We start from the raw sequence: 901502 nt of genomic DNA on the forward strand, positions 1-901502 counted from the left end.
ATATTCCTTGAAATGATTTTGTAGTTTCGAAAGAAACGTCAAAGTTATAGGGTCAAGTGAATAAGAGCACGTGGTGGATGCCTTGGCAATGATAGGCGACGAAGGACGTGATAGCCTGCGATAAGCTTCGGGGAGCTGGCAAATTAGCTTTGATCCGGAGATTTCCGAATGGGGAAACCCACCGAAAGGTATCGCATGATGAATACATAGTCATGCGAGGCGAACCGGGTGAACTGAAACATCTCAGTAGCTCGAGGAAAAGACATCAACCGAGATTCCGAAAGTAGTGGCGAGCGAAATCGGAAGAGCCTGTTAGTGATAGCACAAGACATAACGGAACAGTTTGGAAAGACTGGCCATAGCGGGTGATAGCCCCGTACGTGAAATGACCTGTGTGGTACTGAGCTAACGACAAGTAGGGCGGGACACGAGAAATCCTGTCTGAATATGGGGGGACCATCCTCCAAGGCTAAATACTCATCATTGACCGATAGTGAACTAGTACCGTGAGGGAAAGGCGAAAAGAACCCCGGGAGGGGAGTGAAATAGATCCTGAAACCGCGTGCTTACAAAAAGTAGGAGCCTCGTAAGGGGTGACTGCGTACCTTTTGTATAATGGGTCAGCGACTTACATTCAGTGGCAAGGTTAACCGAATAGGGAAGCCGTAGAGAAATCGAGTCCGAATAGGGCGATCAGTCGCTGGGTGTAGACCCGAAACCAAGTGATCTATCCATGGCCAGGATGAAGGTGCCGTAACAGGTACTGGAGGTCCGAACCGACTAGTGTTGCAAAACTAGCGGATGAGCTGTGGATAGGGGTGAAAGGCTAAACAAACTTGGAAATAGCTGGTTCTCTCCGAAAACTATTTAGGTAGTGCCTCAAGTATTACCATCGGGGGTAGAGCACTGTTTTGGCTAGGGGGTCATGGCGACTTACCAAACCAAGGCAAACTCCGAATACCGATGAGTACAGCTTGGGAGACAGAGCACCGGGTGCTAACGTCCGGACTCAAGAGGGAAACAACCCAGACCGCCAGCTAAGGTCCCTAAAATTGGCTAAGTGGGAAACGAAGTGGGAAGGCTAAAACAGTCAGGATGTTGGCTTAGAAGCAGCCATCATTTAAAGAAAGCGTAATAGCTCACTGATCGAGTCGTCCTGCGCGGAAGATGTAACGGGGCTAAGCCAGTTACCGAAGCTGCGGATTTGCAATTTATTGCAAGTGGTAGGAGAGCGTTCTGTAAGCCTGTGAAGGTGCGTTGTAAAGCGTGCTGGAGGTATCAGAAGTGCGAATGCTGACATGAGTAGCGTTAAAGGGGGTGAAAAGCCCCCTCGCCGTAAGCGCAAGGTTTTCTACGCAACGTTCATCGGCGTAGAGTGAGTCGGCCCCTAAGGCGAGGCAGAGATGCGTAGCTGATGGGAAACAGGTCAATATTCCTGTACCGTTATATAGTGCGATGTGGGGACGGATCTTAATAGGTCATCCAGTTATTGGATTATTCTGGTTTAGTTGGATGTAGGCGTGCATTAGGCAAATCCGGTGCACATATACCGAGGCCAACGATCGAGCGGACTTGTCCGTGAAGTGACTGAACGAGGTTCCAGGAAAAGCCACTAAGCTTCAGCTATATACGACCGTACCGCAAACCGACACTGGTGCGCGAGATGAGTATTCTAAGGCGCTTGAGAGAACTCAGGAGAAGGAACTCGGCAAATTGACACCGTAACTTCGGAAGAAGGTGTGCCCTATTAGTGTGTAGTGAACAACGAAGCATGAATGGGTTGCAAAAAATCGGTGGCTGCGACTGTTTATTAAAAACACAGCACTCTGCAAACACGAAAGTGGACGTATAGGGTGTGACGCCTGCCCGGTGCTGGAAGATTAAATGATGGGGTGCAAGCTCTTGATTGAAGTCCCAGTAAACGGCGGCCGTAACTATAACGGTCCTAAGGTAGCGAAATTCCTTGTCGGGTAAGTTCCGACCTGCACGAATGGCGTAACGATGGCCACACTGTCTCCTCCTGAGACTCAGCGAAGTTGAAATGTTTGTGATGATGCAATCTCCCCGCGGAAAGACGGAAAGACCCCATGAACCTTTACTGTAGCTTTGTATTGGACTTTGAACAGATCTGTGTAGGATAGGTGGGAGGCTTTGAAGCAGGGTCGCTAGATCTTGTGGAGCCAACGTTGAAATACCACCCTGGTGTGTTTGAGGTTCTAACCTAGGTCCATTATCTGGATCGGGGACAGTGCATGGTAGGCAGTTTGACTGGGGCGGTCTCCTCCCAAAGCGTAACGGAGGAGTTCGAAGGTACGCTAGTTACGGTCGGACATCGTGACGATAGTGCAATGGCATAAGCGTGCTTAACTGCGAGACTGACAAGTCGAGCAGATGCGAAAGCAGGACATAGTGATCCGGTGGTTCTGTATGGAAGGGCCATCGCTCAACGGATAAAAGGTACTCTGGGGATAACAGGCTGATACCGCCCAAGAGTTCATATCGACGGCGGTGTTTGGCACCTCGATGTCGGCTCATCTCATCCTGGGGCTGTAGCCGGTCCCAAGGGTATGGCTGTTCGCCATTTAAAGAGGTACGTGAGCTGGGTTTAAAACGTCGTGAGACAGTTTGGTCCCTATCTTCCGTGGGCGCTGCAGATTTGAGGAAGCCTGCTCCTAGTACGAGAGGACCGGAGTGGACACACCTCTGGTGTATCGGTTGTCACGCCAGTGGCATTGCCGAGTAGCTAAGTGTGGAAGAGATAACCGCTGAAAGCATCTAAGCGGGAAACTCGTTTCAAGATGAGATCTGCCGGGGCCTTGAGCCCCCTAAAGAGTCGTTCAAGACCAGGACGTTGATAGGTCAGGTGTGGAAGCGCAGTAATGCGTTAAGCTAACTGATACTAATTGCTCGTGCGGCTTGACCCTATAACTTTGATCAATCAGATCAAGGTGTTATGCCAAGTTGACGCATTCAAAATACATTCAAGCAAGCGCAAGACAATTGCGCGCTGATTCCAAACTCTATGAATTCGTTTACTTGATCATGTGATCAGGTAAACAACCCTTTATGCCTGATGACCATAGCGAGTTGGTACCACTCCTTCCCATCCCGAACAGGACAGTGAAACGACTCAGCGCCGATGATAGTGCGGGTTCCCGTGTGAAAGTAGGTCATCGTCAGGCTCTTACAGCCCAGAAAACCCCAGTCAGCAATGACTGGGGTTTTTTGCTTTTCAGATTTGGAATTCGAGGAATAAAAACGCCCCCCAATCCTGGATGGCGCGCTTTTCCACTCCGAAGCGACCGGATTCAGGTATTACGAATACCCAAAGCATCCTTCTCGGCCGCACCTGCGGCAATCAATTCGGCCAAGATATCCTCGGTTAATTGATCCAATTCTTCATCTGCAAAGAAGCGAAGACGAATAGTCTCCAAGTACGGCGTGCCTCGCAGCCACGCCGACCAGTCCTCGAGAGCGATGTGCTGCATTTCCAGCAGCTTGAACTTCATCAGCACCTTGATCGCATGTCGAGCGTGCTTCGCCGGGTCGCGCTTCAGCCCGCCGAGACGCCGGCGCGCGGTGGCCAACGCACTGTCGATGCCATTGAACACGCGGCCGTGTCCAGGAATCACCTGCCGCGGCGCCAATTTCTCGATGCAATCCAGCGTCGCTGCGATCTCGCCGAAAGACGGCTCCCCCGCCAGCTCAGGAAATGCGATGCCAAAACCGTTCTCCCACAGCGCATCCGCGGAGATCAGCGTGCGCGAAGCCGGATCGAACAGGATGATCGAATGGGGATCATGGCCAGGTGCGCTGTGGACTTCCCACGTGCTGTCACCAAGCAGGCATTCCGTTCCGGGCTGCAGTAACCCGGTGAACCGAAAACGAGGGCAAGTCTGCCCAGTCGCAAGAAAACTCAAGCCGCGCTCGTCCCACCGCTTCACCAACGCCGCTTCCCCTGGGGGAATATCCGTTCGAAGTGCCGGATAACGCAACTGCAACGCGGCGTTCCCGCCGCAATGGTCGCTGTGCAGATGCGTATTCAGCACGCGGTCCAGCGGCCGGGAGCCCAGCGCCGACTCAACCAACGCCAACGTCTGCTCGGCATGCGTGGCATAGCCGGTGTCCACCAGCGCGGTTTCCTTTGCCCCGACAAACAGGACGTTGTTCGATGACAGCCATCCGCGCTCGAACACGACGACATTCGCCGGCAAGCCGGCGCTCGCCGCGGCATTGCTCATTCAGGCGCTCGCGCTGGTGCGAAGCTCACGCCGCAGGATCTTCCCCACATTGGTTTTCGGCAGCGAGTCGCGAAACTCGATGTGCTTCGGCCGTTTGTACCCAGTGAGTTGCCCGTTGCAGTACTGAAGCACCGCGTCCTCGGTCAAATTCGGATCCCGGCGCACCACGAAAACCTTGATCGCCTCGCCCTGCTTCTCGTCAGGCACTCCCACCGCCGCACATTCAACGACACCCGGGCACAGCGAAATCACGTTCTCCAACTCGTTCGGGAACACGTTGAAGCCGCTCACCAGGATCATGTCCTTCTTGCGGTCGACGATGCGGCTGTAGCCATCTTCCTGCATCACGGCGATATCGCCCGTCCGCATGAAGCCATCTGCGGTAAACGCGGCCGCGGTCTCGGCGGGCTGGTTGTAGTAGCCCGTCATCACATTGGGGCCCTTGATGCAGAGTTCGCCCGACTGCCCGATCGGCACCGAGTTGCCCTCGTCGTCCTTGATCGCGATCTCGATGCTCGGCAACGGCAGCCCGATGGTGCCGGTGAACTTTGTGTTCGACACCGGGTTGTTGGTGCCGATCGCGCAGGTCTCGCTCATGCCCCAGCCTTCGATCATCGCGCAGCCGGTCGCCTCGAACCACTTGCGCGCCGTGCCTTCCGACGCGGCCATGCCGCCGGCCTGAGAGACGAAGAGCGTCGAGAAATCGATCGTCTTGAACTGCGGATGCATCAGGAGCGCGTTGAACAGCGTGTTCACCGCGGGCAGCATGTGGAACGGCCGCTTCTTCAACACCGCGATGAACTTGTCGAAGTCGCGCGGGTTCGGAATCAGCGTCATGTGCGAGCCTTGGCGGATCACCAGCAGGCACAGCGTCAGCGCGAAGATGTGATACAGCGGCAGCGCAGCGATGCTGTTGACCTTCGCGAGATCGCCGGCGCGGGCCAATGCCGGCGTGAACCAGGCTTCGGCCTGCAGCGTTGCCGCCGCGATGTTGCGATGCGTAAGCACCGCGCCCTTCGACAGGCCGGTCGTGCCGCCGGTGTACTGAAGGAACGCGATCGAATCGAGCGTGCTCTCGTCGGCCGCCAGCGTGCGACCGCGTCCTTCGGAGATCGCCTGCGTGAACGGCGTCACCGTGCGTCCGTCGCTCAGCGGCAGCTTGTACGGCGGCACCATCTTGGCCAGGTGACGCACGGCGATCGTGATCCACGCGCCGTACAGACCACCGAGCAGGTCGCCCATCGAGGTCATGACGACATGCTTGACCGGCGTGCGCTCGATCACCTGTTCGAGCGTCGAAGCGAAGTTCTCGAGAATCACGATCGCCGTCGCGCCCGAGTCCTTGAGCTGATGCTCCAGCTCGCGCGCCGTGTAGAGCGGATTCACGTTCACGCAGGTGTAGCCCGCGCGCAGCACGCCGCACATCGTGACGGCGAACTGCGGAATGTTGGGCAGCATGATCGCCACACGCGCACCCGGCTCGAGCCCCTTCGACTGCAGCCAGGCGCCCAGCGCCTTCGACAGCACATCGAGCTCGCCGTAGGTCATCCAGCGCTCCATGCAGACCGAGAACGGCCGGTCCTTGTAGCGACCGAACGCCTCTTCGAACATGTGGGGCAGTGACCGGTATTGCTCGGGATTGATTTCCTCGGGCACGCCGGCTGGATAGTTTTGTCGCGCGGATGTCTGCATGCAAGCTCCTTTGGCGCGGATTGTGGGAGCGAGGTGCTCCCAGCCACCAGCGGGCTTGTCCTAGGGTGCCTGCGCGGGGTGTCGCGCAGGCGATAGCGCGGAGGACGCTGTCAGGCCTTGCCGGTCTCGCCCGGCAGCAGCACGCCGGGCTCGATGTCGGCCTCGACCGCGAGCGCTTCGTAGATCGGCGTGAAATCTGGCGCCGTGAGATCGAAGAGCTGCGCGAAGTCTTCGATCACGAAGTAGTTGCTCTGGTAGGTGTCGATCTTGTAGCGCGTGCGCATGGCGCGCAGCAGATCGAGCGGCAGCCGGCGCGGCTCGTCGCTGAGCACGGCGTGCTTGAGCTCGCCCACCGAGCTCAGGATGCCGGCGCCATAGGCGCGCAGGCCGTCGGGCTGGCGAATCAGGCCGAACTCCACCGTGTACCAGTACAGCCGCGAAAGCTTCTCGCCCGCACCCAGTTCGTGCGCCTTGATGCCGCCCGCGCCGTAACGCTGAACGTAGTCGGCGAAGGTCGGGTCGAACAGCATCGGCACGTGGCCGAAGAGATCGTGGAACACATCGGGCTCGACGATGTAATTGAACTCCTCGGGCTTGCGGATCCAGTCGGTCACCGGGAACTTGCGGTTCGCGAGCAGCGTGAAGAAGGGCAGCTCCGGAATGAGCCCCGGCACCGCGACGATTTCCCAGCCCGTGGCCTTGTGCAGCCGCTCGTTGATTTCATCGAAGTGCGGGATGCGGTCTTTCACGCCCAGCGACGGCAGCGCGTTGATGAACGCATCGCAGGCCAGGCCCGGCAGTTGCGCAGCCTGCCGCTCGTAGAGCCGCCGGTAGGTGTCGTGGTCGGCCGCCGTGTAGCTGGCCCAGTCCTGTGGGCAGGTGTAGTCGGCTTGCACCGATCCGCCGCGCGAGTAGTCGCCGCGCGGCGGACGATCGGATGCGCCATAGACGGCGGGAATGACGGCGGCGGCAGGGGAATCCATGGGGAATCTTGTTTCTCTCTCGGGTTATTTGAGCCAGCGGTCCATCACGCGCTGGAAGTCGCCGCCGGCCTGCTGCAGGTGCAGCCACTGGTCGACGTACAACTTGAAGGCCACGTCGTCGCGCGGCAGCATCCAGGCCATTTCGCCGTACTGCAGCGGCTTGTCGGGGTTCACTGCGCACAGGCCCGGCTTGAGCTTCTGCTGCGTGATGGCCTCGGCCGCTTCGGTCACGAACACGTCGGCGCGGTTGGCGAGGATCTCGTCGAAGATCGTCACGTTCTCGCCGTGCAACGTGAGCTTGGCCTGCTTGAAGTTGGCGCGGGCGAAGCGTTCGTTGCTGCCGCCCGGATTGAAGATGACTCGCGTCGAAGGCTGGTCGATCGCCGCGACGCTCTGGTACTTGGCCACGTCGGCGCAGCGCGCGATCGGCGTCTTGCCGTTGACCATGTAGGGCGCGCTGAAGAAGGCGCGCTTTTGCCGGTCGGTGGTGACCGACACGCCGCCTACCGCGATGTCGCACTTGCCCGCAGCCAGGTCGGGCAGCAGGTTGGCCCAGGTGGTCTTGACCCACTCGGGCCTGGCGCCGAGGCTCGCGCTGAAGCCGGTCATCAGGTCGATGTCGATGCCTTCGAACGAGGCATCGGTCTTCTGGAAGCTGAAGGGCTTGTAGTCGCCCGGGGTGCAGATGCGCAGCACCGCGGCTTTCTGCACCGCGTCCAGGTGCGAGGTGGCCACCGGCGTCGTTGCCGCCGGCGCCATCGCGCAACCCGAAAGAACGGCGGCAGCCGCCGCGATGAAGGTCAAAGCTATCGACGAAGACGTGCTGCTGCGCATGCGGACTCCTGGGCAATAAGGCCGGTTGAAAGGGCCCTTATTTTGCGGCGCTCAGCACGCCGCGGCGCATCTGGTCGAGCTCGATGCTCTCGAACAGCGCCTTGAAGTTGCCGTTGCCGAAGCCGTCGTCGCCCTTGCGCTGGATGAACTCGAAGAAGATCGGGCCCAGCTGGTTCTCGCTGAAGATCTGCAGCAGCAGGGCGTCCTTCTTGCCGTCGATCAGGATCTTTCGCTTCTTCAGCTCGGCCACGCTCTCGCCGTGCTCGGGAATGCGCTTGTCGACCAGTTCGTAGTACGTGTCGATGGTGTCGAGCAGCACGACGCCCTTGGCGCGCATCGCATCGACGGTGGCGTACAGGTCGTCCGAGCCCATCGCGATGTGCTGGATGCCCTCGCCCTTGTACATGTCCAGGTACTCCTGGATCTGACCGGCCTGTTCCTTGCCCTCTTCGTTGATCGGGATGCGGATCTTGCCGCAGGGGCTGGTCATGGCCTTGCTCTTTACGCCCGTCACCTGGCCTTCGATGTCGAAGTACTTCACTTCGCGGAAGTTGAAGAGCTTCTCGTAGAAGTTGGCCCACACGTCCATGCGGCCGCGGTACACGTTGTGCGTCAGGTGGTCGACGTAGGTGAGGCCATTGCCCTTGGTGGCCAGGCCGTCCTGCGAGGACACGCCCGGCAGCGGTTCGAAGTCGACGTCATAGAAGCCGATGTTGCCGATGTCGCCCGGCTTCGCGCCGTTCTTGCCGGGCCAGCGGTCCACCAGGTAGATCAGGCTGTCGCCCACGCCCTTGATGGCGGGGATGTTCAATTCGCCCGGGCCGGCCTTGTCGGCGAAGCCCCAGGCGCCCAGCGAGGTGGCGCGCTCGTAGGCCTGCTTGGCGTCCTGCACGCGGAAGGCGATGGCGCAGACGCTCGGGCCGTGCTCGCGGGCGAAGCGTTGCGCGAACGAATCGGGTTCGGCATTCAGGATGAAGTTGATATCGCCCTGGCGGTACAGCAGCACGTTCTTGTGGCGGTGCTTGGCAATGGCCGTGAAGCCCATGCGCTCGAACACCTTGCCCATGGCAACCGGGTCCGGCGCCGCGTATTCGATGAATTCGAAGCCGTCGGTGCCCATGGGGTTCTCCCAGGGCGTGAAGGCGGGTGCGTCGGCTTGGCTCATGTGCGGTCTCCAGAAAGTGGGGGATCGATAGGTAAGAGATAGGCGAAAAACGCCAGTGCTGCAATGTAGGTTGGATGCCGCTCAAGTTTTCAGCGTTGTTGGGCGCGCTGGGTGGCGGATGCGCAGTAAAACTGCAAAAATAAGCTGATGGAAGCACTCGACAAGATTGATCGCCTCATTCTGCGCACGCTGCAAGCAGACGGGCGCGCCACCTACGACCAGCTCGCCGAGCAGGTCAGCCTGTCGCCCAGCGCCGTGCTGCGGCGGGTCAAGCGCCTGGAAGAAAGCAAGGTGATCGACCGCTACGTCGCCCTCGTGCGCCCCGAGGTGATCGGCCTCGGCCTCACGGCTTACCTCAACGTGCGGCTCGAAAAGCACACCGAGACCCACAAGCGCAACCCGATGGACCTCTTCCGCGCCAGCGTCCAGACCTGGCCCGAGGTGGTTGAATGCGCGGCCCTCACGGGCGACATGGACTACCTGCTGCGCGTCGTGGTGGCCGACATGGCGCACTACAGCCGCTTCATCATGGACACCCTGCTCAAGCACCCGAGCGTCGAGGACTGCAAGACCAGCTTCGTGCTGGACCGTGTCAAAGCCACAACAGCCGTCCCCGTTTGACCCCGAAGTGGTTGCTCGGGCGCCACGCGTTCTGGTAATGGGTCACGAATGTGTCTTGGAAGTGCCCCTTGCGGCTTGTTGATTAAGGGAAAACCCTTACATTCGAGCCATGCTTACCGCCAAGACCCTCCTCAAAGCGTCTCTAGGCCTCGGCTCTTTCTTGAAAGCGCCGATGGTTGAGACCCAGCCACGCGCCGTCTCCTCGCCCCAGCCCGTCATGGTGCCGATCCGCTCGATCGGCCCCCGCGAGCGGGAGCGCATCGCCCAGCACCTGCTGGCGCTCACCCCCCACGACCGGTACCTGCGCTTCGGCTACGCCGCGGCCGACGAGCAGGTCCAGCGCTACGTCGACAGCCTCGATTTCGAGCGCGACGAGCTGTTCGGCATCTACAACCGCCGCCTCGAACTGATCGCGATGTCGCACCTGGCGTTCGCGCCCGGCGACCAGCACAGCGACTGCGCCGAATTCGGCGTTTCGGTCTCCGCGCACGCCCGCGGCCGCGGCTACGGTGCCCGCCTCTTTGAGCGGGCGGTGGTCGTGGCCCGCAACGAAGGCGTGGGCATGCTCTTCATCCATGCGCTGAGCGAGAACGCCGCCATGCTCAAGATCGCCCGCAACGCCGGCGCCACCGTGGTGCGCAGCGGCTCCGAAGCCGAAGCGCATCTGCAACTGCCGGAGGCCACCTTCGACAGCCGCATGAGCCAGATCTCGCTGGAGCACTACGCCGCGGTCGACTTCGCCCTCAAGAGCCGCGCCAAGCAGTTCTGGGCTTTTCTCGCGAGCCTGCAGGAAGTGCGCAGCGGCATGCGCGACGCGCGCAGCAAATCTGCCCCTTGACTGTTGGCCCCCCGGCTTTTCACTTCGCTTCGCTGCGTGTAATTCGCCACCCCCCCAAGGGGGAGGCGCGGCTCGCCTTGGGGCGAGCCCGGCGGCGCCCGCCCGTGTTCTCCTCTGAGGATAGAACTCAAGGTAGAGCGTGTCACACGCAATCCGTTATCCTTGCCCCTCCCCAACTACGCCCTCCCGCAGTGGCCGAACCTCACCCTGAACGCGCACCCGTAGAACGGGAAGACAAGCGCGGCTTCCTCCAGAAGCTTGCCGAATTCATCCACCCCGGTCCCGACTCGCGCGACGAGCTGATCGAAACCCTGGCCGATGCCGAGGACAACGAGGTGATCGGCGCCGAGTCGCGCGTGATGCTCGAAGGCGTGCTGCGCATGGCCGACATGACCGCCGGCGACGTCATGGTTGCCGCGCCGCGCATGGATCTGGTGAACATCGATGCGCCCTTCGATGCGCTGCTGCACCTCATCATCGACACCGCGCACTCGCGCTTCCCGGTGTACGAGGGCGAAAAAGAAAACATCATCGGCATCCTGCTCGCGAAGGACCTGCTCAAGCTGCAGCGCGCGCCGGGCCTGAACATTCGCGCCTTGCTGCGCCCGGCCACCTTCGTGCCCGAGAGCAAGGGCCTGAACGACCTCTTGCGCGAATTCCGCGGCAACCGCAACCACCTGGCCATCGTCATCGACGAATTCGGCCGCGTGGCCGGCCTCATCACCATCGAGGACGTGCTCGAGCAGATCGTGGGCGAGATCGAAGATGAGTTCGACATCGCCGAGGACGAGGGCGACATCTTCGGCCTGGCCGACCACACCTACCGCGTCTCGGGCGACACGCCCATCGAGCGCGTGGCCGAGGCCTTCGGCATCACCTTCGACGAAGAGCAACTGAGCGAAGACTTCGACACCATCGGCGGCCTCATCGCGCACGAGATGGGCCATGTGCCCAAGCGCGGCGAGCACCATGCGATGGGCGGCTTCGACTTCGTGGTGCTGCACACCAAGGGCGGCGCGGTGCGCTGGTTCAAGGTGTCGCCAGCGCGCGGCGGCGACGCGGCCGACTGATGCCGTTGCCCGCGGCGGCGACGGCGCGCATCTCGCCTGCTTCTCCCGTGATGGCCTGGCTTCGGCTGCTCGGGTTCGGGTTGGCTGGCCTCGCGCAGGCGCTGTCGATCGCCTGGCCGCTCGGCGGAAAGCCGCTGTGGTGGCTGCAGCTTCTTTCGATGGGCGCGCTGGTCTGGCTGCTCGGCAGCCTGCGCGCCGAGGGCGCCGGCTGGCGCCGCGCCGGGCTTCACGCCTGGCTCTTCTCGACGACCTGGCTCACCGGCAGCTTCTGGTGGCTCTTCATCTCGATGTACACCTACGGCGGACTGCCGGCGCCGCTGGCCGCCATCGCCGTGCTGGCGCTCGCGGCGGCGCTGGGGCTCTACTACGCCGTGGCCGCCGCATGGTTCGTGGTGCGCGGCCCGAAGGGGCGCGTGACCGGCGCGCTGGTCTTCGCCGCGTTGTGGACGCTCGCTGAACTCGTGCGCGGCAGCTGGTTCACCGGCTTCCCGTGGGGTGCGGGCGGCTATGCGCATGTGGAAGGCCCGCTCGCCGCGTGGGCGCCGTGGATCGGCGTCTACGGCATCAGCGCCGTCGCGGCGCTCGCGATGGCGCTCCTCGTACTGGGCCCCCTCGCTCGCAAGGCCGACGTCGTCGCGGGACTAGTGCTCGTCGCACTCGTGTTCGGCTTCCCGCACATCGCGCCCTCACTGCGCGGCGCCAGCACCGGCAGCCTCCAGGTCGCGCTCCTGCAAGGCAACATCCCCCAGGACGAGAAATTCATCCCCGGCGGCGGCATCGAAACCGCCCTGCGCTGGTACGGCGAACAACTGCGCGATGCCAAGGCGTCGCTCGTCGTCACACCCGAAACTGCCGTGCCCCTGCTGCCCCAGCAGTTGCCCCCTGGCTATCTCGAAGCGATCCAGGCGCGCTACAGCAACGGCACGCAGGCGGCGATCGTCGGCCTGCCGCTGGGCGGCCGCGCCGGCTACAGCAACGCGGTGCTCGGCTTCCAGCCCGGTGCAACGCAGCCGTACCAGTACAGCAAGCACCACCTCGTGCCCTTCGGCGAATTCATTCCGCCGGGTTTCCGCTGGTTCATCGAGATGATGAACATCCCGCTCGGCGACTTCCAGCGCGGCGGCCTCGCGCAGGCGCCATTCGTCTGGCAGGGCCAGCGCATCGCGCCGAACATCTGCTACGAAGACTTGTTCGGCGACGAAATTGGCGCGAACTTCCGCGACGAGGCGACCGCACCGACCATCCTGCTCAACGTGAGCAACATCGCGTGGTTCGGCGACTCGGTGGCCATCGACGAGCACCTCTCCATCTCACGCATGCGCGCGCTCGAATTCGCGCGGCCGATGGTGCGTGCCACCAACACTGGCGCCACCGTCGTCATCGATGCCGAAGGCCGCGTGACGCACCAACTGCCGCGCCTCACGCGAGGCGTGCTCGAAGCCACGGTCGAAGGCCGCACCGGGCTCACGCCCTATGCGCGCTGGGTGGCGCCATTCGGCTTGTGGCCGCTGTGGATCGCAATGCTCGCCATCGTCGGCATCGCGTTCGCACTGGGCCGCCGCCAGCGCTGAATCCGCTTCAGGCCGCCGGCTGAACCGGCCAGTCGCGCAGCTTGCCCGGGTTCAGCAAACCCATCGGATCGAAGCGCTTCTTCACCGCGATCACCTCGGCCGGCAGCGGCCCGCCCGCCTTGCCGTCTTCCACGATGTTCACATGCGGGTTGTTGATGTGCACGTTGTGCGCGCGATGGATGTCAATGATCTCGGCCAGCCGCTCCTCGGTGCTGAAGCGCACCAGCTGAAGCCCACTGCAGGTCATGAGCCCCGCGACGTTGCGGATGAATTCGATGTGCATCATCACCTCGCCGCCCAGCAGCTTTTCCATCTCGATGATCTGTTCGACATGCCTGCCGGGGATGAACCCGCTCTGCAGGTAGGTCAGCGTCGGGTCGACCTTGAGCGCATGCAGCGTCGTGTGGTTCCAGGTGAACTCCATCAGCGTGCGATTGCTCTTCTGCACCTCGGCTGCGGTCTTGCGGTAGCTCACGGTGCCGCCGTGCGCCTCGACCAGTTGCAGCAGCGCCGGCTCGCACGATTCGGCGACGAGCGACAGCACCGTGTGGCAGCCCTTGGGCAAGTACGCCGCGAGCTGCGCCAGATGATCGGAGATGGGCGCTGCGAAGAACGAGATCTCCCGCTTCACGATGCCCGGCCCGTTCGCGAGCTTGTCGGCGAAGTGCAGCGCGTTCTCGAAGCTGTGGAAAGTCACCAGCGTCTCCAGCCACGGATGCGCGGGCGCCAGCGCAATCTCCAGTTCCAGCACAAGACCGTTGGTGCCCCACAGATGGTGCATGCGCATCGCCTCGGCACCGCGCAGTTCGACCACCTGCGGCTCCGCCTCGATCGTCATCGCTCGGATGCCGAGCACGTTGCCGGGCGCGCCCAGCGGCCCGTAGTTGATCGAGCCCACACCGCCGAAGCCTCCGCCGAAAAGTCCGCCGAGCGTCGCGCTGCGGTAGGTCGACGGCACGCAGCGCATCTCCTGCCCCGACGACTTCGTCTGCTTCTCCAGTTCGCCAAGCCGGATGCCGGCCTGCGCGCGCGCCACGCCGGGCTGCACCCAGAGGCAGGCGTTGTAGCCCGTCATGTCGAGCACCACGCCACCCGCGAGCGGCGTCGTCTGTCCGTAGTTGCCGGTGCCGCTGCCACGGATGACGATCGGCACACCGCGTCGCGCGCAGGCGCCCACCACAGCGCGGATCTCGTCTTCGCTGCGCGGCCGCACGACCACGTCGGCGCGCTTGTCTTTGAGTTGGCGATTCAGCACCGGGCTGAACCACGAGAAGTCCTGCGAGAGCCGCGTGACGCGGCCTTCGTCGGTGATCCAGTCGAGGTCGGGCAGTTCGAGCAGCAACTGCTCGATGGAGGAAGCGGGAGCGTTCATGGTCGTCGTCGATGTCAGCAATTTCAATCTTGGGAAAGTTCGCTCGCATGCCACGAACCCAGCGCCACCTTGGTGAGCCAGGCCATCAGCACGAAGAGCGCCACGCCGGTCAGCGAGATCAGCAACAGGGCCGCGAACATGCGCGGAATGTTCAGCTGGAAACCCGCCTGCAGGATCTGGTACGCCAGCCCCGCGCCCGAGCCGCCGGTGCCTGCGACGAATTCCGCCACCACTGCGCCGATCAGCGCAAGGCCGCTCGAGATGCGAAGCCCGCCGAAGAAATACGGCAGCGCGCTCGGAATGCGCAGCCGCACCAGCTGCTGCCAGCGCGTCGCGCGGTTCAGCTTGAAGTAGCTCTGCAGGTCGGGATCGATGCTGCGCAGCCCGAGCGTCGTGTTGCTGATGATCGGGAACAGTGCCACCAGCGCCGCGCACACTGTCATCGCCGCAACCGGGTTCTTCACCCAGATGATGATCAGCGGCGCCACCGCGACGATGGGCGTCACCTGCAAGAGCACCGCATACGGAAAGAGGGCCGTCTCGATGCGCTTGCTCTGCACGAAGAGGAACGAGATCAGCACGCCTGCCACCGTCGCTAGCGCGAACGACAGCACGGTGATCTTGAGCGTGACCAACAGCGCATTGCCCAGCGGCGCCCAGTCGGTCACCAGCGTCTGCATCATGAGATACGGCGAGGGCACGAGGTAGGGCGGCAGTTCCATCGCCACCACCATCCACTGCCACAGCGCGACCAGCACGACGCCGATCAGCACCGGGTACAGCACGCGCTGTACGCGCGGTTGGTTCAAGAGGGGAGTGCGCTGTTTCATCGCGCGTGCTCCTCGTCGGCATTGCTTGCGCGCAGCAGGCTGTCCTGCAGCCGCTTCGCGTACTTCGCGAATTCGGGCGTCACCATGAAATCGGCGCTGCGCGGATAGGGCTCGTCGATCTGGAACTGCTCCACCACGCGCCCCGGCCGCGCCGCCATCATCACCACGCGGCTCGACAGGAACACCGCTTCATGGATCGAGTGCGTCACGAAGATCACCGTGAGCTTCTTCTTGCGCCAGAGCTCGAGCAGGTCGGCATCGAGCTTGTGGCGCGTGATCTCGTCGAGCGCGCCGAAGGGCTCGTCCATCAGGAGCAGGTCGGGCTGCGTGACCAGCCCGCGCGCGATCGACACGCGCATTTGCATGCCGCCCGACAGCGCGCGCGGCAGCGCGCCGGCGAATTTCTCGAGACCCACAAGCGCGAGCGATTCCATCACCCGCGCATCGGCCTCCTTGCGAGGCACACCGGCCAGGTCGAGTGGCAACCGCACATTGGTCTGCACGCTGGCCCAAGGCATCAACGTGGGCGACTGGAACACGAACGACATGCGGCGCGCGCTGTCGTGCAACTGGCTCACGGGCTTGCGCCACACCAGGAGGCGCCCGTCGCTTGGCTCCAGCATGCCCGCCACCATCTTGAGCAGCGTGCTCTTGCCGCAGCCCGAAGGCCCGAGCAGCGTGACGAACTCGCCTTCGGCGATCGACAGGTCCACCGGCAGCAGCGCCTGCGTGCCGTTGGGGTAGGTCTTCTCGGCCGAGAGCACTTCCACCGCGGGCACGGCAGGTGCCGTCGGTGGCGCGAGGGTGTGGGGTTCGATGCGATTCATGGCGCGCGGAAGTTCAGGGCAAGACCTTGGCGTCTTTCACGAACTCGGTCGTGTAGGTTTTTGCGAGTTCGACCTTCGCCGGGTCCAGCAGCTTTGCGCTCACGAGAAAGTCGTAGCTCGCCTTCGAGCGCGCATCCGTCATCACGCCGATGCCCAGCTTGGCCGCATCGCCACCGGTGACCATGCCCATCTCCTTGAGCTTGGCGACGCTGTAGGCCAGTTGGTCGTCGGTCATGTTGGGGTTGTCTTTCTTGATGAGCGCATTGGCGGGCGCTGGGTCGGCGAGGTAGCTCTTCCAGCCCTCGGCCGAGGCCTTCACGAACGCGGCGACCTGCTTGCTGCGGTCCTTCACCGTCTTCTCCATGCACGACACCGTGGTCGCGTACGCGGGGAAACCGTGGTCGCTGAACATCAGCACGGTGCTCTTCACGCCGGCCTTCTGGATGGCGTAGGGCTCCGACGTCAGGTAGCCCTGCTGCGCGGTGTTCTTGTCCGCCACGAAGGGCTGGATGTTGAAGGTGTAGGGGCGCGTCTGTTCGTCCACGAGGCCGAACTTGGCCTTAAGCCACGGCCAGTAGCCGCGGTTGGCCTGCGCGCCGATCAGCAGCGTCTTGCCCTTCAGGTCCTCGAACTTCTTCACGTCGTCGTGCGCGATCAGCACCTGCGGGTCCTTCTGGAAGAAGGCCGCGACGTTGACAACCGGAACGCCGCCTTCGCGCACCTGCATCATCTGGATGTCGCTCGATCCCATGATGCAGTCGGCCTGGCCGGCCGCCATCATCTGCGTGATGTTGACCTGCGGGCCGCCCATCTTGATGGTCACGTCCAGGCCGTACTTCTTGTAGATGCCCTGCGCCAGCGCCTGATAGAAGCCGCCGTGCTCGGCCTGCGCGTACCAGTTGGTCATGTAGGTGAACTTGTCCTGGGCCTGTGCGGGTGCGACGGCCGTGAGGAGCGACAGCGCGGCGGCGCCGGCCAGGGAAAGAGCGAAGGAACGCATGGTGGGGACCTCTCGAAGGCTGGATGAAAAAGAATGAAGCCGATGCAAGGAGCGCGCCTCAGGCCGGCACGAACGATTGCTGGATGAAACCCTGCTGGTGGCCGCGCTCCCAGGTGGGCTCCTCGCGCACCACCCAGCGCAGCGCATGCAGTTCGGTCAGCGCCTGCACCCAGCTGTCGGAGAGCGTCTCCAGGATCTCGATGCCCTGTTCGCGCGTGGCGCTGGTCGGATCGCCGATCACGCCGCTCGGGCCGAAATCGCGCGCGGTCCATGCGCAGGCGGGGCGGCCGTCGGCCGACAGCAGCTTGATCGGGAAGGGCGGCGGAAAGTTGGCCGCCGCACGCTCCATGTGCACCGTGTCGGGTGCGAGCGCGAGCATCAGCGCGGTCTCGGAATGGCCGGCGTGCATCGACAAGCGCTTTTCCTGTTCGCTGATCTGCTTGCTCGATGCGTTCGGCAGGCGCGACACGCCATGCGGCACCACCACGAAGTCGCCGTGCCGCAGACGCAGTTCGCGCGCCGCCATCTCCAGCACCTGCGGTTGTCCGCCGTGGCCGTTGGCGAACAGGAGCTTGCGAAAGCCCGCGCGGTACACCGACTCGCCGATCTCGGTCACGGTAGAGAGCAGCGTGGTGCCGGTGAGCGTCATCGTGCCGGGGAAGTGCAGGTGCTCTTCCGACTTGCCGTAGGTGATGGTGGGCAGCGCGAAGGCGCGCACCTCGGCGGGCAGCTTCTCGAGCGCCCGGCCCATCACGCCCGAGGCGATCACGCTGTCGACCGAGCACGGCAGGTGCGGGCCGTGCTGTTCGATGGCGCCGCAGGGCAGCACGATGACCGTGTTCTCGCGGTCGGGCAACGCGGCGATTTCGGTCCAGCTCAGGTAGGGCAGGAAGCGGTGGGGCGGGATGTAGCCGTGGAGCATGGGAGTCCTTGCGTGTTCTTTGCTTACTTGGGGAAGAAGGGTGTCGCGTCGCCGTGCGTCACGCAGCCATCGCGCAGCACCACGCGGGCGGCGGTGCGTGAGGGCCAGCCGTGGCGATCGGCCTGCGTGAAGAGCACCAGGTCGGCCTTCGCGCCGACCAGCGTGGGCGCCGTCGTGGCGGGCGCGCGTTGCAGCCAGTCGCCGCGGCACAGCGCCTGCGACCAGTTGTCGAAGGGTTCATCGAGTTGCGCGACCAGCGCGGCCGTGCCCAGCGCCTCGACGGGGTCGAAGCTGCCGAGCCGGCAGAACGGGTCCTGCACGTTGTCGCTCGCGAGCAGCAGTGGAATGCCGCGCTCGCGTATTTCCTTCACGAGCGTGATGCCGCGCAGCCGCGGTGTGCGGCCTGTGACTGCGTCCTGCAGCAGCAGATTGGTCGCGGGCAGCGAGACCACGGTGATCGGCGCACGCGCCACCGCATCGAGCGTCGCGAAGGCCTGCGATTCAGGCTGCACCGCCAGCGCACAGATGTGGCCGCAGACCACGCGGCCTTCGAAGCCGATCTCGCGGAGGATGCGTGCGGTGGTTTGCAGGCCGACTGCCGCTGCATTGAGTTCTTCATCGACATGCAGGTCGATGTCCAGGTCGCAGGCCTGCGCCGCAGTCAGCAGGTTGCGCAGCGCGTTCTCGCTCCAGTTGGTCGAATGCACGAAGCCGCCGAGCAGCGCATGCGGCCCCCTGGCCTTCACCTGTTTCGCAAGGCGCAGCGCCCGCGCCGCGTCTTCGAAGAGCGGCAGCTTGATGAGGCTCACCTGCTCCAGCCGCACCCGGCCCGCCCATTCCTCGGCGAGTTCGGCCAGCACCGGCCAGGCCAGCGGCACCGCATCGGGCTCCCACCAGTCGACGTGCGTGCGCACATGCGTGGTGCCGCATTCCCAGGCCCACTGCAGGCCGCGCGCGGCGCGTTCGCGCACGTCGGCGGGGCTCCAGTGCACGCGGTCGGCGAGCATCGCGTCGATGGCGCCGAGCAAGCCCGGCTGCACATCTTTCATGCGCGGGAGCGTGAAGGCCTTGTCCAGGTGCGTGTGGGCGTCGACGAAGCCGGGCAGCACGAGGGTGCCGGCCAGGTCCCAGCCTTCGGGCGAGGGGGCGGCGCTATCGGCGGGACGCACCGACTGCACGCGCCCCGCGTCGAGCGCGATGCGCGCCAGCACCGGAACGCCGTCGCGCTGCGGCCAGTCCGTCGGAAGCAGCCAGCGCGGCAGCCGCGCGTTGTCGAGCAGCACGGGCGCGTTCATGCGAAGCGCGCCATGGCTTGGCCCACGCGCGCCATGAAGCGCTTGAGCTGGGGCTCGGTCGCCACGTTCATGTGGTAGTGGGCGTGGTAGTCCACCTTGGCCCTTTGGCCGGTGAGCCGCTTCATGTAGCGCGTGACGATCTTGCGCGGCGGATCGCCCATGTACCAGGCCATCCAGCGCGGCCGGCCGTAGGTGACCACGGCGCTGATCCGCTGGATGTGCGTGAGCATCGGCTTCACGTTCGCCGGGTCGGTGATGTCGAAGGCCACGCCCGGCATGAAGAGCCGGTCGAAGTAGCCCTTGAGCATCGCCGGCAGCCCGAAGCACCAGGTCGGAAAGCAGAACACGATGCCCTCGGCCCACTGCAGCCGCTCGACATACGGCTGGAGCGGCAGCTGGTTGGCGGGCACGTCGTGGTAGCCGAGCCGCTCCTCGCGCGAGAGCACCGGGTCGAAGCCCTCGGCGTACAGGTCGCAGTCGTCTACCTCGTGCCCGGCGGCGCGCAGGTTCTTCAGCACTTCCTGGTGCAGGGCCGCATGGAAGCTGGTTTCGACCGGGTGGCAATAGACGACGAGCACGCGCATGGTGTGTTTGACCGCTTAATCAGAGCAAGTGGTCAGGTTATGCAAGCGACGTGCCAGTCCGGATGCACCGGAGTGGTGATTTCTCCTGGATTGCGCTGTCGGGCCCGGCAGGCCCGGCCGGATCAGCCCTCGAGCGCCGGCGCGTCGCCCGCCATGCCCAGGCTCCAGAGCCTCAGCGCCACATGGATCTCCAGCGCCCGGCTTGCATTGCCCCAGTGCCCCAGCAGTTCTTCCACGCTGGCAAGCCGCTGCCGCACCGTGTTGACGTGGATGCCCATGCGGGCCGCGGTCGTCTTCGCGTTCTGGTTGTTGTCGAAGTACGCCAGCAGCGTGGCCGTGAGTTCCGAGCCGCGCTTCCTGTCATGGCCCATCACGGCGCCGATGGCTGCGTTCAGGAAGGTGTTCAGGCTCGCCTGGTCGTGCGTCTCGAAGAGCACCGAATACAGCGCCATCTCGTTCTGCCCGACGATGTGGCCGCGCATGCCCAGGCGGCCCAGCACCGCGAGCGCGCGCCGCAGCGTCGCATACAGGGCCGGCATTTCCGCGGGCGTTCTCACCGGTCTCGACAGCACACCGCGGTAGGCATCGCCGAGCTCGCGGCTGGCGAATGCGGTGAATTGAGCGAGGACATCCTGCGCCTTCGTCGCGCCGCACACGATGGCCAGCGCACCATCGACTTCATCCATCACGAGGTCCGAGAGCGGTGCGCCGGTCCTGAGGCGGCGCGCCCAGAAGCCCGGCCGCGGCTGCTCCATCTCGACCACCATCAGCGAGATCGGCTGCGACAGGTCGAGCCCGAAGCGTTCGGCGCGGTCCTGCGTCAACGCGGGTTCGTCCTGCCGCGGCGAGATGAGCGTGTGCAGCAGCGCCGAGACATCGCGGCTCTTGCTCGCCTCCACGCGCTCCTGCGACAGCAGCACGACGCCGATGACGCTCGAGCTTCGCTCGAAGGTGCGCACCGAGATGTCCCGCAGGTCCTTGTGCCGGAAGAGCAGCACCGCGCCGAGCACGTCGTTGCCGCCGATCACCGCGATCGCGCGGCACAGCTCGCCGCCGCGTGTGTAGGCGACCGCCGAGCGGCCGGCCTGGCGGCTCTCGCGCAGCGCCTGCGCCAGCGCGGCGCTGTGCTCGTCGTGCGGCGCATAGGCATCGGCCGCCGTGCCGGCGTAGCCCGGCGCGGTGGCGCGGCCGATCACTTCGCTGGCTTCGTCGAGCACCAGCACGCTGCCATTCAGAAGCTGCGCGACCGACTCGCACAGCGCGCCGAGCGACGCGCCTTTCGCGAGCAGCGAGGTGAGTTGCTCGTGCGCCTCGGCCGCCTCCTGCACATCGCGCGCATGCCGCTCGAGCTCGGCGCGCGCCAGGTCCGCGTTGTCCAGCGCCGTCTTCGCTTCCGCAAAAGCCTTGGCGTTGTTGATGGCGACGGCCGCGTGCGTGGCGAGCGTGCAGAGGATCGACACGTTCAGCGCCGTGTGCGTGCGGTGGTAGCGGTCGGCCACGAAGAGCAGGCCGATCACGTTGTCGTCGCACATGAGCGGCGCGCCGACCAGTGCCGCGACGCCTTCGTCCCTGAAGGTGTCGTCCAGCGCGGGGTCGTGCGCGAAGCGGTTGTCGTGCAGGTAGTCGGGCGTGAAGAAGGGCAGGCGCGTGGACATCACGATGCCCGCGACGCCCAGGTTCCGGCCGGCGGTCATCTTGCCGGTGCGATCGGAGATGGCGCCGTCGGCCACGACCACCTGGAACTCGCCGCTCGCCGTGTCGTAGATCGTGAGCCAGCACAGGTGCGCGCCCATCAGCTTGCGCGCGCGGCTCACGATGGCTTTGAGTAGGCCCGTGAGATCGAGGCGGCTCGAGAGGTCCTGCGCCGATTCGATCACCGCGAGCATGCCGCGTTCGCGCTGCTCGTGCAGCTCGAGCCGGTTGCGCAGCGCCATGGCCATGCGCACCAGTTCCACCAGGCCGGGCTTGCGCTGCAGCGCATCGGGCAGCGACTCGACATGCGCGAGGCATGCAGCGAACTCTTCGGCGGATGCGTTCCGGTGCAGGAGGCCGATGAGCTCGGGTGCGATCTCCTCGCCTGTCTGGCCCAGCGACGGGCCGTTCGTTCGCTTGCGTTCGTGGGGCGGTGCCGGCATAGGGCGCGAAGGCTAGCAGAACGATGCGCGCATGGGCATGGGCCCAAGCCCTAGTTCGCGCGGCTGCGCGCCGCATGCGCCATGGATCACATCGCACGGGCGTCGGATGTGTGTTTGCCGCACATAGGTTTCGGCAAGGGGCTTCCGGACACTTGCCGGGCCGAACCGTTCACACGAGACATCACGACACATCCCATGAGCATCATCGATTCACTGCGGCCCGCGCCCGGCCTGCGCGTGCTGGTCACCGCGGGCGGCTCCGGCATCGGCGCGGCCGTTGCCCGCGCCTTCCGCGAAACCGGCGCGCGCGTGCATGTGTGCGACATCGACCGCGGCGCCCTCGACCGCCTGGCCGTCGAGGCGCCCGAGATCACCTCGAGCATGGCGGATGCCTCGGTGCCCGACGACGTCGACCTCGTCTTCGACGACGTGCAGGGCGCGCTCGGCGGGCTGGACGTGCTGGTCAGCAATGTCGGCATTGCCGGGCCGACCGGCGCGATCCAGGACCTGAGCCGCGGCGACTGGGAGCGCACGGTGGCCGTGAACCTCAACAGCCAGTTCTATTTCGCGCAGCGCGCCGTGCCCTTGCTCCGGCAGTCCACGCAGAACCCGTGCCTCATTGCGATGAGCTCGGTTGCGGGCCGGCTCGGCTATGCGTTTCGCACGCCGTATGCCGCCACCAAGTGGGCCATCGTGGGCCTCATGAAATCGCTGGCGATCGAGCTCGGCCCGCACGGCGTGCGCGTCAACGCGATCCTTCCGGGCACGGTGGAAGGCGAGCGCATGAACAGCGTGATCGGCGCGCGCGCGGCGACCGCGGGCGTGTCGGTGGAAGCGATGCGCGCGCAGTACCTGCAGAAGATCTCGCTGCGCCGCATGGTCACGCTGGACGACGTGGCGGCCATGGCGCTTTTTCTCTCTTCGCCCGCGGCGCGCAACCTGACCGGACAGGCGATCAGCGTCGACGGGAACATGGAATACCTCTGAGCGCTCCGGGCGCGGCCGCTGCATCCCTTTCGATTTCCTTTTCATAAAAAGCATGGAGACATCAATGCACAAGTTCAACGCACTCGCCTTCGCCCTCGTTCCCGCGGTGGGCCTTCTTTGCGGCGCCGCATCGACGGCATCGGCCGCGCCGGTCAAGATCGGCGTGCTCGAAACGCTCTCGGGTCCGCAGGCCTCGTCGGGCCAGGCCTACCGCGCGGCCGTTCGCTATGCGATCGACCAGATCAACGCCGCGGGCGGCTGGAACGGCGAGCCGGTGCAGCTTCTGGAGTACGACAACCAAGGCGGCCCCGCGGGTGCGGCCGACAAGCTCAAGGCGGCCGCCGCCGACGGCGTGCAGCTCATCGTGCAGGGCGCCTCGTCGGCCATCGGCGGGCAGATCACCGAAGACATCCGCAAGTACAACCTGCGCAATCCCGGCAAGGAGATGGTCTACCTGAACGTCGGCGCCGAGGCGCTGGAGCTCACCGGCGAGAAGTGCAACTTCCACCACTTCCGCTTCGGCGGCGATCCGCAGGTGCGCACCAAGGCGCTCGTGAGCGCGATGAAGCAGGCCAATGCGCTGGGCACCAAGGTCTATTCGATCAACCAGAACTACTCCTGGGGCCAGGACATGGAGAAGGCCATCGCCGACAACGCGGCGGCGGGCGGCTACCAGGTGGTCGAGAAGACGCTGCACGACGTCAACAAGGTGCAGGACTTCGCGCCCTACGTCGCGAAGATCGCTGCGTCGAAGGCCGACTCGGTGCTCACGGGCAACTGGTCGAACGACCTGCTGCTTCTGATGAAGGCCTCGAAGTCGGCGGGCCTGAAGGCGCGCTTCGGCACGGTCTACCTCGACCAGCCGGGCAACCTCGCCAATGCCGGCGACCTGGCCGTCGGGCACTTCGTCGTGCAGACCTTCAACCCCGAGGCGGGCGGCGCCGAAGGCGAGCGCTTCGTCAACGACTACAAGGCCAAGACCGGCCATGTGCCTGTGTTCATCGAGCCGCAGACCGTCTTCGGCATGGCCATGGTGGCCGATGCATTGAAGCGCACCAAGCCCGATGGCGGCGCGCTCAATGTGAACGCGTTCGCGAAGGCGCTGGAGGCCACCACCATCAAGACCCCGATGGGCGACATGAGCATGCGCGCAGCGGACCACCAGGCGCAGCTGCCGATGGTCGTGTCCACGGTCACCAAGGATGCGAAGTTCAAGGTCGACGACACCGACATGGGCTTCAAGCCGGTCAAGCGCTTCACCGCGCAGGAAGCCTCGACGCCCGCGCAGGCCAGCTGCGCGATGAAGCGGCCCGGCTGAGCCCGCGCATTTCCTGAACCTTCACCAGGCCGGCGAGGCGAAGGCGCTCCGGCCGGCGCAGCTTCGGCTGCTCCCGAGAAAACCTATGGACCAGATCATCGTTTCCCTCATGAACGGCGTCATCTACGGCTTGCTGCTGTTCATGGTGTCGGCCGGGCTCACGCTCATCTTCGGAATGATGGGCGTGCTCAATTTCGCGCACGCCTCGTTCTACATGCTCGGGGCGTACTTCGCGTACACGCTGCAGGGCGCCATCGGCTTCTGGCTCGCGCTGGTCGTCTCGCCGGTGCTCGTGGGGCTGGTCGGCGTGGTGGTCGAGCGCTTCTTCCTGCGGCGGGTGCACCACCACGGGCATGCGCATGAGCTGCTCCTGACGTTCGGCCTCTCGTTCATCGTGGCCGAATCGATCAAGCTCTTCTTCGGCAACTTCCCGGTCGACTACCGGATTCCCGCAGCGCTCGATGTGTCGGCCTTCACCGTCGGCGGCGCGCAGTACCCGGTGTACCGCCTCCTGATGGGCGGCATCGCCATCGCGATGTTCGTGGTCATCTACCTGCTGCTGACGCGCACGCGCGTGGGCATCGTGGTGCGCTCGGCCATCTACAAGCCGCGCATGGCGGAGGCGCTGGGCCACAACGTGCCGCTGGTCTTCATGGGCGTCTTCGGCGTGGGCGCGGCGCTCGCGGGTCTCGCGGGCGCTGTGGCCGGCGCGTTCTACACGACGAACCCGAACATGGCGCTCGAACTCGGCGTGATGGTGTTCGTGGTGGTCGTGGTCGGTGGGCTGGGCTCGCTCGGCGGAGCGATGCTTGCTTCGCTGCTGATCGGCGTCGTCACCTCGCTGGCCGTCGGCGTGGACCGGAGTCTGGCCGACCTGTTTGCGCTCTTCGGCGCAGGCGAATGGGCCACGAGCGTGGGCGGCCTGATGACGCTGAAGATCTCCAGCCTGTCCGCGACCATTCCCTTCGCGCTGATGCTGCTGATCCTGCTCGTGCGGCCCAGCGGGCTCATGGGCGAGAAGGCGTGACGCGATGAAGACGGCTCTTCTCCTCGTCCTCGCGGGCGTCGCGGCGCTCGCCGCGCTGCCTTTCCTGCTGTCGCAGGGGCTGCTGAACGCGGCCATCCAGATGCTCATCGCCGCGCTGTTCGCGAGCGCCTACAACCTGCTGTGCGGCCAGGCCGGCATGCTGTCGTTCGGGCATGCGGCCTACTTCGGTGTCGGCGCGTTCGGCACCGTGCATGCGATGAATGCCATCGGCGGCGCGGGCCTCCTGCCCACGCCCCTGATGCCGCTCGCGGGCGCCGCCTGCGGCCTCCTCTTCGGCGGCATCGCCGGTTGGTTCGCAACCAAGCGCACCGGCACCTACTTCGCAATGATCACGCTCGCCATCGCCGAGCTGGTGCACTCGCTCGCGCCGCACCTCAAGGGCCTCTTCGGCGGCGAGGCCGGCGTGTCCACCATGCGCATGCCGGCATGGGGCCTCGATTTCGGATCGACCACGCAGGTGTACTACCTCACGCTCGCGTGGGTGCTGCTGTCGGTGTTGCTGCTGTATCTCTTCACGCGCACGCCGATGGGCCGGCTCGCCTACGGGCTGCGCGAAAACAGCCACCGGCTGCGCTTCCTCGGCTACAACGTGCACGGCCTGGGCATGCTGGTGTTCGCGATCTCGGCGATGTTCTCGGGCATCGCGGGCGGCCTGCAGGTGGTGTCGAACGAATCGGCGAACTACGTGGTGTTCGATCCAGCGCTCTCGGCCGCGGTCGTTCTCAACACCTACATCGGCGGCGTGAAGGTGTTCCTCGGCCCCGCGTTCGGCGCGGCGCTCATGACCTTCTTCGGCTACGCCGTCTCCGACCTCACGCAGTCGTGGCTGCTCTACCAGGGCATCCTGTTCGTGCTCGTGATGATGTTCATGCCCTCGGGGCTCGCCGGTCTCATCGGCACCACCGGGCGACTGCGCCAAAGCATCGGCATGGCGCGCCTGGTGCCGCTGGTGCTGCTGTCCATCGCCGCTGCCGTGCTGCTGAGCATGGGCGGCGCGTTCGCAGTCGAGATGCTGCAGCGCATCTTCTCGCAGGACTACCGCGCGATGGCCAAGCTCGCCGCGGGCGGTGCCTGGCCGCCGGTCACGCTGCTCGCGCGCGCCTGGTCGCCGACGGCAGTGGCGACGTGGGCGGTGCCGGTGGTGCTCATCGGTGCGGGCGCTTTGCTCGCGTGGATCGGGCAGCGGCACCTCAAGCAGGCCACCGAGCGCGCGGGAGGTGCCGCATGAGCGATCCGATCCTCAGCATTCGCGGGCTGCGCAAGTCCTTCGGCCCGACGGAAATCATGCGCGGCGTGGACCTCGACCTGCTCGGCACCGAAAGGCATGCGCTCATCGGCCCGAACGGCGCGGGCAAGTCCACGCTCTTTCATCTCATCTCGGGGCACCTCGCGCCGAGTGCCGGCACGGTCCATTTCGACGGGCATTCCATCGGCGGCCGCACGCCGCAGGCGATCAACCGGCTGGGCCTCGCGCGCTCGTTCCAGATCACCAACATCTTTCCGAAACTCACCGTCTTCGAGAACATCCGCCTCGCGGTGATGCGCCCGCACGGGCTCGCGTACGCGTTCTGGAAATTCGTCGACAGTGACCGGCGCGTCCGCGAAGAAACGTACCGGCTGCTGGAGTTGGTGCGGCTGACAAGCCGGGCGGGCACGATCGCCGGCGAGATGGCGTACTCCGAGCAGCGCTCGCTCGAGATCGCGATGACGCTCGCCTCCGACCCGAAGGTGATCCTCCTGGACGAGCCGATGGCTGGAATGTCGAACGAGGAAACGCACTACACCGCCGAGCTGATCCTCGAAGTGACCAAAGGGCGCGCGCTGATGCTCGTGGAGCACGACATGGACGTGGTGTTCTCGCTCAGCGACCGCATCAGCGTGCTGGTCTACGGCCAGGTGATCGCGACCGGCACGCCCGACGAGATCCGCGCCAACGCGAGCGTGAAGGAAGCCTACCTGGGCGAGGAGGTGGCCGCATGAGCGCCGCCGCCGAAACCCTGCTGCACGTCGAAGACCTGCACGCCCACTACGGCAAGAGCCACATCCTGCATGGCGTGAACCTGCAGGTCGCGCGCAACGAGGTCGTGAGCCTGCTCGGCCGCAACGGCTCAGGGCGCTCGACCACGATGAAGGCCGTGATGGGGCTGGTCACGCCGACCTCCGGCCACATCCGGCTTCAGGGCCGCGAACTCGCGGGCGCAAGGCCCTACGCCATCTGCCGCGCGGGCATCGGCTACGTGCCCGAAGAGCGCGAGGTGTTCGCCAATCTCACGGTCGACGAGAACCTGCGCATGGGCGAGCAGACGCCCGTGCCCGGCGCGCATCGCTGGCGCATCGAGGAGATGTTCGACTACTTCCCGCGACTCAAGGAGCGCCGCAACACCAAGGCCGGCAGCATGTCCGGCGGCGAGCAGCAGATGCTCACCATGTGCCGCTCGCTGCTGGGCAATCCGCTGGTGCTGCTGATCGACGAGCCCACCGAGGGCCTCGCGCCCAAGATCGTCGCGCAGGTGGCCGAATGCATCCGCGACATGCACCGCAAGGGCGTCTCTGTCGTGCTGGTCGAGCAGAAGCTGGCCATTGCGCTGAAGGTCTCCACGCGCGTGTGCGTGATGGGGCACGGGCGCATCGTCTTCGAGGGAACGCCGCAGGAACTGACGGCCGACGAGAAGCTCGTGGCCGAGTGGCTCGCGGTCTGACTCTTTTCTCCTTTTCATTCACCGCTGCGAACCTCCACATGGCAACGACAACAACCCAAGACAAGGTCATCATTTCATGCGCGGTCACCGGTTCGGTCCACACGCCGACGATGTCCGAGCACCTGGCACTCACGCCCGACCAGATCGCCGAGCAGGCCATCGAGGCCGCGGAGGCCGGCGCCGCCATCCTGCATCTGCATGCGCGCGACCCGAAGGACGGCCGGCCCTCGGCAGATCCGAAGATCTTCGATGCCTTCGTGCCCCGCATCCGCGATGCCACCGACGCGGTCATCAACATCACGACCGGCGGCAGCACGCGCATGACGCTGGAGGAGCGCCTGGCCTATCCGCTGCAGGCCAAGCCGGAGATGTGCTCCCTGAACATGGGCTCGATGAACTTCTCGATCCACCCGGCCGCGCGGCGCATCGCCGAGTGGAAGCACGACTGGGAGAAGCCGTACGTCGAGGGCATGGAGGACCTGATCTTTCGCAACACCTTCCGCGATATCAAGCACATCCTGAAAGTGCTGGGCGATGACTGCGGCACGCGCTTCGAGTTCGAGTGCTACGACGTGGGCCATCTCTACAACCTCGCGCATTTCGTGGACGAAGGCTTGATCAAGGGGCCGCTCTTCATCCAGAGCATCTACGGCATCCTGGGCGGCCTCGGGCCGGACCCGGAAAACCTCGTGGTGATGCGCACCACCGCCGACCGCCTCTTCGGGCGCGACGGCTACCGCTTCTCGATCCTCGGCGCGGGCCGCCACCAGATGCCGCTTCTGACCATGGGCGCGGTGATGGGCGGCAACGTGCGCGTGGGCCTCGAAGACAGTCTCTACCTCGCCAAGGGGCAGCTTGCGAAGTCGTGCGCCGAGCAGGTGAGAAAGATCCGCCGGATTCTGGAAGAGCTCTCGCTCGAGATCGCCACGCCCGACGAGGCGCGCGCGATGCTGGGCCTGAAGGGCCGCGACGCGGTCGCGTTCTGAACGCCCGGCACCGGCAAGCCATTCATATCAATCAGGAGTAGCAATGAAGAAGTTCTTGGACGGCCGCGTGGCCATCGTCACGGGGGCCGGCAGCGGCCTGGGCAAGGCGCATGCGATGGCGCTCGCCCGGCATGGCGCGCGCGTCGTGGTCAACGACGTGGCGGGCCGGCACGAAGGCTCGCCGGGGCGCGCGGTGGCCGACGAGATCGTGCGGGCCGGAGGCCTGGCCATCGCGGACGGCGGCGACGTCACCGATTTCGCGCAGATGGAGCAGATGGCCGCGCGCGCCATCGGCGAATGGGGCCGCATCGACATCCTCGTGAACAACGCGGGCGTGCTGCGCGACAAGACCTTCTCCAAGATGTCGCTCGACGATTTCCGGCGCGTGATGGACGTGCACCTGATGGGCACCGTCCATTGCGTGAAGGCGGTGTGGGAGCACATGCGCGAGCGCCGCTACGGGCGCATCGTGATGACGACCTCTTCGTCGGGCCTGTACGGCAACTTCGGCCAGTCGAACTACAGCGCCGCGAAGATGGCACTCGTGGGCCTCATGCAGACGCTGGCGCTCGAAGGCGCGAAGCAGAACATTCGCGTGAACTGCCTCGCGCCCACGGCGGCGACGGCCATGACCGAAGGCGTGCTGCCGCCCGAAGCGCTGGCCCGGCTCGCGCCGGACAACGTGAGCCCGGGGCTCGTCGCACTCGTCGGCGAGGACGCGCCGACACGCACCATCCTGCTCGCGGGCGCCGGCAGCTTCGAGAGCGCGAACATCACGATGACGCAGGGCATCTTCATCGGCGACGCGGAAGACCCGGTGGCGCACATCCGTTCGCGCATGGACGAGATCCTCGACCGCCAGGACGAGCGCGTGCCCGGCACGGGGTTCGAGCAATACCAGCTGGAGCTTTCCAAGGCCGGCATCGAGATGGCGCTGCCCGGCGCGTAACCCGAACAAAGCGCGCGGCGAGGGTTTTCACTGCATGGGGGCACCACATCGGATGTGCCCCGCCGATGTCGGGTTCGCACATTGGATTCGAGAGGGGCGCGCGCGAGACTTTGTCGGGCCTCGAAAGAAGGCCGTGTACGCAACTCACAAAGGCATCGGAGACAGACCCATGAAATCCAGCAACAGAGACCTGGCCCTGATGGCCGCAGCCTGCCTCGCAGCGACGGCCATGCTCGCCGGCTGCGGTGGGGGCGGCAGTGGCGGCGGCTTCCCGTTCGTGACCCTGCCCCCGGCCGCGCCACCGCCCGCGTCGCCGCCACCGGCTTCTCCGCCGCCGCCTTCGCAGCCTGCGGCGCTCACCTGCGACCAGCTGCAGGGCATGGCCGTTGCCGCGTCGGCCATCGGCCTGCCCACCTCCGGCGCCACCGTCACGTCCGTCAAGACCGTGGCCGCGAGCGGAAGCGGCGCGGCCGCCGTGCCCGAGTACTGCGAGGTCGCGGGCAAGATCGCGCCGGTCGATCCGGCTGCGCCCAACATCCTCTTCCAGTTGGCGCTGCCCACGCGCTGGAACCAGAAGGTCGTCATGTTCGGCGGCGGCGGGTTCAACGGCACGATCCCGAACGTGAAGGGCAATGTGCCCAACGGCCCCGTCGACCAGCCCACGCCGCTCGGCCGCGGCTACGCCACCTTCGCGAGCGACTCCGGCCACCAGGCCAACGCACTCGGTTCGCAGGACGGCTCCTTCGGCCTGAACGACGAGGCCGTGCGCAACTTCGGCGGCGACGTGCTCAAGAAGGTGCACGACGTGGCGCTGTCGCTGGTGAAGGCACGCTACGCCGCGAGCCCGGTGAAGGCGTATTTCGCCGGCGGCTCGACGGGTGGGCGCGAGGCGGTGACCGCGATCCAGCGCTGGCCCGCGGACTGGGACGGCGCGATCGCGTGGTACCCGGCGTGGAACGATGCGTCGGCGTTGCTGGCCGGGCACCGCATGAGCCGCGCGCTCGCGCAGCCGGGCGCCTACCCCAATGTGCCGAAGCGCGAGGTGCTCTACAAGGCCGCAATGGAGGCGTGCGATGCGCTCGATGGCGCCACCGACGGCCTCATCAGCAACCAGAACCTCTGCAACGCGCGCTTCGATCCGTCGACGGCCACGCTGGCCGGCGTTCCGGTGCGCTGCGCGGGCGGCGCCGACACCGGCAACACCTGCCTCTCGGATGCGCAGATCGCAGCACTGAAGACCATCGACACGCCGACCAACTTCAATTACCTGCTCGCGAGCGGCGAGACGCAGTACCCGGGCTACAACGTGTGGGGCGCGGACCTGGGTATCACCACCTGGCCCTCGCCGCTGGAGCCGGTGGTGACCTTCCTTGCATTCGGCACCTCGCAGCCGGGGCGGCCGATGCCCGCGACCGCGCCCTACGTCAGCGTGCTGACCGACCAGTGGATCAAGTACTCGGTGACGCGAGATCCGCTCTACGACTCGCTCTCGCTCGATCCGGAGAACGCCGGCCCATGGGCCAACCGCATCAGCGCGCTGAGCACGCAGCTGGACGTCAGCACCGACATCTCGGCGTTCAAGGCGCGCGGCGGCAAGCTGCTGCTGGCCCACGGCCTGGCCGACGTGCTGGTGAGCACGCGTGCCACCGAGCAGTACTACCAGCGGCTGCAATCGCGGCTGGGGCTTGCGGAGGTCGACTCGTTCGTTCGGTACTACGAGGTCGCGGGCCTCGGCCATGCGGTGAGCAGCGTCTTCAATGCGACCTGGGACTCGCTCACCGCCCTCGAGCAATGGGCCGAGAAGGGCGCCGCCCCCACGGCGCAGGTGACGACCGACACGGCGGGCGTCCCCGGCCGCACCCGGCCGCTGTGCGACTACCCGAAGTGGCCGCAGTACAAGGGTGCGGGCGACGTGAACCTCGCGGCCTCTTTCCGCTGCGCCGACTGAGGCGTCGGCGCGGGCTGGCTCAGGGCTTGCGGGGCGCGGGCAGCAGCCGCACGGCCAGCGCCGCGGCCGCCGTGCCCGTCGCCAGCCAGGTCACGCCGGCCCAGCCCCATTGCGCCAGGGAGAGGGCGCCGAGCGCCGAGCCCGCCGCCATGCCGATGAACATGCTGGTGAACAGCACCGCATTCAGCCGGCTGCGCGCGCCGGGCTCGATGCCGTAGACGATGGTCTGGTGCGCGATCAACGTGGCCTGCATGCCGAGGTCGAAGCCGACGGCCGCCAGCGCCAGCAGCCAGAGCTGCGCATGCGGCGTCATCAGCGGCGCGAGGCCCATCGCGGCGAACGACACCACGGCGAGCCCGGCGCCCAGGCGCGTCACCAACTGAGGCCCGCGCCGGTCGGCGAGGCGCCCGGCCAGCGGCGCCGCGAGCGCACCCGCCGCGCCGGCCAGGCCGAAGGCGCCGGCCGCGGCGCTGCCGAGGTGGAAGGGCGCGCCATGCAGCATCACCGCCAGCGTCGACCAGAACGCGCTGAAGCCCACCGCCAGCAGCGCCTGCGCCAATGCGGCGCGGCGCAGCGCGCCATGGCGCGACCACAGCGTGCCCAGCGAACCGAGCAGCGCGCCGTAGGCCAAGTGCGTGGTCGCCCGGAAGCGCGGCAGCCCGCGCCAGGCGGCCGCGCCGATGAGCGCGATGCTGGCCGCCGCCGCGATGAACATCGCGCGCCAGCCGAAATGCTCGGCCACAAAGCCGCTCACCACCCGCGACAGCAGGATGCCCAGCAGCAGCCCGGTCATCACCGTGCCGACGGTCTTGCCGCGCGAGGCTTCGGGTGCCAGCGCGGCTGCGGCGGGCACGATGTCCTGCGCCATCGTGGCCGCCAGGCCGATGGCGAGGCTGGCCGCGAGCAGCACGCCGATCGACGGCGCGGCGCCGGCCACCAGCAGCGCGGTGCACAGGGCGGCTGCCTTGATCAGCACGATGCGGCGCCGGTCGAAGCGGTCGCCCAGCGGCGCCAGCAGCAGGATGCCGAGCGCGTAGCCCAGCTGCGTCAGCGTGGGGATGAAGCCGACCGCGCGGGGGGAGGCGCCGATGTCGGCGCCCAGCACGCCGAGCATCGGCTGCGCGTAGTAGAGCGACGCCACCGACAGGCCGGCGCCGGTGGCCAGCAGCAGGACCAGCGAGGTCGGCAGCGCATGGCCGTCTGTTGCGGTGCCTGCGGGGGCATGCATTGATTGAATGGAAGACATGGTGATAACCCTTGGTTTTCTGGCTAGGGCTGAAATGTGCTCCTCTCAGGAGTGACTTGGTAGCCCCGCGAGTCGCACAATGTCTATACGAGACGCGCATAAAGAGCCAGGAAATGCCCCATTCACCCCCCGCCGCCGACCGCATCGAGCTGATGCAGACCTTCGTCCACATCGTCGAAGCCGGCAGCCTCTCGGCCGCCGCACTGCGGATGGACGCGACCCAGCCCACCGTGAGCCGCCGGCTGCAGGCACTGGAGCGCTCGCTGGGCGTGCGGCTGCTGCGCCGCTCCACGCACGCCATGAAGCTCACCGAGGACGGCGAGCGCTGCTACGAGCGCGCCAAGGAGCTGATCGCCAACTGGCGCGCCTTCGAGGCGGACCTGCGCGGCGTGGGCGACGAGCCCGAAGGCACGCTGCGCGTGGTGGCGCCGCATGCGCTGGGGCAGCGGCTGCTGGTCGGCCCGCTGGCCGATTACCTGCGCGCCTATCCGCGGGTGTCCGTCGAATGGCTGCTGCACGACCGCCGGCCCGACTTCATCGCCGAGGGCGTCGATTGCGCGATCCAGGTCGGCGAGGTGACCGACACCATGGCCGTGGCCATCAAGCTCTCGGAGGTGCCGCGCGTGGTGGTCGCCGCGCCGTCGGTGCTGGAAGGGCGCAAGCCGCCCACGCACGCGTCGGAGCTGGCCGAGCTGCCGTGGCTCGCGCTGCGCACCTTCTATCGCAACGAGGTGCAGCTCACGCACCGGCCGAGCGGCGAGATCGCGCGGGTGCCGATTCGCCCCTGCCTGAGCACCGACAGCCTCTATGCGCTGCACAGCGCGGCGGCCATGGGGCTGGGCGCCTGCATCGGCTCGGCCTGGCTCATGAACGACGACATCGCGGCGGGCCGGCTGGTGCAGCTCGCGCCGCAATGGCATGCGGTGCCGCTGCCGGTGTACCTGACCTATTCACCCGCGCGCTTCCAGCCCGCGCGCCTGCGCCGCTTCATCGAAATGGTGCGGCTCGCGATGGCGGACCCGACAGGCCGCGCCTGGGAGGTCAAGGCGTCGTCTTGATGCCGCAGCCGCCCAGCACGAAGGCCACCAGTTCGCGCGCGATGGGTTCGCGGTCGATCGGCGCATCGGGCGGCAGGCCGAGCATCACGCGCGTCTGGATCGCGTAGTCGGCGTAGCTCTGGGTCATGGCCCAGATGTGCATGAGGAGGATGCGCGCATCGAGCGGGCGCATCTGCCCGCGCGCGATCCAGCCGTTGATGATGTCCACCTTCTTCTGCGTCCAGGCCCGGGCATTGGGCCAGTAGCGGTCGAGGTTGCGGCCGCCGTCGAGGATCTCGCGGGTGAAGATGCGCGACATCTCGGGGCTGTCGATGGCGTGGTCCAGCTTCTTTCTGATGTAGTCGCCCAGCACGGTGGCCGGGTCGCTCGCATCCTCGAACGAGAACACCACCTTCCAGGCGTGCAGCACCTGCATCAGCAGCTCTTCGTAGAGCTCTTCCTTGCCGGCGATGTAGTAGTGCAGCTGGGGCTTGGTGAGGCCGGCGCGCGCGGCGATGGCCTGGGTCGAGGTGCCCTTCAAGCCATGCAGGCTGAACTCGGCGACCGCCGCGGTGCGGATGGCGGCCATGATGCGCTCGCGCCCCGGGCGTGCGCGCGACAGCGGGCCCTCGGGGGCGGGCATTTCCTGGGCGGTGGAGGAGGGCAGGGCGGCGGTGTCGGAGGTCATGCTGAAAGCGTTGGCGGGGCGCCCGGCCGATGGTAATCCCATGGCGCATGGCCGCATGCCGTGCCGGCATGGCAGCGGGGCGCAGGCGGGCATGGTTCATGTATCTTCCTCGCCGCTTCCAGAAATTCACCTCAGACCAAGGAGTCTTCCATGTACCTCTCTCCCCGTTTCAGGGCCTTCGCCGCAGGCGCCGCCCTGCTGGCCGCCAGCGCACTCGCGCAAGCACAGCAACTGCCCAACGTGGTGATCCTCGCCACCGGCGGCACCATCGCCGGTGCCGGCGCCTCGGCCGTCAACAGCGCCACCTACGCAGCCGCCAAGGTCGGCGTCGACAAGCTCATCGCCGGCCTGCCCGAGCTCGCGAAGGTCGCCAACGTGCGCGGCGAGCAGGTGTTCCAGGTCGCATCGGAAAGCCTCACCAACGACAACCTGCTGACGCTCGCCAAGCGCGTCTCGGCGCTCTCGAAGCAATCGGACGTGGACGGCATCGTCATCACCCACGGCACCGACACGCTGGAAGAAACCGCCTATTTCCTGACCCTGACGGTGCACACCAACAAGCCAATCGTCGTGGTCGGTTCGATGCGTCCCGGCACGGCCCTTTCGGCCGACGGCGCGCTCAACCTGTACGACGCGGTCAACGTGGCGGGCAGCAAGGACGCCGTGGGCAAGGGCGTGCTGGTGACGATGGGCGACAACATCGACAGCGGCCGCGACGTGAGCAAGAACGTCAACATCAAGACCAGCGCGTTCTCCAGCCAGTGGGGTCCGCTGGGCATGATCGTCGAGGGCAAGAACTACTGGTTCCGTGCGCCGGTCAAGCGCCACACCATGAACTCCGAGTTCGACATCGACAGCATCAACGCGCTGCCGCCGGTCGAGATCGCGATGGGTTACGAAGGCGTGTCGTCGGTGGCCATCGACGCGATCGCCAGGAGCGGCGCCAAGGCGCTCGTCCACGGCGGCACGGGCAACGGCTCGGTGGCCGACCGGATCGTTCCGAACCTGCAGAAGGCGCGCACCGACGGCGTGATCGTGATCCGCAGCTCGCGCGTGCCCGACGGCTTCGTGATCCGCAACGCCGAGCAGCCCGACGACAAGTACGACTGGGTGGTGGCGCACGACCTGCGTCCGCAGAAGGCGCGCATCCTGGCGATGGTGGCCTTGACCAAGACCAGCAACACCAAGGAACTGCAGCGGATCTTCTGGGAGTATTGATCTCCCCCAGGCTTGCTCGCTTCGCGTAGCCTCCTACCCCCTTCCGGGGGCAACACCTGCGGCCCGGCAAAGCCGGTTCCGCGGTGTTTCTGGCGAAGACGCCGAAGCGATGCTCAGGCCGGCGCGCGCTGCTGTTTGCGATGCCGCGCGTATTCCAGGCTGCTCACGCACACGAGCAGCCAGGCGAAGCCGGTCAGCAGGCCGGCCGCCACATCGCTCGCAAAGTGCACCTGCAGAAAAATGCGGCTGCATGCGATGGTCAGGATGGCGCCCACGGCTGCCATGGCCGCCGGCACATGCCAGCGCGCAGGCAGCGTGCGCAGCGCCAAGTACAGCAGCATTCCGTAACTCACGATCGCGCCCGCGCTGTGTCCGCTCGGGAAGCTGTAGCTCGTCTCGAACGCCAGCCCGTGGTCATGCACCGGCCGCGCCCGCTCGAAGATGTGCTTGAGCGCGGGGTTCAGCAGCACGATGCCGCCGAGCGCCATCACCCAGCCGAGCGCCAAGCCGCGATGCGCATGGCGCCACAGCACCGCGGCGACCACCAGGCACACCGGTGCGAGAAAGGCGAAGTCACCGAGGTGGGTGAGCCAGCTGAAGGCGACCAGCGCCGCCCACGGCACGTGGGCGCCGATGGCATCGGCCAGCGCCTGGTCGGCCAGGCCCATCGAATGCCCGTCGGAAAGGTTCGAGGCGATCCAGGCGAACACGCTCGCCGCCGCCAGGATCAGCAGGAAACCCGCCGCGAGCCCGAGCGCAATGCGCGGTTCGCTGGGCTCCTCTGCATCGCGGGCCTTGAAGTGGCGGCGCTGCAGCGTCCAGCAGATGGCGCCGGCGCCGAGCACCGACGCGGTCCAGATCGACAGGAACCAGCCGAGCGCATGGGCGCCGAGTTGCTGGGCGAGGAGAACGAGAGGGGGGGTAAGTGAGGAGGATTCCAAGGGCATGCGGCAGGACCCTAAGGGGGCGTCGCGCCACTGGCAAGCGAAAGCGGGAATACTTTGGCGCACTCGAAGGCTTTGCCGGCGGCCGCGTAGTCCCAGCGTTCGACGCGGCAGGCGCGCGCGTCGCCGGCCATGTCCAGGCGCACCACGTTCACCGAATTCGGAAAGCCGGCGCGCACGCGATGCGACACCGCCGTGCCCGCCTGCACGGCGAATGCGGTGCGCTTGCAGCCCGAGAAGGCGTCGTGCAGCGAGCGCACATAGGGCAGATGGATGTGGCCGCCCAGGATCAGGTCGACGCCGGCTTCGGACCAGCGCGCCACCGCCCGCTCGCGTCCGTGCAGGCGGTTCGTCATGTCCTCCTGCCGCGTGACCATCACCGGCTGGTGCGTCACCACCACGCGCAGCTGCGAGGGCGTGGCCGCCGCGAGGCGCGCCGCCACCCGCTCGACCTGCGCGGGCGATACCACGCCATCGGAGTGCCGGTACCAGCGCGTCGTGTTCACGGTGACGACCAGCCATTCGTCGGACTCGAACACCGGCTCCAGGTCGTCGCCGAAGGCTTCCCTGTACCGGCCGTAGGGCGAGAAGCAGCGTGCGGCGAGCTGGAACAGCGGGATGTCGTGGTTGCCCGGCACGACGAGCTTCGCGGGCGCCGCGAGCTGGTCGACGAAGGCGCGCGCCGCCGCGAACTGCACGCGCGTGGCGCGCTGCGTGATGTCGCCCGACATCACCACCACCTGCGGCGCCAGTGCCTCGGCGAAACGCTCAAGCGCGCGCAGCACCTCCGGCTGCTCGGTGCCGAAATGCGGATCGGAGATCTGCAGCAGGCAGGGGGTCATTGCTTGGCCGCCTCCAGCTCCGGCGCGACGTCGGGTCTCACCAGCCACAGCGGCTCGGGCGACACGCGGAACAGCAGCGGCATGTCGGCCCATGCGATCTCGCCGTCGGTCGCCACCTTCACGCGGCGCGGCGCGCGCAGGCGGCCGGCTTTCACCGTCATCGACTCGAAGGGAAAGCTCAGCACCTGGTCGGCGCGTCCGAGCCGGCCCATCGCGCCGCGCACCAGCAGCTCCGGCATGGCCAGCACCCCGACCGGCTTGAGCGCGATGGCCGCGAGCTGCCCCTGCTCGGGCGCATCGGCGTGCTCGATGCCCACCTGCAGCAACTGCAGCGGGTTGTTGCCCACGAAGAGGGTCGGCGTGCGGATGTCCTTTTCCTGCCCGCGCCAGGCCATGCGCAGGTTCCAGTGCCGGTGGCGGCCGCGCATCACCGTCAGCAGGCCCGCGAAGAACGCGATCCAGCGGCTGCGGCCATAGCGCGCCTTGTAGGTCTCGCGCTCTTCCAGCAGTTCGGCGTACAGGCCCATGCTGGCGTTCACGAGAAACACCCGGTCGTTGACCAGCCCCACCTGCACGGCGCGCGGCTGCTCGGCCAGCAGGATCTTCAGCGCCTCTGCCGTGTCGCGTGGAATGCCGTGGGTGCGGCTGAAGTAGTTGAAGGTGCCCTGCGGCAGCACGCCGAAGGCGCAGCCGCTGCCGAGCGTGGCCTGCGCCACCGCGTTGATGGTGCCGTCGCCGCCCGCGGCCACCACCACGCCGCCCACGGCGCGGGCGCGCTCTACGGCTTCGCGCGCCAGTGCCTGCAACCGGCCGGGGCCGTCGACCAGGAAGATGCGGTGCTTGCGGTCGGCCGCGGCAAGGCCTTCCTCGATGACCTGGCGGGCCTCGGCGGTGCTCTCGCTGCCGGAACTGGCGTTGAGCACGATGAAGAACGGGGCATTCGGGCCGATGTGGGGCGGTTGCATGTCTGTGGGAATGGGGAAAGGCGGGCCTGGAAGGGCCGTGTGAAGGGCTGCGGTGTGAGGGCTGCCGCGTGCGGCCGGCCGGTGGTTGTCTCATGCCCGGCCGGGCGGCGGGAGCGGCCGGCATCCCGCCCGTCTGTGGGAGAGTTGCCCTCCGCCCGTAAAATCGTCCGCTTTCGCGGCGCATCGCCGCGCTACCGTCCAAATGTCCGGCTCGTGCCGGCCAGCTTCATGTTGAACTTCCAGCAAATCATTCTCAAACTGCAGTCGTACTGGGCCGACCAGGGCTGCGCGCTGCTGCAGCCGTACGACATGGAGGTCGGCGCGGGCACCTCGCACACCGCCACCTTCCTCCGGGCCCTCGGCCCCGAACCCTGGAAGGCGGCCTACGTGCAGCCCAGCCGCCGCCCCAAGGACGGCCGCTACGGCGAGAACCCCAACCGCCTGCAGCACTACTACCAGTACCAGGTCGTGCTGAAGCCGGCGCCCAGCAACATCCTGGAGCTGTACCTCGGTTCGCTGGAAGCCCTGGGCTTCGACCTGAAGAAGAACGACATCCGCTTCGTCGAGGACGACTGGGAGAACCCCACGCTCGGCGCCTGGGGCCTGGGCTGGGAGGTCTGGCTCAACGGCATGGAGGTGACGCAGTTCACCTACTTCCAGCAGGTCGGCGGCATCGACTGCAAGCCGATCACCGGCGAGATCACCTACGGCCTCGAGCGCCTGGCGATGTACCTGCAGGGCGTGGACAACGTCTACAACCTGACCTGGACCGAGGGCCTGAGCTACGGCGACGTCTACAAGCAGAACGAGGTCGAGCAGTCGACCTACAACTTCGAGCACAGCGACGCCGAGTTCCTCTTCACCGCCTTCAACGCGCACGAGAAGCAGGCCAAGCACCTCATGACCGAACAGCTCGCGCTGCCGGCCTACGAGCAGGTGCTCAAGGCTGCGCACAGCTTCAACCTGCTCGACGCGCGCGGTGCGATCAGCGTGACCGAGCGCGCGGCCTACATCGGCCGCATCCGCAACCTCGCGCGCAGCGTGGCGCAGAGCTACTACGACAGCCGCGAGCGCCTGGGCTTCCCGATGGCGCCGCGCGAATGGGTTGCGCAGATGCCCCCGAAGAAAGCCGCCTGAGCGATGACGACGACTCCCATGAACAACAAGAACTCCCTGCTGGTCGAACTGTTTGTCGAAGAGCTGCCGCCCAAGGCCCTCAAGAAGCTCGGCGACGCCTTCGCGGGCGTGCTGCGCGACCAACTCGTGGCGCAAGGCCTGGCCGAAGCCGGCTCGGTGCTCATCGCGTATGCCTCGCCGCGCCGCCTGGCCGCGCACCTCACGCACGTGGCCGAGCGCGCCGCCGACAAGGCCGTCTCGCAAAAGCTCATGCCCGTGGCCGTGGGGCTCGATGCCTCGGGTCAGCCGACGCCCGCGCTGCTCAAGCGCCTGGGCGCGCTCGGCGCCGACGCCTCGGTCGTGCCCGGCTTGAAGCGCGCGATGGACGGCAAGGCCGAAGCCCTCTTCTACGAAAGCACCGCCAAGGGCGCGACGCTGGCCGAGGGCCTGCAGAAGGCGCTGGCCGAAGCGATTGCCAAGCTGCCGATTCCCAAGGTGATGAGCTACCAGCTCGAAAGCGGCTGCGAACTCCCGGGCTGGAGCAGCGTCAGCTTCGTGCGCCCCGCGCACGGCCTCGTCGCGCTGCATGGCGATGCCGTGGTGCCCATCGAGGCGCTGGGCCTCAAAGCCGGCCGTGAGACGCACGGCCACCGCTTCGAGGCGGCGGTCGATCCGGTCGTGCTGCGCGATGCCAACAGCTACGCGTTGCAGCTGCAGGACGACGGCGCCGTCATCGCGAGCTTCGAGGCGCGCCGCGCCGAAATCGCGCGCCAGCTCGCTGCGGCCGCGGTCAAGGTCGGCGGCGGCTCGGTGCCGATCCACGACGACGCGCTGCTCGACGAAGTGACCGCGCTGGTCGAACGCCCCAACGTGCTGGTCTGCAGCTTCGAGCGCGAGTTCCTCGAAGTGCCGCAGGAATGCCTCATCCTCACGATGAAGGCCAACCAGAAGTACTTTCCGCTGCTCGACGCGTCGAGCAAGCTGACCAACAAGTTCCTGGTCGTCAGCAACATCAGCCCCGACGACGCGAGCGCGGTCATCGAAGGCAATGAGCGCGTCGTGCGCCCGCGCTTGGCCGACGCCAAGTTCTTCTTCGACCAGGACCGCAAGAAATCGCTGGCCTCGCGCGTCGAGTCGCTGGGCAAGGTGGTCTATCACAACAAGCTCGGCACGCAGGGCGAACGCGTGCAGCGCGTGATGCACATCGCACGCGGCATTGCAGAAAAGCTCGGCGATGCGAAGGTCGCCGCACAGGCCACGCAGGCCGCCCAACTGGCCAAGGCCGATCTGGTGACCGACATGGTCGGCGAGTTCCCCGAGCTGCAAGGCACGATGGGCCGCTACTACGCGCTGCACGACGGCCTCGACGCCGCGGTGGCCGATGCGATCGAAGACCACTACAAGCCGCGCTTCGCCGGCGACGAGCTGCCGCGCAACAGCGTGGGCCTCGTGGTCGCGCTGGCCGACAAGCTCGAAACGCTGGTCGGCATGTTCGGCATCGGCAACCTGCCCACCGGCGACCGCGACCCGTTCGCGCTGCGCCGCCATGCGCTGGGCGTGATCCGGATGCTGATCGAGAAAGACCTCGCGCTGGGGCTCGACGCCCTGCTGCAGGATGCCGCCGCGCAGTTCAAGGACATCGCCGGCTTCGACAGCAGCAAGGCCACGGTCGAGCTGCGCGATTTCATCCTCGACCGCCTCGCCGGCGGCCTGCGCGAGCAGGGCGCGAGCGCGCAGGAAGTCGACGCCGTGCTGGCCCCGCTGCCGCAGCGCCTGGGCGAAGTGCCCAAGCTGCTGGCCGCCGTGCGCGCTTTCGCCGCACTGCCCGCCGCCGCCGCGCTGGCCGCTGCCAACAAGCGCATCGGCAACATCCTGAAGAAGGCGCCCGAGGCCGACGCGCACGTCAGCGAACTGCTGCTGCAGGAGCCCGCCGAAAAGGCGCTGCACGCCGCGATGGCCGAGGTCGTGCCCGCCGCCAACGCGCAGTTCGAAGCCGGCGACTACACCGGTTCACTGCAGACGCTGGCCGCGCTGCGCGAGCCGGTCGATGCCTTCTTCGACGGCGTGATGGTGAATGCCGAGCAGGCCGACCTGCGCCTGAACCGGTTGGGCTTGCTGATGTCGCTGCACACCGCGATGAACCGCGTGGCACAGCTCGAGCGGCTGGCCGTCTGACCCCTTCGACGACTCCTCCACCGGTGGCCTCGCCATGAAACTCGTCATCCTCGACCGCAACGGCACGATCAACGTGCACCGCGAAGATTTCGTGAAGAGCGACATCGAGTGGACGCCGCTGCCCGGTGCGTTGGAAGCCGTGGCGCGGCTCAACCACGCGGGGTGGCATGTGGTGGTCGCGTCGAACCAGTCGGGCCTCGGTCGCGGCCTGTTCGACATGGCTTCGCTCAATGCCATGCACGCCAAGATGCACAAGATGCTCGCGGCGGTGGGCGGCAAGGTCGATGCGGTGTTCTATTGCCCGCACAGCCCCGACGAAGACTGCGATTGCCGCAAGCCGAAGTCGGGCCTGTTCCTGCAGATCGGCGACCGCTACGGCATCGACCTCAAGGGCGTGCCGACCGCGGGCGACAGCCTGCGCGACCTGCAGGCGGGCGCGGCGGCCGGCTGCGAGCCGCACCTTTTGCTCACGGGCATGGGCGCGGCCTGCATCGGTGTGGATCCGCTGCCTCCCGAATATCCGGCGAACACGATGGTTCACGAGAACCTCGCCGCCTTTGTCGATTTCCTGCTTGCGCGCGAAGCGCGGGCTGCACTCCAGGTAGCTGTCTGATGGCGTTTATCCGTTCCGTTCTCCACGCACTCTGGATGCTTGTCACCGTGGTGCCGTGGGGCATCATCATGTGCGTCAGTTCGATCTGGAAGCGCGGCATTCCGCTCTATTGGATGGCCGAGCAATGGCTCAGCTGGGCCATCGGCGGCGCGCGCGTGCTGCTGGGCATCAAGACGCGCGTGACCGGCATGGAGAACCTGCCGACCGACCAGCTCGCCGGCGCGATCCTGCTGGTCAAGCACCAGTCCACGCTCGAGACCTTCCTCATGCCCACGCTGATGCCGCATCCGCTGGCCTACGTGTTCAAGAAGGAACTGATCTACGTGCCCTTCTTCGGCTGGGCGATGGCGCGGCTGGACATGATCCACATCGACCGCAGCCAGCGCGCGCAGGCCTTCAACAAGGTGGTGAACCAGGGCCGCAAGCTCCTCGCGCAGGGCATCTGGATCATCATGTTCCCCGAAGGCACGCGCATTCCGCGCGGCCAGAAGGGCACCTACAAGAGCGGCGGCACGCGCCTGGCCTGCGAGACCGGCGTCCCGGTGATTCCGATTGCCGTCACCTCGGCCAAGGTCTGGCCGCGCAAGGCATTCATCAAGCGGCCGGGCGTGGTCGATGTGTCGATCGGACCGGCGATTTCCAGCGTGGGCCGCAAGCCCGACGAGCTGATGCGCGAAGTCGAAGCCTGGATCGAAGCGGAGATGCACCGGCTCGATCCCGAGGCGTACCGCTAGAAAGAACAGAGGACGCCGGATGCAGGGTCTGCTGCAGTTCACGATGGACCTGTTCGAGGGGCTGGGCAGCGAGTTCGCACAGCCCGAGCCGCCCGCGCCGCGCCCGAAGAAGGTCCGCAAGGCTGCACCGCCCGTCGCGACGCCGTTGCCCTTCGCGCCGCCAGCGCCCGAAGAGATCAGGAACACCGGCCCTGTGCTGCCCGCGATCCCATTGCGCGACACGCTGACGCTCGCGAGCTTCATTCATCCGCAGGCCACGCGCGAGCTCGTCTTGGGCTCGGCACGCGTGGCCTACGAATTCAAGCGCGGCAAACGCAAGACCATCGGTTTTCTCGTGGGCGCCGACGGGCTCTCGGTGCGTGCGCCGCGCTGGGTCGCGCTGCGCGATGTCGATGCCGCGGTGCGCGAGAAGGCCGACTGGATTCTGCGCAAGCTGCAGGAAACGCAGCAGCGCCACGCGCGCGTCGAAGCCACGCGCATCGAGTGGAAGGACGGCGCTGCGTTCCCGTTCATGGGCGAGCCGGTCGTGATCCGGCTCGATCCGAAGCATGGCTTTGCCAGCGTCGGCGGCACGCTCGACGAGGCCGAAGTTGCGGGCGGTCCGCGCATCCTGCGGCTGGCCGTCGCGCAGAACGCCGAGCCTTCTCAGATCCGCGATGCCGCGCAGGCCTGGCTCATGCGGCAGGCGCGCAAGCTCTTCATCGAGCGGCTCGACCACTTCGCGCCACTGCTGGGCGTGCGCTGGCAGAAGCTGTCGCTGTCGAATGCGGCCACGCGCTGGGGCAGCGCGAGTGCGGACGGATCGCTTCGCCTCAACTGGCGGCTCATTCACTTCCGCCTGCCCGTGATCGATTACGTGGTGGCGCACGAGCTGGCCCATCTGCGCGTGATGGACCATTCGCACCGCTTCTGGGAAACCGTCGAAAGCGTGGTGCCCGACTACGACGTGCTGCGCCAGCAACTCAAGGACGAAGCCGTTCCGCGCTGGAACTGACGCTGCGCGCCGTGCGCGCTGTTTATTCCTTGACCGACCCGGTCATCCCCGAGACGTAGTACTCGACGAAGAACGAGTAGATGAATGCCACCGGCAGCGAGCCGAGCAGCGCGCCGGCCATGAGCGGCCCCCACTGGTACACGTCGCCCTGCACCAGTTCGGTCACCACGCCGACCGGCAGCGTCTTCACCTCCGACGACGAGATGAAGGTGAGCGCATAGATGAACTCGTTCCACGACAGCGTGAACGCGAAGATGCCCGCCGAGATGAGCCCGGGCACCGCGAGTGGCAGCACGATCTTCACGAGGATCTGCCAGCGGCTCGCGCCGTCGATGAGCGCGCACTCTTCCAGCTCGGCCGGGATCGAACGGAAGTAGCCCATCAAGAGCCACGTGCAGAAGGGAATGAGGAAGGTCGGGTAGGTGAGGATCAACGCCCAGCGCGTGTCGAAGAGGCCGAGGTTGAACACCACGTTCGCGAGCGGAATGAACAGGATCGACGGCGGCACCATGTACGCGAGGAAGATCGAGAGGCCCACATGCTTCGATCCCTTGAAGCGCAGCCGCTCGATGGCATACGCTGCGAATACCGAGGCCGCGAGCGACACGAAGGTCGACACCACCGACACCAGCACCGTGTTCCACAGCCACTGCGGGTACGACGTTTCGAACAGCAGCTTGTAGAAATGCGAGAGCGTCGGGTTGATCACCCAGAACGGATTGCCCTCGCGCGAGAGCAGTTCGGCATCGGGCTTGACCGAGGTGATGGCCATCCAGTAGAACGGGAACAGCAGCACGATCAAGAAGACCACGAGCGGCAGGTACACGGTCACCGCCTTGCGCGGGATCGTGTCGAGGTAGCTCATGCCGACGGTGTCGACCTGGCCGGCATTGCTCATTGGAAGTCCTTCATTTGTCCGAACCGCCCTGCTGCCACGCGCGGCGCTGCAGGCCGAAGAAGCTGAACATCACGCACGCCAGCAGGAACGGCACCATCGCGATGGCAATGGCCGCGCCTTCGCCGAGCGCACCGCCGGAAATCGCGCGCTGGAACGACAGCGTCGCCATCAGGTGCGTGGCATTGAGCGGGCCGCCTCGGGTGATGACGTAGATCAGCTGGAAGTCGGTGAAGGTGAACAGCACCGAGAAGGTCATGACCACCGCGATGATCGGCGTGAGCAGGGGCATCGTCACGTGGCGGAACTGCTGCCACGGCGTCGCGCCGTCGATGGCGGAGGCTTCGTAATAAGAGGGCGAGATCGTCTGCAGGCCCGCGAGCAGCGTGATCGCCACGAAGGGCACGCCGCGCCACACGTTGGCGATGATCACCGCGATGCGCGCGTTCCACTCGGAACCGAGGAAGTCGATGTACTGGTCGATGAGCCCCATCTTCACCAGCGCCCAGCTGATGATGGAGAACTGGGAGTCGTAGATCCACCAGAACGCGATCGCCGAGAGGGCCGTCGGCACGATGTACGGCAGCAGGATCACCGCGCGGAAGAAGGTCTTGAAGCGGATGTTGCGGTTCAGCAAGATCGCGAGCCACAGGCCCAGGAAGAACTTGAACACGCTCGCCACCGTTGTGTAGAAGAGCGTGTTGAAGAGTGCGAGCCGCGTCACGGCATCGCCCCACAGGTACTCGTAGTTCTCCAGGCCGATCCACTGGCCCGCGCGGCCCACCTTGGCGTCGGTGAAGCCGAGGTAGGTGCCCAGCCCCAACGGGTAGGTCAGGAACAGCAACAGCAGCACCGCCGCGGGGAGCATGAACGCGATGCCAAGCGCGTTGCGGCTGTTCTGGAACCTGGCCAAAAGTGTCATGGGATGGACGGCTTGGAGGTGGATCGATCAGACCTTGTCAGACCTTGTAGTAGCGCTCGGCACGCTTCTGCGCGCGCTCGGCTGCTTCCTTCGGCGTCTTCGATCCGCTCGCGGCCTCGGCCACCATGTTCGGGATGATGAAGTCCGCCGCGGCGCCCGCCGACGCGTAGCCCAGCTTGCCGTCGTAGCCGCCCGGACGCAGGTTCTTCACCGAGTCGCGGTAGGGCATGTTCTTCGGGTCCGAGGTCCAGATCGCGCTGTTCTCGTAGAAGCGCAGGGGCTGCGCCACGTAGCCGCCGCCGCCTTGCAGCCATGGGTCGAATTGTTCCTTCTCCATCATGAAGCGCAGGAACTCCTTGGCCGCCTGCGGGAATTTCGTGTACTTCATGACCATCTGGTTGAAGAACAGGTGCGACTCCGTCGGCACGCCGACCGGGCCGATGGGGAACACCGCGTGGTTGATGTCCGCGGCCATTTCCTTGATCTTGGGGTCGGCCGAATTCTTGGCTGCGTAGTAGACCGAGATGCCGTTGTTGGTGACGCTGATCTGCCCGTCGAGAAAAGCCTTGTTGTTGTTCGGGTCGAGCCAAGAGAGCGTGCCGGGAATGAAGTTGGCGTAGAGCTCCTTGCCGTACTCCAGCGCCTTGAGCGTCTCGGGGCTGTCGATGACCACCTTGTTGTTCTTGTCGACCAACTTGCCGCCGTGCGACCAGATGAGCCAGTTGCACCAGGTGCTGTCGCCGGTCGCGTTGCCCAGCGCCATGCCGCCGGGCGTGCCCTTTTCCTTCAGCGCCTTGTAGAGCTTGAGGAAGTCGTCGGTGGTCTTGGGGAAGGTCGCGAAGCCCGCGGCCTTGACCATGCTCTCGCGGTACACGATGAGCGAGCCCGAGGCGCCCAGCGGCAGGCCCAGCCACTTCTTGCCGTCGGGGCGCATGAAGGCTTCGCCGGCCGGATACCAGCCGCCGTATTTCTTGCCGAGGTATTCGGCGAGGTCGGTCACGTCGAGCAGCTTGTCGGGGTAGAGGTTGGCGTCGTCGTTGGTCGACAGGATGATGTCGGGGCCCGCGCCGGTGTTGGCGGCCACAGCGGCCTTCGGGCGCACGTCTTCCCAGCCTTCGTTGTCCACGCGCACTTCGACGCCGGTGGCCTCGGTGAACTTCTTGACGTTGGCCATGTAGGCATCGATGTCGCCCTGCACGAAGCGGCTCCATCGCAGCACGCGCAGCTTGGCGCCCTTCTCGGGCTTGAACGTCAGGTTCTGCGCCTGCGCGAACGGTGCGAACAGGGCGCTGCCCGTGCCGACAGTGGCGGCAGCGGCAACGCCGGCCGAACCCTCGAGAAACCTGCGGCGATTGAAATCACTCATGAGCTGTCTCCTTCGTTGTAAACGGACCGGTGTGAACCAAAGACAAGGCGAACAAGGCGAGAAATCAGGCGACCAGGCGCAGGCCGCTTTCGGCATCGAACAGGTGGGCGCGCGCAAGGTCGGGCAAGAGATGGATCGTGCTGCCCGGCGCGAAGTCGTAGCGCTCGCGGAACACGGCCGAGAGCTCGGCGCCTTCATGCCGGCAGGCGACGAAGGTGTCCATGCCGGTCGGCTCCATCACCACCACGCGCGACGGAATGCCGCCGCTGTCGCCGAGCGTCAGGTGCTCGGGGCGCGTGCCGTACACGACCGGCTGGCCATCGGTGCCGCCTGCGTGAAGGGGCGCATCGAGCCGCGTGCCGTCGGGCAGTTCGACATGCGCGGCACCGCCCGCGCGCCGCAGCGTGCCGGGCAGGAAGTTCATGGCCGGCGAGCCGATGAAGCCCGCGACGAACTGGTTCGCCGGATGGTCGTACAGGTCCAGCGGGCTGCCGGTCTGCTCGATGCGGCCGTCGCGCATCACCACGATCTTGTCGCCCATGGTCATGGCCTCGATCTGGTCGTGCGTGACGTAGATCGACGTGGTCTTCAGGCGCTGGTGCAGTTCCTTGATCTCGCTGCGCATCGCCACGCGCAGCTTGGCGTCGAGGTTCGACAGCGGTTCGTCGAAGAGAAAAACCTGCGGATCGCGCACGATCGCGCGCCCCATCGCCACGCGCTGGCGCTGCCCGCCCGAGAGCTGGCGTGGATAGCGTTCGAGCAGCGGCGCGAGCGCAAGGATCTCGGCCGCGCGCTGCACCTTGCTGTCGATGGTGGCCTTGTCCATCTTGGCGAGCGAGAGGGCGAAGGCCATGTTGTCGCGCACTGTCATGTGCGGATAGAGCGCGTAGTTCTGGAACACCATCGCGATGTCGCGTTCCTTGGGCGGCAGGTCGTTCACGCGGCGATCGCCGATGCGGATCTCGCCGCCGTGAATCTCCTCCAGCCCCGCGATCATGCGCAGCAAGGTCGACTTGCCGCAGCCCGAGGGGCCCACCAGCACCGTGAACGAACCGTCGGCAATGTCGATGTCCACCCCGTGAAGGATGGCGACTTCGCCGAATCGCTTCTTGACCGCCTGAATCGTGACACTGGCCATGCAAGGAGTCCTGACAAATCGCGGGAAGGGAGCCGAGCGACACGGAGACCTCCGCATCGCAGCCCGCGCAGTATCGGCACTCGTTTTTGAAACCGGTATCAGGGCAAACCGGTACGAGAAAATCCCGGTTGACTTGTATGATGACCCGATAACAGCGCTCCACTTTTCCGCAGTCGTGCAGGCCTCCGCCCTCTCAGAACCCTTTCCCCTGGTCACGGATCGCCTGTCCGACCGCCTCGCATCCCGGCTGGCGGCGCAGATCGAATCGGGCGCGCTGCGGCCCGGCGATCGTCTTCCCACCGAACAACAGCTCGCGGCCTCGCACGGCGTTTCGCGCACCGTGGTGCGCGAGGCGGTGCACCAGCTCAAGTCGCAGGCGCTGGTCACTTCGCGGCAGGGCCTCGGATGCTTCGTGGCGCAGGCGCCGCTCAACCGTCCCCTCGCTTTCGATCCGGCCGTGCTCGAGTCGGTGCAATCCGTCGTCGATGTGGTCGAGGTGCGCCGCGTGCTCGAAGGAGAGATCGCCGCGCTCGCCGCCAAGCGCGCGACGCGCAGCCAGATCGCGGCGCTGCGGCGCGCGCTGAAGGCCATCGACACCGCCGCCGCGGCAGGGCAGGACGGCGTCGCTGAAGACCTCGCCTTCCACCGCGTGATCGGCGAAGCCACCGGCAATCCGCAATTCCGTTTGCTGCTCGGCTTTCTCGAGCAGTACCTGCGCGAAGGCATGCGCATCACGCGCGGCAACGAGGCGCGGCGGCTCGACTTCATGGAGGCGGTGCAGAACGAGCACCGCGCCATCGTCGAAGCCATCGCGGCGCGCGACCCCGTGGCCGCGCGCCATCACGCCACGCAGCATCTGATCCGCGGCGAGCAGCGGCTCGTCGAAGGCGGAGTCATTACCGGCCAGCGCCGTCGCGCGGCGGCGCGCGCATTGCGTACCGCCGCACCGGTTGCCACACCAAAACGCGCGACCGGCACAACCAACACCACCAGCACCACCAAGAGGACCAAAAGGGACACCCCATGAAACTGTTGATCACCGGAGGCGGCGGCTTCGTCGGCTCCCGACTTGCGCGTGCGCTGTTCGCGCGCGGCACGCTGGCTGGCCAGCGCATCGAGCGGCTGGTGCTGACCGACATCGCGCCGCCGCCCGCCGACCTGCTGGCCGATGCGCGCGTCGAGGCCCGCACCGGCCCGCTGCTCGCGCAGACAGACGCGCTGAAGACCGAAGCCTTCGACGGCGTGTTCCATCTCGCCTCGGCCGTGTCCGGCGAATGCGAGGCCGACTTCGAACTGGGCCTGCGCTCCAACCTCGACAGCACGCGCGCACTGCTCGATGCGCTGCGCGCGAATGTCGGCGCGGGTGGCAAGGTGGCGCGGCTGGTGTTCTCCAGCTCGGTCGCGGTGTTCGGGCCCGACCCCTCGGTGCCGCTGCCCAAGCTGGTGGCCGACGACACATTGCCGCTGCCGCAGACCTCCTACGGTACGCAGAAGCTGGTCTGCGAGCACCTCATTTCCGACTACACGCGCAAGGGCTACATCGACGGCCGCGCAGCGCGGCTGATGACCGTCACCGTGCGGCCGGGCCGCCCGAACGGCGCCGCCTCGTCGTTCTTCAGCGGCATCATCCGCGAGCCGCTGGCGGGCGTGGAATCGGTCTGCCCGGTGTCGTCCGACGTGTCGCATCCGATGACCTCGCCGGCGCACACGGTCGATGGCCTCATCGCCGTCTACGAAGCCAGCCGCGAAGCCTTCGGCGGGCGCGCCGCACTCAACCTGCCGGCGCTCAACGTGCGCGTGAGCGACATGCTCGATGCACTCGAAGAAGTGGCCGGCCCCAAGGTGCGCGCGCTGGTGCGCTTCGAGCGCGACGAGCGCATCGCCGGCATCGTGGCCAACTGGCCCGCCGGCGCCACGGCCGAACGCGCGGCGCGGCTCGGCCTGCATCCGCACGAGAATTTCGCAGACATCATTCGCCAATACATCGCCGATTGCGCCGCGCTTCCGAATGCGGCAGAAACACTGAAGGGAATGTCCTGATGAGCAAGAAGAAAAGCCCCGCGCCCACGTCCACGTCCAAGCCGAAGAGCAGCGCCTCGAAGAAATCTTCGGGTGCGCTCAAGCTGCGCTCGCAGGAATGGTTCGACAACCCGGCCAACACCGACATGACGGCGCTCTACATCGAGCGCACCATGAACTTCGGGCTCGGCCTCGACGAACTGCAATCGGGCCGCCCGATCATCGGCATCGCGCAGACGGGCTCCGACATCGCACCCTGCAACCGGCATCACCTCGTGCTGGCCGAGCGCGTGCGCGAGGGCATCCGCGATGCGGGCGGCATCGCGTTCGAGTTTCCGATCCATCCGATCCAGGAGACCTGCAAGCGCCCGACCGCCTCGCTCGACCGCAACCTGCAGTACCTCTCGCTGGTCGAAATTCTGTACGGGTACCCGCTCGACGGCGTGGTGCTGACCACCGGCTGCGACAAGACCACGCCGGCGCAATTGATGGCCGCGGCTACGGTAGACATCCCGGCCATTGCGCTGAACTCCGGGCCGATGCTCAACGGCTGGTACAAGGGCGAGCGCACGGGCTCGGGCACCATCGTCTGGAAGGCGCGCGAGCTGCTGGCCGCGGGCGAGATCGACGAGACCGGTTTCCTGAAGCTGGTGGCGTCGTCGGCGCCATCGACCGGCCACTGCAACACCATGGGCACGGCCTCCACGATGAACTCGCTGGCCGAGGCGCTCGGCATGACGCTGCCCGGCAGCGCAGCCATTCCCGCGCCGTACCGCGACCGCCAGGAAATGGCCTACATGACCGGCAAGCGCATCGTCGAGATGGTGCGCGAGAACCTCAAGCCCTCGGACATCCTGACACGCGCCGCGTTCGAGAACGCGATCGTCGTGAACTCGGCCATCGGGGGCTCGACCAATGCGCCGATTCACCTGAACGCCATCGCGCGCCACATCGGCGTGCCGCTGACCACCGGCGACTGGGAAAAGCACGGCTACAAGATTCCGCTGCTGGTCAACCTGCAACCCGCGGGCGAGTACCTCGGCGAGGACTACTACCGCGCGGGCGGCGTGCCAGCGGTGGTGGCCGAGCTGATCGCCAAGGGCAAGATCCAGCCCGCGCTCACCGTCAACGGCAAGACGATCATCGAGAACTGCGAAGGCCGCTTCACCGAAGACCGGAAGGTGATCTTCCCGTACGCCAAGCCGATGATGAAGAACGCCGGTTTCCTCGATTTCAGCGGCAACCTCTTCGACTCCGCGATCATGAAGACCAGCGTGATCACGCCCGAGTTCCACAACCGCTACCTGGAGGACCCGGCCGACCCGATGGCCTTCGAAGGCACGGCCGTGGTGTTCGACGGACCCGAGGACTACCACCGCCGCATCGACGATCCGAAGATGAAGATCGATGCGCACAGCATCCTGTTCATGCGCGGCGTCGGGCCGGTCGGCTACCCCGGCGCGGCCGAGGTCGTGAACATGCGCGCACCGGCCTACCTGCTGAAGAAGGGCGTCACCGCGCTGCCTTGCATCGGCGATGGACGGCAGTCGGGAACGTCGGGCTCGCCATCGATCCTGAACGCGTCGCCCGAGGCTGCGACCGGTGGGGGACTGGCATTGCTGAAGACAGGCGACCGTGTGCGCATCGACCTGAAGAAGCGCACCGCCAACATGCTGGTGTCCGACGAAGAGTTGGCCCTGCGCCGCCAGAAGCTCGAGGCCGCCGGCGGCTACCAGTACCCGCCGAGCCAGACGCCGTGGCAGGAGATTCAGCGCGCGGTGGTGGATGAGCTTTCCGAAGGCATGGTGCTCAAGCCCGCGGTGAAATATCAAAAGATCCACGCCACCTTCGGCGTGCCGCGCGACAACCACTGACCGGCGCCCGCGCGGCGCACGCGCTCAGCGCGCGTGTGTCACGCCGCCGTCGACGACGAGCGTGGAGCCCATCACGTAGTCGCCCGCGCGCGAAGCAAGGTAGATCGCGGCGCCGGCCATGTCTTCCGGCGTGCCGATGCGGCCCGCCGGAATGCGGCCCTTGACCTCGTCGCCGTGGTCGCGCGCATCCTTGTTCATGTCCGATGCGAACGCGCCCGGCGCGATCGCGCTCACCACGATGCGGTCTTGCGCGAGGCGCAGCGCCATCCGGCGTGTGAGCTGGATCAGGCCGGCCTTGCTGGCCGCGTACGAATAGGTTTCCTGCGGGTTCACCGAGATGCCGTCGATCGAGGCGATGTTGATCACCTTCGACAGGTGATCGGTCGCGGCCTTCTTGAGCATCGGCGTGAGCGCCTGGGTCAGGAAGAAGGGCGTCTTCAGGTTCAGGTCGACCACCTTGTCCCAGCCGCTCTCGGGGAACTCCGCGTACGGCGCGCCCCAGGCGGCACCGGCGTTGTTGACGAGGATGTCGAGCGAGCCTTCATGCTTCGCATACGCGTCGACCAGCGCCTGTGCACCTTCGACCGTGGACACGTCCGCCGGCAGCGAGACGCAGTGGCCGAAGGCCGAGAGCTCCTTGGCGGTCTGGTCGCAGGCCGCGGCCTTGCGTGCCGAGATGTACACGCGCGCGCCTTGGGCGAGGAAGCCCTCGGCGATCATGCGGCCGATGCCTCGCGAGCCGCCGGTGATCAAGGCGGTGCGGCCCTTCAGCGAGAAGAGTTGGGTGGTGTCCATGGTGCGGGTGTCTCCTGAATTGAAAGAACTTCAGGAAACGAGCTTAGTGCCGGGAACGCCCGCGCCGCGTCACCTTGGTGCCAGCGACAGGCTCCGGGGGCTGGTGAAGCTGCGCTGGTCGCCCGTGACCGGGTCCTGGAAGGTGACCGACTTGGCCAGGAGCTGCAGCGGCTTGTCGAAGTCATCGGTGTTCTCGGGCAACAGCACGGGGTAGATCGGGTCGTTCTCGATCGGCATGCCGAGCGCGAGGCAATGCACCCGCAGCTGGTGCTTGCGGCCGGTGACGGGCGAGAGCCGCAGCAGCGCGCGGCCGCCTCGTACTTCTTGCACCTCGATGCGCGTCTCGGAGTTGGGCTCGCCCGGCTCTTCGCGCATGCGCATGAAATGCTCGTCGTCCACGAGGCGGCTGCGGTAGATGTCGGGCACCGTCGAGACGCCTTCCTGCCACGGCACCACCGCCTCGTAATGCTTGGCGATGCGGCGCTCCGGAAACATCTGCTGGTAGGCGCCGCGCGTCTCGCGGCGCACCGAGAACAGCACGAGGCCGGAGGTGCTGCGGTCGATGCGGTGCAGCGGCACGAGGTCGTCGATGTTCAGCTTGCGCTTGAGCCGCACCAGCAGGCTTTCCTGCAGGTACTTGCCGGTCGGTGTGACGGGGAGGAACGGGGGCTTGTCGGCCACGACGAGCTCGTCGTCCTGGAACAGCACCTGCTCCTCGAAGGGGATGTGAACCTCGCCGTCGAGTGTGCGGTAGTAATAAACACGCAGCGGCGACTCGTAGCGGCGCTCGATGGTGACGGGGATGCGGTGCTCGTCGATCACGTCGCCGGCCACGATGCGTTCCAGCCATGCGTCGCGCGTGATCGCGGGGAAGCGCTCGATGAGGAACTCGGCGATGGTGGGCCAGGATCCGTACGGCAGGCCGACGCAACTTGGGCCGACGCCGTCGCGCGTGGGCAGCGGCGGCGTCTGGCGGGGGCGGCTCACGATGCGGCTTCCTGTTGCAGCACGCGCAGCGCCTCGTCGAACGACGGGCGCGCGGCGACGTTGGGATGCATGCAGCGATCCTTCAATGCGGACATGGCGGCGGGCGGCGCATCGGTGCAGCGTTCGAGCAGTTCTTCGAGCAGGCAGCCGAAGGCGCGCATCTCCAGGCGCTGCAGGGCCGCGGTTTGGCTGGCATCGAGCGAGCCCGTCATCCAGCCCGCGCCGAAGTCGCCGAGCCGGCCGCCGCCTTGCGCATTCCACAGGATGTTGTGCGCGTAGAGGTCGCCATGGAGGATGCCGCGTGCGTGCAGGTGCTGCATGGCGGAGGCGATGTCGCTTGCGACACGCAGCGCGATATCGGCGGTCCATTTCGCGTCGTCCGCATAGATGTCGCGTGTGCACGATGCGAGACTCGGTGGTCCCGCCAGCGTGCGGAAGGAGGGGGGCACGAGTGGCATCACGAGGCCGTCCGTGCCATCGGGGTGGCCGTTGATCCGGCTCTGCGCGGCGATCAGCGTCGGGTGCGCGCCGGCCGCGATGCAGGCGGCCATTTCGCTGTGCGGCCAGCCATCGCTGGTGACAGCGCCCTTGAAGAGCTTGACGGCTACGTCCTGCTGCGAAGGCCTCAGCGTCGCCTGATGGATCACGCCCGATGCGCCTTCGCCGAGCTTCCTGCCGAGCGTGAGATCGCGCCAATCGACATGCGGCACCGACTGCGCGGTCATCGCGGCGTCCTCGGCTTGCGTATCGAACGGATTGCCGGCTGCGGCGAGCCACGAAAGACGCGGCAAGGAGAGCAGCCATTCAGGCAGGGCCTCGAAGCGGTTCGCGGAGACGCGCAGCAGTTCGAGCCGCTGCAGCGCAGCCATCGAATCCGGCAGCCGGCTCAACCGGTTGCCCGCCAGCATCAGCTTCTGCATTCGCGTGCAATGGCCGAGCGTGTCGGGCATTTCCTCGATCTGGTTGTCCGTGAGGATCAGCCAGCGCAGCGAAGGCGGCAGCGCAGCGGCGGGCACTTTCGCGATGCGGTTGGCCTTGAAGCCGACGATGTCGATGCCACGGCACTGGCCGATGGATTCGGGCAGCGTCGTGAAGCGGTTGTCGGAGCAGAACAGCACCCGCAGCTTGTGCAGGCGGCCCAGGTCGTCGGGCAGCGCATCGAGCGCATTCCCGGAGAGATTCAGTGTTTCGAGCGAATCGGCAAGGTCGAAGATCTCGCGCGGGAACTCGGTGAGTCCGCACGAGAGATCGAGCCTGGTGGCGCCTGCCAGCCGACCCGCGCGCAGCTCGGCCAGTGTGTCCATCCGCCGAGTCTAAATCCCTAGATCCCTAGCCCCGGGGACCGAAGCGGTAGACGCCGTCCTTGCCCAGTTCGCGCTTCACCTGGCCCGAGAACCACAGGAGGTGCAGGTGCGCCACCGTCTCGCCCATCGCGAAGGTGATCTGGTGCAGGTCGAGTTCGCGCTTGAAGAGGATCGGCAGGCCCTCGGCCGCCGTCAGTGCGCGCGCAGTGCAGGCTTCGAGCAGCTCGGCCAGCCGGTCGCGGTGATGCTCCTGCAACTGATCGACGCGGCGATGAATGCCGGTGAACGGCTTGCCATGCGATGGGAGGCCCACCGTGTCGGCGGGCAGCGCCTTGAACTTGTCGATGCTGTCCAGGAAGAGCCGCAGCGAATTCGCCTCGGGCTCGCCCGCGTGCACGCTCACGTTGGTCGAGATGCGCGGCAGCATCATGTCGCCGCCCAGGAGCAGCTTCTGCTCGTCGCAGTACAGCGCGATGTGTTCGGGCGCGTGGCCGTAACCGCTGATGCAGCGCCACGCGTGGCCGCCGATGGTCACGATGTCGCCGTCCATCATGCGCACGTACCGGTCGGGCACCGAAGGCACCATGTTCGCGTAGTAGTTGGTGCGCGCGCGGATCTTGGCGATGCCCACCGGGTCGGTCATGCCGTGCGAGGCGAAGAAGTCCGCCGCCGCATCGCCGCCCGCGAGCGTGTCGCCGGCGGTGCTGAGCACGCGAGCCACGTGGTAGTCGGTGGCGCTGATCCAGAGCGGCGCGTTCCATCGCTTGCAGAGCCAATCTGCCAGGCCGATGTGGTCGGGGTGCATGTGGGTGACGATCACGCGCAGGATCGGCAGGCCTTCGAGCTGCGTCTCGAAGATCTGCTCCCATTGTTTGCGCGCCTCGTCGTGCGAGATGCAGCAGTCGACCACCGTCCAGCCTTCGACGCCGTCGATCGTGTCGCGCAGCAGCCAGAGGTTGATGTGGTCCAGCGCAAAGGGCAGCCGCATGCGGATCCAGCGCACGCCCGGCGCGACTTCCAGGGCTTCGCCGGGCCCGGGCAGGGTGTCGCCCAGGGTGTAGTGGAGTTCGCGTTCGAGGAGGTTCATGTAAGATTGACGTTTACGTAAACGTCATGTGTAGGTGGCACCATTGTAGGGAGCGCGGCGAAAACCTGCTGTCGCCCCCATAACACCCCTGGCTCACCCCTCCTGGCGCTTTCCGGAACGTCCTTTCATCCCGCATGTCCACGCCAACCTTCACCATCAGCGAGCTCGCCAAGGAGTTCGACCTCACGACGCGGGCGATCCGCTTCTACGAGGACATGGGCCTGCTCACGCCCGAGCGGGCCGGCCTGCAGCGCGTGTATAGCGCGCGCGACCGGGCGCGGCTCACGCTCACGCTGCGTGCCAAGCGCCTGGGCCTGAGCCTCACCGAGGCCAAGGACATCCTGGACATGTACGACAGCCCGCGGGACACCGTGCCGCAGCTGCAGAAGTTTCTCGGCGTGCTGGGCGCGCACCGTGCCCAGCTCGAGGCGCAGTTGGCCGAACTGCAGGCCAACATCGCGGAAGTGCGCGCACATGAGAAAAAGGGCCGAGCCACGCTGGCAAAGGCCGAGAAGGCCAAGAAGGCGGCCAAGTCCACCCGGGCGACCTGACCGGCCACGACTCATCGACAATCACGATCTATGTCCGACAACAACCTCGAAGACCTGTTCGCCCACAACCGTGCCTGGTCCGCACAAATGGAACGCGACCGTCCCGGCTTCTTCACCAGCCTGGTGAAGCAGCAGACGCCGCGCTACATGTGGATCGGCTGCTCCGACAGCCGCGTGCCTGCCAACCAGATCACCGGCCTGGAACCGGGTGAAGTGTTCGTGCACCGCAACGTCGCCAACATCGTGGTGCACTCCGACCTCAATGCGCTCTCGGCGATCCAGTTCGCGGTCGAGCACCTGAAGGTCGAGCACATCATGGTGGTGGGCCACTACGGCTGCGCGGGCGTGAAGGCCGCACTCAGCGGCAAGCGCATCGGCCTTGCCGACAACTGGATCCGCCACATCCAGGACGTGCGCGACCGCCACAGTGTGATGATCGAAAGCCTGCCCGAAGAAGTGCGCGTCGATGCCCTGTGCGAACTCAACGTGGCCGAGCAGGTGGTCAACGTGGCGGTGAGCACCGTCATGGTCGATGCCTGGGCGCGCGGCCAGAAAGTGCAAATTCACGGCTGGACCTTCGGCGTGCACGACGGCCTGCTGCAGGACCTGGGCCTGAGCGTCGACGGCGCCAAGCCGCTCGATTCGGCCTACAAGGCCGCGGTGCAGCGCATCCGCTACAAGTGGAGCAAGCCGGCGGCGGGTGCGGCGCTTGCATCGCCCTCGGCGCAGGCGGGCGCCGACGGCACCGAACGCAGCGAAGACGCGGCGCAGTAATCCGGCCGGGCCCATGTTCCCGCAGCGCCTCGATTCACCGCTGGCCTACGACATCGCCAAGGCGATGATCGATGGGTTCAACCGGCACTACCGGTTGTTCCGCGCCGAATCGGCGCGGGCCAAGCACCGTTTCGAAACCGCCGACTGGCATGGCCAGCAGCGGGCGCAGCGCGAGCGCATCGAGTTCTACGACTTGCGCGTGAACGAGGCCGTGGCCCGGCTCGAGAAAGAGTTCAAGGCGGGCGACCAGCCGATGGAGGTGTGGCACCAGGTCAAGCTGCACTTCATCGGCCTTCTGGTGGACCACCACCAACCCGAGCTGGCCGAGAGCTTCTTCAACTCGGTGACCACCAAGATCCTGCATCGCGCGTATTTCCAGAACGACTTCATCTTCGTGCGCCCGGCGATCAGCACCGAGTACATCGAGCCGCGCGGCGCGCCGACCTACCGCCCGTACTACCCCGCGCACGACACGCTGGCCGACACGCTCGAGCAGATGCTCGACGACTTCGCGCTGCAAGGGAGCTACGCCGACAAGCGGCGCGATGCCGAGCGCGTGGCGCACGTCATCCTGAACCGCTTCCATCAGGTCAAGCTGCGCGCCAACTTCCAGCTGCAGGTGCTCTCGGGCCTCTTCTTCCGGAACAAGGGCGCGTACGTGGTCGGGAAGATCATGAACGGCTTCACCGAGATTCCGTTCTCGCTGCCGATCCTGCACGACAGCAACGGCAAGTTCTACATCGATGCGGCGCTCTTCGGCGAAGACGACCTGCAGATGCTCTTCAGCTTTGCGCGCGCCTACTTCATGGTCGACATGGAAGTGCCCTCGGCCTGGGTGCAGTTCCTGCGCTCACTCATGCCGCGCAAGCCGCGCGCCGAGATCTACAACGCGCTCGGCCTCGCCAAGCAGGGCAAGACGCTTTTCTACCGCGACTTTCTCTCGCACCTGAACTACTCGAGCGACCGCTTTCGCATTGCGCCCGGCATCAAGGGCATGGTCATGCTGGTGTTCGATCTGCCGTCGTTTCCGTTCGTGTTCAAGGTCATCAAGGACTTCTATCCGCCGCAGAAGGACACCACGCGCGAGCAGATCAAGGGCAAGTACATGCTCGTGAAGCAGCACGACCGCGTGGGCCGCATGGCCGACACGCTGGAGTACAGCGACGTGGGTTTCCCGCTCGACCGCTTCGAGCCCGAGCTGATCGAGGAGATCCAGAAGTTCGCGCCCAGCCAGCTGGAGATCGGCGACCGCGACGGCAACGGGGAGATGGAGGTCGTGGTCAAGCACGTCTACATCGAGCGCCGCATGATCCCGCTGAACATCTACCTGCAGGAGGCCTTCGACGCGCTGGCCGACCCCGAGAGCCCGGCGCATGCCAAGCGCGCGAAGGACCAGCTGGAGCATGCGGTGATCGAGTACGGCAACGCCATCAAGGACATGGTTGCGGCCAACATCTTTCCCGGCGACATGCTGTGGAAGAACTTCGGCGTCACGCGCGGCGGCAAGGTGGTGTTCTACGACTACGACGAGATCGAATACATCACCGACTGCAAGTTTCGCAAGGTGCCCGCGCCGCGCAACGAGGAAGACGAGATGAGCGGCGAGGTCTGGTACTCGGTGGGCCCGAAGGACGTGTTCCCCGAGACCTTCGAGCCCTTCCTGCTCGGCAACAGCGACGTGCGCGCCGCCTTCATGGCGCACCACGCCGACCTGCTCGACGCCGCCTTCTGGCAGCACCACAAGGAACGCATCCAGGCCGGCCAGATGCTCGATGTGTTCCCGTACGAAGAATCGCAACGCTTCCAGCACGAGGGGCACGCGACCCATTTCTGACCGGCTGCGGCCACGGCCACAGCCGACCGTTTCACTTTCGCATTCACATTCAAGAAGGAGACCCTCATGTCCGAATCCATCGTCATCGTCGGCGCCGCCCGCACCCCCATGGGTGGCTTTCAAGGCGACTTTGCTTCCCTCTCCGCACACGACCTCGGCGGCGCGGCCATCAAGGCCGCCGTCGAACGCGCCGGCATCGCCCCCGAGAGCGTGGGTGAAGTGCTGTTCGGCAACTGCCTCATGGCCGGCCAGGGCCAGGCCCCGGCGCGCCAGGCCGCGTACAAGGGCGGCCTGCCCGACAGCGCGGGCGCGGTCACGCTCAGCAAGATGTGCGGCTCGGCCATGAAGGCCGCGATGCTCGCGCACGACCTGCTCTTGGCCGGCACGCACGACGTGATCGTCGCGGGCGGCATGGAGAGCATGACCAACGCGCCTTACCTCATGCTCAAGGGCCGCGGCGGCTACCGCATGGGCCACGACAAGATCTATGACCACATGATGCTCGACGGCCTGGAAGACGCCTATCAGCCGGGCCGCTCGATGGGCACCTTCGGCGAGGACTGCGCGGCCAAGTACAAGTTCACTCGCGAGCAGCAGGACGCCTTCGCGATCGCGAGCGTGCAGCGCGCCAAGGCCGCGACCGAATCGGGTGCGTTCAAGGAAGAAATCACCCCCGTCACCGTGAAGGGCCGCGGCGGCGACACCGTGATCTCCATCGACGAAGGCCCGGGCAAGGTCAAGCTCGACAAGATCCCGACGCTCAAGCCCGCGTTCAAGAAAGAGAACGGCACCATCACCGCCGCATCGAGCTCGTCGATCAACGACGGCGCCGCCGCGCTGGTCATGATGACCGGGTCGCACGCGAAGAAGATCGGCGCCAAGCCCATCGCCCGCATCGTCGGCCACGCCACCCATGCGCAGGAGCCCGAGTGGTTCTCCACCGCGCCGGTCGGCGCGGTCGCCAAGCTCTTCAAGAAGACTGGCTGGACCGTGAAGGACGTCGACCTCTGGGAAGTGAACGAGGCCTTCGCCGTGGTGCCGATGGCGCTGATGCACGAGCTCGACGTGTCGCATGACATCGTCAACGTGAACGGCGGCGCCTGCGCGCTGGGCCACCCGATCGGCGCGAGCGGCGCGCGCATCATGGTCACCTTGATCCATGCGCTGAAGGCGCGCGGCAAGAAGCGCGGCGTGGCCACGCTGTGCATCGGCGGCGGCGAAGGCACCGCCGTGGCACTCGAATTGCTCTAAGCAGCACGGCCGGCAGCGTCCCAGAGGGCGCGCCGGGCCTCGCCATCCGGCATTTCAACAATCAGATATTGCGTCAGAGCAGGAGATTTCATGCGCCCATCCATCCACCGTACCGCCCTGGCCGCCCTGCTGGCCACCGCCTTCCTGGCACCCGCCGCCAGTTGGGCGCAGAAGCGCGACAACGTGCTGTTCCAGGCCGCCACCGACGAGCAGCCCGCCGTCATCAAGACGCTGGAGAAACTTGTCAACATCGAGACCGGCACGGGTGACGCCGAAGGCATTGCCGCCGCCGGCAACTACCTCGAAGGCGAACTCAAGAACCTGGGCTTCACCGTCACGCGCAGCAAGTCGGCCGGCATCGTGGTCGGCGACAACATCATCGGCAAGATCAAGGGCCGCGGCGGCAAGAACCTGCTGCTGATGTCGCACATGGACACCGTGTACCTGAAGGGCACGCTCGCCAAGGCGCCGTTCAAGGTCGAGGGCGACAAGGCCTACGGCCCCGGCATCGCCGACGACAAGGGCGGCAACGCGGTCATCCTGCACACGTTGAAGCTGCTCAAGGACTACGGCGTGCGCGACTACGGCACGATCACCGTGCTCTTCAACACCGACGAGGAAAAAGGCTCCTTCGGCTCGCGGGACCTGATCCAGGAAGAAGCCAAGCTCGCCGATTACGTGCTCTCGTTCGAGCCCACCAGCGCAGGCGACGAGAAGCTCTCGCTCGGCACCTCGGGCATCGCCTATGTGCAGGTCAACATCACCGGCAAGGCTTCGCATGCGGGCGCCGCGCCCGAGCTGGGTGTCAACGCATTGGTCGAGGCATCGGACCTCGTGCTGCGCACGATGAGCATCGACGACAAGGCCAAGCACCTGCGCTTCAACTGGACCATCGCCAAGGCCGGCAACGTGTCGAACATCATCCCGGCCAGCGCCACGCTGAATGCCGACGTGCGCTATGCGCGGAACGAAGACTTCGAAGCCGCGATGAAGACGCTCGAAGAAAAGGCGCAGCAGAAGAAGCTGCCCGAAGCCGACGTCAAGGTGCTGGTCACACGCGGCCGTCCGGCTTTCAATGCGGGCGAAGGCGGCAAGAAGCTGGTCGACAAGGCCGTGGCCTTCTACAAGGAAGCCGGCGGCACCCTCGGCGTGGAAGAGCGCACCGGCGGCGGCACCGACGCGGCCTATGCGGCGCTCTCGGGCAAGCCCGTGATCGAAAGCCTGGGCCTGCCCGGCTTCGGCTATCACAGCGACAAGGCCGAGTACGTGGACATCAGCAGCATCCCGCGCCGCCTGTACATGGCCGCGCGCCTGATCATGGACCTGGGCGCGGGCAAGTAAACACAAAGAAAAAGACAGGAGACAAAGTCATGCTGCTCAGTGCCGACCAGGAAGCCATCCGCGACGCGGTGCGCGATTTCTCGCAAGCCGAACTCTGGCCCAACGCCCCCACGTGGGACCGCGAACACAGCTTTCCGAAGGAGGCGCACCAGGGCCTCGCGGCGCTGGGTGCCTACGGCATCTGCGTGCCCGAGGAGCACGGCGGCGCGGGCCTCGACTACCTCACGCTTGCGCTGGTGCTCGAGGAAATCGCGGCCGGCGACGGCGGCACCAGCACCGCCATCAGCGTGACCAACTGCCCGGTCAACGCGATCCTCATGCGCTACGGCAACGCCCAGCAAAAGAAGAAGTGGCTCGAGCCGCTCGCGCAAGGCCAGATGCTCGGCGCCTTCTGCCTCACCGAGCCGCAGGCGGGCAGCGACGCATCGAGCCTGCGCACCACTGCGCGCAAGGACGCCGACGGCTACGTGATCGATGGCGTGAAGCAGTTCATCACCAGCGGCAAGAACGGCCAGGTCGCCATCGTCATCGCGGTGACCGACAAGGGCGCGGGCAAGCGCGGCATGAGCGCGTTCATCGTGCCCACCGATGCACCCGGCTACGCCGTCGCGCGCCTGGAAGACAAGCTCGGCCAGCACAGCAGCGACACCGCGCAGATCAACTTCGATGGCTGCCGCATCCCGGCGGAGAACCTCATCGGCGCCGAAGGCGAGGGCTACAAGATCGCGCTCGGTGCGCTCGAAGGCGGCCGTATCGGCATCGCCGCGCAGAGCGTGGGCATGGCGCGCAGCGCGTTCGACGTGGCGCTGGCCTACGCCAAGGAGCGCCAGGCTTTCGGCGGCTCGATCTTCGACCAGCAGGCCGTGGGCTTTCGCCTCGCCGAATGCGCGACGCAGATCGAAGCGGCACGCCAACTCATCTGGCACGCAGCGAGCCTGCGCGATGCGGGCTTGCCGTGCCTGAAGGAAGCGGCAATGGCCAAGCTCTTCGCCAGCGAGATGGCCGAGCGCGTGTGCAGCGCCGCGATCCAGACGCTGGGCGGTTATGGCTACGTGAACGACTTTCCGCTGGAGCGCATCTATCGCGACGTGCGCGTATGCCAGATCTACGAAGGCACGTCGGACATCCAGAAGCTTTTGATCCAGCGCGCCCTGGCGTGAGAGCCGGCGCGCGCCGCCGTGGGCCGCGGGTCCGCATCGCCGCGGCGGTGCTGCTGCTGGCGCTGGCCGTGTGGACGGTCGTCATCGAGCCGCGCTGGGTCGCGGCACGCGTCGAGCCGTTGGGCTCGGCCCAGTGGAAGCCGCCGGCCGGGCTCAAGGTGGCGATGGCGGGCGACTGGCACCTCACCACGCGCTCGGCGTGGCGTGTCACCAGCGCGGAGCGCGCCGCGCGCATCGTCGAGGACATCAACGCAGCACAGCCCGACGTGATCCTGCTGCCCGGCGACTTCCTTGCCGGTTCGGGCGATGACGAGGCCTTCTCCATCGAAGACATGGCCGCCGTGCTCGGCCGCCTCAAGGCGCCGCAGGGCGTGTACGCGGTGCTGGGCAACCACGACTGGTGGCACGACGGCGAACGCACGGCCAAGGCTCTGGCCGCTCAGGGCATCCACGTGCTGGAGAACGCCTCGATGCGCCTGCCGGGCCACGACCTCTGGGTGGTCGGCATCGGCGACGACTCGACCGGCCATTCGGAATCCGACAAGGCGCTGGCCGGCGTGCCGAAGGGCGCGGCCACGCTGGTCATGATGCACGACCCCTTCAGCTTCGCGACGATGCCGCGCACGCAGGGGCTGGTGGTCGCTTCGCACACGCATGGTGGGCAGATCAGCGTGCCGGGCCATGGCGCGCTGGTGGTGCCGGGCCGCGCGCCGCGCGAGTGGGCCTACGGCTGGGTCGCGCACAAGGGCAATCGCATGTACGTGACGAGCGGGCTGGGCGTGAGCATCCTGCCGGTGCGTTTCAACATGCGGCCCGAGTGGGTGATGTTCCGGTAGCGCCTTCACCCCGTGTCATCGGTTTCGATGACAGACAGGAACACGCCGGCGGCGCAGCATGGCGACCTCTTTGTCGGAGGTCTTCGCCATGTCCGTTTCCAAACCTGTTTCCAAACCCGTTTCCTTTGCCGCGGCCGTGTTGTGCTGCCTCGGCGCATCCGCACAAGCGCAGCAACCCGCGGCCCCAGACATCGCCACGCTGACCGCGAGCGATGCCGTGCAGCAGCTCTGCGCCGGCACGGTGACCAGCGAGCAACTGGTCTCTGCCTACCTCGCGCAAGCCAAGGCCAGAGCGAACCTCAATGCCTTCGTCACACTCGACGAGGCCGGCGCGCTGAAGGCCGCCAGCGCGGCCGATGCAGAGAGAAAGCGCGGTGGCGCCTGCAAGCCGCTGGCCGGCTTGCCGGTGGTCATCAAGGACAACATCCAGGTGAAGGGCCTGCCCGCCACGGCCGGCTCGCCCGCGCTCAAGGGCTTCGTGCCCGCCGCCGATGCGCCCGTGGTCGCCAAGCTGCGCGCGGCCGGAGCGGTCATCCTCGGCAAGACCAACATGCACGAGCTGGCCTTCGGCGTCACCGGCTACAACCCCGCCTTCCAGACCGGCCCCGAGGTCGGCGTGCGCAACGCCTACGACGCGAGCCGCATCGCGGGCGGATCGTCGTCGGGCAACGGCGCGGCGCTCGGCGCACGCATGGCGCCGGCGGCGCTGGGCACCGACACGGGCGGCTCGGTGCGCATTCCGTGCGCGTTCAACGGCTGCGCGTCGTTGCGTCCGAGCATGGGCCGCTATTCGCAGCAGGGCATCGCGCCGATCTCGCACACCCGCGACACCGCGGGGCCGATGGCGCAGTCGATGGCCGATGTCGCGCTGCTCGACTGCGTGATCGCGGGCGGCGCACCGCTCAAGCCCGTCGACCTGAAACGCGTGCGGCTCGGCGTGGTGCCGGCCTTCTACGCGAACCTCGATGCCGACACGCGCGCCGCCACCGATGCCGCGCTCGCCAAGCTGCGCGCGGCGGGCGTCACGCTGGTGGATGTGGAGATGCCGAAACTCATGGAACTCAACGGCGCCATCGGCTTCCCGCTCGCGCTGTACGAAGCGCACGACGACATGGTGGCCTACCTCGCGAAGTACCGCACCGGGATCGACATCGCGCAGCTGACAGCGGGCATCGCGAGCCCCGACGTCAAGGGCACCTTCGAAGCCTTCGTGATCCCGCGCAAGCTGCCGGCGCCGAACGGCACGGTCGACGCGAAGCCTGCTTACGACAACGCGATGCGCATCGCGCGGCCCGCATTGCAGAAGCTCTACCGCGACACCTTCGCGAAGAACAAGCTCGATGCGCTCGTGTTCCCGACGGTGCCGCGCGTGGCACTGGCCGCCGCGCCCGAAGCCAGCAGCCCGGAGAACTTCGGCGCGCTGATCCAGAACACCGACCCCGGCAGCAACGCCGGCATTCCGGGTGTGCAGTTGCCCTCGGGCCTCGGTGCGACCAGCGGGCTGCCCATCGGGTTGGAACTCGACGGACCGGCCGGCAGCGACCGCAAGCTGCTCGCCGTCGGCCTCGCGGTGGAGGGCGTGCTGGGCCGCCTGCCCGCACCCAGGGCGAAGTAGGGCGGGCCGGCCGTATCAGCGCTGGGCGAGGCCCGCCAGCGCCGACCGCCGCTCGATGCCGAGCTTGTCGAAGATGCGCCGCAGATAGGTGCGCACAGTGGGCACGCTCACCGCCATGCGCCGCGCGATCTCCTTGTCGGTGAGGCCCTCGCACACGGCGCGTGCGACCTCCTGCTCGCGCGCGCTCAGGTCATCCCATGAAGCAGTCCCGGCGGGCATCGGCACCGCGGCTGCCGTGCGCTGTGCACGCTGCAGCGCGCCGATGAACGCAGGCTCGATCAGGTCGAGCAGCGCCTTCTCGTGCTCGCCGAAATCGCCGCGCCCCTTGCGCCGCCAGATGCGCAGGTCACCCAACGCGCGGCTGCCTTCGAAGGCATGCAGGTTCATGCCCCAGTGCAGTCCGTCGCGCGAGAGAAAGTCGGTGAAGAATTCCGTCTGCATCAGTTCGCGCTGCGGCATCACGTCGGTCACGCGCGTGGCGCGGCGGTGCGACTGCAGCACGAAGGTGATCGGGTCGTGGTGCTGATGCCATTCGCCGTAGCGATCGAGGTTGGCGGGGTCCATGTTGAGCGCCACGCGGCCGTCGAAACGGCCGCTCTCGGCGTTCCACACGAACGAGGCGAACTGGTCCGCATGCAGCAGATCGAGCAGCGCCCAGCCCAGGCGCTCGCGGACGTCGCTTTCGCCGCGCTCTTGCGCCAGCAGCGTGAAAACGCCGCGCAGTGCCTGCTGTTCGGAACCTGTCAGGTACATCGCCGCCTCGCTCTGGTTGTCCGCATGTAAGGCTAACGTTTAGCAAGCGCCGCGCCAAGGGTGGATGCCCCGGTGCCGTCATGCGGAGCGCGCAGAATCGCGGGCTGCACGCCCATGTCTTCGAGTCCGACTCCTTTGCCTTCGCCCGAAACGCCGCCCTCCGCATCCCCCTGGCAGCGGCTGCGCGGCTACTGGGTCGAGGCGCCCAACCCCAACCCGCTGGTCGACCAGAGCCTCGCGCGCGCCTACATCGTCGACACGCGCGACACGCCGCTCTCGGCGGCTGTGACGGCGGCGGTGTTCTGGGTGCTGTTTCTCGTGCTGACCGGCGACCGCGGCGCGCTGGTGTGGGCCGTGCTGGTGCACGCGATGCAATGGAACATGCACCGCCACTTGCACCGTGTGGACCCGGACGCCATCGACGCCGCGTCGGCCGCCCGCACGCGCCGGCAGCTGGAGCTGCGCATGCTGTTCCCGGGGCTGGTGTGGGCGCTGGCGCCGTGGCTCTTCTTTCCGCACGGCGACCTTGCATACATCCTCCTGATGTATTTCTTCGTCAGCGGCACCACCGGCGTGATCATCGCCGCGCTCGCGCAATGGTGGCTGGCCGCGGTGTGCTTCGGCGTGCCGGTGTTCCTGAGCCTGGCGCTGCGGCTGGTGCTGGAGCCGGGCAGCGTGCCGGTGATCATGGGTTGCCTGGCGGTGTCGCAGTTGCTTGCGTCGTTGCACTACGCGCGCAAGCAGAACCGGCTGATCGTGCGCTCCATCGAGAACGGCTTCGAGAACGCGCGTCTGGCCGATGCCTTGTCGCGCCAGCTCGATCATGTGGCGCGGATGGCCGCGCAGCGCGCGCGCATCTTCGCGGCCGCCAACCACGACCTGCGCCAGCCGATGCATGCGCTGGCGATCTTTGTGGATGCGCTCGACACGCGCCGCGCGCCCAGTGCGGACAACCTGCGCTTCATGCGCGACAGCGTCGATGCGCTGCGCGGCTCCATCGACGCGCTGCTGGACATCGCGCAGCTCGATGGCGGCGCGGCGCCGGTGCGGCTGGAGCCCCTGCGTCTGGATGCATTGTTCCGGTCGCTCGACGGACGTTTTGCGGCGCTGGCCGAAGCCAAGGGCCTGGCGCTGCGCATCCGCCCGACGGAGGCGGTGGTGCGGGCCGATGCGCGCATGCTCGCGCGCGTGCTGGGCAACCTGGTCGACAACGCCATCAAGTACACGCCCGTGGGCACGGTGTTCGTGCTCGCGCGGCGGGTGCAGCGCCCGGCGAACGGCGTGCCCGCCTGGCGCATCGAGGTGCGCGACTCGGGCGTGGGCATCGAAGCGCAGCACCGGGAGCAGGTGTTCGAGGAGTTCTTCCAGGTCGACAACCCCGGCCGCGACCGCAGCCGCGGCCTTGGGCTGGGCCTGTCGCTGGTGGCGGGCATGGCGCAGGTGATGGGCTCGCGCATCGAAGTTCGCTCCGCGCCCGGCCGCGGCAGCACCTTCTCTCTGGTGCTGGAGGAAGCGGTCGCCCCGCCCGCCGTGCCGGAGACGGAGGCATTGGCGGAGCCGGCGGCCGGCCGAACGACCGCCGCGATCCGCATCCTGGTGCTGGACGACGAGCAGCCCGTGCGCGAGGCGATGCGTTCGCTGCTCGGCGGCTGGGGCCACGAGGTGGCGCTGGCCGCCAACCCTCGCGAGGCGCTGCAGCACGGCGGCGTGTTCGACCTGATGCTGAGCGACCTGCGGCTGGGCAGCGGCCTCTCGGGGCTGGCGGCCGCGCAGGCGCTGCAGGCGGTCGGCAAGGCGCGAAACGTGGTCATCCTGACGGGTGAAACGGCCCATGCCAATCGGGTGGAGGTCGAGCGCGCGGGCTATGCGCTCATCTACAAGCCGGCCGATGCGCGGGCCTTGCAGGACGCGATCGCCGCGAGCCGCTCCGGCTAGCTTCCCCGGCTCCGGGGTTGCCCCATCGGAGGGATGGCCGCGAGGTGTTCCAATAGCGGTCTTCATGAGCGCCATCGATCCCACCACCGGACCTTGCCCCTGCGGCCGCACCGACCGCCGCGACAAGCCCATCGGCTACGCCCTGTGCTGTGGCCGCTATCTCGACGATTTCGAGAACACGCCCGCCCCCGACGCCGAATCGCTGATGCGCTCGCGCTATTCGGCCTTCGTGCTGGAACGCGCCGAGTACCTGCTGGCCACCTGGCATGTGTCGAAGCGGCCGGCATCGATCGAGTTCGAGCCGGGCGTCAAGTGGCTCGGCCTCGACATCCGCTCGCGCTCGGTGCTCGATGCGGACCACGCAGAGGTCGAATTCGTCGCGCGCCAGCGCAGCGCTGCCACCGGTACCGCCACCCGCCTGCACGAGCGCAGCCGCTTCGTTCGGGAAAGCGAACGCTGGTACTACCTCGAAGGCGATCTGCAACACCCCGTGGCCTGACACGGGTTGACGCGCCGGGCCGGGGCTCGCACAATCGGCCCCGCTCCGGGGTGCACACATGTGGTGTGCTGAGATGGCAAAGCTGCCGACCCGCGAACTTGATCCGGGTCATACCGGCGTAAGAAGAGCTGCACTCCCTGACCGAGGTCCCGTCACCCACCTTCCGTGACGGCCCCAAGTCCACCGAGCGATTGCGGAGCACCCTTTCCCTCAACAAGGAGTGCCCCGATGAATGCCCCCGACAAGTTCACCTCTTTGCTCTCGCTCACGCGCGAGCCCTTTCCCGCATCCCACAAGTGCCTGATCCCGGGCAGCCGGCCCGACCTGAACGTGCCGGTGCGCGACGTGTTGCTGACCAACGGCGAGACCGTCTCGCTCTACGACACCTCGGGCCCGTACACCGATGCCAAGGTCGACATCGACGTGCGCCGCGGCCTGCCGAGCGTGCGCGACGCGTGGATCGCCGAGCGCAACGACACCGAAAGTTATGAGGGCCGCTCGCACCAGGCGCTCGACGAAGGCCTGAAGCACGCACACGACCACGATGCCCAGCGCCTGGCCGAGCTGCGCGCCGGTGCCTCGGCGCTGCAGCGCACGCCGCGCCGCGCGAAATCGGGCGCCAATGTCACGCAGATGCACTACGCACGCCGCGGCATCGTCACGCCCGAGATGGAGTACGTGGCCCTGCGCGAGAACGGCAAGCGCGAATGGATGGCCGAATACCTCGCCAACGAAGAGCGCGCCAAACGCGTGGCGGGCAACCCGATGGGCGCCAGCATTCCCCGCATCATCACGCCCGAATTCGTGCGCGACGAGGTGGCCCGCGGCCGCGCGATCATCCCCGCCAACATCAACCATCCTGAAGTCGAGCCGATGGCCATCGGCCGCAACTTCAAGGTGAAGATCAACGCCAACATCGGCAACTCGGCCGTCACGTCGAGCATCGAGGAAGAGGTCGAAAAACTCGTGTGGGCGATCCGCTGGGGCGCCGACAACGTGATGGACCTGTCGACCGGCAAGAACATCCACACCACGCGCGACTGGATCGTGCGCAACTCGCCGGTGCCCATCGGCACGGTGCCGATTTATCAGGCGTTGGAGAAGGTGGGCGGCGTGGCCGAGGACCTCACCTGGGAGATCTTCCGCGACACGCTGATCGAGCAGGCCGAGCAGGGCATCGACTACTTCACCATCCACGCGGGCGTGCGGCTGCCGTTCATTCACCTCACGGCCGACCGCATGACGGGCATCGTCTCGCGCGGCGGCTCGATCATGGCCAAGTGGTGCATCGCGCACCACAAGGAGAGCTTTCTGTACGAGCGCTTCGAGGACATCTGCGACATCATGAAGGCGTACGACGTGAGCTTTTCGCTGGGCGATGGCCTGCGTCCGGGCTCGGGCGCCGATGCCAACGATGAGGCGCAGTTCGCCGAACTGCGCACGCTGGGCGAGCTCACGCAGATCGCTTGGAAGCACGACGTGCAGACCATGATCGAAGGGCCGGGGCATGTGCCGATGCACATGATCCAGGCGAACATGGACGAGCAGTTGAAACACTGCCATGAGGCGCCGTTCTACACGCTCGGGCCGCTGACGATCGACATCGCGCCGGGCTATGACCACATCTCCAGCGCCATCGGTGCCGCGATGATCGGGTGGGCCGGCACGGCGATGCTGTGCTACGTGACGCCGAAGGAGCACTTGGGGCTGCCGGATCGCGATGACGTGAAGCAGGGGATCATTGCTTACAAGATCGCTGCGCATGCTGCTGATGTTGCGAAGGGGCATCCGGGTGCGCGGTCGCGCGACGATGCGTTGAGCAAGGCGCGCTTCGAGTTCCGCTGGCAGGACCAGTTCAACCTCGGCCTGGATCCCGACACGGCGCGCGAATTCCATGACGAGACGCTGCCGAAGGACTCGAGCAAGGTGGCGCACTTCTGCTCCATGTGCGGGCCGAAGTTCTGCTCGATGAAGATCACGCAGGAAGTGCGGGAGTATGCGGCGAAGAAGGGCGTAGCCGAAGCCGAGGCGATGGCTGAAGGCATGGAGGAGAAGTCGAAGGAGTTCATGGCTGGGGGTGGGGAGATCTACATTCCTATTCGGGCTGTGTCTTAAGGTTTTTTCCCGAGGCCGGGGCGAGACCCGGCCTCGGAAAAGAAAAAAACCTAATTGCTACCATCGTCCCAAGCCACCAGACGAAACCCCCAATGACCCCATTCCCCTTCGCCGCAGTCCTCTTCGACTGCGACGGCGTCCTAGTCGACTCCGAACCCATCACCAACCGCGTGCTCGCCGAAATGCTCGGCGAGCTCGGTTGGCACCTCACCACCGAAGAGTCGATGAACACCTTCACCGGCAAGGCCGTGAAGGACGAGGCCCCGCTGATCGAAGCCAGGACCGGCGTGAAGATCACCGACGAGTGGCTCAAGCTCTTCAGGGCCCGCCGCAACGAGGCCCTCGAACGCGACCTCACCGCGATCCCCAACGCCCCCGCGGCCATCCGCCAGATCCACGCAATGCTGAAGGGCCGCATCGCCTGCGCCTCGGGCGCGGACCGCCACAAGGTCGAGCTGCAGCTGGCCAAGGTCGGCCTGCTCGACTGCTTCGAAGGGCGCATCTTCAGCGGGCACGAAATGCCGCGCTCCAAGCCGCATCCGGACGTGTACCTCGCCGCCGCCGAAGCGCTGGGCGTCGATCCGAAGCGCTGCGCCGTCGTCGAGGACACGGTCACAGGCGCGATGGCCGGCGTGGCCGCGGGCGCGGCGGTGTTCGGCTACAGCACGGGCGAATCGGGCCACAGTGGCCCGGGTCCGCTGCTGAGCGTGGGCGCGGTGCGGGTGTTCAGCGACATGGCCGAATTGCCGGCGCTGCTATCGGGCTTTGGCCTGCAGGCGGCCTGACTTTCTGGTGGAATGGTCGGCACCGTTTCCTCTCCCGTTTTCCCTCCATTCGCAAGAACGAAGGAACCCAGCCCATGACCTCCGAATACAAGACAGAACAGCCTGAGCGCGCCGAGATCGACGCACGCACCGGCCCCGCCGTGGTCGAGTTCGGCACCAACTGGTGCGGCATCTGCAAGGCCGCGCAACCGAACATCGCCGAAGCTTTCGCCAAGTACCCCGACATCCCGCGCATCAAGGTCGAAGACGGCAGCGGCCGCCCGCTCGGTCGCTCGTTCAACGTGAGGCTCTGGCCGACGCTGGTGTTCATGCGCGATGGCAAGGAAGTCGCGAAGCTCGTTCGGCCTGAGGACAGTCAGTCGATCGCGGACGCGCTGGCGAAGATCGCGCAGCCGGGCTGACCGGCCTTCCAGTTAAAGCCCTTGCGCCCGAAAGTCCCGCGGCGCATGCCCCGTCCACTGCAGGAACGCGCGAGAAAAACTCTTCTCGTTGCGAAAGCCCACCGCCAGCGCCACCTGCTTGATCGGGCGATTGGTGCGGCGCAACTGCTCCACGGCCAGCTCGTGGCGCACCTCATTCTTCAGCGTCTGCAGCGAAGTGCCTTCCTCGTGCAGCTGCCGGTGCAGCGTCCGTCCCGACACGTTCAGCAGCCCCGCCAGCGCCTCGGCAGTGCTGGCCTCCGCCGCGCGCGAGCGCAGCAGTTCGCGCACGCGCTGGCCCAGCAGGCGGTCGCGGCGGTACTGCAGGATGGTGAGCGGCAGCGCGCGCTTGAGCATGGTGCGCAGCGCGCGCTCGTCGCGCTGCAGCGGCAGAGCGAGGTAGCGCTCGTCAAAGCTGATGGTGGCCTGCGGTGCGTCGAAGCGCACTTCGGGCGTGAACATCGGCGCGTAGGCGTCGCGGTGCGCGGGCGCTGCGAACGGAAAGGTGGCGTTGCGCAGCGAGATGCGCGAATCGATAGCCCAGCACATGTAGCCGTGCATGAAGCGCAGGCTGGTCACCAGGCAGAACTCGCGGAAGGCCTCGTCCAGCGGGCGGTTCTCGGTGATGCGCAGCGTGGCCACGCCGCCGGCCACTTCGAGCGCGAGGCCGATGTCCTCGGTCAGCAAGCGGTGGTGGCGGCACCAGCGCTTGATGGCCACGCCCAGGTCGGGCGAGGTCAGCGAGGCGCGGCACAGCATGCCGTAGCTGCCCCAGGGCAGGCGCCGCGAGAACCAGCCGAGGGCTTCGTCGTCCAGTTCCTGCATGGCGTGTTCCGAGAGCGCCTCGAACTGCGCCGCCGTCACCCGCGCGCCCGGCCGGGCCAGTTCGCGCGGCGTGATCTGTGCCGACTTCAGGGCCTCGGCGGGGTCCATGCCGTAGCGCTCATAGCCCTTCGCGATGGCTCTCACGAAGGCCATGGGGGTGACGGCGCGGGCAGGCTTCAGGAAGGCGGGCGAGGTCATGGTCGGGCGGTGAAGTCGTGGCGCAATTTGCAACCATTGTGGCGCCAATTGCGGCGCGGCGAGGCGTAAGCTGCGTTTCTTCCAAGCGCCAATCCGCGTGGGCAGCCCTGCGCGCCGACCCCTCAGAGGAGACAAGACACATGCACGATCCCGGCCTGAACTTCGACCTGGGCGAGGACATCGACTCGCTGCGCGGCGCCATCCAGGACTTCGCCGCCAACGAAATTGCCCCCCGCGCCGCCGACATCGACCGCGACAACCTGTTCCCGCACGACCTCTGGCAAAAGCTCGGCGAGCTCGGCCTGCACGGCATGACGGTGAAGGAAGAGTTCGGCGGCACCGAGCTGGGCTACCTGGCGCACATCGTGGCCATGGAAGAAGTCTCGCGCGCCTCGGCCTCGGTGGGCCTGTCGTATGGCGCGCACTCCAACCTGTGCGTGAACCAGATCCACCGCAACGGCAGCGATGCGCAGAAGAAGAAGTACCTGCCCAAGCTGGTGAGCGGCGAGCATGTCGGCGCGCTGGCCATGAGCGAGCCCAACGCCGGCTCCGACGTGGTGAGCATGAAGCTCAAGGCCGAGAAGAAGAACGGCTACTACGTGCTCAACGGCGGCAAGATGTGGATCACCAACGGCGGCGACGCCGACACGCTGGTCATCTACGCCAAGACCGAACCCGAGATGGGCGCGCGCGGCATGACGGCCTTCATCGTCGAGAAGAACTTCAAGGGCTTCTCGGCCGGCACCAAGCTCGACAAGCTCGGCATGCGCGGCTCCAACACCTACCCGCTGTTCTTCGACAACTGCGAAGTGCCCGAAGAAAACGTGCTCGGCGGCGAAGGCCTCGGCGCGAAGGTGCTGATGAGCGGCCTCGACTACGAACGCGCCGTGCTCTCGGGCGGCCCGCTGGGCATCATGGCCGCGTGCATGGACGCGGTGCTGCCCTTCATCCACGAGCGGAAGCAATTCGGCCAGAGCATCGGCGAGTTCCAGCTGATGCAGGGCAAGCTAGCGGACATGTATTCGACATGGCAGGCCACGCGCGCCTACGTGTATGCCGTGGGCAAGGCCTGCGACCGCAACGACCATGCGCGCACCTTCCGCAAGGACGCGGCCGGCGCGATCCTCTATTCGGCCGAGAAGGCGACGTGGATGGCCGGTGAGGCGATCCAGGCGCTGGGCGGCGTGGGCTACACGAAGGACTTTCCGGTCGAGCGGCTGTGGCGCGATGCCAAGCTGTATGAGATCGGCGCGGGCACGAGCGAAATTCGCCGGATGCTGATCGGTCGCGAGTTGTTCGCTGAAACGGCCTAAGCTGTTTTTCTCCCTCCCTTTCCGGGGGGAGGGCAGGGGTGGGGGCTAGCGGCAATCGATGAAGCACAGCGCCGAACAAACGCCGCTTGCCCCCATCCCAACCTTCCCCCGGAAGGGGAAGGCGCAAGACAAGGAGACAAGGAACATGAGCATGACTGCTGCGTTGACCGAGAGCTACGGGAAGGGCGCCACCGATGTCCCGCTGATCGAGCAAACCATCGGCGACTTCTTCGACGACATGGTCGAGAAGCAACCCGATCGCGAAGCCCTCATCAGCCGCCACGAAGGCAAGCGCTTCACCTATCGCGAACTGCAGACCGAATCGAACAAGCTCGCGAGTGCGTTGCTGAACCTGGGCCTCGTGCCGGGCGACCGTGTCGGCATCTGGTCGCACAACAACGCGCCCTGGGTGCTGATGCAGATCGCCACCGCCAAGGTCGGCCTCGTTCTCGTTAACATCAACCCGGCGTATCGCACCTCCGAGCTCGAGTACGCGCTCAACAAGGTCGGCTGCAAGGTGCTGGTGACGATGGCGCAGTTCAAGACCAGCGACTACCTCGGCATGCTGCGCGAGCTGGGCACCAAGCGCCTGCCGCAGCTGCAGCACACCTTCTGGATCGACGGCAAGGCCGCTGCCGATGTGGAAGAGCCCGGCATGCAGCGCTTCAGCCAACTGCTCGCGAGCGGCGACGCATCCGACCCGCGCGTGGCGCAAATCCAGAAGACGCTGAAGGCCACCGATCCGATCAACATCCAGTTCACCAGCGGCACCACGGGCTTTCCCAAGGGCGCGACGCTCACGCACCGCAACATCCTGAACAACGGCTTCTTCATCGGCGAGTGCATGAAGCTCTCGCCGGTCGACAAGCTCTGCATCCCGGTGCCGCTCTACCACTGCTTCGGCATGGTCCTGGGCAACCTCGCGTGCCTCACGCACGGCTCGGCCATCGTGTATCCGAACGACGGTTTCGATCCGCTCACCGTGCTGGAGACCGTGCAGGCCGAGAAATGCACCGGCCTGCATGGCGTGCCCACGATGTTCATCGCCGAGCTCGACCACCCGCGCTTCAAGGAGTTCGATCTCTCCACGCTGCGCACCGGCATCATGGCCGGCTCGCCATGCCCGATCGAGGTGATGAAGCGCGTGGTGAACGAGATGCACCTGGGCGAAATCACCATCGCCTACGGCATGACCGAGACCAGCCCGGTGAGCTGCCAGAGCAGCACCGACACGCCGCTGGACAAGCGTGTGTCCACCGTCGGCACGGTGCAGCCGCACCTCGAAGTGAAGATCATCGACCCTGAGACCGGCGCCGTCATGCCCGTGGGCAAATCGGGCGAGCTCTGCACCCGCGGCTACTCGGTGATGCATGGCTACTGGGAAGACGAGCCGAAGACGCGCGAGGCCATCGACGCCGAGCACTGGATGCACACCGGCGACCTCGCCACGATGGACGCCGAGGGCTACGTCAACATCGTCGGCCGCATCAAGGACCTGGTGATCCGCGGCGGCGAGAACATCTACCCGCGCGAGATCGAGGAATTCCTTTATCGCCACCCGAAGGTGCAGGACGTGCAGGTGGTGGGCCTGCCCGACAAGAAGTACGGCGAAGAGCTGTGCGCCTGGATCATCGTCAAGCCCGGCCAGACCGCGACCGACACCGAGATCCGCGACTTCTGCAAGGGCCAGATCGCGCACTACAAGGTGCCCAAGTACATCCAGTTCGTCACCGAGTTTCCGATGACGGTGACCGGCAAGATCCAGAAATTCAAGATCCGCGATGCCATGACCGAGCAGCTCGGTCTCACGCAAGAAAAGACAGCATGAGCAAACTCGAAACCAAACTCAACGCACGTTCGGCTGACTTCCAGGCCAATGCCGCGGCGATGCGTGCGCTGGTCGATGACCTGCACGCGCAGTTCGCCAAAGTGGAGCAGGGCGGCGGCGAAGCCGCGCGTGCCAAGCACACGGGCCGGGGCAAGCTGCTGCCGCGCGCCCGCGTGGCCGAGCTGCTCGACCCGGGCACGCCGTTTCTCGAAATCGCGCCGCTCGCTGCGCATGCGATGTACCTCGATGCTAAGGGGGCCGAATCGGCACCCGGCGCCGGCATCATCGCGGGCATCGGCCGCGTGAACGGCGTCGATTGCATGATCGTCTGCAACGACGCGACGGTGAAGGGCGGCACCTACTACCCGATGACGGTGAAGAAGCACCTGCGCGCGCAGGAAATCGCCGAGCAGAACCGCCTGCCCTGCATCTACCTCGTGGACTCGGGCGGCGCCAACCTGCCGAACCAGGACGAGGTGTTCCCCGACCGCGATCACTTCGGCCGCATCTTCTACAACCAAGCCAACATGAGCGCCCAGGGCATTCCGCAGATCGCGGTGGTCATGGGCTCGTGCACGGCGGGCGGCGCGTACGTGCCGGCGATGAGCGATGAATCGATCATCGTGAAGAACCAGGGCACGATTTTCCTGGGCGGCCCGCCGCTCGTGAAGGCTGCGACAGGTGAGGTCGTCACGGCCGAAGATCTCGGTGGCGGCGACGTGCACACGCGACTGTCGGGCGTGGTCGATCACCTCGCGCAGAACGACCTGCATGCGCTGGCACTCGCGCGTTCGGCGGTGGCGAATCTCAATGCGAAGGCTGCAGCGCCGCAGCCGGACGCACATCCGGCAGTGAACGCGCCCGCGTTCCCGCGCGAAGAGCTCTACGGCGTGATCCCCACCGACACGCGCAAGCCCTTCGACGTGCGCGAGATCATTGCGCGCATCGTCGACGGCAGCGAGTTCCACGAGTTCAAGGCGCGCTTCGGTGCCACGCTGGTCTGCGGCTTCGCGGAGATCGAAGGCATGCCCGTCGGCATCATCGCCAACAACGGCATCCTGTTCAGCGAGTCGGCGCAGAAGGGCGCGCACTTCATCGAGCTGTGCTGCCACCGCAAGATCCCGCTGGTGTTTTTGCAGAACATCACCGGCTTCATGGTCGGGCGCAAGTACGAGAACGAAGGCATCGCGCGCCACGGCGCCAAGATGGTGACGGCCGTGGCCACCGCCAACGTACCGAAGTTCACGATCATCATCGGCGGCAGCTTCGGCGCCGGCAACTACGGCATGTGCGGCCGCGCGTACAGCCCGCGCTTTCTCTGGATGTGGCCCAACGCACGCATCAGCGTGATGGGCGGCGAGCAGGCCGCGAGCGTGCTGGCGACGGTGAAGCGCGACGGCATCGAATTGAAGGGCGGCAGCTGGAGCAAGGACGAGGAAGAAGCCTTCAAGGCGCCGATCCGCCAGCAGTACGAAGACCAGGGCCATCCGTACTACGCGACGGCGCGCTTGTGGGACGACGGAATCATCGATCCTGCCGACACGCGCCGAGTGCTGGCATTGGGCCTGGCCGCCTCGCGCAATGCGCCCATTCCAGAGCCGAAGTTCGGTATCTTCCGCATGTAAGTTGGCCTTCGCCGGCTTCGAACAGGAAGTAATCCCATGGTCTCGAAATCCTTCGGTGCGAGTCAGTCGAGCGTCAGCTTTCTTGTGCTTTCTGCCTGCCTGTCGGCATTGGCCGTGCCCGCATTCGCACGCGACACGCGGCTGGTGCTGCCCATCTATCCGGTGATGCAGCAGCCCGCCACGCGCGAGGCCATCGGCAACGACGTACAGCTTCGTTTCGCGACCACGCCGCAGCCCCAGGTGTCGCAGGCGCAAACGCTCAAGGCCGAAAGCTATGCGCGGCCATACTCCAGCACGCAGCGCTATGGCGATGGTCGACCGGTGATCCGCAGCGACGAAGAGACCTGCCGCGAGGCGATGCGCAATACGCTGGTGGCGCTGGCCCAGGCGGCGCGGGCGCGCGGCGTGCACACGGTGACGCAGGTCGAGAGTTTTTACGAGGGTGCCGTGCTGTCGACACCCAATGCCTATGAATGCCATGCGGGCACCGGCAGCGCCGAAGTGCATCTGCGAGGCGTGGCAGGGGGCGATGCCGGCGCAGCGGCGATATCAAGTGTCGGGGTCGACGATATCGATGCCGTTCCAGGCTTGAACGCGGAAGGCCGTGCGGCGTATCAGAAATTCCTGCAGATGAAGGCGCCACGGGCTCTCGTCATTCGGCGGGTCGGCGACAGTTCCTGGGTCCACTGGGCCGACGGCCTGGTGCCGCGCGACATCAACCGACCTTCGGACCCGACGCAGCGGGCGATGGAATATTGCACCGAGCGCCACCAGGGCGAGTGCACCGTTTACGCGGTCGACTACGCCGTGGTCTATCAGAAGCCGCAGGCCGCGGCGGTCGAACGGAAGGCAGCGGCCGCAGGCCCCGTCACCAGCCTCTACAAGTTGCCGACCGACAGCCACTTCGCCGACGTCAACGATCCCTCCCTCGTGCCGGTGAGCGAGAGGAGCAGGAGCCGATACCTCGGGTTCCTCGCCTTGCCCCTGCCGCGCGCCTTTGCGATTTCGGCCGATGGCAGCGCGGCATTCGCCTCCGGCAGCGCGGCGATGGCCGATGTCCTCAACACCTGCGAACGCGAAGGAAAGACCTGCTGGCTCTACGCCGTGGACGATCGCGTCGTGTGGCAATCCGATCCGCACCAGCGCATCGGTCGTGTCAACCAACTCTCCAGAGTCCAGCAGGACGCACGCACCCCATGAGCAATTTTGAAAAACTCGATCTCCGGATCGACGGCGCCATCGCCCGCATCTGGCTCGACCAGCCCGACGCCCGCAACGCCTTCGACGATGTCGTCATCGCCGAGTTGACGCAGGCCTTCACCGAAGCCGGCGCCGCGCCGCAGGTGAAAGCCATCGTGCTCGGCGCGAACGGTCCGGCCTTCTGCGCGGGCGCGGACCTCAACTGGATGCGCCGCATGGCCGACTTCACGCGCGACGAGAACATCGCCGACGCGGGCAAGCTGGCCGACATGCTGCGCACCATCGCCGAGTGCCCCAAGCCCACCATCGCGCGCGTGCAGGGCGATGTGTATGCGGGCGGCATGGGCCTCGTCGCGGCCTGCGACATGGCCGTGAGCGTGGACACCGCGTGGTATTGCCTCAGCGAAGTCAAGATCGGCCTCGTGCCTGCCACCATCAGCCCGTATGTGCTGCGTGCGATGGGCACGCGCGCATCGCAGCGCTACTTCCTCACGGCCGAGCGTTTCACCGCCGCCGAGGCGCACCGCATCGGCTTCGTGCATGAAGTGGTGGCTGCCGATGCACTGGATGCCAAGGTCGATGAACTCCTGAAGGCGCTGACCGGCGCGAGCCCGGCCGCCGTACGCGCGTGCAAGCAACTGATCGCCGACGTGGCCGGTCGCGAGATCGACGACGCGCTCATCGCCAAGACCGTCGAAGGCATTGCCGACATCCGCGCGAGCGACGAAGGCCGCGAGGGCGTGCAGGCCTTCCTGCAGAAGCGCAAGCCGTCGTGGCTCGACGTGAAAGCCTGAAGCGCATGCCGCACCACGACGCCCTCATCGAACGCATGGACGCCTGGCTGACCGCGAACCGCGCGGACTACCACGCGGTGCTCCAGCCCGGCGTGAGCGATGCGGCCCTCGATGCCTTCGACGCGAAGTTCTCGCTGAAGCTGCCCGACGCCTTTCGTGCGCTCTACCGCTGGCGCAACGGCCAGCCGAACAGCAGCTTTGACAGCCTGCAGGACAACCGCATGTTCAGCGCGCTCGAAGACATCGCCGACACCAAGGAGATGCTGGACGACATGATCGGCACCGACTTCGAAGATCCCGGCACCTGGCGGCGTGGCTGGGTACCGTTCTTGTCGAACGGCGGCGGCAGCCATCTGTGCGTTGACATCGATGCCGAGGGCGGCGGAGGGGCCGGGCAGCTCATCGCCTTCTGGAAGGCCGACGAAGACCGTCCGGTAGAGCACGCCAGCATCGAGGCGTGGCTCGCCGACCTCGTGGCTTCCATGGAAGCCGGCACGATCGAATTCGACTGAAGAGAGACGCGCCATGAACACCAGCCTCGACATGCCCCAGTTGCTCGCGCTGGCCGCAGCCATCGGCTGGGCCAGCGGCGTGCGCCTGTACCTCGTGGTGCTGCTGACGGGCATCGTCGGCTACTTCGGCTGGGTGCCGCTGCCGAGCGGGCTTCAGTTGCTGGCGCATCCAGTGGTGATGGCGGCCAGCGGCTTCATGGTGTTCATCGAATTCTTCGCCGACAAGATCCCCGGCCTCGATTCGCTCTGGGACGTGGTGCACACCGCGATCCGCATTCCCGCGGGCGCCGCGCTCGCGGCCAGCGTGTTCGGCGCGGACCATGGCGTGATGGCCATCGTCGCCGCGCTGGTCGGCGGCGGCTTCGCGGCCACGGCGCATGCGGCCAAGGCCACCACGCGCGCGGCCATCAACACTTCGCCCGAGCCGTTTTCCAACGTGGGCGCTTCGCTGGTCGAAGACACGATGGTGCCGGCCGGGCTGTGGCTCGCTGTCGCGCATCCGCTCGTCTTTCTCGTGCTGTTCGTCCTCGTGCTGGTGCTCAGCGTGTGGCTCATCCGCAAGAGCTGGCGTTTTCTGCGCGCGCTGTTCGGCCGCGTGGCCCGCATCTTCAGCGGCCGACCCGATCCGGGCGTCGTGCCTGCGTTTCAACTGAAAAAGAATCCTCCGGGAGACACTCCGAATGTTTAAGAAGATCCTCATTGCCAACCGTGGCGAGATTGCCTGCCGCGTCGCGGCAACCGCACGCCGCATGGCCATCCGCACCGTCGCCGTGTATTCCGATGCCGACGCGCATGCCAACCACGTGCGCGCCTGCGACGAGTCGGTGCACATCGGGGGCAGCGCCCCCAAGGAAAGCTACCTGCGCTGGGAGCGAATCCTCGAGGCCGCCAAGGCCACGGGCGCCGAAGCAGTGCATCCCGGCTACGGCTTCCTGAGCGAGAACGAAGAGTTCGCACAAGCCTGCGCCGACGCGGGGCTGGTCTTCATCGGCCCGCCGCCCTCGGCGATCAAGGCGATGGGCCTGAAGGCCGAGTCGAAGCAGCTGATGGAAAAGGCCGGCGTGCCGCTGGTGCCCGGTTACCACGGCCACGACCAGGACCCGGCGCTGCTGCAGCGCGAAGCCGACCGCATCGGCTACCCGGTGCTCATCAAGGCGAGCGCGGGCGGCGGCGGCAAGGGCATGCGCGCGGTGGACAAGGCCGCGGATTTCGAAGCGGCGCTCGCCTCGTGCAAGCGCGAAGCCATCAACAGCTTCGGCGACGACGCGGTGCTGATCGAGAAGTACGTGCAGCGCCCGCGCCATATCGAGATCCAAGTGTTCGGCGACACGCACGGCAACTACGTCTACCTGTTCGAGCGCGACTGCTCGGTGCAGCGTCGCCACCAGAAGGTGCTGGAAGAAGCGCCCGCGCCCGGCATGACGGAAGCGATGCGCAAGGAGATGGGCGATGCGGCCGTGGCTGCCGCGCGTGCAGTGAACTACGTCGGCGCGGGCACTGTCGAGTTCATCGTCGAGCAGCGTGAAGGCGGCGAGATGAACTTCTTCTTCATGGAGATGAACACGCGGCTGCAGGTGGAGCATCCCGTGACCGAAGCGATCACCGGCCTCGACCTCGTGGAGTGGCAACTGCGCGTGGCCTCCGGCGAGGCGCTGCCCGCCAAGCAGGCGGACCTGCAGATCCACGGTCACGCGATCGAAGCGCGCATCTGCGCCGAGAACCCCGACAACAACTTCCTGCCCGCCACCGGCACGCTGCGCGTGTACCGAAAGCCCCAGGCGACTGCCTTCCAGCGCAGCCGCGTGCGCATCGACGACGGCGTGCGCGAGGGCGGTGAGATTTCGCCCTTCTACGACTCGATGATCGCCAAGCTGATCGTGCACGGCAGCACGCGCGCCGAGGCGCTGGCCCGGCTCGACGCAGCGCTCGCACAGGTGCAGATCGTGGGCGTGGCGACGAACGTGCAGTTCCTGCGCGGCATCCTCGCGACCGAATCGTTCTCGAAAGCCAACCTCGACACCGCGCTGATCGAGCGCGAGCGCGCCGTTCTGTTCGACCGCGAGGCACTGGGCCTGCCGATGGCCGCCGCCGCCGCGATCACGCGCACGCTGATCACCGAGTGGCCCGCGAAGATGCCCGATCCCTTCGCCCGCCGCGACGGCTGGCGCGCATTGGGCGAGTACCGCCGCCACTTCGACTTCGAGTTCCGCGGTGCGGAGCAGACAGCCGTGCTGACCTACAAGCGCGACGGCGGCCTCTGGCTCGAAGCCGGCGGCACGGCCGGGCCGCTGGTCATCGGCCAGTTCCCGACGGGCGAGTTCGAGGTCGAGTTCGGCGGCTCGCGCCAGACGCTCGACGTGCACCTCGATGGCGCAACGGCCCACGTGTTCGCTGCGAAGGGTGCGACGAAGATCACCGCCATCGACCGCCTCGCCCACGCCGGCGACACGCAGGCCGAAGGCGGCCGGCTCACCGCGCCGATGCCCGGCAAGGTCGTGTCCTTCGCCGTGAAGGCGGGCGACAAGGTCAGCCGCGGCCAGCCGCTGGCCGTGATGGAAGCTATGAAGATGGAGCACACCATCGCGGCGCCGGCCGACGGTACGGTGGAAGAACTGATGTTCTCGCCCGGCGAGCAGGTGGCCGAGGGCGAAGAGCTGCTGCGAATGGCCGCCGCGGCCTGACCAGCTTCGCGGGCGTTGCGCGAAGTTCTTTAACCCCGTTGCGGAGGCTCGTCCGTATCAGCTGCGGTAGTCATCACTTCAAGGGATTTTCATGACGCATCGCAAGCTCTCCGCTTCGACCCATCTCGCTCGCCGCAACGCGGGCTTTGCCGCCCTCGCGCTGGCCGCCGCGCTTGCACTCGCCGGTTGCCAGCGCAACGAGGTCGCCTCGCTCGACGCGGCGCCGCCGCCAGCGCCCATGTCGGCCCCCACTGGCTTTGCCGGCGGCATGGCGATGAAGGAGCGGTCGCGTGCCGCTCCCCAGGTCGAGCAAGCCTCTGCCGCCGCCGATGCAAGCCAAGGGCAAGAGGTGCCGCTGCAGCGCTTTCTCGCGGTGCGCCAGGACCTGAACGTCGAAGTGCCGCCCGAGCAACTCGCCGACGCCTGGGGCAAGGTGCGCGACCTCTGCGGCACGCTGCAGTGCGAGCTGCTGTCGTCCTCCCTGTTGCGCGAAACGCCGCAGCAGCCCGGCAACGCCATGCTCGAGATGCGCGTGGCCCCGGCCGACGTCGACAAGCTGCTCAGCGGCCTCGCGGGCGTCGCCAAGGTGGTGTCGCAGAACACCACGAGCGAGGACAAGACGGCCGAGGTGATCGACGTCGAGGCGCGCATCAAGAACCGCATCGAGTTCCGCGACAGCCTGCGGTTGATGCTGCGCGACACGGTCACCAAGCGCACCATGGCCGACCTGCTGGCGATCCAGCGCACGCTGTCGGATACGCAGGCCGAGCTCGACGCCATCGCCACCCAGCGCAAGGTGCTGGAGCAGCAGACGAGCAAGCAGCACATCCAGATCCAGTTCACGCCGAGCCGCACGCTGGTGCAGGGCGGGCGCAGCTACAACCCGATGGTGCGGGCGCTGCGCGAAGCCGGCTCCGTGCTGGCGGAAAGCGTGGGCGTGCTCATCACCTTCCTGGCGGCTGTGCTGCCGTGGCTGTTGCTGGTGGGGCTGCCGCTCGCGTGGCTGGTGCGGGTGTTGTGGCGCCGCAGGCGCGCGAAGACTGCGTGAGAGACTGAGCTCCCATACAGTCGTTTCAATCTCGAGGAGCTCTTTCCGATGCCGGACCCACTTCGTCTCTATGTGGACGCTCAGTTCGCCAGCCCCTATGCCATGTCGGTGTTCGTGGCGCTGCACGAGAAGCGACTCGCGTTCGAGATGCAACGCCTTGACCTCGCGGCGCAGGAAAATCGGGATGCCGGTTTCTCGCAGCTGTCGCTCACGCAGCGCGTGCCGATGTTGGTGCACGGCGACTTCGCGCTGTCGGAGTCATCCGCCATCACCGAGTACATCGACGAGGTTTTCCCGGGGACGCCGTTGTATCCGAGTGATGTGCGCAGCAAGGCTCGCGCGAGGCAGCTGCAGGCTTGGCTGCGCAGCGACCTGATGCCGATCCGGCAGGAACGGTCGACCGAAGTGGTTTTCTACGGCGCTGTTGGCGCACCGCTGTCCGCGGCGGCGCAGGCGTCGGCCCGGTCGCTCTTCGATGCAGTCGAGGCGCTGCTGCCGGCCAGTGCTGAGCACCTGTTCGGCGAATGGTCGATCGCCGATACCGACGTTGCGCTGATGCTGAACCGGCTCGTGCTCAACGGGGATGCGGTGCCGGCGCGATTGGCCGCCTATGCGGCCCGGCAGTGGCAGCGGCCCTCGGTACAGCGCTGGGTGGCATTGGCGCGCTGACGCATGTCGTTCGTTTGTTCTTCAGGCCGACGATCCGTGTTGGCGATGATGGCCGGTGTACTCGCATCGATGTCGGCACTCGGCAGCGAGCCGATGCGAGTGGTTGAAGGCGAAGTCATTGCTGCTTATCTGAACACGGTCGAGCCTGACGAGGCGCCGAAAAAGGCACTGATCATCGAGCAAACTACGGCAGATGTGGACGAGGCGCTCACGTCTGGTGCTGGCGAGCAAGCACGCGAAATGCTCAGGAAACAGCTGCCGCAAGCGACAGAGAAAGTGATCGACGATTTTCTTCGTGTGCTGGCCAGGCCGGCCGCGCTGTCGATACCTTCCCGGCTCGTGCGTCCGAACATCCGAATGCAGATGGTCCGCGTGGCAGATATCGATCGCCTGTTCGACACAAAGAGCCTCGGTGCGGCCTGGGAAAATTTCTATAAGGCGTACCCGAATGCGGCATGTCTTATTCGTAATTTCGCGCGTGGGCCTCGACGAGGAGGCGACCCAGGCGCTTGTTTACCTGTCGGTGAGGAGCGGCGGCTTGCGGGGTTCAGGCCATTTCGTGTTGTTGCACCGGCGTTTCGGCATATGGCGCATTCTCGCCAGCGAGCAAGCCTGGGTCAGCTGACGCCTGTCAGCCCACCACCACTTCACTGATCTGCATCACCGGCGCGATGTCGGTGTAGTTCTTGATATCGCCGTTGATCTCCTTCGCATGCGGCCCGAACGCCTTCTGGAAGGCTTCGACCGATTCGCAGAACACATGGCACATGCCGATGTAGGCCGGCGGTGATCCAGGTGCGCCGCCGCCCAGTCCCTTGTCGATGGTGTAGGTGAGGCAGGCGTCGCCCATGCGGGCCTTCAGCAGCGGCATGTGCTTGTCGCGGTAGTAGGCGTGGTCGAAGCGGGCGTCGGCCGTGTAGGGGTACATCACGCTGACTTTGATCATGGGTGTCTCCGGGTGAGCTGAGGTGTGGGTGGCGTTCGAGCACAGCCATCCATGGGCATCGCGTCAGCGCCCTCACTAAGATTCGTCCCCATGCGAATCACCGTCTACCTCACCGACAACCGCCCAGCCCCCTGGATCGAAGGCCTCAAGGCCGAACTCCCCGATGCCGTCATCGAAGCATGGAAGCCCGGCGCGCCTCAAGCCGACCACGCTGTGGTGTGGGCGCCGCCGCAGGAGTTCATCGACCAGCAGCCGCAGCTGCGCGGCATCTTCAACATCGGCGCGGGCGTCGATGCGCTGCTCAAGCTCAAGGTGCCGGCGCACACGCGCATCGTGCGGCTCGACGATGCGGGCATGTCGGTGCAGATGGCCGAATACGTGTGCCACACGCTCATTCGCCACTTCCGCGAGTTCGACATCTACGAAGCGGATGCGCGCCAGGGCAAGTGGAGCTATCGCAAGCCGAAGCTGCGGCGCGATTTTCCGGTCGGGATCATGGGGCTCGGCGTGCTGGGCGAGCGCGTGGCCAAGGCCGTCGCGCAGTTCGAGTTCCCGGTGCTGGGCTGGAGCCGCTCGCCGAAGGCCATCGATGGCGTGCAGGTGTTCAGCGGCGAAGCGCAGTTCGACGAGTTTCTCGCGTCCACGCGCGTGCTGATCAACCTGCTGCCGCTGACCGATGCGACGCGCGGCATCCTCAACCGCAAGACGCTGGGCAAGCTGAAGCCCGAGGGCTATCTCATCAGCATCGCGCGCGGCGGGCATCTGGTCGAAGACGACCTGATCCCGATGCTCGATGCCGGCGAGCTCGCAGGCGCGACGCTCGACGTGTTCCAGGTCGAGCCGCTGCCGGCCGACCATGCCTTCTGGCGCCACCCCAAGATCACCGTGACCCCGCACGGCTCGGCGCGCACGCTGCGCGAGGAGTCCATCACGCAGATCGCCGGGAAGATCCGCGCGATGGAAGAGGGGCGGCCGATCAACGGCATCGTCGATCCCGTCCGAGGCTACTGACGCGATGCGCCACCGACGATCTGGCTGAAAGGAGGCGAACAAAGGGGAAACCCTGACACGTTTGTTTTTCGCATACGAGAAAATTTCTTCATGGTTGTGAAAACAGCGTTTCGCGTGATCGAGATCGTCGAACTCTTTGCCCGGGAGAAGCAGCCGCTGGCGCTGTCCGAGATGGCGCGGCTGCTCGACATGCCCGTGTCCAGTTGCCTCGGCCTCATCCGCACGCTCGAAGAGCAGGGCTACATGTACGAGACCGGCCGCCGCCAGGGCTACTACCCGACGGGCCGGCTGCTCGCGATGGCGCAGGTCATCGCCGCGCACGATCCGGTGCTCGACCGCGTGAAGGCCACGCTCGAAGAACTGCGCGACGCCGCGCGCGAGACCGTGGTGTTCGGCAAGTTCCGGGATGCGGGGCACGTCGTCTACCTCGACGTGCTGAGCGCGCCGCAGCGCATCCGCTACACGGCCGAATCGGGCGAAACGCGCCCGGCGTATGCCAATTCGCTGGGCCGCGCGCTGCTCTCCACGCTCGCGCCCGAAGCGCGCCGCAAGCTGCTCGAGAGCACGGCGCTGCTGCCGCTCACCGACGCCACGCTCACCACCGCCGACGCCATCGAGGACGAACTGCAGCGCTCCGCCGCGCGCGGCTGGTACGGCAACCTCGGCGAAAGCATTCCCGACCTGATCGGCTTGGCCTGGCCGCTGCGCATCGGCGGCGAGGCTTATGCGATCTCGGTCGCGGGCCCGCGCTACCGCATGGAGCCGCGCATCGAGGAGATCGCCGCGATGCTGCGCTCGGCCTGCCTCGCGATCGAACCCAAGACAGAAAGCCCCCGATGACTGCTACCGCCACCGCTACCGCTCCCGCTGCACGCTACTTCGTCCGCGAGGACGAGATCACCGGCTACCACCCCGCCAACCACACCGGCACGCTGAACAAGCGGCTGATCGGCCCCGAGACCGTGGGCGCGAAGCAGCTCGAGGTCCTGGTCGGCCACATCCAGAAGGGCAAGGGCGCGCTGCCGCATGCGCACCCGGGCATCGAGCAGGTCTGCTACATGCTCGAAGGCCGCGCGGTCGCCGAGGTGGGCGGCCAGCGGCAGGAGCTGCACCCCGGCGACAGCTGCTTTTTTCCGGCCGACGCGATGCACACCTTCACGGTGGTGAGCGACGAGCCGGTGCGCGTGCTGGTGATCTACAGCCCGCCGTACGAGGAACTGCCGGAGCGCGTGATCCGGCCCTGAACGACAACCACCCGGAGACAAAAACCATGCAGACGAAGAACGCGACAGAAACAGTCGCGGTGGAAAGCCGCCGTCGTTTCATTTCCATCGGTGCCGCGGCGGGCCTCGCAGGGGCCGCGCCCTGGGCCTTCGCGCAGGACGGCGGCTACCCGAAGCAGCCCATACGGCTGGTCGTGCCCTTCGCGGCCGGCAGCGGCACCGACGCGGTGGCGCGCATCACCGCGCAGATGCTCGGCGAGGCGCTCAAGGGATCGGTGATCGTGGACAACCGCGCCGGCGCCAACGGCGTGATCGCGGCCGAGCTCGTGGCCAAGGCGCCGCCCGACGGCTACACGCTCTTCATGACCACCAACACCACGCACTCGGCCAACCCGAGCCTGATGAAGCACCTGCCCTACGACCCGGTGAAGGACTTCGCACCGGTCAGCCGCATGGGCAACCTGCCGTTCATGCTGGTGGTCAACAACGACCTGCCGGTCAAGAGCGTGGCCGAGCTGCTGGCCTGGGGCCGCGCGCATCCGGGCAAGCTGACCTATGCGAGCGGCAACAGCACCGGCATCGTGAGCGGCGCCACGCTCTCGCGCATGAGCGGCGTGCCGATGCTGCACGTGCCCTACAAGAGCACGCCGCCGGCGATCGCCGACCTGATCGGCGGACAGGTGTCGATGATGGTGGTCGACCTCGCCGCGGGGCTCACCACGGTGAAGGCCGGCAAGATGCGCGCGATCGCGGTCACCACGCAGGAGCGCACCAAGCTCTTTCCAGAACTGCCGCCGTTGGCCGACACGCCAGAGCTCAAGGGCTTCGACATCACCTCGTGGAACGGCGTGTTCGCGCCGGCCGGCACGCCGCGCGACATCGTGCTGAAGCTCAACAAGGCGCTGTCGGAGATGGCGAACGGCGCGGTGTTTCGCGAGCGCGTGAGCAAGCTGGGCTTCGATGCGTTCGGCAGCACGCCGGAGGAGCTGGGTGCGTTCACCGTGTCCGAACTGGCCAAGTGGAAGAAGCTGATCCAGGCTGCCGGCATTCAACCCGAATGAGCGCTGAGCTGACTTTCTCCCTCCCCTTTCGGGGGAGGGCCGGGGTGGGGGCACGCGGCGTATCCATCGGGCGCTCTGCCTGCCCCCATCCCAACCTTCCCCCGGAAGGGGAAGGAGCAAAGACATGAACACCACGGGACCACTTCACGGCATCCGCATCCTCGACCTCACTGCCGTGGTGATGGGCCCCTACGCCACGCAGACGCTCGGCGATCTCGGCGCCGACATCATCAAGGTCGAGCCGCCTTCGGGCGACAACCTGCGCGCGGTCGGTCCGATGCGCCATGCCGGCATGGGCGCGATGGCAATGCACCTGAACCGCAACAAGCGCTCGATCGTGCTGGACCTGAAGCAGCCCGAAGGCCGCGAGGCGTGCCTGCGGCTTGCGGCGGGTTGCGATGCGCTCATCTACAACACGCGCCCGCAGGCGATGGCGAGGCTCGGGCTCGGCTACGAGGCCGTGGCGGCGGTCAATCCGAAGATCGTCTACCTCGGTGCCTTCGGCTACGGCGAAGAAGGACCGTACGCCGGCAAGCCCGCGTACGACGACCTGATCCAGGGCGCGGCCGGCGTCGCCTCGCTCTTCGCGCAGCAAAGCGGCGATGCGCCGCGCTACGCGCCCGTCACGCTCGCCGACCGTGCCGTGGGCCTGCAGGCCGCCATCGCGCTGCTCGCCGCGGTGCTGAGCGCGCAGCGCACCGGCAAGGGCCAGGCGGTCGAGGTGCCGATGTTCGAGGCGCTCTCGCAGTTCGTGATGGGCGACCACCTCGGCGGCCACAGCTTCGAGCCGCCGCTCGGACCCACCGGCTATGCGCGCCTGCTCGCGCCGCATCGCAAGCCCTACGCCACGGCCGACGGCCACCTCAGCGTGCTCATCTACAACGACAAGCACTGGCAGGCCTTCTTCGACGTGATCGGCCGGCCCGAACTGCGCGCCTCGCCGATGTTCGGCACGCACACGGCGCGCGCGGCGAACATCGGCGCGGTCTATGCGTTCGTCGCCGAAGTGATGGCCACGCGCGGCAGCGACGAATGGATGGCGGTGCTGGAAGCGGCCGACATCCCGGTCGCGCGCCTGCACAGCACCGAGAGCCTGCTCGACGACCCGCACCTGCGCGCGGTCGATTTCTTTCCCGAGTTCGACCACCCGAGCGAGGGCCGCATCCGCACGCTCGCGCCGGTCGGGCGCTACAGCGCCACGCCCGCGTCGATCCGCCGCCCCGCGCCGCGCATCGGCGAGCAGAGCGTGGAGTTGCTGCGCGAAGCGGGCTACGCCAACGAAGACATCGAACGGATGCTCGCGCGCGGCGTCACGCTGCAGCCGGAACCCACGAAAGACAACAGCGAATGAATTTCTCCTTGAACGAAGACCAGCGCTCGCTCGTCGCCGCCATCGAGCGCCTCTGCGAAGACTTCCCCATCGACTACTGGCGCGACCATGACGAGCGCGCCGCGTTCCCGCACGCGTTCCACCGCGCCGTGGCTCAAAGCGGCTGGCTCGGCATCGCGATGCCCGAGGCGCAGGGCGGCGCGGGGCTCGGCATCACCGAGGCGGCGCTGATGATGCGCGCCATCAGCGCGTCGGGCGCGGGCATGTCGGGCGCGTCGTCGGTGCACATGAACATCTTTGGCCTCAACCCGGTGGTGGTGTTCGGCACCGAGGCGCAGCGCCAGCGCTTCCTGCCGCCGCTGATCGCGGGCACCGAGAAAGCCTGCTTCGCGGTGACCGAGCCCGACGCGGGGCTCGACACCACCAGCCTCAAGACGCAGGCGGTGCGCCAGCCGAACGGCAGCTACCTGCTGCACGGACGCAAGATCTGGATATCGACCGCGCAGGTGGCCGACCGCATGCTGATCCTCACGCGCACCACGCCCATCGACCAGGTGAAGAAGCCCACGCAGGGCCTCACGCTGTTCTACACGGCGCTGGACCGCAGCAAGGTCGAGGTGCGCGAGATCCACAAGCTGGGCCGCGCGGCGGTGGACTCGAACATGCTCTTCATCGACGGCCTCGAAGTGCCGGAAGAAGACCGCATCGGCGAGGAAGGCCGTGGCTTCGAATACATCCTGCACGGCCTCAACCCGGAACGCATATTGATCGCGGCCGAAGCCATCGGCATCGGCCGCGCCGCGCTGCGCATCGCCTCGCAGTACGCGCAGGAGCGCGTCGTGTTCGGCCGGCCCATCGGGCAGAACCAGGGCGTGGCGCATCCGCTCGCGCGCGCCTGGGCCAACCTGGAAGCGGCCGACCTGATGATGCTCAAGGCCGCCGCGCTGTACGACGCGGACGAGCCCTGCGGCATCGAAGCCAACGCCGCGAAGTACCTCGCGGCCGAGGCGGCGCACGACGCCTGCCAGAACGCCGTCCTCACGCTGGGTGGCATGGGCTATGCCAAGGAATACCATGTCGAGCGTCTGCTGCGCGAGAGCTACATTCCGCGCATCGCGCCGGTGAGCCCGCAGATGATCCTGAACTTCATCGCCGAGAAGGCCCTCGGCTTGCCCAAGTCGTACTGATCACTGTTCATGAACGCCAACGCCATCGTCACCCGCCATCTCGTCGTCCGCGGCCTCGTGCAGGGCGTGGGCTATCGCTGGTCGATGGTGCAGGCCGCCGAGCGGCTCGGCGTGCGCGGTTGGGTACGCAACCGGCGCGACGGCAGCGTGGAGGCGCTCGCGGCCGGAGAAGTCGATGCCGTCGAGGCGCTGGTCCGCTGGGCGCGCCAGGGGCCGGCCGGTGCGCGCGTGGATGCGGTCGATGTGAACGAGCCAAATGACGTGACGGCCGCGGACGATCTGCCCGACAGCTTCACGCAGCGCGAGACGGCGTAGGCTCTCGTCGTCGTGCCGGTTCAGGCCAATCCGTCCTCCATCTCCATCCATCCGTTCGCGTGAGCTTGTCGAAGCGTTGCGCAAGGCTTCGACAAGCTCAGCCCGAACGGCTCTGTCCGTCCATGAAGCAGGCTTATGCCGAACGGCTCTGTCTGTCCATGGCAAGGGCGCGTCAATCCACCCGGATGTTCTTCGCCTTCACGATGCGGCTGTAAATGTCCGCATCGCGCCGCACCGCCGCGGCCATCTCGGCCTGCGTGAGTCCGAGCGGCTCGCTGTTCAGGTCGCGGATGCGCTTGGCCAGGTCAGGGTCCTTGCTGGCCTCGATCATCACGGCGTTGAAGCGCTGCTGTATCGCGACCGGCGTCGCGGCCGGCGCCCAGAGGCCGTGCCACGAGGTCATCACGAGGCCGGGCACCACTTCGGAGAGCGTGGGCACGTCGGGCATCGCGGGGTGGCGGCTCGGGCCGGAATAGGCAAGGGCCTGCACGCGGCCGCTGCTGATGAGCTGGTAGCCGGTGGCGATCGGCTCCATCACCGTGTCGACCTGCCCGCCCACCACGTCGGCCACGGGGCTCGCGCGGTAGGGCACGTGCAGCATGTCGGTGCCGGTCTCGTCCTTGAACCATTCCACGATCAGGTGCGACGGGCTCCCCGCGCCGTAGGAGGCATGCGAGATCGTGCCCGGCTTCGCCTTCGCGGCGGCGATCAGTTCCTTGACCGACTTGGCCGGGAATTTCGGACTCGCGATCAGCACCAGCCCCTGCCGCATCGTGGTCGCGACCGGCACCAGGTCCTTCTGCGGATCGAAGGGCAGCTTGGCGTAGATGTAGGGGTTGATCGTGAACGCCGTCGACAGGTTGTAGAGGAAGGTGTAGCCATCGGGCGGTGCCTTCGCCACCGCGTCGGAGGCCAGGTTGCCGGCGGTGCCGGGCTTGTTGTCGATCACCACCGGCACGCCGAGCTGGCGCGCCATGTACTCGCCGTACAGCCGCGCGAAGATGTCCGGCGGCGTGCCGGGCGCGAAGCCCACCACGATGCGGATCGGCTTGCTGGGCCAGGCCGCGCCCTGCGCGGACGCGAAGCTGCACGCGAGGCCGAGAAGGAGGCCGATGAAGGGGCCGGCCAGCCATTTGAATGTCGAACGCATGAATGTCTCCTGTCGCGGGTCGTGCCCGCTTTTGTTTGCTTGAATCGGCTCTGCGGCCGGTGCTCTTCTTCTTCGCCCTGTTGATCCGTCGAGGGCCTGGACTCCTTTGCGCTTGCAGGCTCGCGCCGTGCGTGCCCGTCAGTCGATCTGCGCGCCCGAGCGACGCACGGCCTCGCCCCACTTGGCGATCTCCGTGCGCGCGAAGGCGTCGAGTTGCTCGGTGTTCAACTCGGCGTGTTCGATGCCTTGCTGCGCGAGCTTTTCGCGCACCTCGGGCTGGGCCAGCACCTGGCGCGTGGCCTCGCGCAGCCGGTCGCGCTGCGCGGCGGGCATGCTGCTCGGCGCGTACAACATGAACCACGCGACGAGGTCGAAGTCCTTCACGCCCTGTTCCATCAGCGTTGGCACATCGGGCGCAGCGGCGCTGCGCTTCGCGCCCGACGCGCCGAGCGCACGCAGCTTGCCCGCGCGCACCTGTGGCATCACCGCGGCCGGGTGATAGAACATGAACTGCACGTTGCCGGCCATGAGTTCGGTCATGGCCTGCGCGCCGTCGCGGTAGGGCACATGCATGAAGTTCTTCGCCAGGCGCACATTGAGCAGCTCGCCCGCGAGGTGGCCCGAAGTGCCGTTGCCGGCCGAGGCGAAGTTCACGTTGCCGGTCGCGGCGCCCAGGTCGGCCACGCTTTTCCACGGAGAGTTCGCGGGCACCACCAGCAGCGTGGGCGTCGCGCCCGCGAAGCCCAGCGGCACGAAGTCGCGCAGCGGCTGGTACGGCAGGCGCTTGTAGAGCGAGGGGTTGATCGCATGCGTGCCGACCGTGCCCATCAAGAGCGTCTGGCCGTCGTTGGAGCGCGCCACCTGCTCGCTGCCGATCGAGCCGCCCGCGCCCGGCTTGTTCTCCACGATCGCGGCCACGCCGAGCTGCCGGCCCAGCGCATCGGCAAGGATGCGGCCGACGATGTCGGTGGAGGTGCCGGCGCCGAAGGGCACCACGATCTTCAGCGGGCGCAGCGAACCTTGCGCGAGCGCTGCGCCCGCGGCCAGCAGTGCGCTGGCGAGCAGCAGGCGGCGCTTCATGCCGCGCTCCCGAAGCCCGCTGGCACCTGGCCGTCGTACTGCAGCTCGCGCGTGGCCTGGTAGGAGAGGGCGAAGCCGCTCGGCGTCTCGGCCTCTTCGGCCAGGTGCGCGATCAGCCCCGCGGTGCGCGCAAGGATCGGCACGCCGCGCAGCGACGCCACCGGAAAGCCCACGCCCAGCAGCACGGCCGGAATGGCGGCCGAGACGTTCATGCGCAACTCGCGGCCCACGATGCCGGGGATCACGCGCTCCAGCGCCTGCGCGATGCGCACGTAGCGCATGTCGGCGCCGGCTTCGGCGGCCACTTCGATGAGCCGGTCCACGCGCGGATCGTTCGCCTTGTGCAGCGGATGGCCGTAGCCGGGGATGGCCTGGCGGCTTTCCTTCAGCGCGCGGATCGTGGCGGCGGCCACGTCGTCGAGCGCTTCGCCCGCATCGACGCGCGCCGCCACGTCGGCGAAGAGGCGCCCCGCGGTTTCCGACGCGCCCAGGATCACCGAGCCGCAGCCCAGGATGCCCGCGGCGACTGCGCCCTGCAGCGCGTCGGGCGCGGCGGCGAAGGTCATGCGGCTGGCCTGCACGCTGGGCACGAGGCCGTGCTCGGCAATGGCCACCAGCGTGGCGTTGAGCACCGTGCTGCAGGCCGCATCGGGTTGCTTGCCGGTGAGCAACAGGAAGAAGTAATCCGCGAACGAGAGCTTGCCGATGAGGTCGCGGCACAGGTCCTGCCCGCGAACGACGATGGTGTGTTCGTCCGAGGTGCAGATGGCGGTGCGCGGGACGGTGGATTTGCCGATTTTCATGAGAGCGTACGCAGTGGATCGAGGTAGATCGGGGCTCAGGCGGCCTCGGGTTGGAGATGGAAGTCGTAGTGCGCGGACCAGTACGGCCGCTCGATCGCGCGGCCGTCGGGCGCCTTGCCGGGCGGGTGGGATTCGAAATCGACGACGAGGCTGGGCCGCACGCCGAACACCGCATCCGAATCGATGTAGGGGCTGCCTGCCACGAAGAGGTGCGTGGTCACCGGCACGTGCCCCTCGGCCACCACCTTCATGTGGATGTGGCCGGGCCGGTTGGGGTGGCGGCCCATGCCGGCGAGCATGCGGCCCACGGGGCCGTCGACCGGCACCGGGTAGTACGAGGGCTTGATCGACCAGAACCAGTAGCGGCCCTCGGCGTCGGTGCGGATGCGTGCGCGCGCCGCCATGCCCGCGCCTTCGACCTGCATGTCGTACACACCCTCGCCGTCGCCCGACCAGATGTCGAGCAGCGCGTTGGCGAGCGGCTGGCCGCGGGTGTCGGTGACGCGGCCGCTGTAGAAGGCGGGCTCGCCGCGCACGCCGGGCGCGATGTCGGCGCCGAGAGGCAGGGCGGGCGCGCCGTCCCAGTAGTAGGGGCCCTGCACAGTGGCCTCGGTGGTCTCGGTCGCGTGCAGCGTCTTGCCGGCCTGGCTTGATTGGCCTGTGCGGGCGGCGGCGCGCAGCTGGTCGAGCATCACCACCATCATCGAAGCGCCGAGCGTGTCCGACAGCAGGATGAACTCCTGGCGCTTGTCGTCGCAGGCCTGGCCCACGGCGGTGAGGAACTCGATGCCGGCCATCCATTCGTGGGGCTGCAGGTCAACCTCGCGGATGAAGGCGTGCAGGTGGGTGACCAGCGAGCGCATCACTTCCGCGAAGCGCGGATCGGCGGCGCCCTCCAGGCGCTGCAGCGCGGCCTGGGTGAGCTCGTTCTCGTTCGAAGGGGTCATGGGGTTCGTCTCCTTTTTCTTGTGGCGATGGGATGCGTCAGGCGGTGGCTTGCAGGCGCCGCCGTATCGGCCCGACGATGGCGTCGTTGTCCGCGCCCAAGAGCGGCGGCGCGGTGACTTCGAGCGGCCTTTCGCCGTCGAAGCTCACGGGCGAGCGGATGGTCCGCCACTCGCCGCCTTCGGGGTGCGGCGCGCTCACCTCGAGTTGCAGGTGGCGGGCCTGAGGGTCTTCCATCGCTTCGCGGGTGTCGTACATCGGGGCGTGGGGCACGTCTTCGGACTCCAGCCGCGCGCACCAATCGGCGCGAGTGCGTGCGCGGAACAGGCCGTCGAGCAGGGCGATCATGTCGTTCTGGTGGGCGATGCGGCCCTCGCGCGTCGCGAAGCGCACATCCTGAAAGAGGTCGGGCCGCTCGATCGCGTTGGCCAGGCCCTGCCAGAACTTCTCGGGCGACGACATGTGCAGCGCGATCCACAGGCCGTCGGCGCACTCGAGCACGTACGACTGCGAGACGCTCGGCCGGCTGAACGGACCCATGATCTCGTTCTCGGAAAAGTAGTGCGTGAAAGCATCGAGGTTGAAGTGGCACATGGCCTCGAGCATCGACACCTCGACCTTGCGGCCCTGGCCGGTGCGCCCGCGTTCCACCAGCGCGCCCATCACGCCATAGGCCGCGTAGAAGCCGGTCATCGCATCGGCCACGGCGGGGCCCACCACGCGCGGATTGGCCGGGTTCACCAGCAGCTTGAGGAAAGCGCTGGCCGCCTGGGCCACCGTGTCGTAGGCGGGGCGGTTGGCGGCCGGGCCGGTCTGGCCGAAGCCGCTGATGGCGCAGTACACCAGCCGCGGGTTGAGCGCGCGCAGCCTCGCCTCGCCCGCACCCAGCCGCTCGGCCGCGCCGGGTCGGAAGTTCTGGATGTAGACGTCCGATTCCTTCACCAGCTCGTCGAACACCGCCGCGTCTTCCGGCAGCTTGGGGTTGAGCGTGATGCTGCGCTTGTTGCGGTTGTAGGTCTGGAAGTGCGGGCTGTAGAGGCCCCCGCGGAAGGAGCGGAACGGATCGCCGCTGCCCGGCTGCTCGAGCTTCACCACCTCGGCGCCCAGGTCGGCGAGGAACATGCCCGCCGCCGGCCCGGTGATGAATGTGCCTTGCTCCAGCACCTTGATGCCGCTGAGGACTTTGTGCACCGCGTTGTCTCCTGTGTGTTCGTGGCTGGGGCGAACTCTATGCAGGCGCGACGATTTTTAACAATGATGGATTTGCATGGATACCATCGATGCCATCGATCGTTCGAGGCACCGAGGATCTCCATGGAATTGCGTCACCTGCGCTACTTCAGCGCGCTGGCCGGCTCGCTCAACTTCACCCGCGCGGCCGAGCGGCTGCATGTGACGCAGTCGACGCTGTCGCACCAGATCAAGCAACTGGAAGAGGAACTGGGCACGCTGCTCTTCGACCGCATCGGCAAGCGCGTGGCGTTGACCGAGGCCGGCGAGGCCTTTCTGCATCACGCGACCCGCGCGCTTCAGGAAATCGATCGCGGCCTCGGCGCGCTGCGCGAAGACCCGGAGGCCGCGGCCGGCGAGCTGCGCATCGGCTCGACCCACACCTTCAACCTCGGCTTCATTCCGGACTGCATCGCGGGCTTCCAGCAGCGCTATCCGCGGGTGCGCGTGATGGTGGACGAGCTCGCGGCCGACCTGATCGCCGAGCGGCTGCAGGCAGGCACGCTCGACCTGGGCATCGCCTACCGGCCGGGCGTGCCCGGCACGCTGCAGTTCGAGCCGCTCTACAACGAGGAGATGGTGCTGGTGGTGGCCGAAAACCATCCGCTCGCGCGCCGCAAGCGCGTGCGCATGGTGGAGCTGCACAGAATGCCGATGGTGCTGCTGCCCGCGAGCTTCGCGACGCGGCAGATGCTCGACGAGTGCTTCCGCTCCTGCGGGGCCGAGCCGCAGGTCGTGGCCGAGATCAACACGCTGGCGCCGATCATGGGGCTCGTCGCGAAGACGCAGCTCGCGGCCATCGTCTCGGCCAATGCGGTGCAGCCGAACTCGGGCCTTGCCACGGTGCGGCTGGAGAGCCCGACGCCGGTGCGCACGCCCGGCATGCTGTGGTCGCAGAAGGCGCGCGAGTCGGCGCCCACGCGCGCCTTCGCCGCGATCGTGCGCAAGGTGGCGTTTCGCACGAGCATGCTGGAGCGATCGGACCTCAAACCCGAGCGATGAACGCGGGGCTGGCACCATTTGCAACCGCTCTGGCGCGCATTGCTACCTTCCGCGCGGTCTGTACCAGGCAGGGCCTTCCCAGGTGTCCGACAATCGAAGACGGCTTTTTCATCCTCCCGCGACACAAGAGACATCCCATGAAACTCCCCACCCGCGTCCAGCTCGTCGACGTCGGCCCGCGCGACGGCCTGCAGAACGAAAAGCAGCCCGTCTCGGCCGAGATCAAGATCGGCCTCGTGCATCGCCTGCAGGATGCGGGGCTCCAGGAAATCGAGGTCACCAGTTTTGTCTCGCCCAAGTGGGTGCCGCAGATGGCCGACAACGCCGAGGTGATGCACGGCATCGTGCGCAAGCCGGGCGTTCTCTACTCGGTGCTCACGCCCAACATGAAGGGCTTCGAGGCCGCCATCGCCGCGCCGCGCGAGGAGTGGCCCGACGAGATCGTGGTGTTCGGCGCCGCGAGCGAAGCCTTCAGCCAGAAGAACATCAACTGCTCGATCGCCGAGAGCATCGAGCGCTTCGCACCTGTCGTGGCAGCGGCGCTCGAGAAGGGCATTCGTGTGCGCGGCGCGATGTCGTGCACGGTCGGGTGCCCCTATGAAGGCGAGATCGCCCCGGCCAAGGTCGGCTACCTCGCGCAGTTGATGAAGGGCATCGGCGTGCAGCGCGTGGATGTGGCCGACACCATCGGCGTGGGCACACCGCGCAAGGTGCAGGCGGCGATGGAGGCCACGCTGGCGCACTTCGATGTGGATGCCATTTCCGGGCACTTCCACGACACCTATGGGCAGGCGCTGGTCAACACGCTGGCGGCGCTCGAGCTGGGCGTGTGGAACTTCCAGTCGTCCTCGGCGGGCCTGGGCGGCTGCCCGTATGCCAAGGGCGCGACGGGCAATGTCGCGACCGAGGACGTGGTCTACATGCTGCACGGCATGGGCATCGAGACCGGCATCGATCTCGACAAGCTGATCGACGCGGGCGTCTACATCAGCGAGGCGCTGGGGCGCGAGCCGAACTCGCGCGCATCGAAGGCCATCCGCACCAAGCGGGCCGGCTGAGAACACAACAACAAGCACAGGAGTTTTCGTGGATCTGCATGTCTGGCTTGCATTTCTGGTGGCCAGTTGCGTCATCGCGGTGTCGCCCGGTTCGGGCGCGGTGCTCAGCATGAGCCATGGCCTGAGCTATGGCGTGCGTCGCACCACGGCGACCATCGTCGGCTTGCAGCTCGGGCTGGCCGTGATCCTGCTGGTGGCGGGGCTCGGCGTGGGCGCGGTGCTCACCGCCTCGGCCACCGCGTTCACGGTGATCAAGGTGGTCGGCGCGTGCTACCTGCTGTGGCTGGGTTGGCGCCAGTGGCGCGCGCCGGTCGCGGCCGTGAACGGCGATGCGTCGGACTCCGCCGGCGAGCCTGACCTCACGACCCGGCAACGCGTGCTGCGCGGCTTTCTCACCAACGTGACGAATCCCAAGGGCATCGTCTTCATGGCGGCCGTGCTGCCGCAGTTCATCGAGCCGACGCGGCCGCTGTGGCTGCAGTTGCTGGTGCTGCTGGCCACGACGGTGATGGTCGATGTGACCGTGATGCACGGCTACGCCTGGCTGGCGGCGCGGCTGCAGGGCGTGCTGCGTTCGGTGCGTGCGCGCCGCGCGCAGAACCGCGTCTTCGGCGGCGTGCTGATGGCGATGGGCGCATTCCTCTTCATGTTCAAGCGCAGCGCTTGAAAACCGATCCTGTAGATTCGAATCCATGTGCGGCTCTGAACTCCACTCCCTCCCCGAAGGCGTCCAGCGCGTGTCCCGCGTGCTGCAGGACGCCGGCCATCCCCATTCCCCCCGCATGCTCGACGACGCCTGCCGCACCGCGCAGCAGGCGGCCGATGCGCTCGGCATCTCGGTCGGGCAGATCGCCAAGAGCATCATCTTTCGCCGCAAGAGCGACGACGTGCCGGTGCTGGTCATCACCTCGGGCGACAAGCGCGTGGACGAGAAGAAGGTCGATGCGCTCATCGGCAAGACCGGCCGCGCCGATGCCGAGTTCGTGAAGGCGCGCACCGGCTTCACCATCGGCGGCGTGTCGCCGGTGGGGCATGCGACCAAGCCGGTGGTGCTGATCGATCGCGAGCTCTTCCGCTTCGAAGAAATCTGGGCCGCGGCGGGCCATCCGCACGCGGTGTTCCAGCTCCGGCCGCAGGACCTCGAAACCCTCACCGGCGCGCCGGTGGCGGACGTGGTTTGAACTTCGCGGAAGCCGAAACCCTGGCCGCACGCGCTGTCGCCGTGCGCGACCTGCCCGAAGACGTTCCCTCGCCCTGCACCTCGGTCTGCCGCATGGACCGCCTGAGCGGCTTCTGCGAGGGGTGCCTGCGCACCATTCCCGAGATCGCGGGCTGGAGCAAGATGGAAGACGACGCGCGCCGCGGCGTGTGGCGCGCGATAGAGTTGCGGGCCCGGGCCGGCATCTGGCGCGTTCCAGAAATCCCGGAAATCTCTGGAGACACCGACGCATGAAGCACATCGACTTCTATCTCGACTTCATCTCGCCCTACGCGCACCTCGCGTTCGAGCACCTGCCGGAGGCGCTCGAAGGGCTGAGCTACAGCGTGGCCTACAAGCCGGTGCTGCTCGGCGCGCTGCTCAAGCAGCACGGTCAGCTCGGGCCGGCCGAGATTCCATCGAAACGCAGCTGGACCTACCGCCATGTGCTGTGGCTTGGCCATGCGAACGGCATCCAGATCGAGATGCCGGCCTCGCACCCCTACAACCCGCTCGCGCACCTTCGGCTCGCGGTCTCGACGAGCGATGACGGCAGCATCAGCCGCCTGGTGGCCGAGACGATCTTTCGCAACGTCTGGCGCGGCGGTGAGGAAGCCGGCGATGCCGCGCGGCTCGCGGCGCTCACCGCGCAACTGCAACCCCAGCGCGAAGCGGGCAGCGACGAGAGCAAGGCGCTCCTGAAGCGCAACACCGACGAAGCGCTCGCGCTCGGCGTGTTCGGCACGCCCGCCTACGTGGTCGACGGGCGCCTCTTCTGGGGCTTCGACGGCATCGCGATGCTGCGTTCGTACCTCGCCGGCGATGCGTGGTTCGAGGGACCCGCGTGGACCTCGGCCGACCAGCGCCCCTCTTTGCTGCGCGGCAGCAAGGCCTGAAAAGGCGTCTGAGGACAAACCCGAGCAGGGTTGCGATTTCTTACAGGCTGAAACGCGCCCCGCGGGTTTCACCTTAATCCGTAAGCATCGGTTCAGTTTCGCGCAAGTCTCGGGTCAGTCACGCCTCCAAGAATGCCTCACGGCCCCGGATACCGGGTGCCGCATGAACGCAAACACACAGGAGACGACGCAATGGCCGCCACACTAGATTCACGGGGAGTGCCGCATCCGGCCCCCCGGCCCATGTCCTCGGAGGAGAAGAAAGTCATCTTCGCCTCCTCGCTCGGCACCGTGTTCGAGTGGTACGACTTCTATCTCTACGGTTCGCTCGCGGCGATCATCGCCAAGCAGTTCTTCAGCGGGCTGGATGCGGGCGCCGCCTTCATCTTCGCGCTGCTGGCGTTTGCTGCCGGTTTCCTGGTGCGTCCGTTCGGCGCCATCGTGTTCGGCCGCCTGGGCGACATGATCGGGCGCAAGTACACCTTCCTGGTGACGATTTTGATCATGGGCCTGTCGACGTTCATCGTCGGCCTGTTGCCCAGCTACGCGACCATCGGCGTCGCGGCGCCGGTGATCCTGATCGCGCTGCGCATGCTGCAGGGCCTCGCGCTCGGCGGCGAGTACGGCGGTGCCGCCACCTACGTGGCCGAGCACTCGCCGCACGGCAAGCGCGGTGCGTACACCTCGTGGATCCAGACCACGGCAACGCTCGGCCTGTTCCTGAGCTTGCTGGTGATCCTGGGCGTGCGCGAGTTCATGGGCGAAGCCGCATTCAACGACTGGGGCTGGCGCATTCCGTTCCTGGTGTCGATCCTGCTGCTGGGCATCTCGGTGTGGATTCGCCTGACGCTGTCGGAGTCGCCCGCCTTCCAGAAGATGAAGGCCGAGGGCAAGACCTCGAAGGCGCCGCTGGCTGAATCCTTCGGCCAATGGAAGAACCTCAAGATCGTGATCCTGGCGCTGGTCGGCCTCACGGCTGGGCAGGCGGTGGTCTGGTATTCGGGCCAGTTCTATGCGCTCTTCTTCCTCACGGCACAGCTGAAGGTCGATGCGACCACGGCCAACCTGATGATTGCCGCCGCACTGCTGCTGGGCACGCCCTTCTTCGTGATCTTCGGCACGCTGTCGGACAAGATCGGCCGCAAGCCCATCATCATGGCCGGCTGCCTGCTGGCCGTGGTCACGTACTTCCCGGTCTTCAAGATGCTGACCGAAGCCGCCAACCCCGACCTTGCCCGCGCACAGGCCACGGCCGGCGTCACGGTGACGGCCGACCCGGCGACCTGCTCGTTCCAGGGCAACCCGGTGGCCCGCGAGATCGACTTCAAGAGCTCGTGCGACATCGCCAAGCGCTACCTCGTGCAGAACTCGGTGAGCTACGAGAACGTGGCCGGCGCGCCGGGCTCCGCGGCGATCGTGAAGATCGGCGACAAGACCGTCGAGGCACCCACCGGCGTGGTCGTGAACTCCAAGTTCGACGAGAACACCGTCAAGTCCATCGCCGCCTTCAAGAAGGGCGTGGCCGAAGACCTGAAGATCGCGGGCTACCCGGCCAAGGCCGACCCCGCCAAGATCAACAAGGTGCTGACGATCGTGCTCTTGTTCTGGCTGGTGCTGCTGGTGACGATGGTCTACGGCCCGATCGCCGCGATGCTGGTCGAGATGTTCCCCACGCGCATCCGCTACACCTCGATGAGCCTGCCGTACCACATCGGCAACGGCTGGTTCGGCGGCCTGCTGCCGACCACCGCCTTCGCCATCGTGGCGTCGACCGGCAACATGTACAACGGCCTCTGGTACCCGATCATCATCGCGGGCATCACGCTGGTGATCGGCACGCTGTTCATCCGCGAGACGAAGGACGTGGACATCTACGCGAACGACTGATCGCGCACATCGCAAATGCGAAAAGGAGGGCTGCGGAAGCGGCCCTCCGTTCAACAAAAGGGCTTCATGCCATCCAACGGCATGAGGCCCTTTTCTTGAGCCCCTTGAGCCCCTTGAGCTCCTTGAGCTCCTTGAGCCCTTGAATCCTTCTCACCATCCCCATCCTTTTCAGGAGACAGCACCCATGTGGAAAATCGTCGTCGGCTTCGTCATCTTTGCCGCCATTGCCCTGTACGTGATTTCGAAGGCCGGCGACAAGGTCGACATGTCGGGCGAAAAGCATGGTGGCGACACCACCACGCATGAGCCCGCACCTGCCGCCGCGCCCAAGTAAGAAGCAAGCCGCGCGGCGGGGCGGCGATCAGCGCTTGAAGCGGCCTTCGCTCACGATCGACAGGTCGACATAGTCGATGCCCGAGTGGTCCGTCGGCGAGTACGTCACCTCGACGCCGCCGCCCGCGTCGTACTGGAAGCTGTTGAGCGTGGCGATGAGCTTCGCGCGCGTGGGCTTGGGTCCGGTGCGGCGCAGCGCCTCCACCAGCACCTTGGTGGCGACGAAGCCTTCGAGCAGCGCTGGCGACAACTCGTTCTGCCCCTTGGCTTTCGCGAGCGCCATCGCCTCCTTGATCATCGGATGGCCGAACGAGCGCTCGTAGGGCAGCACCTGCGTGATGATCACGCCCGCGCTCGCCGAGCCCAGTTCCTTGATGAAGCCCGAGGCCGCGTTGTTCGACAGCGTGATGATCTGCGCCGCCGAGCCCGCGGCCCGCAGCGCCTTCACGCCTTCGGTCACCGCGGTGCCCGAGCCGATCCACAGCACGGCCTGCGCATTGGCCTTGGTGATCTGCGGCACGATCGCCGCGTAGTCGGGCTTGCTGCGGTCGGCCAGCGCCACCACCGCCGGCTTCAGGTTCGCCTTTTCGAAACCTTTGTTCGCACCTTCCATCGCGTCCTTGCCGAAGGAGTCGTCGGCCTGGACCACGGCAATGCGCTGGATGCCGGTGGTCTGCAGGTGCTGCACCGCCTTCTCGGCCTCGCGCTGGTAGGTCGAGCGCACATTGAAGATGTTCTTCTGCAGCGGCTTGTGCAGCACCATCGCGCCCGTCGAGGGGCCGACCAGCGCCACGCCGTATTTGTCGAGCAGCGGGATCACGGCGATCGTGTTGGGCGTCCCGCGATTCAGGAGCAGGGCGACGACCTTCTTGTCCTCGATCAGGATGCGGGTGTTTTCCAGCGAGCGCTTGGCATCGAGGCCGTCGTCCAGCCGGATCACCTCGACCTGCTCGCCGTTGATGCCGCCCTGGGCGTTGACCTGGTCGATCACCAGTTGCGAACCGAGGATCGTCTCCTTCACGCTGGCCGACACCGGGCCCGAAAGGTCGGCCGACTGGCCGATCAGGATCTGGGCCGACGCCCCGGGAACCACCGCTGCCAGGAGGAGCGCAGCGGCGCAGGAGGCGAACATCGTCTTCATCGAACAAAGCCTTTCCACGAGGCACCGGCCCCTGTCAGAAGATGTGTAATGTGTTGCTGTAGGTGACATTTGCTTGCTCGTGGAAACCCTGTCAAACCATTGTTTGCAGAGCCCCAAAAGCAACGGCCCGCCGGGGAGCCGGCGGGCCGTAATAGGTAGAAAACAGGGGGAGCTAGAGCGTCAGCGCTTGAACCGCCCGTCGCTGATGATCGCCAGGTCCGCGAAGTCGATGCCGCTGTGGTCCTGCGGCGTGTAGCTCACCTCCAGTCCGCCGCCGAGGTCGTAGCTGCGGATGCTTTCCAGCGCGGCCAGCACCTTGGCGCGCGTGGGCTTCGGACCCGCACGGCGCAGCGCCTCGACCAGCACCTTGGCCGAGGCAAAGCCTTCGAGCGCGGCGGGCGAAAGCTCCGCCTGCCCCTTGGCCTTGGCCAGCGTGAGCGCCTCCTTCACCATCGGCTGGCCGAGCGAGCGCTCGTTCGGAAACACCTGGGTCACGATCACGCCCCGGCTCGCATCGCCCAGCTGCTTGATGAAGCCCGACGAGGCGTTGTTCGACAGCGTGACCACCTGCGCCGCCGAGCCCGAGGCACGCAGCGCCTTGATGCCGTCGACCACCGCGACGCCAGAGCCGATCCACAGCACGGCCTGCGCGTTGGCGTCCTTGATGGTCGGCACGATGGCGGCGTAGTCGGGCTTGTCACGGTCGGCGGGAATGGTCACCGTCGGTGTGGCCTTGCCCTTGGTGAAGCCGGTCATCGCACCTTCGAGCGCGTCCTTGCCGAACGAATCGGTCACGTACACCACGGCGATGCGCGTGAGGCCGATGGTCAGCAGGTGCTGCACCGCCTTCTCGGCCTCGCGCTGGTAGGTGGCGCGCACGTTGAACACATGCTTTTGCAGCGGCTTGTGCAGCACCATCGCGCCGGTGGAGGGGCCGATGAGCGCGACCTCGTTCTTGTCGAGCCACGGAATGATCGCCTGCGAATGCGGCGTGCCGCGGCTCATGAAGAGCGCCACCACCTTCTTGTCCTCAATGAGCGCGCGGGCGTTGTCGCTGGCGCGCTTCACGTCGAAACCGTCGTCCATGCGGACCACCTCGATCTTCTCGCCGTGGATGCCGCCCTGGGCGTTGGCCGCGTCGATCACCAGCTGCGCGCCGCCGATGGTCTCGTTCACGCTCGCGGCGACCGAGCCGGTCATGCCGGCGGTCTGGCCGATGAGGATCTGGGCCGAGGCGCCCATCGCGGTCAGCGCCAGCGCGGCGGCGACGCAAAGCGTGCGCATCTTCGTCATAAAGGAAGCCTTTCGGGGTGTCTCTCGTTTAAATGCAAACAAACGTGCTATTTGTTTCCGAAAGTGTCTCCCAGATGAATACGGACAAACCCTGCGCGAGCGCAGACCTTGTGACGCAGTGCACGGATGCGTCACGGACCACTCCCTAGAATGTTTGCCCCACCCCCCAAGGCACTCATGACACAGGGCTCCATCCGGATTCGCGGCGCGCGCCAGCACAACCTCCAGAACCTCGACCTCGACATCCGCACAGGCGAGATGACCGTGGTCACCGGGCCCAGCGGCTCGGGCAAATCGAGCCTCGTGTTCGACACCCTCTACGCCGAAGGCCAGCGGCGTTATGTGGAAACCTTCTCCGCCTACGCACGCCAGTTCCTGGACCGCATGGACAAGCCGGCCGTCGACAAGGTGGAGGGCGTGCCGCCCGCCATCGCCATCGACCAGACCAACCCGGTGCGCTCCTCGCGCTCCACGGTCGGCACGATGACCGAACTCAACGACCACCTGAAGCTGCTCTACGCGCGCGCGGCGCAACTGTTCGACCGCGAAACCGCGCTGCCGGTGCGCCACGACTCGCCCGACAGCATCTATGCGCAGATCGCCGAGCGGGCCGCTGCGGCGGGCGATCCGCGACTGGTCATCACCTTTCCGGTCGAGCTGCCCGCGGGCACTTCGCCGGAAGAAGTGACGCAATGGCTCTCGGCCAGCGGATTCACGCGTGTTCAGTCCGAACGCGAGGTGGCGACACCCACCGGTCCGCGCAAGGTGCTCGACGTGGTGGCCGACCGCTTCCGCATCTCCAGCGCCGAGCGTTCGCGCGTGGTGGAGGCGATCGAAGTGGCGCTCAAGCGCGGCAGCGGTCGTGTGACTGTGCATGCGACGGGTGCTGAGGAAAACGCCTCGACCGACGTCTGGAAGTTCTCCACCGGCCTGCACTGCCCCGAGAGCGACATCCGCTACACCGACCCGATCCCGTCGATGTTCTCGTTCAACTCGGCGGTCGGCGCCTGCGAGACCTGCCGCGGCTTCGGCCGGGTGATCGGCGTGGATCTCGGCCTCGTGATTCCGAACGACAAGCTCACGCTGCGCGCCGGCGCGATCAAGACCATCCAGACGCCCGCTTGGAAAGAGGCGCAGGACGACCTCATGCGCCACGCCGAGGCGGCGGGCATTCCGCGCGACACGCCCTGGAACAAGCTCACCGACGAGCAGAAGCACTGGGTGATCGAGGGCACGCCCAACTACAAGGAAGGCAACTGGAACAAGCAGTGGTATGGCGTGCGCCGCTTCTTCGGCTACCTGGAGAGCAAGGCCTACAAGATGCACATTCGCGTGCTCTTGTCCAAGTACCGCAGCTACACGCAATGCCCCGTCTGCAGCGGCGCGCGCCTGAAGCTCGACAGCCTGCTCTGGCGCATCGGCAGCAAGGAAGACGCCGACGCGGTGCTGCCGCCCGAGAAGCGCTTCATGCCGACCGGCGTGAAGTGGTCGCGCGCGCAGCTCGAAGCATTGCCCGGCCTTTGCCTGCACGACCTGATGCTGTTGCCCATCGAGCGGCTGCGCAGGTTCTTCGACCGCATGAGCGGTATGGCTCCCTCCCCCTCTGGGGGAGGGCAGGGGTGGGGGCACGCGGCCTCCGCGAAGGCTGTGGCGGTGGTGGAGGCCGAGAGCCCCCATCCCAACCTTCCCCCAGAGGGGGAAGGGGCAAGGCAGGGCGAGGCACAGGCGCTGAAGCTGCTGTTCGAGGAAATCACCACGCGCCTGCGCTACCTGCACGACGTGGGCATCGGCTATCTCACGCTCGACCGCCAGAGCCGCACGCTCTCGGGCGGCGAGGTGCAGCGCATCAACCTCACGACCGCGCTGGGCACCTCGCTGGTCAACACGCTCTTCGTGCTCGACGAGCCCAGCATCGGCCTGCATCCGCGCGACATGAACCGCATCACCGAGGCCATGCTGCGCCTGCGCGATGCGGGCAACACGCTGGTGGTGGTCGAGCACGACCCGGCCGTGATGCTCGCGGCCGACCGCGTGATCGACATGGGCCCCGGCCCCGGCATCCGCGGCGGGCAGATCGTGTTCGACGGCACCACCGACCAACTGCGCGACGCCGACACGCTCACCGGCCAGTACCTGGGCGGCCGCAAGAAGATCGGCATGGGCTTCAAGCGGCTCGTGAGCGAGAACACGCACCGGCTCATCCTGGAAGGCGTGCGCGAGCACAACCTGCAGAACGTGACGGTCGAATTTCCGCTCGCGCGGCTGGTGTGCGTCACCGGCGTCAGCGGCTCGGGCAAGTCGACGCTGATCCAGGACGTGCTGGCGCCCGCGCTCATGCGCCACTTCGGCAAGGCGACCGAAACGCCGGGCGCGCACGACCGGCTGCTGGGCGCCGACCACCTGGGAGACGTTGTCTTCGTCGACCAGTCGCCCATCGGCAAGACCGCGCGCTCCAACCCGGCGAGCTACGTGGGCGCGTGGGACGCGATCCGCGAGATCTTCGCCACCGCGGCGCTCTCGCGCCAGCGCGGCTACACCGCGAGCAAGTTCAGCTTCAACTCCGGCGACGGGCGCTGCCCGACCTGCGGCGGCTCGGGCTTCGAGCACGTCGAGATGCAGTTCCTGTCGGACGTGTACCTGCGCTGCCCCGACTGCGACGGCAAGCGCTACCGGCCTGATATCCTCGAAGTGAAGATCGAGCGCAAGGGCAAGAGCTACAACGTGGCCGACGTGCTCGACCTCACCGTGGCCGAGGCTGCGGCGGTGTTCGAAGCCGACCGCGACGTGCTGCGCGTGCTGCAGCCGATCTCCGACGTGGGCCTGGACTACGTCAAGCTCGGCCAGCCGGTGCCCACGCTGTCGGGCGGTGAGGCGCAGCGCCTGAAGCTCGCGGGCTTCCTCGCTGAAGCCGCGAAGAGCGCGACCGCGAGCAAGCAATCGGTCGCACGCAGGGGCACGCTGTTCCTGTTCGACGAGCCGACCACGGGCCTGCATTTCGACGATATCGCGCGCCTGATGCGCGCGCTGCGCAAGCTGCTCGATGCGGGCCATTCGCTGATCGTGATCGAGCACAACCTCGACGTGATCCGCGCGAGCGACTGGTGCATCGATCTCGGCCCCGAAGGCGGCGAGGGCGGCGGCCAGGTGGTGGCCGAAGGCACGCCCGAGCAGCTGCGCGAGAACCGCGCTTCGCTCACCGGCGCGGCGCTGGCCGATTACGAACTGGCGATCGGCCCCGAGGCCTACAAGGTGGCCGAGCGCGCCGCGCGCCGCTACATCGCGAACGCGAAGACGGCGCCCGGCAGCAACGCCATCGAAATCGTGAATGCGCGCGAGCACAACCTGAAGAACCTCAGCGTCGACATTCCGCGCGGCAAGTTCAGCGTGGTGACGGGCGTGAGCGGCTCGGGCAAGTCGACGCTGGCCTTCGACATTCTTTTCAACGAAGGGCAGCGCCGCTACCTCGAATCGCTCAACGCGTATGCGCGCAGCATCGTGCAGCCGGCAGGGCGCCCCGAGGTGGATGCGGTCTACGGCATCCCGCCGACTGTGGCCATCGAGCAGCGCCTTTCGCGTGGTGGCCGCAAGAGCACGGTGGGCACGACCACCGAGGTGTGGCACTTCCTGCGCCTCTTGTATGTGAAGCTGGGCATCCAGCACTGCACGCACGAAGGTGCGGCTGTGCAGCCGCAGACGCCCGACAGCATCGCCGCGCAGCTCATGCGCAACTTCAAGGGCCAGCACATCGGCCTGCTCGCGCCGCTGGTGAGCAACCGAAAGGGCGTCTACACCGAGCTGGCCGACTGGGCGCGGCCGCGCGGCTTCACGCACCTGCGTGTCGACGGCGACTTCTTGCCGACCACCGGCTTCCCGCGCATCGACCGCTTCAAGGAACACAGCATCGAACTGCCCGTGGCGAGCCTCGACGTGTTGCCTTCGAAGGAAACCGAATTGCGCGAGGCGCTCACCAAGGCGCTCGAACATGGCAAAGGCGTGGTGCATGTGCTGAGCGAGCTCGACGGCCTGAAGGCCGCGATGATGGCCGGCGTGTCGGCGGCCGGCATCGGCCGCGTCAACGTGTTCTCCACACTGCGCGCCTGCCCGGTCTGCAGCACCAGCTACGCTGAACTCGACCCGCGCCTCTTCAGCTACAACAGCAAGCATGGCTGGTGCCCCGACTGCGTGGGCACCGGCGTCAAGCTCAGCAAGGACCAGCGCAAGGTCTTCGACGATTCGATCCGCGACGACGACAACAAGGGCCGCGAACAGACCTTCGCGGAGCCCGAGATCGAGGACCTCGCCGACACCGCCTGCCCGACCTGCGAGGGCACGCGGCTCAATGCCACGGCGCGCGCGGTGAGCTTCGGCGCCGCTCAGGCCGACGGCACGGGCGGCATCGGCATCACCGAGCTCGCGCGCATGAGCGTGACCGAGGTGCGGCAGTGGTTCGAGGGGCTCGCGCTCACCGGCCGAGAAGCCGAGATCGCACGCGACCTCGTGCCCGAGATCAAGAGCCGGCTCGAATTCCTCGAGGAAGTGGGCCTCGGCTACCTCACGCTCGACCGCGGCGCGCCCACGCTCTCGGGCGGCGAGGCGCAGCGCATCCGCCTCGCGGCGCAGCTCGGCAGCAACCTGCAGGGCGTGTGCTACGTGCTCGACGAGCCGACCATCGGCCTGCATGCGCGCGACAACCAGATCCTGCTGAACGCGCTGCACAAGCTCGGCGAAAAGGGCAACACGCTGGTGGTGGTGGAGCACGACGAAGACACCATCCGCCGCGCCGACCACATCATCGACATCGGTCCGAGCGCCGGCAAGCGCGGCGGCCGTCTCGTGGCCGAAGGCTCGGTGGCCGACATCGAGAAGGCGAGCGACTCCCAGACAGGCCGCTACCTCCGCGATGCCATCAAGCATCCGCTGCAGGCCCGGCGCCTGATTCCCTCGCCCGATCCGAAGGCCGAGGACAGCGGCAACTGGCTCACCGTGCACGGCGCCGACCTGCACAACCTGCAGGACGTGACCGCCACGCTGCCGCTGCACCGCCTCGTGGTGGTGACCGGCGTCAGCGGCTCGGGCAAGTCGACGCTCGCGCGCGACGTGCTGCTGGCCAGCGTGCAGGGCATCGTCATCCAGCGCATGACCAAGGCCGGCCGCGACGCCGATGCCGCGGGCAAGCGCGCGGCCTGGTCCGGCTGCAGCAAGGTCGAGGGCTACGAGACCATCGACCGCGTGCTCGAAGTCGACCAGACCCCCATCGGCAAGACGCCGCGCAGTTGCCCGGCCACCTACATCGGCTTCTGGGACACCATCCGCAAGCTCTTCGCCGACACGCTCGAAGCCAAGGCGCGCGGCTACGGCCCGGCGCGCTTCAGCTTCAACACCGGCGAAGGCCGCTGCCCGGGCTGCGAAGGCGCAGGCGTGCGCACCATCGAGATGAGCTTCCTGCCCGATGTGAAGGTGCCTTGCGAGGTGTGCCACGGCGCGCGCTTCAACCCCGAGACGTTGGCCGTGAGCTGGCGCGGCAAGAGCATCGGCGACGTGCTGAAGATGGAAGTGGACGAGGCGGTCGAGTTCTTCTCGGCCATGCCCAACATCAGCCATCCGCTGCAGTTGCTGAAGGACGTGGGACTCGGCTACCTCACGCTGGGGCAGCCCTCGCCCACGCTCTCGGGCGGCGAGGCGCAGCGCATCAAGCTGGTGACCGAACTGAGCAAGGTGCGCGACGACATCACCCGCCGCGGCCAGAAGGCGCCGCACACGCTGTACGTGCTCGACGAACCGACGGTGGGCCTGCACATGGCCGACGTCGAGAAGCTGATCCACGTGCTGCACCGGCTGGTGAACGGCGGCCACAGCGTGGTGGTGATCGAGCACGACCTCGACCTGATCGCCGAAGCCGACTGGATCATCGACCTCGGCCCCGAAGGCGGGAATGCCGGCGGACGCATCGTTGCGGCGGCGCCGCCGGAGGAAGTCGTGCGGCTCGGCACGCACACCGGCGTGGCATTGAAGCCGGTGCTGGCGAGATAGCGGAAGACGGGGCGGGGCTGGTCCCCGCCCTGCTTCGTCCTTCGCTTCTTACTTCTGGATGTCGCCCAGGCAGAGGTACTTGATCTCCACGTAGTCGTCCATGCCGTGGTGCGAGCCTTCGCGTCCCAGGCCCGACTGCTTCACGCCGCCGAAGGGCACGTGCTCGGTGGCGATCACGCCCGCGTTGATGCCGACCATGCCGTATTCCAGCGCTTCCGCCACGCGGAAGATCCGGCCCACGTCGCGCGTGTAGAAGTAGCTCGCGAGGCCGAACTCGGTGTTGTTCGCCGCGTCGATGCCGTCCTGCTCGGTCTTGAAGCGGAACACGGGGGCGAAGGGCCCGAAGGTTTCTTCGCGCGCGCACAGCATGTCGGCGGTGGCTTCCGCCACCACGGTCGGCTCGAAGAACTGGCCCTGCATCTTGTGGCCGCCGGCCAGCACCTTGCCGCCCTTGGCGATGGCATCGGCGACATGGCGCTGCACCTTGTCGATGGCCGCTTCCTCGATCAGCGGGCCCTGCACCACGCCCTCGTCGAAGCCGTTGCCGACCTTGAGCGCCTTGACCCTGGCCGCGAATTTCTCGACGAAGGCGTCGTAGATGCCGTCCTGCACATACAGCCGGTTCGCGCACACGCAGGTCTGGCCGGCGTTGCGGTACTTGCTCGCCATAGCACCTTCGACGGCCGAGTCCACGTCGGCATCGTCGAACACCAGGAAGGGCGCGTTGCCGCCCAGTTCCAGCGACAGCTTCTTGACCGTCGGCGCGCACTGGCTCATCAGGATGCGGCCCACTTCGGTGGAGCCGGTGAAGCTCAGATGGCGCACGACGTCGCTCTCGCACAGCTCCTTGCCGATCGCGATGCTGTTCTGGCTGTCGGCCGTGAGCACGTTGAGCACGCCCGCCGGAATGCCGGCGCGCACCGCCAGTTCGGCCGCGGCCAGCGCGGTCAGCGGTGTGAGTTCGGCCGGCTTGATGATCACCGTGCAGCCTGCGGCCAGCGCCGGCGCCACCTTGCGGGTGATCATCGCGAGCGGAAAATTCCAGGGCGTGATCGCCGCGCACACGCCGATGGCCTGCTTCATCACCAGCAGGCGGCGGTTGTTGTCGAACTGCGGCAGCACCTCGCCGTTCACGCGCTTGGCTTCTTCGGCAAACCACTCGACGAAGCTCGCGCCGTAGACGACCTCGCCCTTGGCTTCCGCGAAGGGCTTGCCCTGTTCGGCGGTCATCAGGCGGCCGAGGTCTTCGGTGTTGGCGATGAGCAGGTCGAACCACTTGCGCAGCACGATGCTGCGCTCCTTGCCGGTCTTGCCGCGCCAGGCGGCCAGCGCCTTGTTGGCGGCGGCAATGGCCTCGGCGGCATCGGCGCGCGTGAGGTTGGCCACGTCGGCCAGCTTCTTGCCGGTGGCCGGGTCGTTCACGTCGAAGCGGCTCGCGCCTCGCGTCCATTCGCCGGCGATCAGCGCATCGGTCTTGAGCAGGCTGGGGTCGTTCAGGAGGGCGAGGGGAGAGGTCTTGGTGTCCATGGTGTCGTGTTGTCTCGAAAGGATGGATGGCGATGGGGATCAGCGAAAAGGTACACCGGGAAGCACGCACAGCATTTCGTAGAGCAGATTGGCCCCGAGCAGCGCAGTGTTTCCGCTCGTGTCGTATGGCGGGCTGACCTCCACCAGGTCGGCGCCCACCACGTTCAGGCCGCGGCAGCCGCGCACGATTTCCAGCGCCTGCGGCACGGTGAGCCCGCCGATCTCGGGCGTGCCGGTGCCTCCGGCGAACGAGGGATCGATGCCGTCGATGTCGAAGCTGATGTAGACCGGATGCGTCGGCCCGATGCGCTCGCGCACTTGCGCCATGAGCGGTGCGAGCGACTGGTACCAGACCTCGTGCGCCTGCACCACGGTGAAGCCCTGTTCGCGCGGCCAGTCGAAATCGTCCGCCGCATAGCCCGTGCCGCGGAGGCCGATCTGCCAGACCTTGTCGCAGGCCAGGAGGCCCTCTTCGACCGCGCGCCGGAATGGCGTGCCGTGCGCGATGCGCTCGCCGAACATGTCGTCGTTCACATCCGCATGCGCATCCACGTGCACCAGCGCGACCGGGCCGTGCCGCTTCGCCACCGCCCTCAGGATCGGCAGCGCGATCGTGTGGTCGCCGCCGAGCGTCAGCGGCGCGCATCCTGCGGCCAGCACTGTGTCGTAGAAGGCCGAGACGATGTCGACCGACTTCTCGAGCGAGTAGGTGTTGATCGGCACGTCGCCCAGGTCGGCCACGTGCAGCTTGTCGAAGGGCGCGGCGCCCGTGGCCATGTTGTAGGGGCGCAGCAGCGCCGATTCGGCGCGGATCTGGCGCGGCCCGAAGCGCGCGCCCGGCCGGTTCGAGGTGCCGATGTCCAGCGGCACGCCGATGAACGCGGCGTCCAGCCCCTCGGGGGAAGTGGCCGCGGGCAGCCGCATCATCGTGCCGGGGCCGGCGAAGCGCGGCATCGTGTTGCCGCCGAGCGGCTGGTTCGGTGTCGGGTAGGTCGGCATCGCAGGAAGGTTCGGTTCAGCGCCGCCGGCCGCGCAGCCATTCGAGCGCGAGCAGCAGCGTGGTGGTGAAGACGATCAGCAGCGTCGCCACGGCGGCGATGGTGGGCGAGATGTTCTCGCGGATGCCGGTGAACATCTGGCGCGGCAGCGTGACCTGGTCGGGCCCCGCGAGAAACAGCGTGACCACCACTTCGTCGAACGAGGTGGCGAACGCGAACAGCGCCCCCGAGATCACGCCCGGCGCGATCACCGGCAGCGTGATGCGCATGAAGGTCCTGAACGGCGTTTCGCCCAGGCTGAGCGAGGCGCGCACCAGGTTCTGGTTGAAGCCCGCCAGCGTGGCGAGCACCGTGGTCAGCACGAACGGCGCACCGAGCGCCGCATGCACCACGATCAGCCCGAAGTAGGTGTCGGCCAGGCCGATGGGCGCGAAGTAGAGGTACGTGGCAACGCCCACCACCACGATCGGCACCACCATCGGCGAAATCAGCACGCTCATGAGCAGGCCCTTGAAGGCGAAGCTCGTGCGCGACAGGCCCACCGCCGCCAGCGTACCCAGCACGGTCGCCAGCACCGTGGCGGCCGGCGCGACGATGAAGCTGTTGCGCGCCGCGCGCGCCCACTCGGGCGACTCGAAGAGGTTGCGATACCAGCGCAGCGACCAGCCCGGGATCGGGTAGGCGAGGAACGAGCTGTCGGAGAACGACAGCGGAATCACCACGAGGATGGGCGCCAGCAGAAAGGCCAGCACCGCGACGCAGCCCGCGCGCACCGCCCACCAGCCGAGCTTGTCGGCGAAGGTGGCGTAGGCCGGGAAGTGAGGGAGCTTGAACATGCGTGTGTGTCTTTCGTACGGCTCAGCCCAGGCTCAACTCGGCCTTGCCGATGCGGCGGTACACGGCATACAGCAGCAGCGTGGCGACCAGCAGCACCGTGCCCAGCGCGCAGGCCATGCCCCAGTTGATTTCCACGTTGGTGTAGCGCGCGATGTAGTAGCTGAGCATCTGGTCGTCCGCACCACCGAGCAGCGCCGGCGTCACGTAGTAGCCGATGGCCAGGATGAAGACCAGCAGCGCGCCCGCGCCGATGCCCGGATAGGTCTGCGGCACGTACACCCGAAAGAACGCCGCCAGCGGCGAGCTGCCCAGCGAGACGGCCGCGCGCAGGTAGGTGGGCGGCACGCTCTTCATCACGCTGTAGAGCGGCAGGATCATGAAGGGCAGCAGGATGTGCACCATCGCGATGATCACGCCGGTGCGGTTGAACAGCAGCGCCAGCGGATGGTCGATGAGGCCGATGCCCATGAGGCCGCGGTTGACCAGCCCCTCGGATTGCAGCAGCACGATCCACGCCGCCACGCGCACCAGGATGGAGGTCCAGAACGGCACCAGCACCAGGATCATCAGCACGTTGGCCTTGCGCGCCGGCAGCGTCGACAGCCACCAGGCCAGCGGATAGGCCAGCAGCAGGCAGAAGAAGGTGACGACGGCGCTGATGTTGAAGGTGCGCAGCAGGATGCCGGCGAATGCGCGCTGGTCTGCGGGCATGCGTTCGACCTCGCCGGCCACGTCGCGCCGCAGGTCGACCGAGGCGAGCAGGTAGTCGGGCGTCCAGCGCGAGCCGTTCTTGGCGATGGCCTGCCAGAACGGCGGCTCGCCCCAGCGCGGATCGATCTCCAGCATGCGCGCCTTGACCTCTTCCGGTGTGCCGGCGATCGGCAACGCGCGGAAGGTGCCCATCACGAGCGAACGGGCGCCGGCGATCTCGGTGTTGAGGCGGCGCGCCAGGGCGCCCGCGTCGGAGCTGTCGGGCAGTTGGCCGAGGTCGGCCGCGATCGCCGCATAGGCGGCGGGCGCGGGCGCCTCCTTGCGGTTCCAGCCGTCGAGCGCGCGCACGGTGCGCGGCAGCGCGTTGGCCACCTCGGGGTTCTCGACCGCGCGCTGCAAGAGCGCCACGATGGGCACCAGCAGCGTGAGCAGCAGAAACACCAGCAGCGGCACGGTGAGCGCGAAGGCGCGCCACTTGCGGCGGGCTTCGGCGCGCGCCAGCGCACGACGCAGTTCGCCGGGCGGAGCCTCCGCCGAACCGAGGGGGACAGTCGTTGCCGCGTGCATGGCCTCTTGCCTGCCTGCTTACTGCGTGGCCCAGGATGCGAAGCGCTTCTCGAGCGCCTCGCCCTGGTCGGCCCAGAAGCCGACGTTGAACTGCAGCGAATCCTTGGCGTTGGCCGCCGAGGTCGGCAGGTCGGCCAGCACCTTGGGACTGAGCGCAGCCAGCGCCTTGGTGTTGGTGGGGCCGTAGGCGATGTTCTGCGCGTACACCGACTGGTTGGCCGGCTGCATCGCGAACTGGATGTACTTGAGCGAGGCTTCCTTGTTCGGCGCGCCCTTCGGGATCACGAGGTAGTCGAGGTCGTAGATGCCGCCCGGCCAGTAGATCTTGAGGTCGCGGCCTTCGCGGTTGGCCGCGTCGATGCGGCCGTTGTAGACGGTGGTCAGCACCACGTCGCCGGCCACCAGGAACTGCGGCGGCTGCGCGCCGGCCTCCCACCACTGGATGTTGGGCTTGAGTTCGGTGAGCTTCTTGAACGCGCGGTCGGCGCCGTCCTTGGTGCCGAGCACCTTGTAGACATCGCCCGGCTTCACGCCGTCGGCCATGAGCGCGAACTCGAGGTTGTAGCGCGCGCCCTTGCGCATGCCGCGCTTGCCGGGGATCTTCTTCACGTCCCAGAAGTCGGCCCAGCTGGTGGGCGCGCTCTTGAGCTTTTCGCCGTTGTAGGCCATGACGGTGGACCACACGAACAGGCCGACGCCGCAGTCGGTGACGGCGGCGGGGAGGAAGTCGGCCTTGTTGCCGATCTTGGAGTAGTCGAGCTTCTCGAACAGGCCCTCGTCGCAGCCGCGCGCCGCATCGGGCGACTCGACCTCGACCACGTCCCAGGTGACCTTCTTGGTCTCGACCATGGCCTTGATCTTGGCCTGCTCGCCGTTGTATTCGACCGGGATGATCTTGGTGCCGGCCTTCTCGTAGGGCTCGTAGTACGCCTTCTTCTGGGCATTGGCGTTGGCACCGCCGAAGTTGACCACGGTGAGCTGCTGCTGGGCGAAGGCCGGCAGCGCGAAGCTGACGGCGACGGTGCAGGCGAGGAGGGTCTTTTTCATGGGGAGTCTCTCGGGGTGATGAAAGGAAACAAGGAAACGGGAGGGAACAACGGGACCGGGTTCAGGGCGCGTAGATGCGCACATGCGCCATCGGAAATTCGAGCACCACTGCGTCGCCGGCCCGCGCTGCGGCGGCACCGTCCAGGCCGTCCAGCGGCAGCTTCACCGTGGCTTCGGCCTGGCCGTCGCCGACGCCGCACAGCAGCCGCAGGTGGTCGCCGAAATAGATGACGCGCGACACCTGAGCCGCGAGCATGTTGGCGCCCTGTGTGGCCGGGCTGCGGTGCATCACCACGCGCTCGGGACGGATGCAGGCCTCGACCGCCGCACCCGCCGCCGCGCCGCCGACGTTGAGCCCGTGCAGCACGCGGCCGTCGGGCAGCGTCATCTGGGCCTGCTCGCCGCCGCGGGCCAGTTGGCCCTTGAGCACCGTGTTGTCGCCGACGAAGCCGGCCACGAAGCGGTTGGACGGTTTCTCGTACAGGCCGTCGACCGTGTCCAGTTGCTGGATCACGCCTTCGTTGAACACCGCCACGCGGTCGCTCATGGTGAGCGCCTCGCCCTGGTCGTGCGTCACGTAGACGAAGGTCACGCCCAGTTGGCGGTGCAGGTCCTTGAGCTCGATCTGCATGTGCTCGCGCAGCTGCTTGTCGAGCGCGCCGAGCGGCTCGTCCATCAGCACGAGCTGGGGCTCGAACACCAGCGCGCGCGCCAGCGCCACGCGCTGCTGCTGGCCGCCCGAGAGCTGGCCGGGCAGGCGATCGGTCATGCCGCGCAGCTGGACCATGTCGAGCGCGCGCTGCACGCGGGTTTGCTGCTCGGCCTTGGGCACCTTGCGCACCGTGAGCGGATAGGCCACGTTCTGCCCGACGCTCAGGTGCGGAAACAGCGCGTAGTTCTGGAAGACCATGCCGAAGTTGCGCTTGTGCGGCGGCACGCCGGTGATCTGCTTGCCATCGAGCAATATGTCGCCCGAGGTCGGCGACTCGAAGCCCGCCAGCATCATCAGCGTGGTGGTCTTGCCCGAGCCCGAGGGCCCGAGCAGGCTCAGGAACTCGCCGCGATGGATGTCCAGGTCGAGCTGGCGCACCACCAGGTGTTCGCCGTCGTAGGTTTTCTGGACGCGCTGGAAGCGCACCAAGGGTTCTGCTGTCATGGAGGATTTCAGAAGGGGCCGGTCGATCAGCGCAGCGCGGCGAAGCTGTCCGCGAGAAGCGCCAGGCCTTCGTCCACAAGCAAGTCGGATGCCGTCAGCGGCACCAGCACGCGAATGACATTGCCATAGGTTCCGCAAGACAGCAGGATCAACCCGCGCCGCGCCGCCTCCGCCACCACCCGGCGGGTCAGCGCGGCATCGGGGCGGGCGGTGTCGCCTTCCTCGAACAGCTCGATGGCCACCATGGCGCCGAGCCCCCGCACATCGCCGATGGCCGGCACTTCGGCGGCGATGCGGCGCAAGCCGGCCATGAGCTGTTCGCCCATGGCGCGGCTGCGGGCCAGCAGTTGCTCGTCGTCGAACACCTTGAGCACCGCCAGCGCCGCGGCGCAGCCGATGGGGCTGCCGGCGTAGGTGCCGCCCAGGCCGCCGGGGGCGGGCGCGTCCATGACCTCGGCGCGGCCCACCACGCCGGAGATCGGAAATCCGCCCGCCATCGACTTGGCAGTGGTGATCAGGTCCGGCGCCACCGGCCATTGCTCGCTGGCGAACCAGGTGCCGGTGCGGCCCGCGCCGGTCTGCACCTCGTCGGCAATGATCAGGATGCCGTGGCGGTCGGCCAGCGCGCGCAGGCCTTCGATGAAGTCGTTGGGCGCCACGTAGAAGCCGCCTTCGCCCTGCACCGGTTCCAGGATGAACGCGGCCACGCGCTCGGGCTCGATGTCGTTCTTGAACAGCAGCTCGACCGAATGCAGGGCATCGTCCACGCTCACGCCGTGCAGCGCATTCGGGTACAGCGCATGGAACACCTCACCCGGGAACGGGCCGAAGCCGATCTTGTAGGGAGCGACCTTGCCGGTGAGGCCGAGCGTCATCATCGTGCGGCCGTGGTAGCCGCCGTTGAAGGCGATGATGCCCGGCCGCCGGGTGTGGGCGCGGGCGATCTTGACCGCGTTCTCGACCGCTTCGGCGCCGGTGCTCAGGAAGATCGATTTCTTCGCGAATTTGCCGGGCGCCAGCGCATTCAGGCGCTCGGCCAGCTCCACGTAGGGCTCGTAGGCCACCACCTGGAAGCAGGTGTGCGAATAGAGATCGACCTGCGCCTTCACGGCCGCGCTGATCTCCGGGTGGCAATGGCCGGTGTTGAGCACCGCGATGCCGCCGGCGAAATCGATGTAGCGGCGGCCCTCCACGTCCCACAGCTCGGCGTTGGCGGCCCGGCTGACGAAGATGTCGTGGGCCTGCCCGACCCCGCGGGCGACGGCCGCGGTGCGGCGTGCCATGAGGGCGGCATTGCTGAGGTGGGATTCGCGTTTCATGGGGGGCCTGTGCATCGCAGAAGAAGGGATGCCGGCACTCTAGGTCGCGCGAATCGATCCAGCCATGTACACCGGAAGTGATCGCCGGGAAGACTGTACTGGTCTTGTATCCTGTACATACTTTCCTCAATATGGTGCGGGCCGCACGGCCGCAGACACCCCCCGATGCTCATTCTTCGCCCCGAACAGCCGACGCCGCTGGTGAGCCAGATCGTGGAAGGGCTGCGCGGCCTGATCGGCGCGCAGAAGCTCAAGGCCGACACCAAGCTGCCGTCGATCCGCGCCTTTGCCGCGGCCCATGGCGTGAGTGTCTTCACGGTGGTCGAGGCCTACGACCGGCTGGTGGCGCAGGGCCTTCTGGTGTCGCGCGCCAATGCGGGTTTCTTCGTCAAGCGGCGCAGCGAAGAGAGCACCGCCGGCGCGGCCAGCGCGCCGCGGCCGGACCCCCGCTTCGACGCCCGCTGGTACCTGCAGCAGATCTTCGAGAACCGCAACCTCCCGCTCAAGCCCGGCTGCGGCTGGCTGCCGCACGACTGGCTGTTCGAAGACGGCATGCGCCGGAGCCTGCGCCACCTGGCCTCCGAAGGCGCCGACATCGGCGGCTACGGCCTGCCCTTCGGCCACATGGCGCTGCGCATGGCGACGGCCGAAGCGCTGTCGGAGCAGCAGATCGTGGTCGAGGCCGGCCAGGTCCTGCTGACCCAGGGATCGAGCCAGGCGCTGGACCTGGTCGCGCGGCGTCTCCTCAAGCCGGGCGATTCGGTGCTGGTGGACGATCCGGGCTATCCGAACCTGATGTTCATGCTGCGCTTCCTGGGCGTGGAAATCATCGGCGTGCCGCGCATTCCTTCGGGCTACGACATGCCCGCGCTCGAGGCGCTGCTCGCGGTGCACCGGCCCAAGGCCTTCTTCACCCAGCCGCGGCTGCAGAGCCCGACCTGCTCGATGGCGTCGCTGCCGCAACTGGTGCAGTTGCTCCAGCTCGCGCAGGCGCACGATTTCACGCTGGTCGAGAACGACATCTATGCCGAGATGGATGCTTCGATGCGGCCCTCGCTCGCAAGCCTCGGCCAGCTGCGCCGCGTGGTCTACGTCAGCAGCTACTCCAAGACCATCTCGCCGAACATCCGCGTCGGTTTCGTGGTGGCGCAACCCGAGCTGCTGGAAGACCTCGCGCAGCTCAAGATGGTCTCGGGGCTCACTTCATCCGACATCACCGAGCGCCTGGCCTTCAGCACCGTCACCGACGGACGCTGGCGCAAGCATCTGAAGGCCTTGCGCGACCGCCTCGCGCAGGCGCAGGGCAGCGTCGCGAGGCGGCTGAACGGGCTGGGCTTCGAACTCTTCCATGAAGCCGCGGCCGGCATGTACCTGTGGGCGCGGCACCCGGACATTGCGGACAGCGCAGAGCTTTCCAAGCGCGCCGCGACGGAGGGCATCATGCTCGGGCCGGGCCAGTTGTTCCTGGTCAATCCGCGCACCACGGGCTGGCTGCGTTTCAACGTGGCCTTCAGCGAAGACGAGCGGCTCTGGCGCTTTCTGGAGCGCAGCATCGAAGAGCGCAGGTACGACTGACGGACGGGGCTCGCAAGAAGCCGCGGGCAGGCGCAGAATGACTCGAACCCTTGGCGCAGGCGCATCCTGAATCAGCCATGGTGGAGTCGACATGCGAAGGGATGAAGCGCCGTGCCGGGCTACGCAAGGAGCCATGCCATGACCCGCTTCATCGATGTCCACAGCCTGGTTCGCCTGGTGGATGAAACCGGCGTTCCGCAATTCCTCGAGGCGCTGGCCGACGCGCTGCGCGACGACTTCCTGCGCTGGCGAGAGTTCGACAAGAAGGCGCGCGTCGCGAGCCACTCGCACCTCGGCGTGATCGAGCTGATGCCGGTGGCCGACGACGGCGCCTATGCCTTCAAGTACGTCAACGGGCATCCGCACAACACCTCGGTCGGGCTGCCGACCGTCATGGCCTTCGGTGTATTGGCAGAGGTCGACACCGGCTATCCGGTGCTGCTGTCCGAGCTCACCCTCACCACCGCGCTGCGCACGGCGGCCACCTCGGCGATGGCGGCAAAAGCCCTGGCGCGGCCCGATTCGCGCAGCCTCGCGCTGATCGGCAACGGCTCGCAGAGCGAGTTCCAGGCGCTGGCCTTCCACGCGCTGCTGGGCATCGAGGAAGTGCGCGTGTTCGACACCGACCCCCACGCCACCGACAAGCTGGTGCGGCATCTCTCGGCCTGCACGCCGCTGGAGATCGTGCGCGCCCGCTCGGTGGCCGACGCGGTGCGCGGCGCCGACATCGTCACCACCATCACCGCCTGCCAGGGCCACGCGACGGTGCTCACGCCCGGGATGATCGAGCCCGGCATGCACATCAACGCCGTCGGCGGCGATTCGCCAGGCAAGACCGAGCTGCACCCGAACGTGCTGCGCCGCGCGCGCGTGTTCGTGGAATACGAGGCGCAGACCCGCGTCGAGGGCGAGATCCAGCAACTGGCGGCCGATTTTCCGGTGCACGAATTGTGGAAGGTGCTGCTTGGCGAAGTACCCGGGCGCGAGACCGCCGGGCAGGTCACGGTGTTCGATTCAGTCGGCTTCGCGCTGGAGGACTACACCGCGCTGCGCTACATCCATCAGTTGGCCATCGAGCGCGGCATCGGCCAGAAGATCGCGCTGGTGCCCGAGCTCGACGACCCGAAGGACCTGTTCGGGCTTACCGCGTCCGGCAGGCGCCGGGCGGTGCTGCGGCGTGCGGCATGATCGGCCGCATCCGCAACGCCGACCCTGTTTTCTTCATGCTCACCATCTACAACGACCAGCACGCACTGCACCAGGGCAAAGTCGAAATGTTCCGTGGCGAGTTGGTGCCTTGCTTCGAGGTGCCTGCCCGTGTCGACCATGTGAAGCATGAACTGGAGCGGCGAGGGCTTGGGCCGTTGCAGTCGCCCGATGCGCTCGACGACGCGCTGCTCGCGAAGGTGCATGCGCCGCGCTACCTGGACTTCATCGCCGGCGCATGGGACGAGTGGGTGGCGCTCGATCCGGCCAATGCATCGCGCGACGCGCTCCCGTCGTACTGGCCCACCCGCGGCATGCGCACCGATGTGCTGCCGCAGAGCTTTCCGGCGCGCCTGGGGCTGTTCTCCTTCGATGCGGGCACGCCGCTCACGGCCGGCAGCTGGGCCGCCGCGCGACAGGGCGCGGCGTGCGCGTGGACCGCGACGCAGCGCGTCCTCGGCGGCCAGCGCTCGGCCTTCGCGCTGACGCGGCCTCCGGGCCATCACGCAGGCGTCGATTTCTTCGGCGGCTACTGCTTCGTCAACAACGCCGCCGTGGCCGCGCAGGCGTTGCGCGATGCGGGCGTCGAGCGCGTCGCGGTGCTCGATGTCGACTACCACCACGGCAACGGGACGCAGGCCATCTTCTATGACCGCAGCGACGTGCACTTCGCCAGCCTGCACGGCGATCCGTTCACCGACTACCCGTACTACCTCGGCCACGCCGACGAGCGCGGCGCAGGAAAAGGCGAGGGCTTCAACCACAACCTGCCGCTGCCGCGCGGCACCGACTTCACCGCGTGGCGCGCCGCGCTCAAGACGGCGCTCGACGGCATCGCGAAGGTGAAGGCCGGCGCGCTCGTGGTCTCGCTCGGCGTCGACACCTTCGAGGGCGACCCGATCTCCGGCTTCAAGCTCAAGAGCGACGACTACCTGCGCATGGGAGAAGACCTCGCGCGCGCAGGGTTACCCACGGTGTTCGTGTTCGAAGGCGGTTATGCGGTGGCCGAAGTGGGCGTCAACACGGTGAACGTGCTCGAAGGTTTCGGCCAGACGGCCGGCTGAGGAACGTCGGCGACAGCCATCGGGTGAGCCCCGATTGCCGCATCGGGCAGGGCAAGGCCCAATCCGCGGTTCTTCAAGTTTTCAGGAGCCTCCGCCATGTCCCGCCGTTCCCTTCTCTGTGCCGCCACGCTCGCCGCGTGCGGCCTCGCTTCCCCGCTGGCGGCGCTTGCCCAGGCTTTCCCCGCCAAGCCGATCAAGCTGGTCATCGCCTTCCCCGCGGGCGGCCCGACCGACATCACCATGCGCCAGCTTGCCGACAACGCAAGCAAGATCCTCGGCCAGCCCGTCATCGTCGACAACAAGCCCGGCGCCGGCGGCACGCTGCCCGCGCAGGCGCTGCAGACCGCGCAGCCCGACGGCTACACGGTCGCGCAGATTCCGCTGGGCGTGTTCCGCCTCGGCTACACCACCAAGATCAACTGGGACCCGCTCAAGGACATCACGTATGTGCTGAACGTCACCGGCTACGCCTTCGGCATCGTGGTGCCGGCCAACAGCCCGTTCAAGACCTGGGCCGACTTCGTCGCCTATGCCAAGGCCAATCCCGGCAAGCTCACCTACGGTTCTACCGGCAACCTCACGAGCCCGCATCTGACGACCGAAATCATTGCGCAGAAGGCCGGCATCGAGCTGCAGCACGTGCCCTACAAGGGCAGCGCCGACCTGATGCTCGCGGTGGTCAGCGGGCAGCTTATGGCTGCGGCCGACAGCACCGGCTTCGCACCGCAAGTCGAGGCCGGCAAGCTGCGCGTGCTGAACACCTGGGGCGACAAACGCCTGGCCAAGTTCCCCGATGCGCCGACGTTGAAGGAGCTGGGCTACGACGTGGTGCAGAACTCGCCCTTCGGCATCGGCGCGCCCAAGGGCACGTCGCCCGAGGTGGTGAAGAAGCTGCACGACGCGTTCAAGCAGGCGATGGAAGAGCCGAGCTACGTGGCGTCGCTCGGCCGCTACGACATGCTGCCGAACTACATGAGCTCGGCGCAGTACACCAAGTTCGCGCAGGACACGGTGGTGAAGGAGAAGGTGGTTATTGAGAAGCTGGGGTTGGCGAAGGGCTCTTGATCCGTCAATAGCGCACGGTTCATGTTTAAAAAATGCAGTTTTTTAAACATGTTCAGTGAGACATGTATAAAAATCGGCCTTTTCTATACATGTCCGCCCTCGGCGGCGCCAAATGACGTTCGACCGAAACCAGCCGTTCAATGACCTTCCTCTGCTGCCGCCCGCCTTCGAACTCGAAAGCAAGGTGGTGCTCAAGCAGGCGATCGGTGCCAACCGCGTACTGGCCAATTTGCGGGGGCTGGCCGCGCAGATTCCGAATCAGGCGGTGCTGATCAGCAGCGTCGTGCTGCAAGAGGCGCGGTTGTCTTCGGAAATCGAGAACATCGTCACGACCAACGACGAGCTCTACCGGGCCGATGCCGATGCCGACGGCAACACCGACGCGCAGACCAAGGAGGTCTTGCGCTACCGCGAGGCGCTCTATCACGGCTTCGATGCGCTGAAGACGCGCCCGCTGGCGACCAACCTGTTCATTGAAATCGCCCAGCGCATCAAGCAGATCGAATTCGATGTGCGGGCCGTCCCCGGCACCGCCTTGAAGAACGGACGCGGCGAGGTGATCTACACGCCACCGGTCGGCGAGGCCGTCATTCGCAACAAGCTGGCGAATCTCGAGAAATTCATCCACGCTGAAGACGATCTGGATCCGCTACTGAAGATGGCGGTGATGCACTACCAGTTCGAGGCGATCCACCCTTTTCCTGATGGAAATGGGCGCACGGGCCGCATCCTGAATCTGCTCTTCCTGGTCGACAAGGGGTTGCTGGACATTCCCGTGCTGTTCTTGTCGCGCTACATCATCGCGAACAAGGCGGACTACTACGACGGGCTGCGTCGCGTGACGGAATCGCAGGACTGGGAAAACTGGCTGTTGTTCATGCTGCGTGCTGTCGAAAGCACTGCTCAGCAGACCTTCGATCAAGTCAACCGGATCCGCGACCTGATGGAGCAGGTTCGTGAACGCGTGCAGCGCGAGGCGCCTGGCGTCTACAGCAAGGACTTGATCGAGGTGATCTTCAGGCACCCGTACACCAAGATCCAGTTCCTGGTGGACGCCGGCATTGCCAAGCGGCAAACGGCCTCAGGCTACCTTCAGGCGCTGGCCAAGCTCGGCGTCTTGCGTGAAAGCAAGCGCGGGCGCGAAAAGTACTACATCAACGATGCACTTTTTGCCGAGCTGGTGGAGTGACTGCCATGTCGATGACATCGACATGGGCGCACAACGTGTCGATTTAATCTGTTTTTTTAAACATGTCCGAATGATGTGTCGAGTCGATCGACATGTTCGACGGGCTTTGGCGAGCTATTAAGCGCGTTAATTAGCCCTGTCGGTGATGGCAAACAGCTCCCCCACGAGCCGCTCCGCCAGTTCCGGCTTCACCGGCTCCGCCCCGAACACCAGCCGGAACACGATCGGCGCGATCACGTGATCGATCACTTGCTCTGCCTCGGGCGCCGGCTCGCCGCGGGCTTGCGCCTGCGCGACCAGCGTCAGCGCTTCCTTGCGGCGGTTGCGGAGGCAATCCGTGTCCGCATCGCCCGTGGCGAGCGCGGCTGCGGCTTTCAGCAAGGATTTGCTGCAGGGTTGCGCCAAATGCGTGATGAGTTCCTGCGCCCACGCCGTCAGGTCCTTGCGGAGGTTGCCGGTGTCGGGCAGCGGCCGGTTCGGGTCGAGCCGGTGCGTGGCCGTCTCGGCCAGCAACCCTGACAGATCCCCCCATCGCCGGTAGATGCTGGAGGCGCTGACCCCTGCGCGCTCGGCCACGGCCGGCACCGTAACGCGCTCGCGCCCCTCTTCGGCCACCAGTTGTTCGAGGGCGGTGCGCACCAGCGCCTGCACCTGGGCGCTGCGGCCGCCGGGACGTTTGTTGGGAAGGACAGCATCGTTCATTGGATGGACTTTAACGCAAAGGTTTTTGCTTTAGTGAATCTACAGGTCTAGAATCACAAAAGCTAAAAAAGTTGCGTTAAGGATTTACAATGCCTTCCTCCTGCCCTGAACTCGCCGTTGCCACCGCTGACGTCGCTGCCCGTTCCAAGCCCTGGCGCTTGCCGGCGGCGGTCGGTTTTCCGCTGCTGGCCGCGGTGCTCTTTGCCTTTTTCTTCGCAGCCGCCGCGCCCACGCCGTTGTTCGTCGTGTTCCAGCACGCCTGGGGTTTCTCGGCGTCGATGCTCACGGTGGCGTTCGCGATCTATGCGATTGCGTTGCTGATCTCGCTGCTGGTGGCGGGTTCGCTGTCGGACCACATCGGCCGGCGGCCGGTGGTGCTCGGAGCCTTGGTGCTGCAGGCGGTGGCGATGGGGCTCTTCGTGCTGGCAGAGGACATCGCCGGGCTGATCGGCGCGCGCGTCGTGCAGGGCGTGGCCACGGGCATCGCAAGCGGCGCGCTGAGCGCGGCGGTGGTCGAAGCGGCGCCAGCATCGCGCAAGCGCCTGGGTGCGCTGATCACCAGCGTGTCGCCCCTCGCGGGGCTCGCGGTGGGCGCGTTGCTGACAGGCATCGCAGTCAAGTTCACTGCCCAGCCCGTGATGCTGGTGTTCGGGGTGCTGGCCGTGGTGTTCGCGGTCGGCGCGGCCGTGGTGCTGTGGATGCCCGAGACGGTCACGCCGCGCCCCGGTGCGCTGGCTTCGCTGGTGCCGCGCGTGTCGATTCCCGTGCGGGCGCGGGCCGACTTCGTGCGCGGCCTGCCGGTGTTCATTGCGGTGTGGGCGCTGGGCGGCCTGTACCTGTCGCTCGCACCATCGCTGATGCTGCATGTGTTCCACATCGACAACGGCGTGGTCAACGGCCTCACGGTGGCGGTGCTCTCGGGCTTCGGTGCGCTCGCGCCCACCTTGCTCGGCCGCTTCCCCGCGCCGCGCACCGTCGTCTTCGGCGCGGCCAGCATCGCGATCGGCCTGGTGCTGCTGCTGGCGTCGCTGGCGACGAAGTCGCTCGCGCTGTTCTTCGTCGGCACCGCGATTGCGGGCCTGGGCTTCGGCGGTGCGTTCTCGGCGCTGGTGCAGACGCTGGCGCCGCTCGCCGATTCGCACGAGCGCGGCGAGCTCTTCGCCGCCATCTTCGTGGTCTGCTACCTCGCGTTCAGCCTGCCGGCGATGCTCGCGGGCTTCCTGGTGAAGCCGCTCGGCCTGCTGAACACGGTGGAAGGCTATGCAGCAGTTCTGCTGCTGATCGCCGCCTTCGGCATCTGGCGGCAACGGGCGGCGCTGCGCGGCAACGCGCGCGGCCTGCCGGTCAGCGAATAGCGCGGGCGGAAAGAATCGCGCGCGCCGCCTCGGCGAAACCCACGCCGCGTTCGCCCGCCGTCACGTAGCGCGGCAGGTACTCCAGCTGCGCCACGAAGCGCGCGACGTTCGCCACGCCGATGCTGCCCGCGAAGGTGCGGAACATCAGCTGGTCGTTGGTGGAATCGCCCACGTAGGCCCAGCGGTCGAGCTCGTCGTCGAGCGTGCGGCCCCAGAGCTCGCGCACGATCCAGCGGGCGCCTTCGAGCTTGTCGTTGTCGCCGTACCAGCCGTTGATGTGGATGCTGCTCACCGTCGCGTGCATGCCTTCGCTGCGCATCAGCGCGACGACGTGGGCGATGGTCTCTTCGCTCAGCTGCACGAACTCGCTGTGGTCGATGGCGATGTCGGTCTCGCGGCCCGCCGAGTCGGTGGCGCGCTGCGCACCCGGAATCTCGCGCTCGATGCGCGCGAGCACCGCCTGCATGCGCGCGAAGTTGGCGGCCCGCGTGGGCACGTCCTGCTGGTAGCGCTTTTCGATCTGCCCATCGGCCGTGGGCAGCAGCGCCACCGCGCCGTTCTCCGCCACGATCGCATCGACCGGCCAGGTGTTGACGAAGGGCAGGCTCCAGCCCACCGGCCGGCCGGTGATCGCCACGATGGCGAAGCCGGCTGCCTTCAGGTCGCCGAGCGCATGCAGCGCATCGGCCGTGATCGCGCCATCGGTGGTGAGCGTGTCGTCGATGTCCGTGAACACGCCGACGAGCGCACTGCGCGCCGGTGCTGCCCAACGGTCGAGCGGCAGCAGATGAGTGGGCGAGGCGGGCAAAGGAGACGACGAAGACGACATGGGCGATGAATCTCTGGAGAGCCCGAGATCGTACCGGCGCTTTCGTGTAGCATCCCGCCCCCGCCGCGCCTTCCAGGCCGGCGCGGCGCCTCCCATGCCCCACATCCTCGTCGACCACCTCCTCAAGACCTACCGTATTTCCGAGCGCGACCCGGGCGTGATGGGCGCGCTGCGCGGCCTCGTGCAGCGGCGGCATCGCACGGTGGAGGCGCTGTCGGGTGTGTCCTTCGAATTGCAGCGCGGCGAGCTGCTCGGCTTCATCGGGCCGAACGGCGCGGGCAAGTCGACCACCATCAAGATCCTCGCGGGCATCCTGCGGCCCGACGGCGGGCGCGTGGAGGTCGATGGCCGCGATCCCTTCGCCGACCGCGAGCGCCACGTGGGGCGCATCGGCGTGGTCTTCGGCCAGCGCACGCAGCTGTGGTGGGACCTGCCCGTGGGCGACGGCTTCGATCTGCTGCGCGACATCTACCGCGTCGATCCGCAGCGTTATCGCAAGACACGCGACGAGCTGGTCGCGCTGCTGCACCTGGAGCGCGTGCTCGACCAGCCGGTGCGCCAGCTCTCGCTGGGCCAACGCATGCGCGCGGAGATCGCGGCGGCGCTGCTGCACGAGCCCGACATCCTGTTCCTGGACGAACCGACCATCGGCCTCGATGCGCCGTCGAAGCTCGCGGTGCGCGACTTCGTGCGCCGCGCCAATCGCGAGCGCGGCACGACGGTGCTGCTCACCACGCACGACATGCACGACATCGAGGCGCTGGCCCAGCGCGTGATCGTCATCGGCCACGGCCGCGTGCTGACCGACAGCCCGGTCGAGGCGTTGCGCGCACAGGTGATGGCCGAGCGCCGGTTGATCGTCGACTTCGCGCAAGACGCCGCACTGCCCGCAGAGGTGCCCGGCGCCACGGTGCGCGCCCGCGATGGGCAGACGCTGGTGCTCGATTTCGATCCTTCGGTGACCACCGCGCCGGCCTTGATCGCGCGCATCGCGGCCGAGCACGCGGTGGAGGACATCCGTCTCGAAGGCATGGCGATCGAGGCGGTGATCGCGCGCTTCTATGCGATGCACGGAGCGGCCGAAACGTGATGATGCAGCTGCGGACTCTCGCGCGTCCCTACGCTGCGGCCTTCGCCTCGCGCTTCCTGCAGATGCTGCAGTACCGCACGGCCGCGCTCGCCGGCTTCGCGACGCAGTGCTGGTGGGGCGGCATCAAGGTGATGGTGTTCGCTGCCTTCTATGGCGGCACGGCCATCGCGGGCGCGAGTTCGCCGATGTCGCTCGCGAATGCCATCACCTATACGTGGCTGGCGCAGGGGCTGCTCGTGCTGCTGCCCTGGCTCAGCGACCCGGAAGTGGCGCAAGCCGTGCGCACCGGCGCGGTCGCCTACGACCGGCTGCGCCCGGTGGACGCCTATGCGCTGTGGTTCGCGCGCAGCGCCGGATGGATCGCCGCGCGCGTGCTGCCGCGGGTGGCTCTGATGGCTGCGTTCGCCGCGGTTGCGTTGCCGCTGGCGGGGTTGGGCGAGTGGGCCTGGCAGCTGCCTGCGAGCGCGGCGGCGGGGCTCGCGTTCCTCGTGTCCACGGTGCTGGCGCTGCTTCTTTCCACATCGATGGTGATGCTGCTCAACGTGGCGGCCACCGCTGCGCTCAACGAGCGCGGCATCAGCGCGGTGGCGACGCCAGTGGTCATCGTGTTCTCGGGCAACCTGCTGCCGCTCGCGCTGCTGCCGGATGCGTGGCAGACCGCGCTGCTGGTCCAGCCATTGGCCGGGCTGATGGACATTCCCGCGCGGCTGTACTTCGGTCAGTTGAGTGGCTGGCATGCGATGGCCGCGCTGGCGCTGCAGTGCTTCTGGATCGCCGTGCTCGTCGCGGCGGGACGCTTCGCGATGGGCCGCACGATGCGCAGCCTTCAGATCCAGGGCGGCTGACCGAATGGGCTCGCTTCCTCTTTTCTTTCGCCTCGTGCGCGCGTCCATCGGCGGCCAGGCGCGCTATCCCGCCTCGGCGCTGATGCTCACCGTCGGCCAGTTCCTCGGGACCGGCATCGAGGTGGTCGCCGTCTGGGCGCTGTTCCATCGCTTCGGCGAAGTTCAGGGCTGGCGCATCGGCGAGGTGGCACTGTTCTACGGGCTGGTCAACTGCATGTTCGCGCTGGCCGATGCAATGGGCCGCGGCTTCGACGTGCTCGGCACCGAGTTCCTGCGCACCGGCGCCTTCGACCGCTTGCTGCTGCGCCCGCGCCCGCTGACGCTGCAGTTGATGGGCAACGACTTCCGCATCAGCCGCGCGGGCCGCCTGTTGCAGGGCCTGGCCGTCGTGGCGTTTGCGACGCAGCAGGCAGGCATCGAATGGACGCCGGCTGCGGTGGCGATCGCGCTGTTCGCGCTGGCCGGCGGCGTCGCACTCTTTCTCGGCATCCTGGTGCTGCAGGGCACGCTGTCGTTCTGGACCGTCGAGAGCCTGGAGATCGCCAACGTGCTCACCTACGGCGGCGTGCAGGCGGCGCAGTACCCGCTGGCGCTGTATGCGCGGTGGTTCCGCCGGGTGCTGACTTTCGTCGTGCCGCTGGCCTGCGTGGCCTATTACCCGGCGCTGGCGATCCTGGGGAAGGCCGACCCGCTCGGTGCGCCGGAGTGGATCGGCATCGTCTCGCCGGTCACGGGCTTCGTGTTCCTGGCGGCTGCCTTCGGCGTGTGGCGGTTGGGGTTGCGCCGCTACGCGTCGACGGGCAGCTAGGTCAGGCAGTCGCGATCAACCGGCGCTCTGCAGCGCCAGCCCCGCGTGCTCCCGCAGCGGATGGAAATGGATCTTCGGAAACCGCTCCTGCGCCAGCCGCACGTCGTACGGCGAGGTGCACAGGAAAGCCAGCGTGTCCGCCGCGTCCTTGGCCATGCGCACCGGGTAGGCGTTGACGAACTCGCGCAATTCGGCCGGCGTGTCGGCCGTGATCCAGCGGGCGCCCGTGTACTGGCAGCCTTCGAGCCGCACGTCGGCGTCGTACTCCGCCTTCAGGCGGTGCTGGACCACTTCGAACTGCAGCTGGCCGACCGCGCCCAGCAGCATCGGGCCGCCGACCTCGGGGCGGAAGACCTGAATCGCGCCTTCTTCGCCGAGCTGGGCCAGGCCCTGCTGCAGTTGTTTGGTGCGCAGCGGGTTCTTCAGGATCACGGTCATGAACAGTTCGGGCGCGAAGAAGGGCAGCCCGGTGAACTGCAGGCTCGCGCCATCTGTGATGGTGTCGCCCAACTGCACGCCGCCGTGGGTGGTGAAGCCTACGATGTCGCCCGCATAGGCCTCTTCGACGGCTTCGCGGCGCTGGCTCATGAAGGTCACGACGCTGGTGGGGCGCAGTTCCTTGGACGTGCGCTGCACCTTGAGCTTCATGCCCGGCGTGTACTTGCCCGAGGCCATGCGCACGAAGGCGATGCGGTCGCGGTGGTTGGCGTCCATGTTGGCCTGCACCTTGAAGACCACGCCTGCGAAGTCCTTGTCCTCGGGCTGGATCTCCTTCACCACCGGCTGGCGGTTGACCATCGTGGTGCTGGTGCGCGACTGCGGCGAGGGCGCGAGGTCGACCAGCGCATCGAGCACTTCCATCACCCCGAAGTTGTTCACGCCCGAGCCGAAGAACACCGGCGTCTGCTTGCCGGCCAGGAAGGCCTCGCGGTCCCAGGTGGGCGAGGCACCGGTGGCCAGCTCCATGCTGTCCATGGCGGATTCGAAATCGGCGCCGAAGCGCTTGGTCAGCGCTTCGCGGTCCGTCAGCGGAATCGTCTCGAAGTCGTGCGGCAGCCGTTCGCTGCCCGACTCGAACACCGTCATCGTCTGCGTGCGCAGGTTCATGATCCCGCGGAAGCTCTTGCCCTGGCCGACCGGCCAGGTCATCGGCACGCAGGGCATGCCGAGCTCGCGCTCCACTTCGTCCAGGATGTCCAGCGGCTCGCGCACTTCCCGGTCCATCTTGTTGACGAAGGTGATGATGGGCGTGTCGCGCTGACGGCAAACCTCGATCAGCCGCCGCGTCTGCGCTTCCACGCCGTTGGCCGCGTCGATCACCATCAGCGCCGAGTCGACGGCGGTGAGCACGCGATAGGTGTCTTCCGAGAAGTCCTTGTGGCCGGGCGTGTCGAGCAGGTTGATCACGTGGTCGCGGTACAGCATCTGCATGACCGACGAGGCCACCGAGATGCCGCGCTGCTTTTCGATTTCCATCCAGTCGGAGGTCGCATGGCGCGAAGCCTTGCGCGCCTTCACCGAGCCTGCGATCTGGATCGCGCCGGAGAAAAGCAGCAGCTTCTCGGTCAGCGTGGTCTTGCCGGCATCAGGGTGGGAAATGATCGCGAAGGTGCGGCGGCGGCGGGTTTCGGCAACAAAAGACAAGATGGGCAATCTGCGGGGGAAGGCCGCGATTTTAGAAGGGCGTCCGGAACCGGCCCGCTCCGAGGGCCTAAAAAGCCTCCGTCATCCCATACGCCCGCATCTGCGCCTCGAACTGCGCCACGTCGTGGCTCAGCACCACGAGGTCGTGCGTCACGCCCTGCTTATCTTTCACGTGCTTGCTCAGCAGCGCCTCGGGACGAAAGCCCAGCGCCTGGAAGACCGCGATGGCGCTGCGCTGGTCGACGGTCATGCGCGCGACGAGTTTTTCGGCGCCGCGCTCGATGGCCAGCGCACAGGCCTCCCGTGCAAGCCGATGGCCGAGGCCGCTGCCGCGCAGCTCGGGCGCCGCCAGCAGGCGCAGTTCGGCCACGTGACTCGACCACGAGTGCGGATCGCGGATCACCGCCGCACAGCCCAGCACCGTGGTGCCGCGCACCGCGAGCACGCTGTCGATGTCGCCGCGCTCGATGGCGCGGACCCAGGCGTTCATCACCTTGGGCTCGGTGATGTCGCGCGGCAGAAAGAGCAGGTCGTGCGCCGGCAGCCCCTGCGCGAAAGCCAGCACGGCGGCTGCGTCATCGGCATTCATCAATCGCAGGACGATGTCGCCTTCGCTGCTCGTCACGGTGCGCGGATAGGTTCGCGAAAAAGAGTCGGAGACAGCAGTGATGGTCATGTCGAGCGCACTCCAAGCCAGTCGTCGAGTTTGGGCCACAGCCGGCGTACCGCGTTGGCGCCCGCGGCCAGGCTGACGTGGCCGCCCTTGAGCACCACCTCTTCCTTGTCGGCCGAGCCGATGTTGGCGATCAGCGGCTGGCCTGCCTCGTAGGGAACGATGTGGTCGTGCTGCGCGAGCGCGTGCAGCACCGGCACCTTGATGTTTGCGAGCAGCACCTTGCGGCCGCCGAGCACCAGTTCGCCCTTGAAGAGCTTGTTGTCCCACATCAGCTCTTTGACCGTCTGGCGGAAGTACTCGCCGGCCAGCGGCAGCATCTCGGCGCCCCAGCGGTCGAACATGCGGTACGACTTGACGAATTCGTCGTTGGCCATGTTGTCCCACAGCTGCACCACGCCGGCGCTGCGGCCCGCGGGACGCAGCATGTCGAAGGAGGCGAACAGCATCTCGGGCGGCACGTTGCCGATCGTGTCGATGAGCCGGTCGACGTCGAAATAACGCCGGTCCGACCACGCATGGAAGAGCTTCATGCGGCTGAAGTCGACGGGCGTGGTGAAGAGCGCGAGGTTCTTGATCGGTCCCTCGGGATGCAGCGCCGCGTAGAGCGTGGAGAGCACGCCGCCCATGCAGTAGCCGACGAGCGTGACGTCTTCCTCGCCGGAGCGCGCCTGCACGCGCCGCAGCGAATCGGGGATGAAGTCGAGCACGTAGTCCTCGATGCGCAACTGCTTTTCCTGGGGGGCGCGGCGCGTTCCAATCCATCATGTAGACGTCGTAGCCCTGGAGCAGCAGGTGCTCGACCATGCTCTGGCCCGGCGCGAGGTCCAGGATGTAGCCGCGGTTCGTGGTCGCCATGACGATCAAGAGCGGCACGCGGTAGATCTCGTCGACCAGAGGGCGGTAGTGGTACAGGCTCAGCGTGCCGCGGCGGTGGATCTCGTCCCTGGCGGTCTGCCCCATGGCCGGCGCGGCCGAGGTGAGGAAGTCGAGGCCCTTGAGGTTGCGCTGGATCGCACGCTCGATCTCTGCGCCGATGTCGGGCAGGGCGAACGCGTCCGCCGCGGCGCTCATCGTGTGCGCTTTCCGGCGGGGCGCTTCGGGGTGGCCGGAGTCGGGGCGGCTGCCTCAGCCTGCGGGGGCTTTTTAGTGCGGCGTGGTTGGGGCGCCGCATGGGCGGCCGCAGATGCAGCCGGGCCGCGTCCGCTTTCCATCGCGCGGCTGATGTTCGCCAGATGGTCGTCGATGCTTTGCAACTGCTCGCCCAGCGCCTGGATGTCTGCGCGCGTGGGCAGGTTCAGCATCGTGAGGTAGCGCGCCATCAGGTCGCCCAGCGCTTTCTGCCCGGTGAGCGAGGCGTTCATCCCGCCGTGCATGCCCTGGCGGAACGGATCGGAGGCCATGGTCTCGTTGGCGAATTCGTTGGTGCTCTTTTCCCACTGGGCCGTGAGCTCGCGCCACATGGCCATCGGGTCGAGGGGGGGGAACTTGTTCATGGACAGAGGCCCCGTCGTCTATCGGTCGTTCAATGATCGCGAAGCTGCCCGGTGTGCGCGGCGATGGCCTCGATGATCTGCGGCCACATCGAAATCGGCAGCGCGTGGCCCATGCGCGGAATGCGCAGCAGCTTCGCGCCGGCGATCGCGTCGGCCACGTCCACGCCGCAGGCCACCGGCACCAGTGGGTCGGCATCGCCGTGGATCACCAGCGTCGGCACGCGCACATCGCGCAGCGCCGGTTTGCGGTTGCCCGATGCGAAGACCGCCGCGAGTTGGCGCGCCACGCCGCCCGGGTTGAGCCCGCGCAGGAAGATGAGCTGCGCGCGCTCGGCATCGCGGGCCTCGTCGAGCGGAAAGCCGGGGCCGCGCAGCACGCGCCAGATCTTCTTGTAGTGCGCCAGGTAGGCGTCGAAGGTCAGCGGTGTCGGCGAGAACAGCACCGCCAGCGCCTCGGGCGTGGGCGGCGGCAGCGCGGGGTCGCCGGTGGTCGACATGATGCTGGTGAAGGAGCGCATGCGCTGCGGGTGATGGATGGCCATCTCCTGCCCGATGGCGCCGCCCATCGAGGCGCCGACGATGTGCGCGCGCTCGATGCCGAGCGCATCGAGCAGGCCGATGCAGTCGTCGGCCATGTCGCGCAGCGTGTAGGGCACGGAGAGCGGCTTGCCCGCCATGGCCTGCAGCATCAGCGCCTGGATGTCGGGCACGCCCAGGTGCGACAGGTGCGTCGAATGGCCGATGTCCCGGTTGTCGAAGCGGATCACGCGGTGCCCGCCGGCTTCCGCGAGGCGGGCGCAGAACGCGTCGTCCCAAGCCACCATCTGGGCGCCGAGGCCCATGATCAGGACGAGCGGCGATGCCGCGGGATCGCCGAAGCTGGCCCACGCGATTTCGACACCATTGACCGGCCTGCGCCGCTCGATAGGGGGTGGGGCAGCGGTCATTGCGCGAGGCCTTTTTTATTTACTTATTTGCGCTGCAGCATCTTGGTCACTTCGTCCACGTTGGACTGGATGCGCTGGCGCACGACGTCGAAGGCATCGGCCTGCGACTTGGCCGCGAGGTTGGCCAGTTCCTTGATGTCGTCGATGGCGCGCTGGAACGACTGGCGGCCGAGCTCGTCGAGCTTGGCGAGGTTGGCCTTGGCGTCCTTGCCGGGCATTTCCTTGGCGGCGGTCTGCCATTCGGTGATGGCGCTCTTGATCATCTCGGTCTGCCGCTGCACCACGGTCTGCAGGCCCTGGTAGGACTTTTCGTTGGCCTGCATCAGCGCCTGCAAGTCCTTGCGGCCGCTCTCGAGCAGCTTGCCCGCGCCGCCGGTCAGGTTGAGTTCCTGCAGGCGGTCGGTCATGCCCTTGAGGTTCTTCAGCGGGTTGAGCATGTCGGCGGCGCTGGGAGCGGCCGCCTTGGTGCTGCTGGTGCTGCTGCTGGCAGTGGTCTTCTTGGCGGCGGCTTTCTTGGCAGTGGCCATGGTGCGGTATCTCCTGTGTCGGGTGAACGGGTGAATGGCGAGCAAACAAGGACCGGCCGGACGGCAAAAGTCCCTCGCCACGATACGCCGCACCGACGCGCCCGCGGTCCCCGCAGCGACAAATTTGCCTGCGGGATTTCCCTTGGGTGACTTGCCTTACATCGGCGCTTACATCGGCGGCGCGAAGCCGTCGCGCCCGGCCGTCACACGCAGCGCCGTGGGCGTGCCGTTCTTTTCCTGCGCATTGACCAGCACCTTGGCGCCGGGCACCAGCAGCGCCTCGGTGCCGGCGCGGAAGGTCACGACCGGCACATCGGGCGGCACAACGACCGTCTTCTCGCCGCCCTTGTAGGTCAGGCGCAGCTGCTGCCCGCCGCGCACCGATTTCGGCGCCGCGGCCAGGTCGGCGACGGTGGCGTTGGTCATCGTGCTCTCCGGCAGCAGGTCCCACGGCCGGTGGCCTTCGCCCGTGCCGCGCGCGGCCTCGGGGAACACCACGACTTCGAGCGCCTTCTGCGTGCCGTCGGCCTGCGGCATGGCGGCGGTGCCGATGAAGCTGCCCTTCTTGATGTCGGCGAGCTTGATGCGGTAGACCTCGGACAGCTGCATGTCGGCCGGCCGCGCGAGGCTGACCACTTCGCCGCCGCGGTCCTGCACGACGAGGGTCTTCGCGTCGACGCGGACGATGGTGCCGCGGATGCGGACTTGTTCGGAAGGGGCTTGTGCGGAGGCGGAGATCGGTGCGGCAGCAGCGGCAAGAAGAGCGGCCGAGGCCAGCAGGGTCGAGGAAATTCTGGAGAGCATGGGAAGGATCTTGGTGTTGGAGTGCGGATCAATGTACGCCTCGACAACGAAACGCGCTTCCCGCCATGCGGGATACCCCAGCGGTTGGCTCGGCCTGGCACCACGTCTACAATCCGCCGTTCCGAGGAGCGTTGCAGCGCCATCAAGGCGTGAGGCTCGGACCACATCGCAACCACGCTCACCCGCTGTTCTCGCGGTGAGTCCTTTTTCCGTCAGACCCCCGTACGCAGTGGCATCTTTCAAACCAGTTTTGGAGTTCTCATGAGCGCTGTTCTCAAGCCCACCCCCGTTTTGACCGCCGACCAGGCGATTGCCGACCTGTCCCTCGCCGCCTGGGGCCGCAAGGAAATCCGCATTGCGGAAACCGAGATGCCCGGCCTGATGGCCATCCGCGAAGAGTTCTCGAAGGCGCAGCCGCTCAAGGGCGCGCGCATCACGGGCTCGCTGCACATGACCATTCAAACGGCCGTGCTGATCGAGACGCTGCAGGCCCTGGGCGCTACCGTGCGCTGGGCCTCGTGCAACATCTTCTCGACGCAGGACCACGCCGCCGCAGCGATTGCCGCTTCGGGCACGCCGGTGTTCGCGATCAAGGGCGAGTCGCTGGAAGACTACTGGGGCTACACCCACAGCATCTTCGACTTCGGCCCCAAGGGTTCGGCGGGCGAAGGCCCCAACATGATCCTGGACGACGGCGGCGATGCCACGCTCCTGATGCACCTGGGCCAACGCGCCGAGAAGGACCTGGGCGTGCTGGCCAACCCGACCAGCGAAGAAGAACGCATCCTGTACGCAGCGATCAAGGCCAAGCTGGCGGTCGATTCGACCTGGTACACCCGCAAGTCCGCCGAGATCATCGGCGTGACCGAAGAGACGACCACCGGCGTGCACCGCCTGAACGAAATGAGCGCCAAGGGCACGCTGCTGTTCCGCGCCATCAACGTGAACGACTCAGTCACCAAGAGCAAGTTCGACAACCTGTACGGCTGCCGCGAATCGCTGGTGGACGGCATCAAGCGCGCGACCGACGTGATGATCGCCGGCAAGGTGGCCTGCGTGGCCGGCTACGGCGACGTGGGCAAGGGCTCGGCCCAGGCGCTGCGCGCACTGTCGGCGCAAGTGTGGGTCACCGAGATCGACCCGATCAACGCCCTGCAGGCTGCGATGGAAGGCTACAAGGTCGTGACGATGGAATACGCCGCCGACAAGGCCGACATCTTCGTGACGACTACCGGCAACAAGGACGTCATCACGCACGACACGATGGCCAAGATGAAGGACCAGGCGATCGTCTGCAACATCGGCCACTTCGACAACGAGATCGACGTCGCGTCGATCGAGAAGTACGAGTGGGAAGAAATCAAGCCGCAGGTCGACCACATCACCTTCCCGGACGGCAAGAAGATCATCCTGCTGGCCAAGGGCCGCCTGGTGAACCTGGGCTGCGGCACGGGCCACCCGAGCTTCGTGATGTCCTCGTCGTTCGCGAACCAGACCATCGCGCAGATCGAGCTCTTCACCAAGCCCGACGCCTACCAGGCCGGCAAGGTCTACGTGCTGCCCAAGCACCTGGACGAGAAGGTCGCGCGCCTGCACCTGAAGAAGGTCGGTGCCATGCTGACGGAACTGACCGACGCGCAAGCCGCCTACATCGGCGTGAGCAAGAACGGCCCGTACAAGCCCGACACGTACCGCTACTGATCCGCTGCATGCGCGCTGATCAATTGCTGGTGGAACGCGGCCTCGCCGCGTCGCGTTCGCAGGCCGTGCGGCTCATTGCCGGCGGCATGCGCTGGCGCGACGCGGGCACGAGCGACGCATGGCGCTCGGTCGTCAAGAACAAGGACGAAGTGCCTGCATCCGCCGAGCTCGAGCTCGACGATGCGGCCGAGGCGCGCTACGTCTCGCGCGGCGGGCTCAAGCTCGAAGGCGCGCTGAATGTGAGCGGTGTCGATCCCGCCGGCAAGCTGTGCCTCGATGTGGGCCAGTCGACCGGCGGCTTCACCGATTGCCTGCTGCAACGCGGTGCGACGAAGGTCGTGGGCGTCGATGTCGGCCATGGGCAACTGCATGCGAAGTTGCGCGAGGACGAGCGCGTGGTTGCCATCGAAGGCGTCAATGCGCGAGCGTTGTCGCCGGCCGATCTGCAAGTGGACGATGACGAGGACACCGAGGCGCAGGCTGCCGCAGAGGTCGACGAAGCAGCCGAGGCCCCGGCCGAGCCACGCTTCGACCTCATCGTCGGCGACCTGTCGTTCATCTCGCTCACGCTGGTGCTGCCGGCGGTGGTGCAGTTCCTGGCCGACGACGGCCAGCTCCTGATGCTGGTCAAGCCGCAGTTCGAACTGCAGCCCGGCCAGGTCGGCAAGGGCGGCATCGTGCGCGACGACGCGATGTACCCCGTCGTCGAGAAGCGTCTGCACGATGCTTGCGCGGCGCTCGACCTGAAGGTGCTGCGCTGGTTCGACAGCCCGATCGCCGGCGGCGATGGCAACCGCGAGTTTTTCATTCACGCCGAGCGCGCGTCCGGCGCGAACGGTTCCTAAGGAGACGCAGGTGCGCCTTCCGCTGAGTTTCGAATTCTTCCCGACCAAGACGCCCGAAGGCGCGGTCAAGCTGCGCGCGGTGCGCCAGCAGCTGTATGCGCGCAAGCCGCAGTTCTGCTCGGTCACTTATGGCGCGGGCGGCTCCACGCACCAGGGCACCTTCGGTGCGGTGCAGGAGATCCTGAACGAGGGCGTCGATGCCGCGAGCCATTTCTCGTGCATCGGCGCCACGCGCGCAACGGTGCGCGAGCAATTGACCGAACTGAAGGCCATGGGCGTCAAGCGCCTCGTGGCATTGCGCGGCGACCTGCCGAGCGGCTACGGCATCGGCGGCGAGTTCCACTATGCGAGCGATCTCGTGGCCTTCATCCGCGAGGAAACGGGCAGCGACTTTCACATCGAGGTGGCCTGCTACCCCGAAGTGCACCCGCAGGCACGCTCGCCCGAGGCCGACCTGCAGGCCTTTGCCGCCAAGGTGAAGGCGGGCGCCGACTCGGCCATCACGCAGTATTTCTTCAGCCCCGAGGCCTACTTCCGTTTCGTCGACGACGTGCGCAAGCTCGGCATCGACACGCCGATCGTGCCGGGCATCATGCCCATCACGAGCTCGACGCAGCTCATGCGTTTCTCGGACGCCTGCGGCGCTGAAATTCCTCGCTGGATCCGCCTGCGCCTGCAGGGCTTTGGCGACGACACGGCCTCGATCAAGGCCTTCGGCCTGGACGTGGTGACCGACCTCTGCGCGCGACTGCGTGACGGCGGCGCACCCGCGATCCACTTCTACACAATGAACCAGTCGACGGCGACGCTGGCCCTGCTGGAGCGCCTCGATTGAGAGGGCGCACCGCAGGTTCGCCGCTGCGCACGGGGTTTCGCCTCGTGCTTGTCGCGGTCACCTGCGTGCTGGCGGGCTGCGCCATGCCGCCGGCCACCGAAGGGGCCGCCGATCCGGGCGCGGCGGCGGGCTCGCGCCTGCGGCCGCTGTCCTCCGGGCTGGCGATTCCGCCAGGGGTCTCGGCGCGATCGAACGTGCCTTCGGTGCGCTATGACCTCGCGGTCTCAGGCACCGGCGAGCTGACGCCCGACGACGGCGTGCCCGGCGACAGCGGCCCGCGCGAGATCTTCGAACGTGGCGGGGCGTCCTGGTACGGCATCCAGTTCCACCAGCGCAAGACGGCGAGCGGCGAACGCTTCGACATGTCGGCCCTGACGGCCGCCCACAAGACCCTGCCGTTCAACACGCGCGTCTGCGTGCGCAGCCTCGTCAACGGCAGCGAGGTGCTGGTGCGCATCAACGATCGCGGCCCCTATGCGCAGGGCCGCGTGATCGACCTGAGCCGGGCCGCGGCCGAGCGCATTGGCCTCATCGGACTCGGAATCAAGCAGGTGGCGCTGTCGGTCGTCGGCTCCGCGGGCATGCGCTGCGGCGGTGTCGATGTGGAGCCGGGCGATGCCGCCGCTCCGGTGGCGCCCGGGGCCGATCGCGCCAAGGCCACGGTGCCGGCGCGCCGCAAGGCGGTTGTGCCGCAGCGCCGTCGCCGCTGAAAGGGCGGGTCAGCCGCCGCTGTCGAGCGAAAAGGTCGCGTTCCGGTCCTGCGCCAGCTTCTCGGCCAGTTGCGGCAACGCCGCCGCGAGCAGCGGCTTCAGGGTGTAGGGCGGGTTGATCAGGAACATGCCGCTGGCCGGCAGCCCGGGCCGCTTGGTCTCGCCGGTCGGCGTGGCCGTCAACTTGCTCGACTTGACCGTCAACGTGGCATGCAGCCACGGCTTGCCGGCCTTGGTCGCCATGGTCTTGAGCCGGCGCGGCAGGTCGTGCGCCTCGGGCCGCGGAATGATCGGATACCAGACGGCGTAGGTGCCCGTGGCAAAGCGCTTGAGCGCCTCGGCTGCGAAGTCGAGCACGCGGGCGTAATCGCTCTTGATTTCGTAGCTCGGGTCCATGAGCACCAGCGCGCGGCGGGACGGCGGCGGCAGGAACTTGGTGGCGCTGCTGAAGCCGTCTTCGGTCAACACGGCGATCTGCCGGCCGGCTTCGAGCTGCGCGATGTTGGCGCCGAGCGTGCGCGAATCGGTCGGGTGCAGCTCGAACAGCTTGAGCTTGTCGTGATCGCGCAGCAGGTGCTGCACGATGAACGGCGAGCCGGGGTAGACGCGGGCGCCGCCCTTGGGGTTGAAGTCGTGGATGACGCTGAGGTAGCGAGCGATCGCGTCGGCCAGAGGCGCCTCGGCTTCCGGCGCCACTTTCTTGGCCGCGGACTTCGCGGCGGGTGCGGCTGCGGCAGGCTCTTTGGGCGGGGCGAGCAGGCGCAGGATGCCGTCGGCCGCTTCGCCGCTGGTGTCGGCGTAGTCGCCATCGAGCCGGTACAGGCCCGCGCCGGCGTGGGTGTCGACGACCGTGAGGGCGGCTTCTTTTTCAAGCAGGTGGTCGAGCGTGGCAATCAGCACCGTGTGCTTGAGCACGTCGGCGTGGTTGCCGGCATGGAAGGCGTGGCGGTAACTGAACATGAGGGATTCCGGGATAGGTGGCAGATGCGCAACAGCCTCTTCAATGAAGCCGCGGTAACATCAAATTACAAAACTAGAGGGAAACAGGATGAGTCCGTCGAACTGGAGATTTTGGGGCCTCGCGGCCACGATGGGAATTTTGTCGGTCCTGGGCGGCTGCGCCGCGGTCAGCCAGGGGCTCGATCAGCCGATGCGCGTCGACGTCCTGTCGCAGACCGGAGAGGTCATTCCCGATGCGAGATGCAGGGCCGTCAACGACAAGGCCAAGGTGAGGATGAGGTCCGGCCGGGTCATCGGTGTGCGCCGCTCGCGGGCCGACCTGATGATCCAGTGCACCGTCGACGGGCAGGGCGTGGCTACCGGCCAAGCCATCTCGCGTCCCAACATCGGTTTCCTGGGCAATTTCGTCGTGGCCGGTGGCGTGATCGGCGCGGCGGTGGACGACAGCGCCGGTACGGCCTATACCTACCCGACCTGGATCCAGATGGTCATCGGCGAAGAGCGCCTCTACGACCGCAGCGGGCACCGGGATGAAAGTCTGGACACCGGCACGCTGGTGCGCAAGCTCGATGTCCCGGCGACAAAGGCCGCGGTGTTGACGGGGCCGGTGACGGCGCCGGTGCGCTGAACGGCTCGGCCGGCCCTCTGCCGAGGCTCGGAATTGGCCAGATCGGCCAATTCTTCATATAATCGCGGGCTTCGCAGCGTTTTTGTGGCCCCGCGGCGAAGGCACGCAACCCGTCCGTCATTGGGCGGGAAGCGCGTGAAACCCACCTAAGAGATTCCCATCAGAGGAACGCCGACCGTGGAAAAGGGCTCGCCAAACCCTCTTTCAAGAGAAAAACTCATGACCAAAACGTTCAGCGCCAAGCCCGCTGACGTGACGCACGAGTGGTTTGTGATTGACGCGACCGACAAGGTCCTCGGACGAGTAGCCAGCGAAGTTGCTCTCCGTTTGCGCGGCAAACACAAGGCCATTTACACGCCTCACGTCGATACCGGTGACTTCATCGTCATCATCAACGCCGCGCAACTGCGCGTCACCGGCGCCAAGTCGATCGACAAGGTGTACTACCGTCACTCGGGCTACCCGGGCGGCATCAGTGCCACCAACTTCCGCGACATGCAATCCAAGTTCCCGGGCCGCGCCCTGGAAAAGGCCGTCAAGGGCATGCTGCCCAAGGGTCCGCTTGGCTACGCGATGATCAAGAAACTCAAGGTGTACGGTGGTGCAGAGCACCCGCATACCGCCCAACAGCCCAAAGTGCTGGAACTGTAAGGAGCCTTGAGAATGATTGGTGAATGGAACAATGGCACCGGCCGTCGCAAATCCAGCGTCGCCCGCGTGTTTCTGAAAAAAGGCACCGGCAAGATCACGGTCAACGGCAAGGACATCCAAGAGTTCTTCGGCCGCGAAACCTCGATCATGATTGCCAAGCAGCCCCTGGCGCTGACCAACAACCTCGAAGCTTTCGACGTGATGGTCAACGTGAATGGCGGCGGCGAATCGGGTCAAGCCGGCGCCACGCGCCACGGCATCACCCGTGCCCTGATCGATTACGACGCAACGCTCAAGCCCGTCCTGAGCCAAGCCGGCTTCGTGACGCGCGATGCGCGTGAAGTCGAACGTAAGAAGGTCGGTCTGCACTCCGCCCGTCGTCGCAAGCAGTTCAGCAAGCGCTGATCCTGTTCGTTGCGAACCAAAGCCGCCTTCGGGCGGCTTTTTCGTTGCCGGTACTTGGCGAACGCGGCATCCGACCCCACTTGCGTTGGGGTGCACGCCACAGTCCGTCTGCCGGAAATGCGGCATTGCAGTAGCATTCGTTCCCTTGGCCGCATGTCCGGCCACCTCCCAAGGAGTTACCTCTCATGAGCGCCGTAGCCGAAAACATCCAGACCCAGATGCCCGAGCCGATCGTCTTTACCGACAGCGCGGCAGCCAAGGTGGCCGACCTGATCGCCGAAGAGGGCAATCCCGAGCTGAAGCTGCGCGTGTTCGTGCAGGGCGGCGGTTGCTCCGGCTTCCAGTACGGTTTCACCTTCGATGAAATCACCAACGAAGACGACACCACCATGACCAAGAATGGCGTGTCGCTGCTGATCGATGCCATGAGCTACCAGTACCTGGTCGGCGCCGAGATCGACTACAAGGAAGACCTCCAGGGCGCCCAGTTCGTGATCAAGAACCCGAACGCCACCAGCACCTGCGGCTGCGGATCGAGCTTCTCGGCCTGATGCCGGGATGCCGCTGACAAGGCTCCCCCAAGAAAGCCGCCTCCGGGCGGCTTTTTGCTGCCCGTCGTTTTCCGCTTTCCTTTTCCTCCGTCCATGACGTCCGAAGCCGCCACCGCCGTCGATCCTGCTCGCAAGAGCCTGCTGTGGCTCGTGGCCGTCGGCTTCTTCATGCAGACGCTGGACGCCACCATCATCAACACCGCGTTGCCGGCCATGGCTGCGAGCCTCAACGTGAGCCCGCTGCGCATGCAATCGGTGGTGGTGGCCTATGCGCTCACGATGGCGATGCTGATCCCCGCCTCGGGCTGGATCGCCGACCGCTTCGGCACAAAGCGCATCTTCTTCGCTGCCATCGTGCTGTTCGCCGCCGGCTCCGTGCTCTGCGCGCTGTCTCAGGGGCTAGGGCAGCTCGTGGCCGCGCGCGTGGTGCAGGGCCTGGGTGGCGCGTTGCTGCTGCCCGTGGGGCGCTTGGCGCTGCTGCGCACGGTGCCGCGCGGTGAATTCCTGCAGGCGATGAGTTTCGTCGCGATCCCGGGGCTCATAGGCCCCTTGCTGGGCCCCACGCTGGGCGGTTGGCTGGTGCAGTACGCCTCCTGGCACTGGATCTTCCTGATCAACGTGCCGGTGGGGCTGGCGGGCTGCATCGCCACGCTCAAATACATGCCCGACCTGCGCGGTGCCATCCAGAAGCGGTTCGACAGCGTGGGCTACGCGATGCTGGCCTTTGGCATGGTGGCGATCTCGCTCGCGCTCGACGGCGTGTCCGAACTCGGCCTGCGCCAGGGCGGCGTGATGGTCGTGCTGATCTTCGGCTTTGCAAGCGTGGTGGCCTACTGGCTGCATGCCGCGCGCACGCCCGAACCCCTGTTCGCGCCCTCGTTGTTCGGCGTGCCGACGCTCAGCATCGGGTTGATCGGCAACCTGTTCTCGCGCCTGGGCAGCAGCTGCATGCCCTTTCTCGTGCCGCTGCTGCTGCAGGTGTCGATGGGTTATTCGCCTGTACGGGCCGGCTTGATGATGTTGCCGATCGCACTCGCAGGCATGGCCATGAAGCGCTTCGCCACGCCCTTGATCACCCGGCACGGCTACCGCAAGGTGCTGGTCGTCAACACGGTGCTGGTGGGCTGCACGATGGCCAGCTTCGGGCTGACGGCGCCCGGCCAGCCCATCGCGTTGCATGTGCTGCAGCTGCTGGCCTTCGGCGCGGTCAACTCTCTGCAGTTCACCGCAATGAACACCATCACCCTCAAGGACCTGGACGGCAGCATGGCCAGCAGTGGCAACAGCCTGCTGTCGATGGTGCAGATGCTGGCGATGAGCCTGGGCGTGGCGGCGGCTGGTGCCGTGCTGGCGGGCTACAACGGGATCTTCGGCGCCGAGACGGCCGCCCACACGCTCGATGCCTTCCAGGCCACTTTTGCGAGCATGGGGTTGATCACGGTGGCATCTGCGTTGATCTTCTGGCATTTGCCCGCAGAAGTGCGTGCGGCCCAGCCTGCGCAGCCGGAGGTTTCCGGCCAGGGTTGAGGCTCAGGCCGGGTAGATCGCGCCCAGCACCCGCGCGCCGCGCGCCCCGGTCACGCTGGCCAGATTGCCTGCTTCGCGCCGCACCGTGCAGCGCGCGAGCCAGGCAAAAGCCGCGGCTTCAACCTGCTGCGGCGGCAAGCCCTGATCGGTCGATGCCACCACCTTCACACGGGGAAGCAGCGCGCGCAGGCGCTCCAGGAGATGGTCGTTCAGCGCGCCGCCGCCACACACGATCAGCAGCTTGCTGTCTTTTCCGTAGCTGAGAAGGTCGGCAGCGCAGGTGCTCGCCGTCAGTTCGGTCAGCGTGGCCTGCACGTCGGCCGGCGCCATGGCCGTGGTGCCGAGTTGCGAGGCCAGCCAGGTCGGATTGAACAGGTCGCGCCCCGTGCTCTTCGGCGGCGCCTTGGTGAAATACGGATCGGCCCGCAATTGCGCGAGCAACTGGGGCAGCACCTGCCCGCTCGCCGCCCATTGGCCGCCTCGATCGAAGGGCTGGCCTTGGTAGGTCTGGCACCAGTGGTCCATCAGCGCATTGCCGGGGCCGCAGTCGAAGCCCAGCACGATGGCACCGTCGGGCGCATTGGTGGCCGGGAGCAGGCTCAGGTTGGAAATGCCGCCGATATTCAGCACCGCGACGGTCTCGTCGGCGCGCGCGAACAGGGCGCGGTGAAACGCCGGCACCAGCGGCGCGCCCTGGCCGCCCGCCGCAAGGTCGCGGCTGCGAAAGTCGCCGACCACGTCGATCCCCGTCAGTTCGGCCAGCAGCGACGGGTTGTTGATCTGCAGGGTGTAGCCGACGTCGTCGAATTCGAGTGGCCGGTGGCGCACCGTCTGTCCGTGTGCCCCGATGGCGGCGATGGCGCCGGCGTTGATGCCGCTGTCCGCCAGCAACTGCTGCACCACGCCGGCATAGGCCCGGGCAAGTCCGTTGCCGGCCAGCGCTGCACGGTGCAGTTCGTTGTCGCCGGGTGTGTTGAGCGCCAGGAGCTCCGCGCGCAGGGCCACGGGAAACTCCGCGGTCGCGTAGGCCTTCACCGCGATTCGGCCGTCGGAAAGGTCGGCAAGCACGCCATCGACGCCGTCGAGCGAGGTGCCCGACATCAGGCCGATGAAAAGTTCGGCGGCCATCTCAGGATCGGTGTCTGGAGAAGACCGCCGCGATCGTGATCAGTCGGCGCTGGCCTGGATGACGGAGAAGGCGGCTGCCAGTTCGGTGCGGGCGCCGACGGCGATCCGTTCGAACGCCGGGCGCAGGGCCGCGGTGATCGGGGCGCCGCCTTCTTGCGCGATGGTGGCGGGGTCTTGATAGACGCCGCCCACGCGGAATTCGAAGTGCAGGTGCGGACCGGTCGCCCAGCCCGTCGAGCCCACGGCGCCGATCGCCTGGCCCTGGCTCACGCTCTGGCCGGCCTTGACGTCGATGCGGCTCAGGTGCGCATACGCCGTCTGCTGGTTGTTGCGGTGGGTGATGATGACGATGTTGCCGTAGCCGCTCTGCGTGCCGGCGAAATCGACCGTGCCGTCGCCGACCGTGCGCACCGCGGTGCCGGTGGGCGCTGCGTAGTCGATGCCGTTGTGCTGGCGCCAGCTGTTCAGGATCGGGTGCATGCGCATCGCGAAGCCGCTGGACACGCGCGAGAACTCGACCGGTGTCGCCAGGTAGGCCTTGCGCAGGCTGTCGCCGTTCGGGCGGTAGTAGCTGCCCTTCTGGTTTGCGCCCGGGGGCTGGAACCAGACGGCTTGGTGGATCCTGCCGTTGTTCTCGAACTCGGCCGAGAGCACGCGGCCGCTGCGCAGCGCCTGGCCGTCGGCTTCGAAGGTTTCGTAGACCACGGCGAAACGATCGCCCTTGCGCAGAGCGCGCACGTCGACGTCGCCTGCAAAGATGTCGGCCAGCTGGCTCGCCACCGCGTCGGGAATGCGCGCGTCGTCGGTGGCGGCGAACAGCGAGGTGCGGATGGTGCCGCTCGCCAGGCGTGTGCCCGGCGTCAGCGTGTCGCGCTCGGTGAGGGCGACGAAGCCGACCGGCGTGCGCTCGATCACGAAGCGCTTGAAGCCGCCGTCGCCATCGGGAATCCAGCGGGCGCTGAGCTTCTTGAGCTGGTTTTCCTGGGTGGCTTCGGCCGTGACCGTGCGACCGACGCGCGCGAACAGCGCCCCGCGGGCTTCGCCGCTGCTGCGCACGAAGGCGGTGGCGGCGGGGTCCGAAATGCCCAGGCGCCGGAGCAGGGCCTCGGCCGTATCGCTGGCGCGGGTGGTGTCGGTGCGGAACAGCGTGAAGCTGAAGCCCTCGAGCGATGCGCTCTGGTCCACGAACGACTGCGGCGCGGCAGTGGCTTCGAGGATCTGGTGGACCGGAAGGTCGGAAGCGTCCGGACCCAGCGAGGCCACCGCGAGGGTGCCGGCGCTCAACATCGCCGCGGCGATGATCGCGGTGATCTGCTTGGGGTAGGTACGGAACGTATAGGCCACGCGAGAAGCGAGAAGCTCCTCGGCGGCAAGAATGCCGTTGATCAAACTATGAATTCCAGCTCAGGTTCTGCAAATCCGTGCTGCAAGGCCCAGTGCGTTCAGGGCGGCAGGAGACGGTGCGGAAAAAGCGCCGCTTAGAATTCGGCGCTTGAAAAGTCGGGCTGAGTATAGCTTCGGCATCCCAAAAGTCAGCCAAAAAAGCCCGTAAAGGCCGAATCTGTTACATCCATGAGCCTCTCAAATAGTGTAGGACGCGCGCTCGAAATATCCCTCCGTGGGGCTGACGAGCTGCTGCCGCAGGACGAGTGGGTGCGCAAGCTGCAGCGCTCCGAAGCCACCGGAACCCCCCTGCGCATCAAGCTCGGGCTCGATCCGACCGCCCCCGACATCCACATCGGCCACACCGTGGTGCTCAACAAGATGCGCCAGCTCCAGGACCTGGGGCACCGGGTGATCTTCCTGATCGGCGACTTCACCAGCACGATCGGCGACCCCTCCGGCCGCAACAACACCCGCCCGCCGCTCACCCGGGAGCAGATCGAGGCCAACGCCCAGACTTACTACAAGCAGGCCAGCCTGGTGCTGGACCCCGAGAAGACCGAGATTCGCTACAACTCCGAATGGAGCGACCCGCTGGGCGCCCGCGGGATGATCCAGCTGGCGGCCAAGTACACGGTCGCCCGGATGATGGAGCGGGACGACTTCAACAAGCGCTTCAAGGCCGGCCAGTCGATCTCGGTGCACGAATTCCTCTACCCGCTGATGCAGGGCTACGACTCGGTGGCGCTCAAGAGCGACCTCGAGCTGGGCGGCACGGACCAGAAGTTCAACCTGCTCGTCGGCCGCCATCTCCAGCAGGAATACGGGCAAGAGCCGCAGTGCATCCTCACTATGCCGCTGCTCGAAGGGCTCGATGGCGTCGAGAAGATGTCCAAGAGCAAGAACAACTACATCGGCATCAGCGAAGACGCCAACACCATGTTCGCCAAGGTGCTGTCGATTTCCGATGACCTGATGTGGCGCTGGTACACGCTCCTGAGCTTCCAGTCGCTGGAGCAGATCGAGGCGCTGAAGGCCGAGATCGCAGGCGGCCGCAATCCGAAGGACGCGAAGGTCGCGCTGGCCAAGGAAATCACCGCGCGCTTCCACAGCGCGGCGGCGGCCGAAACGGCGGAGCAGGATTTCATCAACCGCAGCAAGGGTGGCGTGCCGGATGAGATTCCCGAGGTGTCGCTAAGTGGCGCGCCACTGGGCATCGGCCAACTGCTCAAGCAAGCCAACCTGGCGTCTTCAGCCGGGGATGGCAACCGGCTGATCGATGGCGGCGGCGTGCGCGTCGACTCGGTCGTGATCAGCGACAAGGGGCTGAAGCTGCCTGCGGGCAGTTATGTGGTGCAGGTCGGCAAACGCAAGTTCGCCCGCGTGACCCTGAGCTGACCCCAAAGAAAAAGGCCCCGCGGGGCCATTTCTCTTGATTACCGGACTTCGATCGTGACCCGCCGGTTGCGCGGCTCGTCCACCTCGTCGGCGGTCGGCACGGCCAGATCGCGCTCGCCCCGGCCCACGGCCTCGACGCGGTTGGCCGGGAACTGCCGCTCGACGAAGAGCTGAACCACTTCCTGCGCCCGGCGGCGCGACAACTGGTCGTTCGATTCGCCGGTGCCTTTGGTGTCGGTGTGGCCCGTCACCACGATGTCGCCGCCGCTGCGTGCCAGGGCCGCGGCCAGCGCCTCGGTCATGATCTGCTGCGAAGCCGGCGTCAGCGTGGTGCCGCCGACTTCGAAGAACACGGTGTAGCGCTGCGGCGGGGGCGGACGCATGTCGAAAAGCGGCTTGTTTTCCGCCTGGACCTTGGCCGCATCGGCTTGGTCGACCACCGGCGCGCCGCTGGCGCCCACCGCGGCCGTTGCACGCTGGTAGGGCCTGGAAAGGACTTCTTCCCCGTCCTTGGCGCGCACCACGACGGCGGAGGGCTTGCCGTCGGCCTGCGGCAGCAGCACCACGCGCGTGCCCGGCGTCGAGCAGGCGGCGAGCAATGCGGTGACCAGTGCGGTGGAGAGAAGAAGGAGCGGGCGGGGCGACATGCTCGTCGGCATCATGGCTTTCCGTCGGTTTGAACGATGAAATCGGTGCCGCGAATGCCGATGGTCGCGGTCTGCGTCTCGACCCGAACCGCGTCGGGATTGGTCTTGCCGATGAGGCCCGTGATCATGCGCATCGAGCCGCGCAGCAGCGACACCAGCAGCCCGCCGTCGCGGGTGGTGGCGTCGAAGTGGAATTCCTTCAGGTCCAGCCGCGAGGAGGGACCGACCACCAGCGTCGTGTCGTCCCGCAGGACCACGGCGGCCGAAGAGTCGGGGCCGGTCACGATGCGATCGACGGACCCCAGCGCGTCGCCGGCGGCGGCGGTGCGGGTGGTGCCGGCGGCACTGAGCAACTGCACATTGCCGCGCACCGACTTCACGAAACCCGCCTGGAGGTCGGCAACCGCGGCGGCCGGCGTGGCCGGCGGCGGTGTTGTTTGGGCCTGGGCCATCACGGTGGCGCCCAGCAGGGCGAGGCCGCCCAGAATGTTCAAAAAGTTTTTCATCGTCCCGACTCTCTGCGAAGAATGTTTCGCAATAGTCAAAATATTAAGCCGAAGGCGTTACATATAGACACTACGTCGATAATTCAGCGACATCTTGCGGCCTTTTGCCGTTTTTTGCGTCGTCTTTTGTCGATTCAGCTCCCGCTTGCCCATGACGCTCACTCCCAAAACACTGCTCCGCGTTTCTGTGGCCGTTGCCCTGGCCACCATCGTGCTCAAGGGGCTGGCGGGCTACATGACGAATTCGATGGGCCTGATCTCCGATGCGATGGAGTCGTTCGTCAATCTTGCCAGCGCCATGTTCGCCTTGGCAATGGTGACCATCGCCGAGCGGCCGGCCGACGACGACCATCCCTACGGCCACCACAAAGCCGAATACTTTTCCTCCGGCTTCGAAGGCATCCTGATCGTCGGCGCCGCGGTGGCGATTCTCTGGGTGTCGGTGCAGCGGCTGCTGTCGCCCCAGCCGCTCGAGCAACTGGGTTGGGGCCTGGCGCTGTCGGTGGTCAGCTCGGGCCTCAATGCGGCGCTGGCCGTGATGCTGTTCCGCGCAGCGCGCACGCACCGCTCCATTGCGCTGGAGGCCGACGGCCGCCACCTGATGACCGACGTGTGGACCTCCGCCGCCGTGGTCATAGGCATCGTCGCCGTGCACTTCACCGGCTGGCTATGGCTCGATCCGCTGCTGGCCATCGGCGTGGCGCTGAACATCGTGCGCGAGGGCGTCAAGCTGGTGTGGCGCTCCTCGCAGGGCCTGATGGACGAAGCGCTCGACGCCGAAACCCTCGCCACCGTGCGCGCCACGCTCGACGCCTTCGCCGCGCGCCAGCCCGACGGGGGCCGGCTGCGCTTCGACGACATGGTGACCCGCGGCGCCGGCCAGCGCCGCTTTGCCGACCTGCACATGCACGTGCCCGGCGACTGGACCCTGCAGCGCGCGGCCAGCCTCCGCGACGAACTCGAGCAGGCCCTGATGGACGCCGTGCCCGGCCTGCGCGTCACCATCCAATTGCTGCCGCTCACGATGGAAGCGCGCGCCACCCAGATCGTGGAAGGACACGGACACCCATGAAAGCCATCCTTCAGCGCGTCGCTAACGCCCGCGTCGACATTGCCGGCCAGACCGTCGGCGCCATCGATGCCGGCCTCTTGATCCTCTTGTGCGCGGAACGCGGCGACGTCGATGCGCTCGCCGACCGCATGCTCGCCAAGATCCTCAAGCTGCGCATCTTCTCGGACGACGCCGGCAAGATGAACCGCAGCGTGCAGGACATCGGCGGCGGGCTGCTGGTGGTGAGCCAGTTCACGCTGGCGGCCGACGTGAGCGGCGGCAACCGACCCAGCTTCACGCTCGCGGCGCCGCCCGACGAGGGCCGGCGGCTCTACGAGTACTTCGTGGCGCAGGCGCGCGCGGCGCATCCGGTGGTGGCGACCGGCGAGTTCGGCGCCGACATGCAGGTGCACCTCGTCAACGACGGGCCGGTCACGATCCCGCTGCAGATGTCGGCGTAGCAGCAGCTACTTGCCGTACGGATCGCGGATGCCCAGCTCCGCGAGGATCTGGATTTCGTACGCCTCCATCTCGTCGGCGTCGGCTTCGCTGGTCTCGTGGTCCCAGCCCTGCGCGTGCAGCGTGCCGTGCACCAGCAGGTGCGCGTAGTGCGCGGCCAGCGTCTTGCGCTGCTCCTTCGCTTCGCGCGCGACCACCGGCGCGCACAGCACCAGGTCGGCCATGGCGACCGGGCTCTGCGCATAGTCGAAGGTCAGCACGTTGGTCGCGTAGTCCTTGCCGCGGAATTCGCGGTTCAGGCGCTGGCCTTCGTCGGCATCGACGATGCGCACCGTGATTTCGCCGTCGATGTCCAGCGCATGGCGGATGCAGCGCGCAACGCGGTGGCGCGGCAGCGCGATGCGGTGCCGCTCGACGCCCTTGAAACGACCGAACTGCAGCGAAAGAGAAAGTGCCGGCAGCGCCATCTCAATTCGCGCCGCTGCGCTTGCGCTGCCCGTCATAGGCATCGACGATCTTCGCCACCAGCGGGTGCCGCACCACGTCGGCACTCGTGAAGTGCGTGATCGCGATGCCGCTCACGCGCCGGAGCACGCGCTCGGCGTCGATCAGGCCGCTCAGTTGCTGCTTGGGCAGGTCGATCTGGCTCACGTCGCCGGTCACCACCGCCTTCGCGCCGAAGCCGATGCGCGTGAGGAACATCTTCATCTGCTCGACCGTGGTGTTCTGCGCTTCGTCCAGGATCACGAACGCGTTGTTCAGCGTGCGCCCGCGCATGAAGGCCAGCGGCGCGATTTCGAGCGCATTGCGTTCGAAGGCCTTCTGCACCTTCTCGTAACCCATGAGGTCGTAGAGCGCGTCATACAGCGGACGCAGATACGGGTCGACCTTCTGCGTCAGGTCGCCCGGCAGAAAGCCGAGCCGCTCACCGGCTTCCACGGCCGGCCGCGTGAGCACGATGCGCTGCACCGCCGCGCGCTCCAGCGCATCGACCGCGCAGGCCACCGCGAGGTAGGTCTTGCCGGTGCCGGCCGGACCGATGCCGAAGGTGATGTCGTGCTTGGCGATGTTGTCCAGGTACAGCGCCTGCGTCGGCGTGCGCGCGCGCAGGTCGGCGCGGCGGGTGACGAGCATGGCCGCGTCCTCGTCGCTCATCGAGCCGTCGCCCGCCAGCGTGAGCTGCACCACGGCCGGATCGATCGGGCGCTGGGCGATTTCGTACAGCGCCTGCAGCACGTCCATCGCGCGCTGCGCCGAGGCCTTGGGGCCGTCGACCTTGAACTGCTCGTGGCGGTGCGCGATCTTCACGCCCAGTGCTTCCTCGATGCGGCGCAGGTGCGCGTCGAGGGGGCCGCACAGGTGTCCGAGGCGCGAGTTGTTCGGTGGGGTAAAGGTGTGTCGCAGAATCACGCCGGACATTTCAAGGAAAAAGGGCACCCATGATAGGCAAACTCACCGGCATCCTGGCCGAGCGCAACCCACCGCAAGTGGTGGTGGACTGCAACGGCGTCGGCTACGAGGTCGATGTGCCGATGAGCACGTTCTACAACCTGCCCGGCACCGGAGAGCGCGTTTCGCTGCTCACGCACTTCGTGGTGCGCGAGGACGCGCAGATTCTCTACGGTTTCGGTACCGCCGAGGAGCGCGCGGCTTTCCGCCAGCTCATCAAGATCACCGGCGTGGGGCCGCGCACCGCGCTCGGGCTGCTCTCGGGCATGAGCGTGGGCGAGCTGTCGCAGGCGATCACCACGCAGGAGCTCGGCCGGCTCGTGAAGATTCCCGGCATCGGCAAGAAGACCGCCGAGCGGCTGCTGCTGGAGCTCAAGGGCAAGCTGGGCGCCGACATCGGCCTGCCCACGCATGCGGCCTCCGACGCGCAGGCCGACATCCTGCAGGCGCTGATCGCGCTGGGCTACAGCGACAAGGAAGCCGCGCTCGCGCTCAAGGCACTGCCCAAGGAGGCGACGGTGAGCGAAGGCATCAAGCTGGCGCTGAAGGCCCTGGCCAAGTGAGCCTGCGCGGCGCGTGGTCGCGCGTCGAGGCGCTGCGCCACGAGTCGGTCGAGAGCGACTCGCTGCTCATGCGCGCGGCCCTGATCGGCTGCGTGCCGATTCTTCTGGCCTACGGATGCGCGGGCATCGTCTACGGCAACCTGCCGATGATGACGCCGGCCGGCTTCATCGACATGCCGGGCGCCTGTGCGTGGCTCGCCGCCGCGATGGCGTTCGCGCTGGCGATCTTTGCGATCGACTGGCTGGTCCGCGGCGAACTGACGCCGCCGCAGACGCAACCGCAGGTCATCGTGGTCACCAAGCGCTGGAGCCGTGGCAGCTACACGCGGACCGTCATGCCGCCGCATGTGTTTCCCGAGCCTCGTTCGTCTCTGCTGCGCATCGGCTGCCTGGGCGTTGCGGCCGTGGCCTGTGCGTCTGCGCTGGTGGGCCGCGCCACGCTGGCGCTGGGGTGGCAGGCCTTCGCGCGGCCGGGTGGCCTCGCGCCGCAGGCGGAGTGGCCGCTCTATCCGCTGCAATGGATCTGGCCCTGGCTGCTGCCGCTGGCCCGGCGGCCCGTCGTGCTCGGATTGATCGGGGCGGGCGCCGTGCTGCTGGCAGCCGCCTACTTCATGAACTGGCGCAAGGTACGCGGTGCGTGGTTTCCGTTCCTGACCGTGCTGCCGATGCTGCTGACGCTGAACTACCTGGGCGATGCGGGCTTCGATTTCGCGGCCGCGCGAGGTCTGGGCGGCTTGGTCGAGCCGGAGCTGGTGAGTGCGCTGGCAGCGGATGCGGGCCGCTACAACGCCTTCAATTTCCTGAGCCTTTGGGGCGGCTTGGGCTTCGGCACCGTGGGCCTGATCATCGGCTTCTGGTTCGGCCGCTCACGGGTGATGGACGAAGACTAGGGGTGGATCTTCTCGCCCTTCGCGAGCATCGCCACGAACTGCGCGATGCGCCGCGCGCGCGTCTCGGCCTTCTTTGCACCCTGCGTGCGGAACAGCACCGCATAGCGGTTGCGCGAATCCAGCGTAGCGAAGAACTTCGCGGCCTTCTTGTTCGCATCGAGCGCGGCCTGCAGGTCGGGCGGCACGGTCGCCACGCTCGCGGCGTCGTAGGCGGCCTCCCAGCGGCCATCGGCCTTCGCGCGTTCGACCTCGGCCAGCCCGGCCGGCTGCATGCGCTCTTCATCGATCAGCTTCAGCGCCTTGTCGCGGTTGATCTTCGACCAGGTGCTGCGTGCGGTGCGCGGCGTGAAGCGCTGCAAAAAATACTGTTCGCCGTCGCTCTTGTCGCTCTTGCGCTGCCCGTCGATCCAGCCGAAGCACAGTGCGATCTCGAGCGCCTCGGGGTGGTCGACAGAGGCGATGCCGCTGGCTTTCTTCGCGATGCGCAGCCACACGCCGGCATGCGTGCCGTGGTGGCGCTTGTACCAGCGCGTGAGCGCCGCAGCGTTCGCGAATTCGACAGGCGCGTCATCGACGATGCGCTCCGCTTTCGCTGCCGGTTTTGCAGCCTTTTTGGCAGCCGCCGTGCTCACGGCACCCACCAATAGCGCAGCGCGTGAAAGTAGATCGGTGCAGCGAAGATCACCGAGTCCAGCCGGTCGAGCATGCCGCCGTGGCCTTCGATCATCGAGCCCCAGTCCTTCACGCCGCGGTCGCGCTTGATGGCCGACATGACCAGCCCGCCGAAGAAGCCCATCAGGCAGATCGTGAGCGCCATCAGCGCGGCTTGCCACGGGTTGAACGGCGTGGCCCAGTAGAGCGCGGCGCCCAGCGCGGTGGCGCTCGCCACGCCGCCGATCAGGCCTTCCCAGGTCTTGGAAGGCGACAGTTCCGGCGCCACCTTGCGCTTGCCGAGCAGCTTGCCCCACACGTACTGCAGCACGTCGCTGCCCTGCACCACGATCACCAGGAACGCGATCAGCAGCAGGTTGCGGCCCTCGAAGCCCGGAATCTGCAGCGTGAGCAGTGCGGGCACGTGGCTGATGCAGAACACGCACACCATCAGGCCCCACTGGATTTTCGAGGTGCGCTCCAGAAAGCGCTGCGTGTCGCCCCCCATCGTCGCCAGAATGGGCAGGAGCAGGAAGGCGTAGACCGGGATGTAGATCGAATAGAGCCCGTACCAGTCGATCCAGATCAGGAAGTACTGCCCCGGCAATGCGACGAAGAAGGCCAGCGCGATGGCCCCGTGGTCGCCGCGCCGCGTATAGGCCAGGCTGATGAACTCGCGCAGCGCATAGAACGAGATCAGGTAGAACAGCACGATCACGCCGCCCTTGCCGAGCGCGAAGGCCACGCCGATCACCGCCACCATCACCCACCACGCATTGACGCGCGAGTTGAGGTTGTCGATCACCGAATGCGGTTGGCCGTGCGCCACGCGCCACTTGAGCAGCGCGCCGATGGCCGAGGCCAGCACCAACACACCGAAGACGCCGCCGAAGAGCTTGAGCGTGGTCCATGCGAAGGGAGACAGTTCGATCATGATGCGGCGCCCTCGGCCTTGTCGTTGCGGTCGTATTCGGGGCGCAGGTCCAGCATGGCGGTGCGTGCGCGGGCGATGAAGGTGTTCTTGTCTTCGCCTTCTTCCAGCTTGATCGGCGTGCCGAAGCGCACCGTGCAGGCCAGCGGAATCGGCACCAGCGTGCCCTTGGGCAGCACGCGCTTGAGGTTCTCGATCCACACCGGCACCAGCCGCACGTTGGGGCAGGCACGGGCCAGGTGGAAGAGACCGCTTTTCAGCGGCAGCAGGATCTCGTCGCCGGTGTTGCGCGTGCCTTCGGGGAACATGATGAGCGAGTCGCCGCCTTCCAGCGCGTCCTTCATCTGGTCGACCGGGTTGCCGCCCTGGCCCGAGCCGTCGCGCCGGATCATGAGCGCGTTGAACACGTCCTTGCCGATGAAGTTGCGCAGCTTCGAGGCTTCCCAGTAGTCCTGCCCCGCAACCGGCCGCGTGAGCGCGCGCAGGTCGGGCGGAAGGGTCGCCCACAGCAGCACGAAGTCGCCGTGGCTCGTGTGGTTGGCGAAGTACAGCGTCTGCTCGGCCTTGGGGCTGGTGCCCGACCAGATCGCGCGCACCCCGGTCAGCAGCCCGGCCGCGCCGATGATCAGCTTGCCCGCGACGATGGCCAGCCCGCGCCGCAGCGCCGTGCTTTCGGGCGCCTGGGCGGGCGCGCTGTCGTTCTTGTTGTTGTCTTCTTCGTTCAAGAGATGTCCTGTGTCATCAAGGCAAGGAGAAACATGGCGCTCTGGCAGGCGACCACGATGGCATGGCGCTGCATGAGCTGGCGGGTGCCCTGTACGCGGTCGTCGAGCGGCCGTGTGGAAGGCGACGACGGCGCATTGCGAAGGCCCAGGCGGTCCAGCGCGCGGTCCAGGGCGTCGAGCGAGGCGATGGTGCCGCGCGCCAGGTCGCCGAACAGCGTCTGGTCCAGCCGCAGCCGGAACGCGAAGTAGCGCTCGAGCACGCCGAGGATCACGACTGCGCCGAAGCCCATGGCGGGCGTGGTCGGGAGCGAGCGCAGCGTGAGCGCGAGCACCAGCGCCGCGATGCATGTCAGCGCGAAGCCCCAGATCGCCAGCACCATGAAGGCGCGCAGCAGTCCGGCGAGTGCGGCGCAGGTGGCGCGGTCGTTGTCAGTCATGGGGCGGCGCCTTCGGTATGACTTCCAGGGTTTTCAGCGGCGCGAGCGACACACGCCATGCGGGCCGCAGCACGATCTGCGGCCGCGCGCGGCGCACCGCGTCTTCGGCCTGCGCTATTCCGCCGGTCGAGCCGTAGCGGCCGAGCCAAGCGATCACCGCCGCGGCGCTGCGCGAAAAGCCGAGCGCGCAGCAGACCCAGACCGGCGCGCCCTCCGCATTGCGGCGCTGGCCTTCGATGACCGCGGCCGCGCGCTGCAGGCGAACCGTCGGCGGCACCGTCAGGTCGAGCAGTGGCACGCAGCGCGCGTGCGGCACATCGGCGGGCATCTGCAGCTCGGCGCAGAGACTCACGAGCCGTGGCTTGCCGGCGGCGAGCCATTCGGCGTGCGTCGGTCGCCGGCCGAGCCGCAGGCCGGGCACGACCTCGACCGATGCCGGCAGCTTCCGCGTCCACAGCCACGCGTTGATCGCGGCGCAGAGCCGGTAGGGCGCGAAGATCCAGCGCGCCGCCCAGCCCATGCGTCCGTGCCCATTCATCTGGAAGCCGCGCGCGCCGAAGCCGATGTAGTTGAGCGCCACGAAGGCCAGCGATGCGGCTGGCCATGCGAGCCACAGCCACACACCGCCGCCGCCGTACAAGGCCGTGGCGAGGAACAGCACCGCGCCCACCGCATAGAACCCGGCGAGCTTCCACCGCTGTGCATCGCGCGCGACCTGCCAAGCGCGCCGCATCGACACCACGCGCTCCAAAGGCCACAACCACACGCACACCAGCCCGAGCAGCGCGCCGGTCGGAATGTCGATGAAGTGGTGCTGCCAGGTCGTGAGCACCGAGGCGCAGATCGCGAACGCCCACACATGCAGCACCAGCCGTGCCCACAGCGGGCGGATGAATTGCCGGTACCAGTCCCAGAGGATCACGGCGAGTGCGATGTGCAGCGACGGCGCCTGGTTGAACGGCTGGTCGAAGCCGCGCAGCGCGTTGAACAAGAAGGCCGGCGCGCCATCGACCGGCGGCTGCCCGAAGCTGAAGTGCAGCGGCCAGACGATGAAGCAGGTGCAGGCGATCAAGGTCGCGGTAACGAGCCGCAGCGCATGCCGGTCGAGCGTGTGTTTGCTGCGCGCGAGGAACAGCGACAGCGCATAGAACACGTTGATCGTCCAGTACGGAAAGATCGTCCACGGCCAGAACGGCACTTGCCGTTCCCAGTCGAACGCCATCGACGGGACGTTCGCGCGCGTGGTGGCCCACCAGTTGGCGAAGCCGTAGGTCGCGTAGAACAGCGGCCCGAGGAACACCAGCCATGCGGCCGCGCGCTTCCAGGGGCGCTGTTCGAACCAGGCTTTCATCGCCCGGTGCGCACCGCCAGCGATACCGTGAAGATCCCCCACTCATCGACCCGCTGGTCGATCTTGCGGAAGCCCGCTTCCTCCACCAGTTGGTCCATCTCGACCTGCGTGCGGCGGCGCATCACCCAGGCTTCGCCCTGGCGATGGCTGGTGAGCGCGCGCGCGATCATCTCGAGCTGCGGGTGCCACGGCTGCCCGGTGTAGACGAGGTAGCCGCGGTCTTCCACCGCATCGCCCACGCCCGCGAGCGAGCGCTGCACCATCTCGTTGTCGGGAAAGAGTTCATACAGGCCCGACACCACTGCCAGCGTGGGCCGCGGCGTCACCGTGGCGAGGCTGATGCGGTCGAAGGCATCGGCCTGCACGAACTGCGCGGTGTCCTGCAGCCCCTTCTCGGCGATGAGGGCGCGGCCATCGCGCACGTTGATGTCACTGTAGTCGCGCAGCAGGATCGAGGCGGCCTTCACGGGGCTCGCGAGCACCGCGTCGAGTACGTAACGGCCGTGGCCGGCGGCGATGTCCATCACCCGCACCTCGCGGTGCATTTCGGCCAGGCGTTCCATCGCGATGCGGATCAGTTCCTCGACGTGGATCTTGCGCTGCCGGATGCCGCGCCAGCCGATCGAGTTGAGGTAGGTGTTGTCGATGTTCCGGCCGAGCGGGCCCTTGCCTTCGGGGTGGTTGCGGTAGACGTAGTCGAGCGTGCTGCCCGAGTCGAAGCCGGTCTTGTGGCCGAGCGCGATGCCGCTGGAGAGCTTGCCGCCGATGCGCAGGCCCGCGCGCGTCATGGCCCAGTAGGCGCCGCGCGGCGATAGCGGCGAGAGCGGCTCGGCCAGTGCGCGAGATTCGTCGGCCGTATCGCCGCTCAGATGCGCCGCGGTGCGGTCGACCGGCACGGCCGGCGCGTCGAAGCGCTGCAGGATGAATTCGCGGATCTGCGCGACGGCCGGTGCCCGGTCTTTTTCGCCCAGCGTGTCGTGGAAGAAGCCCGGCAGTTCGGTCTTGGTCTTCACGGCGCTGCCCAGCCGCTCAAAGAACTGGTGCTGCGGCTTGTGGTGCACCACCCAGTCGGCGCCGGAGATCAGCAACTGAACGGGCAGCGTGATCGCATTCGCATCGGCCACCACGCGGTCGGCCGCTTCATAAAGGCCCAGCAGGATGTTGACCGCGATCGGCCGCGAGATCAGCGGATCGCTTTCGTAGCTTGCGATGCGCTCCGGGTCATGCGTGAGGAACTTGGCCTTCACGTAGCTGTTGACGAAGAAGAGACCACGCAGCTTGTGCATCAGCCCGAGCCCGGCGCGCGCGAAGGGCACGTAGAGCTTCACCTTGAAGGCGGGCGAGGCCAGCGTGAGGCCGCGCACCTTGGGCGCGTAGTCGTGCGCCCAGGTGGCGATCAGCACCGCGCCGACGCTCTGCGCGACGACGTGGATGTCTTGTTCGGGCACGCCGTGCGCCGTGCCGATGTGATGCACGAAGGTCTGCACGTCGCGCACCGAGGTGCCGAAGCTCGGGCTGTAGCCGCGCTGGCCCGGCGAGCGGCCGTGGCCGCGCGCGTCCCAGGCGTAGAAGTCGAATTCGGGCAGATCGAGTTCGTCGACCAGGTGCGCCATGCGCGCGCCGTGCTCATGGCCGCGGTGGAACAGCACGATGGCGCCGCGGCGCACGGCGCCCGTGGCCGGCCAGCGGCGGTAGAAAAGCGATTCGCCGTCGTGCGTCTGGAAATGAAGCTCTTGGGCTGTGCGTGAAGTGATGTCGGTCATTGAATCCCTGTCGATATCTGTCTGTTTGTAGGTATGTGTTCAGCGGCCGGCGGCATCGGCTTCGGCCAATGCGCGGCGAATGCGGTTGACGATGGTCCAGGCCACGAGCGCCGCCAGCAGCGGCATCAGCCAGGCCGTCCAGCCCGCGAGCGGCCAGCCCAGTGCCACGTAGAGGCCGAGCGCGCCGAAGACGAAGGCCCGGTCGCTCTTGCCCAGCGGGCCGTCGTAGCGGCGCGAGGCGCCCACCGTGGGGCCGAGCGCGCCGGCGAATTCGCTGAGCCCAGCCAGCACGATCACCGTGCCGATCCAGAACGGGCTGAAGGGCGCGACCAGCGCAAAGGGCAGGTAGAGCGCGGCGTCGGAGACCACGTCGGTCAGTTCGTTGAGGAAGGCGCCCAGCTTGCTTTGCTGGTTGTGCTCGCGCGCCAGCATGCCGTCGATGGCGTTGAAGGCCATTCGCAGGAACATCCATGCGGGAATGAGCGCGAAGGCGGCAAGCGAAGGCGCCGCGAAGAAAAGCCAGAGCCCGAGCGCGACCGAGACGACGCACGCCGCCAGCGTGACCTGATTGGCCGTGACGCCCATCGCATGCAGCCGGACCACCAGCGGCCGGAGCAGGGCCTGGAAACGCGGCTTCAATTCGTAGATCGACACGTGCTGCCTTCCCCTCGTTCGTTATATGGCCGAAGCATTCTGCCAGTGAGAATGGCCCCCATGCTCGGCACTTCGTGTCCTCGCTGCCCCCCGAGGGGGCGCTCGCTTGCTTGGGGCGGCCCGGCGCGGCGCTCGGTACTAAACTCTTCAGCGCACACCCCCCTCCCATGACCATCCAGACCGACGATTTCGCACCCGCCCCCCAGCGCGTGGTGTCAGCCGCCCCCGCCTCGCCCAACGAGGAGGCCATCGAACGGGCCCTTCGCCCCAAGCTGCTAGACGAATACGTCGGCCAGGCCAAGGTGCGCGAGCAGCTCGAAATCTTCATCGGCGCCGCGCGCAAGCGCAAGGAAGCGCTCGACCACGTGCTGCTGTTCGGCCCGCCCGGCCTGGGCAAGACCACGCTGTCTCACATCATCGCGGCCGAGCTGGGCGTCAACCTGCGCCAGACCTCCGGGCCGGTGCTCGAAAAGCCCAAGGACCTGGCGGCGCTGCTGACCAACCTCGAGCCCAACGACGTGCTCTTCATCGACGAGATCCACCGCCTGAGCCCGGTCGTCGAGGAAATCCTCTACCCCGCGCTGGAGGACTACCAGATCGACATCATGATCGGCGAAGGCCCCGCGGCGCGCAGCATCAAGCTCGACCTGCAGCCCTTCACGCTGGTGGGCGCCACCACCCGCGCCGGCATGCTGACCAACCCGCTGCGCGACCGTTTCGGCATCGTCGCGCGGCTGGAGTTCTATACGCCCGACGAACTGGCGCTCATCGTGACCCGCAGCGCCCGCCTGCTCAAGGTGGAAACCGACGACACCGGCGGCTTCGAGATCGCCCGCCGCTCGCGCGGCACGCCCCGCATCGCCAACCGCCTGCTGCGCCGCGTGCGCGACTACGCCGAGGTCAAGGGCAACGGCCGCATCACCGAGGAGATCGCCCACAAGGCGCTCGCGATGCTCGACGTCGATCCGCAGGGCTTCGACCTCATGGACAGGAAGCTGCTCGAAGCCGTGATCCACCGCTTCGACGGCGGCCCGGTCGGCCTGGACAACGTCGCGGCCAGCATCGGCGAGGAGCGCGACACCATCGAGGACGTGATCGAGCCCTACCTCATCCAGCAGGGCTACCTGCAGCGCACGCCGCGCGGGCGCATCGCCACGCTGGCGGCCTACCGGCACCTGGGCGTGACGCCGCCCTCGAGCCGTTCGGACGGACAAGACCTTTTCGGAGTCTGACAACCCATGCACACCCATGACCTGAGCGCCTGGCAGCACGACCACCAGTTCGGCGCCGGCAATGCCTCCGCCGAGCGCAGCACGCGCCTCGTGATGTGGATCACCGCCGCGATGATGGTGATCGAGATCGGCGCGGGCTGGTGGTTCAACTCGATGGCGCTGCTGGCCGACGGCTGGCACATGAGTTCGCACGCGCTGGCCATCGGCCTGAGCGCTTTTGCCTATGCGGCCGCGCGCCGCTATGCGCGCGATCCGCGATTTGCCTTCGGCACCTGGAAGATCGAGGTGCTCGGCGGCTTCGCGAGCGCGCTGCTGCTGCTCGGCGTGGCGGCGCTGATGGTGGTGGGCTCGCTGGAGCGGTTGTGGTCGCCTTCGGCGATCCACTACCCCGAGGCGATTTCGGTGGCGGTGCTGGGGCTCGTGGTCAACCTGGTCTGCGCGCGGCTGCTGGGTGGCACGCACCACGATCACGGGCATGACCATGGGCATCACCACGGCCACGATCACGGTCATTCGCACGAACACGGCCACGACCTGAACCTGCGCTCCGCCTACTTGCACGTGGTGGCCGACGCCGCCACCTCGGTGCTCGCCATCGCGGCGCTGCTGGGCGGCTGGTTCTACGGCTGGGCCTGGCTCGACCCGGCCATGGGCATCGTCGGCGCGGTGCTGGTCGCAAGCTGGGCCCGGGGCCTGCTGAAGGAAACCGGCAAGGTGCTGCTCGACCGCGAGATGGACCACCCGGTCACCGAAGAGATCCGCGAAGGCGTGGAGACCACGCTGGCCGATTCGGAAACCCGCGTGGCCGACCTGCACGTCTGGCGCGTGGGGCGCGATGCCTATGCCTGCGCGCTCACGGTGGTGACGCACTCACTCACGCTCACGGCCGACGAGGTGCGTGCCTGCTTTTCGATGCATGAGGAGATTCGCCACTCGACGGTGGAAATCCAGCGTTGCGCGGACTGAAGCGTCAGTTCCTCGGCCGGCGAACGTGCCGCACGATCAACACCTGCGCCGCGTAATAAGTCGCCAGCACCCACAACTGCGCCAGCGGCAGCGGCGAGACAAAACGGTTGGTCGCCAGCAGTGCATCGCTCAGCATGAAGAAGCACGCACCCACCGCCACCCACACCGCTGACGGATCGGCTGCTCGCAGCACCACCGCGCGCGCGATGGCCTGGGCCGCCATGCAGGCGATCACCACCACGTAGACCCCGACCGGAATGCGCAGCGCAGGCGGCAGCCCGCCCTGCCAGAGAAACGCATACATCCCCGCGCCGATCAGGAGCGTCGCCACCAGCACCCCGCGGCGCGGGAACATGCCCACGCCGATGCGGAACAGCGCGATGTATGCCAGGTGCGCGAGCAGGAAGCAGATGAGCCCGGGCACGAACAATGCTGCCGATCCCATCAGCAGCACGTCACCGGCCAGCGAGGCGACCAGGCCCGCGAGCAGCAGCCCTTCGAAGCGCGTGACTGCACCAGACGCCATCGCACGCCGTGCCGCGAAGACGATCGCAATCGATAGCGCCAGCGGCTTGCAGATGTGGTGCAGCCAGTCGATGCCCAGCGCCGCGCTCGCGGTGGCCAGCGCGGCCGCCTCGACCAGCAGCACCTCGGTGACCGAAATGCGCCCCTGCAGCACCGCGCCGATGGCCCACAGGCTCGCCGTCAATGCGGCCAGCCAGACGGCGGAGCGCTGCAGCGGCATGCCGTCGGAGAACCAGAGAAAGAAGGCCACGCCACCCAGCATCAGCAGGAACTGCACGCCCGCGAACCACTGCACCCCGCGGCTCACGACGGGCTCGTAGCGCGTGACCTTCGCGATGTCGAAAGCCGGTTTTGGAAAGCGCGCCGCCACATCGGCCGGCCGCCAGCCGGGCGGCTTGAACCACACGCGCAGCTTGTCGGCCCAGCTGCGCGCATGCCACGAGTCCTTGGCCAGCGTCCAGTACACCTCGGCATTGGCCCACAGCGGGTCCCAGCTTTTCAACTCGCCGCGCGTGCCGTAGACGCAGCGTTCGTCCTCTTCGCGGAAGGTGCCGAACATGCGGTCCCACACGATCAGGATGCCGCCGTAGTTGCGGTCCAGATACGTGTCGTTCACCGCGTGATGCACCCGGTGGTTCGATGGCGAGCAGAACCAGCGGTCGAACCAGCCCAGCTTGCCGACTTGCTCGGTGTGCACCCAGAACTGGTAGAGCAGGTCGATGAGCGCCACCACGACGAACACCAGCGGCGGCACGCCGGCCAGCGCCATCGGCAGATAGAAGATCCATCCGAGCAGCGCACCGCTCGATGTCTGTCGCAGTGCGGTCGACAGGTTGTAGTGTTGGCTCTGGTGATGCACCACGTGCGCCGCCCACAGCACCGCCGATTCGTGGCCCATGCGGTGCAGCCAGTAGTAGCAGAGGTCGTAGAACACCAGCGCAAGCAGCCAGCCGTACCAGGTCGTCCAGAACTCGCTCGCAGCCTCCTTGGGGAACAGCGCCACGGCCGAATACACCGCGGTGTAGATGCCGATGCGCAAGAGGCCGGTGAGCACCGCGCTGATCTGGCTCAGCATGCCCAGGCCAATGCTGTTGACCGCATCGGCCAGCCGGTAGGTGTCGTGTCCCGTGCCGCGGCGCGCCCGCATGCGGCCCACCGCGAATTCGATCGCGATCAGCAAAAAGAACACGGGGGTCGCAAGAACGATGATCTGGCCAGGTCGCATCGCGCGATTGTGGCGTTGCGAATGGGCCACGCGTCACCGGGATGTCACGGGTGTGCCATCGCGGCGTCATGCGCGGGTGGGAGCCTACCCGTCCATGCAACGCGACGACGCTTTCCTTCGCGCATGGCGCGACACCGCGACCGGGACTCCTGAGCCGGAGGACGACGATCGCCAGCGTCCACCGCTTCAGTTCCGCACCCTCTGGATCTCCGACCTGCACCTGGGCACGCCCGGCTGCCAGGCCCGTGCGCTGCTCGATTTTCTGAAGCACACCGAGTGCGAGACCCTGTTTCTGGTCGGCGACATCATCGACGGATGGCAGCTCAAGCGCCACTGGTACTGGCCGCAGGCGCACAACGACGTGATCCAGAAGCTGCTGCGCAAGGCGCGCAAGGGCACGCGCGTGATCTTCATTCCGGGCAACCACGACGAGTTCGCCCGCAAGTACCTGAACCACAACTTCGGCGGCATCGACGTGGCCGACGAATGGATCCACGAAACCGCCGACGGCCGCAAGTTGTGGATCATCCACGGCGACCTGTTCGACGGCGTGATCCAGTGCGCCAAGTGGCTCGCCTACGTGGGCGACTCGCTCTACGAATTCACGCTCAAGCTCAACCGCCACCTCAACTCGCTGCGCGCGCGCATGGGGCTGCCGTACTGGTCGCTCTCCAAATACCTCAAGGGCAAGGTCAAGCGCGCGGTGAGCTACGTGGGTGATTTCGAGAACGCCGTGGCCCGCGAGGCCCGCAAGCGCGGCGCACAAGGCGTGGTGTGCGGCCACATCCACCATGCCGAGATGCGCGACATCGACGGCATCCTCTATTGCAACGACGGCGACTGGGTGGAAAGCCTCACGGCGCTGGCCGAGCATGCGGACGGCACGCTGGAAATCATCGACTGGGCCGAGCACATGCCGGTGCTGTCGAAGGCGACGCCGGCGCGGGAAACCATCTCGGCCTGACGGCGGCAGGTCCGGCGCGGTGACGCTGCGCGTCGTGCTGAGCGCATGGAGCGCGACCCGGCCCATGGGGAAGAGTTCAGCGTCTTGAGGGCGTGAATTTTTCGCACTCTTGAGTGCGCATCGCCGCGATGCAGGTCGTTTGACTATTGTTTGTGAATGTGTGGGTTCTGCGTGGCCCAGACTTTTTGGATCGCCATCCATCAGGTCTGCCGCCAGTGCCCCAAACCCTCTCCGTCATCAGCACCGTCATCCCCTTGAGTCTGGGGCTGCCCGCATTGGTGCCCGTGCGGCTCGCCGGCAGCGAAGGCGTGAACGGCCTCTTCGCGTACGAACTCATCCTCAAGACCCCCGATGCGCTGAATCTCGGTGCAAGCGGCGCGGCCGATTTCAACCTCGACGGCTTCATCGGGCAAGCCATTACCTGCGTGATCGAGCTTGATGGCTCAGGCGAGCTGCTGGCCGGAACCGTTGGCGCCAGTGCCTACGGTACCGGCGCAGGGACACGACAAATCAGCGGCATCGTGACCGATGCCGTCATGGAAGGCGATGCAGGCCGCCATGTGGTCTACCGCTTCATCATTCGGCCCTGGCTGCACCTGGCGACGCTGAATTGCGACTGCAAGATCTACCAGGATCAGACGGTCGTCAAGACGCTCGACCAAGTGTTGGGAAGTTATTCGTTCCCAGTGGAAAAGAGGCTGTACGACACCTATCCGATCCGCGACTACTGCGTGCAATGGAACGAGAGCGACTTCGAGTTCTTCGAGCGCCTGTGCCAGGAGTACGGCATCAACTACCACTTCGAGCACAGCGACGGCGCTCATCGCCTGGTTCTGTCGGATGCGATGGCGGCCTATCGGGAATGCCCCAGCGCCGCCTACGCGAATGTCGAATTCCATACCCCGGGCTACAAGACCGACGCCGAATACATCCATCGCTTCGCGGCGCACAACCAACTCACCAGTGGTGCCTACGTCACCAGAGACTACGACTACACACGCAGCAAGGCCCGGCCGATCGGTCAGAACAGTGCACCGCGTCCGACGAGCCACGCCAACGGCGAGGTGTACCAGTACCACGCCAGTGTCGGCGGCAGTCATTTCGTGCAACCGGAGGCCGGGGGCACAGGCCCCAACGATCCGTCCATCGAAGGTCGTGCCTTCGCCCGGTTGCGCATGGAGCACCTGCGCACCCATGGCGCCCGCGCAGATGCCGCAGGCAACTTGCGCGGCATGGTGCCGGGCTGCACGTTTCGTATGCAAAAGCACCCGCGCGAAAGTGCGAACGCCGAATACCTGATCCTGCATACGGACTTCGTGATCGAAGACACAGGGCAGGAGAGCCAGATCAAGGACGCCGCTCCCAGCCGATCGCAGAACTGGACGGTGAGCGTCGACTTCATGGCGCACCCGGTCAAAGAGGAGTTGCGCCCCGCGCTCACGCGTCGCAAGCCCAAGACGGGCGGCCCACAGAATGCGGTTGTCGTTGGCCCCGCCGATCAGAACATCTGGACCGACGAATACGGTCGCATCAAAGTCCAATTTCCGTGGGACCGAGACGGCCAGTTCAATCAAAACAGTTCCTGCAAGGTGCGCGTAAGCGCGGCATGGGCTGGCAACCAGCTCGGCGCAATGCACCTCCCGCGCATTGGCCAGGAGGTCGTCATCGACTTCTTCGGCGGCGACCCCGACCTGCCCATCTGCACAGGTCGTGTCTACAACCAGATGAACATGCCGCCGTTCAAGCTGCCCGAACAGGCAGCGCTTTCCGGGTTTCGTTCGCGCGAACTCGTCGGCGTTGGCGGCAACAGTTCTGCGGGGCGCAGCAATCAGGTGGTTCTGGACGACACGGCCGGGGAAATTCAAGTCCAGCTCAAGAGCGATCACCAGTCCAGTTCGTTGAGCCTGGGCTCCATCACTCGCGTCGAAGACAACGCCGGGCGTAAGGACCGGCGCGGCCAAGGCTACGAGCTGCGCACCGACGGCCATGGTGTCATGCGCGCAGCCGACGGCATGCTCATCACCACCGAGGCCCGCGTGGACGCCGCGGGCCATGCCAAAGACCTGGGCGACGCCGTCCCGCGCCTCGCGCTGGCCCGCGATCTGATCGAGGGCCAATCCGATGCGGCCCGTACCAGTAAAGCCCAGATCAAAGGCGACCAGGATGCGGTCGCCAAGGCCCTCAAGAAACAGAACGACACCATCAAGGGCAGTGGCGGCAACCCGCAGGAAGGGCGGTTTCCGGAACTGGCCGACCCTCATCTGGTGCTTGCCAGCCCGAGTGGCATCGCTGTTACCTCGGGAGGCTCCACGCACATCGCCAGCGTCGAACACACACAAATCACCAGTTCCGCGCACACCAGCATCAACAGCGGCGGCAGCCTGATCGCGGTTGCGCTGGAGGCGTTCAAGGTCTACGCCATGCAAAACGGCATGGAAGTGATTGCAGCCCAGGCCGACATCGAGATCAAGGCGCTTGAGAACTCCATCAAGATGCACGCCAAAGACAAGATCGAACTGACCGCCGACATCATCAACATCACGGCCAAGACCAGGCTGACCATCAACGGCGGGAGCAGCTACGGCGAATACAGCGCTGGCAGCATCACCAAGGGGACCACCGGCAAGTACACCAACCACGCCGGCGTTCACAGCTACGTTGCGGGCGACTCCAAGCCCACCCGGCCCGTGAACGACAAGGCGTGTGCCACCAAGGAAAACGCTGCCGACAACGGCGGTAACTCGGTGTCGCGCTGATGATTGGCCACACCGATGCAGAAGGGCAAAAGGCCCACGGCGAAAAACTGATCGACGCGCTGATGCAGGGCTGGGGTGCTCTGACAGCGCTTGCGCCCAAGGAGTCCGAAGGCACATCCAGGAGCAAAAAAGAGCCGCGTCCCCAGCGGGCCTACCTGTTGTTCAACCGCTGGGACGGAAACCCACTGGCGCAAGAACTGCGCGAGCAGTTTCCCCAATGGGCGCGCGACCGCGTCAGCGTGCCCGACAGCTGCTTCGAATATCGCGAAGAGCGCGCACCCTGCCTGCTGGAGTTGCCCGAGGAGTTGGTTGTCCCCGTCCCGGGATTCAAGACCCGAGACCTGCTCGCATGGTTGGCGCATTGCCTGAAGTTCGCTTCGCAGCAGGTGAACGAGCGCATCACCAAACAGGACTTCTGCGGTGTGGTCATCAGCCATGAATCGGCGCAGGCCATCACTCGCTATTGGGTTGGCCTGGGCGACCAGCGGCCTCCCTACAAAGAAGAGAGCGTGCTGTTTCGCTATCAGGACCCGCGCGTCATGCAGCGTGTCTGGCCCGCGCTGAGTCCCCTGCAGCAAAGCCGGTGGCTCGGCCCGGTCACGCAATGGTGGTCGCTGATGCAACCCTGGGGGCCGTTCAGCGGCAGTCCTGAGCCTGCCCAATGGTTTTGTGCCAAGGCGCCGGTGCTTCCCTACGGAACGCGGGTGGGCGGATCGCCGCGCGATCTGTTCGACGAAGCGCAGTGGTTTCTCTCGGGTGTCTCGCCGGATGCCAACTCGATCTGGCGCAGCTATGCCAAGCACGACATACCGCCCGAGGCCCTGCCCGATCCAGACAGCCTGCAGCAAATGCTGGTCGATGCCGCGCGCATGGATCTGAAAGGCCTCGATCTTGAAGACTATGTCTGGATCACCTGGATGCATGCCCCCAAAGAAGGCCCTGCGCGCGCCATCGACTGGCGCCTGCCGCATCTGGCATCGACCTTGAGCCGGATCGAAGACCAGCTGCGCGATCGGCCCGATGCCAGTTTTTCGATGGTTCTGAACCAGATCATCCAGCCTCAAAAAAGATAAGCCATGGCCTGCAAGAACCCGTGCGATCAATGCGCCCAAACCGGACTGCCGATTCTGTTCACGCGCTACGGCGCAGCCTACAGCGCCACTGACAAAGGCGCGGCGGCGCTGGACAAGCTCAAGCCCGGTGGAAATCTAAAAAACCAGCCAGGCGGCGTTGCGCTCCAGACCGCGAAATACAACGTGCGCATGCTGCGCACGGGCTATTTGTACATCCGGATCGAAACCAACTGCCGGCGCCCTGCATGGTTCGGCTACGCCGTGCATTCGCATGGCTACCTGACCCGATTCGACGTCGATCACCCCAAGGAAGCCGAAGGCCTTGCCGCTTGCAGTCCGCAGGAATGGGGCGCCAACAGAAGCCTCGTGTGGATCAAGGGCGCCAGGGACGTCACGAAACTGAACTACCTGTTCCACCCCGACCCGATAGACCCCGATCACTTGAGCAAGGTCATCGACAGCGACCTGGACAAGTACACACAGAGCTTCGACGTGGCCAGCTGGGCCAACGGCAGCAAGGGCGCGCCCGACACCGCAGTGCCCAGCCCGGACCCCAATGGCTGGAGCGTGGCCGAATTCAAGGCGCTCAAGGACGAAGCCGTGCGCGATGCGCTGGAGCCCCAGTTGTACGGTCTGATGGGCAGCAATGCGATGGAGCGTGCGTGGGGCGACTATGAGAACAAGCGCTTCGTGGAGACGGACCACTACATGCTCACGGGCGAACACGCCGGAAAAATCACGGTCGAAGAAACCTCGTTTATCAAGCAGCTTGATTACGCCGGCGCACACGGCAAACGCCTGCAAAACATCGCCAAATTCCTGGCCGACAACGGCGGGGCGGTCGTCGCATGCGACGACGCCATCGGCATTGCGCAAGAGCTGGGACACCTGCAGGCCGAAGCGCAAATCGTCTATAGCCATTGGCAGGCATCCAGTGCCACGGGGCATCACAAGGACGTGAGCAACGAATGGGTGTTCCAGACGGCCGTCGGGGCGCAGGGTTTGATCGCACTCGCGCAACAAGGCGCCGTCGCGCGCGTGGACCGGGGCTTCGCGGAGTCGGCACGCATCCATGCGCCGCTGCCGCGCGACCCCCTGGAGGCCGCCAAGGAAAGTGCACACCGGACCGCAGCGCGCACGGCCAACTACCAGCGCGAACTGAGCAGCGCCCAGTCAGCCGTTCAGAGCGCCTGCAGCCAATGGTTCGACCAGGCCGCGGCACGCGACATCCTGCAGGAGCAGAAGATGCGGCAGCAGCAAGCGCAAGACAGAGTGGCGGCGCTGGGCCGCGATCAGAGCAAATGGGTGTTCGGCAGCCTGTTGCTCGCGGCCCTGGGCCGTTTCAGCAATCAGGACGGCAAGATCGGCAAACCCGGCGGCGGCGCCGCATTGAGCCTGCAACTCGCTCAGTGCCTGGCGGGCCTGGAAACGCATGAGGCCGGCCGCCAGGCGCTGCTGGCAATGAATCCGTGGGGAGGCAGCCTGCTGTCGCGCCTGCTGTGCTTCAACAGCGTCACCCTTCAGGCGGCCTACAAGAGCCTGGAAAACGCCAAGCCCCCGGTCGTGCCGACTCCGGCGGCCGAGCCCGAAGCCACCATGGCCGACACATTGGCGACAACCCTCAAACTGATGGCGGGGCGCCTGGCCTTGGGCGACAAGGCACTGGGCTTCATTGACGAAGCGCAAAACCCCGACGCACCTGCGATGCTGCGCAAGGCGGCCTGGGTCGGCCACGTGTTCTCCCTGCTCTCGGCGCGCGCCGCGACCGGCATCAGCGGCTGGAAAGCATCGCAACTGGAAGCACGGATGGTGCAGCACCTGGCCTTGGCCGGCATGAGCACCTTGGGCAGCACCGTGCACAAAGCGGTGGCGCAACTGCAAAGCGACGTTGCGGAGAACGCCAAGCGCGTTGCGCTGCGCGCCAAGAAGCTGGAGTCCATTGCCGATCCGGCCACCCGCGCCGGCAAGGTCGTGGCGCTGGAGCGCGCACGCAGCGCGGCCCCTGGCACACGTGCCGCGATGCTGGGTGCGCTGATGGACCTGGGCGCCGCCATCATCAAGGGCAATCAGCTGGGCACCAAGCTCGATGCGCGCAGCGCCTTTGATCTTTCGGGCCAGTTGCTGCAAGGCATCGGCAGCCTGTATGACTGGCGCGCCAAGGCGTATGACGAAACGATCTACAAGGGGGTGAGGGGGTACGACGCCTACAAGTACCCGTCACTTATCGAAGGGTTGGACAGCATCAAGGCGCTGCATCTCAAGAGCCTGCGGATGACGGCGTTCAAGTTCCTGGGGCCGGCGGCGATGTTCTCGGTGGTGTTGGATGGGATGGATGCGTGGAAGTCGAGAGAAAGGGGGCAAATATGGCTATCACGAGCCCAAGCGGCGTCCGTCATTGGCACTATTTTCACGATCGGAAGTGCCGGCGCTGGAATTTTCGCAGCAGGCATAGGAGCCGGTGCGGCTGCGTGGGGCATCACTGCAGCGATCTTGGGCTTGGCGGGAGCCGTGCTGAGTGTCGTCGGCACGATCTTCGTGCTGCTCTTGAGCGAGGACAAGTGGATTACTTGGCTGCGTGATATGCCCTTGAACAAGCAGCGCAAAGGCAAGAAGCCAATACACGAAAACCTGCGGGGTTCGCTGCAAGACTTGGCTAATGCCCAGAAGGAATTGCAACCTGCTTGAGGACACACCCATCATGTTTATTCGAGAAGAGGGCTATGCCCGCCTGCACAGATCGGCTGCGGCCAAGAGTCGTGCGCATATCAATCTGGACGGCCAAAAGCAATGGCCGCCCAACCGCTCAGGTGCAAGGGGTATCTCGATTCCCGATGGCACTGCGTTCGCGCAAAACGAAGCCTATCTGGAGTTATGCAACTCCGGGTGGAATTTGCAGTGGCGCGCGGGCATCGGGAATCTCTATGTGATCTTGCCCGCGCTGTTTGTCATTTGGTTTTGGTACGGAATGACCATCCATCCCGTTCTTTTTGGCCAGTTGATTTTTTTGTGGTACCCCACCTCCGAATTCGATAACGGGGATTTGATTTTCGGGTGGGTGCTGGGCTTCCCCCTAGCCTTGGCCTCTGCCTTCCTGATCTACATGTGGTTTTTCAAGATGGGCATGCGCACCTGCTTCTTCACTTTCGCGCGGGGCCGTATCCGCTTCAATCGACTCACGCGCAAGGTGTATGTGCTGCGTCCCAAGTACTGCGGGGGAAACGCGGTGTTCGAGTGGGAGCGACTGGTCGCATTGTTCGACCCTCAAAGCACCAACCGCTGGGACAAGCAGGACGTTGCGATGCTGGCCTTGTACCACCCTCCCTTCGATGCCGCCGACCCCACAGGCCAAGGCGAAGACTGCCTGTTCGCAGGCCCCGCCGTCACTGGCCCTGAAGGCGCAGCCCACCTGTGGGAATACATCCGCCAGTACATGGAAACAGGCCCGACCATCGACCGCATTCCGCCCGACGCACCGGCCAGCTTCAAAGGCATCGCGCGCTACCTGCATCCGGACTACACCACCTACTGCGGTCTGCCCAGCAGCTACCAGTACAGGCAGGAGTGCAGGCCCGGCTTCATGGAAACCTTCTTTCACATGAGCAGCCAGATCACGTGCAGTTGGCCGCGTTTCCCCAAGGAATGGCAAAGCGACAGCGGCATGGGTGAACCTGAAGACAGGCCGGTGCAAACGGGGGCCGTGATGACGGCGCTGGTCTACCGCGCCAGGGGGCAGTTGAGCAAGGACGAAGAAGTGGAATTGATGGAGCGCTATGGCACCGCCGAGGCATTGGCTGCTGCGAAGGCGCGGAGGGATTGATGCCGCTTCGCAAAGAGTTCGCGCTCGCTGCTTACAACCACTTCGAGCAGGCCGCCCAGCGCCTTGCCGCAGCGGCCGCTCCCAAGCCCCAGCCCAAACCTCTCCTGATGCGTGAACAGATCCTCTCCCGCCAGTCCCCTCAACCCGACCGTTTGGTGGCCGTTCAGGCTGCCCGCATCCCTCTGATCGAGGCGGCCCGGCCGCTGCTGCTGGCCCTGGTTCACATACCCGGGCACGACGCAGCGCACGCCGGTACCTTGTACGGCGATCTGGTGCGCGAGGTCGCCAGTTTCCAGTCCGTGTGCATGGATGCCTCTATTCGCAAGGAGTACATCACCGGTGCGAGTTACACGCTGTGTACCGCGCTCGATGAAGCGGCGGGCCTGTCCGTCTGGGCGACAGACGCCACCACTGGCGTCAACACCTGGACCGGACGACTGCTGGCGGTTCAGTTTCATGGCGACGGCAGGGGCGGCGAGAACGTTTTCAAGTTCATGGCGAACCTGCTCCAAAGACCTGTCGAACACGTCGACGTGCTGGAGCTGCTGCTGATCGTCATCGCACTGGGATTCGAAGGCGTGTATCGCAGAGCCATCAATGGCAAGCGCGTGCTCGACGACATCCGCCATGCCCTCTTTTCAACAGTGCGTTCTTGCCGGGGCGACGGCATGCACCGGGCGCATTGGAGCGTGATCGAGAGCTTGCTGTGGGGCCAAGTGCTGCCCGGCGAGCTGGCGGACACTGCGCAGGCGCTGTTTCAATGAGCACGAACCAGAGCATCAAGAACCACGACAAGTGGCGCAGAGGCACGAGCGAGCACATGCCGGGGCCCTCGAAGGCGATGCCGGCGCGCGAAACAGTCGCCGCCTGAGCCGGCGAGACGAATTCAGCCGCGGCGCGTCGGGCCTTTGGTCGATGGGGTGAAGTGCTCCCGCCAGGCGTCGTAGTGGTGCCACATGCTCTTGTTCATTTCATCCATCCACAGCCACCAGTTCAGCGCAAGCTTCCCGGGGTCGTTGGCGACGGGTGAAGGAGGGGATGCGGCCAGCGCAGTGCGGGCCGGCGGATCGGGCAGTTCGTAGTCGCACAGCCGCTCGACGCTGGCGTGCGAGAAACCGGGTGTGGTGGTCGCGTGCATGGTGCTCTCCATTGAGCGCAGCGCATTCTCTGGCGCGCAGGGTCTCCCGGCTGGTAATTCTGCGTGGTTGCCAGGCGGCCTCGGAGAGGGCTATCCCGGGTGCACGCGCGAACTACGGAATCCGGTGAATCTTCGTCCGATCCGGTCGGCCTCATGCGCCGTCCGCCGGAGCGAGACAGAGAAGGACCCAGCACCCGCATTCGTCGCTTTGGACGATGCACCCCCACCGCCCCCGCGCCAAGATGCCTCCCAACACAGGAGATAGACCATGGCAGGTCCATTGCAAGGCCTTCGGGTGATCGAGATGGCGGGCATCGGCCCGGGGCCGTTCTGCGCGATGCTCTTCGCCGACATGGGCGCGGAGGTCGTCCGCATCGAGCGCCCCGGCACGCGCACCGCGCCGCACGACATCCTCGCGCGCGGCCGCAGCACGCTGCAGATCGACCTGCGCGCCGAAGGTGCGGCAGGAAACGTGCTCGACGCCATCGCGAAGGCCGACGTGCTCATCGAAGGTTTTCGCCCCGGCGTGATGGAGCGCCTGGGCCTCGGACCGGCCGAATGCCATGCGCGCAACCCGCGCCTGGTCTACGGCCGCATGACCGGCTGGGGCCAGCACGGCCCGCTTTCGCATGCGGCGGGCCACGACATCAACTACATCGCCATCAGCGGCGCGCTGCACGCCGTCGGCCGCGCGGGCGAGCCGCCGGTGCCGCCGCTCAACTACGTGGGCGACTTCGGCGGCGGCGCGATGCTGCTGGCCTTCGGCATCCTGGCCGCGCTGCACGAGGCCAAGGGATCGGGCCAGGGGCAGGTGGTCGATGCGGCGATGACCGACGGCGCGGCGCTCCTGTCTTCGATGATGTACGGCTTCAAGTCGGCCGGCATGTGGAGCAACCAGCGCGGCGAGAACATGCTCGACGGCGGCGCGCACTTCTACGACACCTACGCCTGCGCCGACGGCAAGTACGTGGCCGTGGGCGCCATCGAGCCGCAGTTCTACGCGCTGCTGCGCGAGCGCTGCGGCATCGCCGACGACACCGCCTTCGATGCGCAGATGGACGCCGACCGCTGGCCCCTGCTCAAGCTGCGCATGGCCGACCTGTTCCGCACCCGCACGCGCGACGAATGGTGCGTGCTGCTCGAAGGCAGCGACGCCTGCTTCGCCCCCGTGCTCGACTGGGACGAGGCCCCCGCGCACCCGCACAACGTGGCGCGCGGCACCTTCGCCAACGTGGGCGGCGTGGTGCAGCCCGCGCCCGCGCCGCGCTTCAGCCGCACCGCGCCGGTGATGCCGCCCGCCACCGCGCACGACGACGGCGAGGCGATGCTCCGCCGCTGGGGCGCGACAGTCGCACCCGTCGCGGCCGGCTGAGCGCGCCTGCACAAAACAACCAAAAAAAGGAAAACACCCATGCCCATCGACTTCCGCCGCTCCTGGAGCGATGAAGACCTGGACCTCTACCGCGACAACGTGGTGCGCTTCGTCGAAACCGAAGTGCTCCCGCACGACGAGGAAGCCCGCAAGCGTGGCCACGTGGGCCACGAGGTCTGGCGCAAGGCCGGCGCGCTCGGCCTCCTGTGCGCCGACATCCCCGACGACTACGGCGGCGCCGGCGGCGACTTCCGCCACGAGGCCGTGGTGTACGAGGAGATGTCGCGCCGCGGGCTCACCGGCATGGCGACCTCGGTGCACGCCATCGTGGCGCACTACATCCTCAACCACGGCACCGAAGAACAGAAGCAGCGCTACCTGCCCCGCATGGCGAGCGGCGAGCTGGTCGGCGCCATCGCCATGACCGAACCCGGCGCCGGCTCCGACCTGCAGGGCGTGCGCACCCGCGCCGAGAAAAAAGACGGCGGCTACCTCATCAACGGATCGAAGACCTTCATCACCAACGGCTATCTCGCCGGCCTGGTGCTAGTGGTGTGCAAGACCGACCCCGCGCAGGGCGCCAAGGGCACCTCGATCCTCATCGTCGAGACCGAGGGCTGCAAAGGCTTTCGCGTGGGACGCGTGCTCGACAAGATCGGCATGAAGGCGCAGGACACCTCCGAGCTCTTCTTCGACGACGTGCGCGTGCCCGCCGATGCGCTGCTCGGCGGCCAGGAGGGGCAGGGCTTCTTCCAGTTGATGAGCGACCTGCCCTACGAACGCACCATCATCGGCGTGACCGCGCTCGCCGCCATGGAGGGCGCCTACGAGGCCACGCTCGACTACGTGCGCGATCGCAAGGCCTTCGGCAAGCCGATTGCCGAGTTCCAGAACACCAAGTTCAAGCTCGCCGAGATCGCCACGCAGATCAAGGTGGGCCGCGCTTTCATCGACCGCTGCGTCGAAGACCTCGTCGCCGGCCGTCTCGACACCGCCACCGCCTCCATGGCCAAGCTCTGGGGAACCGAGGCGCAGGGGCGCGTGATGGACGAATGCCTGCAGCTCTTCGGCGGCTACGGCTACATGAACGAATACATGGTCGCGCGCATGTATGCCGATGCGCGGGTGCAGCGCATCTACGGCGGCACCAACGAGATCATGAAAGAGGTGATTTCGCGGGCGCTGTGAACACCCGGCGGCTGATCGACTAACTACTCAAGTCAGCCGGCGGATTTCAGCCCGCGCGATTTCGCGGTGGTGATACGAAGGCGAGATACCGATGAACCGTGTGTAGCGCTCGACCGCGGCCACCGTGTTGCCCGTGTCTTCCAGCTCCAGCGCTTCGAGCATGAACTGGGTGAAGAGCTTGTTGGCGTCGGCCTCGCGGTCGGACGCCGCCAGCGTCTTGGGCCGCAGCTCGGGCCGCACCGCGAAGATCCTGCGCTGCACCTCCATCACCTCGAGGAGCGCGCGGCCGATGCCCTCGATGTTCTCTGCGATCGGCTCCAGCTGCGCATCGCGCACTTCCGTGGCGGCCTGGTCAAGCAGATGGGAAGCCACCCGCAGCAGCTGATGAAGGGGTTTGAGGTTCGTCATGGCCGGGCCGTCTGGCCGCCGGCCCTGTGCTGGAAGGAGAGTTCGGGCAGTAGTGCCTGCGACGGTGCTTGCGGCTGCGGTTGCTGCCGCTCCTGCGCATCCTTGAACTTCTGTTCGAGCTGGCGCGCGCGTTCGGCAATGGCGAGGCTCTTGGCCATGTCGTGGCCGTGCTCCTTCACCGAGAAAGCCTTGCACACGCTGCCCTTGCCCGCGGTGAATGTGGTCGCCAGCCAGTAGCCCGGATGGCCGGCGTTGGGCATCTTGAACTGCACCCCGCTCACGCCGCTGGAGTTGGTGATGCGCGTGATTTCGGACTTGGAGCGCTTGGTGACGCGCGGCCCCTGCGGCTGCACCGTCAGCCCCTGGCGGATCGCTTCTTCGGCCGGATGCAGCCGCGCCAGGCCCGACATGCGGGCCAGTTGCTTTTCGCGCTCCTCGATGGCGAGCGCCAGCGCCCCGCTGCCCATCGCATCGACCGGAAAGTCGGTGCGCAGGATCTCGTCCTGTCCGATGTAGGTTTTAGCGACCCATGCGCGCACCCTGCCGCCGGACGCGACCTGACAGAAGACGCCGGAGACGCCCGTCGTGTTGTTGGCCCGCAGTTTCTCGGCCCGCGCCCGCCGCGCCACCGGCGGCACGCTGCGCACGACTTCGTCGCGCCAGTCCTGCGCCTGCAGCAGCGCCTGCTCCAGACCGCCATAGCTGGCCTTCCCGAACTGCCGGTAGTAGCGGGTGCCGTTGCGCACGAGCGAGACTTCGAAGCCCCAGGGGCGAGGGGCGATGCCGTACATGGCGGCGGGGTTGGGGATACCTCTGGGCATTGCTCGACGTACGCCTGTGCTGTTCTGACAGGGATGCTAGGAAATGCGGGGTGGGGGCGGTATCACCGATTTCCGTAGTCCTGAGATTCCGAGATCGCCAAGGCGCGTCGGGGGAGCAAGAGTGCGCATCCAACGTGCGCAGCGTGACCAACCGATGCGCATTGTCTTGAAGGTTGGGCAGGTTCGACAGCAGCGGGGCGTGCCTCACGCTTGAACACCGCTTCACCCCAATTGCTGTTCATCGAAAAGAAGGTCAGATTATTTCTTGGCTAAATTCGCTGTCTTCTTTTCACCATTGCCGGTGACATATCACGAATTTCCCAAATCATTTATGCCGCTTTTTGCGCCTGTCGCGTACGCTAAAAATTGCTCGGCGAGCATTGGGGATTAGCGAAAAAGATTTAACTTCCTCATTTGCTGACATTTGCAAATCCGAGCAAACCTTTTAGGTTTATTTTTAGCCGACACTGCGGGGAGCAATATGAGCGATATTGGACGGGTCACAAATGAAAAAGGCGGAACACTTCGTGGCACGATCTACCAAGGAGATATGACTTCTCATGGTGGTGTCGTGGTAGGCGCCTCGGGGCACATGACGAAGGCCGATGGAAAAGCGAACGCCCGCGTGGGCGATATGGTGACTTGTCCTCGGTGTCGACCGCATGTTTTTCCAATCATCACTGGTGACGGCACAACCATTGATTGGGGCATAGCTATTCCGCGAGATGGAGACCTTATCGGTTGCGGCGCCATACTGATCGCCAAGTCTGCGCCAGTGAACACCATGGCCGCCGCGATGTCCATGAGAGATATTGCAGAGTTTCGATACGATGAAAGGGTAAGGCTGAATCACGAGTTGATTGCCGGGTTGCCCTATCACATCGAAATTTCTGATGGAAGAATTTACAGCGGTCGCGTCGACGAGGACGGTTATCTCCCAAGAGTGTTCACGGAATCTTCGGGCATCTACAAAGTTTACTGGGGTGACGAAGCGCTTGCAAGCGGAAGAGATATGAATTCCGCATTAAAGCAAGAGTTCGATGTCCAGACCAATCTGGTCGATGGATCAATATGCAACGTTCAGGTATCGGCAATAAAATTTGCCGATTTATGGGTGAGCTATCCAGATAACGCGCCCTATGTCGATCCGAAAACCGGTGAGCCACCGAAGGGCTACGAAGACCAATGTGCGATAAAAGTCAGCGCGGCCATAATCGGTGCGGGCGGGAAAATGAAATCGTTCAAGGGTGCGACCGTCAATGTCGGAGGCGAGAAATTGGCAATCCGCGCCCAGGAGCTTTCGGGATGGCTCGCGCTGCAACCTTTTTGCGGATTGCCGAAGAAACCCGAAAACGTGACGGGTAAGAACTGGCAAGACAAAATAAGAGGGCGGACCGGAATAATCGTTTTCAAGGACTACTGGTTGCGAAAAGGCGAAAAAACAGCAACAGGCGATCACGTCGACCTGTGGAATCAATCGAAATTGACCCCCGGCTGGGCTAGTACATATCGATTTACCCTTGGATTCAGCAGCTCTTGGCTTTTCGATCTTTCGGACTTTGCAAATTCCAGGGAAATTTTATTTTGGGAAATCAAATGAAAAGGTTTGTATATGCTGTGCTATTTGGGACTTGCGGATTGATATCTGTCGGTATTGCCATTTTGATCGCGGGTAGAATAAACATCGAGGGAATTTTTCCGAACAGGTATCTCAATGGTTGCTGGGAGGCAGATCGTTGTCGAATTTCTTCATGGTACTGGATTGGCGTTGCCTTCTTTATAATCTCTCCAGTTGTGGTGTTTGCATATCGTGGATATTGCGTGAGCAAAAATCGAATTTCGATTGTTGGCGTGACGAAGCAAATCAGTATATTGTTTCTAATGACCCTGGGATTTGGGGTTTTTGGTCGGGTAATTGCTTTTATTGCGAAGACCGAATAGCTGATTACCGAATCACTCCCACCTTCCGCGCGATCGCCACGGCCTGCGTCCTGCTCTTCGCATCCAGCTTCATATTGATATTCCGCAGGTGCGTCCGCACCGTGCTGTCCGACACGAACAATTTCTCCGCCATCGCATTGTTCGAATACCCCTCCGCCAGCAGCTGCAGCACCCGGATCTCCTTGCGCGTCAGCGGCTCCTTGATCGCATCGCCGGCAGCAGCCGGCGCCGCTTCCGCATCGACCGCCGCCATCGGCCCCATCGCCTGCAGCAGCCGCTGCAGGTAGTCCGCAAGGATCGGATCGCCCCGCGTCGAAGCAGAAGACGACGCAGCCGCCTCCTGCGCCGCCGCATTCGCATACCGCTGCACCAGCATCCCCACCGCCGGCCCTTCATCGAGGATCAGCCGCATGAAGCCTTCCTGGCTCGCCGTCTGCAGCACGGCGCTGATCTCGTCGATCGCGGCAGCGACATCGCCTGCGCGCTGCAGCGCCATCGCGCGCAGAACGCGCAGCTTGAGCACACGGCGATAGCGGTTCGATGCGATGGCCGCGTGCAACTCGGCATCGAGCGCCGTCAGCGCCGCGCGCGCATCGCCGAACGCGATGTCCCAGCGCGCCTTTGCCAGCGCGAGGTAGTCGAGGTCGTGCGCGGGCAGGCGCTGGCGTCGCTCGCGTTCCCAAAGTTCCGGATCGTCCGCACGCAGCAACTCATCGCGTGACGCGGGCCCGTTGCCCTGCAGCAGCAGCATGCGCGAGCGCTCCAGCTTCGCGCCGGCCACCACGCGCGGCAGTTGGCGGTGATGACCGAGGTACTCAAGTTCGGTCAGCGCCTGCACGGCCGCGTCGATGTCGCCCGCATGGAACGCGATGCGCGAGCGCATCACGTGGCTCAGGATCATGTGGTCCGGCAGGCCCACGTCGCGTGCGAGCGGCAGGTACACGTTCAGCAGGTGATCGGCCTGCGGCAACTGGTTCGACTCGTACACCACGCCGGCGTACAGCACGCCCGCCCACGCGTTGCCGTGGCTGTGGTTGTAGGACACGGCATGCGTCGTATCGACGGCCATGCGCAGCCGCGCGGTCGCCTGGCGCAGCCGGCCTTCATGCAGGTCGAACAGGCCCGCGAGCGACTCGGTGTACATGCGGTTGAAGGTGCTGTTGCCCTGCTCGCGCCGCGCGGCGTCGAGAAGGCGCTGCGCCTCGCGCTGGTCGCCGCGCACGGCGAGGATGTGCGCCATCGCGTTGAGCAGCACGCTGTCGGCAAACGGCAAGCCGGTCGGCAGCCGTGCGAGGCAGGGGCCGCCGACTTCATATGCCTCGTCGTGCCGGTCCTGCATCGCGAGCAGCAGCGGCACGAGGGTGTGCGCACTCGCCCGCACTGCGGGGATCTCGCTGTCGAGGCAGCCCGATTGCTCGAGCATCTGCATCGCCTCCCACGGACCGTGCGTGAAGCAGGTGGCCCACAGCGCGATCGGTTGCAGGAACGGGTGGGCGCGCAGCTGGTGTTCCGGAATGGCGGAGAACCAGCGCGCGAGCATGCGCATGCGGCCCTGTTCGAGGAACTGCCCCGCGTAGCTGTCGAGCAGCGTCAGCGCATGCGGATGGTCGCCGCCTTCGATGGCGTGGTCGATGGCGGGCACGGGCCGGTCGTGCGATTCGTACCAGCCGGAGGCCGCGAGGTGCAGCCGTTCGATCTCACCGGGATGGTCCCGCGCCAGTTGCGCGCGCAGGAAGTCGGCGAACAGGCTGTGATAGCGCCACGCGCGGCCGTCGCCGCTCACGGGCGTTAAGAAAAGATTGGCCGCGGCCAGTTGTTCCAGGATGGCTGCGCAGTCGATGCGCGGGTTGAGCGCCTGGCACACCGAGGCATCGAGCTGCCGAAGGATGCTGGTGCGCAGCAAGAAGTCGCGAATCTCCTTGGGCTGGTGCGCGAGCACGTCTTCGGCGAGGTACTCGGCCACGGCGCGGTCGGAGCCGGAGAAGCGCTCGACAAAGCCGGTCTCGGTGCCGTGCCGCTCCAGCGCCATCGACGCGAGCCAGATGGCGGCGACCCAGCCTTCGGTCTTGCGGTGCAGTTGCGAGAGCAGGTCGGCCGGCAGCGTCTGCAAGCCTTGCGACGCTTGCTGTGATGCATGGGCCTGCCGCAGGCCGAAGAAGGCGCTGGTTTCTTCCAGCGTGAAGCGCAGGCGGTCGGTGTCGATCTCCATCAGCTGGCCGCGTGCGCGCAGCCGCCCCAGGCTCAGGTCGGGCAGGCTGCGCGAGCCGATCACGATCTGCCCGCGGCGCGGCAGCTGCTCGATGATTTCGCGCACGAGCCCGAGCACCGCGGGCTCCTGCACCACCTCGAAGTCGTCCAGGAACAGGGTGAAGGGCGCGTCGTGCGCGGCCAGTGCGGCGACGGCGTCGAAGGGGCCGTTGGTGCGGGGCTCTTCCACGCCCAGGCGCTGCGCGGCCTCGGCCAGGCAATTGAGAAAGCGCGAGACGTCGTTGTCGGCGCGGTCCAGGGTGAGCCAGGCGGTGGCGGTGCCCTGCGCGTCCATGCGCTCGCGGATCTGCGCCATGGCGGTGGTCTTGCCGAAGCCGGCCGGTGCGCGCACCAGCACCAGCTTCGCGCCGGCCGCGGCAATCGCCTCGCCGATGGTGGTGCGCGGCACCTGCGTGGCCACGAAGGCCGGCGGGTTGAGCTTGGTCTCGAGAATCCTGGGGGAGGACGGGGGAGGAAGAGAAGAAGCAGGAGAAGGCATCGCAAACGGGGAGTGAGCGCCTTGAAATTCCGTCGCTTCCGACGATTCCGGCGGGTGATTCTGCTGCCTAAACTGGTTTTCGAACAACCTTCCGGAGACACCCCAAGATGCAACTCGATGCCAGTATTTCCGCCGTCGTGACCGGCGGCGCCTCGGGCCTGGGCGCCGCCACCGCGCGCCGCCTGGCCAGCCATGGCGTGAAGGTCGCGCTGTTCGACCTCAACGCGGAGCAGGGCGAGGCGCTCGCCAAGGAACTGGGCGGCGTGTTCTGCAAGGTCGACGTGACCTCCGAGGAGCAGGTCGACGCCGCCTTCGCCAAGGCCCGCGCGGCGCACGGGCAGGAGCGGGTGCTGGTCAACTGCGCGGGCACCGGCAACGCGGTGAAGACCGCGAGCCGCGACAAGGCGACGGGCGAGATCAAGCACTTTCCGCTCGCCAACTTCGACCGCATCATCCAGATCAACCTCGTGGGCACCTTCCGCTGCATCGCCAAGTCGGCGGCCGGCATGCTCACGCTCGACATGCTGCAGGACGGCGAGCGCGGCGCCATCGTCAACACCGCCTCGGTGGCCGCGCAGGACGGGCAGATGGGACAGGCGGCCTACACCGCGTCGAAGGCCGGCATCGTCGGCATGACGCTGCCGATTGCGCGCGACTTGATGAGCGAAGGCATCCGCGTGAACACGATCCTGCCGGGCATCTTCGACACGCCGCTTTTGCAGGGCGCGCCCGACAACGTGAAGGCGGCGCTGGCGGCCTCGGTGCCGTTTCCGAAGCGCCTCGGCAATCCGGCGGAGTACGCGACGCTGGCGGAGCTGATGATCACGAACGGCTATTTCAATGGCGAGAGCGTGCGGCTGGATGGGGCCATCCGCATGGCGCCGCGCTGAGAACGATGCCTCTTGCTCCTTCCCCCTTTGGGGGAAGGTTGGGATGGGGGCAGGCGCCCGAAGCGAGCGCCGCTTGCCCCCACCCCAGCCCTCCCCCAGAGGGGGAGGGAGCCCCAATCCCATTCCCACTTCTGAACAGGAGACTCCCATGCCCGAAGCCTTTATCGTCGCCGCCGCCCGCACCGCAGGCGGCCGCCGCAACGGCCGCCTGTCCGGCTGGCACCCCGCCGACCTCGCCGCGCAGGTGCTCAACGCGCTGGTCGAGCGCACCGACGTCGACCCGGCGCAGGTCGAGGACGTCATCATGGGCTGCGTCGGCCAGGTCGGCGAGCAGGCCTCGAACATCGCGCGCAACGCGGTGCTGGCCTCGCGGCTGCCCGAGTCGGTGCCGGCCACCTCGGTCGACCGGCAGTGCGGCTCATCGCAGCAGGCGCTGCATTTCGCGGCGCAGGCTGTGATGTCGGGCAGCATGGACATCGTGATCGCCGCCGGCGTCGAGAGCATGACGCGCGTGCCCATGGGCACGCCGAACATCCTGCCGATGAAGAACGGCCTGGGCTTCTACGTGAGCCCGCTGATGCAGAAGCGCTACCCCGACATCCAGTTCAGCCAGTTCACCGGCGCCGAGATGATCGCGAAGAACTACGGCATCGAGAAATCCGAGCTCGACGCCTACGCGATGCGCAGCCACCGCAACGCCATCGCCGCGACGAAGGCGGGCCTGTTCGACACCGAGATCGTGCCCGTGGCCGCGCGCCTGAACGACGGCACCGAGCCGGGCGACATGCACACCACCGACGAAGGCATCCGCTACGACGCCACGCTGGAGAGCATCGCCGGGGTGAAGCTCATCGCCGAAGGCGGCCGCTGCACCGCGGCCACCGCGAGCCAGATCTGCGACGGCGCGAGCGGCGTGATGGTGGTGAATGAGCGCGGGCTCAAGGCGCTGGGCGTGAAGCCGCTCGCGCGCATCCACCACATGAGCGTGATGGGGCACGACCCGGTGATCATGCTGGAGGCGCCGCTGCCCGCAACGCAACGCGCCTTGAAGAAGGCCGGCATGAAGATCGAGGACATCGACCTGTACGAGGTCAACGAAGCCTTCGCGCCGGTGCCGCTGGCCTGGCTGCAGGCATTGGGTGCCGACCCGGAACGCCTGAACGTGAATGGCGGCGCGATCGCGCTGGGTCATCCGCTGGGCGCCTCGGGCACCAAGCTGATGACCACGCTGGTCCACGCGCTCGCGCAGCGCGGCAAGCGCTATGGGCTGCAGACGATGTGCGAAGGCGGCGGCATGGCGAACGTGACGATCATCGAGCGGCTCTGAGGGCGCGCGCCCAGCAAGAACTCAGGCGTGCCAAGCCTTCAGCGCGGCCCGCAGGCATTCCTCGAAGCCCCGCTCGACACGCGACGGATTCACCGACTCGATGCCCAGCGCCTCGTGCGTGACACCGTGTTCGCCCGAGCGTTGGTCGTAAGAAGACACGTGGTGCACCTGCCGTGTCGCCGCGAAGGCACGCAGCGTGAAGACCGACTCCCGCGAAGCCAGGTCTTCAAGCCTCACGCCGGCGACCGGCGAGAAGCGCACCGAGATGTAGGGCTTGTAGGGGTTGGCGAGATCGTCATCGACGATCGCATCGTGCCGCGAGGCGACGAGGTCGGAGGCGAAGGCGTCGAGCAGCGGCCTCACGCCCGCTTCGACCCGCGTCTTGAACTCCGAGAGAAACGCTTCGCGCGCGACCTGCGTGTTGATGGCGGCGGCCGCCTTGCTGGCGGCACGCGCAGCGATCGCGGCCTTGTGTTCTTCGATAGCTTTCTTGACCAGCGACATGGGGAGCTTCAGGTGTCTGCGTTCGCGTTCGCCCGAAGCGCCGGAGGGGCGGCGCGGGATCGGGGTCGGGATTAGCCCAAGTGATTCCTGACGGAAAAATCGGGCGCGGCGACTGTAACGGCGCGGCTTGACCGTCCCGCGGGCAAAGGCAAAAAGTATCGGTTGGCGATACTGAAGGTAGCAGTCAGGGGCTCACGCGACCCGGGAAAACAACCGGAATGGCGAACTCAGCAAACAGCCGAGCCACAGCGATGCGAGCCCGTCCGATGCCTTGTCGTGCCAGCCGTGCTTGTCGTCCCACAGCAGCGCGTCGTCTTCGATCTGCACGCTCCACTTGGCATCGGCGAGCACTTCGCGGCGAATGCGGTTGAGGCAATCGACCCAGTGGCGCGCGCCCTTGTGCATGGCGAAGGGTTTGTTGTCGGGAAGGGCTGTGGCACCTGACAGCACATCGTCGCCGGTGAGCCGCGACGCCTCGTAGAGAGTGAAGCTTTCCCAGTTGAGGCCCTTGTTGGTATGGGCATAGCGCTCGATCTCTGCGGTGACGTCGAACGCCTGCACGATCGCGTCGATGCGCTGCGTTTCGATGGGGGTCAGCGGTGTGTCCCGCTTGGCGGTGTAGTAGATGCTGAAGCCCATGGTGCGATGCCCTGAATGTTGATGGTCCGACGCAGATGATCGCAGCCAGCCCATTGAGCAGCCACAGGTGTCGTTGTCGAAGTGCAGATGCAGCATCGCGCGGCGGATCGGAACGACGATGCGTTTGCGACGCCGAGCGCCAACGTCACGCAAACGGATACGGCCCGTCCATCTTTCCGATATGGCTCACGTGGCTCACCATGCCCTCTGCCTCGTCCCACAGGTGCAGCATGCAACCCGGCCGCCCCAGGTACGAGGCGGGCGCCGCATCGGGCGCGAGCTGCAGCGCGATCTCGGTCGTGCTGCTCGGGCACGAACAGACGACCGTGCCCGCCCAGCGCTTAAGCATCGTGCGATGCACGTGCCCGCAGAGCACGAGCTCGATGTTGCCGACGCTCCGCACGATGGCCTCGAGCGGCGCCGTGTCGATGTACCGGTAGCTGTCCATGTACGGAATGCCGCTGGTGAACGGCGGGTGATGCAGCATCAGCAGCGTGGGCTTCTCGCGGTCGGCTTCGAGCGTGCGCTGCAGCCATGCGAGGCCCTCGGCATCGACGTGGCCATGATGGAGACCGGGAATACAGGAGTCGAGCGCGACGATGCGCACCGGGTGCGTGTCGATGCAATAGTGCAATGCGCCCGTCGCGGGCAGGTAGGCGTAGTCCGCAAAGGCCGTGCGGAAGTTCTCGCGGTGGTCGTGGTTGCCGGGGATGACGAGGTAAGGGATCGAGAGTTGCGCGAGCAGGCGGCGGGCCTGCGCATATTCCTCGGGCCGGCCTTCATCGACGAGGTCGCCGGTCAACAGCACCAGGTCGGGCCGCCGGTCGAGCGCGTGCAGGTGCGCGATGGCCTCTTCGAACATCCGGTTCGAATCGACCACGCCCTGGTACCGCTGGCCGGGGGGGCGAACGTGCGGATCGGAGATCTGGGCGATGAGCATGAAAGGGAGTTCCGAGGTTTCCTCCGGCCAAGCAGGATTCGTTCCCTCCGCCGATGTCCGTCGATCAGATGCCGATGAATTCGGCCACTTCGGCGAGCGGCGCGCGCTCCGTCACCAGCGCATCGAGCGGCTTGCTCCGGTCCGCGTAGCCGATAGCCATGCCGGTGAACAGCATGCGCTCGGGCGGCAGCGCGATGAACTTGCCGATGGTCTGCGGGTACATCGCCCAGCATTCCTGCGGGCAGCTGTCGAGCCCTTCGGCGCGCAGCAGCAGCATGACGTTCTGCAACATCATCCCGAGGTCGGACCACTGCGGCGGGCCCATGCGGCGGTCGACCGTGCAGAACAGCGCGAGCGGCGCGCCGAAGAACTGGTAGTTGCGCGCGAACCATTCGCGCCGCGCCGCCTTGTCCTCGCGCGGAATACCAAGGCGCGCATACATCGCCTCGCCGACCGCGAAGCGGCGGTCGCGGTACGGCGCGACGAGTTCGCGCGGGTAGATGTCGTATTCGGTGCCTTCGCCGGTGGGCGCCTCCTGCACACGCGTGCGCATGATCGACTTGAGTTCGTCGAGCCGCTCGCCGCCCACCACATGCAGGTGCCACGGCTGCAGGTTGCCGCCCGACGGTGCGCGCAAGGCTTCCTGCAGCACGCGGCGAATGGCGTCGGGCGCCACGGGCGTGCTCAAAAATTCGCGCACCGATCGACGGCTCGCAACGGCTTCGTACACGTTCATGCTTTGGCTTTCGTTCGGGAGGAAGGCGGGAATGGGTTCATCTTGAACGAGGCCGATGCTAGGGACAACCCCGGGGTGCTCAATCGTCCGTTCCGACGATGTGGCGTCTGCAAGCCCCTGCCTACGATGCAGCCGGCCGCTGCATGAGATTCCCGCTGGCGCACAGGAGACAAGAACATGTTCGGATTGATGCAAGACCGCCCGCTGTTGATCTCTTCGCTGATCGACCATGCGGCCACCTTCCACCCGCATGCCGAGGTCGTGGGGCGCACGGTGGAAGGGCCGGTCCATCGCACCAATTACGGGGAGGTGCAGCGCCGCTCGAAGCAGGTGGCCAATGCGATGAAGGTGCTGGGCGTCGAGCCCGGCGACCGCGTGGGCACGCTCGCGTGGAACACGTACCGCCACCTCGCGCTGTACTACGGCGTCTCGGGTTCGGGCGCGGTGCTGCACACGGTGAACCCGCGGCTCTTTCCGGAGCAGATCGACTACATCGTCAATCACGCGGAAGACAAGGTGCTGTTCTTCGACACCAGCTTCGCGCCGCTGGTCGAGCAGCTCGCGCCGAAGTTGAAGACCGTGCGCGCCTTCATCGCGATGACCGACCGCGCGCACATGCCTGCCATCGATGTGCCGAACCTGCTGTGCTACGACGAGCTCGTCGGCGCGCAGAGCGAGCGCTACACCTGGCCCGAGTTCGACGAGCGCACCGCGTCGTCGCTCTGCTACACCTCGGGCACCACGGGCAACCCCAAGGGCGTCTTGTATTCGCACCGCTCCACCGTGCTGCATTCTCTGATGGAGTGCGCACCCGACACCTTCGGCGTCAACTCGCAGATGACGCTGCTGCTCGCGGTGCCGATGTTCCATGCCAACGCGTGGGGCATGCCGTATGCGGCGGCCATGACCGGCATGAAGCTCGTGATGCCCGGCCCGCACATGGACCCGCAGAGCCTCTACGAGCTGATGCGCGACGAGAAAGTCGGCTTCTCGCAGGCCGTGCCGACCATCTGGCTCATGCTGTTCCAGTACTTCGACGCGCACCCGGAGATCGACACACACGCCATTGGCTTGAAGCGCATCGGCGTGGGCGGTGCGGCCACGCCGCGCGCCATGATCGAACGCTTCGAGCGCGACTTCGGCGCCGACTTCGTGCAGGGCTGGGGCATGACAGAGACCAGCCCTATCGGCGTGATCGGCAACCTGCTGCCCAAGCACCGCGCGCTATCGAAGGAGGAGCAGACCACGGTGAAGATGAAGCAGGGCCGCGGCGTGTGGGGCGTGGAGATCAAGATCGTCGGCGAGGACGGCCAGCGCCTGCCGCACGACGGCAAGGCCTTCGGCCACCTGCATGTGCGCGGGCCGTGGATCGCGAGCGGCTACTTCAAGGGCGAGGGCGGATCGGTGCTCGATGCCGAAGGATTTTTTCCGACGGGCGACGTGGCCAACATCGATGAAGACGGCTACGTGCAGCTGGTCGATCGCGCAAAGGACGTCATCAAGTCGGGCGGCGAGTGGATCTCGTCCATCGACCTGGAGAACGCAGCGAGTGCGCACCCGGCCGTGGCGGAGGCAGCGGTGATCGGCATCGCGCATCCGAAGTGGCAGGAGCGGCCGCTGCTCATCGTGGTGAAGCGCTCAGGCGCGGAGGTCACGGGCGAGGAACTGCTCACTTTTCTTTCGACGCGCGTGGCGAAGTGGTGGCTGCCGGACGACGTGGCCTTCGTCGACAGCCTGCCGCATACAGCCACCGGCAAGCTGCTGAAAACCAAGCTGCGGGAAATGTTCAAGAGATATGTCGCGGCGAAGTCAGTTTGATGACTTGTTCGTTTTTTCTGTGGACAACTCTGTGGGTTGCCGGAGGAGGGCGCCCTTCAAAGCGAGCATTGGCGGGCCTTCCCACCACGTTGCCTGTTGAATGAGCAGCCCGTCGCCTGGCGGGAAATCCGGGCTACGCAAATCGGTGGGCTCGAAGGCGGCATAGGGGGAAATCCTCAGCAGATTTCCTGTGCGATGCGCGGTGGTCTTGGGTAACATCGCCGGCCGTTCGTGCGCGGCGACCGGCGATTCATCTCTTGCAACGTCGCTCAGTGCTTGTGCTCGCCATGCGCGGCTGCAGGCTTCGCCGCGCTGTTGAGCGCGCGCACCGGCGCCTTCACCTCCAGCGTTTCGCGCTTGCCGTCCTGGCCTTCGAACACCAGCGTGAGCGGCACCGTGTCGCCTTCCTTCACCTGCTGCTTGAGGTCGAGCAGCATCACGTGATAGCCGCCGGGCTTGAGCTCGACGGTCTTGCCCGCGGGCAGCACGACCGAGGGCACCTGCCGCATGCGCATCACGCCGTCCTGCATGGCCATCTCGTGAACCTCGACGATGGGCGTCACGGGCGAGCTCGCCGAGATGAGTTTCGTGTCCTTCGCGGCGCTGAGCTGCATGAACGCGCCGGTGGCCTGCTGCTGCGGCACGGTCGCGCGGACCCATGCCTCCTTGACCGTGACTTGCGCGTGTGCGGTAGCCACGAGGAACGAGGCGGCAGAGAGGGCGAGGATGCGGGCGATGGGGGTCATGTTCGTCATGAGAGAAATCTCCTTGGATGTGAATGGATCGGGTTGAACTGAAGTTCAGGCGGTCGTCTTGAGAATCTTGCGCAGGTCTTCGGCGCATTCCGGCGCACCCTGTTCGTGGCGCAGCACCAGCCGGATTTGTCCCTGCGGGTCGTACACGTAGCTGAAGGCCGAATGGTCCATCGTGTACGAAGCGCCGGTGGGCACTTTCTTGTAATAGGCCTTGAAGGCCTTGGCCGTTTCGCTGGTTCTCTGCAGGTCGCCGTAGAGGCCGATGAAGCTCGGATCGAACGCGTTGGTATAGGCCTTGAGCACGACGGGCGTGTCGCGCTCCGGATCGACGGTGACGAAGATCACCTGCAGTCGCTCGCCGTCCGCGCCGAGCATGTGGCGGATCTCGGCGGCACGCAGCAGCGCGGTGGGGCAGACGTCGGGGCATTGCGTGAAGCCGAAGAACAGCATCACGGCCTTGCCCTTGAAGTCGGCCACGGTGCGCTCGCGACCGTCGGGGTCGGTCAGGCGAAAGTCCTGCGCGTAGTTGGCGCCGGTGATGTCGATGCCGTTGAAGCTCACGGGCAGTACCTTGTCGCAAGCGGCGAGGGACAGCGCGGCGAGGCCGCCGCCGGCAATGAGCAGATGGCGGCGTGAAAGTTGTCTAGGTCGTGTCGTGTGCATGAAAGCTCTCTCTGGCGGTCGCGCGAACGCGAGCGCATGAATGGCGGGAACGCGCGATGTGCGGCAACCACCATCGAGGCGGCATCTCACATGCGCAGGAACCGGAAGCGAATCAGCAGAGAGCGGGAGGCCCGCGCGCCGGCGGCGGCGCTGCGGTGATGGCGGCGATGTGCGTGTGCGCAACCGACGCGGCCGCGTGGACCGCGGGCACGACGGCAGGCAGCGAGATGCCGGGTGCTGCGGGCGGTGCGCCGCCGAGCACGCACAGCGGGCAGTCGAGGTGACCGGTGCCCAGCTCGTGCGCACCGTCGTCGGTGTGCACGATGGCCTTGACCGAACCGCTGGCCGAGCAGACCAGCTCCATCGACACCGGATACACCATCGGCGAGGCAATGGCCGCACCGAGGGAGAGCGCGAACCACAGCAATGCCCAGCGGATCAGCGGCACGCCCGGACGCCGCAAGACCGCATGGGCTGCGTGCCTGTTCGAGGCGGCGTGGAAGGGCGTGGGCATTGGCGCGGATTATCGGCGACGGGTACGGCCGGGGCATGTGCCTGCACTTCGCGGATGAAAGGGCTTTGCTTATGCTCGCGGACATGGACCATCAACTCCGAATCTCCACCGCGATCGAGGACCTGGACGTGCCGCTCATCCATCGCTTCCTGTCGGAAGAGTCGGCATGGGCGCGGCAGATTCCGATCGAGACCGTGCGCACGTCCATCCGCAACTCGCTGAACTTCGGCGGCTTTCTGGGCGAGTCGCAAGTCGCGTTCGCGCGGGTCGTGTCCGACTTCGCGACCTTCGCTTACCTCGTCGACGTGTTCGTGCTGAAGGAGCATCGCGGCAAGGGTTACAGCGCGGCGCTGATTGCGGCGGTGACGGCTCATCCGCAGCTGCAGGGGCTGCGGCGCTTCATGCTGGCAACCGGCGATGCGCACGGGCTCTACGCGAAGTTCGGCTTCACGCCGCCGTCGCGGCCGCAGACGCTCATGGAAAAGTACGTGCCGGATGCCTATGTGCGCGTGCCTTGAACGGATCGTGCGAACGCGTGTCCAGGCCCCGGCCTAGGTAGCTTGCGGTTGCGCTTACAAGGCCTGATAACCGAGGCCGTTTACGATTTGGTCACAATGCGGGCATGCCAAACATTGCATCCATCCTCAAAGCCGAAATCTCACGCGTTGCCAGGAAAGAAGTGCGCGCGGAGATCGACATTCTCAAAAAGGCATCCGCCAACCATCGCGCCTCGATTGCTGCATTGCGTCGACAGGTGAGTGCGTTGGAAAAAGAGCTGCGGCGTGCCGCCAAGGGCTCCGCGCGCCGCGCACCGGCCGATGATTCCGGTGACGCGAACGAGGCGGGGCCGAAGCGCCGTTTCAGCGCGACGCGGCTGGCTGCGCACCGCAGCAAGCTCGATCTCTCCGCAGCGTCCTACGGAAAGCTCGTGGGCGTGTCGGGCCAGACGATCTATCACTGGGAGCAGGGGAAGGCCAGGCCCCGTGCGGTGCAGCTCGAAAAGCTCGCCGCAGTCAGAGAGCTGGGCAAGCACGAAGTGGCCGAGCGGCTGGAAACTGCGTAGAAGGAAGCATCGCCCGTCCAGGGCGATTGATTGGCAGGATCTACGGTTTCTCGGTCCTTGTGATGCACCTTGGATGTCCGTAGGCTCATGGTTTCGAAAGGAAGAACCATGAGCACCAATACAGTCAGATTGCATCGCGTCCTTGCCGCAAAACCCGAAAAGGTCTATCGGGCATTTCTCGACGCAGACGCCAAGGCGCGGTGGCTGCCGCCCAATGGCTTCACGGGCAAGGTCCACGAGATGGAAGCCAAGGTGGGCGGCAAGTACAGGATGTCGTTCACGAACTTCACCACGGGCAAGAGCCATTCGTTCGGCGGCGAATACCAGGAGCTCGTGCCGAACGAGCGGTTGCGCTACACCGACGTTTTCGACGATCCGAACCTGCCGGGGAAGGTTCAGGTGACGGTCACGCTGAAACAGGTGTCGGTCGGCACGGAACTGAGCATCGTCCAGGAAGGACTGCCCGAGGTGATTCCGGTGGAAGCCTGCTATCTCGGCTGGCAGGAGTCGCTGCGGAATCTCGCGAGGCTGGTGGAGCCGGAGATCAACGAGTAGCGGGCGCCGCGCAGTCGTCTGTCGGCCAGACGAAAAAAAAGCCCTAAGTAGTTGATCTGCTTAGGGCTTTTGGCTTTGGCGGAGAACCGCTTCGGCAGTGTTGGTGGCTCTTCACTGGATCGAAAGATCCTTTGAGAGCCGCGCCGATCCTAGATATTTGTTCGGGTGCGACCTTGAGTTCCTGCAACACTTACTGCACCTGAAAATCCACTATGCCACGCAATCTAATCGGTTCCGACACGTCCCTTCGATCCATCAAACCCGGCGATCCTCGTAGGCGCATTTCCGACGGCGACGGCCTCTACATCCTGCTTTTCGTGAACGGCGGCGCCCACGGATGGCGCTTTGACTACAGCATCGCCGGCAAGCGCAAAACGCTCTCGCTCGGCACCTACCCCACCATCGGTATCGGCTTGGCCCGCGAGCGCGCCGAGGACGCTCGCAGGAAGGTTGCCCAAGGCATCGATCCCAGCGAGGCCAGAAAGGCCGTCCGTGCGGCGCATGTCCAGGCCCGTGAAGCTGCGACACGCGCCGAGGCCGGCATGCCTGTGCTCGACAGCTTCGAGCACGTCGCACGCGAATGGTACGAGGTGCGCCGCGCCGACTGGGCCGAGAGCTACGGCGTCAAGATCATCGGCCGGCTGGAGAACGATGTGTTCCCCTACATCGGCACGCGACCCATTTCGCAGATTGACCCGCCCGAGCTGCTGACGGTCATCCGTCGCATCGAGTCTCGCGGCGTGGTCGAGACTGCACACCGTGCGCTGGAGAACTGCGGCCAGGTCTTCCGCTTCGCCGTCGCCACGGGGCGCGCGACGAGCAATCCAGCTCGCGACCTGAAGGACGCGTTGCGCAAACCACTCGTGCAGCACTTCCCGGCCATCACCGACCCCAAGCGCTTGGGCGAACTGCTGCGCGCCTGCGATGGCTACAAGGGCACACACGTTGTGCGGACTGCACTGAAGCTGGCCCCCATGATCCTGCTGCGTCCTGGCGAGCTGCGGCATGCGAAGTGGGAAGAGATCGACCTCGACGCCGGGCTGTGGACCGTGCCCGCTGCGCGCATGAAGCGGAAGAAGGTCGGCAAGTTGCATGGGGCGCCTCACTTGGTGCCCCTGGCAACGCAGGCCGTTGAGGCCTTGCGCGACCTGTACCCATTGACGGGGCGCAGCCCATACGTGTTCACGGGCGAGCGCAGCCACGAACGCCCCATGAGCGATGCAGCCATCAACGCCGCATTGCGCGCAATGGGCTTCGGCAAAGACGAAGTGACAGCCCACGGATTCCGTGCGACCGCGCGCACCATCCTCGCGGAGCGTCTGGGCGTTGACGAGTCGGTGATCGAGGCACAGCTCGCGCACGCCGTCAAAGACAGCCTCGGCCGGGCGTACAACCGAACAGAGTTTCGCGTGGAACGTTTTTCGATGATGCAGAGATGGGCCGACTACCTCGACGAATTGCGTCGCGGTGCAGACGTGGTGAAGCTCCGCGCGGCTTGACGACATCGGTCCAGACCGCGTACATTGTTGTTGCCTCGTGATGAGCGGGGTCGGGTTGGGAAGCCCGCTGCAATCCTGCGACGAAAGCCGCAGTCACCGCACATGGTCTGCGGCTTTTTCGTTCGCGCCCCATTTTTGGCGGCTCGAATGGGAGGGCGCGAGCCCTGCCGGTTTCCGCAAGGATTGCCCGGTCTTCCTACCCGTTCGAGCTGCCGCCCTCTTTGGGAAGAGAGGACGGCGGTTGTAGCAAACCGCAATCCTTGGAGGCCCTATGGCCGATTCTTCTTACGCTGGCGCCGACGCCGGCTGCTCCGCTGCGAGCTATCGCCCCACCGCTCAATTCAAGCCCTTTGAATGGGTACGAGGGGAAGGGCTGAGCCTTCCCCAGCAACGGCTCGCCCAATTCCTGAACGACACGCGCGACGTAGTGCAAGGCACACACACGCTCGCTCAACTGCTTTCGTGGGACGAAGACCGGCGCGAATCCGCCTGTTCTGACGAGAGCCCTGCGCCCATCTTCAACGCCTGCCATCGCGGGGCAATTGAACGGCTCATGGCGGCGTCGCTGGGCCTTCTCAGCGCACAAATCGAGCGCCAGTGCGACGCCCTAGACGGAGCCCGCCGCCATGGATAAGAACGCAGTACTGACATTTTCTGCCTTAGCAATGTCACATCGCTCCGAGGAACCTCGCTCCATGCTCACTTCCGAAACCGTCCGCATGGAATCTCCACCACCCCTCAAAACCGCGTCAGGCGACCGCGTTCCGAGCGATGGCACTACGGCTCAACACAAGACCTTCGAAGGGGGTGCAGAACATCATCAATCTGGTGTTGCTTGTGACATGCAGGAGGTGACATCCCGGGCCTTGTCGATGTCACCTATTCCGCACGATCCTCTCTGCATGCTGAATTCCGACACCGTCCACATGAACTCTCAAGTTGCCCTCAAGCTCGCGCCGGGAGACCGCTTCCTAAAAATCCATGATGTGGAGCGTCGCGTGTGCTTGAAGAAGAGCGCGATCTATGCGCGCATGTCAGCCGGAAGCTTTCCTCGCAGCATTTCACTGGGCAGGCGCTGCACCGTGTGGCTGAAATCCTCTATCGATGGCTGGATGGCCGAGCAAATCGAAGCTGCGAACCACCTGGCCGCGTGCGGGACCCGTTCCACCGCGAAGCAAGCACCGAAAGCCTGAAGCCATGGCGGACATGCATTGGTTCCGTTGGCATCACGGAACAGTCACCGATCCGAAGTTTGGCTTGATCGCGAAGAAGGCAGGCACTTCGGTGACCAACGTCATCGCGATCTGGGCATCCTTGCTCGAAGCAGCCAGCGCGTCCGAGGATCGCGGCGACCCGGGCACGCCTGACTTCGAGGCCATTGACTTTGCTTTTGGGCTGGATGAAGGCACCACCAAGGGCGTTTATGGGCTCATGCAGGCCCGTTCGTTGATCGACCAAGACACAGGGCGCCTGACCGCTTGGGAGAAGCGACAACCGAAGCGCGAACGCGATGACGACACCGGCGCTGAACGGAAGCGCCGACAGCGTGAGCGCGAAGCGGAAGGCGTGACGGCCGCCGTCCCACCGAGTCACACCGAATCAATCAGTGTCACGCCAAGTCACGCCACGTCACGCCAAGTCACACCCAGAGGAGAGGAGAGGAGAAGAGATAAGAAAACACCCCCCTACCCCCCGCAAGCGGGGGAAGTGGGGGGCGAGGAATCTCAAACCTCCACGAAAGCGGGAACCGTCTGCAAAGCCATCAAGGCCAAGGGCGTAACCGATGTCAATCCATCGAATCCGAAGCTGCGCGCGTTGGTGGAGAAGGGCGTCGGCGTAGAGATCTTCGAGCAGGCCGCAGACCTGTGCGTCAGGGCAACGCCGCCGAAGGGTTTGGCATACCTGCTTGGCATTGTGGAGCGCCAGTTGCGGGAGGCCGCGGACATTGGCGCGAGTCCGGGTATGCCTGCGGCTGCATGGGACGAAAGTCGCAGCAGCGTTGAGGCGAAGGCCGCAGAGCTTGGCATTGCAAAGTGGAACGACGCCGATCTGAGCGCCGGCCATGAGCATTGGCCGGCGTACCTCGCGCGGGTGCGGGCTGCGGTCGAACGAGAGGCGAGTCCCGCATGAGCGCTGCTGCATCGCAGGTCGCGCGGCGGCTGGCGTATGCCATCAACGCAGCGTGCTCGGCTCGTGGCGACGATGACGCAAACCGGATAGCTCTGCTCGCAGAGGCGAGTCAACTGCCCGTGGACACACAGCGCGGATTGGCCGAGCACTTCGAGCTGGTCTATGTCGAGCTGCGGCCTCGGGGTCAGACGGTCACGGGTCCTTCCGCAGAGATGTGCGTTACGGGTAATTCGAACCCCAACCTTGGACTGTTCGGCGATGTCCCTAAGGGGTTAAGTGAAGCTGAATAGGAACAATCATGAGCAACCGTATTGAAGATTTGATGCTGTCCGACGAGGACACGGCCGCAGTCAATGCCCTGCTCGCGACGGCCGCCAGCGAGCGCAGGTTCGGCGCGCTGACCTTCTTCGCGGAGAGCCGTTGCATCGCTTGGTGTGGCCTGCTCTATGACGGCGTGCTGACCGCTCAGATGCTCATGCCAGCGGCCAGCGCGGCCACGGGCGAGGCCGTGGCTCGATGCCTGGCCGATGCGCTCCTCACGAGCATCCGGGCGAAGAGCGCGCAGACCGAGACCGACGCGGCACTTCGCAAAATCATGAGCTGAAGGAAACTTGCTTTCGCGTGGATTGTGTGATAACGTGGCACTGCTTCACGCAATCTGAAGTAAGCGGCTCTCACGACGTAGTGAGCGGTGCGCCGACACAGACGATACGTCGCGATGTAAAGCGGCATTCACGCGAAAGCAAACGAGGACGGCATCTGCCGTCGCCCATCCCCGCGAGGGGTGTTAACCGTTTGCGCCTGCTGAATCGCCGTCTTCGGACGCTATGCATGCGCTGGAGTCTCTTCATGCCAGAAACAAGGCACCGAGCGTTCACTGCGACACGCAAAGGTGATGCGGCCAAAAACACGTTTGACGCGAGCTTGAGCTCGGAATATCAGTACCTGCGCGGGTACGGATACGAAGTGCTTTCGCACGAGTCAAGCGCGGTTGATCTGTCGCGCAGCAAAGACGGTCTTCCCCTGCTGCTGCAGCACGATCCCGGCCGCCCCATCGGGATGGTCGAAAACATCCGCATCGAATCGAAAAAGCTGCGCGCTCGGCTTCGCTTCTTCACGACAGAGGCCGGCGTCGAGGCCGCGACCATGGTTGCCGAGGGACTGCGCACGCTATCCATCGGCTACGTGGTCGATGACGTTCAGCAGACGGGGGCGCGCGACAACATGCCCGTTTTCACAGTCAGCCGGTGGACACCTTTCGAGTGCTCGCTGGTTTCCATTCCCGCCGATCCGTCCGTAGGTGTCGGCCGCTCTTCTTCATCTTTCACTTCACAACACATCATGACCACTGCAACTGAAGCAACTGAAATTTCCGCACTGCAAACGCGCGCCCGCGAGGCCGAGCGCGCGAACGAGATCAACGCGATAGCCGCAATCATCCCTGGCGGCCCTGAGCTGGCACAGCGAGCCATCGGTGCCGGCGAATCGGTCGAGGCCTTTCAGCGTTCGCTCATCCGGCACCTTTCGACCAAGCCCGTGGCAACGGCTGACATCCGGGGCAACATCGCGCCTGCTGGTGATCGCTACAGCCTGCGCAACCTCATCCTGGCATCTGTCGATCCGGCCAAGTACGGCCACCTGTGCGGCTACGAGCGCGAGCAATCGTCGGAGATTGAGCGCCGCTTCAGCATGCGCGCTGAAGGCTCGTTCATCCCGGCGAGCGTCCTTCGGCGTGACCTGGCGACGGGGCTCAATGGCGGCAGCAGCGTTATCGAGGACACGATGCGCGGCGACATGCTGCTGCGCGTCCTGCGGCCGCAGGCTCGCGTGATTCAGGCCGGGGCGCGCGTTCTCGGTGGGCTCTCGGGAAATCTACGCATCCCGCGACAAACGGCCGGCGCTGAGGCCTCATGGCAAACCGAGCAGGGCGAAGCCCCTGAAACGAACGTCGAACTCGATGACTTGGAACTGAGCCCCCGGCGGCTGACGGCCTACATCGACGTCTCGAAGCAGCAGCTCATTCAGTCCTCGGTTGAGATTGAAGCCATGCTGCGAGATGACCTTACGAAGGCGGCCGACCAATTGATCGACTTTGCCGCCATCAACGGCAGCGGTATTGGCCATCAACCGCTCGGCATCCGAAACACGCCTGGCGTCGGCCGCGTCGCTGGAGGCGCAAACGGTGCGACGTTCAACTGGGGGCATGTAGTGGATCTGGAGAGCCGCGTCGCTGAAACCGATGTCGCGATGAATCGGCCAGGCTACCTGGCTAACGCTGCGACACGCGCCTGGCTACGGAAGACGCAGCGCGGGCCGGATATGGACTTCATCCTAGAGGGCAAGGTGCAGGACGAGCCTCTGAACTCATGGCCGCTGCTCGTGAGCAACAACGTTCCGAAGAACCTCAGCAAGGGCACTTCGAACGGCATCTGTTCAAGCCTGATCTTCTCGGGCGACTGGAGTGAATTGCTCATCGCGCAGTTTGGTGAGCTGGATGTGATCGTGGACCCCTACACCTTGGCCTCCACTGCCACGGTGCGCATCACGATCAATCAGTTCGTGGATATCGCTGTGCGGCAACCGAAGGCGTTTTCCATCATGGAAGATGGCCTGACGGCCTAAGAAGAATTCACCTACCTTGCTGCGCCAAGGTAGGTGAGTCAAAGACTGTGCCCGGCTTGACTGGCTCCGTGATGGCGTCGTCAATGCCAGCCAAACCACCATGCGATGCCGGCGGCGGCGACTCCTGCCACAACCCCCCAGACGTTTGTGAAGAGCCACTTGGCAAGCTTCATGGGCGTGCCTTCCGCACCGTTTCCGGGGGGAGCATTTACGTAGGTCGCAGTGACATCGGTCCCGACCTCGCGAATGTCCGCATCCGCATAGCCTGAACCGAGGCTGAGAAAAAAAACGCCGGATGGCTCTCTGTTCAAACGGTCGATTTGTTCGCGAGAGGTCTTTTGTAGATCCAGCAGCTCCGTCTTGCTTTCGCGCTCGGTACGAACGATAAAAATCTTGCGCATCTTCGTCACCGGCATGACCCGATTGCCGCTAACTAGGCTCGCCCCCTTCTTGTACGGCTTCAAGAAACGTGTTTTCAGGTCCGCTTCCATCAAGTCCATGAAGATGGTTTCTATCCTGGCGTCCTTGTCCTCAAACTCGGCAAGTACATGGTAGTAAGGCATGAGCAGTAGGCCTGTAGAGCGCGGGTGACCGCGGGCGCGGTCCTCTACGCAGCATGCCACACGTCGCTAGTCTTGCCGAGGCGCGAAGGCTCCAGATTGGGTCCGTCGCTGTCCATTCGTTGAGACGGGGCGTCGGCCGGCGCTCGGCGCTCCAGCTTTCGCTGTCAGCGAAGATTCTTCTTGACTTGGCGAAAGGTAGTCCTGCATAATCCATCCAGCGGCAAGAGATCAATCTCGCGATTGGTGGGGCGTAAGCCCTGTGGGGACGAAAGTCCCTGATCTCTCCCCAGCTGCAGTTCGGCAGGACCTCACGGTCGATGTCTTCTTCTGTGTCAGGGGATAGGCGCGTTGGCGAGAGCCAACGCGTTGATATAGGCCGGGGACATGACGCAATTCTTTCTCTCTTTTGACATTTCCTTAGGTTCGTTGCGAGAGATCTTGGCAATTCCGCCAAGATCGAACCTTAAAAAGGAAACCAAAAATGGCAAAAGTAAAATCCGCGGAATTGCGTCCGTTGAAGAGTAATGAGAAGTTGGAGTCGACGAGCACCGAAGGAAGTTGGAAACAACGTCCGAGCAAGTTGGCTCTTCTGAGTGCTGCAATGAATTTTGTAGGTGGTTTCGGCCGTGGGCTGGAGGCTATCGAAAAGTTGTGGGCATGGTGGAACGACATCTCGTAATCTAAACTTACCCTGCTCTTATTAATTTTTTAATGGAGGCTATATGCTCGGCGAAGCTCTCCGACTTATCCGTGTTTATCATGATCTGACTCAGACTCAATTGTCATATGAGCTGGGGATATCGAACTCTTTCCTTTCTGAATTGGAATCGGGAAAAAAGACTCCTACTTTGGAGCTTCTTTCAAAATACGGTGATCGGTTTCAAATTCCGTTATCTTCGTTGCTATTTTTCTCAGAAAATTTGGAAAAGTCGAAAATTACTTCTGGCATTCGAACAGGGGTTGCGCGCAAAGTGCTCTCTTTGCTGAATTGGGTGGCCAAGACCAATCCCAAAAATAACCCCGTGAAAGCTTAGGGTGGCTGGCGACGCGTACCGCCTCGATCAGTGTGCGCTTTACAAGGTGCGCTCCAAAACGAGGCTGGCGGAGATTCTTCACGTAAGTGTCCCGGTGCTGCTCGCCTTCGAAAAGTCATCCAGCTACAAAGTTTTTCAGCTCCCAGAGCAAATCTGCGAATTTACGGGCAAGGTGACAAAGGCTCGGCAGGTCGAAGAGCCGAAGCGCGTGCTTAAAGGCTTGCATGAGCGTATTCGTGATTTGCTTGCTCGCGTATGCCATCCTGACTATGCGCATGCGGCAATCAAAGGGCGCTCGTATCGCTCAAATGCCGAGTTCCATAAGAACTCCGATGTTGTGGCGACATTTCATGTCAAGAAGTTTTATCCTTCCACATCGGAAGACGCTGTCTTTCTTTTTTTTCTGCATCAACTTAAATGCGCCCCGGATATCGCGGGACTGCTCTCGCGATTGGTTTGTTTTCGCAAAGTGCCGGATAAACTAGGTTGCCTTCCTACGGGTAGTCCATTAAGCCCGCTGCTCTCTATCTATGCCAATAAGCCAATGTTTGATGCATTGGCTAAGCTTGCGCAGGAAAACGGAATGAAATTCACATGCTATGTGGATGATTTAACTTTTTCTGGCGCGCGAATTCCGATCGGTCTTGAGCGGCGGGTTACCTCGATAGTAAAGAGCCACGGCCACAAAATGGCCGACGAAAAAACAAAGATTTTTGGCAAAAATGTCCCGAAGCATATAACCGGTGTTGTTGTGCATGCTGGGAAGGTGGCCGTTCCGTTTGGGCGATTCAGGAAGGCCAGGAACATCGAAAGAGCGATCTCGGCTGCACCCGATAAGGCGGAGAAGATTCGCCTCATGCAGAAGCTCTCTGGGCTCTTGGGGGAGGCTGCGTATCTGGATACAAACTACAAAGCGTGGGCGACGAAGAGCTACAGACGCCTGGCGTTTATGAGAGCGACGCCGGTCGTGACTTTCACTGGCGTGCCGATGGAACGGCAGTTCCTTGCTACCGGGACAGACGGGAGTACAGATACTCTCGTTCCATTGCCGGGTCCGACTCCCGAGGGCGAAGGTGTCGCGCCTTGGGAGTAATGCAGGGTAACGCGCCGACCGAGATGCATCCGATTGCTCTCGGTCCGGGCGAACTGGCGTTGCATAGGTGCCGCTTAGCGCGCAATGCAGTAACTTTGATGTTGGTCACCACGTACTGGCACAGTTACTGACGTAGTTACTGCAGAATGTGTTGGAAGTACCCGGAGAAACGCGGAGAGAGGCGGAAAGAAAAAAGCCCTAAGTAGTTGATTTACTTAGGGCTTTTGAACTTAAGCGGAGAACCGCGAAAGTAGTGTTGGTGGCTCTTCACGGATTCGAACCGCGGACCTGTGGATTATGATTCCATCGCTCTAACCGACTGAGCTAAAGAGCCGTTTCAGCGTTTTGCGCTGAGCCCAAAATTATAGCCCAGTCCGCGGGACCAGTTCAACCACCCGCCGGCAGCTTGCCCAATTCTTCCGTCACCAGCCGCACAATTGGCCAGACCCAGCGTCTGGACCGGGTAGTTGGAAACATCGGCTGCGTCTCCCGAATCGGTCTGCTCGCAAGGGTTCGGGGTTAAACCGCACGACTTTTTCCCGGTGGCGAACCCCGATGCCCTCCGCCGCCCGTACAAGCTCAGGTGAAAATCCGCCGATGTCTGCGCTCCCACGCGCCCCTTCCGCCAAAGCCGCCACCGAGCGCGACGCCATGCCCGACGATCAGTTGATGCTGGCCTACGCCCACGGTGACGCCGCCGCGTTCGACGTGCTCTATGCGCGCCACGAGGGCGGGCTGTTCCGCTTCGTCAAGCGCCTCTTGGGCGCGCGGCTCGCGGCGCAGGCCGACGAGGTGTTCCAGGACACCTGGGTGCGGATCATCTCGGCGCGCGCGAGCTTCTCGCCGCAGGGCGCCGCCTGGCGCACCTGGGCTTTCACGATCGCGCACAACCTCGCGATGGACCGCCTGCGCGTGAGCGGGCGCGAGGTGGCGCTCGACGCGCATCCGGACGACGACGGCGACGCCATACCCACGCTCGACCGCGGCGTACGCGGCGCGGTCGATGCCGCCGCGCATCCGTCTGCGGAGGAGCTCGCCTTCTGGCGCGCGGCCGGGCGGCGGCTGCTGGCCTGCCTCGATGAATTGCCGGTCGACCAGCGCGCCGCATTCCTGCTGCACCACGAAGACGGCCTGACCGTCGAGGCGCTGGCGGCGAGCCTGGAGATCGGTTTCGAGACGGTGCGCAGCCGCCTGCGTTACGGCTTGCAGAAACTGCGTGGGTGCATGGAACGCTACCTGTCGGTGCTGGAGCAACGCGCATGAGCGCCGTGCCGGGCCGCCCCAAGCAAGCTCGCTCCCGCCTGGCGAGAAGGCGCGCAGCGCCGAGGGTGCACCAATGAGCAACGACACCGACCTCCACGATAACGGTGACGGTGACCTGCGCGACCCGGCGCTGCGCCGCGCGCTCGACCAGGCGCCCGATCGCGATGCGACGCCCGATCCGCGCACGCGCGATGCGATCCGGAAGATGGCGCACAACCTCGCCGCTGCGCCCACATCGGCGTCGGCATCCGCCGCCAATAACGCGAGCGCCGCGCCCTGGTGGCGCCGGCTGTTCGGCGGCGGCGACACCCGCGCACGCATGCCCTGGAATGCGGCCTTCGCCACCGTGCTCGTGGCCGGCTTCGTGACCGTGCTGTGGCACCGCGAGCCGATTCCCGATGCGAGGCTCGACGGCGAGGCGAAGGTCGCCAGCGCACCGGCGCCGGCAACCGCCGCAGCGCCGACGCCGCCCGCGGCGGAGACTGCATCCAGCCCCGCGATCGTTGCGCAGCAGGCACCCTCCGTGGCGGAAGCACCCGCAGCTCCCGCGCGCGATGCGGTCAGGGAAGCGCCAGACCGCGCGATAGCGGATGTCGCCCGCAAGCCCGCGCCGGCGGCTGCTCGCAAGCAGACAGAAGCAGCACCTGCGCCTGCCCCAGAGGTGAAGTCGGCGCCTCCGGAGCCGGCGCCTGCTCCGGCCGAAGTGCAGTCGGCGGCAGTACCTCTCCCTGCGCCGCCAGCCCCCGCTGCTCCAGTTTCTCCACCCGCACCTGCGATAGCGCCTGCGCCACCGGCACTCGCGGCGGCCGCGCCGGGCGCCGCCGAGTCGGCTGCACGCGCGCGTCAAAAGAGCGAAAGCGCGCAGGATGAAAAAGAGCAGGAGCGGCGCAGTGCCTATGCCGCTGCGTCACCCGCGCCTTCGGTCGCACCCGCTCCCATCGCCGTGCCCGAAAGAGCGCCGCCTGCCGTGGTGGCCGCTGCGCCACCCGCACCTGTGGCACCGGCGCCCTTGCGACGGGAGCTGCCGGCCAACGCATCCGGGTCCGCCGCGCGGGGAGGCAGTCCGAATGCCGACGTCTCGGGCGCGCTGCGCGACACGGCCCCGCCGCGCGCTGCTGCCGCCGCCAAGGCCGCCAGATCGCCGGCGGGTGCTTCGGCGTTCTCTGCGCTTGACCGCTGGACGTCCTTCGATCTCATGCGTGCAGGCCTGGGCGTGCAGCACGCACGCGGCGACATCGAAGGCCTGGCGGCGCTGGTGAACACGGTGGCCCGCTCGGCCACGACGGCCGATGTGCAACTGGCCGCGCCGGTCGAGGCGCGCCTGTCGCTCTATCAGGGCGGCACGGTGATCGCGGTGCTCGAGATCGCGGGCGACCAGGTGCGCTGGACGCCGCAGCCCGGCGGCACCGCAACGGTCGGCACGCCACCGGCACCGGCGCTCGCCGCACTGCGGGCGCTGCTGACGCGCTAGCTAATTAATAGCTGCGCACCGCAGCGCCTGCATCGTCTTCAGGCGTTCTTGAAATCAGGCGCGCGCTTGTTCAGGAAGGCGTCCATGCCTTCCTTCTGGTCGACCGTGGCGAACAGCGCGTGGAACAGCCGGCGCTCGAACATCACGCCGTCGCTCAGGCCGCTTTCGAAGGCGCGATTGACCGATTCCTTCGCCGCCATCACCGAGATCTGCGAGAAGCCGCAGATGATGAGCGCCGCACCCAGCGCCTCGTCGGCCAGCTTCTCGTAAGGCACCACGCGGCTCACGAGGCCGGCACGCTCGGCTTCGGCGGCGTCCATCATGCGGGCGGTGAGCACCATGTCCATCGCCTTGCTCTTGCCGACTGCGCGCGGCAGGCGCTGCGTGCCGCCGGCGCCGGGGATCACGCCGATCTTGATTTCGGGCTGGCCGAACTTGGCGGTGTCGGCCGCAATGATGAAGTCGCACATCATCGCGAGCTCGCAGCCGCCGCCCAGCGCGAAGCCTGCCACCGCGCCGATCACGGGCTTGCGGATCGAGCGGATGGTTTCCCAGTTGCGGGTGATGTAGTCGCCCTTGTAGGTGTCGATGAAGCTGTACTTGGCCATCGCCGCGATGTCGGCGCCGGCCGCGAAGGCGCGCTCGCTGCCGGTGAGGATGATGCAGCCGATGGCCTCGTCCGCATCGAAGGCCTTGAGCGCTTGGCCCAGTTCGGTCATGAGCGCGTCGTTGAGCGCGTTCAGTGCCTTGGGGCGGTTGAGAGTGATGATGCCGACCTTGCCTGCTTCGGTCCGCACTTCGATGTTTTCGTAGCTCATGGTGTCTCCGGGAGAGGTGGGAAAAATTCTTCCGGGCCACTATACCGAGCAAGGCCTCCGGCCTGCTGACACCCATGCCCTTCCAATTGAGAATTGCTCTCATCTAGAATGGCCGCATGGAGTTCCCGATGCAAGAACATGCCGTGTTGCTGCGGGCGTATGCCCGGGTGCAGGAGCGCTGCTCGCGCCTGCTGGCCGAACAGGCCGCGCTGGTCGAACGGCTCGAGGCGCAGATCGTGCGCCTGCGCGGCGCGCTGGTGGCGCGCGATTCGGCCATTGCGATGGTGCGCGAAGAGCTCGCGGCGCGCGCGGCCGTCGGCGGCGCGCTGCCCAAGCGCCTGAATGCCCTGCTGTCGCCGGCCAGCCGGCGCCACGAGATGCCGCCTGCGCCCGAAGCGCCGGCTGACTTGCGCGAAAAGGCCGTGCTGTGCGTCGGCCGCGAGGAAGAAGCGCCGTCGCTCGCACGCCAACTGGTCGAAATCGCCGGTGGCCGCTACCTGCACCACGACGGCGGCGACGATGCCGACGATCCGGCACTCGAAGCCGGCCTGCGCGCCGCCGACCTCGTGATCTGCCAAACGGGTTGCATGAGCCACGGCGCCTACTGGCGCGTGCAGGACCATTGCCGGCGTACCGGCAAGCCCTGCGTGCTGGTGGGCGAGCCGCAGCCGATGCTGTTTGTGCGGAACCCGGCGGCGACGGAAATCGCCGGTTAACCGGCCAACCAGCCCGTCACTTTCGCGGCGTCGTGCGTGAAGAGGCGCCAGGTGGTCACGCCTGTCGGCAGCGTGAGCGGCAGCCGGAGCAGCTTGCGATCGCGCGCAACGATGGCGGTGAACTTCGTCGTGTCGCCCAGATACAGCGCGAGATCGTCCAGCTTGGCGATGCGCCAGGCCTGCGCAGATTTCTTCTTGCCAACAGCGGGCAGCTCGATACCGATCCACTCGTCATTGGCCGAGAAGCCGGCCTTTTCGGCCGCACCGCCGCGCAGCACCACCTTGACCTGCACGCTGCCGTTGGCTTCGGCCACGCGCAGGCCGAGCACCTGCGCCTGCTGCGACGGATCTTCGAGCGTCGCCACGCCGTGCGTGCGCAGGAGCTGCGAGAGCGGCAGCTCCTCGGTCGAATGCACCCAGCGCGCAAGCTCCTGCGCATACGAGCGGCCGCTCACGGCTTCGAGTGCGGCCGCGATGTCCGCTTCGCTGATCGGCCCTCCGCCGCTGTGCGTCCACAGGTGGCGCATCACGTCGTCGAGTGAACCCTTGCCTTCGTGGCGCAGCGTGAGATCGAAGCACAGCGCCACCAGGGCGCCCTTGGTGTAGTAGCTCACCGTGCTGTTGGGCGTCTGCTCGTCCTGGCGGTAGTACTTGACCCAGGCGTCGAAGCTCGCATCGGCGACAGGCTGCACCAGCCGCCCCGGCGTCTGCTGCACCTGGTTGATGGTCTTGTTGAGGAGGCGCAGGTACGCCCCGTCGTCGATGCGTCCCGCGCGGCGCAGCAGCAGATCGTCGTAGTAGCTGGTGAAGCCCTCGAAGAACCACAGGAGCTGCGTGTAGTTCTCGCGGCTGTAGTCGTAGTGCGCAAACTCCGCCGGCCGCATCCGCTTGACGTTCCAGGTGTGGAAGTACTCGTGGCTGATGAGCCCCATCAGCGTGGTGTAGCCCTCGGCCTGCTTCTTCTTTTCGCCGCGCTGCGGCAGGTCGCGGCGGTTGCAGATGAGCGCCGTGGAATGCCGGTGCTCGAGCCCGCCGTAGCCGTCGTCGACGGCGTTGAGCATGAAGACGTAGCGGTCGATCGGCAGCTTCGGTCCGCCGCGCTTGCCGGCCTTGTCGCCGTGCCAGAAGCGCATCTCGGCTTCGCAGATGGCCTTGGTGTCGGCGATCAGCCGTTCGCCGTCGAACGAGGCGGCGGCACCTGCGATCACGAAGCGGTGCGGCACGCCGCAGGCATCGAATTCGGCGCTCCAGAAGGCGCCCATTTCGACCGGGCTGTCGGCCAGCTCGTCGTAGCCGCTGGCCTGGTAGCTGCCGAAGCCTTGCTTGTCGACCTTCGTGGGCACGAGCGCGGTGGCGCACGACCACGCGGCGCCGTCGGCCGCCAATGATGGCGCGACGATGTCGAGCGCGTGCGGCGCATCGGTCTGCCCCTCGACGCGCAGGCACAGGCTCGTGCCGTTGAAGAAGCCGCGTTCGGCGTCGAGCCAGGCGGTGCGCACCGAGTTGTCGTACGCGCAGACCTGGTAGTGCAGCACCAGCGGCTGGCCCGGTGCGCAGTCGACCAGCCAGCTGCACTTGTCGATCTGCGTCAGCGTGGGCTTGCGGCGCCCCTGCGTGGCGCGCAGGCCCTGCAGGTTCTTGGCGAATTCGCGCACCAGATAACTGCCTGGAATCCACACCGGCAGCGTCACCCGCTGCAGCGCGGCGGGTGCGTCGATGGTCAGGGTGACGGCGAAGAGGTGCGCATGCAGGTCCGCGCACTCGACGCGATAGCGCACGCCTGCAGCGGGCGCGGCAGTTGCGCGCCGGGAAACGGCTTTCGTCGCCATCAGCTGGCGGAAGCGGCGAGTTGCTTCTCGACCTGCTCTGCGGGAATGGCGCCCGGCGTGCGTGTGCCGTTGCTGAAGATCAGCGTGGGCGTGCCGGTGATGTTGTACTTGCGGCCGAACTCGACGTTGCGCTGCAGCGCGGTCACGTCGCAGCTGCTCGCCGCGGTGGTGGGCTTGGTGCCGCCTTCCATCCAGTCGCCCCAGGCCTTGCCCTTGTCCTTGCTGCACCAGATGTCGCGCGACTTGATCGTCGAATCCGCGCCGAGCACCGGGTAGAGGAACAGGTAGACGGTGACGTTGTCGATCGTCTTCATGTCTTTTTCGAAGCGCTTGCAGTAGCCGCAGTTCGGGTCTTCGAACACCGCCAGCTTGCGCTTGCCGTTGCCGCGCACGATCTTGATCGAGTCCTTCAGCGGCAGCTTGTCGAACGCGACTTCGCTCAACTTCTCGACACGCTCCTCGGTGAGGTTGCGGCGCGTCTTCACGTCGATCAGGTTGCCCTGGATCAGGTAGCTGCCCTGCTCGTCGGTGTAGAAGATCTGCGAGCCGTTCCACCCGCACTTCGTAGAGGCCGTTGACCGGCGACTTCGAGACTTCGTCGATCGGCGGGAACTGCGGAATGCTGGCCGGCAGGTTCTTGCGGATCTCGGCTTCGCCGGCGGTGGCGGCCATGGCCGCGCCCAGCGTGCAGGCGACGAGAAGGAGGGTTCGTGCGAGGGTCATGGGAAAGAAGTCCGTTCGGTTCGAATGTTGGGCGTCATGCCTTCAAGCCCATGGCTTGCGCGGTGATCCAGTGCTTGACGAGGCGGGTGCGGTCGAAGCCGCGCATGCCCCAATTGCGCAACGCAGGCAGCGGGCCCAGGTTGTGCGAGAAAAGTTGCTGCAGGCCGTCGGTGGCAAGGCTCATCTGCAGCACGTCGGCCCGGCGGGCGCGTTCGTAGCGGCGCAGGAGCCGCGCATCGCCCACGCTGCGCCAGTAGTCGCGGGTCTTGATCACCTCGGCCAGCGCGGCCGCATCGGCCAGGCCCAGGTTCAGGCCCTGGCCCGCGAGCGGGTGCACCGTGTGGGCGGCATCGCCCGCGAGTGCCCACGATCGGCCCGACTGCCCGGACACCGCGCCGGTCCAGCGGTCGGCGATGGCGCGAGCGAGCGGCCAGGCCGCTCGCTCGCTCGCGAGCTTGAGCGCACCGAGCGCGCCATGGCTGGCCTCGGTCACTGCGGCGTTGAATTCTTCGTCGCGCTGCGCGAGCAGGGCGGGGGCCCGGAGCTGGTCGACGGACCACACCAGCGCGACCGTCTTGCCGTGCGTGCCGCCCAACGGCAGCAGCGCGAGCACTTCGCCCTTGTCGTTGAACCACTGGCGCGCGATGCCGTCGTGCGACTGCTCGGCTTCGAGGCGGGCGGCCACCGCATGCTGCGGATAGCGCGTGACCTCGTAGCTCACGCCGAGCGCCTCGCGCGTGGCGCTGGCCTTGCCTTCGCACACCACGGTGAGCGGTGCGGGCACGGCCTCGGTCACGACTTCGATCTGGGGCTGGAATCGCACTGCGTCGGCCAGTTGCTGTTCGAGCGCCGGCACATCGACGATCCATGCCAGTGCATCGACCTTCTGGCGCGCCGCGCTGAACTGCACGCGGCCGCCTTCGTCGCCGTGCACCAGCATCTCGCGCACCGGCGTGGCATGGGCCGCATTGGGCCAGGCGCGCAGCGATTCGAGGAGGGTGCGGGAGGCCGTGTTGAGCGCGTAGGCGCGGATGTCCTGCTTGCCTTCTGCGGCGGGCGGCACCACCAGCGCCACGCGCACGCGCTCGCGTGCGAGCAGCAGGGCCAGCGTACGGCCGACGATGCCGGCGCCGCGAATGCAAACTTCTGGGGGGAGGGCCATCGGACGATTGTAAGAACATGACCGCCCGCAGGCTTCGCGCACTGCGTGCCGCTTCGCCAACCCCCTCACGGGGGCGATACCGGCGGCCCGGCAAAGCCGGTTCCGCGGTATCCGCCCGATGGGCTGGCCACGGGGTTTCGGCGCCGATGCGGGACAATCGCGGTCGCTTTCCAAGATCCAAGGAACCCCCACCGTGTCGCAGCCCGTTTTCGACCTCGAAGCCACCATCGCGCGCCTGTTCGTCTACCCCGTCAAGTCGTGTGCCGGTGTCGAACTCAATGAAATGCTGCTGACCGAAACCGGTCTCGAGTTCGACCGGGCCTGGATGGTGGTCGATGCCAACGGCGAGTTCGTCACCCAGCGCCAGATTCCGCGCATGGCGCTCATCAAGCCGCAGATGAAGCACATGGAGGTGGTGCTGCGCGCCCCCGGCATGCTGGCCCTGCACCTGGCCTTCGACCGCGTCGAGAAGCCGGTGCGCGTGCGGGTGTGGAAAGACGAAGTCGCCGCCTACGACATGGGCGACATCGCCGCCCAGTGGTTCAGCGATTTCCTCTCCGAGCCCGGCAAGCCGCAGACCCTGCGGCTGGTGCGCTTCGATCCCGAACACAAGCGCCTGTCGAGCCTGAAATGGACCGACGGCGTCGAGGCGCTGAACCAGTTCGCCGACGGCTATCCGCTGCTGGTGGCGAGCGAGGGTTCGCTGGCAGAACTCAATGAGCGGCTTGCGGCGGCGGGGCACGAGGCGGTCGGCATCGAACGTTTCCGGCCCAACATCGTGCTGGCCGGTATCGAGTCGCACGACGAAGATCGCGTCGACGCGCTGCACGTCACCACTGGTGAAGGCGAAGCCGAACTCAGGCCGGTCAAGCCCTGCACGCGCTGCCCGATCCCGGACATCGACCCGGCCACTGCTGTGAGCAGCCCTGAGGTCGGCGATGTGCTGCGCACCTACCGCGCGGATGCGCGCGTCGATGGCGGCATCACCTTCGGCATGAACTGCATCGTGGTGCAGGGCGTGGAACACATGCTCAAGGTCGGGCAGACCGTGGGCGCGAACTACCGGTTCGAGTGATTTAGAACGTCACGCCCGCGCACAGGACGATGTTGGCGTAGGGCGTGCATTCGCCGGTGCGGATCACCGCCTTGGCGCGCGCGCTCAGGCGCTTGAGCTCCTCGTGCGAGACCGTCTCCGGCACCACGGCCAGCTGGCTTTCGCACCAGGCGGGCAGCGTGCCGCCGGGCAGTTGCTCCACCGCCTCACGCGCCAACAGCGCACGCTCCACCTGCATCTCCGACAGCACGGCCTTGAGCACGTCCGTGATGCGCGGAATGCCGGGCGTGAGTGCGAGGTCGATGCGTTTCGGCCCGTCGGGAATCGGCAGGCCCGCATCGCCGATGACGACCATGTCGCCGTGCCCCAACGCGGCAATCACTTGCGAGAGTTCGGCATGCAGCAGGGGAGAGCGTTTCACAGCGTGATCCAGTCGGGAGGCAGGGGGCTTTGCAGCACGGCGTCGCGCTGCGGAATGGAGGGTTGGGCGCCGGGCTGCTGGATGCACAGCGCCGCGGCGCGGATGCCCAGGCGCACGGCTTCGTCGAAGGATTGGCCTTCACCCAGTGCCACGGCCAGTGCGCCCAGAAAAGTGTCGCCCGCGGCGGTGGTGTCGACCGCCTGCACCTTCGGCGCGGGATGGTGACGCGCCCCGTCGGCATCGACGGCCACCGCGCCGCGCGAACCGAGCGTGACGACCACGCGCGCGATGCCCTTGGCACGCAGCGCACGGCCCGCGAGCGCGGCCTCCTGCGGGCTGTCGGCCGACTGGCCGCACAGCGTTTCGGCCTCGATCTCGTTGACTACCAGCGTGTCGATGCGCGACCAGAGCGGTTCGGCAATCGCCTGCACCGGCGACGGGTTGAGCAGCACCTTGCAGCCCGCCTCGTGCGCCACCGAAATGGCGCGCGCGATCTGGTCCATCGGCGTCTCGAACTGCGTCACCAGAAAGGCCGCGCCCTGCAGTTGCCCACGCATCGCCGCTTCATCGATTTCGACCCGCGCGTTGGCGCCGGGAATGATCACGATGCGGTTCTGGCCGCTGTCTTCCACCAGGATCAGCGCCGTGCCCGTGGGCTCGCCCTCGACCGTGCGCAGCGCAGCGGTGTCGATGCCGTCGCGCTCCAGCGATTCGCGCAGCGCTCGGCCGTGGGCATCGTCGCCCACGCAGCCGATCATGCGCACCTGAGCGCCTTCGCGCGCGCAGCTCACGGCCTGGTTGGCGCCCTTGCCGCCGGGGATGTTGGCGATCGAATGGCCGGTCAGGGTTTCACCCGCGGCCGGTGCGTGGGGGACGCGCAGCACCAGGTCCATGTTGAGGCTGCCGAGCACCACGATTTGCGGTGCCTCGGGACTGCGGGAAGAAGGCTTCGGACTCACGGGGTGCGGGACTTTCGGTTTTCCGTTGAAGGCGATTCGGTGGCCGGCGCGGCCGGCTCCTTGAAGCTCGCATGGCGCGCGGTCGAGGCGCGCACGCGCAGCTCGGGTTGCAGCACCACCTTGCGCGCATCGCGCCGCTTGCCGCTCACGCGCTCCAGCAGCATGTCGACCGCCAGTGCGCCGATGCGCTCCTTGGGTTGCGCGACGGTGGTGAGCGGCGGGCTGGTGTAGGCCGAGAGTTCGATGTCGTCGAAGCCGACGATCGAGAGCTCGTCGGGCACATGCACGCCGCTCTCATGCGCGGCACGCAGGGCCCCGATGGCCATCAGGTCGTTGCAGACGAACACGGCCGACGGCGGATGCTCGGTGCGAAGGATGGCGTGCATCGCCTCGTAGCCGCTCTGGCTGGTGAAGGCGCCGCGCCACAGCAGCGCATCGGCGTTCGGTGTGGTTCCGGCCTCGGCCAGCGCCATGCGCCAGCCTTCGATGCGCTGCTCGCTGGGCGTGAGGCCTTCGGGGCCGCCGAGGCAGGCGATGCGCTTGTGGCCGAGCGACAGCAGGTGCCGCACCGCGAGCAGGCCGCCCTGCATGTGCGCGGTTTCCACCAGGTCGCAGCTCGGGTCGGCGATCTCGCGGTCGACCAGCACCGTGGGGATGCGCAGGCCCTGTAGCTGGGTCACGAGCGAATCGTCATCGCCCGTCGAGACCACGATCAGTCCGTCGATGCGGCGCTCGGCCAGCACCTGCAGGTACACGCTCTGGCGGCGGGGCTCGTCGTCGGTGTTGCACAGCACCAGCGTGTAGCCGGCGCCGAAGCACCGGTCTTCCACGATGCGCACGATCTCTGCGAAGTAGGGGTTGGAGCTGTTCGGAATCAGCATCCCGAGCGTCGAGGTGGTGTTGCTCTTCAAGCTGCGCGCCATCGCGTTCGGCACATAGCCCAGTTCGCGAATCGCCAGTTCGACGCGCTCGCGGCCCTTGGCGCTCACATGGCGCGTGTCGTTGACCACGTGCGAGACGGTGGTGACGGAGACTCCGGCGCGCAACGCGACATCTTTGATGGTGGCCATGGTTTGTGTTCCTCGTTCCTGATGGAAAGTCAGGCCAGGCGGCGGTCCGCTCGGCGCTGGCGCAAGGTGTCGATGATCACCGCAACCACGATCACCGCCCCGGTGATGATCCGCTTGCTCGGCTCGCTCGCGCCCACCTGCGCCAGGCCGGCTTCGAGCACCGCGATGATCAGCACGCCGAAGAAGGTGTTGACCACCGAACCGCGCCCGCCCATGAGGCTGGTGCCGCCGATGACCACGGCCGCGATCACCTGCAGCTCGATGCCGACGCCCGCATTCGGGTCGGCCGCTTCGAGGCGCGCCGACTGCATCAGGCCTGCGAGGCCTGCAAGAAGACCGGTGACGGCGAACACGATGATGCGGATCGGCCGCGGATCGACACCCGCCAGGCGCATCGCCTCTTCGTTCGTGCCGATGCCCACCACATGCCGGCCGAAGACCGTGCGCGTGAGCACCATCTGCCCGACGACGACCAGCACCACCGCGAGCACGAAGGCGGCCGAAATGCCGCCGATCCACGGCGCGGCGAGGCCAGAGATCGCATCGCCCACGTACTGCGTGCGTGAGTCGGTCACGAGGTAAGCGCCGCCGCGCACCGCTTCGAGCATGCCCAGCGAAACGATGAAGCTCGGCAGCCGCCATGCGACCGACACCGCACCTGTCACCGTGCCGCAGATCAGGCCGGTGGCGAGGCCGAGTGCGGCCGCGAGAGGAACCGAAAGCTTCCATTCGAGGATGGCCGCGGCCGTCACGGCCGCGCTGAGCGCGAGCACCGAGCCGACCGACAGATCGATGCCCGCGATGATCAGCACGAAGGTCATGCCCACCGCCATCACCGCGAGCGCGGGGATTTCGTTGGCAATCGAGATGAAGGTGTCGCGCGTGAGGAAGTATTCGCTCATCGAGCCGAAGAGCGCGACCATGCCCACCAGCACGACCGTGAGGCCGAGGTAGGTGCCCAGTTGGCCCTTCAGTGCGGAGGTGCGCGGATTGGAAGTCGAGGCTGCGGCTGCGTTCATGGTGTCTCGGCAGTGGCCGGTTGGGCCAGGTTCGAATCGGAAGAGAAAGAGGGGGCGGAGGCGGAGGGGCGTCCGGTCGCGTCGCTGAAGGCGGCGGCGAGCAGCGATTGTTCGCTCCATTCACCGCGCTCGAACACCGCGACCAATTTGCCGGCGCTCATCACGCCGATGCGGTCGCACATGGCCATCAGTTCGCGCAGGTCGCTCGACACCATCAGGAGCGCCTTGCCGGCGTCGGTCATGCGATCGAGTTCGGCGTACAGGTCGGCGCGCGCACCGACGTCGACGCCGCGCGTGGGTTCGTCCAGCAGCAGCACTTTGCATTCGCGATGCAGCCAGCGCGCGAACACCACCTTCTGCTGGTTGCCGCCGCTGAGCGTGGCCACCGGCTGTTCGATGCTGCGCGAGCGGATGCGCAGCAAGTCCACCAGTTGCCGCGCGATGCTGCGTTCCTTGGCGCGCTGCAGCCAGCCGGCGTGCGAGATCGCGCCCAGGTCGCTCAGCGTCGCGTTGACGCGGATCGATTGCGTGAGCAAGAGGCCCTGCGATTTGCGGTCTTCGGTCACGAGGCCGATGCCGGCACGGATCGCCTGCATCGGCGAGCGCCAGCCCTTGCGCACGTGCTGCACCGGCTCTGCACCGGTCTTCGCGTCGTAGAGTGAAATTTCGCCGCGGTCCGCGCGATCGGCGCCGAACAGGAGGCGCACCAGTTCGGTCCGGCCCGAGCCGACCAGGCCGGCGAGGCCCATGATTTCACCGGCGTGCAGGTCGAGGTCGACATCGCGCACCATCTGCGCCCGGCCGAGGCCGCGCGCGCTCAGAAGCACCGGCCCGGCGACGCGGCGGTCGCGCCCTTCGTGCTCGTGCACCGCGCGGCCGACCATGCGCTGCACCAACTCGGATTCGCGCACGCCGGCCATGGCGCGCACGTCCACCAGCTTGCCGTCGCGCAGCACCGCCACCCGGTCGGCGATGCGCTGAAGTTCCTCCAGGCGGTGCGACACGTAGACGATCGCCACGCCGCGCGCCTTCAGCAGTTCGATCTGCTCGAAGAGGTGCGAGGTCTCGCGCGGCGTGAGCATCGCGGTGGGCTCGTCGAGCACCAGCACGCGCGTGTCGTCCTGCAGGTTGCGCGCGATTTCCACCATCTGCTGCTGGCCGATGCCCAGCCGCGCGACAGGCGTGGCCGGGTCGATGTTCTCCATGCCGATCTTGGCGAGCTGGCGCGCGGCCAGCTCGTAGAGCTTCGCCTTGCGGATCCAGCCGGTCTTGTTCGGCAGGCGGTCGAGCAGCAGGTTCTCGGCCACCGACAGCGTGGTGACCAGCCCCAGCTCCTGCATCACCATGCGAACGCCCAGGCGCTCGGCATCGCGGCGCGAACCAGGCTGGAACGGCTTGCCGTCCAGCAGCATCTGGCCGCGCGTGGGCTGCACCAGGCCGCAGACGATCTTGGAGAGCGTGCTCTTGCCGGCGCCGTTCTCACCCGTGAGGGCGAGCACTTCGCCTGCGTTCAGGACGATCGAGACGTCGTCCAGCACCGGCGCCGCGTAGTCCTTGCCGAGCGCACTCAGCGAGAGCACCGGGGCGCTGCGATCGTTATCAGCCATCGATGGGCAACCTCATTCATTCCAGAAACACCGAGGAACCGGCTTTTCGCCGGGCCTCAGGTGTTGCCCCCGGTCGGGGTTGGCGAAGCGACACGAAGCGCGCAAAGCCAGGGGGCAAGCAACATTTACTTCGACGACTTGGTGACCAGCACCACGTCGGTCTTCACTTCGGCGGGCATCTCCGACTGCTTCTTCTTGTCGGCGATGGCCTTCAATGCGGTCTCGATGCCGAACACAGCCTGCTTGGCGGCGAACTGGTCGGCGGTGGCGAGCACGCGGCCGTCGGCCAGCATCGGCTTGATGGCGCCGATGTTGTCGTAGCCCACGACCAGCACCTTGCCGGTCTTGCCCGCGGCCTTGACGGCAGCCACTGCGCCGAGCGCCATGCTGTCGTTGCCGGCGAGCAGCGCCTTGAGATCAGGGTGCTCGCGCATCATGCCGGCGGCCACGGTGTTGCCCTTGTCGATTTCCCACTGGCCCGACTGCACGCCCACCACCGTCACGTTGGCGGCCTTCATGGCGTCCTGGTAGCCGAGGGTGCGCTGCTGCGCATTGAAGGTGGTCGAGACGCCTTCGATGATGCCGACCTTGTCGCCCGCCTTCAGCTCCTTGGCGAGCGCATCGCCCACCAGCTTGGCGCCCGCGCGGTTGTCGGGGCCGACGAAGGGCACCTGGATGCCCTTTTCCTTCAGCGCGGCGGCGTCGAGCTGGTTGTCGATGTTGACGACCAGGATGCCCTTGTCGATGGCCGCCTTGATGACGGGCACCAGCGCCTTCGAATCGGCTGGCGCGATGACCAGCGCATTGATCTTCTGCGCCACCATCTGCTCGACCATCTTGATCTGGGCAGAGGTGTCGGTCTCGTCCTTGATGCCGTTGGCCACCAGCGTGTACTTCGCGGCGTTGGCCTTGTTGTGGGCCTTGGCGCCGTCTTCCATGGTGCGGAAGAACTCGTTGGCCAGCGACTTCATGACCAGCGCCACCTTGGGCTTGTCCTGTGCGAAGGCGGGCGTGGCGGCGATGGCGCCCAGCAGCGTGAGCGCGGCGGCGCTTTGCAGGGTGCGGCGGGTGAACTTCATGGTGTGTCTCCTGGGTGGTTGAGCAGTACGCCGGTCTTTGCCGGGGGGTGTCGATATTAACCAACGAAAACGTTTGCGCAAACGTTTGCTAATCGGGTTTAACCCTGACTTCGAGGTGATCGAAGAAGGGGCCGAAGACCTGTCGGGCGGGCATGAAACCATGGTCGCCTAAAATCGCGGGTTACCCAAGAGGACCTCCCATGAGTTTGCAATGCGGCATCGTCGGCCTGCCCAACGTCGGTAAATCCACCCTTTTCAATGCGTTGACCAAGGCCGGCATCGCAGCGGAAAACTATCCGTTCTGCACCATCGAGCCCAATGTGGGCGTGGTGGAAGTGCCCGATCCGCGGCTCGCCCAGTTGAGCGCGATCGTCAATCCCGAGCGAGTGGTGCCCGCCATCGTCGAGTTCGTCGACATCGCCGGCCTGGTGGCCGGCGCCAGCACCGGCGAGGGCCTGGGCAACAAGTTCCTGGCGCACATCCGCGAGACCGACGCTACCGTCAACGTGGTGCGCTGCTTCGACGACGAGAACGTGATCCACGTGGCCGGCAAGGTCGACCCGATCTCCGACATCGAAGTGATCCAGACCGAGCTCTGCCTGGCCGACCTCGCCACGGTCGAGAAGGCGCTGCATCGCCACACCAAGGTGGCGCGCTCGGGCGACAAGGACGCTCAAAAGCTCGTCGCTTTGCTCGAACGCTGCCAAGCCGCGCTGAACGAGAACACGCCGGTGCGCGCGCTCGAGTTCACCAAGGAAGAGCAGCCACTGGTCAAGAGCTTCACGCTCATCACCGCCAAGCCCGCGATGTTCGTGGGCAACGTGGCCGAAGACGGCTTCGAGAACAACCCCTACCTGGACCGCCTGCGCGAATACGCCGCGAAGCAAGGCGCGCCCGTGGTCGCCATCTGCGCCAAGATCGAAGCCGACCTGGCCGAGATGGACGACGAGGACAAGAAGATGTTCCTCGCCGAAATCGGCCAGGACGAGCCGGGCCTGAACCGCCTGATCCGCGCGGCCTTCAAGCTCTTGGGCCTGCAGACGTATTTCACCGCCGGCGTGAAGGAAGTGCGCGCCTGGACCATCCACATCGGCGACACCGGTCCGCAGGCGGCCGGGGTGATTCACGGCGATTTCGAGAAGGGCTACATCCGCGCCCAGACCATCGCGTTCGACGACTACATCGCCTTCAAGGGCGAGCAGGGCGCGAAGGACGCGGGGAAGATGCGGTCGGAAGGCAAGGAATACGTTGTGAAGGACGGCGACGTGATGAACTTCCTGTTCAGTTCTTGAGCCCGCACGCCCCGTTTTGATGAGCCATCCCAAGATCGTCATCATTGCGGGGCCGAACGGCGCGGGCAAAACCACCTTCGCACGCGCTTTTCTGCCGGAAGAGGCGCAATGCCCGCGATTCATCAATGCCGATCTGATCGCGGCCGGCCTTTCCCCTTTTGCGCCGGAAGCCGAAGCAATCAAGGCGGGGCGCCTGATGCTGGAGGAGATTGCCGGTTGCGTAGGCCGCAAAGAGAGCTTCGCATTCGAGACAACGCTGTCGGGGCTTGGTTATCTTCGCCACATCCGCGCATGGCGTGCGTCGGGTTATCACGTCAGCCTTTTCTTTCTGGCGCTACCGACTGCAGAATTGGCTATTGCCCGCGTGGCCGAGCGCGTCAGGCAAGGCGGCCATCACATTCCTGAGGACGTGATTCGCCGCCGTTTCCGGGCAGGGCGGCAGAATTTCGATGGACGTTATCGCAATGCGGTCGATGTCTGGGCTCTGTATGACAGCGCTGGCGATGCGCCGGCTCTCATTGAATGGAAAGAGGCGTCATGACCCGCGACCAACTCAGTCAAGCGAAAGACAAAGACCTGCCTGCATCACTGATTGCGATACAGCGCGCGGCCCGTGCGGCACGCGAGACGGCTGTGCGCACGAACACCGCCATCGTCGTGCAGCGCGACCAGAAGCTGGTTCGCATCACGGCAGAGGAACTCCGCAAGGCAGGGGTGAAGTAAGCCTCGCTTACTTCGCGGGCTGCTGCTTGCCCCACACCACCGTGTTGTCCACCGCATAAGCGGCACACACCACCTTGCGTTCCGAGCACCCCCTGAGATGCTCGGTCAGCGCAGCCGAATTGGTGGCCGTGCCGAACTTGTTGTCGCTCGTGATCAGAAATGCTCGCGGCCGTGCCTGCAGCAGGAACTGGCGGTACGCGACGCGGATCTGCGCGGGGTCGGCGCCGACGACCGGCAGGCCGGCTTCATCGGCCAGGTCGGCGTGGCCTGAAGGCGTGGGTTCTCCGTCGGGGCCGAGCGTCACGCCGACGTTCTTCAGCAGCTCGCGCCACTTCGTCATCTCCGCGATCACGCGCTGCGGCAGTTCCATCACCCACTGCGCCGGATAGGCAAAGCCAAGGTTCGCGCCGCCGGGCGCCACGCTGTCGGTGACGCCGACGAGCCGGCCTTCTTCATCGAACAACCCGCCGCCGCTCGAGCCCGAAGACACCGGCGCGGAGGTCTGGATGATCGGCAACTGGCCTTGCGAGCGGGGCCGCAAGGCGGAGATCAGACCTTCGCTCAATGTGAGTTCGAGTCCGTGCGGGCTGCCGATGGCGAACACGCGCTGGCCGACGCGCAGGCCTTCGACCGGTGCGATCTGCACGGCGGGCAATTGCAGCGGCGTTTCCGTCATCAGCACGCAAAGGTCGCGAGACGGATCGGGGTCGCGCAGGATGCTCTTGATCTTGATGGTGGTCTGGCCCTGCGTCACGGTGGCCGACATGGCGCCGTTCACCACATGGCAGGCCGTGGCCAGCGCCGCGGGCGTGACCGCCACCGCGCTGCCGACGCTGGTCTTGTTGTTGCCCTGGTCACCCTTGACGGTCCAGACCGCGGGCGACGCCTTGCGAAAGATCTCCTCGGGTTGCAGCGCCCACGTGTGCGAAGCCAGGGCGCCGAGCCAGAGGCCGGCTGCGAGGGGCTTCCAAGACCAGGACTGCAGGGAGTTTTTCATCTGTATGAGTCTAGGAAGCGGCCCTCCGGTTCACCGTAGGCGGGCGCGCTGTGTCGGTGGGTGTCAAAGCCCCGTGGTCGCTGCTGTTGGTTAGACTGCGCGCGCCCCGATTCCTCCACAAGGCCCGCGCCATGCTCACCGTTCACCACCTCAACAATTCGCGCTCGCAGCGCGTGCTCTGGCTGCTCGAAGAGCTCGAACTGCCGTACGAGATCGTTCACTACCAGCGCGATGCGCAAACCATGTTGGCGCCCGCTTCGCTCAAAGCCATTCACCCGCTTGGCAAGTCGCCTGTGGTGACGACCGACGACGGCCTCACGCTCGCGGAGTCGGGCGCGATCATCGAGACGGTGATCGAGCGCTACGGCCACGGCCGCCTCGCGCCCGCGGCCGGCACGCCGGAGGCTTTGCGCTACCGCTACTGGATGCATTTCGCCGAAGGCACGGCGATGTCGCCGCTTCTGCTCAAGCTGATCTTCGACCGCATCGAGACGACGAAGATGCCCTTCTTCGCAAAGCCCATCGCCAAGGCCATCGCGGCCAAGACCAAAGGCGCTTTCATCAACCCGAACATCGCGAGCCATCTGAGCTACATGGAGTCCGAACTCGGCAAGAGCGAATGGTTCGCCGGCAACGAGTTCAGCGGCGCCGACATCCAGATGAGCTTCGTGATCGAAGCCGCAAAGGCGCGCGGCGGACTCGATGCGAAGCGGCCGAAGCTGATGGCGTACCTGGAGCGCATCCACGCGCGTCCGGCCTACAAGCGTGCGCTGGAGCGCGGCGGTCCCTACGGCCTGTTGAGCTGAGAGGTTGCCGAGGTTTCGTCAGGACGGGAAGACGTACAGCAGCGCGACCGTCATCGTGACGTAGCGCAGGAACTTCCCGATGGCCATGTAGCCGAGGCATGGCCAGAACGGCAGCTTGAGCCAGCCCGCGACCGCGCACAGCGGATCGCCCACCAGCGGCAGCCAGCTCAAGAGGCACGCCTTCGGCCCCAGCTTCTCTAGCCAGCCGAGCACGCGCACATGGTGTTTCGAGTGCGAATATTTGTCAGCGACCTTGTGCGCCCCGTAGCCCATCCACCAGTCGACCGCGCCGCCCAGCGTGTTGCCGATGGTCGCCACCGCGATCGCCGGCCAGAACATGTCCGGGTTGAGCTTCAGCAGGCCGAAGAGGAAAGGCTCGGAGCCCACGGGCAAGAGCGTGGCCGATACGAAGGCGGCGACGAACAGCGTCGAGAGGCCGTACTGCGGCAGCGCCAGAAGCGCCATGAGGGAGTCGAGCCAAGCTTGCATGAGGTGGGGCGAAAAGGTGGCGGAGTATAGGCAGCGCTTACGTCGCATCCACGTGGGAGAAAGCCCCGCGAAGCATTGGTGTTTACGCCTGTCCCGCGAGCGCAAATCGTTTCAGTCGCTGAAATCGCAGGTGGCTACAATCGTGCCTCATTTTTCAGCAGCCGAACCGCACAGCCTCCTTCCCAATGACCTTGCAGATCGGCACCCACACGCTGGAAAACCGCCTGTTCGCCGCGCCCATGGCCGGCGTGACGGACCGGCCCTTCCGCATGCTGTGCCGCGAACTCGGCGCGGGCTATGCGATCAGCGAGATGGTCACCTCGCGCAAGGAACTCTGGGGCACGCTCAAGACATCGCGCCGCGCGAATCACGACGGCGAGCCGGGCCCCATCGCGGTGCAGATTGCCGGCACCGATGCGGCCATGATGGCCGAGGCCACGGTCTACAACATCGAGCGCGGCGCGCAGATCATCGACATCAACATGGGTTGCCCGGCCAAGAAGGTCTGCAACAAGTGGGCGGGTTCGGCGCTGATGCGCGACGAGCCGCTGGCGCTGGAAATCGTGCAGGCCGTGGTCGATGCGGCGCAACCGTTCAACGTGCCGGTCACGCTCAAGATGCGTACCGGCTGGAGCGAAGACAACCGCAATGCGGTGAAGCTCGCGCGCGATTTCGAATCGGCCGGCGTGCAGATGCTCACCGTGCACGGCCGCACGCGCGAGCAAGGCTACAAGGGCCACGCCGAGTACGACACCATCGCGGCCGTGAAGGCCGCGGTGCGCGTGCCGGTGGTGGCCAATGGCGACATCAATTCGCCCGAGAAGGCGCGCGACGTGCTCGCGGCCACCGGTGCCGATGCGGTGATGATCGGCCGCGCGGCACAGGGCCGGCCCTGGATCTTTCGCGAGATCGCGCACTTCCTGGAGACCGGCACGCACCGGGCGCCGCCGCTGGTCGCCGAGGTGCGCCGCCTGTTGCTCGATCACCTGGTGGAGCACTACGCGCTCTACGGCGATTTCAGCGGCGTGCGCACCGCGCGCAAGCACATCGGCTGGTACGTGCGCACGCTCCCCGACGGCGAAGCGTTCCGCGGCCGCATGAACACCATCGAGGACTGCGCCGAGCAGCTGCGCGCGGTCGGCGACTATTTCGACGGGCTTGCGGACCGCATGGACCGCATGCCCGCCCACCAGGCGGCCGAAGAGCTGTCCGGTGAAGAGGAGGCGGCCTGCGCCGTCGATTGAGAGAAGAAGAGAAGAAGCAATGAGCAAGAAACACATCGAAGACTGCGTGCGCACCAGTCTGGACAGCTACTTTCGCGACCTGCGCGGCACCGAACCCGACGGCATGTACGAGATGCTCGTGCGCGTGGTCGAGAAGCCGCTGCTCGACGTCGTGATGACGCGCGCCGAAGGCAATCAGTCGAAGGCCGCGCAATGGTTGGGCCTCAACCGAAACACGCTCCGCAAGAAATTGGTCGAGCACAAACTTTTGAAATAACTTCACGGCATACCCATGGCTCAGACCGCACTCATCTCCGTTTCCGACAAGACCGGCATCCTCGAATTCGCCCAGGCGCTGCATGCGCTGGGCATCAAGCTGCTGTCCACCGGCGGCACCGCCAAGCTGCTGGCCGATGCCGGCCTGCCGGTGACCGAGGTCGCCGACCACACGGGCTTTCCCGAAATGCTCGACGGCCGCGTGAAGACGCTGCACCCCAAGATCCACGGCGGCCTGCTCGCGCGGCGCGACCTGCCCGCGCACGTTGCGGCGATCAAGGAACACGGCATCGACACCATCGACCTCCTGATCGTCAACCTCTATCCGTTCGAGTCGACCGTGGCCAAGCCCGGCTGCACGCTGGAGGACGCGATCGAGAACATCGATATCGGCGGCCCGGCCATGGTGCGCAGCGCGGCCAAGAACTGGAAGGACGTGGGCGTGCTCACCGATGCGGCCCAGTACCCCGTGGCGCTCGCCGAACTCAAGGCCGGTGGCAGGCTCAGCGACAAGACCAAGTTCGCGTTCTCGGTGGCCGCGTTCAACCGCATTGCCGACTACGACGGCGCGATCAGCGACTACCTCTCGGCCATCGACTTCGACGCCAGCATCGGCCAGCCCGCGCCGACGCGTTCGCTCTTCCCTGCGCAAAGCAACGGCCGCTTCGTGAAGGTGCAGGACCTGCGCTACGGCGAGAACCCGCACCAGCAGGCCGCGTTCTACCGCGACCTCTTTCCCGCGCCCGGCTCGCTCGTCTCGGCCAAGCAATTGCAAGGCAAGGAGCTCAGCTACAACAACATCGCCGATGCCGACGCGGCGTGGGAATGCGTCAAGAGCTTCGACGTGCCGGCCTGCGTGATCGTCAAGCACGCCAACCCCTGCGGCGTGGCCGTGGGCAAGGATGCGAACGAGGCCTACGCCAAGGCCTTCAAGACCGATCCGACCTCGGCCTTCGGCGGCATCATCGCCTTCAACCGGCCCGTTGACCTGGCCACCGCGCAAGCCGTCAACAAGCAGTTCGTCGAAGTGCTGATGGCGCCGGGCTACACGCCCGAGGCGCTCGAAGTGTTCCAGGCCACCAAGGCCAAGCTCAACGTGCGCGTGCTCGAGATCGCGCTGCCGCCGGGCGGCGCCACCGACTGGGACAACGGCCGCAACCTGATGGACGTGAAGCGCGTCGGCTCGGGCCTGCTCATGCAAACCGCCGACAACCACGAGCTCGCCGCGAGCGACCTCAAGGTGGTCAGCAAGAAGCAGCCCACGCCGCAGCAACTGCAGGACTTGCTGTTCGCCTGGAAGGTCGCGAAGTACGTGAAGAGCAACGCGATCGTGTTCTGTGCCGACGGCATGACGATGGGTGTCGGCGCGGGCCAGATGAGCCGCCTCGACTCGGCCCGCATCGCGAGTATCAAGGCCGAGCACGCGGGCCTGTCGCTGAAGGACACGGCCGTGGCGAGCGACGCCTTCTTCCCGTTCCGCGACGGCCTCGATGTGGTGGTGGATGCGGGCGCGAGCTGCGTGATCCAGCCGGGCGGCTCGATGCGCGACCAGGAAGTGATCGATGCCGCCGATGAGCGCGGCGTCGTGATGGTGCTGTCAGGCGTTCGCCACTTCCGTCATTGAACGGACGTGCGGTTCGGTGCCCGCTTATTCGTGGGTGCCGAACCGGTATTTGAGCTGGAAGGTGATCGCGCCGTACAGGCGGTTCCTGATCGTCGGCACGTAGGCGATGTTCAGGCCCCAGTTCTTGCCTTCGATGGCGGCTGTCGGAAGGATCGCCGGGAACCAGTTGCCGTCGCGGTAGTTGGGGTAGCCGTCGAAGCCGCCCACCACCGCGCCGAACTTCACGCCGTAGAACTCGAAGGGCAGCACGTACAGCCCGATGTAGTGCGACTGCCTGCGGTCGCTGTTGTGGAACGCACCCGCCGTGATGCGGTAGGTGTCGTTCAGCGGGTATTCGAAGCCCAGGCCGAAATTGGAATTTTCCAGGCCCTTGCCGCTGTCGAAATGCGCCGAATAGAAGCCCGGGTTGACCCAGATGTTCTTCGGCTCGAAGGCGGACTGCGCAAGCGCCAGGCCGGGTAGAAGAAGAGCAAGAGAGACACTCACTACCGGCAGCAGGCGCAGGGCGTTCATGGACTAGGGCGTTCTGAAAATCTCTCGTGCCGCTTCTATGGTGGCTGCGATGTCGTCCTCCCCGTGCGCTGCGCTCACGAAGCCTGCTTCGTAGAGCGCGGGGGCAATATACACGCCGCGATCGAGCAAACCATGAAACAACGCATTGAATTTCGCGTTGTCGGTTGTCATCACGGTTGCATAGTTTTGCGGCAGGTCCTTCATGAGGAAGAAGCCGAACATGCCGCCTTCGCTGTCGGCGTTGAAGGGCCGGCCTTCGGCGGCTGCCGCAGCCTTCAGGCCATCGACCAGCGAGCGCGTCTTCTTGCCGAGTGCCTCGTAGAAGCCGGGCTTGGCAATTTCCTTCAGCGTGGCGAGCCCGCAGGCCGTGGCCACCGGATTGCCCGACAGTGTGCCGGCCTGGTAGACCGGACCCTGCGGCGCAAGCTGTTCCATGATGGCGCGCGGACCGCCGAAGGCCGCAAGCGGCATGCCGCCGCCGATGACTTTGCCGAGCACCGTGAGGTCGGGCTTGATGCCGAGCACGCCTTGCGCGCCGTGCAGGCCGACGCGAAAACCAGTCATCACCTCGTCGAAGATCAGCAGCGCGCCGTACTGCGTGCAGAGCTCGCGGCAGCGCTTGGCGAATTCGGGCGTGGCGCGCACGAAGTTCATATTGCCGGCAATGGCCTCGATCATCAGGCAGGCGATGTCGTTGCCATGCAGCGAGAAGGCCTCTTCGAGCTGCTGCAGGTTGTTGTACTCGAGCACGATGGTGTGCTGCACCACCTCGGGCGGCACGCCGGCCGAGGTCGGGTTGCCGAAGGTGGCGAGGCCGGAGCCGGCCTTCACGAGCAGCGCGTCGGCATGGCCGTGGTAGCAGCCTTCGAACTTGATGATGCTCTTGCGGCCGGTGGCGCCGCGCGCCAGGCGCAGGGCGCTCATCGCGGCCTCGGTGCCTGAGCTCACGAGCCGCACCATTTCCATGGAGGGCACGAGCGCGAGGATGGCCTCGGCCAGTTCGATCTCGCGCTCGGTCGGCGCGCCGTACGAAAAGCCTTCGAGCACGGCCTTCTGCACCGCCTCGACCACGGCGGGGTGGCCATGGCCCAGGATCATCGGACCCCAGGAGCCGATGTAGTCGATGTAGCGCTTGCCGTTGGCGTCCCAGAAATAGGCGCCTTCGGCGCGCTGGATGAAGCGCGGCGTGCCGCCGACGGCCTTGAAGGCGCGTACGGGCGAGTTCACGCCGCCGGGGATCACGGCGCGGGCGCGCTCGAAAAGAATGTCGTTTTTGTCAGTGGTAGGCATCGCAGCGAAGGGGAGAGTTTTCAGGGGAGGGCCGCCGCGCACGGCCGCCCGAAGCGGCCGGCCCGCCCCCGGTAGGGGGTTGGCGAACCGACACGAAGTGCGGGCAGCCTGGGGGCGAGCAACATTTCAGTGTCGGGTGTCGTGAGGGGGGAGGGCGAAGTCTTGGGGCGCGTCGGGGTCGTCGTCTTCTTCGTCGTCCTCGGGCTCGGCCCAGAACAGGCGGTCAGGCAGCACGTGGCCCATGCCGGGGCGGAAACCCGCGTCAAGGCACCGGTCCATGTAGGCGAGGGCTTCGCTCGTCGCGGCCACGAGGTCGGTGCCGCTCGCGAGCAGGGCGGCCAGCGCGGCCGAGAGCGTGTCGCCCGCGCCGGCGAAAACCGCTTCGAGCCGCTCGTACTTCTCGTTGACGAGCACCGATTGCGGCGAGGCCAGCACGTTGTCGATGAACTGGTCGGGCAGCACCATGCCGGTGACCAGCGTGTAGGGCACGCCGAACTCGCCGGCGGCCTTGGCGATGTCGCGCGCACCGGGCGCCCGCTCGCCGCTCCAGTCCGGAAGCAGCCAGCGCCAGAGCGTGCTGTGGTTTCCAACCAACACTGTCGTCTGCGGCAAAACGAGCTCGCGAAACGCGTCCAGATAGGCCTCGATCTGGTTCTCGTCCCACCAGGAAAGGTTGGGCATGTAGGCCACCACGGGCACTTCCGGGTAGTCGGAGGCGGTCTCGGCGATGGTGCTCAGGGCGTCGGGCGTGCCGACGAAACCGACCTTGATCAGCTGGACTTCCACGTCCTCCAGGATGGCCCGTGCCTGCTCGGCGATGGCCTCCTCGTCGAACGCGAAATGGTCGAATATCTCGGCCGTGTCCCGGGCGTAGGCGCCTGTGACGACGGGCAGAATGTGTGCGCCCACCGACGCCATGGCAAGGGTGTCGGCGCCCAGGCCGCCGGCACCGCTCGGGTCGCTGGCATTGAAGACCAGCACGCAGGGCGGATTCAGGTCGCGTTCGGCGAGCGCTTCGGCGTCCTGCGAGGGGTCGTTAAGATCGCCCGGTTTGCGGGCGTTGTCTGCTGGAAGTAAGTAGATGGTCATACGCCGGGCGGAATCCCCTGGATGGTGGCATAGGCGCGACGTTTATCGCTCGCCAGTGAGATACGCATAGATACACTCGTTGCATTTAATGAACAAGGACTTTAAGCTCCGATGAATACGAAAACTTGGATGTGCCTGATTTGTGGGTGGATCTATGACGAAGCGGTTGGTGTACCGGAAGACGGGATCGCGGCAGGCACGGCCTGGGCCGATGTTCCGATGAACTGGACCTGTCCTGAGTGCGGTGCACGCAAGGAAGACTTCGAAATGGTTGAAATCTGAAGATTGGCATAGGGCTACGCGATCTGCGTCGATGTACGGCGCGGCGGGCATCCAAGTCTCATGAGCAGGAGCGTTTGCAATGGGCCCGAATGGATCAGGTTACAAGGTGCTGGTCATCGATGACAGCAACACCATCCGGCGCAGTGCCGAGATTTTTCTGAAGCAGGGTGGGCACGAGGTTCTTCTGGCGGAAGACGGTTTCGATGCGCTCTCCAAGGTTAACGACCACAAGCCCCATCTGATTTTCTGCGACATCCTCATGCCGCGTCTCGATGGCTACCAGACGTGCGCCATCATCAAGCGCAACGCCCATTTCTCCAAGGTTCCGGTCGTCATGCTGTCTTCGAAAGACGGTGTATTCGACAAGGCCCGCGGCCGCATGGTCGGGTCGCAAGACTACCTGACCAAGCCTTTCACCAAAGACCAGCTGCTGCAGGCCGTGCAGCAGTTTGGCATCGTTCAACAGGAAGTGCAGTAATGCCTATTCGAAAAATCCTCGTCGTCGACGACTCCAAGACTGAACTGGTGTTTCTGACCGACCTCCTCCAGAAGAACGGCTTCGCCGTGAAGACGGCCGAAAACGCCGACGACGCGATGCGCCGCCTGGAAGAAGACCAGCCCGACCTGATCCTCATGGACGTGGTCATGCCCGGCCAGAACGGCTTCCAGCTCACGCGCGCCATCGCCCGCGACCCGAAGTACGCGGCCATCCCGATCATCCTGTGCACCAGCAAGAACCAGGAAACCGATCGTGTCTGGGGCATGCGCCAGGGCGCACGCGACTACATCGTGAAGCCGGTCAACGCGGCCGATCTGATGTCCAAGATCAGCGCGCTGGCCTGAGCAGGAGTCGGCTGAGTCCATGGCGAATCGCGACGCACTGAGAGCCTTCCAGTCCCGGCTTGCAAGCCGTCTGCAGGCTGCGCGCACGACAGGCGTGGCCGCGACGTGGCTTGCAGTCGAGGCGGGCGAGGGCAAGTACCTCTTCCCGCTGGGGCACGCTGGCGAAATCTTTCCCTGGACGCCGCCGCAGCCCGTGCCCTACACGGCGCCGTGGTTCCTCGGCGTCGCCAACCTGCGCGGCGGCCTCTATGGCGTCGTCCAGCTTTCGGGCTTTGCCACCGGCGGGTCCGGCGCACTGACCGCCACCGAGGCGGCGCGCATCCAATCGCGGCTCGTTGCATTCAACGAGCTGCTCGAAGTCAACTGCGCATTGCTGGTCGACCGACTGGCGGGGTTGCGGGGCGCGGAGGCCTTCACGGCCTCCGAAGCTCCGGGCGCAGAAGCACCTGCGTGGCATGGGCATCTGTACACCGACGCAGCAGGAGAGCGCTGGCAGGAAGTCAACCTGCAAGCGCTTTCGCAGCAACCCCAGTTTTTGAGTATTGGTGCGTAGTGCCTTGGCACGCAGCACTGGCAACCACCTGAAGGACCGACCGTGAGCTCGATCGCCGACAAGTTCAAGAAATTACTGCCCGTGAGCAACGGGAACGACAAGGCCCGCGTCGACGGCTCCGGTTCGATATCGCTCGACGATGTCGATACGGTTCAGGTTCCGGACGAGAAAACCGTGCGCATCGCGAGGAAGGGCGAAAGCTCGTCTCCCGTTGCGCCCGCGCCCACCGGCTTCGCCGACGGCGACGGCCTGACCGGCGGCGAGAACCCCGACGCGCTCGACGCGGCGGCGCTCGATGCCGTCCCGGCCGCGGGCCGGGCGGGCTCCAGCCAGGCAAAGCAGCAGCGGATCCTGGCGATCCTGCTGGCCGTCACGGTGTTGCTGCTGCTCCTGGTGGCCGGCTCCGCCATTCTTCGCTCGGAACGCCTCGCGCAGCAGGTGGCGGCCACCGGCCAGTCGCTGATGCAGTCGCAGCGTCTGGCCAAGTCGATCTCCCAGGCCCTTGTCGGCAGCGCCTCGGCGTTCGTCGAAGTGAAGGACAGCGCCGACGACCTCTCGCGTCGCGTCGCAGGCTTGACCAACGGCGACGATTCCCTGCGCCTCGAACGTGTGGGCAACCAGTACGACGAGGAGATGAACAAGATCAATCCTCTCGTTGCACGTGCCGACACCAGCGCCAAGGCCGTGCTGGCCCAGCGCCAGATCCTGACCCAGGTGGGTGCCGCCTTGCGCGACATCAACCAGCAGTCGTCCACGCTGCTCGAAATGACGGAAACCGTCGCGTCGCTGAAGATGCAGCAGAACGCCACGCTGCCCGAAATCTCGGCCGCCGGCCAGCTCGTGATGCTGACGCAGCGCATCGGCAAGTCGACCAACGAATTCTTCACGGTCGAGGGTGTGAACCCCGACGCCGTGTTCCTGCTGGGCAAGGACCTGAACACCTTCCAGGAAACCACCCGCGGCCTGCTCGACGGCAATGCGCAGCAGCGCTTCCCCGGTTCGAAGGACCCGCAGACGCGCCAGCAGCTCGAAGCCATCCTGAAGACCTACGAGCAGATGCGCACGCAGGCGTCCGCCATTCTGGGCAACCTGCAGGGTCTGGTGGCGGCGCGCGAAGCGCAGGCTTCCATCCTGACCGACAGCGAGCCGCTGCGTAAGTCGCTGGGCGACCTGCAGGACAAGCTGTCCGCCCGCACGGGTCTGGGCGCCGGAACGATCGTCTTGCTGTTCGTGCTGTCGCTGGCCGCCCTGGCATTCGCCGGCGCCATCGGTTTCGTGCAGGTGCGCGAAGGCCGCGAACGTGCCGCCAACGCCGAACGCGAGCGTCTGGCCGCCGAGCAGACTTCGGAAGAAGCCGGCCGCATCAACAACGCCAACCAGGCCGCCATTCTTCGGCTGATGAACGAACTGCAGACAGTGGCCGAAGGCGACCTGACGCAGGAAGCGACCGTGACGGAAGACATCACCGGCGCCATCGCCGACTCGGTGAACTACACGGTGGAAGAACTGCGTTTGCTGGTGGGCAACGTGCAGAACACGGCAACCCGCGTGGCGCAGACGACGTCGCAGGTGGAAAACACCTCGACCGAACTGCTGGCCGCCTCGACCGAACAGCTGCGCGAGATTCGCGAAACCGGCCAGTCGGTGCTGACCATGGCCGAGCGAATCAACGGCGTGTCCACGCAGGCGCAAGAGTCCGCCACGGTGGCGCGCCAGTCGCTGCAAGCCGCATCGTCGGGCCTGCAGGCCGTGCAGAACGCCATCGGCGGTATGAACTCCATCCGCGACCAGATCCAGGAAACCTCCAAGCGGATCAAGCGTCTGGGCGAGTCGTCGCAGGAGATTGGCGAAATCACCGAGCTGATCTCGGACATTACCGAACAGACGAACGTGCTGGCCCTGAACGCCGCCATTCAAGCCGCATCCGCCGGTGAAGCCGGTCGAGGCTTCTCGGTGGTGGCGGAAGAAGTTCAGCGACTGGCCGAACGCTCCGCAGACGCCACGCGCCAGATTTCGGCGCTGGTGAAGGCGATTCAGACCGACACGCAGGATGCGGTGGGCGCCATGGAGCGCTCCACGCAGGGTGTGGTCGAAGGGGCCAAGCTGTCCGACAACGCGGGTACCGCGCTGACCGAGATTGACCGGGTGTCGCGCCGCCTCGCCGAGCTGATCGAGCAGATTTCGCAATCCGCCTCCCGCGAAGCCGATTCGGCCAACGTGGTGGCTGCCAACATCCAGCACATTTTTGCGGTGACCGAGCAGACCGGTGAAGGTACGCGGACCACGGCCCAGCAGGTGCGCGAGCTCTCGCAGATGGCGGAAGAACTGCGCCGCTCGGTAGCCCGTTTCAAGATTGCCTGACGACAACAGATAGATAAGAACGGCGAGCAACCACGTGTCGATTCAAACCCCTGCCACGGCCCCCATCGCCGGCAACCTGCCGGCCACCGAAGACCTCGGGCCGCTGGCCTGGGTGCTGGGAGAAATCCAGAAATCCCTCGACGGTGTGGGCAAGTCGTTGCGGCGCTTCGTGCGCGACGTGGGCAGTGCAACGGAGCCCGAAAGCGGCCCGCTGCAGATGGCCCGCCAGCAACTGCACCAGGCCGTCGGTGCGCTGCAGATGGTGGGGCATTCCTCGCCTGCGCTGGTGCTCGGCGCCATCGAATTCGCGGTGCAGGGCTTCATTGCCGAACCGCAGCGCTGCACCGACAGCGCCGTGCTGAAGATCGAGCGTGCCGGCTTCGCCGTCACCGATTTCCTCAGTGCGCTGCTGGCCGGCAAGTCCGTGTCATCGGTTGCCCTCTTTCCCCAATACCGCGATGTGCTTGAACTGGGCGGCAACGAGCGCGTCCATCCGGCCGATCTCTGGAGCACCGCCTGGCGCTGGGTCGAGGTCAAGCCCGCGCTCACGCAAGCCGCCGTCGCCTACGACCCGGCCGTGCGCTCGCGCCTCGACCGCGAAGTACTGCAACTGGTCAAGACCGGTGACGTCGAGGCCGCCAAGCGCCTGCAGGGCCTGTGCCTGGGACTCGGACGCGGTGCGCTGCTGCCCCGCGTCGCCAGCTTCTGGACGCTCGCCGCGGGCTTCTTCGAAGCCCTGTCGCTCGGCCTGATTCCCGCCGACGCCTACGTCAAGCGCGCCGCCACGCGCGTGCTGCTGCAGTACGCCACGCTGGCGCGCGGCGACAGCCTCGTGTCCGACCGTCTCGGCCAGGACCTTTTGTTCTTCTGCGCGCAGGCCGTGCCCACCGCCCGCGACGAGGCCGCCACGCTGCGCACCGTGCGCAGCGCCTGGGGCGTCGCCCACGAGCAGCACATCGACTACACCGTCGAGCAGTTCGGCCGCTTCGATCCGCTGGTGCTCACGCAGGCCCGCAAGCGCATCGAGACCGCCAAGGAAATGTGGTCGGCGCTCTCGGGCGGCGACATCACCCGCACGCGCCAGGTGGCCGACACCTTCGCGCAGCTGGGCGAATCGCTGCAGAAGCTGCATCCGCCGAGCCTGCCGATGGTCGAGGCGCTGTCGCATGCCGTCGAGGCCTCGGTCAAGTCGGGCCAGCCGCCCGACACCGAACTGGCGATGGAAGTCGCCACCTCGGTGCTGTACCTGGAAGCCGCGCTCGAAGACCTCGATCCGAGCGATCCGCAGCTCACCTCCCGTACGCTGCAGCTCGCGGGCCGCATCGAACGCGTGCGCGCGGGCGGCCATTCCGAGCCGCTCGAGCCGTGGATGGAAGACCTGTACCGCCGCGTGAGCGACCGCCAGACCATGGGCACCGTGGTCGACGAGCTGCGCAGCCACCTGAGCGAACTCGAGAAGTCGCTCGACCAGTACTTCCGCCGCCCCGCCGAAAAGGGGCTTCTCCGCACCGTGCCGACGCAATTGATGCAGATGCGCGGCGTGTTCTCCGTGCTCGGCCTCGACCAGGCCGCGCTCACCGTGCAGCGCATGCGCGACGACGTCGAGGCCATGCTGGTCAGCACCTCGCCCGCCGAGGAAATGGCCGGCTTCGACGCGCTGGGCAACAACCTGGGCGCGCTGGGCTTCCTGATCGACATGCTGGGCTACCAGCCCGCGCTGGCCAAGCGCCTGTTCGTGTTCGACACCGAGGCCGGCGAACTCAAGCCGCTGATGGGCCGCCAGGCCGCCGACAGCCACGAAGGCGACGTTGCGGCCCCCGCGGCCGAACCCGTGCTCAGCATCGAGGAAGTCGACGCACAGATCGCCTCGAAGCTCGCTGCGCTCGCCACGCCTGCCAAGAAGACCAAGCCGACGCCGCTCGAGGAATTCAGCCGCAAGGCCGAGAGCTGGACCTCCAAGATCACCGGACCGGGCGCACTGCCCGACACCGAGGTCACCGAGCTGGAAGAAGACGACCTCCAGAACATCTTCCTGGACGAGGCTCGCGAGGTGGTGCACAACGGCCTGGCCGCCATCACCGAACTGGGCAGCCATCCGGACGACATCGAAGAGCTCACCATCCTGCGCCGTGCGTTCCACACGCTCAAGGGCAGCTCGCGCATGGTCGGCCTCACCGACTTCGGCGATGCCGCCTGGTCGCTCGAGCAGGTGCTCAACACCTGGCTGGCCGACCAGCGTCCCGCCACGCCGGAGATGCTGTCGGCCACCGAACGCACCCTGCGCGACTTCGGCCAGTGGGTCGAAGCCATCGCCTCGGGCGAATCGCATTCCTGGCAGGCCGGCCCGTTCAGCCGCGTGGCCGATGCGCTGATGGCCGGCGAGCCCGTGCCGCCGCCGGTGCGCGTGGCCGACGCCGAGCAACTGGCCGTGGCCGCCCGCCACATCGCCGCCGAACCCGAGCTGCCGCCGCTGCCCGATCTGTCGTTCCTGCCGGACCTCCCGGTGCAGGCCGCGCCCGAGCCGTTCCCCGAACTGCCCGCGCTCGAAGAAGAGCCGCAGAAGCCCGTGTCCGCTGATGCGGACGACGACTTCACCTCCACCGACTTCATCGATTTCGAGACGAAGCAGCCCACCTCGCCCGCACCGCTGGAGGCGCTGCCCACCGGTGACGATTTCGATTTCCTGGCGCCCGCGAAGGCGCCTGCCGAGCCGGCCGCTGCTCAGCCCAAGCCCGTCGAGCCCGAAGCGGGCATCGAGGCGACCGTGCCGACCGCCACCAGCCTGCCGGACTTCGCCTGGGACCTGAATCCGCTGCCCGTGCCGGCGAACGAGCCCAAGGCCGACGACATGGCCCTGCCTCCGCTGGAGGCGCTGCCCGAGTTGGAACTGACTCTTGAGCCGGAGCCCGAACCCGTGGCCGTGGCTGCGGTCGAAGCTCCCGTCGAGCCGCAGGCCATCGTGGCCGAAGAAGAAACGCCGGAGCCTGTTGCTGCACACGAGTCCGTCGAGACGGTCGAAGCCATCGAAGTGACGGAAGCCGCGGAAGTTGCGGAAGTCGCGGAAGAAGAACTCTCCGCCTCCGCCAGCGCTGAAGACCAGGTCAAGGTGATCGGCCCGCTGCGCATCGGCATCGCGCTCTACAACGTCTACCTCAACGAAGCCGACGAATGGTCCAGGCAACTGGCCACCGACGTCGGCGAATGGGCGCTCGAATCGCACGAGCGCCTGCCCGACTCGACCATCGCGCTGGCGCATTCGCTGGCAGGCAGTTCGGCCACCGTCGGCTTCCACAGCCTCTCGGGCATGGCGCGCCTGCTCGAATCGGCGCTGCAGCATCTGCAGATGCAGGGCAGCGGCACGCGTGAACAGGGCGTGGTGCTGGTCGCCGCGGCCGACGAGCTGCGCCGCCTGCTGCATCAGTTCGCCGTGGGGTTCCTGCGCGATCCGGCCGAAGGCACGCTGCAGGCGCTGCGCGACATCGCGGCAGCCCCCATGCCGCTCGAAGCCGCCGTGCGCAGCGAAGTCCGGCCGTTCCAGCAGATCGTGTCCACCAGCGACGGCATCGCCGACGTGGCGCTGGACGACTCCGAAGACGCCATCGACCTGGCCGATGCCGTCGATGCCGACCTGTTCCCGATCTTCGAGGAAGAAGCCGCCGACCTGCTGCCCCAGCTGGGCGAAGCGCTCCGCCAGTGGTCGCACCATCCCGACGACAGCGCGCCGCGCGCTTCGGTGCTGCGCACGCTGCACACGCTCAAGGGCAGTGCGCGACTGGCCGGCGCCATGCGCCTGGGCGAACGCGCGCACCGCATGGAGTCCGAGATCGAAGTCCTGGGCTCCCAGGGCGCCGAGCGGGCCGACATCGAAAAGCTCCTGGCCCGCCTCGATGCCCTGCAGGCCACCTTCGACGCGCTGCGCGCGGCCGACGATGCCACGCAGGTCGAGATGGCCCAGCTCGTTGCCGCGGCCACCGCGCCTTCGCCGGCCATCCAGCTGGTTCAGGTGGCGCCCGAAGGCGGCGTGCCGGCGAACGACGAAGAAGCCGCTCCGGTCGCCGATGCGTCGGAAGATGCCGCCGGCCCGGCCGTCACGATGCTGCAGCCGCGCCCGGCGCCCGCCTTGCTCGCGCCCCTGCGCGCCGCATCGGGCCAGGCCGTGCGCATTCGCACCCAGCTGCTCGACCGCCTGGTCGCGCAGACCGGCGAGGTCATCATCACGCGCTCGCGCCTCGAAGCCGAACTCGGCCAGCTGCGCGGATCGCTCTCCGACCTCACGGGCAACCTGGACCGCCTGCGCCAGCAACTGCGCGACATCGAAGTGCAGGCCGAAAGCCAGATGCAGTCGCGTCTCGCGCAAGCCAAGGATTCGCAGCAGAGCTTCGACCCGCTCGAGTTCGACCGCTTCACCCGCGTGCAGGAACTCACGCGGATGATGGCCGAGTCGGTGAACGACGTGGCCACCGTGCAGCGCACGCTGCAAAAGACGGTGCAAGCCACGGAAGACGACCTGAGCGTCCAGGCGCGCCAGACCCGCGAACTGCAGCGCGGCCTGCTGCGCACGCGCATGGTGGAATTCGAAGGCATTTCCGACCGTCTCTACCGCGTGGTGCGCCAGGCGTCGAAGGACACCGGCAAGCAGGTTCGCCTGGACATCGTCGGCGGCTCCATCGAAATGGACCGTGGCGTGCTGGACCGGATGACGCCCGCCTTCGAGCATCTGCTGCGCAACTGCGTGGCGCACGGCATCGAGGACTCGGCGGCGCGCGAAAAGGCCGGCAAGGAAGCCAGCGGCCTCATCGTCATCGACCTGCACCACGAAGGCAACGACGTCTCGGTGAGCTTCCGCGACGACGGCGCCGGCCTCGACCAGAAACGCATTGCCGAGCGCGCACGCGCACTCGGCCTGCTGGCGAGCGACCAGGAACTCACGCCCGAAGAAGCCACCGAGCTGATCTTCAAGCCGGGCTTCTCGACGGCCGGGCAGGTCTCCGAGCTGTCCGGACGCGGCATCGGCATGGACGTGGTTCGCGCGCAGATCTCGGCGCTCGGCGGCCGCATCGAAACGCACAGCACGGCCGGGCAGGGCACCACCTTCAAGCTGGTGCTGCCGCTGACCACCGCCGTGACGCACGTGGTGATGCTGCGTGCCGGCGACGTGTCGATCGGCGTGCCGTCGAACCTCGTGGAACTGGTGCAGCGCGTGAGCGGCACCGATCTGGAGGCCGCCTATCTGCACAACAGCCATCCGTTCGGCAGCGAACAGGTGCCGTTCTACTGGGCCGGCGCGCTGTTGCAGGCCTCGGCCCGCAGCGGGCATGCCGGTGCCAAGAACAACACCCTCGTGATCGTGCGAAGCGCGGCACAGCGCGTCGCGCTGCACGTGGACGAAGTGCTGGGCAACCAGGAAGTCGTGGTGAAGAACCTCGGCCCGCAGCTCGCGCGGCTGCCCGGTCTCGCCGGCATCTCGGTGCTGGCCTCGGGCGCGGTGGCGCTGATCTACAACCCGGTGGCGCTCGCGGCAGTGCACGGCGAACAGGCGCGCCAGCGCCAGGCCGCCGCGCTGGTGGCGCCGGCGCACGCCGCGTCGGCCACGGCCGACCAGGACGCACCGCAGGTTCCGATGCCGGTGCTGGCCCCGGTGGCGCCGCAAGTGCCGCTGGTGCTGGTGGTGGACGACTCCATCACCGTGCGCCGCGTAACGCAGCGCCTGCTGCAGCGCGAAGGCTATCGCGTGTCGCTCGCGGCCGATGGCCTGCAGGCGCTCGAACGGCTGCAGCAAGAGCGTCCGTCGGTGGTGCTGTCGGACATCGAAATGCCGCGCATGGACGGCTTCGACCTGGCCCGCAACATCCGCGCCGATGCCGCGCTGGCCGAGCTGCCGATCATCATGATCACCTCGCGCATCGCCGAGAAGCACCGCGATTACGCGCGCACGCTGGGCGTGAACCACTACCTGGGCAAACCGTACTCGGAAGAGGAACTGCTGCGCCTGGTGCGTGCGTACACGACCGAGCCGACGCTGGCCGCTGCCGCCTGACGCGCTCCGGCGCTCATCCAGAGAAAGGCCCTTCGGGGCCTTTTTCTATTTCTGCAGCGCCTTGGCCCGCGCCACGCCGTAGCGCTGCAGCGTCTTCTCGCGCGCCTCGGCATGGTCCACCACGGGCAGGGGATAGGTCTCGCCCAGCTTGATGCCCGCGGCCTCCAGCTCGACCGGCGAGGCCGTCCACGGCGCGTGGATCGTCGCGTTCGACAGCCCCGCGAGCTGCGGCAGGTAGCGGCGGATGAACTTGCCCTCGGGGTCAAAGCGCTCGCTCTGCGTCACCGGATTGAAGATGCGGAAGTAGGGCTGCGCATCGCAGCCGCTGGAGCTCGCCCATTGCCAGCCGCCGTTGTTGGAAGCCAGCTCGAAGTCGTTCAGGTGCAGCGCGAAGTAGCGCTCGCCCCGGCGCCAGTCCAGCCCCAGGTCCTTGCAGAGAAAGCTTGCCACCACCATGCGCAGGCGGTTGTGCATGTAGCCGCTCTGGTTGATCTGCAGCATGGCCGCATCGACCAGCGGGTAGCCGGTGCGGCCCTCGCACCAGGCGTCGAAGAGCTGGTCGGCATGCTTGCCGTGGTGCCACTGGATCTTGTCGTACTCGGGGCGAAAGCTCTTCGATTCGCCGTCTTTGTGGACGTGCGGGAAGTGCGTGAGGATCTGAAAGTAGAAGTCGCGCCAGATCAGTTCACTCAGCCACGTCGCCGCGCCCGCATTGCCCTGCAGCGAGAGCTGGTGCGCCACGCCCGCCACCTGGCGGATCGACACCGTGCCGAAGCGCAGGTGCACGCCCATGTAGCTGGGGCCGCGCACCGCGGGGAAATTGCGCGCTTCGTCGTAGCGGTCGATGCGCTCGAAGAAGTCCTCGAACAGCACGCCGGCGCCGAGCGAGCCGGTCGGAATTTCCAGCGTCGAGAGGTTGGTCTTCTCGAAGCCGAGTTCGCCCAGCGAGGGCATCGGCTCGCGGTAGGCCTGCGGCGGCGGAACCAGCGCATCGGCGTGGCCGCGCACCGGGTAGGGCTTGAGAAAGAACGAATCCACCTTCGCGAGCCAGGCCCGCTTGTAGGGCGTGAACACGGTGTAGGGCTGGCCGGTCTTGGTCAGCACCTCGTCGCGGTCGAAGACGGTCGAGTCCTTGTAGGTGTGAAAGGCGATGCCCGCGTTGGCCAGCGCGCCGAGCACCTTGGCATCGCGCTCCAGCGCATCGGGCTCGTCGTCGCGGTTGGCGAACACGGCCTGCACATCGAGGTCGCTCGCGAGCGAGGGGATTTCCTGCACCGCGTGGGAGTGCCGCACGATCAGCCCGCCGCTCAGGGCGCCCAGTTCAGCCTGGAGCTCCAGCAGCGATTCGCGGATGAATTCGACCCGCCGGTCGGCGCTGGGCAAGGGGTCCAGGATCGCCTTGTCGAACACGAAAACGCAGACCACCTGGCGGCAGGCGCGAAGGGCGCGGTAGAGCGCTGCGTTGTCGTCCACGCGAAGGTCGCGGCGGAACCACATGAGCCCCTTGGGATAGGTCTTGTCGACGGCCAGTAAAATGGGTGGCATATGGCCGCCGATTCTGCCCCGATGAACCTCACGCATCACTTTTTGATAGCGATGCCCGGGATGGAAGACAAAACTTTCAACCGCAGCGTCGTGTACCTCTGCGAACACAGCGAGCGCGGTGCGCTCGGCCTGGTGATCAACAAACCCAGCGACATCAACCTGAAGGTGCTGTTCGAGAAGATCGAGCTGCACCTGTCCCGCCCCGAGCTGGGCGACTCCCCCGTCTTCCAGGGCGGCCCGGTGCAGACCGAGCGCGGCTTCGTGCTGCACGAGCCGGTCTTCGCTCATGCCGAGAAGCCCGAGGAATCGGTCTACGCCTCGACCATGACCATTCCCGGCGGCCTGGAGATGACCACCTCCAAGGACGTGCTGGAGGCCCTGGCCACCGGCGCCGGCCCCCGCAAGGTGCTGGTTTCGCTGGGCTATTCGGCCTGGGGCGAGGGCCAGCTCGAATCGGAACTGGCCGAGAACAGCTGGCTCACCGTGAGCGCCGATCCGGCCGTGATCTTCGACACCCCGATCGAGCAGCGCTACGACAAGGCGCTGATGCTGCTGGGCCTCGAAGCCTGGAAGCTGTCGCCCGACGCCGGACACGCATGATGACCTCGGCTCGCCCCCAGTCTTCGCGCACTTCGTGTCGCTTCGCCAACCCCCTGCCGGGGGCGGGCCGGCCGCTTCGGGCGGCCGTGCGCGGCGGCCCCCTGTGAGTGGACCGGCGATGTCCGACAGTGCTGCGTCCTCATCTGTTCCCGTCCCGCCCCATTTCCAGACCTTCCTGGCCTTCGATTTCGGCCTGAAGCGCACGGGCGTGGCCAGCGGCAACCGGCTGCTTCAATCGGCCACGCCGCAGGCCACCATCAAGGCCGAGGGCGATGCCCGCTTCGCGCAGGTCGAGGCTCGCATCAAGGAATGGCAGCCCGACGCGCTGGTGATCGGCGTGCCCTACCACCCCGACGGCGCCCCGCACGAGAATACCCGCCGCGCGCAGAAGTTCGCGCGCCAGTTGCGCGGCCGTTTCAACCTGCAGGTGTTCGAAGTCGACGAGCGCTACAGCACGACCGAAGCGCTGTCTTCCGGCGCCAGAGACGCCGACGCCGCTTCGGCCTGCATCATCCTGGAGCAATTTTTGAGGAGTCTCCCGTGAGTTCCATTTCCGCCATTCCCGACGCCGAAGGGCTCTACACGGGCCTCCTGGCCGGCGTGAAGGCGCTGCTGCGCCCCGAAACCAAGCTGGTCGGCATCACCTCCGGCGGCGCCTGGCTCGTCGAGCGGCTGCAGAAAGACCTGGGCCTGCCCGGCGCGCCCGGCGTCATCTCCTCGGCGATGCACCGCGACGACTTCGCGCGTCGCGGCCTCTCGGCCAGCGCGCAGACCTCGCTCCCCTTCGACGTGAACGGCACCGACGTGCTGCTGCTCGACGACGTGCTCTACACCGGCCGCACCATCCGCGCGGTGCTCAACGAGCTGTTCGACTTCGGCCGCCCCGCCTGCGTGCGGCTCGCCGTGCTGGTCGACCGCGGTGGCCGCGAGCTGCCCGTTGCGGCCGATTTCTCGGCCGCGAAACTCACGCTCCCCGACACGCAGCTCCTCGCGCTCGCCCGCGCCGACGATGGCGCCTTCAGCCTCAAGGTGGAGGAAAGCAAGTAATGCTCTACAAGCGAAATCCGCAGCTCAACAAGAACGGCGAGCTCATCCACCTGCTGTCGATCGAAGGGCTGCCCAAGGACATCGTCACGCACATCCTCGATACCGCCGCCAACTTCACGAGCGTGAGCGACCGCGAGGTGAAGAAGGTGCCGCTGCTGCGCGGCAAGAGCGTGTTCAACCTGTTCTTCGAGAACAGCACCCGCACCCGCACCACCTTCGAGATCGCGGCCAAGCGCCTGAGTGCCGACGTCATCAACCTGGACATCGCGCGCTCCTCGGCCACCAAGGGCGAGTCGCTGCTGGACACCATCGCCAACCTGAGCGCCATGGCCGCCGACCTGTTCGTGGTGCGCCACAGCGAGTCGGGCGCGCCCTACCTGATTGCGCAGCACGTCGCGCCGCATGTGCACGTCGTGAATGCCGGCGACGGCCGCCACGCGCACCCCACGCAGGGGCTGCTCGACATGTACACGATCCGCCACTACAAGAAAGACTTCACGAACCTCACGGTCGCGATCGTCGGCGACGTGCTGCACTCGCGCGTGGCGCGCTCCGACATCCACGCATTGACGACGCTCGGCTGCGCCGAAGTGCGCGTGGTCGGCCCGAAGACCCTCGTGCCCGGCGACATGGCCGGCATGGGCGTGCGCGTGTGCCACACGCTCGAAGAAGGCATCAAGGACTGCGACGTCATCATCATGCTGCGGCTGCAGAACGAGCGCATGAGCGGCGCGCTGCTGCCTTCGTCGCAGGAGTTCTTCAAGACCTACGGGCTCACGCCCGAGAAGCTGCAGCTGGCGAAACCGGATGCGATCGTGATGCACCCGGGGCCCATCAATCGCGGCGTGGAGATCGACTCCGCCGTGGTCGATGGCAAGCAGAGCGTGATCCTTCCGCAGGTCACTTTCGGCATCGCGGTCCGCATGGCCGTGATGAGCATCGTGGCGGGTAACGAAGCATGAACACTCTCATCACCAACGGCCGCGTCATCGACCCCGCCTCGGGCACCGACAAGAAGGCCGACATCGCCATCGCCGACGGCAAGATCGCCGGCATTGGCAACACGCCGGCCGGCTTCAAGGCCGACCGCACCATCGACGCCGCGGGCTGCGTCGTCGTGCCCGGCCTCGTGGACCTCGCCGCGCGCCTGCGCGAGCCGGGCTACGAGCACGAAGGCATGCTGGAGAGCGAAATGGCCGCGGCCATCGCCGGCGGCGTGACCAGCCTGGTGTGCCCGCCCGACACCGACCCCGTGCTCGATGAGCCCGGCCTTGTCGAAATGCTCAAGTTCCGCGCCGAGAAGCTGCAGCGCGCGCGCCTCTTTCCACTCGGCGCGCTCACGCGCAACCTCGCCGGCGGCGTGCTCACCGAAATGGCCGAGCTCACCGAGGCCGGCTGCATCGGCTTCAGCCAGGCCGACGTGCCGCTGGCCGACACGCAAGTGCTGCAGCGCGCACTGCTCTACGCGAGCACCTTCGGCTACACCGTGTGGCTGCGCCCGCAGGACCGCGACCTCGGCAAGGGCGTGGCCGCCAGCGGCCCGCTCGCCACGCGCCTGGGCCTCTCGGGCGTGCCCGTGTCGGCCGAGACGATTGCCATCTTCACCATCGTCGAGCTCATGAAGAGCACCGGCGCGCGCGTGCACCTGTGCCGCATCTCCAGCGCCGCGGGCGTGGCGCTGGTGCGCGCGGCCAAGGCGCAGGGGCTGCCGCTGACCTGCGACGTCAGCATCAACTCGCTGCATCTCGCGGACACCGACATCGGCTACTTCGACAGCCGCGCGCGCCTGAACCCGCCGCTGCGCCAGCAGGGCGACCGCGACGCGCTCTCGGCCGCGCTGGCCGACGGCACCATCGACGCGCTGGTGTCCGATCACACGCCCGTCGAGGCCGACGCCAAGACGCTGCCTTTTGCCGAAGCCGAACCCGGCGCCACCGGCCTCGAACTGCTGCTGCCGCTCGCGCTGCAATGGGGCGAGCGCAGCGGCGCGGGCATCGCACGGGCCATCGAGGTCATCACCTCCGCGCCTGCGCGTCTGCTGGCCACCGTCGATGCGGGCACCGGCATCGGCCGGCTGGTCGAAGGCGGTGTCGCCGACCTGTGCGTGGTCGATACCGCGCTCGAATGGCAGGTGCAACCCGACCAGCTCAAGAGCCAGGGCAAGCACACGCCCTTCGCCGGCTATCCGGTGCAGGGCCGTGCGCGCCACACGCTGGTCGCGGGCCGCGTCGTCCACGGCTGAGAACGAAATCCACGCGCCATGCTTCATTCGCTGAAGGCCTGCTGGCGGTTGCTGCATGCAGTCGGACATGCGCTGGGCGGCTGGTGGACGATCCGTTTTGCGTTTCCGAAGATGTCGCAGGCCGAGCGCAACGCGCGCGTGCAGGAATGGTCGCGCCGCATGCTCGAGATCATGGGCATCACGCTCAAGGTGCAGGGCACAGCGCCGACCCAAGGGCCGGTGCTGATCATCAGCAACCACCTGTCGTGGCTCGACATCACGGCCATCCATGCGGCGCGGCATGTGCGCTTCGTGTCGAAATCGGGCGTCAAGCACTGGCCGGTGATCGGCACGCTGTCGACCGGCGCGGGCTCGCTCTACATCGAGCGCGAACGCCGCCGCGATGCGCTGCGCGTGGTGCACCACATGACCGAGGCGCTGCGCGAGGGCGACATGATCGGCGTGTTCCCCGAAGGAACGACGAGCGACGGCCGCGGGCTGCTGCCCTTCCATGCCAACCTGCTGCAGGCCGCGATTTCTTCCGGCGCACCGGTGCTGCCCGCCGCGCTGCGCTTCGCCGATGCCGCCACCGGCGAAACCAGCCAGGCGCCGCGCTACATCGACGACGACAACCTGCTCACCTCGCTCTGGAACACGCTGCGCGCGCCGCCTTTGCTGGCCATCGTGCGCTTCGGCGAGCCGCAGGATTCGCACGGCCGCGAGCGCCGCACCTGGGCGCAGTCGCTGCATGAAGACGTGCAGCAGCTGCGCCGCGAAACACATTGAGCCGCTGAGCGGCAGCCGCAAAAAAAGCGCCCTCGAAAGGGCGCTTGAACGACGCACGGATGCGCCGTGAGGAGGAAGCGAAAACGCGGGGCGGGCGTCAGAGGATGCCGAAGATCTTCAATCCGATGATCACGATGATCGGCACGCCGCAGAGCCAAAGGATGATGCTTTTCATGATCGAAGTCTCCGTGAGCTAAGTAGGGCTCTACATTGGCCGCGCGTTCGGCCGGTGCTTGCGGGAGAAGGCAAACCTTGCGCGTGGGCGCGTGCCTACAAGACCTGGACGGCGAAGACGCCGATCGCCACCAGCCAGGAGAGCGCCAGCGCGACCCAGAGCCATGCGCTCCATGCCGATAACTTTGCCAGCCGTTGCGACGGAGCGCTGCGAAGATCGCGCGTCATCAATGCCAGGAGTGCCTGTCCACCGTTTGTCGCGGAGAGCGGCAGCAGATTCAAGGCTGCCAGCTTGGCCGCGACAAGGCCCAAGAGCGAAACGAAGCCGTACTGCACGACCGAGGCACGGGTGCCCTCGAGCAATGCTTGGGCGGTGCTCAGCGGCCCCAACGCGCCGGCCACGATCTGCACGAAGCCGCTGCCTACGCTGACCAGCCCCGAGCCTGGGTGAAGAACCACCGCAACCAGCACCAGCGCAGCGGCGCCCAGGAGCGGCAACAGCACCTGGACGGCCCTGGGCCGGTGGTTGAAGGCGTCATCGAAGTAGCTGGCCTGAACATCGTCCGGCACCCATTCCACACGGGTGTCTTTCAGCGTGACCGAGCCTCCGAGAGGCAGCAGTCGCAGCTCGAAGAGGCCGCGGGACAGTAGCACCGGCCCAATGCCGAACGCGATCCGACGGACCTTGATGCCCAGCCAGTTGCCGAGGACAGCCATGACAGCGATATGGAGGGCTGCCAGCAGCGCGATGGCAGCGATGAACTTCAGCGCAATGAGCATGTGGATCGAAGCGGGGTTCGAAGGCGCGCCGGTAGGGCTCCTTGGGGAACACGAGCAGACGTGTTGCTGCCGGCGGATGGTAGCGTCGAAGCCCGTTCACCCGGAGCGCCAGGAGTTCCATCTGCCGGCAGCCGCGCACGGCACGCAAAAGCAATGACATACCCGCTTGCCCGCCTGCTGCGTGCGATGCCCCTGCTGTTCATGCTCGGTGGGCTGCTCGCGGCATTCGACGCCGAAGCCAACTACCCGTGTTCGGGCGGCAAGGGCGGCGTGTCCCACTGCTCGGGCGCGCTGTTTGTCTGCAACGACGGATCGATCAGCGGTTCGAAGAAAGTCTGCACCGGCCCCCAAGGCGGCGGCGGTGCAGCGCGCGGACTGTTCGCGCCGCAGCAGGCAACCGGAAGCGGTGCGGGCGCCGGCGATTGCGCCTGCCGCTCCGGCCGCATCTGCACGGGTCCGCGTGGCGGCCAGTACTGCCTAAGCGACAGCGGCGCGAAGAGCTACGTGCGCCGGTGATCCGATCAATCAGTCGCGGTCTTCGTAATACCGGCGATGCTGCTCCCGCTCCCACTGCCGGCGGCGCCATTCACGGCGCTCGGCACGGCGTTCTTCCCAACGCTCCGCGCGACGCTCTTCCCAGCGGGAACCAGGCTCGTAGTACACCGGCGCGGGCGTGGAATACACAGGCGCCGGGGGCTGGTAGTACGTCGGCGCCGGCCGCGAGTAAACGGGTGCCGGCTCGTAGTAGACCGGTGCCGGTTGGCCGACGACCAGGCCCGGCAGGTTGACGCCAACGGACCAATGGGTCTCCGCATTGGCCGATGCGCCGGCGAACAATGCACCTGCGGCGATGACGCCTGCAGCGGCCAGCTTGAGAACGGTTCGGGGAATCGACATTTCATCTCCTGAAGCGGGGCATGGAACAGCCCTGATGTCGTATCCAACGCCCCTGCGCACGAGGCCGCTCACATCGCTTAGGTGAAGTACCGTTCCCAAATGTCACTCAGGTTGCGAAACGATGGCGCCGCGGGACCGCGCACTAACCCCAGAACGCGTCTTCCGCCGCCTGGTCTTCGGAGAACAGCCACACCTCGCAGATGCGCCCATCTTCGATGCGCAGCACGTCCACGCCCGACATCGCCATCGACGCCCCCGGTTTTTCCGCGCTGAAGTGCAGCGGCGTCGCGACCCGATCGCCCTGCGCCATCAGCGGCCCGACGCCGTCGATGCGAAAGCTGCCACCGCTGCGCTCCATGAAGCGCCCCAGCAGCGCGTAGACGGCCTCCTTGCCCCGGTGCGTGCCCGAGAGGCTGCCGCTGCCCGGCTGGTGCCAGACGATGTCGTCCGCGAAGATCTTGCCGACTGTCTCGAAGTCGCCCTTGGCGACGGCGTCGAAGTAGCTGCGGACGAGTTCGATGTTGTGCTGCGGGGTGGTGGTGTCGATGGTGGTGTTCGTATTCATGGCGCGGACAATAGCCACCCGCATCTCCTCCCGCAAGAACGCACCCCAACGTGCCCAAGGCACCTCGAAGTGACCATGGAAGAACAACAACAAGCCCCGCAACCTGCCGCTCACCCGGCATGGAACCCGTACCTCGCCACCTGCCCGACGCGGCAGGTGCTCGACTGCATCGCCGACAAATGGGCCGCGCTGGTGGTGGGCTTGCTGATCGGCGGCACGCGGCGTTTCGGCGAACTGCGCCGCGAGATCCAGGGCGTGTCGCAGAAGATGCTCACGCAAACGCTGCGCTCGCTGGAGCGCGACGGCATCGTGCGCCGCGAGGTCTACGCCACCGTGCCGCCGAAGGTCGAGTACTCGTTGACGCCGCTGGGCGAATCGCTCGCGGCCACGCTGGAAGAACTGCGCCTCTGGGCGGAACGGAACATCGAGGACGTGCTCCGGAATCGGGAGGCGTTCGATGCGGCGGCAGCGGTGGTGAGTGAAAGCGCCCCGGCATCGGCAGCAAAGAACCGCTGAGCAGCAGGGGCAACTGAGGGCTGGACGCATTCTTTCGTTCATGCCCCGCGCCCGTTGCTGCACCCCGTTTCCCTCGCAAGCACCTCTCGCCGAGCCGCGCCATCCGGCGTACGCAGGCCGGCCGTTTTGCGTTGCCGCACGAAGGCGTTAATCTGCCGCAGCTTCATTTCCAGGGACGGAACTGCTTCCAATGACTCCTGTCGTCATCTATCCAAGCCGCCTGCGCGTCAGCCTGCTCCTCGTGGGCTCGGTCCTTTTCGTAGCCGGGGGCGTCTGGCTGCTGAGAAATCCCATTCGGGGCGACGAGTTCATGGGCTGGCTCAGTGGATGGGCCAGCATCGTCTTCTTCGGCGCGGTCGGGCTCTTTGCACTGGGCCGGCTCGTGTCGAGAAAGCCGGCGATCACGATCGATCTCACCGGCATCACGGACAACGCATCGGGACTGTCCGCCGGCTTCATCCCGTGGTCCGACATCACCGATGCGCAGATCGTGAAGTTCCAGCAGCAGAAGTTTCTCGGCGTGTCGCTGCGCAATCCGAAGGGCTACCTTGCCAAGGCCTCGCCCTTCAAGCGCATGCTGATGAAGGCCAATTCATCGCTCGTGGGCTTCGTCATCAACATCCCCCGGATCGCGCTGCCTGTGACCCTCGAAGAAGTGCTGGCGCACATCGAGCGCTTCAGGCAGGCCGCCGCGGTTGCGCCCCGCATGTGACGCAGGCGGCGCACGGCGATGAGGCAGGCACAGCGGGCAGGCAGCGCTCGGCTTGAGCGCCCTTGGCGGCGCGGGCACGCTGCGCATCTGCCGCGCGGTGCGCGTTGCTGAATGACGGCCGCCATGAAAGAGATTCGCCTGGGTTGGTCGTTGGAGGTCAGCCACCTCAAGCATCAGATCCAGGCCGCCGCGAGCTGGAAGCCCGAGACGCCCGCGCTGCGCCGCGACCTGGAAATCATGGCCGAGGTGGGCAACGAGGTCTTCGGCGAAGGCACGCACTGGATCGAAGAGCGGACGGTGCCCACCAAGCCTGAGTGAGTGAGTGAGTGAGTGAGTGAGTGAATGAAGGGCGATGCTGTCGCCCTTTCGCTCGCGTTTCCTGCGCATCCAGCCGCAGTTGAACGGCGTGCAATATGGAACTGCAAAACCATCAGTTCCGTTCTTCGCCAGCCGCGCCCATGATCGCCTCCCGCAGTCATTCAGCAGGAGACGACACCATGATGGCCGACACCCTCATCGATGAGCCCGAAGTGGCGCAGCCCGCCGCAGAGGGACCGCAGGAGGCGATCGCAAGATGCGTGGCCACCGTCATGCGCTCGCGCCGCGCGACGCGTGCCTTCAAGGCGCAGCCGCTGCGCCGCGAAGTCGTCGAAGCAATCCTGCAAGACGCCGCCTTTGCGCCGAGCGGCGCCAACATCCAGCCGTGGCGCGTGCACGTGCTCAGCGGCGCGGTCAAGAACGCGCTGACCGATGTGCTCGTCGCCGCCTCCCGCGCCGGCACTGCACCGGCGCCCCAGCACTTTCCCGAGCCGCTGCCCGACACCTACCGCGCGAGGCTCATGGACTTCGGCGCCCGCTACTACGCCTCGCTCGGCATCGATCGCAACGACACGCCCGCCCGCACGCGCCAGACCGAGCGCAACTACGCTTTTTTCGGCGCACCGGTCGGCCTCATCTTCAGCATCGACCGCCGGTTGAAGCCGCACAGCTGGATCGACCTCGGCCTCTTCGCGCAGAACGTGATGCTCGCGGCGAAAGCGCGCGGCATCGACACCTGCCCGCAGGTGGCGTTCGCGCAGTTCCATGAACCGATCGCGGCGCACCTGCACATGTCGCCGGACGAGGTGACCGCCTTCGGCATGTCCATGGGATACGGCGACCCCGAGGCCGAAGTGAACCGCGCCGCGATGCCGAGGGAGCGCGTGCACGACTTCGCGCGGTTCTCCGGCTTTCCGGCCTGACCTTTCTTTTCTTTCGATTCTTGATTCAGGAAAAAACGCGCATGAACATCTCATCGCTTGCCGCCGCTGTTGCTGCTGTCGTTGTTGTCGCAGCCGGCACCCTCGGCGCGTTTGCGCCCCTTCCCGCCGCCGCACACGAGCCGGCCGAAAGCGTCACGCCCGCACTCAAGCAGGCGATTCCGAACATCCCCGGCAAGTCGCTGGTCGCGGTGGTCGTCGACTATCCGCCGGGCGGCGCCTCGCCGGCGCATGTGCATGCGAAGTCGGCCTTCATCTACGGCTACGTGGTGGCGGGCGCCATCGAGTCGCAGGTGAACGATGGCCCGAAGCAGATTCTTCGTGCCGGCGAGAGCTTCTACGAGCCGCCCGGCGCGAAGCATCCGGTCAGCCGGAACGCCAGCAAGACTCGGCCCGCGAAGCTGCTCGCCGTGTTCGTGGTGGACACCGACGACACCGCGCTCACGACGCCCATCACCCACTGATTCGATCTCCAGGAGCGCGACCACCATGACCCAACGCCTCGACTACAACCAGATCGCCCCGGCCGGCATCAAGGCCATCGGCACCGTGTACGGCTACGTCTCGCAGAGCGGCCTGTCGCCGGTGCTGGTCGACCTGGTGTACCTGCGGGTTTCGCAGATCAACAACTGCGCGTACTGCCTGGACATGCATACGCGCGATCTGTTGAAGAAAGGGCAGGCCGTTGAAAAGCTCGCGCTGCTGCAGGCGTGGCGCGAAGCGGGTGCGCTCTTCGACGCACGCGAGCGTGCCGCGCTGGCGTGGGCGGAGTTGGTGACGCGGGTGGCGGAGACGGGCGTGCCCGACGGCGACTACGACGCGGCGCGGGCTGTCTTCGAGGAGCGTGAGCTGGTGGACCTGACCATCGCGATCGGGTTGATGAATGTCTACAACCGGATGGCGATCAGTTTTCGGAATACGCCGCAGGCGGTGGGTGCTGCGTAGCGCCGCATCGATCGGCGTGGCGTCACGCACGCGGCCCGTTTTCTGGTGACGAGCCGCGTTGAGTCGGTAAAAAAGCCGCTGCGTAGCAGCGGCTTGATTCACCGATTCACGTCGCGCCGGCTTGGCTCAAGCTCTGACGCAGAGCGGCGGTCTTGTGGCTCGGGTCGTCGATGGCGGAGAGGACGACGCTGCTCAATTCAGCGAGGTGCTTGAGGATGCCGGGGAGTCTGTTGGCCAGCGTTTCCGAGTCGAAGGTGGCGGACCCGGAGAGCGCTTGAAGGATGGCGAGCCAGTCGAGTGATTCGCAGGCTGCGATGCGGATGACTTCGCGACGAGGGGTGTCGAGAAAATCTTTTGCTTGCGGGAGTTGCGGTGCCGACGTGTTGGGCTCGGCGGTGGTGGTGGAGGCGCTTGTGGCGCCGTTGATAGACTTCTTCTTAGCCATGATGTGCGGGTTCTCCCAAGAGGTTGCACGTTGTGGTTAGGCTGGTTCGGTGTCTCACCACCGTTCCAGCCGCCTGAATTTGCCTCAGAAAATCGCGGTCTGAATTCGACTGCGATACGCCCTGAGACGCGGCGTTTATCTTTTATTTCGGTCCTTCCAATCAATCAATTGTTCGATTGATCGCTGGCGCTCGCAATATTAAATCGCGCGAAGCTCGCCCTTGGAATTGGTTTGCAGCATCCCTACGAGTAGCATTTTAATTTCGCGTGCCTATTTTCACCGAACGGGCAGGGGTCGGTGCACGGGCCTTAAATCTATTCGTGAAATTGTCCCGATTTCCTCACTTCGTCTTGCAGCAAAATTAAACTGCGGCAACAAGCGCGTGGGCCTTGTTGGTAATTTGGTTGACGATTTCTTCTAGGACCGGGAATTTGAATCCTTCCTCAATGGATTTTTTGAAAAACAGCTCCATAACTTCCGAGTTTTTTAGGGCCTTTGATGGTTTTTCATAAGAAAGCGCGGCGGCGCATTCTCCGCGGAGAGGGGCAAATCTTTCTCCAACACAGCTTTGGAGGTAAGTTTCGATATCATTTTCGAAGACTGCAAAGTCCGGCGTAGCAAGCGTCGAAGGGTAATCTATTGAATCTAGGCCGCCCATTCTTGTGTATGCGCGATTCGTGTGAGCGGTCTTATTTTCAACCTTGTCCCCATCAAAAATGAAGTAGGTAGAAATTCCAAATCCCCTGAATGCGACCACTGCTCGGTCAAGATTATTTTTTCCTCCGACTGGAATTAATACAATGCCAAGCTGATCCCAGCCTGCACTCATTAATTCTTGCATCGCCCAAAGAGCGGCGACATCGGATTCTCCCTCCACAACAACGACAACGTCCGCAAAAAAACCTTCGTTAACGATAGTGTTCAACACGGGTGCCGCACGGGATACGAAAGCCTGCTCGGTAAATTCTTCTGCAGGACGTTCCCAGATTCTTGCTAGTTCTTCTGCCGCCTGCTTTTTGCTGAATTGCGTAAATGCCGTGTGTCGAGGGGCGGTTGCTGGGTCTGCAAGTGTTTTTCTGCAAATGCGAATTTCGTTGAAGTGCTGCACTTCTAAAAAATAGGGGGAGTGAGTTACATAAAGAACTTGAGTGGATGGAGCTAGAGCATCTTCTGCTCTTATAGCAAGCCCTCTCAGTATTTTCGCAAGATAGCGACTGCGAGCTGGATGAAGATACAACTCCGGCTCTTCGATAGCCAATATCAGATCGGGAATTCGATCAGTGAAATTGGCATTTTCTGTATTTGTATCTGTATTCGCAGGATTGACCTGAGGTACAGGAGTTAACGATAGCTGCTCGAGAAGCGAGAGCACTACTGCACGTTGTAGGCCATGCCCGGTATAGCGCACTGGAACGCTGAAATTATCCTCTGACACCGAAACTGTTGCGTCAGGAAGCGGAATTGATGGAGGTTTAAGTTCCTCAAAATCAATAGAAAGATCCGCGCCGGGAGAATAGCGACGCAGGCGTTCGGAAACTGACTCGCCCAATTTTGTCAGTTCTGGCAAATTGTCTTTTCCGTATAGCTCTTTGGCCTTTGCCTCAAAATCCGTTTTAAATTTCTGAAAATCTTCTCTGTTGGCAATACTTCGAGTGACGATCAAATCAAGTAGCTGCATGATTGCACCACGTTTTTCCATCTCATTTGAAGCATCGCGCACAGCTGGAACCAAGACGAATTTGGTGAAATTATCCGGTTTGCCTCCCCCAACATTTTTAGAGCCAAAGAATTGCGTTTCTCTTTCTATGGGAACTTGCATATCTGGATGGGCGCTTTCGTACTCGGCCATCAATACATCCAAAGCAGCTGCGTTGTTTGGAATTGCAGCCAATCCAGGGAGTTCGCCATTTTCGAGCGTCTCTTTCAAAAGGGTGCGTCGTGCTTGAAACGGGACTTTTCTCGCGTCGGCGAATATGGGGATTTGTGCAGAGGCTCCGTAGTATCTGGCGCCGCCGCTATTTATTTTCTTGCTGACAACCAACTTGTTATCCTTGATGTACTCTGAAAATTCCTTCAATTCATCTTCGCGAAGACTTCCGTAGGTCACGCGAATTTTTATTTCGAGTTCTGAATTGTGGCCGTAGTAATCAAGTTTCGAGTATTGAGTAGATGGTGTGTAGAAGCTGTCTAAAGCGTAGAGAATTGTGGATTTTCCAACTCCATTTCTGCCAACGAATGATGTTGCATCATCAAAAAGAATCTCCGCTTCTTTGATGCAGCGGAAATTCTCCACGTATACCTTTTCAATGCGCATATTTCTTCCCTCTAGATGTTCAAGCCAGCATATGCCTTGGAGCGAAACAAGTCGATACGGTGAACTAGGGTGTTTTGCTGATGCATTGAATTCAAGCGATCCGAACTTTCAACGCCTCCTTGACCAGTTGATTCGGCCAGCTTCGCAAAGCTGATCCGCATCGGAACTGAAATCGACGCGTTGCGAGTTGTCCCCTTGCAAAGCAGGAATCTGAGAGTGCTGCGGAGGTAGCCGGCAGACGCTGGTCGAGGCCCTTCGAGCGTTCGGGTGGCGACGGTCGGCTAGAGCCGCGATTGCGCTCGAAAACTTGCGGTAGGTTTGCCGAGCTCGCTATCGATTCGGAAGGTTGGCGAGTCGGGCTTTGATCTTTCCGCTCGGACGAGCGATCTGCCGCGTGGCCTCGGGGCTCATGCGTCCGAACATAACTGGAGAGCTGACTTCTCTGGAGCTGGTGCCTTCGACAGGAATCGAACCTGTATCTGAGTCTTAGGAGGACCCCGTTCTATCCATTGAACTACGAAGACATTCGGCGCGATGGGCTGGGGGCCCGGCCGGCGGGTGGTTGCCGGTGCGCCGCGCGATTTTATAGGCCTTCCTGCTCGCTCCGCGTGGCCTTCGCGCACAGGCCGCGCGCCAGTGCAAAAGCACAGCCAGCGCGGGCTAACCCCGATACGAAATCTCCAAGAAGTTGACCACGGTCAAGTCGACGCGGAACGCGTGCGCGCAACATCCGCCCTGTTCGTATCTCCGCTCAGATCCAAGAATAAAAAAGGGCGAACCCTACACAGATTGGAGACAGACATGACGATGAAAAACATCGCTTCGCAGGCCGTCCGCAGCTGGCCTGCAAAAGCGCTTGGCGCGGCCGTACTCGCGTTGGCCGCCGCCACCCCCGCCTTCGCGTGGGAGCCGTCCAAACCCGTGGAGTTCGTGATCCCCGCCGGCACCGGCGGCGGCGCCGACCAGATGGGGCGGCTGCTGCAGGGCATCGTCATCAAGTACAAGCTCATGAAAGAGCCGCTCATCGTCGTCAACAAGTCGGGCGGCGCGGGCGCCGAAGGCTTTCTCGCGGTGAAGGAAGCCAAGGGCGATCCGCACAAGATCATCATCTCGCTGTCGAACCTGTTCACCACGCCCATGGCCACCGGCGTGCCCTTCAACTGGAAGGACATGACGCCCGTCGCGATGCTGGCGCTCGACCAGTTCGTGCTGTGGACCAACGTCGACGCGCCCTACAAGACGGCCGGCGAATACATTGCGGCCACCAAGGCCGCGGGTCCCAACAAATTCAAGATGGCCGGCACCGGCTCCAAGCAGGAAGACCAGATCATCACCGTCGCGCTCGAGAAGGCCACGGGCACCAAGTTCATCTACGTGCCCTTCAAGGGCGGCGGCGAAGTCGCGGTGCAACTGGTGGGTGGCCACGTGCATTCGACGGTCAACAACCCGATCGAGGCGGTGGCGCAATGGCGTGCCGGCAAGCTGCGCGCGCTGTGCGTGTTCGACGACGAGCGCATGCCCTTCAAGGCGAAGGTGACCGACACGCAATCGTGGAACGACGTGCCCACCTGCAAGGAAGCGGGCGTGCCCACCAAGTACACGATGCTGCGCGGCATCTTCATGCCCGCGGGCGTCACGCCCGAGCAGCTCAAGTTCTACACGGACCTCTTGACCAAGGTGGCCGCCACGCCGGAGTGGAAGGAATACATGGAGAAGGGTGCCTTCAACCCGACCTTCATGACCGGCAAGCCCTTTGCCGACTGGCTCACCACGGCCGAAACGACGCACCGCACGCTGATGTCGGACGCGGGCTTCCTGGCCAGCAACAAGTAAGCCGCGGGCACAGAGCCAGCCCCGGCCGCGAGACCGCGGCGGGGTCGCGCGCCGGAAGGCAGGCGTGCGCACGCAACGAGCGCGCGCACCGCCTCATTTCACTCACACATTTGATCGATGGGGGCTCCATGGAGCACGAAGAAATTTCCGATGGGGCGCCGCGTTCGGGCGTCGCCACCTACGTGGTCGAGGCGGTGGTCGCGGCGCTGCTGCTCATCATCGGGCTGGTGGTGGTGTTCGAGGCCCGCAAGCTCGGCGCGGGCTGGACGAGCGATGGGCCGGGGTCGGGTTACTTCCCGTTCTTCATCGGCGTGATCATCACGATCTCGGGCGCGGGCATCCTGTACCAGGCACTGCTCGGCAAGAACCGCAACACCGAGGTGTTCGTGGATTCGGTGCAGCTCAAGCGCGTGCTCTCGGTGCTGGTGCCGGCCAGCGTGTACGTGCTGTGCATCACCTTCGTGGGGCTGTATGTCGCATCGGCGGTCTACATCGCGCTCTTCATGATCGTGCTGGGCAAGTACTCGTGGGTGAAGAGCGTGATCGCGGCCCTCGCGGTCAACACGGTCTTCTTCTGCATGTTCGAGGTGTGGTTCAAGGTGCCCCTGTTCAAGGGCGCACTCGACCCCCTCCGGTTCCTCGGCTACTGAACTCACGGAGCACAGCGAAATGGACGAAATCAGCGCCCTGATGCAGGGCTTTGCAGTGATCCTGACCCCGATGAACATCGCACTGATGTTCGTGGGGATCATTCTTGGCGTGCTCATCGGCGTGCTGCCGGGGCTGGGCGGCGCCAACGGGGTGGCAATTTTGCTGCCCCTCACGTTCACGATGTCGCCGACCTCGGCCATCATCATGTTGTCGTGCATCTACTGGGGTGCGTTGTTCGGCGGGGCCATCACCTCGATTTTGTTCAACATCCCCGGCGAACCATGGTCGGTGGCCACCACCTTCGACGGCTACCCGATGGCCCAGCAGGGCAACGCGGGTGCCGCGCTCACCACGGCTTTCACGTCGTCGTTCGTGGGTGCCTTCATCGCGGTGGTGATGATCACTTTTCTCGCGCCGCTGGTCGCGAAGTTCGCGCTCAAGTTCGGGTCACCCGAATTCTTCGCGGTGTACTTGCTGACCTTCTGCAGCTTCGTGGGCATGGGCAAGGGATCGCCCTTCAAGATCCTCGCGTCGATGGCGCTCGGCTTCGCGCTCGCCTCGGTCGGCATGGACACGGTCACCGGCCAGCTGCGCCTGACCTTCGGCCAGCCCGAGCTGATGCGCGGCTTCGACTTCCTGATCGCGGTGATCGGTCTCTTCGGCATCGGCGAAATTTTGCTGTCGATGGAAGAGGGCCTGAAGTTCTCCGGCAAGAGCGCGAAGATCGACCCCAAGGTCGTGCTGCAAACGTGGAAGCAGCTGCCGCAGTATTGGGTCACGTCGCTGCGCAGCTCGCTCATCGGCATCTGGATGGGCATCACGCCCGGCGGCGCCACACCGGCTTCGTTCATGGCCTACGGCCTCGCCAAGAAGATGTCGAAGAAGGGCTCCAAGTTCGGCACCGGCCAGATGGAAGGCGTCGTCGCTCCCGAGACCGCGGCGCACGCCGCAGGCACCAGCGCGCTGCTGCCGATGCTGGCGCTGGGCATCCCCGGTTCGCCGACCGCTGCCGTGCTGCTGGGCGGCCTGCTGATCTGGGGCCTGCAGCCCGGACCGCTGCTCTTCGTCGAGCAGAAGGACTTCGTCTGGGGCCTTATCGCCAGCATGTACCTGGGCAACATCGTGGGCCTGATCGTGGTGCTGAGCACGGTGCCGCTGTTCGCCTCGATCTTGCGCATTCCGTTCTCGATCATCGCGCCGGTGATCATCGTGATCTGCGCGATCGGTGCCTACACCGTGCACAACGCGATGCTCGACATCTGGTTCATGCTCGGCTTCGGCGTCATCGGCTACCTGTTCAAGAAACTCGACTTCCCGCTCGCGCCGCTGGTGCTTGCGCTGGTGCTCGGGGACAAGGCCGAAGACTCGTTCCGACAGGCCATGCTGGTCTCGCAAGGCGACGTGATGATCATGTTCTCCAACCCGCTGGTGGGCGGCATCACGACGCTGGCCCTGGTGCTGCTGTTCTGGCCGCTGATCTCCAAGGGCATCGCCCTCATCAAGCCGCCGAAGAAGCCCGACGAGTTCGCCGTCGAGCGTCCGGTGGATTGAGCGAGAAAGCACAAGGAGCAAACACATGCCAGTCATCGCGCTGACCCAGGAGATGGGTTCCCTCGCCAAGGACGTTTCGGTCAAGCTCGCGGAAACGCTCTCGCTCGCCGTGATGCGCCATGAGGTCATCGACCACGTGGCCGAGAAGATGCAGGTTTCCAAGAGCCTCATCGGCCGGCTGCGCGGCGGCAAGGCCGGCCTCCTGGAGCGCCTGAAGACCGATCACCGCAGCGTCGCGCTCTACACGGCCGACGAGCTCTTCGCGCTGGCCGACCGCGGCAACGTGGTGCTGCGCGGATGGGGCGCCACCTGCCTCTTGCGGCCGGTGCCGCACGTGGTGTGCGTGCGCATCACGCGTTCGATGGACAAGCGCGTCGAATGGCTCATGGGCGACCTCGAAACCGACGACGCCGCATTCGCCGAAGCCGAGATCCGCCGCAGCGACCAGGCGCACGCGGCGCGCATGCATGCGCAGTTCGGCGTGACCTGGGGCGACCCGGTGCTCTACGACTTGGTGCTCAACACAGACCGCGTGACCGTCGACAGCTGCGTCGAGCAGATCCGCCAACTGGTGGCGCGGCCCGAGTTCGCGGAGACGCCCGAGTCGCGCGCGTTGCTGAAAAACATGGCGCTGCAGGCGCGCGTGAAAGCAGCGTTGAAGGAGCAGACGGAGACGAGTGACATCCGCGTCACGGTCGATGCGAACCAGGGGGAGGTGATCCTGCGCGGCATCGTCTTGAACTCGGAAGAGCGCGCGCAAACCGAAGCGGTGGTGGCCGCCGTGCCCGGCGTGACCGGGGTGCACAACCAATTGCGATTGATGGCAACGTCACGCCGTTTCGCATCCGCCAAACAGACCTGACTTCAGGCCGCCGCAACACCCCATCGGCGTGCCCGAGTGCGCAGGGCATCGGGTGCTCCCCGCAGCGAAATCAAGGAGGAGGGCGAAGCCCGGGGGACATTCGCGGAGGGGAGTACCCGGTGGCCTGTGCACCCGCCCCGAATGCCCCCTGCGAAAACTAGATCTTCCCGCGCTTGCGAAGCCGACTAAGGGTTTCCGCGGAGAGATTCAGATAAGAAGCCAGCTCCTTGCTAGGAATCCGGTCTTCCAGCTCCGGGTGCTTGCGCATGAACCGGTGCACGCGCCCCGGCGCATCTAGCAAGTGCAGCGTGATCGTGTGCGCCATGATCTCGCTCATCCCCTTCATCACCAGGTACTCGAACAGCTCCTTCGTCTCGGGGTGCCGGTTGAGAAAGGTGATCCATTCCTTGAGCGGCAGGCTCGCCACGCGGGCCTTGGTGACGCACACGATGCCGTAGGGCGTCGGCGTGCCCAGCCGCAGTGCCGCATAGCTCGTTTCCATGTCGTGTTCGTCGGCGAAGCGGAGGATCATTTCCTTGCCTTCCGGGTTGCTCACGACCCGCTTCAGGATGCCGTCGAGGATGAAGTACTGCTCCATCTCGCGCACCCCCTGGTGCAACAGGAAATCGCCCTTGTTGCCGTCCACGATCACGAGGTGGGCTTCGAGTTCTGCGCGGTCGCTCTCGCTCAGGTCCTTGAGCAGGACGTTCTGCCGGAGCTGCGCGCGAATGATGTTTTTTTCCGGGTGGTTTTCCAACAACGTCATGGGTCCCGTCTTGCTCGAATTCGCAACAACAACTTCTGGTTCCGGCTTCTGTTTCAGGCCGGTGCCGTTTTCCGGAAAGTTGACCGAGGTCAACGTTCGAAAGCATGCCCCCGAATCATAGTCCCGGCTCGGGCCTCGGCCATTCACCAAAGCAGAAGGAGAGACATGTCTTCAGTAAGAACGGACAAAGAGGCATCCACGACCCTGGACGACGCCCTCAAGCCCACGAGCCGGGCCGTTGACGGCGATGCGGTCGTGCGAGCCCTCAAACCGGTGGCGGACGACACACCGGAGGCCGAAACGACCGACGGCTTCCACCTGGTCATCGATGCGCTGAAGCTGAACGACATCGACACCATCTTCGGCCTCCCCGGCATCCCGATCACCGACCTCACGCGCATGGCGCAGGCCGAGGGCATGCGGGTCATTTCGTTCCGCCACGAACAGCACGCCGGCAACGCCGCAGCAGCAGCAGGCTTCTTGACGCAAAAGCCCGGCATCTGCCTCACGGTGTCCGCCCCCGGCTTCCTGAACGGCCTCACGGCGCTGGCCAACGCGACCACCAACTGCTTCCCGATGATCCTCATCAGCGGATCGAGCGAGCGCGAAATCGTCGACCTGCAGCAGGGCGACTACGAAGAGATGGACCAGCTGGCCATCGCCAAGCCGCTGTGCAAGGCCGCCTTCCGCGTGCTGCACGCCGAAGACATCGGCGTGGGCATCGCCCGCGCGATTCGCTCGGCGCTGTCGGGCCGCCCCGGTGGCGTGTACCTCGACCTGCCGGCCAAGCTCTTCGCGCAGACCATGGATGCGGCCAAGGGCAAGGCATCGCTCATCAAGGTGGTCGATCCGGCACCGCGCCAGATTCCCGCACCCGATGCGGTGAAGCGCGCACTCGACCTGCTCAAGGGCGCGAAGAAGCCGCTCATCCTGCTTGGCAAGGGCGCCGCCTACGCACAGGCCGATGCCGACATCCGCGCACTGGTCGAGAAGACGGGTATTCCCTACCTCCCGATGTCGATGGCCAAGGGACTGCTGCCCGACACGCATGCGCAATCGGCTGCCGCCGCACGCTCCTATGTGCTGCAGGAAGCCGACGTGGTGCTGCTCATCGGCGCACGCCTGAACTGGCTGCTCTCGCATGGCAAGGGCAAGACCTGGGCCGAGGACAAGGGCGCCAAGCAGTTCATCCAGATCGACATCGCACCGACCGAGATCGACAGCAACGTGGCCATCGCCGCGCCGGTGATCGGCGACATCGGCTCCTGCGTTGCGGCGCTGCTGGGCGGCATCGATGCCAAGTGGGCCAAGCCGCCGACCGAATGGACCGGCGCCATCGCCGAGCGCAAGGACAAGAACCTCTCGAAGATGGCCGTGACGCTCGCCGCGCGCCCGTCGCCGATGAACTTTCACAGCGCGCTCAGCGTGATCCGCGACCAGGTGAAGGCGCGGCCCGACGCCATCGTGGTGAACGAAGGCGCCAACACGCTGGACTTCGCGCGCAGCATCGTGGACATGTACGAGCCGCGCAAGCGCCTCGACGTGGGCACCTGGGGAATCATGGGCATCGGCATGGGCTTTGCCGTTGCCGCCGCCGTGGTCACCGACAAGCCGGTGATCGCCATCGAGGGCGACAGCGCCTTCGGCTTCAGCGGCATGGAGGTGGAGACCATCTGCCGCTACAACCTGCCGATCTGCATCATCGTCTTCAACAACAACGGCGTGTACCGCGGCACCGACGTGAACGCGAGCGGCACCGCCGACGTGGCGCCCACCGTGTTCGTGAAGAACGCGCGCTACGACAAGCTGATGGAAGCCTTCGGCGGCGTGGGCGTCAACGCGACCACCGCCGACGAACTGCAGAAGGCCCTGACCGAGGCTGTTGCTTCGCGCCGCCCGACGCTGATCAACGCCGTCATCGACGAGACCGCAGGCACGGAGAGCGGGCGCATCACGAGCCTGAATCCCGCCACGGCGAAGAAGAAGTAATCCCATCCCGTATTCAGCATCCAGGAGATTTCACATGAGCGACAACAAACCCCTCAACGGCATCAAGATCATCGACTTCACGCACGTGCAAGCCGGTCCCGCCTGCACGCAGATGCTGGCCTGGTTCGGCGCCGACGTCATCAAGGTCGAGCGCCCCGGCGCCGGCGACGTCACGCGCTCGCAGCTGCGCGACATTCCCGATGTGGACGCGCTCTACTTCACCATGCTCAACAGCAACAAGCGCTCGCTCACGCTGGACACCAAGCAGCCCGAGGGCAAGCTGGTGCTCGAGAAGCTCATCAAGGAATCGGATGTGCTGGTCGAGAACTTCGGCCCCGGCGCGCTCGACCGCATGGGCTTCACCTGGGAGCGCATCCAGGAACTGAACCCGAAGATGATCGTCGCCTCGGTCAAGGGCTTCAGCGACGGCCACCACTACGAAGACCTGAAGGTGTATGAGAACGTCGCGCAGTGCGCCGGCGGCGCCGCATCGACCACCGGCTTCTGGGACGGCCCGCCGACCGTGAGCGCCGCGGCGCTCGGCGACAGCAACACCGGCATGCATCTGGCCATCGGCATCTTGACGGCCATCATCGGCCGCGAACAGACCGGCAAGGGCCAGCGCGTGGCCTGCTCGATGCAGGACGCGGTGCTCAACCTCTGCCGCGTGAAGATGCGCGACCAGCAGCGCCTGGACCGCCTCGGCTACCTCGAGGAATATCCGCAGTACCCGCACGGCACCTTCAGCGACGTGGTGCCTCGCGGCGGCAATGCCGGCGGCGGCGGCCAGCCGGGCTGGGTGCTCAAGTGCAAGGGTTGGGAGACCGACCCGAACGCCTACATCTACTTCACCGTGCAGGGCCACGCCTGGGCGCCGATCTGCGATGCCATCGGCAAGCCCGAGTGGAAGACCGACCCCGACTACATGACCGCCAAGGCGCGCCAGCCGCACATCACCGACATCTTCGCGACCATCGAAGCCTGGCTGGCCGAGAAGACCAAGTTCGAGGCGGTCGACATCCTGCGCAAGTTCGACATTCCGTGCGCACCGGTGCTGACGATGAAGGAACTCTTGAACGACGAATCGCTGCGCGCCAGCGGCTCGATCGTGGAAGTGCCGCACAAGGAGCGCGGCAGCTACTTCACCGTGGGCAGCCCGATCAAGTTCTCGGACCTCAAGCCCGAGATCACCGGTTCGCCGCTCCTGGGCGAACACACGGAAGAAGTGCTGGCCGAGCTGGGCTATTCGAAGGCCCAGATCGACAACCTTCGCGAAGCCAAGGCCGTCTGAGGCCGTAGCGAAAAGAGAAAGAAGCGGGAGCGCACCTTGACCTCATCGACCATCGATTTCGAGCAACTTGTCGCCGGGGCCGGCGACGCGATCATGGTCTGCGATGCCAAGGGTGCGATCACGCTGTGGAACAAGGCTGCCGAGCGCATCTTCGGCTTTACCGAAGCCGAAGCGCTCGGGCAGTCGCTGGACATCATCATCCCCATGCGACAACGCCAGAGGCATTGGGATGGCTACAACAAGACGATGGAAACGGCGGTCACCAAATACGGTGCCGACGTGCTGCGCGTGCCCGCCCTTCACAAGGACGGGCACACCCTTTCCATCGCCTTCACGGTCTCCATGCTGTTCGCCCCCGATCAAAAGGTTTCGGGCATCGTCGCCATCGTGCGCGACGAAACCGCCCGCTTCGCGGAGGAGCGCAAATTGCGCGCCCGTCTGGTAGAAGTCGAAGCCGCGACGAACAAATAAGACAGGAGACAACACGATGAGCAAGGCACTCGAAGGCGTTCGCATCCTCGACTTCACGCATGTGCAGTCGGGCCCCACCTGCACCCAGCTTCTGGCCTGGTTCGGCGCCGACGTGATCAAGGTCGAACGCGCCGGCGAAGGCGACGCGACGCGCGCCCAGCTGCGCGACATTCCCGGTGTGGACAGCCTCTACTTCACGATGCTGAACCACAACAAGCGCTCGATCACGCTGGACACCAAGAACCCCAAGGGCAAGCAGGTTCTGGACACGCTGATCAAGACCTGCGACGTGCTGGTGGAGAACTTCGCGCCCGGCGCGCTCGACCGCATGGGCATCACCTGGGCGCACATCCAGAAGCTCAACCCGCGGATGATCGTCGCGTCGGTCAAGGGCTTCGGCCCGGGCAAGTACGAGCACTGCAAGGTCTACGAGAACGTCGCGCAGTGCGCGGGCGGCGCCGCATCGACCACCGGCTTCGAAGACGGCCCGCCCGTCGTCACCGGCGCGCAGATCGGCGACAGCGGCACCGGGCTGCACCTGGCGCTGGGCATCGTCGCCGCGCTCTACCAGCGCAACAACACCGGACGCGGCCAGCAGGTGCTCGCGCCGATGCAGGACGCGGTGCTCAACCTCTGCCGCGTGAAGATGCGCGACCAGCAGCGCCTGGAGCGCACCGGCACCATGCACGAATACCCGCAGTACCCTGACGGCAAGTTCGGCGACGCGGTGCCGCGCGCGGGCAATGCGTCGGGCGGCGGGCAGCCGGGCTCCATCCTGAAGTGCAAGGGCTGGGAGACCGACCCGAATGCGTATATCTACTTCATCACGCAGGGCGCGGTGTGGCCTGCGGTGTGCAAGGTGATCGGCGAGGAGAGCTGGATCACCGACGAGGCCTACGCCACGCCGGCCGCGCGCCTCTTGCACCTGAAGCCCATCTTCGCGCGCATCGAGCAATGGACCATGACCAAGACCAAGTTCGAGGCCATGGACATCCTCAACGAGTTCGACATTCCCTGCGGCCCGATTCTTTCGATGAAGGAAATCGCCGCCGACGAATCGCTGCGCGAGACCGGCACCATCGTCGAGGTGGACCACCCGACGCGTGGCAAGTACCTGACCGTGGGCAACCCCATCAAGATGTCCGACAGCCGGACCGAGGTGACACGGGCGCCCTTGCTGGGCGAGCACACCGAAGAAGTGCTCCGGCAATTGGGCTATGGCGTGGACGAAATTGCCATGCTGCGCACCGAGCGCGTGATTTGAATTAAAAGCGCGCCGGCCGATCGATAAATAAAGCGTTTTTTGCAAATGGCGAAAGCCATTTGCAATGGACAGCCACGCTCTTTTTTGCCAATTCACATATAACGCATGGCAAATGCATTCAATAAAATAGTTTAACTATTATTTATCGATCATCGAATCTACATTTTGACCATGCCAGCCCACAAGCCATTTGTCGCCCGGCATTCAATTTCTAGGAGAAATTTCATGATGATCGACGATTTGCCAATTCAATACTGGAGCTCCGAGACGGAGCGCAACGCCTACAACGCAGCGTTCTACGAATTGGGCCTGCGCTGGCACTGGGACCGCGAAACCTATTGCCAATTGCTGCGCCAGAGCCAGGACGGCACCGAGCGGATTTGCCATTACCTCGCCACGCACCAGCCGCATCTGCTGCGCGCCTACGACGCCAAGTCATTGGCCGAGGTGATCGAGCAAAAGAAGGAAGTGCACCAGCAGCGCGAATTGAGCGAAGGCCTCGGACGCCGCCGCTATTTCAATTGGGCCGAAAGCCGCGGCGCGGAATTGGGCGCCTGAAGCCATCAATTGCCATGAATATCCACGAATACCAGGGCAAGGACGTATTGCGCAAATACGGCGTCACCACGCCCCGCGGATTCGCATGCGCCTCGGCCGACGAAGCCGCCGACGCCGCCACCCGCCTGGGTGGCCGCGCCTGGGTGGTGAAGGCGCAGATTCACGCCGGCGGCCGCGGCAAGGGCGGCGGCGTGAAGCTCGCGTGGTCGGTCGACGAAGTGCGCCGGCACGCGAGCCAGTTGCTCGGCATGACGCTCAAGACCCACCAGACCGGCCCCGAAGGCCGCGTGGTGAAGCGCCTCCTGGTGGAAGAGGGCATCGAGATCGACAAGGAGATGTATCTGGCCCTGGTGGTCGATCGCGAATCGGGCCGCGTGGCGCTGATGGCGTCGAGCGAAGGCGGCATGGACATTGAGGAAGTGGCAGCGCGCACGCCCGGCAAGATCCACAAGGTGCTCATCGACCCGGCGACGGGCCTGAAGGGCAGCGAGGCCGACATCGTGGCGCGCAGCATCGGCCTCTCGGGCAAGTCGGTGATGCAGGCGCGCACGCTGATGCAGAACCTCTACCAGGCGTTCGATGCGAGCGATGCGTCGCTCGCCGAGATCAACCCGCTGGTCGTGACGCGCGATGGCCGCGTGATCGCGCTCGATGCCAAGTTCAACTTCGATTCGAACGCGCTCTTTCGCCAACCCGAGATCGTGGCGATGCGCGACTTCGATGAAGAAGACCCGGCCGAGCTCGAGGCCTCGCGCTTCGATCTCTCGTACATCGCGCTGGATGGCGACATCGGCTGCCTCGTCAACGGCGCGGGCCTCGCGATGGCGACGATGGACGTGATCAAGCTCTACGGCGGCTCGCCCGCCAACTTCCTCGACGTGGGCGGCGGCGCGACGGCAGAGAAAGTGACGCAGGCCTTCAAGCTGATGCTGCGCAACCCGAACCTGCGCGCGATCCTGGTCAACATCTTCGGGGGGATCATGAAGTGCGACGTGATTGCGCGCGGCGTCATCGCGGCGGCGCGCGAGGTCGAACTTTCCGTGCCGCTCGTGGTGCGCATGAAGGGCACGAACGAGAGCCTGGGCCGCACGATCCTCGCCCAATCGGGCCTGCCGATCATCACGGCCGACGACATGGCGGATGCCGCCCAACAGGCCGTGGCCGCGGCGCGGCGGAGGAGCCACTGAGATGTCGATCCTCATCAACAAGCACACCCGCGTCATCACGCAGGGCATCACCGGCAAGACCGGCCAGTTCCACACGGCGATGTGCCGCGACTACGGCAACGGCCAGAAGTGCTTTGTCGCGGGCGTGAACCCGAACAAGGCGGGCAAGTCCTTCGACGGCATTCCGGTCTTCGGCACGGTGAAGGACGCGAAGGCCGAGACCGGCGCCACCGTCTCGGTGATCTACGTGCCGCCACCGTTCGCTGCCGCCGCGATCGACGAGGCGGTCGATGCAGAACTGGACCTCGTCATCTGCATCACCGAAGGCATTCCGGTGCGCGACATGATCCGCACGCGCCACCGCATGGAGGGCAGCAAGACGCTCTTGCTCGGGCCGAACTGCCCGGGGCTCATCACGCCCGACGAAATCAAGATCGGGATCATGCCGGGGCACATCCACCAGCGCGGGCGCATCGGCGTGGTGTCGCGCTCGGGGACGCTGACGTATGAAGCGGCGAGCCAGTTGGCGCGCTTCGGCATCGGGCAATCGACGGTGGTGGGCATCGGCGGCGATCCGGTCGGCGGACTCAAGCACATCGATGTGCTGAAGATGTTCAACGACGACCCGCGCACCGATGCCGTGATCATGGTCGGCGAGATCGGCGGCAACGAAGAAGAGATCTGCGCGCGCTGGATCAAGGACCACATGCGCAAGCCCGTGGTCGGCTTCATCGCCGGCGCCACCGCGCCGCCCGGCAAACGCATGGGCCACGCGGGCGCCATCGTCTCGGGCGGGCGCGGCACCGCGCAGGAAAAGCTCGCGGTGATGAAGGAATGTGGCATCCATGTGACGAGCAATCCGGCGGAGATGGGGAAGCTGCTGGCATCGCTCGTCATCCCTGACTACCTCCCGTTCGACTGATCGATCGATCCATCGACCGGCCTCGCAGATTTCAAGAAAGCACACAACAAATGAAACAGCAATGGGTCCGTTTTGAAGACGCCGGCAAGCCCGCCTTCGGCACCGTGCAGGGCGATGCGGTGCACGAGCACCAGGGCGACATGTACGGCCGCTCCGAGCCCACGGGCCGCGTGTTCGTGCTCGCCGGCCTGAAGCTGCTTACGCCCAGCGAGCCGACCAAGGTGATCGCGCTGTGGAACAACTTCCATGCGCTGGGCGCGAAGCTGAGCCTGCCGGTGCCCGCGGAGCCGCTGTACCTGCTGAAGGCGCCCAACTCCTTCGCGGCGCATGGCGATGCGATCAAGAAGCCCCTGTGCGAAGGCAAGGTGGTGTTCGAGGGCGAGCTGGGCATCGTCATCGGCAAGACCGCCACCGCCGTCAGCGAGGCCGATGCGCTCGACCACGTGTTCGGCTACACCTGCGCCAACGATGTGACCGTTGCCGACATCCTGAACCGCGATGCCTCGTTCGCCCAGTGGGTGCGCGCCAAGGGCTTCGACACCTTCTGCCCGATGGGCCCCGTGGTGGCCACCGGCCTCGACCCCGCAACGCTCGTCGTGACGACCGTGCTCAACGGCGAGGAGCGCCAGAACTATCCGATCAGCGACATGCGCTTTTCAGTGCAGCAGCTGGTCAGCCTGATCTCGCAGGACATGACGCTGAACCCCGGCGACGTGATCCTGTGCGGCACCTCGGTGGGCGTCGGCTCGATGAAGCCGGGCAGCCAGGTCGAGATCGGCATCGAAGGCATCGGCAAGCTCTCCAACCGCTTCGGTTGAGACGACAAAAAGCAGCCTTGCCGGCCTCGCACAACGCATTCAAAACTACTGGGGATCGACATGAAGATTGCAGTCATCGGCGCAGGCGCCATCGGCGGCCTGGTCGGCGCGAAACTCGCGCTGGCCGGCGAGGACGTGACGTTCATCGTGCGCGGCGCGAACCTTGCGGCCATCAAGGCGAACGGCTTCAAGCTGGTCTCGGCCGAAGGCGAGGAGCAGGTCGCGCGCAACGTGAAGGCCACCGACAGCTACGACGAGGCCGGCCCGCAGGACATCGTCATCCTCGCGATGAAGGCGCACCAGGTCGAAGCCGTGGCCAACGACGTGCCCAAGCTCTTCGGCCCCGAGACCATGGTCGTGACGATGCAGAACGGCATTCCGTACTGGTACTTCCACAACCACGGCGGCGCGCTCGCGGGCACGCCGGTGCGCAGCGTCGACCCCACGGGGCTGGTGAGCGCGAAGGTGCCGGCCGAGCGGGTGATCGGGTGCGTGGTGTATCCCGCATCGGAGCTCATCGCGCCGGGTGTGGTGAAGCACATCGAAGGCGACCGCTTCCCGGTCGGCGAGCTCGATGGCTCGTCGAGCGAGCGCGTGAACCGCGTATCGGCCTGCTTCACCGGCGCGGGCTTCAAGGCGCCGGTGCTGGACAACATCCGCGCGGAGATCTGGCTCAAGCTCTGGGGCAACCTCACCTTCAACCCGATCAGCAGCCTCTCGCATTCGACGCTGGTGGACATCTGCCAGTACCCGCCGTCACGCGACCTCGCGGCCGCGATGATGCGCGAGGCCCAGGCCGTTGCGCACAAGCTGGGCATCGAGTTCCGCGTGACGCTGGAAAAGCGCATCGCCGGCGCCGAGAAGGTCGGCAAGCACAAGACCTCGATGCTGCAGGACGTCGAGGCCGGCCGTGCGCCGGAGATCGATGCACTCGTGGGCGCGGTGGTCGAGCTGGCGCGGCTCACCGACACCTCGACGCCGCACATCGACACCGTGTACACGCTGGTCAAGCTGCTTGCGCGCACGATGGAAGACCAACGGGGCCAAGTCCGTCTTCGCGAGATGGCATGACAAGAAAGAACGACACACCATGAGACGCACACGCAGCGCAAAGATCGTCGCCACGCTCGGCCCGGCCACACCCGACGAGCAAGCCATTCGCGCGCTGTTCGAGCGTGGCGTGGATGTCTTCCGTCTGAACTTCAGCCACGGCTCGCAGCACGACCACGCGCGCCGGCTGGAGGCGATCCGCCGGCTCGAGAAAGAGTTCGGCCGGCCCATCGGCGTGCTGCTCGACCTGCAAGGGCCGAAGCTGCGGCTGGGCACCTTCGAGGGCGGACGCGCGCAACTGGAAGCAGGCCGGCGCTTTCGCCTCGACATGGACACGAAGACCAACGGCGACTACCGCCGCGCACCGCTGCCGCACCCCGAGATCTTCGCGGCGCTGCAGGCCGGCACCGACCTCTTGCTGGACGACGGCAAGCTGCGCCTGCGCGTAGAGAGCCATGGCGCTGATTTCGCGGAGACCACCGTGGTGGTTGGCGGGCCGATCTCGGACCGCAAGGGCGTGAACGTGCCAAGCGTGCTGCTGCCGATCTCGCCGCTCACCCCGAAGGACCGCGACGACCTGGACTTCGGCCTCTCGATGGGCGTGGACTGGGTCGCGCTCTCGTTCGTGCAAAGACCCGAAGACATCACCGAGGCGCGCGAGATCATCGGCAAGCGCGCCTGGATCATGGCCAAGCTGGAGAAGCCCGCGGCCATCGAGCACCTGGACGGCATCGTCGCGCTGGCCGACGGCGTCATGGTCGCGCGCGGCGACCTCGGCGTGGAGCTGCCGCCCGAGCAGGTGCCCGAACTGCAGCGCCGCATCGTGCGTGCCTGCCGCCAGCACGGCAAGCCGGTGGTGGTGGCCACGCAGATGCTCGAATCGATGATCGCGGCGCCCGTGCCCACGCGCGCCGAAGTGTCCGACGTGGCGACCGCGATCTACGACGGCGTCGATGCCGTGATGCTCTCGGCCGAATCGGCCTCGGGCAAGTACCCGCTCGAAGCGGTCGGCATGATGGACCGCATCGTCGCGCGCGTGGAGGCCGACCCGTCGTACCGCACCGGCATCGACGCGACGCACGATGCGGCGCTGTCGACCACGGCCGATGCCGTGTGCGCCTCGATGCGGCAGGTGGCCGCGCTGCTCGCGCCGGCCGCTACCGTCACCTACACCTCCTCGGGTTTCACGAGCCTGCGCGCCGCGCGCGAGCGGCCGGCGGTGCCGATCCTGAGCCTCACTCCTGACGTGGCGGCGGCGCGCCGCATGGCGATGGTGTGGGGCGTGCACGCGGCGCTCGTGGACGACGTGCACGACGTGGCCGAGATGATCGACTGCGCCTGCCGCACCGCGCAGGCCGAAGGCTTTGCGAAAGCGGGCGACGACGTGGTGGTGGTGGCTGGGTTGCCCTTCGGTTTGTCGGGGACGACGAACCTGTTGCACGTCGCACGAATCCCGGGCGTCCCGGGTTGACGCCCGGTGGCTGACAAGGGCTCGCACGCTACGATGGCCCTTCGATTGCAGCCCCACTTTTCCTCCCGATGAAGCATGCGACCCTGCGCCAGTTGAAGGTCTTCGAGGCGGTCGCACGGCTCTTGAGTTTTTCGCGCGCGGCGGAGGAGCTTCACCTCACGCAGCCGGCCGTTTCCACGCAGGTCGCCAAGCTCGAGGAGCATGCGGGCAACGTGCTGTTCGAGCAGTTCGGCAAGAAGATCTTCCTGACGCCCGCGGGCGCCGAGCTGCTGCAGATCAGCCGCGCGATCATCCAGCAGTTCGAGGCGGCCGAGAACGCGATGATGCAGTTCAAGGGCGTCTCGGGCGGCAAGCTCAATGTGGGCGTCATCAGCGCGGGGGACTACTTCTTTCCGCGCCTGTTGGTGGAGTTCGCAAGCCGCCATCGCGGCGTGACGCTGAACTTCACCGTGCACAACCGCGAGGGGCTCTTGACCCACATCGCGGAGAACCTCACCGACCTCGCGATCATGGTGCGGCCGCCCACCGACCTGGATACGTCGAACCAGGCCTTTGCACCGCACCCTTACGTGATCGTTGCGCCGCCGACGCATCCGCTGGTGGGCGTGGCGGGCATTCCACTGAAGCGCCTGATGCGCGAGCCGTTCGTGGTGCGCGAGAAGGCATCGGACACTTGGCACTCGATGGAAGACGGCTTCGGGCGCGAGCTGGAGCACATCAACATCGCGATGGAAATCCGCAGCACCGAGACGATAAAGCAGGCGGTGATCGCGGGCATGGGCGTGAGCTTTGTCTCGGCACACACCATCAGCCAGGAGCTGAAGGCCGGCAGCTTGTGCGTGCTCGACGTGGAAGGCTTTCCGCTGATGCTCAACTGGTACGTGGTGCACCGCCGCACCAAGCGCCTGCCGCCGGTGGCGCAAGCCTTCAAGGACTTTCTGCTGAGCGATGGCGCATCGCTGATCTCGCAGATCGTGCCGTTCAAACCGCTGCAATCACTGCAGCAGCAGCCCTGAAAAAACAAAAGAGCGCTTGAAGCGCTCTTTGTCTTTGGGGCGGGGCACGATCGATCAGTTGGTCAGTGCGCTGCGGATGCTCTTGCGGTGTTGCACGAGGGCGGCGCGAGCGGCCTTGTACATGATCACGATGGGCATTGCGGCGACCAGATCGCGGAGGGCTTCGTCGTTGGTGGCCGATTGCGGGGCAGTGCGGATCGCGCGGGAATCGAGGGTGGTGTTGCTCATGGAAATGCTCCTAAGAAGTTGAATCAAAAAGACTGAAGGGATTACCCGCAATTTTAGGGTTTACCCTAGACGATCGCAAACGCTGATTTCGCGTTTCTTGACCTAGGTCAATTTTTCTCCCGATGGATGCGGGGTGCAAGCTTGCATTGAGGCCTTTGTTCGGGCCTTTGTTCGGGCCTTTGTTCGGGCCTTTGTCCGGGGCGGGTGCACAGGCCACCGGGTACTCCCCTCCGCGAATGTCCCCCGCTTCGCTCCTCCTTTATTTCGCTGCGGGGAGCACCCGATGCCCTGCGCACTTGGGCACGCTGCTGGTGTTTCGCTGATCAACGACTGCTCTGAAAACGAGCACGCCGATGGGGTGCCTTGCGCAGCGAAATAAAGGAGGAGCCGAAGGCGGGGGACATTCGCGGAGCAAGGTACCCCGTCGGCGTGATCGCACCCCGAACAACAGCGCCAAGAACAACAGCACCGCATCACCAAGCCCTTCCAAAAACGAAGCCAAGTGCTAGGGATATCTCGGGGGTCTCAACAACTCGCGATTCGTGTGAACTTGACTGCGGTCAAGAGTTTTTGAGTCGTGCAGTCCGACAGTCATCCACGCGCAAAAACAAGTGATTCATTTCCGTTTTTCACTCGACTGATTGCGTCGTCTTTCCCGAGACCGTCGGACTCATCAAAACATTAAGGACAACTCCATGACTCGGCCAACCACCACGATTGCGGGTTCCAACCCCGCGATGTATCCACCTTCGGATTCCACCTACGCCGTCACCGCCAAGCGGTCCGAAGCGTATCGATGGGGACAGTTGCTGATCGGCATCGTCTGCATGGCGATGATTGCGAACCTGCAATACGGCTGGACCCTCTTCGTCAACCCCATCGCTGAAAAGCACGGCTGGAGCCGCGCCGCCATCCAAGTGGCCTTCACCATCTTCGTGCTCACCGAGACCTGGCTCGTGCCCATCGAGGGCTACCTCGTCGACCGCTTCGGCCCGCGTCCCGTGGTGCTCGTGGGCGGCGTGCTCTGCGGCCTTGGATGGGTGATGAATTCGTTCGCCGCTTCGCTGCCGATGCTCTACGTTGCGGCGGCCGTCGGCGGTATCGGCGCGGGCGCGGTGTACGGCACCTGCGTGGGCAATGCGCTCAAGTGGTTTCCCGATCGCCGCGGGCTTGCAGCGGGCATGACCGCCGCGGGCTTCGGCGCCGGCTCGGCCCTCACGATCATCCCGATCTCCGTGATGATCAAGACCAGCGGCTACGAGTCTGCGTTTCTCTATTTTGGGATCGGTCAGGGCGTGATCGTCTTCGCCCTGGCCTGGTTGCTCACCCGTGCACCCGATCACGTGAAGGCGGCGTCGAGCCGCGGCAACGTGCAGCAGTCGCAGCGCGACTACGCACCGTCGGAGGTATTGCGTTCGCCCATCTTCTGGGTGATGTACGCGATGTTCGTGATGGTGGCGGCCGGCGGCCTCATGGCCACCGCGCAGCTCGCGCCCATTGCGCAGGACTTCAAGATCATGGACGTGCCGGTCAACATCATGGGCCTGGTGCTGCCCGCGCTGACCTTCGCGCTCGCCATCGACCGCGTGCTCAACGGCCTGACGCGGCCCTTCTTCGGCTGGGTCTCCGACAAGATCGGCCGCGAGCAGACGATGTTCGTTGCCTTCGCGCTCGAAGCGGTCGGCATCCTGGCGCTGTACCACTACGGACAGAACCCGATCCTCTTCGTGCTGCTGACCGGCATGGTGTTCTTCGCCTGGGGCGAGATCTACAGCCTGTTCCCATCGACCTGCGCCGACACCTTCGGCTCCAAGTACGCCGCATCGAACGCCGGCATGCTCTACACCGCGAAGGGCACGGCCTCGCTGCTGGTGCCGCTCTCCAGCGTGCTCGCCGCATCCACCGGCAGCTGGCATGCGGTGTTCATCGTCGCGAGCGCAGTGAATGCCGCGGCCGCGCTGATGGCCTGGTTCGTGTTGCGTCCGATGCGCCGCAAGCACATCGAGGCCAGCCGCCAGGCGTCCTGATTCCATTGTTCTTTCAGTCAGCGAAGGCCGATGCGCGAGGCGCGCGAGCGCAGCACATCGGCCCGCCACGGGTCGGTGGCTTCGAGGGTGTCGGCCGCGACCTGCAAGGCGCGCATCTGCTCCACGTCCTCGATGAGCTTGCGGGGGCTGAGCAAGGCCTCCATGAGCATGAAGGCCTCGTCGGCGAGGCCCCGGAGCGCATCGGCAAGGCGCTCGGCGCCCTTCGCTTGTACGGAGTGACCAAGGGTCGGCATGAATGGCTCCCGGTTGCATTGAAGGTTGAACGCCTTCATCTTCTGCCCGGCCACCGCCCAAGTAAAACGAGATTAATTGCCAGTTGAATGCAAAAATAATGCATTCAACGAGGGCGCCTCGATGGACATCAACCTGGCCCGCACCTTTCTTGCGATCGTCGAGACGCGCAGCTTCCAGCGCGCCGCGGAACGCCTGCATGTGACGCAGACATCGGTGAGCGCACGCGTGCGAACGCTCGAAGAACTGCTGCGCCGCAAGCTCTTCGTGCGCAACAAAGCGGGGGCCGCCCTCACGCGCGCAGGCGAACAATTTCTTCCGCATGCGACCACGCTCGTGCAGGTGTGGGAGCGGGCGCGCCACCAGGTGGCGGTGCCCGACGGCAGCCAGGCGGTGCTCGCGGCCGGTTGCGAGATCAGCCTGTGGGACCCGCTGCTGCTGCGCTGGCTGCTGTGGCTGCGCCAGACCGCGCCGCAGCTCGCAATTCGCACCGAGGTCGGCTTTCCGCACGACCTGCTCGACAAGGTGGCGGCGGGCGTGCTCGATGTCGCCATCGTCTATGCCCCGCAGCAGCGGCCGGGGCTGCGCGTGGAATTGCTCATCGAAGAAAAGCTCGTGATGGTCACGACCGCCAAGCGCCCGCGCGTGCCGCGGCCGGCGGATTACGTGTACGTCGACTGGGGTCCGGAGTTCGCGGCGCAGCACGGCCTCGCGTTTCCCGAACTCTCCAACGCGGCGGTGAAAGCCGGGCTCGGGCCGCTCGGCCGCGAGTACCTGCTGGCCGCGGGTGGCACCGGCTACTTTCGGCTCGACGTGGTGCGCGCGCATCTCGAATCGGGGCACCTGCGGCGCGTGCCCAACACGCCGGAGTTTCTCTACCCCGCGTACGCGGTCTACGCGGTGGGCGCCGATCCGGCCATCGTCGGGCCGGCGCTCGCGGGTCTGCGCGAGGTCTCTGCCGGCGGCGCCCGGCCCCTTGTTTCCGGGAAATTGACCTGAGTCAAGGCCATTGCCTTCTTATTCCCTGACAGTGCCCCCACAGCGGGAAACCACGGTTTTCCTGGGACGCGGCCTCCGAGCCGGGATGCAAGGTCACGATGAATAAGAAACCGCCAAGGAGCGCCGCATGAACGAAGTGGGCCGACACGCCACGATGAGCGAATCCGATGAACTGGCCGCGGTGCGCCAGGTGCTGCAGGAGCGCGCCGAAGAGCCGGGGGCGTTGCTCCCGATCCTTCACGACGTGCAGGACGCGCTGGGCTATATCCCGCCGCACACCGTGACGACGATCGCCGAGGGCGTGAACCTCTCGCGCGCCGAAGTGCATGGCGTCATCACCTACTACCACCACTTCCGCTCCGCGCCGGCGGCGCGCCATGTGATCCAGATCTGCCGGGCCGAGGCCTGCCAGTCGATGGGTGCCGATGCGCTCTTGGCCCACGCGGAACTGCGGCTGGGCTGCAGCGCGCACGGCCATTCGAAGGACGGCAACTTCACGCTGGAGCCGGCCTTCTGCCTGGGCCTGTGCGCCTCGTCGCCCGCGATGACGATCAACGAAGAACCGCACGCGCGCATGACGACGCGTTCGTTCGATGCGCTGGTGGCGCAATACGGAAGCTGCGCATGAGCCTCACCATCTATGTCCCGCGCGACTCGGCCGCACTGGCGGTCGGCGCTGAACGCGTGGCCGAGCGCATCGCGCAGGAAGCCGCGATTCGCGGCGTGTCTTTCGGCATGGTGCGCAACGGTTCGCGCGGCCTGTTCTGGCTGGAGCCGATGGTCGAGGTGAGCACGCCCGCCGGTCGCGTGGCCTACGGGCCGGTGACCATCGACGACGTGGCCGACCTGTTCGATGCGGGCTTCGCCGAAGGCGCGCAGACGCACCCGCTCTCGCTCGGCCTGACCGACGAGATCCCCTACCTGAAGAAGCAGGAGCGCCTGACCTTCGCGCGCATGGGCATCACCGATCCTGTGTCCGTCGCCGACTACGAAGCACATGAAGGCTATGCGGGCCTGCGCCGCGCGCTGGGCCTCAAGCCCGACGAAGTGGTGCAGCAGGTGCTCGACTCGGGCCTGCGCGGCCGCGGCGGCGCGGCGTTCCCGGCGGGCATCAAGTGGAAGACGGTGATGGCCACGCCGGCCGCGCAGAAGTACATCGTCTGCAACGCCGACGAAGGCGACTCGGGCACCTTCTCCGACCGCATGACGATGGAGGGCGACCCGCTCATGCTCATCGAGGGCATGACCATCGCGGGCATCGCCACCGGCGCGACCAAGGGCTACGTCTACATCCGCTCCGAATACCCGCATGCCATCGCGACGATGAACGAGGCGATCCGCGCGGCGGAGGCCGCCGGCTTCCTCGGCGACAACATCCTCGGCTCGGGCCAGACCTTCTGGCTCGAAGTGCGCAAGGGCGCGGGCTCGTATGTGTGCGGCGAAGAAACCGCGTTGCTCGAAAGCCTGGAAGGCAAGCGCGGCATCGTGCGCGCCAAGCCGCCGCTGCCGGCCATCACCGGCCTCTTCGGGCAGCCAACGCTCATCAACAACGTGATCACGCTCGCGAGCGTGCCGCTGATCCTTGCGCGCGGTGCCGAGCACTACCGCGACTTCGGCGTGGGCCGTTCGCGCGGCACGCTGCCGATGCAGCTGGCCGGCAACATCAAGCACGGCGGGCTGGTGGAGAAGGCCTTCGGCGTCACGCTGCGGGAGCTGCTGTACGACTATGGCGGCGGCTCCGCCTCGGGCCGGCCGATCAAGGCGGTGCAGGTGGGCGGGCCGCTCGGTGCGTACCTTCCCGAATCGCAATGGGACCTGCCACTCGACTACGAGGCCTACGCGGCCGTGGGCGGCACGGTGGGCCACGGCGGCATCGTGGTGCACGACGACACGGCCGACCTCTCCAAGCTCGCACGCTATGCGATGGAGTTCTGCGCCATCGAGTCGTGCGGCAAGTGCACGCCGTGCCGCATCGGATCGACCCGCGGCGTTGAGGTGATCGACAAGATCCGCGCGGACAACAAGCGCGTGGAGCACGTCATCCTGCTGCGTGACCTGTGCAATACCATGGTCCACGGCTCGCTGTGTGCCATGGGCGGCATGACGCCGTTCCCGGTGCTGTCCGCACTCGACCATTTCCCACAGGACTTCGGTCTCGTGGTCCCCGATCGCAAGGCTGCTTGACCGCATCGAACGCATCGCACCGCACAAGCAGCAGGAGACAAGAACACATGCTCGACCATCTGAAAGAAATCGACTACGGCACCCCCAAGCGCGAATCGACGCGCGAAGTGACGCTGGAGATCGACGGCAACGAAGTCACCGTGCCCGCGGGCACCTCGCTGATGCGCGCGGCGGTGGATGCTGGCATCAACGTGCCCAAGCTCTGCGCCACCGACAGCCTGGAGCCCTTCGGCTCGTGCCGCCTGTGCCTGGTCGAGATCGAGGGCCGCAAGGGCTTCCCGGCCTCGTGCACCACGCCGGCCGAAGCCGGCATGAAGGTGCGCACGCAGACGCCCAAGCTGCAGGACCTGCGCAAGGGCGTGATGGAGCTGTACATCTCCGACCATCCGCTCGACTGCCTCACCTGCTCGGCCAACGGCAACTGCGAGCTGCAGGACATGGCGGGCGTCACGGGCCTGCGCAACGTGCGCTACGGCTTCGACGGCGCCAACCACCTGAAGGACCAGAAGGACGAGTCGAACCCGTACTTCACATACGACCCTTCGAAGTGCATCGTGTGCAACCGGTGCGTGCGCGCCTGCGAGGAAACGCAGGGCACCTTCGCGCTGACCATCAGCGGCCGCGGCTTCGAGTCGCGCGTGTCGCCGGGCCAGGACGAAGCCTTCATGGAATCGGAATGCGTGAGCTGCGGCGCCTGCGTCGAAGCCTGCCCGACCGCCACCTTGCAGGAGAAGTCGGTCATCTGGCTCGGCCAGCCCGAGCACAGCATCATCACCACCTGCGCCTACTGCGGCGTGGGCTGCGCCTTCAAGGCCGAGATGAAGGGCAACGAGGTCGTGCGCATGACGCCGTGGAAAGACGGCAAGGCCAACGAAGGCCACTCCTGCGTGAAGGGCCGCTTCGCCTGGGGCTACGCCACGCACCAGGACCGCATGCTCAAGCCGATGATCCGCAAGAACATCAGCGACCCGTGGCAAGAGGTGAGCTGGGACACCGCGCTCAACTACGCGGCGGGCGAGTTCAAGCGCCTGCAGGCCAAGTACGGCAAGGATTCGATCGGCGGCATCACGTCGTCGCGTTGCACGAATGAAGAAACCTACCTCGTGCAGAAGCTGGTGCGTGCGGCCTTCGGCAACAACAACGTCGACACCTGCGCCCGCGTGTGCCACTCGCCCACGGGCTATGGCCTGAAGCAGACACTCGGTGAATCGGCCGGCACGCAGACCTTCAAGTCCGTGGAGAAGGCCGACGTGATCATGGTGATCGGCGCCAACCCGACCGACGGCCATCCGGTGTTCGCCTCGCGCATGAAGAAGCGTTTGCGCGAAGGCGCGAAGCTGATCGTGGTCGATCCACGCCGCATCGACATCGTGAAGTCGCCGCACGTGAAGGCCTCGCATCACCTGCAGTTGAAGCCCGGCACCAACGTAGCCGTGGTCACTGCGCTCGCGCACGTCATCGTGACCGAAGGGCTCACGGCCGACGCCTTCATCGCCGAGCGCTGCGACACCGCTTCGTTCGCTGCGTGGAGAGATTTCGTCGCGCAGCCCGAGCAATCGCCCGAGGCCACCGAGAAGGCCACCGGCGTGCCGGCTGCCGAGATGCGCGCCGCGGCCCGACTGTTCGCGAGCGCCGCCAACGGCGCAATCTTCTACGGCCTCGGCGTGACCGAGCACAGCCAGGGCTCGACCACCGTGATGGGCATCGCCAACCTCGCCATGGCCACCGGCAACGTCGGCCGCGAAGGCGTGGGCGTGAACCCGCTGCGCGGCCAGAACAACGTGCAGGGCGCGTGCGACATGGGCTCGTTCCCGCACGAGCTGCCGGGCTACCGCCATGTGTCGGACAGCACCACGCGTGCATCGTTCGAAGCGGCCTGGGGCGTGACCATCGACCCCGAGCCGGGCCTGCGCATTCCCAACATGTTCGACTCCGCCATCGGCGGCGGCTTCAAGGGCCTCTACTGCGAGGGCGAGGACATCGTGCAGTCGGACCCCAATACGCAGCACGTGGCAGCGGCCATGATGGCGATGGAATGCGTGGTGGTGCAGGACATGTTCCTGAACGAAACCGCCAAGTACGCGCATGTGTTCCTGCCGGGTTCGTCGTTCCTCGAGAAGGACGGCACCTTCACCAATGCCGAGCGCCGCATCTCTCGCGTTCGCAAGGTGATGCCGCCGAAGGCTGGCCTCGCCGACTGGGAGATCACGGTGAAGCTCGCGCAGGCGCTGGGCTACCAGATGGACTACAAGAGCCCCGAGGACATCATGGCCGAGATCGCCGCGCTGACGCCGACCTTCCACGGCGTGAGCTACAAGCGCCTAGACGAACTCGGCAGCATCCAGTGGCCCTGCAACGACGACGCGCCCGATGGCACGCCGACGATGCACATCGATGCCTTCGTGCGCGGCAAGGGCCGCTTCATCGTCACGCAGTACGTGGCGACGGACGAGAAGGTCACGCGCAAGTTCCCGCTGCTCCTGACCACCGGGCGCATCCTCTCGCAGTACAACGTGGGCGCGCAGACGCGCCGCACCGACAACAACCTGTGGCACGGCGAAGACCGGCTGGAGATCCATCCGCACGATGCGGAAGAACGCGGCGTGAAGGACGACGACTGGGTCGGCATCCAGAGCCGCGCGGGCGAGACGGTGCTGCGCGCCACGGTGTCCGAGCGCATGCAGCCGGGCGTGGTCTACACGACCTTCCATTTCCCCGAGTCGGGCGCCAACGTGATCACCACCGACAACTCCGACTGGGCCACCAACTGCCCCGAGTACAAGGTGACGGCGGTGCAGGTGATGCCGGTGATGCAGCCCTCGACCTGGCAGCAGGAGTACAGCCGCTTCAACAAGACGCAGATCGACCTGGCGACGGCTGCTTCGGCGACGGACCGCAGCAACGAGACGATCCCCGCGAAGTAGGGAAGCAGAAGCGCCATGAACAACATCGCCACCCTGCCGGCCGCCGAAGGCGCCGACACCTTCTGCGAAGGCGCGCTGCTCTTGCCCGTGCACGGCGTGCGCGGCGGCGAGGCCTACGCGGTGCAGGACTGGGTGGCCGAGGAAGTGCCGGTGGCGCTGGAGTTCAACGGCATCTCGCACGCCGTGATGCTCGCAACGCCGCTGGACCTGGAAGACTTCGCACTCGGCTTCTCGCTGAGTGAAGGCATCCTCGATGCGGCGCACGAACTCTATTCGGTGGACATCGCGCCCTCGGACCTCGGCATCACGGTGCGGCTGCAGGTGTCGAGTGCCGCGTTCAACCGCTTGAAGCAGCGGCGCCGCACGATCGCGGGCCGCACCGGCTGCGGCCTGTGCGGCACCGAGAGCCTGGCGCATGTGTCGCGCGAACTGCCGGTGCTCGGCGATGCTTCTGTGGCGCTGGAGCGGCAGGCCATCGCGCGCGCGATGTCGCAATTCCAGTCGCTGCAGACGTTGCAGCAGGCCACCGGCGCGGTGCATGCGGCGGCGTGGTGTTCGGCCGAAGGCGAAGTGATGTGGCTGCGCGAAGACGTGGGCCGCCACAACGCGCTCGACAAACTGATCGGCGCCCTCGCGAGCAATGACATCGACGCGTCTACCGGCTTCATCGCCGTCACCAGTCGCGCGAGTTTCGAGATGGTGCAGAAGACTGCGATGGCGGGCGTGCCGCTGCTGGCTGCCGTGTCGGCGCCGACTTCGTTCGCCGTGGCCACGGCGGAACGCGCGCGGCTCACGCTGGTCGGCTTCGCGCGCAAGGACGACCTGGCCGTCTACAGCCATCCGGAGCGCGTGACGACGGCTGGGCGGGAACTCTCATCCACATCGACCGGGCGCCGCGCGCACTGACGCGAGCTGCCGGCAAGCTACTTCATCTCTTCAAAGGCAGTGCATGCACGACCACGATCCGACGGCGCAACTGGTCAAGATGGCCAACCAGATCGGCAGCTTCTTCCAGGCCCAGTCGCCCGACAACGCGACGATGGCCACGGACGCGATCGCGGCGCACCTGAAATCGTTCTGGGCGCCGAGCATGCGCATGCAGTTGATCCGCGCGCTCGAAGCGGGCGGCGCGACGCACCTGATGCCGATCGTTGCGTCGGCCGTGCGCAGCCATCGCGCGAACCTGCTGCCGGGCGGGGCGGTCGAGCTGGCTGAAAGGAAAGAGCAGTTTCCGCCGGGGGGCGGCGACGCGGGGTAGGTAGGTCCCGGATCAGGTGAGGCTGGTGCGCCTCATCTGCTGCTGCTCCGTGTATGACTTCAGCAGCGCCTCATAGCAAAGGCACAGCGGCATCGCGATGAACACCATTCCCGCGACGTAGATCACCAGGCTCAGCACGGGGAAGTTCTCGCCGCCCCAGTGCGGGATCGACGTGGCGATCGCCAGAAGCGCGACGACCGCGATCACCACATGCAGCGCGCTGCGCACGAGCGCGATCCGCGAGGACGTCGGCGCGTCGTACATCCGACGGTCGTGCACCGGGCCGTGGTCGCCCTTGTCTCCATCTTTTTTCATCGTCGCTCCTCGGTGAAGGCGTCGATGAATTGTTAACTCCGGGTTCGGCCCGGTCAAGATCGAAGTCCCTAGTACATCGCCCCAGAGATTTCGAAACACGAAAGCGCGTCTTCGCTCCGATGGCGGCGTTGCAAATCCTCGCGGTACCTGCGGGTATCGCTGCGGTTTGCGCCTTGCCCTCGGCGCGAATCCATCGCTTTCGTCATGTTTCGAAATCTCCGGGGCGACGTACCAGGATTTCGATCAGTCGTACTTCAGGGTGTAGATCAGGTCGAGGCCGCTGGTCTGGCCTGCCTGTCCGCGCAGCGTGAGGCGTGTCGTCAGGTCGTAGAAGATGAAGAGCGTGCCGAAGGTGCCGCCGACGCTGCGTTCGTAGGTCACGTAGAAATCCTTCGACAGCCGCTTGCCCAGCGTGACCGCCGACTCGCGCAGGTCGCCGCCGCTGCCCGGACCCTTGAATCCGAGTTCGTCCAGGCCGAAGCGGCTGGCGAGGCTGCCGCCGCTGCCGCTCTTGCCGATCTTGCCCAGCACCGCGAGCGCGGCCTGCTGCAGCAGCGCCGACTCGCCGCCGCTGGTGGCCGAAGCGCGCCCGAGGATCACCCACGAGAGCGTTTCCGCATCGGAGAGCGCGGGCTCCGAATAGAGCTTCACGCGCGGCGACTGCGCGCTGCCCGAGATCTGCACGCCCGCGCGCTGAGAGATGTTCGGGCGGATCGCGAGGATGTCCAGTTGCGGATTGTCGAAAGGCCCGTTGAAGCGCGCGACGCCGGTTTCCACATCGAGCTGCTGGCCGTAGGCGCGGTACTGGCCCTTCACGGTCTTCACCTCGCCGGTGATGCGCGGCGGCGCATTGAGCTTGGTGCTGCGGATTTCCAGGTCGCCTTCGAGCCGCGTCGTGATGCCGCGGCCCTGCACCGCGAAGTCGTCGCCGAGGTCGAAGTTCACGACGATGTCGGGCGGCTTCGCGGTCTGCGGCTTGGCGGCCTGCGCATCGGCGCGGGCCGATTCGCGCTGCGCGGCCTCGGCCGCTTCGCGGTCCTTGGCGGCCGAGCGCACGACCACGTCGGTGCCGAGGCTGGGCGCGGTTTCGTCGGGCAGGATGATGACGGCGCGGTCGGTCTTGAGCTTGCCGCGCACGGTGAACTGGCCGGCATCGAGCCGCGCCTGCAGGTCGCCCGAGAGCGTGACCTGGCGGTCGGTGCGCACCAGCACGCGCAGCGCGCGCAGTTCGCCTTGCAGCGCCATGCGGATGCTCGGCGTGGCGGTGCCCGGTGCGGCGCCCCAGCTCATGTCGCCGCGCGCCGAAAGCGATCCGCCATCGGTGCCCGCCTCGCTTGCCGCGGTGCTGCGGTTGCCGCTCTGGCCGCCGATGCGGGCCGAGCTGCCGGCGCCGCCCTTGAGCGTGAACTCGGTGATCTCGATGCGGTCGCCGGCGAGGCTGGCGCGCAGGCGCCCGTCGCGCAGGTCCAGCCCTTCGACCGGTGCGCGCAGCGCGAGCTTGTCGGCGCCGAGCGTGCCGTTCCAGCGCGGCGCGGCGCGGTTGCCCGAGAGCGTGGCGTTGGCGTCGAGCGTGCCGGCGATGCGCCAGCCCGGCGGCGCGAGCATCGACCACACGCCCAGGTTCGGCAGCGTGGCCTTGATGCTGCCGCCCAGCGGCGCATCGGGCGCCCACTGCCAGCCGCCGGCACGCTGCGTGACGCGCGTGTTCATGTCGGCGTTGATCTTGCCGGCGCGTTCGCTGTCCCAGGCCAGCGTGGCGCGCACCGCATCGCCTTCGGCGTCGAGGCGCAGCTCGGCCTGGCGCAGGCCCGCGGGGGTGCTCGGCGAATCGGCGCCGCCCGCCGAGGCGGAATTCATCGTGCGCTCGCTCGCGGTGCCGGTTCCGGTGCTCGTGATGCGGGTGACCAGCGCGGCCTCGCCGGCCTGCACGCGGATGTCGCCGCTCTGGCGCGCGATGCGAGCCTTGGCGCGCAGCGTGTCGCCGGCGTCGATGTCCCAGTCGCCGTCGAACATCAGGTCGCCGCTGATGCCCAGGTCGCTGAGCGTCGAGCTCGCACCGAAGGCGCCGGCCCAGGCCATCGGCAAGCCCTGCATCTGGCCTTTGGACTGCACACGGAACACCTTGTTCGGCGCCGCGCCGCTCTGGCTGAAGCGCAGCGGCTGCCAGTCGATGCGCACGGTGCCGGGCACGGGGCCGCGCAGCGTGGCCGAGGCGGCGGAGGCTTCGACGTCGAGGCGGGCCGGGTTGCCACCGGCGCGGATGGTGGCGGTGACTTCGCGGCTCAGCTCCACGATCCACGGGTTGCCTGGGCGGGCGCTGTCCTGCGCCTGCAGGCGCAGGCTGGCGAGTGCAGCGCGCCACTGATTGGCGCCAGCGATGCCGCCGCTGGCACGGGTGTCGAGCGTGATCTTCTGGGTGCCTGTGGTGGCTTCGCCTTTGAGCGTGAGCGCGGCCTGCGCGAGGCTGCCCGAAAGGTCGGCCTGCAGTTCGCGCAGTTGCACCGCGGTGGCAGTGCCGCCCGGCTGCGCGGCGGGCAAGTTGAGGTCGAGGCGGGGCACGGCGAGCGCGGCCTTGAGCGTGGGCTCGGCGATGCCGCGCTGCGCGGGTGCGTTCGCGTTCTCGATGCGGCGCTGGATGGTCCGCCAGCCGCCTTGCCAGCTCGCATCGAGCCGCGCCGAGCCCTTGGCCGTCGTGCCTGCGAACACGCCCGAGAGACCGGGCAGGCCTTCGACCCAGCGCTGCAGGGTGTCGGTATCGTCGATGCGCGCCTTGATGTCGCCTGCGCCCGCGTCCGGCGCGATGCGGCCTTCGACCTGCGCGCCGCCGCCGGGCAGCACGAGGTTCAGCTTGCCGCTCGCGGCCTGCTCGGCCACGCGCACCTGCAGCTTGCCGTCAACGCTCGCGCGCTGGGCTTCGATGCGCAGCGTGCGCAGGTCGAGCACCTGGTCTTTCCACTGGCCTTGCGCCAGTGCGCGGTCGAGCGCGAAGCCCGGCAGCGACTTGCTGCCCGCGCCGCCTTCGGCCTTGAGCGATGCGTCGAAGGTGATGGTGTCTTCGCGCTGCTGCGCCGTGACCTGGCCGCTGACGGGCGCGCCTGCGAGTTCGCTGTGCAGCGCGCCGGGCCGCACGCTGCGCACCGTCGCGCGAATCTGCCAGGGCGCGGGTGCGGGGCTCCAGCGGCCCTCGGCATCGATGCGGCCGCCGCCGGCGCGCACGGTGGCTTCGGGGATGGTCCAGTTGGTGCCGTCGAAGCCGACGCGGCCTTGCACCTGTTCGACCGGGAGCTTCGATCGGTCCCACGGGCCGGGCAGGGCGTTGCGGATGTCGGCCGAGGCCTTCCATGCAGAGGCGCCCGCGTCCGCATCGGGTTCGACCGAGACGGTGCCGGTGAGCTGCGTTTCAGGCGCGCCGGGCCAGAGGCTCGACGCATCGACGTTGCTGAGATCGGCCTTGGCATCGATCACCGGTTGCGGCAGCCAGGGCGCGATCTGCGCCTGCAGCTTGGCTTCCATCGGCGCGTCGGCGTTCTCTTCGGCGGGCTTGAGTTCGGCGGCGACCTGCAAGCGCGCAGCCGTGCCGGCGAGCGTGCCCTTCACGGTGGCTTGCGCGATCACGTCGATGTTGTGGTCTTCGGCCAGCGGCGCCTTCACGCGGCCGTCGAGCGACGCATCGATCGCCATCGGCGCGGGACCCTGCAGCTTGACGCGCGCGCTGTAGTGGCCGTCGGCGATATCGACGCCCTTCACTTCGAGCGCGTGCTCGGCGTTCCTGTAGACGTAGCTGCCGGTGAGGTTCTTCGCCTCCAGCACGGGCGGGCCGGCCCAGCGCACCTCGTCGATGCGAAAGGGCACGTCCACGTCGACCGGCAGCACGAGCTGTTCGAGCGGTTGGATGGGCTCGTTGCTCGGCGCACCGCGCTTCTCGATCAGCACCTGCTTCGCATGCACCTCGCCGAGCTGCACCTTGCGCTGGAAGAGTGGCGCGAACTGCCAGCCGATGGTGGCGTCGTTCACCTCGACCGCGATGCTCTCGCTCTGGTACTTGAGCCAGCCGATGTGTCCGCCGGTGCGCAGCGACCCGGTCACGTCGCGGCTTTCGAGCGTCTGGCCCGCGGGCAGGCGCTGCGCCGCTTGCGCCAGCGCGAAGGCGAGCGAGGTGTTTGAGCCCAGCCACCACCACGCGCCGGCAACGAGCAGCAGCACGGCGAGGAAGAGGCCCGCGAAGGTCCATGCCAGCGCGCGCATGACGCGGCGCGCGCGCGAGCGCCTGACGGCCGGCGGCACGGGCGGCGTGGGGTTGGAGACGGCTTCTTCGTTCGACATCGAATGCTGCGGGGTCAGAAGGTGAAGCCGAGACGGAAGTGCAGGCGGAATTTCTTCGTGTCCACGCCGTAGGCCAGATCAGCCTGCACCGGCCCGACCGGGCTGCGCCATCGCGCACCCACGCCCACGCCTACCTTGGGCTTGAGTTCGCCGGGCTTGTCGGCCACGGCGCCGGCATCGACGAACACCACGCTCTCCCATTCGGTGAGCTTGTTGTTGTAGACGAAGGGGCGCTGCCATTCGACGCTCGCCACGCCGAGGTAGCGGCCGGCCACCGTCTGGCCATCGGCGCGCACGGTGCCGATCTGCTTGTAGCTGTAGCCGCGCACGGTGGTGTCGCCGCCCGTGAGGAACATCAGCGTGGACGGAATCTGTGCCGAATCTTTCGCCGACACCGCGCCGGCCTCGACGCGCAACTGCAGGCGGCTGCGGCGGGCGCGCGCCTCGGTGTCCTCGGCCGAGCCGAGCGGCAGGATGCCCAGCCCGCGCACATAGGTGCGAGTGAAGGGCGTTTGCTCGCCTGTGAGCGTGTAGCCGGCCGCGAGTTCGAGCGCCAGCGCGTAGCCGCGCGTCGGGGCCGAGTTGTTGTCGAAGTAGCGGCCGGTCCAGCCCCAGTTGGCGGTGACCGCCGAGGCCGAGGGCGGCGCGTCGATGCCGCGGTTCTGCGCGTAGTCGTACTGCAGGAAGTAGCTGCGGTCGATGTGGTCGCTGGACTTGTTGCGTCCGCCGCGCAGCCGCCCGCTGTCCACGATGTAGCTGCCCGCTTCCTCGCGCTTGAGTTCGGCGCCGGAGAACCAGCGCCAGCCCTTGTCGTCGGGAATCGCGTTCCACTCGGTGCCCAGCGACTTGATGTCGTTGTCCACCGAGAGCCGCGAGACCGCGCGCCAGCCGAGCAGCGGAATCTGGTTGTGGATGTGGTCGATCGACAGGCGCGGGCCGTTGTCGGTGGTGAAGCCGGCGCCGAGCACCACCTTCTGCAGCGGCGCTTCGCGCAGCTGCGCGATGACGGGCGCGGCCAACGGGTTGCCGCTCTCGGTGTCGAGCGTGAGGAACACCGAGTCGTAGTAGCCGCTGCTGGCCAGGCGCTGCTGGGCATCGAGCAGCTTCTGCTGGTCGTAGTCGGTGCCGCTGGGCAGGCGGGCGATGCGGCGCGCGCCGTCGGGGTCGTAACGCTGCAGGCCCCGCAGCATGAGCGGGCCGAACTTGTAGGCGGGGCCCGATTGGTAGGTGACGCTCAGGCGCGCCTCGCTGCGGTCGGCATCGACCTCGGCGCGGCTCACCTCGATGTTGCCGGTGGGGAAGCGCTTGGCCGTGAGGCTGCGCAGCGCGGTGGTCTTGGCGTCGTCCCAGGCCTGCTGGGTGAAGGGCAGGCCTGCGCGCAGCGCCCAGCCGGTGCGGATCGAGTCGCGCTGCGCTTCCGCCGCGGCGTCGTCGGCGATGGCGCCGGCATAGCTGATCTGCACATTGCTCACCTTGGTGGGCTCGCCGGGCGCGACGGTGATGACGATCTCGCGCGGGGCCTTGGTGCTCTCGGGCGTCTCGTTGAGTTCGAGCGTCAGCGTGGGGGTGAAGTAGCCCAGGGTGCCGAGCAGTTCGCGCGCATTGGCTTCGGCGGCGACCATGAGGCGGGAGATTTCCGTCGCGCCGAGGTCGTCAAGTTCGCGGTAGCGCTGGATTTCCAGATGGAGCGTGAGGTAGTCGCGAACCGCTTCAGGCCCTCGCACGTCGACGGTGAAGGCGTCGCGCTTGTCGGTTTTCTTCTCGTCCTTGCTGCTGTCCTTGGCGGCGGTGCTGTCGGCATCGCCGCTGCGCACGAGGCCCGCGACGGGCTTGCCTTCGGTGCTTTCTTTTTTCGGCAGCAAGCTGCAGCCTTGCAAAAGAAGGACGCCACAAAAAAGCAAAGCCGGCCACCACGCCGGCGAAGAAACGGAAACCACCCTGACCATGGGCGGATTCTGACAGCAAGATTTGTCCGTTCCTGAAGCTTCCGGATACAGAACGGCGCTGTCCTACTGGTGTCCTACATGCGCATTACTTGGAGAGCATGCGCATCGCGTCTTCCAGCCCGCGCAGCGTGAGCGGGTACATGCGGTTGGACATGAGCTGCTGCATCACCGCGATGCTCTGCCTGTATTGCCACACGCCCTGGGGCTCGGGGTTGATCCACGCGAACTTCGGGAAGGTGTGCGTCAGGCGCTGGATCCACTCGGCGCCGGCCTCTTCGTTGTTGTATTCGACGCTGCCGCCGGGCTGCAGGATTTCGTAGGGGCTCATGGTCGCGTCGCCTACGAAGATGAGCTTGTAGTCCTTGTTGTACTTGCGAAGGATGTCCCAGGTCGCGAACTTCTCGGAGAAGCGGCGCTTGTTGTTCTTCCACATGAAGTCGTAGACGCAGTTGTGGAAGTAATAGAACTCCAGGTGCTTGAACTCGGTCTTCACGGCCGAGAACAATTCCTCGACGCGCTGGATGTGCTCGTCCATCGTGCCGCCCACGTCCATCAGGAGCAGCACCTTGACGTTGTTGTGGCGCTCGGGCCGCATCTTGATGTCGAGGTAGCCGGCATTGGCCGCGGTCGAATGGATCGTGTTGTCCAGGTCCAGCTCTTCCTCGTGGCCTTCGCGCGCGAACTTGCGAAGGCGCCGCAGCGCCACCTTGATGTTGCGCGTGCCCAGCTCCTGGGTGTCGTCGTAGTCCTTGTAGGCGCGCTGGTCCCACACCTTCACGGCGCTCTTGTTCTTGCCCGCGCCGCCGATGCGGATGCCCTGCGGGTTGTAGCCGCCGTTGCCGAAGGGCGAGGTGCCGCCGGTGCCGATCCACTTGCTGCCGCCCTCGTGGCGCTCTTTCTGCTCCTCGAAGCGCTTCTTGAGCGTTTCCATGAGCTCGTCCCAGCCCATCTTCTCGATCTTGGCTTTCTCTTCGGCGGTGAACTCGCGTTCCAGCGTCTTCTTGAGCCAGTCGAGCGGCACTTCCTTCGTGAAGTCGGTGAGCATCTCCACGCCCTTGAAGTAGGCGGCGAAGGCGCGGTCGAACTTGTCGTAGTGCTTCTCGTCCTTCACGAGCGCGGTGCGCGAGAGGTAGTAGAAGTCGTCGATGCCATAGGCGCCGTCGGAATTGGGGCCCACCACGTCGGCCTGCAGGGCTTCGAGCAGCGTGAGGTATTCCTTGACGGACACCGGCAGCTTGGCCGAGCGCAGGGTGTAGAAGAAATCGATGAGCATGGTCAGATTCCCGGCCAGTGCGCGGGGCTCTGGCGAAAGTGCAGGCAGGCGACGATCATGACTTCGTCACCCCGGATCCGGTAGTGCAGGCCGTAGGGGAACTTGCGCAGCTTGAGCCACCGAAATGGCGCGCGTGTCATGGAGAACTGGAGAGGGTCGCGCATCAGGATTTCCTGTGCTGCCGCGATGACGGAAAGGAACTCGGCGCCCAAGCCTGTGCGACGGGATTCATACCATTCGAAAGCCAGTTCGATTTCGCGTGCGGCTGCTGGTTCGAACTTGAGGCCGAAGCTCACAAGCGCACGCCCAGCTTGTCGGCAATCTGCTGCAGCGTGAGTTCATGGCCTGGATGGGCATCGTTCCAGGCGGCGCGGTGCTCCAACTCGGCATGGACTTCGTCGCTCATGGCGGGGACAAGCGCCTGATCGATGCTGTCCCACAAGTCCTCGACGAGTTGCAGCTTCTCGTGCGTGCCAAGGTGACTCAGATCGTTCAGTACGGCGTTCACGGTTTCTCTCCGAAGCGATGAATGTGATTCTGCTCAAGCGTGCGAGGAGGCGCCAGCACGCCGCTCGAGCAGGTAGAGCAACTGCGCCTTCACCTCGGGCCACTCGCCCGCGCGAAGGCTGTACATGACGGTGTCGCGGATCGTGCCGTCGCGCCGCATCGCGTGGCCGCGGATCACGCCGTCTTTCTTCGCGCCCAGGCGCTCGATGGCGCGCTGCGAGGCGAAGTTGAAGTTGTCGGTGCGCCAGCCCACCACGTTGCAGCCGAGCGTGTCGAACGCGTGCGTGAGCATCAGGAGCTTGCAGGTGGTGTTGACGTGGGTGCGCTGGCAGCGCGCGGCGTACCAGGTGTAGCCAATCTCGACGCGCTTCACGCCCGGCAGGATGTCGTGGAAGCTGGTGCTGCCGAGCACGGTGCCGGTGGCTGCTTCGGTGACGGCGAAGGCGAAGCGGTCGGCCGTCTTCAGCGCGGTCTCGATGTAAGCGCGGGTGTTCTCGGGCTCGGGCACCGAGGTGACGCGCAGCTTCCAGAGTTCACCGTCGGCGGCCGCGGCGCGCAGGCCCTCTTCGTGGTCGAGCGACAGCGGCACCAGCGCGATGCCGCGGGCCTTCAGCGTGACAGGTTCGACGAACGCCATCTCAAACACCTCTGAATTTCAGCTTCTCGGATTGCCGTACTTGCGCACATACCAGGCGCGTGCGATCTGCACCCCACCACCGCCGCCCAGGCCGATCAACAAGATGCCGAAGATCTCCTTGTTGCCGTAGCCGCCGGCGCCGAAGGCATCCAGGCCCAGCAGCAGTCCGACCCAGCGGCCGAGCAGCGCTCCCAGCACGAACAGCACCGCCTGGGCCACGCCCAGCTTGAGCAGTTGGCTGGTGGAATGCGGCCGCGGAGATTCGCTCATCGGTTGTTGCGCTGCATGAAGACGAGCTTCTCGAAGAGCGTCACGTCCTGCTCGTTCTTGAGCAGCGCGCCCACCAGCGGCGGCACGGCGACCTTGTCGTCCTTGCTCTGCAGCGCTTCGAGGGGAATGTCTTCGGCCACCAACAGCTTGAGCCAGTCGAGCAGTTCGGAAGTCGAGGGCTTCTTCTTCAGGCCCGGCAGGTTGCGCACGTCGTAGAAGGTCTTCATCGCGGCCGTGAGCAGCTCCTGCTTCAGCCCCGGGAAGTGCACGGCGACGATGTGCTTCATCGTCTCGGCATCGGGGAACTTGATGTAGTGGAAGAAGCAGCGGCGAAGGAATGCGTCGGGCAGTTCCTTCTCGTTGTTGGAGGTGATGAACACCACCGGCCGGTGCTTGGCGCGGATGAGTTCGCGCGTCTCGTAGCAGTAGAACTCCATGCGGTCGATTTCGCGCAGCAGGTCGTTCGGGAATTCGATGTCGGCCTTGTCGATCTCGTCGATGAGGAGCGCCACCGGCTCGTCGGCCGTGAAGGCTTGCCACAGCACGCCCTTGACGATGTAGTTCTGGATGTCCTTCACGCGCTCGCCGCCGTCCACATCGGACAGTTGCGAATCGCGCAGGCGGCTCACCGCGTCGTATTCGTACAGGCCCTGCTGTGCCTTGGTGGTCGACTTGATGTGCCACTGCAGGAGCGGCAGTCCCAGCGATTGCGCCACTTCCTCGGCCAGCATGGTCTTGCCCGTGCCGGGTTCGCCCTTGACGAGCAGCGGGCGCTTGAGCGTGATGGCGGCGTTGACCGCCAGCATCAGGTCCTGAGTGGCGACGTAGTTGTCTGAGCCCTGGAATTTCATGAGTGAACGAGAAGCGAGGTGGAAAGGCGGGGTGGAGAAAAGAACACACTCGACGCGCATCGCACAGCCTCTTGGGCAGCTCTGCGGGGTTCCCGGAGGACCCTTGCATATAATCGAATGTTGATTCGAAAAACTGTATCTCCACGAGATTGTGCGCGCAAAATGAACAAGCTGTTGACCACGATGTTTGCCCTTGCTGTCGCTTGCGTGACGCTCTCGGCACAAGCCCAACAAGTCACTGGCAAGGCCCAGGACGGGGCAAAGAAGGTTCAGATGTGCGTGGGCTGCCACGGCATCATTGGCTACCAGGCCAGCTTCCCTGAAATCCACAAGGTGCCGATGATCGCGGGCCAGAGCGCCACCTACATCGCCGCCGCGCTCACCCAGTACAAGGGCGGCGACCGCAAGCACCCCACCATGCGCGCCATTGCCGATTCGCTTTCCGAGCAGGACATCGCCGACGTGGCCGCCTACTACAGCCAGTTGGGCGTGAAGGAAGGCGATGCACCGCCCGCCGCGCTCGCCAAGGCCATGCCCGAGAACATCACCGCGCTGGTCGGCCGCAACGGCCCCGACAACAGCTGCACCAAGTGCCACGGCGCCAACTTCAACACCCCGAACGACGGCACCGTGCCCAAGCTGGCCGGCCAGCACGCCGACTACCTCTTCGTGGCGCTCAAGTCGTACCGAGTCAAGAACAACGCCCACCTCGGCCGCTCGAACGCGGTGATGGCCGGCCAGGTCGAACCCAAGAAGTTCACCAATGCCGAACTCAAGACGCTGGCCAGCTACATCAGCTCGGTGCCCGGCGAACTGAAGACGGTGCCCGAGTCGCGCATCCATCACGCAGCGCAGTAAGCCCGCTTCAGCGCTTCGTGTTTCTCCCAACAAAAAGCCCGCGCGATGCGGGCTTTTTGTTGGGGATTTCCCTGAGGTCAGACGTCGAAGAATGCCGTCTCGTCCGCGCCCTGCATGCGGATGTCGATGCGGTAGCTCACCGCGCCGCCTTGCTCCACGCGCTCAGCGATCAGCGTGTGGCGGCGCTCAGCCGGCACGCTCTGCAACACCGCGTCCTTCGCATTCGCCTCGGCCTCGTCGCTGAAATACACGCGCGTGAACGCATGCAGCAGCAGGCCGCGCATCAGCACGATCAGGTTGATGTGCGGTGCTTCACCGGGCGCCTCTGCGCCGGGCTTGACGGTGTGGAACACGAAGCGGTTCTGCGCATCGGTGCCGGTGCCCACGCGGCCGAAGGCGCGAAAGCCCAGCGCGCGCGCTTCTTCCGGCGTCTGCGGGTAGCGGCCTTCGCCGTCGGGCTGGCTGATCTCGACCAGCGCATCGCCGATCGCATTGCCGTCGCCGTCGATCACCCGGCCTTCGAGGCGGATGCGTTGGCCGGCGGCATCGGCCAGCGCCACGACGGCGTCGAAAGGCTGGTCGAAGTCGTAGCCGTATTGCGTGGCGGTGAGGCCGTAGGCGAAGTAGGGGCCCACGGTCTGGGAAGGCGTCTGGCCGAAGTCGGCTTCCTGTGCGGTCATCAATGGCATGGGGAATTCCTCTTTCAGCGGTTCTCGAACGGCGTTTCGTCGGCGCCGCGCAGCACGATGTCGAACTGGTAGCCCAGCGCGTAGCCCTCTTCGGTGATGTCGAGGCTGAAGTCGGCAATCAGGCGATTGCGGTAGCGCTCGGGCGTGCCGGTGATCATCGGGTCGTACTGCATCAGCGGGTCGCCGGGGAAGTACATCTGCGTGACCAGGCGGCTTGCAAAACTCTGGCCGAACAGCGACAGGTGGATGTGCTGCGGGCGCCAGGCGTTCGGATGGTTGCCCCACGGATAGGCGCCGGGCTTGATGGTGAGGAAGCGGTAGCGGCCTTCGCTGTCGGTCAGGCACCGGCCCGCGCCGAGGAAGTTGGGGTCCAGCGGCGCGTCGTGCTGGTCGACCTTGTGCACGTAGCGGCCGGAGGCGTTGGCCTGCCAGAGCTCGACCAGCGTGTTGGCGACCGGGCGGCGGCGCTCGTCGAGCACCTGGCCGGTGAGGATCATGCGTTCGCCCAGCGGCTCGCCGTTCTTGCGTGCGTTGCGCGTCAGGTCATGGTCGAACTCGCCGATGCTGTCGTGGCCATACACCGGCTGCTGCAGCTCGCCGAGCGAAGCCTTCAGCGGGATCAGCGGCTTCTGCGGGCCGCGCTTCACCGTGGACTTGTAGCCGGGGTAGACGTAGGCGGGGTGGGAGTCCCAGTCGCGCGGGGTGAGCGCGGGAAGGGTGCCCTTGGTGGGGGTCGTCATGTGCGTTGTCTCCTGTCGTGGGACGAATTCTCGAGGCGCCACTTTAGAAGCGCAGTTCAATGATGTAAATTGAAGATTGCTCCAGTTTTCATAACCAACAGTCATTGAACAAGCCAGCCGATCTTCGCCAGGATTTCATCCGCAACGTGCAGTTGCGGCACCTGCGCGCCTTCGTCGCCGTGGCGCAGGAGCGCCATCTGGCGCGCGCGGCGGCGCGGCTCGCGCTGAGCCAGCCGGCGGTGTCGAAGACGCTCTCTGAACTCGAAACCATCGTGGGCACGCGCCTGGTCGATCGCAGCCAGGCCGGCCGCCGCGGCGTGCAGGGGCTCACGCCGGCCGGCGAGCAACTGCTGGCGCATGCGCTGCGCGTGCTCGAGGCGCTCGACGCCAGCGCCGAGGCGGTCGCGCCGACCGCCGGCGGCCGCATCGAGCGCCTGCGCATCGGCGCGTTGCCGAGCGTGGCGCCGGCGCTGTTGCCGCCGGCGCTCGCGCGCCTGCGGGACCACTGGCCCGCCGCGCAGATCGCCGTGAAGAGCGCCGCCAACGCGGTACTGCTCGACGAGCTGCGCGCCGGCGAGCTCGACCTGGTGGTCGGCCGCATGAGCGATCCGCGCCTGATGGCCGGCCTGAGCTTCGAGCTGCTCTACACCGAGCCACTGGTGTTCGCGGTGCGCGCGGGGCATCCGCTCGCGCTCAAGCCGGCGCCGGTGCAGGCAGTGCTCGACTATCCACTGGTGGTCTACGGCGAGGGCACGATCCCGCGCCACAACACCGAGAGCTTTTTGTCGGCGCGCGGCCTCGTGCTGCCGACCCATGCGCTGCAGACGCTCGACGTCGGCGTGGCGAGCGCGCTGGTGGCGGTGTCGGATGCGGTCTGGATCACGCCGCTCGGTGCCGCGCGCAGTGAGTTGGCAGAAGGCCGGCTCGTGCGCTTGCGCATCGACACCGCGGGCACCGAAGAGCCGGTCGGCCTGTTGTTGCGCAGCGATGCCGAGGCGTCGTCGCTGCGCGTGGCGATGGCCGCGTTGCTGCGCGAAGGCGCGAAGCAGCAGGGCACCTTGCCGTCGCGCAGTAGGCAGAAACCCTGATCAGTCTTTCGTGGCGCGGCGCTGAACACAGGCCACGTAACCCTCGCCATCGGGCGGGCGCCCCGCGCGCTGGCTCTCCCACATCATCTGGCCGAGGCAATCCATCGCCTCGTGATGCGCATGCAGCAGCGAGCCGCGGCGCGCGGCCAGCAGCTCGACGGCCTGGCGGATGCCGCGCGGCTGGTCGATGGAGCACTGCTCGCTGATCGACAGATGCATCGACAGATGAAGGAACGGGTTCTCGCGTCCGTTCGATCCGTCGTACACGCGCGCCACCGCGGCGTCGGCATCGGCCAGGTCCTCGTGGTACTCGGGGTGCTCGTCGATCCAGCCGGCGGCGATGGTCTCGAGCGCTTCCATCGGAAGGCCCTGCCGGTGCTTGGCGTACACATCGCAGAAGAAGCGGCGCACGTCTTCCTGGGAGGGGTTGAACATATATAGATGGATAAGAAGAAGAGAGTGAAGAAAGCGCGTGGAGGAAATCGCTCCAAGGGCCATCGCGGATCGGCTTGCGCAGCACCCGGAACACGCTCGGCGTTCCGGGTACGGGGCGTTACATCGTTACGTAACGAATCGCGAAATGACCTCCTTACGCGCTGTTTCGATGTGCGGCCGCGCCGACGTTTTTCAAAAAAATTCTCATGTAAATCAACGACTTGAATCGCTCCCGGCGCCTAGTTGGCAAGGCTTGCAAAAAGCGGCACGCAAGTTGCCCCTGTACATGCATCTTTTGTCACAGAGGCTGCCATGAACGCTCCACAAGCATCGACCGTATCGACCGAAGGACTTGCCGCATCCAGCGCAGCTCCTGTGGTTCTCGCCCAAGCCACCGTCACCCCGCTAGGCAGTCCTGCCGCGATGGGTTCGACGGCTTCCGCCGCCCCTTCCGGGCCTGCCAGCATCGGGACATTGTCCAATGCTACGCCCGGCACTGCCGTGATGCGCGACGGTGTCCGCATCCCGGTGGATGGCAACCAGACCCTGATCGCGGGTGACCGCGTGATCGTTCCGCAGGACGGCCACGCCAACGTGCTGTTCCCCGGCTCGGCTTCCAACAAGGCGCCGCTGGCCGGCGTCTTCACCGGCGGCACCGATGCGACCATCGGCTCGACCAAGCTGCCCGGCGGCCTCGAACAAGTGAACGTGGATGTGGCCTCGGGTGACCTGCAGGTCACCCCGCCCGACAGCGATGCAGACGCGGCCGCCCTGGCCGTGACCAAGAAACTTGCAGCCGGCAGCGGCATCGGCCTCGGCGAATTCGCGCTGGGTGCGTTGGGTGCCGCGGTCCTGGGCGCCGCGCTGAGCGGCGGTGGCGATGGCGGCAGCAGCGGCGTGCCGTTCCTGGTTCCTGGCATCGGCGATGGCGGCGATGCGGATGCCGACGCGGACGCGGATGCCGATGCGGATGCAGACGGTGATGCAGACGCCGATGCGGATGCCGATGCGGACGCTGATGCCGATGCCGATGCCGATGCCGATGCAGACGCCGACGCCGACGCCGACGCTGATGCAGACGCCGATGCTGACGCTGATGCCGACGCAGACGCAGACGCCGACGCCGACGCCGATGCCGACGCCGATGCCGATGCCGATGCCGATGCCGATGCCGACGCAGACGCCGATGCAGACGCAGACGCAGACGCCGATGCCGATGCCGATGCCGATGCCGATGCAGACGCCGATGCAGACGCCGATGCTGACGCTGATGCCGACGCAGACGCAGACGCCGATGCGGACGCCGACGCCGACGCTGATGCTGATGCAGACGCAGATGCCGATGCCGATGCCGACGCAGACGCAGACGCCGACGCCGATGCCGATGCCGATGCCGACGCAGACCACCTGCTCGATCCAGCCGACAACCTCGTCAGCGGTGCCATCGACGCGATCGACGACACCCTCGGCCTGGGCGATGCCCTGGCACCCGTGTCCGGTGTGGTGGACGGTGTGACCGATGTGGTCGACAGCGTGCTCGCTCCGCTACTCGGTTCCGAATTCATGCCGAACGACCCCAACGAGTTCGATCCGGTGGACACCGCCGTGGGCAACATCCTCGATCCGCTGGGCGAGACGATCAGCCCCGTCGTGGACAACATCCTGGGCGCCGGCGTGACCGATGCGCTGCTCGGCTCGCTGCTGGGCCAGGTCGACTACGTGACCGACGGCCTGAGCAACCTGCTCGGCGGTGAAGGCCCGCTGGGCGGCCTGACCGCCGGCCTCGGCCTGGGCGAGCTGCTGGGCGAAGACGGCCTCGTCGGCGGACTGCTCGACGGCGTGCTGGGTGAAGACGGCCTCGTTGGCGGCCTCCTGGGCGACGACGGCCTGATCGGCGGCCTCCTGGGCGACAACAGCCTCGTCGGCGGCCTGCTCGGCGACGACGGCGCGCTGGGCGGCCTCCTGGGCAACCTGCTGGGCGACGACGGCGCACTGGGCGGCCTGCTCGGCGAAGACGGCCTGCTCGGCGGCGTCGTGGGCGGTGTGCTCGGTGCAGACGGCCTCCTGGGCAGCCTGCTCGGCGACGACAGCGCCCTCGGCGGCCTTCTGGGCGACGACGGCCTGGTCGGCGGTCTGCTCGGCGAAGACGGCGTGCTCAGCAACCTGCTGGGTGAAGACGGTCTGGTCGGCGGCCTGCTCGGCTCCGATGGCCTCCTGGGCGGCCTGCTCGGTGAAGACGGTCTCCTGGGCGGCGTGCTGGGCGAAGGCGGCCCGCTGGGCGGCGTGCTCGGCGGCGACGGTGGCCTGCTCGGCGGTCTCCTCGGTGATGACGGTCTCTTGGGCGGCCTGCTCGGCGACGATGGATTGGTAGGCGGCCTGCTCGGTGAAGACGGCCTGCTCGGCAGCGACGGCCTCCTGGGCGGTCTGCTCGGCAACGACGGCCTCGTGGGTGGCTTGCTCGGCGACGACGGCCTCCTCGGCGGCGTGCTGGGTGACGACGGCATCGTCGGCGGCCTGCTCGGCAACGACGGCCTCTTGGGCGGCGTGCTCGGCGACGACGGCCTGGTCGGCGGTCTGCTCGGCGGTGACGGCCTCGTGGGCGGCCTTCTCGGCGACGACGGCCTCCTCGGTGGTGTGCTGGGCGACGACGGCATCGTCGGTGGCCTGCTCGGCGACGACGGTCTGGTCGGTGGCCTGCTCGGACCGGACGGCCTGGCCGGCGGTCTGCTCGGCGACGACGGCATCGTCGGTGGCCTGCTCGGCGACGACGGCCTCCTGGGTGGTCTGCTCGGCGGCGTGCTGGGCGGCATCGGCAACCCCGGCACCCCTGGCGGTCCGGCGCTGCTCGATCCGACCGACGGCATCGTGGGCGGCATCGTCGGCGGCCTGAACAACGGCGTGCTCGGCGACCTGGGCCTGGGCGACCTGCTGACCCCGGTGGTCGGCCTCACCGACAACGTCACCGACGTGGTCGACGGCCTGCTGGCTCCGATCTTCGGCGACGTGTTCACCCCGAACAACCCCAACGTCCTCGACCCGGTCGACGGCGTGGTGGACCAGGTGACGGACGGTGTGAGCGGCCTCGTGAGCCCGCTGGCCGACCAGCTGCTCGGCGCGGGAACGACCGCGGCGCTGCTGAATGCGGTGGACACGCAAGTGGACTTCCTCACCGACGGCGTGGCGAACCTGCTGGACGGCGACCTCCTCGGCGGTGTTCTGGGTGACGACGGTCTGCTGGGCGGTCTGCTCGGCGGCGACGGCGGCCTCCTCGGCGGCGTGCTGGGTGACGACGGTCTGCTGGGCGGTCTGCTCGGCGGCGACGGCGGCCTCCTCGGCGGCGTGCTGGGTGATGACGGCCTGCTGGGCGGTCTGCTCGGCGGTGACGGCGGCCTCCTCGGCGGCGTGCTGGGTGACGACGGCCTCCTGGGCGGCGTCCTCGGTGGCGACGGTGGCCTGCTCGGCGGCATCCTCGGCGACGACGGCCTCGTAGGCGGTCTGCTCGGTGGTGACGGCGGTTTGCTCGGCGGCGTGCTGGGTGACGACGGCCTCCTGGGCGGTGTCCTCGGTGGCGACGGCGGCCTGCTCGGCGGCATCCTCGGCGACGACGGCCTCGTAGGCGGTCTGCTCGGTGGCGACGGTGGCTTGCTCGGCGGCGTGCTGGGCGACGACGGCCTCGTAGGCGGTCTGCTCGGTGGCGACGGTGGCTTGCTCGGCGGCGTGCTGGGTGACGACGGCTTGCTGGGCGGTCTGCTCGGCGGTGACGGTGGTCTCCTCGGCGGTGTCCTTGGTGATGACGGCCTCCTGGGCGGTCTGCTCGGCGGCGACGGCGGCCTCCTCGGCGGTGTTCTGGGTGACGACGGCCTGCTGGGCGGCGTCCTCGGTGGCGACGGCGGCCTGCTCGGCGGCATCCTGGGCGACGACGGCCTCGTGGGCGGTCTGCTCGGCGGTGACGGCGGTTTGCTCGGCGGCGTGCTGGGTGACGACGGCCTTCTGGGCGGCGTCCTCGGTGGCGACGGTGGCCTGCTCGGCGGCATCCTCGGCGACGATGGCCTCGTGGGCGGTCTGCTCGGCGGTGACGGCGGCTTGCTCGGCGGCGTGCTGAGCGACGACGGCCTCCTGGGTGGTGTCCTCGGCGGCGACGGCGGTCTCGGTGGCTTGCTGTTTGGGAACGGCGGCCTCCTGGGCGGCGACGGTGGTCTGCTCGGCGGCGTGCTGGGTGACGACGGCCTCCTGGGCGGCGTCCTCGGCGGCGACGGTGGCCTGCTCGGCGGCGTGCTGGGTGACGACGGCCTCCTGGGCGGCGTCCTCGGCGGCGACGGTGGCCTGCTTGGCGGCGTGCTGGGTGACGACGGCCTTCTGGGCGGCGTTCTCGGCGGCGACGGCGGCCTGCTCGGCGGCGTGCTCGGCAACGACGGCCTGGTCGGCGGCCTCCTGGGCGACGACGGCCTCGTGGGCAACCTGCTGGGCAACGACGGTCTCGTCGGCAGCCTGCTGGGTCAGGACGGTCTGGTCGGTGGCTTGCTCGGCGGCGTGCTGGGCAGCGACGGCCCGCTCGCCAACATCCTGGAGCCGATCTCCGGCGTGGCAAGCGGCCTGACGGACACCGTCGCGCCGATCGTCTCGACGGTGACGGGTACGGTTTCCGGCGCAGTGGCACCGGTGACCGACATCCTGGCCGGCGCAACGGGCACGGTGACTCCGGTGGTCGAGACGGTGGTGAACACCGTCGACCACGCGGTCACCCCGCTGGTGACCGAGGTCGTGACCCCGATCACCAGCCTGGTCGAACACACGCTGTCGCCAGTGACCAACGTCCTGCACGGCCTGTTGGGTTAAGCAAAAGAGCAAGCGAAGGAGAGAGGGAACCGCAGCACAGGGACAGGCCGGCCACCGGCCTGTCCCGCGAAAGGATTGATATGAAAAAGAATTTCCGGATATTGGCCATCGTCGCGCTCGGGGCCAGCCTCGCCGCCTGCAGTACGCCCAAGGGCGGTCGCGACGACGCGACCTACTACTACTCCAACAAGGGCGCCGCCGCGGTGGCCAAGGTGGAACCGCCACCCCCGGCACCGATGACGAACGGACCGGTTGGCGTGCCGAAGATCGTGTATTTCGACTTCGACAAATACAACATCCGTCCGCAAGACCAGCGGATCGTGGAAGCGCATGCGAGCTTCCTGAAGAACCGCTCGACGAGCCGCGTGGTCATCGAAGGCCACACCGACTCGCGCGGCGGCCGCGAATACAACCTCGCGCTGGGGCAGCGCCGTTCGGAATCGGTGCAACGGGCGCTCACGCAGCTCGGCGTGCCGGCCGAGCGTGTCGAGGCCATCAGCTGGGGCATCGAAAAGCCCGCGTCCATGGAAACCACCGAGGAGGGCTACCAGCTCAATCGCCGCGCCGAATTCAGCTACCGCTGAAACCGGAGCCCAAGCGATGACGTCGAAGGCAACAGTCTCCGGTCAGCGATTCCGTCGTTCTAGCAGCGAGAGCAGATAGATGACGGACGCGGCCGGTCTCCCGCACTCGATCGGGGCCGAATGATGTCCTTTTCAGACCAGCTCCACGCCTGCCACGAACGCCTTGCGTCGGTGTGCGCGGCGTTGCCTGCCCCTTACCCCGCGTTCACGCTGTTCTTCTCGGTGAGCGACGGTTCGCAGCGTGCGCATGTCGTGCATGCGCGGGCCGCCGAATTCGAGACCGCATGGAGCGAAGGCGCCGACATCGTCGAGCGCTGGGTGCGCGACCACGGTGTCGTGTCGCCCTGGCTTCGCATCGACTGGGTCGAAGGCGCGAGCCCGATGGACTGGGCGCAGTTCAAGACCCAGCTCACCGCCGTCAAGCGCAACTACTTCCGTCTCGGCCTGGCGTTCGATAAAGACTTCGAGATCGCCTTCACCGAGCAGGAGCTCAACGCCAACGCGATGCTGGCGGGCGACTCGACCATTGCGCATGCGGTGATGAATCCGCGCAACTTCGAGGCCTACGGCCAGGCGCGTTTCCAGCGCACGCTCGCGCTCGACATGCCGACCGACCACCCGGTCTACCTGCTCGCGACCGTGGGCGTGTTCTGCCAGCCCGACGGCGTGGTGCACAAGCTCATCGGCACGGGGCTCGATGCGGGGCGCCGCCAGATGCCGGCGCTCAATCCGCAGTCGGCGATGGACCTCGTGCGCAGCGGCTCGGCCTACCTCGCGCGCCAGGTGCAGAGCGACGGGCTCTTCGTGTACGGCTACTTCCCGTGCTTCGACCGCCGCATCCCGACCTACGACGCGATGCGCCATGCGAGCGCGATCCACGCGATGCTCGAGGCGTGGGAAGTCACGCGCGACGAAACCCTGCGCTCGGCCATCGACCGCGCGCTCGACCATCTCACCAACTGGCTGATCCGCGACTACCAGCTCGCCGACGGCCGCGAGGTGGCTTTTCTTGTCGACACCGGCGGGGAGATCAAGCTGGGCGGCAACGCGGCCTGCGTGCTCGCGCTGGTGAAGTATTGCGAGCTCATGGACACGCGCCGCTGGCTGCCGTTGCTGGAAAAGCTGGCGCTGGGCATCGTGTCGCTGCAAGACCCGGCCACCGGCCGCTTCAACCACGTGCTGCACGCCACCGACCTGGCGGTGAAGCAGGCGTCGCGCGTCATCTATTACGACGGCGAGGCTGCGTACGGCCTCATGCGCCTCTATGGCCTCACGCGCGATGCGCGCTGGCTGGCGGCGGTCGAGAAGGCCTTCGATCATTTCATCGCGAGCCAGCACTGGCAGGCGCACGACCACTGGTTGAGCTGCTGCGTCAACGAGCTCACGCACTGGAGCCCGCAGGAAAAGTACTTCCGCTTCGGGCTGCAGAACGTCGCGGGCTATCTCGACTTCGTGCTCGACCGCAAGACCACTTTCCCGACGCTGCTCGGACTCATGCTCGCCGCGCAGCAGATGCTCCAGCGCCTGGAAAGCATGCCCGCGATGCGGCACCTGCTCGACGAGCTGGACACCGAGAAGTTCTACCGCGCGCTCGACTACCGCGCGCACTATCTCCTCAACGGTTTCTTCTGGCCGGAGATGGCGATGTACTTCCGGCGGCCCTCGACCGTCGTCGGCTCGTTCTTCATTCGCCACCACGCGTTTCGGGTGCGCATCGACGACGTCGAGCAGTACGTCTCGGGCTTCGCCTCGTACCACCGCTACCTCATCGAGCGCCGCGTGCCGCTGGGCGCGATGAGCGGCGCCGCCAGCAGCCCGCGCGACGACGGCGCGAGCTGGACCGCGAGCGAAATGGCGCGCGTGACCGGCGGCGAATGGGTGGTGCGCCCCGAAGACGGCTGGCGCGCCAGCGGCGTGACGCAGCGCTCCTTCATGCGCAAGGGCCGCGTGGTGTTCGAGAACCAGACGCGCCCGTCGAAGACGCCGCTCGCGGCCGTCACGCTCAAGGGCGTGCTGCAGCCGGCCGCGGCCGTGCTGTGCACCGACCCCAAGCCGCACCTGGACAAGCGCGTGCCGGTGCTCAAGGTGCCGAACGTGCTGCAGGCCGTGCTGCAACTGGGCGAGCATGCGCGCACCGAATTCACCGGCCGCGTCTGCGGCGTGCTGGGCCACGGCACGGGCAGCAGCACCGTGGCCGCGATGATGGCCGGCGCGCTCACCGTGTGGGGCGAAGTCGCCCAGCCCGAAGGCAACATCAGCCTGCCCTCGGGCATTGCGTGGAACCTCACCTGCATGCCGCGGCATGCGGCTTACTGGGTGCTGGAGATGGGCACCTCGCACATGCCCGCGTCGTCGCAACTGGTGCGGCCTTCGCTGGTGGTGGTGACCGGGCTCTCGGCCGCATCGCAGAAGCACCGCGGCCCCTCGGACGCCGCCGCGCGCATGGACGCCCGGATCTTCCAGGGCATGGCCGCCGGCGACAACGTGGTGCTCAACCGCGACATGCCCGAGTTCCCGATCTTTGCGGAAGCCGCGATGGCGCACCAACTGCAGATCGTGACCTACGGCGAACACGAAAACGCCGATGTGCGCCTGCTGGCCTTCGACCACGGCGAGGTGCAGGCGCAGGTGGCGGGCGAGCCCTTTCAACTGCGGCTCAATGCGCCGGGCCGCCACATGGGCGCCGCCGCCGTCGCCGCGCTCGGCGCGCTGCAGTCGCTGCGCCTGCCGCTGGCCGCGGCGGTCGAGCCCTTCGCGCACTTCGAGCCGCCGGGCGGACGCGGTGCGCTGCACACCATTCACATCGGCGGCGGAAGCTTCAAGCTGATCGATGAAACCTATGACGCCAACCCCAGCTCGATGCGGGCGGCGCTCGAATTGCTGTCACAAGCCCCCTGCGAACCTGCGCGACGTGTCGCCATCCTCGGCGACATGCAGGAGCTGGGTCCTGCGGCGCAACGCCATCACCTCGACCTGGAAGCCGAGTTGCTGGCGTCGCAGCCTGACCGGGTGCTGCTGTGCGGTCCGCTCATGCGGGCGCTGCACGCGAGCATTCGTACCAAGGTCCGTTCACATTGGTTCGTGGACGTGTCGGACCTGTCGACCGCATTGGGCGGTCTGCTGCAACCGGGCGACTGGGTGCTGGCCAAGAGTTCCGCGGGCGTCGGCCTGTCCCGGCTTGCCCGGGTTTTGAAAGCACTGCCATGAGATGGAACGCATTGATTCACATGCCCTACGAACGCGACGTGGAGGCGCCGCGGCGTTGGTGGCTTGGCTGGCTGCAACTGCTGTTCGCATGGGTGTTGTGCATGCTGTTGTGCGCCAACATCGCGCTGGTGCTGGCCGAGGGTTTGCCCGCAGTGCGAGGGGAGGCGACGGTGGACCGGCAGGCCGGCTGCACGGCCACGCAAACGTCGTCGCTGCGCAAGGCCGAACAAGAGACGAGACATGAGCAACGGGTCGACTCGACAAAGGCAAGCGTGCCTCGATGCTGAGGTGCACAAAGCGCGAATTTTTGCCTTGTAACAGTTGGGTAACAGTCGATAATGACGCACGCGTCATTGCACGACGGATCGGCCCTTTCTCATGATCAAGTTTCTCTTGCCCAGCCAACTGGTTGCCGAAACGCCGGACGAGCCGGGTGCCAGTCCTTACGCAAAGGCCCTGAACACGGCGTTCCGCGCGGCTTACCCGCTCGTGAAGAGCGCGGCATGGCGCTCGCTGCCCATCAGCCTGTTCGGGCTCTTGCCCTCCATCTTTCTCTTGCAGGTGTATGACCGCGTGCTCTCGCGCAGCGGCACCTCCACGCTCGCCGCGCTGGTGAGCGGCATCCTCTTCTTTTTGTGCATCGAGTTCTGGTTGCGCACGCGGCGCTCGCGCATGCTGCGCAACGCGGGCGCGATCATCGACCACGGTGTCTCCGGTGCCTTGCTGCAGTCGATGCTCGCGCGCCCGCTGCGCGCGCTCGAAGCGCGGCCGGCCTCGGTGTGGCAGCAGTACTTTCGCGACGTGGGCTCGGTGCGCGGCACCGTCACCGGCGGTCTTGCGCAATCGATCTTCGACCTGCCGATGGCGATCTTCGCGCTCGTGGTGATCGGCATCGTCGCGCTGCCGGTGCTGCCGGTGGTGGCCGCGTTTCTCGCGATCATGTCTTTCCTGGCCTGGTGGTGGGCCGACGAAGTGCGCGCCGGCCGCGTCGAGGAAGTGCAGCGCGGACGCGGCCTCGACCGCATGACCTCCGAGATCTGCAACGCGCGCGAAACGCTCAAGACGCAGGCCAACGACGGCCCCATCAGCGACATGTGGCGCCAGACCTACAACGCCTGGCTCACCGAGAGCTTCAGCAAGAACGGCCAGATCGAAACCGCGCGCGACGGCACCACGGTGCTGCTGACGGTTTTCTCGGTCGTCGTGGTGACCGTGGGCGCGATCTCGGTGATGGAGCAGTGGATGACGGTGGGCGGCCTCGTGGCCTCCAACATGCTCGCGCTCAAGGCGCTGCAGCCGGTGGCCGGGCTGGTGTCGAACTGGCGCTCGCTGGCCACCGCGAAGGAAGCCGCCAAGCGCCTGGAAACCGTGCTGGGCGAGCCTGTCGAGAAGCCGCCCACGGGCATGACCCTGCCGCAGCCGCTCGGCCGCATCACGCTCAAGGACGTGAGCTTCAGCTTCACCGAGACCGCGCAGCAGCCGGTGCTCGAAAGCGTCGACCTGGACATCGGCCCCGGCGGCCTGCATGTGATCGTCGGGCGCAACGGCGCGGGCAAGTCGACGCTGGTGAAGCTGCTCTCGGGCCTCTACACACCCACGCGCGGGATCATCAGCATCGGCGAATACGACCTCTCGCAGTTCGGCCGCGAAGAGCTCTCGCGCTGGATCAGCTATCTCTCGCAAGAGGTCTACTGGTTCGGCGGCACGCTGATCGACACCATGCGCCGCGCCGCGCCCGGCCAGAGCGATGAACAGATCGTGTCGGCCTGCAAGCTCTCGGGCGCGCACGAATTCATCTCGCGGCTGCCCGACGGCTACCGCACCATGGTCGGCGAAGGCGGCACCGGCGTCTCGGTGGGCGAACGCCGCAAGCTCGCGCTGGCCATGAGCTTCCTGCGCAAGCCCTCGGTGCTGGTGCTCGACGAGCCCAGCAACGACCTGGATTTTCAGAGCGAGCGCAACCTGCTCGCCACGCTGCTCGCGGTGGCCAAGGTGCGCACCGTGGTGGTGGTCACGCACTCGCTGCGCATCGTCTCGGCCGCCTCGGCGGTCTACCACGTGACGGGCCAGGGCGACATCGAAGTGGGCACCGCCGCGGTCATGGTGCCCAAGCTCTTCGGCGTGAAGAAGCCGCTGGTGGCGGTGGGCGACGAAGACAACGCGGGGGCTCCGGCTTCCCGCTCCATGGCGTGATGCTGCCTGCTTGACTCATGAAAACGAGTGATTGGGGACCGTGAACTTGAAATCAGACCTGCCGCAGATTCTTCAGGATGAAGAAACCAAGCGCGCGGCGCAGACCTCGCCGAAAGGGCGGCGGCGCCAATGGATCATCGGCGGCGCGGTCGCCGTGCTGGCCCTGATCGGCCTCGGCTTTCCGATGGAAACCGTGGTCGTCGCGCCGGGCCGCGTGATCCCCTCGGACCGCGTCAAGTCCATCCAGCATCTGGAAGGCGGCATCGTCAGCGCCGTGCTGGTGAAGGAGGGCGAATCGGTCAAGCAGGGGCAGTCGCTGGTCGAGATCGACCTGGGCGGCAGCGGCCTGAACTTCGAGGAACTCACCGCGCGCTACGCGGCCACGCAGGCCACGCGCATTCGCCTCATGGCCGAGAGCCGCGGCCAGCCGCTCAGCCGCCAGTCCTTTGCCACCGACATCGACGAGAGCGTGTTCGAAGGCGAGCTGGGTGCCTACCAGGCGCGCGCCCTCGAGCAGCGCGGCGTGATGGCCGGCGCGGTGTCGGGCCTGGAGCAGGCGCGCAGCAAGCAACTGGAGCAACAGGCCAAGGTGAAGGGCCTGAGCGACCGGCTCGAGCTGATGCAGAAGGAGCTCGAGATCTCCGAGCAACTGTTCAGCGAGAAACTGGTCGGCCAGGTCGAGGTGCTGGAGAAGCGCCGCCAGGCCGAAGGCGTGCGCAGCGAACTCGCGGTCGCGCGCCAGGGTGTGATTTCGGCCAACGCCGCCATCACCGAATCGCAAGCCAAGATGGCCGAGGCCGAAGGGCGCTTTCGTCGCCGCGCCTCGGACGAACTGGCCACCGTCGAGCGCCAGTTCGCGAGCTTGAGCGAAGACCTCGCACGCGCCCGCACACAGCGTTCGCGCACCGTGGTGAAGGCGCCCTCGGACGGCATCGTCAAGGGCCTGCGCAACTCCAGCCCGGGCTGGGTGGTGAAGCCCGGCGAATCGATTCTCGAAGTGGTGCCCGACAAGGACGAGATCATGGTCGAGGCCCGGCTCAATCCGAACGACCGCGGCTTCGTCGAGATCGGCCAGTCGGCGCGCGTGAAGATCACCGCCTACGACTACCTGCGCTACGGCGCCGTCGAAGGCAAAGTGATGCTGGTCGCGGCCGATGCCGACCGCGACGCGGCCATCGCGCAAGGTGCGCCGTACTACCGCCTGCTGATCAGCATGTCGCAGTCGCACGTGGGCCGCGAAGAGAACCGCATCACCGCCGGCATGGAGTCCGAGGTCGACCTGCGCGTCGGCACCGATCCGTTCATCTGGTACATCCTTCGTCCAGTGCTCAAGTTGCGGCGCGAAGCCTTCCGCGAACCATGAAGGAGCGCAACGCCACAAGCCGGCGCCGCACGGGCACCGGGGTGCTGTGCGCAGCACTCTGCGCGAGCTTCGCGCTGCCGCCGCAGGCCGCATTCGCGCAGGACGCAGCAGGACAAGACGGCCCGCCGCCATCGCTCTCGCTCTCGCGCCGGCTCTCGACGCCCTCCATCGGCGCAGCGAGCTACGCCCAGCGCGTGAAGCAGGCGCTGATCACGCTCTCGCAGGAATACCCCGAGGTTCAGACGGCCCAGGCCGCCGCCACCACCAGCAGCTACAGCGTCGATGCCGCCAAGCAGGCGCGCTATCCGCGCTTCAAGATCGGCACCTCGTCGGGCAACTACAACAGCGGCGCCGACAACGCCAAGACCCAGGGCTACACCGTGCTCACCGCCGAAGCGCGCGTGAGCCTGATCGACGGCGGTGCGATGAGCGCAGCGCAGCGCGCCGCTGAGGCCGGCAACAAGGCCGATGACGAAGCCGTCATCACCACCTCGCAGAAGGTGGTGCTGGACGCGCTCACCGCCTACCTGCAGGTGCAGCGCTTCGACCTCAAAAAGCAGATCGCGCACCGCGCCACCGAGGTGGTGGCGGAGCTCTCGAAGGCGGAAGCCCGCCGCGTCGCGCTCGGCGTGTCGGGCGACAACGACCTCAACATGGCCGCCTCGCGCCGCGCGCTCGTGGCTGCACGCGAATCCGATTTCGAAGCGCAGCGCGACGAGGCGCTCGCGAAGTTCCGCAACTACTTCAAGTTCTCGCCCAACGCCGAGTCGCTGCCCGTGCTCGCGGCGCCGCTGCAGTGGCGCATCGGCTCGCAGGACGAGGCGCTGCGCCGCGCCGAGAGCCGCAGCACCGAGATCGCCGAAGCGCAAGGCCGCATCGATCGCGCGAGGGCGCTGGTCGAGCAGCAGGAGTCCAGCCTCTACCCGACGCTCGATGCCGTGGTCGTGAAGAGCAAGGACCCGCGCGGCGTGTCGCCGCAGGACCCGACGCGCGCGGCCTTCGAACTCAACTGGAACTTCGGCAACGGCTTCGACCGGCAACTGCGCCTGAAGGGCGCGCTCGCCGAAGTCGCCAACCAGGAGGCCAAGCTCGAAGGCGTGCGGAACAACCTGTTCGAACTCACCTCGGCGTCATGGGCCCGCACCGTGTCGGGACGCGAGCGCGAGAAGCAGTTGATGGAGGCCGTCAGCACCTCGGGCCTGGCCTTCCGCGGCCGCCGCCGCCTGATGGAATTCGGCCGCGAGACCTTGCCCAAGGTGCTCGATGCGCAACTGGACTACTACACGCTCCTGTTCGACTACGTCGACGGCGTCTTCGACCTGCGCATTTCCGAACTGCGCCTCGCGCGCACCACCGGCGAATTGCGCATCGACCCCGACGGCACCAACAACTGGATCGACCGCATCTTCGGCCCGCCGAACCGCGCGGTCATCACCGAAGACGGCCTGCTGTCGCAGATGTGCATCTCGAGCAATTCGGCCTGCCCGAACGAGCCGATCGTCGAGCGCTCGCCGAGCGCCGCGTTGTCGAATCCGCCGCTGCGCCGCACGCCGCGGCTGGCTGAACGCTGAGACTCCCGTTCGTCCCGAGCTTGTCGCACCACCCCGTTCGTCCTGAGTCATCCCTCCCGTTCGCCCTGAGCTTGTCGAAGGGCTGCGCACCGCCCTCGGCAAGCCTCAAGTGTCTTCAGGAATGCCGGGTTCGCCGTCCAGGATCTGGTACTTGCGCATCTTTTCCCACAGCACCTTGCGGCTGATGCCCAGATGCTGCGCGGTGTCCTGGCGCTTCCAGTCGTTGACCTCCAGCGCCGCGATGATGCGGTTGCGCTCGCCGCTGTTCCAGCCCTTGCGATCGCCATTGCTGTCGAGCGCGACACCGCCACCGCTGCCGCCCCCGCCGTTCCTGTCGGCGGCGATCGCGGGCGCCGGCGTGCCGCGCGTGAGTGCGATGGCGCGCTGGATCAGGTTCTGGTCCCAGCCGCGCAGTTGCCGCGCGATCACACCCACGCGCTCCGCGAGGTTGCGCAACTGCCGCACATTGCCGGGGAAGTAGGTTTCAGCGACCGCATCACTGAGCCAGTGCGGTGTCTCGCCCAGCGTCTCGAGTTCGTCGCCGAGCACGTTGCCCAGCAACGCCTTGAAGATCGCGATCTTGTCGACCTCGCCGCGCTCTTCGAGGCTCGGCACATGCAGCTCGATCACTGCGAGCCGATAGAAAAGGTCGGCGCGAAACTCGCCGCTCGCCACCATCTCGCGCAGGTTGCGGTTGGTCGCCGCCACAAGCCGGAAGTCCACGCGCACCGGCGATGTGGCCCCAAGCCGCGTGACTGCGTTGTCTTCCAGCACGCGCAAGAGCTTCACCTGCTGGTAGCGCGGCAGGTCGCCGATTTCATCGAGGAACAGCGTGCCGCCCGTGGCCTGCTCGAAGTAGCCGCGATGCGCATGCACGGCGCCGGTGAACGAGCCCTTCGTGTGGCCGAAGAACAGCGACTCGAAAAGCCCATCGGGAATCGCGCCGCAGTTCACCGCCACGAACGCGCCCTTGCTGTACGACTGGTGCCCGAGGTGCAGTTGCTGCGCAATGCGCTCCTTGCCCACGCCGGTTTCGCCGCGCACCAGCACCGGATGGTTGCAGTCGGCAAAGGCGCCCACTTCGGAGAGCAGCGCCTTCATCGCTTCGGAGTGCGCCACCAGCACATCGGGCGCCTGCGGCGCGATCTCGCGCGCGCGCAGTTGCCGCACCAGCTTCGCGACCAGCGTGCGCAATTCGGCGCAGGTGAAGTCGTAGGGCAGCACGTGCAGGTACTCGGGCGGATAGGTCCGCGAATCGCGCTCGCGCGACCCCGCGGCCACCCAGATAACCGGCATGCCCTGGAGGAACTCGGTGGCGTGCGCGAGACCGCCGCTGTCGATGACCGTGACGCTGATGATCGCGACCGCAGGCCGCATCGCCACGCCGCGCTCCTGCTGCGGAGGCGGCAGGCCATCGGCCCGTGTGACTTCCACGTCGAAGCTCGCCATGCACCGCGCGATGCGGTCAAGGATGTCGGCTTTGCCTTCCCAGACAAAGAGGTCGAGTTCGTCGAAATGGGTGGGGGAACTCATGCGATTCGGGGACACATAGGAGTGCTGTGCAAATACACAACCTCGTTATAGAAAAGAGAAAAAGATTGAATATTGCAAGTTGGAGCAGCCGCAAATTAATAGACCAACTCTGCGCCTTGCTTGCAACTTAAGCGGGCGCCTACCTCTGTTACGGCTACATTGACTCCTAATGTTTGCAATAGAAAATTCACAAGCGGGTCGAGAAGCGGCGATAAAAGCTTGGACACGATTGTTGTCAACTGGCTGACAACCGAATTCAGCAAGGAAGTCGTGTCAAACAATAAATTTCCCAATATTCCGCTGGACGTGCTTTTATAAGAAAGAATTTCAATATTTGACAAGCTTGCTGCTAGATTGCTTAAGACATTTGTGGCCGAAATTGATTGATAGTGGGGTTGCTGTGAAATTTCCGGAAGATTTTCTGGGATCGGAGATTGAAAAGTCAAATTCTCAGATGTGCCCGCTACTTCGAGGGAATTAATTCTCAGGCCCAAAGAGGCTTCCACTGCGAAATCCGCCTTTGTTCTATCGGCAATCCAAGTTGAACCTTTTTTCCAGTTCAATCCGCTGCATAGGGTCAGAAGGCAGCCATCTGGCTTGACGGTTTGCTTTCCTATTTCAATTAATGAAACAGGATCGGCTTTTGGTATTTTCGGCGGAGAGAAAAATGCCGCCTCCGCGCTTGCAGCATCTACTCCCCATTGGCCCGCATAAATGGTGACCGCTGCTGTTTTTGCCGGAACGATCAGGCTTTTATTGAGCTCTGAAGCACAGCTGTAATTAAGTACGTACGCTTGGCCGCTTGCTGCTTCGATGCCAACGTCAATGTGGGTGGCCGGCGCAATTTTGGCATAGATTGCATTTGCACTGGTGCAAGCAAAGGGAAATGGGCACAGCACACCACCCAAAAAGTTTCCGATAGCCTGAACAAGATTCAAATGAAGAACATTGTTGATGAAAGTCGTAATTGGCGCGAGTTGTGCAAATATCACATTCAGCAGATCGCTCACCGCTGATGTAATTCCACCAATTTCGACCGAAATCAAAGTGCGAATTTGCGCGGTTCGAACGAAAATTTGATCGGAACCGAGAGGATTCAATTGGGCAAGAGCAGGGTTCCCTATTGCAGAGACTTGAGGGGGTTCAATTACTTTCGTTTTAACGAGTACATTTCCAAGTCCAAGAATAGGAAGTTTGACCGTTGCCGCTACCGCACTGTGACTATTGGCAAGCTGCACGACGCCTTCTACGAGTTTAAATACTTGAAGTGTGGCTTCCAGACCGGCTGCAGGTGTTCCACTTTGAAGATTAAGCAGTTCGCCCAGCTTGAGTGGGGTGGGCGAGATCTTGATCTGAGCAATTATTGCTCCAATTGCGTTTATCGCCGCATCCAGCGTGGCGCCAGGTGTTGCCGCATTTTGCCTTTGAAGTACTGTGATTGCTGCTTCAAGCAGTTGTCCGGTCGTGACTTCTGTTTGAAGAACGCTGTCGTAGTTTCCTGCGGAGATGTTCAATTTAACTGCAAGGGCATCCAGGTATTCAAGGAGGCTAATATTGGTATTTAGCAAGCCATTCCAGCCCGCAACTCCCAAATTCAGATTCCCTCCCAAAAGGCCACCGATGACTGCATTCAATAGCGTTGATTGCGAAGCATCTACTACTGCAAGCGTGCTCCTGATATTGAGGGCGGCTTGGGGCTGCTGCTGTGCGGCAACCGCCTGCACGCAGATGGTTCGATCCCCAGAAAGAAATCCTAATAATGCCGGGGGAGATTGAGCGATTCGAACTCGAACTGCATTGAGAGGGGTTCCTCCTGGCAGGAAATGATCGTCTGTGCCGGCAAAGCATCCGGTCGAGCCGGCCGACGCTTGCCCCGCCTGCCAATTGCCGCATTCAGGCGCATTGATAGCGATGCCTGCTGGTAGGTTCTGACCGGCATTGGTGCTGGCCGCACTCGCAGCCAATCCGCAATTGTTTGTAGCAGCGAGCTTTTGGGTACCCGCAAGGGCGGCGAGATCGGCCGCTTTTTGAAACTCTCGCTTCATGAAGAAGTGATATCCGAGTTCCGTGCCGATCAATGCAATCACGATCAGACTCATCGCAATCGCCGCGATGACGATCACGGATCCCTTTTGCTGATGGCGGGGCGTGCGATTCGGTTGCATTGATGAGGCCCCCTAGGAAGCAGGTCTGGCGACAGTCGCCTTCCCGGTGAGCTGAGCATTCGTCACGTCTAGCCAAGAGGCGATGGAAGGAAGAATCGAGTTGGCACCGTATGGATAGGTCACGGTGACCACAACGGTCCCCGCTGATGGGAGGGCGACTACAGGTGGCGCCATCTTTCTGCGCAGCCAGTCCTTCTTCTGCTCGGTGCCGGTGCCTGCTTCAATGGGCGTGATGAGTGCGAAAGCCAGTGCTTCGTAAACAGCATCCTGCACACGGGAGTCACCTGCTTGGACGCTTTGCCCCAGACGCAAGGCTGCTCGCGCGCCATCCTCCGCGGATCGGGACACCACCTGCTGCGTATAGAGCATGACTGCAAAACTCACGATGCCATACAAGGCAAAGAACAACAGACCGAATACCAATGCGAACTCGACCGCTGCAATGCCGCGTTGCTGCCTGGCGTTCGGTCGCAAGCCTCCGGAAAGTCGCTTGGTCATGAGTTGCCCCCGTCAAGAAGCATGCTGGCTTGGCCGGCGATCTGGCTGGGCAGCACCATGCTGAACATCGGTGGCAGCACCAACTCCATTCCTTGTGCTTTCACTGTCACGATGATCCGGCAGCGCTGGTCCCACGATGCATTGGAGGCGCAGGTGTCCGTGCTGCACGGACCCGCGACGCCGCCGGCCACGCTGCACTGCGCCGTCACATCCAAGGGTTTCACGGCAGCTGGCATCCACAGGCTGCGCTGTGTTGCGACTTGCACTGCAACGGACGCACGCTCGGGCGAAGTCGGCTTGTAGCGAAGGGCCGCCCGCGCACCGTCCTCCGCCGCGTTCTGCAGGCCCATGCGAAACGTCAGGAGCACCCCGTAGCTGATGATCCCGTACAGCACGGCAAAGAAGATCAAGAAGACGAACGCAAACTCGATCGCATACACCCCGCGTTGAAACCGGTTCGGCGAACGATGCAGAGATGCGCGGTTCATGCGTGGCTTTCAGAAGAATGAATGCGGTGTCGGCAATGCCGGATCACTTGCTGCCGGTTCCGCTGGTTCCGCCGGTCGACTTGACCGAGGAACTGAATCGTTCGGGAATCGGATATTCGAAGCTCTTGAGGTAACGCTCGTAGCTCCGGTTGGCAACGTTGCCTTCAATCGGACGAGGCCTGGTCGAAGAAACCTCGCCACTGCGCTGCCAGGCGAGCAGATTCGAAGTTGCATCGCCAACCTGGAGCGGAGCGACGTCGAACTCTTCTTCCTCTTGCGAAGCCATCTGGGCGTCTTGTGCTGGAGGCATGGCGGATTCAGCCCCAGGCTTCGAGGGGCCAGTGGTCGACGGGGCATTGCTGGTGACACCAGTACCCTGAGAGCCGCTTGCGGGGGTGGTCTGTGCAAAGGCCGTTGCCGAAAAAAGAAAAAGCGCCGTGGCCAGCGCGCTGGTGGACATGTGGGCAATCCGGCTGACGGACTCGTTATTCTTCATGGTGTGCCTCGTGAAGTCGGGTTCGGGGAGAAAGGCGTCTCCGCGGGCAAGGCCGGCGGGTTCATTTGGTTGGCCGTGCGCACGCCACCCATTCCGGCCCAACGGGAGGCCTTGAGTGCAAGCGGTAAAGCCGTGTCATCGCGGCTGCCCGAAGGCGCGCCGTTCCCCGCAATGGCGGGCACCGCTGCCGCGGCTGGGTTCCCCGGCACCTTGATCTGAGCCGCTGCTTCACGAACGGCGGCGCGCGTCGCCTCGGGCATGCGATTTACGTCCATCAGAGCGGTGGCTTGCTCGCGCTGGTTCGTGGCCTCGAGATAAAGCGCGACATTGGCCTGCGCCTGTTTGCTGTCGGGCTGCAGCTGCAAGGCTTGCATCAGCGGCAGACGCGCCTCTTCGAAGCGACCGGCACGAAGGTTTGCGTAGCCCAGGTCGCTCAGCAGCAGCGGATCGGTTGGCGTGCGACGCTGGGCTTGCTTGAGCAACTGCGCTGCCTCCGCATAGTTGCCACGTGCACCCGCCAGCAGCCCGAGACCTCTGTAGCCAGCACTCTCCAGCGGCGTGGACAGCAAGCTTTTGTAGGCAGCCTCGGCAAGTTCGGCCTGTCCGGTTTGGCGCAGCGCATCGGCGCGCACGCGAGTCGATTCCGGCGTGGTGCCCCAGCGCTGCTCCAGGGCGTCGATGTGCGCGAGCGACGCGAACCACAGTCCTTGTTGCTGCATCTGCTCAACGACCTTGATGTAGGTGGCCTGCGTGTCGATATTGGCGCCGGTCTTCGTGTCGTTGGCATTCTCGAACGCTTGCCGCTGCTGGGCATCTTCGATGGCAGGGTAGCGGTCCTTGGTCGCGGCACAGCCGGCCATCGCGAGAGCAAGGCATGCAGTCGCGACGCACTCGGAGACACGCAGGCCCGATGCAGGCATGAGCGAGGCAATGGCTTTCATTTGGCGGTACTCCCCAGTGCACGGAAGATGGCGATGAAGCCGGGGCCGGCAGTCACGATCACCAGTGCGGGTAACAGCGTCGTGACCATGACGGCGGTCATCTTGACCGTGATCTTGCCAATGCGCTCCTTCATTTCCGAGCGGCGATGCTCGCGAAGGCGATCGCTGAAAGTCCGCAAGGGCTCTTGTACGGCCCCGCCGTGGCGATCGACTTGCACCAGCAACGTCACCAAGCCGCGCAGGTTCTCATCCTTGTGCAGTGTGGCCAGGCGATGCAAGGAATGTTCACGGGTGCGGCCTTGTGAATATTGCCGATTGGCGAGCGTCAATTCATGTCCCAGAACACGCAGCACGTGCGAGAAGTCGGCAGCCATGATCTGAAGGCTTTGATCCAGGCTCATGCCCACGCCTTGCAACAGCTTCAGCAAGTCCACGAAGAGAGGAAGCTCCTTGGCCACTCGTTCTCGGCGGTTGGCCGCGATGCGTCCGAGAATCCACTTGGGACTCATGAAGCCGACCACAAAAAGGGCCGCGAGAACCGGGAACAGGAGGTTCTGTTTGTACCCGGGGCTCCACAACACGAAGGCCACGGCAGGCAGCAGCAACGCCAGCACGATGCGTGTCACCAGAAATATCAGCTGCGTGCGTTGCGAGGACATCCCGCAACGGTCGATGAGGTTGCGATCTTCGTCGGCAACCAGCGCGCGTCCCAGCGGCGATTTCAGCCAATGGAAGGGGAGCTCGACATCCGACTTGTACGGTTGACCAAGGTCGACCTCGGGGTCGGCCGGCACTCCAGCGAATGCCGTCGTCCCACGCTCGATGGCTTTGCCGATGGCTTGTCCACTGCGCGCGCGGCGAAGTTCCGCCGCGATCATTGCACCGCCCGCGACAAGGAGCCCGAGTGCCAGCAGCGCAAGGCTGATCGCTGTCAATGTGCCGGGAGTCAAGGTCATGTGAGCCTCGCGAGCCTGTACAGCAGCAGTGCGCCCGTGGCTTGGAGCCCGAGACCGGAGAAGATAAGGATGCGGCCGGTGCCGTCGTGCCACATACCGAGGAAGTAGGCCGGATTGCTCGCAATGATGGCGGCCCCCACGAGCAGTGGCAGCAACCCGAGGATCCAGGCCGACAGCCGCGTTTCCGATGACAGGGCGATGAGCTCGTGCTCGGCCTGCTCGCGGTCGCGCATGAAATTGCTCACCCGCTCCAGAAGCAGGTCGGCCCGTCCGCCATAGCGCACGCCAAGCCCCAGGATCGAAGACAGCAGGAACATTTCCTCGATACGCACGTGAGTGGCCGTTTGATACAGCGCCTTGTCCAGGTCCACGCCCGCGCGAACCAGGGCGGCGGAGCGCTCCAGGTGCCCGCGCAGCGGCTCCTGAGTGCTGCTGATCGCGAGTTGGAAAGCAGCCTGCGTCGAGTTGCCGATGGTGATGAGGCGCACCATCGTGTCGATGTAGCCGGGCAGCTGGCTGACCAGCTTGCGCCGTACTTTCTGCAGCCGGAGCCAGACCGCGAACGTGCCAAGCAGTGCGAGCAGCAGCAGAACACCCAGCCAGGCGGGCCAGCCGCCGAAGGAGCCGGCGACCAGCGACAGGACGAAGATGATGACGATGCCGAGGACCAGCGTACGGGCCTGGATCACGCCCACCAACCAGTCGGGCATCGCTCGTTCCAGCCAGCGCTTGGGGCGCGCTGCGGCCGCGGTCGCAGCGTCTGTATCGAGCCAGGGGTCAGTGGTCAGTCCGGAGGAGAGAGCATCGGCCGGCGCGGTCGCCCGCATGGGCGGCACCGCCGAAAAGGGCGCAGGTGCATGTGTGCCCGTCCCGGCCTCGATCTGCTGATCGAGGTGGCGGCCGACAGCCTGTTGTGTCTGGCGCTTTTTTGCCAGCTGCCAAAGGAAGAGTCCGCACGCTGCCAGCAACAGCGCCACCACGGCAACGCTGAGCAGTGCGGTTTCACGCACGATGGTCCCCTTGCTGCTGCGCGCGCGCGAACGACTGCCGAAACCGTGTGATCTTCGGGGAGTGCGGCGCGATGCCCAAAGACACCCAGCGATCCTTCTCCTCGCCGTCAGGTCCGGTCACCGGCTCGTAGCGATACAGCTCCTGCATTGCGACCACGTTGTCATTCACACCCGTGACCTCGCTCAGCGAGATGATTCGCCGCTGCCCGTTCGACAAGCGTCCGATCTGCACGATGAAGTCGATCGCGCTCGCGATCTGTCGGCGCAGGCTCACTTCGCTGCCCTGGTAGCCCGCGAAGCCCGAAAGCATTTCGAGGCGATAGAGGCACTCGCGCGGTGAGCTCGCGTGAATGGTGCCCATCGAGCCTTCATGGCCAGTGTTCATCGCCTGCAGCATCTCGATCACTTCGGCACCGCGCACTTCGCCCACGATGATGCGGTCGGGCCGCATGCGCAGACTGTTGCGCAGCAGGTCGCGGATCGAGATCACGCCTTGGCCGTCGAAGCCGCCCGGCCGGCTTTCGAGCCGCACCACGTGGCTGGTGCTGAGCGAGAGTTCCGCCGTGTCCTCGATCGTGATCACGCGCTCGCGTCCCGGAATGAAGCTGGCCAGCGCATTGAGCAGTGAGGTTTTTCCCGAACTGGTGCCACCGCTCACGAGCACGTTGCAGCGCGCACGCACTGCAATCTCGAGCAGTTGCGCCATGCCGGCGTCGAAGGTGCCGAGCTTCACGAGGTCGGCCGGCGTGAGCGGCTCCTTGCGGAATTTTCGGATCGATACCGACAGGCCATCGATCGCCAGCGGCTCGATGATCACGTTGATGCGGCCCCCGTCGGGCAGGCGCGCATCGACCATCGGATTGGCTTCGTCCAGCCGGCGGCCCAACGGCGCGAGGATGCGGCGCACGATGCGCATCACGTGCTCGGAATCGGCGAAGCGCAGGGTCTCGCGCTCCAGCATGCCGTGGCGCGAGACATAGACGTTCTGATAGCCGTTGATCAGGATGTCTTCTACCGCGGGGTCGTTGAGCAGATCCTCCAGCGGACCGAAACCCGCGAGTTCCTTGGTGAGCGCATTGGAGATGAGCTGCATCTCGCGGTCGTTGATCGGCACGCGGCGCAAGCGCACGAAGCTGTCGACCTCGAGTTCGACGAACTGCTGGATCGACGCGCGCGACCAGCGGCCGAACTCGGCCCCCAGTTCCTCGATGCGGCTCAACAGATGGTCATGCGTCCAGCTCTTGATGTCCTGGAACTGCTGGGAGTTGATGAACGCCTGGTCGTCATCGGCGAATTCGATATCGGTGGACATGGGCTGTTCAACCTTGAGTGGAGCTCTTGCGGAAGCCGGTGACCTTCGACATCAGCGCCGTCCAGCGCGGATCCTTGGCTGGGGGCTGGGCGGAGCCAGACGTGTATTCGTTGTGAAGACTGCGCGCGAGGCTGGCCACGGCCTGCGAGTACGCGTCGTTGCGTGCGGTGCGCACCAGCATTTCGCCGCGGCTCGCAGCCGAAAGCAGCTGTGCGCTGCGCGCCGGCAGCACATGGCGCAGCGGCAGTTCGAGCCGGTCGGCGATGTCCTTTGCCGAAAGGCCGACATGGCTGTCGAACTTGTTCACCACCAGCGACATCTGGCTGGTCTCGATTCCACGGGTGCGCAGTTCCTTGAGCATGGCGGCAGTGGAAACGATGGCGCCGATGCTCTGGTCGCAGACGACCCAGGAGTGGCGCGCCTCCTTCGAGGTCTGCGCCACGAAATCGATTGTCGAAAAACCACCGAGGTCGGCGATCTGGAAATCGAAGAAATCACCCAGCCGCTTGATCAGCGCAACCGAGTCGGCGTGGGAAATCTCGCGTACCTGCGCGAGGTTCGCGGGCAATGGCAGCACCGCGATGCCGCTGCTGTGATGAGCGAAAGCGGTGTGCAGCAGCGTCTGGTCAAGGCGGCGAAGGTTGCGCACGCCATCGACGAAGCTGAAGCCGCTCTGCGTATCGAGGTACAGCAGGCCGTCACGCGCAGGCAGTCCGAGGTCGAGCAGCGCCACGCCTTGCCGCGTATTGCGGGCTTGCGAAGGGTCGGGCGCCGTTGCCTGCGCCTTCGCTTGGGCCAGTTGGTCGTTGAGTACCAGAGAGAGGCTGGTCGCAAGTGTGGTCACGCCTATGCCAGCGCGTGCGCCAAGCAGCGCAAGCGTGCATCCACGCGTGCCGGGTTGCATGCTGCTGCGCCGATCGAGCAGCTTATGCAGCGCTTGGATCGCATCGATAGGCGGCGCCAACATGTCGACGAAATCGTCCACGCCGGCGCGCAGCGCGGCAAGCATCGAAGCGGGCTCGGCCGAGATGCCCGTCGCCAGCACGGCCAGTGCCGGCCAATCGCGCTTGAGGCGGTGATTGAGTTCCGTCGCCGCCTGCGCGTTATCGCCGGAAAAATCGAGAAACACTGCCGAGGGGCTGAGCAGGGTAATGCGTTCGTCGATCGATTTGAGGTCAGGTGGCACCACCACCACCGTGCCCAGCTTGCCGAGCGCGTCGGTCAGCCACGTGATGTGACCGCCATCGGGCGAGGCGAAGAGATAAGTCTCTGCACCGATCTCGGGAAGGCTGTCTCGGGGCGCGTTCATGGTGGGGGTTACAGGTCCTGCGCGGCTGGTTTCCATCAACGAGAGAAGCCTGGCACCGTCGTGCCGGATGCCGGACCCAGGAGGTGCGCGCGCCACACGGGGCCGTCGCGCTGCTCGGCACCGCCGGGCAGGTACGGCGTGAGGTCGGTGTCGCGAGCAATCGGCTTCACGAGATGCGGCGTGACGAGGATCACGAGTTCCTTCTCGTTCATCTGGTACTTGTTCTGCTTGAAGAAGGTTCCGAGTACCGGGATGTCGCCGAGCAGCGGCACCTTGTCAGCGTTCGAGGTCGTGGTGCGGCTCACGAGGCCGCCGATGATGAAGCTCTCGCCATCGCCGAGTTCGACTGTGGTGTCGGCGCGGCGGGTGCTGATCGCTGGCACGGCCACGCCGTTGATGCTCACAGCGTTGGTGTAGTCGAGGTCGCTGGCTTCGGGCGCCACCTTGAGGACGATGCGCTCATTCGACAGCACCGTGGGCGTCAGCGTGAGGCCAATCCCGAAGGGCTTGTATTCGATGCTGGTGGTGCCCAGGCCTTGCGGCACAGGCACGGGCAGCTCGCCACCTGCCAGGAAGCTTGCGCTCTGGCCCGACAGCGCCACCAGCGTGGGCTCGGCAAGCACGCGCGCCATGCCGTTGCCTTCGAGGAAGCCAACGTTCAGGCCGATGCCGGCCTTGCCGAAGTTGAACAGCAGGCTGAAGGCTTGTGCGAGGGGATTGTTGTTTTCACCGCTGATGCTGCCGTCCGAGTTGAAGGTGGCGGACTTCAGCGACGAGGGCGTGAAGCTTCCAAAGCTGAAACCATTGGAGTTGGCGCGTGTGCTGAAGATGTTGAGGCCGGCTTGCTTGAGCACGCTTCGGTTGAACTCGACGACCTTGACCTCGACCTGCACCGTGTTGCTGCGCACGCTGACGACCGAGCGGTCGAGCAGCACAGACTTCTCGCCGCTGGCGGCCAGAGCGGTGTCGCGCGCTTCCTGGTGTGCGGTCATGCTGCCGAGGGTGCCTGTGAGCGTGGCGCTGCGGCGGCCTACTTCGAGTGCATAGACCGTGGCAGTCGACTGGCCTTTTTCCCAGACCATCAGCGTGGTCCGCCCTGCAGCTTTGCCGGTGATGATCAGCCGTGCAGCTACTGAATTCGGGGACTGACGGGTGAGCGCTACCCCGGCGACTGCCTCGTCGGCGATCGCCATGCGTTCGATGCCCTTGGGGATCAACAACTCCTTCTGCGTGCCAGCGTCCACAAGCAGGCGAATCGGTTGGCGCTGCGCTGTCGCTTGAGAGTCTGCCGCGAATGCCAGGGGCCATGCGCCCGGTGCCATCAGGCACAACGCGACGACTGTCAGGCGCAAAGGGTGGGCATGGCCTGCGGATGTCGCGCGGAGGGGAAGCGTCATGGTGTTTTTTTCCTGCATTGAATGCATGGCTTGGCGCTGGGTGCCGATTAGTAGTTGATGGTTTCGCTGCGGTCGCCGCGAATCACTTCGACCTTGTTGAGTCCGCCGCTGCGGCTGCCGCCAGTTGCGGTTGTTGCTGTGCGCCGTACTGCGACAGCAGGCACGGCGCCAGGCTTGCCGCCGTTCACGAAATCGGCGGCGGTCATTCCGGCCTGTGCGCGGTCCAGGCCTTCGAGCGGTGCCCGGCGCGGTTCGCCTGGTTTTGTTGGGGCCGGCTGCAGGGCAGTGGGCAATTCGGCGAACAGCTTCGGATCGGGCTCCAGCATGTCGGTGGGATTGCGAAGCGCCAACAGCAGGCGACCGCTGTTCTCCGCGAGCGTCAGGCGATTGATGTCGTCCACCGGCACCGCGAGCACGACCGTCCGTGCGGCTTCGGTGCGCTGTTGCTGTGCCTGGGGATTGCTGTTTTTGTCGGTCTTCGAAGGCAGGCCGTCGACCGAGGCATTGCCGAAGGCCAGCACACGCTTGCGTGACAGCAGCAGGCGCGCTTGGCTGCGGTCGATGTCCTTGTTGTCGGATTTCAGCATGAGGAAGACGTCGACGAAATCACCGGGCTGGACTTTGTTTCCCACCCCCATGACTTCGTCGGCCTTGACTGCCACGGCACGTTCGCCTTCGGAAACGCGCAATGCGAGGCCGGAGACCAATTGGCCTTCAAGAAGCGGGGAGCCTATGCCCAAGTCGATCACGGGGACGCGGCCGGCGAGAGGCGCCGTTTCCTTGAAGGCCCCCGTCGGGTTGATCGTCAACTGCTCCACGCGAAGGGCATCGACCGGGATCGCTTGCCCGGCGGGCAAGGGCTTGGCCGCGACGACGACGGGGAATGTTTGTGTCTGCGCACTCTTTGTCGTAGCTGCGCCAGATGCCGCGGCTACTGGCGGCGGGGGCGGTGCTTTGCGGCTGAGGACCCATGCATAGCCTCCGAGCGCGAGAGCCAAAAGCACCAGGATGGCGGCGATGATTTTTGTGAGATTGATCATGGGCAGCGATCAGGAAGGTGGGCGGGCATTCGGGAACCGTCGATGAATGGGTAGCAGGCAGAGCGCTACGAGCTCTGCCTGCTCCAGACCATCCACGCAACCGTGGCAAATGCGAGATAAGCGGCGTAAGGAATGAACCGCTTTCGCCCCGCTGATCGGGCTTCGCCGGAAGGAAGGGGCTGGCTAAAAAGCAAACCTGAAAACTTGGGAAACAGCGGCCAACGCTGAAAAAAGATCCAAAGCAGCGCATGGACTGCTGCAAGGAGGCTGCTGATGATCCAGATGGGCAACAGGGCGCTGAGCCCCACCCAAAGTCCGAGGGCGCCCGCGAACTTCACGTCGCCAGCTCCCATGAGCCCAGTGGCGTAAACCAAGAGCAAGCAACCGAAGCCGACAGCCGCGCCGAGCAGGCTTGATTGCCAATCGCTCTTGAAAGGGCTGTCCCCCAGGGCCAGTGCTGCCAGAGCCAAAGCGGCTCCAACGAGCACCAGCCAGTTGGGAACACGACGTTCACGGAAGTCATAGACGGCGACAAAAAGTAGCCAAAGGAGGCAAATCGGCGCCGATGCCATGATTGAACCGGAAAACGGTCAAGTGAGCGCATCCAGAATGGTTTGAAATTTCTGTTCAATCGTTGTGCCGAGAGATGTCAAAACGGTCACAAGAACCGCTGCAATCAATCCGGCAATAAGGCCGTATTCAATTGCGGTAGCACCTTCTTCATCACGAATAAAACGAGTAATAGAACTGAACATGATTGACCCCTTGAGGAGAGTTGAACAACGACTGGCAGAGCGAATGTTATACAGAGTAACTCCCTGTATCAACACTGAAAACCCCCAGGGGTGAGGTCCTCCGTGTGCTAATGGGGAAGTACATAGCAGGATGGCGGCCAGCCTCCTGCCACCCAGTCCAGGACGATCCTGGTCAGGGTTGTTAACAATCTAGAGACGTATTTTTCCCTCTGTAAACCGCGTCCGACCTCCCATGAAGATGGGAGGGAACGTTACGGTGGCGGGAACGCGCGGGAGGGGGGTGTTACGGGAACAAACGCGTTACGTGTTACGTAGCACGGGGCTCGGAAGGCGAGTTGTAACACCCAAAATAGGCACTTTCGGTGCGCAAAAAATCACAGATTGGGGGGGGGCCCCCATCGCCGTCAGGGCTTCGACAGGGTGTTCAGCCCAAGATTTCTTCGTGAAAGAGCTTCCACTCGCTGCCTTGGCGCAGCCAGTACTGGCGCCGGGTGCGCCCGCTCTTTTCGCCTTCGAACACTTCCCCGAAGGTGGCGACCATGGTGTCGTCGCCGTCGCGCCAGTGCAGGTAGGACATGTCCTTGAACTGGACGCGCTTGCCCTGGGCATATTCGACTTCGTCGTGTGGAGCCGAATTACCGTCGATGGGTTTTTTGCTGCTGCGCTGGAAATCCGGTAAATAGAATTTCTTTAATTGCGCTTCATTTCCGCTGGCCCGTGTATCTTTCCAGGCGGTAATTGCATTGGTAAATGTCTGGGCTTCTTTTTCGGCCTGCGGCGGCGAAATCCATTGCAGGCTGCGGGCGGTGACCACCGGCGTGGCGCCGATCTGCACCTTGCGCAGCAACTGCTTGAGGTCCGGGTTGGCCATGACCACGCAGCCGTCGCTCGCGAGCGGCGCCCGGGCGAACTGCTGGGGCGGGGTGCCGTGCAGCCAGATGCCTCCGCCGGTGCGGCCGCGCCGCACGTCGTAGGGGTTCGGGTAGTTGATGGGCAGGGCGCCCGCGCCGTAGAAGTCTTTCAGCGACTTCGGGTCGAGCCTGCTGGTGATGTAGTACACGCCCAGCGGGGTGCGCGCATCGCCCTCGGCGAGCTTGTCGGTGCCCGACTTGCCGACCGAGATGTAGTAGTCGGCCACCAGCTTCAACCCCTTGTCGGAGTTCTCCAGCAGGTACAGGCGCGAGCGCGAGGCATCGACCGCAATGGCGTAGCGGCTCTTGGTCGAGAGCGACAGGAACTGCGAGGGCACGGTGCCCACCGGCGGCCGCTCGCGCAGTGCCTGCAGGCGGCGGCGCGATTCCTCGTGCAGCTCGGACATGGCCGGGTTGCCGCGCATCTTGGCGATGCCGGCCGTGTCGGGAAGCGAATTCGTGGGCGGCAGTTGTGCCGCGAGCAGGTCGCCGTAGACAAGCTGCGCGAGCTGGAAGTTTGGATAGTCCCGCACCAGATCGCGCGCCTTGGCGAGCGCAGGGCGGGCCTGGCCGCGGCCGAACATTTCGTAGACAGAGATCAGGCGGGCTTCGGCGCTGCTGGCTTCCTGGATCGACCCGGCAGGTGCGGCCTTGCGGGCCGGTTTGGCTGCGGATGCCGTCCGGGTCTCTGCCAGCGCGGCCTTCTTGCCCTTGGCCTGCACCGACGACTTGCCGGGGCCGCCCCGCGCTTCCCTGGCGGAAGCACGGCTGCCGGACGAGGCGTGCGCCGCGCCGCGGCTGCCGGTGCTGCTCTTGCCGGCCTTAGCGCTGCTGCTGCTGGTCTTTGCGCTGCCCGTCTTGTTCGATGAAGCGAAGGCGGCGCCGGGTGCTGCCAGCATCAGCGCCGATGCGGTCATCAGCGCTGCGAGCAGGTTTCCGCGGCGCGGGAACGGAGGATTCTTGAGCCGGCCGAGCCGGACGATGTCTGCCACTAGCCGCCGACGCTTTCCTTGCGAATGTGCCATTGATTGCCCGAGCGCTGCATGTCCAGCGTCTTCCGGCTTGAGATGTTGAGGTTGTCCGCGCGGTAGATCTGGCGGAACTTCGCCGTGGCGTTCTGCCCGTCGACCTTGATCACGAGGTTCTCGATGTTCACGCTGATGCTCGACTTGCCGACGATGCGGGCGCGCCGTTCTTCTTCCCAGCCCTTGCGGCTCTGGCCGCCGCCGGGTGCGAAGTCGGGGCCGTAGGCGGCGAAGTAGCGGTCCATGTCCTGGCCGGCCCAGGCGGAAGCCCAGCCGCGCACCGCGGTTTCGACTTCGGCGCTGGAGGCCGGTGCGGCAGCAGGTGCCGGCGCCGGAGCGGCTTCAGGGGCCTTGGCGGCCGGCGCAGCCGCGACCTTGGCGGGGGCCGGAGCGGGCGCAGGTGCAGGTGCAGGTGTTGCGACGGGCGCGGGCGCTGCTGCCACCTTGGCGGGAGCAGGAGCAGGAGCCGGCGCGGGTGCAGCGGCAGGTGCTGGCGCCTTCGCGGCGGGCGCGGGCCGTGCGGCCTCGGGCGCTGCCGCCACCAGCGTCGCGGTCTTGGCACCCGGTGTCGGCGTGAAGAGCGTGCGGATCACGGCCAGCTTGGGCTGCACCGCGGTGTTGTTCTGGTCGAGCTGCAGCGCCTTGCTGTAGGCCTGGCTCGCGAGCCGCGCATACACGTCGCCGAGGTTCTCCTGGGCGGTGGCGTAGCTGGGGTTGGTGCGAATGGCGCTTTCCAGCGCGCTGCGGGCCTTGTCGAACTGGTTCTGGCTCGCGTAGATCACCGCGAGGTTGTTGAACGGCTCGGGCAGTTCGGGTGCGTCCTGCGTGAGCTGGGTGAAGGCGGCGATCGCCTCGGCGCGCTTGCCGGTGTCCAGCTGGATCACGCCCTTCAGAAAGCGCATCTGCGGATCGCGGGGCTTGTCCTTCAGGAACGCATCGGCTTTTGCCATCGCCTCGTCGAGCTTGCCGGCCTGCATGAGGCGGTCGACGTCTTCGTGCTCGATCGCGGCCAGTGCCGGCAGTGCCACGCCGCAGGTGGCAACGGCCAGCAGCAGTGCGCGCACGGTGGGAGAAAAGGAGAAGCGGGCGCGAGGCCGGGGGCTCTTGGGCATTGCGGACAAGACCTCGTAGGGGTGGATAACGCAGCAGGTTGGGCGGCAGGCATTGTAAGTGGGCGGGTAACCCTCCGAAACAGGGATAACGGGTCTTTCGTCTTGCCCGCAACGCGCGGCCCCGGGGCTTTCCCGCATGAGGCGCCAGGCACCCCGTCCCCGGACGCAAAAAGCAGGCCTGCGCAGTACAGTGCCGCCGTGGACCGCCTCCAAAGCATTGAAACCTTCGTTCGCGTCGCGCAGACCCAGAGCTTTGCGGAAGCCGCGCGCCAGCTGCGGGTCGCCAATTCGGTGGTCACCACGCGCGTGAAGCAGCTCGAAGAGTTCCTCGGCGCGCCGCTGTTCCACCGCAGCACGCGGGTGGTCCGGCTCAGCGACATGGGCCAGGCGTTCCTGCGCGACTGCACCGAACTGGTCGGCCGCGCGAACGACATCGTCGACCAGATGCGCGATGCGCGCGGCACGCCCTCGGGCACGCTGCGCGTCCATGCGCTGACGGGCATGGTGCTCGGCCGATTCGCCACCTTGCTGCGCGAGTTCCAGACGAACTACCCCGACATCCACCTCGAACTGATCGTGAGCGATGCGGTGGCCGACCCGGTGAAAGCGGGCGTCGACTGCGCGCTGCAGATCTTTCCCGCAGCCTCGCAGGAGCTGGTGTCGCGCCCGCTCTTCCCGGTGCGTCGATTGCTCTGCGCCACGCCCGCCTACCTCGAAGCGCACGGCACGCCGGCCACGCCGCGCGAGCTGCACCGCCACAAGCTGGGCCTGTACTCGGGCTACCCCACGCGCGACCGCTGGACCTTCCATCACAACGGCGAACAGACCACCATCTATCTCGCCGCCGCGCTGCTGACCAACAGCGTGCACCTGCTGCGCGAATACGCGCTGGAGCACGCGGGCATCGTCTGCCTGCCGACACTGGTGGCGGGCGATGCGATTGCGCGCGGCGACCTGCGCGTGGTGCTGGCCGAGCACCAGCTCTCATCGTTCTCGCTCAGTGCTGTGTATGCGGGCACCTCGCGCAATGCGCTCAAGCTGCGGCTTTTCATCGAGCACATCGCCACGCGGTTCACGCGCGTGCCGCCTTGGGACGCCACGCTCATCGAGCGCGGAATGATCCCGGCGGAACTCATCGAATTCAGCCGATCGAGCGGATAAAGGCGAATGGAGAGGGCGGGTAAACCCGGCCGATTGTTCGGAGACTCCGAATAATCCTCTTCCAAACTGGTCCCTACCGGCGGGACGGCATGGCTCCTAGAGTTCGTCCATCCAAGGAGACGACACCATGACCGCCCCCGCTTCCACCGCCTACAAGACCCGCTTCGGATCGCTCAAGCATTTCGAGAAAGGCCACGTCGAGCCGATCGACGACGACGTGCGCCACTACGCGTTCTCCAACTGCTTCGAGATCGCGAGCAATAGCCAACCGTACGAGAAGGTCGTGTTCGGCCAGAACCAGATCTACGTGCTGGAAACGCTGCGCGCCGAAGGCACCTCGCCCTGGTTCACCTGCGCGCACGACGAGTTCGCGCTTGTGATGGACGGCGACGTCGAAGTGCACCTCGTGCAGCTCGACGCCAGCCAGACCGTCGCCGACACCGAGAAGAACGGCGCCGTGCTCGTGAAGGGCGAACCCCATGGCAAGAAGATGGGCTGGATGAAGCTCTCGCGCGGCCACCAGGGCCTGCTGCCGAAGAACACTGCCTACCAGTTCCGCACCGCCGGCGAGCCGGGCGTGATCGTCTTGCAGAGCTGCAAGGGCGATCTCTCGGTCGAGAAGTGGGCCGACATCTGCCAATCGCATTGAGAGGAAGGAACCGCACCATGAACGCACCCGCAGAACTCGCCCGCGTGATCGCATCGCAGCCCGATGCCACGCTCGGCTACAAGGACTTTTCGCTCGGCAGCTTCAGCTTTCGCCGCGACGAATATTTCGTGCACATCGGCTGGAAGACCCGCGACGGCCGCCCCATGAGCCACACGCTGGACGCCGGCAACTACCTGCGTGCATTGATGCGCGATGTGGCCTGGGGCTTCTTCTACGGCTGGGTCAATTTCGACGACGTGTTCGGCACCGTCAACCACTACGACTCGGTCGATCTCTACGCCGGCAGCTTCAACGGCACGATGAAGGACGCGGGCATCGACCTGCTCGAGAACTTTCCGACCGCGCAGATCCGCGCCACCTTCGAAGCCATGCTCGACGACTGGACCAATGAGGCCTTCGACCCCTTCAGCGCGCCGCAGGAAACCGGCTCGCCCTACGGACGCAAGAGCGGCAACAACACCGCCAAGATCACCCGGGCGCGCGAGCTCGCCAAGCGCTGCGTGGGCCTGAAGGGCGACCTCGACCTGCGCAGCGACGAACGCGGTGCGCCGATCAACCGCGCCTTCGCCGACGTGCCGCAAGGCGAGCCCGAACTGCACCCCGAACCCGGCTTCGAGAACGAGGTGCATGCCTTCAATCTCTTCGGCTTCTTGAGCCGCTCGCAGGTCACGTGGAACCCGAGCTTCACCTCGGTGGTCAAGCACAGCTACATGTGCCCGACGACCGAGGAGCACATCCTGCCGATCATCCACGGCAACGACCGCGTCGAGTGGTTCTTCCAGATGACCGACGAGATCCACTGGGACTGCGGGGACAAGAACACCGGCAAGCCCATGGCCCGCGTGATCATGAAGGCCGGCGACATGGCCGCCATGCCCGCGTACTGCCGGCACCAGGGCTTCAGCCCCAAGCGCTCGATGCTGCTGGTTTGGGAGAACGGCTCGCCCAGCCTGGTGTACGAGATCCAGAAGGGCGAAAGCCCGGAGATTCCGGTCCAGTTCTGACCGGTCTTTCTCTTCCTCCCGAACGCTCCCCATCCAACTCTCCCCTCGCGGGGAGGGAGAGGAAACTCATGCCTGCTTCTTTGTCCATTCGCCACCAGCTATTCATCGACGGCCGCTTCGTCGACGCCGAATCCGGCGAGACCCTCGCCACGCTCAACCCGCACGACAACACGCCCATCGTCGATGTCGCATTGGCCGGCAAGGCTGACGTCGACAAGGCCGTTGCCGCCGCCAAGCGCGCGTTTCCGAAATGGAGCCGCATGGCGGCCGCCGACCGCGGCCGCATCCTGCTGAAACTCGCCGACCTGATCGAAGCCAACGGCGAAGAACTCGCCCGCCTCGAATCGCTGGACACCGGCCACCCGATCCGCGACTCGCGCCGCCTCGACGTGCCGCGCACCGCCGCGTGCTTCCGCTACTTCGGCGGCATGGCCGACAAGTTCCAGGGCGAGACCATCCCGGTCGAAGAGGGCTTCCTCAACTACACGCTGCGCGAGCCCGTCGGCATCGTCGGCCAGGTGGTGCCATGGAACTTCCCGCTGATGTTCACCAGCTGGAAGATGGCGCCCGCGCTCGCGGCCGGCAACTGCATCGTGATGAAGCCGGCGGAGATCACGCCGCTCAGTTCGCTGCGCATCGCCGAGCTGATGGCCGAGGCGGGCCTGCCGGCCGGCGTGGTCAACATGCTGCCGGGCCTGGGGAGCGTCGCGGGCCAGTACATTGCCGAGCACCCGGAGATCGCGAAGATTGCCTTCACCGGCAGCACCGCGACCGGCCGGCGCATCGTGCAGGCCAGCGCGGGCAACCTCAAGAAGGTGCAGCTCGAACTCGGCGGCAAGGGCCCCAACATCGTGTTCGAAGACGCGAACCTGCAGGCCGCCGTCAACGGCAGCGCGTGGGCCATCTTCCACAACCAGGGGCAGGCCTGCATCGCGGGCTCTCGGCTGATGCTGCACGAGAAGATCGCCGATGCGTTCCTTGAGCAGTTCATTCGGCTCGCCAAATCCATCCGCCTCGGCAACCCGCTCGACGAGAACACCGAGATGGGCCCGCTCACGAGCGCGCAGCATCGCGAGCGCGTGCTGAGCTACGTCGAGGTTGCGCAAGGCGAGGGCGGCGAACTGCTCGCGGGCGGCAAGTCGCCCGGCGGCGATCTCGCGAAGGGCTGCTACGTCGAGCCCACCGTGATGCGCGCCAAGTCGTACAAGGACCGTGTCGCGCAGGAAGAAGTCTTCGGCCCCTTCGTCACCGTGCTCACCTTCAAGAGCGACGAAGAGGCGATGCAGATCGCCAACGGCACCGACTACGGCCTGGGCAGCGGCCTGTGGACCAACAACCTGCAGCGCGCCCACAAGGTGGCGCGCGACCTGCATGCCGGCATGGTGTGGATCAACAGCTACAAGCGCGTGAACCCCGGCTCGCCCTTCGGCGGCGTCGGCCAGAGCGGCTACGGCCGCGAGATGGGGTTCGATGCGATGCGCGAATACACGCAGGTGAAAAGCGTGTGGGTGAACGTCGACGCGCAGATACCGCCGCACTTCGCGCGCTGACCCCGGCCCCGCGGCAACCGCACATACAAAAGACGGAGACAACCATGACATTCAATCGCAGGCAATTCACGCAGGCCACCGCCGCACTCGTCGCCTCGGGCGCGGCACCGCTGGTGTTCGCGGCCGACACGCTCAAGATCGGCTACGTCTCGCCGCAGACCGGCCCGCTCGCGCCCTTCGGCGAGGCCGACAAATGGGTCATCGAGCAGATGAAGACTGCGTTCAAGGACGGCATCAGCGTCGGCGGCAAGAAGTACGCAGTGCAGATCGTGCTGAAGGACAGCCAGTCGAACCCCAACCGCGCGGGCGAAGTGGCGAACGACCTGATCCTCAAGGACAAGGTCGCGCTGGTGCTCACCGCAGGCACGCCCGAAACCGCCAACCCGGTGAGCGATGCCTGCGAGCTCAACGAGGTGCCCTGCATCTCCAGCGTGGTGCCGTGGCAGCCGTGGTTCTTCGGCCGCAAGGGCGATCCGGCCAAGGGCTTCGACTGGACGTACCACCTGTTCTGGGGCTTGGAAGACGTCATCGCCAACTACACCAACGGCTGGAAGACGCTCGCCACCAACAAGAAGGTCGGCGGCCTGTTCCCGAACGATGGCGACGGCAATGCGTGGGGCGACAAGGAGCTGGGCTTTCCCAAGCCGCTCGCGCAGATGGGCTTCACGCTCACCGACCCCGGCCGTTTCCAGAATGGCACGCAGGACTTCAGCGCGCAGATCGCGGCCTTCAAGAAAGAGGGCGTGGAGATCGTCACCGGCGTGGTGATTCCGCCCGATGCCAAGACCTTTCTCACGCAGGCGCGGCAGCAGGGCTTCAAGCCGAAGGTCATCACGCTGGGCAAGGCGCTCCTGTTCCCCGGTGCGATCGAAGCGCTCGGCGACCTGGGCGACGGCCTCTCGACCGAGGTGTGGTGGAGCCCGTCGCACCCGTTCACGTCGAGCCTCACGCAGCAGAGCGCGAAGGCATTGGCCGAGGCCTACGAAGCCGGCGCGAAGAAGCAGTGGACGCAGCCCATCGGGTTCGCGCATGCGCTGTTCGAAGTGGCGGCGAATGCACTGTCGCGTGCGAAGTCGCTCAAGGCCGGCGACGTGCGCGATGCGGTCGCATCGACCTCGATCGACTCCGTCGTCGGCCCGGTGAAGTGGGGCGGGCAGGGCCCATTCAAGAACGTGAGCAAGACACCGCTTGTGCTCGGCCAGTGGGGCAAGGGCAAGAAGTACAAGGTCGAGCTCACCATCGTGAACAACGAGTCGGCCAAGCGCATTCCGGCCGGCGGCACGCTGCGGCTGCTCTGACGCCATGGCGCTGCTGGCACTGCATGCCGTGAGTAAGGCGTATGGCGCGCTCAAGGTCACCGACGGCATTTCGCTCGCGGTGACCGAGGGCGAGACGCTGGGCATCCTCGGGCCGAACGGCGCGGGCAAGACCACGCTGTTCAACCTGATCTCGGGCGACGTGCGCGTCGATGCGGGGCGCGTGGAATACGCAGGCCGCGACGTGACGCGGCTCAAGCCGCACCAGCGCTGTCATGCGGGCATCGGCCGCAGCTACCAGGTGCCGCAGCCGTTCGGCAACATGAGCGTGTTCGAGAACCTCGTGACCGCTGCTTGCTTCGGCGGGCAGCAGACCGAGCGCGAGGCTTGGCGCACGGCCCATGAAGTGCTGGAGCAGACGGGCCTGATGGCGCATGCGAACAAGCCGGCAGGCGGCCTCACGCTGCTGGACCGCAAGCGCCTCGAACTCGCGCGCGCGTTGGCGACGAAGCCGCAGTTGCTGCTGCTCGACGAAATCGCGGGCGGGCTCACCGAGCCCGAGGCCGCGGTGCTGGTCGATGAGCTCAAGCGCATCAAGGCGCGCGGCGTGACGATGATCTGGATCGAGCACGTGGTGCATGCACTGCTGTCGCTCGCTGATCGGCTGTTCGTCATCAACTTCGGGCAGAAGCTGGCGGAGGGCGAGCCGCGCGCGGTGATGAACGATCCCGAGGTGCGGCGGGTGTACATGGGGATGGAAGCATGAGCGCGCCGCTGCTCACGACGCATGGCCTCAAGGCCTTCTACGGCGACGCCCAAGCCTTGTTCGGCATCGACTTCGCGCTCACTGCCGGCGAACTCGTCGCCATCATCGGCGCCAATGGCGCGGGCAAATCGACCTTCCTCAAGAGCCTCACCGGTCTCGTGCGAGCACCCCGCGAAGCGATCCACTTCAAGGGCGAACCCATCGGCGGATTGCCACCCGGCGAAATCGTCCGCCGCGGCCTCGCCATGGTCCCCGAAGGCCGCCGCCTCTTCCCCAGCCTCAGCGTCGAAGAGAACCTGCTCATGGGCGCCACCGCGAACCGCAAGGGTCCGTGGCACCTGAAGCGCCTCTACACGCTGTTCCCCATCCTTGCCGAGAAGCGCCACCAGCCCGGCACCTCGCTCTCGGGCGGCCAGCAGCAGATGGTTGCGCTCGGCCGCGCGCTCATGAGCAACCCCGAGGTGCTGCTGTGCGACGAGCTCTCGCTCGGCCTCGCGCCCATCGTCAATCGCGAGATCTACGCGGCTATGCCCGCCATCACCGGCGAGGGCATGACGGTGGTGATCGTCGAGCAAGACGTGACGATGGCGCGCCAGGTCTCGCAGCGCATCTACTGCTTCCAGGAGGGCCGCGTGTCGCTCGAAGGAAAGTCCGCCGACCTCACGCGCGAACAGATCTCGCAGGCTTACTTCGGCATGGAGGCGACCCATGCTTGAAACCCTCGTTCAGGGCGTGCTGCTCGGCGGCCTCTACACGCTGTTCGCGCTCGGCCAGTCGCTGATGTTCGGCGTCATGCGGCTCACGAACACGGCGCAGGGCGACTTCATCATCCTCGGCGCGTTCGCCGTCATCGCGGGCGTGTCGCTCGCGGGCGATGCGATGCCGTGGCTCGTCGCGCTCGCGGTGCTGCCCATCGCCTTCGCGTTCGGCTATGCGCTGCAGCGCTACGTGCTCAACGGCACGCTGGGCAAGGACCCGCTGCCTTCGCTCGTCGTCACCTTCGGCCTGTCGATCGTCATCCAGAACCTGCTGCTTGAGTTGTTCTCGGCCGATCCGCGCGCCATCGAGACGAACGGGCTCAACACGCAGGGCGTCGCGCTCGGCGATTCGCTCTCGCTCGGCGTGCTGCCATTGATCGTGCTGACCATCGCGGTCGTCGCGACCGGCGCTCTGCAATGGCTCTTCGCGCACACCGCGCTCGGCCGGTCGTTCCGCGCCGTGTCCGACGACCGCGAGATCGCCGAGCTCATGGGCCTCGATGCGAAAAAGGTCTACGCCTTCGCGACCGCCATCGCCTTCGTGCTGATCGCCATCGCGGGCGCCCTGCAGGGCATGCGCACGACGGTGTCGCCATCGGACGGCCCGCTGCTGCTGCTCTTCGCCTTCGAGGCCGTGATCATCGGCGGCATGGGCTCGTTCTGGGGCACGCTGGCGGGCGCGATGATCCTGGGCATCACGCAGCAGATCGGCTTCCGGCTCGACCCGGGCTGGGGCATCTGGTTCGGGCACATCGTGTTCCTGGTCGTGCTGGTGCTGCGGCCGCAGGGGCTGTTTCCAAAGACACGTGGATGACGAACATGCCTCCTACCCTCATTGCCGTCGAGCGCGCCACCGCTGCGAGCCGCACGGCGCTCTTCGTCGGCATCGCACTCGTGCTCATCGCCGCGAGCCTTCCGTTCTGGGGCGAGTCGAGCTGGATGCGCGAGTTTGTCGAGATTGCCTGCTACTTCATCTTCGCAATGATGTGGAACCTGCTCGCGGGCTACGGCGGCATGGTGAGCATCGGGCAGCAGGCCTTCTTCGGCTTCGGCGGCTACGTGATGCTGATGCTCGGCAACTTCGCGGGCGTCAATCCGTTCGTGGCGATTCCGCTGGGCGCGCTGGCCGCGGGGCTTGTCGCGATCCCGGTGTCGTTCGTCGCGTTCCGCTTGTCGGGCGGCTACTTCGCGATCGGCACCTGGGTGATCGCCGAGGTGTTCCGGCTGAGCTTCGCCAACGTGTCGGCGGTCGGCGGCGGCTCGGGCACCACGCTCACCGCGCTGCGCGGCATCGAGAAGGCGACGCGCGAGCGCACCACCTACTGGATGGCGCTGGCCTGCGTGGTCGCGGCCATCGCGCTGGTCTATCTGTTCCTGCGCAGCAAGCGCGGGCTTGCGCTGCTGGCGATTCGCGACAACGAAGTGGCGGCCGAGTCGCAGGGCATTCCGGTGGCACGCATGAAGCTCGCGGTGTACGTGGTCGCGGCCTTCGGTGCGGGGCTCGCGGGCGCGCTCTACTTCGTGGGCAACCTGCGCATCAGCCCCGATGCGGCCTTCAGCGTCAACTGGACCGCCTTCGCGATCTTCATGGTGGTCATCGGCGGCATCGGGCGCATCGAAGGACCGCTGATGGGCGCGCTCATCTTCTGGGCGCTCAACAAGTTCCTGAGCGACTACGGCACCTGGTACTTGCTCGGGCTCGGACTGCTCGCGATCCTCGTCACGCTGTTCTTCAAGCAGGGGCTGTGGGGCTACGCGCAACAGCGCTGGGGCTGGTCGCTTTTTCCGACGCAACGCAGGCTGCTGCGTGCGCCGGCCGCGGCTATTTCTTCGCGGGGTTGATGGTGTATTCGATCTTCGTGCGGTCCTTGTAGGGATCGTTGTCGAAGAACTTCTTCTCGTGCGAGATGCGGATTTCGTAGCCGTCGCGCACGCCCTCGAGCGACGCCGCGCTGTCGGTGGTCACCGGGGCGAGCGTGGGCTTGTAGAAGGCCGCGACCGTCTTGAAGTCGTCGGTGCTGAAGGCCTTGACCGCCGCGCTCGTCACGCGGCCCGCGCCGTCGGTGTCGACGCTCACGTCGGTCATCGCGGTGTTCGGCGGCACCGCGACCAGCGCCGCCAGCGCGTGCGGCAGTTCCTTGGCGCCGCTTTTTTCCTGGATGCGGTAGTGCAGCCCGCCCTTGTCGTTGGGCTCGCCCTTGGCGGCGGCCGAGGATTCCATGCTGCTCACGACCCAGGCCGAGATGAGCAGGATCGGCGTCGCAATGGCGCCCACGTACAACAGAAAACGAAGGCGTTCCTTGGTATGGAAAAACTCGATCATCGGTGCTGAATCTCCCTCTGGCTGCCTCGCGGCGGCGCCCTGTGCGACGCGCGGGCGGGCCATCCTAATGGCCCCGCGCGGACGGACTTTGGACTTGCGCGGTACAGCATGATCCGGTAACGTTTGAAACAATGTGGTGACATTTCATCACTTCTTTCATCGCTCTGGAGTCTCCCTTGACGATCACCAAACGCCGCCTGCTGGAAGGCGGCGCCGCGGCTTTTGCCACCTCGCTCTTCGCGCCCGGCGCGTGGTCCCAGCCGAAGCCGGCGGCCGCCGAAGCCGCATGGCCCACCAAGCCCGTGCGCATCCTCGTGGGCTTTCCCGCCGGCGCCTCGCCGGACCTCGCGGCCCGCGCCATTGCCGAGCCGCTCGCGAAGATCCTTCGCCAGCCGGTCACGGTCGAGAACAAGCCCGGGTCCAGCGGCAACCTCGTGGCCGACCAGGTGGCCAAGGCGACCGACGACCACACCATCGGCGCGCTGATCAACGGCAACCTCACCATCGCGAAACTGCTGAACCCCGCGATCCCGTTCGATCCTGAAAAAGACTTCGCGCCCGTCGGCATGGTCGGCACCGCGCCGCTGGTGCTCGCGGTGTCGGGCAACGCCCCCGGCAAGACGCCCGCCGACCTGCTGCTGTGGGCGCGCAACCTGGGCACCGGCGGCAAGTACGGCACGCCCGGCGTGGGCACGGTGGGGCACCTGGGCATGGAGCTTCTGAAGAGCCGCGCCGCCATCACCGCGCAGCACAAGCCCTACACCGGCAACCCGCAGGTGATCGCCGGCCTGCTCGGCGGCGAGATCCAGCTGGCCCTGTTGCCGCCCGGCCTGGCGCTGCCGCATCTGAAGTCGGGCAAGCTGAAGGCGATCGGCGTCACCTCGCCCGAACGCAGCCCGCTCGCGAGCGAACTTCCCACCATCCGCGATGCCGACGTGCGCGGCGCCGACCTCGAAATCTGGACCGCGCTGGCCGCGCCCGCGGGCATGAACAAGAACGCGGTGGCCCGGCTGAGTGCGGCGCTGTCCGAAGTGACCAGCATGCCCGACGTGGCGCAGGCGCTGCTCAAGACCGGCTGGCAGGCGCAGCCCGGCACGCCCGAGGCGCTGGCCCGCCGCATGCGCGCGGACACGGCGCGGCTGGGCGGCGTGATCATCATGAAGGGCATCCACTCCGAGGCTTGATGCCTTGTTCCCTCTCCCTCTGGGAGAGGGCTAGGGTGAGGGCACGACGGCCTCAACCTGAGGCCGGCCTCATAGCACCTAGAGCAGCCGCGACACCTGCTTCGCCGCATCGATCAGCGCCGGCAGCATCGTCTCCTGCATCACCTTCGCGCTGGTGCGGTTCGCCTGCCCGCTGATGTTGAGCGCGGCCACCATCTGGCCCTGCTTGTTGACGATGGGGGCGGCCACCGAGATGAGGCCTTCTTCGAGCTCCTGGTTCACCAGGCACCACTGCTGTTTGCGCGCCTGCGCCACCTTGGCCATGAGCGCATCGATGTCGGTCACCGTGTGCTTGGTGAGCGCTTCGATGTTCGAGGCTTCGAGCCGCGCGCGCACCTCGTCGTCTTCAAGGTCGGCCAGCAGCAGCCGGCCGAGCGACGTGCAGTAGGCCGGCAGCCGCGAGCCCACGCCCAGGCTGATGTGCATGATCTTCTTGGTCGGCACGCGCAGCACGTAAACGATGTCGGTCGCATCGAGCACCGCGGCCGAGCACGACTCCTGCACCTCTTGCACCAGCGCCTCCATCACCGGCTCGGCGCGGTTCCAGATCGGCATCGACGAGAGATACGCGAACCCGAGGTCGAGGATGCGCGGCGTGAGCGTGAAGAGCTTGCCGTCGGTCACCACATAGCCCAGCGCCTGCAGCGTGAGCAGGATGCGCCGCGCCCCCGCCCGCGTGAGGCCGCTGACCGCGGCGACCTCGCTCAGCGTCTGGCGCGGCGCGCTCTCGCTGAACGAGCGGATCACCTGCAGGCCGCGCGCGAACGACTGCACATAGCTGTCGCCGGGGGCGGGTGTTTCGGTGTTATTGGTCTTGGGGGGCTGGGTTGCCATGGTGAGCGATCCTCTCTAGAATTCATTATACGAACAAATGTTCTGTATACGAACATTTCGAGTCGTCCGTTTCTCGATCTACTTTCGATCCCATTTCGATTCACCCGGAGACAAGCTTCATGATCAACAAGATCGCGCGCTCGGTCGCCGATGCCCTCGCGGGCATCCAAGACGGCGCCACGGTTCTCATCGGCGGCTTCGGCACCGCCGGCATTCCCGGCGAGCTCATCGACGGCCTCGTCGAGCAGGGCGCCAAGGACCTCACCGTCGTCAACAACAACGCCGGCAACGGCGACACCGGCCTCGCGGCGCTGCTCAAGGCCGGCCGCGTGCGCAAGATCATCTGCAGCTTTCCGCGCCAGGCCGACAGCCAGGTGTTCGACGGGCTCTACCGCAGCGGCAAGCTCGAACTCGAACTCGTGCCGCAGGGCAATCTGGCCGAGCGCATCCGCGCCGCGGGCGCTGGCATCGGCGCCTTCTTCTGCCCGACCGGCTACGGCACGCAGCTCGCGGGCAACCGCGAAACCCGCGAGATCAATGGCAAGCAGTACGTGCTGGAGTACCCCATCCACGGCGACGTGGCGCTCATCAAGGCCGAGCGCGGCGACCGCTGGGGCAACCTGGTCTATCGCAAGGCCGCACGCAACTTCGGCCCGGTGATGGCCATGGCTTCTAAGAAGACCATTGCCACCGTGCACGACGTCGCCGAGCTCGGCACCCTCGACCCCGAGACCGTCGTGACCCCGGGCATCTTCGTGCACCAGGTGGTGCGCATCGAACGCGTCGCCACCCAGGCCGGCGGCTTCAAGAAGGCAGCATGAACATGGCATACACACGTCGCACCAAAGACCAGTTGGCAGCCCGCGTCGCGCAAGACATTTTCGACGGCGCCGTCGTCAACCTCGGCATCGGCCAGCCCACGCTCGTGGCCAACCACTTGCCTGCTGGCCGCGAGGTCATCCTGCAAAGCGAGAACGGCATCCTCGGCATGGGCCCCGCGCCCGAGGCCGGCGAGGAAGACTACGACCTCATCAACGCCGGCAAGCAACCCGTCACGCTGCTGCCGGGCGGCTCGTTCTTTCACCATGCCGACAGCTTCGCGATGATGCGCGGCGGCCACCTCGACATCTGCGTGCTCGGCGCGTTCCAGGTGTCGGCCACCGGCGATCTCGCCAACTGGCACACCGGCGAGAAAGACGCCATTCCCGCCGTCGGCGGCGCGATGGATCTGGCCATCGGCGCCAAGCAGACCTGGGTGATGATGGATCTGCTCACCAAGCAGGGCACGAGCAAGCTGGTGCAGGAATGCACTTATCCGCTGACCGGCATCGGCTGCGTCAAGCGCGTGTACTCCGACCTCGCCACGCTCGAATGCACGCCGCAAGGTTTGAAGCTCGTCGACCTCGTCGAAGGGCTCACCCGCGAAGAACTCGAGAAGCTCGTCGGCCTGCCGATCGCAGCCTGATCCATTCCATTCATTCAGAGACAACAGACATGACCAACCACGCCTTCATCTGCGACGCCGTTCGCACCCCCTTCGGCCGCTACGGCGGCTCGCTCAGCAGCGTGCGCACCGACGACTTGGGCGCAGTGCCCCTGCGCGCGCTGATGGAACGCAACAAGAACGTCGACTGGCAAGCCGTGAGCGACGTGCTCTACGGCTGCGCCAACCAGGCCGGCGAAGACAACCGCAACGTCGCGCGCATGTCGGCGCTGCTCGCGGGCCTGCCGCTGGAAATCGGCGGCGGCACCATCAACCGCCTGTGCGGTTCGGGCCTCGATGCCGTGGGCACCGCAGCCCGCGCCATCCGCGCCGGTGAAGCCGGCCTCATGATCGCCGGTGGCGTCGAGAGCATGAGCCGCGCCCCCTTCGTCATGCCCAAGGCCGAGAGCGCCTTCAGCCGCAACAACGCGGTGTACGACACCACCATCGGCTGGCGCTTCGTCAACAAGCTCATGAAGGCGCAGTACGGCGTCGACTCCATGCCCGAGACGGCCGAGAACGTCGCCACCGACTACAAGATCGAGCGCGAAGCGCAAGACCTGATGGCGCTCAACTCGCAGCTGCGCGCCGTGGCCTCGCAGAAGTCCGGCTTCTTCGACGCCGAGATCGTGCCCGTGAGCGTGCCCCAGAAAAAGGGCGACGCGCTCATCGTCAACAAGGACGAGCATCCGCGTGACACCACGCTGGAGGCGCTGGCCAAGCTCAAGCCCATCGTGCGCCCCGACGGCACCGTGACCGCTGGCAACGCCAGCGGCGTGAACGACGGCGCCTGCGCGCTGCTGCTGGCAGACGAAGCCAGCGCCGCGAAGCATGGCTTGACGCCCCGCGCCCGCGTGGTCGGCATGGCCACCGCCGGCGTTGCGCCGCGCGTGATGGGCATCGGCCCCGCGCCCGCCACGCAGAAGGTGCTGGCACTCACCGGCCTCACCATCGACCAGATCGACGTCATCGAACTCAACGAAGCCTTCGCCGCGCAAGGCCTCGCCGTGCTGCGCCTCCTGGGCCTGAAGGACGACGACGCGCGCGTGAACATCAACGGCGGCGCCATCGCGCTCGGCCATCCGCTCGGCGCGAGCGGCGCACGCCTGGCCACCACCGCGGTGAACCAGCTGCACAAGGGCGGCGGCCGCTACGCGCTGTGCACCATGTGCATCGGCGTGGGGCAGGGCATTGCCGTGATCCTGGAACGCGTCTGAGATGAGCCTCGCGCGACGCGAGCTGCTGCTGGGCCTGCTCGCCGCGGCGGGCTTGCCCGCGCATGCGCAGCAGCAGCAGCATCAGAGCGATGCGGCCAGGCCCATCCGCATCGTCGTGCCCTTTGCGGCCGGCGGCGGCAACGACGTGTTCGCGCGCCAGATGGCCAAGGGCCTCGGCGAGCTGCGCAAGTCCGGCGTCATCGTCGACAACAAGCCCGGCGCGGGCGGCAACCTCGGCACCGAGCAGGTCGTGCGCAGCGCGCCCGACGGCAGCACGCTCCTGCTCGGCCACACGGGCACCGTGTCGATCAACCCCGCGCTCTACAAGGGCCTGAAGTTCGATGCGCGCAAAGACCTCGTGCCTGTCGCGATGTTCGCGTCATCGGCGCTCGTGCTCGTGGTGCCCGCCGCATCGAAGGTGCGCAGCGTGGCCGACCTCGTGGCCGAAGCCAAGGCGCGGCCGGGCCTGCTCGACTACGCATCGAGCGGCAGCGGCACCGGCGGCCACCTGACCGGCGAACTCTTCGCGCAGCGCACCGGCACCCGGCTCAATCACATTCCCTACAAGGGCACCAACCCCGCGCTCACCGACCTGGCGGGCGGGCAGGTGCAGATGATGTTCAGCGTCATCCCGCCCGCGCTCGCGCTGGTGAAGAGCGGACGGCTGCGCGCCATTGCCGTCACCGGCGACAAGCGGCTGCCCACGCTGCCCGACGTGCCCACCGTCGCCGAATCGGGCCTGCGCGAACTCGCGGGTTTTGAAAGCACGCTTACCTACGGCCTCCTCGCGCCGCGCGGCACGCCCGATGCGGTCGTGAAGGAGCTGGCGGCGCAGATGCTCAAGGTGGCGGGGGACAAGGAATTCCAGTCGCGCCTCGACGTGGAAGGCGCCGTGCCCTTGCTCGGCGGCCCCGCCGAGTACGCGGCGCTCATCTCGCGGGAGAGCGAGAAGTGGGCGGCGATCGTCAAGAGCTCGGGCGCGACGGCGCAGTAGCAGCAAGCAGCAGCAGTCACGCAGTCACCGCGCAGCCCGCATCGCACGGGCAGAGAACAAGTTTCAAACCAAGAGAACCGAAAGAAGAGGATCAGAGAGATGAAGAACACGAACACAACGCGTCGCGCCATCGGCGTGGCCGCAGCACTCGCGCTCGCCACGGCAGCGCTGGCACCCGCCACCGCATCGGCTCAGGCCGCCTTCCCCACCAAGCCCGTGCGCATCATCACGCCGTTCCCGGTCGGCGGCGGCCCCGACGGCGTGGCCCGCCTCGTGGCCGACAAGCTCTCGCGCGCGTGGGGCCAGCCGGTGGTGGTCGAGAACCGCCCGGGTGGCAACGGCTTCATCGCCATCGACGCCTTCAAGCGCGGCGCCAAAGACGGCCACGACATCATCGTTCTGGACAACGTGCACCTGGCCGCGTACCCGGCGCTCTTCAAGAAGCTGCCCTACGACAGCGCCAAGGACTTCGACACGCTGCTGCCGCTCTTCAAGACGTATTTCTTCTTCACCGTTGCCACCAACAGCAAGTACAAGACCGTGGGCGACCTCATCGCCGACGCCAAGGCCAACCCCGGCAAGCTCGACTACGGCTCATGGTCGGTCGGCAACCCGGTGCACCTGGGCTCGGAGCTCTTCGAGTCGGCCACCGGCACGCAGATGGAGCACATCATCTACAAGGAAACCACGCAGCTCTACACCTCGGTGGCCACGGGCGAACTGGCCTTTGCCCTCGGCAGCAGCGCCACCGCCGGCCCGCTGCAGCGCGCGAACAAGCTGCGCTTTCTGGCTGTGGCCGCGCCCCAGCGCAACGCCGCTTTCCCCGACGTGCCGACCGTCGCCGAATCGGGCGGCCCCAAGGGCTTCGAGGTGATCGGCTGGAACGCGATTGCCGTGCCCAAGGGCCTGCCCGCTTCGGTGACCGAGAAGATCAAGCGCGACATCGAGAAGGGGCTGGCGGAACCCGATGTGCTGGAGAAGTTCAAGAGCTTCGGCTATGAGCCGTTTCCGACGACGCGGCCGCAGTTTGATCAGTTTGTGGCGAGTGAGACGCAGCGGTTTGGGGATGTGATTAAGAAGGCGAATGTTTCGTTGGATTGATTGGAGACGAGTAGCTTTGAAGGGCACGCCGTCCGCTTAAACGCGACGGCGTGCGCGGATTAACTGGTCGCCACTCGGGCGGGCGTTATCGAGCAACAACGGTGCGCGCTGACCATTTAAACCGGTGAAGTCAAAACGAAAATCCGTACTTCCTTTTTCAGCTAGTAAATCGCCGAATTCGATGTAGATGTTCGAGAAATTATTTTAGAACGTGATAGGTGCGCGTTAACTCAGACAGCATTAGCAATGGAAGCCTTTCCATTGCATGGGCACATAGCTCCTCAATTGCAAGTGCAAGCGCCGAATTCATTTCAACATGCCGAAGCCAAATGTCTGGGTAGTATCGGGAAAAATTGCCGCATATATGAAGGGCAATGTAGAGATTGCCAAACTCATTAACCGGTGTTTTTGTGCAGGAAAAATTTACTCTTTCTTGATTAAGGGTGATTGCCGATGGGAAATGAAAATCCCCGACTTTTTCGACATCATTGATGATGATCGAGTAGCCATTGGGATATTCGATTACCGTCAAATCGTTGATGGCGCTTGATCGAAATTTGACGAGCGCTCCAAAAGAGTCAATTAAATCCTGGGAATGAGGGTGCACGGTTAGCGTAGTTTGATATCGGTCATCAAGTGATCGATTAGAGTTCATTGTCGCCCGAACCATTTCGACGCGCATACCGTTGGCTTCAAGCACATCTGCCATATATGGCAAGTCAACTAGACAGTCTTTTAGAGTTATTCCTTTTTTTGGAATTACTGCAAACGGTTGATCTATGGCGCCCATTAGGATTCCGAAGCCATTAACCGAACCATTTATCGTTGCTCTCGTTTGCCTGCCTGCGATCGGGTATTCCCGGGCCGAGCGTCTCCAAACCTCAAAGGTTCCACGAGGGTTGGCATTTCCGTCAGTTTGAATTTTGGCAACCATGCTGACCAGTGCGTCGGCCAAATTGTCATTTGGCTTTGGAGCGTTCGCAACATTCAAGGTTAGTCCATGGGCAGGATGTTCCTGCCGCAGTCGCTCCAATCGGCTGTCAGCAGTTTGCTTTAACAAAATTTCTGCTAGCGCCATAGACATAACGCCGTAATACAAAAGCACAGGACGCGTAGCCAGCGTCACATTTTGAGCCGCCCTGAAGTACTCGCGAGCTTGCATCAAGCAATGCTTAATCTCCTCAGCTTGCCGCTTTACATTGAGTGCTTGCTTTGCAGGAGGTTGATGCAAATTCTGAATGATGCTGGCGGTAAATTCAGAGTTTAAAAACTTTGCCAACCTGTTCCAACAGTACGCTTCGACGTCCAAATGCTCAATTATTTTCGCTGAATTCAATATCATTTTTTTCTTTGATGATGGCGCGCTGTTAGCTTTTTGGAGGAGTAGTTGAAACGAGGCGTTTGAAACAAAAATACAAATCAATACCTAAAACATCGATTTTTCTATGAATCTTGAAAGATTCAAAACCGCCCGTCTTCTCGAAAACTCCCATATGCCCCATCCCCAATGATGATGAAGTCCTGCAGCGGCACCCCCAGCAATTTCCCCACTTCAACAAGCCGAGCCGCAATTGCAATATCCGCTTGAGACGGCTTGCAGGTCCCCGACGGATGGTTGTGCACCACGATCAATGAACTGGCCCTCGCAAGGATCGCGTTCCGGTATATCTCCGCGGGGTCCATCAGCGTCTGCGTCCCCGTCCCAATCGCAGCAAGCTCCCAAGAAAGAATCTCCAACTGCGGATTCAAATGCAGCACGACGACCTTCTCCTTGGTCTCGTCCTGCATGTCCTTGAACAGCGCGAACACCTGTCCGGGGCTCTCGACCGGTTTGTTCAGCAGGTCGTCGTCCACGCGCTTCCGCGTGAACGTGACCTTGAGTTCTTTCAGGTAAGCCATCTTGAGTTCCTCCGGGGAGCGGTGTCCGCATATTGATAGTGCGGAAGATTGTGATGCACGCACCTCGAAACCAAGCGCGCTGAGCCTCCCGGTCTCTACCGCCTTTGGTGTGTTCGAGGATGCGTTGAACGAGGACCAGAAGACTTCTCTCAACAACGTTGAGAAAGGCAGGTCGCCCGCCCGGCACCTTCCATTGAAGTCGGCCTTGTCCGCAACAGGCAGTCGTACAGCGAGCCGCCCGGCTCGCCCCCTCCGCGAACACCTTCTCCTCGCGCATCACGCGCGAAGCATCTGTTACTTCCCGACGCTCTGAATAGGTACCCCAACTACCGCACGTCCAAGCCGACGCAAGGAGGCCTCGCGTCTCACAAATCCGGCCCATCCGGGGTACTTCCGCCGGGGTATATGCGTAACCGCAACGCGTACTTACATTTTTGATTCGCAAATGCGAAATCCACGGCGCGCGGAGGGGGAGCAAGGCGATTGCTGCTGCATCTGGGTGCCAACCCGATCGATCAAACCAAGAACGCGTCGAAGCCATGAACAAAATCTTCCGAACCCTTTGGAATCCCACGCTCGGCACCTGGGTCGCCGCGCCAGAAATCTCGCGCGGCCTTGCGCGGTCCTCCAGCACGGGCGGCGTGCGCGCCATCGCAGCGGCGGCCCTGGTCGCCTGCGTGGTTCCGGTGCTCGCGGCGGGCGGTGCGGGTGGTCAGCCGGTCGGTGACACGCGGCTGAACGGCGGTGCCGGTGGCAGCGACGGCAGCGGTGGCAGCGGCGGATTCAACGACACGATCTTCAATGCGTTCGGCGGTGCGGGCGGCGCGTCGACGCCGGGCGGTGCCACGGCCGGCGCCGGTGCCAGCATCGGGAGCTTCGGCACCGCCACGCCGGGCGCGGGCGGCGCAGCGGGGGCTGCCAGCACGTCGTCGGGACCCGGCGTGTTCCAGGGCGATGCCGGCGGCGCGGGCCAGGCGCAGACGGGCGGCCCGGGTGCGGGCGATGGCTACGGCGGCGGGGGCGGCGGCGGCTTCCAGGGCGCGTCGATCGCGAACAACATTCCGAGTTCGTCCGACAGCTACACCGGCGGTGCCGGTGGCGCGGGCGGCGACGGGTATTGGGCGGCGGGCGGCGGCGGTGCCGGCGGGTACGGCGCGATCCTCAACGGGCCGCTCGGCAACTACACGGCCACCGGGTCGTCCGCGGGCGGCGCGGGCGGCCAGGGCGGCAACGCTTTCTCGCAGGGCGGGGGCGGCGGCAGCGGGGGCGGCGGGTTCTACCTGAACGCGACGACGCCGGGCCTGGGCGTCACCAACACCGGCACCCTCGCAGGCGGGGCGGGCGGCGCTGGCGGCGCCGAACTGGCGGGCTCCCGCGCCAACGCGTCGGGCGGCGGCGGTGGGGCCGGCGGCATCGGCGCAACGCTGGCCGGTGCGGCTGTCGTCTTCAGCAACATGGGCGCGATCGCCGGCGGTGCGGGCGGTGCAGGGGGTGCATCCGGCGGCGGCGCGGGCGGCACTGGTTCGCCGGGCGGCGGTGGCGACGGCGGCGCGGGCCTCGCATCGATCGGCGCGGGCGCGACGCTCACCAACACCGGCGTCATCGCCGGCGGGGCGGGCGGCGCGGGCGGTGCCAACAGCAACGGCGGACCGGCCGGCGCGAATGGCGCGGGCGGCGTGGGCGTGACGGGCGCGGGCCTCGCGCTCATCAACGGCGGCGTCATCTCCGGCGGGCTGGGCGCAGACAGCGTCACGCGCGCCGCCGCTGTCGCGTTCACCGGCAGTGCGAACAGCCTCACGCTGCGCACCGGGACATCGATGACGGGCGCGATTTCGATCGGCACCGGCGCCACCGCCAGCGTGATCGCGGATGTCGACGGGCTCGCCGTCGACAACGCCCTGCTGCTGGGCGGCACGGGCACCATCGACACCCGCGGGCACGACCTCGCGTGGTCGGGCGCGATCTCCGGCGCCAGCGATCTCGTGAAGTCCGGTGCGGGCGTGCTCACGCTGAGCGGCGCCGACACCCATACGGGCGGTACCCTGGTTGCGGCGGGTACCTTGCGCGCTGGCGCGGCCAACGTGCTGAGCAGCGGCAGCGCCTACACCGTGGCGTTGGGTGCGGCGCTGGACCTGGCGGGCAACAGCCAGGCCATCGCCTCGATGGCCAACAGCGGCACGGTGTCGCTGGTGGGTGCGGTACCCGGCACGACGCTGACCGTCAACGGCCCTTGGGCGGGCAACGGCGGCACGCTGCGACTGGGTACCTCGCTGGGCGGCAGCGCGAGCGCAAGCGACCGGCTCATCCTGAGCGGCGCGACCGCCATCGCCAGCGGCACGACCCGCGTGCAGATCACCAACCTGGGCGGCCTGGGTGCGCTCACCACGGGCAACGGCATCGAGGTGATCAGCGCGATCAACGGCGCGACCACGACCGCGCAGACCACCCGCAGCGCATTCAACCTGGCCGGCGGCCACGTCGACGCGGGGGCCTACGAGTACCGGCTGTATGCCGCCGACGCCAGCGGCGCGGGCGAGAACTGGTACCTGCGCTCCACCGCCGCGGCCGTCGCTCCGCCCGGCGGCGGCACGGGCATCGGAACGGGAGCCGGCGGCTTGGGCGGCGTGCCCACCTACCGCGCCGAAGTGCCGCTGTACGCGGCGCTGCCCGAGCAACTGCGCCAATCCAGCCTGGCGATGCTCGGCAACATGCACCAGCGCACGGGCGACGACCTCGGCGCTGCCACGGCCCCGGCCACGGCCACGCCGGCGCAGGGCTATCGCCAGGCGTGGGGCCGCATCATCAGCACCGACCGCACCCTCTCGCAGGGCGGCACCGTGAGCCCCACGAGCAAGGGGCGCCTCACGGGTTTCCAGGCCGGCACCGACCTGTGGGCCGACCCGAACTGGCGCGTGGGCGTGTACGTCGGGCAGCTCGACGGCGACATGCGCGTGAACGGTTTCTCCAGCGGCCTGGCGAACCTCGCGGTCGGCGCCAACGACCAGAAGAGCCAGTACCTGGGCGCCTACGCCACCTGGAGGAACGACAGCGGCCTGTACGTCGACGGCGTGCTGCAGGGCGGCCGCCACCGCTACACCGCATCGCCCGCCTTGAACCTGGCGAGCGGCGGCAAGGGCAACAGCGTGCTGGCGTCGGTCGAGGTGGGACAGTCGTTCGCCATCGCGCAGAACTGGACCATCGAGCCGCAGTTGCAACTTGTGCACCAGCGCGTGAACCTGGGCGATACGGCCATCCCCGGCGCGCTCGTGCGGCAGGACAGCCGCAACGGCACGCTCGTACGCGCCGGCGTGCGCGTGAAGGGCCAGATCGCCACCGGTGCCGGGGTGCTGCAACCCTATGTGCGGGCCAACCTGTACCGCGGCGGCCGCGGCACGGACGTCACGCGCTTCGTCGGCCCGGCCGGCTTCGCGGACATCGCCACGCGCACCGGCGGCACCAGCACCGAACTGGCGGCAGGCGCCACGCTGCAGGTGACCGACAAGGTCGGCGTGTACGCGGAGCTGGGCAAGCTGTGGAGTTCGAGCGGCGACGCGCGGGTCAAGAGCGGCGTGAATGCGAGCGTGGGGGTCAAGCTGCGTTGGTGATCGCGTGAAGGGGCGGGCGGTCCTCGATTCCACCTTCCTTTAAAGTGCGCCTGCCTGCGACGGGCAGACGCACGGCGTGCCACGCGGCACGCAAGGGAAGGACACCGATTGAGCACAACGAATGCAGCCGAAGCCGCAGCACTGGCCAGCATTGCCGAAGCCGAGCAGGTCATCGACCGCCTGCACGCCGCCAACGACCCGCTGCTCGAAGAGCACCTCTACGAAGCCTGGCTGCGCAAGGGCGAGGCACTCGCCCAGCTCGGGCGGCATGCCGAGCGCGTCGAACTCTGCGACGCGCTGATCGCGCATGCCGATGCCGCCCCCGCCGGCCGCGCGCTCTGGATCGCGCAGGCCTTCAACGCCAAGGGCCTGGCATGGCGCGCCCTCGGCAGGGCCAATTCCGAGATCGAGGCGTACGAAGAGGTCGAGCGCCGCTTCGGCGACGCGACCACGCCCGAAGTGCGCACCTGGGTGGCCCACGCGGCCTTCCAGCGCGCGGTGGTGGCCGGCTCGCTGGGCGGCGCGTTCGCCAAGGTCGACATGGTGCGCAACTGCGAGGACATCGCTCGCCGCTACGTCAACGATGCGCCCGAGGCCACGCGCGAGATCGTCGCGCGCGCCCGCATCTGGCGCGGCGAGCTGCTTTCTGACTTGAACTACCCGGCCGAATCGCGCGAGGCCTTCGATGCCGTCTGGCGCGACCTGGCCTACGCGCCCGAGCCTTCCGTGGCCGCGCGCGTCGGGCACTCACGCATCAACCAGGCGATGGTTCTGGCCGAAGCCGGCCGGCGGGTCGAGGAAGCCATCCCGATGCTCGGCGAAGTGCTCGCCGCCTATGCCGGCGATCCACGCGAGGCGCTGCGCGAAGTGCATGCGCGCGCCGGGTTCCTGCGCGCCGACATGCTCGACGACGCGGGCGAATACGCGCTGGCGCTGGCGGCCTGCGACGACGTGCTGGCCGCGCACCTGGCCGACGGGTTGCCCGGTGTCGCGCTGCGCGCCTGCCGCGCGATGGCGCTGAAGACGCATGTGCTGTTTCGCCTCGAGCGGGACGACGAAGTCCCTGCGCTGCGCAGCGCGCTCATCGCGCGTTTCGGCCATCACACCGGCGCCGACATCGAGGAGCTGATGGCCGAGGTGATGTGCCGCACCGCCTACGACGCGGAGGAGCCCGAAGACGTGCTGCCCGTTTGCGATGCATTCGATGCGCGCTTCGGCAGTTCGACGCTCACGCCGGTGCGGCGGTGGGTGGCGCGCGCCGGCATGGCGCGCGGCCAGGCGCTGCGCGACATCGACCGTTCGGAAGATGCCGCCGCCACGTTCGCTGCGGTGCATGCGCGCTTCGGCAGGCACACCGGCGAGACCGACGCCGCATTGCTGCTGACCGCGGCGCGCGGGGCCATGGCCGGCGCCAGCGTGCTGCGCGGTGCCGGCCGCAACGACGAAGCGATCGCGCTGTACGAGGCGGCTGCATCGGGCGTCGATGCAAGCGCGAGCCAAGCGCTGCGCGAAGAGGCCGTTCACGCGCGCCTGCAGATCATGGCTCTGCGCAATGAGCCGGCCGCTGTGCAGGCGCCGATGCTGAACGCACTGGCGGCGGATTTCGGACGCGATGCGGTGCCGGACCTGCGCAGGCAAGTGGTCGATGCGCTGTATTCCCACGCCCACGAACTGCGCGAGGCCGAGGCTTTCGAGGAAGCGATTGCGGCCTACGACCGCCTGCTCGCGCTCACGGCAGACGAGAGCGACGCGCAGGTGCTGCAGATCGTCGCCAGCGCGCTGCTCAACAAGGGCTACCTGCTGCTCAAGCTCGTGGACCGTCCGGCCGAGGCGCTGGTGGTGTACGACGAGATCGTCGCGCGCTTTCGGAACATCACCTCGGAATCGATGCGCGACACCTTGTCGAAGGCGGCCGCGAGCCGCCAGACCTGCCTCGTCACGCTCGACAGACTCTCGGGCGCGGATTTCGGCGGCGACTTTCCCGATCTGCCGGTGGACAAGCTCGACGAGATACGCGAGACGATCTCGCGCGGCTATGAACTCGGCGAAGCCGGCAAGCAGCGCGAGGGCATCGAGCTGACCGACCAGGTGCTGGCCGAACACATCGAAGCCAGCCACCCCGAGCTGCGCAACCAGTGCTCGCGCGCGCTGACCAACAAGACCTACATGCTGCAGCAGTTGGGCCAGCTCGAACGCGTGATCGCATGCGCCGACGAAATGGACACGCGCTACGGCGAAGAGCTGTCGATGTCGATCCAGGAGCGCGTGGCGCTGTGCCTGGGCTACAAGAGCGCGGCGCTCGACAAGCTCGGCCGGCACGAGGAAGAGCAGGCGGTCTACAGCGACATCATTGCGCGCTGGGCCAGCTCCGACGTGATCGACCTTCGCCGCCGCGTGGCACGCGCGTTCTACTGCCAGGGCCTGACCCACAAGCAGGCCGGCGATACCGAAGCCGCGCTGGAAAGCTACGCGCGGCTCCTGGGGCGCGACGGCCACGCGAAAGACGTCACGCTGCAACTGTGGGTGGCCAAGGCGATGATCGACCAGGCAAGCGTGCTCGGCCAGCAAGGCGACCAGGCCGGGCGCGCCGAGGTCTACAAGACGCTCATCGCCCGCTTTGGCAGCAGCACCGATGCGCAGCTGCGCGAGCGCGTCATCAACGCGAGCGAATGGCTCGCGGATGCGCAGGGCAAGCTGGGCCAGCACGAGCAGGAGTACACGACGATCAGGGACACGCTGCGGCGCTTCGGCACCCAGATGCCCGAAGCGCAGAAGGCGCGGCTCAGCCACCGGCTGGGGCCGATGACGCTGGGGCGGTTTGCGCGCAAGCTGATCGAGCGGGTCAAGGGCATCAGGAACTGAACCGAAGGAGGTATCGACATGTGGCCATTCAAGAAGAAGAAAGAGCCGTGGGAAGAAAAGTTCGCCGCGCTCGGTCCGATGGTCCTGGCGTCGGACCAGGTCATGGGGCCGAACCGGTTGCCCGTGGGCTTCGCCTACCGGGTGAAGCCGAACAACCCGTACGACACGGGCTGGATCTTTCAGAGCGGCAAAGAGAGCCAGAGCGTGCTCGATGACAATCCGCCGAAAATCTGCCCTCTGAATTCCTTCCTCAAGATGGACCCCACGTTGAGCGAAATCACGGACAAGCCTGTGGGCTCGGCGTGGGAACGCGACAGCGGGGATGCGCCTTGGAAGGAGGTGTTCGGTTTCAAGCAGCGCCGCTGACCTGTTCCAACGTCCATCTCTTCGATTGCCCCATTTGCCTCCAGACATCAGCGCATGCGTATCCACGAACTGAAACGAAGACTCCGCGAAGCCGGCGCAGGCCCGAGCCACGAGCAGCGCATCCTGCGGCTGTGGTCTCACGCGCTGCCGCGCGACAGCGGCCGGCGCCTGCCGCACAGCTTCTTTCCGTCGTCGCTGATGGATGCCTTGCCGGCCATCGAAGCCGAACTGGCGGGGCTCGCGCGCATCCACACGGTGCACCCTGGTGCCGATGGTTCCGAGCGGCTGCTGGTCGCGCTCGCGGACGGCCAGACGGTGGAGAGCGTGCTGCTGCCGCGCGATGGTTTGTGCGTGTCGTCGCAGGTCGGGTGCGCCGTGGGTTGCCAGTTCTGCATGACGGGCCGCGATGGGTTGCTGCGCCAGGTGGGCAGCGCGGAAATCATTGCCCAGGTCGCACTCGCACGCACGCGCCGCAAGGTGCGCAAGGTCGTGTTCATGGGCATGGGCGAGCCGGCGCACAACCTCGACAACGTAATGGAGGCCATCGAGCTGCTTGGCACGGTGGGCAACATCGGCCACAAGAACCTGGTGTTCTCCACCGTGGGCGATCCGCGTGCGTTCGAGCGGCTGCAGCAGGAACGCGTGAAGCCTGCGCTGGCGCTGTCGCTGCACACGACGAAGGCCGATTTGCGCAAGACGCTGCTGCCGCGTGCGCCGAACATGACGCCCGAAGAACTGGTCGATGCGGGCGAGCGCTATGCGCGGGCAACCGGCTATCCGATCCAGTACCAGTGGGCGCTGCTCGAAGGCGTGAACGACGGGCAAGACGAGATCGAGGGCATCGTCAAGCTGCTCTCGGGCAAGTACGGCGTGCTGAACATGATTCCGTTCAACGCGGTCGATGGCGTGGCGTTCAACCGGCCGTCGTGGGAGCGCTGCGAAGAGATGGCGCGCACGCTGCACCAGCGGGGCATCCTGACGAAGCTGCGCGATTCGGCGGGGCAGGATGTCGATGGTGGCTGCGGCCAGTTGAGGGCACGCGTGGCTGGTGAAGCGCCTGTGGTGCTTCGACGCGGTGCTGCTGCTGCTGCGGTTATTGCGACTGCCGACTCACGGCAATAAGCGTCCACACGATCGCCACGAGCTGAACGAGGTTGATCAGGATCGCGGTGATGTGCGTCTTGCGGAACCCCGGAATCGCGTCCATGTAGTTGGACTTGATCTGCTCCCCGAGCGCGTCCATCTTGGGGATGACTTTCTTGCGCAGCACGATGGCCATCGCCGCCAGCGCCGCCGCACCCGCTGCGATACCGAATCGTCCTGCGAGCGCGAAGCTGATTGCCGTCGCAGTGGCCGTGATGAATGCGCCGACGTAATAAAGATTGAAGAAGCCGCGCACGAAACGCGCATCGAGCGGCGTGTCATGCTTCAACACCAAGAGCGGTATCGAGCCCATGATGAAGTAGGCGGTGGTGACGAGCAGCGCCACGGTGAAGAACAGGGCGGCGAACATGGCTGCGGGCATTTGGGTTTCTCCATGTCTTGCGATGGAATGTTCGGCGCGAAAGCAAAGCGGCCCGCTCGGGGCCTGCGACGCGCTCGATACGGATTGGGCGTCGACTTGGTGGGGCAAGGCAAGGGGGCTTCCATGGAGTTGCCGACGGCCTCGAACCCGGTCGCCGGCTGCCAAGACCCGCGCTGGCTAGAAAAGACCTTGCTGTGCCGTCGTCAAAGCCATGAAGCTCTCGCCCATCGGCTGGAGCAGGGCGTCGGCAATCGGCTGGAGTTGTTTGCTCAGGTAGTGCTCGTAGTCGATGCGCGACTGGCGGTTCTCCATCGGCTCGGGCCCGCTCTGCGTCATGACGTACCGGATCCAGCCGCCGTTCTGGTATTGCTTCGGGCGCCCGAGCTGGGCGTTGTAGTCGTCGGCAACTCTTGCCGCGCGCACCTGCGGCGGCACGTTGACCTGGTAGGCATCGAGGCGGTGGCGAAGGCGCTTGCGATAGACGAGCAGGTCGTCCATCTCGCCCGCGAGCAACGCTTCTGCATAGTCGGTCACGAATTCCTTGTAAGGCTCGTCGTGGAAGATCCGCGAGAGCAGCCCCTCCTGGAACTGGCGCGCCAGCGGGGTCCAGTCGCTGCGAGCCATCTCCAGGCCGCGGTAGACCATTTCTTCTTTTCCCCTGGCGTCGACGCCGAGGCCCGCATACCGCTTCTTGCTGCCCACGTCCGAACCGCGGATGGTCGGCATGAAGAACTTCTTGTAGTGGGTGTCGAACTCGATCTCGAGAAAGTTCGCGAGGCCATGTTGTTCCCGAAGGGTCTGTGTCCACCACGCATTGATGTCTCTCGCCAGCGTCGCCGCGATGGCGTGCGCTTCTTCGTTGGTGTGGGTGCGCTTGAGCCAGATGAAGATGGAGTCGGTGTCGCCGTAGATCGCGACGTAGCCGCACTTCTCCACGAACTCCCGCGTGAGCTTCATCATCTCGTGGCCGCGAAGCGTGATGGCGGACACCAGCTTGGGATTGAAGAAGCGGCAGTCGGTCGCACCCAGCACGCCGGCGAAGGAATTCATGAGCAGCTTCAGCGCCTGCGACAGCGGCTCGTTCTTCACCCGCTTGGCTTCGTCTCGCGCGTGCCAGAGCGTGGTCACGATTTCCGGCAGGCAGTGTTTCTCGCGCGAGAAGACGGTGCCTTGCGGCCCCTTGACGGTCGTCGCCGGGTCGGCGGCGTGGGTGCCTTCCACGAAGCCCACGGGGTCGACAAGAAAGGTGCGAATGATCGAGGGGTAGAGGCTCTTGTAATCCAGCACCACGACTGAGTCGTAGAACCCCGGTTTCGAGTCCATCACGTAGCCGCCGGGATAGGCCTTGCTCGCAATCTCGCCGACGCTCGGCGCCACGTAGCCCAGGCGATGCATGCGCGGCAGGTAGTGGTGGCTGAACGCGGCAATGGAGCCGCCGAAGTGGTCGGCCGGAAGGCCCGTGGTCTGGGCCCGCTCCATCACGAACTGCAGCAGCTTCGCCTTGTCGAAGATGCGCAGGACGAGTTCGCAGTCGCGGATGTTGTAGAGCGCGAGCGCGGGCTTGTCTTCCTGGTAGCGCCGCTCGATCTCGGCCATCTTGTCGTAGTCGTCGCCGATGGCCTTGCCTTCGCCGAGCAGCGTCTGCGAGACGGTCTCGAGGCTGAACGAAGGAAAGCTCCATACCGCAGCCTTCAGCGCGTCGATGCCATCGATGATCACGCGGCCCGGCGTGGGTGCGAAGAGGTAGCCCTGCTTGCCAGGGTGCGTGCGCCATTCGATGGGCCGGCGCTCCCGCCCCAGAAGGAGCGGTACGCCGCATTCGTTGGCCGTTTTCTGCAGCACCCGCAGGTCGAACTGAATGACGTTCCAGCCGATGAGGACGTCCGGGTCGTTCCGCTCGAACCAGTCGTTGAGCTTCTCGATGATGGCCTTGCGGGTCGGGCAATAGATGAGCGCGAAGTCCATGGGCTCACCCGGCTCATCTGGTTCGCTGGATTCACGCGGCGGCTCGCCCAGCATGAAGACGACGCGGTCCGGCAAACCATCCAGCGCAATGGAATAGAGCGCCTCGTGCTGGCTCGTCTCGATGTCCAGCGACACCACCTTCAGCGCCGGCCGGTACTCGGGCGCGGGCTTGAGCCTGCAGTCGACGATGGTGGCGCCGTTCGCCCGCCCGCTTTCCACCAGCACGCCGGCGGTGATGAAGCGCTCCATCAGGTAGCGGTCGTGCGGGCGCACATCGGCTTCGAGCAGGGGAATGCTCTGCGCCTGAAGGGCACGCGCCAGCCGGCCGAGCTGGCGGAAGTGCTTCGCATAGATGCCGACGACGGGTTCCTGGTGGAAGGTCTTCAGCGCGAGCTCACGTATCTCCATGCCCGGCATGGTTGCGAGGTGCGCTTGCACCTCTGCCCTGTGCCGGGTCGCGACGAATGCGACGGAGGTCTGGGAGGGCAGGACCACTTTGATCGGCCCCCCATCCGTGGCGAGCCAGTACTCGATCTCCGTGCCTGCAGGCGCATCCCGCCAATGGCGAGTGAGGATGAAGCCGTTGAGGTCGGTGGATGTCACGAGCGCTTTGAGAATCGGGGGCAGCGGGAGTCGGCTTGAACGCGACGGATTTTCGCGCGCTCACCGCTGCGTCACACCGTGGCGTCCCGATAGGCCCTGCTCGAGATGCCGATCGAGTTCTTGTCGAGATCCTTGGCATTGGCGAATGCGTAGCCGTTGGCTTCATGTACCGCGCCGAATGCCAGGCCTTGAAGGGCTGCCTCCGCGGCGAATGCCCTCACGTCCTTCACGTGGAAGCTCAGCTTCACGCCCACCTGCCCGAGCTTGACCGACTTGGCCGCCTGGTGGATCAGGATGCCCGCGCCGCCGCCCGGATGCGTCAATTCGATCAGCCCTTCGACGACTTCGCCGCTGGTGACGAACCCGAAATGCCGGGCGTAGAAGGCCGCGGATTTCTGCATGTCCCTGGCGTAGAGGATGACGGTTCCGAGTGGCGATTCCATGGGGTGCTTCGTGGTGAAGGGAGTGAAGGGGGCGGTGGGATTTTTGCTTCTCCCCGCCGGTTGCGCGCGGATTGTCGGGCCCTCTGCGGACCCGGTGCGAGAACTTCCGTAGCAGAAGCGCGCGCAACGCGTCGCCGCCCCGATTGGCAACCCAGCTTCGCCTGGGGCCGTCATGGAACTGCCTTTTGCCCCCGCGAGACTTGGTCAGGGTTTTCCCGCATCCACGGGCCGACTCCCTCCAACAACTCGCATGAAGAACCAACCATGAAGACCTCGCAACTCGCCCTCGCCGCTGCATTCGCAGTGCTCGCCGTCACCACCTCCGCCCAGGCCCAGCAATCGGGCGGCCGCAGCCGCGCGGAAGTCGAAGCCGAAGCCATCGCCGCCGCCCACGCACCGAACCAGAACGTGACCCGCGGTTCGCGCGGCGCCGACCCCTTCGTTTCGTCGGCCGATCCTGAAGCCATGAGAAAGCAAGCCGTGGACACCGCCCATGCACCGAACCAGAACGTGACCCGCGGCTCGCGCGGCGCGGACCCGTTCACTTCGCAACGCGATCCGGCCCAGGTCTACCAGGAAGCCATGGCCACCGCCGCCGCTCCCGACCAGAACGTGACCAGCGGCTCGCGCGTGAACAGCAAGGTCATCTCGACGATGCAGAACCCGGTGGTGCAGTCGGCGCAAGGCAAGTAAATAAGCAGGCCCCGCGGCGCGCCGTGCGTACGGGCGCCGCATGAACCTGCGTGTGAAGCGAGGGAGTCACAAGCTCAGGGACTCCCGCAGAGAGCGCCAGCCGGCGGGCTGTGCGCTTGCATCGCTCGTGGAGCGGTGCGGAAGAAAAGGCTCAGCGCCTCAGGCGTAAGCCTTCGAAGAAAGCTTCTGCAGCATCGCCGTCTGCCGCACTTCCTCGGAATCGCGCAGGCTCTTGGCGGCGCGGGCCGCGACGTAGGCCACGTACAGGGTTTCGATGGCCTTGGCCCAGTCGTGCGCCTTCTGGGAAATGCCCTCGGGTTTCACGGTCGACCCGGTCACGGCGTTGGTCGAAAGATCGTCGTCCGGGCGCGCCGGAACATCGAACCCCACCTTGCGGAGGATGTTGGCTTTCTGAAGGATGGTGAGCATGCGGTTGCCTCTCTGATTTCTTCGCATTAGCAGATTAGTGCTACTCGGTGTCGGGCGCTATCAGCCGTATGACGTATGCGCCTGTCGTCCAACGCCGGGTTCCTTTTGCTGCTTTCAAGTTTCGTGCCATGAACGCGCCGGCCGGCCTCCCGGCGGCGAGCGTTCGTTCCATGGAGTGTCCATTGCGCACGACCCGTAGATGGGTTGCCGGCCCCGCCGAACGATCAGGACTTACCCTGAATGAATGGCGGATTCAGGCGGCCGTGTCCTGCCACACCAGCGTGGCGGCGGTCAGGTCTTCGAGCGCGCTGCCCACGGCCTTGAACACTGTGCGTTCCGCATCCCCAGTTCGGCCGCCGCGGCCCGCGCGCTCGCCGCGGCACAGGTCGGCGAGCGTGCCCTGCACCTCGTGCGCGCGCAGGGTGCCGGCCGCGATCGCATCGAGCAGGTCACCCGATTTCTGCAGGGCCTCGCTCGTGTCGATGAAGGTGCGCGCGCCTGCGAAGCACTGCACATCGGCCTCGCGCATCGCGGGCGTGAAGCTGCCGATGAGGTCGAGGTGCGATCCCGGCGCGAGCCATTCGCCGCGCACCAGCGGCGCGGTGGCCAGCGTGGCGCAGCTGACGATGTCGGCATTGCGCACGGCCGCTTCCAGATCGACCGCGGCCTCTGCGTTCCAGCCCTCGGCGCGCAGTTGTGCGGCCAGGGCTTCGGCGCCTTCGGGCCGGTGGTTCCACACCGTCACTTCGTCGATGCGCCGCACGCTCGCATGCGCGGCCGGCAGCATGCGGGCGATGCGGCCGGTGCCCAGCACCAGCAGCCGGCGCGCATCGCTCCGCGCGAGGAACGAGGCGCCGAGCGCCGAAGCCGCGGCGGTGCGCCGCGCGGTGATCTCGTTGCCGTCCATCATCGCGAGCGGCACGCCGGTGCGCGCGTCGTACAGCACGTAGGTCGCATGCAGGCCGGGCAGCCCGCGCGCGCTGTTGCCGGGGAAGATGTTGATGGTCTTGATGCCGAGAAACCCCGCGTCGCTCCACGCCGGCATGATGAGCACGGTGCCCTTGTCCGCACCTGCCGCAGTCTCGATGCTGTGCACATGGCGCGGCGGCACCTGCGCCTCGGCAGCGAAGGCCGCGCGCAATGCGGGCACGAGCCGCCCGAAACCCAATGGCGCGCGGGTGGCGGCTTCATCAAAGTGCTTCATGGGGTTGGCGAACGCAGCGATGCGTCGAAGAAGTCCGCCAGCGCCTGCTGGTAGGCGGTGCCGAAGCGCGGCGAAGACATCGGCTCGAGGTGGCCGGCGCCCGGCACTTCGATCAGCCGCTTGGGCTCGCGCGCATCGGCCAGGAGCCGCTGCGAATGCGCGTGGGGAATCACGTTGTCGGCCGTGCCGTGGATCAGCAGCAGCGGAATCGGTGAGATGGCCGCGACGTACTTCGACGCCGCATAGCTGTCGCTCACCAGCAAGCCCGCACCCGAGAGCTTGTCGTTCGCGATCGACGAGTACGAATAGAAAGTCGATTCGATGGCCGCCGCCTTTACTCCCGCCCGGTTGCCGGAACCGACGACCGCGATCGCGTTGGTGCCGCCCAGGCTCTGCCCGAAGACGAAGAGGCGCTGCGCATCGACATCGCCGCGCGAGCGCACGTAGTTGAGCGCGGCATTCGAATCTTCGAACACGCCCTTGGGCTCCGGCTCGCCTTCGGATTCGCCGTAGCCGCGGTAGTCGAACACGAACACGTTGTAGTCCTGCTTGGGCAGCCACGCCACGAATCGCCAGTGCGTCGACATGTTCTGCGCATTACCGTGGAACTGAACCACGGTGCCCTTGGCTGCCTTCGGGTTCTTCTGCCGGCCCACGGCGGGAATGAACCAGCCGGTGAGGCGCGTGCCGTCGGCGCTCTGAAATTGCACGCTCTCGTAGCGCAGGCCGAGCGCATCGGGCGTTTCGTAGCGCACGCGGTCAGGGTAATAGAACATCGACTGCACGCAGCCGCCGAGGAACAGCGGCACCGCGCACAGCGCGAGCTTCCACCAGCGGCGGATCGGCGCGGTGGTCATGGAGGGCTTCCGGCCCGGCGGTTTTCCGCGAGCATGTTGCAGAAGAGCGCGCCTTGCTCGATGGCATCGTCGAGTGCGATGTGCGTGTGCGGCAGCTTGTCGAACCAGCGCTTGGGCATCGCGCGCTTGGTGCTGTCGCGGTAGTCGAGTTTGAGCATCGCCATCGCGAACGACTTGACGTCGAGCGCCGAATGGCTGAACGGGCTCTCGCCCGCGAAGCGCATCAAGTACCAGTAGACGAAGAGGAAGTCGAAGCCCGCGGGATACGCCACGAACACCGGCCGCGCCGGCAGGCCCTTGAGCCAGGTCACGTAGTTCTTCATGGCGCGCGGCGGGTCCTGCAGGTCGGTGCGGCACGCGGCCCAGGCCTCGGGCTGGGTTTGCCACCACGCGGCGGTCTTGGGGTCGGCCTCAGCGCCGGGCAGGGTTTCGAGGTTGGCGCTGAAGGTGGAGACGAGTTGCTTGTCGGCCGTGTAGGCGGCCGAGCCAAAGCTGAGCATCGAGTTCGGCCCGGGGATGGGGCCGTCGGATTCGACGTCGGTGCTGATGTAGAGCTCGGTCATGGGTTCAATCGATGTCGAGGATGGAGCCGACCGAGCGCTGGAGTTCTTCGATGAGCTCGGGGTCCATGTATTTGTATTCGTCGGGAATGTCGAGCACATGGATCGGCTTGCCTTCCAGCATCCGCGTGAACTCGGCCACGAGCCGCGACTTGTGTTTCTCTTCCATCACGAGGATCACGTCGGCCCATTCGATGTCGTCGAAGGAGACCCTGTGTCGCGCATTCGGGCTGGTGCCGGCCGAGCGTGCGGCGATCTGCGGATGGCGGCGCCAGAGTTGTTCGGCGGTGGGGCTGCGCCATTGGTTGCGGCTGCAGATGAAGAGGACGTTGCGCGCAGGGATGGTCATCGGCGCGGAGGATAGCTCAGCCTTCCGCGATGCGGCTCCATTCGATGCCGTGCTTCCCCAGGTACTTGCGGAGGCGGTCCGCATCGTTCACCACGCTGCGTTGTTCGCGTGATGCCTGGAACAACTGGCGCCCCGCATCGGACAAGCTGCGCGCTTGTCGGCACACCCGCAGCACGGCTTCGAGCTGCAGCCGGTCGAACAGATCGAGCGCAGCCACTCGCTCTTCGCCCAGCAACGCATTCAGATCCACATCGCCACTGACCGCCGCTGCCGGCCCGCCGCGCTTCCACAACCACCGCAATCGCGCAATCTCCGCCTCCACCAGCGCCACCGGAATCCGCCCGCCATCCGCCAGCGTCGCGAGCCGCGTCACGCTCGCCGACAGATCGCGGAAGTTGCCGCTCCAGATCGCCTCGCCGCTCTGCGCAAAGCGCAGGTACGCCGCGCGCGCTTCGGCGTTGAAGCGCACCACGCGATGGTTTTCTGCCGCGTGAATGGCCAGCAGGTGATCGACATTCGGCTCGATGTCTTCGGGCCGTTGCGCGAGGCCGGGGAGGTCATACGTCCAGAGGTTGATCCGCGCGAACAGGTCTTCGCGAAAACGGCCTTCGGCCACGTCGCTGCGCAGGTCGCGGTTGGTGCCGGCGATCAGTTGGAAGTCGCTCTCCACTTCCTTGTCGGCACCCACGGGAAAGAAGCGCTTTTCTTCGATGGCCTTCAGCAGCATCGCCTGCTCGTCGGGGCCGAGCTCGCCGATCTCGTCGAGGAACAGCGCGCCGTGGTTTGCCGTGCGCAGCAGGCCGGGCCGATCGCTCGCGGCGCCGGTGAACGATCCCTTCTTGTGGCCGAACAAGGTGGAGGCCGCGCCGTCGCCGCGCAGCGTGGCGCAGTTCACCTCCACGAACGGCCCGGTCATCTGGTGCCGCGCCTGCTTCAGCTCGAACATGCGCCGCGCCAGGAACGACTTGCCCGCGCCAGTCGGCCCGACCAGCAAGATCGGCGCGCGCGAACGCACGGCGACGCGCTCGATTTCTTCGATGAGCGCATTGAAGCGCGCGTTGCGCGTGGCGATGCCGCTCTTGAGGAACGCGACCGCGTCGCGCTGCTCCGCATCGAAGCGCCGCGCGATCACGTCGTAGCGCGAGAGGTCGAGGTCGATCAGCGTGCATTTGCCGGCTTCGCCCTCGCGCTGCTTCTTCGGCGGCGAAGTCTGCGCGAGCACGCCAGGCACCACGCGCGATTCCGACAGCAGGAACATGCAGATCTGCGCGACGTGCGTGCCGGTGGTGATGTGGGTCCAGTACTGCTCGCGCTCGGTGTCGAAGGGATAGGCACGCGCCCAGTCGTAAAGGCGCGTGTAGACCTCGCCGAAATCCCATGGGTCTTCGAGGTCGAGCGACACGAGGTTGACGGTGGTCTCGGGCGACACGGTGGCGATGTCGGCCTTCACCACCTCGGCCAGCGCCTTGTGGCGCAGCGTGTAAAGCAGCTCCATGCGCGAGACGACCATGTCCTCGTGCTGCGCGAGCGAGACGGTGGGGCGCCACTTGTTCCAGCGGCCCGCGCCTTGGCCGGCATCGAGTTGAGTGCCGAGGAAGCCGATGACGACGATGGGTTTCTTCATTATTTGGATAAAAGGCTATCCAAAATTATAAGAAAACCATATTCAAATCCAAAGAGGTTTTACCGATCGAGGGCAAAGATTCGAAAAAAACTTAATCAAATCAATAGCTTGAGAGATTTCTCTAGCAAGCTGGTCCGACCTGGCACACCCGTTGCAATAAGGATCACACATTCAAGAAACGAACGAACAAAAAGAACCCACAAGGAGAAGTCACATGGCCAACCTTCAACTCTTCCAGACCCAGCGCGGCGCACTGCCGCCTTCGGCCAACGTGCGCAACGAGGCGGGTGGCGCGGCTTACGCGCTGTCGCCCAAGCACCTTCTGGCGCAACTCGCCGCGACTGGTTGCCTGAACAACACCTTCTACGCACAAGCGCAGGACCAACTCGACGCCGTGCTGGCCCTGGCCCGCGAAGTCGACCCGGTGTTCGTCGCCAAGACGGCCGTGTACGCACGCCGCGCCGGCCACATGAAGGACATGCCCGCGCTGCTGGCCGCAACGCTGGCGGTGCGCGACGTGTCGCTGCTCGCCAAGGTGTTCGACCGCGTGGTGGACAACGGCAAGATGCTGCGCAACTTCGTGCAGATGCTGCGTTCGGGTGCCGTGGGCCGCAAGTCGCTCGGTACGCGTCCGAAGAAGCTCGTGCAGCAATGGCTGCTCGAAGCGTCCGAGGCGCAACTGCTGAACGCCTCCGTGGGCAACACGCCTTCGCTGGCCGACGTGGTGAAGATGGTTCACCCCAAGCCTGCTGAAGCATGGCGCGCCGCGTGGTTTGCGTGGCTGATCGATCGTCCGTATGCGCTGGAGGCGCTGCCTCCGGTGACGCAGGCTTTCGAACGCTTCAAGCGCGACCGTTCGCTCGAGGTTCCAGACGTGCCGTTCCAGATGCTGACCGCGCTGGAGCTGGACGCGCAGGCCTGGGCGCAGATCGCGCAACGTGGATCGTGGCAGATGGTGCGTCAGAACCTGAACACCTTTGCGCGTCACGGTGTGTTCGAGCTGCCTGGCCTTGCCGACGCAGTGGCCGCCAAGCTGCGTGACGCGCAAGCCGTGGCCAAGGCGCGTGTGCTGCCGTACCAACTGATGGCGGCCTTCACCGCCACCGGCGCCGAGGTGCCGCACGTGGTGAAGGAAGCGCTGCAGGACGCGATGGAGCTCGCGCTGGCCAATGTGCCGGTGTTCGAGGGCCGCGTGGTGGTATGCCCCGACGTGTCGGGCTCGATGAGCTCGCCGGTGACGGGTCACCGCGGTACGGCAACCACGTCGGTGCGTTGCATCGACGTGGCCGCGCTGGTCGCTGCCGCCGTGCTTCGCCGCAATGCGGATGCGCGTGTGCTGCCCTTCGAGACGAAGGTGGTGTCGCTCCAACTGAATCCGCGTGATTCGGTGATGACCAACGCGGCCAAGCTGGCGGCGGTGGGCGGTGGCGGTACCTCGTGCAGCGCGCCGCTGGCATTGCTGAACAAGGAGAAGGCGAAGGCCGATCTGGTAGTGCTGGTGTCGGACAACGAATCGTGGGCCGACCGTGCACGTGGCCGCGGTACCGCAACGATGCAGGAGTGGGCGGCGTTCAAGGAGCGCAACCCGACGGCGCGGCTGGTGTGCATCGACATCCAGCCCTATGCGACCACCCAGGCGCAGGAGCGTGACGATGTGCTGAACATCGGCGGCTTCAGCGACGAAGTGTTCAAGCTGCTGGCGGTGTATGCCGCGGGTGGCCTGGGCGCCGACCACTGGGTGGGTGTGATCGAAGAGACTTCGATCTGAGTAGAAAGAGAGAGGGTGCCGTGGACTTTGGCCTGCGGCACCCGATCCGAAAAAGAAATTGAACGTCGTCGTTCGGCGAATGCAGATGCGAGTACATCCAACCATGTTTCTCCTCGCATCGATTGTTGGTCGCCGAACGGGGATGAAAGTTGTTGTGCGAATGCAGGCAGGACTACATCAGGTTTGACCAGGGTTCGAATCCCGGCGCCGGTTCTCCGGCGTGGTCTACGTCTTGCCATCCTCGTCGCACTGTTTTTTTGCAGCGAATGCTGACGGAACTACAGCCTCCAACGCTCGTGGTCGCGGGTTCGAATCCCGTCGGTCGAAAGACCGTAGCTCAGTGGTAGAGCACGAACGTTTCGTCGAATTTTTGTCGCTGCTTTTTTGTTTTGAGGTGAATGCAGGCGGGTTTACAGGTAAGAGCGTCATGGTCTTGGCCATGAAGGTCCCGGGTTCAATCCTCGGTCTGCTTCGGCAGGTAGCTCAGTACACAACCCGTCGCTCCTCGTCACCTCTTTTTGTTTTGGGCCGCCGTGTCCGCCAGTCAGTCAGTCAGTCAGTCAGATAAAGAATAGAGAGAGAAAAAAAATGGAACAGAACTACAAACTGCATGAAGTAGCCAACGGCGTCCCCGTGAAGATGTGGACGAACGGCGTGCCCGTGGAAGACGAAGCGAAAAAGCAGCTCGAGAACGCAGCGCGCCTGCCCATCGTGTTCAAGCACATCGCCGCCATGCCCGACGTGCACTACGGCATCGGCGCGACCGTGGGTTCGGTGATCCCGACCTTCAAGGCCATCATCCCCGCCGCCGTCGGCGTGGACATCGGCTGCGGAATGATGGCCTGCAAGACCACGCTCAACGCACGCGACCTGCCCGACAACCTGGGCCCGCTGCGTTCGGCGATCGAGAAGGCCGTGCCGCACGGATCGAACCCCAAGCGCATGGGCCGCGACAAGGGCTCGTGGGAAACGCCGCCCGACGAAACCGATGCCGCCTGGGCCAAGCTGGTGGAAGAGTTCGACCTGATCTGCGAGGACTACCCGCGCATCAAGAACACGAACAACCACAAGCACCTGGGAACGCTGGGTACCGGCAACCACTTCATCGAGGTGTGCCTGGATGAAGCGGGCGCCGTGTGGTTCATGCTGCACTCGGGTTCGCGTGGCGTGGGTAACGCCATCGGCACGCACTTCATCGAACTCGCGAAGAAGGACGCCGAGCTGCACCAGCGCAACCTGCCCGATCAGGACCTGGCGTACTTCGAGGAAGGCGCCCAGTATTTCGGTGACTACGTGCGTGCGGTGGGCTGGGCCCAGAAGTTCGCGCGTGCGAATCGCGAAGTGATGATGCAGCGCGTGGTCGCGGCCGCGCGCAAGGTCATCACCAAGCCTTTCGAGGCGCACGTGGAAGCGGTGAACTGCCACCACAACTACGTGAGCCGCGAGACGCACTTCGGCGAAGACGTGCTCGTGACCCGCAAGGGCGCGGTGAGCGCAAAGGCCGGCGAACTCGGGATCATCCCCGGCAGCATGGGTGCCAAGAGCTACATCGTGCGCGGAAAGGGCAACCCCGAGAGCTTCATGAGCTGCAGTCACGGCGCCGGTCGAAAGATGAGCCGTACGAAGGCGAAGAAGCTCTTCACCATCGCCGACCAGATCGCCGCGACCGAAGGGGTGGAATGCCGCAAGGACGCCGATGTGATCGACGAGATCCCGATGGCCTACAAGGACATCGACGCGGTGATGGAGGCGCAGAAAGACCTGGTGGAGGTGGTTTACACGCTCAAGCAGGTGGTTTGCGTGAAAGGTTAGACAAAGGCCGTTGGCGTGTGCCTCGGCCGGTAGTTGGAGAAACAAGGCCATGAAAAGCAACAAGCAACGCCGCGCCGAGATCAAGGCGCATCGCCTCGGACGCGCTGCGCGCAGCGAGGCGCAGATGCGTGCGCCCGACCAGCGGCGCGAACTGATCCTGCGTGCGACCGGCATGGAGCCGGCCGACCTCGGCGTGCTGGGTCTCTACAACAACACGTACGGGCCGTTGCCCGGTCACTACCTCGACCGCGCCTTCTCCTGCCGCGATTGCGGTGCAGAGGAAGTCTGGACTGCCAGGCAACAGAAGTGGTGGTACGAGATCGTGCATGGAAGCATCGAGAGCCGCGCGGTGCGCTGCCTCGCGTGCCGGCGTGCACGCCGTGCGGGGTTGGCCCCATCCCGCAAAGGCGAGGGAGCGAATCGGCTCGGCGAAATGTCCGAGCGGCTGCGCGGCCTTGCCGGTTCCGCACCGACAGAGGCATCGCGTGCCGAGGCGGACGCCGCTCTGGAAAGCAAGTGGTGGAGCCTGCGCGTGCTGGCCATTGCTGCGCTGGGTCGCTGGGGTACGGCCGCCGACATCGCGCGCCTGTGCGCTTTCGTCGATGCGCCCCGGTCTCGGTGGGATCTCTGGCGGATCGAAGGTGCTGGCGCGGCAGTGAAGGCGTTGGCGGGATGCTTGCGTCATCCAGAGGACGATGGCTGGGCGATCGAGGTTTGCCTGCGCGGCCACGGAGGTCCGTGGAGCTGGCGAGAATTCTTGAGCGCGATTCCGGCCGACCGGATAGCAGCTTTCGCCAAGGAAGAGTTCGCGCGCCGCGACGGTGATGCGGATCGCCTGCTGCGTCTCCTGGCGCTGATGCACTGCATCGGTCGGGCGCCATCGCCCACGCAGATGGGCATCGTGCGTACGCATGCGTGCAAGGATGTGCGGCTGTGGACGCGGCACTTCCCGCCGGAGGTGGCATGAGCACGTCTTCGCATTGGGAAGTTCCGCTTCCTTCGCGCGAAGAGGCGGAGGTGGTCGCATTGCGCGAAACATTGCAGAGCGTCGGCTCGGGTTTCGAGTTCGCTGTATATGGTGTCGCTGCCGATGTCGACAACGTGGGGGAAGCGCACCATCGCGCGGCACTGCGCCTCCTGTGCGATGACATCGCCGCGTTCGCCGAGCGCTACCGGCAGGACGTGATCGCGCGCGATCCTTCGCTTGCTGCAAAGCTGAGCACGAGCCTTGCGTTCGATGTCGACGCCGCGCGCGCCACGCCGCTCGATGCGTCGGCGGTGATTGCCGCCGAAAGCTTCGCGCCGCTGCACCGCGTCGTGTACACACGCGATCTCGCAGAGGTCTCGTGGTTCGAATGGTTTTGCCAGGCTTTTGGCGATCCGCCTTACACGCTGCATGTTGCCGACGAAGCCGAACGGGCGGAGCTGTTTCCGCGCTTCTGCCGATGCACGGGACTGTTGCCGGGCGATGGCGTCGTCGTGCTCGATTGGGTCGGCGACCCGGAGCGCGAACCCGAACGCAGCACCTGGAGCGATTACTTCGACGCCGGCAAGGAGTGGTGGGGCATCTGGTGCTTTACCGTGTGGAATCCACGGCGCCGCACATTGGCCGTCGCGATAGCAAGCCAGACAGATTGACAGACAGACAGACGGACAGACAGACAGACAGACAGACAGACAAGACGACAAACAACAACGAGATTTCGAATCATGCAGAAAGAAGAACAACAGGAATTCCTCCGCTCCGCCCACCCCATCGACCCCGCCATGCGCGAGGAGATCATGGCCAACCTGCGGGCCATCGAAGAGCGCCACGACGTCACCGTCCTCTTCGCCTGCGAATCCGGCAGCCGCGGCTGGGGCTTCGCTTCGCCCGACAGCGACTACGACGTGCGCTTCATCTACGTGAACCGCCTGCCGTGGTATCTCACGGTGACGCCGCGGCGCGACGTGATCGAGGTGCCGATCAGCGGTGACCTCGACATCAACGGCTGGGACCTGCGCAAGGCGCTGGGCCTGATGCGCGAGTCGAACCCGACGCTGCTGGAGTGGCTGCGCTCGCCCATCGTGTACCGCGACGACGCAGTGGCGATGCCGCGTTTTCGCGCGCTCTCGGAGGCGGTGTTTTCGAACGCGCGCGCGTGGCACCACTACAGCTCGATGGCGAAGAAGAACTTCCGCGAGCATCTGCAGGCCGACGAGGTGCGCTACAAGAAATACCTCTATGTGTTGCGCCCGCTGCTGGCCGCGCGCTGGATCCGCACGCAACCCGGCGTGCCGCCGATGCGCTTCGCAGACCTGGCGCAGCACACGCTCGATGCAGTGCGCGACGCCGCGCTCATCGACGAGATCAACGCGCTGCTCGAAGTGAAGATGCGCGCCGGTGAGGCTGCGACCAGCCCGCGCTGGCCCGGCATCCACGCGTTCATCGAAGCCGAGCTGGCGGCCAACGCCGCGGAGCCGATCACGCCGCTGCCGCAAGCCGAAGAGGCCGGGCTCGATGCGTTCCTGTGCGAGACGGTGCTGCGCTTCGACGCGTCCGCGCAGGAAGGAGGCCGCGCATGATCGAACTCGACGGTTCCCAAGGCGAGGGCGGCGGCCAGATCCTGCGCACCAGCCTCGCGCTGTCGGTGGCGACGGGCCAGCCGCTCGCCATCGAGAAGATTCGCGCGGGCCGCGCCAAGCCCGGACTGATGCGCCAGCATCTCGCGTGCGTGAAAGCCGCGGCCGAGATCAGCGGTGCGCTGGTCGAAGGCGCGGAGCTCGGTTCGCAATCGCTGAGCTTCGCGCCCGGCCCAGTGCGCGCGGGCGACTACCGCTTTGCGATCGCCAGCGCGGGAAGCTGCATGCTGGTGCTGCAGACTGTGCTGCCGCCGCTGCTGCTGGCCGGCGCGCCGAGCACGGTGCACCTGAGCGGTGGCACGCACAACCCGATGGCGCCGCCGTTCCACTTTCTGGAGCGTGCCTTCGCGCCGCTGGTGCGGCGTCTCGGCGCCGACTTGCAACTGACACTGCGCCGCTGCGGTTTTTACCCGGCGGGCGGCGGCGAGGTCGAGGCGACCATCGTGCCCGCTGCGGGCGCGCTGCAGCCTTTCGACCTGATGGCGCGCGGTGCACAGCAGTCGAGCTACGCGGAATGCCTGGCGCCGGGCCTGCCGCGCCATGTGCCGACGCGCGAGCTCGACACGCTGGGTGGCGCGATGGGATGGTCCGGCGAGCAACTGCGCTTCGGTACGGCGCGGCAGAACGAAGGCCCGGGCAATGCGCTGATCGCCACGCTGGCTTACGAACACGTCACCGAGGTGTTCACGGCCTTCGGCGAGAAGACGCTCAGCGCCGAGCAGGTGGCACATGGACTGGTGAAGGAGCTTCGTTCGTTCCAGAAGAGCGAGGCGGCCGTCGGACCGCACCTGGCCGACCAGCTCGCGCTGCTGCTGGCGCTCGCTGCGTGGCAGAGCCGCAAGCCCGCTGCATTCACCTGCAGCGAGGTGACGGAGCACACGCGCACCAACTGCGCGGTGATCGAGCGCTTCCTGCCGGTGCGCTTCGCGATCACCGAGAGCCGCGCGGCCTCGACGGTGCAGGTCTCGCCGTCCTGATGGAAAAGGAAGACGTCCGCTCGCTCAGGCGAGCGGCGTCGCGTTGGCGTACAGGCGCAGCAGCATCGCGCGCAGCATCTTCACCTCGGCCGCGCTGAAGTCCGAGGTCGCCACCGCTTCGTAGTGCTGCGCGAGCGGGATCAGCTCGCAGGTCAGCGCCAGGCCGCGTTCGGTCAATGCAATACGCACGGCGCGCTTGTCGTTGTCGCATTTCTCGCGCGCCATCAATTCATGCTCCACCAGCCGGTCGACGATGCGCGAGAGCGCCGACAGGTCGGTGGAAGCGTGAGTTGCCAGTTCGGACAACGTCTGCCGCGGCGTGTGCTGCAGCGATGCGCACACGCGCCATTCGCTCAGGCTGAGCCCGCAGGGCTTCAGCGCCTTCGCAAAGGCATTGCCCATGCGGGCCCCGGCGCGCGCCAGCAGGAACGGGATGGCCTTTTCGAGGTCGTGATCTTGTGGAAGGGTTTTCATCTAGACGTACTTGATTATTCAAGTATATAGTCCGCGGCAATTACTTGAATAATCAAGCAAAAACGGAGACGACCATGAACCTGGAACCCACGCGCCGAGGCGCCATCGCGGTGATGCTTTCTCTTTTCTCGGCGGCGCCGTTGGCCCACGCGCAGAGCGCAGCCGCCAAGTGGCCGACGCAGGCCGTGCGCTTCGTAGTTCCGTTCCCCGCGGGGTCGGCGCCCGACGTGCTGATCCGCCACGTGGGCGCCAAGCTCGGCGAGAAGTGGGGCCAGGGCGTGATCGTCGACAACAAGCCTGGCGGCAGCGGCGTGATTGGCATGAACGCGATCCTTGCCGCGCAGAGCGACGGCTACACCTTCGGCTTCGTGCAGGGCTCGGCCATCTCGGTCGCGCCGAGCACGATCAAGGGCGTGACCTATGACTTCAACCGCGACTTCGTGCCGGTCACGCTCGCGGCGGTCGCGCCCTTCATGCTCGCGGTGCCGGCGAACTCTCCCTACAAGACCTTGGCCGATTTCATTGCGGCCGCGCGTGCCAAGCCGCAAGGCGTCGAGGTGGCCGACAACGGCCGTGGTACGGCGCCGCATCTGGCTTCGGCATTGCTGGGCCTGCAATCGGGCGCGCAGTTCCTCGAAGTGCACTACCCCGGTGGCGCGCAGGCCATGCAAGCGACGCTCGGCGGCCAGACCCAGATGATGGTCGAGACCTACAACGTGGTCGCGGGCAATGTGCAGGGCGGCCGCATGCGCGTGCTGGCCAGCATGGGCGATCGCGTCGAGGCGGGCCTCGAGTCTTTCCCGCTCGCGAGCAAGACGGTGCCCGGCGCGGTCGCGCACGGCTGGTTCGCGGTGATCGCGAAGAAGGGCGTCGACCCGCTCGTGCTCTCGAAGCTCAACAAGGACATGAACGAGGCGCTGCTGCTGCCCGACGTGATCGCCAAGTCGCGCGAGCTGGGCACCTACCCGCGCCCTGGAACCCCCGAGCAGCTGGCGCGTTACATCGCCGACGACCGCAAGACCTGGCAGGACGTGCTGGACAAACTCAACATCAAACCAGAGTAACCACCCCATGAAAAACAAGATCGCTCTGGAAGAGCATTTCGCGATCGACCTCACGATCGCCGACTCGCAGGTCTACGCCCGCCCCGAGGTGTGGCAGGGACTCAAGAGCAACCTGCTCGACTTCGAGCAGCAGCGCCTCGCGCAGATGGACGAGTGGGGCACCGAGTTCTCGATCCTCTCGCTCAATTCGCCGGCAGTGCAGGGCATTCCCGATGCGAAGCGCGCCATCGAGGTGGCGCAGCGCGCCAACGACGTGCTGGCCGAGCAGATCAACCGCCACCCCACGCGCTTCGGCGGATTCGCCGCATTGCCGATGCAAGACCCTGAAGCCGCCGCGCGCGAGTTGGAGCGCTGCGTGAACGAGCTGGGCTTTCACGGCTTCCTGGTCAACGGCTTCTCGCAGGTGGGCGACGAGAACACGGTCGTCTACTACGACGATGCGCGCTTCAATGATTTCTGGACCGCCGCCGCCGCACTGAAGAAACCGTTCTACATGCACCCGCGCGATCCGCTGCCGAGCCGCGAACCGATCTACGACGGCGCGCACTGGCTCACCGGCCCGACCTGGGCCTTCGCGATGGAAACGGCCATCCATGCGCTGCGCCTCATGTCCAGCGGCATGTTCGACCGCCACCCGGCGCTGCAGATGATCCTCGGCCATTTCGGCGAAGGCATTCCGTTCAACATCTGGCGCGTCGACCACATCCTGCGCAAGGGCCGCCGCGGCATGCCCTGCGACAAGGAGATCGGGGACTATCTCCGCAGCAACGTGCACATCACGACCAGCGGCAACTTCCGCACGCCGACGCTGCTCTCGACGATGCTCGAGGTGGGCTCGGACCGCATCATGTATTCGGTCGATTACCCCTTCGAGAAGCACGAGGACGCGGCCCGCTGGTTCGACACCTGCGAGATCAGCGAGAACGATCGCCAGAAGATCGGCCGCGACAACGCCCGCAAGCTCTTCGGCCTGAAGTGACATGAGCACGCAGAAAGACACCCGCCCCGTGCTCGTGGCCGGCGGCGGCATCGGCGGTCTCGCCGCTGCCCTGGCCCTGGTGCGCGAGGGCTACCGCGTGAAGGTGATCGAGCAGGCGAGCCAGATCGGCGAGATCGGTGCCGGCATCCAGCTGAGCCCCAACGCCTTCGCGGCCTGCGATGCGCTCGGCGTGGGCGAGCACCTGCGCGCTAAGGCGGTCTACACCGAAGAGATGGTGATGTTCGACGCCATCGATGCGAAGCGCATGGCGAGCATTTCTCTCTCGGAAAAATTCCGCGCGCGCTTCGGCAACCCCTATGCAGTGATCCACCGCGCCGACATCCACGGTGCGCTGCTCGAAGGCGTGAAGCAGACGACCGACGGCATCGAGTTCCTCACCTCGACCAAGGTCGTGCACATCGAGCAGGACGACCACGGCGTGACGCTCATCGACGCGCAGGGCGGCCGGCACGAAGGCCAGGCCGTGATCGGCTGCGACGGCGTGCGCTCCGCGGTGCGCCAGCAGTACGTGGGCGACGGCATCCGCGTGTCGGGCCACGTGGTGTTCCGCGCGGTGGTTGACACGGCCGAGTTCCCCGAGGCGCTGCGCTTCACCGCGCCCTGCATCTGGGTCGGGCCCAACTGCCACCTGGTGCACTACCCGCTCAAGGGCGGTGACAAGTTCAACATCGCCGTGACCTTTCACAGCGACCAGCCCGAGGAGTGGGGCTCGATGGACGGCGACCCGGCCGAGGTGCAGCGCTACTTTCGCCCGACCTGCGAGCAGGTGCAGCAACTGCTGCGCATTCCGAAGGCATGGAAGCGCTACTCGACGGCCGACCGCAACCCTATCGAGCAATGGACCTTCGGCCGCGCGACGCTGCTGGGCGATGCCGCGCACCCGATGGTGCAGTACCTCGCGCAGGGCGCCTGCACCGCTTGCGAAGACGCGGTGACGCTGGGCCTCGCGCTGCGCCGCGAAGGTGGCGACTGGCCGCGCGCGCTCGCGTTGTACGAGCGCTCCCGCGTTGCACGCACTGCACGGGTGGTGCTGTCTGCGCGCGAGATGGGGCGCATCTATCACGCCAAGGGCGTTGAACGGCTGGTGCGCAACAGCATGTGGAACGGTCGCCCGCAAGAGCGCTTCTACGACGCCCTCGAATGGCTCTACGGCTGGACGGCCGCGACCTGCCTCGACGAGGCGACGGTGTGAAGGCATTCCCCGATTCGCTCGAAGCGAGCGCGGGCGGCGCAGGTGGCGCAAGTGCCACGGCCGCCATCGACATCCCCGCGCTGATTGACAGCCATCCCGTCAGCAGCTTCCAGAAATGGATATTGCTGCTGGTCGGCTGCGCCGTGGTGATGGACGGCTTCGACGTGCAGGCCATGGGCTTCGTCGCACCCGCCATCGTGAAGGCCTGGGGCATTGACAAGGCCGCGCTCGGCCCGGTGTTCGGCGCGGGGCTCTTCGGCATGCTGGTCGGCTCGCTGGTGCTCAGCATCTGCGCCGACCGCATCGGCCGCCGGCCCGTGCTGCTGGGCGCCACCGTGTTCTTCGCGCTGTGCATGCTCGCGACCGCCTTCGTGCGCACGCTCGACCAGTTGCTCGCGATGCGCTTCATCACCGGCATCGGCCTCGGCGGCATCATGGCCAACGCCAGCGCGCTGGCCAGCGAGTACAGCCCGCTGCGCCGACGCGTCACGCTGATGATGTGGGTGTCATGCGGCTTCACGGGCGGCGCGGTACTGGGCGGGCTGATCTCGGCCGTGCTCATTCCGCTGGGCGGCTGGCAGGCGGTGTTCGTGTTCGGCGGCGTCGTGCCGCTGGTCATCGCCGCGCTGATGTGGCGCTACATGCCCGAGTCGATGCAGTTCCTCGTGCTGCGCGGGCGCAAGCTCGATCGCGTGCACGGCTGGCTGCAACGCATCGCGCCCGAAGTGCGCATTGGCCCCGGCATGCGCTACGTGGTGCATGAAGCCAAGCAGGACGGTGCCCCGGTCGCCGAGCTGTTCCGCGCAGGGCGCGGCCCGGCCACGTTGCTCCTGTGGGGCATCAATTTCATGAACCTGCTGAACCTGTTCTTCCTCGCGAACTGGTTGCCCACCATCGCGACCGAAGCGGGCTACAGCGGCGGCACCGCGGTGCTGGTCGGCACGCTGCTGCAGGTGGGCGGCGTGGTCGGCACGGTGGCGATGGGGCCGCTGATCGACCGCATCGGCTTCTACCGCGTGCTGGTGCCGATCTTCGCGATCGCGGTGCTGACCATCGGCGTCATCGGCCAGCCGGCGCTGCCGCTCGCGCTCTTGCTCGCGGTGGTCACGGTCAGCGGTTTCTGCGTGGTGGGCGCGCAGCCCGCGCTCATCGCGCTGGCCTCCAGCGTGTACCCGACGACGGTGCGCGCTACCGGCATGGGCTGGAGCCTGGGCATCGGCCGCGCGGGCTCCATCGTGGGGCCGGTGCTGGCGGGTTGGCTCATCGGGCTGCGCTGGACGAACAGTGCGCTCTTCATCGCAGCCGCCGTGCCGGCGCTGCTGTCTTGCGTGATGGTGCTCTGCATGGGGCGATTGAAATTCACGGGCGCCACCGAGCGCCCAGGAGAAACGACATGACGACAACTTCATCCCGGGGCTGGACCCTGACCGCCCGCGTGCTGATGGCCGCGATCTTCCTGGTCGCGGGCGTGCGCAAGCTCATGACCTACGGCGCCACGCTCGGCTACTTCGCGAAGCTGGGTATTCCGCTCGGCGACGTGGTGCTGCCGCTGACCATCGCGCTGGAGATCGGCGGCGGCCTGTTGCTGATCGCCGGCTGGCGCCTGCAATGGGTGGCCAGCGCGCTGGCTCTCTTCACGCTGGCCACGGCCTTCACGGCGCACGCGTTCTGGTCTGCCGATGCGGCGCAGTTCTCGGGGCAGCTCAACAACTTCCTCAAGAACGTGGCGATGGCCGGCGGCTTCCTGCTGCTGATCGTCCAGGCCACCGACGGCAAGCGCACAACCGCGGGCAGATGAGCGCGAGCGCGGTGGAAAACTCCTTTCCATCCGCATGGTTGAACGCCCCTCGGGGCGGGTAGACACTCGCCCGCACCTTTTCACGAAAGATCGAGCGATGCCTGTCCAATCCTTCGTCTACAACAGCGCGCCCCAGCGCGTGGTCTTCGGTGCGGGGTCGCTGCAGCACCTGGCGCGCGAGATCGATGCGCTCGGCGCTCGGCGCGCGCTGGTGCTCTCCACGCCCGAGCAGCGCCCGCAGGCCGAGCGCATCGCCGACATGCTGGGCGCGCGTGCGGCCGGCGTGTTCGACCGGGCCGTGATGCACGTGCCCATCGAGACCGCGCGCGAAGCGAGAGAAGTGGCGCAGCGCCTGGGCGCCGACTGCGCCGTGGCCATCGGCGGCGGCTCGACCACCGGCCTCGGCAAAGCCATCGCGCTCGACTCGGGCCTGCCGATCCTTGCGATACCGACCACCTACGCGGGCTCCGAGATGACGCCGATCTACGGCATCACCGAAGCAGGCATGAAGAAGACCGGCAAGGACTTCAAGGTGCTGCCGCGCACCGTGATCTACGACCCCGAACTCTCGCTGACCCTGCCCGTGGGCATGAGCGTGACGAGCGGCATCAACGCCATCGCGCATGCGGCCGAAGGGCTCTACGCCACCGATGCGAACCCGATCATGGATCTGATGGCGCAAGAGGGCATCGCCGCGCTGGGCCGTGCGTTGCCCGCGATCCGCGCCTTTGCAGAGGACGCGGCCGCGCGCAGCGACGCGCTCTACGGCGCATGGCTCTGCGGCACCGTGCTCGGCAACGTCGGCATGGCGCTGCACCACAAGCTGTGCCACACGCTCGGCGGCAGCTTCAACCTGCCGCATGCCGAGACGCACACGATCGTGCTGCCGCATGCGCTGGCCTACAACGCCGCTGCTGCGCCCGAAGCCATGGCGCGCATCGCGAAGGCGCTGGGTGGAAGCAACGCGGCGCAGGCTGTGTTCGACCTCGCGCACGACAACGGCGCGCCGGTCGCGCTGCGCGACATCGGCATGAAGGAATCGGACCTCGATGTGGCCTGCGCACACGCGCTGCAGAACCAGTATCCCAATCCGCGCCCGCTTGAGCGCGATGCGATTCGTGCCTTGCTGCAGAACGCGTGGGAAGGTGCGCGGCCCTGAGCCGGGCCGCAGGCAAGTTTTCGATTACAGGCCGGCCTGGCGGCTGAACGACACGGCAGGCTTCTTGTAGGCCGAAGGCACCTGGTCGCGATAGAAGGCACGCTTGTCCAGGCTTTGCAGAGGGTCGTGCGCGGTGGCAACGGCTTCCTCGCGAACGCTGCTGCGGTCGCGCGTCGAGTTGGAGATTGCCACGCCTTCGGCGGCAGCGTCCGAATAGATGTTGCCGCTGCGTGTAGCCGCCACGGCTTCGGTCTGCACATCGGCGCGGGCGGCGGCCGAGGTGACCGCGTGCACGCCTTCGTAGGTTTCGGCATGTGCGGCACCCGCTGCGCCCAACATGGCGAATGCGGCGGCGGAGAGGGCGATGAGTTGCTTGGTGTTCATGATGAAAGTCCCTTCGGATGACTGCTGTGTGGACGGCGGACATTCGTCGTTGCCACGAGATGCAGTGTGAAACCGCATCGTGGTTCGCGCTGTGCGTTTGCGCACAGCTTTCGTCAACTACCCGGGAAGAACTTCGGTCTGCGGATACAGCACTTGAAGCGGCTCGGAGCGGCCTCGCACGGTGAGTGTTTCGCATGCGCCCAGCGTGTCCGCAACGCCGGCCTGTTGCGCCGCGAACAGCGAGACAACAAGGCGCGATGCGGCCGTCTTCGAATGGTCCTGCAGGCGGCTCGCGGTGTTCACCACTTCGCCGATGGCGGTGAAGGTGGTGGTCTCCAGGTAGCCCACCTCGCCGACCGCCGCACGCCCCGCATGCAGGCCCATGCCGAAATCCAGGCGCTGGCCGAACTGCGCCTCGAAGCCTTCGCTCCATGCGTCCATGCGTTGGGCGATGAGGGTGGTCGCGCGCAGCGCCTGCTTGCACGCAGTGGGCAGGTCGCAGTCGAGTCCGAAGATCGCCATCACGCTGTCGCCGATGAACTGGTTGGGCACGCCGCCGCTCTCGCGCACGGCCGCGCCGACGGTGGCGAAGTAGCGGTCGAGCACATAGGCAAGGTCGAAGGGCCACTGCCGCTCCGAGAGGCCCGACCAGCGGCGCAGGTCAACGAACAAGACGGCCACATCGCGTTCGCGCCCGAAGCTGCCGACCGGTGCGGGACGGCCTTCGTTGGGCAATGGCGCAAAGAGCGGCGTGACCTCGATGTCGCCATGCGGGCGCAACTGGCAGGCCAGCCGCACGTCGGCCGGCGCGCGCACGCGCTCGAGCGTGCGCTGTTCGTCGCGGCCCGGCTCGCCGATGTGTTCGGGCGCGCCGACCACGCGCACGCGGCAGGTGGAGCAGCGCGCGCGGCCGCCGCAGATCGACACATGCGCGATGCCGTGCGAACGGCTCGCCTCCAGCACGCTCCAGCCGCGCGGCACCTGCACCGTGCGGTCGGGATAACGCAGCGCGATGGAGGGCTCGCGCGACAGGCGCGCAAACCAGTTGCGTCCCCAGCGCGCCGAGAGCAGCGCAAGCAGCGCCAGTACATAGAGCCACTTGAGGCTCTGTTCGGCTTCACCGAGGGATTGCGCCTGCGCAGCCGTAGGCACCGGCACGGTCGGCACGCCGGTCCACTGGAACTCGCGGCCAATCGAGACGAAGCCCATTGCCGCCGTGAGCGGCAGCACCACCGCAAAGGCCAGCAGCAGGTACGAGAAGCGTCGGTAGGTCGGCTTCGCCCGCAGCGCGAAATGCAGGCCCAAGCAGCCGTGTGTCCAGGCCGCGGCCATCATCCCGAGCTGCGCGGCCGCGCCCTGCCAGCTCCACAGGCCCCAGACCACGCGAACGTAGGAGCCATTGACCCCGTAAGCCTCGTAGGCACCGCGTATGGCTGTCAGGTGGGTGGCGATGAGCAGAGGCAGCGCAAAGCCCAGCAGCACGCGCAGTGCCTCCAGCGGCGGCATGCGCAAGGTGCGCCGCTCCCACAGCGCGACCACAGCCAGCGCCAGGTGCGTGAAGGCGGCACCGTACAGCAGCACCGTGCCCGGCAGGCTGTGCCAGAACGCCTGTGCTACCCGCAGCACGCTCTCGGCGAGGGCGAAGGAATAGATGCCCAGCGAATGGTTCAGCAGGTGAACCGTTACGTAGCCCATCAGCACCAGCCCGCTCGCCCAGCGGAGATTGCGCCGTGTCGGCGGTCTCAGCGAAAAAGGGGAAGGGGGCGTGGGCGGGGAACGTCTGTCCATGAACGGGTTCGAAGCGGCACCCGAGCATAATGCGCGCGCCTCAGACGCCTCGATCGACCGGCATGGCCATACCCGAACCACCCACCTCCCGCTCCAGCCTCGCGCTGCGCCAGATCGCGCTGCTCGAAGGCCTCTCCGACCAACGCCTGGACCTGCTCGCCCAGCAATGCCTGTGGCACAGCGTGGAGGCCGGCAAGCCGTTGCTCCTGCGCGCCGAGCAGCAGGGCGAGGTGTTCCTGCTGGTCTCGGGCCGGGTGCGGGTGACGACCTATTCGGCCAATGGCCGGCAGGTCACCTTCCGCGATGCCGAAGCCGGCCAGTACTTCGGCGACATCGCCGCCATCGACGGCGGCCCGCGTTCCGCCGACGTGGTGACGCTGGAGCCCAGCGTGGTCGCCAGCCTCGACCGCTCCGCCTTCATGGCCCTGTTGCGCGACGAGCCGCTGGTGGCCGAGCGTGTGATGCAGCGGCTGGCGTCACTCGTGCGCCAGCTCTCCGAGCGCGTGATCGACCTGAGCACCCTCGGCGTGCAGAACCGGCTGCATGCCGAGCTGCTGCGCCTTGCGCGCACCGCTGGCGTCGAAGGCAACGAAGCCCGGCTGGACCCGGCCCCCAAGCATGCGGCGCTGGCCAGCCAGATCAGCACGAACCGCGAGCAGGTCACGCGCGAGCTCAATGTGCTGGTGCGCAGCGGCGTGCTGCGCAAGGACGGCAAGGCGCTGCTGGTGGCCGACGCCGCGCGCCTGGAATCGATGGTCTCGCAGGTGCGCGGCGATTGAGGACGAGTTTCGAGATCAGTTCCAGCGGCCGTTCGTTCCACCGACGCTGAAGCGGCCCGCGCCCAGCAGCACCACGGTCAGCGCGCCGAACAGGTACAGGCCCTGCAGTTCCAGTGCCCAGCCGCCTTGCTTGGTGAGCGCGAACAGATCGGCCATGTGCACGAGGCCGAGGGCCACGATCATGTTGATGACGATCACGCCGGCGGCGGCGCGGGTCCAGAAGCCGGCCAGCAGCAGGAGCGGCGCGACGATTTCACCGACATACACGAGGTAGGCGATGCTGCCCGGAAGCCCCGCCTTGGCCAGCATGCCGCCGATGAAGCCGACGCCGGCCGACAGCTTGAAGATGCCGTGCAGCAGCACGAGCACGCCGATGGTCACGCGCAGCAGCAGCTTGCCGGCATCGTCCAGCGCGGCGGGAGAGGGCGATGAGAGCGACGACGATGCGAGCGGCGCACGCGAGGTGTTGGCGGTTGTGGTCACGGCAGATCCTTGGAGCTTGAAAAAGGAAGGGTCCGCCACGGAGTGCGGCGGTTGCGGTTCCAGTGTGCGGATCAGCCTGAAAGCGGGATGTGCGTAAACGCACATCTTTGGGTGAAAGGCCCGGTCAGTGGGCGCCGAAGTGGCTGTTCCACTTGCGCTCGTAGTCCATCTTGGCGAAATGCGCCGCCATGAAATCGATGAAGCTGCGCACCTTCGCCGACAGGTGCTTGCGGCTCGGGTAGGCCAGGTTGATCGTCAGGTGTGGCAGGTCCCAGTCGTCCAGCGTGGGCACGAGGCGGCCGGCCACGATGTCCTCGTAGACGATGTAGGTCGGCTGCACCAGGATGCCCATGCCGTCGAGCGCGGCGGCGCGCAGCACCTGGCCGTCGTTCGATTCGAGCAGGCCGGCGATCGACACCGTGTGCGTCTCGCCCTTGCGCGTGAAGCGCAGCTCGTTGGGGTTGTTGGCGTGCGTGTAGATCAGGAGCTTGTGCTGCTTCAGGTCGTCCAGCGTCTTCGGAAAACCGTGCTGCGCGAAGTAGCGCGGCGACGCCGCGAGGATGCGCCGCGTCTCGCCCAGCCGGCGGATCGTGACGTTCGAATCGGGCTCGTATTCGCGCGTGCGGATCGCCACGTCGATGTTGTTGTCGATCAGGTCGAAGTAGCGGTTGGCCGCTTCCACATGCACCGTCACGCCGGGGTAGCGCTGCGTGTATTCGCGCAGCAGCGGCGCGATGTGGTGGATCGAGAACGAGAGCGAGGCCGTGATGCGCAGCACGCCGGTCGGGTTGAGCGCCGTGGCGTTCACCGTCGATTCGGCATCGGCCAGGTCGGCCAGGATGGTCTTGGCGCGCACGCAGAATTCGCGGCCGGTGTCGGTGAGATAGAGGCGCCGCGTGTTGCGCTCCACCAGCCGCGCGCCGAGCCGGGCTTCGAGCGCGCTCAGGTGGCGGCTCGCGGCGGCGTTCGAGAGGCCCAGCGCCTCGGCCGCGCGGCTCAGGCTGCCGGCATCGGCGATCTGCACGAGCAGGGCGATTTCGGTCCAGCGGTCCATGGCGGGTGTGTCTCCGGGCGGGGCTTGTTGCCTTGTGGCGGTCGATCCGGGGATCGACCGTGGCCCCAGGCGTTACCGAGCCGGCGATTCTATGAGGGCCCTTCAACCGTCGCGATGGCACGGGCTTGATGAAGCCGGGACGAAAAAAAGAGGGACCGTTGCCGGTCCCTCCTTGCTTGCGTCATGCCGTCCGCTTCGGCGCGGCGGCTGTATCAGCCCAGCAGGCCGTGCAGGATGTTCGTCACCGGCGACACCGCGTGGTCGACCAGGCTGGTGATCGGGGTCACGACCTCGGTCACCAGCGGGGTGACCGCTTGCCCGACGCCTTCCACCACGGTGGTCACGGGCGCGAGCGCCGAGCCTGCGCCGGCCAGGATGTCGGTCACGGGCGCGGTGGCACCGGACACCGCGTGCGTCACGCTGGACGCGACCGGCTCGATGGCATCGGTGAGCGAGGAGACCGGCTCCAGGATGTTGGCCGCCGGGCCGTTGCCGCCCAGCAGGCCGCCGAGCAGATTGCCCACGAGGCCGTCCTGGCCGAGGACGCTGCCGAGGAGACCGCCGTCGCCGCCGAGCAGGCCGCCGACGATGCCGTCTTCGCCGAGCACGCCGCCAAGGAGGCCGCCGTCGCCGCCGAGCAGGCCACCGACGATGCCGTTTTCGCCGAGCACGCCGCCGAGGAGACCGCCGTCGCCGCCCAGCAGGCCGCCGACGATGCCATCTTCACCGAGCACGCCGCCGAGGAGGCCGCCGTCGCCGCCGAGCAGGCCACCGACGATGCCGTCTTCGCCGAGCACGCCGCCGAGCAGACCGCCGTCGCCGCCCAGTAGGCCGCCGACGATGCCGTTTTCACCGAGCACGCCGCCGAGCAGACCGCCGTCGCCGCCCAACAGGCCGCCCACGATGCCGTTTTCGCCGATCACGACGCCAAGGAGACCGCCGTCGCCGCCCAGCAGGCCGCCGACGATGCCGCCTTCGCCGAGTACGCCGCCGAGGAGACCACCTTCGCCGCCGAGCACACCGCCCAGGAGGCCGTCGTCGCCCAATACGCCGCCGAGCAAGCCGCCGTCGCCGCCGAGGACGCCACCCAAGAGGCCGTCGTCACCGAGGAGGCCGCCAAGGAGACCGCCCTCGCCACCGAGCACGCCGCCCAGGAGACCACCGTCGCCACCGAGCAGCTCGCCGACTACGCCGTCCGGTCCGAGCAGACCGTCCACGACCCCACCTTCGCCGAGCAGACCGCCGGAGAGACCTTCGCTGCCCAGAAGGCCGGCAAGCGCGCCGTCTCCGCCGAGCAAGCCGCCGACGAGTCCGTCGTCGCCAAGCAGGCCGCCCACCAGGCCGTCGTCACCGAGCAAACCGCCGAGAAGGCCGCCATCGCCGCCGAGCACACCGCCCAGCAGGCCGTCATCACCCAGCACGCCACCAAGGAGACCGCCTTCACCGCCGAGCAAACCGCCCAGCAGGCCGTCATCACCCAGCACGCCGCCGAGGAGACCACCTTCACCGCCGAGCAAGCCGCCCAGCAGGCCGTCGTCACCCAGAACGCCACCGAGGAGCCCACCGTCACCGCCGAGCAAGCCGCCCAGCAGGCCGTCGTCACCCAGAACGCCACCGAGGAGCCCACCGTCACCGCCGAGCAGGCCGCCCAGCAGACCGTCGTCACCCAGGACACCGCCGAGGAGACCGCCTTCACCGCCGAGCAAGCCGCCCAGCAGGCCGTCATCACCCAGAACGCCGCCGAGGAGACCGCCTTCGCCGCCGAGCACACCGCCCAGCAGGCCGTCATCACCCAGCACGCCGCCGAGGAGGCCGTCGTCACCGAGCAACCCGCCCAACAAGCCTTCATCGCCCAGCAGGCCGTCCAGCAAACCGTCGTCGCCCAGCAGGCCTTCGAGCACCTGGCCGACCACGCCGTCGTCGCCGAGCAAGCCGTCCACCAGGCCGTCGATGCCGAGGCCGGTGGTCACGCCGCCGAGCAGGCCTTCGCTGCCCAGCACGTTCTCCAGGATGTTGCCGAGCGCATCGGTCAGGTAGTCGACCTGGCCGATCAGCGAGTCGATGAGCGCATCCGTCAGGCCGTTGCCCAGCAGGCCGTCGACCACGGGGGTCAGCACGCCGCCGATGTCCACGAGCACGTTATCGACCGTGTCGTCCACCGGATCGAATTCGTTCGGATCGTTGGCCGTGAACTCGTTGCCCGCGATCGGCGAGAGCACGTCGTCCACCAGGTCGGTGAGGCCGTCGACGGTGGGCATCAGCGACCCCAGCGTGCCGGAGGAACTGGAAACGGCCCGGCCCGTGCCGCTGTTGCCGCCCAGCCCGAGGAGGTCGTCCAGGGCTCCGATCAGATGGCCGGCGGCGCCGTCGCCCGGATCGAGCAGGTGGTCGGCGTCTGCATCTGCGTCTGCGTCTGCGTCGGCATCCGCATCGGCGTCAGCGTCCGCATCTGCGTCCGCATCCGCATCCGCATCGGCGTCTGCATCCGCGTCGGCGTCGGCGTCAGCGTCCGCATCTCCGTCCGCATCCGCGTCGGCATCTGTATCCGCATCGGCGTCCGCGTCGCTTTCGCCGACGCCCGGAGCGAGGAAGGAAACACCGCCGCCGCCGTCGCCACCGCCGCTCAAGGCGGCGCCGAGGGCAACCGCGCCCAGCGCGCCGAGCGCGAATTCACCCAGGCCGATGCCGCTGCCGCCCGCGGCCTTCTTGGTCACGGCCACGGCGGCGGCGTCCGCGTCGCTGTCGGCCGGCGTGACTTCCAGGTTGCCGGCTGCCACATCCACATTCACCTGCTCCAGGCCGCCGGGCAGCTTGGTCGATCCGATGGTGGCGTCGGTGCCGCCCTCGAAGACGCCCGCTAGCGGCGCCTTGTTGGTGGTCGAGCCGGGAAACAGCACGTTGGCATGGCCGCCGTCGGGAACGATCACGCGGTCGCCGGCCATCAGGCTCTGGCTGCCGTCGACTGGAATCCGCACGCCGTCGCGCACGACCACCGTGCCCGGCGTGGCGTTGGACAGCGAGCCCAGGCTCACAGGCCCGGTGGGCGCCGCCGTCGTCGCGGCCGCACCCATGGGCGCGATCGGCGTGACGCTGGCCTGGGCGAGGACCACGGGGGCCGCACCGTTGTCGGCAGCAGCTGCCGGAATCGAGCCGATAGGGGCTTGAGTGGTTGTGATCATGGCGACCTCCTCGTGGAATAAGGAGGCACAAAGCGCAACATGCGTGCCGCCCGCGCACCGGGTCTCCGCCGCACCTGCCGCAAGCGGGTTATGTGCTTGATTTCAAAAGACTTTTCTGTGTCGGGAGCGGCAGCCGCAGAGCCATGCCGCGAGCTGCTTTCGGCGTTTGTTACGTAACGCGGCACACTTTTTTTCCGGAACGCCGGCCGCATCGAGCGGCGACGCGCGCCCACCGACCCCGCGACCGTTCCGCTGGGCGGAAAAATCATTTGCGCCCTGGCGCTTTCGGGTGCGCGGCGTGCGGCCTACAGTCCGCAGCACCCCCAAAAAGCCGGACACGACAGGTACGGCGACGGCAGGACCATGGAGACAGCCACGATGCGCAACCTCAACCAAGACAACATCACCCAGGCCGTGCTCGCGCGCCTGGCCGACACGCCCGATCCGCGGCTGCACGAGATCCTGACCAGCCTCGTGCAGCACTTGCACGCCTTCGCGCGCGAGGTGAAGCTCACCGAAGCCGAATGGTTCCAGGGCATCCAGTACCTCACGGCCACCGGCCAGATGTGCGACGACAAGCGCCAGGAGTTCATCCTGCTGTCGGACGTGCTGGGCCTCTCGATGCTCACTATCGCGATGAACAACGGCAAGCCGGCCGGCTGCACCGAGGCCACGGTGTTCGGGCCCTTCTATGTGGAAGGCGCGCCCGAATACGAGCATGGGGACGACGTGGCCAACGGCGCCGCGGGCGTGCCCTGCGATGTGTACGCCACGGTGCGCGGGCTCGACGGCGAGCCGGTGGCCGGCGCGGTCGTCGATGTGTGGCAGGCCGACGAAGGCGGCCACTACGACGTGCAGCACGACGGGCTCGACCACGCCGAGAACCGCGGCCGCCTGCGCACCGGACCCGACGGCGCGCTGCATTTCAGGAGCGTGCTGGCCCAGGCCTATCCGATTCCGGTCGACGGGCCCGTGGGCGACCTGCTGCGCGCGACCAAACGCCATCCATGGCGGCCCGCGCACCTGCATTTCAAGATCGAGGCGCCCGGTTATGAAAACCTCATCACGCACGTGTTCCGCGAGGGCGACCAGTGGCTCGACTCCGACGCGGTGTTCGCAGTGCGCCAGTCGCTGGTCGCGCCGTGGAAGCAGCAGGCCGACGGCCGCTGGCGCCTGGATTTCGACTTCGTGCTGAATCCGCTGAAGCAAGCCCAGGCCGCCTGAGGAAGCGAAGAGCTACGCCGCGCGCGCCCGAGACCATCCTGCTACGCTCGCCGAGCCTGCCGCCAGTGCAGGCTTTTTTCTGCGCCCGTCACTTGCGCTCTTCACACCCATGGACTTTCCCCTCATCACCGATCCGCATTTCTATGCGGTCGCCATCCCGGCCGTGCTGCTGCTGGGCATCAGCAAGAGCGGCTTCGGCGCGGGCTTCGGCTCGCTCGCGGTGCCCTTGATGGCGCTCGCGGTCACGGTGCCGCAGGCCGCGGCGATCCTCATGCCGCTGTTGCTGCTGATGGACGTGCTGGGAATCGCCGCGTTCCGGCGCGACTTCGACCGGTCGCTGCTCAAGTTCCTGATTCCGTTCGGGCTCGTCGGCACGGTGGTCGGCACGCTGCTGTTCCGCGTGCTGTCGGCGCACACGGTGGCGGGCATCGTCGGCGTGTTCACGCTGCTGTTCCTGGCGCAGCGGCTCGTGTTTCCGCCCAAGCCCGACGATCCGCTGCCCTCGCGCGGCGTGGGCGCGGCGCTCACCGTGGTGTCGGGCTTCACGAGCTTCATCGCCCACGCGGGCGGGCCGCCGATCAATGCCTACGTGATTCCGCTCCGGCTCACGCCAGTGGTGTTCACGGCGACGATGGCGTACTTCTTCTTCGTGGTGAATCTCAGCAAGTGGATTCCCTACGCGTGGCTCGGCCTCATCGACTTGCGCACGCTGGCCACCTCGGTGGCGCTGATGCCGTTCGCGCCGCTCGGCGTGTGGGTGGGCATCCGCATCGCGAGGCGCATCGACGCGACGTGGTTCTATCGCTTCGTGTACCTGGGGATGTTGCTCACCGGGCTCAAGCTCGTCTACGACGGCTTTCTCGCTTGAGCCCGGTGCGCCGGTTCAAAGCTCGACGATGCTCTTGAAGCCGCCGAAGATCATCCGCTTCGCATCGAACGGCATGGTCTTCGGGTCCATGGCTGCAATGCGCGGATCGGCCATCACCTTCTTGTTCACCGTGTCGCGGTGCTTGCGCGACTTGTAGACGATCCACGAGAAGGCCACGGTCTCGTCGGCCTTGAGCTTCACGCTCTGCGGGAACGAAGTGAGCTTGCCGGGCTTCACGTCGTCGGCGATGCACTCCACGTATTCGAGCGCGCCGTACTCCATCCAGACCTTGCCGGCCTTGCGTGCGAGCTTGCGATACGCCTCGACGTTCTGGGTGGGAATGGCAACGATGAAACCGTCTACATAGCGAGCCATGGGAGATCTCCTGAAAGAAAGATAGAAACGTTGGAGGAAAAACAGCGGCGGCTGCATGGTGTCGTGCGCATCTTCATCGTCACGACGCCGATTCGCTCGCCGCTCCGCGGGGTGCCGCTGTCTCTTCGTTGTTCTGCATTTGCGCCGGCGGTGCGGTGCGAAGCAGCAAGGCCCCGATCAAACCCGCCAGTGCCGCGAACACGGCGCCGACGAGAAATGCAAGGTTGTAGCCACCGGTGAGCGCGAGTGGCAACTGCGCGCCGGCCGCTGCCATGGACCCGGTGCGCGCCGCGGCGGCGCTGGCCAGCACGGCCAGACCGAGCGCGCCGCCCATCATGAAGGCGGTGTTGACCACGCCCGAGGCGAGGCCCGAATCGGCGGGATCGACCTCGCTCATGGCTGCGAGCAGCACCGGGTTGAAGGCCATGCCCGCGCCGAGACCCAGCAGCATCATCCCGGGCAGCACGTCGACCACGAAGCTGCCGTTGACCGGTGCGCGCGCAAAGAGCGCGAGCCCGATGGCCGCGAGCCACAGCCCGACGGCGAGCGGCTTGCGGATGCCGAAGCGCATCACCAGCTTGGCCGAGAGGCCGAGCGAGAACACCGCCATGATGATGTTGGCCGGCAGGAACGCGAGGCCGATCTGCATCGGCGTGTAGTTCAGCACCAGCTGCATGTAGAGCGCCGAGATGAAGAACCACGCGAACATCGCCGCTGCCCACAGCACGCCCACCACATTGGCGACCGACACGCTGCGAAGGCGAAAGAGCCCGAGCGGCATCAGTGGATGCTGGACGCGCGCTTCGATGGCAATGAAGATCGCCAGGAGCACCACCGCCGCACCGAGCAGGCCCAGCGTTTGCGTGGAGCCCCAGCCGGCCTCGTTGCCGTTGACCACGCCGTACACCGCGAGCATGAGCGACAGCGTGACGGTGATCGCGCCGGCCACGTCGAGCTTTTCGCCGTGCGCCTGGCCGCGCGCATTGGGCAGCAGAGCCACGCAGAGCGCATACACCGCCACGCCGATCGGCAGGTTCACCAGAAAGATCCAGTGCCAGCTCAGCGAACTCGTGAGCAGCCCGCCCAGCAGCACGCCGATGCTGCCGCCGCCCGCACACACGAAGCCATAGACGCCCATCGCCTTCGCGCGGTCGGCCGGTTCGGTGAAGAGATTCATGATCAGCGAGAGCGAGACGGCCGAGACCACCGCACCGCCCAGCCCCTGCACGGCACGCGCGGCCACCAGCAGCACCTGCGAGTTGGCAAGGCCGCAGGCCAGCGAGGCGACGGTGAAGAGCACGAGGCCGATCAGAAAGAGCTTGCGGTGGCCGTACAGGTCGCCGAGCCTGCCGCCCAGCAGCAGGAAGCCGCCGAAGGTCAGCATGTAGGCATTGACCACCCACACGAGCGAGGTCTCGGTGAAGCCGAGGTCGGTGCGGATCGAGGGCAATGCCACGTTCACGATCGTGGTGTCGAGCACGATCATCAGGACGCCGAGGCAGAGCACCATCAATGCGAGCCAGCGCTTCCGGTTGTCGAGTGTGTCGGTCATGGAGTGGATTCCTGAAAAGGCCGCCGAGGCGGCGTTGCGTTTTTTAAACCAGCGGCTTGCCGCCGTTGATGAGCCAGGGCGTTCCGAAGCGGTCGGTCACCATGCCGAAGCCTTCGACCCAGAAGGTCTTCTCGAAGGGCATGGACACGGTGCCGCCTTCGGCGAAGGCATCGAACACGCGGCGCGCTTCTGCGACGGTGTCCAGCGTCAGCGCAACGCCGAAGCCCTTCATGCCTTCGTAGGTCTGGCCGGGCATGGTGTCGGAGGCCATGAGCATGCCTTCGCCGTAGGCGAGGGAGGCATGCATGATCCGCTTCTTGACGTCGGCAGGCATCTGCTCGGTGTCGGGCGCTTCGCCGATGGTCATCATCATCTGGATGGTGCCGCGCAGCTCTTTTCGTAGAAGCGCATGGCTTCCTGTGCGTTGCCGTCGAAGGTGAGGTAGGCGTGGATGGGAGACATGAGATTTCCTTTGAGGTGGTTACTTTTTTTCGGTGGCCGTCTTGAGGTTGGCAAGGCCGGTTTCGAAGTCCTTGCCGATCATCTGGTCCATGTTGAAGAAGAGGCCCATGAGTTTGGCGATGTAGGGGCTCGGGCCGTGCATGGCCCAGGTGACCTGCGTGGCATCGCCTTGCGGCGCGAGCGTGAACTCGGCGATGTTGTGGCCTTCGAAGGGCTTGATGAAATCGAGCTTGATCGCGACCTTCGAGGAGGGCGACGACTCCGCGATTTCCATCTTGCCCGCGCCCGCCTTGTCGTTGCCCTCCCAGGCATAGGTGGCGCCCTGTCCGGCGGGGGCGCCGCCGAAGCTGCGCTTCATGGCCGGGTCCAGCTTCTCGTAGGGCGACCATTCGCCCCAGTGGTGGAAGTCGTTGATCAGCGGAAAGATCTTCTCGGCCGGCGCAGCGATGCGCGCCGTGCGTTCCACGCGGAAGGTGTCGGGCCGGGTGGCCGCGTAGACGAGCACGATCGCGATCAGCGCGAGGATGGCGAGAACGATTTTCTTGAACATGAAGAGGCTCCAGGGTGGGGCGGGAAGCGGGCGGCAACGGGTTACTTGGCGGCGTCCACCACCAGCATCCAGGCCACGCCGAAGCGGTCGGCCAGCATGCCGAAGTTGCTGGTGAAGAAGGTCGGCGTGAGCGGCTGCATGACGTGGCCGCCATCGGCCAGCGCATCGAACCACTTGCGCGCATCGGCATCGGTGGACGCGGTGATCGACAGCATGATTCCCTTGAACTCCGCCTTGCCGGAGCACTGGCCGTCGGAGAGCATGAGCTCGGTTTCGCCGACGCGCAGCACCGAATGCATCACCTTGTCGGGGCCGGGGGTGGCGCCTGCGCAGCTGGCGTCGGTGTTGCCTTCGAACGCGTCGGCCGGCGCGTCGCTGTAGCGCATGAGCTGGACGACTTCGGCGCCGAGCGCCTTCTTGTAGAACGCGATCGCTTCGTCGCAACGGCCTTCGAAGGACAGGTAAGACTGGACTTTCATGGCATTTCCTTTGGGCTGATAAAGGTTTCAAGAATGCGCAGCGGCTTCTGCGCGAATACGATGGAACTACTTTGTGTACACCGTCCACAAAGAATAGCAGGGATAATGGACAGTGTCCACATGGAAATCGAAATGAAGCTGAACAACGTCCCCGAAAGCCTGCCGCCCGCCCGCAGCACTTACCGCCACGGCGATCTGCGCCGTGCGCTGCTCGAGGCGGGCGTGGAACTGGCGCGCGACGGCGGGCCCGATGCGGTGGTGCTGCGCGAGGCCACGCGGCGCGTGGGCGTGGTGCCGAATGCGGCGTACCGGCATTTCGGCAGCCGGCAGGAATTGCTGCTGGCAGTGCGCGGCGAAGCGCTCTCGGCTGCTGCCAAGGCGATGGAGTCCGAACTGGCCGTGCTGCATTTCGACCAGCCGCCCGCCGATTTCGCCCGCGCGCAGGTGCGCGCCATCGGCACGGCCTACCTGCGGTTCGCGCAGGCCGAGCCGGGTCTCTTCCGCACGGCGTTCGTGGTGACCGAGGAGGGCGAGGGCGAAGTGGGGCCCACGGCCGCGGGAGCGAGCGGCATGGGGCCGTTTCAGTTACTGGGTTCGGCGATCGACCGGCTGGTGGACGCCGGCGTGCTCGATGCGGCGCGCCGCCCGAATGCGGAATTTCTCGCGTGGTCGGCGGTGCACGGGCTGGCGCTGCTCATCATTCACGGGCCGCTGCGCACGCTTGATGCGGAGACCACGCAGGCGCTGGGACAGCGGTTGATCGACATGGTCGAGCGGGGCCTGTAGCGCCCGCCCGGGATACAAAGGTCAGAGATAGATCTTCTGCAGCAGCTTGATCAGCGTCTCGCGCTCGCGCGCCGTGAGCTGGGCGCTGGCGTCGGCCTCCAACTGCACCACCGTCTGCTCGGCCTCCCGCACCAGCGCCTCTCCGGCGGAGGTGAGATGCAACCCCACCGCGCGGCCGTCGTGCGGATGCGGCCGGCGCTCGATGAGCCCCCGGCTGTCCAGCGTGGCCACGAGGCTCACGAGATTGGGCGGCAGGATGTCGAGCGTGGTGCACAGCTGCCGCGAGGTGGCGCCCGGGTTGTGCGCCAGCAGCGAGAGCACCGAGAAATCGATCTGCTTGAGCCCGTAGGGCGCCATGCGCTCCGAAAACACGCTGCTGATGATCAGCCAGGCGCGGCGGGCGTTGTAGCCGACCAGGGTTTCGAGCACGCGGGCATCGAGCCGGTCCGAACGGCCCGATGCGGAGGCAGCGGGCTCGTTCTTCGTGGAGGTTTTCTTGGCGGGAGCAGGCATGGCCCCGAGCGTAACCGGCCGTGGCGGCGCCGGGAATCTACCGCGCGACACCTTCCGCTGCCGCCGCTGCGTGCGAAAGGGCGATGCCTTCGCAGGCGCGCTTGACGATGCCCAGCCGCATCTCGAACTCTGGCAGCACCCAGCGGCGGAAAGCCGCAGCCGCACGTGCCCTGCCGGCGTCGTCGGTGCTGCCGGTGGCCTCGATGCGCGCCCAGGCCCAGGCCATCATCGTGAGCATCACCACCCTGAGGTAATCGTCGGCCACTTCGTATGGCAGCATGGGGTTGGCATGCGCGGACATCGCGATGGTCGTGCCGAGATACCGCAGTTGCGCAAGCCGGCGCTGCACATCGGCGTCGGCCTCGCGCGAGGCGTCGAGCGTGTCGCGCAGTTCGAGCAGCACGGCCGACATCGCGGTGCCGCCATCGGGCAGCACCTTGCGCACCAGGAGGTCGATGGCCTGGATCTCGTTGGTGCCCTCGTAGATCATCGTCACGCGCGCGTCGCGCACCACTTGCTCGATGCCCCACTCGCGCACATAGCCGTGGCCGCCGAACACCTGCAGGCATTCGCTCGCGCCGTGAAAGGCCTGGTGCGTGCAGGCCGCCTTGAGCACCGGCGTGACCAGCGAGCACCAGCGCTGCGCGCGCTCGCGGGCCTTGGGGTCGGCATCGTGCGCGGCCACGTCGAGCATCAGCGCGCTGCGGTAGGCCAGCGTGCGCGCGCCGTCGATCCAGGCGCGCTGCGTGTCGAGGATGCGGCGGATGGCGGGGTGCTCGGCGATCAAGTCGGCCGGCTCCGCGCCGCGGCTTGCTGGCACTGCGCCGGGTGCGCGCATCTGGCGGCGCTCGGCCGCGTAGGCGTCGGCCTTCTGCCAGGCGGCGTCGAGCAGGCCGATGCCTTGCAGTGCTACATGCAGTCGCGCCGAATTCATCATCACGAACATCGCGGCAAGGCCGCGGCCCGCTTCGCCGACCAGCCAGCCGGCGGCATCGTCGAAGCGCATCGAGCAGGTCGGGCTGCCATGCAGGCCCATCTTTTCCTCGATGCGTTCGCAGTGCACCGCGTTGCGCGCGCCATCGGGCAGCAGCTTGGGCACGAGCACCAGCGACAGACCCTTCGGCCCGGCCGGTGCATCCGGCAACCGGCACAGCACCAGGTGAACGATGTTCGGCGTCAGGTCGTGCTCGCCGCCCGAGATGAAGATCTTGCTGCCGCTCACCCGAAAGCTGCCGTCGCCCTGCGGCACGGCGCGCGTACGCACCTGGCCGAGATCGCTGCCCGCGTGCGATTCGGTCAGGCACATGGTGGCGAGCCATTCGCCGGTCGCAATCTTCTGCAGATAACGGGCCTTCAGTTCGTTGCTGCCATGGTGCTTGAGGCAAGCGTAGGCGCCGTGCAGCAAGCCCGGCGCCATCGTGAGGCCGTGGTTCGCGGCGCTGAGCCATTCGTAGAGCACGGCTTCGAGCACCGAGGGCAGGCCCTGGCCGCCGTCTTCCGTCGCGGCGGAGAGCGCGGGCCAGCCGCCATCGACGAACGCTTGGTATGCCACGCAAAAACCCGGCGGTGAGACGACCTCGCCCTTGTCGAAGCGGCAGCCGATTTCATCGCCTTCGCGATTGATCGGCGCCACGACATCGCCGACGAAGCGCGCGGCTTCGTCGAGCACCTGCGATTGCAGCGCCTCGTCGACCTCCGCGAAGGGCGCGAGCGCCTGCAGCCGCGCAGGCGCATCGAGCACCGCGTTCAGGAGAAAGCGGACGTCTTCGGGGCGGGGCCGGTAATCCATCGGATGCTTCAGGACTCGGCGGTGAAGCCGATCTTTTTGACCAGCGGACCCCAGCGTTCGTACTCCGCCTGCAGCGACTTCTTCATCTCTTCGGGCGAGGAACCATGCGCGATCAGCCCGACCGACAGCAGGCCATCGGCCACGGCCTTGTCCTTGAGCGCGGCCTGGATCGCGGTGCTCGCGGCGCTGACGACGGGCGCTGGCGTCTTTGCTGGCGCGAAGAAGCCGAACCATTCGTCGGCCACGATCTCCGGGAAGCCCTGTTCGGTGAAGGTAGGCACATCGGGCAGGTAGGCCGGACGTTGCGCACCCGAGGTGGCGAGCACGCGCAGCTTGCCGGCCTTGGCGAAGGGCAGGCAGTCGCCCGCCGGCGTCACGCACGAGGCGATCTGGCCGCCCACCACGTCGTTGATGCCGGGCAGCGAGCCGCGGTAGGGCACGTGGCGCAGGTCGGCGCCGGTGCTCAGGCCCAGCAGCGCGCCCAGGAAGTGCGGCGTGGAGCCCGCGCCCGGCGAGCCGTAACTGGCCTGGCCGGGGTTGGCCTTGGCCCAGGCGATGTAGTCCTTCAGCGTCTTCACGCTGGCCGGCACCATCGGGCCGACAGCGAGGCCGTGCGTCATCACGGCGCCGATGGAAATCGGCGCGAAGTCCGGAATGGCGTAGGCCAGCTTGGTGTAGATGTGCGGATAGATCGACAGCGCCGAGGCCTGCGCGAGGCACAGCACCGAGCCGTCGGCCGGCGAGGTCTTGAGCGTGTCGAGCGCAATGCGTCCGCCCGCGCCGGGCTTGTTCTCGACCACCGGGTTCGTTTGGGTGAAGGGCGTGTTGCCCACCTTGTCGGCCACGCGGCGCGCCACGCTGTCGCCGGCGCTTCCGGCCGGGAAGCCGTAGTAGATCTTCACCTGCTGCTGCACCAGTTGGGCGAGTGCGGCGAGGGGATGCAGGGCGCCGATGGCGGCTGTGCCGCCAAGCATGTTCACGAACTGACGTCGGTTGGTCATGGTTTGTCTCCGGTTTTTGCTGCTGGGGCTGGAATCAGCGCGGCGCCATGCGCAGGGCGCCATCGAGGCGAATCACTTCGCCGTTGAGGTGGCCGTTCGTCACGATGTGGCAGGCCAGTTCGGCGAATTCCGAAGGCTTGCCCAGGCGCGGCGGGAACGGGATCGATGCGGCCAGCGAGTGCTGCACGGCTTCGGGCAGCTCCAGCAGCAGCGGTGTGGCGAAGAGGCCGGGCGCCACGGTGCACACGCGGATGGCGTGCTGCGCGAGGTCGCGCGCCATCGGCAGCGTCATGCCGACGAGGCCGCCCTTGGAGGCGCTGTAGGCCTGCTGGCCGACCTGCCCGTCGAAGGCTGCGACGGAAGCGGTGAAGAGCATCACGCCCTTCTCGCCGTTGTCGAGCGCGTCGAGCTTGGCGCAGCGTGCCGCGAAGAGGCGCGCCATGTTGTAGCCGCCGATGAGGTTGATGTTGACCACGCGCACGAAGTCTTCGAGCGGTGCCGGGTTGCCGTCCTTGCCGACGATGCGCTTGGCGCTGCCGATGCCGGCGACGTTCATCAGAATGCGCGCGGGGCCATGCGCGGCCGCGGCCTTGTCGAGTGCGGCGGTGACGCTGTCGGTGTCGGTGATGTCGCAGGCGCAGGCGATGCCGCCGATTTCCGCGGCGACCTTTTCTGCGAGCTCGGCGTTGCGGTCCAGCACGGCGACCTTGGCGCCCAGGCGCGCGAGTTCTCGCGCAGTGGCTTCGCCCAGGCCCGATGCGCCGCCGGTGACGAGGGCGGCTTGTTCTTCGATCTTCATGTGTGTTGTCTCCTGGAAGAAATTAGCGGGGCGTCAGCGTGAAGGGCAGCGTGCCCGCATGCATCGCGTCGGCGAGCGCGGCGCGGTGCTTGAGCACGGCGCGCTGGTTGATCGAGCCCTTGTCGGTCACTTCGCCCTTGTCGATGGAGGGCGGCTCGGCCATCAGGTGCAGGCGCGCGATGCGGTTCGCGCTGCCGGTGCCCATGCCGGCCAGGTCGTTCGCCACTTGCTGAAAGTGCGCCTGGACCGGTGCGCTTTCGAGCACCTGCTGCATCGTGGCGTCGGCACCCAGACCCGCGAGCTGCCGCACCTTCTGCGTCGGGAAGATCAGCGCGCCGACTTCCTTCAGGTTGATGCCGGTCAGCACCGCGTCCTGCACGTAGGGCGCGCCGGCCGCGATGATCTTCGCGCGCAGCGGGCCCACGCTCACGAAGGTGCCGGTGGCGAGCTTGAAGTCTTCGGCGATGCGGCCATCGAAGCGCAGGCCGCGGTGGATGTTCGCGTCGTCGATCCACTTCACCGCGTCGCCGGTGGAGAAGAAGCCTTCTTCGTCGAAGGCTTCGGCCGTGGCATCGGGCGCGCGCCAATAGCCCGGCGTGATGTTGGGGCCGCGGTAACGCACCTCGGTCTTGCCGTCGACCTCGATCAGCTTGATCTCGATGCCGGCCGCGGGCAGGCCGATGTCGCCTGACTTCACTTCGGGCCCGGTGACGTAGAGCGCGAACGGGCCCGACTCGGTCATGCCGAGGCCCGTGCCCATCACGATGCGCTCGCCAACCTCGGCCTCCTGCGTCTTATGCAGGCTGTCCCAGATCGGCTGCGAGAGCGCCGCGCCCGAGTAGAAGAACATCTTCACGCGCGACAGCAGGTTGCGGCGCAGCACCGCGTCGGTTTCCATGGCGTTCGCGATCGCCTCGAAGCCGGTCGGCACATTGAAGTAGATGGTGGGCGCGACCTCGCGCAGGTTGCGCAGCGTCTCGGCCATGCCCGCGGGCGTGGGCTTGCCGTCGTCGATGTACAGCGTGCCGCCGTTGTCCAGCACGATGCCTACGTTGTGATTGCCGCCGAAGGTGTGGTTCCAGGGGAGCCAGTCGACGAGCACCGGCGGCTCGTCGCCCAGCGCGGGAATCGACTGGCGCAGCTGCTGCTGGTTGGCGCACCACATGCGGTGGGTGTTGATCACCGCCTTGGGCATCTTGGTCGAGCCCGAGGTGAAGAGGAACTTGGTGATGGTGTCGGGGCCGGTCGCGCGCATCGCCGCGTCGATGGCGGGCGTGGCCGGCGTGGACGCGAGCATGTCGAAGCGCGTGGTGGCGCGGCCCGGAATCTGGCCGCTGGCGAGCACGACCTCGGTGCCGGCCGGCACCGCCGCCTCGATGGCGCGGCCGTAGCGTTCGGCATCGGCGGCAAACACGAGGCCCGGCGTGAGCGTGTCCAGCACGTGGCGCAGCTTCTCGAAGTCTTGGCTCACCAGCGAATAGGGCGGCGACACGGGGCAATACGGAACGCCCGCGTAGAGGCAGCCGAGCGCGAGCAGCGCGTGCTCGATGCCGTTCTCGCTGAGGATCGCGACCGGGCGCTCGGCATCGAGGCCGCGGTCGAGCAACGCCTGTCCGATGCTGCGCGCTTCCTGCAGGGCCTGCGCGTAGGAAACACGCAGCCAGTCGCCGGTGCTGCCGTCGGCCAGCCGCTCGCGGCGGGCGATGAAGGTGCGGTCGGGTGCGTGTTCGGCCCAATGCGCGAGGCGGTCGGTCATGCGCTCGCGATAAGCCTCGAGCTGTGTCTCGGCCTGCAGGTACTGCGTGCCCGGCGCGCCGTCGCGCAGCACCGCGCGGGTCACGCCGAAAGCGAGCGGGCGATAACGGATGGCGGTCATCCCTTGCTCACTTTCGCGGCACGGCCTTCGAGGAAATCGCGCACGCGCTCCTTCGCTTCGGGCGCGGCCTGCACGATGCCGGACATCAGCGCCTCGGTGAAGAAGCCGTGGTCGGCCGACTGTTCGGCGATGCGCGGCAGCGCGTGCATCAGCGCGTAGTTGGTGAGCGGCGCGTTGGTGGCGATGCGCTTGGCGAGCTCGAAGGCCTTGTCGAATGCCGTGCCTTCGTCGACCAGGTACTGCGCGAAGTTGGCGCGCTCGCCGTCTTCGGCGTTGTAGACGCGGCCGGTCATCATCATGTCGGTCATGCGCGCCACGCCGATCAGCTTGGGGATGCGCACCGAGCCGCCGCCGCCCACGAAGATGCCGCGCGAACCTTCGGGCAGCGCGTAGAAGGTGGAGCGGTCGGCCACGCGGATGTGGCAGGCGCTTGCCAGTTCGAGCCCGCCGCCGACCACCGCGCCGTGCAGCGCCGCGACCACCGGCACCGGGCCGTGCTGGATGAGGTCGAGCGCGGCGTGCCACAGGCGCGAGTGCTGCATGCCCTGGCCGGCGTCGCGCTCTTTCAGTTCAGAGAGGTCGAGGCCGGCGCAGAAGTGCGGGCCCTCGCCATCGAGCACTGCAGCGCGTACGCTGGAGGGCAGTTGCTCGAAGGTGTCGCGCAACGCGAGGATCAGGCCGTCCGACAGCGCATTGCGCTTGGCGCCGCGCGCGAGGCGAACGATGGCGACGTCGTCGCGAATGTCGAGTTGGAGGTCGGGATTGGTCATGATCGGGTTTGAGTGTGAGTCGAATTATGGTTATGATAAATAATCAACTCAAGGCATTTGAATGCCTCGGATCCTAGGGATTTACCCGCATCGGAGACAACGACATGGACCACCGGAACCTGATCGCCATCGACATCCACACCCACGCCGAAGTGAGCTGCTGGAATCCGTTCGACAACTACGGCGAGGAATACGACCGCGCCGCCGACAAGTACTTCGGTTCCAGCGGCCGCCCGACCATCGCCGAGAGCGTGGCGTACTACCGTGAAAGAAAGATCGGGCTGGTGATGTTCATGGTCGATGCCGAGTCGAACATGGGCCGGCGCCGCATTCCGAACGAGGAAATCGCCGAGCACGCGAAAAACAACAGCGACATGATGATTGCCTTCGGCAGCGTCGATCCGCACAAGGGAAAGATGGGCGCGCGCGAGGCCCGCCGGCTCATCGAGGAACACGGCGTGAAGGGCTTCAAGTTCCATCCGACGGTGCAGGGCTACCACCCCTACGACAAGATGGCATGGCCGATCTACGAGGTGATTGCCGAGTACGGCCTGCCGGCCATCTTCCACACCGGCCACAGCGGTATCGGCTCGGGCATGCGCTGCGGCGGAGGCCTTCGGCTGGAGTACAGCAACCCGATGCACCTGGACGACGTGGCCATCGACTTCCCCGACATGCAGATCGTCATGGCCCATCCCAGCTTCCCCTGGCAGGACGAGGCGCTGAGCGTGGCGACGCACAAGCCCAACGTGTGGATCGATCTCTCGGGCTGGAGCCCGAAGTACTTTCCGAAGCAGCTCGTGCAGTACGCGAACACGCTGCTGAAGGACCGCATCCTGTTCGGCAGCGACTACCCGCTGATCACGCCCGACCGCTGGATGAAGGACTTCGAGGCGGCCGGGTTCAAGCCGGAGGTGATGCCGGGGATATTGAAGGGCAACGCCGTCCGGCTGCTGAAACTCGAAGGCTGACGACAGGAGGGCGGGCTACGAATCCGCCTCTTCCTTCTCGTCGATCCGGTCCCAGTCGCGCCCCGAGCGGCGCTGCCGCTCCTCGCGCTCGCGCGCCATCTGTTCCTCGAACTGCTGGCGGCCCGCCTTGTTGGCCGCGATCAGCTTGGCGCGGTCCTTGTAGTGCGGATAGATCTCGTCGCTGAGCTTGATGTTCCGGCGGCGAAACCGCATCGTCGACTCGCGTGCCTCGTGCGCCGGCCAGCCCAGCGCTTCGAGCGTGGCGCGGGCGCTGCGCAGCGACGACTCGAACACCTCGCGCTCCACGTCCGTCACGCCGCGGTCACGCAGTTGGAAGAGATGCGTCACGTTGCGGGCCCGCGCAATGATCCGGGCCTGCGGGAAGTTCTCCTTCACGAGGTCGACGATTTCCAGCGACTGCTCGATGTCGTCCACCGCCACCACGATGGCCTTGGCCGATCCCGCGCCGGCGGTGCGCAGCAGGTCGAGCCGCGTCGCGTCGCCATAGAACACCCGAAAGCCGAACTGGCGCAGGCCCTCGACGGTGTCGGCGTCGTGGTCCAGCACCGTCACGCGCAGGCCCTGCGACATCAGCATGCGCCCGACGATCTGGCCGTAGCGGCCGAAGCCGCAGATCAGCACCTTGGCGTCCTGCTGCTCGGAAATTTCCTCCAGCTGCGGGCCGGTGTTGCGGCTGTAGCGCGGCAGCACGAACTTGTCGAGCAGCACCAGGAGAAGCGGCGACAGCAGCATCGACAGCGCCACCGCGCCGATCAGGAGCGATGTGATCTCGGGCGGCAGCACGTCCGGCCCCGCTGCTTGGAACACCACGAACGCGAACTCGCCGCCCTGCGCGAGCAGCAGCGTGAACACCGGCCGCTCCTGGTAGGCCAGGCCCATCGCCTTGGCGAGTGCGTAGATCACGACCAGCTTGATGACCATGAAACCGAACACCAGCGCGGCCATGAGCCAGGGGCTCGCGATCAGCACGCCGAAGTTGATCGACATGCCCACGGCGATGAAGAAAAGGCCGAGCAGCAATCCCTTGAAGGGCTCGATGTCGGTCTCGAGTTCGCGCCGGTATTCGCTTTCGGCCAGCAGCACGCCGGCGAGGAAGGCGCCGAGCGCCATCGACAGGCCCACCAGCTGCATCAGCGCCGCGATGGCCACCACGAGCAGCAGCGCCGCGGCGGTGAAGATCTCGGGCGTGTTGCTGCGGGCAATCCAGCGCAAGAGGGGGCGCAGCAGCAACCGGCCGCCGAGGATGATGCCGGCGATCACGCCGACGATCTTCAGCGCCTCGAGCGCGCGGTCCAGCCCGCTGAGCGAATGCTCGGCGGCGGTGGCACCGGCCAGCAGCGGCAGCAGCGCGAGGATCGGAATGGCCGCCACGTCCTGGAACAGAAGGATCGAGAAGCCGGCTTGGCCGCTCGGCGTTTTCAGCAGGTTGCGTTCGCCGAACACCTGCAGCGCGATGGCGGTGGAAGAGAGCGCGAGGCCCAGCGATGCCACCAGCGACACACGCCATTCAGCCCCGAGCGCGCAGCCCACGGCGAAGAGCACCGCGGCGCAGCTCAGCACCTGCGCCGCACCCCAACCGAAGATGGGCCGGCGCAGGTTCCACAGGCGCTTGGGTTCGAGTTCAAGGCCCACGAGAAACAGCATCAGCACCACGCCGAACTCGGCGAAATGCAGCACGTCTTCGACGCTGGACACGAGGCCGAGGCCCCACGGGCCGATCGCGATGCCGGCCACGAGGTAGCCGATGATCGAGCCGAGCCCGAGGAACTTCGACAGCGGAACCACCAGCACGGCGGCGCCCAGGTAGATCAGGCTGCTGGTCAGCCAGGCGGGTGCGTGTTCCATGCTCAGGCCGTGCCTTCCCGGTTGCCGTCGTTGTTCCGGGCTTCGTTGGCGGCGGGTATGGAGGCGATGCTTCGCGTCATCGCGGAGTGGAAGGTGCTGGACACCACCTGGCCCATGTCGTCCGATTCGGCCGGGCGGTCGGCTTCGGGCACGGGGCAGGCGATGCAGGCGTCGATCTCCTCGATCTCGGGCCAGTCGGGGTAGCTGCCGAGCCGCTGGGCGTAGGTCTCGACATGCGCAGTCACTTCGGCCTCGTCGGCGCTGCGCGCGCCGTAGAAGATGAGCGGCGGCAAGAAGCGCATGCCGCAGAGCGCGGCGGTCTGCTCGTAGGGCGGCAGGAAGGCGTCGAAGAAATATCGGTGGTAGTTCTGGGGGTGGTAGCTCGACTCGGGGCTGCCGGTGGTCGCGACCAGCCAGAAGTCCTTGCCCTGCAGCGCGGTGCCGCCAGGGCCGTAGGCCCAGCCGTAGCTGAGGACGTCGTCGACCCAGAGCTTCTGCAGCGCCGGCATCGAATACCACTGGATCGGGTGCACCAGCACGACGAGGCGGGCCTTCGCGAGCCGGGCCTGCTCGGCCTCGACGTCGATGGCGAAGTCGGGGTAGCTGCCGTAGAGATCGCAGACCTCCACCCCCGGCACCGCGCGTGCGGCGGCGAGCATGCGGCGGTTGACGCGCGAATCGCGCCAGTGCGGATGGGCCGCGATCACGTAGATGCCGCCGGATTCGCCGGCGGGGTTTCCCGAAGATGTTGTTGTCGTCATGCCGCGAACATAGCGCAACCGGAGGCGATTCACCGCCCCCAAAAGGGCGAGGCACTACGATGCGGCCCTGATCCAGCTCTGGAGGAGATTCCCATGCCGGTGGTCCTGGTCGCCAACCCCAAGGGTGGCGTTGGCAAGTCGACGATCGCGACGAACATCGCGGGTTACTTTGCGAGCCGCGGCCATGCCGTGATGCTGGGCGACGTGGATCGCCAGCAGTCCTCGCGGCTCTGGCTGGGCCTGCGCCCGCCGATGGCCCGGCCGATTTCCACCTGGGAAGCCTCCGGCGACAGCACCGTGGTGCGCCCGCCGCGCGGCACCACGCACGCGGTGCTCGACACGCCCGCCGGCCTGCACGGTTGGCGCTTCAAGGAAGTGCTGGCGCTGGCCGACCGCGTGATCGTGCCGCTGCAGCCGAGCATCTTCGACATCTACGCGACGCGCGATTTCCTCGATCGATTGATGGAGCAGCGCCGCGCCGAAAAAACCAAGATCGGCCTCGTGGGCATGCGCGTGAACGCCCGCACCCTGGCGGCCGACCGGCTCAACGAATTCATCGCCGGACTCGGCGTGCCCGTGCTGGGCGAGCTGCGCGACACGCAGAACTACGTGCAGCTCGCAGCGCGCGGGCTCACGCTGTTCGACATCGCACCGGGCCGCGTGCAGCGCGATCTGGAGCAGTGGCAGCCGATCTGCGAATGGCTGGACTGAGCCCCCGGTTTTCCCTAGGTCCGGTTGTCGCAAGTCCGACAGCCACACCCGCACCCTCGGCACCAGAATGCCCCGCATGACCAAAAAGACATTCCAGACCCTTCAGGATATCTCCGCCTGCGTCGGCCAGGAAGTCGCCGTGAGCGACTGGATCACCATCACGCAGGAGCAGGTCAACCAGTTCGCCGAGGCGACGGGCGACCACCAGTGGATCCATGTCGATGTCGAGCGGGCCAAGGCCGGCCCCTTCGGCGCGCCGATTGCCCACGGCTTCCTGACGCTGTCGCTGCTGCCGAAATTCTTCGAGGCGGCGATCGATGTGGTCGAGTCGCGCATGGGCGTGAACTACGGCATGAACCGGGTGCGCTTCATGTCGCCGGTGCCGGTAGGCAAGCGGCTGCGCGCGCGCATGAAGCTGCTGAGCTCGGAGCCGATTGCCGACGATGGTTTCCAGATGACCTGGGAAACCACCATCGAGCTCGAAGGCGCCGCCAAGCCGGCGTGCGTGGCCGAGTCGGTGGCGCGCCGATACCGCTGAAACAGCGGCTTTTTGCTTACATCCGGCGGTCGGTCACTTCGCCGTAGGTGGCTGCGCCCTGGCGCGTGATGCCGAGGGCGCTGGCGCGGACCGCGGCGCGGTCGGTGTTGCCGTTGGTCTGCTGGGCCACGCCGGTGCCGCCGTTGCCGATCTTCAGCGGCTGGCGAGCCTGGGCCTGCACCTCGGCGCGCGACAGCGTCGACTGAAAGGGCGCGGGCGGCAGCGGGTTCTGTTCGCCCTGGAAGGCCTGGGCACCGGTGCTGAGGGCGAGCGTGGCGAAGGTCGCGAGGGCAATCGACTTGGCATTCATGATGGAACTCCTTGAGGCAAAGCGTTGAGGGACTCGATGCAGGAGCGAGAGGCAGTGACTGCTGCTTTTTTCGCGCCGGCATGTCATCCATACGCTCCGCCGCGCCGACCGGATGCGCCCTTGCTGCCCGAAGGGTCAGTTGAATCCGTTTTGCCGCCAGGCTTCGAACACCGTCACCGCCACCGCATTCGAGAGGTTCAGGCTGCGCTGCCCTTCGCGCATCGGCAGCCGAAGGCGCTGCGGTTCGGCGAAGCCGTCGCGCACCGCGGGTGGCAGGCCGCTGGTCTCGGAGCCGAACACCAGCCAGTCGCCCGGCTGGAAGCGCACGTCGTGCACGGCGCGCGTGCCGCGGGTGGTGAGGGCGAACATGCGGTCGGCGGCGGGGCTTTCCGCATCGATCAGCGTCTGCCAGTCGGCATGGCGCTTCACCTCGGCGTACTCGTGATAGTCGAGCCCGGCGCGGCGCAGCAGGCGGTCGTCCATCGAGAAGCCGAGCGGCTCGACCAGGTGCAGCGTGCAGCCGGTGTTGGCCGCGAGCCGGATCACGTTGCCGGTGTTCGGCGGAATTTCGGGGTGGACCAGGACGATATGGAACATGCGCCGATTGTCGGCGGCGCGCGTCGACCGGTCAGCGCGGTGGATCGGTCCGGGCCAGCACGACTGCGGTGATGTGCATCGCGCCGGCCAGCCGGAGCACTCCGGCCGCTGCGAACAGCGACGCGCCGCTGGTCATCACATCGTCGACCAGCACGATGCGCTTTTCCCGCAGCCGGTCCGCGCGCAACGGCTCCACGGCGAAGGCGCCGCGCAGGTTGCGCAGGCGCTCGGCGCGCGAGAGTCCGCTCTGCGCGGGGGTTTCGCGGGTGCGCAGCAACAGCGTCGCGTCGGTCTTGGCCGGCGCCATGCGGCGCGCGAGCTCGAGGGACTGATTGAAGCCGCGTTCGCGCAGGCGGCCGGGCGCGAGCGGCATCGGCAGCACGATATCGCACTGCTCCAGCGCGGGCTCCACCCAGGGTGCGCTGCGCAGCAAGGTCGCGAACGGGCCGGCCCAGCCGGCGTCGCCGTGAAACTTGAAACGGGCGATGGCATCGGGCCAGGGCCATGCGTAGGTGCAGGCCGCGAGGCAGGCGTCCAGCGGCGGCGGGTGCAGCACGCAGTCGCCGCACCGGGCCACGCCCTCCGGCACCGGCAGCGCGCAGCCGCCGCAACGCGCGGCCGGCGGGGCGAAGCGCGAGACGCAGGCGTCGCACACCGGTTGAGAGGGCCAGGCGCGGCAGACCTCGCACTGGCTGGGCAGCCGCGCGAGCAGGGAGGTGAAAGGCCTCAGGGCCCGGTGGCTGAACATGGTCTCAATATACTCACGGCCCCATGGCCACCGACCCCGCAAGAAGACCGCCGACCATCGACCCCACGGCGGCCGCACGCTGGCGTCGACTGGCGCCCGCCGAGGGCTCTCCATGGCTGCACGAGGAAATCGGCCGCCGCATGGAAGACCGGCTGCAATGGATCAAGGCCCAACCCCGCACCTGGGCCGACTGGGCGCCGCTCAGAGGCGGCCTCGAGGCGCATGAACTCGTGGCGCGCCGCTACCGCGATGCCGCTTCCTATGTGATCGAACCCGAGGCGGCCCTGGCCGGCAAGACCGGCGAGGCGCTCGCCGCGCCCTGGTGGAGCGCACGCCGCTGGCAGGGCGGCAAGGCCCGCTTCGATGCGCCGCCCGAAGACGGCGTCGACCTGCTCTGGGCCAACATGTCGCTGCACATGGCGGCCGACCCCGAGGCGCTGATCTCGCAGTGGCACAAGCTGGTCGCGACCGACGGCTTCCTGATGTTCTCGTGCCTCGGCCCCGACACCGTGCGCGAGCTGCGCGCACTGCACGCCCGCCTCGGCTGGCCCGCGGCCGGCCACGAATACACCGACATGCACGACTGGGGCGACATGCTGGTGCACGCCGGCTTCGCCGAGCCGGTGATGGACATGGAGCGCATCGTGCTCACCTGGGCCACGCCCGAGGCCGCGCTGGCCGAACTGCGCACGTTGGGCCGCAACCTGCACCCGGGGCGCTTCCCGGCGCTGCGCGGCAAGGCCTGGCACAAGGCGCTGAAAGGCGCGCTGCCCGAACTGGCGCCGGCCGAGGGCGGCAACGGCCACATCGCGCTGACCTTCGAGGTCATCTACGGCCATGCCTTCAAGCCGAAGCCGCGCGTGTCGCTGTCGGCCGAAAGCGCGGTGTCGCTGCGCGAAATGCGCTCGATGCTGCAACGAGGTCGACCCGGCGCGTGATTGCCTAGTAGTAGTGACCCGTAGGCGTCCCACAGGGCCTGCGAGCGCCGGTATCTACCCGCTACAATCCGCCGTTGCGTGAAACTCGCGGGTATTGTCCCGCGATCGAGGGGCTGTCGGATCCCGTTTGTACGAGGGCGTACGAGGGGTTTGGCGACCATCGACGCACCGATTTGCTGAACTCGCCCGTGTCGAATTCCGTGTTTCGTTTTGCCACCGTTTCAGGCCAGAGCATCCACTGGTTCCTGAAGCGGAATTGCTCGGTGACCCCGAGCCAGCTGGGCTGGCTCTACGCGTCGCTGTGCGTGGTATCGCTCGGTATCGGCACGGTGTTCTGGCTGCACGGTGCGCCGCTGGTTCTGCCATTCGCCTGGCTCGAACTCGCCGCGGTGGGTTTCGCATTCATGCTGTACGCGCGGCATGCGACCGATGGAGAACGGATCGCATTGCAGGGCGGCCGGCTGGTCGTGGAGCTCGAGGACGGTGGGCACTACGAACGCACTGAATTTCTTCCGCACGAGGTGCGGATCGAACCGCAGACCAGCGATCGCTCGCTGATCGAGGTCTCGGGGCAGGGGCAATCAGTCAGGGTGGGGCGCTATGTACGCCCGGAGTTGCGTGCAGCACTGGCGCGCGAGATTCGCATGGCGTTGCGTGGCGCTTGAAGCGGCTTGCGCAGCGCTGCACGGTTGGGTTTGTCGAAAAAATTGAAGAAACGTGAACACGATGAAGAGCATTTGGCGCAATAAGTACAGGCCGGCGAATCTGTTGCTGGCGGCCGGCGCGGCTTTCAGCAGCGCGGCGCACGCAGTCAACGATCTGCCCGGCGGCCCTTCGGTTCGCCAGTTGAATCTTCCGGTCGGTGTGACCAAGATCGCGCAGGAGCAGCATCTGCTCCACACGATCATGATGATTCTGTGCACGGTCATCTTCGTCGCCGTGTTCGCGGTCATGTTCTATTCGATCTGGAAGCACCGCAAGTCGGTGGGCCACAAGGCCGCCAACTTCCATGAATCGGTGGTGGTCGAGGTCATCTGGACCATCGTTCCCTTCCTCATCGTGATCGTGATGGCGCTGCCCGCCACCAAGGTGCTGGTGGCCCAGAAGGACACCACCAACGCCGACCTCACGATCAAGACCACCGGCTACCAGTGGAAGTGGGGCTACGACTATCTGAACGGCGAAGGCGAGGGCCTTGCCTTCATCTCCACGCTGGACAGCTCGCAGCGCGCAATGTCCGACGCAGGCGCCAAGGGCGCGATGCCCGACGACTACCTGCTCAAGGTCGACAACCCGCTGGTGGTGCCGGTCAACAAGAAGGTCCGCATCATCACCACCGCCAACGACGTGATCCACGCGTTCGCCGTGCCGCAGCTGGGCTTGAAGCAGGACGCGATTCCCGGCTTCGTGCGCGACACCTGGTTCCGCGCCGAGAAGGTAGGCGACTACTACGGCCAGTGCCAGGAACTGTGCGGCAAGGAACACGCCTACATGCCGATCCACGTGAAGGTGGTCTCGGCAGGCGACTACACGACGTGGGTTGCCGCCAAGCGCAAGGAAGCCGCCGCCAAGCTCGACGATCCGACCAAGGTCTGGGCGCTGCCCGAGATGCTGGTGCGCGGCGAGAAGGTCTACGCCGCCAACTGCGCCGCCTGCCACCAGGCCAACGGCAAGGGCGCGGGCCCGATCAAGCCGCTCGACGGCTCTGCCAAGGTGACCGATGCCGACCACAAGGTGCAGCTCACGGTGCTGCTCAACGGCCAAAACAACGGCGCGATGCCTTCCTGGAAACAGCTGAGCGACACCGACCTCGCGGCCGTGGCCACCTACACCAAGAACAGCTGGTCGAACAAGACGGGCCAGCTGGTGCAGCCGGCCGAAGTGCTGGCCCTGCGCGGCAAGTGACACGCCAGCAGCAGCGCCCCGCGAAGAAGAAATTGCAAGGAACAACGAAATGAGTGCAGTCCTCGACCCCCACGGTCACGCCCACGGCGACCACGCACACGACGGCCACGACGAGCATCACGCGGCACCCACCGGCTGGCGCCGCTGGGTGTTCGCGACCAACCACAAGGACATCGGCACGCTCTACCTGCTGTTCAGCTTCACGATGCTGATGGTGGGCGGCATCCTGGCCCTCCTGATCCGCGCCGAACTGTTCCAGCCCGGCCTGCAACTGGTGAACCCCGAACTCTTCAACCAGTTCACTACCATGCACGGCCTGATCATGGTGTTCGGCGCCATCATGCCGGCGTTCGTTGGCTTCGCGAACTGGATGATCCCGCTGCAGGTGGGCGCCTCCGACATGGCGTTCGCGCGCATGAACAACTTCAGCTTCTGGCTGCTGATTCCCGCGGCGCTGATGCTGGTGGGTTCGTTCTTCATGCCCGGCGGCGCACCCGCCGCAGGCTGGACGCTTTACGCGCCCCTCACGCTTCAGATGGGCCCCTCGATGGACGCCGGCATCTTCGCGATGCACATCATGGGCGCCTCGTCGATCATGGGCTCGATCAACATCATCGTGACCATCCTGAACATGCGCGCCCCCGGCATGACGCTGATGAAGATGCCAATGTTCTGCTGGACCTGGCTCATCACCGCCTACCTGCTGATCGCCGTGATGCCCGTGCTCGCAGGCGCCATCACGATGACGCTGACCGACCGCCACTTCGGCACCAGCTTCTTCAACCCCGCCGGCGGCGGCGACCCGGTGATGTACCAGCACATCTTCTGGTTCTTCGGCCACCCCGAGGTCTACATCATGATCTTGCCGGCCTTCGGCATCATCAGCCAGGTGGTGCCGGCCTTCGCCCGCAAGAAGCTCTTCGGCTACGCCTCCATGGTGTACGCCACCTCGTCGATCGCCATCCTGTCGTTCATCGTGTGGGCCCACCACATGTTCACGACCGGCATGCCGCTCACCGGCCAGCTGTTCTTCATGTACGCGACCATGCTGATCGCGGTACCCACGGCCGTGAAGATCTTCAACTGGATCGCCACGATGTGGCAGGGCTCGATGACCTTCGAGACGCCCATGCTGTTCGCGGTCGGCTTCATCTTCGTGTTCACGATGGGCGGCTTCACCGGCCTGATCCTCGCGGTCGCGCCGATCGACACGCAGCTGCAGGACACGTATTACGTGGTGGCCCACTTCCACTACGTGCTGGTAGCCGGCTCGCTGTTCGCCATGTTCTCGGGCTTCTACTACTGGGTGCCCAAGTGGACCGGCGTGATGTACAACGAAACGCGCGGCAAGGTGCACTTCTGGTGGTCGCTGATTTCGTTCAACGTGACCTTCTTCCCGATGCACTTCCTGGGCCTGGCCGGCATGCCGCGGCGCTACGCCGACTACCCGATGCAGTTCGCCGACTTCAACGCGCTCGCGTCGGTCGGTGCCTTCTTCTTCGGCTTCGCGCAGGTGTACTTCTTCCTCTTCGTCGTGCTGCCGACCATGCGCGGCAAGGGCGAGAAGGCTTCGCAGAAGCCGTGGGAAGCGGCTGAAGGCCTCGAATGGGAAGTGCCGTCGCCGGCCCCGTTCCACACCTTCGAGAACCCGCCCAAGCTCGACGCGACCGCCACCAAGGTGATCGGCTGATCGACCGCACGAAATGACGACGCCTGAGCAAAGAAGGAACAACCGTCGCATGGGGCTCACGCTGGCCTCCATCGCGGTGATCTTCTTCATCGGCTTCATCGTGCGCATGGTTTTCTTCAGCGGTCGCTGACCGCTGGCCAACGAACCGGAGCAGCACGCATGAGTCTCGGCCAACGCATCCGCCGCGCCAATGTCCGCATGGTGGGCAAGCTCGCCGTCGTGACCTGCGGCATGTTCGCCTTCGGCTATGCGCTGGTGCCCATGTACCGCGCGATCTGCGAGATGACCGGCATCAACATCCTCGCGCTCTCCGAGCTCGAGGTGCCGGGCGGTGCGAGCGGAGGCAAGAACGTGCGCGTGCCCGACAACACGCAGGTCGACATGACCCGCACGATCAAGGTCGAGTTCGACTCCAACGTGCGCGGCGGCCTTTGGGACTTCAAGCCCGCCGAGCGGACCATCGAGGTGCATCCGGGCCAGCTCAACACGGTGATGTACGAGTTCCAGAATGTGCAGAACCGCCGCATGGCCGCGCAGGCGATTCCGAGCTACGCGCCGCAGCAGGCGGCACCGTACTTCAACAAGCTCGAGTGCTTCTGCTTCAACCAGTACACGCTCGATCCGGGCGAGAAGAAGCAGTGGCCGGTCGCGTTCGTGATCGACCCGAAGATCTCCAAGGACGTGAAGACCATCACGCTGTCGTACACCTTCTTCGAGGTGGGCGGCAAGACGCCGGCAGCGCCGGTGGCCGCAGTCACAAGCACCGCCAATGAGCCGCGCTCGTGATGACCGTTCCGCCATCGAACAAGCCGAAGGCCACGTTGTGGGACACGGTGAAGGCAGTAGGCTGGTCGTTCTTCGGCGTTCGCAAGAACAGCGCCTACCAGGAAGACCTCGGCAAGCTGAATCCGTTGCACATCATCGGGGTGGCATTCGCCCTGGTGATCGTCTTCGTCGTCGGGCTGGTGTTGCTGGTGCGGTATGTGGTTGCCACGGCCTGACGAACCCCACGACAAACAGAATCCATTGAATCGAGAGAAGAAAGAAAGCCAGGAGCTGATATGAGTTCAACCACCCACGGCACCACGCCCTACTACTTCGTGCCCGGACCCTCGGCCTATCCGGTCATGGCCGCGACCGGCCTGTTCTTCGTGATCCTCGGTGCGGCGCAATGGATCAATGGCCACGAGTGGGGCGCCTGGTCGCTCGCGGCCGGCATGGTCGGCTGGCTCGCCACGCTCTTCGTGTGGTTCCGTGCGGCCATCGGCGAAAGCGAGAGCGGGCAGTACGGCCACAAGATCGACCTCTCGTTCCGCTGGAGCATGAGCTGGTTCATCTTCTCGGAAGTGATGTTCTTCGGCGCCTTCTTCACCGCGCTGTGGTGGGCCCGCACCCATGCGCTGCCCACGCTGGGCAGCCTAGACAACGCGATCCTCTGGCCCGACTTCAAGGCCGTCTGGCCGAGCGTGGCCGCCGGTGCGACCGCTTCGCCGGCCGACATCGTCGAGCCGTTCCAGACCGTGGGTCCGTTCTGGCTCCCCACCATCAACACCGCGCTGCTGTTGAGTTCGGGCGTGACGCTCACCATCGCCCACCACGCGCTGCGTGCCGGCCATCGTGCGCAAACCATCCGCTTCATGTGGCTCACCGTGCTGCTGGGCATCGTCTTCCTGGGCGTGCAGGGCTACGAGTACCACCACCTGTACACCGAGCTGAACCTGAAGCTCAGCTCGGGCACCTACGGCTCGACCTTCTTCATGCTGACCGGCTTCCACGGCCTGCACGTGTTCATCGGCATGCTGATGCTGCTGTTCATCACGCTGCGCCTCCAGAAGGGCCACTTCACGCCCGAGCGCCACTTCGGCTTCGAAGGTGCCGCCTGGTACTGGCACTTCGTGGACGTGGTGTGGCTGGGTCTCTACATGCTGGTTTACTGGCTTTGAGCGAAGAGCCTCGCGTCATTCCAGAAAAAAGGCGCCGCAAGGCGCCTTTTTCATGGTTCTCCTGGAACGAGCACCATCTACTTGCCGAGCGGGAGCCCGGTGGGCTGGATGTAGCCGAGTTTCCAGGCGAGCAGCATGCAGAGGAACAAAAACACCGACAGGCCGATCCGAAAGGTGAGGGCGCGCGCCATGCCGCCACTCTTGGCGCGCCCGTTGCGCCCGTCCTTCAGCATGAAGTACAGCGCAAATCCGAGGCTCGCGAAGATCCCCAGGAACACCAGGGCGACGAAATATTTCATGACCCGCATTATCGGCCGCACGCCCCGTCCTCTCCAGTGATCCCTGAACCCCTGAACGCCGAAGCACCGCGCAGCCGCGGCCGCTTCTGGCTCGTCACCATCGCGGCCATCCTGACGCTGGCCGCCACCGTCTCGCTGGGCCGCTGGCAGCTCTCGCGCGCGGCGCAGAAAGAAGCGCTGCAGGCCAGCATCGATGCCGAAAAGCAAAAGCCCGCGCTCGACCAGGCCGAGTTCCTCGCACTTCCTCAGGCGAGCGATGCGCTGCACCGGCCGGTGCGCCTCCGCGGCCTCTGGCTCACGCCGCAGACGGTCTACCTGGACAACCGCCAGATGCACGGCGTGCCCGGCTTCTACGTGCTGACGCCGTTCGCGCTCGAAGGCACCGAGCAGACGGTGATGATCCAGCGCGGCTGGGTGCAGCGCAATTTCGTCGATCGCACGAAGCTCGGGGCGGTCGAGACGCCGGCCGGCATCGTCGAGGTCACGGGCCTGATCGAGCCGCCGCCGAGCCATCTGCTCGAGCTGGGCGCATCGGCCGCCGCGGCCGCCCCGGCGCCCGCTTCGGCGGCTTCCGCGCCCGCGCAGGCACCGGCCGCCGAGGGGTCTTCGGCCATCCGGCAAAATCTCGACCTGGAGGCGTTCCGTGCCGAAACCAAGCTGCCGCTGCGCACCGACGTGTCGCTGCAGCAGACCGGCCCGGCCTCCGAGGGCCTGCAGCGCGACTGGCCGGCCCCGGCGCTGGGGCTGGAGAGGCACTACGGTTACGCATTCCAGTGGTTCGGCCTCTCGGCCCTCGTCGTCATCCTCTATGTCTGGTTCCAATTCATCACCCCCTTCCGCCGCTCGCGGCGCCGCGCACGCGATGAGCGCCGCCTCTGACGAGCCGCTGGGCCTGACGGTGCACTCGATGCCGTCGCCCAACCAGGCGCTCGACGGCGCCGAGGGCCGGCGCACGGTCGTCGGACGCTGGAAGATGATCGCGGTGCTGCTGATGTGCGCCGCACCCGTCATCGCGTCGTACTTCACCTATTACGTGATCCGCCCCGAGGGCCGCAGCGTCTATGGCGAGCTGATCAACCCGCAGCGCGAATTGCCCCGGCTGACTGCCACTGACCGCAACGGCGCGCCGGTCGACGTCGCCACGCTCAAGGGCCAATGGCTGCTGGTGGCGGTGGCCGATGCGGCTTGCGACGCGCTGTGCGAGCAGCAGCTGTACCTGCAGCGGCAACTGCGCGAGAGCCTGGGCCGCGAGAAGGACCGCATGGACCGCGTCTGGCTCGTGAGCGATGCTGCGCCGATCCCTGAGCGCCTGAACAACGGCCTGCATGGCGCGACGGTGCTGCGCGTGCCGGCCGACCAACTGGCGAAGTGGCTCGCCCCCGTTTCCGGTCACACCCTCGCCGAGCATCTCTACGTGGTCGACCCGATGGGCAACTGGATGATGCGTTTCCCCGCGCGCATGGACGCCGCCGGTGCGAGCCGCGCCAAGCGCGACATCGATCGCCTGCTGCGCGCCTCGTCCTCGTGGGACGAACCCGGCCGCTGATTTGCCCATGACGGACACGAGCTCCCTTTACGACCTCGCACCGATCGCCTGGCTGATGGCGGCCGGCGTGCTGATCGCGCTCGGGCCGCTCGTCTGGGTGTGGCGCCGCAACGCGGGCCATGGCCCGGCGCGGCGGCTGCATGCGCTGACGGTGCTCACGCTGTTCCTCACCTTCGACCTCACGCTGTTCGGCGCCTTCACGCGCCTGACCGATTCGGGCCTCGGCTGTCCCGACTGGCCCGGTTGCTACGGCAACGCCAGCCCGGTCGGCGCGCGGCACGAGATCGCGATGGCGCAGTCGGCCCATCCGACCGGGCCGGTGACGCACAGCAAGGCGTGGGTGGAGATGGTTCATCGCTATCTGGCGACGGGTGTGGGCGTGCTGATTCTTGTCCTCGCAGTGGCAACGTGGATCGTTCGGCTGCGCCAGTCGTGGACGGGCGCTCCGCCCGTCGATGGCCGCGACCATGCGACGCTCAGTGCCGGATGGCCCACATTCACATTGGTCTGGGTCAGCCTGCAGGGCGCCTTCGGCGCAATGACCGTCACCTGGAAGCTCTTTCCCGCGATCGTCACCTTGCATCTGCTCGGCGCCATCGTGCTGCTTGCGTTGCTTTGCTTGCAGGCCGTTCACTACCGGCAGGCTGCTGCAGACCGCCTGCCCACGCCAGTATCCCCGGCCCTGCGCAACGGCCTCATCGCGACCACCGTCTTGCTCGTGCTGCAGATCGCGCTCGGCGGTTGGGTCAGCACCAACTACGCGGTGCTCGCCTGCACTCAGTTCCCGACTTGCCAGGGCAGCTGGTGGCCGCCGATGAATTTCGCGCAGGGCTTCGAGATCTGGCGCCACCTCGGTGTGACCGGCGATGGCCAGCCACTCGATTTCTCGGCGCTCACCGCGATCCACTACGCGCATCGGCTGATGGCCTACGCGGTCTTCGTCGCACTCGGCGTGCTCGCCTGGCGCCTGCGCCGCATCGACGCGCTACGCCCCCAGGCCCATTGGCTGGCGGGCCTCGCTTTGCTCCAACTCGCCACGGGTCTTGGCAACGTGCTGCTCGGCTGGCCGCTGGCCGCCGCCGTGCTCCACACCGGCGGTGCCGCGGCGCTGGCCGTGGTGCTGACCTGGGCCCTGTGCGAGAGTCGCCGTGAAGCCGCCGCGACCGCCACCGTTCGTGCCGACGACAATGCACGCGGTACCTCCACGACCCCCACCTCGAAGAAAGCCCCCGCGTGAGCACCCCGATCCCCGTTCAGCACACCAGCACCGCGAACGTGCTGCGCCAGTTCTACGCGCTGACCAAGCCGCGCGTGGTGCAGCTGATCGTGTTCTGCGCGCTGATCGGCATGGTGCTCGCCGTGCCCGGCTTGCCCTCGTGGTTCGACGTGCAGCGCGCCGTGCTCGCGTGCCTCGGCATCTGGCTGGTGGCCGGTGCGGCGGCGGCGTTCAACTGCCTGGTCGAGAAGGGCATCGACGCCAAGATGAAGCGCACCGCGTGGCGTCCCACGGCGCGCGGGCAGCTCAGCGACCTGCAGGCGCTGGTGTTCTCGGCGCTCCTGTGCGCGGCGGGTTCGGCGCTGCTGTGGTTCACCGTCAACCCGCTCACCATGTGGCTGACCTTCGCCACCTTCGTCGGCTATGCGGTGATCTACACCGTGATCCTCAAGCCGCTGACGCCGCAGAACATCGTGATCGGCGGTGCCTCGGGCGCGATGCCGCCGGTGCTGGGCTGGGCTGCGATGACGGGCGATGTCGGCCCGGAGGCGCTGATCCTCTTTCTCATCATCTTCCTGTGGACGCCGCCGCACTTCTGGGCGCTGGCGCTCTACCGCGTCGAGGACTACCGCAAGGCGGGGCTGCCGATGCTGCCGGTCACGCACGGCAACGAGTTCACGCGGCTGCAGGTGCTGCTCTATACCTTCATTCTTTTCGCGGCCTGCCTCATGCCCTTCATCTACGGCATGAGCGGCTGGCTGTACCTGGCGGTCGCCGTGGCCGTGAGCATCGGTTTCACGGGCTATGCGTTCGCGCTCTGGCGCAACTACTCCGACACGCTCGCGCGCAAGACCTTCCGCTTTTCGCTGATCCATTTGAGCGTGCTGTTCCTGGCGCTGCTCGTCGATCACTACCTCCATTGAATCGAACACCCCTCGTCCCATGAACAAGCGCAAGGCTCTCCAACTGATCGCCGGCAGCATGGCCGTGGCGGCACTGGGCGTAGGGCTCGCAGCTTGCAGCGAGACCAAGCAGAGCTTCAATGCAGTCGACATCACCGGTGCCGACTACGCCAAGGACTTCTCGCTGAAGGACGCTGACGGCAAGATCCGCACCATGGCCGACTTCAAGGGCAAGGTGGTCGTGCTGTTCTTCGGCTATGCCCAATGCCCCGACGTCTGCCCAACCACGATGACCGAGATGGCGCAGGTCAAGCAGCAGCTCGGCAAGGACGGCGACAAGCTGCAGGTGCTGTTCGTCACCGTCGATCCGGCGCGCGATACGGCCGAGGTGATGAAAGCCTACATGGGCGCGTTCGACCCGAACTTCGTCGCGCTGATCCCGACGCCCGACGAGCTCGTCGCAACGGCCAAGGACTTCAAGGTCTACTACAAGAAGGTCGACGGCAAGACGCCCACCAGCTATTCGATGGACCACTCGGCCGCGAGCTTCATCTACGACCCGCAGGGCCGGCTGCGGCTCTACGCGCGCTATGGTGCGGGCGTGCCGTCGATGGTGTCGGACCTGAAGACGCTGCTGGGTTCCTGAGGAGGGACGGCGCGTGGATGCCGCTGTCGCTGTTGTTGCGTCGGTCGATCACCTGAAGACGCGCAAAGGCGCCTTTCGTATCGCACTCATTCCGCCCGAGGTACTGCGGGCTCTCAACGACGGACTGCTCGAGACCGTCAATCTCAACGAATTCCTGGCGCTTGAACTGCCGCAGTTGGCGCGCAGCGTGGCAGGGCACGTCGGACTCGATGCAACAAGCGAACGTCTGGTGGACACCATCGCCATGCTCGGCGCCTTCAAGCCGATGCAGCGGCACACCCATATCGCCCGCGCGCTCTACGACCTGACGTCGCTGCACGCCGAGCGCGATGCCGTCGCGCACCGGCTGGCCACGCACGCGAGCGATGTGGCGCGCTGCTGGGCCGCGCAGTGGGTCACGCTCTCCGGATTGCCTTTGCCGGCGCAGCTCGAAGCGGTGCGCCGCTTCGCCGCCGACTCGCATTTCGGCGTGCGCGAGATCGCCTGGATGGCTGTGCGGGACGCGGTCATCGCGTCGCTGGACGAAGCGCTCGTGCTGCTGCAGCCTTGGGTGTTCGACGCCGATCCCAACATCCGCCGCTTCGCCAGCGAACTCACGCGTCCACGCGGCGTGTGGTGCGCGCAGATCGAGGCGCTCAAGGCCGAGCCCTGGCGCGCATTGCCGTTGATCGAGCCGCTGAGGGCAGACAGCAGTCGCTACGTGCAGAACTCGGTGGCGAACTGGCTCAATGATGCGAGCAAGACGCAAGGGGAGTGGGTCGAGAAGCTGTGCAAACGATGGGTCGCTGAATCGGACACCGATGCGACGCGGTATATCGCCAAGCGAGCCTTGCGGACGCTTTCCAAAGGCCCATGAAAAAGCCCGGCACTGCCGGGCTTTTTGCTGGGAGAGGGTGGCTTACGCGTAGTCCGCCAGTGCCTTCTTCATCTTCTTCATCGCAGCGACTTCGATCTGGCGGATGCGCTCGGCGCTCACGCCGTACACCGCAGCCAGGTCGTGCAGCGTCATGCCGCCCGAGCCGTCGTCGTTGACCTTGAGCCAGCGCTCTTCGACGATGCGGCGGCTGCGGTCGTCCAGCGCTTCGAGCGCGGTCGCGATGCCGTCGCTCGACAGGCGGTCGCGCTGCTGCGATTCGAGTAGAGCGGTCGGCTCCTGCGTGGCGTCGGCCAGATAGGCGATCGGGCCGAAGGCTTCGTCGCCGTCGTCCGACGGACCCGGATCGAGCAGCACGTCGCCGCCCGACAGTCGGGTTTCCATCTCAAGCACTTCTTCGGGCTTGACGTTCAGCCGGGTCGCCATCTGCGACACCTCGTCGGGGCTCAGCGTTTCGCGGTGCGTGCCGTTGTCGGACGCGGCCGAATCGGCCTTGAAGCCCTGCTTCATCGAGCGCAGGTTGAAGAACAGCTTGCGCTGGGCCTTGGTCGTGGCGACCTTGACCATGCGCCAGTTCTTCAGGATGTACTCGTGAATCTCGGCCTTGATCCAGTGCATGGCGTAGCTCACCAGCCGCACACCTTGATCGGGGTCGAAGCGCTTCACGGCCTTCATGAGGCCGACATTGCCTTCCTGGATCAGGTCGCCGTGCGGCAGCCCGTAGCCCAGGTATTGGCGGGAAATGGAAACCACGAGGCGCAGGTGCGACAGGATCAGTGCACCCGCGGCGTCGAGGTCGTTCTGGTCGCGCAGCTTGCGAGCGAAGCCCTGCTCTTCTTCGAGCGTGAGCAGCGGCAGGCGGTTGGCGGCCGAAATGTAAGCATCCAGGTTGCCCAGCGGGGGGACCATCGACCATGGATTGGCGACGGCCAGCTGGTTGGCAGAGACTCCAGACAGCGTTGTCATCAGGGGAAACTCCTTTGTATTGGCCATATTAGCACTCGGTTAGAGGGAGTGCTAAACCAAGGGTTCCCTTGAGTTTTCATCGCGTTGATAGGCAAAAGCTACTTGTCGGTTTTCACTGAGTTTGGAATTTTTTTCACTGGGAATGGAACTCCAACTCCTTTGAAATCAACAGCTTGGCGCTACTTTGACCTCTTGCGGCACCGCTGAGACGGTGTTTTTGACTGTCGCAAACGGTCAAAAATTCCGGATTTTTTCCAGATAATTCGGGTATATGTACCCGGATAAAATTAAAGTCGATTGAAATTTTGGGACACCTTCGCCGAGGTTTTTGCATCGTGGCTACGTGGCTGAGGCGATTTCCCGCAGCTGTGCGCGAGCGGCCTCTGCCCGAAAGCGAGGAATCACCCAGTTGTGATGCGCCTCGCGGTATCGCCCATAGTGAGCCCGGGCGACTGTGCGCACTGCTGAGACGATTTCAGGGTCGAACCGCACCGCTTTGATGGCGATGTCGCCACTGGGGAGTTCCTTGATCGAGATCCAGCGTCCACGGATCGTCACGATTTCTTCGGGCAGGAACTGTCGCTGCGCTGCCAGCGCAGCAGGCGGCAATGTCGGTAGTTGCTCCACCATCGCCGAGCCCTCCAGGCGGTCCGGCCAGAGCCAATACTTGCAAGCGGTGTCTTCCAGGACGACTCGTTTGACCTGTGTCACGTCAAAAGCGGAGGGTGTGAATACCCGCAGGTCGATCTCGAGTGCAGGTAGGTGCATGTTCTCGTATGCCCGCCGCTTCTCCATGTCGCAGAAGGAGGAGTAGGCGATCTCGATTGCCACGCCGACACCATCCGTTGTGGTCGCGAGCAAGTCGGGTCGCCGATCGTCAATGGCAACTTCTTCTTTGATGTCCGTGCACGCCAAGAGGATGGAAGAGGCCCGGTCGTCGCTAAAGCCAAGAGCTTGTGCTGCGGCCGCAGTCACTGGCACAACAAGGCCACCTGCCTCAAGAATCACGCGTTTAGCAAAGCGGTGCAGATCCGACTCGTAGTCGGATGCACACGGCTCGATGTTGGAGCTATGTGCGAAATGGTGTTCGCGCTTGTCCCCCTGGCGTGCAAGGACGACCTCGCCGCAAATGGCGCATCGGCAGTTGCAGGCAAGGCCACGCTCGACTTCTGTGATGTGGACGAAGCGATTCGAGGCGTGCAGTGCAAACAGTGACAACATAGGGGCTCCAAGAGTTGAGTTGAGGTGCCCCAGTGTTGCGATCCGAACTCTCACCAACCAGCCACCAACCGGTTGCCAACGGGTTGCCGGCTGTGCGGGAATTGCTGCCGTGTTTTCGCGATTGGCTCGCAACTCAGCGTGACGAGGCCAAGGCGCTGACGCTGTTGCGGGCTTTGGCGGCTGAGTCGATCAAGGTCGCGGGCTCCACTGATTTGCAGCAATTGGAGTTCGATGCGCTCGACCTCGCCCAGGCATGCCAATGGCCTGAGTGCGACGACTTCGACGCCGCCTCCAAGAAGATCAAGAGTGCCAACCTGGAAAAGTACCTCTCAAGTCGAGCTGCCGACCAAGAGGCATTCTTTGTGCAGCAAGGCCTTCAACATGCGCTGCGAGTCTGCAAGCGCTCACCCTCGGGTCGCCACCGTGCGCAATGGTCTTTGGAGCCGTATTCGTTGGCGCCCCCGGTGGAGGTCATTGACGCGCAAAGCGGCAACGAACCGGTTGAGACGAGGTTGAGTGCGGATGACGCGCAGATAGCGTACGACTACGCGGTAGCCGGTACTGTGAGGCCGTCATGGCTGGCGCGCCCGCTCTTTGGGAGTGGTTGGTTTAGGACAAAGTCGCTTCGAGGCCTGCTGTTTGCGTGCACTGGCCTCGCGCCGATGGTATGCGTGGCCGGCTTGGTGGCGACTGTATGGCTGATGCTTTTTGTGAGGCGGCAGGTCATTACGGCGGATCTGGCCTTCCTAGTCTTTGGTGCCGGGCTAGGCTGGGTGCTCTGGAACTCGATTCGCAGCCTTTGGTGGCTACTGGCGGATCGGATCATTCCTGTCGCGGACGTTCTGCTGGGGTGGAGCGAGGCGCCAGCCCAGTTGGAGAGCTTCAAGGACGGCAACGCGCGCATCATCGGCATGGTCCGATACAGTGCCACTTGCCCCGTATGCGCTGCTGCGGTTGAACTGCGCTATGGCGAGGGCAACGAGCGACGCAGACTCTTCGGCTGCTGCGTCGAGGCACCTCAGGAGCATGTCTTTACTTTTGATCGAGTGACGAGGCGTGGCAGACGAGTCAGATAGTTCAGCTGACTAGGTTTCATAACCAAGAACCGACTGCAATTCTTCGTGGCGCGTTGTTGCGATATCCGTCGTGCAGTTGTCGCAAACGACCGCATCAGACTGATCTGCGACATAGAGTCGCTCCCGGTGAGTGGCGGCGTCCGTACTAAGCGGTCAGTCGAGAATCGCCGCTCATGCGGCCTTTGACCGCCTGGCTGCAGCAGCTCATGCCACGGCCGGACGCGGGTTGGCACAGCCCTTAGGAATACCGCGTCATTGCTGTCATACCGGGCTGAGGGCACTCGAGGACTGCCGGCGCGTTAGTCAGGTAGTCTGGGCGCGATTCATCGTCATTTCTGGCGCATAGCTGCAACGGTGCAGCCAATATCGAGGGCCGCGATGAGCGGCTTGCTAAACTTAACCCAAAGCAGCCTTAGAGTGCTCCAATGACTCATGAAAGAACACGGACGGGGGGCCATTCCGAGTTCGCGACCGAAGCGGACTTTGTGGATAAGTTCGTCGGTAAGCTGGCCAAGGGCCGAACCGCGTTCGGACGTGTGCAGATCACCACCGAGTGGGACCATCGCGCAGGCTTTGTCGATGTCCTCGCGAGGAATCGGCGCAAGGGCCTCGTCGCGTTCGAGGCGAAGCTCGACAACTGGAAACGCGCGTTTCACCAGGCGTATCGCAGCACTGCGTACGCCAACAAGTCTTACGTCATCGTTCCCGAGCATGTGGCCAGCAGAGCCATGCGGGATCGAGAAGAGTTTGAGTTGAGAGGAGTGGGACTATGTTCTTTCGACGGCTCAGCCGTGCAGGTGCTCATCGAGGCTGCCGAGCAGGATGCATTGCTCCGGTGGCTGCGCGAGCAAGCTCACGAGCACTTCAACATGCTGCCAGATGAGCGCTGCACTAGACCTAAGCGCGGCCGCAGCAGACCTATGCAAGAAGCGCGGGTTTGAGTTCCACGGCGAGCTTGGGAAGGGGGCGTTCAAAAGCGCCTATCTTGCTAAGAATGCGCAGACTTCCTTCGCGCTCAAGCTGGCTGCCGTAACAGGAAGCCCGGAGCGTCTGATCCGTGAAACTGCGGCTCTTCAAGACTGTTCACACCCTGCGATTGCTAGGCTCTTCGAGGCGTTCCCCTTCACCTACGGCGGCCTGCAGCTTTGGGTGGTCTGCGAGGAGTATCTCGCGGACGGCACGCTTGAAAGCAGGCTGAAGGGAGGCTTGCCTCCACCGGCGGTCCTGCGCGGAATAGCCGTCACGCTGGCCGAGGTGCTGGAGCATTTGAACGACAAGAAGCTCGTGCACCGTGACATCAAGCCGGCCAACATCATGTTCCGGACGGACGGGGCGCCCGTGCTCACCGACTTCGGCATCGTGCGGATGCTGGATCAACCTACGCTCACCCAGGCGTTCCTCAACATGGGCCCCGGGACGCCTGCATACGCATCACCCGAGCAACTCACCAACGACAAGGCCCTGATTGACTGGCGCACAGACCAGTTCGGCTTGGCCATCGTTCTGGCCGAGTGTCTGCTCGGTCATCACCCATTCTTGGCGCAAGGCAAGACCATCCACGATGCCATCGTTAGCGTGGCGGCGAGGCAAGAGATGCCAGCGGCAAATGCCCTGCGGTTGCAGGTACTTGGCTTCGGCTGCCTCATCAGAGCGCTCAAGCCGTGGCCTATCGCTCGCTACCGCCGGCCTTCCGAGTTCATCGAGTCACTGAAGCAACCCTAAGAGGAACCTATGGCCTCCTATCTGCAGCTCGGCCACGATTCGTGGAACCTCCTTGAAGAAGAGGATATTGGCGCGTACTCGGGGCTCGTTCTCAGTCCAGTCAACGATGGTCCCACGGACGTGCAGGCGCGGCTTGCGCGCCTTGGTGAGCTTCGCGATGAGCTTGAGATCATCCTCGACTCGCAGATGTACAACCCGGCGGTCGAAAAGGGAAAAATGGACCAGTGGGCCTACTTCTCTGCCGACTATGCGACGGCCGATCATGCGGACGCCGGTTGGTGGAGTCAGCGAGGACGCGAGATTGTTGAGCAGGCTGCCCAATTGGGCGTGGATGTCGTCTGCTCACCGGCGCTGTGCCCAAGGGTGTTCACGGACGACTACTACTCGCTGATGGTGGAGGTGGCCGACGCCACCAAACGCCATGCGGATGGGCATGGCATCCAGACGATGCTAACCGCCATCGTGAGCCTTCGGGATCTAGCGAACCCAGCTCGGGCGATGGCAATCGCCTCGATCCTCTCGCGCTGTTCTTGCGAACGCATTTACCTGACGTTTCTCAACGAGGACGTGGCCCCTCGAGAACCACTAAGGGACGACGCCGGCCTACCGACTGCGGTCCATCTAGTTCGGCTTCTCTCGGCGGAAATGCGCGTCCACGTAGCCTTCGCGTGTCACGACCTCGTACTGTGGAAGTTTGCGGGCGCGACGGACATCTCTACCGGCAAGTTCATGAACCTGCGGCGCTTCTCCCCGGGGCGGTGGCAGGAGGAAGAGCCGGGAGGCCGACAGGTTGCGTACTGGAATGAAGGGCCGCTGCTGGCTCGACTGCGCGAAGCCGACGTCGCGCTGCTTCTTCGGCACGGATGGTTTGATGGCAGGGATATGGCCAACAACCCGTCCGAAGCACGCATCTTGGAAATCATCCGCAGCGGCACCGGCACGCCTTGGCTGAAACAGTCCTGGATGCAATACCTGCGATGGGCGTGCAACATGGAAGCTGTTTGGCATGGCAACCCTGCCGCTGCCGAAGCGTCGTTGGACGCCGCGGACCGCAGTTGGGGCGAAGTCGTCGACCGCAGGCGCATCCTGTTCCAGGACAGGTTCAACAACGGCGACCACGTCCGCGCCTGGTTGAACGCGCTGCGTGAAGGTGGCGCTAGATGAGGGGCTTGGCGGCTGATCGTCTTGGCAAAGCCTAGGCATCGCCGAGAGCGGCCACGCGCCAATGACGAGCTTCTTCTCTGAACGGACGGCGGAATACTCGATCCTGCCAACCGTCGTCACGTACCTTCGGCAACGTTTCGGCGCCGCCGCGCCGATGTACTTCTGGTCTACTAGGGAAGGCAACACCGTCGCGGATGAGGTCCATGCCGGGCGGCGCATGAGAGTGCTGGTGGTATTTGCTCGCCGACCAAAGGTCTGGAGAGAAGCGATGTTACTCGGGAAGCTCAACGCGGAGCTCTTCGAGTTCGCGCAAAGGGCTGAACAGCACGGACTGCCCTGTTTTGCTGGATTCCCAGTAGTGAGAAACGTGTTGGAGCTCGGCGAAGACTTCCGCACACATTGGTTCCCTCTCATCGGTGAAGAGCAGGACGACCTCTATTTCCAGGTCGATCTATCGCAGCCCCACCTTGCACCGACAGCGATGGATGGCCACGCTCTACAGACCGTGGGGCTGGGCGACCTCGGAGACGCAGTCCAGAACGCGCGCGTCCTTCCGTGGTCTGACGTCGTCAAGGCGATTCGCAGCTTACGGCACCCGCATCGGAGGACGAGCTACGGCGACTTCTTCGGGGGAGGTAGTCTCTATACCCCCGCGTACGTCCTCGTGCCTGAATGACACTCCACGCGCGCGTGATGCGCGTGATGCGCGTGATGCGCGTGATGCGGGCGATCCGTGCGGTGAGCTTGTGCCCATCACTGCAATGCGCGTTGATCGCGTGGTGTCGACCCAGGGTCGACGCATGACTCTTGCGAAGCGATCGCCGCTCAAACGTCGGACAGCAGTTCTCACTATGAGCAGACATCATTTCAGCGACCTGACGTACGATCCGAGACATGTCTGGCCTCCCGTCACCTGTCAACCTTTCGCTTCCGGAACTCGCTACAGCGGCACCGGTTCTCGCAGCCGGGTGCGACATTTCCATAGACGTTCCGGAGAGCTACCTTAGCGATGAACGCTTCGCGCTACCGGGAGTAGAGGCTCTCGCGATTCAGCGCCTGATCACCCTGGCGCACGACGCTGCCACATTGAAGTTCTTCTGGCACACAGCCGCTGCGCGACGTTTGCTGGATTCGCCCTCGGTTCATCCTCTGGCCGCCGTGGCCCTGTGCTTGAACAATGCAGACCACACAGCACCCGAGGACGCACATCTTTCCCCGGGTGTCTTTGACCGTGCCCGCGCCAGGGTACTGAATCACAAACTCAGCGCTGACATGTTTACTGATCGCCAGGTCGTCATGTGCCTGGACTTTGAGCGACCAAGCCTCCCGGTGGATCTCTACGAACCTTCCACACGCAGGCTCAGACCGGAGGCGGACTTTGAGTCGCTCATCGACGATCTTGTGTATGCCCAGCACGGGGCGGGGTTCAAGGCTGAGAAGCTGTCCAGGCTGCGGTTGGCGCTGGCCGTTATCCTCCGTGAACTGCTGGAGAACACGGATGACCATGCCAAGACGGACTTCGAAGGCAAAGTCCTCAGGCCCAACTCTATTCGGGGGCTGCTGGTAAAGCGTATCCTCGAGAATCGTAGATTGCCGAAGCGTGCCGCCGCTGACCTGCCGCCGGTCCCATGCCTGGAGTTCACCGTCTTCGACTCGGGCATCGGCTACTACAACTCCTATCGACGACAGCTGCTGCGCGGCCAGGCCAGGGGCGAGCCGGTCGTCATCGGCGACAAGCAGGCGGACACGGTTCGACGTTTTGAACTCGGCTCGCATGTGCCTGTTGAGGTCGAGTACGCCATCGTCCTTAAGTGTCTGGGCCGGCATTCCGAGAATGCGAAGGCCATACCCGATTCGCGGCCCGGCCATCGCGGGATGGGCCTCTACGAGGTGCTTCGCGCTCTGGAGGCGATGCAGGGCATGCTTGAAGTTCGCACTGGACGCATTCACGGGTACCGGAGCTTTCTGGAAGGCGAGCTTCGCCTTCAACTTGAGCCCGAAACATCCGAGACCAAGCCCGGCATGCCCAAGGCATCACTTTTGGATGTCGACAGAAAGATAGCGTCCTACCCATTGCCACGTGAACTCGTGCGCGGGTCCCTGGTACGCGTTGTGGTACCTCTGGCATGAATGAACAGAACGAGACGCAAGGTCTCTGGCTACGCACGAGGTACCGGGAGAATCAATACGATGGCGAGGCCTGCCTGCTCGTCTATGACTTGGACTCTTTCGACGACGCACTTGTTGGCAGCGATGTCAAACAAGTGTTCGAGCAGCGGGCTGGTACAGCCAACATCTTCATCGCGGCGCCGTTTCTGAGCAACGAGACCTGTCGGGAGAGGCTTAAGGCCGGCGTGGCGCTGCAGCGGGCTACTGCATACATGTCAGCCAAAACGGGCCGCGTCTACTTGCTCGAGGTTCAGGTCGACGCCGCCACGCGAGCAGTTTCGATAACGGCAAGCATGCTGCACTGGAACGCCGACACAGCAGAAGTCCGGTTCGAAGCCGCGAAGCCACTGGATGCGGCCCTGCGCGAAGGATGGCTGTTCCACCTGTTCGATGCCAATGAGGGTCTGGTCGTTGCACCGCCGGGCGTCCACTTCCGAAAAAGCTCGAATAAGCACGCGGACAAGTTCCTGCGGGCAGCCAACACCCTCACATCGTCAAGCGCGTGCGGCTTGCTTGCAATCTTCGCGCTGGCGACGCTCCCGCCGCGCAGCCCCAAGCGCATCCTTGTGGACACAGCGCCCCTGCTCTCGCTGGCCTACGCCATGATGCGCGTGGCAAAGAGGCATGGCATCTGGGAAGCCGATGTCCCCACACGGTCGTTCAGCTCGTATGGGGGGCAGTCGAAGATGCGCCGCCTGTCTGTGAACGACGTGATCCTCATTTCAGCCACGACATCAGGGTCGCTTGCGGAAAGCCTAAAGGCCCAGCAGGCAAACGAGGATTCGATCGTCACGCTATTCTTCCTATGCTCCATGGGAGCGACTCGCCCGCACAACGTGCTTTGCGACTTGACGGTGACGCCAGAGCGCGGCTTCGGCTACCAGCCTGTGAAGAATCACCCCGCGGTGGGATGCTCGCTGTGCGCTTCCGACTTCATCCTCGCAGAATTTGAGGGTGACCAGTTTCTCCTGCAGCAGCGCAATCATCGGCTGCTGAAGTTTGTCCGAACCACGCAGGCTGACGATACTCGTTCGACACTGACGGAGTTGCACGAAGTGAGGGCCACAGAAGTAGTCATGCGGCCCGATGCGACGCGGCCGTCAACCATAGAAATCAACGAGGCACATCTCCTCACTTGCCCGGCAATCCGCAAGGACTTGATCCGAAATCTGCGTCGCTACTTGCCTCAGCCGCTGGCTCTGGTGGTACGTGTGCGCATTACCCAGAGCCAGCTTTCGAGTTTGATCGCTGACGCCGGCATCGGCCCTGCGGTCGCGCACGCCAGCTTCATCGACTGGCCAGACCTTGCGGCTCATCCTGCGCTGGGCGAAGGTCAGGGCGTTCTTGTTGTTTTCGGCTGCCTTTCCAGCCACACGGTTGCCCGCCAGATCAACGCCTCGCTCCGGTCTAAAGTGAACAACGGGAACGTCGCCTACGTTTCGGCGCTAACTATCGCCGAGACGCCAGAGCAGTATCGGGACATCAAGATGTTTCTCGGGTTTGGCGAGCGCGGCGCTGACACTTTTACCTATCGGGATGCGCGCAAGGTGGCACTGCCGATCCGCGGCGCCGACAAAAATCCATGGGCAGAAGAACTCGATCTTCTGAACGATCTCGGGAGCCAGCAGATCGTGGAGTTGGAGGCTCGTCGCCAGGTTCTGTCCACAGAGATCACTGCCAGGAACGGGCTTTTCTGGCCCGGGCTCACCGGCCCACTCGCCATTCAGCGGGACTTTGTTTACCTCGACACGGCTGCAGGCACTGGAGACATTTCACAGGCGGACGTTTTTGCAGTCGTGTCCAACTTGTTCGCCGCTGCCCGTTCGGGCAGCAACGATCTGAGCAGGAAAACCAATGACACCGTGCCACTTGCGCAGTCCGTTTATGGCCACATCCTCTTGACGCCCGAGGCCTTTATGACCTTCAACGATGGCGTGCTCAAGGCATGCCTGCTTCGGGCCGCCAGAAAGAGCGATCTGATGTACGAAGTGGATGCTGGCTACAGCAATCGGATCCTGGAAATCGTGCTTGCCGAAATTGCGGGGTGGCCTGTTGGGACAGGTGACGCGCTCCCGGAAATGCTGGTGGCGCTTGCCACTGGGCGTCTACGCCTGCGCGAGACAGACTCGGCTTTGATTCGCACAAACGCGCTCGCCGCGGGTCTGCCACCCTACATGGCTGCTTTGGCGAGAGCGATTCCGCAGCGATAGGCGACCCACCACGACTGCAAACGCACACAAAGGAGGACATCAATGAGCGGCGTATCGTGCGGATGCCTGCGGGGCGTGCTGGCAGATGTCGACGACTTGAGCCGCAAGGCTGGTACGACACTATGCTGAACGGCGGGGTGAAGAGCCTGGCTTTGCTATTGAGCGGTCAGTCGGAGTAAGGTTAGACAAGTGGCCTCTATGTCGCCACGACGGGACATTCGGATCACAAAAGCGACTAGCGGCAATCGCTGCGTAGCCGCCCTTCAGGTATGCCCGCTCCAGACTGGTTGCGGTCAGTCGGCGCGGCCCGCTGAATGTCTGCTGTGCGCTGCAATCGAGCCATCCGGCAGCGCATTGATCCGCCTCACCGCCGCAGCAAGGAGGACGGATCTGCGCTGCTCAATCGACGCTCGCTCAGATTTCTGTCTGCTCCGAGATCTCCAGGGCGTCATCCACCTCGATGCCCAGGTATCTGACGGTCGACTCGAGCTTCGAATGGCCGAGCAGCAACTGCACCGCACGAAGGTTTCTCGTCCGCCGGTAGATCAGCGTAGCCTTCGTCCGCCGCATCGAGTGAGTTCCGTAATCGGCAGGATCTAGTCCAAGCTCTCTGACCCAGCCACCCAGAATGCGGGCGTACTGCCGGGTGCCGAGGTGCGGCGAGCCGTGCATTCGGCTCGGGAACAGGAAGTCGTCCGATCGCAGGCCGGTGCGCTGGATCCACGCATGCACAGCCTCTCGGGTTCCAGGCGTGAGCTCAAACTGCACCGGACGCTGGGTCTTGTGCTGCATCACCGTCGCCCGTGGTGCAACCTGCTCCCCGTGGCAGACGTCCCTGACCTTCAGGCTGACAAGATCGCAGCCGCGCAGCTTGCTGTCCAGGCCCAAGTTGAAGAGAGCCAGCTCGCGCACTCGGCCCTCAAGTTGCAGCCGCACCCGCAGCGCCCAAATGTCCTTGAGCTTGAAAGGGGCCTTCTGGCCGACGATCTTGCCCTTGTTCCAGGGCACTTGGCAGGTTGCAGTGTTTACTGATCCCATGATGGTCTCCCATCGAGTTGAGGGAGCCTCAGCATGCGCTGGCCGGACTGCAGCTCTCCTTGATGCAGCGCCCAAGCAGCGCCTGCTTTTTCTGGGATAGACGTCAGCTTTCGCGGCCATGTTTGGCCTACGGCAAGGGGCACAATCGGCCACAACCAGACCTTCGCCATGAAGCCAGAAAATTGCCCGGCACCTGCAACAGTGGACTATGTCGAAGTCGGTCGTGAGTCGCACGAGCTGGCGCTCCGTCACGGACAGGATGCACACAGGTATGCGCTGCGCCTGTCTGAGCAAGCCAAGGACGCTGGCGATGCCGGGGCAGCTGCATTTTGGTTCGCGGTCACCCGAACGCTAGAACCGAGGACATAGCGGGTCGCTTGCAAGGCTCGTTTTCAGCCTCGCGATGGCAGCAGCATGACCGGCTACAGTCGGCCAGAAGCTGCCGCTCGACCGCGCGGTCCAGTTCGCTCGGAAGCAGGCAGTCGGTGCGCTTGCACATCATCCATTTCACTGAAATAAGACATGCCCGATCGTGACGATGCATGGCCCTTCGAGGACGCGCCGAACCTCGCTTGCTTCACCGTGAGGTCCATCATGAATGGGACTGCGCCAATCCTCTACGTCTCCCACGACGATGATGATGGCGCTTGGCAGATGCTCACGAGCGACGCCGCTGATATGTCCCAAGCGATGATCGTGGCGCTTGTGCAGTTGATAGAGTGTGACCGCACGCTGATTGAACTAGCGGACATGCCACTCGGGTGGTCTGCTTCGCGCGAGGATGCGAACTCGCCATGGATACGCCGGGCTAAGTCAGAATCAGCGGTCGGCTGAAGCAGCGGCATTCGGCCAAGACCGGGCGTCCAACGGAGGCCCAGAATTCGCGTCCCAACCCAACGTTCGCAGCATGCACGCAACGGAATGATTGCAAGATATGGGTGGATCACCTGAAGCATGTGCACACCAACCTTGGTCACTTCGACAATGGGGCGGCGATCACAGGCCAAGACAATGTTGCGGAGCCATGGCGCGAACTTCAAAGGAACGAATGAAAGCTCAGACGGTTCACCGTACGCAGAAGGTGCTCGCCACATCCACCTATCGCCCCATGACACGCAATCTTCTCTCATTCGTCGCGCTTGGTCTGGCGGTAGGAATGCCCGCTCATGCGCAAGCTCCGAACTCCGGTCCGGATGATGAAGTGAAATACCTTACGACCAGCATGCAGATGCTGCGGGATCGGCTCGATCATCCCGTCACCAAGGGGGAATTGCTCCAGGCCGCCGTGAGGGGGATGCTCAAGGAGATCGATCCAGAGGGCGGACGGTATGTGATCAGCGAAGACAAAGCAGGGCCTGCAGACGGTCCGTACTCTGGCATTGGAGTGGATTTGATTTCTCGTGATGGAAGTGTCATCGTGGTGGCGCCGATTCCGGGTGCGCCCGCAGAGCGAGCCGGCCTCTTGCCAGATGACGTGGTCTATTCGATCGACGGGCACTACATCCAAGCAGATTCCGACCTTGCGGTAAAGAAACTCAGAGGTGCCACCGGCACGCAAGTGCTCATCACTATCGCGCGACCGGGCGAGTCGGCGAAGAGGGAGTTCCGCATAGATCGCCAACCATTGACCAACGCGACGGTACGGGTCTCTCGGCAAGTGCCCGGCATCGCCATTGTGCACATCACTCGCTTTGCCCCAGAGACCCTACAGCAGCTTGCCGCGTCGCTTTCAGAGACATGGGCGACGCAGGTGTTCAAGGGGATGGTGTTGGACCTACGCCGAAATTCAGGCGGAAGGTTCGATAGCGCAATAGGCATCGCTTCGCTGTTCATGCCCGCGAATGCAGTCGTCGCAAAGACCTTTGGTCGTCTGACAGAGGCCAATGCCGTCTACATGGCTGCGCCGCCTTTCTACGCCGCAGGTCCCGACCCGCTGGCGGAGGTCCCGCCGCAAATTCGTCAGCTTCCCCTCGTGGTTCTGGTCGACGAGGGAACGGCAGCGGGCGCGGAAGTCGTTGCCGCTGCGCTCCAGGAAACGGGGCGAGCGCGTGTAGTCGGAAGAAAGACGTTTGGAAAGTCGAGCATCCAGTCTCTTTACCCCATCGGGCCAGGGCGTGCGATCGGATTCACGACCGCGCATTGGACAACGCCTTCAGGCAAATCGATCGACCGTGTGGGAATCGCGCCGGACAGCATCGTCGCGAATCGCGACTTTCAAACTGGCATCGATGTTTCGGTGTCGCTGCTGAACAAGCAGTTCGCCAGAGGGTCCACGGAGTAGAGAGAAAGCTCATCAGTCGATGCACCGACTCCGCTGCCGAGTCCTTACCGTCCAGGTCCCATTGCCCGTTCTGGCCACCTTCGCTCGGCAGTGCTCGGATGAGACTGGTTTGACCGTAACGCTGGTTCGACGGACCCAGTTTGAATGCCTGCCAACTAACTTCGGTGGCTAGGCGTTGTCTCCAAGGGCGATTTCCGACCAGAAGCCGCCGTTCGTCGACGTCCGCTTTCGCGTAGGCGTTGGGTGTCAGTACCAGGCGCACCGCGGACAATGGCAGACGACACAAGGAAAGATGAGAGTCATGGCCTACCAATTCGCCGGCTTCCTAGTCCCGACCGACCAAGATCTCGCGACTAGCGCAGCCATGCCGGGTGAGGCAATCTGCCGTCTGATCGTTTCGCCGTTCTTGGGCGTGGGCATCCGACTGCCATCATTGATTGGAAAGACCCCTTCTGTTTCTCAGATCCATGCGCTTGCCTCCGAATTTGGCGTCATAAAGGCGCGCTCGTGGCTGTACATCGGCTATGAAACGTGGGGCCGTGTTGACTCCGTTTATGCCGCAGGAGTTCATGAGGGCACAGCCTTCGGGCCGATCGATGATTCGAACATTCAGACGGTCGAGGCGACCTTTGTTGAGGTGATGTCGCGAATTGGTGTCAACCGTGAGCAAGCATTGCGCTTTGACCCATTCAGGCGTGGGTTCTGGGCCCCGCAAGCGTAGTCGAGGACGGCCTTTCGGCCATTACCAGACACTCGCAGCATCGGACAGAATGCGGCGCAGAGCGGTCGTTCGGCCGTTGCACCAATGGAGGCATTGCCCATGAATGAAGATTTGGATGTAGCGAAGCGCGCTCTCGACCTCCAGGCTCGTGCGCGGGACTATGCACTCGTGCAGCTGCCAGGTTATCGAGCGTGGTCGGAGCGGAAGCTTCTCGAAGGTACCTCTGAGGCTCTTATTGCGCATCTCGATGCCACAGCTATGTGGCTCCTGCCAGAAGAAGTATCTGGCGTGAGCGAAGACGATTTTGAGGAGTTGCTGGCGGATCTGCGTGATGCGGTGGAATAGACAATCAAGTCGCTTTCGGCCAGAACCGGACTTTTCGTCTCACCTGCCATTGGCCCCGATGACACGGCATGAACTAAAAGGCTGACGAGCATGCCGACAGGAGATTTTCTGCAATTCAGTGTTCTTCCATTCGGAAGTTTTTTGATTCCGGTCACTGCCGCCGTACTTTGGCGGCTCCGAAAGAACCTGACAGGGAAGGTTATGTTCTTCGTCTGCATGATAGGAGTTTTGGGCGGAGCGTTGGTGGTCGCGGCACTGCGGGCTTTTCTTCTCCTTCCTCTGCACATAGGCTGTCTCGACTGCGGTCTCTTAAATAGGTGGTGGTATTGGGACGCAATCACCTTTGTTCAAGGCTTCGGCATCACGTCCGCCTTGGCGCTGCTGGCGCAGCGGTTGGCACTCAGGTTTCGACGTTGATTTCTGTTCGCTTCGAAGCGTGACGTGCGGCAGCTGGGAGTACTGTGGAACCAGCCTCCGTTCGGCTAAAGTCGGCCAAGAGCAGCCGCTCAACACGGCCTACTCTCGGAGTGGTCGAGTCCAAAAAATCACTTCTCGCGATAACCTATGAAACGAATTCCTGATCGCCACGCCCCCGACGATTGGACTGAGGAAGGAGCCAAGATTCTTTCCGAAGCAAGCCTTGCGAAAATCAAGAATGCGTTGGCTAGAGGTCCTGTCATTGTTCAGCACTGGTTCTATCGAGGGGCAAGTTGTCCATGTGTCGTTTCGTTCGAGGACCTCGAAGAATTTGAAGCCTATCTGGAACAGCATGCAATTCCGGGTGATGCCTTTGAGGTCTGGAGCTTCAACGAGGTCTGCAAGACGGAAAACGTGCTCGCTGAAGGTAAGCTGCATGACTCGGATGGCTGCGTACCTAGGGGCGGCGCCTACTGACGACCGCCGCGTCCGGCTGCAGCCGGCCACAACCGGACCCTCACCACGTTGGCCGAATTCCAGACTGTGGCAAATGTCATGACGACTATAAAAGCATGCGTATAGAGTTCCGATGAAATTCAATGATCTCGCCCGCAAGGCCGCCAGGAGCTCCGGACCTCTGTCCTACGGTGGCTCGGTTCTTCCGGAAGACCTGATTCGGTTTTCGCTCGCGTATGGCGTTGACGGCGCTGATGAGATTGAACGGCTCTGCAAACAGCACGGATGGCACGAAGACGGGCTACTGGAAGACGGCACCAGGGTAGTGCCTCTCGCGCGCTGGGCTGTGGCCTGCATTGCCTACGGCCGCGGCGGTGTTGCTGCACTGCAGCGCTTGCTGACTGATCGGGCGTTCGCGACATTTGCTATCGCTGTTCTTGGCGAAGTTCGCACTGAGCCTTGCGTAACGGTGCTGTTGGACTACTGCCTGTCGACAACCGCCCTTTCAGATGAGCCAGACGATCCGTTCTGGCGAGCGCTCGGCGCTTTGAATGGGTTGACGAGCTTCGATGACGGGCTGGTCCCACCGCAGGAACAGCAGAAGAAGCTGCGAGACTTGGTGATCGAGACATTCGCCAGTGCAACAACGCCGTATCAGCAGACGCTTTGCCTGTGTGCGTTGAGAGGGGCGCCTGTCGATAGTTCATTGGAGTGGGCGGAAGCTCAGACCGTGACCGACCCTGGTGCGATGCGTGCAAAGGCGGCCGCGATAAAGTCGCTCCGACGGCGTCTTTCCGGCTCTTACAAGCCGCCGAGTGCTGAGCAGAAACGTCAGATCCGCAGGCAGCGAGCACTTGATGTTTAGTGCGTTTTCGGCCAAGAGCAGTCGGTCGGCCCGCCGCAGAAATCACGGGATAGCAGACGTTCGCGACGCGCATACAACGCTTTGACTTCGGGGCGGAAGCGTCTGCTCTGAAGCGCGTGCACACATACAGCGCCTGCATCAACAATTCGCTCCAGCGAACCTCCGCGCCTTCCGGCGAGAGCGCAGGCGCTCAATACTTCAATCAGGCTATCCAAAAATAACAGCACCTATGCCCAAGCTCATGACACTTCTTCGGTGCCTTCCGCTGGTCATCGGGCTTGCAACGACCGCCGGCTGCACTTCCGTTTACCGAACTCCGGGTGCAGAAGCTGTAGCAGGAAGCGAACTCGCTGTTCTCGAATACAACGGGGGCCTCGCCATCGGAGTCAACATCATCGAGGTCGATGGCAAGCACCGCGGCGCGGGATTTTTTCGACGGTATGAGCTTACGCCGGGAGCGCATTCAATTACGGTAGCGTTAAACCTAGGTTTGGGGTTTAGCGCGAAATCCCAGCTTCTCACCTTCGAAGCGAAGGCATCAGAGGTGTACGACCTGAAGTACGAGATCAAGAATACGGGCTACAACACCGGCACATGGCGTGTTTGGATTGAAGAGAAAGCAACGGGTCGCGTAATTTCTGCGATGGACGGCCAGGCCAGAACATAGAAATTCCGTAGTCGGCCAGGACCGGTCATTAGCTCCGCCCCTCCAACTGATTTGTACCCCGTATATGTGGCCATTCAAGAAAGTCGCGGCGGTCTCGCCGATAGCGGTCGCTCCAACGCCGGAAATGGTCGCGGAAGCCAAGGCCAACCCCGGAGGCTGGGTCTACCAAATCGCGGGAAGCTTCGGCCCGAACGATCACATCCCTCCGGAGTTCATCAAGGGGGCATTCAAGGTCGATGAGCGTGGCAACATCACGGGTGAGTTTCAGGCGAACCCGAAATATCGGGGTGAGCCCTGAGGCCCGAAAACGTACAGCGGGACGCGGCCAGAAGCGGATATCTATCGATGAACCCTACCAAAAATGACAGCGAAAAATCTCCGCTGCTACAACCGGCGAGCGTAAAGCCGAACTTAGGCGCTGTACCCTCTTGGTATCAGGACTTCTTGGAGCAAGTTGAGCGCTTTTGGGTTGTGAACCAAATCGAACCGTCAAAGCGTTCTTCCTTTCTCCTGAGCAACCTTCTTAGCGCTATTGAGGCAGGCGACAAGAACCGCGTCCATCTCATTTTGGAGGTTTCCCTCCAGTTTGACGCCCCAGAAAAGGCGGTCCTTCTCTGTGAGATGCTGCTTATCAAGCAGCATTACCGTCACCAGGAGCTCGTGCGAGAGCTCCAACTTATGGCGGAGCCGTCCGCTGTTCCATATCTGGTCAAAGCGCTCACCTCCAACCTAGACTACATGGACGAGTACAACGGGTCTGGTTCTGGCGTGGTAGCAAAGTGGTTCAGCCACGCTCTCCTCGACATTGGCACCCCGGAAGCTATTGAGGCGTTGAGGGCTTTCTCAGCTCATTCGGACGCGGAGGTTCGAGAAGAGATGGCGTACCGCCTTACCAAACTCGAGGACTTAGATTGAGGCCAACAACGCACGCAGGCGACGGGCCTCGCGCTGCGCGCTCGCACGCGCCTGGTTGTGGGCGTTGAGCGCCCTGCGTCAGATTTCCTTCAAGGGGCGCATTGGGGCCTTTGCCGCAGCCCAATCAGTCGAACCGCAAGGCCGGACGCGGCCAGAACCGGTCACTCAGCCCGCCCGGCAAAAATCCGCTAAAAATAGGCGCTCGTTCCCGAAAGAAAAAATGACCTTGCTCTATCGTGTATCGATCTCTGTTGCTGCGCTGCTGATCTGCACCACTGCCATCAGTCAAGAAGCGCGGATTGCTAAGGCTGAAGCGATAGTCGATGCTTTTCAGGCGATGGATGCGCGGCAGATCGTTAAGTTCGTGGCCGAAGACCTCGTGCGTCAGAACGGCGACTATCAATTCCGTGCGCAATACGAAGAATTTCTTTCGGACGTCGCCAAATCTCCAGAATACAGAGCGGCCAAGGCTTCGGCGTATGCCCGAGTCTTCACTGAAGACGAGTTGGATGGCATATTGGCTCTTGCCAAAAACCCGATGTTCCAGATGTACCAAGAGAGAAATGCGGAGCTACAGAAAGAATCGCGCTTGGCATTGGCGAGCGTTCTCCGGCCTCGGGCGGTGGAATTCGCAAGGAAGATCGAAGTCCTCAAGGCTGCGGGCACCAAGCGCTAGGGTCCGCTTGATGTGCATTCGGCCGCGTTGAGCCTGTGGCCTTCGGCTGCAGTCGGCCAGGACCGGTTATTCGCGACGACGAGCCAACGTCAACGAATAGCCAAAAAACTTGAGCTTTAGGAAACATCCCAATGAAGCGGCTTCATGAACAAGAGATCGCTGCAGTACTCAAGACCGACGGTCCCACCCGGTATGGGCATTTCGTTGGCCAAGTAGCTGATTGGGAAGCCGTTTGGGGTCTTCGAACTCCCGATGGCTGGGTCTCGGGGTCCGATGAGACCAATGGTCCAATGTTTCCGGTGTGGCCACACGAGCCGTATGCGCGCATGCTGGCAGTGGACTTGTGGGCGAATGCAACTCCGACCCCGATCGCGGTTCACGACTGGATCGAGAAGTGGCTGCCTGGCCTTGCCCGAGACCGCGTGATGGTCGCTGTCTTCCCCACGCCCGAAGGCAAGATAGTCCTCGTCGATCCACTTCAATTGCGAAGCGATATTGAGGCCGAGCTTGCTCGCATTGAATAACGAGACTTCAACTTTCGGCCAAGAGCAGTCGCTCGCGTCACCGGCAGAATCCGGCCATAACACGTCAAAAAATTGCGATGCGCACACCACCTGTTTTGCTCCTGGCTTTCATGATCATCCCGATGGCTCACGGTGCCCCCGTCTATGACTACAGCACCCCCGAGAAGGCTCTTACGTCTCTGGAAAATGCACTTACCGCTAAAGACATCGAAGCGGCTGTCAGAAGCAAGGCGTTCATGAAAGAGGCTGAGGGAATGGCAATCGAGCGCCTAAAAGAAAGGGCAACTAGAGAAATCATCGAAAGCCTTTCTCGTAGCCTCGAAATGAGCTACCGGCTGGAAATCAAGAAGGCAGGATTTCCCAACTTCGCAGCACTCAAATGCTCGGCAAAGCACGAATTGCTAGGTCCGGATGTGGCTGTGCTGTCTGAGCGTTGCATTTTTCCAGATCAGGGGCATTCAGTTCAACGATTGAAGGCCTACAGGATCGGTACGGAGTGGAAGATCGGCGAGCCGCTTCCATGAGAATTTCCAATCATCCCCTGCAGCGAAACTACGCTGGCTTGTTCTGTCAAGTCGAACGTTGATCGTCTGCTATCAGGAGTCAGCTACTTCCGCTTCGGGCCCTTTGCGCCGACCTTGCGTGGGGCTACAGTCGGCCAGAAGCGGTCCTTTGGTCAGCCTTGGGCCTCAGGAACGCGGCAACGCGCCTATCTGCTGCATCAGTCCGAGCAGGTCCGGTTGCCCCACTTCGGAGACGATCTTCCCGGTCGAGAATCGATAAATGTTCAGCGCTTGCACGGCAATCGGCTTACCGGTGGGAGGCACGCCGAAAAAAGCTCCGTGATGCGTCCCACGCATCGTGAATCGCGCAGCGATGACATCACCTTCGATGACGGTTTCCTCAAGAGTCCATTGAACGTCGGGGAATCCGCCGCGCATCATCCCGATGATCTCCAGGTAGCCTTGTGGCCCGTGCACGGGCTCGGCGCGCCCAGGAACTTGAAACACGGCGTCCGAAGAAACCAACTCTGTGGCGAGCCGCGGGTCCGCTGTGTTGATGAACTCCACGAAGCGAGTCATGAACTGTCGGTTTGTGGTTTGCATCTGTCGCCTCGGAATGTCTACCAGGATGGGACGCGGGGCTTGGTGGCCGCCCGGTGCCCGCGTACCCATATTGTTCGAGCTGCCGGCGTGTTCGACACGATCAAAGTCGGTTGCTGAATGGTGAATATCGGACAGAATGGATCGATGCCGCGCGGAACGAGACCCATCGAAATCGAGCAGGTCCAATATCGGCCCTCGGCCGAGAGCACACTGGATCTTGAGGTCTTCTCTATGTCGGACTTAAGACGAAGGGTGCCCCAAGCCCACCTCCAGCGTCACCACCGCTACGACTTTCACATGTTCGTGCACGTCAGACGCGGAAAATGCCGCGCCGTGGTGGACTTCAGGCACATCGAGTGTGGCGCGGGATCGCTACTGACCATCCGGCCCGGACAGGTTCACCGCTTCGGCCCGGGAAGCCGTTGGGACGCAAACCTTCTGCTGTTCAGACCCGAGCTGCTGCAGGCTTCGCGAGGCGAGGAACGCCTTCAGATGCCTGAACTGATCGATGCGCTTCCTGGTCATCTGCGCCTCGATCGGTCGACCAGTCGGTTCTTGGCCAACACGCTCGCGCGGCTCGAGCAGGAGTGCGCGCTCGAAGCCCGGCAACCGCTGCTGAACTGGCTGCTCCAGAGTGAACTGGCAACGCTTGTGATGCGGCTGCACATCTTTCACACCGAGCAACAGCCGCCCGCTGGAGCATCGGCCGACGCGCCGGAGCGCTTTCGTCTTTTCAAACGGCTTTTGGACGCGAAGGTGCATCAGTGGCATCACGTTTCGCGCTATGCACATGCCATGGGATGTTCTGAGAGGACTCTCACTCGCATCTGCAGTGCGGTGGCCGGCGTCGGTGCAAAGGCCTTTATTGCCTCGCGCCTTGCGCTGGAAGCCAAGCGCCTGCTCGTACATACGGAGATGCCGATTTCCGCCATCGCGCGGCAGCTTGGCTTTGACGAGGCGACCAACTTCACCAAGTTCTTTCGCAGCATTGAAGGATGCACGCCAGGCGAATTCCGCCGTCGGTTCGATGTCTCGTTGTAGTCTCGATACCCGTCGACGCGGATCGGACGTTGCATTCGGTCTCGCGCACGAGCTACCGGACTCTTGGCGTTCGAGCCCGAGCTGCGCTGTCTAGATGTGATGTCTCAATAGGTTGTTCACCCGAATGGGTCTGGGAAACTGGAGTTACCACGCTTCAGGATCTCAGAGGAATCCCACCGGATGAACAGCCATAAGAATGCCAGATTGACATTGGAAGGTCGCAAGTTGCTTGTCGAACGCATTGCAGGAATGGGGCTGATGCCTGCCGCCGAGGCGGCAGGCATCAGCCCGCGCACCGCGCGCAAGTGGCTCAAGCGCTTCCTGGAGGGCGGCGTGCAGGGCCTGCACGATCGCAGCTCGCGCCCGGCCAGGACGCGCACGAGCCTGGACGCTGCGCTGCACGAGCGCATCGAGCAATTGCGCCGCTCGCGCATGCCCATGCGCCGCATCGCCACCATCGTGGGGCGCAGCGTGTCCACGGTCAGCCGCCTGCTCGCACGCCTGGGGCTGTCCAGCCTGAAGGCCCTGGAACCCATTGCACCAATCGTTCGCTACGAGCGAGAAGCGCCGGGCGAGCTGCTGCATATCGACACCAAGAAGCTCGGGCGCATCGTGCAGCCCAGCCACCGCGTCACAGGCGATCGTCGCGATGCCACGCGGGGCGCAGGCTGGGAGTTCGCTCACGTGGCCATTGACGATCACTCGCGAGCGGGCTTCGTGCAGATGCGCGACGACGAGCGCAAGGGCTCGGCCGTGGCGTTCCTGCAGGCGGCCGTGGCTCACTACGCGGCCTTGGGCGTGACCATCAAGCGCCTGATCACCGACAACGGCTCGGCCTATCGCTCGCGGCTGTTCGCCAAGACTTGCCAGGCACTGGGCATCAAACATACCTTCACCAGGCCCTATCGCCCACAGACCAATGGCAAGGCCGAGCGATTCATCCAGACCTGTCTACGCGAATGGGCCTATGGCCGTGTCTGGGCCAACAGCAAAGAACGCACGACATGGCTGCCTGCGTTTCTGAACTACTACAACGCCAGGAGGCCGCACTCCGCATTGGGCTACAGGCCACCAGCTTCCCGACTCAGCGGGAATAACCTATTGCAACTCGACATCTAGATGTCTGCTTTTTGGCGTGGCGAGTGGCAGTAACGGGCCCCGAGCAGACGGTCGCGTCGCTCTGAAGCGGACGGACCTGAATCGCCCCGGATTCCCTAGGGATGGTCTGCAGAACGCGATTTGCGATCGCGGCTGAGTGAACAGGGTGATGGCGAACCATCGAGGCGATCAGATCGAGCAGCCTGAACATCGATTTGCTGCGCCAGACACCCGTCAAGCGGGTCTGGCGAGCCCGATTCGAGTGCTGCAGACACACTCATCCCCCGGCCTGCATCAACCGCTTGCGCGCCATCCACAGGTTCGACAGCGCGAACAGCGTGACGATCTGCGCGGTGTTCTTCACCAAGCCTCGATAGCGAACCTTCGTGAACCCGAACTGCTGCTTGATCACTCGGAACGGGTGCTCGACCTTGGCTCGAATGCTGGCCTTCATCTTCTCCACTCGCTCGGCCACGAACTCGGGTTCGATGAACGGATTCAACATCCTGCGCTTGCCCGGGCGTATCGCCACGTGCCAGGTCGGCCCCGCGGCCTCCGGTCGTTTATGAACGCCCTGATAGCCCGAGTCGCCGAACGCCGCGTGTTCCTCTCCATGCAAGAGCGCACCGGCGACGTTGATGTCGCTGACGTTCGCCGCCGTTCCTACTACCGTGTGCACCAGGCCTGATGCCGCATCCACACCAATGTGCGCCTTCATTCCGAAGTACCACTGGTTGCCTTTTTTGACCTGATGCATCTCGGGATCACGTTCGCCTTCGGCGTTCTTGGTCGAGCTGGGCGCCGCGATCAACGTAGCGTCCACGGCCGTTCCCGTGCGCAGCATCAGGCCTTTGGCCTGCAGGATGTCGTTGACCACGCGCAGCATGTCGACGGCCAGGTCATGAGCTTCCAGAAGGTGACGAAATCGCAGGATGGTGGTCTCGTCGGGCAAACGGCTCGCGCCGTCACCCAGACCCGCAAACTCGCGGTACAGGGGTACGTCGTGCAGCGCCTCTTCCATGGCCGGATCACTCAGCCCGAACCATTGCTGCAGATAGTGAATGCGCAGCATCGTCTCGATGGCAAAGGGCGGGCGACCCGTCTTGGCCCGCGGGCTGTGAGGCTCGACGATTTGCACCAGTGCGCCCCATGGAACCACCCGGTCCATCTCATCGAGGAACTCGCGCTTGCGCGTCTTCTTCGTCGACAGGTTCAGGCCCAGGCCGAGCTGGCTCGGTGGCGTAACGCGTTTAGCAATCATGGGCTCAGATCATGCAAGGCTTGGGCCGGTTTTGCAGACCATCCCTAGACACTTTTGAGCCGTTGGAAATGGCGTCGCTCGAACTCTACGGGCGACAGGTCGCCAGCGGTGTTGTGGCGACGCCTGGGGTTATAGAACATCTCGATGTAGTTGAAGACATCTGCCCTGGCCTCATCGCGCGTCGAATAGATTTGTCGGCGAATGCGCTCTCGCTTGAGTAACTGGAAGAAGCTCTCTGCGACTGCGTTGTCATGGCAGTTGCCGCGCCGGCTCATGCTGCTCACCAGGTTGTGATCGCGCAGGAAGCTTTGCCAGTCATGGCTGGTGAACTGGCTGCCTTGGTCGGAATGCACGGTGACCGTCGCTTTGGGTTGGCGCCGCCACAAAGCCATCAACAAAGCATTGAGGGCCAATTCAGTATCGATGCGGTGCCCCATGGACCAGCCGATGACATGGCGCGAGAACAAGTCGATCACCACGCTCAGATACAGCCAGCCCTCGTGGGTACGGATGTAGGTGATGTCCGTGACCCAGGACTGGTTGGGCTCGCTGACTATGAAGCGTCGCTGCAGATGATTGGGGGCGACCACGGCAGGCTTGCCACCACGACTTCCAGGCCGTCGGCGGTAGCCCGTCTGGGAGCGCAGCCCCTCGAGCTTGAGCAGGCGAGCCACGCGATGCTTGCCGCATGTCTCGCCCAGATCGCGCATGTCCATGGTCAGCTTGCGGTAGCCATAGACGCCTCCACTCTCCAGCCAGGCGTGCTTGAGAAGGCCCAGCAGACGTTGATCGTCCTTGCCACGAAAACTCATCGGCTCGATCTTCCAGGCGTAGTAGCCGCTGGGGTGAACGGCCATGACCTTGCACAGCCTGCGAACGCTGTGCTCGCCTTCATGGCGCTCGATGAATGCGTACTTCACCCGGACTGCTTGGCAAAGTACGCTGCGGCCTTTTTTAGGATGTCGCGCTCCTCGGTCACACGCTTGAGCTCGGCCTTCAGCCGCCGCAGTTCGTCTGTCTGCGACACCTGCGCCTGCCGATCACCGGTGGGCATGCGCTGGGCCTTGATCCATTGATAAAGACTGTGCTGACTCACGCCCAGCCGGGCCGACACATCGGCCACCTTGTGGCCGCGCTCGGTGATCTGCTTGACCGCTTCGGCCTTGAATTCTTCGGGATATCTCTGCTTACTCATGGCACCTCCTATTGGGCCTCAGGTTTGAGGCTCAGAGGTGTCTAGAAAACCCGGGGCGATTCACTTCCATCTTCCGCTTTGCTTCACGCAGCGCTGCTTGGCGCGGACGTACCGCCGCCTGCTTTACCGGCTTCATTGCACGCGACGCAAGCTTGGGGAGCCTTGGCTCTGGATGATCTCGTAGAGTTCGAAAGTCGCCTCTGGTGCCTTGGGGGGCGCGGCATCGCTACCCATCTTCTTCAGGCTGGAGGCCCATTTTCCGATGATTTGTAGCGATAAGTCCCGCGGTGTGCTCGCCGTGGCGGCACCGAATTTGCCGAGCTCCTGGGCTACAGCGTTAAGGTTATCGAGCTGGCCATCGTTGGTGGCAGCTTGGGTCACGTCTGCCAACGCTGTTCCAGCCAACTTGAGCTTTTGCGCTTGCTCGCCCAAGGTTTTGAGCTCGGAGTCGGTGAGGCCTTGGAGGCTCTTGCTGGTCAACTTGGTCTGCATATCGGCCGCGATTCCCAGTGCTTGATCGCCGGTGGCCTTTTTCGAGGCCGCTGACTGGGCGGTAGCACCGATCTTGGACCGAATCTCGTCGGCTTCGGCGCGCGTCTTTGCCGCTCCGGCCCGCGCAGTGAGTAAGCCGGCAAAGGAGGTCACCAACTCGGCGAGTTTGGGATCGGTCTTCAGCCCAAAGGTGGCGAGCCTACCGTCAGTGAATGTCATCGCCAGCTCATTGCTCCCGAAGCCTGAGCGCGGCTTGGCATAGATGACGTTGTTCACGTCATTCAGGTAGATGACAGAAATCTCCACCGGTTTGTCCTCGGCGCCAGTGCGCGCCACTAGCAGGTAGGGCTTGGGCGCATAAATTGGAATGCCGGTCTTCTTCGTCAACGTCGCATCCGAATAGAAGTCCACGCCGGCACAGCCAGTTAGTGCCGCCAAGGCGATGGTTGCAACTCCAAGTTTGAGCATCTCTTCCCCAATGGTTAGTTTGGCGGACTATAGGAAGGAGGTTTGAAATTGCCATCCCCCATATTGGGGAGCGCGAGGAAAATCCATGCTGTGGGGCTAGACCACCCAAGGCAAATGAAGGAGCGCTTCAAACTATGTGTCCGTCGTTCCAGAGAATCAGGTGACCCGACCGGCCACTTGGACGATGGGCCGATGGTTCCAGCTAAGGCATTGCCCCGTTGGGCTTGCAAGTCAGTAGATTGAGCGCCCTCAAGCTGACATTCGTCCGATCGAGCTGTGCCTGGCAGGGCGGACATACACGTCAGAAAATTCGAAGCGCCTGAGCGGCCTTTCGGCCAATATTTGAGCGCCTTGAAGTTCGCGCAGGGTCACCAAACTCACATCGGCCACACGATGGTTTCGAAGGCCTTTCGCTGTTCGCTCGCGTACGTGAGTTCGATTTGACCTGCGTATCCCAATAGTCCAAGAACATGGTTTCGCAATCCAACGACGGACGTGAAGCCGCGGGCGCGTGCGTGCTTGACAGGCCCTACGTCGGATCGAGTCAGGTAATAGATGTGCTGGCGAAGCATTGCCTTGAACTGACGCGTGAGTTTGGGCGCCGCGCCGTCGACCAGCAAACCCAGAACGATCTTGCGGCCGGCGGGATTCACGACTGTCGTCTTGCTCGTGTTTGGTGCGAGCCCCGCACGCCCCATCTCTTGGTACACCTTGCCGATGAATGTCGCTGCGCGAGCCCGCGTGAACGCCTTAGATGACGTCGAGAAAGTCATATCGTCCGCGTAGCGGGTGTACTCGAGCCCCTCTGTAGCGGCGATCTCTGCTATGCGCCTGTCCATTCGCACGCAGGCGAGATTGGCGAGCATTGGGCTTGTAGGTGCGCCTTGCGGGAGATGCCCTTGAAACTCCTGCCTATACTCAGCGATGACGAACGGGTGCGCCGAATTGTTTCGGCCCTTCCACTTCTCCGGTCGATGGTGCCCTTCTGCCACGCGCGTGCAGATCCTTGCCATCTCGAACGAGATCAGGCGCTCAAAGCCCAGCCTCCGGAACACCCGGTAAGCGGCAGACTCCGGGATCGATTCGAAGAAATTAGCAACATCGAGCTTTATTAGCCAACGAGATCGGCAATGGTGTTCGGCCGCCTCGTAGAGCTTGCTGTCTGGCGCAAAAGCGACGCTCGCCTCGTGCGGCGTCGACTTACCAAGAATGTTCTTCGCGATCCAGCGTTGAACCTTCATGAGATTCGCAGTCGGCGCGCAAATGAGGCGAGTACGCTTCTTTCCGTCGGGGCCAGCACGCTTTCGGATTCGAAACGTCTCATACGGCTTGACGCTGCGGTTCACGAAGTTGCGCAGAAGACCGTAGTCCACCTCCGTGAGCATCGCGAGGTGATTGAGCGTGAACACGGGTTGAACGTCGCGGTTCCTGCTAACGATTCGTCTTCCAATGACGATGGCACTCGCCAGCACGGCGGGGTTGACGTTTACGGCATTGTCTTCGTAGTGGCGAGGGCTCCAGCGATCCATCTACTTTTGACACCCATGGGGTGAGGTTCATCCCGCATCGAAGGTAGGCCCCGCACTGGCCCCAAAGGGGTCGATGCGGGATGAGGCTTAGCCACAAGCGGGAGCTAAAACGCGAAGCAACAGTAGTCTGCGCCCCGAAGAGACGATAAACGCCATCGGCGCCGGGGGAGCCCGGCATCAACTAGAAGAAATACGCGGAGCCCTCAGGGAGGAAGGATAGTACAAAGGGACGGCAGACGGAACAGCAGCATCCGCTTTCCGTTGCCCCTTTGCAGCGGACAACTCAGCATGGCCCGCATCGGTCAGGCAAAACGTGGGATCAATCCAACCGTACGTGAGAGCCTCTTTGAGTACGTCCTCCACAACGATTTGCGTGAGACCAGTCCTTCGGGCGACCACATCCACTGTTCTGGGAGGGTGAGACAGCGACGCCAAGACAAGATATCGCTCAAGCGCGCCGGGCGGAGCAATCGCGAAATCAACGCCCTCGGCCAAGCGTTTTTGGCGCATGGCCAACAGACGTGCTTCGACTTCGCTGGCGTTGAGCTCAGAAGCAAACTCCGCTCGAGATGCTGCGGTCACACGCGCTGGAAACAATGGCGCCCAACTCTCGCTTGCGGCCCAAAACACCCGAGGACAGTTGTTGGGCATCCCGTGGGCGAATGCAATCAGGGCGCCCGTATCTTCATACCCCAAGGCACCTCGGCGACGATTCGCAGGGTCGTATTGAACACAGAGGCTTTTGACCTTGGCTGCCATCGCGGTACTCAGCGAGCCCTCGATAGTCGGGCACTCGCACACTGTCCGGATTGTCGGTTGCATGGCATGTGAGTTCACACGCTCAAAGCCTGGCGTGGTCGACGCATAGGCGATCACTTCGAACGAGACGCCCTTGGTTTGCCGGGTCGACCAAAGGCTCTTGATCGTTGCGACGCGCCAGGCGGCCTCGAGATATCTCCAGCCTCGATTTCCGCTACCGATGATGTCTGTGAGAAGAATGAACTTTCTGACCGGTAGCGCGGGTACAACAGCTTTTCCTCGGAATGACTTCTTTGCGTCTAGAGCATCTTGGGTTACTCGGAGGCGATCAGGCCCCGGGTGATTAAGAAACTTTTCCGGATTCTCCCGATTTAGTTCAGTGATCAATTGCGCAACGATGCCCTCGCTCCCCACCTCGTCGTTTGGATCGACGGCCATTGCCCGAGCGCCGGTGGCTCGTCTCGGACGAGTCGCGGACTGGGAGAATAGCGGGTCAGGCGGCAGGTTATTGTTGGGGGGCGGAACTGCCCGCTCCGCATACAGCGCGAGTGCGCCATCGGTCTCGTCAGCTGCCTCGAAAACGCGTGCGCGAATATGCCTCGCGAAGTCGTCGCTAGAAACGCGTCGCATAGCCCCGAGCATCGCAATCACAGTGGCTTGGTCTTTGATATCAAACTGACCAAGCCAAGCCACGACAGAATTTGATCGGATGAACTCTTTAGGCACGAAGCTCGCGATCTGATGAATGAAGCTGTCCATCGTAGCTGCAAGTCAACGCGACGGCGAGATGGATCGAAATTTGGTCAAGCGTTCGGCGGAGGTCTACCCTTTGGAAGTCGAGGCAAGCATCTTGGAACTGGGCAAAGCAGAGTTGGCACTGGCCGAAAATTCCAAACTTAACGATGCAAATCGCGAAGAATTCCATCATGAGTGAAACACGAGTTCCAGTCCCAATGAACGGTTACGGCGGATGCCGTTGATTTCAAAAGAACCGCAGTTCCTCGATGAATGGAAATCGACACTACTACCAACGAATCCCCATCTTCAGGAACAGCTTCGACAAAACGAACAGCGGGCCGACCCAGAGATATTGGATGTCTTCGAAGAACGAAGGTTTCTTGCCTTCGATCTTGTGGCCCACGAACTGGAATATCCACGCCACGACAAAGATAGCGGCTGAAATCGGCAAAACAAGCCCGCCCATCGCATGCACCAACGCCAGGGCCAGCGCGGTGAGCACCAGCATCGTCACCAGGAAAGCCGCTGAGCGCAGCAACGCGTAATAGACAAGGCTCGCAGCCACGAAAACATAAGCCACCCACGGGTGAATCGCGAAAAGCAGCCCGACGATGCTCAGCATGATGGCCGGGATGGCGATGTAGTGGATCAGCTCGTTGGTCGGATTGCGGTGGCTTTCCTCGTAGTGCGCAAGCAGCCGGTCGACCTTGCGGTCGCTCGATGCCAGCGGGGCGGCAGCGGTGTGCATCATGGTGAGTCTCCTGAAGAAGCGCCGTTCGATGCGGCGGCGAGAATTCGATGGTGCCCACGGCACCGGCAGATGGCAAGCGGGCAAGCGCTGCGAATGCTACTGAAAAAGTAGCAATTCCGGTCCAGTGGGCGCACCGCGCCATGACTTAGGGCACTGTCGCGGACCCTTTGCCCCGCTAAGATCAAACGCGTGACTCCCTTCGATTCTTCTTCCACGCCTCCGCCAGAGACAGCGGGGGCGGGTCTTCCGGCTCGCGCACCGACCGCGATCCTGGTCGTGGACGACCACGATCTGCTCCGCCTGGGGGTCTGTGCGCTGGTGCAGGCCCAGGCCAGCTCTTCGGGCGGGCGCATCGAGGTCTTCGAGGCCGGCAACGTCACCGACGCCCTCGCGCTGTACGAAACCCATCAATCCGCCATCGGCCTCGTGCTGCTCGACCTGGCGCTGCCCGACACCCACGGATTGAGCGGCCTGGCGGAATTTCGGCTGCGCTTTCCGGCGGCGCGCATCGTGGTGCTGTCCGGCACCGGCAACAGCACGCTGGCGCAGGGTGTGCTTGCACTGGGGGCCAGCGCTTTCCTCCCCAAGTCGGCCGACTTGAAAGAGGTGGTGAGCTTCATCCGCGCCTGCGGCCTCTTGGACCCCGATGCGGCCGACAACCCACCGCCCACCGTTCCGAAGGCGCTCACCGGCTATGCCGAATTCGCCCACGCCAGCGCATGGCAGGAGCTCACGCCGCGCCAGATGCAGGTGCTGCAGTGGGTGCTCGAGGGCAAGGCCAACAAGGAAATCGCCCAGCTCGCCAACCTGAGCGAGGGCACGGTGAAGAACCACGTCTCGACCATCCTGCTGCTGTTCGGCATGCGCTCGCGCGCCCAGTTGATCAGCACGCTGCATTGACGAGCTTCTGAGCTTGCCGGCCGTGGCGTCCAGCGACCCGTCCGCCGACCACACCCTCGGCCAGCGGGTGCTGCGCGAGCACGTCGCTTCTGTCTACGACACTTACATCGTCTCGACGCTGACCCACATGGCGTTCGTGGTGGTGTTCGGCTGCATCATCTATTCGCAACTTCGCAACCTGAGCCTCTTGTTCTGGATCGGCGGCCTGGTGATTGCCGACATCTACGTCTTCTTCACGCCGCGCTGGACCCCGCTGCGTCCCGCGCGGGAAAGCGCGTACTGGGCACGCAAGATCTCCCGCATGGTCACCCTGGTCAGCATGATCACGGCGGTGGTGCCGTGGCTGATCGTGCCCTACGATAACCTGCCGATGACCTCGCTGCTGATGGCGGTGATCGTGGGCAGCTGCGCCCGGGCGGCGCAGTCGCTCTGGCCGCTGAAGTCGGCGCTGTTCGGCTACACGCTCCCGATGTCGCTGGGCCTGATCACCGCGCTGGCATGGCAGGGCGATGGCCTTCATCTTTTTCTGGCGGCTGCCGGCGCGGCCTACCTGCTGCTGACGCTGCGCGCGGGCATCGGGCAGCACAGGCTGCTGACCGAGTCGCTCATGCTGCGCTTCGAGAACGAGGCCCTGGCCGCGCGCCTGGGCGAGCAGATCGCCGCCACCGAGCGCGCCAGCGAAGAGAAAACCCGCTTCCTCGGCACCGCCAGCCACGACCTGCGCCAGCCGCTGCACGCCATCGCGCTCTTTGGCGCCGCGCTCGAGAACGAACTGCGCGACCGTCCCGAGGGCCGCAACGCAGAGCGCCTGATGCGTGCGGTGAATGCGCTCGGTGCATCGCTGGACACCATGCTCGACGTCTCGCGGCTCGATGCGGGCGTGATCACGCCGGTGCCGCAGCCGGTGCAGCTCGACGCGCTCTTCCTGCCGCTCAACCACACCTTCTCGGCGCGCGCCGAGCAGAAGCAGCTGCAATTGCGGGTGCGCGCCAGCGGCCTGTGGGTGCACAGCGATCCGCAACTGCTGCACCGCATGCTGTCGAACCTGATGGACAACGCGCTCAAGTACACGGCCCACGGCGGCGTGACGGTGATGGCGCGCGAGCGCGGCGATTCGGTGTGGGTCGAGGTGCGCGACACCGGCATCGGCATCGCGCCCGAGCAGTCGGGCCGCATCTTCGAGGAGTTCTATCAGATCAACAATCCGGGCCGCGACCGCTCGCGGGGCCTGGGCATCGGGCTGTCGATCGTGCAGCGGCTGTCGCGGCTGCTCGGCCATCCGGTGCAGATGCATTCGCGTCCGGGGCGCGGCACGCACTTTCGCGTCGTGCTGCCGCTCGCCCGTGCGCAGGCCAGCGGGCTGCAGCCGGCCTTTCCCTCCGAGACGGGAGACCTGGCGCCGGTGCCGCAACGCAGGATCGCGCCGCCGCTGCCCGGGCGCGTGCTGCTGCTGGATGACGAACTGGAGATCCGCGAAGCCATGGTTGGCCTGCTGCGCTCGCACGCGATCGATGCGCACGCCGTGGCCGACGAGGCCGGCGCTGCCGCCGCCCTGCAAAAGGCGCACGGCGAAGGGCGCCCGTTCGATCTGCTGCTGTGCGACTACCGCCTGGCCGATGGCGTCGACGGCCTCGATGCCGGCCTGCGCCTCTGCCAGGGGCCGGGCGAGGGCCGCGCCGAAATCCCGCTGTTGCTGATCACCGGCGAGACCTCGCCCGCCCGCCTGCAGCGCGTGCGGGAATCGCAGGTGCCGGTGCTGTTCAAGCCTGTCGTGGCGGCTGCGCTGCTTCAGGCGATGGCCGAGCTTGCCGGGTCGAAGGCCGCGGCCAGGCCCTCAATGGTTGATGCCTGAACACATTGGTAGTAATTGCAATCCGATCGCCGGAGTAAAGATCGAATGGCATGACTTTCGGCACTGGTGAGCATTCGCTCCGCCGAATATCTTCACTGCATTCCGACGCCGCCCAATGGGCCGTACGGCACAAGAACCAGGGGGAAGGGAGAGAAGAAGAAAAGTGAAGAGCGGCCCCGGCGCGAGCGGGGGCCGCTTTTTTTTATTCCGGGATCGTGCCGAAATCAGCCCAGAAGTGCCTGCGCGAATTCGCGCGCGTTGAAGGTCTCCAGGTCCTCGAGCTTCTCCCCGACGCCGATGAAGTAAACCGGAATCGGCCGCTCGCGCGCAATGGCGCACAGCACGCCGCCCTTGGCTGTGCCGTCCAGCTTGGTCACGATCAGGCCGGTAAGACCCAATGTCTCGTCGAAGGCTTTGACCTGCGCGAGCGCGTTCTGCCCGGTGTTGCCGTCGATCACCAGCAGCACCTCGTGCGGCGCGCTGGCGTCGGCCTTGGTGACCACGCGCTTGATCTTCTTGAGCTCGTCCATCAGGTGCAGCTGCGTCGGCAGGCGGCCGGCCGTGTCGACCAGCACCACGTCCTTGCCGCGCGCCTTGCCTGCGTTCACCGCGTCGAAGCTCACGGCCGAGGGGTCGCCGCCCTCGTTGCTCACGATCTCGACCGTGTTGCGGTCGGCCCAGACCAGCAGTTGCTCCCGCGCCGCGGCCCGGAACGTGTCGGCCGCCGCCAGCAGCACCGAGGCGCCTTCGGTGGCGAGGTGCTTGGTGAGCTTGCCGATGGAGGTGGTCTTGCCCGCGCCGTTGACGCCGGCCACCATGATCACCGTGGGCGTGAACTGGCCGATGACCAGCGGCTTCTCGAGCGGGCGCAGCAGATCGGCGATGGCTTCGGCCAGCAGCACCTTGACCTGCGCCGCGTTGGTGGCCATCTGGCGCTTCACGCGGACCTTCAGGTCGTCGAGCAGGTATTCGGTGGCCTTGACGCCGGTGTCGGCCATCAGCAAGGCGGATTCGAGCTCTTCATACAGCGCGTCGTCGATCTGCGCATTGACGAACACGGCCTGGATGCCGGTGCCCGTTTTGCGCAGGCCCGTCTTGAGCTTGTCGAACCAGCCCTTGCGCTCGGTGGCGACGGCGGTTGGCGCGACGGGCGCAGGGGCCGGAGCGGGCGCGGGTGGCGGAGGAGGTGGAACGAAGACGGGCGCGGGTGCTGGCGCCGGAGAGGGGGCCGGCACGACCGGGGCCGGCACTGGTGTGGGCGCCACAACGGGGGCCGGGGCAGGCGAGACAACCGGTGCAGGTGCCGCGACAGGTGTGGGCGCTGGCGCTGGCGGCGGAACGGGTGCCGGAGCTGGCACCGGCGCAGGCGTCACAGGGGTTTCTTCGGCCGCCGGCTTCGCGCCGAACCAACTCGAAGGCGAGAACACCGAGCGTGTGGGCGCGGGCTCCGGGGCAGGGGCCGGCGCGGCCGGCGGTGTGGGCGCCGGCGTGTCGGGGGTTTCGGCAGGCGGTTTTTTCTTGAAGAAACTGAACATCGGGAGCTTTTTACAATCCGACCCATTCTATGAAACACCTCTCGCCACGCAGTACTGCGTCTGGTGCGGTGCTGGCGGTGGCGCTGATGGCGTCCGGAGCCATGCCTGCGCAGGCCCAGTCCACACCGCCCCCCGCCGCATCTCCAGTCGCCATCGCGGCCGCACCGGGCCCCCAGCAATTCACCCTCGCGAACGGCATGACGCTGATCGTCCAGCCCGACCGGCGCGCGCCGACAGCGGTGCAGATGGTCTGGGTCCGCGTCGGCTCGATGGACGAGGTCGACGGCACCTCCGGCGTGGCACATGCGCTCGAACACATGATGTTCAAGGGCACGAAGGACATCAAGCCCGGCGAGTTCTCCCGCCGCGTGGCGCAGCTCGGTGGCCAGGAAAACGCCTTCACCACGCGCGACTACACCGGCTATTACCAGCAGATTCCGGTCGGCAGCCTCGAGCAGGTGATGAAGCTCGAATCCGACCGATTCGCCAACAACCAGTGGCCCGACGACGAGTTCAAGCGCGAGATCGAGGTCGTCAAGGAAGAGCGGCGCCTGCGCACCGAAGACCAGCCCCGCGCGCTGCTCGGCGAACAGCAGAACGCCGCCGTCTTCATGGCCTCGCCTTACCACCGTCCGGTGGTCGGCTGGATGAGCGACCTGGACGCGATGACGCCCGACGACGCCCGCGAATTCCACAAGCGCTGGTACGTGCCCGCGAACGCGGTGCTCGTGGTGGCCGGCGACGTGGACGTCGCCAAGGTCCGTGCACTGGCCGAGAAGTACTACGGCGTCATCCCGGCGCGTGCCGTGCCCGCGCGCAAGCCGCGCGTCGAGCCGGTGCAGCGCGGCATCCGCCGCCTTGAATTCAAGGCGCCCGCCGAGCAGGCCTATGTGTCGCTCGCCTACCGCGTGCCGCAGCTTGCGAACATCGACGACACGAACAGCGATTCCTGGGCGCTCGTTGTGCTCTCGGCCGTGCTGGATGGCTACGCAGGTGCGCGGCTGGATCGCGCGCTTACGCAGGGCCCCGATCGGGTGGCCGATTCCGCCGGCGCCTATTCGGGCTTCATCGGACGCGGTCCGCAGCTCTTCGTGCTCGACGGCGTGCCCTCCCACGGCAAGAGCGCCGAAGTGGTCGAAGCCGCGCTGCGCGCGCAGGTGGCGCGCATCGCGAAGGACGGCGTGGGCGAGGCCGAACTGGCCCGCGTCAAGACGCAGTGGGTTGCCAGCGAAACCTACAAGCGCGATTCAGTGATGGCGCAGGCGCGCGAACTCGGCAGCAACTGGGTCCAGGGCCTGCCGCTCGACGCGAGCGAACGCATCGTCGCCCGGCTGCAGGCCGTCACCGCCGCCCAGGTGCAGGCCGTGGCCGCCAAGTACTTCGGCGACGACCAGCTCACGGTGGCCACGTTGCGACCTTTGCCGCTCGAAGCCAAGCCCCGCGGCCGCGGCTTCGCGGCACCCGCGGGCGAGATGCGCTGAAAGACCGGAACACATGATGACTCTCAAGAAACTGGCGCTGCGCGCCGTGTTTGCCGGCACTGCCGTTCTCGGCCTCGGTCTTGGCACTGCGCAGGCCGCGCTCCCCATCCAGCACTGGACGCTCGCTAACGGCGCCAAGATCTACCTCGTCGCGACCAACGCGCTGCCGATCGTCGACGTGCAGGTCGACTTCGATGCCGGCAGCCGGCGCGATCCGGCGCCCCAGGCGGGCCTGGCCAGCGTGACCTCGGCGATGGTCGAGAAGGGCGTGCGCGCAGGCAAGAACGGCGAGCCCGCGCTCGACCAGAACGCCCTCGGCGAAGCCTGGGCCGACCTGGGCGCGAGCTTCGACGTGAGCGCGGGCACCGACCGCATGAGCTATTCGCTGCGCACGCTCTCCGACCCGGCGCTGCTCGGCAAGGCCGTGGCGCTGGCCTCGCGCGAGATCGGCGAGCCCTCCTTCCCCGACGATGTCTGGCTGCGCGAGCGGGAACGCATCAACGCTTCCATCAAGGAATCCAACACCAAGCCCGCGACCATCGCTGGCCGCGCGTTCGCACAGGCCGTCTATGGCGTGCATCCGTACGGGCAAGAGGTCACCGAGGAAACGTTGGCGCGCATCGACACCGCCGCCATGCGCCAGCGCTACCAGCAACTCATCGTGCCGTGCCGCGCCAAGCTCAGCATCGTGGGCGCGGTCACGCGCGCCGAGGCGGAATCGGTGGCGACCACGTTGCTGTCGCGGCTGCCAGCCACCGACAGTTGCGCGCCGCTGCCCGCGATCGCACCGGTGGCCGCACTGACCGCGCCGAAGGACGAGCGCATTCCGTTCGACTCGGCCCAGGCCCACGTTTTCATCGGCCAGCCCGGCTACCCGCGCAAGGACCCCGACCACTTCGCGCTCACCCTCGGCAACTACGTGTTGGGCGGCGGCGGGTTCGTCTCGCGCCTGACCAACGAGGTGCGCGAGAAGCGCGGCCTCACCTACAGCATCTACAGCGGCTTCGCGCCGGGGCTCGATGCGGGCGCGTTCCGCGTCGGCTTCCAGACCCGGCCCGACCAGGCCGAAGAGGCAGTGAAGATGTCGCGCGAAGTGCTGGCGAAGTTCGTGGCCGAAGGCCCGACCGAGAGCGAACTGAAGGCCGCGAAGGACAACCTGATCGGCGGCTTTCCACTGCTGCTGGACAGCAACCGCAAGCTCATCGGCAACGTCGCCAACATCGCCTGGCACGACCTGCCGCTGGATTACCTCGATACCTGGACCACACGCATGAACGCTGTCACGGCGGCCGACATCAAGGCAGCGTTTGCGCGCAAGCTGCAGCCGGCGCGGATGGTGACGGTGGTGGTCGGCGGAAAGTAACCGTCAGGCCAGCGCGTGCGGGCCGCTGGTGGCGGCCGCACGCACCGCCGTGCCGAGTCGCCGGAGCAACTGCGGCGCCGCGCGCGCCTGCTGCCAGTAGAGCGGCACCGGCAGCGTCGAACCCGGCACCAGTTCCACCAGCGTCCCTTCGCGAATCGCATCGGCCACCATGCTGGCCGGATGCATGCCCCAGCCCATGCCCGCGCATGCCGCTTCGACAAAGGCGTTCGGCGATGGAATCCAATGCCGCGGCGTCTCGACGTTGCGGTGGCAGACGCGGCGCACCCATCGCGCCTGCAAGCGATCCTTGCGGTCGAACACCAGGCTCGGCGCGCTCGCCAGCGTTCGGGCGCCCACGCCCTTGTCGAAATGCCGCTCCACGAATTCGGGGCTCGCGGCGGCCACGTAGTGCATCGTGCCCAGCGCCTCGCTGTTGCAGCCGGCCACCGGCTCGGCGAGCGCGGTCACCGCCGCGAGCACGGCGCCGCTGCGCAAGCGCTCGGCCGTGTGATCCTGGTCGTCGACCGAGAGATCGAGCAGCGCGGCTTCCTCCTGCACGGCGAAGGCCGCTGCCGCTGCCATGAACCAGGTCGCCAGGCTGTCGGCGTTGACGGCCACGCGCACCGTGACGCGTTCGTGCGCCTCTCCGCCCATGCCGAGCGCGGGGAGGGCGTCGCGCAATTCGTGCTCCAGCATGCCCACGCGCTCCACGTGCCGGCACAGCTGCAGGCCCGCTTCCGTGGCGACGCAGGGCTGGCCACGCACCAGCAGCGTGCCGCCGATGCGCTCTTCGAGCAGCTTCACGCGCTGCGAGACGGCCGAGGGCGTGACGTTCAACGCGCGCGCGGCGCGCTCGAAACTGCCTTCGCGCACGACGGCGGCCAGGGCATTGAGGGCGGCGTAGTCAAGCATCGTGATTAGTCAAACTGAATTGAAGTTAGGAGGTTTAGTTTGAGTTAATCCGCGGCGCACCACAAGATCGCACCATGCCTGCCGAATTCACCGCCACTGCTTTCCTCAACGGATTCCTCATGAGCCTGGTGCTCATCGTCGCGATCGGCGCCCAGAACGCCTATGTGCTGCGCCAAGGGTTGCGGCGCGAGCATGTGGGCGCGGTGGTGCTGTTCTGCGCGGCCGGCGATGCGGTGCTGATCGGTGCCGGCGTGGCCGGCATGGCGCAGGCATTGCGAGGACGGCCGATGCTGGCCACTGCGCTCGCGGGACTCGGCGCGGCGTTCCTGTGTGCGTACGGCTTGCGCGCGCTCTGGCGTTCGCGCCAGCCCGGCGCGTTGCAGGCGACGGCGCAGGGCGTGTCGCTCTCACGCGCGGCCGTGGTGGCGCAGGCGGCGGGCTTCACGCTGCTGAATCCGCATGTCTACCTGGACACCGTGCTTCTCGTGGGCAGTGCGGGCGCGCAGTACGCGGGCTCGCTCAAGGTCTGGTTCGTCGTGGGCGCCGCGATGGCGAGCGCCCTGTGGTTCACCGCGCTGGGCTTCGGCGCGCGGCTGCTCGCGCCGGTGTTCGCGCGTCCAGGCGCCTGGCAGATGCTCGATGCGCTGATCGGCGGCACCATGCTCGTGCTGGCCGCGATGCTGGCACGGCGTGCGTTGACGGGCGCCTGACCGGCCGGCCGCCGATGCCGCGGCGTTAAGCTCCCCGCATGCCCCAAAAGAAAGCCACCGCAGCCCCTCGTCCGCCCGCAGCCAAGCGCCCCGCGCGCCCTGTGCGACCCAACGAGGTCCGCATCATCGGCGGCCAATGGAAACGCACCCGCCTCGCGGTGGCCGACAAGCCCGGCCTGCGCCCCACGCCCGACCGCGTGCGCGAGACGCTCTTCAACTGGCTCGCAAGCCTGGCCGGCGCGGGTGGCGGCGAGCTGCCGGGCTGGCATTGCGTCGATGCCTTCGCGGGCACCGGCGCCTTGGGCCTGGAAGCCGCATCGCGTGGCGCGGCCAACGTGCTGCTGTGCGAGCAAGATGCCGCATTGGTCGCTCAACTGCAGGCCGCGAAGACCAAGCTGTCGGCCGAGGCCGTGCGCATCGACCGCGGCAACGGCGTCACGGCGCTCGAGCGCACGACGGCGGGCAGCCTGCACGCCGTCTTCCTCGACCCGCCCTTCGAAAGCGTTGCGCTCTACGAACCGGCCCTGCGCGCCGCGGCCCGTGCGCTGCGCCCCGGCGGCGTCGTTTATCTCGAAGCCCCGCGCCAATGGAACGATGAGGAACTGGCAGCCTTCGGTCTCGCAAGCTTTCGTTACCTGAAGGCCGGCGCCGTGCATGCCCACCTGTTGCGTCTGGCCTCGGAGGCAACTGCATAATCCGCCGAACAAGCCGCACCGGCAGCATGAGGAAGAAGCAACCATGGCCAGCAACGTCATCGCGGTTTACCCCGGCACATTCGACCCCATCACCCTCGGTCACGAGGATGTGGTGCGTCGCGCAACCCAGCTTTTTTCCAAGGTGATCGTCGCCGTCGCGGCGGGCCACCACAAGAAGGCGCTGTTCAACCTCCAGGAACGCATGGACATGGCGCGCGAGGCCGTCAAGCCCTACAGCGATCAGGTCACCGTCGAGAGCTTCTCGGGGCTCCTGCGCGACTTCGTGGTGGCGCGCGGCGGCAAGGCCATGGTGCGAGGCCTTCGCGCCGTGACCGACTTCGACTACGAGTTCCAGCTCGCCGGCATGAACCGCTCGCTGATGCCCGATGTCGAGACCGTGTTCCTCACGCCCAGCGACAAGTACCAGTTCATCTCCAGCACCTTCGTGCGCGAGATCGCGATGCTCGGCGGCGAGGTCAACAAGTTCGTCTCGCCGAATGTCGAGCACATGCTGGCCGCCAAAGTCCGCAGCCTCGGCCGTGAATAAGCCGCAATGAGCGGCTTGCCGCCACCCCGCCTGCATCTGCTCGGGGATGCAGCGCTCCTGTGCGAGCTGCCGGCACCGGCCACGCTGGTTCAGCAGCAGCGCATCTGGGCGCTGGCCGCCGAGGCCCGCGAATGGCCCGGCGTCGGCGAAGTGCTGCCGGGCATGAACAACCTCACGCTGACCTTCGACCCGACCGCGATCGACCTCGATGCGCTCACCGCGCAGGTGCTCGAAGCCTGGCCGAAGCTTTCTGCCAAGGCCGTCGAAGGCCGGCTGGTCGAGATCCCCGTTGCCTATGGCGGTGAGCACGGCCCCGATCTCGGCGATGTCGCGGCCCACACCGGCTTCACGCCGGCGGAAGTCGTGCGGCGCCACAGCGCGGGCGCGTACGTGGTCTACCTGCTCGGCTTCTTGCCCGGCTTCGCTTTCATGGGCGGCCTTGCCCCCGAGCTCGCCACGCCCCGCCGCGCAGAGCCGCGCACTGCCGTGCCCGCGCGCTCGGTCGGCATCGGCGGCGAGCAGACCGGCATCTACCCGCTGGTGTCGCCGGGCGGCTGGCAGCTCATCGGCCGCACCTCGCTCGAGATGTTCGACCCGACCGCCGAGTCGCCCACCCTGCTGCGCCCGGGCGACCGCGTGCGCTTCGTCGTCGAGAGCGTAGAGACATGATCGTCGTCCAGAAGCCCGGCCTGCTGGCCTCGGTGCAAGACCTCGGGCGGCACGGCCATCGCCAGTTGGGCATCTGCCCTGGCGGCGCGCTTGATGTGCTGGCGCTCACGCTCGCGAACCGGCTGGTCGGCAATGTGGACGGCGCCGCGGGCCTCGAACTCACGATGGGCGGCTGCGAAGTGCGCTTCGAGACCGACACGCGCATTGCGCTCGCCGGTGACGACTTCGGCGCGCTGCTCGACGGCGTGCCGCTCTGGCCCAGCTGGAGCGTGCCGGTGGCCGCGGGCCAGGTGCTCAAGCTCTCGGGTGCCAATGCAGCCGGCGCGAAGAAGGCGGGGCTGCGAAGCTGGCTCGCCATCGCGGGCGGCATCGATGTGGTGCCCGTGCTCGGCTCGCGCAGCACCGACCTCAAGGCCGGCTTCGGCGGCCACGAAGGCCGAGCCCTCCGCAAGGGCGACAAGCTGCCGCTGGGTACCTCGCGGCTCAACGCCGCAGAGCGCGCACGCAAGCCCTTCGGCCTGCGGGGGCCCGACTGGGGTCCCGAAGAAGCCGATCGCGCCATCGCCCTGCGCGTGCTGCCCGGTCCCGAATTCGAACAGTTCACGCTTGCAGCGCGCGAGGTGCTGTGGGGCGAGCGCTGGCGCATCACCTCGCAGAGCAACCGCATGGGCAGCCGGCTCGCCGGCACCGAACTCAAGCGCAAGCGCGCAGGCGACATGCTTTCCTCGGGCGTGATCCCCGGCACGATCCAGGTGCCGCCCTCGGGCCAGCCGATCATCCTGATGGGCGATGCGCAGACCACGGGCGGCTATCCGCGCATCGGCGTGGTGATCCGCGCCGACCTCTGGAAGCTCGCGCAGGCGCCGCTCAACGGCAAGCTGCGCCTCGTGCAGGTCGACATGGCGGAGGCGCTCGCCGCCTGGGCCGGTCAGCAGCGCTACCTCGCGCAGGTGGCACAAGGGCTTGCCGTGGCAGGCTGGCCGGGCACGGCATAGACTGTGCGAGCACCCGCCAGCGGCTGCACCGGTGCCGGCCCGCTGAAGAAGAAGGAACCTTCCCCATGCACATCGACCTCAATGCCGACCTCGGCGAAGGCGCTGGCAGCGACGAAGCGCTGCTGGGCCTCGTGAGCTCCGCCAACATCGCCTGCGGCTGGCACGCGGGCGACGCCAAGACCATGCGCCAGTGCGTGCGCTGGGCCATCGAACATGGCGTGGCCATCGGCGCGCATCCGAGCTTTCCGGACCGCGAGAACTTCGGCCGCAGCACCATGCATCTGCCGCCCGACGAGATCGTCTCCAACGTGCTCTACCAAGTCGGCGCGCTCGCCGCGATCGTCAAGGCAGAGGGCGGCCAGCTTGCGCATGTGAAGGCGCACGGCCAGCTCTACAACCAGGCGGTGAAGGAGCCCGAACTCGCTGATGCGCTCTGCGAGGCGGTGCGCCGCTTCGACCCATCGCTGAAGTTCTTCGGCCTCGCCGGCAGCAACATGATCGACGCCGCGCGCCGCGCCGGCCTCACGCCTGTCGAGGAAGTGTTCGCCGACCGCGGCTACATGCCAGACGGCAGCCTCGTGCCGCGCAGCCAGCCCGGCGCGCTGATCGAAAGCGAAGAGCAGTCGATCGCGCAGACCCTCGCATTCGTGCGCGACCACCAGGTGACTGCCATCGATGGCAGCACGGTCGCCGTCAATGCCCAGACCGTTTGCCTGCACGGCGACGGCGCGCACGCGCTGGCCTTCGCGCGGCGCATCCGCGAGCGGCTGCAGGCCGAGGGCATCGCGGTTCGCGCGATGGCTTGAACAGCATGAGCAAGACCGAAGCGAAACGCACGAGCGTCCTGCTGACCGGCTTCGACCCGTTCGACCGCGAAGCGATCAACCCGTCATGGGAGGCCGTGCGCGCACTCGACGGCGCGAAGATCGGCCGCGCCAAGGTGCATGCCCGCCAGATGCCGTGCGTCTTCGGCGATGCCCTTGAAGCGCTGGCGAATGCCATGGACGAACTGAAGCCGCAACTGGTGCTCTGCGTCGGCCAGGCCGGCGGACGCTCGGAGATCACGCCCGAGCGCATCGCGATCAACATCGACGACGGGCGCATCGCCGACAACGCGGGTCATCAGCCGATTGATCTGCCGGTGGTGCCGGGCGCGCCGGCTGCGTATTTCTCGACGTTGCCGATCAAGGCGATCGCGCGCGACTTGCGCGCGGCCGGCATTCCGTCTTCGGTGTCGAACAGCGCAGGCACCTTCGTCTGCAACCACATCTTCTACGGGCTGATGCACCGCATCGCGACGCATCCGGTATCCGGTTTGCCGGGCGTGCGCGGTGGCTTCATCCACATTCCGTACCTGCCCGAGCAGGCAGCGCGCTTTCCGGGTGCGCCGAGCATGTCGCTCGCCACGATGACCGAGGCGCTGCGCATCGCGGTCGCCACCGCGCTCGCGGTGAAGCAGGACGTGGCCGAGACCGGCGGCCAACTGCACTGAGCCTCCTCAGGCCGACGGGAAGGTCTTCGCGAGCCAGGCGTTCAACGCCGCATTGACGAAGTCGGGCTTCTCCATCGTCAGCATGTGGCCGCACTGCGGCACCCACACCACCTCGGCCTGCGGCAGCAGCGCCGCCATTTCTCGCGTGTGCTCGGGCGGCGCGAGCTTGTCGTCGTCGCCGCACATCAGCAGCACCGGGGCCTGCAGTGAGGCCAGGTGCAGGCGTGCGTCAGGGCGCCGCATCACCGCGCGGTTCTGGGCGATGAGCTGGGCGGTGCCGGCATCCAGAACGATGTCGAGGTAGCGCTGCACCAGCACCGGGTCATTTGCTTGCGTCGGGTGGAAGGCGAAATAGACATTCGCCTCGATCACGTCGCGCGCCTCGCCGCGCTCGAAGAGTTCGATGGCGGCTTCGCGCATCTCGAACATGTCGGCAGGCTCAGGCCGCGCGCTCGTGCCGAGCAGGGCGAGCCCGGCGATGCGTTCGGGCGCCTGGCGGGCCGCTTCCATCGCGACCATGCCGCCCATCGAGGCACCGCAGAGCACCAGCGGCCCCGCGTGCTCGCGCAGCACGGCGGCGGCCATGGCTTCGATGGTGTCGTTGCGCGTCTGGACGTTGCTCACGCGGGCGTCGAAGGCGGGGGAAAGGGCAGGCCGCTGGGCCTCCCAGAGGCGCTCGTCGCAGGCGAGGCCGGGCAGTAGAACGAGGTGGGGCATGGAAGGATTCTGCGCGATCGCGGCAAGCGGCGTAACGGCATAGGTCACGGCATAGGACATGGCATAGGCTTCATGGCCAGCAGCCATTGCGGGTCTTGATCGACATACTTTGCGGCGCTGCGTGACGCACCCCGCGCGCGCATTCGCGCTTCAAGTCGAGGACAACAAATGAACCTGGTTCAACGCGTGCAGGACATCCTGCTCAAGCCCAAGGCCACCTGGCCCGTGATCGATGCGGAGCCGGCCGATGCTGCTTCGCTCTACAAGAACTACGTGATGATCCTCGCGCTGATCCCGGCGGTGGCGAGCTTCATCGGCCTCTCGGTGATCGGTCTCGGCATGTTCGGCGTCAACTTCCGCGTGCCGATCGTCGCGGGGCTCGCCAACATGGTCGTGGGCTACGTGCTGTCGCTGGTGATGGTGTTCGTGCTTGCGCTCATCATCGATGCGATGGCACCGACCTTCGAAGGCACCAAGAGCCAGATCAGCGCGCTCAAGCTGTCGGCCTATGCAAGCACGGCCGGCTTCATCGGCGGCATCTTCAGCCTGCTGCCTTCGCTGTCGGTGCTGGGCGCAGTAGCGGCGCTCTACGGCATCTACCTGATCTACCTCGGCCTGCCGGTGCTGATGAAGTGCCCGCCCGACAAGGCCATCGCGTACACCGCGGTGGTGGTGATCTGCGCCATCGTCGGCGGCTTCGTCATCGCGTGGGTGCTCGCGCTGCTCACACCTTCGCCCGCGCGCGTCGGCATGGGCACGGGCATGGGTTTCGTGGGCGAAGCGGTGGCGGCCGTGCAACAGCTCGCCACCGCAAAGGCCTGAGCGTCACGCGCCCGGTGGAAAATGGGCGGCAATGCCAACGCCCAAACCCGACACCACCACCGACATCATCCTGATCCGTCACGGCGAAACCGCCTGGAACCGAGAGCTGCGCTTCCAGGGGCATGCGGATGTGCCGCTCAACGACATCGGCCATGAACAGGCCAGGCGCATCGGCCTGAGGCTTGCGGGCGAGACGGCGCAGCACCTGATCAGCAGCGACCTCATGCGTGCCCAGCAGACGGCGGCCCCGGCGGCGCTGCAGCTGTCGCTGCCGGTGGTCACTTCGGCGGGATTGCGGGAGCAGTACTTCGGCATCGTCGAGGGCATGCGCTCCGACGAGATCCAGAGCCTGCACCCGCGCGCGTGGGAAGAATGGCTGGAGTTCCGCGAGGACCACGCGATGCCCGAGGGCGAGACGGCGCGCGAGTTCCATGCGCGCATCGTCGCGGCGCTCGGCACTATCGCCACGGCGCACCAGGGGCAGCACCTGGTCGTCGTCACCCACGGCGGCGTGCTCGACATGGTGTGGCGCACCGCCAAGGGGCTGAGCCTCAGCGGGCCGCGCCGGAGCGACATTCCCAATGCGGGCTTCAACCGCATCCGCATCGCGGACCCGGCCGCGCCGGATGCAATCGAGATCGTCGAGTGGGCCGACACCCGCCATCTCGCCGACCTGCCGCCGCAGCCGACCTACGACCAGACGCGGCACCTGAAGGACAAGGGCTAAGCGCCCGCGCGCTCAGGCGATTCCTGCGGCGAGTTGCCCGAGGCCGAGGCGCGCATAGACGGCCCCCGCCTGCCGCCGCAGCCGCAGCGACTCGGGCTGGCCGTTGAGCTGCTGCTGCAGGATGCCTTGCGCCGCAGCGAGCGTCGATTCGCTGCCCGTGCGCACCAGCGCATCGAGGTACACCTGCTCGAAGAAGTCGCGCTGCGCGTGGCTGCCGCCGATCTCGATCATGCGCGGCAGCGCGACGCCGAGTCCTTCGATGGCGCCGGAGAAATCGCCACGCGCATGGGCCACGAGTCCGTTCGCGGCAGGCACGCAGACACGCTGCCATGCGGCGCGCGTCGAAGGCGGTGCGTCGGGCGCGAAGGCCTCGATGTTGCGCAGCAGCGCATCGGCCTCGGGGCGTCCAGCGCGTGCGAGTCCGTAGAGGTATTGCAGGTCGAGAAAGGGCAGCACATGGTCCGCCTGCCGTTGCAGCAGGTAGCCGGCCACGTCATTCCAGCGCGCACCCACGTCGATACCCGCGAGTTCGAGGCGCGCGAGCAGCGACACGGCGCCGATCTGGTCCTGCGAGTAGTCCTTCACCACACCCCACGCATGCTCGTCGTACACCGCGAGCGCTTCGGCGTCGCGGCCCAGGTCGATGAGGAACAGCGCCACATGCCACCAGTTGTGCGTGACCATGAAGGAGTTGAGCCCGATCCAGGTGTCGCTCACGCTTTCCATGAACGCGAGCCCTTCGGCAAGCCGGCCTTCGGTGAGCATCACATGCGCGAGTGCGTGGTGCGCCCACGGCTCCTTGCGGCACATGGCGATGGCCAGGCGCGCGCTGGCCTCGGCCTCGCGCATCAGGTGGCACTGCTCGTAGCCGAAGGCCGCCATGCCGTGCACATAAGGCACGTCGGCCGCCGAAGGCAGCACTGTGAGTGCGAGCCGCAGCATGCCCGGGCAGTCGCCGGTGTTGAAGCAGTGGTACTGGCCCAGCTTGACTGAGACGAGATCGCGCGGAAATTCGTGCGCCTGCTCCGCGTGCAGTGCGATGGCGCGGGCGATGTCGCCATCGGCCCATGCCTCGATGGCCGCGATGTAGCGCTGCTCGCGCGGTGTGGCTCGCGCGGCGCCGGCACGGGCCTTCGCGAGATACGGCCTCGCATTCGCCACGGCATCGCGCGATTCGGCAAAGAGGTGCAGCGTCGCGCAGTACGCCTGCACGATGGGACTCGCATCGGTGTCGGCCAATGCGATCAGGTTGACGGCGCGCGACTCGGTCGAGATGAAACCCATGACGAAGTCGTCGACCAGTGCGAGGCTGGCGGGGTCATCGAGGGTGAGCGGATTGCCGAGGCTGTCGGCGGCGTGCAGGGTTGCGGAGGGCATGGCGGCATGGTGCCATGCCCCTGCGGATGGTTCAAACCCCGGCTTGCTGGTGGCGGTACTCCTGGGTCTTTCCGCCGTAGCCGTAGGCCGCGCCGCGCGCATCGATCACGTGGATGTACGAGACCTCGTGCAGGTTCGGCCGGATCTTCGCCATGGCCGCATGCACCTCGCGCAGGTAGCGCGCCTTCTCGGCCTTGGTGTTGGTTTCGTCGGTGATGCTGATGTCCAGGTGAAAGGCCGACTTGCCGAGCGACGCGAGCGTCTGGCCGCCGATGAACCAGGCGTCGGCGGCGATGTACTGCACCGTGATGGCAATCACCGGCAACTGCTTGCCGAGCACGCTTTGCGTGAGCTCTGCGACGGCGTCGACGGTCTTGCGGGTGAGGGTGGCATCGGGTTCGCCGGAGAGGTGGACAACGATGTGGGGCATGGTGGACTCCTGTGGAATGAATGATCGATGGGGTGATTGTGGGATTCCGATGGTCATCGGAAAAGCAGGAAGATATGATGGAATCCATCGGATAAACGGATGGATAAGGCCATGCAGTCCTTCGACCTCGAACAACTTCGCACCCTCGCCGCGGTGATCGACGCGGGCAGCCTCACGGCCGCCGCGCCCCGCGTGTTCCTCTCGCAGTCGTCCGTCAGCGAGCAGATGCGCAAGCTCGAGGAGCGAGCGGGCCAGTCGCTGCTCACGCGCAGCAAGGCTGGGGTCGCGCCCACCGAGGCGGGCACGCGGCTCTTGGCATATGCGCGGCGCATCCTCGCGCTCAGCGACGAGGCGTTCCGCGACCTGCATGGCGAAGCGCTGCAAGGCGAGCTGCGATTGGCCGTGACCGACTACTTCCGTCCCGGCGATCTCACGCAGTTGCTCGGCCGTCTGGGCGAAAGCTATCCGCAGGTGCGGCTGAACGTGAGCATCCTGAAGAGCGACGCGCTGCGGGCCGCCTATGCACACGGCGACTTCGATGTCGGCTTGGCGATGGACATCGCGGGTGCGTCGTCGTCTTCAGCTTCGGCGCAGGCCGCGAAGGGTTCCCTGGTCCGGCGCGAATCGCTCGCTTGGCTGGGCGCCACCGGCCTGCGAGTGGCGCGGGGCGAGCCGGTACGGCTGTTGGCGCTGCCGGACACCTGCTCGCTGCACCAGTTCACCGTGGCGCTGCTCCGGCGGCGGCGCGTGCCGTATGTGCTCGCGCATGTGGCGTCCGGCGTGGCGGGGTTGCAGTCGGCGCTGGCTGCGGGGCTGGGCGTTGCGTGCCTGAACGAATCGGCGGTGTGCGAGGGCGTGACCCGGCTGGCGGCGCCGCACGGCCTGCCGGCGTTGCCCAAGGTGGCGTTCCAGTTCCTGCCCGGGCGTCGGGGCGAGACAGCGTTCGTGACCCGCGCGCGCGAAATGCTGGCTACCCATCTGGTGTGAAGCCAAAGCCAAATGGGGGGTGGCGCGGGATTTGCGTCACCTTGGCCATGGCCGCACCACAACCCACTCACCTGCCGGATCTGCTGCGCCATTCCCGCTTCGATGACGCGCAAGCGATCTTTTCGGGCACCTTGTTCGTCGCGATCGCCATGATGCTGTTCGGCCAGGCAGGCCTGCTCACGGGCGGCACCGCGGGCGTCGCCTTCTTGCTGCACTACGCCACCGGTGTGAGCTTCGGCAAGCTGTTCTTCCTGGTGAACCTGCCGTTCTACTGGTTCGCCTGGCGCCACATGGGCCGCGCCTTCACCCTCAAGACCTTCTCGGCGATCGTGCTGCTCTCGGTGATGACCGACTGGGCGCCGCGCTATCTGTCGATCGATTCGCTGCACCCGGCGTTTGCCGCGGTGCTTGGCGGCCTGCTGCTGGGCACGGGCTGCCTGTTCCTCGCACGCCATCGCGCCAGCCTCGGCGGCGCGACGGTGCTCACGCTGTACCTGCAGGAAAAGCGCGGCTGGCCGGCCGGCAAGGTGCAGATCGGCATCGACTGCACGGTGGTGCTGCTCGCGCTGTTCGTGATTCCGCCGCAGCGCGTGGGGTGGTCGGTGCTGGCTGCGGTGGTGATGGGGCTCTTCTTGTGGATCAACCACAAGCCGGGGCGCTACGCGGCGACTTGAGTTCGGGGGAGCGTGCGCAGGCCACCGGGTACTCCCCTCCGCGAATGTCCCCCGCCTTCGGCTCCTCCTTTATTTCGCTGCGTGGAGCACCCGATGCCCTGCGCACTTGGGCACGCTGCTGGTGTTTCGCTGATCAACGACTGCTCTGAAAGCGAGCACGCCGATGGGGGTGCCTTGCGCAGCGAAATAAAGGAGGAGCGAAGCGGGGGACATTCGCGGAGCAAGGTACCCCGTCGGCGGGATCGCCGCCCTGAACAACCCGCGCTCTAGCGTTCAGGCACCACAGGCCAAGGCCGCTGCGCCTCGCGAATCTGCTCGAACGCGCGCGACACGCGCAGCACGCCGAGGTCGTCGAAGCGATGTCCCGCAATCTGCAGCCCGATCGGCAATCCGCTCGCCGCATACCCGCAGTTCACCGACGACGCCGGCTGCTCCGACATGTTGAACGGCACCGTGAAGCCGATGTGCTCCAGCGGACGCAGCGGGTCGTTGGTCGGCGAAGGCGCTTCGGCCGCCGCAGGCATGTTCGGCGACACGGGCGAGATCACGTAGTCGAAGCGCGCGCACGCCTGCACCGCCGCCACGCGCGTCGCATGGAACTGGCTGAAGCTGCGGAACACATGCTCGCCGCTGAACTCGGCCGCGCTCTCGGCCCATTCGCGGATGTAGGGCAGCACCTTGGCGCGCTGGTCGGCGCGCAGGGCCTTCATGTCCACCAGCGAGCGCATGCGCCACAGGTGGTCCATGCCGTCGAGCATGGCCTGCGACATGAAGGGCTGCATCGGCTCGACGATCGCGCCGGCTTTCTCGAACAGGCGCGCGGCGTGTTCGACCGCCGTCTGGATCTCCGGCTCGACCGCGAGGCCGCAGCCCGCGTCGAGCAGCAGCCCGATGCGCAGGCCCCGCAGATGGTCGGGCGACACGTCGAAGGCGGCCCAGTCGATGTCTTGCGCCGGCAGGCTCATGCTGTCGCGCGCGTCGGGCCTGGAGAGCGCCTGCATCATCAGCGCGGCATCGCCGACGGTGCGGGTCATCGGTCCCGCGGCACGGCCCATGTAGGGCGGGTCGATCGGAATGCGGCCCAGGCTCGGCTTGAGCGTGAAGATGCCGCACCAGCTCGCGGGCAACCGCAGCGATCCGCCGATGTCGGTGCCCAGATGCAGCGGACCGTAGCCCGCCGCGGCCGCAGCGCCCGCACCGGCGCTGGAGCCGCCGGGCGTCTTGCCGAGGTCCCACGGGTTGCGCGCCAGCTTGTGGAAGCTCGACAGGCCCGAGGACAACATGCCGTAGTCCGGCATGGCGGTCTTGCTCACGATCACCGCGCCGGCTTCCTTCAGGCGCGCGGCCGGCGGTGCATCGGAAGTGGCGGGCTTCAGGTCGACGGCAGCCGTGCCGGCGGGCATCGGGTCGCCGCGCGTGGCGATGTTTTCCTTGATGGTGGTCGGCACGCCATCGAGCGGGCCGAGCGCATCGCCGCGCTGCCAGCGCGCTTCCGACGCGCGCGCCTGTTCGAGCGCGGCCTCGGGGCGAAAGAGCCAAGTGGCCTGCAGGTGCGGCTCCCAGCGCTCGATGTGCGCGATCACGGCCTGCGTGACCTCGACCGGCGACAGGCGCTTGTCGCGGTAGGCGGCCGAGAGTTCCTGCGCGGAGAGTTCGTTCAAAGGAGCGGAGGAAGACACGTCTTTCTTAGCCCCAGGAAAGCGCCGAGAGGTCGTTCACGAAGATAGGGTTCTCCTTCCAGAGACCCTTCACGTTCTTCTTGGCGATCGTCGGGAACTGCGGCTGGTACAGGAAACCGTTGGCCGCGTCGGTGGCCAGCATCTTCTGCGCGTCGCCCAGGAGCTTGTTGCGCTCGGCGGCGTTGGGGGTGGACTTGATCTTGTCGAACAGCGTGTTGAAGGCCTTCGACTGGTAGCCCCAGTAGTAGTCCGACTTGGCGTAGTTGCCCAGGTCGAAGGGCTCGACGTGCGAAATGATCGACAGGTCGTAGTCCTTGTTGCCGTAGGTGCCGCTGAGCCATTGCGCCCACTCGACGTTCTGCACCTTCACCACGATGCCGATCTTGGCGAGCTGGGCCACGATCACTTCGCCGCCCTGGCGCGCGTAGGGCGGTGGCGGCAGCGTCATCTTGAGTTCGAGCGGCGTCTTCACGCCAGCCTCGGCGAGCAGCTTCTTGGCCTTCTCGATGTCGAAGGGATTGACGCCCGTGGTGTCGACGAAGCCCGCCGCGCCCGGCACGTAGTGGCTGCCGATGGCCACGCCCAGGCCGTCGGCGGCACCTTCGATCACCGCCTTGCGGTCGATGGCCGCGAGGATGGCGCGGCGCACGCGCACGTCGTCCAGTGGCTTCTTCTGGTTGTTGATCGACAGGATGGTCTTGGCGCGCGAACCGGCCAGGATCACCTGGAACTGCGGGTTCATCTTGAACTGCGGCACCACGCGCGTGCCGATGCGGGTGAACACGTCGACGTCGCCCGCCATCAGCGCGGCCGCCTGCGCGGCGGTGTCGGCGATGAAGCGGAAGGTCACCTTGTTGATCTTGGCGGTGGCGGGACTGCGGAAGCCCTCCCACTTGCTCAGTGTGAGCGACGAGCCCTTGGCCCAGGCGTCCAGCTTGTAGGGGCCGGTGCCGACGGGCTTGGTGGCGTTGGCGTCGGCGCTCTTGGGCTCGACGATCACGGCCGTGGCCTGGCCGAGCACGAAGGGCAGGTCGGGATCGATTTCCTTGTTGATGACCACCACGGTGTAGTCGTCCACCACCTGCGTCGCGAGGTTGGCGAAAGTGCGCTTGTCCTTGTTGGTGCTCTTCTCGCCGCCGGCGCGGTCGAACGAGAACTTGACGGTGGCCGCGTTGAAGGGCTCGCCGTTCTGGAACTTCACGCCGCGCTTGAGCTTGAAGGTGTACGTCTTCAGGTCGGGCGAGATCTCCCAGCTCTCGGCCAGGAGCGGGGTGACGCTGCCGTCGGCGTTGATTTTGGTGAGCGTCTCCAGGATGTTGTACTGCACGATCTCGGCGATTGCGGCGGCGGCGCCGGCGGTCGGATCGAGGCCCGGCGGTTCGAGCGCCATGCCGATCACGATGGCGTCCTTCCGCCCTTGGGCCATGCCGGCCAGCGGGGTGGCCAGCGCGACAGTGGCGCCAGCGGTGGTGAGGAGGGTGCGACGGTTCAACATAGGTGGGTATCTCCGGAAAACGGCCAGGGTCGAATGACTGCTTCGGCGCCGACCGTGCCCCGAAGGGAGGCGCGGCGCCACGAAAGACAAGGCACGCAGCACGAAAGATGCCACGTGCGCAGCGGATCATTCTCTCGCAGCAGGTGGCCCGGCGCCTTGCTCCCGGAGCGGTTTTTCCTCGGGACGTACCCGGATGCCGGGGCTTGGCGCAGGCTCTTCACCGGGCCGTTTCATCAGGCCCAGTACAGCGCGGCGATGTCGTTCACGAAGATCGGCGCGTCCTTCCAGAGACCGCGCAAGTTGCGCCCCGCCACGGTGATGAACTGCGGTTGAAACAGGAACACGTTGGCCGCGTCCTCGGCCAACACGCGCTGCGCATCGCCGAGGTAGCGCGCCCGGTCGGCCGCGCGGGGCGCGTTGCGCGCCTTGTCGAAGGCCTCGTTGAACTTCGCCGACTGGTAGCCCCAGTAGTACTCGGGCTTGGTGTAGTTGACGAGGTCGAAGGGCTCGACGTGCAGGATCAGCGAGAGGTCGTAGTTCTTGTTGCCGTAGGTGCCGCTCATCCACTGCGCCCACTCGACGTTCTGGATCTTCGCGACGATGCCCACCTTGGCAAGCTGCGCGGCGATGAGCTCGCCGCCCTGCCGTGCATAGGGCGGGGGCGGCAGCACGAGCTCCAGTTCGAGCGGCGTCTTCACGCCGGCTTCGGCCAGGAGCTTCTTCGCCTTCTCGACGTCGTAGGCGTTGATGCCCGTGGTGTCGATGTAGCCCGGCGCGCCCGGCACGTAGTGGCTGCCGATGGGGACGCCGCGTCCGTCCATCGCAGCCTCGATCACCGCCTTGCGGTCGATGGCGGCGGAGATGGCGCGGCGCACGCGCACGTCATCCAGGGGCTTGCGCTTGTTGTTGATGGCCAGGATGGCCTTTCCGCGCGAAGCGTTGAACACCACCTGAAAGCGCTTGTCGTTCTGGAACTGCGGCAGGCTGCGCGACACCGAGGCATGCGGGAACAGGTCGACGTCGCCCGAGAGCAGCGCGGTGGTCTGCGCGGCCGGCTCGGAGATGAAGCGGAAGCTCACCTTTCGGATCTGCACGGCATCGGCGAGGCGCCAGCCGTCCCACTTGGCGAGCACGATGGCCGAGCCCTTGGCCCAGTTGTCGAGCCGATAGGGGCCGGTGCCGATGGGCTTGGTGGCGTTGGTTTCCACCGTCTTGGGCTCCACCACGATGGCTGAGGCTTGGCCGAGCAGGAACAGCAGGTCGGGCTCGATCTCCTTGTTGATCAGCACCACGGTGTGCTCATCGAGCACCTGTGTCGCGATGTTGGCGAAGGTGCGCTTGTCCTTGTTGGTGCTGTTGGCCGCGGCCGCGCGGTCGAACGAGAACTTCACGGTGCTCGCATTGAGGGGCTCGCCGTTCTGGAACTTCACGCCGCGCCGGAGCTTGAAGGTGTAGGTCTTGAGGTCGGGCGAGACTTCCCAGCTCTCGGCGAGCAGCGGCGTGACGCTGCCGTCGGAGTTGATCTTGGTGAGCGTCTCGAAGACGTTGTAGAGCACCACTTCGGAAATCTCGGCGCCGGCCTTGGCGGTGGGGTCGAGGCCCGTGGGCTCGAGCGTGAGGCCGATCACCAGCGTGTCTTTTTTCTTTTGCGCGAGCGCGTCGAACGGCAGGGCGAGCGGTGCCAGGGCGGCGGCGCTGGTGGCGAGCAGGGAGCGTCGGTTGAGCATGAGGCGGTGTCCTTGGTGTCCTCGGGAAAGGGCAAGCATCATCCGCGAGACGGGTGCCCGTGCGCAACCAAATGCTTATGACCCACTCATCCTACGAAGCGTCGGCGACGCTTCGGTGTCAGGCCGCAAGCAATGTGCCGCCGGTGGGCGTGCGCGGCACGGCGTCGAGCAGCGTGCGGGTGTATGGATGCTGCGCGTTGCGGAACAGCTCGCCCGGCGGGCCCTGTTCGACGATCAGGCCCTTCCACACCACGCACACGTCGTCACACAGGTGGTTGACCACCGCGAGGTCGTGGCTGATGAGCAGATAGCTCACGCCGAACTGCTGCTGCAGGTCCTGCATGAGGTTGAGCACCTGGGCCTGCACCGACACGTCGAGCGCGCTGACGGGTTCGTCGGCGACGATGAGCTTGGGCCGCGTGATGAGCGCGCGTGCGATGGCGATGCGCTGGCGCTGTCCGCCCGAGAACTCGTGCGGGTACTTGTCCATGTCCGTCGTGCGAAGGCCCACGGCTGCCAGCGATTCGGCGGCACGTTCGCGTTGTTCCTTGCGCGATGCTTCTGCCAATGCTTCGAGCGGCTCGGCGACGATGCGCGCGACGGTTTGGCGCGGATCAAGAGAGCCATAGGGGTCCTGGAACACCATCTGGAAATCGCGTCGTGCGGTGCGCAGTTCGCTTCTGGGCAGCGCGTGCAGGTCGCGCCCGAGCAGCTTCACGCTGCCAGAGGTCGGCGTGTCGAGCGCCATCACGAGGCGCGCGATGGTCGACTTTCCCGAACCCGATTCACCGACGATGCCGACGCTGTGGCCCGCCTCGACCTTGAAGCTCACGCCGTTGAGTGCCTTGACGGTGGGAGGCGGTCCGAAGAGTTTTTCGCGCGGCAGGTCGTAGTGGCGCACGAGGTCAGTCACTTCCAGCAGCGGCGAGGCGAGAGCGGATTCACTCATGAGGCAACGGCGACCTTCGTCGCGATTTCTTCGAGCCGGATGCAGCGCACCGCGTGGTCGTGCGGCAGCATCGTGGCCGGTGGACGCGTCGTCTGGCAGGCGTCGATCGTGTAGCTGCAGCGGCCCGCGAAGGGGCAGCCCTTCGGCAGGTCGACCAACTCGGGCACGCTGCCGCGGATGGTGGCCAAACGCACGCCGCGCGGCGCACCGAGCGCGGGTCGTGCGGCGAAAAGGCCCTGCGTGTAAGGGTGCGCACGACGCGCGAACACGGCCTCGGTCGGGCCGCTCTCGACCACGCTGCCGCCGTACATCACCAGCATCTTCGAGACGGTCTGCGCGATCACGCCGAGGTCGTGCGAGATCAGGATCAGCGCCATGCCGCGCTCTTCCACCAGACTCTGGATGAGTTCGAGGATCTGCTTCTGGATCGTGACGTCGAGTGCGGTGGTGGGCTCGTCGGCGATCAGCAGGTCGGGGCCGCAAGCCAAGGCCATCGCAATGCCGATGCGCTGCCGTTGCCCGCCCGAGAACTGGTGCGGATACGCATCGAGCCGAGAGGCTGCATCCGGAATGCCCACGCGCTCCAGCAGCGCCAGCACTTCCTTGCGCGCCTCAGCCTTCGAGAGGCCGCGGTGAAGCCTGAGCGGTTCGCCGACCTGGCGCACGATGGTGTGCACCGGGTTGAGCGCGGTCATCGGCTCCTGGAAGATCATGCCGATGCGGTTGCCGCGGATCTGGCACATGTCCCTTTCGTCGCGGCCGACGAGCTCGGTGTCGTCGAAGCGGATGCTGCCGGTGACCTTCGCGTTCGACGGCAAAAGGCCCATCAGCGACATCACGGTGATCGACTTGCCGCAGCCCGATTCGCCCACGATGCCCAGCGTTTCGCCGCGCTCCAGCGTGAAGTCGATGCCGCGCACGGCTTCGGCGGGGCCGCGCTGCGTTTGCAGTTCGATGTGCAGGTCCTTGACTTGGAGGAGGGGCATATCGGCTAGCGTGCGCGCGCGAGGCGGGGGTCGAGCAGGTCGCGCAGGCCGTCGCCGAGCAGGTTCAGGCCCAGCACCGCCATCGCGATGGCCATGCCCGGGAACACGGCGAGCAGGGGCGACTGGAACATCATCGTCTGTGCTTCGCTGAGCATGCGGCCCCACGAAGGCTGCGGCGGCTGCGTGCCGAGTCCGAGATAGGAGAGGGCGGCTTCGGCGAGGATCGCAATGGCGAAGCGGATCGTGATCTGCACGATCAGCACCGCGGAGATGTTCGGCAGCACGTGCTGCATCGTGATCGAGAACGAACCCTTGCCGCAGGCGCGTGCCGCCGCGATGTACTCGCGGGACCAGATCGCATTGGCCGAGGCGCGCGTGATGCGCGCGAACGTCGGGATGTTGTAGATGCCGATCGCGACGATGGCGTTGACGATGCCGGCGCCGAACACGGCCGTCATCATGATTGCCGAGAGGATCGCGGGGAAGGCGAGCGAGAAGTCGGTGAGCCGCATGATGGCTTCCTCGACCCAACCGCGCTTTGCCGCGGCGAGCAGGCCGAGCGCCGTGCCGACCACGAGGCCGATGCCGACCGCGATCACGCCCACGAGGATCGACGCCCGCGCACCCACCAGCAGCAGCGAGGCCACGTCGCGGCCATAGGTGTCGGTGCCCAGCCAGTGCGAGCCGGTCGGGGGCTTGAGCTTGTTGGCCATGTCCATCTCGTAGGGCGACCAGGGCGTCCAGACGAGCGAGAGGGCGGCGGCCAGCAGGAGCAGCAGCGTGAACACGCCGCCGATGACGAAGCTGCGGTGATGCAGCGCGCGGCGCCAGAAGCCAGGCACCTTGAGCGCTGCGGCGCTGGGAGCGACGACGCTGCTCATATGTCGCTCGCCTTGATGCGCGGATCGATCACGGCATAGAGCACGTCGACCACGAAATTCACGATGACCACCAGGGCCGCGAGCAGCATCACGCAGTTGCGCACCACGATCAGGTCGCGGTTGCTGATGGCCTGGAAGATCAGGCGGCCGAGGCCCGGCAGGTAGAACACGTTCTCCACCACGATGGTGCCGGCGAGCAGCTCGGAGAACTGCATGCCCATCACCGTGATGACCGGGATCATCGCGTTGCGCAGCACATGGGTCCACAGCACCATGCGCTGCGAGACGCCCTTGGCGCGCGCGGTGCGAACGAAGTCTTCGCGCATCACCTCGAGCACCGCCGAGCGCGTGATGCGCGCCAGGATCGCGGCCTGCACCACCGCCAGCGACAGGGCCGGCAAAAGCAGGGACTTCAGGCCCGCGAAGATGCCTTCGCCCCAGCCCTCGAAGCCACCGGCCGAGAACCACTGCAACTGCACCGAGAACACCAGGATCAGCATGATCGCGAACCAGAAATTCGGGATCGCGATGCCGACCTGCGCCATGCCCATCAGACCCACGTCGCCCAGCTTGTTGTGGCGCGCGGCGGCGGTCACGCCCACCAGCAGCGCGATGACCACGGTGAAGGCCATCGCCAGCAACGCGAGCGGCACGGTGAGGGCGAGGCGTTCGAGGATGAGGTCGAGCACTGGCGAGCTGTAGGCGTAGCTGTCGCCCAGGTTGCCGGTGAGGAGGCCGCCGATCCAGTGCCAGTAGCGGGTCCACGCGGGCTGGTCGAGGCCCAGCTTGGTGGCGAGTGCGGCGACGGCGTCGGGCGATGCGTCGGGGCCCATGAGCATCTGCGCGGCGTTGCCGGGCAGGATCTCCAGAACGAGGAAGACGATGACCGAAGCGCCGATCAACGTGCCGATCAACGTGGCGAGGCGCTTGAATAGAAACAGGCTCATGGGGCGGGGCGCAGCATAACTGACTAGTGCAACAAGTGTGCCGTGAATGTGGCCTTTGTCATTCACGGGCGGGGGCCCCTGCCGGTCCGCCGATAATCGGGGAATGGCCCTCATGATCACCGACGAATGCATCAACTGCGATGTCTGCGAGCCCGAGTGCCCGAACGATGCGATCTACATGGGCGCGGAGTACTACGAGATCGATCCGCACAAGTGCACCGAATGCGTCGGCCACTTCGATGAGCCGCAGTGCGTGCAGATCTGCCCCGTGGCGTGCATTCCCCTGAACCCCGAGCATGTGGAAAGCCGCGAGACGCTGATGCAGAAATACCAGCGCCTCACGGCCATCAAGGTGACTGCGGTTACTTCACCGCCTGCTTCATCAACCGGCGTCTGAGTCGCGGGACTTCCGCTTCTTTTTCTTCGCCGGAGCGTCGCCGGCCGACTTGCCGCCTGACCCGCCGCTATTGAAACTCATGGTCGATTTGCGCGGGTCGCCGGCTGCCTTGGTGGCGCGCTCTCGGGCTTGCTGCTCGGACAGGGCCATGCGCCGTTCGGCCATGGCGGCGCTTCGGGCCTCTCGCGCCGCCTGGCGATCGCGGTCGTAGGCCGCTTTCTCCAAAGACAGGCGGGAGCGCTCCAGCTTGTCGGCCTGTGCACCGTTGCTCTTCGCGCCGGCTTCGGCTGCCCGGCGGTCCGCATCGCTGCGGGGATCGTCCACCTTCACCGCCTTGCCGCCTTCGCAGGGGCGGTCCGAGTAGGTGCTGCCGCATCGCCAGGTCTTTGCGGAACCCTGGGCCGCCACGCTGCTGGACCAGGTGCAGGCTGCTATTAAAAATACAGCCAGCCCGAATTTCCCCACCCTCTTTTCTCTTCTTTTTCTCGTCTTCATTTTTGTTTCTCTCTCCCTCCTGCGCTCCGGTTGCCGGCTAGGTGGCGGCAGGCGTGCCCCCGTCGCCGGGCTCCCGCCGCGGCGGTTTGGGCCGGGGCGGTTTGCTCGTGTGGATGAGCATGGTCGCTTTCTCCATCTCGCCGGCCACGAGCGCGGGCGCGGCATGCAGCGTGCGGACGATGGTGTCGTCGATCAGCTCACGCTGTTCCTTCAGTGGCTTCTTGAGCACCCAGTTGACGACCTCGGACTTCACGCCGGGATGCCCGATGCCCAAGCGCAGCCGCCAGTAGTCGCCGGTGCCCAGTTGCGCGTGGATGTCGCGCAGGCCGTTGTGACCGGCATGGCTGCCGCCGAACTTGAGCTTGGCCTGGCCCGGCACCACATCGAGCTCGTCGTGCACCACGAGGATTTCTTCGGGCGCGATCTTGAAGAAGCGCGCGAGCGCAGCCACCGATTTGCCCGAGAGGTTCATGAAGGTCTGGGGCTCCAGCAGCCAGATGCTCTGGCCGCCGATGTTGGCGCGCGCCGCGAGGCCGTGGTAGCCGCGCTCGGGCACGAGGTTGAGTTTCCAGTCGCGCGCGAGGGCGTCGATCCACCAGAAGCCTGCGTTGTGGCGCGTGGCTTCGTACTCAGGGCCCGGGTTTCCGAGGCCGACGAACAGCTTGATCATGGCGGGAATTATCTCGCCGCCCCCAAAGCAAAAGGCCCGCACGAGGCGGGCCTTTTGCAGGAGACGGGAAGAATTACTTACTTCTTCGCGGCGGGCTTGGCCGTCTTGGCGGCAGCCTTGCCACCGGCAGCCGGTGCGGCGCCTTCAGCAGCGGCGCCTTCGGCGGCAGGTGCCGGCTCTTCGGCGACCAGCGGCGGCACGGCCGACACGATGACGGGGTTCTGCTTGCCGTGGCTCACGTACTTCACGCCCTTGGGCAGCTTGATGTCGTTGACGTGCAGCGTGGCGTTCTTCGTGAGACCGGAGAGGTCCACTTCGATGAACTCGGGCAGGTCGGACGGCAGGCAGCTGATTTCCAGCTCGGTGATCACGTGGTTCACCAGGTTGTGCGCGGTCTTGACGGCTTCGGACTCTTCTTCACCCTTGAAGTGGAGCGGCACCTTCATGTGCAGGCGGGTCTTGGCATCCACGCGCTGGAAGTCGATGTGTTGCACCAGCTGGCGGAACGGGTGGTACTGCACGTCGCGCAGCAGCACTTTGCTGGTGGCGCCGCCGAGTTCCATTTCCAGGATCGACGAGTGGAAGGCTTCCTTCTTCAGGGCATGCCACAGCGCGTTGTGATCGATTTCGATCAGTTGCGGCTGCAGGCCTTCACCACCGTAGACGATACCGGGCGTCTTGCCCGAAATGCGGAGACGGCGGCTCGCACCCGTGCCCTGCTTGGCGCGCTCAAAAGCGACGAATTTCATAACTAGCTCCTGTGAGAGTCCACCGCGACCAGTGCGACTCCGATTCAAAAAGGCCTCTTCGAAAAAAGAAGCCCGCTCTTTGGTCCTCAGGTCAGAACAGGTTGTCCTGGTCCGAGAACAAACTCATCACCGACTCGCCCTTGGCAATGCGCTGGATCGTTTCGGCGATCAGCGGTGCCACGGAGAGCTGGCGGATCTTTCCGCATGCGAGGGCCGCATCGGAAAGGGGAATGGTGTTGGTCACGACCACTTCGTCGAGGGCCGTGCCCTTGGTGATGCGCTCGATGGCCGGGCCCGAGAAGATCGGGTGCGTGCAGTACGCGTAGACGCTCTTGGCGCCGCGCTCTTTCAGCACTTCGGCCGCTTTGACCAGCGTGCCGGCCGTGTCGATCATGTCGTCCATGATCACGCAGTTGCGGCCGTCGATCTCGCCGATCACGTTCATGACTTCGCTGACGTTGGCCTTCGGACGGCGCTTGTCGATGATGGCGAGGTCGCAGTTCAGTTGCTTGGCCAGCGCACGGGCGCGAACCACGCCGCCGACGTCCGGCGAGACCACGATCAGGTCTTCGTAGTTCTTGGCGCGCAGGTCGCCCAGGAGAACCGGCGATGCATAGATGTTGTCGACCGGGATGTCGAAGAAACCCTGGATCTGGTCTGCGTGCAGGTCCATCGTGAGCACGCGCTCGACGCCGACGGTTTCCAGCAGATTGGCCACGACCTTGGCCGAGATCGGCACGCGGCTCGAACGCGGACGGCGGTCCTGGCGGGCATAGCCGAAGTAGGGAATCACGGCGCTGATCCGCTCGGCCGATGCGCGCTTGAGCGCGTCGACCATGATCAGCAGTTCCATCAGGTTTTCGTTGGTCGGTGCGCAGGTGGACTGCACCACGAACACGTCGCGTGCGCGGACGTTCTGGTTGATCTCGACGGTAACTTCGCCATCGGAGAAGCGACCGACGCGTGCGGCGCCCAGCGAAGTGCCGAGGTTGTGCGCGATTTCTGCGGCGAGGCCAGGATTGGCGTTGCCGGTGAAAACCATGAAATCAGGGTGATTAGCCTGCATGAGCGCGTCCCGGCAGTGCGAAATTGGCTTGGAGGAAGCCGCCAAAAGGTTTTGAGTCGTGGCGGCCCGTGGGCTGCCGATTATTGCAGTGGGTGTGCTGCAGAAGAAACACTGCGGCCATCAGGCCGCAGTTTTCAAAAAGCACTGCGGGGGTTAGACCGCAGTTTCAATAGATTTGGCAGGGGAGAAAGGATTCGAACCTTTGCATGCTGGAATCAAAATCCAGTGCCTTAACCAGCTTGGCGACTCCCCTACACGGGTCGATGGTTTGCACCATCAACCGATATATGTCGCGTCGGACCGCAAAAACGATTCGACCATTTCAGGTTGCCCAACCTACCAGAGGATGAACAGCCAGATTGCTGCATTGACGAACCTGCCAGCCCGCGGGGGCTTCGACCAGTTCCGCTTCATGCGGCCCTTGCGGCAATTTTGCGAACACCGAACTTCCGGAGCCGGTCATCCGGGCCTTCAATCCTTGGGCGCCGAGCCATTCGATGGCATCGGTGACCGCGGGGCAAAGTCGCTGGGCAACCGGCTGCAGGTCGTTGTGGCCGAAGTCGAAAACCTGGTTGCCTAGGTTCTTGGCTTCAAGCTGTTCGCTATCTGCAGCAAAGCCCGAGATTATAGCAACAGGAGTTGAGCGTTCAAGGTCATCCGCAGAAAAAATTAAGCGGGTATCCAATCCTTCGGTGGGCTTGACCACGGCGAAGCGCGCCGGCGGCAGGGTGATGGGCGTGATTTCCTCGCCGATTCCCTCGACCCATGCGTGGCGTCCGCCGAGGAAGAAGGGCACGTCGGCGCCCAGTTTCAGTCCGATCTGCGCGAGCCGGGACAAAGGCAGGTTCAGGTTCCAAAGACGGTTGAGCGCCAGCAGGCAGGTGGCGGCATCCGAAGACCCGCCGCCCATTCCCGCCTGAGCCGGGACATGCTTCGCGACACCGATGTGTGCGCCCTGGCCGGGCGCGGCGTGCATCTGCAGCGCGCGGGCAGCGCGCAGGATCAGGTCGTCGGCGGGCAGTTCGGTCGTGAGGTCTTCGCGGGTCAACTGGCCGTCGTGCCGCAGCTCGACGTGCAGCGTGTCGCACCAGTCGATCAGCATGAAGACCGACTGCAGCAGGTGGTAGCCGTCGTCGCGCCGGCCGGTGATGTGCAGGAACAGGTTGAGCTTGGCCGGTGCGGGAAGGTCGTAGAGGGCCTTCATGACCGCTCGAACACGATGCGCAGGTCCGCCCGGGGGCTCGGGGATTCGCGCGTCGCCTGCAGGCGCCCGTTCGCGAGCTGACCGAGGTCGGGGCGCCAGCCGGGCACGCTTTCGTTGCGCCCGGCCAGCCAGCCGAACAGTGCTCCGACCGGGATCGCCGCGCCAGTGGCAGCTTCGATCAGCGCATCGACGGATTCGTAGCGGCGGGTATCGCTGCCGTTCTTCAACAGGGCCTCGCCCGGCGACCAGTGCAGCTGGGCCAGCGTGTTGCCGATCGGGGTCGTCAGCGTGAGTTCGCCGGTATCGGCCGAGCCGCGCAACTCGAATAGTGCGGAAAAGGTCTGGACCGGTTCGCTGTCGATGCGCAGCGACATCCGGCCGCTCCAGCTGTCCGAGCCTCGCGGCACCGAGGAGCCGCCCGTCAATTGGGCGCAGCCCGCTATCAAAAGAAGAGTGGCCCCGCCCGCCGCCAGAAAGCCGCGGCGACCGGCGCGTTGCCCTGCGGCGAGCACGGTCACGGCTTGACGCGCAGGCGCTTCAGCGTTTCCTGCAGGGTTTCATTCTCGGCATCGCTCAGCAGCGCTTCCTTCCAGATCGTCACTGCGCGATCCCTCTGGCCGATGCTCCACAGCACTTCGCCGAAGTGCGCACCGATCTCGGGATCGGGCCGGGTCTTGTAGGCAGCCTCGAGGATGCGGATCGCCTCGGCCGTGTTGCCGAGCCGGAACTCGACCCAGCCCAGGCTGTCGGCGATGAACGGGTCTTCCGGCGCCAGTTGCACCGCCTTCTGGATCAGCGTGCGCGCTTCGTCGAGCCGGATCTTGCGATCGGCGAACGAGTAGCCGAGGGCGTTGTAGGCGTTCTGGCTTTCGGGCTTGAGCTGGATCAGCCGACGAAGCAGCCGCTCCATGTCGTCCAGCCGGTTCAGCTTCTCGGCCACCATGGCCTGGTCGTAGACCAGGTCACCGTCTTCGGGCGCCGCCGCGGAAGCCTGGGCGAGCATGTCGTAGGCGGCCTGGTATTGCTTGGCGTCGCGCAGCAACTGCACTTCGGCAAGGAATTTCTGCTTCTTGTCGTCGGCCGTACGCTCGGGCAGAGCGCGGATGATTTCGCGTGCCTGTGACAGCTTGCCCTGGCGCGCCAACAGGCCCGCGCGGCGGGTCTGGGCGATGGTCAGGTCCTCGGTGCTGTCGATGCGCGAAAGCCAGCGCTCCGCACCCGTGAGGTCCTTGCGCCGTTCCGCCAGCTGCGACAGGGCGAGGTAGGCCTGCGTCACGCCGCGTTTGCGATCGGCCGCGTCGGCGTCGTTGTTGCTCTGGCTCGAGGAGAGGTCGATGTAGCGCTTGAGCGATGTCTCCGCCGCGCCGTCCTGCTTGGCCTGCATCTGCAGGCTGCCGAGCAGCAACCAGGGCTCCGCCAGTTCGGGGCGCGCCGTGGTGAGTGCCTGCAGCTGCGTCTGGGCGTCGCTGTAGCGGCGGTTCTCGACCAGCACGCGCGCATAGGCGATGCGCAGGTCGGGCGTGGCCTTGGTGTTGCTTGCGAGATAGCGCGTCACGATCGGTTCGGCCAGCGGCTGGCTGGGATCGATCAGCTCGAGCGCCAATGCCGGAGGGGCGTCGGAGGCCGGATCGACTTCCTGGCCCTTGCGCGCAGCCTCCAGGGCGCCGGAGTTGTCTCCGGCATTGAGGCGCAGCCGCCCCACGGTGGCCCAGGCCAGGCCGCCGGTGGTCGGGCTTTTGAGCTCGTCGACCAGTGCCCGCTCGACCACCGAGGCCGCCAGCTTCTTGTCGGAGGCGCGCGAGTAATTGCGCGCGATCACCGCCATGAGGAGGGGACGTTCGATCTGCGAGGTGGCCGCCACTTCGGCACGCAGCGGTTCGACCGTTTCCCCGATGCGATTCAGCGCAATCAGGATCTGCAATTCGATGCGCCGTGCATCGCGGGACGTGGGCAGCGCCTCTTGCCAGGCGCGGGCTGCGGCGAGGGCGGCATCGCCCGAACGCGATTGCAGCGCGATCTCTACTGCCCGCTGGAACAGCTTGCCGTCGCGCAGCCGGCGTGCCGCGTCGAGCACCAGCGCGTAGCCGGAGCCGGGGTCGCCGGAGCGGGCGGTCATCTCGCCCATCAGGATTTCGTAGAACAGGTCAGCGGTCAGCGCCGAGGGTTGCGCGGCAGGCTCGCTGGCGGGCTTCGGGGCTGCGACCCGGGGCCGGACCGCCGGCCTCGGCGGTGCGTTCCGCTCGATGATGGGCGCCGGGCTGTTTGGGGCGGCGGGATCGGAGGTTTGCGCATGCACCGCGCAAGCCAACAACACGAGAGATGCGGCCGCCGCAAGGCGGTGTCGGCGGGGCGATGGAATCATCGAATCATGATAATCGAGGCTTTTGAACGAGCGTCGCGTGGGGCTTCGTCTTCGCCGGAGTTTTACTTTCATGCCTGAGTTACCCGAAGTCGAAGTCACCCGCCGCGGTTTTGCCGATCGCATCGCGGGAGCGCGCATCGAATCCGTGCGCATCGGAAAACCATTGCGCTGGGCCTTGATGGTGCTGCCCGAGGCGCTGGTCGGCCGGCATGTGCGCGAGGTGCGGCGGCGCGGCAAGTACCTGCTGATCGACCTGGACCAAGGCCTGCTGCTGTTGCACCTGGGCATGTCGGGCAGCCTGCGCTTCGATAGCGCGTTGCCGCCTCCCGGCACGCACGATCACTTCGATCTCGTCACCGATCGCGGCACTTTGCGGCTCAACGATCCGCGCCGTTTCGGCGCCGTGGTCTATGTGGACGACGAGGCTGCGCCCTGGGCCATCAAGCTGCTAGGCGGGCTGGGCATGGAGCCGCTGGGCGATGCCTTCGACCTCGATGCCTTCCATGCAGGCCTTCGCAAGCGCAAGACGGCGGTCAAGCAGGTGCTGCTGGCGGGCGACGTGGTGGTGGGGGTCGGCAACATCTATGCGTCCGAGGCGCTGTTCCGGGCCGGCATCCGCCCGACGCTGTCGGCTGCGCGCATCAGCCGGCCGCGGGCGGCCAAGCTTCACGCGGCGGTGCGCGAAATCCTGGCCAGGGCGGTGGAAAAGGGCGGCAGCACGCTGCGCGACTTCTCCAACGTGGACGGCCAGAACGGTTATTTCCAGCTCGAAGCCACCGTTTATGGCCGCGCCGGCGAGCCATGTCGGGTCTGCGCAACGCCGATCAAGCAGCTCCGCCAGGGGCAGCGCTCCACTTATTTTTGTCCTAATTGTCAAAAGTAGCGCGTTGCGCCTGCGATTGAATACCCCATAAACAGGCGCTGCACGGTTTGCGATGCTATATTTGTAAGCTCTTTCTTACATATTCCCCTTGAGCCGCTCTTTCAACCAACAACTCGATCAGCACGGTGCGTGGCGGAGCAATTTCGCCCATCGGCTGCAGTGGCTGTCCCGCTGGCTGACCGAGAACGAGCTGCTCGACCAGGCCGTGGCCGAGCGCCTGCGGGGCCTCGAACAGCAGATCCGCACCAGCAAGGTGATGGTCGCGTTCGTGGCCGAGTTCTCACGTGGCAAGTCGGAACTGATCAATGCGATCTTCTTTGCCGACTACGGGCGCCGCATCATGCCCGCGAGCGCGGGGCGGACCACGATGTGTCCGACCGAGCTGGGTTACGACCCCGCGATCGCGCCCAAGCTGCGGCTGCTGCCGATCGAAACCCGCCTGGAGCCGCATTCGCTGACCCACTGGCGCGAGAAGTCGACCCGCTGGACCGAGATCCCGATCGAGGTCGGCAATGCCGAGCAACTGGCCCAAGCCATGGGCAAGGTGGCCGAAGTCCGCTGGGTGAGCAAGGACGAGGCCCGCGCCCTGGGCTTCTGGAATCCCGAGACGCCCGACGACAACCCGGTGCAGGACGCCGAAGGCCGCGTCGAAATTCCGCGCTGGCGCCATGCCGTGCTCAACATGCCGCACCCCTTGCTGGAGCAGGGGCTGGTCATTCTCGACACCCCTGGCCTGAACGCGATCGGTGCCGAGCCCGAATTGACGGTGAGCTTGATCCCGCAGGCGCACGCCGTGGTCTTCATCCTGGGCACCGAAACCGGCGTGACGCGCTCCGATCTGTCTATCTGGCGCGAGCACCTCATCACCGAGGACGAAGGCGGCGACACGCGCTTCGTGGTGCTCAACAAGATCGACACGATGTGGGACTCCCTGAGCACCCACGCACAGATCGAATTGCAGATCGAGCGCCAGCGCGACAGCGCGGCCCGGCTGCTGGAAGTGCCGCTCGCGCAGGTGCTGCCGGTGTCCGCCCAAAAGGGCCTGCAGGCCAAGATCCAGCGCGACCCCCGCCTGCTCGAAGCCAGCCGCCTGCCGGCGCTCGAAGCCCTGCTGGGCGAAGGCGTGCTCGGCAAGCGCGAGACCATGCTGCGCCTGGCCGTCGATGCCGGCATGACCGCGCTGCGCACCGAGGCCGAACGCATCCTGAAGGTGCGCCAGCGCGACCTGTCCGAGCAGGCGCTCGAGCTGCAGGGCCTTCGCGGCAAGAACGTCTCGGTGATCCGCCACATGCGTTCGCGCATCGACCAGGAACACGCCGAGTTCGAGGGCAGCAATACCCGCATCCTGGCGTTGCGCTCGGTGCAGGGCAAGCTGCTGCGCGAGGTGTATGCCGTGCTCGGCCGTACCGCGCTCAAGGCCGACATGGTGCGGCTGTCGGCCGCGCTCAAGCGCCCCGGCATCAAGCTCAACGTACGCAAGGTGTATGGCGAGACCTTCGATTCGCTGCGCAACAACCTGCGGGAAGTGCAGGCGACGACGGCTGAGATCCAGTCGATGCTGCACGCCACCTTCCGCCAACTCAATGCCGAACAGGGCTTCACCCTGCAGGCGCCGGCCGAACCCGATCTCACCGGCTTCGAGCAGGAGCTCAGCCAGATAGAGCGCAGCCACATCCATTACCTGGGCGTGGGCAACCTGCTGAAGCTCGCGCAGGCCGATTTCTGCGACAAGTTGGTCCGTGCGCTGGCCAGCCGCCTGCGATTGGTCAACGAGGCCGCGATGACTGAGGTCGAGCGCTGGAGCAAGGGCGCGAGCGCGCAGATCGATGCACAGCTCAAGGAGCGCCGGCGCAACTTCAGCAAGCGCATCGAGGCAATCGAGCGCATCCAGAATGCCGCCGGCAACCTCGACGAACGGCTACTCGAGCTGGCGGCGCAGGAAACCAATTTGGCTGAGCTGCACGCCCGCCTGCGTGAATTCACTTCGCTGATCACGCAGCAAGGCAAGCCGCAGGCTGCTGTAGCAACGCCCTTCAGCGAGTTGCGTGCGGCCTGAGCGTTCCGCCTCCGTGGCGGCAGCCGGTTCGCCCGGTTCGCAATTGCCGCCGGATTTCGCCGCACAGATCGTCAGCTGGCAGCGCAGCCACGGACGCAGCGAGTTGCCGTGGCAAAACACGCGCGATCCTTACCGCGTCTGGCTGTCGGAGGTGATGCTGCAGCAGACGCAGGTCACGACGGTGCTGGGCTACTTCGCGCGTTTTCTCGAACGCTTTCCCGATGTGAAGGCCCTGGCCGCAGGCACTGAGGACGAAGTGTTCGGCCTGTGGAGCGGCCTGGGCTACTACAGCCGCGCGCGCAACATGCACCGCTGCGCGCAGGAAGTCGTCGAGCGATTCGGCGGTGAGTTTCCCCATACCGCAGCGGAGCTCGTAACCTTGCCCGGCATCGGCCGCTCCACCTCGGCGGCGATCGCGGCGTTCTGCTTCGGCGAGCGCGTGGCGATCCTCGACGGCAACGTGAAGCGCGTGCTGACGCGCGTGCTCGGCTTCGGCGGCGACATGTCTTCGTCCGCGCAGGAGCGTGCGCTGTGGGACCTGGCAACGCAGCTCCTTCCGCCCGCCGAAGAGCGCGAGGCGATCGCGAGCTATACCCAAGGGGTGATGGACCTCGGCGCCACCGTCTGCCTGCCTCGCAAGCCCAGTTGCATGATCTGTCCGGTCAACAAGGTCTGCGTGGGCCTGCGAGAAGGCGCGCCGGAGCGTTATCCCGTCAAGACCCGCAAGCTCAAGCGCAGCGCTCAGTCGCTCTGGGTGTTGCTGGCGCGTGATGCGGAGGGGCGCGTCTGGCTGGAAAAGCGGCCGGCGAAGGGCATCTGGGCCGGGCTGCATTGCCTGCCGGTGTTCGACAGCCGCGACGACCTGCTCGCTGTGCTGCCATCGGCCGCACAGCGCGGCGCGCAAGACCTGCCGCCTTTCGTCCATGTGCTGACCCACAAGGACCTGCACCTGCATCCGGTGCTGCTGGAAGGTATGCAACCCCAGGGCGACGTTGCGCGCTGGGTCGAAGCGGAAGAATGGCGCCGGCTGGGACTGCCCGCGCCAGTGCGCAAGCTGCTGGAGAGCGTCAGCGCGGTCTAGGGCTTAGTTCGCGTCGAGTTCGCGGTGCCGCTTGAGCGCACCCCAGCGGGCGCCGAAGGTGTGCGCCAACTGCTCGACAAGAAACACCGAGCGGTGCTGCCCGCCCGTGCAGCCGATGGCCACCGTGACGTAGCTGCGATGGTCGCGCGCCAGCGCATCGATCCAGTGCGAAAGAAATTGCTCGATATCGTCGTACATGCGCGCCACGTCGTCATGCTCGCGCAGCCATTCGATCACCGGCGTGTCGCGGCCCGTGAGCTGGCGCAGCGCGGGCACGTAGTGCGGGTTGGGCAGCATGCGCACGTCGAACACGTAATCCGCATCGAGCGGCACGCCGCGCTTGAAGGCGAACGACTCGAACACCAGGGTGAGCGCGTTCTGCGGCGCGGAGATCAGCGCCTTGATGTAGCTCTGTAGTTGCGCGGGGCGAATGAGGCTGGTGTCGATCACGTCGGCACCGTCGCGCAGGTCGGCCAGCAACTCGCGTTCGAGTTCGATGGCTTGCACCAGAACGCGGTGCTGCTCGGGCACGTCGGTGCGGCTTTCCTGGCGCGAGAGCGGGTGGCGCCGACGGGTTTCCGAATAGCGGCGCAGCAGCGCGTCAGTGGTTGCGTCGAGGAACAGCGAGCGCAGCGACACGCCGTCGCGGCGCAGCGCTTCGAGTTGCTGCGGAACGATCGGCAGTGACACGCCGCTGCGCACATCCATCGCGATGGCCACGCGCGTGGCCTGCTGCTCGTGCTGCAGCGCGATGAACGAGGTGAGGAGTTCGGGCGGCAGGTTGTCGACGCAGTAGTAACCGGCGTCTTCCAGCGCATGCAGCGCCACGGACTTGCCCGAGCCCGACATGCCGGTGATGAGCACCAGGTCGAGGTTCATCATGGCGTGGCTGCCGAGGTCTTGTGGCCGAGCATCTCGCGGGCATGCGCGAGCGAGGTCTGGGAGACTTTTTCGCCGCCCAGCATGCGGGCGATTTCGTTGGCGCGGGTGTCGTCGTCGAGCCGCGACACGCCGCTCTCGGTGCGCGGGCCGTCCTTGCCGGCGCCCGCGGTCTGGCGTTTGGCGACAACGAGGTGATGGTCGGCGCAGGCGGCCACTTGCGGCAGGTGGGTCACGGCCAGCACCTGGCGGTCGCGGCCGAGTTGCTTCATGAGGCGGCCGACGGTTTCGGCGACCGCACCGCCGACGCCGGCATCGACCTCGTCGAAGATCAGTGTCTGTGCGGCGCCGAGCTGGCTGGTCGTCACGGCGATGGCCAGCGCGATGCGCGAGAGCTCGCCGCCCGAGGCCACCTTGCCGATCGCGCGCGGGGTGCTGCCGGTGTGGCCGGCCACGAGGAAGGCGATGTCTTCGAGGCCCGCGCGGCTGGGTTGCGCCAGCGGCTGCAGCTCGACCTCGAAACGCCCGCCTTGCATGCCGAGGCCCTGCATGGCTTGCGTGACCGCCTGGGCCAGGCGCGGTGCGGCCTGTTTGCGGGCTTTGCCGAGTGCCTTGGCTTCTTTCAGGTAGGCCTGCTGCGCGTTCTGCTCGGTGCGTTCCAGGCCGTCGAGATCGCTTTGCGCATCGAGCGCCTGCAGCTCGGTTTGCCAGCCGGCCAGCAGTGCAGGCAGGTCGCCGGGCGTGCGCTTGTAGCGGCGCGCGAGCGACATCCAGAGGCCCATGCGTTCGTCGAGTTCGGCCAGGCTTTGCGGATCGGCCTCGGCGTCGCGCAGATAGCCGTGCAGCGTGTGGGCGGCGTCCGAAGCCTGCGCCACGCAGGAGGCCAGCACCTCGCCCAGCGCGCGAAATTCGGGCTCGATGTGCTCGCAGTTCTGCAGCAGCGTGGCCGCGCGCGAGAGCGCGGCGAGGGCGCCGTTGTCGTCGTCTTCGAGCGCCTGGCTCGCGCCCTGCGCCGCGTCGATCAGCGCCTGGGCATTGGAGATGCGCGAATGGTTGGTCGACAGCTCTTCCCACTCATCGGTGCCGGGCGCGAGCTTGGCGACTTCGGAGATCTGCCACTGCAGCCGCTCGCGTTCGCGCTGCAGCGAGTCTTGTGCCGAGCGCGCGTGTTCGAGCGCGGAGAGGGCCTGGCGCCAGCCTTGCCACGCGGCATCGAGCGCATCGGTACGGACGCCCGCGTAGGCGTCGAGCAGGCCGCGCACGGCCTCGGGGCGCGTGAGGCTCTGCCATGCGTGCTGGCCGTGGATGTCGAGCAGACGGTCGCCCAGTTCGCGCAGCTGCGTGGCGGTGGCCGGGCTGCCGTTGATCCAGCCGCGGCTGCGTCCCTGCAGGTCGACGGTGCGGCGCAGCAGCAGCGCGTCGCCGGCTTCGAAGCCGCCTTCGTCGAGCCAACTGTCCAGTGTCGGGTCGGCGTCGAATTCGGCGCTCACGTCGAGGCGCTCGGCACCTTCGCGCACGGCGCCCGCATCGGCCCGGTTGCCCAGCGCCAGCTGCAGCGCGTCTATCAATATGGATTTGCCCGCGCCGGTTTCGCCGGTCAACACCGTGAAGCCGCCGGACAGGTCGAGTTCGAGTGATCGCACGATCACGAAGTCGCGCAGTGCGATGCGTCGCAGCGCCATGTCAGGAGCCCCCTTCGTTCCAATGAAGTTTTTTGCGCAACGTGTCGAAATAGCTCCAGCCCCGCGGGTGCAAAAAGCGCACCCGGAAGTCGGAGCGGCGCACCACCACGCGATCGCCGATCGCGAGCGAGGCCAATGACTGCATGTCGAAATTGGCGCTGGCGTCGCGCCCGCCGACCAGCTCGATCACGATCTCGTCGGCGTCGGGCAGCAGCACCGGGCGGTTCGAGAGCGTGTGCGGCGCGATCGGCACAAGCACCCAACCCGGCACCGCCGGATGAAGCAGGGGCCCGCCGGCCGACAGCGCATAGGCGGTCGATCCGGTGGGCGTCGCGATGATCAGGCCGTCGGCGCGTTGGTTGGCCACGAAATGGCGGCCCACAGACACGCGCAGCTCGACCATGCCCGAGGTGGCGCCGCGGTTGACCACCACGTCGTTCATGGCGAGTGCGTCGAACACGGAGACGCCGTCGCGCATGACCTGCGCGTGCATCAGGCTGCGGTGGTCTTCCTCGTATTCGCCGGCCAGCATCGGGATGAGAGTGGCCTGGAAGTTGTCGAGCGGGATGTCGGTGATGAAGCCGAGCCGCCCACGGTTGATGCCGATCAGCGGAATGCCGTAGCTGGCGAGCTGCCGTCCGATGCCCAGCATGGTGCCGTCGCCGCCGACCACCAGGCCGAGGTCGCAGCGCTGGCCGATTTCTTCGACCGACAGGGCTTCGTAGCGCGGATGGGCGGGGGCGTCGGCGTCCACCTCATCGCAGGTCGAACGTTCGACGAAGACCTTGCAACCCTGCGATTCCAGGAAGGTGCCGATGGTCTCCATGACGCCGTCGCGCGCATCCGCCTGCGCTCTGGCGCCGGAAGCCTGGTATTTGCCGATCAGGGCGACGTGACGGAAGCGAGAGGTCATATCTCACAAATTACAACACTAAAATCTTGCAATGCTGGACGACCGTGCCAAGTTGCTGCTCAAGACGCTCGTCGAGCGCTACATCGCCGACGGGCAACCCGTCGGGTCACGCACGTTGTCGCGTTCCTCGGGGCTGGATCTGTCGCCCGCGACCATCCGCAACGTCATGTCCGACCTCGAGGCGCTGGGGCTCATTGCCAGCCCGCACACCTCGGCCGGCCGTATCCCGACCCATCGCGGCTACCGCCTGTTCGTGGACACCATGCTGACCGCCCAGCGTGAGCAGATGAGCACGCCGAGCCTCGCGCCCGACCAGCCGCAGAAGGTGATCGCCAACGCGGCGAACATCCTGTCGAACCTGTCGCAGTTCGTCGGCGTCGTGATGGCGCCGCGCCGCGCCTCTGTGTTCAAGCAGATCGAATTCCTGCGGTTGTCCGAGAACCGGCTGCTCGTGATCATCGTCTCGCCGGATGGCGACGTGCAGAACCGGGTGATCTTCCCGGAGGCCGACTATTCGCAGTCGCAACTGGTCGAAGCTTCCAACTACATCAATGCGCACTATGCGGGCCTCACGATCGAGCAGGTGCGCGATCGCCTGCAGTCCGAGGTCGAGAAGCTGCGCGGCGAAATTGCAGCGCTGATGCAGGCAGCGGTCCAGGTGAGTTCCGAAGTGCTGACCGAGGCGCAGGAAGACGACGTCGTGATCTCCGGCGAACGCAACCTGCTTGCGGTGACCGACTTTTCCAGTGACATGGGCCAGTTGCGCCGCGCCTTCGAGCTTTTCGAGCAGAAGGCGCAATTGATGCGTCTGCTCGATGTGTCGAGCAAGGCGGAGGGCGTGCGCATCTTCATCGGCGGCGAAAGCCAAGTGGTGCCATTCGAGGAGCTCTCCATCGTCAGCGCCAACTATGAGGTCGATGGGCAGGTGGTGGGCACGCTGGGCGTGATCGGGCCGACGCGCATGCCTTACGAGCGCATGATCCAGATCGTCGACATCACATCGCGACTGGTGAGCAATGCGCTGAGCCACCGCAAGTAGGCTGCGGTGGCGAATAGAATCATGGCCCAGTGGGCCGTTAGCTCAGTTGGTTAGAGCAGCGGACTCATAATCCGTTGGTCGATGGTTCAAGCCCATCACGGCCTACCAACACTTGCTTTTCAACTTTCGATCATGCAAGTCCAGAAGGTCAAAAACGCATGCTATAATTGCAAGCTGTGCGGCTGTAGCTCAGTTGGATAGAGTACTTGGCTACGAACCAAGGGGTCGTGGGTTCAATTCCTGCCAGCCGCACCACTCTCTTAATGGCCTAGAAGGTTTACCTTCTAGGCCATTTTCTTTTGGGTGGCGTGAATCACAGAAAAGCCGCCGATCAAACGGCTGCTGCCGTCCTGGCCTCAGGAAGCTAAAGTCCCGTTCAAGTCAAAACGGATCAGGGCGACCATGAACATTCGAACGGCGCGATGCGCATGCCAACTGCTGTTGCTGCTTTCGGCAGCGGGCTCGGCGTTCGCGGGAACCATTGCATGTGTGCCCAGCCCGGTCGGCGCGACTGGCTCGTTCAACTGGATTCGCAGGATCTCGATCGACGAGCACTCGCGCACCGTCAACATGGACATCGTGCGCTCCAGGACAAAGGACACGGAAACCATGGGCAAGATGCGCGCCGAGCTGGTGAGCATGGACGGCACCTCTTCAGGCGAGCCTGTCTATCTTTTCAACGCCATTCCTGCTGCCGGAGAAGAGGTCACGAGCCTCTTCAAGCTGTTCAAGTCCGGCGACTGGCAATTGGCAAGAGCAGGGGTGGTATTCGTCAACAAGGTGCCAGCCTTGCGAAGTGTCGAGCCGAACATGATCTTCGACTGCAAGCGCTCGGATCTAGGCTGATGCGACACGGATCACTCGTATTTCCTGATCAATAAAAGGTTCTTCGTTGAACAAGGCATTCACCAAGGAAACCGACAACGACGCGGATGACGACGGCGCCGACGGCGCTGCGCCTCCACTACCGACCGGCACCAAGAACTACATCACGCCATCGGGCTACGCACGCCTGCGCGACGAGTTGCTTGAACTGATGGACGAGGAGCGCCCGAAGGTCGTCGAGGCTGTGCATTGGGCCGCCAAGAATGGCGACCGCTCGGAAAATGGCGACTATCTCTACGGCAAGAAGCGCCTCCGCGAGATCGACCGGCGCATTCGTTTTCTCACCAAGCGTCTCGAGATCGCGGAAGTCACGGATCCGTCGGTGCACCACGGCAGTGATCAGATCTTCTTCGGTGCCACGGTTCGCTACGCCGATGAAACGGGTGACGAACGCACCGTCACCATTCTCGGCATCGACGAAGCGGACAGTGCGCAGTCGCAAGTCAGTTGGATCTCTCCGATCGCGCGGGCCTTGCTCAAGTCACGCGAGGGCGACGTGGTGAAGCTGGTGACGCCGGGCGGGGCGCATGAGGTGGAGATCCTGTCGGTGAGCTACCCGGCACCGCGCCCGGCAGCAGACTGACGCGCCGAGCCGCCTGCTCTTCTTCAGGGCGCCGGAACCGTCCGCGCTGCGGTCAGCACCGAGGCGGTTCGTCGGGCGGCGCGCAGCACGGCATCGAGATGCGCCCGATCGCGCACCGCGATCACGAAGCGAAGGTCGGTCGAATCCTGCGGCGTCTCATCGGCCATTTCCACATGCGTGATGTCTGCTTCCGCATCCGCCAACGTGGCGGCTACGCGCGCCAGCACGCCCTTGTCGTTGCGCACGGTGATCACGACACCGGTCTCGAACGCGCGCGTTGGCTCGTCCGCCCATTCGACCGCGAAGAACCGCTCGCTGTCCTTGTGGCGCAGCCGCTGTCCCACGCCGCAATCTTCGGTGTGGACCACCAAGCCCTCGCCGTGACCGAGATACCCGACGATCTGGTCGCCCGGAATGGGGCGGCAGCACAGCGCAAAGCGCACCGAAGAGTTTTCGCTGCCATCGAGCGTGACCGCGCCCTGCGATACGGCTTCGTGCGGGATGAGGCGCTCTCGGCTCAGCAGCAGGGCATCGGGGCGTTCGCCCAACTCGGCCAGCAGTGCCATGAGTCGCTTGGCGACGATGCTTGCAATGCGTTTGCCAAGGCCAATGTCGGTCAGCAATTCAGAGCGGGTGCGGTTGCCGGTGAAACGCAGCAGCTTTTCCCACAAAGCCTGGTGCTCGTCGTCGTCCTCGGGCAGCTTGCCGAGACCTTCGGCGCGCAGCGCCTGTGCGAGCAGCTTTTCGCCGAGGCCTTCGGATTCGGCATGTGCCAGCGTCTTCAGGTAATGGCGGATCTTGGAGCGCGCCCGGCCGGTCCGAACGAAGCCGAGCCAGGCGGGATTGGGGGTCGACACGGGCGCCGTGATCACCTCGACCACGTCGCCGTTCTTGAGCTCGGTGCGCAGAGGCACCTGGTCGCCGTTGATGCGCGCGGCCGAGGTGTGGTCGCCGATGTTGCTGTGGATGGCGTAGGCGAAGTCGACCACGGTCGCGCCGCGCGGCAAGGCCATGATCTGGCTTTTGGGCGTGAAGACATAAACCGCGTCGGGAAACAGGTCAACCTTGACGTGGTCCCAGAATTCGGCGGCATCCCGCGTCTCGTCCTGGATGTCGAGCAGAGACTGCAGCCACTTGGTGCCCAGCCGGTCGTTGCTCGCCCCGTTTGGCTCGGCCGCCTTGTAGAGCCAGTGCGCCGCGACGCCGGATTCGGCAACCACGTGCATCGCCTCGGTACGCAGCTGGAACTCGACGCTCACGCCGGCCGGCCCCACCAGCGTGGTGTGCAGCGACTGGTAGCCGTTGAGCTTGGCGATCGCGATGTGGTCCTTGAACTTGCCGGGCAGCGGCTTGTACATCTGGTGAAGGATGCCGAGGCCGGTGTAGCAGGCGATGACGTTCGGCACGATCAGGCGGAAGCCGTAGATGTCGGTCACCTGGGCAAAGCTCAGGTGCTTTTCTTCCATCTTGCGGTAGATGGAATAGAGCGTTTTTTCGCGCCCGGCGATCCGCAACGTCATGCCGGCGGCAGAGAAAGCGGTCTCGACTTCTTTCTGCACCTTCTGGATCAGGTCACGTCGTCGCCCGCGCGCCTTGGCCACCGCCTTGGACAGCGTGGCGTAACGCCACGGCTTGAGGTGCCGGAACGACAACTCCTGCAGTTCGCGGTAGGTCTGATTCAGCCCGAGGCGGTGCGCGATGGGTGCGTAGATCTCGAGCGTTTCGCGCGAGATGCGGGCCCATTTTTCACGCGGCGCGTCGGCCAGCGTGCGCATGTTGTGGGTGCGGTCGGCCAGCTTGACGAGGATGACGCGCACGTCGCGCGCCATGGCCAGCAGCATCTTGCGGAAAGACTCTGCCTGGTTCTCTTCACGCGTATTGAACTGCAGCTTGTCGAGCTTGGTGAGCCCGTCGACCAGTTCCGCGACCGGGGCGCCGAAGCGCTCGATCAGTTCGGGCTTGGTGACGCCGCAGTCTTCGATGGCGTCGTGCAGCAATGCGGCCATCAGCGCCTGGGCATCGAGCTTCCATTCGGCGCATTGCGCCGCTACGGCGATGGGGTGGGTGATGTACGGCTCGCCGCTGTTGCGCAATTGGCCCAGATGGGCCTCGTCAGCGAAGCGGTAGGCGCGGCGTACCAGCTCGGTATCTTCGGCACCCAGGTAGTCGAGGCGCGCTGTCAATGCGGCAAAGCTTGCGGCGGCCGCGTTCAGCGCCGCCGGACTCGGCTTCGGCGTGCCCCCCGATGGGGCATGGGACTGATGTTTGGCGACCGCGCTCATGGCTACCACTTTAGCGTGACCGTTCCATGGGCGCGTCCAGACATAAAAAAAGCACCGCGTTGCGGTGCCTTTTCGTTGCAGGGCTGCGTCAGATCAGCCCGGCACCTTCTTGAGCATTTCGATGCCGATCTTGCCTTCGGCGATCTCGCGCAGGGCGGTCACGGCGGGCTTGTTCTTGCTCTCGATCTTGGGCGCGTGGCCTTGGCTCAGCATGCGCGCACGGTACGTGGCGGCCAGGACGAGCTGGAAGCGGTTCGGAATCTGAACCAGACAATCTTCGACGGTGATGCGGGCCATGATGGGTATCTTTCGGTCGGTGAGCAGGAGATCAGGGAATGTTCAGTGCGGCAAAGGTATCGGCACGTGCACGGCGCTGTGCGGAATACCGGAGCCGTTGAGCGTGGACAATCGCCTTGAGATCAAAAAGCGCCCGCTCAAATAACTCGTTGATTATAACGAAGTCGAATTCCCCGGCCCGGGCCATCTCTTCTGCGGCGTTTTTCAGGCGCAGTTCGATGACCGAGGCGCTGTCCTCGCCGCGCCGTTCGAGCCGCGAGCGCAATTCTTCCCAACTGGGCGGCAGGATGAAGATCATCACCGCGTTCGCAAAGGTCTTGCGGATCTGAAGGGCGCCCTGGAAGTCGATTTCGAGGATCACGTCGGCCCCCTGGGCGATCCGCTCCTCGATGGCCTTCTTGGAGGTGCCGTACCGGTGGCCGTGCACATGGGCCCATTCCACGAAGCCGTCGGCCGCAATCAGGGCGTCGAATTCGGGAGGCGAGGCAAAAAAGTACTCGCGGCCGTGCTTTTCCTGCCCGCGCGGCGGCCGCGTGGTGTGCGACACCGACGGCTGAACCGCCGAGTCGAGCTCCATGAGCGCCTTGACCAGGCTCGATTTGCCGGCCCCGCTGGGCGCGGCGACCACGAAGATGTTGCCGGGGTAGTCCATTCTTTCGCTCGTCGTCGTCATTCGATGTTCTGGACTTGTTCGCGCATCTGCTCGATCAGGACCTTCATGTCCACGCCGATGCGCGTGAGTTCCAGGGCTGCCGACTTGGAGCCCAGGGTGTTGGCCTCGCGGTGCAGTTCCTGGATCAGGAAGTCCAGGCGCTTGCCGATCTCGCCGCCCTTCTTGAGCAGCCGCTCGATTTCGTCGAGGTGCGAATTCAGCCGGGTGAGCTCTTCCGCCACGTCGATGCGGATGGCAAAGGCAGTGGCCTCGGTCAGCGCGCGGTCTTGAGCGGCTTCGGGCAGCGTGCCGCCCGTGCCGGCGGTCAGGCCCATGGCCTCTTGCCAGCGCTCAAGGAAGCGGTTGCGCTGCTGCTCGACCAACTGGGGCACCAGCGGACCGGCCTGCTGCACCAGAACGCGCAATTGAGCCAGGTGTGCATCGAGCATCTTGGCGAGGCGGGCGCCTTCGCGCTGGCGGGCGGACATCAGCGCTTCGAGCGCCTTGCCGGCCACGTCGAGCAGATCGGGGCCCCAGTCGCCGCGGGTGGCGCCGTCGCCGCCGGCAAGGCGGATCACGTCGGCCACGCTCAGTTCGCGCGCTCCGGGGAGCCAGGCCTTGATGCCGTCCTGCACCCCGTTGAGCCGCTGGAGCAGCTTGACGGAAGGCTCGACGACGCCCGCCTGGGCGGTGTTCTCGATGGCCGCGCGGACCTCGACCTTGCCGCGCTTGAGCTTGCCCGTGAGCAGCTCTCGCAGCGCCGTCTCATGCTGGCGCAACTCCTCCGGCAACTTGAAGGTGAGGTCGAGGAAGCGGCTGTTGACCGAGCGGATTTCTACCCCGAGCCGACCTGCGGCGGAAGGCCGTGCATCGGCTTCGGAGTGGCTGCCTGCGGACCCGTTCTGGCCGCTGGCGTAGCCGGTCATGCTGTAAACTGGCATTGCGCCTCACTGTGGTTTTTGCTTGCATGCACCGAGGCGTCGGTACAGCGTTCGCTTGCCGCACCATCGCCTTCGGGCGAAACTCCCGGATTATGTCAAAGGTCAAGCCTTCGCCCCTGTTGCCCGATACGGTCATTGGCGGTTACCGCGTTGTTCGCCGGCTTTCCGCAGGTGGTTTTGGTGTCGTCTATCTCGCCATCGACCCCAGCGGGCAGCAGGTGGCCATCAAGGAATATCTGCCGTCTTCGCTGGCCACCCGCGGGCCGGGCGAGCTGCATCCGCAGGTGCCGCCCGAAAAATTGTCCCTCTACCGGCTGGGGCTCAAGAGCTTCTTCGAAGAAGGCCGCTCGCTCGCGCAGATCTCTCATGCCTCGGTCGTCAGCGTGCTCAATTTCTTCCGCGAGAACGAGACCGTCTACATGGTCATGAACTACCTGGAGGGTGCGACCCTGCAGGACTTCGTGGTCACCGCGCGCGACCTCAAGCGCCAGAAGGTGTTCCGCGAATCGACCATCCGCTCGCTTTTCGACGAGATCCTGCGCGGCCTGCGCATCGTGCACCAGTACAAGATGCTGCACCTGGACATCAAGCCGGCCAACATCTTCGTCACCGACGACGACCGCGCCGTGCTGATCGACTTCGGCGCCGCGCGCGAAGTGCTCAGCAAGGAAGGCATCTTCATCCGTCCCATGTACACGCCGGGCTTCGCCGCCCCCGAGATGTACCGGCGCGATTCGTCGATGGGCCCCTGGACCGACATCTACGCCATCGGCGCCTGCATCTACGCCTGCATGCAGGGCTACCCGCCCAACGATGCACCCAAGCGCATCGAGAAAGACCGCCTGAGCCTGTCGCTGTCGCGCCTTCGCGGCGTGTATTCCGACAACCTCATCGAGGTGGTCGAGTGGTGCATGTCGCTCGATCCGCTCTCGCGCCCCCAGTCCGTCTTCGCGCTGCAAAAGGAACTGAGCCGCGAAGGCGAGCGCCGCTACACCAAGCTCACTGTCGGCGAGAAGGTGCGGCTGTCGTTCGACAACATCCGCTCCTTCGACAAGAAGAGTCTGCCCCGGGCTGCGGCCCCCACCACGCGCCCCGCATGACGCCATGAAATTCTCTGTCTTCCAGGTCAGCCGCAAAGGCGGACGTCTCAAGAACGAAGACCGCATGGGCTATTGCTACACGCGGGAATCGGGTCTGTTCGTGCTGGCCGACGGCATGGGCGGTCACCCCGAAGGCGAAGTGGCGGCCCAGCTGGCGCTGCAGACCATTGCCGCGCTCTACCAGCGCGAGGCACGCCCGACTGTGAAAGACGTGAAAGGTTTCCTCGCCGAATCGGCGATGGCCGCGCACCAGCAGATCATGCGGTACGCGAGCCACAAGGCGATGCTCGACACGCCCCGCACCACCGTCGTCGCGGCCGTGCTGCAAGGCACGAGCGCCACCTGGATGCACTGCGGCGATTCGCGCCTGTACGTCGTACGCGACGGCCGCCTGTTGACCCGCACGCGCGACCATTCGCACGCCGAGCGCCCAAAGCCCCAAGGTTCGGACATGCCGGTCAACCGCAACCTGCTGCTGACCTGCCTCGGTTCCCCGACCACGCCGCTGTTCGACATCTCGCCGCCGCTGCAGCTGCAGCGCGGGGATCGCATCATGTTGTGCTCCGACGGCGTGTGGGGCGTGCTCGACGATGCGCTCATCGTGCACACGCTTTCCTCCGGCAAGCCCGTGTCCGATGCAGCCCCCGACCTCGCTGAGATGGCGCTGCGCAAGGGCGGTGCCCACAGCGACAACGTGACCCTCATCGCGCTCGAGTGGGAGATGTCCGAAACGCTCGGCGAAGACCGCGGCATTTCCACCGAGACCATCGACGACGGCGTGTTCGCCTCGACCATCCAGGCCGGCATGCCCTCGGACGGCGAGATCGAAGACATGGACGAAGACGCCATCGAGCGCTCCATCGCCGAGATCAACGAAGCCATCCGCCGTTCGGCTGCACGCAAGACCTAAATTCCGGGTCGCGCGCCGTTCCCCCTTTTTCCTTTTCGAGCTTCCAACAATGACTGCTTTCACCCGAAGCGGCGGCCGTGCCGCCGACCAGCTGCGCCCCGTTCGCATCACCCGCGGCTTCACCATTCACGCCGAGGGCTCGGTGCTCATCGAGTTCGGCCAGACCCGCGTGCTGTGCACTGCCTCGGTGGAAGAGCGCGTGCCCCCGCACAAGAAGGGCAGCGGCGAAGGCTGGGTGACGGCCGAGTACGGCATGCTGCCGCGCGCCACCCACACCCGCAGCAGCCGCGAGGCCGCCAAGGGCAAGCAGACCGGCCGCACGCAGGAAATCCAGCGCCTCATCGGCCGCTCGATGCGCGCCGTGTTCGACCTCGCTGCCTTGGGCGAGCGCACCATCCACCTCGACTGCGACGTGCTTCAGGCCGATGGCGGCACCCGCACCGCGGCCATCACCGGCGCCTTCGTTGCTGCACAAGACGCGGTCAACAAACTGCTGGCCGCTGGCACGCTGAAAGCCTCGCCGATCAAGGGCCACGTGGCTGCCATCTCGGTAGGCATCGTCGGCGGCACGCCGCTGCTGGACCTCGAATACACCGAAGACTCGAGCTGCGACACCGACATGAACGTCGTCATGACCGGCGCGGGCCATTTCGTCGAAGTGCAGGGCACGGCCGAGGGCGTGGCGTTCACGCGCGAAGAAATGAACCTCCTGCTCGGCCTGGCCGAGAAGGGCATCGGCGAGCTCGTCACCCTGCAGAAGCAGGCCTTGCAGCCGAACTGAAATCCTCCCAGCTACTGACGTCCGCGAGCCGGGCGTCACAGCCACTTTGATCGATCCATGAAACTGGTCCTGGCCTCCAACAACCAAGGCAAGCTCGCCGAACTTCAGCAACTGTTCGCGGCGTTGTCCGTCACCCTGGTGCCGCAGTCGGCACTGGGCGTGGGCGAGGCTGAAGAACCCTTCCGCACCTTCGTCGAAAACGCGCTCACCAAGGCGCGCCACGCGAGCGCCGCTACGGGCCTTCCGGCCATCGCCGACGACGCGGGTCTCTGCGTCGATGCCTTCGGCGGCCTGCCGGGCGTCGACACCGCGTACTACGCCACGCAATTCGGCTACGCCAAGGGCGATGCCAACAACGTGAAAGCGCTGCTCGAACAGCTCGACGGCGTCGTCAATCGTCGCGCCGCGCTCGTCAGCACGCTCGTCGCGCTGCGCAGCCATGACGACCCAGAACCGCTCATCGCCGTCGGCCGCGTGGTCGGCGAGATCGCGCTGGCGCCCATCGGCGACAACGGCTTCGGCTTCGACCCGGTGATGTACCTGCCCGCCTTCGGCAAGACATTTGCGCAGCTCACGCCCGAGGTCAAGAACGCCAACAGCCACCGCGGCCGCGCGGCGCAGGCGATGCTCGCGTTGATGCGCGAGCGCTGGCTGTAGGCCGCAGATGGCCACCGTTTTCCCGATCAAGCCGGCGCAGCCCACCGGCGCGCCGCAGGCCAACGACGTGCTGCACTGGATGCGGCCCGGTCCGCTGCAGCTCGCGGCGTTGCCGCCGCTGTCGCTCTACATCCATCTGCCGTGGTGCCTGCGCAAGTGTCCGTACTGCGACTTCAACTCGCACGAATGGCGCGCGACGAGCGCAGCCGATGCGGAGGGCATCCCCGAGGCGGCGTACATCGATGCGCTCGTGGCCGACCTCGATGCCGCATTGCCGCTGATCTGGGGCCGCACCGTCCACACCATCTTCATCGGCGGCGGCACGCCCAGCCTCTTCTCGCCACAAGCCATCGACCGCTTGCTCGGCGACGTGCGCGCGCGCCTTAAGCTCGCGCCCGATTGCGAGATCACGCTCGAGGCCAACCCCGGCACCTTCGAGCGCAACCGCTTCCGCGCATACCGCTCGGCGGGCGTCACGCGCCTGTCGGTGGGCGTGCAGAGCTTCAACGACGAGCACCTGACGGCCCTGGGCCGCGTGCACGACCGCGCCCAGGCCATCGCCGCGGTGGAGGAGGCCGCGAGCGCCTTCGACACCTTCAATCTCGACCTGATGTATGCGCTCCCCGGCCAGACGCTCGAGCACCTCGAGGCCGACCTGTCGCAAGCGCTGGCGCTCGCGCCGCCGCACATCTCGGTCTATCACCTCACCATCGAGCCCAACACCTGGTTCGCGAAATTTCCGCCGACGCTGCCTGAAGACGACATCGCCTACGCGATGCTCGACCGCATCACCGAGCGGACCGGCGAGCACGGCATGTTGCGCTACGAGGTGTCGGCCTATGCGCGCGAGGGGCACCAGTGTGCGCACAACCTCAACTATTGGCAGTTCGGCGATTACCTGGGCATCGGTGCCGGCGCACACAGCAAGCTGAGCTTTGCGCACCGCATCGTGCGGCAGGTGCGGTATCGCGAGCCGCGGCTGTACATGGAGAACGCGCGCGCGGGCGCGGCCGTGTCGCAGAGCGACGAGGTGTTCCTGGCCGATTTGCCCTTCGAGTTCATGCTCAATGCACTGCGATTGAAGGCGGGGTTCACGCTGCCGCAGTTCAGCGAGCGCACCGGGCTCGCGATGACGTCGATCCAGCGCGGGCTCGAAGAGGCGGAGCGCAAGGGGCTCGTGGCGCGGGACCTGTTTCGCGTATGGCCGACCGAGCGCGGGCTGGACTTTCTGAGCGATCTGCAGACGCTGTTCTTGCCCGACGGGGATTGAGGCATCGCCGTCGGCATAAAATCCGCGGTTCCGGAGAGTTGGGTGAGTGGTTTAAACCAGCAGTCTTGAAAACTGCCGACGAGAAATCGTCCGTGAGTTCGAATCTCACACTCTCCGCCAGAATCAATCCCTGGCAGTTTTTTGAAAGTCCCGTCGCAGTCCATGCGCCGGGACTTTTTCATTGGAGGCAAGTCCTCTGCCCGGACAGCCCGCTCAACCTCGCGCTCGGCCTACCGCCATTCCCCCAGGAAGCCGCTTCGCAGCGTGCGCACCCGATGCGCTTCGGTCGTCGTGGGGCACCACCAGCACGTCGCTCGCGCAGTCCCGGAGCACGCTCTCCGCCACGCTTCCGAAGAAGAAGTCGATGGCTGCGGATGAGGGGTGCTTGCCGACCACGACGAGATCGGCAGCGCTTCGCTGCTGCTGCACCAGGACCTGCCGTGCCGGGCTTCCCTGGCCGATGGTGGACAGCACACGGTTGCGGCGCGCATCGAAGGAGTACTTCAGCGAGAACATGCGGTCTTCCGCGTGGCTACGGCACTGCGCGCGGTATGTCTTGATGGCCATCTCGGACACTTCTGCGTAGCGAAGCTTTCCCTCATTGGCAGTGCTGATGGCATGGAAAAGTTCGACCCGCGCGTCCCCGTTGAGCGCGAACCCGAGTTCGACCAGGCGGCCGGACGCCTTCGAGAAATCGACCGCCACGACGAGGCTGCGATAGGGCCCGCTTGGCGCTGCGCGGACGACGAGAACCGGACGCCGGCCCTTTCGAAGAATGCCCGCGACGGGCTGGCCCATGAAGAGCGAGCGGAGCCCTCGCACCGGCGCCATGCCCCAGACGACGAGGTCGGCGCATCCAACTTCGGGAAGAAGGTCCGCGGGGTCGAGGGCGATTCGACTCCTCGGGCGCACGCGGATGTCATGGCGTTGGCCGAGCTGCAGGGCGTGGTGCGCGAGTCGGCACACCGCATCGGCGGGAGGCGTTTCGCCGGGCTGCGCGAGATAGGCGAGATCGAGCGTTGCGTTGTGGCTCGCGCACAGGTGGGCTGCGCGGGAGAGCGCGTGGTCGCCCAAGGTGGAGAAATCGGTGACGGCAAGCAGGGAATGAGGAGTCAAGGCGATGTGCTTTCAGAATGGCTTGCGCCGCGCCATGCGGGGGCGCTGGCGACCGCACCGCACGCGCGGTGCAATGGGAGGTGGCGAGACGAGGGGAACAGGGGGCCGCGGGGCGGCCCAGCTACTTCTGGTAGTCCCCAGTGGCCTCGGGCTGGAACAGGACGGCGGCGACTTCGGCCGCGCAATCGTCGCCATTCGGCGTGTGCCACCTCGCGATGTCTCCGACCCTCAAGCCCAGAAGGCTGCTTCCTACCGGCGAGAGCACGGAGATGAAGCCGGCCGCGGGTTCGGCATCCTTGGGAAAGCAGACGGTCAGCGTCTGGCGTCGGCCGGTGTGCACATCGACGAGTTCTGCGCGCGAATTCATCGTCACGACGTCGCATGGCACGGCGCGCGAACTCATCACTTCCGCGCTTGCAAGCAGGTCGGCCAGATGGGCTGGAAGAAGGGCGCGCCCGGGCAGCAGTTTGCTCAGGCGGGCGAAGTCAAGGTCGGTGAGCGTGCGCTCGCCGTGGATCGTTGCATGCATTGGACGCACTCCATCGAATGCGAGCGCCGTCCCGGACCGAGGGACGGCGGCCGCTGCCGCGCAAGAGCTGGTGCCCGGCGGTGGATGGTTGCGCTGAAAGAGGAGAGGAGCGGACCGCCGGGCTTAGGAATGTGCTGGCGTCAGCTGACGCCGCGCGCGCTTGGCGACTGCACGCGCAAAGGTCGCTGCGAGAAGCAGCGCGGCCAGTGCGGCATGGGTGCAAACGAGGGCGGTGGTCATGCGGAGAGTCTAGGCCGTGATCGCCGCCGCGCTGCCAATGGCCTCACGCTTCTTGCCAGATTGAGGCGTCGGTGCACCGGGAGTGCAGAACGTGTGATCGCGGCACTTCCGCCCCGGTGATCAGAGATCGCCGGAATTCAACATCCAAGCGCTGCGACCAGCACATTCGCCAACCCACGCCCTGCCTCGCCGCCCCCATCAAGACGCGGGTTGTAGATGGTGATCTCGAGCCCGACCGCCTTGCCGCTCGCCAAGGCAATCCGGAGCGCGGTCCCCAGTTCGTTCCACGACAACCCGCCCGGCACGCGGAAGTCGACGGCCGGCATGAGGGCGTCGTCGAGGCAATCGGCGTCCAGGTGGATGAAGAAGCCATCCAGTTCCTCTCGCGTCAGGTGGCCGATTGCTTTGCGCGCAGCGGCCTCGATGCCCATCGCGCGCACGGCTGGCAGGTCGATCGCCTTGAGCTCTTCGGGAAGCGGCTGGCTTCCGTACGCATGGCGCCTCCGTAAGCGACTGCTTTTTGCGGAGCAGGTCACTGTCTCGATGCTGTGACCTCTAGCCCGCGGACGAACGCCCATGCTAGTCGGCATCGCAATTCGGCCGCAACCCTGGAGCGCCATCGTCGGCGACTGCGCCAGCAAAAACCGCGGCGCGTGCCCAGCATCTTTCTCATGCGACTTCGCTGGCCTCCGCCCACAGCTTGTTGAAAAAGGACTCCCGCGTCCTCTCGAAGACAAGCCTCGAATGCAGTCCGACGGCCGATTCGATCTGCGTCGTCTTGCCGAAGTCGGTACTGGAAACCCAGACCGTGTCCGGCGCCACGAGCACCGCCTTGGCATTGGTGTTGCGATGCAGGGCAATGCGCACATCGGGGAAGCGGCGCTTGAGCATGCTTGCCTCCCTGTGCGCATCGGCGTTGGCAATGATGAATATGTCCCGCGGGCGCTTTCCCAAGATCTGCGAGATGTAGTCCGGCTCCGGAAGTGAGCCGGTCATGATCAGGATGGGCCCGACGATGCGCGCGATGTGGGAGAGGCGCCTGCTCCAGCTGTTGGCGCTGATGGACATCTTCGCGTCCTCGCAGGAGAACGCGAATCCAGAACTATCGTCACTGAAAACCATGGGTGTTGTTTCGAATCCTTGTCCTTGAATGGCCTGCTTTCTCCAATCCGCCGCGTGCTTTCAGACGACGGACACAGCAGCACTAGCAGCAGATGCAACAGACCTCCCACCGCCCGGAAACACCGGCGGCGTCTTGACGATCGATGTCAGCGCGGGATCGGCCGCGCGCAGCGCAGCCAGATCGGGCCGCGGGCGGCGCAGTTGCGCATGGGCCGAGAAGGCTTCCTCCATCGCCCGTGCCGCGCCCAGCACCTGGTGGTCGGCTCTAAAGCCGCCCACGATCTGCAGACCGAACGGCATGCCGGCGTGGTCGAGCCCGCAGGGCAATGAAATGGCCGGGTGCGTGGTCAGCGTGACCACATAGGTGAGCGCCAGCCAGCGGTAGTAGTTGGCTTGCTGCTCGCCGTTGATGTGGCCGGCGTACAGCTGCGTCCATGGAAAGGGCGACACCGGCGTGGTGGGCGACAGCACCAGGTCGTAGTCGGCGAAGGTCGCTTGAAAACGCTTGATGAGCCGCGTCTGCTCGGCCTGCGCCCAGGCGCTGTCGAGCAGGCTCATGCGCGCGCCCATCTCGTAGTTCGCGCGCGGGTTGGGCCCCAGGCTGTCGGGGTCGCGTTCGTAGGCCGTCTGCATGCCCGCCACGAAGGCTTCAGCGCGCAGCACGTCGAAGCAGCGGTGCGCCTCGCCCATGTCGAAATCGACCTTGTCGCAGCGGCGAAAGAGGTGCTGCATGGCGCTGATCTTTTGCCGGAAGGTGGCGCGGATGCCGTCGTCCACGGCGCAGGTACCGAAGTCTTCGGTCCACGCGACGCGCAGGCCGGCCAGGTCGACCTGCGCGGGCGCGAGGAAGGACATCGGATCGAGCGGATAGCTCAGCGGGTCGCCCGCATGCATGCCGGCGGAAGCGGCCATCTGCAGGCACGCGTCTTCCACGGTACGGCCCATGGGGCCGACGACCGAGATGGGCGTCCAGCCCAGGGGCTTGCGCACGCTGGGCACGATGCCCGGCGAGGGCCGGAAACCCACCACGCCGCACTTGGCCGCCGGAATGCGGAGCGACCCGCCGGTGTCGGAGCCGGTGCACACCGGCAGCATGTCGCAGGCCAGCGCGGCCGCCGAGCCACCGGAGGAGCCACCGGCATTGAGGTTCGGATTGAAGGGGTTGCCCGTGGCGCCCCACACGTCGTTGCGCGAGTTGGCGCCCGCGCCCATCTCGGGCACGTTGGTCTTGCCCGCCACGATGGCGCCCGCGCGGCGCAGGCGCGCCACCAGCTCGATGTCCTCCGTGGGCACGTGGTCGCGGTAGATGGGTGAACCCCAGGTTGTCAGCAGGCCTTCGGTGGGCTCGAGGTCCTTGACGCCCAGCGGCAGGCCGTGCAGCAGGCCGAGCGTGTCGCCGCGCATCACGGCGCTTTCCGCCGCCGCGGCTTCGGTGCGCGCGCGCTCGAAACAGGTGGCGGTCACCGCGTTGACGAACGGGTTCACGCGCTCGATCCGCGCGATGCACGCTTCCAGCAGATCGACGGGCGAGATGACTTTGCTGCCGATGAGGCGACGCAGTTCGACGGCGGATTTCTCGACGAGCTCCGAGCCGGCGGCAGGGGAAGTGTTGTTCAGGTTCATCAGTCGGCGGTGATGTTCGCGCGCGCCGCAACGGCGCGCATCAGGGGCAGTTCCCGGTTGATGAGTTCGCTCGACGCGGCGGCGTCGCTGAAGGCCGGCTCCAGCCCTTGGCCCATCAGCTTGGCGCGCGTGTCGGGGTCGGCGATGGTCGCGGCCAGCGCCTTCTCCAGCTTGGCCTTCACATCGGCGGGCAGGCCTTTCGGGGCTGCCAGGAGCAGCCATGAATCCATGTCGACGCCGGCGTAGCCGCTCTCGGCGAACGTGGGCACATCGGGCAGCAGTGCCGAGCGCTTTGCAGTGGTCAGCGCAATGGCCTTGATCTTGCCGTTCTTGAGTTGCGGGATCGCGGCACTTACCGTGTCGATGCTGAACGGGATCTGGCCGCCCATCAGGTCGGTCATCGCAGGGGCGCTGCCCTTGTAGGGCACGTGCGTCATCTTCAGGCCCGTCGCGTGCAGCATGGTTTCGCCGGCGAACTGCGCGGTGGTGCCGGTGCCGAAGGAGCCGTACGAATACTTGCCCGGCGAGGCCTTCACGTAGTCCACGAACTGCTTGACCGTCTGCACCGGTACCTCGCTGTTCGCCAGCAGGATCAGCGCGACGCGCCCCGCAATGCCGATCGGCTCGAAGCTCTTCACCGGGTCGTAGGGCAGGTTGGGGCGGATCGCCGGGTTGACGGTGAATGTGGAGCCCGAACTGAGCAGCAGCGTGTAGCCGTCGGGCGCGGCCTTCGATACATAGCTGGCCCCGACCACCGTGCCGGCACCCGCGCGGTTCTCGATGACGACGGGCTGGCCGAGCTCCTTGCCGAGGCGCTGCGCGATCACCCGCCCGTTGACGTCTGTCGCACCGCCCGGCGGGAAGGGAATGACCAGCGTGACCGGGTGCGTGGGAAAGCCCGCGGCGGTGGCCAGCGCGGCCAGCGGCAGGGCGCCAAGGCCGAGGCCGCACAGCAGTGCCATGCGGGTCATGAACGGGAGATGCTTCATCGTGAACTCCTGGTGTTTCGGCGGGAATCTGGGGGAGGGCGGATTCATCCTAGGAGCGTCATGCCGGTGTCACAAGCGCAATGTTTAGAATTCTTCGTTGCCGAATCGGCAATCGATGTCGTCCGCATGTCCCCGCGCCACAGGAGAGATTCATGCAGCTTCGTGCCTTGCAAGAGACCGCCGTGCGCTACTTTCTCGAGGTCGTGAAAACCGGCTCGGTGAAGGAGGCCGCACTCAAGCTCAACGTGGCGCCCTCGGCGGTGAGCCGGCAGGTGGCGCGGCTGGAGCGCGAGCTGGACACCCTGCTCTTCGAGCGCCATGCGCGCGGCATGGAGCCCAATGCCGCGGGCGAGTTGCTGGCGGCGCATGCCAAGCGGGCGCAGCAGGAGATCGAGCGGGTCGCGAACGACATTGCCAGCCTGCGCGGCCTGCGCAGCGGGCATGTGCGCGTGGCGAGCACCGAGGGCTTTGCCTTCGACTTCATTCCCACGCTGATCGCGCACTTCCGCCGCAAGCACGAGGGCATCCGCTTTCACCTGGAGGTCTGCTCGCTCGCCGATATTTCCAGGCGGGTGCGCGATGGCGAAGCCGACGTGGGCGTCACCCTCAGTGCCGTGCCGGAGGCCGGCATCGAGATCGAACTGCGGCACCCGAGTCCTGTGCTGGCCTTGATGGCCAAGGGCCATCCGCTGGCCGCGCAGCGGCAGCTGTCGTTGCGCCAGGTGGTGGCGTATCCGCTGGGCTTGCCGCAGGAAGACAGCTCGATACGCCGCTTGCTCGACGCCAGCTGCACGCGGCAAGGGCTGCGCTATGCACAGGCCATGTCGAGCAACCATGCGAATGCGTTGCTGAGCTTTGCGGCGGCCGGTGGCGGCATCGCGTTCTATGGCGCGCTGTCGATACGCACCTTGCTGCAGAGCAAGGCGCTGGTCGCCATTCCCTTGAAAGACCGCGAGATGAACGAGCGGCACCTGCAGATCGAGACCATGGCGGGTCGCTCGCTGCCCGATGCGTCAAAGGCCTTCGTGCGGTACTTGGTGGAAGCGGTCCAGGCCAGCGGGTGACGACGGCGCGGTCTCGCGGTATCGGACTGGAGAGCCGGCCGCGCCGAATATCAGGTCAACCGGCCTTGCGTGCCGTCAGCCATTGCGCCGGCGCGAGCGCCCCGGCCACCACGCGCACTTCGCCGATGTTGCCGAAGAAGCCATCGGCGCGCGCACCGTCCCACGAGCCGCCGCCCACCACCCAAGGCGAGGTGGCCGACAGCGTGGCAAGCCCCGGAACGGCCGCGGCATTGCGCAGCACCGGTGCGCCTTCGACGTACATCGTGGTGTCGTGCGACACCGGATCGTTCACGATCGCGATGTGCACCCAGCTGTCTGCAAGCACCTCGCCCGACCAGTTGGCCTTCGGCGCGCGGGTGCCGGCCGGACTCGGCACCACTTCCCACTGCACCTCGCGCAGGCTCGAGATGGCGAACAGCATTGGCGGCGATTCGCCGTCGCCGCCCGAGTAGCCCGCGAGATCGCCGCGGCGGCCATCGCGGGTCATGATGTTCATCCATGCCTGTTTGTCGCTGGTCCAGCTCTTGTCGATCTTGACGAAGGCCTCGATGGTGTAGCCGCTCTCCAGCGTCTGCGCATTGATCGGCGCCGTCGCGTCGGTCAGGAAGTAGCTCAGGCGCGGCGTGTTCTTGTTGGTGTTGAGGAAGCGCACCGAACCCGGTGCGGCCGAGAGGTGGTGGCGATCGTCGGTCCACACAATGTCGCCATCCGCCGCGCCCAGCACGCCACCCTGGTTCAGTGCATCGCGATGCAGCGGGTTGGTCCCCGTAACGTCCGCGATCACGGTGCCCGGCAACACCGGCTGGTTGACCACGCCGCCGAAGAAGCGCCAATGCGCCAGCGTGTTCGCCACCTTCGGGTAATCGTCGGGGCTGGTGGCGGGGCGCTGCGCCACCGTGGCCGGGTCCGTGTAGTTGGCGAGGATCATCGCGCGCGCCTGGTCGACCAGCGAGCTGTCGATGGTGGCGCTGCCCGTGCCGAAGCTCTTGTTGAAGCCCGCGAAACGCTGCGCGAAATCCATGTCGATGACGAAGGCCTCGTTGGGCGTGGTGAGCACGGCCTGGTCGAAGCTGTTGAGCGTGGCGGCTGGCTTCTGCGGCACCCACGGCGAGAACGACAGCACCTTGATCTGCTTGTTCGTCAGGTCGAATTCGTAGAGGCGCATGAGGCCGTTGCCGCCCTGGTAGGCCATCTGGTAGTCCACCACCATCTCCTCGACCTTGTGGCCGAAGTCGTTGGTCTTCGTGAGGTGCGCGGCGCCGTGGTGATGGCCGTTGAGTGTCGTGAAGATCTGGTCGTTGTCGCGGATGAGCTTCTCCCAGATCATCTTGCCGTACTCGGTTTCCAGCGGGCTGGTGCCGTCGGCATCGATGTTGAGCAACTGGTGGTTCACCAGGATCACGGGCAGCGTCGGATTCTTCGCGATCACCTGGCGGGCCCAGGCGATGCCCGCGTCGGAGATGCGCCACGACAGCGACAGCACCATGAACTTCTGGCCCTGCGCCTCGAACACGTGGTACTCGTGGAAGCCGCTCGCATCGCGCGCACCGAAGGTGGCCTGCTTCTTCGCACGCTCGGCGCCGAACCACTGCAGATACGGCTCCTTGGCAGGATCGCGGCCGGCATCGGTGCCGTCCGTGGGGTTGAGGGCGTAGTCGACATCCCACAGCACGTCATGGTTGCCGGCGAGCACGCTGTAGGGCAGCTTCGCGTCTTCGAGCACCTTCATGGCGGCATCGGCCACCTTCCACTGGTCGGGCTTGCCGACCTGGTCGACCACGTCGCCCAGGTGAATGGTGAAGGGGATGTTCAGGGCTTTCGCGTTGGCGGCGATCCATTTCGTCTGCGCCGCGAAGGGCGCGCTGCCGAAGCGCTTGTCGTACTGGTCGCTCTCGGCGACCGTCGCGTAGCGGGCATAGAACTGCGTGTCGGGCATCACGGCCAGCGCGAAGCTGGAGATCTTTGCCGCGGCCGGTGGCGCGGTTGCGGGCGCTGGAGGTGCGGGCGCGGGGGCGGGCGCAGGGACCGGCAAGGTCCCGAGCACGGGCAGGCCTGCATTGCCACCGCCCCCACCACCGCACGCCGCCAGCAAGGCGCTGCTGCCGCCGACGGTCAGGAGAGACGCACCGAGCTTGAGCACATGACGGCGCGGGGACGCGTGCAATTCCAGGTTGTGCTCGGTGTTCGATGCAGCGGGTGCGGCAATGCGCGGCGCGCGAGGGCCGCGCGAATTGTTGGAAGCAGACATGGAAAGTAGGGCCAGACGTTGCGAAGCGCGCAAGCGTAGAAAGCGTCGATGACGTTTCCATGTAGGACCGATGACAGGTTGTTGGCCGCCCGCTGCGTCGAAGGTTTGGCCGATCGATCCGATGCAATGGCGCAGCTTTGGAAACGTCGACTTCCCGACCTAGGCCTTGGCGCTCTATCGAACCCTCGGCCCCTCTGGTGCGAGCGCTCCACAGGCCCGGTAAGAAAGCATCGCCGGTGCGCAACGACGTGGCTGAAAGGCGTACGTCATTTCATCGATTGCATGGATAAGTGAGAGGCTTAATCTCATTCTTCGATGCAATGAAGAAAACACCCTGCGAAGGGGCCGATCTTCATCGTGGCGAGAGGGGGTGCGGGGTGGCGAGGGACGATGATGGATTAGGTCAACGATCTGCCGCAAACATATAAAAGCACGACAGCTCCTCCTGGCGCTGGAACAGGAGAGATCGTGCGACTTAATGTTTCCCAGCTTCCTTTCGAGACCGCCTTGAGCGGCTCCTTTCTCGGCGCCGGCCATGCGAGCGCTGTCCAGATCGATGACGAGATCGATCCCCTGCGCATCCTGCTCATCGACCACCAGTCGACCCAGTGCAAATCGTTCAGCGAGGGCCTGGAGAGCAACGGATTTGCCATCGACATCGCGACCGGCGACAACGCCACCGCGAACGCGGCGCTCGCGGAAGACTACGCACTCATCCTCCTGAATTCGATGCGAACCGGCCATGCAGGATTCAGTGCCGTCCAGGCGATCCGGCGCAAGACCGATGCGCCGCTTCTGGTCCTGACCGAACGCGACAGCGTGGCCGCCCGCATCGCGGGCCTGGAGCTGGGCGCGAGCGACTACCTGGTCAAGCCCTTCTCGCTCTCCGACCTGCTCGGGCGCGTCACGGCGTTGGCCCGTCGCCCGCGCGTGGTGCGCCAGCCGGTGCTGCGCCTGGGCGATCTGGAACTCGACGAACGCACCACGCGGTGCACCCGCGAGGGCGTGGAGCTCGATCTGACCCGGATGGAATTTGCGTTGCTGCTGGTGCTGCTTCGCAGCCAGGGCGAAGTGCTCTCCCGGCAACAGCTCTCGCAGCGCGTGTGGAACAGGGAATTCGACGGCAAGAACAACGCCGTCGACGTGGCCGTGCTGCGCCTGCGCAACAAGCTCGATGCACCGTTCGAGAAGAGGCTGTTGCATTCCGTGCGCGGCGAGGGGTATGTGCTTGAAGAGCGTCCCGGCGCTTGATCGCGCATGTCACGCGTTGCTCGAAGTCTTCGTGGGCGTCAGCTTGCAACCAAGTCTGGAATGCTGTGAATGAGTGAGCGGCAGAACCTGTTCATCGCGCTGTATGACAGCGATGGCGTGCGCAGTGCCGCGCTGGAGCGCCGGCTGAGTGCGATGGGCCACCATGCCGTCGCATTCACCCATGAGGACAACCTGCTGGAATTTCTGGAAGAGCACCAGCGCTTCGATCTGCTTCTGGCGCCTTTGCAGAACGGCCTTCCCAGAAGGGTTCTTGCCGGCGGCAGTCATGCGCAGGGGATGCCGGCGCTCCTTCTTGTCGAGGGTGCGCAGTGGGGGCAGCTGCTGCTTCGCAACGAAGACGCCGAGGCGGTCGATGCCATCGAGTTCGACGCTTTGCGAACGACCAACGACGAATTGGAGTGGCGCATTCGCTCGCTGCTCGCGCGAGCGAAAGGGGGCTCGGCGCGATCGGCCCGGGTTCCGGAACTGGCCTGGGGCGAATACCGGTTCGTCGTGCACCACCGCATCGTGCTGCATCGGGGGCGCGAGATCTTTCTGCAGCCGCGCCAGTTCGACTTTGCGCTGGAACTGTTCCGCAACATGGACCGCGTGGTGACGCGCGACTGGCTCTGGAATGCGCTGTGGAGGTCTACCTCCCGCCGCACCTCGCGGGGGTTCGATGTCTGCGCCACCAACGTGCGGCGGAAGCTCGCGCTGCACGAAAAGAACGGCTTCGTGCTGAAAGCCGTCTATGGGCAGGGCTATCTGCTGTCGAAGTGCGTGGACGTGCAGGACGAGGTTGGCCAGCCCGGCTCCTGTTGAGCGATTGGCGTGCAATAGCGCGCCGGGGCAAAGTCTTTTTGCGCCCGAGCAGCGTCATTATTCTTTGAATAAAAAATAATTGCCCGTTGAAATGAATTAACTAAATTCCTTTCAGGCGATTTTTTAATATCTGATGGCCACGCGTCGGTCTGCCGGTCGATTTGCGTGAAATTCATGCCGGACGGCGTGAAGGATCAATTCATCCTTCTTACGGCGCAATAAATAATTGTGCTGATTGATGGCGTCTGGCCGTCATTGAGCGCAAGACGACGCAAGCGGTTGTCACCATTGAAGATTATTTGATTCGTTCTTGGGCTTGGATTGCATTGAAATTTGAGTTATTGAATTTCATATTTGCCGCAAATAGCCCGTAAAAAGACAATGAAATGTTGCAGATTTGCACATTCGACCATCAATCTACCAATTGGAGAAGCATGGGTTGCAATTTGTTGCATTAGAGTCCGCGTCTTGCCAGGGAGGCAAAGAGCACCGGCCGAACCGGTGCCGTACGCACGTTCATTCAGTGCGCCATCAATTGTCATTGCAACTCATGAATACGATATTTCGAGTCATCTGGAATAGCGCACTTGCGCTTTGGACCGTTGCTTCCGAATTCGGGCGCGGGCATGCGAGATCGACATCGGCGACACGCGGCGTTCCGCTGCTTGCGGCTGCCGCGCTTGCTGCGGCTTCCTTTTCCGCATCGGCCGCATGCACAACAGACTCTGCCACTCAGACGATCACCTGCACCGGAACCGACCAGACCGCCACGGTGGGCGCCGGGCTGGAGACGCCGGAAGGCACGGCGATATTGGTCATGTCGGGTGCAACGGTGAGCACGGGCAACCAGGCGGGCATCAGCGCCGGCAACGGCGCAAGCATCGTGGTGCAGAGCGGTGCGGTGGTCCAGAACAACGCCACGAACAAAGGCACCTCGCCCTATGGCTTCATCGGTGCGAACACGATCGAGGTCAACGACAACAGCACGATCACCATCGAGGCGGGAGCGGCTGTCACCGCCAGCGGTGCGGGCACCAACACGGAGGCCATCAATCCGGTCGGCAGCGGAAACACCATCACCAACCACGGCACCGTCAGTTCCGCGCACACCGCCATCTGGTTCCAGTCGAACAGCGGCGCCAACACGGTCGTGAACACCGGCACGATCATCGCGGGCGCCGGCACGAACTCGACCCAGACGACCGTCATCGGCGCAAGCGGCACCATGGCCATCGACTTCACCAACAGGGGCAGCCTCGTCGGCTCGCTCGCCTTCGCCGGCGCCAGCGATGCGTTGCGCTGGTACACGGGCGCGTCGATCACCGGCAACATCAGCGGCGGAGGAGGCGCCGACCTGCTCACCCTCAACAGCGACAACAACGCCACTGACACCTTCGCGCCGCTGTCGCTCACCGGCTTCGAAACCCTGGTCAACAACAGCGGAACCTGGAACTTCAATGTCGCGCTGGCGCCAGCGGGCATCACCAGCACCACCGTGCTCGGCGGAACGCTGATCCTCGGGGCCGACAACAGCGCCTACACGGGCAGCATGACCGTCGCGCAGGGCGGCGTGTTGCAGAGCCGTGCGCAGTTCGCGCCGGCCGCGATCACCGACAACGGCCTCGTGCGTTTCGCGCAACCGGACAGCGCCACCTACGCGGGACTGGTGAGCGGCGCGGGCGGCATCGAGAAGACCGGCGCGGGCACGCTCACCCTGACGCGCGACCAGGCCTTCACCGGCACCACCACCATCAGCGCCGGCGTGCTGCAACTGGGCAACGGCGGCACCACCGGCTCGGTGAAAGGCAGCATCGTCAACAACGCCACGCTGGCCATCGATCGCTCGGATGCGCACACGCTGTCGAACACGATCAGCGGCAGCGGCTCGCTCGTCAAGCAAGGCACCGGCACCACGACGCTGACCGCGGCCAACAGCTACGCCGGCGGCACCGCGCTCAAGCGGGGCCGGCTGAACGTCGGCCACAACCTGTCGCTGGGCACCGGTGCGCTGTCTATGGACGATGGCACCACGCTCGGCTTCGCGGCCAACGGCCTGAACCTCGCCAATGCCATCGTACTGACCGGCAGCAACGACCCGGTCATCGACACCGGCAGCTTCGGCGCCACGCTCAGCGGCAACATCAGCGGCGGCGGCTTCATCACCAAGATCGGCAGCGGCACGCTCACGCTCTCGGGCGCCAACAGCTACACCGGCGCGACCGACGTGGCTGCAGGCACCTTGAAGGCAGGCGCCAACGGGACCTTCAGCGCTGCCTCGGCGCACAGGGTGCGCAACGGCGCCACGCTCGACCTGGCGGGTTTCAGCCAGACAGTCGCCTCGCTCGCCAACAGCGGCACCGTCTCGCTCGTCGGCACTGCCCCCGGCACCACTCTCACCGTCAACGGCGCCTACGTCGGCAACGGCGGCGTGCTGCGGCTGGGCACTTTCCTGGGCGACAGCAGCAGCGTGAGCGACCGGCTGGTGCTCAACGGCGGCACGGCCAGCGGACGCACCAGCGTGCAGATCACGCAGCTCGGCGGCTTGGGCGCATTGACCACGGGCAACGGCATCGAGGTGGTCTCGGCGCGGAACGGCGCCACCACCACCGCGCAGACCACCAAGGACGCGTTTGCGCTGAATGGCGGCCACGTCGATGCGGGTGCCTTCGAATACCGCCTCTATGCAGCCGACGCGAGCGGTGCCGGCGAGAACTGGTATCTGCGCTCGACCACCACGGCGACACCTTCGACACCATCGGAGGCAGGGAGCAGCGGCGCGGGCGCCGTGCAGGTGCCCGCCTACCGCGCCGAAGTCCCGCTCTTCTCCGCGCTGCCGAGCCAGTTGCGCCAGACCGACCTGGCCATGATCGGCAACCTGCACCAGCGCATCGGCGACGACGATGTGAAGGCCGGCGCCGCCGCATCGACCGGCACCGAGCGCCGCGCCTGGGGCCGTGTGATCGCCACCGACATCGACATCCGCCAGCAAGGCACCGTCGCCCCGCACAGCAACGGCAACGCCAGGGGCTTCCAGGCCGGCACCGACCTCTTCGCCACATCGAACTGGCGCGCCGGCGTGTACGTCGGCCAGCTCGACGGCAGCGTCAAGGTCAGCGGGTTCTCCGGCGGCATCGCCAACCTGGGCGTCGGCTCCAACGACCTGCAAAGCCAGTACCTGGGCGCCTACGGCACCTGGACCGCCGATGCGGGCTTCTATGCCGACGCCGTGCTGCAGGCCGGGCGGCACCGCTACACCGTGGCGCCGCTGTCGGGACAGCGCAGCGCGGGCAAGGGCGACAGCCTGATGGCGTCCATCGAAGTGGGGCAGGCCTTCGCGATGGGCGAGGGCGGCTGGAAGATCGAGCCGCAGTTGCAGCTGATCCATCAGCACATCGGGCTGGACGACGTCGCGATCTCCGGTGCACGCGTGCGGCAGGACAGCGACGACGGCTGGATCGCGCGCGTCGGCGTGCGCCTGAAGGGCGAGATCGCCACTTCGCTCGGCACGCTGCAGCCGTACGGCCGCTTCAACATCTACAAGGCGAGCGGCGGTGCCGATGTGGCCCGCTTCATCGGACCGGCCGGCACGACGGACATCACGGGCCGCACCGGGTCCACTGTCGGCGAACTGGCCGGCGGCCTCACCCTGGCGCTGAATGCCACCACCAGCCTCTACGGCGAGGTCGGCAAGCTGTGGGCCGCGGGCGGCGCGACCGATGTGAAGACTGCGCTGCAGGGGTCGCTCGGGTTGCGCATGAAGTGGTGAGGTGAGGTGAGGGCACGGGCGCGGCGCGAATTCGCGACAAGCCGCGTCGTGTCCGCCAAGCCGAAGACCGTGCCCCCGACTCGATGCGCATCGACGCGCAGCGAGCGCCTCAGCGCGGACCGCGTTCGTCCATGCGCTCCAGCAGTTCGGACAGCAGCGCGCGCTCCGCGAGGCTCATGGGCGCCGGTCGTCCGGTGTCCATGCTGGCCGCGACCGCTTCGGTCTTGTGCACCAGTTCGCGGCCCTTGCTGGTGAGGTGGATGCGGCCGGACTCGCTGTCCGCTGCATCGAGATCCCGGCGCAGAAGGCCGCGCGCTTCGAGCCGATCGGCGCTGAAATCCAGGCGGGGCATCGAGATGCCGAGTGCCTTGGCCAGCGAGGCGGGCGTGACCTCCTGGCTGGCGTTCACCAGCACCAGCATCAGCAGCGAGTATTCGATGGTGGCCGGCTGAAGCGGGCTCTTCGGTGGTCCGGCCTGGCTGCGAAATCGAAATTCGCTCGGCATGGTTTGAAGAGGAAGCGGGGATGCAGCAGATTGCATGGGTTCTCCAGGTCAGCGCCCGACGGCGCCGTCATCCCCTTTTTTATGCACGAGGCCGGTTGTTGACCTAATTCATCAGTTCGCGCCTCGGCGCAGGCGGCGTTTGTTCATGCCGTATTCATCTTTCGCTCAGCACCGGTTAATGCGTGCTTCATGCCGGGTGCATCTGGCGCTGATGCAATCGAGTTCTCGGTTCAGGTATCTCCTGTATCGATGGGAGGTATCGAGGAGAACGGCTTTGCGTATACAGGCCGTTCACCCATGCTTCGCCACTTTGTTGCATTAGTCCGATTACTCCAACCACTCTCGACGGAATCGAAAATGAAGAAGTTCACGCAAGTCGCCATCGCCAGCCTTTTGATCGGGGGCGCAGTCCTGCCGGCCGCAGCCAGGCAGAAGGACATCGACCACAGCATCACCGAGACCGAAGTCCTGGTGGCCCAGAAGGCCTGGTGCAAGGCGTTGGTCGACATCAGCGCCGCCAACGCAAGCGGCGGCCAGGAAGCGGCCAAGGCGCTCGCCGAGAAGGTCATCGACAGCGCGTATGCCTACCAGTCGGGCGCGGTGCTGTTCAAGCCCACGCTGGCAGCGTCGCCGCAGACCTTCCGCACCGCCCGCGATGGCGCACTGGCGTACTTCGTCGGCGGCAACCCGGCCTTCCCGAACGACACGGGCTTTGCGCTGAAGGGCTGGACCAAGTGCGAGATCGAGAACAGCGCGGTGCTCATCCACCGCGACACGGCCAGCACGATGGGCAACGTGATGTTCACCGGCCCGGACGGCAAGGTCACCACGGTCGACAAGACCTGGAGCTTCGTGAAGGACGATGCGGGCAAGCTGCGCATCGTCGTGCACCACTCGTCGCTGCCGTACGCGAGCCGCTGATCGGTGCGTTCAATCCGGCGGGTTCTGGTCTGCTCCGGCATCCATGCGCAGGACGGCTTCATGCATCAGCCCGCGCAGCCAGATCAGCCCCGGGTCCCGGGTGCGATGCCTGTGCCACTGTTGCATCTGTTCCATCGGGGGCATCGGCGTGGGCAGCGGGAACAGCGTGAGCGGCAGCGACTTCCGGGCGATACGGGCGAGCCTCACGTGCATGGTGGCAATGCGGTCGGTGCCCACCAAAAGATACGGAGCGCCCACGAAGCTGAAGGTCGTGGCCTCGACGCGCCTCGCCTTGAGATAGCGCTGCTTGAACCAGGTCTCGAGCGTCGGCTTGTCCATTGCCGGCGGCTGCACCGCGACATGGCCGGCCGTTTCGTACTGCTTGGCCGTCAGCGCGCCGGAGCGCGCAAAGCTGCTGTCGTTGCAGACCACGCAGCAGAACGTTTCCTCGAACAGCAACTCGGTGGGATGGTCCGGCCAGGCGTAGGTGCGAGGGATCACCATGAGGTCCGCGTCGCCGCTCTCCAGAGCACGCTGGGGCCGGTCCAGCAGCGGGATCAGATCGAAACGCACGGTGCGGGATTGCTTCTGGGCCAGCGCGAGCACATGGGGGATCAGGGTGACGGCCGTGTAGTCGGAAGCGATCAGCTGGAACTTGCGGTCCGACTCCGCCGGATTGAACTCCGGAGCGGCTGCGATGGCGTTGTCCACGCGCATGAGCACGTCGCGCACGGCTTCCTTCAGGCTCTCCGCCCGGCTGGTGAGTTCGAGCTTGCGGCCCACGGGCACCAGCAGCTCGTCGCCGAAATAGGTCCGCAGCCGCGCGAGCGCACTGCTCATTGCAGGCTGGCTCATGTGCAGCTGTTCCGCCGCCCGGCTGATGCTGCATTCCCTGAGCAGCACATCGAGGGCGACCAGCAGGTTCAGGTCCAGGTTCTGAAATCGCATGGTTGTTGTTCTCCTCCGGAATTCAATGGCGCCAGCCGCCGCGCGATGCGGTCAATCCGCGAGGCTCTGGTCGGGTTCGGCGGCATCCATGCGCGCAGCGGCCGCATGAAGCAGTCCGCGCACCCAGACCAGCCCCGGGTCCCGGGTGCGGTGCCTGTGCCATTGCTGCACCTGCTCCAGGACGAGCGCCGGTGCCGGCAGCGCGAACAGCGTGACCGGGAGCCCCTTGCCGACCAGCCGCGCGAGCCTGGCATGCATGATCGCGATCCGGTCGGTGCCCACGACGAGATAGGGCGCGCTCACGAAGCTGAAGGTGGTGACCTCGATGTGCTTGGCCTGCACATAGCGAGCCTTGAACCAGCTCTCCAGCATCGGCTTGTCCATGGCCGGGGGCTGCACCGCGACATGGCCGGCCCCTTCGTATTGCGCGAGCGTCAGTTCGCCGGATCGCGCAAAGCTGCTGTCGTTGCACACCATGCAGCAAAGCTCCTCCTCATAGAGCGTCTCGGTGGGGTGGTCCGGCAAGGCATAGGGGCGCGAGATGACCATGAGGTCCGCATCGCCGCTCTCCAGGGCGCGCTGCGGCCGGCCCGGCACCGGGATCAGGTCGAAGCGCACGGTGCGGGATTGCTTCTCGGCCAGCGCGAGCAAGTGAGGTATGAGCGTGGCCGCGGTGTAGTCGGAGACGGCGAGCTGGAACTTGCGGTCCGATTCCGACGGATCGAACTCCGGCGCGGTGGCGATGCTGGTGTCCACACGCATGAGGACGTCGCGCACGGCCTCCTTCAGCACCTCGGCCCGGCTGGTGAGTTCGAGCTTGCGACCTACGGAAATCAGCAGGTCGTCCTCGAAATAAGCCCGCAGCCGCGCCAGCGCACTGCTCATCGCGGACTGGCTCAGGTGCATGTTTTCGGCCGCTCTGCTGATGCTGCGCTCCCGCAAAAGTGCATCCAGGGCCACCAGCAGATTCAGGTCCAGCTTTTGAAATCGCATGGTTTTTCTCCTAGTGGATCGATACACCTTGCCCGTTATGCGGGTTTGGCTGAAAAGCGTCTTCAAATTGATTCTGGGGTATCTCCAGAATCGATACGAGGTATCGAGCGAAACAATTTTGCGTATACATCCCGGCCTCCTATGCTTCGCCACTTTGTTGCATTACCGTTTGTTTCACATTTTCTCGCATGCTGTCTTTCCCTCATGTCGCCCTCTTCGCGAATCGATGGTCGACATAGCAGGCGGTACCGGCTCTTCTGAACCAGAGCCCCTGTTTCCCGGCTGATGCCGGCGTGCGCCCCGGTTGCGCTCGCTCCGATGGCCACTGCGTCGTGCGACATCGCCGGCGCATGGAAGCCATCCGGAAATCATTTCATTGCACAACGAAGAACAACAAGTGATCGCTAGCCCCATGCATTTCGAAGGCAACAGATGCCCAGGTTGAGGCTTGGCCTGTTCAGGTTGCCGGCCGTCGAAATCGTCGTCGTCCAGACGATCGTCCGGCTGTCCGCGCAGAACGGCTCGTTCCCGTGGAAGCTGGTCGACGAGCCGCCGTTCGACGCATTGCTCGTCGATGGCACCCTGATCGAAGACCACCTGGCAGAGGTCGAACAGATGGCCCCCGCGGTGCTGACCGTCACGCGCCTGCATTCGGAAGGCATGGCGAACACGCTGGAGCGTCCCATCCGCGCCGAGAAGCTCCAGCAGTGGCTCTCGAACACGGGACGGGAACTGGTCGAGGCGCGACGGTGGGCGGGCGCGGTCAAGCTGGAGTCGGCCCTGTCGCAGGAGTTGCTCGACTCCGCGCGCTTCATGCTTCGCCGCTGGCCTCCGGTTGCGCTCATGGGACGCAACGAGGACAACGACCGGATGGCTAACCTGCTCTGGCAGCGCCAGATGAGCGTGAGCGAAATGGCCGAACGCAGCGGGCAGTCCGTTTCTCGTTGCGTCGGGTTCCTGCAGGTGCTGCGCAATGCAGGCGTGCTGGACGTGCAGATGGGCGAGACGCCGCCCGACGCGCCGAAGTTGCCGGCGACGCCGCAGCCGCAAAAAGAAAGCCCAGATCCCGGCCCCGGCCTCATCGGCGGACTGGTCCGCCGATTCGGTCTGGGTTCGCCATGACGGTGCGCAGAACGCGTGCCCGCCGATCCTCCTTGTGAACGATGCGTTTCAACAAACTTGACCTGAACCTGCTGGTGTCGCTCGATGCGATGCTCGCCGAGCGCAACGTCAGTCGCGCGGCCGAGCGCCTGCATGTGAGCCAGTCCACGATGAGCAGTGCGCTGGGGCGCCTGCGGACGTACTTCGGCGACCCGCTGCTGGTTCAGGTCGGCCGCGGCATGGAACTCACGCCGCGGGCGCAGACCTTGAAGGAAGACGTGCACGACATCCTGGGTCGGCTGGACACCGTGGTCGTGACGCAGCCGCAGTTCGACGCCGCGAAGTCGGACCGCGAATTCCGCCTCCTGGCCTCCGACTACACGCTCGTGACGCTGATGCCGCACCTGCTCGCGCTGGTACGCCAGCAATCGAGCAGCGTGCGCTTTCAGTTCGCTCCGTTGCCGCAGCTGGACCGCCCGCACCGTGCCCTCGAAGGCGGAGAAGCGGACCTGTTGATCTGCCCGCACAACTACTGTTCGCGCGAGCACCCCACAGAGATCCTGTTCGAGGAAGAGTTCTGCTGCGTGGTGTGCAACGACAGCCCTCTGGCGGAGCCCGGCGCCATGACCGTGGCGCGGTACTTGGCCGCCGACCATGTGGTGACACAACCCTCGGGGGTCGACCGGACGCCGTTCGTGAGCTGGTTCATGGAGCACCACGGCGTCACCCGTCGCGTCGGCATCAAGACCTTCAGCTTCGTGTCCGCGCCATTCGCCGTCGTCGGCACCGAATACGTGGCGACGGTGCAAAGGCGGCTCGCGCAATTTGCGCAGGGTGCCTTGCCTGTGACGCTGTTGCCGCTGCCCGTCTCGATGCCGAGGATGCAGTTGGCGATGCAGTGGCATCGCAGCCGCACGCACGACTCGGGCCTGGTCTGGTTCCGCAGGCTGCTGGGCGAGGCGGTCCGGCGGATGAACGGCGGCGATGCGAAGGCGGTTGCCCCGGCATCCGCGTCTGCAGGAAATATTTGGTCCCAACCCTTATGACTCTTATGCGCGATTTCCCCGACACGGTTGCCTTGCGCACCCCCCGTTCACTGGATGACCTGCTGCTCTACCGGATATGGTGTGCGGCGCGTGCGAGCAACTCCATGGTGACCCGCATGGTCGAAGGCGGCTTCGGCATCACGCGCCGCGAGTTGGGAATGCTCGGTGTGCTCGCGCAGGTCGGCGAAGTCACCGCTTCGCGATTCGCGGAGCGCCTGCACCTGGACCGCGCGAGCGCCTCGCTGGCCCTGCGCAGTCTTTCCGAAAAGAAGCTGGTGGAGCGGCGCCAAGACACCGATGACCGCCGTCTCGTGCACGTGCGCCTGAGCCCTTCGGGCCAGCAGCTCCTCGACGATCTGCTGCCGCGCCTCGCGCGCCTGAACCTCGATCTCCTCGACGGCATCGACGCAACGCATCTCGAGGTTTTTCTCGATTGCCTGCAGCGTCTGGAAGCGCGTGGAGGTGAGCTGAACGCGCAGGGCGCCGACTCCCAGCAATACCGGCCGCCACCCGTGCGGCGCATGCAGCCCGCGGCGGAAACGCAGCGCTGGGGAATGCCGGCACTTCAGTTGCGCTGAAAAGTGAGTTGCTGTATTTCATTTTGAGCACTGGTCGGAAGCGCGCGTGCCTGCAAACAATTTGCAACCTTGGCACTGCATGACATCTCTTCGCGCTTTTCGCTTTTCATTTCCCATGAAGACACGGCCCGCTCTTCTCACCAACCCGGCACTGGCGGACGGCGCCGATGGATGCATTCGCTGAACGCAGCCTGTGCTCGGCAACGGGCTTGCATGGCGCATCGCCGGGCTGCTTGATGCCCGAGGCCGAAGTCGACCTCGAACCCGCGCGTGCGATCACGCTGGGCTGCGAGCCCTCCGAAGAAGACGGATTGATCCGCTGCCATTCGCATGGTTTTCCCTCGCCCCTGGCGCGCTGGCATTGCCATGAGGAATACGAGCTTCACCTCATCGCGGCCACCTCGGGCGAAGCTTTCGTCGGCGACTGGATCGGCACCTTCGACCCCGGCCACCTCGTGCTGTGCGGCCCCCAGCTTCCGCACCATTGGCGCTCGCTCGATGCGCCGCCGGAGGGTGTGCCGCAACGCGATCTCATCATCCACTTCTCGCAAGAGCCGATCTTCGAGGCCGCCGGGAAGATTCCGGAGTTCGTCGAGGCGGTTCAGTTGTTGAAGCGTGCGCAATACGGCATCGAGTTCTTCGGCATGGCAGCGTCGGCCGAGAAGCACTGGAAGGGCATCGAGCGCGCGCGTGGACTCAAGCGGTTCAGCGTGTTCTGCGAGCTCCTCTCCGATCTCGCGCGATGCACCGATTACCGGTTGCTGTCGGGCGTGCAGGCCAGCGGCGGCAACGACATCAAGGCCATCAACAACCTCGCGGCCCGCATCGCCATCGATCCTTCGGGCGACATGAACACGGCGGAGGCCGCGAGTGAACTGGGCATGGATGCGGGCCGCTTCGGCCGGCTGTTTCGCCGGTCGACCGGTTATGGATTCGTGGATTATCTGAATCGGGTTCGGATCAAAAAGGCATGCCTTCTGTTGATGCAGACCGAACGGCAGGTCGTATCGATCTGCTATGAGGTCGGCTTCAACAACCTGTCGAACTTCAATCGCAAGTTTCTCGAGATCAAGGGCATCACGCCCAAGGAATACCGAAAGAGAAGCCAGAGAAGGCTCGAACTGGGAAGCAGTCCTTCCGTCTAGGACGGACCCGATCTGCGTCCGTATCCAAAGTTCAATCCCTATCAGGATGAGCGAAAAGTTTATCGGTTTAAGAGGGCTCACCCTCCTACGATTTGGTTGCGTTCCCTTCAATCAACTTCAAACTTTGAGGAGCTTCCAATGCAAGCCAATCGTCTGACAGCCATGAGCCGCCGTATTGCCGCGAAGATCAAGATTCGCGGACAGGGCATGACCGAGTACCTCGTGATCCTGGGCCTTATCGCGATTGCCGCGATTGCGGTGTTCAGCTTCTTCGGCCAGACCATGCGCAACCAGGTGGCCGGCATGGCGCAGGAAGTCGGTGGCAAGACCGGCTCCGCCGAAGTGACGAACGCACAAGCGGCCGCGGCCAAGGCTTCCACCAACGCCGAAGTCAACATGAACATGAGCACCTACACCAAGGGCGGTGCCGACGGCGCCAAGTAAAAACGCCACCGCGTGAGACCGGCAGTGGTTATCGCTCCGAGGCCTTGCACGATCGCCGACCGCCAGTCTGGGCAGGCGATCGTCTACCTGGTGGCCATGCTGCCGGTCATCTTTCTGAGCGTGCTCGTGGTCTACAACACGGCCCAGTCCACGCGCGAAAAGATCCGGCTGCAGAACACCGCGGACGCGACCACCTACAGCGCGAGCGTCCTCACGGCCAGGACGCTCAACTACCTGTCCTATACCAACCGCGCCATGGCGGGCAACGAGGCGGGCATCGCCACGCTCGCCAGCGTGCAGACCTCCATCGGCGCTTTCGTCACCAGTGCGGCAAATATCCAGGAGGGCCTGGTCGTCGCCAAGGGATTGGAGGGCGCGAACAACCTTGCGCGCAGCCTCAGGCCGATCGTAGGTCTTCCCTACATTCCTAAGTACGCGAGGAACTTGCTTCAGGCCTATCGCCTGCAGCGCAAGGCCGACCGCATTGCCGACATGGTCGAGCCGCTCGCCAAGCCGACGCAGGTCGCGGTCGATGTGCTGCGCGTGCTCGACGAAGGCATCTCCCTCAGCCAGACAGCCATGCTCGCGAGCACGGTGGCACAGATGCCGCAGATCATTTCCGACGTGCTGAAGTCGAACGATCCCGACGTCTCGCTGCCGCGCGGCGAGACCGAAATCTTTGCCACCAAGTTCGTGATCGACCTTGGCGGCTACCTGGATTCCTACCAGCAGTCGCAGAAGGGCGCCTTCGAAGAGGGCGAATTCAACGAGGTGATGCGCTTCGCGCACGCCGCGCAAGCCATACGCGACGACTGGACCAAGAAGCGCCGCTTCCTGCCCGACTGGGCCAGCTGGATCGGCGGCAGCCTCGCGGGCCCGTTGCAGAGCATCACGAAAGAGATGCAGAACACCCCGCCGGGCTTCAGCGATCTCACCGGTCTGGTGTTGAACGAACTCGTCGAATGGAAGGGCGGCACCGAACTGGTTGCGGTCGAGGCGGCGGCCGGTGGCGAGACGGGGCGCATCCGCTGGCAATCGGCCGATTCCATCGAGATCAAGCTGCCGCTCGGTGTGCTCTACACCGACATCATCGGCGGCCTGGGCGACATCGCTCGCCTGCGCTTCGGCCTCGGTGCCGGTGCCGCGGCCGCGGGCGGGCCCCACTACATGAGCAGCTGGGAAGGGCAGCGCCTGACGCTGCCCAGCTACTACCGCGAAGCGCGCGACTACGGCGGCCTGAACGGCAAGACCGACGAGGTCGCCTTCATGGAGCGTGGCTCCTTCCGCTACGCGGCGAACGACAGCAACGGCGGGCTGCTTCCCGCCACATGGCCGGTGCTGGTGTTCAACGCCAGGATGCACTACGGACCGCGCACCGGCATCGGCACCAGGCTCACGGAGGACTGGACGCTGCCGCGCTATGTGGACGTCAAGGAGCATCCGCCGATGGTCGCCCACGAGGCCGACAACTGGCTCGCGGAAAACGGCATCAAGGGCAGCAATCCGCTCAAGTGGGGCAGGAACACCGACAAGGGGCCGGCGCTCACGCTGGTCGTGCAAAAGGGCGGCGACAAGGTGCGCACCGGCCAGGTGGCCGGCTTCGGCAATCCGGATGCGGATGGCCGCGTGGGCCTTCGGGACAACTTTGCCGGCCGGGAGATCAAGGCGGTGTCGACGGCGCAGGTGTACTTCCGCCGTCCGCAGGACCGCTGGGCGCGGCGCGATTTCTCGACGGACGATCCGCCGACCATCGGCAAGTACAACGTCGGCTTCGCGGGCGGCTACATCGAGCACCGCAGCCTCTTCAGTCCCTACTGGCATGTGCACAACGTGGAGCCCTCGCTGTGGGCCCGTGCGATCGCCGTGGGCGGCACGGCCCTTGGCGCTTCGGCCGACGAAGACAGCGCCAATTGAGCCCGGGAGCACGCCGCTTGAAAACAAATCCGCATCCGCGCGTGGGCTGCGCAATGTTCCGCGCGTCGGGCCATTCGATGACCGAGACGCTGCTCGCGATGAGCTTCGCGGCCCTCACGCTGGCGGCGATTCCCGCCATCGGGGAATACGGCATCAAGGGCATGCAGACCGCTTCGGCCGCGAAGCTGCTCGCCTGGCAGCGCACCGTGTGGATGCCCGGCACGGACGCCATCGACGCGGAGGAGGCCAAGGGTGCGTCCGGCGCCATCAAGAAGTCCGACGACGAAGTCACGCGCGACCTGCGGCGCCACATCTTCCGCGACCGCACGACGCCCGGCATCTCGATCCATGCCCCCGAGATCGCGGAGTTCGAGCCGACGCTCCCGCCCATCGACCCGAACACCGTCAGCGTGAGCGCATCGACCACGGCCGCCCCGCTGCCTTCGCTGCTGAGTGCCAGCGACATGCTGTGGGACAAGATCCGCACCGTGCAGGACAAGCTCGGGAGCAACGTGCTGACGGGGTCGCTCGGCAAGTTCACCTTCGTGAGCGGCGGGTACCTGCGCAACGAGGTGAACGTCACGCAGACCAACACACATTTCAAGCTGGTCCCGCAGATCGCGCTGAGCGAACAGGTCACCATGCTCACCGAGGCGTGGAACGCCGGCGGCACCAACCGCGAGGACAAGAAGATCCAGGGCCTGATGCCGATGAAGCTGCTCGACGGCATCTACTACCAGCAACTGCGCAGCGGCCTTCACCAGACCTCCTACACGATCAACCAGGCCTTTCCCAGCTTCCCCACCTCGAACCTCAATTTCGGTTTCCTGCCGGGCGACCAGACCGAGAAGTCGCCGCTCGACCGCTTCGAGCGGATGCCGGACGCGGGCGCTGCGGATGGCGAGACCGGTGGCGAAGGCGATGCCGTCGGCGCCAGCACGAAGAACAGGTTTCGCTACTACCGCTCCTTTCCACCGCCGCGCGTGGTGAACACGCTGCCCTGATGAAGCGCCAGGCACCGCCGCTGCGATGGGTTCTTTGCCTTGCATGGCTGTGCATGGGCGGGCTCGCGTTCGCCGCGCCGCCGCAACGCGACTGGCCTGCCATTCCGTCGCCCTCCGGTGCGAAAAACTACTGGGTCGCCCAGTACATGGAGCACAACACCATCCCGATGCAGATCCGCGGTTTCGAATCCGCCGAGCCGATGCAGGAGATCTCGCGCTACTACGAGAAATGGTTCGCCGACAAGAGCGGGTATGGCGTGAGCAGCGTGGGCGAGTCCCGCGTGCTCGGCGCCCGGCTCGGCGTGTACCAGGTGACGGTGCAACTGCGTGCGGTTCCCTCGGGCACGGTCGGCCGGCTGGTCGCGGCCGTGATCTACGAAGAGGGGGGCGGGAGCGCGGAGGAGCGCGCCGAGCGCGTCGGCAAGGGCTTTCCGCGCCCGCCCGGCTCACTGGTGATCTCGGACACCCTCTCCTACGACGAGGGCCAGCGCAACCGAACCATCATGGTCACCAACGGCGTGAGCGTGGAGACCAATGCGCTCTACCTGCGCGAACAAATGATCCGCCTCGGCTGGACGCTGCTGCAGGACCGCACCGTCGAAGGCGGCGAGCGCTCGGCGCTGGTGTTCCGCCGCGGCGCCGAGGAGATGGTCGTGACCATCGCCCGGCGCGACGACGCCTACATCGTCGTCGCGAGCCAGACCACCCCCGACTAGCCACCACCTCGCCATGCATCCACGCCATCGCCATCGTCCCTTGCCGCGCCAGGCACAACCCGCGGCGCGTCGCGGCCAGCGCGGCCAGCGCGGACAGGTCATCACCGAATACCTGCTCGTCGCGGGCGTCCTGGCCCTCATGTTGTTCGGCACCTTTCCGGGGGCGGACCGCTCCGTGGTGGAACTCCTCGTCAAGGCCTACCGCGATGCCTGGTCGAGCTTTTCGTACGCCCTTTCCTTTCCTTTGTAGCCAGGCATGAAATCATCTCCGGGACTTCTGAAGTTCAAGCAAAGCCTCAAGCGGCTGTCCCCCCTGATCGGTGCGCTGCTGCTCGGGCTGATGGCCGCGGGCCTGGGCTGGTATTACCTGCGGGCCAGCGAGCGCGAGATCGCTGCCAGTCTCGAGAAGGACGCCGACAGCCAGCGCCGCGACGTGGTCGTGGCGCGCCAGCCGATCGGCGAAGGCAGCCAGGTGCTGCCGGGCATGGTGGCCAAGCGCTCGGTGCCCAACGAGTACCTGCACAACGATGCACTCACGCCCGAGTCCTTCGCGCAGTTCGCGGGGCGCCAGCTCACCGTGCCGGTGGCCGCCGGCAAGCCGCTGCTCGCGTCGTTCTTCGCGGCGCCGCGCAAGGTCTTCGCGCAGGAAATCGAGCAGGGCGTGCGCGCCGTCACCATTCCGGTGGACGAGATCAGCTCCATCTCGGGCATGCTGCGCGCGGGCGACCGCATCGACTTCATGTACGTGGTCGAGAAGAGCGCGGCCAACGATCCCTCGGTGGTGATCCCGCTGCTGCAGGACGTCGAGGTGCGCGCCACCGGACAGATCACTTCCGAACAGTTCGCCGCGATGAGGAAGCGCGCCGATGTCTCGGCCGACACCGACCCCTACGCGCGGCAGCGCTACGCCACCGTGACCGTGGCGGTCCAGCCGCAGGATGCGCAGAAGCTCATCCTCGCGCAGCGCCTCGGCAAGATCATCGCCACGCTGCGCAACCCCGAGGACCGCGCCACGATGACCACCGGCGTCGATGCGGTCGATCTCGATGCCATCGTCAGCGGCTTCCGGCCGCAGCGCGCGGTGCCGGTCGCGGCCTCGCATGCGACCGGCGGCTCCGGCGTCGAATACATCGTCGGCGGCCGCAGCGGCGGCGGCGGTGCCATGTCACCGGGCCTGGGCCAGGCCCGGCCGCAGGACGAAGTTCCCTCGCACTGATGCCGCACATCGCCCAACACCGGGTGCCCGTTTCCCTCACCTCCAGAAGAAGTCCGATGAATCCCGAGCGATATGTTTTGGCAGCCGCGATGCTGTGCCTTGTTTTGGATGCCGCGGCGCAGGAGCCGCGTGCCGGACGAGGCGGCGACGGCGTCGACGCCGCCTCGTCCGTGGGCGCCGGCCGCGGTGCGGCGACGGCGCCGCCGGGCCCCGCGTCGGCAACCCGCGGCACCGAGCGGTCGCCGGGCATCCGCCCCACGACGCCACCGCCGCAGGCAGTGGACGAGGCCGAGCTGCAGCGCATCGCCGCGCGCGCCACGGTGATGCAGCGGCTGCCGGATGCGATCACGCTCTATGTCGGCCAGATGGTGCTGGTCAAGATGCCGGGCGTGGCCCGCGTGGCGATCGGCAACGGCAAGGTGATGGAAGCCCGCGTGCTCGACGGCTCCAACATGCTCATCACCGCGCAGGATGGGGGCGACAGCACGCTGCACGTCTGGGACAAGAGCGGCGGCATCCGCAAGGTCAAGGTGCGGGTGAACGTGGTGGACCTGGACCGCATCGCGGGCGAGCTGCGCGAGATCACGCGCGGCATCTCGGGCGTGAAGATCCGCCGCGTCGGGGAGCGCATCATCATGGACGGCAACAGCCTCGATCCGGCGGCGGTCGAGCGCCTCAATACAGTGGCGCAGCTCTACGCGCCCGCGGTGGTGTCGCTGGCCACGGCGGACCGCATCCGCGTGGACCGCATGGTGGACATCCAGGTGCGTATCGTCGAATTCAGCAAGAACGCGCTGGACGACCTGGGCGTGCGCTGGCAGACCTCGGGCGACGGCTTCAACTTCGGGCTCTTCTCGGACATCGCCTCCAGCGGCAGCTACCGCGTCCTGCCCGACGGCTCGGCCTTCAACACCTCCACGCCGCAGGGCACGGCGCTGCTGAGCCAGAACCGGCGTACGCCGCAGGCCTACCTGGGCATCGGCCTCACCCTCGGCTCGCAGATCAACCTGCAGGTGCAGCGCGGCAATGCCTTCCTGCTCGCCTCGCCCAACCTCTCCACCCGCAGCGGCGGCGAGGCCAAATACCTGGCCGGCGGCGAGATTCCGCTGCCTGCGCTCAGCACGCAAGGGGCGGGCTCGGTCGAGTTCAAGCCCTATGGCGTGCGCCTGAACATCAAGCCGATTGCCGATGGCGAGGGGAACATCTCGGGCAGCATCCTCACCGAGGTGAGCAGCATCGACCCCAGCGTGGCGGTGCAGGGCATTCCGGGATTGCTGATCCGCCGCACCGACACCGAGTTCAACGTGAAGACGGGCGAGACCATCGTGTTGTCGGGCCTGTTGAGCCGCGAATCCTCGCGCGCCAGCGATGGCCTGCCGGGCTTGCGCAACACGCCGGTGATCGGCCGCGCCTTCCGTGCCGACAAGGACATCGACAAGGAGCAGGAAGTGGTGGTGTTCATCACGCCGCGCGTGGTGGATGCGGCCTGGAGCCAGCCGCGCATCGAGCGCGCGCGCCAGATCGAGCAGGACGTCGGCAGCAACTTCGGCACGCTGACCGAGGACAAGTCGGACCCCCGTGGCACCCGGCCGCGATTGCCCGCGTTCGACATGGGCGGCATTCCCGCCGGCACGCCCGGCCAGCCGGTCGCTCCCTGAGAACCCGCCGTCATGCACAAGGTCTTCGTCAATTCGCCCCAGCAGGCCGTGCGCGAGGTCGCGCTCGACATCCCCGAGGTCCAGATCGGCAAGGACGCGGCGAGCCACATCGTGCTGTCGGGCTGGAACGTCGCGAAGCTGCACGCGCAGTTCGTGGTGCACGACGAGGAGGTGTTCGTGCAGGACCACGGCAGCCTATTCGGCACCTGGGTCGACGGCAACCGCGTGACGCGCTTCGGGCCACTGAAGGGCGGCGAGGAAATCATCATCGGCGGCCACACGCTGGTGGTGTCGCTCGACGTGGCGCTGCGGCCGGCCAGTGCCGGCCAGCAGGACGCGGCCGAGGCGGCGCAGCTCGCCGAAACCGCGCTCGCCATCGAGGACCCGCTGCTGCACTGGCGCCGCGCACTGCACCGCACGCTGCTGGAGCAACTGGACAACCGCCGCATCGACACCGCGCAGATGAAAGACGAGGAGCTGCGCTCGAACGTGCGCGCGCTGATCAGCGAGATCATTCGCGACTCGCGCGAGCTGCCGACCGACATCGACCGCACGCTGCTGAGCCAGCAGCTGCTGGACGAAGCCATCGGCCTCGGTCCGCTGGAGGTGTTGCTAAAGGACGAAAGCGTCTCCGAAGTGATGGTCAACCGCTTCGACGAGATCTGGGTCGAGCGCTCCGGGCGGCTGGAGCGAACCAACGTCGCCTTCACCAGCAACATCGCAGTGCTCGGCGCCATCGAGCGCATCGTGACGCCGCTCGGCCGGCGCATCGACGAGAGCTCGCCGATGGTGGACGCGCGCCTCAAAGATGGCTCGCGCGTGAACGCGATCATTCCGCCGCTGGCGCTGCGCGGGCCCAGCGTCACGATCCGGAAGTTTCCGAAGAACCGCATGGGCCACGAGGGAATGATCCGCACCCGCTCGATCACGCCGCAGATGGTGGAGTTCATGCGCATCGCGGTGGAGGAGAAGCTCAACATCATCGTCTCGGGCGGCACGGGCACCGGCAAGACGACGCTGCTGAACATGGTGTCGAACTTCATTCCGGCCAACGAACGCATCGTGACCATCGAGGATGCGGCGGAACTCTCCCTGGGGCAGCCGAACCTGGTGTCGCTCGAATCGCGGCCGCCCAACATCGAAGGCAAGGGCGCCATCGCCATCCGCGACCTGGTGCGCAACTCACTGCGGATGCGGCCCGACCGCATCGTGGTGGGCGAGTGCCGGGGCGGCGAGGCCCTGGACATGCTGCAGGCCATGAACACCGGCCACGACGGCTCGCTCACCACGCTGCACAGCAACTCGCCGCGCGATGCGATGTCGCGGCTGGAAGTGCTGGTGACCATGGCCGGCATGAACATCCCCGTGGCGGCGATCCGCGAGCAGATTGCTTCGGCTGTCGATCTGATCGTGCAGCTCACGCGCTTTCCGTGCGGCAGCCGCAAGGTCACGCAGATCACCGAGATCACCGGCTTTGCCGACGGCATGATCCAGATGCAGGACGTGTACGTCTTCCGGAAGACGGGCGTGGACGCCGAGTTCAAGACGGTCGGGCATTTCGCGGCGGCCGGCACGGTGCCCGACTTCTTCACGCGCCTGCAGGAGCACGGCCTGAAGCTGGACCTCGAATTCCTGTTCGGCGCGGCCGAGGCATGAAAGCGGCCTTTCTCATTGCCTCGGTGCTCTGCGGCATGGGCTTCATCATGCTGTGCGGCTACCTGCTGATGAAGCGCTCGCCCGAGCTGGCCGGCAAGGTGATGTCGAAGCTGCAGGCGAGTGGCCGGCGCACGCTGAATCTTTCCGAATTCCAGGCGCAGCATGCGGTGGCGTTCGCATCGGGCCATGCGTTCCTGGTGGCGCTCTGCGGGGCGGTCGGCTGGCTCATTTCGGGCAACCTGATCGGCGGCGTGGTGGCGGCGGTGGTGCTGTACCTCCTGCCCGCGCGCTGGTTCGCATGGCAGCGAAAGAAGCGCAGGCAGCAGATCGAATCGGAACTGCCCGATGCGCTGCTCTTCATTGCCAGCGCGCTGCGCGCTGGCAGCGCTTTGTCGGTCGCGGTGCAGGTGCTGGTGCGCGACCAGCAGGGGCCGCTCGGCCAGGAGTTCGGCCTCGTCCTCAAGGAGCAGCGCCTGGGCGTGAGCTTCGACGATGCGATCCAGAAGATGTCGCAGCGCCTGGGCATTCCCGACTTCGTGCTGGTGGTGGTGGCGCTGCGCGTCTCCAAGGAGGTGGGTGGCAATCTGTCGGAGCCGCTGCAGGTGCTGGCCGAGACGCTGCGGCGCAAGGCCATTCTGGAGGGCCGCATCCAGGCGCTCACCGCGCAGGGCCGCATCCAGGGCCTGGTGATGACGCTCTTTCCGCTGCTGCTGATGGGCGTGCTCTACCTGATGCAGCCCACCATGGGATTGCTGTTCTCCACCAAGATCGGCTGGGCCGTGCTGTTCGTGATCGGCGTGATGCTGTTCCTGGGCTACGCGATGATCCGCAAGATCGTGGCGATCGACATCTGAGATCGCCATGCGCTCGCTGATCCTCCTGGCCATCATCTTCCTGTGCGCGACCGTGGGCGTGATCCTGCTGCTCTACATGATCTCGCTGATCCGCAAGGCCAAGCCTTCGGAGCGGACCCACATGGACCCGCTGCCGCGCCTCTTGCGGCTGGTGTGGCCGGTGGTGAACATCCTGCAGTTCCATGTGTCGGAGATCGCGCCCACCTCGATGCTCGTCAAGCGCAAGCGCCAGCTGCAGCTCGCGGGGCTGGAGTTCGTGCTGAAGGCCGAGGAGTTCATCGCGGTGCAGGTGGTGTCGCTGGTCGTGGTGGCCGCGCTTGGCCTCTGGACGGCGGGCCTGCTCGGCGCGATGGCGGGCACCAAGGTGTGGGTCACGCTGATGTCGTGCGCGATGGGCTGGTACTACCCCGTGATGTGGATGCGCGACCGCCGCAAGAAGCGCGAGAAGAACATCCTGCGCACGCTGCCGGGCTACCTGGACATGATCACGCTGTGCTGCCAGGCCGGCCTGAGCTTGACTGGCGCGATCGCGCAGGCGGTGCAGAAGGGGCCGGGCGGCGCGCTGGGCATCGAGTTCGACCGCATGATGCGCGAGATGCGCACCGGTGTGAGCCGCATGGACGCGCTCAACGCCATGGCCGAGCGCCTGGACAACAAGCACATCAAGAGCCTGGTGTCGAACCTCACGCAGGCCGAGTCACTCGGTGCGAGCCTGGCCGACACGCTCTCGGCCATTTCGGACCAGCGCCGCACCGAGCGTTTCCAGCACGCCGAGAAACTCGCGATGGAGGCGCCCGTGAAGATGATCGGACCGCTGGTGATCTTCATCTTCCCGGTCACTTTCATCATCATCTTCTTCCCGCTGGTGATGCAGTTTCTCCAGACCCAACGCTAGGACGCCAGGAAGCTTCCGGAACCACCATGCGCATCGTCTCCCTCCGCTCTCCCCAGGCCCAGCCCTTCGGTCCCGTGCGCGTGGCCGAGCGCGGCTGGGACCGCACGCGCGGGCTGCTCGGGCGGCCGCGGCTGGCCGCGAGCGAAGGCTTGCTCATCGCGCGATGCAGCTCGGTGCACACGGTGGGCATGCGCTATCCGATCGACGTCGTCTTCCTGGACCGCAGCGGCCAGATCGTTCGCATCGTCGAGCGCCTGAAGCCGATGCGCATGGCCTGGTGCCCCGGCGCGGCCAGGGTGCTCGAGCTGAACGCCGGCCAGGCACGCCACCTGGCGCTGATGCCGGGCCTCAAGTTGTCGGGTTGGTAGGCGGCCCCGGGAGAACGACATGCATCGCACCCTTCATTCATCGCGCTGCTCCGTGCGGCACGGGCATCGGCGAAATCAGCGCGGCATTTCGATGACCGAGACTGTGATCGCGCTGCCGGTGCTGATCCTGTTCGTGATGTGCGTGGTGCAGTTCGGCCTCATCTACCGCGCGCGGCTCACGCTCGAATATGCGGCGCACGAGGCGGCCCGCGCGGGTTCGCTCAACAACGGCATGCCGCTGCCTTTCGTCTTTCGCATCGGCGGCGCGGCGCCTGGGCTGGGCAAGCTCAACAGTGCGGCGCTGGAGCTCACCACCAACGCGCTCACCCGCGGCAGCGTGTGGCAGGGGCTGGTCAAGGGAATGATGCCGCTGAACGTGGCCAACCCGAGCGTCGGCGGCATGTTCAAGGGCTGGGTCGCCACCAACAAGGACCTGATCGATTCGGCCTGCATCGAATACCTGAACCCCACGCAGACCACCTTCATCGACTGGGCCTTCATCGAGAACTTCGGCGAGAACCGCTGGATCCTGCAGATCCCCAACGACACCATGCGCTACCGGAAGCCCCTGCCCTACGAATACAAGGCCAAGGCCATGGGCAGCGCCGCGGGCATCAACGACCCGCTGCCGCCCGACGCCGAGCTTCGTGGCACCACCTCGAACAAGACGCTGGGCGAATCGAGCGTGCTGCACCTGCGGGTGCACTACGGCTACCGGCTGGGCATTCCGGTGGCCAACAAGATCATCCTCCTGGCGCTGGAAGGCTACAAATACGTGGGCGAGGCCTGGTATCGGCTGTTGTCCACCGACGGTGCGGCGGCACCGGGCACCGACTTCCGTCTCAACCAGCTCGACGCCTACTACATCGCCAACGGCAAGATCCCGCTGGTGGCCGAGGGCGTGGTGGGCATGGAGTCGCCGATGTACTGGCACCCGTTCTATTCGTTCGGTCCGACGGGCGACCGCAGCATCGAGTCGCAGTGGGACCCGGCGTGGAGCGCCAACGTCGGCAACAACGTGCTGGAAGCGCCCGGTGACCTGATGACCAACGTCTACGCCTTCGTGCGCAACAGCAGCACCGAGTGGGCCACGCAGTTGCTGGCGCGCGGCGTCGACGCGCTGGCCGACAAGGTGGGTGACGGCAATTCCTTCTGTCCGGCGCTCTGGGGCGACGCGGTCAAGGAGCAATTGGACAAGGTGCCCAACCCGAACCAGGCAGGGTCTTGATGACAGAGACGAGATGGGCGGGAGAAGGCTCCGGCGCGCTTGCCCTCTGCGCGTCGACGATCTTCGTCTCGGCGTTCCTGCTGTTCCTGGTGCAGCCGCTGATCGCGCGGCAGATCCTGCCGTGGTTCGGCGGTTCGGCCGCGGTGTGGACGCTGTGCCTGGTGTTCTTCCAGGTCGTGCTGCTCCTGGGCTATTTCTATGCCGACCTTCTTTCGCACCGGCCGCTGCGCACGCAGGCCATCGTGCATGCGCTGCTCTTGCTCGCGGCCTGCGCGATGCTGCCGGTGATCCCCGATGCGGCATGGAAGCCGACCGGCCAGGGCGATCCGGCGACAGGCGTGCTCGAGGTGCTGGCGGCCACCATCGGGTTGCCGTACCTCGCGGTGTGCACCACCGGTCCGCTGGTGCAGAGCTGGGTCGCGCGGCTGCATGCCGGCGATGCGCCGCGGCAGGCGCGGGTGTACAGGCTCTTCGCGCTGTCGAACCTCGCGGCGCTGTTCGCTCTCGTGGTTTATCCCTTCGTGCTGGAGCCGGTGTTCGCGCTGCGTGTGCAGGCCATCGCGTGGTCCGCGGGCTTCGGGCTGTTCGCGGTGCTGGCGATCGTGTCGGTGCTCGCGGTGGCGAGGGCGCAGCCGTTGCCGGTGGCGGCCGCCATCGACGCACCTCCCGCGGTGCCGGCATCGCCGCTTTCATGGACGGACCAGGTCCTGTGGCTCATGCTCTCCGCCCTCGGCACGGTCGCGCTGCTCGCGGTGTCGGCCTTCATCACGCAGGACATCGCCTCGGTGCCGATGCTGTGGATCGTGCCGCTCGCGCTCTACCTGCTGAGCTTCGTGCTCTGCTTCGACAGCGACTTCTGGTATCGGCGCTGGCTCTTCTGGCCTGCGGTGCTGGTCCTGGCGCCGGTGATGGGCTGGTACCTCAACACGCCGCAGCGCTCGCTGCCGATTCCCACGGCCATCGTGCTCTTCTGCGCCGGGCTCTTCGCGATCTGCATGTTCTCGAACGGCGAACTCGCGCGGGCGCGGCCCGGCCCCGCGCGGCTCACGCGCTTCTACCTTTTGCTCTCGCTCGGCGGCGCGATGGGCGGCATCTTCGCGGGCGTGGTCGCGCCGCATTTCTTCAACGGGTACTGGGAGCTGCCGGCGAGCCTGGCAGCACCGGGGTTGATCCTGCTGTGGCTGGTGCGCGGGCGCCAGCAGTGGGTGTGGTTCGGGTTCGCGCTCGCCGTGGTGGTGGGTTTCGCCGCGTTCCTGCGCATGGACACGGTCGCGGTGTCGACGAATATCTTTTACGCCTCGATCGCCGCGCTGGCCTGTTTCGCGGTGCTCTACACCGCATGGCGTGCGCGTTCATGGGCGGCGGGCGCGGGGCTGGCGGGTGTGCTGGTGTCGGCGGCCGTGGCCTGGCTCTCGATCGCCAGCGTGCGCGAAGCCGACAACCGCACGATGCTGCGCGTGCGCAACTTCTACGGCGCACTGCGCGTGGAGCAGTTCGGCAATCCGGGCGCGCCGACCGCGTCGCGCCGGCTGATGCACGGCGTCATCTCGCACGGCGAGCAGTTGCAGGGCGCGGTGCAGCGGCGCTTGCCGAGCACCTACTACGGGCCGGAATCGGGAGCGGGGCTCGCGCTGCTCACGAACCGTGGTGCATCGCAGCGCGTGGGCGTGATCGGCCTGGGCGTGGGCACGCTCGCGGCCTTCGGGCGCAGCGGCGATACGTTCCGCTTCTACGAGATCAATCCGCGCGTGACGGCGGCGGCGCGCTCGCACTTCACCTACCTCGCTGACTCGGCCGCGACGGTCGAGATCGCACAGGGCGATGCGCGTCTTCTGATGCAGCAGGAGTTCGACGCGCACGGATCGCAGCGCTTCGACGTGATCGTGGTCGACGCCTTCTCGGGCGATGCGATTCCCATGCACCTGATGACGCGCGAGGCGTTGGCGCTCTATCGCCGGCACCTGCTGCCCACGGGCGTGATCGCCTTCCACATCAGCAACCGGCACCTCGCCCTCGCGCCGGTGGTCAAGCGCCTGGCCGAAGACGCGGGCATGCAGGCGGTGCGCGTTGGTTTCAAGCCCGCGCCCGGCAATCCGACGCTGGAGCACACCTCGGAGTACGTGCTGCTGACGAAGGACGGTCGCTTCCTGCAGGACCCGGTCGTCCGCGAGCGCGGCGAGGCCATCGATGCCACCGGCGTCGCGACGTGGACCGACGACCACAGCAACCTGCTGGCCGCATTGCAATGGACGACCAAGCCCTGAGGCGTTGAGAGGCGATCCGGCATGGCCGCTCGGCCTCTTAGCTGAATTCAAAGACCAGGTCGCGGGTGTCGATGCCCTGCATGCGCGAGGCGCGCGCCGTCATGCAGGAGACAGACGGACGGGCCCGGGCCGGGCACCATGGCGCAACCGTTCCCCGACCCCTCACCCCCAACCCGGAAGACATCCGCATGGAATTCGCCTACACGCCCAAGGTCCAGGAACTGCGCACGCGCCTCGTCGCCTTCATGGACGCGCACATCTACCCGAACGAAAAACGCCAGGCGGAGGAGGCGCACCAGTCCTACTTGAACGCGCAGAAGAATGGCGGCTTCTACACTGGCCTGCCGCTGCTGGAAGAGCTCAAGGAGAAGGCCCGGGCAGCCGGCCTGTGGAACCTGTTCCTGCCCGAGACCGCGCACGGCGCCGGGCTCACGAACCTCGAATACGCACCTCTGTGCGAGATCATGGGCCGGCGCTACTGGAGCGCCGAGGCCTTCAACTGCAGCGCGCCGGACACGGGCAACACCGAGGTGATCGAGCGCTACGGCTCGGCCGCGCAAAAGGCGCGCTGGCTGCAGCCGCTGCTCGATGGGCAGATCCGTTCCGCGTTCGCGATGACCGAGCCTGCGGTGGCCTCTTCGGACGCCACGAACATCTCGTGCAGCATCCGGCGCGAGGGCGACGAGTACGTCATCAACGGCCGCAAGTGGTACATCACCGGCGCGATGAACGAGCGCTGCAAGCTCTTCATCCTGATGGGCAAGACCGACCCCGACAACGCCGATCGCCACCGCCAGCAGTCGATGATCATCGTGCCCGCCGACACGCCCGGCATCACCGTGCTGCGCGACATGGCGCTGGTCAATCACTACGACGCGCCCTTCGGCCACCCGGAGGTGCTGTTCGAGAACGTGCGCGTGCCGGTGGACAACATCCTGCTGGGCGAGGGCCGCGGCTTCGAGATCGCGCAGGGGCGCCTCGGTCCCGGGCGCATCCACCATTGCATGCGCATGATCGGCATGGCCGAGGCGGCGCTGGAGATGATGTGCGAGCGCGTCGTCTCGCGCGTGGCCTTCGGCAAGCCGCTGGCCGAGCAGGGCGTGTGGCGTGAGCGCATTGCAAAGAGCCGGATGCTGATCGACCAGACGCGCTGGATGGTGCTGCACGCGGCCTGGCGCATGGACACCGTGGGCAACAAGGTGGCGGCCAAGGAGATCGCGATGATCAAGGTGATCGCGCCCAACAACTGCATCCAGGTGATCGACGATGCGATGCAGGCCTTCGGCGCCATGGGCCTGAGCCAGGACACGCTGCTGGTGAATTTCTGGGCCTACGCCCGCCACCTGCGGATGGCCGACGGCCCGGACGAAGTGCACCGCAACGCGATCGCCAAGCACGAGCTCGCGGGCTATCGTCCGAAGCAAGTGGCCTGAGGGCCTTCAGTCTCCTGGGGGGAGGGCGGCGCAAGGCGCGTCGTGGTCTTTCCGCGCCTCGGGAAACATGTCCATCCACCGATCCCAGGCCGGCTCGCCCGCGAAAGCCTTCTGCATGAACTCCACGAAGGTGCGGACCTTGGCCGACAGATAGCGCCGGGTCGGATAGACGGCCATGAGGGTCGCCGGCGGGTACTGCCAATCGAGCAGCAGCGGCACCAGGTCGCCCTTCGCAATGTCGTCGCCGGCCATGAAGGTCGGCATTGCGACGATGCCTTCGCCCGCCAGCGCCGCCGTCAGCAGGATGTCGTCGCTGTCCGCGCGCATGCTGCCCCGCACCGGAACGGCGACGGTGTCGCCGGTGCGAGAGAAGGTCCATGTTTCGGAGACGGCACCGGAGATCTTGGTCAGGCAGTTGTGCGCGGCCAATGCATCGGGCGTCGGCGGCGCGCCATGCGTGGCCACGTAGCCCGGCGACGCGCAGATCACGATGCGCAGCGGCGCAAGGTGCCGTGCCACATAAGTCTCTCCGTGCTGCCAGGCCCCACGGATGGCGAGGTCGAAACCGTCGTCCACCAGATCGACCAGGTGATCGGTCGAGGAAACCTCGAGTTCGACGTCGGGATACTGGTTTCGATACAGGGGAAGAAGCGGCGCGAGGTAGCGCGGCCCGAACGACAGCGGAACGCTCACGCGCAGCACGCCGTGCGGCGTGAGCGTGCGCCATGTGACTTCGGACTCTGCTTCCTCCAGGTCGGACAACAGCAGGCTCGCCCGCGCAAAGAAGCGCTCTCCCGCTTCCGTCGTGCGCACCCGGCGCGTGGTTCTTTGCAGGAGCCGCGTGCCCAGGTGCGACTCCAGGTCGACGATCAGGCGCGAGACCGACGTCTTCGAAATTCCCAGTGCGTCGGCTGCACCCACGAAGCTGCCGGCCTCCACCACCGCCACGAAGGCCTGCATGGCACTCAATCGATCCATCGACAGCCCTTTGTTCCGGATTCCGGGATAGGCAATTGCGCAGCGCGACGTTTATCCCGGCCGCATCGATGCGTATCGTTGGCCCCGCATGCATGAGCCGCCAGGGCCATGCGGCGCAAATCGGGAAGCCGGTGCGATCCGGCGCTTTCCACCGGGCACTCATTTCGGTGACCTGGCACCTCCACTCTCTGATTCGTATGCCAGCTTTCTCCGATGCGGGTGGGGCGCCCGCCCCCGGTTCCCTGGGTGACCTCTTCCTGTTCAGGCTGCCGTGCGCCATACGCGCCGTCGTCGGCATGGCGACGCGCATTGCCGACGAGGGCTTCGGCATCACGCATCGCGAATGGGAGCTGATCGCCGCGCTCAGGCAGATCGGCGAGGCGACCCCTTCGGCCTTCGCCGAACATCTGCAGTGGGACTGTGTGCGCACCTCGCGCGGCCTGGGCAGCCTCTCCCAGAAGGGGTTGGTGGAGCGGCGGCGCGACGCCGAGGACGGCCGCGGCGTGCATGTGCGCCTGAGCCCTCAAGGGCAGCAGCTCTTCGATGACCTGTTTCCGCGCATCGCGCGCCTCGATGCCGAGCTCGTGGCCGGCATTGACGACGCGCAGGCCAGCATCTTTCTTCAATGCCTGAGCCGGATCGAGCTGCGTGCAGCCGAATTGAATGCGAAGGGCGCGGTGCCGGAAAGCGCCAGTCGCAGCGCGGGCGGCACGCGCCGCCGGTGGCCGCGTTACCGGGCCTGAACGAAGCGCCTGCATTCCGTGGGCGGTTCGTTCACACCTTCCTTCTCAGGCCTTCGCCAGTGCGGCAATCTCTGTCGCGCCGAGTGCGCCGCTGTAGAAGCGCAGGTCGTCCACGCGTCCCTGCAGATCGGGGTCTTTGGGAAACTGCGAATGGCCGAGCCAGTTCTGCGTCGTCTCGCCCAGGTCGGCGGGCGTGAGCGTCATCTGTGCATTGGTGCCGTCGACGACGCCGTCCACGTACAGCGTCCCGAGCGTGCCCGACAGGGTGACCGCGACGTGCACCCAGCGTCCGGTGGCAAGCGCCGACGTGCCGTCGATCCCCTCCTCGTTGAAGCCGTGGACCGTGGAGATCCCGTAGCGGACCACACCGCCGCCATTGCGGACCGTGAGCATCATGTAGCGGCGCGTGCCGGAGCCGAAGTCGAACACGCGGGCCCACGTCGCGGCGCTGTCCAGGAAGACCCGGACCGAGACCGTGAAGTCGGCGGTGTTCTTCGCAAGGCCCGTCGGCAGGCGGACGGGCGTGCGCGCGCCGCCATCGGGCTTCCACTGCAGCAGCAGCTCGGGCGCTACGGACACCCGCGCTTCGGTGGACGGCGCGCTGTCGCCCGAGGCGGTGGCCGCGACGATCACGTAGTGGTAGACCTCGGTCGCGCCGGTCGCGCCGATCGCGCTGAGCGCGCTGAGCGCGGTGTCGTTGAACGTGAGCGTGTCGGTGATGCCCGATGCGATCACGCTGTAGGGGCCGCCGGCCCGCTCCGCGCGGCGCACCGAGTAGCTCTGCGCACCGGTGCAGCCCCACCATGACAGCACCACCTGCGTGCCGCGCAAGCGCGCGGTCAACCCGCTGGGGCGCCCGGCTGTCGGCAGCGGATCGCGCGTGAAGGTCAGCGTGCCGAAGCCCAGTTCGTCGCCTTTGCCGCCGTCTCCCTCGGGGCGCATCTGGATGGCTTGCAGGGCGGTGTAGGGCGTCGCGATGCCCAGGCGATTGGCATAGTGGTTGTGCACGCTTTCCCAGATGCCTCGCCGATGGCCCTGGGCTCCCGTCGACAGCTCGGCCTGCTTGCCTTGCTTGTTGACGTTGGTGAAGTAGGGCATCGTGTAGAAGGCGCCGGTGCCATCGCGAAGATTGGTCTTCGCCACGTACTCGGCGCCCGCCAGGAAGCGGTTGTTCTCGTAGCCGTAGATGTCGTCGCCCTGGTTCCACGCCATCTCGCAGAAGGCGCCCGCAAGGCCGATGCCCAGCGTGCAGTGGCCCTGGTCGCGCCCGCTTTCCTGCCATTGGCCGAGGTAGCCGGGATGCACGTAGTAGACCGCCTGCAGGCCCGCGCCGTTGCCCTGGCCAGCCTTGTAGTAGCTGATCGCCTCGTCGTAGATGTCCGGCCGGTCGCAGAGCACGCCGATGGCCAAGATCGAGGCCATGCTGCATTGGTCCCAGTTGGCCCAGTAGCTGCTGTACTGGGTGCCGTTGTGGATGGTGAGGAACTGGTTGTTGAGCGGATAGAAGATGTCCAGCATCATGGTCTGGAAGCGCGCGAAATCGGCCGGCGCCCAGCCTGGGTACGTGCGCATGATCTCGGCCGCGTTCGCGAACTCGTAGCCGTAGATGCCCGCCGCGAGAAAGCGGTCCGCATTGCCCGTGACCTCCTTGAGCGTGGAGGACCATTCGTTCAGGAAGACCACCGCAAGGTCGGCATAGCGCGTGTCCTGCGAGACCTTCCAGCGCAGCGCGAGTTGGTAGGCGCGCGCGACGTCGATGTAGAACTGCGCGAAGTTCTGGCCCGGGACGTCCCCCCGAATCACCGTGGCCAGCGGACGCGGCTTCGCACCGAGCTGCGCGCGGCCGTTGCCTGTCAATGCATTCCAGCCGGAGAGCCACGGTTGCGCCTGCTCTTGGACCTTCTGGCGCATGCGCTCGAAATCGCTCTCCGTGTGAAGAAGGCCGGGGTGGACGAACTTGCGTGCCTGAGGGGGTGAAGGAGGGGGCGGAGCCACCGCGGGAGCGCTCGGATCGCCGGAAGGATCGACTGCCGTGGGAGGAGCCGGCGCGACCGCAGTCGGTACCCCCGGTCCCGCAGCGATGCCACCGCCGGCAAAGCCGCTGCCTCCACTACCGCCACCGCAAGCTGTCGCGCCCAGAGTGACAAGGCTGATCGCACTGAGGCAGAAGACGCGACGGTCCAGGGACGCGGTGTTTTCGTTGTCGAATGAATTCATTGCGAAGAAGAATGTGTGATGCGTGTGGACCGCAACATGCGCGCCGTGCTTCTCGTCCTCATTGATCGCGCGCGTCTTTAAAGCGAAACGGTGCAAGAAGAACGCCCGGGCCGACAAGGCATGTCCTGCAACTGACGTTTCGCGGCACATGGCACTTGCGACGCGCCGTGAAATGTCAGCCGCTGCTCGACCCGTGAAGCCATCGGGCTGCTGCCGCCCACTCACTCCCGCTCAGATCGAATGGCCGAGCACCATCGCAACGCCGGGCTGCTTGTTCGGCCGAACAAAGCTGTCGCGTGTGAGGCGTCCCATCTTGATGGTGAGCGTGCTGGTGTTGAACCACTTGTCGTAGAGCTTGTTGATCTCGCCACTCGAATACAGCTGCGCGAGGCTGCGGTCGACAGCGGCCAGCAATGCGGTGTCGCCCTTGCGCGCCATCACGGCGTACGGCTCGACCGACAGTGCAAGCCTGCTCAAGCTGAGCGTATCGATCGTCTTGTCGTTCGACACGAGGCCTTGCAGGAGCGAATCGTCCTGCGCGAACGCGCGCACCTTGCCTTCCTTCAGGGCCTTGAAGGCTTCGACGTTGTTGTCGTAGGTGGTGAACTTCGCATCGCGCAGTTCACCCTCGGCGAGTTGCCTGAAAAGCTTCTCCGACGTCGTGCCCTTGGTCAGCGCGACCGGCTGCTTCTGCAGATCCTTCACCGTGTCCACATGAAGGTTCTGGCTCGTCAGCACGCGCATCCCCGCGACGAAGAAGGTGTAGCTGAAGTCCACCTTCTCCTGGCGCGCCATCGTGTTGGTGGTCGAGCCGCACTCGAGGTCGATCTCACCGGAAAGCAGCTTGGGAATGCGGTCCGGTCCGGACACGGGCTTGTACTGAACCTTGATGTCCGGAAGCTTGAGCTCGCGCTTGATCTCCTCGACAGCGTTCATGCACAGGTCCACCGAATAGCCCACGGATTGCTTCTGTGCATTGACGAAGGAAAACGGCGCTGCTGCTTCGCGAACACCGAGCACGATCGTGCGTGTTTCGCGGATCTTGCTCATCGTGTCGACGGCGGCGTGCGCCGGCAATGCAGCCAGTGCCGTCAGTGCGAAAGAAGCGGGAATCAACGTGGCGCGCAGCAGATGCGCGGAAAGAGGGGACATGAGGGACGGCTCGCATGTGTCGCACAGGAACGTGAGCATCGATTGTTTGGAGAAGTGTGTACTTTCCACTAGCGATGAAAATGGAAATCAGCCACTCAGTTTTCAGCGCAATAGTTCAGCGCAATAGTTCAGCGCAATAGTTCAGCGCAATAGTTCAGCGCAATAGGCACGGATGCCGAGTGCCGAACGCCGAAGCCGCCATCCAGCTTTTGCGTCGTCCGCTCCGGGGAAGCTGCGCCTTGAAGCAGCGATCAGCTGTTCGTGCGGCAGCAGACTAGATCAGGCAGATGTCGACCTGCTTGGACCAGTGGTGGCGCGTTCCACCCGCGCGACGATCGGCTTTCTCCGGCACTGCGCGCTGTGCATTCAATGCGTTGCCGCGCGATTCGAGCTGGTACAGGCACTGGAGAAGGATATGGTGGTGTTCGGCATCGAGGCCTTCGAGAAGGTCGACGTTGAGGCCGGCAATGCGCGGGAACAATTCTTCGAAGAGTTGCTGGCCTGCGTCGCTCAATTGCACGTGGACTTCGCGGCCGTCATCGGCGTTCTGACGCCGTTCGATCAGGCGCTTCTCGAAAAGGCTTCGCAGGCCCCGCGATGTGCGCACGCGGTCGAGCTGCAGCTGCTCGGCGAGCGCCGAGGGCCTGATCTCTCCGACCTGCGCGAGCATGCCGATCATTCCCCATTCCCGGTGCGTGATGCCGAAGCCCCCCTCCACGATGCGCGTTGCCATGGCCCTGCTTGAGCGCGTGGCGTTCCACAAGCGGTAGAGCAAGAGGTCGTCCAGTGCGCGCGGTGCGCGCAGTGCTGTCGTATCGGGAAGGGCTCGCATGTGGATAAGGGCTCGTAATGAAGCTGCCGGTAATTGATTAGGTCAAATGATCGTTATGTTTCTATAACAAGCAACAGACGACATGCTGCGGCAATTTGCTGCGAACGGCGAGCTTTTTCGCAAAGTACATCAGCCCTCCGGGGATGTCAGCTCCCGTTCAGCGTGTTGCGTGAGGGACGTACCTCAAATGAACCGCCCGGCATCCCTTTGATGCGCCGCGAATGCCCCTGATTGGTGCGGCCCAAGCCCTCAGGAAAGTTGGAGACGTATCGAAAAAAAAGCCGGCTCGAACCTGGCAACAACAACAGGAAGAATCCCATGCTCGATCTGAATGAAGTGGCGATGTTTGTGCAGGTGGCTCGCAGCGGCAGCTTCGCCGAGGCGGCACGACGCTTGAGCGTGCCTTCCGCCACGGTGAGCCGGCGCATCCAGCAACTCGAGGCGCGGCTGGGCACGCGGTTGATGCAGCGCTCGACCCGCAAGCTCACGCTGACGAGCGCAGGCGAGTCCTTCCACGAGCGATGCGGCCCGGCGGTCGAGGAGCTCATCGAAGCCGGTCAACTGCACGTGGCGGACAACTCGGAGCCGTCCGGCACGGTGCGCGTGACCGCGCCGACCAGCTTCTTCGATTTCTTCCAGATGGAATGGGTGGACACGTTCCTGGCCGAGCATCCCCAGGTGCGCCTGGACTTCGTGCTCAGCGATCTGCTGGTCGACCTGATTGCCGATCGCATCGACATCGCATTCCGCGGCGGCCCGCTGCAGGACTCCTGCTATGTGGCCCGGCGCATCTTCGCGAGCTATGGCGAACTGACCGCCAGCCCGGCCTATCTGGCGGCGCATGGCGTGCCCATGTCCCTGGAGGACCTCGGCGAGCACGAGTGCGTGGTGCAGCCCGATGCGAGCGGCAACGCCATCTGGCGCCTGCAGGACGCGGAAGGCGTGGAGAAGGACGTGCGCGTGAAAGGGCGCTTCAACAGCAACACGCAGTCGGTGCTGCGCCAGGCCGCATGCGCGGGCCTGGGCATTGCCGCGCTGCCCTCGATCCTGACGGCCCCCGAAATCGCCGCCGGCAGGCTGGTGCGGGTGCTGCCCGGGTACACGCGCGCCGGCCGCGGTCTGAGCGTTGTCTACCCCAGTCGCCAGCAGCGTCCGCTGGCCGTTTCGATGTTCGCCGACATGGCTGTGGAAAAACTGAGCCAGCAGGGTTGGGCGCCCACATCTGGTGCATAGCGTTCCGCCACGGCATTGCCTTGAAAACTGAGTGGCTGCATTTCATTCATCGATCTAGTCGAAAGCATTCGTTGATGCAAACAATTGTCACATCAGTTTCTTCGTGACACCTACGAGAGTTCGGTTTTTTGTGGTTGGAAAACAGCAATGCAAATACAAATCTTGAGGACGGCGAGGCGGCCACGTGCGGACGTCGTCGCGGGCCGGAGCATTGCCGGCTTCACGCTGATCGAGGTGATGATCACCGTGGCCATCGTGGCCATCCTCGCGTCGATTGCGCTGCCCAGCTACCGCGACTACGTGCTGCGCGGCCAACTGGTCGACGCCACCAACGGATTGGCCGCCATGCGCGCGGACATGGAGCGCTACTACCAGGACAACCGGACCTACGCCGCAAAGGACCCGTTCGTTCCGCCGTGCACTCCCACCACGAAACGGACCAACGTGGTCGGCTACTTCACGCTGTCTTGCCCCGCGCCCACGGCGACCGGCTACACGCTGAAGGCCGTCGGCACCGGTCCCACGGAGGGATTCACCTTTACGGTGAACGAGCTTGGCGTCCAGAGCACCGTGATCACGGGCACGTCGGGCTGGACGGGGTGCGACAAGGCCTGGGTGACCAAGCGGGGCCAGGCGTGCCCGAAATGAAAAGCCGCACGCGTCGGGCATCGGGGTTCACGCTGATCGAGATGATGGTGACCGTCACGCTGCTGGGCATCCTGACGATGCTGGCCATGCCCTCGTTCAGCACCTGGATCGCCAACAACAAGGTCCGCACCGTGAGCGACTCGCTGCAGAACGGCTTGCGCTTCGCGCAGTCCGAGGCGCTGCGCCGCAGCCGGCCGATGGTGTTTTCGCTCACCAACAGCAACTCGCCCGACACGAGCCTGGCCGCCATCAGGAACGGCAGCAACTGGTCGGTCAACGTGTCCAAGTCGAGCCTGGATGCCGAGAGCGTGTTCGTGCAGTCCGGCGTGCTGAGCGACGTCGCCTCCGGCGTGCGAATCACCGGGGATGCGGCCATCTGCTTCAACGCCATGGGACGGCTGGTGCCCAACACCGACACGGGCGTGATCAATGCCAACTGCAGTGGCAAGGCCCCTGCGCCCTATGTCATCGAGGCGCCCGGCTCGGACCGCCCGCTGCGAGTGCTCGTCGCACTCGGCGGGCAGGTTCGCATGTGCGACCCGGCGCGCTCGCTCGCAGACTCCCCGGACGGTTGCCCATGAAGAAAAGTCTGCGCAACGCTTCCGCTGCGAAGCAGTCGGGCATCGCCTTGCTCGAAGTGCTCGTCTCCGTGCTGCTGTTCTCCCTGGGCATCCTGGGCCTGGTGGGCTTGCAGGCGCGTGCCATCAGCCTTTCGACGGACGCACAGGACCGCAACCGCGCGGCCTTGCTGGCGGACGACATCGCCAGCGCGATGTGGCTCGGCAAGTCGGTGGCGGTGGACACCGGTGCGGGCTCGATCTGGCGCAAGCGCTTGGACGACGTTGCCAACGCAGGCCTCCCCAACGGCGCCGTGACCGTTACCGCCGTGGGCGGCGTACCCAATACCGCCGACATCAAGATCACCTGGCGGGCGCCTGGCCGCGCGGACGCGAAGACCGAGCAGGACAGCACCCTCACCACGCGGGTGACCTTGCCATGAAGCAGCGCGGCCTCACGCTCATCGAGCTGCTCGTGTCCATGGTCATCGGCCTCATCGTGACGCTGGCGGTGACCAGCATCGTGATCGTGGGCGAGACCCACAAGCGCGTCACCACCTCGAACAACGACATGGAGCAGGCCGGCGCCTACGCCGCCTACGTGCTCGACCGGGCGCTGCGAAGCGCCGGCTCGAGCCTCGTCCAGTCCTTTCAGCCGACCGACCGGGGCGTGTTCGGCTGCAAGCTCAACGTGGCTTCCGTGCTCCCCGCCGCGGGCGCGTTTCCGGCGCCCTTCAAGGCCTTCCTGGGCGGCAAGCCGTCCGACTTGCGCGTGGCCCCGGTGCTCATCGGCAAGAGCCAGTCCGATGCCGGCTCCGACGTGCTGGTCGTCATGGGCGGCGATGCGGTCGCGGGCGGCGTTCCGCGCGGATTGACCGACCCCGGCTCTTCCAAGACGCTGTCGATGGACAACACCGTCGGCGTGTCCGCCGGCGATCTCGTGCTGGTCAGCCAGCAGGGCACGACGGACTGCCTGCTCGAGCAGGTCACCGACACCTCGGCCAAGGTGCTGAGCCTGGGCGGTACCTACTACACGCCCGGCAAGTCGACCACGCTCGAGTCGCTGGCGGCAAGCACCCAGACCTATGTCACGCCGCTCGGCAATCCCATCAACGGCAACGTGCAGTTCCAGCTCTTCGGCGTGGACGGCAACCGCACGCTCCTGGGCTACGACCTGCTGCAGGGCGCCAAGGGCACCACGCAGGCGCTCGCCGACGGGGTGGCCGAACTGCACGCGATCTATGGCGTGGACAACAACGGCGACGGCATCCTCGACGGCTGGGTGGACCCCGGCACCGCGGACTACGGCATCGCCACGCTCATGAAGACGCCGGACACGCTGAAGAAGATCCTCGCCGTGCGTGTCGCGCTCGTCATGCGCAGCGCGAACAAGGAAAAGGATGCCGTGTCGCCCAAGCAGCTCACGCTTTTTGGCGACATGCAGGACGCATCGAACAACTCGCTCGCACACATCGTGAAGCTGAGCGCCGAAGACGGTCAGCGCTACCGCTGGCGGGTCGTCGAATTCACCATCCCGCTGCGCAACATGCTGCTGCTGCCATGAAGATTCCCATGCCCTCCACGCGCGCCGCAGTGCGCCAGCGCGGCGTCGTCCTGTTGCTGTGCCTCATCGTTCTGGTGATCCTCCTGGCCGGTGGCGTGGCGGTGGTGCGCTCCATGAACACCTCGCTGACCTCCGCCGGCAACCTGGCTTTCCGGCGCGACCTGGTGAACCAGGGCGAGCGGGCCGTGTCCGTGGTGCTCGCGGAATTTTCCAGCAATGGCGCGCTCGTGAACGCGACGGACGATGTTCCGGCACAGAACTTCAAGGCGACCAAGCTGGAAAACAACCCGCAGGGCGTGCCGCTGGCGCTGCTGGACGAAAAGGCATTCAAGACGGTCGGCACGGTCGACAAAGACATCAAGGATGCCGATGCGCAGATCAGCATCCGCTACGTGATCGACCGCCTCTGCACCAGCACCGGCCCGGCCACCAGCACCGGCTGCGTGCAGTCGTCCGCCGCCCCGGCCGGCGGCACGGCCAGTCCCACGCCGCCGCCGACGCCACCCACCGCCACGATCTACCGCCTGAGCCTGCGCGTCACCGGCCCGCGCGACACGCAGGTGTTCACGCAGTCGACGTTCACCAAGCCAGAGCACGAAAGCACCGCATCCCCATGACAAGCGCTTTTTGTCGTTCATCGACCGTGGTCTCCAGCATCGGGGCGATCGCGGCCATCTGCCTGGGCCTGTCGTCGCCGGCCGCGCTGGCGACCACCGCCAAGCTGTCGGACCAGCCCGTGTTCGCCTCGTCCGACGTGCCGGGAAATCTTGCGTTGGCGCTGTCGGTGGAATACCCCACCGCGATCAGCGTGGCCAACCTCAACGACTACGCCGATGCCACGGAGTACCTGGGCTACTTCGATCCGCGCAAGTGCTACACGTACACCTACGTCGCGCCGGCGGTGAAGGACGGCGCTGCATCCGCCAGCTACTTCCAGCCGGCCGGCGCGTCCACCGGCACCAACAAGCACAGTTGTTCGGGACAGTGGAGCGGCAACTTCATGAACTGGGCCACGATGCAGACCATCGACCCATTCCGCTGGGCGCTCTCGGGCGGCTATCGAAGCGTGGACACCACGAGCGAAACCATCCTGGAGAAGGGGTGGGGCTCCGCCCAGGGCAACATCACCAATTTCCCGCTGCGCGGCACCGATCAGGGAGGCGGGCACAAGCTGCCGAAGGCATCGATTTCCTCGGTCACGCCGTTCGGCAACTGGAGCAACTTCAATACGAGCATCTGGTCGCGCGGCAACACCATGGTGTTCACCGGGACAGGCAACCCAAACGGCACGGGAGGCGACCTGAAGGATGTCGGCGCTGCCAACGACGCAAAGAAGACGGACGCCATCTACCAGGTCTATGTGCGCGTCAAGGTCTGCGACACCTCGGCCGGTGCCGGCGGCGTGGAGGCCAACTGCGTCAAGTACGGCACCAACTACAAGCCCGAAGGCTTGCTGCAGCAGAACGCCAACAAGATCCGCTACGGCACCTTCTCGTTCCTGAACGCCGGCGGCATTGCGCAGCAGGGCGGCGTGATGCGCGCGCCGATGGGCTTCATCGGCCCGACGTATCCGCAGCCGCTGTCCACCGCGGTGGTCACCAACACGCGCGGCGAGTGGGATGCCGCCACCGGCATCATGAACACCAACCCCGACGCGGTGTCGGCCACGGCGAGCGGCGTCGTGCAGAGCGGGGTGATGAACTACCTCAACAAGTTCGGCCAGTCCGCCAAGAACTACATGACGTACGACAACGTCAGCGAGCTCTACTACGCTGCCGTGCGGTACTTCGAGAACCTGGGCAACGTCCCCGAATGGACCAACTCGGTGGCCGCCAACGTGGAGGGCAGGGAGGCCAAGCTCGACGGTTTTCCCGCAGTGACCGACTGGAGCGGCAAGGACCCCATTTCCTATTCGTGCCAGAAGAATTTCATTCTGGGCATCGGCGACGACCACACCCACTACGACTACAACGTGGGCGGAAGCGCGGTGACGAGCTGGCGAGGCAATCCCGCGACGGTCGCCGCGGACTCGCTGAACAAGGCGGATGCCTGGACGAAGAACCTGCAGGTGATGGAAGGCTTCAAGGCGCCGACGCCGTGGTGGAAGACCGGCGGCAGCGATACGACTTACTACATCGCCGGCCTGGCCTACGGCGCGCACGTGAACGACATCCGCCCCGATCTGGCCGGCATGCAGAACATCTCCACCTACTGGATGGACGTCATGGAGTACCAGCGGGCCGAAGACCTGAACCCGTACTACCTGGCAACCAAATACGGCGGCTTCAGCGTGCCCGCGAACTACGACCCGGCCACCACCACGCCGCTCGCGCAGGAATGGTGGAACACCTCGGGCGACAGCATCGACATGAACGGCAACAAGCGCTTGCGGCCCGACAACTACTTCCTGGCCGGCAATGCAGGGCAGATGGTGAGCGGCCTCAGGGCGGCGTTCACCGACATCGCCAACGCGATCAAGGCCTACACCACGTCCTTTTCGCTTTCCACGGCGCAGGCGGCCTCCACCGGCAGCGCCTCCTACGCATCGCAGTACGACTCCAAGGGATGGACGGGCGTGGTCACCGCCAGCAAGCTCACCTTCGCCAGCGACGGCACGCCGTCCGCCGCACCCGTCTGGACCACCAGCACCACGCTCGAAGCCCAGTTGGCCAATGGCGGCTGGGACACGGCGCGCCGCGTCGCGACATGGGACGGCAACAAGGGCGTGGCCTTCCGCGCCGGCAGCGTGACGTCGGCACAACTGGCCGCCCTCGCGCCCGCCTACGCCAGCACCACGAGCAGCACCGACTACCTGAACTACCTGCGCGGCGATCGCAAGAACGAAGGCACCTCGACGGCGGCCGAAAGCACACGGGCACTGCGCAGCCGGTCCCTGCTGCTGGGCGACATCGTCAATTCGAAGGTCATGCCTGTCGGGCCGCCCGCGACCAGTTTCTCGGAGAAGAGCAACCCGGGCTACACGGCCTTCAAGACCAAGTGGGCCGCGCGCCCCACCATGGTCTACGTCGGTGCCAACGACGGCATGTTGCATGCATTCAATGGCGCCCTCGACGGCACCAACCCCGGCACCGAGCAGTTCGCCTACGTGCCGAGCGCCTTGTTCCAGGGGCCGAACGGCACGCCGCAGGTCGATGGGCTGGCGCAGCTTGGAAGTCCCAAGTACGCCCACCGCTACTACGTGGATGCAACGCCGCTGGTGTTCGACATCGACCTGAACAACGCCGGCGGCGCCTCCACCACCAAGGGCAACGGGAACGGAAACGGCAACGGCAACAGCACCAAGTGGCACAGCCTGCTGGTCGGCGGGCTGGGCAAGGGCGGCAAGAGCTACTACGCCATCGACGTGACCGACCCGGCAAACATGGACAGCGAAACCGCGGTGGCACGCAAGGTGAAATGGGAATTCACCGACGCCACCATGGGCTACAGCTATGGCGCACCCATGGCCGTGAAGACGGATAAGTACGGCTGGGTCGTGATCCTCACCTCGGGCTACAACAACAGCGACGGCAAGGGCTACCTGTACATCGTCGATCCGAGGACCGGTGCATTGCTCGAGAAGATGGGAACGCCCACCGCCTCCAACGGTCTCGCGCAGGCGTCCGCCTACGTGGCCGACCATGCCGACAACACCGCGGATGCCGTCTATGCAGCGGATCTCGACGGGCAGCTCTGGCGCTTCGATCTCACCGCCGCCAAGGGCAGCAGCTATCCGGCGCCGACCTTGCTGGCCACGCTGACCGACGCATCGGGCAACGCGCAACCCGTCACCACCGCGCCGCTGATCGAGATCAACCCCGTCACGCGCAAGCGTTTCGTGCTGCTCGGCACCGGCAAGCTGCTGGACGCCTCGGACGTGAATTCGAAGGCACCGCAGTCGTTCTACGCCATCGTGGACGGAACGGCAGGGGGCTTCAATGCAGTGACCGCGCCCATCACGCGCAGCCAGCTCACGAAGGTGGACGATGTGCTCAAGGGCATCAGCCTCTCGAACACTTCACCGGGCTGGTATCTGGACCTGGGTGTGGACACCGGCGTCGGCTGGCGTCTTGTCTCCAGCCCGGCGGCCTTCAACGGCATCGTGGCTTTCTCCAGCCTGCTGACCACCGGCGACGCCTGCAGTCCTTCGGGGCAGAGCCGGGTCTATGCCATCAACTACGGAACGGGGGGCTCGGTGCTGCTGCCCGCCGGAACCGCCTACCAGAGCTTCCCGAGCGCCGTCACCGACCTCAGATTCGTGAGCGTGGACGGGTCGACCCGCATCGTCGTCGGCACCGACGGGAGGCCGGTGCCCGTGAAAGCCGATCTGTCCAAGGGCATCTCGCTGCGCCTCCTGAACTGGCGCGAAGTGCCGGCGGTGAACTGATGCGAACCCTCATGCAACCGGGAGGCAAGACATGTCCGTTCTGAGAATGGGTGTGTACGGATTGCCGGCGGCCGAGGCCGCCGTGATCCGGACCATCGTGCAGCTCTACGCGAGCGACCTTTCCTTTCCGTGGACCTTCGTCACCGCGCCGCCGTACGACGCATTGCTCGTCGACGAGAGCGCAACCGCGGCCGAGCGCGCCGGCTTTGCCCGCATGGCCGGCTCGCTGCTCACGCTCACGCGCAGGAACTCCGGCAGCCATGCGCACACGCTGGAGCGGCCGATACGCGCCGACCGGCTGCAGCAATGGTTGAAGAGCACCGAGCGCACCCTGCTGGCGGTGCCGCCCGTGCCAGCGGTAACGCCCGAGCAGATGGTGCCGAAGATCGAGGTCTCCGAGTCGGTGCGCTTCACGCTGCGCCGCTGGCCCTCGGCCCTGCTGCTGCGCAACGACCCCGAAAAAGTGCGGATGGCCAGCCTGCTGGTGCGCCGTGCATTGAGTGCGACCGAACTGTCCGACCTGGGCGAGATCCCGCTGTCGCGCTGCGTCACCTTTCTTCAGACGCTGCGCTCGGCGGGCGTGCTGGAGCTGCACGTGGTGCCCTCCAGCGCGCGGCTGCATGCGGACCACCTGCCGCGCGCCCAGGGGTTGTCCGCGCCGGTGCGCGGCGCGTTCGCGCGCAGCCTCATCAGCGGCATCCGCCGGCACCTGGGGCTGGGTACGCCATGAGGGAATACAAGATCCTTTTCACCGGCACCGTGGGCGCCGGCAAGACCACGGCGATCGGGAGCGTGAGCGATGTGCCGCCGGTCATGACCGACGTGCGGAACTCCGACACGTCGATCGCCAAGGAGCGCACCACCGTCGGCCTGGATTTCGGCGAACTGACGCTGGACAACGGAGACCGCGTTCGCATGTTCGGCACGCCGGGGCAGGAGCGCTTCGCGTTTCTCTGGAAGATCCTCGTTCGCAACGCGCTGGGCCTGGTCGTCCTCATCGACAACTCGCGCCCCGATCCGCTGGCCGACCTGGCCCTCTACATGAACGGCTTTTCCGAGGCGCTGCGCACGATTCCCTGCACCGTCGGCGTGGGCCGCATGGAGACCCATCCGGTGCCCAGCCTGGACGACTACGCGCAGGCGATCGCAGGCACGGGCCGGGTGTTTCCGATCTTGAGCGTGGACGTGCGCAACAGCAGCGACGTGATCCTGTTGCTCGACACGCTGCTCATGCAACTCGAAGCCGATCTGGGAGGGGAGAACGAATGACTGTTTCACATGGCCTGTCGAAGACCGCCACTGCGCTCGCGCAGCGCGAGGCACGCAAGCTGGTCGACGAGCTGAACGGCGTGACCGCCGCGGTGATCGCCACCATCGACGGATTCAGCGTGGCCTCCGCGGTCACCGGCGACGTGGACCCCGCCCGCGTGGCGGCCATGGCCAGTTCCATCGTGGCGATCAGCGAGGTGGTGTCCGAGGAGGCGCGCCTCGGGCGCCAAAAGAGCGTGATCGTGCAGACCGAGTCGGGCTTCGCGGTTTTCTGCAGCGTGTACCGGCGCGATGTCGAACTGGTCATCAACGTGATCGCCCGCGACTCGGCTGTGCTGGCGCTGGTGTCGTACCGGACCGCCCAGCTCGCCAGGACGCTTGCCGACGCGTCCCCCTTTCATGCCTGACACCTGATTTTTTTCTGAGACTTTTTTATTTTTAACTGGAGAACGAATTGGCATCCATCAAGCAAACCCTCGAAGAAATCCTGTCGCTGGACGGCGCCATGTGCGCGGCGATCGTCGATTCCGGCAGCGGAATGATCCTGGGCTCCGCGGGCTCGGGCCTGGACCTGGAAATCGCCGCGGCCGGCAACACCGAGGTCGTGCGCACCAAGCTCAAGACGATGCGGGCCCTTGGCCTCAATGACGTCGTCGAAGACATCCTGATCACCCTTGGGAAGCAGTACCACATCATCCGCCCCTCGGTCTCCAAGGAAGGCGTGTTCATCTACGTCGTGCTGGACAAGCTGCGCTCCAACCTCGCGCTGGCTCGCCGCAAGACGCAGGACGCGGACAAGCAACTGGACTTCTGAGCACCGCACCCCCTGCCATCGAAAAACACGCTGCGAAGCGTGGCGCTGGCGGGTGGTTCCACCTGGCCGCTTTCGCCGGTCGCGGGCGCCTATGGCGAGCTGGGCCGTTTTCTTGCGCTGGGCGGCAACGCGCTCGCACGTTCCTCGCTGCAAGGGGCTGCCGGCCTGCGGGCGCGCTGGTAGCGCCGCATGCATGCCCTGCCCCACACGCAATGAGGCAGTGGCTGAATTCCCTTTCGAAAACCCAAGTGCCATCTCATGCCTTCCAGCCGTATCCCCTTTCCTGAGAAGCCGTCTGCTTCACGGACCCGCCGTTTCCTCCTGGTGTCCGGCGTCGCCGCCTCGCTGGGGCTTGCCAGCCTGCCGGGCGTCGCCAAGGACAAGGCCGCGGAGGACGCGACCATCGTGATCGGCCAGTCGGCGCCGTTCAGCGGCCCTTCTGCGCAGCTGGGCACGGAGTTCAACGTGGGTGCGCGCGTCTACTTCCAGATGGTCAACGAGGCGGGCGGCGTCCACGGACGAAAGATCGAGCTGCACGCCAAGGACGACGCCTACGACCCGAAGGTGACTGCCAGCAACACGGCCGACCTGCTGGAGCAGGACCGCGCCGTGGCGCTGTTCGGCTATGTCGGCACCTCCACCACCCTGGCGGCGCTGCCCCTGGCCGTGGCTGCGCAGGTGCCGTTCTTTGCACCGGTGACCGGTGCCGAGGCACTGCGCCAGCCGTTCAATCGCGTCGTCTTCAACGTCAGGGCCAGTTATTTCGACGAGTCGGAAAACATCCTCGAGCAGTTGGCGGTCACCGGTGCAAAGAACGTCGCGGTCTTATTCCAGAACGATGCCTACGGCAAGGCCGGGCTCGAGGCGATGACCAGGGCAGCGGCCAAGCGCGGCTTTCCGATCGTCGCGACCACCGCCATCGAGCGGCACAGCACCGAGGTGGCGGCTGCCGCCAAGGCACTCCAGGCGGCGCGTCCCGATGCCGTGGCGCTGATCAGCTCCTACGTGTCCAGCGCGGCACTCATCAAGGAAATGAAGAAGGCCGGCTACACCGGGCGCTTCGTCAGCGTGTCCTTCGTCGGCGGCAAGGCACTGGCCGACGAGCTGGGCACCCTGGCCGCGGGCGTGATGGTTTCCGAAGTCGTTCCCTTTCCATGGGGCCGGGCGTCCGTGCTGCAGAACGAATATGCGCTGGCCATGCAGAAGGCCGGCGTGCCGCACATGAGCTTCGGATCGATGGAAGGATTCCTTGCCGCGAAGACGCTGGTCGAAGGGCTGCGCCGCACGGGCCGCGATCTCACGCGCGCGAGGCTTCTGGCCGCCCTGGAAACGATGAACAAATGGGACGCGGGCGGATTCTTCGTGTCCTTCACTCCCGACAACCACAGCGGCTCGCGCTTCGTCGAGATGACGATGATCGGCACCGGCGGGCGCTTCGTTCATTGATGGAATTACCCCGAAAACCTGCGGCCCTTCTTCGTTGCCGCATGCGCCCTCGCAGGTGAGAATCCGCGCAGCTTCGCCCTCCGGTGGGGCCGTCTGAAAGAACCCCGATGCTTGAACTCCTGACAGACCCGCAGGTCTGGATTGCCTTTGCCACCCTGACGGCGCTCGAGCTCGTGCTGGGCATCGACAACATCATCTTCATCTCCATCCTGGTCGACAAGCTGCCGCCCGAAAAGCGCGAGTTCGCGCGCCGGATAGGGCTGTTCATGGCCATGTTCATGCGCATCGGGCTGCTGCTGGTGCTGGCCTGGATCGTGGGGCTGGTCGCGCCGCTGTTCTCGGTGTTCAGCCAGGAGATCTCGGGGCGGGACCTCATCCTGATCCTGGGCGGCCTGTTCCTGATCTGGAAGAGCACGACCGAGGTGCATCAGTCCCTGGAGGGTGCGCACGAACAGAAGGCGAGCGTGGCCAAGGCGACCTTCACCTCCGTCATGCTCCAGATCATCGTGATCGATCTCGTGTTCTCGCTGGACTCGATCATCACCGCGGTCGGCATGGTGGACGACGTGCGCGTCATGATCGCCGCGGTGGTGGTCTCGGTGCTGCTGATGATGGTGTTCGCGGGCCCGATCGGGCGCTTTGTGTCGGCCCATCCCACCATCAAGATGCTGGCGCTGGCCTTCCTCGTGGTCGTGGGTGTCGTGCTGGTCGCGGAGGGCTTCGACCATCATGTGCCCAAGGGCTACGTGTACTTCGCGATGGCTTTCTCGGTGGGCGTGGAGCTGCTCAACATCCGGATGCGCAAGAAGGCGGCCAAGGCGGTGGAACTGCATCCGCCCCACATGCCGGGCTCCTGATTTCCGGGCGCTGACCTGCCCCTCCGCCTGTGCGCAGGGGCGGGCGCATCAGGCGCCGCGCGGTCCCCGCGTCTCGGACGGCCGCTCCCCGAAGCGTGCACGGTACTGCGCCGCGAAGTGCCCTAAGTGAAGGAAGCCGTACTTCTGCGCCACCTCGCGCACGCCGGTTCCGGCGACGCCGGCCGACGACCGCAGTTCGGCCCGCACCCTGTCCAGCCGCATCTCCCGCAAGAACTCCATCGGCCCCTGCCCCGCATGCTGGCGAAACGCAAGTTGCAACGCACGCGCGCTGCACCCGACTTCCCGGCACACGTCCGCCAGCGACAGCGGCTCCTCTGCATGCGCGGCCATGTATTCCTGGGCCCTGCGCACCACGCGCGGCAATAGTCGCCGCTGCGCATCGCCAGCGAGCACGCGCGAGTAGTTGTGCCCCGCCGACATCAACAGGCTCGACATCAAATAAGCCTCGGCATGCTCGGCCAGCGGGCTGCCAGCCTGCAGCGCATTCCCCGCATCGAGCGTGAGCCGCAGGTAGTCGATGAAATGCACCAGCGGCGCCAGCACAGGGTTGTCCAGCGGCACGCCGAGGTCGAACACCAGCGCCTGCCCGACGGGCGCCTGCAGCAGCGATTCGAGCCGCGAGAGCAGCGCGGAGCGCGCGAGCTGCACGATCAGGTGCGGGCTGTCGTCGGCCCAGCGCATCGAGAGCGGTTCGGTGGGCGAGGGCAGCGACGCGAGCAGCGGCGTGGCGTCCACCTGCTGCGCGCCGCAGCGGATCTCCGCGCCGCCGCGCAGCGGAATCTGCAGCAAGAAAAATTCCTGCAGGTACCCGGGGTCGATCTGCACGCCGGGCCCGTACTGCACGTAGTTGAGGCTCACGTCCCGGTGCAGCCGCGCGCTGTGGTGGCAGGCGTCCAACTCGGTGCGCGGCTTGAGCATCACCAGCCCGTGCGGACAGAACACGCGGGCGACGCTTTCGCGTGCCTCGTCCATGTCGTGGCTCTCGAACAGCCGGTAGCGCTGCAGCGGCAACGAGGGGGTGGTGAGGGTTTCCATGGGGCGAAGGCACCGTAGCAAAAACCATCCCCGCCCACAATTCGGGCCTCCCCTCGGAAAAACCTGCGCGCCAGGGACATCGCCTGCGTTTGCGGGATGCTCCCAAGGCCCGCCCCCTCGTAACGTTCGCTCCACACACAGGCCCACCGGGTCTGCCCGATCGACCCACCGAGGAGAGCAAGCGTCATGTTCAAGGGACTCGCAGGCAAGAGCGCCATCGTCACTGGCGGCGCCACATTGATAGGCGTCGGCGTGGTGCGCGCGCTGCACGCGGCCGGCGTGAAGGTCGTTGTCGCCGACATCGATGCCGACAACGGCCAGGCACTCGCCGATTCGCTCGGCGCCGGCGTGCGGTTCGTGCGCACCGACATCACCGACGACGCGCAGGTGCACGCCTGCGTCGCCGAGGCGGCCGAGCGGCACGGCGGCGTGCACTTTCTCGTCAACCTCGCCTGCTCCTACGTGGACGACGGCTTCAAGTCGCCGCGCGCCGACTGGCTCACCTCGTTCAACGTGAACGTGGCGAGCGCGGTGGCGATGCTGCAGGCCGCGCATCCGCACATGGTGGCGGCCGGCGGCGGGGCGGTGGTCAATTTCACGAGCATCTCGTCGCGCGTGGCGCAGACGGGGCGCTGGCTCTATCCGGTGAGCAAGGCCGCCATGGCGCAGCTCACCCGCAACATGGCGATGGACCTCGCGCAGGACAACATCCGGGTGAACAGCGTGTCGCCGGGCTGGACCTGGTCGGCCGTGATGGAGCGTTTGAGCGGTAACGACCGCGCCAAGACCGACCGCGTGGCCGCGCCGTTCCACCTGCTCGGGCGCGTCGGCGATCCGGACGAGGTCGCACAGGTGGTGCTGTTCCTGTGCTCCGACCACGCGAGCTTCGTGACCGGTGCCGACTACGCGGTGGACGGCGGCTATTCCGCCATGGGCCCCGAGCAGGCCGTGCCTGCCATTCCCCTGTTGATGGACTGACCCGCTCCGAACGGAGCAATCAAGGAGCAAATGAAATGAAGCGAATCGCCATCGTCGGCGCGGGCCAGTCGGGCCTGCAACTGGGTCTCGGCCTGCTCGCGGCAGGCTACGAGGTCACCATGTTCAGCAACCGCACGGGGGAGGACATCCGCCGCGGCAAGGTCATGTCGAGCCAGTGCATGTTCGACACCTCGCTGCAGATCGAACGCGACCTGGGCCTGGACCACTGGGCGAGCGACTGCCCGACGGTAGACGGCATCGGCCTGGCCGTGCCGCATCCCGAGCAGAAGGGCGCCAAGGCCATCGACTGGGCCGCGCGGCTGAACGCGAGCGCGCAGTCGGTCGACCAGCGCGTGAAGATCCCGGCGTGGATGGACGAGTTCCAGAAGAAGGGCGGCGAGCTCGTCTTCAAGGACGCGGGCATCGACGAGCTGGAGGCTTGCACCCAGAGCCATGACCTCACGCTGGTGGCGAGCGGCAAGGGCGAGATCTCGAAGCTCTTCGAGCGCGACGCGCACAAGTCGCCCTACGACAAGCCGCAGCGCGCGTTGGCGCTCACCTATGTGAAGGGCATGGCGCCGCGCGAGCCGTTCTCGGCGGTGTGCTTCAACCTGATTCCCGGCGTGGGCGAGTACTTCGTGTTCCCTGCGCTGACGACGACGGGGCCGTGCGAGATCATGGTGTTCGAAGGCGTGCCCGGCGGCCCGATGGATTGCTGGGCCGAGGTGAAGACGCCGGATGAGCATCTGGCGCGCAGCAAGTGGATCCTCGACACCTTCACGCCGTGGGAGGCCGAGCGCTGCAAGGACATCGAGCTGACAGACGACAACGGCATCCTCGCGGGCCGCTTCGCGCCGACGGTGCGCAAGCCCGTCGCGACATTGCCCTCGGGCCGCAAGGTGCTGGGCCTGGCCGACGTGGTGGTGCTCAACGATCCGATCACGGGGCAGGGCTCGAATAACGCGGCCAAGTGCGCCGACACGTACCTGAAGAGCATCCTCGCGCGCGGCGACGGCGCGGCCGATGCGGCCTGGATGCAGCAGACCTTCGACCGCTACTGGTTCGGCTATGCGCAGTGGGTCACGCAGTGGACCAACATGCTGCTAGCGCCGCCGCCGCCCCACGTGCTCAACCTGCTCGGCAGCGCCGGCGCGGTGCCGCCACTGGCGAGCGCCTTCGCCAACGGCTTCGACGATCCGCGCACCTTCTTCCCGTGGTTCGCGGATGCCGCGGAATCGGAGCGCTACATCGCCACCTGCGCGGCCGTCGCGTAGCCCGGAGCGAACCTATGAAGCGACGCGTGGCCATCGTCGGCGCCGGACAGTCCGGCATGCAGCTCGCGCTCGGTCTGCAGCGCGCGGGGCACGAGGTGACGGTTTTTTCGAACCGCTCGGCGCGGGAGATTCTCGAAGGGCCGGTGATGTCCAGCCAGTGCATGTTCGAGACCGCGCTGCAGACCGAGCGCGAACTCGACCTGGACGGGTGGGCGGACGACTGCCCCGCCATCGAAGGCATCGGCATCGCGGTGCGCAACCCCGAAGGCGGCAAAGCGATCGAATGGCACGCGCGGCTCGACGGGCCAGCGCGGTCGGTCGACCAGCGGCTGAAGATTCCCGCGTGGATGGCCGAGTTCGAGAAACGCGGCGGCCAGTTGGTGCTGAAAGATATGGGCCTCGACGACCTGGAGACCTGCGCGCAGACGCACGACCTCGTGGTCGTGGCGAGCGGCAAGGGCGAGATCTCGAAACTGTTCGAGCGCGACGAGGCCCGGTCCCCGTGCGACCAGCCGCAGCGCGCGCTGGCGCTCACCTATGTGAAGGGCATGAAGTCGGCCGAGCCGTATGCGCGCGTGTGCTTCAACCTGATTCCGGGCGTGGGCGAGTACTTCGTGTTCCCTGCGCTGACGACGACGGGGCCGTGCGAGATCATGGTGTTCGAAGGCGTGCCCGGCGGCCCGATGGATTGCTGGGCGGATGTGAGGACGCCGCAGGAACACCTCGCGCGCAGCAAATGGATTCTCGAAACTTTCCTGCCGTGGGAGGCCGAGCGCTGCACCCACATCGAGTTGACAGACGACAACGGCATCCTCACCGGACGCTTCACGCCCACGGTGCGCAAGCCCATCGCCACGCTGCCCTCGGGTCGCAAGGTGCTGGGCCTGGCCGATGTGGTGGTGCTCAACGACCCGATCACGGGGCAGGGCGCCAACAACGCGGCCAAGTGCGCCGACATTTACTTGAAGCGCATCCTCGAACACGGCGATGCGCCGCTCGATGCCGCGTGGATGCAGGAGACCTTCGACCGCTATTGGGAGGGCTACGCGCGCTGGGCCACCGACTGGACGAACAGCCTGCTCGCACCGCCGAAGCCGCACCTCTTGAAGCTGCTGCAGAGCGCGACCCACATGCCCGCGGTGGCGAGCACCATCGTCAACGGCTTCGACGATCCGCGCGCCTTCGCGCCCTGGTGGTTCGACGCCGCCGAAGCCGACCGCTTTCTCGAAACCCGCGCACGGGAGGCGGCTGTGGATCGCTTCGACCGGCGCGACTTCCGCAAGGCGCTCGGCCAGTTCAGCACCGGCGTCACTGTCATCACCACGCGAGCCATCGACGGCCGCCGCGTGGGCATGACCGCCAATTCGTTCTCGTCGGTGTCACTCGATCCGCCGCTGGTGCTGTGGAGCCTCGCACGGCAGGCGCCGAGCGTGGCCGACTTCACCGGCGCCAGCCACTTCGCGATCAATGTGCTCGCGGCGAACCAGCATCACCTGTCGCGGCAGTTCTCGACGCCGCAGGCCGACAAGTTCGGGGGCGTGGACTGCTGCGAGGGCACGGCCGGCGTGCCGCTGCTGGACGGCGTCATCGCCCGCTTCACCTGCCGCAACGTGAAGCAGTACGACGGCGGAGACCATCTGATCTTCATTGGCGAGGTCGAGCGCTACGATCGCTTCGACGGCGAGCCGCTGGTCTTTCATTCAGGCTACTACCAGGTGACGACAAGGCACCCGGAATGCATGCAGCAGTGAGCACGCGGCCCGCTTCACCACCCCACCTCATCCACGGAGCAGTTCACATGCAGCAAAAAATCCGCATCCAGGCCACCGACGGCAGCGGCAGTTTCAACGGCTACCTCGCATTGCCCAAATCCGGCAGCGGCCCCGGCCTCGTGATCGCGCAGGAAATCTTCGGCATCAACCACACGATGCGCGAGGTGGCCGACTACTACGCGGAAGAAGGCTACGTCGTGCTGGTGCCCGACCTCTTCTGGCGTCAGGAGCCCGATGTCGAACTCGGCTACAGCGAGGCCGACTGGCAGCGCGCCTTCGCGCTCTACGGCGGCTTCGACGAGGCCAAGGGCATGGAGGACATGCAGGCCGCGATCACCGCGCTGCGCCAGCGGCCCGAGGTGCAAGAGAAGAAGGTCGGCGTGCTCGGCTTCTGCCTCGGCGGCAAGCTCGCGTACCTGGCGGCGTGCCGCACCGATGCGGACGTGGCCGTCGGCTACTACGGCGTGGGCATCGATGCCGCGCTCGGCGAAGCCGACCACATCAAGCGCCCGCTCACGCTGCACATCGCCGAGCTCGACAAGTTCTGCCCGCCCGAGGCGCGCGACCGCATCGTGCAGACGCTGCAGGGCCGCCCGGGTGTTTCGCTCTACGTGTACCCCGGCATGGACCACGCCTTCGCACGCAACGGCGGCGAGCACTTCCACAAGCCTTCGGCGCTGATGGCGCACGAGCGCAGCATCGCGGCGCTGAAGGGCGCGATCGGCCCGAACTACGACCTGTCGGCGCTCTGGGACAAGCATTGCGAGTACGAGTTCGGCACGCGCAACGTCGACGACACGATGGGCACCATGGTGGCCGAGCCGTATGTGAACCACATCCCCACCATGACCGGCGGCGTGGGCTACAAGGCGCTGCACGCCTTCTATACGAACCACTTCGTCAACAGCAACCCGCCCGACACCTCGCTGGTGCCGATCTCGCGCACCGTGGGCGCCTCGCAGGTGGTCGACGAGATGCTGTTCTGCTTCACGCACACGACCGAGATCCCGTGGATGCTTCCCGGCGTGGCGCCGACCGGCAAGCGCGTGGAGATTCCGCTGCTCGCGGTCATCAAGTTCCGCGGCGACAAGCTCTATCACGAGCACATCTACTGGGACCAGGCGAGCGTGCTGGTGCAGGTCGGCCTGCTCGATGCGAAGCTGCTGCCGGTGGCCGGCGTGGAGACGGCGCGCAAGCTGCTGGACGAGACGCTGCCGTCGAATACGTTGATGGAAAAAACGCGCTGAGGCTGAGGCTGCGGCGCGCCGCCCTTCGCCTCAACTGCTGCGCCGCACCACCAGGTCGAAGCCCAGGTCGACGGTGCGCTCGGGCACCGGCGCCGCGCGCATCAGCGCCAAGAGCATGGTGGCTGCGCGCCGGCCGATCTCGCGGCGCGGGGTGCGCACGGTGGTCAGCGGCGGCAGCATCTGGTCGCTGCCGCCCAGGTCGTTGAAGCCCGCAATGGCCACGCGTTGCGGCACCGGCACGCCGGTGCGCAGCGCGGCGAGCAGTGCGCCCTGGGCGAGGTCGTCGTTGCAATAGAAGATGGCGTCCACGTCGGGGTGGCGCGCGAGCAGGTCTTCGAACTGCCGGCCGCCCAGCGCGATGGAGGTCGGGCCGGGCACCAGCAGCTCGAGCGCCGGGTCGTGGCAGCCGGCCGCGCGCAATGCCTCGCGATAGCCCTCCAGCCGCATCATCACACGCGGATCGAGCTGGCCGGCGGCATAGGCGATGCGCCGGCGGCCGCGCTGCAGCAGGTGCTCGACGATCGTGCGGCCCGCGTCCCGCTGCGAGAAGCCGACGCTGTAGACGCCGGGCGCGTCCGAGGTTTCCATCAGGTGCACGCAGGGCGTATTGCTGCGCTCGAGCATCCGCAGGGCCGCATCGCTGCGGTCGAAGCCGGTCAGCAGCAAGCCCGCCGGCCGCTGCGAGAGGTAGCTGCGCAGCAGCGCTTCTTCCTGCGCGGGGTCGTAGTGGGTCACGCCGATGAGCGACTGGAAACCGTGCGGCGAGAGCGCGTCCTGCACCGCCTCCAGCAGTTCCACGAAGAGCTGGTTGGTCAGTGACGGGATCAGCACCGCCACATGCGAGCTGCGCGCCGAAGCCAGCGCGCGGGCCGCCACGTTGGGGATGTAGCCGAGCTGGTCGACCGCCGCCTGCACGCGCGCCTGAAGCTCGGGCGCCACATTGCGCGCGCCGCGCAAGGCGCGCGACACCGTGATCGGGCTCACGCCGCAGGCGCGGGCCACATCGTCGAGCGTCACCTGGCTGGAGGAACGGGGGCGGGGTCGGTCGGGGGCGTCGGCCATGGGCGATTTCTAAGGGTTATTACCAAGATTGAATTGGACAGCGCTGTCCTAGGATAGCGCTGTCCAGCCCTGCGCCGATTCGGGACAAACCCGAGCGTGCCCAGAGTGCTGTTTTTTTGGACCGCGCAGGATAGCGCTGTCCCACTCGCCGGCGGCCCCTGTTGCGGCAGCCGGTTTCAGGAGACACACACATGTTCGGAATGAGCAAAGAGGTTTTCCTGCTCGTCGACGCCCTGGTGGCGATCCTCGGGCTGATCCTTCTGATCACGCGCTGGCGCGTGCACCCCTTCATCGCGCTGACGCTGGCCGCCGGCTTCCTCGGCCTCACCTCGGGCATGCCGGTGGACCTGGTGATGAAGTCCTTCCAGGAGGGCTTCGGCGGCGTGCTCGGCTTCGTGGGCATCGTGCTCGGCCTGGGCACCATGCTCGGCAAGATGATGGCGGAGTCGGGCGGCGCCGACCGCATTGCGCGCACGCTCATCGACGCCTTCGGCAAGGAGCGCGTGCACTGGGCCATGATGTTCGCGGCCTTCCTGGTGGGCATTCCGCTCTTCTTCGAGATCGGCTTCGTGCTGCTGATTCCGCTGGTGTTCATCGTGGCGCGGCGCACCGGCGTGTCGCTGATCCGCATCGGCATTCCGCTCCTGGCGGGCCTGTCGGTGGTGCACGGCCTGGTGCCGCCGCACCCGGGCCGCTGCTGGCGATCGGCGTGTTCGGCGCCGACATCGGCAAGACCATCTTCTACGGCCTGCTTGTCGGCCTGCCCACCGCAATGATCGCGGGCCCGATCTTCGGCAAGTACATCTCCAAGTACGTACCGGGCGAAGCCTCGCCCGAACTGATGGAACAACTGGCGCGCGAACCCGAAGCGCGCGAGCTGCCGGGCTTCGGCATCACGCTGGTCACGATCCTGCTGCCGGTCGCGCTGATGCTCTTGAAGACCTTTGCCGACGTGGCGCTCGACGACAAGAACATCGTGCGCCTGTGGCTGGACTTCATCGGCCACCCGATCACCGCGCTGCTGGCGGCGCTTTTGCTGTCGCTCTACACCTTCGGCTTTGCGCGCGGCTTCACCAGCAAGCAGATCATGAAGTTCGTGGACGACAGCCTCGCACCGACCGCGGCCATCGTGCTGATCATCGGCGCGGGCGGCGGCTTCAAGCAGATGCTGGTGACCAGCGGCGTGGGCAACGCCATCGGGCACATGGCGCTGAATGCGCAGGTCTCGCCGATCCTCCTGGCCTGGCTGGTCGCTGGGCTGATCCGCATCGCGACGGGTTCGGCCACGGTCGCCACCATCACCGGTGCCGGCATCGTCGCGCCGCTCGCCACCCTGGTGCCGGGCGTGAACCTCGAGCTGCTGGTGCTGGCCACGGGCGCGGGGTCGCTGATCCTCTCGCACGTGAACGACGCGGGCTTCTGGCTGGTCAAGCAATACTTCAACATGACGGTGGCCGAGACCTTCAAGACCTGGACGGTGATGGAAACGCTGATCTCGGTCGTGGCCCTCGCGTTCATCATGCTGCTGAGCATGTTCGTCTGATCGTGTTCGCCTGAATGTGATCACTCAAGGAGACAAGCCATGGGCCGCACCGTCATCGGCGTCGACATCGGAACCACCAGCACCAAGGCGGTGGCCTTCACGCCCGCGGGGCGTGTGCTGGCCCACCACGCGGTCGACTACCCGCTGCTGCAGCCCGAAGCCGGCGCCGCCGAGCAGGATCCCGAGCAGATCTTCCAGGCGGTGCTCGCGGCCATCGCGGGCTGCGTGCAGGAGAGCAAGGCCGCGCCCGCCGACGTGCTCGCCGTTTCCTTCAGCGCGGCCATGCACAGCCTGATCCTGGTCGACGGTGCGGGCGCGCCGCTGACCGCCAGCATCACCTGGGCCGACCAACGCGCTGCGCGTTGGGCCGAGCGCATCCGCGACGAATGGGACGGGCTGGCCATCTACCGCCGCACCGGCACGCCGATCCACCCGATGTCGCCGCTGGTCAAGCTGGTGTGGCTGCGCCACGAGCGCGCCGAACTCTTCGCGAGTGCGACGCGCTTCGTCGGCATCAAGGAATACGTGTTCTCCCGGCTCTTCGGCCAGTGGCAGGTCGACCATTCGATCGCCTCGGCCACGGGGCTCTTCAACATCGAGCGGCTCGATTGGGACGAGGGCGCGCTCGCGCTGGCCGGCGTGCGCGCCGACCAGTTGTCGCGCCCGGTGCCGACCACCTGGCACATCGAGGGCCTCGCGGCCGGTGTCGCGGCGCAACTGGGCCTGGCAACCGACACGCCCTTCGTCATCGGCGCCAACGACGGCGTGCTCTCCAACCTCGGCGTGAACGCGGTGGCGCCCGGCGAGGTCGCCGTGACCATCGGCACCAGCGGCGCGATGCGCACCGTGGTCGACCACCCGATGACCGACCCCGAGGGCCGCACCTTCTGCTATGCGCTCGCCGAGCGGCGCTGGGTGGTGGGCGGTCCGGTGAACAACGGCGGCATCATCCTGCGTTGGGTGCGCGACGAGTTCGCCTCGGCCGAGGCCGAGACCGCCAAGCGCCTGGGCATCGACACCTACGAGGTGCTCACGCGCATCGCCGAGCGCGTGTCGGCCGGCAGCGAGGGGCTGGTGTTCCACCCTTTCCTCACCGGCGAGCGCGCGCCGTACTGGAACGCCGACCTGCGCGGCTCCTTCTTCGGGCTGGGCATCCACCACCGCAAGGAACACATGATCCGCGCGGTGCTCGAGGGCGTGATCTTCAACCTCTACAGCATCCTGCCGGCGGTCGAATCGATTGCCGGGCGCAGCGCCCACATCAAGGCCACCGGCGGCTTCGCGCGCTCGGGCATGTGGCGCCAGATGATGGCCGACGTGTTCGACCGCGAGGTGGTGGTGCCCGAGAGCTTCGAGAGCTCGTGCCTGGGCGCCGCGGTGCTCGGGCTCTATGCGCTGGGCCATGTCGATTCGCTCGACGTGGTCGCGGGCATGGTCGGCGCCACGCACCGCCACACGCCCAATGCGAAGAACGCGGCGCTCTACCGGCAGCTGCTGCCGGTGTACCTGTCGCTGCCGCGCAAGCTCAGTGAGGAATACCGGCTGCTCGCCGCGTTCCAGCAGCAGACGGCGATGCCGCCGCCGGCTCGCAAGAGCTGACGCCCGCCACCCACCGTTCATCGTTGTCGTCCGTTGGAGATTTGGTCTTGCCGAACACGATCCCGCCGGCCTCCGCCTCCCGAACGCATGCGGCCGCAGCGCGCCCGTACACCAACGCGCGCGCCCGCCCACTCGATGCGCGGCGCGGCACGGCATCCGAGCCCGCGGTGCCTGCACCGGAGGAAACCCGGGCCACCATCCACTGCGAGACCTCTCCTGCGGCCTCGGTGCGCGGCAACGAAACGAACTGCCTGCACGAGCACGAGCTGCACCTGATCGGGGCCGCGCCGGCGCGCCTGCGCGTGGGCAGCGGCATCGACGAGGAAACCCACCGCTTCGCGCCTGGCACCGTGGTGCTGCTGGGCCCGCGGCTGCCGCACAGCCTTGTGTTCGAGCACCGCCCGCTGCATGGCGCGGGCAATGCCGGCAGCCTGGTGCTGCGCTTCGGCGACGAGCCGCTGCGCCGCGGCATGGAACTGTTTCCCGAGCTTCGCGACGCGGCGCCGCTCCTGGCGCGCGCGCGCCAGGGCGTGCAGTTCGTGGGACTGAACGAAGGCATCGTTTCGCGGTTGCGACGCATCGAGATGCTGCAAGGCCTCGCACGCTTCGCGGAATTCACCGTGCTGCTCAACGAGCTCTCGCAATGGTCCGAGTACCGGCTGCTGGCCGATGCCGCGTTCACCGACGATTCGCTGGGCGAGCACATGGCTGCGACGCGCATCCACAAGGCGCTCGACCACATCCGCGACAACTACGTGGACGAACTCTCGCTCGCCGAGGTCGGCGCGATCGTGGGCATGCGCGAGAACGCTTTCTCGCGCAGCTTTCGCCGTGCCACGGGCCAGACCTTCACCGACTTCGTGATCGGCCTGCGCGTGGCGCGTGCCTGCCGCCTGCTCGCATCGACGCGCCAGCAGGTGAGCAGCATCTGCTACGAGGTGGGCTTCAACAACATCTCGAACTTCAACCGGCACTTCAGGCGGATCAAGGGCATGACGCCGGGTGAATTTCGCGCGGAGTGCCAGAGGCCCGGCGTCCCCGCTCCCTCCGTGTCATAGGCAGGCCGGGTCCGGCCTCAGGACTTGGTCGCGGCTTCCCCGTCGTGACCGCGCCGGTGGCGTTCGGCGCGGGTGCGATCCAGCGTGGCCTGGTTGCTCCTGGCCGCCGCTTCGCATTTCTCGTGCAGCGCGGTCAGTTCATGGTCGGTGAGTTTCTCGATGCCCATGAATTCGTTCTGGGCGTTGGACGATCGGATCAGCTCGTCGAGCTTCGTCTGCAGCGCCACGCCATCGCGGTTCTGGGTGTTCTGAATCAGGAACACCATGAGGAAGGTCACGATGGTGGTACCGGTGTTGATGACCAGCTGCCAGGTTTCCGAGAAGCCGAAGAACGGTCCGGCCACCGCCCAGGCAACCACCACGGCCACGCACACCAGGAAGGTGAGCGGGCTGCCCGCGACATGCGCGGTCTTGTTGGCGAACAAGGCGAACAGGCGATCCATGAATGACGTTGCTCCTTCTTGCGTGGAAGGTGCCCGCGGTGGTGCCTGGCGTGTGTCGTCCGACGCCGCGAGAAGGTGTTCATGAAGATGCAATGGCTGTGTCGGCGCGCTCCCCTGTAGGCACAAACACCCCCGGTGTCTGGAGCACGCCAGGGATATACGAAGCATATATACTTCGCGCATATTCCATATAGAGGCCGCCGATGGGCATCGTAAAGATTTCAGACCTGATGCACGAGAACCTGCGAGTGGCCGGCAACGCCCTCAGCCGGTCCATCAACTCGCAGGCCGAGCACTGGATGCGCGTCGGCATGCTGACGGAGATGCACCCGGAGCTGGACTACCGGGAAGTCTGCCAACTGCTCATACAGGCTGAACTCGCGGGAGGGCTGGACATCGCCTCGGCCGTCACGGCCCAGGCCGGCAAGCCTCGCTCACCTGCGGCGGTGAACGGAAAACGCTGATGGCGCGCGACATCGTCATCAAGTCCCCCGAGGACATCGAGATGTCGCGGCGGGCCGCCCAGCTTGCCGCGGAGGTGCTCGCCATGATCGAGCCCCATGTCGTGCCGGGTGTGAGCACGGAAGCGCTCGACCGCATCTGCCACGACCACATCGTGAATGTGCAGGGCGCCATACCGGCCAACGTGGGCTACCAGGGGTATCCGAAGACCATCCTCACCTCGGTCAACCAGGTGGTCTGCCATGGGATTCCTTCGCCCGACAAGATCTTGAAGAAGGGCGACATCGTCAACATCGATGTCGCGGTCATCAAGGACGGCTGGTTCGGCGACACCAGCCGCATGTACTTCGTCGGCACCCCCGGCGTGCTGGCACGTCGCCTGGTGGAGACGACCTACGAAGCCATGTTGGCCGGAATCCGCGCGGTCAAGCCTGGCGCGACGTTGGGCGATGTGGGCCATGCCATCCAGTCGGTCGCGCAGCGGGAGCATTTCAGCGTGGTGCGCGAATACTGCGGCCACGGCATCGGCCGGGTCTATCACGAAGACCTGCAGGTGCTGCACTACGGGCGGCGCGGGGAGGGGCTCAGGCTCGAAGCGGGAATGGTCTTCACCATCGAACCGATGCTCAACGCGGGCCAACGTGACGTCAGGCAATTGCCCGACGGGTGGACCGTCGTGACGAAGGACAGGTCCCTGTCCGCCCAGTGGGAACACATGGTGGCGGTAACGCCCGATGGATACGACGTGCTGACGACCTGGCCCGGCGGCACGGGCAGCTACGCGCCGATCTGACGCGCGTCGGTCCGGCCGCTTCTACTCAGGCTGGCCGCGCAAGACCCTGAGTCCGAAATACGCCATGAAGCAGAGCGAGAGCGCAATGCCGGCCACGGGGATCGGCCACGCTACATCGCCGCGTACCAGCACCGCGGCGCACCCCAGTCCCAACAGCAGCGATATCGCAAAACGCACAGCGGGATGCACCCGGTGCCCGATCGCGTCATCGAGGTCCCTGCGATGTGCCCATGCGCGCATGGCGGCCACCAGGGCGCCGATCACCATGGCCGTCGCGATGGCGCCCAGCAGCAATGGCCGCAGACGCTCGTCGGCCCACATCACGCTGACTCCGCGAACGACTTCTTCCATTCAGGCCTTCGGTCTCGAGCCTTCGACAGCTTGCGCCGCGCCTTGACCGCCGAAGCCAGCCCCTCGAGCACCGGCACCGTCTGCGCAAAGCCGATGCAGGCATCGGTGATCGAAACGCCGTGCTTGAGCGCGACGCCGGGCTTCAGGTCCTGCCGGCCTTCTTCCAGATGGCTCTCGATCATGAGGCCCGTGATGCGATGCTCGCCGCCCGCGATCTGCGCCGCCACGTCTTCGGCGACCACGATCTGGCGCTGGTGCTGCTTGCTGCTGTTGCCGTGCGAGACGTCGATCATCACCTGCGGCCGCAGGCCGTTCGCCAGCAGCGCCTGGCAGCTGGATTCCACGTCCGCGGCCGAATAGTTGGGCGCCTTGCCACCGCGCAGGATGACGTGGCAGTCGTCGTTGCCGCGCGTCTCGAAGATCGCGGCCATGCCCATCTTGGTCATGCCCATGAAGGCATGCGGCGCGCGGGCCGCGAGGATTGCGTCGGCGGCCACCTTGACGCTGCCGTCCGTGCCGTTCTTGAAGCCTACCGGGCAGCTCAGGCCCGAGGCCAGCTGCCGATGGCTCTGGCTTTCGGTGGTGCGCGCGCCGATGGCGCCCCAGGCGATCAGGTCGGCGATGAACTGCGGGCTCAAGAGGTCGAGGAACTCGGTGCCGGTCGGCAGGCCCAGCGTGGTCAGCTCCAGCAGCAGGCGCCGCGCGCGCTCCAGCCCTTCGTTGATCGCGAAACTGCCGTCCAGGTGCGGGTCGTTGATGTAGCCCTTCCAGCCGACGGTGGTGCGCGGCTTCTCGAAGTAGGCGCGCATCACGATGAGCAGGTCGTCCTGCAGCGAGTCGGCCACCTTCTTCAGGCGCTGCGCGTATTCGATGGCCTGGTCGTGGTCGTGGATGGAGCAGGGGCCGACCACGACCACCAGCCGGTCGTCGCGGCCGTGCAGCACATCGGCGATCGCCGCGCGGCTGCTCTCGACCAGCGCCAGCGTGTTGTCGCGCACGGGCACGCGTTCCTGCAGCAGCGCGGGGGTCATGAGGGGGCGAACGGCGCCGATGCGCACATCGTCGATCCGGGTGGTGTCGAGCGTGCTGTCGCGGGAGCCGATTTCGGCGTCGTGGAGGGGGTCGTCGAGGCGGGGCATGGTCGTGGCTTTGATTTCGAATGGGGCTCCTGCGATTGTCCGTCCGAAGGCGGCCGCCCCAATCGCCACGCGTTTTCAGTCCCGATTCATGCCTCGGTTGCTCCGCCATCGAAGCCGTGAAAGACCGTGAACGCTTCCACCGGCTCCCTCGGCATCGCGAGTTGGCGCAAGGCCGAACCCTCCTGCGCCCAGCCGAGCGACATGCCGCACACGACGGTCTGGCCCTCGGGCAACGGCAGGCATTCGCGGATGACCGGCTCGTGCCGCACGAACGACACCTGCGGACAGGTGTCGAGCCCGCGCGCTCTCGCCGCGAGCATGAAGGTCTGCAGGAACATGCCGAAGTCGGCCCAGCTGTGCGGCATCAGCCGCGCGTCGATCGTGAAGATGAGACCCACCGGCGCGTCGAAGAACAGGTAGTTCTGCGCCGTCTGCCGGTAGCGCGCCGCCGCGTCCGCGCGGCCGATGCCGAGGGCCGCGTAGTAGCGGGCGCCGAAGTCCGCCTGCCGCGATCTGCATGCGGCGGGCAACTCCGGTGGAAAGTGCTGTGAGGCGGGGAGTTCGTCGCGTTCGTGCGAGCGCAGCAGCGCCTCGCTGAACCGGCGCTTGGCATCCCCTTCGAGCACATGCACGAACCATGGCTGCGTGTTCGAGTTGCTCGGCGCGCAGCGCGCGACCTCAAGCATTTCCACGACGAGTGCCTTGGGAACCGGCGTGGGCTGGAAGGCACGCACCGCCGTGCGAGAGCGGATGACCGCGTCGACGGCGTCTCGCGCTGCGCCGTCCGTAGGGGGAGCTTTCATCATGGCGCGATGCTCGCACGCAGGTGCGCGGCTGCCCATTGAAACTTGCGCAGCATGGGTATGCACGGCATCGGATTTGGGTGGGTCAGCCCTGACGCGTGCCCTGACGCGTGCCCTGATCGCCGCGTGTCGATTCCGCGATTTCCGCGAGCTGTTCCCGGAGCCAGACATGGGCCGGATCGTGCTCGTGCCGCCGGTGCCATATGGCGCGCAGGCTCACGTTCGCCACCTCGTAGGGCAGCGGCTTTGCATGCAGGTCGCCGCGGCTTGCGAAGGCCTGTGCGAGCGGCGCCGGCACGATGGAGAGCATGTCGCTGTCCAGCAGCAGCTCGGGCACCGCGAGCGAGTGCGGCACGGTGACGCGGTAGCGCGGACGCTGGCCGATGGCCGCGAGCGCATCTTCCAGCGCCTGCCGGTCGAACATCTCGGACTGCCGCGCCAGCCCGCGCTCGACGATGTAGCCGCTGACCGCGCCTTCCTCCTGCCCGCCGAGGGACACGGTCACCAGCGGAAATTCCGCGAGGTCGTCGACGCGCAGCCGGCGCCGGCGCAGCGGATGGCCCTTGCGCATGACCAGCACGTCTTCCTGCGTCCACACGGGGCCGCTCTGGAAGCGCGGCGGCACCTCCGCGAAGATGCCGATGGCCAGGTCGATGCGGCCCACGTCGATCTGCTCGGCCAGGTCCAGCCGCGTGGACGGCCGCACGACGAGGTCCACCGCCGGCGCGATGGCGGCCACGCGGCGGCTGAGGCCGACGAGCAGCACCGAGGTCACGTAGTCGTTCGCGGCCAGCACGAAGGTGCGCGAGGCCGTCGCGGGGTCGAAGGGCTGCACGCCCAGCGTGTCGTGAATGCTGCGCAGGGCCTCCCGCAGCGGCGCGGCCATTGCGAGTGCGCGCGCGGTGGGTTCCATGCCGCGGGCGGTGCGGATGAAGAGTTCGTCCTGCAGCGCTTCGCGCAGGCGCGCCAGCGCATGGCTGATCGCGGACTGGCTCAGGTGCAGGCGCTTGCCCGCACGCAGGAGGTTCTGGTCCTCGAAGACGGCATCGAACACGCGAAGCAGGTTGAGGTCCATGCGGTTCGGATTCACTGTGGCCATCTTTTTCTCCTCATGTTGCACGCGCTGCATTGTCGTGTTGCAGATTGATCGCTTCCAGTGGCAGATGCGCGGTGGCACCGTTCGTCCATGCGTTCCTGGCGGGACATGGGCGAGACAAACAACTGGAGCAATCGATCATGGTGCATCACATTTCACGGCGGACTTTCGCAGCGCGCGCCGCGTGCCTCATGCCGGGCGCGGCGCTGTTGCCGGCACTTGCAATCGCGCAGACCGATGCAGCGATGGGGCGGCTCATCGTCGGCTATCCGCCCGGCGGCACGCTCGACCAGACTGCGCGCCGCCTCACCGAATCGTGGCGCACGCAGGGCCGGCCGTACCTCGTGGACAACCGGCCCGGCGCCGCCGGACGCATTGCCAATGCGCAGCTCAAGCGCGAGAAGCCGGACGGCAGCGTGCTGCTGTGCACGCACACCTCGGCGATGACGATCTACCCGCATGTCTACGCCAACCTCGCGTACGACCCCGCGAAGGATTTCAGGCCCGTTGCATTGCTGGCCTCGGCGACCTGCGTGCTGGCCGTGAGCAGCGCCGTGCCGCCCGAAGTGAAGACGCTGGCCGACTACGTGCGCTGGCTCAAGAAAACGGAGACGGGTCGCACCTACGCATCGCCCGCGGCCGGCTCGCTCGCGCAGTTCCTGGGCTATCGCTTCTCGCAGGCGGCCGGCGTGCCGCTCACGCATGTGGCGTATCGCGGTTCCGCGCCCGCGGTGCAGGACCTGCTCGGCGGTCAGATCCCCGCCTACATCGGTTTCGTGGGGGACTTTCTCCAGTACCTGGAGAGCGGCAAGCTGCGCCTCCTGGCCGCGAGCAGCGAGCGCCGCTCGCGCTTCTTGAAGAGCGTGCCGACCTTCGCGGAGCAGGGCTTCGACACCGTGACCGGGCTCGAGAGCTATGGCGTCTACGCGCCTGCCGCGACACCGGAGAAAACCGTGGCGGCGCTCGCCGAAGCCACGCAAACCGCATCGCGCGACAGCACGCTCATTGCAGGCCTGTCGCAGATCGGCCTGGAAGCCGCCTACCTCGGGCCGGCCGACTGCACGCGCCTCATCGCCACCGAGCGGGAGCGATGGAAGCCGGTGGTCGCGGCTTCCGGCTTCCGGGCCGACGAGTGAAGCAGCCAAGAAGAACTCTCGAAGCAAAAAGGAAAAACCACCCATGACCGACCAGGAACAACTGATCGAAACCAGCCTCCCGTTTCTCGCGGAAATCCAGAACATGACCACTGGAACCGAGGTGGAGCAATGGCTCAACGCCACGTATCCACCGGGCTCGCCGCTTTATGACGAGCTGGCCAGGCTGGTGAAGGCCGGCGTGCGCGACGGCTGGGCCGCCAACGTCGAGATCCAGGGGCGCAAGTACCGGCGCGCGCGGCTTTGCGATCCGTCGGCGCGCACGTTCAACTTCAGCATCACCGCGGTCTACATGGACAGCATCGGCAACACGCAAGGCAACCCCGAAGAGAGCTTTCGCGGCGACTACCACGCGCACCCCTACGGCGAATTCAACATGGTGGTGCCGCTCAATGACGGCGCCGCCCTGGCGGGCCCCAACGGATGGTGCTACGGCGGATGGACCGCGCCCGCGCCGGGGAGCCATCACTATCCGGAGGCGAAGGGCGGCGCGGTCATCGCGCTGTTCTACCTGCCGGCGGGGCGGATCTCCTACGACATGAAGGCGCCGGGCATCTCCTCGTAGCGCAGGTCGCTCAAGCCTCGCTGGTCGCGGCTTCCGCTGCGATCCAGCTCTCGAAATCCCGCACCCGCTGCGGCACCGGCCGGTCTGCGCGCCAGGCCATGAAGTAGCCGCCCTCGGTGGGAACGCGCAGGTCGAAGGGCGCGACCAGCCGGCCGCTGGCGAGGTCGTCGCGCACGAAGGCGAGCAGCCCGACCATCACGCCCAGTTCCTCGGCGGCCGCCTGGTAGGCCATGGCGGCGTTCTCGAACTGCAGGCCCCGCCGCGTGTCGATGCCGGGCGCGCCGGCGGCCGCGAGCCAGGTCTGCCAGTCGTTCGGCCGGTTGAGCGAACTGAGCAGCGCCTGGTGCGCGAGGTCGCTCGGCTGCTCGAGCGGCGGTTCGCGCCGCAGCAGCGCCGGCGCGCACACCGGCAGCAGCGTTTCGCGGAACAGCAGCCGATAGCCCGGACCGACCGGCGGGCTCGGCTCCGAATGGATGCTCACGTCGATGTCGTCGCGGTCGAAGTCGGTCGGCTTGTGCGAAGTGGTGATCTGCACATCGATGCGCGGATGCAGCGCATGAAAGCGCGCGAGCCGCGGAATCAGCCAGCGAATCGCGAAGGTCGGCGGCAGCTTGATGCGCAGCAGCCATTCGTCGGGACTTTGCTGCTGCAGCTGGCGGGTGCCGTGCTCGATCTGGTCGAGCGCCACCCGCATGCTCGCGAAATAGCGCTCGCCGGCGGGCGTGAGGCGGATGCCGTGCCGTCCGCGCTCGAAGAGCTGCACACCGAGCCAGTCCTCCAGCGTGGCGATGTGCCGGCTCACGGCGCCCTGCGTCACGAACAGCTCATGCGCGGCGCGCGTGAAGTTGCCGCAGCGCGCCGCGGCCTCGAAGGCGCGCAGGGCATTGAGCGGGGGGAGTTTGCGTGTCATGAGGTATGAAGTTTACTCATGCCTGCATGCATTTATTGTGATTGCGAGGCGGGCAGGTCGAGGCATAGCATGCGCTCATTACAAAGACAGGAGACACCGCCATGACGATGAAGAAACTGCATGTCTGCATGCGTTCTTGCCTGATGACCGCCGTGCTGCTCGGCGCGCACGCCGCCGCGTCGGCCGACGACGCGGCCGTGAAGAACTATCCCTCGCAGCCCATCAAGCTGATGGTGCCGTGGCCCGCGGGCGGCGGCGTGGACACCACCGCGCGCATCGTGTCCGAGCTGCTGGGCCATCGCCTCGGCCAGCCCTTCGTGGTGGACAACCGCGCCGGGGCGGGCGGCAACATCGGCACCGAGCTCGCGGGGCGGCAGAAGCCCGATGGCTACAACCTGCTGATGTCCTCGATCAGTCCCAACGCGGTGAACATCAGCCTGTACACCAAGCTCGGCTTCGATCCGGTGAAGGACTTCGAGCCGATCGTCTACGTCTCGGCCGTGCCCAACATCCTCGTGGTGCCGGCCAACTCGCCGTTCAAGACCGTCAAGGACGTGATCGATGCGGCGCGCGCGAACCCGGGCAAGCTCAACTACGGCTCGGGCGGCATCGGCTCGTCGCAGCACCTGGCTGCCGTGCAGTTCGCCGCGGCCGCGAAGATCGACATCGTGCACGTGCCCTACAAGGGCACCGCGCCGGCCGAGGCCGACCTCGCGGCGGGCCATGTGTCGCTGATGCTCGACACCACCACCTGCCTGCCCTTCATCGCCGGCGGCCGCATGCGCGCGCTGGCCGTGGCCTCCAAGATGCGCAACCCCGCACTGCCCGATGTGCCGACCTTCGACGAGGTGGGCCTCAAGGGCGTCTACGCCTCGTCGTGGTATGGCCTCTCGGCGCCGGCCGGCACGCCGCGTCCGATCATCGACAAGCTCAACGCCGAGGCCAATGCGGTGCTCAAGTCGCCCGAGCTGCACAAGCGCATGGCCGCCTTCGGCGCCGAGGTCGGCGGCGGCACGCCCGAGGACTTCGGGCGCTTCATGGCGAGCGAGACCAGGCGCTATGCGGAGATCGTGCGCATCTCCGGCGTGAAGCTCGACTGATCACTCCTTCATCTCTTCCTTTTCCCATGTCCCTCGCTCCCCGCACCCTCTTCGACAAGATCTGGCAGCCGCACGTGGTGATGCAGCGCGACGACGGCCAGAGCCTGCTGTACGTCGATCGCCACCTGGTGCAGGACGGCTCCGCGCCCGCCTTTGAGATGCTGCGCCAGCGCGGCCTTCCGGTGCGCCGCCCGGACCGCGCCTTCGCCACGCCCGACCACTACGTGCCGACAGATTCGCGCGTGCTCGCCGACATTGCCGACCCCGAGAAGCGCGCGATGGCACAGGCGCTGCAGGACGACAGCGCGGCCGCGGGTATCCGCTTCTTCGGCCTGGACGATCTGCGCCAGGGCATCGTGCATGTGGTGGGGCCGGAGCAGGGCCTGAGCCTGCCGGGCAGCGTGATCGTCTGCGGCGACAGCCACACCGCCACGCACGGCGCGCTGGGCGCGCTGGCCTTCGGCATCGGCGCCTCGGAAGTGGCGCATGTGCTCGCCACGCAGACGCTGTGGCAGCGCAAGCCCCGCACGCTGCGCGTGACCATCGATGGGCGCTTGTCCGAAGGCGTCTCGGCCAAGGACATCATCCTCGCGGTCATCGCGCGGCTCGGTGCCGCGGGCGGCACGGGGCACGTCATCGAGTACGCGGGCGAAGCGATCCGCGCGCTCTCGATGGCCGGGCGCATGACGGTGTGCAACATGTCCATCGAGGCCGGCGCGCGCGCCGGCATGGTGGCGCCCGACGACACCACCTTCGAGTGGCTGGCCGGCCGGCCCGAGGCGCCGCAGGGTGCGGCGTGGGACGAGGCAGTCGCGCGCTGGCGCCAGTTGCCCAGCGACGACGGCGCGGTGTTCGACACCGAGCTGCGCCTCTCGGCCGGCGACATCGCGCCGATGGTCACCTGGGGCAACAGCCCCGAGGACGCGCTGCCGATCACCGGCCGCGTGCCCGACCCGGCCGAAGCCGCCACCGCCGAGCGCCGCGCATCGATGCAGCGCACGCTCGCCTACATGGGCCTGGAGGCAGGGCAGATGCTCGACGAGGTGGCGGTCGATCGCGTCTTCATCGGCTCGTGCACCAACGGCCGCATCGAGGACATGCGCAGCGCCGCCGAGGTGGTGCGCGGGCGGCGCGTGGCCGAGGGCGTGGAAGCCTGGGTCGTGCCCGGCTCCGGCCTCGTGAAGCAGCAGGCAGAGGCCGAGGGGCTCGATGCCGTGTTCCTGGCGGCGGGCCTGCAGTGGCGCCATGCCGGCTGCTCGATGTGCCTGGGCACCAATGGCGACCAGGTGGCCGCGGGCCAGCGCTGCGCCTCGACGTCCAACCGCAACTTCGTCGGCAGGCAGGGGCCGGGTTCGCGCACGCACCTGATGAGCCCGGCGATGGCCGCCGCCGCCGCCATCACCGGACGGCTGACCGACGTGCGCAGCCTGCTCGCATCGCACTGACAGACAGACAAAAAGACAACCTTCGAACAGCCATCTCATGGAAGCTTTCACACGACTCGAAGCGCTGGCGGTGCCGCTGGCGCGCGCCAACATCGACACCGACCAGATCGTGCCCGCGCTGTACCTGCAGAAGCCGCGGTCCGACAACTTCGGCGACTATCTTTTTCACGACGTGCGGCACGACGCGCGCGGCCGGCGCCGCGACGAATTCGTGCTCAACGCGCCGGTGTATGCCGATGCGCGCATCCTGGTGGCCGGGCCCAACTTCGGCTGCGGCTCATCGCGCGAGCATGCGGTCTGGGCGCTGTACGACGGCGGTTTTCGCGCGGTGATCGCGCCGAGCTTCGGCGACATCTTCTTCAGCAACGCATTGAAGAACGGGCTCTTGCCGGTGCGCCTGCCCGAGGCCGTGGTGCAGCGGATGCTCGACGACCTGCTCGCGGCGCCGGGCACCCGCATGGCCGTCGACTTGCGCACGCAGACCGTCACCGGTCCGGGCGGCCGCGTCGAGCCCTTCCACATCGATCCGTTTCCGCGCCAGTGCCTGCTCGAAGGGCTGGACGAGATCGACTACACGCTGGCGCAGCACGCCGCCATCGACGCATTCGAGCAAGGCCGCGCACGCGGCGCGGCTCCTCTTTGAAGCAGTGATCCTGAAAGGTTTGAAATGAAGATTGCAGTGATGCCGGGCGACGGCATTGGCCGCGAAGTCACGGCGCAGGCCGTGAAGGTGCTCAAGGCAGTGGTGGGCCACGGCCAATCGCTGGAACTGGTGGAAGCGGCGATCGGGCAGGCCGGCATCGATGCCGCCGGCGATCCGCTGCCCGCGGCCACGAGCGAGATTGCGCGCAAGGCCGACGCCATCCTGTTCGGCTCGGCCGGCATGCCCGGCGACGAGGAGATCCCGTTCATGATGCGGCCGGGCGCGAGCCTGTTGCGCCTGCGCAAGGAACTGGGGCTTTTCGCCAACTTCCGGCCGGCTTTTCTTTTCCCCGAGCTGATCGGCGCTTCGACGCTCAAGCCGGAGGTGGTCGACGGGCTCGACCTGATGATCCTGCGCGAACTCACCGGCGACGTGTACTTCGGCGAGCCGCGGGGCAGCGGCCTCAACGCCAACGGCGAGCGCGAAGCCTTCAACACGATGCGCTATTCGGAGCCCGAGGTGGAGCGCATCGCGCACGTCGCATTCCGCACCGCACGCACGCGCGGCCGGAAGCTCTGTTCGGTCGACAAGGCGAACGTGCTGGAGGTGATGCAGCTCTGGCGCGAGGTGGTCACGCGCGTGGGCAAGGAATATCCCGACGTCGAACTCACGCATCTTTTCGTCGATGCGGCCGCGATGCAGCTGATGCGCGCGCCCAAGCAGTTCGACGTGATCGTCACCGGCAACATCTTCGGCGACATCCTCTCGGACGCCGCCGCGATGCTCACCGGTTCCATCGGCATGCTGCCCTCGGCATCGATGGCGGCGGGCAGCTTCGGTTTGTACGAGCCGGTGCACGGCACCGCCCCCGACATCGCGGGAAAGAACCTCGCGAATCCGCTGGCCTCGATCCTGTCGATGGCGATGATGCTGCGCTTCTCGTTCGACCAGCCCGGCAATGCAGGGCGCGTGGAAGGCGCGGTGCGCCGCGTGCTGGCGGACGGCCTGCGCACCGGCGACATCTTCCAGCCGGGCTGTACCCGCGTGGGCACCGAGGAGATGGGCGATGCGGTGGTGGCGGCGCTTGGAAGGGCCGTCGCCTAAGGCCTGACGCAGCATCAGCACCGGGATGTGCCGGTGCACGAGCAGGCGCGCGAGGCTTCGGGCGCGAATGCGCGCCGCTCAATTGCCGCGCTTGGGCCAGTGGTGGCGCGTGCCGCCCGCGCGGCGGTCGGCCTTTTCGGGCACCACGCCTTGCGCGCTCAGTTCGGTGCCGCGCACTTCGAGCCGGCGCAGGCACTGGAGAAAGATATCGATGTGCGCGGCGTCGATGCCGTCGAGCAGTTCGCTGTTGAGGCTTGCGACGCGTGGAAACAGCTCGCCGAAGAGTTGCCGGCCCGAAGGGCTCAGGCGCACATGCACTTCGCGGCGGTCCTCGGTGTCCTGGCGGCGCTCGACCAGCTTCTTCTCGGTGAGGCTGCGCAAGCCCCGCGAGGTGCGCACGCGGTCCAGGTCGAGCCGCTGCGCGAGCGCCGAGGGCGTGATCTCGCCGACCTCCGCGAGCGTGCTGATCATTCCCCACTCGCGGCGCGTGATGCCGAAGCCGCCCTCGACCATGCGGGTCACCATGCCGCTGCCGGCGCGCGCCGCACGCGACAGCCGATAGAGCAGCAGGTCGTCCAGGGAACGGGGAGCGCGCAATGCGCCCGCATCGGGAAAAACTGACATTGGGGAGATCGCAAGGGTTGTGGCTGCGCCGCCTCGGCGGCCGATGGTGGATTAGATCAACTATTTGTTACTTGCGTATAAACAAAGTAACAGAAACCGGTCTGTCGCCGGAAGCAGGACATCTCGTGGCCATTCTTTTTTCCCGGCGAAAAATCACCGCATGGTGCGTCGCCGCTCTTGCCTCTCTCGCGGCTTGCGGCGCCTTCGTGCCCGCGCATGCGGAAAACCTGGATGCACCACTCGTGCTCGTCGTCGGCTATGCGCCCGGCGGCAGCACCGACCGCATGGCGCGGCTCATCGCGGAGCGCCTGAGCCCCAAGCTCGGCGTGCCCGTGACGGTCGAGAACCGCCCCGGCGAAGGCGGCCGGCTCGCGGCCAAGCAGATCAAGCGCGCACCCGCCGGCGAGAACGTGCTGATGCTCGGCAACCCCGCCGTGATGGTGGTGGCGCCCCTGGTGTTCAAGGACCTGGGCTACGACCCCGACAAGGACTTCGTGCCGGTCTCCCAGGTCAGCAGCTACGACTTCGCGCTGGCCGTGGGCAACAAGCTGCAGCTCGACCGCGCGATGTTCCTCGTGGGCCGGCTCTGGGCGCATCCGGAAGAAGCGGTCTTCGGCGTGCCGGCCACCGGCAGCCTGCCGCACTTCTTCGGCCTCATGGTGGGCGATGCGCTGAGCGTGCAGCCGCAGATCAAGGGCTACGGCGGCTCGGCGCCGCTCGCGGCCGACCTGAGCGGCGGCTCGCTGCCGATCGCCATCGACACCATGGACTCGCTCTACGCGCAGCACGTGGCCGGCAAGATCCGCATCCTGGCCGTGTCGGGCAAGAAGCGCGCGAGCTTCGCGCCCAACGTGCCGACCTTTCGCGAGGCCGGCATGAAGATCGATGCCGACGGCTGGAACACCTTCTTCGCGCCGAGCACGATGCCGCAGCCGAAGGTGCAACTGCTGGCCACGAAGATCCGCGAAGTCATGCAGGACCCGGGGCTGCAGAAGGCGGCCGATGCGCTCTACATCACGCCCGTCGTGAGTACTGCCGCGGAGACCGCGCAGATGCTCAAGGCCTACCGTCAGCAATGGGAGCCGGTGGTGCGACGCTCGGGCTTCGCGCCCTGATGACCCTCGCCGCGGGTGCGGCGGCGTTCAGCGGCCGGAAATCTCCGGCGGCCTCAGCGGCGGCAGCCGCCTCGCAATGGTGTGCGCCTTCACGATCGCGGTGTTGGTCTCGGCCTTCGCCGCGATGTGGTCGAGGATGCCGTCGAGCTGCTCGATCGATTGCAGCAGCAGCCGCGCAATGAAGCAGTCTTCGCCCGTGACCTTGTCGCACTCGCAGAACTGCGGCGTGTCCTCGATCAGCTTCTGCACCGCCTGCAACTGGCCCGGCAGCGGGCGGATGCGCACGATGGCCTGGAACTGGTAGCCGAGCGCCTTCGGATTCAGCGCCAGCGTGTAGCCGCGGATCACGTCGCGCTCTTCCAGCCGCCGCAGCCGCTCGGCCACGCTGGGGGAAGAAAGCCCGACCTGCAGCGCGAGATCCTTGAGCGACATGCGCGCGTTGGTGCCGAGGGCTGCGAGGATGTTTTCGTCGATGTCGTCCAGCATGGGTCGATCTCCGTGGTTGGCGGGTTGTGCCTAATTTTCGATGGCAACCGGCCGTCTTTGCCTTTTTAAAAGCATTCTCATCCGCTGCCAAAGCTGGCACGCTCGAAGCCATGCAAACCAAGCTTCGCGGCGCGCTCGAGATGAGCGCCGCCATGGTGATTTCCGGAACCATCGGCTGGTTCGTGGTGCGCTTCAACCAGCCGCTGGTCGACGTGCTGTTCTGGCGCTGCGTGTTCGGCGCCGCCACGCTCTTCGTCGCCTGCGCCGCGCTGGGCGTGCTGCGCCGCGGCCTCACGCCGCGCACCTTCGCGCTGGCCGCGTTCGGCGGCGTGGCGCTGGTGGTCAACTGGCTGCTGATCTTCGCGTCGTTCTCGCGCGCATCGATCTCCATCGCCACCGCGGTTTACAACACGCAGCCCTTCATGCTCGTCGCGCTCGGTGCGCTGTTGTTCTCCGAGCGGCTGACGGCGATGAAGGTGGCGTGGCTCTGCATCGCGTTCGCCGGCGTCGTGCTGGTGGCGCAGGCGAAGGGCGGCGGGAGCGTCGACGGCTCGGCCTATCTCACGGGCGTGCTGATGGCTTTGGGCGCCGCCTTCTGCTACGCGGTGGCCGCGATCGTCGCGAAGAAGCTTGGCGACATGGCGCCGCATCTCATCGCGCTGATCCAGGTCTGTGTCGGCATCCTCATGCTCGCGCCGTTCGCGAATCTGCGGGCGCTGCCCACCGACGCGGGCACCTGGGGCGTGCACCTCACGATGGGCGTGATCTACACCGGGCTCGTGTTCATCCTGCTGTATGGCGCGATCCAGAAGCTGCCGACGACGGTGGCCGGCGCGCTGTCGTTCATCTATCCGCTGGTGGCGATCGGTGTGGACTTCGTGGCCTTCGGCCAGCGGCTGACGCCGGCGCAGCTTGTCGGCGCGGCGGCGATCCTGATCGCGGCGGCCGGCATGACGTTCGGATGGCGCCTGCCCGGGTTGTCGCGCGGCGCTGCCGCGGCCCGGCCGCGCTGAGACCGCGCCGACCTGCGCAGTTGATCAGCCCGCAGGCACCGCCTTCGTCTTCGGTCCGCCCCATCGCGCAGCCGCCCGCTTCACCAGCAGATAGAACAGCGGCACGAAGAAGATCCCCAACGCCGTCGCCGCGAGCACCCCGCCGAACACGCCGGTGCCGATCGCCGTCTGGCTGCCCGAACCCGCACCGGTGGCGAGCGCCAGCGGAATCACCCCGGCCAGGAACGCGAGCGAGGTCATCAGGATCGGCCGCAGCCGCAGGCGCGCGCCTTCGGCCACCGCTTCGAGCAGCGGCACGCCGCGCCGCAGCGCCGCTTCCGCGAACTCGATGATCAAAATCGCGTTCTTGGCCGACAGCCCGATGGTCGCGAGCAGGCCGGCCTGGAAGTAGATGTCGTTCGACAGCCCGCGCAGCGCCGCAGCGATCACCGCGCCGAGCACGCCCAGCGGAATGACCAGCATCACCGAGAACGGCACCGACCAGCTCTCGTAGAGCGCCGCGAGGCACAGGAACACCACGAGGATCGACAGCGCGAACAGCAGCGGCGCCTGCCCGCCCGACAGGCGCTCCTGGTAGGAGAGCCCGCTCCATGCGTAGCCCGTGCCGCTCTGCTTCTTCGCGACGGTCTCGATGGCGGTCATGGCCGTGCCCGAGCTCATGCCCTGCGCGGCGGCGCCCTGGATCTGTACCGCCGGCACGCCGTTGTAGCGCTCCAGTTGCGAGGCACCCTGGCTCCAGCGCGTGGTGGCGAAGGCGGAGAACGGCGTCATCGCGCCGGTCGCGCCGCGCACAGACCACTGGCGGATGTCTTCCGGCGCCGAGCGGTAGGGTGCATCGGCCTGAACGTACACACGCTTCACGCGACCGCGGTCGATGAAGTCGTTCACGTAGTTGCCGCCCCAGGCCGTGCCCAGCGTGGTGTTCACATCGTCCAGCGAGAGCCGCAGCGCCGAAGCCTTCAGCTGGTCGATGTCGACCTGCAACTGCGGCGTGTTGGCGATGCTGTTGGCGCGCACGGACTGAAGACGCGTGTCTTTCTTCGCGTCGCGCACGAGCTTCTCGCGCGCCTGCACGAGCCGCGTGGCGCCCATGCCGGAGGTGTCCTGCAGCCAGAACTCGAAGCCGTTGGATTCGCCCAGCCCTTCGATGGGCGGCGGCACCATGCCATGGACCTCGGCGTCGCGCTGCTGCGCCGAGAGCGCGGTGCCGGCGCGTTCGCTGATGGCCTGCGCGCGCTTGTCCGCGCCACGCCGCTGCGACCAGTCCTTGAGCGAGACGAAAGCCATGCCTTGGTTCTGTCCCGAGCCACCGTAGCTCCAGCCCGAGATCGTGAAGATCGTGTCGGTGGTGTCCTTCTCGGTCTCGAGAAAGTGCTTCTCCACCGCCCGGTTCACCGCGTCGGTGCGGCCCTGCGTGGCGCCCGCCGGCAGCGTGAGCTGCACCATCACGCTGCCCTGGTCTTCCTCGGGCAGGAAGCCGCCGGGCAGGCTGAGGTAGAGCGCCCCCATGCCCGCCACGATGGCCAGGTAGATGGCGGCAAAGCGCCAGGGCTTGCCGAGCATGCGGCCCAGCAGCCCGACGTAGCGCCCTTGCGCCGCATCGAAGCGGCGGTTGAACGTACCGAGGAAGCCGCGTGTGCGCGGCGCCGTGCCCGCCTTCAGGAAGCGCGCGCACAGCGCGGGAATCAGCACGATGGCGACCACCACCGAGAGCGCCATCGACGCGATGATCGTCACCGAGAACTGTCGGTAGATCACGCCCACCGAGCCACCGAAAAACGTCATCGGCAGGAACACCGCCGACACCACCACCGCGATGCCGATCAGCGCACCGGTGATCTCGCCCATCGACTTGATGGTGGCGGCCTTCGCGTCGAGCCCTTCTTCATGCATCACGCGCTCGACGTTCTCCACCACCACGATGGCGTCGTCCACCAGGAGGCCGATCGCCAGCACCATGCCGAACAGCGTCAGCACGTTGATCGAGTAGCCGAAGGCCGCGAGCACGCCGAAGGTGCCGAGCAGCACCACCGGCACGGTGATCGCGGGGATCACCGTGGCGCGCCAGTTCTGCAAGAAAAGGAACATCACGACCACCACCAGCGCGATGGCTTCGAGCAGCGTCTTGATGACCGACTGGATCGAGATCTTCACGAAGCGCGTCGTGTCTTCCGCATAGGCCACGCGCAGGCCCGCCGGCAGCGAGGCTTCGAGTTCGGCGATGCGCGCCTTCACCGCATTCGCGGTGGTGAGCGCGTTGGCGCCGGGCGCGAGCATCACGGCCGAGCCCGCGGCGGGATGGCCGTTCAGGCGCGTGGTCTCGGCATACGACTCGCTGCCGATCTCCACGCGTGCCACGTCGCCCAGCCGCACCACGGCGCCGTCGGCCTGCGTCTTGAGCACGATGTCGCGGAACTGCTCGGGCGTCTGCAGCCGCGAGAGCGCGGTGACCGTGGCGTTGAGCTGCTGCTTCGCCGACGAGGGCCGCGCGCCGATCTCGCCCACCGACACCTGCGTGTTCTGCGCGGCGATGGCGGCCGTCACGTCCGAGGGCATCAACTGATAGCTCGCGAGCCGGTGCGGATCGAGCCAGATGCGCATCGCATACGCGGCGCCGAAGGCCTGCACCGAGCCCACGCCATCGACGCGGCTGATCGGGTCGCGCAGGTTGCTGGCCATCCAGTCGGCGATGTCGGTGTCGGTGCGCTGGTCGGTCTGGTCGTAGAGCGCCACGATCAGGAGAAAGTTGTTCTGAGACTTCGCCACCGTCAGGCCCTGCTGCTGCACCGCCTGCGGCAGGCGGCTCGTGGCCTGGCTGACCTTGTTCTGCACCTGCACCTGCGCGGTGTCGGGGTCGATGCCCTGACGGAAGGTGGCGCTGATCTCGGCCCAGCCGGCGGAGCTGCTGGTCGACTTGAAGTACAGCAGGCCGTCGATGCCCTTGAGTTGCTGCTCGATGACCTGCGTGACGCTGGTCTCCAGCGCCTGCGCCGAGGCGCCGGGGTAGTTGGCGGAGACCACGACCGTGGGCGGCGCGATGTCCGGGTACTGCGACACCGGCAGCGTGCGAATGGCCACGCCGCCGGCCAGCATGATGAGGATGGCAATGACCCAGGCGAAGACCGGGCGGTGGATGAAGAAATTCGCGATCACTGCAGTCTGCTTGTCTTGTGTTTCATTCGGCGGCGGTGGTGGCAGCCGTGGCCGCCTCGAGGGACACCGGCACCGGCTTCACCTTCTCGCCGGGGTGCGCGCGCTGCAGGCCGTCGACCACGAGGCGGTCGCCTTCGCGCAGGCCTTTGCTCACGATCCATTGGTCGCCCGACGCGCCGCGCACTTCGAGCGGCCGCAACTCGACCTTGTCGCCTGCGCCGACCACCAGCGCGGTCGGCTCGCCCTTTTCGTTGCGGCTCACGCCGCGCTGGGGCGCAAGGACGGCGTGGCGTTCCACGCCGGCCTCCACCTGTGCGCGCACGTACATGCCGGGCAGCAGCAGCCCCTGCGGGTTCGGAAATTCCGCGCGCAGCGTGACCGAACCCGTCGCTGCATCGACGCCGACCTCGGTGAACTTCAGCGTGCCTTCGTGCGGATACGGCAGGCCGTCTTCCATGCGCAGCGTCACGCGCGTGCTGGCCGGCGCCATGTCGCCCGAAATGAAGCGGCGCTTGAGCTTCGTGAGCTCCAGGCTCGACTGGATGACGTCGACGTAGATCGGATCGAGCCGCTGGATCGTCGCCAGCGCCGTCGCCTGCCCCGGCGCGACGAGCGCGCCTTCGGTGATGGAAGAGCGCCCGATGCGCCCCGCGATGGGCGCTGTGATGCGCGTGAATTCGAGGTTGATGCGCGCCGCCTTCACCGCCGCCTGCGCGGCCTTCACGCCCGCCTGGGCCTGCGCGAGCGCGGCCTGGGCTTCATCGTGCTCCTGCCGGCTGACTGCGTTGGCCTTGACGAGTTCGCCATGGCGCTCGGCCTTGCTGCGCAGGCTGGCGATGCTGGCCTGCGCGGTGGCGAGCGAGGCCTCGGCCTGCTCGTGCGCGGCCTCGAACGGGCCGGGCTCGATCTCATAGAGCACCTGCCCCGCGCGGACCATGCCGCCTTCCTCGAAGAGGCGCTTGCGCACGATGCCGTTGACCTGCGGCCGTACCTCCGACACGCGGAATGCCGCAGTGCGGCCGGCGAGTTCGGTGAGCACCGGCACGTCGCCGGCGTGCAGCGTCACCACGCCGACTTCGCCCGGTGCGTCGGCAACGGCGGGGGCCGGCTTGCCGCCGCAGGCCGCGAGCGCGAGAGAGGCGAGCAGGGAAAGAGAGAGCAGCAGCTTGGAGGTTATGGGTGTCTGGAATCGCGGTGCGAGGCCGTCCGGCGCAGCCCGGGAAAACCCCGGTTGCGCATCGATTTCGCACCTGAATGGTGCATTCTGCCTGGGGCGCTGCGGCGCGATACGGCGCATGGCACGGCTTTTGTAGGGGCAAGCAAACGAAAAAAAGCCAACGCTGGCACAGCCTTGCGGCTGCCCGAAACGTTGGCGGGGCGCCGGCACGGTGGCCGGCGATTTGGCTAGGAGGTACTTCCGACTCGCCGTCAGCGCGGCGAGGCAGAGCGGTAACTAACTGGCGCGTTGCTGGCGCCGGCCCAGTGCGAACACCGAGTTCGGCGCGTCCACGACGAACGGCTTGCGCACCGGCGTGCCGACCACGGTGGTCCGCCTGCTGCCGGCCACGCTGGTGGCGGCCTGCACGCCCTTGGCCTTTTGCTCGTCGACCAGGCTCTGCAGCGAGATCGATTTCAGGAACTCGACCGCCCGCAGGTTGACCGAGGCCCAGAGCTCCTCGACCTCGCAGCGGCCGCTGTCGTCCACATCCGCGCCGGCGCGGCGGCGCGTGGTCTCGTTGCCGTGGTCCTCGATGGACAGCACGATGTCCGCCACGCTGATGAGCGCGGCCTTGCGGCTGAGCGAATAGCCGCCGCCCGGACCGCGCGTAGATTCGACCAGGTCGTTTCGGCGAAGCTTGGCGAAAAGCAGTTCCAGGTACGACAGCGAGACCCGTTGGCGCAGGCTGATCGAGGCCAGCGTGACCGGACCCGAGCGGCCGTGCAGGGCGATGTCGATCATCGCGGTGACCGCGAAGCGGCCCTTGGTGGTGAGGCGCATGGAAGGCTCCCTTCTTGAGCGTTACTCGTCCCGGCCGCCGCCCATGCCCAAGAGGGCGAGCAGTGCCTGGAACACGTTGTAGATGCTGAGGTAGACGCCCAGCGTGGCGGAGATGTAGTTGGTCTCCAGGCCGTCCTTCACGCGCTTGAGGTCATGCAGGATGAAGGCCGAGAAGATGCCGATGGCGGCGACCGCCAGCGTCATCATCAGCGCGCTCGACTGGATGAAGAAGTTGGCGATGCCCGCCACCAGCAGCAGCACGGCGCCGATGAAGAGCCACTTGCCCATGGCCGACAGGTCGCGCTTGATGACCGACGACAGCGTCGCCATGCCCAGGAAGATCGCGCCGGTGCCGGCAAAGGCCGTCATCACCAGGTTCGCGCCGTTCGAGAGACCCAGCACCGAGCCCACGAGGCGCGACAGCATCAGCCCCATGAAGAAGGTGAAGGCCAGCAGCACCGGCACGCCGGCGGCCGAGTTCTTGGTCTTCTCGATGGCGTACATGAAGCCGAAGGCGCCCCCGAGGAACACCATGAGGCCGATGCCCGGGGACATGGCGCGTGCGAGGCCGGTGGAAACGCCGATCCAGGCGCCGAGCACGGTGGGCACCATCGACAGCGCGAGCAGCCAGTAGGTGTTGCGAAGAACGCGGTTGCGTTCCTGGGCCGACGCGATGGGTGCGTCGAAGCCGGGGTGGTAGGTGGGTTGTCCGTTGTTCATTCTGATTCCTTGATCGGGCGTTCCGGCGGTGCGGGAACGCGGTGTGGCACGGGAAAAGCGGTGTGTTCGCGATGCGAGCTCGGTTGCCGGAATGCGGCGACGCGGTCGAATCGAGAAGAAGGCGGGAGCCGCAAAGGCTCCGGTCGCGGCGGAGCCTTAGGCGACCAGGGCGGCGGCGCGGGGTGGCCGCTTGGGCCGATCGAGGAGCGGCGAGAGCGCGGGCGTCAGGGCGAGTCCGCGCGGCTGCTCAGAGAGGAAAAGGGGCACTGCCAGGGGATGCCGGGCATCGACCAGTTCGACGTGCTCGGAACCCGCCTCGTCATGGGAGGGGAGTTCGTCCGCCAGGTCCATGGCGTCGCTCACGAATGCATCGGAGAACGACATGCTGGTGGTTGCACAGGTCTGCATGTCTGCGCCCGCATGCGCGGGATGCCCGGCGCCCATCAGGCCCTGCGCGAACACGGCAAGGCCGTAGCAGGACAACATGAGGGTGAGGACAGTAGCGGCGAACCAGCGTGACATGAAGCCGCGATTTTACCCGGCGCAACCTGACTAGCCTTCTGGCGGGTTGTTTCGCCCAGCCAAGTGGTCGGACGTTTCAGGTTTCCAGGGTGGCGGGCGCCGCGTCGTCGCCCGGCTGCAGCCACTCGCGCCCATGGGTGCGCAGCGCGTCGATCTGAAGCCAGACCAGGGCCAGTTCGGTGTGGATGGTGCGTTCCGCCGCGCCGGCATCGCCGGCCGGGGCCACGGCCGCCGCGAGGGCCGCGCGAACGGCGGGTTCGGTAGCAGGGTCGTCCCCGATCGCGCCGCCCTGCAACCCGCCGGCCAGCGCATCGAGCGCCGCAGCCGCAGCTTCGGCCGCGTCGCGCAGCACCGCCATGTGCGGCGAATCGGGTAACGCGGCGCGGTGCGCGCCGAGCGCCGACAGATAGCTCAGGAGCGTGTGCGAGCGGATCAGAAAGCGCAGCGCGATGCCCGCGCGCGGCCGCACATAACCCGGCTCGCGGAACATGTCCGACACCGCCGTCGATAGCGCCGCATCGGCGTTGTGGTCGTTGCGCCGCGCGAGGCGGTAGTCGAGATGGTCGCGCGGCCCCGTGCCGTACTGCTCGACGATCCGGCGCAAATACCCCGCATGGCTGCGCATCGCCGTGGCCGCCAGTTCGTTGATGCGCCGCGCCTGCCAGTGCGGCAGCACCAGCAGCACCGCGAGGCCGGCGATGGCGCTGCCGATGGCGGTGTCGACCAGCCGCGGCACGAGCAGCAAGCCGCTGTCGCCCACCTGGTTGAAGCACATCAGCACCAGCAGCGTCATTGCGGCCGTCGCGAGCAGGTAGCGCGTGGCGCGTGTCGCGAAGAACAGCACGCCGGCCACCACCGCGATCACCGACTGCACCAGCGGCTGCGGAAAGAGCTGCAACAGCGCCCAGCCTGCGACAACCCCCAGCGCCGTGCCGGTGATGCGCTGGCCCATGCGCGAAACGGTGTCGCCAAAGCTCTGCTGGCAGACGAACAGCGTGGTCAGCAGGATCCAGTAGCCCTGTGCGGGATGGATGACGTGCATCACGCCGTAGCCCACGGCGAGCGCAATCGCCAGCCGCAGCGCATGGCGAAACAGCGGCGAGCGCGGCGTGAGCTGTCGCCGCACGCGTTCCACCGCATCGCGCCACGAACGCGGCGAGCGGTTGAAGAGGCCCATCTCGGTCCGTCCGGCGCGCGCCGACGGCTGGCTTGCACCGGTGAGTTGCCCGTCGAGCTGCGCGAGGTTGCGCGCCAGCGCTTCCACCGATGCAAGCAGCGCGAGGCGCTCCGGCGTGGTCGCCCGTGCGCGCTCGTGTTCGATGGCGCCGCGCAGGTCGGCCAGCGCCTGCACGGTTTCCTCGCCCACCTCGAAAGGCTCACGCCGTGCGATCGAGCTGGCAAGCCGCTGGCACGCCAACCCCTGCAGGCCGAGCACGCGTTGGCAGCGGTAGAGCAGATCGCTGTGGAAGAAGGCGTCGGCCAGCGCGTTGTAGTCGTCGTGCGAGGAGCTTGCGCGTTCGTGCACGTCCTGTGCGATCAGGTAGAGCCCGCGGTAGCGCGAGATGCGCCCGGTCGGCGCCCGCGCACCGATGCGGCGGAAGATGCTTTCCTTCGCGGCGTTCAGCTCGCTCACCACCTCGGCGTTGAGCTGCGCGAGCGAGAGCCGCTTCTGTTCGATGTCGATGCCGCGCAGCGGCTCGAAGAGCGACGCCTTGAAGCGCACGAAGTTGCCGAGCACGGTGAACAGCGTCACCAGCCGCGCCTGCACCGGCTGCGCCGGAAAGGCCGCGCACCACAGCACCGAGAACACGCCATACCAGCCGGCACCGGCCAGCAGCAACAAGGATTCGCGCCCGCGATCATGGCCGTGCGCGCCCTGGTTCTCGATGCCGAGCGTCGCGTACATCGCGAGGATCAGCGTCGCGTAGGCGATGGCTTTGTAGCGCGCCTCCACCGCGCCCAGCATCGTGAGCCAGAAGGCCGCGAACGCCAGCCCGGCGATGAAGAGCACCGGCCGGCCGAACAGCGCCTCGACAGAGAACGACAGCACCGCGAAGCAGGCGAGCGTCACGAGTTGTGCGCGAAGGCGGCCGCGCCAGCTGTCGTCGGTTTCGGCGAGCGCGCTGGCGATGGCGCCGAGGAACAAGGGGATCACCGCATCGGTGTGGCCGGTGTAGCTGCACACCGCCATCAGGCTGCCAAGGGTGAGAAGAATGCGCAGCGGCTGCGCGCGGGAGGCAAAGGAACGCAGGCGCTGGCGCAGCGCATCGGAAGACAGGGGGAGCATGGCTGCGATCTTGCACGATGCATGCCACGAGGCCGCGAACGTCCAGGCCGTTCAGTCAGGGCTGTGGCGGCGCTTCCCACGCGAATCCCACGCCGTACACCGAGCGGATCCAGTCGTGTTCTGGCGACACCGCGCCCAGCTTGCGACGCAGGTTCTTCACATGGCTGTCGATGGCGCGCTCGGTCACGTCCACCGTGTCGTCATAAGCGAGCTCCAGCAGCCGCGCACGCGAGAAGATGCGCCCCGGGTGCCGCGACAGCACCTGCAGCAGCCCGAACTCGCGGCGCGTGAGGTTCAGCGGCGTGCCTTCGAGCGAGGCACGCCAGTGCACGTCGTCGAGCACGAGGCCCGGGGCATCGCCCTGCGGGGCTTGTCCGGGCACGCTGCCGGGTGCTGTGCGCCGCAGCACGGCCCGCACGCGCGCCACCAGCTCGCGCGGCGAGAAGGGCTTGCACACGTAATCGTCCGCGCCGAGCTCCAGGCCTAGCAGCCGATCGACTTCCTCGATGCGCGCGGTCAGCATGATGATCGGATGCGCCGTGTGCTCGCGCGCACGGCGCAGCACCTCGATGCCGTCCAGCCGCGGCAGCATGATGTCCAGCAGCGTCAGGTCGGGCGGCGAGGCGACGATGCTTTCGAGCGCGCTCTGCCCGTCGGCGAAGTGCGCGGTCTCGTAGCCGCTGTGGCGCAGGTAGTCCTGCACCACCGAGGCGATGTCGATTTCGTCCTCGACGATGACGATGCGTGTCATGCGGATGCCGCCAGTGGAAGGGTGAGGGTCATGCGCAATCCGCCGAGCGGCGATGGGGCGGCCTCGATGCTGCCGCCGTGCGCCTCGATGGTCGCGCGGCAGATCGAGAGGCCGAGGCCCGAGCCGCCGAGCGCGCGGCTGCGCGAGGTTTCGCCGCGGAACAGGCGGTCGAAGAGCCGCGGGATTTCTTCTTCGGACACGCCCGGCGCGCTGTCATTGAACAGCAGCGTGAGGCAGTTGCCGGTCCACGCGCCTTCGATGGTCACGTCGATGCGCAGCCGGCCGCCCGCGTCGGTGTAGGCCAGCGTGTTCTCCAGCAGGTTCATGAAGACCTGGTGCAGCCGGTGCGCGTCGCCGTCGATCACCGGCTGGGCCGATGCGGCGATGCGGTCGATCGCTTCCCGGTCGACCGCGATGCCGCGCTGCGCGAAGCGGTCGCGCGTGTGGTCCAGCGCCTCCTTCAGCAGCGTGAGCGGAAACACGGCGGTGGTGAGCAAATCGTTCTGCGGCTCGCGCATGCTGCTGCGCAGGTCGTCGACCAGCTGGCCGAGGCGGATCACCTGCCGGTGCATGCGCAGGGCGGTGCGTTCGTCGAAGGTGCGCACGCCGTCCTGCAGCGCTTCGATTTCCGCGCGCATCGCAGCGAGCGGTGTGCGCAGCTCGTGCGCCGCGTCGGCGAGCCACGCGCGCCGCGAGGCCTCGACCTTGTCCAGGCGCTGCGCCATGTCGTTGAAGGTCTTGCCCAGCAGCGCGAGTTCGTCGGAACCATGCACGGCCACGCGCGTGGAGAGCCGCCCGCGCGCCACGTCCTGCGCGGCCTGCGTCAGCGCGTCGATGGGCTTGAACCAGCGGCGCGCGAGCAGCCACGACAGCACGAGCGCGAAGGCGAGTCCGCACAGGCCGGTGAGCGCGATCACGCCCGACTGGCGCGCGATGAAGGCGCGGTCGGCCTCGCTCTCGAGGCCTTCCATCGGCGCAAGCGCGAGATAGCCGACGACCGAGCGTCCGCGGCGGATCGGCATGCGCGCGGCATTCTCCAGATCGATGGAGGCGCCGACCACCAATGCGCCTTGCGCATCGAGCACGGCCAGGCGCTGGTAGATCGAATCGGCCGCACCGCGCGGGTCGGGAAAGAACCAGGGCGGCGGCGGCATCGAGAAGCGCCGTGGCAGCAGGTCCAGTTGCGGCGAGCCGGCGGGCGACGAGGAAGGCAGCGCCGGCGGCGCGCCGTTGTCGGCATCGCCTTCGAGCCGGCCCGTGCCTGGCGCGCGGCGCTCGTACCAGGGCGGAAGCCGCCGGTCGTCGGGGCTGGCCGCACCGTCGAGCACGCCCGCCAGTTGGCCCATGCGGAGGCGATGCCAGGCCTCGTCGTTGTCGCGCAGTTTCTTCCAGTCGCCGTTGGCAGCGTAGTGCTTCAGCAGAAGCTGGGAGAGCCAGTCCATGCGCCGGATCTCGATCTCGGCGACGTAGGCGCCCAGGCCCCGCTGCAGCGCGATGATGGAAAAGCCCACGAAGCTGAGCAGCAACACGACCAGCAAGGCGGCCAGCGCCAGGAAGATCTTGCGGGAGAGTGTCAGACGCGGCATGGGCTCTGGGCAGGCATGGCCGCATTCTGCGACATGCGTTTCGGGCAGGCGGGCGTCATAGGCAAGCGGCGGATCATGGCGGCCAAATGGGGAGAAATCTGGGAGGAATCCGGATGGAACCCGGTGGGGTGGCCCTCCCACATTTCTCCCGATTCGAAACGCACGATGCGGGCCCATGAACCCGGCCACCTTTAGCTCACCGAAAAAGTTCCTCTCCGCCTTCGCGGCCGCCGTGCTGGCCTGGGCCAGCCCGGCGCACTGCGCGCCGGCGCGCCCCGCCTGGTCGTGGGCCGATGCATGGTCCGAGGACGGCATGGGCTTGGTCCTGTTGTGGCTCACGGCGATCTTCTGGGTGGTTACCCATGTGTGGACGCTGCTGATCGTCTGGGCGGAGGCGCGCGCCACGCGCGCGGTGGAGCCGGGCGCCGAAGCCGAGAAGGAAAGCGCATGAGCGGCTTCGCGCAATCCACCGAAGACTGAGCGTTGCACACCGCGATGCCGTCTCACAGCGAAACCGCCTGGGTGCATCCCGTGGCGACACCATCAACTGGCGGGTTGCCGCCGATGCAGCGCCTCATGGGCCTGCTGGCCTTCGGCGGCCTGGCGCTGGGCGCCTGCATCGCCGCACGTGGGGGATGCGGCGAGCGCCATCCGGCCGAGGGGCGCAGCGCGAGTCTCTCGACCCTCGCGCCGATCATGCGCACCGGCCCCGCCACACCGCGCGATGCCGTGTGCCGTGCTCAGGCAGGCCGGTCCGCGAAGCTGAAGCCCACGCCGTAGATCGAGCGAATCCAGCCGTGCGAGGGCGCCACGGCCGTGAGCTTCTTGCGCAGGTTCTTGATGTGTCCGTCGACCGCGCGCTCGTTCACGTCGAGCGCTTCCGGAAACGCCGCTTCCAGCAGCTTCGAGCGCGTGAAGACCCGCCCTGGGTCCCGCGACAGCGTGCGCAGCAGCAGGAGCTCGCGGCGCGTGAGATCGAGCGCATGCCCCTCCAACTGCGCACCGCCGTGCGCGTCCCGGAAAGACACCGACTTCGACGGCGCCCCGCAAGCGCCATCGCGTTGCGCATGCCGGCGCAGCACCGTGTGCACGCGCGCCACCACTTCGCGCGGCGAAAACGGCTTGCAGACATAGTCGTCGGCGCCCAGGTCGAGCCCGCGCAGGCGGTCGACCTCGCGCGTGCGCGCCGTCAGCATGATGATCGGATGGTCGCTGTGCGAGCGCACCTTCTGCAGCACTTCGAGGCCGTCGATCTGCGGCAGCACCACGTCGAGCAAGGTGAGCGCGGGCGGCGAACTCAGGATGCGGTCGAGCGCCGAGGCGCCGTCGCCGATGTGCTCGACCTCGTGGCCCGCGTTGCAGAGGTGGTCCAGCAGTGCGAAGGCGCTGTCGCGCCCGTCTTCGACCATCAGGATGCGGCTCATGGCGTTGTCCTTTCCATCTTCAGAAGGAGGTGCCGATCTGGAACTGGAAGCGCTGCGTGCGGTCCGCCGCGATGCCGTTGGCGGTGTCCGCCTTCTGGTAGGCCAGCGGCACCGCGTACGCGAGCCGCAGCGGTCCCAACGGCGAGATCCAGCTGATGCCCAGGCCCGCCGAGGCGCGGATGCGGTTCTGCGCTTTCCACTGCGCATCGGTCATGCTGGCCGTGCGGTCGGCGAACACGTTGCCCGCATCGAAAAAGCTGTAGAGCCTGAGCGACCGGTCGTTGCCCGCGCCGGGAAAGGGCGTGCTGAACTCCATGTTGAAGATCGCCTTGCGCGTGCCGCCGAGCGAACCGCCCGTGACCGCATCGACCGGCCCGAGCGAGTTCTGCTCGAAGCCGCGGATCGAGCCGAGCCCGCCTGCATAGAAGTTCTTGAAGATCGGGAAGGTGCTGCCGCCCAGCGCCTTCGCATAGCCGAGCTGGCCGTTGATGGCCAGCGTGTATTGCTTGGAGAGCGCGAAGTACTGCTGGTACTGGTAGTCGGTCTTCAGGTAGCGCAGCGCGCTGCCCACGCCCACCTCGAGGTTCGCGCGCTGCAGGCGCCCGGTGGTCGGCACCAGCGCGCTGTCGCGGTCGTCGCGCGACCAGCCCACCGTCGCGGGAATGCCCACCACGTTGCTGCCGGCGCACACCACGCTCGGCGCGGTGCCGGTGCACTTGAAGTAGTCGAGATAAGCCTGCGGCGTGCCGGTGTAGACGTAAGAGCCGTCGACCAGCGTGTACGAACCGTTGGTGCCGGGCGTGAACGAATAGCGCTCCACGCCGATGCCGAGGAATACCGTGTCCAGCTCGCCCACCGGCAGCCCGAAGCGCACCGAGCCACCGTCGCTCGCGAGCTTGTAGTTGCCGTCGGCCTCGTAGTAGGGCCGCGTGGTGGTGTGAAAGACGTTGAGCGTGCGCGAGATGCCGTCCTTCGTGAAGTACGGATCGGTCGCAGTGAGCGAGATCGTGCGGTTGTACGAACTCGTGTTGACCTGCAGCCCCAGGTAGTTGCCCGAGCCGAACACGTTCTCCTGCGTGATGCCGAAGGTGAGCGAGACCTTGTCGGTCGACGAATAGCCCGCGCCCAGCTGCAGCGAGCCGGTGGGTTTCTCGGCCACGTTGACCGTGAGGTCGATCTGGTCGTTGCTGCCGGGTACTTCGGTGGTCTCCACGTTCACTTCGGTGAAGTAGCCGAGCCGGTCGACGCGATCGCGCGAGAGCTTGATCTTGTTGCCGTCGTACCAGGCGCCTTCGAACTGGCGGAACTCGCGGCGGATCACCTCGTCGCGCGTTCGCGCGTTGCCGCCGATGTTCAGACGCCGCACGTACACGCGGCGCGCGGGCTCGGCCTTCAGCACCATCGTCACGCGGTTGTTGGCCCCGTCGATCTCGGGCTCGGCCTTCACGCGCGCGAACGCGTAGCCGAAGGTGCCGAAGTAGTCGGTGAAGGCCTTGGTGGTGGCGGCCACGTCCTCGCCGTTGTAGGGCGCGCCGGGGCGCACCGTCACGAGGGTCTTGAACTCGTCTTCGCGGCCGAAGTAGTTGCCTTCGAGCCGCACACCGGCGACTGCGAACTTCTCGCCCTCGGTGATGTTGAGCGTGAGGTCCAGCGACTGCCGGTCCGGCGAGATGGCGACCTGCGTGGAGTCGATGCGGAACTCCAGGTAGCCGCGCGTGAGGTAGTAGGAGCGCAGCGTTTCCTGGTCGGCAGCGAGCTTGCTGCGCGAGTACTGGTTCGACTTGGTGTACCAGGCGAGCCAGCCGCCGCTGTCCTGGTCGAACAGGTCGAGCAGCGTGCTTTCGCTGAAGGCCTTGTTGCCGACGACGCGCACGCTTTTGATGCGCGCCGACTCGCCTTCGACGACGGTGAACGTGAGGTTGACGCGGTTGCGCTCCAGCGGCGTGACGGTGGTCACGACCTCCGCGTTGTAGAGGCTGCGGCTCACGTACTGGCGCTTGAGCTCCTGCTCGGCGCGGTCGGCGAGCGCCTTGTCGAAGGGGCGGCCTTCGGCAAGGCCGATTTCGCGCAAGGCCTTCTGAAGTGCGGACTTCTCGAATTCCTTGGTGCCGACGAAATCGACATCGGCGACGGTGGGTCGCTCTTCCACGATGACGACGAGCACGTTGCCATCGGTGTCGATGCGCACGTCCTTGAACAAGCCCAGCTCGAACAACGCGCGAATGGCTGCGCTGCCGCGCTCGTCGCTGTAGTTGTCGCCGGCCTTGATGCCGAGGGTCGAGAAGACGGTGCCGGGCTCGACGCGCTGCAGCCCTTCGAGCCGGATGTCGCGAACGGTGAACGGGTCGGCGGCCCATGCGGGAGGGGCGGCCATCGAAGCGAGCAGTGCAGCGATGGCCGCGAGGGACTTGGGGAGATACATCGCCGCATGGTCTTCGCCAATGTCGGAGAAATATGGGACGCTCTTCGGGGGCTTTGGTAAAGCCTGTAAAGGCTGCTACTGCAATCCCATTGCACGCATGACGGGCCACCGCATGGGCGGTTGCTGCTCGCTTCTTTCGCGGCAGTTCTGCAGATGCGTCTCCATCGACAGGTCGCCCTGGATGTCGAGCAGGCGCTGCACGGTGCGCTCGACGGCATGGGCATCGAGCAGCGGATAGGTGCGTGCTGTGCGTCCGTTGTTGCGCACGAGGCGTGCGATGTAGGGCAGGTCCTGCTGCGTGATGACCGCGGCGGGCATGACGCCTTCGAGTTCCACGCCTTCACAGGGCAGGAGCACGAAGTACTGCAGGCGCAGGTCATCGGGCAGCAGGCTGCGCAGCTGCGTCGTCTTGCGGCCGCCTTGCCATGCGGGGTCTTTCACTTCGCGTGCGCGTGTGCATCCGTGGAGTCGCAGGAACCAGCGCGGCGGGGCTTCGTCGGACTTCTTCCGATAGACGAAGGCGTTGCGCCACGCCTTGATCTCGAACAGGTACACGCCGGTCTCGCACACGATGACGGCGTCGATGCGCGCCGTGGGAACCGCGCATCCCGAAGGCATCGGGATGATGAGGTTGCGAAGAATGCGCAGGTGAGAAAAGGCCGGGGTGAATGCGTTGGACAGCTGCTGTATGCCCAGCGATGCGGCGACGGTGCTTTGCAAAACAATGGTCATGTGGACTCCTTCGGAAGGCCGAGCATTGCTTGGCTTTTGGGAGACTTTTAGTACGTGATCTTTGGAGAGGCGCGCGGTCTGCGCTGCGGCGCTGCGAACCCCGCTGTGCCGGCCCTTCGGGCTTCCCTGCGGTGCTCGCGTTTCGCGGGGGCTCGCAGAACTCGCTTCGCTCAGACAGCTGCGAGCCCTGATCCGCGAAACGCTGCGCTCCTCGGCGGCACAGAGGGGTTCGCAGCGCCGCAGCGCAGACCGCGCGCCTGTCGTGGCGTTGATGCTGTCGGCCGCTTGCATCGTGGTGAGTGCGCTCAAAACAACACCGTGTGCAAAGCATGCGGCGTCCACCAGATTCCTCCAAATTTGGACGAGACCATCCGTTCAGCCGCTCGATGTAGAGCAGCTGAAAACCCGGAGAAACCTGAATGAAGAAATCCCTCACGGCACTCGCCGCGCTGGCCGTCACCGGCCTGGCCTCTGCCCAATCGTCCGTTACCTTGTTCGGCGTCATCGATGCCGGCGTGAGCTACCAGAGCGCCACGTCGCGCGACCCGATCACGGGTGCGAGCAGCAAGCAGAGCCAATGGAGTCTTGCCAACTCCGGCTACAACTCCAGCCGCATTGGCTTTCGCGGCACCGAAGACCTCGGCGGCGGCCTGGCCGCCAGCTTCTGGCTCGAATCGCCGATCAGCAACGACGACGGCGCCACCGGCATCGCGAGCTTCAACCGCCGCTCCACCGTCAGCCTCTCCGGTGGCTTCGGCGAACTGCGGCTGGGCCGCGATTACACGGCCACCTTCTGGAACGACACGGTGTTCGATCCGTTCGGCACCAACGGTTCGGGCTCCAGCGCGATCTACTCGGTGAGCAGCAGCGCGGGCCTTGCCAACTCGAACTACGTGCGCGCGAGCAACATGGTCGGCTACTTCCTGCCGCCGAACCTCGGTGGCTTCTATGGCCAGGTCCAGTACAGCCTGAACGAGAACACAAAGACCAGCGCCACGGACACGACCGCCGAGATCAGCAGCAGCGCGGGCCGCTACGTCGGCGGCCGTTTCGGCTACGCGAACGGACCGCTCGATGTCGCATTGGCGGTGGGCCAGAACGTCGCGGTCGACACCACTTCGCTCACGCGCAAGGTGCAGACCATCAACCTCGGCGCGTCGTACGACTTCGGGCCCGTCAAGCTCTTCGGCGAGCTCTCGAACGTGCAGAACAAGTTCGCGCTCGCCGTGGGCAACAGCCACGACAGCTACAACGGCTACCTCATCGGCGCGAGCATGCCGGTGGGCGCTGGCTTGATCCGCGCGTCGTACTCCACGGTGCGCTACAACGAAGGCACCGTCGGCATTACCGGCGAAGACCCGCGCGTCAACAAGTTCGCGATCGGCTATGTGCACAACCTCTCCAAGCGCACCGCGCTGTACGCCACCGTTGCACGCGTGAACAACCGCAACGACGCGGCCTACACCGGCAGCCTGTCGGCCGCGGCCACCACGGGCTACGGCAGCACGGGCGTGGGCTACACGGGCCTGCCGCGCTCGTCTACGGGCTACGACTTCGGCATCCGCCACGCTTTCTGACGATGCAGCCGGCCGGTGCGATGGGGCACTCGCGCTGTCGCACGCGGACGGCCGGCCAATGCTTTGAATCGATTCAACAAATGACGCGACGAATCCATCACTTCGCGGGCGTGCTTGCAGCCGCCGGCCTGTCGGGCTGCATCATGCTGCCGCCGCCCATGCCACCTCGACCGCCGCCGATGTTCCGCGGTGGGCAGCCACCATTTCCGATGTCCTTCGAGCATCACGGGCCGCCGATGGCGCGATGGGATCTGTGCGAAGGCCAGCCCGAAGGTGCGCGGCCTGCGCTGCCGGGGCCGCGTGCGGATGCATTGCCGGGAAGCTGCGAGCGCGGTGCCTCGGGCGCGCTCGAGTTCCGTGCGCCCGTGCCGCGTTGAGGAAAGGCCGCACACACATGTATTCCGGCAGTCTTGGGTTCTTCATTGCGGTGGCCATTGCGCTGGGCCTTGCCGGCGTGGTCGTAATGATGGGTTCTCTCTTCGTCGTGAACATGCGGGCGGGCGCATCGGCCCGCAAGGCGGCGCAGCAGGCGCGCGACGATGCGAGACAGAAGCTGCTGGCCAGCAGCGTGCAGGACCTGCGGCCGCTGATCGGTGTGGCACCGCACATGACGGGCATTCGCTTCGACATCCAGCTTCCGCCTGAGGCCGTGCATGTCTTCGTCATCAAGGCGGAGCTGTGCGAACTGCTGTCCAAGGTCGCGGCGCATGCGGCGAGCGTGATGCGTGCCGGTGCGACGCTGCAGGTTTGCGCGCGCGTGGAGCGAGGGCATGCGGTCATCCATTGGCGCGATCTCGATGCAGACGATGTGCGGCCACCGCTTGCAAGGTTCTTCGATGCGCTCGACGCCGCGTCGCAAGCCAGTGCGCGAGTCTGCGAACGCATTGCGAGCCGCCATGGCGGGCGCATCTATTCGGCGCCGCATGCCGATGGCGCGCTGGGCCTGACGCTGCGGCTGCCGTTGCACGAGTCCCCCGCGAGGGCTTGAAGGGCGCGCGCTGCCGCGCCGTGGAACTCCGCGTCATACTCGCGGTCCCACGGTGCCGCCGCTTTTCCTCCCGATGCCGAACGTGCGAATTTCAGCCTCTTCTTCCTTTCTTCGTATGCTCGCCGCGAGTGCGATTTTTCTCGCTGCCGGTGCGCTGCATGCGCAAGCCTTGCCACCGGGCGTGCGGCTCGGCATGACGGCCGATGAATTGCAGGCTGCACTGCCCGCCGCCGAGCGCGTGCACCGCCCGCAACGACTGACCGGTGGCCTGCTCGGAAGCTGGCGCGCAGCGCCGGTCGAGATGGCGGGGTTGATGTTCGAACCGACCTTCTTCTTTGCGGCATCGGAATTGCGGCGCGTCGAATACGTGGCCGCGGCGCAGTCCGCGCCCGACAGCGGCGCATCGGCATTCGGGCAGCTGGTGCAATGGGGGCGCGGCGTGTTCGGCAACGAACTCGCGTCGCGCGATCCGGGCAGCGCTTACGCCGCGTGGACGAGCGGCGACGCCGATGTCTATGTGCAGCAGGTCAGCGACCCGCGCCGCGCGAGCGTGCGGCTCGTCTACAAGGCGCGGCAGTTGCGGGACGGCAGCGAACTCTGAACGCGAGAAGGCCCGGTCAGCCTTCGGTGAGCATGCCGCGCTGCTCGATGAAGGCCACCACCTCGGCCACGCCGGTGTGGGTCTTGAGGTTCGTCATCACGTAGGGCCGCTGGCGGCGCATGCGCTGCGTGTCCTGCTCCATCACTTCCAGGCTCGCGCCGACGTAGGGTGCAAGGTCGATCTTGTTGATCACGAAGAGGTCGCTCTTGGTGATGCCGGGGCCGCCCTTGCGCGGAATCTTCTCGCCGGCCGCCACGTCGATCACGTAGATCGTGAGGTCCGAGAGCTCCGGGCTGAAGGTGGCCGCGAGGTTGTCGCCGCCGGATTCGACGAACACCACGTCGGCATCCGGAAAGTCCTCGAGCATGCGGTCGATGGCTTCGAGGTTGATCGACGCGTCCTCGCGGATCGCGGTGTGCGGGCAGCCGCCGGTTTCCACGCCCATGATGCGTTCGGCGGGCAGCGCGCCGGCCACAGTCAGGAGGCGCTGGTCTTCCTTGGTGTAGATGTCGTTGGTGATCGCGACGAGGTCGTACTTGTCGCGCATCGCCTTGCAGAGCATTTCGAGCAGCGTGGTCTTGCCCGAGCCGACCGGGCCGCCGATGCCCACGCGCAGCGGGGGCAGTCTCTTGGTGCGGTGGGGGATGTGGTGCAGGGCGGAGGTCATGGGCGTTGTCCGGTTCGGTCAGCTTCGAAAGAGGCGGGAATATTGTGTTTCATGGCGGGCCGACAGCACGGCCAAAAGGGGCGCGAAGGCCTGGCGTTCGTCGTCGCCCAGCTTCATCGCACGGTCGACGGCCGCGGGGATTTCGTTTGCCAGCCGCGCGAGGATGCGCTGGCCCGCGCTCTGGCCGAGCGGCACGGCTTTTACGGCGGCGGCCACCATGTTCTCGGCCCAGCCGAAGGCGAAGGCGAGGCACCCGTCGTGCACCGTGGCGCCGGTGCGGCTGAGCGCGAAGGCAAAGGCCACGGGGTAGCTCGCGGGCAGGTCTTTAAATACCTCGGCCGTGTCCGCGTGGTGCAGCTTGAGCCACTCGACGAAGGAGCGGCCCATCTGCTCGGTCTGCAGGAAGAACTCGGCCGATTCGCGGGTGGTCATGACCCATTCGTTGAGCTGGCGGATGCGCGGTGCATTGTTCGCGCGCCAGGCGGGGATGGCTTGCGCAACCAGTGCAAGGTCGCCGCGCGCGAAGCTCAGGTGCAACTGGTCAGCGAGCCACTCGGTGGCCTTGGCCTCTGAATTGATGCCGGCCCATTCGACCGCTGCCTCGACGCCCTCGGAATACGAGAAACCGCCCACGGGCAGGGCGGGGGAGGCCAGCCAGATGAGTTGCAGGAGGCTTTGGGCGCTGGCCGGCTCGGGCATGTCAGTGGGAGTGGCCGTGGTGGCTGTGATCGTGACCGTGCGGATGGTCGGCATGGTCGTCGAGCAATTCCGGCGCGAGCACGAGTGGCTTCGGGCCTTTGCTGGCGCCATGCGAATGGCCGTGATCGTGGGCATGGTCATGACCGCCGCCATGCAAATGCTCCTGCGAGCCATAGGCGCCGCCCTCGGGCTCGAAGGCTTCTTCCACCGCAACGACGATCAGGTGCATCGAGCGCAGCATGTCGGCCAGCACGTGGTCGGGTTCGATCTTCAGGTGGTCGGGCTTGAGCTCGATCGGCACGTGCCGGTTGCCCAGGTGGTAGGCCGCGCGCGTCAGGTCGAAGGGCGTGCCGTGGGCCGTGCAGTGCGTGATGCGCAGCACGGGCTGCGGTGCCGCGATGACGCGGATCAGCGAGCCGTCTTCGGCCACCAGCACATCGCCGCCGCGCACCGCGGTGCCGCGTGGCAGAAAGATGCCGATCTGCCGGCCTTGCGAATCGGTGGCGTCGAAGCGGCTCTTCTGGCGGACGTCCCAGTCGAGTTCGACGGTGGCGGCGCGCTTGAGCAGCACGGGCGCGAGGCCGCGGCCCTGGGGCATGAGTTTGTTGGCGGTGAGCATGTTGACTTGCTTTTAGCGGTGAGACGTCGGTAATATAACGTCTGTTATAACTTCGGAGGCCTTCATGTCGGCACTCAAATTGACCCAGATCGGCAACTCCGTCGGTGTGATTCTTCCCAAGGAAGTGCTGGCGCGGCTCAAGGTAGAAAAGGGCGACACGCTGTTCCTGACCGAGGCCGCCAACGGCGTTACCCTGACGCCATACGACCCCGAGATCGAAGAACAACTGAAGCTTGGCCGCGAATTCATGCGCGAATTCCGCGACACCTTCCACCAGCTCGCCAAATGAGCACTTGGCGCTGGATCGACAGGCGCACCTTGATCCTGTTGCATGACGAAAGCCTCGCCGAGCATGGTGGAGCTTCCGGCCTGCGCGACGAAACGATGCTGCAGTCCGCGCTTGCGCGTCCGCTCAACCTCGTGAGCTACGAGTCGCCCGACGCGGCAGACCTCGCGGCCGCTTATGGCGTGGGACTGGCCAAGAACCATCCGTTCATCGACGGCAACAAGCGCGCGGCATTCCTGTCCGTTGGTCTGTTCCTTGCCCTGAACGGCCAGCGACTGGTGGCGACGCAGGCCGAGGCTACGCTGGTGATGCTCGACGTCGCCGCCAGCGCCATGGACGAGAGCAGCTTCGCCAATTGGATCCGAGGCCACATGGCACCTCGCTCGCCCTGAGGCCCGCAGCATCTAGAACAGGAAATACCGCTGCGCCATCGGCAGCAGCTTCGCCGGCTCGCAGGTCAGCAGATGCCCGTCGGCGCGCACCGCGTAGGTCTGCGCATCGATCTCCATCTTCGGCGTGTAGCCGTTGTGGATCAGGTCGCTCTTGCGCACGTTGCGAATGTTCTTCACCGCGCTCAGGTGCTTGGCTAAACCGTAGCGCTCCTTGATGCCCGAGGCCAGCCCGGCCTGCGAGACGAAGGTGAGCGAGCTCTTCGCGAGCGAGCCGCCGTACGCGCCGAACATCGGGCGAAAGTGCACTGGCTGCGGCGTCGGGATCGATGCGCTCGGGTCGCCCATCGCGGCCATCGCAATCGTGCCGCCCTTCAAGATGGTGAAGGGCTTCACGCCGAAGAAGGCGGGCTTCCAGATCACGATGTCGGCCCACTTGCCGACTTCCAGCGAGCCGACTTCGTGCGCGATGCCGTGCGCGATCGCCGGGTTGATCGTGTACTTGGCGACGTAGCGCTTCGCGCGGAAGTTGTCGTTGCGTTCGCTGTCTTCGGGAAGCGTGCCGCGCTGCACCTTCATCTTGTGCGCGGTCTGCCAGGTGCGGATGATCACCTCGCCGACGCGGCCCATGGCCTGGCTGTCGGAGCTGAACATGCTGATCGCGCCCAGATCGTGCAGCACGTCTTCGGCGGCGATGGTTTCCTTGCGGATGCGCGACTCGGCGAAGGCTAGGTCTTCGGCGATGCCGGCGTCCAGGTGGTGGCACACCATGAGCATGTCGACGTGCTCGTCGAGCGTGTTCACGGTGTAGGGCATCGTGGGGTTGGTGGACGACGGCAAGAAGTTCGCCTCGCCGACCACGCGCAGGATGTCCGGCGCATGGCCGCCGCCCGCGCCTTCGGTGTGAAAGGCGCAGATCGCGCGGCCGCCCACGGCCGCGATGGTGTTCTCGACGAAGCCCGATTCGTTGAGCGTGTCGCTGTGGATTGCCACCTGCGTGTCGGTGGCGTCGGCCACGTCGAGGCAATTGCTGATGGCCGCGGGCGTGGTGCCCCAGTCTTCGTGCAGCTTGAGGCCGATGACGCCCGCGTCGATCTGCTCGTGCAGCGCATCCGGCAGGCTCGCATTGCCCTTGCCGAGAAAGCCGAGGTTCATCGGGAACGCATCGGCGGCCTGCAGCATGCGCTCGATGTGCCAGGGGCCGGGCGTGGCGGTGGTCGCGAAGGTGCCGGTGGCGGGACCGGTGCCGCCGCCGAGCATGGTCGTCACGCCGGAAGACAGCGCCTCCTCGATCTGCTGCGGACAGATGAAGTGGATGTGGCTGTCGATGCCGCCCGCGGTGACGATGTTGCCTTCGCAGCTGATGATTTCGGTGCCGGGGCCGATAACGATGTCCACGCCCGGCTGCACGTCTGGGTTGCCGGCCTTGCCGATGGCGGCGATGCGGCCGTCCTTCAGGCCGATGTCGGCCTTGACGATGCCCCAGTGGTCGAGGATGAGCGCGTTGGTGAGCACGGTGTCGACGGCGCCCTGCGCACGCGTGCGCTGCGATTGCGCCATGCCGTCGCGGATCGTCTTGCCGCCGCCGAACTTCACTTCTTCGCCGTAGCCGCCGGCACGCAGCGTGTAGTCGGCCTCGACTTCGATCAGCAGCTCGGTGTCTGCAAGGCGGACCCGGTCACCCACGGTGGGGCCGAAGATTTCTGCATAGGCGCGTCGCCCGATGGTGGCCATGTTTTAGAGCTTTCCTTGAACCAGGCCGCGAAAGCCGTAGACGATGCGATCGCCCGAGTAATCGACCAGTTCGACCGTGCGCTGCTGCCCCGGCTCGAAGCGCACCGCGGCGCCCGAGGCGATGTTCAGCCGCATGCCGCGCGCGGCTTCGCGGTCGAAGCCGAGGGCGCCGTTAGTCTCGGCGAAGTGATAGTGCGAGCCGACCTGGATCGGCCGGTCGGCGGTGTTCTGCACCACCAGTGTGAGGGTGCGGCGGCCGGGGTTGAGCGTGTGGTCGCCGTCGTCGGTGAGGAGTTCGCCGGGGGTCATGGCGGCCTCAGATCGCCTGTGCCAGCAGCGTCGCGCCGAGTGCGACGACGGCGGCACCGGCCACGCGCGGCAGCCAGGCGTTGGCGTGGCGCAGCGCCCAGCCGAGCGCGATGCCGGCGAGGTGCAGCAGCACGGTCGCGCTGACCATGCCGGCCAGCGTGAGTGCGGCGCCTTGCTCGCTTGCGAGCTCGTAACCGTGGGCCACGCCGTGGAAGACGGCGAACACGCCGACCACCGCCATCGCAACAGCCGCCGGCAGGTGGATGCGCGTGACCACCAGCAGGCCCAGCACCAGCAGCGAGGCCGCGATCATCGGTTCGACGGCTGGCAGTTGAACGCCGGCGAGGCCCATCAACGCACCCACCAGCAGCATGCCGGCGAAGGCCAGCGGCGCCCACAGCAGATCGGGCCAGGCGCGGCGCGCGGCCAGTGCGCTCCAGAAGCCGACCGCGACCATGGCGGCCAGGTGATCGGCGCCGGTCAGCGGGTGCAGGAAGCCGGTGGTGAAGCCGTGATGCAGGCCGCCATCGACGCCGGTGTGGGCGCTGGCCGCGAGCGGCAGGAGGAGGGCGAGCAGGGCGAGGGTCTTGGAAGTGGTGCGGCGCATGTCGGTTCTTCTTTGTGGCGGGTCAGACGATGGGCTGGTGGACGGTGACCAGCTTGGTCCCGTCTGGAAAGGTGGCTTCGACCTGGATGTCCGGAATCATCTCGGCGATGCCGTCCATGACGTCGGCGCGGGTGAGCACCGAGCGCCCGTCGCTCATGAGTTCGGCGACGCTCTTGCCGTCGCGGGCACCCTCCATCACGGCGGCGGAGATGAGGGCGATGGCTTCGGGGTAGTTGAGCTTCAGGCCGCGGGCCTTGCGGCGTTCAGCCAGCAACGCCGCGGTGAAGATCAGCAGCTTGTCTTTTTCGCGCGGGGTCAGTTCCATGGGAGCGGCATCGGGTGGCTGGGGAAGGGGCGGCCATTATGGGCAAGCCTTCTTCTTTGCAACAGTCGTGCCGGTGAAGGCCCAGGGGCCGCCGCGCCCGGCCGCCCAAAGCGGTCGGCCCGCCCCCGGTAGGGGGTTGGCGAAGCGACACGAAGTGCGCGCCGCCTGGGGGCGAGCAACGATTCAGGCACGAAAGATGCACCGAAACGGTGTGAATCCCGAAGCCACGACCACGACCCTCGACGCTGCCCCCCAGCGCATCGTCAAGGTCCGGCGCGACTACAACAGCTGGGTCGCGAGCGAAACGCTCGAAGACTATGCGTTGCGCTACACGCCGCAGCGCTTTCGCAAGTGGTCCGAATGGCGGGTGGCCAACACGGCTTTCGGGGCGGCGTCGTTCCTGATCCTCGAGGCGGTGGGCGCCACGCTGCTGGTGAAGTACGGCTTTGCCAATGCTTTCTGGGCGATCCTGGTCACCGGGCTCATCATCTTCCTGGCGGGGCTGCCGATCAGCGTGTATGCCGCGCGCTACGGCGTCGACATGGACCTGCTCACCCGCGGCGCCGGCTTCGGCTACATCGGCTCGACGCTCACCTCGCTGATCTACGCGAGCTTCACCTTCATTTTTTTCGCGCTCGAAGCGGCCGTGATGGCCTATGCGCTGGAGCTGGCGCTGGGCATTCCGCCGGTCTGGGGGTATCTGGTGTGCGCGCTGGTGGTCATTCCGCTGGTCACGCACGGGGTGTCGGCCATCAGCCGGCTGCAGTTGTGGACGCAGCCGCTCTGGCTGCTGATGCTGGTGGTGCCCTTTGTGTTCGTGCTCGTGCGCGATCCTGGTGCGTTCGCGGGCATCGTGCACTACAACGGGGTCAAGACCGGCACCAAGGGTTTCGATTTGCACCTGTTTGGCGCGGCCCTGACGGTCGGCATCGCGCTCATCACCCAGATGGGCGAGCAGGCCGACTACCTGCGTTTCATGCCCGCGCGCACCGCCACCACCGGGCGGCGCTGGTGGGCGGGCGTGCTGGCCGGCGGCCCGGGCTGGGTGGTGCTGGGCGTGTTCAAGATGCTGGGCGGGGCGCTGCTGGCCTACCTGGCCATCACGCACATGGTGCCGGTGGAGCGCGCGGTCGATCCGAACCAGATGTACCTCGCTGCCTACGAGTACGTGTTCCCGAACTACGGCTGGGCGGTGGCGGCCACGGCGCTGTTCGTGGTGATCTCGCAGCTCAAGATCAACGTGACCAACGCCTATGCGGGGTCGCTGGCCTGGAGCAATTTCTTCTCGCGCGTGGCGCACAGCCATCCGGGGCGGGTGGTGTGGGTGGTGTTCAACGCGCTCATCGCCTTCATGCTGATGGAGATGAACGTGTTCCAGGCGCTGGGCGATGTGCTCGGCCTCTTCGCCAACATCGCCATCGCCTGGATGATGTCGGTGGTGGCCGACCTGGTCATCAACAAGCCGCTGGGACTCTCGCCGCCGGGCATCGAGTTCAAGCGCGCGCACCTGTGGGACATCAACCCGGTGGGCGTGGGCGCGATGGCGCTGGCTTCGGTGCTGTCGATCACCGCGCACCTGGGCGTGTTCGGGCCGCTGGCGCAGGCGTTCTCGGCGCTGATTGCGCTGGGCACCGCGCTCATCGCCTCGCCGCTGCTGGCGTGGGCGACCGGCGGCAAGTACTACCTGGCGCGGGCCTCCGATGCGATGGGTGCCGTGCCGTTCACCCCGGCAGCGGGTGGCCGCGCGGTGCGCTGGGCCAAGGTCGAATCGGACGAAAGCGGCAACTACCAGCGTCTGAAGATGCAGCACTGCGTGATCTGCGAGCGCGAATACGAAGGGCCGGACATGGCGCATTGCCCGGCCTACCAGGGCGCGATCTGCTCGCTGTGCTGCACGCTCGATGCCCGCTGCGGCGACCTGTGCAAGCCGCATGCGAGCCTGTCGTCGCAGTGGTCGGCCGCATTGCGCTGGCTGCTGCCACGGCGCAGCTGGCGCTACTTGGACACCGGCCTGGGGCACTTCCTGCTGCTGATGCTGATCATCGTGCCGCTGCTGGCGGTGGTGTTCGGCGTGCTCTATCAGCAGGAGCTGCGGGCGCTGGCCGAGAGTGCGGTCGAGCTCGCGTCGCAGGCCGGCGTGTCCGAGGTTTGGGCAGGCGTGCAGCAGTCGGCGTTGCGCTCGGGGTTTCTCAAGGCGTACATGGCGCTGCTGGTCATCGCGGGCATCGTGGCGTGGTGGCTGGTGCTCGCGCACCAGAGCCGCAAGGTCGCGCAGGAAGAGTCGAACCGCCAGACCCACCTGCTGCTGCGCGAGATCGAGCTGCACCGCGAAACCGACCGTGCCCTGCAGGCTGCCAAGCAAACGGCTGAAGAAGCACGCGCCGTCGCCGAGCAGGCCCAGCGCGCCGCCGACCAGGCCAACCAGGCCAAGAGCCGCTACATCAGCGCAATCAGCCACGAGCTGCGCACGCCGCTCAACAGCATCCTCGGCTATGCGCAGTTGATGGGCGAAGACCACTCGGTGCCGCCGCATCGCCAGCAGGCGGTGGCGGTCATCAAGCGCGGCGGCGAGCATCTGTTGTCGCTCATCGAAGGCACGCTGGCCATCGCGCACATCGAGGCCGGCAAGCTCACGCTGCACGCGCGGCCGATGCGCTTTGCCGACACCATGCGCGAGTTGGCCGACATGTTCGAGCTGCAGGCCGCCGAGAAGGGGCTGCAGTTCCGCTTCGAAGCCGGAGGCGCCTTGCCCGAGGTGGTGCGCGCTGACGAGAAGCGGGTGGGGCAGATCCTCATCAACCTGCTGGGCAACGCGATCAAGTTCACAGCGGCGGGGCAGGTCACGCTGCGCCTGGCGTATGCACGTGAGTTCGCGGCCATCGAGATCGAGGACACCGGGCCGGGCATGACGACCGAGGACATCGACCGCATCTTCGAGCCCTTCGCGCGCGGCAACGCGGCGGCCTCGTCGGCGCCGGGTGCGGGCCTCGGCCTCACCATCGCCAAGATGCTGACCGACCTGATGGGCGGCGAGATGAAAGTGCAGAGCACGCCGGGTGTGGGCTCGCTTTTCTGCGTGCGGCTCTTCCTGCCGCGCGTGCACGATACGGCGGTGGGCGCGAGCCGGCCGGTGCCGGTGACGCGCGCGCGCCGCGGGTATGAAGGTGCGCGCCGCCGCCTTCTTGTGGTCGACAACGAAGAGGCCGACCGCGACCTGCTCGAGCACGTGCTTGCGCCGCTGGGCTTCGAGCTACGCACCGCGGCCAGCGGCCACGATGCGCTGGACCTGATCGCCGCGGGCTACCGGCCAGACGCAATGTTCGTTGACCTCGCGATGCCCGGCATCGACGGCTGGGAAACCATCCGCCGTGCGCGCAAGCTCGGCCTGACCGACGAGGCCGTGGCCATCGTCTCGGCCAACGCCTTCGACAAGGGCCTGGACAACGACGTGGGCATCGCGCCCGAAGACTTCTTCGTGAAACCCGTGCGCCACACCGAACTGCTCGACTGGCTCGAACGCCGGCTCGGCCTCAAGTGGACCGACACCGCCGCCGCATTGCCTGCGCCGGCCGCGCCGAAGACGATGCAGCCGCCCTCGCGCGAGCGCCTGCGCGCACTCGAAGACGCGGTGAGCCTCGGCTACTTCCGCGGCATCATGAACCAGCTCGACGACATCGACACCGAACAGCCCGAGTGCATGGCATGGACCGAGGCGCAGCGCGTGCTGGCGCGCCAGTTCCAGTTCGAGGCCATGAGCCGGGCGCTGGCCGAAGCAGTGAGTGCGCCATGACAACCACCCCGCCTCCCGAACCCTCGCCCCTCGCACGAAGCTTGCGCGACGAGGGCGTCAACGCCGACCTCGTGCTCATCGTGGACGACGTGCCCGACAACCTCGCGGTGCTGCACGACGCGCTCGACGAATCGGGCTACACCGTGCTCATCGCCACCAACGGCGAGCAGGCGCTGCAGCGCGCCGCGCAGGCGCGGCCCGACATCGTGCTGCTCGACGCGATGATGCCGGGCATCGACGGCTTCGAGGTGGCGCGCCGACTCAAGGCCGATGCTGCGACCGCGCACATTCCCATCGTGTTCATGACCGGCCTCACCGAAACCGAGCACCTCGTGGCCGCGCTCGAAGCCGGCGGCGTCGACTACGTCACCAAGCCCATCAAGCCCAAGGAAGTGCTCGCGCGCATGAACGTGCACCTGCAGGGCGCGCGCCGCGCGCGGCAGGACGCGCGGCAGGCCGGCCAGGCGCGCAATGCGCTCGATGCGTTCGGCTACGCGAGCATCACCGTGCGGCTGCCCGAGGGGCGCCTCATCTGGCAGACGGCGCTCGCGCGCGACCTGCTGCACCGCTACTGCGAGACGCGTGCCCCCGAGACGCCGCCCGCGGTGCTCGAATGGCTGCTGCGCCACACGCCCGATGCGCGCCAGCGCGGCATCGAGCCGCCGGCGCTTTCGATCGCGCAGGGCGCGAACAGCCTCACGCTGCGCCTGCACCAGCAGACCGGGCAGGACGACGACGGCGACGAGTGGATGATCATCATGCGCGAGGTGTCCGACACCGGGGTGATCGAGGCGATGAGCCTGAGCCTGAAGCTCACCGCGCGCGAGGCCGAGGTGCTGTACTGGGTGGTCAAGGGCAAGACCAACAAGGACATCGGCGAGATCCTCGGCAGCAGCCCGGCCACTGCCAAGAAGCACCTGGAGCGGGTGTACGTGAAGCTGGGCGTGGAGACGCGCACCGCCGCGGCTGGCGTGGCCATCAAGCGCATCCGCGAGCTGCAGCCCCAGTTCGAGATCTGAGAGGGCTTTGCAGCCGTGCTGCGGCGCGTCACCGCGCCGACTTTCCGCCTCCCTAGAATGGTCCGAGGGCCTTGGGGTGCGCGATGAAGAACAGCAGCAAGAGAACAACAATCCGACGAACGAGCCGCTGCTGGCATCCCGGCTGGCTGTGGATGGCTTCCTGCGCGATGGCGAGCCTGGGCGCGGAGGCCGCGGGGCATTTCGACGTCGACGACGCGGGCACGCTCGATCCGGGCCAATGCCAGTACGAGACCTGGTGGGGCCGCACCGGTGTCGAGCCGGTCACGGGCTTTCACATCGGGCCGTCGTGCCGCGTCGGGCCTGTCGAGCTGGGGCTGAACGTCGACCGGCTCTCGGTTCAGGACGTACAGCGCGTTCATTCGATCACCGCTGGGCCGCAGCTCAAGTGGACCTTCCTGGGCCAAGCCGCAGATGCGCCGCTCAGCGCGGCGGTGTCGATGGGCACCGTGTCCGATCTCCGGCGCGGTGGCCGCATGGGCGGGCAGTTCGTGGTGCCGGTGACCTGGCGGCCCGTCGACAGCCTGCAATTGCACGCCAACCTCGGCGCGGACTGGGCGCTCGGCAGCGGCGTGCGCACGCCGCGCGGTGGCCTGGCCGCCGAGTGGGCCCTGACCGATGTCGTGTCGCTGATCGCCGAACGCAATCGCGCCTCGGGTGCCTGGACTTCGCGCGTGGGCGGCCGGTTCAGCCTCACGCCGCTGATCAGCGTGGACATCAGCGCCTCGCGCAGCCGCCCGCTCGGCGGGCGAAGCGTGACGGGCTTCGTGGTCGGCCTGAACCACGAGTTCAGCTGGAAGTGAATCGATCGGCCTATCGCAGATAGCGCTGCATGCGCTTCTCGTCCTCGGCCAGCTGCAGGCGCATGAGCGAGAGAAAGTCGCGCGCCGTCGCCGAGAGCACCTTGCCCGCCGGCAGCGCCAGGATGCAGGTGAAGTGCACGTCGATCGACAGCCGGCGCACCACCAGCCCGCGCTCCGCGTAGTCGAGCGCGGTGATCGGATTGACCAGTCCCACGCCCAGGCCGCGCAGCGCCATCTCGCACACGCTGGCCGCATAAGGCGTCTGCACCAGGACGCGCAGCGCCACGCCGTAGGGCGCCAGCGCCGCCTCGAGCCGCTGGTGCGAGGGGTCTTCGGGGTTGAGCGCGATAAAGGCTGCCTCTGCCAGCTGCTCCGGCTTGATGGTCTTGAAGCGCGCGAGCGCATGGCCCTCGGGCATCACCACCACGCCGGGAAAGCGCGAGAAGGTCGAGTGGTCGATGCCTTCGAGCGAGAGTTCGTCGGCCATGAGTCCGAAGTCGGAGATGCCCATCGCCACCCGGTCGCGCACGTCCTTGGAGCTGAGCACCTGCAGCGACACCTGCGGCCAGGGGCTCGCGCCGCGGTGTGCCTTCAGGCGGGCGAGGGCGCGCGGCATGAAGCCGAGGCCATAGGCCGGAAAGCAACTGAGTTCCAGCTGGGTGAGGCCGAAGTCGCGCAGGCTCTTCACGCGGTGCTCGATGGCGTCCATGCCGATGAACACGCGCTCCACCTCGATCCACAGCGCGCGCGCCTCGGGCGTGGGCACCAGCCGCCCGCCCGTGCGCTGGAACAGCAGCATGCCGGCCTGCGCTTCGAGCCGCTTGAGCGACTGGCTGATGGCGGGCTGCGTCACATGCAGCAAGGCCGCGGCCTTGCGGGTGGAGCTGCCGCGCATCAGCGCCCGGAACGTCTCGATTTCGGCGAATCGCATCGATGGCCACCGATAAGTTTATTTATCGATTGAGTATCTAAAGGTGCGTAATTTTATTTCCGAATGCATAAGATTTAGGCACAACCTCCAACCCCATCCCCTCGCTGTGACGCCCTCGCCAGTTCTGGACTTCAAGTTCGCCGCCTTGCCAGCGGAACCCTCGGCCCATCGTTCGGGGAATCCCGCCGCCTCCGCCTTGGCCCGCACGCTCAAGCCGGTGCGCAATTCGCACTTGCGGGGCCTGCAGTGCCTGCGCTGCGATGCGCTCTACCCGGTCACGCTGACGCACGACGGCTGCCCCGCCTGCAAGCGCGCGGGCTTTCACGTCGCATTGCGCGCGAGCTACCTGCCCGACCTGGGGAACGAGACAGAGCGAGCAGAAGGCCACGATGCGATCCCCATGCCCTATGCGTCGGGCTTCACCCTCGGCGAGGGCCAGACGCCGATGCTGGAAATGACGGAGCTGGCGCGGCATTTCGACGTCGCGCGGCTCGGCCTCAAGGACGAATCGAGCAACCCCACCGGCTCGCACAAGGACCGCATGACGGCGGTGGGCGTGGCGCAGGCGCTGGACTTCGGCGCCCACACACTGGTGCTCGCGTCCTCGGGCAATGCGGCGGTGTCGGCGGCGCACTATGCGTGGGCGGCGGGCCTGCGTTGCGAGGTCGCCACCTACGAAGGCATGCCGGCGACCTACTCGCGCCAACTCGATGCGCTGGGCGCGCGGCGCTATGTGTTCGCCGACAACGCCGGCCGCTGGGCCTTCGTGCGCGAGCGCTCGCAGTACCCCGGCTACTTCGCGCTGACCAATTACCGCCTGCCCGCGCTCGGCAGCGCGCCGCTGGCCATCGAGGGCTACAAGACCATCGCCCCCGAGTGCGTGGCCGACGCCGGCCTGCCGGACCACATCGTGATTCCCACCGCGCGCGGCGACCTCGCCTGGGGCATCTACGCGGGCTTTCGCGACCTGCTGGCCGCGGGGCGCATTCCGCGCCTGCCGCGGCTCTGGCTGGTGGAGCCGTTCCCGCGCCTCGCACGCGTGTTCGCGGGCGGCGCGATCAACGGCAGCTATCCCGGCCACACCGCGCAGTTCTCGACGGCGGGCGCCACCGTGACCTACCTGCAGTGGCAGGCCGCCACGGCGACGGGCGGCGGTGCGGTGGTGGTGAACGACGACGAAGCGCGCGCGGCGCGGCGGCTGCTCACGGCTGCCGGCGTGAGCGCTGAGCTGTGCGCGGCCGGCGGGCTGGCCGCGCTGCGGCAACTGCGCGAGAGCGGCGCCATCGCCGCTGACGCGCATGTGGTGCTGATGCTCACGGCCAACGCGTCGAGCGATCCAAGCTGGCCCGACCCCGCCGTCTGAACCCAAGGAGCCCACCATGCCGACGATTCATCGCCGGGCCTTTCTGGCCGCCGGCTCTACAGCCCTGCTCGCTGCAGCGCGACCTGCATGGGCTGCCTACCCCGAACGGCCCATCAAGCTCGTCGTGCCCTGGGCCGCGGGCGGCAGCACCGACGCCATCGCACGCGCCATGGCGCAGCGCATGGGCCAGACCATCGGCAGCCCGGTGATCGTGGACAACCGGCCCGGCGCGGCCGGGATGATCGGCACCGACGTGGCCGCCAAGGCGGCGCCCGACGGCTACACCATTGCCATCGTCGAGCTGCCGCACGCGATCGCGCCGGCGGTGACGGCCAAGCTGCCCTACGACCTGCTACGCGACTTCACGCCCGTGACCATGATCGGCACCTCGCCGCTGGTGTTCTTCGCGGGCATGGACGGGGACAGCAAGGACTTCAAGACCTTCATCAAGTCGGCCGCCGCCAAGTCGTCGCCACCGGCCATCGCGCACAGCGGTGCGGGCACTGTGAGCCATCTCGCGGCCGAGATGCTCGCGAGGCGCACGAACATCCGTTTCAACATGGTGCCGTACAAGGGCTCGGCGCCGGCGCTGACCGACGTGGCGGCCGGCACGGTGGCCGGCCACTTCGCGACGCTGGCCAGCGGCTCCAGCCTCGCGGGCGGCAACAGGATCCGGCCGCTGCTCGTCACAAGCACGCAGCGCGTGAACATCGCCGGCCTGCAGAACGTGCCCGCGCTCGCGGAGAACAACCTCAAGGGCATGGAGATCGACCAGTGGTGGGCCATGGTGACGCCGGCCACGACGCCACTGGAGGTGATCGAGAAACTGCGCCGGGAAGCCATCGCAGCGCTCGAGCATCCCTCGGTGAAGGAGCGGATGGCGGTGCTGGGCGTGCAGATGAAGGGATCGACGCCGGGCGAACTGCGCGCGTTCCTGCGCTCGGAGGCGGAGCGTTGGCAGAAGGTGGCGCACGAGGTCGGCCTGCAGCCGCAGTAAGCCCGGCCGCTCTCGCTCTATTTATTACTTGGCGTCGCTGTACACGGTGGCGCGCGAGACGCCCATGTGCGCTGCGGCGATCTCGGCGCCGCGGCGAATCTCCAGGAAGCCGGCCTTCTTCAGCTCCTGCACGAGCTGCTTGCGATCCGCGGGCTTGAGTGACCGCGAACTGGTGGCGCGCGACGCGGCGAATTCGTCGATGCGCGCGTGGATTCGCTCCGAATGGCCAGCGCCGGTGTCCAGGCTCTCGTGCACCTCGCGGTCGTCGATGCGCGTGAACTGCGAGATCGCGCCCTGGAAGCTCTGGAACAGCGTCAGGTCGACGTTCAGGCACAGCGCGGCTACGTACTCGCCGCTCTCGTCCTTCACGCCGATAGAAGTGCTCTTGACCTTGCGGCCGTCGGAAAAGGTGTTGGCGTAGTTCGAAATCACCGCCGGGTACTCGGGGTCGCGGATGCGCGCGAGGCCGAGTTCGGTGACCGCTTGGCCGACCTGCCGCCCGCTCAGGTTGTTCTCGATCGCGTAGATCGCGTTCTTTGGATTGCTGAGGTCGTGCACCACGACCTCGCAGAAGGGCGCAAAGGTCTCGCCGAGGCCTTCGGCCATGTTGCGCAGCATCTCCAGGAGCTGCTTGTTGGACTTCTTCTTCATGGCGGGAATGTATCCAGTTCTGGACGAAGAATCCAAGTTGTACAGAAAGTCCATGTCTGGATGTATTATCCAAATCCAGAAAGATCCTCCAGGAGAACCGCGCATGACACGCCAGGAAACCGCACGCTATATCGATCCCCGCACTGGCCGATACCACGACCTCTCGGAACGCCGCTGGCGCTCCGACGACGGCAATCCGATGATGGTGACGCCGCTGCCGGGCATCACGCGCGACGATATCGATGCGCGCGAGCGCTCGGTCTGGCGCTATCGCGCGGCGCTGCCGGTCGTGATCGACCAGCCCGCGAGCATGGGCGAGGGCTGTACGCCGCTGGTGCAGAAGCGCTGGGGCGCATTCGAGCCGCACTTCAAGCTAGAGTGGTTCAACCCGACCTGCAGCTTCAAGGATCGCGGCGCGTCCGTGATGATTTCGTTCCTGCGCCAACTGGGCGTCGACGCGGTGCTGGAAGACAGTTCCGGTAATGGCGGTGCGGCCATTGCCGCCGCGGGCGCGGCGGCGGGCATCAAGGTGAAGGTGCTCGCGCCGAGCTACACGCCGGCGCCCAAGGTGGCGCAGATCCGCGCTTTCGGCGCCGAGGTGCAATTGGTGCCGGGACCGCGCGAGGAGTCGGAATACGAGGCGGTGCGCCAGTCGGAATCGATCTTCTACGCGAGCCACAACTGGCATCCGTTCTTTCTGCAGGGCACGAAGACGCTGGCCTATGAGCTTTGGGAAGACCTGGGCTTCGTCGCGCCCGACAACGTGGTGATTCCGGCCGGCGCGGGCAGCAATGTGCTCGGGTGCTGGATCGGCTTCAAGGAGCTGCTGGCCGCGGGGCAGATCGCGAAGCTGCCGCGGATCTTCGTGGCGCAGCCGTTGAACTGCTCGCCGGTGGATGCGAGCTTCGTCGCGGGCGTGGACACGCTGGTGGATCGCATCGTGAAGCCGACGATCGCCGAAGGCACGGCGATCAAGCGGCCCGTGCGCCTGCAGGAAATCCTTCAGGCGCTGCGCGAGACGAACGGCAAGACAGTGGCGCTGACCGAAGAGCAGATCGCGGCAGCGGTACGTCGGCTAGCTTCGACGGGGCTGTATGCCGAGCCGACTTCCGCGACAGCGGCTGCGGCCATCGATGTGCTGGCGGAGCGGGGCGACATCCAGGCTGGCGAAACCACGGTTGTGCTTCTGACCGGCACCGGCTTGAAGTCGACGCAGTTCATGACCGAGCTTTTCGGCGGCACTGCCGCCTGAATTACCAGGGCCAGGCGAGGCGTGTGCCTGTGCCCGTGGCGGCCGCGCGTTCGTGAAGCAGGCGCGCGACCGTCAGGTCCTGGAGTGCGAGGCCGGTCATGTCGAAGACGGTGATGTCGCTGTCAGCGCGAGTCAACGAGGTCTTGCCGCTCAGCAGGTCGCCCAACTCGGTGCTCGGCGTATCGGGCGCCCATTGGGTTTCACCGATCTGCTGCGCCTGCGCGCGGTCGTCGACGAAGAGGCGCACGCGCGGCAACAGGCCTTCAGGGAGTTCGCGCTTGCCTCGGGTGTCAGCACCGACGCAGTTCAGGTGCGTGCCGGGCTGAACAGCTTCCAGGTCGAACAGTGCGCCGCCGCCAGGTGTTGCGGTGATCACGATGTCGCTCTTTGCGATCGCGGCGTTGCGGTCGGTGGCGGGCGCGATGCTGCAGCGGGCTGTGAAGCTGTCTTCGAACGCGGTGTTGCGCTGTCCATCGGCGCCCACGTAGCGCACTTCGCGCAACGAGGGCATCAGACGCAGCGCGAAGTCGAGTTGGATGCGCGCCTGCACGCCGGTGCCGAAGATGCAAAGCCGCGTGCTGTCGGGCCGCGCGAGTTGCTGCAGGCCGAGCCCGCCCGCCGCGCCGGTGCGCACGGTCGTGATCGCGTTGCCGTCGATCACGCACAGCGGCCGGCCCGTGGCGGGGTCGATCAGCAGGATCGTCGCCTGGTGCGGCTCGCCGCCGCGCTGCCGGTTGGCAGGCCAGAAGCCCGCCGCCTTGAAGCCGAGCAGGCCTTGCGCCTGCACGTCGCCCGACTTGATGCCGAACACGCCACCGGTGGAAAGCGGCTCGCGAACGACCGGGAAGACGCGGCCTTCGCGGTCGCTGTGGAGAACGAAGGCCTCACGTGCGGCACGGAGCACGTCGTCGGGAGAGAGAAGGGCGTTGACCTGGTGCTTGTCGAGCAGCAGGAGGAGTGCGTCGGCGGGCGACGTCGAGGGTGTCATCTGGAAATATTATCTACTTCCAGACGAAAAATCAATTCAAAGCGCCTGCCGGTCGGTCAGCGGCCCGTGTGCACCTTGATGCGGATCGTCGCCACATCCCAACCCCTGTTCTTGAGCCGCGTAACAAGCATCGGCGCGAGTTGCCGCAGCTTGGCGGCCGCGGCGCTGCCTTTGACCAGCAGGCACCACACGTCGCCCTCGGCGGGCCCGGCCTGCACGGCACTGCGCATGGCGGGTGGAATCAGTCCTTCCACGGCTTTCAGGCGCTCGGCGCTGTCGCGCGCGCGCGCCATCAGGCCGCCCAGCGTGGGCGAGCCTTCTGCAGCCTGGTGCAGGCTGATGGCGGGGGCGAGGCGGCGATACATGAGTAATCCTGAGGACAGAAACAAGGCAGCTAAAATGCCCGGTTTGCCGGCGTTCGCGCCGGGAAAAAGGCTGCTCGAGGTCGAACTTGATTTCGAAACGAGCGCGCCCAACTGCTTTCACCATATCTTAGGGAATCCGGTCGCAGTGCCTGTCGTGTCAGGCGCCCGCCCATCTCCACCCAATGGCAACCAACTTCCTGACCCAGATCTTCGGCAGCCGCAACGACCGGCTCCTCAAGCAGTATCGCAAGACGGTGGAACGCATCAATGCGCTCGAACCCGAGTTCGAGAAGCTCAGTGACGACGCGCTGCGCGCGAAGACGCAGGAGTTCAAGGACCGGGTGGCCAAGGGCGAATCGCTCGACGCCCTGCTGCCGGAGGCCTTTGCCACGGTGCGCGAAGGCTCCAAGCGCATCATGAAGATGCGCCACTTCGACGTCCAGCTGCTCGGCGGCATGGCGCTGCACAACGGCAAGATTTCCGAAATGCGCACTGGCGAAGGCAAGACGCTGACCGCCACGCTGCCGGTGTACCTGAATGCGCTGTCCGGCAAGGGCGTGCACGTGGTCACGGTGAACGACTACCTCGCCAGCCGCGATGCCAAGTGGATGGGCCGGCTCTACAACTTCCTGGGCCTCACGGTGGGCATCAACCTGCCGCAGATGCCGCGGGAAGAGAAGCAGGAAGCCTACGGCAGCGACATCACGTACGGCACGAACAACGAGTACGGCTTCGACTACCTGCGCGACAACATGGTGTACGAGCCGGGCGACCGGGTCCAGCGCGTGCTGAACTTCGCGATCGTCGACGAGGTGGACTCGATCCTGATCGACGAAGCCCGCACGCCGCTGATCATCAGCGGCCAGGCCGAAGACCACACCGACCTCTACCTCGCCATCAACAAGGTGGTGCCGCTGCTCAAGAAGCAGGAAGGCGAAGCCGACCCGCGCACGGGCGAAGGCGTCACGGTGCCGGGCGACTTCACGGTCGACGAGAAGACGCACCAGGTCTTCCTGACCGAAGACGGCCATGAGAACGCCGAACGCATCCTGGGCGAGCTCAAGCTGATTCCCGAAGGCGCGTCGCTTTACGACCCGGCCAACATCACGCTGATGCATCACCTGAATGCGGCGCTGCGTGCTCGTCACCTCTACCACCGCGACCAGCACTACGTGGTGCAGCAGGGCGAAGTGACCATCGTCGACGAATTCACCGGCCGCCTCATGACGGGCCGCCGCTGGAGCGACGGCCTGCACCAGGCCGTGGAAGCCAAGGAAGGCGTCGAGATCCAGGCCGAGAACCAGACGATGGCCTCGATCACCTTCCAGAACTACTTCCGCCTGTACGGCAAGCTGGCCGGCATGACCGGCACGGCCGACACCGAGGCCTACGAGTTCCAGGAAATCTACGGTCTCGAGACGGTCATCATTCCGCCCAACCGCATCAGCAAGCGCGAAGACCAACTCGACCGCGTCTACAAGACGACGCGCGAGAAGTACGAAGCGGCTATTCAAGACATCCGCGAGTGCTACGAGCGCGGCCAGCCAGTGCTGGTGGGCACCTCGTCCATCGAGAACTCCGAAATCATCGACGGCCTGCTCACGCAGGCGGGGCTGCCGCACCAGGTGCTCAACGCCAAGCAGCATGCGCGCGAAGCCGACATCGTGGCGCAGGCCGGCCGCACGAAGATGATCACCATCGCGACCAACATGGCCGGCCGCGGCACCGACATCGTGCTGGGCGGCAACATCGAGAAGATGATCGAGGCCATCGAGAACGACGAAGGCCGCGACGAAGCGACCAAGCAGGCCGACATCGCGCACGTGCGTGCCGAGTGGACCAAGGACCATGAATTCGTCAAGTCGCTCGGCGGCCTGCGCATCATTGCCACCGAACGCCACGAGTCGCGCCGCATCGACAACCAGCTGCGCGGCCGTTCGGGCCGACAGGGCGACCCGGGTTCTTCGCGCTTCTACCTGAGCCTGGACGATCCGCTGATGCGCATCTTCGCGGGTGACCGCGTGAAGGCGATCATGGATCGCCTGAAGATGCCCGACGGCGAGGCCATCGAGGCCGGCATCGTCACCCGCAGCATCGAGAGCGCGCAGCGCAAGGTCGAGGCGCGCAACTTCGATATCCGCAAGCAATTGCTCGAATACGACGACGTGTCGAACGACCAGCGCAAGGTGATCTACCAGCAGCGCAACGACATCCTCGATGCAACCGACCTCACGGCGCAGATCGCCGCGCTGCGCGAAGGCTGCTTCATGGACGTGGTGCGGCAGTACGTGCCGGCCGAATCGGTCGAGGAGCAGTGGGACCTGGAAGGGCTCGAGAAAGCGCTCTTCAACGAGTGGGGCCTGGACATGCCGATCAAGAAGGAGGTCGAGGCCTCCGACGCGATCTCCGACGAGGACGTGCTCGAGAAGGTGGTCAAGGCCGCCAACGAAGCCTTCGACGCCAAGGTGGCGCTGATCGGCCAGGAAAACTTCACCCAGTTCGAGCGCATGGTGCTGCTGCAGAGCATCGACACCCACTGGCGCGAACACCTGGCCTCGCTCGACTACCTGCGCCAGGGCATCCACCTGCGCGGCTATGCGCAAAAGCAGCCCAAGCAGGAATACAAGCGCGAAGCCTTCGAGCTCTTCGGCCAGTTGCTCGACTCGGTGAAGAACGAAGTCACGCGCCAACTCATGACGGTGCGCGTGCAGTCGGGCGAGCAGCTCGAGGAAGCCGCCGAAGCCATGGAAAGTCGTGGCGAGAACGTGGCCAACATCACCTACTCCGCGCCGACCGAGACCGGCGAAGTCGAGGTGCGCGTCGACGAGGACAACCAGCGCCGCCTCGCGGCCATCGGTGCGGGCGCCCTGAGCGCCGAAGCCGCCGCCTTCGCGCGCGTCGGCCGCAACGACCCGTGCCCTTGCGGCAGTGGCAAGAAATACAAGCAATGCCACGGCAAGCTGAGCTGAGGACAAAGCTCTCCCCCAGGCTTGCCCACTTCGTGTGGCCGCCAACCCCCTCGCCGGGGGCAATACCAGCGGCCCGGCAAAGCCGGTTCCGCGGTATTTCTGGCGACGGAGAGTGTGTCTTGTCGGTGCCGGTGAAAAGTTGATACGCAAGAAGGAATAAGTGCCATGCCCGTGAACCTGTCCGCCCCTGATCCCGCTGCCTTGTTCGCGGTGCCCGGCGTCCGCATCGGCGTAGCCGAAGCGGGCGTTCGAAAGGCCAACCGCAAGGACCTGACCGTCGTGCTGATCGACGAAGGCTCTGCGGTCGGTGGGGTGTTCACCCAGAACCGCTTTTGCGCAGCGCCGGTGCAGGTCTGCCGCGATCACCTGGCTGCCAACTACGGCATCCGCGCAATGGTGATCAACACCGGCAACGCCAACGCCGGCACGGGCGAAGACGGCCTGATGCGCACGCGCTCCACCTGCATCGCGCTCGCGCGCAAGCTGGAGATCGCGCCCGAGCAAATCCTGCCGTTCTCGACCGGCGTGATCATGGAGCCGCTGCCGGTGGACCGCATCGAAGCCGGGCTGCGCGCAGCGCTGGCTGACGCTTCGGAAAATCACTGGGCACGTGCCGCCGAAGGCATCATGACCACCGACACGATCCCCAAGGCGTTCAGCCAGAAGGTCCAGATCGGCGGCGCCACCGTCACCATCACCGGCATCAGCAAGGGCGCCGGCATGATCCGCCCGAACATGGCGACCATGCTCGGCTTCATGGCGACCGACGCGAAGATCGATCCGTCGCTGATCCAGCCGCTCGCCAAGCTGCTGGCCGATGGCTCGTTCAACCGCGTGACCATCGACGGCGACACCTCGACCAACGATTCGTTCGTCGTCATTGCCACGCAGAAGGCGGCGCACGCGACCATCACCTCGCTCGAATCCGCTGACGGTCAGGCGCTGGTGGCGGCCATGCAGAACGTGGCGCGTCTCCTGGCGCAGGCCATCGTGCGCGATGGCGAAGGTGCGACCAAGTTCATCACCATCCAGGTCGAAGGCGGCCGCGATGCTGCCGAGTGCAAGCAGGTGGCCTATGCGATCGCGCATTCGCCGCTGGTGAAGACCGCGTTCTATGCCAGCGACCCGAACCTGGGCCGCATCCTGGCCGCCGTCGGTTATGCGGGCATCGCCGACCTCGACCAGACCGGCATCGACCTGTTCCTCGACGACGTGCACGTGGCGGTCAAAGGCGGGCGCAACCCGTCGTACCGCGAGGAAGACGGCCAGCGCGTGATGAAGCAGAGCGAGATCACGGTGCGCGTCGGCCTCGGCCGCGGCAACGCGAGCGAAACGGTGTGGACCTGCGACTTCAGCCACGAATACGTGACCATCAACGCCGACTACAGGTCATGAACGAGCAGTTCCAGAAGCTGATCGAGCGCGCCGAGCAGCTCATTACCCGCATCGAATCGATCCTGCCGCAACCGCTGTCGGCACCGGCGGACTGGAACGCCTCCATCGCCTGGCGCTACCGCCGCCGCAACTCCGGCCATGGCGTGCTGGAGCCGGTGAAGCATGTGGCCACGATGGCGCTCGATTCGCTCAAGGAAATCGACGTCCAGAAGGAAAAGATCGAGCGCAACACGCGCCAGTTCGTCGAAGGCAAGCCGGCCAACAACGTGCTCTTGACTGGCGCGCGCGGCACGGGAAAGTCGTCGCTGATCCGCGCCTGCCTGCAGGCCTATGCGCCGCAGGGGCTGCGCCTCATCGAGGTCGACAAGGCCGAGCTGGTCGACCTGCCCGACATCGTCGAGGTGGTCTCGCTGCGTCCCGAGAAGTTCATCGTTTTCAGCGACGACCTGAGCTTCGACGAGGGCGAGCCGGGCTACAAGGCGCTGAAGTCGATCCTGGACGGATCGATCGCGGCATCCACGCCCAATGTGCTGATTTACGCGACCAGCAACCGGCGCCACCTGCTGCCCGAGTACATGAAGGACAACCTCAGCTACACCCACACCGAGGACGGCGAAGTCCACCCGGGCGAGGTGATCGAGGAGAAGATTTCGCTGTCCGAGCGCTTCGGCCTCTGGGTGAGCTTCTACCCGTTCAGCCAGAACGAATACCTGACGATCGTGGGGCAGTGGCTCTCGTCGTTCGGCGTGGACAAGGCCGCCATCGAGGCGGCGCGGCCCGAAGCGCTGGTCTGGGCGCTCGAGCGCGGTTCGCGCAGCGGCCGCGTGGCTTATCAGTTCGCCCGCGACTACGCGGGCCGGGGTGCCGCGTGAACGCAGAAGACAAGGGTGCGCGCAAGCACACCGAGGTCGCGGTCGGTGTGCTGATCCGTCTCGCCGACGATGCGCTGCTGCTCTCGACCCGCCCCGAAGGCAAGGCCTACGCGGGCTACTGGGAGTTTCCGGGCGGCAAGATCGAAGCCGGTGAAACGGTTGAAGAAGCCCTGCGGCGCGAACTGCAGGAAGAGCTCGGCATCACCATCGAAGGCGCTTCGGTCTGGAAGGTCACGGAGCACGACTATCCGCATGCGCTGGTGCGCCTGCACTGGTGCAAGGTGACCGCCTGGACCGGCGAGTTCGAGATGCGCGAAGGTCAGGCGATGGCGTGGCAGCAATTGCCGCTCGATGTGGCGCCTGTGCTGCCGGGTGCGCTGCCGGTGCTCGAATGGCTGGTGCAGGAGCGTGGTCTGCCCGCGTCGGCGGCGCTGGCCGTCTCTACGCTGGCCTGATGGGGTCGACCGGCCGCCACGACGGCCGCAAGTCGCTCGAGGCCTGACCCCGAAGATGCATCCCAAGTACCGCCCCGACATCGACGGCCTGCGCGCCGTCGCCGTCGCGTCGGTGCTGGCGTTCCACGCGTTCCCCGATGCGCTGCCCGGCGGCTTCATCGGGGTCGACATCTTCTTCGTGATCTCGGGCTTCCTGATCACGACGATCATCATGCAGAGCCACGCGGCGAGCGACTTCAGCTACCGCGACTTCTATGCGCGGCGCATCCGGCGAATCTTCCCGGCGCTGATGCTGGTGCTGGCCGCCACGCTGGCCTTCGGCTGGTATGCGCTGTTGCCACGGGAGTTTGCCGAGCTCGGCAAGCAGGCGGCGGGCGGTGCCGCCTTCGTGGCCAACTTCATCTTCTGGGGCGAGTCGGGGTACTTCGATACCGCGGCCGAGACCAAGCCACTGCTGCATCTCTGGTCACTGGGCATCGAGGAGCAGTTCTATATTTTCTGGCCGCTGCTGCTGGGCGTGGCGTGGCGTCGGCGCTGGCCGATGGTGCGGCTGCTGTGGGTGATCGCCGTGGCGTCGTTCCTGGTCAATGTGACGACGATCCATCCATTCCGCGAGGCGGCGTTCTATTCGCCGCTGTCGCGCTTCTGGGAACTGATGGTGGGTGGCATCCTGGCGTGCATGCGGCTGAAGCCTGTCGCGCCGAACGTGTGGCGCAGCCATCTCCAGTCGGTGCTCGGTGTGGGGCTGATCGTGCTGGGGCTCGTGATGACGCGCAGCGACAAGGCCTTCCCGGGCTGGTGGGCGCTCCTGCCGACGCTGGGGGCGGTGAGCTGCATTGCGGCTGGTCCGACCGGGGTGCTGAACAAGTACGTGCTGTCGAACCGGGTGATGGTGTGGATCGGCCTCATCAGCTATCCGCTCTACCTGTGGCACTGGCCGCTGCTGGTGTACGCGCGGATCGTGGAGGAGGGTCATCCGTCGGCGTGGGTGCGTGCGGGCGCGGTGGTCGCGAGCGTCTTGCTGGCGTGGGCCACCTACCGTTTTCTTGAACGTTTCACCCGTGCGCGCACGAACGTCGGCATGCTGCGCACGCTGGCGGGTTCCGGCGTGGCGGTCGCGCTGGTCGGCGTGCTGGCGCTGGGCGGCATGCCGCCGCGCAACGGCAGCGACCTGCTGCGCAAGGTGACCGATGCCACGGTGGACGACAACTACTACGACGGCTTCAAGCAGGAAAAGCTCGGCGCGCACAAGGTCGAGCGCACCGGCAACGGCGCGCGCAAGGTGCTGCTGATCGGCGACAGCCATGTGCAGCAGTACGCGCCGCGCGCATTGGAACTCGCACGCAGCGCGCCCGGGGAGATGGCCACGGCGTACTTCGCGACCTACGGTGCCTGCCCACCCGTGCCGGGCGTGCTGTCGGACGGCAACGAAGGCTGCGACAAGGCGCGCACCGGCATGCTCGAACTGGCGCTGGACCCGCAGATCGACGCGGTCGTCGTGGGCGCCTGCTGGAACTGCTACTTCACCGGGAATTTCCCGTTGGCTTTCTACTTTCAGGACGGTGCCTCGGCCTATCCGATCAACAACGGTGGCCCGGGGCTCGGACGCTCGCTCGACGCGCTCGAAAAGCTGCTGACCACGCTGGTCCAGAGCAAGAAGAAGGTGTATCTGCTACTGGACAACGCGCGCAGCGTGGAGTTCGAGCCGCGCCGCCTGATCGAAGGCAGCCGCATGGGGCAGATGACGGCGCTGACCAGCACCACCACTGGCCCGCTGCCGCCTGAGCAGGCGCAGCTCAACGAGCGGTTGAAGCGCATTGCTGCATCGAGCGGCGCGGAGGCCATCGACGTGCTGGCGCAGCTTTGCGAATCGGGTGAGTGCGTTCGGTCCATGCCGGACGGCACGCCGGTGTACAAGGACCGCGAGCACCTGCGGCCCTTCTACGTGCGGGAGCACGCGGGCTATCTGGACAAGGTGTTTCTCGGGGACGGCGGCCGCTGAAGCGGTGGCGCTCTGCCTACTTACTGAAGCTTGGGGTCGCCGAACGGATCGTCGTCTGGCGGTGCTTCGGCGGGCATCCGGAATTCCTCGCTGGCCCAGGCGCCGAGATCGACGCCCTTGCAGCGCGCGCTGCAAAACGGCCGGTAGGCGTTCGAGGGTGCGTAGATGCTGTCGCCCCCGCATGCGGGGCAGCGCACGATCCGCTCGCCTTTGTCGTTCACCTTCCCGGTCATGCGCAAAGCGTCAGTTCGAAGGGCGCGTCTTCCGTGCTCTGGTGCAACCGGTCGTCGGCCTCGTGCCGCATGAGCCGGACCGAAACCATGAGGCGATTGCCGCTGATTTCGGGGACCAGGCCCAGCCGGGGATCGATGCGCAGGCGCAGCAACTGAAAGCTGCGCCCCTGCGGCAGGTTCTGCTGGAACTGCCCGTGCGTGGCAATGACCTTGTAGGGTACATCGGCGTCGCGCAGCAGCTTGAGCAAGAGGTAGATGGAGGAGGCCAGCGGCGAGAGCGTGTTCGACCAGCGCTCCAGGTCCGCGCGGCGGCTGGCCGGCGTGCGGTGCTGCCAAGCGTAGTAGGCGGGGAGGTCGAACTCGCAGGTGCCGCCCGGAATGCCGGCACGGCTGCGGATGCTCATGAGCCACTCGTTCTCCGTCAGCGACTGGCCCGCCTTGCCAGTGACGCCGTTGAGCGCCGCGAAGTTGCCTTCGAGCTGGCCGACCACCTGGTCGAGCACGGTTTCAGCGATGGCCGGATTGCCCCGGTAGCTGTTGAAGACGTTCTTGTGCTTGTCGAGATCACGCAGCACATCGGCTTTGAGATCGGCGCGCGCCGCCACGTCCATGATCTCGAAGATCGTGACCAGGGCGTAGTGATGGGACAGCGGCGATTCCGAGGGCACCAGTTCCCCGAGGCGACGGAACAGGTGTTCCAGCCTCAGGTAGGTGCGGATGCGCTCGTTGAAGGGGTACTCGTAAAGGATCACGCGTGTTTGCCGGTTTCCTGTCGCGGGATCATAACTTCAGGGTGATTTGGAAGGGGGCGTCGGAAGCACCTCGCGCACGGCGGCCAGCATGCGGTCGCCGAGCAGGAGCTGTCCGTGCATCGACATGTGAGTGTCGTTCGAGAAATAGAAATCGCGAACCTGAGAGTGTTTCTCACGTGTAAAAGCGAAGAGGTCGGGGCCCGTCAGCTTCGATTCGCGGAAGCCCGTTTCGAAATCCTTCGAGTAGTCGGGCTTCAGGTACACGGTGGTCTTGTTGGGAATCACCATCCACATGATCGGGATGGCCGTGTGCGCCGCTGTGAAATTCTTCATCCAATCGAGGTGCGCGAGGGTGAGCGGACCGTTGTCCTCGTCCTCGGCGAAGAAGGGCATCTTGTCGCATGCGTGATGCGAGAAATACTTGCAGCCATTCGGCACCGGACGCACCCAGGTGTTCCAGTCGAAGTAGGTGTCGGTTGCAGACTTTTTCGCTTTCCACGTGTTGTAGTACGTGGTGATGCCGGTCATGAACTGGACGTTCCAGTTGGGCGCTGGGTCGGGCACGGTCTCGTCCGGCTTGACGAGCGGATGCGGCATGGCGTCGTAGGGCATGCGCATCTTCTGGCACTTCGCGCTGTCTTTGGTGCGGTCGCCCAGCAGGCGCTCGACGCTCTCGATGATGATCAACTTGCCCTTGAAGCCCGAGCGCTGGATCCATTGGTCGAAGTCGCCGCACAGCGCGTTTTCGTACTGACCCCAGTAGCTGGTCGAGACGCGATAGCCTGCCGCAACCAGCTTCGACTGCCAGCGGAAGGTCATGGAGAAGCTGTCGCCGATGACCATGACGTCGGCCTGATCGACCGGCGTGCCCTTGAGCAATGCGGGGTCGACCTTCGGGGGCGGGGCGGTCCAGCCGAATTCACGCTCGGACAGCCGCCCGATGCGCGTCAGGTCGCCGTAGGGAATGGGGCTGGTCAGCGAAACGATCCACAGCCCCATCAGCACGATGTAGCCGATGAAGAAGAACCGCAGCCAGACTTTCGCGGGCATCGTCATGTCGAATCAGAATTGGAAGTAGAGGAACGGGCTGTAGTTGCCCAGCTTCGAGACGCACCAGGCGAACAGCGCGAAGGTGCCGATGGCCAGGACCGCGGTGCAGAGCCACGCCATGGCCGGGCGGCCTGCCACGGCCTTCGGATGCGGAATCCAGCGCTCCAGCGTGATCGTCGGCGGCAGCGCCAGGCAGATGACGATGCCCACCAGCAGGGTCTGGAAGAACTCGGGCTTGCGGAACGGCACCGGGCCCAGCTCGCTGAACGCCGACGGCGGCGCACCGTGCAGGCCGAGCATGCCCTTGTAGATGGCCATGGCCGTGTGCATGCCGTCGGCCCGGAAGACGATCCAGGCGATCACCACGCACAGGAAGGTCAGGAACCAGCCGAGCACGCGGGCGATGCGGCCGGGCGTCGCGTTGCGCCGCACCTTGGCGTTCCAGAGGTGGTTGATCATGAGGAAGATGCCGTGCAGGGCGCCCCAGATCACGAAGGTCCACGCGGCGCCGTGCCAGAGGCCGCCCAGCAGCATCGTGAGGAACAGGTTCAGGTAGCGTCGCGCCGGACCCTTGCGGTTGCCGCCCAGCGGCACGTAGAGGTAGTCGCGCAGGAACGTCGACAGCGAGATGTGCCAGCGGCGCCAGAACTCGATGATGTTGGTCGACTTGTAGGGCGAGCGGAAGTTGAGCGGCAGCTGCACGCCAAGGCACAGCGACAGGCCCACCGCCATGTCCGAATAGCCCGAGAAGTCGAAATAGATCTGCAGCGTGTAGGCCAGCGCACCGAACCACGCGGTGTACAGCGTGGGCTCGATGCCCTTGTGCACGCCGTTGAACATCATGTCGGCGTACTGGCCCAGGGGGTCGGCGATCAGGAGTTTCTTGGCGAGGCCGAAGACGAAGATTGCGATGCCGATCGCCACCTTGTTCGGGTCGAGCCGGTAGGTGGCGCTGTTCGCGAACTGCGGCATCATCTGCGCGTGATGCAGCACTGGGCCCGCGATCAGGTGCGGGAAGTAGGTCACGAACAGCAGGTAATGGATGAAGCTGCGCTCGTGCACCTTGCCCTGCCAGCAGTCGACCAAGAAGGCGATCTGCGTGAAGGTATAGAACGAGATGCCGATCGGCAGCACGATGTGCACCAGCTCGATGGGCGTGAGGCCCGCCGCGACCAGCCCGGCGTCGACATTTTCAAGGAAGAAGTTGGCGTACTTGAAGACGGCCAGCACGCCCAGGTTGACCACCAGTGCTGCAATCAGCAGCGTCTTGCGCTTGCGGTCGTCGCGGCCCGGCGCGGGCGACAGGTGCAGGCCGAACCAGTAGTTGACGCAGATCGAGCCCAAGAGCAGCGGCAGGGCCTGCACGCTCCACCAGCCGTAGAAGAAGAGCGAAGCCAGTGCGAGGAAGCCGGCTGCGGCGCGGGCGTTGCGCTTGCCGATCAGAAAGAACCCGATCAGGACCAGCGGGAAAAAGACAAAAATGAAGGGATACGAGTTGAAAAGCATCTCGGGGAGGGCACTGCGGCGAGCGCCTTTTTGTCGTAATCGTTATGCAGCCGCGGCGGCGGCAGGTCTCGGATTATCGCGTGGTGGCCGCAGCCCACTGCTTCCAGAGACCCCGCACCTCGGTTTCGAGTTCCGCGAGCGTCATTGACTCGTTGAAGATGACCGCGTCCGCGGCAGCCCGGCGCAACCGGCGCGGGGCCTGCTGGGCGATCACCGCATTGACCGCTTCGGGCGTCCAGCCCGAGCGCGCGACGACGCGCAGGCGCTGGGTGGCTTCGGTGGCGTCGACGACCAGCACCCGGTCCACGATCGCGCGCCAGCGCCCGGATTCGACAAGCAGCGGTACATCGAACACCACCACGGCGTCTTCGCCGGCGGCTGCGGCTTGGCGCTGGGTTTCGGTGCCGATCAGTGGGTGCAGGATGGACTCGAGGCGGCGCTTGGCGTCTGCATCGGCGAACACGATCTGGCGCATGGCGGCCCGGTCAAGGCCGCCGTCCGGGGCGATGACGCTGCGACCGAATGCGGCCTCCAGGGCCGGCATCGCGATGCCGCCAGCTTGCGCGATGCTGCGCGCGATCGCATCGGTGTCGACCAACACGGCGCCTTGAGCGACCAGCAGCCCGGCCACAGTGCTCTTGCCGCTTCCGATGCCGCCCGTGAGGCCGATGCGCCGCACCATGTGTGGTGTCAATGGATCAGCGCGCCGAGAGGAAACGCGAAGGGGACCCATTGCCTCACGAGTTCGGGACCGATCACCAGGCAGACGAGGCCCGCACCTGCCAGGAAGGGCCCGAAGGCGATCGGGATGTCCTTGTGCGCCAGCTTGCCGACGAAACGCAGCGTGAGACCGATCACCGCGCCCACCAGCGAAGAGACAAGGATGATGGCGATGAGGTAGTCGGCCCCGAGCCAGACACCCAATGCCGCAAGCAGTTTGAAGTCCCCATAACCCATGCCTTCCTTGCCCGTGACGAGGCGGTAGGCATGGTACACAAGCCAGAGGCTCAGGTAACCGAACACGGCGCCCCACACGGCCGAGCTCAGGGGGACACCGGTCCAGCCCATGGCTGCGCCAATGAGGCCGAGCCAGAGCAGGGCGTAGTTCAGCGAATCGGGCAGGAACTGGGTGTCGAAGTCAATCAGGAACTGGCAGATCAGCAGCGCGGCGAACGCTGCCCACAGCGCGCCGGTCGGCGTAATGCCGAAGCGCCAGCCACACAGGGCGAAGAGGGCGCCGGTGACCAGTTCGACCAACGGATAACGCGGGCTGATCGAGGTCTTGCACGATGCGCAGCGGCCGCGCAGGAACAGGTAGCTCAGAACAGGGATGTTCTGGTACCAGCGGATCTTGTGGCCGCAGGCGCCGCAGCGCGAGGCGGGGCGGGTGAGGTCGAACGGCGGAAGCTGCTCGATGGCAACGGCGGCCTTGTCTGCTGCCGCCTCGAGTCCCTCGGGCGGCGTGGCCTTTGGGCCGAAGACCAGCGACCAAAGCGAGGGCACATCCTTCGACGTCATCAGGTTGGCGACGGCATCGGACAGCCACTCGCGATACATCATGACCGGCGTTCGGTAGATCACGACGTTCAGGAAGCTGCCGATCAATAGCCCCAGCACGCCGGCCAGGACGGCGTCGAACCCTTGCGAAACCGGCATCAGACGACTTGGCCGAGCTTGAAGATGGGCAGGTACATCGACACCACGATGCCGCCGATGATGGTGCCGAGGAACACGATGATGATGGGTTCCATCAGGCTGGAGAGGCCGGCGACCATGTCGTCCACTTCGGATTCGTAGAAGTCCGCAGCCTTGCCCAGCATGTGGTCGATGGAGCCGGACTCCTCGCCGATGGCGGTCATCTGGATCACCATCGAGGGGAAAAGATTGACGTTGGTCATGGCCGCGGTGAGGCTGGTGCCTGTCGAGACTTCCTGCTGGATCTTGGCCGTGGCATCGCCGTAGACGGAGTTGCCGGAAGCGCCTCCCACCGAATCCAGGGCTTCGACCAGGGGCACGCCGGCAGCAAACATCGTGGCAAGCGTTCGCGTCCAACGTGCGATGCAGGATTTTTCAATCAACGTGCCAAAAATCGGAATGCGCAGAACCAGGCGGTCCATGAACTTCTGCATGCGCTCGTTGCGCTTCCATGCCTGCATGAAAAAGTAGAGCCCGCCGCCGATGCCCCCGAAGATCAGCCACCAGTAAGAAACGAAGAACTCGCTCATGGCCATCACGAACAGCGTTGGCGCCGGCAGGTCAGCGCCGAATGACGTGAATACCTGCTTGAAGGCTGGAATCACGAAGATCATGATGATCGCGACCACCACGAACGCGACAACGACAACGGAAGTCGGATACATCAAGGCCGACTTGATCTTGGACTTGATCGCTTCCGTCTTCTCCATGTAGGTGGCAAGACGGTCCAGCAGATCCTCCAAGATGCCGGCTGCTTCGCCTGCTTCCACCAGATTGCAGTACAGGTTGTCGAAATACTTGGGGAACTTGCGGAAGGCTGCAGAGAGGGATGTACCTGTCTCCACGTCGCTGCGGATGTCGTTGAGCAGCTTCGCAACGCTGGCATTCGCATTGCCGCGTCCAACGATGTCGAAGGACTGAAGCAATGGCACGCCAGCCTTCATCATCGTCGCCAATTGGCGCGTGAAGATCGCGATGTCCTTGGGCTTGATGGCCTTGCCCGAGCGCATGCGGCGCTTCTTGATCTTGCTCGCGAGCACCCCCTGACGTCGCAGCGCGGCCTGCACCTGGTTTTCGCCTGCGGCCCGAAGTTCGCCGCGCACCAGCTTGCCGTTTCGGTCCTTGCCTTCCCACTCGAAGACAAATTCCTTGTGCGTGACCTGGGAGGAGCGGGAGGATGCCACTGTTGCCATTCGATCTCCGGTATTCAGTGTTCGTTATTCATTGGTGCAGGCCACCACTTCTTCGAGTGAAGTGAGGCCCTGCTTGACTTTTGCGAGGCCCGACTGGCGCAGCGAACGCACGCCCTCGGCTTCGGATTGCTGCGCGATGTCGAGCGCGCTGCCATCGCGCAGGATGATTTCCTGGATAGCCTCGGTGATCGGCATCACCTGATAGATGCCGACTCGGCCCTTGTAGCCGCTGCTGCACGCAGAGCAACCGACTGGGCGATAGGGCTTCCAGGTGCCATCCAGGTCCGCTTCCTTGAAGCCGGCATCGAGCAGCGCTTCACGCGGAATGTCGATAGGCACGCGGCACACGGTGCACAGCCGCCGTGCCAGTCGCTGTGCAGTGATGAGAATCACGCTCGATGCGATGTTGAATGGCGCGATGCCCATGTTGCGCATGCGCGTGAGCGTGGTCGGCGCGTCGTTGGTGTGCAGCGTCGAGAGCACCAAGTGGCCGGTCTGCGCGGCCTTGATCGAGATGTCGGCAGTTTCCAGGTCGCGAATTTCGCCGACCATGATGATGTCGGGATCCTGGCGCAGGAAGGCGCGTAGCGCTGCGGCGAAGGTCAGCCCGGCCCGTTCATTGACGTTGACCTGGTTGACGCCGGGCAGGTTGATTTCGGACGGGTCTTCGGCCGTTGCGATGTTGACGCCCGGTTGGTTCAACAGGTTCAGGCAGGTGTAGAGCGACACCGTCTTGCCCGAGCCCGTGGGACCGGTCACGAGCACCATGCCGTAGGGACGGCCGATCGCATAAAGGAGCCGTTCCTTTTCGACGGCGTCGTAACCCAACGCATCGATGCCCATTCGCGCGCTGCTCGGGTCAAGGATACGAACCACGATCTTCTCTCCGAACAGCGTGGGCAACGTGCTCACGCGAAAGTCGATCACGCGGTCCGGTCCGATCTTGAGCTTCATGCGGCCGTCTTGCGGCACGCGCTTTTCAGAGATGTCGAGCCGGGAGATGACCTTGATGCGAGACGCCAGCTTTTCCTTGATGACCGTGGGCGGACTGGCAATTTCGCGCAGCTCGCCGTCGACCCGGAAACGAACACGGTAGTGATGCTCGTAGGGTTCGAAGTGGATGTCCGAGGCGCGCATGCTGACTGCGTCGAGCAGCATCTTGTGCAGAAAGCGCACGACCGGCGCATCTTCGACTTCGGCGACGGCCTGCTCGCTGACATCGCCTGATGTATCCGCACTGACGTCGTCGAATTCGAATTCGCTGCCGACGATGCTGTTGATGCTCTCCGCCGCAGTTGCCGCGGCGGCTTCGATCATTCGCGAGAGCTTGTCGTACTCTGCGATGACCCAGTCGACCCCCATCTGGGAGGCGAACTTGATCTTTTCGGCCGCCTGCTGGTCCGACGGATCGGCCGTCGCAACAATGAGACGGTTATTGCGCTTACTGAGAACGACGATGCGGTATGCGAGGCACAGCTTCGGATCGAGCAGGTCCTTGGGCAGGCGCTGGTGATCGATCGCATCGAGATCGAGTAGCGGGGCGCCGAAGGCGGTGGAAAGCGTGTGGGCGAGGTCCGCTGCCGAGACGGCGCCGGTGCCGGTCAGTTCGGCGATGAAGCTCGTGCGGCCGCTCAGGGACTTTTGATAAATGTCCTCTGCGATCTTTGCGGGCAGCTTGCCGGCCGAAACGAGAGCACGCGCCAAGCCCGGGAGAGCGATTTGCGAGAGTTCTTTAACTGGAAGTTCGGCAGCGGCCATTCAGCGAATGCAAAAGATGTGAGAAAGTGCTTCACGATCATCGCTCATCGCTCCTGTGCTGTAAATCGCTACACAGCAACAGGCATGGCCATTATTTGTGCCAGCCAAAGGCTGGTCGGGGTGAGAGGATTCGAACCTCCGGCCTCTACGTCCCGAACGTAGCGCTCTACCAGGCTAAGCTACACCCCGATTGGTTGCAAGAAAAAGAAGTCGTCCTAGATGCCAACTCTTGTGAGGTGTTTCAGGCACGTCGCTCAAGCAACTGAGCCGCTAATTGTAGCAAACCGGAAGCATGCGAATTGGATGGAAAGTTGCGCAAAGCATCGATTGCGCGTTTTGCTTCGGCTGCTGCGGCTGCGCGGGACGCATCCAGCGCACCGGTTTCGCGAACGATCTCCACCACCTTGCCCAACTGCGCCGTGTCGCCGGCTTCGATGGCTGCGCGCACCAATCCGCTTTGCGCTGGGGTGCCTCGCTGCATGGCAAAGATAAGAGGAAGTGTGGTTTTGCCCTCGCGGAGGTCGTCGCCCACGTTTTTGCCGGTTTCATGGGCGTCGCCTGCGTAATCAAGAACATCGTCGATCACCTGGAACGCAGTGCCCAGTGCCTGCCCATAAGTGGCGCAGGCTTCCTCGACCTCCGGCGTGACGCCGGCCAGCACGGCCGCGAGCCGAGTACTGGCTTCGAAAAGCTTGGCGGTCTTCGATCGGATCACGCGCAGGTAGGCTGTTTCGTCCAGCGATGCGTCATGCATGTTCATCAGCTGAAGCACCTCGCCCTCGGCGATCACGTTGGTTGCTTCGGCCAGGATTTCCATGACGCGAATGTTGTTTGCATCCAACATCATCTGAAAAGCGCGCGAGTACAGAAAATCGCCGACCAAGACGCTGGCCGGATTGCCGAACGATTCGTTGGCGGTCGCACGACCACGCCGCAGCGTCGATTCATCGACCACATCGTCGTGCAGCAAAGTGGCGGTGTGAATGAATTCCACAACGGCGGCGAGATTGAAGCGCTGCTCGCCCGTATAACCCAGTGCGCCCGACATCAGGAGCAGCAGCGCCGGCCGAAGGCGCTTGCCGCCGGCAGAGATGATGTATCGGGAGACTTGGCTGACCAGCGGCACGCCCGTATCGAGGCGGCGCGCGATCACGCGGTCGACTTCGACCATGTCGCCGGCAATCAGGTCCAGCACGGTGGCGGTGGGGGAGGTGTCGGCGGCGGGGACTGGCAAAGCGGGGGCGCGGGGCGCTGCTGAAGATGAGGGCGGCCCAGGGGCCGGAAGGCGCAAATTATAGGGAGGCCTGCCTGCATGCCGGGGCTCGGCGGAGGCAATGGGTGTTAGCGGCCGCAAACCGCGCTATAATCTTGGGCTCTGCGGAATTCGCCGCGGAGACTCATTTCTAAGAGGTTATACATGTACGCGGTCATAAAAACCGGTGGCAAGCAGTATCGCGTTGCTTCCGGCGAAAAAATTAAAGTAGAACAGATTGCTGCGGACGTAGGCCAGGAAATCGTGATCGACCAGGTTCTGGCTGTCGGAAACGGCGCTGAAATCAAGGTTGGTACGCCCCTGGTGTCCGGCGCAACGGTGACAGTCACGGTACTGTCGCACGGCAAGCACGACAAGGTCGGCATCTTCAAGATGCGCCGTCGCAAGCATTATCAGAAACGTCAAGGCCATCGCCAGCAGTTCACCGAACTGCAAATCGGCGCGATCGCCGGCTAAGGAGCACATTCCATGGCACAGAAAAAAGGCGGCGGCTCAACGCGAAACGGGCGCGATTCCAAGCCCAAGATGCTCGGCGTGAAGGCCTTCGGCGGCGAACTGATCAGCGCAGGCTCGATCATCGTGCGCCAGCGCGGCACCCAGTTCCACCCCGGCGTGAACGTCGGCGTGGGCAAGGACCACACGCTCTTCGCCCTGGTCGACGGCCACGTGTCGTTCGGTCACAAGGGGGCGCTCAACAAGCACATGGTCAACGTGACTCCCGCGGCGTAAGCCTCGCGTCACTTCGATCAGCCCGAGGCCCCGCTTTGCCGGGGCTTCTTCATTTGTAAACTGGACATCCCATGAAGTTCGTCGACGAAGCCTTCATCGACATCGCTGCCGGCGATGGCGGCAACGGCTGCGTGTCGTTCCGTCATGAGAAGTACAAGGAATTCGGCGGCCCCAACGGCGGCGACGGCGGCCGCGGCGGCCACGTGTTCGCGGTGGCCGACTCGAACCTCAACACCTTGGTCGATTTCCGCTATTCGCGCCGACACGAAGCCAAGCGCGGCGAGCACGGCATGGGCTCCGACATGTTCGGCGCGGCCGGCGACGACATCACGCTCAAGGTGCCGGTCGGCACGATCATCAGCGACGCCGAAACGGGCGAAGTGCTGTACGAGCTCCTGACCGAAGGCGAAGTCATCACCATCGCCAAGGGCGGCGACGGCGGCTTCGGCAACATGCGCTTCAAGAGCGCCATCAACCGCGCGCCGCGTCAGAAGACGCCCGGCTGGCCCGGTGAAAAGAAAAGCCTGAAGCTCGAACTGAAGGTGCTTGCCGACGTTGGCCTGCTCGGTATGCCGAATGCGGGCAAGTCGACGCTGATCAGCGCCATCTCGAACGCGCGGCCACGCATCGCGGACTATCCCTTCACCACGCTGCATCCGAATCTCGGTGTTGTGCGCGTCGGTCCGGAGCAAAGCTTCGTGGTGGCGGACCTGCCCGGCCTGATCGAAGGCGCATCCGAGGGGGCCGGCCTCGGCCACCTCTTCCTGCGCCATCTTCAGCGCACCCGGCTGCTGCTGCATGTGGTCGACATGGCGCCGTTCGACGACGCCATCGACCCGGTCGCCCAGGCCAAGGCCATCGTGGGCGAGCTGAAAAAGTACGACGCGGCGCTGTACGACAAGCCGCGCTGGCTGGTGCTGAACAAGCTCGACATGGTGCCCGGCGACGAGCGCGCGGCGCTGGTCAAGGATTTCGTCAAGCGCCTGCGCTTCAAGGGCCCTGTGTTCGAGATATCCGCGCTCACGCGCGAGGGCTGCGAGCATCTGGTGCAGGCCGTCTACCAGCAGGTCAAGGCCCAGCAGGTGGCGGAACAGGAGCCGGTCGAGATCGATCCTCGCTTTGTCCCGCTTCCGCCCGATCCGGCCTGAGTGCGGCATGGCATCGGAACCGATGCCCTTCCATAGATAGCAAAATCAGCAGCAGCATTCACGACCGCGACACCCCTCAATGACCTCGAATTCCGGATCCACTGCCTTGCGGGATGCCCGCCGTATCGTCGTCAAGGTGGGTTCCAGCCTCGTGACCAACGAGGGGCGCGGTCTCGACGAGGCGGCCATCGGTGAGTGGTGCCGGCAGCTCGCGCAACTGGTGCGCGACGGGCGAGAGGTCGTGATGGTGTCCAGCGGTGCCATCGCCGAAGGCATGAAGCGTCTCGGCTGGCGCACCCGCCCCCACGAGATTCATGAACTCCAGGCCGCTGCGGCCGTCGGCCAGATGGGCCTGGCCCAGATGTACGAAACCAAGCTGCGCGAAAACGAAATCGGCAGCGCCCAGGTCCTGCTGACCCACGCCGACCTGGCCGACCGCGAGCGCTACCTCAACGCGCGCTCGACACTCGTCACACTGCTGCGTCTTGGCGTGGTGCCGGTCATCAACGAGAACGACACCGTCGTCAACGACGAAATCAAGTTCGGCGACAACGACACGCTCGGCGCGCTCGTGGCCAATCTGGTCGAGGCCGATGCACTGATCATCCTGACGGACCAGAAGGGTCTCTATACGGCCGACCCGCGCAAGGATCCGAACGCGAAGTTCGTGCACGAAGCGGCAGCCGGTGACCCGGCGCTCGAGGCCATGGCCGGCGGTGCGGGCTCCAGCATCGGCCGCGGCGGCATGATCACCAAGATCCTGGCCGCCAAGCGAGCTGCCGGTTCGGGCGCGTCAACCGTGATCGCCTGGGGCCGTGAGGCTGATGCCTTGCTGCGGCTGACGCGCGGCGAATCCATCGGCACGCTGCTGGTGGCGCAGACGGCCAAGCACCAAGCGCGCAAGCGGTGGATGGCGGATCACCTGCAACTGCGTGGCGCTGTCGTTGTCGATGCGGGCGCCGCCGCCAAGGTGCGCGCCGAAGGCAAGAGCCTGCTGCCCATCGGCATGACTGGCGTGTCGGGCGAGTTTTCGCGCGGCGACGTGATCGCGGTGCGCGATGCAGAGGGCGTCGAACTGGCCCGGGGGCTGGCCAACTATTCGAGCGTCGAGGCGCGGCTCTTGTGCCGCAAGCCTTCTGCCGAGTTCGAGCGCCTGCTGGGCTACGTCGCTGAGCCAGAGATGGTCCACCGCGACAACATGGTGCTGATGCCCAGCTGATCGGCAAAGAAAAACGGGGCCCTAAGGCCCCGTTCGTTCATCTCGGCATTGATTTGCTGCTTATTGCACTTCGCGAATCGGATTGCGAATGTTCTGCACCATTTCCCCGACCGAGCTGCGCGGTGCGTTGCCGCGGCAGATGCCTTGGCTGGACAGCGCCGTCGTGTAGCGCGAGTTCAGGTCTTTGATGCGCTTCCATTCCTGCTTCGTCACTTCCTGCCATGCGCCGCTGTTGTAGCGCGCATAGCTCTTCATCTCTGCAGTCGAGCAACGCACGCCTTCGTAGAAGGCATTGACGGCGCCGCCGCTGCGGTTGCTGGCCACCACCACGTAGCGCACGATGCCGTCGGGCGTGATCGTGATGGTTCCCGGGTCGATGCCGAACTTCAGGCTCATGTACGGAGGCATCTCGATCGGCAGCAGGCGGCTTTCGCTGAAGGCCGGCGGCGGCGGGGCCGCGGACTCTTCCCATTCCTTGTCCGTCTCGGACCGCTTGGGGGGAGGCGCAGAACCCGCCTGCGCCCAGTCGGGGTTGTCGGTGTCGTACTTGCCGGAGGCGCAGCCGGCGAGGATGCCGAAGCACGCAAGCAGCAGGACGCGCTCAGCGTTGCGTCGGAAAGAAGGGCGCTTTGCCGTGCGTGTCGTTGGAAAGAGGAGGTTCATCGCTCGCAGAAGGAATGTCGGGATTCGGATCGAAACTGCCGCCGGGCGGCAAGTCCAGACCCGCGGGCGCTCCGGCGTCCAGCGAATGGCGCTCGAATTCTCGGGCGCGCACGTTGCTGCGCAGAAAGCGGTTGCGGAAGTCCTGCCGTGGCAGGTAGCGAGCAAGCTCGGTGAGTGCCATCTCGTAGACGCCGCGCTTGAACTCGACGACAACGTCGAGCGGCACCCAGTAGTCATGCCAGCGCCAGGCGTCGAATTCGGGATGGTCGGTTGCACGCAGGTTGAGATCCCAGTCGTGGCCGACGAGTTGCAGCAAATACCAGATTTGTTTCTGGCCCTTGTAGTGGCCCCGTGCGTCACGGCGGATGAACCGATCCGGCACCTCGTAGCGCAACCAGTCGCGGGTACGGGCCACGATGCGCACATGCTCCGGATGGAGCCCCACTTCCTCGTGCAGTTCCCGGAACATGGCTTGCTCGGGACTTTCGCCGCGGTCTATGCCGCCTTGCGGAAACTGCCAGGAATGCGTGCGTATGCGTTTGCCCCAGAAAACCTGGTTTCTCTGGTTGAGCAGGATGATGCCGACGTTGGGCCTGAAGCCGTCCCGGTCGAGCATAATCAAACCCCAATTTTTGAACTGAGTCGATTATGCATGCCGGGTTGCCCTCGGCAAGCGCGATGCCAGTCTCTCAGGGTCTCTCCGGGGGAGCAGTTCCCCACTTCCGAACGTCGAATCCAGCGATTCCATCACCACGATCCCGATGAAAGCTTCCCGATTTTTTGTCTCCACCCTCAAGGAAGCGCCCGCCGATGCAGAGGTGGCGAGCCACCGGCTGATGATGCGGGCCGGCATGATCAAGAAGCTCGGCACGGGCATCTACACCTACATGCCCATGGGCCTGCGTGTGATCCGCAAGGTGGAGGCGATCGTTCGGGAAGAAATGAACCGCGCCGGCGCCATCGAGCTCACGATGCCGGTGGTTCAGCCGGCCGAGTTCTGGCAGGAGACCGGCCGCTTCGAGAAGATGGGCCCCGAGCTCTTGCGCATCAAGGACCGGCATGACCGCGACTTCGTGATCCAGCCGACCAGCGAAGAGGTAGTGACCGACATCGCGCGCCAGGAAATCCGCAGCTACAAGCAGCTGCCGAAGAATTTCTACCAGATCCAGACCAAGTTCCGCGACGAACGCCGTCCGCGCTTCGGCCTGATGCGCGGGCGCGAATTCATCATGAAGGACGCCTACAGCTTCGACCGCGACCTCGACGCGGCCAAGGCCAGCTACCAGGTTATGGCGCAGGCCTACCGCAACATCTTCGACCGTTTTGGTCTCCGCTACCGCGCCGTGGCGGCCGACAGCGGCGCCATCGGCGGCGACCTGAGCGAAGAGTTCCAGGTGATCGCCGCGACGGGCGAGGACGCCATCGTCTACTGCCCCGACAGCAATTACGCCGCCAACATGGAAAAGGCCGAGGCGCTCGCTCCGGCTGGCCCGCGTCCCGCGGCTGCCAAGGCGCTCGAGAAGACGCCGACGCCCGGCAAAAGCACCTGCGCCGACGTGGCCGAGCTGCTCGGCGTGCCGCTCGCGACCACCATCAAGTCGCTGGTGCTGGCCACCGATATCGTCGATGAGGCCGGCAACCCGAAGGGTTCGCGGGTCTGGCTGCTGCTCCTGCGCGGCGACCACGACATGAACGAGATCAAGGTCGGCAAGGTGCCGGGCCTTGACCAGGGATTCCGCTTTGCGACCCTCGCCGAGATCGACGAGCACTTCGGCTGCAAGCCCGGCTACCTCGGCCCGCTGAACCTCAAGAAGCCAGTCAAGCTGGTTGCCGACCGCGAGGCTGCCGTGCTGGCCGACTGGATCACTGGCGCCAACGAAGTCGACTTCCACATGACCGGCGTCAACTGGGGCCGCGACCTGCCCGAGCCGGAAATCGTGGCGGACCTGCGCAACGTGGTGGCAGGCGATATCTCGCCCGACGGCAAGGGCGTGCTGGCCATCGAGCGCGGCATCGAGGTGGGCCACGTCTTTGTGCTCGGCACGAAGTACAGCAAGGACATGAACGCCACGTACCTGGACGAAGGCGGCAAGCCGCAGTTCCTCGAGATGGGCTGCTACGGCATCGGCATCACGCGCCTGCCGGCCGCCGCCATCGAACAGAATCACGACGAGCGCGGGATCATCTGGCCCGACGCACTGGCGCCGTTCACCGTGGTGGTCTGCCCGATCGGCATGGACCGCAGCCCCGAGGTCAAGGTGGCCGCCGAAGCGCTCTACGAAGAACTGCTCGCCAAGGGTGTCGACGTGCTGCTGGACGACCGCGGCGAGCGCCCCGGCGCGATGTTCGCCGACTGGGAGCTGATCGGCGTGCCGCACCGCGTGGTCATCTCCGACCGCGGCCTGAAGGAAGGCCAGCTCGAATACCAGCATCGCCGCGACACGGCTGCGACGAAGGTGCCGTCGGCCGGCATCGCCGACTTCATCGCCGGCAAGCTCGCCGCATGAGCTTCACCGGCCGTCGCAACGACGACCCAGGGGCAACCGCCGCGGCGGGTGGCATGGCCATCTCGCGGCGCAAGTGCCTTGGTGTTGCCGCGGCTTCGGGCGTTCTGTCGCTGACGGCGTTGCCGCAGACCGCTTTCGCCGGCGCACAGATCGAGGAGCCCTTGATCGACTCGGTGCGCACTGCGCTGAGTTCGGCGATCCACAACAAGGCGCCGCCGGTGCCGGAATTCACGACCACCGAGGCGCGCTTGGCGTACCTGCGCTGGCTTGGCGAAATGAGCGAGCGGCTCAAGAAGAAGATCGCCGACTGGCCCTCGCGCAAGGAATTCCTGCAGACCGCCTGGTACGAAGCCAAGCGCTCGGGGCTCGACGTGAGCCTGGTCCTCGGGCTGGTACAGGTCGAGAGCAACTTCCGCAAGTTCGCGGTGTCGAGCGCCGGTGCGCGCGGCTACATGCAGGTGATGCCATTCTGGACACGCGTGATCGGCGACAGCGATTCGGCCAAGCTCTTTCACATGCAGACCAACCTGCGCTTTGGCTGCGTGATCCTGCGCCACTACCTCGACCGCGAGAACGGCGACCTGTACATGACCCTCGGCCGCTACAACGGCAGCCGCGGCAAGTCGCCGTACCCGAACGCCGTGTTCGCGAACCAGCGGCTCTGGGCCTACGACGACAAGGCGCGAGAACGCGAAAGAGACCGCGAGCGCGAGAAGGACCGTTCGGCAGCTTGAATCTCACTTTCGCGAATAGGCGAAAGCGGCTCTGCCCAGCGACGTGGCGCGCCAGGACTTCAAGCTAGGTTTTTGTGACCATCACCTGGTCGATGCGGTAGCTGTCGACGTCCATCACCTCGAAGGTGTAGCCGCCCCAGGCGACGCTGTCCGTCCGCTTGGGCACGCGGCGCAGCATCACCATCAAAAAACCCGCGAGCGTTTCGTACTCTTCCGAATGCGGCAGCTCGTCGATCTGCAGCGCGCGCTGCACGTCCTGAATCGGCGTGATGCCGTCGATCAGCCACGAGTTCTCGTCGCGCTTCACGATCTGCTCCTCGTCGGGCATCGTCACGAGGTCGCCCATCACCGTGCTCATCACGTCGTTGAGCGTGATCACGCCTACCACCAGGCTGTATTCGTTGACGATGATCGCGAAATCTTCATGCGCCTGCTGGAACTGCTCGAGCACCTCGGTCAGCGAGAGCCGGTCGGGAATCACCAGCGCCTTGTGCAGCGTGAGGCCCTGGTCGAAGGCGAGCGGCTGGCCGCTCAGCACGCGCTGGAACATCTCCTTGGCATCGACGTAGCCGAGTACATGGTCGATATCGCCATCGCACACCGGATAGGCCGAAAACGGCTCGGCCACGATACGCGCGCGCAGCACCGATTCGGGATCGTCGTGCAGGAACCAGGCGATGCTGTCGCGCGCCGTCATCACGCTGCTCACGAGGCGCGTGTCGAGCTCGAACACGTTGGCGATCACCTGCTGCTCGCGCACCGCGAGCACGCCGGCCCGCGCGCCGGCCTCGGTCATCGCGAGGATGTCGGCCGAGGTGATCTTGTCGTCGCGCGCCATCGGCATGCCGAGCACCTTGAACAGCAGGTCGGTGCAGCGCGTGAAGAACCACACCAGCGGCTTGAAGGTGGTGATCAGCACCAGCATCGGCCCGACCATGCGCACCGCGATGCGCTCCGGGTCGCTCATGCCGAGGCGCTTGGGGAAGAGGTCTGCGAAAACCAGGAACACCGCGATCACGATCACGAACGAGCACAGGAAGGCTACGTTCGCGGATGCTTCCACGCTCAGCCAGCTCTCGAAGAAACGCGCGAAGTAGGGGCTCAGCGAGCCCTCACCCACGACGCCGCCGAGGATCGCCACTGCGTTGAGGCCGATCTGCACCACGGTGAAGTAATGGCCCGGCTGCTCCTGCACGCGCAGCACGCGCTCGGCGCGCGCATCGCCCTCGTCGGCCATCTGGCGCAGGCGAAGACGCCGCGAGGCGGCCAGGGTGATTTCGGCAAGGGAGAAGAACGCGCTCATCGCGATCAGCAAGACGATGATGAGCAGGCTTTGGGTGAGGTTCATGGTGGCACGGCGAAGAGTGCCATGGTGCCATGACTCGGCCCGCGAAAACCCCTCAGACGCCGCCGTGCGGGTGGGTCGGGTCGACCCACAGGACCGATTCGGGTTTCTCTACAGGCTCGATGTCGAGGTTCACTGCCACCGCCTCGCCATCGCTGCGGCACAGCACGCATTCGAGCGTCTCGGTCGCGCTGGCGTTGATTTCCTGGTGCGGCACAAAAGGCGGCACGTAGATGAAGTCGCCCGGTCCGGCTTCGGCGGTGAACTCGAGCTTCTCGCCCCATCGCATGCGGGCCCGGCCGCGCACGACGTAGATCACCGATTCGAGGTGCCCGTGGTGATGGGCGCCGGTCTTGGCATCGGCATGGATGGTCACCGTGCCGGCCCAGAGCTTCTGGGCGCCCACGCGGGCGAAGTTGATGGCGGCGGCCCGGTTCATGCCGGGCGTCTGCGCCGTGTTGACGTCGAGCTGGTTGGCGCCGATCACGCGCACGCCGTCGTGCTTCCAGGCCGGGCTTTCATCGCCCTCATGCGAGTGGCCGTGGTCCGCGTGATCGTGGCTCATGGCAAGCCTCGGGGAATCAGGCGGGGTTGCCGTTCAGCACCTGTTGCAGCTCGCCCGACTCGTACATCTCCATCATGATGTCCGAGCCGCCAACGAATTCGCCCTTTACGTAGAGCTGGGGAATCGTGGGCCAGTTGCTGTATTCCTTGATGCCCTGGCGGATGCCGTCGTCTTCGAGCACGTTGACGGTCTTGAGCGTCTTGGTGTCGACGCCGACGGCCTTGAGGATCTGGATCGCGCGGCCGGAGAAACCGCACATCGGGAAGCTGGCATTGCCCTTCATGAAGAGCACGAGTTCGTTGGTTTTGACGAGGTCGTCGATGCGTTGCTGGGCGTTGGACATGGGGACTCCTGAAAAGTGGGGGCTGAAGGGGATTATTTCACCGCGCGCCAGATTCCGCCCGAGCAGCGCTGGATGCCTGCCAGGTCGTCCCGGCTTTGGACTTCTGCGAAGCCGCGGGTTTCGAGCAGTTGGCGCACGGCGGCGGCCTGGTCGTGGCCGTGTTCGAGCAGCAGCCAGCCGCCTTCGGCGAGGTGATCGGGGGCAGCCTGGACGATCTGGCGGATGTCGTCGAGCCCATCCGCGCCCGCGACCAGCGCGGAGGAGGGCTCGTGCCGCAGCGCGGGCAGATGCGGGTCGTTGGCGGCGATGTACGGCGGGTTGCTGGCGATGACCGTGTAGCCGTTGGCGGCTCCATCGAGCCAATCGGCCTGAGCAAAACGCACCGGCAGGCCGAGGCGTTGGGCGTTGGCCTCTGCGACGGCGAGCGCGTCGGCGCTGGCATCGACCGCATCGACCTGTGCATCCGGGCGCGCATGCTGCAGCGCCAGTGCGATCGCGCCGCTGCCCGTTCCCAGGTCGAGCACGCGGGGCGCGTCGCGGCCTTCGAGGCATTGCAGCGCCCAGTCGACCAGCGTTTCGGTGTCCGGGCGAGGCACCAACACCCGCGCGTCCACTTGCAGGTCGAGACCGTGGAATTCCTTCGTGCCGAGCAAATAGGCCACCGGTTCGCCCGTCAGACGGCGCGACAGCTGCGCCGCGAGCGAAGCCCATGCGGCATCGGACATGGCATCGGTGTCGTGCGCGAGCAGCCAGGCACGGTCGTGCGGCGCGCGGCCCAGCGCATGGAGCAGCAGCAACTGCGCATCGAGCCGATCGACGCCCAGGGCCGCGGCCGCGGCCAGCGCCAGCGCCACGGTCGAGGGTGCGGTGGCTTCGGTCATCACGCGGGAAGGCTCGATTCCAGCTCGGCCAGTTGCTCGGCCTCGCGTGCGGCGCGCAGGGCTTCCAGCACGTCGCCCAGGTCGCCTTCCATGATTGCCAGCAGCTTGTAGAGCGTGAGGTTGATCCGGTGGTCGGTGAGCCGCCCCTGAGGAAAGTTGTAGGTGCGGATGCGGTCCGAACGGTCGCCGCTGCCGATCAGCCCTTTGCGCATCGCCGCGTCCTTGGCGGCGCGCTCGCTGCGGTCCTTTTCCTGGATGCGCGCCGACAGCACCTGCAGCGCCTTGGCCTTGTTGCGGTGCTGGCTGCGGTCGTCCTGGCATTCGGCCACGATGCCGGTCGGAATGTGCGTGATGCGCACGGCCGAGTCGGTCTTGTTGATGTGCTGGCCGCCGGCGCCGCTCGCGCGGTAGGTGTCGATGCGCAGGTCCGCGGTGTTGATCTGCACCGCCACGGTTTCGTCGGGCTCGGCCAGCACGGCAACCGTGCAGGCGCTGGTGTGGATGCGGCCCTGGGTCTCGGTGGCCGGCACGCGCTGCACGCGGTGGCCGCCCGATTCGAAGCGCAGCTTGCCGAAAACCTCGTCGCCGACGATGCGGATCACCACTTCCTTGTAGCCGCCGAGTTCGCTCGCGCTCTCGCTCACGATTTCGCAGCGCAGGCCGGCGCGCTCGCAGTAGCGCGTGTACATGCGCAGCAGGTCGCCCGCGAACAGGGCCGATTCGTCGCCGCCCGTGCCGGCGCGGATTTCCATGAAGGCGTTGCGTGCGTCGTCGGGATCCTTGGGCAGCAAGAGGCGCTGCAGCTCTTCTTCGAGCTGCACCAGCTCGGCCTCGGCGCCGGCGATTTCCTCGGTGGCCATCTCGGCCATGTCGGGGTCGTCGAGCATTTCCTTCGCCCCGGCGATGTCGGCCTCGCGCTGCTTGTAGCGCTCGTAGCGGCCGGCGATCTGCGTGATCTCGGCGTGCTCGCGCGAGATGGTGCGGTACTGCGCCATGTCGCTCATGATGTCTTCGCGCGAGAGCAGGAAGTCGAGCTCGCCGAGGCGCTGGACGTAGCGTTCGAGTTGATGGCGAAGAAAGGATTTCACGGAAGAAGGCGCTCGGGAAAATGGGAGATGAATGCCGCGTGCAGCGGCAGGGCGCAGGGAGACCGCGGCACGCAGGGCCGGGCCGCTGACGAGCGTCGCTAACGCTCTTTGCGCAGGAACAGGCGCGAGATGGTCTGCGCGGTCTGCTCGCGCGATGCGGCATCGCCCGAATGCAGCTCGGCCATGGCGCCGTGCATCATCTTTTGCGTGAGCCCGCGCGACATCGCCTCGAGCACCGCATCGACCGATTCGCCCTTGGCCAGGAGCTTGCGGGCGCGCGCCATCTCGGCGGCACGCCATTCGTCGGCCTGCGCATTGAGCTGCTGGATCAGCGGCACCGTGCTGCGCTGGCCGAGCCAGTGCATGAAGCTCTGCACGCCGGCATCGATGATGACTTCGGCCTGCGCCACCGCGGCCTGGCGATTGGCCTGGCCCTGCTGCACCACGTGCGCAAGGTCGTCGACGGTGTAGAGGTAGACGTCCTCCAGCGCCTTCACTTCGGGCTCGATGTCGCGCGGCACGGCCAGGTCGACCATGAAGATCGGGCGGTGCTTGCGCGCCTTGAGCGCGCGCTCCACGGCGCCCAGGCCGATGATCGGCAGCGTGCTCGCGGTGCAGCTCACCACGATGTCGAATTCGGCAAGCCGCGCCGGCAGGTCGGCCAGCCGCATCGCCTCGCCGCCGAAGCGCGTGGCGAGCTTTTCGCCGCGCTCCAGCGTGCGGTTGGCAATGGCGATGGACTTCGGCTCCTTGGCCGCGAAGTGCGTCACCGCGAGATCGATCATTTCGCCCGCGCCGACGAACAGCACGCGCGTCTTGCGCAGGTCTTCGAAGAGTTGCCCGGCCAGCCGCACGGCCGCGGCGGCCATGCTGATGGAATGCGCGCCGATCTCGGTGGCGGTGCGCACTTCTTTCGCGACGGCGAACGAGCGCTGGAACAGTTGGTTGAGCGTGGTGCCCAGGGCGCCGACGTTCTCAGCCGCGCGCACCGCGTCTTTCATCTGGCCGAGGATCTGGGCCTCGCCGAGCACCATCGAATCGAGCCCGCTGGCCACGCGGAAGACGTGGCGCGCAGCCTCGTCGTCGTGCAGGGTGTAGGCGTGGGAACGCAGCAGCGTGGGCGCCACGCCGCCGCTCTCGGCCAGCCAGCCGAAGGTGTGGTCGAGGGCGATGTGTTCGGAGGCGCAGTAGATCTCGGTGCGGTTGCAGGTCGAGATGATCGCGGCTTCCACCTGCGGGTGGCGGCTGCTGGGGAAGGAGCTGCGGAGGCTCTGCAGCGTCGGGGCGATTTGATCGAGCGCAAACGCAAAACGACCGCGCAGATCGAGCGGCGCGGTCGTGTGGTTCAAGCCGAGAGCCCAGACAGACATGGGCGTGATTATAAAATCAGCAGCGGCTCGGGGCTTGCCGAGGGACAAATGGCTTTCCCTATAACAGCCATAACCTTCGCCACATGGTGGCGCCCCCTCCCACCTCTCCTCGATGGACCTGCTGGCCCTCCTCAATCACCTGCTTAATTTTGTGGCACCCGCGGCGTTCGTCGCGCTGGTGCTGGCCCTGGTGGGGCGCTTCCTTGGCGGGCGCCGGACGGGCGTTCCGCGCTGGTGGATGCAGTGGGCCATCACCTTCGGGGCCGGCGTCGGGGTGCTCGTCGTGGGCCTGGTGGTCTTCGGGCGGGACGGCGTGATGACGACCTATGCCGCGCTCGTGGCGGTCTGCGGCACCGTGCAATGGCTCGCGATGCGCGGCTGGCGCCGCTGATCAGCCCAGCCGGCGGACCATGTAGACCGACGTGCCGGGATAGGTCGCGAGCCGGGCCTGCTGTGCCGGATCTGCCGGCTGCATCGCGGCATAGCCCTGCCGCTCCCAGAAACCGACCGACGCCTGCACCGACACCAGCGTCGACTGTCGCCAGCCGGCCTTCACCGCGTGCGCCCACGCATGTCGAACGAGCTGCGGCCCAAGTCCCAGACCTGAAGCGGCCGGGTGCACCGCTAGGTCATGCAGGTACAGCGCATCGGCTTCCGGTGCGACCTCGAACTCGCCGTGCAGCGCCGTGAGCTTGCCGGCAATCGAGGGGTAGGCCGCCAGATAGGCCCTGACGGTGCCCTCATGCCCCGCCACCCATCCCGTCTCCGGCGCCGCAGCCAATCGCCGCGCGATCAACGCACCGTCTTCCACGAAGCCCGCGCCGTAGCAGGCGAGCTGGATCGCGAGCACCGCGTCCAGATCGTCCGCGCGCATCGCACGCACGAAGACAGCGCCTGCCGCGACCGCCATCAGGCCAGCAGCAGCTTGTCGTCGTCGAGCTTTTTGCCGCGCGTCTGCTCGAACATGCGCAAGAGGTCGGGCACGTCGAGGCCCGAGCGTTCCGGCCCGGCCACGTCGAGGATCACCTGACCCTCATGCAGCATGACGGTGCGCGAACCGTAGTCCAGCGCCTGCCGCATGCTGTGCGTCACCATCATCGCGGTCAGCTGGCTGCCTTCGACGATCTTGGCGGTCAGCTCCAGCACGAAGGCGGCGGTCTTCGGGTCCAGCGCTGCCGTGTGCTCGTCCAGCAGCAGGATTCGCGAGGGCTTGAGCGACGCCATCAAGAGGCTCACCGCCTGCCGCTGCCCGCCCGAGAGCAGGCCGATGCGGTCCGCCAGCCGGTTCTCCAGCCCCAGCTTGAGAATCGACAGCTTCTCGCGGAACAGCTCGCGCAGGCTCCGGTTGAGCGAAAAGCCGAAGCCTCGCCGCTCGCCGCGCTTCCACGCCAGCGCCATGTTCTCCTCGATGGTCAGCGCCTCGCAGGTGCCGGCCATCGGGTCCTGGAACACGCGGGCTACCATGCCCGAGCGCTGCCAGGCGCTCATGCGGGTCACGTCCTTGCCGTCGATTTCGATGCTGCCCTTGTCGACGATCAGGTCGCCGCTCACCGCATTCAAGAAGGTCGACTTGCCCGCGCCGTTCGAGCCTATCACGGTGACGAACTGGCCGGTCGGAATTTCCAGGCTGAGCCCGCGCAGCACGCGGTTCTCGATCGGCGTGCCCGGGTTGAAGGTCATCTCCAGGTTTTGAGCGCGCAGCATCAGTTCTTCCCTTTGAAGAGGCCGCGCAGCTTGCGCTTGTAAGCAGGGATCAGCAGCGCGACCGCGACCAGCACGGCGGTCACCAGGTTCAGGTCCTGCGCTTGCAGGCCCATGAAGTCGGTGTTGAGCGCCATCGCGATGAAGAAGCGGTAGAGCAGCGCACCCAGCACGCAGGCCAGCGTGGTGATCACCATGCTGCGCGCGGGCAAGAGCGTCTCGCCGATGATCACCGCGGCCAGGCCGATCACGATCGTGCCCACGCCCATCGAGATGTCGGCCGTGCCCTGGCTCTGCGCGAACAGCGCGCCGGCCAGCGCCACCAACGCGTTGGAGAGCGCCAGGCCCGCCATCGTGTGGAAGTCGGTCGAGATGCCTTGTGCGCGCGCCATTCGGGCGTTGCCGCCGGTGGCGCGCATCGCGAGGCCCGCTTCGGAGGCGAAGAACATGTCGACCAGGATCTTCGCGACGATCACGATGAAGAGCAGCAACAGCGGCTTGGCCCATTGCTCGGGCATGCCGCCGAAGTCGACCATGGTGAACAGGGTCGGCTCGGTGATCAGCGCCACGTTGGGCTTGCCCATCACGCGCAGGTTGATGGAGTACAGCGCGATCATCACCAGGATGCTCGCGAGCAACTGCATGATCTTGAGCTTGACGTTGAGCCACGCCGTGACCCAGCCCGCAGCGGCGCCCGCCACGCAGGCGACCGCGGTGGCGGCCACCGGATTCCAACCGAGGACGATCAGCGTCGCGGCCACGGCGGCGCCCAGCGGAAAGCTGCCGTCCACCGTGAGGTCGGGGAAGTTGATGATGCGAAACGACATGAAGACGCCCAACGCGACCAGTCCGAATATCAGACCGATCTCGATGGCGCCCAGCGAAGCGATGAGCGACATAAATAAAGAAGCTGGCTTCTTACTTCGTGGCCACGACCTTGGCGCTCTTCAAGAGCGATTCGGACAGCGTCACGCCCTGCGCCTTGGCGGCGGTGGGGTTCACCACCAGCTCGAAGTTGGTGCTGGTCTGCGAGGCGATGGTGCCGGGCTTCTCGCCCTTCAGGATGCGCACGACGATCTTGCCGGTCTGGCGGCCGATGTCGTTGTAGTTCAGGCCGAGGGCCGCCACTGCGCCGCGCTCGACGGTGGCCGTGTCGGCCGCCACCACCGGCAGCTTGGCCTGCTGGGCGACCTTCACGATGCCTTCGAAGGCCGAGACCACGTTGTTGTCGGTCGGCGTGTAGATCACGTCGGCCTTGCCCACCAGGCTCTGCGCGGCGGTCGGCACGTCCACGGTGCGGGCGGCGGCGGCTTCGACGACGGTCATGCCAGCATCGGCCGCGGCCTTCTTGAGCGAGGCGACGATCGCCACCGAATTGGCTTCACCGGGGCTGTAGATCACGCCAATGCGCTTGGCGTTCGGCACCACCTGCTTGATGAGGCCGATGTGCTTTTCGAGCGGCGAGAGGTCCGACACGCCGGTCACGTTGGTGCCGGTGGCGTCCCAGTTCTTCACCAGCCTGGCGGCCACCGGATCGGTGATGGCCGAGTACACGACCGGAATCGTCTTGGTGGAGGCCACCACGGCCTGCGCCGACGGCGTGGCGATGGCGACGATCACGTCGGGCGCATCGCCCACGTACTTGCGGGCGATCTGGGCGGCGGTGCCCACGTTGCCCTGCGCGCTCTGGTAGGTGAACTTGAGGTTCTTGCCTTCTTCGTAGCCCGCCGCCTTGAGTTCGGCCTTCACGCCGTCGCGCACCGCATCGAGTGCCGGGTGCTCGACGATGGCGGTCACCGCCACCGACTTGGTCTCGGCCGCGAACGAAGGCGCGGCGGCCAGCATGCCGAGGGCCAGGGCGACAGCGCTGAAGGGGGTGCGAAGCAGGGCGTTTTTCACGTGAGGGTCTCCGGGTGGGGATGGGAATGTCTGAGGTGGAGGCCGCCGGCGTGCGCCGGGGCGGGGAATTCAGCGGCGTCGCGAAACTGCGTGTGCAGTCCCGGCAGCTTCGAAGTCTAGATCGTACTTTGCACAATTAAGGTGCATGGACGGATCGGGCTTACCCCGCTTTAGGAAACATAATTGCATCTATTGGAGGACGCAAGAGATGAAATTGCACGAGATCGAACTTGACCGGATCGACAGGCGGATTCTTGACCACTTACAGGTGCACGGCCGCGCCACCAACCTCGAGCTGTCGGAGGTTGCCAACCTGTCGCCCGCGCAGTGCATGCGGCGCCACCGACGGTTGGAGGAGCTGGGCCTCATCAACGGCTACGCGGCGCACCTGAACGCGCGCCACGTCGGCCTCGGCGTGATCGCCTTCATCCACGTGACCATGGCGCGGGGCCACGTCGACGAGCTGCCCAAGTTCCAGGACCTGATCGCCGATCTCAAGCAGATCCTGGAGTGCTACTCGGTGACCGGCGACTTCGACTACGTGTTGAAGGTGGTCGCGCGCGACCTGGAGTCGCTCTCGCAGTTCCTGATGCACACGCTGATGCACATGCCCGGCGTGTCGGCCGTGCGGTCCAGCGTGTGCCTGAACGAGATCAAGTGCACCACGGCGCTGCCGCTGGAGTGATGAGCCTCAGGTCGGCATGCCGGGGATCGGCGAGTTCTGCGTCGCGGGCGCCGGCGCGGCCGCGGCGGGCTCGGTGGGCGCCATCATGAACGTCGTCGGCGTTGCCATCGGCAGCGCGGCTTTCTTCAGTTCGTCGAGGATCGCGAACAGCAAATCGCTGCGCACGCCGCCCGCCAGCCGCGGGCTCGCCACGTAGGCGATGGCCTGGAAGATCAAGAGCCCGTTCTCGATGCCCTCCAGCGTGAGCGACGGCGCCGGTGTTTCCAGCACCCCTTCGTGCGCGCGGCAGGCTTCGAGGATCAGCCCGCGCACGCGCTGCGCATCGGTCGTCAGCGGCATCGGCAGGCGAATCAGCACGCGGCCCTCGGCATTGGACAGCGTCATGTTGCGCACGGTCTTGGTGATGAACTCCGAATTCGGCACGATCAGCGTGGAGCGGTCGCCCAGCACGATCTCGGTGGCGCGCACGTTGATGCGCCGCACGTCGCCCTCGGCCGTGCCCAGCACCACCCAGTCGCCCACCTTCACCGGCTGCTCGGCCAGGAGGATCAGCCCCGAGATGAAGTTCTGCACGATCGCCTGCAGCCCGAAGCCGATACCCACCGACAGCGCGCTCGCCACCCACGCGATGCGCTCGATGCCGATGCCCAGGGCCGAGAGCGCGAACGCGATCACCAGGATGCCGCCCACGTAGCCCAGCAGCGTGGTGATCGAGCTCTGCATGCCCGGCTCGAGCTGCGTGTTGGGCAGGTAGCTGCGCTCGAGCCAGCGCTTGAACACGCGCATCACGATGAAGCCGACCACCGCCACCGCGATGGCGCTCAGGATGGCGCCCGGCACCAGCTGGAACTCGCCCACCTTCACGCCGGTGCCGAACTTGCCGCTGCGCTGGAACACCTCGCCCGGCCCCGTGCCCAGCGGCGCGGCGAGCGCGATCAGCATGTAGAAGAACAGTCCGACCCGGCTCAGCCCCGAAAGCACCGTGGCCGCCTGGTCCAGCGTTTGCGGCGCGAGGTTGAAGCTCTTCTGCAGTCGCTGGCCGAAGGTGCTGCGCGACGACACCAGCGCCATGAACACGTCGTCGGCGAACTTGAACAGCACGTAGAAGGCCGCGGCCACGATGCCGCTCCAGGTGAGCTGCGAGGCCAGGAAGCTCGCGAGCGCCACGTAGCCCACGGCCACCAGCACCCAGATCGCGATCATCAGCACGCCGATCAGCGCCACCAGCAGGCCGACCCACATCGGCCGCTCGGGCAGGCCGGCATCGGGTGCGTCGGCGCGCAGGGCCTTCAGGCGGTAGACGACCGTGCCCACCAAGGCGGTGAGCAGCAGCGCCGTCAGCACATGCGTGCCCACCACGGCGGCGAAGCTCGCGTCGATGAGCGCATTGATCTCCGCGGGCGTCCACGCGAGCGCCGCCACCAGCGCCACCAGCCACGGCAGCACCGACAGCCGCTCGGCCGTGGCATCGGGAATGGGCGGCAGCCGCCACGACGGCCGGGCGGTGGCCAGCAGCGCGCGCCCCAGGCCGATGACGAATGCCATGAAAGTCAGCGCCTGCGCCGCCGACTGCAGCGCCTTGCGTGCCTGCGCGTCCCAGGTGGCATAGGCCTTGAGCACCTCCACGAAGCCGTGCGCGGCCACGGCCACCAGCAGCACGTGGGCCGCGACGATGGCGATCACCAGCAGCGAACGACGCAGCCGCCCGGCCGGCAGCACGCGCATCGCGAGGCGCGCCAGCCCGTGTTCGGCCGCCCAGACGCCCAGCCACGCAAGCAGCAGCGCGCCGATAAGCGCGGCGATCACCGGCGTGCGGTTCTCGGGCTCCAGCGCCTGCGCGAAACCGTCATCCAGCGCGAGGGCTATCGCCTGCAGCCGGGCGAGGTCATCGGGCCAGGCTTCGCGCAGGTCGTTCCAGAACGTGCCGTTGAGCGGGGAGGCGGCGCGGCTGGTGAGCTCGGCCTCGAACTGCTGGCGACGCTGCGACACCAGGTCGGTGCCGCGCTGGCGCACGTCGATCGACAGCAGCCTGGCCAGGCGGATGTCCGCATCAAGCGCATTGCGCTCCTTGGTCAGCTGCGCGCGCTGACGCGTGATGTTCGGGTCTTCGGTGGCGCCGGCGGCGGGCGGATTGCCCAGTTCGCCGAGCCGCGCGTTCAGGTCGGCCAGGTCGCCGACGCGGGCGGCGACGAACTTGTCGGCCTGCGCGCCGATGTCGTTGATCTGCGTGAGCTGCTTGCGCGCATCGTCCTCGGCGCCCGGGATGGCATTGGCATTGGTGCCGCCCTTGCCTGCAGGGGCGATCCTGGCGAACTCCGCGCGCAACTCGGCGATGGTGGGAGCCGGCGCCGCGGCGGCGGTGTTGGCACCGTTGTTGGGGTTGCCGTTGCCGGCGGCCATGCTGGCGTCCGGCTGCGCGATGGCGCTGCCGCACGTCAACACCATCCACAGGGCCAGGATGGCGGGGAGGCAGATGCCCGCCAGGCGAGAGGTCCGATTCATGGCCGCATCATAGAAGCCGCCATTTCGTAAACGCCGGTAAGAAGTGCTGCGTCAGCCGGCGGGGCTGAACAGGTCGACCCTGTCCGTGATGATGCCGTCGGTGCCCAGCGCAATGAGCCGTTGCGCGGCCCAGTCGTCGTTCACCGTGTAGCTCAGCGAGCGCATGCCCGCGTCGTGCACTCGCGCGACAGTGCCAGCGTCCCACAGCGCGTGGTTGCAGACGACGGCCTGGCAGCCGAGATCGAGCGCCGCCTCGAGCCAGCCCTTGCGAAGCGAATCGAGCAGCAGGCCGCGCGGCAATTCGGGCTGCACCGCGGCCGCGCCGCGCAGCGACTCGACCTGGAACGAGGTGAGCAGCGGAGGAACCGCCGCACCTTGCCAGAGGCGCGCCGCTTCGCGCGCCACGACCTCGCCGGTTTCGCGCTCGATGCCGGGCGTCGGCTTGATCTCGATGTTGAGCAGGTAATCGTTGGCCAGGCAGAAGCGCGCCAGGTTCTCCAGCGTGGGCAGCGGCTCGCCGGCGAAGGCGCGCGAATGCCAGCCGCCCGCATCGAGCTGCGACAGCGCGCTCCACGGCTGTTCGCCGCCGATGCCGCGGCCGTTGGTGGTGCGATCGAGCGTGGCGTCGTGCATGAGGAACGGCACGCCGTCGGCGCTCAGCTTGGCATCGCACTCGAACATGCGGTAGCCGTGCGCCGCGCCGAAGCGGAAGGCGGCGAGCGTGTTTTCAGGAGCCAGCTTGCCGGCGCCGCGATGCGCGACCCATCGGGGATAGGGCCAGGGGCTGCGTTCGGCCATCGTTCAATCTGCCCGCTTGCCCGATCCGGCGTCGAACCAATGCAGCTTGTCTTCGCGCGCGGCGATCTTCACCGTGTCGCCGGCGACCGGCGGGTGATCGCTTTCGTCGGTGCGCATGATGATCTGCTCGTCGCCGATGCGGCCGTACACCAGGCGCTCCGCGCCCAGCAGTTCGACCTGCTCGACCTGCACCGTCCAGCCGCTTTCGTCGAGCTTCATGTGCTCGGGGCGGATGCCCAGGATCTGGCCCGCGCGCACGCCGGGGGCGTGCTTGAGCAGGTTCATCGGCGGCGAGCCGATGAAGCTTGCGACGAAGGTGGTAGCGGGGCGGTTGTAAACCTCTTCGGGCGTCGCGAACTGGTCCATCACGCCGCCGTTCATCACGATGATCCGTTGCGCGAGCGTCATCGCCTCGACCTGGTCGTGCGTGACGAACAGCGAGGTGATGCCCAGCTCGCGGTGCAGCTTCTGGATTTCCAGGCGGGTCTGCGCGCGCAGCTTGGCGTCGAGGTTCGACAGCGGCTCGTCGAACAGAAACACCTGCGGCTGCCGCACGATCGCGCGGCCCATGGCCACGCGCTGGCGCTGGCCGCCCGAAAGTTCGCGGGGCTTGCGCTCCAGCAGGTGGCCCAACTCGAGGATCTTCGCGGCCTTGTCCACGCGCACCTTGATCTCGGGCACCGGCACCTTGGCGATCTTCAGGCCGTAGGCCATGTTCGCGAACACGCTCATGTGCGGGTAGAGCGCGTAGTTCTGGAACACCATGGCGATGTCGCGCTCGGAGGGTTCGAGCTGGTTCACGACCTTGCCGCCGATGGCGATTTCGCCGGCGGAGATTTCCTCCAGGCCCGCGACCATGCGCAGCAGCGTGGACTTGCCGCAGCCCGAGGGCCCGACGATCACGATGAACTCATGGTCGGCGATCTCGGCGCTCACGCCGTGGATGACCTGGTTGGCTTTCGGCCCGTGGCCGTAGCGCTTGATGACGTTGCGTAAAGAGAGAGCTGCCATTTTTTATTTCTCGGTATCCACAAGGCCCTTGACGAACCACTTTTGCATCAGCACCACCACCAGCGCGGGCGGCAGCATCGCGAGGATGGCGGTGGCCATCACGACGTTCCATTCGTTCTGCCCGTCGCCGCCGGCAATCATTCGCTTGATGCCGACCACCACCGGGTACATGTCTTCGCTCGTGGTCGCCAGCAGCGGCCAGAGGTACTGGTTCCAGCCGTAGATGAACTGGATCACGAACAGCGCCGCGATCGAGGTCTTCGACAACGGCAGCAGCACGTCGAAGAAAAAGCGCATCGGGCTCGCGCCGTCCATGCGCGAGGCCTCGGTGAGTTCGTCGGGCACCGTGAGGAAGAACTGGCGGAACAGGAAGGTCGCCGTGGCCGATGCGATCAGCGGCACCGTGAGGCCCGCGTAGGTGTTCAGCATGTTCAGGTCCGACAGCACCTTGTAGGTGGGCAGGATGCGCACCTCCACCGGCAGCATCAGCGTCACGAAGATCGCCCAGAAGCAGATCTTCTTGAACGGGAAGCGGAAGTAGACGATGGCAAAAGCCGACAGCAGCGAGATCGAAATCTTGCCGATGGCGATGACCATGGCCGTCACGAAGCTCACCCACATCATGTGCGCCACCGGCGCGTTGGAGCCCGCGCTGTTCTCGCGCCCGAAGAGCGCGCCCTTGTAGCTGTCGACGATGTTCGAGCCGGGCAGGAGCGGCATCGGCGCCTGCACGATTTCCTGCGCTGTGTGCGTGGAGGCCACGAACGCCAGGTAGAGCGGGAAGGCGACGATGAGGACGCCCAGGACCATGATGACGTGGGCCAGGATGCCGTGGGTTCCGCGCTTCTCAACCATGCCGTGCTCCGCCGGATTTGTCTTGTTGTTGCTTCATCATCAGTACTGCACTTTCTTCTCGACGTAGCGGAACTGGATCACCGTCAGCGCCACCACGATCACCATCAGCACCACCGACTGCGCGGCCGAGCCGCCGAGGTCCAGGCCCTTGAAGCCGTCGTGGTAGACCTTGTAGACCAGGATGGTCGTGTCCTTGCCCGGACCGCCCTGCGTGGCCGCATCGACGATCGCGAAGGTGTCGAAGAAGGCGTAGACCACGTTGATCACCAGAAGGAAGAACGTGGTGGGCGAGAGCAGCGGGAACTGCACCGTCCAGAAGCGGCGCCACGGGCGCGCGCCGTCGATGGCCGCGGCCTCGATCAGCGACTTCGGAATGGACTGCAGCCCGGCCAGGAAGAACAGGAAGTTGTAGGAGATCTGCTTCCACACCGAGGCCATGACGATCAGCGTCATCGCGTGGCCGGAGTCCAGCAGGTGGTTCCAGTTGATGCCGATCTTGCCGAGCGCATAGGCCACCACGCCCAGCGAGGGCGAGAACATGAAGACCCACAGCACCGCCGCCACGGCGGGCGCCACGGCGTAGGGCAGGATCAGCATGGTCTTGTAGAACATGCCGCCGCGCACGATGCGGTCGGCGAACACGGCGAGCATCAGCGACAGGCTGATGCCGATGCCGGCCACCAGCACCGAGAAGAGCGCGGTGGTCTTGAACGACTCGGCATACGCCGGGTCGTGGAACAGTTCCCTGAAGTTCTGCAGCCCGACGAATTCGACCGAGGTGCCGAACGCATCCTGCTGCTGCAGCGACTGCAGGATGGCCTGCCCGGCCGGCCAGAAGAAAAACACGAGGATCACCGCCATCTGCGGCGTCAGCAACAGCCAGGGCAACCAGCCCGAGCGAAAGAAAACGCGTTTTTCCATGATCCCTCTGAATAAAAAATCCCGCCCGGCTCGCCCTTGTGCAAGAGCGAACGGGGGCGGGCGATATTAGCCGGACACAGAGGCCCGGCTAACAATTGTTAGCTCTTGTTCGCCTTCTGGAAGCGCTCCAGCTGCTCGTTGCCGCGGGTCACGATGGCGTCCAGGGCTTCCTTGGCGGTCTTCTTGCCGTTCCAGACCTGTTCGAGTTCTTCGTCCTCGATGGCGCGGATCTGCACGTAGTTGCCCAGGCGGATGCCGCGGCTCTTGTCGGTGACCTTCCGGATCATCTGCGTCACGGCCACGTCGGTGCCGGGGTTCTGCTTGTAGAAGCCCGAGTCCTCGGTGAGCTTGTACGAGGCGGTGGTCACCGGCAGGTAGCCGGTGCGCTTGTGGCTGGCGGACTGCACTTCAGGCGTCGAGATGAAGCTGAAGAACTTGGCCACGCCCTTGTACTCGGCCGGCTTCTTGCCCGACATGACCCACAGGCTCGCGCCGCCGATCACGGTGTTCTGCGGTGCGCCCGGCACGTCCGGGTAGTAGGGCAGGGGGGCCAGGCCATAGGCGAACTTGGCGTTCTTGGCCACGTTGCCGTAGAAGCCCGACGACGTGTTGATCATGGCGCACTCGCCAGAGACGAACGAGGCCTCGGGCACGTTGCCGCGGCCCTTGTAGATGAACAGGCCCTGCTTGGCCATGCTGGCCAGGTTCTCGATGTGGCGCTGGTGCAGCGGCGAATTCACCTTCAGGCGGGCGTCCAGGCCCTGCAGGCCGTTGGCCTTGCTCGCGAACTCCACGTTGTGCCAGGCCGAGAAGCTCTCGACCTGCGTCCAGTTCTGCCAGGCGGTGGTGAACGGGCACTTGTGGCCGCTCGCCTTGAGCTTGGCGGCCGCGGCCACCACTTCAGGCCAGGTCGACGGTGCCTTGTCGGTGGGGAGGCCGGCCGCCTTGAAGGCGTCCTTGTTGAAATAGAAGATGGTGGTCGAGCTGTTGAACGGGAAGCTCAGCATCTGGCCGTTGGGGGCCGTGTAGTAACCGGCCACGGCGGGGATGTAGGCGGCCGGGTCGAACTTCTCACCCGCGTCCTTCATGACCTGGCCGACTGGAATGATGGCGCCCTTGCTGGCCATCATGGTGGCGGTGCCCACTTCGAACACCTGCAGGATGTGCGGTGCGTTGCCGGCGCGGAAGGCCGCGATGGAGGCCGTCATGGATTCGTCGTACGTGCCCTTGAAGGTCGGCACGATCTTGTATTCCTTCTGGCTCTCGTTGAACTGCTTGGCCAGGTCGTTGACCCACTCGTTGTTGACGGCGGTCATGGAATGCCACCACTGGATCTCGGTCTGGGCCTGCGCCATGTTGAACAGCGTGGTCGCGGCCAGCGCCGATGCCAGCGCGAGCGTCTTGAATCGCATGAAGACTCCTGAAGGGAAAATGAAAGCGCGGATGCTAGGGCATGTGAATGACACAGCCGCGTCACATTGGCGCACGGACCGCCGTCATCTTCCAATCGGGAAAACCCCTTTGGCACCAAGCTCGGCGCGGGTTGCGGGCCTGCATGCTGCGCCGCACCATGCTAGCATCGCCCTCCCTTTTTTGGCCCAGCTTGTCGCCACGGCCAGGGCCCTTTGCGAGACCGCCATGAGCAGCAAAACCTCCCTCGACAAAAGCAGGATCAAGTTCCTCTTGCTCGAGGGCATCCACCCTTCGGCCGTGGAGGTGCTGCGCGCCGCCGGCTACACCAACATCGAGTCGCTGCCGGGTGCCTTGCCCGACGCCGAGCTCAAGGCGAAGGTCGCCGACGTTCACTTCCTGGGCATCCGCTCGCGCACGCAACTGACGGCCGAAGTGTTCGCCGCCGCCCACAAGCTGGTGGCGGCCGGATGCTTCTGCATCGGCACCAACCAGGTCGACCTGGAAGCCGCCCGCGAACACGGCGTGGCCGTGTTCAACGCCCCCTATTCGAATACGCGTTCGGTGGCCGAACTGGTGCTGGCCGAAGCGATCCTGCTCCTGCGCGGCGTGCCCGAGAAGAGCGCGGTGGCGCACCGCGGCGGCTGGCTCAAGTCGGCCGACAACGCCTTCGAAATCCGCGGCAAGACGCTGGGCATCGTGGGCTACGGCTCCATCGGCGCGCAGTTGTCGGTGCTGGCCGAGGCGCTGGGCATGCATGTGGCGTTCTTCGACGTGGTCACCAAGCTGCCGCTGGGCAATGCCCGCCAGGTGCGCGACCTGCACCAGTTGCTGGGTCAGAGCGACATCGTCACGCTGCACGTGCCAGAGACGCAGGCCACGCAATGGATGATCGGCGCGGCCGAGATCGCCGCCATGAAGCCGGGTTCGATCCTCATCAACGCCTCGCGCGGCACCGTGGTCGAGATCGACGCGCTGGCCGGCGCGCTGAAGGAAAAGAAGCTCCTGGGCGCCGCGATCGACGTGTTCCCGGTGGAGCCGCGCAGCAACAAGGACGAGTTCCAATCGCCGCTGCGAGGCCTGGACAACGTGATCCTCACGCCGCACATCGGCGGCTCGACGATGGAGGCGCAGGCCAACATCGGGCTCGAAGTGGCCGAGAAGCTGGTGAAGTACAGCGACAACGGCACCTCGACCTCGTCGGTCAATTTCCCCGAGGTGGCGCTGCCCGCGCACCCGGGCAAGCACCGGCTGCTGCACGTGCACAAGAACGTGCCGGGCGTGCTGTCGGAGATCAACAAGATCTTCTCGGACAACCACATCAACATCTCCTCGCAGTTCCTGCAGACGAACGAGAAGATCGGCTACGTGGTGATGGACATCGACGCGGCTTCTTCCGACCTGGCGCTGGAGAAGCTCGCGAAGGTTGGCGGGACGATCCGCAGCCGCGTGCTGTTCTGAACGGAGCCCTGAGCCGATTCAGCGGGGCGGCATGCAGGTCGGGCGGCGCCTAGCACAAGGACAACGGGCGCGCCACGCGGCAAGACCCCAAGCCCTGTCCTAAAATCCCCAGCCCGGCTATGGGCGCGCAGCGCCCGGCCGAGGCGCCCCATCCGATGAATGCTCCGACCGCGTTGAACACGCTGTTGGCACAGGCCGCAGAGCCTGTCCGACTGCGCGAGATCCCGTACAACTACACCAGCTTCTCCGATCGCGAGATCGTGATTCGCCTGCTGGGCGAACGTGGCTGGGAACTGCTCCAGACCCTGCGCGCCGAGCGCCGCACCGGCCGATCGGCCCGCATGCTCTACGAAGTGCTCGGCGACATCTGGGTGGTGCAGCGCAACCCCTACCTCGTCGACGACCTGCTGGACAACCCGCGCCGCCGCGGGCAACTGGTCGAGGCCCTGCGCCACCGCCTGGCCGAAGTCCAGAAGCGCCGCACCCCCGACAGCGACATGCCGCGCGACCAACTGGTCGGCGAACTCACCGCGCTGGTCGGCGACGCGGTCGCTGCCTTCGATACCAAGTTCCGCGACGTCGCGGCCCTGCGCCGCAAGGCCACCCGCGTGCTGGGCCGGCTCACCGCCAAGGACAACATCAAGTTCGACGGGCTTTCGCGCGTGTCGCACGTGACCGATGCGACCGACTGGCGCGTGGAGTACCCCTTCGTCGTGCTGTGCCCCGACACCGAAGCCGAGATGGCGCTCCTGGTGAAGGGCTGCATCGAGCTGGGCCTGACCATCATTCCGCGCGGGGGCGGCACCGGCTACACGGGCGGCGCGATTCCGCTGACCTGGAACAGCGTCGTCATCAACACCGAGAAGCTCGAGGCGATGACCGAGGTCGAGCACATGCCGCTGCCCGGTCTCGACCAGCCCGTGCCCACCATCTGGACCGAAGCGGGTGTCGTCACGCAGCGCGTGGCCGACGCGGCCGAGCGCGCGGGCTTCGTATTCGCGGTCGATCCCACGTCTGCCGAAGCCTCGTGTGTCGGCGGCAACGTCGCGATGAACGCCGGCGGCAAGAAGGCCGTGCTCTGGGGCACGGCGCTGGACAACCTCGCCTCGTGGCGCATGGTGACGCCGCAGGCCGAATGGCTCGAAGTCACGCGTATCGGCCACAACCTGGGCAAGATCCACGACGCCGAGAGCGCGCTGTTCGAGCTGCAGTACTTTGCGGCCGACGGCAAGACCAAGCTGCGCACCGAGCGCCTCGACATCCCCGGCCGCACCTTCCGCAAGGAAGGCCTCGGCAAGGACGTGACCGACAAGTTCCTCTCGGGCCTGCCGGGCATCCAGAAGGAAGGCTGCGATGGCCTCATCACCAGCTGCCGCTGGGTGGTGCACAAGATGCCCTCGCACACGCGCACCGTGTGCCTCGAATTCTTCGGCAACGCGAAGGACGCGGTGCCCAGCATCGTCGAGATCAAGGACTTCATGTTCGCCGAGCAGAAGCGCTCGGGCGTGCTGCTGGCCGGCCTCGAACACCTGGACGACCGCTATCTGAAGGCCGTGGGCTACGCCACGAAGTCGAAGAAGCACGGCGGCCTGCCCAAGATGGTGCTGTTCGGCGACATCGCGGGCGACGACGCCGATGCGGTGGCGCGCGTCACTTCGGAAGTGGTGCGCATCGCCAACTCGCGCAGCGGCGAAGGCTTCATCGCCATCAGCCCCGAGGCGCGCAAGAAATTCTGGCTCGACCGCAAGCGCACGGCCGCCATCAGCAAGCACACCAACGCCTTCAAGATCAACGAAGACGTGGTGATTCCGCTGCCGCGCATGGCCGAGTACAGCGACGGCATCGAGCGCATCAACATCGAGCTGTCGCTGCAGAACAAGCTCGCGCTCACCGACGAGCTCGAAACCTTCCTCACGCGCGGCAACCTGCCGTTGGGCAAGACCGACGACGCGCACGAGATCCCGGCCGCCGAGCTGCTCGAAGATCGCGTGGCACAGGCCGTGGCGCTGGTGCACGAGGTGCGTGCGCTGTGGGCGAGTTGGCTCGAGAACGTCGATTCGCTGTTCCCGCAACTTCAGGACCACAGCCTGCGCGCGAGCTGGAAGACGCAGCTGCGCCAGCCGCTGCAGGAAATTTTCTCGGGTGCCGAGTTCGCGCCGATCCTGGCCGAATGCACCGCGATCCACAAGCGCGTGCTCAAGGGCCGCGTGTGGGTCGCGCTGCACATGCATGCGGGCGACGGCAACGTGCACACCAACATTCCCGTGAACAGCGACAACTACGACATGCTGCAGACCGCGCATGCCGCGGTGGTGCGCATCATGGCGCTGGCGCGCAGCCTCGACGGCGTGATCTCGGGCGAGCACGGCATCGGCATCACCAAGCTCGAATTCCTGAGCGACGAAGAGCTGCGCCCCTTCACCGAATACAAGGCCCGCGTCGACCCCGAGGGCCGCTTCAACAAGGGCAAGCTGCTGCGTGCACCGGCGGGCGAGGCGGTCACACTGCACGCCGACCTGACCAACGCCTACACGCCGAGCTTCGGCCTCATGGGGCACGAGTCGCTGATCATGCAGCAGAGCGATATCGGCGCCATCGCCGACAGCGTGAAGGACTGCCTGCGCTGCGGCAAGTGCAAGCCGGTGTGCGCCACGCACGTGCCGCGCGCCAACCTGCTCTACAGCCCGCGCAACAAGATCCTCGCGACCTCGCTGCTGGTCGAGGCCTTCCTTTATGAAGAGCAGACCCGGCGCGGCATCAGCATCAAGCACTGGGAAGAGTTCGAGGACGTGGCCGACCACTGCACCGTGTGCCACAAGTGCCTGACGCCCTGCCCGGTGAAGATCGACTTCGGCGATGTGTCGATGAACATGCGCAACCTGCTGCGCAAGATGGGCCAGAAGAGCTTCCGCCCCGGCAACGCGGCCGCCATGTTCTTCCTGAACGCGACGAATCCGCAGACCATCAAGGCGGTGCGCGCGGGCATGGTGGGCATCGGCTTCAAGGCGCAGCGCCTGGCCAACGACCTGCTGCGCGGCCTCGCGAAGAAGCAGACCGCTGCGCCGCCGGCCACGCTGGGTGTGGCGCCGCTCAAAGAGCAGGTGATCCACTTCATCAACAAGAAGATGCCGGGCAACCTGCCCAAGAAGACGGCGCGCGCGCTGCTCGACATCGAGGATGCGGATTACGTGCCGATCATCCGCAACCCTAAGGCGACGACCTCGGAAACCGAGGCGGTCTTCTACTTCCCGGGGTGTGGTTCGGAGCGTTTGTTCTCGCAGGTGGGGCTCGCTACGCAGGCGATGCTCTGGCACGCGGGCGTGCAGACGGTGCTGCCGCCGGGCTACCTGTGCTGCGGCTATCCGCAGCGCGGAAGCGGCCAGTTCGACAAGGCCGAGAAGATGATCACGGACAACCGCGTGCTCTTCCACCGCGTCGCGAACACGCTCAACTACCTGGACATCAAGACGGTGGTGGTGAGCTGCGGCACCTGCTACGACCAGCTGCAGGGCTACCAGTTCGACAAGATCTTCCCGGGCTGCCGGATCATCGACATCCACGAGTACCTGCTCGAAAAAGGCATCACGCTGGCCGATGCGGGCGGTGGCGGTTACCTGTACCACGACCCCTGCCATTCGCCGATGAAGCTGCAGGACCCGATGAAGACGGTGAAGGCGCTGGTCGGTGACAACGTGCTCAAGAACGACCGCTGCTGCGGCGAGTCGGGCACGCTGGGCGTGTCGCGGCCTGATATCTCGACGCAGATCCGCTTCCGCAAGGAAGAGGAGCTGAAGAAGGGTGAGGCTGAGCTGCGCGAGAGCGGAGTCGTCGGCGCCAAGGACAACGTCAAGATCCTCACCAGCTGCCCGAGCTGCCTGCAAGGCCTCTCGCGCTACGGCAACGACCTGAACAACGGTCTGCTCGAAGCCGACTACATCGTGGTCGAGATGGCCAACAAGATCCTGGGCGACGACTGGATGCCGAAGTACGTGGCCGCCGCTAACCAGGGTGGTATCGAACGGGTGTTGGTATGACGACGGCGCAGCAGGGTTGCCCCTTCTGCGAGGGCCCTGGTGGCCGCATCGTGTACGAAGGCGCGAAGCTGCGCGTGATCCATGCGGAAGAGGCGGGCTTTCCGGCCTTCTACCGCGTGATCTGGCGCGAGCATGCGCCGGAGTTTTCCGATCTCGAAGCTGGTGACCGCGTGCTGTGCATGGAAGCGGTGACGGCGGTCGAGCAGTGCCTGCGCGAGCGGCTGAAGCCCACGAAGATCAACCTCGCCGCGCTCGGCAACATGGTGCCGCATCTGCACTGGCACGTGATCGCGCGCTTCGACTGGGACAGCCACTTTCCTTCGCCGTTCTGGGCGGCTGCGCAACGCGCGGCGCCGGTCGATCGCGTGGCGGAACTGCAGGCGCTGCTGCCGGAGCTCGAGGCCGAGATGGTCCGCCGGCTGGTGCTGCTGCAGGGCTGAACGCGAGAGCGATGGCGCCTCAGCGCGCGGCGGCCGTGCGCGTCGTCGCCAGCTTGCGGTTCGCGCAGGTCTCCTTGAATTCCGGCGTGGCGCGCATCTCCTTCGAGAAGCGCTTCGATGCGACGCTGCCATCGCGGCACACACGGTCCAGTTCGGCCTGCGCGTCGTGGTTGCCCGCATGCGATGCATGGGCCAGCACACGCAGTGCGTGGATGGGCAGCGCAGACGGCACGCCGCTCGATGCGGTGGTCGTTTCGGTCTTCGAGGGGGATGTGGCCGGCCTTGCCGTCTCGGCCGTCGGCAGCGTGCGGGCCGTGCCCGCCGATGTGGGCAGCCGCTCGACCGCGGTGAAGTCGCCGCTCTTGCCCGCGCGTTCGACCATCTGGCGGTAGCTGTCCATCATTCGCGAGGTGTCCTTGGGCGTCAGGTCCTTCGCGGGCTTTGACAGGTAAGCCGCGACTTCGGGAGGCAGCGCCGCATTCACGCTGCTGAATTCATGGCCGGCGCCTGCGCCCCGCGGTCCCAACTGCGCGGCATGCGCCGCGTCGTCGCCGAGTGCCGCCGCCCCTTTTCCGGCAACACCCGCCACGCCGGTCGCGCTCTCCGCCGCCACGGCGCCTGCGCCAACCGCCGCGCCCTTGCCTGCGGTGCCGGCCGCCTTTCCCGCGGTTGCAGCTTTGCCAGCCGCCTTGCCGAGCAGGCCCAGGAAGGCATGCGCCGGCACGACGGTGCCGACCGCCAGCGCGGCGCAGAGGACAAGTGCTGCCCAGTTCGGGCGCGATGATCGATGGCGTGGAGATGTCTGCATGCCGCGATGCTAAGCGCTGGTATTCGTAGGCCCAGGCGCACGCAGGCGCGGCCGCGCGGCATACTGCGCGCCTCCCGAAAATTTTCCGAACGGAATCCAATGGCAGGCTTGAAACCGGGCGCACCGACGCCGCAATCGATCACCGTGCACGGACAGTCGCGCGTGCTCGAAGTGGGCTTCTCGGACGGCGCGACCTTCCGCATTCCGTTCGAGCTCATGCGCATCTACTCGCCCTCGGCCGAAGTGCAGGGCCACGGTCCGGGCCAGGAAGTGCTGCAGACGGGAAAGCGCGATGTGGAACTCGTCGGTCTCGAACCGGTCGGCAACTACGCGGTGCAGCCGGCCTTCAGCGATGGCCACGACACCGGCATTTATTCGTGGGACCTGCTCTATGAACTCGGCGCGAAACAGGCCGACCTGTGGGCGCAATACGAACGCCGGCTCGCCGAAGCGGGCGTCGATCGCGATGCGCTGATGATCGACAAGGGCGGGTCTGCGTGCAGCAGCCATTGATGCTCCAAATTTCCTTGGCGCTATTGAAAAGATAGCTCTGCAGGCAGCAGGGACGCGCGTTGCAGCGCCTCTTCATTTGAAGAAAAAGCAACAAATGCCCGCCGTGGGTGCGGGGTCGTCGGCTTGATGTGTAGGCTTCCGGCCTAACATCGGTTGCATGAGTACAACCCACTTCGGCTTCGAGAAAGTCGACGAAAGCGAGAAGGCGCAACGTGTCCGCGGCGTCTTCGATTCGGTGGCCTCGCGCTACGACGTCATGAATGACCTGATGTCCGTGGGCCTGCACCGCGCGTGGAAGGCCTACACCGTGATGGTGGCGAACGTGGGCGAAGGTTCGCGCGTGCTCGACATCGCGGGCGGCACCGGCGACCTCGCACTCGCCTTCTCGAAGAAGGTCGGCGCCACCGGCCAGGTGGTTCACACCGACATCAACGAAGCCATGCTGAGCACCGGCCGCGATCGTCTGCTCGATGCCGGCGTCGCGCTGCCCACGCTGGTCTGCGATGCCGAGAAGCTGCCGTTTCCCGATGACCATTTCGATGTCGTGACTGTGGCCTTCGGCCTTCGCAACATGACGCACAAGGACATCGCGCTCAAGGAAATGAACCGCGTGCTCAAGCCGCGCGGCAAGCTCCTGGTGCTCGAGTTCTCCAAGATCGCCAAGCCGCTCACCAAGGCCTACGACTGGTACTCCTTCAACGTGCTGCCACGCCTTGGCAAGCTCGTGGCCGGCGACGACGCGAGCTATCGCTACCTGGCTGAATCCATCCGCATGCATCCCTCGCAAGAGGAGCTCAAGACCCTCATGAAAGAGGGCGGTTTCGGACATGTGGACTATCACAACATGACGGGTGGCATCGCTGCCCTGCATGTTGGAATCAAGTGTTGATTGAAGCGAATTTTTCGCTCTAGAGGAGACGACATGAAAAGTTTGAGTTCTTTGTTTTTGGCAGCTGCGTTGGTGCTCGTGAGCGTGCAGGCCGACGCCGCCCGTGTGGGCGGCGGCAAGTCCTTCGGCCGCCAGTCGTCCAACGTGACGCAGCGCCAGTCCACGCCGCCAGCGGCACCTGCGCAGCAGAACGCGACCAACTCGGCCGCCAAGCCCGCGACCCCTGCGCCCGCAGCCGCCGCGCCGAAGCGTCCGTGGGGCGCGATGCTCGGCGGTCTCGCCGCCGGCCTCGGCCTCGCATGGCTCGCGAGTTCGCTCGGCCTGGGCGCCGGCTTCGCCAACATCCTGCTGATCGGTCTGCTGATCTTCGCGGCGCTCGCCGTGTGGCGCATCTTCAAGGCGCGTTCGGCTGCTTCGAACGGTGCCAATGGCCAAGGCGGCTTCGCGTTCCAGGGCGCGGGCGCCAGCCCCTCCAACGCCAGCGCTCCGGCGCAGTACAGCCCGAACAACGTGGGCAACGATGCCTCGGCACGGCCATGGGAGCGTTCGGCCACGGCCTTCGACGCCACGCCGGCCGACGGTGATCGCCATGGCAGCAGCCTCTCTGCAGCAGGCGCCGCAGCCGGCGGCAGCATGATCGGCTCCGCGCTGGGCGGTTCGCAGTCCTGGGGCATCCCCACGGGCTTCGATGTCGACGGTTTCCTGGGCGCCGCCAAGCGCAACTTCGTGACGCTGCAGGACGCATGGGACCGCGCCGACGTGTCGATGCTGCGCTCGATGATGACCGACGAGATGGTCGAGGAAATCCGCACGCAGCTGGCCGATCGTGCGAGCCACACCGGTGGCGCGTCGAACAAGACCGAAGTCGTGATGCTCGACGCCAAGCTGCTCGGCATCGAAGAACTGCCCGATGCCTACATGGCGAGCGTGGAGTTCTCCGGCATGATCCGCGAGGACGCCTCGGCAGGCCCGGGTCCGTTCCGCGAAGTGTGGAACATGACCAAGCCGACCAGCGGCGGTGGCGGCTGGCTGGTTGCCGGCGTGCAAGCGCTGCAGTAAACGGCAGACGTTCGCGGCCGCCGGGCCGCGTACAGAAACGATAATGGGGACATGGCCACACCATCGTCCCCTTTTTCTTTTCTCGGCGACCTCTTCAACCGCATCGGCGAGCGCCTGCAGCCGCCGGACTGGGCGGTCCACGAGATTCAGCACCGCGCGGTCCTGTTCCTCAATCACGTGCTTCAGCAGGAGCCCGAAGCCCAGCAGCGGCTGCTGCGCCAGCAGGGCAGGGTGGTGCGATTCCAGTGGCGCTTCGTGACCATGGAGCTGGTCGCCACGCCGGCCGGCCTGCTCGACCTGGCACCCGCAGGTTCCACACCTGAACTCACCCTCACCGTCACCGACGATTCCCCCTTCGAGATCGCTCGTGCCACGCTGCGCGGCGACAAGCCCTCGGTGCAGATCGTCGGCGACGTGCAGCTCGCGGCCGAGGTCAACTGGCTGGTCGACCATGTGCGCTGGGACATCGAGGACGACCTCGCACGCGTGATCGGCGATGTGCCCGCGCACACCCTGGGCAATGGCGTGCGGCGCGTGGTGACGGCGCTGCGCCAGTTCGTCGGCGACCGCGCGGCCAAGGCCGGCGGTTCGGCGGGCCAGGCCGAATGAGGCGCTTCTACCGCGGCCTGTTCATCGTCTGGGTCGCGCTGCGCTACGGCCTGGACGAGCTCGTGCTCACGAGTTTCCAGAAGCCGTGGCTGCGCGTGGTGGCCCGTGTGATTTCTATCGGACGCGACCTCGATGCGCCGCGCGGCCAGCGGCTGCGCGAGGCGCTGGAGCGCCTTGGCCCCATCTTCGTGAAGTTCGGCCAGGTGCTGTCGACACGCCGCGACCTGTTGCCACCCGACATCGCCGACGAGCTTGCCTTCCTGCAGGACCGTGTGCCGCCGTTCCCCTCGGCGGTGGCCATTGCCACCATCGAGCGTGCGTTCCGCAGGCCGGTGGGCGATGTGTTCGTGCAGTTCGACGAGACGCCGATCGCGAGTGCATCGATCGCGCAGGTGCACTTCGCGACCATCCGGACCAACGACGGCGAAATCCGCGACGTGGCGGTCAAGGTGCTGCGCCCGAGCATGCGCGGCATCATCGAGAAAGACCTGGCGCTCATGGCCATGATGGCCGGCTGGGTCGAGAAGCTCTCTCCCGACGGCAAGCGCCTGAAGCCGCGCGAGGTGGTCGGCGAGTTCGACAAGTACCTGCACGACGAGCTCGACCTGGTGCGCGAGGCCGCCAATGCGGCCCAGCTGCGCCGCAACATGGCCGAACTCGACCTGGTGCTCATCCCGGAGATGTTCTGGGACTTCTGCCACCCCGAGGTGATCGTGATGGAGCGCATGAACGGCGTGCCCATTGCCCAGCTCGACCGCCTGCGCGCGGCCGGCGTCGACATTCCCAAGCTCGCGCGCGACGGCGTCACGATCTTCTTCACCCAGGTGTTTCGCGACGGTTTCTTCCACGCCGACATGCACCCGGGCAACATCCAGGTGAGCCTGGCGCCCGAGACCTTCGGGCGCTACATCTCGCTGGACTTCGGGATCATCGGCACGCTCACCGAGTCGGACAAGGAATACCTCGCGCAGAACTTCGTGGCCTTCTTCCGGCGCGACTACAAGCGCGTGGCCGAGCTGCATCTGGAAAGCGGCTGGGTGCCCGAGGGCACGCGCATCGACGAGCTGGAGGCGGCGATCCGCACCGTCTGCGAGCCGTACTTCGACCGGCCACTGAAGGAAATCTCGCTCGGCATGGTGCTGATGCGGCTGTTCCAGACCTCGCGCCGCTTCCATGTGGAAATCCAGCCGCAACTGGTGCTGCTGCAGAAGACGCTGCTCAACATCGAGGGCCTGGGCCGCCAGCTCGACCCTGAACTCGACCTCTGGCACACGGCCAAGCCTTTCCTCGAAAAGTGGATGGTCGACCAGATCGGGCCGAAGAAGCTGCTGCAGCAACTCAAGGCCGAAGCGCCGCGCTACGCAAAATTGCTGCCGCAATTACCTCGATTGCTTCACGATTTCCTGGAAAATCGGCCGCCCGATCATCGCCGCGAGTTGCTCGAACTGCTGGCCGCGCAAAAGCGCACCAACAGGCTGCTCCAGACCATCATTTACGGTGGCATAGGTTTTGTATTGGGGTTGCTCGCCATGCAATTGCTGGTGCGTGTGAAGTTGTTCTAGAGGAGATTCCCCCGTGCTGCTGACGTTGGTTGTCGTCTATCTGCTGGTCACCATCGCCATCGGGCTCTACGCCGCCAAGCGGGTGAAGAACACCACCGACTTCGCCATTGCCGGGCGGCACCTGCCGCTCTTCATGATCGTCACAACCACCTTCGCGACCTGGTTCGGGTCCGAAACGGTGCTCGGCATCCCGGCCAAATTCATCGAAGGCGGGCTGAACGGCGTGGTGGAAGACCCGTTCGGCGCCGGCACCTGCCTGATCCTGGTGGGCCTGTTCTTCGCGGGCAAGCTCTACCGCATGACGCTGCTGACCATCAGCGACTACTACCGCGAACGCTACGGCCGCACGGTCGAGGTGGCCTGCACGCTGATCATCATGCTGAGCTACCTGGGCTGGGTCTCGGCGCAGGTCACGGCGCTGGGGCTGGTGTTCAACGTGCTGTCGGCCGGCGCCATCAGCATTCCGATGGGCATGGTGATCGGGGTCATCTCGATCCTGGCCTACACGCTCTTCGGCGGCATGTGGTCGGTGGCGGTGACCGACTTCATCCAGATGATCATCCTGGTCGCCGGCCTCGCGATCATCGCGATGTTCGCCGGCAACATGGCCGGCGGCGCCGACAAGGTGGTCGCCTTCGCGGTCAGCAAGGACCTCTTCAAGTTCTGGCCCGAGCCCAACTGGCACGACATGGTGTTCTTCTTCGCCGCGGCCATCACGATGATGCTGGGCTCCATTCCGCAGCAGGACGTGTTCCAGCGCGTGATGTCGGCCAACAGCGTGAAAGCCGCGACCCGCGGGCCGGTGATCGGCGGCGTGGCGTACATCCTCTTCGCCTTCGTGCCGATGTTCCTCGTGGCCAGCGCGCTCCTGATCATGCCGGACGAGGTGGCCGTGCTGCTGAAGGAAGATCCGCAGAGGGTGCTGCCCACGCTGGTGCTGCAGAAGATGCCGTTCGTGATGCAGGTGCTGTTCTTCGGCGCGCTGCTGTCGGCCATCAAGTCGACCGCCTCGGCCACGCTGCTGGCCCCGAGCGTCACCTTCACCGAGAACATCTGGCGCCAGTTCCGTCCGTCCGGCACGGACCGCGAGAACCTCCGGACCATGCGCATCACGGTGCTGCTGTTCAGCGCCGCCGTGCTGGCCTACGCAATCCGCATGCAGGGCACGCCGATCTACGAACTGGTTTCGGGCGCCTACCAGGTGCCGCTGGTGGGGGCGTTCGTGCCGCTGGTGTGCGGGCTGTATTGGCGCCGCGCCACCACGCAAGGGGCGGTGGCGTCGATCCTGCTGGGCATCGGCACCTGGCTGTTGTTCCTGGCGTTGCCCTGGGGCGCCGTTTTTCCGGCGCAACTGGCGGGCGTTCTGGCCTCGTTCACCGGCATGGTGGCCGGCTCGCTGCTGCCGCAGTGGGTAGCGAACACTCACACGCCGCATCGGCCGCTGGCCACCGAAGCGGCCTGAGAGCGCCCCGGCGGCGGGGTGGGCCCTTATAATCGAGGGCTTTGCGAGCGGCAGCTGCGCCGCTTCTGGACCCTATTTCCCCATGCCCATCTACGCCTACAAGTGCAGCGCCTGCGGCTTTGCCAAGGACGCTTTGCAGAAGATGTCCGACGCGCCCCTCACGGTGTGCCCGGCGTGCGGCGCCAGCGCCTTCGAAAAGCAGGTGACGGCCGCCGGTTTCCAGCTCAAGGGATCGGGCTGGTACGTGACCGATTTCCGCGAAGGCGGCGGCAAGAAGGCCGAGCCGGCCACTGCTCCCGCAGCGAGCGAAGGCGCCAAGTCCGCCGACTCTTCCTCTTCTTCCTCCAGCGCCGCCGCGCCGAGCCCTGCTCCTGCCCCGGCGCCCGCTCCCGCCCCGGCTCCTGCCGCCAAGACCGGCGACTGAGACCCCACCCATGCTCGCCCTGCGCAAATGGTTGTTCTCCGGCTTGCTGGTGATCGTTCCGCTGTTCATCACCCTGGCGGTGCTGAAGTGGATCATCGACACGCTCGACCAGACGCTGTGGGTGTTGCCGGTCGTATGGCAGAAATGGCTGTTCGACAACAACATCCGCGGGCTCGGCGTGCTGCTCACGCTGGCGATCCTGCTGGTGGTCGGCGCCATCGCGAGCAACTTCGTCGGCAAGCGCCTCCTCGGCTGGGGCGATGCCGTGGTGCGGCGCATTCCGGTCGTGCGCTCGATCTATTCGAGCGTCAAGCAGGTGTCGGACACGCTGTTCTCCGAGAACGGCAATGCATTCCGCACAGCGGTGCTGATCCAGTGGCCGCGCGAAAACGTGTGGACCATCGCCTTCGTGACCGGCGCGCCGGGCAACGAGGTGGCCGAGCACCTGGGCACCGAGGAATTCCTCAGCGTCTACGTGCCGACGACGCCCAATCCCACGGGCGGCTACTTCGTCATGCTCCGCCGCAGCGACTGCGTCGAACTGAAGATGAGCGTGGACGAAGCGCTCAAGTACATCGTCTCGATGGGGGTGGTCGTTCCAGGCGGCCCCGCCACGGTGGCGATCAAGCCATCCAACTCATAAAAACGAACGCGCCACGACGGCGCCGGAAGTCATCCCTATGGCCATGCGTACTCACTATTGCGGTCTTGTGACCGAAGCCCTGTTGGGCCAGACCGTCACCCTGTGCGGGTGGGTCAACCGTCGCCGCGACCACGGCGGCGTGATCTTCATCGACGTGCGCGACCGCGAAGGTTACGTGCAGGTCGTGTGCGACCCCGATCGCGCCTCCACCTTCGCCGTGGCCGAGAACCTGCGCAACGAGTTCTGCGTGCAGATCACCGGCCTCGTGCGCTCGCGCCCCGAGGGCACGACCAACGACAGCCTCAAGAGCGGCAAGATCGAAGTGCTCTGCCACGAGCTGAAGGTGCTCAACCCGTCGGTCACGCCGCCGTTCCTGCTGGACGACGACAACCTCTCGGAAACCACCCGCCTCACGCACCGCGTGCTCGACCTGCGCCGTCCGGCCATGCAGCGCAACATGATGCTGCGCTACAAGGTGACGATGGAGACGCGCAAGTTCCTCGACGCCAACGGCTTCATCGACATCGAGACGCCGATGCTGGGCAAATCCACGCCCGAAGGCGCGCGCGACTACCTCGTGCCCAGCCGCGTGCATGACGGCAGCTTCTTCGCGCTGCCGCAGTCGCCCCAGCTCTTCAAGCAACTCTTGATGGTGGCCGGCTACGACCGCTACTACCAGATCGTCAAGTGCTTCCGCGACGAAGACCTGCGCGCCGACCGCCAGCCCGAATTCACGCAGATCGACATCGAGACCTCGTTCCTCGCCGAAGAGGAAATCCGCGAGATGTTCGAAGGAATGATCCGCAACGTGTTCCGCAACGCCGCGGGCATCGACCTGCCGGTGTTCCCGACCATGACGTACGGCGACGCGATGTTCAAGTACGGCTCGGACAAGCCCGACCTGCGCGTGAAGCTCGAATTCACCGAACTCACCGAACTGATGAAGCGGGTCGAGTTCAAGGTGTTCTCGAACGCCGCGACGCAAAAGGACGGTCGCGTGGTCGCATTGCGCGTACCCGGCGGCGGCGGCGAGGGCGGCCTCTCGCGCGGTGAAATCGACGCGTATCAAGAGTTCGTCAAGATCTACGGCGCCAAGGGCCTGGCCTACATCAAGGTGAACGACGCGGCTGCCGGCCGCGAAGGCCTGCAGAGCCCGATCGTGAAGAACCTGGACGACAACACGCTGGCCGAGATCATCGCCCGCACGGGTGCGCGCAACGGCGACATCCTGTTCTTCGGCGCGGACAAGGAAAAGGTCGTCAACGACGCCATCGGCGCGCTGCGCGTGAAGATCGGCCACAGCGCCTTCGGCAAGAAGAGCGGCCTGTTCGACGATCGTTGGGCGCCGCTCTGGGTGGTCGACTTCCCGATGTTCGAGTTCGACGAGGAAGGCCAGCGCTGGAGCGCCGTGCACCATCCGTTCACCGCACCGAAGGACGGCCATGAAGACCTCATGGACACCGCGCCCGAGAAGTGCATCGCCAAGGCCTACGACATGGTGCTCAACGGCATCGAAATGGGTGGCGGCTCGGTGCGTATCCACCGCGAGGAAGTGCAGAGCAAGGTGTTCCGCGCGCTGAAGATCAGCGCCGAGGACGCACAGCTCAAGTTCGGCTTCCTGCTCGACGCGCTGCAGTACGGCGCCCCGCCGCACGGCGGCATCGCCATCGGCCTGGACCGCCTGGTCATGCTGATGACCGGCGCCGAGTCGATCCGCGACGTGATCGCCTTCCCCAAGACCCAGCGCGCGCAGGACCTGCTGACGCAGGCGCCGAGCCCGGTCGACGAGAAGCAACTGCGCGAACTGCACATCAAGCTGCGGAACACGCCGCAAGCCGCAGCCTGAGTCCGGCGGGTTGGCTCGGGCAGTGTGGTTGGCTAAAATGGCTAATCACTCCCCGGAGCCAGCCATGCAGATCACCGCCACCGAAGCCAAGAACCGATTCGGCTACTACCTCGGCCAAGCCGAGCGCGAACCGGTGCATGTGATGAAGAACGACCGCGTGGCGGTCGTTCTTGTTTCCGCTGCGCGTTTTGCGGAACTCGAAGCGCTGGAGCAAAAGAAATCGATGGCTCAGCGCAAGCGCGAGTTCAATGCGCAATACAAGGAATGGATCGCCGCACAGAACGAACTGGTGGAGAAACACGGGCTGTGGTGCGAGGGCATGGTTGCCTGGCAGGATGCACCTTGAATGGCACAGTTCGACATCTACGAGAACCCTCGGCTCGAAGCGCGCCGGACGGTTCCCTACGTCGTTGACGTACAAAGCGGCCTGCTAGATCATTTATCGACGCGCCTTGTAGTTCCAGTATTTCGCGTCGGTGCGCGTCAAGCGCCAGGCAATCTGTGCCCGACAGTGGAAATGGACGGAGAGACTTTGTCTTTGATGCCGCACTTGGCGGCTCCTCTGTCAGCAAGACTTCTCAAGCAACCAGTCGCCTCGCTCGCGCCCCGCGCTGGTGAGGTGGCAGCCGCATTCGATGCTGTGCTCAGTGGGTTCTGATACGCGCCCCTTCAAGATCCCCGAATCGGTGCTGGTCGTCATCCACACGCCGGCGCTTGACGTGCTGCTGATCCGGCGTGCCGATGCCAACGAGTTCTGGCAGTCCGTCACCGGCAGCAAGGATGCGGTCGATGAGCCCCTCGGGCTCACCGCGGCGCGCGAGGTGGCCGAGGAAACCGGCATCGAATGCGGCGAGGGCACCGCGCTGGCCTCGCAACTGGTCGACTGGCAACTGAGCAATATCTACGAGATTTATCCAGGCTGGCGCGCGCGCTACGAGCCCGGTGTCACGCACAACACCGAGCACCTGTTCGGCCTCTGCGTGCCCGAGCGCCTGACGCCCCGCCTTGCGCCGCGCGAACACACCGACTGGCAATGGCTGCCGTACCGGGAGGCTGCCGACGCATGCTTTTCCCCATCGAACGCCGAAGCCATTCTGTTGCTGCCAGAATTTGCGCGATGAACCAGCCGCCAGCCGCAGCAGCAGCCAACAACCTCCGGGTCGCGACCTACAACATCCACAAGGGTGTGCAGGGCATCGGGCCCGCCCGGCGGCTCGAAATCCACAACCTCGGCCACGCCATAGAGCAGCTCGACGCCGACATCGTCTGCCTGCAGGAAGTGCGCAAGATGAACCGGCAGGCTGCGGCCCGTTTCGCGCGCTGGCCTGAGCTGCCGCAGGCCGACTTCCTCGCGCCCGAGGGCTACACCGCCGTCTACGAAACCAACGCCGTCACGCGCCATGGCGAGCACGGTAATGCGCTGCTCACGCGCTGGCCGGTGATTCGCACCGGCCACCAGGACATCTCCGACCACCGCTTCGAACAGCGCGGGCTGCTGCACGTCGTGATCGAGGTCGAAGGCCAGCCGGTGCACGCCATCGTGGTGCACCTGGGCCTCATCAAGGGAAGCCGCGTGCGGCAGATCGCGCGCCTGCGGGAATTCATTGACCGCGAAGTGCCGGCCCACGAGGCCGTGGTCGTGGCCGGCGACTTCAACGACTGGGGCGCGCGCATGCGCTACGCCATGAACGCGATGGGCCTGCGCGACGCCAGCGACCTGCGCGGCCCGCGCACGCTCACCTATCCCTCGCGGCTGCCGGTGGCGCAGCTCGATTTCGTCTACGGCCGCAAGCTCGAGCCGCTTTCCTGCACCGTGCCGCGCGGCCCGATCTGGGCGCGGATGTCCGATCACCTCCCGCTGGTAGCTGACTTCACGCTACCTAATTGATAGCATTGCTCCAAGAAGGGACGGGCGTTGCAGCCCGAATGTCCTGGAGCCATTCACTGGTACGATCCCCGCCATGCTGAGGAAAACCGACGTCGAACCGCTCCCCGATCGAAAAGACGATGACGAGGGCACGCCCGTCTCCGTCAAGATCCGCGAGCGCCTGAATGCAGCGCGAAAGCGCTTCAATGCCAACGACAACATCGCCGAGTTCATCCAGCCTGGTGAACTGGAGTCGCTGCTCGACGAGGTCGAGGTCAAGATGAAGGCCGTGCTCGAGAGCCTCGTCATCGACGTCGAGAACGACCACAACACCGACAACACCGCGCGCCGCGTCGCCAAGATGTATTTGAACGAGGTGTTCCGCGGCCGCTACGTGCCGCCGCCCCCGCTCACCGAGTTTCCCAACGCCGAGCACCTGAACGAGCTGATGATCGTCGGCCCGATCACGGTGCGCAGCGCCTGCTCGCACCACTTCTGCCCGATCATCGGCAAGCTCTGGATCGGCGTGATGCCCAACGAGCACACCAACGTGATCGGCCTGTCGAAGTACGCGCGCCTGGCCGAGTGGGTCATGGGCCGTCCGCAGATCCAGGAAGAAGCGATCGTGCAATTGGCCGACCTGATCCAGGAGAAGACCCGGCCCGACGGCCTGGCGCTGGTGATGGAAGCCGAGCACTTCTGCATGGCCTGGCGCGGCGTGAAGGAAATGGACAGCAAGATGATCAATTCCGTCATGCGCGGCGTGTTCCTCAAGGACCCGAGCCTGCGCCGCGAATTCCTTTCCCTGTTGCCGAGAAAGAGCTGAACATGCTGGTCCGTCTTCTCTACGCAAGCCGCGCCGTCGACACCAGCCCCGCGGCCATCGAGGCGATCCTCACGCAATCGCGCACGCACAACCCGGCGTGCGGCATCACCGGCATCCTCTGCTACGGTGCCGGCACCTTCCTGCAGGCGATCGAAGGTGGGCGCGATGCCATCAGCGATCTGTACGGCCACATCCAGCGCGATGCGCGCCACAAAGACGTGGTGCTGCTGCACTACGAAGAAATCTCCGAGCGTCGTTTCGGCGGCTGGACGATGGGGCAAGTCAACCTCTCGAAGCTCAATGCCTCTACGCTGCTCAAGTACTCCGAGAAGCCCGAACTCGACCCGTACAAGGTCTCGGGCAAGGTCTCGCTGGCGCTGCTCGAAGAACTGATGGCCACCGCCGCCATCGTCGGCCGCCACTGATCCCGGTTCCACCGGGGTGCCGTTTTCCGCCTTCGCACTGATCCTGCTGGCCGGGGTCATTCACGCCAGCTGGAACATCGCCGCCAAGAAGGCGAACGGCGACGCGCGCTTCGCGTTCCAGAGCGGTGTGTTCATGGCCCTGGTGTGGGCGCCCGTGGGCATCACGCTCGGCTGGAGCGTCGTGCCGACCTGGGGCATGAAGGAGTGGGGCTTCATCGCGCTGAGCGGCGTGCTGCACGTCTTCTATTACGTCATTCTTCTGCGCGGCTACCGCAAGTCGGACCTCACGGTGGTCTACCCGCTGGCGCGCGGTTCGGGGCCGCTGCTGTCTTCGCTGGTGGCGATCCTGTTCCTCGGCGAGAAGATCAGCTTGGTCGGCGTGGCCGGCATCTTCGGCGTGGTGCTCGGCGTGTTCCTGGTGGCCGGCGGTCCGCGCCTCTTTCACAGGAAGCACGACCCCATCCAGCGCGAACGTGTGCAGAAAGGTATCCGCTACGGGGTGCTGACGGGCGCCTTCATCGCGGCCTACACGGTGACCGACAGCTATGCGGTCAAGTTCCTCGCGATGTCGCCGATCCTGCTCGACTACATGAGCAACTTCGTGCGTCTCGCGCTGCTGCTCCCCGCCGCGCTGCAGGACCGCGCGACGACCGCGCGCATGTGGCGTGAGCAGTGGAAGTACGCGCTGCTGGTGGCGGCGATCAGCCCCGTTTCGTATGTGCTCGTGCTCTATGCGGTGCAGCAGGCGCCGATCTCGCACGTCGCGCCGGCGCGCGAGGTGTCGATGCTGTTCGCCGCGTTGATCGGCGGGCACCTGCTGCGCGAAGGCGACCGGCTGTTGCGGCTGCTGGGCGCGCTCTTCATCGCTGCCGGCGTCGTGGCGCTCGCACTGGGCTGAACGAAGGCGAGTGATGCTCTTCGGCTGCGATTTCTCGAGCGCACCGACGACACGCAAACCGATCGTGTTGGCCATCGGGGAGATGGCTGGCGCCGACAGCGTCGCACTGACTGGTCTGCAGCGCTTCGCGACGCTCGAAGCGTGGGGCGAATGGCTCTGCGATACGCCTTCGTGGGTCGGCGGTTTCGACTTCCCGTTCAGCCTGCCGCGCGAACTTGTCGAACACCTGAAATGGCCGCTCGAGTGGGCGCCGCTGATGGCGCATTACGCGAGCCTCGGCCGCGCCGAGATCCGCGACACCTTTGCTGCCTTCTGTGCGGCACGACCCGTTGGCGGCAAGTTCGCGCATCGCGCGGCAGATGCACCCGCAGGGTCGAGCCCGTCGATGAAGTGGGTCAATCCGCCGGTCGCCTTCATGCTGCACGCCGGCGTGCCGCCGCTCGTTGCAGCCGGTGCCAGCCTGCCAGGCCTGTACGTGGGCAGCCACGAGGGCCGCATCGCGCTGGAGGCTTACCCGGGCCTGCTGGCGCGCGAGCTGATCGGCCGCCGCAGCTACAAGAGCGACGACCTTGCAAAGCAGACGCCCGAGCGCCTTGCGGCCCGCACCGGCCTGCTCGCCGCACTCGAGGCGGGCACGACGCGGCTCGGCCTGCGGCTCCGGCTCGATGCCGATCAGCGCGCCGAATTGCTGGCCGACGCGCGCGGCGATCACATTGATGCGGTGCTGTGTCTCCTGCAGGCCGCCTGGGGCCTGCAGCGCGCCGCAAGCCCCGGTCCGGGCTACGGATTGCCCGTGGATTTCGATCCGCTGGAGGGATGGATCGTCACGGCTTGAGCCTTGTTGTCCTACACCGCTTCGGGGTGCCGGCGATACCCCACGGGTTGCAGGTGGCGACTAGATTGAAGCAAGTGGGCCATTCCGGTCCACCCGTCTCGATCCATCGATATCTACTCAGGAAGGAAACGACATGAACAAGGACCAAGTGGCAGGCCGCGTCGAGGAAGCCAAGGGCAAGCTCAAGGAAGTGACCGGCAAGGTTGTCGGCAACGAGAAGCTCGAAGGCGAAGGCGTCGCCGACCAAGCCGCCGGCAAGGTGCAGAAGACCTACGGCGACGTGAAGGAAAAGGCCAAGGACGCCATCAAGTCGGGCGCCGACAAGTTGTGACCGGCCCGGGTTGCGCCTTCAAGGCGCAACCTGTTTTTCTCGTTCCATTCCATGTGAAGCATGCGAACGATCGACTGGAGGATTCCAATGAAAAAACCCCAACAACCCATGGCCATGCCGCATTCGCGCGCATGGCTCGCCGTGCTCGTGGCCGGCGCCGCGCTGACGCTGGCCGCCTGCGACAAGTCGGACAACCGCACCGCCGGCGAGAAGCTCGACAGCGCGGTGGCCAAGACCGAGCAGGCGGCCGAAACCGCCGCCGCCAAGACCGGCGAAGCCGTGAAGGACGCCAAGGCGAAGCTCGATGCCTCCGGCACCACTTCCGAGATGAAGGAAGGCATGGCCAATGTGAAGGAGGCCGCCAAGGACGCCGGCACCGCCGTGAGCGCGACGGTCGATGACGCGGCCATCACCGCGTCGGTGTCCGCGGGCCTCGCGAAGGACCCGGACCTGAGCGCGATCAAGATCAACGTCGACACCAAGGGTGGCGCGGTGAGCCTGAAGGGCCCGGCACCGACGGCAGCCGCGAAGGCCCGCGCCGAGGAAATCGCCAAGGGCGTGCAGGGCGTGACCTCGGTGAGCAACGAACTGGAAGTGAAGGGCTGATCGTTCTTCTTTCTTTCGGCCCCAGTGAAAAAGCCCGGTTCGTCCGGGCTTTTTCATTGGGGCGGGACCGCTCGGGCCCGAATCTTTCTGACGCTCAGTGGCCGAGCCAATCCTTCAACTCGTCGGCGTGTTCTTCCTCGTCGGAAAGAATGTCTTCGAGCATGCGGCGGGTTGTCGGGTCCTTGTCGCCGATCAGCACGATCATCTGGCGGTACGCCTCGACGGCAATGCGCTCGGCCACCAGGTTGGCACGCACCATGGCCTGCAGGTCGGTCGATTCGTCGTAGCCGGCATGGCTGCGCTCCAGCAGGTGTGTCGGGGCGAAATCGGGTTCGCCGCCCAGTTGCACGATGCGCTCGGCAATGCGGTCGGCGTGGGCCGATTCTTCGTTGGCGTGCACCAGGAATTCTTCGGCAATCGCCGGGGACTCGACGCCGTTGGCGGTGAAGTAGTGGCGCTTGTAGCGCAGCACGCACACCAGCTCGGTGGCGAGCGCGTCGTTCAGCAGCTTCACGACATCGTCGCGCCATGGGCCGTAGCTGGGCGTCACGGCGCCTTCGTCGAGGCTCCGGCTTGCAGCGTCGAGAGCGCCTTGGTCGAGCTCCAGGTGCTTGTGCGGCTCGGTTGTCTTCTGGGAGGAAGCATTGGCATTCATATGGGGTCCTTTCGTGGGGAGCTTGGGGTCTTCTGCATCAACGTGTTGACGACGTCAGCCACATCGGATGTCTTCAGCACCGCTGCCAGCACGGCAGTGACCGACAGCAGTCGCCATGGCTTAACGAGCACCAGCAATGCACCGGTGGCTGCGGCGGCGGCCATGAGCTTGGCGGGCTCCTTGCGCGCGTAGTGCTCCAGCAACGGGCGAGCGAGCTGGCCCATCGCATGGGCCGGATGGCGGCGCCACCAGCGCTGCGCGACGCTGCGGGCCACGCCGCCCCAGATGCTGTTGCCGCCTCTGCGGGAAGCGTGCCGTTCATGCGCCGGCTCCCCCGAAGCGTCGTGGTGCGCGTATTCGAGTTCGTCGTCGGTATCGCCATCGAGCGCCTGACGATCGTGGTCGCGAGCCTCGCCGCCTTGGAGTTGCCGCACCAGCGCGCGGCGCGAATTGGCAAGGCGCTGCTGCGGAGTCAACGAGGAACGTTCGGTATTAGCGGCCATGGTCGGCTCCAGCAGTGCGCAAGGCCTGGAGGTCGGCCTCCAGTTGCGTGCGAAGGTCGTCGAAACCGTAGCTTTGGCTGGGGCGCGTTGCATACCAGCCGCAGACAGCCGCAATCACCACGGCCACCGCCGGCACGGCCACCAGCACCCAGTGAAAGCTGCCATGCAGCACGCCCAGCAGAACGGCCACGCCGATCAGACCGAGGGCCAGCATGACGCTGGCTGCTGCCAGCACGCCCGCGACGATGCGGGCGACGAGGCCGCGCCCGGCCTCAGCAGACTCTTGGCGGACGAGGGCGGCGTAATTGGCGAGGTGTTCAGCAACGAGGTCCGGATGCCCGAGCACCGTGGAGAAAATCGGATGAAGCATGGTGCCGGGGATCGAGGGAACTGAGAAAACTCAAGCGATCAGTAGTCGTCCCGGCTGCGGCGGCTGGCCAGCACGATGAGCGCCGTGATGGCGGCGCCTGCAGCGGCGGCCAGCAGCACCGAGCGAACGGGCTGGTCGGAGATGTAGCGGCCGGTGACGTCGGCAGCGGCCTCGAGGCGGCGCTGCGCACGTGCGCTGGTGGTCGATGCGGCGTCCAGGCCGCGCTGAACGGCTTGCTGCACGCGGGCTGCGAGCTGCTCGACGGCAGGCTCGGTGTCGCGGCGCAATTCGCGGACCTTTTCGCCCGCCGCATTCACCGCGTTCTGTGCATAGGCGCGGGTCGATTCGACCGCGTCGTTGGCGGTCTGGCGCGCCTCGTCGGCGAGTTGCGAAGGGGTCTTGGTCGTCGTGTTCATGGGAGAGTCCTTTCCGGGGAGATGAAATGCGGGAGCCTGTTGATCGTAACTACGCTACTTGCGTCGTAGCAAGCCAGCCAGGAAGCTCGCGATGGCGAGCACGGCGAAGATCACGAAAAGAATCTTGGCGATCCCGACTGCACTGGCTGCAATCCCACCAAAGCCGAACAATGCGGCAATGAGTGCGATGACCAGAAACACCACGGCGTAATGCAACATGTGGAACTCCTTCGAGGCTTCCCTCGTTGTTTTTGAGAACGGCGCATCCGGTCTTCATGGGAAGCATCGGATGGCACAGGAGCAACCTTAAGTGGGGCCTCTTCGGCACCCTGTCAGCGACCGGGGGCGGGGAGCGTAGGAGACGACCGAGTCCGCCCGCGCCGGGGTGTGACGCAATGCCGTTCTGCGGATCGCGCTCAGGCCGGCTTGACCACGGGTAGCATCGCGCTCAGGCGCGTGCCCCGGCCGGGCGTCGACGAAATCGTGAGCTTGCCGCGCGCCGCTTCCACCCGGTGGCGCATGCCCGCCAGCCCGTGCGTGGACGGGCGCATGCGCTGCGTGTCGAAGCCCTTGCCGTTGTCCGAGACCTCCACGATCACGTGGTTCTCGTAGTTCTTCATCACGATCGTCGCTTCGCCGGCCTCGGCGTACTTGCCGATGTTGGTCAGGCTCTCCTGCACCATGCGGTAGATCGTGAGCTGGCGCGATTCGTCCAGCGTCACCGGCTCCAGCGCCATCTCGACCTGCAGCCCCGAGCGCTCGGCGAACTCGCGCCCCAGGATCTCCAGCGACGCGACCAGCCCGAGGTTCGACAGCGACGAGGGTCGCAGGTCTTCGATGATCCGCCGCTTGAGCGCGATGCCGCTGTTGAGCAGTTCGGTCAGATGCTGCAGGCGCGTGGTGGCGTCGGGCGACTCCGCCAGGCGCGACTTGAGCCGCGCGACGTCCAGCTTGGCGGCGGTGAGCAGCGAGCCGAGCTCGTCGTGCAGCTCGCGCGCGAGATACCCGCGCTCGGTTTCCCGCACGTCCTGCAGGTGGGTGGCCAGCTCGGCCAGCGAGGCGGTGCGCTCGCGCACCTCGTCTTCGAGCGCGTTGCGCTCGCGCTGCAGGGCTTCCTGCTGGCGCTCGCCGATGGAGCGCAGGGCGTGCGTCTGCCGAAGGTAGAGAAAGAAGGCGATCAGCGCCGCGAGCGCCACCACGGCCGTGCCGATGCGCGCGAGCTGCAGCGACCGCAGCACTTGCGTCTGGCCGTCGTGCAGGGTCTTGTTGCTCACCTTGACCAGCTGGAGCGCGGTGGCGCGGATGGCCTCCATTTCCTCCCGCCCCACATCGGTCGTGATGACGAATTTCCAGGCGTCTTCCTTGCCGTCCTGGCGCAGCCGCACGCTCATGTCCATTTCGGCGACTTTGCGCAGCACGTGCTTCGAGAGTTCGGCGATCTGGGCCGTTTCGGCCGGCCGTTCGGCGTACAGCTGCCGCAGGGTCGCGAGATTGCCGTCGACCTCCTTGATCGCCGTGTCGTAGGGCTGCCGGTAGCTGGCTTCGCCTGTCAGCAGATAGCCCCGCTGGCCGGTTTCGGCGTCCAGCATGTTCTGCAGGATCTGGTTGACCACGCTGCGCCCCTTCTGCGCCTCGTCGATGTCCGCCAGGGCGCGGGTGGACTGGCGAAATCCGGCCTCGTTGATACCGACGAGGGCCAGCGCGGCCAGCGCCGCGAGCAGCAGGCTCAAGGCCATTCTTGGAGGGGCTAGCCAGTGCATGAAACTTTCAAAGCTATGTTCAACGCAAGTTCGTCAATAATTGACAACATTCAGGGACCGGCATGTTGCGGCCGAGATGCGCGCAACACAACGACGAAAGTAACAGATGATCAAAATTGGAATTGTGGACGACCACGCCATCGTGCGGTCTGGACTCCGGCAGTTCTTCTCCGAGCACGTGGACCTGCGCGTGGCGGGCGAAGCGGCCAGCGGGCGCGAAGCCATCGAACTCGTACGCACCACCGAACTCGACGTGCTGGTGATGGATCTCTCCATGCCCGGGCAGAGCGGCATCGACGCCCTCGCCATGATCCGCGCCAAGGCGCCGGATGTCGGCATCCTGATCCTGAGCGGCTACCCCGAAGAACATTACGCGATGAACCTGATCCGTCAGGGCGCGAGCGGCTACCTGAACAAGGAATGCGATCCGATCGAGATCGTGAACGCCATCCGCACCATCTCGCTGGGCCGCCGCTACATCACGCCCGCCGTGGCCGAACTGCTCGCGCGCCAGCTCGACCGCAAGGACGACGCCGCGCCGCACGAACAGCTCTCGGAGCGCGAGTTCCAGGTGTTCCTGAAGCTGGCCAAGGGCGAGACCGCAGGCGACATCGCCAAGACGCTGTCGCTGTCGGTGAAGACGGTGAGCACCTACCGCACGCGCTTGATGGAGAAGATGAATCTCTCCTCCAACAGCGACCTCACGTACTACGCGCTGAAGAACAAGCTCATCGACTGAGCTTCCAGGCCTCGGGCTCGTTTCAAGGCGAAGCGCGCAACGCCTTCGCCTGCTCGATGCAGAAATCGACCAGCGCGTCGATTTCATTCGATTTGTCGAACACCGCGTCCACACCGAATTCGGCGCAGCGCCGCCGGATGTCGGGTGTCGCGTAATTGCTGAGCACGACCACCTTCTGGGTCGGCTTGCGTGACTGGCAGGCCTGCAGAACCCCCAGCCCGCTTCCCTGCTTGAGGAAAAGATCGACGATGGCAAGGTCCCACTCGTTGCCGGCGCCGAGCAGCCAGGCACGCGCGCGATCTTCGGTCTCGGCGAATCCGACGACCGTGGTGCAGGTGAGTTCTTCCAGAGTGCCAATGAGGTTTTCACGGATCGTGAGGTTGTCTTCGACGACGTATGTCTGCAATCTGGAGTCCATGCCGAGCCGCGCTTCCTCTCACGTTGGCGGATGCATCCCTAGCATCGTCCCGCTGACGGGAATGCCTGCAGAGGAGCTTGAGGCTCCGCCGAAGCGCATCATGCAGGGTTCATGGACCGGGCGTTGTAGGCGTGTTCCGACGAGGTCGTTGGCGGTGCGTTGCCCGTAGGCAATACCGCACGGTTGTTGCGGTTCGTTGCCGACCCGGCGATCGACGCAGGAAGGTTATTCAGACGATATGGCTACGAACATCCTTCGCACTCGCCCGCTGTGGCAAAAACTGCTGGCTTCGCTCGTGCTGCTGTTCGTCGCCTTGCTGCTTGTCCTCATGTTCTTTCCGTGGGACGTGCTGCGTGAGCCGGTCAACCGCTACGTGAGCGAGAAGACCGGGCGCAAGTTCGAGATCACCCGGCGGCTCGATGTCGATCTTGGCTGGCGCGCCGCCACGGTGAAATTCGACGGCATCGAATTCGCCAACCCTTCGTGGGCGCGCGACCCCTATCTCGTGAAAGCGGACCGCGCCGAGTTCGACATCCGGATCTGGCCGCTGGTCACCAGCAAGATCGTCATTCCGCGCCTCGCGCTCTTCTCGCCCACGCTCGGGCTGCAGATGGAGCAGGACGGGCGCCGCACCTGGGCGTTCGGCAAGGACACCTCCGACGGCGGCACGGTGCCGAGCATCGGCCTCATGCAGATCGACAGCGGGGCCATCGATTTCCTCGCCAAGCACCTGGGCGTCGACCTGCACGCCGACGTCAAATACGACACGAGCCTGGGGGCGATGCCTCTCAGCTACCGCATCAAGGGCCGCTACAAGGGCCAGCCGCTGACGGCCGACGGCCGCACGGGCAACGTGCTGCAGATCAACGCGGCCGGCGCGCCGCCGTTTCCGCTCGAGATCAACGCGGCGGCGGGCCAGACCAAGCTCAAGGCGTCCGGCACCGTGGCCGAACTGGCGAGCCTCGACGGCGTCGACGCCAAGTTCCAGCTCAAGGGCCAGACGTTGGGCGCGCTGTTCCCGCTGCTGGGCATCGCGCTGCCGCAAACCTCGCCCTACGCGCTGAGCGGCGACCTCAGCAAGCGCGGCACGCTCTGGCAGGTGGCCGGGCTCAAGGGCAAGCTGGGCCTGTCCGACATCGCCGGCGACATGCGCTTCGACCAGGCCACCCAGGTGCCCTACCTGGCCGGCGACCTGCGCTCGAAGGTGATGGACATGGACGACCTCGGCCCGCTCATCGGCCTGCCGCCTACGTCGCGATCGGCCACCGCGGTCGAAGGCGTGGCGCCGCCGCCGAGCATCACGCAGGTCAGGCGCCCGGCCGGCGCCAAGGTGCTGCCGACGGCACCACTGGATTTCGAGCGCCTGCGCGCCATGAACGCCGACGTCAAATACACGGCCGACCGCATCCAGAACGTGCGCGAGATTCCCCTCGACCGCGGCAGCGTGCAGGTGAAGCTCAAAGACGGCGTGCTGACGCTCGATCCGCTCGACCTGGGCGTGGGCGGCGGCAAGCTGGCCGGCGCGATCCGCATCGACGCGGCGAAGAATCCGGCGGACATCCGCGCCTCGCTCGACCTGCGCGGCATGCAGCTCGCGCGCCTGTTCCCCAAGCTGGAAACCACGGGCAACAGCGTCGGGCGGATAGACGGACGGCTCAATCTTTCGGGCTCCGGCAACTCGGTGGCCACGTGGCTCGGCGGCTCGTCGGGCGATGTGGCGGTGCTGGCGGGGCGCGGACAGTTCGGCAACCTGCTGCCGGTGTTCGCAACGCTGGTGGGCGGGGACATCATCAAGTTCCTGCTGCGTGGCGATCGCAATGTCGAGTTGCGATGCGCGGCCGTGGCGTTCGACGTGAACAAGGGGCTGATGACGGGCCGCACGCTCGTGGTGGACACGACGAATGCCTTGTTCACCGCCACCGGGCAGGCCAGCCTCGCGAACGAGACGCTGAACTTCGAGGTGCACCCGGAGCCCAAGTCGAAGAACATCCTTTCGCTGCGCACGCCGCTGGTGGTCCGCGGCACGTTCGGCGATCCCTCGGGTGGCGTCGCGGTGGGTCCGCTGGCCGGACGCGGGCTGGCCGCGCTCGCGCTGGGCGCCGTCAATCCGCTGCTGGCGCTGGCCGCGACCATCGAGACCGGGCCGGGCCAGGATGCCGATTGCAAGGATGTGGTGGCGGGCGCCAACAAGCCCACCGCTGGTGCCGCGGCTCAGGGTGCAGCCCGGGCCAAGGGCGCAAAGCAGCCTTGAGTCTTTAAAGGAACGGGGCGGCGGCGCGCTGCGCGCAGACGCTGCAGTGCGGATCGCGCGCCACGCGCAGGGTGTCGAAGCTGGTGCTGCGCCCGTCGAACATCAACAGCTTGCCCGCGAGCGATGGGCCGATGCCCGCGAGCATCTTCAAGGCTTCGCTGGCCTGCAGCGTGCCGATGGTCCCGACGACGGGACCGAACACACCCAGTACCGCGCAACGCGTTTCCTCGAAGGCCGCATCGGGCGGGAAGAGGCAGGCGTAGCAGGGGGAGGCCGCATCGCGCGTGTCGTACACGCTCAACTGGCCATCGAAGCGGATGGCAGCGCCTGCCACCAATGGCTTGCCGTGCGTCACGCAGGCGCGATTCACGGCATGGCGGGTCGCGAAGTTGTCGCAGCAATCGACCACCACGTCGGCCGCCGCAACGAGGCGTGACAGCAGGGCCTCATCGGCGCGCAGGGCGTGGGTCTCGATGGCGATGTCGGGGTTGATGTCGCGCATCGCCTGTGCGGCGGACTCGACCTTGGGGCTGCCCACGCGGGCGTTGGTGTGAGCAACCTGGCGCTGGAGGTTGGTGAGGTCGACTTCGTCGTCGTCCACCAGCGTGATGTGGCCGACGCCGGCTGCCGCCAGGTAGAGCGCCACCGGAGAACCCAATCCACCGGCACCGATGACCAATGCGCGGCCGGCACTGACGCGCGCCTGGCCGTCGATGCCGAACTCTTCCAGAAGAATGTGCCGCGAATAGCGCAGCAGGTCGTGATCGTCCATGCGCGCCCGGGTCTTCGCAAATGAAGAAGCCGCCGCCGGGTCGAACCGCACCTTGCGTGCGGTCCGTTCACCGGCTTCAGTTTTCCTTCTTTTCGTCCTTGTTTTCCACGATGACCTGTGTCTTGCTCACGAGCACAGGCTGGCCCTTGAGGCGGTTGAGCGCCTGCACCAGCGGGAAGTCCTTGTCGGTGCCGAACTCGGGCGTCTTGCGGTCCTGCGGCGGCTTCTTGGCTTCTTCCTCGAGGCGCTTGCGGGCTTCATCGCGGGCCTTTTCGCGTTCCGGGTCCTTGGTCTCGGGGCCCTGGCCGCTGGCCAGGTGCTTCTCGAGATCGGCCTCGCGCATGCGAAGGGCCGCGAACGGGCTGCCTTCGGCGCTTTCGTCGACCAGCACGTTGGGCACGATGCCCTTGGCCTGGATCGAGGTGCCGCTCGGCGTGTAGTAGCGCGCCGTGGTGATCTTGAGACCGGTGTCCGGGCCGAGCGGGCGCACGGTCTGCACCGAGCCCTTGCCGAAGGTCTGGCTGCCCATGACGATCGCACGCTTGTGGTCCTGCAGGGCTCCGGCCACGATTTCGCTCGCGGAGGCCGAGCCTTCGTTGACCAGCACCACCAGCGGCACGTTCTTCAGGGCGGCGGGCAGGTTGCGCAGCGGGTCGCTGCCGGAGCGGCGCTGGTAGAACTCGGGCGCCGCCTTGTAGACCGACTTGCTCTCGGCCAGCTGGCCGTCGGTGGTCACCACCGTCACGTTCTCGGGCAGGAAGGCCGAAGACACCGCCACCGCCGCGTCGAGCAGGCCGCCCGGGTCGTTGCGCAGGTCAAGCACCAGGCCCTTGAGGTTCGGCTCTTCCTTGTACAGGTCTTCGACCTTCTTCACGAAGTCGTCGACGGTGCGTTCCTGGAACTGCGACAGGCGGATCCACCCGTAGCCCGGCTCCATGATCTTGCCGCGCACCGACTGGGTACGGATTTCTTCGCGCGTGATCGTGACCGGGAAGGTGCGGCTCTCGTCCTTGCGGAAGATGGTGAGCAGCACCTTGGTGTTGGCCTCGCCGCGCATGCGCTTGACCGCCTCGTTGAGCGAGAGGCCGCGCACGGCGGTGTCGTCGATCTTGGTGATCAGGTCGTTGGGCTTCAAGCCCGCACGGAAGGCCGGCGAGCCTTCGATGGGCGAGACCACCTTGATGAGGCCATCTTCCTGGGAGATCTCGATGCCGACGCCGACGAAGCGGCCGGTCGTGCCTTCCCTGAATTCCTTGAAGGACTTCTTGTCGAAGTACTGGGAATGCGGATCGAGCCCGGCGACCATGCCGGAAATGGCGTCGGAAATGAGCTTCTTTTCGTCGACCGGCTCGACATAGTCACTCTTGACCATGCCGAACACGGCGGCGAGCTGCTGCAATTCCTCGAGCGGGAGCGGCGCAAGCGATCCGCGTGCGACCGTCTGCAGGGAGACGGTGGTCAGGACGCCAGCTACGGCGCCGGCGGCGACCCAGCCGGTGATCTTCAGTTTCTGGCCCATCATGAGTGGTTGTCCTTGTCGGCGGCTGTCGAACCAATATACACAGCTTGGAAGCAATTTGTTTGCCGGGGTTCCACGGGGGGACCGGCACGCGGGGGTTTTCTTTTCAGCCCTTGCCTTGCGAAGCCACCGCGGCCGCGGCCTTTTCGGCAGCGGCTGCATCGCCGAGGTAGTAGTGGCGCAGGGGCTTCAAGTCGTCGTCCAGTTCGTAGACCAGCGGAATGCCGTTCGGGATGTTCAGCCCGACGATGGCGTCGTCCGAGATGCCGTCCAGGTACTTCACCAGCGCCCGGATCGAGTTGCCGTGGGCCGCCACGACCAGGCGGCGCCCGGTGCGGATGGCCGGCGCCATCGATTCGTTCCAGAACGGCAGCACGCGTGCGACCGTGTCCTTCAGGCACTCGGTCAGCGGAATCTGCTCGGGCGAGAGCTTGGCGTAGCGCACGTCGCTGCGTTCGCTGCGCGGATCGTCCGCTTCCAGCGGCGGCGGCGGGGTGCTGTAGCTGCGGCGCCAGACCAGCACCTGCTCGTCGCCGTACTTCTTGGCGGTTTCGGCCTTGTTCAGGCCCTGCAGGCCGCCGTAGTGGCGCTCGTTCAGACGCCAGGAATGCACCACCGGCAGCCAGGTGCGGTCGAGTTCGTCGAGCGTGTGCCAGAGCGTGCGGGTGGCACGCTTCAAGACGCTGGTGTAGGCCACGTCGAAGTCGTAGCCCTCGGCCTTGAGCAGCCGGCCGGCCTGCTTGGCCTGCTCCACGCCGGTCTCGGTCAGGTCGACGTCGGTCCAACCGGTGAAGCGGTTTTCGAGATTCCAGGTCGATTCGCCGTGGCGGATCAGTACCAGTTTGTGCATGTCGGAGGCCTTTGGATGCGCTTGGGAAAACCAGCATTCTAAAATCCCGGGTTTGCCATCCAAGGAACCCCCGTGAAATTGATCGAATTCGTCACCGCGAACTGGATGCTGATCCTGATCGCACTCAGCTCGGGCGGCATGCTGGCCTGGCCGCTGATCCGGGGTTCTGGCGGCGGAACGCTCACGGCCCAGGGGGCCGTGCAGCTCATCAACCGCGAGCGCGCCGTGCTGGTCGACGTGCGCGAACCCGAAGAATTCGCCACGGGCCACATGATCGGCGCCAAGAACGTGCCCCTGAACCAGCTCGACGAGAAGCTGGCCAGCACGGTCAAGAACAAGAACGTGCCGCTGCTTCTGGTGTGCGCTACCGGCGCCCGCGCCCAGCGCGCCGTGGCCATGGCCAAGAAACTCGGTTACGAGCAGGCCCAAGCGGTGGCCGGCGGGCTCAAGGCCTGGAAAGAAGCTAATCTGCCTGTTGAAAAGGCCTGAAACTTCCCTGAGATAGAGCGTATGCAAGCCGTCAAGATGTACACCACCGCCGTCTGCCCCTACTGCATTCGCGCGAAGCAGATCCTCAAGTCCAAGGGCGTCGAGCAGATCGAAGAGATCCGCATCGACACCGACCCGGAGGCCCGCAACACCATGATGGAGATCACCCAGCGCCGCACGGTGCCGCAGATCTTCATCGGCGACACCCACGTGGGCGGCTGCGACGACCTGATGGCCCTGGACAGCCGCGGCGGCCTCGTTCCGCTGCTCCAGTCAGCCTGAAACAGGGCGTAGCCAAAGTCGTCTTGCGGGCGGGCGATAATCGCCTGCTCATCCATCTGCAGCCCGCTGCGGGAACCTCTCCCCGGCGGGCATTGTTTTGATCCTCGAAAGTTCAGCCATGGCCGACCAGCAAGCCCAAGATCCCATCTTCCAGATCCAGCGCGTCTACCTCAAGGACCTGTCGCTCGAGCAACCCAATTCGCCCGCGATCCTGCTGGAGCAGGAACAACCCACCGTCGACATCCAGCTCGGCGTGGACGCCCAGCCCGTGGCCGAAGGCATCTTCGAGATCACCGTGTCAGCCACCGTGCAGACCAAGATCCAGGACAAGACCGTGTTCCTGGTCGAAGCCAAGCAAGCCGGCATCTTCGAGATCCGCAACCTGCCCGAAGACCAGATGGGCGCCATCCTGGGCATCGCCTGCCCGCAAATCGTCTACCCGTACCTGCGCGGCAACGTGGCCGACGTGATCCAGCGCGGCGGCTTCCCGCCCGTGCACCTGGCCGAAATCAACTTCCAGGCGATGTACGAGCAGCAGCAGGCACAGGCCGCCGGCCAACCTGCGCCGACCCTCGCGCAGTAAACACGGCACAACGCCGCCAACGCCGATGAAGATCTGCGTTCATGGCGCCGGTGCCTGGGGCACGGCAGTGGCCGTCAATGCCGCTGCCCGCCACGAGGTCACGCTCTGGGCGCGCGATGCCGCCCAGGCCGATGCCATCTCGAAGGCGCGCGAGAACACCCGCTACCTGCCGGGGCTGGCGCTGCCGGCCTCGCTCGCGGTGCGGGCGGGTGATATCGGCCAGGCGCATGCCGGCGCCGACCTCGTCATCGTGGCAACGCCGATGGCCGCCCTGCGTGAACAACTCGTCGCGCTGCGCGGCTGCACCGTTCCGGTCGCCTGGCTGTGCAAGGGCGTCGAGCCCGCGCGCGATGCCACGTCTTTTGGCTTGCTCGCCCACGAAATATGGGCGCAGGCTGCTCCCGATTTGATAGCTGGCGTCCTCAGCGGCCCGAGCTTCGCGCAGGAAGTCGCCGAAGGCCGCCCGACCGCGCTGGTCGCCGCCAGCCCGCACGCCGCGGTGCGTGACGCGCTCGTCGATGCCTTCCACGGACCGGCGCTGCGCGTCTACGCCAACGAGGACATCGTGGGCGTCGAGGTCGGCGGCGCGGTCAAGAACGTGCTCGCCATCGCCACGGGCCTGTGCGACGGCCTCGCGCTCGGACTCAACGCCCGCGCGGCGCTCATCACGCGCGGCCTCGCCGAAATGACCCGCTTCGGCCTCGCGCTCGGCGCCCGCGCCGAAACCTTCATGGGCCTCTCGGGCCTCGGCGACCTCGTGCTCACTTCCACCGGCGACCTGTCGCGCAACCGCAAGGTCGGCCTGCTGCTGGCCCAGGGCCGCACGCTCGCGCAGGCGGTCGATTCGCTGGGCCACGTGGCCGAAGGCGTGTACTGCGCGCGCACCGTGGTGCAGCGCGCACGCGGCCTGGGCATCGAGATGCCCATCGCCGAAGGTGTGGTCGCTCTGCTCGACGGCCGCGTGAGTCCACAGGACGCTGTCGCCGCGCTCACTGGCCGCCACCCGGTGCCCGAATCGGTCCAGCCCGGCGCCGCGGCTTCCCCTCGTCAATCCTCTTAAAAAAACGCAGAGACAAAGAGCCATGAGCCTTCGCTTCGATTTTTCAGCGTCGGCCGTGGCCGCGCTGGCCCTGTCCGACGCCACGCGCGCTTTGCAGGAAGACGTCGCCGACGGCGACCTCACCGCCTCGCTGGTCGATCCCGCCCGCAAGGCGCGCGCCCGCGTGCTGGCGCGCGAAGCCGCCGTGGTGTGTGGCGCGCCCTGGGTCGAGGCGACGATCAGGCAGCTCGACCCCGAGGCCCGCATCACCTGGCTCTGCACCGAAGGCCAACGCTGCGCGGCCGACCAGACCGTGCTGGAAATCGAAGGCACCGCTCGCGCGCTGCTGACGGCCGAGCGCACCTCGCTCAACTTCCTGCAGCTGCTGAGCGCCGTCGCCACCAAGACCGCGCTGTACGCCGATGCCATCGAGGGCACGCGGGCCCGCATCGTCGACACCCGCAAGACCTTGCCTGGCCTGCGCCTCGCGCAGAAGTACGCCGTGCGCACCGGCGGGGGCCTCAACCACCGCATCGGCCTCTACGACGCGGTGCTCATCAAGGAAAACCACATCGCCGCGGCCGGCGGTGTCGCTGCCGCGTTGCGTGCGGTGGCGCCGGTGGCCTCGCGGGCTGCTTTCGTCGAAGTCGAAGTCGAAACGCTGGCCCAGCTGCGCGAGGCGCTCGGCGCCGGAGCGCGCATGGTGCTGCTCGACAACATGGACCTGCCCACGCTGCGCGAGGCCGTCCGCATCAACGACGAGGCGGGCGCCGACGGCAAGGCCGTGCTGGAGATTTCGGGCGGCGTCACGCTCGACGGCCTGCGCGCCCTGGCCGAGACCGGTGTCGACCGCATCTCGGTCGGCGCGTTGACCAAGGATGTCAAAGCCATCGATTTCTCGATGCGTTTCCAGGAAAGCTGATCTGCCCATGTCGTCCCCGGTCATTGACGTCGACTACGAGCAACCCGCCGCGAAGGCGGGTGCCGCATGCGACACCCGCCACGCCTGGGCACGCGTGCCCGCCGAGCTCTCGGCGGACCAGCGCGTCGCGCTGAAGGAGCGCATCCGCCGCCTGCTGCGCGAGCGCAACGCGGTGATGGTGTCGCACTTCTACGTGCATCCCGACCTGCAGGACCTGGCCGAGGAAACCGGTGGCATCGTGAGCGATTCGCTCGAGATGGCGCGCTTCGGCCGCGACCACGCCGCCACCACGCTGGTGGTGTCGGGCGTGCGCTTCATGGGCGAGACCTCCAAGATCCTCTCGCCCGAAAAGCGCGTGCTGATGCCTGATCTCGACGCGAACTGCTCGCTCGACCTGGGCTGCCCGGTCGACGAATTCAGCGCCTTCTGCAACCAGCATCCCGACCGCACCGTGGTCGTCTACGCCAACACCAGCGCGGCCGTGAAGGCGCGCGCCGACTGGCTGGTCACCTCGAGCTGCGCGCTCGACGTGGTGAGCGCGTTGCACGCGCAGGGGCGCAAGATTCTCTGGGGACCGGACCGCCACCTGGGCGACTACATCCAGCGCCAGACCGGCGCGGACATGGTGAGCTGGAACGGCGCCTGCATCGTGCACGACGAGTTCAAGGCGCTGGAGCTCGAACTGCTCATCAAGGAGCATCCGGCAGCGAAGGTGCTGGTGCATCCGGAGTCGCCGGCCGATGTGATCGCGCTGGCGGATGCGGTGGGTTCGACCTCGGCGATCCTGAATGCGGCGCAGCGCATGGACGCGAAGGAATTCATCGTCGCGACGGACACCGGCATGCTGCACAAGTTGCGCACGCTGAACCCCGGCAAGACCTTCATCGAGGCGCCCACGGCCGGCAACGGCGGCACGTGCAAGAGCTGCGCGCATTGCCCTTGGATGGCGATGAACGGGCTCGCCGAACTGGCGAATGCGCTGGAAACGGGCGCTGGAGAAATCCATGTCGACCCGACGCTGGGCCTGCGTGCGCGGCTGCCGATCGACCGGATGCTGGCGTTCACCGCCGGCCTGAAGAACGGCCAAGCGCCCGGCAGCTTGATCGCCGGCATCGGCGCCGCCTGAAGTCTTGTTCCCTCTCCCCTTGGGGAGAGGGCTAGGGTGAGGGTGGGGCCTCTCAACATCGCGCGGCGTCGATCGCTGCTGACCCTCACCCCAACCCTCTCCCCAAGGGGAGAGGGAGCAAGACCCTAGAACTCCAGCGTGCAGCTATCGCCCAGCGCCTCGCGCCATACGCGCACCCGCGCAAGCGATGCCCGGAACTCCGGCAACGCATCCGCAATGAACAGGCAGAGGTTTTCCAGCGTCGGCGGGTGCAGCCCCGCCACATCGTCCAGCAGGTGATGGTCGAGCAGCTCACGCACGTCTTCGAGCCGCCGCCTCAGCAATCCGAGATCGATCACCATGCCCGTGACGGGATCGCGTTCCCCAGCAAGCCAGACTTCGGCGTGGTACGTATGGCCGTGGATACGGCGGCTGCCTTCCACTTCGATCTCGCGTTTGAGCGTATGAGCGGCGTCGAAGAAAAAGCGTTGACTGATGGTGAAGCGCATAAAAGGCGGCCGGCTATCGGATTCCGGTGATCTTGTGGGTCTGCACGCTGAGGCGCCAGGCGGGCTGGCGCATGCATTCGGCAATGCAGAGTTCGGTGTTGGCCAAGCGGTCGGGGCCGTCCATCGGTTGCAGGAAGCGGTGCGTGAATTCGCCGGTGCGCGCCATCGTGTCGAGATCGAACGCGGTCTGCGGCCACACCAGCTTGAGCTCCTGCCCGCGCTGCTGCACCCACGGCGCGCCGGCCTTGGGGCTGATGCAGAGCCAGTCGATGCCTTCGGGCGCCGCGACCGTGCCGTTGCTCTCGACTGCGATGCGAAAGCGCCGCGCATGCAGCGCATCGACCAGCGCCGCGTCCACCTGCAGTAAAGGCTCGCCGCCGGTCAGCACGACCAGCCGGTGCTCGGCGTCGTTGGCCGGCCACTGCGCGGCGATGGTGTCGGCGAGCTGGTCGGCGGTCTTGAACTTGCCGCCCAGCGTGCCGTCGGTGCCGACGAAATCGGTGTCGCAGAAACGGCAGACGGCACTCGCGCGGTCTTCCTCGCGGCCCGTCCAGAGGTTGCAGCCGGCGAAGCGGCAGAACACGGCCGGCATGCCCGCCTGGCCGCCTTCGCCTTGCAGCGTGTAGAAGATTTCCTTGACGCTGTAGGTCATGCGGCCGGCGCCTCGATTTCGAGGTTGTCGATCAGTCGCGTGCTGCCCAGCCGCGCCGCGGCCAGCGCCACCAGCGGTTCGCCGTGCAGACCGAAGGAGGGCGCCTGCAGGTCGGTGCGCCGACGCAGCACCAGGTAATCGGGTTGCCAGCCGCGCTGCACCAGCGTCTGCATGGCCTTCGCTTCGATCGCGGCCAAGTCGCGTTCGCCCGATTGCACTGCGGCGGCCATCGCCTTCAGCGCCTTCGACAACTGCACCGCCTCCGCGCGCTCGGTCTCGCTCAGGTAGCCGTTGCGCGACGACAACGCGAGCCCATCGTCGGCGCGAAAGGTCTCGCTGCCCACGATCTCGATCGGCAGCGCGAACTGCCGCACCATGTGCCGGATCATCATCAGCTGCTGGTAGTCCTTCTTGCCGAACACGGCCACGCGCGGCTGCACGCAGGTGAAGAGCTTCATCACTACGGTGCACACGCCGATGAAGAAGCCAGGGCGGAAATGCCCTTCGAGGAGGTCCGCCAGCGCCGGATCGGGATGCACCTTGCAGGTCTGCGGTTCGGGGTAGAGCGCTTTCTCGTCGGGCGCGAACAGCACGTCGCAACCGGCGTCGCGCAGCTTGGCGCAATCGCTCTCCCAGGTGCGCGGGTAGGTGTCGAAGTCTTCGTGCGGCAGGAACTGCAGCCGGTTGACGAAGATGCTCGCGACCGTCACGTCACCGAGCGGCTTGGCCTGCGTGATGAGCGCGATGTGGCCGTCGTGCAGGTTGCCCATGGTCGGAACGAACGCGGGGCGCTTGAAAGCCGAAAGGTGGTCGCGCAGTGCGGCGATGGTGTGTGCGATGTACATGGAGTCGGTCCCCTTTTTTCTTTACCAGGCGTGGAGTTGATCGTCGGGAAAGCTGCCGTCCTTGACGGCCTGCACGTAGGCCTTGAGCGCGGGCAGAACGCCCGGCGCGTCGGCCATGAAGTTGCGCACGAACTTCGGCATCTTCCCGAGGTTGATGCCCAGCATGTCGTGCAACACCAGCACCTGGCCGGCGGTGGCCTTGCCCGCGCCGATGCCGATGGTGGCGCAGTGCTTCAGCTCGGCGGTGAGTTCGGCGGCCAGCGCGGCCGGCACCATCTCGAGCACCAGCATCGTGGCGCCCGCATCCTGCAGCGCATGCGCGTGTTGCTTGAGCAGCGCGCCCGCATCGCCCTTGCCCTGCACGCGGTAGCCGCCGAGCGCATGCACGGTCTGCGGCGTGAGGCCCAGGTGCGCGCACACCGGAATGCCGCGCTCGACCAGAAAGCGCACCGTCTCGGTCGTCCAGCCGCCGCCTTCGAGCTTGACCATGTGCGCACCCGCCTGCATCAGCACCGTCGCGCTGCGCAGCGCCTGCTCGCGGGATTCCTGGTAGCTGCCGAAGGGGAGGTCGGCGATCAGCCAGGCCGTGCCCTGCACGCGGCGCAGGCCCCGCGAGACGCTGTCGGTGTGATAGCGCATGGTCTCCAGGCTCACGCCCACGGTGCTGTTCAGGCCCTGGCAGACCATGCCGAGCGAATCGCCGACCAGCAGGCAATCGACGCCCGCCGCATCGGCCATGGCCGCGAAGGTGGCGTCGTAGGCGGTGAGCATCGAGATCTTTTCGCCGCGCGCATGCATGTCCGCCAGCCGCGGCAGGCTCACGGGCTTGCGCGAGGCGGGCGTCGAGGCCGGGGGCAGCGTCCCGTAGGGCGAGGCGGACGTGGTTTCTGGCGATGGGGTGGTGGTGCTGTTCGACATGGTTGGGTTTCTCCCTGCGGGCGTCGGTGGCCGGGCATCCTTGAGTGAAGAAAAACGCGAGGTGGGTGGGTCGTCAGTCCGTCCGCGGCACCAGCACGGTGGGGGCCGTCGGTTCGGCGAGCGAAGGATAGTCGCGGCTGAAATGCAGCCCGCGGCTCTCGTGGCGGGCCTGGGCCGACCGCACGATCAGCTCGGCCACCTGGACCAGGTTGCGCAACTCCAGCAGGTCGCGCGTGACATGGAAGTTCGCATAGAACTCCTGGATCTCGGCCTGCAGCAGCGCGATGCGATGGCTCGCGCGCTCCAGGCGCTTGTTGGTGCGCACGATGCCCACGTAGTCCCACATGAAGCGGCGCAGCTCGTCCCAGTTGTGCGAGATGACGACGGCTTCGTCGGCATCGGTGACGCGGCTCTCGTCCCACGCGGGGAGGTCGGCGCTGTCGTGCGCGGGCGCACCGGCGATGGCGCCCGCCGCGGCGCGCGCGAACACCATGCACTCGACGAGCGAGTTGCTGGCGAGGCGGTTGGCGCCGTGCAGGCCCGTGCAGGCCGTCTCGCCGATGGCGTAGAGGCCCGGCACGTCGGTGCGGCCGGCCAGGTCGCTGAGCACGCCGCCGCAGGTGTAGTGCGCGGCCGGCACCACGGGAATGGGCTCGCGCGTGATGTCGATGCCCAGCTCCGCGCAGCGCGCGAGGATGTTGGGGAAATGCTCTTTCAGGAACGCGGCGGGCTGGTGCGAGATGTCGAGGTACACGCAATCGAGCCCGTGCTTCTTCATCTCGAAGTCGATGGCGCGGGCCACCACGTCGCGGGGGGCGAGTTCGGCGCGCTCGTCGTGCTTGGGCATGAAGCGCGTTCCATCGGGCAACTTCAACAAACCGCCTTCACCGCGCACTGCCTCGCTGATCAGGAACGACTTGGCATGCGGGTGGTAGAGGCACGTCGGGTGGAACTGGATGAACTCCATGTTCGACACCCGGCAACTTGCGCGCCATGCCGCGGCAATGCCGTCGCCCGTGGCGGTGTCGGGGTTGGTCGTGTAGAGGTAGACCTTGCCCGCGCCGCCCGTCGCCAGGATGGTGTGCGGCGCGCGGAAGGCGAGCACCTCGTCGGTGGCGTCGTCCAGCGCGTAGAGGCCGACGCAGGCCGGGTCTTTCAGTCCGAGCTTGGTGCCGGTGACCAGGTCGACCAGCGTGTGGTGCTCGAAGAGCGTGATGTTCGGCGTGCGGCGCACCCGCTCGATCAGCACCTGCTGCACGGCCGCGCCGGTGGCGTCGGTCACATGAACGATGCGGCGCTGGCTGTGGCCGCCTTCGCGCGTCAGGTGCAAGTCGCCGCGTTCTTCCGAGAACGGCACGCCCAGCTCGCGCAGCCAGCCGATGGCTTCGGGCGCGTGTTCGACGACGAAGCGCGTCGCTTCGGGATCGCACAGGCCCGCGCCGGCGACCAGCGTGTCTTCCACATGCGCATCGAAGCTGTCGCCCGCGGCCAGCACCGCGGCGATGCCGCCCTGCGCCCAGGCGCTGGAGCCGTCGTTCAGCGCGCGCTTGGTGAGCACGGCCACGCGGTGCGTGGGCGCCAGGTGCAGCGCGGCGGAAAGGCCTGCGAGGCCGCTGCCGACGATGAGTACGTCGAAATCGAGCACGGCGGGATCCTCGGTGGTAAGTGCGGCGGGGCGGGGGTCAGGCCGGCGAATACGCCAGGCGAACGTAGATCGGCGCGAAGGCTTCGGCCTGCGTGATGTCGATCAGCGTTTCCTTCGCGAGCTCGAGCATCGCGATGAAGGTGACGATCAGCACGGGCGCGCCGCGCGACACGTCAAAAAGTTTCTCGAACTCCACGAAGCGCTGCCCCTGCAGGTGGCGCAGCACGATGCTCATGTGCTCGCGCACGTTGAGTTCTTCCCGCGAGATCTTGTGGTGCTGCACGAGCTTGGCGCGCTTCATGATGTCGGCCCACGCATCGCGCAGGTCAATCACGTTCACATCCGGAAAGCGCGGCTTGAGCGATTGCTCGATGTAGACCTGCCCCTTCCAGAAGTCGCGCCCGTAGGTCGGCATCGCGCTGATGGCGGCGGCCTGCAGCTTGGTCTGCTCGTACTCGAGCAGGCGGCGCACGAGCTCGGCGCGCGGGTCTTCGGCCTCTTCGCCGTCGGCTACCTTCTTGGGCGGCAGCAGCATGCGCGACTTGATCTCGATCAGCATCGCGGCCATCAGCAAATACTCGGCCGCGAGTTCGAGGTTCGTCTGGCGGATCTCGTCGACGTAGCTCAGGTACTGCCGCGTGAGGCCCGCCATCGGGATGTCGAGGATGTTGAAGTTCTGCTTCCGGATCAGGTAAAGCAGCAGGTCGAGTGGACCTTCGAAGGCTTCGAGAAAGACCTGCAGCGCCTCGGGCGGGATGTACAGGTCCTTCGGCATCGCGAACAGCGGCTCGCCATAGAGCCTGGCGAGCGCGACCTGGTCGACCACCTCGGGCATGGCCATCACCGGCGTGTCGTTGTCCTCGTCTCTTCTGCTCATCGGGCGATCGCTATCAATTCAATAGCTGCCAGCGCAATGCGGACGAGGGCTGGATGCCGAACCGGCACCATTTACTTGGATTGGGTCTGGTAGACGTACGGCTGCATCGGCACGCGGGCTTCGCTGTACTCCTCGAGCAGGCTGCGGTCGAGGTGCTTGTCCCAGAGGAGGGCGCGGCCGGCGCGCTGTTCGGCTTCCAGCGTCGGCTTCTTTTCTTTCATCTCCTCGATGAAATTGGTGATCTCGGAAGAGTAGTGGGGGCGGCGGAAGATGGACATAGACTGGACCTTTGTAGCCTGAATTTTACCGGGGACGGCATGGGACATCGGCAACAGTGGCAGATTGGCATGGCAACGGCGTTGCTGGCGGTGATGATCGGGCTTGCGGGCTGCGACAACCAGCGCATCGCCGAACTCGAAGAAGGCGTCGCCACCGAAGCCGACGTGCGCACCAAATTCGGCCAGCCGGAGAACATCTGGGACGCCCCCGACGGCGGCCGCGTCTTCGAATACAACCGCCAGCCCCAGGGCCAGAAGAACTACATGATCACCATCGGTCGCGACGGCAAGATGAGCGCGCTGCGCCAAGTGCTCACGCCCGAGAACTTCGCCAAGGTGCAGCCCGGGATGATGATGGAAGACCTGCGCAAGCTGCTCGGCAAGCCCGCCAAGGTAACGCCCTATGCGCTCAAGCGCGAGACCGAATGGGAATGGCGCTGGGTGCAACCGCCGAATTCGCCGATGGTGTTCACCGCGACGCTCAACGACGACCAGCGCGTGGTGCGCAGCGGCTCGTCGCCGGACCGGGCGACCGAAGCCAATTGATCAGCCTTCGGGCGTGTGCGGCCTTCCGGCCACCAGTTCCTCCGCGAACCCCGAGCGCTCGATCACTTCGCGCGGCTGCGGCTGCAGCGATTCGATCCGCAACACCCCGTCGCGCGCCAGCACCGCGCGATGCAACTGCCGCAGCGCATCGATGCCGGTGGCGTCCAGGTAGATGAGGTGCGTGGCGTCCAGCACCACCGTCATGCCGCGCGGCGCGCGTTCGGCCGCGTTCACCGCCTCGTCGAGCTTGGCCGCCGCGCCGAAGAACAGCGCGCCGTAGATGCGGTAGGTGAGCACCGGCGGCTGCAGCGTTTCGAGCTCGACGCTGAAGAGCCCGCTCATGCGCCGGATGAAAAGCGCGCACGCCAGCACGATGCCCACCTGCACCGCCACCGTCAGGTCGAACACGACGGTGAGGAAGAAGGTGCCGAGCATCAGCAGCCGGTAGTGCCGGCTGAAGTGCCGCAGCTGTCCGGGTGTGAACTCGCGCCACTCGCCCATGTTGAGACCGACGAACACCAGGATGCCCGCCAGCACCGCAAGCGGCACATGGCGAGCGAGCGGCGCGGCCAGCAACACCACGACCATCAGCGTGACCGCATGCACGATGCCCGCGATGGGCGAATTGCCGCCCGAACGGATGTTCGTCACCGTGCGCGCGATGGTGCCCGTGGCCGGCATGCCGCCGAAGAAGGGCGTGACGATGTTCGCGATGCCCTGCGCCATCAGCTCCTGGTTCGGGTCGTGGCGCGGCTGGCCGCTCACCTGGTCGGCCACCCGCGCGCACAGCAGCGATTCGATGGCGCCGAGCAGCGCGATGGTCAGCGTCGGCGTGACCAGTTGCTTGACCGTCTCCCAAGAAAAATCAGGCAGCGCGAAGCCGGGCACGCCCTCGGGAATGCCGCCGAAGCGCGTGCCGATGGTCTCCACAGGCAGCGCGAAGCCCCATGACACCAGCGTGAGCGTGACCAGCGCGACGATCGGCCCCGGCACGCGGGAGGCCATCTGTACCGCGCGCGTCCGCGCCAGATGCAGCGGCAGGCGAGGCAGCCGCGGCCACAGCACCAGCCCGGCCACGCAGACGACGCCGAGCGCGAAGGCATACGGGTTGAAGGTGCCGATCCGCAGCGCCATCGCATGCAGTTGCGAGAACACGTCGGCCGGCATCTTCTCGACCGAGAGCCCGAGCAGGTCCTTCAACTGCGACAGCAGGATCAGCACCGCGATGCCGTTGGTGAAGCCCACCACGATCGACAGCGGCACGAAGCGAACCAGCCGCCCGAGCCCGAAGAGCCCCGCCGCGAACAGCAGCACGCCGGCGCAGGCGGTGGCGATCAGCAGGTTCGCCACGCCGTAGCGCTCGACGATGCCGTAGACGATCACGATGAAGGCGCCGGCCGGCCCGCCGATCTGCACCGCCGAGCCGCCCAGGAGCGAGATCAAGAAGCCCGCGATGATCGCCGTCCAGATGCCGGCTTCGGGCTTGAGCCCCGAGGCGATGGCGAAGGCCATGGCCAGCGGCAGCGCCACGATGCCGACCGTCGCGCCGGCGCCCAGGTCCTTGAAGAAACGCTCCCGGTTGTAGTCCGCCATTGCATCCAGGAGGCGGGGGCGAAAGCGGGTGAAATTCAACGGGGAGGGCATGGATGATTCATTGTGTACCGCGCACGCGTGCGTCCGGCTGCTTGCGCAGCTTGTGGATGAGGAAGGCCTCCAGCAATTCCACGGCCTTGCGTCCCGGCAGCGGCGCCACCGCGAGCCAGGCCTCCGATTCGGGCAGCGCCGGCAGGCCCTCCTTCGGCCCCAGGATCTTCAGCCGCTTGGAGATGGTGGCCTCGCGGAACACGCCCACCGCGATGCCCGCGCGCACCGCGGCTTCCAGGCCGGTCGCGCTGGAGCTGGTGTAGGCCACGCGCCAGGGGATGCCCGCACGGTCCAGCGCGCGCGTGGCCCAGTTGCGCAGCATCGACCCCTCGGGGGTTACCGCGAGCGGCAGCGGGCGTTGCAAGTGCGTGGCGGCCGAGGGCGTGGTGGCCCAGACGACCTTCGACCTGGACAGCGGCAGCCCCTCGCCCGAGCCGACCGCCCCAATGCCCAGCACCATGTCGTAGCGCGCGCCCAGTTCCGTGTGCATGGCCGAGGAAACGCCGTGGTGCAGCTCCACGTGGATGCGCGGGTACTGCCGGCAGAACTCCGCGACCAGCACCGGCAGCACGCGCGTTGCGTAGTGCTCGATGGAGCCGAGTCGGATGTTGCCCGACACCTCGTGCGCGCCGACGTCGTGGAACAGCTGGTCGTTCAGCCCGAGCATCTGCCGCACCAAGGGCAGCAGCTGCAGGCCCTCGGGCGTGGGCGCGAGCTGCCGCGTGCCGCGCGTGACGAGCTGCACGCCCAACTGATCCTCGAGCCGGCGCAACTGCATGCTGACCGCTGACTGCGTGCGCGACAGCGCCTTGGCGGCGGTGGTGAAGCTGCCGATGCGCACGAGCGTGTCGAACACGCGCAGCAGGTCGATGTCCGCCGTGTGGCTGCGCGGCGTGGCGCTGGCGGGGCGGGTGGTGTTTGCGGGCATGAGCGTCTCCATGGCATCACGAGTCGTGATGGCAAAGATCAAAAATCATCACGCTTCCCGCTGGATTGTGGACCAAGAATGCACCCACAAGACAGCCACCGGAGACACGACATGCCTAGTCCGATGATCCCTTTCCCGCGACGGCGCCGCCTGCTGCAAGGCGCGCTGGCCGCATCGGTCGCGCCCGCGCTGGTGCTCTCCGCAAGGGCGGCCACGGGTTGGCCGCAGAAGGCCGTGCGGCTCATCGTCGGCTTTCCGCCCGGCTCGTCGCCCGACGCGCTGGCCCGCACCGTGGCCGACCCGCTCTCGCAGGCGCTGGGCCAGCCGGTCATCGTCGAGAACAAGGTCGGCGCGGCCGGCGCCATCGGCGTGAGCGCGGTGGCCAAGGCTGGCGACGGCCACACCATCGGTCTCACCGGCAACGGCCCGCTCACCACCGCGCGGCTGCTGAACCCGGCCACGCCCTACGACGTGGCGCGCGACCTGCGCCCGATCTCGCTGGTGGCCAGCAGCCCCTTCGTGCTGACCGGCAGCATGGACATGCCAGCCACCGACCTGCGCGGCCTGCTGGCCTATGCGAAGGCGCAGGGCGACCGCCTGAGCTACGGCTCGGTCGGCCCCGGCGCGGGCTCGCACCTGGCGATGGAACTGCTCAAGACGCTCACCGGCATCCAGGCCGTGCATGTGCCGTTTCCCGGCTTCCCGCAGGTCGCGACCGCGCTCATGGGCAAGCAGATCGACCTGTCGTTCATGATCCCGTCGGTCGCCGCGCCGCAGGCCAGGAGCGGCCGGCTGCGCCTGTACGGCGTGAGCACCGCCGCGCCGTTCGCGGCCTTTGCCGAGGTGCCGGCGATCCAGTCGGCGCTCGGCAGCAAGCAGGTCTTCGACGTGGCGTCGTGGAACGCCATCGTCGGCCCCGCGGGCATGCCGGCGCCGGTCGCGCAGCGGCTCTCCGAGGAGATCGCACGCATCCTGAAGGCGCCCGACGTGCGCCAGCGCCTGTTCGACCAGGGCTGGCAGGCGCTCGGCACGGCGCCCGAGGCACTGTCGCGCCAGATCGCGCAGGACACGGCGATGTGGGGCGATGTGATCAAGCGCACCGGCGTGCGCGGCGAATGAGGGAGGGACACGGCATGCAGCGCAGGAACCTCCTTGCAGGCGCGGCCGGCATTGCCGCCGCGGGGCTCGCGCCGACGTTCGCGGCCGAAGGGCGCGCGTCGACCTTCGTGCTGGTGCACGGCGCGTGGCACGGCGGCTGGTGCTGGTCGCGCGTGGCTTCGCGGCTGCGCGCGGCGGGCCATGCGGTGTTCACGCCCACGCTCACCGGCCTCGGCGAGCGCCGGCACCTGATCTCGCCGCAGATCAACCTCGACACGCACATCGACGACATCGTCAACCTGCTCGATTTCGAGGAGCTCGAGAAGGTGGTGCTGGTCGGCCACAGCTATGCGGGCATCGTGATCTCGGGCGTGGCGGACCGCGCCGCGCCGCGGCTGCGGCAGCTCGTGTACCTCGATTCGCTGCTGCTCGAATCGGGCAAGAGCCTGTTCTCGGACTTTCCTCCGGCGGTGGTCGAACAGCGCCTGAAGGCCATCCGCGACACGGGGGGCGGCGTGGGCGCCGCGGCCGCATTGCCGCCCTCCGCCTTCGGCGTGAAAGACCCGGCCGATGCAGCCTGGGTCGCGCGCCATCTAACGCCGCAGCCCGTGGGCACCTACCTGCAGCCGCTGCTGCTGAAGGCGCCGCTCGGCAATGGGCTGCCCAAGACCTACATCGAATGCACCGGCGATCCGATCGCCACGCTCGAACCCACCAAGGCGCGCGTGCGTGCCGATGCCGGCTGGCAGCGCCTCACGCTGGCCACCGGCCACGACGCGATGGTCACCGCGCCCGGCCCGCTGGCCGATCTGCTGATCGAACTCACCGCCTGACCGACTCACCGCGACTCACCGGTCCACCACTTCCTTTTTCCTGAAAGTCTCACGATGGGCACCCTCACCCCCGAAGAACGCTACTTCTTCCGCTCCGACGTCAACGCGCGCCAGGGCGAACGCAGGCAGCGCACGCCGCACGGCCACATCACCGAGCCCGCGCGCGACGTGCCGGTGCACGAGCGCTGCGACGTGCTGGTGCTCGGCGGCGGCCCGTCGGGCGTGGCGGCCGCGGTGGCCGCCGCGCGCAGCGGCGCGCGCGTGGTGCTGCTGGAGCGCTACAACCACCTGGGCGGCCTCTCGACCGGCGGCCTCGTGATCTGGATCGACCGCATGAGCGACTGGTCGGGCGCCCATGTCATCCACGGCCTGGCGGCCGAATTGATGGACCGCCTGGGCATCGATGCCGTCGCCGGTCCGCCGCGCGAGGACTGGGGCTCGCGCGACACCGACAAAGCCGACTACTGGGCGCTGCGCACCGCGGCGTTCCACGGCGTGGTCACGCACTCGCCGACCATCGATCCGGAGCGGCTCAAGGGCGTCTATCACCAGATGGTGCGCGAGGCCGGCGTCGACCTGATCCTGCACGGCTGGATGGTCGCACCGATCATGGATGCGGGCCGCGTCACCGGTGCGGTGTTCGAGAGCAAGCAGGGCCGCCGCGCGATCCTCGCGCGCGTGGTGGTCGACACCACCGGCGAAGGCGACCTGTACGCGGCGGCGGGCGCGGCCTTCTCGTCGGACATCGATGCGCACGACATCCACCACTGCATCAACACCTCGTGGCTCTTCGCGGGCGTCGACATGCGGCGCTGGCTCGACTTTCGCGCCAACCAGCCCGAGGCCTACTCGGCGCTGCTCGCCCGCGGCCGCGAGGCGCTGGGGAGCTTCGAGAAACCCATCGTCTCGTGGCGTGATGACGTCGCCACCTTCCTCGGTCCGCGCAAGTCGGGCTTCAGCGCGCTCGACGTGGACGAGATGACGCAGGTCGAGTGGGAATCGCGCAAGAGCATGGCCGAGCACCTGGCCTTCTACCGCGCGCATGCGCCGGGCTTCGAGAACGCCTGGCACATGCTGATGGCGCCGCAGATCGGCACGCGCCACGGCCGGCGCCTCGCGGGCGTGAAGAGCGTGCAGCGCCGTGCCTGGGACGAAGGCGCGGTGGAGGCGGACGAGATCGGCATCAGCCCGAGCCCGTCGCCCAGATTCCCGAACATCTCCGTGCCGTATGGCGCGCTGGTGCCCGAGACGCTCGACGGCGTGCTCGCGGCCGGCAAGCACATCTCGTGCGACACCAACTCCCACGGTTTCATGCGCGAGATTCCGCAGTGCTGGCTCACGGGGCAGGCGGCCGGCACGGCCGCGGCGCTCGCGGCGGATGGCGGCGTGCTGCCGCGCGACGTGGATGTGAAGCGCCTCCAGACGCTGTTGATGGCCCAGGGTGTGCCGCTCAGGCAGGCCGCCGCCGTGCCGGAAGAGCGGGCGACGGCATGAGCTTCGGGCTCTCGCTGGCCCACCTCGGCATGCTCGACGCAGCGCCGCCGCAGCTGGTGGAAGCCGCGCACGCGGCGGGCTTCGGCGGTGTCGGCATGCGCCTGAGCCCGGCGCGGCTGGGCGAGGTGCCGTTTCCGATGGAGGTCGGCGGCGCGATGCTGAAGGAAACGCTGGCGCGCCTGCACGGCCTCGGCATGCGCGTGCACGACATCGAGATCGTGCGCATCAAGCCCGGCTTCGATGCCGGTGCGCTCACGGGCGTGCTGGACTCGGCACAGGCGCTCGGCGCGAGATGCCTCATGGTCAACGTGGACGACAGCGACCTCTCTCGCGCAGCCGACGGCATCGGCGCACTGGCCGAACGCGCGCGGCGGCACGGTCTCGCGCTGGGCCTGGAGTTCATGGTCTACACCGCAATGCGCTCGCTGGAATCGGCACAGCAGATCGCCATCGCATCGAAGAGCGACAACGTGCGCATCGTGATCGATGCGCTGCACTTCTTTCGCTCGGGCGCCGTGCCGCAAGACATGGCCAGCGCCCACGTCGATCGGCACTTCATACAGATCAACGACGCGCTGGCGCAGCGGCATCCGGGCCTGTCGGCGGCCGAAGAGGGCCGGGCGCATCGCCTCTGTCCCGGCGAAGGCCAACTGCCGGTGGCGCAACTGCTGGCGCACCTCGCGCAAGATGCGCTGCTGTCGGTGGAGGCGCCCAGCGCGATCCGCACCGCCACGCTCGATCCGCATGCGCGTGCCGCGCTGGCGTTTCGCACGACCACGAACTTCCTTCAACGGAGCGGCCATGGCCCCACCTGAGACCCTCGACTGGAACGGGCTGCGGCTCGACGGCAAGACCGCCGTGCTCGGCATCATCGGCGATCCCGTCGCGCAGGTGAAGGCGCCGCTGCCGCTCACCCGGCTGCTGCAGGCGCGCGGCATCAACGCGGTGCTCGTGCCGTTGCATGTGGAGGCTGCGAACGTGGCGCCGCTGCTGCAGGCCTTGCTGGCCGTGCGCAACGTCGCGGGCATCGTCGTCACCGTGCCGCACAAGCAGCTTGTCGCCGATCTGCCGTTGCAGGTTTTGCGTGCCGCGCGCGAGGCGCAAGCGGTGAACGTGCTGCGCCGCAAGGGCAATGCGTGGGAGGGCGACCTGCTCGATGGCGCGGGCTTTCTCGCGGGGCTCGTGCGCAACGGCTTCGACGTGAAGGGGCGCAGCGTGGGGCTCGCGGGTGCGGGTGGCGCGGGCAATGCCATCGCCTTCGCGCTGGCCGGGGCGGGTGCGGCGTCCATCGATGTGTGCGATGCCGACGGCGCGAAGCGCGACCACCTCGTCGGGCGCTTGCGCGCGCTCGGCCACACGGCGGGCGTGTGGGACGCCGCGAGCCCGCGCGATCTTGTCGTCAACGCCACGCCCTCGGGCATGCGGCCGGGCGATCCGCTGCCGATTGCGCTCTCGGCCATTCGCGCCGGCCACACCGTGGCCGACGTCATCATGGAACCGCACACCACGCCGCTGCTCACGCTGGCCGAGCAACACGGCGCGCGCATCGTGCGCGGCCGGTACATGATGGACGAGCAGCTCGAAGCCATGGCCGACTTCTTTGCGGAGGCGCTGCAATGAGCACGCCGTTCTTCCCCGGCTTCGCGGTGCACCGCGTGGCGCTGGGCGATGCCGTCATCCACGCCGAAGTCGGCGGCAGCGGTCCGCCCTTGCTGTTGCTGCACGGCTACCCGCAGACCCACGTTGCGTGGCACCGCATCGCACCCGAACTGGCGCGGCATTTCACGGTGGTCGCGCCCGACCTGCGCGGCTACGGTGACAGCACCGGCCCGGCGGGCGATCCGCTGCACATCCACCATTGCAAGCGCACGCTGGCGGCCGACAAGCGGGCGCTGATGCGCGCGCTGGGCTTCGAGCGATTCGCCGTCATGGGCCACGACCGCGGCGCACGCGTGGGCTACCGGCTGTGCCTCGACAGCCCCGAGGCGGTGAGCTGTTTCACCTCGCTCACCGTGGTGCCCACCGAGGAGATGTGGAAGCGCGCCGGCATGGCCTTCGGCCTCAAGGCGTTCCACTGGTACCTGTTCGCGCAGCCCTTCGACCTGCCCGAGCGCATGCTGGCCGCAGACCCTTCGTACTACCTCGACTGGACCCTGCGCAACATGGTGCAGAAGGTCGATGCGGTCGCGCCCGAGGCGCTGGCCGAGTACCACCGCGCCTTCGCGAAGGCCTCGGTGCGGCACGCGATGGTGGAGGACTACCGCGCAGCCGCCTCCATCGACCTGCAGCACGACCGCGACGACCTCGCCGCCGGGCGCCGCGTCGCGTGCCCGGTGCAGGTGCTGTGGAGCGCCTCGCTCACCGCGAAGCCCAACCCGGCCGAAATCTGGCGGACCTGGGCCGACCAAGTGGAGGGCGGCACCGTCGATTGCGGGCACCTCATGGCCGAGGAAGCGCCCGACGAAGTGCTGGCCCGCGTACTTCCGTTTCTGCGTCGCCACGCCTGAAAAAACGGCGACGCGTACTTTCGATCAACTTATCCAAAACGAAGGATGCAGATACAGTTTTCACATTAATTGACATTTAAAACTGGCATCACAGAGGGAGCCGGGCCCATGCACATCCTGCTTGTCGCAAGCGCGTTCAACAGCCTGACGCAGAGGGTCCTGGCCGAACTCCAGGACCACGGCCAAACGGTCGGCGTGGAACTGGCCCTCGGCAACGACGACGCCTTGCGCGATGCGGTCCGCACGCACGCGCCCCAGCTCATCGTGGCGCCGATGCTCACCACCGCGATCCCCGAGGACATCTGGCGCGCCCACACCTGCCTGATCGTCCACCCCGGCCCGCCGGGCGACCGCGGCCCGTCCTCGCTCGACTGGACGCTGCGGGAAGGCGCCGAAAGCTGGGGCGTCACGGTGCTCGAGGCCGTCGCCGAGATGGACGCAGGCGATGTCTGGGCCTGGTCGCCGCTGAAGGTGCCGCCGCTGGCCGGCAAGAGCGATCTCTACCGCAGCGAGGTGGCCGATGCAGCCATCGATGCGGTGCTGCTCGCGGTCGAGCGCTTCGCCTCGGGCACGTACAAGCCGAGGCGGCAGAAGGCGGCCGATCTCGCGGCGGGTTGGCGCCCGTTCCTCAAGCAGGCGGAGCGCCGCATCGACTGGACCACGGCGTCGACCGAGTCGGTGCTGCGCGAATTGCGCGCCGCCGATTCGCAGCCCGGCGTGCTCGACGAGCTGCTCGGCGCGCAGTGGTACCTGCACGGCGCGTATCCCGAAGACGAGTTGCGCGGCACGCCCGGCGAACTGATTGCTACCCGCGCCGGCGCCATCTGCCGCGCCACGACGGACGGCGCGGTCTGGATCGTGCAGTTGCGCCCCTGGCGCGCGCCGGGCTCGGGGCTCGCGAGCTTCAAGCTGCCGGCCTCCGATGCGCTCGGCGACCTGCTCCCCGCCAACCTGCCCGAAGTGCCCGCGCCCCTGCAACTGCCGGCCAATCGCCGCACCTGGACCGACACGCGCTACAGCGAGCATGGCGCGGTGGGCGTGCTGAACTTCTCGTTCCCCGGCGGCGCGATGAGCAGCGTGCAATGCCGCCGCCTGCTGGAGGCCTATCGCTTCGCCCGCACCCGGCTGACGTCGGTGCTGGTGCTCGGCGGGCTGCGCGACTTTTTCTCGAACGGCATCCACCTCAACGTGATCGAGGCCGCGCCCGATCCGGCCGAGGAGTCGTGGGCCAACATCCATGCGATGAACGACCTGGTCGAGGCGGTGATCACCACCACCGACCGGCTCACCGTCGCGGCGCTGGGCGGCAATGCCGCGGCCGGCGGCGTGATGCTCGCGCTCGCGGCCGACGAGGTGTGGTGCAGGGACGGCGCCATCCTCAACCCGCACTACAGGCTCATGGGCCTCTACGGTTCCGAGTACTGGACCTACACGCTGCCGCGCCGCGTGGGCGAAGCCGAGGCCGAGCGGCTCACGCAATCGGCGCTGCCGGTGAGCGCGAAGCGCGCGGTCGAACTCGGCATGGCAGAACGCGTGCTGCAGGCCGCGCCGGAAGAGCTGGGCGATGAAGTGATGCGGCTCGCCACGCAGCTCGCGGCCTCGCCCGACTTGGCCGCCCGCATCGCGAAGAATCAGGCGAAGCGCGCGGAAGACGAAGCAATGAAGCCGCTGCAGCAGTACCGCGATGAAGAACTGACGCACATGCGCCGCAATTTCTTCGACCGCAGCGAGCCGCACGCGGCCTTGCGCTCGGCGTTCGTCCGCAAGGAAAAGGCGCAGCACACGCCCGCGCACGTCGCGCGGCTGGGCCTGCCGCGCTGAATCCAGCGGCTTACTTGCTGTCCGGAATGACCGCGTCGGCCGCGGCGCCCACGGCCTTGCCGGTGATGCGCGCGGTGCCGATGGCCGCGTCTGCGGCCAGGCCCACCGCGCTGGCGCCCACGCTCACGGCGGTGCCAGCGACGGTGACCACCGCACAGCCGCTCAGCGCGGCGACAAGCGACGACAGCAGAAGGGTGCGCAGCAGCATGGTGTGATCTCCTCGATCGGTCAGGTCAGCGAACCCGCATGCCTGGCGTTGCGCCCGGCCACGGTTCGAGCACGTGGATGCCCGGGTTGGCTTTTTCGTCGCCATGGCTCGCGGCCAGCACCATGCCTTCGCTGATGCCGAACTTCATCTTGCGCGGCGCGAGGTTCGCGACCAGCACCGTGAGCTTGCCCACGAGCTGCTCGGGCTGGTAGGCCGAGGCGATGCCGCTGAAGACGTTGCGGGTCTTGCCTTCGCCCGCATCGAGCGTCAGGCGCAGCAGCTTGGTCGAGCCCTCGACCTTCTCGCAGGCCACGATCTTGGCGATGCGCAGGTCGATCTTCACGAAGTCGTCGATGGTGATCGTCGGCGCGATGGCTTCGCCGCCGGGCAGCGAATCCGCTGTGGTTTCCACGGCAGCAGCAGCGGCTGCCACCGGCTCGGGCGTGTCGAAGAGCTTGTCGACCACCTTGGCATCGGCACGCTGCATCAGGTGCTTGTACTCGCCGATCGCATGGCCCACAGGCAGCGGCTGCGCGGCGTCGGACCACACCAGCGGCGAGATCTTCAGGAACGCCTCGACGTTCACTGCAAGGGCCGGCAGCACCGGCTTCAGGTACAGCGTGAGCAGGCGGAAGGCCTCGATGCACACCGTGCACACGTCGTGCAAGCGCGCCTCGGCGCCTTCTTTCTTAGCCAGTTCCCAAGGCTTGTTCTGGTCGACGTATTCGTTCACCTTGTCGGCCAGCGCCATCACTTCGCGCAGTCCACGGGCGTAGTCGCGGCCGTCGTAGAGCGAATGGATCTGGCCGGCCGCCTCGCGCAGCGCGAACAGCAGCGCATCGCCATCGGCCGACACCTCGCCCAGCTTGCCGCCGAAGCGCTTGCCGATGAAGCCCGCCGCGCGGCTCGCGATGTTGATGTACTTGCCCACGAGGTCGCTGTTGACGCGCGCGACGAAGTCCTCGGGGTTGAAGTCGATGTCCTCGTTGCGGCCGTTGAGCTTGGCCGCGATGTAGTAGCGCAGCCATTCGGGGTCCAGGCCGATCGACAGGTACTTGAGCGGATCGATGCCGGTGCCGCGGCTCTTGCTCATCTTCTCGCCGTCTTTCAGCGTGAGATGGCCGTGCACATACACCGCATCGGGCGCCTTGCGGCCGCTGAAGTGCAGCATCGCGGGCCAAAACAGCGTGTGGAAGGTGATGATGTCCTTGCCGATGAAGTGCACCTGCTCCAGGTCCGGGTCGGCCATGTACTCGGTGTACGAGATGCCGTCGCCGCCCAGCTCGATGCAGCGCTTGTCCAGCAGGTTCTTCAGCGAGGCCAGGTAGCCCACGGGCGCGTCGAGCCACACGTAGAAGTACTTGCCCGGCGCATCGGGAATTTCGATGCCGAAGTAGGGTGCGTCGCGGCTGATGTCCCAGTCGCCGAGGCCCCCCTTGCCTTCGTCGTCCTTGTAGAGCCATTCGCGAATCTTGTTCTGCACTTCGATCTGCACATGGCCCGGGGCGGCGGTCCATTCCTTCAGGTAGGCCTCGCAGCGCGGGTCCGAGAGCTTGAAGAAGAAGTGGTCCGAGCTGCGCAGCTCGGGCTTGGCGCCCGAGAGAGCCGAGTAGGGGTTGATCAGCTCGGTGGGCGCGTACACGGCGCCGCACACCTCGCAGTTGTCGCCGTACTGGTCCTTCGAATGGCAGTTCGGGCACTCGCCCTTGATGAAGCGATCGGCCAGGAACATGCCCTTTTCGGGGTCGTAGAACTGCTCGACGCTCTTGGTCTCGATGAGGCCGTTGGCGCGCAGGTCGCGGTAGATGTCCTGCGCGAGCTGGTGGTTCTCCGGCGCGTCGGTCGAGTGCCAGTTGTCGAACGAGATGTAGTAGCCGTCGAGGTAGGGCTTGCGGCCTGCCGCGATCTCCGCCACGAAGGCCTGCGGCGTCACGCCGGCCTTGTCGGCCGCGATGGTGATCGCCGCGCCGTGCGCGTCGTCGGCGCAGACGAAGTTGACCTCGGCGCCATTCATTCGCTGGTTCCGCACCCAGATGTCGGCCTGGATGTATTCCATCATGTGGCCGATGTGGAACTTGCCGTTGGCATACGGCAGGGCGGTGGTGACGAAGAGCTTGCGCGGGGCGGACATCGGGGAGGGCGCTTTCGGGGAGTGACGGACTGGCATCGGAGGCGGCGAGCGCCGCGCATCCGGGAACCGGGCATTTTAGGTGGGTGCGTGCAGCCTGTGCCCGGCGCGGTGTTTGATGGCAGCATCGCCCGATGCCGCACGCCATCGACCTTGCCTCGTACATCGCCGGATTCGCCGCTTCTCCCCTCGCACGATGGCGCGCCTCAATGCCCTGGGAACTGGCGATGCAGGCCCCGAACATCGTGCGGCGGCTGCTGGCGGAACTGCCTGACGAGGAATACGCCATCAAGGGCGACATCGCCATCCACCGCAGTGCCAGGGTAGAGGCCGCCGCGGTGCTCAAGGGCCCGCTGATCCTCGGGGCCGATTGCCTCGTGGCTGCGGGCGCTTACCTGCGCGGCGGCAACTGGATCGATGCGCGCTGCACGGTCGGCCCGGGCACCGAACTCAAGTCTTCCTTCGTCTTCGCAGGGACGGCGCTCGCGCACTTCAATTTCGTCGGCGATTCGGTGATCGGCGCGGGCGTCAACATGGAAGCCGGCAGCATCGTCTGCAATCACCGCAACGAGCGCGCCGCCAAGGAAATCTTCGTGCGCAGCGGCGAGGGCGGGGCGCTGCAGCCCACGGGCTGCGAGAAGTTCGGTGCGCTCATCGGCGATGGCGCGCGCATCGGCGCCAACGCGGTGGTTGCGCCCGGTGCGTTGCTGCGGCCCGGCCATATCGTCGGCCGCGCCTCGCTGCTCGATCAGGAACTGCCCGGCCGCGAGTGACAACGACCTCGAAGTGACCCACGAAACCGCGGGGTGTCTCGCGCGCGACGTATGCTTCGACCCCCGATACAGAACGCCAGAAAGCGAGCCGCAGCCGATGACCACTTCCATTCCCGCAACCCTCATCCCCGGCGATGGCATCGGCCCCGAAATCGTCGACGCCACGCTGGCCGCGCTCGATGCGCTGAAGGCGCCCTTCACCTGGGACACCCAGATCGCCGGCCTCGGCGGCGTGAAGGCTTCGGGCGATCCGCTGCCCCAGGCCACGCTCGACAGCATCCGCACCACCCGCCTCGCGCTCAAGGGCCCGCTCGAAACACCATCGGGCGGCGGCTATCGCTCGTCGAACGTGCGGCTGCGGGAGGAATTCCAGCTTTACGCCAACCTGCGCCCCGCGCGCACCATCATCCCGGGTGGTCGCTTCGACAAGATCGATCTGATGATCGTGCGAGAGAACCTCGAGGGCCTCTACATCGGCCACGAGCACTACGTGCGCATCGATGGCGACCCGCATGCCGTGGGCATGGCCACCGGCATCAACACGCGGCAGGGCTGCCGTCGGGTGCTCGAGTACGCGTTCGAGACCGCCATCGCCACCGGCCGCAAGAAGGTCACGCTGGTGCACAAGGCCAACATCATGAAGGTGCTGACCGGCCTGTTCCTGGAGACCGGCGAGCAGCTCTACGCGGAAAAGTACAAGGGCAAGTTCGAGCTCGACTCGATCATCGTGGACGCCTGCGCGATGAAGCTGGTGCTCAACCCCTGGCAGTTCGACATGCTGGTGACGACCAACCTGTTCGGCGACATCCTCTCGGACCTCGTGGCCGGCCTCGTCGGCGGCCTGGGCATGGCGCCCGGCGCCAACATCGGCACCGATGCGGCGATCTTCGAAGCGGTGCACGGCTCGGCACCCGACATCGCCGGCAAGGGCATCGCCAACCCCACGGCGCTGCTGCTGGCCGCCGCGATGATGCTCGACCACACCAAGATGCCCGGGCTGGCCACGCGCCTGCGCACGGCGATCGACCAGACGCTGAACATCGACAACGTGCGCACCGGCGACCTCGGCGGCACCGCGAACACCGCAGCCTTCACGAAGGCGCTGGTCAGCCGCATCAACGGCGGTTGATCCGAAGAAGAAGGCGCAGCCGGCCATGAGAAAGCTTCTGCTTCTGCTGGCCGTCGTCCTCGCGAGCTGCGCGTCGGTTGCGGCGGGCCCGCGCTACACGGTCGTGAAGGTCGACCTTCGTACCGAGAAGCTCGCGTTGTTCCTGAATGACGACACCGGCGTCGCGTTCAAGCGCTTCGACCGCCTCGATGCCTGGCTGAAGGCGCAAGGCCGGCAGCTTGTCTTCGCGGTCAACGCCGGCATGTACCACGCGGATTTTTCGCCCGTCGGGCTCTTCGTGCGCGACGGCCGCGAAGAGGCGCCGCTCAACCTCGCGAGCGGCGCCGGCAACTTCTTCCTGAAGCCGAACGGCGTGTTCCTCGTCACCGACGACGGCCCCCGCGTGATCGAGTCCTCGGAGTACCCGGCGTTCGCGAAGCGCGGCGGCGTGCGGCTGGCCACGCAATCCGGCCCGCTGCTGCTGCGCCACGGCGCGTTGCACCCGGCGCTCATTCCGAATTCGGACTCGCGCAAGATCCGCAACGGCGTCTGCGCGATCGGCCACACGGCGATCTTCGTGATGAGCGAGACGCCGGTGAACTTTCACGATTTCGCGGTCTATTTCCGCGACGTGCTGCACTGCCGTGACGCCCTGTACCTCGACGGCACCGTCTCGGCGCTGTATTCGAAGGCATTGGGGCGAAGCGACTTCGTGCGCGACTTGGGGCCGATACTCGGCGTGGCGTCGCCATGAACCTGCTGGCGGCCCCTTGTGTTTTCACTTTCGAATCCTGCCTCTGAGCCATGTCCACACCGCTGCCCATCCTGTCCCTCCTCGAAACCCGCGTGCTCGGCGTGCTCGCCGAAAAGCAGCGCACCGTGCCCGACAGCTACCCGCTCACGCTCAATTCGCTGGTTTCGGGGTGCAATCAGAAGACCAGCCGCAACCCGGTGCTCGAACTGACCGAATCGCAGATCCAGTCCGCCATCGACTGCCTCAAGGGCTACAGCCTCGTCGCGGAAAGCAGCGGCGGCCGCGCGTTCCGCTACGAGCACAACATCGACCGCGTGCTGCGCATTCCCTCGCAGTCGGTGATCCTGCTCACCGTGCTGATGCTGCGCGGGCCGCAGACGGCCGGCGAACTGCGCATCGCCTGCGACCGCATGCACAACTTCGCGGACATCTCCTCGGTCGAGGGCTTTCTCGATGAACTCGCCGAGCGGCCGGCCGGCGCGCTGGTGGTGAAGCTGGCGCGGCTGCCCGGCGCGCGCGAAAGCCGCTGGGCGCATCTGCTGAGCGGGCAGCCCGCGGAAGAAGTGGCGGGCCCGGCCGGCGCTTCGGGCGATGGGGCCTATGCCTCGCACGACGCATCGCTCGGCGAAGTCGCGGCGCTCAAGGCCAATGTGGCGCGGCTCGAAGCCGAGTTGGCATCGCTGAAGGCGCTGGTGGGGCGGGTGTGCTCGGAGCTCGGGATTCCCGACGCGCAGTGACGACGCCGTAGTCCCTATGCCGGTCGCACCGGCACATCCAGGCTGACCTTCACCGGGTCCATCGTGACCAGCGTGCGAAAGCGCTTCACGTTGTTGCTCTGGAAGAAAAGCTGCCGGCTCAGCGCCGTGTACTGCGCCATGTCCTGCACGACGAGGATGAGGATGAAGTCCCATTCGCCCGTCACGTAGTAGCACTGCTGCACCTGCGGGCAGGCCCTGAAGCTCTGTTTCATCGCATCGAGCAGGTCGATGCGCTCGCTCTCGACTTCCACCTCGGCCACGATGGACAGCGGGTGGCCCAGCGCCGCAGGGGCCAGCACCGCGCCGTAGCGCCGGATCACGCCGTCGTCGCGCATGCGCTTGAGCCGCCGGTTCACGGCGGCCGTCGACAGGTGGACGCGCTCGCCCAGTTCGCTTTGCGACATGCGGCTGTCGATCTGGATCAGCTCCAGCAGGCGGAGGTCAAGGGCATCGAGGGGAGAGGAGGTCATGCAGGCCGTGTACGCAAAAACGTTGCGTCGAAGGCCCCGATTTTGCGTGCCCGTATCGCTGCATTGTCAATAGCATCGCGTCATGAAATTCCCCGACGAGCCCCTGCGCGACCAGCTCTCCGGCTGGCGCCGCCAGTTGCATGCGATGCCCGAGACGGGCTTCGAGGAGGCGAAGACCTCGGCCTTCGTCGCCAGCGTGCTGAAGGCGCTGCGCCTGGAGGTGCATGCGGGCATCGGCGGCACGGGGCTCGTGGCGAATCTGAAGGTCGGTGACGGCAAGGGCGTGATCGGCCTCCGCGCCGAGATGGACGCGCTCAACATCACCGAGGTGCCGACCGACCGCGCCTACGCTTCGGCCACGCCCGGAAAGATGCACGCCTGCGGCCATGACGGCCACATGTCGATCGTGCTCGGCGCAGCGCGCCTCTTGCGGGAGCGGCAGGATTTCGACGGCACCGTGCGCTTCATCTTCCAGCCTGCCGAAGAACACGGCCGCGGCGCGAAAGCCATGATGGACGACGGCCTCTTCGCGCGCTTTCCGGTCGACGAGATATACGGCCTGCACAACATGCCCGGCATGCGCGCCGGCACGATCGCCACGCGCGCGGGCGGCCTCATGGCGAGCGAGGACAACTTCGTCATCCATGTGAAGGGCCGCGGCACGCATGCCGCGCGGCCGCACATGGGAATCGACCCGATCGTCATCGGCGCGCAGATCGTGCTGGCGCTGCAGACCATCGTTTCGCGCACGCTCGACCCGGGCGCCCAGGCGGTGGTCTCGTGCACCGAGTTCATCACCGACGGCATTCGCAACGCGATTCCGTCGAACGCGGTCATCAAGGGCGACACCCGCAGCTACGACCCCGAGGTGCAGACGATGCTGGCCGCGCGCATGCGGGAGATCAGCGAAGGCATCTGCCGCATGCACGGCGCCGCGTGCGACTTCAGCTACACGCACGAGTTCGCGCCCACAGTGAACTGGGCCGACTGCGTGCCCGTCGCGGTGGCGGCGGCCACGGCCGTGGTGGGGGCGGAGAACGTCGATGCCAACGTGGCGCCGATGATGATTTCCGAGGACTTCGGCGCCTTCCTCAAAGTGGTGCCGGGGGCCTTCGTGTTCCTGGGCAACGGTGCCGAGGGCGCACCCGGCAGCACGCCGCTGCACAACGGCAGCTACGACTTCAACGACGAGGTGCTCGAGACGGGCGCCCGTTACTTCGCGGAAATCGTGCGCCTGCGCCTTCCGCGCTGACCGACAAGACAACCCATTTTTTCTTTCTGCCCCATGCTGGTCATCAACAATAACGCCACCCGCGGCGCCTACCCCGGCGAGCTTCGCGACATCCTCAGCATCGCCGAGGCGAGGCGCACGCGCGGCTGGCTCTCGCGCTGGTCGCAACTCGCGCCCGAGCCCACGCCGCTCTGGCAACTGCCCGACATGGCAGAAGAACTGGGCGTGGCGGGCATCTTCGTGAAGGACGAATCGAAGCGCTCGCCGCTCGGCAGCTTCAAGGCACTCGGCGCGCCCGTCGCGCTGGTGCGGCTCGTCCTGCGGGCCCATCCCGCCTGGGACCCGGCGGCCGTGTTGCGCGGCGCGCACGCGGCGCAACTGCAGTCGCTGGTCGTCATCAGCGCCACCGACGGCAACCACGGGCGTGCGCTCGCGGCCGCGGCGCAAAGCATCGGCGTGCGCTGCGTGATCGTGCTGCACAAGCATGTGAGCGTGGAGCGCGAAGCCGCCATCGCGGCCTTCGGCGCGGAGATCGTGCGCATCGAGGGCAACTACGACGCCTCGGTCGCGCACGCGGCCGCGCTGGCGCAGGAGAACGGCTGGCAGGTGGTTTCCGACACCTCCTATGCCGGCTACGAAGACATTCCGCGCGACGTGATGCAGGGCTACGGCATCCTGGCCGACGAGGTGATGGAGCAGCAGGAGGGCACGGCGATGTTCTCGCACGTGATCCTGCAGGGCGGCGTCGGCGGGCTGGCCGCGGGCGTGGCGAGCTACCTGTGGGAGCAGTACGGCGAGAAGCGGCCGACGCTCATCGTCGTGGAGCCGCGCCAGGCCGATTGCCTGCTGCAGAGCGCGATCAACGGCCATGCGTCGAATGCCACCGGCAGCGTCGACTCGGTGATGGCCGGTCTTGCGTGTGGCGAGACCTCGCCGCTGGCCTGGCGCTTTGTGGCGCCATCCGTCGATGCCTTCCTCACCATCGAAGACGGCGATGCGATCGAGGCGATGCGCCTCCTGGCGCGGGGCTCCGCGCACGACAGCCCCATCGTGAGCGGCGAATCGGGTGCGGCGGGCATTGCGGCTTTGCGCGTGCTCACGCTGTCGGACGACCTGTGGCGAAAGGTGCGCCTCGATGTGCGCTCGAAGGTGCTGCTGATCAGCACCGAAGGCGCGACCGCACCCTCGGTGTACCGCGATCTCGTCGGGATCGATGCGGACGATGTCTTGCGCAGGCAGCGTGCGCCGGTGCGGTTCTAGCTCAGACTGTGTTCCACCCAAAGAACCGCAGCACCTCGTCGCGCTGCTTCATCGCATCGGCCCGCCCGAGCGCCATCAGCTCGCGCGTGTAGCCCGACTCGAACAGCAGATAACTCGCCAGCGCGCCACCCTTCACGTCGGCCGCGACCTTCGAGCCGCCCAAGAGGTGCCGCACCGCGCCGGGCAGCGAATCCACATGGCGCGCCGCGATCACGTCGAGACGCTCCGAGGGCGAGATCACCAGCAGGTCGAGCGGGCGCAGCGCGCTCGATGCGCGCACCTCTTCGGGAATCAGCCCCAGCGTGTGGTTGATGCGACGCAGCCGCTCGATGTCCACCGCCAGCGCATCGAGAAAGATGCTCGAGAGCGCATGGCCCGCGATCTGCGCCATCGTCGGATAGCCGCTGTGCGTGTTGGGCGCATCGGTCTCGCGCGGCTCGTGCATGCGGCCCGCGCCGATCACCAGGATGCGCTCGGCGCCCAGGTGGATCGCCGCCGCGATGGGCGCCGACTGGCGCATCGAGCCGTCGCCGAAATACTCGGTGTGCCCCTGCATCGGCAGCGCGGTCGCAGGAAAGACAAAGGGAATCGCCGAAGACGCGAGCAGGTGGTGGTGCGTGATGCGGTCGCGCACCGACAGGCGCTGCGAGCGCACCCAGGGCTCCATCGGCACCGCGGCCTCGAAGAAGGTGACGTGCTCGCCCGAGCTGTAGCTCGATGCGGTCACGGCCAGCGCTTTCACATGGCCCTCCTGCATGAGCTGCGGCAGGCGGTCCAGCGGCACCATGCGCTGCAGCAGGTCGGCCAGCGGCGCGTTGTCCAGCAGCGACTTGGGCTTGACCCGCATCCAGTTGGCCGCGAAGCGCCCGAACCCCAGCAGCATGCGCCAGCGCGCCCCGCTGCCGATGACCGAGAGCGAATCGGCGCGGTACACCTGCTCGGCGCGAAAGCTGCTCCACACCTGGGCGATGTGCGCCACCACATGGTCGAAGTCGTCAGCACCGCAGGCGAGCGCCGCGGCATTGATGGCGCCGGCCGAGGTGCCGGTGATGACGGGAAAGGGGTTGCCGGTGCCGGCGGCTGGCCCGGCGGCGCGGCGCATGTCGGCAATGGCTTCGAGCACGCCGACCTGGTAGGCCGCCCGTGCGCCGCCTCCGGTGAGCAGGAGGCCGGTGGCGGGGCTTGTCTCTGTCATTTTTTGGTTTTCTGGTCTATTGCGAGCGGGCCGGTGAGGGCTTGGAGAGCGCACTAGACTACCCGCCATTCAGGAGTTTGATCAATGGCCATCACCCAAGACGCGATCATGGGCGCCCTCAAGAGCGTCACGGACCCCAACACCCACAAAGAATTCGCAGCGACCCGCTCGCTCAAGAACCTGCAGATTGCCGACGGCGACGTGTCCTTCGACCTCGAACTCGGCTACCCCGCCAAGAGCCAGCATGCGGCCATCCGCAAGGCGCTGGTGGCGGCCGCCAAGACGGTGCCGGGCGTGGAGAACGTGTCGGTCAACATCGTCACCAAGGTCATCAGCCACGCGGTGCAGCGCGGCGTGCAGCTGATGCCCAACGTCAAGAACATCATCGCGGTGGCCTCGGGCAAGGGCGGCGTGGGCAAGAGCACCACGGCGGCCAACCTGGCGCTCGCACTGGCGGCCGAAGGCGCCACGGTGGGCCTGCTCGACGCCGACATCTACGGCCCGAGCCAGCCCATGATGATGGGCATCGAGGGCCGGCCCGAGAGCGACGACGGCAAGACCATGGAGCCCCTGGAGCGCCACGGCGTGCAGGTGATGTCCATCGGTTTCCTGGTCGATGCCGACCAGGCCATGATCTGGCGCGGCCCGATGGCCACGCAGGCGCTGGAGCAGCTGCTGCGCCAGACCAACTGGAAAGACCTCGACTACCTGATCGTCGACATGCCCCCCGGCACCGGCGACATCCAGCTCACGCTGAGCCAGCGCGTGCCGATGACCGGTGCGGTGATCGTCACCACGCCGCAGGACATTGCCCTCCTCGATGCCAAGAAGGGCATCAAGATGTTCGAGAAGGTCGGCGTGCCGATCCTGGGCATCGTGGAGAACATGGCCGTGCACATCTGCTCGAACTGCGGCCATGCCGAGCACATCTTCGGCGCTGACGGCGGCAAGAAGATGGCGGCCGAATACCAGATGGAATACCTCGGCGCGCTGCCGCTGGACATCAAGATCCGCCTGCAGGCGGACAGCGGTTCGCCCACCGTGGTGGCCGACCCCGAGGGCGAAGTGGCCGGCATCTACAAGGCGGTCGCGCGCCAGGTGGCCGTGGGCATCTCGGAGAAGGCGAAGGATTTCTCGTCGAAATTCCCCACCATCTCGATCAGCAAGAACACCTGAAGATGAACCTGCTCGCTTCGATGCGATATCTGGTCGCGCTGAGCGAGCACAAGCATTTCGGCCGCGCCGCCCAGGCCTGCCACATCACCCAGCCCGCGTTGTCGAATGCGCTGCGCGCGCTTGAAACCGAGTTCGGCGTCGTCATCGTCAAGCGCGCTCGCGTCTACGTCGGACTCACGCATGAGGGCGAGCGCGTGCTGGCCACGGCGCAACGCATGCTGCGCGACAACGAAGTATTGGTGCAGGAACTGCGCAGCGACGTGAACAACCCCCATGGCCGGCTGCGAATGGCCGCGGTGCCCACCGCCATCCCCATACTTTCGCGCTTCGCGGCCATGCTGCACCAGCGCCACCCGGGCATCCTGCCGGCCGTGCTCTCCATGAGTTCGCAGGACCTGGAGACCGGGCTCGAGAGCCTCTCGATCGACCTCGCCCTTGGCTACACCGAACGCATGCACATGCCCGGCATCAAGCTCAAGGCCTGGCCGCAAAGCATCGAGCACTACTTCCTGCTGCGGCGCGCCGAGACGCCTTCGGAAGACGAATTGCGCATCGGCCAGCCCATCACCTGGGCCGAGGCCGGCAAGCTGCCGCTGTGCCTGCTCACCACCGACATGCACAACCGGGCCATCATGGACCAGTCCCTGCGCGAGGCCGGTGTGCCGGTGTCGCCGGCCATCGAGACCAACTCGGTGCTCACGCTCACCCTTGCCGTGAGCGCCGGCACCGTCAGCAGCGTGCTGCCGGGGGCGATGGTCGCTGCCGTGCGCACGCACCGCGAACTGGAGGCGCTGCCGCTGGTGGCGCCCGAGGTGCGCACGCCGATCGGCTTCATGACGCAGGACGGTGTGCGCGCTTCGCGCGCGCTCGATGCGGCACTGGCCTTCCTGCAGACGCCCGAATGGGCCGAGCAGGTGCGCCTGCACAGCGGGACGCTCGGCAGCGATTGAGCCCCCCACCCAGGAGCCGGGCATTTAATTATTGAATCGGCCCATGCGCCGATCGAATTTGACGGCGTGTAAAACGTTCAGACACACTCCGCGGCCCGGATCCAACACAAAAGTTACTCGTCCGGTCAATTAGGAGAAATATGGCAGGCTCAACTGCGGGCGTTCTCGATGGAGAACGCCTGGCTGGAGAAGGGGTGCAAGCGCAGCCCGGCTTCCTCGATAAAGAACGCATCATTGCGGGCCGCGGTTTCAACCGCTGGCTGGTTCCTCCGGCCGCCCTGGCCATTCACCTGTGCATCGGCATGGCCTATGGCTTCTCGGTGTTCTGGCTGCCTCTGTCGAAGGCGCTGGGCACTGCTGGCACTGGCGCACAGGCCTGTGCGAAGGAGATGAGCTTCTTCGCCGAGCTCTTCGCGACGAACTGCGACTGGCGCGTGGCCACGCTCGGCTGGATGTACACGCTGTTCTTCGTCTTCCTCGGCTGCTCGGCGGCCCTGTGGGGCGGCTGGCTCGAACGCGCGGGCCCGCGCAAGGCCGGCGTGGTGTCGGCCGTGTGCTGGTGCGGCGGCATGCTGCTCTCGGCGCTGGGCATTCACCTGCACCAGTTCTGGCTGATGATCCTCGGCTCGGGCGTGATCGGCGGCATCGGCCTCGGCCTGGGCTACATCTCGCCGGTGAGCACGCTCATCAAGTGGTTCCCCGACCGCCGCGGCATGGCCACCGGCATGGCCATCATGGGCTTCGGCGGCGGCGCGATGATCGGCTCGCCGCTCGCGGTCGACCTGATGAAGCGCTTCTCCACGGCCACCGACGTCGGCGTGATGCAGACCTTCGTCGTGATGGCGCTGGGCTACTTCGTCTTCATGATGGCCGGCGCGCTCGGCTACCGCGTGCCGCCCTCGGGCTGGAAGCCCGAAGGCTGGACGCCGCCCCCGGCGCAGACCAGCAACGCCATGATCACGCAGCGCCATGTGCACGTGAAGAAGGTCTGGGGCATTCCACAGTTCTGGCTCGTGTGGCTGGTGCTGTGCATGAACGTGAGCGCCGGCATCGGCGTGATCGGCATCTCCTCGCCGATGCTGCAGGAAGTGTTCGGCGGCGCGCTGATCGGCGTGTCGCAGAAATTCGGCGGGCTCGACAAGGCGCAGCTCGCGGCGATTGCCGTGGTGGCCGGCGGCTTCACCGCGCTGCTGTCGCTGTTCAACATCGGCGGGCGCTTCGTCTGGGCCAGCTTGTCGGACAAGCTCGGCCGCAAGCTCACCTACACGGTGTTCTTCGTGCTCGGCGCGATCCTCTACGCCAGCATTCCGTCGTCGGCGGGCGCGGGCAGCAAGCTGCTGTTCGTCGGCGCCTGCTGCGTGATCGTGTCGATGTACGGCGGCGGCTTCGCCACGGTGCCGGCCTACCTGGCCGACCTGTTCGGCACGCAGTTCGTGGGCGCCATCCATGGCCGCCTGCTCACCGCGTGGGCCACGGCCGGCATCCTCGGCCCGGTGGTGGTGAACTACATGCGCGAATACCAGCTGGGCCTCGGCCTCCCGCGCGAGCAGGTCTACAACCAGACCATGTACATCCTCGTGGGCATGCTGGCGATCGGCTTCATCGCCAACCTCTTGGTGCGCCCGGTGGCCGACAAGCACTTCATGACCGAGGCCGAGCTGGCCGTCGAGAAGAAGCTCGCGCACGAAAAAGCCTCGGCGGCCGAAGTGGGCAGCGGCTCGGGCCGCGCCGACACGGTGAACCCGGCGGTCGTGGTGCTGGCCTGGGCCGCGGTGGGCATTCCGCTGGCCTGGGGCGTCTACAAGACGCTGGGCAGCGCGGCGAAGTTCTTCCACTGAGCTTCTACCGAGTCGCCGACGCACGGCGTTTCGGATGACGATGCGGCCGGCCGGGTTCACACCCGCCGGCCGCATCGCCGTTTCCGGCGCGACATAACGCCGGCGGCCGCGGATGGTTTACCCTTCGCGCCAAGATGAAATCCAAAGTCCAGTTCCGTCTGCGCGTCTACAGGGACGACGCCATCGCCATCGGCCCCGGCAAGATCGCCGTGCTCGAAGCCGTGGCCGAGACGGGGTCGATTTCCGCGGCTGCCCGTTTGCTCGGCATGTCGTACCGCCGGGCCTGGATGCTGGTCGACGAGATGAACAAGGCCCTGGTCTCGCCCGCGGTGAACACCGCAGCCGGCGGCTCGCGCGGCGGCGGCACGGCGCTCACGCCGGTGGGCGAGGAAATCGTCAAGCACTACCGGGCCATCGAGAACGCCGCGAAGTTGGCCACCTCTGCCGACATTCGCGCGCTGACGCGGCTGCTGGCGCCATGACTTCATCATCAGCGGACCCGGTGGTCTCCCGCCCCGTCGGCGTGGTGCGCAGCCGCTTCACCGAAGCCACCGGAATGCCGATCCAGACGGCCGGCGCACCCGACGAACCCGGTCGCCTCGAGGTGTTCGCCGAGTTCGCACCGGGCCTTCGCGACATCGAAGGCTTCGACTACCTGATCCTCATCACCCACCTGCACCAGTGCGCGCACGAGCGGCTGGAGGTGGTGCCCTTTCTCGACGACGCATCGCACGGCGTCTTCGCCACGCGCGCGCCGGCGCGGCCGAACCGGCTGGGGCTGTCGATCGTGCGGCTGGTGTCGGTGGAAGGCACGACGCTGCACTTCAGCGGCAACGACATGATGGACGGCACGCCCGTGCTCGACATCAAGCCCTACGTGCCGCGCTTCGACGTGCGCGAGACCGAGCGCGTCGGGTGGTTCGGCACGAAGCTCGATCAGCTGCCGGGCATCCGGTCCGACGGCAGGATGGGCTGATCGGGGAGGGTGTCCGGGCTCGCCAGATCATTGCCCTGCCAGCACGACCACACGTCCTGCGAGAGCGTCTCGCGCGCCTGCGGCGGCGCTTCCTTGATGGTGCCCACGCTGATGAAGCCCGCCAGGTATTCGCCGGGCTGCACGCCCACCTGCCGCACCAGCGTCTCGTCGAAGCAGCGCTCGCCGCTCAGCACGATCGCGCCGTAGCCCAACTGGTGCGCCGCGACGAGGATGTTGCCCAGCGCCGCGCCTGCACACAGCCATTGCTCTCGGCCGGGGATCTTGCTGCGCTCTCGCGGCGACACCACGAACCCCAGCAGCAGCGGCGGCCGCGTGGCGTGCTCGCGCGCACGCTTCAGGTCCGCGGGGCTTGCGAGCGGATCGCGACGCAGCTTCTCCTGCTCGAAGCACCAGGCCAGCGCCTCGCGGTTCTGCGAACGGAACTCGATCACGCGCCACGGATGCAGCCCGCCGTGGTCGGGCGCGCGCAAACCCGCCTGCAGGATGCCGTCGAGCTCGTCCGGGTTGGGGCCGGGCTGCTGCAACCGGCGCGGCGACACCGAGCGCCGGGTCAGCAAAATTTCGAGGATGCGTTCCGCACCCGTCATGTGTCGCCACATTTGCGTCATTGCTCCTGGCGCTCGACCCACACAGCCTTGCGGCGCAGGACCTCGCCGATGTCCTGTGCATCGGCCTGCCCGACGAGGAAAGACTGGCTCTCCCCGCCCGGCGCGATGATGGAGATCACGAAGCCGTCGGAGTCCATCGCGCGTTCGATGCGCCATTCCTGCACTTGCGTCACATGCCGAAGCTCCGGCTTGCCGGAGATCGAACGGACGACGGTGTCGTGGGGAGAGAGGCGCATGGGCTTGCAGGTGGTGCGACGCTATGTTCGCCAGTATATGAAGACGGCGCGATTTGCGCACCCCCGTGAGAACCTTCGGGCTCACCGTGTAACAATCGCGCCGTATTTTCATGAACACGACGAGCTCACTCATCGCCTCGACCGACTGGTCGCCCCTGGTCCTGTCGCTCAAGGTCGCGGCGGTGGCGACGGTGCTCGCGCTCGTCGTGGGCGTCGCATTGGGCTGGGTGTTCGCGCGCAAGCGCTTCTTCGGCCGCACCGTGCTGGAAGCCGTGTTCATGCTGCCGCTGGTGCTGCCGCCGACGGTGATCGGCTACGCCATCCTTGTCGCGGCCGGCCGTCGCAGCCCGCTGGGCGCGTGGCTGCGCGAGCACCTCGACTACACCATCATCTTCAGCTGGCACGGCGCCGTGGTGGCTTCGGCCGTGGTCGCGCTGCCGCTGGTGCTCAAGTCGGCGAGCGCCGCCTTCGAGAACGTCGACCGCTCGCTCGAAGCCGCGGCCAGCACGCTGCGCCAGTCGCCGTTCTCGGTGTTCCTGCGCGTGACACTGCCGCTCGCCTGGCCCGGCATCCTGGCCGGCACGCTGCTCGCGTTCGCACGGGCCATGGGCGAATTCGGTGCCTCGCTGATGGTGGCGGGCTCCATTCCCAAGCAGACCCAGACGCTCTCGATGGCCATCTACGACGCGGTGCAGGCCGGGCACGACGACCTCGCGCTGCTGCTGGTGATCGTGACCTCGGTGCTGTCGATCACGGTGCTCGTGCTGTCGAACCGGTTCTTCTCACTTCGCTGATTTCGCTCTTCCGTCATTCCCCAGGAGTTGCCCATGCGTTCGTTCCGTCTCTTGTCCATTGTTCTTGCGCTGGCCCTGCCGCTGGCCGCCGCCGCGCAGCAGATCACCGTGTCCGCGGCCGCGAGCCTGACCGATGCGTTCAAGGAAATCGGTCCCAAGTTCGAGGCCGCCAAGCCCGGCGCCACGGTGCGCTTCAACTTCGCCGCCTCGGGCGTGCTGCTGCAGCAGATCGGGCAGGGCGCGCCGGTGGATGTGTTCGCGAGCGCCGATCAAGAGACGATGAACCGTGGCGCCGAGCAGAAGCTCATCGACACCGCCACCCGCAAGAACTTCGTGAGCAACAGCCTCGTCTTGATCGAGCCCGCCAAAGACGGCGTGGGCGTCAAGTCGCTGCAGGACCTCGCCGGCGCCAGCGTGAAGAAGATCGCCGTCGGCAAGACCGCCACCGTGCCGGTCGGCCGCTACACCAGGCAGGTGCTGGACAGCGCCAATCTCTGGACCGTGCTCGAACCCAAGTTCGTGCAGGCCGACAGCGTGCGCCAGGTGCTCGACTACGTGAGCCGCGGCGAGGTCGAGGCCGGGTTTGTCTATCGCACCGATGCGGCGGTGGCGGGCGACAAGGTCAAGGTCGTGATCTCGCCTTCGGGCAGCAGCCCCGTGACTTATCCGATCGCTGTCGTGGCCGAGAGCAAGCAGAAGGCGCTCGCCGGCGATTTCCTCAACTTCCTTGCGACCGACGCCGCACAGGAAGTGCTGACCCGCTACGGATTCGGCAAGCCATGATCGACGTCGATCTGAAGCTCACGGTGCAGGACGGGGCGCGCCGCTTCGACCTGGCCGCGCGCTTTCAGACCGACGTTCCCTTCGCCGCGCTCTACGGCCCGTCGGGCGCGGGCAAGTCGCTCACGCTGCAGGCCATCGCGGGGCTGCTGCATCCTTCGTCGGGCCATGTGCGGCTGGATGGCCGCACGCTCTACGACTCGGCGCAGCGCATCGATGTGCCCGCACCTGAGCGGCGCATCGGCTACCTGTTCCAGAACTACGCGCTGTTCCCGCACCTCACGGTGCGCGAGAACGTGTCCTTCGGCCTCACCTCGTGGCGCCGCCGCAGCTTGCAGCCGAAGGAGGCGGAGACGGTGCAGGCCCTGCTCGAAGGCTTCGGTCTCGCCGCGCTGGCCGACAGCCGGCCGCAGAAGCTCTCCGGCGGCCAGCAGCAGCGCGTGGCGCTCGCGCGTGCGCTGGCTTGCCAGCCCCAGGTGCTGCTGCTCGACGAGCCCTTCGCCGCCCTCAACCCGATGCTGCGCAGCGAACTGCGCAACGAACTCGCGCAGGTGCGCCGCCAGTGGGGCATTCCGGTGCTGATGATCACGCACGACATCGAGGACGTGCTCGCGCTCGCCGATGTCGCCTTCGTCTACAAGGACGGCCAGGTGGTGCGCGAGATCGACCTGCACACCGCCGAGAGCCGGGACATCGCGCTGCGCGAAGTGGCGGGCGTGCCGGTGGTCGAAGAGACGCCGCTGCGCAGCAAGCTGCGTGGGCTGCTCACGCAGGACACCCGGGACACATAGGGCTGCTTTCATTTCCTTTTTGAATCGCCGCATGTCCCGATTCAATTTGACGCTCCTCATGCCTGCGGCGAACACTCGCCCGCATGAGCAGTGAGCAGAAGATCGAGTTTTACAAGGGCCCCGCAGGCGGCTGGGGCGCACTTCGCAGCGTGACGAACGCGCTGCTGCGGCAGGACATTCCCCTCAAGGGCGCCAAGACGCTGCTCTCGGCCAACCAGCCCGACGGTTTCGACTGCCCCGGCTGCGCCTGGCCCGACCGCAACCACGCATCCACTTTCGAGTTTTGCGAGAACGGCGTGAAGGCCGTGGCTGCCGAGGCCACCGCGCGCCGTGCTGGCCCGGATCTCTTCGCCAAGCACACCGTGGCGCAACTGGCCGAACAGAGCGATTTCTGGCTCGAAGACCAGGGCCGCCTCACGCACCCGATGGCCTACGACGCAGCGAGCGACAAGTACGTGCCCATCGAATGGGACGACGCCTTCGCATTGATCGCGCGCCACCTCAACGCGCTGCCCGATCCGAACCAGGCCATCTTCTACACCTCGGGCCGCGCTAGCAACGAGGCTGCGTTCCTGTACCAACTCTTCGTCCGCGAGTACGGCACCAACAATTTTCCCGACTGCTCGAACATGTGCCACGAGCCCAGCGGCAGCGGCATGCGTCCGCAGATCGGCGTGGGCAAGGGCACGGTCACGCTCGAAGATTTCGAGAAGGCCGACGCCATCTTCATCTTCGGCCAGAACCCCGGCACCAACCATCCGCGCATGCTCGGCGAGCTGCGCGCGGCATCGAAGCGCGGGCGCGCGCATCGTGAGCTTCAACCCGTTGCGCGAGCGCGGGCTGGAGCGCTTTGCCGATCCGCAGGACAAGCTGGAGATGGCCACCCTGGGCTCCACGCCCATCAGCACGCACTACTTCCAGCTGCGCGTGGGTGGCGACTTCGCTGCGGTCAAGGGAATGATGAAGCACGTCATCGAGCGCGAAGATGCGCTCGTCGCGCGCGGCGAAGCCTCGGTGCTCGACCACGCCTTCATCGCCACGCACACCACCGGCTTCGAATCGCTTGCCGACGACCTGCGCGCCGAATCGTGGGAGGTGCTGGTGCAGGAGTCGGGCCTCACGCAGGAACAGTTGCGCGCCGCGGCCGAGGTGTACCTCGGTGCGAAGAAGGTCATCGCCTGCTGGGGCATGGGCATCACGCAGCACCAGCACTCGGTGGCGACGATCCAGATGATCGTCAACTGGCTCATGCTGTGCGGACACATGGGCCGCGAAGGTGCGGGCGCCTGTCCGGTGCGCGGCCACAGCAACGTGCAGGGCGACCGCACCATGGGTATCTGGGAGAAGCCGCCGGTGGCGCTGCTCGACCGGCTGCAGCAGGTGTTCGGCTTCGAGCCGCCGCGCCAGAACGGGCTCGATACGGTCGAGGCGATCCAGGCGATGCTCGACGGCAAGGGCCGCGTGTTCTTCGCGCTCGGCGGCAACTTCGCGGCCGCCACGCCCGACACCTACCAGACCTGGAAGGGCCTGCGGCAGTGCGACCTCACGGTGCACGTGACCACCAAGCTCAACCGCAGCCACATCGTGCACGGGCGCGAGGCGCTGATCCTGCCGTGCCTGGGCCGCACCGAGATCGACATGCAGGTCGCCGGCCCGCAGGGCGTGACGGTGGAAGACTCGATGAGCATGGTGCACATCTCGATGGGCATCAACCCGCCCGCGTCGGAGCAGCTGCTGTCGGAGCCGGCCATCGTGGCGCGGCTCGCGGCCGCGACCATCGGCGCGCGCAGCAAGACGCCGTGGCTCTGGCTCATCGAAGACTACGCGCGCATCCGCGACAAGATCGAAGCGGTGTTCGACGAGTTCAAGGACTTCAACATCCGCGTCGCCAAGCCCGGCGGTTTTCGTCTTCGCAACACCGCGAGCGAACGCGTGTGGGCCACCGAATCGAAGAAGGCCGTGTTCTTCACGCACGCCGTGCCGCGCGACACGCCTTCGCACCGGGCGCGCGCGCGCATCCGCGACACGCAGGTCTTCACGCTTTTCACCACGCGTTCGCATGACCAGTACAACACCACCATCTACGGCATGGACGACCGCTACCGCGGCGTGTTCGGCCAGCGCCGCGTGGTCTTCATCCACGCCGAAGACATCCGCGCGCTGGGCATGAAGGACGGCGACTGGGTCGACCTGCAGACCGTGTGGAACGATGGGCAGGAACGCCGCGCCGACCGCTTCAAGCTGGTGGCCTACGACATTCCGCGCGGCAACATCGCGGCCTACTACCCCGAGACCAATCCGCTGGTGCCGCTGTCGGCCGTGGCGGAGAACGCGGGCACGCCAACGTCCAAGTCGATTCCCGTGGTGCTGGTGCCGCATGAACTGCCGATCCAGAAGCTGGTGGAGGACGCGGCGGACGGCATGGTTGCAACGGCATGAGCGCATTGCTCGAAGACAGTCTCTCGATAGCCATCCTGCGCATGCTCGCGCAGGAGCCGGCAGGCAGTGGTGTCTCGCTGCCACGTCTCGGCAAGCGGCTGGGCCAGGGCGCGAGCGTGCTGATGCGCCGGCTCACGCTGATGGGCGATGCCGCCATCGGCGGCGTGCGCGGCCCCGGCTGGGTGCGCGTGGAGCAGCACGACGACCGCTGGGTCGCGCACCTCGAAGCCCCCGGCCGGGCCCAGGTTCAAACGCTGCCGCCGGCTGACGAAACCGCGGGCTGAGCGGACAATGGCCGGCCTATCCGGAGCCACCATGTCCCAGCCCGACCTCGCCGATTCCGAAGACACCCTGCCATCGCTTTCACGACACGCCGTGCATGTGTTCGGCGAACGCGGCATGGGGCCCGAAGGCGCATTGCGCGATGACACGCTGGCGGCCGAGGTGCCGGTCGCGCTGGTCTTCAACGGCGTCTCGCACGCGGTGATGATGGCCACGCCGCTCGACCTCGAAGACTTCGCGCTCGGCTTCGCGCTGAGCGAAGGCATCCTCGACAGCGCCGCCGACTGCCGCGGCATCGAGGTTCAGACCATCGATGCGATTTCGGCCGGCCTTCCCGAAGGCATGCCCGGCATCGAGGTGCAGCTCGATATTTCCACCCGCAGCTTCGAGCGCCTGAAGGGCCGCCGCCGCAGCCTCGCGGGCCGCACGGGCTGCGGCGTGTGCGGCGTCGAGAGTTTCGCGGGGCTCGACATCACACCGCAGCCCGTTCCGCCGCGCGGCTGGATCGAACGCATCGACCTCGCCACCGTGCTGCGCGCCTTCGCCGCGCTGCCCGCGCGCCAGGTGCTGAACGCCGAAGCCGGCGCCATCCACGCCGCGGGTTGGGCCACGGTGGATGGCGAACTCACCGACGTGATGGAAGACGTGGGCCGCCACAACGCGCTCGACAAGCTACTCGGCCGGCTCGCGCGGGCGGGGCGTCTCGAAGAGCGGGGTTTCGTGCTGATGTCCAGCCGCGGCAGCCATGAACTGGTGCGCAAGTGCGGGCGCCTGGGTATCGCGGCGATGGCGACCATCTCGGCGCCCACCGCCATGGGCGTGCGCATGGCCGAGCTCAGCGGCCTGCGCTTCTGGGGCCTGTGCCGCGCGCCGCGCGGCGTGCTCTATGCGGACGGGCTGCCGCCGCCTTCGAACGCGCGCACCGCATCGGCCACCGCCTCGATGCCCTGATCGCTCAGGTCTGTCGTCGCCACGCTGCGGCGGCGCTCCCAGGCCTTGAAGTGCAGCTCCTGCGACTTCTGGTAATGCGGGTCGTAGTGCAGCGCCATCAGTTCCGCGAAAAGCTTCGGCAGGTTCGCCTCGTGCGCCCATTGCTGCCACCGCGCCACCGTTTCCTTGCCCTGCAATTCCTTGAGCACGCCCAGCTTGTCGGCCAGCGCATCGCGGTCGTCGCCGAGATAGGCGTAGTCGCGCAGCAGGTAATCGAGCCGCGCCTCGGGTGTTGCGGCCACTTCGATGCAGGGCGCCGCACGCATCTGCGCCACGAGCGACAACGGCAGCGAGAGCCGGCCGATGCGGATGCTCTCGCCCTCGACGTACAGCGGGCGCTTCAGGTCGATGGCTTCGAGCACCGTGGCGATGCGCGTCTCGAAGTGCTTTTGCGAAGGCTGCGGCACGCCGGGCAGCGAACCGAGCAGCGAGCCTTTGTGGCTCGCGAAATCTTCGAGGTCGAGCACCTGCTCGCCGCGCTCGGCCAGCGCATGCAACACGCGTGTCTTGGCGCTGCCCGTGGCACCGCAGATCACGCGCAGGTCGAGCTGCGGCGTCAGGGAATCGATCTGCGTGATGACATGACGGCGAAAGCTCTTGTAGCCGCCCGCGAGTTGCTGCGCGTCCCAGCCGACGAGCCGGAGCCACGTCACCATCGAGCCGCTGCGCATGCCGCCGCGCCAGCAATAGACCAGCGGCTTCCATTTCTCGGGCCGGTCGGCCAGCGTGTCGCGCAGGTGCTTCGCGATGTTGGCCGCAACCATCGCGCCGCCGATGCGCCGCGCCTCGAAGGCGCCGGTCTGCACGTAGACGGTGCCCACGATGTGGCGCTCCTCGTCGTCGAGCACCGGACAATTGATGGCACCGGGAATGTGGTCGAGCGCGAACTCGGCCGGCGAGCGGGCGTCGATGATCGTGTCGAAGGCGTGGCGGTCGCCGACCCGCACGGGCTGGCGGTGACTCATGGCAGGAACCTCATGCCCCCGATTGTCGCCGGATGCCTCAGGCGTAGGCCGGCCCTAAGCCTCTGCGCAAGCGAGCGCTCGCAAAGTCCACCAGCGTCACCAGCACGAACATTGCGATCAGCACCGTCATCGCCTGCTGCTGCTGAAAGATCGACAGGTGGAAGTACAGCAGCTGCCCCAGTCCGCCGCCGCCCACGAAGCCGAGCACCGCGGCCATGCGGATGTTCATCTCCCAGCGGTAGAGCGTGTAGGCCACCCACTGCGGCAGCACGATCGGCAGGCTCGCGTAGCTGAAGGCGGCGACCGGCCCGGCGCCCGAGAGCGTGAGCGCATGTTCGGGTTCGCGCGGGGCGTTTTCCAGCGCCTCGGCGAACAGGCGGCCCAGCACGCCGGTGGTGTGCAGCGACAAGGCCAGCGCGCCTGCGAACGGGCCGATGCCGGCGGCCAGCACCATCAGCGCGGCCCAGACCAGCTCGGGCACGCTGCGCAGGAAGTTGAGGACGAAGCGCGCCACATGCCGCGGCAGCCAGCCGGCGCGGCCCGAGGCCGGCAGCGCGAGCACGGCGCCCGCGATGGCGGCCAGCACCGTCCCGAGGGCAGACACCGCCAGCGTCTGCAACGCGCCGTTGCCGACCTTCGCGAGGAAATCCGGTGACACATCGGGCGGGAAGAACTCGGCGATGAACTTGCCCATGAGCCGCAGCGATTCGCCCGAGCCCAGCGCGCGGTAGTCGATGCCGAGGTAGACGAAGCTGGCGATCACTGCCACCGCGATCAGCCCCACGGCGAACCAGCAGCGAAGGCACGGCGGCGGACGCGGCGGGAGCCTGTTCATGCGAGCAGCCTCCGCAGCGCATTGCTCAGCATGTCGGCCAGCAGCACGAGCACGAGGAACACGAGCAGGATGCTGCTCGCCTCGCCACCGTTGAGCATCTTCATCGACTGGTCCATCAACTGGCCGAGGCCGCCCGCGCCGACGAAGCCCATCACCACCGAGGCGCGCACCGCACATTCCCAGCGGTAGACGGTGTACGAGGCCAGTTCCTGCGCTGTGTGGGGCAACAGGCCATAGCAGAGCGCCGCTAGCCGGCCGCCGCCGCCTTCGAGCAGCGCGCGTGCGGGTCGCGTGTCGGTCGATTCGAGGATCTCTGCGTAGACCTTGCCCAGCATGCCGCCGTAAGTGATCGCCAGCGCCAGCACACCGGCCGCGGGGCCGAGTCCGAGCGCGCGCACGAAGAGCAGCGCCCAGACGATTTCGGGAATGGCGCGCAGCACCATCAGCAGCCAGCGCGCCGCCTGCCGCACGATGCCGGCCTGCACGCGGCCCGGTCCCGGTCCGATGCGCGAGATGGAAAGGGCGCGCGTCGTGACGAACGCGAGCGGCGCGCCGATGAGCAACGCGAGCGCGGTGCCGGCCGTGGCCATGGCCAGCGTTTCCAGCGTGGCCTTGGCGAGCAATGCCAGGAAGGCGGGCGAGCCATCGGGCGGAAAGAAGCCCGCAAGAAATCCGCCGATCACCGCGAGGTTGCCGCTGCCGAACAGCGCCCACGGCTTGAACTCCGAGAGCGCCAGCATCGGCCAGGCGATGACGAGCGCGGCGAGCCAGCCGGCCAGCCGCCGCATCGCCTGGGGATCGCGATGGGCGACGGCGGTATTCACGGGCAGTCCGGCCGCTGGAAGGCCATCTCGGCAGCGACGGGCTGCGGCGCCCGTTGCACCGCCACGCCGCCTTCGCTCGCATAGAGCGCATCGAGCATCGCGGGCGTGACCTCGGCGGTCGGCAGGTCGAACATCACCTGCCCGTTGCGCATGCCGACGACGCGCGGAAACCAGCGCAGCGCGAGGTCCACCGCATGCAGCGAGGCGACCAGCGTGGCGCCCGTCGCTTCGCTCTGCGCGACGAGCTGGCCGATGGCAGCGTCGGCCAGCGTCGGGTCGAGCGCGGAGACCGGTTCGTCGGCCAGCAGCAGGCCGGGCCGCTGGTACAGCACGCGCGCGATGCCGACGCGCTGAAGCTGCCCGCCCGAGAGGCGGTCGCAGCGGTCGAAGAGGCGGTCTTCGAGCGAGAGGCGCGACAGCACTTCGTGCGCGCCCGCGATATCGGAAGGATGGAAGAGCGACCCCAGCGCGCGCAGCACAGACCACTCGCCGAGCCGGCCTGCCAGCACCGCGGTGACCACGCGCAGCCGCGGCGCGATCGGCGGCGCCTGATGCACGGTGCCGATGCGCGCGCGCAGCTTTTTCAGCGCGCCGGCCGGCAACTGCCAAGGCTTCGCGCCGAGCGCCTGCACCGCGCCTTCACCGGGTAGCAAGGCAGCGCCGAGCACGCGCAGCAGCGTCGTCTTGCCCGCGCCCGAGGGCCCGATGACGGCGATGCGCTCGCCATCGCGCGCGGCCAGCGTCACTCCGGCCAGCGCGCGCTGGCCGTTGGGGTGCACCACGCCCACGGCGTCGAGGGAAAAACCCATCCGCGCGTTCTCGCTTACTTGATGAGGCCGGCCGACTTACCCGCCGTCTCGATGCCGTCGTAGTTCGACGACTTCGTCGCAATGAACTTGCTCGCGCGCTGCAGCGCCATGATTTCCTTGTGCGCCGGGTTGGCCGGGTCGAGCTTCAGGAACGCGTCCGTTAGCTTCTTCTGCAGCGCCGGCTCCATGCCCGGGCGCACCGTCCAGTTGTAGTCGTAGTAGGTCGGCGTGGTCGCGAGCACGCGCACCTTGGCGGCGTTCGGGTTCTTCGACTCGACCAGCTTGTCCCACACCGAGGCGTTGAGCACGCCCGCCTCGGCACGCGAGGCGGCCACGAAGGCCACGGTCGCGTCGTGCGCGCCCGAGAACGCGACCGTCTTGAAGTCCTTCTCGGGGTTGATGCCGGCCTGCAGCAAAAAGTAGCGCGGCATCAGGCTGCCCGAGGTGGAGGAGGGCGCGCCGAACGCGAAGGTCTTGCCCTTCAGGTCGGCCAAGGTCTTGGCGGTGCTGTCCACCGGCACGATGAACTTGCTGGTGAACACCTCGTCTTCCGCGCGCTGAACGATCGGCACCGCGCCGCCGTTGGTGCGGATGCGCGCCTGCACGAAGGTGAAGCCGCCGAGCCAGGCCATGTCGATCTTGTTGGTGGCCAGGCCTTCGACCACGGCGGCGTAGTCGGTCACGGGCGTGAACTGCACGTCCATGCCGGTTTCCTTCTTGAGATAGTCGCCCAGCGGGGTGAACTTGCGCTGCAACTCGGTGGGCGCCTCGTCGGGAATGGCCGAGACGCGCAGCACGCCCTGGGCGAGGGCGCCGAAGCTGGCGACCGAGACGGTGAGCGCAAGCGCGATGCGGGAGAGCTTGTTCATGGGGATGGCCTGTGGTGAGAACGATAAAAAAGGGTGTATCGGCAGCGATGGGCGCAACGCAGGTGGGGCTTCGATAATCGCGGCTTGTCTCATCCGACCGAACCGCTTCCATGACCGATGCCGCATCCTCCAAGCTCCTGAATCCGCTGGCGCCGCTGCGGCTCACCAGCTTCTCGCACGGTGGCGGCTGCGGCTGCAAGATCGCGCCCGGCGTGCTGTCGCAGATCTTGAAGAACCACGCGGGGGGAATGATCCCGCCCGAGCTCATGGTGGGCATCGAGACCGCCGACGACGCGGCAGTCTACAGGCTCAACGACCAGCAGGCGCTCATCGCCACCACCGACTTCTTCATGCCCATCGTGGACGACCCCTACGAGTTCGGGCGCATCGCGGCCACCAACGCCATCAGCGACGTGTACGCGATGGGCGGCCGGCCGATCATGGCGCTGGCGCTCGTGGCCATGCCGATCAACCAGTTGCCCGTGGAAGTGATCGCCGAGATCGTGCGCGGCGGGCAGGACGTGTGCCGCGCGGCCGGTATTCCGATCGCGGGCGGGCACACCATCGATTCGGTTGAGCCGATCTACGGCCTCGTCGCGATGGGGCTGGTGCATCCCGACCGCGTGCGCCGCAATGCCGATGCGAAGGCCGGCGACGTACTGGTGCTGGGCAAGCCGCTGGGGGTGGGCGTGCTGTCGGCGGCGCTCAAGAAGGAGCAGCTGTCGGAGGCCGGCTACCGCCAGCTGATCGAGAACACCACGAAGCTCAACACGCCCGGCATCGCGCTGGCCGCGCTCGACGGCGTGCATGCGCTGACCGATGTGACGGGGTTCGGCCTCGCCGGTCACACGCTCGAACTGGCGCGCGGCGCGAAGCTCTCCGCTGTCGTCGAATGGTCGAAGGTGCCGTTGCTCGACAACGTGGCCGAGATGGCTGCCGAAGGCTTCGTGACGGGCGCATCGGGCCGCAACTGGGCGGGCTACGGTGCCGACGTGGAATTGGCCGCAGGCCTGCCGCCCACCGCGCAGAACCTGCTCAGCGATCCGCAGACTTCCGGGGGCTTGCTCGTGAGCTGCGCGCCCGGGGCCGTCGAAGCGGTGCTGGAGATCTTCCGCAAGGAAGGCTTTGCGCAGGCGGCCGTCATCGGCCGCGTCGAGGCCGGAAACCCCGGCTTGCGCGTCCTGCCCTGACCCTGCTTTTCGCGCCGGCTCGCCCGAAAGGGTGCAATAACCCTTGAACCCGCCTGCGGCAGTAGCCGTCGGCTATCGTTCGCGCCATGACCGATTCCCTCCGCCTTGGCTGGCGCACCCTCTGGCGCGACCTGCGCGCCGGCGAGCTGCGCCTCTTGATCGTCGCCGTGCTGCTGGCCGTGGCCGCACTCACGGCGGTCGGCTTCTTCGCCGACCGGTTGCAGGGTGGATTGAAGCGTGATGCGAGACAACTGCTGGGCGGCGATGCAGTGATCGTGAGCGACAACCCGACGCCCGATGCCTTCGTGGCGCAGGCGAAGTCGCTGGGCCTGGAAGGCACCGCCACCTATGGCTTTCCCACCATGGCGCGGGCCGACGACGTGCAGGGCGGTGCGAGCAAGCTGGTGGCGCTGAAGGCGGTGACGGCGGGGTATCCATTGCGGGGCAATCTGCAGACCTCGACCACCTTTGCCGGCCCCGGTGAGATCACCCGCGACATCCCGCCGGCCGGCGAGGTGTGGGTCGATGCTTCGCTGCTCGATTCCCTCGGCCTGAAGATCGGCGACCCGCTGCTCCTGGGCGACACCAGCCTGCGCGTGGGCCGCATCATCACGCTGGAGCCCGACCGCGGCGCCGGCTTCATGAGCTTTTCGCCGCGCGTGATGCTCAACCAGGCCGACGTGGCGCGCACCGGGCTCGTGCAGCCGGCCAGCCGCGTGGGCTACCGCTATGCGGTGGCGGGCAGCGATCCGGCGGTCAAGCGTTTCACCGAATGGGCCGAGGCCACCATCAAGAAGGGCGAGCTGCGCGGCGTGCGGCTCGACTCCTTCGAAGGTGGCCGGCCCGAGATGCGCCAGACGCTCGAGCGCGCCGAGAAATTCCTGAGCCTCGTCGCGCTGCTCGCGGCGCTGCTCTCGGCCGTGGCCGTGGCGCTGGCTGCACGCGGCTTCGCGGCCAGCCACCTGGACGACTGCGCGATGCTGCGCGTGCTCGGCCAGAGCCAGCGCACCATCGCGATGGCCTATGCCTTCGAGTTCGCGGTGATCGGCCTCGTGGCGAGCGGGCTCGGCGTGGCCATCGGCTTTGCGGTGCACTACGTGTTCGTGCTGCTGCTGGCCGGGCTGGTCGAGACCGCGCTGCCCGCCGCCACGCTGTGGCCGGTGGCCTTCGGCCTCGGCATGGGGCTCACCCTCTTGTTCGCCTTCGGCCTGCCGCCCGTGCTGCAGCTCGCGCGCGTACCGCCGCTGCGCGTGATCCGGCGCGACGTGGGCGGGCTCAAGCCCGCATCGCTCGCGGTGCTCGGCATCGGCGTGGCGGGCTTCGCTGCGCTGCTGATGGCCGCGAGCAGCGACATCAAGCTCGGCCTGATTGCGGTCGGCGGCTTCGCGGGTGCGGTGGCCGTTTTCGCGTTGCTCAGCTGGCTCGCGGTGAAGGTGCTGCGCCGCAGCGTCAACGAGACCACCGCGCCGCGCTGGCTGGTGCTCGCCACGCGGCAGATATCGGCGCGGCCCGCCTATGCCGTGGTGCAGGTCAGCGCGCTCGCGGTGGGTCTGCTGGCGCTGGTGCTGCTCGTGCTGCTGCGCACCGACCTCGTCGCGAGCTGGCGCAAGGCCACGCCGCCCGATGCACCGAACCGCTTCGTCATCAACGTGATGCCGGACCAGAGCGATGCCTTCCAGAAGTCGCTGCGCGATGCGGGCGTGGGCAAGTTCGACTGGTATCCGATGATCCGCGGCCGCCTCGTCGCGATCAACGACAAGCCGGTGACCCCCGACGACTACGTCGAAGACCGCGCCAAGCGCCTGGTGGACCGCGAGTTCAACCTCAGCAACGCCATGGAGGCGCCCGCGCACAACAGCATCACTGCGGGGGCATGGAAGCCCGGGGCGGCAGGCGAGGTGAGCGTGGAAGAGGGCCTGGCCGACACGCTGGGCCTGAAGCTGGGCGACACGCTGCGCTTCGACATCGGCGGCATGCAGAACGACGCGCGCATCACGTCGCTGCGCAAGGTCGACTGGGGCTCGATGCACGCCAACTTCTTCGTGATGTACACGGTGGCGTCGCTCGCCGACGTGCCGGTCACCTACATGGGCGCCTTCCGTGCGCCCGAGACGCGCGGCTTCGACAACGCGCTCGTGCGCAGCTACCCCAACGTGACCAACGTGGACATGAGCGCGACGATCAACCAGGTGCAGCGCGTGCTCGACCAAGTGATCCGCGCGGTCGAATTCCTGTTCGGCTTCACGCTCGCGGCGGGGCTCGTGGTGCTGTTCGCCGCGGTCACGGCCACGCGCGAGGAGCGGGCGCGCGAGTTCGCGGTGATGCGTGCCGTCGGCGCACGCGCGAGCCTCTTGCGCCAGGTGCAGCGCGCGGAGTTGATCGGCGTGGGGCTGCTCGCCGGCTTTCTCGCGAGCATCGTGGCCTCGGTGATCGGCTGGGGGCTCGCGCGCTACGTGTTCGAGTTCACCTGGACCGCATCGCCGATCGTGCCCGTTGCGGGTGCGCTGGCCGGTGCGGTGCTCGCGCTGGCGGCGGGGTGGTGGGGCCTGCGCGATGTGCTGCGCCGCCCGGTGGTCGACACGCTGCGTCGCGCGGCCGAATAGGAACCAACGACGCCGTACAGTTTTTTCTTTCGCGATCGGCAGGACGGGGCCGGGGATGCAATACATTCCCCGGCCCCGTATCCATTTCAAGAAGAGAAATTCCTGCATGCGCTTGGCGTCATTCCAGATCACCAACTTTCGCTCGATCAACGACAGCGGCTCCATCGACTCCACGCAGATCACCGCGGTCCTCGGCCGAAACGACAGCGGCAAATCGAACCTGCTGCGCGCGCTCCACAGCCTGAACCCGGCCGAAGGCCTCGCCGAACTCAGTCCGATCAAGGACTTTCCGCGACACCGCCGCCTCGAAGAATGCAAGGGCGACACGCCCGTCGTCACGACGCGCTGGGCGCTCGACGACAACGAGCGCGCCGAGCTGAAGGCGATCCTTCCGCGCGCATCCGAGGTGCGCCACGTCACAGCCGGCCGGGGCTATGCCGCGACGCGCTGGACCGGCCTCGAAGGCCTCGGCGAACTCTCGCTCGATGTGTCGGATATCAAGGGCAAGGTCCGCAAGATCGTGCCCGCCGTCAAGGCCGCGGCCGAGAAGGTCGCCGAAGCCGCCCGCGCCACGCTGGAGCAGGAGGCCGACGCCTTCGACGCCGCGATGATCCCGAGCCCCGACTACATCCGTTGGTCCGAAGGCGCGGTGAAGGCGCTGCAGGCCTTGCGCAAGGCGATGGCTGCGGCCGATGCTGAACTCAGCGACAAGCAGGAGCAAATGCTGGTCGAACTCGAGGACATGGCGCATGCGATCGCCAACGACACGCCCGCGCTCGCGAAGGCGAAGCAATGGGTGCTCGAAAAGCTGCCGCGTTTTGTCTACGTGGATGAATACCCCGCGCTGCCCGGCCGCCAGAACATTGCCGACTACCTCGTGCGCAAGGGTTGGGGCCAGGCGACGCCCGAGCAGCGCAGCTTCGAGAAGCTCTGCAAGGTCGCGGGGCTCGATCCGCAGCAACTGCAGGACTTGCTGGAGAAGAACGACCAGGCCACGCGCAACCAGCTCGTGAACCGCGCCGGCTCGGTCGTCACGTCGGAAATCCGCCGCGTGTGGAAAGACCGCGAACTCAAGGTCCGCTTCAACCTCGACGGGCCGTACATGGACACGCTCGTGTCCGACCCGAACGGCGCCTACGAGGTCGAAGTGAATCTCGACGAACGCAGCCGTGGCTTCCAGTGGTTCTTCTCGTTCTACATCACGTTCTTTGCGGATACGCGCGGCGCGGGCGATGCGATCCTGCTGCTGGACGAGCCCGGTCTGCACCTGCACGCGCATTCGCAGGCCGACCTGCTCGTGCACTTCGAACACGACTTCGGCAACCAGATCGTCTACACGACGCACTCGCCGTTCATGGTGCCCACGCACCGGCTGGACGCGGTGCGCACGGCCAGCATGAGCGAGGGCGCGGGGACGACGGTGAGCAACAAGGCCGAAGGGGATGCGCGGACGCTCTATCCGTTGCAGGCGGCGATTGCGCTGAGCCGGATGGGGAGTGAGCCTGTGAAGGCGCAGCCGAAGGAGAGCGTGCCGCGCGTCGAAGCGCCACCTCGCGAGGTCAGCGAGTTGGCGGCAGCGCTTCCTTGAACATGTGCTCCCCCGCAAAGTCCACAAACGCCCTGACCTTCGGCGACAACTGCCGGCTCGATGACCACAGCGCCGAGAACTGCCCCTGGCGCACGAGGTGCGTCTCCAGCACGCGCTGCAGTTCGCCGCGGCAGAGCGAATCGCGCGCGAGGAAGTCGGGCATGTAGGCCACGCCGAGGCCGGCGACGGCCGCGCCGAGCATGGCTTCCATGTTGTTGCAGAGAAGCCCGGGCGGCAATTGCGTGGGCAGGCCGGGCAGGTCCCAATCCTCGATCTTTCCGCCGGTCACGAACTTGTAGCGGAGGCAACTGTGCCGCGCGAGGTCGGCTGGCACCTGCGGCACGCCGTGCTCGGCCAGGTAGGCAGGCGAGGCGACGAGCACGAAATTGAACGGGCCGAGTCGGCGCGCCACGAGCTGCGAGTCGCCGAGCTCGCCGCTGCGGATCGCCACGTCCACGCCTTCGGCGATCACATCGACCAGGCGGTCGTTGAAGTCGAGGTCGAGTTCGATCTCGGGAAAGCGTGCCTTGAAGGCCGGCAGGATCGGCAGCAGGAAGCGATAGCCGATGGTCGGCAGGCTGACGCGAAGGCGACCGCGCGGGGCCGCGACCGCGTCCTGCATCATGGCCCGGGCATCGTCGAGCTCGTCGAGGATGCGGCGGCAGCGCTCATGGAACATCGCGCCTTCCTCGGTCAGCCGCACGTGCCGCGTGGTGCGGTTGAAGAGCCGCAGGCCCAGTTGCTGTTCGAGCCGCGCGACGTTCTTGCCCACGGCCGAGGCCGAAATGCCGAGCAACCGCCCGGCCTTGGCAAAGCTCAGCAGGTCGGCCGCCCGCACGAAGGATTCGAGTCCGCTGAAGCTGTCCATGGATTAACAACCCTGGGTTGGGAGTGTGAGGATCAATGGCGCCATTTTCATTCCATTGATTCCTTTCTATCTTCTGTGCTCCTTCCTCCCTTCGGCGTGAAAGCCCTCGATGTCCTCGCCTTCCTCGCTTTCCGACAACAAGAACTGGCTGCTGGCCGCTGTCTGCCTCGCGGCGCTTGGCATGCCGCTGAGCTTCACCGGCCCGGCGGTGGTGCTGCCCGCGATCCGCGACGCGCTGGGCGGCAGCCCGGTGCAACTCAACTGGGTGACCAACGCTTTCATGCTGAGCTTCGGCGCGACGCTGATGGCGGCCGGTGCGCTGGCCGATGCCTACGGCCGCAAGCGCGTCTTCCTCATGGGGCTTGCGGTGGTGGCACTCAGCAGTTCGCTGCTGACGCTCGCGCCCGGCATCGTCGCCTTCGATCTCGCGCGCGCCCTGCAGGGGCTGGGCTCGGCGGCCGCGTTCGCGTCGGGCACGGCGGCGCTGGCGCAGGTGTTCGACGGCGCGGCGCGCACGCGGGCGTTCAGCTTCATCGGCACTTCGTTCGGCGTGGGGCTGTCGTGCGGGTCGATCCTCTCGGGCTGGCTCGCCGAGAGCTTCGGCTGGCAGTCGGTGATGCTGAGTCCGGGCGCGATCAGCCTCGTGGCGCTGTGCATCGCCTCGCTGAGCATGCGCGAGTCGCGCAACCCGCATGCGATGGGGCTCGACGTGCCGGGCACGCTCACCTTCACCGCCGCGCTGACGCTGCTCACGCTCGGCGTGCTGCAGGCGCCCGACAGCGGCTGGGGCAGCCCGTGGGTGATCGGTGCGCTGGCCGGCGCGGCGCTGATGGGTACGGCCTTCATCGCCATCGAGCGGCGCGTGGCGCACCCGATGCTCGACCTGTCGCTGTTCCGCTTTCCGCGCTTCGTGGGCGTGCAGTTGCTGGCCGCGGCGCCGGCCTATGGTTTTGTCGTGCTGCTGGTGCTGCTGCCGATCCGCTTCATCGGGTTGGAAGGGCGCAGCGCGATGGAGGCGGGCGTATTCATGTTCGCGCTCTCGGGGCCGATCCTCGTGGTGCCGACGCTCGCGGCGTCGCTTGCGCACCGGTTCTCGGCGGGCGTGATCTCGGCCGTGGGGCTGCTGGTGTGCGCGGTGGGGTTGCTTTGGCTCAGCTACTGCGCGCCGGGCACGCCGCTGCAGGCGATCGTGTGGCCGCTGCTGCTGATCGGCGCGGGCATCGGCCTGCCGTGGGGTTTGATGGACGGGCTCGCGGTGAGCGTGGTGCCGCGCGAGCGGGCGGGCATGGCGTCGGGCATCTTCAACACGGTGCGGGTGGCGGGAGAGGGGATTGCGCTCGCGCTGGTCGGGGCGGGGCTGACGGCACTGGTTTCGCTGCAACTGGGCCGCTTGCCGGCGCCTCCTGGAGCGACATCGCAGGCGGCGCAGCGGGTGACGACAGGCGACCTGTCGCAGGCGCTCGCGCTGCTGCCGGGCGTGGACCGCGCGGCGTTGCTGCATGCGTATGGCGCGGCGTTCGGCACGTTGCTGTGCGTGCTGGCGGGGGTGACGGTGTTGACGGCGCTGGTGGTGTTCGTGTTCCTGCGCGGCGAGACGCACGCCGAAGCGGGCGCGGTGGCGTTGGAGTCGACGGCCTGCTGAAGGCAAGGCGTCACAAAGAACCCGCAGCTCTTCCTGTCCAATAGCGGCATGGAACACCTACCGAACGATGTGACCGAGCGCCTCACCGAACTCGAGATCAAGTCGAGCTACGCCGACGACCTGCTGGAGCAGTTGAACATGACGATCTACCGGCAACAGCAGCAGATCGACAGCCTGATCCAGCAGGTGGCGCACCTGCGGCAACTGAGCCAGAACGCGGGCCAGGACGGGGCGGCCCGCAATCTTCGCGACGAGCTACCGCCGCACTACTGATTGCTGAAGAGAAAAGCTCAGCCGTGCGAGTGCCAGAGCACGGCGAAGAAGTGGCAGGTGCTGCCGGCAAGCACGAACAGATGCCACACCGAATGCGCGAAGCGGATCTTGTTGTCGAACAGGAAGACCACCGCGCCCGCCGTGTAGAACAAGCCACCGGCCACGAGCCAACCCAGCCCCGCCGGTGACATGCGCTCATACAGCGGCACCGCCGCCATCAGCGCCATCCAGCCCATTGCCACATAGAGCCCGGTCGACCACAGCGGATGCTGCAGCCGGTTGAACAGCTTGGCGCCCACGCCCAACGCAGCCGCCGCGCAGATCGCGCCGAACAGCGTCCAGCCCCACGGTCCGCGCAGCACGCCGAACAAAAAGGGCATGTAGCTGCCCGCAATGAAGAGATAGATGGCCGCGTGGTCCAGCCGGTTGAACCAGGCCTTGGCCCGGCCGATCGGCAGCGCGTGGTACAGCGTGGAGATGAGGTACAGCACGATGGCCGTGCCCGCGAAGAGCGAGACGCCGACCACGCTCGCGGCCTGGCCCTTCTGGGCGGCGCTGTAGATCAGGATCGGCAGCGAAGCAATCGCCAGCACGAGGCCAAGGCCGTGGCTCAGCGCATTGAAGAGTTCTTCCATCCCGGTCTGGTCGCGGGCGGCGACGGGCGCCGGCTTCTTCGGATCGGCGGGAAGGGGCTGCAACTGCAGGGATGGGCTATTCGTCATCAGGAACAGAACTCCGAGAAACGGTTTTGGTTCCGCAATTGGCGCGAAACCGGCAAATCATGTTACTTGACCTGCTGTTTGCCCAATTTGCGCGCCAATGTGCGCCGATGCATGCCGAGCCGCCGCGCGGTTTCGGAGATGTTGAAGCCGGTCTCGGCCAGCATCTCGTGGATGCGCTCCCATTCGAGGGTCTTGATCGAGGTCGAGCGGTTGGTCAGTTCCACCTCGGTGGTGCCGTTCGCGCGGCCGAAGGCAGCCTCGATGTCGTCGGTGTTCGAGGGCTTGGCCAGGTAATGGCAGGCGCCCAGCTTGATGGCTTCCACCGCGGTGGCGATGCTGGCGAAGCCCGTGAGCACCACGATCAGCGTCTTGGGGTTGTGACGGTGCAGCATCTGCACGCAGGCCAGGCCCGAGGCCTCGCCGTTGAGCTTCAGGTCGACCACTGCGTAGCCGGGCGATTGCTCCGGTGACCGCGTCTCCAGCAGCGCCTCGACTTCCTCGGCATTGCTCGCGTGCATCACCGTGTAGCCACGGCGTTCGAAGGAGCGGCTGAGCGTGCGCGCAAAGGCCTCGTCGTCCTCGACGATCAGCAGCTGGCGCGGGGCTTCAGCGGTTTCTTCCGTCATGGCTTTGCGTTGGCGATGGGCTCGGCCGGCGAGACCGTTTCGTCGTCGGCTTCTTCCTCTTCCAGCACGACGGCCGCGAGCGGCAGCGTGACGGTCACGATGGCGCCGCCCTCGGGCCGGTTGCGTGCCGCGACGCGACCGCCCAAAGTGCGCGCCACGTTGGCGACGAGGAACAGACCGAGCCCGCCGCCCGGGCGGCCCTTGCTCGACTGGTAGGGCTTGCCGAACTCCTTGAGGATCGCCGGCAGGAATCCCGGGCCGGCGTCGGTGACGGTGATCGTGAGGTTGTCCGCATCGTGCGCCGCTTCGAGGCGCAGCCAGTGCGGCGAGGCCTCCAGGGCGTTGTCGAGCACGTTGCAGATCATCTGCTTCAGGGCCGAGTCGGAAACCATGGGCAGGTCTTGCCCGAAGCGGTTGTCGTAGTCGAACTCCTCGACCGGGCGGGTGGTGCGCCATTCCTCCACGAGGTCGTCCAGGAAGGTGCTCACCGTGGTTTCTTCGGACGATTCGCCGCGCGCCTCGCCGGCCGACAGCAGGATGCCGCTCACGATGCTCTTGCAGCGCTGGATCTGCAGTTCCATCTCGGCCACCTCGGTCAGGAGTTCGGGGTCGGAGCTGAAGTGCGGCAGCCGGCGCCAGTCGCCCAGAATCACCGCCAGCGTGGCGAGCGGCGTGCCCAGTTCGTGCGCCGCGCCCGATGCGAGCAGGCCCATGCGCACGATGTGTTCTTCTTCCGAGGCGCGCTGGCGCAGGTCTGCCAGCCGTGCATCGCGCGCGCGCAGGTTGCCGCTGATGCGGGTGATGAAGATCACCAGCAGCGCCGCATTGAGCGCAAAGCACACCAGCATGCCCTGGATGTAGGGGCTCCAGAGGCCCCGGTGGTGGTCCAGCGGCAGCGCGAGCGGGCGCGAGAAGAGCGCAAGCCCCGCGAAGCACAGGCAGGTGATGACCACGATGGTCCAGGTCGACCAGGCCTTCAGCAGCACCGCGCCCAGGATCACCTGCAGCAGGTAGAGAAACACGAAGGGGTTGGTCGCGCCGCCGCTCAGGTAGAGCTGCGCCGTGAGCGTGGCCACGTCGACCAGCAGCGCGAGGAACAGTTCGCCGTTGGTCACCCGGCGGTGGGTGCGCGAGCGCAGCAGGCTCACCATGTTGAAGAGCGCCAGGCAGGTGAGCACCTGCAGCATGTTGTCCAGCGGCAGCCGGATGCCGAAACCGTAGTGCACCACCAGGATGGTGGCGACCTGCCCGACCACCGCGAACCAGCGCAGCTGGATCAGCTGCTGCATGTTCTTGTGGCCGGTGGCGTTGTCCAGGCTCGCCACGCCTGCGCGGGGGGCGGGCAGTTCGCCCGCGACCGCTTCAGTCGCGGTACGCATCGGGGCGAGGGCTGGGGTCGGCATGGGCCGCATTTTCGCTGCTGCCGCCGGGTGCACGCCCGGCGCGCTTGCGGCCGTCGCGCCAGACGAACCAGGCGGCGCCCATCACCATCAGTGCCAGCCCGTACCAGGTGAGGGCGTAGACGAGGTGGCTGTTGGGGAAGGCGATGACCGTCAAGCCACGCACGGGGTAATCGGCCGTTTCTGCAGAGAGCGACGGATCGGCCTCTGCATCGACGAAGTACGGCGCCACGTCATTCAGCCCGCGTGCCGCGCCGATGGCCTGCACATCGCGCGAGAACCAGCGGTCTGTGGCAGGGTCGTTCTTGCGGAGGAACCCGCCCTTGGGCTCGGTGATGCGCAAGAGGCCGGCGACGGTGACTTCGCCCTTCGCCTCGGTGGCCGCGCGGCTCGCACGTTCGCGGGCTTCGGGCGGAACGAACCCTCGATTGACCAGGATTACCGTGCCATCGGCGGCTTGCAACGGCGTCAGCACCCAGAATCCGGCGCCGAGCCGGGTGCTGGCCTGGGTCAGGGTTTCCTTGTCGTGCAGGAAGGTGCCGGTGACGCGCACATGGCGGTATTCGTCGTTGGCCGCGTTCACTTGCGGCCAGTCGGCGCGCGCGGGGGGCTCGGCGGCCGGGGCATGCACGCGCTGGTCGACGCGGGCAATGAGATCGAGCTTCCAGGCCCTGCGCTCGACCTGCCAAGTGCCGAGCGCGAAAAACCCGGCAAAGGCAAGCACCGCACAGACCGCCAGTGCCACCCGGGCGGCCGCGGAGCGCGGGCGGCCTGCCGGTTTGTCGTGGCTGGAAAGGAGGTCTGGCGGCGGTGTCGTCAAGGCATGTTCTTCATGTCGTGGACCGACATCGGCATCATGTTGGTGTTCATGTGGTACATGACCCAGAGCGATCCGGCCAGCGTGATGACCACCAGCACGATCGTGAAGATCAGCGCCAGCATGTTCCAGCCGCTCTCGGACTTGGCGTCCATGTGCAGGAAATAGATCATGTGCACCACGATCTGCACCGCGGCGAAGCCCAGGATGATGAGCGACGTGGTGTTGGTGTTCGCGAACACCTTGCCCATCACGAGCCAGAACGGAATCGCCGTCAGGATCACGGCCAGCACGAAGCCGGTCATGTAGCCCTTGAAGGTGCTGTGGCTCACGGGGCCATCGTCGTGATGGTCGTCGTGGGCGCCATGCGCGTCGTGACCGTGCGCGGCGGTGTCGGTGTGGGCGCTCATGCCATCGATCCCATCAGGTAGACAAAGGTGAAGACGCCGATCCAGACCACGTCCAGAAAGTGCCAGAACATCGACAGGCACATCAGGCGGCGGCGGTTCGCGGCGGTGAAGCCGTGCTTGGGCAACTGGATCATCAGCACGATGAGCCAGATGATGCCGAAGCTCACGTGCAGGCCGTGGGTGCCCACCAGTGCGAAGAACGACGAGAGGAACGCGCTGCGCTGCGGGCCCGCGCCCTCGTGCAGCAGGTGCGCGAATTCATACAGTTCGAGGCCGATGAAGCCCGCGCCCAGGAGGCCCGTGATGGCCAGCCACACGAGCACGCCGCCCATGCGCTTCTTCTGCATCTCGAGCATCGCGAAGCCGTAGGTGATCGACGACAGCAAGAGCAGCGAGGTGTTGATCGCCACCAGCGGCAGGTCGAACAAATCGGCGCCCGAGGGGCCGGCCGCGTAGCTGCGGCCCAGCACGCCGTACACCGCGAACAGGCACGCGAAGATGAGGCAGTCGCTCATCAGGTAGAGCCAGAAGCCCAGCAGCGTGCCGTTCTCGGGGTGGTGGTCGTTGCCGACGTGGAACAGCTCGAACACGGGCGGCTTGCCGGTGTGGTCGCTGTGGGCGTGCACGCCCGCGGGCGTTTGGAGAGCGGTGGTATCAGACATGGGCAGCTCCCAGAAGGCGCGTGCGTTCGCCCTCGGTGCGAACGACGTCTTCCGCGGGGATGTAGTAGTCGCGCTTGTAGTTGAAGGTATGGATGATCACGGCGGCCAGCATGGCGACGAAGCCGATGCCCGCCACGAGCCACATCTGCCAGATCAGCGCGAAGCCGCACACCGCCGCCAGGGCCGCGATGATGAAGCCGGCGCTGGTGTTCTTGGGCATGTGGATCGGGGTGAAGCCCTCGAGCGGACGCTCGTAGCCGCGGCGCTTCATGTCGGTCCAGGCATCGTTGTCATGGATGCGCGGGGTGAACGCGAAGTTGTAGGCCGGCGGCGGCGAGGAGGTCGACCATTCGAGCGTGCGGCCGTTCCACGGGTCGCCCGTGGTGTCGCGGAGCGACTCGCGGCGGATGTAGCTCACCACCAGCTGGATGATGAAGGAGGCGATGCCCAGCGCGATCAGCACGGCGCCGAAGGCGGCGATCTGGAACCAGATCTGCAGCGACATGTCCTGGAAGTGGCTCATGCGGCGGGTGACGCCCATCAGGCCCAGGATGTACAGCGGCATGAAGGCGAACCAGAAGCCGATGATCCAGAACCAGAACGAGCACTTGCCCCAGAACGGATCGAGCTTGTAGCCGAAGGCCTTCGGGAACCAGTAGGTGATGCCCGCCAGCATGCCGAACAGCACGCCGCCGATGATCACGTTGTGGAAGTGGGCAATGAGGAACAGGCTGTTGTGCAGCACGAAGTCGGCCGGGGGAACGGCCAGCAGCACGCCGGTCATGCCGCCGATCACGAAGGTGATCATGAAGCCGATGGTCCACATCATCGGCAGCTCGTAGCGGATGCGGCCGCGGTACATGGTGAAGAGCCAGTTGAAGATCTTCGCGCCCGTCGGGATCGAGATGATCATCGTCGTGATGCCGAAGAACGAATTCACGCTGGCGCCCGAGCCCATGGTGAAGAAGTGGTGCAGCCACACGAGGTACGACAGGATCGTGATCACGACCGTCGCGTACACCATCGAGGCGTAGCCGAAGAGGCGCTTGCCCGAGAAGGTGGAGACCACTTCCGAGAAGATGCCGAAGGCCGGCAGGATCAGGATGTACACCTCGGGGTGGCCCCAGATCCAGATCAGGTTCACGTACATCATGGCGTTGCCGCCGAGGTCGTTCGTGAAGAAGTTGGTGCCGACGTAGCGGTCGAGCGACAGGAGGGCCAGCACGGCGGTCAGCACCGGGAAGGCAGCGACGATCAGCACGTTGGTGCACAGAGCCGTCCAGGTGAAGACGGGCATCTTCATCATGGTCATGCCGGGCGCGCGCATCTTCACGATGGTGGCCAGCAGGTTCACGCCAGAGAGCAAGGTACCTACCCCCGCTATCTGCAACGACCATATGTAGTAGTCGACCCCCACGTCGGGGCTGAAGAGAATGCCCGACAGCGGCGGATACGCGAGCCAGCCCGTCTTGGCGAACTCGCCGACGAACAGCGACGCCATCACGAGACCGGCACCGAAGGTGGTCATCCAGAAGCTGAAGTTGTTCAGGAACGGGAAGGCCACGTCGCGCGCGCCGATCTGCAGCGGCACCACGAAGTTCATGAGGCCCGTGACCAGCGGCATCGCCACGAAGAAGATCATGATCACGCCGTGGGCGGTGAAGATCTGGTCGTAGTGGTGCGGCGGCAGGAAGCCCGCGTTGTCGCCGAAGGCGAAGGCCTGCTGGGCCCGCATCATGATCGCGTCGGCAAAGCCGCGCAGCAGCATCACCAGGCCGAGGATGATGTACATGATGCCGATCTTCTTGTGGTCGATGCTGGTGATCCAGTCGCGCCACAGCACACCCCACACCTTGAAGTAGGTGAGGGCGCCCAGGAGGGCCAGGCCGCCCAGCACCACGGCCGCGAAGGTCGCGAGCAGGATGGGCTCGTGGTAGGGAATCGCCTCCCACGTGAGGCGGCCGAAGACGAGCTTCGTCAGGTCAAGGTTCGCAAGCATCGTCATTCTTCGGTGGTGCACATCGCCGTGACGTATTTACGCTTGGGCGAGTTGAGGGTGTCGGGTTGCCAGCTCTGCATGGTGGCGACGTTGAAGGCTCCGGGCTTGCCCAGGCCGCCGTCGGCGTCGATGGCCATCATCTGGCTCATGCACATCTTGTTGCGGTCGACGCAGCGGTTGAGGATGGCGTTGTACAGGTCGGCGTCGACGCTGGCGTAGTGGCGCACGGGCTCGCGCTCGCTGGGCACTTCGAGCTTCGTGTAGCCCTCGCGGGTGAGCTCGCCTTCCTTGCCGGCCTTGACCTTGGCAACCCACTGGTCGAAGTCGTCCTTGTTCAGGCCGTGGAACTTGAAGCGCATGCCCGAGAAGCCCGCGCCGCTGTAGTTGGCCGAGAAGCCTTCGAATTCGCCCGGCTTGTTGATCACCGCGTGCAGCTTGGTTTCCATGCCCGGCATGGCGTAGATCTGGCCGGCCAGCGCGGGGATGAAGAAGGAGTTCATCACCGAGGAGGCGGTGATCTTGAAGCTGATCGGCACGTCCACCGGCGCAGCCAGCTCATTGACCGTGGCGATGCCCTGCTCGGGGTAGATGAAGAGCCACTTCCAGTCGAGCGCCACCACTTCGACCACCAGCGGCTTGGTCTCGGGCGAGATCTGGCGCTTGGCGTCCAGGCGGGTGAGCGGGCGGTAGGGGTCGAGCGTGTGGGTGCTGATCCAGGTGATCGCGCCCAGCGCGATGATGATCAGCAGCGGTGCCGCCCAGATCGCCAGTTCGAGCTGGGTGGAGTGGTCCCAGTCGGGGCTGTAGGTGGCCTCCTTGTTCGACTGGCGGTAGCGCCAGGCGAAGAAGATGGTCAGCGCGATCACCGGGATGATGATGATCAGCATCAGCACCGTGGACACGACGATGAGTCGGCCCTGCTGGTTGGCGATGTCGCCGGAGGGGTTCATGAGCACCGTGTTGCAGCCCGCCAGCAAGGCGAGGGGAAGCAAGACGAGCCATCGGCGAAGGGAGTGGAGGGTGGGCATGCCGAAGAGAAAGAAAGAGGTGCGTGGGCTGCGCTAAGACTCCACAATCTACGACCAAAGGGACTTGGCGCCTATTGGACGTTTTGTCCTATGGCGGGAAACTGCTTTCGGTGAGACGCTCGGGGCATTCCTGTTAATGGCCTACCTTTGTCACTGTCGGTGACACCCGAATTACAAAACGCAATGACGACGACGTCCAGCATCAGTCCGCAAGGCGCACAGCCTGTGCCGAACACGTCCGGAAACGGCGCCAGCCCGAGCCAGAGTGGCGATGCCGATCACTCGCACATCGCCCCGGGTGAAATCGCCGTCGGCGTGATCATCGGCCGCGCTTCCGAGTATTTCGACTTCTTCGTCTACGGCATCGCCTCGGTGCTGGTCTTCCCGTACGTATTCTTCCCGTTCGAGCAGCGCCTGGAGGGAATCCTTTACGCGTTCGTGGTCTTCTCGTTCGCGTTCATCGCCCGGCCGTTCGGAACTGTCATCTCGATGGCGATCCAGCGACGATTCGGGCGCGAAACCAAGCTGACCATCGCGCTGTTCCTCCTGGGCACGTCCACGGCCGGCATCGCCTTCCTGCCGGGCTACGAGAGCCTCGGGTTCACCGCGATCGTGCTGCTGTCGGTGTTCCGCTTCTGCCAGGGCCTCGCGCTCGGCGGCTCGTGGGACGGTCTGCCTTCGCTGCTGGCGCTGAACGCGCCGCCGAACCGCCGCGGCTGGTACGCCATGTTGGGCCAGCTGGGCGCGCCCATCGGCTTCTTCATTGCCAGCGCGCTGTTCGCGTACCTCTACGCAAGCCTCTCGATCAAGGAATTCCTCGACTGGGGCTGGCGCTACACCTTCTACGTGGCTTTCGCGATCAACGTGGTGGCGCTCTTCGCGCGCCTGCGGCTCGTAGCCACCGAAGAATATTCGCGCCTCCTCGAAGAGCGCGAACTGCAGCCCACCAGCGTGGTCGAACTGACCCGCTCGCAGGGCGCCAACCTGCTGATCGGCGCGTTCGCCGCGCTGGCCAGCTATGCGCTGTTCCACCTCATCACCGTGTTCCCGCTGTCGTGGATCACGCTGTACTCGGACCAGTCGATCACCGAATTCCTGGTGGTGCAGATGATCGGCGCGGTGTTCTGCGCCGGCGGCATCGTGGCCTCGGGCCTGATCGCCGACCGTGTGGGACGCCGTTTCACCTTGGGCGGCCTGGCCGCGCTGATCGCGGTGTTCAGTGGCTTTGCCCCCACGCTGCTCGACGGCGGCCGCATCGGGCAGGACGTGTTCATCCTGCTGGGCTTTGTGCTGCTGGGCCTTTCGTATGGCCAGGCCGCGGGTGCCGTGACCTCGAATTTCGAACCCAAGTACCGCTACACCGGCGCGGCCCTCACGGCCGACTTGGCCTGGCTGATCGGCGCTGCGTTCGCACCGCTGGTGGCGCTGGGCCTGTCGGCGAACTTCGGTCTGGCGTACGTGAGCGTCTACCTGCTCTCGGGCGCGGCCGGCACGCTGGCAGCGCTGGGCCTGAACCGGGCTCTGGTGCGCGACTGAGCGGCGAGCGCCGCGTCTCGACGAAGGGGCCTCGCGGCCCCTTTTCCTTTTTTGGGCCACGGCGCACGCTGGCTTAGGATTCGCCCATGTTCTCCGCCGCCATCTTCGACATGGACGGGCTCCTCATCGACTCGGAGCGGCCCATCATGGCCGCCTGGATCGAAGCGGCCCGCACGCTCGACATCGAGCTTTCTCACACGCAGTACCTGCAGGTCGTGGGCCTCGCCACCGTGGAGTCCGAGGTGATCCTCGGTTCGCTGCTCGGCGGACCGGAGGCCTACCGCCATGCCATCGCGCATGTCCGCAAGCTGCTGCAACTCGAGCGCTCCGACGGCACGCCGCTCTTTCCCATCAAGCCCGGCGCGGCCGAGTTCCTCGCCGCATTGCGCCAGCGCGGCACGCGCTGCGCGGTGGCTTCGTCTTCGACAAGCGCCCAGATTCAGGCCTGCCTCGGGAGCCTCGACGTGCTCCATCATTTCGAGGCCTTCGCGGGCGGCGACGAGGTGGTGCGCGCCAAGCCCGATCCGGCGCTCTACCTGCTCGCAGCCTCGCGCCTGGGCGTGGACCCGGCGCAATGCATCGCCTTCGAAGACAGCGAGAACGGCGCCAAGGCCGCGCTGGCGGCGGGGCTCCGCGTCGTGATCGTTCCCGACCTCAAGCACCCGCCGGCATCGATCGTCGAACAGGCGTTCCACGTGCTGGCGTCGCTGAACGACGCCACGGCGCACCTGCCGCGATGGTTTCCCGGCGAACTGGTGCGGCCCTGATCCGAGACGAGACCGCTTCGCCCCGGTTCACGCTACCGGCGGCAGTCCTGCGAGCAGCTTGTCGAGCGTGATCGGATACTCGCGCACCCGCACGCCCGTCGCGTTGTAGACCGCATTGGCCACCGCGGCCGCGACGCCGCACATGCCCAGTTCGCCGACGCCCTTTGCCTTCATCGGCGAAGAAATCGGGTCGGTCTCGTCCAGGAAGATCACGTCCTGATGAGGGATGTCGGCATGCACCGGCACCTCGTAGCCGGCCAGGTCGTGGTTGACGAAGAAGCCATGCCGCTTGTCCAGCGCCAGCTCTTCCATCAGCGCGCCGCCGACGCCCATCGTCATCGCACCGATCACCTGGCTGCGCGCGGACTTGGGATTCAGGATGCGCCCGGCGGCGCACACCGCCAGCATGCGCCGCACGCGGATCTCGCCGGTGGCGGCATCGACGCCGACCTCGACGAAATGCGCGCCGAAGGTGGACTGCTGGTACTTCTTGTCGAGGTCGCCGTACTCGATGCCGTCTTCGGCCGCGAGGCCCTCCGCACCCGCCACTTCGGCAAGCGGCACCGAACGCCCGCCGGCCCGCACCATGCCGTCCGAGAACTGGGCTTCGGCCGCGGCCATGCCCAGCTTCGCCGCTACCGCCTCGCGCAGCTTCATGCAGGCCGCAAAAACGCCCGAGGTCGAGTTGTTGGCGCCCCATTGCCCGCCCGAGCCGGCCGAGACCGGATAGGCCGAATCGCCCAGGCGCACCGACACCTTGTCGAGCGACACGCCCATGGTTTCGGCGGCGGTCTGCGCAATGATGGTGTACGACCCGGTGCCGATGTCGGTCATGTCGGTCTCCACCGTGACCATGCCGCGGTTGTCCAGCCGCACGCGCGCGGCCGATTTCGTCAGCAGGTTGTTGCGGAACGCCGCGGCGACGCCCAGGCCCACGAGCCAGCGGCCGTCGCGCTGCTGCGCGGGCGTTGCGCTGCGCTTGCTCCAGCCGAAGCGCTCGGCGCCCATGCGGAGGCACTCGTTGAGCCTGCGCTGGGAGAACGGGCGCTCGGGCTTCTCGGGATCGACCTGCGTGTCGTTGAGCACGCGGAACTCGACCGGGTCGAGCTTGAGCTTTTCCGCCATTTCGTCCATGGCGATCTCCAGCGCCATCAGTCCCGGGGCCTCGCCGGGCGCGCGCATCGCATTGCCTTCGGGCAGGTCGAGCACGGCGAGCCGGGTGATCGTCAGGCGGTTGGCGCCGGCATACAGCAGCCGTGTCTGGTTGACCGCCGTCTCGGCCTGGCCGCCGGGCAGGTCGCCCGACCAGCCTTCGTGCGCGATGGCGGTGATCTTTCCGTCCGGCGTGGCGCCGATGCGGATGCGCTGGATGGTCGCCGGCCGGTGCGTGGTGTTGTTCATCATCAGCGGCCGCTGCAGCGCCACCTTCACCGGCCGCTTGGCGGCGCGGGCACCGAGCGCGGCGAGCACCGCGTCCGCCCGCACGAACAGCTTGCCGCCGAAGCCGCCGCCGACGAAAGGCGAGACCAGACGCACCTTGTCCTTCGCAATGCCGAGCGTCTTGGCGACGTCGCCGACGCCCCAGGCGATCATCTGGTTGGAGGTCCAGATCGTCAGCCTGTCGCCCTGCCACTGCGCGATGGAGGCATGCGGCTCCATCATGGCGTGCGACTCGTCGGGCGTGGTGTAGGTGGCGTCGAGCTGGACCGGCGCCGCGGCGAACGCGCCCGGGAAATCGCCGGTCTTGGTTTGCGGCTCGCCCGAAAACGGATTGGGCTTGGGCATCTGCGCCGCATCCTTTTCGGCGGCGAGATCGAAGCGCCCGGCGCCGCGTTCGTACGTGATGCGCACCAGTTGCGCCGCGGCGCGCGCCTGCTCGAAGGTGTTCGCCACGACGACGGCCACCGCCTGGTGGTAGTGGTCGATCTCGGGGCCGCCCAGCAGCTTGGCGGTATTGAAGTCGCCCTTGGCCAGCTTGCCGGCATTGCGCGCGGTCACGACGGCCAGCACGCCGGGTGCGGCCTGCGCGGCGCCCAGGTCCATCGACGCGATGCGGCCCTTGGCGATGCCTGCGCCCACGACGTATCCATAGGCCGCGCGCGGCACTTCGGCGTTGCGTTCGTAGGCGTAGCGGGCGGTGCCGGTCGTCTTGACCGGACCGTCGATGCGGTCGGTCGGTTTGCCGATGACCTTCAGCTGGTCGATGGGATTGGTCGTGGCGGGTGTGTCGAATTTCATGCTCAGCTCCTCGCCTGCACCAGGGCGGCGGCCAATGCGCGCTCGGCCAACGGCAACTTGAATGCGTTCTCGTGGGTCGGCTGCGCATCGGCCAGCAGCCGTGCCGTCACGGCCTTGGCGCCCTGCGGCATCGCGGCCTCCGCGGCCTCGAGCCGCCACGGCTTGTGCGCGACGCCGCCGAGCGCCACCCGGCCCGATCCGTCGCGCTGCACGATCGCCGCGACGGAAACCAGCGCGAAGGCATAGGAGGCGCGGTCGCGCACCTTGCGGTAGATGTGCGTGCCGCCGATGGGCTTGGGCAGCGTCACGCCGGTGATGAGTTCATCCCGCGCCAACGTCGTCTCGATGTGCGGCGTGTCGCCGGGCAGGCGATGGAAGTCGGTGATCGGGATCACGCGGGCACGTCCGTCGGGGCGGATGGTTTCGACCGAAGCGTCCAGCACGCGCATCGCCACCGCCATGTCGCTCGAATTCGTCGCGATGCACGCCTTGCTGCCGCCGACGATCGCAAGCTGGCGCGTCACGCCGCCGATGGCGCTGCAGCCGCTGCCGGGCCGGCGCTTGTTGCAGGGCTGGTCGGTGTCGTAGAAGTAGGGGCAGCGCGTGCGCTGCAGCAGGTTGCCCGCGGTCGTTGCCTTGTTGCGCAACTGGCCCGACGCACCGGCCAGGAGCGCGCGGGACAGCACGCCGTAGTCGCGGCGCACGCGCTCGTCGGCCGCCAGGTCGGTGTTGCGCACCAGGGCGCCGATGCGAAGGCCGCCTTCGGGCGTGGGCTCGATCCTGTCCAGCGCCAGGCGGTTCACGTCGACCAGATGCACCGGGGCTTCGATCTGCAGCTTCATCAGGTCCAGCAGGTTGGTGCCGCCTGCGATGAACTTGGCGCCCGGGTTGGCGGCGACTGCCGCCGCGGCTTCGGTCGCGGACTGCGCGCGTTCGTAGGTAAAAGGTTTCATGCCCTGCTCCCGGCCACTTCGGTGATGGCTTCGACGATGTTGGAGTAGGCGCCGCAGCGGCAGATGTTGCCGCTCATGCGCTCGCGAAGTTCCTCGGCCGAGAGGATGGGTCTTGCCGTGAGATCGGCGCTCACATGGCTCGGAATGCCGCGCTTGACCTCGTCGATCACTCCCACCGCCGAGCAGATCTGTCCCGGCGTGCAGTAGCCGCACTGGTAGCCGTCGTGCTTGACGAAGGCGGCTTGCAGCGGGTGCATGTTCTGCGGCGTGCCCAGGCCTTCGATGGTGGTGACCTGCGCGCCGTCGTGCATGACGGCGAGCGTCAGGCAGGAATTGATGCGCCTTCCGTCCACGATCACCGTGCAGGCGCCGCATTGGCCGTGGTCGCAGCCTTTCTTCGTACCGCTCAGGTGCAGGTGCTCGCGCAGTGCGTCGAGCAGCGTGGTGCGGGTGTCGAGTTCGAGCGCGTGCGCTGTTCCGTTGACGTTCAGCGACAGCTTCGCCTGGGGTACCGGCCCGGTGCCTGCCGCTGCCGCAGCAGGCGCGGCCTTGGCGGGCGCGGGCGACGACACCGCGGCGGCGGTCGCGGTAGCGGCGCTGACGATGAGGGCGTTGCGTCGCGAGATCAAGGTCAATGGGATCGTGGGACTGTCCATGTCGGCTCCTGTTGTTCGGGGTTCGGGTATGCGTCGGCGATCACTGCTGATATCGCGAGCCTGCTGCGATGGCAATAGGAGACCGGCTGTTATTTCCGGTCGATTTCCCGACATCGTGGAGCCCCGCTGAACGCGGGGTTTGACTGGCCATTCTTCTGGAGCGGCGCGCCGACCGATAGCGCATTTCGCTCCGTTTCTTGCCTAATCCGATGAACTCGCAGCCGCTTGCAGCTCGAGGTCCGCCGTTGTTGCCGTGTTCGCCGCGCCGGCCACAAGGGCTTCGACGCCGCGGGCACCGCCTCGCAGCACCTCGATGTCCCTTCGGGGCGGTGCGCCGAACAGCCGGCTGTATTCGCGGCTGAACTGGGACGGACTTTCGTAGCCGACCTTGAACGCGGCGCTGGCGGCGTCGCAGTGCTCGTTCAACATCAGCCGTTTCGCTTCGTTCAACCGCAGCCATTTCTGGTACTGCAGCGGACTCATCGCGGTGAGCTGGCGAAAGTGATGGTGAAACGTGGGCGCGCTCATCTGCACGCGCGCCGCGAGTTCATCGACACGAAGCGGCGAGGTGTAGTTCAGCTTCAGCCAGTCGATGGCCCGGGCGATCCGGTGGCCCTGGCCGTCTACCGAGGCGATCTGCCGCAGCTTGTCGGCCTGGTCGCTCATCAGCAGCCGGTAGTGAATTTCCCGGTGGATCAGCGGTGCGAGCACAGGAATGGCGTCGGGTTCTTCCAGCAGTTCCAGCAGGCGCCCGATGGGCGCGAGCAGGGCGGCCGTGGCCGTGCCGATGCCCACACCCACGCCCGAACTGCCGCGCCGGTCGCGAAGCGGCGGCAGGCTGCCCTGGGCAGCCAGTTCGGCCAGCGTGCGCACATCGAGCTTCAGCACCAGGCCCAGGCACGGCTGCGCAGGGCTTGCCGCCTTCACTTCCGAATTGGCGGGCATGTCCAGCGAGGTGACGAGGAACCGCGAGGTGTCGTAAGGGTAGGCCGCGCCGCCCACCCACAACTGCTTGGCGCCTTGGGCAACGAGGACGATGCTTGGCTCGACCATGCAGACGACGGGCGGTGCGGGCGCATCGCGCCGAAAGAAGCTCAGGCCGGCGATCGGCGTGGCGTAGTCGCCCACGCCCGGCGTGCGCGCGCCGATGGCGTGCGCCATCGCTTCATGCGGCGATCTGCCTGGAGCGACCGTGTCGTGGGGTCTGGGTGTCATGTCGGAGGTGCCTCGCGCGAAAGCACTCTACTCGCCAGTCCCGGCGCGAATCGCGAAAGGGGCTCGTGCTCAGAGGAACAGGCAAGAAATCCAGCGATCTGCGCAAGCTCGCAGCTTCGCTTCGCAAGCCCGGCTCAGAGCACTTCTTCGCGCAACTGCGGAAACACCTTCGAGACCTTGGCCAGCAGGTAGTCGCCATAGCGGCCGCTGAAGGCGTGCACGTTGGCGCGGTCCCAGCGCTCGCTGCTGTCGTCGAGCGCCTCGGCGCCCGCAAGCCCTTCGATGCGCTGCACGCGCGCCTCGAAGTTCGGATCGAAGAACAGCGGAAACGACAGCCGGTCGCGCCCCGAGGTGTTGCGCTTCACGCGGTGCGGTGTCGACTTGTAGAGCCCGCCGGTCATGCGGTCGAGCATGTCGCCGATGTTGCAGACGAAGGAGCCGGCAACCGGCGGCGCGTCGATCCAGCCGCTGGGCGTGTGCACCGCGAGGCCGCCCACGCTGTCCTGGTGAAGGATGGTGAGGAGGCCGTAGTCGGTGTGCTCGCCGACGCCCCATTGCACGTCGAGCCCTTCGGGCACGGGCTGCGAGGGGTAGTTGAAAAGGCGGAACAGGATCAGCGGATCGGCGGTGTAGCGCTCGGCGAAGTACGTGGCCGAAAGGCCGAGGCTCAGCGCGATGCCTTCCATCAGGCGATGACCGAGCTGCGTTACCGCGGCCATGTAGTCGAGGATGGTCTCGCGAAAGCCCGGCACGTCGGGGAAGAGATTCGGCCCGTGCACCGGCGTCTTCGCCAGCACCAGCGGATGCGTCGCGGGCAACTCGGTGCCGAGGTACAGGCCTTCCTTCCAGTCGGGCCGGCCCGAAGTCAGCTCGCCGCCGAGCGGGAAGAAGCCGCGCCACGCGCGCCCGCCGAGGGCCATGCGCCACTGCATCTTGGTTTCTTCGGGCAGGTCGAAGAATTGGTGGCTCAGGTCTTCGAGCCGCTGCACCAGTGCCGCATCGACGCCATGGCCAGTGACGTAGAAGAAGCCATGCGCGCGGCAGGCGGCGCCGATCTGCGCCGCCACGTCGCTGCGTTCGGGTGCGCCGGCCACGAGCGGCGCGACGTCGATCACGGGCAGCGAAAGAAAAGGGGCGGTGGTGGTCATGGTCGAAGAGAGCATGTCACGCGTCGCGCGCGAACGGCGAGCGGATGTCCGAAAGAAACTGCTGCGCACGCGGATGCTGCGGCCGGTTGAAGAAGTCGTCGGGCGTCGCGCGCTCGAGCACCTTGCCTTCGTCCATGAAGATCACGCGGTCGGCCACTTCGCGCGCGAAGCCCATCTCGTGCGTCACGCAGACCATCGTCATGCCGTCGCGCGTGAGGTCGCGCATCACCAGCAGCACCTCGCCGACCATCTCGGGGTCGAGCGCGCTGGTGGGCTCGTCGAACAGCATCAGCGGCGGCTGCATGGCGAGCGCGCGTGCAATCGCCACGCGCTGCTGCTGGCCGCCCGAGAGTTCGCTCGGCCACGCATCGGCCTTGTTCGCGAGGCCCACGCGTTGCAGCAGCGCCATCGCGCGCTCGTCGGCTTCCTTGCGAGAAAGGCCGCGCAACTGCATCGGCGCCATCGTGCAGTTCTGCAGCACCGTGAGGTGCGGGAACAGGTTGAACTGCTGGAACACGAAGCCGATGCGCGAGCGGAACGCGTTCACGTCGGTGCCCGGCGCGTGGATGTCCTGGCCCTCGAAGAGGATGCGGCCCGACTGGATCGGCTCCAGCCGGTTGAAGGTGCGGATCAGCGTCGACTTGCCCGAGCCCGAAGGCCCGCACACGACGACGACCTCGCCCTTTTGGATGGTCTCGTTGATGTCGACCAGGGCCTGGTAGCTTCCGTACCACTTGTTGACGTTCTGCAGTTCGATCATGCGGACACCTTGGGGGCCGAGGCCGAAGAGGTAATGCTGGACATGCCGCGGCGCGCGAGCCGCCGCTCCAGCCAGTAGGCGAAGCGCGACAGGCCGAAGCAAAGAATGAAATACGTGCCGCCCAGGATCAGGTAGATCTGCGCCGGCTTGGTGAACACCTGCGTGTTGATCTGAGTCGCGATGAACGACACCTCGGCCAGGCCGATGATGTAGCCGAGCGAGGTCTCCTTGATGGTCGAGACGAACTGGTTCACGAGCGAAGGCAGCATGCTGCGCAACGCCTGCGGCAGGACCACGAGGCGCATCGCGCGGAAGTAACTCAGGCCGAGCGCGCGCGCGGTTTCCATCTGCCCGCGCGGCAGGCCCTGGATGCCGGCGCGCACGATCTCGGCGAGGTAGGCGGCATCGAAGATCACGAGCGCGATCAGCATGGTGGTGAACTGGTCGGTCTTCACGCCCGTCACGCTGGGCAGGAAGAAGTAGGCCCAGAAGATCACCATGAGCAGTGGCAGGCCCCGCACCACGAACACGAAGCCCGTCACCGGCCAGCGCAGCCACCGCCACGGGCTCACGCGCGCGAGGCCGAGCACGATGCCCAGCGGCAGCGCGAGCACGAGGCCGCACGAGGCCAGCAGCAGCGTGAGCACCAGCCCGCCGAGCGGGCCGTTCGGGTACTGCCCGATGAGGAAGTAGACCCAGTAGTCGTTGATGATCTGAAGCATCGCGTCGCTGTCCTCAGATCGTTCGCACCGGGAAGCGGTGGTGGTACCAGGTCGCAAGGCCCGTGATGACTAAGGACACCGTCAGGTAAGCCGCGCTCGCGAACGCGAACGACTCGAAGCTGCGGAAGGTCGCGCTCTCCACCTGCCCGGCCTGATACATCAGTTCGGCCACACCGATCACTGTGGCAATGGAGGTGTTCTTCCAGAGGCTCAGCGTCTGCGAGATGAGCGGCGGCACCGTGATGCGCAGCGCCTGCGGCAAGACCACGCGGCGCATGGTGTCCAGGAAGCCGAAGCCCAGCGCGCGTCCGGCCTCGAACTGCACGGTCGGGATCGCGCGGATGCCGCTGCGGATGTCTTCCGCCATGAAGGCGGCCGTGTAGAGCGCGAGCGCGACGATGGCGCTGTAGGCCTCGATGTGGCCTGCGTAGAGCCATTGCTTGATGCCCTCGGGCAGCAGCTCGGGCGCGCCGAAATACCAGAAGAGCATGTGCGCGAGCAGCGGGATGTTGCGGATCGACTCCACATACGCAAAGCCCAGCCAGCGCAGCGGCGCGATCGGCGAGAGGCGCAAGAGCGCCACCACCAGCGCGATGGGCAGCGCGAGCACGAGCGAGGCGGCGAGCAGCTGCAGCGAGAGCAGGAGGCCCGCGACGAGCATGTCGTGGTACTTGCCGGTCAGCAGCAACGAGTAGTCGAACAGGGGCATGGAATCAGGGAGCGCGGCGAAGGGCGCTGGAAGACGCCGGGGCGCACATGGTACGCATGCGCGCCGTGCCGCCCCAAAAAAGAAGGGCGGGTCGCCCGGCGCCCGCCCTCGTGCGACTGGCCGCGAGGCTCAGTCGATCTTGTCGGATTCGAACTTGAAGTCGCGCGTCTCGAAGCCCGATGCCGTCGTCGGCCCGTACCACTTCACGAAGATCTTCTGCGCCTCGCCCGACTTCTCGAGTTCGCGCAGCGTGTCGTCCACCACCGCCTTCAGGCCGCTCTCGCCCTTCTTGATGCCGATGGCCAGCGCCTCGGTGCTCAGGTTCTGCTTGAGCACCACGTACTGCGCCTTCGCCGGACCGAGCTTGGCGTAGCTGCGCAGCAGCGCGGCTTCGTCGTCCACGTAGCCGACGCCCTTGCCTTGCTGCAGCGCCTGGAAGGCCTGCTGGCTCGTGTCGAAGGTCACGACCTCGGCGCTGGGCACGGCCTTGCGGATGTTGGGCTCCTGCGTGCCGCCGCGGATGGTCAGCACCTTCTTGCCGCCCAGTTGCGGGATGTCGGCGATGCCGCTGTCCTTCTTCACGATGGCCTTCTGGCCGGTCACGAAGGTGGTGAGCGAGAAGTCGATCTGCGCCTCGCGCTCCTTGTTGTGCGTGAGGCCCGCGGCCACCAGGTCCACGTGGCCCTGCTGCAGCTCGGGAATGCGCGCGGCCACGGCGATTTGCTTCAACACCGGCTTCACGCCGATCTTCTTGGCGATGGCGTTCACCAGGTCGACTTCGTAGCCGACGATCTGGCGCGTCTTGGGGTCGACGAAGGTCGCGGGCTCGTCGGTGCCGAGCACGCCGACCACGAGCTCGCCCTTCTTCTTGATGTCGGCGAGCTGGTCCGCGTGGGCGACGGTGCCCAGGAGGAGGGTGGAGGCGGCGAGGGCCGCGGCGAGCAAGGTGTGACGCATGGTTGTTCTCTCTCCGGTTGGAAATTCAGGGCCGAACCATATCAATAAAACCGCAGATTATTAAATCGTCAATCGACATATGCATATGGCTCGCACGGGATGCCTTTGCGACCGGCTGGGTTAAATTCGCGGGCTTCCCCGGCATCACATCCAGCGAGGTCTTCATGATCATCAAACCGCGCGTGCGCGGCTTCATCTGCGTCACGACCCATCCCACGGGTTGCGAAGCCAATGTCAGGCAGCAGATCGATTACGTGCTGGCCCAGGGCCGCATCGCCGGCGGGCCGAAGAAGGTGCTCGTGATCGGTGCATCGACCGGCTACGGGCTCGCCGCGCGCATCACCGCGGCCTTCGGCAGCGGCGCCGACACGCTGGGTGTGTTCTTCGAGCGGCCCGGCAGCGAGACGAAGCCCGGCTCGCCCGGCTGGTACAACACCGCGGCCTTCCATCGCGCGGCGGCCGAAGAAGGCCTCTACGCGAAGAGCATCAACGGCGACGGCTTCTCCGACGACGTGAAGCAGAAGACCATCGACGCGATCCGCGCGGACATGGGCCAGGTCGACCTCGTCGTCTACAGCCTCGCCGCACCGCGGCGCACGCATCCGAAGACCGGCCAGGTCTTCAACTCGACGCTCAAGCCCATCGGCAAGGCCGTGACCCTGCGCGGCCTCGACACCGACAACGAGGTCGTCAAGGAAACCGTGCTGGAGCCGGCCACGCAGGAAGAAATCGACAACACTGTCGCCGTGATGGGCGGCGAGGACTGGCAGATGTGGATCGATGCGCTGCAGTCCGCCGGCGTGCTGGCCGAAGGCGCGAAGACCACCGCCTTCACTTACCTCGGCGAGCAGATCACGCACGACATCTACTGGAACGGCTCCATCGGCGCCGCCAAGAAAGACCTCGACCTCAAGGTGCTCGGCATCCGCGCCGGCCTGGCTGCGAAGGGCGGCGATGCGCGCGTGTCGGTGCTCAAGGCCGTCGTCACGCAGGCGAGTTCGGCCATTCCGATGATGCCGCTGTACCTGTCGCTGCTCTTCAAGGTGATGAAGGAGAAGGGCACGCACGAGGGCTGCATCGAGCAGGTGCAGGGCCTCTTCGCCGAGAGCCTTTACGGCAGCACGCCGCACCTCGACGCCGAAGGGCGCCTGCGCGCGGACTACAAGGAACTGGCACCCGACGTGCAGGCGCGCGTGGTCGAACTCTGGCCGCAGGTGACGAGCGAGAACATCCATGAACTCACCGACTTCGCGGGCTACAAGACCGAGTTCCTGCGCCTCTTCGGCTTCGCGGTCGAAGGCGTGGACTACGAGGCCGACGTGAACCCCGATGTGGGCATTCCGAACCTCGTCCAAGCCTAGAAACGCTCAGAGGGATACTCCCGCCCATGCAGATTCAAGAAAAGCCGCCCGCCGGCACGCCCTTCGAGTGGATCGGCGGCGAGCCGAAGGTGGAGGCGCTGGTCGAGCGCTTCTACGACCTGATGGACCTAGAGCCCGCCTACGCGCAACTGCGCGCCGTGCACGGTACGAACCTGGACAACGCACGCCAGCGCCTCTTCTGGTTTCTGTGCGGCTGGCTCGGCGGCCCGCAGCACTACACGGACCGCTTCGGCCATCCGATGCTGCGCGCGCGGCACCTGCCCCAGAGCATCGGCGGCCACAGCATCGGCATCAAGGAGCGCGACCAGTGGCTCGCCTGCATGGACCAGGCGATGGGCGAGACGGGCGTGCCGGATGACTTGCGCGAACGTCTGCGCACGTCCTTCTTCCAGACGGCTGACTGGATGCGCAACCGCGGCGAATAAAAACAGACACCGATTCCGAAAGACTTTCCCTCATGAATTCCATCGTCATCATCGGCGGCGGCCACGCCGCGGCCCAGCTTTGCGCTGGCCTTGCCGAAGCCGGGCAGGGCGCGCGCGTGCACCTGGTCTGCGAAGAAGCCTGCGAGCCGTATCACCGGCCGCCGCTGTCGAAGGCCTTCCTCAAGAGCGCCGAAGAAACCACGCAGCCGCACAAGGCCGCCGACTGGTATCGTGAGGCGGGCATCACGCTGCACCTGGGCGATGCGGCCGTGGCCATCGACCGCGAGGCGCATACCGTCACGCTGCGCTCAGGCGCGGTGCTGCCGTGGGAGCGGCTGGTGCTCGCCACCGGCACGCGCGCACGTCAGATGCCCGACCTGAAGCCGGGGCTCGAAAACGTCGCGAGCCTGCGCGCCGCCGACGAGGCGCATCGCCTCCGCGAACGGCTCGCGGGTGCACAGCACGTCACGGTGCTGGGCGGCGGCTTCATCGGCCTCGAAGTGGCGGCCACCGCCAAGGCGCTCGGCAAGAGCGTGCAGGTGATCGAGAGCGCGCCGCGCTTGCTGGGCCGCGCCGTGTCGCCCGAGCTGTCGGCGCACGTGCTCGCGACGCATCGCGCGGCGGGCATCGACATCGTGCTCGGCGCGCAGACCGGCGCGTTCGAGGCCGAGGGCGATCGGCTGGTATCGATCCAGGTCAACGGCGCGAAGCAGCCGGTCGACCTGCTGCTGCTCGGCATCGGCGCCGTGCCCGAGACCGCGTTGGCGCAAGCCGCGGGCATCGAGTGCGCCGACGGCATCGTGGTCGATGGCCACATGCAGACCAGTGCGGCTGACGTGCTCGCCGTGGGCGACTGCACCCGCTTTCCAGATCGCCGCGCGGGCCGCGCGCTGCGGCTCGAATCGGTGCAGAACGCGAACGACCAGGCGCGCACTGCGGTCGCCACGCTGACTGGCGCGCCGCGACCGCACGATGCGGTCGCGTGGTTTTGGTCCGACCAGGGCAGCATGCGCTTGCAGATGGTGGGACTGATGCCGGCCGAGGGCACGCCCGGTCTTGTCAGTGTGCGCCGCCCCGGTCCCAAGCCCGAGGCGTTCTCGCTGTTCCATTACGTCGATGGGCAGCTCGCGTGCGTCGAATCGGTCAACGCGCCGGTCGATCACATGATGAGCCGCAAGCTGCTCGAAGCGGGGCGCAGTCCAGATCCGGTGGCGATTGCGGATGCGGCGGTGCCGCTCAAGAACCACCTGGCGTAACCGCGCCGCTCCGTGATGCGCGCGCAGGGCGGCTTCAGCGCCGCACCGGCGCCAGCAGCACCACGAGAGCGCCCGCACCACCTTCGGCCGGCTTCGCCTGCACGAACGCGATCACCTCGTTCTTCTGGATCAGCCAGCGCTGCGTCTTGGTCTTGAGCACCGGCTGCTTGCCGGGCGAGCCGAGGCCTTTGCCGTGAACCACGCGCACGCAGCGCAGCCCCTGCTTGTGCGAGGTGCGGATGAAGCCGCCGAGCGCCTCGCGCGCCTCGTCGCTGCGCAGGCCGTGCAGGTCGACCTGCGCCTGGATCGACCAGTCGCCCTTGCGCAGCCGCGCCGTCACGTCGGTGCCTATGCCGGGGCGGCGGAAGCTCATGGCGTCGTCGACGTCCAGCAGCGTGGTCACGTCGAATTCGTCGGAGAGCGATTCGCGCAGCACGCGCTGCTCATCGAGCTGGTGCTGCACCGGGATCGGCGCTGGCGGCTCGGGTGCGAGCGGCACGGCGGCTTTGCGGCGCAGCGGTTCGGTGGCGCCGATGGCGCGCGCGAACAGGTCTTTCTCGGCCGCGCGCTTGCGTTCTGCAGCGGCTTTGGCCGCCGCCTCGGCCGCTTCGCGCTCGCGCGTTTCGGCCAGTGCGCGCTGCACCTGCTTGAGGTCGGCGAGGTTCTTCAGCGTTTTCGGCGCGGAGGAGTGGGAGGGAGGGGCGGGACGCGAGGCCATCAGAGCACTCCTTTTTCGGCCATCGAGAAGCTCTGTCCCGGGCTCACGATGACATGGTCGATCACGCGCACATCCACCAGCGAGAGCGCGGCCCTGAGCGTTTGCGTGAGCGATTCGTCGGCGCGCGAAGGCTCGATGCTGCCGCTCGGGTGGTTGTGCGCCAGCACCACGGCCGCGGCCTGGTGGTGCAGGGCACGCATGACGATTTCTCGCGGATAGACGCTCGCCTGCGTGAGCGTTCCGCGAAACAGCTCCTCCAGCACGATCAGCCGGTGCTGCACGTCGAGGAACAGCACCGCGAAGACCTCGTGCGGCCGCGAGCCGATGTGCAGCTGCACGTACTGCTTGACCGCGTCGGGCGAGTCGAACACCGTGCGCTCCTTGAGTTGCTCGGCCATGGCGCGGCGGGCCAGTTCGAGCACCGCGATCAGCTCGGCGCGCTTGGCATCGCCGCCCATGCCCTTGACGAGCTTCAGTTCCTCGGGGCCGGTGTGCAAGAGACCCGAGAGGCCGCCGAAGCGCTCGAGCAGTTCCTGCGCCATCTGCAGCACGTTCTTGCCCGCGACGCCGGTGCGCAGCAGCAGCGCCAGCAGCTCGGCGTCGGCCAATGCGGCGACGCCCCGTGCGATGAGCTTTTCGCGCGGGCGAGCGTCGACAGGGAGATCCTTGAAAGCCATCGAAACCTTGGGGAAACCTTGAATGGAACGGGTGGAAGGCCCCCGTCCTTAAAATGCAGTCCAGTTTATCGGGACACCTCCCTTGTCTTTGCCCACCTCTGCTTCCTCCATGTCCCACGTCGTGACTTCCGGCTCGTTCCTCACCCTGCACTACCGGCTGGCCGGACCGGCGGGCGACATCATCAACACCTTCGCCGACAAGCCCGCGACCCTGTCGCTCGGCACCGGCGAACTTTCGCCTGCGATGGAGCAGCGCCTGATGGGCTTGGAAGAGGGCACGCATGCCACCTTCGAACTGCCCGCCGGCGAGGCGTTCGGCGATCGCAATCCCGAGATGCAGCAGTGGGTCGCGAAGAAGCTGCTCGCGCAGATGGGCGACCCCGACGAGAAATACGCAGTCGGCGACGTGGTGCAGTTCCCCACGCCCGATGGCACCGGCAGCTATGCCGGCGCGGTGATCGAATCGAGCGAGACCGCGGTGCGCTTCGACTTCAACCATCCGCTCGCAGGGCAACCCGTGACCTTCGAGGTGAAGCTGATCGGAGTGCTATGAATCCAAATATCGAGGAAGTCCTCCTCGCCGAGCCACGCGGCTTCTGCGCGGGCGTGGACCGCGCCATCGAGATCGTCGAGCGCGCCATCGCCAAGTTCGGCGCGCCGATCTATGTGCGCCACGAGATCGTGCACAACACCTACGTGGTGAACGAGCTCAAGGCCAAGGGCGCGATCTTCATCGAGGAACTGTCCGACGTGCCGCCCGGCGCCACGCTGGTGTTCAGCGCGCACGGCGTGAGCAAGGCGGTGGAGCAGGAGGCACGCGACCGCGGCTTCGAGATCTTCGACGCCACCTGCCCGCTCGTGACCAAGGTGCACGTCGAGGTGGCCAAGCTCGCGAAGGAAGGCTACGAATTCATCATGATCGGCCACAAGGGACACCCCGAGGTCGAAGGCACGATGGGCCAGCTCTCCAGCGGCATCCACCTCGTGGAAGACGTCGCAGATGTCGCCAAGGTCTCGCCCGGGCAGACCGACAAGCTCGCGGTCGTCACGCAGACCACGCTCAGCGTGGACGACGCCGCCGAGATCGCCGCCGCGGTGCGCGCGCGCTTTCCGAAGGTGCGTGAACCCAAGCAGCAGGACATCTGCTACGCCACCCAGAACCGCCAGGACGCGGTGAAGATCATGAGCCCGCAGGTCGACCTCGTGATCGTGGTCGGCAGCCCCACCAGCTCCAACAGCAACCGGCTGCGCGAACTCGCGCAACGCCTGGGCACCGAGAGCTACATGGTCGATTCGGCCGACGAGCTCAAGCCCGAATGGTTCGAGGGCAAGAGCCGCGTCGGCATCACGGCCGGCGCTTCAGCCCCCGAGGTGCTGGTGCGCGAGGTGATCGATCGCGTGCGGGCCTTCGGCGCGGTGTCGGTCCGCAAGATGGACGGCATCGAGGAGACCATCAAGTTTCCGCTCCCCAAGGGCCTCAAGCTCGACGACATTCCGCCTCCGGGACATATCTCTTGAACAAGCAAACAACAAACTGGCGCTCTGAAATAGAAAGCGCCTCCCGCAGGCTGCGCGAAGGCGCCGCCGGCTTCCTGCGCGAGACGCCACTGTGGAAGCTGCCCGCGTCTGCCTTCGGCATCGCAACGCCCGGTGTGGAGGTGTGGCTCAAGCTCGAGCACCTGCAGGTGAGCGGCAGCTTCAAGGCCCGCGGCATGATGAATCGGCTGCTCGCCAACGACATTCCCGAGAGCGGCGTGGTCGTCGCCTCGGGCGGCAATGCCGGCATCGCCACCGCAGCCGCCGCCAAGGCGCTGGGCGTGCGCTGCCAGGTGTTCCTGCCCGGCGTATCGCCCGAAGCCAAGCGTGCGCGCCTGCGTGCGCTGGGCGCCGAAGTGGTCGTGGTCGGCGAGCTGTACCCCGATGCGCTGGCCGCCTGCCTTACGCGGCAGAAGGAAACCGGCGCCTTGCTGACCCATGCCTATGACCAGCCCGAAGTCGTGGCCGGTGCCGGCACGCTGGGCCACGAGATCGAAGCGCAGGGCGGCCTGCCCGATTCGGTGCTCGTGAGCGTGGGCGGCGGTGGCCTCATCGGTGGCCTTGCCGGCTGGTTCGAGAAGCGCGCCCGCGTCGTGGCGCTGGAGCCCGAGAAGGCGCCGACGCTCTTTCGCGCACGAGAAGCCGGCGAGCCGGTCGATGTCGAAGTCGGCGGCATCGCGGCCGATTCGCTCGGCGCACGCCGCATCGGCGCGATCTCGTGGGAGATCACGCAGCAGCAGGTGCAGGACGCACTGCTGCTGTCCGATGAATCCATCCGCGCCGCCCAGCAGTGGCTGTGGAAGGAGATGAAGCTCGCCGTGGAGCCGGCCGCCGCATTGCCGCTGGCTGCGCTGCAGACCGGCGCCTACGTGCCGCGCGAGGGCGAGAAGGTGTGCCTGATTGTCTGCGGGGCGAACGTGGACCCGGCCACCGTCGCCTGAGATTGCTTGCAGGGTGGGGCGGTGCGACACCGCGCCCCACCTAAAATCGGCGGATGCTCGACATCACCCTGCTCCGAAAAGACCTGGCCTCCGCTGTGGCCGGCCTCGAAAAACGCAAGAAGAACCAGCCTTACCTCGATGTGTCGGCGTTCACCGCGCTCGAAGCCGAGCGCAAGACCGTCCAGACCCGCACCGAGGAAATCCAGGCACGCCGAAACGCTCTGAACAAGCAGATCGGCCCGCTCAAGGCCAAGGGCGAATCGACCGATGCGCTGATGGCCGAAGTCAACGCACTCAAGGCCGAGCAGGAATCGCAGTCCAAGCGCCTCGATGAGATCCAACCCGAACTGCAGGCCTTGCTGCTCGCCGTGCCCAACCTGCCGCACGCCAGCGTGCCGGTGGGCGAGGACGAGACCGGCAACGTCGAAGTGCGCCGCTGGAGCCCGCAAGGCGGCGCCGGCACCAATGCCACGCCGCTGGGCTTTGCCGCGAAGGATCATGTGGACCTCGGCGCACCGCTGGGCCTCGATTTCGAGATGGGCGCCAAGCTCGCCGGTTCGCGCTTCACCGTGATGAAGGGGCCGATCGCCCGCCTGCACCGCGCGCTCGCGCAGTTCATGCTCGACATCCAGACCGAGAAGCACGGCTATGCCGAGTGCTACGTGCCCTACATCGTCAACGCCGCCACGCTGAGCGGCACCGGCCAGCTGCCCAAGTTCGAAGGCGACCTCTTCGCCGCGAAGAAGGGCGGCCAGGACGGCGAGCCCGCGCCCGACCATTCGGCGCTCTACCTGATTCCGACCAGCGAAGTGCCGCTGACCAACTTCGTGCGCGACGAGGTGGTGGCCGAGTCGCAATTGCCGATCAAGCTCACGGCCCACACGCCGTGCTTCCGCTCGGAAGCCGGCAGCGCGGGGCGCGACACGCGCGGCATGATCCGCCAGCACCAGTTCGACAAGGTCGAGATGGTGCAGATCGTTCATCCCGAGAAGAGCTACGACGCGTTGGAGCAGATGACCGGCCATGCCGAGGCCGTGTTGAAAGCGCTCGAATTGCCGTACCGCGTGGTGCTGCTGTGCACCGGCGACATGGGCTTCGGCGCGACCAAGACCTACGACCTGGAGGTCTGGCTGCCGGCGCAGGACACCTACCGCGAGATCAGCTCGGTCTCGAACTGCGAAGCCTTTCAGGCGCGCCGCCTGCAGGCTCGCTTCAAGAACGCGCAAGGCAAGAACGAACTCGTGCACACGCTGAACGGCTCCGGCCTGGCGGTGGGACGCGCGCTGGTGGCGGTGCTTGAAAACCACCAGAACGAGGATGGTTCGATCAACGTGCCCGTCGCGCTGCGGCCGTATCTCGGCGGACTGGAACTGTTGCGCGGTTGAGTGCGAGGGCTTCAAAAGCCCAGTTTTTATCCGCTATAATCGTGGGCTCGACAGCACCGGAGAGGTGGCAGAGTGGTCGAATGTACCTGACTCGAAATCAGGCGTACTAGCGATAGTACCGAGGGTTCGAATCCCTCCCTCTCCTCCAGACATGCTTGCAAGCCATGGATTGATCGAAGCTTTTCAGCTCATCATTCCTTCGCAGGCAAAGCCACTAAAAAAGCCGCAGTGATTTCTCACTGCGGCTTTTTGCTTTTTGGGTGCCACTCATCCTGACTGATGGCTCGCTCGTTGATGCAGCAATGCAGATCGCGCTGTGCTTCGAGCGCAATGCAAGCTAGCGCTTGAGTGAACCCGTTGCTCTCGTGCGCGGCTTCGTCGCGACACGTGCCTGCGCCTCTCTCTTGGCCTTGGCCACATCGATCTCGCGTTCGGAATGGAGCTGATGCTTCCCACAGTTATCGCAGCGATACAGACGCAACCACGGCAGCATTCGCATCCACGTGCTGCGGTGCGTGCGCTTGAGATGGTCGATGCCGCATGGGCAGGCGGAAAACAGGTTGTGCATGGCGAGGCCGATCCGAATGTCGTGGGCCCCCCTTGCCAAGCTCTACGGCTTATAGGCATGTGTACTGCAGCGCAGCATTCTTCCAGCCATCTATGACCACGCCACTACCATGTTCGCGGTATTTGTAATCTTTGCTACTACATGCAGACTACTGCTGGCCGTTGACTCCCACGGGCGCGCCGCAGCTTCAAGAGCGTTCTATGCGCAGAGATGCGCGGTCTTGAACGAGTCAACTATTCAAAATCAACGTGCATTGCTTCCTGGCCAATCGGTTCAATTCGAACTCTAAAAGGTCGGGATACAGAGGCGTATCCACACGCACCTTTACCCGTCCGCGGGCATGCCAAGGCGACCAGCGGTGTATTGCGCTGGTACGATCAGGGAGAAAGTTAGCAATGACGAGCTTGGTTAACGACTCTTCGGAGAGAGAGCCAGGCGACTCTGATGGCGACTTTGGCCATCACTACCTTTTCACCAGCTCACGCATCTGCTTGTGAGTTTTCAGTGTGAAGCGTAAACGATTTTTTACAAAAAATTCGTCGATAGCCACTGAACCTGAAAATTGTGTGAAGAAACTGCGCACGGCCTCTCGCATGCGCTGCTGGTAAATATTGACTTCTGGGGGATCAGATTGAGAAGAAATTCAAACGTCTTGGCATGGGCGTTGGCACTTGCAGGTGCGATGGTGCTTCAAGGTTGCGCAATCGTGCCGGGCATGGGTACCGTGGAGCCCTACGACGGTCGGGAAGAGTTGCCCTCGCAGTTCCGCTACCTGCCCGACGCGGCCCCCGAAGGCGCGATTACCCCCATTTCCCTCGCGCTCGTGCGCACGCTGAACGAGACCGCGCCCAAGGGCGTGCCGCCCGAAGTGCAGGCTCTGTTCGGCAAGAGCGAGCGCTACACGATTGCGCCCGGTGACGTGGTGGGCGTGATCGTTTATGACCACCCCGAGCTGCTGCCCAATGCGGGCGCCGTCATTTCGCAGACCGCCGACCCGACCGGCGTCCAGGTGGCCCCCGGTTTCATCGTCGACTCCGAAGGCGAGATCGCCTTTCCGTACATCAGCCGTGTTCGCATCGCCGGCTTGAGCGAAAGCGATGCCTCCGATCTGATTCGCAAATTGCTGATGCCGCACATCGAGAACCCGCAGGTGACGGTGCGCATCCAGTCCTTCAGAAGCCGCCGTGCTTACGTAGAAGGCGAAGTGCGCAGCCCAGGTTCGCAGATCATCACCGACGTGCCTATGACGCTGAACGAGGCCATCAACCGGGCCGGCGGCATCACGACCAACGGCAACCTGTCTGCCTTGACGTTGATCCGCAATGGAAAGTCGATTCCTATCGACATGACCCGGCTGCGCGAGGCCGGCTACGACGGCAACAGCATTCCCCTCAAGAGCGGCGACACCGTTCGCGTGGCGCACCGCGAAGATTCCAAGATCTTCCTCATGGGCGAGGTCGTGGCGCCGCTGGCGTTGAACATGCGCAGCAACGGCCGCCTGAGCCTGAGCGAGGCGCTCGGCGAGGCCGGCGGTCCCCAGAATGCGACCGCCAACGCGGGACAGATCTACGTCATTCGCCAGGGGGCGACGGGCGCGCCTGCCGTTTTCAATCTCGATGCGAAGAATCCGGCCGCCATGGCGATCGCGAGCCAATTCCGGCTGCAGTCGCAGGACGTGGTCTATATCGACCCCGTGCCGCTGGTCAAGTGGAACCGCGTGGTCAGCCTGATCCTGCCGTCGGCATCGGTGGCCAACAGCGCCAGCGAGATTTACGTCAGGCATCGCTAGTCAGTCAGGGGAGCGGAGAGGGTTCACCACCGCCGCAACGGCGGGGCATGGACTCACCTGAATCGAAAGACATCAGCCGTGGGCGCTCGAATGAGCACGCGCGGCATGGCGGCAGGGCTTCTTTATCCAGGAACCAGGCCGTCAATTTTTTTGTTCCAGCCATCCATCATGCAAGCAGCACCAGCCATTCATTCAAATCAACCGATCGCGATCATTGGCCTGGGCTACGTAGGCCTTCCCCTTGCCGTGGAGTTCGGCAAGAAGCGCCCGGTGGTCGGCTTCGACATCAACGCCAAGCGCATTGCCGAGCTGCAAAACGGCCAGGACCACACGCTCGAGACCACGCCCGAAGAACTGAAGGCCGCTGCACAACTGGCCTTCACATCGCACCTCGACGACCTGCGCGACTGCGGCGTCTTCATCGTGACCGTGCCCACGCCCATCGACAACGCCAATCGGCCCGACCTGACGCCGTTGATCAAGGCCAGCGAAACCGTCGGCAAGGTGATGAAGGCCGGCGCCATCGTGATCTTCGAGTCGACGGTGTACCCGGGCGCGACGGAAGAGGTTTGCGTGCCCGTGCTGGAAAAATTCAGCGGCAAGAAGTTCAACGTCGATTTCTTCTGTGGGTACAGCCCGGAGCGGATCAATCCGGGGGACAAGGAGCACCGGCTGCCAACCATCAAGAAGGTGACGAGCGGTAGCACGCCCGAGGTCGCCGATGCGGTGGATCTGCTGTATCAACAGATCATCACTGCCGGTACCTACAAGGCGAGCAGCATCAAGGTGGCCGAGGCGGCGAAGGTGATCGAGAACACGCAGCGCGACGTGAATATCGCGCTCATGAACGAACTCAGCCTGATCTTCCGCAGGCTGGGGATCGACACGCTAGAGGTCTTGCAGGCGGCAGGTACCAAGTGGAATTTCCTGCCATTTCGCCCGGGGCTGGTGGGCGGCCATTGCATCGGGGTGGATCCGTACTACCTGACGCACAAGGCGGTGGAAGTGGGCTATCACCCGGAGGTGATCCTGGCGGGGCGGCGCATCAACGACAACATGGCTATCCACGTCGCGGACGAAGTCATCAAGCTGATGCTGCGCAAGAACGTGCCGGTACTGGGCAGCAAGGTCTTGGTGCTGGGTTTGACCTTCAAGGAAAACTGCCCCGATGTGCGCAACACCAAGGTGGTGGACATCGTGCGCACCCTGAAGGGCTACAACACGCAGGTCGACATCTTCGACCCATGGATCGACGTGGCCGAGGCCGAGCATGAATACGGTTTGCAGTGCTTGACCGAGATGCCTGCCGCTGGTCAATACGCCGCCGTCGTGCTGGCCGTGGGCCACCACCAGTTCGTGACATTGGGCGAAGCGGGTATCAAGGCGCTGGGCCAATCCGATGCCGTGCTGTTCGATGTGAAAAGCCTGTTGCCGCTGGGCGCCGCAGACGGTCGGCTGTAAGGTTAATGCCAGCATGAGCAAACCTAATTCAAGCCCAGCGGCCTACGACAAGCTTCGCGCTCGCTTGGCCACGGAGACCCACACGTGGCTCGTCACTGGCGTGGCCGGCTTCATCGGCAGCAACTTGCTTGAGCATCTGCTCAAGCTGAACCAACGCGTGGTGGGGCTCGACAACTTCGCGACTGGGCACCGGCGCAACTTGACCGAGGTTCAAACACTGGTGACGCCTGAGCAGTGGGCTAACTTCAATTTCATCGAGGGCGACATCCGCAACCTCGACGATTGCCGGCGTGCCATGGTCTTTCCCGCGGCCGATGCGTTGGCGGGTGGAAGTGGTGCCCCCGTGGAATATGTGCTTCATGAAGCCGCCCTTGGCAGCGTTCCCCGAAGCTTGGCCGACCCCATCACGACCAACGATGTCAATATCAGCGGCTTCCTGAACATGTTGGTGACTTCGCGGGACGCCGGGGTCAAGAGTTTCACGTACGCGGCCAGCAGCAGCACTTATGGCGACCATCCAGGACTGCCGAAAGTCGAACACACCATCGGCAAGCCTCTCAGCCCGTATGCCGTCACCAAGTACGTCAATGAGCTCTATACCGATGTGTTTGCCCGCTGCTACGGTTTCAACACCGTCGGCCTGCGCTATTTCAACGTATTCGGTCCTCGGCAAGATCCCAATGGTGCTTATGCTGCGGTGATCCCGAAATGGATCGCCAGCCTGGTGCGGGGCGAGCCGGTTCACATTAACGGCGATGGTGAAACCAGCCGTGACTTCTGCTTTGTCGCAAACGTCGTCCAAGCGAACCTGCTGGCTGCCGTTACGCAGGAGCCCGATGCTGTCAACCAGGTCTACAACGTGGCCGTAGGGGACCGCACCAGTCTCAATGAGTTGTACGCCCAACTGCGCAGCAAACTCCTGCCGCATTACCCGCATCTTCAAGATGCCCAGCCCGTGTATCGGGACTTTCGCGCTGGAGATGTGCGGCATAGCCTAGCCGATATCGGCAAGGCTCAGCGCCTGCTGGGCTATGCGCCCACGCAACGCATTGGCGAAGGTCTGGCCTTGGCCATGCCTTGGTACATGGCCCAAGAAAATTGATCGAAACAATACATGGCGTGCGTGAGTTGACGAACTTGGTGACGACGCGAATTCACATGCGATGAAAACCAACCTGCTCCAAGTCACTCGGCGCCCTTAGTCGCAATACCTCGAACCGAAGGAAACGCAGATGCCAAAGACACCACTGGCCCTTGTCTCGCCCGCGCAAGCAGCAACTGGCCTAGATGACGCTGACAAGGCGCCGCCCATCTATGTCACCCAGCCATCGTTGCCACCACTGGAAGAGTTCCTCCCCTACCTGCAGGAAATATGGGACAACAAAATCCTCACCAACGGAGGCCCGTTTCATCAACAACTAGAACAGGCTCTGTGTGACTATTTAGGCGTTAAGCACTTGGCACTCTTTTCGAACGGCACGTTGGGCTTGGTGACTGCGTTGCAAGCGCTACGAGTCACCGGTGAAGTCATCACGACGCCATATTCGTTCGTAGCGACCGCGCATTCACTGTTGTGGAACGGCATCAAGCCTGTGTTCGCCGACATTCATCCGGACACGCTGAACCTCGATCCGGCAAAGATTGAAGCGGCTATTACTCCGCATACGACTGCCATCATGCCGGTGCATTGCTATGGTCATCCGTGCGACGTAGAGGCCATCCAGAAGATTGCGGACAACTACAACCTCAGGGTGATCTATGACGCCGCCCACGCATTCGGCGTTCAGGATCAAGGTGGCAGCGTGCTGAGACATGGCGATTTGTCGGTTCTAAGCTTTCATGCCACCAAAGTCTTCAATACCTTTGAGGGCGGAGCCATCATTTGCCCCGATGCAAAGACGAAGCAGCGCATTGATCATCTGAAGAATTTTGGCTTTGTGGACGAAACCACGGTGGTCGCGCCGGGTATTAACGGGAAGATGAGCGAAATCAATGCAGCCTTTGGCATGCTGCAACTACAGCACGTGGGCGATGCACTTGCTAGGCGCAAAAGCATTGATGCTACATACCGCGAAGCGCTGCGAGACGTGCCGGGAATTCTTTGCTTACAAGACGCCGGGGAGCTGGTGGCCAACCATGCGTATTTCCCAGTCTTGGTGCAATCAAATTACCCAATAAGTCGCGATGCACTGTACCAGAGACTCAGGGAGAACAATGTCTACGCGCGCAGGTACTTTTATCCGTTAATCTCTGAATTTCCGATGTATCGAGGAATGGCATCGGCCCATCGAGAGAATTTGCCTGTGGCGACGGCTGTGGCGCAGCAAGTACTTTGCTTGCCAATCTACCCTAATCTTGCTAATGCAGATTTAAGCCGAGTAATTTCCATCATCGCAGCGCGCTGAAATGGAATGTTCCAATATGACTCTTCGAGTGAAGAAAATTTCACGGGAGAGGCGATGCCGTCTATGAAAATTGGCACCCCCCACTTCGCGATCGGAGCTCTTGGTAGATGTCGAGGTTTTGGAAGCCTAGGAACTAAAAGAATTTAAAGCAAATGGATCTTCATTTGCCTTGCTAGATTTATTATCCGCCGGAGCGAAAGTGACTAAAAATCTCCATCGCTCACCGGAAAAGTGATAAACCGTGTCTCTTAAACGCAATATTCTCGCCAGCTACGCGACGCAAATATACGTCACGCTTATAGGAATTTTAATTCTGCCCATGTATTTAAAATACATGGGCGCCGAAGCGTATGGCTTGGTTGGTTTCTTTACCATGCTGCAAGCGTGGTTCAATCTTTTGGACTTAGGTCTCACGCCCACAGTTGCGCGCGAAACTGCACGCTTCAGAGGTGGGGCACTCGATGCATTGAGCTATCGCCGTTTGTTGCGCGCACTGCAAGTCATTTTTTTGGCTATAGCAATATTCGGTGCTGTCCTAATGTTCGGATTTTCCGGACTGATTGCTAACCGTTGGCTAAATGCACAAACCTTGCCTTTAGCGGAGATTCAGCTGTGCCTGCAATTGATGGCTGGCGGAGTGGCATTGCGCTGGATGTCTGGATTTTATCGTGGATGCATCTCCGGCTCTGAACGATTAGTGTGGCTAGGAGGCTTCAATGCCTTCGTAGCCACGTTGCGCTTTGTAGGAGTTCTGCCAGTGCTGATACTGATTGGACCATCGCCTACGATTTTTTTCAGCTATCAATTACTGGTAGCTCTGATAGAACTGTTCGGATTGGTCGCAAAATCTCAGAGCCTTTTTCCTGCGATTCAACCCGACCAGATCATTGGATGGTCCATACGTTCGTTATTTATACCCATCCGGTCGGTGCTTCAATTTTCACTCACGATCGCTTTTACGACATCGGCTTGGGTGCTGGTAACGCAAACGGACAAGCTTGTATTATCCAAATTTTTACCGCTGGTCGAGTACGGCTATTTCACGTTGGCAGTATTAGCTGCAAGCGGAGTAACAATGGTCGGTGGACCCATCAGCAGTGCACTCATGCCGCGGATGGCGCGCCTACAGGCAGAGGGTGATGAGGCAGGATTGCTTCATCTGTATCGCAAAGCAACTCAAATAGTTGCCGTAATTGCCATACCTGCCTCCCTCGTGCTCGCTTTTTTTGCTGAACAGGTGTTATGGGTGTGGACTGGTGACGCGATAGCGGCCGCGCAGGCAGCTCCCGTATTGCGCCTGTATGCCCTAGGCAATGGCTTCTTAGCGATCGCCGCCTTTCCTTACTATTTGCAGTTCGCAAAGGGCGATCTTGTGTTGCACGTGCGAGCGAATGTTATGTACATCCTGCTGTTGCTCCCGACTCTCATATGGGCAACTTGGGTGCATGGTGCGAAAGGTGCGGGTTACACCTGGCTCATTTTGAATGCCCTCTACTTCTTCGTCGTCCCATTGCTGGTTCATCGGCGATTTCACAAGGGACTGCATCGTTTATGGCTCGGTAAAGATCTGCTCCCAATATTTTTCGCTTGCTCGCTCTCGGCTTGGATGCTGAGTTTCTTCTCATTTTCGAGTCACAGTCGATTTTTCGAATTTCTTCAGTTAATAAGTTTAGGGCTTGGCACGTTTATTTTTGGCGTGATCGCCATATTTTTGGCTCGTACGGCGAGAAAAATAATTGCGAAAAAGATGATCGATCGAGTGAAGGCGGTGTGATGCTTGCAAAACTATCTGTGTGTTTAATAACATACAACCAAAAAGACTACGTCGAAAACGCGTTGGACGGAATTTTGATGCAAAAAACAACTTTTCCCTTCAAGGTTTTTATACACGACGATGCGTCTACCGATGGGACGGCGGAGATTCTAAGAAGGTACAAGGAAAAGCATGGAGAGAAAATTCATTTGATCATTCGTGAAGAGAATGAATTCTCGAAAAATGGATTTTACTTTTTCAAAGATTTGATTGAGCGCACAGAGGGTGAATATCTGGCTATTTGCGAGGGTGATGATTATTGGATCGATTCATCGAAACTCGAAAAGCAGGTTGGCATACTTCAAGGTAATGAAAAATATTCTATGAGTATTCACAATGCGTTGAGGGAAAACGTCGTTAATGGTGAAAGAAGTTCTTTCAACAAAAAGAAGTTGCCACAAGAGATGGGAGTAAGAGATGTTTTGTTGCGAGGATGGTTTGCTCCTACTGCCAGTTTTGTATTCAGAAAGGAAAATGTTGTCATCCCGAAAATGCCGGGAGTCAACATGGATATTGTGATGCTATATCAGAATGCCACCAAAGGGATCATTCATTATTCGGAGGGGATTTCCTCCGTATATCGCTATTCGGCGCTGGGGAGTCTGTCTGAGCGATATCGGGATGACAGAAGTGCCTTATATAAGAAAAAGCTCGCCTTCCTTCGATATGTGGACCGTTCCTCGAAAGGTCGTTACGTAATTTATTCCTTTTTGGCGCGGATGAAAATTTTCGCAGCTATCGTTCTTCGCGCGCTCGGACTGAGATAGTAGGAATATGAAGTCGAGAAAAATCTCCGGATTCTGGGAAGCTGGACTTCTCATATTCATATTTGTCTACGTCTACCAGACGCCGATTGTTCCGAAAATTATATACCCCCTGGTGGAGCTTTTTATTCTCCTCATATTCTTGCTGCTGCGGGGGCAAAAGTGGATGTTGATTTTTTCGCAATTGAAGATGGAAAATGCGCTAGTCGCATTAATCGTTTTTTTAAGCGTGCTCAGAGATGGCCTATCGGGCGAGGCTGTCTATATTGATCGTTTTTTAGCTTGGTGGTTTCAAGCTTATATATTCGGCGCCGTAGTAGTCTATTTTCTCGTTCGCTATCGTTCGACAGAGGATGAGGATTTCCCACGGGCGGTATATATAACAGGCGTACTTTCTGCATGCATAACACTGATTTTGTACTTCTCGCCAAGTCTAGATGACTACTACAAATCAATTCAGCTCGATTCTTACTACGAAGTCTATTCCAATTTTGATCTTCGGTATCGCGCTTATGGATTTTCGGAAAATTTAACTTTCACTTACGGGTATCTCCTAGGAGTGTTCGCCGGATACTCGTTGCTGAAGATTGAGAAGAATTTCTTATTTATTCTGCCAACTGTTATTTGCTTGGCCGGTGCAGCCCTTAATGCGCGCATCGGATTCATTTCTTTCTTCGTCTTTCTCCTGATTCATTTGTGTTTGGGCGGAACATTAAAAAAGACGGTAAAAATCCTTGGTTTTATTTCGATTTTTTGTGGCCTTTTTTATATCTTGAATATTGATATAGGAGAGCAAGGGGAGTGGGTCGCGGCCTTTTTTAAGGAGTTCGCGAATTTTTTTGCATCGAATAATAATTCCCAAGATCAGGGAACTTTCGATCTAATATTTGGCAGTTTTATCGTCTGGCCCAACGGAATATCGGAGTGGCTCTTTGGAAGTGGGCGATCGTTGTTTTTAGATGAGAGAACGAATACGGATTTGGGCGTTTTCCTCCAGCTCAATTACGGCGGGATGTTTTTTTTGCTGGTCATTTTGATTTTTTCCGTGTATACGTCCTGGCGGATTTTCAAAATAATGACCCGACGCCATTGGTTTCCGTATATTTATACGTTCTCTATTTTTTTTCTGAACTTTAAAGGTTTTCTGTTTGCGGCTACGCCTGGAGGACGGCTGCTTTTTGTGCTCTATGCATATTATGTAATCAAAAAAAGCCGCATTGATCATAAAATTCGACCGACTATAGACACGGATGAAAAACCAAAATTGCTGCCCGTGTAATCAATCCGAGTTGATTGCTGAAAATTAATCGTATACCTTATCGCTATGGATCCTAACGCCTCAAAATTGGTACTCTACGTCGGGCCCTTTTCGTTTCCGTCTGGAGGCGCAGCGGCGCGCCGTATTTTAGGAAATTGCCAGGCCCTACAACAGGCGGGATTCAAGGTCGCCGTAGCATCTGGCCAGCCGGGCACAAGTGAGAATTTTTCGGAGTACAAGGGGATCAAGGTTTTATCTCTCGATGAGCGAAATGCCGAACATCTTCCAAGATGGCTGAAGCGGCTGGCGTATTTTCGGATGGGCTCGAAAACGCTTGAGTGGCTAGATTCATTACCGGAGCGTCCTTACGCGGTTATTTTATACAGCGGGTACTCTCCTTACCTACTGAGATTGATTCCGTGGGCCAAGCGAAATTCCGTGCGGCTTATTTTTGATGCGGTTGAGTGGTACGAGCCGGATTCTTTGTTTGCCTATCTTTCTCCTTATCAGTTAAACATCGAACTCGCAATGCGTTTTTTAACTCCGCGAGTTAAAAATACTATTGCGATAAGCAGCTTCTTGCACGATTACTACCTCAAAGGAGGAGGGCATAGTCTAAGAACCCCGCCTCTGCTGGACGTTCTTGAAACTGAATGGTCAGCACAGGAAAAGGACCGATTGGCTACGATGCAGCTTGTTTATGCAGGGTCCCCTGGGAAAAAAGACTTGTTAGATCGAATGCTTTGTGCCGTTCTAGAGGCAAAGCAGGAGGGTTTGAATTTAAAGCTATCCATTGCTGGCGTAGACCCAGATCATGCGGGTCTTTATCCTTCCATCAAAATTTTTCCCCCTGAGTTGGTAGCTTCCACCGTCAAATTTCTCGGGGTCCTTAGTCACGATGAGTCGATGCATCTTGTAAGGGGGGCGGATTATTCGCTGCTTCTGCGTAATGTAGCTCGCTATTCGAGAGCAGGATTTCCCACAAAATTCGTGGAGAGCTTCTCGGTGGGAACCCCCGTCATTGCCAACATTACCAGTGACTTGGGAGAGCATTTGATCGACGGCGCCACTGGATGGATTTGCGAGAAACCGTCGCCTCAGAGTTTGAAGGCCACGTTATTTAGAGCGGCAAAAATTAACAGAGAAAAGCATACGCAAATGCGTCAGGCCTGCCGGGATCAAGCTCTCCGGGCTTTTGATTATCGTAATGCTGCCAGTTCATTGACTCAATTCCTCGAGACCGCCAGAACTTTATAAACTATGTTTACCTCGAAGACCCTACTCATTACCGGCGGAACTGGTTCCTTTGGGAACGCGGTTCTCAAGCGATTTCTGAATACCGATATCGCCGAAATTCGCATATTCAGTCGCGATGAGAAAAAACAGGATGATATGCGCAAGCGCTATCACAACCCCAAGCTCAAGTTCTACATCGGCGATGTGCGCGATGCGCGCAGCGTGCAACAGGCCATGCGAGGTGTGGACTTTGTATTTCACGCCGCCGCGCTTAAACAAGTGCCGTCCTGCGAATTCCATCCTATGCAGGCGGTCCAAACAAATGTGCTGGGCACAGAAAATGTGCTGGAGGCCGCAATCGCGGCCAGAGTTCAGCGGGTGATATGCCTTAGTACAGACAAGGCTGTATATCCAATCAATGCTATGGGCATTAGCAAAGCGATGATGGAAAAGGTGATGGTGGCGGCTAGTAGGAATTTGGAAGGCTCGGACACCGTGATATGTGGTACTCGCTACGGAAACGTAATGGCTTCGCGAGGATCCGTCATTCCGCTCTTTGTGGACCAGATATTAGCTGGGATGCCAATAACGGTCACCGATCCGACAATGACGCGCTTTATGATGACATTGTCCGATGCCGTAGACCTTGTTTTGTACGCATTTGAGCACGGAAATAACGGCGATATCTTCGTTCAAAAGGCGCCCGCAGCGACGGTACAAGTGCTTGCTGATGCATTGTTGGAGTTAATGAATAAGGCCGGGCATTCGGTGCAGGTAATGGGCACACGACACGGTGAGAAGTTATATGAAGCCCTTTTGGGGCGAGAGGAGTTGGCGTGTGCCCAAGACATGGGTAGCTATTTCCGCGTCCCACCCGACGGACGGGATCTGAATTACGCAAAATTTGTAGAGCAGGGAGAACAGCGCCTAACTCAAATGGCTCATGGTGAGGATTACAACTCTCATAACACCACGAGATTGGATGTTGCAGGCATGAAAGCCCTGCTTCTAAAGCTTGATTTCATGCGACGTATCGCTGCTGGCGAAAATGTCATAGCAGAGGAGTGATGCAAATGAGTGGCAGCAAGAGAATTTTGATCACTGGGGCCGATGGCTTTATTGCTAGAAACCTGCGACTTGTTTTGGGCGAGCGCATTGATTTGCAGATTCACTGCTTTGGTCACTCGGACGATGTGTCCAGGTTGCCGGAATTGCTTCATGGCGTGGATTTTGTATTTCACTTGGCGGGTGTTAATCGGCCCAAGCATCCCGAGGAATTCTACAGCGGCAATGCAGCGCTTACACAGGCGCTGTGCGACGCATTGGCAACTGAAGTTGAACGAAGCGGACGCTGTCCATCAGTGATTTTCTCCTCCAGCGTGCAGGCAGCACAAAATAATCCTTATGGGTTAAGTAAGCGAGCCGCGGAAGATTTGCTATTTAAGCTGGAGGCCAGCCACGGAGTTCCAGTGCACGTTTTCCGTTTGCCAAATGTATTTGGCAAATGGTGCAAGCCAAATTACAACTCGGTGGTGGCCACTTTTTGTCACAACATAGCGCGCGATTTGCCAATTCAAATCAACGACCCATTGGCGCCCCTTACATTGGTCTACGTGGACGACGTTGTAGAGCGCTTCGTTCAATTACTTGACGGTGCGGATTCCCTGAAAGCAGATTCGGGTTTCTCGGTTATGACGCCCCAATACACGTCCACCGTGGGTGAGGTGGCGAGGCAGATCGAGGCGTTTCGCGAGAGCCGCTCCACTTTGGTGACCGAGCGCGTAGGTGGTGGATTCGTCCGTGCTTTGTATTCAACCTATGTAAGCCATCTCCCTGTGGAATTGTTCGCTTACTCTATATCTCAGTATGCTGATCCGCGCGGGGTATTTGTTGAGATGTTGAAAACACCGGATTGCGGGCAATTCAGCTATTTCACCGCACATCCCGGTATTACGCGTGGTGGCCATTATCATCATTCAAAAACAGAAAAATTTCTCGTCATCAAAGGTCGAGCAAAGTTCAGATTCCGGCACATGCATACCGGGGAAGTTTATGAGCTACTAACTGACGGCGATAAAGCAGAAGTTGTAGAAACTGTTCCCGGTTGGACGCACGATATTAAAAATATTGGTGCCGACGAGATGATCGTGATGCTCTGGGCGAATGAGATATTTGATCGAGCAAGACCAGATACATTCACATGTCCCGTGTGAGGAAGACTAAAAATGAAAAAACTTAAAGTAATGACCGTGGTTGGCACGCGACCAGAGATTATTCGGCTTTCTCGTGTATTGGTGCGGCTTGATGAGCAGTGCGAGCATATTTTGGTCCATACTGGTCAAAACTATGACTATGAACTCAATCAGATATTTTTCGACGATCTTGGTATACGTCGGCCAGATCATTTTCTGAATGCCGCTGCCGCCGGAGCTGCGCAAACCATTGGGCAAATAATTATTGCGATTGATGCGGTTCTGGAGTCGGAGAAGCCGGATGCTTTATTGGTTTTGGGAGACACGAACAGTTGTATGGCTGTGTTGCCTGCCAAGCGCCGAAAGGTGCCTGTATTTCATATGGAAGCCGGCAATCGGTGTTTTGATCAGCGCGTTCCTGAAGAAATAAACCGTCGTATAGTTGATCACACGGCGGATATAAATCTCACCTATAGCAGTATTGCGCGCGAATACCTGCTACGCGAGGGGCTACCTCCCGATATGGTAATAAAAACGGGAAGTCCAATGGCTGAGGTGCTGGCGCATTACCGGCAGAAAATTGAGTCCTCAGATGTGCTTGATAGGCTTGACCTGAGGGGAGAGAAATTCTTTTTGATAAGTGCGCATCGCGAAGAAAATATTGACTCAGACCGGAATTTTAACAAGCTCGTGCAGGTATTAAATACCATTGCCGAGCACGAAAAGATACCGGTTATCGTATCCACACACCCTCGTACGCAGAAAAGGGTGGATGCTATGGGGGTTTTCTTTCATCCCAATGTTCAGTTGCTCAAGCCGCTTGGTTTCACCGATTACAACCGACTGCAGATCTCCGCACGAGCGGTTCTCTCAGATAGTGGAACAATTAACGAAGAATCATCCATTTTGAATTTTCCTGCTTTAAATCTGCGAGAGGCTCACGAGCGTCCAGAGGCGATGGAAGAGGCCGCGGTAATGATGGTGGGATTGGATATCGAGCGAGTGCTGCAAGGATTGGCCATTTTGCAAGGGCAACCACGTGGCAATCAGCGGCTACTCCGACAGGTTGCCGACTACAGTATTCCAAATGTGTCGGAAAAAATAGTCCGCATTATTCATAGTTACACCGATTATGTGAATCGAATAGTTTGGAAGAAGTACTAAGTCAGAGTGATTAATTTGAGATTGAACCGCAAGGCTTTTAAGCACGGTGAGACAGCTCCGGTTTTGGGGTGGGTGAAGCGAATCTATTTCCGGTTTGGAAAGGTGTTGTCGTGATTGAATTGCGCTTTTTGCGGATTTCGGTTTTAGGCTTTTTGATTGTTCTGGAGAGCGCAAATGCATTTGCCTCCTGTGAGATCAAGCCCGCTTCGGATTTGGTCATTGATGTAAAAAGCGTAGGTGCCCGTGGTGATGGTTCTACCGATGACACGAAGGCGCTCCAAAAGGCTCTCGATGGAGTTTCGTTGCGCGGTGGAACAGTTGTGCTTCCAGTGGGCACTTACCTGGTTGACGCAAAGGTCGGGTTAAGGATAAAGAGTAATACGGTTTTTAAATTGTCTCAAGGTGCTATTATTAAGGCGATGCCGAATGCGGTGGACACTTTCAGTATTTTGCGCGTTTATGACGCCTCGAATGTCGCAATTGTCGGGGGACAATTGAAAGGTGAGCGGCACGAGCATCAAGGGAGTACTGGGGAATGGGGGATGGGCCTTTCTTTGCATGGGGCAAGCGACGTGGTTATTAAAGACATAATTTCCAAAGATAACTGGGGGGATGGTTTCTATGTTGGCGGGAAAAGCAAAAATATCCAATTTTGTTCCGTTGTTGCGGACGGCAACAGGCGGCAGGGGTTGTCCATAGTTTCTGGGGCTGGGATTTTGGTCACTGATTCTTCTTTCATTAACACTCGGGGCGTACCGCCTCAAGCTGGCATTGACATCGAGCCGAATGCCGATGGTGCTGTAAGCGATGTTCGGATAGTGAAATCTCAATTTCTCAATAATGCTGGCTCGGGGGTTGCTTCTTATTTATCTTCAAAATTCAAAGATGGATCCATTTCTGCCATTTCGATCGAAGGAAATTCATTCATGAGAAATGGTGCAGAAGGTGTTGCTATTTTCAATACCCTTGATGCCAAGGTTATTGGAAATTCATTTGAAAAAAGCAACAAGAAGGCAATTTTAGTTGATGAAAAATCGCGAGCTATTGTTGAGCAGGAAAATTCAACTAGGGATTAAGATGTTTCCTAGGTGTGGCGATATGTTTGGCGCCGATTTTCGCGAGAAAATGTGTTGACGCCTTTGTGTGCTTTGGCATCTATGGTGCTGCATGTATTTTTTCTGACTTTTTTAAATCGCCGACTGTTCTGATGAAGCGACTGTTGTTTGTTATTTCCGAGGATTGGTACTTCGTTTCCCATCGCCTTCAGCTAGCAATTCATGCAAAGGCTATGGGTTATCGCGTGGCCGTTTTATGCCGCGTCTCGACCCACGCCGAGCTGCTCAAAAAATCGGGTATCGAAGTTTTCCCGTGGCTCCTGGAGCGGCGTTCCAAGAACCCGCTGACCGAATGGCGCGCATTGCGCGGCGCGCGATCTGCCATCCGGGCGTTTCAGCCCGACGTGCTGCACGCCGTGGCGCTCAAGCCCGTGCTGTACAGCGCAATAGCCGGCAAGTCCCAAAAATCGGAGGGCAGAGTGTTTGCACTCGCAGGCCTGGGATATGTGTTTTCCTCGCAGAAGATGCTCGCAAGGTGTCTGCGCCCATTCATCGTCCAGGCGTTTCGCGCGGCATTTCGCAATCCCGCCACTCGCCTGATCTTGCAGAACCCGGACGACGCGCAGGTGTTGTCAAAGGCGAAGGTCATCGCGTCGGAAAAAATCCGGCTGATTCGTGGCGCCGGTGTGGATATGAACGCATTTCCGGCGATTCCGGAGCCTGAGCTCAATGATCAGCAGATGCTTGTCGTGCTGCCGGGCCGAATGCTCTGGGACAAGGGCGTGGCTGAATTCGTGGAAGCCGCGAGGCTTCTGCAACAGCGCGGCATCCGTGCGCGATTCGCATTGGTGGGCGGCCGCGACGATCACAACCCATCGTGCGTTCCGCTGCAGATGCTGAAGGATTGGGAATCGGAAGGTGTGGTGGAGTACTGGGGAAACCGCAACGACATGCCAGCGGTATTGGCCCAGGCCCACGTGGTGTGTCTGCCGTCCTATCGCGAGGGGTTGCCCAAGGCACTCCTCGAAGCGGCCAGTTGTGCGAGGCCGATCGTCACGTTCGATGTGCCCGGCTGCCGGGAGGTTGTGGTTCATGGCAAGAACGGGCTCTTGGTTCCGTTCGGCGATGTCGTTGCCTTGGCAAATGCGCTCGAAGCATTGATGGCCGATCGGTCGATGCGTGTGCAAATGGGCGCACAAGGGCGCCTGATGGTCCAGCAAGAGTTCTCGCAGGAGCTTGTTGCGGAGAAAACCATGCAGGTTTGGGAAGAGGTGCTCGCGTGAGGGTTCTCGTCACCGGCGCGACGGGCTTCGTGGGCGGCGCGCTCATCCAGCAATTGATGGCATGCGGCTTGTCGGGCGCTTCAGGCGCGGGTGCAGTGTCGGCGGCCTCGATCGAAATCGTTGCTGGAGTACGGCAACCGAGCCAGAGTTTGCCGGCCGCGATAGAACAGTGCACGGTAGGCGATTTGTCCAGCGACACCGATTGGAGCGAAGCGCTGCGAGGTGCCGATGCAGTCGTCCATTGCTCCGCTCGCGTGCATGTGATGCAAGACACGGCGCAAGATCCGTTGAGCGCTTTCCGTTCCGTGAACGTGGAGGGCACGTTGAACCTTGCCCGGCAGGCCGCCGCAGCCGGTGTGAGGCGTTTCGTTTTTGTCAGCTCGATCAAGGTGAACGGTGAAGCCACGGTGCCCGGGCGGCCTTTTCGGGCAGATGACTCCCCGGCGCCGCAGGATGCCTATGGAATCTCCAAGCACGAGGCCGAAGCAGGTTTGCGGCAGCTGGCCACCGACTCCGGAATGGAAGTGGCGATCGTTCGTCCCCCACTGGTGTACGGGCGTGGCGTCAGGGCCAACTTCCGCGCCATGATGGGTGCGGTGGCGCGTCGACTGCCTCTCCCGCTAGGCCGTATTGAACACAACCGCCGCAGCATGGTGGCACTCGGCAACCTGGTCGACCTGCTGGCGACCTGCATATCTCACCCGGACGCTGCCAACCGGACGTTCCTGGTTTCGGATGACGAAGACCTCTCGACTTCGCAGTTGCTGCGGCGCCTCGGGCGGGCCATGGGGCGACCGGCGCGGCTTGTGCCTGTGCCTGTGAGCTTGCTTGAACTGGGAGCCGCCTTGCTGGGTCGGCGCAGTGTTGCGCAACGACTCTGCGGCTCGCTGCAGGTGGATATCTCCGATACGAGGCAACGGTTGGGATGGGCGCCGCCCCTCAGTGTCGACGAGGGTTTGAAGAGTGCAGCGGAAGGGTACTTGAATGAAGCGTCTGTTTGATCTGGCTCTCGCGCTGTGCGCGGCCATGGTGTTGTTGCTGCCAGTGGCCGTTATTGCGCTGGCCGTGCGCCTTACCTCGCCTGGGCCGGCTCTGTATTGGTCCGACCGGGTGGGCCGCAACAACCGGATCTTCAAGATGCCGAAGTTCCGCAGCATGAGGATCGGTACGCCGGCAGTTGCCACGCATCTGCTTTCGGACCCCAAGGCGTACCTCACGCCTATCGGCCCATTTCTGCGCAAGAGCAGTCTGGATGAATTGCCGCAGCTCTGGAGCATCCTGATGGGGGATATGAGCTTTGTAGGGCCGCGTCCGGCGCTCTTCAACCAGACAGACCTGATCGATTTGCGGACGGGCCATGGCGTGCATTTGCTGGTGCCGGGGCTCACGGGTTGGGCTCAAGTCAACGGGCGCGACGAATTGCCGATTCCGGTGAAGGTTCAGTTCGACGCTGAATACCTGCAGCGCCGTTCCTTGGCATTCGACATCCGCATCCTGTGGCTTACCTTCGTCAAAGTGCTCAAGCGCGATGGCGTGACGCATTGATTGCAAGGACGACGATGGCAACGAAGCGTTTGCTGATCATCGGCACAGGCGGCCACGGACGCAGCGTTGCGGAAGCGGTCCTGCTCCGAAACGACTATGTGTTGACGGGCTTCCTCGACGATGCGGCCGAGTCTGCTCAACGCTTGTGGGACTGGCCGGTGTGGGGAACGACTGCCATGCTGGGCGCATACAGGAATCAGGTCGATGCGGTGTTCGTGGCCATCGGCAACAACGCGTTGCGCGAAACATTGCACCAGCGCGTGCAGGCGGAGGGGTTGGCTTTGGCCACGGTTATTCACCCCGCTGCCGCTGTATCGCACAGGGCGGCGATAGGCCAGGGCAGCGCCGTCATGGCCAGTGCTGTCGTGGGCACTGGCGGCGAGCTGGGGGAAGGCGTGATCGTGAACTGCGGTGCGGTTGTCGATCACGACTGCACGGTGGAGCCGTTCGGCCATCTGGGCGTGAATGCCGGGATGGCCGGTGGCAGCATCTTGGGGCGCCGTGCGTGGATGCAGGTGGGCGCCTCAATCGCCCAAGGGGCCAAGGTGGCCGCAGACCGTGTGTTGCTTCCGGGCGAGGTGGTGGCGCGTGCCTGATAGCACCACTCATGGCAGTAACAGCACGGCCCGGCAGCGTTTCGGTCGGGTCGCCCGCGTCGTGTTCTGGGCGTGTGCCGTCTCGGTTCTCGTGCTTTCGCTCGCGCCCGCCACAACTCCGATGCCATCCACCGGTTGGGACAAGACAAACCATCTGCTGGCTTTTGCAATGCTTGCCTTTTGGGCGCATCGCGCTTACCCAGGGCGCACCGCCGCCGCTCTTTTGGGGCTCCTCGCGTATGGCGGGCTCATCGAAGCACTGCAGGCTTTCACTCCTGACCGGTCTGCCGAGTGGGCGGACCTGTTGGCTGACGGCGTTGGACTTCTGTTCGGCGAGATGCTCGCTCGGCTGATGTGGCCGTGGCTTGCCAAGAGGCTTTCGGTTGACGGCCAGCGGGCGTAACAGCCACGTGACAACCAGCAACTAAAATGTCATCAAGAAAAGGGAGTTTCAACCGTGATTAATCGTCCTTTGCGGCTGTTCAATGCCGTTGGCCAAAGCGAGCGGCTCACGCGATGAAGTCCGTACTGGTCGTATGCATCGGAAACATCTGCCGCAGCCCGATGGGAGAAGCCTTGATCGCCGCTGCTTTGCCAAACATCAAGGTGTCATCCGCCGGCGTAGGGGCGCTTGTGGGCCAGCCCGCTGACGCATTGGCACGTGAACTCATGGCCAAGCGCGGCCTAGACATCGAGTCTCATCGCGCGCGGCAACTGACCAGCCGGATGTGCCAGGAAGCCGACCTGATCCTGGTCATGGACGAAGAGCAACGACTTCATATCAACGAGAAGCACCCGCTCACACGCGGTAAGTTGTTTCGTCTCGGCGAGGTCGCACGCGTCGACATCCCCGATCCTTATCGCCTGGGCCAGCCGGCCTTCGAGCGAGCCCTGAAACTCATCGACGACGGCGCCAGTGCGTGGGTCGAACGCATCAAGAAACTCTCATGACTGCTCTTGCTTCTACTCCGATGCCCACGGCTCCTATCGTTACCCCGCGCGATGATGACGATGTCATCCACCTGTCCGAATACCTCGACATCCTGATCGATCGCAAGTGGTTGGTGGCCGGCATCACTTTTGTCGCTGTTGTATTGGGTGTCGCCTACGCACTGCTATCTACGCCGATCTATCAGTCCAACCTGCTGATCCAGGTAGAAGACTCCGCGCCGGATGCGAAGAACTTTCTCGGTGATACCGCCAACCTATTCGACGTGAAGACGCCGGCGACTGGCGAAATCCAGATCATTCGATCGCGCATGGTCATGGGTGGCGCGGTGGAGGCAACGCGGCTGTACATCGACGCGCAACCGCATCGCATTCCTCTGATCGGCGAGTGGCTCTCACGACGTGCCAAGACTCTTTCGGACCCCGGATTCCTCGGGATGGATGGGTACGTGTCGGGTACCGAGGCAATCGGCATCGACAAATTCGATGTACCAGCCGTACTTGAAGATCAAAAGCCCTTCACGATCACTGCGCAGACCGGTGGCCAGTACACGCTCACGCATCCTGATCTTTCAACTTCGCTGTCGGGTACTGTTGGCACGCTCCTGAGCCAGTCGACGCCCGACGGCACCATCACGCTGATGGTGTCGAAGCTCGATGGAAAGCCTGGGGCCGAATTCATCGTTTCCCGTGCCTCGTTGCTAGCGACCATTGAGGACTTGCAGAAGCGGGCACAGCTCAGCGAGCAAGGCAAGCAATCAAACGTGATCAGCGTGACGCTGGAAGACAGCGACCGAGATCGTTTGCGGCGAATCCTCAACGAGATCGGGGCGCAGTATGTGCGCCAAAACATCGAACGGAAAGCTGCCGAAGCTGAGAAGACACTCGAGTTTTTGGACGACCAACTGCCTGAGTTCAAGAAGCAACTCGAAGGTTCTGAAGACGCCTACGCGAGCTTCCGGAACAAGAACGGCACCATTGCCTTCGACGAGGAAGCCAAGGCCATGTTGAATCAGACGGTGGAGTTGCGAAAGCAACTGCTGGAGTCAGAGCAACAGCGGCGTGACTTGCGCTCGCGTTTCACCGCAACGAATCCCAAGGTGGGCGTGATCGATGGTCAGATATCTGCCATCAATCGCGAACTCGCTCAAATCGACAACCGTGTGAGCGCCATGCCGGTCGTTCAGCGCGACGCTTTGCGGCTGGAGCGCGACGTCCGTGTAAACGGTGAACTCTACAAATCACTGCTCAACAGCTCGTTGCAGTTGCGGCTCGTAAAGGAGGGCAAGGTCGGTAACGTGCGCCTGCTGGATAAAGCGACCAAGCCAAAAAGACCTGTGAGGCCGCAAAAGCCATTGATCGTCGCACTGTCGTTGGTGCTGGGCCTGCTCGCTGGCATCGCCTTCGCGATCGTGCGCAGCAAGATGGCCAGCGGCATCAACAACCCGCAGGAAATCGAGGAGCGCCTTGGCCTGAACGTCTACTCCGTCGTGCCCCTCGCCATCGAGCAGGAGCGGATTGGTCAACGCATTGCAGGTGGCGTCGGTGGTGTCCAGGTGCTGGCCATTAACGAGCCGGAGAGCCTGGCCGTAGAAAGCTTGCGCAACCTGCGCATCTCCCTCCAGTTGGCCTTGATGGAGACCAACAACAACCGCGTACTCATCACCGGCGCCACGCCAGGTGTCGGCAAGAGCTTCGTTTCAGGCAACTTCGCGGCCATCATGGCCGAGGCCGGCCGGCGCGTACTGCTGGTCGACGCCGACTTGCGGAAGGGCCACCTGCACACAGCCTTCGGCCTGCCGCGCAAGGGCGGGCTGGCCGACATCCTCTCTGGTGACATGACCAGCGAGCAGGCGATCCACAGCCAGGTGACGCCGAACCTCGACGTTCTCACCACGGGCAACTACCCGTTCAATCCGGCCAGCATGATGCTGTCGTCTACCTTGAGGGAATTCCTTGAAGCCATGTCGGCCCGCTACGACCTCGTGGTGATCGACAGTCCGCCAGTGCTGGTGGCGGCCGATGCCGCAGCGGTGGCGGCTCACGCTGGCGCGATCCTGTTGGTGGCACGCGACAACCTCACGCAGATCGGCGAACTCAGCGAGAGCGTCAAGCGCCTAGCCCATGCAGGCCAGCGGGTCAGCGGCGTTGTCTTCAACGGCATGGATCTTTCACGCCGGCACTACGGCAGCTATGGCTATAAATACGGTGGTTACCGGTACACCGAATACAAATACAAGGACGCCGCTTGACGCGTCAGCCGTGTCCTACCGGCCGCGGTGACGTTATCCGACATTGGATACACACGTTAACATTTTAGAGGGAGTTGATACCCTGAATAGGGGAGGCAAGGGCGGGACCTTCGGAGAAAATTGTTGTTCGCTAAAACAACTATTAACTCTAAGTGCGATCCCTCATCAACCGCCTTGCAGCACCCTTGCTTGCGTTGCCCCGCCCTGCCAAACGCCTGCTGGCGCTGGCTGTCGATGCCATGCTTTGCGTCCTGTGCGTGTGGGTGGCGTTCAGCCTTCGTTACGAGCAGTGGGTAACCCTTCGCGGGGTTCAATGGACGGCGGTCGGCGTGGCGATCATCGGCGCGCTCCCTCTCTTCATTGTTTTCGGGCTGTACCGGGCCATCTTCCGTTACGCCGGTCCTGCCGCATTGATGGCCGTCTTGCGGGCCTGCACGTTCTTTGGCATCGGCTACGGGCTCGTGTTTTCCGTGATCGGTGTGAGCGGTGTACCGCGGACGGTCGGCTTCCTCATGCCCATGCTGCTGTTCCTGACGGTGGCGAGTTCGCGCATGCTGGCGCGTTACTGGTTGGGCGGCATGTACATGAGCGCGCTCGACCGAAAGGCACTGCCGCAAGTAGTGATCTACGGTGCCGGCGGCGCCGGGGTGCAATTGGCTGCTGCATTGACCCAAAGCCGCGAGATGTCGGTTCGTGCCTTCATCGATGACGCAAGGCACCTCCAGGGCAACACCCTTCATGGCCTGCCGATCCACTCCCCCGATTGGCTCAAAGACAACGCCGCAAGACTGGGCATTACCGATGTGTTGTTGGCAATGCCTTCGGCCAGCCGTGCGCGTCGGGCGGAGATCCTGAACCAGTTGCTGCCTCTGTATCTTCACGTGCGGATGCTTCCGGCACTCGCCGATCTGGCCAACGGGCGAGTGCAAGTCCACGATCTGCTCGAGGTCGACATCGAAGACCTCTTGGGGCGTGACCCGGTCGCGCCGAGAGGCGATTTGCTGCACAAGAACATCCGCCATCAAGTCGTGCTGGTCACGGGAGCGGGCGGTTCCATTGGCAGCGAGCTGTGCCGGCAGATCGTGCAGCTTTCGCCGAAGACGCTGCTGCTGGTGGAGATGAACGAGTTCGCGCTCTATGCCATCCACCAGGAGCTCGAAGCATTGGCGCCGCAGATTCATGTGGTTCCCTTGCTTGCTTCGGTATGCGATGCGGCACGCTTGCGCGACGTGATGCGTGCCTGGCACCCGGACACCGTCTATCACGCCGCCGCCTACAAGCATGTGCCGCTGGTTGAGCACAACCCCATCGAAGGTGTGCGCAACAACGCGCTGGGCACGCTCACGGCGGCGCAGATCGCGATGGAATGCAAGGTGCGCCGCTTCGTGCTCATCAGCACCGACAAGGCGGTGCGCCCGACCAACGTCATGGGCGCCAGCAAGCGGTTGGCCGAGATGACGTTGCAGGGTCTTGCGCAACAAAAATCGGGCACCTGCTTCTCGATGGTTCGCTTCGGCAATGTGCTGGGCTCCAGCGGCTCGGTGGTTCCGCTGTTCCGCCGGCAAATCGAAGCAGGTGGCCCCATCACGCTGACGCATGCGGACATCACGCGCTACTTCATGACCATTCCAGAGGCGGCGCAACTGGTCATCCAGGCCAGCGCAATGGCCGAAGGCGGCGATGTGTTCGTGCTCGACATGGGCGAGCCGGTGCGCATCATCGACCTCGCGCGCCGCCTGGTTGAACTGTCGGGGCGCACGGTGCGAGACGAGAATTCGCCCGATGGCGACATCGAACTCCAGATCACCGGCCTGCGGCCCGGCGAGAAGTTGTACGAGGAACTGCTGATCGGCGACAACGCCTTGCCGACCTCGCACCCGCGCGTGATGAAGGCGCACGAGCCTTGCCTGCCCGAGGAAGAGCTTTGGCGCCAGTTCGACGTGTTGACCGCCGCGCTTCGCAACAGCGACGTGCCGGCCCTCAAGCGCACGCTGCAGCAGATGCTGCCCGGCTACCGCGCGCATGCGGAAGTGGTCGACTGGGTGCATATGGAGCGGGAGCGGAATCGCCTGGCGGTGACCGTGGTGGGTCGCGACGAGGAAAGCGCGAACTCGGACATGCCTGTGGCTATCGCGCTTTGAATAGGATTCAGGCGATGCAACGGCATAAACTCTTTGGGCGCTTGCGGTTGTTTCGATAGACTTCGTAACCAAAGCTGCCGCAGCTGCTGCTTGGCATGAAGTGGCGCGAGAGGACTTCGGGGTGGCGGGCGATGCCACTACTGACGATACGACCGCACTACAAACGGCAGCCAATGATGCGGTAGGTAAGCGCTTGGTGCTCTCATGAGTTTATCGGCTGTCATCTGCAGGCCTCACCATCTTTCCTATTCGCACATCGTATTCATTTTCGGTGCGCGTCTTGAACTGCTTGCTCGTTCGGCCGAGGGGTACCAGATCTTACGAATACACGATGCGGGCAATGTCCTCATTGAATGCCCCAACATCGACGCCAGGCGCGACCCCCAATACGATGGCAGGTGGTGATGGGGAAGCGGCATTTCGATTGACGAAACCGCGCACTTACAGTGACTGCCCCCTCTGGAGCATGCCGCTCCCGACTAGCCTCGACCCAATGTCGTTCAGATGCAACTTGTCTCGATAAATCAACTTTCCGTCAATCACGGGACTGCACCTATCAGCTTGGCAAATAACCTGATTCGGGTCCACTATGTGGACTTGGGGAAAGCGAGCGGCGATCTCTTCGAAATATGCAGGTGGGCCCTGGCGTACCCCCTCGCAATTTCCGCTGGTCTCGTACATTGCATGACGGATGACGCAGCTACCCGCTCGATCGATTTCCTCATTGGTAACGATCAAGGTTACTTTGGCGCCGGTCTGCAGCACCTCCTCTATAGATGAAATAAGCTGTTCGCCGGTGCGCCCGCCCTGAGTCCAATTGCCAGCGAGCACCACGCGAGAATATTTGGCTGCTTTAATTTTTTCGTACACGGCCTTGTTTCGCTTCAGGCATTTTTCTTTGTACGAAGGCTCCTTGCCTGTGTCGTAGCCAAGGATTGGTGGGCAGCCATCCATCGTGTAGTCCATCAGTGAGATGCCTTGTGCCTTGGCCATGACATCGAGCATTCCCGTAAAGTGGTTTGCAACCGAATCACCTATCAGAATTCCATCCAATTCGGACTTCTCGGTGCCAAGCCTGCACTTTTTCTCGTTTGGGGGCGTGTCGTATAGGGCGGTAGGAACGTGGCAACCGCTACGTAGGATATTGGGCTTTGATTCCAGCGCGGTTTCGAACTCTACGACTCGTGGATCGAAGCGTTGCGGAAATCCTTTCGTATAGGCCGCCGCTGCACCTAACGAAACGAGCGCAATGACTGGAATGCAAAATCGCTGAGCAAAAACCATGGAGAATGACAACGAAACACCGGTCCGACGCATTGGCGTCTCTACGAACTTCCACGAAAGCCAAGACAGACCCACGGCCACAATGACCACGCCGGTGCCGACGATCGGGCTGATGACGATGTTCAGATAGTTGAGGTAGGCAATGATCGGCTAGTGCCACAGATACAGTGAATATGAGATCAGGCCGATGAAAACCATTGGTCGACTCAGTAAGAAACGCGACGATGTGAAGCGACCGCTTCCCGCCCAGATCAGCAGGGCAGCGCCGGCACATGGCCATATGGCCATGATTCCGGGAAACGGTGAAGACTTGCCGATGAGGGCCAGCGAGCCAATGATCAGTACGAACCCGGCCACCAAACTTATCTGCGACTGAAGTTTTGTTGTCGGCTGCACATGCACGATCAACAGGGCCAACACGCCCCCGATCATCAGTTCAAAGAATCTCGTGGGAAGCAAGTAATAGGCAGCCGACGCGGCAATGTTGACGCCCATTTGAGAGACCGCGATCGCCGCGATCGTGAGAATTCCAAAGATCGCCAGCACGTAGCGGCGGCTGAGCTTGAAGAGCAGGAGCGTGAGCAGGGGCCAGATCAGATAGAACTGTTCCTCTACGCCGAGCGACCACGTATGCAGCAGAGGCGCCTCGGCCGCATTGCCAGCGAAATAGCTGCCGTACTCTCGCCAGAAAAACACATTGGACAGGCCGATCATTGAATAGATCGAACTTTTGCCGAGCCTTACCAAATCGGAGGGAGATAAAAGCACTACCCCAACGAGAAGGCTCACAACGAGCACCAGCATGAGGACTGGAGCGATTCGATTGATACGCCGCTTATAGAACTGCTTGATAGAGAAATTGTCTTCGCAAATCTCCTTGCGAATCTGAGAGGTGATCAGGAAGCCCGAGATCACAAAAAAAATATCGACACCGATGAAACCGCCCGGCAGCACCGATGCGCTGAGATGGTTGATGAACACAGATATAACCGCGATTGCGCGCAGGCCGTCGATATCCGGGCGGTATTGTTTTGAAGTCATTGGGCTTGCAGCCAAACCTGTGGCCGATTTACGAGTGTGATCACTCATTGAAGAGAAACGTAAATCCAGTGGCTCTAGCGCGCATTCTCGAAATTGAGAATGTTGTCGCCGGCCTTCGGCTGATTGTTCTCCGGCGCCGCGAAGCTGAAAGCCTTCGGGTCGCGGACCGACGTCATGTCGTAGAGCGGGTTGATCCGCCCCAGCTTTGCACCGCCGTCGCGCGTCAACGGTGACCAGGTAAATCCGGCAGAGAACCTGCTGGACTTCGGCAGGAATGCATCGAACGGCACGGAGATGTAGATGCCCTTGTCGAAACTGCCTTCGCCGAATTGGGCCGCCGATACATTGGTCTTGGTTGCATAGACGCCAACCATCACGCCGTTGTCGAAACGTCGGCTGATGTCGAGCGTGACCCCGCGATCTCCGGCCAGGTATTGGCCGGCGCTGATCCTCGTCATCACACCGTTCCAACCCGTGTCCCAGTACAGCGTCGCATGGCCGGTGTTGACCTTGTAGTCGCGCAGACCGAAGTCTTGCTGGAAGTCGCGCTGGCGCACGTGGTTGATGTCGATGCCCAGGGCGAACTTGCTGCGCCATGGGCGATACAGCCATTCGGCACCCACGCCGGCGAACATCGATTCGAGGGCGCCGCCGTAAACGCTGTAGTACTGGTCTTCGCTCAGCCGGCCCACATGGGTCAGCTGGAACACCGGCATCGTCACCCGCGAGGTGGTGACGTATTCGCGTTGGAAGGTGCGCACGCGTGGAAGATTGCTGGGCGCGGTGTAGGTGAACTTGTCGAAGTTGTCCAGCAGGCGCCAGTTCAGCGCACCGTTCACCCATGTGCTCGGCGTGAAGCGGTATTCCGCCGTGGCCTGAACACCGATCTGGTAGAGCATGAAGGCATCGGGGCCGCCAATGATCTGCGAGAAGTACGGCGTCACGCCATAGGTGAACTTCTCGGTGCGGCGCTCCCATGGCGCCAATCCCGCGGTGTACTGCTGCTGCGCGGACGCGGTTGCCGCGTTGTCGGTGGTGGCGGCGGCGGTGGCGATCTTTTCCGGTGGCAGGAACAGCCGGTCTTCGCTCGCGTCCTGGTGCGGCGCGTAGTCGCGCTGGCTGGCTGCGCGCGCTTCGGCGGGCGACTGCGCCTGGTAGTGCTCGGCAACCCATTCGCCCCGATCGACGACCTGCGCATGCATCGCGAGGCCGCGCTCGTTGTAGTGCAGGATGAAGCTCTTGATCGACGCGGGCGAATCGCGATGCAGCACGGCAATGATCTGTTCGACCCGCGCCTGACGGTAGACGGTGTTGCTCTCGGTGATCCACACGTGCACGCCGCTGCCTTGCGGTGCGATGCGCTGGACCGTCCATTCGGTGCGGGCTTCGATCTCGGCCGCTGTCGACGCCCAGCCCGGCGGGTTTTGCGGCGCCTGAGGCGTGAAGCGGGGCTGGGGCGGATCGGCCGGCTTGGGTGCCCGCAGTGTTGCGACGTTGGTGGACAGCGTCACGCCGACCATCAGCTTGTTGCCGCGCTCCACGCCGGCGGAGAAGGCAACGCCAGGGGAGTAGCGGTACTCGAAGCCGATGTTGAAGGGTGTGCGCTGTTTCTGCTCGTTGCCGAACGGTTCGCTCTTGTAATCGTTGCCTTCATATTCGAGCTTGACCGTCAGCGGCTCCCATGGCGTGCGCCACTCCACGCCGCCGAACAGGGCGGCAGGTCCGCGGAAGTAAGTGCCGAAGTTGGTCTCGCCACCCGATACTGCGGTGATCCTGCGCGTTTCGAATCGACGGCTTATCAGGGTCAGTGGGTTCCGGATGTTGCCGCTGTTGCCGAGATATCCCCAGCCGATGCCGAGACTGAAGTCGAAATCGCCGTATCGCTTGTTCGCAACCAGGTACTCGGCGGAAAACAATCCGGTACCGCCGAGATCTCGAAAACCGAGCGCAATCTCAGGCACATAGGCGGACTCGCGCATGAGCCGCACCTTGAGGTCGATGCTCTTGTCCTTGGTGCTCTGGCCGGTGGTGCTGGCGGCGTAGGGCACGTTGCTGATCGATGTGTACCGAAAGCCGCCTTCCATCCAGTCCAGCGGCTGGAACATCACGTTCAGCCGGGTGTACGGCGAAACATGGGTGATCGATGTTCGAAAGTCGCCAGCCTGGCCCATGCGTGCGGTGGGCGTCTGGAGCAGGCCGGTCTCGCCCCAATCGTTGCTGCTGGTGCGAATGGCGTTGTACTGCGGTGCCACTTCGGGGCGCACGGAGACGGTGGTCGAGGGCGTGATCGTCGGCGCGGGAGCCGAAGGTTGCTGCGCTCCCGGTTGCGCGGAAACGCCCGCCGATGAAACGTCGCCTTGAGGCGAGGGGCCTTGCGTGGCGAGAAACTTGATGATCCCCTCGGAAGCGGCGACCAGGTCGGGCATCTCGCGGGGGGCCGCCCAGATCCACGCGCCTGGCGCAGGTTCGTCCGAAGGCTCGCTGTTCCAGGGGACCACGCCCACGCGGGCGGTTCGGCCATCCGGCTGCGCGACCCAGGCCCAGTCGGAGGGGCCTCGGGGCTCGCAGGCTGCCACGTAGTCCCAGGCGGTTCGGCCGGCCTCGTGCGTCACATGGCAAAGCTCTCCACTGGGGCGGACCACCGCGATGGTCTTCAGGTTCGGCGGCGCGGCAACCAGCTGCTGGCCAGCCGCCAGCACCGGGTCTTCTTCGGGATGCGCCTGCAGCCAGCGAGGGTCCACGATGCCGAGCGCCACCCGGCCTGTGATCGGCAAGGCCTGGAGCCAGGAAATCAGGCTCAGGCGATCGGCTTGTTCCGAACGCGGTGAGCGCCGGTTGATCGACTCGATGCGAACCAGCAGGGTGTTCTTGAGAAACTGCTGCGCCAGTCGTTCCTGCGGCACGCGCCATGCAAGGCCGGGAGAGGCGGCATCGGCGGGCTGGCGCAACAGCCAGGTGCTCAGGCGCTCGCCGGGGCGCACGTCGGCGTCATTCGTCGCCTCGGTCTTCGTAGCCGTGCTGAGTGGTTGCGCCGAGACGCCGAAACTTGCCGCCAGCGCGCACGCGATGGCCGCTCGACGAGGCCAATGCCGTTTGCCAATACCGCGAACCCAGGGAGTCATGTGCCGGAACTTGCCGATCTACCGGCCGCCGGTGCGGGGGGCGTCCATTGTTCGAAGCTCATGCAGAAGTCGCTGGTGAGGCACTGCTCTGAATACACGACCTGCGGTGCTCCCGAGGCGCTCGATATGCCGAAGCGAGCTGCAGGCAGTGAGGCCGTGGATGGGCGCGAGACGCTGCGCTCTTCGTACCAACGCAAGGAGGCGGGATTCGCGCCTGCGAGGAAGGTGTTCTGTGGTGGTGAGATGGGAGTTCGAACGATTTCGTCGCGAATTCCGAAGCGATAGCCCGGCATGAGATCACGCAGGCGCGTGTAGCTTTGGCCCGAGCCGCCTGAGGTGCTGGTCGCATCGGGAGTTGGCCATACAGGCAGTCCAGTGAATCGAACGTTTCGCCAGTCGGTGCTGAGCCCGGTAGTGCCCACGAGCTGCCCGTTCAGAAGCCTGACAATTTCACCGCTGCCGCTGTACCAGACTTCGACAGGGCCCTCGGCCCGCTGATCGATATAGCCGAGCACCATGAAAAGGGTGCGGTCACCGACCTGTGTCCGCAGATAGCGGTAGGCGGGATTGAAATCCGGCTGGGCCGCAGCTTGGCCCTTGTATACGAGCCGAGCGGCATCCAGCATGGCTGAAGACCCGGAGGAACAACCGCCAACGCCCAAATAAAACGTTGCCCAAAGGCAACGTTTTAAAAGTCGCGTGGCGAAACCAACGCGCGGAGCTCTCAGCGAATGCCCTCCCAGTGGGAGGGCACGCAGCATTTAACGCGTGCCGGTGGTGCCTGTGCCAGTACCGGTGCCGGGGATGATGACGAAGCCACCACCGCCGTTGCCACCGTTGCTGCTGGCGACTGCGACCAGCAGCGCGGTGCTGCCTGCAACAGCGCCCCATTGGCCGGGGGTCAGACCGCCGGTCGTTGCGGCGGTTGCGCCGGCTGCACCAGCGGGTGCGGGCGCCGGCGTCGTGTTGGTGGCGGGTGCCGGTGTTTGGGCAAATGCCGACGTAATTGCCAGGGAGGCAAGGGCGGCTGCGAGCTTGATCATCTTCATGGAAGTCCTCTCAAATTTCTTTGTGGTCGAGGGTAGCACGCCTCACAAGTGCGCCGCAACCCATTTCCCTCTCGTGGGCGTGTGCGAATGTGTAGCTTTTCGGGGTTGTTGAATCTGCCTTCATGGGCCTTTCCTGCGAGAGAGGGCGAGCCTGTACTTCCTCCTGCGGAGAAACCGTCTCAAGCCGATAGCCAAATCCGCGCAGGGCCGCCAGTAGAAAGCCATTTGCCGGGCGCAGATCGAGCTTGGCCCTCACGCGCGACAGATGCGTGTCCAGCGATCGCGAAAGCACCTCGAAATCGGCGCCCCAGATCGCTTGGTACAAGTGCTTGCGCGACAGCAGGCGTCCGGCGTTCTGAAAGAGAAACAGTGCCAGGTCGTACTCGCGGTTTCTCAGTTCGACCCGCACCCCGTTGAGCTTGACGGTGCGCCATGCCGGAAGAAACTGATAGGGCCCGAAGACGAGTTGGGGCTCGTGCAGCGCGGGGTAGGACCGGCGCAGCAGCCCGCAGATGCGCGCTTCGAGCTCCGCGTCGGAAATGGGCGCGATCAGGAAATCGTCGGCGCCGGCATGCAGGCTCATCGCCATCTCCGCGGCGTCGGACCTGTGCGTCGTGAAGAGAATCGGAAGGCGGTTGCCGCCAGCTCGTCGCAGTGCTTTCACCAGGGCCGGGCTGTCAAGGTTGGGCAAGCGCCAGTGAAAGATCAACAGGTCGAACCGCTGCGCCTCCACGGCCTGCAGGAGCAAGGCACCGTCCATGTATTCGTGGCATTCATGGCCGAGGTTCGTTGCGGTGTGGGCAACCAGTCGCAGCTGATCCCGCTCGTTGTCGAGTATTGCGATGCGCATTCCGTCCCTTTGCTTCACGCGCTCCTTTCGGAGGCGTGCCTCATCTTGGGCGAAGCGGCTTCCCGCGGCAATGCTTGCGAGCTTAAAAAAGGGAAGTAGCGCCAAACAGCCGTGATTTGATCGATGTTGACGACCGTATGGAACACAGTTCCATCAAAACCCGAGGAAAAGAGCTTGCGGAACTCAGAGCCAGTTGCCGCTCTGCGGCATCTGCACCTTCTCGGCCGGGTCGTCGCTGGTGACGAACGAGCCGATGACGATGCTCAGGAGCGAGATGAAGATGCTCGCGAAGAGCGCGGTCCAGAAACCCGAGACCTTGAAGCCCTTCACCAGCGCGGCCACCAGCAGGATCATCAGCGCATTGATGACCAGCAGGAAAAGGCCGAAGGTCACCAGCGTCAGCGGCAGCGTGAGCACGATCAGCAGCGGCTTCACGACCGCGTTGGCCAGTCCGAGCAGCAAGGCCGAGATCACCAGCGCGCCGGTGCCATCGAACTTGAGCCCGCGGAAGAGAAGGCTGGCGACCCAGAGCGAGACGGCGGTGATGGCCCAGTGGACGAGAAAGGGAGTGATGTTGTTCAGCATGTGATCGGTGGTGTGTGGCAGCAGACGCAGAGTTTGTTTCCGTCCGGATCGCGGAAGTACGCGCCATAGTAGTCCGGGTGGTAGTGCGGCCTGAGTCCGGGCGGGCCTTCGCAGCTGCCGCCGCTCGCCAGCGCTGCGGCGTGGGCGCGGTTCACGGTGGCGCGGTCGGCGGCCAGCAGCGCCACCATCTGGCCGTTGCCCTGCGTGGCCTCTTGGCCATCGAAAGGCGCACCGACCAGGAACAGGGGGCGCGGTGCATCGGGGCTTTGCCAGCCGGCCCATGGCTTCGTGTCGTCGCGAAAGCGCAGCTTCAGGCGCAGTTCGCCCATGAGCGCTGTGTAGAAACCGAAGGCGCGCTCGAAGTCGGTCACGCCGACGAAAACATGGGACAGCATGCGGTTGAGTTCCTTCTTGTTCGGCGAATCCGCGGATCTCTGCGGATTATCACGAGCAGAACTTCTGCGGTTACCTTGGGAAACATTGGATGGCAGCCCGTTAATATCGCCATCTCTCGGAGCCCTTGCAGGGGCCCATTTTCAATTGCCGGATAAGAACAAGGGGCCTGTGCCATATGGCCAATCCGTCGATCGCAAGCTTGACACCGGCACCGGCCTCGGCCGACGAGGCCGAATCGTGGGTGCGTGGCGAGCTGATCCGCAGCTTGATGCGCTCCTCGCGCAGCTCCTACATCGTTTCTGTTGCGCTCATCCCGGCCATGGTCGGGCTGAGCTGGGTCGAAGTGCCGCGCTGGGAGCTGCTCACGTGGCTGATGGCCGGCGTCATCGCCACGATTTGCCGGGCCTGGGGCTCGCATGTCTACACGGTGCGCTACGCCGGCCGGAGCTCCGCGGCGCAGCAACAGTTCACCGAGCGCTACGGCTTCATCTGGAGCACGACCGCGGTGGTGTGGGGGTCGTCGATCCTGCTGTTCTTCGAGCGCACGCCGCAGGTGAACCAGTTCATGAGCTGGCTGATCGTGGCCGGGGTGGCTACTTTTCCGCTCAACGGGCTCGCGCTGCATCCGCCGCTGCTCAAGCGCTACGTCAACACGCTCTTCATCACGATGCTGGGGGCAGTGGTGATCCGGCTTGTGAGCGTCAATTTGCACGCGCCGCAGTTCCATTACGGATACCTGATGCCGATCCTGCCGATGCTGCACTGGTTCCTGCTGCTGCGCGCGGGCCGCCACATCCATGAGACGGCGCGCAACAGCCTGGAGCTCCTTTTCCACAACCACATCCTGATCAAATCGCTCACGCAGCAGCGGCAGGCAGCGGTGTCGGCGGTGGCGATGAAGAACCGCTTCCTGGCCAGCGCCGCGCACGACATGCGCCAACCGGTGCTGGCACTTTCGCTGTACGCGGATTGGCTGCGCAACGAGCCCGAACTGGTGCTCGAGCTCGCGCCGAAGATCGTGCGCGCCACGCACGCGGTGAATGCGCTGTTCGATTCGATGTTCGACCTGGCGCGCATCGACTCGGGCCAGGTGCGGCTGCACATCGAGCGTGTCGACGTGCCAGAGCTGCTGCACGACCTGGAACTTCAGTACCGCCCGGTGGCCGAGAGCCGCGGCCTCGATTTCCGCGTGCACGTGACCGAGGGTTCCTTCCTCACCGACCCGATCCGCGTGCGCCGCATGATCGGCAACCTGCTGGCCAACGCCATCAAGTACACGACCGAAGGCGGCGTGCTGCTGGCCGCGCGGCAGACGCGCGACGGCATGCGCGTGGAAGTGTGGGACACCGGCATCGGCATTGCGCCCGAGCACCTGCGCGACGTCTTCCTGGAGTTCTACAAGGTGGCCGACCATGCCGGCACGTCCGACGGCTTCGGCCTCGGCCTCGCCATCGTCGCGCGGCTCTCGCACGTGCTGGGGCATCCGATCAGCGTGCGCTCGCGGCTGGGCAGCGGCAGCGTGTTCCGCGTGGCGCTGCACGACGCCGACGAGGCGGTGGCGCAGGCGCGCGTGAGCGCCTCCGGGGGCTGAAGAAAAAAGTACTGCGAGAAAGTGCGGCCCAAAGAAAACCGCGCACGAGGCGCGGTTTCGAAGAGTCAGTTTCTCGCCGGATCAGCCCGACAGAAGACCGTTGGTGCGGGCGTAGTGAAGCGCCTGCGTGCGGCTCTTCACACCGAGCCGGCGGAACAGGCGCCACAGGTGAACCTTCACCGTGTGCTCGCTGATCTCCAGGTCGGTCGCAATGTCGCGATTGCTCATGCCCTTGTCGAGCATGGCGATCAGCTGCGTCTGGCGCTTGGAGAGCTTGCTGCTCGCGAGCGGCGGCTCGTCGGCCTCTTCGGAGCCCGCCATCAGCAGGCCGCGCAGGGCGGCTGCCAATTCATTGGAGCTGGCCGACTTCTCGATGTAGGTGTCGGCGCCCGCTTCGATGCAGGCGTCTTCCATGTCCGCGGCCGGTGCCGCCGAATACACGGCGATCGGCACGTTGGGATAGACCTGCTTGACCGCGATCACGCCCGAGACGCCATTCGTGTCCGGAAGCTTCAGGTCCAGGCAAAAGAGGGTGGGCGCGCCACGCTGCTGCACCGAACTCGCGAGCTTGTCGAGCCGCTCGAGCTCGACGATGTTCTCGGCGGGTCGCAGGCGTCGCAACACCATCACGATCGCGTCGCGCATCAGGGGGTGGTCGTCGATGACATAAATGCTCATGTTTTCTTCCTTTGTGATCGCACCGTCTTCTCTCGTCTCGCTCACCGGCGGATAAGCCGATGGGCCCTTGCCGGTTCAACTTCCATCTGTGGTCTTCGTTGCTTCCGCCAATGCCTCCAGCGCCTCTGTCACGGCGCGTGATTGTTCTGTGTCGATGGGCTCGAGTTGCGCCGCCAGCGTCGCCAGTGCCGCACCGCGCTCGGCCTGCAGGAGCGCGATGCTACGGCCGGCTTCCTGCGGCGACGCAAATCCACGGCTCTGCAGCAGGGTTTCGCCGCGCGCATCGAGAAGCTTGAAATAGAAGAGCCCGTCGCCGCGTTCGCGGTACTGCTTGAAGCTGGGCTTCGCAACCTTGGCCGCCTTGGAGTTGCCCTTGTCGCGGCCCGCCGCGAGGTTGCGCAGGCCCACCGCGTGGCGCAGGCGCGTCATGAAGGGCTGCGACAGCGCGCTGGCCTTCTCGGCGCCGATGAGCAGGATGCGCTCGATCTCCGCCGGGTCGCTCATCAGCGCTTCATAGCGCTTGCGCAGCGGTGCCACTTCGACTTCGATCCGCTCGAACAGCAGTTGCTTGGCGTCGCCCCAACCGATGCCGTCGGCATAGGCCTTGCGAAGCATCTCGGTCTCCTCGGCATCGGCAAAGGCCTGGTAGATCTGAAAGAGCGCCGAGCCCTCTGTTTCCTTGGGCTCGCCGGGCGCGCGCGAGTCGGTCACGATGCTGGCGATCTGCTTTTGCAGGTACGCGCGCGACGCGAACAGCGGGATCGTGTTGCCGTAGCTCTTGCTCATCTTGCGGCCGTCGAGGCCGGGCAGGGTGGCGACGGCGTCGTCGATCTCGGCCTCGGGCAGCGTGAAGTGCTCGCCGTACTGGTGGTTGAAGCGCTGCGCCATGTCGCGCGCCATCTCGATGTGCTGCACCTGGTCGCGGCCCACGGGCACCTTGTGGGCGTTGAACATCAGGATGTCCGCGCCCATCAGCACCGGGTACATGAAGAGGCCGGCGGTCACGTCCGCGTCGGGGTCCTCGCCCTTGGCGATGTTCTTGTCGAGCTGCGCCTTGTAGGCGTGGGCGCGGTTGAGCACGCCCTTGCCGGTGACGCAGGTGAGGAACCAGGTGAGTTCGGGAATCGCGGCGATGTCCGACTGGCGGTAGAAGGTGACGCGCTCCGGGTCGAGCCCGCAGGCCAGCCAGCTCGCGGCGATCTCGAGCGTGGAGCGCTGGATCACGGCCGGGTCTTGTACCTTGATGAGCGCGTGGTAGTCGGCCAGGAAGAAGAAGCTCTCGACACCGGGCGCGACGCTCTGCCGCACCGAGTGGCGGATCGAGCCGACGTAGTTGCCGAGGTGGGGCGTGCCCGACGGGGTGATCCCGGTCAGGACGCGCAGCGGAGCGGAAGAAGACGAGGCCATGGAACGACAGACTTAGAGCAGCAATGCCTTGAGCGGCGTGATGATGAGGTTGATGACGAAGTAGCCGGCGTCCATCAAGGGGCGCAGCCAGAAAGTGCTGACGACGCCCGCAATGACCAGGCCCATCACGATGAAGAAACCGTAGGGCTCGATGCGCGCGAGGAAATTCTGCGCGGGCCCGTTGGGCAGCAGACCTGCCAGCACGCGGCCGCCATCGAGCGGAGGCAGCGGAAACAGGTTGAAGGCCCACATCACGAGATTGACCAGGATGCCGCCACGCGCCATCTGGATGAAAAAGTTTTCATTGTCGAAACCGGCCGCAGCCAACACCACGAACAGCAATGCCCAGAGGATGGCCTGGATGAAGTTCGACACCGGCCCCGCGAGCGCCACCCAGATCATGTCGCGCTTGGGATGACGCAGCCGCCCGAAGTTCACAGGCACCGGCTTCGCATAGCCAAAGAGGAATGCCCCCGAGGTCGCGAAGTACAGCATCAACGGCATCAGGATGGTCCCGATGGGGTCGATGTGTTTCATTGGATTGAGGGTGACCCGGCCCATCACCTCGGCGGTGTTGTCTCCGAAGTGGCGGGCCACATAGCCATGGGCCGCTTCGTGCACGGTAATCGCGAAGATCACGGGCAGTGCGTAGATGAGTACGGTCTGTATGAGATTGGAAATATCCACTGGGCGATTGTGTCAGACGTGCATTAGTTATCGGTTCCAACTTCTTTCAGAGACCGAGCACCGCAAGCGCTCCGCGTCCCTGCCGCACCACGACCGGATCGTCGCCCGTGCCCATGGGCGTGAGGTCGACCACGGTGGTCGGCTGCGAGGGGCAGGCGCCGGCATCGATGACCGCGCCGATCTGCTTTTCGAAGCGCTCGCGAATGGTCTGCGCGTCGTTCAGCGCCTCGGTCTCGCCGGGCGCGATCAGCGTGGTGGCCAGCAGTGGCGCGCCGTGCAGCGCGAGCAGTTCCAGCAGCACCTTGTGGTCGGGCACGCGCAGGCCGATGGTCTTGCGCTGCGGATGGCTCACGCGGCGCGGCACTTCCTTCGTCGCTTCGAGCAGGAAGGTGTAGGGACCGGGCGTCGCCGCCTTCAGCAAACGGTATTGTTTGTTGTCGACGCGCGCGTAATTGGCCAGTTCGCTGAGGTCGCGGCACAGCAGTGTGAGATGGTGCTTCTCGTCGACCTGGCGGATGCGGCGCAGCTGGTCGACGGCGTCCTTGTCGTCCAGGTGGCAGGCCAGCGCGTAGCTGGAGTCGGTGGGCACGGCCACGATCTCGCCGCGCGCGAGCAGCGTCACCGCTTGCTTGAGCAGCCGCTGCTGCGGGTTCTCGGGATGGACTTCGAAGTACTGGGCCATGAAACTATCTCCTGATCAGGATTCCGCCGGTTCGATGGGCACGCGGCGCTCGCGCACCGTGAGCCACGCACCGGCGGCGCCGCAGACCGCGATCATCGAGATGCCGATGAGCGAATAACGGTCGGGCACTTGCAAAAAAACAAGCCAGCCGCCCAGCATGGCAAAGGCGATCTGTGCATACAAATACGGCGTGAGCGTGGAGGCCGGCGCGCGCTGGTAGGCGAGGATCAATATGAAATGACCCACTGTGCCCATGAATCCCATGAGGCACAGCAGCGCCCACCATTCCCATGAGGGCAGGGCGGTCCACACGAAAGGCAGCGCGAGCGACGCAATGAGCGCGCCGACCCAGCCGGTATAGAAATGCATCGTGAGCGGGTTCTCGGTCTGCGCGAGCTTGCTGGTGAGCACCTGGAACCAGGCGTTGGTCAGCACCAGCCCGATCGGCAGCAGGATCGCCCAGCTGAAAGCTTCGCCGCCGGGCCTGAGGATCACCAGCGTGCCGATGAAGCCGCCCGCCACCAGCGCCCAGCGCAGCGGCGAGACATATTCCTTGAGCGTGGTCGCTGCGAGCAGCGTGATGACCAGCGGCGCGATCAGCACGATCGAGGTGAACTCGGCCAGCGGCATGTAGCGCAGGCTCAGGAAAGCCAGCGTGCTCGACACCAGCAGCAGCGCGCCGCGCAGCAACTGGTAGCGCGGATGCTGGGTGCGCAGCAGCGCCGTGCCGTGCAGCGGCAGCAGCACCGCGGTGGTGGCGACGGCCTGGAAGGCATAGCGAAACCACACGCCCATCAAGATCGGCACGCCGGCAGTCGACGCCTTGGTGGCCGTGTCGAGGGTGGCGAAGCAGGCCACCGCGACGAGCACCAGGCCGATGCCCGCGAGGATGCGTTCGGATTCCTTGCTGCGGCTCGTTTGCTGCGCGGCGCGTGCATTCGCGAGTGCAGCGCCGGCCGCGCTGTCGATGCCGGGCCCTGGGCTCTGGCTCACTGCTGGATGCGGTGGCCGAGCAGTTCCCACACCGGCGTGAGGGCGCCAGGCAACGGTGGCAGCTTGCCGAGATCGCAGTGGCTCTCGTCGGGGCTGTGGAAATCGCTGCCGCGGGATGCGGCGAAATCGAACTCGAGCGCCTTGTCGGCGTACTCGACGTATTCGGCCGGGGTGTGGCTGCCGGTGACGACCTCGATCGCCCGGCCGCCATGCGCCTTGAATTCGAGGAACAGCGCGTACTCCTCGTTGGCCGTGAACTTGTAGCGGCCCGGATGCGCGATCACGGCCATGCCCTTGGCAGCGGTGATCCAGTGCACCGCGTCCTTCAGCGAGGCCCAGCGGTGCGGCACGTAGCCGGGCTTGCCTTCGGTGAGGAACTTGCGGAACACCTCGGGCGTATCGCGGCAGTGGCCTTGCTCGACGAGGAAGCGCGCGAAGTGCGTGCGCGAAATCAATTCGGGATTGCCGACGAACCTGAGCGCGCCTTCATAAGCGCCGTGGATGCCGACCTTGGCCAGCCCCTCCGACATTTCTTGCGCCCGCTTGCCACGGCCGCCGCGCGTGTCGTAGAGGCCTTGCGTCATCGCGGCGTCGTCGGGGTCGAAGCCCAGGCCGACGATGTGCACGGTTTCGTTCGCGAAGGTCACCGAGATCTCGGTGCCGGTGAGGTAGCGCATGCCGTTTTCGCGCGCCGCAGCGGCTGCGCGGTGCTGGCCGCCAACCTCGTCGTGGTCGGTGAGGGCCCACAGCTCGACCCCGTTGGCGGCTGCGCGTGCAGCCAGCGCTTCAGGCGTCAATGTGCCGTCGGAGACCACGGAATGGCAGTGAAGATCGGCATTGAGAATGGAGGACACCCCGCCATTCTAGGGGGTCTGGATCACCGATGCGGGCGCATGGATGCTGCCTAAGACGCTACTAAATAAATAGCATTAACGCGCCGCCGCACGCGGCTCAGCGCTTCTTGCGGAATGCTGCCCACGCCGCCACCGCGGTAAAGCTCGCAACGATTGCCACCACGATCCAGAAGCCGTGCTTGTGCTCCGCGAGCGGAATGCCGCCCACGTTCATGCCGAACAGGCCCGCGAGGATGTTGATCGGCAGCGCCAGCACCGTCACCACCGTCAGCACGAAGAGGCTGCGGTTGTTGTCCTCGTTGACGTTGGCTGCGATCTCTTCCTGCAGCAGCTTGATGCGCTCCTGCAGCGCCTGCATGTCGCGCAGCACCACCGAGAACTCCTCGGTCGAGCCGCGCAGCTCCTGCACATCGGGTTCGGCCATCCAGGCAGGCGGGCCTTGCAGCAGACGAAAGAGGGCGGCCGGCTCCGGCGCCAGCAGGCGCTGCAGCCGCACCAGCAACCGCCGCAGCACGCCGAGCCGCGCACGCTTGTGGTCGAGGCGCCCAGCGAGCAGTTCGTCCTCGATGCGGTCGATGCGCGAAGTGACGCCGCGCACGATCTTCACCAGCACGTCGGCCTGCGCGCGCAGCAGGTGTTCGAGCAACTCGGTGCTGGAGCGTGGCGCGTCGCCCGCCTTCACTGCGGTGCGCAGCGCATCGACCGAGCGCAAGGGTTTCGTGCGCGCCGTGACCACGAGGCGCGGGCCCACGCTGATCCACAGCGTGGAAATGTCCGACGGCTCGAAGCTGAACTCGAAGTGCACGTCGTTGATGACCGCGATCAACGAGTCGTCCGCACGCTCGATGCGCGTGGAGGGCAGGCCCTCGTGCAGCGTTTCGTAGAAGGTGTCGGAGAGATTCGCGTGCCGCACGAGCCAGCGCTCAGCCTGTGCGTGACTCAAATTGAAGTGCAGCCACACATACGCACGATTGCCGTCATCGACAACGCTGTCTTCGGGCTGCGCGCCGAGCCACGCCGCCGCCTGCGCCGAATCGATGGACCGTGCAGGCTCCGGCGCCGCGGCGTCGAAAAGGTAGCCGCAGATCAGCCCGGCTTCGTCGCCCCCATATGACTGGGCGGCGAGATCATGAAATGCCGACGACAAGGTGCGTGATCAGAAAAGACGGGTGAAGAGCCAGTAGAGCGAGCCCGACAGCAGCATGGCCACCGGCAGCGTCAGCACCCAGGCGAGTGCGAGGTTGCGCAGCGTGGACATCTGCAGGCCCGAGCCGCTGGCCGTCATGGTGCCGGCCACGCCGGAGGAGAGCACGTGCGTGGTCGATACCGGCAGGCCGTACATGTCGGCCGCGCCGATGGTGAGCATCGCCACCACCTCGGCCGACGCGCCCTGCGCGTAGCTCAGGTGCGTCTTGCCGATCTTCTCGCCCACGGTGACCACGATGCGCTTCCAGCCGATCATCGTGCCGAGGCCGAGCGCGATGGCCACGGCGATCTTGACCCACAGCGGAATGAAGCGCGTCGCATCGTCCAGCTCCTGGCGGAACGCGCCGACGCGCAGCCTGGTCTCGTCGTCGAACTTCGCGGCGCCACTCTTGTCGAGGTGGCGAATGGCTTCGGAGGCCAGGTACATGTCGTTGCGCACGTTGGCGACGGCCTCGGCCGGCACCGCGGCAAGGGAGCCGTGCTTGCGCACCTGCTCGCCGATGCTGCCGGCAGTCGCGGCCAGTGCGGGCACGACCTTGTCGTTGAACTCGCGGGTGCGCACATACGTGGAGAGCGCATCGCGCGCCGCGGCCGGCGCCAGCGCGGGCAGCGAGGTCGGTACGTTGCGGTTGAGCGCGTTCTGCGTCATCTCGGCGACGGCGACGAACTTCACCGTTTCGTTCGCGGGCATCGTGCGGTTCAGCGCGTAGGCCATCGGCACCGTGCCGACCAGGATCAGCATGATCAGGCCCATGCCCTTTTGCCCGTCGTTGGAGCCGTGCGCGAACGACACGCCGGTGCAAGTGAGGATCAACAGGCCGCGAATCCACCACGGCGGCGGCGTGCTGCCCTTGGGCTCTTCATACAGTGCGCGGTTCTTCACGAAGGCGCGCAGCGCGAGCAGCAGCAGCGCCGCGCAGCCGAAGCCCACCATCGGCGAGAGCAGCAGCGAATAGCCCACCTTGGTCGCCTGCGCCCAGTCGACGCCGCTGGTGCCGTCGCGCCCATGCATGAGCGCGTTGGCGATGCCCACGCCGATGATCGAGCCGATCAGCGTGTGCGACGACGACGCCGGCAGCCCGAGCCACCAAGTGCCCAGGTTCCAGATGATCGCGGCGATCAAAAGCGCGAACACCATCGCGAAGCCTGCGCCCGAGCCCACCTGCAAGATGAGCTCCACCGGCAGCAGCGCGATGATGCCGAACGCCACCGCGCCGCTGGACACCAGCACGCCCAGGAAGTTGAAGAAGCCCGACCACACCACCGCGAAGTTGGGCGGCAGCGAGTGTGTGTAGATCACCGTGGCCACCGCATTGGCCGTGTCGTGGAAGCCGTTGACGAACTCGAAGCCCAGCGCAATCAGGAGCGCCACGCCCAGCAAGATATAGGGCACCCAGGTCGTCATGGGCGCGCCCGAGGCCGTGACGTCGCCCACCAGGCTCCACGCCGTGAAGAGCAGGCCCGCGGCCAGGAGGCCCACGAAGGTGATCAGCGTGATCGGACCGGGCTTGGCGTCGAGCTTGGGCCGGTGCGCCGCGGCGGGCGCGGCCGGCATCTCCGTGGTCGGGGCGGCGAGCGTGTTCATGGGCGTTTTTTTGCTGTTGGAGTGGCTGCCCATGGTGTTCGCGGCATATGACAACGGCGTGTCGGCCTACGAAAACCCGCCGCCAAATCGTCACGCCGCAGTCATATGGGGCGTGCAGCATGCTTTTTTCTTCCCCCACTTCTTCCTTCCTCATCATGCTGACGAGCGCCCTTCCAGACCACGAAGACCTGATGCAACGCATCGCCCGCGACCTGATCGACAGCTACGACGAAGAGCTCGAGCTGGAGATCGAAGACCGCAACATCGACGGGCTCGACGCCGCCAGCGTCAACACCCAGACCGACAAGGCGGCCCGCCAGGCTTATTTCAGGGAGCTCTTCCGCCTGCAGGGCGAACTCGTCAAGCTGCAGGACTGGGTGCAGCACAGCAAGCAGAAGGTCGTCATCCTGTTCGAGGGCCGCGATGCGGCGGGCAAGGGCGGCGTCATCAAGCGCATCACGCAGCGGCTGAATCCGCGCGTGGCCCGCGTGGCCGCGCTGCCCGCACCGAACGACCGCGAACGCACGCAGTGGTACTTCCAGCGCTATGCCGCGCACCTGCCGGCGGCCGGCGAGATGGTGCTCTTCGACCGCAGCTGGTACAACCGCGCCGGCGTCGAGCGCGTGATGGGTTTCTGCAGCGACGACGAGTACGAGGAGTTCTTCCGCACCGTGCCCGAGTTCGAGAAGATGCTCGTGCGCTCGGGCATCAAGCTCATCAAGTACTGGTTCTCCATCACCGACGACGAGCAGCACATGCGCTTTCTCGGCCGCATCCACGATCCGCTCAAGCAATGGAAGCTGAGCCCCATGGACCTGGAGAGCCGCCGTCGCTGGGAGGAATACACCAAGGCGAAAGAAATCATGCTGGAGCGCACCCACATCCCCGAGGCGCCGTGGTGGGTGGTGCAGGCGGTCGACAAGAAGAAGGCGCGGCTGAACTGCATCAGCCATCTGCTGGGACAACTGCCCTACCAGGAAGTGGCGCATCCGCCGGTCGAACTGCCCGAGCGCGTGCGCCATGACGACTACCTGCGCCAGCCCGTGCCCGCCAACATGATCGTTCCCGAGATCTATTGAGGGCTCGGCGGCCGTTTGGCCGCCCGGCGCTTTGCCTGCACACTGCGCCATGGCCCGTCGTTCCACCGCTTCCGTCTTCGCCCGCGCCTACGAGCGCAACCTGAAGGCGCTCACCAAGATCACGCTCAGCAACAGCAAGCGTGTGGCGGGCCAGGTGCAACGTGCGACCGCCAAGCGCTTGAAGCCGCCGCCCGGCAAGGGTGACTGGCTCAGCGGCATGGCGATCGGTGCGGGCGGGGCGCGCGGCTATCACCTGTTCCGCCCCGCGGGCCTGCTGCTCAAGCCCGGCGAAAAGCTGCCGCTCATGGTCATGCTGCATGGCTGCGGGCAAACCGGCCGGGACTTCGCGGCCAGCACGCGCATGAACGCACTGGCGGCACGCCAGCGATTCCTGGTGCTCTACCCAGAACAGGATCGGCTCGCGCATCCCCAAGGCTGCTGGAACTGGTACGAGCGCCGCTCCGGCAAAGCCGACGCGGAGGCCGCGACGCTGATGGCCGCGGTCGACCAGGCCTGCATGCTCTATCCGGTGGACCGCGAACGCATCGCACTGGCCGGCCTCTCGGCCGGCGCCAGCATGGCGGCGCTGGTGGCCACGCGCTATCCGCAGCGTTTTCGCGCCGTCGTCATGCATTCGGGCGTGGCGCCCGGTGCCGCGAAGTCGTCGGCCACCGCGCTCGGCGCGATGCGCGGCCAGAACGTGCCGCCGATGCCCGTCACCGCGGTCGGCAAGGCGATGGGCGCCGCGGCCGTCTTCGCGACCCTGCCGCCGATGCTCGTGCTGCACGGCGATGCCGATGCGGTGGTCGCGCCCAGCAACGCCGTCAACAGCGCGGCCGTGTGGGCTACGGCGATGGGCGCGCGGCCCGGCTTGCCGCGCGACGTGCAGCGCGGCAAGCGCCGCCCGATGCGCGTGACCGATTTCAAGCGCAAGGGCCGCACGGTGGTCTCGCTGTGCGAAATCGCGGGACTGGGGCATGCGTGGAGCGGCGGGGCGTCGAAGCTGCTGTTCAGCGATGCGGCCGGGCCCGATGCCACGCGCATGACCTGGGCGTTTGCGATGACGCAGTTCAAGCACGCGGCCAAGGCCTGACGAGAACCGGGCGCGGATGGCCATGACCTCCGAGGTCATTGCCGCACGGCGGGCCGCGGATGAACACTGGCACGCACCATGTCGTCATCCTGCATCGCCGCTGCCTCAGCCCCGTCGTCTTCTTCTTCTTCCATTGCGCGCCCCGGCCCGCTCGGCCTGTGGGTCATGCTCAGCGGCACCTTCCTGGTGGTGCTGGACTTCTTCATCGTCAATGTCGCGCTGCCCTCGATGCAGCGCGAGCTGCTCGCGAGCACCGCGACCTTGCAGCTGGTGGTGGCCGGCTACGGCCTGGCCACCGCCGCGGGCCTGATCACTGGCGGCCGGCTTGGCGACCTCTTCGGCCGGCGCCGCATGTTCATGCTCGGCCTGCTTCTGTTCACGCTGGCTTCGGCCGCATGCGGCGTCGCGCCGAATGCCGAGTTGCTGGTGGCGGCCCGCGTGCTGCAGGGACTGGCGGGTGCGCTGCTGCAACCGCAGGTGCTGGCGATGATCGGCCTGGCCTACACCGGAGAAGACCGTGCACGCGCCTTCGCGGCCTACGGGCTCGCCCTGGGACTCGGCGCCACGCTGGGGCAACTTGTGGGCGGGCTGTTGATTCATGCCGAACTGGCGGGGCTCGGCTGGCGCAGCTGCTTCCTCATCAACGTGCCCATCGGCCTCCTGGCCCTGGTGCTGGCACCGCGTGTGATTCCGCCGTTGGCGAACAGCAGCACCAGCAGGCTCGACCTGGTCGGCATGCTGCTTGTGGCGGCCGGTTCGGTGGCCGTGGTGCTGCCGCTGGTCGAAGGGCGCGAACAGGGCTGGCCTCTGTGGAGCTGGCTGTGCCTCGCGGCCGCAGTGCCGCTGCTGGCCGCATTCGCATTCCAGCAGCGCCGCCTGGCTGCGGCGGCCGGCGCGCCGCTGGTCGCACCTGCATTGCTTGCGAACCGCCGCTTCGTCATGGGACTTCTCACCACGTTGGCCTTCTACGTCGGCAACGCGTCGCTGTACTTCGTGCTGGCGCTCTACCTGCAGCAGGGCCTGGCGCTGGACCCGCTGAGCTCGGGCATCGTCTTCACGTCATTGGCGATCGGTTTCTTCGCAACCTCGATGGCCGGCGCGCGCCTGGCACGCCGCTTCGGCGGCAAGCCGCCGATCGCCCTCGGCGCGCTCGTGCTCGCAGCGGGGCATGCGCTGCAGTTCGTCAACGTGGCGGGATGGGTCGGCCACACGCATGTGGTCGCCGTGATGGTGCCGTTGCTGCTGGTGCAAGGCGCGGGGCTCGGCATGGTGATGGCGCCGCTGGTGTCCACCGTGCTCGCCGGGTTGCCGCCGCAGCATGCGGGCGTGGCGTCGGGTGTGCTGTCGATGGTGCAGCAGGCGAGCAACGCGTTGGGCGTCGCGCTGATCGGCATCCTGTTCTATGGCCGGCTGGGCAGCGCGCCGGATGCGGCCAGCTACGACGCCGCATTCGGTATCGCGCTGCTGTATCTCACGGTGTCGGCGTTGGTGGTGGCGGTGCTGCATCGCAGGGCAGCGCGCCAGCACTGACCGCGAGCGGCCGACCGGCGAGATCACGAACCCGTCGACCGAAAACCTTCAAGCCGCCGGAAGAAACTTCCTGACATGCGCCGCGAACGCCGCCGTCAACGCCGTGGGCGCCTCGCGATCAAACGCCAGCGTGACGCCGACGCTCGGCAGCTCGGGGAATCCCTGGTCCGGCGTGAGGATCTGCAGGTCGTCGGGAACGGCCGTGCGCGTCAGCACGATGACGGCCTGCCCCGAGCGCGCCATGCCGACCAGGCCCGAGAGGCTGCTGCTGGCGTACGCGAGCCTGTAGGCGCGGCCCGCGGCTTCCAGGGCCTGCCGCGGCAGCCGGTGGTCCAGTGCATCCGGTGCGCCCAGCGCCAGCGGCAGCGGGTCGAGCGACGCGGCGGCGCCGTCGCGGTGCGCCACCCACACCAGCGGCTCGCGGCGGATCACGTTGTCGCCGGCGGCACCACCCGGCACGGACACCAATGCCAGGTCGACCGCGTGCCGCGCCAGCAGCTCGTGCAGCCGCGGCGTCGGCGCGCACATCACTTCCAGTTGCACGCGCGGATGCAGGCTCGCAAAGCTCTGCAGCAGGTACGGCAGGAAGACGACGGCATAGTCGTCGGGGCAACTGAAGCGCAACACGCCGGACAGTTGCTCGCCGCGCAGTTCGGCCAGCGCTTCGTCGTGCTTGCGCAGCAGTTCGACCGCGCGAACGAGGAGCCGCTCGCCGGTCGCGGTGAGCGTGACGCCACGGCCGGTGCGGTGCAGCAGCGGCTGCTCGACGATGCCTTCGAGCCGTTGCATCTGCATGCTGAGCGCCGACTGCGTGCGACCGACGCGGAGCGCCGCCTGGCCCAGCACGCCCGTCTCGGCGATGGCGACGAAGCTGCGCAGAAGGTCGATGTCCAGCGACTGGCTCACGGCATGAATTCTCCTGATAGCTGATGTCAAAACAATTCGCTTCCCGGCGGGTGCGCCGCTGCGTAATGTGCGTCATTTTGATCGGCACGCATCCATATGAGCAGCAACGACGACCCCAGGTTCTGGCAACAGGCGAAGCAACGTCTGGTGCGCTACGGCGGCAGCTTCGAGCCCTTGATCATCGAGCGCGCCGAGGGCTGCTTCGTCTACGACGCCGATGGCCGCGGCATCCTCGATTTCACCTCCGGCCAGATGAGCGCGCTGCTTGGGCATTCGCATCCCGACATCGTGGCGGTGGTCACGGAGCAGATCCGCTCGCTGGACCACCTCTTCAGCGGCATGCTGTCGCGGCCGGTGGTGGCGCTCGCCGCCGAAATCGCGCGGCACGCGCCGCCCGGGCTGGAGCGCTGCCTGCTCTTGAGCACCGGTGCGGAGTCGAACGAAGCGGCGCTGCGCATGGCCAAGCTCGTCACAGGCCGGCACGAGGTGGTGGCCTTCACGCAGTCATGGCATGGCATGACCGGCAGCGCGGCCGCGGCCACCTACAGCGCCGGGCGAAAGGGCTACGGTCCGGCGGCAGCAGGCTCGTTCGCCATCCCGGCGCCGAACGCCTACCGCCCGCGCTTCACGACCGTGGAGGGCGCGCTCGATTGGCGTCGCGAACTCGACGACGGCTTCGAGCAGGTCGACCGCCAGTCCACCGGCGCGCTCGCCGCCTTCATCGCCGAGCCCATCCTCAGCAGCGGCGGCATCCTCGAACTGCCGCCGGGCTACATGGCGGCGCTCAAGAAGAAGTGCGAGGAGCGCGGCATGCTGCTGATCCTCGACGAGGCGCAGACCGGCGTCGGCCGCACCGGGCTGATGTTCGCGTGCGAGCGCGACGGCGTCGCCCCCGACATCCTGACGCTCTCCAAGACGCTGGGCGCCGGCCTGCCGCTGGCTGCGATGGTGACGACCGCCGCGATCGAGGAAGAGGCCCACGCGCGCGGCTTCCTGTTCTATACGACCCACGTCTCCGACCCGCTGCCGGCGGCAGTCGGCCTGAAGGTGCTGGAGGTCGTGGAGCGCGATGGGCTGGTCGAACGGGCGCGCGTCGCAGGCGAGCGCCTGCAAAAGGGATTGCAGACGCTGCAGTCGCGCCATGAATGCATCGGCGACGTGCGCGGCCGCGGCCTGCTGCTCGGGCTGGAAGTCGTCGCGAGCCGCGAGACCCGCGAGCCGGCCTTCGAGCTCGGCGAGGCCGTCACACGCGAATGCATGAAGCTTGGGCTGAGCATGAACATCGTGAAGCTGCCGTCGATGGGTGGTGTCTTCCGCATCGCGCCGCCGCTGACGATCAGCGACAGCGAGATCGACCTGGGCCTGGAGCTGCTCGACAAGGCGATCGCGACGGCGGTGCGGGGGGCATAGCGGACGGATAGAGATCTATCTGCCTGCGTCGGTACACCCTCGACCTGGCTCCGCTGTTACGGGGAGGCATCGCCGCCGCCGCCTCCGGCTAGGATGGCTTTCCCCCAGAGCGACCGCCGCAAGCGGGTCGCCGAACCTCAGGTGCGCCATGGAATCCGAACTGAAATCGCTGGTCCAGGCCCTGCGCGACTTTGCGCAGGCCCGGGCCTGGGAGCCTTATCACTCCCCCAAGAACCTCGCCTCGGCGCTGTCGGTCGAAGCGGCCGAACTGCTCGAGCATTTCCAGTGGCTCACCGAAGCGCAGAGCCGGTCGCTCGACCCCGCCAAGCGTGCGGAGGTCGGCGCCGAGATGGCGGACGTGTTCCTCTATCTGCTGCAGCTCGCCGACAAGCTCGACATCGACCTGATCGATGCGGCGCGGCGAAAGATGATCGTCAACGCGCAGAAGTACCCGGCTCCCGTCGATCCGCCCGCCTGAGTACCTCCGTGTACGCCACCCGGCGTATTTCCCCTTCTTGGTGCATTCCGCAGACTCCCCTCCATCGCCAGACAAGCGTCGGCGACAAGGTTCAACCCAACCGGAGCAGGAGTCCACATGCAACGTCGTTTCACACTCAAGGCGCTCACCGCCGCCGTCGCGCTGGCCAGCATTTCTGCTGCGCCCGCATTCGCCGCCGACACCATCAAGGTCGGCGTGCTGCACTCGCTGTCGGGCACGATGGCCATTTCGGAAACCGTGTTGAAAGACACGGTGCTGATGGCCATCGACGACATCAACAAGAAGGGCGGCGTGCTGGGCAAGCAGCTGGAGCCGGTGGTGGTCGACCCGGCCTCCAACTGGCCGCTGTTCGCTGAAAAAACCAAGCAGTTGCTCGGCCAGGACAAGGTCTCGGTGATCTTCGGCTGCTGGACCTCGGTGTCGCGCAAGTCGGTGCTGCCGGTCGTTGAAGAAATGAACGGCCTGCTGTTCTACCCCGTGCAGTACGAGGGCGAAGAACTCTCCAAGAACGTGTTCTACACGGGCGCCGCGCCCAACCAGCAAGCCATTCCGGCGGTCGACTACCTGATGAGCAAGGAAGGCGGCGGCGCCAAGCGCTGGGTGCTGCTGGGCACCGACTACGTCTACCCCCGCACGACCAACAAGATCCTGCGCGCCTACCTCAAGAGCAAGGGCGTGGCTGACAAGGACATCGACGAGAAGTACACCCCCTTCGGTCACAGCGACTACCAGACCATCGTGGCCGACATCAAGAAGTTCTCGGCCGGCGGCAAGACGGCTGTGGTCTCGACCATCAACGGCGACTCCAACGTGCCCTTCTACAAGGAACTGGGCAATGCGGGCCTGAAGGCCAAGGACGTGCCGGTCGTCGCCTTCTCGGTGGGCGAGGAAGAACTGCGCGGCGTGGACACCAAGCCGCTGGTGGGCCACCTGGCGGCATGGAACTACTTCATGTCGATCAAGAACCCGACCAACACCGCGTTCATCAAGCAGTGGAGCGACTACGCCAAGGCCAAGAACATCGCCGGCCACAAGGACAAGCCGCTCACCAACGACCCGATGGAAGCCACCTGGATCGGCATCCACATGTGGAAGCAGGCGGTCGAGAAGGCCAAGTCGACCGACACCGACAAGGTGATCGCGGCCATGGCCGGCCAGACCTTCACGGCCCCCTCGGGCATCGTTTCGAAGATGGACGAGAAGAACCATCACCTGCACAAGAGCGTGTTCATCGGCGAGATCAAGGCCGACGGGCAGTTCAGCGTGGTTTGGAAGACGCCGGGTCCGGTGAAGGCGAAGCCCTGGAGCCCGTACATCGAAGGCAACGACAAGAAGCCGGATTACCCCGCTGGCAAGTCGATGTAATTCATCGACATCTCCCTTGCCTTGCTCCCTCTCCCCTCGGGGAGAGGGCGGGGGGGAGGGCAACGGCGGTCCATTTGGCCGCCGCACTCGTTTGGATGGCCCCAGGCCCTCACCCCACCCTCTCCCCAAGGGGAGAGGGGGCAACACGAATTCATGATGCTTCGACGAACCCTTCACTGCGCCTTCGCCGCCATGCTCTTCATGGCAACGGCCGTCCACGCGCTGACCGCCGACGAAGCCCGGGCCATCGCCTCCGGCGAATCCGAAGCCCGCATCGCCGCGCTCAACAAGGCCGTGCTCACCGCCGACGACAAGACAGCCGCGTTCATCCAGGCCATGTCCGATGACGCCGTGAAGTACACCGAAGACAAGGTCTTCGTGATGAAAGATGACAAGGGCTTCGACCCCGTCACCGGCGCCGAGCTGAAGGTGCCCGACACCGCCGAAGACGTCGTCAACAACAACCTCATGCGCGGCGCGCTCGATGCCGCGCAGGCCGCGCTCAAGCTCACGAGCAAAGACGACGCAGTGCGCGCCGAGGCCGCGCAGGCGCTCTTCAAGGAGCCGGACGAATCCCGCATCCCGATGGTCGAGAAGGCGCTGGCCGCCGAGACCAACCCGAAGATCAAGGCGCAGCTCGAACTCGTGCGCGCCGCCGGCATGCTCACCAGCGCCGACAAGGCCAAGCGCCTCGCTGCCGCCAAGGAACTGGGCGCCAACCGCAACCCCGACACCAAGCTACTGCTGAACCAGCGGCTGGCCGACGAGACCGAAGCCGACGTGAAGGCGGCGATTGCCGCCTCCATCGCCAACATCGACGGCGCGCTGGTCTGGGGCGACCGCATCAACGCCGTGTTCAGCGGCATCAGCCTGGGCTCGGTGCTGCTGCTCGCGGCGCTGGGCCTTGCCATCACCTATGGCCTGATGGGCGTCATCAACATGGCGCACGGCGAGCTGATGATGATCGGCGCCTATGCTACCTATGTGATGCAGGGCATCTTCCAGAAGTACTTTCCTGAGTCGATGTTCGGCTGGTACCTGGTCGCCGCGATTCCCGTGTCGTTCCTCGCATCGGCGCTGGTGGGCGCGGTGCTGGAGCGCGGCGTCATCCGCTTCCTCTACGGCCGGCCGCTGGAGACGCTGCTGGCCACCTGGGGCATCAGCCTGATGCTGCAGCAGCTCGTGCGCACGCTCTTCGGCGCGCAGAACGTCGGCGTGGAAAACCCCGGCTGGATGAGCGGCGGCTTCACCATGCTGAGCAACGTCACGCTGCCGTGGAACCGCATCTGCATCATCGTCTTCGCGGTGCTCGTGCTGCTCGCCATGGGCTGGCTGATCGGCAAGACGCGCCTCGGCCTCTTCGTGCGCGGCGTGACGCAGAACCGCCCGATCGCCTCGTGCATGGGCGTGAACACCGCGCGCATCGACACCTACGCCTTCGCGCTCGGCTCCGGCATCGCGGGTCTCGCGGGCTGCGCGCTGAGCCAGATCGGCAACGTCGGCCCCGACCTGGGCCAGAGCTACATCGTCGACAGCTTCATGGTGGTCGTGATGGGCGGCGTCGGCCAGCTCGCGGGCACCGTGTATGCGGCACTGGGGCTGGGCATTCTCAACAAGTTCATCGAAGGCTGGGCGGGCGCGGTGCTCGCGAAGATCGCGGTGCTTGTCTTCATCATCATCTTCATCCAGAAGCGGCCACAAGGCATCTTCGCAATGAAAGGCCGGAGCGCAGAGGCATGAGCAAGGTCGTACTACCTACCAAGGGTCCGCTGCTGAGCGGCAAGGGCTGGACGGCCGTCTTCGTCGCGCTGATCGTGGTGTGCGCGGTGGCGCCGGTGCTCAACATGGGGGTGCCCGCGGACAGCCCGCTGCACATGAGCGACTACGCCGTGGCGCTCGTCGGCAAGATCATGTGCTACGCCATCTGCGCGCTGGCCATGGACCTGATCTGGGGCTACACCGGCATCCTCTCGCTGGGCCACGGCCTCTTCTTCGCGCTCGGCGGCTACATGATGGGCATGTACCTCATGCGCCAGATCGGCCGCGACGGCAACTACAAGAGCGACCTGCCGGACTTCATGGTGTTCCTCGACTGGAAGACGCTGCCCTGGCACTGGACCTTCAGCGACAGCTTCATCGCCACGCTGATCCTCATCGTCGCGGTGCCGGGCCTGATCGCTTTCGTGTTCGGCTTCTTCGCCTTCCGCTCGCGCATCAAGGGCGTGTATTTTTCGATCATCACGCAGGCCATGACCTTCGCGGCGATGCTGCTCTTCTTCCGCAACGAGACGGGCTTCGGCGGCAACAACGGCTTCACCGATTTCAAGCGCATCCTGAACATCCCGATCGCCACGCAGGAGATGCGCATGACGCTCTTCGCGCTCACCGGCCTCACGCTGCTGGGCTTCTTCCTGTTCGCGAAGTGGCTCATCGGCAGCAAGTTCGGCCGCGTGCTGCAGGCCATCCGCGATGCGGAAACGCGCGTGATGTTCTCGGGCTACAACCCGCTGCCGTACAAGCTCACGATCTGGGTGATCTCGGCCGTGATGTGCGGCGTGGCCGGTGCGCTGTATGTGCCGCAGGTGGGCATCATCAACCCGGGTGAGATGAGTGCGGCGAATTCCATCGAGATCGCGATCTGGGCGGCCGTCGGCGGGCGCGCGAGCTTGATCGGGCCGATCATCGGTGCGTTCATCGTGAACGGCGCGAAGAGTTGGCTCACGGTCGCGTATCCCGAGTACTGGCTGTATTTCCTGGGCGCGCTGTTCATTGCTGTCACGCTGTTCCTGCCGAACGGCATCGTGGGTCTGGTGAAGAAGTGGTTGTCGCGCGAGAAGGCGGCGCCTGCCGCGCCGAGCGCAGGCCGCGAAGAAGCGCAACGCGCCATGGCCGCAGGGCAGGGCATGGAGCCCGAGGCGCTGCACGCCCCGCTCGCCGCCGACGTGAAGGGAGCCCGCGCATGACGCCCGACCTGATGGAAGCCGGCGCCGAGCGCGCCGCCCGCGCAAGCGGCATTCACTACGTGACCGGCAGCACCGAATCGGGCGGCCGCGAGGCCGGCTTCGGCCGCATCGCCACGCCGGGCGAGGTCGACGTCACGCACGGCCGCATCCTGTATCTCGAAGACGTGAGCGTGAGCTTCGATGGCTTCAAGGCGATCAACAAGCTCTCGCTGGACATCGCACCGGGCGAACTGCGCTGCATCATCGGCCCCAACGGCGCGGGCAAGACCACGATGATGGACATCATCACCGGCAAGACCCGGCCCGATTCGGGCACCGTGTTCTTCGGCAGCACCATCGACCTCTTGCGCCACCGCGAAGCCGACATCGCGCAGCTGGGCATCGGCCGCAAGTTCCAGAAGCCGACGGTGTTCGAGCACCTGACCGTGTTCGAGAACCTCGAGCTCGCGCTCAAGACCAACAAGGGCGTGCGCGCATCGATGCTGTTCAGGCTCGATTCGGCACAGAGCGATCGCCTCGCCGAAGTGCTGGAGACGATCCACCTGGCCGACAGCGTGTCGCGCCTGGCAGGCAACCTGAGCCACGGCCAGAAGCAGTGGCTGGAGATCGGCATGCTGCTGATGCAGGACCCGAAGCTGCTCCTGCTCGACGAGCCCGTGGCCGGCATGACCGATGAAGAAACAGCCCGCACTGCCGAACTCTTCCTCACGCTCAAGGGCAAGCATTCGCTGATGGTGGTGGAGCATGACATGAGCTTCATCCGCACCATCTCCGAGATCGTCACCGTGCTGTGCGATGGCTCCGTGCTCGCGCAGGGCACGCTCGACGAAGTGCAGGCCGACGAGCGCGTGATCGAGGTCTACCTGGGCCGCTGACGGAGGAACCAATGCCATGCTGACAGTCAAGAACATCCACCAGTACTACGGCGGCTCGCACATCCTCCGGGACGTTAGCTTCGAAGCCACGCTCGGCAAGGTCACCGTGCTGCTGGGCCGCAACGGCGTGGGCAAGACCACGCTGCTCAAGTCGCTGATGGGCCTCGTGCCCATCAAGAGCGGCAGCATCGAACTCGAAGGCAAGCCGATCCAGAAGGCCACGCCCTACGACAGGGCGAGGGCGGGCATCGGCTTCGTGCCGCAGGGCCGCGAGATCTTCGCAAGGCTCACTGTCGAAGAGAACCTGCGCATGGGCCTGGCCTACAAGAGCGGCAGCACGCCCATTCCGTCGGAGCTGTTCGAGCTGTTTCCGGTGCTCAAGCAGATGATCAACCGGCGGGGCGGCGACCTCTCGGGTGGGCAGCAACAGCAGCTGGCCATTGCGCGCGCCCTTGCGCCCAAGCCCAAGCTGCTGATCCTCGACGAGCCCACCGAGGGCATCCAGCCGAGCATCATCAAGGACATCGGCCGCGTCATCCGCATGCTGGCCGACCGCGGCGACATGGCCATCGTGCTGTGCGAGCAGTACTACGACTTCGCGCAGGAGCTGGCCGACGACTACCTCGTGATGGAACGCGGCGAGGTCATCGCGCGCGGCCTCGGCAAGGACATGGAAGCGCAGGGCGTGCGCCAGCTCGTGGCGATCTGATCGACCATCGGCAGGGCCTCGCGAGGCCTCGCCGATGCAGGGTCTTGGAATCTGCGTATCGGCTTCGATTGAGGGTTTACCCTAAAATCCGAGGCTGCCCGTCGCCGCCGGGCACCCTCCCAGGAGCCTGGCCTTGAACGCCTCCCCACCCGCGCTGGACAGCGCGGACACCGCCATTCCCGTTTCTCCTTCCCCGTCGTCGAAGCCCGTCAATTTTCTGCGGGCCGTGCTCGCACTCGGCGTCGGCGGCTTCGCCATCGGCACGGGCGAATTCGTGATCATGGGTCTCTTGCCCGAGGTCGCGCGCGACATCGATGTGAGCATTCCGCAGGCCGGCCACGTCATCAGCGCCTATGCGCTCGGCGTGGTCGTCGGCGCCCCGGTGCTCGCCGTGCTCGCGGCAGGGTGGGGCCGGCGCGCCTTGCTGATCGCGCTGATGGCCGTGTTCGCGGCCGGCAACTTTGCGAGCGCGATGGCGCCGGGCTACCTCTCGCTCAACCTGCTGCGCTTTGCCACCGGCCTGCCGCACGGCACCTACTTCGGCGTCGCCGCGCTCGTGGCCGCGACGCTCGCGCCGCCCGGACGCCGTGCGCGCGCCGTGGGCCTCGTGATGCTCGGCCTCACCGGCGCCACGCTGGTCGGCGTGCCCATCGCCGCATGGCTCGGCCAGTTCTTCGGCTGGCGCGCCGCCTTCGTGTTCGTCGGTTTGATCGCGCTGTTGGCCATCGTGCTCGTGCGCCGCGACGTGCCCGACATCGCCGCAGCGGCCGGTGCCAGCCCATGGCGCGAACTCGGCGCGTTCAAGCGCAAGCAGGTGTGGTTCACGCTCGGCATCAGCGCCATCGGCTTCGGCGGCATGTTCGCGGTGTTCAGCTACATCAAGCCCACGCTCACTGAAGTGGCCCACCTGTCGGTGCACAACGTGCCCTTCGTGCTCGCGCTGTTCGGCCTGGGCATGGTGACCGGCAACATCGTGGGCTCGCGCCTCGCGGACAAGTCACTGATGCGCACCATCGCCGGCGTGCTCGTGTATGCGGCGGTGGTGCTTGCGCTCTTCACCTTCGCGGCGCAGCACGTGGTCACGGCCGCCATCGGCGTGTTTCTCATCGGCACCACCGTGGCCATCGGCCCGGCCTTGCAGATCCGGCTGATGGACGTGGCCGGCGATGCGCAGACGCTCGCCGCCGCACTCAACCATTCGGCCTTCAACATGGCCAATGCGCTCGGCGCGTGGCTGGGCGGCGTGGCCATTTCGGCGGGCCTGGGCTGGACCTCGACCGGCTGGGTCGGCGCGCTGCTCGCGCTCGCGGGCATCGGCATCTTCGGCTGGGGCGTCATGAGTGCGCGGGCCGATGCGCGCCTGGGCGCCGTTCGGCGCGCGCCGAGCGCTTCATAGTCGGCCGGCGCGCACCTCGCGCGCCTGAAATCTCCGGTGCCTGCAGGATTGCGCGGCCGTGCCTATGATGGCCGCCGCCCCCCATCCTCCCTCATCTCCCTCGGAGCGCGCCCCCATGAGCATTCCCACCACCCGCCTCGGCCGCACGGGCCTCACCGTGTCGCGCCTCGCCCTCGGCACCATGACCTTCGGCCTGCAGACCGACGAGGCGGTTTCGCACCAGATCCTCGACAAGGCGGCCGAAGGCGGCATCAACTTCCTCGACACCGCCGATGTGTACCCGCTCGGCGGCACCGTCGAGACCACCGGCCGTACCGAAGAGATCATCGGCAACTGGCTCGAGAAGCAGGGCCCCGCGGGCCGCCGCCGCTTCGTCGTCGCCACCAAGGCGGTCAACAAGGTCGGCCCGAATCCCTGGGACCAGGGCGCATCGCGCAAGCACCTGCTGGACGCGATCGACCTCTCGCTCAAGCGGCTGAAGACCGACCACGTCGACCTGTACCAGCTCCACATGGACGACCGCGAGACGCCGCTCGAAGAGACGCTCGAGGCGCTCGACGTGATCGTGAAGTCGGGCCGCGCGCGCTACATCGGCGTGTCGAACTTCCTGGCGTATCGCCTGGCCCGCGCGCTCGGCAAGTCCGACCTGCACCGGTTCACGCGCTTCGTGTCGGTGCAGCCGCGCTACAGCCTGCTGTTCCGCGAGATCGAGCGCGAGCTGCTGCCGCTTGCGAGCGAAGAGGGGCTGGGCGTGATTCCCTACAACCCGCTGGCCGGCGGCCTGCTCACCGGCAAGTACAAGCCTGGTGCGAAGCCCGAGGAGAACACCCGCTTCACGCTCGGCACGGCCGGCGGCATGTACCAGGATCGCTACTGGAACGAGCGCAGCTTCAACACCGTGACGCAACTGCACAAGCTGGCCGACGAAGCGGGCGTGCCGCTCGCGACGCTGGCGGTGGCGTGGGTGATGGCGAACCCGCTGATCACCGCGCCGCTGCTCGGTGCAAGCCGGCCGGAGCAACTCGACGCGACGATTGCTGCGGCCGAGTACAAGCTCGATCCGGCGCTCAAGCAGAAACTCGACGAACTGACGGCGGAATACCGCAAGGGCGACGCACCGCGCTGAAGTGCATTGCTCCTTCCCCCTCTGGGGGAAGGCCGGGATGGGGGCAGGCAGAGCGCCCAAGGCGAGCGCCGTCGTGCCCCCACCCCAACCCTCCCCCAGCGGGGGAGGGAGCAAAACCGAAACTGTCAGAACTGTCAGTTAATCGACAGCGAAGGGTTTGAACCGGGTTCTTAGAGTGAACCCACCATGGTTCTCTTCGCCACTTCCCCTTCACCCAAAGCGACAGCCATCGCGCTGGCCGCACTGCTCCTCGCAGGCTGCGCCGTCGGCCCCGACTACGTCCGCCCGCAGATGGACGTCCCGGCCGCCTACAAGGAAACCGGCCCCTGGAAGACCGCGACACCGCAGCGCATCGACGCCAGCCATCCCTGGTGGGAGGCCTACGGCGACAGCACGCTGAGTGCGCTGGTCGTGCAGGCCAACACCGCCAACCAGAACATCCGCATCGCCGAAGCCCAATACCGCGAGGCACAGGCCATCGCGGCCGCGGCGCACGCGGGCTTCTTCCCGACCGTGGGCCTCGATGCAGGCGCCAACCGCGCGCAGACCAACAGCACCGGCGTCACGAAGCGCGCGACCACCGACACCCTCGGCCTCGCCGCCAGCTGGGAGCCCGACCTGTGGGGCGCCGTGCGCCGCTCCGTCGAGGCCGGCAATGCCGATGCGCAAGCCAGCGCCGATGACCTGGCCGGCGCCCGCCTCAGCATCCAGACCACGCTCGCGCAGGACTACCTGCAGATCCGCGTCATCGACCTGCAGCGCGACCTGTACGCCAGCACCACGGCCGCCTACGCCAAGGCGCTCGAACTCACGCAGCACCAGTACGCGGCCGGCACGGTGCTGCGCTCCGACGTGGCGCTCGCGGAAAGCCAGCTCAAGACCGCCGAAGCGCAGGCCGTCGACCTCGAAGCGCAGCGCAGCCAGCTCGAACACGCTGTCGCCGTGCTGACGGGACAGGCGCCCGCATCCTTCTCGCTGGCGCCGCTTGCCTCGTCTGCAGAGACGACGGCCGCATCGCTCTCGTCCACCGCCGCGCTGCGCGTGCAGTTACCCGTCACGCCCGCGGGCCTGCCTTCGGAACTGCTCGAACGCCGCCCCGACATCGCCGGCGCCGAGCGCCGCGTGCAGGCTGCCAACGCCAACATCGGCGTCGCCAAGGCCGCGTACTACCCGCAGATCGTGCTGAGCGCGAGCGGCGGCTTCAGCGCCGGCAACCTCGCTTCGCTCTTCAACACGCCCAGCCGCGTGTGGTCGCTCGGCGCGGCGCTCGCACAGACGGTGTTTGACGGGGGCTTGCGCAAGGCACACACCGACCAGGCCGTGGCCGCGTACGACGCCTCGGTCGCGCAGTACAAGCAGACCGTGCTCGGCGGCTTCCAGCAGGTCGAGGACAACCTCACGACGCTGCGTGTGCTCGACCGCGAATCCGCACTGCAGGCGCAGGCCGTGCAGGCCTCGCAACTGGCAGAGCGCCTGGCCTTGAGCCAATACCGCGCCGGCACTGCCACGTACCTCAGCGTGGTCACTGCGCAGCAGCTCTCGCTCACTAACCAACGCACCGCAGCGCAGGTGCTCGGCCGCCAGCTCGCGGCCAGCGTGTCGCTGATCGCGGCGACCGGCGGCGGCTGGATTGCAACCGATGCGACTTCCGGAAATTGATGCCATGACGACGACAACCTCAGCTCCTCTTCAGCGCCGCTCGACCTGGGTCGCGGCCGCCACGCTCGTGACCGTTCTAGGCGGTGGCGCCTGGGCGCTCACCCATCACAATGCTTTCGGCGCCAAGCCCGAAGCACCGAAGACGCCGCCGGTGCAGGTGACCACCGCGCGCGTCACGCCGCAGAACGTGCAGGTCTATCGCTCGGGCATCGGCACCGTCGCCTCGATGGCCACGGTCACCGTGAAGGCGCGCATCGACGGGCAGCTCGACAAGGTCGGCTTCACCGAAGGGCAGGACGTGAAGGCCGGCCAGCTGCTCGCGCAGCTCGACCCGCGCACGCTGCAGGCGCAGCTCGCGCAGGCAGAGGCCACCAAGGCGAAGGACGAGGCGCAGCTCGCCAACGCGCGCGCCGACCTGAAGCGCTACACCACGCTGATCGCGCAGGACGCCGCCACCCAGCAGCAGGTCGACACGCAAAAGGCTCTCGTCAACCAGCTCGCCGCCACCGTGCAGACCGACGCCGCGCAGGTGCAGTACGCCGAGGTGCAACTGAGCTTCACGCGCATCGTCTCGCCGATGAACGGCCGTGTCGGCGCGCGGCTGGTGGACCCGGGCAACATCGTTCATGCGGCCGACACCAACGGGCTGGTCGTCATCAACCAGATCGACCCCATCGCCGTGCAGTTCACGCTGCCCGAAGACTCTGTGCAGGACATCAACCGCGTGCAGCAGCAGCAGAGCAACCAGCCGCTCGCGGTGGTGGCCTACGACCGCGCCGGCAACCAGATGCTCGGCGCCGGCAAGCTGATCCTGCTGAACAACCAGATCGACACCGCCAACGGCACGGTGCAGCTCAAGGGCAGCTTCGCGAATCCGCAGCACACGCTGTGGCCCGGCCAGTACGTCAACGTGCGGCTCGACCTCGACCGCCGGCCCGATTCGCTGACCGTGCCCGCCGCCGCCGTGCAGCGCGGCCAGGACAGCACCTACATCTGGGTGGTCGATGCCGAGAACAAGGTCAACAACGTGCCGGTGCACGTGCTGCAGATCGCCGACGGCGTGGCCGTGATCGACAAGGGCCTCGCGGCCGACCAGCGCGTGGTGGTCGATGGGCAGTACAAGCTGCGCGCCGGCGCCACCATCGTCGAGCCGCCTCCCGTGGCGAAGACCGGTAGCGCCGCCCAGGTCGCGACCCGCACCGGGAGCGGCAATTGAGCATTTCCGCCGGATTCATCAAGCGCCCCATCGGCACCACGCTGCTCGCGCTGGCCATCCTCCTGGTCGGTGCGGCGGTGTTCCCGCTGCTGCCGGTGGCGCCGCTGCCGCAGGTCGACTTTCCGACGATCCAGGTGTCGGCCAACCTGCCGGGCGCGAGCCCGGAGACGATGGCCTCCAACGTGGCGCAGCCGCTGGAGCGGCAGTTCTCGCTCATCGCAGGCTTGTCGCAGATGACCTCGACCAGCGGCCTCGGCTCCACGCAGATCACGCTGCAGTTCGACCTGGACCGCAACATCGACGCCGCCGCGCTCGACGTGCAGGCGGCCATTACCGCCTCCACCGGCCAGCTGCCCGCCAACCTGCCGAGCCCGCCGAGTTTTCGCAAGGTGAACCCCGCCGATTCGCCGATCCTGATTCTCTCGGTGCAATCGAAGACGCTGCCGCTCACCGAGGTGAACGACTACGCCGACAACATCCTTGCGCAGCAGATCTCGCAGATCGCGGGCGTGGGCCTCGTCAACATCGGCGGCGCGCAGAAGCCCGCGGTGCGCGTGCAGCTCGACCCGGCCAAGCTGGCCGCGCTCGGCCTCAGCCTGGAAGACGTGCGCACGGTGCTCTCGTCGGCCACGGTGAATGCGCCCAAGGGCACCATCGACGGGCCGAACCAGAGCTTCACCGTCTACACGAACGACCAGTTGCTCAAGGCGCAGCCGTGGAACGACGTGATCCTGGCCTACCGCAACGGCGCGCCGATCCGCGTGCGCGACCTGGGCGTGGCCATCGACGGCTCCGAGAACGCCAAGATCGCCGGCTGGGCCTATGCGGGCGCGGCGGCACCCGAAGGCAACACCATCCAGAACGGCCGCTCCATCGTGCTGGCCATCACCAAGCAGCCGGGCGCGAACGTGATCGAGACGGTGGACCGCATCAATGCCGCCATGCCGCGCCTGAAGGCCTCGATTCCGCCGACCGTCGAAGTCAACGCGCTGGTCGACCGCACGCAGACCATCCGCGCCTCGGTGCTCGACGTGGAGTTCACGCTGCTGCTGACCATCGCGCTCGTGGTGGCGGTGATCTTCGTGTTCCTGCGCAACGTGCCGGCCACGCTCATCCCGAGCGTGACGGTGCCGCTCGCGCTGCTGGGCACGGTGGCGGTGATGTACCTGCTGGGCTACAGCCTGGACAACCTCTCGCTCATGGCGCTCACCATCGCGGTCGGCTTCGTGGTGGACGACGCCATCGTGATGCTGGAGAACATCTACCGCTACGTGGAGGAGGGCATGTCGCCGCTCGAGGCCGCGTACAAGGGCGCGGGCGAGATCGGCTTCACCATCATCTCGATTTCCGTGTCACTGATCGCGGTGTTCATTCCGCTGCTGCTCATGGGCGGCATCGTGGGACGGCTGTTCCGCGAGTTCGCGGTGACGGTCACGCTGACCATCGTGGTGTCGGTCGTCATCTCGCTCACGCTCACGCCGATGCTGTGCTCGCGCTTCCTGAAGAACGAGCATGCGCGCAAGCACGGCCGGCTCTACTTGTTGTTCGAGCGCGGCTTCGATGCGATGCTCAACGGCTACAAGCGCGGCCTGCACGTGGTGCTCGACCACCAGTTCATCACGCTGATGGTCTTCATCGCCACGGTGGCGGCCACGGGCTTCCTGTTCATGGTCATCCCCAAGGGCTTCTTCCCGCAGCAGGACACCGGCTTCATCTCGGGCTTTGCCGAGTCAGCGCAAGACGCATCCTTCGCCTCGATGAACGCGCGCATGCTGGAGCTGGCCGATGTGGTGCGCAAGGACCCGGACGTCTCCGCCTTCGGCATGAACGGCAGCTCGTCCACCTTCAACACCGGCAACTTCTACATCAACCTGAAGCCCAAGGACGAAGGCCGCACCGCGAGCGCCGACGAGATCATCACGCGCCTGCGCCCGCAACTGGCCAAGGTGCAGGGCGTGAACCTGTTCCTGCAGGCGGGGCAGGACATCCGCGTGGGCGGCCGCTCGTCGCGCACGCAGTACCAGTACACGGTGACCGACTCCAACCTGGACGAGCTCAACACCTGGGCGCCCAAGCTGCTCGCGCGCTTCCGGCAGATTCCCGAGATCACCGACCTGGCCTCCGACCAGCAGAACGCTGCCGCCTCGGCCGTGCTCACCATCGACCGCGACCGCGCATCGAGCTTCGGCATCTCGCCTGCGACCATCGACGCGACGTTGTACGACGCCATCGGCCAGCGTCAGGTGGCGCAGTACTTCACGCAGCTCAACAGTTACCACGTGGTGCTGGAGGTGACGCCCGCGCTGCAGCAAGATCCGGCGCTCTTCAGCAAGCTCTACCTCACTTCGCCGCTCACCGGCCAACAGGTGCCGCTCTCGACCTTCGTGAAGGTCGACACGAGCAAGACCGCGTACCTCTCGATCAGCCACCAGGGCCAGTTCCCGGCAGTGACGATCTCGTTCAACCTCGCGCCCGGCCATGCGCTGGGCGATGCGGTCAACGCCATCAACAAGGCGCAGGCCGAGATGGGCATTCCGCAGTCGCTGAGCGGCGCGTTCCAGGGCACGGCGCAGGCCTTCCAGGATTCGCTGTCGTCGCAGCCCTACCTCATCGCCGCGGCGCTGGTGGCGGTGTACATCGTGCTGGGCCTCCTGTACGAGAGCTACATCCACCCGCTCACGATTCTCTCGACGCTGCCATCGGCCGGCGTGGGCGCGCTGCTGATATTGATGGCGGGGGGCTACGACCTCAGCGTGATCGCGCTGATCGGCATCATCCTGCTCATCGGTATCGTGAAGAAAAACGGGATCATGATGATCGACTTCGCGCTCAAGGCCGAGCGCGAGCAGGGCATGGAGCCGAAGGAGGCGATCTACCAGGCGTGCCTCTTGCGCTTCCGCCCGATCATGATGACCACGATGTGCGCGCTGCTCTCGGGCCTGCCGCTGATGCTGGGCCACGGCTCGGGCTCCGAACTGCGCCGGCCGCTGGGCTACGCGATGGTCGGCGGGCTGATACTCTCGCAGGCGCTCACCTTGTTCACCACGCCGGTGGTCTACCTGTACCTGGACCGCGCCCACTTCTGGTACCTGCGCCGCAAGGAAGCGCGCAAGGCCCGCAAGGCAGCCCGGGCCGGCGAGACCCCACCAGTGGCCGAGGCGCACGGATAGATCGCCGTTCGAACGGAGCGAGACAAAAAGAAATGAAGATCCTGATTGTCGAAGACGAACTGAGAACCGCCGACTACCTCAGCAAAGGCCTGACCGAGCAGGGCTGCACGGTCGACGCGGCGCACAACGGCATCGACGGCCAGCACCTCGCGCTCACCCACGACTACGACGTGATCGTGCTCGACGTGATGTTGCCGGGGCAGGACGGTTTCGCGGTGCTGCGCGCATTGCGCGCCGTGAAACAGACGCCGGTCATCATGCTCACCGCGCGTGACCGCGTCGAAGACCGCATCAAGGGCCTGCACGAAGGCGCGGACGACTACCTCGTCAAGCCTTTCTCGTTCCTCGAACTGCTGGCCCGCCTGCAGGCTCTGAACCGGCGCGGGCGCAAGCAAGAGCCGGTGCAGTTGCGCATCGCCAACCTGCAGGTCGACCTGCTCGCGCGCAAGGCCTTCCGCGGAAGCACGCGCATCGACCTCACGGCCAAGGAGTTCGCGCTGCTCGCGGTGCTCGCGCGCCGCCAGGGCGAAATTCTCTCGAAGACCGCCATCGCCGAGCTGGTGTGGGACATGAACTTCGACAGCAACACCAACGTGGTCGAGGTGGCGATCAAGCGGCTGCGCGACAAGATCGATGCGCCCTTCAGCCCCAAGCTCCTGCACACGATCCGCGGCATGGGCTACGTGATGGAGTTGAGGGACGCGGAGAGCGAAGCCCAAGGGGAGGGCGGCGCCCTGTGAAGCTCGTGAAGGGCTCCATCACCGTGCGGCTGGTGGCGATGTTCGCGGCGGCGGCGCTCGCCACCTTCGCGCTCATCGGCGCCGCGCTGCACGGCGTGCTGGTGCGCGAGCTGGAACGCCACCAGTACGAAGAGCTCGACACCACCCTGAAGAGCCTGCAGTACTGGATCGGCGCCATCGGCACCGCCGACCGCTGGTCGCGCGTGCAGGCCCGCATGGATGCGCTCACGCCCGAAGACGGCAGCGTGCGCTTTTGGGTGCTGAGCGACGACCCGCGCTTCCAGTACGGCAAGGGCCTGGCCGAGCTCGATGGCCTCACCCGCGAAGCCAACGGCCGCAGCAGCAGCATCCTGCTGCCGGGGCAGGAGCGACCCTTCCGCACGCTCTCTGTCCACATCCCGCCGTTCGAGGGCCGGCCGGCGGTGCGGCTCATCGTGGGGCGCAACTCGGAGCCCTACGAGCGCACCCGCAAGACCTTTTTGAGCGCGCTGTTGATGCTCGGGCTCGGCGGCGTGCTGGTGGTGGTGCTGGCGGGCTACTGGATCGCGCGGGTCGGGCTCAGGCCGCTGGAGCGCCTGTCGGGCGAAGCGCAGGCGCTGCGGCCCAAGACGCTGTCGCAGCGCTTGCAGACGACGGCGCTGCCGGTCGAACTCTCCGCGCTCGCCGAGGCCTTCAACGGCGCGCTCAGCCGGCTCGAAGAGGCGTACGGCCAGCTCGAGGCCTTCAACGCCGACGTGGCGCACGAACTGCGCACGCCGCTGGCCAACCTCATCGGCAGCACGCAGGTGGCGCTGTCGCGCCAGCGCAGCGCGGGCGACTTCGAAGAGGTGCTGCAGGCCAACCTGGAAGACCTGGAGCGGCTGCGCTCCATCGTCAACGACATGCTCTTTCTCGCGCGCGCCGACCGCGGCGAAGTGGCCACCGGGCTGGTGCTCACGCCCGTGGCGCTGGAGGTGCGCAAGACCATCGATTTCTTCGAGTTCGTGCTGGACGAGAGCCGCACGCAGGTCGGCATCGCGGGCGACGTGCAGGCCGAGGCGCGGCTGGAGAGCGCGCTGTTCCGCCGCGCGATGTCGAACCTGCTGCAGAACGCCATCGAACACTCGCCGCCGGGCGCGCAGATCACCGTCACGCTGCGCGAAGAACCTGCGGCGACCTGGATCGCTGTGTCGAACCCCGGCGCGGCCATCGACGAGGCGCACCTGCAGCACCTGTTCGACCGCTTCTATCGCGTCGACGCTGCCCGCAACGACGGCGGCGGCGAGCACCACGGCCACGGGCTGGGCCTGGCCATCGTGAAGGCGGTGGCGAGCATGCATGGCGGGCAGGTCGGCGCGTCGAGCGAGGGCGGGGTGAACACCTTCGCTTTCAGCGTCTCGCGGACCGGCTGAAACGGCGTTCTCGAATGGCCCGTGCCCGGTACGTTCTTGGACCATGCCGGACAATCGGGGCTCGCATGAACCCCGCTCCCACCCCGCAACTGCTTCGCGCATCGACCGAAAGGCTGGCATGGCACAGCTGATGTCGCTGCTGGTGCAGAACGCGATCCTGGTGGTGTTCGTCGCCAGCTTCGCGGCCCGTCTCGGGCTGCCGGTGCCGGCGGCCGCGGTGCTGGTGGTCACGGGCGCGCTGCTCGCGGCGGGCGATGTGTCGGTCATCGGCGTGGTGCTCGCCGCGGTCGTTGCCAACCTGTTGGGCGACGGCGCCTGGTTCTATGCGGGCCGGCGCTTCGGCTACCGCTTCATGCGGCTCCTGTGCCGCATCTCGCTGTCGCCAGACTCCTGCGTGCGGCGCGGCGAATCGCTCATCACCGACTGGGGCGGCCTGTCGCTCGTCGCGGCCAAGTTCGTGCCCGGCGTCTCGGTGGTCGCGCCGCCGATGGCGGGGGCGCTGGGCATGTCGGTGCGGCGCTTCGTCGGCTTCGACGTGGGCGCCGCGCTCATCTGGACGGGCCTCTTCCTCGGCCTCGGCTGGGCCTTCCGCGACCAGATTCAGGAAGTGCTCGCCGTGCTCGCCCAGGCCGGCGGCATCGCCACGGCCGCGATCGCGGTGCTGCTGCTGGTGATCCTCGCCGTGCGCTACTGGCGCCGCCGCGCTTTCATGCGGCTCACCGGCATGCCGCGCATCTCGGTCGAGGAACTGCACGAACTCTTGAGCGGCGAGGAGCCGCCGTTGATCATCGACGTGCGCGGCAAGGCCGGCGTGCAGGTCGATCCGCGCCGCATTCCGGGTGCGCTGCCGTACACGCTCAAGGCGCTGCAGCACCGCCACCTCGACCTCGCGATCGATCCGAACCGCGACGTGGTGCTGTACTGCAATTGCCCCAATGAAGTGTCGGCCGCACAGGCCGCGCGCGTGCTGCTGGCGCGCGGTGCGCGGCGCGCCTTGCCGCTCACCGGCGGGCTCGACGCGTGGGTCGCATCGGGCCGTCCGACCAGCCTGCACTGATCGGGCTTGCGCCTGCAGAAACCGGACCTGCGTGCTATGGTCAGCCGGCTTCGGGTTAACCCCTAAGTCGGCCCTCTCTCGAACGGGATTCCTCGTGTCTTCTTCTTCCAATGCTTCCCATCCGCCCGCGGCCGGCCTCACGCCCGCGCTGACCTTCGTCTTCGCCGTGGCCTGCGGCCTGTGCGTGGCCAACATCTACTACGCGCAGCCGCTGATCGGCCCGATCTCCGACGCACTGGAGCTCCATGCGGGCCTGGCCGGCTTGATCATGACGCTGACCCAGCTCGGCTACGGTGCAGGCCTGTTGCTGCTGGTGCCGCTGGCCGACGTGGTCGAGAACCGGCGCCTGATCGTCGCCGCACTGTTCGGCGCGGTCATCGGCTTGGCAGGCATCGCGCTCTCGAACTCGGCCGTGACTTTTCTAGCGGCGTCCTTCATGGTCGGCGCCTGCGCGGTCGCGGCGCAGGTGCTGCTGCCCTTTGCCTCGCACCTCGCGCCCGAGGCCACGCGCGGCAAAGTGGTCGGCAACATCATGGCGGGGCTGCTGGGCGGGATCATGCTGTCGCGCCCGTTCGCCAGCATGGTGGCCGCGAGCCTGGGCTGGCGCGCGCTGTTCTGGATCTCGGCCGTGCTCATGGCCACGCTCATCGCCGTGCTGTGGCGCGTACTGCCCGAGCGCCGGCCGCATGCGTCGATCGGCTATGCGCGCACCATGGCGTCGCTGCCGGGCATCGTGTGGAACACGCCGCTGCTGCGCCGCCGCGGCTGGTACCAGGGGATGATGTTCGCGGCCTTCCAGGCGTTCTGGACAGCCGTGCCGCTGGCACTGGTGCATGAGTTCGGGATGGGGCAGCGCGGCATCGGCCTGTTCGCGCTGGCCGGTGCGGCGGGGGCGCTGCTGGCACCGGTGGCTGGTCGACTCGCCGACCGTGGTTTGACGCGGCCTGCGACGGGCGCGGCCATCGTCGTCGCGCTGTTGTCGTTCGTGCTCGGCGCCGTGTCGATGCACTTCCATTCGCTGGCCGGACTGGTCGCGGCCGGCATCCTGCTCGATGGGGCGGTGCAGCTGTGCCAGGTGCTGAACTTTCGAAGCCTTTTCATGCTGGCGCCCGAACTGCGCGGTCGGCTCAATGGCCTTTTCATGACGTTCATCTTCATCTGCGCGGCAGTGGCGTCGGGCATTGCGGCGGCGGTGTATGCCTTCCACGGCTGGACGGGGTTGTGCCTGCTCGGCGGCGGCTTTGTCTCGCTGGCCCTGCTGCTGTATCTCACCGAATTTCGCCGACAGCCCGTGGCCGTGGCCGCCAGCATTCGATGAGCTCACCGGTTTTTTCACGGCGCATCCAGGTCACCCAGCCCGACGCGAGCGGTATCTGGCCCATCCTGTCGCTGTGCGCGGCCTACACCGCATTGATCGGTGTCGCGGCCGCGTGGCTGTTGGACCCGGATGCAACGGGCTGGTACATCGCGCTGGGCATGGTGGGCATGATCGGGTTCCTCGCCGCGTGGCTGGTCGGGCTGGTGTTCGTCGTGCGCGCATGGATCTGGGTCGAAACCCATTGGCTGCGCCCTGAGAAAAGCCGACCGAAACCGTTCAATGAAAACACCCAGGTCGACATCGGCGAGGAAGGCTTCTCGGTGCAAGGGCTCGGCCGCGTCGAATGGATCGACGTACTGGGCATCGAGGCGATTCCCGACAGCGACAACTACCTGATCGTTCACACACGGCCATTCAGGAAGCTGATGCTGACGGCGCCTGTCGATGAACTCGTGCCGGTCATCAACCACTACCTCGCGCTGAGAACCCATGCCGAGGCGATGCCCAAGGGCACCGTGCAAAGCCGCGCCATGCTTTTTTGCTGGCGGTGTTTTCTTGCCTGGGTCTGGGCGGGATACGCGCTGGCGGGCGCCGCGGGTATCGCGCTGCTGCTCAATGCATCCGACGCGGGATTCCTGAAGACCATGGTGGGGCTCTGCGTGTTCATGCCGATGGTCGCCTGGCTGGTCTGGACCATCCCTTTCTCGCGGATCAGCCTCTTTTCGCGTTCGCGGGTGCGCGCCTTCCAGCTCGACAACACGCAGTTGCGCAGCATCGACGGAGATTGGCAAGTCGACTTGCGGCAGGCCCAGGTCAGTCATCGCCGTGCCAGCGGCATCGGCTACGAATTCGACTTTCTCGCCATCCGGCCAAAGGCGGGAAAGCGCCTCGATCTCCTGCTGGAAGGCGGGGCTGATCAAGAGGCGCTTCTGGAGGCCTTGAGCGAGCGCGGTCTTCTGCCACGCGAGACCCCCGAACGCTAGACGCGCTCGGGCAGCGGCGCCGCAGAACGGTCCTGCTGCCACCCGGTGGTAGCCTTCCCACCCCATGAACCTCCGCACCAAGATCGTCGCGCTGGCCGTCGCCCCGCTGCTCGTCGCACTGGTGCTCGTGGCGCTTGCGGTGCGCCACCAGGAGCACGACCTCGCGCAGCGCGAGCGCGCCCTCATCGAGCGCAGCTACATGGCACAGCGCCGCAGCGAACTGCGCAGCTACGTCGAGCTGGCCGTGAGCAACCTGCGCCCGCTGTACGACTCGGGCCTGGACGACGAGGCCACCCGCAACGAAGCCCTGCGCCGCCTGGCCGCGCTCGACTATGGCGACGACGGGTACTTCTTCGTGTACGACCTGGAGGGCAATTCCCTCATGCATTCGCGCCAGCCCGAGCTGGTCGGCCAGAACCTCTGGAACATGCGCGATTCGCACGGCCGCTTCACCATCCAGGATCTCATCAAGGGCGCGAAGGAAAACGGCGGCGGCTACGTCGAGTACGAATGGCGCAAGCCATCGAGCGCGCAGATGGCGCCCAAGCTCGGCTACGTGACGGCACTGCCGCGCTGGAACTGGATGGTCGGCACGGGCCTGTACCTGGACGACATCGAGTCGACCATGGACGCGCTCGACAAGCAGATGAATGCCAACGTTACCGCCACGCTGCTGTGGATCGCCGGCATCGCGGCGCTGTGCCTCGGCGTGGTGAGCGCGGCCGGCGTGTTTTTGAACCTGAGCGAGCACCGCGTGGCCGAAGCCAAGCTGCGGCTGCTCGCGCGGCGTGTGGTGCAGTCGCAGGAAGAAGAGCGCGGCCACCTTGCGCGTGAGCTGCACGACGGCACGAGCCAGACGCTGGTGTCGGCCAAGCTGTTGATCGAATCGGCCGTCGATGCGCTCGGCCGCGACCACCAGCCGGCGCCGCCCGCGCTCGGCAAGGCGCTGCAGCGGCTCAACGATTCGCTCACTGAAGTGCGCCGCATCTCGCACCGCCTGCGCCCCGCTCTGCTCGACACGCTGGGCTTGCCCGCCGCGCTGGAACGGCTGGGGCACGAGTTCGGGGAGGAGGGCAGCGTCGATGCGTCCATCATGGTCGAGGGAGAGCCTTTCGAGCTGTCGCAGGAGACCAAGACCGCGCTCTTCCGCGTGACGCAGGAGGCGCTCACCAACGTGCGCAAGCATGCCGAGGCGCATCGCGTGCACATCTCGCTGGGCTTCAACGAAGAGGCCGTGCGGTTGGAGGTGAGCGACGACGGCGTGGGCTTCGACGTCGAGGCGATGCAGCTCGACCCGCGCCACGGCATCGGCCTTCGCAACATGCGCGAGCGCATCGAGGCGATCGGCGGGCGCCTGGTGATGCGCTCGGGCCGCGGCCACACATCCATCGTGGCCGAAGTGCCGGCCCGCAGCGCGAGGCCCGAATGACGACAACAGCAGCACCAGCAACAACGGCGCCGCAGCCGCCCAGGCCCATCCGCCTCTTCCTCGTGGACGACCATCCGCTGGTGCGCGACGGCCTGCGCGCGCGCCTGGGCGCCATGCCCAACCTGGAGATCGTCGGGGAGGCCGGCAGCGGCGCCGAGGCGCTCGCGCTCATCGACACGGTGCGGTGCGACCTCATGCTGGTCGATGTCGGCATGAAGGACATGAACGGCATCGACCTCGCCGCGCTGGTGCTGCAACGCGATCAACAACCATCACATCCAGCGCCGCACATCGTGATGCTCAGCATGTACGACAACCCCGAATACGTGCAGAAGGCGATGCAGGTGGGCGCGCGCGGCTATGTGCTCAAGGACGCGCCCGCGGCCGAGATCGTGGCCGCCATCGAGGCGGTGTCGGCGGGCGGCACCTTCCTGAGTCCGGCCGTGTCGAAGAAACTCTTTCGCAACCAGGCGCCGCGGCCGCTGCTCACGCCGCGCGAGAGCGAGATCCTCACCGCGCTCGGCAGGGGAGAATCGAGCAAGCAGATTGCGCGCGACCTGTCTTTGAGCGTGCGCACGGTGGAGGCGCACCGCCAGAGCATCAAGCGGCGGCTGGGCATCGAAGGGCAGGCGGAACTCATCAAGTACGCGGTGGAGCACGCACGGGAGTTCGGGAAGGGGTGAGGGATGCCATGCGACAACGCCACCGAGCGCTCGCCCTATGGCGAGCACTCGGTGGCGCTATATCGCAATGGCAGCGCGAGGATCGCGCTAGGCCGCGTTGAACCGGCCCAGGTTAATCACCTTGGTCCACGCCGCGATGAAGTCCTTTACGAACTTCTCTTCTGCATCCGAACTGCCATAGACCTCGGCCAGGGCGCGCAGCACCGAGTTGCTGCCGAAGGCCAGGTCCACGCGCGTCGCGCTGCCCCTGCGCTCGCTCGTCGTGCGGTCAACGCCTTCGTACAGGTTGTTCGCGCCGGGCACGGCCTTCCAGGTCGTGTTCAGGTCGAGCAGGCGAACGAAGAACTCGTTGGTCAGCGCGTGCTCCTTCTGGCTGAAGATGCCGTGCCTGGTGGCGCCGACGTTGGCGCCCAGCGCGCGCATGCCGCCCACCAGCACCGTCATCTCGGGCGCCGTCAGCGTCAGCAGCTGGGCCTTGTCGACCAGGAGCGCATCGGCGGGAACCGCATAGTCCTTCTTCAGGTAGTTGCGGAAGCCGTCGGCCACGGGCTCGAGCACCTTCATGGCCTCGACGTCGGTTTGTTCCTGCGACGCGTCCGCGCGGCCGGGGGTGAAGGTCACCGTCGCGGCATGGCCCGCGTTCTTCGCGCCTTGCTCGACACCGGCGCAGCCGGCCAGCACGATCAGGTCGGCCATCGAGATCTTCTTGCCGCCCGACTGCACCTTGTTGAATTCGGCCTGGATGCCTTCCAGCGTGTTGAGCACCTTGGCCAGCTTCGCCGGCTCGTTGACTTCCCAGTCCTTCTGCGGCGCGAGGCGGACGCGGCCGCCATCGGTGCCGCCGCGCATGTCGGAGCCGCGGTAGGTGGCGCCCGACGCCCAGGCCGTCAGCACCAGGTCGGAGACCGACAGGCCCGACGCCAGAATCTTGGCCTTGAGCCCAGCAGCGTCCTTGTCGTCGACCAAGGGGTGATCGACCTTGGGGATCGGGTCTTGCCAGATCAGTTCTTCCTTCGGCACTTCGGGGCCCAGGTAGCGCGAGCGCGGACCCATGTCGCGGTGCGTCAGCTTGAACCAGGCGCGTGCGAAGGCGTCGGCGAACTGCTCCGGGTGCTCGAGGAACCGCCGCGAGATCTTTTCGTAGGCGGGGTCCAGGCGCAGCGAGAGATCGGTGGTCAGCATGGTCGGCACGCGTTTCTTCGACGTGTCGTGCGCATCCGGAATATCGGCCGCAGCGCCCTTAGCCTGCCACTGTCCGGCGCCGGCCGGGCTCTTGACCGCCTCCCATTCGAACTTGAACAGGTTCTCGAAGAAGAGGTTGGTCCACTTCGTCGGCTCCTGGGTCCAGGTGACTTCCAGGCCGCTGCCGATGGCGTCGCCGGCGATGCCGCTGGCATGCGTGCTCTTCCAGCCCATGCCCATTTCTTCCAGGTCGGCCCCTTCAGGCGACGAGCCCACAAGATCCGCCGGACCCGCGCCGTGGGTCTTGCCGAAGGTGTGACCGCCGGCGATCAGGGCAACGGTTTCCTCGTCGTTCATCGCCATGCGGGCGAAAGTCTCGCGGATGTCCCGGGCCGCGGAGACTGGGTCGCCGTTGGCGTTCGGACCTTCGGGGTTGACGTAGATCAGGCCCATCTGCACGGCGCCGAGCGGGTCCTCCAACTCGCGGTCGCCGGTGTAGCGCTTGTCGTCGAGCCAGGTGCTCTCGTTGCCCCAGTAGACGTCCTGGTCGGGCTCCCATGTGTCGGGGCGCCCGCCGGCGAAACCGAAGGTCTTGAAGCCCATGGACTCCAGGGCCACGTTGCCGGTGAGGATCATCAGATCGGCCCACGAGATCTTGCGGCCGTACTTCTGCTTGATCGGCCACAGCAGGCGCCGGGCCTTGTCGAGGTTGACGTTGTCGGGCCAGCTGTTGAGCGGCGCAAAGCGCTGCTGGCCACGACCGCCGCCCCCACGTCCGTCGCCGGTGCGGTAGGTGCCGGCGCTGTGCCAGGCCATGCGGATGAACAACGGTCCGTAGTGGCCGAAGTCCGCCGGCCACCAGGCCTGCGAATCGGTCATCAGCGCATGCAGGTCTTGCTTCAGCGACGCGTAGTCGAGGCTCTTGAACTCCTTGGCGTAGTCGAAGTCCTGGCCCATCGGATCGGACTTGGAGGAGTGTTGGTGGAGCAGGTCCACCCGCAACTGGTTGGGCCACCAGTCGCGATTGACGGTACCGCGACCGACCGCATGGTGGACGGGACACTTGGCTTCCGTTTGAGGCTGGGTCATCGAGGTTTCCAGTTCTTTGTTTGAGGGCTCTGCATTCTGAATCCGTAACGACGAGCAGGGCAAATCCTTTGGCTATGACGACCATAGCGTTCGATACTCTTCAACCTGCCTTCATCCGATCTCAATCCGCATGCCCGAACTCCCCTACAGCCCCGCCGCCGATCGCAACAAGCAGCCCATCCTCGATGCATTGACGCGCATCCTCGGAGAGCACGGCACCGCACTGGAGATCGCATCCGGCACGGGCCAGCACGCCGCGTGGTTCGCAACCTCGATGCCCCGATGGACCTGGCAACCCACCGACGCAGACCCCCGCACCTTGCCCGCGCTCGCAAGCCGGGTCGCGGAAGCCGCACTCCCCAATCTCCGCCCGCCGCTTCTGCTCGACGTGATGTCGCCCCGATGGCCATTGCAGGACACCGCATTCGCTGAAGGAGAAGAAGAAAAGTTCGATGCGATCTACTGCGCCAACATGCTGCACATCGCGCCGTGGCCCACATGCGCCGCCCTGATGCAAGGCGCCGCGCGGCATCTGCGTTCCAGCGGGTTGCTTATCACCTACGGGCCTTATTTCGAAGACGGCGTCCCAACGGCTCCGAGCAACACGGCGTTCGACCAGGACCTGCGTGCGCGCAGTCCCGCCTGGGGCATCCGCCGCCTGGAAGACGTCGCTGCAGAGGCGCGTCGGGCGGGCCTTGCGTTGCGTGAGCGGCATGCGATGCCGTCAAACAACTTGCTGCTGGTCTTCGGCCGCTGAAATCAAGGCTCGCGAACCATGATCCAACTCTCTGCCCCGCCGCCCATACCCGGCTCTGCTTCTCTTCACACCATGCAAGAGCGCTTCATCGCCGACATCCTCAAGAACCGAAACAACCAGGCAATCCTCGCGCGATGGGATGCGCTGGCTCTCCCCGACGGATGGCTGGTCGCCGGCTGCCTTTTTCAAACCGTGTGGAACCTGCGGTCCGGCGCCGCGCCGGAAGCGGGCATCAAGGACTACGACCTGTTCTATTTCGATGCCGACGACACGAGCGAGGCGGGGGAGCGTCGTGTGCAGGCGCGAGCCGACGATGCGCTGGGCGACCTCGGCATCACGGTCGAAGCCTCGAACCAGGCGCGTGTTCACCTCTGGTACGAATCGTATTTCGGCCACTCCTACGAGGCGCTCGGCAGCGCGCGCGATGGCATCGACCGCTTCCTTGTTCCGGCCACATGCGTCGGTGTCCGGCCGGGCGAGCTCTATGCGCCGAACGGTCTCTCCATGCTGTACGACGGCGTGCTGACGATGAACCCGCTGATGCCGCATCGCGAGCTGTTCGACAAGAAAGCGGCGTCGTATCGCGCGCGATGGCCGTGGCTGCAGATTCAGCCGGGCGGTCTTCCTCACGCCAGGACGGGTTCGACATGCTGAAGAAAACCCTTGCCGCATTCGGCCTGCTGCTGCTCGCCGCCATCGCCTACCTCGCTCTCTGGCCCGTCCCGGTCCGACCCGTCGTCTGGTCCGCGCCTACCGACCCCGGCTACACCGGCGCCTTCGCGGTCAACGATCATCTTGCGCAGCTCAACATGATCGACCTCGGCCGCGAAGAGGGCCCGGAGCACATCGTCATCGGTCCCGATGGCAAGCTCTACACCACGGTGCTGAGCGGCAACATCCTTCGCATGAACCCAGAGGGCAGCGCGCAGGAAGCCTTCGTCAACACGGGTGGCCGCGTGCTCGGCTTCGACTTCGACTCAGCCGGCAATCTCATTGCGGCCGACGCCATCAAGGGGCTGCTGTCGATCAGCCCTTCGAAGCAGATCACCGTGCTCACCAACCAGGTCGACGGCCAGCCGATCCGCTATGCCGACGGCGTGGTGGTGGCGCGCGGCAGCGGCACGATGTATTTCACCGACGCATCGACCCGCTTCGCACCGGCCGAATGGGGCGGCACCTTCGAGGCCAGCGTGCTCGACATCCTCGAGCAGTCCGCCACCGGTCGCGTGCTGGCCTACGACCCGGCGACCAAGGCCACGCGCGTCGTCGCGCGCGGCCTCGCGTTCGCGAATGGCATCGCATTGAGCGCCGACGAGAAAAGCCTGTTCGTCGCCGAGACCGGCAAGTACCGCGTGTGGAAGATCGGCATCGACGCGAGCAACCTCGACGTGGGTGCGGGCACCGCCAACCCACAAGCTGCCGTGCTGCTCGACAACCTCCCCGGCTATCCCGACAACCTCATGCGCGGGCTCGACGGCAAGATCTGGGTGGGCCTCGTGAAGCCGCGCAACCCGACCATCGACAAGCTCGCCAACAAGCCGTTCCTGCGCAGCGTGACGATGCGCCTGCCGCGTTCGCTGTGGCCGGTGCCGAAGGCGTATGGACATGTGGTCGCGTTCAGCGAAGACGGCAAGGTGCTCGCGAGCATGCAGGATGCGACGGGGGCGTACCCCGAGACCACGGCTGTCACTGAAACGCGTGATCGGCTCTATGTGCAGAGCCTGCATGCGAAGGGGCTGGGGTGGTTGAAGCGTTAACCTGACCTTGAACAAGACAACGCAAATGCCAGTCCAGGAAACCGCGAATCCCAGATCACGAAGGACGTCTGTCGTGGCCGTGTTCGCACTTCACGCGTGCATCGTGCTCCTGGTGGTGTTGCTGCCTCCGATCGTCTACAGCGCGGTCAGTGCTTCGCGCTACCAGGGAGTCGACTGGCTGCTTTTCTCGGGCGGTGTCACCTATCCGCTGTACGCGATCTACTGGCTTGCCAAGATCAAGAACCCCCGCGTCCGATTCATATTGCTGCATCTGACTTTCGTTCTGATGATTGCGACGGCTACAGCTTTCGTGAGCAACCGATCCGCGCCCCTGCTCGTTGCATTTCTGCCCACCATCGCAGCCGCTCTGCCGATCCTCGGTTCCATCGCCTCGCGGATGTATGGCCGCAGCAGAGTGGCGGTCACATTCCTCGTCAGCAGCCTGATCGCACTTCTGGTGGGTGTGCCGTCCTCTTTGCTGATCGCCTATGGCATGGGGATGGCGGCCATGGGTAATATGCGCTACTAGTGCGGGGATCGATCAGCTCATGATCTCGTCGCACGCCACCTCCCATCCACCAGCAACTCCACGGTGCGCTCGCCGCACTGGCGCAGCACGCCGTCCAGGGTCTTGGCGGCTTCGCGCCGCAGGCCCGCGAACAGAGTAGCGAAGTCGCTGCGTTCTAAGACGCATTTCAGGGTGGCGTCCCACCGCGTGTCGTCGAGCCCCACGATGCGCTGCTCCGTGGCGCCGCCCGATAGTCGAGGCACAGGAAGATGTCGCTGTTGTGCTCGTTGATGACATCAGCCCGTGTGCGCCACCGCCTTGATCTCGATCAACTGATGCGGAAACGCAAGCCCCGACACGCCAACCAGCGTCACCGCCGGCCGGTGCGTTCCCATGTACGCCTTGAACACAGGCACCAGCGCTTCCGTGTGGGCCTGTGGGTCGGTCACATAGATCACCAGCTCTGCAAGATTCGCCTTCGTCACGTTGAACCCCGCGAGCACGCGGTCGAGGTTTTCCAGCGTCTGGGTGGTCTGCGCCGCAATATCGCCTTCGCCGATGAACGCGCCCTGCATGTCGTGCGAGAACTGTCCCGAGATGTAGAGCGTGCCGTTCACGCTGTACCCTTGGCCGACGCCGAAGGCTTCTTCCCACGGCACGCCGTGGCTGTAGAGGACGGGCTGTTGTTTCATGTGTGCTTTCTTTCCTTCCGGACAGTGACTGATGAAGTGATGAACGACTGTAGTCACGCCATTGGCGAAGCGGCTTCTACACAGACGCGAAGCGCATTCCATCCCAGCCACCTCCATCCCCAGCCATGCAGCGCACGAACCTGAACGAGATCCTGGTCTTCATGGCTGTCGTCGACGAAGGCAGCTTCATCGCTGGCGGGCAGGCCATGGGTCTCACGCGCTCGGCGGCGGGCAAGGCGGTGGGCCGGCTCGAAGACAGGCTCGGCGTGCGCCTCTTGAACCGCACGACGCGCACGCTGAGCCTCACCGACGAGGGCCGGGTGTTCTACGAGCGCGGCCTGCTGATCCTCTCGGCGGTCGATGAGGCAGAGGCGAGTGTGGCGGGCCCTGGCGGCGCGCCGCGCGGCGTGTTGCGTCTCACCGTGCCCGACGCCTTCGGCCGGCTGGTGGTGCTGCCGCTGCTGCAGAAATATCTCGCGGCATGGCCCGAGTTGCAGGCCGAGGTGAGCTTCAGCGACCGGCTGGCCGATGTCGTCGAGGATGGTTTCGACCTGGCCGTGCGGATCGGTGCAGGCGGGGAGAGTGCGGACACGGGACTGGTCTCTCGCGTGGTCGCCAAATACAAGGCCGCACTGTGTGCCTCGCCCGCCTACCTCGCAGAGCGGGGCGAGCCGATGGACATCGACGCGCTCGCGGGCCACGACTGCCTGTTCTTCAGCAGCCGCAACCAAAGACAGAGCTGGCGCTTCCGTGGCGAGGGCGGCGACTGGATCAAGGCACAAGGGCGCAGCCGCCTGCGGCTGGACAGCGGAGAGGCCTTGCGCGATGCCGCCGCTGCCGGGCTCGGCATCGCGCTGCTTCCGGACTTCCTCGTGGCCGACGACCTGGCCGCGGGGCGCCTCCGGCAGGTGCTGCCCGGGCTCGACGCAGGCGACGTCAAAATCTTTGCGCTCTATCCGACGCGGCGCCTGCTGGAGCCGCGTGTGCGGCGGTTCATCGACCTGATGGCCGACGAACTCCCACGCTGAGGCGCGACACATGGACTCCTTGATCGACGTCCTGGCGTGGCTACTGATCGGCATCGCCGTCGGCCCGTTGCTGCTGCTCGGCCTCTACGCGATCGCCAGCTACTTCGGACTCGGGATCGCCGACCACATCCTGGCGCTGACCGGCCGGTTCCTCGCGCTGCAGTGGTTCAGCGGCGGCGTGCTGAATGCCGTGGGCGGGATCGCGCTCGCTGCGCTGGGGGTTTGGGCCGTGCTGCACTTCGATCCGCTTCTCCACCGGCTGCTCGCTGCCTTGTTGGTGCCATTCGGGCTCTGGCGGAGCTACTTGGGCGTCACGGTGCTCAGGGCGATCTCGAAGACAGAAGACCTGCCCTGAACCCCAGCGCAGCTGCCTGTATCGATCCGTGGAGGCGACTGGCGAGGCTCGGTGGATTCAGGTCAGGTGCCCGAGCGTGATGCGAAACCGAAGCTCCGGCGTGCCCCCCAACTCCGGCGTCTTGACGAACTCCTCCACAAGCACGCCGCCATTGGCGCGAATGACGTGCTGCGAGGCCAGGTTGTCCGGGCTGGTCGTGATTTCGACATAGCCCAGCCCGATTGACGCGGCCTCCGGCAGCAGCGAACGCAGCGCTTCGTTGGCATACCCTCTGCCGCTCTTCCACGGCACGACGCCATACCCGATGTGGCCGAGGCAATAGCCGGGCAGAGCGTTCGTGCCGTGCTGCCAACGCAGCCCGATGCTGCCGCAGAACTCGCCGTCCCACAGCCATCGCCGATAGCCGGGCAAGCGCGGGACCGTGCTGCCATCGGGAAGCGTGACTGGCGACCCCTTGGCTTCGCGGTCTACAAGGCTTTTCAGAAAACCGTCGGCGTCCGCTCGTATCAGCAGGAGTTCTTCCTGAGTGACCTCGGGCCGGAGGTTGTTGGGCGACCACCCGCGTTCGAGCGCGGCGATGTAGCCCGCCAGATGCTCGCGTGACGGCCAGACCAGTCGGACTGTTGAAGTGGCTTCGGACATTGGCATGAGATCAATTTTCGGTGAGAAGGCAGGGCCTCATGCCACCTGCGGGCGCCAGGCAATGACGCCCTGTGTCCGCGCCCGCACCTCGGGCGAGGCCAGGCAGCTGGCAACCGCCTCGTAGCCCGGCGCACCCGGCCAGGGCGCAACACGGCTCGGCGGGCTGTGGTTGGCGGGGCAGAAGATGATCGACTCATCGGCGCCCACCGCGGCCAGGTCCAGGATCACGCAGGAGCGCGTCAGCAGAAAGAGCGGCTGGGCGTCGGGTCCACGGCGGCGCAAATGCGCGCTCACGGCTTGCTGCGTGGCCGAATCCAGCCCTTGCTCCACCATGTCGACAACCAGCGCGGCCGGGCCTTGGTTTTCCAGTCCGGCGAGCAGCGCGATCAACGCATCGGATACCGTGGCGCCATCGTCGGCAAGCCAGGCCAGCGTCTGTTCGACGCGTGACCTGAGCGCCGTGTCGGCATCGAGCCGCGCCACCGCATTGCCGCCCTTGAGCCGCTCCAGTCCCAGGAACGCAGCGGACGGCAGGGTCTCGGTGATGCGCAGGGCCAGTCGGGTCTTGCCGCTGCCCAGTGGTCCGACGATGTAGTTCAGTGGCCGCACGTCGCGCAGCCTGAACAACTCGCCGCCCCAGGGCCAGGGAAGTTCGAACTCGACATCGATCCTTGCTGCAGCGCCCAGCAGTTGCGTCAACGCCTCGGCTGTCGGTGCCCGGCCTTGGGCGAGGTCGGTCCGCAGATGGCGGACTTTTCCGATGGTCTCCGTCAATTGACGGGCGCGACCCTCTAGTGCCGCCTGGTGCGCGGCCAGCGCAGATTCGAGCGTCGCTGCATCGCCTGCCAGTACGCGCGCCACCTGCGCAAGGCTGAGGCCCAGCGCGCGCAGGGCCACGATCTCGGCGCCGCGGGTCATTTCGTCGGGGCTGTAGGAGCGCCATCCAGCGGCATTGCGCGCCGGCGCCACCAGGCCGCGCTGCTCATAGAGACGCAGTGCCTTGGCGGAAACGCCGAGCCGCCGGGCCGCCTCGGCTGGGTTGAGGAATCGGGTGGAAGCGTTCAAGAATCACCTCGTGGTTGGATCGGACACGGCCTTTATCGAGGCGGCCGCAGGGGCCGGGTCAAGCGGATTCCACACAACGACCCCAGGGGCCCGCGCCTACGGCCGCGCCTGAACCAACGGCTCCAGCTCCGCCCGCAAGCGCCGGATCGTCACCTCATGCCGCAGCGTCTGCGCACCGCGCCCGTACGTCATCGCCTTGCGAACCAGCCGCAGCTGCTCGCGCTGCAGTTGCGTCTTCAGCCGCCTGGCCCGCAGGCCGAAGGTCCAGCCAATCTCGCGGCGGACCTTGTAGCGCTGCAGCGGTGCGCCAAGGCGAATCCATTCGTCGTCGCGGATCAGTTCGCGTTCGGGCACGAAATACGCCGCGAGCGCATGGAGGTACGCGCCGTTCTCGCGTGCGGCAACGCGCCAGAAGAGCCGGGCCGCGATCATCGCGGGGATGCCCTTCACGGCGAGCATCACGGCCATCTCGCGGTAGCTGCCGTCGAAGAGATCTTCCAGCCACGGCGAGTTCCAGATGAAGTGCATGGCCCACGCGAGCGCGAAGCACAACACGGCCACGGCGATCCGCGTCACTTTCGATCGTTCCGGATGCAGCAGGAACCAGGCAACGCCGAAGGACGCGATGGTCGTGTAGGCCGCGTGGCTCCAGAGGCCGCTCAGCAGTCCGCGCGTGAACAGGTTCAGCAGCACCGGGTAGACCTGGTTCTCGAGCGGAAAGTGCATCGAGGCGTTGACGGTGTAGCTCAAGTTCTCCACCACCTGGAAACCCAGGCCCGCCAGGGCGCCGACGATCAGCACCGAGAGGTACGTCTGGAACTGGTTGCGCGCCACCAGCACGAGCAGGATCACGCCCGCGAGTTTCAAGAATTCCTCGGTGATCGGACCTGCGATGGCCGGCCCCCAGGCCGCCACGAAGTCCGGCGACACCAGCTTGGCGCACAGGCCCTGGATGGCGATGTTCGCCGGCGCGGCGAAGTACACCGCGCCCATTCCGCCCCATGCGAACGCGAGCACGAAGGCCTCGGGCGGGTGTTGTTCGAGCAGGTCCAGCGTGCGAAAGACGAGCAGGAAAAGCAGCGTGTAGATGCCCCACACCAAAAGGCCCAGCAACGCGGTGACGGGGACCACGCGAAAGCCCATCGAGAACATGTTGACCGTGTAGAAAAGGCCGTTGACGATCATCGCGGCCAGCAGCCAGAACGCTGCGCGATGCGGTTGCCAGAAGGAGTCGGTGCCCACCGGCCATTCGCCGCGATCCTGTTCGGGGCCGGCGAGTCTCTCTGTGCCCTCAGAACTCATGGCGAAGCCTCCAGGTCCATCGACTCCAGCATGCTGCGGGCCTCGGCCATCGCTTCGTTCAGGCCATCGCTGGCGCCGTAGAAATCGATCTGCACGAGCGACTTTCGCTGAAGGTCGACCACCTGCCAGAACCGGCCGGCGAGCTTCGATCCGTAGTACGCGAAGGTCTTGCCCTGCAGGCCCCATGGCGTGACGAAATCGGAGATGTCGCCATCGATCTCCAGGCGCTGGCCGCGTTCCATGAGGCGCTGCTGGCGCACCAGCGGCCCGTCGGGCCCGCCCACCCAGGGAGCGGTGGAGACCAGGAACTTGTGGCCGCCCTTGAAGAGCATCAACGACCTGCCGGCCTTGGAGCGGGCCACGTCCATCTCCCATCCGGCGGCGGGCTCGAACCGCGCATGGCCGACGGACACGGTCTGCCCCACGGGCAAGGGCCGCGCGCCGGGCGTGTGGTTGTTCCAGAAGGTGAGGCCGCCTACGTAGGCGGCGATGGCCAGGAGCACCGCGAGTGCGCCTGGCCAGGTGCGGTACGGGATGCGGCGTGACGGCTCGGGCATCCGCGAATCGTGCCATACGACGTCAGCACCTTGCCGCGACTTCATGGCAAAGTGCCAGCCATCCCATCGAGTCAAGAATACGCACGCCATGAAACAGAAGATCGAAGCACCCACCACCGACGACCTCCACGCCATCGCGCACCAGTTGATGCATGCGGCCGAGCTGGTGTCCGAGGCAACGGGCGCGACCTTGTCCGGGACGATGGCCGACCTGGCAGCCCTGCAGAAGGTCATCGATTCGAAGATCGTCGAGCCCGAGGCCACGTATTCGCTGCAGGCGCTGGGCCTGGCCTTCGGCAAGGTCTTCGTCGGCACGCGGGCGAACTTCGACTGGTGGATGGTCGAGGACGAATACGGCAGGGACCCGGCGATCCGCTACAAGCAGACGACGCTGCTGCTGTTTCCCAAGACGATGCTTTCCAAGCGCATCGAAGATGGCGAGCAGGTCGATGTCGCCGAGATCTTCAAGGGGTTGCAGGAGATGGTGCAGGAGGTCCTGGCCGAGCACTATCCGGGCGCCTGATGAAGCATTACAAGGAGGTCGATCGATGACGCAAGAGCAGGACATCCGGACAGCGATCGATCGCCACTGGGCGGCCTCCGCCGCGGGCGATCAGGTCGCCGAGCACGAGATCTATCACGACGATGCCGTGTGCGCGTATCCGCAGTCGGGCGAGGTCATCCATGGCCGGCACAACCTGCAGGCACTGCGCAGCCATCACCCCGGCAAACCATCGGGGTTCGCGGTGCGGCGGATCGTGGGGAAGGGTGATCTCTGGATCACCGAGTACGCCATCGACTACGAAGGCAAGAGCGCCTTCACCGTGAGCATCATGGAGTTCAAGGATGGCAAGGTGGCGCGCGAGACGCAGTACTTTGCCGACCCCTTCGATGCGCCCGCCTGGCGTGCGCAGTGGGTCGAACGGGCAGGGTGATCGACGGGCATCGCTAAAGTGCGTGCACGTCCACAAGACCCGCCACCACCCCATGCTCGACACCACCGTGCCAACGCAACGCTCTCGCATGCCGCTGCTCCGACTGCTTTCGATGGGCGTCTTCCTGCTGATGGCGGGCTGCGCGAGCCCACCCACGTCGCAGCGGCCGCCATCCGTCTCCAGCATTCCGCCGCTCACGACCGAGCAGTCGAACAGCATCACGATCCATGCGCTCGGCCTCGTCGGCACGCCGTACCGCTATGGCGGCAACACGCCCGAGGGCGGCTTCGATTGCAGCGGGCTCATCGGATATGTGTACCGCAGCAGCCTGGGGCAGGTGCCGCCGCGCACGGTCTCGCGCATGGCGTCGTTCGGCCGGCCCGTGGCGATGTCGGAAATTCGTTCCGGCGACCTGGTGCTGTTCGGCAATTCCACACCGTCGCATGCGGGCATCTACGTCGGCGACGGGCGCTTTGTGCATGCGCCATCGACAGGCGGCGAGGTGCGGCTCGACCGACTCGATGGCGTGTACTGGTCGCGGCAGCCGACGCAGGCGCGGCGGCCTTGAGCTTCTGAACCCGATTGGCTAGATATTCAGCGCCGGGAACGACTTCACCAGATCGTCCAGTGCCTTGAGCTGCGTCAGCAGCGGCTCCAGCTGCGCCAGCGGCAGCGCGCTCGGGCCGTCGCACTTGGCCTCGGCCGGGTCCGGATGGGCCTCGAGAAAAAGACCGGCCAGGCCGACGGCCATGCCGGCACGCGCGAGGTCCACCAGTTGCTCCCGCCGGCCGCCGGAAGCGGCGGCGCCGGCCTCGCGTTGTTGCAGCGCATGGGTCACGTCGAAGATCACCGGCAGGTCTTGCGTCACCTTCTTCATGACGCCGAAGCCCAGCATGTCGACCACCAGGTTGTCGTAGCCGAAACAGGTGCCGCGGTCGCACAGGATGATCTGTTCGTTGCCGGCTTCCTTGAATTTCTCGACGATGTTCAGCACCTGTGACGGGCTCAGGAACTGCGGCTTCTTGATGTTGATGACGCGGCCGGTCTTGGCCAGCGCCACCACCAGGTCGGTTTGCCGCGCCAGGAAGGCCGGCAGCTGCAGCACATCGACCACCTCCGCGACCGGGGCCGCCTGCCAGGGCTCGTGCACGTCGGTCAGCAGCGGCACGCCGAATTCGGTCTTGACCTCCTGCAGGATCTTCAGGCCTTCGTCCAGGCCCGGGCCGCGGTACGAATGAATCGACGAGCGGTTGGCCTTGTCGAAGCTGCCCTTGAAGACATAGGGAATGCCCAGCTTGCCGGTAACGCGCACGAATTCGGCCGCGGTGCGCAGGGCCAGGTCGCGTGACTCGAGGACGTTGACGCCGCCGAACAGCACGAAGGCGCCGTCGTTGCGAACGTTGATGTCGGGGTGGATGGTGACGGTGGACATGGGGAGTTCTCCAGATACGTGGCGGCATTCTCGCGCCCCGCGGGGACGGGCGATCCGGCCGGGCCCGCGCGCACCTCGGGTTTCCCTCGGGTTTTCCATTACGCAGTGCCACGCGGCCCGCCCACGCGGTCCGACGGATGCCAATGCGCGCCCTTGCGGCAAGACTCCCGGGTTCCAATATCGAGGAGACATCCGCATGCAAACCCTCCGCCGCCACCTGGTGTGGCTGGTCGTGGCCGTCGTCGGCGCCTTCGCGCTCGGCACCGTCGCCCTGACCCGTGGTGAAAGCGTCAACGCCCTCTGGGTGGTGGCGGCCGCGATCTGCACCTACCTGATCGCCTACCGCTACTACAGCCTCTTCATCGCCGACAAGGTGCTGGGCCTGGACGGCAACCGCAAGACGCCCGCGCACCGCCACAACGACGGCCTGGACTACGTGCCGACCGACAAGAACGTGCTGTTCGGCCACCACTTCGCGGCCATCGCGGGCGCGGGCCCGCTGGTGGGGCCGGTGCTTGCGGCGCAGATGGGCTACCTGCCCGGATTGCTGTGGGTGCTGGCGGGCGTGGTGTTCGCCGGCGCGGTGCAGGACTTCATCATTCTCTTCATCTCCACGCGCCGCGACGGCCGCTCGCTGGGCGACCTCGTCAAGCAGGAGATGGGCGTGGTGCCCGGGATGATCGCGCTCTTCGGCACCTTCATGATCATGATCATCATCCTGGCGGTGCTGGCGCTGATCGTGGTGAAGGCGCTGGCCGAATCGCCGTGGGGCACCTTCACGGTGGCGGCCACGGTGCCGGTGGCGCTGTTCATGGGCGTGTACCTGCGGTTCATCCGCCCGGGGCGCATCGGCGAGGTCTCGCTGATCGGCTTCGTGCTGCTGATGCTCGCCATCTTCGGCGGCCAGGCGGTGAGCCAGAGCGCCGAATGGGCGCCGCTCTTCACCTTCGACGGCAAGGCGCTCACCTGGATGCTGGTGGGCTACGGCTTCGTCGCCGCGAGCCTGCCGGTGTGGCTCTTGCTCGCGCCGCGCGACTACCTCTCGACCTTCCTGAAGATCGGCACGATCATCGCGCTGGCCATCGGCATCGTGTTCGTGATGCCGACGATGCAGATGCCGGCCATCACGCAGTTCGCGCAGGGTGGCGGGCCGGTGTGGTCGGGCAGCTTGTTCCCGTTCCTCTTCATCACGATCGCCTGCGGCGCGGTGTCGGGTTTTCATGCGCTCATCTCCTCGGGCACCACGCCCAAGATGCTGGACAACGAGCGCCATGCGCGCTTCATCGGCTACGGCGGCATGCTGGCCGAATCGTTCGTGGCGGTGATGGCGCTGGTGGCGGCCTCGTGCATCGAGCCGGGCATCTACTTCGCGATGAACAGCCCGGCCGCGCTGGTGGGCAGCACCGCGCAGCAGGCGGCGCAGACCATCTCGAGCTGGGGCTTCGTGATCACGCCCGAGATGTTGCTGCAGACCGCCAAGGACGTGGGCGAGACCACCATCCTCGGCCGTGCAGGCGGCGCACCGACGCTGGCCGTGGGCATGGCCCACATCCTCCATCAGGTGATCGGCGGGCAGGCCATGATGGCCTTCTGGTACCACTTCGCGATCTTGTTCGAGGCGCTCTTCATCCTCACGGCGGTCGATGCCGGCACCCGCGCCGGCCGCTTCATGCTGCAGGACTTGCTGGGCAGCTTCGTGCCCGCGCTCAAGCGCACCGATTCGCTGCCGGCCAACCTCGTGGCGACGGCGCTCTGCGTGGCGGCGTGGGGCTACTTTCTCTATCAGGGCGTGGTCGATCCGCTGGGCGGCATCAACACGCTGTGGCCGCTCTTCGGCATCTCGAATCAGATGCTCGCCGCCGTCGCGTTGCTGCTGGGTGTGGTCGTGCTGTTCCGCATGAAGCGCGAGCGCTATGCGTGGGTGGCCATTGCGCCGGCCGTGTGGTTGCTGGCCTGCACGCTCACGGCGGGCTGGCAGAAGATCTTCTCGGCAGACCCGAAGATCGGCTTCCTCTCGCATGCGGCGAAGTACACCGAGGGCCTCGCCAACGGCGTGTTGGTGGCACCCGCGAAGACGCCCGAGGCGATGTCGCGCATCGTCTTCAACGACCGCCTCGACGCGGCGCTGTGCGCGCTCTTCATGTTCGTGGTGCTGAGCGTGCTGGTCTACAGCATCAAGGCGTGCCTCGCGGCGCGCGCGGCCAACCGGCCGACCACGCAGGAAACGCCGTTCGAGCCGGCCGGCACATCGGCCGCGGTGGCCCACTGAGCACGCCCATGGCCCTCGCATTGCCGGAAGCCGGACGCTACTTCGCCCGCTCGCTCAAGCAGTCGCTGCGGCTGATGGTCGGCCTGCCCGACTACGACGCCTACCTCACCCACATGGCGGCCACGCACCCGGACCGGCCGCCGATGAGCTACGAGGCCTTCTTCCGCGAGCGACTGGAGGCGCGCTATGGGGCGGGCAAGGGGCGTTGCTGCTAGGGCCCAGTCCGTTCGTCGTTCGCTTGACCCGCGCGGAACGCGGGTGCTAGCCTGCTCCGCCCGCGAGGAGCAGGCTTTCTTTTTCGTGCCAGGCTGATGCCGCACATCGAACGAACAACAGAAACGGACCTCATGACTTTTTCCAAGCGCCCATCCCCCCTCAAGAACCCCGCGCCGATGCGCGCCGCCTGCCAGGGCGTGCTGCTCGCCTGCGCATTGCTCGCCGCGGCCGGCAACGCCATGGCCCAGAAGCCGCATCAGGGCGCGCTCGATGCGGCCACGCAGCAGAAGGACGAGGCGCTGAAGCTGCTGGAGCGCATGGTCAACATCGACTCCGGCTCGACCGTCACCGAGGGGCTCGACAAGGTGCGAGAGATGGCCGTCGAGGAACTGCGCCAGCTCGGCGCGCGCATCGAGACCTTTCCGGCCGACCCGCACCCCGGCACCAACGTGGTCGCCACGCTGACGGGGCAGGGCAAGAAGAAGATCCTGATCCTCGCCCACATCGACACCGTGTTCAAGGACGGCACCGCCGCGGCCAAGCCGTTCTACATCAAGGACGGCCGCGCCTACGGCCCCGGCGTGATGGACAACAAGGGCGGCGTCGTCGCCGGGCTGCAGGCCCTGAAAGTGCTGCAGAAGATCGGCTTCAAGGACTACGGGCAGATCACCTTCCTCATCGACACGAACGAGGAGATGGGTTCGGTGGGCACCACCGCGCTCATCGAGCGCGTGGCCAAGCAGCACGACGTGGCACTGAACCTGGAGCCGGGCCGCCCGGCCGACGGCCTCGTGGTGGAGCGCAAGGGCTCGGCCACCGCGCTCGTCGAGGTGAAGGGCCTGGCCGCGCACGCGGGCGTCGCGCCCGAAACCGGACGCAACGCGGCGATGGAAGTCGCGCACCAGGTGCTGCAGCTCTCGAAGACGGCGGATGCCGCGAAGAAAACCACGGTCAATTTCACCGTGCTCACGGCCAACGGCGCGACCAACGTGATTCCCGCCACCGCGAGCGCCAAGGGCGACGTGCGCGTGGCCACACCCGAGGAGTTCGACCGCGTCGAGAAGGACCTCGTCCGCATCTCGCAGAACAAGCTGATCCCCGAGACCGAAGTGCGCGTGCGCCTCGTGCGCGGCCTGCCGCCGATGCCACGTTCGCCCGCCTCGGACAAGCTGGTGAAGATGGCCGAGGGCATCTACGCCGAGATCGGCAAGAAGCTCACCATCGAGAGCAGCGGCGGCGCAGCCGATGCGAGCCTGGTGGCCGGCGTGGGCGTGCCGGTGCTCGACGGCTTCGGCATCGTGGGCGGCGGCATCCACACGCCGGAGGAATACGCCGAGGTCGAGAGCGTGGTGCCGCGGGTGTACCTGCTGTCGCGCATGCTGATGGACCTGAGCGCCAACTGATGGATGGATGGCGGGCCGGCTGACCGGCAACTGACCGTGTAGGACGGCTGCTTACAATCGCCGGCTCGCGCGAATGCGACCCTTCACCGATCCACCGGCCGCTGCGCCGGTTCGGATCGGTAAGGGAACCCAACCCAGATTTCTCCAGGCAGGGCCCGTGCGTTTCGTCATCCGATGGATGGCGGGACGGCATGGCGCTTCGCGATTTTTTTATCGCCCTGAAAGAAACCCGATGCCCGTCCGTTCGCGCGCGCCCCGCCTGCGCCTCCAGCCCCTGCCTGTTGCAGTCCTCGCCGCCCTGGCCGTTCTGCACTTCGCCGCACAGGCGCAAAGCGGCACCGCGCTCAAGGAAGTGACCGTCAACGCGGAGCAGGACGCCGGCTACGCGCCCTCCGTCAGCAGCACCGCCACCAAGGGCTCCGCGCCGCTGCGCGACATTCCGCAGGCGGTGAACGTGCTGCCCGCGCAGCTCTTGCGCGACCAGGGCGCAACCTCGATGCAGGACGCGCTGCGCAATGCGCCCGGCGTTTCCTTCAATGCCGGCGACGGCCAGCGCGACCAGGTGGTGATCCGCGGCTTCAGCGCCATCGCCGACTGGTTCGTGGATGGCGTGCGCGACGATGCGCTGTACTTTCGCGACCTGTCGGACACCGAGCGCATCGAAGTGCTCAAGGGGCCGGCGGCCGTGCTGTACGGCCGGGGCTCGTCGGGCGGGCTGATCAACCGTGTGACGAAGAAACCGGTCTTCGAGCGCCCCTTCGGCGAGGTCTCGCTCGGCCTGGGCAGCAACGATTTCAAGCGGCTCACCACCGACCTCAACCGGCCCATCGGCGAGAACATGGCGTTCCGCCTGAACGTCGCGCGCGAGAAGTCGGGCAGCTACCGCGACCAGCAGTTCATCGACCGCTACAACATCGCGCCCTCGCTCGCGATGAAGTTCAGCCCGCAGACCGACCTGCTGCTGCAGTACACCAACGCCTACGACCAACGCCTGACCGACTTCGGCATTCCGGCCCTCAACGGCCGGCCGGTGAACGTGCCCATCGGCACCTACTACGGCTCGGCGCTCGCCAGGCGCGACGACACCACCACGACACGGGTGCAGTCCTTCACCGCCACGCTGAACCATCGCTTCAGCGATGCGCTGAACCTGCGCAACACCACCCGCTACTACAGCTACAAGCTCGACCGTTTCAACACCCTGCCCAGCGGCACCACCGATCCGGTGCGCATGACCGTGGGCCGCACGCGCGGCTTTGTCGACCGCGACGAGAGCGGCTGGTTCAACCAGACCGACCTCACGTGGCGCAACGACCTCGGGGGCTTCAAGCAGGAGTGGCTGGTCGGCGCCGAATTCGGCAAGCAGGACAAGCGCCTGTACTCGGTGTCCTCGGCGACCGGCTACGAGCGCGTGAGCATCCTCAACCCGGTGGCCGTGCCCGCGCCCATTCCGTTCGCGAGCTACCAGGCCACGAGCGCGATTCCGAGCAATTCCACCTTCAAGACGGCCGCGCTGTACGCGCAGAACCAGATCACGCTGGCGCCGCAATGGAAGGCGCTGGTCGGCGGGCGCTACGACGTGTTCGACCAGGAGACCTCGTTCGAGCGCTCGCTCGCGCCGATGTCGCGCACCGACCGCAAGTTCAGCCCGCGCGCGGGCCTGGTCTGGCAGCCCACCGACACGCAGTCGTACTACGTGTCGTACAGCCGCTCGTTCCAGCCGTCGGCCGAGACCTTTGCGCTGTCGGCCAACAACGCGGCCAACGAACCCGAGATCACGGTGAACAAGGAGATCGGCGCCAAGTTCGATTTCCTGGACGGCGCGCTCAACCTCACCACGGCGCTCTTCAACCTAGAGCGTTCGGGCATGAAGAACAGCGACCCGGCCAACCCGGCGCGGCAGATCAACGTGGGCACGCAGCGCACCAACGGCATGGAGCTCGCATTGGCCGGCAAGTTGCCGGGGCGCTGGGACGTCAGCGCGGGCTATGCGTACCTCGACGGCCGCATGACCAAGTCGCTGGCCACGGTGAACGCGCTGCAACTGCCCGTGGGCGCCCCGATACCGGTGCAGGGCAAGGTGGCGGCGCTCACGCCGCGGCACTCGGCCTTCGTGTGGCTCATGAAGGACCTGGGCAACGGCCTGAGCGCGGGCGGCGGCGTGAACTACATGGCCGCACGTTACGCCTCGCTCACCAACCTGGTGACGCTGCCTTCCTACGTCACCGGCGACCTGGCGGCCAGCTACAAGACGGAGCGCTACGAACTCTCGGTGAATTTGAAGAACATCACTGGCAGGAAGTACTACGTGTCCGCGCACGGCAGCGTGGACAACCTGATCATGCCGGGGCCGGGACGCGAGCTGCAGGTGGCGTTGACCGCGAAGTTCTGAACGCGCGCCCGTGAGGGCGAGCCTCAGGCGCCGGCTGAGGCGCCCTGCGCGAATTCCAGTTTTTCTTTTGGCGCGCGCGAGGCCACGATGCCTCCACATCAATGACATGTGGAGAACGTCGATGGCATCCGAACTCAACCAGATCGCGAGCTGGTCGCTGCGCTGGCGCATTTTTCTCTCGGGCGTGCTCTGCCTCATGGCGGCGTTCGCCGCGGCGGGCCCGTCGGACCGCAGCCTCGAACTGCATGCGGCGCAGCGCTTCCAACTCGCGCTCGAAGCCCAGACCGCCCGCGACTACCGCACGATGCTCGTGCAACTGCGCGAGGCCGCGACGCAGGGCGATGCCGAAGCGCAGGAAATGCTCGGCATGGTGCTGCTCACAGGACCGGTGCTCTATGGCATGTCGGTGCGCGCCGATCGCTGCGAGGCGCGGCAGTGGATGCGCCAGGCCGCGATGCAGGGCAGTGAAACGGCGAAGGTGCAGCTCACGTTTCTCAATCGCTTGCGCAACTCGCCGGCGGGCGCGAGCGCTTGCGATTGATTGACCTGAAGCGAGCGGGCAGGTGCGGCCCGCTCGTTGCGCTTTACGGCAGCCTGGACGCGCCGAGCAGGTAGTCGCTCACCTCGTCGGAGAACCACACGAGTTTTCCTTCGACGATCACGCCGTCCGAGCCACCCGGATCGGGCTGCGCGGTGGGCATGCCGTGCGCGACCAGCGCCTCGGCGCAGCCGACCCAGTCGCCGTCGTCGGTGGGCTGGTTGAGCGAGGCCCACGACAGCGTGCCGCGGACGTTGTCGCCGAAGCCGTGCCGCTCGGTCCAGCTGGCGCCATGCGCGAGCAGGAAACGCGCAAGCGCAGCATCGCCGCGGAACACCGCCTGGTTCAGCGCGGAGCCGTCCAAGTCGCCGCCGGTCGTGGCGATCGGCCAGCCGAGCTCGATCATGAGCTGCACGGCCGCGCCGCAGTCCGGCTGCGCGGCGAGCTCGGGGAGCAGGCGCAGTTGCGCAGGAGACAGCGTGGCAAGCACCGTTGGATGTTCTTGCTGGAGGCGCCGTGCGGCGAGCCCGTCGCCGCGAGCGCATGCGGCGACGAACTGCTCGTCGAGCGGCAACTGCGCATCGCCGCCGGTGCGTTGCGCGAGCAGTTGCGCCACGTCCGTCAGTCCGAAACGCAGCGCCAGCGTGTGCGCATCGATGCCTTCGGGCGTGCGCGCCGACGCATCGGCACCGGCGTCCAGCAGCGCCTCGATGTGCGCGGCCGAGCGCCGCCGCCGGATGGCCCAGAGCAGCGGCCGTCCCCAACTGATCGAGGGTTCTCCGGGCGCGGCCTCATTCGGATCGCCGCCGTGGGCGAGCAGCAGCTGCAGCGATTCGAGCTGGTCGAGGTCGAGCACGCGGTAGAGCGCATTCGTGCCGCCGACGCGCGCTCCGGCCTTAAGCAGCAGGCGCGTGCAGGCGGGTTCTTCGAGCGAGTGATAGAGCGATTCGCCATCGTTCGGATCTGCGCCGGCGTCGAGCAGCAGCCGCGTGATCTCCACGTCGCGGTTCTGTCCGGCTGCGCCGTACAGCGCGGACAGGCGGTCTGTTTCGGACGGCGCAGCCAGCGAAGCGGGCGGCCAGCGGCTGCCGATGGTCTGGTTCGGATCGGCGCCGGCATCGAGCAGCAGCTTCGCGCAGGTGCGCAGGCGCTCGCGAAAGGCCGGCAACTGCACCAGGCTGGAGTACGCGACGGCATTGAGCGGCGGCAGCAGGAGCGGACCGCCCGCGCGTCGGACCCATTCGGGATCGCGTGCGATCGCCCGGCGCACCACATCGGCATCGCCGATGGCGCAGGCGAGGTACGGATCGTCGCCCAGGAGGCCCGGGCTTTCTTCGAGCAGGCGCGCAGCCACCGCGGGCTTGGCCAGGTTGTTGCCGCCCGAAATCTCGCCCGCATACGCGGCGCGCAGCCAGAGCAGCACGGCGCGGGCCGGGTCGTTCGCCTGCGCGATACGGGCAAGCACGAAGCCCTGCAGATCGACCCACGACACGAAGCCGTATTCGCGCGCGAGACACGACTGCGCATCGTGCAGGCGCAGGCCGAGCGCTGCGATGGCGGGGTCGTCCTTGCGGGCGGCGGCAGGGAGGGCGTCGCGGAACCGGGAGAAGGTGGCGGGGTCGCCGCGGCGGTAGCTGGCAAGCAGCTCTTTGGCTTGCTTCTTGAGATGCCCGAGATCGGGCCGAGCGGGAATGCGTTTCACATGAACCTCCGTGCATGAAGCGCCGACGACCCGCAAATCCGGCTGCACAAAGGAGCTGGTAGATGGCGCCGCGCGAGCGCGCGGCAGCATGCGAAAGCAAGTGGGTTCAACCCTTCCCGCGGGCCCGGGCGCGGCTTGCACCGCGGGGGCGATGTTAGGGCATGAGGCGCAAGAGGGTCAACGCGAACCGGCCATCGCCGCGAATCCGCGTGCCAGGTCGGCCATCAGGTCGGCCGGCGCTTCCAGGCCGATGTGCAGCCGCACCACCGCACCGCGCGTGCTCCAGTCGGTCACGCTGCGTGCGGCGCGCATGTTGGTCCACGCCACAAGGCTTTCGTATCCGCCCCATGACGAGCCGCGGCCGAAGAGAGTCAGCGCATCGACGAAGCGCTCGACGGCCGCGTTCTCGGTGCCCGGCTTGAACTCGAAAGAGATCAGCCCGTTGGTGCCGCTGCAATCGCGCTGCCAGACGTCGTGGCCGGGGTGCTGCGGCAAGGCGGGGCAGAACACCGTCGCCACTTCGGGCCGCGCTTCGAGCCAGTGCGCCACTTCGAGCGCATGCCGCTCGTGCATCTGCAATCGCGCCGAGAGCGTGCGCATGCCGCGCAGCACCAGCCAGGCATCGTCGGGGCTCACGGTCATGCCGAAAGCGTCGCAGCGTTCGTTGAGCGGCTGCCACGCTTCGCGCGTGGTGGCGACGGTGCCCATCATCACGTCGGAGTGGCCCGAGAGGTACTTGGTGGCGGCCATGGTGGAAATGTCTGCGCCGAGCGCGAGCGGCCGGTACTGCACGCCCGAACCCCAGGTGTTGTCGGCCGCGAGCAGTGCGCCGCGTGCATGCGCGAGCGCGGCGAGCTTGGGCAGGTCGCACATTTCGTAGACCAGCGAGCCGGGGCATTCTGCGTACACGAGCCGCGTGGTGGGCTCGAACAGGTCTTCGATGCCGCTCCCGTCCGCCGCGAAGAAGCTGCTGCGAATGCCGTACGGCTCGAGGAACGAATGCACGAGGTTGCGCGTCGGCTCGTACACGCTGTCGGACATCAGCACATGGTCGCCCGGCTTCAGGTACGACAGCAGCACCATGCCGATGGCCGCGAGCCCGGTCGGAAAGAGCCGCGTGCGATACGCGCCTTCGAGCTCGCTCACCGCGTCTTCGAGCGCGAAGGTGGTGGGCGTGCCGCGCGCGCCGTAGCTGAAGGCGCGTTCGTCGTCGCGACGCGCGCGGGTGTCGCGCATTGCGGCCACGCTGTCGAACAGCACGGTGCTCGCTCGCACCAGCGGCGTGTTGACGGGCGTGCCGCCGAAGTACGCCGGCGCTTTGCCGGTGCGCGTGAGCCGCGTATCAAGGGCCTGGGCCGCGGGGTCTTCTTTGTGCGAGTCGGACATGGTGGTGGTCTATCGAGCGTGGGCCAAGCCGCTATGGTGCGTCAATCCGCCTTCGCACCGGAGAGCTTGACGATGCGGGACCAGCGGTCGATGTCCAGTTTCAGCTGCGCGGCGAAGGCCTCCGACGAGTTGGCCACCACTTCGCTGCCGCCATCGTTCACCAGCTTGGTCACCTCGGGCAGGCGCAGCGTGCGCACGATGGCTTCGTTGAGATAAGCCACGCGCTCGGGCGGCGTGCCGGCCGGTGCGAAGAAGCCGTACCAGTCTTCGAAGCGCGCGCCGGCGTAGCCCAGCTCTTCGAGGGTCGGCGACTTGGCGAACACGCCGATGCGGCGCGGGCTGGTCACGGCGAGCACTCGAAGCTTGCCGTTCTGCACGAGGCCCGCGACCGAGGCGGTGGAAGTCACGAGCACATCGACCTGCCCGCCGAGGAGGTCGGTCAACGCGGGACCGGCGCCCTTGTAGGGCACGTGGGTCATGTCGATCCCGTTGTCCTTGGCGAGCACCACGCCCACGAGGTGCGAGAGCGTGCCGTTGCCCGGCGTCGCGTAGGTCACCTTGCCGGGCGTCGCCTTGGCCTTGGTGGCGAGGTCGCCAAAGCTCTTGAGCGCCGAGTTGGCGTCGACCACGAGTGCGAGCGGCGCTGCGTTGATCTGCGTGATCGGGATGAAGTTCTTGATCGGATCGAACCCGGCCGAGGCATAGAGCGTGGGGTTCACCGCCATGATCGACACCTGCGAGGTGAGCACGGTGTAGCCGTCGGGTTTGGACTCGGCCACCGTCTTGGCGCCGATGTTCCCGCCGGCGCCGCCGCGGTTGTCGACCACCGCGGCCTGTCCCATGATTTCCGGCAGGCGCGTGGTGACCAGGCGCGCCGTCGCGTCGTTGCCGCCGCCGGGCGGGAAGGGCGAGATGAACTTCACTGTCTGCGTCGGGAAGCCGTTGCGCGCGGGCAGCGGGTCGGCCGATGCGGGCTGCAGGGCCAGCGCCGCGAGCCACGTGGCGGCAAGGGCGAGACGAGCGAGATGCGGAACGCGGAAGGCAGACGACATGGCAGGACTCCTGAAATAGGAACGGACAACGACGAGCGGAAATGGAGAAAGCGGTGGCTAGGTGTGCGATGCGGCCGAGGGCAGCCTGAACGCGGCGCGCTCCTGTGCATCGAGCTGCGCGACAAGGCCTGTCTCCCACGCGAGGTAGCGGCGCGCGGCCTCCTTGTTGCCGTCGTGCCGGTCGTGCACGAAGAAGAGGTAGTCGATGCAGTCGCTATCGGCGGGCAACGCGGGCGTGGCTTCGACGGGCAGGCCGGCGGCGCGCCATGCGGCCATGCCGCCTTCGAGCAGGAGCGGAGCGTGATCGGCGAGTTCGGACGCGGCGGCCCATGCGGCGAGCGCAGTGTCGTCGGCGACCAGCACGATCTGTCGCGTCTCGCCCTTCACGTCTTCGGCAAGGCGCGGACGAATCGACCAACGCGCCTGCGGGATGTGACCCGCGCGAAATTGCATGCTGCCGCGCAGGTCGATCAACGCGATGTCGTTTTGCGTAAGCCGCGCAGACAGCGTTTGCGCATCGATGGTCTTCATTGCAGGCGCTGTCGGCGCGACTGCAGACGCGAGCGACAACCCGCTCGCGAGCCCGCCTTCAAGCACGCTCGCGTCGTGCCCCATCTGCCGCAGCCAGCTCGCGATGGTGGGCGCACGCACGCCGTCGTTGTCGATCAGCACAAGCCGCGCACCGCGCACGCCGAAGTACTGGTCGCCTGCCTGCATCAACTGGCCGCCGGGCGTGTGCTGCGCGCCGGGCAGGCTGCCGGCCGCGAATTCCTCGGGCGTGCGCACGTCGCAGAGGAACAGGGTGCGATCCGTTTCTGCTGCCCATTGCTGCACGGTCTTCGCCGTCACCGTCGGCACATCGAAGCGCTCGGCCAGCGCCTTCGCGGCAGGGCGCAGGTCGGTGTTGCCGCTGTCGGCCGCATAGCGCTGCGTGCCGCCGTGTTCGAGCGTGTGGTCGTTCAGGTACCAACCCTGCGTGCCGTTCTCCAGCGCATAGACCGGGTTCGGCAGTCCGAGGTTGATGAGCGTCTGCGCGCCGATGATGCTGCGCGTGCGGCCCGCGCAGTTGATGACGATGGGTGTGGTCGTGTCGGGCACGAGCTGCCGCACGCGGTAGGCCAATTCACCGTTGGGGCAGCAGGTGGCGCCGGGGATGTTCATCTTGTGGAACTCGCTGACGGGACGGCCGTCGAGCACCACGACCTTGTCCTTGCGCGCGAGCATCTCGGCCAATTGGTCGGCGCTGACGCGCGGCGTGTGGTACGTCTCCTCGGCCAGTTCGCCGAAGGTCTTGGAGGGCAGGTTCACGCCCGCGAAGAGGACGTAGCCCGCGGCCTTCCACGCGGGTGCGCCGCCTTGCAGCACATGCACGTCGGTGTAGCCCAGCGTGGTGAGCCGTTCGGCCGCGCGCAGGGCCACATCGGATTCGCCATCGTCGTACGCGACCACCCGCACGCTGCGGCGCGGCACGAGGCGCGGCGCGTCGATCTCGAGCCGGCTGAAGGGCAGCGGGATGCCGTAGAAGAGATGTGCCTCGCCGTACTGGCCGTGCTCGCGCACGTCGAGCAGTGCGATCTCGCCGCCGTCGTGCAGCCAGGATTTGAGGGTCTTCGGGTCGATGTGAGAAGTCATGGGGCAAGTCGTTGGGACGAACGAGGTCCTGCAAGGCGCGCGCCTCGCATGAAAGAAGGTGAAGCGAAGAAGGAAGAAGAGGCCTAGCGGCGCGTCTGCACGCCGATGCCCATCGTCTGGTACGTGCCTGCAGCCATGTCGTACGCGGTGCGCTGGTTCAGCGTCTCGAGCGCCCGGCCGTACATGTGCAGGTGGCGAATGATCTGCTCGCCCTGGATCTCGACCGAGTGGATGTCTTCAGGCATCAGCGCGATGCCTCGTCCCTGTTCGCCCGGCGCGACGACGACCAGCGCCGTCTCTTCAAGCTTGCCGACTCCCGGCACGGAGCCGTCGTCGGTGCGCGCATACACGCGGTTGTGCTCGGTGCCTTCGACGGCCGCGATGCAGGCCCAGGTCGTGTGGTTGTGCGGCACGATCTTCTTGCCGGGGCGCATCACGTTCAGGTAGAGCGCGTAGCTCTGGTCCGGGTCTTCGGCGATCAGGTAGCGGGCCTGGTGTTCGCCGGCTTCGGGCGGCGGAAAGTCGGCGGCGCCCCAGTACTCGGTATGGGCGGCCAGGCCTTGCAGCGAACCGAGCACCGCATCGAGCTTTTCGCGGGTTGGTTCAGCGCCGCCGATGGCTTTCTTCATTTCGGCGATCGATGCCTCGACCGCCTGGCGGCGTTGCTCGGATGGGGTGCTCATGCGGTTTCTCCAGTGGGGTTGCCTGTTCGGTGTGCATTCACTGTAGTGACGGCGGCGTGACGCAACAATCCAAGCGGCAGAAGAAACACATCAATAAAATTAATGTATGCCCACGCTCGATCTTGAACTGCTGCGCTCATTCGCGGCCGTTGTCAGCCACCACAGCTTTGCGGCCGCGGCCGTTCACCTGGGGCGCACGCAATCGGCGATCACGCAGCAGATGCAGCGGCTCGAAGAGCAGATCGGCCATCCGCTCTTCGCGAAGCAAGGCCGCCAGAAGCGGCTGACCGAGCACGGCGAACGGCTGCTGAGCTATGCGCATCACATGCTCGCGCTCAACGACGAGGCATTACGCAGCCTGCGGCAAGGCCAGCTCGAAGGCAACCTGCGCATCGGCGCGCCGCACGACGTGGCCGAGACGATGCTGCCGCTGTTGCTGACGGAGATGGCGCGCACCTCGCCGCTGCTGCAGCTGGACATCCACATCGGCCGCAGTCCCTATCTCATGACCTCGCTCAAGAGCGGCGAGGTCGACATGATCATCTCCAACCGCGCCGATCCGCAGTCGCAGTTCGAAGGCGTGGTGCTGCGCAACTCGCCGACCGTGTGGCTGTGCGCGGCGAGCTATGTGCACGATCCCACGAAGCCGGTGCCGCTCATCATGGCGGACGGGCCCAGCATCTTCCGGCGCATCGGGCATGAGGCGCTGGATGCCGCGGGCGTGGCGTGGACGCCGCGGTACACGTCGTCGAGCCTGATCGGCATCAAGGCGGCGCTCAGGGCGGGGCTGGGTGTGACGGCGCGGGGTGTCGAGCAACTGGATGCGGGGCTGAGGGTGCTGGGCGCGGGCGATGGCATGCCGCGACTGCCCGACCTGGCGTACTACCTGTATGTGCGCAGCCATGTGGTGAACCCGGTCACGCGGCAGGTGTTCGAGACACTGAAGAAGCACCTGCGGTTGCCGCGGACGGACATGCCGGCTTGATGGCGTTTGCGTCGGTGCCGAATCCGCCGGCACCTTCCTCGCGTAACTGATGGGCGTGTGAAGAATCCCGTCGGTTTCGAGACAAAGGTGTTCATGAAATTTCCCTATGACCTGGGTTCGAAGCCCTGGCTGCTTGGCGCGCTCCTGGGCAGCGCCGCAGCGTCCGCCCAGCAGGCCCACCTGCCTGCCATCGAGATCGTCGGTCCGCGCGATGCCTCCATCGGTGTGGCGGACAGCGCCAGCGAAGGCGCGGTAGAGCGCGAGTCGTTCCAGACGCGGCCCAAGCTGCGGCCCGGCGACATCGTCGAAGCGGTCCCGGGCGTGGTCGCCACGCAGCACTCGGGCGATGGCAAGGCCAACCAGTATTTCCTGCGCGGCTTCAACCTCGACCATGGCACCGACTTCGCAGTCACGGTCGACGGCATGCCGGTGAACATGCCCACGCACGGACACGGCCAAGGCTATGCCGACCTGAACTTCCTCATTCCCGAACTCGTGTCGGGCGTGCGCTACCGCAAGGGGCCGTACTTCGCCGAGAGCGGCGACTTCTCGCTCGCGGGCAGTGCGTCGCTCGATTACTTCAGCGTGCTCGATGCGCCCTTTGCCGAACTCACTCTCGGCGCCAACAACTTCAAGCGCCTGCTGGCCGCAGGCTCGCAGACCCGCGAGGACCAGACCTGGCTGGGCGCCGTCGAGATCGAGGGCAACAACGGGCCCTGGGACGTGCCGGAGAACCTGCGCAAGGTGAGCGCCGTGGCGCGCTACTCGCAGGGCTCGCCCACGCGCGGATTCAGCGTCACCGGCATGGCCTACAAGAGCCGGTGGACCTCGACCGACCAGGTGCCCGAGCGCCTGATCGACAGCGGCGAGCTCTCGCGCTTCGGCTCGCTCAACCCCACCGACGGCGGCACCACCGAGCGCGTGAGCCTCTCTGGCAAATGGTTCGACAAGGGACCGGAAGGCGAGACGACGATCAGCGCCTACGCGATCGCCTACCGCTTCGACCTGTTCTCCGACTTCACCTATTTCCTCGACAACCCGGTCAACGGCGACCAGTTCGAGCAAACCGACCGCCGGCGCATCTTCGGCGCGCAGGCGGCCCGCACGATGCCGACGAAGTTCGGCGGACTGGACGGTGTGCTGAGCTTCGGTGCGAGCTGGCGCGGCGACCGGATTTCGGAGGTGGGCCTCTACGACACGCAGGCGCGCGAGCGGCTCTCGACGGTGCGCAACGACAAGGTCTCGCAGGACCTGTTCTCCGTGTACGGCCAGCAGCTCGTGTATTTCACCGACCGGCTGCGCGGCTACGCGGGCGTGCGCGGCGACATGCTGCGCTATCGCGTCGACGGGCGCGAGCCCGTGTACGGCGCCATCAACAGCGGCAGGGGCCGTGATTCGATCGCGAGTCCCAAGGCTGGCCTCGCCTTCGCGCTGACGCCGCAGCACGAGCTCTACCTGAACGCCGGCGTCGGCTTTCACAGCAACGACGTGCGCGGCGCGACCATCGCCGTCGACCCCGCGAGCGGCGCGGCCGCCGATCGCGTGCCGGCGCTGGTCAAGGGCCGCGGCGCGGAGCTGGGCTGGCGCTTCCAGCCCGACGAGAACTTCACGGCGACGGTGGCGCTGTGGCAGCTCAAGCTGGATTCCGAACTCGTGTACGTCGGCGACGCCGGCACCACCGAGCCCGGACGCGCCAGCAGCCGCCGCGGTATCGAGGCAACGTTGCGCTGGAAGCTGAGCAGCGCCTGGCGCGCGGAGTTCGACGGCGCGGTGTCGCGCGCGCGCTTCAAGGGACTCGCGCCCGAAGGCGAGGGCAACTACATCGACAACGCGGTCGAGAAGGTGTTTGCCGCCGGGATCACGTACACGCAAGGCCCGCTCACCACGTCGCTGCGGTTGCGCTATCTCGGCCCGCGCGCGCTCGACTCGCGCAACGTCGAACGCTCGAAGGCCGCGACGCTGCTCAACCTGGGCGTCCGCTACGCCGTCAACCCGCGGCTCACGCTGGGCCTGGACGTCTTCAAAGTCGCCGGCAAGAAGGGCAACGACATCGAATACGCCTACGCTTCGTGCACGGCGGGCGAGGTCGTCAGCGGTGCCTGCGGCGAGGGCATCGACGGCCGGCATGTGCATCCGATGGAGCCGCGCAGCGCGCGTGTCAGCGCGCGGTGGACTTTCTGAACGCTGAGCGGTCGGGCGTCAGTTCAACGGTGTGAGGTGCGAATGCGGGTGTGCGGGTGCATGCGCGTGGGCATGCGGTGTTGCGTCGTCCGTCAGCGCCACCACGTTCGCGTGGCCATGGCGAACACCGCGCAGCGACATCAGCTGGTCCGCCACATCGTGCACGGCTGCCACCGGACCGCGCAGCACCACGCACTCCATGCAGCTGCCGTGATCCAGCGGCGTCTGGTGGCAGGCGACGGCCATGCCATGGTGCGCATGGCGCAGCGCCAGGAGCCGCGCGGCCAGTGCGAGTTCGCGTGTGTCGTACACATAGCTGACGTTCGCGATGCACGATGACACGACGGCGTCGAACTGCATGCCCCTGAGCCCCGCGCGACCGAGCCCGTAGCGGATCAGGTCGCGCACAGCCTCGGAACGGCTCGTGTAGCGCTTCTGCGCAATGAGCATCTCGAACTGCCTTGCGAGTTGCTCGTCGAGGGAAATGGTGAAGCGGTTCATCGGCGGTATGCCAACAGGTACGCGACCTACCGCCCGCCGGATTCAGAGCGCGTGCTTTCCTCAGGAGAACGGCAGCACCTTCACGTCGAGCACGCGTTCGCACAGCCACACCGTGGCGAGGGCCACCGCGGCGACCGAACCGCCGTGCAGCACCAGTGGCGGATACCGCCGCCAGTTGCGCAACCCCAGCAGCACGACGAGCGCCACGGCCACCACCGCCAGCTGGCCGGCTTCCACCCCCAGGTTGAACTGAAGCAGCGCGAGCACGAACTGCCGCGTCGGCAGTTCGAGTTCGCCCAGGGCGCCCGCAAAGCCGAAGCCATGGATCAGGCCGAACAGGCAGCTGAAGAGCTTGCGGCGCCCGCGCAGCACGGGCCAGATGTTGTCGAGCGCCGCCACGATGATGGTGAGCGCGATCGCGGGCTCGATGATGCGCGGCGAGATCGTCACGATCTTCAGCCCCGCGAGCGCCAGCGTGATCGAGTGCGCGATGGTGAACATCGTCACGATGCCGAGCATGGGCAGCGCGGCGTCCTTCCATGCACGCACGGGCGTCCAGCCGCCATCCTGACGCTTGAGCACGGCGGGCAGCAGGAGGCAGATCAGAAACAGGATGTGGTCGTAGCCGATCAGGATGTGGTGGATGCCGTCGCGAAAGAAGCTGGCCGGAGGTGCGGCACCTTGGGTGTCAGCCCATCCGATGGAGACGACGCCGGCCGATGGGTCCAGCGAGCGCAGCAGCGGCGCGGCGGCGCCTCTGGTTTCCGCGCGCAGCAGGCCGCGGTGCGTCGGGTCCACGTCCTGGAAGAGACGGTACTCGATGGACAGTGCATCGGCCGCGCCGCACGGTGCGCGCATCTGCAGCACGAGGTAGGCGCCGTCGATGCGGTTCTCGATGGCGGGCGCCTGGGTTTCGGCAGGCACGCATTGGCCGCCCTGAAGCCGCAGCCGCCCGAGCGCGTAGGCCTTGATGTCTTCCAGGCGGGTGCGCACTTCACCCCAGGAAAGTTTCTGATCGGCATTGGCGTCCAGGTCCAGCACTGCATCGAGGTCGCGCAGCGCGATGTCCCAGCGCAAGTCGATGCGGTCGCCGTCGCGCGAGAGCTGAAGGTAGGCGTCGCTGGCCTTGTGCGCATGCGCCGGAAGCACGAGCAAGGCGAGCATCCAGAAAAACAGCGAGGCCGGCAAGGAGCGAAAGCTGCGCGAGGTCATGGCTTGGCGTTCAAAGCAGCGCATCGACACGTGCATCGCGCAAGCCGATCTGCTGCACCAGGGCCTTGACCTCGGCGCGCGCCGGCTCGTCCTTCGCCGCGACGGCGGCGCGGGCGAACAGCAGCAGGTCGATGGGTTCGCGCTGCAGCTTCACGTTGAGCCTGGCGAGGTCGAGCGCGCGCTTTGCATTGCCTTCGACATCGAGCGCGAACATCGCTTCCTCGCGCGCATGAACCGCGGTGGTGCCGGGCCGCTCGGCGGCCGCGCCGAAGCGGGCCTTGAGTTCGTCCGCGTCCGCGCGCGCGCCCTCGAGGCCGCGCGCGGCGATGGCCATGCGCAGCAGCACTGCATCGCTGCGTGCTTCCGCCTCCAGCAGCGCGGGGATCTCCTTGGGCCGGCCGGCGCGCTGCAGGTAGTCGCTGTAGGCGAGCAGCAGATAGCCCGAGCGCTCGGCCTGCAGCGCGCGGCGATAGGTGGCGTCGGCCTCGGCGGGGCGGCCGGCGAGCTCCTCGATCTCGGCCAGGCTCGTGAGCAGCCACTGGCGCGTGCCGGCCTGCTCGCGGGCCTGGAGCTGCGGGTCGTCCAGCAGCTTCTTCAAGGTGCCTCGCGCCTCGTCGTGGTTGCCCCGCAACCCGGCGTTCTCCGCCATGCACGCGAGGCCGTAAAGGGCCGGCCCGACCCGGCCGAGCGCGCGACAGGCCGCGTCCGATTCGTCGTAGCGGCCGCGCACGCGGTAGATGGTGGCCAGCGTGATCCAAGCCTGCGCGTTGGACGGTTGCCGGGTGAGCGCGACTTTCAGCAGCGCCTCGGCGCCATCGAAGTCGTGCAGGAACTGCGCGATGGTGGCACGCATCACCAGCACGGCCGGTGGCGTCTCTCTGGGCGGCAGGGCGGCCCAGTGGGCGAGGGCGCCCATGGCATGGCCGGCGTAGCGCGCGTCGCCCTGCGAGCGCGCGAGTTCGAGGTAGCGCGTGGCCGCGGTGATGGCCACGGTCGCGTCCGTGGGCCGTTGCTGGAGTTCGCGGCGCAGCGTGCGCGCTTCGCGCGACCATCCGGCGACGGAGGGCAGCGACTCCACGACTTCGTTGTCATCCGTGGGAACGCGGGGCGCAGCGCCGACGCAGGTCGTGGCCGCGGCCATCCAGAGGACTGCGGCGCACGCCTGCAATGCGTACCGCGCGGACAGGCGCCGGCGCATCGCCGTCACTCGGTGGAGACAGGGTCCTTGGTTTCCGAGGTCGGCGGCGGATCGAACATCGCCACGTCCGCGGCCTCGGCCGTGTCGAGTCCGCCGCCCGTCACCAGCGCCTTGACGTAGGCGATGAAGGTGTCGTACGCGTCCGCTTGCGGGGGTGGCGTCGTCGGCGGTTGTCCCCCTCCGGCGGGCGGGAACGGATAGAAGCTGAAACCCCCGCCGCCGCCGCCACCACCACCGCAACCCGCGAGGATCGCGGCGACCAGGAGCGGGCCGGCGACGCGATAGAACTTGTTCTTCGTCATGACGTTCTCTTTATTGAGCGCCAGGCAGCGGCGTGTTCAGGTAGGGGAAGGTTTCCGGGAACTGCGCCGCGCTCTGCATCGCGCCGTCGGTGATCGCCGCCGAGCCGGCGGGCGCGTCGGACGGCTTGCAGCCGACCTTCAGCGTGTCGGTGGCGCCGGTGGCCACGCACAGCACGCCCATGGCCACACGCAGTTCCGCATCGACCACGTCGTCTCCCGGTCGACGGCCGTTCGGGAAGCCTGCTGTGTCGCCGCCCAGGACGCCCAGGTTGTTCTGGCCTGCCTTGGGCGTCGGCGCAATGCCGGTGTTCAGCCGGAGCATTTCCGAGGCGGTCACATTCGCGGGCTTGTTGACGCCCTCCACACCTGTCAGGAACGCCGCCACGAGGTCGGTGCGCGGGAAGTTCGTCGGCGCGGGTGCGCCTGGGAACAGCGTCTGCACGAGCGCGGGCAGGGTCGGATTGGTCACGTAGTCCGCGAACTGCCCGTCGTCCTTCGGCTTGGAGCTGTTGAAGCGGTCCTTGTCCTTCAGGCCGATGACGACCTCGTTGACCAGGGGCATGCCCAGGCGCGAGACCTGCGCCCATGCGCCACCCGCCAGCGTCGTGGTGCCGTGGCCGCGCTTGGGCGGGCTCGCGACGAGCTGGCCCTGGCGCACGCTTGCGGTGGTCCAGCCGCCGATGATCGGCTTGCCGGCGGTGGTGACGCACGCGATCGGCACTTCGAGCGCCATGGTGGTGACGTTCTTGCCGGCGAGCGCGTCGGGGTTGCCGTTCGGCGTACCGAGCGGGTTCAGGTTGATCAGGTCGAAGACCTGGCCCAGAGCCACGCTGAACGGGTCCTTGCGCTGCCCGACGAACACGCGGCCTGGTGCCGCGCAGCCCGGGATGTTGACGTTGTAGAGATGCTGGGCCGCATAGGCGGCATAGCCCGTGGGGCCGCCGAAGGTCTTGTCGCCGATGTTGTCGGTCGGCTTGTCGAATTCCTTGACGCCACCGGCCGCGGTGACGGCCTCGCTCACGCCGGTGCGGCGGTCGCCGCGCACGATGTTCAGCGTGAAGGTCTCGCGCAGGTTGCTGGTGGCCTGGTTCGGACCGGTGATGCCACCCGCTTGCACCAGCGGAATGGAGACCTGCTTGCCGGCGATGGGCAGCTGGATGTCCCGCAGCGTGTTCTTGAAGCGGAACTGGAAGGTGATGTTCTCGACCGCATCGCCGTCGGTGTCCAGGTGGATCTCGTAGAGCGCGTTCGGGTCCATCGCGAAGTAGTTCGGGCCGCCGTACGGGCTCTGGTCGGGCTGGTAGTTCGCGATGAGGGTGACGTAGTCCTGGCGGCCGGTCTCGTAGCTGCGGAACATGTAGAAGTCGGTGGCGTCCACCTTCGGCGTCCCGGCGATCGATGGCGCCTCACGGTGGCTGGAGGCAAAAGCGCCGGATGCCGTCATCGTGCACGCCGCGAGAACGCAGGCATGCAGGGGAATTCGAACGAAATTCATTGCTGTCACCCTCGGTAGGAGTCGGTTGTTGGAAGGAGTCCAATTCCAATACGGAGGCAATGGCTGAATGGTTTGTCGGACGGCGGCCCGTGAATTTCATACGAAACGGGTGTGGCGTCATACGCCGGCGATGCTGTCCTCAGGTCGACCAGATCCGCGGCGTAGCTGCTGGCAATTGCCACAACTCGGCCCGCCAAGCCTGCCAAACCTCTCTCAGCAACTGCATCGCAGGCTCCACCACAGGCGCCAGCACACGCAGCACAACGACCTCCGCATGCGGGCTGGTCGCACCGGCGCTGTCGAACAGCTCGTGTGCTTCAAGCAATCTGCGCGCATGCGCCAGCAGCGCTTCGCGCCGCGCCCGTGTCGCCGGCGAGCCCGAAACGAAGAACAGCGATGCAATGCACCGATGTCCGCCAAAACCCAGCGGACTCTGCAGCAACCGTTGATCCGCCGCATCGATACGCCCTCGCTCGAGCCAAACCCCAGGCACTTCGATGTGCTGCAGATAGCTGCCTCGTTCGAACGGCTGGTTGGCGTTCGGCAATCCGAGCGCCGTCACATCCCATCCGATCATCTCGGCACCCGGCTCGGCCTCGATCGTCAGCCGGTTCTCCGCCTGGCATCCGCTGTAGCAAATGGCTTCCAGCGGCAGCCATTCAAGCCGTGCGCCCGTGGCCAGTCGAATGCGCGTGCGCTGAAGCGCAAGCTCGCCTTCGGAACGATAGAAGCGCGAGGCCCCCGGCGTGGTGATCAGCCCGTGGCTGCCATCCGCCCCTTGGATGTCGATGTCGAGCGTGTCCCCCCCGACCAAGCCACCCGGCGGATGCACCAGCACGTTGTGGCAGATCGCATCGCCCTCGGGGTACAGGCTCTGCAGGATGCGCAGCGGCCCGTCGTGACGGAAACGGGCGACGGTGCGGTCGGATTCTTGTTGGTAGTCGAGGTGGAGACGGGCGTGCCAGGGCATGCGGCGAGTCTATCGAGCCATGACGCCGCTCTCGCCGCTCAGACTTTCCAGGCCCCGTCGTGTGCCGCGGCGGATTCGTCCAGCAACGCCGGCCCGATGCATTCGATCGGGTGCGGCGAGGCGCGGAACACGTCCCGGCACGACAGCTCCGCATCGCGCTGGTCCTGCCGTTCACCGCGGAACACGCGCAGGCGTTCGGCGTCGATGCCGAACACCACGCGGCCGATGTTCGACCAGAAGATCGCGCCCGCGCACATCACGCAGGGCTCGCCCGAGGCATAGAGGGTGGCGCCCGCGAGCGTGTCGCGCGAGATGCCGCGGCCGGCCAGCGCGCGGATCGCATTCGTCTCGGCGTGACCGGTGCAGTCGCCCGTCTCGCCCGTGTTGTTGTAGGCCTCGGCCAGCACCTCGCCGTCGGCGGAGACGATGACCGACCCGAAGGGGCGGTTGCCCTGGCGGCGCGCGAGGTGCGACCAGCCGATGGCCTTGCGCAGATACCGCCCGTCGCGCTCGTCGAGCGTGGTTTCTTCGGGGAGCGAGGTCGTGTTGTTTGTGTTGCTGAAGTTCATGCCTTGGTGGAAATCGTGCGTTCGATCATGCGTTCGTTATGCGATGGGAGCATCGAGGTGTTGAAGATGGCGTCGGCCGCGGGCTTGACCTTGAGTCCGAAGACGTCGGCCACCTCGTCGACCTGCTGCTCGAGCGTGAGCTTTCGGATGTCGCCGAGGCCGTGGCCGCGCGTGTCCGCCGCGCCCACATATTGCGCCGTGACGCCCCAGCGTTCAAGTTCGATCTTCTCGTCGAGGATGGGCTCGCGCTGGCGCATGGCGGCGATGCTGGGCGCCGGGTTGGCGAAGGTCTCGACGATCGCGCGGTTGGTCGCGCGCAGGAAAGCGGCGACCACCTTCGGGTTCTGCGCGATAAGGTTGCTGCTCGCAAGGATCGCGTTGCCATAGAGGTTGACGCCCGCGTCCGCGTACTTCAGCACCGAGAGATCCTCGGGCTTCATGCGCGCGAAGAGCGAGATCGCCGAGTCGTGGAAGTAGGTGGCGGCATCGACGTCGCCGCGCACCATCACGTTGTCGCGCGCGCTGAAGTCGGTGGTCTGCCACTGGAAGGCGTCGCTGCGCATGCCCTGCTTTCGCGCGACCATGGGCCATGCGCGGCGGGTCGATTCGACCGCCGCGGCCGCGACCTTCTTGCCCTGCAGGCTCTTGAACTCGCCGGTCACGCCGCGGTCCTTGCGGCCGATGATCACGAACGGTGCGCGGTTGTAGTACTGGTACACGGCCTGCACCATCGGTGTGCCGGGGTTCTGGGCGTTGAACTCGACCAGCGAGCTGATATCGCCCAGGCCCATCTGGTAGACGCCGCTCGCGATGCGCGTGATCGAGGCGACCGATCCGGCGCCGGTGTCGATGCTCACGTCGAGCCCTTCGTCCCTGTAGTAGCCCTTGGTGTGCGCAAGGAAGAAGGGCGCGGTCTGGCCGTTGATGCGGAAGTCGAGCGTGAACTTGATCGGGGTGAGCTTGCCGGTGCCTTGGGCCATGACGGACGGAATGGCAAGGGTCGCGGCGCTGGCCGCTAGAAAGAATCGACGTTGCATGTGGGGCCTCGGAATCTTCGGGTCTTGAAAAAACCTTCCGCTGCAAGAACAAAGCAGAAGGCGCTTCAAGAGCAATTTCCGGGCGGGCGCACGTTCGTGGTGCGTGCGCTGCTGAACGCTTCTACTCTTGCCATCGCTGATGCACGACGCATGCCAAGGGATTTCTCTCGGGCTTCGTGACGATGGCTTGGCGCACCGGCCGGGCCGCGCGCACAATCCGGGCACGCAATTTGCAAGGCAGGTTGCGCAGAGTAGAAGCGTTCAGCCGCACGATGTTCCACGCAGCATCCAGGCAGGAAATTGCTCTTTCAGGTTCGTTCGTACCCACGCGCAACAACAGAAGGAGTCCACGCATGCTCGTTACCCAACAACCCGTCTTTCGCAAGTTCTGGCATGCCGTCATGCCGCTCACCGAACTGGCCGATGGCCCCAAGCCTTTCAGGCTGCTGGGCGAAGACATCGTTCTCTTCATCGATGCCAGCGGCGAGCCGGCTGCGCTGCGCGATCGCTGCTGCCACCGCACGGCGAAGCTCTCGAAGGGCTGGTGCGTCGATGGCCAGGGCAAGGCCTGCGGACAAGGCGCCATCCAATGCGGCTACCACGGCTGGACCTACGACCGCAGCGGCCAGGTCATCCGCATTCCGCAGTACGAGGCCGACCGCAAGATCTCGCCCGAGTACCGTACGACGGCCTATCGCTGCACCGCGCGCTACGGCTATGCATGGGTGGCACTTGAAGAGCCCATCGCCGACATCCCCGAGATTCCGGAGTTCACCGACCCGGCCTACCGCACGATCTTCCAGTTCCACGAGGAGTGGCAGACGAGCCCGATGCGCGCGCTCGAAAATTCATTCGACAACTCGCACTTCAGCTTCGTGCACCGCGCCACCTTCGGCGTGGCCGCGAGCCCGAAGCCGAGCAAGTACGAGCTGGTGGAAAACGAGTCGGGCTTCTATGCGGAGACGGTCATCGAGGCGAGCAACCCGGTGAAGTTCCATGCGATCAGCGGCGTGACCGATGCGATCACCACGCGCCACATGCGCAACGCCTATTTCCTGCCGTTCTCGCGCCGGCTCGACATCGAGTACCCGAGCGGCGTGCGGCACATCATCATCAATTGCTTCACGCCCATCGACGACGGGCGCATGCAGCTGTGCCAATGGCTGTTCCGCAACGACACCGAGGCCGACTGCGCGGCGCAGCTGCTGATCGATTTCGACGCGGAGATCACGCGCGAGGACAAGGACATCCTCGAATCGACCGACCCCGATGCGCTGGTCGACACGCGCCGGCGCGGCGTCGAGTATTCGATGGAGTCGGACCGGCCCGGCATGCTGATCCGCAAGCACCTGATGCAGCTGCTTGCGAAGCATGGCGAGGCGGAGGTCTATCGCGGCATGAACAGCGCGACGATTCCCATCGCCAAGGCCGCCTGAGCGGCCGTTACGTCGTCGGTCAGATCAGGCCGGCGCAGTGACGGGGCTCGGGCGCGTGCCGCGCGACGGCGCCTGCTCGTAGCGGTCCATGCCGAGCCCATCGGTGCGGATGTCCGGCTGCTGGCCCATCACCATGTCCGAGATCAGCTTGCCCGAGCCGCAGGCCATGGTCCAGCCCAGGGTGCCGTGGCCGGTGTTGAGGAACAGGTTCGCGTAGCGCGTGGCGCCGACGATGGGCGTGCTGTCGGGCGTCATTGGGCGGAGGCCCGTCCAGAAGCTGGCGCTCGGCAGGTCGCCGCCCGGGAACAGGTCGCTCACCACTTTCTCGAGCGTGGCGCGGCGGGCCGGGTTCAGCCGCAGATCGAAGCCGCCGAGCTCGGCCATGCCGCCGACGCGGATGCGGTTGTCGAAGCGCGTGACCGCGACCTTGTAGGTCTCGTCGAGCACGGTCGATTGCGGCGCGAGCGATTCGTCGAGCAGCGGCACGGTGAGCGAGTAGCCCTTGACGGGGTACACGGGAATGTCGAGGCCCAGCGAGGCGATGGCGGCGCGCGAGTAGCTGCCGAAGGCCATCACGTAGCGGTCGGCCGTGAGGATCTTGCCGGTGGTGGTGCGCACGCCGGTGATGCGGCCGCCGTCGGTTTCCAGGCCGTCGATGGACTGGCCGAAACGGAAGTCCACGCCCAGGCCGCGCGCGATGTCGGCGAGGCCGCGGGTGAAGAGGTGGCAGTCGCCGGTCTCGTCGTTGGGCAGGCGCAGGCCGCCGGTGAGACGGTCGCGCGCGCCGGCCAGCGCGGGCTCGATGCGGGCGAGTGCGTCGCGGTCGAGCAGTTCGTAGGGCACGCCGCATTCCTCGAGCACCGCGATGTCGCGCTGCACCGCATCGAGCTGCGCCTGTGTGCGAAAGAGTTGCAGCGTGCCGCCGGTGCGGTGCTCGTACGCAAGGCCGGTGTCGGCGCGCAACTGCTGCAGACAACCGCGGCTGTATTCGGCCACGCGCATCATGCGTTCCTTGTTGACCGCGTAGCGCTCGGGCGAGCAGTTGCGCAGCATGGCGGCCATCCAGCGCAGCTGGAACAGCGTGCCGTCGGGGCGGATCGACAGCGGCGCGTGCTTCTTGAACATCCACTTGATCGCCTTCAGCGGAATGCCCGGCGCGGCCCACGGTGTGGAGTAGCCCGGCGACACTTGCCCGGCATTGCCGAAGCTGGTTTCCTCCGCGGGGCCGGACTGCCGATCGAGCAGGGTCACGTCGGCGCCGGAGCGCGCGAGGTAGTAAGCCGTGGTGGTGCCGATCACGCCGCCGCCCAGAACGATGACTTTCATGGTGTATCCGCTGATTCAGATGGAATACATGGAATCTAAAGTGCACAATGCAGTGGATTCCATTGTTTTTCAGGGTTTCGCGGTGAAATTCGCTGCCGAAAATCTACCAGCGCAGCCCGAGGAGTGAAATGCCGGAACTCGACCGAATCGACCGCAAGATCCTCGACCTGCTGCAGCGCCAGGGCCGTGTTTCGATGACTGAATTGGCCGAGCACATCGGCCTCTCGGCCTCGCCTTGCGCCGAGCGCGTCAAGCGCATGGAGCGCGACGGCGTCATCACCGGCTATCACGCGCGCGTGTCGCCCGAAGCGCTGGGCAAGACGCTGCTGGTGTTCGTCGAAATCAAGCTCTCGGCCAAGTCGGGCGACGTGTTCGACAAGGTCAAGCAGGAGCTGCTGCACATGCCCGAGGTGCTCGAATGCCACCTCGTCTCGGGCAGCTTCGACTACCTCGTGAAGGCGCGCCTGAGCGGCATGAGCGAATACCGGCACCTCTTGGGCGACATCCTCAAGAAGCTGCCGGTCGCGGCCGAATCGCACAGCTACGTGGTGATGGAAGAGATCAAGGAAACGCTGGTGCTCGCAGTGGACCGCTGACGACTACGGATCGCCGCGACTACCATCCGGTCGCGCCAACGAAACTCTTTTCATCCCCAAGGAAACCGGCATGAGCATTTCGATCCGCCGCGACGGCACCACCGGCACGCGCCACATCCTCAAGATCCGCAACCACGAGATACCGGTCGATGCTTCGCCGGCCGGCGGCGGCAGCGATGCGGGCCCTGAGCCGCACGATCTCTACGACGCTTCGCTCGCGGCCTGCAAGGCGCTCACGGTGCTGATCTATGCGCGCCGCAAGGGCATTCCGGTGGAAGACATCGAGGTGGTGGTCGATCGTGACGACAGCGAGGAGCGCAAGGGCGTCTACCGCTTGAAGTCGGGCCTGCGCCTGACCGGCGATCTGACCGAAGCGCAGCGCGACGAGTTGCTGCGCGTGGCGGGCAAGTGCCCGGTGCACAAGCTCATGACCGAGGTGAAGACCGAAATCGAGACAGGCTGGGCCGACTAGCCTTCGGCCTTTTTGCGCGCGGCCTCCACGCGCTTCGCATAGCGATCCCCCCAATCGGCCAGCGGCCCGAGCGCCACATTGAGCGTGGCGCCCAGCTTCGTTTCCGAGTATTCGACACGCGGCGGCACCTCATGAAAGGCCTCGCGGTTGACCAGACCATCGGTCTCCAGCTCGCGCAGTTGCTGGATCAGCATCTTCTCGCTGATGTCGGGCAGCAATCGCTTCAGCTCGCCGAAGCGGCGCGGCTGCACATGCAACTCCCACAGGATGACGGCTTTCCACTTGCCGCCGATGACTTCGAATGCGGGCCCGATGCCGCAGTTGTAGGGCTTCTTTGCCTTCATGCCTCGATCCAATACATAAGTTTTGGTAAGTACCGCACTTTATGGTAGGTACTTGACCGTTTGCAAGTGGAATTCCTACGATGCACCCGTCATCACAAGCTTGCAATATCTGCATTGGAATCGCCATGAGCAACAAGGAAGTTTCGGTTCTCGGCCTCGGTTCGATGGGCATCACCATCGCGCGGCTTTATCTCGCGCAGGGCTACAAGGTCACGGTGTGGAACCGCACGGCTGACAAGGCCGATGCGCTGGTCGCGAAGGGCGCCGTGCTTGCCCGCAGCGCCGCCGAGGCGGTGCGCGCCGCCAAGGTCGCGGTGATGTGCGTCTACGACTACCGAGCCGTCGAGGCCGTCCTCGCGATGGATGGCGTTGCGGCCGCGATGGATGGCCGCCTGCTGGTTCAACTCACCACTGGCAGCCCCAGCGAGGCGCGCGATGCCGAGGTGTGGGCGCACCAGCACGGCGCCACTTACCTCGAAGGCGCCATCCAGGCCGCACCGGACCAGATGGGCCAGCCCGACACGCCGATCCTCATGTCGGGTGCAGAGGCTGTTTTCCGCGAAGCGGAGCCGCTCCTGAAAGTGCTGGGCGGCGGCACCGTGTACCTGGGCGAGAAGGCCAGCGCCGCCGCGGCGATGGATCTTGCAACGCTCTCCACCATCTACGGCACGCTGCTCGGCTTCATGCATGGCGCGCGCATCGCCGAGCACGAAGGCTTCGACGTGGCCGAATACGGCCGCATCGTTGCCGGGATCATGCCGACCTTCGCCGGCTTCCTTCAGCATGAAGGCGCCGTGATCCAGTCGGGCGACTTCAAGATCTCGCAGAGCCCGATGCGCATCTCGGTCGAGGCGACGCAGCGCATATGGCAGACGGCGCAGGAGGCGGGCATCAACACCGAGTTTCCGGCGTTTGCCGCGGGCCTCTTCAAGCGCGCGGATGCGGCGGGGCTCGGCGGAGAGGAAATCGCGGCGCTGATCAAGCTGCTGCGCTGACCAGCACGCATGCGCGTCATGCCCACGTCACATGGCACGAAGTTCGTGCCGGCACCGGGGTTGAAACCAAAGCGGTCGGGTCAGCGAGGAAGGAGGGCTGCTCACGTCGAGGCGCTTTCCGGATGAGCGCGTTCCAGTGTGGTTTTCGCGTCTGAAGAGCACCTGCGTTCTTCATGAAGGTTTCCTGAAGTCCCCGCGCGGGGCTTGGCAGATACTTCGCCCCATTCCGGCCAATGGGCGACTCCGCCCTGCACACCCATGAACCTTCTGCTTGTTGAGGACGATCTCGATCTCGGCAACGGCGTGCGCATCGCGCTGGCCAACCAAGGCATGGACGTCGTGTGGGTCCGTCGCCTCGACGACGCCTTGCGCACCCTCGCTGGCGGCACCTTCGACATGGTGCTGCTGGACCTCGGCCTGCCAGACGGCGACGGGCTCGATCTCTTGTTTCGCCTGCGCCGCGACCGGCAGATCTTGCCGGTGCTCGTGCTGAGTGCGCGCGACGCGCTCGACGACCGCCTGCGGAGCCTGGACGACGGCGCGGACGACTACCTCGTCAAGCCCTTCGCGCTGGCAGAGCTGCTGTCGCGCGTGCGGGCGCTGGCGCGCCGCAGCTACGGCTTCAACGACGAGACCATCCGCATGCGCGGCCTCGCTCTGCACGAGCCCACGCGCGGCGTGATCGTCGATGGCGAGCCGGTCGAGTTGTCGCGCTGCGAGTTCGACCTGCTCGCGCTCCTGCTCAAGCGCACCGGCCGCGTGGTCACGCGCCGCGTGATGGAAGAGCAGGTGTTGCCCGGCGGCCAGGCCAACGGCAGCAACTCGCTCGAAGTGCACATCTCGAACCTGCGCAAGAAGATCGGGCAGGGCTACATCCGCACGGTGCGCGGCATCGGCTACGTGATCGATGTGCAGTCGCTGGTGCGGAGCACGCCTAGATGATGCAGGCGCTGGCGCTGCGCTGGAGGAAGTGGAAGCAGCCTTCGCTGATGCGGCGCCTGCTGCTCGCGCAGATGGTCGTGGTGGCGCTGTTGTGGACCATGGCCATCGCGCTTCTGCTCTACGACTCCTACGAAGACCCTGAGCTCTTGAAGTACCAGAAGATCTTCCACGCCATCACGACGATTGCGGAGAACCTGGCCGACCGGCCCGATCGCCAGCAGGAGACGCTGGCCGCCTTCGACCAGGTGCTGGTGGAAGCCTCGGGCGACGGCGACGCCGCCTCGGACACGGCGGCCGTGCTGCAGGTCTGGCAGAAGGACCGGCTGATCTACCGCTCCACGGCGGGCGTGCCGGTCATCCTCAACACGGTGCCCAACCGCATCGAGACCGTGGAGGCGGGGGGCCGTGCATGGCGTGCGCGCACGCACGTCTCTCCCAATTCGGACACGCGCGTGACGCTGGCCGAGCCGAGCGTCTGGCGGCTCACCGTCACCATGGCGTACCGGGGCTACTACCTGCTGCCGCTGGTCATCAGCCTGCCGTTCCTGATCTTTCCGGCATGGCTCTCGATGCGCGTCGCGCTGCGCCCCTGGCGGCAGGTGACCAAGGAAACCTCCGAGCGCGGGCCCGCCGACATGACGCCGCTGTCGTACACGCCGCCGCACAAGGAATTGCAGCCGCTGGTGCAGAGCATCAACAGCCTCTTGCAGCGCGTGCGCGACAGCACTTCGCGTGAGCGGAGCCTGATCGCCGATGCAGCCCACGAACTGCGAACGCCGCTCGCGGCCATGCGCGTGAACGTCGAGGCGCTGAAGGAGCAAAGCACCGACGAAGGCCAGCGCGAACTCATGGGCAATTTGCTGCGCAGCAACGACCGCGCCGCGCGGCTGGTGGGGCAGCTGCTGCAGCTCATGCGCAGCGACGCGGTGCTGCATGGCGACCTGCCGGTCATGCTGTCGCTCGACGCGCTGGTGCAAGACCGGCTGGCCATGATCGAAGGCCTCGCCAGCGCGCGGGGCGTGGAGCTGGAACTCGAATGCGAGGGCCACGTGCCGGTGCTGGGCGAGCGCGAAAGCCTGGTCTCGATGATCGACAACCTGATCAACAACGCCATCAAGTACAGCCCGGCGAATGGAACGGTCCTGGTGAAGGTGGCCAGCGAAGGCGACCGCGCGGTGCTGACCGTGGCCGACCAGGGCCCAGGCATTCCACTCGCGCTGCGCGAGCGGGTGTTCGACCGGTTCTTCCGCAACCCCGACCAGACGCAGAGCGGCAGCGGGCTAGGCCTGGCCATCGTCAAATCGGTGGTGGACCGTCACAGCGGCGAAGTGGTGCTCGCAGAGGCCGAGGCCGAGGGCGGCGGGCTGCTGGCCACGGTGCGCCTGCCGCTGGCGGTGGCCGAGGCGCCCCAGCCCATGCTTTCCCTCTGAAACCTCCCTCCGGGCACGGCCAAAGGGCTTGGTCAGGTCCATTTTGGGGCGGAGATTTACAATGCCCGGCTACCCCCGGCGCCGTCTACAGGACACTTTCACCAATGAAGTGGGTCATTCTTGCAATCTTCGCGCTCAGCGCGCTCTACGTTCACTTCCGCGGGCAGGTCCGGCATCGTTTCTTCAGACAGCTCTCTGATCACTCGACCTTCCTCGCGCCGCTGAACGTCTTCATGTACCTTTTCTCGAAGGTGCCCGGCACGCCGTACCTGTCGCCCGCGCAGTTCCCCGAGATGCGCGTGCTCGAAGAGAACTGGGAAGTCATCCGCGAAGAGGCGCTGGCCATGCGCAACGGCGGCAGCATCAAGGCGTCGAGCCAGTTCAACGACGTGGGCTTCAACTCCTTCTTCAAGAGCGGCTGGAAGCGCTTCTATCTCAAGTGGTACGACGAGGCGCATCCCTCGGCCGCCATCCTGTGCCCTCGCACGACCGAGCTGCTCAAGGGCATCGGCACCATCAAGGCCGCCATGTTCGCCGAGCTGCCGCCCGGCAGCCGCCTCGTGCGCCACCGCGATCCGTTCGCCGGTTCGCTGCGCTACCACCTGGGCTTGTGGACGCCGGGCGTCGAAGGCTGCTACATCGACGTGGACGGCCAGCGCTACCACTGGCGCGACGGCGAGGCCGTGGTGTTCGACGAGACCTTCATCCACTACGCCGAGAACACCACCGACCACGACCGAGTGATCCTGTTCTGCGACATCGAGCGTCCGCTGAAATACCGCTGGGCCAGCGCGGTGAACCGCTGGTTCGCCAAGAACCTGCTGGCCGCCGCGAGCTCGCCCAATGACGCGGGCGACAAGACGGGCGGCATCAACCGCGCATTCAAGTACATCTACCAGATCCGCGTTGTCGGCAAGCGCCTGAAGGCCTGGGACAAGCGGGCGTACTACCTCGTGAAGTGGTCCATCTTCGGCGGCCTGGCGCTCTGGATCTTCTGGTAGTCGTGAACGGGGCTCACACCCCTAGTCTTCGCGCACTTCGTGTCGCTTCGCCTACCCGCTGCTGTGGGCAAGACCCGAGAGCCGGCAAGGCCGGTTCCTCGGTAATCCCGAAGGATCAGGCCTCGGCCAGCACCAGCCGCTTGCGCTTCGTGCGTGCCCAGCCGACAAGCACGGCCAGCAGCGTGCCGCCGGCCACGTCGAGCAGCACGTGCTGCCGCGTTGCCAGCGTCGAGTAGACGATGCCGACGGCCCACAGCAGGTTCACCCATTGCGTCCACGCGGGCGCACCCACGCTGCGCAACTGACGGCCCAGCAGCATGGCCGTGAACACCGCGAAGGCCACGTGCAGCGAAGGGAAGGCATTGCCGCCCACGTCGGTGGCCTTAAGGAACTGCAGCGCCGGGTACTGCGACCAATCGACCGCGAACACCGGCACCGTGGTCGGAAAGAACCAGAACACCGCGAGGCCGACGGCCGCCATGGTTGCGGCGCCCCGCGCGCAGGTCCACAGCTCGGCCTTGTCTTTCGCGAAGGCGGGGGCGAGCGAGATGTAGAACCACAGCGAGCCGTAGAGCAGCATCGCGTCGTCGCTCACATCCACCCAGTGATCGAGCGGCGTGAGCGGCATCACCGTCGGCGTCGACGGCGGGTTGTGCATCACCCAGAAGTACAGGAAGAAGAAGCCCGAGATGCCGAGCGTGGTGCCGATCATCTTCACGATCCAGAGCGTCGCGAACCGCTGTCCGAGTGCCAGGTACCAGGGCACGGAAGGAAGGGCTGCGGGGCTTGAGCGGGATGTCATCACCGATGCGGCTTTCGGGGAGGGGGAGCGCCACAGCTTATGCAACCGCATTGCCTGAACATTGCGCAGCCCGGCAGGGGGCGGCAGGGGCCTCTCCTAGAATGTCCCGCCCATCCGTTCGCACCGCCCACCTCTCATGAGAATCCTGCTCGTCGAAGACGAAACCGATCTGGCGCAGGCACTCGCGTCGGCCCTGCGTCAGAACCAGGCGGTGGTCGATGTGGCGAGCTCCCTGCGTGAAGCCGAAGAGGCTGCGCTCGGCGCACAGCACGACGTGATCGTGCTCGACCGCGGCCTGCCTGACGGCGACGGCCTCTCGCTCGTGGCGTTCCTGCGCCAGAACGACATTGCCGCCGCGGTGCTGGTACTCACCGCGATGTCCGACGTGGCCGAGCGCGTGCTGAGCCTGGATGGCGGTGCCGACGACTACCTCGCCAAGCCCTTCTCGATGGACGAACTCATGGCGCGCGTGCGCGCACTCGCGCGCCGCCCCGCGGTGCGCGCCAGCCTCGTCATGACGCTCGGGCAATTGCGCTTCGAGCACCACACGCGGCAGGTTCATGTGGGCGAGGTTGGCCTCACGCTCCCGCGGCGCGAGCTGCTGGTGCTCGAAGCGCTGCTCGAGCACCGCGGCCGCACGGTTCAGCGCGAAGCCCTGCAGGACCGCGTGTACGGCCACAAGGACGACATCCAGTCCAACGCGCTCGACACGCACGTCTCGCGCCTGCGCTCCAAGCTCGACAAGGCCGGTGCGCAGGTCGAGATCCATGCGATTCGCGGCGTGGGGTATCTCATCTGCGCGGCATCGGCGCTGTGAGCGGCATGAGCCTGTTCTCCCTGCGCTGGCGCCTGATCTGGAGCCTGATCCTGCTGCAGGTGGTGGTCGGCTCGCTGGTGCTGGGGGGCTTCCTCGGGCTGGCCTGGGTGCTGGGGCGCGTGGTCGACGAAAACGGCCAGGAGACGGTCGCGGTGATCGGGCGCGCGATGGTGCGCGGTGCCGATGGCCGGCTGGCCATCGAGCCGACACGGGAGTTGCGCAGACTGCAGCAAGCCGATCCGCCGCTCTGGTTCATCGCGCGCGACGAGCGCGGCTCCGAGGTGCGCAGCGGCGATGTGCCGTCCGTCTATGCGGCGCTCATGAATGCGTTCGGCGACGTGGAGCGCGTGGCCCTCAATCCGGAAAACGACAACACACGGCCCAAGGCCCGCTTCGAGCGTGTCGACACGCGCGCGGGCCCGGTCGCTGTGATGGCGCAAACCGGCGGTCCGCTGACGATGGAGAACACGCTCAAGGGCACGGGCCTCTTGTTCCTGTGGCTGGTGGCACCGATGGCATTGCTGACCAGCCTGGGCGTGATCCTGGCCACGCCCTTCGTGGTGAAGCGCGGGCTGAAAGGCGTGGTCGCCACCGCCGAGCATGCCGAGGGCATCGACGTGCACGAGCGCACCACGCGTCTGCCGCTGGCCAATGTGGCCAGCGAAATCCGCCCGCTGGTCAACGCCGTCAACCGTGCTTTCGACCGGCTCAACGAAGGCTACGACCGGCAGGAGCGCTTTCTGGCCGATGCCGCGCACGAACTGCGCACCCCGATCACCACGCTGCAGATCCACCTGGAGGGCTTGCCGAACGATCCGCTCAAGGTGAAGCTGATGCAAGCCTCGGCGCGGCTCGCCACGCTGGCCGAGCAGCTGCTCGACCTGCAACGGCTCGACCACCTCGTGCCGCAGGAGCAGCAGGTGGACCTGAAGGCGCTGTGCGAGCGCGTGGCGGCCGACATCGCGCCGCTGGCGATCCAGAACCGCTGCACGCTCTCGGTCGATGCACCGCAGGCGTTGACCGTGCGCGGCGATGCGCCGTCGCTCGAACGCGCGCTCTCCAACCTGATCCAGAACGCCATCGAGCATGGCGGGCAGGGCTGCGACATCGAGGTGCGGCTGTGCGAACCTTCGTGCATCGAGGTGCTGGACTCGGGGCCCGGCATTCCCGAGGCGGACCGCGAGCGCGTGGTGGCGCCGTTTCACCGGCTCGTGCCGCGCGGGCGCGGTGCGGGGCTGGGGCTTCACCTCGTGGCCGAAGTCGCGCGCCTGCATCGCGGGCAACTGACCATCGGATCGAGCGAATCGGGCGGCGCGAAGATGCGGTTGGAACTGAACCTCAGCGCCTGAGAATCTCGTCGCCATGAACCTCATCGACCGGCTGCCTGAGCCCACGAATCTCGCCAGCGCGCAGGCGTTGATCGCGCGCGTGCAGGCGGTGCTCGATGCCCAGGGGCTCGCCATGCGCCCACCGCCGCCCGAGCCCACCACCTGCTGCGGGCGCGGCTGCAACGGCTGCGTGTGGGAGGGCTGGCTCGCCGCGGTGAACTACTGGCGCGACGAGGCCTCGCTGCTGCTGGCCTAGCGCCCGAAGCCCTAGCGGGTCTCCCAGAACCCGCGGTGCGTGGCGATCATTTCCTCGGCCGCTTCAGGCACTGGCCCGATCACTTCGACCTTTTTCTGTCCGCGCGCGAACACCTCGCGGCAGGGCAGGCTCAGCGTCGGGTTCTCGGGGTGGTCTCCCGTCAGCGCGAGCAGCGCCGATTCCTCGGCGCCGTAGACGACGCGTCCGATGTTCGCCCAGTAGCTCGTGCCTGCGCACATCGCGCAGGGCTCGAAGGTGGTGACCAGCGTGCATTGCCACAGGTACTCGGCCAGCCAGTTCTGCGCGGCGTGGCGCGCGAGCGTGGCTTCGGCGTGATTCACCGTGTCGATGTTGCCTTGCTCGGCGAGGATGGTCTCGCCATCGGGCGCGACGAGCACCGCGCCGAAGGGATGGCGGCCCATCGCCATCGCACGACGGGCCACTTCGTCGGCGCGACGCAGCGCGCGAATGATTTGATCCTGGTTCATGCGCGCATTATTGGTTTTGCGAACCGCGGTGGGCCCAGCCCGTGGTGTGCTTCTCGATCACGCTGAAGAGTTCGTACATCAGCATCGCCATCGCGCCCACCACCATCAGGCCCGCGAAGGCCAGGCCCATCTGCATGGCCGAGCCGGCGGAGATCAGCAGGTAGCCGATGCCTTCGTTGGCGGCAGTCATCTCGCTCACCGTGGTGCCGACGAAAGCCAGGGTGATCGCCACCTTCAGCGAGCCGAAGAAGTAGGGCATGGAGCGCGGCAGGCCGATCTTCATGAGCACGTCCCAGCGCTTGGCGCCGAGCACGCGCAGCACGTCTTCGAGTTCGGGCTCGAGCGTGGCGAGGCCGGTCGCGATGTTGACCATGATCGGGAAGAAGCTGATCAGGAAGGCCGTGAGAATCGCCGGCCCCGCGCCGATGCCGAACCACACCACGAGAATCGGCACGAAGGCCGCCTTGGGCAGCGCATTGAAGGCCGTCATGAGCGGATAGATCGCCGCATACGCGATGCGCGAACTGCCGATGACGAAGCCCATCAGCACGCCCACCACGATCGCGAGGCCGAAGCCCGCCATCGTGACCCAGAAAGTGCGCCACGCGTGGCCCGCGATGATTTCTTTGAACTCCCAGAACTGCGTCCAGATGCGCCACGGGCTCGGAAAGATGAAGTCCGAGACTTCGAAACCCGCGCAGATGATCTGCCACAGCAGGATGACTGCGACCAGCAGCAGCCAGGGCGACCAGCGTTCGATTTGCTTGGTGTTCTTCATGCGGCGGCTCCCGCGGCGGCGGTCTGTGCGGCGCTGATGCCCGTGTTGCGGATCGCACCGATGTGCCCACGCAGTTCCAGCACGATGTCGGTGAACTCCTTCGTGTAGGTAAGTTCGAGCTCGCGCGGACGCGGCAGCTCGATCTCGCGCTTGACTACGAAGCGCCCCGGGCTCTTGCTCATCACATACACCGTGTCGGCCAGGAACACCGATTCGCGCAGGTCGTGCGTCACCAGAATCACGTTGAACTGCTGCTCGGTCCAGAGGTCGCGCAGGATGCACCACAGCTCCTCGCGCGTGAACGCGTCGAGCGCGCCGAAGGGCTCGTCGAGCAGCAGCATCTTGGGCTCATGGATGAGCGCGCGGCAGATGCTCGCGCGCTGCTGCATGCCGCCCGAGAGCTGCCACGGGAACTTGTCTTCGTAGCCCGCAAGGCCGACCTTCTGCAGCAGCTTGCGCGCGCGCTCGACGTACTCCTTGCGCTTGGCTTTGAAGTTCGAGCGATAGGGCTCGACGATCTCCAGCGGCAGCAGCACGTTGTCGACCGTGGTGCGCCACGGCAGCAGCGAGGGCGCCTGGAAGGCCATGCCCGAAATCTTGAGCGGCCCGGTCACGGGCGCGCCGTCGATGCGGATCTTGCCCATCGACGGCATCTTGAGCCCCGTGGTGAGCTTCATGAAGGTCGACTTGCCGCAGCCCGAAGGCCCGACGATGGCGATGAACTCCCCGCGCTTGACTTTCAGGTCGATGGCCTCGACCGCGAAGTGGTTCTCGCGCAGCAGCTCCTCGTTGTACGCGAGCCAGACGTCCTGGAAGTCGACGAAGGGGGCGGCGGTGTCGCTCGTTGCGCCTGCCATCACTTGCGCAGGATTCCGCTGAGTTCGGCCGCCGGCGGCAGCAGGGCGGCCGTCCACACGGCATCGGGGCTCACGCGGGTCTTGGTGTTGAAGGCGTCGGACACCTGCGAGGCCATCAGCGACATGCGGCCCGCGTTGACGCCGCCGAAGCCTTCAGCACGCGCGTCGGCGCTGTTGATTACCGTGTCGATGGCCAGTTGCAGGCGGCGGGTTTCCAGCTTGCTGTCGATGATGCCGTCGCGCGCCTTCACCGACTCGATGGCCACGGCCGGGTTGGCGATGACTTCCTTGGCGCCCTTGGCGAAGGCCGAGAGGAATTTCTTCACCGCTTCAGGGTTCTCCTTGATGAGCTTGGGCGACGCGATGATCACGTTGCCGTAGAGCTTCACGCCGTAGTCGGGATAGGGAAGGATCACCACGTCGGCCGCCTTGGCGCCGCGCGCCTCCAGGTTCAGCAGCGAGGTGAAGGTGAAGCCGGTGATGGCATCGATGTCGCCGCGGATCAGCATGGTCTCGCGCAGCGTCGGGTCCATGGCGGTCCAGTTGACCGCGCCGATGTTGTTGGCCTTGGCGAAGATCGGGAACGCGCGGCGGCCCGCGTCGAACACCGGCGCGCCGAGCTTCTTGCCGGCCAGGTCCGAAGGCTTAGTGATGCCGCTCTTCTTGAGCGCCATGACCGAGGCCGGCGTGTTGTTGTAGACCATCATCACCGCGACCGGCTTGTTCGGGCTGTCGGGGTTGTTGGCGTGGAATTCCATCAGCGCCGCGAGGTCGGCAAAGCCCATTTCGTAGGCGCCCGAAGCCACGCGCGTGACCGTGCCGCCCGAGCCGTTGCCCGCGTCGATCGTCACGTCCAGCCCGGCCGCCTTGAAGTAGCCCTTGGCGGCCGGATGCAGGAACAGCGCCGCCGGCCCTTCGAAGCGCCAGTCGAGCTGGAACTTGATCGGCGTCGGGGCTTGGGCAAAGGCTGGGGTAAGGCCGAAGCTGAGGGCCGAAGCGGCGAGGAAGGACTGGAGCAGTAGGCGCTTGTTCATGCGGGAATCCGTGAAGGTGAATGCTTCGGCATTCAAGCAAAAACGGTGCCCGCACGCGATTGGTGCGAACCCCGGGGTAGAAATCCCCTCGTCTGCGTGGGTGTTCATCGGAGTGAATTGCAGGGGCGAAGCCATCGGCATCGTGCAGTTCGTCACGCTGCTTTCACCGGGATGATTGCCACATCTTTTCCTGCGGATATGGCCGCTGTGTGCTTCCCATAATCCCGCCCCACGACTCCTGATGTACAGGAGCAGGTTCAGGGGGAACACATGTCCGCACTCAGTAGCAATGCGCAGGCGCGCACGCTTGAAATCAGCAGCAGCGCAATTCCGCTGATTCTGGGCCGCCCAGCGTTGGAGCCGGTTCGCTTGTCGGGTACCGAGAGCTTGAGTTCGCTGTTCGCGTACGAACTGCTGCTCAAAACGCCCGATGCGTTGAACCTCGGTGCAAGCCGGGCCGCGGACTTTGACCTCGACAGCTTCATCGGCCGTGAGATCACCTGCAGTATTCAAATCGACGGTGCGGGGCAGTTCCTTCCCGGTGCCGTTGGCGCATCGGTCGATCACGTCGGCGCAGGCGTGCGACAGATCAATGCCCTGATCACCGATGCAGCACTGTGGGGCGAGGAAGGCCGCCACGTGCAATACAAGCTCACGCTGCGGCCCTGGCTGCATCTCGCGACGCTTGCGACCGACTGCAAGATCTATCAGAACCAGACCGTCGTCCAGATACTCGATGAACTACTTCGCGACTACGACTTTGCGGTTGAGAAGCGCCTGATCGAGAGCTACCCGATACGCGACTACCAGACCCAGTACAACGAAAGCGACTTCGAGTTCTTCAGCCGGCTGTGCCAGGAGTGGGGCATCAGCTACTTTTTCGAGCACGGCAGCGACAGGCACCGCCTCGTCCTCATCGACAACATGGGGGCGTACAAGAAGAACGACAGCGCCGCCTATCACGAGGTCGAGTACCACGCGCCCGGTTGGAAGGTCGATGCCGAGTACGTCCACAGCTTCGTGCCGCACAGCCATCTGACGAGCGGTAAATACACCGGCCGCGACTACGACTACACGCGGCCAAGAGCCGATCTCGGCATCGGCCGCAGCGACCCGCGGCCGACCGGCCAAGCCGATGGCGAGGTCTACCAATGGCATGCCGGCCGAGGCGGCAGCCACTACGCACAGCCCAGGGCCGGCAGCGCCGAGGGCAACGATCCTCAAGACGAGGGTCGCCACCTCGCCCTCTTGCGCATGCAGGCCTTGCGCACGCACGGAACCCGGGCTCAGGCCAGTGGCAACCTGCGCGGGATGGTCCCTGGCTGCAGCTTTCGATTGGCAAAGCATCCGCGGGAGACCGCCAACACCGAGTACCTGATCCTGGACACCCAGCTCCTGATCGAAGACGTTGCGCAGGACAGTCAGATTCGGGACGCGGCATCCGGACGGAAGCAGCACTGGAAGGTAGAAGTCGACTTCACCGCGCATCCGATGGCCGAGCCGCTACGCCCGGCACTCACGCAAACCAAGCCGTTCACGCACGGACCGCAGTCAGCATTGGTGGTTGGGCCCGCAGGTCAGAACATCTGGACCGACGAACTCGGTCGCATCAAGGTGCAGTTTCCCTGGGATCGCATCGGCCAGAAGAACCAGCACAGCACCTGCTGGATTCGGGTTTCCAGTCCGTGGGCCGGCAATCAGCTTGGCGGCATGCAGATACCCCGCATTGGCCAGGAGGTGATCGTCGATTTCTTCGGCGGCGATCCGGACCTGCCCATCTGCACGGGGCGACCGTTCAACCAGAACAACCTGCCACCATGGGCGCTGCCGGGACAGCAGGCGCTGTCGGGCTTCCGAAGCAGGGAGCTGACCGAGGAAGGCGGCAACAGTGCGGTCGGGCGCAGCAACCACATGGTGCTGGACGATACGGCCGGGAAGATACAGGCGCAGCTCAAGAGCGACCACCAGCACAGCCAGTTGAGCCTGGGACACGTCACGCGCATCGAGGACAACGCGGGGCGCAAAGACGCGCGGGGTGAAGGCTTCGAGCTGCGCACCGATGGATGGGGCGCGGTTCGCACAGAAAAGGGGCTGCTCATCTCCACGGATGGTCGTTCCCAGGCCATCGGCGGCCTGCTGAGTCGCGATGAGCTCGTGGCCTGCCTCGAGCAGGCGTTGGCAATTGCCAGAGATCTCGCCAAGGCGGCGACGAAATGTGAAGCCGGCCCGCGCGAGACCGCACCCCAGCAGGCCTTGAGCGACGCGGCCGAAGCTCTTGGCCAGGGTGCCAGCAACGAGACCGGTGCCTCTGGCCGGGCGCAGGGCGGCCAACCGGTGCTGGCCTTCAGCGGCGCAGCCGGCATCGCCAGCGTCACGCCCAAGGATCACATCCAGTACGCGGGCCTGAACATCGACACCGTCGCCGGCCACAACCAGCAGCACTACGCCGACCAATCGATCCTGCACACCGCGGGCAAGGACATCGGACAGTTCGCGCGCACCGGCGACATCCGCGTCATCGCCAATGAGGGAAAGCTCATCCACCAGGCCCAGCACAACAGCGTGGAGATCACGGGTGAGAAGGCCGTCACGATCCAGTCCACGGAAGGCGGCATCACTATCAAGGCGAAGAAGAGCATCACCTTGGCCCTGGACGATGGCACCTACCTGCGCATGGGCGGTGGCAAGGTGGTCTGGGGCATGACGGGTGAGTACCTCGTGCAGACCGCCAATTACCGCATCAATGGCCCCAGCACCATCGGCGTGGACTTTCCCAGCTTCATGCGTACCGACCAGGCACAGCAACTCAAGCTGCACCGCATGGGGGACAAAGGCGACGGCTTGTCGAGCCGGGACTTCAGCATCGTCAAGGCAAGTGGTGGCGCAAGCAATGCGCAATCCGGCGGGGATGCGATTTCCAGGCTTGAGAAGGACAAGCCGTTTGATGTCACTTGAACCACACCCGGCACGCGAAAAAGTCAAAGTACAGCACAAGGAAATATGAAGATGAAGAAACCAGGTTCTTTCCGCAGTAAGGGTTGGGTTTTCCAACTCGCGGCGATATCGGCCCTCACATTGCTTTGCGACGCCCCGAAAGCGGACATCACTGGTGCTCAGGCGCAAGCCATGGCCGAAAACAGTGCAGAACAAGTGGCCAAGCTCTTGGTGGGTGTCTTGGGTGCCTGCGCCAACACCCATCCGGATACGCGCGCTGACGTCATCAAAGCCGTGCAATCCTTGGCGACAGCAGGGCTTGAGGAGGCGGAGGCTTCCAGAATCGTCGACGCTGTTGGTCAATGCATGAGCAACGAAGGCGCCCCGACGAGAAGCCAATGCGGCGAACTGGCCACGCAGTTGCCAAACACCAGCTTCAATCTGAACGACGAGCGGTTTGCGCCTGTCCTCATGGCCGGCCTCCAGATGCTGGAGCCCTGCAGGCGCAGGAAATGACATGAAGCTCATTCCACGTGTCGGCGCTA

869 protein-coding genes, 8 tRNA genes, 2 rRNA genes, 6 pseudogenes and 2 riboswitches (1 of these 887 cut by a window edge) are annotated in these 901502 nt (G+C 65.9%); of the genes and pseudogenes, 507 read left to right on the forward strand and 378 right to left on the reverse strand.

Annotation, left to right across the window (positions count from 1 at the left end; all coding sequences use genetic code 11):
• The first annotated feature begins 50 nt into the window (after positions 1 to 50).
• Together QFZ83_RS00020 and rrf are read left to right on the forward strand one after the other, a co-directional pair.
• Positions 51 to 2924, forward strand: a 23S ribosomal RNA gene (locus QFZ83_RS00020).
• Between the two features lie 145 nt (positions 2925 to 3069).
• Positions 3070 to 3182, forward strand: a 5S ribosomal RNA gene (gene rrf, locus QFZ83_RS00025).
• A 126-nt stretch (positions 3183 to 3308) separates the two neighbouring features.
• Here rrf and QFZ83_RS00030 read toward each other — a convergent pair.
• The 5 genes from QFZ83_RS00030 to hppD form a co-directional block, all read right to left on the reverse strand.
• A complete protein-coding gene (locus tag QFZ83_RS00030; protein WP_307501189.1) occupies positions 3309 to 4241 on the reverse strand; it encodes an MBL fold metallo-hydrolase in 933 nt (310 codons plus the stop codon).
• On the reverse strand, positions 4242 to 5933 hold the full coding sequence (locus QFZ83_RS00035) for an AMP-binding protein (RefSeq protein WP_307501191.1): 1692 nt from the start codon (positions 5931 to 5933) through the stop codon (positions 4242 to 4244). It abuts the gene before it with no gap.
• A 110-nt stretch (positions 5934 to 6043) separates the two neighbouring features.
• The gene (gene phhA / locus QFZ83_RS00040) at positions 6044 to 6916 is read right to left on the reverse strand and encodes a phenylalanine 4-monooxygenase (protein WP_306881377.1); all 873 of its coding nucleotides are present in this window, start codon (positions 6914 to 6916) and stop codon (positions 6044 to 6046) included.
• A 24-nt stretch (positions 6917 to 6940) separates the two neighbouring features.
• Entirely contained in the window at positions 6941 to 7750 is an 810-nt protein-coding gene (locus tag QFZ83_RS00045; RefSeq protein WP_307501194.1) for a transporter substrate-binding domain-containing protein, read from the reverse strand.
• Positions 7751 to 7787: 37 nt separating this feature from the next.
• Positions 7788 to 8915, reverse strand: a complete 1128-nt coding sequence (gene hppD / locus QFZ83_RS00050; RefSeq protein WP_013543780.1) for a 4-hydroxyphenylpyruvate dioxygenase — start codon at positions 8913 to 8915, stop codon at positions 7788 to 7790.
• Positions 8916 to 9062: 147 nt separating this feature from the next.
• On the opposite strand from hppD, the gene QFZ83_RS00055 reads away from it, so the two are divergent.
• The 4 genes from QFZ83_RS00055 to lnt all read left to right on the forward strand — a co-directional run bounded on the left by QFZ83_RS00055 (position 9063) and on the right by lnt (position 13015).
• Positions 9063 to 9536, forward strand: a complete 474-nt coding sequence (locus tag QFZ83_RS00055; RefSeq protein ID WP_013543779.1) for an Lrp/AsnC family transcriptional regulator — start codon at positions 9063 to 9065, stop codon at positions 9534 to 9536.
• A gap of 109 nt (positions 9537 to 9645) precedes the next feature.
• Positions 9646 to 10374, forward strand: coding sequence for a GNAT family N-acetyltransferase (locus tag QFZ83_RS00060; RefSeq protein WP_013543778.1), 729 nt, complete (start codon positions 9646 to 9648; stop codon positions 10372 to 10374).
• Between the two features lie 191 nt (positions 10375 to 10565).
• Positions 10566 to 11444, forward strand: a complete 879-nt coding sequence (locus QFZ83_RS00065; RefSeq protein WP_013543777.1) for an HlyC/CorC family transporter — start codon at positions 10566 to 10568, stop codon at positions 11442 to 11444.
• Positions 11444 to 13015, forward strand: a complete 1572-nt coding sequence (lnt, locus tag QFZ83_RS00070; protein ID WP_307501198.1) for an apolipoprotein N-acyltransferase — start codon at positions 11444 to 11446, stop codon at positions 13013 to 13015. The genes QFZ83_RS00065 and lnt overlap by 1 nt, the downstream gene beginning before the upstream one ends.
• A gap of 7 nt (positions 13016 to 13022) precedes the next feature.
• Here the strand turns inward: lnt and QFZ83_RS00075 are convergent, their stop codons facing one another.
• From QFZ83_RS00075 to QFZ83_RS00110, 8 genes are all read right to left on the reverse strand, one after another.
• Positions 13023 to 14387, reverse strand: coding sequence for an FAD-binding oxidoreductase (locus tag QFZ83_RS00075; RefSeq protein ID WP_307501200.1), 1365 nt, complete (start codon positions 14385 to 14387; stop codon positions 13023 to 13025).
• A 23-nt stretch (positions 14388 to 14410) separates the two neighbouring features.
• The gene (locus QFZ83_RS00080; RefSeq protein WP_307501203.1) at positions 14411 to 15217 is read right to left on the reverse strand and encodes an ABC transporter permease; all 807 of its coding nucleotides are present in this window, start codon (positions 15215 to 15217) and stop codon (positions 14411 to 14413) included.
• Positions 15214 to 16044: an ABC transporter ATP-binding protein gene (locus QFZ83_RS00085; RefSeq protein WP_307501205.1), complete on the reverse strand. Its 831-nt coding sequence runs from the start codon at positions 16042 to 16044 to the stop codon at positions 15214 to 15216. The genes QFZ83_RS00080 and QFZ83_RS00085 overlap by 4 nt, the downstream gene beginning before the upstream one ends.
• Positions 16045 to 16057: 13 nt before the next feature.
• Complete coding sequence (locus QFZ83_RS00090) at positions 16058 to 17044, reverse strand: ABC transporter substrate-binding protein (protein WP_280811277.1); 987 nt, start codon at positions 17042 to 17044, stop codon at positions 16058 to 16060.
• 58 nt (positions 17045 to 17102) lie between these two features.
• Positions 17103 to 17966, reverse strand: coding sequence for a creatininase family protein (locus QFZ83_RS00095; protein WP_176661549.1), 864 nt, complete (start codon positions 17964 to 17966; stop codon positions 17103 to 17105).
• 23 nt (positions 17967 to 17989) lie between these two features.
• Positions 17990 to 19261 (reverse strand): amidohydrolase family protein, encoded by a 1272-nt coding sequence (locus QFZ83_RS00100; protein WP_307501213.1) that lies wholly within the window; start codon positions 19259 to 19261, stop codon positions 17990 to 17992.
• Positions 19258 to 19845, reverse strand: a complete 588-nt coding sequence (locus tag QFZ83_RS00105; RefSeq protein WP_307501216.1) for an NAD(P)H-dependent oxidoreductase — start codon at positions 19843 to 19845, stop codon at positions 19258 to 19260. Before QFZ83_RS00105 ends, QFZ83_RS00100 begins: the two co-directional genes overlap by 4 nt.
• Before the next feature lie 122 nt (positions 19846 to 19967).
• Positions 19968 to 21980 carry a helix-turn-helix domain-containing protein gene (locus QFZ83_RS00110; RefSeq protein WP_307501219.1) on the reverse strand — a complete coding sequence of 671 codons (2013 nt, stop codon included), beginning with the start codon at positions 21978 to 21980 and terminating at the stop codon, positions 19968 to 19970.
• Positions 21981 to 22175: 195 nt separating this feature from the next.
• Here QFZ83_RS00110 and QFZ83_RS00115 point away from each other — a divergent pair, with 195 nt between their 5' ends.
• The 9 genes from QFZ83_RS00115 (at position 22176) to QFZ83_RS00155 (ending at position 31915) form a co-directional block, all read left to right on the forward strand.
• Positions 22176 to 22967, forward strand: coding sequence for an SDR family oxidoreductase (locus QFZ83_RS00115; RefSeq protein ID WP_307501222.1), 792 nt, complete (start codon positions 22176 to 22178; stop codon positions 22965 to 22967).
• 64 nt (positions 22968 to 23031) lie between these two features.
• A complete protein-coding gene (locus tag QFZ83_RS00120; RefSeq protein ID WP_307501225.1) occupies positions 23032 to 24285 on the forward strand; it encodes a branched-chain amino acid ABC transporter substrate-binding protein in 1254 nt (417 codons plus the stop codon).
• An 85-nt stretch (positions 24286 to 24370) separates the two neighbouring features.
• Positions 24371 to 25312, forward strand: a complete 942-nt coding sequence (locus QFZ83_RS00125; protein WP_307501228.1) for a branched-chain amino acid ABC transporter permease — start codon at positions 24371 to 24373, stop codon at positions 25310 to 25312.
• Between the two features lie 4 nt (positions 25313 to 25316).
• Positions 25317 to 26561 carry a branched-chain amino acid ABC transporter permease gene (locus QFZ83_RS00130; protein ID WP_307501230.1) on the forward strand — a complete coding sequence of 415 codons (1245 nt, stop codon included), beginning with the start codon at positions 25317 to 25319 and terminating at the stop codon, positions 26559 to 26561.
• Positions 26558 to 27313: an ABC transporter ATP-binding protein gene (locus QFZ83_RS00135; RefSeq protein ID WP_307501232.1), complete on the forward strand. Its 756-nt coding sequence runs from the start codon at positions 26558 to 26560 to the stop codon at positions 27311 to 27313. The genes QFZ83_RS00130 and QFZ83_RS00135 overlap by 4 nt, the downstream gene beginning before the upstream one ends.
• Positions 27310 to 28032, forward strand: coding sequence for an ABC transporter ATP-binding protein (locus QFZ83_RS00140; RefSeq protein WP_307501234.1), 723 nt, complete (start codon positions 27310 to 27312; stop codon positions 28030 to 28032). Before QFZ83_RS00135 ends, QFZ83_RS00140 begins: the two co-directional genes overlap by 4 nt.
• A gap of 38 nt (positions 28033 to 28070) precedes the next feature.
• Complete coding sequence (locus QFZ83_RS00145) at positions 28071 to 29018, forward strand: 3-keto-5-aminohexanoate cleavage protein (protein ID WP_307501236.1); 948 nt, start codon at positions 28071 to 28073, stop codon at positions 29016 to 29018.
• Positions 29019 to 29061: 43 nt separating this feature from the next.
• Positions 29062 to 29967: an SDR family NAD(P)-dependent oxidoreductase gene (locus QFZ83_RS00150; protein ID WP_307501240.1), complete on the forward strand. Its 906-nt coding sequence runs from the start codon at positions 29062 to 29064 to the stop codon at positions 29965 to 29967.
• A gap of 169 nt (positions 29968 to 30136) precedes the next feature.
• Complete coding sequence (locus QFZ83_RS00155) at positions 30137 to 31915, forward strand: tannase/feruloyl esterase family alpha/beta hydrolase (protein ID WP_307501243.1); 1779 nt, start codon at positions 30137 to 30139, stop codon at positions 31913 to 31915.
• Between the two features lie 19 nt (positions 31916 to 31934).
• Here the strand turns inward: QFZ83_RS00155 and QFZ83_RS00160 are convergent, their stop codons facing one another.
• On the reverse strand, positions 31935 to 33161 hold the full coding sequence (locus tag QFZ83_RS00160) for an MFS transporter (RefSeq protein WP_307501246.1): 1227 nt from the start codon (positions 33159 to 33161) through the stop codon (positions 31935 to 31937).
• A 113-nt stretch (positions 33162 to 33274) separates the two neighbouring features.
• Here QFZ83_RS00160 and QFZ83_RS00165 point away from each other — a divergent pair, with 113 nt between their 5' ends.
• Positions 33275 to 34219, forward strand: a complete 945-nt coding sequence (locus QFZ83_RS00165; RefSeq protein WP_307501249.1) for a LysR family transcriptional regulator — start codon at positions 33275 to 33277, stop codon at positions 34217 to 34219.
• On the opposite strand, the gene QFZ83_RS00170 is transcribed toward QFZ83_RS00165, so the two are convergent.
• A complete protein-coding gene (locus QFZ83_RS00170; RefSeq protein ID WP_307501251.1) occupies positions 34203 to 34886 on the reverse strand; it encodes a TetR family transcriptional regulator C-terminal domain-containing protein in 684 nt (227 codons plus the stop codon). The genes QFZ83_RS00165 and QFZ83_RS00170 overlap by 17 nt on opposite strands.
• Before the next feature lie 150 nt (positions 34887 to 35036).
• Between QFZ83_RS00170 and QFZ83_RS00175 the strand changes: the two genes are divergently transcribed.
• Positions 35037 to 36104 carry an asparaginase gene (locus QFZ83_RS00175; protein WP_307501254.1) on the forward strand — a complete coding sequence of 356 codons (1068 nt, stop codon included), beginning with the start codon at positions 35037 to 35039 and terminating at the stop codon, positions 36102 to 36104.
• A gap of 113 nt (positions 36105 to 36217) precedes the next feature.
• Here QFZ83_RS00175 and QFZ83_RS00180 read toward each other — a convergent pair whose 3' ends face one another.
• The 3 genes from QFZ83_RS00180 to QFZ83_RS00190 are packed head-to-tail and all read right to left on the reverse strand — an operon-like array spanning position 36218 to position 38855.
• Positions 36218 to 37051, reverse strand: coding sequence for a phosphatase PAP2 family protein (locus tag QFZ83_RS00180; protein WP_307501256.1), 834 nt, complete (start codon positions 37049 to 37051; stop codon positions 36218 to 36220).
• An 11-nt stretch (positions 37052 to 37062) separates the two neighbouring features.
• Positions 37063 to 37890, reverse strand: a complete 828-nt coding sequence (locus tag QFZ83_RS00185; RefSeq protein ID WP_307501258.1) for a metallophosphoesterase — start codon at positions 37888 to 37890, stop codon at positions 37063 to 37065.
• Positions 37887 to 38855, reverse strand: a complete 969-nt coding sequence (locus QFZ83_RS00190) for a diacylglycerol kinase family protein (RefSeq protein WP_307501261.1) — start codon at positions 38853 to 38855, stop codon at positions 37887 to 37889. Before QFZ83_RS00190 ends, QFZ83_RS00185 begins: the two co-directional genes overlap by 4 nt.
• A 228-nt stretch (positions 38856 to 39083) precedes the next feature.
• Between QFZ83_RS00190 and glyQ the strand changes: the two genes are divergently transcribed.
• From glyQ to QFZ83_RS00215, 5 genes are read left to right on the forward strand one after another with little or no spacing between them, the layout of a single operon-like run.
• Positions 39084 to 39992, forward strand: coding sequence for a glycine--tRNA ligase subunit alpha (gene glyQ / locus QFZ83_RS00195; protein WP_307501264.1), 909 nt, complete (start codon positions 39084 to 39086; stop codon positions 39990 to 39992).
• Positions 39993 to 40010: 18 nt separating this feature from the next.
• Positions 40011 to 42146, forward strand: coding sequence for a glycine--tRNA ligase subunit beta (gene glyS, locus QFZ83_RS00200; RefSeq protein WP_307512595.1), 2136 nt, complete (start codon positions 40011 to 40013; stop codon positions 42144 to 42146).
• A 34-nt stretch (positions 42147 to 42180) separates the two neighbouring features.
• Positions 42181 to 42759 (forward strand): D-glycero-beta-D-manno-heptose 1,7-bisphosphate 7-phosphatase, encoded by a 579-nt coding sequence (gene gmhB, locus QFZ83_RS00205; protein ID WP_013543748.1) that lies wholly within the window; start codon positions 42181 to 42183, stop codon positions 42757 to 42759.
• The gene (locus tag QFZ83_RS00210) at positions 42759 to 43493 is read left to right on the forward strand and encodes a 1-acyl-sn-glycerol-3-phosphate acyltransferase (protein ID WP_013543747.1); all 735 of its coding nucleotides are present in this window, start codon (positions 42759 to 42761) and stop codon (positions 43491 to 43493) included. Before gmhB ends, QFZ83_RS00210 begins: the two co-directional genes overlap by 1 nt.
• 19 nt (positions 43494 to 43512) lie before the next feature.
• Complete coding sequence (locus QFZ83_RS00215; RefSeq protein ID WP_013543746.1) at positions 43513 to 44487, forward strand: M48 family metallopeptidase; 975 nt, start codon at positions 43513 to 43515, stop codon at positions 44485 to 44487.
• 22 nt (positions 44488 to 44509) lie between these two features.
• Here the strand turns inward: QFZ83_RS00215 and QFZ83_RS00220 are convergent, their stop codons facing one another.
• The 4 genes from QFZ83_RS00220 to QFZ83_RS00235 all read right to left on the reverse strand — a co-directional run bounded on the left by QFZ83_RS00220 (position 44510) and on the right by QFZ83_RS00235 (position 48808).
• Entirely contained in the window at positions 44510 to 45385 is an 876-nt protein-coding gene (locus tag QFZ83_RS00220) for a carbohydrate ABC transporter permease (protein WP_013543745.1), read from the reverse strand.
• 10 nt (positions 45386 to 45395) lie between these two features.
• Complete coding sequence (locus QFZ83_RS00225; protein WP_042582882.1) at positions 45396 to 46304, reverse strand: carbohydrate ABC transporter permease; 909 nt, start codon at positions 46302 to 46304, stop codon at positions 45396 to 45398.
• 37 nt (positions 46305 to 46341) lie between these two features.
• A complete protein-coding gene (locus QFZ83_RS00230; protein ID WP_013543743.1) occupies positions 46342 to 47670 on the reverse strand; it encodes an ABC transporter substrate-binding protein in 1329 nt (442 codons plus the stop codon).
• A gap of 64 nt (positions 47671 to 47734) precedes the next feature.
• A complete protein-coding gene (locus QFZ83_RS00235; protein ID WP_307501274.1) occupies positions 47735 to 48808 on the reverse strand; it encodes an ABC transporter ATP-binding protein in 1074 nt (357 codons plus the stop codon).
• Between the two features lie 175 nt (positions 48809 to 48983).
• On the opposite strand from QFZ83_RS00235, the gene QFZ83_RS00240 reads away from it, so the two are divergent.
• From QFZ83_RS00240 to QFZ83_RS00250, 3 genes are read left to right on the forward strand one after another with little or no spacing between them, the layout of a single operon-like run.
• A complete protein-coding gene (locus tag QFZ83_RS00240; protein WP_306881407.1) occupies positions 48984 to 49835 on the forward strand; it encodes a FadR/GntR family transcriptional regulator in 852 nt (283 codons plus the stop codon).
• Positions 49832 to 50848: a D-erythronate dehydrogenase gene (gene denD / locus QFZ83_RS00245; RefSeq protein WP_307501277.1), complete on the forward strand. Its 1017-nt coding sequence runs from the start codon at positions 49832 to 49834 to the stop codon at positions 50846 to 50848. Before QFZ83_RS00240 ends, denD begins: the two co-directional genes overlap by 4 nt.
• Positions 50848 to 52701 (forward strand): IlvD/Edd family dehydratase, encoded by a 1854-nt coding sequence (locus QFZ83_RS00250; protein ID WP_013543739.1) that lies wholly within the window; start codon positions 50848 to 50850, stop codon positions 52699 to 52701. Before denD ends, QFZ83_RS00250 begins: the two co-directional genes overlap by 1 nt.
• 24 nt (positions 52702 to 52725) lie before the next feature.
• Here the strand turns inward: QFZ83_RS00250 and QFZ83_RS00255 are convergent, their stop codons facing one another.
• The 4 genes from QFZ83_RS00255 to QFZ83_RS00270 form a co-directional block, all read right to left on the reverse strand.
• Positions 52726 to 53496 (reverse strand): SDR family oxidoreductase, encoded by a 771-nt coding sequence (locus QFZ83_RS00255; RefSeq protein ID WP_257864927.1) that lies wholly within the window; start codon positions 53494 to 53496, stop codon positions 52726 to 52728.
• Positions 53497 to 53565: 69 nt separating this feature from the next.
• Positions 53566 to 54483: a pseudouridine synthase gene (locus tag QFZ83_RS00260; protein WP_307501282.1), complete on the reverse strand. Its 918-nt coding sequence runs from the start codon at positions 54481 to 54483 to the stop codon at positions 53566 to 53568.
• Positions 54480 to 55787: a leucine-rich repeat-containing protein kinase family protein gene (locus tag QFZ83_RS00265; protein WP_307501285.1), complete on the reverse strand. Its 1308-nt coding sequence runs from the start codon at positions 55785 to 55787 to the stop codon at positions 54480 to 54482. Before QFZ83_RS00265 ends, QFZ83_RS00260 begins: the two co-directional genes overlap by 4 nt.
• A 25-nt stretch (positions 55788 to 55812) precedes the next feature.
• Entirely contained in the window at positions 55813 to 56874 is a 1062-nt protein-coding gene (locus tag QFZ83_RS00270; protein WP_307501287.1) for an MBL fold metallo-hydrolase, read from the reverse strand.
• Between the two features lie 134 nt (positions 56875 to 57008).
• Between QFZ83_RS00270 and QFZ83_RS00275 the strand changes: the two genes are divergently transcribed.
• The 8 genes from QFZ83_RS00275 to iaaH all read left to right on the forward strand — a co-directional run bounded on the left by QFZ83_RS00275 (position 57009) and on the right by iaaH (position 66236).
• Positions 57009 to 57425, forward strand: coding sequence for a MerR family DNA-binding transcriptional regulator (locus QFZ83_RS00275; protein ID WP_013543734.1), 417 nt, complete (start codon positions 57009 to 57011; stop codon positions 57423 to 57425).
• Between the two features lie 30 nt (positions 57426 to 57455).
• Complete coding sequence (gene can, locus QFZ83_RS00280) at positions 57456 to 58199, forward strand: carbonate dehydratase (protein ID WP_307501290.1); 744 nt, start codon at positions 57456 to 57458, stop codon at positions 58197 to 58199.
• A gap of 13 nt (positions 58200 to 58212) precedes the next feature.
• Positions 58213 to 60033 carry a bifunctional isocitrate dehydrogenase kinase/phosphatase gene (gene aceK, locus QFZ83_RS00285; RefSeq protein ID WP_307501292.1) on the forward strand — a complete coding sequence of 607 codons (1821 nt, stop codon included), beginning with the start codon at positions 58213 to 58215 and terminating at the stop codon, positions 60031 to 60033.
• Positions 60034 to 60099: 66 nt separating this feature from the next.
• Positions 60100 to 61284, forward strand: coding sequence for an acetyl-CoA C-acyltransferase (locus QFZ83_RS00290; RefSeq protein ID WP_307501294.1), 1185 nt, complete (start codon positions 60100 to 60102; stop codon positions 61282 to 61284).
• A gap of 90 nt (positions 61285 to 61374) precedes the next feature.
• A complete protein-coding gene (locus tag QFZ83_RS00295) occupies positions 61375 to 62625 on the forward strand; it encodes a M20 family metallopeptidase (RefSeq protein ID WP_307501296.1) in 1251 nt (416 codons plus the stop codon).
• Between the two features lie 29 nt (positions 62626 to 62654).
• A complete protein-coding gene (locus tag QFZ83_RS00300; RefSeq protein ID WP_306881417.1) occupies positions 62655 to 63785 on the forward strand; it encodes an acyl-CoA dehydrogenase family protein in 1131 nt (376 codons plus the stop codon).
• Positions 63782 to 64621 (forward strand): metallophosphoesterase, encoded by an 840-nt coding sequence (locus QFZ83_RS00305; RefSeq protein ID WP_307501298.1) that lies wholly within the window; start codon positions 63782 to 63784, stop codon positions 64619 to 64621. The genes QFZ83_RS00300 and QFZ83_RS00305 overlap by 4 nt, the downstream gene beginning before the upstream one ends.
• Positions 64622 to 64709: 88 nt before the next feature.
• Entirely contained in the window at positions 64710 to 66236 is a 1527-nt protein-coding gene (gene iaaH, locus QFZ83_RS00310; protein ID WP_307501300.1) for an indoleacetamide hydrolase, read from the forward strand.
• Between the two features lie 15 nt (positions 66237 to 66251).
• Here the strand turns inward: iaaH and QFZ83_RS00315 are convergent, their stop codons facing one another.
• Entirely contained in the window at positions 66252 to 66989 is a 738-nt protein-coding gene (locus tag QFZ83_RS00315; RefSeq protein ID WP_013543726.1) for a helix-turn-helix transcriptional regulator, read from the reverse strand.
• Between the two features lie 114 nt (positions 66990 to 67103).
• Here QFZ83_RS00315 and QFZ83_RS00320 point away from each other — a divergent pair, with 114 nt between their 5' ends.
• The 5 genes from QFZ83_RS00320 (at position 67104) to QFZ83_RS00340 (ending at position 72724) form a co-directional block, all read left to right on the forward strand.
• Positions 67104 to 68924 (forward strand): hybrid sensor histidine kinase/response regulator, encoded by a 1821-nt coding sequence (locus QFZ83_RS00320; protein WP_307501302.1) that lies wholly within the window; start codon positions 67104 to 67106, stop codon positions 68922 to 68924.
• Between the two features lie 64 nt (positions 68925 to 68988).
• Entirely contained in the window at positions 68989 to 69423 is a 435-nt protein-coding gene (locus QFZ83_RS00325) for a YchJ family protein (protein WP_307501304.1), read from the forward strand.
• A gap of 36 nt (positions 69424 to 69459) precedes the next feature.
• A riboswitch (TPP riboswitch) is annotated at positions 69460 to 69565 on the forward strand.
• A gap of 86 nt (positions 69566 to 69651) precedes the next feature.
• Positions 69652 to 71538: a phosphomethylpyrimidine synthase ThiC gene (gene thiC / locus QFZ83_RS00330; protein WP_307501306.1), complete on the forward strand. Its 1887-nt coding sequence runs from the start codon at positions 69652 to 69654 to the stop codon at positions 71536 to 71538.
• Between the two features lie 92 nt (positions 71539 to 71630).
• On the forward strand, positions 71631 to 72323 hold the full coding sequence (locus QFZ83_RS00335) for an HAD family phosphatase (protein WP_307501309.1): 693 nt from the start codon (positions 71631 to 71633) through the stop codon (positions 72321 to 72323).
• Between the two features lie 74 nt (positions 72324 to 72397).
• On the forward strand, positions 72398 to 72724 hold the full coding sequence (locus tag QFZ83_RS00340; protein WP_307501311.1) for a thioredoxin family protein: 327 nt from the start codon (positions 72398 to 72400) through the stop codon (positions 72722 to 72724).
• 12 nt (positions 72725 to 72736) lie between these two features.
• On the opposite strand, the gene QFZ83_RS00345 is transcribed toward QFZ83_RS00340, so the two are convergent.
• Positions 72737 to 73765: an AraC family transcriptional regulator gene (locus QFZ83_RS00345; protein WP_307501313.1), complete on the reverse strand. Its 1029-nt coding sequence runs from the start codon at positions 73763 to 73765 to the stop codon at positions 72737 to 72739.
• A 140-nt stretch (positions 73766 to 73905) separates the two neighbouring features.
• Here QFZ83_RS00345 and QFZ83_RS00350 point away from each other — a divergent pair, with 140 nt between their 5' ends.
• From QFZ83_RS00350 to QFZ83_RS00400, 11 genes are all read left to right on the forward strand, one after another.
• Positions 73906 to 75078 (forward strand): isovaleryl-CoA dehydrogenase, encoded by a 1173-nt coding sequence (locus QFZ83_RS00350; RefSeq protein ID WP_307501314.1) that lies wholly within the window; start codon positions 73906 to 73908, stop codon positions 75076 to 75078.
• 145 nt (positions 75079 to 75223) lie between these two features.
• Entirely contained in the window at positions 75224 to 76906 is a 1683-nt protein-coding gene (locus tag QFZ83_RS00355) for an AMP-binding protein (RefSeq protein WP_307501316.1), read from the forward strand.
• Positions 76903 to 78531 (forward strand): carboxyl transferase domain-containing protein, encoded by a 1629-nt coding sequence (locus QFZ83_RS00360; RefSeq protein ID WP_307501318.1) that lies wholly within the window; start codon positions 76903 to 76905, stop codon positions 78529 to 78531. The genes QFZ83_RS00355 and QFZ83_RS00360 overlap by 4 nt, the downstream gene beginning before the upstream one ends.
• A 36-nt stretch (positions 78532 to 78567) precedes the next feature.
• A complete protein-coding gene (locus tag QFZ83_RS00365) occupies positions 78568 to 79731 on the forward strand; it encodes a hypothetical protein (RefSeq protein ID WP_307501320.1) in 1164 nt (387 codons plus the stop codon).
• Entirely contained in the window at positions 79728 to 80525 is a 798-nt protein-coding gene (locus QFZ83_RS00370) for an enoyl-CoA hydratase/isomerase family protein (protein WP_307501323.1), read from the forward strand. Before QFZ83_RS00365 ends, QFZ83_RS00370 begins: the two co-directional genes overlap by 4 nt.
• On the forward strand, positions 80504 to 81037 hold the full coding sequence (locus QFZ83_RS00375; protein ID WP_307501325.1) for an SMI1/KNR4 family protein: 534 nt from the start codon (positions 80504 to 80506) through the stop codon (positions 81035 to 81037). Before QFZ83_RS00370 ends, QFZ83_RS00375 begins: the two co-directional genes overlap by 22 nt.
• Before the next feature lie 13 nt (positions 81038 to 81050).
• Positions 81051 to 81725 carry a DUF4126 domain-containing protein gene (locus tag QFZ83_RS00380; RefSeq protein ID WP_307501328.1) on the forward strand — a complete coding sequence of 225 codons (675 nt, stop codon included), beginning with the start codon at positions 81051 to 81053 and terminating at the stop codon, positions 81723 to 81725.
• The gene (locus tag QFZ83_RS00385) at positions 81718 to 83718 is read left to right on the forward strand and encodes an acetyl/propionyl/methylcrotonyl-CoA carboxylase subunit alpha (RefSeq protein ID WP_306881433.1); all 2001 of its coding nucleotides are present in this window, start codon (positions 81718 to 81720) and stop codon (positions 83716 to 83718) included. Before QFZ83_RS00380 ends, QFZ83_RS00385 begins: the two co-directional genes overlap by 8 nt.
• A 91-nt stretch (positions 83719 to 83809) precedes the next feature.
• On the forward strand, positions 83810 to 84766 hold the full coding sequence (locus QFZ83_RS00390) for a DUF4349 domain-containing protein (protein ID WP_307501331.1): 957 nt from the start codon (positions 83810 to 83812) through the stop codon (positions 84764 to 84766).
• 48 nt (positions 84767 to 84814) lie between these two features.
• Entirely contained in the window at positions 84815 to 85435 is a 621-nt protein-coding gene (yfcF, locus tag QFZ83_RS00395) for a glutathione transferase (protein ID WP_307501334.1), read from the forward strand.
• A 36-nt stretch (positions 85436 to 85471) separates the two neighbouring features.
• Positions 85472 to 86089, forward strand: coding sequence for a hypothetical protein (locus QFZ83_RS00400; protein ID WP_307501337.1), 618 nt, complete (start codon positions 85472 to 85474; stop codon positions 86087 to 86089).
• Here QFZ83_RS00400 and QFZ83_RS00405 read toward each other — a convergent pair.
• Positions 86067 to 86381: an EthD family reductase gene (locus QFZ83_RS00405; protein ID WP_307501339.1), complete on the reverse strand. Its 315-nt coding sequence runs from the start codon at positions 86379 to 86381 to the stop codon at positions 86067 to 86069. The two genes, QFZ83_RS00400 and QFZ83_RS00405, sit on opposite strands and share 23 nt — an antisense overlap.
• Before the next feature lie 90 nt (positions 86382 to 86471).
• Between QFZ83_RS00405 and QFZ83_RS00410 the strand changes: the two genes are divergently transcribed.
• The 7 genes from QFZ83_RS00410 (at position 86472) to QFZ83_RS00440 (ending at position 92508) form a co-directional block, all read left to right on the forward strand.
• Positions 86472 to 87392, forward strand: a complete 921-nt coding sequence (locus tag QFZ83_RS00410) for a glyoxylate/hydroxypyruvate reductase A (protein ID WP_307501342.1) — start codon at positions 86472 to 86474, stop codon at positions 87390 to 87392.
• A gap of 90 nt (positions 87393 to 87482) precedes the next feature.
• A complete protein-coding gene (locus tag QFZ83_RS00415) occupies positions 87483 to 88232 on the forward strand; it encodes an IclR family transcriptional regulator (RefSeq protein ID WP_307501344.1) in 750 nt (249 codons plus the stop codon).
• Positions 88229 to 88636 carry a cupin domain-containing protein gene (locus QFZ83_RS00420; protein ID WP_306881438.1) on the forward strand — a complete coding sequence of 136 codons (408 nt, stop codon included), beginning with the start codon at positions 88229 to 88231 and terminating at the stop codon, positions 88634 to 88636. Before QFZ83_RS00415 ends, QFZ83_RS00420 begins: the two co-directional genes overlap by 4 nt.
• A 26-nt stretch (positions 88637 to 88662) precedes the next feature.
• The gene (locus QFZ83_RS00425; protein ID WP_306881439.1) at positions 88663 to 89676 is read left to right on the forward strand and encodes a tripartite tricarboxylate transporter substrate binding protein; all 1014 of its coding nucleotides are present in this window, start codon (positions 88663 to 88665) and stop codon (positions 89674 to 89676) included.
• 124 nt (positions 89677 to 89800) lie between these two features.
• On the forward strand, positions 89801 to 91027 hold the full coding sequence (locus QFZ83_RS00430; protein ID WP_307501348.1) for a CaiB/BaiF CoA-transferase family protein: 1227 nt from the start codon (positions 89801 to 89803) through the stop codon (positions 91025 to 91027).
• Complete coding sequence (locus QFZ83_RS00435) at positions 91024 to 92193, forward strand: acyl-CoA dehydrogenase family protein (protein ID WP_307501350.1); 1170 nt, start codon at positions 91024 to 91026, stop codon at positions 92191 to 92193. Before QFZ83_RS00430 ends, QFZ83_RS00435 begins: the two co-directional genes overlap by 4 nt.
• Before the next feature lie 9 nt (positions 92194 to 92202).
• Positions 92203 to 92508, forward strand: a complete 306-nt coding sequence (locus tag QFZ83_RS00440) for an acylphosphatase (protein ID WP_307501353.1) — start codon at positions 92203 to 92205, stop codon at positions 92506 to 92508.
• A gap of 172 nt (positions 92509 to 92680) precedes the next feature.
• Here QFZ83_RS00440 and QFZ83_RS00445 read toward each other — a convergent pair whose 3' ends face one another.
• From QFZ83_RS00445 to QFZ83_RS00465, 5 genes are all read right to left on the reverse strand, one after another.
• Positions 92681 to 93658, reverse strand: a complete 978-nt coding sequence (locus tag QFZ83_RS00445; RefSeq protein WP_013543703.1) for a tripartite tricarboxylate transporter substrate binding protein — start codon at positions 93656 to 93658, stop codon at positions 92681 to 92683.
• 138 nt (positions 93659 to 93796) lie between these two features.
• Complete coding sequence (locus QFZ83_RS00450) at positions 93797 to 94738, reverse strand: tripartite tricarboxylate transporter substrate binding protein (protein WP_307501357.1); 942 nt, start codon at positions 94736 to 94738, stop codon at positions 93797 to 93799.
• Positions 94735 to 95541, reverse strand: a complete 807-nt coding sequence (locus tag QFZ83_RS00455; protein WP_013543701.1) for a citryl-CoA lyase — start codon at positions 95539 to 95541, stop codon at positions 94735 to 94737. Before QFZ83_RS00455 ends, QFZ83_RS00450 begins: the two co-directional genes overlap by 4 nt.
• A gap of 35 nt (positions 95542 to 95576) precedes the next feature.
• Positions 95577 to 96488 (reverse strand): dioxygenase, encoded by a 912-nt coding sequence (locus QFZ83_RS00460; RefSeq protein ID WP_307501361.1) that lies wholly within the window; start codon positions 96486 to 96488, stop codon positions 95577 to 95579.
• Positions 96489 to 96525: 37 nt separating this feature from the next.
• Positions 96526 to 97677, reverse strand: coding sequence for a CaiB/BaiF CoA-transferase family protein (locus QFZ83_RS00465; protein WP_307501363.1), 1152 nt, complete (start codon positions 97675 to 97677; stop codon positions 96526 to 96528).
• Between the two features lie 123 nt (positions 97678 to 97800).
• Between QFZ83_RS00465 and QFZ83_RS00470 the strand changes: the two genes are divergently transcribed.
• The 8 genes from QFZ83_RS00470 (at position 97801) to QFZ83_RS00505 (ending at position 104091) form a co-directional block, all read left to right on the forward strand.
• Positions 97801 to 98718 (forward strand): LysR substrate-binding domain-containing protein, encoded by a 918-nt coding sequence (locus QFZ83_RS00470; RefSeq protein ID WP_307501365.1) that lies wholly within the window; start codon positions 97801 to 97803, stop codon positions 98716 to 98718.
• Positions 98719 to 98855: 137 nt separating this feature from the next.
• Entirely contained in the window at positions 98856 to 99776 is a 921-nt protein-coding gene (locus QFZ83_RS00475; protein WP_307501367.1) for a hydroxymethylglutaryl-CoA lyase, read from the forward strand.
• Positions 99777 to 99804: 28 nt separating this feature from the next.
• On the forward strand, positions 99805 to 100443 hold the full coding sequence (gene rhtB, locus QFZ83_RS00480; protein WP_307501369.1) for a homoserine/homoserine lactone efflux protein: 639 nt from the start codon (positions 99805 to 99807) through the stop codon (positions 100441 to 100443).
• A gap of 25 nt (positions 100444 to 100468) precedes the next feature.
• Positions 100469 to 100957: a YbaK/EbsC family protein gene (locus QFZ83_RS00485; protein WP_307501371.1), complete on the forward strand. Its 489-nt coding sequence runs from the start codon at positions 100469 to 100471 to the stop codon at positions 100955 to 100957.
• Positions 100954 to 101229 (forward strand): DUF1289 domain-containing protein, encoded by a 276-nt coding sequence (locus tag QFZ83_RS00490; protein WP_307501372.1) that lies wholly within the window; start codon positions 100954 to 100956, stop codon positions 101227 to 101229. The genes QFZ83_RS00485 and QFZ83_RS00490 overlap by 4 nt, the downstream gene beginning before the upstream one ends.
• Complete coding sequence (locus tag QFZ83_RS00495) at positions 101226 to 101870, forward strand: 2-hydroxychromene-2-carboxylate isomerase (RefSeq protein ID WP_307501374.1); 645 nt, start codon at positions 101226 to 101228, stop codon at positions 101868 to 101870. Before QFZ83_RS00490 ends, QFZ83_RS00495 begins: the two co-directional genes overlap by 4 nt.
• 192 nt (positions 101871 to 102062) lie before the next feature.
• Positions 102063 to 103757 (forward strand): MFS transporter, encoded by a 1695-nt coding sequence (locus tag QFZ83_RS00500; RefSeq protein ID WP_306881454.1) that lies wholly within the window; start codon positions 102063 to 102065, stop codon positions 103755 to 103757.
• Between the two features lie 184 nt (positions 103758 to 103941).
• Entirely contained in the window at positions 103942 to 104091 is a 150-nt protein-coding gene (locus tag QFZ83_RS00505; protein WP_164546835.1) for a hypothetical protein, read from the forward strand.
• A gap of 27 nt (positions 104092 to 104118) precedes the next feature.
• Here the strand turns inward: QFZ83_RS00505 and QFZ83_RS00510 are convergent, their stop codons facing one another.
• Together QFZ83_RS00510 and QFZ83_RS00515 are read right to left on the reverse strand one after the other, a co-directional pair.
• Positions 104119 to 105231 carry an ABC transporter substrate-binding protein gene (locus tag QFZ83_RS00510; protein ID WP_307501377.1) on the reverse strand — a complete coding sequence of 371 codons (1113 nt, stop codon included), beginning with the start codon at positions 105229 to 105231 and terminating at the stop codon, positions 104119 to 104121.
• Positions 105232 to 105411: 180 nt separating this feature from the next.
• Entirely contained in the window at positions 105412 to 106524 is a 1113-nt protein-coding gene (locus QFZ83_RS00515) for an ABC transporter substrate-binding protein (protein ID WP_307501379.1), read from the reverse strand.
• Between the two features lie 177 nt (positions 106525 to 106701).
• Here QFZ83_RS00515 and uvrA point away from each other — a divergent pair, with 177 nt between their 5' ends.
• Positions 106702 to 112554, forward strand: a complete 5853-nt coding sequence (gene uvrA / locus QFZ83_RS00520; protein ID WP_307512596.1) for an excinuclease ABC subunit UvrA — start codon at positions 106702 to 106704, stop codon at positions 112552 to 112554.
• Between the two features lie 48 nt (positions 112555 to 112602).
• Here uvrA and QFZ83_RS00525 read toward each other — a convergent pair whose 3' ends face one another.
• The 7 genes from QFZ83_RS00525 to gabT all read right to left on the reverse strand — a co-directional run bounded on the left by QFZ83_RS00525 (position 112603) and on the right by gabT (position 120716).
• Positions 112603 to 114081, reverse strand: a complete 1479-nt coding sequence (locus QFZ83_RS00525; protein ID WP_307501381.1) for an NAD-dependent succinate-semialdehyde dehydrogenase — start codon at positions 114079 to 114081, stop codon at positions 112603 to 112605.
• A 39-nt stretch (positions 114082 to 114120) separates the two neighbouring features.
• On the reverse strand, positions 114121 to 115080 hold the full coding sequence (gene speB, locus QFZ83_RS00530) for an agmatinase (RefSeq protein ID WP_307501383.1): 960 nt from the start codon (positions 115078 to 115080) through the stop codon (positions 114121 to 114123).
• Between the two features lie 16 nt (positions 115081 to 115096).
• Positions 115097 to 115915: an ABC transporter permease gene (locus QFZ83_RS00535; protein WP_257864875.1), complete on the reverse strand. Its 819-nt coding sequence runs from the start codon at positions 115913 to 115915 to the stop codon at positions 115097 to 115099.
• A gap of 22 nt (positions 115916 to 115937) precedes the next feature.
• The gene (locus QFZ83_RS00540) at positions 115938 to 117194 is read right to left on the reverse strand and encodes an ABC transporter permease (protein ID WP_306881462.1); all 1257 of its coding nucleotides are present in this window, start codon (positions 117192 to 117194) and stop codon (positions 115938 to 115940) included.
• 18 nt (positions 117195 to 117212) lie between these two features.
• Complete coding sequence (locus QFZ83_RS00545) at positions 117213 to 118241, reverse strand: ABC transporter substrate-binding protein (protein ID WP_307501388.1); 1029 nt, start codon at positions 118239 to 118241, stop codon at positions 117213 to 117215.
• A 61-nt stretch (positions 118242 to 118302) separates the two neighbouring features.
• A complete protein-coding gene (locus tag QFZ83_RS00550) occupies positions 118303 to 119397 on the reverse strand; it encodes an ABC transporter ATP-binding protein (protein ID WP_307501390.1) in 1095 nt (364 codons plus the stop codon).
• A 26-nt stretch (positions 119398 to 119423) separates the two neighbouring features.
• Positions 119424 to 120716 (reverse strand): 4-aminobutyrate--2-oxoglutarate transaminase, encoded by a 1293-nt coding sequence (gene gabT / locus QFZ83_RS00555; RefSeq protein WP_307501392.1) that lies wholly within the window; start codon positions 120714 to 120716, stop codon positions 119424 to 119426.
• 165 nt (positions 120717 to 120881) lie between these two features.
• Here gabT and QFZ83_RS00560 point away from each other — a divergent pair, with 165 nt between their 5' ends.
• From QFZ83_RS00560 to QFZ83_RS00580, 5 genes are all read left to right on the forward strand, one after another.
• The gene (locus QFZ83_RS00560) at positions 120882 to 122291 is read left to right on the forward strand and encodes a PLP-dependent aminotransferase family protein (protein WP_307501394.1); all 1410 of its coding nucleotides are present in this window, start codon (positions 120882 to 120884) and stop codon (positions 122289 to 122291) included.
• Between the two features lie 138 nt (positions 122292 to 122429).
• A complete protein-coding gene (locus QFZ83_RS00565) occupies positions 122430 to 123479 on the forward strand; it encodes an ornithine cyclodeaminase (protein ID WP_307501395.1) in 1050 nt (349 codons plus the stop codon).
• Between the two features lie 35 nt (positions 123480 to 123514).
• Positions 123515 to 124561, forward strand: coding sequence for a histone deacetylase family protein (locus tag QFZ83_RS00570; protein ID WP_307512598.1), 1047 nt, complete (start codon positions 123515 to 123517; stop codon positions 124559 to 124561).
• Between the two features lie 96 nt (positions 124562 to 124657).
• Complete coding sequence (locus QFZ83_RS00575) at positions 124658 to 125626, forward strand: tripartite tricarboxylate transporter substrate binding protein (RefSeq protein WP_307501397.1); 969 nt, start codon at positions 124658 to 124660, stop codon at positions 125624 to 125626.
• Positions 125627 to 125738: 112 nt separating this feature from the next.
• Positions 125739 to 126815 carry a Fic family protein gene (locus QFZ83_RS00580; RefSeq protein ID WP_307501399.1) on the forward strand — a complete coding sequence of 359 codons (1077 nt, stop codon included), beginning with the start codon at positions 125739 to 125741 and terminating at the stop codon, positions 126813 to 126815.
• Positions 126816 to 126941: 126 nt separating this feature from the next.
• Here QFZ83_RS00580 and QFZ83_RS00585 read toward each other — a convergent pair whose 3' ends face one another.
• Entirely contained in the window at positions 126942 to 127517 is a 576-nt protein-coding gene (locus tag QFZ83_RS00585) for a TetR/AcrR family transcriptional regulator (RefSeq protein WP_306881471.1), read from the reverse strand.
• Positions 127518 to 127606: 89 nt separating this feature from the next.
• Between QFZ83_RS00585 and QFZ83_RS00590 the strand changes: the two genes are divergently transcribed.
• On the forward strand, positions 127607 to 128872 hold the full coding sequence (locus QFZ83_RS00590; RefSeq protein WP_307501401.1) for an MFS transporter: 1266 nt from the start codon (positions 127607 to 127609) through the stop codon (positions 128870 to 128872).
• Here the strand turns inward: QFZ83_RS00590 and QFZ83_RS00595 are convergent.
• A complete protein-coding gene (locus tag QFZ83_RS00595) occupies positions 128862 to 129701 on the reverse strand; it encodes an HAD-IIB family hydrolase (RefSeq protein WP_307501402.1) in 840 nt (279 codons plus the stop codon). The two genes, QFZ83_RS00590 and QFZ83_RS00595, sit on opposite strands and share 11 nt — an antisense overlap.
• A gap of 94 nt (positions 129702 to 129795) precedes the next feature.
• Between QFZ83_RS00595 and QFZ83_RS00600 the strand changes: the two genes are divergently transcribed.
• The 3 genes from QFZ83_RS00600 to QFZ83_RS00610 are packed head-to-tail and all read left to right on the forward strand — an operon-like array spanning position 129796 to position 132444.
• The gene (locus tag QFZ83_RS00600; protein ID WP_307501405.1) at positions 129796 to 130791 is read left to right on the forward strand and encodes an ATP-binding cassette domain-containing protein; all 996 of its coding nucleotides are present in this window, start codon (positions 129796 to 129798) and stop codon (positions 130789 to 130791) included.
• 2 nt (positions 130792 to 130793) lie between these two features.
• Positions 130794 to 131636, forward strand: coding sequence for an ABC transporter permease (locus QFZ83_RS00605; protein WP_306881475.1), 843 nt, complete (start codon positions 130794 to 130796; stop codon positions 131634 to 131636).
• Positions 131637 to 131640: 4 nt separating this feature from the next.
• A complete protein-coding gene (locus QFZ83_RS00610; RefSeq protein WP_306881476.1) occupies positions 131641 to 132444 on the forward strand; it encodes an ABC transporter permease in 804 nt (267 codons plus the stop codon).
• A gap of 15 nt (positions 132445 to 132459) precedes the next feature.
• Here QFZ83_RS00610 and QFZ83_RS00615 read toward each other — a convergent pair whose 3' ends face one another.
• The 8 genes and pseudogenes from QFZ83_RS00615 to QFZ83_RS00650 form a co-directional block, all read right to left on the reverse strand.
• Positions 132460 to 134088, reverse strand: coding sequence for a peptide chain release factor 3 (locus tag QFZ83_RS00615; protein ID WP_306881477.1), 1629 nt, complete (start codon positions 134086 to 134088; stop codon positions 132460 to 132462).
• 67 nt (positions 134089 to 134155) lie between these two features.
• A complete protein-coding gene (locus QFZ83_RS00620; RefSeq protein ID WP_307512600.1) occupies positions 134156 to 134764 on the reverse strand; it encodes a GNAT family N-acetyltransferase in 609 nt (202 codons plus the stop codon).
• Positions 134761 to 135489: an alpha/beta fold hydrolase gene (locus QFZ83_RS00625; RefSeq protein ID WP_307501406.1), complete on the reverse strand. Its 729-nt coding sequence runs from the start codon at positions 135487 to 135489 to the stop codon at positions 134761 to 134763. The genes QFZ83_RS00620 and QFZ83_RS00625 overlap by 4 nt, the downstream gene beginning before the upstream one ends.
• 127 nt (positions 135490 to 135616) lie before the next feature.
• A pseudogene (locus QFZ83_RS00630) lies at positions 135617 to 135835 on the reverse strand (poly-beta-hydroxybutyrate polymerase); the annotation flags it as partial.
• A complete protein-coding gene (locus QFZ83_RS00635) occupies positions 135832 to 136257 on the reverse strand; it encodes a hypothetical protein (protein WP_307501408.1) in 426 nt (141 codons plus the stop codon). The gene QFZ83_RS00635 and the pseudogene QFZ83_RS00630, both read right to left, overlap by 4 nt.
• A gap of 29 nt (positions 136258 to 136286) precedes the next feature.
• A complete protein-coding gene (locus tag QFZ83_RS00640; protein WP_307501410.1) occupies positions 136287 to 137204 on the reverse strand; it encodes an alpha/beta fold hydrolase in 918 nt (305 codons plus the stop codon).
• 23 nt (positions 137205 to 137227) lie between these two features.
• The gene (phaP, locus tag QFZ83_RS00645) at positions 137228 to 137731 is read right to left on the reverse strand and encodes a TIGR01841 family phasin (protein ID WP_307501412.1); all 504 of its coding nucleotides are present in this window, start codon (positions 137729 to 137731) and stop codon (positions 137228 to 137230) included.
• Between the two features lie 168 nt (positions 137732 to 137899).
• Positions 137900 to 138535 (reverse strand): hypothetical protein, encoded by a 636-nt coding sequence (locus tag QFZ83_RS00650; RefSeq protein WP_013543671.1) that lies wholly within the window; start codon positions 138533 to 138535, stop codon positions 137900 to 137902.
• 117 nt (positions 138536 to 138652) lie between these two features.
• Positions 138653 to 138722: riboswitch (S-adenosyl-L-homocysteine riboswitch) on the forward strand.
• Between the two features lie 74 nt (positions 138723 to 138796).
• Here QFZ83_RS00650 and ahcY point away from each other — a divergent pair.
• The 4 genes from ahcY to QFZ83_RS00670 all read left to right on the forward strand — a co-directional run bounded on the left by ahcY (position 138797) and on the right by QFZ83_RS00670 (position 142626).
• Positions 138797 to 140236 (forward strand): adenosylhomocysteinase, encoded by a 1440-nt coding sequence (ahcY, locus tag QFZ83_RS00655; RefSeq protein ID WP_307501414.1) that lies wholly within the window; start codon positions 138797 to 138799, stop codon positions 140234 to 140236.
• 8 nt (positions 140237 to 140244) lie between these two features.
• Entirely contained in the window at positions 140245 to 141081 is an 837-nt protein-coding gene (locus QFZ83_RS00660; protein ID WP_307501416.1) for a TlyA family RNA methyltransferase, read from the forward strand.
• A 10-nt stretch (positions 141082 to 141091) separates the two neighbouring features.
• Complete coding sequence (gene metF, locus QFZ83_RS00665; protein WP_307501418.1) at positions 141092 to 141916, forward strand: methylenetetrahydrofolate reductase [NAD(P)H]; 825 nt, start codon at positions 141092 to 141094, stop codon at positions 141914 to 141916.
• Between the two features lie 83 nt (positions 141917 to 141999).
• Positions 142000 to 142626: a septal ring lytic transglycosylase RlpA family protein gene (locus QFZ83_RS00670; RefSeq protein ID WP_307512601.1), complete on the forward strand. Its 627-nt coding sequence runs from the start codon at positions 142000 to 142002 to the stop codon at positions 142624 to 142626.
• Positions 142627 to 142635: 9 nt separating this feature from the next.
• Here QFZ83_RS00670 and QFZ83_RS00675 read toward each other — a convergent pair whose 3' ends face one another.
• Positions 142636 to 143586, reverse strand: coding sequence for a 23S rRNA (adenine(2030)-N(6))-methyltransferase RlmJ (locus QFZ83_RS00675; protein WP_307501421.1), 951 nt, complete (start codon positions 143584 to 143586; stop codon positions 142636 to 142638).
• Positions 143587 to 143674: 88 nt separating this feature from the next.
• Here QFZ83_RS00675 and QFZ83_RS00680 point away from each other — a divergent pair, with 88 nt between their 5' ends.
• The 5 genes from QFZ83_RS00680 (at position 143675) to mdtD (ending at position 147348) form a co-directional block, all read left to right on the forward strand.
• A complete protein-coding gene (locus tag QFZ83_RS00680; protein ID WP_307501423.1) occupies positions 143675 to 144214 on the forward strand; it encodes a hypothetical protein in 540 nt (179 codons plus the stop codon).
• A gap of 219 nt (positions 144215 to 144433) precedes the next feature.
• A complete protein-coding gene (gene rplM, locus QFZ83_RS00685) occupies positions 144434 to 144865 on the forward strand; it encodes a 50S ribosomal protein L13 (protein WP_013543664.1) in 432 nt (143 codons plus the stop codon).
• A gap of 12 nt (positions 144866 to 144877) precedes the next feature.
• Positions 144878 to 145270: a 30S ribosomal protein S9 gene (gene rpsI / locus QFZ83_RS00690; protein WP_007827948.1), complete on the forward strand. Its 393-nt coding sequence runs from the start codon at positions 144878 to 144880 to the stop codon at positions 145268 to 145270.
• A 185-nt stretch (positions 145271 to 145455) separates the two neighbouring features.
• Positions 145456 to 145821, forward strand: a complete 366-nt coding sequence (gene erpA / locus QFZ83_RS00695; RefSeq protein WP_013543663.1) for an iron-sulfur cluster insertion protein ErpA — start codon at positions 145456 to 145458, stop codon at positions 145819 to 145821.
• 93 nt (positions 145822 to 145914) lie between these two features.
• Positions 145915 to 147348 carry a multidrug transporter subunit MdtD gene (gene mdtD, locus QFZ83_RS00700; RefSeq protein ID WP_307501425.1) on the forward strand — a complete coding sequence of 478 codons (1434 nt, stop codon included), beginning with the start codon at positions 145915 to 145917 and terminating at the stop codon, positions 147346 to 147348.
• Between the two features lie 3 nt (positions 147349 to 147351).
• Here the strand turns inward: mdtD and QFZ83_RS00705 are convergent, their stop codons facing one another.
• A complete protein-coding gene (locus tag QFZ83_RS00705; protein ID WP_307501427.1) occupies positions 147352 to 148476 on the reverse strand; it encodes an anhydro-N-acetylmuramic acid kinase in 1125 nt (374 codons plus the stop codon).
• 39 nt (positions 148477 to 148515) lie between these two features.
• Positions 148516 to 149865, reverse strand: coding sequence for a M23 family metallopeptidase (locus QFZ83_RS00710; RefSeq protein ID WP_013543660.1), 1350 nt, complete (start codon positions 149863 to 149865; stop codon positions 148516 to 148518).
• Between the two features lie 183 nt (positions 149866 to 150048).
• Here QFZ83_RS00710 and tyrS point away from each other — a divergent pair, with 183 nt between their 5' ends.
• On the forward strand, positions 150049 to 151257 hold the full coding sequence (tyrS, locus tag QFZ83_RS00715) for a tyrosine--tRNA ligase (RefSeq protein WP_307501429.1): 1209 nt from the start codon (positions 150049 to 150051) through the stop codon (positions 151255 to 151257).
• Positions 151258 to 151295: 38 nt separating this feature from the next.
• Here the strand turns inward: tyrS and QFZ83_RS00720 are convergent, their stop codons facing one another.
• Together QFZ83_RS00720 and QFZ83_RS00725 are read right to left on the reverse strand one after the other, a co-directional pair.
• The gene (locus QFZ83_RS00720) at positions 151296 to 151919 is read right to left on the reverse strand and encodes an OmpA family protein (RefSeq protein WP_307501431.1); all 624 of its coding nucleotides are present in this window, start codon (positions 151917 to 151919) and stop codon (positions 151296 to 151298) included.
• On the reverse strand, positions 151916 to 152410 hold the full coding sequence (locus QFZ83_RS00725; RefSeq protein WP_307501433.1) for a FecR family protein: 495 nt from the start codon (positions 152408 to 152410) through the stop codon (positions 151916 to 151918). The genes QFZ83_RS00720 and QFZ83_RS00725 overlap by 4 nt, the downstream gene beginning before the upstream one ends.
• A gap of 151 nt (positions 152411 to 152561) precedes the next feature.
• Between QFZ83_RS00725 and QFZ83_RS00730 the strand changes: the two genes are divergently transcribed.
• Entirely contained in the window at positions 152562 to 153482 is a 921-nt protein-coding gene (locus QFZ83_RS00730; protein WP_307501435.1) for a cation diffusion facilitator family transporter, read from the forward strand.
• Positions 153479 to 153922, forward strand: a complete 444-nt coding sequence (dtd, locus tag QFZ83_RS00735; RefSeq protein WP_013543655.1) for a D-aminoacyl-tRNA deacylase — start codon at positions 153479 to 153481, stop codon at positions 153920 to 153922. The genes QFZ83_RS00730 and dtd overlap by 4 nt, the downstream gene beginning before the upstream one ends.
• A 6-nt stretch (positions 153923 to 153928) precedes the next feature.
• Here the strand turns inward: dtd and ybeY are convergent, their stop codons facing one another.
• Entirely contained in the window at positions 153929 to 154387 is a 459-nt protein-coding gene (gene ybeY / locus QFZ83_RS00740) for an rRNA maturation RNase YbeY (RefSeq protein WP_013543654.1), read from the reverse strand.
• A gap of 1 nt (position 154388) precedes the next feature.
• Entirely contained in the window at positions 154389 to 155339 is a 951-nt protein-coding gene (locus QFZ83_RS00745) for a PhoH family protein (RefSeq protein ID WP_013543653.1), read from the reverse strand.
• 20 nt (positions 155340 to 155359) lie between these two features.
• On the opposite strand from QFZ83_RS00745, the gene ruvA reads away from it, so the two are divergent.
• A complete protein-coding gene (ruvA, locus tag QFZ83_RS00750) occupies positions 155360 to 155932 on the forward strand; it encodes a Holliday junction branch migration protein RuvA (protein WP_307501439.1) in 573 nt (190 codons plus the stop codon).
• A complete protein-coding gene (locus tag QFZ83_RS00755; protein ID WP_307501441.1) occupies positions 155929 to 156822 on the forward strand; it encodes a hypothetical protein in 894 nt (297 codons plus the stop codon). Before ruvA ends, QFZ83_RS00755 begins: the two co-directional genes overlap by 4 nt.
• On the opposite strand, the gene QFZ83_RS00760 is transcribed toward QFZ83_RS00755, so the two are convergent.
• From QFZ83_RS00760 to QFZ83_RS00790, 7 genes are read right to left on the reverse strand one after another with little or no spacing between them, the layout of a single operon-like run.
• Positions 156819 to 157454, reverse strand: a complete 636-nt coding sequence (locus QFZ83_RS00760) for a YdeI family protein (protein ID WP_307501443.1) — start codon at positions 157452 to 157454, stop codon at positions 156819 to 156821. The genes QFZ83_RS00755 and QFZ83_RS00760 overlap by 4 nt on opposite strands.
• Positions 157451 to 158407 carry a phosphatidate cytidylyltransferase gene (locus QFZ83_RS00765; RefSeq protein WP_013543649.1) on the reverse strand — a complete coding sequence of 319 codons (957 nt, stop codon included), beginning with the start codon at positions 158405 to 158407 and terminating at the stop codon, positions 157451 to 157453. The genes QFZ83_RS00760 and QFZ83_RS00765 overlap by 4 nt, the downstream gene beginning before the upstream one ends.
• Positions 158404 to 159129: a 1-acyl-sn-glycerol-3-phosphate acyltransferase gene (locus QFZ83_RS00770; protein ID WP_013543648.1), complete on the reverse strand. Its 726-nt coding sequence runs from the start codon at positions 159127 to 159129 to the stop codon at positions 158404 to 158406. The genes QFZ83_RS00765 and QFZ83_RS00770 overlap by 4 nt, the downstream gene beginning before the upstream one ends.
• A complete protein-coding gene (locus QFZ83_RS00775; protein ID WP_013543647.1) occupies positions 159126 to 159566 on the reverse strand; it encodes a hypothetical protein in 441 nt (146 codons plus the stop codon). Before QFZ83_RS00775 ends, QFZ83_RS00770 begins: the two co-directional genes overlap by 4 nt.
• A complete protein-coding gene (locus QFZ83_RS00780; protein ID WP_307501445.1) occupies positions 159559 to 160917 on the reverse strand; it encodes a phosphatase PAP2/dual specificity phosphatase family protein in 1359 nt (452 codons plus the stop codon). The genes QFZ83_RS00775 and QFZ83_RS00780 overlap by 8 nt, the downstream gene beginning before the upstream one ends.
• Positions 160914 to 162680, reverse strand: coding sequence for a bifunctional alpha/beta hydrolase/class I SAM-dependent methyltransferase (locus QFZ83_RS00785; RefSeq protein WP_307501447.1), 1767 nt, complete (start codon positions 162678 to 162680; stop codon positions 160914 to 160916). The genes QFZ83_RS00780 and QFZ83_RS00785 overlap by 4 nt, the downstream gene beginning before the upstream one ends.
• Before the next feature lie 39 nt (positions 162681 to 162719).
• Positions 162720 to 163334, reverse strand: coding sequence for a CDP-alcohol phosphatidyltransferase family protein (locus QFZ83_RS00790; RefSeq protein ID WP_307501449.1), 615 nt, complete (start codon positions 163332 to 163334; stop codon positions 162720 to 162722).
• A gap of 167 nt (positions 163335 to 163501) precedes the next feature.
• Between QFZ83_RS00790 and ruvB the strand changes: the two genes are divergently transcribed.
• Both ruvB and dmeF read left to right on the forward strand, forming a co-directional pair.
• Complete coding sequence (gene ruvB, locus QFZ83_RS00795; RefSeq protein WP_307501451.1) at positions 163502 to 164566, forward strand: Holliday junction branch migration DNA helicase RuvB; 1065 nt, start codon at positions 163502 to 163504, stop codon at positions 164564 to 164566.
• 6 nt (positions 164567 to 164572) lie between these two features.
• Positions 164573 to 165532: a CDF family Co(II)/Ni(II) efflux transporter DmeF gene (gene dmeF / locus QFZ83_RS00800; RefSeq protein ID WP_306881503.1), complete on the forward strand. Its 960-nt coding sequence runs from the start codon at positions 164573 to 164575 to the stop codon at positions 165530 to 165532.
• A 4-nt stretch (positions 165533 to 165536) separates the two neighbouring features.
• Here the strand turns inward: dmeF and QFZ83_RS00805 are convergent, their stop codons facing one another.
• Positions 165537 to 167282, reverse strand: a complete 1746-nt coding sequence (locus QFZ83_RS00805) for a lysoplasmalogenase family protein (protein WP_307501452.1) — start codon at positions 167280 to 167282, stop codon at positions 165537 to 165539.
• A gap of 94 nt (positions 167283 to 167376) precedes the next feature.
• Between QFZ83_RS00805 and QFZ83_RS00810 the strand changes: the two genes are divergently transcribed.
• The 6 genes from QFZ83_RS00810 (at position 167377) to icmH (ending at position 176656) form a co-directional block, all read left to right on the forward strand.
• Positions 167377 to 168246 (forward strand): UDP-2,3-diacylglucosamine diphosphatase, encoded by an 870-nt coding sequence (locus QFZ83_RS00810; protein WP_307501454.1) that lies wholly within the window; start codon positions 167377 to 167379, stop codon positions 168244 to 168246.
• A 215-nt stretch (positions 168247 to 168461) separates the two neighbouring features.
• The gene (locus tag QFZ83_RS00815; RefSeq protein ID WP_307501457.1) at positions 168462 to 171002 is read left to right on the forward strand and encodes a type VI secretion system Vgr family protein; all 2541 of its coding nucleotides are present in this window, start codon (positions 168462 to 168464) and stop codon (positions 171000 to 171002) included.
• Positions 171002 to 172075, forward strand: a complete 1074-nt coding sequence (locus QFZ83_RS00820; RefSeq protein ID WP_307501461.1) for a DUF4123 domain-containing protein — start codon at positions 171002 to 171004, stop codon at positions 172073 to 172075. Before QFZ83_RS00815 ends, QFZ83_RS00820 begins: the two co-directional genes overlap by 1 nt.
• Before the next feature lie 3 nt (positions 172076 to 172078).
• Entirely contained in the window at positions 172079 to 174760 is a 2682-nt protein-coding gene (locus tag QFZ83_RS00825; RefSeq protein ID WP_307501464.1) for a T6SS effector BTH_I2691 family protein, read from the forward strand.
• Between the two features lie 13 nt (positions 174761 to 174773).
• The gene (locus QFZ83_RS00830; RefSeq protein ID WP_307501467.1) at positions 174774 to 175892 is read left to right on the forward strand and encodes a hypothetical protein; all 1119 of its coding nucleotides are present in this window, start codon (positions 174774 to 174776) and stop codon (positions 175890 to 175892) included.
• On the forward strand, positions 175892 to 176656 hold the full coding sequence (icmH, locus tag QFZ83_RS00835; RefSeq protein WP_307501470.1) for a type IVB secretion system protein IcmH/DotU: 765 nt from the start codon (positions 175892 to 175894) through the stop codon (positions 176654 to 176656). Before QFZ83_RS00830 ends, icmH begins: the two co-directional genes overlap by 1 nt.
• 122 nt (positions 176657 to 176778) lie before the next feature.
• Here icmH and QFZ83_RS00840 read toward each other — a convergent pair whose 3' ends face one another.
• Positions 176779 to 177030, reverse strand: a complete 252-nt coding sequence (locus tag QFZ83_RS00840) for a hypothetical protein (RefSeq protein WP_307501474.1) — start codon at positions 177028 to 177030, stop codon at positions 176779 to 176781.
• A 268-nt stretch (positions 177031 to 177298) separates the two neighbouring features.
• Here QFZ83_RS00840 and QFZ83_RS00845 point away from each other — a divergent pair, with 268 nt between their 5' ends.
• On the forward strand, positions 177299 to 178402 hold the full coding sequence (locus tag QFZ83_RS00845; protein WP_307501477.1) for a CaiB/BaiF CoA-transferase family protein: 1104 nt from the start codon (positions 177299 to 177301) through the stop codon (positions 178400 to 178402).
• 39 nt (positions 178403 to 178441) lie between these two features.
• Entirely contained in the window at positions 178442 to 179590 is a 1149-nt protein-coding gene (locus QFZ83_RS00850) for an acyl-CoA dehydrogenase family protein (protein ID WP_307501480.1), read from the forward strand.
• A gap of 27 nt (positions 179591 to 179617) precedes the next feature.
• Here the strand turns inward: QFZ83_RS00850 and QFZ83_RS00855 are convergent, their stop codons facing one another.
• Both QFZ83_RS00855 and QFZ83_RS00860 read right to left on the reverse strand, forming a co-directional pair.
• Positions 179618 to 179998, reverse strand: coding sequence for a hypothetical protein (locus QFZ83_RS00855; RefSeq protein WP_307501482.1), 381 nt, complete (start codon positions 179996 to 179998; stop codon positions 179618 to 179620).
• Positions 179995 to 180819 (reverse strand): AP2 domain-containing protein, encoded by an 825-nt coding sequence (locus QFZ83_RS00860; protein ID WP_307501484.1) that lies wholly within the window; start codon positions 180817 to 180819, stop codon positions 179995 to 179997. The genes QFZ83_RS00855 and QFZ83_RS00860 overlap by 4 nt, the downstream gene beginning before the upstream one ends.
• Positions 180820 to 181243: 424 nt before the next feature.
• Here QFZ83_RS00860 and QFZ83_RS00865 point away from each other — a divergent pair, with 424 nt between their 5' ends.
• Positions 181244 to 182419 (forward strand): T6SS effector amidase Tae4 family protein, encoded by a 1176-nt coding sequence (locus QFZ83_RS00865; protein ID WP_307501486.1) that lies wholly within the window; start codon positions 181244 to 181246, stop codon positions 182417 to 182419.
• Positions 182420 to 182764: 345 nt separating this feature from the next.
• Here QFZ83_RS00865 and QFZ83_RS00870 read toward each other — a convergent pair whose 3' ends face one another.
• A complete protein-coding gene (locus QFZ83_RS00870) occupies positions 182765 to 185506 on the reverse strand; it encodes a LuxR C-terminal-related transcriptional regulator (protein ID WP_307501489.1) in 2742 nt (913 codons plus the stop codon).
• A gap of 107 nt (positions 185507 to 185613) precedes the next feature.
• On the opposite strand from QFZ83_RS00870, the gene QFZ83_RS00875 reads away from it, so the two are divergent.
• Together QFZ83_RS00875 and QFZ83_RS00880 are read left to right on the forward strand one after the other, a co-directional pair.
• A complete protein-coding gene (locus QFZ83_RS00875; protein ID WP_206175684.1) occupies positions 185614 to 186396 on the forward strand; it encodes an SDR family NAD(P)-dependent oxidoreductase in 783 nt (260 codons plus the stop codon).
• A 148-nt stretch (positions 186397 to 186544) separates the two neighbouring features.
• Positions 186545 to 187723: an acetyl-CoA C-acetyltransferase gene (locus QFZ83_RS00880; protein WP_307501495.1), complete on the forward strand. Its 1179-nt coding sequence runs from the start codon at positions 186545 to 186547 to the stop codon at positions 187721 to 187723.
• Between the two features lie 21 nt (positions 187724 to 187744).
• Here QFZ83_RS00880 and QFZ83_RS00885 read toward each other — a convergent pair whose 3' ends face one another.
• The 4 genes from QFZ83_RS00885 to QFZ83_RS00900 all read right to left on the reverse strand — a co-directional run bounded on the left by QFZ83_RS00885 (position 187745) and on the right by QFZ83_RS00900 (position 190542).
• Positions 187745 to 188227: a hypothetical protein gene (locus QFZ83_RS00885; RefSeq protein ID WP_307501497.1), complete on the reverse strand. Its 483-nt coding sequence runs from the start codon at positions 188225 to 188227 to the stop codon at positions 187745 to 187747.
• Between the two features lie 192 nt (positions 188228 to 188419).
• Complete coding sequence (locus QFZ83_RS00890) at positions 188420 to 188962, reverse strand: hypothetical protein (RefSeq protein WP_307501499.1); 543 nt, start codon at positions 188960 to 188962, stop codon at positions 188420 to 188422.
• Positions 188963 to 189011: 49 nt separating this feature from the next.
• Positions 189012 to 189806, reverse strand: a complete 795-nt coding sequence (locus tag QFZ83_RS00895) for a phosphodiesterase (protein WP_307501502.1) — start codon at positions 189804 to 189806, stop codon at positions 189012 to 189014.
• Positions 189807 to 189870: 64 nt separating this feature from the next.
• Positions 189871 to 190542 (reverse strand): nitroreductase, encoded by a 672-nt coding sequence (locus QFZ83_RS00900; RefSeq protein WP_307501506.1) that lies wholly within the window; start codon positions 190540 to 190542, stop codon positions 189871 to 189873.
• 177 nt (positions 190543 to 190719) lie between these two features.
• On the opposite strand from QFZ83_RS00900, the gene QFZ83_RS00905 reads away from it, so the two are divergent.
• Positions 190720 to 192360 carry a 3-(methylthio)propionyl-CoA ligase gene (locus QFZ83_RS00905; protein WP_307501507.1) on the forward strand — a complete coding sequence of 547 codons (1641 nt, stop codon included), beginning with the start codon at positions 190720 to 190722 and terminating at the stop codon, positions 192358 to 192360.
• 269 nt (positions 192361 to 192629) lie between these two features.
• Here the strand turns inward: QFZ83_RS00905 and QFZ83_RS00910 are convergent, their stop codons facing one another.
• The 3 genes from QFZ83_RS00910 to QFZ83_RS00920 all read right to left on the reverse strand — a co-directional run bounded on the left by QFZ83_RS00910 (position 192630) and on the right by QFZ83_RS00920 (position 194292).
• Positions 192630 to 193115, reverse strand: coding sequence for a copper chaperone PCu(A)C (locus QFZ83_RS00910; protein WP_373424164.1), 486 nt, complete (start codon positions 193113 to 193115; stop codon positions 192630 to 192632).
• Positions 193116 to 193160: 45 nt separating this feature from the next.
• Positions 193161 to 193778, reverse strand: a complete 618-nt coding sequence (locus tag QFZ83_RS00915) for an SCO family protein (protein WP_307501509.1) — start codon at positions 193776 to 193778, stop codon at positions 193161 to 193163.
• Between the two features lie 112 nt (positions 193779 to 193890).
• A complete protein-coding gene (locus QFZ83_RS00920) occupies positions 193891 to 194292 on the reverse strand; it encodes a DUF2946 family protein (RefSeq protein ID WP_307501512.1) in 402 nt (133 codons plus the stop codon).
• Positions 194293 to 194375: 83 nt separating this feature from the next.
• Between QFZ83_RS00920 and QFZ83_RS00925 the strand changes: the two genes are divergently transcribed.
• The 10 genes from QFZ83_RS00925 (at position 194376) to QFZ83_RS00970 (ending at position 202161) form a co-directional block, all read left to right on the forward strand.
• On the forward strand, positions 194376 to 194810 hold the full coding sequence (locus tag QFZ83_RS00925; RefSeq protein ID WP_307501514.1) for a GNAT family N-acetyltransferase: 435 nt from the start codon (positions 194376 to 194378) through the stop codon (positions 194808 to 194810).
• Positions 194811 to 194914: 104 nt separating this feature from the next.
• Positions 194915 to 195355, forward strand: coding sequence for a DNA-binding transcriptional regulator (locus QFZ83_RS00930; protein WP_307501517.1), 441 nt, complete (start codon positions 194915 to 194917; stop codon positions 195353 to 195355).
• Positions 195356 to 195463: 108 nt separating this feature from the next.
• Positions 195464 to 195910 (forward strand): SRPBCC family protein, encoded by a 447-nt coding sequence (locus QFZ83_RS00935; protein WP_307501519.1) that lies wholly within the window; start codon positions 195464 to 195466, stop codon positions 195908 to 195910.
• A gap of 212 nt (positions 195911 to 196122) precedes the next feature.
• Complete coding sequence (locus tag QFZ83_RS00940; protein WP_307501521.1) at positions 196123 to 197409, forward strand: integrase arm-type DNA-binding domain-containing protein; 1287 nt, start codon at positions 196123 to 196125, stop codon at positions 197407 to 197409.
• A gap of 271 nt (positions 197410 to 197680) precedes the next feature.
• Positions 197681 to 198043, forward strand: a complete 363-nt coding sequence (locus QFZ83_RS00945; RefSeq protein WP_307501523.1) for a hypothetical protein — start codon at positions 197681 to 197683, stop codon at positions 198041 to 198043.
• A complete protein-coding gene (locus QFZ83_RS00950) occupies positions 198036 to 198602 on the forward strand; it encodes an AlpA family transcriptional regulator (protein WP_307501527.1) in 567 nt (188 codons plus the stop codon). The genes QFZ83_RS00945 and QFZ83_RS00950 overlap by 8 nt, the downstream gene beginning before the upstream one ends.
• Positions 198603 to 198606: 4 nt before the next feature.
• Positions 198607 to 199539, forward strand: coding sequence for a hypothetical protein (locus QFZ83_RS00955; RefSeq protein WP_307501530.1), 933 nt, complete (start codon positions 198607 to 198609; stop codon positions 199537 to 199539).
• Entirely contained in the window at positions 199536 to 199829 is a 294-nt protein-coding gene (locus QFZ83_RS00960) for a hypothetical protein (protein WP_307501533.1), read from the forward strand. Before QFZ83_RS00955 ends, QFZ83_RS00960 begins: the two co-directional genes overlap by 4 nt.
• Positions 199830 to 199837: 8 nt before the next feature.
• Entirely contained in the window at positions 199838 to 200143 is a 306-nt protein-coding gene (locus QFZ83_RS00965; protein WP_307501535.1) for a hypothetical protein, read from the forward strand.
• Positions 200144 to 200370: 227 nt separating this feature from the next.
• Positions 200371 to 202161, forward strand: coding sequence for a phage major capsid protein (locus QFZ83_RS00970; RefSeq protein ID WP_307501538.1), 1791 nt, complete (start codon positions 200371 to 200373; stop codon positions 202159 to 202161).
• An 80-nt stretch (positions 202162 to 202241) separates the two neighbouring features.
• On the opposite strand, the gene QFZ83_RS00975 is transcribed toward QFZ83_RS00970, so the two are convergent.
• Complete coding sequence (locus tag QFZ83_RS00975) at positions 202242 to 202724, reverse strand: hypothetical protein (RefSeq protein WP_307501542.1); 483 nt, start codon at positions 202722 to 202724, stop codon at positions 202242 to 202244.
• Positions 202725 to 203205: 481 nt separating this feature from the next.
• Between QFZ83_RS00975 and QFZ83_RS00980 the strand changes: the two genes are divergently transcribed.
• The 3 genes from QFZ83_RS00980 (at position 203206) to QFZ83_RS00990 (ending at position 204851) form a co-directional block, all read left to right on the forward strand.
• Positions 203206 to 203403, forward strand: coding sequence for a hypothetical protein (locus QFZ83_RS00980; protein ID WP_307501544.1), 198 nt, complete (start codon positions 203206 to 203208; stop codon positions 203401 to 203403).
• A gap of 43 nt (positions 203404 to 203446) precedes the next feature.
• On the forward strand, positions 203447 to 203758 hold the full coding sequence (locus QFZ83_RS00985) for a helix-turn-helix domain-containing protein (protein WP_307501547.1): 312 nt from the start codon (positions 203447 to 203449) through the stop codon (positions 203756 to 203758).
• A gap of 94 nt (positions 203759 to 203852) precedes the next feature.
• The gene (locus QFZ83_RS00990) at positions 203853 to 204851 is read left to right on the forward strand and encodes a reverse transcriptase family protein (RefSeq protein WP_307501551.1); all 999 of its coding nucleotides are present in this window, start codon (positions 203853 to 203855) and stop codon (positions 204849 to 204851) included.
• 257 nt (positions 204852 to 205108) lie between these two features.
• On the opposite strand, the gene QFZ83_RS00995 is transcribed toward QFZ83_RS00990, so the two are convergent.
• Positions 205109 to 205185: transfer RNA gene (locus QFZ83_RS00995), tRNA-Met, on the reverse strand.
• A 263-nt stretch (positions 205186 to 205448) separates the two neighbouring features.
• On the opposite strand from QFZ83_RS00995, the gene QFZ83_RS01000 reads away from it, so the two are divergent.
• A complete protein-coding gene (locus tag QFZ83_RS01000) occupies positions 205449 to 206114 on the forward strand; it encodes a sigma-70 family RNA polymerase sigma factor (protein WP_307501554.1) in 666 nt (221 codons plus the stop codon).
• Between the two features lie 73 nt (positions 206115 to 206187).
• Positions 206188 to 207585 carry a hypothetical protein gene (locus QFZ83_RS01005; protein WP_307501557.1) on the forward strand — a complete coding sequence of 466 codons (1398 nt, stop codon included), beginning with the start codon at positions 206188 to 206190 and terminating at the stop codon, positions 207583 to 207585.
• A 38-nt stretch (positions 207586 to 207623) separates the two neighbouring features.
• Here the strand turns inward: QFZ83_RS01005 and QFZ83_RS01010 are convergent, their stop codons facing one another.
• Complete coding sequence (locus tag QFZ83_RS01010; RefSeq protein ID WP_307501560.1) at positions 207624 to 208403, reverse strand: enoyl-CoA hydratase; 780 nt, start codon at positions 208401 to 208403, stop codon at positions 207624 to 207626.
• 128 nt (positions 208404 to 208531) lie between these two features.
• Between QFZ83_RS01010 and QFZ83_RS01015 the strand changes: the two genes are divergently transcribed.
• On the forward strand, positions 208532 to 209119 hold the full coding sequence (locus QFZ83_RS01015; RefSeq protein WP_307501564.1) for a DUF2325 domain-containing protein: 588 nt from the start codon (positions 208532 to 208534) through the stop codon (positions 209117 to 209119).
• Here the strand turns inward: QFZ83_RS01015 and QFZ83_RS01020 are convergent.
• The 3 genes and pseudogenes from QFZ83_RS01020 to QFZ83_RS01030 all read right to left on the reverse strand — a co-directional run bounded on the left by QFZ83_RS01020 (position 209116) and on the right by QFZ83_RS01030 (position 212833).
• Positions 209116 to 210948, reverse strand: a complete 1833-nt coding sequence (locus QFZ83_RS01020) for a M61 family metallopeptidase (RefSeq protein WP_307501566.1) — start codon at positions 210946 to 210948, stop codon at positions 209116 to 209118. The genes QFZ83_RS01015 and QFZ83_RS01020 overlap by 4 nt on opposite strands.
• Positions 210948 to 211671, reverse strand: a pseudogene (locus QFZ83_RS01025) (DsbC family protein). Before QFZ83_RS01025 ends, QFZ83_RS01020 begins: the two are co-directional and overlap by 1 nt.
• Positions 211672 to 211705: 34 nt before the next feature.
• Complete coding sequence (locus tag QFZ83_RS01030) at positions 211706 to 212833, reverse strand: FAD-dependent monooxygenase (RefSeq protein ID WP_307501568.1); 1128 nt, start codon at positions 212831 to 212833, stop codon at positions 211706 to 211708.
• Positions 212834 to 213026: 193 nt separating this feature from the next.
• Between QFZ83_RS01030 and QFZ83_RS01035 the strand changes: the two genes are divergently transcribed.
• Positions 213027 to 213908, forward strand: coding sequence for an MOSC domain-containing protein (locus QFZ83_RS01035; RefSeq protein WP_307501571.1), 882 nt, complete (start codon positions 213027 to 213029; stop codon positions 213906 to 213908).
• 1 nt (position 213909) lies between these two features.
• Here the strand turns inward: QFZ83_RS01035 and rbsD are convergent, their stop codons facing one another.
• From rbsD to QFZ83_RS01065, 6 genes are all read right to left on the reverse strand, one after another.
• The gene (gene rbsD / locus QFZ83_RS01040) at positions 213910 to 214308 is read right to left on the reverse strand and encodes a D-ribose pyranase (protein ID WP_307501574.1); all 399 of its coding nucleotides are present in this window, start codon (positions 214306 to 214308) and stop codon (positions 213910 to 213912) included.
• On the reverse strand, positions 214305 to 215267 hold the full coding sequence (gene rbsK, locus QFZ83_RS01045; RefSeq protein WP_307501577.1) for a ribokinase: 963 nt from the start codon (positions 215265 to 215267) through the stop codon (positions 214305 to 214307). The genes rbsD and rbsK overlap by 4 nt, the downstream gene beginning before the upstream one ends.
• Positions 215264 to 216337 carry a LacI family DNA-binding transcriptional regulator gene (locus tag QFZ83_RS01050; protein WP_013543603.1) on the reverse strand — a complete coding sequence of 358 codons (1074 nt, stop codon included), beginning with the start codon at positions 216335 to 216337 and terminating at the stop codon, positions 215264 to 215266. Before QFZ83_RS01050 ends, rbsK begins: the two co-directional genes overlap by 4 nt.
• A gap of 29 nt (positions 216338 to 216366) precedes the next feature.
• Positions 216367 to 217356, reverse strand: a complete 990-nt coding sequence (locus QFZ83_RS01055) for an ABC transporter permease (RefSeq protein ID WP_013543602.1) — start codon at positions 217354 to 217356, stop codon at positions 216367 to 216369.
• Positions 217353 to 218963 (reverse strand): sugar ABC transporter ATP-binding protein, encoded by a 1611-nt coding sequence (locus tag QFZ83_RS01060; protein ID WP_306881536.1) that lies wholly within the window; start codon positions 218961 to 218963, stop codon positions 217353 to 217355. The genes QFZ83_RS01055 and QFZ83_RS01060 overlap by 4 nt, the downstream gene beginning before the upstream one ends.
• Before the next feature lie 125 nt (positions 218964 to 219088).
• The gene (locus QFZ83_RS01065; RefSeq protein WP_307501580.1) at positions 219089 to 220042 is read right to left on the reverse strand and encodes a sugar ABC transporter substrate-binding protein; all 954 of its coding nucleotides are present in this window, start codon (positions 220040 to 220042) and stop codon (positions 219089 to 219091) included.
• A gap of 200 nt (positions 220043 to 220242) precedes the next feature.
• On the opposite strand from QFZ83_RS01065, the gene ychF reads away from it, so the two are divergent.
• The 3 genes from ychF to QFZ83_RS01080 are packed head-to-tail and all read left to right on the forward strand — an operon-like array spanning position 220243 to position 222057.
• Complete coding sequence (ychF, locus tag QFZ83_RS01070; protein ID WP_306881537.1) at positions 220243 to 221334, forward strand: redox-regulated ATPase YchF; 1092 nt, start codon at positions 220243 to 220245, stop codon at positions 221332 to 221334.
• A gap of 19 nt (positions 221335 to 221353) precedes the next feature.
• Positions 221354 to 221875, forward strand: coding sequence for a zeta toxin family protein (locus tag QFZ83_RS01075; RefSeq protein WP_307501583.1), 522 nt, complete (start codon positions 221354 to 221356; stop codon positions 221873 to 221875).
• Positions 221872 to 222057 (forward strand): hypothetical protein, encoded by a 186-nt coding sequence (locus QFZ83_RS01080; RefSeq protein WP_013543597.1) that lies wholly within the window; start codon positions 221872 to 221874, stop codon positions 222055 to 222057. The genes QFZ83_RS01075 and QFZ83_RS01080 overlap by 4 nt, the downstream gene beginning before the upstream one ends.
• Positions 222058 to 222064: 7 nt before the next feature.
• Here QFZ83_RS01080 and QFZ83_RS01085 read toward each other — a convergent pair whose 3' ends face one another.
• Entirely contained in the window at positions 222065 to 223054 is a 990-nt protein-coding gene (locus QFZ83_RS01085; protein ID WP_307501588.1) for a trypsin-like peptidase domain-containing protein, read from the reverse strand.
• Positions 223055 to 223185: 131 nt separating this feature from the next.
• On the opposite strand from QFZ83_RS01085, the gene QFZ83_RS01090 reads away from it, so the two are divergent.
• The gene (locus tag QFZ83_RS01090; RefSeq protein ID WP_306881539.1) at positions 223186 to 223860 is read left to right on the forward strand and encodes a glutathione S-transferase; all 675 of its coding nucleotides are present in this window, start codon (positions 223186 to 223188) and stop codon (positions 223858 to 223860) included.
• Between the two features lie 18 nt (positions 223861 to 223878).
• Here the strand turns inward: QFZ83_RS01090 and QFZ83_RS01095 are convergent, their stop codons facing one another.
• Positions 223879 to 224349, reverse strand: coding sequence for a YqaA family protein (locus tag QFZ83_RS01095; RefSeq protein ID WP_306881540.1), 471 nt, complete (start codon positions 224347 to 224349; stop codon positions 223879 to 223881).
• Between the two features lie 185 nt (positions 224350 to 224534).
• On the opposite strand from QFZ83_RS01095, the gene dusB reads away from it, so the two are divergent.
• The 3 genes from dusB to purH are packed head-to-tail and all read left to right on the forward strand — an operon-like array spanning position 224535 to position 227472.
• Positions 224535 to 225593, forward strand: a complete 1059-nt coding sequence (gene dusB / locus QFZ83_RS01100) for a tRNA dihydrouridine synthase DusB (protein ID WP_307501592.1) — start codon at positions 224535 to 224537, stop codon at positions 225591 to 225593.
• Positions 225594 to 225612: 19 nt separating this feature from the next.
• Positions 225613 to 225849, forward strand: coding sequence for a Fis family transcriptional regulator (locus QFZ83_RS01105; protein WP_007838304.1), 237 nt, complete (start codon positions 225613 to 225615; stop codon positions 225847 to 225849).
• Positions 225850 to 225864: 15 nt separating this feature from the next.
• Positions 225865 to 227472, forward strand: coding sequence for a bifunctional phosphoribosylaminoimidazolecarboxamide formyltransferase/IMP cyclohydrolase (gene purH, locus QFZ83_RS01110; RefSeq protein ID WP_307501595.1), 1608 nt, complete (start codon positions 225865 to 225867; stop codon positions 227470 to 227472).
• 24 nt (positions 227473 to 227496) lie between these two features.
• On the opposite strand, the gene QFZ83_RS01115 is transcribed toward purH, so the two are convergent.
• From QFZ83_RS01115 to QFZ83_RS01125, 3 genes are all read right to left on the reverse strand, one after another.
• Positions 227497 to 227985, reverse strand: a complete 489-nt coding sequence (locus QFZ83_RS01115) for a hypothetical protein (protein ID WP_307501597.1) — start codon at positions 227983 to 227985, stop codon at positions 227497 to 227499.
• A 3-nt stretch (positions 227986 to 227988) separates the two neighbouring features.
• Positions 227989 to 229275 carry a glutamate-1-semialdehyde 2,1-aminomutase gene (gene hemL, locus QFZ83_RS01120; protein ID WP_307501600.1) on the reverse strand — a complete coding sequence of 429 codons (1287 nt, stop codon included), beginning with the start codon at positions 229273 to 229275 and terminating at the stop codon, positions 227989 to 227991.
• A 126-nt stretch (positions 229276 to 229401) separates the two neighbouring features.
• Entirely contained in the window at positions 229402 to 230364 is a 963-nt protein-coding gene (locus QFZ83_RS01125; protein ID WP_307501603.1) for a bifunctional hydroxymethylpyrimidine kinase/phosphomethylpyrimidine kinase, read from the reverse strand.
• 111 nt (positions 230365 to 230475) lie between these two features.
• On the opposite strand from QFZ83_RS01125, the gene QFZ83_RS01130 reads away from it, so the two are divergent.
• The 6 genes from QFZ83_RS01130 (at position 230476) to QFZ83_RS01155 (ending at position 240440) form a co-directional block, all read left to right on the forward strand.
• Complete coding sequence (locus QFZ83_RS01130) at positions 230476 to 230646, forward strand: rubredoxin (protein WP_007838397.1); 171 nt, start codon at positions 230476 to 230478, stop codon at positions 230644 to 230646.
• Between the two features lie 79 nt (positions 230647 to 230725).
• Positions 230726 to 231124: a PleD family two-component system response regulator gene (locus QFZ83_RS01135; RefSeq protein WP_013543588.1), complete on the forward strand. Its 399-nt coding sequence runs from the start codon at positions 230726 to 230728 to the stop codon at positions 231122 to 231124.
• A complete protein-coding gene (locus QFZ83_RS01140; protein WP_013543587.1) occupies positions 231124 to 231489 on the forward strand; it encodes a PleD family two-component system response regulator in 366 nt (121 codons plus the stop codon). The genes QFZ83_RS01135 and QFZ83_RS01140 overlap by 1 nt, the downstream gene beginning before the upstream one ends.
• 19 nt (positions 231490 to 231508) lie before the next feature.
• A complete protein-coding gene (locus QFZ83_RS01145) occupies positions 231509 to 232042 on the forward strand; it encodes a chemotaxis protein CheW (RefSeq protein ID WP_307501606.1) in 534 nt (177 codons plus the stop codon).
• 42 nt (positions 232043 to 232084) lie between these two features.
• Positions 232085 to 234403, forward strand: a complete 2319-nt coding sequence (locus QFZ83_RS01150) for a methyl-accepting chemotaxis protein (protein ID WP_306881544.1) — start codon at positions 232085 to 232087, stop codon at positions 234401 to 234403.
• Between the two features lie 34 nt (positions 234404 to 234437).
• Positions 234438 to 240440: an Hpt domain-containing protein gene (locus QFZ83_RS01155; protein ID WP_307501607.1), complete on the forward strand. Its 6003-nt coding sequence runs from the start codon at positions 234438 to 234440 to the stop codon at positions 240438 to 240440.
• Between the two features lie 45 nt (positions 240441 to 240485).
• On the opposite strand, the gene QFZ83_RS01160 is transcribed toward QFZ83_RS01155, so the two are convergent.
• A complete protein-coding gene (locus QFZ83_RS01160; RefSeq protein ID WP_307501611.1) occupies positions 240486 to 241985 on the reverse strand; it encodes a deoxyribodipyrimidine photo-lyase in 1500 nt (499 codons plus the stop codon).
• On the opposite strand from QFZ83_RS01160, the gene QFZ83_RS01165 reads away from it, so the two are divergent.
• The 7 genes from QFZ83_RS01165 to QFZ83_RS01195 all read left to right on the forward strand — a co-directional run bounded on the left by QFZ83_RS01165 (position 241986) and on the right by QFZ83_RS01195 (position 246836).
• Positions 241986 to 242585 carry a YqgE/AlgH family protein gene (locus QFZ83_RS01165; protein WP_307501614.1) on the forward strand — a complete coding sequence of 200 codons (600 nt, stop codon included), beginning with the start codon at positions 241986 to 241988 and terminating at the stop codon, positions 242583 to 242585.
• A 118-nt stretch (positions 242586 to 242703) separates the two neighbouring features.
• Positions 242704 to 243129 carry a Holliday junction resolvase RuvX gene (ruvX, locus tag QFZ83_RS01170; RefSeq protein ID WP_013543581.1) on the forward strand — a complete coding sequence of 142 codons (426 nt, stop codon included), beginning with the start codon at positions 242704 to 242706 and terminating at the stop codon, positions 243127 to 243129.
• Positions 243130 to 243134: 5 nt separating this feature from the next.
• Positions 243135 to 243632: a bifunctional pyr operon transcriptional regulator/uracil phosphoribosyltransferase PyrR gene (gene pyrR / locus QFZ83_RS01175; RefSeq protein ID WP_307512606.1), complete on the forward strand. Its 498-nt coding sequence runs from the start codon at positions 243135 to 243137 to the stop codon at positions 243630 to 243632.
• A complete protein-coding gene (locus QFZ83_RS01180; RefSeq protein WP_307501619.1) occupies positions 243632 to 244594 on the forward strand; it encodes an aspartate carbamoyltransferase catalytic subunit in 963 nt (320 codons plus the stop codon). The genes pyrR and QFZ83_RS01180 overlap by 1 nt, the downstream gene beginning before the upstream one ends.
• A complete protein-coding gene (locus QFZ83_RS01185) occupies positions 244591 to 245874 on the forward strand; it encodes a dihydroorotase (RefSeq protein WP_307501621.1) in 1284 nt (427 codons plus the stop codon). The genes QFZ83_RS01180 and QFZ83_RS01185 overlap by 4 nt, the downstream gene beginning before the upstream one ends.
• Before the next feature lie 18 nt (positions 245875 to 245892).
• Complete coding sequence (locus tag QFZ83_RS01190; protein WP_013543577.1) at positions 245893 to 246639, forward strand: 1-acyl-sn-glycerol-3-phosphate acyltransferase; 747 nt, start codon at positions 245893 to 245895, stop codon at positions 246637 to 246639.
• Between the two features lie 44 nt (positions 246640 to 246683).
• Positions 246684 to 246836 (forward strand): hypothetical protein, encoded by a 153-nt coding sequence (locus QFZ83_RS01195; RefSeq protein WP_307501625.1) that lies wholly within the window; start codon positions 246684 to 246686, stop codon positions 246834 to 246836.
• Between the two features lie 73 nt (positions 246837 to 246909).
• Here QFZ83_RS01195 and QFZ83_RS01200 read toward each other — a convergent pair whose 3' ends face one another.
• Positions 246910 to 247593, reverse strand: a complete 684-nt coding sequence (locus QFZ83_RS01200; RefSeq protein WP_307501627.1) for a site-2 protease family protein — start codon at positions 247591 to 247593, stop codon at positions 246910 to 246912.
• 153 nt (positions 247594 to 247746) lie between these two features.
• Between QFZ83_RS01200 and QFZ83_RS01205 the strand changes: the two genes are divergently transcribed.
• Positions 247747 to 248109, forward strand: a complete 363-nt coding sequence (locus QFZ83_RS01205; protein WP_307501630.1) for a hypothetical protein — start codon at positions 247747 to 247749, stop codon at positions 248107 to 248109.
• Positions 248110 to 248118: 9 nt separating this feature from the next.
• Here QFZ83_RS01205 and QFZ83_RS01210 read toward each other — a convergent pair whose 3' ends face one another.
• Both QFZ83_RS01210 and QFZ83_RS01215 read right to left on the reverse strand, forming a co-directional pair.
• Complete coding sequence (locus QFZ83_RS01210; protein ID WP_307501633.1) at positions 248119 to 248490, reverse strand: hypothetical protein; 372 nt, start codon at positions 248488 to 248490, stop codon at positions 248119 to 248121.
• A 142-nt stretch (positions 248491 to 248632) separates the two neighbouring features.
• A complete protein-coding gene (locus QFZ83_RS01215) occupies positions 248633 to 249055 on the reverse strand; it encodes a nuclear transport factor 2 family protein (protein ID WP_307501636.1) in 423 nt (140 codons plus the stop codon).
• 75 nt (positions 249056 to 249130) lie between these two features.
• Between QFZ83_RS01215 and QFZ83_RS01220 the strand changes: the two genes are divergently transcribed.
• The 6 genes from QFZ83_RS01220 to QFZ83_RS01245 all read left to right on the forward strand — a co-directional run bounded on the left by QFZ83_RS01220 (position 249131) and on the right by QFZ83_RS01245 (position 252487).
• The gene (locus tag QFZ83_RS01220; RefSeq protein WP_307501638.1) at positions 249131 to 249571 is read left to right on the forward strand and encodes a helix-turn-helix domain-containing protein; all 441 of its coding nucleotides are present in this window, start codon (positions 249131 to 249133) and stop codon (positions 249569 to 249571) included.
• 190 nt (positions 249572 to 249761) lie between these two features.
• The gene (locus tag QFZ83_RS01225; protein WP_307501640.1) at positions 249762 to 250283 is read left to right on the forward strand and encodes an STM3941 family protein; all 522 of its coding nucleotides are present in this window, start codon (positions 249762 to 249764) and stop codon (positions 250281 to 250283) included.
• Positions 250284 to 250406: 123 nt separating this feature from the next.
• Positions 250407 to 250601, forward strand: coding sequence for a hypothetical protein (locus QFZ83_RS01230; RefSeq protein WP_306881555.1), 195 nt, complete (start codon positions 250407 to 250409; stop codon positions 250599 to 250601).
• 179 nt (positions 250602 to 250780) lie between these two features.
• Positions 250781 to 251524 (forward strand): nitroreductase, encoded by a 744-nt coding sequence (locus tag QFZ83_RS01235; protein ID WP_307501643.1) that lies wholly within the window; start codon positions 250781 to 250783, stop codon positions 251522 to 251524.
• A gap of 41 nt (positions 251525 to 251565) precedes the next feature.
• The gene (locus QFZ83_RS01240; protein WP_307501647.1) at positions 251566 to 252006 is read left to right on the forward strand and encodes a cupin domain-containing protein; all 441 of its coding nucleotides are present in this window, start codon (positions 251566 to 251568) and stop codon (positions 252004 to 252006) included.
• A gap of 25 nt (positions 252007 to 252031) precedes the next feature.
• Complete coding sequence (locus tag QFZ83_RS01245; RefSeq protein ID WP_307501650.1) at positions 252032 to 252487, forward strand: carboxymuconolactone decarboxylase family protein; 456 nt, start codon at positions 252032 to 252034, stop codon at positions 252485 to 252487.
• Between the two features lie 106 nt (positions 252488 to 252593).
• Here the strand turns inward: QFZ83_RS01245 and QFZ83_RS01250 are convergent, their stop codons facing one another.
• The 3 genes from QFZ83_RS01250 to QFZ83_RS01260 form a co-directional block, all read right to left on the reverse strand.
• The gene (locus QFZ83_RS01250; RefSeq protein WP_307501653.1) at positions 252594 to 252932 is read right to left on the reverse strand and encodes a hypothetical protein; all 339 of its coding nucleotides are present in this window, start codon (positions 252930 to 252932) and stop codon (positions 252594 to 252596) included.
• Positions 252933 to 253293: 361 nt separating this feature from the next.
• A complete protein-coding gene (locus tag QFZ83_RS01255) occupies positions 253294 to 255246 on the reverse strand; it encodes an ATP-dependent endonuclease (protein WP_307501655.1) in 1953 nt (650 codons plus the stop codon).
• Positions 255247 to 255695: 449 nt separating this feature from the next.
• A tRNA-Arg gene (locus QFZ83_RS01260) sits at positions 255696 to 255770 on the reverse strand.
• Between the two features lie 277 nt (positions 255771 to 256047).
• On the opposite strand from QFZ83_RS01260, the gene QFZ83_RS01265 reads away from it, so the two are divergent.
• The 4 genes from QFZ83_RS01265 (at position 256048) to QFZ83_RS01280 (ending at position 260143) form a co-directional block, all read left to right on the forward strand.
• A complete protein-coding gene (locus QFZ83_RS01265; RefSeq protein WP_013543568.1) occupies positions 256048 to 257079 on the forward strand; it encodes a tripartite tricarboxylate transporter substrate binding protein in 1032 nt (343 codons plus the stop codon).
• 128 nt (positions 257080 to 257207) lie between these two features.
• Positions 257208 to 257729 (forward strand): tripartite tricarboxylate transporter TctB family protein, encoded by a 522-nt coding sequence (locus QFZ83_RS01270; protein WP_307501657.1) that lies wholly within the window; start codon positions 257208 to 257210, stop codon positions 257727 to 257729.
• 19 nt (positions 257730 to 257748) lie between these two features.
• On the forward strand, positions 257749 to 259281 hold the full coding sequence (locus tag QFZ83_RS01275; RefSeq protein ID WP_013543565.1) for a tripartite tricarboxylate transporter permease: 1533 nt from the start codon (positions 257749 to 257751) through the stop codon (positions 259279 to 259281).
• A gap of 25 nt (positions 259282 to 259306) precedes the next feature.
• Positions 259307 to 260143 carry a cytidylate kinase family protein gene (locus tag QFZ83_RS01280; RefSeq protein WP_307501660.1) on the forward strand — a complete coding sequence of 279 codons (837 nt, stop codon included), beginning with the start codon at positions 259307 to 259309 and terminating at the stop codon, positions 260141 to 260143.
• Positions 260144 to 260300: 157 nt separating this feature from the next.
• On the opposite strand, the gene QFZ83_RS01285 is transcribed toward QFZ83_RS01280, so the two are convergent.
• Positions 260301 to 260909, reverse strand: a complete 609-nt coding sequence (locus QFZ83_RS01285; protein ID WP_013543563.1) for a Crp/Fnr family transcriptional regulator — start codon at positions 260907 to 260909, stop codon at positions 260301 to 260303.
• Between the two features lie 165 nt (positions 260910 to 261074).
• Here QFZ83_RS01285 and oxc point away from each other — a divergent pair, with 165 nt between their 5' ends.
• From oxc to QFZ83_RS01340, 11 genes are all read left to right on the forward strand, one after another.
• Positions 261075 to 262898, forward strand: a complete 1824-nt coding sequence (gene oxc, locus QFZ83_RS01290; RefSeq protein ID WP_307501663.1) for an oxalyl-CoA decarboxylase — start codon at positions 261075 to 261077, stop codon at positions 262896 to 262898.
• A 34-nt stretch (positions 262899 to 262932) separates the two neighbouring features.
• Complete coding sequence (frc, locus tag QFZ83_RS01295; protein ID WP_013543561.1) at positions 262933 to 264189, forward strand: formyl-CoA transferase; 1257 nt, start codon at positions 262933 to 262935, stop codon at positions 264187 to 264189.
• A gap of 36 nt (positions 264190 to 264225) precedes the next feature.
• Positions 264226 to 264660, forward strand: coding sequence for a PAS domain-containing protein (locus tag QFZ83_RS01300; protein WP_013543560.1), 435 nt, complete (start codon positions 264226 to 264228; stop codon positions 264658 to 264660).
• A gap of 16 nt (positions 264661 to 264676) precedes the next feature.
• A complete protein-coding gene (gene frc / locus QFZ83_RS01305; protein ID WP_307501672.1) occupies positions 264677 to 265924 on the forward strand; it encodes a formyl-CoA transferase in 1248 nt (415 codons plus the stop codon).
• Positions 265925 to 266095: 171 nt separating this feature from the next.
• Positions 266096 to 266482, forward strand: a complete 387-nt coding sequence (locus tag QFZ83_RS01310; protein ID WP_307501673.1) for a hypothetical protein — start codon at positions 266096 to 266098, stop codon at positions 266480 to 266482.
• A 14-nt stretch (positions 266483 to 266496) separates the two neighbouring features.
• Positions 266497 to 267669 (forward strand): ADP-forming succinate--CoA ligase subunit beta, encoded by a 1173-nt coding sequence (gene sucC / locus QFZ83_RS01315; RefSeq protein WP_307501674.1) that lies wholly within the window; start codon positions 266497 to 266499, stop codon positions 267667 to 267669.
• 1 nt (position 267670) lies between these two features.
• A complete protein-coding gene (sucD, locus tag QFZ83_RS01320; protein ID WP_307501677.1) occupies positions 267671 to 268570 on the forward strand; it encodes a succinate--CoA ligase subunit alpha in 900 nt (299 codons plus the stop codon).
• A 50-nt stretch (positions 268571 to 268620) separates the two neighbouring features.
• On the forward strand, positions 268621 to 269388 hold the full coding sequence (locus QFZ83_RS01325; protein WP_307501680.1) for a fumarylacetoacetate hydrolase family protein: 768 nt from the start codon (positions 268621 to 268623) through the stop codon (positions 269386 to 269388).
• Between the two features lie 60 nt (positions 269389 to 269448).
• Entirely contained in the window at positions 269449 to 270459 is a 1011-nt protein-coding gene (locus tag QFZ83_RS01330; RefSeq protein WP_206175481.1) for a 2-dehydropantoate 2-reductase, read from the forward strand.
• A 19-nt stretch (positions 270460 to 270478) separates the two neighbouring features.
• Positions 270479 to 271909: a pyruvate kinase gene (gene pyk / locus QFZ83_RS01335; RefSeq protein WP_307501684.1), complete on the forward strand. Its 1431-nt coding sequence runs from the start codon at positions 270479 to 270481 to the stop codon at positions 271907 to 271909.
• Positions 271910 to 271977: 68 nt separating this feature from the next.
• Positions 271978 to 272925 carry a LysR family transcriptional regulator gene (locus tag QFZ83_RS01340; RefSeq protein WP_307501687.1) on the forward strand — a complete coding sequence of 316 codons (948 nt, stop codon included), beginning with the start codon at positions 271978 to 271980 and terminating at the stop codon, positions 272923 to 272925.
• A 54-nt stretch (positions 272926 to 272979) separates the two neighbouring features.
• Here QFZ83_RS01340 and QFZ83_RS01345 read toward each other — a convergent pair whose 3' ends face one another.
• Positions 272980 to 273153, reverse strand: a complete 174-nt coding sequence (locus QFZ83_RS01345; RefSeq protein WP_013543550.1) for a hypothetical protein — start codon at positions 273151 to 273153, stop codon at positions 272980 to 272982.
• 737 nt (positions 273154 to 273890) lie between these two features.
• Between QFZ83_RS01345 and oxlT the strand changes: the two genes are divergently transcribed.
• Positions 273891 to 275180 (forward strand): oxalate/formate MFS antiporter, encoded by a 1290-nt coding sequence (gene oxlT, locus QFZ83_RS01350; protein WP_373423469.1) that lies wholly within the window; start codon positions 273891 to 273893, stop codon positions 275178 to 275180.
• Between the two features lie 17 nt (positions 275181 to 275197).
• Here oxlT and QFZ83_RS01355 read toward each other — a convergent pair whose 3' ends face one another.
• Entirely contained in the window at positions 275198 to 275434 is a 237-nt protein-coding gene (locus QFZ83_RS01355) for a hypothetical protein (RefSeq protein ID WP_307501691.1), read from the reverse strand.
• Positions 275435 to 275555: 121 nt separating this feature from the next.
• On the opposite strand from QFZ83_RS01355, the gene QFZ83_RS01360 reads away from it, so the two are divergent.
• The 6 genes from QFZ83_RS01360 (at position 275556) to QFZ83_RS01385 (ending at position 282797) form a co-directional block, all read left to right on the forward strand.
• Complete coding sequence (locus QFZ83_RS01360) at positions 275556 to 276431, forward strand: LysR family transcriptional regulator (protein ID WP_307501693.1); 876 nt, start codon at positions 275556 to 275558, stop codon at positions 276429 to 276431.
• 127 nt (positions 276432 to 276558) lie between these two features.
• Positions 276559 to 277059: a formate dehydrogenase subunit gamma gene (locus QFZ83_RS01365; RefSeq protein WP_013543546.1), complete on the forward strand. Its 501-nt coding sequence runs from the start codon at positions 276559 to 276561 to the stop codon at positions 277057 to 277059.
• Positions 277056 to 278615, forward strand: a complete 1560-nt coding sequence (locus QFZ83_RS01370) for an NADH-quinone oxidoreductase subunit NuoF (RefSeq protein ID WP_307501696.1) — start codon at positions 277056 to 277058, stop codon at positions 278613 to 278615. The genes QFZ83_RS01365 and QFZ83_RS01370 overlap by 4 nt, the downstream gene beginning before the upstream one ends.
• A gap of 47 nt (positions 278616 to 278662) precedes the next feature.
• Positions 278663 to 281539 carry a formate dehydrogenase subunit alpha gene (gene fdhF, locus QFZ83_RS01375; RefSeq protein ID WP_307501699.1) on the forward strand — a complete coding sequence of 959 codons (2877 nt, stop codon included), beginning with the start codon at positions 278663 to 278665 and terminating at the stop codon, positions 281537 to 281539.
• Positions 281540 to 281554: 15 nt separating this feature from the next.
• Positions 281555 to 282445, forward strand: coding sequence for a formate dehydrogenase accessory sulfurtransferase FdhD (gene fdhD / locus QFZ83_RS01380; RefSeq protein ID WP_307501702.1), 891 nt, complete (start codon positions 281555 to 281557; stop codon positions 282443 to 282445).
• 43 nt (positions 282446 to 282488) lie between these two features.
• Positions 282489 to 282797, forward strand: a complete 309-nt coding sequence (locus tag QFZ83_RS01385) for a formate dehydrogenase subunit delta (RefSeq protein WP_013543542.1) — start codon at positions 282489 to 282491, stop codon at positions 282795 to 282797.
• A gap of 12 nt (positions 282798 to 282809) precedes the next feature.
• Here QFZ83_RS01385 and QFZ83_RS01390 read toward each other — a convergent pair whose 3' ends face one another.
• The 9 genes from QFZ83_RS01390 to QFZ83_RS01430 all read right to left on the reverse strand — a co-directional run bounded on the left by QFZ83_RS01390 (position 282810) and on the right by QFZ83_RS01430 (position 292919).
• The gene (locus tag QFZ83_RS01390) at positions 282810 to 283112 is read right to left on the reverse strand and encodes a hypothetical protein (RefSeq protein WP_307501706.1); all 303 of its coding nucleotides are present in this window, start codon (positions 283110 to 283112) and stop codon (positions 282810 to 282812) included.
• A gap of 243 nt (positions 283113 to 283355) precedes the next feature.
• The gene (locus QFZ83_RS01395) at positions 283356 to 287435 is read right to left on the reverse strand and encodes a translocation/assembly module TamB domain-containing protein (protein ID WP_307501709.1); all 4080 of its coding nucleotides are present in this window, start codon (positions 287433 to 287435) and stop codon (positions 283356 to 283358) included.
• Between the two features lie 14 nt (positions 287436 to 287449).
• The gene (locus QFZ83_RS01400) at positions 287450 to 289381 is read right to left on the reverse strand and encodes an autotransporter assembly complex family protein (protein ID WP_307501712.1); all 1932 of its coding nucleotides are present in this window, start codon (positions 289379 to 289381) and stop codon (positions 287450 to 287452) included.
• 85 nt (positions 289382 to 289466) lie between these two features.
• Positions 289467 to 290654: a VWA domain-containing protein gene (locus QFZ83_RS01405; protein WP_013543538.1), complete on the reverse strand. Its 1188-nt coding sequence runs from the start codon at positions 290652 to 290654 to the stop codon at positions 289467 to 289469.
• Between the two features lie 2 nt (positions 290655 to 290656).
• Complete coding sequence (locus QFZ83_RS01410; RefSeq protein ID WP_307501718.1) at positions 290657 to 290950, reverse strand: type II toxin-antitoxin system RelE/ParE family toxin; 294 nt, start codon at positions 290948 to 290950, stop codon at positions 290657 to 290659.
• Entirely contained in the window at positions 290947 to 291162 is a 216-nt protein-coding gene (locus QFZ83_RS01415) for an addiction module protein (protein WP_307501721.1), read from the reverse strand. The genes QFZ83_RS01410 and QFZ83_RS01415 overlap by 4 nt, the downstream gene beginning before the upstream one ends.
• A 33-nt stretch (positions 291163 to 291195) precedes the next feature.
• A complete protein-coding gene (locus QFZ83_RS01420) occupies positions 291196 to 291798 on the reverse strand; it encodes a GNAT family N-acetyltransferase (protein WP_307501724.1) in 603 nt (200 codons plus the stop codon).
• 18 nt (positions 291799 to 291816) lie between these two features.
• Positions 291817 to 292068: a hypothetical protein gene (locus QFZ83_RS01425; protein ID WP_307501727.1), complete on the reverse strand. Its 252-nt coding sequence runs from the start codon at positions 292066 to 292068 to the stop codon at positions 291817 to 291819.
• Positions 292065 to 292919, reverse strand: a complete 855-nt coding sequence (locus QFZ83_RS01430; RefSeq protein ID WP_013543535.1) for a MoxR family ATPase — start codon at positions 292917 to 292919, stop codon at positions 292065 to 292067. The genes QFZ83_RS01425 and QFZ83_RS01430 overlap by 4 nt, the downstream gene beginning before the upstream one ends.
• 162 nt (positions 292920 to 293081) lie before the next feature.
• Between QFZ83_RS01430 and QFZ83_RS01435 the strand changes: the two genes are divergently transcribed.
• Positions 293082 to 293777 carry a cytochrome c gene (locus tag QFZ83_RS01435; protein WP_307501729.1) on the forward strand — a complete coding sequence of 232 codons (696 nt, stop codon included), beginning with the start codon at positions 293082 to 293084 and terminating at the stop codon, positions 293775 to 293777.
• 77 nt (positions 293778 to 293854) lie between these two features.
• On the opposite strand, the gene pcaG is transcribed toward QFZ83_RS01435, so the two are convergent.
• The gene (gene pcaG, locus QFZ83_RS01440) at positions 293855 to 294466 is read right to left on the reverse strand and encodes a protocatechuate 3,4-dioxygenase subunit alpha (protein ID WP_307501732.1); all 612 of its coding nucleotides are present in this window, start codon (positions 294464 to 294466) and stop codon (positions 293855 to 293857) included.
• 14 nt (positions 294467 to 294480) lie between these two features.
• On the reverse strand, positions 294481 to 295206 hold the full coding sequence (gene pcaH / locus QFZ83_RS01445; protein ID WP_013543532.1) for a protocatechuate 3,4-dioxygenase subunit beta: 726 nt from the start codon (positions 295204 to 295206) through the stop codon (positions 294481 to 294483).
• Between the two features lie 104 nt (positions 295207 to 295310).
• Between pcaH and QFZ83_RS01450 the strand changes: the two genes are divergently transcribed.
• On the forward strand, positions 295311 to 296294 hold the full coding sequence (locus QFZ83_RS01450) for a LysR substrate-binding domain-containing protein (protein WP_307501736.1): 984 nt from the start codon (positions 295311 to 295313) through the stop codon (positions 296292 to 296294).
• Here QFZ83_RS01450 and QFZ83_RS01455 read toward each other — a convergent pair whose 3' ends face one another.
• Complete coding sequence (locus QFZ83_RS01455) at positions 296295 to 296729, reverse strand: DUF1841 family protein (RefSeq protein ID WP_007838777.1); 435 nt, start codon at positions 296727 to 296729, stop codon at positions 296295 to 296297.
• Positions 296730 to 297041: 312 nt separating this feature from the next.
• Between QFZ83_RS01455 and QFZ83_RS01460 the strand changes: the two genes are divergently transcribed.
• The 7 genes from QFZ83_RS01460 (at position 297042) to QFZ83_RS01490 (ending at position 310483) form a co-directional block, all read left to right on the forward strand.
• Positions 297042 to 301565 (forward strand): hypothetical protein, encoded by a 4524-nt coding sequence (locus QFZ83_RS01460; RefSeq protein ID WP_373457488.1) that lies wholly within the window; start codon positions 297042 to 297044, stop codon positions 301563 to 301565.
• Between the two features lie 80 nt (positions 301566 to 301645).
• Positions 301646 to 302149, forward strand: a complete 504-nt coding sequence (pal, locus tag QFZ83_RS01465) for a peptidoglycan-associated lipoprotein Pal (protein WP_307501745.1) — start codon at positions 301646 to 301648, stop codon at positions 302147 to 302149.
• Positions 302150 to 302269: 120 nt separating this feature from the next.
• Positions 302270 to 305356, forward strand: coding sequence for a glutamate ligase domain-containing protein (locus QFZ83_RS01470; RefSeq protein WP_307501748.1), 3087 nt, complete (start codon positions 302270 to 302272; stop codon positions 305354 to 305356).
• On the forward strand, positions 305353 to 305643 hold the full coding sequence (locus QFZ83_RS01475; protein WP_307501751.1) for a hypothetical protein: 291 nt from the start codon (positions 305353 to 305355) through the stop codon (positions 305641 to 305643). Before QFZ83_RS01470 ends, QFZ83_RS01475 begins: the two co-directional genes overlap by 4 nt.
• 91 nt (positions 305644 to 305734) lie before the next feature.
• A complete protein-coding gene (locus QFZ83_RS01480; protein WP_307501754.1) occupies positions 305735 to 307549 on the forward strand; it encodes a peptidase domain-containing ABC transporter in 1815 nt (604 codons plus the stop codon).
• A gap of 40 nt (positions 307550 to 307589) precedes the next feature.
• Positions 307590 to 308912, forward strand: coding sequence for an HlyD family type I secretion periplasmic adaptor subunit (locus QFZ83_RS01485; protein WP_307501757.1), 1323 nt, complete (start codon positions 307590 to 307592; stop codon positions 308910 to 308912).
• Positions 308909 to 310483, forward strand: a complete 1575-nt coding sequence (locus QFZ83_RS01490) for a TolC family protein (protein ID WP_307501760.1) — start codon at positions 308909 to 308911, stop codon at positions 310481 to 310483. Before QFZ83_RS01485 ends, QFZ83_RS01490 begins: the two co-directional genes overlap by 4 nt.
• Before the next feature lie 105 nt (positions 310484 to 310588).
• On the opposite strand, the gene QFZ83_RS01495 is transcribed toward QFZ83_RS01490, so the two are convergent.
• The 16 genes from QFZ83_RS01495 to QFZ83_RS01570 form a co-directional block, all read right to left on the reverse strand.
• Positions 310589 to 312016 (reverse strand): sigma 54-interacting transcriptional regulator, encoded by a 1428-nt coding sequence (locus QFZ83_RS01495; RefSeq protein ID WP_307501763.1) that lies wholly within the window; start codon positions 312014 to 312016, stop codon positions 310589 to 310591.
• A gap of 95 nt (positions 312017 to 312111) precedes the next feature.
• Positions 312112 to 314139 carry a TadG family pilus assembly protein gene (locus QFZ83_RS01500; RefSeq protein ID WP_307501766.1) on the reverse strand — a complete coding sequence of 676 codons (2028 nt, stop codon included), beginning with the start codon at positions 314137 to 314139 and terminating at the stop codon, positions 312112 to 312114.
• 54 nt (positions 314140 to 314193) lie between these two features.
• A complete protein-coding gene (locus tag QFZ83_RS01505) occupies positions 314194 to 314679 on the reverse strand; it encodes a TadE/TadG family type IV pilus assembly protein (protein WP_307501770.1) in 486 nt (161 codons plus the stop codon).
• Complete coding sequence (locus QFZ83_RS01510; RefSeq protein WP_307501772.1) at positions 314676 to 315167, reverse strand: TadE/TadG family type IV pilus assembly protein; 492 nt, start codon at positions 315165 to 315167, stop codon at positions 314676 to 314678. Before QFZ83_RS01510 ends, QFZ83_RS01505 begins: the two co-directional genes overlap by 4 nt.
• 43 nt (positions 315168 to 315210) lie before the next feature.
• On the reverse strand, positions 315211 to 315663 hold the full coding sequence (locus tag QFZ83_RS01515; protein ID WP_307501775.1) for a DUF3613 domain-containing protein: 453 nt from the start codon (positions 315661 to 315663) through the stop codon (positions 315211 to 315213).
• Positions 315660 to 316604 (reverse strand): tetratricopeptide repeat protein, encoded by a 945-nt coding sequence (locus QFZ83_RS01520; protein ID WP_307501777.1) that lies wholly within the window; start codon positions 316602 to 316604, stop codon positions 315660 to 315662. The genes QFZ83_RS01515 and QFZ83_RS01520 overlap by 4 nt, the downstream gene beginning before the upstream one ends.
• Positions 316601 to 317560 carry a type II secretion system F family protein gene (locus QFZ83_RS01525; RefSeq protein ID WP_307501780.1) on the reverse strand — a complete coding sequence of 320 codons (960 nt, stop codon included), beginning with the start codon at positions 317558 to 317560 and terminating at the stop codon, positions 316601 to 316603. Before QFZ83_RS01525 ends, QFZ83_RS01520 begins: the two co-directional genes overlap by 4 nt.
• Positions 317557 to 318570 carry a type II secretion system F family protein gene (locus QFZ83_RS01530; RefSeq protein WP_307501783.1) on the reverse strand — a complete coding sequence of 338 codons (1014 nt, stop codon included), beginning with the start codon at positions 318568 to 318570 and terminating at the stop codon, positions 317557 to 317559. The genes QFZ83_RS01525 and QFZ83_RS01530 overlap by 4 nt, the downstream gene beginning before the upstream one ends.
• Entirely contained in the window at positions 318563 to 319882 is a 1320-nt protein-coding gene (locus QFZ83_RS01535; RefSeq protein WP_307501787.1) for a CpaF family protein, read from the reverse strand. The genes QFZ83_RS01530 and QFZ83_RS01535 overlap by 8 nt, the downstream gene beginning before the upstream one ends.
• Positions 319883 to 319889: 7 nt before the next feature.
• The gene (locus QFZ83_RS01540; RefSeq protein WP_307501790.1) at positions 319890 to 321227 is read right to left on the reverse strand and encodes a histidine kinase; all 1338 of its coding nucleotides are present in this window, start codon (positions 321225 to 321227) and stop codon (positions 319890 to 319892) included.
• Entirely contained in the window at positions 321227 to 322513 is a 1287-nt protein-coding gene (locus tag QFZ83_RS01545; protein ID WP_373457522.1) for a type II and III secretion system protein family protein, read from the reverse strand. Before QFZ83_RS01545 ends, QFZ83_RS01540 begins: the two co-directional genes overlap by 1 nt.
• A gap of 122 nt (positions 322514 to 322635) precedes the next feature.
• Positions 322636 to 323628, reverse strand: coding sequence for a Flp pilus assembly protein CpaB (gene cpaB, locus QFZ83_RS01550; RefSeq protein ID WP_307501796.1), 993 nt, complete (start codon positions 323626 to 323628; stop codon positions 322636 to 322638).
• Between the two features lie 65 nt (positions 323629 to 323693).
• Positions 323694 to 324200, reverse strand: coding sequence for a prepilin peptidase (locus QFZ83_RS01555; protein ID WP_307501800.1), 507 nt, complete (start codon positions 324198 to 324200; stop codon positions 323694 to 323696).
• A gap of 18 nt (positions 324201 to 324218) precedes the next feature.
• Positions 324219 to 324383, reverse strand: coding sequence for a Flp family type IVb pilin (locus QFZ83_RS01560; RefSeq protein ID WP_307501803.1), 165 nt, complete (start codon positions 324381 to 324383; stop codon positions 324219 to 324221).
• A gap of 424 nt (positions 324384 to 324807) precedes the next feature.
• Positions 324808 to 326319 carry a murein L,D-transpeptidase family protein gene (locus QFZ83_RS01565; RefSeq protein ID WP_373424170.1) on the reverse strand — a complete coding sequence of 504 codons (1512 nt, stop codon included), beginning with the start codon at positions 326317 to 326319 and terminating at the stop codon, positions 324808 to 324810.
• Positions 326286 to 327431: a nuclear transport factor 2 family protein gene (locus QFZ83_RS01570; RefSeq protein ID WP_307501808.1), complete on the reverse strand. Its 1146-nt coding sequence runs from the start codon at positions 327429 to 327431 to the stop codon at positions 326286 to 326288. The genes QFZ83_RS01565 and QFZ83_RS01570 overlap by 34 nt, the downstream gene beginning before the upstream one ends.
• Before the next feature lie 198 nt (positions 327432 to 327629).
• Here QFZ83_RS01570 and QFZ83_RS01575 point away from each other — a divergent pair, with 198 nt between their 5' ends.
• From QFZ83_RS01575 to QFZ83_RS01615, 9 genes are all read left to right on the forward strand, one after another.
• Positions 327630 to 328592, forward strand: coding sequence for a LysR family transcriptional regulator (locus QFZ83_RS01575; RefSeq protein WP_176659138.1), 963 nt, complete (start codon positions 327630 to 327632; stop codon positions 328590 to 328592).
• Between the two features lie 127 nt (positions 328593 to 328719).
• Positions 328720 to 329241 (forward strand): hydroxyquinol 1,2-dioxygenase, encoded by a 522-nt coding sequence (locus QFZ83_RS01580; RefSeq protein ID WP_307501811.1) that lies wholly within the window; start codon positions 328720 to 328722, stop codon positions 329239 to 329241.
• A 17-nt stretch (positions 329242 to 329258) separates the two neighbouring features.
• The gene (locus QFZ83_RS01585; RefSeq protein WP_307501814.1) at positions 329259 to 330266 is read left to right on the forward strand and encodes a hydroxyquinol 1,2-dioxygenase; all 1008 of its coding nucleotides are present in this window, start codon (positions 329259 to 329261) and stop codon (positions 330264 to 330266) included.
• 86 nt (positions 330267 to 330352) lie between these two features.
• Positions 330353 to 331816 carry an aldehyde dehydrogenase family protein gene (locus tag QFZ83_RS01590; protein ID WP_307512610.1) on the forward strand — a complete coding sequence of 488 codons (1464 nt, stop codon included), beginning with the start codon at positions 330353 to 330355 and terminating at the stop codon, positions 331814 to 331816.
• Between the two features lie 44 nt (positions 331817 to 331860).
• Positions 331861 to 333114 (forward strand): ABC transporter substrate-binding protein, encoded by a 1254-nt coding sequence (locus QFZ83_RS01595; RefSeq protein WP_307501818.1) that lies wholly within the window; start codon positions 331861 to 331863, stop codon positions 333112 to 333114.
• Positions 333115 to 333118: 4 nt separating this feature from the next.
• Positions 333119 to 333838, forward strand: coding sequence for an ABC transporter ATP-binding protein (locus QFZ83_RS01600; RefSeq protein WP_307501821.1), 720 nt, complete (start codon positions 333119 to 333121; stop codon positions 333836 to 333838).
• The gene (locus QFZ83_RS01605; RefSeq protein WP_307501824.1) at positions 333835 to 334554 is read left to right on the forward strand and encodes an ABC transporter ATP-binding protein; all 720 of its coding nucleotides are present in this window, start codon (positions 333835 to 333837) and stop codon (positions 334552 to 334554) included. Before QFZ83_RS01600 ends, QFZ83_RS01605 begins: the two co-directional genes overlap by 4 nt.
• Positions 334547 to 335410, forward strand: a complete 864-nt coding sequence (locus tag QFZ83_RS01610; RefSeq protein ID WP_307501826.1) for a branched-chain amino acid ABC transporter permease — start codon at positions 334547 to 334549, stop codon at positions 335408 to 335410. The genes QFZ83_RS01605 and QFZ83_RS01610 overlap by 8 nt, the downstream gene beginning before the upstream one ends.
• Positions 335411 to 335415: 5 nt before the next feature.
• Positions 335416 to 336438, forward strand: coding sequence for a branched-chain amino acid ABC transporter permease (locus QFZ83_RS01615; protein ID WP_307501829.1), 1023 nt, complete (start codon positions 335416 to 335418; stop codon positions 336436 to 336438).
• On the opposite strand, the gene QFZ83_RS01620 is transcribed toward QFZ83_RS01615, so the two are convergent.
• Positions 336419 to 336919, reverse strand: a complete 501-nt coding sequence (locus tag QFZ83_RS01620; RefSeq protein WP_307501832.1) for a hypothetical protein — start codon at positions 336917 to 336919, stop codon at positions 336419 to 336421. The genes QFZ83_RS01615 and QFZ83_RS01620 overlap by 20 nt on opposite strands.
• Before the next feature lie 176 nt (positions 336920 to 337095).
• On the opposite strand from QFZ83_RS01620, the gene QFZ83_RS01625 reads away from it, so the two are divergent.
• A complete protein-coding gene (locus QFZ83_RS01625) occupies positions 337096 to 338103 on the forward strand; it encodes a tripartite tricarboxylate transporter substrate binding protein (protein ID WP_306882677.1) in 1008 nt (335 codons plus the stop codon).
• 78 nt (positions 338104 to 338181) lie between these two features.
• Here QFZ83_RS01625 and QFZ83_RS01630 read toward each other — a convergent pair whose 3' ends face one another.
• Positions 338182 to 338976 carry an IclR family transcriptional regulator C-terminal domain-containing protein gene (locus QFZ83_RS01630; RefSeq protein WP_306882678.1) on the reverse strand — a complete coding sequence of 265 codons (795 nt, stop codon included), beginning with the start codon at positions 338974 to 338976 and terminating at the stop codon, positions 338182 to 338184.
• 119 nt (positions 338977 to 339095) lie between these two features.
• Here QFZ83_RS01630 and QFZ83_RS01635 point away from each other — a divergent pair, with 119 nt between their 5' ends.
• The 5 genes from QFZ83_RS01635 (at position 339096) to QFZ83_RS01655 (ending at position 343771) form a co-directional block, all read left to right on the forward strand.
• Complete coding sequence (locus QFZ83_RS01635) at positions 339096 to 339797, forward strand: 3-oxoacid CoA-transferase subunit A (RefSeq protein ID WP_307501835.1); 702 nt, start codon at positions 339096 to 339098, stop codon at positions 339795 to 339797.
• A 2-nt stretch (positions 339798 to 339799) separates the two neighbouring features.
• The gene (locus QFZ83_RS01640; protein WP_306882680.1) at positions 339800 to 340441 is read left to right on the forward strand and encodes a 3-oxoacid CoA-transferase subunit B; all 642 of its coding nucleotides are present in this window, start codon (positions 339800 to 339802) and stop codon (positions 340439 to 340441) included.
• 29 nt (positions 340442 to 340470) lie between these two features.
• The gene (gene pcaF, locus QFZ83_RS01645; RefSeq protein WP_307501838.1) at positions 340471 to 341676 is read left to right on the forward strand and encodes a 3-oxoadipyl-CoA thiolase; all 1206 of its coding nucleotides are present in this window, start codon (positions 340471 to 340473) and stop codon (positions 341674 to 341676) included.
• A 1-nt stretch (position 341677) separates the two neighbouring features.
• Complete coding sequence (locus QFZ83_RS01650) at positions 341678 to 342670, forward strand: tripartite tricarboxylate transporter substrate binding protein (RefSeq protein ID WP_307501841.1); 993 nt, start codon at positions 341678 to 341680, stop codon at positions 342668 to 342670.
• Positions 342671 to 342769: 99 nt separating this feature from the next.
• Positions 342770 to 343771 carry a tripartite tricarboxylate transporter substrate binding protein gene (locus tag QFZ83_RS01655; protein WP_176659153.1) on the forward strand — a complete coding sequence of 334 codons (1002 nt, stop codon included), beginning with the start codon at positions 342770 to 342772 and terminating at the stop codon, positions 343769 to 343771.
• A gap of 199 nt (positions 343772 to 343970) precedes the next feature.
• Here the strand turns inward: QFZ83_RS01655 and QFZ83_RS01660 are convergent, their stop codons facing one another.
• Positions 343971 to 345107: a YaaC family protein gene (locus QFZ83_RS01660; protein ID WP_307501846.1), complete on the reverse strand. Its 1137-nt coding sequence runs from the start codon at positions 345105 to 345107 to the stop codon at positions 343971 to 343973.
• A gap of 125 nt (positions 345108 to 345232) precedes the next feature.
• Complete coding sequence (locus QFZ83_RS01665; protein ID WP_307501849.1) at positions 345233 to 345670, reverse strand: JAB domain-containing protein; 438 nt, start codon at positions 345668 to 345670, stop codon at positions 345233 to 345235.
• Positions 345671 to 346209: 539 nt separating this feature from the next.
• Between QFZ83_RS01665 and QFZ83_RS01670 the strand changes: the two genes are divergently transcribed.
• From QFZ83_RS01670 to QFZ83_RS01685, 4 genes are all read left to right on the forward strand, one after another.
• The gene (locus QFZ83_RS01670; RefSeq protein ID WP_307501852.1) at positions 346210 to 349275 is read left to right on the forward strand and encodes an autotransporter outer membrane beta-barrel domain-containing protein; all 3066 of its coding nucleotides are present in this window, start codon (positions 346210 to 346212) and stop codon (positions 349273 to 349275) included.
• 108 nt (positions 349276 to 349383) lie between these two features.
• The gene (locus QFZ83_RS01675) at positions 349384 to 352137 is read left to right on the forward strand and encodes a hypothetical protein (RefSeq protein ID WP_307501855.1); all 2754 of its coding nucleotides are present in this window, start codon (positions 349384 to 349386) and stop codon (positions 352135 to 352137) included.
• A gap of 18 nt (positions 352138 to 352155) precedes the next feature.
• Positions 352156 to 352503: a DUF2185 domain-containing protein gene (locus tag QFZ83_RS01680; RefSeq protein WP_013543485.1), complete on the forward strand. Its 348-nt coding sequence runs from the start codon at positions 352156 to 352158 to the stop codon at positions 352501 to 352503.
• A gap of 54 nt (positions 352504 to 352557) precedes the next feature.
• Entirely contained in the window at positions 352558 to 353625 is a 1068-nt protein-coding gene (locus tag QFZ83_RS01685) for an RNA methyltransferase (RefSeq protein WP_307501858.1), read from the forward strand.
• Here the strand turns inward: QFZ83_RS01685 and QFZ83_RS01690 are convergent.
• The 3 genes from QFZ83_RS01690 to QFZ83_RS01700 form a co-directional block, all read right to left on the reverse strand.
• On the reverse strand, positions 353597 to 354028 hold the full coding sequence (locus tag QFZ83_RS01690) for a hypothetical protein (protein ID WP_307501861.1): 432 nt from the start codon (positions 354026 to 354028) through the stop codon (positions 353597 to 353599). The genes QFZ83_RS01685 and QFZ83_RS01690 overlap by 29 nt on opposite strands.
• Before the next feature lie 177 nt (positions 354029 to 354205).
• The gene (locus QFZ83_RS01695) at positions 354206 to 356596 is read right to left on the reverse strand and encodes a DNA polymerase II (RefSeq protein WP_307501864.1); all 2391 of its coding nucleotides are present in this window, start codon (positions 356594 to 356596) and stop codon (positions 354206 to 354208) included.
• Positions 356597 to 356667: 71 nt separating this feature from the next.
• Positions 356668 to 357039: a VOC family protein gene (locus QFZ83_RS01700; protein WP_307501866.1), complete on the reverse strand. Its 372-nt coding sequence runs from the start codon at positions 357037 to 357039 to the stop codon at positions 356668 to 356670.
• A gap of 264 nt (positions 357040 to 357303) precedes the next feature.
• On the opposite strand from QFZ83_RS01700, the gene QFZ83_RS01705 reads away from it, so the two are divergent.
• Positions 357304 to 357732, forward strand: a complete 429-nt coding sequence (locus QFZ83_RS01705) for a hypothetical protein (RefSeq protein ID WP_307501869.1) — start codon at positions 357304 to 357306, stop codon at positions 357730 to 357732.
• Positions 357733 to 357891: 159 nt separating this feature from the next.
• On the opposite strand, the gene QFZ83_RS01710 is transcribed toward QFZ83_RS01705, so the two are convergent.
• The 6 genes from QFZ83_RS01710 to rtcR all read right to left on the reverse strand — a co-directional run bounded on the left by QFZ83_RS01710 (position 357892) and on the right by rtcR (position 362755).
• Positions 357892 to 358161, reverse strand: a complete 270-nt coding sequence (locus QFZ83_RS01710; RefSeq protein ID WP_013543480.1) for a hypothetical protein — start codon at positions 358159 to 358161, stop codon at positions 357892 to 357894.
• A 253-nt stretch (positions 358162 to 358414) separates the two neighbouring features.
• Entirely contained in the window at positions 358415 to 359365 is a 951-nt protein-coding gene (locus QFZ83_RS01715) for an ornithine cyclodeaminase family protein (protein WP_307501872.1), read from the reverse strand.
• Positions 359362 to 360222: an alpha/beta hydrolase gene (locus QFZ83_RS01720; RefSeq protein ID WP_307501875.1), complete on the reverse strand. Its 861-nt coding sequence runs from the start codon at positions 360220 to 360222 to the stop codon at positions 359362 to 359364. The genes QFZ83_RS01715 and QFZ83_RS01720 overlap by 4 nt, the downstream gene beginning before the upstream one ends.
• Positions 360219 to 360785 carry an exonuclease gene (locus tag QFZ83_RS01725; protein WP_307501878.1) on the reverse strand — a complete coding sequence of 189 codons (567 nt, stop codon included), beginning with the start codon at positions 360783 to 360785 and terminating at the stop codon, positions 360219 to 360221. The genes QFZ83_RS01720 and QFZ83_RS01725 overlap by 4 nt, the downstream gene beginning before the upstream one ends.
• Before the next feature lie 4 nt (positions 360786 to 360789).
• The gene (locus QFZ83_RS01730) at positions 360790 to 361131 is read right to left on the reverse strand and encodes a low molecular weight protein tyrosine phosphatase family protein (RefSeq protein WP_307501882.1); all 342 of its coding nucleotides are present in this window, start codon (positions 361129 to 361131) and stop codon (positions 360790 to 360792) included.
• A gap of 16 nt (positions 361132 to 361147) precedes the next feature.
• A complete protein-coding gene (gene rtcR / locus QFZ83_RS01735) occupies positions 361148 to 362755 on the reverse strand; it encodes an RNA repair transcriptional activator RtcR (RefSeq protein ID WP_307501885.1) in 1608 nt (535 codons plus the stop codon).
• A gap of 214 nt (positions 362756 to 362969) precedes the next feature.
• Between rtcR and QFZ83_RS01740 the strand changes: the two genes are divergently transcribed.
• The 6 genes from QFZ83_RS01740 to rtcA all read left to right on the forward strand — a co-directional run bounded on the left by QFZ83_RS01740 (position 362970) and on the right by rtcA (position 369934).
• A complete protein-coding gene (locus QFZ83_RS01740) occupies positions 362970 to 364523 on the forward strand; it encodes an RNA-binding protein (protein ID WP_307501888.1) in 1554 nt (517 codons plus the stop codon).
• A 588-nt stretch (positions 364524 to 365111) separates the two neighbouring features.
• Positions 365112 to 366335 (forward strand): RtcB family protein, encoded by a 1224-nt coding sequence (locus tag QFZ83_RS01745; protein WP_307501891.1) that lies wholly within the window; start codon positions 365112 to 365114, stop codon positions 366333 to 366335.
• A 49-nt stretch (positions 366336 to 366384) separates the two neighbouring features.
• Positions 366385 to 367302, forward strand: a complete 918-nt coding sequence (locus QFZ83_RS01750) for a zinc-ribbon domain containing protein (protein ID WP_307501893.1) — start codon at positions 366385 to 366387, stop codon at positions 367300 to 367302.
• The gene (locus tag QFZ83_RS01755; RefSeq protein ID WP_307501895.1) at positions 367299 to 367973 is read left to right on the forward strand and encodes a hypothetical protein; all 675 of its coding nucleotides are present in this window, start codon (positions 367299 to 367301) and stop codon (positions 367971 to 367973) included. The genes QFZ83_RS01750 and QFZ83_RS01755 overlap by 4 nt, the downstream gene beginning before the upstream one ends.
• Before the next feature lie 72 nt (positions 367974 to 368045).
• The gene (locus QFZ83_RS01760; protein WP_307501898.1) at positions 368046 to 368900 is read left to right on the forward strand and encodes a nucleotidyltransferase domain-containing protein; all 855 of its coding nucleotides are present in this window, start codon (positions 368046 to 368048) and stop codon (positions 368898 to 368900) included.
• A complete protein-coding gene (rtcA, locus tag QFZ83_RS01765) occupies positions 368897 to 369934 on the forward strand; it encodes an RNA 3'-terminal phosphate cyclase (RefSeq protein ID WP_307501901.1) in 1038 nt (345 codons plus the stop codon). Before QFZ83_RS01760 ends, rtcA begins: the two co-directional genes overlap by 4 nt.
• Positions 369935 to 369958: 24 nt before the next feature.
• On the opposite strand, the gene QFZ83_RS01770 is transcribed toward rtcA, so the two are convergent.
• On the reverse strand, positions 369959 to 370408 hold the full coding sequence (locus QFZ83_RS01770; protein WP_307501904.1) for a MarR family winged helix-turn-helix transcriptional regulator: 450 nt from the start codon (positions 370406 to 370408) through the stop codon (positions 369959 to 369961).
• Between the two features lie 74 nt (positions 370409 to 370482).
• Between QFZ83_RS01770 and QFZ83_RS01775 the strand changes: the two genes are divergently transcribed.
• From QFZ83_RS01775 to QFZ83_RS01800, 6 genes are all read left to right on the forward strand, one after another.
• Positions 370483 to 371472: a tripartite tricarboxylate transporter substrate binding protein gene (locus QFZ83_RS01775; RefSeq protein WP_307501907.1), complete on the forward strand. Its 990-nt coding sequence runs from the start codon at positions 370483 to 370485 to the stop codon at positions 371470 to 371472.
• A 7-nt stretch (positions 371473 to 371479) separates the two neighbouring features.
• On the forward strand, positions 371480 to 372451 hold the full coding sequence (locus QFZ83_RS01780; protein ID WP_307501910.1) for an amidohydrolase family protein: 972 nt from the start codon (positions 371480 to 371482) through the stop codon (positions 372449 to 372451).
• 1 nt (position 372452) lies between these two features.
• Positions 372453 to 373664 (forward strand): 3-hydroxybenzoate 6-monooxygenase, encoded by a 1212-nt coding sequence (locus QFZ83_RS01785; RefSeq protein WP_307501913.1) that lies wholly within the window; start codon positions 372453 to 372455, stop codon positions 373662 to 373664.
• Complete coding sequence (locus tag QFZ83_RS01790) at positions 373661 to 375061, forward strand: MFS transporter (protein ID WP_307501917.1); 1401 nt, start codon at positions 373661 to 373663, stop codon at positions 375059 to 375061. Before QFZ83_RS01785 ends, QFZ83_RS01790 begins: the two co-directional genes overlap by 4 nt.
• Entirely contained in the window at positions 375058 to 375462 is a 405-nt protein-coding gene (locus tag QFZ83_RS01795) for a DoxX family protein (protein ID WP_307501920.1), read from the forward strand. Before QFZ83_RS01790 ends, QFZ83_RS01795 begins: the two co-directional genes overlap by 4 nt.
• Before the next feature lie 97 nt (positions 375463 to 375559).
• Positions 375560 to 376621, forward strand: coding sequence for a maleylacetate reductase (locus QFZ83_RS01800; RefSeq protein ID WP_307501923.1), 1062 nt, complete (start codon positions 375560 to 375562; stop codon positions 376619 to 376621).
• A gap of 24 nt (positions 376622 to 376645) precedes the next feature.
• Here QFZ83_RS01800 and QFZ83_RS01805 read toward each other — a convergent pair whose 3' ends face one another.
• The gene (locus tag QFZ83_RS01805) at positions 376646 to 377005 is read right to left on the reverse strand and encodes an alpha/beta hydrolase (RefSeq protein ID WP_306882713.1); all 360 of its coding nucleotides are present in this window, start codon (positions 377003 to 377005) and stop codon (positions 376646 to 376648) included.
• Positions 377006 to 377122: 117 nt separating this feature from the next.
• Positions 377123 to 378793 (reverse strand): adenylate/guanylate cyclase domain-containing protein, encoded by a 1671-nt coding sequence (locus QFZ83_RS01810; RefSeq protein WP_307501926.1) that lies wholly within the window; start codon positions 378791 to 378793, stop codon positions 377123 to 377125.
• Between the two features lie 62 nt (positions 378794 to 378855).
• On the opposite strand from QFZ83_RS01810, the gene QFZ83_RS01815 reads away from it, so the two are divergent.
• On the forward strand, positions 378856 to 379572 hold the full coding sequence (locus QFZ83_RS01815) for a Crp/Fnr family transcriptional regulator (RefSeq protein ID WP_307501928.1): 717 nt from the start codon (positions 378856 to 378858) through the stop codon (positions 379570 to 379572).
• A gap of 15 nt (positions 379573 to 379587) precedes the next feature.
• Here the strand turns inward: QFZ83_RS01815 and QFZ83_RS01820 are convergent, their stop codons facing one another.
• The 3 genes from QFZ83_RS01820 to QFZ83_RS01830 all read right to left on the reverse strand — a co-directional run bounded on the left by QFZ83_RS01820 (position 379588) and on the right by QFZ83_RS01830 (position 384288).
• Positions 379588 to 380055, reverse strand: coding sequence for a DoxX family protein (locus tag QFZ83_RS01820; protein WP_013543461.1), 468 nt, complete (start codon positions 380053 to 380055; stop codon positions 379588 to 379590).
• 124 nt (positions 380056 to 380179) lie between these two features.
• Positions 380180 to 381109: a LysR family transcriptional regulator gene (locus QFZ83_RS01825; protein ID WP_307501931.1), complete on the reverse strand. Its 930-nt coding sequence runs from the start codon at positions 381107 to 381109 to the stop codon at positions 380180 to 380182.
• A gap of 212 nt (positions 381110 to 381321) precedes the next feature.
• Positions 381322 to 384288, reverse strand: coding sequence for a hypothetical protein (locus QFZ83_RS01830; RefSeq protein WP_307501934.1), 2967 nt, complete (start codon positions 384286 to 384288; stop codon positions 381322 to 381324).
• Between the two features lie 378 nt (positions 384289 to 384666).
• Between QFZ83_RS01830 and QFZ83_RS01835 the strand changes: the two genes are divergently transcribed.
• A complete protein-coding gene (locus tag QFZ83_RS01835; protein WP_307501937.1) occupies positions 384667 to 385512 on the forward strand; it encodes an intradiol ring-cleavage dioxygenase in 846 nt (281 codons plus the stop codon).
• 109 nt (positions 385513 to 385621) lie between these two features.
• Entirely contained in the window at positions 385622 to 386380 is a 759-nt protein-coding gene (locus QFZ83_RS01840) for a sulfite exporter TauE/SafE family protein (protein ID WP_307501939.1), read from the forward strand.
• A gap of 15 nt (positions 386381 to 386395) precedes the next feature.
• On the opposite strand, the gene QFZ83_RS01845 is transcribed toward QFZ83_RS01840, so the two are convergent.
• From QFZ83_RS01845 to QFZ83_RS01865, 5 genes and pseudogenes are all read right to left on the reverse strand, one after another.
• A complete protein-coding gene (locus QFZ83_RS01845; protein ID WP_013543443.1) occupies positions 386396 to 386755 on the reverse strand; it encodes a DUF1428 domain-containing protein in 360 nt (119 codons plus the stop codon).
• Positions 386756 to 386834: 79 nt separating this feature from the next.
• Positions 386835 to 388307, reverse strand: a complete 1473-nt coding sequence (locus tag QFZ83_RS01850) for a DHA2 family efflux MFS transporter permease subunit (RefSeq protein ID WP_307501942.1) — start codon at positions 388305 to 388307, stop codon at positions 386835 to 386837.
• Between the two features lie 43 nt (positions 388308 to 388350).
• Positions 388351 to 388769: pseudogene (locus QFZ83_RS01855) on the reverse strand (VOC family protein).
• Between the two features lie 19 nt (positions 388770 to 388788).
• On the reverse strand, positions 388789 to 389319 hold the full coding sequence (locus tag QFZ83_RS01860; RefSeq protein WP_307501944.1) for an SRPBCC family protein: 531 nt from the start codon (positions 389317 to 389319) through the stop codon (positions 388789 to 388791).
• A gap of 41 nt (positions 389320 to 389360) precedes the next feature.
• Positions 389361 to 389798 carry a VOC family protein gene (locus QFZ83_RS01865; protein WP_307501947.1) on the reverse strand — a complete coding sequence of 146 codons (438 nt, stop codon included), beginning with the start codon at positions 389796 to 389798 and terminating at the stop codon, positions 389361 to 389363.
• 132 nt (positions 389799 to 389930) lie between these two features.
• Here QFZ83_RS01865 and QFZ83_RS01870 point away from each other — a divergent pair, with 132 nt between their 5' ends.
• Entirely contained in the window at positions 389931 to 390584 is a 654-nt protein-coding gene (locus QFZ83_RS01870) for a TetR/AcrR family transcriptional regulator (protein ID WP_041944000.1), read from the forward strand.
• A gap of 21 nt (positions 390585 to 390605) precedes the next feature.
• On the opposite strand, the gene QFZ83_RS01875 is transcribed toward QFZ83_RS01870, so the two are convergent.
• The 6 genes from QFZ83_RS01875 to QFZ83_RS01900 are packed head-to-tail and all read right to left on the reverse strand — an operon-like array spanning position 390606 to position 397332.
• Entirely contained in the window at positions 390606 to 391097 is a 492-nt protein-coding gene (locus QFZ83_RS01875) for a MarR family winged helix-turn-helix transcriptional regulator (RefSeq protein ID WP_306882722.1), read from the reverse strand.
• Positions 391098 to 391134: 37 nt separating this feature from the next.
• A complete protein-coding gene (locus QFZ83_RS01880; RefSeq protein WP_307501951.1) occupies positions 391135 to 392886 on the reverse strand; it encodes an acyl-CoA dehydrogenase family protein in 1752 nt (583 codons plus the stop codon).
• Positions 392887 to 392894: 8 nt separating this feature from the next.
• Positions 392895 to 393887, reverse strand: a complete 993-nt coding sequence (locus QFZ83_RS01885; protein WP_307501953.1) for a Bug family tripartite tricarboxylate transporter substrate binding protein — start codon at positions 393885 to 393887, stop codon at positions 392895 to 392897.
• A gap of 34 nt (positions 393888 to 393921) precedes the next feature.
• Entirely contained in the window at positions 393922 to 394686 is a 765-nt protein-coding gene (locus QFZ83_RS01890; protein ID WP_307501956.1) for an SDR family NAD(P)-dependent oxidoreductase, read from the reverse strand.
• Positions 394687 to 394708: 22 nt separating this feature from the next.
• A complete protein-coding gene (locus QFZ83_RS01895) occupies positions 394709 to 396562 on the reverse strand; it encodes a feruloyl-CoA synthase (protein WP_307501959.1) in 1854 nt (617 codons plus the stop codon).
• On the reverse strand, positions 396559 to 397332 hold the full coding sequence (locus QFZ83_RS01900) for a crotonase/enoyl-CoA hydratase family protein (RefSeq protein WP_307501961.1): 774 nt from the start codon (positions 397330 to 397332) through the stop codon (positions 396559 to 396561). Before QFZ83_RS01900 ends, QFZ83_RS01895 begins: the two co-directional genes overlap by 4 nt.
• 104 nt (positions 397333 to 397436) lie before the next feature.
• Between QFZ83_RS01900 and QFZ83_RS01905 the strand changes: the two genes are divergently transcribed.
• Positions 397437 to 398303 (forward strand): 4-hydroxyphenyl-beta-ketoacyl-CoA hydrolase, encoded by an 867-nt coding sequence (locus QFZ83_RS01905; RefSeq protein WP_013543432.1) that lies wholly within the window; start codon positions 397437 to 397439, stop codon positions 398301 to 398303.
• Positions 398304 to 398318: 15 nt separating this feature from the next.
• Here the strand turns inward: QFZ83_RS01905 and kefC are convergent, their stop codons facing one another.
• A complete protein-coding gene (kefC, locus tag QFZ83_RS01910; RefSeq protein ID WP_307501964.1) occupies positions 398319 to 400169 on the reverse strand; it encodes a glutathione-regulated potassium-efflux system protein KefC in 1851 nt (616 codons plus the stop codon).
• Between the two features lie 2 nt (positions 400170 to 400171).
• The gene (locus QFZ83_RS01915; RefSeq protein ID WP_307501967.1) at positions 400172 to 400930 is read right to left on the reverse strand and encodes an NAD(P)H-dependent oxidoreductase; all 759 of its coding nucleotides are present in this window, start codon (positions 400928 to 400930) and stop codon (positions 400172 to 400174) included.
• A gap of 93 nt (positions 400931 to 401023) precedes the next feature.
• Between QFZ83_RS01915 and QFZ83_RS01920 the strand changes: the two genes are divergently transcribed.
• Both QFZ83_RS01920 and QFZ83_RS01925 read left to right on the forward strand, forming a co-directional pair.
• Positions 401024 to 401641, forward strand: coding sequence for a ParA family protein (locus tag QFZ83_RS01920; RefSeq protein ID WP_307501970.1), 618 nt, complete (start codon positions 401024 to 401026; stop codon positions 401639 to 401641).
• Between the two features lie 67 nt (positions 401642 to 401708).
• The gene (locus QFZ83_RS01925; RefSeq protein ID WP_307501973.1) at positions 401709 to 402179 is read left to right on the forward strand and encodes a MaoC family dehydratase; all 471 of its coding nucleotides are present in this window, start codon (positions 401709 to 401711) and stop codon (positions 402177 to 402179) included.
• A gap of 16 nt (positions 402180 to 402195) precedes the next feature.
• On the opposite strand, the gene QFZ83_RS01930 is transcribed toward QFZ83_RS01925, so the two are convergent.
• From QFZ83_RS01930 to QFZ83_RS01940, 3 genes are all read right to left on the reverse strand, one after another.
• Positions 402196 to 402489 carry a hypothetical protein gene (locus QFZ83_RS01930; RefSeq protein WP_013543427.1) on the reverse strand — a complete coding sequence of 98 codons (294 nt, stop codon included), beginning with the start codon at positions 402487 to 402489 and terminating at the stop codon, positions 402196 to 402198.
• Between the two features lie 135 nt (positions 402490 to 402624).
• The gene (gene trmL / locus QFZ83_RS01935; RefSeq protein WP_307501976.1) at positions 402625 to 403086 is read right to left on the reverse strand and encodes a tRNA (uridine(34)/cytosine(34)/5-carboxymethylaminomethyluridine(34)-2'-O)-methyltransferase TrmL; all 462 of its coding nucleotides are present in this window, start codon (positions 403084 to 403086) and stop codon (positions 402625 to 402627) included.
• A gap of 31 nt (positions 403087 to 403117) precedes the next feature.
• On the reverse strand, positions 403118 to 403834 hold the full coding sequence (locus tag QFZ83_RS01940; RefSeq protein ID WP_306882734.1) for a ComF family protein: 717 nt from the start codon (positions 403832 to 403834) through the stop codon (positions 403118 to 403120).
• A 23-nt stretch (positions 403835 to 403857) separates the two neighbouring features.
• Here QFZ83_RS01940 and QFZ83_RS01945 point away from each other — a divergent pair, with 23 nt between their 5' ends.
• From QFZ83_RS01945 to QFZ83_RS01980, 8 genes are all read left to right on the forward strand, one after another.
• Positions 403858 to 404772: a biotin synthase gene (locus tag QFZ83_RS01945; RefSeq protein WP_307501978.1), complete on the forward strand. Its 915-nt coding sequence runs from the start codon at positions 403858 to 403860 to the stop codon at positions 404770 to 404772.
• 188 nt (positions 404773 to 404960) lie between these two features.
• The gene (locus QFZ83_RS01950) at positions 404961 to 405437 is read left to right on the forward strand and encodes a DUF2244 domain-containing protein (RefSeq protein WP_013543423.1); all 477 of its coding nucleotides are present in this window, start codon (positions 404961 to 404963) and stop codon (positions 405435 to 405437) included.
• 61 nt (positions 405438 to 405498) lie between these two features.
• Positions 405499 to 406677, forward strand: a complete 1179-nt coding sequence (gene coxB, locus QFZ83_RS01955) for a cytochrome c oxidase subunit II (RefSeq protein WP_307501981.1) — start codon at positions 405499 to 405501, stop codon at positions 406675 to 406677.
• A gap of 49 nt (positions 406678 to 406726) precedes the next feature.
• Complete coding sequence (gene ctaD / locus QFZ83_RS01960) at positions 406727 to 408367, forward strand: cytochrome c oxidase subunit I (protein WP_013543421.1); 1641 nt, start codon at positions 406727 to 406729, stop codon at positions 408365 to 408367.
• 13 nt (positions 408368 to 408380) lie between these two features.
• Positions 408381 to 408497: a cytochrome oxidase small assembly protein gene (locus tag QFZ83_RS01965; RefSeq protein ID WP_013543420.1), complete on the forward strand. Its 117-nt coding sequence runs from the start codon at positions 408381 to 408383 to the stop codon at positions 408495 to 408497.
• Between the two features lie 29 nt (positions 408498 to 408526).
• Positions 408527 to 409153 (forward strand): cytochrome c oxidase assembly protein, encoded by a 627-nt coding sequence (locus QFZ83_RS01970; RefSeq protein ID WP_198784941.1) that lies wholly within the window; start codon positions 408527 to 408529, stop codon positions 409151 to 409153.
• Positions 409153 to 409368, forward strand: a complete 216-nt coding sequence (locus QFZ83_RS01975; RefSeq protein WP_307501983.1) for a DUF2970 domain-containing protein — start codon at positions 409153 to 409155, stop codon at positions 409366 to 409368. Before QFZ83_RS01970 ends, QFZ83_RS01975 begins: the two co-directional genes overlap by 1 nt.
• A 60-nt stretch (positions 409369 to 409428) precedes the next feature.
• On the forward strand, positions 409429 to 410310 hold the full coding sequence (locus QFZ83_RS01980) for a cytochrome c oxidase subunit 3 (protein WP_306882738.1): 882 nt from the start codon (positions 409429 to 409431) through the stop codon (positions 410308 to 410310).
• A gap of 77 nt (positions 410311 to 410387) precedes the next feature.
• On the opposite strand, the gene QFZ83_RS01985 is transcribed toward QFZ83_RS01980, so the two are convergent.
• Positions 410388 to 410618 carry a twin transmembrane helix small protein gene (locus tag QFZ83_RS01985; RefSeq protein ID WP_013543416.1) on the reverse strand — a complete coding sequence of 77 codons (231 nt, stop codon included), beginning with the start codon at positions 410616 to 410618 and terminating at the stop codon, positions 410388 to 410390.
• Positions 410619 to 410645: 27 nt separating this feature from the next.
• On the opposite strand from QFZ83_RS01985, the gene QFZ83_RS01990 reads away from it, so the two are divergent.
• The 6 genes from QFZ83_RS01990 to QFZ83_RS02015 are packed head-to-tail and all read left to right on the forward strand — an operon-like array spanning position 410646 to position 415775.
• Positions 410646 to 411488, forward strand: coding sequence for an SURF1 family protein (locus QFZ83_RS01990; protein ID WP_307501985.1), 843 nt, complete (start codon positions 410646 to 410648; stop codon positions 411486 to 411488).
• Positions 411472 to 412155, forward strand: a complete 684-nt coding sequence (locus QFZ83_RS01995; RefSeq protein WP_307501988.1) for a hypothetical protein — start codon at positions 411472 to 411474, stop codon at positions 412153 to 412155. Before QFZ83_RS01990 ends, QFZ83_RS01995 begins: the two co-directional genes overlap by 17 nt.
• A gap of 7 nt (positions 412156 to 412162) precedes the next feature.
• Positions 412163 to 413392: a heme A synthase gene (locus QFZ83_RS02000; RefSeq protein WP_307501992.1), complete on the forward strand. Its 1230-nt coding sequence runs from the start codon at positions 412163 to 412165 to the stop codon at positions 413390 to 413392.
• Entirely contained in the window at positions 413389 to 414294 is a 906-nt protein-coding gene (gene cyoE / locus QFZ83_RS02005; protein ID WP_307501996.1) for a heme o synthase, read from the forward strand. The genes QFZ83_RS02000 and cyoE overlap by 4 nt, the downstream gene beginning before the upstream one ends.
• A 19-nt stretch (positions 414295 to 414313) precedes the next feature.
• The gene (locus tag QFZ83_RS02010) at positions 414314 to 414919 is read left to right on the forward strand and encodes an SCO family protein (RefSeq protein ID WP_307502000.1); all 606 of its coding nucleotides are present in this window, start codon (positions 414314 to 414316) and stop codon (positions 414917 to 414919) included.
• 13 nt (positions 414920 to 414932) lie between these two features.
• Positions 414933 to 415775, forward strand: coding sequence for a DNA alkylation repair protein (locus QFZ83_RS02015; protein WP_307502001.1), 843 nt, complete (start codon positions 414933 to 414935; stop codon positions 415773 to 415775).
• A gap of 42 nt (positions 415776 to 415817) precedes the next feature.
• Here QFZ83_RS02015 and rpoH read toward each other — a convergent pair whose 3' ends face one another.
• Positions 415818 to 416759 carry an RNA polymerase sigma factor RpoH gene (gene rpoH, locus QFZ83_RS02020; protein WP_042582807.1) on the reverse strand — a complete coding sequence of 314 codons (942 nt, stop codon included), beginning with the start codon at positions 416757 to 416759 and terminating at the stop codon, positions 415818 to 415820.
• A gap of 339 nt (positions 416760 to 417098) precedes the next feature.
• Positions 417099 to 417980 (reverse strand): competence protein CoiA family protein, encoded by an 882-nt coding sequence (locus QFZ83_RS02025; protein ID WP_307502004.1) that lies wholly within the window; start codon positions 417978 to 417980, stop codon positions 417099 to 417101.
• Between the two features lie 35 nt (positions 417981 to 418015).
• On the opposite strand from QFZ83_RS02025, the gene QFZ83_RS02030 reads away from it, so the two are divergent.
• The 7 genes from QFZ83_RS02030 (at position 418016) to QFZ83_RS02060 (ending at position 426321) form a co-directional block, all read left to right on the forward strand.
• Positions 418016 to 419056 carry a hypothetical protein gene (locus QFZ83_RS02030; RefSeq protein ID WP_307502008.1) on the forward strand — a complete coding sequence of 347 codons (1041 nt, stop codon included), beginning with the start codon at positions 418016 to 418018 and terminating at the stop codon, positions 419054 to 419056.
• Between the two features lie 425 nt (positions 419057 to 419481).
• On the forward strand, positions 419482 to 419997 hold the full coding sequence (locus QFZ83_RS02035; RefSeq protein WP_307502010.1) for a hypothetical protein: 516 nt from the start codon (positions 419482 to 419484) through the stop codon (positions 419995 to 419997).
• A complete protein-coding gene (locus tag QFZ83_RS02040) occupies positions 419936 to 420778 on the forward strand; it encodes a serine/threonine-protein kinase (protein WP_307502013.1) in 843 nt (280 codons plus the stop codon). Before QFZ83_RS02035 ends, QFZ83_RS02040 begins: the two co-directional genes overlap by 62 nt.
• 9 nt (positions 420779 to 420787) lie before the next feature.
• Positions 420788 to 421942 carry a hypothetical protein gene (locus tag QFZ83_RS02045; RefSeq protein WP_307502016.1) on the forward strand — a complete coding sequence of 385 codons (1155 nt, stop codon included), beginning with the start codon at positions 420788 to 420790 and terminating at the stop codon, positions 421940 to 421942.
• 61 nt (positions 421943 to 422003) lie between these two features.
• The gene (locus tag QFZ83_RS02050; RefSeq protein WP_307502019.1) at positions 422004 to 422618 is read left to right on the forward strand and encodes a hypothetical protein; all 615 of its coding nucleotides are present in this window, start codon (positions 422004 to 422006) and stop codon (positions 422616 to 422618) included.
• A 218-nt stretch (positions 422619 to 422836) separates the two neighbouring features.
• Positions 422837 to 424072, forward strand: a complete 1236-nt coding sequence (locus tag QFZ83_RS02055; RefSeq protein WP_307502022.1) for a hypothetical protein — start codon at positions 422837 to 422839, stop codon at positions 424070 to 424072.
• Positions 424069 to 426321, forward strand: a complete 2253-nt coding sequence (locus tag QFZ83_RS02060) for a hypothetical protein (RefSeq protein ID WP_307502025.1) — start codon at positions 424069 to 424071, stop codon at positions 426319 to 426321. Before QFZ83_RS02055 ends, QFZ83_RS02060 begins: the two co-directional genes overlap by 4 nt.
• A 414-nt stretch (positions 426322 to 426735) precedes the next feature.
• On the opposite strand, the gene QFZ83_RS02065 is transcribed toward QFZ83_RS02060, so the two are convergent.
• Positions 426736 to 427359 (reverse strand): tyrosine-type recombinase/integrase, encoded by a 624-nt coding sequence (locus QFZ83_RS02065; RefSeq protein ID WP_307502030.1) that lies wholly within the window; start codon positions 427357 to 427359, stop codon positions 426736 to 426738.
• A 522-nt stretch (positions 427360 to 427881) separates the two neighbouring features.
• On the opposite strand from QFZ83_RS02065, the gene QFZ83_RS02070 reads away from it, so the two are divergent.
• The 13 genes from QFZ83_RS02070 (at position 427882) to QFZ83_RS02130 (ending at position 435750) form a co-directional block, all read left to right on the forward strand.
• On the forward strand, positions 427882 to 428193 hold the full coding sequence (locus QFZ83_RS02070) for a hypothetical protein (protein ID WP_307502033.1): 312 nt from the start codon (positions 427882 to 427884) through the stop codon (positions 428191 to 428193).
• A gap of 274 nt (positions 428194 to 428467) precedes the next feature.
• A complete protein-coding gene (locus QFZ83_RS02075) occupies positions 428468 to 429640 on the forward strand; it encodes a S41 family peptidase (RefSeq protein WP_307502035.1) in 1173 nt (390 codons plus the stop codon).
• Between the two features lie 301 nt (positions 429641 to 429941).
• The gene (locus QFZ83_RS02080) at positions 429942 to 430361 is read left to right on the forward strand and encodes a hypothetical protein (RefSeq protein ID WP_307502040.1); all 420 of its coding nucleotides are present in this window, start codon (positions 429942 to 429944) and stop codon (positions 430359 to 430361) included.
• A gap of 99 nt (positions 430362 to 430460) precedes the next feature.
• Positions 430461 to 430706 carry a hypothetical protein gene (locus QFZ83_RS02085; protein ID WP_307502044.1) on the forward strand — a complete coding sequence of 82 codons (246 nt, stop codon included), beginning with the start codon at positions 430461 to 430463 and terminating at the stop codon, positions 430704 to 430706.
• A gap of 90 nt (positions 430707 to 430796) precedes the next feature.
• Positions 430797 to 431123: a hypothetical protein gene (locus QFZ83_RS02090; RefSeq protein WP_307502047.1), complete on the forward strand. Its 327-nt coding sequence runs from the start codon at positions 430797 to 430799 to the stop codon at positions 431121 to 431123.
• A 147-nt stretch (positions 431124 to 431270) separates the two neighbouring features.
• Positions 431271 to 431600: a hypothetical protein gene (locus QFZ83_RS02095; RefSeq protein ID WP_176656916.1), complete on the forward strand. Its 330-nt coding sequence runs from the start codon at positions 431271 to 431273 to the stop codon at positions 431598 to 431600.
• 112 nt (positions 431601 to 431712) lie between these two features.
• Entirely contained in the window at positions 431713 to 432444 is a 732-nt protein-coding gene (locus QFZ83_RS02100; RefSeq protein WP_307502050.1) for a hypothetical protein, read from the forward strand.
• A gap of 229 nt (positions 432445 to 432673) precedes the next feature.
• Complete coding sequence (locus tag QFZ83_RS02105) at positions 432674 to 433111, forward strand: hypothetical protein (RefSeq protein WP_307502053.1); 438 nt, start codon at positions 432674 to 432676, stop codon at positions 433109 to 433111.
• Positions 433112 to 433175: 64 nt separating this feature from the next.
• Positions 433176 to 433409 (forward strand): hypothetical protein, encoded by a 234-nt coding sequence (locus tag QFZ83_RS02110; protein ID WP_307502056.1) that lies wholly within the window; start codon positions 433176 to 433178, stop codon positions 433407 to 433409.
• Between the two features lie 47 nt (positions 433410 to 433456).
• Positions 433457 to 434026 carry a HEAT repeat domain-containing protein gene (locus tag QFZ83_RS02115; RefSeq protein WP_307502060.1) on the forward strand — a complete coding sequence of 190 codons (570 nt, stop codon included), beginning with the start codon at positions 433457 to 433459 and terminating at the stop codon, positions 434024 to 434026.
• 64 nt (positions 434027 to 434090) lie between these two features.
• Complete coding sequence (locus QFZ83_RS02120) at positions 434091 to 434702, forward strand: hypothetical protein (protein WP_307502063.1); 612 nt, start codon at positions 434091 to 434093, stop codon at positions 434700 to 434702.
• A gap of 131 nt (positions 434703 to 434833) precedes the next feature.
• The gene (locus QFZ83_RS02125) at positions 434834 to 435226 is read left to right on the forward strand and encodes a DUF2750 domain-containing protein (RefSeq protein WP_307502066.1); all 393 of its coding nucleotides are present in this window, start codon (positions 434834 to 434836) and stop codon (positions 435224 to 435226) included.
• Positions 435227 to 435336: 110 nt separating this feature from the next.
• Entirely contained in the window at positions 435337 to 435750 is a 414-nt protein-coding gene (locus QFZ83_RS02130; protein ID WP_307502069.1) for a hypothetical protein, read from the forward strand.
• Between the two features lie 165 nt (positions 435751 to 435915).
• On the opposite strand, the gene QFZ83_RS02135 is transcribed toward QFZ83_RS02130, so the two are convergent.
• Complete coding sequence (locus tag QFZ83_RS02135) at positions 435916 to 436308, reverse strand: ester cyclase (RefSeq protein WP_307502072.1); 393 nt, start codon at positions 436306 to 436308, stop codon at positions 435916 to 435918.
• Positions 436309 to 436476: 168 nt separating this feature from the next.
• Here QFZ83_RS02135 and QFZ83_RS02140 point away from each other — a divergent pair, with 168 nt between their 5' ends.
• Both QFZ83_RS02140 and QFZ83_RS02145 read left to right on the forward strand, forming a co-directional pair.
• Positions 436477 to 437373: an AraC family transcriptional regulator gene (locus QFZ83_RS02140; RefSeq protein WP_307502075.1), complete on the forward strand. Its 897-nt coding sequence runs from the start codon at positions 436477 to 436479 to the stop codon at positions 437371 to 437373.
• A gap of 180 nt (positions 437374 to 437553) precedes the next feature.
• Positions 437554 to 438492: an IS481 family transposase gene (locus tag QFZ83_RS02145; protein ID WP_307502078.1), complete on the forward strand. Its 939-nt coding sequence runs from the start codon at positions 437554 to 437556 to the stop codon at positions 438490 to 438492.
• A gap of 256 nt (positions 438493 to 438748) precedes the next feature.
• Here the strand turns inward: QFZ83_RS02145 and QFZ83_RS02150 are convergent, their stop codons facing one another.
• The 5 genes from QFZ83_RS02150 to QFZ83_RS02170 form a co-directional block, all read right to left on the reverse strand.
• Positions 438749 to 439732, reverse strand: coding sequence for an IS5 family transposase (locus tag QFZ83_RS02150; protein ID WP_307502081.1), 984 nt, complete (start codon positions 439730 to 439732; stop codon positions 438749 to 438751).
• A 44-nt stretch (positions 439733 to 439776) separates the two neighbouring features.
• A protein-coding gene (locus QFZ83_RS02155; protein ID WP_307502085.1) for an IS3 family transposase occupies positions 439777 to 440927 on the reverse strand; the annotation gives its coding sequence in 2 pieces (ribosomal slippage) (positions 439777 to 440681 and positions 440681 to 440927; 1152 coding nt in all).
• A gap of 132 nt (positions 440928 to 441059) precedes the next feature.
• Positions 441060 to 441887: a hypothetical protein gene (locus QFZ83_RS02160; protein WP_307502088.1), complete on the reverse strand. Its 828-nt coding sequence runs from the start codon at positions 441885 to 441887 to the stop codon at positions 441060 to 441062.
• A 377-nt stretch (positions 441888 to 442264) separates the two neighbouring features.
• The gene (locus tag QFZ83_RS02165; RefSeq protein WP_307502091.1) at positions 442265 to 443416 is read right to left on the reverse strand and encodes a reverse transcriptase family protein; all 1152 of its coding nucleotides are present in this window, start codon (positions 443414 to 443416) and stop codon (positions 442265 to 442267) included.
• Between the two features lie 177 nt (positions 443417 to 443593).
• Positions 443594 to 444934 (reverse strand): hypothetical protein, encoded by a 1341-nt coding sequence (locus tag QFZ83_RS02170; protein WP_307502093.1) that lies wholly within the window; start codon positions 444932 to 444934, stop codon positions 443594 to 443596.
• Between QFZ83_RS02170 and QFZ83_RS02175 the strand changes: the two genes are divergently transcribed.
• Positions 444921 to 445109: a hypothetical protein gene (locus QFZ83_RS02175; RefSeq protein ID WP_307502096.1), complete on the forward strand. Its 189-nt coding sequence runs from the start codon at positions 444921 to 444923 to the stop codon at positions 445107 to 445109. The two genes, QFZ83_RS02170 and QFZ83_RS02175, sit on opposite strands and share 14 nt — an antisense overlap.
• A 90-nt stretch (positions 445110 to 445199) precedes the next feature.
• On the opposite strand, the gene QFZ83_RS02180 is transcribed toward QFZ83_RS02175, so the two are convergent.
• A complete protein-coding gene (locus QFZ83_RS02180) occupies positions 445200 to 445664 on the reverse strand; it encodes a DUF962 domain-containing protein (protein WP_307502099.1) in 465 nt (154 codons plus the stop codon).
• 189 nt (positions 445665 to 445853) lie between these two features.
• Here QFZ83_RS02180 and QFZ83_RS02185 point away from each other — a divergent pair, with 189 nt between their 5' ends.
• Positions 445854 to 446564 (forward strand): response regulator transcription factor, encoded by a 711-nt coding sequence (locus QFZ83_RS02185; RefSeq protein ID WP_307502103.1) that lies wholly within the window; start codon positions 445854 to 445856, stop codon positions 446562 to 446564.
• A gap of 22 nt (positions 446565 to 446586) precedes the next feature.
• Positions 446587 to 448416, forward strand: coding sequence for a hybrid sensor histidine kinase/response regulator (locus tag QFZ83_RS02190; RefSeq protein ID WP_307502105.1), 1830 nt, complete (start codon positions 446587 to 446589; stop codon positions 448414 to 448416).
• Between the two features lie 224 nt (positions 448417 to 448640).
• Here the strand turns inward: QFZ83_RS02190 and ftsY are convergent, their stop codons facing one another.
• Complete coding sequence (ftsY, locus tag QFZ83_RS02195; protein ID WP_307502108.1) at positions 448641 to 449951, reverse strand: signal recognition particle-docking protein FtsY; 1311 nt, start codon at positions 449949 to 449951, stop codon at positions 448641 to 448643.
• Between the two features lie 29 nt (positions 449952 to 449980).
• On the opposite strand from ftsY, the gene QFZ83_RS02200 reads away from it, so the two are divergent.
• Both QFZ83_RS02200 and QFZ83_RS02205 read left to right on the forward strand, forming a co-directional pair.
• Positions 449981 to 451432: a pitrilysin family protein gene (locus QFZ83_RS02200; protein WP_307502111.1), complete on the forward strand. Its 1452-nt coding sequence runs from the start codon at positions 449981 to 449983 to the stop codon at positions 451430 to 451432.
• A 13-nt stretch (positions 451433 to 451445) separates the two neighbouring features.
• Complete coding sequence (locus tag QFZ83_RS02205) at positions 451446 to 452795, forward strand: pitrilysin family protein (protein WP_307502114.1); 1350 nt, start codon at positions 451446 to 451448, stop codon at positions 452793 to 452795.
• Positions 452796 to 452798: 3 nt separating this feature from the next.
• Here QFZ83_RS02205 and QFZ83_RS02210 read toward each other — a convergent pair whose 3' ends face one another.
• Entirely contained in the window at positions 452799 to 453707 is a 909-nt protein-coding gene (locus QFZ83_RS02210; RefSeq protein ID WP_307502116.1) for a LysR family transcriptional regulator ArgP, read from the reverse strand.
• Between the two features lie 74 nt (positions 453708 to 453781).
• Between QFZ83_RS02210 and QFZ83_RS02215 the strand changes: the two genes are divergently transcribed.
• The 7 genes from QFZ83_RS02215 to pcp all read left to right on the forward strand — a co-directional run bounded on the left by QFZ83_RS02215 (position 453782) and on the right by pcp (position 458815).
• Positions 453782 to 454417, forward strand: a complete 636-nt coding sequence (locus QFZ83_RS02215; protein WP_307502122.1) for a LysE/ArgO family amino acid transporter — start codon at positions 453782 to 453784, stop codon at positions 454415 to 454417.
• 38 nt (positions 454418 to 454455) lie between these two features.
• Positions 454456 to 455112: an RsmD family RNA methyltransferase gene (locus tag QFZ83_RS02220; protein WP_307502127.1), complete on the forward strand. Its 657-nt coding sequence runs from the start codon at positions 454456 to 454458 to the stop codon at positions 455110 to 455112.
• Positions 455113 to 455155: 43 nt separating this feature from the next.
• The gene (gene coaD / locus QFZ83_RS02225) at positions 455156 to 455659 is read left to right on the forward strand and encodes a pantetheine-phosphate adenylyltransferase (RefSeq protein WP_013543389.1); all 504 of its coding nucleotides are present in this window, start codon (positions 455156 to 455158) and stop codon (positions 455657 to 455659) included.
• A 6-nt stretch (positions 455660 to 455665) separates the two neighbouring features.
• The gene (gene pxpB / locus QFZ83_RS02230; RefSeq protein ID WP_307502129.1) at positions 455666 to 456328 is read left to right on the forward strand and encodes a 5-oxoprolinase subunit PxpB; all 663 of its coding nucleotides are present in this window, start codon (positions 455666 to 455668) and stop codon (positions 456326 to 456328) included.
• Positions 456325 to 457323 (forward strand): biotin-dependent carboxyltransferase family protein, encoded by a 999-nt coding sequence (locus tag QFZ83_RS02235; protein ID WP_307502132.1) that lies wholly within the window; start codon positions 456325 to 456327, stop codon positions 457321 to 457323. The genes pxpB and QFZ83_RS02235 overlap by 4 nt, the downstream gene beginning before the upstream one ends.
• Positions 457324 to 457388: 65 nt before the next feature.
• On the forward strand, positions 457389 to 458129 hold the full coding sequence (gene pxpA / locus QFZ83_RS02240) for a 5-oxoprolinase subunit PxpA (RefSeq protein ID WP_042582795.1): 741 nt from the start codon (positions 457389 to 457391) through the stop codon (positions 458127 to 458129).
• Between the two features lie 5 nt (positions 458130 to 458134).
• Positions 458135 to 458815, forward strand: coding sequence for a pyroglutamyl-peptidase I (gene pcp, locus QFZ83_RS02245; protein ID WP_307502137.1), 681 nt, complete (start codon positions 458135 to 458137; stop codon positions 458813 to 458815).
• Positions 458816 to 458821: 6 nt separating this feature from the next.
• Here the strand turns inward: pcp and QFZ83_RS02250 are convergent, their stop codons facing one another.
• Positions 458822 to 459532 (reverse strand): alpha/beta fold hydrolase, encoded by a 711-nt coding sequence (locus QFZ83_RS02250; protein ID WP_307502140.1) that lies wholly within the window; start codon positions 459530 to 459532, stop codon positions 458822 to 458824.
• A gap of 168 nt (positions 459533 to 459700) precedes the next feature.
• Between QFZ83_RS02250 and QFZ83_RS02255 the strand changes: the two genes are divergently transcribed.
• Complete coding sequence (locus QFZ83_RS02255) at positions 459701 to 460354, forward strand: Yip1 family protein (protein WP_307502142.1); 654 nt, start codon at positions 459701 to 459703, stop codon at positions 460352 to 460354.
• A gap of 31 nt (positions 460355 to 460385) precedes the next feature.
• On the forward strand, positions 460386 to 461081 hold the full coding sequence (locus QFZ83_RS02260) for a histidine phosphatase family protein (protein ID WP_307502145.1): 696 nt from the start codon (positions 460386 to 460388) through the stop codon (positions 461079 to 461081).
• 12 nt (positions 461082 to 461093) lie between these two features.
• Here the strand turns inward: QFZ83_RS02260 and QFZ83_RS02265 are convergent, their stop codons facing one another.
• Together QFZ83_RS02265 and QFZ83_RS02270 are read right to left on the reverse strand one after the other, a co-directional pair.
• Positions 461094 to 462458, reverse strand: a complete 1365-nt coding sequence (locus QFZ83_RS02265; protein ID WP_307502148.1) for a tetratricopeptide repeat protein — start codon at positions 462456 to 462458, stop codon at positions 461094 to 461096.
• A gap of 31 nt (positions 462459 to 462489) precedes the next feature.
• On the reverse strand, positions 462490 to 462888 hold the full coding sequence (locus QFZ83_RS02270) for a 4-oxalocrotonate tautomerase (RefSeq protein ID WP_307502151.1): 399 nt from the start codon (positions 462886 to 462888) through the stop codon (positions 462490 to 462492).
• 111 nt (positions 462889 to 462999) lie between these two features.
• Between QFZ83_RS02270 and QFZ83_RS02275 the strand changes: the two genes are divergently transcribed.
• Together QFZ83_RS02275 and QFZ83_RS02280 are read left to right on the forward strand one after the other, a co-directional pair.
• Positions 463000 to 463875 (forward strand): LysR family transcriptional regulator, encoded by an 876-nt coding sequence (locus tag QFZ83_RS02275; protein WP_307502153.1) that lies wholly within the window; start codon positions 463000 to 463002, stop codon positions 463873 to 463875.
• Positions 463876 to 463922: 47 nt separating this feature from the next.
• On the forward strand, positions 463923 to 464549 hold the full coding sequence (locus QFZ83_RS02280) for a YitT family protein (RefSeq protein WP_307502154.1): 627 nt from the start codon (positions 463923 to 463925) through the stop codon (positions 464547 to 464549).
• A 266-nt stretch (positions 464550 to 464815) separates the two neighbouring features.
• On the opposite strand, the gene QFZ83_RS02285 is transcribed toward QFZ83_RS02280, so the two are convergent.
• The 7 genes from QFZ83_RS02285 to QFZ83_RS02315 form a co-directional block, all read right to left on the reverse strand.
• The gene (locus QFZ83_RS02285) at positions 464816 to 466228 is read right to left on the reverse strand and encodes an amidase (RefSeq protein ID WP_307502155.1); all 1413 of its coding nucleotides are present in this window, start codon (positions 466226 to 466228) and stop codon (positions 464816 to 464818) included.
• 7 nt (positions 466229 to 466235) lie between these two features.
• A complete protein-coding gene (locus QFZ83_RS02290) occupies positions 466236 to 467723 on the reverse strand; it encodes an ABC transporter substrate-binding protein (RefSeq protein ID WP_307502158.1) in 1488 nt (495 codons plus the stop codon).
• Between the two features lie 233 nt (positions 467724 to 467956).
• The gene (locus tag QFZ83_RS02295) at positions 467957 to 469450 is read right to left on the reverse strand and encodes an ABC transporter substrate-binding protein (RefSeq protein ID WP_307502160.1); all 1494 of its coding nucleotides are present in this window, start codon (positions 469448 to 469450) and stop codon (positions 467957 to 467959) included.
• 118 nt (positions 469451 to 469568) lie between these two features.
• Positions 469569 to 470399: an ATP-binding cassette domain-containing protein gene (locus QFZ83_RS02300; RefSeq protein WP_307502163.1), complete on the reverse strand. Its 831-nt coding sequence runs from the start codon at positions 470397 to 470399 to the stop codon at positions 469569 to 469571.
• Positions 470396 to 471385, reverse strand: a complete 990-nt coding sequence (locus QFZ83_RS02305) for an ABC transporter ATP-binding protein (RefSeq protein ID WP_307502166.1) — start codon at positions 471383 to 471385, stop codon at positions 470396 to 470398. Before QFZ83_RS02305 ends, QFZ83_RS02300 begins: the two co-directional genes overlap by 4 nt.
• 5 nt (positions 471386 to 471390) lie before the next feature.
• Positions 471391 to 472266, reverse strand: a complete 876-nt coding sequence (locus tag QFZ83_RS02310; protein ID WP_307502169.1) for an ABC transporter permease — start codon at positions 472264 to 472266, stop codon at positions 471391 to 471393.
• A complete protein-coding gene (locus QFZ83_RS02315) occupies positions 472263 to 473213 on the reverse strand; it encodes an ABC transporter permease (RefSeq protein ID WP_013543371.1) in 951 nt (316 codons plus the stop codon). The genes QFZ83_RS02310 and QFZ83_RS02315 overlap by 4 nt, the downstream gene beginning before the upstream one ends.
• Positions 473214 to 473316: 103 nt before the next feature.
• On the opposite strand from QFZ83_RS02315, the gene QFZ83_RS02320 reads away from it, so the two are divergent.
• Complete coding sequence (locus QFZ83_RS02320) at positions 473317 to 473610, forward strand: YfhL family 4Fe-4S dicluster ferredoxin (protein ID WP_041943044.1); 294 nt, start codon at positions 473317 to 473319, stop codon at positions 473608 to 473610.
• On the opposite strand, the gene QFZ83_RS02325 is transcribed toward QFZ83_RS02320, so the two are convergent.
• From QFZ83_RS02325 to QFZ83_RS02360, 8 genes are all read right to left on the reverse strand, one after another.
• Complete coding sequence (locus QFZ83_RS02325) at positions 473596 to 474105, reverse strand: hypothetical protein (protein ID WP_307502173.1); 510 nt, start codon at positions 474103 to 474105, stop codon at positions 473596 to 473598. The genes QFZ83_RS02320 and QFZ83_RS02325 overlap by 15 nt on opposite strands.
• A gap of 37 nt (positions 474106 to 474142) precedes the next feature.
• Positions 474143 to 474775, reverse strand: coding sequence for an aminoacyl-tRNA hydrolase (pth, locus tag QFZ83_RS02330; RefSeq protein WP_041943043.1), 633 nt, complete (start codon positions 474773 to 474775; stop codon positions 474143 to 474145).
• Positions 474776 to 474852: 77 nt separating this feature from the next.
• Positions 474853 to 475524 (reverse strand): 50S ribosomal protein L25/general stress protein Ctc, encoded by a 672-nt coding sequence (locus QFZ83_RS02335; RefSeq protein ID WP_306881602.1) that lies wholly within the window; start codon positions 475522 to 475524, stop codon positions 474853 to 474855.
• 91 nt (positions 475525 to 475615) lie between these two features.
• Positions 475616 to 476590 carry a ribose-phosphate pyrophosphokinase gene (locus QFZ83_RS02340; protein WP_013543366.1) on the reverse strand — a complete coding sequence of 325 codons (975 nt, stop codon included), beginning with the start codon at positions 476588 to 476590 and terminating at the stop codon, positions 475616 to 475618.
• A gap of 176 nt (positions 476591 to 476766) precedes the next feature.
• Positions 476767 to 476843, reverse strand: a tRNA-Gln gene (locus QFZ83_RS02345).
• A gap of 69 nt (positions 476844 to 476912) precedes the next feature.
• Positions 476913 to 477794, reverse strand: coding sequence for a 4-(cytidine 5'-diphospho)-2-C-methyl-D-erythritol kinase (gene ispE / locus QFZ83_RS02350; protein ID WP_307502176.1), 882 nt, complete (start codon positions 477792 to 477794; stop codon positions 476913 to 476915).
• The gene (locus tag QFZ83_RS02355) at positions 477791 to 478306 is read right to left on the reverse strand and encodes a lipoprotein insertase outer membrane protein LolB (RefSeq protein WP_307512611.1); all 516 of its coding nucleotides are present in this window, start codon (positions 478304 to 478306) and stop codon (positions 477791 to 477793) included. Before QFZ83_RS02355 ends, ispE begins: the two co-directional genes overlap by 4 nt.
• A 2-nt stretch (positions 478307 to 478308) precedes the next feature.
• Positions 478309 to 480156, reverse strand: a complete 1848-nt coding sequence (locus QFZ83_RS02360) for a tetratricopeptide repeat protein (protein ID WP_307502179.1) — start codon at positions 480154 to 480156, stop codon at positions 478309 to 478311.
• A 70-nt stretch (positions 480157 to 480226) separates the two neighbouring features.
• Here QFZ83_RS02360 and mutM point away from each other — a divergent pair, with 70 nt between their 5' ends.
• The 3 genes from mutM to mutY all read left to right on the forward strand — a co-directional run bounded on the left by mutM (position 480227) and on the right by mutY (position 484176).
• On the forward strand, positions 480227 to 481039 hold the full coding sequence (gene mutM, locus QFZ83_RS02365; protein WP_307502182.1) for a bifunctional DNA-formamidopyrimidine glycosylase/DNA-(apurinic or apyrimidinic site) lyase: 813 nt from the start codon (positions 480227 to 480229) through the stop codon (positions 481037 to 481039).
• Between the two features lie 88 nt (positions 481040 to 481127).
• Positions 481128 to 483095, forward strand: a complete 1968-nt coding sequence (locus tag QFZ83_RS02370) for a dynamin family protein (protein WP_307502185.1) — start codon at positions 481128 to 481130, stop codon at positions 483093 to 483095.
• A gap of 13 nt (positions 483096 to 483108) precedes the next feature.
• Complete coding sequence (mutY, locus tag QFZ83_RS02375; protein WP_307502187.1) at positions 483109 to 484176, forward strand: A/G-specific adenine glycosylase; 1068 nt, start codon at positions 483109 to 483111, stop codon at positions 484174 to 484176.
• A 3-nt stretch (positions 484177 to 484179) separates the two neighbouring features.
• On the opposite strand, the gene rapZ is transcribed toward mutY, so the two are convergent.
• From rapZ to QFZ83_RS02390, 3 genes are read right to left on the reverse strand one after another with little or no spacing between them, the layout of a single operon-like run.
• Positions 484180 to 485055, reverse strand: coding sequence for an RNase adapter RapZ (gene rapZ / locus QFZ83_RS02380; protein ID WP_306881794.1), 876 nt, complete (start codon positions 485053 to 485055; stop codon positions 484180 to 484182).
• The gene (gene recN / locus QFZ83_RS02385) at positions 485055 to 486737 is read right to left on the reverse strand and encodes a DNA repair protein RecN (RefSeq protein ID WP_307502190.1); all 1683 of its coding nucleotides are present in this window, start codon (positions 486735 to 486737) and stop codon (positions 485055 to 485057) included. The genes rapZ and recN overlap by 1 nt, the downstream gene beginning before the upstream one ends.
• Before the next feature lies 1 nt (position 486738).
• Positions 486739 to 487650: an NAD kinase gene (locus tag QFZ83_RS02390; protein WP_306881608.1), complete on the reverse strand. Its 912-nt coding sequence runs from the start codon at positions 487648 to 487650 to the stop codon at positions 486739 to 486741.
• A 31-nt stretch (positions 487651 to 487681) separates the two neighbouring features.
• Between QFZ83_RS02390 and hrcA the strand changes: the two genes are divergently transcribed.
• From hrcA to greB, 5 genes are all read left to right on the forward strand, one after another.
• Positions 487682 to 488689 (forward strand): heat-inducible transcriptional repressor HrcA, encoded by a 1008-nt coding sequence (gene hrcA / locus QFZ83_RS02395; RefSeq protein ID WP_013543356.1) that lies wholly within the window; start codon positions 487682 to 487684, stop codon positions 488687 to 488689.
• Positions 488690 to 488720: 31 nt separating this feature from the next.
• Positions 488721 to 488797 (forward strand) — tRNA-Ile (locus QFZ83_RS02400).
• Between the two features lie 70 nt (positions 488798 to 488867).
• Positions 488868 to 488944, forward strand: a tRNA-Arg gene (locus tag QFZ83_RS02405).
• A 147-nt stretch (positions 488945 to 489091) separates the two neighbouring features.
• A complete protein-coding gene (locus tag QFZ83_RS02410) occupies positions 489092 to 489535 on the forward strand; it encodes a hypothetical protein (RefSeq protein ID WP_307502195.1) in 444 nt (147 codons plus the stop codon).
• A 46-nt stretch (positions 489536 to 489581) separates the two neighbouring features.
• The gene (gene greB / locus QFZ83_RS02415) at positions 489582 to 490157 is read left to right on the forward strand and encodes a transcription elongation factor GreB (protein ID WP_307502198.1); all 576 of its coding nucleotides are present in this window, start codon (positions 489582 to 489584) and stop codon (positions 490155 to 490157) included.
• Positions 490158 to 490180: 23 nt separating this feature from the next.
• On the opposite strand, the gene QFZ83_RS02420 is transcribed toward greB, so the two are convergent.
• From QFZ83_RS02420 to QFZ83_RS02435, 4 genes are all read right to left on the reverse strand, one after another.
• Complete coding sequence (locus QFZ83_RS02420; protein ID WP_307502202.1) at positions 490181 to 492439, reverse strand: bifunctional (p)ppGpp synthetase/guanosine-3',5'-bis(diphosphate) 3'-pyrophosphohydrolase; 2259 nt, start codon at positions 492437 to 492439, stop codon at positions 490181 to 490183.
• A 93-nt stretch (positions 492440 to 492532) separates the two neighbouring features.
• Entirely contained in the window at positions 492533 to 492736 is a 204-nt protein-coding gene (gene rpoZ, locus QFZ83_RS02425; protein WP_013543330.1) for a DNA-directed RNA polymerase subunit omega, read from the reverse strand.
• 31 nt (positions 492737 to 492767) lie between these two features.
• Positions 492768 to 493388: a guanylate kinase gene (gene gmk / locus QFZ83_RS02430; protein WP_013543329.1), complete on the reverse strand. Its 621-nt coding sequence runs from the start codon at positions 493386 to 493388 to the stop codon at positions 492768 to 492770.
• A 17-nt stretch (positions 493389 to 493405) separates the two neighbouring features.
• The gene (locus QFZ83_RS02435) at positions 493406 to 494329 is read right to left on the reverse strand and encodes a YicC/YloC family endoribonuclease (protein ID WP_013543328.1); all 924 of its coding nucleotides are present in this window, start codon (positions 494327 to 494329) and stop codon (positions 493406 to 493408) included.
• A 92-nt stretch (positions 494330 to 494421) separates the two neighbouring features.
• Here QFZ83_RS02435 and QFZ83_RS02440 point away from each other — a divergent pair, with 92 nt between their 5' ends.
• The 6 genes from QFZ83_RS02440 (at position 494422) to QFZ83_RS02465 (ending at position 499167) form a co-directional block, all read left to right on the forward strand.
• Complete coding sequence (locus tag QFZ83_RS02440; protein WP_013543327.1) at positions 494422 to 495429, forward strand: serine/threonine-protein kinase; 1008 nt, start codon at positions 494422 to 494424, stop codon at positions 495427 to 495429.
• Positions 495430 to 495433: 4 nt separating this feature from the next.
• Entirely contained in the window at positions 495434 to 496339 is a 906-nt protein-coding gene (locus tag QFZ83_RS02445; protein WP_013543326.1) for a PP2C family serine/threonine-protein phosphatase, read from the forward strand.
• Positions 496340 to 496388: 49 nt separating this feature from the next.
• Positions 496389 to 497120 carry a ribonuclease PH gene (gene rph, locus QFZ83_RS02450; RefSeq protein WP_013543325.1) on the forward strand — a complete coding sequence of 244 codons (732 nt, stop codon included), beginning with the start codon at positions 496389 to 496391 and terminating at the stop codon, positions 497118 to 497120.
• Positions 497121 to 497177: 57 nt separating this feature from the next.
• A complete protein-coding gene (gene rdgB / locus QFZ83_RS02455; RefSeq protein WP_307502211.1) occupies positions 497178 to 497777 on the forward strand; it encodes an RdgB/HAM1 family non-canonical purine NTP pyrophosphatase in 600 nt (199 codons plus the stop codon).
• A gap of 7 nt (positions 497778 to 497784) precedes the next feature.
• Positions 497785 to 499047, forward strand: coding sequence for a radical SAM family heme chaperone HemW (hemW, locus tag QFZ83_RS02460; RefSeq protein WP_307502215.1), 1263 nt, complete (start codon positions 497785 to 497787; stop codon positions 499045 to 499047).
• A gap of 32 nt (positions 499048 to 499079) precedes the next feature.
• Positions 499080 to 499167: transfer RNA gene (locus QFZ83_RS02465), tRNA-Ser, on the forward strand.
• Positions 499168 to 499260: 93 nt separating this feature from the next.
• Here the strand turns inward: QFZ83_RS02465 and QFZ83_RS02470 are convergent.
• The 6 genes from QFZ83_RS02470 to QFZ83_RS02495 all read right to left on the reverse strand — a co-directional run bounded on the left by QFZ83_RS02470 (position 499261) and on the right by QFZ83_RS02495 (position 504666).
• Positions 499261 to 500163 (reverse strand): universal stress protein, encoded by a 903-nt coding sequence (locus tag QFZ83_RS02470; protein ID WP_307502217.1) that lies wholly within the window; start codon positions 500161 to 500163, stop codon positions 499261 to 499263.
• A 121-nt stretch (positions 500164 to 500284) separates the two neighbouring features.
• Positions 500285 to 500692: a GreA/GreB family elongation factor gene (locus tag QFZ83_RS02475; protein WP_013543321.1), complete on the reverse strand. Its 408-nt coding sequence runs from the start codon at positions 500690 to 500692 to the stop codon at positions 500285 to 500287.
• Between the two features lie 377 nt (positions 500693 to 501069).
• A complete protein-coding gene (locus QFZ83_RS02480; protein WP_307512612.1) occupies positions 501070 to 501552 on the reverse strand; it encodes an arginase family protein in 483 nt (160 codons plus the stop codon).
• Positions 501553 to 501601: 49 nt separating this feature from the next.
• Positions 501602 to 502000 carry a hypothetical protein gene (locus tag QFZ83_RS02485; RefSeq protein ID WP_307502220.1) on the reverse strand — a complete coding sequence of 133 codons (399 nt, stop codon included), beginning with the start codon at positions 501998 to 502000 and terminating at the stop codon, positions 501602 to 501604.
• A 114-nt stretch (positions 502001 to 502114) separates the two neighbouring features.
• Positions 502115 to 503677, reverse strand: coding sequence for an amidase (locus QFZ83_RS02490; RefSeq protein WP_307502223.1), 1563 nt, complete (start codon positions 503675 to 503677; stop codon positions 502115 to 502117).
• A complete protein-coding gene (locus QFZ83_RS02495) occupies positions 503677 to 504666 on the reverse strand; it encodes a tripartite tricarboxylate transporter substrate binding protein (protein ID WP_307502226.1) in 990 nt (329 codons plus the stop codon). The genes QFZ83_RS02490 and QFZ83_RS02495 overlap by 1 nt, the downstream gene beginning before the upstream one ends.
• Positions 504667 to 504818: 152 nt before the next feature.
• Here QFZ83_RS02495 and QFZ83_RS02500 point away from each other — a divergent pair, with 152 nt between their 5' ends.
• A complete protein-coding gene (locus tag QFZ83_RS02500) occupies positions 504819 to 505730 on the forward strand; it encodes a LysR family transcriptional regulator (RefSeq protein WP_013543318.1) in 912 nt (303 codons plus the stop codon).
• 55 nt (positions 505731 to 505785) lie between these two features.
• Here the strand turns inward: QFZ83_RS02500 and QFZ83_RS02505 are convergent, their stop codons facing one another.
• Entirely contained in the window at positions 505786 to 507978 is a 2193-nt protein-coding gene (locus QFZ83_RS02505) for a LamG-like jellyroll fold domain-containing protein (protein WP_307502229.1), read from the reverse strand.
• Positions 507979 to 508485: 507 nt separating this feature from the next.
• On the opposite strand from QFZ83_RS02505, the gene QFZ83_RS02510 reads away from it, so the two are divergent.
• The 3 genes from QFZ83_RS02510 to QFZ83_RS02520 all read left to right on the forward strand — a co-directional run bounded on the left by QFZ83_RS02510 (position 508486) and on the right by QFZ83_RS02520 (position 513817).
• Entirely contained in the window at positions 508486 to 509229 is a 744-nt protein-coding gene (locus tag QFZ83_RS02510) for a winged helix-turn-helix domain-containing protein (RefSeq protein WP_307502233.1), read from the forward strand.
• Positions 509230 to 509298: 69 nt separating this feature from the next.
• Positions 509299 to 510051 (forward strand): winged helix-turn-helix domain-containing protein, encoded by a 753-nt coding sequence (locus tag QFZ83_RS02515; protein ID WP_307502237.1) that lies wholly within the window; start codon positions 509299 to 509301, stop codon positions 510049 to 510051.
• A gap of 550 nt (positions 510052 to 510601) precedes the next feature.
• Entirely contained in the window at positions 510602 to 513817 is a 3216-nt protein-coding gene (locus QFZ83_RS02520) for an autotransporter outer membrane beta-barrel domain-containing protein (RefSeq protein ID WP_307502239.1), read from the forward strand.
• A 109-nt stretch (positions 513818 to 513926) separates the two neighbouring features.
• Here the strand turns inward: QFZ83_RS02520 and QFZ83_RS02525 are convergent, their stop codons facing one another.
• The gene (locus tag QFZ83_RS02525) at positions 513927 to 514322 is read right to left on the reverse strand and encodes a MarR family winged helix-turn-helix transcriptional regulator (protein ID WP_307502242.1); all 396 of its coding nucleotides are present in this window, start codon (positions 514320 to 514322) and stop codon (positions 513927 to 513929) included.
• Positions 514323 to 514679: 357 nt separating this feature from the next.
• Between QFZ83_RS02525 and QFZ83_RS02530 the strand changes: the two genes are divergently transcribed.
• The gene (locus QFZ83_RS02530; protein ID WP_306881626.1) at positions 514680 to 515243 is read left to right on the forward strand and encodes a hypothetical protein; all 564 of its coding nucleotides are present in this window, start codon (positions 514680 to 514682) and stop codon (positions 515241 to 515243) included.
• 9 nt (positions 515244 to 515252) lie between these two features.
• On the opposite strand, the gene QFZ83_RS02535 is transcribed toward QFZ83_RS02530, so the two are convergent.
• Together QFZ83_RS02535 and QFZ83_RS02540 are read right to left on the reverse strand one after the other, a co-directional pair.
• Positions 515253 to 516191 carry a LysR family transcriptional regulator gene (locus QFZ83_RS02535; RefSeq protein WP_307502245.1) on the reverse strand — a complete coding sequence of 313 codons (939 nt, stop codon included), beginning with the start codon at positions 516189 to 516191 and terminating at the stop codon, positions 515253 to 515255.
• 51 nt (positions 516192 to 516242) lie between these two features.
• On the reverse strand, positions 516243 to 517184 hold the full coding sequence (locus QFZ83_RS02540) for a LysR substrate-binding domain-containing protein (protein ID WP_307502249.1): 942 nt from the start codon (positions 517182 to 517184) through the stop codon (positions 516243 to 516245).
• Positions 517185 to 517646: 462 nt separating this feature from the next.
• Here QFZ83_RS02540 and QFZ83_RS02545 point away from each other — a divergent pair, with 462 nt between their 5' ends.
• The 18 genes from QFZ83_RS02545 to QFZ83_RS02630 all read left to right on the forward strand — a co-directional run bounded on the left by QFZ83_RS02545 (position 517647) and on the right by QFZ83_RS02630 (position 536704).
• A complete protein-coding gene (locus tag QFZ83_RS02545; protein ID WP_307502252.1) occupies positions 517647 to 518306 on the forward strand; it encodes a hypothetical protein in 660 nt (219 codons plus the stop codon).
• Between the two features lie 41 nt (positions 518307 to 518347).
• A complete protein-coding gene (locus tag QFZ83_RS02550) occupies positions 518348 to 519331 on the forward strand; it encodes a LysR family transcriptional regulator (protein ID WP_307502255.1) in 984 nt (327 codons plus the stop codon).
• A gap of 5 nt (positions 519332 to 519336) precedes the next feature.
• Positions 519337 to 519909, forward strand: a complete 573-nt coding sequence (locus tag QFZ83_RS02555) for a MarR family winged helix-turn-helix transcriptional regulator (RefSeq protein WP_307502258.1) — start codon at positions 519337 to 519339, stop codon at positions 519907 to 519909.
• Positions 519910 to 520076: 167 nt separating this feature from the next.
• A complete protein-coding gene (locus QFZ83_RS02560; RefSeq protein WP_013543306.1) occupies positions 520077 to 521054 on the forward strand; it encodes an AraC family transcriptional regulator in 978 nt (325 codons plus the stop codon).
• A gap of 138 nt (positions 521055 to 521192) precedes the next feature.
• On the forward strand, positions 521193 to 521498 hold the full coding sequence (locus tag QFZ83_RS02565; protein WP_013543305.1) for a Flp family type IVb pilin: 306 nt from the start codon (positions 521193 to 521195) through the stop codon (positions 521496 to 521498).
• 24 nt (positions 521499 to 521522) lie between these two features.
• Positions 521523 to 523412, forward strand: a complete 1890-nt coding sequence (locus tag QFZ83_RS02570) for a Tad domain-containing protein (protein WP_307502264.1) — start codon at positions 521523 to 521525, stop codon at positions 523410 to 523412.
• A 17-nt stretch (positions 523413 to 523429) separates the two neighbouring features.
• The gene (locus QFZ83_RS02575; protein WP_307502268.1) at positions 523430 to 524416 is read left to right on the forward strand and encodes a hypothetical protein; all 987 of its coding nucleotides are present in this window, start codon (positions 523430 to 523432) and stop codon (positions 524414 to 524416) included.
• On the forward strand, positions 524416 to 525132 hold the full coding sequence (locus QFZ83_RS02580; RefSeq protein ID WP_307502270.1) for a hypothetical protein: 717 nt from the start codon (positions 524416 to 524418) through the stop codon (positions 525130 to 525132). Before QFZ83_RS02575 ends, QFZ83_RS02580 begins: the two co-directional genes overlap by 1 nt.
• Before the next feature lie 13 nt (positions 525133 to 525145).
• A complete protein-coding gene (locus tag QFZ83_RS02585) occupies positions 525146 to 525382 on the forward strand; it encodes a hypothetical protein (protein ID WP_307502273.1) in 237 nt (78 codons plus the stop codon).
• 6 nt (positions 525383 to 525388) lie between these two features.
• Positions 525389 to 526348: a Flp pilus assembly protein CpaB gene (gene cpaB / locus QFZ83_RS02590; protein WP_307502280.1), complete on the forward strand. Its 960-nt coding sequence runs from the start codon at positions 525389 to 525391 to the stop codon at positions 526346 to 526348.
• A 56-nt stretch (positions 526349 to 526404) separates the two neighbouring features.
• Positions 526405 to 528006, forward strand: coding sequence for a type II and III secretion system protein family protein (locus QFZ83_RS02595; protein ID WP_307502284.1), 1602 nt, complete (start codon positions 526405 to 526407; stop codon positions 528004 to 528006).
• Positions 528007 to 528018: 12 nt separating this feature from the next.
• Entirely contained in the window at positions 528019 to 529662 is a 1644-nt protein-coding gene (locus QFZ83_RS02600) for an ATPase, T2SS/T4P/T4SS family (protein WP_307502287.1), read from the forward strand.
• Positions 529659 to 530516, forward strand: a complete 858-nt coding sequence (locus QFZ83_RS02605; RefSeq protein WP_307502289.1) for a type II secretion system F family protein — start codon at positions 529659 to 529661, stop codon at positions 530514 to 530516. The genes QFZ83_RS02600 and QFZ83_RS02605 overlap by 4 nt, the downstream gene beginning before the upstream one ends.
• A gap of 7 nt (positions 530517 to 530523) precedes the next feature.
• Complete coding sequence (locus QFZ83_RS02610; protein WP_307502293.1) at positions 530524 to 531411, forward strand: type II secretion system F family protein; 888 nt, start codon at positions 530524 to 530526, stop codon at positions 531409 to 531411.
• 26 nt (positions 531412 to 531437) lie between these two features.
• Positions 531438 to 531779, forward strand: coding sequence for a DUF192 domain-containing protein (locus tag QFZ83_RS02615; protein ID WP_013543295.1), 342 nt, complete (start codon positions 531438 to 531440; stop codon positions 531777 to 531779).
• Positions 531780 to 531870: 91 nt separating this feature from the next.
• On the forward strand, positions 531871 to 533007 hold the full coding sequence (locus QFZ83_RS02620; RefSeq protein ID WP_307502297.1) for a TadE family protein: 1137 nt from the start codon (positions 531871 to 531873) through the stop codon (positions 533005 to 533007).
• Positions 533007 to 535271, forward strand: a complete 2265-nt coding sequence (locus tag QFZ83_RS02625) for a fused MFS/spermidine synthase (protein WP_307502301.1) — start codon at positions 533007 to 533009, stop codon at positions 535269 to 535271. The genes QFZ83_RS02620 and QFZ83_RS02625 overlap by 1 nt, the downstream gene beginning before the upstream one ends.
• Positions 535272 to 535459: 188 nt before the next feature.
• Positions 535460 to 536704 (forward strand): acyl-CoA dehydrogenase family protein, encoded by a 1245-nt coding sequence (locus QFZ83_RS02630; RefSeq protein WP_307502304.1) that lies wholly within the window; start codon positions 535460 to 535462, stop codon positions 536702 to 536704.
• Positions 536705 to 536710: 6 nt separating this feature from the next.
• Here QFZ83_RS02630 and QFZ83_RS02635 read toward each other — a convergent pair whose 3' ends face one another.
• Positions 536711 to 537682: a LysR family transcriptional regulator gene (locus QFZ83_RS02635; RefSeq protein WP_307502307.1), complete on the reverse strand. Its 972-nt coding sequence runs from the start codon at positions 537680 to 537682 to the stop codon at positions 536711 to 536713.
• 92 nt (positions 537683 to 537774) lie between these two features.
• On the opposite strand from QFZ83_RS02635, the gene QFZ83_RS02640 reads away from it, so the two are divergent.
• Positions 537775 to 538425: a MarR family winged helix-turn-helix transcriptional regulator gene (locus QFZ83_RS02640; RefSeq protein ID WP_307502309.1), complete on the forward strand. Its 651-nt coding sequence runs from the start codon at positions 537775 to 537777 to the stop codon at positions 538423 to 538425.
• A gap of 45 nt (positions 538426 to 538470) precedes the next feature.
• Here QFZ83_RS02640 and QFZ83_RS02645 read toward each other — a convergent pair whose 3' ends face one another.
• The 3 genes from QFZ83_RS02645 to QFZ83_RS02655 all read right to left on the reverse strand — a co-directional run bounded on the left by QFZ83_RS02645 (position 538471) and on the right by QFZ83_RS02655 (position 542626).
• Positions 538471 to 540642: a LamG-like jellyroll fold domain-containing protein gene (locus QFZ83_RS02645; RefSeq protein WP_373457489.1), complete on the reverse strand. Its 2172-nt coding sequence runs from the start codon at positions 540640 to 540642 to the stop codon at positions 538471 to 538473.
• A gap of 231 nt (positions 540643 to 540873) precedes the next feature.
• On the reverse strand, positions 540874 to 541794 hold the full coding sequence (locus QFZ83_RS02650; protein ID WP_307502315.1) for an amino acid ABC transporter substrate-binding protein: 921 nt from the start codon (positions 541792 to 541794) through the stop codon (positions 540874 to 540876).
• Between the two features lie 274 nt (positions 541795 to 542068).
• The gene (locus tag QFZ83_RS02655; protein WP_307502320.1) at positions 542069 to 542626 is read right to left on the reverse strand and encodes a MarR family winged helix-turn-helix transcriptional regulator; all 558 of its coding nucleotides are present in this window, start codon (positions 542624 to 542626) and stop codon (positions 542069 to 542071) included.
• A 318-nt stretch (positions 542627 to 542944) separates the two neighbouring features.
• Here QFZ83_RS02655 and QFZ83_RS02660 point away from each other — a divergent pair, with 318 nt between their 5' ends.
• The 13 genes from QFZ83_RS02660 (at position 542945) to QFZ83_RS02720 (ending at position 555401) form a co-directional block, all read left to right on the forward strand.
• A complete protein-coding gene (locus QFZ83_RS02660; protein ID WP_013543286.1) occupies positions 542945 to 543859 on the forward strand; it encodes a LysR family transcriptional regulator in 915 nt (304 codons plus the stop codon).
• A gap of 147 nt (positions 543860 to 544006) precedes the next feature.
• Positions 544007 to 544507 (forward strand): type IV pilin protein, encoded by a 501-nt coding sequence (locus tag QFZ83_RS02665; RefSeq protein ID WP_307502322.1) that lies wholly within the window; start codon positions 544007 to 544009, stop codon positions 544505 to 544507.
• Positions 544504 to 545088 carry a GspH/FimT family pseudopilin gene (locus QFZ83_RS02670; RefSeq protein ID WP_307502325.1) on the forward strand — a complete coding sequence of 195 codons (585 nt, stop codon included), beginning with the start codon at positions 544504 to 544506 and terminating at the stop codon, positions 545086 to 545088. Before QFZ83_RS02665 ends, QFZ83_RS02670 begins: the two co-directional genes overlap by 4 nt.
• Positions 545085 to 545507, forward strand: a complete 423-nt coding sequence (locus tag QFZ83_RS02675; protein ID WP_307502330.1) for a fimbrial assembly protein — start codon at positions 545085 to 545087, stop codon at positions 545505 to 545507. The genes QFZ83_RS02670 and QFZ83_RS02675 overlap by 4 nt, the downstream gene beginning before the upstream one ends.
• Positions 545504 to 546628, forward strand: coding sequence for a PilW family protein (locus QFZ83_RS02680; protein ID WP_307502332.1), 1125 nt, complete (start codon positions 545504 to 545506; stop codon positions 546626 to 546628). Before QFZ83_RS02675 ends, QFZ83_RS02680 begins: the two co-directional genes overlap by 4 nt.
• Positions 546625 to 547245 carry a hypothetical protein gene (locus QFZ83_RS02685; protein WP_307502334.1) on the forward strand — a complete coding sequence of 207 codons (621 nt, stop codon included), beginning with the start codon at positions 546625 to 546627 and terminating at the stop codon, positions 547243 to 547245. Before QFZ83_RS02680 ends, QFZ83_RS02685 begins: the two co-directional genes overlap by 4 nt.
• Positions 547242 to 551015: a pilus assembly protein gene (locus QFZ83_RS02690; RefSeq protein ID WP_307502336.1), complete on the forward strand. Its 3774-nt coding sequence runs from the start codon at positions 547242 to 547244 to the stop codon at positions 551013 to 551015. Before QFZ83_RS02685 ends, QFZ83_RS02690 begins: the two co-directional genes overlap by 4 nt.
• A 31-nt stretch (positions 551016 to 551046) precedes the next feature.
• Positions 551047 to 551745 (forward strand): hypothetical protein, encoded by a 699-nt coding sequence (locus QFZ83_RS02695; protein ID WP_307502339.1) that lies wholly within the window; start codon positions 551047 to 551049, stop codon positions 551743 to 551745.
• Entirely contained in the window at positions 551742 to 552284 is a 543-nt protein-coding gene (locus QFZ83_RS02700) for an ATP/GTP-binding protein (protein WP_013543278.1), read from the forward strand. The genes QFZ83_RS02695 and QFZ83_RS02700 overlap by 4 nt, the downstream gene beginning before the upstream one ends.
• Positions 552281 to 552691, forward strand: a complete 411-nt coding sequence (locus QFZ83_RS02705; protein ID WP_013543277.1) for a roadblock/LC7 domain-containing protein — start codon at positions 552281 to 552283, stop codon at positions 552689 to 552691. Before QFZ83_RS02700 ends, QFZ83_RS02705 begins: the two co-directional genes overlap by 4 nt.
• A 47-nt stretch (positions 552692 to 552738) precedes the next feature.
• On the forward strand, positions 552739 to 553098 hold the full coding sequence (locus QFZ83_RS02710) for a hypothetical protein (RefSeq protein WP_013543276.1): 360 nt from the start codon (positions 552739 to 552741) through the stop codon (positions 553096 to 553098).
• Positions 553099 to 553422: 324 nt separating this feature from the next.
• Positions 553423 to 554544, forward strand: coding sequence for an ABC transporter substrate-binding protein (locus QFZ83_RS02715; RefSeq protein ID WP_307502341.1), 1122 nt, complete (start codon positions 553423 to 553425; stop codon positions 554542 to 554544).
• Between the two features lie 107 nt (positions 554545 to 554651).
• Complete coding sequence (locus QFZ83_RS02720; protein WP_307502346.1) at positions 554652 to 555401, forward strand: TerC family protein; 750 nt, start codon at positions 554652 to 554654, stop codon at positions 555399 to 555401.
• Between the two features lie 48 nt (positions 555402 to 555449).
• Here the strand turns inward: QFZ83_RS02720 and QFZ83_RS02725 are convergent, their stop codons facing one another.
• Complete coding sequence (locus tag QFZ83_RS02725; protein WP_306881656.1) at positions 555450 to 556457, reverse strand: AraC family transcriptional regulator; 1008 nt, start codon at positions 556455 to 556457, stop codon at positions 555450 to 555452.
• A 186-nt stretch (positions 556458 to 556643) separates the two neighbouring features.
• Here QFZ83_RS02725 and QFZ83_RS02730 point away from each other — a divergent pair, with 186 nt between their 5' ends.
• From QFZ83_RS02730 to QFZ83_RS02750, 5 genes and pseudogenes are all read left to right on the forward strand, one after another.
• A complete protein-coding gene (locus tag QFZ83_RS02730; protein ID WP_307502349.1) occupies positions 556644 to 557435 on the forward strand; it encodes an SDR family oxidoreductase in 792 nt (263 codons plus the stop codon).
• Between the two features lie 35 nt (positions 557436 to 557470).
• Positions 557471 to 558709 (forward strand): styrene monooxygenase/indole monooxygenase family protein, encoded by a 1239-nt coding sequence (locus QFZ83_RS02735; protein WP_306881658.1) that lies wholly within the window; start codon positions 557471 to 557473, stop codon positions 558707 to 558709.
• Between the two features lie 14 nt (positions 558710 to 558723).
• Positions 558724 to 559959, forward strand: a pseudogene (locus QFZ83_RS02740) (styrene monooxygenase/indole monooxygenase family protein); the annotation flags it as partial.
• Complete coding sequence (locus tag QFZ83_RS02745) at positions 559960 to 560460, forward strand: flavin reductase family protein (RefSeq protein WP_307512614.1); 501 nt, start codon at positions 559960 to 559962, stop codon at positions 560458 to 560460.
• Positions 560461 to 560507: 47 nt separating this feature from the next.
• The gene (locus QFZ83_RS02750; RefSeq protein ID WP_307502351.1) at positions 560508 to 561728 is read left to right on the forward strand and encodes a dienelactone hydrolase family protein; all 1221 of its coding nucleotides are present in this window, start codon (positions 560508 to 560510) and stop codon (positions 561726 to 561728) included.
• A 30-nt stretch (positions 561729 to 561758) separates the two neighbouring features.
• On the opposite strand, the gene QFZ83_RS02755 is transcribed toward QFZ83_RS02750, so the two are convergent.
• Entirely contained in the window at positions 561759 to 562790 is a 1032-nt protein-coding gene (locus QFZ83_RS02755) for a LacI family DNA-binding transcriptional regulator (protein ID WP_307502355.1), read from the reverse strand.
• 191 nt (positions 562791 to 562981) lie between these two features.
• On the opposite strand from QFZ83_RS02755, the pseudogene QFZ83_RS02760 reads away from it, so the two are divergent.
• The 3 genes and pseudogenes from QFZ83_RS02760 to QFZ83_RS02770 all read left to right on the forward strand — a co-directional run bounded on the left by QFZ83_RS02760 (position 562982) and on the right by QFZ83_RS02770 (position 566990).
• Positions 562982 to 564333 (forward strand): annotated as a pseudogene (locus QFZ83_RS02760) (GntP family permease).
• A gap of 39 nt (positions 564334 to 564372) precedes the next feature.
• Positions 564373 to 565932: a gluconokinase gene (gntK, locus tag QFZ83_RS02765; protein ID WP_307502358.1), complete on the forward strand. Its 1560-nt coding sequence runs from the start codon at positions 564373 to 564375 to the stop codon at positions 565930 to 565932.
• Positions 565933 to 565979: 47 nt separating this feature from the next.
• Positions 565980 to 566990 (forward strand): AraC family transcriptional regulator, encoded by a 1011-nt coding sequence (locus QFZ83_RS02770; RefSeq protein ID WP_307502361.1) that lies wholly within the window; start codon positions 565980 to 565982, stop codon positions 566988 to 566990.
• A 17-nt stretch (positions 566991 to 567007) separates the two neighbouring features.
• Here QFZ83_RS02770 and QFZ83_RS02775 read toward each other — a convergent pair whose 3' ends face one another.
• Complete coding sequence (locus QFZ83_RS02775) at positions 567008 to 567433, reverse strand: low affinity iron permease family protein (protein ID WP_307502365.1); 426 nt, start codon at positions 567431 to 567433, stop codon at positions 567008 to 567010.
• Positions 567434 to 567636: 203 nt separating this feature from the next.
• On the opposite strand from QFZ83_RS02775, the gene QFZ83_RS02780 reads away from it, so the two are divergent.
• Positions 567637 to 567897: a ParD-like family protein gene (locus tag QFZ83_RS02780; protein WP_307502368.1), complete on the forward strand. Its 261-nt coding sequence runs from the start codon at positions 567637 to 567639 to the stop codon at positions 567895 to 567897.
• The gene (map, locus tag QFZ83_RS02785; protein WP_307502370.1) at positions 567897 to 568688 is read left to right on the forward strand and encodes a type I methionyl aminopeptidase; all 792 of its coding nucleotides are present in this window, start codon (positions 567897 to 567899) and stop codon (positions 568686 to 568688) included. The genes QFZ83_RS02780 and map overlap by 1 nt, the downstream gene beginning before the upstream one ends.
• A 21-nt stretch (positions 568689 to 568709) precedes the next feature.
• On the opposite strand, the gene QFZ83_RS02790 is transcribed toward map, so the two are convergent.
• The 4 genes from QFZ83_RS02790 to QFZ83_RS02805 form a co-directional block, all read right to left on the reverse strand.
• Complete coding sequence (locus QFZ83_RS02790) at positions 568710 to 569039, reverse strand: hypothetical protein (RefSeq protein WP_307502373.1); 330 nt, start codon at positions 569037 to 569039, stop codon at positions 568710 to 568712.
• Complete coding sequence (locus QFZ83_RS02795) at positions 569009 to 570178, reverse strand: 3-deoxy-7-phosphoheptulonate synthase (RefSeq protein WP_307502376.1); 1170 nt, start codon at positions 570176 to 570178, stop codon at positions 569009 to 569011. Before QFZ83_RS02795 ends, QFZ83_RS02790 begins: the two co-directional genes overlap by 31 nt.
• Positions 570179 to 570264: 86 nt before the next feature.
• Complete coding sequence (locus QFZ83_RS02800) at positions 570265 to 570984, reverse strand: nitroreductase (protein ID WP_307502379.1); 720 nt, start codon at positions 570982 to 570984, stop codon at positions 570265 to 570267.
• Between the two features lie 82 nt (positions 570985 to 571066).
• Positions 571067 to 572080: a LysR substrate-binding domain-containing protein gene (locus QFZ83_RS02805; RefSeq protein ID WP_306881670.1), complete on the reverse strand. Its 1014-nt coding sequence runs from the start codon at positions 572078 to 572080 to the stop codon at positions 571067 to 571069.
• A 137-nt stretch (positions 572081 to 572217) separates the two neighbouring features.
• On the opposite strand from QFZ83_RS02805, the gene QFZ83_RS02810 reads away from it, so the two are divergent.
• Both QFZ83_RS02810 and QFZ83_RS02815 read left to right on the forward strand, forming a co-directional pair.
• Positions 572218 to 573213: a tripartite tricarboxylate transporter substrate-binding protein gene (locus QFZ83_RS02810; protein WP_307502382.1), complete on the forward strand. Its 996-nt coding sequence runs from the start codon at positions 572218 to 572220 to the stop codon at positions 573211 to 573213.
• 43 nt (positions 573214 to 573256) lie between these two features.
• On the forward strand, positions 573257 to 573796 hold the full coding sequence (locus QFZ83_RS02815) for a DUF4863 family protein (RefSeq protein WP_307502385.1): 540 nt from the start codon (positions 573257 to 573259) through the stop codon (positions 573794 to 573796).
• Between the two features lie 10 nt (positions 573797 to 573806).
• Here the strand turns inward: QFZ83_RS02815 and gcvA are convergent, their stop codons facing one another.
• Positions 573807 to 574706: a transcriptional regulator GcvA gene (gene gcvA / locus QFZ83_RS02820; RefSeq protein ID WP_307502388.1), complete on the reverse strand. Its 900-nt coding sequence runs from the start codon at positions 574704 to 574706 to the stop codon at positions 573807 to 573809.
• A 101-nt stretch (positions 574707 to 574807) separates the two neighbouring features.
• Between gcvA and QFZ83_RS02825 the strand changes: the two genes are divergently transcribed.
• Genes QFZ83_RS02825 through leuB form a run of 4 tightly spaced genes read left to right on the forward strand, consistent with a single transcriptional unit; the run spans position 574808 to position 578998 of the window.
• Positions 574808 to 575806, forward strand: coding sequence for a tripartite tricarboxylate transporter substrate binding protein (locus QFZ83_RS02825; protein ID WP_307502391.1), 999 nt, complete (start codon positions 574808 to 574810; stop codon positions 575804 to 575806).
• 26 nt (positions 575807 to 575832) lie between these two features.
• On the forward strand, positions 575833 to 577251 hold the full coding sequence (leuC, locus tag QFZ83_RS02830; protein ID WP_307502394.1) for a 3-isopropylmalate dehydratase large subunit: 1419 nt from the start codon (positions 575833 to 575835) through the stop codon (positions 577249 to 577251).
• Positions 577252 to 577288: 37 nt separating this feature from the next.
• Entirely contained in the window at positions 577289 to 577894 is a 606-nt protein-coding gene (gene leuD / locus QFZ83_RS02835; RefSeq protein WP_307502397.1) for a 3-isopropylmalate dehydratase small subunit, read from the forward strand.
• Between the two features lie 24 nt (positions 577895 to 577918).
• On the forward strand, positions 577919 to 578998 hold the full coding sequence (gene leuB / locus QFZ83_RS02840; protein ID WP_307502400.1) for a 3-isopropylmalate dehydrogenase: 1080 nt from the start codon (positions 577919 to 577921) through the stop codon (positions 578996 to 578998).
• Positions 578999 to 579076: 78 nt separating this feature from the next.
• Here leuB and QFZ83_RS02845 read toward each other — a convergent pair whose 3' ends face one another.
• Positions 579077 to 579622, reverse strand: coding sequence for a MarR family winged helix-turn-helix transcriptional regulator (locus QFZ83_RS02845; RefSeq protein ID WP_307502405.1), 546 nt, complete (start codon positions 579620 to 579622; stop codon positions 579077 to 579079).
• 125 nt (positions 579623 to 579747) lie between these two features.
• Here QFZ83_RS02845 and QFZ83_RS02850 point away from each other — a divergent pair, with 125 nt between their 5' ends.
• Entirely contained in the window at positions 579748 to 580737 is a 990-nt protein-coding gene (locus QFZ83_RS02850; protein ID WP_307502410.1) for a tripartite tricarboxylate transporter substrate-binding protein, read from the forward strand.
• A gap of 27 nt (positions 580738 to 580764) precedes the next feature.
• On the opposite strand, the gene QFZ83_RS02855 is transcribed toward QFZ83_RS02850, so the two are convergent.
• A complete protein-coding gene (locus QFZ83_RS02855; RefSeq protein WP_307502413.1) occupies positions 580765 to 581223 on the reverse strand; it encodes an Lrp/AsnC family transcriptional regulator in 459 nt (152 codons plus the stop codon).
• Positions 581224 to 581333: 110 nt separating this feature from the next.
• Between QFZ83_RS02855 and QFZ83_RS02860 the strand changes: the two genes are divergently transcribed.
• Positions 581334 to 582236, forward strand: coding sequence for a DMT family transporter (locus QFZ83_RS02860; protein ID WP_307502416.1), 903 nt, complete (start codon positions 581334 to 581336; stop codon positions 582234 to 582236).
• 24 nt (positions 582237 to 582260) lie between these two features.
• Here the strand turns inward: QFZ83_RS02860 and QFZ83_RS02865 are convergent, their stop codons facing one another.
• The 8 genes from QFZ83_RS02865 to QFZ83_RS02900 form a co-directional block, all read right to left on the reverse strand.
• Entirely contained in the window at positions 582261 to 585386 is a 3126-nt protein-coding gene (locus tag QFZ83_RS02865) for an efflux RND transporter permease subunit (protein WP_373457523.1), read from the reverse strand.
• A gap of 25 nt (positions 585387 to 585411) precedes the next feature.
• The gene (locus tag QFZ83_RS02870) at positions 585412 to 586566 is read right to left on the reverse strand and encodes an efflux RND transporter periplasmic adaptor subunit (RefSeq protein WP_373457524.1); all 1155 of its coding nucleotides are present in this window, start codon (positions 586564 to 586566) and stop codon (positions 585412 to 585414) included.
• 276 nt (positions 586567 to 586842) lie between these two features.
• Positions 586843 to 587388, reverse strand: coding sequence for an Rrf2 family transcriptional regulator (locus QFZ83_RS02875; RefSeq protein WP_307502424.1), 546 nt, complete (start codon positions 587386 to 587388; stop codon positions 586843 to 586845).
• Positions 587389 to 587409: 21 nt separating this feature from the next.
• Complete coding sequence (locus QFZ83_RS02880) at positions 587410 to 588108, reverse strand: Bax inhibitor-1/YccA family protein (RefSeq protein WP_306881685.1); 699 nt, start codon at positions 588106 to 588108, stop codon at positions 587410 to 587412.
• Positions 588109 to 588264: 156 nt separating this feature from the next.
• Positions 588265 to 588594, reverse strand: a complete 330-nt coding sequence (locus QFZ83_RS02885; protein WP_307502429.1) for a hypothetical protein — start codon at positions 588592 to 588594, stop codon at positions 588265 to 588267.
• 112 nt (positions 588595 to 588706) lie between these two features.
• A complete protein-coding gene (gene yccS, locus QFZ83_RS02890) occupies positions 588707 to 590917 on the reverse strand; it encodes a YccS family putative transporter (RefSeq protein ID WP_307502431.1) in 2211 nt (736 codons plus the stop codon).
• A gap of 55 nt (positions 590918 to 590972) precedes the next feature.
• The gene (locus QFZ83_RS02895) at positions 590973 to 591668 is read right to left on the reverse strand and encodes a response regulator (RefSeq protein WP_307502434.1); all 696 of its coding nucleotides are present in this window, start codon (positions 591666 to 591668) and stop codon (positions 590973 to 590975) included.
• Positions 591665 to 593254 (reverse strand): ATP-binding protein, encoded by a 1590-nt coding sequence (locus tag QFZ83_RS02900; RefSeq protein ID WP_307502437.1) that lies wholly within the window; start codon positions 593252 to 593254, stop codon positions 591665 to 591667. Before QFZ83_RS02900 ends, QFZ83_RS02895 begins: the two co-directional genes overlap by 4 nt.
• Before the next feature lie 175 nt (positions 593255 to 593429).
• On the opposite strand from QFZ83_RS02900, the gene QFZ83_RS02905 reads away from it, so the two are divergent.
• Together QFZ83_RS02905 and QFZ83_RS02910 are read left to right on the forward strand one after the other, a co-directional pair.
• A complete protein-coding gene (locus QFZ83_RS02905; protein WP_307502440.1) occupies positions 593430 to 593705 on the forward strand; it encodes a hypothetical protein in 276 nt (91 codons plus the stop codon).
• Between the two features lie 44 nt (positions 593706 to 593749).
• Positions 593750 to 594034 carry a hypothetical protein gene (locus tag QFZ83_RS02910; protein WP_307502442.1) on the forward strand — a complete coding sequence of 95 codons (285 nt, stop codon included), beginning with the start codon at positions 593750 to 593752 and terminating at the stop codon, positions 594032 to 594034.
• On the opposite strand, the gene QFZ83_RS02915 is transcribed toward QFZ83_RS02910, so the two are convergent.
• The 3 genes from QFZ83_RS02915 to QFZ83_RS02925 all read right to left on the reverse strand — a co-directional run bounded on the left by QFZ83_RS02915 (position 593995) and on the right by QFZ83_RS02925 (position 597832).
• The gene (locus tag QFZ83_RS02915; RefSeq protein ID WP_307502445.1) at positions 593995 to 594678 is read right to left on the reverse strand and encodes a response regulator; all 684 of its coding nucleotides are present in this window, start codon (positions 594676 to 594678) and stop codon (positions 593995 to 593997) included. The genes QFZ83_RS02910 and QFZ83_RS02915 overlap by 40 nt on opposite strands.
• A gap of 19 nt (positions 594679 to 594697) precedes the next feature.
• Positions 594698 to 597100 carry an outer membrane protein assembly factor BamA gene (gene bamA / locus QFZ83_RS02920; protein ID WP_307502448.1) on the reverse strand — a complete coding sequence of 801 codons (2403 nt, stop codon included), beginning with the start codon at positions 597098 to 597100 and terminating at the stop codon, positions 594698 to 594700.
• Between the two features lie 75 nt (positions 597101 to 597175).
• The gene (locus tag QFZ83_RS02925) at positions 597176 to 597832 is read right to left on the reverse strand and encodes a nuclease-related domain-containing protein (protein ID WP_307502451.1); all 657 of its coding nucleotides are present in this window, start codon (positions 597830 to 597832) and stop codon (positions 597176 to 597178) included.
• A gap of 419 nt (positions 597833 to 598251) precedes the next feature.
• Here QFZ83_RS02925 and QFZ83_RS02930 point away from each other — a divergent pair, with 419 nt between their 5' ends.
• From QFZ83_RS02930 to QFZ83_RS02945, 4 genes are all read left to right on the forward strand, one after another.
• Positions 598252 to 599409: a porin gene (locus QFZ83_RS02930; RefSeq protein ID WP_307502454.1), complete on the forward strand. Its 1158-nt coding sequence runs from the start codon at positions 598252 to 598254 to the stop codon at positions 599407 to 599409.
• A gap of 80 nt (positions 599410 to 599489) precedes the next feature.
• A complete protein-coding gene (locus QFZ83_RS02935) occupies positions 599490 to 599786 on the forward strand; it encodes a hypothetical protein (protein WP_307502456.1) in 297 nt (98 codons plus the stop codon).
• A 17-nt stretch (positions 599787 to 599803) separates the two neighbouring features.
• Positions 599804 to 600397: an ATP-binding protein gene (locus QFZ83_RS02940; protein WP_307502459.1), complete on the forward strand. Its 594-nt coding sequence runs from the start codon at positions 599804 to 599806 to the stop codon at positions 600395 to 600397.
• A 115-nt stretch (positions 600398 to 600512) separates the two neighbouring features.
• Positions 600513 to 600998, forward strand: a complete 486-nt coding sequence (locus QFZ83_RS02945; protein ID WP_307502462.1) for a hypothetical protein — start codon at positions 600513 to 600515, stop codon at positions 600996 to 600998.
• A gap of 16 nt (positions 600999 to 601014) precedes the next feature.
• Here QFZ83_RS02945 and ureG read toward each other — a convergent pair whose 3' ends face one another.
• From ureG to ureE, 3 genes are read right to left on the reverse strand one after another with little or no spacing between them, the layout of a single operon-like run.
• A complete protein-coding gene (gene ureG, locus QFZ83_RS02950) occupies positions 601015 to 601665 on the reverse strand; it encodes an urease accessory protein UreG (protein WP_013543232.1) in 651 nt (216 codons plus the stop codon).
• 18 nt (positions 601666 to 601683) lie between these two features.
• Positions 601684 to 602364 carry an urease accessory protein UreF gene (locus tag QFZ83_RS02955; protein WP_307512615.1) on the reverse strand — a complete coding sequence of 227 codons (681 nt, stop codon included), beginning with the start codon at positions 602362 to 602364 and terminating at the stop codon, positions 601684 to 601686.
• Between the two features lies 1 nt (position 602365).
• On the reverse strand, positions 602366 to 602983 hold the full coding sequence (ureE, locus tag QFZ83_RS02960; protein ID WP_307502465.1) for an urease accessory protein UreE: 618 nt from the start codon (positions 602981 to 602983) through the stop codon (positions 602366 to 602368).
• 64 nt (positions 602984 to 603047) lie between these two features.
• Here ureE and QFZ83_RS02965 point away from each other — a divergent pair, with 64 nt between their 5' ends.
• Positions 603048 to 603272 (forward strand): AbrB/MazE/SpoVT family DNA-binding domain-containing protein, encoded by a 225-nt coding sequence (locus QFZ83_RS02965; protein WP_013543229.1) that lies wholly within the window; start codon positions 603048 to 603050, stop codon positions 603270 to 603272.
• Complete coding sequence (locus QFZ83_RS02970; RefSeq protein WP_306881700.1) at positions 603269 to 603661, forward strand: type II toxin-antitoxin system death-on-curing family toxin; 393 nt, start codon at positions 603269 to 603271, stop codon at positions 603659 to 603661. Before QFZ83_RS02965 ends, QFZ83_RS02970 begins: the two co-directional genes overlap by 4 nt.
• 12 nt (positions 603662 to 603673) lie before the next feature.
• Here QFZ83_RS02970 and ureC read toward each other — a convergent pair whose 3' ends face one another.
• Genes ureC through QFZ83_RS02990 form a run of 4 tightly spaced genes read right to left on the reverse strand, consistent with a single transcriptional unit; the run spans position 603674 to position 606633 of the window.
• Entirely contained in the window at positions 603674 to 605392 is a 1719-nt protein-coding gene (ureC, locus tag QFZ83_RS02975) for an urease subunit alpha (protein ID WP_307502469.1), read from the reverse strand.
• 3 nt (positions 605393 to 605395) lie between these two features.
• The gene (locus tag QFZ83_RS02980; RefSeq protein ID WP_307502472.1) at positions 605396 to 605701 is read right to left on the reverse strand and encodes an urease subunit beta; all 306 of its coding nucleotides are present in this window, start codon (positions 605699 to 605701) and stop codon (positions 605396 to 605398) included.
• A 7-nt stretch (positions 605702 to 605708) separates the two neighbouring features.
• Positions 605709 to 606308, reverse strand: a complete 600-nt coding sequence (locus tag QFZ83_RS02985; protein ID WP_307502476.1) for a HupE/UreJ family protein — start codon at positions 606306 to 606308, stop codon at positions 605709 to 605711.
• 22 nt (positions 606309 to 606330) lie between these two features.
• Entirely contained in the window at positions 606331 to 606633 is a 303-nt protein-coding gene (locus QFZ83_RS02990) for an urease subunit gamma (RefSeq protein ID WP_013543224.1), read from the reverse strand.
• A gap of 196 nt (positions 606634 to 606829) precedes the next feature.
• On the opposite strand from QFZ83_RS02990, the gene QFZ83_RS02995 reads away from it, so the two are divergent.
• From QFZ83_RS02995 to QFZ83_RS03005, 3 genes are all read left to right on the forward strand, one after another.
• On the forward strand, positions 606830 to 610423 hold the full coding sequence (locus QFZ83_RS02995; protein WP_307502479.1) for an ATP-binding protein: 3594 nt from the start codon (positions 606830 to 606832) through the stop codon (positions 610421 to 610423).
• Entirely contained in the window at positions 610420 to 611442 is a 1023-nt protein-coding gene (locus tag QFZ83_RS03000) for a response regulator transcription factor (RefSeq protein ID WP_013543222.1), read from the forward strand. Before QFZ83_RS02995 ends, QFZ83_RS03000 begins: the two co-directional genes overlap by 4 nt.
• A gap of 152 nt (positions 611443 to 611594) precedes the next feature.
• The gene (locus QFZ83_RS03005) at positions 611595 to 612263 is read left to right on the forward strand and encodes a hypothetical protein (RefSeq protein WP_307502482.1); all 669 of its coding nucleotides are present in this window, start codon (positions 611595 to 611597) and stop codon (positions 612261 to 612263) included.
• A gap of 10 nt (positions 612264 to 612273) precedes the next feature.
• Here the strand turns inward: QFZ83_RS03005 and QFZ83_RS03010 are convergent, their stop codons facing one another.
• Complete coding sequence (locus QFZ83_RS03010) at positions 612274 to 613194, reverse strand: LysR substrate-binding domain-containing protein (RefSeq protein ID WP_307502485.1); 921 nt, start codon at positions 613192 to 613194, stop codon at positions 612274 to 612276.
• Positions 613195 to 613300: 106 nt separating this feature from the next.
• Here QFZ83_RS03010 and QFZ83_RS03015 point away from each other — a divergent pair, with 106 nt between their 5' ends.
• Both QFZ83_RS03015 and QFZ83_RS03020 read left to right on the forward strand, forming a co-directional pair.
• Positions 613301 to 614557, forward strand: coding sequence for a pyridoxal-phosphate dependent enzyme (locus tag QFZ83_RS03015; RefSeq protein WP_307502488.1), 1257 nt, complete (start codon positions 613301 to 613303; stop codon positions 614555 to 614557).
• A 16-nt stretch (positions 614558 to 614573) separates the two neighbouring features.
• Positions 614574 to 615554: a tripartite tricarboxylate transporter substrate binding protein gene (locus QFZ83_RS03020; RefSeq protein WP_307502491.1), complete on the forward strand. Its 981-nt coding sequence runs from the start codon at positions 614574 to 614576 to the stop codon at positions 615552 to 615554.
• Positions 615555 to 615578: 24 nt separating this feature from the next.
• On the opposite strand, the gene QFZ83_RS03025 is transcribed toward QFZ83_RS03020, so the two are convergent.
• Positions 615579 to 616205, reverse strand: a complete 627-nt coding sequence (locus QFZ83_RS03025; RefSeq protein ID WP_307502493.1) for a transcriptional regulator — start codon at positions 616203 to 616205, stop codon at positions 615579 to 615581.
• A 103-nt stretch (positions 616206 to 616308) separates the two neighbouring features.
• On the opposite strand from QFZ83_RS03025, the gene QFZ83_RS03030 reads away from it, so the two are divergent.
• On the forward strand, positions 616309 to 617457 hold the full coding sequence (locus QFZ83_RS03030; protein ID WP_307502497.1) for a threonine synthase: 1149 nt from the start codon (positions 616309 to 616311) through the stop codon (positions 617455 to 617457).
• 1 nt (position 617458) lies between these two features.
• Here the strand turns inward: QFZ83_RS03030 and QFZ83_RS03035 are convergent, their stop codons facing one another.
• Together QFZ83_RS03035 and QFZ83_RS03040 are read right to left on the reverse strand one after the other, a co-directional pair.
• Entirely contained in the window at positions 617459 to 618445 is a 987-nt protein-coding gene (locus QFZ83_RS03035) for an ornithine cyclodeaminase family protein (protein ID WP_307502501.1), read from the reverse strand.
• A 56-nt stretch (positions 618446 to 618501) separates the two neighbouring features.
• On the reverse strand, positions 618502 to 618810 hold the full coding sequence (locus tag QFZ83_RS03040) for a hypothetical protein (RefSeq protein ID WP_206175215.1): 309 nt from the start codon (positions 618808 to 618810) through the stop codon (positions 618502 to 618504).
• Between the two features lie 182 nt (positions 618811 to 618992).
• Here QFZ83_RS03040 and secA point away from each other — a divergent pair, with 182 nt between their 5' ends.
• The 5 genes from secA (at position 618993) to QFZ83_RS03065 (ending at position 626503) form a co-directional block, all read left to right on the forward strand.
• The gene (gene secA / locus QFZ83_RS03045; RefSeq protein WP_307502507.1) at positions 618993 to 621779 is read left to right on the forward strand and encodes a preprotein translocase subunit SecA; all 2787 of its coding nucleotides are present in this window, start codon (positions 618993 to 618995) and stop codon (positions 621777 to 621779) included.
• Positions 621780 to 621944: 165 nt separating this feature from the next.
• The gene (gene argJ, locus QFZ83_RS03050; RefSeq protein WP_307502510.1) at positions 621945 to 623174 is read left to right on the forward strand and encodes a bifunctional glutamate N-acetyltransferase/amino-acid acetyltransferase ArgJ; all 1230 of its coding nucleotides are present in this window, start codon (positions 621945 to 621947) and stop codon (positions 623172 to 623174) included.
• Positions 623171 to 624046, forward strand: a complete 876-nt coding sequence (locus QFZ83_RS03055; protein ID WP_307502513.1) for an ATP-binding protein — start codon at positions 623171 to 623173, stop codon at positions 624044 to 624046. The genes argJ and QFZ83_RS03055 overlap by 4 nt, the downstream gene beginning before the upstream one ends.
• Positions 624043 to 624501 carry a (deoxy)nucleoside triphosphate pyrophosphohydrolase gene (locus QFZ83_RS03060; protein WP_307502516.1) on the forward strand — a complete coding sequence of 153 codons (459 nt, stop codon included), beginning with the start codon at positions 624043 to 624045 and terminating at the stop codon, positions 624499 to 624501. The genes QFZ83_RS03055 and QFZ83_RS03060 overlap by 4 nt, the downstream gene beginning before the upstream one ends.
• A 55-nt stretch (positions 624502 to 624556) precedes the next feature.
• Positions 624557 to 626503 carry an acyltransferase family protein gene (locus QFZ83_RS03065; RefSeq protein ID WP_307502519.1) on the forward strand — a complete coding sequence of 649 codons (1947 nt, stop codon included), beginning with the start codon at positions 624557 to 624559 and terminating at the stop codon, positions 626501 to 626503.
• 20 nt (positions 626504 to 626523) lie between these two features.
• Here QFZ83_RS03065 and QFZ83_RS03070 read toward each other — a convergent pair whose 3' ends face one another.
• From QFZ83_RS03070 to QFZ83_RS03115, 10 genes are all read right to left on the reverse strand, one after another.
• Positions 626524 to 626736 carry a DNA gyrase inhibitor YacG gene (locus tag QFZ83_RS03070; protein ID WP_306881715.1) on the reverse strand — a complete coding sequence of 71 codons (213 nt, stop codon included), beginning with the start codon at positions 626734 to 626736 and terminating at the stop codon, positions 626524 to 626526.
• Positions 626733 to 627488 (reverse strand): cell division protein ZapD, encoded by a 756-nt coding sequence (zapD, locus tag QFZ83_RS03075; RefSeq protein ID WP_306881716.1) that lies wholly within the window; start codon positions 627486 to 627488, stop codon positions 626733 to 626735. Before zapD ends, QFZ83_RS03070 begins: the two co-directional genes overlap by 4 nt.
• Before the next feature lie 36 nt (positions 627489 to 627524).
• Positions 627525 to 628538: a hypothetical protein gene (locus QFZ83_RS03080; RefSeq protein ID WP_307502521.1), complete on the reverse strand. Its 1014-nt coding sequence runs from the start codon at positions 628536 to 628538 to the stop codon at positions 627525 to 627527.
• Positions 628539 to 628550: 12 nt separating this feature from the next.
• Positions 628551 to 630044: an MBOAT family protein gene (locus QFZ83_RS03085; RefSeq protein WP_307502524.1), complete on the reverse strand. Its 1494-nt coding sequence runs from the start codon at positions 630042 to 630044 to the stop codon at positions 628551 to 628553.
• Positions 630045 to 630117: 73 nt separating this feature from the next.
• Positions 630118 to 630726 carry a dephospho-CoA kinase gene (coaE, locus tag QFZ83_RS03090; RefSeq protein WP_307512616.1) on the reverse strand — a complete coding sequence of 203 codons (609 nt, stop codon included), beginning with the start codon at positions 630724 to 630726 and terminating at the stop codon, positions 630118 to 630120.
• 8 nt (positions 630727 to 630734) lie between these two features.
• On the reverse strand, positions 630735 to 631700 hold the full coding sequence (locus tag QFZ83_RS03095; protein ID WP_307502527.1) for an A24 family peptidase: 966 nt from the start codon (positions 631698 to 631700) through the stop codon (positions 630735 to 630737).
• Positions 631700 to 632932 carry a type II secretion system F family protein gene (locus QFZ83_RS03100; protein ID WP_306881721.1) on the reverse strand — a complete coding sequence of 411 codons (1233 nt, stop codon included), beginning with the start codon at positions 632930 to 632932 and terminating at the stop codon, positions 631700 to 631702. Before QFZ83_RS03100 ends, QFZ83_RS03095 begins: the two co-directional genes overlap by 1 nt.
• A 24-nt stretch (positions 632933 to 632956) precedes the next feature.
• Positions 632957 to 634690, reverse strand: a complete 1734-nt coding sequence (gene pilB, locus QFZ83_RS03105) for a type IV-A pilus assembly ATPase PilB (RefSeq protein WP_013543201.1) — start codon at positions 634688 to 634690, stop codon at positions 632957 to 632959.
• A gap of 112 nt (positions 634691 to 634802) precedes the next feature.
• A tRNA-Pro gene (locus QFZ83_RS03110) sits at positions 634803 to 634879 on the reverse strand.
• A gap of 52 nt (positions 634880 to 634931) precedes the next feature.
• Positions 634932 to 635924 carry a polyprenyl synthetase family protein gene (locus QFZ83_RS03115; RefSeq protein ID WP_307502529.1) on the reverse strand — a complete coding sequence of 331 codons (993 nt, stop codon included), beginning with the start codon at positions 635922 to 635924 and terminating at the stop codon, positions 634932 to 634934.
• Between the two features lie 183 nt (positions 635925 to 636107).
• Here QFZ83_RS03115 and rplU point away from each other — a divergent pair, with 183 nt between their 5' ends.
• From rplU to proB, 4 genes are all read left to right on the forward strand, one after another.
• Positions 636108 to 636419 carry a 50S ribosomal protein L21 gene (rplU, locus tag QFZ83_RS03120; protein ID WP_042578903.1) on the forward strand — a complete coding sequence of 104 codons (312 nt, stop codon included), beginning with the start codon at positions 636108 to 636110 and terminating at the stop codon, positions 636417 to 636419.
• Positions 636420 to 636431: 12 nt separating this feature from the next.
• Positions 636432 to 636692 carry a 50S ribosomal protein L27 gene (gene rpmA / locus QFZ83_RS03125; protein ID WP_013543198.1) on the forward strand — a complete coding sequence of 87 codons (261 nt, stop codon included), beginning with the start codon at positions 636432 to 636434 and terminating at the stop codon, positions 636690 to 636692.
• A 71-nt stretch (positions 636693 to 636763) separates the two neighbouring features.
• Positions 636764 to 637840: an Obg family GTPase CgtA gene (cgtA, locus tag QFZ83_RS03130; protein ID WP_307502533.1), complete on the forward strand. Its 1077-nt coding sequence runs from the start codon at positions 636764 to 636766 to the stop codon at positions 637838 to 637840.
• 79 nt (positions 637841 to 637919) lie between these two features.
• A complete protein-coding gene (proB, locus tag QFZ83_RS03135; protein ID WP_306881724.1) occupies positions 637920 to 639059 on the forward strand; it encodes a glutamate 5-kinase in 1140 nt (379 codons plus the stop codon).
• A gap of 60 nt (positions 639060 to 639119) precedes the next feature.
• On the opposite strand, the gene QFZ83_RS03140 is transcribed toward proB, so the two are convergent.
• Together QFZ83_RS03140 and QFZ83_RS03145 are read right to left on the reverse strand one after the other, a co-directional pair.
• Entirely contained in the window at positions 639120 to 639722 is a 603-nt protein-coding gene (locus tag QFZ83_RS03140; protein WP_307502538.1) for a CNP1-like family protein, read from the reverse strand.
• On the reverse strand, positions 639661 to 640338 hold the full coding sequence (locus QFZ83_RS03145) for an RNA pyrophosphohydrolase (RefSeq protein WP_306881797.1): 678 nt from the start codon (positions 640336 to 640338) through the stop codon (positions 639661 to 639663). Before QFZ83_RS03145 ends, QFZ83_RS03140 begins: the two co-directional genes overlap by 62 nt.
• 145 nt (positions 640339 to 640483) lie before the next feature.
• Between QFZ83_RS03145 and QFZ83_RS03150 the strand changes: the two genes are divergently transcribed.
• Both QFZ83_RS03150 and QFZ83_RS03155 read left to right on the forward strand, forming a co-directional pair.
• Positions 640484 to 642229, forward strand: a complete 1746-nt coding sequence (locus QFZ83_RS03150) for a proline--tRNA ligase (protein WP_307502541.1) — start codon at positions 640484 to 640486, stop codon at positions 642227 to 642229.
• Positions 642230 to 642282: 53 nt separating this feature from the next.
• Complete coding sequence (locus QFZ83_RS03155) at positions 642283 to 642963, forward strand: lytic transglycosylase domain-containing protein (RefSeq protein ID WP_373457525.1); 681 nt, start codon at positions 642283 to 642285, stop codon at positions 642961 to 642963.
• Positions 642964 to 643027: 64 nt separating this feature from the next.
• Here the strand turns inward: QFZ83_RS03155 and QFZ83_RS03160 are convergent, their stop codons facing one another.
• The 6 genes from QFZ83_RS03160 to hemA form a co-directional block, all read right to left on the reverse strand.
• Entirely contained in the window at positions 643028 to 644311 is a 1284-nt protein-coding gene (locus QFZ83_RS03160; RefSeq protein ID WP_307502547.1) for a hemolysin family protein, read from the reverse strand.
• A gap of 52 nt (positions 644312 to 644363) precedes the next feature.
• Positions 644364 to 644873: a cupin domain-containing protein gene (locus tag QFZ83_RS03165; protein ID WP_307502550.1), complete on the reverse strand. Its 510-nt coding sequence runs from the start codon at positions 644871 to 644873 to the stop codon at positions 644364 to 644366.
• Positions 644874 to 644889: 16 nt separating this feature from the next.
• Entirely contained in the window at positions 644890 to 645216 is a 327-nt protein-coding gene (gene grxD / locus QFZ83_RS03170; RefSeq protein ID WP_307502552.1) for a Grx4 family monothiol glutaredoxin, read from the reverse strand.
• Positions 645217 to 645248: 32 nt separating this feature from the next.
• The gene (gene prmC / locus QFZ83_RS03175; protein WP_307502555.1) at positions 645249 to 646097 is read right to left on the reverse strand and encodes a peptide chain release factor N(5)-glutamine methyltransferase; all 849 of its coding nucleotides are present in this window, start codon (positions 646095 to 646097) and stop codon (positions 645249 to 645251) included.
• Positions 646097 to 647185: a peptide chain release factor 1 gene (gene prfA, locus QFZ83_RS03180; protein WP_307502558.1), complete on the reverse strand. Its 1089-nt coding sequence runs from the start codon at positions 647183 to 647185 to the stop codon at positions 646097 to 646099. The genes prmC and prfA overlap by 1 nt, the downstream gene beginning before the upstream one ends.
• A gap of 98 nt (positions 647186 to 647283) precedes the next feature.
• On the reverse strand, positions 647284 to 648555 hold the full coding sequence (gene hemA / locus QFZ83_RS03185; RefSeq protein WP_013543186.1) for a glutamyl-tRNA reductase: 1272 nt from the start codon (positions 648553 to 648555) through the stop codon (positions 647284 to 647286).
• 112 nt (positions 648556 to 648667) lie between these two features.
• Between hemA and QFZ83_RS03190 the strand changes: the two genes are divergently transcribed.
• Positions 648668 to 648946 carry a hypothetical protein gene (locus tag QFZ83_RS03190; protein ID WP_307502562.1) on the forward strand — a complete coding sequence of 93 codons (279 nt, stop codon included), beginning with the start codon at positions 648668 to 648670 and terminating at the stop codon, positions 648944 to 648946.
• Here the strand turns inward: QFZ83_RS03190 and QFZ83_RS03195 are convergent, their stop codons facing one another.
• From QFZ83_RS03195 to QFZ83_RS03210, 4 genes are read right to left on the reverse strand one after another with little or no spacing between them, the layout of a single operon-like run.
• The gene (locus tag QFZ83_RS03195) at positions 648947 to 649465 is read right to left on the reverse strand and encodes a GNAT family N-acetyltransferase (protein ID WP_307502565.1); all 519 of its coding nucleotides are present in this window, start codon (positions 649463 to 649465) and stop codon (positions 648947 to 648949) included.
• Positions 649465 to 650259 carry an ABC transporter ATP-binding protein gene (locus QFZ83_RS03200; protein ID WP_307502568.1) on the reverse strand — a complete coding sequence of 265 codons (795 nt, stop codon included), beginning with the start codon at positions 650257 to 650259 and terminating at the stop codon, positions 649465 to 649467. Before QFZ83_RS03200 ends, QFZ83_RS03195 begins: the two co-directional genes overlap by 1 nt.
• Entirely contained in the window at positions 650259 to 651155 is an 897-nt protein-coding gene (locus QFZ83_RS03205; RefSeq protein WP_307502571.1) for an ABC transporter permease, read from the reverse strand. Before QFZ83_RS03205 ends, QFZ83_RS03200 begins: the two co-directional genes overlap by 1 nt.
• Before the next feature lie 19 nt (positions 651156 to 651174).
• On the reverse strand, positions 651175 to 652155 hold the full coding sequence (locus QFZ83_RS03210) for an ABC transporter substrate-binding protein (RefSeq protein ID WP_373457490.1): 981 nt from the start codon (positions 652153 to 652155) through the stop codon (positions 651175 to 651177).
• A gap of 214 nt (positions 652156 to 652369) precedes the next feature.
• Between QFZ83_RS03210 and QFZ83_RS03215 the strand changes: the two genes are divergently transcribed.
• The gene (locus tag QFZ83_RS03215; protein WP_144299149.1) at positions 652370 to 652840 is read left to right on the forward strand and encodes an Lrp/AsnC family transcriptional regulator; all 471 of its coding nucleotides are present in this window, start codon (positions 652370 to 652372) and stop codon (positions 652838 to 652840) included.
• Positions 652841 to 652846: 6 nt separating this feature from the next.
• Here the strand turns inward: QFZ83_RS03215 and QFZ83_RS03220 are convergent, their stop codons facing one another.
• The 6 genes from QFZ83_RS03220 to ugpB all read right to left on the reverse strand — a co-directional run bounded on the left by QFZ83_RS03220 (position 652847) and on the right by ugpB (position 660339).
• The gene (locus QFZ83_RS03220; protein ID WP_307502574.1) at positions 652847 to 655342 is read right to left on the reverse strand and encodes a DUF3772 domain-containing protein; all 2496 of its coding nucleotides are present in this window, start codon (positions 655340 to 655342) and stop codon (positions 652847 to 652849) included.
• 51 nt (positions 655343 to 655393) lie between these two features.
• Complete coding sequence (gene ugpQ / locus QFZ83_RS03225) at positions 655394 to 656140, reverse strand: glycerophosphodiester phosphodiesterase (RefSeq protein ID WP_307502576.1); 747 nt, start codon at positions 656138 to 656140, stop codon at positions 655394 to 655396.
• Positions 656141 to 656143: 3 nt separating this feature from the next.
• Positions 656144 to 657151, reverse strand: a complete 1008-nt coding sequence (gene ugpC / locus QFZ83_RS03230) for a sn-glycerol-3-phosphate ABC transporter ATP-binding protein UgpC (protein WP_013543177.1) — start codon at positions 657149 to 657151, stop codon at positions 656144 to 656146.
• Positions 657152 to 657154: 3 nt separating this feature from the next.
• The gene (gene ugpE / locus QFZ83_RS03235) at positions 657155 to 658006 is read right to left on the reverse strand and encodes a sn-glycerol-3-phosphate ABC transporter permease UgpE (RefSeq protein ID WP_013543176.1); all 852 of its coding nucleotides are present in this window, start codon (positions 658004 to 658006) and stop codon (positions 657155 to 657157) included.
• 39 nt (positions 658007 to 658045) lie between these two features.
• Positions 658046 to 658927, reverse strand: coding sequence for a sn-glycerol-3-phosphate ABC transporter permease UgpA (gene ugpA, locus QFZ83_RS03240; protein ID WP_013543175.1), 882 nt, complete (start codon positions 658925 to 658927; stop codon positions 658046 to 658048).
• Positions 658928 to 659025: 98 nt separating this feature from the next.
• Positions 659026 to 660339 (reverse strand): sn-glycerol-3-phosphate ABC transporter substrate-binding protein UgpB, encoded by a 1314-nt coding sequence (gene ugpB, locus QFZ83_RS03245; RefSeq protein WP_013543174.1) that lies wholly within the window; start codon positions 660337 to 660339, stop codon positions 659026 to 659028.
• A 226-nt stretch (positions 660340 to 660565) separates the two neighbouring features.
• Here ugpB and serA point away from each other — a divergent pair, with 226 nt between their 5' ends.
• The 3 genes from serA to QFZ83_RS03260 all read left to right on the forward strand — a co-directional run bounded on the left by serA (position 660566) and on the right by QFZ83_RS03260 (position 666272).
• Positions 660566 to 661798 carry a phosphoglycerate dehydrogenase gene (serA, locus tag QFZ83_RS03250; protein ID WP_013543173.1) on the forward strand — a complete coding sequence of 411 codons (1233 nt, stop codon included), beginning with the start codon at positions 660566 to 660568 and terminating at the stop codon, positions 661796 to 661798.
• A 155-nt stretch (positions 661799 to 661953) separates the two neighbouring features.
• Positions 661954 to 665832, forward strand: a complete 3879-nt coding sequence (locus QFZ83_RS03255) for an FAD/FMN-binding oxidoreductase (protein WP_307502580.1) — start codon at positions 661954 to 661956, stop codon at positions 665830 to 665832.
• A complete protein-coding gene (locus tag QFZ83_RS03260; protein WP_307502582.1) occupies positions 665829 to 666272 on the forward strand; it encodes an HIT family protein in 444 nt (147 codons plus the stop codon). The genes QFZ83_RS03255 and QFZ83_RS03260 overlap by 4 nt, the downstream gene beginning before the upstream one ends.
• A gap of 19 nt (positions 666273 to 666291) precedes the next feature.
• On the opposite strand, the gene QFZ83_RS03265 is transcribed toward QFZ83_RS03260, so the two are convergent.
• On the reverse strand, positions 666292 to 667080 hold the full coding sequence (locus QFZ83_RS03265; RefSeq protein WP_307502586.1) for a hypothetical protein: 789 nt from the start codon (positions 667078 to 667080) through the stop codon (positions 666292 to 666294).
• A gap of 99 nt (positions 667081 to 667179) precedes the next feature.
• Here QFZ83_RS03265 and QFZ83_RS03270 point away from each other — a divergent pair, with 99 nt between their 5' ends.
• The 19 genes from QFZ83_RS03270 to QFZ83_RS03360 all read left to right on the forward strand — a co-directional run bounded on the left by QFZ83_RS03270 (position 667180) and on the right by QFZ83_RS03360 (position 681875).
• On the forward strand, positions 667180 to 667593 hold the full coding sequence (locus QFZ83_RS03270) for a DUF971 domain-containing protein (RefSeq protein WP_307502591.1): 414 nt from the start codon (positions 667180 to 667182) through the stop codon (positions 667591 to 667593).
• A gap of 157 nt (positions 667594 to 667750) precedes the next feature.
• Positions 667751 to 668482, forward strand: coding sequence for a bifunctional demethylmenaquinone methyltransferase/2-methoxy-6-polyprenyl-1,4-benzoquinol methylase UbiE (gene ubiE / locus QFZ83_RS03275; protein ID WP_093438975.1), 732 nt, complete (start codon positions 667751 to 667753; stop codon positions 668480 to 668482).
• 33 nt (positions 668483 to 668515) lie between these two features.
• The gene (locus QFZ83_RS03280; RefSeq protein ID WP_306881742.1) at positions 668516 to 669541 is read left to right on the forward strand and encodes a Tim44 domain-containing protein; all 1026 of its coding nucleotides are present in this window, start codon (positions 668516 to 668518) and stop codon (positions 669539 to 669541) included.
• Positions 669542 to 669592: 51 nt separating this feature from the next.
• Positions 669593 to 670150, forward strand: coding sequence for a hypothetical protein (locus tag QFZ83_RS03285; protein WP_307502594.1), 558 nt, complete (start codon positions 669593 to 669595; stop codon positions 670148 to 670150).
• Entirely contained in the window at positions 670147 to 671712 is a 1566-nt protein-coding gene (gene ubiB, locus QFZ83_RS03290; protein WP_307502598.1) for a ubiquinone biosynthesis regulatory protein kinase UbiB, read from the forward strand. The genes QFZ83_RS03285 and ubiB overlap by 4 nt, the downstream gene beginning before the upstream one ends.
• Positions 671713 to 671725: 13 nt before the next feature.
• Complete coding sequence (locus QFZ83_RS03295; RefSeq protein ID WP_307502599.1) at positions 671726 to 673174, forward strand: sodium:solute symporter family protein; 1449 nt, start codon at positions 671726 to 671728, stop codon at positions 673172 to 673174.
• 82 nt (positions 673175 to 673256) lie between these two features.
• Positions 673257 to 673598, forward strand: a complete 342-nt coding sequence (locus tag QFZ83_RS03300) for an FmdB family zinc ribbon protein (RefSeq protein ID WP_306881746.1) — start codon at positions 673257 to 673259, stop codon at positions 673596 to 673598.
• Between the two features lie 10 nt (positions 673599 to 673608).
• Complete coding sequence (locus QFZ83_RS03305; RefSeq protein WP_306881747.1) at positions 673609 to 674241, forward strand: DUF502 domain-containing protein; 633 nt, start codon at positions 673609 to 673611, stop codon at positions 674239 to 674241.
• Between the two features lie 37 nt (positions 674242 to 674278).
• Positions 674279 to 676087 carry an aspartate--tRNA ligase gene (gene aspS / locus QFZ83_RS03310; RefSeq protein WP_013543161.1) on the forward strand — a complete coding sequence of 603 codons (1809 nt, stop codon included), beginning with the start codon at positions 674279 to 674281 and terminating at the stop codon, positions 676085 to 676087.
• 64 nt (positions 676088 to 676151) lie between these two features.
• Positions 676152 to 676433, forward strand: coding sequence for a type II toxin-antitoxin system prevent-host-death family antitoxin (locus QFZ83_RS03315; RefSeq protein ID WP_307502602.1), 282 nt, complete (start codon positions 676152 to 676154; stop codon positions 676431 to 676433).
• A complete protein-coding gene (locus QFZ83_RS03320) occupies positions 676434 to 676745 on the forward strand; it encodes a CcdB family protein (RefSeq protein ID WP_307502605.1) in 312 nt (103 codons plus the stop codon).
• Complete coding sequence (gene nudB, locus QFZ83_RS03325; protein ID WP_307502609.1) at positions 676735 to 677208, forward strand: dihydroneopterin triphosphate diphosphatase; 474 nt, start codon at positions 676735 to 676737, stop codon at positions 677206 to 677208. The genes QFZ83_RS03320 and nudB overlap by 11 nt, the downstream gene beginning before the upstream one ends.
• Positions 677205 to 677975, forward strand: a complete 771-nt coding sequence (locus QFZ83_RS03330; protein WP_307502612.1) for an endonuclease/exonuclease/phosphatase family protein — start codon at positions 677205 to 677207, stop codon at positions 677973 to 677975. The genes nudB and QFZ83_RS03330 overlap by 4 nt, the downstream gene beginning before the upstream one ends.
• A 73-nt stretch (positions 677976 to 678048) precedes the next feature.
• On the forward strand, positions 678049 to 678780 hold the full coding sequence (folE, locus tag QFZ83_RS03335) for a GTP cyclohydrolase I (RefSeq protein WP_013543156.1): 732 nt from the start codon (positions 678049 to 678051) through the stop codon (positions 678778 to 678780).
• A 2-nt stretch (positions 678781 to 678782) separates the two neighbouring features.
• Positions 678783 to 679205: a BLUF domain-containing protein gene (locus QFZ83_RS03340; RefSeq protein ID WP_306881751.1), complete on the forward strand. Its 423-nt coding sequence runs from the start codon at positions 678783 to 678785 to the stop codon at positions 679203 to 679205.
• Positions 679206 to 679221: 16 nt separating this feature from the next.
• Positions 679222 to 680103, forward strand: coding sequence for an EamA family transporter (locus QFZ83_RS03345; protein WP_307502616.1), 882 nt, complete (start codon positions 679222 to 679224; stop codon positions 680101 to 680103).
• Positions 680104 to 680116: 13 nt separating this feature from the next.
• Positions 680117 to 680938 carry a DUF429 domain-containing protein gene (locus QFZ83_RS03350; protein WP_307502620.1) on the forward strand — a complete coding sequence of 274 codons (822 nt, stop codon included), beginning with the start codon at positions 680117 to 680119 and terminating at the stop codon, positions 680936 to 680938.
• A gap of 133 nt (positions 680939 to 681071) precedes the next feature.
• Positions 681072 to 681269 carry a CsbD family protein gene (locus QFZ83_RS03355; RefSeq protein ID WP_206175166.1) on the forward strand — a complete coding sequence of 66 codons (198 nt, stop codon included), beginning with the start codon at positions 681072 to 681074 and terminating at the stop codon, positions 681267 to 681269.
• Positions 681270 to 681356: 87 nt separating this feature from the next.
• The gene (locus QFZ83_RS03360) at positions 681357 to 681875 is read left to right on the forward strand and encodes a BON domain-containing protein (RefSeq protein WP_013543151.1); all 519 of its coding nucleotides are present in this window, start codon (positions 681357 to 681359) and stop codon (positions 681873 to 681875) included.
• Between the two features lie 94 nt (positions 681876 to 681969).
• Here the strand turns inward: QFZ83_RS03360 and QFZ83_RS03365 are convergent, their stop codons facing one another.
• The 6 genes from QFZ83_RS03365 to QFZ83_RS03390 all read right to left on the reverse strand — a co-directional run bounded on the left by QFZ83_RS03365 (position 681970) and on the right by QFZ83_RS03390 (position 685555).
• Positions 681970 to 682530 (reverse strand): bacterioferritin, encoded by a 561-nt coding sequence (locus tag QFZ83_RS03365; protein WP_307502624.1) that lies wholly within the window; start codon positions 682528 to 682530, stop codon positions 681970 to 681972.
• Complete coding sequence (locus QFZ83_RS03370) at positions 682527 to 683033, reverse strand: hypothetical protein (RefSeq protein WP_307502626.1); 507 nt, start codon at positions 683031 to 683033, stop codon at positions 682527 to 682529. The genes QFZ83_RS03365 and QFZ83_RS03370 overlap by 4 nt, the downstream gene beginning before the upstream one ends.
• Complete coding sequence (locus tag QFZ83_RS03375; RefSeq protein ID WP_307502629.1) at positions 683023 to 683403, reverse strand: phage holin family protein; 381 nt, start codon at positions 683401 to 683403, stop codon at positions 683023 to 683025. The genes QFZ83_RS03370 and QFZ83_RS03375 overlap by 11 nt, the downstream gene beginning before the upstream one ends.
• Positions 683404 to 683441: 38 nt before the next feature.
• Positions 683442 to 683819, reverse strand: a complete 378-nt coding sequence (locus QFZ83_RS03380) for a hypothetical protein (protein ID WP_013543147.1) — start codon at positions 683817 to 683819, stop codon at positions 683442 to 683444.
• Positions 683820 to 683873: 54 nt separating this feature from the next.
• The gene (locus QFZ83_RS03385; RefSeq protein WP_013543146.1) at positions 683874 to 684038 is read right to left on the reverse strand and encodes a DUF1328 domain-containing protein; all 165 of its coding nucleotides are present in this window, start codon (positions 684036 to 684038) and stop codon (positions 683874 to 683876) included.
• Positions 684039 to 684235: 197 nt separating this feature from the next.
• Positions 684236 to 685555, reverse strand: coding sequence for a CHASE3 domain-containing protein (locus QFZ83_RS03390; RefSeq protein WP_041943025.1), 1320 nt, complete (start codon positions 685553 to 685555; stop codon positions 684236 to 684238).
• Between the two features lie 130 nt (positions 685556 to 685685).
• On the opposite strand from QFZ83_RS03390, the gene QFZ83_RS03395 reads away from it, so the two are divergent.
• Positions 685686 to 686318: a response regulator transcription factor gene (locus tag QFZ83_RS03395; protein ID WP_007837167.1), complete on the forward strand. Its 633-nt coding sequence runs from the start codon at positions 685686 to 685688 to the stop codon at positions 686316 to 686318.
• 22 nt (positions 686319 to 686340) lie between these two features.
• On the opposite strand, the gene QFZ83_RS03400 is transcribed toward QFZ83_RS03395, so the two are convergent.
• Positions 686341 to 686736 carry a response regulator gene (locus tag QFZ83_RS03400; protein WP_013543144.1) on the reverse strand — a complete coding sequence of 132 codons (396 nt, stop codon included), beginning with the start codon at positions 686734 to 686736 and terminating at the stop codon, positions 686341 to 686343.
• A 238-nt stretch (positions 686737 to 686974) separates the two neighbouring features.
• On the opposite strand from QFZ83_RS03400, the gene QFZ83_RS03405 reads away from it, so the two are divergent.
• Complete coding sequence (locus QFZ83_RS03405) at positions 686975 to 688987, forward strand: AsmA family protein (RefSeq protein ID WP_307502636.1); 2013 nt, start codon at positions 686975 to 686977, stop codon at positions 688985 to 688987.
• A 4-nt stretch (positions 688988 to 688991) separates the two neighbouring features.
• On the opposite strand, the gene QFZ83_RS03410 is transcribed toward QFZ83_RS03405, so the two are convergent.
• From QFZ83_RS03410 to gpmA, 3 genes are all read right to left on the reverse strand, one after another.
• Positions 688992 to 689759, reverse strand: a complete 768-nt coding sequence (locus QFZ83_RS03410) for a molybdopterin-synthase adenylyltransferase MoeB (protein ID WP_013543142.1) — start codon at positions 689757 to 689759, stop codon at positions 688992 to 688994.
• Between the two features lie 76 nt (positions 689760 to 689835).
• Positions 689836 to 691278, reverse strand: coding sequence for a S41 family peptidase (locus QFZ83_RS03415; protein ID WP_041943962.1), 1443 nt, complete (start codon positions 691276 to 691278; stop codon positions 689836 to 689838).
• 106 nt (positions 691279 to 691384) lie between these two features.
• Positions 691385 to 692128 carry a 2,3-diphosphoglycerate-dependent phosphoglycerate mutase gene (gene gpmA, locus QFZ83_RS03420; protein WP_013543140.1) on the reverse strand — a complete coding sequence of 248 codons (744 nt, stop codon included), beginning with the start codon at positions 692126 to 692128 and terminating at the stop codon, positions 691385 to 691387.
• Between the two features lie 105 nt (positions 692129 to 692233).
• Here gpmA and QFZ83_RS03425 point away from each other — a divergent pair, with 105 nt between their 5' ends.
• The 6 genes from QFZ83_RS03425 to nadA all read left to right on the forward strand — a co-directional run bounded on the left by QFZ83_RS03425 (position 692234) and on the right by nadA (position 696569).
• Positions 692234 to 692617 (forward strand): rhodanese-like domain-containing protein, encoded by a 384-nt coding sequence (locus tag QFZ83_RS03425; RefSeq protein ID WP_218104659.1) that lies wholly within the window; start codon positions 692234 to 692236, stop codon positions 692615 to 692617.
• Positions 692618 to 692638: 21 nt separating this feature from the next.
• Positions 692639 to 692899 carry a glutaredoxin 3 gene (gene grxC, locus QFZ83_RS03430; protein WP_013543138.1) on the forward strand — a complete coding sequence of 87 codons (261 nt, stop codon included), beginning with the start codon at positions 692639 to 692641 and terminating at the stop codon, positions 692897 to 692899.
• 118 nt (positions 692900 to 693017) lie between these two features.
• A complete protein-coding gene (gene secB, locus QFZ83_RS03435) occupies positions 693018 to 693482 on the forward strand; it encodes a protein-export chaperone SecB (protein ID WP_013543137.1) in 465 nt (154 codons plus the stop codon).
• A 25-nt stretch (positions 693483 to 693507) separates the two neighbouring features.
• Positions 693508 to 694542: an NAD(P)H-dependent glycerol-3-phosphate dehydrogenase gene (locus QFZ83_RS03440; protein WP_307502640.1), complete on the forward strand. Its 1035-nt coding sequence runs from the start codon at positions 693508 to 693510 to the stop codon at positions 694540 to 694542.
• 22 nt (positions 694543 to 694564) lie between these two features.
• A complete protein-coding gene (gene nadC / locus QFZ83_RS03445) occupies positions 694565 to 695443 on the forward strand; it encodes a carboxylating nicotinate-nucleotide diphosphorylase (RefSeq protein ID WP_307502644.1) in 879 nt (292 codons plus the stop codon).
• A 7-nt stretch (positions 695444 to 695450) separates the two neighbouring features.
• Positions 695451 to 696569 (forward strand): quinolinate synthase NadA, encoded by a 1119-nt coding sequence (gene nadA / locus QFZ83_RS03450; RefSeq protein WP_307502647.1) that lies wholly within the window; start codon positions 695451 to 695453, stop codon positions 696567 to 696569.
• Between the two features lie 125 nt (positions 696570 to 696694).
• Here nadA and QFZ83_RS03455 read toward each other — a convergent pair whose 3' ends face one another.
• The 7 genes from QFZ83_RS03455 to QFZ83_RS03485 form a co-directional block, all read right to left on the reverse strand.
• On the reverse strand, positions 696695 to 697057 hold the full coding sequence (locus QFZ83_RS03455; RefSeq protein WP_013543133.1) for a 6-carboxytetrahydropterin synthase: 363 nt from the start codon (positions 697055 to 697057) through the stop codon (positions 696695 to 696697).
• Between the two features lie 13 nt (positions 697058 to 697070).
• Positions 697071 to 697709 (reverse strand): 7-carboxy-7-deazaguanine synthase, encoded by a 639-nt coding sequence (gene queE / locus QFZ83_RS03460; protein WP_257861671.1) that lies wholly within the window; start codon positions 697707 to 697709, stop codon positions 697071 to 697073.
• A complete protein-coding gene (gene panC / locus QFZ83_RS03465) occupies positions 697706 to 698554 on the reverse strand; it encodes a pantoate--beta-alanine ligase (protein WP_307502654.1) in 849 nt (282 codons plus the stop codon). The genes queE and panC overlap by 4 nt, the downstream gene beginning before the upstream one ends.
• Before the next feature lie 21 nt (positions 698555 to 698575).
• Complete coding sequence (gene panB, locus QFZ83_RS03470) at positions 698576 to 699472, reverse strand: 3-methyl-2-oxobutanoate hydroxymethyltransferase (RefSeq protein ID WP_307502657.1); 897 nt, start codon at positions 699470 to 699472, stop codon at positions 698576 to 698578.
• 73 nt (positions 699473 to 699545) lie between these two features.
• Complete coding sequence (gene nadB, locus QFZ83_RS03475) at positions 699546 to 701117, reverse strand: L-aspartate oxidase (RefSeq protein ID WP_307502659.1); 1572 nt, start codon at positions 701115 to 701117, stop codon at positions 699546 to 699548.
• A 37-nt stretch (positions 701118 to 701154) separates the two neighbouring features.
• Positions 701155 to 701994, reverse strand: a complete 840-nt coding sequence (locus tag QFZ83_RS03480) for a ScpA family protein (protein ID WP_307502662.1) — start codon at positions 701992 to 701994, stop codon at positions 701155 to 701157.
• A gap of 71 nt (positions 701995 to 702065) precedes the next feature.
• Positions 702066 to 702272, reverse strand: coding sequence for a DUF3460 family protein (locus QFZ83_RS03485; RefSeq protein WP_013543127.1), 207 nt, complete (start codon positions 702270 to 702272; stop codon positions 702066 to 702068).
• A gap of 69 nt (positions 702273 to 702341) precedes the next feature.
• On the opposite strand from QFZ83_RS03485, the gene QFZ83_RS03490 reads away from it, so the two are divergent.
• Positions 702342 to 702818 (forward strand): outer membrane protein assembly factor BamE, encoded by a 477-nt coding sequence (locus QFZ83_RS03490; protein WP_307502665.1) that lies wholly within the window; start codon positions 702342 to 702344, stop codon positions 702816 to 702818.
• Here the strand turns inward: QFZ83_RS03490 and QFZ83_RS03495 are convergent, their stop codons facing one another.
• Together QFZ83_RS03495 and QFZ83_RS03500 are read right to left on the reverse strand one after the other, a co-directional pair.
• Entirely contained in the window at positions 702819 to 704462 is a 1644-nt protein-coding gene (locus QFZ83_RS03495) for a SulP family inorganic anion transporter (protein WP_307502669.1), read from the reverse strand.
• A gap of 7 nt (positions 704463 to 704469) precedes the next feature.
• Positions 704470 to 705390 carry a LysR family transcriptional regulator gene (locus QFZ83_RS03500; RefSeq protein ID WP_307502671.1) on the reverse strand — a complete coding sequence of 307 codons (921 nt, stop codon included), beginning with the start codon at positions 705388 to 705390 and terminating at the stop codon, positions 704470 to 704472.
• A gap of 111 nt (positions 705391 to 705501) precedes the next feature.
• Here QFZ83_RS03500 and QFZ83_RS03505 point away from each other — a divergent pair, with 111 nt between their 5' ends.
• From QFZ83_RS03505 to QFZ83_RS03535, 7 genes are all read left to right on the forward strand, one after another.
• Positions 705502 to 706509, forward strand: coding sequence for a tripartite tricarboxylate transporter substrate binding protein (locus tag QFZ83_RS03505; protein WP_307502674.1), 1008 nt, complete (start codon positions 705502 to 705504; stop codon positions 706507 to 706509).
• 14 nt (positions 706510 to 706523) lie between these two features.
• The gene (locus QFZ83_RS03510) at positions 706524 to 707321 is read left to right on the forward strand and encodes an alpha/beta fold hydrolase (protein WP_307502677.1); all 798 of its coding nucleotides are present in this window, start codon (positions 706524 to 706526) and stop codon (positions 707319 to 707321) included.
• Between the two features lie 54 nt (positions 707322 to 707375).
• Positions 707376 to 708815, forward strand: coding sequence for an FAD-dependent oxidoreductase (locus QFZ83_RS03515; protein ID WP_307502680.1), 1440 nt, complete (start codon positions 707376 to 707378; stop codon positions 708813 to 708815).
• Complete coding sequence (locus QFZ83_RS03520) at positions 708812 to 709630, forward strand: sugar phosphate isomerase/epimerase (RefSeq protein WP_307502683.1); 819 nt, start codon at positions 708812 to 708814, stop codon at positions 709628 to 709630. Before QFZ83_RS03515 ends, QFZ83_RS03520 begins: the two co-directional genes overlap by 4 nt.
• Positions 709617 to 710435: a shikimate dehydrogenase gene (locus QFZ83_RS03525; protein WP_307502686.1), complete on the forward strand. Its 819-nt coding sequence runs from the start codon at positions 709617 to 709619 to the stop codon at positions 710433 to 710435. Before QFZ83_RS03520 ends, QFZ83_RS03525 begins: the two co-directional genes overlap by 14 nt.
• Positions 710432 to 711322 carry an alpha/beta fold hydrolase gene (locus QFZ83_RS03530; RefSeq protein WP_307502688.1) on the forward strand — a complete coding sequence of 297 codons (891 nt, stop codon included), beginning with the start codon at positions 710432 to 710434 and terminating at the stop codon, positions 711320 to 711322. Before QFZ83_RS03525 ends, QFZ83_RS03530 begins: the two co-directional genes overlap by 4 nt.
• A 108-nt stretch (positions 711323 to 711430) precedes the next feature.
• A complete protein-coding gene (locus QFZ83_RS03535) occupies positions 711431 to 713143 on the forward strand; it encodes an enoyl-CoA hydratase-related protein (protein ID WP_307502692.1) in 1713 nt (570 codons plus the stop codon).
• A 10-nt stretch (positions 713144 to 713153) separates the two neighbouring features.
• Here the strand turns inward: QFZ83_RS03535 and QFZ83_RS03540 are convergent, their stop codons facing one another.
• Positions 713154 to 713351 (reverse strand): hypothetical protein, encoded by a 198-nt coding sequence (locus QFZ83_RS03540; RefSeq protein WP_306881770.1) that lies wholly within the window; start codon positions 713349 to 713351, stop codon positions 713154 to 713156.
• A 25-nt stretch (positions 713352 to 713376) separates the two neighbouring features.
• Positions 713377 to 715482, reverse strand: a complete 2106-nt coding sequence (gene metG / locus QFZ83_RS03545) for a methionine--tRNA ligase (RefSeq protein ID WP_307502695.1) — start codon at positions 715480 to 715482, stop codon at positions 713377 to 713379.
• A gap of 206 nt (positions 715483 to 715688) precedes the next feature.
• On the opposite strand from metG, the gene QFZ83_RS03550 reads away from it, so the two are divergent.
• From QFZ83_RS03550 to QFZ83_RS03565, 4 genes are all read left to right on the forward strand, one after another.
• Positions 715689 to 716252, forward strand: coding sequence for an LpxA family transferase (locus QFZ83_RS03550; RefSeq protein WP_307502698.1), 564 nt, complete (start codon positions 715689 to 715691; stop codon positions 716250 to 716252).
• 97 nt (positions 716253 to 716349) lie between these two features.
• Positions 716350 to 717381: an isocitrate/isopropylmalate dehydrogenase family protein gene (locus tag QFZ83_RS03555; RefSeq protein WP_307502700.1), complete on the forward strand. Its 1032-nt coding sequence runs from the start codon at positions 716350 to 716352 to the stop codon at positions 717379 to 717381.
• Positions 717382 to 717406: 25 nt separating this feature from the next.
• The gene (locus QFZ83_RS03560) at positions 717407 to 718114 is read left to right on the forward strand and encodes a phosphodiester glycosidase family protein (RefSeq protein ID WP_307502703.1); all 708 of its coding nucleotides are present in this window, start codon (positions 717407 to 717409) and stop codon (positions 718112 to 718114) included.
• Positions 718115 to 718164: 50 nt separating this feature from the next.
• Entirely contained in the window at positions 718165 to 718851 is a 687-nt protein-coding gene (locus QFZ83_RS03565; protein WP_307502706.1) for a YceH family protein, read from the forward strand.
• A gap of 14 nt (positions 718852 to 718865) precedes the next feature.
• On the opposite strand, the gene QFZ83_RS03570 is transcribed toward QFZ83_RS03565, so the two are convergent.
• Positions 718866 to 719342: an Lrp/AsnC family transcriptional regulator gene (locus tag QFZ83_RS03570; protein WP_307502708.1), complete on the reverse strand. Its 477-nt coding sequence runs from the start codon at positions 719340 to 719342 to the stop codon at positions 718866 to 718868.
• A gap of 82 nt (positions 719343 to 719424) precedes the next feature.
• Between QFZ83_RS03570 and QFZ83_RS03575 the strand changes: the two genes are divergently transcribed.
• A complete protein-coding gene (locus QFZ83_RS03575) occupies positions 719425 to 720594 on the forward strand; it encodes a M20 aminoacylase family protein (protein WP_307502711.1) in 1170 nt (389 codons plus the stop codon).
• Positions 720595 to 720627: 33 nt separating this feature from the next.
• Positions 720628 to 721833, forward strand: a complete 1206-nt coding sequence (locus QFZ83_RS03580) for a diaminopropionate ammonia-lyase (RefSeq protein ID WP_307502714.1) — start codon at positions 720628 to 720630, stop codon at positions 721831 to 721833.
• 1 nt (position 721834) lies between these two features.
• Here the strand turns inward: QFZ83_RS03580 and QFZ83_RS03585 are convergent, their stop codons facing one another.
• Complete coding sequence (locus QFZ83_RS03585; protein ID WP_307502717.1) at positions 721835 to 723028, reverse strand: patatin-like phospholipase family protein; 1194 nt, start codon at positions 723026 to 723028, stop codon at positions 721835 to 721837.
• A gap of 84 nt (positions 723029 to 723112) precedes the next feature.
• Between QFZ83_RS03585 and apbC the strand changes: the two genes are divergently transcribed.
• The 5 genes from apbC (at position 723113) to tsaA (ending at position 727968) form a co-directional block, all read left to right on the forward strand.
• The gene (gene apbC / locus QFZ83_RS03590) at positions 723113 to 724204 is read left to right on the forward strand and encodes an iron-sulfur cluster carrier protein ApbC (protein ID WP_307502719.1); all 1092 of its coding nucleotides are present in this window, start codon (positions 723113 to 723115) and stop codon (positions 724202 to 724204) included.
• 2 nt (positions 724205 to 724206) lie between these two features.
• Positions 724207 to 725154 carry a LysR family transcriptional regulator gene (locus tag QFZ83_RS03595; RefSeq protein ID WP_307502722.1) on the forward strand — a complete coding sequence of 316 codons (948 nt, stop codon included), beginning with the start codon at positions 724207 to 724209 and terminating at the stop codon, positions 725152 to 725154.
• Positions 725155 to 725294: 140 nt separating this feature from the next.
• Entirely contained in the window at positions 725295 to 726992 is a 1698-nt protein-coding gene (locus tag QFZ83_RS03600; protein ID WP_307502725.1) for an OFA family MFS transporter, read from the forward strand.
• A gap of 134 nt (positions 726993 to 727126) precedes the next feature.
• Complete coding sequence (locus QFZ83_RS03605; RefSeq protein WP_013543111.1) at positions 727127 to 727474, forward strand: winged helix-turn-helix domain-containing protein; 348 nt, start codon at positions 727127 to 727129, stop codon at positions 727472 to 727474.
• Positions 727471 to 727968: a tRNA (N6-threonylcarbamoyladenosine(37)-N6)-methyltransferase TrmO gene (tsaA, locus tag QFZ83_RS03610; protein ID WP_307502729.1), complete on the forward strand. Its 498-nt coding sequence runs from the start codon at positions 727471 to 727473 to the stop codon at positions 727966 to 727968. Before QFZ83_RS03605 ends, tsaA begins: the two co-directional genes overlap by 4 nt.
• Here tsaA and QFZ83_RS03615 read toward each other — a convergent pair.
• Together QFZ83_RS03615 and QFZ83_RS03620 are read right to left on the reverse strand one after the other, a co-directional pair.
• Entirely contained in the window at positions 727929 to 728588 is a 660-nt protein-coding gene (locus QFZ83_RS03615) for a nitroreductase (protein WP_307502731.1), read from the reverse strand. The genes tsaA and QFZ83_RS03615 overlap by 40 nt on opposite strands.
• Before the next feature lie 5 nt (positions 728589 to 728593).
• A complete protein-coding gene (locus tag QFZ83_RS03620; RefSeq protein WP_307502734.1) occupies positions 728594 to 728833 on the reverse strand; it encodes a hypothetical protein in 240 nt (79 codons plus the stop codon).
• Positions 728834 to 728943: 110 nt separating this feature from the next.
• Here QFZ83_RS03620 and modB point away from each other — a divergent pair, with 110 nt between their 5' ends.
• From modB to fdhD (QFZ83_RS03650), 6 genes and pseudogenes are all read left to right on the forward strand, one after another.
• Complete coding sequence (modB, locus tag QFZ83_RS03625) at positions 728944 to 729627, forward strand: molybdate ABC transporter permease subunit (RefSeq protein ID WP_307502737.1); 684 nt, start codon at positions 728944 to 728946, stop codon at positions 729625 to 729627.
• Between the two features lie 33 nt (positions 729628 to 729660).
• The gene (modA, locus tag QFZ83_RS03630; protein WP_307502740.1) at positions 729661 to 730410 is read left to right on the forward strand and encodes a molybdate ABC transporter substrate-binding protein; all 750 of its coding nucleotides are present in this window, start codon (positions 729661 to 729663) and stop codon (positions 730408 to 730410) included.
• Complete coding sequence (locus QFZ83_RS03635) at positions 730407 to 731198, forward strand: ABC transporter ATP-binding protein (protein ID WP_307502744.1); 792 nt, start codon at positions 730407 to 730409, stop codon at positions 731196 to 731198. The genes modA and QFZ83_RS03635 overlap by 4 nt, the downstream gene beginning before the upstream one ends.
• A gap of 83 nt (positions 731199 to 731281) precedes the next feature.
• Positions 731282 to 733637, forward strand: a pseudogene (locus QFZ83_RS03640) (FdhF/YdeP family oxidoreductase).
• On the forward strand, positions 733634 to 733921 hold the full coding sequence (locus tag QFZ83_RS03645; protein ID WP_013543104.1) for a hypothetical protein: 288 nt from the start codon (positions 733634 to 733636) through the stop codon (positions 733919 to 733921). The pseudogene QFZ83_RS03640 and the gene QFZ83_RS03645 overlap by 4 nt, the downstream one beginning before the upstream one ends.
• Positions 733922 to 733952: 31 nt before the next feature.
• Positions 733953 to 734870, forward strand: a complete 918-nt coding sequence (fdhD, locus tag QFZ83_RS03650; protein ID WP_307502746.1) for a formate dehydrogenase accessory sulfurtransferase FdhD — start codon at positions 733953 to 733955, stop codon at positions 734868 to 734870.
• Here fdhD (QFZ83_RS03650) and mnmH read toward each other — a convergent pair.
• The 5 genes from mnmH to QFZ83_RS03675 are packed head-to-tail and all read right to left on the reverse strand — an operon-like array spanning position 734804 to position 739211.
• Entirely contained in the window at positions 734804 to 735874 is a 1071-nt protein-coding gene (gene mnmH, locus QFZ83_RS03655; RefSeq protein WP_307502748.1) for a tRNA 2-selenouridine(34) synthase MnmH, read from the reverse strand. The two genes, fdhD (QFZ83_RS03650) and mnmH, sit on opposite strands and share 67 nt — an antisense overlap.
• A 37-nt stretch (positions 735875 to 735911) precedes the next feature.
• Positions 735912 to 736709 carry a phosphonate ABC transporter, permease protein PhnE gene (gene phnE / locus QFZ83_RS03660; RefSeq protein WP_307502751.1) on the reverse strand — a complete coding sequence of 266 codons (798 nt, stop codon included), beginning with the start codon at positions 736707 to 736709 and terminating at the stop codon, positions 735912 to 735914.
• Positions 736706 to 737497 (reverse strand): PhnE/PtxC family ABC transporter permease, encoded by a 792-nt coding sequence (locus QFZ83_RS03665; RefSeq protein ID WP_373424081.1) that lies wholly within the window; start codon positions 737495 to 737497, stop codon positions 736706 to 736708. The genes phnE and QFZ83_RS03665 overlap by 4 nt, the downstream gene beginning before the upstream one ends.
• 32 nt (positions 737498 to 737529) lie before the next feature.
• A complete protein-coding gene (locus QFZ83_RS03670) occupies positions 737530 to 738342 on the reverse strand; it encodes a phosphonate ABC transporter ATP-binding protein (RefSeq protein WP_307502756.1) in 813 nt (270 codons plus the stop codon).
• A 14-nt stretch (positions 738343 to 738356) separates the two neighbouring features.
• Positions 738357 to 739211 carry a putative selenate ABC transporter substrate-binding protein gene (locus QFZ83_RS03675; RefSeq protein WP_307502759.1) on the reverse strand — a complete coding sequence of 285 codons (855 nt, stop codon included), beginning with the start codon at positions 739209 to 739211 and terminating at the stop codon, positions 738357 to 738359.
• Positions 739212 to 739321: 110 nt separating this feature from the next.
• Between QFZ83_RS03675 and selD the strand changes: the two genes are divergently transcribed.
• From selD to QFZ83_RS03690, 3 genes are all read left to right on the forward strand, one after another.
• Entirely contained in the window at positions 739322 to 740401 is a 1080-nt protein-coding gene (selD, locus tag QFZ83_RS03680) for a selenide, water dikinase SelD (protein WP_307502761.1), read from the forward strand.
• Between the two features lie 86 nt (positions 740402 to 740487).
• Complete coding sequence (locus tag QFZ83_RS03685) at positions 740488 to 743004, forward strand: ABC transporter permease (protein WP_307502764.1); 2517 nt, start codon at positions 740488 to 740490, stop codon at positions 743002 to 743004.
• Between the two features lie 106 nt (positions 743005 to 743110).
• Positions 743111 to 744592 (forward strand): AAA family ATPase, encoded by a 1482-nt coding sequence (locus tag QFZ83_RS03690; RefSeq protein WP_307502767.1) that lies wholly within the window; start codon positions 743111 to 743113, stop codon positions 744590 to 744592.
• Here QFZ83_RS03690 and QFZ83_RS03695 read toward each other — a convergent pair.
• A complete protein-coding gene (locus tag QFZ83_RS03695) occupies positions 744564 to 745460 on the reverse strand; it encodes a LysR family transcriptional regulator (protein ID WP_307502771.1) in 897 nt (298 codons plus the stop codon). The genes QFZ83_RS03690 and QFZ83_RS03695 overlap by 29 nt on opposite strands.
• 109 nt (positions 745461 to 745569) lie before the next feature.
• Between QFZ83_RS03695 and QFZ83_RS03700 the strand changes: the two genes are divergently transcribed.
• Positions 745570 to 747102, forward strand: a complete 1533-nt coding sequence (locus QFZ83_RS03700; RefSeq protein ID WP_307502775.1) for an MFS transporter — start codon at positions 745570 to 745572, stop codon at positions 747100 to 747102.
• A gap of 48 nt (positions 747103 to 747150) precedes the next feature.
• Positions 747151 to 747375 (forward strand): SlyX family protein, encoded by a 225-nt coding sequence (locus QFZ83_RS03705; protein WP_041943021.1) that lies wholly within the window; start codon positions 747151 to 747153, stop codon positions 747373 to 747375.
• Between the two features lie 17 nt (positions 747376 to 747392).
• Here the strand turns inward: QFZ83_RS03705 and QFZ83_RS03710 are convergent, their stop codons facing one another.
• From QFZ83_RS03710 to cyoA, 8 genes are all read right to left on the reverse strand, one after another.
• Complete coding sequence (locus tag QFZ83_RS03710) at positions 747393 to 748097, reverse strand: hemolysin III family protein (RefSeq protein WP_307502781.1); 705 nt, start codon at positions 748095 to 748097, stop codon at positions 747393 to 747395.
• A 62-nt stretch (positions 748098 to 748159) separates the two neighbouring features.
• Positions 748160 to 748723, reverse strand: coding sequence for a response regulator transcription factor (locus QFZ83_RS03715; RefSeq protein WP_306880863.1), 564 nt, complete (start codon positions 748721 to 748723; stop codon positions 748160 to 748162).
• A complete protein-coding gene (locus QFZ83_RS03720; RefSeq protein WP_307502784.1) occupies positions 748720 to 750102 on the reverse strand; it encodes an ATP-binding protein in 1383 nt (460 codons plus the stop codon). The genes QFZ83_RS03715 and QFZ83_RS03720 overlap by 4 nt, the downstream gene beginning before the upstream one ends.
• Positions 750086 to 750943, reverse strand: a complete 858-nt coding sequence (locus QFZ83_RS03725; RefSeq protein ID WP_307502786.1) for an SURF1 family protein — start codon at positions 750941 to 750943, stop codon at positions 750086 to 750088. The genes QFZ83_RS03720 and QFZ83_RS03725 overlap by 17 nt, the downstream gene beginning before the upstream one ends.
• Entirely contained in the window at positions 750940 to 751350 is a 411-nt protein-coding gene (gene cyoD / locus QFZ83_RS03730) for a cytochrome o ubiquinol oxidase subunit IV (RefSeq protein WP_307502789.1), read from the reverse strand. The genes QFZ83_RS03725 and cyoD overlap by 4 nt, the downstream gene beginning before the upstream one ends.
• Positions 751347 to 752012, reverse strand: coding sequence for a cytochrome o ubiquinol oxidase subunit III (gene cyoC, locus QFZ83_RS03735; RefSeq protein ID WP_307502792.1), 666 nt, complete (start codon positions 752010 to 752012; stop codon positions 751347 to 751349). Before cyoC ends, cyoD begins: the two co-directional genes overlap by 4 nt.
• A complete protein-coding gene (gene cyoB, locus QFZ83_RS03740) occupies positions 752005 to 754017 on the reverse strand; it encodes a cytochrome o ubiquinol oxidase subunit I (protein WP_306880859.1) in 2013 nt (670 codons plus the stop codon). The genes cyoC and cyoB overlap by 8 nt, the downstream gene beginning before the upstream one ends.
• Positions 754014 to 755039 carry a ubiquinol oxidase subunit II gene (gene cyoA, locus QFZ83_RS03745; RefSeq protein WP_013543083.1) on the reverse strand — a complete coding sequence of 342 codons (1026 nt, stop codon included), beginning with the start codon at positions 755037 to 755039 and terminating at the stop codon, positions 754014 to 754016. The genes cyoB and cyoA overlap by 4 nt, the downstream gene beginning before the upstream one ends.
• 183 nt (positions 755040 to 755222) lie before the next feature.
• On the opposite strand from cyoA, the gene QFZ83_RS03750 reads away from it, so the two are divergent.
• Complete coding sequence (locus QFZ83_RS03750) at positions 755223 to 756575, forward strand: MFS transporter (protein WP_306880857.1); 1353 nt, start codon at positions 755223 to 755225, stop codon at positions 756573 to 756575.
• Positions 756576 to 756661: 86 nt separating this feature from the next.
• Positions 756662 to 757342 carry an HAD family phosphatase gene (locus QFZ83_RS03755; RefSeq protein ID WP_307502797.1) on the forward strand — a complete coding sequence of 227 codons (681 nt, stop codon included), beginning with the start codon at positions 756662 to 756664 and terminating at the stop codon, positions 757340 to 757342.
• Between the two features lie 27 nt (positions 757343 to 757369).
• On the opposite strand, the gene paoC is transcribed toward QFZ83_RS03755, so the two are convergent.
• The 9 genes from paoC to QFZ83_RS03800 all read right to left on the reverse strand — a co-directional run bounded on the left by paoC (position 757370) and on the right by QFZ83_RS03800 (position 766700).
• Complete coding sequence (gene paoC / locus QFZ83_RS03760; protein ID WP_307502802.1) at positions 757370 to 759580, reverse strand: aldehyde oxidoreductase molybdenum-binding subunit PaoC; 2211 nt, start codon at positions 759578 to 759580, stop codon at positions 757370 to 757372.
• A gap of 2 nt (positions 759581 to 759582) precedes the next feature.
• Positions 759583 to 760533, reverse strand: a complete 951-nt coding sequence (locus QFZ83_RS03765; RefSeq protein WP_307502804.1) for a xanthine dehydrogenase family protein subunit M — start codon at positions 760531 to 760533, stop codon at positions 759583 to 759585.
• Entirely contained in the window at positions 760530 to 761189 is a 660-nt protein-coding gene (paoA, locus tag QFZ83_RS03770; protein WP_307502807.1) for an aldehyde dehydrogenase iron-sulfur subunit PaoA, read from the reverse strand. The genes QFZ83_RS03765 and paoA overlap by 4 nt, the downstream gene beginning before the upstream one ends.
• A 201-nt stretch (positions 761190 to 761390) precedes the next feature.
• The gene (locus tag QFZ83_RS03775; RefSeq protein ID WP_307502811.1) at positions 761391 to 762404 is read right to left on the reverse strand and encodes an AraC family transcriptional regulator; all 1014 of its coding nucleotides are present in this window, start codon (positions 762402 to 762404) and stop codon (positions 761391 to 761393) included.
• 134 nt (positions 762405 to 762538) lie between these two features.
• On the reverse strand, positions 762539 to 763552 hold the full coding sequence (locus QFZ83_RS03780) for an isopenicillin N synthase family oxygenase (RefSeq protein ID WP_307502814.1): 1014 nt from the start codon (positions 763550 to 763552) through the stop codon (positions 762539 to 762541).
• Between the two features lie 16 nt (positions 763553 to 763568).
• The gene (locus tag QFZ83_RS03785) at positions 763569 to 764312 is read right to left on the reverse strand and encodes an amino acid ABC transporter ATP-binding protein (RefSeq protein WP_307502819.1); all 744 of its coding nucleotides are present in this window, start codon (positions 764310 to 764312) and stop codon (positions 763569 to 763571) included.
• A complete protein-coding gene (locus tag QFZ83_RS03790) occupies positions 764309 to 765034 on the reverse strand; it encodes an amino acid ABC transporter permease (protein ID WP_306880849.1) in 726 nt (241 codons plus the stop codon). Before QFZ83_RS03790 ends, QFZ83_RS03785 begins: the two co-directional genes overlap by 4 nt.
• A 13-nt stretch (positions 765035 to 765047) precedes the next feature.
• Positions 765048 to 765743: an amino acid ABC transporter permease gene (locus QFZ83_RS03795; protein WP_307502822.1), complete on the reverse strand. Its 696-nt coding sequence runs from the start codon at positions 765741 to 765743 to the stop codon at positions 765048 to 765050.
• 129 nt (positions 765744 to 765872) lie between these two features.
• Positions 765873 to 766700 carry an ABC transporter substrate-binding protein gene (locus QFZ83_RS03800; RefSeq protein WP_307502825.1) on the reverse strand — a complete coding sequence of 276 codons (828 nt, stop codon included), beginning with the start codon at positions 766698 to 766700 and terminating at the stop codon, positions 765873 to 765875.
• Positions 766701 to 766864: 164 nt separating this feature from the next.
• Between QFZ83_RS03800 and fabV the strand changes: the two genes are divergently transcribed.
• Genes fabV through QFZ83_RS03815 form a run of 3 tightly spaced genes read left to right on the forward strand, consistent with a single transcriptional unit; the run spans position 766865 to position 769763 of the window.
• A complete protein-coding gene (gene fabV, locus QFZ83_RS03805; protein ID WP_307502827.1) occupies positions 766865 to 768061 on the forward strand; it encodes an enoyl-ACP reductase FabV in 1197 nt (398 codons plus the stop codon).
• Between the two features lie 26 nt (positions 768062 to 768087).
• Positions 768088 to 768507, forward strand: a complete 420-nt coding sequence (locus QFZ83_RS03810; RefSeq protein WP_307502830.1) for a group II truncated hemoglobin — start codon at positions 768088 to 768090, stop codon at positions 768505 to 768507.
• Positions 768508 to 768539: 32 nt separating this feature from the next.
• Positions 768540 to 769763 (forward strand): NAD(P)/FAD-dependent oxidoreductase, encoded by a 1224-nt coding sequence (locus tag QFZ83_RS03815; protein WP_307502836.1) that lies wholly within the window; start codon positions 768540 to 768542, stop codon positions 769761 to 769763.
• Positions 769764 to 769797: 34 nt separating this feature from the next.
• Here QFZ83_RS03815 and QFZ83_RS03820 read toward each other — a convergent pair whose 3' ends face one another.
• Together QFZ83_RS03820 and radC are read right to left on the reverse strand one after the other, a co-directional pair.
• On the reverse strand, positions 769798 to 770481 hold the full coding sequence (locus QFZ83_RS03820; RefSeq protein ID WP_307502839.1) for a Smr/MutS family protein: 684 nt from the start codon (positions 770479 to 770481) through the stop codon (positions 769798 to 769800).
• Positions 770481 to 771158 (reverse strand): DNA repair protein RadC, encoded by a 678-nt coding sequence (radC, locus tag QFZ83_RS03825; RefSeq protein ID WP_306880842.1) that lies wholly within the window; start codon positions 771156 to 771158, stop codon positions 770481 to 770483. Before radC ends, QFZ83_RS03820 begins: the two co-directional genes overlap by 1 nt.
• A gap of 109 nt (positions 771159 to 771267) precedes the next feature.
• On the opposite strand from radC, the gene QFZ83_RS03830 reads away from it, so the two are divergent.
• The 5 genes from QFZ83_RS03830 to QFZ83_RS03850 all read left to right on the forward strand — a co-directional run bounded on the left by QFZ83_RS03830 (position 771268) and on the right by QFZ83_RS03850 (position 775168).
• The gene (locus QFZ83_RS03830; RefSeq protein WP_307502842.1) at positions 771268 to 771711 is read left to right on the forward strand and encodes a peptidylprolyl isomerase; all 444 of its coding nucleotides are present in this window, start codon (positions 771268 to 771270) and stop codon (positions 771709 to 771711) included.
• Entirely contained in the window at positions 771708 to 772676 is a 969-nt protein-coding gene (gene ispH, locus QFZ83_RS03835; RefSeq protein ID WP_307502845.1) for a 4-hydroxy-3-methylbut-2-enyl diphosphate reductase, read from the forward strand. Before QFZ83_RS03830 ends, ispH begins: the two co-directional genes overlap by 4 nt.
• The gene (locus QFZ83_RS03840; RefSeq protein WP_307502848.1) at positions 772673 to 773635 is read left to right on the forward strand and encodes a threonine/serine dehydratase; all 963 of its coding nucleotides are present in this window, start codon (positions 772673 to 772675) and stop codon (positions 773633 to 773635) included. The genes ispH and QFZ83_RS03840 overlap by 4 nt, the downstream gene beginning before the upstream one ends.
• 53 nt (positions 773636 to 773688) lie before the next feature.
• The gene (gene serS, locus QFZ83_RS03845; protein ID WP_307502850.1) at positions 773689 to 775020 is read left to right on the forward strand and encodes a serine--tRNA ligase; all 1332 of its coding nucleotides are present in this window, start codon (positions 773689 to 773691) and stop codon (positions 775018 to 775020) included.
• A gap of 58 nt (positions 775021 to 775078) precedes the next feature.
• Positions 775079 to 775168: transfer RNA gene (locus QFZ83_RS03850), tRNA-Ser, on the forward strand.
• 189 nt (positions 775169 to 775357) lie between these two features.
• Here QFZ83_RS03850 and QFZ83_RS03855 read toward each other — a convergent pair.
• Positions 775358 to 775588: a hypothetical protein gene (locus QFZ83_RS03855; RefSeq protein ID WP_307502855.1), complete on the reverse strand. Its 231-nt coding sequence runs from the start codon at positions 775586 to 775588 to the stop codon at positions 775358 to 775360.
• A 715-nt stretch (positions 775589 to 776303) separates the two neighbouring features.
• Here QFZ83_RS03855 and QFZ83_RS03860 point away from each other — a divergent pair.
• From QFZ83_RS03860 to QFZ83_RS03955, 20 genes are all read left to right on the forward strand, one after another.
• Positions 776304 to 777377 (forward strand): polysaccharide biosynthesis/export family protein, encoded by a 1074-nt coding sequence (locus QFZ83_RS03860; protein WP_307512622.1) that lies wholly within the window; start codon positions 776304 to 776306, stop codon positions 777375 to 777377.
• 168 nt (positions 777378 to 777545) lie between these two features.
• Entirely contained in the window at positions 777546 to 778838 is a 1293-nt protein-coding gene (gene tviB / locus QFZ83_RS03865) for a Vi polysaccharide biosynthesis UDP-N-acetylglucosamine C-6 dehydrogenase TviB (RefSeq protein ID WP_307502857.1), read from the forward strand.
• Positions 778839 to 778851: 13 nt separating this feature from the next.
• A complete protein-coding gene (locus tag QFZ83_RS03870) occupies positions 778852 to 779940 on the forward strand; it encodes an NAD-dependent epimerase/dehydratase family protein (RefSeq protein ID WP_307502860.1) in 1089 nt (362 codons plus the stop codon).
• Between the two features lie 130 nt (positions 779941 to 780070).
• Positions 780071 to 781243 (forward strand): DegT/DnrJ/EryC1/StrS aminotransferase family protein, encoded by a 1173-nt coding sequence (locus tag QFZ83_RS03875; protein WP_307502862.1) that lies wholly within the window; start codon positions 780071 to 780073, stop codon positions 781241 to 781243.
• Positions 781244 to 781484: 241 nt separating this feature from the next.
• The gene (locus QFZ83_RS03880) at positions 781485 to 783017 is read left to right on the forward strand and encodes an oligosaccharide flippase family protein (protein ID WP_307502864.1); all 1533 of its coding nucleotides are present in this window, start codon (positions 781485 to 781487) and stop codon (positions 783015 to 783017) included.
• Positions 783017 to 783823, forward strand: a complete 807-nt coding sequence (locus QFZ83_RS03885; protein ID WP_307502866.1) for a glycosyltransferase — start codon at positions 783017 to 783019, stop codon at positions 783821 to 783823. The genes QFZ83_RS03880 and QFZ83_RS03885 overlap by 1 nt, the downstream gene beginning before the upstream one ends.
• Before the next feature lie 7 nt (positions 783824 to 783830).
• Positions 783831 to 785099, forward strand: a complete 1269-nt coding sequence (locus QFZ83_RS03890; protein WP_307502869.1) for a hypothetical protein — start codon at positions 783831 to 783833, stop codon at positions 785097 to 785099.
• Positions 785100 to 785144: 45 nt separating this feature from the next.
• Entirely contained in the window at positions 785145 to 786335 is a 1191-nt protein-coding gene (locus QFZ83_RS03895) for a glycosyltransferase (protein WP_307502872.1), read from the forward strand.
• A 3-nt stretch (positions 786336 to 786338) separates the two neighbouring features.
• Positions 786339 to 787382 carry a polysaccharide biosynthesis protein gene (locus QFZ83_RS03900; RefSeq protein WP_307502875.1) on the forward strand — a complete coding sequence of 348 codons (1044 nt, stop codon included), beginning with the start codon at positions 786339 to 786341 and terminating at the stop codon, positions 787380 to 787382.
• A 5-nt stretch (positions 787383 to 787387) separates the two neighbouring features.
• Positions 787388 to 788527: a capsular polysaccharide biosynthesis protein CapF gene (locus QFZ83_RS03905; RefSeq protein ID WP_307502879.1), complete on the forward strand. Its 1140-nt coding sequence runs from the start codon at positions 787388 to 787390 to the stop codon at positions 788525 to 788527.
• Positions 788528 to 788539: 12 nt separating this feature from the next.
• A complete protein-coding gene (wecB, locus tag QFZ83_RS03910; protein WP_307502882.1) occupies positions 788540 to 789670 on the forward strand; it encodes a non-hydrolyzing UDP-N-acetylglucosamine 2-epimerase in 1131 nt (376 codons plus the stop codon).
• A 110-nt stretch (positions 789671 to 789780) separates the two neighbouring features.
• On the forward strand, positions 789781 to 790746 hold the full coding sequence (locus QFZ83_RS03915) for a glycosyl hydrolase family 28-related protein (protein WP_307502885.1): 966 nt from the start codon (positions 789781 to 789783) through the stop codon (positions 790744 to 790746).
• A 131-nt stretch (positions 790747 to 790877) separates the two neighbouring features.
• Positions 790878 to 792008, forward strand: a complete 1131-nt coding sequence (locus QFZ83_RS03920; protein WP_307502888.1) for a glycosyltransferase family 4 protein — start codon at positions 790878 to 790880, stop codon at positions 792006 to 792008.
• Complete coding sequence (locus QFZ83_RS03925; RefSeq protein WP_307502891.1) at positions 792005 to 793009, forward strand: SDR family oxidoreductase; 1005 nt, start codon at positions 792005 to 792007, stop codon at positions 793007 to 793009. The genes QFZ83_RS03920 and QFZ83_RS03925 overlap by 4 nt, the downstream gene beginning before the upstream one ends.
• Complete coding sequence (locus QFZ83_RS03930; RefSeq protein ID WP_307502894.1) at positions 792993 to 793553, forward strand: sugar transferase; 561 nt, start codon at positions 792993 to 792995, stop codon at positions 793551 to 793553. Before QFZ83_RS03925 ends, QFZ83_RS03930 begins: the two co-directional genes overlap by 17 nt.
• 14 nt (positions 793554 to 793567) lie before the next feature.
• On the forward strand, positions 793568 to 794149 hold the full coding sequence (locus QFZ83_RS03935) for a NeuD/PglB/VioB family sugar acetyltransferase (RefSeq protein WP_307502897.1): 582 nt from the start codon (positions 793568 to 793570) through the stop codon (positions 794147 to 794149).
• Positions 794142 to 794552, forward strand: coding sequence for a VanZ family protein (locus QFZ83_RS03940; protein ID WP_307502900.1), 411 nt, complete (start codon positions 794142 to 794144; stop codon positions 794550 to 794552). Before QFZ83_RS03935 ends, QFZ83_RS03940 begins: the two co-directional genes overlap by 8 nt.
• Before the next feature lie 113 nt (positions 794553 to 794665).
• Positions 794666 to 795100, forward strand: coding sequence for a low molecular weight protein-tyrosine-phosphatase (locus QFZ83_RS03945; protein ID WP_306880821.1), 435 nt, complete (start codon positions 794666 to 794668; stop codon positions 795098 to 795100).
• The gene (locus QFZ83_RS03950; protein ID WP_307502903.1) at positions 795097 to 797349 is read left to right on the forward strand and encodes a polysaccharide biosynthesis tyrosine autokinase; all 2253 of its coding nucleotides are present in this window, start codon (positions 795097 to 795099) and stop codon (positions 797347 to 797349) included. The genes QFZ83_RS03945 and QFZ83_RS03950 overlap by 4 nt, the downstream gene beginning before the upstream one ends.
• A 239-nt stretch (positions 797350 to 797588) precedes the next feature.
• Complete coding sequence (locus tag QFZ83_RS03955) at positions 797589 to 799490, forward strand: nucleoside-diphosphate sugar epimerase/dehydratase (protein ID WP_307512623.1); 1902 nt, start codon at positions 797589 to 797591, stop codon at positions 799488 to 799490.
• A 441-nt stretch (positions 799491 to 799931) separates the two neighbouring features.
• Here QFZ83_RS03955 and QFZ83_RS03960 read toward each other — a convergent pair whose 3' ends face one another.
• The 8 genes from QFZ83_RS03960 to QFZ83_RS03995 form a co-directional block, all read right to left on the reverse strand.
• Positions 799932 to 800786 (reverse strand): SGNH hydrolase domain-containing protein, encoded by an 855-nt coding sequence (locus tag QFZ83_RS03960; RefSeq protein ID WP_307502905.1) that lies wholly within the window; start codon positions 800784 to 800786, stop codon positions 799932 to 799934.
• Between the two features lie 138 nt (positions 800787 to 800924).
• Entirely contained in the window at positions 800925 to 801863 is a 939-nt protein-coding gene (locus QFZ83_RS03965) for an acyltransferase (protein ID WP_307502907.1), read from the reverse strand.
• A 26-nt stretch (positions 801864 to 801889) separates the two neighbouring features.
• Positions 801890 to 804937: a YjbH domain-containing protein gene (locus QFZ83_RS03970; protein WP_307502910.1), complete on the reverse strand. Its 3048-nt coding sequence runs from the start codon at positions 804935 to 804937 to the stop codon at positions 801890 to 801892.
• Positions 804934 to 805563 carry a YjbF family lipoprotein gene (locus QFZ83_RS03975; RefSeq protein ID WP_307502913.1) on the reverse strand — a complete coding sequence of 210 codons (630 nt, stop codon included), beginning with the start codon at positions 805561 to 805563 and terminating at the stop codon, positions 804934 to 804936. Before QFZ83_RS03975 ends, QFZ83_RS03970 begins: the two co-directional genes overlap by 4 nt.
• 135 nt (positions 805564 to 805698) lie before the next feature.
• Positions 805699 to 805986, reverse strand: coding sequence for a hypothetical protein (locus QFZ83_RS03980; RefSeq protein WP_306880816.1), 288 nt, complete (start codon positions 805984 to 805986; stop codon positions 805699 to 805701).
• 10 nt (positions 805987 to 805996) lie between these two features.
• The gene (locus QFZ83_RS03985) at positions 805997 to 806836 is read right to left on the reverse strand and encodes a response regulator transcription factor (RefSeq protein ID WP_307502917.1); all 840 of its coding nucleotides are present in this window, start codon (positions 806834 to 806836) and stop codon (positions 805997 to 805999) included.
• A gap of 183 nt (positions 806837 to 807019) precedes the next feature.
• The gene (locus QFZ83_RS03990) at positions 807020 to 807421 is read right to left on the reverse strand and encodes a phage holin family protein (protein WP_013543039.1); all 402 of its coding nucleotides are present in this window, start codon (positions 807419 to 807421) and stop codon (positions 807020 to 807022) included.
• Entirely contained in the window at positions 807415 to 807816 is a 402-nt protein-coding gene (locus QFZ83_RS03995; RefSeq protein WP_307502921.1) for a VOC family protein, read from the reverse strand. The genes QFZ83_RS03990 and QFZ83_RS03995 overlap by 7 nt, the downstream gene beginning before the upstream one ends.
• Before the next feature lie 176 nt (positions 807817 to 807992).
• On the opposite strand from QFZ83_RS03995, the gene QFZ83_RS04000 reads away from it, so the two are divergent.
• Positions 807993 to 809408 (forward strand): HAMP domain-containing sensor histidine kinase, encoded by a 1416-nt coding sequence (locus QFZ83_RS04000; protein WP_306880812.1) that lies wholly within the window; start codon positions 807993 to 807995, stop codon positions 809406 to 809408.
• Between the two features lie 81 nt (positions 809409 to 809489).
• Here QFZ83_RS04000 and QFZ83_RS04005 read toward each other — a convergent pair whose 3' ends face one another.
• From QFZ83_RS04005 to QFZ83_RS04040, 8 genes are all read right to left on the reverse strand, one after another.
• The gene (locus QFZ83_RS04005; protein WP_013543036.1) at positions 809490 to 810086 is read right to left on the reverse strand and encodes a response regulator transcription factor; all 597 of its coding nucleotides are present in this window, start codon (positions 810084 to 810086) and stop codon (positions 809490 to 809492) included.
• Positions 810087 to 810161: 75 nt separating this feature from the next.
• Complete coding sequence (locus QFZ83_RS04010; protein WP_307502924.1) at positions 810162 to 811493, reverse strand: tryptophan--tRNA ligase; 1332 nt, start codon at positions 811491 to 811493, stop codon at positions 810162 to 810164.
• A 12-nt stretch (positions 811494 to 811505) separates the two neighbouring features.
• Complete coding sequence (locus QFZ83_RS04015; RefSeq protein WP_307502926.1) at positions 811506 to 812180, reverse strand: site-2 protease family protein; 675 nt, start codon at positions 812178 to 812180, stop codon at positions 811506 to 811508.
• Positions 812181 to 812226: 46 nt separating this feature from the next.
• Positions 812227 to 812862, reverse strand: coding sequence for an L-threonylcarbamoyladenylate synthase (locus QFZ83_RS04020; RefSeq protein WP_013543033.1), 636 nt, complete (start codon positions 812860 to 812862; stop codon positions 812227 to 812229).
• Between the two features lie 15 nt (positions 812863 to 812877).
• Positions 812878 to 813855 (reverse strand): DMT family transporter, encoded by a 978-nt coding sequence (locus tag QFZ83_RS04025; protein WP_307502930.1) that lies wholly within the window; start codon positions 813853 to 813855, stop codon positions 812878 to 812880.
• A complete protein-coding gene (locus QFZ83_RS04030; RefSeq protein ID WP_013543031.1) occupies positions 813852 to 814709 on the reverse strand; it encodes a 3',5'-nucleoside bisphosphate phosphatase in 858 nt (285 codons plus the stop codon). The genes QFZ83_RS04025 and QFZ83_RS04030 overlap by 4 nt, the downstream gene beginning before the upstream one ends.
• A gap of 97 nt (positions 814710 to 814806) precedes the next feature.
• Entirely contained in the window at positions 814807 to 815856 is a 1050-nt protein-coding gene (locus QFZ83_RS04035; protein ID WP_307502933.1) for a transporter, read from the reverse strand.
• Between the two features lie 9 nt (positions 815857 to 815865).
• Positions 815866 to 817500, reverse strand: coding sequence for an inorganic phosphate transporter (locus QFZ83_RS04040; protein WP_307502936.1), 1635 nt, complete (start codon positions 817498 to 817500; stop codon positions 815866 to 815868).
• A 155-nt stretch (positions 817501 to 817655) separates the two neighbouring features.
• Between QFZ83_RS04040 and ppk2 the strand changes: the two genes are divergently transcribed.
• The 3 genes from ppk2 (at position 817656) to QFZ83_RS04055 (ending at position 821202) form a co-directional block, all read left to right on the forward strand.
• Positions 817656 to 818579: a polyphosphate kinase 2 gene (ppk2, locus tag QFZ83_RS04045; RefSeq protein ID WP_306880807.1), complete on the forward strand. Its 924-nt coding sequence runs from the start codon at positions 817656 to 817658 to the stop codon at positions 818577 to 818579.
• Between the two features lie 49 nt (positions 818580 to 818628).
• Entirely contained in the window at positions 818629 to 819672 is a 1044-nt protein-coding gene (locus QFZ83_RS04050; RefSeq protein ID WP_306880806.1) for a PHB depolymerase family esterase, read from the forward strand.
• 78 nt (positions 819673 to 819750) lie between these two features.
• On the forward strand, positions 819751 to 821202 hold the full coding sequence (locus QFZ83_RS04055; RefSeq protein WP_307502939.1) for an MFS transporter: 1452 nt from the start codon (positions 819751 to 819753) through the stop codon (positions 821200 to 821202).
• A 48-nt stretch (positions 821203 to 821250) separates the two neighbouring features.
• On the opposite strand, the gene QFZ83_RS04060 is transcribed toward QFZ83_RS04055, so the two are convergent.
• Positions 821251 to 822108, reverse strand: coding sequence for a LysR family transcriptional regulator (locus tag QFZ83_RS04060; protein ID WP_306880804.1), 858 nt, complete (start codon positions 822106 to 822108; stop codon positions 821251 to 821253).
• 96 nt (positions 822109 to 822204) lie between these two features.
• Between QFZ83_RS04060 and QFZ83_RS04065 the strand changes: the two genes are divergently transcribed.
• The 19 genes from QFZ83_RS04065 to QFZ83_RS04155 all read left to right on the forward strand — a co-directional run bounded on the left by QFZ83_RS04065 (position 822205) and on the right by QFZ83_RS04155 (position 846097).
• Positions 822205 to 823518 carry an aspartate aminotransferase family protein gene (locus QFZ83_RS04065; protein WP_307502942.1) on the forward strand — a complete coding sequence of 438 codons (1314 nt, stop codon included), beginning with the start codon at positions 822205 to 822207 and terminating at the stop codon, positions 823516 to 823518.
• Between the two features lie 148 nt (positions 823519 to 823666).
• Positions 823667 to 823996, forward strand: a complete 330-nt coding sequence (locus QFZ83_RS04070) for a nucleotide pyrophosphohydrolase (RefSeq protein WP_306880802.1) — start codon at positions 823667 to 823669, stop codon at positions 823994 to 823996.
• Between the two features lie 117 nt (positions 823997 to 824113).
• Positions 824114 to 825382: an urea ABC transporter substrate-binding protein gene (gene urtA / locus QFZ83_RS04075; protein WP_013543023.1), complete on the forward strand. Its 1269-nt coding sequence runs from the start codon at positions 824114 to 824116 to the stop codon at positions 825380 to 825382.
• A gap of 192 nt (positions 825383 to 825574) precedes the next feature.
• Positions 825575 to 827122 (forward strand): urea ABC transporter permease subunit UrtB, encoded by a 1548-nt coding sequence (gene urtB / locus QFZ83_RS04080; protein WP_307502948.1) that lies wholly within the window; start codon positions 825575 to 825577, stop codon positions 827120 to 827122.
• Complete coding sequence (gene urtC, locus QFZ83_RS04085; RefSeq protein WP_307502951.1) at positions 827119 to 828345, forward strand: urea ABC transporter permease subunit UrtC; 1227 nt, start codon at positions 827119 to 827121, stop codon at positions 828343 to 828345. The genes urtB and urtC overlap by 4 nt, the downstream gene beginning before the upstream one ends.
• Positions 828342 to 829220 carry an urea ABC transporter ATP-binding protein UrtD gene (gene urtD, locus QFZ83_RS04090; RefSeq protein WP_307502954.1) on the forward strand — a complete coding sequence of 293 codons (879 nt, stop codon included), beginning with the start codon at positions 828342 to 828344 and terminating at the stop codon, positions 829218 to 829220. Before urtC ends, urtD begins: the two co-directional genes overlap by 4 nt.
• A 16-nt stretch (positions 829221 to 829236) precedes the next feature.
• Positions 829237 to 829929 carry an urea ABC transporter ATP-binding subunit UrtE gene (gene urtE / locus QFZ83_RS04095; protein WP_206175013.1) on the forward strand — a complete coding sequence of 231 codons (693 nt, stop codon included), beginning with the start codon at positions 829237 to 829239 and terminating at the stop codon, positions 829927 to 829929.
• Between the two features lie 133 nt (positions 829930 to 830062).
• Positions 830063 to 831325, forward strand: a complete 1263-nt coding sequence (locus QFZ83_RS04100) for an MFS transporter (protein WP_306880796.1) — start codon at positions 830063 to 830065, stop codon at positions 831323 to 831325.
• A gap of 115 nt (positions 831326 to 831440) precedes the next feature.
• Positions 831441 to 832451: an aldo/keto reductase gene (locus QFZ83_RS04105; RefSeq protein WP_307502959.1), complete on the forward strand. Its 1011-nt coding sequence runs from the start codon at positions 831441 to 831443 to the stop codon at positions 832449 to 832451.
• A 186-nt stretch (positions 832452 to 832637) separates the two neighbouring features.
• Complete coding sequence (locus tag QFZ83_RS04110; RefSeq protein ID WP_307502964.1) at positions 832638 to 834110, forward strand: efflux transporter outer membrane subunit; 1473 nt, start codon at positions 832638 to 832640, stop codon at positions 834108 to 834110.
• A gap of 4 nt (positions 834111 to 834114) precedes the next feature.
• Positions 834115 to 835326, forward strand: a complete 1212-nt coding sequence (locus QFZ83_RS04115) for an efflux RND transporter periplasmic adaptor subunit (protein ID WP_307502967.1) — start codon at positions 834115 to 834117, stop codon at positions 835324 to 835326.
• Positions 835323 to 838496, forward strand: coding sequence for an efflux RND transporter permease subunit (locus tag QFZ83_RS04120; protein ID WP_307502970.1), 3174 nt, complete (start codon positions 835323 to 835325; stop codon positions 838494 to 838496). Before QFZ83_RS04115 ends, QFZ83_RS04120 begins: the two co-directional genes overlap by 4 nt.
• A gap of 32 nt (positions 838497 to 838528) precedes the next feature.
• A complete protein-coding gene (locus QFZ83_RS04125) occupies positions 838529 to 839236 on the forward strand; it encodes a heavy metal response regulator transcription factor (RefSeq protein ID WP_307502975.1) in 708 nt (235 codons plus the stop codon).
• Positions 839237 to 839241: 5 nt separating this feature from the next.
• Positions 839242 to 840627, forward strand: a complete 1386-nt coding sequence (locus QFZ83_RS04130; protein WP_307512625.1) for a heavy metal sensor histidine kinase — start codon at positions 839242 to 839244, stop codon at positions 840625 to 840627.
• A 118-nt stretch (positions 840628 to 840745) separates the two neighbouring features.
• On the forward strand, positions 840746 to 841684 hold the full coding sequence (locus QFZ83_RS04135; RefSeq protein ID WP_307502977.1) for a DedA family protein/thiosulfate sulfurtransferase GlpE: 939 nt from the start codon (positions 840746 to 840748) through the stop codon (positions 841682 to 841684).
• Positions 841685 to 841778: 94 nt separating this feature from the next.
• The gene (locus QFZ83_RS04140; RefSeq protein ID WP_307502980.1) at positions 841779 to 843002 is read left to right on the forward strand and encodes an MFS transporter; all 1224 of its coding nucleotides are present in this window, start codon (positions 841779 to 841781) and stop codon (positions 843000 to 843002) included.
• Positions 843003 to 843094: 92 nt separating this feature from the next.
• Positions 843095 to 843985 (forward strand): hypothetical protein, encoded by an 891-nt coding sequence (locus QFZ83_RS04145; RefSeq protein WP_307502982.1) that lies wholly within the window; start codon positions 843095 to 843097, stop codon positions 843983 to 843985.
• 64 nt (positions 843986 to 844049) lie between these two features.
• Complete coding sequence (locus tag QFZ83_RS04150) at positions 844050 to 845414, forward strand: cache domain-containing protein (RefSeq protein WP_307502985.1); 1365 nt, start codon at positions 844050 to 844052, stop codon at positions 845412 to 845414.
• Complete coding sequence (locus QFZ83_RS04155; RefSeq protein WP_307502988.1) at positions 845411 to 846097, forward strand: response regulator transcription factor; 687 nt, start codon at positions 845411 to 845413, stop codon at positions 846095 to 846097. The genes QFZ83_RS04150 and QFZ83_RS04155 overlap by 4 nt, the downstream gene beginning before the upstream one ends.
• 87 nt (positions 846098 to 846184) lie before the next feature.
• Here QFZ83_RS04155 and katG read toward each other — a convergent pair whose 3' ends face one another.
• Positions 846185 to 848368 carry a catalase/peroxidase HPI gene (gene katG, locus QFZ83_RS04160; protein ID WP_307502991.1) on the reverse strand — a complete coding sequence of 728 codons (2184 nt, stop codon included), beginning with the start codon at positions 848366 to 848368 and terminating at the stop codon, positions 846185 to 846187.
• Between the two features lie 130 nt (positions 848369 to 848498).
• Here katG and QFZ83_RS04165 point away from each other — a divergent pair, with 130 nt between their 5' ends.
• The 4 genes from QFZ83_RS04165 (at position 848499) to QFZ83_RS04180 (ending at position 851411) form a co-directional block, all read left to right on the forward strand.
• Positions 848499 to 849125: a DUF938 domain-containing protein gene (locus tag QFZ83_RS04165; RefSeq protein WP_307502994.1), complete on the forward strand. Its 627-nt coding sequence runs from the start codon at positions 848499 to 848501 to the stop codon at positions 849123 to 849125.
• 72 nt (positions 849126 to 849197) lie between these two features.
• On the forward strand, positions 849198 to 849779 hold the full coding sequence (locus tag QFZ83_RS04170; RefSeq protein ID WP_306880782.1) for a nucleotidyltransferase family protein: 582 nt from the start codon (positions 849198 to 849200) through the stop codon (positions 849777 to 849779).
• Positions 849773 to 850882, forward strand: a complete 1110-nt coding sequence (locus QFZ83_RS04175; protein WP_306880781.1) for an SMP-30/gluconolactonase/LRE family protein — start codon at positions 849773 to 849775, stop codon at positions 850880 to 850882. Before QFZ83_RS04170 ends, QFZ83_RS04175 begins: the two co-directional genes overlap by 7 nt.
• A gap of 73 nt (positions 850883 to 850955) precedes the next feature.
• A complete protein-coding gene (locus QFZ83_RS04180; protein WP_307502998.1) occupies positions 850956 to 851411 on the forward strand; it encodes a hypothetical protein in 456 nt (151 codons plus the stop codon).
• 17 nt (positions 851412 to 851428) lie between these two features.
• On the opposite strand, the gene QFZ83_RS04185 is transcribed toward QFZ83_RS04180, so the two are convergent.
• Positions 851429 to 851653: a hypothetical protein gene (locus tag QFZ83_RS04185; protein WP_306880779.1), complete on the reverse strand. Its 225-nt coding sequence runs from the start codon at positions 851651 to 851653 to the stop codon at positions 851429 to 851431.
• 33 nt (positions 851654 to 851686) lie between these two features.
• Positions 851687 to 852082 carry a RidA family protein gene (locus tag QFZ83_RS04190; RefSeq protein ID WP_306880778.1) on the reverse strand — a complete coding sequence of 132 codons (396 nt, stop codon included), beginning with the start codon at positions 852080 to 852082 and terminating at the stop codon, positions 851687 to 851689.
• Between the two features lie 125 nt (positions 852083 to 852207).
• On the opposite strand from QFZ83_RS04190, the gene QFZ83_RS04195 reads away from it, so the two are divergent.
• Positions 852208 to 853110 carry a LysR family transcriptional regulator gene (locus tag QFZ83_RS04195; protein ID WP_307503001.1) on the forward strand — a complete coding sequence of 301 codons (903 nt, stop codon included), beginning with the start codon at positions 852208 to 852210 and terminating at the stop codon, positions 853108 to 853110.
• Between the two features lie 10 nt (positions 853111 to 853120).
• On the forward strand, positions 853121 to 853465 hold the full coding sequence (locus tag QFZ83_RS04200) for a hypothetical protein (protein ID WP_307503004.1): 345 nt from the start codon (positions 853121 to 853123) through the stop codon (positions 853463 to 853465).
• A gap of 57 nt (positions 853466 to 853522) precedes the next feature.
• Here QFZ83_RS04200 and QFZ83_RS04205 read toward each other — a convergent pair whose 3' ends face one another.
• From QFZ83_RS04205 to QFZ83_RS04220, 4 genes are all read right to left on the reverse strand, one after another.
• Positions 853523 to 854107: a GNAT family N-acetyltransferase gene (locus QFZ83_RS04205; protein WP_307503006.1), complete on the reverse strand. Its 585-nt coding sequence runs from the start codon at positions 854105 to 854107 to the stop codon at positions 853523 to 853525.
• A 36-nt stretch (positions 854108 to 854143) separates the two neighbouring features.
• The gene (locus tag QFZ83_RS04210; protein WP_307503008.1) at positions 854144 to 855172 is read right to left on the reverse strand and encodes a MerR family transcriptional regulator; all 1029 of its coding nucleotides are present in this window, start codon (positions 855170 to 855172) and stop codon (positions 854144 to 854146) included.
• Between the two features lie 96 nt (positions 855173 to 855268).
• Positions 855269 to 856474 (reverse strand): PrsW family intramembrane metalloprotease, encoded by a 1206-nt coding sequence (locus QFZ83_RS04215; protein ID WP_307503011.1) that lies wholly within the window; start codon positions 856472 to 856474, stop codon positions 855269 to 855271.
• Positions 856471 to 857031: a hypothetical protein gene (locus QFZ83_RS04220; protein WP_307503014.1), complete on the reverse strand. Its 561-nt coding sequence runs from the start codon at positions 857029 to 857031 to the stop codon at positions 856471 to 856473. The genes QFZ83_RS04215 and QFZ83_RS04220 overlap by 4 nt, the downstream gene beginning before the upstream one ends.
• A gap of 88 nt (positions 857032 to 857119) precedes the next feature.
• On the opposite strand from QFZ83_RS04220, the gene QFZ83_RS04225 reads away from it, so the two are divergent.
• The 3 genes from QFZ83_RS04225 to QFZ83_RS04235 are packed head-to-tail and all read left to right on the forward strand — an operon-like array spanning position 857120 to position 858534.
• On the forward strand, positions 857120 to 857554 hold the full coding sequence (locus QFZ83_RS04225) for a DUF3806 domain-containing protein (protein ID WP_306880771.1): 435 nt from the start codon (positions 857120 to 857122) through the stop codon (positions 857552 to 857554).
• 25 nt (positions 857555 to 857579) lie between these two features.
• The gene (locus tag QFZ83_RS04230; protein ID WP_307503017.1) at positions 857580 to 857966 is read left to right on the forward strand and encodes a nuclear transport factor 2 family protein; all 387 of its coding nucleotides are present in this window, start codon (positions 857580 to 857582) and stop codon (positions 857964 to 857966) included.
• Between the two features lie 52 nt (positions 857967 to 858018).
• Positions 858019 to 858534 (forward strand): C40 family peptidase, encoded by a 516-nt coding sequence (locus QFZ83_RS04235; protein WP_307503021.1) that lies wholly within the window; start codon positions 858019 to 858021, stop codon positions 858532 to 858534.
• Between the two features lie 18 nt (positions 858535 to 858552).
• On the opposite strand, the gene kdsA is transcribed toward QFZ83_RS04235, so the two are convergent.
• Positions 858553 to 859398: a 3-deoxy-8-phosphooctulonate synthase gene (kdsA, locus tag QFZ83_RS04240; protein WP_306880768.1), complete on the reverse strand. Its 846-nt coding sequence runs from the start codon at positions 859396 to 859398 to the stop codon at positions 858553 to 858555.
• 196 nt (positions 859399 to 859594) lie between these two features.
• Here kdsA and QFZ83_RS04245 point away from each other — a divergent pair, with 196 nt between their 5' ends.
• From QFZ83_RS04245 to QFZ83_RS04265, 5 genes are all read left to right on the forward strand, one after another.
• Positions 859595 to 861667 (forward strand): carbon starvation CstA family protein, encoded by a 2073-nt coding sequence (locus QFZ83_RS04245; RefSeq protein WP_307503024.1) that lies wholly within the window; start codon positions 859595 to 859597, stop codon positions 861665 to 861667.
• Positions 861668 to 861675: 8 nt separating this feature from the next.
• Positions 861676 to 861882 (forward strand): YbdD/YjiX family protein, encoded by a 207-nt coding sequence (locus QFZ83_RS04250; RefSeq protein WP_013542989.1) that lies wholly within the window; start codon positions 861676 to 861678, stop codon positions 861880 to 861882.
• Positions 861883 to 862059: 177 nt separating this feature from the next.
• Positions 862060 to 863286: a glutamate carboxypeptidase gene (locus QFZ83_RS04255; protein WP_307512627.1), complete on the forward strand. Its 1227-nt coding sequence runs from the start codon at positions 862060 to 862062 to the stop codon at positions 863284 to 863286.
• Between the two features lie 232 nt (positions 863287 to 863518).
• Positions 863519 to 865678, forward strand: coding sequence for a TonB-dependent siderophore receptor (locus tag QFZ83_RS04260; protein ID WP_307503027.1), 2160 nt, complete (start codon positions 863519 to 863521; stop codon positions 865676 to 865678).
• Between the two features lie 121 nt (positions 865679 to 865799).
• Entirely contained in the window at positions 865800 to 866219 is a 420-nt protein-coding gene (locus QFZ83_RS04265) for a sel1 repeat family protein (protein ID WP_306880764.1), read from the forward strand.
• Positions 866220 to 866262: 43 nt separating this feature from the next.
• On the opposite strand, the gene QFZ83_RS04270 is transcribed toward QFZ83_RS04265, so the two are convergent.
• The 5 genes from QFZ83_RS04270 to QFZ83_RS04290 all read right to left on the reverse strand — a co-directional run bounded on the left by QFZ83_RS04270 (position 866263) and on the right by QFZ83_RS04290 (position 872671).
• Positions 866263 to 867918, reverse strand: a complete 1656-nt coding sequence (locus tag QFZ83_RS04270) for a hypothetical protein (protein ID WP_307503030.1) — start codon at positions 867916 to 867918, stop codon at positions 866263 to 866265.
• Positions 867919 to 868095: 177 nt separating this feature from the next.
• Positions 868096 to 869304, reverse strand: a complete 1209-nt coding sequence (metC, locus tag QFZ83_RS04275; protein ID WP_307503033.1) for a cystathionine beta-lyase — start codon at positions 869302 to 869304, stop codon at positions 868096 to 868098.
• Between the two features lie 41 nt (positions 869305 to 869345).
• Positions 869346 to 870356, reverse strand: a complete 1011-nt coding sequence (locus tag QFZ83_RS04280) for a tripartite tricarboxylate transporter substrate binding protein (protein WP_307503035.1) — start codon at positions 870354 to 870356, stop codon at positions 869346 to 869348.
• A 57-nt stretch (positions 870357 to 870413) separates the two neighbouring features.
• The gene (locus QFZ83_RS04285) at positions 870414 to 871988 is read right to left on the reverse strand and encodes a rhodanese-like domain-containing protein (protein WP_307503038.1); all 1575 of its coding nucleotides are present in this window, start codon (positions 871986 to 871988) and stop codon (positions 870414 to 870416) included.
• A gap of 83 nt (positions 871989 to 872071) precedes the next feature.
• Complete coding sequence (locus QFZ83_RS04290; protein WP_307503039.1) at positions 872072 to 872671, reverse strand: cysteine dioxygenase family protein; 600 nt, start codon at positions 872669 to 872671, stop codon at positions 872072 to 872074.
• 106 nt (positions 872672 to 872777) lie between these two features.
• Between QFZ83_RS04290 and QFZ83_RS04295 the strand changes: the two genes are divergently transcribed.
• Positions 872778 to 873656: a LysR substrate-binding domain-containing protein gene (locus QFZ83_RS04295; RefSeq protein ID WP_307503042.1), complete on the forward strand. Its 879-nt coding sequence runs from the start codon at positions 872778 to 872780 to the stop codon at positions 873654 to 873656.
• A 93-nt stretch (positions 873657 to 873749) separates the two neighbouring features.
• A complete protein-coding gene (locus tag QFZ83_RS04300; RefSeq protein WP_307503045.1) occupies positions 873750 to 875837 on the forward strand; it encodes a TonB-dependent receptor in 2088 nt (695 codons plus the stop codon).
• Positions 875838 to 875855: 18 nt separating this feature from the next.
• On the opposite strand, the gene nikR is transcribed toward QFZ83_RS04300, so the two are convergent.
• The 8 genes from nikR to QFZ83_RS04340 form a co-directional block, all read right to left on the reverse strand.
• Positions 875856 to 876338, reverse strand: a complete 483-nt coding sequence (nikR, locus tag QFZ83_RS04305) for a nickel-responsive transcriptional regulator NikR (protein WP_307503048.1) — start codon at positions 876336 to 876338, stop codon at positions 875856 to 875858.
• A 60-nt stretch (positions 876339 to 876398) separates the two neighbouring features.
• On the reverse strand, positions 876399 to 877550 hold the full coding sequence (locus tag QFZ83_RS04310) for a HupE/UreJ family protein (protein ID WP_307503051.1): 1152 nt from the start codon (positions 877548 to 877550) through the stop codon (positions 876399 to 876401).
• A 10-nt stretch (positions 877551 to 877560) separates the two neighbouring features.
• Positions 877561 to 878748 carry a tetratricopeptide repeat protein gene (locus QFZ83_RS04315; protein ID WP_307503054.1) on the reverse strand — a complete coding sequence of 396 codons (1188 nt, stop codon included), beginning with the start codon at positions 878746 to 878748 and terminating at the stop codon, positions 877561 to 877563.
• Positions 878749 to 878753: 5 nt separating this feature from the next.
• A complete protein-coding gene (locus QFZ83_RS04320) occupies positions 878754 to 879050 on the reverse strand; it encodes a hypothetical protein (protein WP_307503057.1) in 297 nt (98 codons plus the stop codon).
• Between the two features lie 10 nt (positions 879051 to 879060).
• Positions 879061 to 880545, reverse strand: a complete 1485-nt coding sequence (locus QFZ83_RS04325) for a DUF4331 domain-containing protein (RefSeq protein ID WP_307503060.1) — start codon at positions 880543 to 880545, stop codon at positions 879061 to 879063.
• 139 nt (positions 880546 to 880684) lie between these two features.
• Positions 880685 to 881515: an urease accessory protein UreD gene (locus QFZ83_RS04330; protein WP_307503062.1), complete on the reverse strand. Its 831-nt coding sequence runs from the start codon at positions 881513 to 881515 to the stop codon at positions 880685 to 880687.
• Positions 881516 to 881553: 38 nt separating this feature from the next.
• Positions 881554 to 882084 (reverse strand): nucleoside deaminase, encoded by a 531-nt coding sequence (locus QFZ83_RS04335; RefSeq protein WP_013542973.1) that lies wholly within the window; start codon positions 882082 to 882084, stop codon positions 881554 to 881556.
• Positions 882081 to 883121 (reverse strand): ABC transporter substrate-binding protein, encoded by a 1041-nt coding sequence (locus QFZ83_RS04340; protein WP_307503067.1) that lies wholly within the window; start codon positions 883119 to 883121, stop codon positions 882081 to 882083. Before QFZ83_RS04340 ends, QFZ83_RS04335 begins: the two co-directional genes overlap by 4 nt.
• A gap of 353 nt (positions 883122 to 883474) precedes the next feature.
• Between QFZ83_RS04340 and QFZ83_RS04345 the strand changes: the two genes are divergently transcribed.
• Positions 883475 to 884557: an aromatic ring-hydroxylating dioxygenase subunit alpha gene (locus tag QFZ83_RS04345; protein WP_307503069.1), complete on the forward strand. Its 1083-nt coding sequence runs from the start codon at positions 883475 to 883477 to the stop codon at positions 884555 to 884557.
• A 24-nt stretch (positions 884558 to 884581) separates the two neighbouring features.
• On the opposite strand, the gene QFZ83_RS04350 is transcribed toward QFZ83_RS04345, so the two are convergent.
• The gene (locus QFZ83_RS04350) at positions 884582 to 885883 is read right to left on the reverse strand and encodes a D-amino acid dehydrogenase (protein ID WP_307503072.1); all 1302 of its coding nucleotides are present in this window, start codon (positions 885881 to 885883) and stop codon (positions 884582 to 884584) included.
• Between the two features lie 128 nt (positions 885884 to 886011).
• Here QFZ83_RS04350 and QFZ83_RS04355 point away from each other — a divergent pair, with 128 nt between their 5' ends.
• Together QFZ83_RS04355 and QFZ83_RS04360 are read left to right on the forward strand one after the other, a co-directional pair.
• Positions 886012 to 886479 (forward strand): winged helix-turn-helix transcriptional regulator, encoded by a 468-nt coding sequence (locus QFZ83_RS04355; RefSeq protein WP_013542969.1) that lies wholly within the window; start codon positions 886012 to 886014, stop codon positions 886477 to 886479.
• A gap of 70 nt (positions 886480 to 886549) precedes the next feature.
• On the forward strand, positions 886550 to 886951 hold the full coding sequence (locus tag QFZ83_RS04360) for an OsmC family protein (protein WP_306880744.1): 402 nt from the start codon (positions 886550 to 886552) through the stop codon (positions 886949 to 886951).
• Here the strand turns inward: QFZ83_RS04360 and QFZ83_RS04365 are convergent.
• A complete protein-coding gene (locus QFZ83_RS04365; RefSeq protein WP_306880743.1) occupies positions 886948 to 887295 on the reverse strand; it encodes a helix-turn-helix domain-containing protein in 348 nt (115 codons plus the stop codon). The two genes, QFZ83_RS04360 and QFZ83_RS04365, sit on opposite strands and share 4 nt — an antisense overlap.
• Positions 887296 to 887420: 125 nt before the next feature.
• Here QFZ83_RS04365 and QFZ83_RS04370 point away from each other — a divergent pair, with 125 nt between their 5' ends.
• The 4 genes from QFZ83_RS04370 to lpxO all read left to right on the forward strand — a co-directional run bounded on the left by QFZ83_RS04370 (position 887421) and on the right by lpxO (position 891663).
• On the forward strand, positions 887421 to 888290 hold the full coding sequence (locus tag QFZ83_RS04370) for an NAD(P)-dependent oxidoreductase (protein WP_306880742.1): 870 nt from the start codon (positions 887421 to 887423) through the stop codon (positions 888288 to 888290).
• A gap of 258 nt (positions 888291 to 888548) precedes the next feature.
• Positions 888549 to 889232 carry a response regulator gene (locus QFZ83_RS04375; protein WP_306880741.1) on the forward strand — a complete coding sequence of 228 codons (684 nt, stop codon included), beginning with the start codon at positions 888549 to 888551 and terminating at the stop codon, positions 889230 to 889232.
• Complete coding sequence (locus tag QFZ83_RS04380) at positions 889229 to 890662, forward strand: HAMP domain-containing sensor histidine kinase (RefSeq protein ID WP_306880740.1); 1434 nt, start codon at positions 889229 to 889231, stop codon at positions 890660 to 890662. The genes QFZ83_RS04375 and QFZ83_RS04380 overlap by 4 nt, the downstream gene beginning before the upstream one ends.
• A 104-nt stretch (positions 890663 to 890766) precedes the next feature.
• A complete protein-coding gene (gene lpxO / locus QFZ83_RS04385; protein ID WP_306880739.1) occupies positions 890767 to 891663 on the forward strand; it encodes a lipid A hydroxylase LpxO in 897 nt (298 codons plus the stop codon).
• A 115-nt stretch (positions 891664 to 891778) separates the two neighbouring features.
• Here lpxO and QFZ83_RS04390 read toward each other — a convergent pair whose 3' ends face one another.
• Positions 891779 to 892465 (reverse strand): phosphatase PAP2 family protein, encoded by a 687-nt coding sequence (locus QFZ83_RS04390; RefSeq protein WP_306880738.1) that lies wholly within the window; start codon positions 892463 to 892465, stop codon positions 891779 to 891781.
• 136 nt (positions 892466 to 892601) lie between these two features.
• On the opposite strand from QFZ83_RS04390, the gene QFZ83_RS04395 reads away from it, so the two are divergent.
• The 3 genes from QFZ83_RS04395 to QFZ83_RS04405 are packed head-to-tail and all read left to right on the forward strand — an operon-like array spanning position 892602 to position 894866.
• Positions 892602 to 893282, forward strand: a complete 681-nt coding sequence (locus QFZ83_RS04395) for a response regulator transcription factor (protein WP_013542963.1) — start codon at positions 892602 to 892604, stop codon at positions 893280 to 893282.
• A gap of 5 nt (positions 893283 to 893287) precedes the next feature.
• Positions 893288 to 894631: a HAMP domain-containing sensor histidine kinase gene (locus QFZ83_RS04400; protein ID WP_306880737.1), complete on the forward strand. Its 1344-nt coding sequence runs from the start codon at positions 893288 to 893290 to the stop codon at positions 894629 to 894631.
• Between the two features lie 13 nt (positions 894632 to 894644).
• Entirely contained in the window at positions 894645 to 894866 is a 222-nt protein-coding gene (locus QFZ83_RS04405) for an oxidoreductase-like domain-containing protein (RefSeq protein WP_013542961.1), read from the forward strand.
• A gap of 11 nt (positions 894867 to 894877) precedes the next feature.
• Here QFZ83_RS04405 and QFZ83_RS04410 read toward each other — a convergent pair whose 3' ends face one another.
• From QFZ83_RS04410 to QFZ83_RS04425, 4 genes are read right to left on the reverse strand one after another with little or no spacing between them, the layout of a single operon-like run.
• Positions 894878 to 895354, reverse strand: coding sequence for a nucleoside deaminase (locus tag QFZ83_RS04410; RefSeq protein ID WP_306880736.1), 477 nt, complete (start codon positions 895352 to 895354; stop codon positions 894878 to 894880).
• Positions 895355 to 895361: 7 nt separating this feature from the next.
• The gene (locus QFZ83_RS04415) at positions 895362 to 896132 is read right to left on the reverse strand and encodes an ABC transporter permease (protein WP_013542959.1); all 771 of its coding nucleotides are present in this window, start codon (positions 896130 to 896132) and stop codon (positions 895362 to 895364) included.
• Positions 896129 to 896989, reverse strand: a complete 861-nt coding sequence (locus QFZ83_RS04420) for an ABC transporter ATP-binding protein (RefSeq protein ID WP_307503075.1) — start codon at positions 896987 to 896989, stop codon at positions 896129 to 896131. The genes QFZ83_RS04415 and QFZ83_RS04420 overlap by 4 nt, the downstream gene beginning before the upstream one ends.
• Complete coding sequence (locus QFZ83_RS04425; protein WP_307503078.1) at positions 896989 to 898023, reverse strand: ABC transporter substrate-binding protein; 1035 nt, start codon at positions 898021 to 898023, stop codon at positions 896989 to 896991. Before QFZ83_RS04425 ends, QFZ83_RS04420 begins: the two co-directional genes overlap by 1 nt.
• Before the next feature lie 270 nt (positions 898024 to 898293).
• On the opposite strand from QFZ83_RS04425, the gene QFZ83_RS04430 reads away from it, so the two are divergent.
• The 3 genes in view from QFZ83_RS04430 to QFZ83_RS04440 are tightly spaced (at most 51 nt apart) and all read left to right on the forward strand, a layout consistent with a single transcriptional unit that may run on beyond the window.
• A complete protein-coding gene (locus tag QFZ83_RS04430) occupies positions 898294 to 900978 on the forward strand; it encodes a type VI secretion system Vgr family protein (protein WP_307503081.1) in 2685 nt (894 codons plus the stop codon).
• A 51-nt stretch (positions 900979 to 901029) separates the two neighbouring features.
• Positions 901030 to 901473 (forward strand): hypothetical protein, encoded by a 444-nt coding sequence (locus QFZ83_RS04435; RefSeq protein WP_307503084.1) that lies wholly within the window; start codon positions 901030 to 901032, stop codon positions 901471 to 901473.
• Position 901474: 1 nt separating this feature from the next.
• On the forward strand, positions 901475 to 901502 hold the beginning of the coding sequence (locus QFZ83_RS04440) for a hypothetical protein (RefSeq protein WP_306880730.1). Its footprint extends 317 nt past the window's final position; the window shows 28 of its 345 coding nt (coding positions 1-28); the start codon lies at positions 901475 to 901477; its stop codon lies beyond the right edge, outside the window.

Origin of the sequence: Variovorax sp. W1I1 (genome assembly GCF_030815625.1) — a bacterium.
Lineage (GTDB): Bacteria > Pseudomonadota > Gammaproteobacteria > Burkholderiales > Burkholderiaceae_C > Variovorax > Variovorax paradoxus_C.

Coding starts and splice junctions, on each gene's coding strand:
- QFZ83_RS00030 (WP_307501189.1), bottom strand. CDS start 4,241: ATGAGCAATGCCGCGGCGAGCGCCGGCTTGCCGGCGAATGTCGTCGTG.
- QFZ83_RS00035 (WP_307501191.1), bottom strand. CDS start 5,933: ATGCAGACATCCGCGCGACAAAACTATCCAGCCGGCGTGCCCGAGGAA.
- phhA (WP_306881377.1), bottom strand. CDS start 6,916: ATGGATTCCCCTGCCGCCGCCGTCATTCCCGCCGTCTATGGCGCATCC.
- QFZ83_RS00045 (WP_307501194.1), bottom strand. CDS start 7,750: ATGCGCAGCAGCACGTCTTCGTCGATAGCTTTGACCTTCATCGCGGCG.
- hppD (WP_013543780.1), bottom strand. CDS start 8,915: ATGAGCCAAGCCGACGCACCCGCCTTCACGCCCTGGGAGAACCCCATG.
- QFZ83_RS00055 (WP_013543779.1), top strand. CDS start 9,063: ATGGAAGCACTCGACAAGATTGATCGCCTCATTCTGCGCACGCTGCAA.
- QFZ83_RS00060 (WP_013543778.1), top strand. CDS start 9,646: ATGCTTACCGCCAAGACCCTCCTCAAAGCGTCTCTAGGCCTCGGCTCT.
- lnt (WP_307501198.1), top strand. CDS start 11,444: ATGCCGTTGCCCGCGGCGGCGACGGCGCGCATCTCGCCTGCTTCTCCC.
- QFZ83_RS00075 (WP_307501200.1), bottom strand. CDS start 14,387: ATGAACGCTCCCGCTTCCTCCATCGAGCAGTTGCTGCTCGAACTGCCC.
- QFZ83_RS00080 (WP_307501203.1), bottom strand. CDS start 15,217: ATGAAACAGCGCACTCCCCTCTTGAACCAACCGCGCGTACAGCGCGTG.
- QFZ83_RS00085 (WP_307501205.1), bottom strand. CDS start 16,044: ATGAATCGCATCGAACCCCACACCCTCGCGCCACCGACGGCACCTGCC.
- QFZ83_RS00090 (WP_280811277.1), bottom strand. CDS start 17,044: ATGCGTTCCTTCGCTCTTTCCCTGGCCGGCGCCGCCGCGCTGTCGCTC.
- QFZ83_RS00095 (WP_176661549.1), bottom strand. CDS start 17,966: ATGCTCCACGGCTACATCCCGCCCCACCGCTTCCTGCCCTACCTGAGC.
- QFZ83_RS00100 (WP_307501213.1), bottom strand. CDS start 19,261: ATGAACGCGCCCGTGCTGCTCGACAACGCGCGGCTGCCGCGCTGGCTG.
- QFZ83_RS00105 (WP_307501216.1), bottom strand. CDS start 19,845: ATGCGCGTGCTCGTCGTCTATTGCCACCCGGTCGAAACCAGCTTCCAT.
- QFZ83_RS00110 (WP_307501219.1), bottom strand. CDS start 21,980: ATGCCGGCACCGCCCCACGAACGCAAGCGAACGAACGGCCCGTCGCTG.
- QFZ83_RS00115 (WP_307501222.1), top strand. CDS start 22,176: ATGAGCATCATCGATTCACTGCGGCCCGCGCCCGGCCTGCGCGTGCTG.
- QFZ83_RS00120 (WP_307501225.1), top strand. CDS start 23,032: ATGCACAAGTTCAACGCACTCGCCTTCGCCCTCGTTCCCGCGGTGGGC.
- QFZ83_RS00125 (WP_307501228.1), top strand. CDS start 24,371: ATGGACCAGATCATCGTTTCCCTCATGAACGGCGTCATCTACGGCTTG.
- QFZ83_RS00130 (WP_307501230.1), top strand. CDS start 25,317: ATGAAGACGGCTCTTCTCCTCGTCCTCGCGGGCGTCGCGGCGCTCGCC.
- QFZ83_RS00135 (WP_307501232.1), top strand. CDS start 26,558: ATGAGCGATCCGATCCTCAGCATTCGCGGGCTGCGCAAGTCCTTCGGC.
- QFZ83_RS00140 (WP_307501234.1), top strand. CDS start 27,310: ATGAGCGCCGCCGCCGAAACCCTGCTGCACGTCGAAGACCTGCACGCC.
- QFZ83_RS00145 (WP_307501236.1), top strand. CDS start 28,071: ATGGCAACGACAACAACCCAAGACAAGGTCATCATTTCATGCGCGGTC.
- QFZ83_RS00150 (WP_307501240.1), top strand. CDS start 29,062: ATGAAGAAGTTCTTGGACGGCCGCGTGGCCATCGTCACGGGGGCCGGC.
- QFZ83_RS00155 (WP_307501243.1), top strand. CDS start 30,137: ATGAAATCCAGCAACAGAGACCTGGCCCTGATGGCCGCAGCCTGCCTC.
- QFZ83_RS00160 (WP_307501246.1), bottom strand. CDS start 33,161: ATGTCTTCCATTCAATCAATGCATGCCCCCGCAGGCACCGCAACAGAC.
- QFZ83_RS00165 (WP_307501249.1), top strand. CDS start 33,275: ATGCCCCATTCACCCCCCGCCGCCGACCGCATCGAGCTGATGCAGACC.
- QFZ83_RS00170 (WP_307501251.1), bottom strand. CDS start 34,886: ATGACCTCCGACACCGCCGCCCTGCCCTCCTCCACCGCCCAGGAAATG.
- QFZ83_RS00175 (WP_307501254.1), top strand. CDS start 35,037: ATGTACCTCTCTCCCCGTTTCAGGGCCTTCGCCGCAGGCGCCGCCCTG.
- QFZ83_RS00180 (WP_307501256.1), bottom strand. CDS start 37,051: ATGCCCTTGGAATCCTCCTCACTTACCCCCCCTCTCGTTCTCCTCGCC.
- QFZ83_RS00185 (WP_307501258.1), bottom strand. CDS start 37,890: ATGACCCCCTGCCTGCTGCAGATCTCCGATCCGCATTTCGGCACCGAG.
- QFZ83_RS00190 (WP_307501261.1), bottom strand. CDS start 38,855: ATGCAACCGCCCCACATCGGCCCGAATGCCCCGTTCTTCATCGTGCTC.
- glyQ (WP_307501264.1), top strand. CDS start 39,084: ATGTTGAACTTCCAGCAAATCATTCTCAAACTGCAGTCGTACTGGGCC.
- glyS (WP_307512595.1), top strand. CDS start 40,011: ATGAACAACAAGAACTCCCTGCTGGTCGAACTGTTTGTCGAAGAGCTG.
- gmhB (WP_013543748.1), top strand. CDS start 42,181: ATGAAACTCGTCATCCTCGACCGCAACGGCACGATCAACGTGCACCGC.
- QFZ83_RS00210 (WP_013543747.1), top strand. CDS start 42,759: ATGGCGTTTATCCGTTCCGTTCTCCACGCACTCTGGATGCTTGTCACC.
- QFZ83_RS00215 (WP_013543746.1), top strand. CDS start 43,513: ATGCAGGGTCTGCTGCAGTTCACGATGGACCTGTTCGAGGGGCTGGGC.
- QFZ83_RS00220 (WP_013543745.1), bottom strand. CDS start 45,385: ATGAGCAATGCCGGCCAGGTCGACACCGTCGGCATGAGCTACCTCGAC.
- QFZ83_RS00225 (WP_042582882.1), bottom strand. CDS start 46,304: ATGACACTTTTGGCCAGGTTCCAGAACAGCCGCAACGCGCTTGGCATC.
- QFZ83_RS00230 (WP_013543743.1), bottom strand. CDS start 47,670: ATGAGTGATTTCAATCGCCGCAGGTTTCTCGAGGGTTCGGCCGGCGTT.
- QFZ83_RS00235 (WP_307501274.1), bottom strand. CDS start 48,808: ATGGCCAGTGTCACGATTCAGGCGGTCAAGAAGCGATTCGGCGAAGTC.
- denD (WP_307501277.1), top strand. CDS start 49,832: ATGAAACTGTTGATCACCGGAGGCGGCGGCTTCGTCGGCTCCCGACTT.
- QFZ83_RS00250 (WP_013543739.1), top strand. CDS start 50,848: ATGAGCAAGAAGAAAAGCCCCGCGCCCACGTCCACGTCCAAGCCGAAG.
- QFZ83_RS00255 (WP_257864927.1), bottom strand. CDS start 53,496: ATGGACACCACCCAACTCTTCTCGCTGAAGGGCCGCACCGCCTTGATC.
- QFZ83_RS00265 (WP_307501285.1), bottom strand. CDS start 55,787: ATGGACACACTGGCCGAGCTGCGCGCGGGTCGGCTGGCAGGCGCCACC.
- QFZ83_RS00270 (WP_307501287.1), bottom strand. CDS start 56,874: ATGAACCTCCTCGAACGCGAACTCCACTACACCCTGGGCGACACCCTG.
- QFZ83_RS00275 (WP_013543734.1), top strand. CDS start 57,009: ATGTCCACGCCAACCTTCACCATCAGCGAGCTCGCCAAGGAGTTCGAC.
- can (WP_307501290.1), top strand. CDS start 57,456: ATGTCCGACAACAACCTCGAAGACCTGTTCGCCCACAACCGTGCCTGG.
- aceK (WP_307501292.1), top strand. CDS start 58,213: ATGTTCCCGCAGCGCCTCGATTCACCGCTGGCCTACGACATCGCCAAG.
- QFZ83_RS00290 (WP_307501294.1), top strand. CDS start 60,100: ATGTCCGAATCCATCGTCATCGTCGGCGCCGCCCGCACCCCCATGGGT.
- QFZ83_RS00295 (WP_307501296.1), top strand. CDS start 61,375: ATGCGCCCATCCATCCACCGTACCGCCCTGGCCGCCCTGCTGGCCACC.
- QFZ83_RS00300 (WP_306881417.1), top strand. CDS start 62,655: ATGCTGCTCAGTGCCGACCAGGAAGCCATCCGCGACGCGGTGCGCGAT.
- iaaH (WP_307501300.1), top strand. CDS start 64,710: ATGTCCGTTTCCAAACCTGTTTCCAAACCCGTTTCCTTTGCCGCGGCC.
- QFZ83_RS00315 (WP_013543726.1), bottom strand. CDS start 66,989: ATGTACCTGACAGGTTCCGAACAGCAGGCACTGCGCGGCGTTTTCACG.
- QFZ83_RS00320 (WP_307501302.1), top strand. CDS start 67,104: ATGTCTTCGAGTCCGACTCCTTTGCCTTCGCCCGAAACGCCGCCCTCC.
- QFZ83_RS00325 (WP_307501304.1), top strand. CDS start 68,989: ATGAGCGCCATCGATCCCACCACCGGACCTTGCCCCTGCGGCCGCACC.
- thiC (WP_307501306.1), top strand. CDS start 69,652: ATGAATGCCCCCGACAAGTTCACCTCTTTGCTCTCGCTCACGCGCGAG.
- QFZ83_RS00335 (WP_307501309.1), top strand. CDS start 71,631: ATGACCCCATTCCCCTTCGCCGCAGTCCTCTTCGACTGCGACGGCGTC.
- QFZ83_RS00340 (WP_307501311.1), top strand. CDS start 72,398: ATGACCTCCGAATACAAGACAGAACAGCCTGAGCGCGCCGAGATCGAC.
- QFZ83_RS00345 (WP_307501313.1), bottom strand. CDS start 73,765: ATGACCTCGCCCGCCTTCCTGAAGCCTGCCCGCGCCGTCACCCCCATG.
- QFZ83_RS00350 (WP_307501314.1), top strand. CDS start 73,906: ATGCACGATCCCGGCCTGAACTTCGACCTGGGCGAGGACATCGACTCG.
- QFZ83_RS00355 (WP_307501316.1), top strand. CDS start 75,224: ATGAGCATGACTGCTGCGTTGACCGAGAGCTACGGGAAGGGCGCCACC.
- QFZ83_RS00360 (WP_307501318.1), top strand. CDS start 76,903: ATGAGCAAACTCGAAACCAAACTCAACGCACGTTCGGCTGACTTCCAG.
- QFZ83_RS00365 (WP_307501320.1), top strand. CDS start 78,568: ATGGTCTCGAAATCCTTCGGTGCGAGTCAGTCGAGCGTCAGCTTTCTT.
- QFZ83_RS00370 (WP_307501323.1), top strand. CDS start 79,728: ATGAGCAATTTTGAAAAACTCGATCTCCGGATCGACGGCGCCATCGCC.
- QFZ83_RS00380 (WP_307501328.1), top strand. CDS start 81,051: ATGAACACCAGCCTCGACATGCCCCAGTTGCTCGCGCTGGCCGCAGCC.
- QFZ83_RS00385 (WP_306881433.1), top strand. CDS start 81,718: ATGTTTAAGAAGATCCTCATTGCCAACCGTGGCGAGATTGCCTGCCGC.
- QFZ83_RS00390 (WP_307501331.1), top strand. CDS start 83,810: ATGACGCATCGCAAGCTCTCCGCTTCGACCCATCTCGCTCGCCGCAAC.
- yfcF (WP_307501334.1), top strand. CDS start 84,815: ATGCCGGACCCACTTCGTCTCTATGTGGACGCTCAGTTCGCCAGCCCC.
- QFZ83_RS00405 (WP_307501339.1), bottom strand. CDS start 86,381: ATGATCAAAGTCAGCGTGATGTACCCCTACACGGCCGACGCCCGCTTC.
- QFZ83_RS00410 (WP_307501342.1), top strand. CDS start 86,472: ATGCGAATCACCGTCTACCTCACCGACAACCGCCCAGCCCCCTGGATC.
- QFZ83_RS00415 (WP_307501344.1), top strand. CDS start 87,483: ATGGTTGTGAAAACAGCGTTTCGCGTGATCGAGATCGTCGAACTCTTT.
- QFZ83_RS00420 (WP_306881438.1), top strand. CDS start 88,229: ATGACTGCTACCGCCACCGCTACCGCTCCCGCTGCACGCTACTTCGTC.
- QFZ83_RS00425 (WP_306881439.1), top strand. CDS start 88,663: ATGCAGACGAAGAACGCGACAGAAACAGTCGCGGTGGAAAGCCGCCGT.
- QFZ83_RS00430 (WP_307501348.1), top strand. CDS start 89,801: ATGAACACCACGGGACCACTTCACGGCATCCGCATCCTCGACCTCACT.
- QFZ83_RS00435 (WP_307501350.1), top strand. CDS start 91,024: ATGAATTTCTCCTTGAACGAAGACCAGCGCTCGCTCGTCGCCGCCATC.
- QFZ83_RS00440 (WP_307501353.1), top strand. CDS start 92,203: ATGAACGCCAACGCCATCGTCACCCGCCATCTCGTCGTCCGCGGCCTC.
- QFZ83_RS00445 (WP_013543703.1), bottom strand. CDS start 93,658: ATGCGTTCGACATTCAAATGGCTGGCCGGCCCCTTCATCGGCCTCCTT.
- QFZ83_RS00450 (WP_307501357.1), bottom strand. CDS start 94,738: ATGAAGCGCCGCCTGCTGCTCGCCAGCGCACTGCTGGCCGCGGGCGCA.
- QFZ83_RS00455 (WP_013543701.1), bottom strand. CDS start 95,541: ATGAAAATCGGCAAATCCACCGTCCCGCGCACCGCCATCTGCACCTCG.
- QFZ83_RS00460 (WP_307501361.1), bottom strand. CDS start 96,488: ATGACCCCTTCGAACGAGAACGAGCTCACCCAGGCCGCGCTGCAGCGC.
- QFZ83_RS00470 (WP_307501365.1), top strand. CDS start 97,801: ATGGAATTGCGTCACCTGCGCTACTTCAGCGCGCTGGCCGGCTCGCTC.
- QFZ83_RS00475 (WP_307501367.1), top strand. CDS start 98,856: ATGAAACTCCCCACCCGCGTCCAGCTCGTCGACGTCGGCCCGCGCGAC.
- QFZ83_RS00485 (WP_307501371.1), top strand. CDS start 100,469: ATGTGCGGCTCTGAACTCCACTCCCTCCCCGAAGGCGTCCAGCGCGTG.
- QFZ83_RS00495 (WP_307501374.1), top strand. CDS start 101,226: ATGAAGCACATCGACTTCTATCTCGACTTCATCTCGCCCTACGCGCAC.
- QFZ83_RS00500 (WP_306881454.1), top strand. CDS start 102,063: ATGGCCGCCACACTAGATTCACGGGGAGTGCCGCATCCGGCCCCCCGG.
- QFZ83_RS00505 (WP_164546835.1), top strand. CDS start 103,942: ATGTGGAAAATCGTCGTCGGCTTCGTCATCTTTGCCGCCATTGCCCTG.
- QFZ83_RS00510 (WP_307501377.1), bottom strand. CDS start 105,231: ATGAAGACGATGTTCGCCTCCTGCGCCGCTGCGCTCCTCCTGGCAGCG.
- QFZ83_RS00515 (WP_307501379.1), bottom strand. CDS start 106,524: ATGACGAAGATGCGCACGCTTTGCGTCGCCGCCGCGCTGGCGCTGACC.
- uvrA (WP_307512596.1), top strand. CDS start 106,702: ATGACACAGGGCTCCATCCGGATTCGCGGCGCGCGCCAGCACAACCTC.
- QFZ83_RS00525 (WP_307501381.1), bottom strand. CDS start 114,081: ATGGACACCAAGACCTCTCCCCTCGCCCTCCTGAACGACCCCAGCCTG.
- speB (WP_307501383.1), bottom strand. CDS start 115,080: ATGCCGACCTACCCGACACCGAACCAGCCGCTCGGCGGCAACACGATG.
- QFZ83_RS00535 (WP_257864875.1), bottom strand. CDS start 115,915: ATGTTCAAGCTCCCTCACTTCCCGGCCTACGCCACCTTCGCCGACAAG.
- QFZ83_RS00540 (WP_306881462.1), bottom strand. CDS start 117,194: ATGCACGCGGCAACGACTGTCCCCCTCGGTTCGGCGGAGGCTCCGCCC.
- QFZ83_RS00545 (WP_307501388.1), bottom strand. CDS start 118,241: ATGAAAAAGACCCTCCTCGCCTGCACCGTCGCCGTCAGCTTCGCGCTG.
- QFZ83_RS00550 (WP_307501390.1), bottom strand. CDS start 119,397: ATGACAGCAGAACCCTTGGTGCGCTTCCAGCGCGTCCAGAAAACCTAC.
- gabT (WP_307501392.1), bottom strand. CDS start 120,716: ATGAAACGCGAATCCCACCTCAGCAATGCCGCCCTCATGGCACGCCGC.
- QFZ83_RS00560 (WP_307501394.1), top strand. CDS start 120,882: ATGCTCATTCTTCGCCCCGAACAGCCGACGCCGCTGGTGAGCCAGATC.
- QFZ83_RS00565 (WP_307501395.1), top strand. CDS start 122,430: ATGACCCGCTTCATCGATGTCCACAGCCTGGTTCGCCTGGTGGATGAA.
- QFZ83_RS00570 (WP_307512598.1), top strand. CDS start 123,515: ATGCTCACCATCTACAACGACCAGCACGCACTGCACCAGGGCAAAGTC.
- QFZ83_RS00575 (WP_307501397.1), top strand. CDS start 124,658: ATGTCCCGCCGTTCCCTTCTCTGTGCCGCCACGCTCGCCGCGTGCGGC.
- QFZ83_RS00580 (WP_307501399.1), top strand. CDS start 125,739: ATGACGTTCGACCGAAACCAGCCGTTCAATGACCTTCCTCTGCTGCCG.
- QFZ83_RS00585 (WP_306881471.1), bottom strand. CDS start 127,517: ATGAACGATGCTGTCCTTCCCAACAAACGTCCCGGCGGCCGCAGCGCC.
- QFZ83_RS00590 (WP_307501401.1), top strand. CDS start 127,607: ATGCCTTCCTCCTGCCCTGAACTCGCCGTTGCCACCGCTGACGTCGCT.
- QFZ83_RS00595 (WP_307501402.1), bottom strand. CDS start 129,701: ATGTCGTCTTCGTCGTCTCCTTTGCCCGCCTCGCCCACTCATCTGCTG.
- QFZ83_RS00600 (WP_307501405.1), top strand. CDS start 129,796: ATGCCCCACATCCTCGTCGACCACCTCCTCAAGACCTACCGTATTTCC.
- QFZ83_RS00605 (WP_306881475.1), top strand. CDS start 130,794: ATGCAGCTGCGGACTCTCGCGCGTCCCTACGCTGCGGCCTTCGCCTCG.
- QFZ83_RS00610 (WP_306881476.1), top strand. CDS start 131,641: ATGGGCTCGCTTCCTCTTTTCTTTCGCCTCGTGCGCGCGTCCATCGGC.
- QFZ83_RS00620 (WP_307512600.1), bottom strand. CDS start 134,764: ATGACCATCACTGCTGTCTCCGACTCTTTTTCGCGAACCTATCCGCGC.
- QFZ83_RS00635 (WP_307501408.1), bottom strand. CDS start 136,257: ATGAACAAGTTCCCCCCCCTCGACCCGATGGCCATGTGGCGCGAGCTC.
- QFZ83_RS00640 (WP_307501410.1), bottom strand. CDS start 137,204: ATGACCGCTGCCCCACCCCCTATCGAGCGGCGCAGGCCGGTCAATGGT.
- phaP (WP_307501412.1), bottom strand. CDS start 137,731: ATGGCCACTGCCAAGAAAGCCGCCGCCAAGAAGACCACTGCCAGCAGC.
- QFZ83_RS00650 (WP_013543671.1), bottom strand. CDS start 138,535: ATGCTCTCCAGAATTTCCTCGACCCTGCTGGCCTCGGCCGCTCTTCTT.
- ahcY (WP_307501414.1), top strand. CDS start 138,797: ATGAGCGCTGTTCTCAAGCCCACCCCCGTTTTGACCGCCGACCAGGCG.
- QFZ83_RS00660 (WP_307501416.1), top strand. CDS start 140,245: ATGCGCGCTGATCAATTGCTGGTGGAACGCGGCCTCGCCGCGTCGCGT.
- QFZ83_RS00670 (WP_307512601.1), top strand. CDS start 142,000: ATGCCGCCGGCCACCGAAGGGGCCGCCGATCCGGGCGCGGCGGCGGGC.
- QFZ83_RS00675 (WP_307501421.1), bottom strand. CDS start 143,586: ATGTTCAGTTACCGCCACGCCTTCCATGCCGGCAACCACGCCGACGTG.
- QFZ83_RS00680 (WP_307501423.1), top strand. CDS start 143,675: ATGAGTCCGTCGAACTGGAGATTTTGGGGCCTCGCGGCCACGATGGGA.
- rplM (WP_013543664.1), top strand. CDS start 144,434: ATGACCAAAACGTTCAGCGCCAAGCCCGCTGACGTGACGCACGAGTGG.
- rpsI (WP_007827948.1), top strand. CDS start 144,878: ATGATTGGTGAATGGAACAATGGCACCGGCCGTCGCAAATCCAGCGTC.
- erpA (WP_013543663.1), top strand. CDS start 145,456: ATGAGCGCCGTAGCCGAAAACATCCAGACCCAGATGCCCGAGCCGATC.
- mdtD (WP_307501425.1), top strand. CDS start 145,915: ATGACGTCCGAAGCCGCCACCGCCGTCGATCCTGCTCGCAAGAGCCTG.
- QFZ83_RS00705 (WP_307501427.1), bottom strand. CDS start 148,476: ATGGCCGCCGAACTTTTCATCGGCCTGATGTCGGGCACCTCGCTCGAC.
- tyrS (WP_307501429.1), top strand. CDS start 150,049: ATGAGCCTCTCAAATAGTGTAGGACGCGCGCTCGAAATATCCCTCCGT.
- QFZ83_RS00720 (WP_307501431.1), bottom strand. CDS start 151,919: ATGATGCCGACGAGCATGTCGCCCCGCCCGCTCCTTCTTCTCTCCACC.
- QFZ83_RS00725 (WP_307501433.1), bottom strand. CDS start 152,410: ATGAAAAACTTTTTGAACATTCTGGGCGGCCTCGCCCTGCTGGGCGCC.
- QFZ83_RS00730 (WP_307501435.1), top strand. CDS start 152,562: ATGACGCTCACTCCCAAAACACTGCTCCGCGTTTCTGTGGCCGTTGCC.
- dtd (WP_013543655.1), top strand. CDS start 153,479: ATGAAAGCCATCCTTCAGCGCGTCGCTAACGCCCGCGTCGACATTGCC.
- ybeY (WP_013543654.1), bottom strand. CDS start 154,387: ATGGCGCTGCCGGCACTTTCTCTTTCGCTGCAGTTCGGTCGTTTCAAG.
- QFZ83_RS00745 (WP_013543653.1), bottom strand. CDS start 155,339: ATGTCCGGCGTGATTCTGCGACACACCTTTACCCCACCGAACAACTCG.
- ruvA (WP_307501439.1), top strand. CDS start 155,360: ATGATAGGCAAACTCACCGGCATCCTGGCCGAGCGCAACCCACCGCAA.
- QFZ83_RS00765 (WP_013543649.1), bottom strand. CDS start 158,407: ATGATCGAACTGTCTCCCTTCGCATGGACCACGCTCAAGCTCTTCGGC.
- QFZ83_RS00775 (WP_013543647.1), bottom strand. CDS start 159,566: ATGACTGACAACGACCGCGCCACCTGCGCCGCACTCGCCGGACTGCTG.
- QFZ83_RS00780 (WP_307501445.1), bottom strand. CDS start 160,917: ATGAAAGCCTGGTTCGAACAGCGCCCCTGGAAGCGCGCGGCCGCATGG.
- QFZ83_RS00785 (WP_307501447.1), bottom strand. CDS start 162,680: ATGACCGACATCACTTCACGCACAGCCCAAGAGCTTCATTTCCAGACG.
- ruvB (WP_307501451.1), top strand. CDS start 163,502: ATGACCATCCAGACCGACGATTTCGCACCCGCCCCCCAGCGCGTGGTG.
- dmeF (WP_306881503.1), top strand. CDS start 164,573: ATGCACACCCATGACCTGAGCGCCTGGCAGCACGACCACCAGTTCGGC.
- QFZ83_RS00805 (WP_307501452.1), bottom strand. CDS start 167,282: ATGCGACCTGGCCAGATCATCGTTCTTGCGACCCCCGTGTTCTTTTTG.
- QFZ83_RS00810 (WP_307501454.1), top strand. CDS start 167,377: ATGCAACGCGACGACGCTTTCCTTCGCGCATGGCGCGACACCGCGACC.
- QFZ83_RS00820 (WP_307501461.1), top strand. CDS start 171,002: ATGATTGGCCACACCGATGCAGAAGGGCAAAAGGCCCACGGCGAAAAA.
- QFZ83_RS00825 (WP_307501464.1), top strand. CDS start 172,079: ATGGCCTGCAAGAACCCGTGCGATCAATGCGCCCAAACCGGACTGCCG.
- QFZ83_RS00830 (WP_307501467.1), top strand. CDS start 174,774: ATGTTTATTCGAGAAGAGGGCTATGCCCGCCTGCACAGATCGGCTGCG.
- icmH (WP_307501470.1), top strand. CDS start 175,892: ATGCCGCTTCGCAAAGAGTTCGCGCTCGCTGCTTACAACCACTTCGAG.
- QFZ83_RS00840 (WP_307501474.1), bottom strand. CDS start 177,030: ATGCACGCGACCACCACACCCGGTTTCTCGCACGCCAGCGTCGAGCGG.
- QFZ83_RS00845 (WP_307501477.1), top strand. CDS start 177,299: ATGGCAGGTCCATTGCAAGGCCTTCGGGTGATCGAGATGGCGGGCATC.
- QFZ83_RS00850 (WP_307501480.1), top strand. CDS start 178,442: ATGCCCATCGACTTCCGCCGCTCCTGGAGCGATGAAGACCTGGACCTC.
- QFZ83_RS00855 (WP_307501482.1), bottom strand. CDS start 179,998: ATGACGAACCTCAAACCCCTTCATCAGCTGCTGCGGGTGGCTTCCCAT.
- QFZ83_RS00860 (WP_307501484.1), bottom strand. CDS start 180,819: ATGCCCAGAGGTATCCCCAACCCCGCCGCCATGTACGGCATCGCCCCT.
- QFZ83_RS00870 (WP_307501489.1), bottom strand. CDS start 185,506: ATGCCTTCTCCTGCTTCTTCTCTTCCTCCCCCGTCCTCCCCCAGGATT.
- QFZ83_RS00875 (WP_206175684.1), top strand. CDS start 185,614: ATGCAACTCGATGCCAGTATTTCCGCCGTCGTGACCGGCGGCGCCTCG.
- QFZ83_RS00880 (WP_307501495.1), top strand. CDS start 186,545: ATGCCCGAAGCCTTTATCGTCGCCGCCGCCCGCACCGCAGGCGGCCGC.
- QFZ83_RS00885 (WP_307501497.1), bottom strand. CDS start 188,227: ATGTCGCTGGTCAAGAAAGCTATCGAAGAACACAAGGCCGCGATCGCT.
- QFZ83_RS00890 (WP_307501499.1), bottom strand. CDS start 188,962: ATGCTGCATCTGCACTTCGACAACGACACCTGTGGCTGCTCAATGGGC.
- QFZ83_RS00895 (WP_307501502.1), bottom strand. CDS start 189,806: ATGCTCATCGCCCAGATCTCCGATCCGCACGTTCGCCCCCCCGGCCAG.
- QFZ83_RS00900 (WP_307501506.1), bottom strand. CDS start 190,542: ATGAACGTGTACGAAGCCGTTGCGAGCCGTCGATCGGTGCGCGAATTT.
- QFZ83_RS00905 (WP_307501507.1), top strand. CDS start 190,720: ATGTTCGGATTGATGCAAGACCGCCCGCTGTTGATCTCTTCGCTGATC.
- QFZ83_RS00910 (WP_373424164.1), bottom strand. CDS start 193,115: ATGACGAACATGACCCCCATCGCCCGCATCCTCGCCCTCTCTGCCGCC.
- QFZ83_RS00915 (WP_307501509.1), bottom strand. CDS start 193,778: ATGCACACGACACGACCTAGACAACTTTCACGCCGCCATCTGCTCATT.
- QFZ83_RS00920 (WP_307501512.1), bottom strand. CDS start 194,292: ATGCCCACGCCCTTCCACGCCGCCTCGAACAGGCACGCAGCCCATGCG.
- QFZ83_RS00925 (WP_307501514.1), top strand. CDS start 194,376: ATGGACCATCAACTCCGAATCTCCACCGCGATCGAGGACCTGGACGTG.
- QFZ83_RS00930 (WP_307501517.1), top strand. CDS start 194,915: ATGCCAAACATTGCATCCATCCTCAAAGCCGAAATCTCACGCGTTGCC.
- QFZ83_RS00935 (WP_307501519.1), top strand. CDS start 195,464: ATGAGCACCAATACAGTCAGATTGCATCGCGTCCTTGCCGCAAAACCC.
- QFZ83_RS00940 (WP_307501521.1), top strand. CDS start 196,123: ATGCCACGCAATCTAATCGGTTCCGACACGTCCCTTCGATCCATCAAA.
- QFZ83_RS00945 (WP_307501523.1), top strand. CDS start 197,681: ATGGCCGATTCTTCTTACGCTGGCGCCGACGCCGGCTGCTCCGCTGCG.
- QFZ83_RS00950 (WP_307501527.1), top strand. CDS start 198,036: ATGGATAAGAACGCAGTACTGACATTTTCTGCCTTAGCAATGTCACAT.
- QFZ83_RS00955 (WP_307501530.1), top strand. CDS start 198,607: ATGGCGGACATGCATTGGTTCCGTTGGCATCACGGAACAGTCACCGAT.
- QFZ83_RS00960 (WP_307501533.1), top strand. CDS start 199,536: ATGAGCGCTGCTGCATCGCAGGTCGCGCGGCGGCTGGCGTATGCCATC.
- QFZ83_RS00965 (WP_307501535.1), top strand. CDS start 199,838: ATGAGCAACCGTATTGAAGATTTGATGCTGTCCGACGAGGACACGGCC.
- QFZ83_RS00970 (WP_307501538.1), top strand. CDS start 200,371: ATGCGCTGGAGTCTCTTCATGCCAGAAACAAGGCACCGAGCGTTCACT.
- QFZ83_RS00975 (WP_307501542.1), bottom strand. CDS start 202,724: ATGCCTTACTACCATGTACTTGCCGAGTTTGAGGACAAGGACGCCAGG.
- QFZ83_RS00980 (WP_307501544.1), top strand. CDS start 203,206: ATGGCAAAAGTAAAATCCGCGGAATTGCGTCCGTTGAAGAGTAATGAG.
- QFZ83_RS00985 (WP_307501547.1), top strand. CDS start 203,447: ATGCTCGGCGAAGCTCTCCGACTTATCCGTGTTTATCATGATCTGACT.
- QFZ83_RS01000 (WP_307501554.1), top strand. CDS start 205,449: ATGTCTGCGCTCCCACGCGCCCCTTCCGCCAAAGCCGCCACCGAGCGC.
- QFZ83_RS01005 (WP_307501557.1), top strand. CDS start 206,188: ATGAGCAACGACACCGACCTCCACGATAACGGTGACGGTGACCTGCGC.
- QFZ83_RS01010 (WP_307501560.1), bottom strand. CDS start 208,403: ATGAGCTACGAAAACATCGAAGTGCGGACCGAAGCAGGCAAGGTCGGC.
- QFZ83_RS01015 (WP_307501564.1), top strand. CDS start 208,532: ATGCAAGAACATGCCGTGTTGCTGCGGGCGTATGCCCGGGTGCAGGAG.
- QFZ83_RS01020 (WP_307501566.1), bottom strand. CDS start 210,948: ATGGCGACGAAAGCCGTTTCCCGGCGCGCAACTGCCGCGCCCGCTGCA.
- QFZ83_RS01030 (WP_307501568.1), bottom strand. CDS start 212,833: ATGGCCCTCCCCCCAGAAGTTTGCATTCGCGGCGCCGGCATCGTCGGC.
- QFZ83_RS01050 (WP_013543603.1), bottom strand. CDS start 216,337: ATGGCCACCATCAAAGATGTCGCGTTGCGCGCCGGAGTCTCCGTCACC.
- QFZ83_RS01055 (WP_013543602.1), bottom strand. CDS start 217,356: ATGAACGCAGCCGCAGCCTCGACTTCCAATCCGCGCACCTCCGCACTG.
- QFZ83_RS01060 (WP_306881536.1), bottom strand. CDS start 218,963: ATGGCTGATAACGATCGCAGCGCCCCGGTGCTCTCGCTGAGTGCGCTC.
- QFZ83_RS01065 (WP_307501580.1), bottom strand. CDS start 220,042: ATGAAGTTCACCCGCCGCACCCTGCAAAGCGCCGCCGCGCTCACGCTG.
- ychF (WP_306881537.1), top strand. CDS start 220,243: ATGAGTTTGCAATGCGGCATCGTCGGCCTGCCCAACGTCGGTAAATCC.
- QFZ83_RS01075 (WP_307501583.1), top strand. CDS start 221,354: ATGAGCCATCCCAAGATCGTCATCATTGCGGGGCCGAACGGCGCGGGC.
- QFZ83_RS01080 (WP_013543597.1), top strand. CDS start 221,872: ATGACCCGCGACCAACTCAGTCAAGCGAAAGACAAAGACCTGCCTGCA.
- QFZ83_RS01085 (WP_307501588.1), bottom strand. CDS start 223,054: ATGAAAAACTCCCTGCAGTCCTGGTCTTGGAAGCCCCTCGCAGCCGGC.
- QFZ83_RS01090 (WP_306881539.1), top strand. CDS start 223,186: ATGCTCACCGTTCACCACCTCAACAATTCGCGCTCGCAGCGCGTGCTC.
- QFZ83_RS01095 (WP_306881540.1), bottom strand. CDS start 224,349: ATGCAAGCTTGGCTCGACTCCCTCATGGCGCTTCTGGCGCTGCCGCAG.
- dusB (WP_307501592.1), top strand. CDS start 224,535: ATGACCTTGCAGATCGGCACCCACACGCTGGAAAACCGCCTGTTCGCC.
- QFZ83_RS01105 (WP_007838304.1), top strand. CDS start 225,613: ATGAGCAAGAAACACATCGAAGACTGCGTGCGCACCAGTCTGGACAGC.
- purH (WP_307501595.1), top strand. CDS start 225,865: ATGGCTCAGACCGCACTCATCTCCGTTTCCGACAAGACCGGCATCCTC.
- QFZ83_RS01115 (WP_307501597.1), bottom strand. CDS start 227,985: ATGAACGCCCTGCGCCTGCTGCCGGTAGTGAGTGTCTCTCTTGCTCTT.
- hemL (WP_307501600.1), bottom strand. CDS start 229,275: ATGCCTACCACTGACAAAAACGACATTCTTTTCGAGCGCGCCCGCGCC.
- QFZ83_RS01125 (WP_307501603.1), bottom strand. CDS start 230,364: ATGACCATCTACTTACTTCCAGCAGACAACGCCCGCAAACCGGGCGAT.
- QFZ83_RS01130 (WP_007838397.1), top strand. CDS start 230,476: ATGAATACGAAAACTTGGATGTGCCTGATTTGTGGGTGGATCTATGAC.
- QFZ83_RS01135 (WP_013543588.1), top strand. CDS start 230,726: ATGGGCCCGAATGGATCAGGTTACAAGGTGCTGGTCATCGATGACAGC.
- QFZ83_RS01140 (WP_013543587.1), top strand. CDS start 231,124: ATGCCTATTCGAAAAATCCTCGTCGTCGACGACTCCAAGACTGAACTG.
- QFZ83_RS01145 (WP_307501606.1), top strand. CDS start 231,509: ATGGCGAATCGCGACGCACTGAGAGCCTTCCAGTCCCGGCTTGCAAGC.
- QFZ83_RS01160 (WP_307501611.1), bottom strand. CDS start 241,985: ATGCCACCCATTTTACTGGCCGTCGACAAGACCTATCCCAAGGGGCTC.
- QFZ83_RS01165 (WP_307501614.1), top strand. CDS start 241,986: ATGGCCGCCGATTCTGCCCCGATGAACCTCACGCATCACTTTTTGATA.
- ruvX (WP_013543581.1), top strand. CDS start 242,704: ATGTCCGACAGTGCTGCGTCCTCATCTGTTCCCGTCCCGCCCCATTTC.
- QFZ83_RS01180 (WP_307501619.1), top strand. CDS start 243,632: ATGCTCTACAAGCGAAATCCGCAGCTCAACAAGAACGGCGAGCTCATC.
- QFZ83_RS01185 (WP_307501621.1), top strand. CDS start 244,591: ATGAACACTCTCATCACCAACGGCCGCGTCATCGACCCCGCCTCGGGC.
- QFZ83_RS01190 (WP_013543577.1), top strand. CDS start 245,893: ATGCTTCATTCGCTGAAGGCCTGCTGGCGGTTGCTGCATGCAGTCGGA.
- QFZ83_RS01200 (WP_307501627.1), bottom strand. CDS start 247,593: ATGCTCATTGCGCTGAAGTTCATCGCTGCCATCGCGCTGCTGGCAGCC.
- QFZ83_RS01205 (WP_307501630.1), top strand. CDS start 247,747: ATGACATACCCGCTTGCCCGCCTGCTGCGTGCGATGCCCCTGCTGTTC.
- QFZ83_RS01210 (WP_307501633.1), bottom strand. CDS start 248,490: ATGTCGATTCCCCGAACCGTTCTCAAGCTGGCCGCTGCAGGCGTCATC.
- QFZ83_RS01215 (WP_307501636.1), bottom strand. CDS start 249,055: ATGAATACGAACACCACCATCGACACCACCACCCCGCAGCACAACATC.
- QFZ83_RS01220 (WP_307501638.1), top strand. CDS start 249,131: ATGGAAGAACAACAACAAGCCCCGCAACCTGCCGCTCACCCGGCATGG.
- QFZ83_RS01225 (WP_307501640.1), top strand. CDS start 249,762: ATGACTCCTGTCGTCATCTATCCAAGCCGCCTGCGCGTCAGCCTGCTC.
- QFZ83_RS01230 (WP_306881555.1), top strand. CDS start 250,407: ATGAAAGAGATTCGCCTGGGTTGGTCGTTGGAGGTCAGCCACCTCAAG.
- QFZ83_RS01235 (WP_307501643.1), top strand. CDS start 250,781: ATGATGGCCGACACCCTCATCGATGAGCCCGAAGTGGCGCAGCCCGCC.
- QFZ83_RS01240 (WP_307501647.1), top strand. CDS start 251,566: ATGAACATCTCATCGCTTGCCGCCGCTGTTGCTGCTGTCGTTGTTGTC.
- QFZ83_RS01245 (WP_307501650.1), top strand. CDS start 252,032: ATGACCCAACGCCTCGACTACAACCAGATCGCCCCGGCCGGCATCAAG.
- QFZ83_RS01250 (WP_307501653.1), bottom strand. CDS start 252,932: ATGGCTAAGAAGAAGTCTATCAACGGCGCCACAAGCGCCTCCACCACC.
- QFZ83_RS01255 (WP_307501655.1), bottom strand. CDS start 255,246: ATGCGCATTGAAAAGGTATACGTGGAGAATTTCCGCTGCATCAAAGAA.
- QFZ83_RS01265 (WP_013543568.1), top strand. CDS start 256,048: ATGACGATGAAAAACATCGCTTCGCAGGCCGTCCGCAGCTGGCCTGCA.
- QFZ83_RS01270 (WP_307501657.1), top strand. CDS start 257,208: ATGGAGCACGAAGAAATTTCCGATGGGGCGCCGCGTTCGGGCGTCGCC.
- QFZ83_RS01275 (WP_013543565.1), top strand. CDS start 257,749: ATGGACGAAATCAGCGCCCTGATGCAGGGCTTTGCAGTGATCCTGACC.
- QFZ83_RS01280 (WP_307501660.1), top strand. CDS start 259,307: ATGCCAGTCATCGCGCTGACCCAGGAGATGGGTTCCCTCGCCAAGGAC.
- QFZ83_RS01285 (WP_013543563.1), bottom strand. CDS start 260,909: ATGACGTTGTTGGAAAACCACCCGGAAAAAAACATCATTCGCGCGCAG.
- oxc (WP_307501663.1), top strand. CDS start 261,075: ATGTCTTCAGTAAGAACGGACAAAGAGGCATCCACGACCCTGGACGAC.
- frc (WP_013543561.1), top strand. CDS start 262,933: ATGAGCGACAACAAACCCCTCAACGGCATCAAGATCATCGACTTCACG.
- frc (WP_307501672.1), top strand. CDS start 264,677: ATGAGCAAGGCACTCGAAGGCGTTCGCATCCTCGACTTCACGCATGTG.
- QFZ83_RS01310 (WP_307501673.1), top strand. CDS start 266,096: ATGCCAGCCCACAAGCCATTTGTCGCCCGGCATTCAATTTCTAGGAGA.
- sucC (WP_307501674.1), top strand. CDS start 266,497: ATGAATATCCACGAATACCAGGGCAAGGACGTATTGCGCAAATACGGC.
- sucD (WP_307501677.1), top strand. CDS start 267,671: ATGTCGATCCTCATCAACAAGCACACCCGCGTCATCACGCAGGGCATC.
- QFZ83_RS01325 (WP_307501680.1), top strand. CDS start 268,621: ATGAAACAGCAATGGGTCCGTTTTGAAGACGCCGGCAAGCCCGCCTTC.
- QFZ83_RS01330 (WP_206175481.1), top strand. CDS start 269,449: ATGAAGATTGCAGTCATCGGCGCAGGCGCCATCGGCGGCCTGGTCGGC.
- pyk (WP_307501684.1), top strand. CDS start 270,479: ATGAGACGCACACGCAGCGCAAAGATCGTCGCCACGCTCGGCCCGGCC.
- QFZ83_RS01340 (WP_307501687.1), top strand. CDS start 271,978: ATGAAGCATGCGACCCTGCGCCAGTTGAAGGTCTTCGAGGCGGTCGCA.
- QFZ83_RS01345 (WP_013543550.1), bottom strand. CDS start 273,153: ATGAGCAACACCACCCTCGATTCCCGCGCGATCCGCACTGCCCCGCAA.
- oxlT (WP_373423469.1), top strand. CDS start 273,891: ATGTATCCACCTTCGGATTCCACCTACGCCGTCACCGCCAAGCGGTCC.
- QFZ83_RS01355 (WP_307501691.1), bottom strand. CDS start 275,434: ATGCCGACCCTTGGTCACTCCGTACAAGCGAAGGGCGCCGAGCGCCTT.
- QFZ83_RS01360 (WP_307501693.1), top strand. CDS start 275,556: ATGGACATCAACCTGGCCCGCACCTTTCTTGCGATCGTCGAGACGCGC.
- QFZ83_RS01365 (WP_013543546.1), top strand. CDS start 276,559: ATGAACGAAGTGGGCCGACACGCCACGATGAGCGAATCCGATGAACTG.
- QFZ83_RS01370 (WP_307501696.1), top strand. CDS start 277,056: ATGAGCCTCACCATCTATGTCCCGCGCGACTCGGCCGCACTGGCGGTC.
- fdhF (WP_307501699.1), top strand. CDS start 278,663: ATGCTCGACCATCTGAAAGAAATCGACTACGGCACCCCCAAGCGCGAA.
- fdhD (WP_307501702.1), top strand. CDS start 281,555: ATGAACAACATCGCCACCCTGCCGGCCGCCGAAGGCGCCGACACCTTC.
- QFZ83_RS01385 (WP_013543542.1), top strand. CDS start 282,489: ATGCACGACCACGATCCGACGGCGCAACTGGTCAAGATGGCCAACCAG.
- QFZ83_RS01390 (WP_307501706.1), bottom strand. CDS start 283,112: ATGAAAAAAGATGGAGACAAGGGCGACCACGGCCCGGTGCACGACCGT.
- QFZ83_RS01395 (WP_307501709.1), bottom strand. CDS start 287,435: ATGTCGAACGAAGAAGCCGTCTCCAACCCCACGCCGCCCGTGCCGCCG.
- QFZ83_RS01400 (WP_307501712.1), bottom strand. CDS start 289,381: ATGGTCAGGGTGGTTTCCGTTTCTTCGCCGGCGTGGTGGCCGGCTTTG.
- QFZ83_RS01405 (WP_013543538.1), bottom strand. CDS start 290,654: ATGCTCATCGATTTCTTCTACACCCTGCGCTCGGCCAAGCTGCCGGTG.
- QFZ83_RS01420 (WP_307501724.1), bottom strand. CDS start 291,798: ATGGCGTTCGTCGAACCTGTCACGCTGAAGGCCCGCGGCATCGCGCTG.
- QFZ83_RS01425 (WP_307501727.1), bottom strand. CDS start 292,068: ATGAGCGAATCTCCGCGGCCGCATTCCACCAGCCAACTGCTCAAGCTG.
- QFZ83_RS01430 (WP_013543535.1), bottom strand. CDS start 292,919: ATGAAATTCCAGGGCTCAGACAACTACGTCGCCACTCAGGACCTGATG.
- QFZ83_RS01435 (WP_307501729.1), top strand. CDS start 293,082: ATGAACAAGCTGTTGACCACGATGTTTGCCCTTGCTGTCGCTTGCGTG.
- pcaG (WP_307501732.1), bottom strand. CDS start 294,466: ATGCCATTGATGACCGCACAGGAAGCCGACTTCGGCCAGACGCCTTCC.
- pcaH (WP_013543532.1), bottom strand. CDS start 295,206: ATGACGACCCCCACCAAGGGCACCCTTCCCGCGCTCACCCCGCGCGAC.
- QFZ83_RS01455 (WP_007838777.1), bottom strand. CDS start 296,729: ATGTTCAACCCCTCCCAGGAAGACGTGCGCCGCTTCTTCTGCGATGTG.
- QFZ83_RS01460 (WP_373457488.1), top strand. CDS start 297,042: ATGAACGCTCCACAAGCATCGACCGTATCGACCGAAGGACTTGCCGCA.
- pal (WP_307501745.1), top strand. CDS start 301,646: ATGAAAAAGAATTTCCGGATATTGGCCATCGTCGCGCTCGGGGCCAGC.
- QFZ83_RS01470 (WP_307501748.1), top strand. CDS start 302,270: ATGATGTCCTTTTCAGACCAGCTCCACGCCTGCCACGAACGCCTTGCG.
- QFZ83_RS01475 (WP_307501751.1), top strand. CDS start 305,353: ATGAGATGGAACGCATTGATTCACATGCCCTACGAACGCGACGTGGAG.
- QFZ83_RS01480 (WP_307501754.1), top strand. CDS start 305,735: ATGATCAAGTTTCTCTTGCCCAGCCAACTGGTTGCCGAAACGCCGGAC.
- QFZ83_RS01490 (WP_307501760.1), top strand. CDS start 308,909: ATGAAGGAGCGCAACGCCACAAGCCGGCGCCGCACGGGCACCGGGGTG.
- QFZ83_RS01495 (WP_307501763.1), bottom strand. CDS start 312,016: ATGAGTTCCCCCACCCATTTCGACGAACTCGACCTCTTTGTCTGGGAA.
- QFZ83_RS01505 (WP_307501770.1), bottom strand. CDS start 314,679: ATGACCAAGCGACTTTCCGGAGGCTTGCGACCGAACGCCAGGCAGCAA.
- QFZ83_RS01510 (WP_307501772.1), bottom strand. CDS start 315,167: ATGAACCGCGCATCTCTGCATCGTTCGCCGAACCGGTTTCAACGCGGG.
- QFZ83_RS01515 (WP_307501775.1), bottom strand. CDS start 315,663: ATGAAGAATAACGAGTCCGTCAGCCGGATTGCCCACATGTCCACCAGC.
- QFZ83_RS01520 (WP_307501777.1), bottom strand. CDS start 316,604: ATGAAAGCCATTGCCTCGCTCATGCCTGCATCGGGCCTGCGTGTCTCC.
- QFZ83_RS01525 (WP_307501780.1), bottom strand. CDS start 317,560: ATGACCTTGACTCCCGGCACATTGACAGCGATCAGCCTTGCGCTGCTG.
- QFZ83_RS01535 (WP_307501787.1), bottom strand. CDS start 319,882: ATGTCCACCGATATCGAATTCGCCGATGACGACCAGGCGTTCATCAAC.
- QFZ83_RS01540 (WP_307501790.1), bottom strand. CDS start 321,227: ATGGAAACCAGCCGCGCAGGACCTGTAACCCCCACCATGAACGCGCCC.
- QFZ83_RS01545 (WP_373457522.1), bottom strand. CDS start 322,513: ATGGCACCGGGCGCATGGCCCCTGGCATTCGCGGCAGACTCTCAAGCG.
- cpaB (WP_307501796.1), bottom strand. CDS start 323,628: ATGATCAATCTCACAAAAATCATCGCCGCCATCCTGGTGCTTTTGGCT.
- QFZ83_RS01555 (WP_307501800.1), bottom strand. CDS start 324,200: ATGGCATCGGCGCCGATTTGCCTCCTTTGGCTACTTTTTGTCGCCGTC.
- QFZ83_RS01560 (WP_307501803.1), bottom strand. CDS start 324,383: ATGTTCAGTTCTATTACTCGTTTTATTCGTGATGAAGAAGGTGCTACC.
- QFZ83_RS01565 (WP_373424170.1), bottom strand. CDS start 326,319: ATGGCACATTCGCAAGGAAAGCGTCGGCGGCTAGTGGCAGACATCGTC.
- QFZ83_RS01570 (WP_307501808.1), bottom strand. CDS start 327,431: ATGCCCAAGAGCCCCCGGCCTCGCGCCCGCTTCTCCTTTTCTCCCACC.
- QFZ83_RS01580 (WP_307501811.1), top strand. CDS start 328,720: ATGACCGCCCCCGCTTCCACCGCCTACAAGACCCGCTTCGGATCGCTC.
- QFZ83_RS01585 (WP_307501814.1), top strand. CDS start 329,259: ATGAACGCACCCGCAGAACTCGCCCGCGTGATCGCATCGCAGCCCGAT.
- QFZ83_RS01595 (WP_307501818.1), top strand. CDS start 331,861: ATGACATTCAATCGCAGGCAATTCACGCAGGCCACCGCCGCACTCGTC.
- QFZ83_RS01600 (WP_307501821.1), top strand. CDS start 333,119: ATGGCGCTGCTGGCACTGCATGCCGTGAGTAAGGCGTATGGCGCGCTC.
- QFZ83_RS01605 (WP_307501824.1), top strand. CDS start 333,835: ATGAGCGCGCCGCTGCTCACGACGCATGGCCTCAAGGCCTTCTACGGC.
- QFZ83_RS01610 (WP_307501826.1), top strand. CDS start 334,547: ATGCTTGAAACCCTCGTTCAGGGCGTGCTGCTCGGCGGCCTCTACACG.
- QFZ83_RS01615 (WP_307501829.1), top strand. CDS start 335,416: ATGCCTCCTACCCTCATTGCCGTCGAGCGCGCCACCGCTGCGAGCCGC.
- QFZ83_RS01620 (WP_307501832.1), bottom strand. CDS start 336,919: ATGATCGAGTTTTTCCATACCAAGGAACGCCTTCGTTTTCTGTTGTAC.
- QFZ83_RS01630 (WP_306882678.1), bottom strand. CDS start 338,976: ATGGCAACCCAGCCCCCCAAGACCAATAACACCGAAACACCCGCCCCC.
- QFZ83_RS01635 (WP_307501835.1), top strand. CDS start 339,096: ATGATCAACAAGATCGCGCGCTCGGTCGCCGATGCCCTCGCGGGCATC.
- QFZ83_RS01640 (WP_306882680.1), top strand. CDS start 339,800: ATGGCATACACACGTCGCACCAAAGACCAGTTGGCAGCCCGCGTCGCG.
- pcaF (WP_307501838.1), top strand. CDS start 340,471: ATGACCAACCACGCCTTCATCTGCGACGCCGTTCGCACCCCCTTCGGC.
- QFZ83_RS01650 (WP_307501841.1), top strand. CDS start 341,678: ATGAGCCTCGCGCGACGCGAGCTGCTGCTGGGCCTGCTCGCCGCGGCG.
- QFZ83_RS01655 (WP_176659153.1), top strand. CDS start 342,770: ATGAAGAACACGAACACAACGCGTCGCGCCATCGGCGTGGCCGCAGCA.
- QFZ83_RS01665 (WP_307501849.1), bottom strand. CDS start 345,670: ATGGCTTACCTGAAAGAACTCAAGGTCACGTTCACGCGGAAGCGCGTG.
- QFZ83_RS01670 (WP_307501852.1), top strand. CDS start 346,210: ATGAACAAAATCTTCCGAACCCTTTGGAATCCCACGCTCGGCACCTGG.
- QFZ83_RS01680 (WP_013543485.1), top strand. CDS start 352,156: ATGTGGCCATTCAAGAAGAAGAAAGAGCCGTGGGAAGAAAAGTTCGCC.
- QFZ83_RS01685 (WP_307501858.1), top strand. CDS start 352,558: ATGCGTATCCACGAACTGAAACGAAGACTCCGCGAAGCCGGCGCAGGC.
- QFZ83_RS01690 (WP_307501861.1), bottom strand. CDS start 354,028: ATGCCCGCAGCCATGTTCGCCGCCCTGTTCTTCACCGTGGCGCTGCTC.
- QFZ83_RS01700 (WP_307501866.1), bottom strand. CDS start 357,039: ATGGAATCGCCACTCGGAACCGTCATCCTCTACGCCAGGGACATGCAG.
- QFZ83_RS01705 (WP_307501869.1), top strand. CDS start 357,304: ATGAAGACCTCGCAACTCGCCCTCGCCGCTGCATTCGCAGTGCTCGCC.
- QFZ83_RS01710 (WP_013543480.1), bottom strand. CDS start 358,161: ATGCTCACCATCCTTCAGAAAGCCAACATCCTCCGCAAGGTGGGGTTC.
- QFZ83_RS01715 (WP_307501872.1), bottom strand. CDS start 359,365: ATGAAGCACTTTGATGAAGCCGCCACCCGCGCGCCATTGGGTTTCGGG.
- QFZ83_RS01720 (WP_307501875.1), bottom strand. CDS start 360,222: ATGACCACCGCGCCGATCCGCCGCTGGTGGAAGCTCGCGCTGTGCGCG.
- QFZ83_RS01725 (WP_307501878.1), bottom strand. CDS start 360,785: ATGACCGAGCTCTACATCAGCACCGACGTCGAATCCGACGGCCCCATC.
- QFZ83_RS01730 (WP_307501882.1), bottom strand. CDS start 361,131: ATGACCATCCCTGCGCGCAACGTCCTCTTCATCTGCAGCCGCAACCAA.
- rtcR (WP_307501885.1), bottom strand. CDS start 362,755: ATGAAGAAACCCATCGTCGTCATCGGCTTCCTCGGCACTCAACTCGAT.
- QFZ83_RS01740 (WP_307501888.1), top strand. CDS start 362,970: ATGGCCAACCTTCAACTCTTCCAGACCCAGCGCGGCGCACTGCCGCCT.
- QFZ83_RS01745 (WP_307501891.1), top strand. CDS start 365,112: ATGGAACAGAACTACAAACTGCATGAAGTAGCCAACGGCGTCCCCGTG.
- QFZ83_RS01750 (WP_307501893.1), top strand. CDS start 366,385: ATGAAAAGCAACAAGCAACGCCGCGCCGAGATCAAGGCGCATCGCCTC.
- QFZ83_RS01755 (WP_307501895.1), top strand. CDS start 367,299: ATGAGCACGTCTTCGCATTGGGAAGTTCCGCTTCCTTCGCGCGAAGAG.
- QFZ83_RS01760 (WP_307501898.1), top strand. CDS start 368,046: ATGCAGAAAGAAGAACAACAGGAATTCCTCCGCTCCGCCCACCCCATC.
- rtcA (WP_307501901.1), top strand. CDS start 368,897: ATGATCGAACTCGACGGTTCCCAAGGCGAGGGCGGCGGCCAGATCCTG.
- QFZ83_RS01770 (WP_307501904.1), bottom strand. CDS start 370,408: ATGAAAACCCTTCCACAAGATCACGACCTCGAAAAGGCCATCCCGTTC.
- QFZ83_RS01775 (WP_307501907.1), top strand. CDS start 370,483: ATGAACCTGGAACCCACGCGCCGAGGCGCCATCGCGGTGATGCTTTCT.
- QFZ83_RS01780 (WP_307501910.1), top strand. CDS start 371,480: ATGAAAAACAAGATCGCTCTGGAAGAGCATTTCGCGATCGACCTCACG.
- QFZ83_RS01785 (WP_307501913.1), top strand. CDS start 372,453: ATGAGCACGCAGAAAGACACCCGCCCCGTGCTCGTGGCCGGCGGCGGC.
- QFZ83_RS01795 (WP_307501920.1), top strand. CDS start 375,058: ATGACGACAACTTCATCCCGGGGCTGGACCCTGACCGCCCGCGTGCTG.
- QFZ83_RS01800 (WP_307501923.1), top strand. CDS start 375,560: ATGCCTGTCCAATCCTTCGTCTACAACAGCGCGCCCCAGCGCGTGGTC.
- QFZ83_RS01805 (WP_306882713.1), bottom strand. CDS start 377,005: ATGAACACCAAGCAACTCATCGCCCTCTCCGCCGCCGCATTCGCCATG.
- QFZ83_RS01810 (WP_307501926.1), bottom strand. CDS start 378,793: ATGGACAGACGTTCCCCGCCCACGCCCCCTTCCCCTTTTTCGCTGAGA.
- QFZ83_RS01815 (WP_307501928.1), top strand. CDS start 378,856: ATGGCCATACCCGAACCACCCACCTCCCGCTCCAGCCTCGCGCTGCGC.
- QFZ83_RS01825 (WP_307501931.1), bottom strand. CDS start 381,109: ATGGACCGCTGGACCGAAATCGCCCTGCTCGTGCAGATCGCCGATGCC.
- QFZ83_RS01830 (WP_307501934.1), bottom strand. CDS start 384,288: ATGATCACAACCACTCAAGCCCCTATCGGCTCGATTCCGGCAGCTGCT.
- QFZ83_RS01835 (WP_307501937.1), top strand. CDS start 384,667: ATGCGCAACCTCAACCAAGACAACATCACCCAGGCCGTGCTCGCGCGC.
- QFZ83_RS01840 (WP_307501939.1), top strand. CDS start 385,622: ATGGACTTTCCCCTCATCACCGATCCGCATTTCTATGCGGTCGCCATC.
- QFZ83_RS01845 (WP_013543443.1), bottom strand. CDS start 386,755: ATGGCTCGCTATGTAGACGGTTTCATCGTTGCCATTCCCACCCAGAAC.
- QFZ83_RS01850 (WP_307501942.1), bottom strand. CDS start 388,307: ATGACCGACACACTCGACAACCGGAAGCGCTGGCTCGCATTGATGGTG.
- QFZ83_RS01860 (WP_307501944.1), bottom strand. CDS start 389,319: ATGTTCAAGAAAATCGTTCTCGCCATCCTCGCGCTGATCGCGATCGTG.
- QFZ83_RS01865 (WP_307501947.1), bottom strand. CDS start 389,798: ATGAAAGTCCAGTCTTACCTGTCCTTCGAAGGCCGTTGCGACGAAGCG.
- QFZ83_RS01870 (WP_041944000.1), top strand. CDS start 389,931: ATGAAGCTGAACAACGTCCCCGAAAGCCTGCCGCCCGCCCGCAGCACT.
- QFZ83_RS01875 (WP_306882722.1), bottom strand. CDS start 391,097: ATGCCTGCTCCCGCCAAGAAAACCTCCACGAAGAACGAGCCCGCTGCC.
- QFZ83_RS01880 (WP_307501951.1), bottom strand. CDS start 392,886: ATGGATTACCGGCCCCGCCCCGAAGACGTCCGCTTTCTCCTGAACGCG.
- QFZ83_RS01885 (WP_307501953.1), bottom strand. CDS start 393,887: ATGACCAACCGACGTCAGTTCGTGAACATGCTTGGCGGCACAGCCGCC.
- QFZ83_RS01890 (WP_307501956.1), bottom strand. CDS start 394,686: ATGAAGATCGAAGAACAAGCCGCCCTCGTCACCGGCGGCGCATCGGGC.
- QFZ83_RS01895 (WP_307501959.1), bottom strand. CDS start 396,562: ATGACCGCCATCCGTTATCGCCCGCTCGCTTTCGGCGTGACCCGCGCG.
- QFZ83_RS01900 (WP_307501961.1), bottom strand. CDS start 397,332: ATGACCAATCCCGACCTCCAACTCGACATTCGCGACGACGTCGCCATC.
- QFZ83_RS01905 (WP_013543432.1), top strand. CDS start 397,437: ATGGACCACCGGAACCTGATCGCCATCGACATCCACACCCACGCCGAA.
- kefC (WP_307501964.1), bottom strand. CDS start 400,169: ATGGAACACGCACCCGCCTGGCTGACCAGCAGCCTGATCTACCTGGGC.
- QFZ83_RS01915 (WP_307501967.1), bottom strand. CDS start 400,930: ATGACGACAACAACATCTTCGGGAAACCCCGCCGGCGAATCCGGCGGC.
- QFZ83_RS01920 (WP_307501970.1), top strand. CDS start 401,024: ATGCCGGTGGTCCTGGTCGCCAACCCCAAGGGTGGCGTTGGCAAGTCG.
- QFZ83_RS01925 (WP_307501973.1), top strand. CDS start 401,709: ATGCCCCGCATGACCAAAAAGACATTCCAGACCCTTCAGGATATCTCC.
- QFZ83_RS01930 (WP_013543427.1), bottom strand. CDS start 402,489: ATGAATGCCAAGTCGATTGCCCTCGCGACCTTCGCCACGCTCGCCCTC.
- trmL (WP_307501976.1), bottom strand. CDS start 403,086: ATGTTCCATATCGTCCTGGTCCACCCCGAAATTCCGCCGAACACCGGC.
- QFZ83_RS01940 (WP_306882734.1), bottom strand. CDS start 403,834: ATGTTCAGCCACCGGGCCCTGAGGCCTTTCACCTCCCTGCTCGCGCGG.
- QFZ83_RS01945 (WP_307501978.1), top strand. CDS start 403,858: ATGGCCACCGACCCCGCAAGAAGACCGCCGACCATCGACCCCACGGCG.
- coxB (WP_307501981.1), top strand. CDS start 405,499: ATGAAGAGCATTTGGCGCAATAAGTACAGGCCGGCGAATCTGTTGCTG.
- ctaD (WP_013543421.1), top strand. CDS start 406,727: ATGAGTGCAGTCCTCGACCCCCACGGTCACGCCCACGGCGACCACGCA.
- QFZ83_RS01965 (WP_013543420.1), top strand. CDS start 408,381: ATGACGACGCCTGAGCAAAGAAGGAACAACCGTCGCATGGGGCTCACG.
- QFZ83_RS01970 (WP_198784941.1), top strand. CDS start 408,527: ATGAGTCTCGGCCAACGCATCCGCCGCGCCAATGTCCGCATGGTGGGC.
- QFZ83_RS01975 (WP_307501983.1), top strand. CDS start 409,153: ATGACCGTTCCGCCATCGAACAAGCCGAAGGCCACGTTGTGGGACACG.
- QFZ83_RS01980 (WP_306882738.1), top strand. CDS start 409,429: ATGAGTTCAACCACCCACGGCACCACGCCCTACTACTTCGTGCCCGGA.
- QFZ83_RS01985 (WP_013543416.1), bottom strand. CDS start 410,618: ATGCGGGTCATGAAATATTTCGTCGCCCTGGTGTTCCTGGGGATCTTC.
- QFZ83_RS01995 (WP_307501988.1), top strand. CDS start 411,472: ATGAGCGCCGCCTCTGACGAGCCGCTGGGCCTGACGGTGCACTCGATG.
- QFZ83_RS02000 (WP_307501992.1), top strand. CDS start 412,163: ATGACGGACACGAGCTCCCTTTACGACCTCGCACCGATCGCCTGGCTG.
- QFZ83_RS02010 (WP_307502000.1), top strand. CDS start 414,314: ATGAACAAGCGCAAGGCTCTCCAACTGATCGCCGGCAGCATGGCCGTG.
- rpoH (WP_042582807.1), bottom strand. CDS start 416,759: ATGACAACGCTGTCTGGAGTCTCTGCCAACCAGCTGGCCGTCGCCAAT.
- QFZ83_RS02025 (WP_307502004.1), bottom strand. CDS start 417,980: ATGTTGTCACTGTTTGCACTGCACGCCTCGAATCGCTTCGTCCACATC.
- QFZ83_RS02035 (WP_307502010.1), top strand. CDS start 419,482: ATGACTCATGAAAGAACACGGACGGGGGGCCATTCCGAGTTCGCGACC.
- QFZ83_RS02040 (WP_307502013.1), top strand. CDS start 419,936: ATGAGCGCTGCACTAGACCTAAGCGCGGCCGCAGCAGACCTATGCAAG.
- QFZ83_RS02045 (WP_307502016.1), top strand. CDS start 420,788: ATGGCCTCCTATCTGCAGCTCGGCCACGATTCGTGGAACCTCCTTGAA.
- QFZ83_RS02050 (WP_307502019.1), top strand. CDS start 422,004: ATGACGAGCTTCTTCTCTGAACGGACGGCGGAATACTCGATCCTGCCA.
- QFZ83_RS02055 (WP_307502022.1), top strand. CDS start 422,837: ATGTCTGGCCTCCCGTCACCTGTCAACCTTTCGCTTCCGGAACTCGCT.
- QFZ83_RS02060 (WP_307502025.1), top strand. CDS start 424,069: ATGAATGAACAGAACGAGACGCAAGGTCTCTGGCTACGCACGAGGTAC.
- QFZ83_RS02065 (WP_307502030.1), bottom strand. CDS start 427,359: ATGGGATCAGTAAACACTGCAACCTGCCAAGTGCCCTGGAACAAGGGC.
- QFZ83_RS02070 (WP_307502033.1), top strand. CDS start 427,882: ATGCCCGATCGTGACGATGCATGGCCCTTCGAGGACGCGCCGAACCTC.
- QFZ83_RS02075 (WP_307502035.1), top strand. CDS start 428,468: ATGACACGCAATCTTCTCTCATTCGTCGCGCTTGGTCTGGCGGTAGGA.
- QFZ83_RS02080 (WP_307502040.1), top strand. CDS start 429,942: ATGGCCTACCAATTCGCCGGCTTCCTAGTCCCGACCGACCAAGATCTC.
- QFZ83_RS02085 (WP_307502044.1), top strand. CDS start 430,461: ATGAATGAAGATTTGGATGTAGCGAAGCGCGCTCTCGACCTCCAGGCT.
- QFZ83_RS02090 (WP_307502047.1), top strand. CDS start 430,797: ATGCCGACAGGAGATTTTCTGCAATTCAGTGTTCTTCCATTCGGAAGT.
- QFZ83_RS02095 (WP_176656916.1), top strand. CDS start 431,271: ATGAAACGAATTCCTGATCGCCACGCCCCCGACGATTGGACTGAGGAA.
- QFZ83_RS02100 (WP_307502050.1), top strand. CDS start 431,713: ATGAAATTCAATGATCTCGCCCGCAAGGCCGCCAGGAGCTCCGGACCT.
- QFZ83_RS02105 (WP_307502053.1), top strand. CDS start 432,674: ATGCCCAAGCTCATGACACTTCTTCGGTGCCTTCCGCTGGTCATCGGG.
- QFZ83_RS02110 (WP_307502056.1), top strand. CDS start 433,176: ATGTGGCCATTCAAGAAAGTCGCGGCGGTCTCGCCGATAGCGGTCGCT.
- QFZ83_RS02115 (WP_307502060.1), top strand. CDS start 433,457: ATGAACCCTACCAAAAATGACAGCGAAAAATCTCCGCTGCTACAACCG.
- QFZ83_RS02125 (WP_307502066.1), top strand. CDS start 434,834: ATGAAGCGGCTTCATGAACAAGAGATCGCTGCAGTACTCAAGACCGAC.
- QFZ83_RS02130 (WP_307502069.1), top strand. CDS start 435,337: ATGATCATCCCGATGGCTCACGGTGCCCCCGTCTATGACTACAGCACC.
- QFZ83_RS02135 (WP_307502072.1), bottom strand. CDS start 436,308: ATGACTCGCTTCGTGGAGTTCATCAACACAGCGGACCCGCGGCTCGCC.
- QFZ83_RS02140 (WP_307502075.1), top strand. CDS start 436,477: ATGCCGCGCGGAACGAGACCCATCGAAATCGAGCAGGTCCAATATCGG.
- QFZ83_RS02145 (WP_307502078.1), top strand. CDS start 437,554: ATGAACAGCCATAAGAATGCCAGATTGACATTGGAAGGTCGCAAGTTG.
- QFZ83_RS02150 (WP_307502081.1), bottom strand. CDS start 439,732: ATGATTGCTAAACGCGTTACGCCACCGAGCCAGCTCGGCCTGGGCCTG.
- QFZ83_RS02160 (WP_307502088.1), bottom strand. CDS start 441,887: ATGCTCAAACTTGGAGTTGCAACCATCGCCTTGGCGGCACTAACTGGC.
- QFZ83_RS02165 (WP_307502091.1), bottom strand. CDS start 443,416: ATGGATCGCTGGAGCCCTCGCCACTACGAAGACAATGCCGTAAACGTC.
- QFZ83_RS02175 (WP_307502096.1), top strand. CDS start 444,921: ATGAAGCTGTCCATCGTAGCTGCAAGTCAACGCGACGGCGAGATGGAT.
- QFZ83_RS02170 (WP_307502093.1), bottom strand. CDS start 444,934: ATGGACAGCTTCATTCATCAGATCGCGAGCTTCGTGCCTAAAGAGTTC.
- QFZ83_RS02180 (WP_307502099.1), bottom strand. CDS start 445,664: ATGATGCACACCGCTGCCGCCCCGCTGGCATCGAGCGACCGCAAGGTC.
- ftsY (WP_307502108.1), bottom strand. CDS start 449,951: ATGTTCAGTTTCTTCAAGAAAAAACCGCCTGCCGAAACCCCCGACACG.
- QFZ83_RS02200 (WP_307502111.1), top strand. CDS start 449,981: ATGAAACACCTCTCGCCACGCAGTACTGCGTCTGGTGCGGTGCTGGCG.
- QFZ83_RS02205 (WP_307502114.1), top strand. CDS start 451,446: ATGATGACTCTCAAGAAACTGGCGCTGCGCGCCGTGTTTGCCGGCACT.
- QFZ83_RS02210 (WP_307502116.1), bottom strand. CDS start 453,707: ATGCTTGACTACGCCGCCCTCAATGCCCTGGCCGCCGTCGTGCGCGAA.
- QFZ83_RS02215 (WP_307502122.1), top strand. CDS start 453,782: ATGCCTGCCGAATTCACCGCCACTGCTTTCCTCAACGGATTCCTCATG.
- QFZ83_RS02220 (WP_307502127.1), top strand. CDS start 454,456: ATGCCCCAAAAGAAAGCCACCGCAGCCCCTCGTCCGCCCGCAGCCAAG.
- coaD (WP_013543389.1), top strand. CDS start 455,156: ATGGCCAGCAACGTCATCGCGGTTTACCCCGGCACATTCGACCCCATC.
- pxpB (WP_307502129.1), top strand. CDS start 455,666: ATGAGCGGCTTGCCGCCACCCCGCCTGCATCTGCTCGGGGATGCAGCG.
- QFZ83_RS02235 (WP_307502132.1), top strand. CDS start 456,325: ATGATCGTCGTCCAGAAGCCCGGCCTGCTGGCCTCGGTGCAAGACCTC.
- pxpA (WP_042582795.1), top strand. CDS start 457,389: ATGCACATCGACCTCAATGCCGACCTCGGCGAAGGCGCTGGCAGCGAC.
- pcp (WP_307502137.1), top strand. CDS start 458,135: ATGAGCAAGACCGAAGCGAAACGCACGAGCGTCCTGCTGACCGGCTTC.
- QFZ83_RS02250 (WP_307502140.1), bottom strand. CDS start 459,532: ATGCCCCACCTCGTTCTACTGCCCGGCCTCGCCTGCGACGAGCGCCTC.
- QFZ83_RS02255 (WP_307502142.1), top strand. CDS start 459,701: ATGAACCTGGTTCAACGCGTGCAGGACATCCTGCTCAAGCCCAAGGCC.
- QFZ83_RS02260 (WP_307502145.1), top strand. CDS start 460,386: ATGCCAACGCCCAAACCCGACACCACCACCGACATCATCCTGATCCGT.
- QFZ83_RS02265 (WP_307502148.1), bottom strand. CDS start 462,458: ATGCCCTCCGCAACCCTGCACGCCGCCGACAGCCTCGGCAATCCGCTC.
- QFZ83_RS02270 (WP_307502151.1), bottom strand. CDS start 462,888: ATGCCCCACATCGTTGTCCACCTCTCCGGCGAACCCGATGCCACCCTC.
- QFZ83_RS02275 (WP_307502153.1), top strand. CDS start 463,000: ATGCAGTCCTTCGACCTCGAACAACTTCGCACCCTCGCCGCGGTGATC.
- QFZ83_RS02280 (WP_307502154.1), top strand. CDS start 463,923: ATGGCCGCACCACAACCCACTCACCTGCCGGATCTGCTGCGCCATTCC.
- QFZ83_RS02290 (WP_307502158.1), bottom strand. CDS start 467,723: ATGTTGAACCGTCGCACCCTCCTCACCACCGCTGGCGCCACTGTCGCG.
- QFZ83_RS02295 (WP_307502160.1), bottom strand. CDS start 469,450: ATGCTCAACCGACGCTCCCTGCTCGCCACCAGCGCCGCCGCCCTGGCA.
- QFZ83_RS02300 (WP_307502163.1), bottom strand. CDS start 470,399: ATGAGTGAATCCGCTCTCGCCTCGCCGCTGCTGGAAGTGACTGACCTC.
- QFZ83_RS02305 (WP_307502166.1), bottom strand. CDS start 471,385: ATGCCCCTCCTCCAAGTCAAGGACCTGCACATCGAACTGCAAACGCAG.
- QFZ83_RS02310 (WP_307502169.1), bottom strand. CDS start 472,266: ATGAGCAGCGTCGTCGCTCCCAGCGCCGCAGCGCTCAAGGTGCCTGGC.
- QFZ83_RS02315 (WP_013543371.1), bottom strand. CDS start 473,213: ATGAGCCTGTTTCTATTCAAGCGCCTCGCCACGTTGATCGGCACGTTG.
- QFZ83_RS02320 (WP_041943044.1), top strand. CDS start 473,317: ATGGCCCTCATGATCACCGACGAATGCATCAACTGCGATGTCTGCGAG.
- QFZ83_RS02325 (WP_307502173.1), bottom strand. CDS start 474,105: ATGAAGACGAGAAAAAGAAGAGAAAAGAGGGTGGGGAAATTCGGGCTG.
- pth (WP_041943043.1), bottom strand. CDS start 474,775: ATGATCAAGCTGTTCGTCGGCCTCGGAAACCCGGGCCCTGAGTACGAA.
- QFZ83_RS02335 (WP_306881602.1), bottom strand. CDS start 475,524: ATGAAATTCGTCGCTTTTGAGCGCGCCAAGCAGGGCACGGGTGCGAGC.
- QFZ83_RS02340 (WP_013543366.1), bottom strand. CDS start 476,590: ATGCAGGCTAATCACCCTGATTTCATGGTTTTCACCGGCAACGCCAAT.
- ispE (WP_307502176.1), bottom strand. CDS start 477,794: ATGAAGGCCCTCTACGACCTTCCCGCACCGGCCAAGCTCAACCTGTTC.
- QFZ83_RS02360 (WP_307502179.1), bottom strand. CDS start 480,156: ATGATTCCATCGCCCCGCCGACACCGCCTTGCGGCGGCCGCATCTCTC.
- mutM (WP_307502182.1), top strand. CDS start 480,227: ATGCCTGAGTTACCCGAAGTCGAAGTCACCCGCCGCGGTTTTGCCGAT.
- rapZ (WP_306881794.1), bottom strand. CDS start 485,055: ATGAACCTCGACCTGGTGCTCATCACCGGCATGTCGGGCTCGGGCAAG.
- recN (WP_307502190.1), bottom strand. CDS start 486,737: ATGGCGCTGCGACGCATCGCACTGCGCGACTTCGTGATCGTGCGATCA.
- QFZ83_RS02390 (WP_306881608.1), bottom strand. CDS start 487,650: ATGACCTCTCGCTTCCGTCACGTCGCCCTGATCGGCAAATACCAGGCT.
- hrcA (WP_013543356.1), top strand. CDS start 487,682: ATGCTGGACGACCGTGCCAAGTTGCTGCTCAAGACGCTCGTCGAGCGC.
- QFZ83_RS02410 (WP_307502195.1), top strand. CDS start 489,092: ATGAACATTCGAACGGCGCGATGCGCATGCCAACTGCTGTTGCTGCTT.
- QFZ83_RS02420 (WP_307502202.1), bottom strand. CDS start 492,439: ATGAGCGCGGTCGCCAAACATCAGTCCCATGCCCCATCGGGGGGCACG.
- rpoZ (WP_013543330.1), bottom strand. CDS start 492,736: ATGGCCCGCATCACCGTCGAAGATTGTCTGGTTCAGATTCCGAACCGC.
- gmk (WP_013543329.1), bottom strand. CDS start 493,388: ATGGACTACCCCGGCAACATCTTCGTGGTCGCCGCGCCCAGCGGGGCC.
- QFZ83_RS02435 (WP_013543328.1), bottom strand. CDS start 494,329: ATGCCAGTTTACAGCATGACCGGCTACGCCAGCGGCCAGAACGGGTCC.
- QFZ83_RS02440 (WP_013543327.1), top strand. CDS start 494,422: ATGTCAAAGGTCAAGCCTTCGCCCCTGTTGCCCGATACGGTCATTGGC.
- QFZ83_RS02445 (WP_013543326.1), top strand. CDS start 495,434: ATGAAATTCTCTGTCTTCCAGGTCAGCCGCAAAGGCGGACGTCTCAAG.
- rph (WP_013543325.1), top strand. CDS start 496,389: ATGACTGCTTTCACCCGAAGCGGCGGCCGTGCCGCCGACCAGCTGCGC.
- rdgB (WP_307502211.1), top strand. CDS start 497,178: ATGAAACTGGTCCTGGCCTCCAACAACCAAGGCAAGCTCGCCGAACTT.
- hemW (WP_307502215.1), top strand. CDS start 497,785: ATGGCCACCGTTTTCCCGATCAAGCCGGCGCAGCCCACCGGCGCGCCG.
- QFZ83_RS02475 (WP_013543321.1), bottom strand. CDS start 500,692: ATGCATGCAACGATCCACGGCGAGCGCACGCTCACCGACCTTGACTTC.
- QFZ83_RS02480 (WP_307512612.1), bottom strand. CDS start 501,552: ATGGCGCTCCAGGGTTGCGGCCGAATTGCGATGCCGACTAGCATGGGC.
- QFZ83_RS02485 (WP_307502220.1), bottom strand. CDS start 502,000: ATGTCCATCAGCGCCAACAGCTGGAGCAGGCGCCTCTCCCACATCGCG.
- QFZ83_RS02490 (WP_307502223.1), bottom strand. CDS start 503,677: ATGAACCTGAACAACACTTCCCCTGCCGCCGGCTCGGAGCTCGTCGAG.
- QFZ83_RS02495 (WP_307502226.1), bottom strand. CDS start 504,666: ATGAAGCATCTCCCGTTCATGACCCGCATGGCACTGCTGTGCGGCCTC.
- QFZ83_RS02500 (WP_013543318.1), top strand. CDS start 504,819: ATGCAGCTTCGTGCCTTGCAAGAGACCGCCGTGCGCTACTTTCTCGAG.
- QFZ83_RS02505 (WP_307502229.1), bottom strand. CDS start 507,978: ATGTCTGCTTCCAACAATTCGCGCGGCCCTCGCGCGCCGCGCATTGCC.
- QFZ83_RS02515 (WP_307502237.1), top strand. CDS start 509,299: ATGAGTGAGCGGCAGAACCTGTTCATCGCGCTGTATGACAGCGATGGC.
- QFZ83_RS02520 (WP_307502239.1), top strand. CDS start 510,602: ATGAATACGATATTTCGAGTCATCTGGAATAGCGCACTTGCGCTTTGG.
- QFZ83_RS02525 (WP_307502242.1), bottom strand. CDS start 514,322: ATGCCGAGCGAATTTCGATTTCGCAGCCAGGCCGGACCACCGAAGAGC.
- QFZ83_RS02530 (WP_306881626.1), top strand. CDS start 514,680: ATGAAGAAGTTCACGCAAGTCGCCATCGCCAGCCTTTTGATCGGGGGC.
- QFZ83_RS02535 (WP_307502245.1), bottom strand. CDS start 516,191: ATGCGATTTCAGAACCTGGACCTGAACCTGCTGGTCGCCCTCGATGTG.
- QFZ83_RS02540 (WP_307502249.1), bottom strand. CDS start 517,184: ATGCGATTTCAAAAGCTGGACCTGAATCTGCTGGTGGCCCTGGATGCA.
- QFZ83_RS02550 (WP_307502255.1), top strand. CDS start 518,348: ATGCGTTTCAACAAACTTGACCTGAACCTGCTGGTGTCGCTCGATGCG.
- QFZ83_RS02555 (WP_307502258.1), top strand. CDS start 519,337: ATGCGCGATTTCCCCGACACGGTTGCCTTGCGCACCCCCCGTTCACTG.
- QFZ83_RS02560 (WP_013543306.1), top strand. CDS start 520,077: ATGGATGCATTCGCTGAACGCAGCCTGTGCTCGGCAACGGGCTTGCAT.
- QFZ83_RS02565 (WP_013543305.1), top strand. CDS start 521,193: ATGCAAGCCAATCGTCTGACAGCCATGAGCCGCCGTATTGCCGCGAAG.
- QFZ83_RS02580 (WP_307502270.1), top strand. CDS start 524,416: ATGAAGCGCCAGGCACCGCCGCTGCGATGGGTTCTTTGCCTTGCATGG.
- QFZ83_RS02585 (WP_307502273.1), top strand. CDS start 525,146: ATGCATCCACGCCATCGCCATCGTCCCTTGCCGCGCCAGGCACAACCC.
- cpaB (WP_307502280.1), top strand. CDS start 525,389: ATGAAATCATCTCCGGGACTTCTGAAGTTCAAGCAAAGCCTCAAGCGG.
- QFZ83_RS02595 (WP_307502284.1), top strand. CDS start 526,405: ATGAATCCCGAGCGATATGTTTTGGCAGCCGCGATGCTGTGCCTTGTT.
- QFZ83_RS02600 (WP_307502287.1), top strand. CDS start 528,019: ATGCACAAGGTCTTCGTCAATTCGCCCCAGCAGGCCGTGCGCGAGGTC.
- QFZ83_RS02605 (WP_307502289.1), top strand. CDS start 529,659: ATGAAAGCGGCCTTTCTCATTGCCTCGGTGCTCTGCGGCATGGGCTTC.
- QFZ83_RS02610 (WP_307502293.1), top strand. CDS start 530,524: ATGCGCTCGCTGATCCTCCTGGCCATCATCTTCCTGTGCGCGACCGTG.
- QFZ83_RS02615 (WP_013543295.1), top strand. CDS start 531,438: ATGCGCATCGTCTCCCTCCGCTCTCCCCAGGCCCAGCCCTTCGGTCCC.
- QFZ83_RS02620 (WP_307502297.1), top strand. CDS start 531,871: ATGACCGAGACTGTGATCGCGCTGCCGGTGCTGATCCTGTTCGTGATG.
- QFZ83_RS02625 (WP_307502301.1), top strand. CDS start 533,007: ATGACAGAGACGAGATGGGCGGGAGAAGGCTCCGGCGCGCTTGCCCTC.
- QFZ83_RS02630 (WP_307502304.1), top strand. CDS start 535,460: ATGGAATTCGCCTACACGCCCAAGGTCCAGGAACTGCGCACGCGCCTC.
- QFZ83_RS02635 (WP_307502307.1), bottom strand. CDS start 537,682: ATGGATCGATTGAGTGCCATGCAGGCCTTCGTGGCGGTGGTGGAGGCC.
- QFZ83_RS02640 (WP_307502309.1), top strand. CDS start 537,775: ATGAGCCGCCAGGGCCATGCGGCGCAAATCGGGAAGCCGGTGCGATCC.
- QFZ83_RS02645 (WP_373457489.1), bottom strand. CDS start 540,642: ATGAATTCATTCGACAACGAAAACACCGCGTCCCTGGACCGTCGCGTC.
- QFZ83_RS02650 (WP_307502315.1), bottom strand. CDS start 541,794: ATGTCCCCTCTTTCCGCGCATCTGCTGCGCGCCACGTTGATTCCCGCT.
- QFZ83_RS02655 (WP_307502320.1), bottom strand. CDS start 542,626: ATGCGAGCCCTTCCCGATACGACAGCACTGCGCGCACCGCGCGCACTG.
- QFZ83_RS02660 (WP_013543286.1), top strand. CDS start 542,945: ATGCTCGATCTGAATGAAGTGGCGATGTTTGTGCAGGTGGCTCGCAGC.
- QFZ83_RS02665 (WP_307502322.1), top strand. CDS start 544,007: ATGCAAATACAAATCTTGAGGACGGCGAGGCGGCCACGTGCGGACGTC.
- QFZ83_RS02670 (WP_307502325.1), top strand. CDS start 544,504: ATGAAAAGCCGCACGCGTCGGGCATCGGGGTTCACGCTGATCGAGATG.
- QFZ83_RS02675 (WP_307502330.1), top strand. CDS start 545,085: ATGAAGAAAAGTCTGCGCAACGCTTCCGCTGCGAAGCAGTCGGGCATC.
- QFZ83_RS02680 (WP_307502332.1), top strand. CDS start 545,504: ATGAAGCAGCGCGGCCTCACGCTCATCGAGCTGCTCGTGTCCATGGTC.
- QFZ83_RS02685 (WP_307502334.1), top strand. CDS start 546,625: ATGAAGATTCCCATGCCCTCCACGCGCGCCGCAGTGCGCCAGCGCGGC.
- QFZ83_RS02690 (WP_307502336.1), top strand. CDS start 547,242: ATGACAAGCGCTTTTTGTCGTTCATCGACCGTGGTCTCCAGCATCGGG.
- QFZ83_RS02695 (WP_307502339.1), top strand. CDS start 551,047: ATGTCCGTTCTGAGAATGGGTGTGTACGGATTGCCGGCGGCCGAGGCC.
- QFZ83_RS02700 (WP_013543278.1), top strand. CDS start 551,742: ATGAGGGAATACAAGATCCTTTTCACCGGCACCGTGGGCGCCGGCAAG.
- QFZ83_RS02705 (WP_013543277.1), top strand. CDS start 552,281: ATGACTGTTTCACATGGCCTGTCGAAGACCGCCACTGCGCTCGCGCAG.
- QFZ83_RS02720 (WP_307502346.1), top strand. CDS start 554,652: ATGCTTGAACTCCTGACAGACCCGCAGGTCTGGATTGCCTTTGCCACC.
- QFZ83_RS02725 (WP_306881656.1), bottom strand. CDS start 556,457: ATGGAAACCCTCACCACCCCCTCGTTGCCGCTGCAGCGCTACCGGCTG.
- QFZ83_RS02730 (WP_307502349.1), top strand. CDS start 556,644: ATGTTCAAGGGACTCGCAGGCAAGAGCGCCATCGTCACTGGCGGCGCC.
- QFZ83_RS02735 (WP_306881658.1), top strand. CDS start 557,471: ATGAAGCGAATCGCCATCGTCGGCGCGGGCCAGTCGGGCCTGCAACTG.
- QFZ83_RS02750 (WP_307502351.1), top strand. CDS start 560,508: ATGCAGCAAAAAATCCGCATCCAGGCCACCGACGGCAGCGGCAGTTTC.
- QFZ83_RS02755 (WP_307502355.1), bottom strand. CDS start 562,790: ATGGCCGACGCCCCCGACCGACCCCGCCCCCGTTCCTCCAGCCAGGTG.
- gntK (WP_307502358.1), top strand. CDS start 564,373: ATGGGCCGCACCGTCATCGGCGTCGACATCGGAACCACCAGCACCAAG.
- QFZ83_RS02775 (WP_307502365.1), bottom strand. CDS start 567,433: ATGGATCGCCTGTTCGCCTTGTTCGCCAACAAGACCGCGCATGTCGCG.
- QFZ83_RS02780 (WP_307502368.1), top strand. CDS start 567,637: ATGGGCATCGTAAAGATTTCAGACCTGATGCACGAGAACCTGCGAGTG.
- map (WP_307502370.1), top strand. CDS start 567,897: ATGGCGCGCGACATCGTCATCAAGTCCCCCGAGGACATCGAGATGTCG.
- QFZ83_RS02790 (WP_307502373.1), bottom strand. CDS start 569,039: ATGGAAGAAGTCGTTCGCGGAGTCAGCGTGATGTGGGCCGACGAGCGT.
- QFZ83_RS02795 (WP_307502376.1), bottom strand. CDS start 570,178: ATGCCCCGCCTCGACGACCCCCTCCACGACGCCGAAATCGGCTCCCGC.
- QFZ83_RS02800 (WP_307502379.1), bottom strand. CDS start 570,984: ATGATGAAAGCTCCCCCTACGGACGGCGCAGCGCGAGACGCCGTCGAC.
- QFZ83_RS02805 (WP_306881670.1), bottom strand. CDS start 572,080: ATGGCCACAGTGAATCCGAACCGCATGGACCTCAACCTGCTTCGCGTG.
- QFZ83_RS02810 (WP_307502382.1), top strand. CDS start 572,218: ATGGTGCATCACATTTCACGGCGGACTTTCGCAGCGCGCGCCGCGTGC.
- QFZ83_RS02815 (WP_307502385.1), top strand. CDS start 573,257: ATGACCGACCAGGAACAACTGATCGAAACCAGCCTCCCGTTTCTCGCG.
- gcvA (WP_307502388.1), bottom strand. CDS start 574,706: ATGACACGCAAACTCCCCCCGCTCAATGCCCTGCGCGCCTTCGAGGCC.
- QFZ83_RS02825 (WP_307502391.1), top strand. CDS start 574,808: ATGACGATGAAGAAACTGCATGTCTGCATGCGTTCTTGCCTGATGACC.
- leuC (WP_307502394.1), top strand. CDS start 575,833: ATGTCCCTCGCTCCCCGCACCCTCTTCGACAAGATCTGGCAGCCGCAC.
- leuD (WP_307502397.1), top strand. CDS start 577,289: ATGGAAGCTTTCACACGACTCGAAGCGCTGGCGGTGCCGCTGGCGCGC.
- leuB (WP_307502400.1), top strand. CDS start 577,919: ATGAAGATTGCAGTGATGCCGGGCGACGGCATTGGCCGCGAAGTCACG.
- QFZ83_RS02845 (WP_307502405.1), bottom strand. CDS start 579,622: ATGTCAGTTTTTCCCGATGCGGGCGCATTGCGCGCTCCCCGTTCCCTG.
- QFZ83_RS02855 (WP_307502413.1), bottom strand. CDS start 581,223: ATGCTGGACGACATCGACGAAAACATCCTCGCAGCCCTCGGCACCAAC.
- QFZ83_RS02860 (WP_307502416.1), top strand. CDS start 581,334: ATGCAAACCAAGCTTCGCGGCGCGCTCGAGATGAGCGCCGCCATGGTG.
- QFZ83_RS02875 (WP_307502424.1), bottom strand. CDS start 587,388: ATGCGCCTCACCACCAAGGGCCGCTTCGCGGTCACCGCGATGATCGAC.
- QFZ83_RS02880 (WP_306881685.1), bottom strand. CDS start 588,108: ATGAACAACGGACAACCCACCTACCACCCCGGCTTCGACGCACCCATC.
- QFZ83_RS02885 (WP_307502429.1), bottom strand. CDS start 588,594: ATGTTGTCCTGCTACGGCCTTGCCGTGTTCGCGCAGGGCCTGATGGGC.
- yccS (WP_307502431.1), bottom strand. CDS start 590,917: ATGCTCCCCCTGTCTTCCGATGCGCTGCGCCAGCGCCTGCGTTCCTTT.
- QFZ83_RS02895 (WP_307502434.1), bottom strand. CDS start 591,668: ATGACACGCATCGTCATCGTCGAGGACGAAATCGACATCGCCTCGGTG.
- QFZ83_RS02900 (WP_307502437.1), bottom strand. CDS start 593,254: ATGCCGCGTCTGACACTCTCCCGCAAGATCTTCCTGGCGCTGGCCGCC.
- QFZ83_RS02905 (WP_307502440.1), top strand. CDS start 593,430: ATGAACCCGGCCACCTTTAGCTCACCGAAAAAGTTCCTCTCCGCCTTC.
- QFZ83_RS02910 (WP_307502442.1), top strand. CDS start 593,750: ATGCCGTCTCACAGCGAAACCGCCTGGGTGCATCCCGTGGCGACACCA.
- QFZ83_RS02915 (WP_307502445.1), bottom strand. CDS start 594,678: ATGAGCCGCATCCTGATGGTCGAAGACGGGCGCGACAGCGCCTTCGCA.
- bamA (WP_307502448.1), bottom strand. CDS start 597,100: ATGTATCTCCCCAAGTCCCTCGCGGCCATCGCTGCACTGCTCGCTTCG.
- QFZ83_RS02925 (WP_307502451.1), bottom strand. CDS start 597,832: ATGACCATTGTTTTGCAAAGCACCGTCGCCGCATCGCTGGGCATACAG.
- QFZ83_RS02930 (WP_307502454.1), top strand. CDS start 598,252: ATGAAGAAATCCCTCACGGCACTCGCCGCGCTGGCCGTCACCGGCCTG.
- QFZ83_RS02935 (WP_307502456.1), top strand. CDS start 599,490: ATGACGCGACGAATCCATCACTTCGCGGGCGTGCTTGCAGCCGCCGGC.
- QFZ83_RS02940 (WP_307502459.1), top strand. CDS start 599,804: ATGTATTCCGGCAGTCTTGGGTTCTTCATTGCGGTGGCCATTGCGCTG.
- QFZ83_RS02945 (WP_307502462.1), top strand. CDS start 600,513: ATGCTCGCCGCGAGTGCGATTTTTCTCGCTGCCGGTGCGCTGCATGCG.
- ureG (WP_013543232.1), bottom strand. CDS start 601,665: ATGACCTCCGCCCTGCACCACATCCCCCACCGCACCAAGAGACTGCCC.
- QFZ83_RS02955 (WP_307512615.1), bottom strand. CDS start 602,364: ATGCCCGAGCCGGCCAGCGCCCAAAGCCTCCTGCAACTCATCTGGCTG.
- ureE (WP_307502465.1), bottom strand. CDS start 602,983: ATGCTCACCGCCAACAAACTCATGCCCCAGGGCCGCGGCCTCGCGCCC.
- QFZ83_RS02965 (WP_013543229.1), top strand. CDS start 603,048: ATGTCGGCACTCAAATTGACCCAGATCGGCAACTCCGTCGGTGTGATT.
- QFZ83_RS02970 (WP_306881700.1), top strand. CDS start 603,269: ATGAGCACTTGGCGCTGGATCGACAGGCGCACCTTGATCCTGTTGCAT.
- ureC (WP_307502469.1), bottom strand. CDS start 605,392: ATGGCCACCATCGGGCGACGCGCCTATGCAGAAATCTTCGGCCCCACC.
- QFZ83_RS02980 (WP_307502472.1), bottom strand. CDS start 605,701: ATGACCCCCGGCGAACTCCTCACCGACGACGGCGACCACACGCTCAAC.
- QFZ83_RS02985 (WP_307502476.1), bottom strand. CDS start 606,308: ATGCGCCGCACCACTTCCAAGACCCTCGCCCTGCTCGCCCTCCTCCTG.
- QFZ83_RS02990 (WP_013543224.1), bottom strand. CDS start 606,633: ATGGAACTGACCCCGCGCGAAAAAGACAAGCTGCTGATCTTCACCGCG.
- QFZ83_RS02995 (WP_307502479.1), top strand. CDS start 606,830: ATGCACCGAAACGGTGTGAATCCCGAAGCCACGACCACGACCCTCGAC.
- QFZ83_RS03000 (WP_013543222.1), top strand. CDS start 610,420: ATGACAACCACCCCGCCTCCCGAACCCTCGCCCCTCGCACGAAGCTTG.
- QFZ83_RS03005 (WP_307502482.1), top strand. CDS start 611,595: ATGGCTTCCTGCGCGATGGCGAGCCTGGGCGCGGAGGCCGCGGGGCAT.
- QFZ83_RS03010 (WP_307502485.1), bottom strand. CDS start 613,194: ATGCGATTCGCCGAAATCGAGACGTTCCGGGCGCTGATGCGCGGCAGC.
- QFZ83_RS03020 (WP_307502491.1), top strand. CDS start 614,574: ATGCCGACGATTCATCGCCGGGCCTTTCTGGCCGCCGGCTCTACAGCC.
- QFZ83_RS03025 (WP_307502493.1), bottom strand. CDS start 616,205: ATGAAGAAGAAGTCCAACAAGCAGCTCCTGGAGATGCTGCGCAACATG.
- QFZ83_RS03030 (WP_307502497.1), top strand. CDS start 616,309: ATGACACGCCAGGAAACCGCACGCTATATCGATCCCCGCACTGGCCGA.
- QFZ83_RS03035 (WP_307502501.1), bottom strand. CDS start 618,445: ATGACACCCTCGACGTCGCCCGCCGACGCACTCCTCCTGCTGCTCGAC.
- QFZ83_RS03040 (WP_206175215.1), bottom strand. CDS start 618,810: ATGTATCGCCGCCTCGCCCCCGCCATCAGCCTGCACCAGGCTGCAGAA.
- secA (WP_307502507.1), top strand. CDS start 618,993: ATGGCAACCAACTTCCTGACCCAGATCTTCGGCAGCCGCAACGACCGG.
- argJ (WP_307502510.1), top strand. CDS start 621,945: ATGCCCGTGAACCTGTCCGCCCCTGATCCCGCTGCCTTGTTCGCGGTG.
- QFZ83_RS03055 (WP_307502513.1), top strand. CDS start 623,171: ATGAACGAGCAGTTCCAGAAGCTGATCGAGCGCGCCGAGCAGCTCATT.
- QFZ83_RS03065 (WP_307502519.1), top strand. CDS start 624,557: ATGCATCCCAAGTACCGCCCCGACATCGACGGCCTGCGCGCCGTCGCC.
- QFZ83_RS03070 (WP_306881715.1), bottom strand. CDS start 626,736: ATGACCGGGAAGGTGAACGACAAAGGCGAGCGGATCGTGCGCTGCCCC.
- QFZ83_RS03080 (WP_307502521.1), bottom strand. CDS start 628,538: ATGCCCGCGAAAGTCTGGCTGCGGTTCTTCTTCATCGGCTACATCGTG.
- QFZ83_RS03085 (WP_307502524.1), bottom strand. CDS start 630,044: ATGCTTTTCAACTCGTATCCCTTCATTTTTGTCTTTTTCCCGCTGGTC.
- coaE (WP_307512616.1), bottom strand. CDS start 630,726: ATGGTGCGGCGCATCGGCCTCACGGGCGGCATCGGAAGCGGCAAGAGC.
- QFZ83_RS03095 (WP_307502527.1), bottom strand. CDS start 631,700: ATGCCGGTTTCGCAAGGGTTCGACGCCGTCCTGGCCGGCGTGCTGGGG.
- QFZ83_RS03100 (WP_306881721.1), bottom strand. CDS start 632,932: ATGGCAACAGTGGCATCCTCCCGCTCCTCCCAGGTCACGCACAAGGAA.
- pilB (WP_013543201.1), bottom strand. CDS start 634,690: ATGGCCGCTGCCGAACTTCCAGTTAAAGAACTCTCGCAAATCGCTCTC.
- rplU (WP_042578903.1), top strand. CDS start 636,108: ATGTACGCGGTCATAAAAACCGGTGGCAAGCAGTATCGCGTTGCTTCC.
- rpmA (WP_013543198.1), top strand. CDS start 636,432: ATGGCACAGAAAAAAGGCGGCGGCTCAACGCGAAACGGGCGCGATTCC.
- cgtA (WP_307502533.1), top strand. CDS start 636,764: ATGAAGTTCGTCGACGAAGCCTTCATCGACATCGCTGCCGGCGATGGC.
- proB (WP_306881724.1), top strand. CDS start 637,920: ATGACCTCGAATTCCGGATCCACTGCCTTGCGGGATGCCCGCCGTATC.
- QFZ83_RS03140 (WP_307502538.1), bottom strand. CDS start 639,722: ATGAACCTCCTCTTTCCAACGACACGCACGGCAAAGCGCCCTTCTTTC.
- QFZ83_RS03145 (WP_306881797.1), bottom strand. CDS start 640,338: ATGCTCGACCGGGACGGCTTCAGGCCCAACGTCGGCATCATCCTGCTC.
- QFZ83_RS03150 (WP_307502541.1), top strand. CDS start 640,484: ATGAAAGCTTCCCGATTTTTTGTCTCCACCCTCAAGGAAGCGCCCGCC.
- QFZ83_RS03155 (WP_373457525.1), top strand. CDS start 642,283: ATGGCCATCTCGCGGCGCAAGTGCCTTGGTGTTGCCGCGGCTTCGGGC.
- QFZ83_RS03160 (WP_307502547.1), bottom strand. CDS start 644,311: ATGAACCTCACCCAAAGCCTGCTCATCATCGTCTTGCTGATCGCGATG.
- QFZ83_RS03165 (WP_307502550.1), bottom strand. CDS start 644,873: ATGAGCCACGATCACGCGGACCACGGCCACTCGCATGAGGGCGATGAA.
- grxD (WP_307502552.1), bottom strand. CDS start 645,216: ATGTCCAACGCCCAGCAACGCATCGACGACCTCGTCAAAACCAACGAA.
- prmC (WP_307502555.1), bottom strand. CDS start 646,097: ATGACCGAAGCCACCGCACCCTCGACCGTGGCGCTGGCGCTGGCCGCG.
- hemA (WP_013543186.1), bottom strand. CDS start 648,555: ATGTCTGTCTGGGCTCTCGGCTTGAACCACACGACCGCGCCGCTCGAT.
- QFZ83_RS03190 (WP_307502562.1), top strand. CDS start 648,668: ATGGACCTGCTGGCCCTCCTCAATCACCTGCTTAATTTTGTGGCACCC.
- QFZ83_RS03195 (WP_307502565.1), bottom strand. CDS start 649,465: ATGGCGGTCGCGGCAGGCGCTGTCTTCGTGCGTGCGATGCGCGCGGAC.
- QFZ83_RS03200 (WP_307502568.1), bottom strand. CDS start 650,259: ATGCTGCGCGCTCAAAACCTGGAGATGACCTTCAACCCGGGCACGCCG.
- QFZ83_RS03205 (WP_307502571.1), bottom strand. CDS start 651,155: ATGTCGCTCATCGCTTCGCTGGGCGCCATCGAGATCGGTCTGATATTC.
- QFZ83_RS03220 (WP_307502574.1), bottom strand. CDS start 655,342: ATGAATCGGACCTCTCGCCTGGCGGGCATCTGCCTCCCCGCCATCCTG.
- ugpQ (WP_307502576.1), bottom strand. CDS start 656,140: ATGGCCGAACGCAGCCCCTGGCCCTATCCCCGATGGGTCGCGCATCGC.
- ugpC (WP_013543177.1), bottom strand. CDS start 657,151: ATGGCAGCTCTCTCTTTACGCAACGTCATCAAGCGCTACGGCCACGGG.
- ugpE (WP_013543176.1), bottom strand. CDS start 658,006: ATGGTTGAGAAGCGCGGAACCCACGGCATCCTGGCCCACGTCATCATG.
- ugpA (WP_013543175.1), bottom strand. CDS start 658,927: ATGGAAAAACGCGTTTTCTTTCGCTCGGGCTGGTTGCCCTGGCTGTTG.
- ugpB (WP_013543174.1), bottom strand. CDS start 660,339: ATGCGATTCAAGACGCTCGCGCTGGCATCGGCGCTGGCCGCGACCACG.
- serA (WP_013543173.1), top strand. CDS start 660,566: ATGAGCAGCAAAACCTCCCTCGACAAAAGCAGGATCAAGTTCCTCTTG.
- QFZ83_RS03255 (WP_307502580.1), top strand. CDS start 661,954: ATGAATGCTCCGACCGCGTTGAACACGCTGTTGGCACAGGCCGCAGAG.
- QFZ83_RS03260 (WP_307502582.1), top strand. CDS start 665,829: ATGACGACGGCGCAGCAGGGTTGCCCCTTCTGCGAGGGCCCTGGTGGC.
- QFZ83_RS03265 (WP_307502586.1), bottom strand. CDS start 667,080: ATGCAGACATCTCCACGCCATCGATCATCGCGCCCGAACTGGGCAGCA.
- QFZ83_RS03270 (WP_307502591.1), top strand. CDS start 667,180: ATGGCAGGCTTGAAACCGGGCGCACCGACGCCGCAATCGATCACCGTG.
- ubiE (WP_093438975.1), top strand. CDS start 667,751: ATGAGTACAACCCACTTCGGCTTCGAGAAAGTCGACGAAAGCGAGAAG.
- QFZ83_RS03280 (WP_306881742.1), top strand. CDS start 668,516: ATGAAAAGTTTGAGTTCTTTGTTTTTGGCAGCTGCGTTGGTGCTCGTG.
- QFZ83_RS03285 (WP_307502594.1), top strand. CDS start 669,593: ATGGCCACACCATCGTCCCCTTTTTCTTTTCTCGGCGACCTCTTCAAC.
- ubiB (WP_307502598.1), top strand. CDS start 670,147: ATGAGGCGCTTCTACCGCGGCCTGTTCATCGTCTGGGTCGCGCTGCGC.
- QFZ83_RS03300 (WP_306881746.1), top strand. CDS start 673,257: ATGCCCATCTACGCCTACAAGTGCAGCGCCTGCGGCTTTGCCAAGGAC.
- QFZ83_RS03305 (WP_306881747.1), top strand. CDS start 673,609: ATGCTCGCCCTGCGCAAATGGTTGTTCTCCGGCTTGCTGGTGATCGTT.
- aspS (WP_013543161.1), top strand. CDS start 674,279: ATGGCCATGCGTACTCACTATTGCGGTCTTGTGACCGAAGCCCTGTTG.
- QFZ83_RS03315 (WP_307502602.1), top strand. CDS start 676,152: ATGCAGATCACCGCCACCGAAGCCAAGAACCGATTCGGCTACTACCTC.
- QFZ83_RS03320 (WP_307502605.1), top strand. CDS start 676,434: ATGGCACAGTTCGACATCTACGAGAACCCTCGGCTCGAAGCGCGCCGG.
- QFZ83_RS03330 (WP_307502612.1), top strand. CDS start 677,205: ATGAACCAGCCGCCAGCCGCAGCAGCAGCCAACAACCTCCGGGTCGCG.
- folE (WP_013543156.1), top strand. CDS start 678,049: ATGCTGAGGAAAACCGACGTCGAACCGCTCCCCGATCGAAAAGACGAT.
- QFZ83_RS03340 (WP_306881751.1), top strand. CDS start 678,783: ATGCTGGTCCGTCTTCTCTACGCAAGCCGCGCCGTCGACACCAGCCCC.
- QFZ83_RS03350 (WP_307502620.1), top strand. CDS start 680,117: ATGCTCTTCGGCTGCGATTTCTCGAGCGCACCGACGACACGCAAACCG.
- QFZ83_RS03355 (WP_206175166.1), top strand. CDS start 681,072: ATGAACAAGGACCAAGTGGCAGGCCGCGTCGAGGAAGCCAAGGGCAAG.
- QFZ83_RS03360 (WP_013543151.1), top strand. CDS start 681,357: ATGAAAAAACCCCAACAACCCATGGCCATGCCGCATTCGCGCGCATGG.
- QFZ83_RS03365 (WP_307502624.1), bottom strand. CDS start 682,530: ATGAATGCCAATGCTTCCTCCCAGAAGACAACCGAGCCGCACAAGCAC.
- QFZ83_RS03370 (WP_307502626.1), bottom strand. CDS start 683,033: ATGGCCGCTAATACCGAACGTTCCTCGTTGACTCCGCAGCAGCGCCTT.
- QFZ83_RS03375 (WP_307502629.1), bottom strand. CDS start 683,403: ATGCTTCATCCGATTTTCTCCACGGTGCTCGGGCATCCGGACCTCGTT.
- QFZ83_RS03380 (WP_013543147.1), bottom strand. CDS start 683,819: ATGAACACGACGACCAAGACCCCTTCGCAACTCGCCGACGAGGCGCGC.
- QFZ83_RS03385 (WP_013543146.1), bottom strand. CDS start 684,038: ATGTTGCATTACGCCGTGGTGTTTCTGGTCATCGCACTCATTGCCGCA.
- QFZ83_RS03390 (WP_041943025.1), bottom strand. CDS start 685,555: ATGGCCTTGAGCCTGCTGCTCGCGGCGCTGGCCGCGCTGGCCCTCGTC.
- QFZ83_RS03395 (WP_007837167.1), top strand. CDS start 685,686: ATGATCAAAATTGGAATTGTGGACGACCACGCCATCGTGCGGTCTGGA.
- QFZ83_RS03400 (WP_013543144.1), bottom strand. CDS start 686,736: ATGGACTCCAGATTGCAGACATACGTCGTCGAAGACAACCTCACGATC.
- QFZ83_RS03405 (WP_307502636.1), top strand. CDS start 686,975: ATGGCTACGAACATCCTTCGCACTCGCCCGCTGTGGCAAAAACTGCTG.
- QFZ83_RS03410 (WP_013543142.1), bottom strand. CDS start 689,759: ATGGACGATCACGACCTGCTGCGCTATTCGCGGCACATTCTTCTGGAA.
- QFZ83_RS03415 (WP_041943962.1), bottom strand. CDS start 691,278: ATGGGCCAGAAACTGAAGATCACCGGCTGGGTCGCCGCCGGCGCCGTA.
- gpmA (WP_013543140.1), bottom strand. CDS start 692,128: ATGCACAAACTGGTACTGATCCGCCACGGCGAATCGACCTGGAATCTC.
- QFZ83_RS03425 (WP_218104659.1), top strand. CDS start 692,234: ATGCTGATCCTGATCGCACTCAGCTCGGGCGGCATGCTGGCCTGGCCG.
- grxC (WP_013543138.1), top strand. CDS start 692,639: ATGCAAGCCGTCAAGATGTACACCACCGCCGTCTGCCCCTACTGCATT.
- secB (WP_013543137.1), top strand. CDS start 693,018: ATGGCCGACCAGCAAGCCCAAGATCCCATCTTCCAGATCCAGCGCGTC.
- QFZ83_RS03440 (WP_307502640.1), top strand. CDS start 693,508: ATGAAGATCTGCGTTCATGGCGCCGGTGCCTGGGGCACGGCAGTGGCC.
- nadC (WP_307502644.1), top strand. CDS start 694,565: ATGAGCCTTCGCTTCGATTTTTCAGCGTCGGCCGTGGCCGCGCTGGCC.
- nadA (WP_307502647.1), top strand. CDS start 695,451: ATGTCGTCCCCGGTCATTGACGTCGACTACGAGCAACCCGCCGCGAAG.
- QFZ83_RS03455 (WP_013543133.1), bottom strand. CDS start 697,057: ATGCGCTTCACCATCAGTCAACGCTTTTTCTTCGACGCCGCTCATACG.
- queE (WP_257861671.1), bottom strand. CDS start 697,709: ATGACCTACAGCGTCAAGGAAATCTTCTACACGCTGCAAGGCGAAGGC.
- panC (WP_307502654.1), bottom strand. CDS start 698,554: ATGTACATCGCACACACCATCGCCGCACTGCGCGACCACCTTTCGGCT.
- panB (WP_307502657.1), bottom strand. CDS start 699,472: ATGTCGAACAGCACCACCACCCCATCGCCAGAAACCACGTCCGCCTCG.
- QFZ83_RS03480 (WP_307502662.1), bottom strand. CDS start 701,994: ATGAGCAGAAGAGACGAGGACAACGACACGCCGGTGATGGCCATGCCC.
- QFZ83_RS03485 (WP_013543127.1), bottom strand. CDS start 702,272: ATGTCCATCTTCCGCCGCCCCCACTACTCTTCCGAGATCACCAATTTC.
- QFZ83_RS03490 (WP_307502665.1), top strand. CDS start 702,342: ATGGCAACGGCGTTGCTGGCGGTGATGATCGGGCTTGCGGGCTGCGAC.
- QFZ83_RS03495 (WP_307502669.1), bottom strand. CDS start 704,462: ATGCCCTCCCCGTTGAATTTCACCCGCTTTCGCCCCCGCCTCCTGGAT.
- QFZ83_RS03500 (WP_307502671.1), bottom strand. CDS start 705,390: ATGCCCGCAAACACCACCCGCCCCGCCAGCGCCACGCCGCGCAGCCAC.
- QFZ83_RS03505 (WP_307502674.1), top strand. CDS start 705,502: ATGCCTAGTCCGATGATCCCTTTCCCGCGACGGCGCCGCCTGCTGCAA.
- QFZ83_RS03510 (WP_307502677.1), top strand. CDS start 706,524: ATGCAGCGCAGGAACCTCCTTGCAGGCGCGGCCGGCATTGCCGCCGCG.
- QFZ83_RS03515 (WP_307502680.1), top strand. CDS start 707,376: ATGGGCACCCTCACCCCCGAAGAACGCTACTTCTTCCGCTCCGACGTC.
- QFZ83_RS03520 (WP_307502683.1), top strand. CDS start 708,812: ATGAGCTTCGGGCTCTCGCTGGCCCACCTCGGCATGCTCGACGCAGCG.
- QFZ83_RS03525 (WP_307502686.1), top strand. CDS start 709,617: ATGGCCCCACCTGAGACCCTCGACTGGAACGGGCTGCGGCTCGACGGC.
- QFZ83_RS03530 (WP_307502688.1), top strand. CDS start 710,432: ATGAGCACGCCGTTCTTCCCCGGCTTCGCGGTGCACCGCGTGGCGCTG.
- QFZ83_RS03535 (WP_307502692.1), top strand. CDS start 711,431: ATGCACATCCTGCTTGTCGCAAGCGCGTTCAACAGCCTGACGCAGAGG.
- QFZ83_RS03540 (WP_306881770.1), bottom strand. CDS start 713,351: ATGCTGCTGCGCACCCTTCTGCTGTCGTCGCTTGTCGCCGCGCTGAGC.
- metG (WP_307502695.1), bottom strand. CDS start 715,482: ATGTCCGCCCCGCGCAAGCTCTTCGTCACCACCGCCCTGCCGTATGCC.
- QFZ83_RS03550 (WP_307502698.1), top strand. CDS start 715,689: ATGCCCTGGGAACTGGCGATGCAGGCCCCGAACATCGTGCGGCGGCTG.
- QFZ83_RS03555 (WP_307502700.1), top strand. CDS start 716,350: ATGACCACTTCCATTCCCGCAACCCTCATCCCCGGCGATGGCATCGGC.
- QFZ83_RS03560 (WP_307502703.1), top strand. CDS start 717,407: ATGAGAAAGCTTCTGCTTCTGCTGGCCGTCGTCCTCGCGAGCTGCGCG.
- QFZ83_RS03565 (WP_307502706.1), top strand. CDS start 718,165: ATGTCCACACCGCTGCCCATCCTGTCCCTCCTCGAAACCCGCGTGCTC.
- QFZ83_RS03570 (WP_307502708.1), bottom strand. CDS start 719,342: ATGACCTCCTCTCCCCTCGATGCCCTTGACCTCCGCCTGCTGGAGCTG.
- QFZ83_RS03575 (WP_307502711.1), top strand. CDS start 719,425: ATGAAATTCCCCGACGAGCCCCTGCGCGACCAGCTCTCCGGCTGGCGC.
- QFZ83_RS03580 (WP_307502714.1), top strand. CDS start 720,628: ATGCTGGTCATCAACAATAACGCCACCCGCGGCGCCTACCCCGGCGAG.
- QFZ83_RS03585 (WP_307502717.1), bottom strand. CDS start 723,028: ATGACAGAGACAAGCCCCGCCACCGGCCTCCTGCTCACCGGAGGCGGC.
- apbC (WP_307502719.1), top strand. CDS start 723,113: ATGGCCATCACCCAAGACGCGATCATGGGCGCCCTCAAGAGCGTCACG.
- QFZ83_RS03595 (WP_307502722.1), top strand. CDS start 724,207: ATGAACCTGCTCGCTTCGATGCGATATCTGGTCGCGCTGAGCGAGCAC.
- QFZ83_RS03600 (WP_307502725.1), top strand. CDS start 725,295: ATGGCAGGCTCAACTGCGGGCGTTCTCGATGGAGAACGCCTGGCTGGA.
- QFZ83_RS03605 (WP_013543111.1), top strand. CDS start 727,127: ATGAAATCCAAAGTCCAGTTCCGTCTGCGCGTCTACAGGGACGACGCC.
- tsaA (WP_307502729.1), top strand. CDS start 727,471: ATGACTTCATCATCAGCGGACCCGGTGGTCTCCCGCCCCGTCGGCGTG.
- QFZ83_RS03615 (WP_307502731.1), bottom strand. CDS start 728,588: ATGTGGCGACACATGACGGGTGCGGAACGCATCCTCGAAATTTTGCTG.
- QFZ83_RS03620 (WP_307502734.1), bottom strand. CDS start 728,833: ATGCGCCTCTCTCCCCACGACACCGTCGTCCGTTCGATCTCCGGCAAG.
- modB (WP_307502737.1), top strand. CDS start 728,944: ATGAACACGACGAGCTCACTCATCGCCTCGACCGACTGGTCGCCCCTG.
- modA (WP_307502740.1), top strand. CDS start 729,661: ATGCGTTCGTTCCGTCTCTTGTCCATTGTTCTTGCGCTGGCCCTGCCG.
- QFZ83_RS03635 (WP_307502744.1), top strand. CDS start 730,407: ATGATCGACGTCGATCTGAAGCTCACGGTGCAGGACGGGGCGCGCCGC.
- QFZ83_RS03645 (WP_013543104.1), top strand. CDS start 733,634: ATGAGCGCATTGCTCGAAGACAGTCTCTCGATAGCCATCCTGCGCATG.
- fdhD (WP_307502746.1), top strand. CDS start 733,953: ATGTCCCAGCCCGACCTCGCCGATTCCGAAGACACCCTGCCATCGCTT.
- mnmH (WP_307502748.1), bottom strand. CDS start 735,874: ATGAGTCACCGCCAGCCCGTGCGGGTCGGCGACCGCCACGCCTTCGAC.
- phnE (WP_307502751.1), bottom strand. CDS start 736,709: ATGAACAGGCTCCCGCCGCGTCCGCCGCCGTGCCTTCGCTGCTGGTTC.
- QFZ83_RS03665 (WP_373424081.1), bottom strand. CDS start 737,497: ATGCGGCGGCTGGCCGGCTGGCTCGCCGCGCTCGTCATCGCCTGGCCG.
- QFZ83_RS03670 (WP_307502756.1), bottom strand. CDS start 738,342: ATGGGTTTTTCCCTCGACGCCGTGGGCGTGGTGCACCCCAACGGCCAG.
- QFZ83_RS03675 (WP_307502759.1), bottom strand. CDS start 739,211: ATGAACAAGCTCTCCCGCATCGCGCTTGCGCTCACCGTCTCGGTCGCC.
- selD (WP_307502761.1), top strand. CDS start 739,322: ATGACCGATGCCGCATCCTCCAAGCTCCTGAATCCGCTGGCGCCGCTG.
- QFZ83_RS03685 (WP_307502764.1), top strand. CDS start 740,488: ATGACCGATTCCCTCCGCCTTGGCTGGCGCACCCTCTGGCGCGACCTG.
- QFZ83_RS03690 (WP_307502767.1), top strand. CDS start 743,111: ATGCGCTTGGCGTCATTCCAGATCACCAACTTTCGCTCGATCAACGAC.
- QFZ83_RS03695 (WP_307502771.1), bottom strand. CDS start 745,460: ATGGACAGCTTCAGCGGACTCGAATCCTTCGTGCGGGCGGCCGACCTG.
- QFZ83_RS03700 (WP_307502775.1), top strand. CDS start 745,570: ATGTCCTCGCCTTCCTCGCTTTCCGACAACAAGAACTGGCTGCTGGCC.
- QFZ83_RS03705 (WP_041943021.1), top strand. CDS start 747,151: ATGGAACACCTACCGAACGATGTGACCGAGCGCCTCACCGAACTCGAG.
- QFZ83_RS03710 (WP_307502781.1), bottom strand. CDS start 748,097: ATGACGAATAGCCCATCCCTGCAGTTGCAGCCCCTTCCCGCCGATCCG.
- QFZ83_RS03715 (WP_306880863.1), bottom strand. CDS start 748,723: ATGACGGAAGAAACCGCTGAAGCCCCGCGCCAGCTGCTGATCGTCGAG.
- QFZ83_RS03720 (WP_307502784.1), bottom strand. CDS start 750,102: ATGCGTACCGCGACTGAAGCGGTCGCGGGCGAACTGCCCGCCCCCCGC.
- cyoD (WP_307502789.1), bottom strand. CDS start 751,350: ATGAGCGCCCACACCGACACCGCCGCGCACGGTCACGACGCGCATGGC.
- cyoC (WP_307502792.1), bottom strand. CDS start 752,012: ATGTCTGATACCACCGCTCTCCAAACGCCCGCGGGCGTGCACGCCCAC.
- cyoB (WP_306880859.1), bottom strand. CDS start 754,017: ATGACGATGCTTGCGAACCTTGACCTGACGAAGCTCGTCTTCGGCCGC.
- cyoA (WP_013543083.1), bottom strand. CDS start 755,039: ATGCCCACCCTCCACTCCCTTCGCCGATGGCTCGTCTTGCTTCCCCTC.
- QFZ83_RS03750 (WP_306880857.1), top strand. CDS start 755,223: ATGACGACGACGTCCAGCATCAGTCCGCAAGGCGCACAGCCTGTGCCG.
- QFZ83_RS03755 (WP_307502797.1), top strand. CDS start 756,662: ATGTTCTCCGCCGCCATCTTCGACATGGACGGGCTCCTCATCGACTCG.
- paoC (WP_307502802.1), bottom strand. CDS start 759,580: ATGAAATTCGACACACCCGCCACGACCAATCCCATCGACCAGCTGAAG.
- QFZ83_RS03765 (WP_307502804.1), bottom strand. CDS start 760,533: ATGAAACCTTTTACCTACGAACGCGCGCAGTCCGCGACCGAAGCCGCG.
- paoA (WP_307502807.1), bottom strand. CDS start 761,189: ATGGACAGTCCCACGATCCCATTGACCTTGATCTCGCGACGCAACGCC.
- QFZ83_RS03775 (WP_307502811.1), bottom strand. CDS start 762,404: ATGACACCCAGACCCCACGACACGGTCGCTCCAGGCAGATCGCCGCAT.
- QFZ83_RS03780 (WP_307502814.1), bottom strand. CDS start 763,552: ATGACCACCACCGCCCCTTTTCTTTCGCTGCCCGTGATCGACGTCGCG.
- QFZ83_RS03785 (WP_307502819.1), bottom strand. CDS start 764,312: ATGATCGAACTGCAGAACGTCAACAAGTGGTACGGAAGCTACCAGGCC.
- QFZ83_RS03790 (WP_306880849.1), bottom strand. CDS start 765,034: ATGCTTCAGATCATCAACGACTACTGGGTCTACTTCCTCATCGGGCAG.
- QFZ83_RS03795 (WP_307502822.1), bottom strand. CDS start 765,743: ATGCCCCTGTTCGACTACTCGTTGCTGCTGACCGGCAAGTACCACGAC.
- QFZ83_RS03800 (WP_307502825.1), bottom strand. CDS start 766,700: ATGCGTCACACCTTGCTCGCCGCGGCCCTCGCCGCCTCCACCCTCCTC.
- fabV (WP_307502827.1), top strand. CDS start 766,865: ATGATCATCAAACCGCGCGTGCGCGGCTTCATCTGCGTCACGACCCAT.
- QFZ83_RS03810 (WP_307502830.1), top strand. CDS start 768,088: ATGCAGATTCAAGAAAAGCCGCCCGCCGGCACGCCCTTCGAGTGGATC.
- QFZ83_RS03815 (WP_307502836.1), top strand. CDS start 768,540: ATGAATTCCATCGTCATCATCGGCGGCGGCCACGCCGCGGCCCAGCTT.
- QFZ83_RS03820 (WP_307502839.1), bottom strand. CDS start 770,481: ATGGCCTCGCGTCCCGCCCCTCCCTCCCACTCCTCCGCGCCGAAAACG.
- radC (WP_306880842.1), bottom strand. CDS start 771,158: ATGGCTTTCAAGGATCTCCCTGTCGACGCTCGCCCGCGCGAAAAGCTC.
- QFZ83_RS03830 (WP_307502842.1), top strand. CDS start 771,268: ATGTCCCACGTCGTGACTTCCGGCTCGTTCCTCACCCTGCACTACCGG.
- ispH (WP_307502845.1), top strand. CDS start 771,708: ATGAATCCAAATATCGAGGAAGTCCTCCTCGCCGAGCCACGCGGCTTC.
- serS (WP_307502850.1), top strand. CDS start 773,689: ATGCTCGACATCACCCTGCTCCGAAAAGACCTGGCCTCCGCTGTGGCC.
- QFZ83_RS03855 (WP_307502855.1), bottom strand. CDS start 775,588: ATGCACAACCTGTTTTCCGCCTGCCCATGCGGCATCGACCATCTCAAG.
- QFZ83_RS03860 (WP_307512622.1), top strand. CDS start 776,304: ATGGGTACCGTGGAGCCCTACGACGGTCGGGAAGAGTTGCCCTCGCAG.
- tviB (WP_307502857.1), top strand. CDS start 777,546: ATGCAAGCAGCACCAGCCATTCATTCAAATCAACCGATCGCGATCATT.
- QFZ83_RS03870 (WP_307502860.1), top strand. CDS start 778,852: ATGAGCAAACCTAATTCAAGCCCAGCGGCCTACGACAAGCTTCGCGCT.
- QFZ83_RS03875 (WP_307502862.1), top strand. CDS start 780,071: ATGCCAAAGACACCACTGGCCCTTGTCTCGCCCGCGCAAGCAGCAACT.
- QFZ83_RS03885 (WP_307502866.1), top strand. CDS start 783,017: ATGCTTGCAAAACTATCTGTGTGTTTAATAACATACAACCAAAAAGAC.
- QFZ83_RS03890 (WP_307502869.1), top strand. CDS start 783,831: ATGAAGTCGAGAAAAATCTCCGGATTCTGGGAAGCTGGACTTCTCATA.
- QFZ83_RS03895 (WP_307502872.1), top strand. CDS start 785,145: ATGGATCCTAACGCCTCAAAATTGGTACTCTACGTCGGGCCCTTTTCG.
- QFZ83_RS03900 (WP_307502875.1), top strand. CDS start 786,339: ATGTTTACCTCGAAGACCCTACTCATTACCGGCGGAACTGGTTCCTTT.
- QFZ83_RS03905 (WP_307502879.1), top strand. CDS start 787,388: ATGAGTGGCAGCAAGAGAATTTTGATCACTGGGGCCGATGGCTTTATT.
- wecB (WP_307502882.1), top strand. CDS start 788,540: ATGAAAAAACTTAAAGTAATGACCGTGGTTGGCACGCGACCAGAGATT.
- QFZ83_RS03920 (WP_307502888.1), top strand. CDS start 790,878: ATGAAGCGACTGTTGTTTGTTATTTCCGAGGATTGGTACTTCGTTTCC.
- QFZ83_RS03930 (WP_307502894.1), top strand. CDS start 792,993: ATGAAGCGTCTGTTTGATCTGGCTCTCGCGCTGTGCGCGGCCATGGTG.
- QFZ83_RS03935 (WP_307502897.1), top strand. CDS start 793,568: ATGGCAACGAAGCGTTTGCTGATCATCGGCACAGGCGGCCACGGACGC.
- QFZ83_RS03945 (WP_306880821.1), top strand. CDS start 794,666: ATGAAGTCCGTACTGGTCGTATGCATCGGAAACATCTGCCGCAGCCCG.
- QFZ83_RS03950 (WP_307502903.1), top strand. CDS start 795,097: ATGACTGCTCTTGCTTCTACTCCGATGCCCACGGCTCCTATCGTTACC.
- QFZ83_RS03955 (WP_307512623.1), top strand. CDS start 797,589: ATGCTTTGCGTCCTGTGCGTGTGGGTGGCGTTCAGCCTTCGTTACGAG.
- QFZ83_RS03965 (WP_307502907.1), bottom strand. CDS start 801,863: ATGAGTGATCACACTCGTAAATCGGCCACAGGTTTGGCTGCAAGCCCA.
- QFZ83_RS03970 (WP_307502910.1), bottom strand. CDS start 804,937: ATGACTCCCTGGGTTCGCGGTATTGGCAAACGGCATTGGCCTCGTCGA.
- QFZ83_RS03975 (WP_307502913.1), bottom strand. CDS start 805,563: ATGCTGGATGCCGCTCGGCTCGTATACAAGGGCCAAGCTGCGGCCCAG.
- QFZ83_RS03980 (WP_306880816.1), bottom strand. CDS start 805,986: ATGAAGATGATCAAGCTCGCAGCCGCCCTTGCCTCCCTGGCAATTACG.
- QFZ83_RS03985 (WP_307502917.1), bottom strand. CDS start 806,836: ATGCGCATCGCAATACTCGACAACGAGCGGGATCAGCTGCGACTGGTT.
- QFZ83_RS03990 (WP_013543039.1), bottom strand. CDS start 807,421: ATGCTGAACAACATCACTCCCTTTCTCGTCCACTGGGCCATCACCGCC.
- QFZ83_RS03995 (WP_307502921.1), bottom strand. CDS start 807,816: ATGCTGTCCCATGTTTTCGTCGGCGTGACCGACTTCGAGCGCGCCTTC.
- QFZ83_RS04000 (WP_306880812.1), top strand. CDS start 807,993: ATGGCCAATCCGTCGATCGCAAGCTTGACACCGGCACCGGCCTCGGCC.
- QFZ83_RS04005 (WP_013543036.1), bottom strand. CDS start 810,086: ATGAGCATTTATGTCATCGACGACCACCCCCTGATGCGCGACGCGATC.
- QFZ83_RS04010 (WP_307502924.1), bottom strand. CDS start 811,493: ATGGCCTCGTCTTCTTCCGCTCCGCTGCGCGTCCTGACCGGGATCACC.
- QFZ83_RS04020 (WP_013543033.1), bottom strand. CDS start 812,862: ATGGCCCAGTACTTCGAAGTCCATCCCGAGAACCCGCAGCAGCGGCTG.
- QFZ83_RS04040 (WP_307502936.1), bottom strand. CDS start 817,500: ATGAACACGCTCGCCGCCCCGACCACGGAGATGCCGGCCGCGCCCGCC.
- ppk2 (WP_306880807.1), top strand. CDS start 817,656: ATGCTGACGAGCGCCCTTCCAGACCACGAAGACCTGATGCAACGCATC.
- QFZ83_RS04050 (WP_306880806.1), top strand. CDS start 818,629: ATGGCCCGTCGTTCCACCGCTTCCGTCTTCGCCCGCGCCTACGAGCGC.
- QFZ83_RS04055 (WP_307502939.1), top strand. CDS start 819,751: ATGTCGTCATCCTGCATCGCCGCTGCCTCAGCCCCGTCGTCTTCTTCT.
- QFZ83_RS04065 (WP_307502942.1), top strand. CDS start 822,205: ATGAGCAGCAACGACGACCCCAGGTTCTGGCAACAGGCGAAGCAACGT.
- QFZ83_RS04070 (WP_306880802.1), top strand. CDS start 823,667: ATGGAATCCGAACTGAAATCGCTGGTCCAGGCCCTGCGCGACTTTGCG.
- urtA (WP_013543023.1), top strand. CDS start 824,114: ATGCAACGTCGTTTCACACTCAAGGCGCTCACCGCCGCCGTCGCGCTG.
- urtB (WP_307502948.1), top strand. CDS start 825,575: ATGCTCTTCATGGCAACGGCCGTCCACGCGCTGACCGCCGACGAAGCC.
- urtC (WP_307502951.1), top strand. CDS start 827,119: ATGAGCAAGGTCGTACTACCTACCAAGGGTCCGCTGCTGAGCGGCAAG.
- urtD (WP_307502954.1), top strand. CDS start 828,342: ATGACGCCCGACCTGATGGAAGCCGGCGCCGAGCGCGCCGCCCGCGCA.
- urtE (WP_206175013.1), top strand. CDS start 829,237: ATGCTGACAGTCAAGAACATCCACCAGTACTACGGCGGCTCGCACATC.
- QFZ83_RS04105 (WP_307502959.1), top strand. CDS start 831,441: ATGAGCATTCCCACCACCCGCCTCGGCCGCACGGGCCTCACCGTGTCG.
- QFZ83_RS04110 (WP_307502964.1), top strand. CDS start 832,638: ATGGTTCTCTTCGCCACTTCCCCTTCACCCAAAGCGACAGCCATCGCG.
- QFZ83_RS04115 (WP_307502967.1), top strand. CDS start 834,115: ATGACGACGACAACCTCAGCTCCTCTTCAGCGCCGCTCGACCTGGGTC.
- QFZ83_RS04125 (WP_307502975.1), top strand. CDS start 838,529: ATGAAGATCCTGATTGTCGAAGACGAACTGAGAACCGCCGACTACCTC.
- QFZ83_RS04135 (WP_307502977.1), top strand. CDS start 840,746: ATGGCACAGCTGATGTCGCTGCTGGTGCAGAACGCGATCCTGGTGGTG.
- QFZ83_RS04150 (WP_307502985.1), top strand. CDS start 844,050: ATGAACCTCCGCACCAAGATCGTCGCGCTGGCCGTCGCCCCGCTGCTC.
- QFZ83_RS04155 (WP_307502988.1), top strand. CDS start 845,411: ATGACGACAACAGCAGCACCAGCAACAACGGCGCCGCAGCCGCCCAGG.
- katG (WP_307502991.1), bottom strand. CDS start 848,368: ATGACCCAGCCTCAAACGGAAGCCAAGTGTCCCGTCCACCATGCGGTC.
- QFZ83_RS04165 (WP_307502994.1), top strand. CDS start 848,499: ATGCCCGAACTCCCCTACAGCCCCGCCGCCGATCGCAACAAGCAGCCC.
- QFZ83_RS04170 (WP_306880782.1), top strand. CDS start 849,198: ATGCAAGAGCGCTTCATCGCCGACATCCTCAAGAACCGAAACAACCAG.
- QFZ83_RS04175 (WP_306880781.1), top strand. CDS start 849,773: ATGCTGAAGAAAACCCTTGCCGCATTCGGCCTGCTGCTGCTCGCCGCC.
- QFZ83_RS04190 (WP_306880778.1), bottom strand. CDS start 852,082: ATGAAACAACAGCCCGTCCTCTACAGCCACGGCGTGCCGTGGGAAGAA.
- QFZ83_RS04195 (WP_307503001.1), top strand. CDS start 852,208: ATGCAGCGCACGAACCTGAACGAGATCCTGGTCTTCATGGCTGTCGTC.
- QFZ83_RS04200 (WP_307503004.1), top strand. CDS start 853,121: ATGGACTCCTTGATCGACGTCCTGGCGTGGCTACTGATCGGCATCGCC.
- QFZ83_RS04205 (WP_307503006.1), bottom strand. CDS start 854,107: ATGTCCGAAGCCACTTCAACAGTCCGACTGGTCTGGCCGTCACGCGAG.
- QFZ83_RS04215 (WP_307503011.1), bottom strand. CDS start 856,474: ATGAGTTCTGAGGGCACAGAGAGACTCGCCGGCCCCGAACAGGATCGC.
- QFZ83_RS04220 (WP_307503014.1), bottom strand. CDS start 857,031: ATGCCCGAGCCGTCACGCCGCATCCCGTACCGCACCTGGCCAGGCGCA.
- QFZ83_RS04225 (WP_306880771.1), top strand. CDS start 857,120: ATGAAACAGAAGATCGAAGCACCCACCACCGACGACCTCCACGCCATC.
- QFZ83_RS04230 (WP_307503017.1), top strand. CDS start 857,580: ATGACGCAAGAGCAGGACATCCGGACAGCGATCGATCGCCACTGGGCG.
- QFZ83_RS04235 (WP_307503021.1), top strand. CDS start 858,019: ATGCTCGACACCACCGTGCCAACGCAACGCTCTCGCATGCCGCTGCTC.
- kdsA (WP_306880768.1), bottom strand. CDS start 859,398: ATGTCCACCGTCACCATCCACCCCGACATCAACGTTCGCAACGACGGC.
- QFZ83_RS04245 (WP_307503024.1), top strand. CDS start 859,595: ATGCAAACCCTCCGCCGCCACCTGGTGTGGCTGGTCGTGGCCGTCGTC.
- QFZ83_RS04250 (WP_013542989.1), top strand. CDS start 861,676: ATGGCCCTCGCATTGCCGGAAGCCGGACGCTACTTCGCCCGCTCGCTC.
- QFZ83_RS04255 (WP_307512627.1), top strand. CDS start 862,060: ATGCGCGCCGCCTGCCAGGGCGTGCTGCTCGCCTGCGCATTGCTCGCC.
- QFZ83_RS04260 (WP_307503027.1), top strand. CDS start 863,519: ATGCCCGTCCGTTCGCGCGCGCCCCGCCTGCGCCTCCAGCCCCTGCCT.
- QFZ83_RS04265 (WP_306880764.1), top strand. CDS start 865,800: ATGGCATCCGAACTCAACCAGATCGCGAGCTGGTCGCTGCGCTGGCGC.
- metC (WP_307503033.1), bottom strand. CDS start 869,304: ATGTCCGACTCGCACAAAGAAGACCCCGCGGCCCAGGCCCTTGATACG.
- QFZ83_RS04280 (WP_307503035.1), bottom strand. CDS start 870,356: ATGTCGTCTGCCTTCCGCGTTCCGCATCTCGCTCGTCTCGCCCTTGCC.
- QFZ83_RS04285 (WP_307503038.1), bottom strand. CDS start 871,988: ATGACTTCTCACATCGACCCGAAGACCCTCAAATCCTGGCTGCACGAC.
- QFZ83_RS04290 (WP_307503039.1), bottom strand. CDS start 872,671: ATGAGCACCCCATCCGAGCAACGCCGCCAGGCGGTCGAGGCATCGATC.
- QFZ83_RS04295 (WP_307503042.1), top strand. CDS start 872,778: ATGCCCACGCTCGATCTTGAACTGCTGCGCTCATTCGCGGCCGTTGTC.
- QFZ83_RS04300 (WP_307503045.1), top strand. CDS start 873,750: ATGAAATTTCCCTATGACCTGGGTTCGAAGCCCTGGCTGCTTGGCGCG.
- nikR (WP_307503048.1), bottom strand. CDS start 876,338: ATGAACCGCTTCACCATTTCCCTCGACGAGCAACTCGCAAGGCAGTTC.
- QFZ83_RS04310 (WP_307503051.1), bottom strand. CDS start 877,550: ATGACCTCGCGCAGCTTTCGCTCCTTGCCGGCCTCGCTGTTTTTCTGG.
- QFZ83_RS04315 (WP_307503054.1), bottom strand. CDS start 878,748: ATGCGCCGGCGCCTGTCCGCGCGGTACGCATTGCAGGCGTGCGCCGCA.
- QFZ83_RS04320 (WP_307503057.1), bottom strand. CDS start 879,050: ATGACGAAGAACAAGTTCTATCGCGTCGCCGGCCCGCTCCTGGTCGCC.
- QFZ83_RS04325 (WP_307503060.1), bottom strand. CDS start 880,545: ATGAATTTCGTTCGAATTCCCCTGCATGCCTGCGTTCTCGCGGCGTGC.
- QFZ83_RS04330 (WP_307503062.1), bottom strand. CDS start 881,515: ATGCCCTGGCACGCCCGTCTCCACCTCGACTACCAACAAGAATCCGAC.
- QFZ83_RS04335 (WP_013542973.1), bottom strand. CDS start 882,084: ATGAACTTCAGCAACACAAACAACACGACCTCGCTCCCCGAAGAAACC.
- QFZ83_RS04340 (WP_307503067.1), bottom strand. CDS start 883,121: ATGCAACGTCGATTCTTTCTAGCGGCCAGCGCCGCGACCCTTGCCATT.
- QFZ83_RS04345 (WP_307503069.1), top strand. CDS start 883,475: ATGCTCGTTACCCAACAACCCGTCTTTCGCAAGTTCTGGCATGCCGTC.
- QFZ83_RS04350 (WP_307503072.1), bottom strand. CDS start 885,883: ATGAAAGTCATCGTTCTGGGCGGCGGCGTGATCGGCACCACCACGGCT.
- QFZ83_RS04355 (WP_013542969.1), top strand. CDS start 886,012: ATGCCGGAACTCGACCGAATCGACCGCAAGATCCTCGACCTGCTGCAG.
- QFZ83_RS04360 (WP_306880744.1), top strand. CDS start 886,550: ATGAGCATTTCGATCCGCCGCGACGGCACCACCGGCACGCGCCACATC.
- QFZ83_RS04365 (WP_306880743.1), bottom strand. CDS start 887,295: ATGAAGGCAAAGAAGCCCTACAACTGCGGCATCGGGCCCGCATTCGAA.
- QFZ83_RS04370 (WP_306880742.1), top strand. CDS start 887,421: ATGAGCAACAAGGAAGTTTCGGTTCTCGGCCTCGGTTCGATGGGCATC.
- QFZ83_RS04375 (WP_306880741.1), top strand. CDS start 888,549: ATGAACCTTCTGCTTGTTGAGGACGATCTCGATCTCGGCAACGGCGTG.
- QFZ83_RS04380 (WP_306880740.1), top strand. CDS start 889,229: ATGATGCAGGCGCTGGCGCTGCGCTGGAGGAAGTGGAAGCAGCCTTCG.
- lpxO (WP_306880739.1), top strand. CDS start 890,767: ATGAAGTGGGTCATTCTTGCAATCTTCGCGCTCAGCGCGCTCTACGTT.
- QFZ83_RS04390 (WP_306880738.1), bottom strand. CDS start 892,465: ATGACATCCCGCTCAAGCCCCGCAGCCCTTCCTTCCGTGCCCTGGTAC.
- QFZ83_RS04395 (WP_013542963.1), top strand. CDS start 892,602: ATGAGAATCCTGCTCGTCGAAGACGAAACCGATCTGGCGCAGGCACTC.
- QFZ83_RS04400 (WP_306880737.1), top strand. CDS start 893,288: ATGAGCCTGTTCTCCCTGCGCTGGCGCCTGATCTGGAGCCTGATCCTG.
- QFZ83_RS04405 (WP_013542961.1), top strand. CDS start 894,645: ATGAACCTCATCGACCGGCTGCCTGAGCCCACGAATCTCGCCAGCGCG.
- QFZ83_RS04410 (WP_306880736.1), bottom strand. CDS start 895,354: ATGAACCAGGATCAAATCATTCGCGCGCTGCGTCGCGCCGACGAAGTG.
- QFZ83_RS04415 (WP_013542959.1), bottom strand. CDS start 896,132: ATGAAGAACACCAAGCAAATCGAACGCTGGTCGCCCTGGCTGCTGCTG.
- QFZ83_RS04420 (WP_307503075.1), bottom strand. CDS start 896,989: ATGGCAGGCGCAACGAGCGACACCGCCGCCCCCTTCGTCGACTTCCAG.
- QFZ83_RS04425 (WP_307503078.1), bottom strand. CDS start 898,023: ATGAACAAGCGCCTACTGCTCCAGTCCTTCCTCGCCGCTTCGGCCCTC.
- QFZ83_RS04430 (WP_307503081.1), top strand. CDS start 898,294: ATGTCCGCACTCAGTAGCAATGCGCAGGCGCGCACGCTTGAAATCAGC.
- QFZ83_RS04435 (WP_307503084.1), top strand. CDS start 901,030: ATGAAGAAACCAGGTTCTTTCCGCAGTAAGGGTTGGGTTTTCCAACTC.